At 58.5% G+C, this 922,746-nt stretch carries 782 protein-coding genes, 26 tRNA genes, 1 other RNA gene, 17 pseudogenes, 1 CRISPR repeat array and 4 riboswitches (1 of these 831 cut by a window edge); of the genes and pseudogenes, 401 read left to right on the forward strand and 425 right to left on the reverse strand.

Features of this window, described 5'->3' with window-relative positions:
- Positions 1-79 precede the first annotated feature (79 nt).
- The 21 genes and pseudogenes from ACTG2S_RS13745 to ACTG2S_RS13845 all read left to right on the forward strand — a co-directional run bounded on the left by ACTG2S_RS13745 (position 80) and on the right by ACTG2S_RS13845 (position 28,547).
- Positions 80-2,218: a TonB-dependent hemoglobin/transferrin/lactoferrin family receptor gene (locus tag ACTG2S_RS13745; protein WP_279498397.1), complete on the forward strand. Its 2,139-nt coding sequence runs from the start codon at positions 80-82 to the stop codon at positions 2,216-2,218.
- The gene (locus ACTG2S_RS13750; protein WP_274161174.1) at positions 2,218-4,224 is read left to right on the forward strand and encodes a prolyl oligopeptidase family serine peptidase; all 2,007 of its coding nucleotides are present in this window, start codon (positions 2,218-2,220) and stop codon (positions 4,222-4,224) included. The genes ACTG2S_RS13745 and ACTG2S_RS13750 overlap by 1 nt, the downstream gene beginning before the upstream one ends.
- A pseudogene (locus ACTG2S_RS13755) lies at positions 4,221-6,666 on the forward strand (proprotein convertase P-domain-containing protein). The gene ACTG2S_RS13750 and the pseudogene ACTG2S_RS13755 overlap by 4 nt, the downstream one beginning before the upstream one ends.
- A 59-nt stretch (positions 6,667-6,725) precedes the next feature.
- On the forward strand, positions 6,726-8,165 hold the full coding sequence (locus ACTG2S_RS13760; protein ID WP_279498398.1) for a DUF1566 domain-containing protein: 1,440 nt from the start codon (positions 6,726-6,728) through the stop codon (positions 8,163-8,165).
- A gap of 13 nt (positions 8,166-8,178) precedes the next feature.
- Positions 8,179-8,748, forward strand: a complete 570-nt coding sequence (locus ACTG2S_RS13765; protein ID WP_274161177.1) for a DUF1566 domain-containing protein — start codon at positions 8,179-8,181, stop codon at positions 8,746-8,748.
- A 378-nt stretch (positions 8,749-9,126) separates the two neighbouring features.
- The gene (locus ACTG2S_RS13770) at positions 9,127-9,531 is read left to right on the forward strand and encodes an NADH-quinone oxidoreductase subunit A (protein WP_150998911.1); all 405 of its coding nucleotides are present in this window, start codon (positions 9,127-9,129) and stop codon (positions 9,529-9,531) included.
- Positions 9,532-9,560: 29 nt separating this feature from the next.
- On the forward strand, positions 9,561-10,235 hold the full coding sequence (locus tag ACTG2S_RS13775; protein WP_005344917.1) for a NuoB/complex I 20 kDa subunit family protein: 675 nt from the start codon (positions 9,561-9,563) through the stop codon (positions 10,233-10,235).
- Between the two features lie 2 nt (positions 10,236-10,237).
- A complete protein-coding gene (gene nuoC, locus ACTG2S_RS13780; protein WP_040067274.1) occupies positions 10,238-12,043 on the forward strand; it encodes an NADH-quinone oxidoreductase subunit C/D in 1,806 nt (601 codons plus the stop codon).
- Between the two features lie 80 nt (positions 12,044-12,123).
- Positions 12,124-12,666: an NADH-quinone oxidoreductase subunit NuoE gene (nuoE, locus tag ACTG2S_RS13785; protein ID WP_005337236.1), complete on the forward strand. Its 543-nt coding sequence runs from the start codon at positions 12,124-12,126 to the stop codon at positions 12,664-12,666.
- Positions 12,663-14,048, forward strand: coding sequence for an NADH-quinone oxidoreductase subunit NuoF (gene nuoF / locus ACTG2S_RS13790; protein ID WP_274161178.1), 1,386 nt, complete (start codon positions 12,663-12,665; stop codon positions 14,046-14,048). Before nuoE ends, nuoF begins: the two co-directional genes overlap by 4 nt.
- A gap of 41 nt (positions 14,049-14,089) precedes the next feature.
- On the forward strand, positions 14,090-16,846 hold the full coding sequence (gene nuoG, locus ACTG2S_RS13795) for an NADH-quinone oxidoreductase subunit NuoG (RefSeq protein ID WP_274161179.1): 2,757 nt from the start codon (positions 14,090-14,092) through the stop codon (positions 16,844-16,846).
- Entirely contained in the window at positions 16,843-17,811 is a 969-nt protein-coding gene (gene nuoH / locus ACTG2S_RS13800; RefSeq protein WP_274161180.1) for an NADH-quinone oxidoreductase subunit NuoH, read from the forward strand. The genes nuoG and nuoH overlap by 4 nt, the downstream gene beginning before the upstream one ends.
- A gap of 10 nt (positions 17,812-17,821) precedes the next feature.
- On the forward strand, positions 17,822-18,364 hold the full coding sequence (gene nuoI / locus ACTG2S_RS13805) for an NADH-quinone oxidoreductase subunit NuoI (protein ID WP_005337245.1): 543 nt from the start codon (positions 17,822-17,824) through the stop codon (positions 18,362-18,364).
- 10 nt (positions 18,365-18,374) lie between these two features.
- On the forward strand, positions 18,375-18,926 hold the full coding sequence (nuoJ, locus tag ACTG2S_RS13810) for an NADH-quinone oxidoreductase subunit J (RefSeq protein WP_274161181.1): 552 nt from the start codon (positions 18,375-18,377) through the stop codon (positions 18,924-18,926).
- Positions 18,923-19,231 (forward strand): NADH-quinone oxidoreductase subunit NuoK, encoded by a 309-nt coding sequence (nuoK, locus tag ACTG2S_RS13815; protein WP_005337247.1) that lies wholly within the window; start codon positions 18,923-18,925, stop codon positions 19,229-19,231. The genes nuoJ and nuoK overlap by 4 nt, the downstream gene beginning before the upstream one ends.
- Positions 19,228-21,075 carry an NADH-quinone oxidoreductase subunit L gene (gene nuoL, locus ACTG2S_RS13820; protein ID WP_439982643.1) on the forward strand — a complete coding sequence of 616 codons (1,848 nt, stop codon included), beginning with the start codon at positions 19,228-19,230 and terminating at the stop codon, positions 21,073-21,075. The genes nuoK and nuoL overlap by 4 nt, the downstream gene beginning before the upstream one ends.
- A 98-nt stretch (positions 21,076-21,173) precedes the next feature.
- Positions 21,174-22,718, forward strand: coding sequence for an NADH-quinone oxidoreductase subunit M (gene nuoM / locus ACTG2S_RS13825; protein WP_005337249.1), 1,545 nt, complete (start codon positions 21,174-21,176; stop codon positions 22,716-22,718).
- Positions 22,715-24,178 (forward strand): NADH-quinone oxidoreductase subunit NuoN, encoded by a 1,464-nt coding sequence (gene nuoN, locus ACTG2S_RS13830; protein WP_439982645.1) that lies wholly within the window; start codon positions 22,715-22,717, stop codon positions 24,176-24,178. Before nuoM ends, nuoN begins: the two co-directional genes overlap by 4 nt.
- 232 nt (positions 24,179-24,410) lie before the next feature.
- Positions 24,411-25,547: an FIST signal transduction protein gene (locus ACTG2S_RS13835; RefSeq protein WP_439982647.1), complete on the forward strand. Its 1,137-nt coding sequence runs from the start codon at positions 24,411-24,413 to the stop codon at positions 25,545-25,547.
- Positions 25,544-27,001 (forward strand): HD-GYP domain-containing protein, encoded by a 1,458-nt coding sequence (locus ACTG2S_RS13840; RefSeq protein ID WP_274161184.1) that lies wholly within the window; start codon positions 25,544-25,546, stop codon positions 26,999-27,001. The genes ACTG2S_RS13835 and ACTG2S_RS13840 overlap by 4 nt, the downstream gene beginning before the upstream one ends.
- A 1-nt stretch (position 27,002) precedes the next feature.
- Positions 27,003-28,547, forward strand: coding sequence for an HD domain-containing phosphohydrolase (locus ACTG2S_RS13845; RefSeq protein WP_274161185.1), 1,545 nt, complete (start codon positions 27,003-27,005; stop codon positions 28,545-28,547).
- Positions 28,548-28,611: 64 nt separating this feature from the next.
- On the opposite strand, the gene purL is transcribed toward ACTG2S_RS13845, so the two are convergent.
- Complete coding sequence (purL, locus tag ACTG2S_RS13850; RefSeq protein WP_439982649.1) at positions 28,612-32,535, reverse strand: phosphoribosylformylglycinamidine synthase; 3,924 nt, start codon at positions 32,533-32,535, stop codon at positions 28,612-28,614.
- A gap of 149 nt (positions 32,536-32,684) precedes the next feature.
- On the opposite strand from purL, the gene mltF reads away from it, so the two are divergent.
- Positions 32,685-34,169, forward strand: a complete 1,485-nt coding sequence (mltF, locus tag ACTG2S_RS13855) for a membrane-bound lytic murein transglycosylase MltF (RefSeq protein WP_201982031.1) — start codon at positions 32,685-32,687, stop codon at positions 34,167-34,169.
- A gap of 373 nt (positions 34,170-34,542) precedes the next feature.
- Here mltF and ACTG2S_RS13860 read toward each other — a convergent pair whose 3' ends face one another.
- The 20 genes from ACTG2S_RS13860 to trmJ all read right to left on the reverse strand — a co-directional run bounded on the left by ACTG2S_RS13860 (position 34,543) and on the right by trmJ (position 53,524).
- Positions 34,543-34,767: a zinc ribbon domain-containing protein gene (locus tag ACTG2S_RS13860; RefSeq protein ID WP_005333789.1), complete on the reverse strand. Its 225-nt coding sequence runs from the start codon at positions 34,765-34,767 to the stop codon at positions 34,543-34,545.
- 123 nt (positions 34,768-34,890) lie between these two features.
- Positions 34,891-36,387, reverse strand: a complete 1,497-nt coding sequence (gene der, locus ACTG2S_RS13865; protein ID WP_005333794.1) for a ribosome biogenesis GTPase Der — start codon at positions 36,385-36,387, stop codon at positions 34,891-34,893.
- A gap of 74 nt (positions 36,388-36,461) precedes the next feature.
- The gene (bamB, locus tag ACTG2S_RS13870) at positions 36,462-37,646 is read right to left on the reverse strand and encodes an outer membrane protein assembly factor BamB (protein WP_005333796.1); all 1,185 of its coding nucleotides are present in this window, start codon (positions 37,644-37,646) and stop codon (positions 36,462-36,464) included.
- The gene (locus ACTG2S_RS13875) at positions 37,639-38,289 is read right to left on the reverse strand and encodes a YfgM family protein (protein ID WP_021229680.1); all 651 of its coding nucleotides are present in this window, start codon (positions 38,287-38,289) and stop codon (positions 37,639-37,641) included. Before ACTG2S_RS13875 ends, bamB begins: the two co-directional genes overlap by 8 nt.
- A gap of 3 nt (positions 38,290-38,292) precedes the next feature.
- Positions 38,293-39,570, reverse strand: a complete 1,278-nt coding sequence (hisS, locus tag ACTG2S_RS13880) for a histidine--tRNA ligase (RefSeq protein WP_005351051.1) — start codon at positions 39,568-39,570, stop codon at positions 38,293-38,295.
- A 138-nt stretch (positions 39,571-39,708) separates the two neighbouring features.
- Entirely contained in the window at positions 39,709-40,824 is a 1,116-nt protein-coding gene (ispG, locus tag ACTG2S_RS13885; RefSeq protein ID WP_274161187.1) for a flavodoxin-dependent (E)-4-hydroxy-3-methylbut-2-enyl-diphosphate synthase, read from the reverse strand.
- A gap of 10 nt (positions 40,825-40,834) precedes the next feature.
- Positions 40,835-41,803 carry a cytoskeleton protein RodZ gene (gene rodZ / locus ACTG2S_RS13890; RefSeq protein ID WP_274161188.1) on the reverse strand — a complete coding sequence of 323 codons (969 nt, stop codon included), beginning with the start codon at positions 41,801-41,803 and terminating at the stop codon, positions 40,835-40,837.
- Positions 41,793-42,584: a PilW family type IVa pilus biogenesis/stability lipoprotein TapF gene (gene tapF / locus ACTG2S_RS13895; protein ID WP_085943024.1), complete on the reverse strand. Its 792-nt coding sequence runs from the start codon at positions 42,582-42,584 to the stop codon at positions 41,793-41,795. The genes rodZ and tapF overlap by 11 nt, the downstream gene beginning before the upstream one ends.
- An 11-nt stretch (positions 42,585-42,595) precedes the next feature.
- The gene (locus tag ACTG2S_RS13900; protein ID WP_005344856.1) at positions 42,596-43,699 is read right to left on the reverse strand and encodes a bifunctional tRNA (adenosine(37)-C2)-methyltransferase TrmG/ribosomal RNA large subunit methyltransferase RlmN; all 1,104 of its coding nucleotides are present in this window, start codon (positions 43,697-43,699) and stop codon (positions 42,596-42,598) included.
- Between the two features lie 167 nt (positions 43,700-43,866).
- Entirely contained in the window at positions 43,867-44,295 is a 429-nt protein-coding gene (gene ndk / locus ACTG2S_RS13905) for a nucleoside-diphosphate kinase (RefSeq protein ID WP_005333805.1), read from the reverse strand.
- A gap of 267 nt (positions 44,296-44,562) precedes the next feature.
- The gene (gene pepB, locus ACTG2S_RS13910) at positions 44,563-45,846 is read right to left on the reverse strand and encodes an aminopeptidase PepB (RefSeq protein ID WP_270803741.1); all 1,284 of its coding nucleotides are present in this window, start codon (positions 45,844-45,846) and stop codon (positions 44,563-44,565) included.
- Entirely contained in the window at positions 45,843-47,147 is a 1,305-nt protein-coding gene (gene pepB / locus ACTG2S_RS13915; RefSeq protein WP_421322937.1) for an aminopeptidase PepB, read from the reverse strand. The genes pepB (ACTG2S_RS13910) and pepB (ACTG2S_RS13915) overlap by 4 nt, the downstream gene beginning before the upstream one ends.
- Before the next feature lie 173 nt (positions 47,148-47,320).
- Positions 47,321-47,659, reverse strand: coding sequence for an ISC system 2Fe-2S type ferredoxin (gene fdx, locus ACTG2S_RS13920; protein WP_408830054.1), 339 nt, complete (start codon positions 47,657-47,659; stop codon positions 47,321-47,323).
- Between the two features lies 1 nt (position 47,660).
- Positions 47,661-49,508: a Fe-S protein assembly chaperone HscA gene (gene hscA, locus ACTG2S_RS13925; RefSeq protein WP_274161189.1), complete on the reverse strand. Its 1,848-nt coding sequence runs from the start codon at positions 49,506-49,508 to the stop codon at positions 47,661-47,663.
- A 28-nt stretch (positions 49,509-49,536) separates the two neighbouring features.
- The gene (gene hscB, locus ACTG2S_RS13930) at positions 49,537-50,055 is read right to left on the reverse strand and encodes a co-chaperone HscB (protein ID WP_005351031.1); all 519 of its coding nucleotides are present in this window, start codon (positions 50,053-50,055) and stop codon (positions 49,537-49,539) included.
- Positions 50,056-50,173: 118 nt separating this feature from the next.
- Positions 50,174-50,497 carry an iron-sulfur cluster assembly protein IscA gene (gene iscA, locus ACTG2S_RS13935; protein WP_005333812.1) on the reverse strand — a complete coding sequence of 108 codons (324 nt, stop codon included), beginning with the start codon at positions 50,495-50,497 and terminating at the stop codon, positions 50,174-50,176.
- Positions 50,498-50,512: 15 nt separating this feature from the next.
- Positions 50,513-50,896, reverse strand: coding sequence for a Fe-S cluster assembly scaffold IscU (gene iscU, locus ACTG2S_RS13940; protein ID WP_005333813.1), 384 nt, complete (start codon positions 50,894-50,896; stop codon positions 50,513-50,515).
- A gap of 41 nt (positions 50,897-50,937) precedes the next feature.
- Entirely contained in the window at positions 50,938-52,152 is a 1,215-nt protein-coding gene (locus ACTG2S_RS13945; RefSeq protein WP_274161190.1) for an IscS subfamily cysteine desulfurase, read from the reverse strand.
- 53 nt (positions 52,153-52,205) lie between these two features.
- Positions 52,206-52,709 carry a Fe-S cluster assembly transcriptional regulator IscR gene (gene iscR, locus ACTG2S_RS13950; RefSeq protein ID WP_026035025.1) on the reverse strand — a complete coding sequence of 168 codons (504 nt, stop codon included), beginning with the start codon at positions 52,707-52,709 and terminating at the stop codon, positions 52,206-52,208.
- Between the two features lie 92 nt (positions 52,710-52,801).
- Entirely contained in the window at positions 52,802-53,524 is a 723-nt protein-coding gene (gene trmJ / locus ACTG2S_RS13955; protein WP_005359790.1) for a tRNA (cytosine(32)/uridine(32)-2'-O)-methyltransferase TrmJ, read from the reverse strand.
- Between the two features lie 187 nt (positions 53,525-53,711).
- Here trmJ and ACTG2S_RS13960 point away from each other — a divergent pair, with 187 nt between their 5' ends.
- Entirely contained in the window at positions 53,712-54,128 is a 417-nt protein-coding gene (locus ACTG2S_RS13960) for a hypothetical protein (RefSeq protein ID WP_108612261.1), read from the forward strand.
- Here the strand turns inward: ACTG2S_RS13960 and ubiT are convergent.
- On the reverse strand, positions 54,081-54,614 hold the full coding sequence (gene ubiT, locus ACTG2S_RS13965; protein WP_159143911.1) for a ubiquinone anaerobic biosynthesis accessory factor UbiT: 534 nt from the start codon (positions 54,612-54,614) through the stop codon (positions 54,081-54,083). The genes ACTG2S_RS13960 and ubiT overlap by 48 nt on opposite strands.
- A gap of 189 nt (positions 54,615-54,803) precedes the next feature.
- Here ubiT and ubiU point away from each other — a divergent pair, with 189 nt between their 5' ends.
- Positions 54,804-55,799 carry a ubiquinone anaerobic biosynthesis protein UbiU gene (gene ubiU / locus ACTG2S_RS13970; RefSeq protein WP_042080116.1) on the forward strand — a complete coding sequence of 332 codons (996 nt, stop codon included), beginning with the start codon at positions 54,804-54,806 and terminating at the stop codon, positions 55,797-55,799.
- A gap of 11 nt (positions 55,800-55,810) precedes the next feature.
- A complete protein-coding gene (locus ACTG2S_RS13975) occupies positions 55,811-56,683 on the forward strand; it encodes a U32 family peptidase (protein WP_274161191.1) in 873 nt (290 codons plus the stop codon).
- Between the two features lie 65 nt (positions 56,684-56,748).
- Here ACTG2S_RS13975 and nlpI read toward each other — a convergent pair whose 3' ends face one another.
- From nlpI to queA, 7 genes are all read right to left on the reverse strand, one after another.
- The gene (nlpI, locus tag ACTG2S_RS13980; RefSeq protein ID WP_005351017.1) at positions 56,749-57,693 is read right to left on the reverse strand and encodes a lipoprotein NlpI; all 945 of its coding nucleotides are present in this window, start codon (positions 57,691-57,693) and stop codon (positions 56,749-56,751) included.
- A 90-nt stretch (positions 57,694-57,783) separates the two neighbouring features.
- Positions 57,784-58,152, reverse strand: coding sequence for a rhodanese-like domain-containing protein (locus tag ACTG2S_RS13985; RefSeq protein ID WP_005351016.1), 369 nt, complete (start codon positions 58,150-58,152; stop codon positions 57,784-57,786).
- Between the two features lie 84 nt (positions 58,153-58,236).
- Positions 58,237-59,184 (reverse strand): protein translocase subunit SecF, encoded by a 948-nt coding sequence (secF, locus tag ACTG2S_RS13990; RefSeq protein WP_005337322.1) that lies wholly within the window; start codon positions 59,182-59,184, stop codon positions 58,237-58,239.
- A 10-nt stretch (positions 59,185-59,194) separates the two neighbouring features.
- Positions 59,195-61,048 (reverse strand): protein translocase subunit SecD, encoded by a 1,854-nt coding sequence (gene secD / locus ACTG2S_RS13995; protein WP_005337324.1) that lies wholly within the window; start codon positions 61,046-61,048, stop codon positions 59,195-59,197.
- An 18-nt stretch (positions 61,049-61,066) separates the two neighbouring features.
- A complete protein-coding gene (gene yajC, locus ACTG2S_RS14000) occupies positions 61,067-61,402 on the reverse strand; it encodes a preprotein translocase subunit YajC (protein ID WP_005337327.1) in 336 nt (111 codons plus the stop codon).
- Between the two features lie 52 nt (positions 61,403-61,454).
- Positions 61,455-62,591 (reverse strand): tRNA guanosine(34) transglycosylase Tgt, encoded by a 1,137-nt coding sequence (gene tgt / locus ACTG2S_RS14005; RefSeq protein ID WP_005337329.1) that lies wholly within the window; start codon positions 62,589-62,591, stop codon positions 61,455-61,457.
- Between the two features lie 74 nt (positions 62,592-62,665).
- Complete coding sequence (queA, locus tag ACTG2S_RS14010) at positions 62,666-63,718, reverse strand: tRNA preQ1(34) S-adenosylmethionine ribosyltransferase-isomerase QueA (protein WP_139436461.1); 1,053 nt, start codon at positions 63,716-63,718, stop codon at positions 62,666-62,668.
- Positions 63,719-63,930: 212 nt separating this feature from the next.
- Between queA and ACTG2S_RS14015 the strand changes: the two genes are divergently transcribed.
- The 3 genes from ACTG2S_RS14015 to ahpF all read left to right on the forward strand — a co-directional run bounded on the left by ACTG2S_RS14015 (position 63,931) and on the right by ahpF (position 67,352).
- A complete protein-coding gene (locus ACTG2S_RS14015) occupies positions 63,931-64,377 on the forward strand; it encodes a CBS domain-containing protein (protein ID WP_005337333.1) in 447 nt (148 codons plus the stop codon).
- Between the two features lie 704 nt (positions 64,378-65,081).
- Positions 65,082-65,648, forward strand: coding sequence for an alkyl hydroperoxide reductase subunit C (ahpC, locus tag ACTG2S_RS14020; protein ID WP_005337335.1), 567 nt, complete (start codon positions 65,082-65,084; stop codon positions 65,646-65,648).
- Positions 65,649-65,771: 123 nt separating this feature from the next.
- Positions 65,772-67,352, forward strand: coding sequence for an alkyl hydroperoxide reductase subunit F (ahpF, locus tag ACTG2S_RS14025; RefSeq protein ID WP_274161192.1), 1,581 nt, complete (start codon positions 65,772-65,774; stop codon positions 67,350-67,352).
- Positions 67,353-67,488: 136 nt separating this feature from the next.
- On the opposite strand, the gene ACTG2S_RS14030 is transcribed toward ahpF, so the two are convergent.
- From ACTG2S_RS14030 to ACTG2S_RS14075, 10 genes are all read right to left on the reverse strand, one after another.
- Positions 67,489-68,205: an SIMPL domain-containing protein gene (locus ACTG2S_RS14030; protein WP_274161193.1), complete on the reverse strand. Its 717-nt coding sequence runs from the start codon at positions 68,203-68,205 to the stop codon at positions 67,489-67,491.
- Positions 68,206-68,261: 56 nt separating this feature from the next.
- Complete coding sequence (locus ACTG2S_RS14035) at positions 68,262-68,822, reverse strand: hypothetical protein (protein WP_274161194.1); 561 nt, start codon at positions 68,820-68,822, stop codon at positions 68,262-68,264.
- A gap of 86 nt (positions 68,823-68,908) precedes the next feature.
- The gene (locus tag ACTG2S_RS14040) at positions 68,909-77,323 is read right to left on the reverse strand and encodes a beta strand repeat-containing protein (protein ID WP_439982657.1); all 8,415 of its coding nucleotides are present in this window, start codon (positions 77,321-77,323) and stop codon (positions 68,909-68,911) included.
- A complete protein-coding gene (locus ACTG2S_RS14045) occupies positions 77,257-78,636 on the reverse strand; it encodes a retention module-containing protein (RefSeq protein WP_439982659.1) in 1,380 nt (459 codons plus the stop codon). The genes ACTG2S_RS14040 and ACTG2S_RS14045 overlap by 67 nt, the downstream gene beginning before the upstream one ends.
- A gap of 263 nt (positions 78,637-78,899) precedes the next feature.
- The gene (locus tag ACTG2S_RS14050) at positions 78,900-80,825 is read right to left on the reverse strand and encodes an EAL domain-containing protein (RefSeq protein WP_274161726.1); all 1,926 of its coding nucleotides are present in this window, start codon (positions 80,823-80,825) and stop codon (positions 78,900-78,902) included.
- A gap of 3 nt (positions 80,826-80,828) precedes the next feature.
- Positions 80,829-81,581 (reverse strand): transglutaminase-like cysteine peptidase, encoded by a 753-nt coding sequence (locus ACTG2S_RS14055; RefSeq protein ID WP_235671900.1) that lies wholly within the window; start codon positions 81,579-81,581, stop codon positions 80,829-80,831.
- A 135-nt stretch (positions 81,582-81,716) separates the two neighbouring features.
- Positions 81,717-83,042, reverse strand: a complete 1,326-nt coding sequence (locus tag ACTG2S_RS14060) for a TolC family outer membrane protein (RefSeq protein WP_005359768.1) — start codon at positions 83,040-83,042, stop codon at positions 81,717-81,719.
- Between the two features lie 37 nt (positions 83,043-83,079).
- On the reverse strand, positions 83,080-84,513 hold the full coding sequence (locus ACTG2S_RS14065) for an HlyD family type I secretion periplasmic adaptor subunit (RefSeq protein WP_439982662.1): 1,434 nt from the start codon (positions 84,511-84,513) through the stop codon (positions 83,080-83,082).
- Positions 84,506-86,650, reverse strand: a complete 2,145-nt coding sequence (locus tag ACTG2S_RS14070) for a type I secretion system permease/ATPase (protein ID WP_127006445.1) — start codon at positions 86,648-86,650, stop codon at positions 84,506-84,508. Before ACTG2S_RS14070 ends, ACTG2S_RS14065 begins: the two co-directional genes overlap by 8 nt.
- A 377-nt stretch (positions 86,651-87,027) precedes the next feature.
- Positions 87,028-87,957, reverse strand: coding sequence for a TIGR01212 family radical SAM protein (locus ACTG2S_RS14075; protein ID WP_005337371.1), 930 nt, complete (start codon positions 87,955-87,957; stop codon positions 87,028-87,030).
- On the opposite strand from ACTG2S_RS14075, the gene ACTG2S_RS14080 reads away from it, so the two are divergent.
- The 3 genes and pseudogenes from ACTG2S_RS14080 to ACTG2S_RS14090 all read left to right on the forward strand — a co-directional run bounded on the left by ACTG2S_RS14080 (position 87,956) and on the right by ACTG2S_RS14090 (position 94,454).
- A complete protein-coding gene (locus ACTG2S_RS14080) occupies positions 87,956-88,225 on the forward strand; it encodes a hypothetical protein (protein ID WP_274161728.1) in 270 nt (89 codons plus the stop codon). The two genes, ACTG2S_RS14075 and ACTG2S_RS14080, sit on opposite strands and share 2 nt — an antisense overlap.
- Positions 88,226-88,570: 345 nt before the next feature.
- The gene (gltB, locus tag ACTG2S_RS14085; protein ID WP_439982664.1) at positions 88,571-93,028 is read left to right on the forward strand and encodes a glutamate synthase large subunit; all 4,458 of its coding nucleotides are present in this window, start codon (positions 88,571-88,573) and stop codon (positions 93,026-93,028) included.
- Between the two features lie 12 nt (positions 93,029-93,040).
- A pseudogene (locus tag ACTG2S_RS14090) lies at positions 93,041-94,454 on the forward strand (FAD-dependent oxidoreductase).
- A 75-nt stretch (positions 94,455-94,529) separates the two neighbouring features.
- On the opposite strand, the gene ACTG2S_RS14095 reads toward ACTG2S_RS14090, so the two are convergent.
- The gene (locus ACTG2S_RS14095) at positions 94,530-95,108 is read right to left on the reverse strand and encodes an O-methyltransferase (RefSeq protein ID WP_279498423.1); all 579 of its coding nucleotides are present in this window, start codon (positions 95,106-95,108) and stop codon (positions 94,530-94,532) included.
- A 287-nt stretch (positions 95,109-95,395) separates the two neighbouring features.
- Between ACTG2S_RS14095 and ACTG2S_RS14100 the strand changes: the two genes are divergently transcribed.
- A complete protein-coding gene (locus ACTG2S_RS14100) occupies positions 95,396-96,691 on the forward strand; it encodes a DEAD/DEAH box helicase (RefSeq protein ID WP_005337380.1) in 1,296 nt (431 codons plus the stop codon).
- Between the two features lie 98 nt (positions 96,692-96,789).
- Positions 96,790-97,440, forward strand: coding sequence for a DUF2913 family protein (locus tag ACTG2S_RS14105; protein ID WP_274161732.1), 651 nt, complete (start codon positions 96,790-96,792; stop codon positions 97,438-97,440).
- 94 nt (positions 97,441-97,534) lie between these two features.
- Here ACTG2S_RS14105 and ACTG2S_RS14110 read toward each other — a convergent pair whose 3' ends face one another.
- From ACTG2S_RS14110 to ACTG2S_RS14120, 3 genes are all read right to left on the reverse strand, one after another.
- Positions 97,535-97,774, reverse strand: a complete 240-nt coding sequence (locus tag ACTG2S_RS14110) for a FeoC-like transcriptional regulator (RefSeq protein WP_005350974.1) — start codon at positions 97,772-97,774, stop codon at positions 97,535-97,537.
- Complete coding sequence (gene feoB / locus ACTG2S_RS14115; protein ID WP_439982667.1) at positions 97,771-100,041, reverse strand: Fe(2+) transporter permease subunit FeoB; 2,271 nt, start codon at positions 100,039-100,041, stop codon at positions 97,771-97,773. The genes ACTG2S_RS14110 and feoB overlap by 4 nt, the downstream gene beginning before the upstream one ends.
- A 128-nt stretch (positions 100,042-100,169) precedes the next feature.
- Complete coding sequence (locus tag ACTG2S_RS14120) at positions 100,170-100,397, reverse strand: FeoA family protein (protein WP_005337384.1); 228 nt, start codon at positions 100,395-100,397, stop codon at positions 100,170-100,172.
- A gap of 119 nt (positions 100,398-100,516) precedes the next feature.
- Here ACTG2S_RS14120 and ACTG2S_RS14125 point away from each other — a divergent pair, with 119 nt between their 5' ends.
- From ACTG2S_RS14125 to ACTG2S_RS14170, 10 genes are all read left to right on the forward strand, one after another.
- A complete protein-coding gene (locus ACTG2S_RS14125; protein WP_005337385.1) occupies positions 100,517-100,846 on the forward strand; it encodes a translation initiation factor in 330 nt (109 codons plus the stop codon).
- 259 nt (positions 100,847-101,105) lie between these two features.
- Positions 101,106-101,663: a TMEM165/GDT1 family protein gene (locus ACTG2S_RS14130; protein WP_005337386.1), complete on the forward strand. Its 558-nt coding sequence runs from the start codon at positions 101,106-101,108 to the stop codon at positions 101,661-101,663.
- A gap of 164 nt (positions 101,664-101,827) precedes the next feature.
- Positions 101,828-102,766 carry a DUF2157 domain-containing protein gene (locus tag ACTG2S_RS14135; protein WP_274161734.1) on the forward strand — a complete coding sequence of 313 codons (939 nt, stop codon included), beginning with the start codon at positions 101,828-101,830 and terminating at the stop codon, positions 102,764-102,766.
- On the forward strand, positions 102,759-103,763 hold the full coding sequence (locus tag ACTG2S_RS14140; RefSeq protein ID WP_274161735.1) for a DUF4401 domain-containing protein: 1,005 nt from the start codon (positions 102,759-102,761) through the stop codon (positions 103,761-103,763). Before ACTG2S_RS14135 ends, ACTG2S_RS14140 begins: the two co-directional genes overlap by 8 nt.
- Positions 103,760-104,278, forward strand: a complete 519-nt coding sequence (locus tag ACTG2S_RS14145) for a GDYXXLXY domain-containing protein (protein WP_042056215.1) — start codon at positions 103,760-103,762, stop codon at positions 104,276-104,278. Before ACTG2S_RS14140 ends, ACTG2S_RS14145 begins: the two co-directional genes overlap by 4 nt.
- Positions 104,279-104,349: 71 nt before the next feature.
- Positions 104,350-105,096, forward strand: coding sequence for a substrate-binding periplasmic protein (locus ACTG2S_RS14150; RefSeq protein WP_274161736.1), 747 nt, complete (start codon positions 104,350-104,352; stop codon positions 105,094-105,096).
- Positions 105,097-105,226: 130 nt separating this feature from the next.
- Positions 105,227-105,973, forward strand: coding sequence for a substrate-binding periplasmic protein (locus tag ACTG2S_RS14155; protein ID WP_139442610.1), 747 nt, complete (start codon positions 105,227-105,229; stop codon positions 105,971-105,973).
- A 139-nt stretch (positions 105,974-106,112) separates the two neighbouring features.
- A complete protein-coding gene (locus ACTG2S_RS14160) occupies positions 106,113-106,868 on the forward strand; it encodes a substrate-binding periplasmic protein (RefSeq protein WP_042083703.1) in 756 nt (251 codons plus the stop codon).
- A 1,246-nt stretch (positions 106,869-108,114) separates the two neighbouring features.
- Positions 108,115-110,259 (forward strand): hypothetical protein, encoded by a 2,145-nt coding sequence (locus tag ACTG2S_RS14165; RefSeq protein WP_439982671.1) that lies wholly within the window; start codon positions 108,115-108,117, stop codon positions 110,257-110,259.
- On the forward strand, positions 110,246-110,536 hold the full coding sequence (locus ACTG2S_RS14170; RefSeq protein ID WP_439982672.1) for a hypothetical protein: 291 nt from the start codon (positions 110,246-110,248) through the stop codon (positions 110,534-110,536). The genes ACTG2S_RS14165 and ACTG2S_RS14170 overlap by 14 nt, the downstream gene beginning before the upstream one ends.
- A gap of 532 nt (positions 110,537-111,068) precedes the next feature.
- On the opposite strand, the gene cysS is transcribed toward ACTG2S_RS14170, so the two are convergent.
- Positions 111,069-112,445 (reverse strand): cysteine--tRNA ligase, encoded by a 1,377-nt coding sequence (gene cysS, locus ACTG2S_RS14175; RefSeq protein WP_439982675.1) that lies wholly within the window; start codon positions 112,443-112,445, stop codon positions 111,069-111,071.
- A 212-nt stretch (positions 112,446-112,657) separates the two neighbouring features.
- Here cysS and ACTG2S_RS14180 point away from each other — a divergent pair, with 212 nt between their 5' ends.
- The 11 genes and pseudogenes from ACTG2S_RS14180 to ACTG2S_RS14230 all read left to right on the forward strand — a co-directional run bounded on the left by ACTG2S_RS14180 (position 112,658) and on the right by ACTG2S_RS14230 (position 121,067).
- Positions 112,658-113,155, forward strand: coding sequence for a peptidylprolyl isomerase (locus ACTG2S_RS14180; RefSeq protein WP_439982677.1), 498 nt, complete (start codon positions 112,658-112,660; stop codon positions 113,153-113,155).
- Positions 113,145-113,954 carry a DUF4269 domain-containing protein gene (locus ACTG2S_RS14185; protein WP_439982678.1) on the forward strand — a complete coding sequence of 270 codons (810 nt, stop codon included), beginning with the start codon at positions 113,145-113,147 and terminating at the stop codon, positions 113,952-113,954. Before ACTG2S_RS14180 ends, ACTG2S_RS14185 begins: the two co-directional genes overlap by 11 nt.
- The gene (gene lpxH, locus ACTG2S_RS14190; protein WP_274161742.1) at positions 113,951-114,682 is read left to right on the forward strand and encodes a UDP-2,3-diacylglucosamine diphosphatase; all 732 of its coding nucleotides are present in this window, start codon (positions 113,951-113,953) and stop codon (positions 114,680-114,682) included. The genes ACTG2S_RS14185 and lpxH overlap by 4 nt, the downstream gene beginning before the upstream one ends.
- A 255-nt stretch (positions 114,683-114,937) precedes the next feature.
- Positions 114,938-115,114 carry a DUF3606 domain-containing protein gene (locus ACTG2S_RS14195; RefSeq protein ID WP_019445078.1) on the forward strand — a complete coding sequence of 59 codons (177 nt, stop codon included), beginning with the start codon at positions 114,938-114,940 and terminating at the stop codon, positions 115,112-115,114.
- 268 nt (positions 115,115-115,382) lie between these two features.
- A pseudogene (locus ACTG2S_RS14200) lies at positions 115,383-116,150 on the forward strand (IS630 family transposase); the annotation flags it as partial.
- A gap of 259 nt (positions 116,151-116,409) precedes the next feature.
- Complete coding sequence (locus ACTG2S_RS14205; RefSeq protein ID WP_101531717.1) at positions 116,410-116,883, forward strand: DUF2846 domain-containing protein; 474 nt, start codon at positions 116,410-116,412, stop codon at positions 116,881-116,883.
- A gap of 73 nt (positions 116,884-116,956) precedes the next feature.
- The gene (locus ACTG2S_RS14210) at positions 116,957-117,184 is read left to right on the forward strand and encodes an EexN family lipoprotein (protein WP_042655576.1); all 228 of its coding nucleotides are present in this window, start codon (positions 116,957-116,959) and stop codon (positions 117,182-117,184) included.
- A 390-nt stretch (positions 117,185-117,574) separates the two neighbouring features.
- A complete protein-coding gene (locus ACTG2S_RS14215) occupies positions 117,575-118,150 on the forward strand; it encodes a hypothetical protein (protein WP_101531639.1) in 576 nt (191 codons plus the stop codon).
- Positions 118,151-119,078: 928 nt separating this feature from the next.
- The gene (locus ACTG2S_RS14220; RefSeq protein WP_162504355.1) at positions 119,079-119,549 is read left to right on the forward strand and encodes a DUF2846 domain-containing protein; all 471 of its coding nucleotides are present in this window, start codon (positions 119,079-119,081) and stop codon (positions 119,547-119,549) included.
- A gap of 3 nt (positions 119,550-119,552) precedes the next feature.
- Positions 119,553-120,389, forward strand: coding sequence for a hypothetical protein (locus ACTG2S_RS14225; RefSeq protein ID WP_139472801.1), 837 nt, complete (start codon positions 119,553-119,555; stop codon positions 120,387-120,389).
- 123 nt (positions 120,390-120,512) lie between these two features.
- Positions 120,513-121,067, forward strand: coding sequence for a hypothetical protein (locus tag ACTG2S_RS14230; protein ID WP_139472802.1), 555 nt, complete (start codon positions 120,513-120,515; stop codon positions 121,065-121,067).
- Here ACTG2S_RS14230 and ACTG2S_RS14235 read toward each other — a convergent pair.
- The 19 genes and pseudogenes from ACTG2S_RS14235 to ACTG2S_RS14325 all read right to left on the reverse strand — a co-directional run.
- Positions 121,064-121,273, reverse strand: a pseudogene (locus tag ACTG2S_RS14235) (hypothetical protein); the annotation flags it as partial. The gene ACTG2S_RS14230 and the pseudogene ACTG2S_RS14235 sit on opposite strands and share 4 nt — an antisense overlap.
- Positions 121,274-121,322: 49 nt before the next feature.
- The gene (locus ACTG2S_RS14240; RefSeq protein WP_139472803.1) at positions 121,323-123,050 is read right to left on the reverse strand and encodes a hypothetical protein; all 1,728 of its coding nucleotides are present in this window, start codon (positions 123,048-123,050) and stop codon (positions 121,323-121,325) included.
- Positions 123,038-123,763, reverse strand: coding sequence for a hypothetical protein (locus ACTG2S_RS14245; protein ID WP_139472804.1), 726 nt, complete (start codon positions 123,761-123,763; stop codon positions 123,038-123,040). The genes ACTG2S_RS14240 and ACTG2S_RS14245 overlap by 13 nt, the downstream gene beginning before the upstream one ends.
- Before the next feature lie 390 nt (positions 123,764-124,153).
- Positions 124,154-124,774: a hypothetical protein gene (locus tag ACTG2S_RS14250; RefSeq protein ID WP_439982681.1), complete on the reverse strand. Its 621-nt coding sequence runs from the start codon at positions 124,772-124,774 to the stop codon at positions 124,154-124,156.
- 19 nt (positions 124,775-124,793) lie between these two features.
- The gene (locus ACTG2S_RS14255; protein ID WP_439982682.1) at positions 124,794-125,471 is read right to left on the reverse strand and encodes a plasmid recombination protein; all 678 of its coding nucleotides are present in this window, start codon (positions 125,469-125,471) and stop codon (positions 124,794-124,796) included.
- A gap of 574 nt (positions 125,472-126,045) precedes the next feature.
- Entirely contained in the window at positions 126,046-127,443 is a 1,398-nt protein-coding gene (locus ACTG2S_RS14260; RefSeq protein ID WP_139472806.1) for a DNA primase family protein, read from the reverse strand.
- A 110-nt stretch (positions 127,444-127,553) separates the two neighbouring features.
- Complete coding sequence (locus ACTG2S_RS14265; protein WP_147277440.1) at positions 127,554-127,739, reverse strand: hypothetical protein; 186 nt, start codon at positions 127,737-127,739, stop codon at positions 127,554-127,556.
- A 226-nt stretch (positions 127,740-127,965) separates the two neighbouring features.
- Positions 127,966-128,988 carry a tyrosine-type recombinase/integrase gene (locus ACTG2S_RS14270; protein WP_139472808.1) on the reverse strand — a complete coding sequence of 341 codons (1,023 nt, stop codon included), beginning with the start codon at positions 128,986-128,988 and terminating at the stop codon, positions 127,966-127,968.
- Positions 128,989-129,076: 88 nt separating this feature from the next.
- Positions 129,077-129,163 (reverse strand) — tRNA-Leu (locus ACTG2S_RS14275).
- A 41-nt stretch (positions 129,164-129,204) separates the two neighbouring features.
- Positions 129,205-129,278, reverse strand: a tRNA-Cys gene (locus ACTG2S_RS14280).
- Positions 129,279-129,313: 35 nt separating this feature from the next.
- Positions 129,314-129,389: transfer RNA gene (locus ACTG2S_RS14285), tRNA-Gly, on the reverse strand.
- 181 nt (positions 129,390-129,570) lie between these two features.
- Positions 129,571-130,125, reverse strand: a complete 555-nt coding sequence (gene pgsA / locus ACTG2S_RS14290) for a CDP-diacylglycerol--glycerol-3-phosphate 3-phosphatidyltransferase (protein ID WP_031227442.1) — start codon at positions 130,123-130,125, stop codon at positions 129,571-129,573.
- Between the two features lie 199 nt (positions 130,126-130,324).
- On the reverse strand, positions 130,325-132,178 hold the full coding sequence (uvrC, locus tag ACTG2S_RS14295; protein WP_021229373.1) for an excinuclease ABC subunit UvrC: 1,854 nt from the start codon (positions 132,176-132,178) through the stop codon (positions 130,325-130,327).
- A 127-nt stretch (positions 132,179-132,305) separates the two neighbouring features.
- Positions 132,306-132,950, reverse strand: coding sequence for a UvrY/SirA/GacA family response regulator transcription factor (gene uvrY / locus ACTG2S_RS14300; protein WP_005337448.1), 645 nt, complete (start codon positions 132,948-132,950; stop codon positions 132,306-132,308).
- Between the two features lie 212 nt (positions 132,951-133,162).
- Positions 133,163-133,912, reverse strand: coding sequence for a 3-deoxy-manno-octulosonate cytidylyltransferase (kdsB, locus tag ACTG2S_RS14305; RefSeq protein WP_058058109.1), 750 nt, complete (start codon positions 133,910-133,912; stop codon positions 133,163-133,165).
- Positions 133,909-134,097 carry a Trm112 family protein gene (locus ACTG2S_RS14310; protein ID WP_005347033.1) on the reverse strand — a complete coding sequence of 63 codons (189 nt, stop codon included), beginning with the start codon at positions 134,095-134,097 and terminating at the stop codon, positions 133,909-133,911. Before ACTG2S_RS14310 ends, kdsB begins: the two co-directional genes overlap by 4 nt.
- A gap of 123 nt (positions 134,098-134,220) precedes the next feature.
- Positions 134,221-135,216 (reverse strand): tetraacyldisaccharide 4'-kinase, encoded by a 996-nt coding sequence (gene lpxK / locus ACTG2S_RS14315; protein WP_439982685.1) that lies wholly within the window; start codon positions 135,214-135,216, stop codon positions 134,221-134,223.
- Positions 135,216-136,979, reverse strand: coding sequence for a lipid A ABC transporter ATP-binding protein/permease MsbA (gene msbA, locus ACTG2S_RS14320; protein WP_439982686.1), 1,764 nt, complete (start codon positions 136,977-136,979; stop codon positions 135,216-135,218). The genes lpxK and msbA overlap by 1 nt, the downstream gene beginning before the upstream one ends.
- Positions 136,980-137,083: 104 nt before the next feature.
- Positions 137,084-139,285 (reverse strand): DNA internalization-related competence protein ComEC/Rec2, encoded by a 2,202-nt coding sequence (locus tag ACTG2S_RS14325; RefSeq protein WP_439982687.1) that lies wholly within the window; start codon positions 139,283-139,285, stop codon positions 137,084-137,086.
- A 27-nt stretch (positions 139,286-139,312) separates the two neighbouring features.
- Here ACTG2S_RS14325 and ACTG2S_RS14330 point away from each other — a divergent pair, with 27 nt between their 5' ends.
- Positions 139,313-139,831: a DUF2062 domain-containing protein gene (locus ACTG2S_RS14330; RefSeq protein WP_005350890.1), complete on the forward strand. Its 519-nt coding sequence runs from the start codon at positions 139,313-139,315 to the stop codon at positions 139,829-139,831.
- Positions 139,825-140,328, forward strand: coding sequence for a DUF2062 domain-containing protein (locus ACTG2S_RS14335; protein ID WP_042081972.1), 504 nt, complete (start codon positions 139,825-139,827; stop codon positions 140,326-140,328). Before ACTG2S_RS14330 ends, ACTG2S_RS14335 begins: the two co-directional genes overlap by 7 nt.
- A 116-nt stretch (positions 140,329-140,444) precedes the next feature.
- On the opposite strand, the gene ACTG2S_RS14340 is transcribed toward ACTG2S_RS14335, so the two are convergent.
- The 9 genes from ACTG2S_RS14340 to glpT form a co-directional block, all read right to left on the reverse strand.
- The gene (locus ACTG2S_RS14340; protein WP_019446765.1) at positions 140,445-141,635 is read right to left on the reverse strand and encodes an amino acid aminotransferase; all 1,191 of its coding nucleotides are present in this window, start codon (positions 141,633-141,635) and stop codon (positions 140,445-140,447) included.
- 145 nt (positions 141,636-141,780) lie between these two features.
- Positions 141,781-142,722 (reverse strand): hypothetical protein, encoded by a 942-nt coding sequence (locus tag ACTG2S_RS14345; protein ID WP_439982689.1) that lies wholly within the window; start codon positions 142,720-142,722, stop codon positions 141,781-141,783.
- Between the two features lie 170 nt (positions 142,723-142,892).
- A complete protein-coding gene (gene hdfR, locus ACTG2S_RS14350) occupies positions 142,893-143,765 on the reverse strand; it encodes an HTH-type transcriptional regulator HdfR (RefSeq protein WP_204419214.1) in 873 nt (290 codons plus the stop codon).
- Positions 143,765-144,136, reverse strand: coding sequence for a DUF413 domain-containing protein (locus ACTG2S_RS14355; RefSeq protein ID WP_005350885.1), 372 nt, complete (start codon positions 144,134-144,136; stop codon positions 143,765-143,767). The genes hdfR and ACTG2S_RS14355 overlap by 1 nt, the downstream gene beginning before the upstream one ends.
- Positions 144,137-144,434: 298 nt before the next feature.
- On the reverse strand, positions 144,435-144,917 hold the full coding sequence (gene eco, locus ACTG2S_RS14360) for a serine protease inhibitor ecotin (RefSeq protein ID WP_005337529.1): 483 nt from the start codon (positions 144,915-144,917) through the stop codon (positions 144,435-144,437).
- Positions 144,918-145,135: 218 nt separating this feature from the next.
- Positions 145,136-146,224: a glycerophosphodiester phosphodiesterase gene (glpQ, locus tag ACTG2S_RS14365; protein WP_274160252.1), complete on the reverse strand. Its 1,089-nt coding sequence runs from the start codon at positions 146,222-146,224 to the stop codon at positions 145,136-145,138.
- 106 nt (positions 146,225-146,330) lie between these two features.
- Positions 146,331-147,818, reverse strand: coding sequence for a glycerol-3-phosphate dehydrogenase (glpD, locus tag ACTG2S_RS14370; protein WP_005350869.1), 1,488 nt, complete (start codon positions 147,816-147,818; stop codon positions 146,331-146,333).
- Positions 147,819-148,135: 317 nt separating this feature from the next.
- Positions 148,136-148,894 (reverse strand): DeoR/GlpR family transcriptional regulator, encoded by a 759-nt coding sequence (locus ACTG2S_RS14375; protein ID WP_368166747.1) that lies wholly within the window; start codon positions 148,892-148,894, stop codon positions 148,136-148,138.
- Between the two features lie 102 nt (positions 148,895-148,996).
- Complete coding sequence (gene glpT / locus ACTG2S_RS14380; protein ID WP_005337540.1) at positions 148,997-150,355, reverse strand: glycerol-3-phosphate transporter; 1,359 nt, start codon at positions 150,353-150,355, stop codon at positions 148,997-148,999.
- A 489-nt stretch (positions 150,356-150,844) separates the two neighbouring features.
- Here glpT and ACTG2S_RS14385 point away from each other — a divergent pair, with 489 nt between their 5' ends.
- The 4 genes from ACTG2S_RS14385 (at position 150,845) to ACTG2S_RS14400 (ending at position 155,881) form a co-directional block, all read left to right on the forward strand.
- Positions 150,845-151,693: an MIP/aquaporin family protein gene (locus tag ACTG2S_RS14385; RefSeq protein ID WP_005350866.1), complete on the forward strand. Its 849-nt coding sequence runs from the start codon at positions 150,845-150,847 to the stop codon at positions 151,691-151,693.
- Between the two features lie 54 nt (positions 151,694-151,747).
- A complete protein-coding gene (gene glpK / locus ACTG2S_RS14390; RefSeq protein WP_005337546.1) occupies positions 151,748-153,250 on the forward strand; it encodes a glycerol kinase GlpK in 1,503 nt (500 codons plus the stop codon).
- Between the two features lie 227 nt (positions 153,251-153,477).
- Complete coding sequence (locus tag ACTG2S_RS14395) at positions 153,478-155,454, forward strand: methyl-accepting chemotaxis protein (protein WP_439982691.1); 1,977 nt, start codon at positions 153,478-153,480, stop codon at positions 155,452-155,454.
- A 193-nt stretch (positions 155,455-155,647) separates the two neighbouring features.
- Entirely contained in the window at positions 155,648-155,881 is a 234-nt protein-coding gene (locus ACTG2S_RS14400; protein WP_019446771.1) for a hypothetical protein, read from the forward strand.
- Between the two features lie 171 nt (positions 155,882-156,052).
- Here ACTG2S_RS14400 and ACTG2S_RS14405 read toward each other — a convergent pair whose 3' ends face one another.
- Positions 156,053-156,955 carry a LysR substrate-binding domain-containing protein gene (locus ACTG2S_RS14405; protein ID WP_274160254.1) on the reverse strand — a complete coding sequence of 301 codons (903 nt, stop codon included), beginning with the start codon at positions 156,953-156,955 and terminating at the stop codon, positions 156,053-156,055.
- A 191-nt stretch (positions 156,956-157,146) separates the two neighbouring features.
- Between ACTG2S_RS14405 and ACTG2S_RS14410 the strand changes: the two genes are divergently transcribed.
- The 4 genes from ACTG2S_RS14410 (at position 157,147) to dkgB (ending at position 159,332) form a co-directional block, all read left to right on the forward strand.
- Positions 157,147-157,551, forward strand: coding sequence for a DUF6404 family protein (locus ACTG2S_RS14410; protein WP_274160255.1), 405 nt, complete (start codon positions 157,147-157,149; stop codon positions 157,549-157,551).
- Positions 157,552-157,607: 56 nt separating this feature from the next.
- Positions 157,608-157,826, forward strand: coding sequence for a hypothetical protein (locus tag ACTG2S_RS14415; RefSeq protein WP_439982693.1), 219 nt, complete (start codon positions 157,608-157,610; stop codon positions 157,824-157,826).
- A 340-nt stretch (positions 157,827-158,166) separates the two neighbouring features.
- Complete coding sequence (locus ACTG2S_RS14420; RefSeq protein WP_069526686.1) at positions 158,167-158,463, forward strand: putative quinol monooxygenase; 297 nt, start codon at positions 158,167-158,169, stop codon at positions 158,461-158,463.
- Between the two features lie 65 nt (positions 158,464-158,528).
- The gene (gene dkgB / locus ACTG2S_RS14425) at positions 158,529-159,332 is read left to right on the forward strand and encodes a 2,5-didehydrogluconate reductase DkgB (protein WP_274160256.1); all 804 of its coding nucleotides are present in this window, start codon (positions 158,529-158,531) and stop codon (positions 159,330-159,332) included.
- 141 nt (positions 159,333-159,473) lie between these two features.
- Here dkgB and ACTG2S_RS14430 read toward each other — a convergent pair whose 3' ends face one another.
- Positions 159,474-160,484, reverse strand: coding sequence for an HAD family hydrolase (locus ACTG2S_RS14430; protein ID WP_439982696.1), 1,011 nt, complete (start codon positions 160,482-160,484; stop codon positions 159,474-159,476).
- Positions 160,485-160,833: 349 nt separating this feature from the next.
- Here ACTG2S_RS14430 and ACTG2S_RS14435 point away from each other — a divergent pair, with 349 nt between their 5' ends.
- Together ACTG2S_RS14435 and ACTG2S_RS14440 are read left to right on the forward strand one after the other, a co-directional pair.
- The gene (locus tag ACTG2S_RS14435; protein WP_439982698.1) at positions 160,834-162,012 is read left to right on the forward strand and encodes an MFS transporter; all 1,179 of its coding nucleotides are present in this window, start codon (positions 160,834-160,836) and stop codon (positions 162,010-162,012) included.
- Between the two features lie 155 nt (positions 162,013-162,167).
- Complete coding sequence (locus ACTG2S_RS14440; RefSeq protein WP_429116124.1) at positions 162,168-162,839, forward strand: NAD(P)H-dependent oxidoreductase; 672 nt, start codon at positions 162,168-162,170, stop codon at positions 162,837-162,839.
- A gap of 113 nt (positions 162,840-162,952) precedes the next feature.
- Here ACTG2S_RS14440 and ACTG2S_RS14445 read toward each other — a convergent pair whose 3' ends face one another.
- The 8 genes from ACTG2S_RS14445 to ACTG2S_RS14480 all read right to left on the reverse strand — a co-directional run bounded on the left by ACTG2S_RS14445 (position 162,953) and on the right by ACTG2S_RS14480 (position 169,427).
- Positions 162,953-163,561, reverse strand: coding sequence for an HvfX family Cu-binding RiPP maturation protein (locus tag ACTG2S_RS14445; protein WP_005359663.1), 609 nt, complete (start codon positions 163,559-163,561; stop codon positions 162,953-162,955).
- A complete protein-coding gene (locus ACTG2S_RS14450) occupies positions 163,558-164,352 on the reverse strand; it encodes an HvfC family peptide modification chaperone (RefSeq protein WP_439982702.1) in 795 nt (264 codons plus the stop codon). The genes ACTG2S_RS14445 and ACTG2S_RS14450 overlap by 4 nt, the downstream gene beginning before the upstream one ends.
- Positions 164,345-165,202 carry a DUF692 domain-containing protein gene (locus ACTG2S_RS14455; protein WP_439982705.1) on the reverse strand — a complete coding sequence of 286 codons (858 nt, stop codon included), beginning with the start codon at positions 165,200-165,202 and terminating at the stop codon, positions 164,345-164,347. Before ACTG2S_RS14455 ends, ACTG2S_RS14450 begins: the two co-directional genes overlap by 8 nt.
- The gene (locus ACTG2S_RS14460; RefSeq protein ID WP_139472826.1) at positions 165,190-165,519 is read right to left on the reverse strand and encodes a hypothetical protein; all 330 of its coding nucleotides are present in this window, start codon (positions 165,517-165,519) and stop codon (positions 165,190-165,192) included. The genes ACTG2S_RS14455 and ACTG2S_RS14460 overlap by 13 nt, the downstream gene beginning before the upstream one ends.
- Positions 165,512-166,471, reverse strand: coding sequence for an MBL fold metallo-hydrolase (locus ACTG2S_RS14465; protein WP_439982708.1), 960 nt, complete (start codon positions 166,469-166,471; stop codon positions 165,512-165,514). Before ACTG2S_RS14465 ends, ACTG2S_RS14460 begins: the two co-directional genes overlap by 8 nt.
- Before the next feature lie 118 nt (positions 166,472-166,589).
- Positions 166,590-166,700 carry a cytochrome bd-I oxidase subunit CydX gene (cydX, locus tag ACTG2S_RS14470; protein WP_005337572.1) on the reverse strand — a complete coding sequence of 37 codons (111 nt, stop codon included), beginning with the start codon at positions 166,698-166,700 and terminating at the stop codon, positions 166,590-166,592.
- 16 nt (positions 166,701-166,716) lie between these two features.
- Complete coding sequence (gene cydB / locus ACTG2S_RS14475; RefSeq protein WP_439982709.1) at positions 166,717-167,856, reverse strand: cytochrome d ubiquinol oxidase subunit II; 1,140 nt, start codon at positions 167,854-167,856, stop codon at positions 166,717-166,719.
- Positions 167,856-169,427, reverse strand: coding sequence for a cytochrome ubiquinol oxidase subunit I (locus tag ACTG2S_RS14480; protein WP_144715495.1), 1,572 nt, complete (start codon positions 169,425-169,427; stop codon positions 167,856-167,858). The genes cydB and ACTG2S_RS14480 overlap by 1 nt, the downstream gene beginning before the upstream one ends.
- Before the next feature lie 122 nt (positions 169,428-169,549).
- Between ACTG2S_RS14480 and ACTG2S_RS14485 the strand changes: the two genes are divergently transcribed.
- Complete coding sequence (locus tag ACTG2S_RS14485) at positions 169,550-170,965, forward strand: aminotransferase-like domain-containing protein (protein ID WP_421304542.1); 1,416 nt, start codon at positions 169,550-169,552, stop codon at positions 170,963-170,965.
- A 91-nt stretch (positions 170,966-171,056) separates the two neighbouring features.
- Here ACTG2S_RS14485 and ACTG2S_RS14490 read toward each other — a convergent pair whose 3' ends face one another.
- Both ACTG2S_RS14490 and ACTG2S_RS14495 read right to left on the reverse strand, forming a co-directional pair.
- Positions 171,057-171,515, reverse strand: coding sequence for an N-acetyltransferase family protein (locus tag ACTG2S_RS14490; protein ID WP_439982712.1), 459 nt, complete (start codon positions 171,513-171,515; stop codon positions 171,057-171,059).
- Positions 171,516-171,669: 154 nt separating this feature from the next.
- Positions 171,670-172,308: a tellurite resistance TerB family protein gene (locus ACTG2S_RS14495; RefSeq protein WP_420939566.1), complete on the reverse strand. Its 639-nt coding sequence runs from the start codon at positions 172,306-172,308 to the stop codon at positions 171,670-171,672.
- Between the two features lie 138 nt (positions 172,309-172,446).
- Between ACTG2S_RS14495 and ACTG2S_RS14500 the strand changes: the two genes are divergently transcribed.
- Together ACTG2S_RS14500 and rsmS are read left to right on the forward strand one after the other, a co-directional pair.
- Positions 172,447-172,914, forward strand: a complete 468-nt coding sequence (locus ACTG2S_RS14500; protein WP_058058750.1) for an acyl-CoA thioesterase — start codon at positions 172,447-172,449, stop codon at positions 172,912-172,914.
- Positions 172,915-172,999: 85 nt separating this feature from the next.
- Complete coding sequence (gene rsmS, locus ACTG2S_RS14505; protein WP_139428428.1) at positions 173,000-173,155, forward strand: pleiotropic regulatory protein RsmS; 156 nt, start codon at positions 173,000-173,002, stop codon at positions 173,153-173,155.
- 60 nt (positions 173,156-173,215) lie between these two features.
- Here rsmS and ACTG2S_RS14510 read toward each other — a convergent pair whose 3' ends face one another.
- Entirely contained in the window at positions 173,216-174,058 is an 843-nt protein-coding gene (locus ACTG2S_RS14510) for a LysR family transcriptional regulator (RefSeq protein ID WP_420939565.1), read from the reverse strand.
- 176 nt (positions 174,059-174,234) lie between these two features.
- Here ACTG2S_RS14510 and ACTG2S_RS14515 point away from each other — a divergent pair, with 176 nt between their 5' ends.
- The gene (locus ACTG2S_RS14515) at positions 174,235-175,497 is read left to right on the forward strand and encodes a cyanate transporter (RefSeq protein WP_429072338.1); all 1,263 of its coding nucleotides are present in this window, start codon (positions 174,235-174,237) and stop codon (positions 175,495-175,497) included.
- Positions 175,498-175,549: 52 nt separating this feature from the next.
- Here ACTG2S_RS14515 and rluF read toward each other — a convergent pair whose 3' ends face one another.
- Both rluF and ACTG2S_RS14525 read right to left on the reverse strand, forming a co-directional pair.
- Positions 175,550-176,566 carry a 23S rRNA pseudouridine(2604) synthase RluF gene (gene rluF / locus ACTG2S_RS14520; RefSeq protein WP_420938758.1) on the reverse strand — a complete coding sequence of 339 codons (1,017 nt, stop codon included), beginning with the start codon at positions 176,564-176,566 and terminating at the stop codon, positions 175,550-175,552.
- On the reverse strand, positions 176,556-176,678 hold the full coding sequence (locus ACTG2S_RS14525; protein WP_265783689.1) for a hypothetical protein: 123 nt from the start codon (positions 176,676-176,678) through the stop codon (positions 176,556-176,558). The genes rluF and ACTG2S_RS14525 overlap by 11 nt, the downstream gene beginning before the upstream one ends.
- Before the next feature lie 344 nt (positions 176,679-177,022).
- Between ACTG2S_RS14525 and ACTG2S_RS14530 the strand changes: the two genes are divergently transcribed.
- Positions 177,023-178,603, forward strand: coding sequence for an alpha/beta hydrolase (locus ACTG2S_RS14530; protein WP_420938757.1), 1,581 nt, complete (start codon positions 177,023-177,025; stop codon positions 178,601-178,603).
- Between the two features lie 122 nt (positions 178,604-178,725).
- Here the strand turns inward: ACTG2S_RS14530 and ACTG2S_RS14535 are convergent, their stop codons facing one another.
- Entirely contained in the window at positions 178,726-179,094 is a 369-nt protein-coding gene (locus tag ACTG2S_RS14535) for a VOC family protein (RefSeq protein WP_043825666.1), read from the reverse strand.
- A 163-nt stretch (positions 179,095-179,257) separates the two neighbouring features.
- Positions 179,258-179,725, reverse strand: a complete 468-nt coding sequence (locus tag ACTG2S_RS14540) for a hypothetical protein (protein ID WP_100653476.1) — start codon at positions 179,723-179,725, stop codon at positions 179,258-179,260.
- Between the two features lie 270 nt (positions 179,726-179,995).
- Here ACTG2S_RS14540 and ACTG2S_RS14545 point away from each other — a divergent pair, with 270 nt between their 5' ends.
- The 9 genes from ACTG2S_RS14545 (at position 179,996) to gloA (ending at position 188,477) form a co-directional block, all read left to right on the forward strand.
- Entirely contained in the window at positions 179,996-180,640 is a 645-nt protein-coding gene (locus tag ACTG2S_RS14545) for an HNH endonuclease (RefSeq protein WP_005359623.1), read from the forward strand.
- 197 nt (positions 180,641-180,837) lie between these two features.
- The gene (rsxA, locus tag ACTG2S_RS14550; RefSeq protein WP_005337600.1) at positions 180,838-181,419 is read left to right on the forward strand and encodes an electron transport complex subunit RsxA; all 582 of its coding nucleotides are present in this window, start codon (positions 180,838-180,840) and stop codon (positions 181,417-181,419) included.
- Between the two features lie 2 nt (positions 181,420-181,421).
- Entirely contained in the window at positions 181,422-182,000 is a 579-nt protein-coding gene (rsxB, locus tag ACTG2S_RS14555; protein ID WP_139493998.1) for an electron transport complex subunit RsxB, read from the forward strand.
- A gap of 14 nt (positions 182,001-182,014) precedes the next feature.
- Positions 182,015-184,720: an electron transport complex subunit RsxC gene (gene rsxC / locus ACTG2S_RS14560; RefSeq protein WP_439982717.1), complete on the forward strand. Its 2,706-nt coding sequence runs from the start codon at positions 182,015-182,017 to the stop codon at positions 184,718-184,720.
- Between the two features lie 11 nt (positions 184,721-184,731).
- On the forward strand, positions 184,732-185,784 hold the full coding sequence (rsxD, locus tag ACTG2S_RS14565; RefSeq protein WP_274160270.1) for an electron transport complex subunit RsxD: 1,053 nt from the start codon (positions 184,732-184,734) through the stop codon (positions 185,782-185,784).
- 43 nt (positions 185,785-185,827) lie between these two features.
- Positions 185,828-186,460 (forward strand): electron transport complex subunit RsxG, encoded by a 633-nt coding sequence (gene rsxG / locus ACTG2S_RS14570; RefSeq protein WP_005359614.1) that lies wholly within the window; start codon positions 185,828-185,830, stop codon positions 186,458-186,460.
- Positions 186,461-186,475: 15 nt separating this feature from the next.
- Entirely contained in the window at positions 186,476-187,237 is a 762-nt protein-coding gene (locus tag ACTG2S_RS14575) for an electron transport complex subunit E (protein ID WP_019445996.1), read from the forward strand.
- A 13-nt stretch (positions 187,238-187,250) separates the two neighbouring features.
- Positions 187,251-187,892, forward strand: coding sequence for an endonuclease III (gene nth, locus ACTG2S_RS14580; protein WP_005337609.1), 642 nt, complete (start codon positions 187,251-187,253; stop codon positions 187,890-187,892).
- 171 nt (positions 187,893-188,063) lie between these two features.
- Positions 188,064-188,477, forward strand: coding sequence for a lactoylglutathione lyase (gene gloA / locus ACTG2S_RS14585; protein WP_005347113.1), 414 nt, complete (start codon positions 188,064-188,066; stop codon positions 188,475-188,477).
- Between the two features lie 84 nt (positions 188,478-188,561).
- Here the strand turns inward: gloA and ACTG2S_RS14590 are convergent, their stop codons facing one another.
- Complete coding sequence (locus tag ACTG2S_RS14590; RefSeq protein ID WP_005337611.1) at positions 188,562-189,437, reverse strand: flagellar protein MotY; 876 nt, start codon at positions 189,435-189,437, stop codon at positions 188,562-188,564.
- Between the two features lie 222 nt (positions 189,438-189,659).
- Here ACTG2S_RS14590 and ACTG2S_RS14595 point away from each other — a divergent pair, with 222 nt between their 5' ends.
- The 5 genes from ACTG2S_RS14595 (at position 189,660) to ACTG2S_RS14615 (ending at position 194,180) form a co-directional block, all read left to right on the forward strand.
- Complete coding sequence (locus ACTG2S_RS14595; RefSeq protein ID WP_274160271.1) at positions 189,660-190,625, forward strand: autotransporter domain-containing protein; 966 nt, start codon at positions 189,660-189,662, stop codon at positions 190,623-190,625.
- Positions 190,626-191,251: 626 nt separating this feature from the next.
- Positions 191,252-191,794 carry a hypothetical protein gene (locus ACTG2S_RS14600; protein WP_279507585.1) on the forward strand — a complete coding sequence of 181 codons (543 nt, stop codon included), beginning with the start codon at positions 191,252-191,254 and terminating at the stop codon, positions 191,792-191,794.
- Between the two features lie 87 nt (positions 191,795-191,881).
- On the forward strand, positions 191,882-192,265 hold the full coding sequence (locus tag ACTG2S_RS14605; RefSeq protein ID WP_274160273.1) for a hypothetical protein: 384 nt from the start codon (positions 191,882-191,884) through the stop codon (positions 192,263-192,265).
- A gap of 191 nt (positions 192,266-192,456) precedes the next feature.
- On the forward strand, positions 192,457-193,284 hold the full coding sequence (locus ACTG2S_RS14610) for a phospholipase D family protein (RefSeq protein ID WP_274160274.1): 828 nt from the start codon (positions 192,457-192,459) through the stop codon (positions 193,282-193,284).
- Between the two features lie 23 nt (positions 193,285-193,307).
- Positions 193,308-194,180 carry a nuclease-related domain-containing protein gene (locus tag ACTG2S_RS14615; protein ID WP_274160275.1) on the forward strand — a complete coding sequence of 291 codons (873 nt, stop codon included), beginning with the start codon at positions 193,308-193,310 and terminating at the stop codon, positions 194,178-194,180.
- Between the two features lie 65 nt (positions 194,181-194,245).
- On the opposite strand, the gene ACTG2S_RS14620 is transcribed toward ACTG2S_RS14615, so the two are convergent.
- The 5 genes from ACTG2S_RS14620 to dapB form a co-directional block, all read right to left on the reverse strand.
- Positions 194,246-195,397 (reverse strand): DUF1615 domain-containing protein, encoded by a 1,152-nt coding sequence (locus ACTG2S_RS14620; RefSeq protein WP_047437512.1) that lies wholly within the window; start codon positions 195,395-195,397, stop codon positions 194,246-194,248.
- Between the two features lie 301 nt (positions 195,398-195,698).
- Complete coding sequence (carB, locus tag ACTG2S_RS14625) at positions 195,699-198,923, reverse strand: carbamoyl-phosphate synthase large subunit (protein WP_201991322.1); 3,225 nt, start codon at positions 198,921-198,923, stop codon at positions 195,699-195,701.
- Between the two features lie 20 nt (positions 198,924-198,943).
- Positions 198,944-200,080, reverse strand: a complete 1,137-nt coding sequence (carA, locus tag ACTG2S_RS14630) for a glutamine-hydrolyzing carbamoyl-phosphate synthase small subunit (RefSeq protein ID WP_005337628.1) — start codon at positions 200,078-200,080, stop codon at positions 198,944-198,946.
- A 253-nt stretch (positions 200,081-200,333) separates the two neighbouring features.
- Positions 200,334-200,714 (reverse strand): hypothetical protein, encoded by a 381-nt coding sequence (locus ACTG2S_RS14635; protein WP_274160276.1) that lies wholly within the window; start codon positions 200,712-200,714, stop codon positions 200,334-200,336.
- Positions 200,715-200,750: 36 nt separating this feature from the next.
- Positions 200,751-201,563 (reverse strand): 4-hydroxy-tetrahydrodipicolinate reductase, encoded by an 813-nt coding sequence (gene dapB / locus ACTG2S_RS14640; protein ID WP_005347132.1) that lies wholly within the window; start codon positions 201,561-201,563, stop codon positions 200,751-200,753.
- Between the two features lie 273 nt (positions 201,564-201,836).
- On the opposite strand from dapB, the gene ACTG2S_RS14645 reads away from it, so the two are divergent.
- The 5 genes from ACTG2S_RS14645 to serA all read left to right on the forward strand — a co-directional run bounded on the left by ACTG2S_RS14645 (position 201,837) and on the right by serA (position 207,756).
- Positions 201,837-202,817 (forward strand): alpha/beta hydrolase, encoded by a 981-nt coding sequence (locus tag ACTG2S_RS14645; protein ID WP_274160277.1) that lies wholly within the window; start codon positions 201,837-201,839, stop codon positions 202,815-202,817.
- A gap of 423 nt (positions 202,818-203,240) precedes the next feature.
- Positions 203,241-204,575 carry a Na+/H+ antiporter NhaC family protein gene (locus tag ACTG2S_RS14650; RefSeq protein ID WP_042083870.1) on the forward strand — a complete coding sequence of 445 codons (1,335 nt, stop codon included), beginning with the start codon at positions 203,241-203,243 and terminating at the stop codon, positions 204,573-204,575.
- Between the two features lie 212 nt (positions 204,576-204,787).
- Positions 204,788-205,384, forward strand: a complete 597-nt coding sequence (locus ACTG2S_RS14655) for a 5-formyltetrahydrofolate cyclo-ligase (protein WP_058059524.1) — start codon at positions 204,788-204,790, stop codon at positions 205,382-205,384.
- Positions 205,385-205,545: 161 nt separating this feature from the next.
- Positions 205,546-206,199, forward strand: coding sequence for a ribose-5-phosphate isomerase RpiA (gene rpiA / locus ACTG2S_RS14660; RefSeq protein WP_274160278.1), 654 nt, complete (start codon positions 205,546-205,548; stop codon positions 206,197-206,199).
- 324 nt (positions 206,200-206,523) lie between these two features.
- Positions 206,524-207,756, forward strand: coding sequence for a phosphoglycerate dehydrogenase (gene serA, locus ACTG2S_RS14665; protein WP_005337639.1), 1,233 nt, complete (start codon positions 206,524-206,526; stop codon positions 207,754-207,756).
- Between the two features lie 81 nt (positions 207,757-207,837).
- On the opposite strand, the gene ACTG2S_RS14670 is transcribed toward serA, so the two are convergent.
- Entirely contained in the window at positions 207,838-208,218 is a 381-nt protein-coding gene (locus ACTG2S_RS14670; RefSeq protein ID WP_005337641.1) for a diacylglycerol kinase, read from the reverse strand.
- Between the two features lie 144 nt (positions 208,219-208,362).
- Here ACTG2S_RS14670 and ACTG2S_RS14675 point away from each other — a divergent pair, with 144 nt between their 5' ends.
- The gene (locus tag ACTG2S_RS14675; RefSeq protein WP_064336455.1) at positions 208,363-209,424 is read left to right on the forward strand and encodes a 3-deoxy-7-phosphoheptulonate synthase; all 1,062 of its coding nucleotides are present in this window, start codon (positions 208,363-208,365) and stop codon (positions 209,422-209,424) included.
- Positions 209,425-209,540: 116 nt separating this feature from the next.
- On the opposite strand, the gene ACTG2S_RS14680 is transcribed toward ACTG2S_RS14675, so the two are convergent.
- The 3 genes from ACTG2S_RS14680 to ACTG2S_RS14690 all read right to left on the reverse strand — a co-directional run bounded on the left by ACTG2S_RS14680 (position 209,541) and on the right by ACTG2S_RS14690 (position 212,242).
- Positions 209,541-210,338 carry an ATP-binding cassette domain-containing protein gene (locus tag ACTG2S_RS14680; protein ID WP_274160364.1) on the reverse strand — a complete coding sequence of 266 codons (798 nt, stop codon included), beginning with the start codon at positions 210,336-210,338 and terminating at the stop codon, positions 209,541-209,543.
- A gap of 65 nt (positions 210,339-210,403) precedes the next feature.
- Positions 210,404-211,411, reverse strand: coding sequence for a vitamin B12 ABC transporter permease BtuC (gene btuC, locus ACTG2S_RS14685; protein ID WP_043825636.1), 1,008 nt, complete (start codon positions 211,409-211,411; stop codon positions 210,404-210,406).
- A gap of 99 nt (positions 211,412-211,510) precedes the next feature.
- On the reverse strand, positions 211,511-212,242 hold the full coding sequence (locus ACTG2S_RS14690; RefSeq protein WP_043825634.1) for a substrate-binding periplasmic protein: 732 nt from the start codon (positions 212,240-212,242) through the stop codon (positions 211,511-211,513).
- A gap of 112 nt (positions 212,243-212,354) precedes the next feature.
- On the opposite strand from ACTG2S_RS14690, the gene ACTG2S_RS14695 reads away from it, so the two are divergent.
- Together ACTG2S_RS14695 and tapW are read left to right on the forward strand one after the other, a co-directional pair.
- Positions 212,355-212,711: a DMT family protein gene (locus ACTG2S_RS14695; protein WP_005337656.1), complete on the forward strand. Its 357-nt coding sequence runs from the start codon at positions 212,355-212,357 to the stop codon at positions 212,709-212,711.
- Between the two features lie 58 nt (positions 212,712-212,769).
- Positions 212,770-213,908, forward strand: a pseudogene (tapW, locus tag ACTG2S_RS14700) (type IVa pilus ATPase TapW).
- A gap of 94 nt (positions 213,909-214,002) precedes the next feature.
- Here tapW and ACTG2S_RS14705 read toward each other — a convergent pair.
- Positions 214,003-214,452 (reverse strand): methyltransferase family protein, encoded by a 450-nt coding sequence (locus tag ACTG2S_RS14705; protein WP_149152581.1) that lies wholly within the window; start codon positions 214,450-214,452, stop codon positions 214,003-214,005.
- Positions 214,453-214,625: 173 nt separating this feature from the next.
- Here ACTG2S_RS14705 and alr (ACTG2S_RS14710) point away from each other — a divergent pair, with 173 nt between their 5' ends.
- The gene (gene alr / locus ACTG2S_RS14710; RefSeq protein ID WP_274160279.1) at positions 214,626-215,852 is read left to right on the forward strand and encodes an alanine racemase; all 1,227 of its coding nucleotides are present in this window, start codon (positions 214,626-214,628) and stop codon (positions 215,850-215,852) included.
- 65 nt (positions 215,853-215,917) lie between these two features.
- On the opposite strand, the gene ACTG2S_RS14715 is transcribed toward alr (ACTG2S_RS14710), so the two are convergent.
- From ACTG2S_RS14715 to ACTG2S_RS14745, 7 genes are all read right to left on the reverse strand, one after another.
- Positions 215,918-216,862, reverse strand: coding sequence for a TerC family protein (locus ACTG2S_RS14715; RefSeq protein WP_005353134.1), 945 nt, complete (start codon positions 216,860-216,862; stop codon positions 215,918-215,920).
- 302 nt (positions 216,863-217,164) lie between these two features.
- Positions 217,165-218,160, reverse strand: coding sequence for a murein tripeptide/oligopeptide ABC transporter ATP binding protein OppF (gene oppF / locus ACTG2S_RS14720; RefSeq protein WP_005337666.1), 996 nt, complete (start codon positions 218,158-218,160; stop codon positions 217,165-217,167).
- Complete coding sequence (locus tag ACTG2S_RS14725) at positions 218,161-219,141, reverse strand: ABC transporter ATP-binding protein (RefSeq protein WP_005337668.1); 981 nt, start codon at positions 219,139-219,141, stop codon at positions 218,161-218,163.
- 54 nt (positions 219,142-219,195) lie between these two features.
- Entirely contained in the window at positions 219,196-220,107 is a 912-nt protein-coding gene (oppC, locus tag ACTG2S_RS14730) for an oligopeptide ABC transporter permease OppC (RefSeq protein WP_005337670.1), read from the reverse strand.
- Positions 220,108-220,121: 14 nt separating this feature from the next.
- Positions 220,122-221,042 carry an oligopeptide ABC transporter permease OppB gene (oppB, locus tag ACTG2S_RS14735; protein ID WP_005337672.1) on the reverse strand — a complete coding sequence of 307 codons (921 nt, stop codon included), beginning with the start codon at positions 221,040-221,042 and terminating at the stop codon, positions 220,122-220,124.
- A gap of 98 nt (positions 221,043-221,140) precedes the next feature.
- Complete coding sequence (locus ACTG2S_RS14740) at positions 221,141-222,760, reverse strand: ABC transporter substrate-binding protein (RefSeq protein WP_274160280.1); 1,620 nt, start codon at positions 222,758-222,760, stop codon at positions 221,141-221,143.
- Between the two features lie 278 nt (positions 222,761-223,038).
- A complete protein-coding gene (locus ACTG2S_RS14745; protein WP_005337678.1) occupies positions 223,039-223,674 on the reverse strand; it encodes a YchE family NAAT transporter in 636 nt (211 codons plus the stop codon).
- Between the two features lie 840 nt (positions 223,675-224,514).
- Between ACTG2S_RS14745 and adhE the strand changes: the two genes are divergently transcribed.
- On the forward strand, positions 224,515-227,181 hold the full coding sequence (gene adhE, locus ACTG2S_RS14750) for a bifunctional acetaldehyde-CoA/alcohol dehydrogenase (RefSeq protein ID WP_019446648.1): 2,667 nt from the start codon (positions 224,515-224,517) through the stop codon (positions 227,179-227,181).
- Between the two features lie 674 nt (positions 227,182-227,855).
- On the opposite strand, the gene ACTG2S_RS14755 is transcribed toward adhE, so the two are convergent.
- The 3 genes from ACTG2S_RS14755 to ACTG2S_RS14765 form a co-directional block, all read right to left on the reverse strand.
- Positions 227,856-228,596: a YebC/PmpR family DNA-binding transcriptional regulator gene (locus ACTG2S_RS14755; RefSeq protein ID WP_274160281.1), complete on the reverse strand. Its 741-nt coding sequence runs from the start codon at positions 228,594-228,596 to the stop codon at positions 227,856-227,858.
- Positions 228,597-228,698: 102 nt separating this feature from the next.
- On the reverse strand, positions 228,699-230,465 hold the full coding sequence (gene aspS / locus ACTG2S_RS14760; RefSeq protein ID WP_005337684.1) for an aspartate--tRNA ligase: 1,767 nt from the start codon (positions 230,463-230,465) through the stop codon (positions 228,699-228,701).
- A 32-nt stretch (positions 230,466-230,497) separates the two neighbouring features.
- On the reverse strand, positions 230,498-230,749 hold the full coding sequence (locus tag ACTG2S_RS14765; RefSeq protein ID WP_005337686.1) for an FmdB family zinc ribbon protein: 252 nt from the start codon (positions 230,747-230,749) through the stop codon (positions 230,498-230,500).
- 162 nt (positions 230,750-230,911) lie between these two features.
- On the opposite strand from ACTG2S_RS14765, the gene ACTG2S_RS14770 reads away from it, so the two are divergent.
- The 6 genes from ACTG2S_RS14770 to ACTG2S_RS14795 all read left to right on the forward strand — a co-directional run bounded on the left by ACTG2S_RS14770 (position 230,912) and on the right by ACTG2S_RS14795 (position 237,108).
- Positions 230,912-231,760 (forward strand): DUF72 domain-containing protein, encoded by an 849-nt coding sequence (locus ACTG2S_RS14770; RefSeq protein WP_274160282.1) that lies wholly within the window; start codon positions 230,912-230,914, stop codon positions 231,758-231,760.
- A 275-nt stretch (positions 231,761-232,035) separates the two neighbouring features.
- On the forward strand, positions 232,036-232,782 hold the full coding sequence (cmoA, locus tag ACTG2S_RS14775; RefSeq protein WP_005353159.1) for a carboxy-S-adenosyl-L-methionine synthase CmoA: 747 nt from the start codon (positions 232,036-232,038) through the stop codon (positions 232,780-232,782).
- Entirely contained in the window at positions 232,779-233,756 is a 978-nt protein-coding gene (gene cmoB, locus ACTG2S_RS14780; protein ID WP_013723597.1) for a tRNA 5-methoxyuridine(34)/uridine 5-oxyacetic acid(34) synthase CmoB, read from the forward strand. Before cmoA ends, cmoB begins: the two co-directional genes overlap by 4 nt.
- Before the next feature lie 52 nt (positions 233,757-233,808).
- Positions 233,809-234,597, forward strand: a complete 789-nt coding sequence (locus ACTG2S_RS14785; RefSeq protein ID WP_005337698.1) for an ATP-dependent zinc protease family protein — start codon at positions 233,809-233,811, stop codon at positions 234,595-234,597.
- A gap of 3 nt (positions 234,598-234,600) precedes the next feature.
- A complete protein-coding gene (locus tag ACTG2S_RS14790) occupies positions 234,601-236,139 on the forward strand; it encodes an inactive transglutaminase family protein (RefSeq protein ID WP_005337699.1) in 1,539 nt (512 codons plus the stop codon).
- A gap of 3 nt (positions 236,140-236,142) precedes the next feature.
- Positions 236,143-237,108 carry an alpha-L-glutamate ligase-like protein gene (locus ACTG2S_RS14795; RefSeq protein ID WP_005337700.1) on the forward strand — a complete coding sequence of 322 codons (966 nt, stop codon included), beginning with the start codon at positions 236,143-236,145 and terminating at the stop codon, positions 237,106-237,108.
- A gap of 294 nt (positions 237,109-237,402) precedes the next feature.
- Here ACTG2S_RS14795 and ACTG2S_RS14800 read toward each other — a convergent pair whose 3' ends face one another.
- The gene (locus ACTG2S_RS14800) at positions 237,403-238,005 is read right to left on the reverse strand and encodes a peroxiredoxin C (RefSeq protein WP_005337701.1); all 603 of its coding nucleotides are present in this window, start codon (positions 238,003-238,005) and stop codon (positions 237,403-237,405) included.
- Between the two features lie 146 nt (positions 238,006-238,151).
- On the opposite strand from ACTG2S_RS14800, the gene ACTG2S_RS14805 reads away from it, so the two are divergent.
- The 3 genes from ACTG2S_RS14805 to ACTG2S_RS14815 all read left to right on the forward strand — a co-directional run bounded on the left by ACTG2S_RS14805 (position 238,152) and on the right by ACTG2S_RS14815 (position 240,188).
- A complete protein-coding gene (locus tag ACTG2S_RS14805; RefSeq protein WP_100645550.1) occupies positions 238,152-239,060 on the forward strand; it encodes a hydrogen peroxide-inducible genes activator in 909 nt (302 codons plus the stop codon).
- Positions 239,061-239,250: 190 nt separating this feature from the next.
- On the forward strand, positions 239,251-239,700 hold the full coding sequence (locus tag ACTG2S_RS14810) for a C40 family peptidase (RefSeq protein ID WP_439982722.1): 450 nt from the start codon (positions 239,251-239,253) through the stop codon (positions 239,698-239,700).
- Between the two features lie 311 nt (positions 239,701-240,011).
- Positions 240,012-240,188, forward strand: coding sequence for a hypothetical protein (locus ACTG2S_RS14815; RefSeq protein WP_005337704.1), 177 nt, complete (start codon positions 240,012-240,014; stop codon positions 240,186-240,188).
- 168 nt (positions 240,189-240,356) lie between these two features.
- On the opposite strand, the gene dsdC is transcribed toward ACTG2S_RS14815, so the two are convergent.
- Positions 240,357-241,301 (reverse strand): DNA-binding transcriptional regulator DsdC, encoded by a 945-nt coding sequence (gene dsdC, locus ACTG2S_RS14820; protein WP_274160284.1) that lies wholly within the window; start codon positions 241,299-241,301, stop codon positions 240,357-240,359.
- 222 nt (positions 241,302-241,523) lie between these two features.
- Between dsdC and dsdX the strand changes: the two genes are divergently transcribed.
- The 3 genes from dsdX to ACTG2S_RS14835 all read left to right on the forward strand — a co-directional run bounded on the left by dsdX (position 241,524) and on the right by ACTG2S_RS14835 (position 244,694).
- The gene (gene dsdX, locus ACTG2S_RS14825; protein WP_274160285.1) at positions 241,524-242,861 is read left to right on the forward strand and encodes a D-serine transporter DsdX; all 1,338 of its coding nucleotides are present in this window, start codon (positions 241,524-241,526) and stop codon (positions 242,859-242,861) included.
- Between the two features lie 16 nt (positions 242,862-242,877).
- Complete coding sequence (locus ACTG2S_RS14830) at positions 242,878-244,209, forward strand: D-serine ammonia-lyase (RefSeq protein ID WP_274160286.1); 1,332 nt, start codon at positions 242,878-242,880, stop codon at positions 244,207-244,209.
- Between the two features lie 308 nt (positions 244,210-244,517).
- Positions 244,518-244,694 (forward strand): hypothetical protein, encoded by a 177-nt coding sequence (locus tag ACTG2S_RS14835; RefSeq protein ID WP_005337712.1) that lies wholly within the window; start codon positions 244,518-244,520, stop codon positions 244,692-244,694.
- A gap of 73 nt (positions 244,695-244,767) precedes the next feature.
- Here ACTG2S_RS14835 and icd read toward each other — a convergent pair whose 3' ends face one another.
- Both icd and ACTG2S_RS14845 read right to left on the reverse strand, forming a co-directional pair.
- Entirely contained in the window at positions 244,768-246,021 is a 1,254-nt protein-coding gene (gene icd, locus ACTG2S_RS14840; RefSeq protein ID WP_005347179.1) for an NADP-dependent isocitrate dehydrogenase, read from the reverse strand.
- Positions 246,022-246,177: 156 nt separating this feature from the next.
- Positions 246,178-247,053 carry a helix-turn-helix transcriptional regulator gene (locus ACTG2S_RS14845; protein ID WP_005361632.1) on the reverse strand — a complete coding sequence of 292 codons (876 nt, stop codon included), beginning with the start codon at positions 247,051-247,053 and terminating at the stop codon, positions 246,178-246,180.
- 129 nt (positions 247,054-247,182) lie between these two features.
- Here ACTG2S_RS14845 and manA point away from each other — a divergent pair, with 129 nt between their 5' ends.
- From manA to ACTG2S_RS14875, 6 genes are all read left to right on the forward strand, one after another.
- Positions 247,183-248,382, forward strand: coding sequence for a mannose-6-phosphate isomerase, class I (manA, locus tag ACTG2S_RS14850; RefSeq protein ID WP_274160287.1), 1,200 nt, complete (start codon positions 247,183-247,185; stop codon positions 248,380-248,382).
- A gap of 503 nt (positions 248,383-248,885) precedes the next feature.
- Positions 248,886-250,778, forward strand: coding sequence for a PTS fructose transporter subunit EIIC (locus tag ACTG2S_RS14855; RefSeq protein ID WP_274160288.1), 1,893 nt, complete (start codon positions 248,886-248,888; stop codon positions 250,776-250,778).
- Positions 250,779-251,178: 400 nt separating this feature from the next.
- Positions 251,179-252,669, forward strand: a complete 1,491-nt coding sequence (locus ACTG2S_RS14860; protein WP_274160289.1) for a SulP family inorganic anion transporter — start codon at positions 251,179-251,181, stop codon at positions 252,667-252,669.
- Positions 252,670-252,688: 19 nt separating this feature from the next.
- A complete protein-coding gene (locus ACTG2S_RS14865) occupies positions 252,689-253,534 on the forward strand; it encodes a universal stress protein (RefSeq protein WP_274160290.1) in 846 nt (281 codons plus the stop codon).
- Positions 253,535-253,754: 220 nt separating this feature from the next.
- The gene (locus ACTG2S_RS14870; protein WP_274160291.1) at positions 253,755-254,507 is read left to right on the forward strand and encodes a DNA/RNA non-specific endonuclease; all 753 of its coding nucleotides are present in this window, start codon (positions 253,755-253,757) and stop codon (positions 254,505-254,507) included.
- Between the two features lie 326 nt (positions 254,508-254,833).
- A complete protein-coding gene (locus ACTG2S_RS14875) occupies positions 254,834-255,937 on the forward strand; it encodes a YdcF family protein (protein WP_274160292.1) in 1,104 nt (367 codons plus the stop codon).
- Between the two features lie 82 nt (positions 255,938-256,019).
- Here the strand turns inward: ACTG2S_RS14875 and ACTG2S_RS14880 are convergent, their stop codons facing one another.
- On the reverse strand, positions 256,020-256,394 hold the full coding sequence (locus ACTG2S_RS14880) for a DUF805 domain-containing protein (RefSeq protein WP_005337730.1): 375 nt from the start codon (positions 256,392-256,394) through the stop codon (positions 256,020-256,022).
- Positions 256,395-256,760: 366 nt separating this feature from the next.
- Between ACTG2S_RS14880 and ACTG2S_RS14885 the strand changes: the two genes are divergently transcribed.
- On the forward strand, positions 256,761-258,686 hold the full coding sequence (locus ACTG2S_RS14885; protein WP_439982729.1) for an NAD(P)-binding protein: 1,926 nt from the start codon (positions 256,761-256,763) through the stop codon (positions 258,684-258,686).
- Complete coding sequence (locus ACTG2S_RS14890) at positions 258,683-259,888, forward strand: c-type cytochrome (RefSeq protein WP_439982732.1); 1,206 nt, start codon at positions 258,683-258,685, stop codon at positions 259,886-259,888. Before ACTG2S_RS14885 ends, ACTG2S_RS14890 begins: the two co-directional genes overlap by 4 nt.
- Before the next feature lie 86 nt (positions 259,889-259,974).
- Here the strand turns inward: ACTG2S_RS14890 and ACTG2S_RS14895 are convergent, their stop codons facing one another.
- The 3 genes from ACTG2S_RS14895 to ACTG2S_RS14905 form a co-directional block, all read right to left on the reverse strand.
- Positions 259,975-260,304, reverse strand: coding sequence for a DUF3634 family protein (locus ACTG2S_RS14895; protein ID WP_182925775.1), 330 nt, complete (start codon positions 260,302-260,304; stop codon positions 259,975-259,977).
- Positions 260,305-260,430: 126 nt separating this feature from the next.
- Positions 260,431-261,414, reverse strand: coding sequence for a nucleoside hydrolase (locus tag ACTG2S_RS14900; RefSeq protein WP_439982734.1), 984 nt, complete (start codon positions 261,412-261,414; stop codon positions 260,431-260,433).
- Positions 261,415-261,612: 198 nt separating this feature from the next.
- The gene (locus tag ACTG2S_RS14905; protein ID WP_019446630.1) at positions 261,613-261,906 is read right to left on the reverse strand and encodes a hypothetical protein; all 294 of its coding nucleotides are present in this window, start codon (positions 261,904-261,906) and stop codon (positions 261,613-261,615) included.
- A 212-nt stretch (positions 261,907-262,118) separates the two neighbouring features.
- Here ACTG2S_RS14905 and ACTG2S_RS14910 point away from each other — a divergent pair, with 212 nt between their 5' ends.
- The 14 genes from ACTG2S_RS14910 (at position 262,119) to ACTG2S_RS14975 (ending at position 276,305) form a co-directional block, all read left to right on the forward strand.
- Positions 262,119-263,564 carry a coniferyl aldehyde dehydrogenase gene (locus ACTG2S_RS14910; protein WP_439982736.1) on the forward strand — a complete coding sequence of 482 codons (1,446 nt, stop codon included), beginning with the start codon at positions 262,119-262,121 and terminating at the stop codon, positions 263,562-263,564.
- A gap of 11 nt (positions 263,565-263,575) precedes the next feature.
- Positions 263,576-264,166: a TetR/AcrR family transcriptional regulator gene (locus tag ACTG2S_RS14915; RefSeq protein WP_071911066.1), complete on the forward strand. Its 591-nt coding sequence runs from the start codon at positions 263,576-263,578 to the stop codon at positions 264,164-264,166.
- The gene (locus ACTG2S_RS14920; RefSeq protein ID WP_139395991.1) at positions 264,147-264,665 is read left to right on the forward strand and encodes a hypothetical protein; all 519 of its coding nucleotides are present in this window, start codon (positions 264,147-264,149) and stop codon (positions 264,663-264,665) included. The genes ACTG2S_RS14915 and ACTG2S_RS14920 overlap by 20 nt, the downstream gene beginning before the upstream one ends.
- Positions 264,666-264,682: 17 nt before the next feature.
- Positions 264,683-265,867 (forward strand): iron-containing alcohol dehydrogenase, encoded by a 1,185-nt coding sequence (locus tag ACTG2S_RS14925; RefSeq protein ID WP_439982739.1) that lies wholly within the window; start codon positions 264,683-264,685, stop codon positions 265,865-265,867.
- A 203-nt stretch (positions 265,868-266,070) separates the two neighbouring features.
- Positions 266,071-266,331 (forward strand): GNAT family N-acetyltransferase, encoded by a 261-nt coding sequence (locus tag ACTG2S_RS14930; protein ID WP_005337747.1) that lies wholly within the window; start codon positions 266,071-266,073, stop codon positions 266,329-266,331.
- On the forward strand, positions 266,318-266,908 hold the full coding sequence (locus ACTG2S_RS14935; RefSeq protein WP_274160298.1) for a nucleotidyltransferase family protein: 591 nt from the start codon (positions 266,318-266,320) through the stop codon (positions 266,906-266,908). Before ACTG2S_RS14930 ends, ACTG2S_RS14935 begins: the two co-directional genes overlap by 14 nt.
- A gap of 71 nt (positions 266,909-266,979) precedes the next feature.
- Positions 266,980-268,803, forward strand: a complete 1,824-nt coding sequence (locus ACTG2S_RS14940; RefSeq protein ID WP_274160299.1) for a SulP family inorganic anion transporter — start codon at positions 266,980-266,982, stop codon at positions 268,801-268,803.
- Positions 268,804-268,911: 108 nt separating this feature from the next.
- Positions 268,912-270,273, forward strand: coding sequence for an MATE family efflux transporter (locus ACTG2S_RS14945; protein WP_005361670.1), 1,362 nt, complete (start codon positions 268,912-268,914; stop codon positions 270,271-270,273).
- Positions 270,270-270,881, forward strand: a complete 612-nt coding sequence (locus tag ACTG2S_RS14950; RefSeq protein WP_005361671.1) for a hypothetical protein — start codon at positions 270,270-270,272, stop codon at positions 270,879-270,881. Before ACTG2S_RS14945 ends, ACTG2S_RS14950 begins: the two co-directional genes overlap by 4 nt.
- A gap of 275 nt (positions 270,882-271,156) precedes the next feature.
- The gene (locus tag ACTG2S_RS14955) at positions 271,157-271,372 is read left to right on the forward strand and encodes a YdcH family protein (protein WP_005337763.1); all 216 of its coding nucleotides are present in this window, start codon (positions 271,157-271,159) and stop codon (positions 271,370-271,372) included.
- 162 nt (positions 271,373-271,534) lie between these two features.
- Positions 271,535-272,728 (forward strand): sugar ABC transporter substrate-binding protein, encoded by a 1,194-nt coding sequence (locus ACTG2S_RS14960; protein WP_274160300.1) that lies wholly within the window; start codon positions 271,535-271,537, stop codon positions 272,726-272,728.
- Positions 272,725-274,863, forward strand: coding sequence for a diguanylate cyclase domain-containing protein (locus ACTG2S_RS14965; protein ID WP_279498469.1), 2,139 nt, complete (start codon positions 272,725-272,727; stop codon positions 274,861-274,863). The genes ACTG2S_RS14960 and ACTG2S_RS14965 overlap by 4 nt, the downstream gene beginning before the upstream one ends.
- Positions 274,864-275,002: 139 nt before the next feature.
- Positions 275,003-275,662: a YceH family protein gene (locus ACTG2S_RS14970; RefSeq protein ID WP_274160302.1), complete on the forward strand. Its 660-nt coding sequence runs from the start codon at positions 275,003-275,005 to the stop codon at positions 275,660-275,662.
- An 85-nt stretch (positions 275,663-275,747) separates the two neighbouring features.
- A complete protein-coding gene (locus tag ACTG2S_RS14975; RefSeq protein ID WP_005337767.1) occupies positions 275,748-276,305 on the forward strand; it encodes a HutD family protein in 558 nt (185 codons plus the stop codon).
- A gap of 114 nt (positions 276,306-276,419) precedes the next feature.
- On the opposite strand, the gene azu is transcribed toward ACTG2S_RS14975, so the two are convergent.
- Positions 276,420-276,860, reverse strand: a complete 441-nt coding sequence (gene azu, locus ACTG2S_RS14980; protein WP_005337768.1) for an azurin — start codon at positions 276,858-276,860, stop codon at positions 276,420-276,422.
- Positions 276,861-277,195: 335 nt separating this feature from the next.
- Here azu and ACTG2S_RS14985 point away from each other — a divergent pair, with 335 nt between their 5' ends.
- The 11 genes from ACTG2S_RS14985 to ACTG2S_RS15035 all read left to right on the forward strand — a co-directional run bounded on the left by ACTG2S_RS14985 (position 277,196) and on the right by ACTG2S_RS15035 (position 293,695).
- On the forward strand, positions 277,196-278,242 hold the full coding sequence (locus ACTG2S_RS14985) for an FAD:protein FMN transferase (protein ID WP_274160303.1): 1,047 nt from the start codon (positions 277,196-277,198) through the stop codon (positions 278,240-278,242).
- A 159-nt stretch (positions 278,243-278,401) separates the two neighbouring features.
- On the forward strand, positions 278,402-280,048 hold the full coding sequence (locus ACTG2S_RS14990; RefSeq protein ID WP_439982747.1) for a tetratricopeptide repeat protein: 1,647 nt from the start codon (positions 278,402-278,404) through the stop codon (positions 280,046-280,048).
- A 69-nt stretch (positions 280,049-280,117) separates the two neighbouring features.
- On the forward strand, positions 280,118-281,080 hold the full coding sequence (locus ACTG2S_RS14995) for an ion channel (RefSeq protein WP_005353221.1): 963 nt from the start codon (positions 280,118-280,120) through the stop codon (positions 281,078-281,080).
- A 235-nt stretch (positions 281,081-281,315) separates the two neighbouring features.
- A complete protein-coding gene (xthA, locus tag ACTG2S_RS15000) occupies positions 281,316-282,122 on the forward strand; it encodes an exodeoxyribonuclease III (protein ID WP_075115233.1) in 807 nt (268 codons plus the stop codon).
- A 397-nt stretch (positions 282,123-282,519) separates the two neighbouring features.
- Positions 282,520-283,719: an efflux RND transporter periplasmic adaptor subunit gene (locus tag ACTG2S_RS15005; protein ID WP_005353223.1), complete on the forward strand. Its 1,200-nt coding sequence runs from the start codon at positions 282,520-282,522 to the stop codon at positions 283,717-283,719.
- Between the two features lie 9 nt (positions 283,720-283,728).
- Positions 283,729-286,839: an efflux RND transporter permease subunit gene (locus ACTG2S_RS15010; RefSeq protein ID WP_139473795.1), complete on the forward strand. Its 3,111-nt coding sequence runs from the start codon at positions 283,729-283,731 to the stop codon at positions 286,837-286,839.
- Positions 286,840-286,955: 116 nt separating this feature from the next.
- Positions 286,956-287,708, forward strand: coding sequence for a substrate-binding periplasmic protein (locus tag ACTG2S_RS15015; RefSeq protein WP_103250615.1), 753 nt, complete (start codon positions 286,956-286,958; stop codon positions 287,706-287,708).
- Positions 287,709-287,765: 57 nt separating this feature from the next.
- Positions 287,766-288,266 (forward strand): hypothetical protein, encoded by a 501-nt coding sequence (locus ACTG2S_RS15020; RefSeq protein WP_088869352.1) that lies wholly within the window; start codon positions 287,766-287,768, stop codon positions 288,264-288,266.
- 296 nt (positions 288,267-288,562) lie between these two features.
- Complete coding sequence (locus tag ACTG2S_RS15025; RefSeq protein ID WP_274160304.1) at positions 288,563-290,095, forward strand: efflux RND transporter periplasmic adaptor subunit; 1,533 nt, start codon at positions 288,563-288,565, stop codon at positions 290,093-290,095.
- 73 nt (positions 290,096-290,168) lie between these two features.
- A complete protein-coding gene (locus ACTG2S_RS15030) occupies positions 290,169-293,297 on the forward strand; it encodes an efflux RND transporter permease subunit (protein ID WP_439982752.1) in 3,129 nt (1,042 codons plus the stop codon).
- Between the two features lie 44 nt (positions 293,298-293,341).
- Complete coding sequence (locus ACTG2S_RS15035; RefSeq protein ID WP_236370908.1) at positions 293,342-293,695, forward strand: copper-binding protein; 354 nt, start codon at positions 293,342-293,344, stop codon at positions 293,693-293,695.
- A 118-nt stretch (positions 293,696-293,813) separates the two neighbouring features.
- On the opposite strand, the gene ACTG2S_RS15040 is transcribed toward ACTG2S_RS15035, so the two are convergent.
- The 6 genes from ACTG2S_RS15040 to ACTG2S_RS15065 all read right to left on the reverse strand — a co-directional run bounded on the left by ACTG2S_RS15040 (position 293,814) and on the right by ACTG2S_RS15065 (position 300,838).
- The gene (locus ACTG2S_RS15040) at positions 293,814-294,731 is read right to left on the reverse strand and encodes an ABC transporter substrate-binding protein (protein WP_139407451.1); all 918 of its coding nucleotides are present in this window, start codon (positions 294,729-294,731) and stop codon (positions 293,814-293,816) included.
- Positions 294,732-294,814: 83 nt separating this feature from the next.
- Entirely contained in the window at positions 294,815-295,618 is an 804-nt protein-coding gene (locus ACTG2S_RS15045; protein WP_257123324.1) for an ABC transporter ATP-binding protein, read from the reverse strand.
- Positions 295,618-296,655, reverse strand: a complete 1,038-nt coding sequence (locus tag ACTG2S_RS15050) for a FecCD family ABC transporter permease (RefSeq protein WP_307896479.1) — start codon at positions 296,653-296,655, stop codon at positions 295,618-295,620. Before ACTG2S_RS15050 ends, ACTG2S_RS15045 begins: the two co-directional genes overlap by 1 nt.
- Before the next feature lie 7 nt (positions 296,656-296,662).
- A complete protein-coding gene (locus ACTG2S_RS15055) occupies positions 296,663-297,679 on the reverse strand; it encodes a FecCD family ABC transporter permease (RefSeq protein ID WP_201950226.1) in 1,017 nt (338 codons plus the stop codon).
- Between the two features lie 109 nt (positions 297,680-297,788).
- Positions 297,789-299,756 (reverse strand): TonB-dependent receptor domain-containing protein, encoded by a 1,968-nt coding sequence (locus ACTG2S_RS15060; protein WP_439830165.1) that lies wholly within the window; start codon positions 299,754-299,756, stop codon positions 297,789-297,791.
- 278 nt (positions 299,757-300,034) lie between these two features.
- Complete coding sequence (locus ACTG2S_RS15065; protein ID WP_368167350.1) at positions 300,035-300,838, reverse strand: siderophore-interacting protein; 804 nt, start codon at positions 300,836-300,838, stop codon at positions 300,035-300,037.
- 312 nt (positions 300,839-301,150) lie between these two features.
- On the opposite strand from ACTG2S_RS15065, the gene ACTG2S_RS15070 reads away from it, so the two are divergent.
- The gene (locus ACTG2S_RS15070; protein ID WP_113739176.1) at positions 301,151-302,668 is read left to right on the forward strand and encodes an HD domain-containing phosphohydrolase; all 1,518 of its coding nucleotides are present in this window, start codon (positions 301,151-301,153) and stop codon (positions 302,666-302,668) included.
- A 93-nt stretch (positions 302,669-302,761) separates the two neighbouring features.
- Here the strand turns inward: ACTG2S_RS15070 and ACTG2S_RS15075 are convergent, their stop codons facing one another.
- Positions 302,762-304,027 (reverse strand): TIGR03503 family protein, encoded by a 1,266-nt coding sequence (locus ACTG2S_RS15075; RefSeq protein ID WP_115544143.1) that lies wholly within the window; start codon positions 304,025-304,027, stop codon positions 302,762-302,764.
- Positions 304,024-304,758 carry a DNA polymerase III subunit epsilon gene (gene dnaQ, locus ACTG2S_RS15080; RefSeq protein ID WP_064336501.1) on the reverse strand — a complete coding sequence of 245 codons (735 nt, stop codon included), beginning with the start codon at positions 304,756-304,758 and terminating at the stop codon, positions 304,024-304,026. Before dnaQ ends, ACTG2S_RS15075 begins: the two co-directional genes overlap by 4 nt.
- A 79-nt stretch (positions 304,759-304,837) precedes the next feature.
- Between dnaQ and rnhA the strand changes: the two genes are divergently transcribed.
- Entirely contained in the window at positions 304,838-305,302 is a 465-nt protein-coding gene (gene rnhA, locus ACTG2S_RS15085) for a ribonuclease HI (RefSeq protein ID WP_021231230.1), read from the forward strand.
- Here the strand turns inward: rnhA and ACTG2S_RS15090 are convergent.
- Positions 305,290-306,012, reverse strand: coding sequence for a methyltransferase domain-containing protein (locus ACTG2S_RS15090; protein ID WP_005361718.1), 723 nt, complete (start codon positions 306,010-306,012; stop codon positions 305,290-305,292). The genes rnhA and ACTG2S_RS15090 overlap by 13 nt on opposite strands.
- Before the next feature lie 72 nt (positions 306,013-306,084).
- Here ACTG2S_RS15090 and gloB point away from each other — a divergent pair, with 72 nt between their 5' ends.
- Together gloB and ACTG2S_RS15100 are read left to right on the forward strand one after the other, a co-directional pair.
- Positions 306,085-306,849: a hydroxyacylglutathione hydrolase gene (gene gloB / locus ACTG2S_RS15095; protein WP_005337817.1), complete on the forward strand. Its 765-nt coding sequence runs from the start codon at positions 306,085-306,087 to the stop codon at positions 306,847-306,849.
- Positions 306,850-306,919: 70 nt separating this feature from the next.
- Entirely contained in the window at positions 306,920-308,473 is a 1,554-nt protein-coding gene (locus ACTG2S_RS15100; RefSeq protein WP_040067949.1) for a LysM peptidoglycan-binding domain-containing protein, read from the forward strand.
- 160 nt (positions 308,474-308,633) lie between these two features.
- On the opposite strand, the gene astE is transcribed toward ACTG2S_RS15100, so the two are convergent.
- Both astE and ACTG2S_RS15110 read right to left on the reverse strand, forming a co-directional pair.
- The gene (gene astE, locus ACTG2S_RS15105; protein WP_439830113.1) at positions 308,634-309,659 is read right to left on the reverse strand and encodes a succinylglutamate desuccinylase; all 1,026 of its coding nucleotides are present in this window, start codon (positions 309,657-309,659) and stop codon (positions 308,634-308,636) included.
- A 293-nt stretch (positions 309,660-309,952) separates the two neighbouring features.
- On the reverse strand, positions 309,953-310,162 hold the full coding sequence (locus ACTG2S_RS15110; protein WP_005337823.1) for a DUF1127 domain-containing protein: 210 nt from the start codon (positions 310,160-310,162) through the stop codon (positions 309,953-309,955).
- Between the two features lie 522 nt (positions 310,163-310,684).
- Between ACTG2S_RS15110 and ACTG2S_RS15115 the strand changes: the two genes are divergently transcribed.
- Positions 310,685-311,578 carry a DNA replication terminus site-binding protein gene (locus ACTG2S_RS15115; RefSeq protein WP_439830111.1) on the forward strand — a complete coding sequence of 298 codons (894 nt, stop codon included), beginning with the start codon at positions 310,685-310,687 and terminating at the stop codon, positions 311,576-311,578.
- A gap of 156 nt (positions 311,579-311,734) precedes the next feature.
- On the opposite strand, the gene ACTG2S_RS15120 is transcribed toward ACTG2S_RS15115, so the two are convergent.
- From ACTG2S_RS15120 to ACTG2S_RS15130, 3 genes are all read right to left on the reverse strand, one after another.
- Positions 311,735-315,610 carry an SNF2-related protein gene (locus ACTG2S_RS15120; protein ID WP_439830110.1) on the reverse strand — a complete coding sequence of 1,292 codons (3,876 nt, stop codon included), beginning with the start codon at positions 315,608-315,610 and terminating at the stop codon, positions 311,735-311,737.
- 433 nt (positions 315,611-316,043) lie between these two features.
- Positions 316,044-317,129, reverse strand: coding sequence for an ATP-binding protein (locus tag ACTG2S_RS15125; RefSeq protein WP_439982762.1), 1,086 nt, complete (start codon positions 317,127-317,129; stop codon positions 316,044-316,046).
- A complete protein-coding gene (locus tag ACTG2S_RS15130; protein WP_151287274.1) occupies positions 317,126-317,854 on the reverse strand; it encodes a response regulator in 729 nt (242 codons plus the stop codon). The genes ACTG2S_RS15125 and ACTG2S_RS15130 overlap by 4 nt, the downstream gene beginning before the upstream one ends.
- A 157-nt stretch (positions 317,855-318,011) precedes the next feature.
- On the opposite strand from ACTG2S_RS15130, the gene ACTG2S_RS15135 reads away from it, so the two are divergent.
- The 6 genes and pseudogenes from ACTG2S_RS15135 to ACTG2S_RS15160 all read left to right on the forward strand — a co-directional run bounded on the left by ACTG2S_RS15135 (position 318,012) and on the right by ACTG2S_RS15160 (position 327,822).
- The gene (locus ACTG2S_RS15135) at positions 318,012-319,169 is read left to right on the forward strand and encodes an efflux RND transporter periplasmic adaptor subunit (RefSeq protein ID WP_151287275.1); all 1,158 of its coding nucleotides are present in this window, start codon (positions 318,012-318,014) and stop codon (positions 319,167-319,169) included.
- 15 nt (positions 319,170-319,184) lie between these two features.
- Positions 319,185-322,239, forward strand: a pseudogene (locus tag ACTG2S_RS15140) (efflux RND transporter permease subunit).
- Between the two features lie 807 nt (positions 322,240-323,046).
- Positions 323,047-324,363 (forward strand): putative glycoside hydrolase, encoded by a 1,317-nt coding sequence (locus tag ACTG2S_RS15145; protein WP_139729614.1) that lies wholly within the window; start codon positions 323,047-323,049, stop codon positions 324,361-324,363.
- A gap of 61 nt (positions 324,364-324,424) precedes the next feature.
- Entirely contained in the window at positions 324,425-325,714 is a 1,290-nt protein-coding gene (locus tag ACTG2S_RS15150) for a carbohydrate porin (RefSeq protein WP_240037874.1), read from the forward strand.
- Positions 325,715-325,788: 74 nt separating this feature from the next.
- Entirely contained in the window at positions 325,789-326,658 is an 870-nt protein-coding gene (locus tag ACTG2S_RS15155; protein ID WP_123172738.1) for a MalM family protein, read from the forward strand.
- A 141-nt stretch (positions 326,659-326,799) separates the two neighbouring features.
- Positions 326,800-327,822, forward strand: coding sequence for a LacI family DNA-binding transcriptional regulator (locus ACTG2S_RS15160; RefSeq protein ID WP_042084009.1), 1,023 nt, complete (start codon positions 326,800-326,802; stop codon positions 327,820-327,822).
- Positions 327,823-328,151: 329 nt separating this feature from the next.
- On the opposite strand, the gene ACTG2S_RS15165 is transcribed toward ACTG2S_RS15160, so the two are convergent.
- The 3 genes from ACTG2S_RS15165 to ACTG2S_RS15175 all read right to left on the reverse strand — a co-directional run bounded on the left by ACTG2S_RS15165 (position 328,152) and on the right by ACTG2S_RS15175 (position 334,278).
- Complete coding sequence (locus tag ACTG2S_RS15165; protein WP_123172737.1) at positions 328,152-329,480, reverse strand: ABC transporter substrate-binding protein; 1,329 nt, start codon at positions 329,478-329,480, stop codon at positions 328,152-328,154.
- A gap of 10 nt (positions 329,481-329,490) precedes the next feature.
- Positions 329,491-331,464 (reverse strand): methyl-accepting chemotaxis protein, encoded by a 1,974-nt coding sequence (locus ACTG2S_RS15170; RefSeq protein WP_162517274.1) that lies wholly within the window; start codon positions 331,462-331,464, stop codon positions 329,491-329,493.
- A gap of 93 nt (positions 331,465-331,557) precedes the next feature.
- Positions 331,558-334,278, reverse strand: a complete 2,721-nt coding sequence (locus ACTG2S_RS15175) for a glycoside hydrolase family 3 protein (protein WP_234832719.1) — start codon at positions 334,276-334,278, stop codon at positions 331,558-331,560.
- Between the two features lie 667 nt (positions 334,279-334,945).
- On the opposite strand from ACTG2S_RS15175, the gene ACTG2S_RS15180 reads away from it, so the two are divergent.
- The 9 genes from ACTG2S_RS15180 to ACTG2S_RS15220 all read left to right on the forward strand — a co-directional run bounded on the left by ACTG2S_RS15180 (position 334,946) and on the right by ACTG2S_RS15220 (position 346,243).
- Entirely contained in the window at positions 334,946-337,297 is a 2,352-nt protein-coding gene (locus ACTG2S_RS15180; RefSeq protein WP_439982770.1) for a glycoside hydrolase family 9 protein, read from the forward strand.
- A 922-nt stretch (positions 337,298-338,219) separates the two neighbouring features.
- Positions 338,220-338,525, forward strand: coding sequence for a PTS sugar transporter subunit IIB (locus tag ACTG2S_RS15185; RefSeq protein ID WP_042658343.1), 306 nt, complete (start codon positions 338,220-338,222; stop codon positions 338,523-338,525).
- 27 nt (positions 338,526-338,552) lie between these two features.
- The gene (locus tag ACTG2S_RS15190; RefSeq protein WP_042658342.1) at positions 338,553-339,905 is read left to right on the forward strand and encodes a PTS sugar transporter subunit IIC; all 1,353 of its coding nucleotides are present in this window, start codon (positions 338,553-338,555) and stop codon (positions 339,903-339,905) included.
- 57 nt (positions 339,906-339,962) lie between these two features.
- Positions 339,963-341,342, forward strand: a complete 1,380-nt coding sequence (locus ACTG2S_RS15195; RefSeq protein WP_100654524.1) for a glycoside hydrolase family 1 protein — start codon at positions 339,963-339,965, stop codon at positions 341,340-341,342.
- Positions 341,343-341,352: 10 nt separating this feature from the next.
- Positions 341,353-341,664, forward strand: coding sequence for a PTS lactose/cellobiose transporter subunit IIA (locus tag ACTG2S_RS15200; RefSeq protein ID WP_010673336.1), 312 nt, complete (start codon positions 341,353-341,355; stop codon positions 341,662-341,664).
- Between the two features lie 239 nt (positions 341,665-341,903).
- The gene (locus tag ACTG2S_RS15205; RefSeq protein WP_439982775.1) at positions 341,904-342,599 is read left to right on the forward strand and encodes a family 16 glycosylhydrolase; all 696 of its coding nucleotides are present in this window, start codon (positions 341,904-341,906) and stop codon (positions 342,597-342,599) included.
- 679 nt (positions 342,600-343,278) lie between these two features.
- Positions 343,279-343,563, forward strand: coding sequence for a helix-turn-helix transcriptional regulator (locus ACTG2S_RS15210; RefSeq protein ID WP_136501564.1), 285 nt, complete (start codon positions 343,279-343,281; stop codon positions 343,561-343,563).
- Positions 343,564-343,565: 2 nt separating this feature from the next.
- Positions 343,566-344,459, forward strand: coding sequence for a toprim domain-containing protein (locus tag ACTG2S_RS15215; RefSeq protein ID WP_234879093.1), 894 nt, complete (start codon positions 343,566-343,568; stop codon positions 344,457-344,459).
- An 80-nt stretch (positions 344,460-344,539) separates the two neighbouring features.
- Positions 344,540-346,243: a DUF927 domain-containing protein gene (locus ACTG2S_RS15220; RefSeq protein ID WP_136501563.1), complete on the forward strand. Its 1,704-nt coding sequence runs from the start codon at positions 344,540-344,542 to the stop codon at positions 346,241-346,243.
- Positions 346,244-346,285: 42 nt separating this feature from the next.
- On the opposite strand, the gene ACTG2S_RS15225 is transcribed toward ACTG2S_RS15220, so the two are convergent.
- The 3 genes from ACTG2S_RS15225 to umuD (ACTG2S_RS15235) all read right to left on the reverse strand — a co-directional run bounded on the left by ACTG2S_RS15225 (position 346,286) and on the right by umuD (ACTG2S_RS15235) (position 348,995).
- Positions 346,286-346,792 carry a hypothetical protein gene (locus ACTG2S_RS15225; RefSeq protein WP_439982778.1) on the reverse strand — a complete coding sequence of 169 codons (507 nt, stop codon included), beginning with the start codon at positions 346,790-346,792 and terminating at the stop codon, positions 346,286-346,288.
- 519 nt (positions 346,793-347,311) lie between these two features.
- The gene (gene umuC / locus ACTG2S_RS15230; protein ID WP_136501387.1) at positions 347,312-348,571 is read right to left on the reverse strand and encodes a translesion error-prone DNA polymerase V subunit UmuC; all 1,260 of its coding nucleotides are present in this window, start codon (positions 348,569-348,571) and stop codon (positions 347,312-347,314) included.
- Positions 348,552-348,995, reverse strand: a complete 444-nt coding sequence (umuD, locus tag ACTG2S_RS15235; RefSeq protein ID WP_439982780.1) for a translesion error-prone DNA polymerase V autoproteolytic subunit — start codon at positions 348,993-348,995, stop codon at positions 348,552-348,554. The genes umuC (ACTG2S_RS15230) and umuD (ACTG2S_RS15235) overlap by 20 nt, the downstream gene beginning before the upstream one ends.
- 116 nt (positions 348,996-349,111) lie before the next feature.
- Here umuD (ACTG2S_RS15235) and ACTG2S_RS15240 point away from each other — a divergent pair, with 116 nt between their 5' ends.
- Both ACTG2S_RS15240 and ACTG2S_RS15245 read left to right on the forward strand, forming a co-directional pair.
- On the forward strand, positions 349,112-349,300 hold the full coding sequence (locus ACTG2S_RS15240) for a DUF3283 family protein (RefSeq protein ID WP_064341007.1): 189 nt from the start codon (positions 349,112-349,114) through the stop codon (positions 349,298-349,300).
- Positions 349,301-349,380: 80 nt separating this feature from the next.
- The gene (locus tag ACTG2S_RS15245) at positions 349,381-349,755 is read left to right on the forward strand and encodes a hypothetical protein (RefSeq protein WP_439982783.1); all 375 of its coding nucleotides are present in this window, start codon (positions 349,381-349,383) and stop codon (positions 349,753-349,755) included.
- 54 nt (positions 349,756-349,809) lie between these two features.
- On the opposite strand, the gene ACTG2S_RS15250 is transcribed toward ACTG2S_RS15245, so the two are convergent.
- From ACTG2S_RS15250 to ACTG2S_RS15275, 6 genes and pseudogenes are all read right to left on the reverse strand, one after another.
- Positions 349,810-351,768: a type I restriction endonuclease subunit R gene (locus ACTG2S_RS15250; protein ID WP_439983255.1), complete on the reverse strand. Its 1,959-nt coding sequence runs from the start codon at positions 351,766-351,768 to the stop codon at positions 349,810-349,812.
- A gap of 104 nt (positions 351,769-351,872) precedes the next feature.
- A pseudogene (locus ACTG2S_RS15255) lies at positions 351,873-352,907 on the reverse strand (type I restriction endonuclease); the annotation flags it as partial.
- A 33-nt stretch (positions 352,908-352,940) separates the two neighbouring features.
- Positions 352,941-354,269 carry an McrC family protein gene (locus ACTG2S_RS15260; RefSeq protein WP_439982786.1) on the reverse strand — a complete coding sequence of 443 codons (1,329 nt, stop codon included), beginning with the start codon at positions 354,267-354,269 and terminating at the stop codon, positions 352,941-352,943.
- Positions 354,266-356,698, reverse strand: a complete 2,433-nt coding sequence (locus ACTG2S_RS15265; protein WP_234879092.1) for an McrB family protein — start codon at positions 356,696-356,698, stop codon at positions 354,266-354,268. Before ACTG2S_RS15265 ends, ACTG2S_RS15260 begins: the two co-directional genes overlap by 4 nt.
- Entirely contained in the window at positions 356,689-358,068 is a 1,380-nt protein-coding gene (locus tag ACTG2S_RS15270; protein WP_439982788.1) for a hypothetical protein, read from the reverse strand. Before ACTG2S_RS15270 ends, ACTG2S_RS15265 begins: the two co-directional genes overlap by 10 nt.
- Entirely contained in the window at positions 358,058-359,902 is a 1,845-nt protein-coding gene (locus ACTG2S_RS15275; protein WP_439982791.1) for a type I restriction-modification system subunit M, read from the reverse strand. Before ACTG2S_RS15275 ends, ACTG2S_RS15270 begins: the two co-directional genes overlap by 11 nt.
- A gap of 712 nt (positions 359,903-360,614) precedes the next feature.
- Here ACTG2S_RS15275 and ACTG2S_RS15280 point away from each other — a divergent pair.
- Positions 360,615-361,790, forward strand: a complete 1,176-nt coding sequence (locus ACTG2S_RS15280) for a hypothetical protein (RefSeq protein WP_439982793.1) — start codon at positions 360,615-360,617, stop codon at positions 361,788-361,790.
- A gap of 214 nt (positions 361,791-362,004) precedes the next feature.
- On the opposite strand, the gene ACTG2S_RS15285 is transcribed toward ACTG2S_RS15280, so the two are convergent.
- A complete protein-coding gene (locus ACTG2S_RS15285) occupies positions 362,005-363,300 on the reverse strand; it encodes an integrase domain-containing protein (RefSeq protein ID WP_439982795.1) in 1,296 nt (431 codons plus the stop codon).
- A 120-nt stretch (positions 363,301-363,420) separates the two neighbouring features.
- A tRNA-Ser gene (locus ACTG2S_RS15290) sits at positions 363,421-363,510 on the reverse strand.
- 439 nt (positions 363,511-363,949) lie between these two features.
- On the opposite strand from ACTG2S_RS15290, the gene ACTG2S_RS15295 reads away from it, so the two are divergent.
- Together ACTG2S_RS15295 and ACTG2S_RS15300 are read left to right on the forward strand one after the other, a co-directional pair.
- On the forward strand, positions 363,950-364,858 hold the full coding sequence (locus tag ACTG2S_RS15295) for a L,D-transpeptidase family protein (RefSeq protein WP_234920628.1): 909 nt from the start codon (positions 363,950-363,952) through the stop codon (positions 364,856-364,858).
- A 39-nt stretch (positions 364,859-364,897) separates the two neighbouring features.
- Positions 364,898-365,887, forward strand: coding sequence for a DUF481 domain-containing protein (locus ACTG2S_RS15300; protein WP_058059928.1), 990 nt, complete (start codon positions 364,898-364,900; stop codon positions 365,885-365,887).
- Positions 365,888-365,953: 66 nt separating this feature from the next.
- Here ACTG2S_RS15300 and ACTG2S_RS15305 read toward each other — a convergent pair whose 3' ends face one another.
- The 4 genes from ACTG2S_RS15305 to ACTG2S_RS15320 form a co-directional block, all read right to left on the reverse strand.
- The gene (locus ACTG2S_RS15305) at positions 365,954-367,369 is read right to left on the reverse strand and encodes an SLC13 family permease (RefSeq protein WP_144712418.1); all 1,416 of its coding nucleotides are present in this window, start codon (positions 367,367-367,369) and stop codon (positions 365,954-365,956) included.
- 245 nt (positions 367,370-367,614) lie between these two features.
- Positions 367,615-368,340 (reverse strand): MaoC family dehydratase, encoded by a 726-nt coding sequence (locus tag ACTG2S_RS15310; protein ID WP_201947863.1) that lies wholly within the window; start codon positions 368,338-368,340, stop codon positions 367,615-367,617.
- A 245-nt stretch (positions 368,341-368,585) separates the two neighbouring features.
- Positions 368,586-369,557 carry a 23S rRNA (adenine(1618)-N(6))-methyltransferase RlmF gene (gene rlmF, locus ACTG2S_RS15315; RefSeq protein WP_201947861.1) on the reverse strand — a complete coding sequence of 324 codons (972 nt, stop codon included), beginning with the start codon at positions 369,555-369,557 and terminating at the stop codon, positions 368,586-368,588.
- A 148-nt stretch (positions 369,558-369,705) separates the two neighbouring features.
- A complete protein-coding gene (locus tag ACTG2S_RS15320) occupies positions 369,706-370,194 on the reverse strand; it encodes a C40 family peptidase (protein ID WP_005334331.1) in 489 nt (162 codons plus the stop codon).
- A gap of 275 nt (positions 370,195-370,469) precedes the next feature.
- Between ACTG2S_RS15320 and ACTG2S_RS15325 the strand changes: the two genes are divergently transcribed.
- A complete protein-coding gene (locus ACTG2S_RS15325; RefSeq protein ID WP_274160325.1) occupies positions 370,470-371,192 on the forward strand; it encodes a 4'-phosphopantetheinyl transferase family protein in 723 nt (240 codons plus the stop codon).
- Positions 371,189-372,037: a tetratricopeptide repeat protein gene (locus tag ACTG2S_RS15330; protein ID WP_439982800.1), complete on the forward strand. Its 849-nt coding sequence runs from the start codon at positions 371,189-371,191 to the stop codon at positions 372,035-372,037. The genes ACTG2S_RS15325 and ACTG2S_RS15330 overlap by 4 nt, the downstream gene beginning before the upstream one ends.
- Positions 372,038-372,209: 172 nt before the next feature.
- Here ACTG2S_RS15330 and ACTG2S_RS15335 read toward each other — a convergent pair whose 3' ends face one another.
- Complete coding sequence (locus ACTG2S_RS15335; protein WP_005334342.1) at positions 372,210-372,452, reverse strand: Lpp/OprI family alanine-zipper lipoprotein; 243 nt, start codon at positions 372,450-372,452, stop codon at positions 372,210-372,212.
- Positions 372,453-372,677: 225 nt separating this feature from the next.
- A complete protein-coding gene (gene ribB, locus ACTG2S_RS15340) occupies positions 372,678-373,331 on the reverse strand; it encodes a 3,4-dihydroxy-2-butanone-4-phosphate synthase (protein WP_005334344.1) in 654 nt (217 codons plus the stop codon).
- 104 nt (positions 373,332-373,435) lie between these two features.
- Positions 373,436-373,592, reverse strand: a riboswitch (FMN riboswitch).
- 259 nt (positions 373,593-373,851) lie between these two features.
- On the opposite strand from ribB, the gene purU reads away from it, so the two are divergent.
- Positions 373,852-374,688: a formyltetrahydrofolate deformylase gene (purU, locus tag ACTG2S_RS15345; RefSeq protein WP_005344188.1), complete on the forward strand. Its 837-nt coding sequence runs from the start codon at positions 373,852-373,854 to the stop codon at positions 374,686-374,688.
- A 79-nt stretch (positions 374,689-374,767) separates the two neighbouring features.
- Here purU and ACTG2S_RS15350 read toward each other — a convergent pair whose 3' ends face one another.
- Together ACTG2S_RS15350 and cls are read right to left on the reverse strand one after the other, a co-directional pair.
- Positions 374,768-376,030 carry a DUF945 family protein gene (locus ACTG2S_RS15350; RefSeq protein ID WP_274160326.1) on the reverse strand — a complete coding sequence of 421 codons (1,263 nt, stop codon included), beginning with the start codon at positions 376,028-376,030 and terminating at the stop codon, positions 374,768-374,770.
- A 107-nt stretch (positions 376,031-376,137) separates the two neighbouring features.
- A complete protein-coding gene (gene cls / locus ACTG2S_RS15355; protein WP_201950165.1) occupies positions 376,138-377,619 on the reverse strand; it encodes a cardiolipin synthase in 1,482 nt (493 codons plus the stop codon).
- A 97-nt stretch (positions 377,620-377,716) separates the two neighbouring features.
- Between cls and ACTG2S_RS15360 the strand changes: the two genes are divergently transcribed.
- On the forward strand, positions 377,717-378,259 hold the full coding sequence (locus ACTG2S_RS15360; protein WP_005353308.1) for a DUF1439 domain-containing protein: 543 nt from the start codon (positions 377,717-377,719) through the stop codon (positions 378,257-378,259).
- A gap of 5 nt (positions 378,260-378,264) precedes the next feature.
- On the opposite strand, the gene ACTG2S_RS15365 is transcribed toward ACTG2S_RS15360, so the two are convergent.
- Entirely contained in the window at positions 378,265-378,705 is a 441-nt protein-coding gene (locus ACTG2S_RS15365) for a GNAT family N-acetyltransferase (protein WP_041980377.1), read from the reverse strand.
- A 328-nt stretch (positions 378,706-379,033) separates the two neighbouring features.
- Here ACTG2S_RS15365 and ACTG2S_RS15370 point away from each other — a divergent pair, with 328 nt between their 5' ends.
- A complete protein-coding gene (locus tag ACTG2S_RS15370) occupies positions 379,034-379,783 on the forward strand; it encodes a lytic transglycosylase domain-containing protein (RefSeq protein ID WP_376891966.1) in 750 nt (249 codons plus the stop codon).
- A 92-nt stretch (positions 379,784-379,875) separates the two neighbouring features.
- Here the strand turns inward: ACTG2S_RS15370 and aqpZ are convergent, their stop codons facing one another.
- Both aqpZ and ACTG2S_RS15380 read right to left on the reverse strand, forming a co-directional pair.
- Entirely contained in the window at positions 379,876-380,565 is a 690-nt protein-coding gene (gene aqpZ / locus ACTG2S_RS15375) for an aquaporin Z (RefSeq protein WP_274160327.1), read from the reverse strand.
- A 270-nt stretch (positions 380,566-380,835) separates the two neighbouring features.
- Entirely contained in the window at positions 380,836-381,048 is a 213-nt protein-coding gene (locus ACTG2S_RS15380; RefSeq protein WP_139442495.1) for a DUF1653 domain-containing protein, read from the reverse strand.
- Between the two features lie 381 nt (positions 381,049-381,429).
- On the opposite strand from ACTG2S_RS15380, the gene ACTG2S_RS15385 reads away from it, so the two are divergent.
- On the forward strand, positions 381,430-382,644 hold the full coding sequence (locus tag ACTG2S_RS15385; protein ID WP_005334367.1) for a pyridoxal phosphate-dependent aminotransferase: 1,215 nt from the start codon (positions 381,430-381,432) through the stop codon (positions 382,642-382,644).
- A 63-nt stretch (positions 382,645-382,707) separates the two neighbouring features.
- On the opposite strand, the gene ACTG2S_RS15390 is transcribed toward ACTG2S_RS15385, so the two are convergent.
- From ACTG2S_RS15390 to ACTG2S_RS15415, 6 genes are all read right to left on the reverse strand, one after another.
- Positions 382,708-384,183 carry a YfcC family protein gene (locus ACTG2S_RS15390; protein WP_274160328.1) on the reverse strand — a complete coding sequence of 492 codons (1,476 nt, stop codon included), beginning with the start codon at positions 384,181-384,183 and terminating at the stop codon, positions 382,708-382,710.
- A gap of 162 nt (positions 384,184-384,345) precedes the next feature.
- On the reverse strand, positions 384,346-385,539 hold the full coding sequence (fabV, locus tag ACTG2S_RS15395) for an enoyl-ACP reductase FabV (protein ID WP_274160329.1): 1,194 nt from the start codon (positions 385,537-385,539) through the stop codon (positions 384,346-384,348).
- 141 nt (positions 385,540-385,680) lie between these two features.
- Complete coding sequence (locus tag ACTG2S_RS15400) at positions 385,681-386,277, reverse strand: histidine phosphatase family protein (RefSeq protein WP_274160330.1); 597 nt, start codon at positions 386,275-386,277, stop codon at positions 385,681-385,683.
- A 154-nt stretch (positions 386,278-386,431) separates the two neighbouring features.
- The gene (locus ACTG2S_RS15405; RefSeq protein WP_005334376.1) at positions 386,432-387,085 is read right to left on the reverse strand and encodes a helix-turn-helix transcriptional regulator; all 654 of its coding nucleotides are present in this window, start codon (positions 387,083-387,085) and stop codon (positions 386,432-386,434) included.
- A 64-nt stretch (positions 387,086-387,149) separates the two neighbouring features.
- Positions 387,150-388,439, reverse strand: coding sequence for an L-cysteine desulfidase family protein (locus ACTG2S_RS15410; protein WP_439982807.1), 1,290 nt, complete (start codon positions 388,437-388,439; stop codon positions 387,150-387,152).
- Positions 388,440-388,461: 22 nt separating this feature from the next.
- Positions 388,462-388,845 (reverse strand): Rid family detoxifying hydrolase, encoded by a 384-nt coding sequence (locus ACTG2S_RS15415; protein WP_005344164.1) that lies wholly within the window; start codon positions 388,843-388,845, stop codon positions 388,462-388,464.
- 251 nt (positions 388,846-389,096) lie between these two features.
- On the opposite strand from ACTG2S_RS15415, the gene ACTG2S_RS15420 reads away from it, so the two are divergent.
- Positions 389,097-390,392, forward strand: a complete 1,296-nt coding sequence (locus tag ACTG2S_RS15420; RefSeq protein WP_167569613.1) for an amino acid permease — start codon at positions 389,097-389,099, stop codon at positions 390,390-390,392.
- A 193-nt stretch (positions 390,393-390,585) separates the two neighbouring features.
- Complete coding sequence (locus tag ACTG2S_RS15425; protein ID WP_439982810.1) at positions 390,586-392,592, forward strand: methyl-accepting chemotaxis protein; 2,007 nt, start codon at positions 390,586-390,588, stop codon at positions 392,590-392,592.
- A gap of 446 nt (positions 392,593-393,038) precedes the next feature.
- Here the strand turns inward: ACTG2S_RS15425 and ACTG2S_RS15430 are convergent, their stop codons facing one another.
- Both ACTG2S_RS15430 and ACTG2S_RS15435 read right to left on the reverse strand, forming a co-directional pair.
- Positions 393,039-393,680 carry an MBL fold metallo-hydrolase gene (locus ACTG2S_RS15430; RefSeq protein ID WP_012766294.1) on the reverse strand — a complete coding sequence of 214 codons (642 nt, stop codon included), beginning with the start codon at positions 393,678-393,680 and terminating at the stop codon, positions 393,039-393,041.
- Between the two features lie 239 nt (positions 393,681-393,919).
- Positions 393,920-395,188 carry an IS1380-like element ISEcp1 family transposase gene (locus ACTG2S_RS15435; RefSeq protein WP_439982813.1) on the reverse strand — a complete coding sequence of 423 codons (1,269 nt, stop codon included), beginning with the start codon at positions 395,186-395,188 and terminating at the stop codon, positions 393,920-393,922.
- 236 nt (positions 395,189-395,424) lie between these two features.
- Between ACTG2S_RS15435 and ACTG2S_RS15440 the strand changes: the two genes are divergently transcribed.
- Positions 395,425-395,712 (forward strand): hypothetical protein, encoded by a 288-nt coding sequence (locus ACTG2S_RS15440; RefSeq protein WP_005334401.1) that lies wholly within the window; start codon positions 395,425-395,427, stop codon positions 395,710-395,712.
- An 80-nt stretch (positions 395,713-395,792) separates the two neighbouring features.
- Here the strand turns inward: ACTG2S_RS15440 and ACTG2S_RS15445 are convergent, their stop codons facing one another.
- Together ACTG2S_RS15445 and speA are read right to left on the reverse strand one after the other, a co-directional pair.
- Entirely contained in the window at positions 395,793-395,981 is a 189-nt protein-coding gene (locus ACTG2S_RS15445) for a hypothetical protein (protein ID WP_005334402.1), read from the reverse strand.
- 270 nt (positions 395,982-396,251) lie between these two features.
- A complete protein-coding gene (gene speA, locus ACTG2S_RS15450) occupies positions 396,252-398,153 on the reverse strand; it encodes a biosynthetic arginine decarboxylase (protein ID WP_005344160.1) in 1,902 nt (633 codons plus the stop codon).
- Between the two features lie 1,014 nt (positions 398,154-399,167).
- Between speA and pepT the strand changes: the two genes are divergently transcribed.
- On the forward strand, positions 399,168-400,391 hold the full coding sequence (gene pepT / locus ACTG2S_RS15455; protein WP_216948937.1) for a peptidase T: 1,224 nt from the start codon (positions 399,168-399,170) through the stop codon (positions 400,389-400,391).
- 202 nt (positions 400,392-400,593) lie between these two features.
- Positions 400,594-402,303 (forward strand): lysophospholipid acyltransferase family protein, encoded by a 1,710-nt coding sequence (locus ACTG2S_RS15460; RefSeq protein ID WP_274160333.1) that lies wholly within the window; start codon positions 400,594-400,596, stop codon positions 402,301-402,303.
- A gap of 114 nt (positions 402,304-402,417) precedes the next feature.
- Here ACTG2S_RS15460 and ACTG2S_RS15465 read toward each other — a convergent pair whose 3' ends face one another.
- The 4 genes and pseudogenes from ACTG2S_RS15465 to ACTG2S_RS15480 form a co-directional block, all read right to left on the reverse strand.
- Positions 402,418-402,726: a SelT/SelW/SelH family protein gene (locus ACTG2S_RS15465; protein WP_043821170.1), complete on the reverse strand. Its 309-nt coding sequence runs from the start codon at positions 402,724-402,726 to the stop codon at positions 402,418-402,420.
- Between the two features lie 77 nt (positions 402,727-402,803).
- Positions 402,804-403,928, reverse strand: coding sequence for an adenosylhomocysteinase (locus tag ACTG2S_RS15470; RefSeq protein ID WP_107685101.1), 1,125 nt, complete (start codon positions 403,926-403,928; stop codon positions 402,804-402,806).
- Positions 403,929-404,110: 182 nt separating this feature from the next.
- Positions 404,111-404,848: a hypothetical protein gene (locus ACTG2S_RS15475; protein ID WP_274160334.1), complete on the reverse strand. Its 738-nt coding sequence runs from the start codon at positions 404,846-404,848 to the stop codon at positions 404,111-404,113.
- Positions 404,848-405,406 (reverse strand): annotated as a pseudogene (locus tag ACTG2S_RS15480) (YceI family protein). Before ACTG2S_RS15480 ends, ACTG2S_RS15475 begins: the two are co-directional and overlap by 1 nt.
- A 109-nt stretch (positions 405,407-405,515) precedes the next feature.
- Between ACTG2S_RS15480 and ACTG2S_RS15485 the strand changes: the two are divergent.
- The gene (locus ACTG2S_RS15485; protein ID WP_274160335.1) at positions 405,516-406,418 is read left to right on the forward strand and encodes a LysR family transcriptional regulator; all 903 of its coding nucleotides are present in this window, start codon (positions 405,516-405,518) and stop codon (positions 406,416-406,418) included.
- Positions 406,419-406,473: 55 nt separating this feature from the next.
- Here the strand turns inward: ACTG2S_RS15485 and ACTG2S_RS15490 are convergent, their stop codons facing one another.
- The gene (locus tag ACTG2S_RS15490) at positions 406,474-406,890 is read right to left on the reverse strand and encodes a hypothetical protein (protein WP_247823129.1); all 417 of its coding nucleotides are present in this window, start codon (positions 406,888-406,890) and stop codon (positions 406,474-406,476) included.
- 67 nt (positions 406,891-406,957) lie between these two features.
- Between ACTG2S_RS15490 and ACTG2S_RS15495 the strand changes: the two genes are divergently transcribed.
- Complete coding sequence (locus ACTG2S_RS15495) at positions 406,958-408,688, forward strand: formate--tetrahydrofolate ligase (RefSeq protein ID WP_274160336.1); 1,731 nt, start codon at positions 406,958-406,960, stop codon at positions 408,686-408,688.
- Between the two features lie 72 nt (positions 408,689-408,760).
- Here the strand turns inward: ACTG2S_RS15495 and ACTG2S_RS15500 are convergent, their stop codons facing one another.
- Positions 408,761-410,416 (reverse strand): methyl-accepting chemotaxis protein, encoded by a 1,656-nt coding sequence (locus ACTG2S_RS15500; protein WP_113739141.1) that lies wholly within the window; start codon positions 410,414-410,416, stop codon positions 408,761-408,763.
- Between the two features lie 411 nt (positions 410,417-410,827).
- Positions 410,828-411,484, reverse strand: coding sequence for a GTP cyclohydrolase I FolE (gene folE, locus ACTG2S_RS15505; RefSeq protein WP_113739140.1), 657 nt, complete (start codon positions 411,482-411,484; stop codon positions 410,828-410,830).
- A gap of 308 nt (positions 411,485-411,792) precedes the next feature.
- Between folE and moeA the strand changes: the two genes are divergently transcribed.
- Positions 411,793-413,019, forward strand: coding sequence for a molybdopterin molybdotransferase MoeA (moeA, locus tag ACTG2S_RS15510; RefSeq protein WP_113739139.1), 1,227 nt, complete (start codon positions 411,793-411,795; stop codon positions 413,017-413,019).
- Positions 413,016-413,771, forward strand: coding sequence for a molybdopterin-synthase adenylyltransferase MoeB (gene moeB / locus ACTG2S_RS15515; RefSeq protein WP_439982821.1), 756 nt, complete (start codon positions 413,016-413,018; stop codon positions 413,769-413,771). The genes moeA and moeB overlap by 4 nt, the downstream gene beginning before the upstream one ends.
- A 72-nt stretch (positions 413,772-413,843) precedes the next feature.
- On the opposite strand, the gene ACTG2S_RS15520 is transcribed toward moeB, so the two are convergent.
- From ACTG2S_RS15520 to moaA, 18 genes are all read right to left on the reverse strand, one after another.
- Positions 413,844-414,602: a hypothetical protein gene (locus tag ACTG2S_RS15520; protein WP_274160339.1), complete on the reverse strand. Its 759-nt coding sequence runs from the start codon at positions 414,600-414,602 to the stop codon at positions 413,844-413,846.
- Positions 414,595-415,638, reverse strand: a complete 1,044-nt coding sequence (parM, locus tag ACTG2S_RS15525) for a plasmid segregation protein ParM domain-containing protein (RefSeq protein ID WP_103252105.1) — start codon at positions 415,636-415,638, stop codon at positions 414,595-414,597. Before parM ends, ACTG2S_RS15520 begins: the two co-directional genes overlap by 8 nt.
- A gap of 105 nt (positions 415,639-415,743) precedes the next feature.
- Positions 415,744-416,520, reverse strand: a complete 777-nt coding sequence (locus ACTG2S_RS15530; protein WP_274160340.1) for an alpha/beta fold hydrolase — start codon at positions 416,518-416,520, stop codon at positions 415,744-415,746.
- Positions 416,521-416,611: 91 nt separating this feature from the next.
- Entirely contained in the window at positions 416,612-417,712 is a 1,101-nt protein-coding gene (gene modC, locus ACTG2S_RS15535) for a molybdenum ABC transporter ATP-binding protein (protein ID WP_439982823.1), read from the reverse strand.
- The gene (modB, locus tag ACTG2S_RS15540) at positions 417,709-418,389 is read right to left on the reverse strand and encodes a molybdate ABC transporter permease subunit (RefSeq protein WP_005334429.1); all 681 of its coding nucleotides are present in this window, start codon (positions 418,387-418,389) and stop codon (positions 417,709-417,711) included. The genes modC and modB overlap by 4 nt, the downstream gene beginning before the upstream one ends.
- Positions 418,390-418,500: 111 nt before the next feature.
- Positions 418,501-419,229 carry a molybdate ABC transporter substrate-binding protein gene (modA, locus tag ACTG2S_RS15545; RefSeq protein ID WP_439829923.1) on the reverse strand — a complete coding sequence of 243 codons (729 nt, stop codon included), beginning with the start codon at positions 419,227-419,229 and terminating at the stop codon, positions 418,501-418,503.
- Between the two features lie 87 nt (positions 419,230-419,316).
- Positions 419,317-419,790: a molybdopterin synthase catalytic subunit MoaE gene (gene moaE / locus ACTG2S_RS15550; protein ID WP_064340972.1), complete on the reverse strand. Its 474-nt coding sequence runs from the start codon at positions 419,788-419,790 to the stop codon at positions 419,317-419,319.
- Positions 419,791-419,792: 2 nt separating this feature from the next.
- On the reverse strand, positions 419,793-420,038 hold the full coding sequence (gene moaD, locus ACTG2S_RS15555; RefSeq protein WP_123172677.1) for a molybdopterin synthase sulfur carrier subunit: 246 nt from the start codon (positions 420,036-420,038) through the stop codon (positions 419,793-419,795).
- The gene (moaC, locus tag ACTG2S_RS15560; RefSeq protein ID WP_439982828.1) at positions 420,035-420,559 is read right to left on the reverse strand and encodes a cyclic pyranopterin monophosphate synthase MoaC; all 525 of its coding nucleotides are present in this window, start codon (positions 420,557-420,559) and stop codon (positions 420,035-420,037) included. The genes moaD and moaC overlap by 4 nt, the downstream gene beginning before the upstream one ends.
- Before the next feature lie 9 nt (positions 420,560-420,568).
- Positions 420,569-421,075, reverse strand: coding sequence for a molybdenum cofactor biosynthesis protein B (gene moaB / locus ACTG2S_RS15565; protein WP_064340970.1), 507 nt, complete (start codon positions 421,073-421,075; stop codon positions 420,569-420,571).
- Positions 421,076-421,316: 241 nt separating this feature from the next.
- Entirely contained in the window at positions 421,317-421,907 is a 591-nt protein-coding gene (locus ACTG2S_RS15570) for a cytochrome c3 family protein (protein WP_005353459.1), read from the reverse strand.
- An 11-nt stretch (positions 421,908-421,918) separates the two neighbouring features.
- Positions 421,919-422,374, reverse strand: coding sequence for a nitrate reductase cytochrome c-type subunit (locus ACTG2S_RS15575; protein WP_005334452.1), 456 nt, complete (start codon positions 422,372-422,374; stop codon positions 421,919-421,921).
- The gene (gene napH / locus ACTG2S_RS15580) at positions 422,374-423,249 is read right to left on the reverse strand and encodes a quinol dehydrogenase ferredoxin subunit NapH (protein ID WP_047438504.1); all 876 of its coding nucleotides are present in this window, start codon (positions 423,247-423,249) and stop codon (positions 422,374-422,376) included. The genes ACTG2S_RS15575 and napH overlap by 1 nt, the downstream gene beginning before the upstream one ends.
- Complete coding sequence (gene napG, locus ACTG2S_RS15585) at positions 423,246-423,983, reverse strand: ferredoxin-type protein NapG (protein ID WP_058059905.1); 738 nt, start codon at positions 423,981-423,983, stop codon at positions 423,246-423,248. The genes napH and napG overlap by 4 nt, the downstream gene beginning before the upstream one ends.
- 16 nt (positions 423,984-423,999) lie before the next feature.
- Positions 424,000-426,489, reverse strand: coding sequence for a nitrate reductase catalytic subunit NapA (napA, locus tag ACTG2S_RS15590; protein ID WP_274160344.1), 2,490 nt, complete (start codon positions 426,487-426,489; stop codon positions 424,000-424,002).
- Between the two features lie 101 nt (positions 426,490-426,590).
- On the reverse strand, positions 426,591-426,845 hold the full coding sequence (locus tag ACTG2S_RS15595) for a chaperone NapD (RefSeq protein WP_236340688.1): 255 nt from the start codon (positions 426,843-426,845) through the stop codon (positions 426,591-426,593).
- Positions 426,846-426,874: 29 nt separating this feature from the next.
- Positions 426,875-427,417 (reverse strand): ferredoxin-type protein NapF, encoded by a 543-nt coding sequence (gene napF, locus ACTG2S_RS15600; RefSeq protein ID WP_274160345.1) that lies wholly within the window; start codon positions 427,415-427,417, stop codon positions 426,875-426,877.
- Between the two features lie 239 nt (positions 427,418-427,656).
- On the reverse strand, positions 427,657-428,652 hold the full coding sequence (gene moaA, locus ACTG2S_RS15605; protein WP_274160346.1) for a GTP 3',8-cyclase MoaA: 996 nt from the start codon (positions 428,650-428,652) through the stop codon (positions 427,657-427,659).
- Positions 428,640-428,780, reverse strand: a riboswitch (molybdenum cofactor riboswitch). It overlaps the preceding gene by 13 nt.
- 78 nt (positions 428,781-428,858) lie before the next feature.
- Between moaA and narQ the strand changes: the two genes are divergently transcribed.
- From narQ to ACTG2S_RS15620, 3 genes are all read left to right on the forward strand, one after another.
- Positions 428,859-430,571: a nitrate/nitrite two-component system sensor histidine kinase NarQ gene (narQ, locus tag ACTG2S_RS15610; protein WP_100653336.1), complete on the forward strand. Its 1,713-nt coding sequence runs from the start codon at positions 428,859-428,861 to the stop codon at positions 430,569-430,571.
- Positions 430,571-431,209, forward strand: a complete 639-nt coding sequence (gene narL, locus ACTG2S_RS15615) for a two-component system response regulator NarL (protein WP_005334471.1) — start codon at positions 430,571-430,573, stop codon at positions 431,207-431,209. Before narQ ends, narL begins: the two co-directional genes overlap by 1 nt.
- A gap of 103 nt (positions 431,210-431,312) precedes the next feature.
- A complete protein-coding gene (locus ACTG2S_RS15620) occupies positions 431,313-431,888 on the forward strand; it encodes an LON peptidase substrate-binding domain-containing protein (RefSeq protein WP_005334473.1) in 576 nt (191 codons plus the stop codon).
- Between the two features lie 248 nt (positions 431,889-432,136).
- Here ACTG2S_RS15620 and ACTG2S_RS15625 read toward each other — a convergent pair whose 3' ends face one another.
- Entirely contained in the window at positions 432,137-434,233 is a 2,097-nt protein-coding gene (locus ACTG2S_RS15625; RefSeq protein WP_274160347.1) for a hybrid sensor histidine kinase/response regulator, read from the reverse strand.
- A 31-nt stretch (positions 434,234-434,264) separates the two neighbouring features.
- Entirely contained in the window at positions 434,265-435,449 is a 1,185-nt protein-coding gene (locus ACTG2S_RS15630; protein ID WP_274160348.1) for an FIST signal transduction protein, read from the reverse strand.
- Between the two features lie 113 nt (positions 435,450-435,562).
- Between ACTG2S_RS15630 and ACTG2S_RS15635 the strand changes: the two genes are divergently transcribed.
- Positions 435,563-436,477: a gluconeogenesis factor YvcK family protein gene (locus tag ACTG2S_RS15635; protein ID WP_439982833.1), complete on the forward strand. Its 915-nt coding sequence runs from the start codon at positions 435,563-435,565 to the stop codon at positions 436,475-436,477.
- A gap of 39 nt (positions 436,478-436,516) precedes the next feature.
- On the opposite strand, the gene ACTG2S_RS15640 is transcribed toward ACTG2S_RS15635, so the two are convergent.
- The 3 genes from ACTG2S_RS15640 to lpcA all read right to left on the reverse strand — a co-directional run bounded on the left by ACTG2S_RS15640 (position 436,517) and on the right by lpcA (position 438,696).
- Positions 436,517-436,852 carry an Hpt domain-containing protein gene (locus ACTG2S_RS15640; RefSeq protein WP_005353511.1) on the reverse strand — a complete coding sequence of 112 codons (336 nt, stop codon included), beginning with the start codon at positions 436,850-436,852 and terminating at the stop codon, positions 436,517-436,519.
- 291 nt (positions 436,853-437,143) lie between these two features.
- Positions 437,144-437,953: a class II glutamine amidotransferase gene (locus tag ACTG2S_RS15645; RefSeq protein ID WP_058059901.1), complete on the reverse strand. Its 810-nt coding sequence runs from the start codon at positions 437,951-437,953 to the stop codon at positions 437,144-437,146.
- Between the two features lie 164 nt (positions 437,954-438,117).
- On the reverse strand, positions 438,118-438,696 hold the full coding sequence (lpcA, locus tag ACTG2S_RS15650) for a D-sedoheptulose 7-phosphate isomerase (protein WP_005334485.1): 579 nt from the start codon (positions 438,694-438,696) through the stop codon (positions 438,118-438,120).
- Positions 438,697-438,951: 255 nt separating this feature from the next.
- On the opposite strand from lpcA, the gene fadE reads away from it, so the two are divergent.
- Positions 438,952-441,408 (forward strand): acyl-CoA dehydrogenase FadE, encoded by a 2,457-nt coding sequence (gene fadE, locus ACTG2S_RS15655; RefSeq protein WP_439982837.1) that lies wholly within the window; start codon positions 438,952-438,954, stop codon positions 441,406-441,408.
- Between the two features lie 178 nt (positions 441,409-441,586).
- Positions 441,587-442,861 carry an amidohydrolase gene (locus ACTG2S_RS15660; protein WP_439982839.1) on the forward strand — a complete coding sequence of 425 codons (1,275 nt, stop codon included), beginning with the start codon at positions 441,587-441,589 and terminating at the stop codon, positions 442,859-442,861.
- 81 nt (positions 442,862-442,942) lie between these two features.
- On the opposite strand, the gene ACTG2S_RS15665 is transcribed toward ACTG2S_RS15660, so the two are convergent.
- Together ACTG2S_RS15665 and ACTG2S_RS15670 are read right to left on the reverse strand one after the other, a co-directional pair.
- Entirely contained in the window at positions 442,943-443,290 is a 348-nt protein-coding gene (locus ACTG2S_RS15665; RefSeq protein ID WP_042054648.1) for an RnfH family protein, read from the reverse strand.
- Positions 443,283-443,717, reverse strand: coding sequence for an SRPBCC family protein (locus ACTG2S_RS15670; protein WP_005334496.1), 435 nt, complete (start codon positions 443,715-443,717; stop codon positions 443,283-443,285). Before ACTG2S_RS15670 ends, ACTG2S_RS15665 begins: the two co-directional genes overlap by 8 nt.
- 169 nt (positions 443,718-443,886) lie before the next feature.
- On the opposite strand from ACTG2S_RS15670, the gene smpB reads away from it, so the two are divergent.
- The 3 genes from smpB to ACTG2S_RS15685 all read left to right on the forward strand — a co-directional run bounded on the left by smpB (position 443,887) and on the right by ACTG2S_RS15685 (position 446,304).
- Positions 443,887-444,375 (forward strand): SsrA-binding protein SmpB, encoded by a 489-nt coding sequence (gene smpB, locus ACTG2S_RS15675; RefSeq protein ID WP_005334498.1) that lies wholly within the window; start codon positions 443,887-443,889, stop codon positions 444,373-444,375.
- A 166-nt stretch (positions 444,376-444,541) separates the two neighbouring features.
- Positions 444,542-444,901: a transfer-messenger RNA gene (gene ssrA / locus ACTG2S_RS15680) on the forward strand.
- Between the two features lie 164 nt (positions 444,902-445,065).
- Positions 445,066-446,304, forward strand: a complete 1,239-nt coding sequence (locus ACTG2S_RS15685; protein ID WP_439982842.1) for an integrase domain-containing protein — start codon at positions 445,066-445,068, stop codon at positions 446,302-446,304.
- Positions 446,305-446,455: 151 nt separating this feature from the next.
- Here ACTG2S_RS15685 and ACTG2S_RS15690 read toward each other — a convergent pair whose 3' ends face one another.
- The 3 genes from ACTG2S_RS15690 to ACTG2S_RS15700 all read right to left on the reverse strand — a co-directional run bounded on the left by ACTG2S_RS15690 (position 446,456) and on the right by ACTG2S_RS15700 (position 450,035).
- Positions 446,456-448,222 (reverse strand): hypothetical protein, encoded by a 1,767-nt coding sequence (locus ACTG2S_RS15690; protein ID WP_439982844.1) that lies wholly within the window; start codon positions 448,220-448,222, stop codon positions 446,456-446,458.
- An 82-nt stretch (positions 448,223-448,304) separates the two neighbouring features.
- A complete protein-coding gene (locus ACTG2S_RS15695; protein ID WP_439982847.1) occupies positions 448,305-449,414 on the reverse strand; it encodes a hypothetical protein in 1,110 nt (369 codons plus the stop codon).
- Between the two features lie 423 nt (positions 449,415-449,837).
- Entirely contained in the window at positions 449,838-450,035 is a 198-nt protein-coding gene (locus ACTG2S_RS15700) for an AlpA family phage regulatory protein (protein ID WP_439982849.1), read from the reverse strand.
- A gap of 540 nt (positions 450,036-450,575) precedes the next feature.
- Here ACTG2S_RS15700 and ACTG2S_RS15705 point away from each other — a divergent pair.
- The 14 genes and pseudogenes from ACTG2S_RS15705 to radC all read left to right on the forward strand — a co-directional run bounded on the left by ACTG2S_RS15705 (position 450,576) and on the right by radC (position 461,108).
- The gene (locus ACTG2S_RS15705; protein WP_439982852.1) at positions 450,576-451,439 is read left to right on the forward strand and encodes a DUF932 domain-containing protein; all 864 of its coding nucleotides are present in this window, start codon (positions 450,576-450,578) and stop codon (positions 451,437-451,439) included.
- A 599-nt stretch (positions 451,440-452,038) separates the two neighbouring features.
- Positions 452,039-453,727: a group II intron reverse transcriptase/maturase gene (ltrA, locus tag ACTG2S_RS15710; protein WP_439982855.1), complete on the forward strand. Its 1,689-nt coding sequence runs from the start codon at positions 452,039-452,041 to the stop codon at positions 453,725-453,727.
- A 96-nt stretch (positions 453,728-453,823) separates the two neighbouring features.
- A pseudogene (locus ACTG2S_RS15715) lies at positions 453,824-453,934 on the forward strand (DUF932 domain-containing protein); the annotation flags it as partial.
- Between the two features lie 94 nt (positions 453,935-454,028).
- A complete protein-coding gene (locus tag ACTG2S_RS15720) occupies positions 454,029-455,018 on the forward strand; it encodes a YqaJ viral recombinase family protein (RefSeq protein WP_439982858.1) in 990 nt (329 codons plus the stop codon).
- Positions 455,015-455,998, forward strand: a complete 984-nt coding sequence (locus tag ACTG2S_RS15725) for a recombination directionality factor (RefSeq protein WP_439982861.1) — start codon at positions 455,015-455,017, stop codon at positions 455,996-455,998. The genes ACTG2S_RS15720 and ACTG2S_RS15725 overlap by 4 nt, the downstream gene beginning before the upstream one ends.
- 289 nt (positions 455,999-456,287) lie before the next feature.
- On the forward strand, positions 456,288-456,839 hold the full coding sequence (locus tag ACTG2S_RS15730) for a recombinase family protein (protein WP_107682480.1): 552 nt from the start codon (positions 456,288-456,290) through the stop codon (positions 456,837-456,839).
- A 68-nt stretch (positions 456,840-456,907) separates the two neighbouring features.
- On the forward strand, positions 456,908-457,243 hold the full coding sequence (locus ACTG2S_RS15735) for a hypothetical protein (protein ID WP_101531667.1): 336 nt from the start codon (positions 456,908-456,910) through the stop codon (positions 457,241-457,243).
- Positions 457,244-457,295: 52 nt separating this feature from the next.
- Positions 457,296-458,459, forward strand: coding sequence for a hypothetical protein (locus tag ACTG2S_RS15740; protein WP_439982864.1), 1,164 nt, complete (start codon positions 457,296-457,298; stop codon positions 458,457-458,459).
- Positions 458,460-458,500: 41 nt separating this feature from the next.
- Positions 458,501-458,950, forward strand: a complete 450-nt coding sequence (locus ACTG2S_RS15745) for a hypothetical protein (RefSeq protein ID WP_439982867.1) — start codon at positions 458,501-458,503, stop codon at positions 458,948-458,950.
- Between the two features lie 83 nt (positions 458,951-459,033).
- On the forward strand, positions 459,034-459,381 hold the full coding sequence (locus ACTG2S_RS15750; protein WP_279499814.1) for a YkvA family protein: 348 nt from the start codon (positions 459,034-459,036) through the stop codon (positions 459,379-459,381).
- A gap of 19 nt (positions 459,382-459,400) precedes the next feature.
- Positions 459,401-459,826: a DUF2787 domain-containing protein gene (locus ACTG2S_RS15755; protein WP_439982869.1), complete on the forward strand. Its 426-nt coding sequence runs from the start codon at positions 459,401-459,403 to the stop codon at positions 459,824-459,826.
- 9 nt (positions 459,827-459,835) lie between these two features.
- Positions 459,836-460,246, forward strand: a complete 411-nt coding sequence (locus tag ACTG2S_RS15760; RefSeq protein ID WP_439982872.1) for a hypothetical protein — start codon at positions 459,836-459,838, stop codon at positions 460,244-460,246.
- Positions 460,239-460,496, forward strand: coding sequence for a hypothetical protein (locus ACTG2S_RS15765; RefSeq protein ID WP_101531673.1), 258 nt, complete (start codon positions 460,239-460,241; stop codon positions 460,494-460,496). The genes ACTG2S_RS15760 and ACTG2S_RS15765 overlap by 8 nt, the downstream gene beginning before the upstream one ends.
- Positions 460,497-460,607: 111 nt before the next feature.
- A complete protein-coding gene (gene radC, locus ACTG2S_RS15770; protein WP_042081045.1) occupies positions 460,608-461,108 on the forward strand; it encodes a RadC family protein in 501 nt (166 codons plus the stop codon).
- A gap of 403 nt (positions 461,109-461,511) precedes the next feature.
- Positions 461,512-467,091: a CRISPR direct-repeat array (repeat unit 32 nt; unit sequence GTTTCAATCCACGCGCCCGCGGAGGGCGCGAC).
- A gap of 176 nt (positions 467,092-467,267) precedes the next feature.
- On the opposite strand, the gene cas2 is transcribed toward radC, so the two are convergent.
- The 9 genes from cas2 to ACTG2S_RS15815 all read right to left on the reverse strand — a co-directional run bounded on the left by cas2 (position 467,268) and on the right by ACTG2S_RS15815 (position 476,124).
- Positions 467,268-467,561, reverse strand: a complete 294-nt coding sequence (gene cas2 / locus ACTG2S_RS15775; RefSeq protein WP_047435408.1) for a CRISPR-associated endonuclease Cas2 — start codon at positions 467,559-467,561, stop codon at positions 467,268-467,270.
- 12 nt (positions 467,562-467,573) lie between these two features.
- Positions 467,574-468,608 carry a type I-C CRISPR-associated endonuclease Cas1c gene (gene cas1c / locus ACTG2S_RS15780; protein ID WP_429195177.1) on the reverse strand — a complete coding sequence of 345 codons (1,035 nt, stop codon included), beginning with the start codon at positions 468,606-468,608 and terminating at the stop codon, positions 467,574-467,576.
- Positions 468,605-469,234, reverse strand: coding sequence for a CRISPR-associated protein Cas4 (gene cas4, locus ACTG2S_RS15785; RefSeq protein WP_429195178.1), 630 nt, complete (start codon positions 469,232-469,234; stop codon positions 468,605-468,607). Before cas4 ends, cas1c begins: the two co-directional genes overlap by 4 nt.
- Before the next feature lie 3 nt (positions 469,235-469,237).
- Positions 469,238-470,119 (reverse strand): type I-C CRISPR-associated protein Cas7/Csd2, encoded by an 882-nt coding sequence (gene cas7c, locus ACTG2S_RS15790; RefSeq protein WP_231720527.1) that lies wholly within the window; start codon positions 470,117-470,119, stop codon positions 469,238-469,240.
- A complete protein-coding gene (gene cas8c / locus ACTG2S_RS15795; protein WP_231720526.1) occupies positions 470,116-471,846 on the reverse strand; it encodes a type I-C CRISPR-associated protein Cas8c/Csd1 in 1,731 nt (576 codons plus the stop codon). The genes cas7c and cas8c overlap by 4 nt, the downstream gene beginning before the upstream one ends.
- Complete coding sequence (gene cas5c, locus ACTG2S_RS15800; RefSeq protein ID WP_047435395.1) at positions 471,843-472,508, reverse strand: type I-C CRISPR-associated protein Cas5c; 666 nt, start codon at positions 472,506-472,508, stop codon at positions 471,843-471,845. Before cas5c ends, cas8c begins: the two co-directional genes overlap by 4 nt.
- A 14-nt stretch (positions 472,509-472,522) precedes the next feature.
- Positions 472,523-474,784, reverse strand: a complete 2,262-nt coding sequence (cas3, locus tag ACTG2S_RS15805) for a CRISPR-associated helicase Cas3' (RefSeq protein ID WP_231720525.1) — start codon at positions 474,782-474,784, stop codon at positions 472,523-472,525.
- Positions 474,785-474,845: 61 nt separating this feature from the next.
- The gene (locus tag ACTG2S_RS15810; RefSeq protein ID WP_407958828.1) at positions 474,846-475,706 is read right to left on the reverse strand and encodes a helix-turn-helix transcriptional regulator; all 861 of its coding nucleotides are present in this window, start codon (positions 475,704-475,706) and stop codon (positions 474,846-474,848) included.
- Between the two features lie 226 nt (positions 475,707-475,932).
- Positions 475,933-476,124: a DUF3283 family protein gene (locus ACTG2S_RS15815; RefSeq protein ID WP_439982879.1), complete on the reverse strand. Its 192-nt coding sequence runs from the start codon at positions 476,122-476,124 to the stop codon at positions 475,933-475,935.
- Between the two features lie 116 nt (positions 476,125-476,240).
- Here ACTG2S_RS15815 and umuD (ACTG2S_RS15820) point away from each other — a divergent pair, with 116 nt between their 5' ends.
- The 9 genes from umuD (ACTG2S_RS15820) to ACTG2S_RS15860 all read left to right on the forward strand — a co-directional run bounded on the left by umuD (ACTG2S_RS15820) (position 476,241) and on the right by ACTG2S_RS15860 (position 493,187).
- A complete protein-coding gene (gene umuD / locus ACTG2S_RS15820) occupies positions 476,241-476,684 on the forward strand; it encodes a translesion error-prone DNA polymerase V autoproteolytic subunit (protein ID WP_421231539.1) in 444 nt (147 codons plus the stop codon).
- Complete coding sequence (gene umuC / locus ACTG2S_RS15825; RefSeq protein WP_439982882.1) at positions 476,665-477,924, forward strand: translesion error-prone DNA polymerase V subunit UmuC; 1,260 nt, start codon at positions 476,665-476,667, stop codon at positions 477,922-477,924. The genes umuD (ACTG2S_RS15820) and umuC (ACTG2S_RS15825) overlap by 20 nt, the downstream gene beginning before the upstream one ends.
- A gap of 611 nt (positions 477,925-478,535) precedes the next feature.
- The gene (locus tag ACTG2S_RS15830; RefSeq protein WP_439982885.1) at positions 478,536-482,780 is read left to right on the forward strand and encodes an ATP-binding protein; all 4,245 of its coding nucleotides are present in this window, start codon (positions 478,536-478,538) and stop codon (positions 482,778-482,780) included.
- Positions 482,773-483,984, forward strand: coding sequence for an EAL domain-containing response regulator (locus ACTG2S_RS15835; RefSeq protein ID WP_005353540.1), 1,212 nt, complete (start codon positions 482,773-482,775; stop codon positions 483,982-483,984). Before ACTG2S_RS15830 ends, ACTG2S_RS15835 begins: the two co-directional genes overlap by 8 nt.
- Positions 483,985-484,493: 509 nt before the next feature.
- Positions 484,494-485,489 (forward strand): 2Fe-2S iron-sulfur cluster-binding protein, encoded by a 996-nt coding sequence (locus ACTG2S_RS15840; protein WP_439982888.1) that lies wholly within the window; start codon positions 484,494-484,496, stop codon positions 485,487-485,489.
- Positions 485,384-488,704 carry a formate dehydrogenase subunit alpha gene (fdhF, locus tag ACTG2S_RS15845; protein WP_439982890.1) on the forward strand — a complete coding sequence of 1,107 codons (3,321 nt, stop codon included), beginning with the start codon at positions 485,384-485,386 and terminating at the stop codon, positions 488,702-488,704. Before ACTG2S_RS15840 ends, fdhF begins: the two co-directional genes overlap by 106 nt.
- Positions 488,705-489,003: 299 nt before the next feature.
- The gene (locus tag ACTG2S_RS15850) at positions 489,004-490,092 is read left to right on the forward strand and encodes a tyrosine-type recombinase/integrase (protein WP_323886880.1); all 1,089 of its coding nucleotides are present in this window, start codon (positions 489,004-489,006) and stop codon (positions 490,090-490,092) included.
- Positions 490,093-490,125: 33 nt separating this feature from the next.
- The gene (locus tag ACTG2S_RS15855) at positions 490,126-492,357 is read left to right on the forward strand and encodes an AAA family ATPase (RefSeq protein ID WP_439982894.1); all 2,232 of its coding nucleotides are present in this window, start codon (positions 490,126-490,128) and stop codon (positions 492,355-492,357) included.
- Positions 492,357-493,187 (forward strand): hypothetical protein, encoded by an 831-nt coding sequence (locus ACTG2S_RS15860; protein ID WP_323886884.1) that lies wholly within the window; start codon positions 492,357-492,359, stop codon positions 493,185-493,187. The genes ACTG2S_RS15855 and ACTG2S_RS15860 overlap by 1 nt, the downstream gene beginning before the upstream one ends.
- Here ACTG2S_RS15860 and ACTG2S_RS15865 read toward each other — a convergent pair.
- The gene (locus ACTG2S_RS15865; RefSeq protein WP_319921448.1) at positions 493,184-493,495 is read right to left on the reverse strand and encodes a hypothetical protein; all 312 of its coding nucleotides are present in this window, start codon (positions 493,493-493,495) and stop codon (positions 493,184-493,186) included. The genes ACTG2S_RS15860 and ACTG2S_RS15865 overlap by 4 nt on opposite strands.
- 367 nt (positions 493,496-493,862) lie before the next feature.
- Between ACTG2S_RS15865 and ACTG2S_RS15870 the strand changes: the two genes are divergently transcribed.
- A complete protein-coding gene (locus ACTG2S_RS15870; RefSeq protein WP_439982897.1) occupies positions 493,863-494,693 on the forward strand; it encodes a hypothetical protein in 831 nt (276 codons plus the stop codon).
- 211 nt (positions 494,694-494,904) lie between these two features.
- Here ACTG2S_RS15870 and repC read toward each other — a convergent pair whose 3' ends face one another.
- The 4 genes from repC to ACTG2S_RS15890 form a co-directional block, all read right to left on the reverse strand.
- Positions 494,905-495,741, reverse strand: coding sequence for a replication protein C, IncQ-type (gene repC, locus ACTG2S_RS15875; RefSeq protein ID WP_043160086.1), 837 nt, complete (start codon positions 495,739-495,741; stop codon positions 494,905-494,907).
- Complete coding sequence (locus tag ACTG2S_RS15880) at positions 495,731-496,597, reverse strand: helicase RepA family protein (RefSeq protein ID WP_139737372.1); 867 nt, start codon at positions 496,595-496,597, stop codon at positions 495,731-495,733. The genes repC and ACTG2S_RS15880 overlap by 11 nt, the downstream gene beginning before the upstream one ends.
- 645 nt (positions 496,598-497,242) lie before the next feature.
- Positions 497,243-497,318: transfer RNA gene (locus ACTG2S_RS15885), tRNA-Thr, on the reverse strand.
- 89 nt (positions 497,319-497,407) lie between these two features.
- Positions 497,408-498,148, reverse strand: coding sequence for a phosphatase (locus ACTG2S_RS15890; protein WP_274161835.1), 741 nt, complete (start codon positions 498,146-498,148; stop codon positions 497,408-497,410).
- Positions 498,149-498,617: 469 nt separating this feature from the next.
- Between ACTG2S_RS15890 and ACTG2S_RS15895 the strand changes: the two genes are divergently transcribed.
- From ACTG2S_RS15895 to ruvC, 5 genes are all read left to right on the forward strand, one after another.
- On the forward strand, positions 498,618-499,271 hold the full coding sequence (locus ACTG2S_RS15895) for a TetR/AcrR family transcriptional regulator (RefSeq protein WP_005334507.1): 654 nt from the start codon (positions 498,618-498,620) through the stop codon (positions 499,269-499,271).
- A gap of 48 nt (positions 499,272-499,319) precedes the next feature.
- The gene (locus ACTG2S_RS15900) at positions 499,320-501,659 is read left to right on the forward strand and encodes an acyl-CoA dehydrogenase (protein WP_274161836.1); all 2,340 of its coding nucleotides are present in this window, start codon (positions 499,320-499,322) and stop codon (positions 501,657-501,659) included.
- 166 nt (positions 501,660-501,825) lie between these two features.
- The gene (locus ACTG2S_RS15905) at positions 501,826-504,888 is read left to right on the forward strand and encodes an efflux RND transporter permease subunit (protein WP_274161837.1); all 3,063 of its coding nucleotides are present in this window, start codon (positions 501,826-501,828) and stop codon (positions 504,886-504,888) included.
- Positions 504,889-504,903: 15 nt separating this feature from the next.
- On the forward strand, positions 504,904-505,953 hold the full coding sequence (locus ACTG2S_RS15910; RefSeq protein WP_201948289.1) for an efflux RND transporter periplasmic adaptor subunit: 1,050 nt from the start codon (positions 504,904-504,906) through the stop codon (positions 505,951-505,953).
- A gap of 115 nt (positions 505,954-506,068) precedes the next feature.
- Complete coding sequence (gene ruvC / locus ACTG2S_RS15915) at positions 506,069-506,590, forward strand: crossover junction endodeoxyribonuclease RuvC (RefSeq protein ID WP_005334512.1); 522 nt, start codon at positions 506,069-506,071, stop codon at positions 506,588-506,590.
- Positions 506,591-506,685: 95 nt separating this feature from the next.
- Here ruvC and ACTG2S_RS15920 read toward each other — a convergent pair whose 3' ends face one another.
- Complete coding sequence (locus ACTG2S_RS15920) at positions 506,686-509,787, reverse strand: hypothetical protein (RefSeq protein ID WP_337993051.1); 3,102 nt, start codon at positions 509,785-509,787, stop codon at positions 506,686-506,688.
- A 520-nt stretch (positions 509,788-510,307) separates the two neighbouring features.
- On the opposite strand from ACTG2S_RS15920, the gene ACTG2S_RS15925 reads away from it, so the two are divergent.
- A complete protein-coding gene (locus tag ACTG2S_RS15925) occupies positions 510,308-511,240 on the forward strand; it encodes a LysR family transcriptional regulator (protein ID WP_274161921.1) in 933 nt (310 codons plus the stop codon).
- 83 nt (positions 511,241-511,323) lie between these two features.
- On the opposite strand, the gene ACTG2S_RS15930 is transcribed toward ACTG2S_RS15925, so the two are convergent.
- A complete protein-coding gene (locus ACTG2S_RS15930; RefSeq protein ID WP_274161922.1) occupies positions 511,324-512,514 on the reverse strand; it encodes a MalY/PatB family protein in 1,191 nt (396 codons plus the stop codon).
- 87 nt (positions 512,515-512,601) lie between these two features.
- Positions 512,602-514,173 (reverse strand): maltose/glucose-specific PTS transporter subunit IIBC, encoded by a 1,572-nt coding sequence (malX, locus tag ACTG2S_RS15935; RefSeq protein WP_227341050.1) that lies wholly within the window; start codon positions 514,171-514,173, stop codon positions 512,602-512,604.
- A gap of 281 nt (positions 514,174-514,454) precedes the next feature.
- Here malX and ACTG2S_RS15940 point away from each other — a divergent pair, with 281 nt between their 5' ends.
- The 5 genes from ACTG2S_RS15940 to ACTG2S_RS15960 all read left to right on the forward strand — a co-directional run bounded on the left by ACTG2S_RS15940 (position 514,455) and on the right by ACTG2S_RS15960 (position 519,726).
- Positions 514,455-515,492 (forward strand): Mal regulon transcriptional regulator MalI, encoded by a 1,038-nt coding sequence (locus ACTG2S_RS15940; RefSeq protein ID WP_103252222.1) that lies wholly within the window; start codon positions 514,455-514,457, stop codon positions 515,490-515,492.
- A 353-nt stretch (positions 515,493-515,845) separates the two neighbouring features.
- Positions 515,846-517,585, forward strand: a complete 1,740-nt coding sequence (locus ACTG2S_RS15945; protein ID WP_439982905.1) for an AAA family ATPase — start codon at positions 515,846-515,848, stop codon at positions 517,583-517,585.
- Between the two features lie 281 nt (positions 517,586-517,866).
- Positions 517,867-518,733, forward strand: coding sequence for a hypothetical protein (locus tag ACTG2S_RS15950; protein ID WP_274161165.1), 867 nt, complete (start codon positions 517,867-517,869; stop codon positions 518,731-518,733).
- Between the two features lie 199 nt (positions 518,734-518,932).
- The gene (locus ACTG2S_RS15955) at positions 518,933-519,448 is read left to right on the forward strand and encodes an AAA family ATPase (protein ID WP_274161164.1); all 516 of its coding nucleotides are present in this window, start codon (positions 518,933-518,935) and stop codon (positions 519,446-519,448) included.
- Between the two features lie 11 nt (positions 519,449-519,459).
- A complete protein-coding gene (locus ACTG2S_RS15960) occupies positions 519,460-519,726 on the forward strand; it encodes a hypothetical protein (protein ID WP_439982909.1) in 267 nt (88 codons plus the stop codon).
- Positions 519,727-519,766: 40 nt separating this feature from the next.
- On the opposite strand, the gene ACTG2S_RS15965 is transcribed toward ACTG2S_RS15960, so the two are convergent.
- From ACTG2S_RS15965 to ACTG2S_RS15985, 5 genes are read right to left on the reverse strand one after another with little or no spacing between them, the layout of a single operon-like run.
- Entirely contained in the window at positions 519,767-520,258 is a 492-nt protein-coding gene (locus ACTG2S_RS15965; RefSeq protein ID WP_005334596.1) for a Dps family protein, read from the reverse strand.
- Between the two features lie 4 nt (positions 520,259-520,262).
- Positions 520,263-520,700, reverse strand: coding sequence for a PaaI family thioesterase (locus ACTG2S_RS15970; RefSeq protein WP_274161162.1), 438 nt, complete (start codon positions 520,698-520,700; stop codon positions 520,263-520,265).
- Between the two features lie 49 nt (positions 520,701-520,749).
- The gene (locus ACTG2S_RS15975; RefSeq protein ID WP_120415675.1) at positions 520,750-521,091 is read right to left on the reverse strand and encodes a carboxymuconolactone decarboxylase family protein; all 342 of its coding nucleotides are present in this window, start codon (positions 521,089-521,091) and stop codon (positions 520,750-520,752) included.
- 4 nt (positions 521,092-521,095) lie between these two features.
- Complete coding sequence (locus ACTG2S_RS15980; RefSeq protein ID WP_274161161.1) at positions 521,096-522,082, reverse strand: SLAC1 anion channel family protein; 987 nt, start codon at positions 522,080-522,082, stop codon at positions 521,096-521,098.
- Positions 522,083-522,117: 35 nt separating this feature from the next.
- Positions 522,118-522,621 (reverse strand): NifB/NifX family molybdenum-iron cluster-binding protein, encoded by a 504-nt coding sequence (locus tag ACTG2S_RS15985; RefSeq protein WP_274161160.1) that lies wholly within the window; start codon positions 522,619-522,621, stop codon positions 522,118-522,120.
- Positions 522,622-523,379: 758 nt separating this feature from the next.
- Here ACTG2S_RS15985 and ACTG2S_RS15990 point away from each other — a divergent pair.
- From ACTG2S_RS15990 to ACTG2S_RS16035, 10 genes are all read left to right on the forward strand, one after another.
- Positions 523,380-525,287, forward strand: coding sequence for a PTS fructose transporter subunit IIABC (locus ACTG2S_RS15990; RefSeq protein WP_274161159.1), 1,908 nt, complete (start codon positions 523,380-523,382; stop codon positions 525,285-525,287).
- Between the two features lie 580 nt (positions 525,288-525,867).
- Positions 525,868-527,274: a hexose-6-phosphate:phosphate antiporter gene (gene uhpT / locus ACTG2S_RS15995; protein ID WP_005334609.1), complete on the forward strand. Its 1,407-nt coding sequence runs from the start codon at positions 525,868-525,870 to the stop codon at positions 527,272-527,274.
- Positions 527,275-527,493: 219 nt separating this feature from the next.
- On the forward strand, positions 527,494-527,799 hold the full coding sequence (locus tag ACTG2S_RS16000) for a PTS fructose transporter subunit IIB (protein ID WP_005334611.1): 306 nt from the start codon (positions 527,494-527,496) through the stop codon (positions 527,797-527,799).
- Complete coding sequence (locus ACTG2S_RS16005; RefSeq protein ID WP_274161158.1) at positions 527,799-528,566, forward strand: PTS sugar transporter subunit IIA; 768 nt, start codon at positions 527,799-527,801, stop codon at positions 528,564-528,566. The genes ACTG2S_RS16000 and ACTG2S_RS16005 overlap by 1 nt, the downstream gene beginning before the upstream one ends.
- 104 nt (positions 528,567-528,670) lie before the next feature.
- Entirely contained in the window at positions 528,671-529,594 is a 924-nt protein-coding gene (locus ACTG2S_RS16010; RefSeq protein WP_274161157.1) for a pseudouridine synthase, read from the forward strand.
- On the forward strand, positions 529,594-530,085 hold the full coding sequence (locus tag ACTG2S_RS16015) for an NUDIX hydrolase (protein WP_064339722.1): 492 nt from the start codon (positions 529,594-529,596) through the stop codon (positions 530,083-530,085). The genes ACTG2S_RS16010 and ACTG2S_RS16015 overlap by 1 nt, the downstream gene beginning before the upstream one ends.
- 157 nt (positions 530,086-530,242) lie before the next feature.
- Positions 530,243-531,349 carry a tRNA 2-thiouridine(34) synthase MnmA gene (gene mnmA, locus ACTG2S_RS16020; RefSeq protein WP_005353619.1) on the forward strand — a complete coding sequence of 369 codons (1,107 nt, stop codon included), beginning with the start codon at positions 530,243-530,245 and terminating at the stop codon, positions 531,347-531,349.
- A gap of 23 nt (positions 531,350-531,372) precedes the next feature.
- On the forward strand, positions 531,373-531,987 hold the full coding sequence (gene hflD, locus ACTG2S_RS16025; protein ID WP_005334622.1) for a high frequency lysogenization protein HflD: 615 nt from the start codon (positions 531,373-531,375) through the stop codon (positions 531,985-531,987).
- A 130-nt stretch (positions 531,988-532,117) separates the two neighbouring features.
- On the forward strand, positions 532,118-533,488 hold the full coding sequence (purB, locus tag ACTG2S_RS16030) for an adenylosuccinate lyase (RefSeq protein ID WP_160880902.1): 1,371 nt from the start codon (positions 532,118-532,120) through the stop codon (positions 533,486-533,488).
- A gap of 139 nt (positions 533,489-533,627) precedes the next feature.
- Positions 533,628-534,758: a ribosomal protein uL16 3-hydroxylase gene (locus ACTG2S_RS16035; RefSeq protein ID WP_005353621.1), complete on the forward strand. Its 1,131-nt coding sequence runs from the start codon at positions 533,628-533,630 to the stop codon at positions 534,756-534,758.
- 63 nt (positions 534,759-534,821) lie between these two features.
- Here the strand turns inward: ACTG2S_RS16035 and ACTG2S_RS16040 are convergent, their stop codons facing one another.
- From ACTG2S_RS16040 to pdxH, 4 genes are read right to left on the reverse strand one after another with little or no spacing between them, the layout of a single operon-like run.
- Positions 534,822-535,343, reverse strand: a complete 522-nt coding sequence (locus ACTG2S_RS16040) for a GNAT family N-acetyltransferase (RefSeq protein ID WP_252655386.1) — start codon at positions 535,341-535,343, stop codon at positions 534,822-534,824.
- Between the two features lie 6 nt (positions 535,344-535,349).
- Positions 535,350-536,990: a GNAT family N-acetyltransferase gene (locus tag ACTG2S_RS16045; protein WP_274161156.1), complete on the reverse strand. Its 1,641-nt coding sequence runs from the start codon at positions 536,988-536,990 to the stop codon at positions 535,350-535,352.
- Complete coding sequence (locus tag ACTG2S_RS16050) at positions 536,990-537,604, reverse strand: glutathione S-transferase family protein (RefSeq protein WP_274161155.1); 615 nt, start codon at positions 537,602-537,604, stop codon at positions 536,990-536,992. Before ACTG2S_RS16050 ends, ACTG2S_RS16045 begins: the two co-directional genes overlap by 1 nt.
- Before the next feature lie 36 nt (positions 537,605-537,640).
- Positions 537,641-538,279, reverse strand: a complete 639-nt coding sequence (gene pdxH, locus ACTG2S_RS16055) for a pyridoxamine 5'-phosphate oxidase (RefSeq protein ID WP_042082460.1) — start codon at positions 538,277-538,279, stop codon at positions 537,641-537,643.
- Positions 538,280-538,593: 314 nt separating this feature from the next.
- On the opposite strand from pdxH, the gene ACTG2S_RS16060 reads away from it, so the two are divergent.
- A complete protein-coding gene (locus tag ACTG2S_RS16060; RefSeq protein WP_157161172.1) occupies positions 538,594-539,805 on the forward strand; it encodes an RsmB/NOP family class I SAM-dependent RNA methyltransferase in 1,212 nt (403 codons plus the stop codon).
- An 81-nt stretch (positions 539,806-539,886) separates the two neighbouring features.
- Here ACTG2S_RS16060 and ACTG2S_RS16065 read toward each other — a convergent pair whose 3' ends face one another.
- From ACTG2S_RS16065 to ACTG2S_RS16090, 6 genes are all read right to left on the reverse strand, one after another.
- Positions 539,887-540,270, reverse strand: a complete 384-nt coding sequence (locus tag ACTG2S_RS16065) for a RidA family protein (RefSeq protein WP_005334653.1) — start codon at positions 540,268-540,270, stop codon at positions 539,887-539,889.
- Positions 540,271-540,339: 69 nt separating this feature from the next.
- The gene (pflB, locus tag ACTG2S_RS16070; protein WP_274161154.1) at positions 540,340-542,634 is read right to left on the reverse strand and encodes a formate C-acetyltransferase; all 2,295 of its coding nucleotides are present in this window, start codon (positions 542,632-542,634) and stop codon (positions 540,340-540,342) included.
- A gap of 44 nt (positions 542,635-542,678) precedes the next feature.
- A complete protein-coding gene (tdcD, locus tag ACTG2S_RS16075) occupies positions 542,679-544,022 on the reverse strand; it encodes a propionate kinase (RefSeq protein WP_439982920.1) in 1,344 nt (447 codons plus the stop codon).
- Between the two features lie 66 nt (positions 544,023-544,088).
- Positions 544,089-545,420 (reverse strand): threonine/serine transporter TdcC, encoded by a 1,332-nt coding sequence (tdcC, locus tag ACTG2S_RS16080; RefSeq protein WP_019444738.1) that lies wholly within the window; start codon positions 545,418-545,420, stop codon positions 544,089-544,091.
- Positions 545,421-545,431: 11 nt separating this feature from the next.
- Positions 545,432-546,436 carry a bifunctional threonine ammonia-lyase/L-serine ammonia-lyase TdcB gene (gene tdcB / locus ACTG2S_RS16085; protein WP_005334660.1) on the reverse strand — a complete coding sequence of 335 codons (1,005 nt, stop codon included), beginning with the start codon at positions 546,434-546,436 and terminating at the stop codon, positions 545,432-545,434.
- A gap of 359 nt (positions 546,437-546,795) precedes the next feature.
- Positions 546,796-547,140: a Grx4 family monothiol glutaredoxin gene (locus ACTG2S_RS16090; RefSeq protein ID WP_005353650.1), complete on the reverse strand. Its 345-nt coding sequence runs from the start codon at positions 547,138-547,140 to the stop codon at positions 546,796-546,798.
- Positions 547,141-547,428: 288 nt separating this feature from the next.
- On the opposite strand from ACTG2S_RS16090, the gene sodB reads away from it, so the two are divergent.
- A complete protein-coding gene (gene sodB / locus ACTG2S_RS16095) occupies positions 547,429-548,013 on the forward strand; it encodes a superoxide dismutase [Fe] (protein ID WP_005334664.1) in 585 nt (194 codons plus the stop codon).
- 112 nt (positions 548,014-548,125) lie between these two features.
- Here the strand turns inward: sodB and ACTG2S_RS16100 are convergent, their stop codons facing one another.
- The 42 genes and pseudogenes from ACTG2S_RS16100 to ACTG2S_RS16305 all read right to left on the reverse strand — a co-directional run bounded on the left by ACTG2S_RS16100 (position 548,126) and on the right by ACTG2S_RS16305 (position 587,568).
- Complete coding sequence (locus ACTG2S_RS16100) at positions 548,126-548,938, reverse strand: MlaA family lipoprotein (RefSeq protein WP_274161152.1); 813 nt, start codon at positions 548,936-548,938, stop codon at positions 548,126-548,128.
- 85 nt (positions 548,939-549,023) lie between these two features.
- Positions 549,024-550,292: a c-type cytochrome biogenesis protein CcmI gene (gene ccmI / locus ACTG2S_RS16105; protein WP_274161151.1), complete on the reverse strand. Its 1,269-nt coding sequence runs from the start codon at positions 550,290-550,292 to the stop codon at positions 549,024-549,026.
- Positions 550,289-550,768 (reverse strand): cytochrome c-type biogenesis protein, encoded by a 480-nt coding sequence (locus ACTG2S_RS16110; protein ID WP_017788562.1) that lies wholly within the window; start codon positions 550,766-550,768, stop codon positions 550,289-550,291. The genes ccmI and ACTG2S_RS16110 overlap by 4 nt, the downstream gene beginning before the upstream one ends.
- A gap of 11 nt (positions 550,769-550,779) precedes the next feature.
- Positions 550,780-551,310, reverse strand: a complete 531-nt coding sequence (locus ACTG2S_RS16115; RefSeq protein WP_005362026.1) for a DsbE family thiol:disulfide interchange protein — start codon at positions 551,308-551,310, stop codon at positions 550,780-550,782.
- Positions 551,307-553,261: pseudogene (locus ACTG2S_RS16120) on the reverse strand (heme lyase CcmF/NrfE family subunit). The gene ACTG2S_RS16115 and the pseudogene ACTG2S_RS16120 overlap by 4 nt, the downstream one beginning before the upstream one ends.
- Positions 553,262-553,343: 82 nt before the next feature.
- Entirely contained in the window at positions 553,344-553,835 is a 492-nt protein-coding gene (gene ccmE / locus ACTG2S_RS16125) for a cytochrome c maturation protein CcmE (protein WP_005334685.1), read from the reverse strand.
- Positions 553,832-554,038, reverse strand: a complete 207-nt coding sequence (ccmD, locus tag ACTG2S_RS16130) for a heme exporter protein CcmD (protein WP_120415658.1) — start codon at positions 554,036-554,038, stop codon at positions 553,832-553,834. Before ccmD ends, ccmE begins: the two co-directional genes overlap by 4 nt.
- Positions 554,039-554,040: 2 nt before the next feature.
- Positions 554,041-554,781: a heme ABC transporter permease gene (locus ACTG2S_RS16135; protein WP_429144667.1), complete on the reverse strand. Its 741-nt coding sequence runs from the start codon at positions 554,779-554,781 to the stop codon at positions 554,041-554,043.
- A 170-nt stretch (positions 554,782-554,951) separates the two neighbouring features.
- Positions 554,952-555,620: a heme exporter protein CcmB gene (gene ccmB / locus ACTG2S_RS16140; RefSeq protein WP_150389464.1), complete on the reverse strand. Its 669-nt coding sequence runs from the start codon at positions 555,618-555,620 to the stop codon at positions 554,952-554,954.
- Between the two features lie 4 nt (positions 555,621-555,624).
- Positions 555,625-556,269 carry a cytochrome c biogenesis heme-transporting ATPase CcmA gene (gene ccmA, locus ACTG2S_RS16145; RefSeq protein ID WP_005362034.1) on the reverse strand — a complete coding sequence of 215 codons (645 nt, stop codon included), beginning with the start codon at positions 556,267-556,269 and terminating at the stop codon, positions 555,625-555,627.
- 198 nt (positions 556,270-556,467) lie between these two features.
- Positions 556,468-556,845: a DUF2802 domain-containing protein gene (locus ACTG2S_RS16150; protein WP_162850469.1), complete on the reverse strand. Its 378-nt coding sequence runs from the start codon at positions 556,843-556,845 to the stop codon at positions 556,468-556,470.
- Positions 556,846-556,873: 28 nt separating this feature from the next.
- Positions 556,874-557,362, reverse strand: a complete 489-nt coding sequence (locus ACTG2S_RS16155) for a chemotaxis protein CheW (RefSeq protein WP_005298836.1) — start codon at positions 557,360-557,362, stop codon at positions 556,874-556,876.
- A gap of 69 nt (positions 557,363-557,431) precedes the next feature.
- Positions 557,432-558,304: a chemotaxis protein CheW gene (locus ACTG2S_RS16160; RefSeq protein ID WP_274161147.1), complete on the reverse strand. Its 873-nt coding sequence runs from the start codon at positions 558,302-558,304 to the stop codon at positions 557,432-557,434.
- A complete protein-coding gene (locus ACTG2S_RS16165; protein WP_005334696.1) occupies positions 558,301-559,095 on the reverse strand; it encodes a ParA family protein in 795 nt (264 codons plus the stop codon). Before ACTG2S_RS16165 ends, ACTG2S_RS16160 begins: the two co-directional genes overlap by 4 nt.
- Positions 559,096-559,099: 4 nt before the next feature.
- The gene (locus ACTG2S_RS16170; protein WP_005334698.1) at positions 559,100-560,020 is read right to left on the reverse strand and encodes a flagellar motor protein MotB; all 921 of its coding nucleotides are present in this window, start codon (positions 560,018-560,020) and stop codon (positions 559,100-559,102) included.
- Positions 560,021-560,022: 2 nt separating this feature from the next.
- Positions 560,023-560,760 carry a flagellar motor protein gene (locus ACTG2S_RS16175; protein WP_019444726.1) on the reverse strand — a complete coding sequence of 246 codons (738 nt, stop codon included), beginning with the start codon at positions 560,758-560,760 and terminating at the stop codon, positions 560,023-560,025.
- A gap of 2 nt (positions 560,761-560,762) precedes the next feature.
- Entirely contained in the window at positions 560,763-561,878 is a 1,116-nt protein-coding gene (locus ACTG2S_RS16180; RefSeq protein ID WP_267511607.1) for a protein-glutamate methylesterase/protein-glutamine glutaminase, read from the reverse strand.
- Positions 561,879-561,910: 32 nt separating this feature from the next.
- Positions 561,911-564,112 (reverse strand): chemotaxis protein CheA, encoded by a 2,202-nt coding sequence (locus ACTG2S_RS16185; RefSeq protein ID WP_376891898.1) that lies wholly within the window; start codon positions 564,110-564,112, stop codon positions 561,911-561,913.
- 11 nt (positions 564,113-564,123) lie between these two features.
- Positions 564,124-564,864 carry a protein phosphatase CheZ gene (locus ACTG2S_RS16190; protein WP_100653282.1) on the reverse strand — a complete coding sequence of 247 codons (741 nt, stop codon included), beginning with the start codon at positions 564,862-564,864 and terminating at the stop codon, positions 564,124-564,126.
- A gap of 12 nt (positions 564,865-564,876) precedes the next feature.
- Positions 564,877-565,248, reverse strand: a complete 372-nt coding sequence (cheY, locus tag ACTG2S_RS16195; protein WP_005334709.1) for a chemotaxis response regulator CheY — start codon at positions 565,246-565,248, stop codon at positions 564,877-564,879.
- 123 nt (positions 565,249-565,371) lie between these two features.
- Entirely contained in the window at positions 565,372-566,091 is a 720-nt protein-coding gene (locus tag ACTG2S_RS16200; protein ID WP_019444723.1) for an RNA polymerase sigma factor FliA, read from the reverse strand.
- Positions 566,084-566,959 (reverse strand): MinD/ParA family protein, encoded by an 876-nt coding sequence (locus tag ACTG2S_RS16205; RefSeq protein ID WP_013723550.1) that lies wholly within the window; start codon positions 566,957-566,959, stop codon positions 566,084-566,086. Before ACTG2S_RS16205 ends, ACTG2S_RS16200 begins: the two co-directional genes overlap by 8 nt.
- Before the next feature lies 1 nt (position 566,960).
- The gene (gene flhF / locus ACTG2S_RS16210; protein WP_021229881.1) at positions 566,961-568,385 is read right to left on the reverse strand and encodes a flagellar biosynthesis protein FlhF; all 1,425 of its coding nucleotides are present in this window, start codon (positions 568,383-568,385) and stop codon (positions 566,961-566,963) included.
- A 16-nt stretch (positions 568,386-568,401) separates the two neighbouring features.
- Positions 568,402-570,504 (reverse strand): flagellar biosynthesis protein FlhA, encoded by a 2,103-nt coding sequence (gene flhA / locus ACTG2S_RS16215; RefSeq protein WP_005353675.1) that lies wholly within the window; start codon positions 570,502-570,504, stop codon positions 568,402-568,404.
- Positions 570,505-570,611: 107 nt separating this feature from the next.
- Positions 570,612-571,742 (reverse strand): flagellar biosynthesis protein FlhB, encoded by a 1,131-nt coding sequence (gene flhB / locus ACTG2S_RS16220; protein WP_150996454.1) that lies wholly within the window; start codon positions 571,740-571,742, stop codon positions 570,612-570,614.
- Positions 571,735-572,532 carry a flagellar biosynthetic protein FliR gene (gene fliR / locus ACTG2S_RS16225; RefSeq protein WP_058055733.1) on the reverse strand — a complete coding sequence of 266 codons (798 nt, stop codon included), beginning with the start codon at positions 572,530-572,532 and terminating at the stop codon, positions 571,735-571,737. The genes flhB and fliR overlap by 8 nt, the downstream gene beginning before the upstream one ends.
- A complete protein-coding gene (gene fliQ / locus ACTG2S_RS16230; RefSeq protein WP_005334727.1) occupies positions 572,529-572,798 on the reverse strand; it encodes a flagellar biosynthesis protein FliQ in 270 nt (89 codons plus the stop codon). The genes fliR and fliQ overlap by 4 nt, the downstream gene beginning before the upstream one ends.
- 25 nt (positions 572,799-572,823) lie before the next feature.
- Entirely contained in the window at positions 572,824-573,597 is a 774-nt protein-coding gene (gene fliP / locus ACTG2S_RS16235; protein WP_139730759.1) for a flagellar type III secretion system pore protein FliP, read from the reverse strand.
- Complete coding sequence (fliO, locus tag ACTG2S_RS16240; RefSeq protein ID WP_158109525.1) at positions 573,584-573,967, reverse strand: flagellar biosynthetic protein FliO; 384 nt, start codon at positions 573,965-573,967, stop codon at positions 573,584-573,586. The genes fliP and fliO overlap by 14 nt, the downstream gene beginning before the upstream one ends.
- The gene (fliN, locus tag ACTG2S_RS16245; RefSeq protein WP_005298791.1) at positions 573,964-574,356 is read right to left on the reverse strand and encodes a flagellar motor switch protein FliN; all 393 of its coding nucleotides are present in this window, start codon (positions 574,354-574,356) and stop codon (positions 573,964-573,966) included. Before fliN ends, fliO begins: the two co-directional genes overlap by 4 nt.
- 49 nt (positions 574,357-574,405) lie before the next feature.
- The gene (gene fliM / locus ACTG2S_RS16250; RefSeq protein WP_005334736.1) at positions 574,406-575,476 is read right to left on the reverse strand and encodes a flagellar motor switch protein FliM; all 1,071 of its coding nucleotides are present in this window, start codon (positions 575,474-575,476) and stop codon (positions 574,406-574,408) included.
- Positions 575,477-575,483: 7 nt separating this feature from the next.
- Positions 575,484-575,999, reverse strand: a complete 516-nt coding sequence (fliL, locus tag ACTG2S_RS16255; RefSeq protein ID WP_274161143.1) for a flagellar basal body-associated protein FliL — start codon at positions 575,997-575,999, stop codon at positions 575,484-575,486.
- 57 nt (positions 576,000-576,056) lie between these two features.
- On the reverse strand, positions 576,057-577,985 hold the full coding sequence (locus ACTG2S_RS16260) for a flagellar hook-length control protein FliK (RefSeq protein ID WP_274161142.1): 1,929 nt from the start codon (positions 577,983-577,985) through the stop codon (positions 576,057-576,059).
- Between the two features lie 67 nt (positions 577,986-578,052).
- On the reverse strand, positions 578,053-578,493 hold the full coding sequence (fliJ, locus tag ACTG2S_RS16265) for a flagellar export protein FliJ (RefSeq protein WP_005334746.1): 441 nt from the start codon (positions 578,491-578,493) through the stop codon (positions 578,053-578,055).
- A 27-nt stretch (positions 578,494-578,520) separates the two neighbouring features.
- Positions 578,521-579,852 carry a flagellar protein export ATPase FliI gene (gene fliI, locus ACTG2S_RS16270; protein ID WP_005334747.1) on the reverse strand — a complete coding sequence of 444 codons (1,332 nt, stop codon included), beginning with the start codon at positions 579,850-579,852 and terminating at the stop codon, positions 578,521-578,523.
- 52 nt (positions 579,853-579,904) lie between these two features.
- Positions 579,905-580,729, reverse strand: a complete 825-nt coding sequence (gene fliH / locus ACTG2S_RS16275) for a flagellar assembly protein FliH (RefSeq protein WP_274161141.1) — start codon at positions 580,727-580,729, stop codon at positions 579,905-579,907.
- 68 nt (positions 580,730-580,797) lie between these two features.
- Positions 580,798-581,859 (reverse strand): flagellar motor switch protein FliG, encoded by a 1,062-nt coding sequence (fliG, locus tag ACTG2S_RS16280; protein WP_005334749.1) that lies wholly within the window; start codon positions 581,857-581,859, stop codon positions 580,798-580,800.
- Positions 581,852-583,561 carry a flagellar basal-body MS-ring/collar protein FliF gene (fliF, locus tag ACTG2S_RS16285; protein WP_274161140.1) on the reverse strand — a complete coding sequence of 570 codons (1,710 nt, stop codon included), beginning with the start codon at positions 583,559-583,561 and terminating at the stop codon, positions 581,852-581,854. The genes fliG and fliF overlap by 8 nt, the downstream gene beginning before the upstream one ends.
- A 62-nt stretch (positions 583,562-583,623) precedes the next feature.
- Complete coding sequence (gene fliE / locus ACTG2S_RS16290) at positions 583,624-583,941, reverse strand: flagellar hook-basal body complex protein FliE (protein ID WP_005353687.1); 318 nt, start codon at positions 583,939-583,941, stop codon at positions 583,624-583,626.
- Between the two features lie 179 nt (positions 583,942-584,120).
- Entirely contained in the window at positions 584,121-584,897 is a 777-nt protein-coding gene (gene befA, locus ACTG2S_RS16295; protein ID WP_279498568.1) for a beta cell expansion factor BefA, read from the reverse strand.
- Positions 584,898-585,110: 213 nt separating this feature from the next.
- Positions 585,111-586,550 carry a pyruvate kinase gene (gene pyk, locus ACTG2S_RS16300; protein ID WP_005362071.1) on the reverse strand — a complete coding sequence of 480 codons (1,440 nt, stop codon included), beginning with the start codon at positions 586,548-586,550 and terminating at the stop codon, positions 585,111-585,113.
- A gap of 163 nt (positions 586,551-586,713) precedes the next feature.
- Complete coding sequence (locus tag ACTG2S_RS16305) at positions 586,714-587,568, reverse strand: MurR/RpiR family transcriptional regulator (RefSeq protein WP_005334759.1); 855 nt, start codon at positions 587,566-587,568, stop codon at positions 586,714-586,716.
- Positions 587,569-587,915: 347 nt separating this feature from the next.
- On the opposite strand from ACTG2S_RS16305, the pseudogene glk reads away from it, so the two are divergent.
- Positions 587,916-588,887, forward strand: a pseudogene (glk, locus tag ACTG2S_RS16310) (glucokinase); the annotation flags it as partial.
- A gap of 206 nt (positions 588,888-589,093) precedes the next feature.
- On the opposite strand, the gene ACTG2S_RS16315 reads toward glk, so the two are convergent.
- Complete coding sequence (locus ACTG2S_RS16315) at positions 589,094-589,594, reverse strand: SRPBCC family protein (protein WP_005334766.1); 501 nt, start codon at positions 589,592-589,594, stop codon at positions 589,094-589,096.
- Positions 589,595-589,754: 160 nt separating this feature from the next.
- Between ACTG2S_RS16315 and ACTG2S_RS16320 the strand changes: the two genes are divergently transcribed.
- Complete coding sequence (locus ACTG2S_RS16320; protein ID WP_204483937.1) at positions 589,755-590,174, forward strand: GNAT family N-acetyltransferase; 420 nt, start codon at positions 589,755-589,757, stop codon at positions 590,172-590,174.
- On the opposite strand, the gene ACTG2S_RS16325 is transcribed toward ACTG2S_RS16320, so the two are convergent.
- From ACTG2S_RS16325 to ACTG2S_RS16345, 5 genes are all read right to left on the reverse strand, one after another.
- Positions 590,164-590,682, reverse strand: coding sequence for a hypothetical protein (locus ACTG2S_RS16325; RefSeq protein WP_005353702.1), 519 nt, complete (start codon positions 590,680-590,682; stop codon positions 590,164-590,166). The genes ACTG2S_RS16320 and ACTG2S_RS16325 overlap by 11 nt on opposite strands.
- A gap of 10 nt (positions 590,683-590,692) precedes the next feature.
- Positions 590,693-591,484: a winged helix-turn-helix domain-containing protein gene (locus tag ACTG2S_RS16330; protein ID WP_274161781.1), complete on the reverse strand. Its 792-nt coding sequence runs from the start codon at positions 591,482-591,484 to the stop codon at positions 590,693-590,695.
- A 377-nt stretch (positions 591,485-591,861) separates the two neighbouring features.
- Positions 591,862-593,388 carry a methyl-accepting chemotaxis protein gene (locus tag ACTG2S_RS16335; RefSeq protein WP_274161782.1) on the reverse strand — a complete coding sequence of 509 codons (1,527 nt, stop codon included), beginning with the start codon at positions 593,386-593,388 and terminating at the stop codon, positions 591,862-591,864.
- 64 nt (positions 593,389-593,452) lie between these two features.
- Positions 593,453-594,184: a substrate-binding periplasmic protein gene (locus ACTG2S_RS16340; RefSeq protein ID WP_439982936.1), complete on the reverse strand. Its 732-nt coding sequence runs from the start codon at positions 594,182-594,184 to the stop codon at positions 593,453-593,455.
- A 551-nt stretch (positions 594,185-594,735) separates the two neighbouring features.
- Positions 594,736-595,974, reverse strand: a complete 1,239-nt coding sequence (locus tag ACTG2S_RS16345) for a uracil-xanthine permease family protein (protein ID WP_005334784.1) — start codon at positions 595,972-595,974, stop codon at positions 594,736-594,738.
- 305 nt (positions 595,975-596,279) lie between these two features.
- Between ACTG2S_RS16345 and ACTG2S_RS16350 the strand changes: the two genes are divergently transcribed.
- Together ACTG2S_RS16350 and ACTG2S_RS16355 are read left to right on the forward strand one after the other, a co-directional pair.
- Entirely contained in the window at positions 596,280-597,650 is a 1,371-nt protein-coding gene (locus ACTG2S_RS16350; protein ID WP_439982939.1) for a hypothetical protein, read from the forward strand.
- A complete protein-coding gene (locus ACTG2S_RS16355) occupies positions 597,647-597,988 on the forward strand; it encodes an RT0821/Lpp0805 family surface protein (RefSeq protein WP_274161784.1) in 342 nt (113 codons plus the stop codon). The genes ACTG2S_RS16350 and ACTG2S_RS16355 overlap by 4 nt, the downstream gene beginning before the upstream one ends.
- A gap of 90 nt (positions 597,989-598,078) precedes the next feature.
- On the opposite strand, the gene ACTG2S_RS16360 is transcribed toward ACTG2S_RS16355, so the two are convergent.
- The gene (locus ACTG2S_RS16360) at positions 598,079-599,794 is read right to left on the reverse strand and encodes an NAD-dependent malic enzyme (RefSeq protein ID WP_274161785.1); all 1,716 of its coding nucleotides are present in this window, start codon (positions 599,792-599,794) and stop codon (positions 598,079-598,081) included.
- Between the two features lie 274 nt (positions 599,795-600,068).
- Here ACTG2S_RS16360 and ACTG2S_RS16365 point away from each other — a divergent pair, with 274 nt between their 5' ends.
- On the forward strand, positions 600,069-600,833 hold the full coding sequence (locus tag ACTG2S_RS16365) for a substrate-binding periplasmic protein (RefSeq protein WP_439982943.1): 765 nt from the start codon (positions 600,069-600,071) through the stop codon (positions 600,831-600,833).
- An 87-nt stretch (positions 600,834-600,920) separates the two neighbouring features.
- On the opposite strand, the gene ACTG2S_RS16370 is transcribed toward ACTG2S_RS16365, so the two are convergent.
- The 10 genes from ACTG2S_RS16370 to ACTG2S_RS16415 all read right to left on the reverse strand — a co-directional run bounded on the left by ACTG2S_RS16370 (position 600,921) and on the right by ACTG2S_RS16415 (position 611,013).
- Positions 600,921-601,331: a hypothetical protein gene (locus ACTG2S_RS16370; RefSeq protein WP_013723543.1), complete on the reverse strand. Its 411-nt coding sequence runs from the start codon at positions 601,329-601,331 to the stop codon at positions 600,921-600,923.
- A 159-nt stretch (positions 601,332-601,490) separates the two neighbouring features.
- On the reverse strand, positions 601,491-602,462 hold the full coding sequence (locus ACTG2S_RS16375; protein ID WP_421283304.1) for a formate dehydrogenase subunit gamma: 972 nt from the start codon (positions 602,460-602,462) through the stop codon (positions 601,491-601,493).
- Positions 602,459-603,085 (reverse strand): formate dehydrogenase FDH3 subunit beta, encoded by a 627-nt coding sequence (gene fdh3B / locus ACTG2S_RS16380; protein ID WP_005334799.1) that lies wholly within the window; start codon positions 603,083-603,085, stop codon positions 602,459-602,461. The genes ACTG2S_RS16375 and fdh3B overlap by 4 nt, the downstream gene beginning before the upstream one ends.
- A 4-nt stretch (positions 603,086-603,089) precedes the next feature.
- Positions 603,090-605,966: a formate dehydrogenase subunit alpha gene (locus ACTG2S_RS16385; RefSeq protein ID WP_439982946.1), complete on the reverse strand. Its 2,877-nt coding sequence runs from the start codon at positions 605,964-605,966 to the stop codon at positions 603,090-603,092.
- Positions 605,967-606,001: 35 nt separating this feature from the next.
- Complete coding sequence (locus ACTG2S_RS16390; protein WP_005303194.1) at positions 606,002-606,205, reverse strand: transcriptional initiation protein Tat; 204 nt, start codon at positions 606,203-606,205, stop codon at positions 606,002-606,004.
- A gap of 101 nt (positions 606,206-606,306) precedes the next feature.
- The gene (locus ACTG2S_RS16395) at positions 606,307-606,924 is read right to left on the reverse strand and encodes a TorD/DmsD family molecular chaperone (protein ID WP_439982949.1); all 618 of its coding nucleotides are present in this window, start codon (positions 606,922-606,924) and stop codon (positions 606,307-606,309) included.
- A gap of 10 nt (positions 606,925-606,934) precedes the next feature.
- A complete protein-coding gene (locus tag ACTG2S_RS16400; RefSeq protein WP_274161787.1) occupies positions 606,935-608,707 on the reverse strand; it encodes a 4Fe-4S binding protein in 1,773 nt (590 codons plus the stop codon).
- Between the two features lie 103 nt (positions 608,708-608,810).
- Positions 608,811-609,404, reverse strand: a complete 594-nt coding sequence (locus ACTG2S_RS16405; RefSeq protein WP_439982953.1) for a DUF3306 domain-containing protein — start codon at positions 609,402-609,404, stop codon at positions 608,811-608,813.
- Positions 609,397-609,975, reverse strand: a complete 579-nt coding sequence (locus ACTG2S_RS16410) for a DUF3305 domain-containing protein (protein ID WP_439982956.1) — start codon at positions 609,973-609,975, stop codon at positions 609,397-609,399. Before ACTG2S_RS16410 ends, ACTG2S_RS16405 begins: the two co-directional genes overlap by 8 nt.
- A 372-nt stretch (positions 609,976-610,347) precedes the next feature.
- Entirely contained in the window at positions 610,348-611,013 is a 666-nt protein-coding gene (locus tag ACTG2S_RS16415) for a hypothetical protein (RefSeq protein ID WP_139391600.1), read from the reverse strand.
- A 235-nt stretch (positions 611,014-611,248) separates the two neighbouring features.
- Between ACTG2S_RS16415 and ACTG2S_RS16420 the strand changes: the two genes are divergently transcribed.
- The gene (locus ACTG2S_RS16420; RefSeq protein ID WP_236293369.1) at positions 611,249-612,106 is read left to right on the forward strand and encodes a formate dehydrogenase accessory sulfurtransferase FdhD; all 858 of its coding nucleotides are present in this window, start codon (positions 611,249-611,251) and stop codon (positions 612,104-612,106) included.
- Positions 612,107-612,121: 15 nt separating this feature from the next.
- Positions 612,122-612,988, forward strand: coding sequence for a helix-turn-helix transcriptional regulator (locus ACTG2S_RS16425; protein WP_104014986.1), 867 nt, complete (start codon positions 612,122-612,124; stop codon positions 612,986-612,988).
- Positions 612,989-613,067: 79 nt separating this feature from the next.
- Here ACTG2S_RS16425 and ACTG2S_RS16430 read toward each other — a convergent pair whose 3' ends face one another.
- Positions 613,068-615,170 (reverse strand): sensor histidine kinase, encoded by a 2,103-nt coding sequence (locus ACTG2S_RS16430; protein WP_439982958.1) that lies wholly within the window; start codon positions 615,168-615,170, stop codon positions 613,068-613,070.
- Positions 615,171-615,195: 25 nt separating this feature from the next.
- Positions 615,196-616,551, reverse strand: coding sequence for a sigma-54-dependent transcriptional regulator (locus tag ACTG2S_RS16435; RefSeq protein WP_439982960.1), 1,356 nt, complete (start codon positions 616,549-616,551; stop codon positions 615,196-615,198).
- A gap of 255 nt (positions 616,552-616,806) precedes the next feature.
- Here ACTG2S_RS16435 and ACTG2S_RS16440 point away from each other — a divergent pair, with 255 nt between their 5' ends.
- The 6 genes from ACTG2S_RS16440 (at position 616,807) to ACTG2S_RS16465 (ending at position 622,707) form a co-directional block, all read left to right on the forward strand.
- Positions 616,807-617,649, forward strand: a complete 843-nt coding sequence (locus ACTG2S_RS16440) for a substrate-binding domain-containing protein (protein WP_005334826.1) — start codon at positions 616,807-616,809, stop codon at positions 617,647-617,649.
- Positions 617,650-617,778: 129 nt separating this feature from the next.
- A complete protein-coding gene (locus ACTG2S_RS16445) occupies positions 617,779-618,480 on the forward strand; it encodes an ABC transporter permease (RefSeq protein WP_019446238.1) in 702 nt (233 codons plus the stop codon).
- Between the two features lie 34 nt (positions 618,481-618,514).
- A complete protein-coding gene (locus ACTG2S_RS16450; RefSeq protein WP_429058240.1) occupies positions 618,515-619,210 on the forward strand; it encodes an energy-coupling factor ABC transporter ATP-binding protein in 696 nt (231 codons plus the stop codon).
- Positions 619,182-619,826, forward strand: coding sequence for a molybdenum cofactor guanylyltransferase MobA (mobA, locus tag ACTG2S_RS16455; RefSeq protein ID WP_019446236.1), 645 nt, complete (start codon positions 619,182-619,184; stop codon positions 619,824-619,826). The genes ACTG2S_RS16450 and mobA overlap by 29 nt, the downstream gene beginning before the upstream one ends.
- Complete coding sequence (locus ACTG2S_RS16460; protein ID WP_439982962.1) at positions 619,823-621,586, forward strand: bifunctional molybdopterin-guanine dinucleotide biosynthesis adaptor protein MobB/molybdopterin molybdotransferase MoeA; 1,764 nt, start codon at positions 619,823-619,825, stop codon at positions 621,584-621,586. The genes mobA and ACTG2S_RS16460 overlap by 4 nt, the downstream gene beginning before the upstream one ends.
- A gap of 62 nt (positions 621,587-621,648) precedes the next feature.
- Entirely contained in the window at positions 621,649-622,707 is a 1,059-nt protein-coding gene (locus ACTG2S_RS16465; protein ID WP_139433190.1) for an FUSC family protein, read from the forward strand.
- Positions 622,708-622,784: 77 nt separating this feature from the next.
- Here the strand turns inward: ACTG2S_RS16465 and ACTG2S_RS16470 are convergent, their stop codons facing one another.
- The 9 genes from ACTG2S_RS16470 to ACTG2S_RS16510 form a co-directional block, all read right to left on the reverse strand.
- Positions 622,785-624,158: an HD-GYP domain-containing protein gene (locus tag ACTG2S_RS16470; RefSeq protein ID WP_139398726.1), complete on the reverse strand. Its 1,374-nt coding sequence runs from the start codon at positions 624,156-624,158 to the stop codon at positions 622,785-622,787.
- A gap of 87 nt (positions 624,159-624,245) precedes the next feature.
- Positions 624,246-624,800, reverse strand: coding sequence for a DUF3332 domain-containing protein (locus tag ACTG2S_RS16475; protein WP_005334841.1), 555 nt, complete (start codon positions 624,798-624,800; stop codon positions 624,246-624,248).
- Between the two features lie 180 nt (positions 624,801-624,980).
- Positions 624,981-626,282, reverse strand: a complete 1,302-nt coding sequence (locus ACTG2S_RS16480) for a methyl-accepting chemotaxis protein (RefSeq protein WP_270660335.1) — start codon at positions 626,280-626,282, stop codon at positions 624,981-624,983.
- A gap of 90 nt (positions 626,283-626,372) precedes the next feature.
- Positions 626,373-626,852: a GNAT family N-acetyltransferase gene (locus tag ACTG2S_RS16485; RefSeq protein WP_128814775.1), complete on the reverse strand. Its 480-nt coding sequence runs from the start codon at positions 626,850-626,852 to the stop codon at positions 626,373-626,375.
- 97 nt (positions 626,853-626,949) lie between these two features.
- Positions 626,950-627,393 carry a DoxX family protein gene (locus tag ACTG2S_RS16490; protein ID WP_144715920.1) on the reverse strand — a complete coding sequence of 148 codons (444 nt, stop codon included), beginning with the start codon at positions 627,391-627,393 and terminating at the stop codon, positions 626,950-626,952.
- Complete coding sequence (locus tag ACTG2S_RS16495; protein WP_439982966.1) at positions 627,390-628,142, reverse strand: HvfC/BufC family peptide modification chaperone; 753 nt, start codon at positions 628,140-628,142, stop codon at positions 627,390-627,392. The genes ACTG2S_RS16490 and ACTG2S_RS16495 overlap by 4 nt, the downstream gene beginning before the upstream one ends.
- Entirely contained in the window at positions 628,135-628,983 is an 849-nt protein-coding gene (bufB, locus tag ACTG2S_RS16500) for an MNIO family bufferin maturase (RefSeq protein WP_274161310.1), read from the reverse strand. Before bufB ends, ACTG2S_RS16495 begins: the two co-directional genes overlap by 8 nt.
- Before the next feature lie 74 nt (positions 628,984-629,057).
- Positions 629,058-629,321 carry a BufA1 family periplasmic bufferin-type metallophore gene (locus tag ACTG2S_RS16505; protein ID WP_021229844.1) on the reverse strand — a complete coding sequence of 88 codons (264 nt, stop codon included), beginning with the start codon at positions 629,319-629,321 and terminating at the stop codon, positions 629,058-629,060.
- 433 nt (positions 629,322-629,754) lie between these two features.
- On the reverse strand, positions 629,755-629,955 hold the full coding sequence (locus ACTG2S_RS16510; protein WP_005334863.1) for a YbfA family protein: 201 nt from the start codon (positions 629,953-629,955) through the stop codon (positions 629,755-629,757).
- Positions 629,956-630,167: 212 nt separating this feature from the next.
- Here ACTG2S_RS16510 and ACTG2S_RS16515 point away from each other — a divergent pair, with 212 nt between their 5' ends.
- The gene (locus ACTG2S_RS16515) at positions 630,168-630,461 is read left to right on the forward strand and encodes a hypothetical protein (protein WP_005347702.1); all 294 of its coding nucleotides are present in this window, start codon (positions 630,168-630,170) and stop codon (positions 630,459-630,461) included.
- A 52-nt stretch (positions 630,462-630,513) separates the two neighbouring features.
- Here the strand turns inward: ACTG2S_RS16515 and ACTG2S_RS16520 are convergent.
- Positions 630,514-630,587, reverse strand: a tRNA-Cys gene (locus ACTG2S_RS16520).
- Between the two features lie 57 nt (positions 630,588-630,644).
- Positions 630,645-630,720 (reverse strand) — tRNA-Gly (locus ACTG2S_RS16525).
- A gap of 249 nt (positions 630,721-630,969) precedes the next feature.
- On the opposite strand from ACTG2S_RS16525, the gene ACTG2S_RS16530 reads away from it, so the two are divergent.
- The 11 genes from ACTG2S_RS16530 (at position 630,970) to ACTG2S_RS16580 (ending at position 647,292) form a co-directional block, all read left to right on the forward strand.
- On the forward strand, positions 630,970-634,407 hold the full coding sequence (locus ACTG2S_RS16530) for an ATP-binding protein (RefSeq protein ID WP_439982968.1): 3,438 nt from the start codon (positions 630,970-630,972) through the stop codon (positions 634,405-634,407).
- Between the two features lie 415 nt (positions 634,408-634,822).
- A complete protein-coding gene (locus ACTG2S_RS16535; protein ID WP_005353816.1) occupies positions 634,823-636,508 on the forward strand; it encodes an ABC transporter substrate-binding protein in 1,686 nt (561 codons plus the stop codon).
- 118 nt (positions 636,509-636,626) lie between these two features.
- A complete protein-coding gene (locus tag ACTG2S_RS16540; RefSeq protein ID WP_005334871.1) occupies positions 636,627-637,610 on the forward strand; it encodes an ABC transporter permease in 984 nt (327 codons plus the stop codon).
- 1 nt (position 637,611) lies between these two features.
- A complete protein-coding gene (locus tag ACTG2S_RS16545; protein ID WP_257124544.1) occupies positions 637,612-638,532 on the forward strand; it encodes an ABC transporter permease in 921 nt (306 codons plus the stop codon).
- The gene (locus tag ACTG2S_RS16550; protein ID WP_019446723.1) at positions 638,529-639,548 is read left to right on the forward strand and encodes an ABC transporter ATP-binding protein; all 1,020 of its coding nucleotides are present in this window, start codon (positions 638,529-638,531) and stop codon (positions 639,546-639,548) included. Before ACTG2S_RS16545 ends, ACTG2S_RS16550 begins: the two co-directional genes overlap by 4 nt.
- An 11-nt stretch (positions 639,549-639,559) precedes the next feature.
- Positions 639,560-640,552 carry an ABC transporter ATP-binding protein gene (locus ACTG2S_RS16555; RefSeq protein ID WP_005353824.1) on the forward strand — a complete coding sequence of 331 codons (993 nt, stop codon included), beginning with the start codon at positions 639,560-639,562 and terminating at the stop codon, positions 640,550-640,552.
- A gap of 114 nt (positions 640,553-640,666) precedes the next feature.
- A complete protein-coding gene (locus ACTG2S_RS16560; RefSeq protein WP_257124971.1) occupies positions 640,667-642,388 on the forward strand; it encodes a glycoside hydrolase family 9 protein in 1,722 nt (573 codons plus the stop codon).
- The gene (locus ACTG2S_RS16565; protein ID WP_335831979.1) at positions 642,381-643,253 is read left to right on the forward strand and encodes a BadF/BadG/BcrA/BcrD ATPase family protein; all 873 of its coding nucleotides are present in this window, start codon (positions 642,381-642,383) and stop codon (positions 643,251-643,253) included. The genes ACTG2S_RS16560 and ACTG2S_RS16565 overlap by 8 nt, the downstream gene beginning before the upstream one ends.
- The gene (locus ACTG2S_RS16570; RefSeq protein WP_268011159.1) at positions 643,238-645,103 is read left to right on the forward strand and encodes a beta-N-acetylhexosaminidase; all 1,866 of its coding nucleotides are present in this window, start codon (positions 643,238-643,240) and stop codon (positions 645,101-645,103) included. The genes ACTG2S_RS16565 and ACTG2S_RS16570 overlap by 16 nt, the downstream gene beginning before the upstream one ends.
- 212 nt (positions 645,104-645,315) lie before the next feature.
- Positions 645,316-646,869 (forward strand): methyl-accepting chemotaxis protein, encoded by a 1,554-nt coding sequence (locus tag ACTG2S_RS16575; protein WP_274161313.1) that lies wholly within the window; start codon positions 645,316-645,318, stop codon positions 646,867-646,869.
- 66 nt (positions 646,870-646,935) lie between these two features.
- The gene (locus ACTG2S_RS16580) at positions 646,936-647,292 is read left to right on the forward strand and encodes an MGMT family protein (protein ID WP_194495967.1); all 357 of its coding nucleotides are present in this window, start codon (positions 646,936-646,938) and stop codon (positions 647,290-647,292) included.
- A gap of 16 nt (positions 647,293-647,308) precedes the next feature.
- On the opposite strand, the gene ACTG2S_RS16585 is transcribed toward ACTG2S_RS16580, so the two are convergent.
- Both ACTG2S_RS16585 and topA read right to left on the reverse strand, forming a co-directional pair.
- Complete coding sequence (locus ACTG2S_RS16585; RefSeq protein ID WP_005334891.1) at positions 647,309-647,473, reverse strand: hypothetical protein; 165 nt, start codon at positions 647,471-647,473, stop codon at positions 647,309-647,311.
- A gap of 108 nt (positions 647,474-647,581) precedes the next feature.
- The gene (topA, locus tag ACTG2S_RS16590) at positions 647,582-650,203 is read right to left on the reverse strand and encodes a type I DNA topoisomerase (protein ID WP_129503509.1); all 2,622 of its coding nucleotides are present in this window, start codon (positions 650,201-650,203) and stop codon (positions 647,582-647,584) included.
- Positions 650,204-650,558: 355 nt separating this feature from the next.
- Between topA and astB the strand changes: the two genes are divergently transcribed.
- The 7 genes from astB to ACTG2S_RS16625 all read left to right on the forward strand — a co-directional run bounded on the left by astB (position 650,559) and on the right by ACTG2S_RS16625 (position 654,804).
- Entirely contained in the window at positions 650,559-651,896 is a 1,338-nt protein-coding gene (gene astB / locus ACTG2S_RS16595) for an N-succinylarginine dihydrolase (RefSeq protein ID WP_274161314.1), read from the forward strand.
- A gap of 249 nt (positions 651,897-652,145) precedes the next feature.
- A tRNA-Tyr gene (locus ACTG2S_RS16600) sits at positions 652,146-652,230 on the forward strand.
- Between the two features lie 38 nt (positions 652,231-652,268).
- Positions 652,269-652,353, forward strand: a tRNA-Tyr gene (locus tag ACTG2S_RS16605).
- 44 nt (positions 652,354-652,397) lie between these two features.
- Positions 652,398-652,482: transfer RNA gene (locus ACTG2S_RS16610), tRNA-Tyr, on the forward strand.
- 142 nt (positions 652,483-652,624) lie between these two features.
- Positions 652,625-652,915: a hypothetical protein gene (locus ACTG2S_RS16615; RefSeq protein ID WP_201946211.1), complete on the forward strand. Its 291-nt coding sequence runs from the start codon at positions 652,625-652,627 to the stop codon at positions 652,913-652,915.
- Positions 652,916-653,192: 277 nt separating this feature from the next.
- Complete coding sequence (trhP, locus tag ACTG2S_RS16620) at positions 653,193-654,554, forward strand: prephenate-dependent tRNA uridine(34) hydroxylase TrhP (protein WP_227095057.1); 1,362 nt, start codon at positions 653,193-653,195, stop codon at positions 654,552-654,554.
- Position 654,555: 1 nt separating this feature from the next.
- Entirely contained in the window at positions 654,556-654,804 is a 249-nt protein-coding gene (locus ACTG2S_RS16625) for a YfhL family 4Fe-4S dicluster ferredoxin (protein WP_005334896.1), read from the forward strand.
- Positions 654,805-654,860: 56 nt separating this feature from the next.
- Here ACTG2S_RS16625 and ACTG2S_RS16630 read toward each other — a convergent pair whose 3' ends face one another.
- Complete coding sequence (locus tag ACTG2S_RS16630; RefSeq protein ID WP_005334898.1) at positions 654,861-655,253, reverse strand: DUF1090 domain-containing protein; 393 nt, start codon at positions 655,251-655,253, stop codon at positions 654,861-654,863.
- Positions 655,254-655,411: 158 nt separating this feature from the next.
- Between ACTG2S_RS16630 and ACTG2S_RS16635 the strand changes: the two genes are divergently transcribed.
- On the forward strand, positions 655,412-655,765 hold the full coding sequence (locus tag ACTG2S_RS16635; RefSeq protein WP_005334901.1) for a DsrE/DsrF/TusD sulfur relay family protein: 354 nt from the start codon (positions 655,412-655,414) through the stop codon (positions 655,763-655,765).
- Between the two features lie 36 nt (positions 655,766-655,801).
- On the opposite strand, the gene ACTG2S_RS16640 is transcribed toward ACTG2S_RS16635, so the two are convergent.
- Together ACTG2S_RS16640 and sohB are read right to left on the reverse strand one after the other, a co-directional pair.
- On the reverse strand, positions 655,802-657,025 hold the full coding sequence (locus ACTG2S_RS16640) for an MFS transporter (protein ID WP_274161315.1): 1,224 nt from the start codon (positions 657,023-657,025) through the stop codon (positions 655,802-655,804).
- 200 nt (positions 657,026-657,225) lie between these two features.
- Positions 657,226-658,233: a protease SohB gene (gene sohB / locus ACTG2S_RS16645; protein WP_005347779.1), complete on the reverse strand. Its 1,008-nt coding sequence runs from the start codon at positions 658,231-658,233 to the stop codon at positions 657,226-657,228.
- Positions 658,234-658,455: 222 nt separating this feature from the next.
- Here sohB and ACTG2S_RS16650 point away from each other — a divergent pair, with 222 nt between their 5' ends.
- Both ACTG2S_RS16650 and ACTG2S_RS16655 read left to right on the forward strand, forming a co-directional pair.
- Positions 658,456-659,211, forward strand: a complete 756-nt coding sequence (locus ACTG2S_RS16650; protein WP_236325646.1) for a YciK family oxidoreductase — start codon at positions 658,456-658,458, stop codon at positions 659,209-659,211.
- Between the two features lie 127 nt (positions 659,212-659,338).
- Entirely contained in the window at positions 659,339-660,235 is an 897-nt protein-coding gene (locus tag ACTG2S_RS16655) for a LysR family transcriptional regulator (protein ID WP_274161316.1), read from the forward strand.
- A 34-nt stretch (positions 660,236-660,269) separates the two neighbouring features.
- Here the strand turns inward: ACTG2S_RS16655 and ACTG2S_RS16660 are convergent, their stop codons facing one another.
- The gene (locus ACTG2S_RS16660; RefSeq protein WP_064335729.1) at positions 660,270-661,442 is read right to left on the reverse strand and encodes an MFS transporter; all 1,173 of its coding nucleotides are present in this window, start codon (positions 661,440-661,442) and stop codon (positions 660,270-660,272) included.
- A 182-nt stretch (positions 661,443-661,624) separates the two neighbouring features.
- On the opposite strand from ACTG2S_RS16660, the pseudogene ACTG2S_RS16665 reads away from it, so the two are divergent.
- Positions 661,625-662,769: pseudogene (locus ACTG2S_RS16665) on the forward strand (MalY/PatB family protein).
- A gap of 80 nt (positions 662,770-662,849) precedes the next feature.
- Positions 662,850-664,214 (forward strand): TAXI family TRAP transporter solute-binding subunit, encoded by a 1,365-nt coding sequence (locus tag ACTG2S_RS16670; protein WP_279498602.1) that lies wholly within the window; start codon positions 662,850-662,852, stop codon positions 664,212-664,214.
- A gap of 124 nt (positions 664,215-664,338) precedes the next feature.
- On the opposite strand, the gene ACTG2S_RS16675 is transcribed toward ACTG2S_RS16670, so the two are convergent.
- The gene (locus ACTG2S_RS16675) at positions 664,339-665,253 is read right to left on the reverse strand and encodes a LysR family transcriptional regulator (RefSeq protein WP_042658174.1); all 915 of its coding nucleotides are present in this window, start codon (positions 665,251-665,253) and stop codon (positions 664,339-664,341) included.
- A 171-nt stretch (positions 665,254-665,424) separates the two neighbouring features.
- On the opposite strand from ACTG2S_RS16675, the gene ACTG2S_RS16680 reads away from it, so the two are divergent.
- The 3 genes from ACTG2S_RS16680 to ACTG2S_RS16690 all read left to right on the forward strand — a co-directional run bounded on the left by ACTG2S_RS16680 (position 665,425) and on the right by ACTG2S_RS16690 (position 668,231).
- Positions 665,425-666,681: an adenylosuccinate synthetase gene (locus ACTG2S_RS16680; protein ID WP_005334922.1), complete on the forward strand. Its 1,257-nt coding sequence runs from the start codon at positions 665,425-665,427 to the stop codon at positions 666,679-666,681.
- A gap of 201 nt (positions 666,682-666,882) precedes the next feature.
- A complete protein-coding gene (locus tag ACTG2S_RS16685) occupies positions 666,883-667,419 on the forward strand; it encodes a YbhB/YbcL family Raf kinase inhibitor-like protein (protein ID WP_069526371.1) in 537 nt (178 codons plus the stop codon).
- Between the two features lie 11 nt (positions 667,420-667,430).
- The gene (locus ACTG2S_RS16690) at positions 667,431-668,231 is read left to right on the forward strand and encodes a helix-turn-helix transcriptional regulator (RefSeq protein WP_274161319.1); all 801 of its coding nucleotides are present in this window, start codon (positions 667,431-667,433) and stop codon (positions 668,229-668,231) included.
- A 168-nt stretch (positions 668,232-668,399) separates the two neighbouring features.
- Here ACTG2S_RS16690 and ACTG2S_RS16695 read toward each other — a convergent pair whose 3' ends face one another.
- The 3 genes from ACTG2S_RS16695 to ACTG2S_RS16705 form a co-directional block, all read right to left on the reverse strand.
- On the reverse strand, positions 668,400-668,951 hold the full coding sequence (locus ACTG2S_RS16695) for a hemerythrin domain-containing protein (RefSeq protein ID WP_274161320.1): 552 nt from the start codon (positions 668,949-668,951) through the stop codon (positions 668,400-668,402).
- Between the two features lie 70 nt (positions 668,952-669,021).
- Complete coding sequence (gene ung, locus ACTG2S_RS16700) at positions 669,022-669,699, reverse strand: uracil-DNA glycosylase (RefSeq protein WP_005353881.1); 678 nt, start codon at positions 669,697-669,699, stop codon at positions 669,022-669,024.
- Positions 669,700-669,768: 69 nt separating this feature from the next.
- A complete protein-coding gene (locus ACTG2S_RS16705; protein ID WP_274161321.1) occupies positions 669,769-670,509 on the reverse strand; it encodes a substrate-binding periplasmic protein in 741 nt (246 codons plus the stop codon).
- Between the two features lie 367 nt (positions 670,510-670,876).
- Here ACTG2S_RS16705 and grcA point away from each other — a divergent pair, with 367 nt between their 5' ends.
- Positions 670,877-671,257: an autonomous glycyl radical cofactor GrcA gene (gene grcA, locus ACTG2S_RS16710; protein ID WP_005334936.1), complete on the forward strand. Its 381-nt coding sequence runs from the start codon at positions 670,877-670,879 to the stop codon at positions 671,255-671,257.
- A gap of 117 nt (positions 671,258-671,374) precedes the next feature.
- On the opposite strand, the gene ACTG2S_RS16715 is transcribed toward grcA, so the two are convergent.
- The 7 genes from ACTG2S_RS16715 to hemA form a co-directional block, all read right to left on the reverse strand.
- The gene (locus ACTG2S_RS16715) at positions 671,375-672,643 is read right to left on the reverse strand and encodes a dicarboxylate/amino acid:cation symporter (RefSeq protein WP_274161322.1); all 1,269 of its coding nucleotides are present in this window, start codon (positions 672,641-672,643) and stop codon (positions 671,375-671,377) included.
- Between the two features lie 301 nt (positions 672,644-672,944).
- Positions 672,945-673,799 carry a 3-deoxy-8-phosphooctulonate synthase gene (gene kdsA, locus ACTG2S_RS16720; RefSeq protein WP_005334937.1) on the reverse strand — a complete coding sequence of 285 codons (855 nt, stop codon included), beginning with the start codon at positions 673,797-673,799 and terminating at the stop codon, positions 672,945-672,947.
- Positions 673,800-673,896: 97 nt separating this feature from the next.
- Complete coding sequence (locus tag ACTG2S_RS16725) at positions 673,897-674,697, reverse strand: SirB1 family protein (protein WP_005362204.1); 801 nt, start codon at positions 674,695-674,697, stop codon at positions 673,897-673,899.
- A 12-nt stretch (positions 674,698-674,709) separates the two neighbouring features.
- Positions 674,710-675,093, reverse strand: a complete 384-nt coding sequence (locus tag ACTG2S_RS16730; RefSeq protein WP_005334939.1) for a SirB2 family protein — start codon at positions 675,091-675,093, stop codon at positions 674,710-674,712.
- A gap of 56 nt (positions 675,094-675,149) precedes the next feature.
- Entirely contained in the window at positions 675,150-676,001 is an 852-nt protein-coding gene (gene prmC / locus ACTG2S_RS16735; RefSeq protein ID WP_274161323.1) for a peptide chain release factor N(5)-glutamine methyltransferase, read from the reverse strand.
- A 61-nt stretch (positions 676,002-676,062) separates the two neighbouring features.
- Entirely contained in the window at positions 676,063-677,151 is a 1,089-nt protein-coding gene (gene prfA, locus ACTG2S_RS16740; protein ID WP_005334945.1) for a peptide chain release factor 1, read from the reverse strand.
- Positions 677,152-677,202: 51 nt separating this feature from the next.
- Positions 677,203-678,462, reverse strand: a complete 1,260-nt coding sequence (gene hemA, locus ACTG2S_RS16745; RefSeq protein ID WP_005362209.1) for a glutamyl-tRNA reductase — start codon at positions 678,460-678,462, stop codon at positions 677,203-677,205.
- A 126-nt stretch (positions 678,463-678,588) separates the two neighbouring features.
- Here hemA and lolB point away from each other — a divergent pair, with 126 nt between their 5' ends.
- The 15 genes and pseudogenes from lolB (at position 678,589) to ACTG2S_RS16820 (ending at position 686,397) form a co-directional block, all read left to right on the forward strand.
- Positions 678,589-679,167, forward strand: a complete 579-nt coding sequence (gene lolB / locus ACTG2S_RS16750) for a lipoprotein insertase outer membrane protein LolB (RefSeq protein WP_069526375.1) — start codon at positions 678,589-678,591, stop codon at positions 679,165-679,167.
- Positions 679,167-680,037, forward strand: a pseudogene (gene ispE / locus ACTG2S_RS16755) (4-(cytidine 5'-diphospho)-2-C-methyl-D-erythritol kinase). Before lolB ends, ispE begins: the two are co-directional and overlap by 1 nt.
- Positions 680,017-680,091: transfer RNA gene (locus tag ACTG2S_RS16760), tRNA-Gln, on the forward strand. The pseudogene ispE and the gene ACTG2S_RS16760 overlap by 21 nt, the downstream one beginning before the upstream one ends.
- Before the next feature lie 195 nt (positions 680,092-680,286).
- Complete coding sequence (locus ACTG2S_RS16765; protein WP_005343846.1) at positions 680,287-681,234, forward strand: ribose-phosphate pyrophosphokinase; 948 nt, start codon at positions 680,287-680,289, stop codon at positions 681,232-681,234.
- Between the two features lie 116 nt (positions 681,235-681,350).
- Positions 681,351-683,339: a bifunctional metallophosphatase/5'-nucleotidase gene (locus ACTG2S_RS16770; RefSeq protein ID WP_274161324.1), complete on the forward strand. Its 1,989-nt coding sequence runs from the start codon at positions 681,351-681,353 to the stop codon at positions 683,337-683,339.
- Between the two features lie 218 nt (positions 683,340-683,557).
- The gene (gene pth / locus ACTG2S_RS16775) at positions 683,558-684,154 is read left to right on the forward strand and encodes an aminoacyl-tRNA hydrolase (protein ID WP_058059203.1); all 597 of its coding nucleotides are present in this window, start codon (positions 683,558-683,560) and stop codon (positions 684,152-684,154) included.
- 116 nt (positions 684,155-684,270) lie between these two features.
- Positions 684,271-685,362, forward strand: coding sequence for a redox-regulated ATPase YchF (gene ychF / locus ACTG2S_RS16780; RefSeq protein ID WP_005353921.1), 1,092 nt, complete (start codon positions 684,271-684,273; stop codon positions 685,360-685,362).
- Between the two features lie 234 nt (positions 685,363-685,596).
- Positions 685,597-685,673 (forward strand) — tRNA-Met (locus tag ACTG2S_RS16785).
- A gap of 8 nt (positions 685,674-685,681) precedes the next feature.
- A tRNA-Gln gene (locus ACTG2S_RS16790) sits at positions 685,682-685,756 on the forward strand.
- A gap of 41 nt (positions 685,757-685,797) precedes the next feature.
- Positions 685,798-685,872 (forward strand) — tRNA-Gln (locus ACTG2S_RS16795).
- A gap of 41 nt (positions 685,873-685,913) precedes the next feature.
- Positions 685,914-685,988: transfer RNA gene (locus ACTG2S_RS16800), tRNA-Gln, on the forward strand.
- Between the two features lie 39 nt (positions 685,989-686,027).
- Positions 686,028-686,104, forward strand: a tRNA-Met gene (locus ACTG2S_RS16805).
- Between the two features lie 10 nt (positions 686,105-686,114).
- Positions 686,115-686,189 (forward strand) — tRNA-Gln (locus ACTG2S_RS16810).
- Positions 686,190-686,228: 39 nt separating this feature from the next.
- Positions 686,229-686,305 (forward strand) — tRNA-Met (locus ACTG2S_RS16815).
- Positions 686,306-686,313: 8 nt separating this feature from the next.
- Positions 686,314-686,397, forward strand: a tRNA-Leu gene (locus ACTG2S_RS16820).
- A gap of 218 nt (positions 686,398-686,615) precedes the next feature.
- On the opposite strand, the gene ACTG2S_RS16825 is transcribed toward ACTG2S_RS16820, so the two are convergent.
- Positions 686,616-688,448 carry an SLC13 family permease gene (locus tag ACTG2S_RS16825; RefSeq protein WP_139476484.1) on the reverse strand — a complete coding sequence of 611 codons (1,833 nt, stop codon included), beginning with the start codon at positions 688,446-688,448 and terminating at the stop codon, positions 686,616-686,618.
- A 263-nt stretch (positions 688,449-688,711) separates the two neighbouring features.
- On the opposite strand from ACTG2S_RS16825, the gene pnuC reads away from it, so the two are divergent.
- The 7 genes from pnuC (at position 688,712) to ACTG2S_RS16860 (ending at position 695,906) form a co-directional block, all read left to right on the forward strand.
- A complete protein-coding gene (gene pnuC, locus ACTG2S_RS16830; protein ID WP_193860197.1) occupies positions 688,712-689,428 on the forward strand; it encodes a nicotinamide riboside transporter PnuC in 717 nt (238 codons plus the stop codon).
- Positions 689,429-689,431: 3 nt separating this feature from the next.
- Entirely contained in the window at positions 689,432-690,157 is a 726-nt protein-coding gene (locus ACTG2S_RS16835) for a nucleoside phosphorylase (RefSeq protein ID WP_439982975.1), read from the forward strand.
- Between the two features lie 104 nt (positions 690,158-690,261).
- Positions 690,262-690,933 (forward strand): Crp/Fnr family transcriptional regulator, encoded by a 672-nt coding sequence (locus ACTG2S_RS16840; RefSeq protein ID WP_274160827.1) that lies wholly within the window; start codon positions 690,262-690,264, stop codon positions 690,931-690,933.
- Positions 690,934-690,975: 42 nt separating this feature from the next.
- Positions 690,976-691,302 (forward strand): N(4)-acetylcytidine aminohydrolase, encoded by a 327-nt coding sequence (yqfB, locus tag ACTG2S_RS16845; protein WP_274160826.1) that lies wholly within the window; start codon positions 690,976-690,978, stop codon positions 691,300-691,302.
- A gap of 87 nt (positions 691,303-691,389) precedes the next feature.
- Positions 691,390-692,310, forward strand: coding sequence for an alpha/beta hydrolase (locus ACTG2S_RS16850; protein WP_274160825.1), 921 nt, complete (start codon positions 691,390-691,392; stop codon positions 692,308-692,310).
- 71 nt (positions 692,311-692,381) lie between these two features.
- A complete protein-coding gene (locus ACTG2S_RS16855) occupies positions 692,382-693,131 on the forward strand; it encodes a DUF1266 domain-containing protein (protein ID WP_274160824.1) in 750 nt (249 codons plus the stop codon).
- Between the two features lie 3 nt (positions 693,132-693,134).
- Positions 693,135-695,906, forward strand: coding sequence for a J domain-containing protein (locus tag ACTG2S_RS16860; protein WP_274160823.1), 2,772 nt, complete (start codon positions 693,135-693,137; stop codon positions 695,904-695,906).
- Here ACTG2S_RS16860 and ACTG2S_RS16865 read toward each other — a convergent pair.
- On the reverse strand, positions 695,903-697,576 hold the full coding sequence (locus ACTG2S_RS16865; RefSeq protein ID WP_439982977.1) for an Hsp70 family protein: 1,674 nt from the start codon (positions 697,574-697,576) through the stop codon (positions 695,903-695,905). The genes ACTG2S_RS16860 and ACTG2S_RS16865 overlap by 4 nt on opposite strands.
- A gap of 189 nt (positions 697,577-697,765) precedes the next feature.
- On the opposite strand from ACTG2S_RS16865, the gene ACTG2S_RS16870 reads away from it, so the two are divergent.
- The 3 genes from ACTG2S_RS16870 (at position 697,766) to nifJ (ending at position 703,782) form a co-directional block, all read left to right on the forward strand.
- Positions 697,766-698,167 (forward strand): DUF1622 domain-containing protein, encoded by a 402-nt coding sequence (locus tag ACTG2S_RS16870; protein WP_439982979.1) that lies wholly within the window; start codon positions 697,766-697,768, stop codon positions 698,165-698,167.
- A 200-nt stretch (positions 698,168-698,367) separates the two neighbouring features.
- On the forward strand, positions 698,368-700,008 hold the full coding sequence (locus ACTG2S_RS16875) for an alpha-glucosidase (RefSeq protein ID WP_274160820.1): 1,641 nt from the start codon (positions 698,368-698,370) through the stop codon (positions 700,006-700,008).
- Positions 700,009-700,236: 228 nt separating this feature from the next.
- Positions 700,237-703,782 (forward strand): pyruvate:ferredoxin (flavodoxin) oxidoreductase, encoded by a 3,546-nt coding sequence (gene nifJ / locus ACTG2S_RS16880; protein WP_376891819.1) that lies wholly within the window; start codon positions 700,237-700,239, stop codon positions 703,780-703,782.
- A gap of 110 nt (positions 703,783-703,892) precedes the next feature.
- On the opposite strand, the gene ACTG2S_RS16885 is transcribed toward nifJ, so the two are convergent.
- Positions 703,893-705,269: an MDR family MFS transporter gene (locus tag ACTG2S_RS16885; RefSeq protein WP_274160818.1), complete on the reverse strand. Its 1,377-nt coding sequence runs from the start codon at positions 705,267-705,269 to the stop codon at positions 703,893-703,895.
- 173 nt (positions 705,270-705,442) lie between these two features.
- Here ACTG2S_RS16885 and ACTG2S_RS16890 point away from each other — a divergent pair, with 173 nt between their 5' ends.
- A complete protein-coding gene (locus tag ACTG2S_RS16890) occupies positions 705,443-706,045 on the forward strand; it encodes an HAD family hydrolase (RefSeq protein ID WP_042082614.1) in 603 nt (200 codons plus the stop codon).
- A gap of 84 nt (positions 706,046-706,129) precedes the next feature.
- Here the strand turns inward: ACTG2S_RS16890 and ACTG2S_RS16895 are convergent, their stop codons facing one another.
- The 19 genes and pseudogenes from ACTG2S_RS16895 to tapM form a co-directional block, all read right to left on the reverse strand.
- A complete protein-coding gene (locus ACTG2S_RS16895) occupies positions 706,130-706,390 on the reverse strand; it encodes a hypothetical protein (RefSeq protein ID WP_042082617.1) in 261 nt (86 codons plus the stop codon).
- A 234-nt stretch (positions 706,391-706,624) separates the two neighbouring features.
- Positions 706,625-707,422 carry a DUF1338 domain-containing protein gene (locus ACTG2S_RS16900; protein ID WP_274160817.1) on the reverse strand — a complete coding sequence of 266 codons (798 nt, stop codon included), beginning with the start codon at positions 707,420-707,422 and terminating at the stop codon, positions 706,625-706,627.
- 181 nt (positions 707,423-707,603) lie between these two features.
- On the reverse strand, positions 707,604-709,073 hold the full coding sequence (astD, locus tag ACTG2S_RS16905; protein WP_274160816.1) for a succinylglutamate-semialdehyde dehydrogenase: 1,470 nt from the start codon (positions 709,071-709,073) through the stop codon (positions 707,604-707,606).
- 72 nt (positions 709,074-709,145) lie between these two features.
- The gene (gene astA, locus ACTG2S_RS16910; protein ID WP_005334994.1) at positions 709,146-710,165 is read right to left on the reverse strand and encodes an arginine N-succinyltransferase; all 1,020 of its coding nucleotides are present in this window, start codon (positions 710,163-710,165) and stop codon (positions 709,146-709,148) included.
- 76 nt (positions 710,166-710,241) lie between these two features.
- Positions 710,242-711,459, reverse strand: coding sequence for an aspartate aminotransferase family protein (locus tag ACTG2S_RS16915; RefSeq protein WP_274160815.1), 1,218 nt, complete (start codon positions 711,457-711,459; stop codon positions 710,242-710,244).
- Positions 711,460-711,735: 276 nt separating this feature from the next.
- Positions 711,736-712,317 (reverse strand): aminodeoxychorismate synthase component II, encoded by a 582-nt coding sequence (locus ACTG2S_RS16920; protein ID WP_005353985.1) that lies wholly within the window; start codon positions 712,315-712,317, stop codon positions 711,736-711,738.
- Between the two features lie 21 nt (positions 712,318-712,338).
- A complete protein-coding gene (locus tag ACTG2S_RS16925; protein WP_005334997.1) occupies positions 712,339-712,554 on the reverse strand; it encodes a hypothetical protein in 216 nt (71 codons plus the stop codon).
- 118 nt (positions 712,555-712,672) lie between these two features.
- A pseudogene (gene trpS / locus ACTG2S_RS16930) lies at positions 712,673-713,675 on the reverse strand (tryptophan--tRNA ligase).
- Positions 713,676-713,717: 42 nt separating this feature from the next.
- A complete protein-coding gene (locus ACTG2S_RS16935; protein ID WP_139442215.1) occupies positions 713,718-714,386 on the reverse strand; it encodes a phosphoglycolate phosphatase in 669 nt (222 codons plus the stop codon).
- Complete coding sequence (rpe, locus tag ACTG2S_RS16940; protein ID WP_005335006.1) at positions 714,373-715,047, reverse strand: ribulose-phosphate 3-epimerase; 675 nt, start codon at positions 715,045-715,047, stop codon at positions 714,373-714,375. The genes ACTG2S_RS16935 and rpe overlap by 14 nt, the downstream gene beginning before the upstream one ends.
- 190 nt (positions 715,048-715,237) lie before the next feature.
- On the reverse strand, positions 715,238-716,110 hold the full coding sequence (locus ACTG2S_RS16945) for a Dam family site-specific DNA-(adenine-N6)-methyltransferase (protein ID WP_005335008.1): 873 nt from the start codon (positions 716,108-716,110) through the stop codon (positions 715,238-715,240).
- A 70-nt stretch (positions 716,111-716,180) separates the two neighbouring features.
- Positions 716,181-717,761, reverse strand: coding sequence for an SPOR domain-containing protein (locus ACTG2S_RS16950; RefSeq protein ID WP_439982982.1), 1,581 nt, complete (start codon positions 717,759-717,761; stop codon positions 716,181-716,183).
- Positions 717,751-718,833 carry a 3-dehydroquinate synthase gene (gene aroB, locus ACTG2S_RS16955; RefSeq protein ID WP_167565066.1) on the reverse strand — a complete coding sequence of 361 codons (1,083 nt, stop codon included), beginning with the start codon at positions 718,831-718,833 and terminating at the stop codon, positions 717,751-717,753. The genes ACTG2S_RS16950 and aroB overlap by 11 nt, the downstream gene beginning before the upstream one ends.
- 14 nt (positions 718,834-718,847) lie before the next feature.
- On the reverse strand, positions 718,848-719,366 hold the full coding sequence (aroK, locus tag ACTG2S_RS16960; RefSeq protein WP_005335014.1) for a shikimate kinase AroK: 519 nt from the start codon (positions 719,364-719,366) through the stop codon (positions 718,848-718,850).
- A gap of 191 nt (positions 719,367-719,557) precedes the next feature.
- A complete protein-coding gene (pilQ, locus tag ACTG2S_RS16965) occupies positions 719,558-721,801 on the reverse strand; it encodes a type IV pilus secretin PilQ family protein (RefSeq protein ID WP_201946262.1) in 2,244 nt (747 codons plus the stop codon).
- 16 nt (positions 721,802-721,817) lie between these two features.
- The gene (locus tag ACTG2S_RS16970; protein ID WP_005335020.1) at positions 721,818-722,351 is read right to left on the reverse strand and encodes a pilus assembly protein PilP; all 534 of its coding nucleotides are present in this window, start codon (positions 722,349-722,351) and stop codon (positions 721,818-721,820) included.
- Positions 722,348-722,947: a PilO family type IV pilus biogenesis protein TapO gene (tapO, locus tag ACTG2S_RS16975; RefSeq protein WP_005353996.1), complete on the reverse strand. Its 600-nt coding sequence runs from the start codon at positions 722,945-722,947 to the stop codon at positions 722,348-722,350. Before tapO ends, ACTG2S_RS16970 begins: the two co-directional genes overlap by 4 nt.
- Positions 722,944-723,522, reverse strand: a complete 579-nt coding sequence (gene tapN, locus ACTG2S_RS16980; RefSeq protein WP_005353997.1) for a PilN family type IV pilus biogenesis protein TapN — start codon at positions 723,520-723,522, stop codon at positions 722,944-722,946. Before tapN ends, tapO begins: the two co-directional genes overlap by 4 nt.
- Positions 723,510-724,571 carry a PilM family type IVa pilus assembly protein TapM gene (gene tapM / locus ACTG2S_RS16985; protein WP_322112312.1) on the reverse strand — a complete coding sequence of 354 codons (1,062 nt, stop codon included), beginning with the start codon at positions 724,569-724,571 and terminating at the stop codon, positions 723,510-723,512. The genes tapN and tapM overlap by 13 nt, the downstream gene beginning before the upstream one ends.
- A 300-nt stretch (positions 724,572-724,871) precedes the next feature.
- Between tapM and ACTG2S_RS16990 the strand changes: the two genes are divergently transcribed.
- Complete coding sequence (locus tag ACTG2S_RS16990; protein WP_439982985.1) at positions 724,872-727,343, forward strand: penicillin-binding protein 1A; 2,472 nt, start codon at positions 724,872-724,874, stop codon at positions 727,341-727,343.
- A 48-nt stretch (positions 727,344-727,391) separates the two neighbouring features.
- Here the strand turns inward: ACTG2S_RS16990 and oxyR are convergent, their stop codons facing one another.
- From oxyR to ACTG2S_RS17010, 4 genes are all read right to left on the reverse strand, one after another.
- Positions 727,392-728,291: a DNA-binding transcriptional regulator OxyR gene (gene oxyR / locus ACTG2S_RS16995; RefSeq protein WP_021229787.1), complete on the reverse strand. Its 900-nt coding sequence runs from the start codon at positions 728,289-728,291 to the stop codon at positions 727,392-727,394.
- 156 nt (positions 728,292-728,447) lie between these two features.
- Positions 728,448-730,085 (reverse strand): methyl-accepting chemotaxis protein, encoded by a 1,638-nt coding sequence (locus ACTG2S_RS17000; RefSeq protein WP_421322370.1) that lies wholly within the window; start codon positions 730,083-730,085, stop codon positions 728,448-728,450.
- Positions 730,086-730,261: 176 nt separating this feature from the next.
- The gene (locus ACTG2S_RS17005; protein WP_103250777.1) at positions 730,262-730,906 is read right to left on the reverse strand and encodes a DsbA family protein; all 645 of its coding nucleotides are present in this window, start codon (positions 730,904-730,906) and stop codon (positions 730,262-730,264) included.
- A gap of 74 nt (positions 730,907-730,980) precedes the next feature.
- Positions 730,981-731,841, reverse strand: coding sequence for a Vmh family MBL fold metallo-hydrolase (locus ACTG2S_RS17010; RefSeq protein ID WP_058055949.1), 861 nt, complete (start codon positions 731,839-731,841; stop codon positions 730,981-730,983).
- A 126-nt stretch (positions 731,842-731,967) separates the two neighbouring features.
- Between ACTG2S_RS17010 and ACTG2S_RS17015 the strand changes: the two genes are divergently transcribed.
- Positions 731,968-732,867: a LysR family transcriptional regulator gene (locus tag ACTG2S_RS17015; protein WP_439982987.1), complete on the forward strand. Its 900-nt coding sequence runs from the start codon at positions 731,968-731,970 to the stop codon at positions 732,865-732,867.
- Between the two features lie 66 nt (positions 732,868-732,933).
- Here ACTG2S_RS17015 and ACTG2S_RS17020 read toward each other — a convergent pair whose 3' ends face one another.
- Positions 732,934-733,713 carry a BPSS1780 family membrane protein gene (locus ACTG2S_RS17020; RefSeq protein ID WP_201942509.1) on the reverse strand — a complete coding sequence of 260 codons (780 nt, stop codon included), beginning with the start codon at positions 733,711-733,713 and terminating at the stop codon, positions 732,934-732,936.
- Between the two features lie 301 nt (positions 733,714-734,014).
- On the opposite strand from ACTG2S_RS17020, the gene ACTG2S_RS17025 reads away from it, so the two are divergent.
- A complete protein-coding gene (locus ACTG2S_RS17025) occupies positions 734,015-734,836 on the forward strand; it encodes a peptidoglycan DD-metalloendopeptidase family protein (protein WP_139494136.1) in 822 nt (273 codons plus the stop codon).
- Positions 734,837-734,924: 88 nt separating this feature from the next.
- Here the strand turns inward: ACTG2S_RS17025 and ACTG2S_RS17030 are convergent, their stop codons facing one another.
- On the reverse strand, positions 734,925-736,262 hold the full coding sequence (locus ACTG2S_RS17030; protein ID WP_159164764.1) for an MATE family efflux transporter: 1,338 nt from the start codon (positions 736,260-736,262) through the stop codon (positions 734,925-734,927).
- A gap of 155 nt (positions 736,263-736,417) precedes the next feature.
- Here ACTG2S_RS17030 and mscM point away from each other — a divergent pair, with 155 nt between their 5' ends.
- The 10 genes from mscM to ACTG2S_RS17080 all read left to right on the forward strand — a co-directional run bounded on the left by mscM (position 736,418) and on the right by ACTG2S_RS17080 (position 748,845).
- Entirely contained in the window at positions 736,418-739,699 is a 3,282-nt protein-coding gene (mscM, locus tag ACTG2S_RS17035; protein WP_201942506.1) for a miniconductance mechanosensitive channel MscM, read from the forward strand.
- A gap of 24 nt (positions 739,700-739,723) precedes the next feature.
- Positions 739,724-740,407 carry a glycerophosphodiester phosphodiesterase gene (locus tag ACTG2S_RS17040; RefSeq protein WP_151286589.1) on the forward strand — a complete coding sequence of 228 codons (684 nt, stop codon included), beginning with the start codon at positions 739,724-739,726 and terminating at the stop codon, positions 740,405-740,407.
- 153 nt (positions 740,408-740,560) lie between these two features.
- The gene (locus tag ACTG2S_RS17045; RefSeq protein WP_201904875.1) at positions 740,561-742,438 is read left to right on the forward strand and encodes a methyl-accepting chemotaxis protein; all 1,878 of its coding nucleotides are present in this window, start codon (positions 740,561-740,563) and stop codon (positions 742,436-742,438) included.
- Positions 742,439-742,947: 509 nt separating this feature from the next.
- Positions 742,948-744,732 (forward strand): fumarate reductase (quinol) flavoprotein subunit, encoded by a 1,785-nt coding sequence (gene frdA / locus ACTG2S_RS17050; protein WP_064340833.1) that lies wholly within the window; start codon positions 742,948-742,950, stop codon positions 744,730-744,732.
- The gene (locus ACTG2S_RS17055) at positions 744,725-745,459 is read left to right on the forward strand and encodes a succinate dehydrogenase/fumarate reductase iron-sulfur subunit (protein WP_005335057.1); all 735 of its coding nucleotides are present in this window, start codon (positions 744,725-744,727) and stop codon (positions 745,457-745,459) included. The genes frdA and ACTG2S_RS17055 overlap by 8 nt, the downstream gene beginning before the upstream one ends.
- 16 nt (positions 745,460-745,475) lie before the next feature.
- Positions 745,476-745,874 (forward strand): hypothetical protein, encoded by a 399-nt coding sequence (locus ACTG2S_RS17060; RefSeq protein ID WP_005335058.1) that lies wholly within the window; start codon positions 745,476-745,478, stop codon positions 745,872-745,874.
- Between the two features lie 10 nt (positions 745,875-745,884).
- On the forward strand, positions 745,885-746,241 hold the full coding sequence (gene frdD, locus ACTG2S_RS17065) for a fumarate reductase subunit FrdD (RefSeq protein ID WP_005335059.1): 357 nt from the start codon (positions 745,885-745,887) through the stop codon (positions 746,239-746,241).
- Positions 746,242-746,502: 261 nt separating this feature from the next.
- Positions 746,503-747,231 (forward strand): nucleoside recognition domain-containing protein, encoded by a 729-nt coding sequence (locus tag ACTG2S_RS17070; protein ID WP_005335061.1) that lies wholly within the window; start codon positions 746,503-746,505, stop codon positions 747,229-747,231.
- A complete protein-coding gene (locus ACTG2S_RS17075) occupies positions 747,228-747,695 on the forward strand; it encodes a YjiG family protein (protein ID WP_005335063.1) in 468 nt (155 codons plus the stop codon). Before ACTG2S_RS17070 ends, ACTG2S_RS17075 begins: the two co-directional genes overlap by 4 nt.
- Positions 747,696-747,720: 25 nt before the next feature.
- Positions 747,721-748,845 carry a M20 family metallopeptidase gene (locus tag ACTG2S_RS17080; RefSeq protein WP_201942503.1) on the forward strand — a complete coding sequence of 375 codons (1,125 nt, stop codon included), beginning with the start codon at positions 747,721-747,723 and terminating at the stop codon, positions 748,843-748,845.
- Positions 748,846-748,934: 89 nt separating this feature from the next.
- Here ACTG2S_RS17080 and ACTG2S_RS17085 read toward each other — a convergent pair whose 3' ends face one another.
- From ACTG2S_RS17085 to ACTG2S_RS17095, 3 genes are all read right to left on the reverse strand, one after another.
- Positions 748,935-749,684: a substrate-binding periplasmic protein gene (locus ACTG2S_RS17085; protein WP_439983257.1), complete on the reverse strand. Its 750-nt coding sequence runs from the start codon at positions 749,682-749,684 to the stop codon at positions 748,935-748,937.
- Between the two features lie 91 nt (positions 749,685-749,775).
- Positions 749,776-751,002, reverse strand: a complete 1,227-nt coding sequence (locus tag ACTG2S_RS17090) for a winged helix-turn-helix domain-containing protein (RefSeq protein WP_201942500.1) — start codon at positions 751,000-751,002, stop codon at positions 749,776-749,778.
- Positions 751,003-751,108: 106 nt separating this feature from the next.
- Positions 751,109-751,702, reverse strand: a complete 594-nt coding sequence (locus ACTG2S_RS17095) for a TetR/AcrR family transcriptional regulator (protein ID WP_201942497.1) — start codon at positions 751,700-751,702, stop codon at positions 751,109-751,111.
- Positions 751,703-751,809: 107 nt separating this feature from the next.
- Between ACTG2S_RS17095 and ACTG2S_RS17100 the strand changes: the two genes are divergently transcribed.
- Together ACTG2S_RS17100 and ACTG2S_RS17105 are read left to right on the forward strand one after the other, a co-directional pair.
- Positions 751,810-752,733, forward strand: a complete 924-nt coding sequence (locus ACTG2S_RS17100; protein ID WP_439982991.1) for an ABC transporter six-transmembrane domain-containing protein — start codon at positions 751,810-751,812, stop codon at positions 752,731-752,733.
- Positions 752,734-752,761: 28 nt separating this feature from the next.
- Positions 752,762-754,150, forward strand: coding sequence for an NAD(P)/FAD-dependent oxidoreductase (locus ACTG2S_RS17105; protein WP_421325134.1), 1,389 nt, complete (start codon positions 752,762-752,764; stop codon positions 754,148-754,150).
- 46 nt (positions 754,151-754,196) lie between these two features.
- Here the strand turns inward: ACTG2S_RS17105 and ACTG2S_RS17110 are convergent, their stop codons facing one another.
- The gene (locus tag ACTG2S_RS17110) at positions 754,197-754,844 is read right to left on the reverse strand and encodes a class I SAM-dependent methyltransferase (protein WP_163129350.1); all 648 of its coding nucleotides are present in this window, start codon (positions 754,842-754,844) and stop codon (positions 754,197-754,199) included.
- 144 nt (positions 754,845-754,988) lie between these two features.
- Here ACTG2S_RS17110 and ACTG2S_RS17115 point away from each other — a divergent pair, with 144 nt between their 5' ends.
- From ACTG2S_RS17115 to ACTG2S_RS17145, 7 genes are all read left to right on the forward strand, one after another.
- Positions 754,989-755,663 (forward strand): thermostable hemolysin, encoded by a 675-nt coding sequence (locus tag ACTG2S_RS17115; RefSeq protein WP_421325133.1) that lies wholly within the window; start codon positions 754,989-754,991, stop codon positions 755,661-755,663.
- The gene (locus ACTG2S_RS17120; RefSeq protein ID WP_421325132.1) at positions 755,660-757,126 is read left to right on the forward strand and encodes an AMP-dependent synthetase/ligase; all 1,467 of its coding nucleotides are present in this window, start codon (positions 755,660-755,662) and stop codon (positions 757,124-757,126) included. Before ACTG2S_RS17115 ends, ACTG2S_RS17120 begins: the two co-directional genes overlap by 4 nt.
- The gene (locus tag ACTG2S_RS17125; protein ID WP_236380098.1) at positions 757,123-757,776 is read left to right on the forward strand and encodes a TenA family transcriptional regulator; all 654 of its coding nucleotides are present in this window, start codon (positions 757,123-757,125) and stop codon (positions 757,774-757,776) included. The genes ACTG2S_RS17120 and ACTG2S_RS17125 overlap by 4 nt, the downstream gene beginning before the upstream one ends.
- A 42-nt stretch (positions 757,777-757,818) precedes the next feature.
- Positions 757,819-758,688 carry an SDR family oxidoreductase gene (locus ACTG2S_RS17130; protein WP_421325131.1) on the forward strand — a complete coding sequence of 290 codons (870 nt, stop codon included), beginning with the start codon at positions 757,819-757,821 and terminating at the stop codon, positions 758,686-758,688.
- A gap of 1 nt (position 758,689) precedes the next feature.
- On the forward strand, positions 758,690-759,322 hold the full coding sequence (locus tag ACTG2S_RS17135) for a tetratricopeptide repeat protein (RefSeq protein WP_167556931.1): 633 nt from the start codon (positions 758,690-758,692) through the stop codon (positions 759,320-759,322).
- A gap of 130 nt (positions 759,323-759,452) precedes the next feature.
- Positions 759,453-760,139 (forward strand): response regulator, encoded by a 687-nt coding sequence (locus ACTG2S_RS17140; RefSeq protein WP_005335091.1) that lies wholly within the window; start codon positions 759,453-759,455, stop codon positions 760,137-760,139.
- Positions 760,136-761,572 (forward strand): ATP-binding protein, encoded by a 1,437-nt coding sequence (locus ACTG2S_RS17145; protein WP_110302593.1) that lies wholly within the window; start codon positions 760,136-760,138, stop codon positions 761,570-761,572. The genes ACTG2S_RS17140 and ACTG2S_RS17145 overlap by 4 nt, the downstream gene beginning before the upstream one ends.
- 31 nt (positions 761,573-761,603) lie before the next feature.
- Here the strand turns inward: ACTG2S_RS17145 and rloA3 are convergent, their stop codons facing one another.
- Positions 761,604-762,098 carry a retropepsin-like aspartic peptidase RloA3 gene (gene rloA3, locus ACTG2S_RS17150; RefSeq protein ID WP_199416097.1) on the reverse strand — a complete coding sequence of 165 codons (495 nt, stop codon included), beginning with the start codon at positions 762,096-762,098 and terminating at the stop codon, positions 761,604-761,606.
- Between the two features lie 381 nt (positions 762,099-762,479).
- On the opposite strand from rloA3, the gene ACTG2S_RS17155 reads away from it, so the two are divergent.
- From ACTG2S_RS17155 to ACTG2S_RS17175, 5 genes are all read left to right on the forward strand, one after another.
- Complete coding sequence (locus ACTG2S_RS17155) at positions 762,480-763,523, forward strand: GMP reductase (protein ID WP_005348017.1); 1,044 nt, start codon at positions 762,480-762,482, stop codon at positions 763,521-763,523.
- Positions 763,524-763,617: 94 nt separating this feature from the next.
- The gene (earP, locus tag ACTG2S_RS17160; RefSeq protein WP_439982994.1) at positions 763,618-764,826 is read left to right on the forward strand and encodes an elongation factor P maturation arginine rhamnosyltransferase EarP; all 1,209 of its coding nucleotides are present in this window, start codon (positions 763,618-763,620) and stop codon (positions 764,824-764,826) included.
- Positions 764,827-764,871: 45 nt separating this feature from the next.
- Positions 764,872-765,438: an elongation factor P gene (gene efp / locus ACTG2S_RS17165; RefSeq protein ID WP_005335100.1), complete on the forward strand. Its 567-nt coding sequence runs from the start codon at positions 764,872-764,874 to the stop codon at positions 765,436-765,438.
- Positions 765,439-765,572: 134 nt separating this feature from the next.
- A complete protein-coding gene (locus ACTG2S_RS17170; RefSeq protein ID WP_439982996.1) occupies positions 765,573-766,337 on the forward strand; it encodes a DUF3530 family protein in 765 nt (254 codons plus the stop codon).
- A gap of 145 nt (positions 766,338-766,482) precedes the next feature.
- The gene (locus tag ACTG2S_RS17175) at positions 766,483-767,439 is read left to right on the forward strand and encodes a D-2-hydroxyacid dehydrogenase (RefSeq protein WP_144714430.1); all 957 of its coding nucleotides are present in this window, start codon (positions 766,483-766,485) and stop codon (positions 767,437-767,439) included.
- 96 nt (positions 767,440-767,535) lie between these two features.
- Here ACTG2S_RS17175 and ACTG2S_RS17180 read toward each other — a convergent pair whose 3' ends face one another.
- Positions 767,536-768,018 (reverse strand): YMGG-like glycine zipper-containing protein, encoded by a 483-nt coding sequence (locus ACTG2S_RS17180; RefSeq protein ID WP_043822238.1) that lies wholly within the window; start codon positions 768,016-768,018, stop codon positions 767,536-767,538.
- A gap of 247 nt (positions 768,019-768,265) precedes the next feature.
- Positions 768,266-769,816, reverse strand: a complete 1,551-nt coding sequence (locus ACTG2S_RS17185) for a diguanylate cyclase domain-containing protein (RefSeq protein ID WP_439982998.1) — start codon at positions 769,814-769,816, stop codon at positions 768,266-768,268.
- A gap of 248 nt (positions 769,817-770,064) precedes the next feature.
- On the opposite strand from ACTG2S_RS17185, the gene ACTG2S_RS17190 reads away from it, so the two are divergent.
- Positions 770,065-770,667 carry a nitroreductase family protein gene (locus ACTG2S_RS17190; RefSeq protein ID WP_005348028.1) on the forward strand — a complete coding sequence of 201 codons (603 nt, stop codon included), beginning with the start codon at positions 770,065-770,067 and terminating at the stop codon, positions 770,665-770,667.
- A gap of 116 nt (positions 770,668-770,783) precedes the next feature.
- On the opposite strand, the gene ACTG2S_RS17195 is transcribed toward ACTG2S_RS17190, so the two are convergent.
- Both ACTG2S_RS17195 and ACTG2S_RS17200 read right to left on the reverse strand, forming a co-directional pair.
- Positions 770,784-771,431, reverse strand: a complete 648-nt coding sequence (locus ACTG2S_RS17195) for an HAD-IA family hydrolase (protein WP_279498639.1) — start codon at positions 771,429-771,431, stop codon at positions 770,784-770,786.
- Between the two features lie 8 nt (positions 771,432-771,439).
- A complete protein-coding gene (locus ACTG2S_RS17200) occupies positions 771,440-771,685 on the reverse strand; it encodes a hypothetical protein (RefSeq protein ID WP_058058871.1) in 246 nt (81 codons plus the stop codon).
- A gap of 116 nt (positions 771,686-771,801) precedes the next feature.
- Here ACTG2S_RS17200 and ACTG2S_RS17205 point away from each other — a divergent pair, with 116 nt between their 5' ends.
- A complete protein-coding gene (locus ACTG2S_RS17205) occupies positions 771,802-772,710 on the forward strand; it encodes a LysR family transcriptional regulator (protein WP_139463532.1) in 909 nt (302 codons plus the stop codon).
- 92 nt (positions 772,711-772,802) lie between these two features.
- Here ACTG2S_RS17205 and ACTG2S_RS17210 read toward each other — a convergent pair whose 3' ends face one another.
- The 4 genes from ACTG2S_RS17210 to ACTG2S_RS17225 form a co-directional block, all read right to left on the reverse strand.
- Positions 772,803-773,741, reverse strand: a complete 939-nt coding sequence (locus tag ACTG2S_RS17210; RefSeq protein ID WP_439983000.1) for a diguanylate cyclase — start codon at positions 773,739-773,741, stop codon at positions 772,803-772,805.
- A gap of 199 nt (positions 773,742-773,940) precedes the next feature.
- The gene (locus tag ACTG2S_RS17215) at positions 773,941-774,609 is read right to left on the reverse strand and encodes an excalibur calcium-binding domain-containing protein (RefSeq protein ID WP_274160832.1); all 669 of its coding nucleotides are present in this window, start codon (positions 774,607-774,609) and stop codon (positions 773,941-773,943) included.
- Between the two features lie 132 nt (positions 774,610-774,741).
- Positions 774,742-775,308 (reverse strand): cysteine hydrolase family protein, encoded by a 567-nt coding sequence (locus ACTG2S_RS17220; protein ID WP_274160792.1) that lies wholly within the window; start codon positions 775,306-775,308, stop codon positions 774,742-774,744.
- 49 nt (positions 775,309-775,357) lie between these two features.
- Positions 775,358-776,521, reverse strand: a complete 1,164-nt coding sequence (locus tag ACTG2S_RS17225) for an FAD-dependent oxidoreductase (RefSeq protein ID WP_274160791.1) — start codon at positions 776,519-776,521, stop codon at positions 775,358-775,360.
- A gap of 265 nt (positions 776,522-776,786) precedes the next feature.
- Between ACTG2S_RS17225 and miaB the strand changes: the two genes are divergently transcribed.
- The 5 genes from miaB (at position 776,787) to lnt (ending at position 782,467) form a co-directional block, all read left to right on the forward strand.
- Positions 776,787-778,220, forward strand: a complete 1,434-nt coding sequence (gene miaB, locus ACTG2S_RS17230; RefSeq protein ID WP_005335132.1) for a tRNA (N6-isopentenyl adenosine(37)-C2)-methylthiotransferase MiaB — start codon at positions 776,787-776,789, stop codon at positions 778,218-778,220.
- Between the two features lie 54 nt (positions 778,221-778,274).
- On the forward strand, positions 778,275-779,333 hold the full coding sequence (locus ACTG2S_RS17235) for a PhoH family protein (RefSeq protein WP_047438025.1): 1,059 nt from the start codon (positions 778,275-778,277) through the stop codon (positions 779,331-779,333).
- Positions 779,330-779,794: an rRNA maturation RNase YbeY gene (ybeY, locus tag ACTG2S_RS17240; RefSeq protein WP_047438028.1), complete on the forward strand. Its 465-nt coding sequence runs from the start codon at positions 779,330-779,332 to the stop codon at positions 779,792-779,794. The genes ACTG2S_RS17235 and ybeY overlap by 4 nt, the downstream gene beginning before the upstream one ends.
- Positions 779,795-779,889: 95 nt before the next feature.
- Positions 779,890-780,774, forward strand: coding sequence for a CNNM family magnesium/cobalt transport protein CorC (gene corC / locus ACTG2S_RS17245; RefSeq protein ID WP_005354092.1), 885 nt, complete (start codon positions 779,890-779,892; stop codon positions 780,772-780,774).
- 148 nt (positions 780,775-780,922) lie between these two features.
- Positions 780,923-782,467, forward strand: coding sequence for an apolipoprotein N-acyltransferase (gene lnt / locus ACTG2S_RS17250; RefSeq protein WP_279498641.1), 1,545 nt, complete (start codon positions 780,923-780,925; stop codon positions 782,465-782,467).
- Between the two features lie 66 nt (positions 782,468-782,533).
- Here lnt and ACTG2S_RS17255 read toward each other — a convergent pair whose 3' ends face one another.
- The 3 genes from ACTG2S_RS17255 to ACTG2S_RS17265 form a co-directional block, all read right to left on the reverse strand.
- Entirely contained in the window at positions 782,534-783,718 is a 1,185-nt protein-coding gene (locus ACTG2S_RS17255; protein WP_376891777.1) for a MerR family transcriptional regulator, read from the reverse strand.
- A 177-nt stretch (positions 783,719-783,895) separates the two neighbouring features.
- Positions 783,896-785,626 carry a single-stranded-DNA-specific exonuclease RecJ gene (gene recJ, locus ACTG2S_RS17260; protein WP_274160790.1) on the reverse strand — a complete coding sequence of 577 codons (1,731 nt, stop codon included), beginning with the start codon at positions 785,624-785,626 and terminating at the stop codon, positions 783,896-783,898.
- Positions 785,592-786,239: a disulfide isomerase DsbC N-terminal domain-containing protein gene (locus tag ACTG2S_RS17265; RefSeq protein ID WP_005335146.1), complete on the reverse strand. Its 648-nt coding sequence runs from the start codon at positions 786,237-786,239 to the stop codon at positions 785,592-785,594. Before ACTG2S_RS17265 ends, recJ begins: the two co-directional genes overlap by 35 nt.
- 316 nt (positions 786,240-786,555) lie before the next feature.
- Between ACTG2S_RS17265 and mscL the strand changes: the two genes are divergently transcribed.
- The gene (gene mscL, locus ACTG2S_RS17270) at positions 786,556-786,966 is read left to right on the forward strand and encodes a large-conductance mechanosensitive channel protein MscL (RefSeq protein ID WP_042054731.1); all 411 of its coding nucleotides are present in this window, start codon (positions 786,556-786,558) and stop codon (positions 786,964-786,966) included.
- Between the two features lie 75 nt (positions 786,967-787,041).
- On the opposite strand, the gene xerD is transcribed toward mscL, so the two are convergent.
- Positions 787,042-787,941 (reverse strand): site-specific tyrosine recombinase XerD, encoded by a 900-nt coding sequence (xerD, locus tag ACTG2S_RS17275; RefSeq protein WP_115521893.1) that lies wholly within the window; start codon positions 787,939-787,941, stop codon positions 787,042-787,044.
- Between the two features lie 250 nt (positions 787,942-788,191).
- Between xerD and fldB the strand changes: the two genes are divergently transcribed.
- The 3 genes from fldB (at position 788,192) to ACTG2S_RS17290 (ending at position 791,653) form a co-directional block, all read left to right on the forward strand.
- Entirely contained in the window at positions 788,192-788,710 is a 519-nt protein-coding gene (gene fldB, locus ACTG2S_RS17280) for a flavodoxin FldB (RefSeq protein WP_005335151.1), read from the forward strand.
- A 202-nt stretch (positions 788,711-788,912) separates the two neighbouring features.
- Complete coding sequence (locus ACTG2S_RS17285) at positions 788,913-790,313, forward strand: TldD/PmbA family protein (protein ID WP_376902399.1); 1,401 nt, start codon at positions 788,913-788,915, stop codon at positions 790,311-790,313.
- Positions 790,313-791,653, forward strand: a complete 1,341-nt coding sequence (locus tag ACTG2S_RS17290; protein WP_265061359.1) for a TldD/PmbA family protein — start codon at positions 790,313-790,315, stop codon at positions 791,651-791,653. The genes ACTG2S_RS17285 and ACTG2S_RS17290 overlap by 1 nt, the downstream gene beginning before the upstream one ends.
- An 84-nt stretch (positions 791,654-791,737) precedes the next feature.
- Here the strand turns inward: ACTG2S_RS17290 and ACTG2S_RS17295 are convergent, their stop codons facing one another.
- Positions 791,738-792,232 carry a zinc ribbon-containing protein gene (locus ACTG2S_RS17295; protein ID WP_159157482.1) on the reverse strand — a complete coding sequence of 165 codons (495 nt, stop codon included), beginning with the start codon at positions 792,230-792,232 and terminating at the stop codon, positions 791,738-791,740.
- 145 nt (positions 792,233-792,377) lie between these two features.
- On the opposite strand from ACTG2S_RS17295, the gene leuS reads away from it, so the two are divergent.
- From leuS to lipA, 14 genes are all read left to right on the forward strand, one after another.
- Positions 792,378-794,954, forward strand: a complete 2,577-nt coding sequence (gene leuS, locus ACTG2S_RS17300; RefSeq protein ID WP_439983005.1) for a leucine--tRNA ligase — start codon at positions 792,378-792,380, stop codon at positions 794,952-794,954.
- Positions 794,955-795,067: 113 nt separating this feature from the next.
- Positions 795,068-795,550: an LPS-assembly lipoprotein LptE gene (locus ACTG2S_RS17305; protein ID WP_005335160.1), complete on the forward strand. Its 483-nt coding sequence runs from the start codon at positions 795,068-795,070 to the stop codon at positions 795,548-795,550.
- Complete coding sequence (gene holA, locus ACTG2S_RS17310) at positions 795,550-796,587, forward strand: DNA polymerase III subunit delta (RefSeq protein ID WP_274160787.1); 1,038 nt, start codon at positions 795,550-795,552, stop codon at positions 796,585-796,587. The genes ACTG2S_RS17305 and holA overlap by 1 nt, the downstream gene beginning before the upstream one ends.
- Complete coding sequence (nadD, locus tag ACTG2S_RS17315; protein ID WP_274160786.1) at positions 796,581-797,231, forward strand: nicotinate-nucleotide adenylyltransferase; 651 nt, start codon at positions 796,581-796,583, stop codon at positions 797,229-797,231. The genes holA and nadD overlap by 7 nt, the downstream gene beginning before the upstream one ends.
- A gap of 103 nt (positions 797,232-797,334) precedes the next feature.
- Positions 797,335-797,676 carry a ribosome silencing factor gene (gene rsfS, locus ACTG2S_RS17320; protein WP_005335165.1) on the forward strand — a complete coding sequence of 114 codons (342 nt, stop codon included), beginning with the start codon at positions 797,335-797,337 and terminating at the stop codon, positions 797,674-797,676.
- 19 nt (positions 797,677-797,695) lie between these two features.
- Complete coding sequence (gene rlmH, locus ACTG2S_RS17325) at positions 797,696-798,163, forward strand: 23S rRNA (pseudouridine(1915)-N(3))-methyltransferase RlmH (protein WP_005335166.1); 468 nt, start codon at positions 797,696-797,698, stop codon at positions 798,161-798,163.
- A gap of 103 nt (positions 798,164-798,266) precedes the next feature.
- Positions 798,267-800,183 carry a penicillin-binding protein 2 gene (mrdA, locus tag ACTG2S_RS17330; protein ID WP_274160785.1) on the forward strand — a complete coding sequence of 639 codons (1,917 nt, stop codon included), beginning with the start codon at positions 798,267-798,269 and terminating at the stop codon, positions 800,181-800,183.
- The gene (gene rodA, locus ACTG2S_RS17335; protein WP_005335170.1) at positions 800,176-801,279 is read left to right on the forward strand and encodes a rod shape-determining protein RodA; all 1,104 of its coding nucleotides are present in this window, start codon (positions 800,176-800,178) and stop codon (positions 801,277-801,279) included. Before mrdA ends, rodA begins: the two co-directional genes overlap by 8 nt.
- On the forward strand, positions 801,279-802,277 hold the full coding sequence (mltB, locus tag ACTG2S_RS17340; protein WP_274160784.1) for a lytic murein transglycosylase B: 999 nt from the start codon (positions 801,279-801,281) through the stop codon (positions 802,275-802,277). Before rodA ends, mltB begins: the two co-directional genes overlap by 1 nt.
- The gene (locus tag ACTG2S_RS17345; RefSeq protein ID WP_439983008.1) at positions 802,219-803,199 is read left to right on the forward strand and encodes a septal ring lytic transglycosylase RlpA family protein; all 981 of its coding nucleotides are present in this window, start codon (positions 802,219-802,221) and stop codon (positions 803,197-803,199) included. Before mltB ends, ACTG2S_RS17345 begins: the two co-directional genes overlap by 59 nt.
- 186 nt (positions 803,200-803,385) lie before the next feature.
- Complete coding sequence (locus ACTG2S_RS17350) at positions 803,386-804,582, forward strand: D-alanyl-D-alanine carboxypeptidase family protein (RefSeq protein WP_005335176.1); 1,197 nt, start codon at positions 803,386-803,388, stop codon at positions 804,580-804,582.
- A 292-nt stretch (positions 804,583-804,874) separates the two neighbouring features.
- The gene (gene ybeD, locus ACTG2S_RS17355) at positions 804,875-805,138 is read left to right on the forward strand and encodes a DUF493 family protein YbeD (protein ID WP_005335178.1); all 264 of its coding nucleotides are present in this window, start codon (positions 804,875-804,877) and stop codon (positions 805,136-805,138) included.
- A 62-nt stretch (positions 805,139-805,200) separates the two neighbouring features.
- Positions 805,201-805,878: a lipoyl(octanoyl) transferase LipB gene (lipB, locus tag ACTG2S_RS17360; RefSeq protein ID WP_040066806.1), complete on the forward strand. Its 678-nt coding sequence runs from the start codon at positions 805,201-805,203 to the stop codon at positions 805,876-805,878.
- Positions 805,875-806,840: a lipoyl synthase gene (gene lipA / locus ACTG2S_RS17365; RefSeq protein ID WP_005335190.1), complete on the forward strand. Its 966-nt coding sequence runs from the start codon at positions 805,875-805,877 to the stop codon at positions 806,838-806,840. The genes lipB and lipA overlap by 4 nt, the downstream gene beginning before the upstream one ends.
- A 107-nt stretch (positions 806,841-806,947) precedes the next feature.
- Here the strand turns inward: lipA and ACTG2S_RS17370 are convergent, their stop codons facing one another.
- Together ACTG2S_RS17370 and ACTG2S_RS17375 are read right to left on the reverse strand one after the other, a co-directional pair.
- The gene (locus ACTG2S_RS17370; protein ID WP_139741108.1) at positions 806,948-807,508 is read right to left on the reverse strand and encodes an NUDIX domain-containing protein; all 561 of its coding nucleotides are present in this window, start codon (positions 807,506-807,508) and stop codon (positions 806,948-806,950) included.
- A gap of 7 nt (positions 807,509-807,515) precedes the next feature.
- Positions 807,516-808,316, reverse strand: a complete 801-nt coding sequence (locus ACTG2S_RS17375; protein WP_439983011.1) for a DUF2989 domain-containing protein — start codon at positions 808,314-808,316, stop codon at positions 807,516-807,518.
- 211 nt (positions 808,317-808,527) lie between these two features.
- Between ACTG2S_RS17375 and ACTG2S_RS17380 the strand changes: the two genes are divergently transcribed.
- Positions 808,528-809,961: a glyceraldehyde-3-phosphate dehydrogenase gene (locus ACTG2S_RS17380; protein WP_043822179.1), complete on the forward strand. Its 1,434-nt coding sequence runs from the start codon at positions 808,528-808,530 to the stop codon at positions 809,959-809,961.
- A gap of 71 nt (positions 809,962-810,032) precedes the next feature.
- Positions 810,033-810,326, forward strand: coding sequence for a YeaC family protein (locus ACTG2S_RS17385; protein WP_005335194.1), 294 nt, complete (start codon positions 810,033-810,035; stop codon positions 810,324-810,326).
- Positions 810,327-810,561: 235 nt separating this feature from the next.
- Here the strand turns inward: ACTG2S_RS17385 and ansA are convergent, their stop codons facing one another.
- A complete protein-coding gene (gene ansA / locus ACTG2S_RS17390) occupies positions 810,562-811,569 on the reverse strand; it encodes an asparaginase (protein ID WP_042054747.1) in 1,008 nt (335 codons plus the stop codon).
- Between the two features lie 446 nt (positions 811,570-812,015).
- Between ansA and gltS the strand changes: the two genes are divergently transcribed.
- On the forward strand, positions 812,016-813,215 hold the full coding sequence (gene gltS, locus ACTG2S_RS17395) for a sodium/glutamate symporter (protein WP_005348115.1): 1,200 nt from the start codon (positions 812,016-812,018) through the stop codon (positions 813,213-813,215).
- Positions 813,216-813,454: 239 nt separating this feature from the next.
- Here gltS and ACTG2S_RS17400 read toward each other — a convergent pair whose 3' ends face one another.
- On the reverse strand, positions 813,455-815,326 hold the full coding sequence (locus tag ACTG2S_RS17400; protein ID WP_274160831.1) for a methyl-accepting chemotaxis protein: 1,872 nt from the start codon (positions 815,324-815,326) through the stop codon (positions 813,455-813,457).
- Positions 815,327-815,582: 256 nt separating this feature from the next.
- Between ACTG2S_RS17400 and prfB the strand changes: the two genes are divergently transcribed.
- The 5 genes from prfB (at position 815,583) to ACTG2S_RS17425 (ending at position 822,719) form a co-directional block, all read left to right on the forward strand.
- Positions 815,583-816,681, forward strand: a protein-coding gene (gene prfB, locus ACTG2S_RS17405; protein ID WP_100645262.1) for a peptide chain release factor 2 whose coding sequence is annotated in 2 segments (ribosomal slippage) — positions 815,583-815,657 and positions 815,659-816,681 — 1,098 coding nt in all. Because the reading frame shifts where the segments join, the coding sequence is not laid out codon by codon here.
- A gap of 16 nt (positions 816,682-816,697) precedes the next feature.
- Complete coding sequence (gene lysS, locus ACTG2S_RS17410) at positions 816,698-818,233, forward strand: lysine--tRNA ligase (RefSeq protein ID WP_005335201.1); 1,536 nt, start codon at positions 816,698-816,700, stop codon at positions 818,231-818,233.
- Positions 818,234-818,432: 199 nt separating this feature from the next.
- On the forward strand, positions 818,433-820,223 hold the full coding sequence (locus ACTG2S_RS17415) for an assimilatory sulfite reductase (NADPH) flavoprotein subunit (RefSeq protein WP_279498648.1): 1,791 nt from the start codon (positions 818,433-818,435) through the stop codon (positions 820,221-820,223).
- A complete protein-coding gene (gene cysI / locus ACTG2S_RS17420; protein WP_376891746.1) occupies positions 820,223-821,947 on the forward strand; it encodes an assimilatory sulfite reductase (NADPH) hemoprotein subunit in 1,725 nt (574 codons plus the stop codon). Before ACTG2S_RS17415 ends, cysI begins: the two co-directional genes overlap by 1 nt.
- Entirely contained in the window at positions 821,937-822,719 is a 783-nt protein-coding gene (locus tag ACTG2S_RS17425; RefSeq protein ID WP_274160777.1) for a phosphoadenylyl-sulfate reductase, read from the forward strand. The genes cysI and ACTG2S_RS17425 overlap by 11 nt, the downstream gene beginning before the upstream one ends.
- A gap of 79 nt (positions 822,720-822,798) precedes the next feature.
- On the opposite strand, the gene folA is transcribed toward ACTG2S_RS17425, so the two are convergent.
- The 4 genes from folA to ACTG2S_RS17445 all read right to left on the reverse strand — a co-directional run bounded on the left by folA (position 822,799) and on the right by ACTG2S_RS17445 (position 825,141).
- On the reverse strand, positions 822,799-823,290 hold the full coding sequence (gene folA / locus ACTG2S_RS17430) for a type 3 dihydrofolate reductase (protein WP_047438078.1): 492 nt from the start codon (positions 823,288-823,290) through the stop codon (positions 822,799-822,801).
- A gap of 18 nt (positions 823,291-823,308) precedes the next feature.
- Positions 823,309-823,776 carry a threonine/serine exporter family protein gene (locus tag ACTG2S_RS17435; protein WP_026035076.1) on the reverse strand — a complete coding sequence of 156 codons (468 nt, stop codon included), beginning with the start codon at positions 823,774-823,776 and terminating at the stop codon, positions 823,309-823,311.
- Complete coding sequence (locus ACTG2S_RS17440) at positions 823,773-824,570, reverse strand: threonine/serine exporter family protein (protein ID WP_005348133.1); 798 nt, start codon at positions 824,568-824,570, stop codon at positions 823,773-823,775. The genes ACTG2S_RS17435 and ACTG2S_RS17440 overlap by 4 nt, the downstream gene beginning before the upstream one ends.
- A gap of 235 nt (positions 824,571-824,805) precedes the next feature.
- Positions 824,806-825,141, reverse strand: a complete 336-nt coding sequence (locus ACTG2S_RS17445; RefSeq protein ID WP_005335213.1) for a DUF3135 domain-containing protein — start codon at positions 825,139-825,141, stop codon at positions 824,806-824,808.
- 392 nt (positions 825,142-825,533) lie between these two features.
- On the opposite strand from ACTG2S_RS17445, the gene mog reads away from it, so the two are divergent.
- Positions 825,534-826,064, forward strand: coding sequence for a molybdopterin adenylyltransferase (gene mog / locus ACTG2S_RS17450; protein WP_021229718.1), 531 nt, complete (start codon positions 825,534-825,536; stop codon positions 826,062-826,064).
- 83 nt (positions 826,065-826,147) lie between these two features.
- Here the strand turns inward: mog and ACTG2S_RS17455 are convergent, their stop codons facing one another.
- The 6 genes from ACTG2S_RS17455 to trmB all read right to left on the reverse strand — a co-directional run bounded on the left by ACTG2S_RS17455 (position 826,148) and on the right by trmB (position 830,592).
- Entirely contained in the window at positions 826,148-826,549 is a 402-nt protein-coding gene (locus ACTG2S_RS17455) for a DUF2541 family protein (protein WP_005335217.1), read from the reverse strand.
- Between the two features lie 167 nt (positions 826,550-826,716).
- On the reverse strand, positions 826,717-826,926 hold the full coding sequence (locus ACTG2S_RS17460) for a YgdI/YgdR family lipoprotein (protein ID WP_005335219.1): 210 nt from the start codon (positions 826,924-826,926) through the stop codon (positions 826,717-826,719).
- A 203-nt stretch (positions 826,927-827,129) separates the two neighbouring features.
- On the reverse strand, positions 827,130-828,425 hold the full coding sequence (locus tag ACTG2S_RS17465) for a sulfurtransferase (protein WP_439983014.1): 1,296 nt from the start codon (positions 828,423-828,425) through the stop codon (positions 827,130-827,132).
- A 29-nt stretch (positions 828,426-828,454) separates the two neighbouring features.
- Positions 828,455-829,375: a glutaminase B gene (gene glsB / locus ACTG2S_RS17470; protein WP_005348151.1), complete on the reverse strand. Its 921-nt coding sequence runs from the start codon at positions 829,373-829,375 to the stop codon at positions 828,455-828,457.
- 122 nt (positions 829,376-829,497) lie between these two features.
- Positions 829,498-829,830: a YggL family protein gene (locus ACTG2S_RS17475; RefSeq protein WP_376891742.1), complete on the reverse strand. Its 333-nt coding sequence runs from the start codon at positions 829,828-829,830 to the stop codon at positions 829,498-829,500.
- Between the two features lie 48 nt (positions 829,831-829,878).
- The gene (gene trmB, locus ACTG2S_RS17480; RefSeq protein WP_005335228.1) at positions 829,879-830,592 is read right to left on the reverse strand and encodes a tRNA (guanosine(46)-N7)-methyltransferase TrmB; all 714 of its coding nucleotides are present in this window, start codon (positions 830,590-830,592) and stop codon (positions 829,879-829,881) included.
- 349 nt (positions 830,593-830,941) lie between these two features.
- Here trmB and ACTG2S_RS17485 point away from each other — a divergent pair, with 349 nt between their 5' ends.
- Positions 830,942-832,123 carry an aminotransferase-like domain-containing protein gene (locus ACTG2S_RS17485; protein ID WP_274160776.1) on the forward strand — a complete coding sequence of 394 codons (1,182 nt, stop codon included), beginning with the start codon at positions 830,942-830,944 and terminating at the stop codon, positions 832,121-832,123.
- A 74-nt stretch (positions 832,124-832,197) separates the two neighbouring features.
- Here ACTG2S_RS17485 and ACTG2S_RS17490 read toward each other — a convergent pair whose 3' ends face one another.
- The gene (locus tag ACTG2S_RS17490; protein WP_439983016.1) at positions 832,198-833,727 is read right to left on the reverse strand and encodes an EAL domain-containing protein; all 1,530 of its coding nucleotides are present in this window, start codon (positions 833,725-833,727) and stop codon (positions 832,198-832,200) included.
- 252 nt (positions 833,728-833,979) lie between these two features.
- On the opposite strand from ACTG2S_RS17490, the gene ACTG2S_RS17495 reads away from it, so the two are divergent.
- On the forward strand, positions 833,980-834,885 hold the full coding sequence (locus ACTG2S_RS17495; RefSeq protein WP_274160774.1) for a TIGR01777 family oxidoreductase: 906 nt from the start codon (positions 833,980-833,982) through the stop codon (positions 834,883-834,885).
- Between the two features lie 127 nt (positions 834,886-835,012).
- Here the strand turns inward: ACTG2S_RS17495 and ACTG2S_RS17500 are convergent, their stop codons facing one another.
- Positions 835,013-837,460, reverse strand: a complete 2,448-nt coding sequence (locus ACTG2S_RS17500; RefSeq protein WP_274160773.1) for an ABC transporter permease — start codon at positions 837,458-837,460, stop codon at positions 835,013-835,015.
- A gap of 36 nt (positions 837,461-837,496) precedes the next feature.
- Complete coding sequence (locus ACTG2S_RS17505; protein ID WP_274160772.1) at positions 837,497-838,192, reverse strand: ABC transporter ATP-binding protein; 696 nt, start codon at positions 838,190-838,192, stop codon at positions 837,497-837,499.
- A 56-nt stretch (positions 838,193-838,248) separates the two neighbouring features.
- Between ACTG2S_RS17505 and ACTG2S_RS17510 the strand changes: the two genes are divergently transcribed.
- Positions 838,249-838,860, forward strand: coding sequence for an arylesterase (locus ACTG2S_RS17510; protein WP_106842862.1), 612 nt, complete (start codon positions 838,249-838,251; stop codon positions 838,858-838,860).
- Between the two features lie 182 nt (positions 838,861-839,042).
- Here the strand turns inward: ACTG2S_RS17510 and ACTG2S_RS17515 are convergent, their stop codons facing one another.
- Positions 839,043-839,987, reverse strand: coding sequence for a chemotaxis protein CheV (locus ACTG2S_RS17515; protein ID WP_005335238.1), 945 nt, complete (start codon positions 839,985-839,987; stop codon positions 839,043-839,045).
- Between the two features lie 139 nt (positions 839,988-840,126).
- Positions 840,127-840,618: pseudogene (locus ACTG2S_RS17520) on the reverse strand (chitinase C-terminal domain-containing protein); the annotation flags it as partial.
- A 59-nt stretch (positions 840,619-840,677) separates the two neighbouring features.
- Here ACTG2S_RS17520 and ACTG2S_RS17525 point away from each other — a divergent pair.
- Positions 840,678-841,838 (forward strand): annotated as a pseudogene (locus ACTG2S_RS17525) (IS3 family transposase).
- A 69-nt stretch (positions 841,839-841,907) separates the two neighbouring features.
- Here ACTG2S_RS17525 and ACTG2S_RS17530 read toward each other — a convergent pair.
- The 9 genes and pseudogenes from ACTG2S_RS17530 to ACTG2S_RS17570 all read right to left on the reverse strand — a co-directional run.
- Positions 841,908-842,998: pseudogene (locus ACTG2S_RS17530) on the reverse strand (IS3 family transposase); the annotation flags it as partial.
- 111 nt (positions 842,999-843,109) lie between these two features.
- Positions 843,110-843,185, reverse strand: a tRNA-Ala gene (locus tag ACTG2S_RS17535).
- 33 nt (positions 843,186-843,218) lie between these two features.
- Positions 843,219-843,294 (reverse strand) — tRNA-Ala (locus tag ACTG2S_RS17540).
- A 48-nt stretch (positions 843,295-843,342) separates the two neighbouring features.
- A tRNA-Ala gene (locus tag ACTG2S_RS17545) sits at positions 843,343-843,418 on the reverse strand.
- Between the two features lie 65 nt (positions 843,419-843,483).
- Positions 843,484-843,559: transfer RNA gene (locus ACTG2S_RS17550), tRNA-Ala, on the reverse strand.
- A 28-nt stretch (positions 843,560-843,587) separates the two neighbouring features.
- Positions 843,588-843,663, reverse strand: a tRNA-Ala gene (locus ACTG2S_RS17555).
- Positions 843,664-844,451: 788 nt separating this feature from the next.
- Positions 844,452-846,368 (reverse strand): glycoside hydrolase family 19 protein, encoded by a 1,917-nt coding sequence (locus ACTG2S_RS17560; protein ID WP_439983017.1) that lies wholly within the window; start codon positions 846,366-846,368, stop codon positions 844,452-844,454.
- Between the two features lie 79 nt (positions 846,369-846,447).
- Entirely contained in the window at positions 846,448-849,429 is a 2,982-nt protein-coding gene (locus ACTG2S_RS17565; RefSeq protein ID WP_439983019.1) for a M66 family metalloprotease, read from the reverse strand.
- Positions 849,430-849,502: 73 nt separating this feature from the next.
- Positions 849,503-852,115, reverse strand: coding sequence for a glycosyl hydrolase family 18 protein (locus ACTG2S_RS17570; protein ID WP_439983021.1), 2,613 nt, complete (start codon positions 852,113-852,115; stop codon positions 849,503-849,505).
- Between the two features lie 99 nt (positions 852,116-852,214).
- A riboswitch (cyclic di-GMP riboswitch) is annotated at positions 852,215-852,302 on the reverse strand.
- Between the two features lie 315 nt (positions 852,303-852,617).
- On the opposite strand from ACTG2S_RS17570, the gene ACTG2S_RS17575 reads away from it, so the two are divergent.
- Positions 852,618-852,797: a hypothetical protein gene (locus tag ACTG2S_RS17575; RefSeq protein WP_279498658.1), complete on the forward strand. Its 180-nt coding sequence runs from the start codon at positions 852,618-852,620 to the stop codon at positions 852,795-852,797.
- A gap of 84 nt (positions 852,798-852,881) precedes the next feature.
- Entirely contained in the window at positions 852,882-853,853 is a 972-nt protein-coding gene (locus ACTG2S_RS17580) for a sensor domain-containing diguanylate cyclase (protein ID WP_439983260.1), read from the forward strand.
- A 127-nt stretch (positions 853,854-853,980) separates the two neighbouring features.
- Here the strand turns inward: ACTG2S_RS17580 and ACTG2S_RS17585 are convergent, their stop codons facing one another.
- Both ACTG2S_RS17585 and ACTG2S_RS17590 read right to left on the reverse strand, forming a co-directional pair.
- Entirely contained in the window at positions 853,981-856,575 is a 2,595-nt protein-coding gene (locus ACTG2S_RS17585; protein ID WP_279498660.1) for a glycosyl hydrolase family 18 protein, read from the reverse strand.
- Between the two features lie 102 nt (positions 856,576-856,677).
- A riboswitch (cyclic di-GMP riboswitch) is annotated at positions 856,678-856,765 on the reverse strand.
- Positions 856,766-856,999: 234 nt separating this feature from the next.
- Positions 857,000-860,455, reverse strand: coding sequence for a hybrid sensor histidine kinase/response regulator (locus ACTG2S_RS17590; protein ID WP_274161490.1), 3,456 nt, complete (start codon positions 860,453-860,455; stop codon positions 857,000-857,002).
- Between the two features lie 215 nt (positions 860,456-860,670).
- Between ACTG2S_RS17590 and ACTG2S_RS17595 the strand changes: the two genes are divergently transcribed.
- Genes ACTG2S_RS17595 through ACTG2S_RS17605 form a run of 3 tightly spaced genes read left to right on the forward strand, consistent with a single transcriptional unit; the run spans position 860,671 to position 862,661 of the window.
- Positions 860,671-861,219 (forward strand): DUF2975 domain-containing protein, encoded by a 549-nt coding sequence (locus ACTG2S_RS17595; RefSeq protein WP_149152309.1) that lies wholly within the window; start codon positions 860,671-860,673, stop codon positions 861,217-861,219.
- Positions 861,220-861,226: 7 nt separating this feature from the next.
- Positions 861,227-861,436, forward strand: a complete 210-nt coding sequence (locus ACTG2S_RS17600; protein ID WP_005348179.1) for a helix-turn-helix domain-containing protein — start codon at positions 861,227-861,229, stop codon at positions 861,434-861,436.
- A gap of 7 nt (positions 861,437-861,443) precedes the next feature.
- Positions 861,444-862,661: a hypothetical protein gene (locus tag ACTG2S_RS17605; RefSeq protein WP_274161491.1), complete on the forward strand. Its 1,218-nt coding sequence runs from the start codon at positions 861,444-861,446 to the stop codon at positions 862,659-862,661.
- Between the two features lie 65 nt (positions 862,662-862,726).
- On the opposite strand, the gene ACTG2S_RS17610 is transcribed toward ACTG2S_RS17605, so the two are convergent.
- Together ACTG2S_RS17610 and ACTG2S_RS17615 are read right to left on the reverse strand one after the other, a co-directional pair.
- Entirely contained in the window at positions 862,727-863,881 is a 1,155-nt protein-coding gene (locus ACTG2S_RS17610; protein ID WP_274161492.1) for a 3-phenylpropionate MFS transporter, read from the reverse strand.
- A 290-nt stretch (positions 863,882-864,171) separates the two neighbouring features.
- Entirely contained in the window at positions 864,172-866,277 is a 2,106-nt protein-coding gene (locus tag ACTG2S_RS17615) for a TonB-dependent hemoglobin/transferrin/lactoferrin family receptor (protein WP_274161493.1), read from the reverse strand.
- 193 nt (positions 866,278-866,470) lie between these two features.
- Between ACTG2S_RS17615 and ACTG2S_RS17620 the strand changes: the two genes are divergently transcribed.
- From ACTG2S_RS17620 to ACTG2S_RS17630, 3 genes are read left to right on the forward strand one after another with little or no spacing between them, the layout of a single operon-like run.
- Positions 866,471-867,442, forward strand: a complete 972-nt coding sequence (locus ACTG2S_RS17620; protein ID WP_274161494.1) for a ChaN family lipoprotein — start codon at positions 866,471-866,473, stop codon at positions 867,440-867,442.
- 26 nt (positions 867,443-867,468) lie between these two features.
- A complete protein-coding gene (locus ACTG2S_RS17625; RefSeq protein WP_158114134.1) occupies positions 867,469-868,023 on the forward strand; it encodes a cysteine hydrolase family protein in 555 nt (184 codons plus the stop codon).
- Between the two features lie 37 nt (positions 868,024-868,060).
- Positions 868,061-868,444, forward strand: a complete 384-nt coding sequence (locus ACTG2S_RS17630; RefSeq protein ID WP_005335256.1) for a hypothetical protein — start codon at positions 868,061-868,063, stop codon at positions 868,442-868,444.
- 86 nt (positions 868,445-868,530) lie between these two features.
- Here the strand turns inward: ACTG2S_RS17630 and hutZ are convergent, their stop codons facing one another.
- Positions 868,531-869,088, reverse strand: coding sequence for a heme utilization protein HutZ (gene hutZ, locus ACTG2S_RS17635; RefSeq protein WP_005335257.1), 558 nt, complete (start codon positions 869,086-869,088; stop codon positions 868,531-868,533).
- The gene (gene hutX / locus ACTG2S_RS17640) at positions 869,085-869,597 is read right to left on the reverse strand and encodes a heme utilization cystosolic carrier protein HutX (RefSeq protein ID WP_005362516.1); all 513 of its coding nucleotides are present in this window, start codon (positions 869,595-869,597) and stop codon (positions 869,085-869,087) included. The genes hutZ and hutX overlap by 4 nt, the downstream gene beginning before the upstream one ends.
- Before the next feature lie 170 nt (positions 869,598-869,767).
- Between hutX and ACTG2S_RS17645 the strand changes: the two genes are divergently transcribed.
- From ACTG2S_RS17645 to pepE, 5 genes are all read left to right on the forward strand, one after another.
- A complete protein-coding gene (locus tag ACTG2S_RS17645; RefSeq protein WP_274161495.1) occupies positions 869,768-870,619 on the forward strand; it encodes a heme/hemin ABC transporter substrate-binding protein in 852 nt (283 codons plus the stop codon).
- Positions 870,616-871,647, forward strand: a complete 1,032-nt coding sequence (locus ACTG2S_RS17650; protein WP_005335261.1) for a FecCD family ABC transporter permease — start codon at positions 870,616-870,618, stop codon at positions 871,645-871,647. Before ACTG2S_RS17645 ends, ACTG2S_RS17650 begins: the two co-directional genes overlap by 4 nt.
- A gap of 11 nt (positions 871,648-871,658) precedes the next feature.
- Complete coding sequence (locus tag ACTG2S_RS17655; protein ID WP_064335610.1) at positions 871,659-872,471, forward strand: heme ABC transporter ATP-binding protein; 813 nt, start codon at positions 871,659-871,661, stop codon at positions 872,469-872,471.
- An 80-nt stretch (positions 872,472-872,551) separates the two neighbouring features.
- Positions 872,552-873,817, forward strand: a complete 1,266-nt coding sequence (locus ACTG2S_RS17660) for an endonuclease/exonuclease/phosphatase family protein (protein WP_279498663.1) — start codon at positions 872,552-872,554, stop codon at positions 873,815-873,817.
- Between the two features lie 243 nt (positions 873,818-874,060).
- Positions 874,061-874,786 carry a dipeptidase PepE gene (gene pepE / locus ACTG2S_RS17665; RefSeq protein WP_439983026.1) on the forward strand — a complete coding sequence of 242 codons (726 nt, stop codon included), beginning with the start codon at positions 874,061-874,063 and terminating at the stop codon, positions 874,784-874,786.
- A 120-nt stretch (positions 874,787-874,906) separates the two neighbouring features.
- Here the strand turns inward: pepE and ACTG2S_RS17670 are convergent, their stop codons facing one another.
- The 3 genes from ACTG2S_RS17670 to dnaB all read right to left on the reverse strand — a co-directional run bounded on the left by ACTG2S_RS17670 (position 874,907) and on the right by dnaB (position 877,989).
- Positions 874,907-875,326, reverse strand: a complete 420-nt coding sequence (locus tag ACTG2S_RS17670; RefSeq protein ID WP_033114624.1) for a secondary thiamine-phosphate synthase enzyme YjbQ — start codon at positions 875,324-875,326, stop codon at positions 874,907-874,909.
- A complete protein-coding gene (gene alr, locus ACTG2S_RS17675; protein WP_021230808.1) occupies positions 875,326-876,399 on the reverse strand; it encodes an alanine racemase in 1,074 nt (357 codons plus the stop codon). The genes ACTG2S_RS17670 and alr (ACTG2S_RS17675) overlap by 1 nt, the downstream gene beginning before the upstream one ends.
- Positions 876,400-876,594: 195 nt before the next feature.
- Positions 876,595-877,989: a replicative DNA helicase gene (gene dnaB / locus ACTG2S_RS17680; protein ID WP_026035132.1), complete on the reverse strand. Its 1,395-nt coding sequence runs from the start codon at positions 877,987-877,989 to the stop codon at positions 876,595-876,597.
- Positions 877,990-878,352: 363 nt separating this feature from the next.
- Here dnaB and ACTG2S_RS17685 point away from each other — a divergent pair, with 363 nt between their 5' ends.
- Positions 878,353-879,213: a Tim44 domain-containing protein gene (locus ACTG2S_RS17685; protein ID WP_005335275.1), complete on the forward strand. Its 861-nt coding sequence runs from the start codon at positions 878,353-878,355 to the stop codon at positions 879,211-879,213.
- A gap of 426 nt (positions 879,214-879,639) precedes the next feature.
- On the opposite strand, the gene slyD is transcribed toward ACTG2S_RS17685, so the two are convergent.
- Positions 879,640-880,311 (reverse strand): peptidylprolyl isomerase, encoded by a 672-nt coding sequence (gene slyD, locus ACTG2S_RS17690; RefSeq protein ID WP_005348264.1) that lies wholly within the window; start codon positions 880,309-880,311, stop codon positions 879,640-879,642.
- A gap of 143 nt (positions 880,312-880,454) precedes the next feature.
- Positions 880,455-880,658, reverse strand: a complete 204-nt coding sequence (locus ACTG2S_RS17695) for a YheV family putative zinc ribbon protein (RefSeq protein ID WP_274161501.1) — start codon at positions 880,656-880,658, stop codon at positions 880,455-880,457.
- A gap of 39 nt (positions 880,659-880,697) precedes the next feature.
- On the opposite strand from ACTG2S_RS17695, the gene ACTG2S_RS17700 reads away from it, so the two are divergent.
- The 3 genes from ACTG2S_RS17700 to ACTG2S_RS17710 all read left to right on the forward strand — a co-directional run bounded on the left by ACTG2S_RS17700 (position 880,698) and on the right by ACTG2S_RS17710 (position 883,462).
- The gene (locus tag ACTG2S_RS17700) at positions 880,698-881,357 is read left to right on the forward strand and encodes a hypothetical protein (protein ID WP_274161502.1); all 660 of its coding nucleotides are present in this window, start codon (positions 880,698-880,700) and stop codon (positions 881,355-881,357) included.
- A 152-nt stretch (positions 881,358-881,509) separates the two neighbouring features.
- Positions 881,510-882,409 carry a chemotaxis protein gene (locus ACTG2S_RS17705; protein WP_005335289.1) on the forward strand — a complete coding sequence of 300 codons (900 nt, stop codon included), beginning with the start codon at positions 881,510-881,512 and terminating at the stop codon, positions 882,407-882,409.
- A 66-nt stretch (positions 882,410-882,475) separates the two neighbouring features.
- Positions 882,476-883,462 carry a hydrolase gene (locus ACTG2S_RS17710; RefSeq protein WP_279498665.1) on the forward strand — a complete coding sequence of 329 codons (987 nt, stop codon included), beginning with the start codon at positions 882,476-882,478 and terminating at the stop codon, positions 883,460-883,462.
- Here ACTG2S_RS17710 and ACTG2S_RS17715 read toward each other — a convergent pair.
- Positions 883,441-884,592 (reverse strand): GGDEF domain-containing protein, encoded by a 1,152-nt coding sequence (locus ACTG2S_RS17715; RefSeq protein WP_279498666.1) that lies wholly within the window; start codon positions 884,590-884,592, stop codon positions 883,441-883,443. The two genes, ACTG2S_RS17710 and ACTG2S_RS17715, sit on opposite strands and share 22 nt — an antisense overlap.
- Positions 884,593-884,689: 97 nt before the next feature.
- Here ACTG2S_RS17715 and ACTG2S_RS17720 point away from each other — a divergent pair, with 97 nt between their 5' ends.
- From ACTG2S_RS17720 to ACTG2S_RS17730, 3 genes are read left to right on the forward strand one after another with little or no spacing between them, the layout of a single operon-like run.
- Positions 884,690-884,914, forward strand: coding sequence for a YheU family protein (locus ACTG2S_RS17720; protein WP_005335298.1), 225 nt, complete (start codon positions 884,690-884,692; stop codon positions 884,912-884,914).
- A 52-nt stretch (positions 884,915-884,966) separates the two neighbouring features.
- Positions 884,967-885,836, forward strand: a complete 870-nt coding sequence (locus ACTG2S_RS17725) for a phosphoribulokinase (protein WP_005335299.1) — start codon at positions 884,967-884,969, stop codon at positions 885,834-885,836.
- Positions 885,837-885,852: 16 nt separating this feature from the next.
- Positions 885,853-886,386, forward strand: a complete 534-nt coding sequence (locus ACTG2S_RS17730; protein WP_005335300.1) for a DUF4136 domain-containing protein — start codon at positions 885,853-885,855, stop codon at positions 886,384-886,386.
- A 141-nt stretch (positions 886,387-886,527) separates the two neighbouring features.
- Here the strand turns inward: ACTG2S_RS17730 and ACTG2S_RS17735 are convergent, their stop codons facing one another.
- Complete coding sequence (locus tag ACTG2S_RS17735) at positions 886,528-886,824, reverse strand: MliC family protein (protein WP_064340755.1); 297 nt, start codon at positions 886,822-886,824, stop codon at positions 886,528-886,530.
- Between the two features lie 93 nt (positions 886,825-886,917).
- Entirely contained in the window at positions 886,918-887,322 is a 405-nt protein-coding gene (locus ACTG2S_RS17740) for an OsmC family protein (RefSeq protein ID WP_019446908.1), read from the reverse strand.
- Between the two features lie 300 nt (positions 887,323-887,622).
- On the opposite strand from ACTG2S_RS17740, the gene crp reads away from it, so the two are divergent.
- From crp to ACTG2S_RS17760, 4 genes are all read left to right on the forward strand, one after another.
- On the forward strand, positions 887,623-888,261 hold the full coding sequence (gene crp / locus ACTG2S_RS17745; RefSeq protein ID WP_005335304.1) for a cAMP-activated global transcriptional regulator CRP: 639 nt from the start codon (positions 887,623-887,625) through the stop codon (positions 888,259-888,261).
- A 125-nt stretch (positions 888,262-888,386) separates the two neighbouring features.
- The gene (locus tag ACTG2S_RS17750; protein WP_439983029.1) at positions 888,387-889,187 is read left to right on the forward strand and encodes a putative RNA methyltransferase; all 801 of its coding nucleotides are present in this window, start codon (positions 888,387-888,389) and stop codon (positions 889,185-889,187) included.
- Between the two features lie 278 nt (positions 889,188-889,465).
- A complete protein-coding gene (locus ACTG2S_RS17755; protein ID WP_439983031.1) occupies positions 889,466-890,557 on the forward strand; it encodes a porin in 1,092 nt (363 codons plus the stop codon).
- Positions 890,558-890,730: 173 nt separating this feature from the next.
- Positions 890,731-891,366, forward strand: coding sequence for a murein L,D-transpeptidase catalytic domain family protein (locus ACTG2S_RS17760; protein WP_439983032.1), 636 nt, complete (start codon positions 890,731-890,733; stop codon positions 891,364-891,366).
- Positions 891,367-891,443: 77 nt separating this feature from the next.
- Here the strand turns inward: ACTG2S_RS17760 and ACTG2S_RS17765 are convergent, their stop codons facing one another.
- Positions 891,444-891,875, reverse strand: a complete 432-nt coding sequence (locus tag ACTG2S_RS17765) for a universal stress protein (protein ID WP_323937016.1) — start codon at positions 891,873-891,875, stop codon at positions 891,444-891,446.
- Positions 891,876-892,063: 188 nt separating this feature from the next.
- Here ACTG2S_RS17765 and ACTG2S_RS17770 point away from each other — a divergent pair, with 188 nt between their 5' ends.
- On the forward strand, positions 892,064-892,807 hold the full coding sequence (locus tag ACTG2S_RS17770; RefSeq protein WP_335838423.1) for a substrate-binding periplasmic protein: 744 nt from the start codon (positions 892,064-892,066) through the stop codon (positions 892,805-892,807).
- Between the two features lie 120 nt (positions 892,808-892,927).
- Here the strand turns inward: ACTG2S_RS17770 and ACTG2S_RS17775 are convergent, their stop codons facing one another.
- Positions 892,928-893,380 (reverse strand): RNA methyltransferase, encoded by a 453-nt coding sequence (locus tag ACTG2S_RS17775; RefSeq protein ID WP_439983034.1) that lies wholly within the window; start codon positions 893,378-893,380, stop codon positions 892,928-892,930.
- 204 nt (positions 893,381-893,584) lie between these two features.
- Here ACTG2S_RS17775 and ACTG2S_RS17780 point away from each other — a divergent pair, with 204 nt between their 5' ends.
- Positions 893,585-894,676, forward strand: a complete 1,092-nt coding sequence (locus ACTG2S_RS17780) for a PfkB family carbohydrate kinase (RefSeq protein WP_335838418.1) — start codon at positions 893,585-893,587, stop codon at positions 894,674-894,676.
- Positions 894,670-895,578 (forward strand): pseudouridine-5'-phosphate glycosidase, encoded by a 909-nt coding sequence (locus ACTG2S_RS17785; protein ID WP_204477660.1) that lies wholly within the window; start codon positions 894,670-894,672, stop codon positions 895,576-895,578. The genes ACTG2S_RS17780 and ACTG2S_RS17785 overlap by 7 nt, the downstream gene beginning before the upstream one ends.
- 87 nt (positions 895,579-895,665) lie before the next feature.
- Here ACTG2S_RS17785 and ACTG2S_RS17790 read toward each other — a convergent pair whose 3' ends face one another.
- Both ACTG2S_RS17790 and ACTG2S_RS17795 read right to left on the reverse strand, forming a co-directional pair.
- Entirely contained in the window at positions 895,666-896,391 is a 726-nt protein-coding gene (locus tag ACTG2S_RS17790; protein ID WP_103250410.1) for a carbonic anhydrase, read from the reverse strand.
- A 350-nt stretch (positions 896,392-896,741) separates the two neighbouring features.
- The gene (locus tag ACTG2S_RS17795) at positions 896,742-898,016 is read right to left on the reverse strand and encodes an alpha/beta hydrolase (protein ID WP_103250411.1); all 1,275 of its coding nucleotides are present in this window, start codon (positions 898,014-898,016) and stop codon (positions 896,742-896,744) included.
- A gap of 173 nt (positions 898,017-898,189) precedes the next feature.
- On the opposite strand from ACTG2S_RS17795, the gene ACTG2S_RS17800 reads away from it, so the two are divergent.
- On the forward strand, positions 898,190-898,465 hold the full coding sequence (locus ACTG2S_RS17800) for a hypothetical protein (RefSeq protein ID WP_180993655.1): 276 nt from the start codon (positions 898,190-898,192) through the stop codon (positions 898,463-898,465).
- Here the strand turns inward: ACTG2S_RS17800 and ACTG2S_RS17805 are convergent.
- Together ACTG2S_RS17805 and ACTG2S_RS17810 are read right to left on the reverse strand one after the other, a co-directional pair.
- Positions 898,444-898,519: transfer RNA gene (locus ACTG2S_RS17805), tRNA-Asn, on the reverse strand. The two genes, ACTG2S_RS17800 and ACTG2S_RS17805, sit on opposite strands and share 22 nt — an antisense overlap.
- A 4-nt stretch (positions 898,520-898,523) precedes the next feature.
- Positions 898,524-898,599, reverse strand: a tRNA-Phe gene (locus tag ACTG2S_RS17810).
- A 265-nt stretch (positions 898,600-898,864) separates the two neighbouring features.
- On the opposite strand from ACTG2S_RS17810, the gene rraB reads away from it, so the two are divergent.
- Positions 898,865-899,200 carry a ribonuclease E inhibitor RraB gene (gene rraB / locus ACTG2S_RS17815; RefSeq protein ID WP_026034893.1) on the forward strand — a complete coding sequence of 112 codons (336 nt, stop codon included), beginning with the start codon at positions 898,865-898,867 and terminating at the stop codon, positions 899,198-899,200.
- Between the two features lie 63 nt (positions 899,201-899,263).
- Here rraB and ACTG2S_RS17820 read toward each other — a convergent pair whose 3' ends face one another.
- Positions 899,264-901,219, reverse strand: a complete 1,956-nt coding sequence (locus ACTG2S_RS17820; RefSeq protein WP_429151223.1) for a sensor domain-containing protein — start codon at positions 901,217-901,219, stop codon at positions 899,264-899,266.
- Between the two features lie 185 nt (positions 901,220-901,404).
- On the opposite strand from ACTG2S_RS17820, the gene ACTG2S_RS17825 reads away from it, so the two are divergent.
- Positions 901,405-901,899 carry a hypothetical protein gene (locus ACTG2S_RS17825; protein WP_005335330.1) on the forward strand — a complete coding sequence of 165 codons (495 nt, stop codon included), beginning with the start codon at positions 901,405-901,407 and terminating at the stop codon, positions 901,897-901,899.
- 73 nt (positions 901,900-901,972) lie between these two features.
- On the opposite strand, the gene ACTG2S_RS17830 is transcribed toward ACTG2S_RS17825, so the two are convergent.
- The 3 genes from ACTG2S_RS17830 to trhA all read right to left on the reverse strand — a co-directional run bounded on the left by ACTG2S_RS17830 (position 901,973) and on the right by trhA (position 917,768).
- Positions 901,973-915,112 (reverse strand): retention module-containing protein, encoded by a 13,140-nt coding sequence (locus ACTG2S_RS17830; RefSeq protein WP_439983036.1) that lies wholly within the window; start codon positions 915,110-915,112, stop codon positions 901,973-901,975.
- A 231-nt stretch (positions 915,113-915,343) separates the two neighbouring features.
- Positions 915,344-917,005 (reverse strand): putative transporter, encoded by a 1,662-nt coding sequence (locus ACTG2S_RS17835; protein ID WP_005335335.1) that lies wholly within the window; start codon positions 917,003-917,005, stop codon positions 915,344-915,346.
- 127 nt (positions 917,006-917,132) lie between these two features.
- A complete protein-coding gene (gene trhA / locus ACTG2S_RS17840; RefSeq protein WP_439983038.1) occupies positions 917,133-917,768 on the reverse strand; it encodes a PAQR family membrane homeostasis protein TrhA in 636 nt (211 codons plus the stop codon).
- A gap of 175 nt (positions 917,769-917,943) precedes the next feature.
- Here trhA and ACTG2S_RS17845 point away from each other — a divergent pair, with 175 nt between their 5' ends.
- The 3 genes from ACTG2S_RS17845 to ACTG2S_RS17855 all read left to right on the forward strand — a co-directional run bounded on the left by ACTG2S_RS17845 (position 917,944) and on the right by ACTG2S_RS17855 (position 920,442).
- Entirely contained in the window at positions 917,944-919,467 is a 1,524-nt protein-coding gene (locus tag ACTG2S_RS17845; RefSeq protein WP_439983040.1) for an aminotransferase class V-fold PLP-dependent enzyme, read from the forward strand.
- 90 nt (positions 919,468-919,557) lie between these two features.
- Positions 919,558-920,121 (forward strand): septation protein A, encoded by a 564-nt coding sequence (locus ACTG2S_RS17850; RefSeq protein ID WP_064335576.1) that lies wholly within the window; start codon positions 919,558-919,560, stop codon positions 920,119-920,121.
- Positions 920,122-920,145: 24 nt separating this feature from the next.
- Positions 920,146-920,442, forward strand: a complete 297-nt coding sequence (locus ACTG2S_RS17855; protein ID WP_429151226.1) for a YciI family protein — start codon at positions 920,146-920,148, stop codon at positions 920,440-920,442.
- 80 nt (positions 920,443-920,522) lie between these two features.
- Here ACTG2S_RS17855 and cysQ read toward each other — a convergent pair whose 3' ends face one another.
- From cysQ to recO, 3 genes are all read right to left on the reverse strand, one after another.
- Complete coding sequence (cysQ, locus tag ACTG2S_RS17860; protein ID WP_439983042.1) at positions 920,523-921,290, reverse strand: 3'(2'),5'-bisphosphate nucleotidase CysQ; 768 nt, start codon at positions 921,288-921,290, stop codon at positions 920,523-920,525.
- A gap of 191 nt (positions 921,291-921,481) precedes the next feature.
- Positions 921,482-922,219: a pyridoxine 5'-phosphate synthase gene (pdxJ, locus tag ACTG2S_RS17865; protein ID WP_005335389.1), complete on the reverse strand. Its 738-nt coding sequence runs from the start codon at positions 922,217-922,219 to the stop codon at positions 921,482-921,484.
- A gap of 84 nt (positions 922,220-922,303) precedes the next feature.
- Positions 922,304-922,746: the 3' portion of a DNA repair protein RecO gene (gene recO, locus ACTG2S_RS17870; RefSeq protein ID WP_005335391.1), read on the reverse strand. 268 nt of this gene lie beyond the right edge of the window; the window shows 443 of its 711 coding nt (coding positions 269-711); the start codon falls outside the window, past its right edge — the gene reads right to left on this strand; its stop codon occupies positions 922,304-922,306.

Consider the following 922,746-nt stretch of genomic DNA (forward strand, 5'->3'; position numbering starts at 1 on the left):
ATGATTGGCATTTATTGTCAAGTGGTCAGGCCTCTGCAATAATGCCGCCCCTCAGGTTTAAATAAAAACAATTATCATTATGAACAAACTGCTTCAGGCATGGCCGGCACTCCTGTGTGCCTCCGCTGGCGCGGCCGATCTTCCCCCTGTGGAGAAGGCTCGCAGCGATGACACCATCATTGTCACCGGGCAACGGGTACAACAGAAACTCTCCGATGTTTCCGGCTCCATCACCGTCATCACCCAGGAAGAGCTGGACCGTCAGGTCGCCAGCGAGCTGACTCATGTGTTTCGCAAGATCCCCGGTGTCTCGGTCACCGGCTCTGCCGGGCGACCGCAAAACATCAGCGTGCGCGGCATCGGTGGCAACCGTATCCTGCTGATCAAGGATGGAGTGCGCGTCAGCGACGGCTTTGGCGCCGACAACATCAATGACAAGGTAGGTCGCTTCAACTTCGACCTTGATGACATCAAGCAGATTGAGGTGGCCAAGGGGGCCGGCTCCTCCCTGCATGGCTCCGATGCCATCGGCGGCACCGTGGTGATGAATACCAAGCAGCCGGAAGATTATCTGCAACAGCAGGATAGCTATCTAGCGGCCAAGACTCTCTACGGTGGCGACAGCAACAAGAAGAAGCTCAGCATGACCGGCGCGGTTCGGGCACTGGAGAGCGAACATCTGTTGCGCCTCTCCGGCTGGCGTGGCAACGAAACCGCCAACTTTGAAGAGAACCGCATTCCGGCGGATCTGGATGGCATTAGCGCCTCCACCAGCAGCCGCCTCCCCCTCAATGCCCATCACGCTCTGCGGCTGGAGCTGGACTACTACGAGGATCACGCCAAACGCCAGATGGGCCCAAAGGCGGTGCCCCAACCCGATGGCAGCTGGGACGTGGTCGGTTTTCAGGAAGATGGCGATCAGCGCACCCAGGGCGGCAAGTTCAGCTGGGAAGCCAGCGATCTGGGCATGGTCGATACCCTCAACTGGAGCCTGTTTGGCAATCAGTCCCGCAACGAGGCCAACCAGCGCCAGCTGCTGCGCAACGATGCCCTGAGCGGCTATCCCAGATATCGCAGCCAGCGCACCCTCTCCACGTTCGAGGAGCTGCGCCTTGGCAGTGAGCTGGAGCTGCAGAGCAAGCTGAGCACCGGCTCGCTGGATCACACCTTCAGCTACGGTGTGGAGCTGGAGCAGGCCAACCACGAGCGGCCGGTCAGCAATCTGACCCTGGAAGATGGCATCACCACCCAGGGACAGAAAGCCCCCTTCAGCAAGGCCGAAACCCGCCGCGATGGCATCTGGCTGAGCGATGTGATCGATCTGGGCAACTGGCAGTTTACCCCGACCCTGCGCTTTGACCGCCAGCGCCTGCGCGCACCGGACAGCAATCTGGCCGAGAACCACAGCGACCACATCTCCCCCAGCCTGGCGGCCAGTTACCGCTTCAACGAGACATGGCGCAGCTGGCTCAGCTATGCCAACGGCTTCCGCGCCCCCGCTTACGATCAGGTTTACGGCAACATTCCCCACTACTTTGCCATGCCGCCATTCGAGATCATTGCCAACCCCAACCTCAAGGAGGAGACCAGCCACAGTCTGGAGTGGGGAGTGAATGGCCAAAGCGACAACTGGAGCGTCAAACCGGCCGTTTTCTACAACCGCTACTACAACTTCATCGACTGGCGCCAGACCGGTTTTCGCCTCGATGACGGTGTCTTCCTGCGCCAATATCGCAACGTTGCCAAAGCAGAAACCTGGGGCGCCGAGCTGGCCGCCAGCCTCTGGCTGAGCGACGAGTGGGAGCTTTCGACCAATCTGGCCTGGATGGATGGCAAGGATCACCGCGGTGAGCCACTGCGCACCCAGACACCGCTGGAAGGCAACACCACCCTGCGCTGGCAACAGCTCGACTGGGGGGTTGAGCTCAGTGGCAACTATGCCGCCGCAATGACCAAGGTGCCCCAGTGCGCCAATGCGCAGACTGGCTACAACGGTGCCTGCCAGAGCAGCGCAGGCTGGTTCAGTCTGGACCTCACCGGCGACTGGCAGATCACCGAGACGCTCAAGGTCAATGCCACCATCGGCAACCTGCTCGATACCCGCTATGTCCGCTATCAGGATGTGGCCGGACTCCCGGCTGGCAGCGACACCTCCCTCTACAGCCAGAGCGGCCGCTACCTGTCAGCCAGCCTCAGCTACCGTTTCGTGGGGATGTGATGAAGCATCATGCAATCATGGCGGCCCTGTTGGCCGCCCCGTTGGCGTGGGTGCAAGAGGCCCTGCCCCCCCCGATCCCGTCCCAATCGCACCTGATTTCAGGCAGTCCCGTACGCCAGGATCCCTACTTCTGGTTGCGGGACGAGAGCCGCAGCAACCCGGCCATACTCGCCCTGCTCAAGCAGCAAAATCGCTGGAGCGAGCAGCAACTCGCCGCGCAGCAGCCGCTGGAAGCAACCTTGCGCGCCGAATTTGCCCGCCATCCGGCGGGGGAACCCGTGCCAGACAACTGGCTTGTCCGCGGCGATCAGGCATGGCAGCTGCGCCCGGATGGCTCACTCTGGCAACGCCACGGGGGCAAGGTGCAGCAGCGGCTTCCCGCCAGAGCGGGTGAGGGCTATTACGAAGCGGGCGGCTGGGCCCTGAGCCCGGATAACCTCACGCTGGCCATCGCCGAAGACAGGCGCGGCGATCTCGACTATCAGGTCACCCTGCTCGATCTCCAAAGCGGCAAGGCGCTGGCCAGTTTGGCGCAGCGCAGCGCTGATCTCGCCTGGTCACAAGATGGTCGCACCCTCTACACCATCGCCAACGAGCGCTACACCCTGCGCCCCTGGCAGCTGCGCGGCTGGCAGGATGGCCAGGAGCAGACTCTCTATGAGGAGCAGGATCCCGCCTGGCTGCTCAGCCTCTATCGCACCACGGATGGCCAGCATCTGGTGTTGCAGGGCAACAACCACGACAGCTCGGAGCAATACCTGCTCGACTCGGGCAAGCCGCAGCAGGTCAAACCCCGCCAACGCGGGGTGGAATACTATCTGGACAGTCAATCCGGCTGGGTGATCAAGAGCAACCGGGAGGGGGCGTTTGCCCTCTACTCAGCCAGCACGCCGCTCGGTGAGTGGCAGCGCCTGTGGCCCACCAAAGAGGAGGATCTCGGCGATCCCGAGAAATGGCGACTGTTTGATCGCCATCTGGTGGTGCAGTTTCGCCAGCAGGGGGAGGATTGGCTCGCCCTGCTCGATCGCAACGGCCATGAACGCCAGCGCCTGCCGCTGGCCAGTGGCGCCGGTACCGGCTGGCTGCAAGGAGAACATGACCCGGCCAGCGACCGCATTCTGGTGCGCAGTCAGGGCTTGAGTCAGCCCCCCGGCCAGCGCTGGCTGGATTTGACCAGCGGCCAGTGGATCAACGACCAGCACACCGCAGGCAATAAAGCATTGCCCTATCAGAGCGAGCGGCGCTGGATCACCTCTGCCGATGGCACCCGGGTGCCTGTCTCGCTGGTGTGGCGCAAGGATCTGGCCCCTCGCGCCGTACTGCTCTACGGCTATGGCGCCTATGGCACGCCGATGCGCCCCTACTACCAGAAAGAGCTGTTAAGCCTGCTGGATCGGGGTTTTATCTACGCCATCGCCCATGTGCGCGGCGGCGGCATGCTGGGGGAGCAGTGGACCCGCGACGGACGGGGCATCCACAAGCAGAACGGTATCAGCGACTTTATCGCAGCCGGTCACGCCCTGCGCCACTGGTCGCCCGACTCTGCTCCCCTGCCCCTGTTTGCCATGGGGGGCAGCGCGGGGGGCACGCTGGTTGCTGCGGCCCTCAACCAGCAACCAACACTCTTTAGCGGCGCCGTGTTGCAGGTTCCCTTCGTCGATATGCTCGGCACCATGAGCGATCCTGCCCTCCCCTTGACCCGTCAGGAGTATCAGGAGTGGGGCAATCCGGCCAAGCCCGCAGAGTATCAGGCGATGCGCCGCATCAGCCCCTACGACAACCTGCAGCGCGCGCCCTACCCGCCCCTGCTGGTCACTACCGCCCTGCACGATAGCCAGGTGCCCTACTGGGAGCCGGTCAAGTGGCTGGCCCGCCTGCGGGAGCACAGCACGGGCTCCGGCCCCTACCTGCTGCTGACCGAACTGGAGGGAGGCCACCGCGCCGGTGGTGGCGATCGGGCTCGTGAATTTGCCTTCTTGTTGCATCTGGCGGGGATCAACCAATGACCCCGCCGCTGATTGGGAGTACCACTATGAAACCCCTGTTGCCCGCCCTCTTGCTGGGGCTGGCTGGCTTTTCCACTCAGGCCGCCGAACTGCGTTTTGTCGAACAGGACGCCCCGGCCGATCCCCGCCTCTGGCTCGAACAGCAGCTCGGCGTCACCCTGAGTGATGCCCCGGCCTATCAGCGCCAAGGCAAGCTGGGCCACTATCTGCATTATCGTCAGCAGCTCAATGGCGCACCGATCGCCGGCCTGATGGCCGCCGTCAGTCTCGATGAGCAGGGTCGCCCGTGGCGCCTTTATCACAATACCCGGCTGATGCAGGCACAGGCGACGCCATGTGATGAAGCAAGCCGCGCCGGGGTGGATGCCTATACCGCCACGCTGGATGGTACGGTGTGGAAATTCGCTGGCAGTGACGAAGCCCAGCCGTGGTACTGGCAGGATGGCGACACACTGACTGCGGCCTGGCGTCTGCTGGCGGTGGAAAGCCAGCCGGGCAACAGCAAGAGCAGCCACTGGCAACTGTTTGTCACCTGCGATGGCAGCGCCCTGCTGGGGCGCACGCTGCAAGAGGCCAGCACCCGTGCCGAAGCGGTCCCGGGCAGGGGAAGCGGCCACGGTGCAGGCCCGCATCTTTGCCCTCGACCCACGCACTCAGCTGCAAGATGGCAATTTGCTGTGGCGCCACGATCTGGTGCTGGACAACGGGGCCTATCGCACCGTGCCGCTCACGGTACAAAAGGTGGATGATACCTACCAGCTGAGTGGCCCACGCGCCCGGGTCGTGGATGGTACGGCGCCGGAAACTGCCCCCTTTAGCAGCCCTGATGCCGATGGCTTCCAGTTGGATCATCAGCAGCCCGCCTTCCTCGATATCAATGGCTACTACCATCTGGATCTGGCCCAGCGCCATGTGGAATCCCTTGGCTACCCGACGCTGATGGGCGGCCCCCTGGCCATCGATACCGATGCCGGGGAGCAGGACAACTCCCTCTATGATCCCTTCTTGCGCCGGTTGGAGATTGGCCGGATCGGGGTACCCGATGCGGAAGATCCCATGGTGATCTGGCACGAGTTTGGCCATGCGGTGCAGCACCATATCCTGCCCGACATGGGAGACGAGGGGGACTGGGGCGCCATCGGCGAGGGCTTTAGCGACTATCTGGCCGCCAGCTGGCGCCAGCGCAGTCCCGAAGCCCACCAGTTCGAGCCTTTCATGGTCTTCAACTGGGATGCCAGGATCAGCGGCCGGACGCCCCGTCAGCTCGATGATCTGCGGGCGCGCTATCATCCGGGCTTCCTCTATCCGGCTCACCTCACCATCAACGGCAGCAACGGCGACCAGCTGTGGGGCACTCCGCTCTTCACCGCGCTGCGCCAGGCCGTTGAACAGTATGGCGAGGTAGCCCGTGACGAGTTCGATACCCTGCTGATTGAATCCCACTTCGGCCTCGGCCCGCAGGTGCGGATGCCCCAGCTGGCGCGCGTCACCGTGGATACCGCCAACCGCCTCTATCCGGACCGCAGCTATGGCAAGCTGCTGGAGCAGGCCTTCCGCCACCACGCCCTGCTGCCCACCCCCATCGCGGCCCGCCTTGCCGATGACAGCTACCTGCTGCCCGGGGAGAAAAAGAGCCTCGCCATCGAATTGACCAACCAGAGCGGCCGCCCCCTGACCGTGGCTGACGCCAGCCTGTTCCCGACCAAGGGGCTCATGGGTGACGGTCACTGGCAGGGAGAGCTCAACGCCGATGGCACCGCCCGCTGGACCCTGCCGCTGGAAGCGGCGAGCAACTTGACCTGTGGCGAGGCAGTCACCTTGCCGCTGCAGTTCCAGCTCACCCTGCCCAGCCCCACCGAGCGCCAGACCCGCCTTGACCTGCAACTGCCGATCGGTGAACCGCTCTGGCAGCGGGCCATCGGCCAGGGTGGCCAGATCAAGGATGCGGTGAGCGATGAACGGCACGGCCTGTCCCGCTTCACTCTCACCCTGCCCGAGAGCAAGGCCCGCATCGACAGCGGATTCGTGGTCGCCCTCGATCTGGAGCACAGCAAGCTGGAGCAGCTGGAGATCTGGCTCACCTCCCCTTACGGTACCCGGATCAGCCTGTGGAACAAGGGCTACGCCAGCCATACCCGGCTCAAGGGGGAGTTTCCCCGCGAACTGGTACCGTTCGAATCGCTGGACAAGCTGCACGGCGAACCGCTCGCTGGCCGCTGGCTGCTGGAGATCAACGACACCAGCGCCGGTGACACCGGTCAGTTGCGCAACTGGCGTGTAGCCCAGCAAGTCGGCGCCCGCTGCGACAAGGATGAAGCCCTGCCCAACACCGGCATCATTCCCCTTGAGCAGGATGAAGGGGGTGGCGGCACGGCTTCCCCCCTGCTGCTGTTGCTGGCCCTCTGGCCCCGCCTCTGGCGCCGGAGCACCCCGCGCCGTTGAATCCTGTACCACGGGGGTTACCGCCCCCGTGAACCTGTGACCGAATCAAGGAATGTGAAGTGAAACCATCCGTACTGGTTATTGCAACCCTCTCAGCCCTACTCAGCGCCTGTGGCGGCGGGGAAGATAACGCACCACTGGCGATCCCGGACTACCGGGTCGATGTCGCCCTGCCAACCGCCGGTACCCTGTGCGCCGATCTGGATCAGAACTGGCAATGTGATCCTGCCGATCCTGCCGTCAGCGGCGAAGGAGCGGTGGCCCTGGTCAGCCGTTCGGCCAACATCGTCAACTCGCCCCTGCTGTTCGTACCGAGGAGCGGAGGCCTGCTGCTGGCACATCCGGCCGCCAAAGGGGATCCACAACGGCTACAACCGACCCTGCTCAGCACCCTGTTGCAGAGCCGCATTGCCGAAGGGGTGGCCGCCGATCGCGCACTGACGCAGCTGCTGGCCGATCTCGCCCCGCTGCAACCGGGCAGCGACCGCGTGGCCCTCGCAGGTCTCGGCCAGTTTGATCAGGCCCTGCAACAGGTGGCGATCAACTTGCAGCAACAGGCCCGCACACGCCTTGCCACCGCCAAGGAGACCCAGTTGCTCACCACCAGCTATCGCGCCATCAGCCTGATGCTGGAGCAATTGGCTCAGGAGTGGCAGCGCAACGGCCAGTTTGCCGAAGAGACCCAAAGCGAGCTGCTGACCTTGCTGGTGCAGCAGCAGCCACGCAACTTGCAGACCGTCACCGGCGTCACCACCTTCAGCGATGGCAACGATCCGCTGCTGGAACAGGAACCCGCCGACTATCCGGGACAAGATGCCAGCTGGAATCGCACTCGTCCCCAGCTTGCCTATCGCAAACTCGATGATCGCGGTCAGGAGCTCCCCGACAACGCGCCGAGCTGGCAGTGCGTCAAGGATCTCAATACCGGTCTGGTGTGGGAGGTCAAATCGGATGATCCCTTGAGTCCTGACTGGAAAAGCAGACCCTTTGCCTATGAGGATGAGCAGTTCAAGGCGACCGCAGGCGAGCAGCAAGAGGCCTACCAGCATATTCATAAGAGGATCGAACAGCTCACCGCCGAAGGAGATCTGGCGGCCCTCGCCCGGGCACAGGCGCTGACCACCATGCTGACCACCCGCGCGTATCAGCAGTGGCTCAATGGCGAGCAGCGCTGCGGCATCAGCCAGTGGCGGCTGCCCACCATGGGTGAGCTGATGTCACTGATGCACTACGGCAGCCTGGCCAAGGACCCGCTGGGTCAACGCATCATCGTGGACACCCGTTACTTCCCGGATATCGCCTCCTCGGAAGATGATACCTACCATGGCTACTACTGGAGCGCCACCAGCAACACAGCTCAGCGCTTCTCCGGTGGCCCCATCAGCAAACGCACAGTCCTGCTCCTGGGAGAAGATGCGGGCACCACCTATCCCGCGCTGGTGCAGCAAGATACCTATATCGAGCTGATGCAGGTACGACTGGTCGCCACTCCCCAATAATCCGAGGAATATCATGAGCCTTTATCGCTTTTCGTTCGCCATGCTGGCACTGCTGGCCCCCCTGGCCCACGGTGCTGCCATTTGTGATGACACCATGGATCGCACCGCCCCCTCTGCCCGTTTTCTTGACCATGGCAACGGCACCGTCACGGATCAACACACCGGCCTCACCTGGATGCGATGCAAACTGGGGCAGATATGGAGTGGCAGCAGTTGCCTGGGGGAACCGACCGTTTACTACTGGCAGCAGGGGCTGCAAGTGGCGGAGCGGATCCGCAGTGACAGCAGCCATGCTCTCTATCACTTCGGCGGTATTAGCCAGTGGCGCCTGCCCGACATCAAGGAGCTGGCGACCCTGGTCGAGCATGCCTGCTACAAGCCCTCTCTCAATGAAGCCATTTTCCCGCGTGCCATGGCGGGGGGCGGTAAAGAGGTCAATGAGGGCTATGTCTATCTGATGAGCAGCACGGTAACCTCCGCCAATGGTCAGCGGGCGTATCTGGATATCACCTCGGGAGATATCGGTCTTCGCGCCATTGGCGCCTACCCGGATCAGGTCTTGCTGGTCGCCAATAAACCCTGACCGCCCCACGCTCGAAACCGGAACGCGATGACAGGAGAGGCTTGCGAGCCTCTCTTTTTATTGCTCTTGCCGCCCCCCCTACCTCACCCGCCATCACGTTCTTCTCCCGCCTGTGCCCCCTGCCCGCGATACCGACCTGATCTTGCTTCGCACGCGACATACCCCTTTCAGGTGATGATGAGGAGCAGCTCTCTGCGCTTTCCAGGCCTTTCTCGCCCGCCATAACCAACAAAAAAGTGCGCTTCTTAACAAAATTTAATTACCGGTTAACTGATTAATAATTAACCCGTAAAAATGACATGTAAATCAGTGCGAAAGTGTCATAATGCGTAACATTATTGTTAAGTCGCTTGATTAATTTGGTTAGGAAAAACCTCTATGTTTGCTGATATTTCTGCTCAACATTGGGCTTTTGCCATTTATGTCATCGGTGCCATCACCATCTGTCTGGTGATGATAGGCCTCGCCGCCCTGCTGGGAGGTCGTGCCTACGGCCGCACCAAGAACAAGCCATTTGAATCTGGTGTCGACTCGGTCGGCAGTGCCCGCCTGCGTTTTTCCGCCAAGTTCTATCTGGTCGCCATGTTCTTCGTCATCTTCGACGTCGAGGCGCTCTACCTGTTTGCCTGGTCTGTCTCCGTGCGGGAGAGCGGCTGGGTAGGCTTTATTGAAGCCACCATTTTCATCGGACTGCTGCTTATCGGCCTGATCTACCTCTGGCGCATCGGCGCACTGGACTGGTCACCGCGCAAACCGCCGTTGAACAACAAAAACAGTGATTGAACCACAGACCCTTTCCTTGAGGTTGCACCATGAAGTACACCCTGACCCGGATTGACCCGGATGCACCCGTTGAGCGCTACCCCCAGGAGCAGCGCCAGACCGTCGATGACCCACTGGCGCAAGAAGCGACGCGCGGCATCATGATGGGCCGCCTCGAGGAGGTGCTGCAAGACACAGTCAACTGGGGCCGCAAAAACTCCCTCTGGCCTTACAACTTCGGCATCTCCTGCTGCTACGTGGAGATGTGTACCGCCTTCACCTCCCCCCACGATGTGGCCCGCTTCGGCGCCGAAGTTATCCGAGCCTCGCCCCGTCAGGCTGACTTCATGGTGATTGCAGGGACCCCCTTCATCAAGATGGCGCCAGTCATTCAGCGCCTGTATGAACAGCTGCTCGAACCCAAGTGGGTGATCTCCATGGGGGCCTGCGCCAACTCCGGCGGCATGTATGACATCTATTCCGTGGTGCAGGGGGTGGACAAGTTCCTGCCGGTCGACGTCTACATTCCGGGTTGCCCGCCCCGTCCCGAAGCCTTTTTGCAAGCCCTGATGCTGCTGCAGGACTCCATCGGCAAAGAGCGCCGCCCTCTCTCCTGGGTGGTGGGCGATCAGGGGATCTACCGTCCCCAGATGCAGGCCGAAAAAGAGCGCAAGCGCGGCGAACGGATCAATGTGACCAACCTGCGCACGCCGGATGAGATCTGACCATGAAACTGACTCGTGATTTTCCCAGCAATTACGCCATGGCCCAGTGGCAGCCCAGCGACCACAAGGATGCCAAAGTCATTGGCGAACTGTTTGCCCACTTCGGGGCCGAGCACTTCACCGTGCAGACCACGCGCACCGGCGTGCCGGTGGTCTGGCTCCCCCGCGAACTGCTGCAGGATGTGATGGGCTTCTTGCGCAAGGTGCCCTCCCCGTTTGTGATGCTGTTTGATCTCAGCGCCACCGATGAGCGGCTGCGCAGCCATCGCGACGGTCTGCCCCAGAGCGATTTCACCGTCTTCTATCACCTCATCTCCATCGACCGTAACGCCGATGTGATGTTGAAAGTGGCGCTGGCCGAGAGTGACCTGCATCTGCCCACTATCACCAACCACTTCCCCAATGCCAACTGGTACGAGCGGGAAGTGTGGGATCTGATGGGCATCACCTTCGATGGCCACCCCCATCTGACCCGCATCATGATGCCCAAGAGCTGGCAGGGTCACCCGCTGCGCAAGGATTACCCGGCGCGCGCTACCGAATTCGATCCCTTCATGCTCGATGCCGCCAAACAGGACATGGAGCAGGAGAACCTGCTGTTCAAACCGGAAGAGTGGGGACTGGCCCGCGGCAACGAGAACGAGGACTACATGTTCTTGAACCTCGGTCCCAACCACCCCTCTGCCCACGGCGCCTTCCGCCTTGTGTTGCAGCTCGATGGCGAAGAGATCCGCAACTGCGTGCCCGATATCGGCTACCACCATCGTGGTGCCGAGAAGATGGGCGAGCGCCAGTCCTGGCACAGTTACATCCCCTATACCGACCGGGTCGAGTATCTGGGCGGGGTGATGAACAACCTCCCCTATGTGCTGGCGGTCGAGAAGCTGGCCGGCATCAAGGTGCCGCAGCGGGTCGACATGATCCGGGTGATGATGGCGGAGCTGTTCCGCATCCAGAGCCACCTCTTGTTCCTCGGGACCTATATCCAGGACGTGGGGGCCATGACCCCGGTTTTCTTCACCTTCACCGACCGGCAGAAGATCTACACCATCATCGAAGCGATCACCGGTGCCCGCATGCACCCGGCCTGGTTCCGTATCGGCGGTGTGGCCCACGACCTGCCGAAGGGATGGCAACGGCTGGTGCAGGACAACCTGCTGAGCTGGCTGCCCAAGCGGCTGATGGATTACGAAAAAGCGGCGATGCGCAACAGCATTCTTCGCGGTCGAACCATAGGCGTCTCTGCCTACACCACCGAGCAGGCGTTGTCCTGGGGCACCACGGGGGCCGGATTGCGCGCCACCGGCCTCAACTTCGACGTGCGCAAGTGGCGCCCCTACTCGGGCTACGACCAGTTTGACTTCGAAGTGCCTGTTGGCAGCAATGGCGATGCCTACGACAGAGCCACCGTGCGGATCGAGGAGATCCGCCAGAGCATGTCGATCATCGAGCAGTGCATGAAAAACATGCCGGAGGGCCCCTTCAAGGCAGATCACCCCCTCACCACACCGCCGCCCAAAGAACGCACCCTGCAGCACATCGAGACCCTGATCAACCACTTCCTGCAAGTGTCTTGGGGCCCGGTGATGCCCGCCGCCGAGTCGTTCCAGATGATTGAGGCGACCAAGGGGGTCAACAGTTACTACCTGACCAGTGACGGCTCCACCATGAGCTACCGGACCCGGATCCGCACCCCGAGCTTTGCTCACCTGCAGCAGATCCCCTCGGTGATCAAGGGCAGCATGGTGTCGGACCTCATCGTCTATCTGGGCAGTATCGATTTTGTTATGTCGGATGTGGACCGTTAAGTGATCCGCCCTCCCGGCCATGGCCGGGAATCGGGATCGCCGGACGAGCAGTAAAAGGACAAGCCACCAAAGGTCAAGTCATGAGCCAGCAATGTCAGTGTCACAATAATCAGACCCCACAGGGGCAAGGGGCATGCAGCAGCAAACAGGACGACTTCGTTCTGAGCCAGGCTGAACGCGATGCCATCGAACACGAGAAACACCACTACGAAGATCCCCGCGCCGCCAGCATCGAAGCGCTCAAGATCGTGCAGCAGGCCAGAGGCTGGGTCCCCGACGGCGCCATTCACGCCATCGCGGCCGAGCTCGGTATTCCCGCCAGCGACGTGGAGGGGGTCGCCACCTTCTATAGCCAGATCTTCCGCCAGCCGGTGGGGCGCCACATCATCCGCGTCTGCGACAGTATGGTCTGCTACATCAATGGCCATGAAGATCTGCTGGCCGGTCTCAAGGAGGTGATGAACCTCGGCCCCGGTCAAACCACCCCGGATGGCCGCTTCACCCTGCTGCCGGTCTGCTGTCTTGGCAACTGCGACAAGGGGCCAGCCATCATGATCGATGACGACACCTATGGCGGCCTCGATCCGGTGACCTTGCTGAAAACGCTGGAGGCTTACCCATGAGCCTGCTGCAAAACAAGATCCTCGCCTCTCTTGGCACCGCCAACCGCACGGCCCGCACCGCCGAGACCCACCCGCTCACCTGGCGGCTGCGGGACGACGGCCAGCCGGTGTGGCTGGAGGAGTATCAGGCCAAACAGGGCTATGAAGCCGCCCGCAAGGCGCTCGGCCAGATGAGCCCGGACGAGATTGTCAGCACCGTCAAGGATGCCGGTCTCAAGGGGCGCGGCGGTGCGGGCTTCCCCACTGGCGTGAAGTGGGGGCTGATGCCCAAAGACGAGAGCATGAACATCCGTTACCTGCTCTGCAACGCCGACGAGATGGAGCCCAACACCTGGAAAGATCGCCTGCTGATGGAGCAACTGCCCCATCTGCTGATCGAGGGGATGATCATCAGTGCCCGGGCGCTCAAGGCCTATCGCGGCTATATCTTCCTGCGCGGCGAATACGTTGATGCCGCCATCCACCTGCGCCGTGCGGTGGAAGAGGCCAAGGCCGCCGGTCTGCTGGGCAAGAACATTCTGGGATCCGGTTTTGACTTCGAGCTGTTCGTCCACACCGGCGCCGGCCGCTACATCTGTGGTGAAGAGACGGCGCTGATCAACTCGCTGGAAGGGCGCCGCGCCAACCCGCGCGCCAAACCCCCCTTCCCCGCCGTTTCCGGCGTCTGGGGCAAACCCACCTGCGTCAACAACGTCGAGACCCTCTGCAACGTGCCCGCCATTATCGGCAACGGAGTCGCCTGGTATCACGGGCTGGCGCTGCCGGGCTCGGAAGATCACGGCACCAAGCTGATGGGCTTCTCCGGCAAGGTGAACAACCCCGGGGTCTGGGAGCTGCCCTTTGGCATCACCGCCCGCGAGCTGTTTGAAAATTACGCCGGCGGCATGAGGAGCGGCTATCGCCTGAAAGCCTGGCAACCGGGCGGCGCGGGCACCGGCTTCCTGCTGCCGGAGCACCTCGATGCCCAGATGTATACCGCCGGTATCGGCAAGGTCGGCACCCGGATGGGGACTGGCCTCGCCATGGCGGTGGATGACTCCATCAGCATGGTGAGTCTGCTGCGCAACATGGAGGAGTTCTTCGCCCGCGAATCGTGCGGCTGGTGCACGCCCTGCCGCGACGGCCTGCCCTGGAGCGTCAAGCTGCTGCGGGCACTGGAGCGTGGCGAAGGGCAATCCGGCGATCTGGCAACCCTGGAGCAACTCTGTGGCTTCCTTGGCCCGGGCAAGACCTTCTGCGCCCACGCACCGGGCGCCGTCGAGCCGCTCGCCAGCGCCATCAAATATTTCCGCTCCGAATTCGAGGCCGGGATCAAAGGCAGCGGTGATAACCGCAAGCCGGTCAAAGGGATCCAGCCCAATCTGCTGGGCGAGCGCTGGTAACGACACCACAGATTTCACAAAACAGGTTTCAGGGAAGTTGTATGGCAACCATTTATGTAGACGGCAAAGAGTATGAGGTAGACGGGGCAGATAACCTGCTGCAAGCCTGTCTGTCGCTGGGTCTGGACGTCCCCTATTTCTGCTGGCATCCAGCGCTGGGTAGCGTTGGCGCCTGCCGCCAGTGTGCGGTGAAACAGTATCAGAATGCCGATGACAAGCGCGGCCGTCTGGTCATGTCCTGCATGACCCCGGCCACCGATGGCAGCTACATCGCCATCGAGGATGAAGAGGCCAAAGAATTTCGCAAGAGCGTGGTGGAGTGGCTGATGACCAACCACCCCCACGACTGCCCGGTGTGCGAAGAGGGCGGCGCCTGCCACCTGCAGGACATGACGGTGATGACCGGCCACAACAGCCGTCGCTACCGTTTCACCAAACGCACCCACCAGAATCAGGAGCTGAGCCCCTTCATCGGTCACGAGATGAACCGCTGCATCGCCTGCTACCGCTGCGTCCGTTACTACAAGGATTATGCCGGTGGCGAGGATCTCGGGGTCTATGGTGCCCACGACAACGTCTATTTCGGGCGGGTCGAGGATGGCACCTTGGAGAGTGAATTTTCCGGCAACCTGGTGGAGGTCTGCCCCACCGGTGTCTTCACCGACAAGACCCACTCCGAACGTTACAACCGCAAGTGGGACATGCAATTTGCCCCCAGCATCTGCCAGCAATGCTCCGTGGGTTGCAACATCAGCCCGGGTGAGCGTTATGGCGAGCTGCGCCGCATCGAAAACCGCTTCCACGGCAGCGTCAACCACTACTTCCTCTGTGACCGTGGCCGCTTTGGCTATGGCTACGTCAATCTGACCGACCGTCCGCGCCAACCGCTGCTCAAAGATGGCAACGACCAGCTGACCATCACGGTCGATGGCGCCCTCAACCGCGCCGCCGATGCCCTGCGCAGTGCCAGCAACCTCATCGGCATCGGCTCGCCCCGCGCCTCGCTGGAGAGCAACTTTGCCCTGCGCGAGCTGGTGGGGGCAGACAACTTCTACGCAGGCGTCGAGCAGGCCGAGTGGGCCTGTCAGCTGAAGATGCTGCAGATCCTGCAACAGGGCGGCGTGCCGACCCCGAGCCTGCGAGACATGGAAGAGGCCGACGCCATTCTGCTGCTCGGCGAAGATGTCACCATGAGCGCCGCCCGTATCGCGCTGGCGCTGCGTCAGGCTGTCAAAGGCAAGGCTCGCGAGCTGGCCCGCAAGATGAAGGTCGATCTGTGGCAAGTCGCCGCCGTTCAGACCCTGGGTCAGAACGAGCGCTACCCGCTGCTCATCACCAGCCTCGACACCACCCGTCTGGACGATGTGGCGGCCGACAAGCTGCACGCCCCCTATGCCGATCAGGCGCGCATTGGCTTTGCCATCGCCAACCTGCTCGACCCGGCCGCACCGGCCGTGAGCGACCTCTGCCCCGAACAGCAGCTACAAGCGGCTCGCTGGGCCGAGCTACTCGGCAACGCCAGGAAGCCGCTCATCATTGCAGGCTCCAGTGCCCGCGATGTGGCGCTGCTTGAGGCGGCCAGCAACATTGCCCGCGCCCTGAAAGGCCGAGGACTGGAAGCCAACATCGCGCTGGTTGGCCAGGAGGCCAACTCGCTGGGGCTGGCCATGCTGGGCGCTCAAACCTTGTCAGACAAGCCGCTCGAAGCCGCCCTTGCGCGTATCGAGGCCGAAGAGGGGTTGGCGCTGGTCACCCTGGAGAACGATCTCTACCGCCGCGCGCCGCGCAACCGGGTGGATGCTGCGCTGGCACGGCTGCAGCACCTGCTGGTCATCGACCATCAGGCGACCCCGACCGCCAACAAGGCTGATCTGGTGCTGCCAGCGGCCAGTTTTGCCGAAGCCGATGGCACGCTGGTGAACATGGAAGGGCGCGCCCAGCGCTTCTTCCAGGTCTATGCACCCGCCTTTTACAACGCCGATATTCAGGTGCGTGAAGGGTGGCGCTGGCTGGCGGCGCTGCAAGGGGCGATCGAACGCAAGCCGCTGCGCTGGCAGAACTTCGACCAGGTCAACCATGACTGTGCCACCAGCAATCCGCTGCTGGCTACCATGCTGGAAGCGGCGCCCAACGCAGGCTTGCGGATTCGTGGCATGCGACTGGCCCGTGAGCCGCATCGTTACAGCGGCCGCACCTCCATGCTGGCGGATCAGAACGTCAGCGAGCCGCGGGTAGCGCAAGATCCCGACTCCCCCTTCAACTTCTCCATGGAAGGGTATGCCGGAGCCCGTCAGCCGCTGCCGCAAGTACCGTTCGCCTGGGCGCCGGGCTGGAACTCTCCCTCCGCCTGGAACAAGTTCCAGGATGAAGTGGGTGGCAAACTGCGTGCTGGCGATCCGGGTCGCCGTCTGCTGGAAGCAACAGACCAGCAGGCAGAAGGCAAGGAGCTGCTCGGCTGGTTCACCACCATCCCCGCCCCCTTCAAGGCCGCAGAGGCACTGCAGGTGGTCAATTATGCCCAGCTGTTTGGCGGCGAGGAGCTCTCCGCTCGCAGCCCGGTCATTCAGGCCCGGATGAACGAACCCGAGCTGGTGCTCAATCCCCTTGATGCAGAGCGTCTGGCCCTCCACGGGGGCAGTCAGGTCTCCTTCTCCTGGGGCGGTAGCCACTGGCAACTGCGTCTGCGGCTGAGCGAGCAGCTGAGCGCCGGTCTGGTGGGGCTCCCCCTTGGGGTGAATGGCCTGCCGACGGCCCTGCAACAAGCCTCAATCACTAACCTGCAGGAGGTGATCGCATGAGCGAATCGCTGATCGATCTGTTGCTGGAGGTGGGCAAGGCACTGATCGTGCTGGTGGGGATCGTGGGGGCTGGCGCCTTCATGAGCTTCATCGAGCGCCGTCTGCTGGCCCTGTGGCAGGATCGCTACGGCCCCAACCGGGTGGGGCCGTTTGGTCTGCTCCAGCTGGCCGCCGACATGATCAAGATGTTCTTCAAGGAGGACTGGATCCCGCCGTTTGCCGATCGCCGGATCTTTATCCTGGCCCCCATCATCGCCTTCACAGCCTTTATTCTGGCGTTTGCGGTGGTGCCCATCACCCCCACCTGGGGCGTGGCAGATCTCCATGTGGGGCTGCTCTACATCCTGGCCATCGCGGGGCTGGCGGTCTATGCGGTGCTGTTCGCCGGCTGGTCGAGCAACAACAAATACTCATTGCTCGGCAGCTTGCGCGCCTCGGCCCAGACCCTCTCCTACGAGGTGTTTCTCGGGCTATCCCTGATGGGGATTGTGATCCAGACCGGCAGTTTCAACCTGCGGGATATCGTCGAGGCACAGGCAGACTTGTGGAACGTGGTGCCCCAGATCCTGGGCTTTGTCACCTTCCTGTTTGCCGGTGTCGCCGTCACCCACCGTCACCCGTTCGATCAGCCAGAAGCCGAGCAGGAGCTCGCCGACGGCTATCACATCGAGTATGCGGGGATGAAGTGGGGTCTCTTCTTCGTGGGCGAATATATCGGCATCGTGCTGATCTCCTCGCTCATCGTGACCCTCTTCTTCGGTGGCTGGCACGGCCCCTGGCTGCCCCCCTTCATCTGGTTTGCCCTGAAGACCGCCTGTTTCATGGTGTTCTTCATCCTGCTGCGGGCCTCCCTGCCTCGCCCACGCTTTGACCAGGTGATGTCGTTTGGCTGGAAAGTCTGCTTGCCGCTGACCCTGATCAATATGCTGGTCACCGCGGCAGTTGTACTGATAAGTACGCAGTGAGGCACTCAATATGAAAATTGTTAGCATTATTCAGGGTGTCGGCACCCAGTTACGCAGTCTGGCCATGGTCTTCTCCCATGCCTGGCGGCCCCGTGAAACCCTCAACTATCCGGAGCAGGCTGTCTATGCCGCCCCCCGCTACCGCGGTCGCATCGTGCTGACCCGCGACCCCGACGGGGACGAGCGCTGCGTGGCCTGCAACCTCTGCGCAGTTGCCTGCCCGGTCGGCTGCATCTCGCTGCAAAAATCCGAGCGGGAAGATGGTCGCTGGTATCCGGAGTTCTTTCGCATCAACTTCTCTCGCTGCATCTTCTGCGGCCTGTGTGAAGAGGCCTGCCCCACCACCGCCATCCAGCTGACACCGGATTTCGAGATGGGTGAGTATCGCCGCCAGGATCTGGTGTACGAGAAGGAAGATCTGCTGATCAGCGGGCCCGGCAAATACCCGGACTACAACTTCTATCGCATGAGCGGGATGGCCATCGACGGCAAGCCGAAAGGGGATGCCGAAAACGAAGCCAAGCCCATCGATGTCAAGAGCCTGCTGCCCTGAGGAGTCAATCATGGAACTGGCATTTTATGCCTCGGCCCTGGTGGCCATTTACAGCACGCTGCGGGTGATCAGCACCAGCAATCCCATGCATGCGCTGCTCAATCTCATCATCTCCCTCATCGCCGTGGCCATGATCTTCTTCTGCCTGGGTGCCGCCTTTGCGGGCGCCCTGCAGGTGATCGTCTACGCCGGCGCCATCATGGTGCTGTTCGTGTTCGTGGTGATGATGCTGAACCTGGGGAGTGCCCAGGTGCAGGAGAAAAAGTGGCTCACCCCCATGACCTGGGGGGGCCCAGCCCTGCTCTCGCTGATCCTGCTGGGCTTTCTGGCCCACGGCATTCTCGGGGTGACCGGCGGCCTGATCGGGGTGACCGAGGTGACCGCCAAGCAGGTGGGTGTCGAGCTCTTTGGCCCCTATGTGCTGGCGGTGGAGCTTGCCTCCATCCTGTTGCTGGCGGGTCTGGTAACCGCCTATCACCTGGGGCGGGAAGAGAAGAGCGGTGAAGTGCTCTCCGTCCCGCGCTCTGCTTCCCGCTCTGCACAAGAAGGAGGTCAGCAATGAATGGAATCCCTATGGAGCACGGCCTCCTGCTGGCCGCGGTGCTCTTCTGCATCGGCTTGTGCGGTCTGCTGATCCGCCGCAACCTGCTCTACATCCTGATGAGTATCGAGATCATGATGAATGCCTCGGCACTGGCGTTTGTGGTGGCGGGTAGCCGCTGGGCCCAGGCCGATGGCCAGATCATGTATATCCTGGTGATTTCTCTGGCGGCAGCGGAGGCCAGTATCGGCCTTGCCCTGTTACTGCTGCTCTATCGTCGTTACCACACCCTGAACGTGGACACTGTGAGCGAGATGCGCGGATGAGCCTCTTATATCTGACTTTTCTATTTCCGCTGCTGGGATGGCTGGTGCTGGCCTTCTCCCTCGGCCGGTTTGGCGAGCGTACCTCTGCAATGATCGGGGTGGGCTCCATTGGCCTGTCGGCCCTCACTACCCTGTGGGTGGGCATCGACTTTCTGGGCAACCCGCCTGAGGGTGGCGTCTATATCCAGCGCCTGTGGCAATGGATGGCGGTGGGCAACTTTACCCCGAGCTTCTCGCTGGCACTGGATGGCCTGTCGCTGACCATGCTGGGGGTGGTGACCGGGGTGGGTTTCTTTATCCACCTGTTCGCCTCCTGGTATATGCGCGGGGAAGAGGGTTACTCCCGCTTCTTCACCTACACCAACCTCTTTATCGCCAGCATGCTGTTTCTGGTACTGGCCGATGACCTGCTGTTTGTCTACCTCGGCTGGGAAGGGGTAGGGCTGTGCAGCTATCTGCTGATCGGCTTCTACTACAAGGATCGCAAGAACGGAGCGGCGGCCCTCAAGGCATTTGTCGTGACCCGGGTGGGTGATGTCTTCCTCGCCATCGGCCTGTTTATCCTCTATCGGGAGCTGGGCACCCTCAATATCCACGAGCTGCTGGTGCGTGCCCCGACCCTGTTTGCCGAGGGCTCCCCTGCCCTGTCACTGGCCTGCCTGATGCTCTTGGGCGGCGCGGTCGGCAAATCGGCCCAGCTGCCGCTGCAAACCTGGTTGGCAGATGCGATGGCTGGCCCGACTCCGGTCTCCGCGCTGATCCACGCCGCCACCATGGTGACCGCCGGTGTCTACCTGATTGCCCGCACCCATGGCCTGTTCCTGCTCGCCCCGGAGATCCTCCATCTGGTCGGGCTGGTTGGCGCCATCACCCTGGTGCTGGCAGGCTTCGCCGCGCTGGTTCAGACCGATATCAAGCGGATCCTCGCCTACTCCACCATGAGCCAGATTGGCTACATGTTTCTGGCACTGGGTGTCGGCGCATGGCAAGGGGCCATCTTCCACCTGATGACCCACGCCTTCTTCAAGGCGCTGCTGTTCCTCTCCGCCGGTGCCGTGATCAACGCCTGCCACCATGAGCAGAACATCTTCAAGATGGGCGGCCTGCGCAAGAGTCTGCCACTGGTCTATGCCTGCTTCCTGGTGGGGGGCTCGGCGCTGGCGGCGTTGCCGCTGGTCACTTCCGGTTTCTACAGTAAGGACGCCATCCTGTGGCAAGTAGAAGCCTCTGGCCAAAGCGCGCTGCTGTGGGCCGGTCTGGCGGGGGCATTCCTCACCTCGCTTTACACCTTCCGGCTGATCTTTATCGCCTTCCATGGCAAAGAGCAGACCAAAGCCCACGCTGGTCACGGTCTGGCTCACCATCTGCCGCTGCTGGTATTGCTGGTGCTCTCCACCGGCATAGGCGCGCTGATCACCCCGCCACTGGCAGGTGTACTACCCGCAGGCCCTGGTGATCATATCGAAGAGGGGCGCCATGCACTGGAAATCACCTCCGGCATCATCGCCATCGCCGGCATCGCGCTGGCCGCGTTTCTGTTCCTTGGTGAGCGCCGTCTGGCCACCTCCATTGCCAACAGCGCGCCGGGCCGCCTGCTCAGCCCCCTCTGGTTCAACGCTTGGGGCTTTGACTGGCTCTATGACCAGCTGTGGGTCAAGCCCTATCTGCTTGCGACCCGACTGCTGGCCCGCGACCCGCTGGACTGGATGATGGGCCTGCCCGCCTGGCTTGCCCTGCGTGGCAACCAGCTGCTGGCCTGGACCGTGACCGGCAAGTTGCGCTGGTATGCTGCCTCCATGGGGATCGGCGCCGTGCTGGTGCTGGCGCTGTTGCTGCTGGGGTAACGCGATGAACAACCGGACAATCATACAGCCAGGCTGTTTGCTCTCCCTGATGGAACAGGGAGCGCAATCTCATATGAACTTGAACGAGAGCTGATACCGTGACCTTACTCTGGATCTTGCTAATTCCTTTTATCGGCGGCTTGCTCTGCTGGCAGATGGAGCGTCTCGGCGGGCAGTTTGTCCGCTGGGTTGCCCTGCTCTCCATGAGCGCCAGCCTGCTGCTCTCCTGTGCCATCTGGCTAAGTGGTGATTTCTCCCTTGCCACCACGGGCCTAGACAGCGCGGGCGTCTCCGGTGCAGCCTCCGCCTGGGCCGCCGAGTGGCGCCTGCCGTGGATCCCCCGCTTCGGCATCTCTTTGCATCTGGCGGTGGATGGCCTGTCGCTCTTGATGGTTATCCTCACCTGCTTTATCGGGGTGCTGGCCATTCTTTGTTCGTGGAAAGAGATCGTGCAGCGCATCGGCTTCTTCCACCTCAACCTGCTCTGGATCCTGGGCGGCGTGCTCGGGGTCTTTATGGCGCTGGACCTGTTCCTCTTCTTCTTCTTCTGGGAGATGATGCTGGTCCCCATGTACTTCCTGATTGCGCTCTGGGGCCACTCGGTCACTGACGGCAAATCACGGATCAATGCGGCGACCAAGTTCTTCATCTACACCCAGGTTTCGGGCCTTATCATGCTGGTGGCCATCATCGGGCTGGTGCTGACCCACCAGCATGCCACCGGAGTCTTCACCTTCAACTATCTGGAGCTGCTCAATACCCCGATGAGCAAGGGCGTTCAGTGGCTGCTGATGCTGGGCTTCTTTATCGCCTTCGCGGTCAAGATGCCGCTGGTGCCGCTGCACGGCTGGCTGCCGGATGCCCACAGTCAGGCGCCGACTGCAGGTTCGGTGGATCTCGCCGGTATTTTGCTGAAAACCGCCGCCTACGGTCTGCTGCGTTTTGCCTTGCCGCTCTTCCCCGAGGCGTCCGCCGAATTTGCCCCCTACGCCATGGTGCTTGGCCTGATCGGTATCGTCTACGGTGCCATCGTGGCCTTTGCCCAGACCGACATCAAACGGCTGGTAGCCTACACCAGCATCTCCCACATGGGCTTTGTGATGATCGCTATCTACTCGGGTAGCGAGCTGGCCCTGCAGGGCGCCGTGGTGCAGATGATCGCCCACGGTCTCTCGGCTGCCGGCCTCTTTATCCTCTGCGGTCAGCTCTACGAGCGGTTGCACACCCGGGATCTGCGCCAGATGGGCGGCCTGTGGGGACGCCTGCGCTATCTGCCCGGCGTGATGCTCTTCTTCTCGGTAGCGTCGCTCGGCATGCCGGGCACCGGCAACTTCGTCGGCGAGTTCCTGATCCTGGTCGGCAGCTTCCAGGTTGCCCCTGTCATCACGGCGGTCGCCACCTTCGGTCTGGTACTGGCCTCGGTCTACTCCCTCATCATGTTGCAGCGCGCCTGCTTTGGCCCCGCCAAGGATGAGAGCATGCTCAAGGGACTGGATCGCCGCGAGCTGACCATGATGATGGTGATCGCGGGCCTGCTGGTTCTGCTTGGCCTCTATCCCCAACCCGTGATTGACACCGCCAGCAGCAGCCTTATCAACGTGCTGCACTGGTATCTGCTGCCGACTGCTGGAGCCCTGCAATGACTTTCTCCGCTTCCCAACTGCTGGCACTGCTTCCCCTGCTGTTGACCACCGGGGCCATGGCGGCCCTGATGCTGGCCATCGCCTGGCGCCGCTGTGTCACCACCGCCTTTACCGTGACCATTGTTGGCCTCAACCTTGCTCTGTTCTCGCTGCCCATCGTGATGGCGCAAGGGGATCAGGGGATCACCCCGCTGCTGCAAGTGGACAGTTACGCCGTTTTCTACATGGGTCTCGTACTGATCGGCGCCCTGGCCACCTGCACCTTCGGTCAATCGTGGCTGAAAGCCTACCCGGACAACCGGGAGGAGTTCTTCCTGCTGCTGCTGATCGCCACCGCTGGTGGTCTGGTGCTGGCATGCTCCCGTCACCTCGCCTCTCTCTTTATCGGGATCGAGATGCTGACCCTGCCAATGTTTGGTCTGGTGGGTTACGCCTACCGCGAGCGCCACTCGCTGGAAGCCGCGGTGAAATACATGGTGCTCTCTGCCGCCGCCACCGCCTTCCTGCTGTTTGGCATGGCGCTGCTCTATGCACAGGCTGGCAGCCTGAGCTTTGCAGCCCTGGGGCAGACCCTGGCCGAGAGCCCGGCTCACCATCCGCTGCTGATGGGCGGTTTGGGGTTAATGCTGGTCGGCTTTGCCTTTAAACTCTCCTTGGCCCCCTTCCACCTCTGGACCCCGGATGTCTACGAAGGTGCCCCGGCACCGGTCGCCACCTTCCTCGCCACCGTCAGCAAGGTGGCGGTCTTTGCCGTGCTGCTGCGCTTCTATCTGGCGGTACCGGCGGCGAGCGATCCCATGATCCACTGGCTGCTGGCAGCCATGGCGGTCATATCCATTCTGGTCGGCAACCTGCTGGCCCTGGTGCAGACCAACGTCAAACGGATGCTGGGTTACTCCTCCATCTCCCACTTCGGTTACCTGCTGGCGGTGATCGTGGCGAGCCGATTCGGCCAGATGCCGGTGGAAGCAGCCGGGGTCTACCTGCTGATGTATCTCTTCACCAGCCTGGGTGCCTTTGGGGTGGTGAGCATGATGTCGAGCCCCTATCGCGGCAAGGATGCCGACTCCCTGCACAGCTATCGTGGTCTGTTCTGGAAGCGCCCCTATCTGACTGCCGTACTGACGGTGATGATGTTGTCACTAGCGGGCATCCCGATGACCCTCGGCTTTATCGGCAAGTTCTACCTCATCGGCGTCACCGTCGAGGCGCAGCTCTGGTGGCTCTCCGGTGCCATCGTGCTCGGCAGCGCACTGGGTCTCTACTACTACCTCAAGGTGATGGTGACCCTCTATCTGCGCGAACCGGGCATGCAGCAGCGCGATGCCAGCGCCGACTGGGCGCTCTCCTCCGGTGGTGTGGTGGTACTGCTCTCTGCCGCTCTGGTGGTGTTGCTGGGGCTCTATCCCCAGCCGGTCATCAGCCTGGTACAAGGGTTCCAGCACGTGGTATTGCAGTAACCGTTACCGTCGCTACCCCTCATTACCCGCAAAACCGGCAGCCTTGGCTGCCGGTTTTCTATTTCCGGCCCGACAGCATCGCGCACTCCACAGGCCAGCAAATGACAGATCAGTCAGCGAGGGTGATACCCATCATGGTTTTTGCCATACAACCAGAACCGGACGAGATCCTCATACCCTCTTGAATTCCTTATTGATATATTGGTTATATTCTGGAATGGAGTTCAGATTGATGAAGCAACACTACGTTTGCCAATTTAACCCGACAGAACTGGCCGCCACGCTGGCACCCTTGCAAGGAGGCAAGCTGACCATACTGCTGGCCGAACAGGATTGCGCTCAGGTCCCCCTGTTGCAGCAGTTGTGCCGCGACTTCAACATCGCCCTGGATGGCGCCATCTTCCCCCAGCTGATCGGTGCGCAAGGATTGTTGCCGCAAGGGGCCTGGCTACTGCCCAGAGCCAACCCCTATCACGCCACACTGCTGCCCCTGACACCGCAGGCCAGCGCAGTATCCCTTGCCCACCGGATTGCGGAACAGGTGGAGAACATGCTGGCCACCTGGCCAACCCCTTCGCCGCCACCAACCCTTTTTCTGACCTTCGACAACCTCATTCCCAATATCGCCTCCATTCTGGATGCGCTTTATCTGCAGCTGGCCAATCGCGTCAACTATGCCGGCGCCAACGCAGGCAGCGGCAGCTTCACCCCCCTTGCCTGCCTGTTCGACAATCAACGGCAACTTGCCTACGGGGTCACCTGCACGCTGCTGCCCAGCAACAGCTTTCCCTTTCTGGAACATGGTTATCAACTCTCGGCCCAACCAATGCTGGCCACCAGCAGTGAAGCGAACCAGATTGCCTACATCGACTGGCAACCGGCCTTTCAAAAATATCAGGGGCTGATCCGCCAGCAATTCCAGCACACTATGGTGCGCGAGGAGCTCTACCGTTTCGTGGTGCACATGCCACTAGGCCTGCTGCGGGCCAACGGGGATGTGATTGTCAGGATCCCCGTCGAGGCAAACGATGACGGCGCCCTGCTCTGCGCCGGCGAGATCGCGGAGCACAGCATCCTCACCCTGCTGAAGGCGCCAGAGAGTGCCACCGAACATGCCTACTCACTGGCCAGGCGCCTCAACCAGCAACAAACCCTCACCCAGGCACACTTGCTGGAGGTCTACTACTGCGCAGGACGCCAGCTGCACTTCGACCAGCAGACGGTGACCGAGCTGCGCACCCTGCTGACCCACTCGGGGGCCGGCGATCTGGCAGGAGCCCTCTCCCTTGGCGAAATTGGCAGCGTGCGCCATGGGGATTACCCCCAATTTCATAACGGCGCCATTCTCTGTAACGGGGCAGTGATATGAACAACGACCACGCCATGGCCATCGTCTGCGATCTGGCGCTCTGCATCGGGCGTGAAGTCACGCTGGATGCGCTGCTCACCAAGGTACTGCAACGTTTTATGCATCACTGCGCCACGCCGGTTGGCGCGGTATTGCAGCAACAACGGGAGGGATACAAGCTGCTCAAGGTGATCGGCGACGAGCAGTTGCGTCAGCACACCGGCACCACCCTGCCACTGCCTGGGTGGGTCAGCGAGGAGGAGCACTGCCTGCTGCAACAGACGCTCCCCCTGCCGGGCAGCCGCCCCTATCAATTTGCCTATCGGCTCAAGGTTGAAGGGGGTTATCTCATCTTGCTGCTCGCCCCCCAGCCACATCAGCAGATCGTACCGGTCTGCCATCTGTTCAGCCCGGTGCTCGGCAACCTGGCCCGCGCCATTTCCCTCTGCAAGGACAGCGAGCTGCTCGCCCTGCGTCAGCAGGCCGAACTGAAGGATCTGAAACACTTCAACGAATCCCTGCTCAAGGCCATCCCGATCCCGGTGTTCTACAAAGATATCGAGGGGCGGTTTCTGGGCTGCAACCAGGCCTTCAATCAGGTGATCGGCATCGGCAAGGAGGCGCTGCTGGGTCGACGGGTCGAGGAGCTGCTGCCAGTCGGGCTTGCCGAGGCCTACAGCATGCGGGAAACCGAGTTGCTGCGAAGTCGCCAGCCCCAGTGCATCGAACAGCAGTTGCATGACCGCAATGGCATGCGCTATCAGGTCATCTGTTTCAAGGATCTCTTCTATGACCATCAGGGGATGGTTGCCGGCATCATCGGCACCCTGGTCGACATCACCCGCCTCAAGGAGAGCGAGCGCCACCAGCGTGACCTGCTGTTCCAGACCATCAGTGCCCTCGCCAGCGCCATCAGCCACAAGGATCGCAACAGTGCGGGCCATGAGCTGAGGGTGCGCGATTTGGCACTGGCCATCGGGCAGGCCATGCAACTGCGGCAAGAGCGGCTGGATGCGCTGGGACTGGCGGCCATGGTGCACAATATCGGCCTGCTGCAGATCCCCACCGAGATCATCACCCGCCCACGTGAATTGCGGCCGGTGGAGTTCGAACTGATCAAGCAGCACCCCCAGGCCGGCCACGATATTCTCAAACAGATCGACTTCCCCTGGCCCATCGCCACCATAGTGCTACAGCACCACGAAAACCTCGATGGCAGCGGCTATCCACAGGGGCTGGCGGGCAACGCCATTACCCTGGAGGCGCGCATTATCCGGGTGGCCGACTCGCTGATCGCCATGACCTCCCATCGCCCGTTCCGCCGGGCCATGCCCCTGAGTGACGCTTTTGCCGAACTGACCCGCTATGCCGGGATCCATTACGATGAAAAAGTGGTCAACAGCTGTATCGTGCTCTGGCAGACCGGCTACCACTTCGGCCCTCCCATTAGTCAACTTGCAGACAAGGCGGGATAAGATGTCCGAACTCCTCACCTCCTGTGCACTCCCCCACCCACTGACTGATGCGCTCCCCTCCTCGGCGCTGTTGCTGACCCAGGTAATGGATCAGCTTCCCTATCGGGTGCTGCTCAAAGACACCCGATTCAGCTACATTGCGGGCAACCGCCTGCTGGCGGCGGATCTCGCCCTCTCACCAGAGGCACTGGTGGGCAAGAATGACTGCGACTTTTTTCCCCCCGAACTGGTACAGCGCTATCGGGAGGATGACGCCCGAGTCATGCGCGAGGGGATACACCAGCACATCGAAGAGCCCTATCTGAAGGGGGGAGAAGCCCGCTGGCTCAGCACCACCAAGTTTCCCCTGCGTGATGAGGCGGGGGTCATCGTGGGGGTCGGCGTCTTCTTCGAAGACATTACCGAGCAGAAATGGCAGCAGGAGAAACTGCAACAGTACAGCTGGACCCAGCAGGCGATCAGCCGCGCCCACCACGCCCTGCTCAAACCGGGCGATGAGCCACAACTGCTGCAGGATATCTGCGATGCCATCGCCGTCGATGACCGTTTTCCGCTGGTCGCAGTGCTGCAAGGCCAGCCCGAACTCGCCCAACCGCCGAGGATCGTGGCGCAGGCAGGCAGTGCCGATGCCTCGGAACAAACGCTGTGGTTGAACGATGAGGCCCTCACCCAGGCCATCCTCCACCAGCGGCGCCTCAATCAGGTGATCTTCCACGAGCGGCCCCATACCGGCCGCCACCCGTTGCGCTCCCGCCTGCTTATCCCCTTGCCACTGCAGGAGGATCAGGCCGGTGCGCTGATCATTCACAGCGACCAGCCACGGTTGTTCAGCCAGGAGGAGCAGCAGCTCTTCATCCAGCTGACCGACTACCTCACCTATGGCCTGCAGGCGCGCCATACCCAGCAGGCTTATCTGCGCTCGCAACAGGAGAAGATCTTCCATGCCCGCCAGCTGGAGCTGGCACTGGAAGATGCGCTGGGTGCCATCGCCGCCGTGCTGGAGCAGCGCGATCCCTATACCGCTGGCCATCAGAAACATGTGGCCAAGCTGGCCCAAGCCATCGGCCGGGAGCTCAGGCTGGAAGAGAAGCGGCTGCGGGGGATCTATCTGGGCGCCATGGTGCACGATATCGGCAAGATCCAGGTACCGGCTGAAATTCTCACCAAACCGGAACGCCTCACGCCACTGGAGTTCGAGCTGGTCAAGGAACACCCCGCCATCGGCTATCTGGTGCTCATGGATATCGACTTCCCCTGGCCCATCGCCCGGATGATCCACCAGCACCACGAGTATCTCGATGGCTCCGGCTATCCGCTGGGACTCAAGGGGGATGAGATCCTGCTGGAGGCCCGCATCCTCACCGTCGCCGATATCGTCGAATCCATGTCCTCTGATCGCCCCTATCGCGCCGCCCTCGGCATTCCCCAGGCCAGGGAGCAGATCATCCAGATGCGCGGCCATCAGCTCGATGAGGATGTGGTGGATGCCTGTCTGCGGATCCTCGACCGGGGAGACTTTATCCCCCAACCGCTCGGCAAGCCGTAACGACACGGATAAAAAAACCGGCCAATTGGCCGGTTTCTGTTTTTATGCGCTGGTGCTGTCTCTATTAACCCAGACGAACCCGGGCGTTGCGGAACATCCGCATCCAGGCGCCGTCCTCGCCCCAGTTGTCGGGGTGCCAGGAGTTGGCCACGGTGCGGAACACCCGCTCCGGGTGCGGCATCATGATGGTGGCACGGCCATCGGTAGTGGTCACGGCGGTGATACCGTTCGGTGAGCCATTCGGGTTGGCCGGGTACTGTTCGGTCACGCTGCCGCGGTTATCGACAAAGCGCAGCCCTACCAGACCGCTGGCCTGCAACGCGCTCAGGTGAGCGGCATCGCGCACCTCGACACGTCCTTCCCCGTGGGAAACGGCAATCGGCATCACCGAGCCTGCCATGCCGGCGAAGAAGGCCGACGGGGACTCCTGCACCTCAACCAGACTGAAGCGGGCCTCGAAGCGCTCGGAGCGGTTGCGCACAAAGCGCGGCCAGAGGTCGGCACCCGGGATGAGATCCCGCAGGTTGGACATCATCTGGCAACCGTTGCAGACACCCAGAGAGAGGGTATCGCCGCGCTCGAAGAAGCGCTGGAACTGCTCGCGGGCGTTGTCGTTGAACAGGATGGACTTGGCCCAGCCTTCACCCGCCCCCAGCACGTCACCGTAGGAGAAACCGCCACAGGCCACCAGGGTCTGGAACTCCTCCAGCTTGATGCGACCGGAGAGAATATCGCTCATGTGCACGTCCACTGCCGCGAAACCGGCACGATCGAACGCCGCCGCCATCTCCACATGGGAGTTGACCCCCTGCTCGCGCAGCACAGCCAGACGGGGGGAGACCCCGCGGGCAATGTAAGGGGCTGCCACATCCTCGGACGGGTTGTAAGTCAGCTTGGCATGCAGACCCGGATCGGTGGCGTCCTGACGAGCCGCGTGCTCACTGTCGGCGCACTCGGGATTGTCGCGCAAGCGCTGCATCTGCCAGCTGGTCTCGCCCCAAATGGTGCGAAGTGCGGTACGGCTGGCACGATAGACCTCCTGACCGCCCCGCTGCAAGGTGATGAGATCCCCTTCGCGCACGGTACCGAGCACATGGGAGCAGGCCGCCAGACCGTGACCGGCCAGCAGGGTCATCACCGCCTCTTTGTCTTCACGGCGTACCTGAATGACGGCGCCCAGCTCTTCGTTGAACAGCGCGGGCAGCAGCTCGCCGCCGATGCGATCGAGCTGGATGTCGAGGCCGCAGTGGCCGGCAAACGCCATTTCGGTCAGGGTGACGAACAGGCCGCCGTCGGAGCGGTCGTGGTAGGCGATCAGCTTGCGATCGGCCACCAGCGCCTGAATGGCGTTGAAGAAGCCTTTGAGCTGGACCGGATTGTCGAGATCCGGCGCCTTGTCACCCAGCTGGCGATAGACCTGCGCCAGCGCCGAGGCGCCGAGGCGCTGCTTGCCATTGCCAAGGTCGATGAGGATAAGGTCGGTTTCACCGAGATCGGTACGCAGTTGCGGAGTAACCGTGTTGCGCACATCCTCGACCCGGGCAAAGGCGGAGATGAGCAGGGAGAGCGGCGAGGTGACGCTGTGCTCCTTGCCATCCTGCTGCCAGCGGGTCTTCATGGACATGGAGTCCTTGCCCACCGGAATGGTGATGCCCAAGGCCGGGCAGAGCTCCTCACCTACCGCTTTGACCGCCTCATAGAGACCGGCATCTTCACCCGGATGACCGGCAGCGGCCATCCAGTTGGCGGAGAGCTTGACCCGCTTCAGCGACCCGATATGAGCCGGCGCCAGGTTGGTGAGCGCTTCCGCCACCGCCATGCGAGCGGAGGCGGCGTGGGAGAGCAGCGCCACCGGGGTACGCTCGCCCATAGACATGGCTTCGCCGTGATAGCTGTCGTAGGTGGCAGCGGTGACGGCGCAATCGGCCACCGGGATCTGCCAGGGGCCAACCATCTGGTCGCGATTGACCAAGCCAGTCACGCTGCGATCGCCGATGGTGATAAGGAAGGACTTCTCCGCCACGGTCGGCAGGCGCAGAACCCGCTCGGCCGCGTCACTCAAAGTGATGCCATCGAGCTGGAGCGCTTTGCCTTGTGCAGGCAGAGTCACCACGTCGCGGTGCATCTTGGGCGCCTTGCCGAGCAGCACGTCCAGCGGCAGATCGATGGGCTGGTTGTCAAAGTGGCTGTCAGAGAGGGTCAGATGCTTCTCTTCGGTCGCGGTACCGATCACGGCATAGGGTGCGCGCTCGCGCTCGCACAGGGCCTTGAACAGCGGCAACTTGTCCTGCGCCACTGCCAGTACGTAACGCTCTTGGGATTCGTTGCACCAGATCTCCAGCGGGCTCATGCCCGGCTCGTCGCTCTGGATGGCGCGCAGATCGAAACGACCACCGCGCTCACCGTCGTTGACCAGCTCCGGCATGGCGTTGGAGAGACCACCCGCCCCCACATCGTGGATAAAGACGATAGGGTTGTCGTCACCCAGCTGCCAGCAGCGATCGATCACCTCCTGGCAACGGCGCTCCATCTCGGGGTTGTCACGCTGCACCGAGGCAAAGTCGAGATCTTCGGCTGACTGGCCGGAGGCCATGGAGGATGCGGCACCGCCGCCCAGACCGATGTTCATCGCCGGGCCGCCCAGCACGATCAGCGCCGCGCCAACCGGGATCTCCCCTTTCTGGACGTGTTCGGTGCGGATGTTGCCGATGCCGCCAGCCAGCATGATGGGTTTGTGGTAGCCACGCACCTCGACGCCGTTGTGGCTCGGCACCTCCTCTTCGAAGGTACGGAAGTAGCCGAGAATGGCCGGACGGCCGAACTCGTTGTTAAACGCGGCGCCGCCGAGCGGCCCCTCCTGCATGATGTCAAACGCGCTGACGATGCGGCTCGGCTTGCCGAAATCCTGCTCCCAGGGCTGCTCGAAGCCGGGAATGCGCAGGTTGGAGACGGAGAAACCGACCAGACCCGCCTTGGGCTTGGCACCACGACCGGTGGCCCCCTCATCGCGGATCTCGCCGCCGGAGCCGGTGGCTGCGCCCGGGAACGGGGAGATGGCGGTCGGGTGGTTGTGGGTCTCCACCTTCATCAGGATGTCGACCTGTTCCTGGTGATACTGGTATTCGCCGTTGGCCGGGCTCGGGAAGAAGCGGCCCCCCTGGCTCCCTTCCATCACGGCGGCGTTGTCTTTATAGGCAGAGAGGACATGATCCGGCGTCTGCTCGAAGGTGTTCTTGATCATCTTGAACAGCGACTTGGGCTGCTGTTCGCCATCGATGGTCCAGTCGGCATTGAAGATCTTGTGACGGCAGTGTTCGGAGTTCGCCTGGGCGAACATGTAGAGCTCGATGTCGTTCGGGTTGCGACCCAACTTGGTGAAGTTCTCTACCAGATAGTCGATTTCGTCGTCGGCCAGCGCCAGACCGAGCGCCACGTTGGCTTCGGCCAGGGCTGCGCGACCACCGCCCAGCACATCCACCTGGGTGAAGGGGCGCGGCTCGTGGTGAGCAAACAGGGCGGCAGCTTCGCTCATCTCGGCAAACACCACTTCCATCATCCGATCATGGAGCACGGCGGCAATGGCGCTGCGCTGGGCGGCACTCAGCTCACCCTGCCCCTTGATGGTCAGGTAATAGGCAATACCACGCTCCAGCCGCTTAACCTGTTGCAGGCCGCAGTTGTGGGCGATGTCGGTTGCTTTGGAAGACCAGGGGGAGATAGTGCCGGGGCGGGGGGTAACAAGAAACAGCTGACCGCTGGGGGTGTGTTCGGGGATAGTCGGGCCGTAGCGCAAGAGCTGGCCCAAGGTCGCTCGCTCGGGGGGAGAGAGGGGGCTTGTCAGCTCGGCAAAGTGCACATACTCGGCATAGACATCCTCTATCTCTACTCCGCTCTCTACTCCACTCTCATTTCTCATCTGTGCGAAGCGTTGCAGCAGTTTTTGGACACGAAAATCAGACAGTGCTGGGGCACCACGCAAGATATCCATATGACCTTTCTCACCAAGTTTTAAAGTGGGGGGGAATTGAGACGCGCGTATTATAGGGATCTGGCTCACAGCGGACAAACGTTTTTCTCACTTCGTGCAGTGTGACTCTGCGCACACTCTCTGGTATAAAGGTGCCTCTTTTTTGACAAATGCCGATTTTTTCAACAAAGGTACTCACCTACTTGCGCTGCATTTTTCGACTGTTTATCGGGCTGTTGTTGACGCTGACGCTGGTTGGCTGCGACTTCTATAGCCCCTCCAGCCAGCTGGAGCAGATCCGCCAGCGAGGCGAGATCCGGGTTGGCACCATCTATGGTCCCACCTCCTATTACCAGCGTGACGACCTCGCCCAGGGGTTCGATTACGAGCTGGCGCAAAATTATGCCGACTGGTTGGGGGTGAAACTCACCATCATCCCGGTCGACACCACTGACCAACTGGTCACCCTGCTGAAAAAGGGCAAACTCGATCTGGCGGCTGCCGCCATCATGGTCACCCCAGAGCGACGCGAGCTGTTTCGCTTCGGCCCGGGCTTCTATCAGGTCTCTCCCAAACTGGTCTACCGCAACGGTAAACCCAAGCCTGCCTCATTGAACGATATCAAGGGCAAGCTGGTGGTGGCCGCCGGCTCCACCGGTGAAGATCTGCTCAAAGAGATGAGCAAAGAGAATCCGAAACTAGCCTGGAGCACCAGCGACAACGCCGATGTGGAGGAGCTGCTCAAGCAGGTGGTGGATGGCAAGATTGACTACACGGTGGTGCAGGATACCGTGCTGGCCCGTACACAGCGCTACTACCCGGAGCTCACCGAGGGGCTGACCCTGGCCCAGAAGCAGACCGTTGCCTGGGCCATGAGCAAGCAGCCCGATGACAGCCTCTATGCCAGCGTGATCGACTTCTTCGGTCAGCGCTTTATGGATGGTGCCATCGCCAAGCTGGACGAGAAGTACTTCGGCCACGTGCAGAACTTCGACTTTGTCGATACCCGCACCTTCCTCAAGCGCGCCAAGAGCCTGCTGCCCAAGTACCAGCCGCTGTTCCAGACTCACGCCAAGAATATCGACTGGCGTCTGCTCGCCGCCATCAGCTATCAGGAGTCTCACTGGGACCCGCAGGCCCGCTCCTACACCGGCGTGCGCGGCATGATGATGCTGACCGAGCCCACCGCCAAGGCGATGGGAGTCAACGACCGGCTTCATCCGGAAGAGAGCATCAAAGGTGGCTCCCTCTATCTGCAACAGATGATGGAGAAGGTGCCGGATTCGGTGCCCGATGACGAGAAGGTGTGGTTTGCCCTCACCGCCTACAACATCGGTTACGGCCACATGATGGATGCCCGCCGCCTGACCAAAGAGCTCGGCAAGAATCCCGACGCCTGGAGCGACGTGAAAGAGGTGCTACCGCTGCTGCAACAGGCGCGCTGGCACCGCAAGGTACGTTACGGCTATGCCCGTGGCAGCGAGGCGCGCAACTATGTTAACAACGTGCGCCAGTATTACCAGAGTCTGCTCTGGCTCGACAACGAGCAGCAGAAGGCACATCAGCGGGAGAGTCTCGACAACGACAGCGAGCCCGAGCTGGCCGAGCGCCCCACCGCCATCGCCGAAGTGGTCAATCAGATCACCATGCGCTAACCAGCCATTATTCGGCTGTTTTCACACAAACTTCTCTGTTACCATCGATTCACATCGGAGCCTATCCGAAATCGCATTGTTTTCATTATGTTGAGAGATTAAATAACAGCAATTTCGGATGGGCTCCATCAATGACCCAAGGCCTGGATGGCCACCTGAGTCGGGAGGAGACCAAGATGCAAAAACGTAGAAAAATCAGTCTGGTCAGAAAAGCGAAGTGCAGCTGGAGCCCCAGACGCAAACTCAAGCTTAATGACATCAAGCGCAATCTGTGGCGCAGAAATCGATCCTATACCCTGCTTATTGCAGAGCACACAGCATAAACCCGGCATTCGCCGGGTTTTTTTATCTTCTTTCTCACCTGAATACTGTCTTACACCAGCGCCGCCTTGAACTGTACCGACCGCTTGGAGATCAGCGAGTTGCAGTGGTTGCAGAAGTAATCCACTGCGCCGCACGCCTTGAGACGCTCCAGCTCCTGCTGGCAGGTGGGGCAAATGGCAGTAACCCGAACAGGGGCCTGGCACTGGCCACAGGTTTGCTCCTTGCTGCGGGTATCCAGTTCAGCCTGGCATGATGGACAAAGCAGGGCTTCCATAATCAACTCCTCGAAAGTGGATCTGCCATGGTCTTGTTCCATGGCAGATCCCCCTCCCCTTATTCCTCACCTTAACATGGCGAGGATAACAAAGCGGCTGCCGGTGAGGGCAGCCGCAAGGGCTTATTTCTTCTTCATCTTCAGCAGGCGTTTGCGCTGACGTTCCTGACTCAGGGTCATGGTGTTCTTCTTGCCTTCAAACGGGTTGACCGACTCCTGGAACTCGACCCGGATCGGCGAGCCCATGATCTTGAGGGACTTGCGGAAGTAGTTGATCAGATACCGCTTGTAGGAGTCCGGCAAGTCGTTCAACTGGTTGCCGTGGATCACGATGCGCGGCGGGTTGTAGCCACCGGCGTGGGCATACTTGAGCTTGACGCGGCGACCATTGACCATCGGCGGCTGGTGATCTTCCTGCGCCATCTGCATGATGCGGGTCAGCATGGCCGTGCTGGTACGACGGGTGGCGGACTGGTAAGCCTCCTGAATGGATTCAAACAGATGGCCGACACCGCTGCCGTGCAGGGCGGAGATGAAGTGGACGCGAGCGAAGTCGATGAAGCCCAAGCGACGATCCAGCTCGTTCTTCACATCCTCTTTCACCTTCTGATCCAGACCATCCCACTTGTTCACCACCAGCACCACGGAGCGACCGGCGTGGAGCACATAGCCAAGGATGCTCAAGTCCTGATCGGTGATGGTCTCCTGGGCGTCGATCACCAGCAGGCAGACGTTGGCATCTTCGATGGCTTTCAGGGTCTTGATAACGGAGAACTTCTCCACCGTCTCATGCACCTTGCCACGACGACGTACACCGGCGGTGTCGATGACCACATACTTCTGCTCGTCACGCTCCATTGGAATGTAAACGGAGTCACGGGTGGTGCCGGGCATGTCATAGACGATGACCCGATCTTCACCCAGCATGCGGTTGGTCAGGGTAGATTTACCGACGTTGGGACGACCAACGATGGCGAACTTGATGGGCAGGTCGGCGAACGGGGTCTCCTTGGTGTCCTCTTTGGTATCGAGTTCACCGGCAGCCACCATGCGCAGCAGGGCTTCTTCGTCGAAGTCCTCCTCTTCCTCATCCTGCGCATCTTCATCGGTAGCGGAGTCGACCAGGGTCTCCAGATGGGGAGCCAGGGCCAGTTCCAGCAGGCTCAGCACGCCACGACCGTGGGCGGCCGCGATCTGATAGACCTCGCCCAGCGCCAGACCGTAGAACTCGGAGACCGCGGAATCACCGTCGATACCGTCGGTCTTGTTGGCCACCAGAAATACCTTCTTGTGGGCCTTGCGCAGGTGCTCGGCAATGGCTTGATCCGCCGCGGTCAGGCCTGCACGGGCATCCACCATGAACAGCACGACGTCCGCTTCTTCGATGGCCAGCAGGGATTGCTCGGCCATCTTCAGCTCGATCCCCTCTTCGGTGCCATCGATACCGCCGGTATCGACCACGATAAATTCCAGCTCGCCCAACTTCGCCTGACCGTATTTACGGTCCCGGGTCAGACCGGGAAAATCGGCAACCAGGGCATCCCGAGTACGGGTCAAGCGGTTAAACAGGGTGGATTTCCCCACGTTGGGGCGGCCCACCAGGGCTACTACAGGAGTCATAAAAGCCTCATTCTCAAGACGACAAAGGCTCCGGGTCCGAAGACCAGGAGCCGGATATTCACATTATCGGACGATCAAGGACGCTTGAGGGCGTACAACTTGCCGTCACGGCTCTGCACATACAGGGTCTCGCCATCCACCAGCGGGGCGGCGTAGAGACCACTGCTATCGAGCTGCTGCATCGCCTTGATGGTACCGTCGGTACGATCAAGCCAATACAGGTATCCTTCCACATCACCCACCACCACATAGTCACCGAAGATGACAGGTGCAGTGACGGTACGATTTTCCAGCTGGGTGTTGGACCACAGCTCCAGACCGTTGCGACGGTCGATGGCAAACAGATGGCTGCGACTGTCGGTCAGCACGATGGCATTGCCGGTCATCGCCAGATCGCGATAGCCGGAATACTTGCGCTTCCACACTTCATCGCCGGTCATCAGTTTGCGCGCCATCAGCTGACCGTTGTAGGCGATGGCATAGAGCTCATCACCGGCGATCAGCGGGCTGGCATCGACGTCAACCATGCGGTCCAGCTCGGTGGCACCGCGCGGATCAGCCACCTTGGACTGGCGCACAGGCTGGCCGTTGCTCAGCAGGGCGATGCCCACCTTGCCATCGGCACGACCGTAAATCACGGCGCCGTTGGTGATCACCGGTGCACCGGCACTGCGCAGGGTCAGCGGCGGCTGCTCTTCGGAGAGCGACCACTGCATCTTGCCTTCATCAGTGTCGAGGGCGATCAGGCGACCGGAGGTGGTCAACACCACCACGCGGCCATCTTCCACCGCGGGGCTTGCCACCACTTCGCCGGGCACATTGGTCTGCCACAGCACTTCACCGTTCTCTTCGTTCAGGGCGTAGACCACCCCGTTCTCGGAGCCGAGGAACAGCTTGCCGTAACGGGAAACCAGACCACCCGAGAGGCGGGCACTGCGCTTGTCGGCGTTGACCGGCAGGTCGGCCAGATCGACGGTCCAGAGGCGATCGCCACTGGCACGGTCAAAAGCGCTGACATCGCCGTCGCGGGCCGCCGCATAGATACGATCCTCTTCCACCACCGGCTTGAGCTGGGAGTAGAAGTCACCGATGCCATCACCCACAGTAGATGACCATGCGGTGTCGGCAGTGAAGGCAGATTCAACCTTGGGCAGCGGCGCCATCGGGTTGAGATCCTCTTCGGAACTGAACAGGGAGCAACCCTGCAGAGCGAAGGAGACCGCAGCCCCCAGCGCCACCATCTTGAATAGATTACGCATCCGGTGCCTCACCAGTCGCAACGGCCGGCAGGGCCAGATCGTCCATTTTCAGCTTGAGCTCGGCGCTACCCTGCAGGCCGCCGGCATCCGCCGCCGCCTGATAGGCATCACGAGCCTCTTCGGTCTTGCCCTGCTTTTGCAGCACATCACCACGGGCTTCGGCTACCTGCGCCTTGAAGGCCTCATTCTGGATGGTCGCCAGCTTGGCCAGCGCTTCATCTGCCTTGCCCTGATCATTCAGCACACGGGCCAGACGCAGCGCCGCGATGGGACGAATGCTCTCGTCACCCGTGGTCGCCACCAGCTCCAGCTGCTCGGCAGCCAGATCCAGCTTGCCCGCCTTGACGGCAGCGGCAGCCAGTTGCAACGCGGCCAGTTCACCGTAGGAGTCACCCTTGTTGGCAGTGACAAACTGCTGTGCCTGCTCGAAACCGGCGGCATCGCCCTTGGCAAGCTGCTCAATCACCTGGTTGTAAGAGTGGGAGGAGGCCTCCATGGTCTCTTGCTGGTGCTGGTTGTAATAGCGCCAGCCGAACAGACCGACCAGACCGATCACGGTCCCGGCAATCACCGAGGTTCCGTTCTCTTTCCACCACTCCTTGATAACCTCAACCTGTTGTTCTTCGGTGGTATAGACTTCCACAGCTTACTCTCCTTTGGCTGCCAGCAGGGCAATGGCGGCGTCAACCTTGACGGTCTGTTGCTCGGCCTGACCACGCAGATATTTGATAGTGATCTCCCCGTTTTGCACCTCGGTCTCACCAAGGATCAGGGCGATTGCCGCGCCGCTCTTGTCGGCACGTTTGAGTTGTTTCTTGAAGTTGCCACCACCGCAGTGGCTCATCAGGCGCAGGTCCGGCAGGGCATCGCGCAGACGCTCGGCCAGCTGGAAGCCAGCCTGTTCGGTCCCCTCGCCCACCATTGCCAGATAGACATCCACCGCCGGGCGGATATCGGCGTTGAGCTCGAGAGTCTCCAGCATCAGCACCAGACGCTCCATGCCCATGGCAAAGCCCACGGCCGGGGTCGGTTGACCACCGAGCTGCTCCACCAGACCATCGTAGCGGCCACCGGCACAGACGGTGCCCTGGGCACCCAGACTGCTGGTGACCCACTCGAATACGGTCAGGTTGTAGTAGTCAAGACCACGCACCAGACGTTCGTTCACTTCGTATTTGATACCCGCAGACTCGAGCAGGCGCTTGAGCCCCTCGAAGTGGGCCAGGCTCTCTTCGCCCAGATGGTCGAACAGACGCGGGGCACCCGCCAAAATGGCCTGCACCTTTTCATCCTTGGAGTCGAGCACCCGCAGCGGGTTACTGTACATGCGGCGCTGGCTCTCTTCGTCCAGCTGCTCCTTGTACTGCTCCAGATAGGCCACCAGCGCATCGCGGTAAGCGGCACGCTCGGCGCTCTGACCCAAGGTGTTGAGCTGCAGGGTGACATGCTCGCTGATGCCAAACAGACGCCACAGACGGTGGGTCAGCATGATCAGCTCAGCGTCGATGTCCGGCCCGTTGATGCCAAACAGCTCGACACCGAACTGGTGGAACTGGCGATAACGGCCCTTCTGGGGACGCTCGTGACGGAACATGGGGCCCATGTACCACATCCGGCGTTCCTGGTTGTAGAGCAGACCGTGTTCGATACCGGCACGCACGCAGCTGGCGGTCCCTTCCGGACGCAGGCTCAGGCTGTCGCCGTTGCGGTCTTCAAAGGTGTACATCTCTTTTTCGACCACGTCGGTCACTTCACCGATAGCGCGCTTGAACAGATGAGTCTGCTCGACAATCGGCATGCGCACTTCGCTGTAGCCATAGCTGGCAACGACCTGGCGCAGGATCTGTTCAACCTTCTGCCATACCGGGCTCTGCTCCGGCAGGCAATCATTCATACCGCGAATAGCTTGGATCTGTTTTGCCACGTTGATACTCGAGAAAAAGAGGTAAAATTTGGCCGCATTATAGGGATTTTCCCCCCCAAGGTAAAATCAGGGAATCCGGATGCGGGATTTAAAATCAGTCACCTGGAAAAAGGGCCACCCAATGTGGCCCTGTTTCGCTCACTCCTTGTCCATCGGGATCCGGTTGGCGGGATCCAGCATGGCGGCACGGGCGCGAATGCGGCGCTCCAGAGTTGGAATGAGATCCTTGTTGTCGAGCCGATCGACCCGCTGGCCCCCTTCATAGAAGGCACTCTTGTTGGCGGCACCCGCCAGACCAAGGTCGGAGACCAGCGCTTCGCCCGGCCCATTCACCACACAGCCGATGATGGAAACATCCATCGGGGTGATGATGTCTTCGAGCCGCTCTTCCAGCGCGTTGACAGTGGCGATCACATCGAACTCCTGCCGTGAGCAGGATGGGCAAGCGATAAAGTTGATGCCACGGGAGCGAATACGGAGGGATTTGAGGATATCGAAACCGACCTTTACCTCCTCCACCGGATCCGCCGCCAGCGAGATACGCAGGGTATCGCCGATGCCGTCGGTGAGTAGCATACCCAGACCGATGGCAGACTTCACCGCGCCGGCACGGAAACCGCCCGCTTCGGTGATGCCAAGGTGCAGCGGCTGTTCAATCTGCTTGGCCAGCAGGCGATAGGCACCGACGGCCAGGAACACATCGGAGGCCTTGACGCTCACCTTGAAGTCCTGAAAGTCGAGGCGATCGAGGTAGTCCACGTGACGCATGGCGGACTCCACCAGCGCCTCTGGGGTCGGCTCGCCGTACTTCTCCTGGATATCTTTCTCCAGCGACCCGCCATTGACCCCGATACGGATCGGGATATTGAGGTCGCGCGCGCAATCGACCACCGAGCGCACCCGCTGCTCGTTGCCGATGTTGCCCGGGTTGATACGCAGGCAGTCGGCACCGTACTCCGCCACTTTCAGGGCGATGCGATAGTCGAAGTGGATATCGGCAACGATGGGGATGCGGGTCTGCTGTTTGATGAGCCGGAAGGCTTCCGCCGCTTCCATGGTGGGCACGGAGACACGGACGATATCGGCACCGACCCGCTCGATCCGCTGGATCTGCTCGATGGTAGCGGCGACATCTGTGGTCTTGGTGTTGGTCATGGTCTGCACGGTAATGGGGGCATCGCCCCCAACCGGTACATTACCAACCATGATCTGTCTGGATTTACGACGAATGATGGGTGATTCGTAAGAAGACATGGGAAACAGATTACTCCTGCGGCAGTGAGAAGCGGGCTGTACGACCGTTGTTGTAACGGCTCATATCAAACGACTGACCCTTGTAGTCAAGCTTGACGGCCATGGGCGCGCCAATGATGAACTTCAGGGGTTCGGCGCCTTCCAGCACCAGCTCGTCGTTGGCCTTCTTCAGACCACTGAACAGGGTCTTGCCGTTGGCATCCTTCACATCCAGCCAGCAATCGGCGGTGAAGCTCATCTTCAGTTGCGGCGCAGTCGCCGGATCAACGACAGCCTCTTCAGATTCAGTGCCATTGGCGCCGGATACCGCTGCATCGGTCGCAGTGCCGACAGCCGCACTGACATCGGTCGGGGCAACAGCCGCAGAAGCAGGCGCCAGGGTAGCCGTCGCATCAGAGACCACTGCAGGGGCAGCCACGTCCGTGGCGGCCGGTGCGATGGTAGCGCCTTCCACCGGAGCGGTGTTGATCGCATCGGGCGGCGTGATAGCAGGTTCAGCCGGAGTCGAACTGGTTGCACTCATCTCGGTGGCTGCCAGCGCTTCATCACCGGCGGAGCGGCGTGAAGTACTCTGCCACCACCAGGCGACCGAGAGCGCAATCAACACCAGGATCACCAGCCAGGTCACCACCTTGAGCCGACTGTCGTTGGCTTGCTGGCGGGAGCGACGGGAGAAGCTCTGCATGTCGATATTGTCGGGAGGAGTCAGACCCAGCTTGTCGTAAGCAGCCAGAATGGTCTCGTCGGGGATCCCGACCAGCTTGGCATAGGTACGCAGATAGCCCCGAATAAAGGTATGGGAGGTGTGCTTGTCGTAGGTATCCGATTCGATAGCGGCGATCAGGGTCAGACGAAGGTGAATGCGGGACGCAACCTGTTCTCGTGTCCAGCCAAGCTGTTCACGGGCGTTGCGCAGCAATTGGCCTGGGCCTACTGCCTGGGAGTCGTCTTGGAAATCGTGTTGCTGTTCAATAGTCATTGGCTAAATAACGCTTGGCTTGTTGCGAAGTGGGATATTGCCTTACCAGCTCAGTCCCGAATTGGTGAAGTAATGCCGGCTTGTCCATCGCCTGTGCCAGCCGAAGTCTCAACCAGAGACTCTCCTCGTTCTCGTCTGACACATCGGCAAAACGGGCGAGGTAGGACTGCACATCAGGCAGCTTGCCATCTTTCATGGAAAGCTCGGCCAAGTCCAGCAATAACCCTGGATTGCGGGGATTATACCCCAAGGCCAGGCGATAGTACTCGCCTGCTTTATCATTTCTACGATTTTGCAGCGCACAAAGTGCCGCATTTTCATAGGTATCGGCAATTTTTACGTAGCCTGGCTGAATAACAGCCTGGTTGAACGCCTGATCTGCCTCGGCATACCTGCCGCGATCACAGAGGAAGGCACCATAGTTGTTCATTGCGTCAGCATTGGACGGATCCATGGCAAGGGCGTTCTTGTAATGGGTCTCGGCTGCCTTGAAATCTCCTACCTTCTGGTAAAAGTAGGCAAAACCGATCTGGATCTGGGGGTTGGAGGGGTCATACTGGAGGGCGCGGTCAAGATTGAACTTGGCCTGCTCGGCATTGCCCTGACGCAGGTACTGAATACCCAGGTCGAGGCGGGTTTGGGCAGCCGCCTTGAGGTCAGGACCCACTTCACGCTGGGTCGAGTTCTGGCCAGCGTAAGTGGTCTCGGTCACACAGCCTGGCAGCGCGCAGAGCGCTGCCACTACGATCAATGTACGTGTATCCATTCCCTGTCTATACAATGGCTTAGCATTTAAACCATTTTGACGGAAATCCCATCCTGTTGCATCCGATTTTTGATAGTTCGCTTGGTACGGTCAATCACGTCACCCACCAGCTGACCACAGGCGGCATCGATGTCATCACCACGGGTCTTGCGGACAATCACGGTGAAACCGTACTCCATCAGCACCTTGGAGAAGCGATCGATACGGCTGTTGCTCGGCTTGCCGTAAGGGTTGCCCGGGAAGGGGTTGAACGGGATCAGGTTGATCTTGCTCGGAGTGTCCTTGAGCACCTTGGCCAGCTCGTGAGCATGCTGCATATCGTCATTGATATGATCGAGCAGCACATACTCGACGGTCACCCGACCACCGTTGGCATTGGATTTGGCCAGGTAACGACGGACACCGGCGAGGAACTCCTCGATGTTGTACTTGTCGTTGATCGGCATGATCTCTGAACGCAGCTTGTCGTTCGGGGCGTGCAGGGAGATAGCCAGCGCCACGTCGATCTGGTCGCCCAGCTTGTCCAGCGCAGGTACCACGCCAGAGGTGGAGATGGTCACCCGGCGTTTGGATATGCCAAAGCCGTAGTCATCCATCATCAGACGCATGGCGGGCACCACGTTGGCGAGGTTGAGCAGTGGCTCACCCATCCCCATCATCACCACGTTGGTGATGGGGCGCTTGCCACCCACGACACGGGCAGCACGCCACACCTGACCGATGATCTCGGATACTTTAAGGTTGCGATTGAAGCCTTGTTGAGCCGTGGAGCAGAACTTGCACTCCAGCGCACAGCCAACTTGAGAGGAGACGCAGAGGGTCGCGCGGTCATCTTCCGGGATGTAGACTGTCTCTACCTCCTGATCGCCCACCTGCAGAGCCCACTTGATGGTGCCATCGGCAGAGCGCTGCTCGCGGCTGATCTCGGGCGCCTTGATCTCGGCGATCGCCTTGAGGCGCTCTTTGAGCACCTTGTTGACGTTGGTCATCTGATCGAAATCATCACACCCAAAGTGATAGATCCACTTCATGACCTGATCTGCCCGGAATGGCTTCTCGCCCAGTTCGACGAAAAAGGCACGCATGGCATCCCGATCAAGATCCAGCAGGTTGATTTTTGTTTCGCTCATCAATGGCCTCAGTTCAAACACTTCATCAATTATTGGCTGACGACGTCAGGGGGCGGCATTGTACAAATAATGGGTCTGGCTTTCCACCTGGAGAATAGAGGGATATTGCGTAAACGGCGAAAACAACAAAGGGAGCCGAGGCTCCCTTGGGTCATCATCCACAAAAATCAGCCGCGCGGGCAGATCTCGTTGTCAGAGAAGAAGTAGGCAATTTCGCGGGCAGCGGATGCAGGTGCATCGGAGCCATGCACTGCGTTGCGATCGATGCTCTCGGCATAACAGGCACGCAAGGTACCAGCCAGCGCCTCTTTCGGGTTGGTAGCACCCATGATCTCGCGATTGCGACGGATGGCGTCTTCCCCTTCCAGCACCTGCACCATGACAGGGCCAGAGGTCATGAAGCTGACCAGATTGTCATAAAAAGGCTTGCCCTGATGCTCGGCATAGAAACCGGCAGCCTGTTCACTGCTCATGTGCAGCATTTTGGATGCCACCACTTTCAAGCCTGCGCTTTCGAAACGGCTATAGATGGCACCGATCAGGTTCTTGCTGACAGCATCCGGTTTAACGATAGAGAAGGTACGTTCGATGGCCATTGATATCTTTCCTTAACTACAGAGTTTTATTGTTAGAATCCATGTTCGCTGGCGATTATACGTAAACAAAAACCGGAAAAACACACAAACAAGCAACTTTTTATTAAACATCACTCCCTTGCAATCAACATCCACACTCATCTTGACCGAGCAGAGCCGGAAAATATGTGCGCTTGCGCACGATAGTTACCTTAAGCCGCCAAAACCCCATCTTTTGTTCACAATTCGAACAGCATGGAAAAGGCACCCGAAGGTGCCTTGTCTCGCCTATTTGGCTTCCGCCAGCAAGGCCCGCGCTATGGTGCGCATCCCCAGGGTATTAGCTCCCGGCGCCCAGAGGGCATCGCCGTTGTCACTGAAGCAGGCGGCCAGATCGATATGCAACCAGCCCATCCCTTCGTTGGCAACGAAACGGGAGAGGAAACCCGCCGCGTTGGAGGCGCCACCCGGCCCGCCCCCCTTCACCGGACGGCTGTTGGCCGTGTCGGCGTAATGGGAGGGGCACTGCTGGCGGTGCCAGGGCTCCAGCGGCAGCGGCCAGGCAGGCTCATGCTCAGCATCGGCATAGGTCATTGCGCGGCTTACCAACCCTTTGTCGAGGCCGAACAGAGCATTGTAGCGCCCACCCAGCGCCATCACGGCTGCGCCGGTCAGGGTCGCGGCATCGATGATCAGCGGTGCGCCGGACTCGCTCGCCAGTTGCAGGCCGTCGGCCAGCACCAGCCGCCCCTCGGCATCGGTATTCACAATCTCGACCGTGGTGCCGTTCTTGTAGGTGAGGATGTCGCCCAGCTTGTAGGCGTTGCCGGAGACCAGGTTCTCAGCGCAGCAGAGGATCAGCTTCACCCGCTTATCGAGCCCGCGCAGCATAGCCAGCGCCAGCGCACCGGTGACAATCGCCGCACCACCCATGTCGCACTTCATGGTGAGCATCCCCTCGGAGCTCTTCATGGAGTAGCCGCCGGAGTCAAAGGTGATCCCCTTGCCCACCAGCGCTGCCGCTACCGGCGCCTTGGGGTCACGCCCCGGGTTGAAGTCGAGCTCCAGCAATACCGGTTCGCGCGCACTGCCGCGGCCCACCTGATAGAGGCCGACCCAGCCCGCCTGTTGCAGCGCTTCGCCTTTCAAAATACGATGACTCACCTTGTCCGGCGCCACCTCGGTAATAAAGGAGGCAGCTTCCACCGCCAGCTCCAGCGGGCCCAACTGCTCCGGGGTGGCATTGGTCATCTCGCGCACCCAGCGGCCGCAGAGCCAACGCGCTTCCAGCTCCTCTCTGTCCTCTTCCGAGGACATGGCCCACTGCAGTTGCACCTCCGCCTTGGGGGTTTGCAGCCCTTGGGCAAAAGCCCACTGCTGTTCACGCTCCCAGTGACCAGCCAGGGTCACTTTCTGGATCCCTTGCTGGCAGAGGCGACGGGCCGCCTGCTGGATATCGAGCAGTGGATTGGCCGTCACCAGATGGATCACCATGCCGTCGGCACGGTGAGAGAGCAGCGCCCCCTCCCCCCACTCGGCCGGTGCAAATTCACGACTTAACCAGACATTCATGCGGTCACCTCCTGCAGCCAGCGGGCGATGGTACGCAGACCGTGCCCCTTGGCGCCGGTCGCCCAGAGATCATTGCCCGATTTCTGATAAGAGGCTGCCAGATCCAGGTGTACCCAACCCTTGCCCTCATCACGCACGAAGCGGGAAAGGAACGCAGCAGCCGTGGTGGCACCGGCCGTGCCTTCTGCCGAGGCGACGTTGCCCAGATCGGCAAAGGCCGAGGTGAGCTGGCTGGCATGCCAGGGCTCCAGCGGCAGCGCCCACGCCTGCTCGTTTTCCACCTTGGCGGCGGCCAGCGCACGCTGCTGTTCGGTCTCATCGAGGGCAAACACCGCATTATAATCGCGCCCCAGCGCCATCTTGGCGGCGCCGGTCAGGGTGGCTGCGTCAAGGATATAAGCCGCACCGCTGTCGGAGGCCGCCATCAGGCCATCGGCCAGCACCAGACGACCTTCCGCATCGGTGTTCTGGATCTCGACTGAAACCCCATTCTTGTAGGTGAGGATGTCGCCCAGTTTGAAGGCGTGGCCGGAGACCAGGTTCTCGGCGCAGCAGAGAATGAGCTTCACCCGCTGGTTCAGACCGCGGCTGATAGCCAGCGCCAGCGCGCCGGTCACCATGGCCGCGCCGCCCATATCGGACTTCATCGGCAGCATGTTGTCAGAGGACTTCATGGAGTAGCCACCGGAATCAAAAGTGATCCCCTTGCCCACCAGCGCCGCCACCACGGGTGCATTGCGATCCCCGGTCGGGTTATAGTCGAGCTCCAGCAGCACAGGCTCGCGCTCGCTGCCACGGCCAACCGACCAGATCCCGATATGGCCGGACTCGCGCAGCGCTTCACCGGCGGTGATGCGAGCTGTAACCTGATCCCCGGCCAGACCACGAATGAGCAACAGGGCCGATTCCGCCAGACTCATGGGGTAGATCTCTTCCGGACAGCCATTGGTGATGTCACGTACCCAGCGAGCCGCCTTGAGCAGCGCATCCAGTTCACGGGCTTCCGCGTCGCTCTGCTGGCCAAAATCCAGTTCACGCGATCCCTTGGCGGCGTAGAACCCCTGAGCGAACGCGTAGCGACGCTCCAGATCCCAGCCTTCACCGAGCAACGTCACCCGCTTGATCCCGCTCGATTCGAGGCGACGGGCGGCGCGCTGAACGGTGCGCAGAACATCCTTCTCCTGACCGGCGGCACCAAGATGGATCAGTGCCTCGTCGCCATTGAAACTGAGCTGGGCGCCCTCGCCCCAATAGGCGGCCGCAGCCTGGGTGGATAACGCTACCTTCATCATGTCAGCCATCGTGTTTGCTTCCTTTTTACTGGCACTATGTATAAGCACTCTTTATGGGAAAGAGCTTATTGGCAAAGAGAGAATAACGAATACAAAAAAGGCCGTGCCCCCGAGGGCCACGGCCTTCCACCATATCACTGAAGCACCACAGGATGCTGCACGTGCAATTCACTCATGTGTAATTAATGGCGTTCAGAGGCAAGGTTCAGGGTGTACTTGGGCAGTTCCACCACCAGATCCTCGTCCGCCAGTTTTGCCTGGCAGCTGAGGCGCGATTCCGGCTCCAGCCCCCACGCCTTGTCCAGCATGTCGTCTTCCAGCTCGTCACTTGGCTCGAGGGAGTCAAAGCCCTCGCGCACCACGCAGTGGCAGGTAGTGCAGGCACAGGATTTCTCGCAGGCATGCTCGATTTCGATACCGTTGCGCAGCGCCACATCCAGAATGGTCTCGCCGCTTTGCCCCTCGAGGGCGGCGCCATCCGGACAGAGTACGGAATGAGGAAGAATGATCAGTTTTGGCATATTACACCTTGTTGACGTTTTGTCCGGTCAGCACCTTGCGGATGGAGGCGTCCATCCGGCGGGCTGCAAACTCGCCACTGACAGCATCGGCTGCCTCAATGGCTTCTTTGATTTGATGGGTTGCACCGCTGTTGCGCATGGTCAGCAGATGGGCGATGGCGGCATCAATCTCGGCACGCTCTGTCGCATTGAGCAGGGCATCGCCATCGGCGGCCAGCGCCGCATTGAGACTCTCGACCACCCGGTCGGCTTCAACCTGCTGCTCGGCCAGCATGCGGGCATCCATATCCTGCTGGGCATTCTCGATGGAGGCACTCAGCATGTTGAGGATATCCTGCTCCGCCAGCCCGTAAGAGGGCTTGACCTGGATCTCGGCCTGCACGCCGGAGGATTTCTCCATGGCGCTGACCGAGAGCAGACCATCCGCATCCACCTGGAAGGTGACGCGAATATGGGCGGCGCCGGCTGCCATCGGCGGAATACCGGTCAGGGTAAAGCGGGCCAGGGAGCGGCAATCGGCCACCAACTCGCGTTCACCCTGTACCACGTGAATGGCCATGGCGGTCTGACCATCCTTGAAGGTGGTGAACTCCTGGGCGCGGGCAACCGGGATGGTGGTGTTGCGCGGGATCACCTTCTCGGCGAGGCCACCCATGGTCTCCAGACCCAGCGACAAGGGGATAACGTCCAGCAACAGCATCTCGGCATCGGGCTTGTTGCCCACCAGAATATCGGCCTGGATGGCGGCGCCAATGGCGACCACCTTGTCCGGATCGATGCTGGTCAGCGGCGTACGCTGGAAGAACTCGCCCACCAGTTCACGCACCAGCGGCACCCGGGTGGAGCCACCGACCATTACCACTTCCAGCACTTCCACCTGCTCGAGACCAGCATCGCGCAGGGCGCGGCGACAAGCCAGCAAGGTCCGTTTCACCAGCGGGGTGATGAGTTCATCAAACTGGCTACGGCTCACTGAACCCTGCCAGCCAGCAAAGGTGCACGCCACCTGCTCGGCATCGGTCAGACCGTGTTTGACGGCCGCGGCCACATCCAGCAGCTCGCGCTGCAGATGGGCATCCAGCTCACCGGAGAGGCCCGCTTGCTCCTTGAGCCAGTCCGCCAGCAGGTGATCAAAATCATCACCGCCGAGGGCGGAATCGCCGCCGGTCGCCATCACTTCAAACACACCGCGGTGCAGACGCAGGATGGAAATATCGAAGGTGCCGCCCCCCAGATCGTAGACCGCAATCACCCCTTCCTGACCGGAGTCAAGTCCATAGGCAATCGCGGCCGCGGTCGGCTCGTTGAGCAGCCGCAGTACGTGCAGACCGGCCAGACGGGCCGCATCCTTGGTACCCTGACGCTGGGCATCATCAAAATAGGCGGGCACAGTAATGACCACGCCGTCGAGATCGCCCCCGAGAGTCTGGGCGCCACGCTCGGCCAGCTTTTTGAGAATTTCGGCCGAGACCTGTACCGGATTGACCAGCCCCTGACGGGTTTGCAGTTGCGGCATGCCATTGTCGGCGGCAACAAACTGGTAGGGCTGCTGGCGGGTATCGATATCGGCCAGCGCCTTGCCCATCATCCGTTTGACCGAGACGATGGTGTTGTGAGGATCGAGCGCCGCTTCGCGCTTGGCATCAATTCCGACTCGAATGGCGTCGCTTTGATAGTGCACCACTGACGGGAGCAGGTCGCGCCCTTGCTCATCGCAAAGGGTATCAGCGTGACCGCTGCGAACCGCAGCGACGAGAGAGTTGGTGGTGCCAAGATCGATGCCGACGGCACGTTTGTGCTGATGAGGAACAGCGCTCTGGCCGGGTTCGGCGATTTGCAGTAATGCCATGGGTAATGAAACTTCCAGCGTTAAAGGATCAAGACTCGAGAAGCGAGTCTTCGAATCGTTCCAGCTCTTCGAGGAGCTTGTCGACAAACTTGAGTTTGCGAACGCAATCAGCGGCAACGAGATCTCTGCCGGCGGCAAGAGACTCGGTCAGCTGCTGCATCAACATCTGGTGATCATGCCTGATCTCACTGCGAAAATCCTTGATGGCGCGCTCAGGGTCGGCGTCATCTTTCAGATCAGCCAGACGCTCGCGCCACTCCAGCTGCTGCATCAGAAACGCGGTATCTTGCAGGGTCTGCTGTTCACCACGGATATCAGTGCCACGCAGGGAGAGCAGATATTCTGCACGGCGCAGCGGCGCCTTGAGGGTGGTGAATGCTTCGTTGATCTGGGCGGCACGTTGCACCGCAGCCAGCTGCTCCCGTTCGGGGGCGGTGGCAAAACGATCAGGATGGAATTGGGTTTGCAGCTGGCGGTAGGTATCAGCCAACTGACGGGTATCGAGCTCGAAGCCTTCAACCAGCCCAAACAGCTCGAAATGATTCATGCAAACCTCTTGGAAACGTTCGCCACAACCTCACTCGCCCCTGGCAAATGAGATGTGGTTGCACGGGTCATGGGCGACCCGCTCAACCACAGACGAAGGATCATTGACGTCAAACAACTCAGACACTGAAGCTTTCGCCGCAACCACACTCGCCTTTGGCGTTGGGATTATTGAACTGGAAGCCCTCGTTGAGGCCCTCCTTGACGAAATCTAGCTCGGTGCCATCCAGATGGATCAGGCTCTTGGCATCAACAATAATCTTGACGCCCTGCTGCTCGAACACCTGATCCTCATCGGTCAGTTCATCAACGAACTCAAGCACGTAGGCCAGACCGGAGCAGCCGGTGGTTTTGACGCCGAGGCGCAGGCCAATGCCCTTGCCCCGGTTAGCCAGAAAAGAGGAAACCCGTGCCGCGGCGGCATCTGTCATGGTAATAGCCATACTGCTCTCCGGCGCTTAGAGACCTTTCTTCTGCTTGTAATCGGCGATGGCGGCCTTGATGGCGTCCTCAGCCAGAATGGAGCAGTGGATCTTCACCGGTGGCAGGGCCAACTCTTCAGCGATATCGGTGTTCTTGATGCCAGCCGCTTCGTCCAGGGTCTTGCCCTTGACCCATTCGGTCACCAGGGAGCTGGAGGCGATGGCGGAACCGCAGCCGTAGGTCTTGAACTTGGCATCTTCGATGATGCCTTCGTCGCTGATCTTCAATTGCAGCTTCATCACGTCGCCACAAGCGGGCGCACCGACCATGCCGGTTGCAACGCTGGGATCATTCTTGTCGAAACCACCGACGTTGCGAGGATTCTCGTAGTGGTCGATTACTTTTTCACTGTAAGCCATATCTCACTCCTGCTAATTCTGTTGCTCACTAATCAAATAGATCAGTGATGAGCCCATTCGACCGTGTTCAGATCGACGCCGTCTTTGTACATCTCCCACAGAGGGGACATCTCGCGCAGACGACCGATGGAGTCACGAATAAGCTTGACCGCGTAGTCAATCTCTTCCTCGGTTGTGAAGCGACCCATGCTGAAACGGATGGAGCTGTGTGCCAGCTCGTCGTTCAGGCCCAGTGCGCGCAGCACATAGGAAGGTTCCAGGCTGGCGGAGGTACAGGCCGAACCGGAAGAGACTGCCAAATCTTTCAGCGCCATGATGAGGGATTCCCCTTCCACATAGGCAAAGCTGACGTTGAGGTTGCCCGGAACACGGTGATCCAGATCGCCATTGATGTAGACGGCTTCAATATCCTTGATGCCATTCCACAGACGCTGGCGCAGAGCCAAGATGCGCTCGCCTTCACTCACCATCTCTTCTTTGGCGATGCGGAAAGCTTCGCCCATCCCGACGATCTGGTGGGTCGGCAGAGTACCGGAACGCATGCCGCGCTCGTGGCCGCCACCGTGCATCTGGGCTTCCAGACGAACGCGGGGTTTGCGGCGAACAAACAGTGCACCGATCCCTTTCGGACCATACACCTTGTGCGCAGAGACAGAGAGCAGATCCACTTTCAGTGCTTCCACATCTACCGGGATCTTGCCCACACTCTGAACGGCATCCACGTGCAGCAGGATCTTGCGGGAACGGCACAACTCGCCGATGGCGGCAATGTTCTGAACCACGCCGATTTCGTTGTTCACATGCATGATGCTGACCAGGATGGTGTCATCACGCATGGCATTCTCGATCATCTCGATAGTGAACAGGCCGTTGGGCATCGGCTCAAGATAGGTCACCTCGAACCCTTCACGCTCCAGCTGGCGACAGGTATCGAGCACCGCCTTGTGTTCGGTCTTGGAGGTGATGATGTGCTTGCCCTTGCTGGCATAGAAGTGGGCAACACCCTTGATGGCCAGGTTATTGGATTCGGTCGCACCGGAAGTGAAGACGATCTCGCGGGGATCGGCACCGATCAGGTCTGCCACTTGATTACGGGCCAGATCCACCGCCTCTTCGGCTTGCCAGCCAAAGCGGTGAGAACGGGAAGCCGGATTGCCGAACAGGCCATCCATGGTGAGACACTGCATCATTTTTTCTGCGACACGCGGGTCCACCGGACAGGTTGCCGAATAATCAAGGTAAATAGGCAGTTTCATGTTTTTCTCCGTCACAGTCCGGGTCATACAGAGTCCCGCTGTGGAAAGCACGTTTATAGTTGGACTTTCAAGCTCACATCGCCGTGTTCTGCCCGATCAACCAGGGACAACACGGTCTTCATTTGTTCATCTTGCTTGCCGGCAATGCGGCGCACATCGGCCTGGCGCACCAGCTCGGCCAGGGTGATATCCCCGAGGAAACTGGAGATCCGTTCACTCAGATCACGCCACAGGGAGTGAGTCAGGCACTGGGTACCGCCGTGGCAACCGCCCTTGCCGAGGCACTTGGTTGCATCGACCGACTCATCGACCGCGGTGATCACCTGACCAACCGAAATCTCGCCTGGGGCCAACCCGAGGCGATAACCACCACCCGGGCCACGCACGCTGCTCACCAGACCATGTTTACGCAGGCGGGCAAAGAGCTGCTCGAGATAGGACAACGAGATGCCCTGGCGCTCGGAAATATCGGCAAGGGGGACGGGCCCCTGCTCTGCATGCAGCGCCACGTCGAGCATGGCGGTTACAGCGTAACGTCCTTTTGAAGTCAGTCTCATGTGCCTTACCGTCTTGCGAAGCAATTTAATGGGGCACATGGTCACATACCCGACCAAATCAGTCAAGTATATGGTTGAGTAAATCAGTCGGATTAATCCGGTACGCGCGCTTTCTGCACCGAGGTCAGAATCCCGCGCAGAATGTTGAGCTCAGCTGCTTCCGGCCGAGCCCGATTGAACAGGCGACGCAGCTTGCTCATTACATGACCCGGATGGTCATCAGCAATAAAACCGGTCTTCATCAGGGTTTGTTCCAGGTGCTGATAAAACCCTTCCAGCTGGGCGGCACTCGGATAGGCCATCTCATCTTCAGGCTCGGCGGCCTGCCCCTGCAGCCAGCGCATCCGCACTTCGTAACAGAGGGTCTGCACCGCCATGGCCAGATTGAGAGAGCTGTAATCAGGATTGGCCGGAATGGCCACGTGGTAGTGGCACTTTTGCAATTCGTCGTTGGTGAGACCGGTGCGTTCACGGCCAAACACCAGCGCGACCGGGTGCTGCATCCCCTCAACCACCGACTTTTCGCCGGCCTCACGGGGATCGAGCATGGGCCAGCTCAGGGTTCGCGAGCGAGCGCTGGTGCCAATAACCAAACCACAGTCGGCGATCGCGTCGTCCAGTGTCGGGACGATACGGGCATTGGCAAGCACATCGCTGGCACCAGCCGCCAGGGCGAAGGCATTGTCATCCGGCAAGGCTTGCGGATCAACCAATACCAGCTGGGTCAACCCCATGGTCTTCATGGCGCGTGCCGCAGACCCCATGTTGCCGGTATGAGAGGTGTTTACCAAAACGATACGAATCTGATCCAACATGCCCAGTCAATCTTCAGTCAAAAATGGCGCGCAATTGTAACATAAGAGAACACGATGTTGGCACCGTAAAAGCCGAGCCATTTCAGAACAAAACCACCCGTTTGTATAACAAACCAGCATGAGGGAAGTGAGAGGGGGGGACTAAACTTGATGGATATCCGATAAACGGCACAGGAGACACCACGCCATGCTTCCTCCCTTTATCTATGAGAGATTGCCCAGCCTCTACCTGCTGGCAGCCATTGCCATGATTACGTTGAGTGAACAGCCCCTGCTCTGGTTTGCAGGCGCCTTGCTGTTTATCGCCGGAGCGGTGACCTGGATGATGCGCTCCAGCTACCGACGTACCGATCTGATTATCTTTCCGAGCAAACGCTGGCTACAGCCGGAGTGGCTGTATGAAGCGCAACCCTTTATCTGGCTGGCTGCGGGGCTGGCCATGTCACAGCTGCCCGCCCCTGCGGCACTCATCGCCTTGGTGCCCTGTCTGTGGGCCTGTCGCTGCCTCTGGGCACGGCACCATTATCGTCGCCATGCCCATGGGGTGATTGTCCACTTAAGACGGGATCCCGCCCGGCGCCGTCTGCACCGGAGCCTGCGCTGACTCGGTGCGGGCGCGTTCGATAAACGTCGCCAGATCCATCAGGGGATACTTCACCAGGCTTGGCAAGCCATCGAGATCCAGACTGTCCATCAGGTTTTTCACCTCAAGGCCCAGTTCGGTATCCCCTTCTATCTTCAGCTTGCGCTGGAAAAAGAGCGAATCCGGATCCTCTTTGCGACCGGCAATCAGGATCAGGTCGTTGGCGGTACCGCTGAAGCAGACATCGGCCTTGTCACACTCGCGAGCCACCACCAGCTGGCCATTCTGCTCACTGATAAACCAGCACAGCTCCAGATCAGAGACTTCGACTTTCAGCCACTTGTCTGCCAGAAACTCGAAATCACCATCTTCGATAGCCTCTTTGAAAACCCGGGCCAGCAAACTCTCCATCAGCTGCTTTTGCAGATTGAAGGGAACAAGCTTGAGGGGATGGCGCAAGAAGCGCGGAGCCTGTTCGACCAGGCGGCGTTGCAGTTGTTGAAACACGATAGACTCCCTTTTTTGCGCATTCAAACACAGGGAGAGTGTCAAGATCCTGTTGGAAATCAAACTTGTGCAGGGTTACCTCAAGAAGGGTAAAGCCACACAAAGCTGCCTCAGGTCAAAAAGCGGGAGTGCATGGCTGCATACAATCAGGGCTCGTTTGCCCTTCATATGCACTCTCGGAGCGTACCAATGGAATTACTCTGTCCGGCAGGCAGTTTGCCGGCACTGAAAACCGCCGTGGATAACGGGGCCGATGCCGTTTATATCGGTTTCAAGGATGACACCAATGCCCGCCACTTTGCCGGTCTCAACTTTACCGACAGCAAACTGGAGAAGGCGGTGGATTATGTGCATCAACATGGTCGCAAGCTGCATATTGCCATCAATACCTTTGCCCATCCCGGGGCCGATACTCGATGGAAACAGGCGGTTGATCGCGGGGTGGCCCTCGGCGCCGATGCGTTAATCATCGCCGATCTCGCCGTGCTGGAATATGCCAGCCGCCACTACCCCGAGATGGAACTCCATGTCTCGGTGCAGGCCAGCGCCACCAATGCCGCCGCCATTCGCTTCTATCAGCAGCAATTCAATGTCACACGGGTGGTGCTGCCCCGGGTGCTCTCCATGCATCAGGTCAAGCAGCTGGCCCGCGAGACCGATGTTGGCCTTGAGGTGTTCGCCTTTGGCAGCCTCTGCATCATGGCCGAGGGGCGCTGCTATCTCTCCTCCTACATGACTGGCGAGAGTCCCAACACCGTCGGCGCCTGCTCACCGGCCAAGTTCGTCCGTTGGGAAGAGACCCCGAATGGTCTCGAGTCGCGACTCAACGAGGTGCTGATAGACCGCTATGGCCCGGGCGAAAATGCCGGTTACCCGACCCTCTGCAAGGGGCGTTTCGACGTGGATGGCCAGACCTACCACGCGCTGGAAGAGCCCACCAGTCTCAATACCCTGGGTCTCCTGCCCGAGCTCTTCAAGACCGGGATCCAGTCGGTCAAGATTGAAGGGCGCCAACGCAGCCCTGCTTATGTGGAGCAAGTGACCCGAGTGTGGCGTGCGGCCATCGATGCCTATCAGGCCAATCCCGAGGCCTATCAGGTCAAAGCTGAGTGGGATGCCCAGCTCGCCCGCGTCTCCGAAGGTAGCCAGACTACCCTCGGCGCCTACCATCGTCAGTGGCAATAAGGAGTCCACCCATGCAATTTTCTCTCGGGCCTCTGCTCTTCTACTGGCCCAAAGCCGATACCGAAGCCTTTTACCATGCCGCCGCCAACAGTCAGGCCGACATCATCTATCTGGGGGAGACCGTCTGCAGCAAGCGGCGCGAACTCAAAGTCGATGACTGGATTGCGCTGGCCCGTCAGGTGGCCAGCTCCGGCAAGCAGGTGGTGCTCTCGACCCTCGCCCTTATCTCCGCCCCTTCCGAGCTCAAGGAAGTGAAGCGGCTGGTCGACAATGGCGATCTAATGGTCGAAGCCAACGATCTCGGTACGGTGCAACTCGCCTGGGAGGCAGGGATCCCCTTCGTCTGTGGTCCCGCCATCAACGCCTATAACGCCGATGTGCTGCGCATGCTGCTCAAACAGGGGATGAAACGCTGGGTCATGCCGGTTGAACTGTCCCGTGACTGGCTGATCCAGCTCAATCAGGATCTGGGCCCCCTACGCGACCAATTTGAGGTGGAGGTTTTTGCCTACGGCCATCTGCCGCTCGCCTACTCGGCGCGCTGCTTCACCGCCCGCTCCCTCGACAAACCAAAAGACAACTGCGAGCTCGCCTGTATCAACTACCCCACCGGACGACTGGCCAACAGCCGCGAGGGGCAACGGGTGTTCAATCTCAACGGGATCCAGACCCAGTCCGGTTACTGCTACAACCTGGGTAACGAGCTGGCGGGTATGGAAGGTCTGGTGGATGTGGTCAGACTTTCACCGCAAGGGATGGAGACGCTGGAGATGCTGGCCCGCTTCAAGGCTAACCAGCAGGGCAATCAGCCCCTCGTTCTGCAGCAGGATCGCGATTGCAACGGCTACTGGCGCCAGATCCCCGGCATGAGCCTGGTGGAGTAAACCCGCCATTCGCCCAACAAAAAGGCCTCATCGCGAGGCCTTTTTTACCACTATCAGGCAGTGGATCAGGAGGGCTGATCACCCTTGTTACGAGCGCTCTGAGCACCTGGCGGCAAGGGTTTGCGCGCCATCAACTCCAGCTCCAGCAGCGCATAGCGATGCTCGATGAAGTCATAGACGTTGTTAGATAAGGCCAGCTTGAAGTAACTGATGGCTTCCTTGCGGTTGCCTTTGCCCAACTCGAACTTGCCCAGATAGAAGTAGGTTTCACACAGGCGCTCGGCAAGCTCCCGGTTATCCTTCACCCCTTTCACTACGTTGCCCATCAGCTGGGAAGCGTTGATCTCACCGGTATAGAGGCGTACCAGATCCCAGTTCCAGGCATCGTCATCGTATTTGTTGAGACGCTCGCGCATCCGGCTCATAGCGGCCGACGGGTCGAGTTTCTGCTCGGCCAGATAGAGCCAGATCACCCGATAAGGGTCTTCCGGCTGCGCCTCGTAGAAACGCTTCATATCGGCCGCGGCCAGTTCGGGACGGTTGCCGTAATAGAGGGCGATGCCACGGTTGAGATAGGCATAGTCATAGTCCGGCGCCAGTTCGAGGGCGGAATCGAACGCATCATAGGCTTCGTCGTAATTCTGCTGCTGTACCAGATAGACGCCGATGAAGTTGTAGGCTTCGGCGAAATCCGGTTTCTCCCGCAGGGCACGGTTGAAATCGAGCCGCGCGAGGGAACGCAGACCAACCCGATCAAACACCACGGCACGCTCATAGAACAACTCTGCCCGTTGCTCGGTGGTCAGTTCCATTTCACTGAGCATCTGCCCGAGTCGGGCGAGCGCCAGCTCACTCTGGTAGGAGACCTGCAGGGGGGTCGCCAACACCAGTGAAGCAGGCTGCGGCTTGGGAACCTTGGGGGTGTTAACCTGACTGCTACTGCTGCAACCCCACATGGGAAGCAACAACAGGATACCGAGGAGGTATCCAATCCCTTTCCTGACGTTCAATGAACACTCCGACGCTTACGCTTGACCCCGCATATGGTAAAGGTCAACTGCCGCTTTGTCATGTAGCTGTGCCCCTCTACCTCAAATAAATCAGGATTCGACAGGGTATCCGGCATCGCACCAACCGCGAAACCCGCCATCGACGCTGATCACCTTGCGATAACCCATCTGTTGCAGGTTGTCCGCCGCCAGAATTGAGCGAAAACCACCACCACAATAGAGGTAGAGCTCGGTCTCAAGATCCGGGAACTGGGTCTCGATATCCCGCTCAATCACGCCACGCCCCAGGTATCGGGCTCCGGGCAGATGCCCCCTGGCCCACTCGCTCTCTTCCCGCACGTCGATTAGGTGAAACGTGCGCCCTTCGTCCTGCCAGCGCTTGATCTGGTGAACATCGGTTTCGGTGATGCGGGAGCGGATCCCGTCAACCAGCGCCAAAAAACGGGGATTGTGATGCATGACAAACTCCTGTTGTTTAAATCATGTGCGTCAGCAAACGACACGCAGAGATAAGAAAAGAGCGCCATGAGGCGCTCTTCACTGTTACGGCAGGATTTCCTGTTGGTCCGCACCCTCTTTCTCTACCTGGGTTGGCAGCATGTGCTCGCGCTTGACGCCGAGGAACATGGCAAACGCACTCGCCACATAGATGGAGGAGTAGGTACCGAACGCCACACCGATCACCATGGCCACGGCAAAACCGTGGATCAGCGCCCCGCCCTTGAGCAGCAGCGCCAGCACCACGATAAAGGTAAGGCCGGAGGTGATGATGGTACGACTCAGGGTCTCGGTCATGGAGAGATCCAGAATGTACTCGGTATCCCCTTTACGCACCTTGCGGAAGTTCTCCCGCAAGCGGTCGAACACAACGATAGTATCGTTCAGGGAGTAACCCACCAGGGTCATCAGCGCCGCCAGTACGGTCAGGTCGAACTCGTACTGGAAGTAGGCAAAGACACCCAGCGTGATCACCACGTCGTGCACCAGGGAGAGAATGCCCCCCAGCGCCAGACGCCATTCGAAACGCACTGCCACGTAGGCCAGGATACAGAGGATGGAGGCCAGCATGGCCAGCGCACCGTCTGTCGCCAGTTCATCACCCACGGAAGGGCCGACGAACTCGACGCGTTTGAGCACTGCGCCCTCGTCGAGCTGCTTGGCCGCCGCCAGCACTTCGTTACCCTGTTGTTCTACCTTGACCCCCTCTTTCGGGGTCAGGCGGAACAGCACGTCACGGCTGGAGCCAAAGTGTTGCAGGGTTGCCCCTTCAATCTTCTGCTCTTCCAGAGCGTCATGGATCTTGTCCAGGCTCACCGACTGCTGGAACCCCACCTCGATGGTGGTACCACCGGTAAAGTCCAGACCCCAGTTCAGACCCCGATCAAACAGGAAGAACAGGGCTACCACCATCAGCACGGAAGAGAAAACCACACCCGGCTTGGCATAGCGCATAAACGGGATCGGTTTTTCAAAATGTAGAATCTGAAACATTTCTCTATCCTCAGATGGGCAGCTTGTCGATACGCCGTCCACCCCAAGCCAGGTTGATAATGGCACGGGAAACTGTGATGGCAGTAAACATGGAGGCGGTCAGACCAATGCCCAGCGTCAGGGCAAAGCCCTTGATGGCGCCAGTACCGATACCGAACAGGATCACGCAGGTGATCAGCGAGGTCACGTTGGAGTCGGCGATGGTGGAGAATGCCCGATCAAAGCCCAGATGGATGGCTTGCTGAACACCACGACCGTTGCGGATCTCTTCACGAATACGCTCGTAGATCAGCACGTTGGCATCCACTGCCATACCCAGCGTCAAGACGATACCGGCGATACCCGGCAATGTCATAGTGGCCCCCGGGATCATCGACATGATGCCGACAATCAACACCAGGTTCATACAGAGCGCCAGGTTGGCAACCCAGCCGAACGCACGGTAGTAGATCCCCATGAACAGCACGATCACCAGCATGGCCCAGCCGATGGCTTCCATACCGCTGTCGATGTTCTGTTGACCCAGGCTCGGGCCAATGGTGCGCTCTTCCACGATCTGGATCGGGGCGATCAGGGCACCGGCACGCAGCAGCAGCGCCAGGTTGTGGGCTTCGTTGGCGTTGTCGATACCTGTGATACGGAACTGGCTGCCAAGACGCGACTGGATGGTGGCGACGTTGATCACCTCCTCCTGCTTGCGGAACTTGCGCTTGCCATCCGGACCCGGTTGACCGACCGGCTTGTACTCGATGAAGACGGTCGCCATCCCTTTACCGACGTTATCCTTGGTAAAGTTGGCCATCTTGTTGCCACCCTGGCCATCCAGCTTGATGTTGACCTGGGGACGGCTGTACTCGTCGAAACCGGACTGGGCACCCACGATGTGGTCACCGGTCAGGATCACCCGCTTTTGCAGCACCACGGGACGACCATTGCGATCGTTGTAGACCTTGGAGCTGGGCGGGACACGGCCATCGGCCGCAGCCTGGATGTCGGCAGTCTCATCGACCATGTGGAATTCTAGGGTCGCGGTTGCACCCAGGATCTCCTTGGCGCGGGCGGTATCCTGAATACCGGGCAGTTCAACGACAATGCGCTCGGCACCTTGCTGTTGTACCAGCGGCTCGGCCACACCCAGTTCGTTGACCCGGTTACGGATGATGGTGATGTTCTGCTCGAGGGCGTACTTCTTCACTTCCTTGATCTTGGCTTCGCTCAGACCAGCCAGCAGGATAAACTCATCCCCTTTCTGCTCGGTAGTGAAAGTCAAATCAGGGTTCTGACGACGCAGATGAGAAACGGCGCGTTCCTGATCGGCTTCGTCACGGAAGATCACCTGCACCTGATCACCGACCCGGCGCACGCCGGAGTAACGGATCTTCTGGGTGCGCAGCTCGGAGCGGAAATCCTGCACCATCTGCTCTTGCTGCTTGGTCAGTGCTTCGGCCATGTCCACTTCCATCAGGAAGTGCACACCACCGCGCAGATCAAGACCCAGCTTCAGAGGCGCCGCACCGATGGCTTCGAGCCAGGCGGGAGTGGAAGGTGCCAGGTTGAGTGCGGTAATGAAGTTGTCGCCCAGCTTGTTGGCAACGATATCGCGCGCCTTCAGCTGGTCTTCGGTGTTCTTGAAACGGATCAGGATAAAACCGTGCTCGAATGCAGCATGTTTGACCGGGATCTTGGCCGCTTCAAGGGTCTCTTTCACCAGATCAAGAGTATCTAGCTTGACTTCGGCACCACGGCTGGCAGAAACCTGCAAAGCCGGATCTTCGCCGTAAAGATTGGGGGCTGCATATAGAAAACCGATGGCGATCACCAGGATCACCATCAGGTATTTCCACAGCGGATAGCGATTCAACACGCTGTGCTCCTTGGGAGATTAAAGGGACTGGATAGAACCCTTGGGCAGAACTGCAGAGACGAAGTCCTTTTTGATGGTGACTTGAGTCTGGTCGTTCAGGGCGATCACCAGGTAATCGCTGTCTGCAGCTACTTTGGCAATTTTGCCAACCAGGCCACCGGAAGTGAGCACTTCATCCCCCTTGGACAAGGAGCTCATCAGATTGCGGTGATCCTTGGCACGCTTGGCCTGGGGACGATAGATCATGAAGTAGAAGATCAGGCCGAATACGGCCAGCATGATGATCATTTCCATACCACCACCCTGTGCACCCGGTGCTGCGCCTTCTGCATACGCCTTGGAGATAATGCTCATTTAACAACCTCTTATTGATGTAGATTTAAAAAAACAAAATTATATGTTGTTGTTATTTAACGTCATTTTCAGCTAACGGAGGCACAGGCTTCCCTTGCCGACGGTAAAACTCTGTTACAAAGTCGTCTAATTTACCCTGCTCGATCGCGTCCCGCAAACCCTGCATCACGCGTTGGTAGTAACGCAGGTTATGAATCGTATTCAGACGGGCACCGAGGATCTCGTTGCACTTGTCCAGATGGTGCAGGTAGCTGCGGCTGTAGTTCTTGCAGGTGTAGCAATCGCATTCGGCATCCAGGGTGCTGGTGTCGTTGCGGTGCTGGGCATTGCGGATCTTCACCACGCCATCGGTGGTGAACAGGTGGCCGTTGCGGGCGTTGCGGGTCGGCATGACGCAGTCGAACATGTCGATACCACGGCGCACCCCTTCCACCAGATCTTCCGGCTTGCCGACACCCATCAGGTAGCGCGGCTTGTCAGCCGGAATTTTCGGGCAGACGTGCTCGAGGATGCGGTGCATGTCCTCTTTTGGTTCACCCACGGCCAGACCACCGACCGCATAACCGTCGAAACCGATCTCCAGCAGCCCCTTGAGGGAGACATCCCGCAAATCTTCGTAGACCGAGCCCTGAATGATGCCGAACAGGGCGTTCTTGTTGCCCAGCGCATCAAACTTGTCGCGGGAGCGCTTGCCCCAGCGCAGGGACATCTCCATGGACTTGCGCGCTTCTTCATAAGTGGCCGGGTACGGGGTGCACTCGTCGAAGATCATCACAATGTCGGAGCCCAGATCGTACTGGATCTCCATGGACTTCTCGGGGTCGAGGAAGATCTTCTCGCCATTGATGGGGTGACGGAAGTGGACGCCCGCTTCGGTGATCTTGCGAATATGGCCCAGGCTGAACACCTGGAAACCACCGGAGTCGGTCAGGATCGGGCCCTGCCAGTTCATGAAGTCATGCAGATCGCCGTGGGCACGCATCACTTCCTGACCCGGGCGCAGCCAGAGGTGGAAGGTGTTACCCAGCAGGATCTGGGCGCCGGTTTCACGCACTTCTTCCGGGGTCATCCCCTTGACGGTGCCGTACGTCCCGACCGGCATAAAGGCCGGCGTTTGTACCACACCACGTTCGAAGACCAGTTGACCGCGACGGGCACGGCCGTCGGTGGTTTTCAGTTCAAATTTCATTGCTACCTCGGCTGCGTCAGATAAACAGTCTGACAATAGGAGGGCCGCTCACGGCCCGGTAAATAAGCTGAAGCTTATGCTTCAACCTGGCGACGGGTGACGAACATGGCGTCCCCGTAGCTGAAGAAACGGTACTGCCCAGCCACGGCTGCCTGATAGGCCGCCATCACGTTGTCATAACCGGCAAAGGCGCTGACCAGCATGATCAGGGTCGACTCCGGCAGATGGAAGTTGGTGACCATGGCATCGACAATCTGGAACTTGTAACCAGGGAAGATGAAGATGTCGGTGTCACTAAAGAAGGGCGCTAGCGGTTTGCCCTGTGCCAGGGTGACCTTGGCCGCACTCTCCAGCGAACGGACCGACGTGGTACCTACCGCAATCACCCGACCACCACGGGCACGGGTGGCCGCGATGGCATCCACCACCTCTTGCGGCACTTCCGCATACTCGGAGTGCATGTGGTGATCTTCAATCTTCTCAACCCGCACCGGCTGGAAGGTCCCCGCCCCTACATGCAGGGTGACGAAGGCCGTTTCAACCCCTTTGGCCCGAATTTTCTCAAGCAGCGGCTCATCAAAGTGCAGACCGGCGGTCGGCGCCGCGACGGCGCCCGGCTTTTGATTGTAAACGGTCTGGTAGCGCTCCTTATCGGCATCCTCGTCGGGACGGTCGATATAGGGGGGCAGCGGCATGTGGCCGATGGCCTCCAGGATCTCCAGCACCGGACGGGAGTCAAGGAAATGGATCTCGAACAGGGCATCGTGGCGGGCGCGCATCTCGGCCTCCACGCCACCATCCATGATCATCCGGGTGCCCGGTTTGGGCGCCTTGGAGGCACGAACATGGGCCAGCACGCTGTGCTCGTCCAGAATGCGCTCGACCAGTACCTCCAGCTTGCCGCCGCTGGCCTTCTGGCCAAACATGCGTGCCGGAATGACACGGGTGTTGTTGAATACCAGCAGGTCACCCGGATTGAGCTGATCCAGCACATCCACAAATTGACCGTGGCGCAGGGCGCCAGTTTGACCATCGAGCTGCAACAGGCGGCTGGCGGTACGCTCTGCCATCGGATAGCGGGCAATCAGCTCGTCTGGCAGATCAAAATGAAAATCGGATACTTGCATCTTTCACCTCGGGGGGAATCGGCGGCTAGTCTAGTTATCCCCATCTTCCAAGGCAACCCAAAAGACCAAAAACCCAAGAGAGACAAGGGGTAGCGAGCAATATTGAGACACACCTCCGGTTAATGATTCTTTAATGTTCTGTATTGACCCTGATCATGTTTTGCCAATGGGCGCTGGGCTAGGGTGAAAGCAGATACACAAGGAGGCCCACCATGATGACCCTATCCGAAATCATGACCGAACATCCCTTCACTCTGGGTCCGTCAAACAGTGTCAAACAGGCGATGGACCTGATGCAGCAGGAGCGGATCCGCCACATTCCCATCGTCGACGAGCAGCACCACCTGCTGGGGTTGGTAACCCTCACCGATATCCTGGCCACCCGGGAATCCAAGCTGCTGCTCATCAGCCCGGAGCGGGAAGCCGAATTTACCGACAGCGTGCAACTCGACGAGATCATGACACGGCAAGTGGCGAGCGTAGATCCTCACGCCGGCATCAAGGAGGCGGCACTTTACCTGCAGCGGCACAGATATGGCTGCTTGCCGGTCCTCAAAGGACGCAAGCTGATCGGCATTGTCACCGAGTCAGACTTTATTTCCGTGGCCATCAACCTGCTGGAATTGATGGAAGAGCAGGAACCACCTACCGACTTTTGACAGATTTGGTTGTAATTAAATTACAATAAAAGCGTTTTCAGCCGTCAAAACAAGCTGAAATGATGAAACACTTTCATTTTGATTGAAAAATTACGCCAAATGCTTGCCTTGTGATCTGCGTCACACTATCATCCCTCTCATGCAATAGTTGCCGAGGGGGAGACGAGGGATTGTGCACCCATTATCTTCCTCTCATATGTCTGCAAGTTTGCACACCCCGTAGTTAGTCTTTGCTGTAAAGCATTTGTTTATATAGCCATTCCTTGTTTGATGACCCGGCCCTGTCGTTGCGATAGCGCCGGGATTTTTTTATCCGCGTTTTCTGCTCTCCCCCTTGTCAGCACATCCCCCATCGCTGCGAGGAACGGTCTCAACCTCCTCGCCACCTGTTTGCTTCATATGTTTGCACCACCGTTTATCTCATCGCGTCATCGTGGCTCTGCACACCCCTTCTTATGCCTTGAAAAGGCGATGTAGCGCACAGATATTGAACCACGACAAGGAGTTATCTCAGTAGGTCAGAGATATTCATGTTAGGTACAGCCATAGTGAGTTATCTAATAAGTAGATTTAAGCGATTCAAAATTGCGGCTTTTATCGATTAGCGGAAGCCCCTATGATGAATCCATCGAAAGTTAAGCGCCTCGTCTGGCAAGACTCTTCAACACCAGACCGGCATATGTACATCACCAAGGAGCAATTACATGTCTACCTACATCAACACTGAAATCAAGCCGTTCAATGCTACCGCCTACCACAATGGCAAATTCGTTCAGGTGTCTGACGCTGACCTGAAAGGCAAGTGGTCCGTGGTCTTCTTCTACCCGGCTGACTTCACCTTCGTTTGCCCGACCGAGCTGGGTGACCTGGCTGACAACTACGCTGAATTCCAGAAACTGGGCGTCGAGATCTACTCTGTCTCTACCGACACCCACTTCACTCACAAAGCATGGCACGACACTTCTGACACCATTCAGAAGATCCAGTACCCGATGATTGGTGACCCGACTGGTACCATCACCCGCAACTTCGGCGTGATGATCGAAGAAGCTGGTCTGGCTGACCGCGGTACCTTCGTAATTGACCCGCAGGGCATCATCCAGATCGTCGAGATCAACGCTGGCGGCATCGGCCGTGACGCACTGGAACTGCTGCGCAAAGTCAAAGCGGCCCAGTACGTTGCTTCCCACCCGGGTGAAGTGTGCCCGGCCAAGTGGAAAGAAGGCGAAGCCACTCTGGCCCCGTCCCTGGACCTGGTAGGCAAGATCTAAGCCTCCCGCTTCCAAGACCGGCCCGCATAAGGGCCGGTCTGCTTTCCGGCATTGCCAAATAGGCCTGAAAGCAGACCGACTCACATTTAATGCCAACTCGCCATTACAAGAAGGAATTCGACCATGTTGGATACCAACCTCAAACAACAGCTGAACACCTATCTGCAGTACATCGTCAATCCCATCGAGATCAGCGTGTCCGGCAACGACAGCGACAAATCTGCAGAGCTGCTGGCACTGGCCAGCGAGATCGCCGAGATGTCCCCCAAGATCATCCAGACCTCTGGCACTGCCGCTCGCAAGCCTTCCATGAGTGTCGCGCCGCAGGGCCAAGCCCCGCGCGTTCACTTTGCCGGCATCCCCATGGGTCATGAATTTACCTCTCTGGTGCTCGCCCTGCTGCAAAGCGGCGGCCATCCCTCCAAGGCCGACGCGGCCGTGCAGGAGCAGATCCGCAATCTCAAGGGCGAGTACCACTTCGAGACCTATATCTCCCTCTCCTGCCACAACTGCCCGGACGTAGTACAGGCCCTCAACCTGATGGCGACCCTGAACCCCGGCATCACTCACACCATGATCGACGGCGCCCTGTTCCAGGAAGAAGTCAATGAACGTCAAATCATGGCGGTACCGAATGTCTACCTGAACGGTCAACCGTTCAGCCAGGGCCGTATTTCACTCGAAGAGATCGTCGCCAAACTCGACACCGGCGCCGCCGAGCGCAAAGCCGCCGAGCTGAATGAGAAAGATCCCTACGACGTGCTGGTCGTAGGCGGTGGCCCGGCTGGCGCCGCTGCGGCCATCTATGCCGCCCGTAAAGGCATTCGCACCGCCATCGTTGCCGAGCGTTTCGGTGGTCAGGTGATGGACACCGTCGGTATCGAGAACTTTATCTCCGTCACCTACACCGAAGGCCCCAAGCTGGCCGCCAGCCTGGAGCACCACGTCAAAGAGTACGGCGTGGAAGTGATAACCGAACAGCGCGCCGCCGCCATCAGCAAAGATGGATATGTGAACGTGGAGCTCGCCTCTGGCGCCACCTTGAAGAGCCGCGCCGTGATCCTGGCGACCGGTGCCCGCTGGCGTGATCTGAACGTACCAGGCGAGCTCGAGTACCGCACCAAGGGCGTGGCCTACTGCCCGCACTGCGATGGTCCCTTCTTCAAGGGCAAGCGAGTAGCTGTGATCGGTGGCGGTAACTCCGGCATCGAGGCGGCCATCGATCTGGCTGGCATCGTCGAGCATGTGACTGTGGTGGAGTTCGCCGATACCCTGCGTGCCGATGAAGTGCTGCAGAAGAAGGCTCGCTCCATGGGCAATATCGACATCATCATGAGCGCGCGCACCACCGAAGTGATCGGTGATGGCAGCAAGGTGGTCGGTATGGACTACGAAGATCGCACCACAGGTGAGATCAAACACCTGGCGGTGGCGGGTATCTTCGTCCAGATCGGCCTGGTACCGAACACCGAGTTCCTTAAAGGGAGCGAGATTGCCCTGACCCGCTTTGGCGAGATCGAGATCGATACCAAAGGGGCGACCTCCCTGCCCGGCGTCTACGCCGCAGGGGATGCCACCACGGTACCGTTCAAGCAGATCATCATCTCCATGGGTGCTGGCGCCACCGCCGCACTGGGTGCGTTTGATTACCTCATCCGCAACCCGGCGCCGGAAGCGACCAAAGCTGATGCTGTAACCGCCTGATAAAACCAGCGCAACAAAAAGCCGACGCTCGATTAAGTAAACACGAGCGTCGGCTTTTTTATATCTGCATCGATGTGCAATAAAAACCCCGCAGCAAATGGCGGGGTTGTTCATGACTGGACTTAAACGACGGGCATCACTCCAGCAAGAAAACAGCCTCGATATTATCGCTTACCGTGATCTGCTGTTGTTGATAACTGTTGTCCGCCATATCCGCCGCAGGAGCAGACATCGCCATGGCCTGCACCACCTTCAGGTTGCGGCTGTAGGCGGTAATGGGCGAAGCATTGCGGTACTCCACACTATAGACCTTGCCAAGCTTCATCCCGAACGCCTTGGCCAGAGATTCAGCCTTAGTTTTGGCATCCTCAACTGCATTCAAACGGGCCTGCTCCTTGATGACCTGCGGCGATTTCAACCCGTACTCAATCTGGGATACGGACTCCAGCCCGGCTTTGAGTGCGGTATCCATCAGGGGGCTCAACTTGTCGAGCTGATAGAGCTTCACTGCCAATTGCCGTTGGGCACGATACCCCAGCAATACCGGCTTCTTGTTCTCGCCATACTGATATTCCGGAGAGACCATCAGGTTGCCAGCCTCAACATCGCTGCGCTTGATCCCCAACCCTTCCAGTTGGCTGAAAAAGGCTGCGACCTTGGTATCGACCTGCTGCTTGGCCTTGAGGCCCTGCTTATCCAGTGCACTCACCGCCACATTGAGGGTGAGCATATCGGGTTCGGTCTTCTGCTCGGCATAACCGCTCACCACCAGATGGGGCGCTTGCGGCACTTCAATCGCCAGCAGCGGAGCACTGACAACCAGAGCGGAAAGAGTAAGAAGGGGACGCCACATAGAAAAAAACCTCAATCGGAAAGATTGAGGCCATTATGCCCGTGCAGCTACGGGATTCATATATCGTGCAAGGGGGGAAGCTGATCCAGTATCTGATTGGTCAGATCGAGACTAATGGTGACCATGCTGCCGGGATCCTGGCTCTGGTTTGCCATATCCAGCGCAGGAGCCGCGCCACAGACCAACACCTCATCATCGAAATGGAACGAGTCCCACGACAGAATGTGTCCTTGCACCGCCTGTCCGATATTGGTGCCACCACTATCCTCCTCCATCGCAGACCAAGGGATGGTATCAGATGGTCCTAGCAAATCTTGCAACAACGGAGAGTGAAAACTGGCCAACGGATACTCCTGCTGCCCCTGATGATGGCCAACCAGAATCATGTTATGGGCAGACTCGGTATCCATGACCGGCACATAAGTGATAGAGGCCGTAGCGAAGTCAACATAGAGCGAGCCCGCTACATCACCGGCCTCATTCTCAATCTCCATCCCATCCAGCCGATCACCGGCGATCGAGGCCTGATAGCCAAACTGGCCTGCGCAGGTAATGTTGCCCTGTCCATCCCAGCTATAACGGATGCCATCAATGTCGATCCAGTTGAATGACTGCATGATTACCCTCTCCTCTACGGCCGCTATCTTATCCATCCACCTTGAGAAAAAACAGGGGCCAGAGAGAGCCAGGCCCCATTCGCTGGTTACGGATCAACCTTGAGATTGCCGTCATCAAGCAACTGCTTAATGATATCGTGGTTTGATGTCAACCCACCATTATGAGCCAAGTCCAGACTGCCCTGGAACTGCACCGTCAGTTGGGAGCCTCCAGTAGTCAGCCCATTAGTATCAATGGTCAACTTGTTAGCCGTGGCATCAAACTTCAAGTAGTTGTTCAGTATTGTTGCCAGATCATTGTTATTCGCGACTGAGGGAACGCCAACAAGCAGATCCGACAGATCGAGAACATCACCACCGTTGCTCGTTTTGCCCAACGAAAAGTCGGTAATGGTATCGGTACTACCATCCGCATTGCCAGCAATCCACTTGAAGGTATCACTGCCAGTACCGCCCGTCATGGCCTCACTGCCTAAGCCTCCGATCAGCAGATCGTTGCCATCTCCTCCTTGCAATATGTCATTACCAATCCCACCGATCAGTGTGTCATTACCAGCTTCTCCATAGAGGGTATCATTGCCGCTGCCACCATCCAGCGTATCGTTGCCCTTGCCACCCACCAGGCTATCCTTGCCCAACATTCCGTACAACAAATCATCACCATCACCGCCAGACAAGATATTGTCCAGACTGTTGCCCGTGATGCTGTCATTGAAATCAGAGCCGATAGCATGTCCTTGCGTGCTGTTGAAGGTTACGTTCACGCCGCTGACGGCGTTGTCATAATCCAGGGTAAAGGGCGCTTCCGGCAACAGGTTAAGGGCTATGTTGCTGCGCACCGCATCGTCATCCCCGTCCGTCAACGTGATAGGCAATTGTAAACTGAGCGGCACCCCGGGGGTCGCAACACTGGATCCAAAGTCCCCAATCTTGAAGGTATTACCACCTGCATGATGGAACTCCAAACTGTTATAACCATCCGCGGTATAGGCTGCCAGCTTGGTATTGGAGACAACCCCATCCACTGTCGCAACATAGGCAACACCAGCTCCAGGATCATCATCAGTAAACTTGACTGTAAAGTCTTTACCTCCCACATTAACGGTTTGGGACATGCCAGCCCCGATGCTCACAATCCTGGTCGCACCGTTGTAGCTGATTGCCACGGCAGTCAGCGACTCCTTAGTACCATCGCCGATGTCGTTATCACTATCTACATCCTGACGAGCAACCAGCCTTACGCTGGAACTGCTGGTTATCGCTGTCATCAATGCGGAAGCACCATTGACATCGTAATGTGCCTCGAAAGCATGAGTAGCTGGATCCCCATATGACCCACTGCTCCCAGGGGAACCTGTCAGATCGACAACAAAGTCGATCCGCATAGCCTCACCGATGCCGATAGATGCGCCTCCGCTGATCCCCCCGCTATGGGCTGTGGTATTGACTGTGCCGCCGTCCACCCCACCCGTCATCGCCGTCAGCAGCAGATCCTTGCTGTCATTCGCCGCAGCGGTGAATCCAGCCCAAGGCCCGTTGCCACCGACGAAGTTATAGCCGCCACCATTAAAGTCTATCGTGGTCTGTCCGCCATCCACCTCTCCTATCATCTGGACCTGGTAGGTGGCAGAGGCGGGCTGCAAGGTCGCGATGAAGACAGTCCCAGCAACTGTTGCGGCCGTCAGTATGGTTCCGTTTGCTGATAACGTATACGTAATGGGTAAGCCACCCGACGTCATTCCGCTAATGAAACCATTAAGTACACTGCCAAAACGGATGCTCCCACCATCCGCACCATAGTTGTTTGCCAAGGTACCATCACCATCCAGCAGGAAGGTGCCAGTCACCCCGGATTGATTCAGCATAACGCCCACGGCTGGCGTCATAACAACCGGCACGTCATCTTCAACCTGTACGATGAAATTTCGAACCAGAGTCACGCTGTCCACGCCTTCGTGGGCAGTAATCGCACTGGAGAGATTTAGCGCTTTCAGTTCCAGATCGTTGCCATCCATCTCGGCATGATCTATTGGCCCTTCCAGGGTGAAGGTGTAATCCCCATCAGTCTCGACAACCAGCGTAAAGATAGGTTTGCTGCCAGCCTTCGCCACTAGGGTATCGACTCCGACACCATGAATGATGCTGTAGGTGATCGCCACGCCACCTGAAGTCAGAACAGGCAAACCGGCTGTACTACCGACACCGAAATTGACACCCACGCTATCAACCACCAAATGGGCGAGGGAACCAGCTACTGTGGTCAAGGTAGGATTGTTACCAGGCAGCCCGGTTGGTAAACCATCCTCAAACACCGAGGCCATAATCGGAGTGGTATCCAGCACCAGTATCTTCAGCAACGCGCTGGATTTGTCTCCATCACCATCAATGATGGTGTAGGTAAAGCTCTCCTGTGTATCGACAGCCACATCATTGGGCGGTGTGTAGGAGTAAGTGCCGTCTGCACTCACGATCAAACGCCCACCCAGAGGTGTAGTGATGGGGCCTGTCGTCCCTCCTTGCACCAGGAAAGTCACCACATTGCCATTAACACTATCAGCAACACCCACATAATCACCCGGATTGCTGACAGTAAAGCTGACCTGCAAAACAGTTGAGGGACCATCGGCACCGGCACTGTCTACGCCAGCACTGGCATCCACATCAGTGATCACATTGCCAGTGGCAGGAGGCGGCACAGTCGCCTGCAAAGTGGCATCCAGGTCATAGATATTGTTGACCAGCGTCACCGCATCTCCGTTGTCTTCCACCAGTCCCAGCTGGGCGATCGCCGAGGCATTGCCGCTCACGTTCAGACCAACGGCGTAAACTTCAACGTTGTTGTTGTTCACAAAGCTGGTCCAGCCGGCGGGGACATTGCCTTCATTGGGCGCGCCATCCGACAGGAAATAGACCTTGGTTTCATACCCGACAAAGGCTGGGTTTGCCAAATCCGTTGTCAGTTGATTCTGTGCCAGTACCAGGGGGGCGTTGTAGTTGGTACCACCGCCATCCGTCGGCAAACCGGAAATGCTGGCCTTGGCCACATCAGGATCACTGGTTTGTGGGATCAGGACTGCACCACTGGCAAAATCAATGACCGTAATGACCAATGGAACCCCCAGCGCCACATACGAGTCGATCATGTGGTTCAGGGCATCCTTGGCCAGTTCCAAGCGATTGGGAGAACCAATGGTGTTAGTACCAATCTGCCATAGCATACTGCCTGATGTGTCGATCACCATGACGAGGTTGAACGGTGGCAAACCAGTCTCAGCAATGACAACACAGTTATCTTGGGCGACCGGTACGTCATCGATGATGGCGATCGTCAAGCTGCCGCTGTCTGTGCTGCCACCCACCCCGTTCACGGTCACTCCCACCACGTCCGTCAGGGTGGTGTCATTCGCTGGTTGCGTGTGTGTCTGCGCCGCATTAAGTGTGTAGCTGTAGGTGATCGTCGCGCTCTTGTCCCCGTCGGCGCTGCTGTAACCAATCACCTTGAGGGTGCCTTCCCCCGTGTTGATCCCTGCCGATGGTGCACCTACCGAGAAGGTCTTGAGCGTCGCCACCGAGAAGGTCACGCCACCAATCACCACCTCCTTGATCCCATCGCTGGCCGAGACCTGGAAGCTGTCGCTATCGGTTTCACTGCTGCCCGCAGCGGCCGAACCATCCGGGTTCAGACCCGCTTCATAAACCGTCGAATCCGCCCCCTCTGCCGCCACCGTCACCTTGGCCGTATCATTCGCACCCTGAATAGTAATGGTCAGCTTGGCCGGACTGGTGTCACCGTCCGCATCACGAATGAAGTAGGTCAGGTCGACACTCTTGAGGTCATTTGCACCCAGTTCTTGTACCGCAGCACTGGCGTTGTTCAGGGTAAAGCTGTACGCCCCGGTCACATCATCCAGCACCAGTGTGCCATATTGCGCCAACTCGGCCTTGGCCGCCGCGTTGGCGTCCCACACCACGTAGTCTGCTCCCTTGCCATCGGTACCAAACACATCGTCGCTACCATCGGTCAGCACATTGCCGCTGACCGCCAGCGTACCGTCTTCTGTCACCGCAACCGGGCCATCATTCACCGCCTTCGGCACATCGTCGATGATGGCGATCGTCAGGTTGCCGCTGTCAGTGCTGCCACCCACTCCGTTCACGGTCACTCCCACCACGTCCGTCAGGGTGGTGTCATTCGCTGGTTGCGTGTGTGTCTGCGCCGCATTGAGTGTGTAGCTGTAGGTGATCGTCGCGCTCTTGTCCCCGTCGGCGCTGCTGTAACCAATCACCTTGAGGGTGCCTTCCCCCGTGTTGATCCCTGCCGACGGCGCACCGACCGAGAAGGTCTTGAGCGTCGCTACCGAGAAGGTCACGCCACCAATCACCACCTCCTTGATCCCATCGCTGGCCGAGACCTGGAAGCTGTCGCTATCGGTTTCACTGTTGCCCTCAGCGGCCGAACCATCCGGGTTCAGACCCGCTTCATAAACCGTCGAATCCGCCCCCTCTGCCGCCACCGTCACCTTGGCCGTATCATTCGCACCCTGAATAGTAATGGTCAGCTTGGCCGGACTGGTGTCACCGTCCGCATCACGAATGAAGTAGGTCAGGTCGACACTCTTGAGGTCATTTGCACCCAGTTCTTGTACCGCAGCACTGGCGTTGTTCAGGGTAAAGCTGTACGCCCCGGTCACATCATCCAGCACCAGTGTGCCATATTGCGCCAACTCGGCCTTGGCCGCCGCGTTGGCGTCCCACACCACGTAGTCTGCTCCCTTGCCATCGGCACCAAACACATCGTCGCTACCATCGGTCAGCACATTGCCGCTGACCGCCAGCGTACCGTCTTCTGTCACCGCAACCGGGCCATCATTCACCGCCTTCGGCACATCGTCGATGATGGCGATCGTCAGGTTGCCGCTGTCAGTGCTGCCACCCACCCCGTTCACGGTCACTCCCACCACGTCCGTCAGGGTGGTGTCATTCGCTGGTTGCGTGTGTGTCTGCGCCGCATTAAGTGTGTAGCTGTAGGTGATCGTCGCGCTCTTGTCCCCGTCGGCGCTGCTGTAACCAATCACCTTGAGGGTGCCTTCCCCCGTGTTGATCCCTGCCGACGGCGCACCTACCGAGAAGGTCTTGAGCGTCGCCACCGAGAAGGTCACGCCACCAATCACCACCTCCTTGATCCCATCGCTGGCCGAGACCTGGAAGCTGTCGCTATCGGTTTCACTGCTGCCCGCAGCGGCCGAACCATCCGGGTTCAGACCCGCTTCATAAACCGTCGAATCCGCCCCCTCTGCCGCCACCGTCACCTTGGCCGTATCATTCGCACCCTGAATGGTGATCGTCAGCTTGGCCGGACTGGTGTCACCGTCCGCATCACGAATGAAGTAGGTCAGCTCGACACTCTTGAGGTCATTTGCACCCAGTTCTTGTACCGCAGCACTGGCGTTGTTCAGGGTAAAGCTGTACGCCCCGGTCACATCATCCAGCACCAGTGTGCCATATTGCGCCAACTCGGCCTTGGCCGCCGCGTTGGCGTCCCACACCACGTAGTCTGCTCCCTTGCCATCGGCACCAAACACATCGTCGCTACCATCGGTCAGCACATTGCCGCTGACCGCCAGCGTACCGTCTTCTGTCACCGCAACCGGGCCATCATTCACCGCCTTCGGCACATCGTCGATGATGGCGATCGTCAGGTTGCCGCTGTCTGTGCTGCCACCCACTCCGTTCACGGTCACTCCCACCACGTCCGTCAGGGTGGTGTCATTCGCTGGTTGCGTGTGTGTCTGCGCCGCATTGAGTGTGTAGCTGTAGGTGATCGTCGCGTTCTTGTCCCCGTCGGCGCTGCTGTAACCAATCACCTTGAGGGTACCTTCTCCCGTGTTGATCCCTGCCGACGGCGCACCGACCGAGAAGGTCTTGAGCGTCGCCACCGAGAAGGTCACGCCACCAATCACCACCTCCTTGATCCCATCGCTGGCCGAGACCTGGAAGCTGTCGCTATCGGTTTCACTGTTGCCCGCAGCGGCCGAACCATCCGGGTTCAGACCCGCTTCATAAACCGTCGAATCCACCCCCTCTGCCGCCACCGTCACCTTGGCCGTATCATTCGCACCCTGAATGGTGATCGTCAGCTTGGCCGGACTGGTGTCACCGTCCGCATCACGAATGAAGTAGGTCAGCTCGACACTCTTGAGGTCATTTGCACCCAGTTCTTGTACCGCAGCACTGGCGTTGTTCAGGGTAAAGCTGTACGCCCCGGTCACATCATCCAGCACCAGTGTGCCATATTGCGCCAACTCGGCCTTGGCCGCCGCGTTGGCGTCCCACACCACGTAGTCTGCTCCCTTGCCATCGGCACCAAACACATCGTCGCTACCATCGGTCAGCACATTGCCGCTGACCGCCAGCGTACCGTCTTCTGTCACCGCAACCGGGCCATCATTCACCGCCTTCGGCACATCGTCGATGATGGCGATCGTCAGGTTGCCGCTGTCTGTGCTGCCACCCACTCCGTTCACGGTCACTCCCACCACGTCCGTCAGGGTGGTGTCATTCGCTGGTTGCGTGTGTGTCTGCGCCGCATTGAGTGTGTAGCTGTAGGTGATCGTCGCGTTCTTGTCCCCGTCGGCGCTGCTGTAACCAATCACCTTGAGGGTACCTTCTCCCGTGTTGATCCCTGCCGACGGCGCACCGACCGAGAAGGTCTTGAGCGTCGCCACCGAGAAGGTCACGCCACCAATCACCACCTCCTTGATCCCATCGCTGGCCGAGACCTGGAAGCTGTCGCTATCGGTTTCACTGTTGCCCGCAGCGGCCGAACCATCCGGGTTCAGACCCGCTTCATAAACCGTCGAATCCACCCCCTCTGCCGCCACCGTCACCTTGGCCGTATCATTCGCACCCTGAATGGTGATCGTCAGCTTGGCCGGACTGGTGTCACCGTCCGCATCACGAATGAAGTAGGTCAGCTCGACACTCTTGAGGTCATTTGCACCCAGTTCTTGTACCGCAGCACTGGCGTTGTTCAGGGTAAAGCTGTACGCCCCGGTCACATCATCCAGCACCAGTGTGCCATATTGCGCCAACTCGGCCTTGGCCGCCGCGTTGGCGTCCCACACCACGTAGTCTGCTCCCTTGCCATCGGCACCAAACACATCGTCGCTACCATCGGTCAGCACATTGCCGCTGACCGCCAGCGTACCGTCTTCTGTCACCGCAACCGGGCCATCATTCACCGCCTTCGGCACATCGTCGATGATGGCGATCGTCAGGTTGCCGCTGTCTGTGCTGCCACCCACTCCGTTCACGGTCACTCCCACCACGTCCGTCAGGGTGGTGTCATTCGCTGGTTGCGTGTGTGTCTGCGCCGCATTGAGTGTGTAGCTGTAGGTGATCGTCGCGCTCTTGTCCCCATCGGCGCTGCTGTAACCAATCACCTTGAGCGTACCTTCTCCCGTGTTGATCCCTGCCGACGGCGCACCGACCGAGAAGGTCTTGAGCGTCGCCACCGAGAAGGTCACGCCACCAATCACCACCTCCTTGATCCCATCGCTGGCCGAGACCTGGAAGCTGTCGCTATCGGTTTCACTGTTGCCCGCAGCGGCCGAACCATCCGGGTTCAGACCCGCTTCATAAACCGTCGAATCCGCCCCCTCTGCCGCCACCGTCACCTTGGCCGTATCATTCGCACCCTGAATAGTAATGGTCAGCTTGGCGATGCTCTCATCACCATCCGCATCCTTCATGGTGTACCAAACGTCGTAGCTCTGGTTGAACGAGGACGTCAATGCCTGGGTCGCCGCACGGCTGTTGTCCAGCGTATAACTCCAGGCGCCAGTGGTCGGGTTTTGAGTAAAGACACCGTAGGTGGCCAACGCACTGACCGCAGCACTGTTGTCATGCCCGGTAGCACTCCAGCCAACAAACACCGCCAGCGTATCGGCACCAGATGTATCATTGCCCAGCACATTGCCACTCAGGCTACCCGCCGCATCTTCGGTGACAGAACCACCCTCGTCGTTGGTGGCGGTCGGCACATCATCTTCCACGTTGATGGCAAAACTCCCTGCAGGGAAGCCACCTGTCAGTGGGTCTCCGTCACCATCGGTGGTGGCCAGTACGCCAGAGAAGTCGATGCCCACGCCTGCCGATTGTTCACCGTCATCACCATCCGCTGTCGGATGGTCCAACTGACCACTCAAGGTAAAGCTGTAGCTGCCGCCAGCCCCTACAGTCAGGGTAAAGATCGGCACACCACCCGCACTGGCTGTCAGCACATTGCCCGCCACGCTGTAGCTCAGCGCCACACCGCCACTGGTCAGCCCCTGTCCCACCAGACTACTGACATCACTGCCCAGACCAAAGCTGCCTGCCCCATCGGCACCAAAGTTGACCAGCGCATTAAGGGTGCCAGCCAGCCCTGTTGCGCTCACACTCTGGTCAGCCCCTTCGCTGTTGCCGCTGGGCAGCGCATCTTCGTGCACCAAACCGCGCACGAATTGTTCCTCCCCACCAGCCAGAGTGGGGTGTCATCCAAAATGGTAACGTCAAGGGTATCGCTGGCCGTGTCCCCATCGCTATCGATCAGTACAACGCTGAAGCTTTCGCTTAGGGAGGTGTCATTGACGGGTCTTGTATGATTTTCATTATCGCCAAGGGTATAGCTGTAACTAACTTGTCCTGCACCGGTCACAGGGTTGTAGGTCACCGCGGTGATGGTCAGTGCATTTCCTAATGGGCTGATAATGGACTGTGGAAATGATGCGCCTAACTGGCCATTGGTGATTAATGTAACGCCAGCCAAAGTCAAACTCTGGACACCGTCAGGCGCATTGAAGGTAAATCCCCCACTTTGAGTCAGAGCTGCTGCGTTGGGATCCGAACCATCCGCTAAATTGGTATCGCTGACTTGTACCTCACCCCCTTCCCGAGCCAGCCCTGCAAGACCTACTTCTTCATCTACCGGGGTAATGGAGACAACGAGTGTCGATGTCACTGTGTCCTGGCCATCAGTCACCTGATAATTCACCGGGGGAACGGCGCCATCATAGTTAGGGGCCGGAGTAAAGGTATAGCTTCCATCCGGATTGATGATCAGCGTGCCCACACCGGTAATGGTGGCAGCAACACCGGCAGGCACTCCGATATTAATCCCCCAGTCATAGGAAACAATGCTGGCATCTACCGGGCCATCCGGGTTGGAGCTGTTAACCAAAAGATCACCACTAACAGGGTTATCCTCAGCTATAGAAACGACTTCGCTCTCATCCAACAAGATATTAGTGACGGGATCAGGTTCCAACAGTGGTTCCGCCACTTGCTCAGTGTTGATAAAGGGTTCAGCCTGATAGGTGGTGTCAAAACCGGCCTCGGCAATGGTCGCATCACCAGTTCGATCGATAGTGACAAAACCACCATTACCACTCGCTCCGGCTACGCCTCCAATACCGCCACCACCGGCCGCTGGAGCCCCACCAGCAGCAGAAGCCTCAAAGTTTTGAGTCGGGTCAACACCCTGCAGAATCGATTCTTGCAATGCGGCAATATCTGAAGGTGCGCCTTCCTGGCTGACCGCCACTTGCGGTTGAGCAGGTTCAGCGGACTCGGAACCTGCCGGAACATCCGATGCTGGAGTATCGTCATAGGGGGAAAGAGCCAGCTTGGCGTCATCAGCTATGGCCAATTTGGCTCCGGGTTGGAGAATTTCCCCTTTTTGCAGAGGGCGGCTGCTTCCATCAGCCAGCACAATCTCCACATTGCCTTCGATAGCTGAGACAACCACGGACTTGTCGATGATTTGGGTACGCATATCCATTGCTCCAAGGTGACAGATCTTGATGTCTACACCGTAGAAGGAGATAGCGCGCTGTTCCGTTGCAAAAAAGCGTACGTTCGAGAGGAATTCAACAAATGGACGGAAAAAAATCGAAGAGTTGGAATTTCTTAATACAAATCAGAACCCTAGACACAGCCCCATTCAAGGCTGACCTTGAGTTGGTTATAGAAAAATGGCAAAAAGAGAAGTGACTGGTATAAAAAAGGCCCCTATCGGGGCCATTTCCAGCATTTAGTTCAAGACAATGGGAAGGCAGGATGAACAAATCCCTGGTAACCATCGATATGCAACTTGGAAAGCAGTTCCACTTGATGTTGATCCTCGACACGGGTCGCAATGGTGGTCACACCGGCATTGTGTGCGGCGCGACACACTGCAGCCAGGAATGAGGTGTCAGCCCCCGGCTCCATGACCTGACTGGTATAACCGTGATCGACCTTGACATAAGCCGGCGACAGCTCCTCCAGATAGCCCAGAGACTGGAAGTGACGACCATAGTGGTCAACCCCCCACTGGAAGCCATGAGCTTGCAAGGTGCCAACCAACGCAGCCACGTTGTCTTTATGTTTCATGATGGCAGCTTCAGGTATTTCAAATAACAACCGCTCTTTGAGCTCTGCATGCTCGGTCAGATAGCGCGTCAGCCAGGTTAAAAATTCATCCGAGCAGAGCGAGCCAGCAGTGATGTTGATCGCCAGTACCAGATCAGACTGTTTTTGCAGTAATGGAACGCAAGCATCAAGCACCGCTTGGTCAAACTCGCCACCCAATTTGAACTGTTCAATCGCGGGCAAGAACTGACCTGCAAAATAATCAGTGCCATCCCGAGAGATAGAAGCAAACAGCTCGGCATGCAACTTTGCTCCATTATCAAACCGGCAAGCTGGTTGGGCTTTGAAGCGCCAAAGTTGTCGTGAAATGGCATCTTGTACCAGATCTCGCCAGGCCAAACGCCCCATCAAACCCTGCTCGGTCCCCCCTTCCATCACCACAGCACCGCGGCGTTCATTGCGCGCCTTGCCAAGCGCATTATCGGCTTTGGTCAACAAGGCAGAGAGATCATCATTACCATCACGACCGGCAATACCGATGACGGAGAGCGCATCCCCTTCGCCCATTGGATTCACCACCAGATCGGCAATGCGGCTATTAATCACTTCAGCCAGCTCTTTTAGCTGAGTCAGATCGTCAGTTGGACAGAGCAGCGCATATTCCGTCGCGGAGATCCGTGCCAAGGCTGCGCCATCCCACCCTTTTAATTGCTCTTTCAAAGCCTGAGCTATCGATTTGACCATGTTGTCACGGGCAGCAAAGCCTTCATCGCGATAGATATCATCCAGCATGTCGACCGCAACCAGCATGACGCCACCTTGGCCAGCCTCCGCTATCCATGCGTTTACCTGACCCACAAAATAGGCTCGGTTGCCAAGCCCTGACACGGCATCGACATAAACCCGCTCACGCAATTTCTCGGCCTCATCGGCTTGCTCTTTGAACTGCAACGCCAACTTGCTTGAGAGGGTGTTGATCGCCTGAACGACCTGCTTCAATTCATGGGTTTTAGGCTCCGGGATCGTATGACCGAAATGGTGCAGCTCAATCTCGACGGCTTGATCACAGATCTGTTTGAGTGGCTTGAGCAAGTAGTTGAGTGCTCTCATCAACAAAATTGTGGTGATCAAAAAGCCGACCAGAAACCAGCTCGCCAGCTCGCTCATCCCCCGCCACAGCTCGTAATAAGCCTGGCCGGGGTGACCCACTACTTTTAATTTTCCAAGCTGCAACCAGCCAGACGTCAGAATTGACTCGTTGGATACCTCAGGAAACAGTCCCAAATTTACAAACCACCGCGGTACCCCCTGAATATTGTTGGTATTTTCCTGCTCGATGACATCCTTTGATGCCAGCAGATCAAGGCGAACCAGTCGATAATAGCCACCATCAAAAATGGCCTGGATCACCGACTCGGCACCGACCTTGTCACCGTTTTCCAGATAGGGGGTGAGCGCAAGCCCCAGCGAGGTTGCCGTATTGATGACCGTTGTTTCCTGTTGCTGCGCCAGATAAGTGCGGGTTGAATTGAATTGCACCCAGTATGTGGCCGCAAATAACAATCCAAACAGCAGCAGCATGGTGGCTAATAACTGTCGATAGAGCGTCATAGGTTAATCATCCAAATTCACCACTGGCCGAGCCAATCGCCCCGAGGTCATGCGATTGCGTAAATCATTCCATAATCCCAAGCGGGATGATTGACCAGCCAGTTCCCCTTGGCCTCGTGCCTTCATCAACCACAAGTGACTACCGTTAAAACTGTAAATAGGCACCAGATCACGCCGCTGTGTGGCTGGGCGAATCGAGCCTATCAAATTATCCAAAATAACCGGAACGGAAGAGGGTGTCTCATAATATGCCACCACCATGTGAAACTGGTTGTAATCAAGAGCCTTAACGTACACCATCCGCATTTTATCATCCGGGATCCCAAGCTCGAGCAGCGTAGAGTATTTGGCGATACTGAAATCTTCACAGTCTCCCCCAGCGGCGCCCAAAAATTCTAGCGGGGTTGCCCAATAATCCTTTTTGCGCCACAACTTGATATCGTCAATAAAACGCATCCGATTGAAAAAATTATTTACTCGCTCAAGCTTTTTTTCTTCGCTCAGGGCCCTGCCCTTCGTCTCCATGACTAGCATACGCCAACTAGTTACACGCTTGCCGGCTCTGGCGCCATAGGTCTGCTCCGCCCGTTTGATCAAGTTGAGATCTTCCTGTGGCAGAGGCTGACTGGCACAGAGCAGAAGTGAGAAGGGTAACAGCAGGATCCATAAGGAGTGGCGCAGAGCGCGTAAGGATCGGTATCTCCATTCATTAAGAAGATAACCCCATCTGCCGCCGGTTCCGCGCTGGAGTGTCACGTCATATTCCTGCTGCATTATTGCTGCTGCACTCCTCAAAGCCCGTGCAACCATCTGCTTTAGCCAAACATGGTGACTGCCAGCAGCAGTCACCATGTTGGCGTTCATGATCCCAGCGGGATCATGGGCAAACGGTTATTGCCTAGCCTGCCATTCAGCGGGTTGTTTGACGCTAAATGCATTGAGCAGGCTACCTGTCGCGTTGAGAATGCGATAGTCCGCCAGCAGTGCATCATACTCGGCAGTAATGTAGCTGCGACGCGCCTCGAACAGTTCGTTCTCGGTGTTCAATACGTCCAGCAATGTCCGTTGACCCAACCCAAACTGCTTCTTGTATGCCTGCACGGTGTCATAGCTGGCGTCAACATGCTCTTTCAGGAAGGTCTTCTGCTTGGCCAGCGACTCTTTCGCGTTCCAGGCCAGACGAGTGCCTTCCTCCACCTGGCGGAACGCATTCAAATGAATGTCTTTCGCCTGAGAGTAGAGCGCCGATGTTGCATTGCTCTCTGCCACATCAGAGCCGCCACGGAACAGGTTGTAACGCATCCGCACCATTGCGGTCAGATCATCGTTTCGCCCTTTGACCGCATCGATATCCTCATTCCAGTTCTGATCGACCTCGAATGTCACATTGGGGTAGAAACCGGATTTCGCACCTTCATGCTGATACTTGGCCGCTTCGATATCCTGCAAGGAAGAGAGCAAGGTCGGATGGACTTCGGTCGCTGTTTTCAGCGCACTATCGAGGCTGGTCGGTATAAGCTCGGTATTGGGAACCGGCTGAACCAGATCTTTGGGTACCTCGTTCACGACACGAATAAATTCACTCTCTGCGTCGCGATAGTTGTTTTCAGCCGCAGCCTGATTTGAATAGGCCCTGGCAACACGACCTTCAATCTGGGTCTGATCCGCAGTAGAGCCAAGCCCTGAATCAGTCCGCTTGCTGATGTCGCTGCGGATCTGTTCGTGGGTTTCCAGGTTTTGTTTGGAAAGCTCCAGAATCTCCTGCTGGCGCAGCATATTGAGGTAGACCTCAGCTACTCGCAGCGCGGTATTCTCTGCTTCGGAGATCATCGCCAGACGCTGGGCATTGGCTTCTGCTTCGGTTCTGGAGACGTTGTTGCTGACATCAAAGCCATCAAACAACATTTGCCGCAGGCTGAGTCCAGCCTCTTTGCGAGTCATGGAATCATCAATATTGCTGTTGGCGCTGGCCGCGCGGGTAGAAGGGCTGTCAGTTTTTTCATAGCCTACGCCGCCACGCAGATCGATCGTAGGATAATAGCCACCCTTGGCTCCATCATGCTGATAGAGTCGTGCCTGATACAGATCAAACGCTTCCTTTATCTTGGGATGCGTAGCAAGTGTCTGTGCCACCGACTCTTCCAGAGTCTGGGCCTGACCCAAACTCGGGATCAGGATGCAGCCACTGACCAGCATGGCAACAATCGTTTTTTTCATGTTATCTCCAGTCATGTTTTGTTTTTAGATTGTTGGCTTATCGTTCTCTCAGTGCCGACTGCTTTGCCCGTAAAATCGGCTTAAGCAAATAGTCTAGGACACTTTTTTTACCAGTAATGATATCAGCACTGGCTAACATACCGGGGATGATGGGAAGTGCGTTAAGCTCATCGCCCAAGTAACTCTTCTCTGTTCGAACACGAACCAGATAAAAGGAGTTCCCCTCCTCATCCTGGATCGAATCCGCACTTATCTGTTCAACCTTGCCATGCAATCCTCCATAGATTGTAAAGTCGTAGGCAGTAATTTTGACGATGGCATCCAGCCCCGGTCGCAGGAAGGCGATATCTTTCGGTGACACCTTGGCTTCTACCAGCAAGGTATCCTCCAACGGCACAATCTCCATCAAATCCATGCCGGGCTGAACCACGCCGCCCAGGGTGTTGATCTTGAGTTTCTTGATGGTGCCCTTGAGCGGAGCAATCACGCTGGTCCGGTCAACCCTGTCTCGCAAGCCAACCTGCCCTTCTGATAACTGGCCAAGCCGCCCCTGTTTCTCATTCAGTTCAGTCTGGGAGTCTGCTCTGAACTTCAGCGCAATATCATTACGCTTGGAGATGGTCTCACGCAGTACCGAATTGAGTTTTGGGATCAGCAGACGGTTGCTCTCCAGCTCCCCCTGCATCTCGTTGACCTGCCGCTCAAGCTTGATTAGCTCCACTTGAGGCACTATACCCTCTTTCGCCAACGGACGGCTAATATTCAGTTCCTGTCTGGCCAAATCCACACTGCGATTCACGGTGCGGATCTTGGCATTCAGTTCAATCAGCTCCTGCTCTTTCTGTTCGATTTGCTGACCAAGAATATAGAGCTGGTTCTTCAGGTTATTGAGGCGATCCCGCTGTACAGAGCGCTCACGGTGTGCGTATTCGGCAAAGACGGTTTCATAACCATCGGGAAACTGGATTGGCGATTCGCCTACCACGACCTGCTCACGCCACCCCAGTGCCGGGTCGTTTTTCACCTCGATGCTGGCCATCTCGGCGCGCAGACGGGCCACATCCCCCTTGAGGGTGACCACCTCTTGCTCCCGTTCTCTAAAGTCGGAGCGGAAACGGGTGTCATCAATACGCAGCAGCGGCTGCCCCTTTTCGACTATATCCCCCTCTTTGACGAAGATCTCTTTGACGATCCCCCCTTCCAGGTTCTGGATCACCTGCAGCTGACGGGATGGAATAACTTTGCCCTGACCCACGGTGACTTCATCCAGTTCGGCCCAGGCCGCCCAGACGATGGCACTCATGAAAAAGAGGAAACAGCACCACAACAGGATGCGAGCTCCGGTCGGCGTGGTCAGCAGTACAGCTGCCGCGCCGTCATCGACAAACTCCAGATGCTCGGGTGCTGGCAATACCTCGCCGGAAGGCGTCTTTTTGCTGCGCTTGAACCAGTCCATGAGCCCCTTAACCATGGGACACCTCCTGCACGCGCACCTTGCCTTCCTTCAACTGCTGCAACACCACCTCTTTGGGGCCATCAGCAACGATCTGCCCCTGCTCGATAACGATCACTCGCGATGCCACATCCAGCATCGAGGTTTTGTGAGTGATGAGGATCAATGTGGTTTCCGGGCCCAGTCTGGCAAGCTCCTGTTTGACCTGCATCTCGGACTGGTTGTCCATGTTGGAGGTCGGCTCATCCATCACCAGAATGGGGGGGTCATTGAGCAGGGCGCGAGCCAGCAGGATCGACTGACGCTGGCCACCGGAAAGCTGACGGCCACCCTCACCTATCTGCCGATCCAGCCCGTTGGGATCCCTGTTGGTAAAGTTGGTGACACCCGCCCGCTTGGCGGCGCGCAAGACTCTCACATCATCCACCAGCGGATTACCCAGCATGATGTTGTCCCGCACCGAGCCAAAGAAAAGAATGACATCTTGCGGGACACAACCAATATTGCGGCGGATTACCGCAGGTGGCAGTTGATCGAGTTCAAAACCGTCGATACGTACCGAGCCATCGGTCGGTCGATACAACCCCATCAACAGCTTCTCGAGGGTCGTTTTACCCGCCCCAATCCGGCCGATAATCGCCACCTTTTCGCCCGGCTGAATGCGCAAATTGATATTGTGCAGAGTGCTGGTTTCCATGCCGGGATATTTGAAGGAGACATTTTCAAATTCAATTCGACCGGCAATCACCGGATGATGGATATATTGCTTGCCCTCCTCCTGCTCACCCGGGGTTTGCATGATTTTTTCCAGAATATCCAGTGCTGACTTGGCCTGGTTATAACGGGTCGACAATACGGAGAGTTGCACCATGGGCGCAATGGCGCGGCTGGAGAGCATCACGGCGGCAATCATGCCCCCCATGGTGACCAAACCTTCGGAGATCTGGTAAACACCGACAATCACCAGACCGACCGTCACCACCTGCTGGATATAACTGGCCAACGAGGACATGGAGTTGGTAATGCGGCGGGTCTGTACGCCCCAGGTGGAAATATGGGAGACGGCCTGTTCCCAGCGATGCTGGAACATGCTCTCGGCGCCGAAAATCTTGACGGTTTCCAGCCCGGAAATACTTTCAATCAGGTTGGCGTTCTTCTGGGACGCAAGGCGTGACCCCTCTTCGATGGACTGCTTGAGGGGCTCTTGAATATAGAAGCTGTAGGCGATGAGGATCAGCATGGCGACGATGGGAACCACCACCATTACGCCTGCAAACATCCAGATAATAAAAAGGAAGAAGACGGCAAAGGGCAGATCGATAAGAGTAGAAACCGTTGCGGAGGTGAAAAACTCCCGCACCGATTCAAATTCCTGCAGATGTTTTGCGAACGCGCCAGTGGAAGCGGGACGAGACTCCATCCTCATGCCCATCACCTTGGCGAAAATCTTGGCGGACAGTAGCACATCAGACTTTTTGCCAGCGATATCGATAAAGTAACTGCGCAACTGCCGCATCACAAAATCAAAGGTAAAGACCACCATGGCCCCGACCGCCAGCACCCAGAGTGAATCAAACGCCAGATTGGGCACAATCTTGTCATAGACGTTCATGGTGAAAAGAGGGCTGGCGATGGCAAACAGGTTGATCAGAATGGAGGCGATCAGCACATCGCGATAGATGCCGCTGGATTCGAACAAGGTGCTCCAGAACCAGTGTCCATCACGGGTTTCAAGCACCTTGGGCGAGCGTTCGTCAAACTTGAACTGCTTCTTTACATAGAAGAGGCGCCCCAGATACTCATCACCCAACTGGGCTGCGGTCAGCCATTGCGCGGCATCACCGGCCTGCGGGAAAATCACTTTCCCCTGGCTGCGATCTTCATTCCACTCCAGCAAAATGCAGGCGCCACCACTGCGCATCTGCAATACACAAGGCAGCAGCAAGGGAGATATATCAGCCAGTGGCTGTATCACTTCACGGGCGGATAACCCGCCCCGCTCGGCAGCACGGCAAAAGAGTGCGGTTGTCAGGCGTCCGGAGACCAGTGGCAACCCGGTCGTCAGGGCATCCTGGCTGTTGGGCACACCATAAAAACGGGTCAAGAAGACCAGACACTCCAATAACTCATCAATACGACTTGTTTCTGCTTGCATAGCATCCTGTCACTGCATAAATGAGGTAGATAAGAACGTTCATCGCTCATATTTCCCTGCTATAGCCACGCTAAAACCGAGTGGCCTTCCCGCTGATGAGACTGATCAGGGGATAAACCTGTCCAGATAGATCGTGACACTCATCCCCAATTTCCCGGCACAGCAGCAATGGCGGCATGATTCGTTATTGGTAAAAATAATCGGCTCATCGACACCATGCTAACACTGCAATCAGGGTGAATGTCGGAGTTAATTGATAATGACATTTATTATGGCGCACCACTATATCAACCGGCACGTACCAAAACTATAGTTTAGGGTATGAAGTTTTTTATATAACCCTATGTTTTACGTGAAAATAATAATCTGGCGCTCAATTATAGGTCAGGAAGTATGAAGGGTCTGCCCAACGCGTGACCTTGCGGGCCGCTCAATGAGAGTGCTTTGGCAATGTCCGCCATGGCCGTCCAGCGGTTTTCACACCAGGCTGGCGCCAACAGGGTTGGACGGCGCGCGGAGGCCGAAATCCGGTGATACACCACCTCGGGCGGCGTGTGCTGGATCATGGCAACGGCCGCCTCCACATACTGCTCCAGCGTCAATACCTCAAGGCGCCCCGCCTGCCATGCCTTGCCAAGAGTACTACCCTCAACCACATGAAGCGGATGCAACTTGATCCCCTCAACACCGGTCTCAACGATGCGATGCAGGGTATCGAGGCTGTCCATCGGCACTTCGCCCGGCAGGCCGACGATCAGATGAGCACATACCTTGATGCCGCGCTGATGGGCACGTCTTACCGCATCCTCATAGGCGGCATAACCGTGGCCGCGGTTGATCCGTTGCAGGGTCTTGTCGTTGGCACTTTGCAGCCCGAGCTCCAGCCACACCTCGTAGCCACGGGCCTGATAGCCCGCCAACAGATCCAGCACCGCATCCGGTACGCAATCGGGGCGAGTGCCCACGCAGAGCCCCACCATATCGCTCACTGACAGCGCCTCTTCATACATCCGCTGAAGATATTCGACCTCGGCATAGGTGCTGGTATAGGCCTGAAAATAGGCAAGATAGCGCTTGGCACGGGTGACTTCGTCCCGGCGAGCCAGCAGTTGTTGCACCACGGAGAGTTGCTGAGCCGACTCGTCAGCAAAAGAGGATACGTTGCAGAAGGTGCAGCCACCACGGCCCAGGGTGCCGTCACGGTTCGGGCAGGTGAAGGCCCCGTGGATGGAGAGTTTGTGGATCTTCTGACCATGACGCTGCTTGAGATCCTGACCGAATGTATTGACGAGTTCGTGTAACTGCATGACACCTCCGCTAAAGGAGCGCCATTGTACGAGCTTGCGCAAAACAGGGGCTGAGCTGGATCAAGCTAGCGGAGAGGGTAAAACATATAAAAATACCCGACCAATTTTGAATAAATATAGAGAAAAAGCGCAAAAAAAGGATTTTTACAGTTCTTTGACGATTCAAACAGTAAACATCCATATGAAAATGAGACCTGATAACCCACTGTTGAACAATGAAAAATTCAAAGAGACCCGACAGCACACAATTGCAAGCATGGGATATTGAAAATGTGATCCCTTCCGCTGTCGGCCACATCCGGTTGGTAAAATTACTACATTCGCCCATCGTCGCCGAGCGCACCATTGAGCCCGTCAATGGCAATATATTTAACCAACAAAATCAAGCCAAACAGAATAAACACTCCATAACTGCGAGCGAATCCCCCTAACCCGACATTTTGTTATGCGAATGTAACCATGAAGACAAACCTGACCTGCGATTGACCTCGCCAGAAAATCCCATTAGTTTGGAGATTCGCCACGTCAGGCAGACGGAACCACAAGAGCCAATCGCAATTTATGCAGTCAGGTGATGACTGTGCGATACAAGGCCGAGCAAGGGAGAAATGCAATGTCACTATATGATCCAAAGCTGGAGAGGGATAACTGTGGCTTCGGCCTGTTGGCCCACATGGAAGGGGAAGCCAGCCACAAGCTTGTCCGTCTCGCGATGTCAGCATTGGCTCGCATGCAGCACCGCGGCGGGATCTCCGCCGATGGCAAGACCGGCGATGGTTGCGGTCTGCTGCTGCAAAAACCGGACAGCTTCTTCAGAGCTGTCGCCGAGGAGAAGGGATGGCACCTTGGCCGCAACTATGCGGTCGGCATGCTGTTTCTCAACCCTGACCCCGTATTGGCCCAGCAGACCCGCGACATCATCGATGAAGAGCTGGAAAAAGAGACCCTGAGTCTGGTCGGCTGGCGCAAGGTGCCCGTCGATACCAACGTACTGGGTACTATCGCCAAAGCCTCCCTGCCCAGCATTGAACAGGTCTTTGTCAACGCCCCGCCCGGCTGGGTCGACAAGGATCTCGAGCGCCGCCTCTATATCGTGCGCCGCCGCATCGAAAAACGAGTCAACGACGACTACTTCTATGTGGTCAGCCTCTCCAATCTGGTCACCGTCTATAAAGGACTGTGCATGCCGGTGGACTTGCCGCGCTTCTATCTGGATCTCGCAGACATCCGTATGCAGGCGGCCATCTGCGTCTTCCACCAGCGTTTCTCCACCAACACCAGCCCGCGCTGGCCGCTGGCCCAGCCGTTCCGCTATCTGGCCCACAACGGCGAGATCAACACCATCGCCGGCAACCGCCAGTGGGCCAAGGCACGCAGCTATAAGTTTGCCACCCCGCTCATTCCCGATCTGCAGGAAGCGGCCCCCTTCGTCAACACCACCGGCTCTGACTCCTCCAGCCTCGACAACATGCTGGATCTCTTCCTCGCCGGTGGTATGGACCTGTTCCGCGCCATGCGCCTGTTGATCCCGCCTGCATGGCAAAAACATCCGAACATGGATGATGACCTGCGCGCCTTCTACGACTTCAACTCCATGCACATGGAGCCGTGGGATGGCCCCGCCGGTATCGTCATGACCGACGGCCGCTACGCCACCTGCGCGCTGGACAGAAACGGCCTGCGTCCGGCCCGCTATGTCATCACCAAGGACAAGTTCATCACGCTCGCGTCCGAGGTCGGCACCTGGGACTACACCCCGGACGAAGTGCTGGAGAAGGGCCGAGTCGGCCCGGGCGAGCTGTTCGTGGTGGATACCAGCAACGGCAAGGTGTGGACCAGCTTCGAGATCGATGACGATCTCAAGACCCGCCACACCTACAAACAGTGGATGGACAAACATTGCCGCCGACTGGTCCCCTTCGAGCAGATGGACGACAGCCAGACCGGTAGCCGCGAGTTCTCCGACGACCAGCTGAAAACCTATCAGAAGCTGTTTGGCTACTCCTTCGAGGAGCTGGATCAGATCATCCGGGTATTGGGTGAAAATGGTCAGGAAGCGGTGGGCTCCATGGGAGATGATACCCCGATGGCGGTGCTCTCCTCCGGCCCGCGCACCCTTTATGACTACTTCCGCCAGATGTTTGCCCAGGTGACCAACCCGCCCATCGATCCGCTGCGGGAGAACCACGTCATGTCGCTGGCCACCTGTATCGGTCGCGAGCAGAACGTCTTCAACGAGACCTTCGGCCACGCCCACCGGGTGCTGTTCCAGTCGCCGATCCTGCTCTACTCCGACTTCCACCAGCTGCTGGCACTGGAAGGTGAGTACTACCGCCATCAGGTGATCAGCCTCAACTTCAAGCCCGAAGAGGGGCTGGAAGCGGCCATCGTGCGCATCTGCGACGAGGCCAAAACTGCTGCCAGGAGTGGCACAGTGCTGCTGGTGCTGTCGGATCGCGATATCAGCGCCGACACCCTGCCGATCCCGGCCGCCATGGCGGTGGGCGCGGTACAGCGCACTCTGGTGGACAACAACCTGCGCTGCGACGCCAACATTCTGGTGGAAACTGCAAGCTGCCGTGACCCGCACCACTTCTCGGTGCTGCTGGGCTTTGGCGCGACCGCCATCTACCCCTATCTCGCCTACGAAACCCTGGCCAAACAGGTTGAAGAGGGCGTGCTCACCATGTCCCTGCGCCAGGCCATGGTCAACTATCGCAACGGCATCAACAAGGGGCTCTACAAGGTGATGTCCAAGATGGGCATCAGCACGGTCGCCAGCTACCGCTGCTCCCAGCTGTTCGAAGCTGTGGGCCTGGCCAAGTCGGTGGTCGATACCTGCTTCCGCGGCGTATCGAGCCGTATTCAGGGTGCCGATTTTGCCGATATCCAGCAGGATCAGCACAATCTGGCCCGTCAGGCCTGGCTGACCCGCAAGCCCCTCCCCCACGGCGGCCTGCTCAAGTTCGTGCACGGCGGCGAGTACCACACCTACAACCCGGATGTGGTGCAGACCCTGCAAGCGGCGGTGCGCTCCGGCAACTATGCCGATTACAAGGAGTACGCCCGTCTGGTGAACGAGCGCCCGGTTGCCACCTTGCGCGATCTGCTGGCCCTGAAGAAGGTCGACAATCCGGTCGCGCTGGATCAGGTTGAGCCGGCCGACAAGCTGTTCCCCCGCTTCGACTCCGCCGCCATGTCCATCGGTGCCCTCGGCCCTGAGGCCCACGAGGCACTGGCTGTCGCCATGAACCGCCTCGGCGGTCAGAGCAACTCCGGCGAAGGTGGCGAAGATCCCAAGCGTTTCGGTACCGAGAAGAACTCCCGCATCAAGCAGGTGGCTTCCGGCCGCTTTGGCGTCACCCCCCACTACCTGATGAACGCCGATGTGGTACAGATCAAGGTGGCTCAGGGGGCCAAGCCCGGCGAAGGTGGCCAACTGCCCGGTGATAAGGTCACAGCCCAGATCGCCCAGCTGCGTTATTCCGTGCCCGGCGTGACCCTGATCTCGCCGCCGCCGCACCACGACATTTACTCCATAGAGGATCTGGCCCAGCTCATCTTCGACATCAAGCAGATCAACCCAAGCTGTCTGGTGTCGGTGAAACTGGTCTCCGAGCCTGGCGTCGGCACCATCGCCTGCGGCGTGGCCAAGGCCTATGCCGACTTCATCACCATCTCCGGTTATGACGGCGGCACTGGCGCGAGCCCCCTCACCTCGGTCAAATATGCCGGCTCCCCGTGGGAACTGGGTCTGGCCGAAACCCAGCAGGCGCTGGTCGCCAACGGCCTGCGCCACAAGGTGCGGCTGCAGGTGGATGGTGGTCTCAAGACCGGTCTCGACATCATCAAGGCAGCCATCCTCGGCGCCGAGAGCTTCGGTTTTGGCACCGGCCCCATGGTGGCGCTCGGTTGCAAATACCTACGGATCTGCCACCTGAACAACTGTGCCACCGGCGTTGCCACTCAGGATGAGAAGCTGCGTCGCGAGCACTTCACCGGCCTGCCGGAGATGGTGATGAACTACTTCAAGTTCATCGCCGAAGAGACCCGTGAGCTGATGGCCCAGCTCGGCGTCACCCAGCTGACCGACCTGATTGGCCGTACCGATCTGCTGGAGGCCCTGCCCGGCCTCACCGCCCGTCAGGCCAAGCTGGATCTCTCCGGCATTCTGGCTCGCCCGGTGGCACCGGCAGGCTCCAGCCTGTTCAGCCAGCAGCACAACCCCACCTTCGACAAGGGGCCGCTCAACCTCAAGATGGTGGAGGATCTGCTGGAGGCGGTGGAAACCTCAAGCGGCGGCGAGTTCCGCTACGACATTCGCAACACCGACCGCTCGGTGGGTGCGCGTCTGTCCGGCGAAATCGTCAAACGTCACGGCAATCAGGGGATGGCGGCGGATCCGGTCAAGGTGCACTTCAACGGCACCGCAGGCCAGAGCTTCGGCGTCTGGAATGCAGGGGGCCTTGAGATGATCCTCACCGGTGACGCCAACGACTACGTGGGCAAGGGGATGACCGGCGGCAAGCTGGTGATCAAGCCCCATGTCGGCGTGGCGTTCAAATCCCATGAAGCGGCCATCATCGGCAACACCTGCCTCTACGGCGCCACCGGCGGCAAACTCTACGCCGCAGGCACTGCCGGCGAGCGTTTCGCGGTGCGTAACTCCGGCGCCCTGGCGGTAGTCGAGGGGATTGGCGACAACGGTTGTGAATATATGACCGGCGGCATCGTCACCGTACTGGGTCAGACCGGCGTCAACTTCGCGGCGGGCATGACCGGCGGCTTTGCCTACGTGCTCGACGAGTGCGGCAACTTCGCCAAGCGCACCAACCCCGAGCTGGTGGAACTGCTGGATGTGGCGGATCTCGCCATCCATCAGGAGCACCTGCGCGGCATCATCACGGCGCACCTCAATGAGACCGGCAGCTCGCGCGCCGAGGAGATCCTGGCCAACTTCGACTCCTATGTGCCCAAGTTCAGGCTGATCAAACCCAAGTCCAGCGACGTGAAATCGCTGCTGGGTCACACCAGCCGTTCCAGTGCAGAACTCAGAATCCAGGCGCAATAAGGAGGGAACCCTATGAGCCAGAACGTATTTCAGTTTATCGATGTGCAGCGGGTCGACCCGCCCAAGAAGCCGCTCAAGATCCGCAAAATCCAGTTTGTGGAGATCTACGAGTCCTTCAATCAGCCGCAGGTACAGATGCAGGCGGATCGCTGCCTCGAGTGCGGCAACCCCTACTGCGAGTGGAAGTGTCCGGTCCACAACTACATCCCCAACTGGCTGAAACTGGCCAAAGAGGGGCGCATTCTGGAGGCGGTGGAGCTCTCCCACCAGACAAACAGCCTGCCGGAAGTGTGCGGTCGGGTCTGCCCGCAGGATCGCCTCTGCGAGGGCTCCTGCACCCTCAACGATCGCTTCGGCGCGGTGACCATCGGCAACATCGAAAAATACATCACCGACAAGGCGTTCGAGATGGGCTGGAAGCCCGATCTCTCGAACGTGGTCAAGACCGGCAAGCGGGTCGCCGTAATCGGCGCCGGCCCGGCGGGTCTTGCCTGTGCCGACGTGCTGGCACGCAATGGCGTCACCCCGGTGGTGTTTGACAAGTATCCGGAGATCGGTGGCCTGCTCACCTTCGGCATCCCCTCCTTCAAGCTGGAAAAAGAGGTGATGCAGCGTCGCCGCGAGATCTTCCAGGGGATGGGCGTGGAGTTTCGTCTCGAAACCGAGGTGGGCAAGGACATCACTTTCGCCGATCTGCTCGGCGAGTTCGATGCGGTCTTCCTCGGGGTCGGCACCTACAAGTACATGAAGGGCGGCTTTGCCAACGAAGAGGCGCCGGGCGTCTATGACGCCGCCCTACCTCATTGCCAACGCCAACCGGTTGCTGGGGTTCGAGAAGGCGCAAGCCGACTATATCGACTTCGCTGGCAAGCAGGTGGTGGTGCTGGGCGGTGGCGATACCGCCATGGACTGCGTGCGGACCGCCATCCGTCAGGGGGCCGCCAAGGTGATCTGCGCCTATCGCCGCGACGAGGAGAACATGCCGGGCTCCAAGCGGGAGGTGAAAAACGCCCGCGAGGAGGGGGTTGAATTCATGTTCAACCTGCAACCGGTGGCGGTCGAGCTGGATGCCAACGGTCGCACCGTCGGCATCAAGGTGGTGAGCACCGAGCTGGGTGAACCCGATGCCAATGGCCGCCGCAATCCGGTGGTCATCGAGGGCTCAGAGCAGGTGTTGGCCGCCGATGCGGTGGTGATGGCGTTTGGCTTCCAGCCTAACCCCCAGCCCTGGATGGCGGAGTTCGGCATCGAGCTCGACAACCGGGATCGCATCAAGGCCCGCGAGCAGGCGGAATATGCCTTCCAGACCAGCAATCCCAAGGTGTTCGCCGGTGGCGACGCGGTGCGTGGCTCCGATCTGGTGGTGACCGCCATCTACGAAGGGCGCAAAGCGGCCGAAGGGATCATGGACTATCTGGCTGTCTGATCCGACCGACCAAGACCCTGATGCGCTTTCACAATCAGCCTCGCCAATGCGAGGCTGATTTTTTGTAGCTACCCCCTACAAACGCACCACCAGCCACTCCCCCTTGCCGACCGGCACCAGCGAGGTGGCAAAGGCCGGATCCTGCCCGACCTCGTTCATCCACTCCACCATCTCGCTGCGATGGGAGATGGCGTTATCGACCACCAGCAGGCCACGGGGTGCCAGCAGGCGGCGGATCTGTGGCCACCATGCCCGGTAGTGCTGACGATCCGAATCGAGGAAGATGAGTTGATAACCGCCTTGCGGCAAGGTCGGTAACAGCTCACCCGCATCCCCTGCCAGCAAGGTTACCCAGGGGGCCAGCCCTGCCCTCTGAAAGTTGTCATGGGCCAGCACGCGCTTATCCTCATCCAGCTCAATGGTGGTCACGTGCCCCTCCAGCCGACGCACCGCTTCTGCCAGCCAGAGTGTGGAGTAACCATTGGAGGTGCCGATCTCCAGCACCGCCTGCGCCCCACGGGTCTGCACCAGCACTGACAGCAACTCCCCTGTGTCGCGGGTGATATTGAGCAGCTTGCGCTGGCGTGCCTGCTGCATGCTGTCATTGCGCTCGCCAAGCTGCTCCAGCTGGCGTTTTAATTGTTCCAGTTCCATCGATATCCCTTTCGTCCTTGCCCAAAACCGTTAGCCCACACCTCCAAGCTTGGCATTTGGGAGTCAAATGATTGCTTTTAACCGCCATTCACACCACAAAGGATGAGAAAAGGACAACCATTTGAGGCAGAATTTGTGACGTCTATCTGTTACACTTCGCGCCCGCCATTTTCCGGCTCACTCTCTGACTTGATGTCAGGCGCAGCCGTCGGTGGTTACAACCTCCGTCTCGCTCATGCCGAGCTAACCAAGCCAAACACAGCCCAGCTGGAACACAGGAACCCATTATGAGATTTGAATCGTTCGATTTTGCCCCCGAGATTTTGCGTGCTGTCTCAGATTGCGGTTATCAGGAGATGACCCCTGTGCAGCAACAGGCGATCCCGGCTATTCGCCGTGGCCGCGATGTGCTGGCCAGCGCCCAGACCGGTACCGGCAAGACCGCCGCCTTCGCCCTGCCCATCTTGCAGCGTCTGGTAGACAATCCGGCTCCGGTCCAGCCTTCCAACGCCCGTGTGCTGATCCTGACCCCGACCCGCGAGCTGGCGGCTCAGGTGGCGAGCAACATCAATGACTTCGCCAAGTATCTCGATATCACCACCATCACCATCGTCGGCGGTGGCAAGCAGGACGTGCAGGCCAAGAAGCTCAAAGCGGGCGCTCACATCATTGTGGCCACCCCGGGCCGTCTGCTGGAGCACCTCACCGCCTGCAACCTCAGCCTCTCCGGCGTCGAGTGTCTGGTGATGGATGAAGCGGATCGCATCCTCGACATGGGCTTCAGTGCCGATGTGCAAAAGATCCTGCAAGCGGTCAACAAGACCCGTCAGAACCTGCTCTTCTCCGCCACCTTCTCCGATGCGGTGAAGAAGCTGGCCAACCTGATGCTGGACAGACCGCAGATCGTCAGCGTCAACAAGCAGAACTCCACCGCCGACACCGTCAGCCACACCGTCTATCCGGTCGAGCAGAAGCGCAAGCGCGAGCTGCTCTCAGAGCTGATTGGCAAGCAGAACTGGCAGCAGGTGCTGGTGTTCGCCAGTACCCGCGAGAGCTGTGATGTGCTGGTCGAGGAGCTGAACCTCGACGGCATCAAGTCCGCCGTGGTCCATGGCGAGAAGGCCCAGGGCAACCGTCGCCGCGCCCTGCGCGAATTCATGGAAGGCAAGGTACGGGTACTGGTCGCCACCGAAGTGGCCGCCCGTGGTCTGGACATTCCGGATCTGGAATACGTGGTCAACTATGATCTGCCGTTCCTGGCGGAAGATTACGTGCACCGCATCGGTCGTACCGGTCGTGCCGGCAAGCGCGGCATGGCCATCTCCTTCGTCAGCCGTGAAGAGGAGCGTACCCTGCTGGAGATCGAGGCCCTGATCGGCCAGAAGATCCGCCGCATCATGGTGCCGGGCTATGAGGTGAGCAGCCGTGACGAGCTGATCAAGCAGTTGCAGGAGCGTCGCCGCTTCGGCAAGCGCCCGCAGCGTGAAGATAACGCCGTAGCCCAGGTGATGGCCGAAGCCAAGCTGCAGGGTCAGCGCCTCAAGCGTCTGGCCGCCGCCAAGAAGCCCCGTCAGCCGAAATAAGGCGGGCAGTTGCTCTATTAAACCGCAAAGGCGCCACTGGCGCCTTTGCCATCTCTGTCATCGGTGTTGGCCCCTGGTGGTCAACTGAAGGATTGCTTATGACCTCTCCGACCTACAATCAGGCCCTGCTCGAGATGGCCACCCAGAGTCTGGCCGAACTGGCCCGCACCGCCGAACAAAAGGCGGGCAAGCGTACTCCGGCGCAAGAGAGCCACTTTCTCTGCACCTGGATGGCCGACTCCCTCAAGGAGAAGCGCTTCTCCCGTCTGGTGATGGAGGATTTGAAAGCTTGGGTGCAACTTGGCCGTACCCTCGGCGCGGGTGCCGATCTCAAGGGATTGCTGGAGCGCATCGCCTTCCAGTACCAGTGCGCCATGACCAACCCGCAACAACTGGGGGCCAAGCTGGCAGCCCTGCTGGATGAGCTGGCAACGGCAGGCTGGCTGGTGCTGACCGAGAGCGAGGTGAACGCCAAGCTGCGCCTGCAATCGGGCGGTCAGCCGAGTCTGGTAGTAAGCCATAGCGAATATGAAGGCCATATCGAGGACGGTGAGCTTGTCAAACCCCTCACCCTCTATGTACGCGGTGACGAGAAGGTGCTGGCCGAGGCGGCCTTCAAGCACGGTCTGCTGCTGAGCCAGGGCAACAAGAAGACCACCCTGGTCAAACACCACAAAGCCTACCGGCTGATGCCGGACAACACCCAACCGGCACTGGCACTGCTGAGCGAGGCTCGCCAAGGTGCCTGATCCCGCCTGTCTTCAGCAATAAAAACGGCAGACCCTTGTGCAGGATCTACCGTTTTTTATTGTTCGATGTTTGATGATGAGGTTGGGTAGTCGTTTAGCGGATCTTGATGCCAATCTGGCCCGCGTCACACCACTCGAACATCACCTCCTCGCTCTTGCCGCAGCAACTGCCACCACAGACACGGCTTTCGCGCTTGATGACCCGCCCCTTGCGCATCCAGACGCCGAGCATGGCCTCCACCGCATCTTCCGAGGTGTGGAAGTGGCGAGCCAGATCACGCCGGCTCACCTTCTGCTGCGCGGCGAGGTAATCCCCCAGCTCGCGCAGGATCATAAGGTCACCACCTTGCGGGCAACGATGTCACCGTGACGGCGACCTGCCCACCAGAGCAACACCAGAGAAAGGCCGTAGCTGACGATCCAGAACAGGCTCTGCTCCGGATGAGCGGCGAAGGTCGCGACCTGATAGAAGAGGGTCGCGCACATAAAGGCCATATAGTTGCACCAAGCGGCGGTAAAGAGCGCCCACTGACGACCGGTTTCCCGCACCAGCGCGCCCATGGCGGCGGCGCAAGGCATGTAGAACAGCACGAACAAGAGGTAGGCAAAGGCACCGGCCGCCCCGTCGAAGTGAGTCTGCATGTTGCCGTAGGTGGAGACATCGACCTCCTGCGCCTCGGCGGCAGCTTTCTGGTCGTCGAGGTTGCCAACATCAAGCCCCATGGGGTCGCTCGGGTTGATCTCCGCCAGATTGGCCGCCACGGCGTCAATCGCCTCGTGGAAACTGGCCACCAGCGAGAACTCACTCTCCTCCTCTGCATCGCCACCACCGGCGTAGAGGCTGTTGAGGGTCCCGACCACCGCCTCTTTGGCGAAGATACCGGTGACGATACCGACTGTAGCCTGCCAATTGTCATCGCGTACACCTATGGGGTGCAGCACCGGGGTCACCGCCTGGCTTATCTTGCTCAGGACCGAGCTCTCCTGCTCCTGATGGCCGAAGCTGCCATCGGTACCCAGGGAGTTAAGCACGCTCAGCACGGCGACCACCAGCACGATGGTTTTACCGGCGCCAAAGACGAAGGATTTGAGCTTCTGCCAGGTCTTGATGGCAACGTTGACCGGACGCGGCCACTCGTAATCCGGCATCTCCATCAGCATGGAGTCGCTCTTGCCCGGCAGCAGGGTGCTGCGCAGCAACAGGCCGGTGAGCACCGCCACCACAATACCGATGAGGTAGAGACCGAACACCAGGTTCTGACCTGACTCGGGGAAGAAAGCCACCGCAAACAGGGCGTAAACCGGCAGACGGGCACCGCACGACATAAAGGGGGCCATGGCGGAGGTCATCAGCCGCTCCCGCTCGGAGTTGAGGGTACGGGTCGCCATCACCGAGGGGACGGTACAACCAAAGCCCATCAGCATCGGCACGAACGCCTTGCCCGGCAGGCCGAGTCGGCGCATCAGGGCATCCACCACGAAGGCGGCACGGGCCAGATAGCCGGAGCTCTCCAGCACCGCGAGGAAGAGATAGAGGCAGCCAATCACCGGAATAAAGGTGGCCACGGTCTGCAAGCCAACGCCAAAGCCGTCCGCCAGAATGGCGCCCAGCCACTCGGGGGCATTGACCAGCCCCAGCAGGTGGTGCACCCCATCGACAAACAGGGCGCCGCCCATGATGTCGAAGAAGTCGATAAAGGCGCTGCCGACGTTGATGGCAAACAGGAACATCAGGTACATGACAAACAGGAAGAAGGGGATGCCAATCCAGCGATTGAGCAGCACCCGATCCAGCCACTCGCTCTGGGCCTCGGTGAGCTTGCCCTTCTGCTGACGAGCCTGTTGTACCCACTGGTGGATATGGCCGTAGCGAATATCCGCCAGTTGCAGGTCGATATCCTGTCCCTGATGGGCGCGAGCCACTACATTGGCGGCGGCCGCCTGCTGACCGGGCAGCAGAGTCTCCTGCATCACCGCATCCTCTTCCAGCAGGCGCAGGGCGCGACCACGGGTAGTGAGGTGATGCGGGGCTAGCAGGGTCTCCAGCTCCGCCAGATCGGTTTCAAGCGCGTGGCCGTAATCGAGCTGCAAGGCGGCTTGCGGCTGACCGATAAACTGCCGGATCTGCTGCTTGAAGGCGGCAACCTGCTTGCTGTTGTGGGCAGAGAGGGCCACTACAGGGCAACCGAGGGATTTGCCGAGCTTGCTCTCGTCGATGACGATGCGGCGCTTTTGCAGGATATCCAGCTTGTTGAGCACCACCACCATAGGCAGGCCCAGTTCGCGCAGTTGCAGCGTGAGGTAGAGGGAGCGCTCCAGATTGGCGGCGTCGATGACGTTGAGCAGCAGGTCGGGTTGTTGGCCCTGGGCAAAGCGGCTGGCGATCTGCTCGTCCAGACTGCCATCCTGACTGGCCAGGCTATAGATGCCGGGCAGATCCATCAGCTTGAAGTGATGCTCACCCGCGCTGAACTCACCCATCTTCTTGTCGACGGTGACGCCACTCCAGTTGCCTACCTGCTGGCGGGCGCCGGTCAGGGCGTTGAACAGGGAGGTCTTGCCGCTATTGGGGTTACCTACCGTTACCAGGGAATAATTCATACCAGCTCTACCTCTATTTTCTTCTGAACCCGCCGCGTGCGTGTGGCAAGCCGCTTTGCAGGTTCGACTTCTTGTCTCTGAACCGCTCCCGGTGACTTTCTTGACCGGAGCGGTAGCCGAACAGGGGGTTATACCGGCTCGACTTCTATTTGCTGGGCCAGACTCTTTTGCATGGAGAGACAGATCCCCTGGCACTGGATCTGGAGCGGGTCCCCCAGGGGGGCGGAGCGCAGATAGATGACTTCAGTCTGGGGCAACAGGCCCATCACCATCAGTTTGCGGCGCAGCGGCCGGGCGAGCTGATTCATATTCTTGATGCGAGCACTCTGTCCCGGTGACAACTGCGTGAGTACCATGACTGACTCCTGAAGTTAAACAATAATAATTCGCTTTTACTTGGGGCATTATAAGCTGTGTCTTCAACTTTTATTTGAGTAAAATCAAACTCCGCTTAGCTAACCCATAAAGTATTGCCATGAGTCACGACAACAACAGCCGCCTCGTTTACAGCACAGATGGCGGCATGATCAAGGAGCAGAGCGCTCCCCAATCCGCCTCCCCCTTCCCCACCGACGGTACCGTGCGCATTCGCCGCGAGACCAAGGGGCGCAAGGGTGCCGGGGTGATCACCATTCATGGCGTACCCGCCGATCAGCAAAAATCCCTGGCCACCCTGCTCAAGAAAAAGTGCGGCACCGGAGGCGGTATCAAGGAGGGGGTGATCGAGATCCAGGGGGATAAACGGGACCTGATCAAAACCGAGCTGGAGAAAGCCGGTTTCAGCGTCAAGCTGGTGGGTGGCTGATCCCCTTGTCACTCATGCGGTTTTTCCCTAGAATGCCCGCTCCCATCGAGGGGGAGTAGTCTCGCACACCGGTGCCATCCATTGCATGAATACCGGTTTGCGACCCTGATCAACATACTTGGTGCCAAATCACCATGGTCAGGGTGATCCATGCCAGCCATGGATTTGACAAGACCTTTGACGGGCCAGTGCCAATACCGGGGACGGATGGCGCAGGCTTGTCTTTGGTTTATAACAATTCCGTCCCCCGGTCATTTTTATGGAAGCCTTGTTAACCTCAACCCTCAGCGTCGCTATTGCCGAAATCGGCGATAAAACCCAGCTGTTGGCGTTGCTGCTCATCTGCCGTTTTCGCAAGCCCTGGCCCATCATCGCCGGCATGCTGGCGGCGACCCTGCTCAACCATGCGGGCGCCGCCTGGATTGGTGAGTTCATCAGCCGCTGGCTCGATCCCAAGATAATGACCTGGCTGGTCGCCATCGCCTTTATCGCCATGGCGATCTGGATTTTGGTGCCGGACAAGATGGATGACGAGGAGAGCTCGCTGGATAAATACGGCCCCTTTATGGCCACCTTCGTGCTCTTCTTCATCGCCGAGATCGGCGACAAGACCCAGATTGCCACCGTGTTACTGGCCGCCAAGTATGACTCGCTGGTACAGGTCATTACCGGGACCACCCTCGGCATGATGCTGGCCAACGTGCCTGTGGTGCTGATCGGCAAGCTGGGGGCAGACAAGCTGCCGCTCAAGGGGATCCGCATCGCCTGCGCCATCCTCTTCGTCGGCCTCGGGGTGAGCACCCTGATCTTTGCCTGATCGCCTTTTCCGCTGACCAAGCCCTCCCCTGTGGAGGGCTTTTTTGTTTGCTGCTGTGTCTAGTGCGTAACCCGCTGTCGCAACCACCAGGCGCAGAGCCAAGGGGCAGTGCACGGTTGCGGGTGCCTCATGCCATAATGGGGCAAACCTCGTGGAGTCCCCCCATGCACAACGTATCAAGAGAGACGCTTCTCGAATGGGTCAAACAGGGACGGCTGGCGCCAGAGAAGCTGGTGGACGCCCTGACCCTCGCCGATCTTCCCCCCCATCCGGCGCGCTGGCAGTGGCTGTTTGACCGGCTGCTGCTCTGGCTCGGTGCCCTCTGCATCGGGGCTGGCCTCATCTTCTTCGTCGCCTTCAACTGGCAAGAGCTGGGCCGGGTCTCCCGCCTCGCCCTGCTGGAGTCACCGCTGCTCGCCATGCTGCTTCTGCTGTGGCGCAAACCGCTGGGGGATACCCCCTGTCAGGCGCTGCTGCTCGCCATCGCCCTCAATATCGGCGCCCTGCTGGCGCTGGTGGGTCAGACCTACCAGACCGGCGCCGATCCCTGGCAGCTGTTCGCCACCTGGGCGCTGATGCTGGTGCCACTGGCGGCATTTGGCCAAAGCCCCCTGCTCTGGGCCTTGAGCTGGCTGCTCGGACAGCTGGCGCTGGTGCTCTACTGGCGGCTCGGCCTGTTCACGTTCTTCTTTACCTTCGATGAAGAGGGATTGGGCTGGTGCCTTACCCTGCTCAACGCCGCCCTCTGGGGTCTGCTTCTGCTGGCGCCAAACCGCTGGCGCCTGATGCCAAGCTGGCTGGCGGGTCTGGCTGCCGGTCTGGGGGCCACCCTGCTCACCCTGCTGGCGCTGTTTGATGCCGCCTCTGCGCTGGTGTGGCCGCTCTGGTTTGGCTGGCTCGCTGCGGCCTATGCTCTCTGGCATCACAGATTTATCGCCGGACTCGCCATGGGGTGCCTCAGTCTGATTGCCGTCATCCTCGCCACCCTTGGTAAATGGATGGAGCCCGACATCAACGGCTTCTTGCTGCTGAGCCTGATTGCCATCGGCCTTTCGGTCACCGCCGCCCGCTGGCTGCAACAACAACGGAGGTCTCATGAGTGATCTGACCCTTTGGCAAGCACTGCAACAGGCCAATCTGGTGGAAGGGGATCAGCCCCGTGATACCCAACCCCACTGGTCGAGCCGCTTTCTGCTCGGGCTGGTGGGCTGGATTGCCGCCCTGTTCCTGCTCTTTTTCCTGTTTCTCACCTTCGAGCAGCTGACCCGCGAGGCCAACAGTGCCCTGCTGCTCGGGGCCGTGCTGCTGGCGGGGGCCTATGCCCTCAATCGCAGCCAAAGCGGCGATCTCTGGGATCAGTTCGTGCTGGCCCTCACCCTGGCGGCCGATGCCTGGCTGCTCTATGGCCTGCTCGATCAGCTGGACCTTCATCACGCCCTGCTCTGGTTTGGGTTATGCCTGCTCTCCCTTGCCATCGCCGTGCTGTTCGATCACTGGCTGGTGCGGCTGTTTCACAGCGTGGCGGCAGCCCTGCTGCTCACCCTTGGTCTCGCCTGCCTCGGGCTGCAACTGCTGGCGCTGCCGCTGGTGATGGCGGCCATCGCCTTCTGCTGGCTGCGGGCAGATAGGGATCCAGAGCGTCACCAGCTCTACCACTCCATCACGTTGGGGCTGGCCCTCTCCCTGCTGGTGCTGGGCCGTCTGCACCACCCGCTGTGGGATGGCGGCAGCAGCGTGCTGGACGAGCTGGGGCTGTCCCGCCTGCCGCTCTGGCTCAATCCGCTGATCTGCGCCGCCCTGCTGCTGGCGGTGATGGTGAAACTCAAGCTCCCCCTGCTGTTTGGCCTGCCGCTGGTGCTGATCAGCGCCATCATCCCCGGCATGGGGGCAGGCGCACTGGTGCTGATCCTCGGGTTTTATGCCGGCAGTCTGGGGCTGATGACCCTCTCGGCCCTGCTGCTGCTCGGCTATGGCTCGCTCTATTACTACGATCTGGGGCTCACCCTGATGACCAAATCCTGGCTGCTGCTGGGCTCCGGCATCCTGCTGCTGGGGGCCCGCCAGCTGCTCACCACCTTCGCGGCAAGGAGCGACTCATGAAACCTGTGACCCGACAACTCGCCCTGTTGCTGAGCGGCCTCGCCATCTTGGCGGGCATCAATGCCACCGTCTGGCGCTATGAGCACGCCATGAGCAGCGGCGAAGTGGTGCTGCTGCGGCTCGCTCCGGTCGATCCCCGCTCTCTGATGCAGGGGGATTACATGCGGCTCAACTATGAAATTGCCCGCGAGCTGACCAGCCGCGACGCCCAAACTACTCAAAACAAGGGCAGCGACACCCTGGTGATACGCCTCGATGCCCATCAGGTGGCCACTCTGGTGGCCGATGGCAAACCGGATCGACTCGCCAGCGATGAGCGGCTATTGCAGGTGCACCAGAGCGAGCGGCAGTGGCAGATCGGCCCCGATGCCTACTTCTTTGAAGAGGGCACGGGGGAGCAGTATGAAGCGGCCCGCTACGGCGAGTTCCGGCTGCAAGCGGATGGCAAGACCCTGCTGGTGGGGCTGCGGGATGAGGCCTACCAGCCCATCGGGCAGATCCGCGCCCGCTGGTAACGGCAGTGAGTGGCTATTTACTCTGTTCATGGTCACACTCAAGGGAAGGTTGATCGCTAAGGATGTTCCCAATGAGGATATGGCTGATCTGTCATCTGTTGCTGCTCTGCTGGGCCTCGACGGCCCGGGCTGATCTGGGCAAGCTCGAGTACCTCACCGAAGAGTACCCCCCCTACAACTACAGCGATCCGCAAGGCCAGCCCACCGGCCTTGCGGTCGATCTGCTGCAGATGATCTGGCAGCACAGCGGCGTGACACCCCAGCCGGTGCGCATCCTGCCCTGGGCGCGGGGTTATTACTTGCTAACCCAGAAGCCCAATGTGGTGCTCTTCTCCACCGCCCGCACCCAGGCGCGGGAAGACCTCTTCAAGTGGGTATGCCCCATCGGCTACTCGGAGTACATACTGCTGGGCCGCAAAGCGCAGAACATCACCCTGACCGCCTTCGAACAGATGAGCCAATACAAGATCAGCGCGGTGCGCTCGGATGCCGCCGAGCAGTTGCTGCTCAACAACGGCATGGATGACAACAACATCATCCCGGCCAACCGCCTGTCGCAGGGGTTGAAGATGCTGCTCTCCGGCCGCGCCGACCTGCTCGCCACCAGCAAGCTGGCAGGATATGACGCCATCCGCGAACTAAAGCTCAATGGCGACGACTTCAACGTGGCCATGGTGCTGAGCGCCGAGCAGCTCTGCTACGCCTTCAGCCGTCAGGTGCCCGACAGCGAGATCACCCTCTTTCAGCAGGGCCTGACCCGCGCCCTCGCCTCGGAGGAGTTTCGCAAATTGCAGGCCAAATACCTGCCGGTACGCTGAGCACTCACTCACCCGATGGGCAGCGGTTCGCTGCCCATTTTATTGATGAAAGATGCAATAGAGGTGGCTAGCTATTCCCGCCGCAAGCAGTCAAACTGGGCTACATAGTTGATTGTGAAGGATCTTTCCCGTGCGGACATGGCACCTACCTCATCTGCTACTGCTCTTGTGGGCCACCTTCGCGCAGGCCGATCCGGGCAAGCTCGAGTATCTGAGCGAAATCTCTCCCCCGTTTAATTTCAGCGACCAGCAAGGGATGCCGACCGGATTGTCGGTAGAGCTGATGCAGCTTATCTGGAAAGCGCGCGGCGTGTCGCCCCAGCCCATCCGCATTATGCCCTGGGCCCGGGGCTACAACCTGCTGCAACAAAAACCCAATGTGGTGCTGTTTGCCACCGCCCGCACCCCGCAGCGGGAAGCGCTCTTCAAGTGGGCCTGCCCCATCGATCACTCGGAGTTTGTGCTGCTGGGGCGCAAGGCGGACAACATCACCCTCGGCTCGGAGGCCGAGATCAGCCGCTACAAGGTCGGCGTGGTGCGCTCTACCGTCTCCAAACAGCTGCTGCTCGAACGCGGTATCGATGAGCGCCAGCTGATGCTGGCCAACCGCCTCACCCAAGCGGCCAAGATGCTCACCTCAGGTCGCGCCGATCTGTTTGCGACCAACAAGCTGGCGGGCTATCAAACCCTGCAGCAGCTCGGCTTCAAGCCGGATGACTTTCATGTCGCCTTCGTGCTGGATGCCAGACCGCTCTGCTACGCCTTCAGCCGTCAGGTGCCCGACAGCGAGGTCGCCCTCTTTCAGCAGGCGCTGACCCATGTCGTCGCCTCAGCGGATTTCTCGGCCCTGCAAGCCAAATACCTGCCGCTGCGCTAACGTCCTGATCGCCGCCGACATTGGGCGCGGGACGGGACTGTGCACCCGAGCTTTTTTGCCAAACATGCTCCGTCGCCTTGGCGAAATCGGCCAGCTTGGTCACACTTGAGCAGATATTCCCTTGATCAGGATGGCAAAAATGAAACCATGGATTGGATTGGCCGGGGCGCTGCTGGCCACCCTCGCACAGGCGAGTCCTGAGCTCGGCAAACTGCACTACATCACCGAAGAGTACAAACCCTACAACTACGCCGATGCCAGCGGCGCCCCCACCGGCCTCGCAGTCGAGCTGCTGCAACTGGTGTGGAAAAAGACCAATACACCGGCGCAGCCCATCACCATCATGCCGTGGGCCCGCGGCTACTACCTGCTGACCCAAAAGCCCAATGCGGTGCTCTTCTCCACCGCCCGCACCCAGGCGCGGGATCCCCTGTTCAAGTGGGCCTGTCCCGTCGGCTATATCGAAGTCGTGCTGGTAGGGTTGGCCGAGCGCAATATCACCATCACCAAGCTCGACGATGCCAAGGCGTTCAATATCGGCGCGGTGCGGGCCGATGTGGGGGAGCAACTGCTGCTCAACAACGGCTTTGACGAGACCAGGCTGATGACTGCCAATCGGCTATCACAAGCGCTCAAGATGCTCACCTCCGGCCGGGTTGATCTGCTGTCAACTCACAAGACCACCATGGAGATGCTGGTCGCAGAGCAAAAGATCGACCCAGCCAGCTTCAAGGAGCAGTGGGTGCTGAGCTCGGAGCAGCTCTGCTTCGCCTTCAGCCATCCGGTGAGCGACGAGCTGGTCAAGGAGTTCCAGACCGGCTTGACCCAGGTGCTGGCAAGCAGCGAATACCCGCTGCTGCACAGCAAATACTTCCCTACCCCCGCCGCCAAATAGCGGCGTCGAGCGCCAATAACAAGGGGCCCACTGCGGGCCCCTTCGCTTTTTTCCGTTTGCGCTCCACTCTATTTACCGGTTGCGCTCCCCTCGCAGCGTCAACCCACCGCCCCGCCACGACCAAACCCCGGCAACCAACAACTAATCACTAATTAATAAAAGTTTGTGCCAGCGCAAAAAATCACTCTTTTCTGATAGTTAGCTCATCAAAACCATAGATAAGACCACTCTGGCTCCGTAATATGGCGACGGGCGTCTGTTGACCCCTTTTCCGAGATCAATGGTCAACGGCGCAATCTGGTAGCGACAGTCAGGGGCGGTAGCGACTTTAGCGTAGGGTCGATTAGCGAAGCGTAATCGTCCGCGGTAACCGTCCCCTCTCCCCTTGCGGGAGAGGGCTAGGGTGAGGGGTCGGTAACGTCTTTGCCCTGCAACAAGGTATTGGCATGGCTTCGCCAGTAGGGTCGATTAGCGAAGCGTAATCGTCCGCGGTAACCGTCCCCTCTCCCCTTGCGGGAGAGGGCTAGGGTGAGGGGGTCGGTAACGTCATTGCATAGCGGAATATCGCCAGCCTAAATGGCATGGCTTCGCCATGCAGGACACGAGGACTCCGTCCTCGACGGGGTTTCGCCGCCGCTACGCGGCTTGGCGAGTGACTTTGGAAAGACCCAAAGTCACCAAAGGCCTAATCCCCCACTTGTTCGCCCTCCTGCGTCGGGTTCCCTCGGTTCAGGCAAAAGGTCTGGCGGAACGACGCAGACGGTACATCCCTGTACCGCCTGCGTCTGCGCCGTCGTCCATGACGGCGCTCCTGACCTTGTGCCCTCACCTCAGCGAACAACAGGGGGAACACACCCAACGCGCCGCCCCGAGGCCGGTTAACAGGCGTAGGGTGCACCAAGCGCAGCGCATTGCACCGCGGTAACACTCCCCAACCTATTCGGGGCAAAGATCGGGCGGGTTGTTATCTCACAGCCAACCCCTCGCCCACCCCATGGCGAGAGCAGATTGTCGCACCTATGCAACAGGCTCTATCGATATGGTTGCATAGGTGAAAATCATGGTGTCAGAGCTGCAAGTGGCGCTGATATCTATCGTGGAACGGTTATATATAGAATGCCCGACAGTATGTATTTCACCGAAATAACACCTTATTTCTCGAACGTCCGATTACGCTTCGCTAATCGAACTTATGTCCATATTCCCACCTGAATCAAAGTGATTTACGAAAATGTAAGAGGAATAAATGAAAATTGATATACACGTTCACACTAAAAAAACAAAAACAGGTGATGCACAAACCAGAAATATTACACCATCTGATTTTGCAAAAATCATTCAATCTACAAACGTAAAAATAATAGCAATAACAAATCATAACGCTTTTGATCTAGAACAATTCAACGCTATGGAAACATGTCTAGATGGTGCAGCTCAAATATGGCCTGGAATTGAATTAGATATTGTTGACAATGACAAAAGATCCCATCTGATTGTAATTGTCTCCCCTAATAACAGAGACTATTTTAAAGCAACAGTTGATAGTTTAATACAGGGTGTATCGCCAGACGACTTCACTATTTCCATCGAAGATACAATAAAGTATCTTGAGCCTCTCGAGCCTTTGTACATAGCACATTACAAAGGGAAAAAGCCAGAAATGGCAGACTCTACTGTTGCGAAAATTTTAGAACTAGGCATACCTGACACTCGCTTCATTAAAGAAGCAACTAATGCCATATCTGCCGGAATATTTATTTCACATGGTCATAAATCGCTATACGGTTCAGATGTACAAGACTGGGGTAAATATACTGAAATCTCAAATAGCCTTCCAGAACTGAGACTTAAAGTTGACAGTTTTGAACACTTTCTGCTTTTGCTATCAAAAGACATACCAACAATAAATACAGCTCTTGATAAAAAACAATCGGAAACTATAAATCTCATTCCATTTGAAGATGACACAAAAGTATCAATTAGAGTTTTCAATGACATCAATATAATTTTTGGCCCAAAAGGAACAGGCAAGACAAAAATTCTCGAAGCAATCGCCAAGCACTATTCAAATAACGGGATACAATCGTCCGTTTTTTCATCCTCACCAGAGACGCTTTCTGATAAATTCGATTTAAAAGGGAAAAATATTACATTTGATCTAGAAAGGCACGGAATAGAATCATGTAGAGATGAAATACAGCAACTCAAAGCTGCCACCGAATGTGATATTACCAGTTTAAATCAATATAAACAGTACATTCAAAATGAAGCAAAAAACAAAAATGCTCAAGTGATTAAAATTAAGGACTTCCCAACCCAATCGTCACCATTCGCCGAAGATTTAAAAGAACATATTGATGCCAATGAAAAATTAAATGAGGTTTTACAACTACTTCAAGAAAACAAAGTAATTAATGCTGAAATAAACAATTCTGTAGAGTACGCTTCAATAATAGACACAATAAAATCCTTATCCAATAAAATACTCAATAAATCGTGGGGGTTTTTCCTTGATATAAAGTCTGTAGAGTTAGTTAACTCTGCCTCCAAATGCTACAGCAATGAAGTTGCAAGAAAAACAGGTGTACAAAGCCGCCCAGCCAGTACTGGATTCAGTAAATTTGCTAAGAATCGAATTGGAATACTCACAAAGAGTAAAACCATCTTAGATAATATCAAAAAAAACATTCCGACTGAAACCTGTATTGCGGGAAACCTTGGCGCTGACAAGGGTGTTCTAATCTGTTCAACTGATTATAAAATACAAACAGGCACACTTCATGATGCCAATTACACATCTAATTTTGATATAAGAAAAAACAGCCAAAAAGAATTTTCAACATTAATGGATAGCATATTCAAAACAGCACTACAGAGTAATATTTTTGATTCTATAACAAAGTTAAACAACATAGATGACATTGAAAAGATAAATTCCATTGATGATTTGGTATTATTCTGGAGACGATTTACCTTAGAGGGTAATTGCTACTCGCCATCCAATGGTGAATGCTCCATGCTTAACCTTCATAATGAACTTTATGAAGAAAAAGATATATATATACTTGATGAACCAGAAAGAAGCCTTGGCAATGACTATATAAACGATGTAATTATTCCATTAATTAAAAACAAAGCAACTCAAGGAAAAAAGGTTTTTATATCAACACATGATGCAAATATTGCCGTAAGAACCCTCCCCTATAACTCAATATATAGATGCCATGACCGGAATGGATATTCAACATACATTGGAAATCCATTTTCAAACGACCTAATCTCCACTACTGACGCAAGAGAAAAAATTAATTGGAAAATTATTGGCATGAAAACTTTGGAAGGTGGCGAAAGCGCATTTGGCGAAAGAGGTAAAATATATGGACTACGTTGATGCTAGAGTGATAAATATTGAAGATAACCACTACATTGAAATATATATTGAACCAATGGTCAGAATCCCAATATCTAGTGATGAGCCAAACAATGTCAAAAGTGCATTCGGAACCATATTGACGAGATTAAGAAATGGACTTTTTCAAATAAACTTACTAGAAGAGCCGCAACAAAATCTTTTTTATCTTGTTGCTGTGGAATATATAGGACAACTTAACGCCGAGCTCACTGAGGTATTTCATGAGTTAGAGCGACATGGTTTTGTTGAAGAATAACAAATATAGTCAGGTCGCGGTATTGGTGCCCCCTGCAAACCGCCGAGTCGAGTTCAACGGGTCAGGAGCGCCATCAGGGATGATGGCGCAGCCGCAGCCGGCATAGGGGCTAAATCGGATCAGGGCGAGCACTGCTCGACCCCGATTTGGCGCGAGAACAAGGATGTTCGAAGCGGGCTTTGGCCGAAGCCATGGATGGCGTAGGCCAAAGTGCCGTCTGCGGCGCTCCGTCCGACCCGTTGGACGAGACGAGGGAACCCGCAAAGCGGGCGGTTTGCCGGGGGAAAAGACTTTTGGTCTTATTTGCCAAAGAGAGCGGGTCTTTCCAAAGTCACTCGCCCCAGCCCGAAGGGCGGGCGAAACACCTTCGAGAGCAAGGCCCTCGCGTCCTGCATGGCAAAGCCATGCCAATCAGGAGAGAGGGAAGGTGTCAGCCCTCCGGCAGACCACAAAAAAAAACCGCAGCCCAAGGGCTGCGGTTTTTTTATTGGCGCAACCTGTTGGCACCAGACGCCAACAAGGCCAACCGGCCTTAGGCACGGCGCCAGCTGGTCTTGCCGGCGCTGTCTTCCAGCACGATACCCATCTCGGTGAGACGGTTGCGGGCGGCATCGGCAGCAGCCCAGTTCTTGTCGGCACGGGCCTGATTGCGCTCTGCGATCAGGCGCTCGATCTCGGCAACCTCTTCGTCCGCTTCGTCACCCTTCAAGAAAGCCTCGGGGTCTTGCTGCAGGATGCCGAGCACGGCGCCCAGTTCGCGCAGACGGGCGCCCAGCGCGGCGGCAACGGCCATATCTTCACCCTTCTGGCGGTTGATCTCGCGCACCAGATCGAACAGGGCGGAGTAGGCTTCCGGGGTGTTGAAGTCGTCGTCCATCGCTTCCTTGAAGCGCGCTACCTGCTCCTCGCCACCGGCAGCGGCAGCCACCGGCAGATCGCGCAGGGCGGTGTACATGCGCTCCAGCGCAGCGCGGGCTTGCTTGAGGTTATCTTCCGAGTAGTTGAGCTGGCTGCGGTAGTGGCCAGACATCAGGAAGTAACGGACGGTTTCGGCATCAAAATGGGCCAGCACATCGCGGATGGTGAAGAAGTTGCCAAGGGATTTGGACATCTTCTCTTTATCCACCATCACCATGCCGCTGTGCATCCAGGTGTTGACGTAGTCGCCACCGTGGGCGCAGCAGGACTGGGCGATCTCGTTCTCGTGGTGCGGGAACTGCAGATCGGAGCCACCGCCGTGGATGTCGAAATGGTTGCCAAGGTGCTTGGAGTTCATGGCGGAGCACTCGATGTGCCAGCCAGGACGGCCCGGGCCCCAGGGGCTTTCCCAGGTCGGTTCGCCGGGCTTCGACATCTTCCACAGCACGAAGTCGAGCGGATTGCGCTTGGCATCGACCACGTCGACGCGGGCACCGGCTTGCAGCTGCTCCAGATCCTGGCCGGAGAGCTTGCCGTAGTCGGCGTAGGATTCGACGATAAACATCACATCGCCGTTGTCCGCCACGTAGGCGTGCTCTTTTGCCAGCAGGGATTGCACCAGCTCGATGATCTCCTCGATGTGCTGGGTGGCGCGAGGTTCGATATCCGGGCGCACCATGCCGAGGGCGTCGAAGTCGGCGTGCATGTCGCCAATCAGACGCTCGGTCAGCTCGTCGCAGGTGACGCGGGTTTCAGCGGCACGCTTGATGATCTTGTCATCCACGTCGGTGATGTTGCGCACGTAGGTGAGGTCATAACCGGCGTAACGCAGGTAGCGAGCCACCACATCAAAGGCGACGAAGGTGCGGCCGTGGCCGATATGACAGTGATCGTAGATGGTGACACCACACACATACATGCCCACCTTGCCCGGGTGGATAGGTTTGAATTCTTCTTTTTGACGAGTGAGTGTGTTGTATATCTTCAGCATCTTCTAACCACTGCCTGTGAGTAAAATGGTTGGTCATAATACCCCGTTCAGGGGCAGAAAACGAGGCAGAAAAGCGGGCCAATCCCGCCTGCCAGCACGGTTACGGCGCCAGAGAGACTATGCCGCCAGCCCCTGATGGGCTAGAATTGCCACCACTTTATGCCATACACCTGCGGGCACTTCGTCGCCCGCATCAAATGAAAGGACATATCATGGTCACTCTGCACACCAATCACGGCGACATCACCCTCACCCTGAACGCTGAAAAAGCCCCGGAAACCGTGGCCAACTTCCTGCAATACTGCCGTGACGGTCACTACGACAACACCATTTTCCACCGCGTCATCGACGGCTTCATGATCCAGGGCGGCGGCTACGCTCCGGGCTTTGAAGAGAAAGACACCCGCGCTCCCATCAAGAACGAAGCGGCCAACGGTCTCTCCAACAAGATCGGCACCATCGCCATGGCCCGCACCATAGAGCCGCACTCTGCCAGCGCCCAGTTCTTCATCAACGTGAACAACAACGACTTCCTCGACTTCAAATCCGCTACCACCCAGGGTTTCGGCTACTGCGTATTCGGTGAAGTGACCGCCGGCATGGACGTGGTCAACAAGATCAAGGGCGTCAAGACCGGCAACTACGGCCGCATCCACCAGGACGTGCCGGTAGAAGACGTGGTGATCACCAAGGTGACCCTTGCTGACTGATCTCTGCCGACTCGGCACTGACAAAACTGCGGCCCCGGCCGCAGTTTTTCCATCTGCCCTCTCCACTGCCAGAGCAAACTGGCGCCGCCTCGACTATCTGGCCCACGGCAACCCGCGCCAGCGCTCGGCCCATGCCCTGCTCACCGCCGGTGTGTGGGATGAGCTGGCCGCGCAGTGCGCCGATATGGCACTGGTGAGCACGCTGGCCATCGGGCTGGATCGGCTCGGCAGCGATCTCGATATTCTCTGCCAGCATCCAGATCCCGCCGAGTTTGCCGCTACTTTTGCAGAGCAAGGTTGGCAGGCGAGCCCCAAGGGCGACAATATCTGGCTGCTGGAGCGCACCTTTTCCTGCCTCGACCAGAGCTGTGCCGATAGTAGTGCCGATAACGGTTGTGATAACCGTATCACCAACTGGCCGCTGGAGCTGTATGTCACCCCCGCACCCATCGAGACGCTGAATGGCTGGCGCCACCTCACCCTGATGGCCGCGTTGCTCGAGCGGTTTGGCGATGCCTTCTACCGCGAAGTGCTGCGTCTGCGCCTTGAGGAGGGATTGAAAGGGGAAGCGGCCATGTGCCGGTTGCTGGGGCTGGCGGGCGATCCTTACGCCGCCCTGCTGACGCTGGAGGGATGCAATCTGGCCGAGCTGTCATGGCAGCCGCCATCCCGTGACGATATCCATACCTCAACTGGCGCGATGGCGCCCGCAGCGCACGATTCGTCCCCTGTTGTGTCTACTATCTCTGCCACCCCTGTTTGCCCTGTTTCGACCGAGAGCCCGATCCCCACATCATGAGCACCCTCTTTATCAGTGACATTCACCTCTCTGCCCAGCGGTCCGATATGACCGCGGCACTGGTGCGCTTTCTCGAGCACGACGCCCCCGGCGCCGATGCCCTCTATGTGCTGGGGGATCTCTTCGAATTCTGGATTGGCGACGATGACCCCAATCCGCTTCATCAACAGATGGCCGACGCCTTCTTGGCCCTGAGCCAGCAGAACGTGCCCATCTACTTTATCCACGGCAACCGCGACTTTCTGCTGGGGCAACAGTTTGCCAAGCGCGCTGGGATGACATTGCTGGGTGACCCCTGCGTTATCGAGCTCTATGGGGAGCGGGTGGTACTGAGCCACGGCGATCTGCTCTGCACCCTGGATGAGGGGTATCAGAAGTTTCGCCGCATCACCCAGCTCAAGTGGCTGCGCTGGCTCTTTTTACGGCTGCCGCTCGCCCGCCGTCAGGCCATCGCCTGCAAGATGCGTGGCCAAAGCCAGATGGAAAATGCCCACAAGAGCCAGATCATCATGGATGTGACGCCCGCAGCGGTGGACGACACCCTGCGCGCCCACGACTGCCGGATGATGATCCACGGCCACACCCACAGACCCGCCATCCACGACTTCATCCTCGATGGCCAGCCCGCCCGCCGCATCGTGCTGGGGGACTGGTTCGAGCAAGGCTCGGTGCTGATCTGCCGCCCCGGCGAGCAGCGGCTGGAAATGCGGGCGCTGGCAGAGGCTTGATAGCCCGCCAGTCCGGTTGACCACCAAGCGCCGGCCCCCCATCACTCCCCATCGTTCGCGCCATCCGGTTCACTGCCCATCAGGCGCGAGCGAATAAGTGGTGATCGCTCACAGATCAGCAAAGCAAACCTGCACTCCTCCTTCAGTCCCCGGGTTGTGTGAACTCCGTCACCTTGCCCCTTGCCAATTGAGAGGATGATGGCGCTCAGGCAGAAACGTCTTTCTCGCCAGCTATTTCAACAAGTTGAGGTTTGTATGCCTGACAGCAATGCGGTCGCTCACCCGTTCGATGCCAAGAAGATCAATGTCAACGATCCCTATGAGATGAAGCAGTGGATCAAAATGTTCGAGTGCACCGAAGTCCAGCTGAAACGGGCGGTCAAGGCAGTCGGCACCTCAGGCAAGGCGATCAGAAAACACCTCAAGAAGTGAGGACACAACCCCGTCACAAATCCGGCCCCGCTTGCGGGGCTTTTCTCTTGCTAACATTTATTTACAACATTTCTTTACGACAACAAGCCCAGCACCTGAGCGGAAAAGGTTTTTAGCAATCACCACCATTTCGGCAAAAACAAAAAAAGGCCACTATTTCTAAATAGCTGTTCCGAATAGTAGATCACAGGAGGAAGGGAACTCAGTCCAGTTTGTGCGATCTCATTAGTCGCCAAACAAAACAAGCCACACCCAAAGGACTGAGTTGATGCATATCCTACCACCCCTGCCACGACCACAACGGCGCCGTATTCACAAAATCATCCATGCCACCCGTGATAAAGGGCATGCTCGTCGCTTGATGGCCATCTTGCTGTTACATGAAGGATGCACGATCACGGATGTTCATCACATTACCGGCGCGGCTCGCTCGACCATCGGCCGTTGGCTTCGGTGGTATCGGGATGAAGGTGTGGGTGCGTTAGAAGCCTTACCGGCTGGCCGTGCCCCGGTCCTACCTGTCGCCAAGATTGTCACCTTACTGGTGCTGCTCATGCAGTTTTCTCCGCAAGATTTTGGTTATCAACGCAGCCGTTGGTGTACTGAGCAGCTATTGGCTATCAAAATCAATCGGTTAACAGGGCTCAATGTGGCTGCCTCCACACTTCGTCGATGGCTACCTCGTATGGGCATTGTCTGGCGCAGGCCCGTGCCGACCTTGCGGATAAAAGACCCAGCTTATCAGGAGAAAATGGCTAATATCGACGCGGCACTGGCCCGCTGTGATGCCGATAATCCGGTGTTTTATGAGGATGAAGTCGATATAGACCTTAATCCCAAATTAGGGGCCGACTGGATGTTCAGAGCGCAGCAAAAGCGGGTTGTCACACCGGGACAGAACGCCAAACATTACCTGGCAGGCGTTCTCCATGCAGGCAATGGAAGAGTGCTTTACGTCAGTGGGATAAAGAAAAACTCATCCCTGTTTATCGCCATGCTGGAAAAACTGCGTCGCCACTACCGACGAGCCAAAACCGGCGTTAATAGATGTGACAAAAATCACATTACCCCACATTAAAGCATGGACACATAAGCAATTGATATAGCTTAGTATTTTCTCATTAATTGGTGTAAGACAATTAACTGGCGAATAGTTATAAAAAAATTTTCAAAGACCCTATTGAAAACGTCGCTGCGCTCACAGACAATTCTTTAGCAAAAGAAACATCAGTATCAGATGTTCAATAAAATAATAATCAAAAACATCAATAAACTTTCAGCACAATGGGTAAAAAATGCGTAATACGTTTGTAATGATTTTCTTGGCGCTCTGCGCCATGATACTTGGTGGCTGTTCCTCAGTGCCAACCGTCACCGATGAGGCTGTCGTCAATGAAGCCAAAAGCTTCTCACCTCCTGCCGAGGGCAAGGCTCACGTTTATATCTACCGTCATGGCTGGCTTGCTCGCAATAGCAATATGGATCTTTTTATCGATAAAAAATTCCTAGGTGAATCAGAAAATAAACACTTCTATCTTCTGAAACTTGATGCAGGTAAAAACTATACATTTGAAACTGAAAGTGAATTTTCAAACAATAGCATTTCCCTAAATACCGAGTCAGGCAAAACATATTATATTTACCACTATATTCGTATGGGGCTTCTCTTTAGTCAGTCTGATTTTGAGCTTGTGACAGACCCTGATGATATTGAAAATGCTCAAATTCTGATCAAGAAGTCTGAAATGTCATTACCACATACTTTATAACTTCTCGTAAAACCATCTGTATCTTTTAGATCCTAGTATTTTTATCTGCATTTTTTATTTGGAGAAAATAGAAATGAATAAGTTACTGTTAGCTATTCCATTCACTATGTTACTTACTGCTTGTGGACCTACCTCAGTTGAGGATTTTATGAAAGATCCGAAATTACTGAATGAAGCCCTGCAAGAGTGCACCTTGAAAATTGCACAGGGTAAAGATGCCAATTCAGATGAATGTAAAAATGCAATCGCAGCCCAGCAAAAAATGGCTACTAACTTGATGAAAAACATGTTGGGTCAGTAGCTTTCGTTACCCACACGGAATTATTTTAAATTAAGAACTTTTTCTTCCATAATAACGCCACCTGTTATGATATAAACTGAGAGTTTTATCTAATAAGGTGGCAAAATTCAATTATTAAAGTTCGCCTAATTGGCGCAATTACAATGAGGCGTTATCTCAACCCAGTTGAGGAACTGCACAGAATGAGACTGAACGCGATAAACCACTGAGCCTGTGCGTATTCCGGCGAAGTTGAACAGCCATTCCCGGCGTTTTTCAAGGTAGTTGTCGTTTTTTATGCTGCTCGGTGTTCAGGATCGGCCGGAATATGCAGCCTGAGAGTAAACCCATCCGGTGGACGGATGAGTATCAACACTCCATATAAACCTATTATCTTAATGAGGTGTCACCTTGACCCATAAAACCCTGCAGCTCTCTGCACTCTGCTGTGCGGTCAGTCTCATTGCCTCACCGGCTATTGCCGCAAATACGGGCTTCAAAACCCTGACAATCGGCCTGCCCATCACCACACTCCAAGTAGTCAACGATGGTTTGATACGCTATGACTGGCGCAGTGACATTGATGAAGACTTTCGCGGGAAACCGAAGGCGGGCGAGGGATTCCTAGGACGACCAACTACGGGTGAGTATTACTATGCGGTCTACCAACATAAAGTATTCTCCTTCGGCGGAACCATGGCATCGTACCAAGACGACTCCGTTGCTTCTGTCAAACAGGCCAAGGCAGACTTCGAAGAATTAGTCAGTCAGGCGACCAATATCTTGAAAGTCAAACCGGTGATAGTCCGTACAATAAAGGATAAGTCGGTGCCGTTTTTTGAATGTGTAAGCAACAGCATGTGCGGTGATTACAGCGCAACCTATACCATCGGTACCAACGAGGTTTCGATCAATTTGATGCAAGACCGTGATGCTGAGGACGGTGGCCGCCAGCTAAACGCGGGAATGCGCCAGATCCTTGAGTAAAAAGCCTCTTCCTTAAAGTGCTTCTGATGTAACCGTTCACCAGCTGGGGCTAACGGGCTGCACGTTCTGAGAGTAGTAACCAAAGCGAAAACAGAAACAGTCGAGCAGGACACCACCAGTAAGAGAACATTGAGCACCACGCTGCGCTTCAATGGCCATGAATACCCGGTTGGAGAATGGAATAACTTACCGAGCAAGGAGTGGTGGAAGTAATCGGCCATACCCTACCCCACGCGGTAAATTCCTCGGCTATATACAGACATACAGACCCTATAAAAGCCTGCCTTCAGCAGGCTTTGTTGTTATGAAGCTGTGGACTCAGCACAATCGCTGTCGCCACTTTGTCGCCATTTAGGCAAAACAAAAAGGCCACTATTGCTAGTGGCCTTTCATAACTCTTTGATTGCTGTACTCAATAAGTGGTGCCGAGGCCGGAATCGAACCGGCACGACGCGAACGTCGAGGGATTTTAAAAGCCAATAGTGAGTTGACGTAAAATTTATATGATTGATTTATAAGGACTTCAAGTTTACATGAAATGCCTGATTTCACGCTTTCTTTGGGCACGTTACGCCTAGTTTACGCCTGATAGATCGGATTTTAAAGCCCATCTGACAACGCACGAGAGCATCAAGCTCTCTCCATCTTTCGCCAGTCACATGTCTTGACAAACATATAATGTGACAAAAATCACATTACCTCCACGATAAAATACGGACACGTAACAAATTGATATAAAAGAACATTTTCTAATTATTAGGTGCAAAACAATTAACCATCGAATAGTTATAAAAAAACTTTAAAAGACCCTATTGAAAACGTCATCGAGCTCACAGACAATCATGTAGCAAAAGAAACATCAGTATCAGATGTTCAACAAAATAATAATCAAAAACATCAATAAACATTCAGCACAATGGGTAAACAAATGCGTAATACGTTTGTAATGATCTTCTTGGCGCTCTGCGCCATGATGCTTGGTGGCTGCTCCTCAGTGCCAACCGTCACCGATGAGGCTGTCGTCAATGAAGCCAAAAGTTTCTCACCTCCTGCTGAAGGAAAAGCCCACGTCTATATTTACCGAGATGGCTGGCTTGGTCGCCGTATTAACATCGATTTGTTTCTCGATGGAAATCCTTTGGGTGAATCAGAAAATCTGCACTTTTACCTGCTCAAGGTTGATGCTGGAAAGACTGTGCATCTGGAAACCAACAGCGAGTTTGGAAACAATAAGATAGATATCGAAACTGAAAATGGAAAGATCTACTATGTTCGCCATTATACCCGCTTCGGTCTGATCTGGGGCCAAGCTGACTTTGAAATGAAGACCGAGCCAAAAGATATCGAAGATGCCCAAGAGTCCATCAAGAACTCTGAAATGTCAGTGCCCAGCATCTGATACATGATGCCTTTCATTCGTCAAAAAATTGGTGATTTTTATATGAACATATCTGATACCTATGAGATTGAAGAGTTTATTGTATTGAATGAAAACACTCACAAATACAGCTCCACAAAAGTCGAAAGTAGCGGGGGCGCTGCAGGCAAACAAAACATATCATCTACTGTAACTCATCATGTATCTCAGGACATATGGCTTCGTGATCCAGAAACACAAAAAGAAACTAAGTTCACATGCGAAAATTATACTTTGGGCGTGCTCCCTGGTCACTCACTTGTATTTTTTAAAAACCACAATACAAACAATATAGAGCGCATCGTTAATATTAATACAGGTGAGATCAGTGACGCTAATGGAGAATATAACGAGACTTCAATTAAAAATACCATTGGTGAAAAATCAAAAAACGATGTTATATATAGCATTATGTTTATGCTGCCTATTTTTTGCCTGGTATTATTTTTTATAACATTATGGAATTTAATTTTCCGAACTCGCGATTGCGATTTACAAAAAACCATTATTGGTTTTATTTCAGCCACCTATATGTGTAGTGCTTGGCTTCAAGTATGGCGGGAATTTGAGGAAGGTGGGGATCAATTTTTGAGGAGAATGCTGGAAGATTATTCTACGTCAACAGCAAACTGGTTTATAAATGAGAGCTTCTTTAAAGTGCTTTTTTATGGCCCAGGCCTACATTGGTGGCTTGTTCTGCCTGCATTCTTTAGCCTTTACTATTGCGCCTATAGCGGGTCATCTGCTGAAACTGATGACATGACATCACATTGCCATGCATTGGATGAATTTGTTAGTGACTATATTCGTCAACACCACTAATACAAACATCTATTAATGCCAGTGTTAGTATGGCATTCAAATAAAATTAAATAACTGTGCAGCGAGCTTAGTTGAACATCAACATCCATGCGGACCTCACCAAAAAATCAAGATTAACAGTATATGACCATAAATAGATATTTCTTACCTTTTATTTTATTCATTCAATTTGTAAGTCAAGCTATTTCTAGTGAAAAAGACATTATCGGATTTCACATTAGTGAAAGTCTGGAATCAGTTCAAAATAAAAATTATAACTTCAAACCAGAAGGGCCATCAGTTTTTGACACGAGATACTACAATGGCATACCGAAAACGAGTGCACTTTCCTTTTTAGATTATAAAAAAAGATATCAGTACGTTTTCCACAAAAACCAACTGAATTCAATTCATATTCATATAAGTTCATACTTGGATAGTTCTCCAGCATCGTTAAAAAAAGCCATAGATGACTATGATGTATTAAAAAACAAAGTTTATAGTAATCTAGGTATAAAACCAGAACTGACTGAAACAGCCACTCGCAACAATTCATTTTTTGAATGTGTGGCTGATGTTAACTGTGGCTCATACTCTGCAACATTTACTGATGGGCATAGAGATATAACTATATTCCTAATGGGTGAAGACGATCTCAAATCAGGCTATCTAGGTGTTATATTAAGTAAACATCGTTAATAAAGTGGACTCATGGAGAGGTAAGATTGATGCAACTTAATGTTCATGCTTACCCCTCTTTCATTAATATTATGCTTTATTAAGTAGCCACAACTTACGACTCGAAACCAAGCCAAGTAGCTTTCCAAGTAAGCAGTGCCCACCCCGTGAAATTTTGCCATCCATTTCCGCCAACGACTCACGTAGTTATTGAGAGTCTGGATGTAGTTCAATTAGACTAACTGAAACAGTGATAACCTGTTCATCCACATCCCTTCAACGCTGTGTCATGGGCAAATCGCTCCCTCCATCAGTCCGCCTTTGTTGCCGTGCCACACGAGCACGTTTTTTTTCTATCGCTCTGGTTTCCGCATCAGAGCGCATCATCAGTAGTCGATTATCGTTGAAGTAACAAAAACAGAAGAGCGCCAAGAAACACAAAGTCGGTACGATCACGTTTTTGTATGTCAAGATTATCGCATTGATGGGGTAGGCAAACTCCTGCAACCTGATGATGAACTCCAGCCCCATGGCAAAGGTGTTGCCACTGTAAATGGCGGTCGCCAGAGAGAACGTTTGATATGCCTTTGTCTCGACAAGCGGGTTGGCAACCTGGTATAGGAAGAATATACCTCCGCCGACGAAGACGATTGCACCCAGCACAGCCTTGAATGTCCTGGCAGAACTTTCTTTACGCAGGAGGCAGCGTAGGAGCAGGGTGGTAATCTTGATCATATGGCCAAAACCACCGAGTAGCGACATTAGCAAGGCCAATGGTACAACGACCAGTGTTTTGACGGCGGAGTCGGCCTTTTCAACAAGCGGCCCGTCTCCGACAAAACGCGTTGCTGCAGAGTCGACCTCCGCATGAAGCTTGCTAATGGCCTGGTTAGCAATAGGAAGGTAAACTAGGCGCTTGATGTCATCAAAACGGGTGACAAGAGGGATCTGGCGACCCTTTGGTGCGCCCAATTTTTTCTGCACGGACTGCTGAACTTTCGCTGTCAGCATAAAGGCCTGAATACTCATGTATTTGGTCGGATTGCTGGTGCCAACTTTGTTACCTAAGGCTTTCCAAGTATTGCTATAGGTTTTCTGACGCACGATGGCGTTGAAGGTTTGGCGATCTGCAGGGTGCCAGTCATCCGGAACCGGCACCCCCATTTTGCGAACCTCAATCCTGACCATGCCAAACCGGCGTGGAGGAACACGATCAGGGGTGACCCCTTTGCCACGCAGCTTTTTGACATAACGTACCCAAGCATTGTCCGCAATAGACTGTAAGCTGCTTGGACTAGTACGTTTAACTGTTTCATTAAATCCATTGGTGTAGTCGGCATACCGACGTTCTACTTCTTTTATAACCTCTGGCCAGATCTCATTATTGAACTGTGCCGGTGACCCCATGCACCCATCTCGATGCTTCATGTCCTCACAGGGTTTCATCACGTTAATGGCGATAGCCTTTTTCAGCAGACTATTCATCTCGGACTGAACGTTGGGGTAGCTGAATGCCAAGGACGGGAATATGGCCACGAACGCCATCAATGATGGTTTGTGTTCGAGAACATCGGGTGTGTGAATACTACGGATGTTCAAGGTACCATTAGAGAGGCTACGGCCTGCCATGGTTAGCAGAAAAGCCCCCTTTCGTGCTTCGGCACTGTCAAATTCAGAGGCGATGCGGTGGTCGATAAAGGCGTCTTGCGCCTGATGGTTGAGCCAAGTAAAGCCTGCGATCAGCATCAACGAATAGACAGCGCGAAGCAGGGGGTGAATACTCTGCTTGTCGATGAACAGACCGATAAACAGCAGTGAGATGGCGGTACCAGTCAGCAATCTTCCAATATCTTCTAGCGCATCGATCTCTTCGATCGTGGCTTCACGACTGCACAGGGCTAGCAAATCAGCACTAAAGGCAAGCTCGCAGACAAGGTAGATCACCGTCATCCAAAATAGTTTCGTGGATACCAGATGTGCAAATCGTAGTTTTACTTCTCCCATGTGACAGCCTTTTGTCCCTTATCGGCTGGCACCTGCTGGATCTGGATTGAACCGGTCTTATACTTCTTAACGCTGGTGATCTTGGGTGGGGATGGGATCGCCACTTTGGCTTTCGATGCGCTGGACTTGCCAGCGGCAACGCGACTCTGCGGTGAGGTGGAGGTCTGTGTCGAAGTCTTCTTCACTGGCGGCTGTTCGTATTCGTACTGACCTAATTGGTCTTTGTGAATATCGTAAGCAAACAGCGAGTCACTCTTATGGGTTGGATCTTCGAACATGATGTACTTACCGTCCCCCGATTGCCTATTGGCGGTATAAGGTTCACACTCTGGAAAGTGTTTGATGGACATACCGTCCGGCTGGTAACTGATAAGCCATTGTGCGGTTTTACAGGAGACCGTAGCCCCTCGCACAATGACGACCCCGCCCTGGCGAGAAGTTGGCCAGCTGTCGAGGGAGGTAAATCCTGTCATGCCATGGATGGGAATACCAATCAGGGAACCATAAAAGGTCATGTCGTAGGTATCGTCCATACGATTGCGGCGAACTTTGGAATCATAGTAACCACCCACGGTGGTCGGAAACGTCCACAAAGTTTCATAGGTACCCAGACTGGCTAGAGGGCCGATTATGGGTAGGACGCCACTTCCTTGTGTCGAACAGCCAGTCAGTAGACTCACAACCACTATGCCCATTAAAACCGCTTTATTCACGAGTTCTTTCCTCAAACTACAAGCACCAAGACGAAGGGGGTTGTTGACCCAAGATGATCAGACATATCCCGCGAACCTAGGTGCTTGGATTCGAGTTTAGGTAAGAAAAGGGAGTGCCTAAATCATGATTTTAACATCATGTTACTGCACATTAGCTTACCAAAGCTGGAGAATAGAGAGAAGAAGGCGATGACCAAATTAGCGCCGTATGGAATCATTAATTCTGTTGGCTATTGCTGCAATTGTAGTGGCCAACTAAAATGGACATTGAACACCTCAGGTCATGGTGGCGACTGTACCACCTAAAATGGTGTACGGGATGATTAGACCACTACAACCACTACAAATCCACAAAAGATAAGAAACGTCAACAAAAAAGGCTTCACCCTACTAGTCAGGCTCAAGTCCTAAGGCATGCTTAACTTTATTTGTTTTATTAGCTGCTTTCGCCACAGGGTGCAACGCCCTTTGAATCTCGAAAGCAAGCGGCCTTAGCTCCTCCAAAGCACTAATTGCAGCATCAGCTTCCAGCTGGGCTTCTACTACATTAGGATCACGGATGATAGCTGCTAGCGTAGCCAGAATGGGAGATAGCACCATTTTCATCCTTTTTTCCATCTCAATAACTGTCAGTTTGGTCCAGCTTTCAGCTTGTTGTGCCATATCCTCAGCCTGCTCAGCTTTTAATAGTGCCATACGCATGCGCTCTAGAGCCTCTTTATCAACAGCTTTGACTTTATCATTCGCTTCTGCAATTCGAATCCCTAATGTCACCTCCTCTTCTGCTAACTTAATAAGTCTTGCTTCTGCCGCCTCGATCTTGGACGAGTGCAGGATCACGGCACCTAATACATCAAGTCTCTGCATTTTAACATGTTGAGCACCATATAATGCTGCTTCTCTGGCTACCTTAATTAACTGTTCTTCAGTGTAAAGTGCCCGTCCCTTACCCAACAATCCAGCTCGGTGTTCCACGACTTGCTTGGCAATAATCTGTTTGATCCTTCCCATACTCAACCCTATTGGTTTATCAGATATATTGAGTGCTGCATGGGCACAGGGCTCGCTGTTCAGCCTTCCACTCATCTCTAGACAACCTACGACGGCGTGGTCCAATACGAGCCAAGCCAAAACTCTGTGAGACCGTATAGATATCCTCTTGCCATGCAATCATCGCTTTCTTATAAGCACTATTTTGCATTCCCTTTCGCTCCCCACGAGCAGCTGACGCGCGTGCTGCAGCAACCCCTGGATGTACTGAACCGAAAGACTCATCTGATAGGGGGACAAGATAAAAGTGTATGTGTGGGTATTTTTCATCAAGATGCTCAACTACAGATTTTAATCTTTCACCATACTTTTTTTGCAGATGTTTAATTATTTCATCCCGATATTCCGGCCACTTATCATGCGGAAAATTATCAGGTACACTAACCACGCCCGCGGCTAGACATAGCCCATCAATTCTAACCTTTCTTCCCTTTGGATCTTTTGCCTTAGCAGCCCACTCGTGGGCAAGCTTTACTGCTTCAGATGGTGTTACTCCAAAGTGTTGCACGGGCATCCTCGGCTCACTAACATGGTCATGTGCACCGGGTTTTCTTTCAGCTTCATCAGCAATATCTTGTGCTGACATAACACGCCCAGCTTTCGATTTCCCTCCCCTTCTGCCATAGCCATCCAAATGCGCAAATTGATATCCTGCCATACAACCCCCAAAGTAACGTGACACTCGTACTCGTATTAGTTGAGATATTCCATCACATCAAAATACATACACCAAGCGACCGACTATGCTTATGTGATTGAGACCTTCGGCATCAATCAACATAAGCGTCGGCCCTGCGGGGCAAAAAATAAAACATGAATTTTGATGATGTATATCTGAGCCATAACATTTACCATTAAAATATAACCAGACCACAAATAAAAAAGAATACAGTAAAGATATTTATAAATTTCATTCATGCTCCTTGTTTCGGTTGCAAGTAGTAAAATTGCTGGGACACTATAAATTCAAATATTTCAACTCAACATATAAAAACTACAGAATACCTACTGAAAAAACTTCCACTTCACTCAATGACGATTATCATAAAACAACCGACCAACAATACTATTATTAAACCTTTTAATATTACTTCCATTTTGGATGCATTGTAGTTAATATCTATATATGTCTAAGCCTTGCACTATAGGCTTTTCAAAAAACCGGAAGTATTGGAAGCTTTTATTGTTGTAACATCATATCGCATATGGAACATCAGCGCCGGTAAATTAGCCTACTCACTCTCCATATAGTCAGTAGCTCCAAGCAAAAATTCATCAACCCTCTTGGTCAGCACAATATTAGTGACAGTACCGTTGCTGCTCCTGACTCGATACTCACTGCCTAGTTCCTTTGCTATCTGTTTCAATGCCCGACTGACCGCATTAACTGAAAGTGTATTATCAATCCCATGGTAATGCATGTAAGACAAATAAAGATGGTAAAAGAATTTGTGTGGCTCTCTTTTGATATCCGTCTTACCACCCATTCGCAACCCGTTGGCTTTTGGCATAAATTTCACCATAGTACACAAATCAAAAAGTGGGTCCGCCTCCCGCTTAACTACAATCGCATCCATTGAACCCCTCTGTGCCAGCAGCTGCCTTTTGGCTTTCATGGGCTCTGGATACTGAGATAAGAGGTATCGGATAATGACCGGAAGTTCATTAGAAATTTTACTTTCAATTTGCGAATCCTCATCAGTAACGACATTATTGAAGCTGAATATAACCCTACGTCTTGCTATCCCACCATTTCTTTCAGTCATTTCCATAGGAGCATTATTTGTTACCAGTACAACAGCACGCACCTTGGCACTAAACATTGGCTTACCCTTTCTGTTGATAGCTACAGCATCTCCGCCAGTGATTGCTTTCAGAATAGCACCATCGCCTATGTATTTAGGCTGATCGGGTAACAATATTAGTCGCTTATCCCATAAACCTTCCAATCCAAAATCACTATCCAAAAGCCTCATTGAGCTACTACCAATATTTCGGCTACCGACAAGCAACGCACAAAGGTTTGCCATGATTGATTTACCACTTCCGCCCGAGCCTGTCACCTCAAGAAATAATTGCCAATCATAACGATGGGTCAATACCATAAATAATGCTGCTGTAATCCGATCCATCTTATCCATACATCCTTCAGCAGCATAACTCAGCCATTTGAAAAAATTAGGAGCATGAACCTGAATTGATTCCGCTGAGTTAGCTGCTGTATAGATTATTCCATTATGAGCGAGCAGCCCATCATCCGGATCATGAGTACGAAACTGGTTAGTTGCCATATCATAGACACCATTAGAAAAACCTATCAACTCATCATCAGATACAGGAATCTCAGGAATAATATCTTTCATAGTATGAACAACCATCTCCAACTTTGAACTACTAAAGCTCAGATGGTTTCTTTCAAATATCCCCGCTAACTCCCTGCGTAACCTAGCATCGCTCATATACTCCCAAAAACTCCCTGTATAGCGATACACATATGAAGATAACAGATCTACTTTTACTGACCCCAAATGCTCGCTCAAAATCCTTGCCTGTTGATTGGTTGACTTTAGATCTATAATCGTAGCCTCACTTTGTCGGCGCTCATCAACCCTACCGTATTTTTCAGACATATTAATTTCCTCGTAATTATAATACCACCGTATGTAGCGCTACAATATTAAATAAAAGTTCTGTATAGAACAAAGATTACAAAATGAAAATTAAACTTTCGGATATGTAATTATAACTCTCCGGCCATCCATAGACCGAAGAGCTTAGTGTTAATAAATAAGCGATTGCCAATCTTGCGACAACATTTTCCAAGTGCAGCATCTGTACTTCTTTTACTTAAGCAGCGCAATAATATCTGATAATTCATACCGTCTATACTTGCTTCTCTAACTGGCACCCAATTATCAATATTCATAGCGAGCTCTTGAACCATATTACTCATAAAGCAATCTCCAAAATAGTGTTAATAATGAATTGAGTTAATCAATGTGAGTTGACACATACAGCCTATCAGCAAGATTCAGAATATATCAAGCAATATTTTTACTTTCTTTAATTACTAAGAAATTATATTTTGGCTCATATTTGTTAACTTTAACTCTCTGTAATATTAATACTCTTCAGAGGGAAGAATAATATTGTTAAGTATTAAGAATGTCTCCAAACACCGCTGTGATAGCTTGTTTTTTATTCTCTGTTGAATGGTGCACATACCGCTGTGTTGTGACGATTGTCTTGTGCCCCAAGACCTCTTTGATAACCGACAGCGGTTGACCACTCATCGCAAGATAAGAGCCTGTTGTATGCCTTAGACTGTGGAATACAAGTCCGGTGATCTCAGCCTGCGTCAAAGCGGCATACCAATGCTTATCGAAGTGTTTGAATGGAAAAAGGGGATCATCAGGGTGAGGAAACAACCAGCCATTCCCGACCTCTCGAAACTCTGTTAGTTCAGTCAGGCAAGCTCCAGTAAGCGGTAAAACTCGGTCTGTGCCGTTCTTAGTGTCACTTAGGTATGCGGTCTGATCTTGGAAGTTGATCGAGCTCCAGCGTAATCCCAGGAGCTCGGAGCGCCGAGCCCCAGTGCTTACAGCCATCAGTACAAGCAAGTGAAGACGCTCCCACTGGCTCACTTTACAAGCTGCTAATAGCCGATCCAGTTCCTCACGAGATGCAAAACGCTCACGCTGGCGGGCCTCTTTGATTTGCTTTATCTGACGGGCAGGATTGTGCTGACAATCATAACGGTCATTTATGAACTCGAACACGGAGGACAGCGCGGACTTGTACCGATTGTGGGTAGCAGCAGCCATGCCTTCATCCAACATCGACTGAAGGCACTTTTTAACGTCTTGTTTTGTGATTCTGCCGATTAGCTTGTCGGCACCAATCGCACAGGCCCACCAGTTGAGACGCCCTTTCACGTTGGGGTCTTTGCCGGTGTGCTGGTCGAGATACTCAGCTATAGCGTCTTGGAGAGATAACGTATTGAGCGTGACGTTAGCCAATGTTCCGGCCAAATCAGCATTGAGGGTAATCAAAGCAGCGAATTTTTCCGCTTCTTTTTTAATTCTAAATGTTTTAGATACGCGAGAACCCTCCCGCATGAACTCCACACGGTAGGTTTTTCCTTTTACACCTTTTCGCTCTTGAACTTTAGCCATTCGACATCTCTCCGCCTGATTGCGCCTAGAAGATGTCAACTCACACTGACTAAGTTTGTGGCTTTACCTTTAAAATCAACATGTTAGATGGTGCCCGAGGCCGGAATCGAACCGGCACGACGCGAACGTCGAGGGATTTTAAATCCCTTGTGTCTACCGATTTCACCACTCGGGCACCGCAATCGGTATCAAGCTCGCGTTGCGGGCTTGTCAATATGGAGGCACGTTCCGGAGTCGAACCGGACTAAACGGATTTGCAATCCGCTGCATAACCGCTTTGCTAACGCGCCATGCAAAAGAGAGTTGGCTCTCTATTGTCTGAATTTGGAGCGGGAAACGAGACTCGAACTCGCGACCCCGACCTTGGCAAGGTCGTGCTCTACCAACTGAGCTATTCCCGCATTGGTCTGGCTGACTGCCTGACTACGAGGACGCATTCTAGCGATGTTCCTCGCCCAGTCAACCAGAAATATTTAATTACCTGATCGTTCGGGCGTTTTTTGCCCTTTTTGAACAGTTTTAGCGCCTTTGGCCGTTTCCTGCCTCAAATCAGCGGAAACCTCACCTTGCGGCGCAAGTGACTCACAGGTTGGCGTGGTGGGTCAAATCGCCCCAGGCGGCCTTCATGTACTGGAACATCGACCAGAAGGTGAGCACGGTGGCGACATAGAGCATCACATAGGCGAGCCACACCATCCAGACGTTGTATTGCCAAATCAGACCGGTGAGCGACACCATCTGGATCATGGTCTTCCACTTGCCAATCCAGCTGACCGCCACCGAGGAGCGTTTGCCGAGCTCGGCCATCCACTCACGCAGGGCGGAGATGATGATCTCGCGGCCAATCATGGTCATGGCGGGGATAGTCACCCAGATGGTGTTGTAGTGTTCGACGATAACCACCAGTGCTGCGGCAACCATGATCTTGTCGGCAACGGGGTCAAGGAAGGCGCCAAAGGCGGTGGACTGATTGAGCTTGCGAGCCAGATAGCCATCAAACCAGTCGGTGGCAGCGGCCAGAATAAAGATGATGGCGGCAGCCAGATAGGACCATTGATAAGGCAGATAGAACAGGATGACGAAGACGGGAATGAGCAAAATCCGGAAAAACGTCAACAGGTTAGGTATGTTTGTCATTATTTTCAGCCACTTCTTGTACGTCGCTACATAGTGCGCCAAAGCCGAATTGCGATGCAACCGCACTGGCGCCCGTCTTGGTCTTTTTAATCCATCAATCTTCTCAAAATGCGAGGGCCATTATGGCATTTACGGCCCCCCCGCGTCACGGCTCTTGTGCATCAAGGAGTTAGCGATTTTGCCATGCCGCAAACCCTGCTCAGGCGCTGTGCAAACCATCGTGGATGGTCTGGGCCAGCTCCTGACTGATGCCGGGTACCTTGGCCAGTTCATCCACGCTCGCCTTTTTGACCTCCTGCAGGCCGCCCAGATATTTGAGCAGCGCCTGCCGCCGCTTTGGCCCCACCCCCGGAATATCCTCCAGACTGCTGCTGGTGCGGGCCTTGGCACGCCGCGCCCGGTGGCCGGTAATGGCAAAACGGTGGGATTCATCGCGAATATGCTGAATAAGGTGCAAAGCGGGCATATCTGCCGGCAAATGCAACTCTTCGTGACTTTCCCCCATAATGAGAGTTTCCAACCCCGCCTTGCGGGTGACCCCCTTGGCAATCCCCACCAGCAGCGGATATTTGCCGCCGAGGAACTCCAGCTGACGGGCCAGGATCTCTTCGGCGCGGCGCAACTGGCCGAGACCACCGTCAATAAACAGCACATCAGGCACCTTGTCCGGCTCCTGCTGCTTGCCAAAGCGGCGCTCCAGCGCCTGCTCCATGGCCGCGTAGTCATCGCCGCCGGTGATACCGTCGATATTAAAACGACGATATTCCGATGAGAGCGGCCCCTCCCGGTTGAACACCACGCAAGAGGCCACCGTGCGCTCCCCCATGGTGTGGGAGATATCGAAACACTCCATGCGGGCGATGGGGCGCTCCAGCTCCAGCAGCTCTTCCAACTGGTCGTAGCGGGCGGTGATGGTGCTCTTGTGAGCCAGCCGCGAGCGAAGCGCCGTCTCGGCGTTGATGGAGGCGAGCTTGATAAAGCGGGCCCGCTCGGCGCGGGTACGGCTCACCACCCGCACCTTGTAGCCTGCAGTCTGGCTCAGGGTCTCGGCGATGACGCTTTCATCTTCGAGAGCCACATCGAGCAGCACCTCGCTCGGGATCTGCCGCCCCCCCTGCCCCGACAGATAGAACTGCAGCAGGAAGGATTGCACCACCTCGTCAAGCGGGGTGTCAGCCGGCACTTTCGGGAAGTAGCTGCGCGAACCCAGCACCTTTCCCTGACGGATAAAGAGCACGTGGATGCAGGCCACACCTTGCTGGAAGGCGACCCCCACCACATCCAGCTCGTCCAGCACGTTGCCGCTCACCGACTGCTGTTCGGTAACCCGGCGCAGCGCCAGGATCTGATCCCGGTAGCGGGCTGCCTCTTCAAAGCGCAGATCGCCGCTGGCGGACTCCATCTTGCCCACCAGCTCGCCAATCACCTGCTGGTTCTTGCCCGCCAGAAACAGTTTGGCCAGCTCCACCTGCTGGGCATATTCGGCTTCGCTCACCAACCCGGGTACGCAAGGGCCAGCGCAACGCTTGAGCTGGTAGAGCAGGCAGGGACGGGTGCGGTTGGCATAGACCGCATCTTCGCACTGACGCACCGGAAATATTTTCTGCATCAGATGCAAACTCTCGCGCACCGCGCCACCAGAGGGGTACGGGCCGAAGTACTCCCCCTTCACCTTGCGGGCACCGCGATGGACGCCGATGCGTGGATGCTGGTGCGCAGTGATGATGATCCAAGGGTAGGATTTGTCGTCCCGCAGCAGCACGTTGTAACGGGGCTGGTACTGCTTGATGAGATTGTGCTCGAGGATCAGCGCCTCAGTCTCGGTGTGGGTGACGGTGACCTGGATATCGGCGATCTGGCGCACCAGGGTGCGAGTCTTGATGCTGTCGACGTTGGTGCGAAAGTAGGAGGCGAGCCGCTTTTTCAGATCCTTAGCCTTGCCCACGTAGATCACGGTGCCACCGCTGTCATACATGCGGTAGACGCCACTTTGATGGGTGACGGCGCTCAGAAACGCCTTGCTGTCGAAGAGAGGTTCGGGAGAGAGGGTCATCAGCTACTCGGCTCACACAAAGGCAAAAATTGACGGGCAGAGCATACTGCCCCCGCCGCCTGAAAAGCAAAAGGGCAGAAAAGCAAAAAGGCGGCACGCGCCGCCTTTGTGACCACACGCCACCCGATTAGAGGGTATCGGCATCCAGCATGCCATAGCGAATGGCCAGATGGGTCAGTTCCACGTCACCGTTGATCCCCAGCTTGCTAAACAGACGATAGCGGTAGCTGTTGACCGTCTTCGGGCTCAGATTGAGCTGCTCGGAGATATCGGTCACCTTCTGCCCCTTGGTGATCATCATCATGATCTGCAGCTCGCGCTCGGAGAGGGACTTGAAGGGATTCTCGTCAGCGGAGGCAAACTGGCTGAGGGCCATCTGCTGGGCAATCTCCGGGGAGATGTAGCGCTGACCGGAGTGCACCAACCGGATCGCTTGGATCATCTCGTCAGGGGCAGCCCCCTTGGTCAGGTAACCGGCGGCGCCTGCCTGCATCACCTTGGTGGGGAACGGATTTTCTGAATGAATGGTCAGCACTATGATGCGCACATCGGGGCGGATCCGCAGAATTTTGCGGGTCGCTTCCAGACCACCAATACCCGGCATGTTCATGTCCATCAGGATCACGTCCGGATGGTGTTGGCGACAGAACGTAACTGCGGTCTCGCCGCTCTGTGCCTCACCCACCACCTTGATCCCGCGCACATCTTCAAGAATGCGTCTTATCCCTGTACGCACCAGCTCATGATCATCGACCAGGAATACATTTATCACCCAAACACCCCGTTTTATCTCGTTTTAGCCGCCCGGTTAGGGTTAACAGGGCGTCTTGCATCATAACCAAACTCGTCGCTTTGGCAAACCATGCACGCCAAAAGTTTGAGAAAACCCATGTTTAGCGTTTAAAATCAAATAATTATATAAATTTTCAAAACAAAAAACGGTGCCTTGCGACACCGTTTTTCATGACGTTAGTGCTGTGGCCATCACTTGGCCAAAAAGGCCCGCACCTTCTCCAGATCGGCCTGGGTATCCACCCCGACCGGCGGCGCTTCAAGGGCCTGGGCGACGTGGATCTTCTCCCCGTACCAGAGCACCCGCAGCTGCTCCAGCGCCTCGACCTGCTCCAGCACGCTCGGTGCCCAGTCTACGTAACGCTGGATAAAGCCAGCGCGATAGGCGTAGATACCGATATGACGCTGGTAGTGGTCACCAATCTGCTCATGGCTCTTGGCAAAGCGATCCCGATCCCAAGGAATGCTGGCTCGACTGAAGTAGAGGGCGTAGCCATCCTTGTCAGTCACCACTTTCACTGCGTTCGGGTTGAACGCCTCTTCGGCATCCTTGATCGGCACCGACAAGGTCGCCATCGGCGCCGTGGCGGCGGCCAGATTATCCGCTACCTGACGAATGATGGCGGGCGGAATGAGCGGCTCATCCCCCTGCACATTGACGATGATGGTATCGGCGGCAAAGCCGTAGTGACGGCACACCTCGGCCAGACGCTCGGTGCCGGACTGGTGATCCGGTGAGGTCATGCACACCTCTACGCCGGTGCTCTGCAGTGCCTGCTGTACCCGCTCGTCATCGGTGGCAACGATCACCCGATCGGCACCGGATTGCAGAGCTTTCTCCACCACGTGCTGCACCATGGGTTTACCATGGATATCCGCCAGCGGCTTGCCCGGCAGACGAGTTGACGCATAGCGGGCAGGAATGACGACGACGAAACTCATGACGGCAGCTCATCGCTGTTGAGCGGACGGGCACGGTTCTCCAGCAGCACCGGGATGCCCTCTTCCAGCGGATAGGCCAGCTTGTCGAAGCGGCAGACCAACTCATGAACTGCTTTGTTGTAATGCAGCTTACCCTTGCAGACCGGGCAGGCGATGATGTCGAGCAACTTGATGTCCAAAGCCAAAACGATACTCCTTCAACGATGTCGCGCTGGCGGCTTCATCACGCCAGCGATGGATGTCGAGCAACCAGATATTCCATACGGGACCGCTATTGGTCCACTTCTCCCTCGCTCAGGCAAGGGAGATTAATCTTGCGCCTTGGTCGCACCCTTTGCCTTCGCCCCCAGCTTGTGCAGCAGGGCATCGAGCAGGGAGGCGGGCAACTCGGCACTGACCGGCAGATACCACCAGTTTTCGAGGGCAAACGGGCGGCACTTGACCGCATCCTTCTCGGTCATCAGCAGCGGCTTGCTGGCAAAACGGCCCACCAGCTTATCCCGATCAAAGGGATGATGATCGCCGTAGGCGGCCTGCTGTTCCAGCTGATAGCCGAGCCCTTCCAGGGTGGCAAAGAAGCGGGGCGGATGACCAATCCCCGCCAGCGCATCGACCGGACCGGCCAGCGGCGTGGCCAGCGGGGTATCGTCGCGCACCCGGCGCGGGGTGTCGGCGACCAGTTGCATGGGGTACTCCCCCTTGCCCGGCTCGCCGCCGTTGCAGATGATGGCGTCCACCCGTTTGAGACGAGTGACCGGCTCGCGCAGCGGCCCCATGGGCAGCAGGCAGGCATTGCCGAAACGGCGCATCCCATCGACCACCACCAACTCGATATCGCGGGCCAGCGCATAGTGCTGCAGGCCGTCGTCGGTGATGATGATATCCACTTCACCGCTCTGCTCCAGCAGTCGTACCGCGTCAGCCCGTTTCGGGGCAACCACCACCGGACAGCCGCAGCGCCGGGCAATCAGCACAGGCTCATCTCCAGCCTGCGCCGTGGTGCTGGTCTCATCCAGACGATAGGGATAATAGGGCGCCTTGCCGCCATAACCACGGCTCACCACCCCGGGTCGATAGCCACGGGCTTGCAACTGCTCCACCAGCCAGACCACCACCGGCGTCTTGCCGTTGCCCCCCACCGAAATATTGCCCACCACGATCACCGGCAAGGAGGCGCGATACCCCTTGCGCCAACCGTGACGATAGGCATAGCGGCGGCTGCCGCTGATGATGGCAAACAGCAGGGCAAAGGGGGCCAGCAACCAGCGCCAGCCACTCTTTGCATACCAGAGCCGTTCCAGCATCAGGCTTTGCTTCCCACGTTGCCAAACTGAATGGCGCGCAGCTGGGCATAGGTGCCGCACTGCTCCATCAATGCTTCGTGGTTCCCGCGCTCGACGATATGACCTTCGTCGATCACCAGGATCTCGTCTGCCTTCTCGATGGTGGAGAGACGGTGGGCGATCACCAGCGAGGTACGCGCCTTGCAAAGCTCGTCGATGGCCGCCTGAATGTGGCGCTCGGACTCGGTATCGAGGGCCGAGGTGGCCTCATCCAGCAACAGAACCGGCGCATCGCGCAGCAGAGCGCGCGCAATGGCAACACGCTGGCGCTGACCACCGGAGAGGGATGCACCGTTTTCGCCAACCACAGTGTCATACCCGTTGCTCATCTTGCTGACGAACTCGTCGGCATGAGCGATACGGGCGGCCTGCACGATCTGGTCGCGGCTGTATTTGTCTTCTGCCGCGTAGGCGATGTTGTTGGCCACCGAGTCGTTGAACAGGTGAACATGCTGGGAGACCAGCGCGTACTGCTTGCGCAGCTCACTCAACTTGTATTCGCGGATGTTGATGCCGTCCAGCAGGATCTCGCCCTGATCGATGTCGTAGAAGCGGGTCAGCAGGCTGGCAATGGTACTCTTGCCAGAGCCGGAACGGCCCACCAGCGCCACCGACTTACCCGCCTCCACCTTGAAGCTGACGTTGTGCAGCGCCGGGGTGTCCTTGGTCGGGTAGGTGAAGGTGACGTTGCGAAACTCGATCTCGCCGCGAGCACGCTCCAGAGTGCGGGTGCCGGTATCCTGCTCCGGCTCGGTGTCGAGCAGGCCAAACAGGCTGTGGCAGGCGGTGATGGCCCGCTGGAACTGGTTGTTGACGTCGGTCAGGCTTTTCAGCGGCTTGAGCAACATCATCATGGAGGTGATCATGACGGTAAACGTACCGGCAGTCAGAGTTGACTTGACGCTGTCGATGGTCGCGACGTAGAGGAAGGCAGCCAGCGCGATGGAGGCCACCATCTGCACCACAGGGCTGCCGATGGCATCGGCGGCGACCATCTTCATGGTCTGCTGGCGCATGTTGTTGCTGACCTGGAAGAAGCGTTTCTCTTCCACCTTCTGGCCACCAAACATCAGCACCTCTTTGTGCCCTTTGAGCATCTGCTCGGTGGAGGTGGTGATATCCCCTACCGCCTGCTGGATGTGACGGCTGATCTGGCGGAAACGGCGGCTGATAAGGCCGATGATGACCCCCACCAGCGGGCCAACCACCAAAAAGATCACTGACAGCTGCCAGGAGTGCCAGAACATCAGGCCGAGCAGGCCGACCACGGTCGCCCCTTCCCGCACCAGGGTCACCAGCGTGGTGCTCGCCGCCGAGGAGACCTGACTGGCGTCATAGGTCACCTTGGAGAGCAGATGACCGGTGTTCTGACGGTCGAAGAAGCTCATCGGCATTGCCACCATGTGATTGAACACCTGCTGTTGCAGACGCATCACAACGTGGTTGCCGACCCAGGCCATGCAGTAGTTGGAGAGAAAGTTGGCGACACCGCGCAGGGCCACGATGCCGAGGACGAAGAAAGGCATCCATTTCAAAACGGTGCTGTCGTTGCCATTGATGCCCTGATCGATCAGCGGCTTGATGGAGTAGACAAAGGTGGTATCCACGGCGGCGTAGCCCAGCATCCCGATGATGCCACCGACCAGGCCCAGCTTGCGATCACGGACATAACCGAGCAGGCGTTTGAATACTGGCCAGCTCTCTTGTGAGGTTTCTTGTTGCATGAATAGCCGTTAGTAATGGAAATGACGGGCTATTCTAGCCAAAGCGCAGGCTTACACCAAGCGCCGCCACCTATATCGCATTCCTACACGGCAGAAACGGCCGATTATTGCTCAAACCACACTCGCGGTCGCCACCACTCACCACTTCGCCGGTACCAGGGCCCCAGATCTCGCTCGGCGGTGACGCTCAAGCCCGCTGCGGTGGGTTCGACCAGCATCGCCCCTTGCTGACCGGTGATCCACTGGCGGGCATCCCGATAGCGGGCCACCACATCGGGACGGGGAAAGCCCCACTGATTCATAAAGCCGGCGCTGTGGATCACATCCTTTGCCGCCACCGCCGCGACAAACGGGGGCGTGGAGGAGGTGCGACTGCCATGATGGGGGCTCACCAGCAAGGTGCTGGCCAACCCCTCTCCCTCCAGCGCCACCAGCCGTTGCTCGGCCTGCCGCTCGATATCGGCACTGAGCAGCACGCTGCGCTGCCCATCGCTGATACGCACCACGCAGCCATCGTTATTGCGCCCGCCACCGGGGCGTTCTGGCCAGAGCACTGCAAACGAGAGCCCCTGCCAGCGCCACTGTTGCCCACGCTGGCAGAGCGTTGTTCCCTCACTGAAGGGGTAAGAGGAGAGCTCGTGGCGCACCGGCATGGCGTTGAGCAGTCGCTTGCGATTGCCGGCATGGTCCCGATCCTTGTGGCTGATGATGAGGCGATCAATCACCCGGATCCCCAGATGGCTTAGCTGGGGCAGGATCACCGCATCCGCCATGTTGTAGCCTCCGGGATAACGATCGCCGGTGTCATAGAGGATGGCACGCTCCCCCTTGCTGATCAGCACCGCCAGCCCCTGTCCCACATCCAGCACCCGCAGTTGCCAGCGGGCAGGCGTTGGCCAGAGCGCCAATAACAGCGCACACAGACCCGGTAGCCAGAGCCCGCGTGCCGGGCACCACTGCGCGGCGAACCAGAGCAGCAACAGCAGGGTGCAGAGTGGCAGCCACCAGCCGGGCAGTGGCCACCACAGTTGCAGTTGATCGGAAAGCCAGCTCAGGATCGTCAGCACCCACCCGAGCCCCAGATCCGCCAGCCAGAACAGGCCGTAGGCAAGCGAGGTGGATAGCGGCGCCAACAGCACACCGATCAGCGCCAGCGGGATGATGGCGATACAAAAGAGCGGCACAGCCAGCAGGTTGATCACCATGGCAAGGGGCGCTATCCCCTCGAACAACGCCAGTTGCAGCGGCAGCAGACCGAGCAGCAACCAGAGCTGGATCTGCCAGAGCCCCGGCTTGTCGTGGACATATCCCACCAGCAGCAAGATGGCCACCGCCAGAAACGAGAGCCAGAAGCCGGCCGAATAGAGGGCGAAGGGATCCCAGAGGGTCAATACCACAAAGGCCCACAGCCAGATGCGCCAGGCCGGCCACTCCCGCCGGCTCCAGCGCAGCACACTCCACACCAGCACCATGATCAGGGCCCGCTCGGTCGCCACCGCAAACCCCGCCAACGCGCTGTAGACGGCGGCAAACAGCAGGGAGGTGATGATGGCGCCGCGCAGACCAAACAACCTGCCCAACCACCACCCGAGCACCGCCACCAGCGCGATGTGTTGCCCTGAGATGGCGATGATATGGGTCAGGCCGCTGCCGCGAAACAGCTCCCACTGGGCATCCGTGATGCCGCTCTGCTCGCCAAAAGTGAGCGCCACCAGCAAGGGGGCATGATCAAGTGGGCGCCAACTCTCGGTCGCGGCCCCCAACCAACGTTCACGCCAACCCGCAGGTGCCTGTTGAATGTCGATCATCCGGCGCAAATTGCCGGTGGCGGTGATCCCCTTGCCCAGCAGCAGACGCCGCCCATCCAGCCCCGCCTCGTTGGCAAGACCGTGAGCCGGTTTCAACGAGGTCACCAGGGTGATCCGGCTGCCTACCGTCATGGCGGGTAATGCCTGATAGGCATTGACCCGGATCAGGGGCTCAGGTGTCACCGGTTGCTCGTCGAGGGTGCTCACCCGCAGCAGCAGCCGGACAAATTTATCCCCCTCGGGCTCTGCACTTTGCAGCTCTGCGGTTATCATGTGGCTCGTCTGATCGCCCAACCGCTCCAGCCAGGCCAGCCGATAGGCAAGATTGGCCTGCATCCAGAGGATGCCGAGCAGGAGAAACAGCCACCGCCAGGCACGGCAATATGCAAGGGGGATCAGCAGGGACAGCAACAGGCCCCCCCATGCGAGTGAAGGTAACCATGGCCAGAGCAGTGAGGAGCTTGCCCCCAGGGCAAACGACAACAGACGCAGATCCATGGAGCAAGTATTTAGCAAGGTTTCAATATGCCCAAACGACTCATTAAACGCTGGATGCCCGATCAGCAAACCCTGAAAGAACACAAGCACCTGCGGCTGTTCGGCAAACTGCTGCTCGATGCCAACCTCTGGCACCTCAACCGCCGCTCGGCCGCCGGGGCATTTGCGGTGGGCCTCTTCATGGCCTGGGTGCCGCTCCCCTGCCAGATGCTGCTGGCCGCCGGAGGCGCCATCCTGTGCCGGGTCAATCTGCCGCTCTCGGTGGCGCTGGTCTGGCTCTCCAACCCCTTTACCATGCCGCCCCTGCTCTATGGTGCCTATCTGGTGGGTTGCCAGTTGCTGGGACATTCGGCGCAGCAGATAGAGATTGAATTCACCTGGGAGTGGCTGGTCTCGGTACTGGGCACAGTGGCACCGCCGCTGTTGCTGGGCTCGCTGATCCTGGCACTGCTCAGTTCCCTTATCGGCTACACCCTGATCCGCACCTTCTGGCGGATCAGCACGGTGCGCCAGTGGCAAAAACGCAAGATGGCCCGCCCATGCTGAGTCGCTGGTTTGCCCGCTTCAAGCTAGATCCCGACACCCTGCGCCAGCAGAAGTGGTTTGCCCTGTTTGGTGAGCGACTGCTTGCCCCTGCCCTCTGGCAAGGGGGCACTCGCGCCCTGAGTGGCGCGGTGGCGGCCGGTATCTTCGCCTGCTGGTTCCCCATCCCGATGCACTCACTCATCGCAGTCGGTCTGGCGCTGGCATTCAGCCTCAACCTGCCGCTGGCACTGCTGGCGGTCTGGTTCAACAATCCGCTGACCCTGCCATTCATGTATCTCTACGCCTATCGCACCGGTTGTCTGGTACTGCACCAGACACCGGAGCCTTTCCACCTCAGCTGGACCCTCCACTGGCTGGAGCAGGAGGCTGCGACCCTGGTGCCCCCCTTCCTGCTCGGCAGCCTGCTGCTGGCGGTACTCACCGCCCTGAGCGGCGGCGCCCTGACCGCGCTGCTGCTGCAACTGCGCAAGCTGTGGCAAGGTGCCCGCCACCACTGAGCCGCCCTTACCCTTGTTTGGCGATCAGCCGTTGACGATCAAAAAAGCCCGTCACCAAGGTGACGGGCTTTTTCATGGCATAGTGCTGCATTGTGCCAGAGCATCAGGCGATGCGATTACAGCACCTTGGCAATGGCCTCGCACAGGGGATCGATATTGGCGCGGGTAATACCGGCCACGCTGATCCGGCCTGAGCCGACGATGTAGATGGCAAATTCGCTCTTGAGGCGCTCCACCTGCTCCTTGGTGAGGCCGGAGAAGGAGAACATGCCGTTCTGCTCGCGGATAAAGCTGAAATCCTGGCTCACGCCGAGGGCAGCCAGCTTCTCTACCAGCAGTTCGCGCATCTCGCGAATACGCACCCGCATGGCGGCCACTTCTTCGACCCACTCGGCATAGAGAGCCGGATCGCTCACCACGGCGGTGACCACAGCGGCGCCGTGTGACGGCGGGTTGGAGTAGTTGGCACGGATCACTGTCTTGACCTGAGTGAAGGCCACATCGGCGATCTCCTTGGTCGCGCTGACCAGCGTGAAGGCGCCGACCCGCTCGTTATAGAGGCCGAAGTTCTTGGAGAAAGAGCTCGCCACCAGCAGCTCGTCATGGCACTCGGCGAAGATACGCAGGCCTTCGGCATCCTCTTCGATACCACGGGCAAAACCCTGATAGGCGAAGTCAAACAGCGGCAACCAGCCGGCAGCAGCACTCTGCTTGGCCAGCGCACGCCACTGATCGCTAGTGGGGTCGATACCGGTCGGGTTGTGGCAACAACCATGCAACAGCACCAGCTCACCCGGCTGCACTTCGGCCAGCGAGGCCTGCATGGCAGCAAAGTCGAGCCCCTTGGTCGCGGCGTCGTAGTACTTGTACCACTTGACGGTCAGGCCCGCGGCCTGGAACACGCTGACGTGGTTGGCCCAGGTGGGATCGGAGATCCAGATGGTCTTGGCCAGACCGTTGCGCACCACGAATTCGGCCGCGATACGCAGGGCACCGGTACCGCCCGGCGCTTGCGCGGTCTTGGCGCGACCGCTGGCAACCAGCGCAGAGTGCTGCCCGAACAGCAGTTGCTGCACGATGCGGCCATATTCGATATTGCCTTCAATACCGAGGTAGTTCTTGGTCTTCTCGTCGGTCAGCAGCTTCTGCTCGGCTTTCTTGACGCAGTGAAGAATGGGGGTGGCACCGGACTCGTCCTTGTAGATCCCTACGCCCAGATTGATCTTGTGGCTGCGAGAGTCAGCGCGGAAGGCTTCGGTCAGGCCCAGGATCGGATCCGCTGGGGCGGCAACAACCTTTTCAAACATGGTATTCCCTGTATTCCGTTGAGTTCGTTGGGTGGCAAAGCGGCTTGATAAACAAAAGCGCTCATCTGGCGAGCGCTTCGTCAACTATTTATATCACCGCGTTCAATGGGGGAAAACCGCTTTTTGGCTCGCTTTCAGGCCAATTTCAACCAACGGCATGCCACGCTGGCGCCAGTGCGCACACCTCGGCAGACAAGCCACCATTGGACTCAACCAAACCGCTACAAACTGCTAACAATGACTTGGGGATCCGGCTCGGCTCCCAGGGCCGAGCCTCAGTCAAAGGCTGGGCATACGCGCTGAGGATGGGAGCCAAATCACGGGGCAACCACCAGCTGGCCGGACGACCCAGCCGCTGGGCCAGCGCCTGCAGCCGATCCACCCCGGCAGGGTCGAGGGCGGTGAGATGACTCCACAACACATTGGGGGGCAAGGCGGCCACCACCTGCTGCAAGGCAAGGGGAGCCGATGGGGGAGCCCACACCAGCAAGCTGCCGGGTTCAAGAGGCAGCTCGGCAAAAGCGCCGACGCTGTCTGTGGTGATCACCCGCTCGATGCTCCCCTCCCCCCACAGGATCTTGCCAAGACCCGCCAGGGTGCGATCGGGTAGGGCCACCTCCCCCAGCGCCTGCAACCAGGGGGCTGCGTCGATCAGGGTGCCGCCGCTGAAAAAGAGGCTGAACGGCTGGGCGGCGCGCAAGCGCAACAGCTGATCGGCACAGAGCCGGATCCCCTTGTCCTCGAAATCAATCTGCTCGTTGGGGGTGAAGTTCACTTCGCTCTTGCGATAGAGCGCCGCCAGCACCCGTTCGTTGACCAGCTCCCCCAATTGCCAGCCCTGAGCATGCAACCACTCCTCGGGCTCGGGGGGCGCGGTGGCGATCTCGGCCAGCATCAGCTCGCGGGTGAGATAGCGCCGCCCGGCCGGGGTGAGCTCATAGCTGTGGCTGCCATGGGCGAGCAGCAGCTGGTTATCCTTGAGCAGGCCCACCAGCGGTTGCCACTGGCGGCCACGGATCACCACTGGTGAGTGACTCAGCAACTGCTGCGCCAACGCCCGCCATTCGGGGTGACTAAAGTCGATCAATTACAATCCATCCCTGTCAGTGCTCAATCGGATAAACAGCCTGAAAAGGTACCGTTACAGACCGATGACGCCAAGCCTCCCGCGCCAATTACGTGACCTCGCTCCCTGCAATTTCCCCAAACAGAAGAGCCCACCGTGGGGCGGGCTCTTCCTTGGATAACACTCGATGCTTATTCGACGTTGAGACGCAGCTCGGCGTCGTGCCAACCCAGTGGCAGGGTCAGCAGCTGATCGATCAGCTCCCGGCGATCGGATTTCTCCAGATAGGCGAGATATAGCGGACGGCTCAGCGGCTGGCCACCCTCCACCAGATGGAGCGTCCCCTGCTCGAGGAAGGGGCTGACCATCCGCCGTGGCAGGTAAGCAGCACCACCGTTGGCCAGCACGAACTGCAACGCCATGCTGGCGGAGCTGGAGTGCAGCACCGGGGTCTTTTGCAGGCTCTGCAAGCGGCTGGGTTGCGGCTCGAAGCTGGTGCCCCAGTCGAGGTGGATGTGCGGCATCTGCATCAGGTTGTCGGCATTGGCGGCCGGATCCCGGCTCACCAGCTCGAACACCAGCTCACCGATGGGATGCAGGGCAATCTCGTCGATCTTGGTGGGCTCGGAGAGCAGGGCCAGATCGAGGGAGCGCTCCAGCAACTGGCGGCAGAGGTGCTCGCGGGATGCAGTTTCCAGCCGCACCGCCAAACCGGGCGCCAATGCATAGATGTGATTGAGCCAGTCGTTGAAATCGAGCTCCCAGAACACCGCGGGCGCGCCGATGGCCAACTGCTGGCTGAATCCCGGCGAGAGCGCCACATCCTGCTTGGCACGACCAAGGGTGTGCAAGATGGCGTCTGCGTATGGCAGCAGACGCTCACCGGAGGCGGTCAGGCGGATGTTGTTACGATGACGGGCAAACAGACTGACACCCAGTTGCTGCTCTAGCTGGCGGATCCGGAAACTCACCGCCGACTGGGTCAGGTAGAGATTTTCAGCAGCCCGGCCAAAGTGCCGGGTCTTGCTCACCTCGATAAAGGTCCGAAGCAGCTCGGTATCCATTAATCGATAGACTCGTCACTGCCACCGCCGCTGCCACCACCGACATCAAAGCTGCCGCCACCGCTGCTCTCTTCGCTGGCGCCGCCAACGACGGTGCAGAGGCGATGAACGCGCTTGGGACCGATCACCTTGAGGTATTTGAACCACACCTTGGCATGGGGGTTGGCACCGGCTTCGCCGGATTTGACCTGTTCGACGAAGGCGGACTCGACATCGTCACGGGGTGCAAGGTTGCCCTGGTAGAGTGCCAGCATGGCGGTACCATACTTTTCCAGACTGTCCGCTTCGGCCACAGTGAATTCGCCACTGCGACGCAGGCCACGGGGAAAATGTTTGAAGTCGTTGAAACGCTTGTCTGATTCGAAGCTCATAGTGCTCTTTTTTCTGGTTAGTTTGACCTTTGCGGGCAAGTATCATCAGGCCATCGCCGAGTGCAAAATCAATTTTCTCACTATGTTAATAAATATCTTTTATCGAAGTCGCTTTGCCCCATCGCTGACGCCGATTTTGTGGCATAACACACAAAAAACGTTGATAAATAATAAACTTATGTAAACGTGCAGCCAATTTGCACGTCACTTTTTGGACTGTGCAGGCAAAAATAAAGCGCCATACGGCGCTTTATTTATCACATCAGGTGAACCAGCTGAACCTTTGGTTCAAACATGCTTACTCAATCATGGCCGGTTGGGCCAGGTTGTCGGCACGCCACAGACGGTAGCGCACTTCATACTCCTGCGGCACGTAGATCACGAACGGCAGTTTTGAGTTGTAGTTCACGAAGAAGCCCTGACCGTAGATCTGGACGAAGGTCTCTTTCTGCTGGTTATCCGGGCACATCATCAGGGTGCTGATGGGGTCGGAGACTTTGCCCAGTTTCAGGTAGTTGTAGCCCCAGCCTTTGACGCTGTGCTGTTCCAGGTTGCCTGCAAAACGCGGTACGTTGCAATCAACCATCATCTTTTTGCCGACCTGCAGCTCGACCATCATGTCGGCTTCTTTTTCGACTTCAGGCAGGCGGATCACCACACGTTCCTGATTCACGTCAGCGGCTGGGAACATGCTGATATCAAATTTTTTCGGCTCGGCGGCGAAGGCATGGCCACCCAGCAACAAGGCGCCCAGCAGGCTAAAACGCAATACGGTTTTCATCTGTACCTCATGGGGTTGGTTCAACGCCGCTAGACTAACCGCTCTGCCGATTTCATGCCAGCGATCTGCTACGTAAAAACTGCGTAAAATGATGCAGATCCGGCACACCATGACGTGATCTGGCTATTTTCTGACAGGGCGCACACTCCCGTTGCAAGAGCCTGAAACAAAAAACGAGGCCAATTGGCCTCGCTTTGAATTCAAATGGCGCCAGAGTGCTATTTGGCCGCCTCTTGATGGGCCTTGATGACGGCGACCGCCTTGTCGGGGAAGTCGCTGAACACCCCATCCACATCGGCCTGATAGAGGAAGATATTAAGGAGATCGGTGAAGTCCTTGGCATAGGCCGGGATCTGCCCCTCATCCTGACGGAAGGTATAGGGGTGAACTTTCAGGCCCGCCGCATGGGCTTCTTTTACCATGCCGGTGAAGACCGGTTTGCCCAAAGTGCCCGGCTCGGTGACGATCATCGGTTTCCACGGGCCAATTCCTTCGGCATAGCTGGCGATGGTTTTCATCGCTCCCGGCTTGAACATCCAGTCATAGTTGTAGGGGGTCGCCTTGCCCTTGGCGTCGTAGACCATGGTCTCGTTCCAGTCGGTCTCGGCCATCAGCTGCACCAGTTTCAGATCCAGACCCATGGCGGGCATCAGCTCGCTGTTGATGCGCTTGAGTTCATCGGCATCGAAGCACTGCAGATAGACCTTGTCATCCTTCCCGGTGTAGCCGTACTCCTTGAGCACCTTCAGCACCGCCTTGGAGATATCCTTGCCTTCGTGACGGAACAGCCAGGGCGCCTTGATCTCCGGGTAGATGCCGATGTTCTTGCCGGTGCTCTTGTTGAGCCCCTGGATCATCTCGATCTCCTCCTGGAAGGTGTGGATCTTGAAGTCTGACTTCCAGAGCGGGAAGCGGGCCGGATAGACCGGTACCTGCTTGCCATCCACCAGTTGGAACGGCTCGGTCATACGCAGGGAGCGCACCTCGTCCAGGGTGAAATCCACCACATAATAACGGCCATCCGGACGGGCACGGCCGGGGAAGCGCGCCGCCACATCGGTGATGCCATCGAGGAAGTGATCGTGCATCACCACCAGCTGGTCATCCTTGGTCATCACCAGATCCTGCTCCAGATAGTCAGCCCCCATGCCATAGGCCAGCGCCTTGGACTCCAGGGTATGCTCGGGCAGGTAGCCGGAAGCGCCACGGTGGGCGATCACCACCTTGCCTTCATCGGCAGCCAACACGGGTAATGAGAGGGATGCCCCAAGGCTCAAGGCGATGAGGGAAACGGCGAGTTTTTTCATATGTGATGCTCTTTATTATTGTGTGTAGGTAATTGTTCTATCAGAGGTTTGTTGCACATTTACGGTGGAGAGCGGTGGGCAGCAGCGCACTGCCCCCCGTTACTCATCAGCTCGCCTTGCGCAGAGCCTGATGGTATTGGTCGAGCCAGATCTGCAGCATCTGCTGCTCTGACTCGTTCAGGCGCAGCCCCAGCTTGCTGCGGCGCCAGAGGATATCGTCCAGTGAACAGGCCCACTCCCGTTCGATGAGATAGCGCACTTCCGACTCGTAGAGGCCGCCACCGAAGTGAATGCCGCGATCCTCTTTCAGCCAGAGACGGGCATGGGCGCCATAAGCTTCGGCAATGCGCAGGGCGCTACGATCATCGAGCCAGTCAAACTCCAGCGCAAAGGCGCGGGCCAGCTCGCGTACCGAGCAGTCAAACTCGCCACCTGGCAGCCGGCTGGTCGCCGTCCAGTCATCCCCCATCTGGCTGAACCAGGGCTTGAGCTTGTTGCAGGCGGCCTGCGCCAGCTTCCGATAGGTGGTGAGCTTGCCGCCAAACACCGACAAGAGCGGCGCACCGTCAGACTCGCCAGAGAGCTCGAGGGTGTAGTCGCGGGTCACCGCCTGCGGTGAATCTGACTCGTCGTCACAGAGCGGGCGCACCCCGGCGTAAGTCCAGATCACATCTTTCGGCGCAATTTGGCGAGTGAAGTGGGCGTTGACCACCTTGCACAGGTAGGTAATTTCAGCCTCGCTGATCTTCGCTTCCCTCGGGCTGCCGTGATGCTCCACATCCGTGGTGCCGATGAGGGAATAGTCCTGCTGATAAGGGATGACGAAGACGATGCGGTTGTCTTCGTTTTGCAGAATATAGGCCTCTTCGCGCTCATGGATGCGCGGCACTATCATGTGGCTGCCTTTAATAAGGCGAATGCCGCGGGGGGATTTCTCGTGCAGGCTCTCGTCATAGAAGGTCTTGACCCAGGGGCCCGCCGCATTGACCAGACCACGGCAGGTGACGGTGAACTGCTCGCCCCCTTCCCGCTCCAAAGTGAGCGTCCAGTGTTTGGATCCGCGCACCGCCTTGATACAGCGGGTGCGGGTCTGCACATCGGCCCCCTTGTCACGGGCCATCATGGCGTTAAGCACAACCAGCCGGGCATCGTCGACCCAGGCATCCGAGTATTCAAATCCCTTGTTGATCCCCGCGGTCAACCCATCTTGCGGCAGGAAGCGCACGCCACAGCTCCCCTTGAGCTTGTCGCGCTTGGCCAGATTGTCATAGAGGAACAGACCGGCGCGGATCATCCAGGCCGGACGCAGGTGCGGACGATGCGGCAAGCGAAAGCGCATGGGACGGGCGATGTGAGGCGCCATACCGAGCAGCACCTCCCGTTCCGCCAACGCCTCTTTCACCAGCCGGAATTCGTAATGCTCGAGATAGCGCAAACCGCCGTGGATCAGCTTGCTGGAGTTGGACGAGGTGGCAGAGGCGAGATCTTGCGCCTCAAACAGGGCAACCTTCAGACCCCGTCCTGCCGCATCGGCTGCGATGCCGACCCCGTTGATGCCGCCACCGACGACGACCAGATCATAATGTTCGCTCATGTTCACCTACTTTCATTTTTATGATTGCTATAACAGCAATGTTTGATTTCGCTCATTTTAGAACATGAAAATACAACAAACGAACATTTTATGGCGAAAGTGTGATCGCCACAGCCCGCCAGAGGTGGCAAAGGGAACAGGTCAGCGGAGCCAATGGCGTCGGGCCAACATCGGCGGGTTAATAGCCAAAAAAACCAGATTGAATAGTGGTTTTTGCAATACCTATAAAGGGGTGAGATGAGTGCGGGACTGGGGGAGATAAAGATAAAGGAGGCCGCCCTGACGGGCGACCGGCACAGCCTTGGCGTGTTTCGCCGTCAGCAGATGTGGCAGACGATCTGGTGTTGCGCCATCAATCGCGTCAGCTTTTCCGGTGGCTCCTGATCGGTAAAGAGGGCGTGGATCTGGCTGAGATTGCCCAGATTGACCATGGCATTGCGGCCGAACTTGGTGTGGTCGGCGGCCAGGAACACCTGACGGGAGTGAGCGATGATGGCCTGGGCAATCTTCACCTCGTGATAGTCGAAATCGAGCAGGGAGCCGTCGTTGTCGATCCCCGAAATCCCGATGACACCATAGTCCATGCGAAACTGACCGATAAAGTCGCGGGTCGCCTCCCCCACGATGCCGCCATCGCGGTTGCGGATCTCGCCACCGGCAATGATGACGGTGAAGTCATCCTTGGCCGTCAAAATGCTGGCCACGTTGAGGTTGTTGGTGACGATGCGCAGCTCACGGTGATCGAGCAGGGCGCGGGCGATCGCCTCGGTGGTGGTGCCTATGTCGATAAAGAGCGATGAGCCGTCGGGAATATTGGCCGCTACCTCGCGGGCGATGCGCTCTTTCTCCTTGAGTTGCATCACTTTACGGGCGCTGTAGGCGGTATTGACGGTACTCGAATGCAGGGAGGCACCGCCGTGATGGCGCCGGATCTTGTTCTGTTCGGCGAGATCGTTCAGATCCCGGCGAATGGTCTGGGGGCTGACGTCAAAGTGGGTCACCAGATCGTCGGTCGAGACAAATCCCTGCCGCGTCAGGACGTCCAGGATCTCCAGATGTCGTTGGGTTTGCTTCACGCTTGCACTCCGATGATGAGACAAAAAAAGGCCCCGGCAGATGCGGGGCCTTTTGGCAGTTTACCTGATCCCCTTTGGGATCAATAAGCTGAGGATCACGTTTTATGCCTTATGGGCAGCCGCTTTCTTGGCCGCAACGGCAATGTTCTCATGCTTGAGGGTCATCGCCAGCAGGATGATGGAGAGCACGCAGGAGACGGTCAGCACCATGAAGCCGCCATCCCAACCGAAGTGGTCAACGGTATAACCCAGCATGGCGTTGGCTGCCACGGCGCCGCCCAGATAACCGAACAGACCGGTGAAACCTGCCGCAGTACCGGCGGCTTTCTTCGGTGCCAGCTCAAGAGCATAGAGGCCGATCAGCATGACAGGGCCGTAGATCAGGAAGCCGATAGCCACCAGTGCCATCATGTCGATGGTCGGGTTGCCGGCCGGGTTGAACCAGTAAACCAGCACAGCCAGGGTCACCAGCACCATGAACAGGATACCGGCCGGGGCACGGCGGCCCTGGAACATCTTGTCAGAGATCCAGCCACACAGCAGGGTGCCCGGAATACCGGCCCACTCGTAGAGGAAGTAAGCCCAGGAGGAGTTGTCGACGGTGAAGTGCTTGGCCTCTTTCAGGTAGGTTGGCGCCCAGTCCAGCACACCGTAACGAATGAGGTAAACGAAAGCGTTGGCGATCGCGATGTACCACAGCAGTTTGTTGTGCAGCACGTACTTGACGAAGATCTCCTTGGCGGAGAACTCCTGCTCGTGGCTCTCGTTGTAATCCTTCGGATAGTCGTTCTTGTACTCCTCGATGGGAGGCAGACCGACCGATTGCGGGGTATCACGCATCACGAAGAAGGCGATCACCGCGATGGCGGCCGCCGCTGCCGCAGGCACATAAAAGGCGCTGCGCCAGTCGTTGAACCAGCCCATCCCGAGGATAAACAGCGGGCCAATCATGCCGCCACCCACGTTGTGCGCCACGTTCCAGACCGCAACCACTTCGCCGCGCTCTTTCTGTGACCACCAGTGCACCATGGTGCGACCGCAGGGCGGCCAGCCCATGCCCTGTGCCCAACCGTTCAGGAACAACAGCACAAACATGATGGCAATGCTGGAGGTGGCCCAGTGCATGGTCCCCATCATGAACATGATGGCAGCCGAGAGCAGCAGACCGGCGGAGAGGAAGTAACGGGCGTTGGAACGGTCGGAGACGTTCCCCATCAGGAACTTGGACAAACCGTAAGCGATGGAGACCCCGGAGAGCGCGAAACCGAGATCACCACGGGAGAAGCCCTGCTCGATCAGATAGGGCATCGCCAGACTGAAGTTTTTCCGTACCAGATAGTAGCCGGCGTAACCGAAGAAGATCCCGAAAAACACCTGCCAACGCATGCGTTTGTAGAAGGGGTCGACCTTGTCAGCCGGGAGCCTGTCGATGTGCGCCGCAGGCCTGAAGAGACTAAGCATGTTCTGCTTCCTTATTGTTGTTATGGGCGGTTGAGGATGCCCTGACCATTCCGACGAATCATGTGAGTCCGCTGATTCGTAAGCGAGCCTATTGTGCTCATATGCGCTCATTTAATCTGTGATGCATGCTCAAATATTGCAGTTTTATTACAAATAAAAGCTCCAAATGAGAAATCACTCAGCAAGCGCCAGCCCTTGTGTGGCAAGGGCTGTGAGCTACCCCCTAAGTGGTAACTGGCGGTAATCAAGATGCTTTACGTCACATTTTCTTAGCAATGAGTGGGATCTTGTCCACATTTCCTATGGAGGGGGGATGGTGAAATTATTGGGAAGGGTTATTTTCTGTCACGACCGATAACGAGCGCAAACGAGCATAACGTTTGCGCAAGACGCAAAAACAACAAGGAAACGTTTTCGGCAGCAACGGATAGACACAAAAAGATAAAACGGAACATCAAACCTCTACGGGTGGATATAAGGAACAAAAGTATGAGCATACAAAGACCCAATACCCTGCTTGGCGAGTGCATCGCCGAGTTTATCGGAACCGGCCTGCTGATATTTTTCGGCGTCGGATGTGTGGCGGCACTGGTGCTGGCAGGCGCCAACTTCGGGCAGTGGGAAATCTCCATTACCTGGGGTCTGGGTGTGGCCATCGCCATCTATGTGACCGGCGGCATTTCAGGTGCCCACCTCAACCCGGCTGTAACCCTGGCGCTGATGACCTTCTGCGGGTTCGACAAGCGCAAAGTGGTACCCTACATCATCGCCCAGATGGCCGGTGCCTTCTGCTTCGCCGCCCTTGTCTATTTCCTTTATGGTAACCTTTTCACCCAGTGGGAAGTGACCCATAACGTGGTGCGCGGCAGCGTCGAGAGCCTCGGCACCGCCGGGATCTTCTCCACCTACCCCAATGCCCTGCTGACCAATATGCAAGCTTTTGCCGTCGAGTTGGTGATCACCGCCGTCCTGATGCTGGGCATCATGGCGCTGGGTGACAACAACAACGGCGCTCCCAAAGGTTTCGCAGCCGCTCTGCTGATCGGTATCCTGATCGCGGTGATCGGCGCCTCCCTTGGCCCGTTAACCGGTTTTGCCATGAACCCGGCCCGTGACTTTGGTCCGAAACTGTTCGCGTTCTTTGCTGGCTGGGGTGATGTTGCCCTGACCGGTGGTCGTGACAACCCCTACTTCTGGGTTCCGATCCTTGGCCCCATCGTTGGCGCCCAGATTGGTACCGCTCTGTATGTCAAAGTGCTGGCTCCCTGCGTCCCGGGCAACCGTGTCGTCACCACCGAGCAAGCGACCCAAACCGCCAAAGAAGAGGCTGCCGCATAAGAGCGGCCCCCTCCAACGTATAAAAACGTGGAAAATAGAAACGTGGAGAACATCATGTCTGCTGAAAAGAAATATGTCGTCGCTCTGGACCAGGGAACCACCTCTTCCCGCGCCATCGTGTTTGATCAGGATGCCAACATTGTCGGTACCTCCCAGCGCGAATTCACCCAGCACTACCCGAAAGCGGGCTGGGTAGAGCACGACCCGATGGAGATCTGGGCGACCCAATCCTCCGTCTTTACCGAAGTGCTGGCCAAGACCGGCCTGCGCAGCGAAGAGATCGCCGCCATCGGTATCACCAACCAGCGTGAAACCACAGTGGTATGGGAAAAGGCCACCGGCAAGCCCATCTACAACGCCATCGTCTGGCAGTGCCGCCGCACCGCCGCCATCTGCGAAGAGCTGAAAGCGCGCGGTCTGGAAGAGTACGTTCGCGAAAACACAGGTCTGGTGCTGGATGCCTACTTCTCCGGTACCAAGGTGAAGTGGATCCTCGACAATGTGGAAGGTGCCCGCGAGAAAGCGATGAACGGTGAGCTGCTGTTCGGCACCATCGATACCTGGCTGGTCTGGAAGATGACCAATGGCGAAGTGCACGTCACCGACCCGACCAACGCCTCCCGTACCATGCTCTACAACATCCGCGAGCTGAAGTGGGACGAGAAGATGCTGGACGAGCTGGGCATCCCCATGTCAATGCTGCCGGAAGTGAAACCATCTTCCGAGGTCTATGGCTACACCACCCGTGGCGGCGGCTCCCGCATCCCCATCGCCGGTATTGCCGGTGACCAGCAGTCTGCCCTGTTCGGCCAGCTCTGCTTTGAAAAAGGGATGGCCAAGAACACCTACGGCACCGGCTGCTTCATGCTGATGAACACCGGCACCGAGCCGGTTCGCTCCAGCAACGGCCTGCTGACTACCGTTGCCATCGGCCCGAAAGGGGAAGTGAACTACGCGCTGGAAGGTGCAGTGTTCATGGGCGGCGCCACCATCCAGTGGCTGCGTGACGAGCTGAAGATCATTCACGATGCCCGCGATACCGACTACTTCGCCTCCAAGGTGGGTGACACCAACGGCGTCTATCTGGTGCCTGCCTTCGTCGGTCTGGGTGCGCCCTACTGGGATCCGTATGCTCGCGGCACCATGGTCGGCCTGACCCGTGGCGCCAACCGCAACCACATCATCCGTGCAGCGCTGGAATCCATCGCCTATCAGAGCCGCGATGTGCTGGATGCCATGCAGCAGGACTCCGGCATCAAGCTGGCAGCGCTGAAAGTAGACGGCGGCGCCGTAGCCAACGACTTCCTGATGCAGTTCCAGGCTGACATGATGCACACCCCGGTGGTACGTCCGACCCGCATCGAGACTACCGCCATGGGCGCCGCCTTCCTGGCAGGTCTGGCAGTCGGCTTCTGGAAGAGCTCGGACGAGCTGGAAGACAAATTCAGCGTGGACCGCGAGTTCATCCCGCAGATGGACAGAGACGATCGCGCCAAACGTTACAGCGGCTGGCAAAAAGCGGTTGAGCGTTCACGCCGTTGGGCTGAAGAGGATTGATCGGGCACCCGACATTCCGTTGAGATAAACACCCAAGAGGCCGACCGCTATGTCGGCCTCTCTTTTTATGCTTTCCCTTGCCGCTTTCTGCCCCCCTTCCCCGCTCATTGCTCCCTCCTGTTTTTCTGCCGCCCTCTGTTGTCATCATCCACCACAACGCAATTGAGTTATCTATCTATAATCATCATCTGGGTCGCATATGCGACCTTATTTATGAGGAGAGCGATATGGAGAGGGTGATACACCGTTTTACACTGCACTCACTCTGGTCAGGGCTCGGGATCCGCACCCGGATCCTCGCTGGCGTAGCGATACTGATGGCCATCGCCATCAGCTGCATCACCTTGATCCTCGAGCAGATATCCCACAGTCAGGCCCAGCAGCGGGTCGAACGCTACGAGCTGCCAAGCAGTGTGGATCGCATTGCCAACCAGCTGACAGCGCAGCTTATCCAGCACCTGACCGAGGCGCAGGCGCTGGCCAGCAACCGTTTTGTCATCGACTGGCTGACCGCTGGCATGCCAGAACAAGAGTGGCCCGCCATGGAGCGCTACTTTGAGGATCTGCAACGGCGGATCGGCGGCAACGTCTTTATCGCCCCCCGCCAGAGCAACACCCTGATCAACTTCAGCGGCGGCCCCATCGCCCAGAAATCGCTGAGCGAATCAGACCCGAAAGATGGGTGGTTTTTCGGCTTTCTCAAACGCAGCAAACCCTATGAGCTGAACCTCGACATCTCGGATTTTGACAAGCGCGCCTCCCTCTATATCAACACCGCCGTCACCCACGAGGGCAAGACCCTGGCGGTGGCAGGTACCTCCATCGACATGAGTGCCCTGAGCAAGCTCATTAGCGGCTACCGGATCGGCAAGAGCGGTCAGGTCTATCTGGCGGACATGGAGGGCAATATCGAGATCCACCCCGAGCAGGAGGTGGAGGGGGCCGCCCACCACCAGCAATCCTTCCTCGATACCGTCAAACGGCTTATTCCCAATGCCCGGGAACAGGTGGCCGTAGAGGCGCTAACACTGGAGGGGCAAACCTACCTCATCGCGGTACGTTACATCCCCACCCTTAACCGGCTGCTGATTGGCGAGATCAACAGCGCCGAGCTGGAAGAGGGCCTGCAGGAATCCCGCCAGCTCATCATCATGGTATCGCTCGCCATCGGCGGGATCGCCATGCTGGCCTCCGCCTGGCTGGCTCACTCCATCAGTCGCCCGATTCGTCAGGCAGCCGATGGCATGCATCACATCACCGCCGATCGGGATCTGGCGACCCGCCTCGACTTCTCTGACGAGTCGGAGCTGGGCATGATGGCCCAGAGTTTCAATCAGCTGATCCTGAGCCTGAACCAGAGCTTCTCCCGCTTCCAGCAGTCAGGCAGCGCCCTCTCCGCGCAGTCGTCCCAATCCATGCAACAGGCCCAGGCACTGGCAGGAGAAGCATGCCAGCAGGCCCAGAGCATTCAGGAGCTGACCACTGTGGTCACCACCATCGGCGACAACGCCGAGCAGATCGCCAGCCGCTCTGAAGGGGTCAACGACGTAACCCAACGCATCGCCAACCATATGCTCAGCATCGAGCAGGATGTGACCCAGAGCGCCGCGCAACTCGACAGCTTGCGCAGCAGCATCGGCAGCTCCTCGGCGCTGCTCGATGAGGTGGTGAAAGACAGCAACAACATTACCCAGATCATGAATCTCATCCGCGATGTCTCGAACCAGACCAACCTGCTGGCCCTCAATGCGGCCATCGAAGCGGCCCGTGCGGGGGATATGGGACGGGGCTTTGCGGTGGTGGCCGACGAGGTACGCCAGCTGGCGGTGCGTACCCAGACCGCCACCAAGGATGTGCAGGATCTTATCTTGCGCCTGCAGGAGGGAACCCGGCAGGCCAGCAGCTCGATGGCAGACTCCCGCAACCTGAGCGAAGAGGGATACAACCGGATGCATCAGGCCAGAGAGGTGCTGGTGGATGCCACCAGCCAAATCAACCAGACCGCCCTCGAGATCAACGAGATCAGCTTACTGGCGCAGGCGCAGAATCAACAGATGGGGCAAGCCAGAACTGCGCTTGACGAGCTGGCCATGGTGGCCGAACACCAGCGGGAACACGCGCAGGAGAGCAATGCCGCCAGCCGCGAACTGTTCGAACTGGCCAAAGCCATCGACGAGCAGATCCGCCAATACCGGATTGGCTAGGCCCGGCGCTTCCCTCTCTCCCTCTCAATAACCAAGACGCCACCACAGGGTGGCGTTTTCATTTTGCAAATCATTTTGCCTGCGCTCTCGAAACGGGAATGACGACAAAAATCGCAAGGCATTGATAATTAACATGAAAAAATGTGGAATGGCCATTGCTTAGTGATATCAGACTCAACAGAGGGATATCGCCATGAAACCGACCACCAATCAAGCGCCCGTAGCCCACGTCGCCACTCAAAAAGAGACACTGACCCCCCGCGAAGGCACCTTCCTGATGATGGTGGCCCAACTGGTGGTGCTCACCTGCATCGTACTGGCCGCCACCGTCGGCGGCCTCTCCTGGCAGTGGACCCTGCTGCTGGCCATTCCACCGGTGATCGGCGGCGCCCTGCTCAGCCGGGTATGGGGCAAACTGCCCCGCTAACTGCGCTTCAGCTCACACACCTTCCCGAACCGGCGGCCGACCCTCAAGTCGGCCGTCTGTTTATCTGCCACCTAGCTAATGCTGATTGGCCGCAACGAAGGCTCGGCTTGTTCTTCGCCAAGCAAACCGCAGCGACGAACCGTTCAAACAAACCGCACAAACCAACCTGAACTACAGGGTATAGCTGCCCAACTGCTCTTTGAGAAAATCGAGCCAGACCCGCAGTCGGATATCCCGCTGGGCATCGGAGTAGAAGACTGCATTGATGGGGCGCGAGGCGCCGCTGTTACTGCGGGCCAGCACCTCCACCAGCGCGCCGCTCTCCCGATCCGGCCCGGTCATGAAATCTGACAGACAGACGATCCCCTGCCCCGCCAACGCCAGCTGACGCAAGGTTTCGCCGCTGCTGGCTCGCAGGCTGGGGGTAATGGCAAAGCGATCCCCCTGCTCGGCACTGAGCAGCGGCCAGTGGTTGAGGTGATCGGGATGCAAAAAGCCGAGCAGCTCGTGACCGCTCAGCAGATCCGCCGGTTGGCGCGGGGTGCCGCGCTCGCTCAAATAGCCGGGAGAGGCCAGCAGCCGCAGCCGCGAACGGCCAAGGGGCAGCGCGCGCAGGGAGGAGTCGGTCAGCTCGCCGATGCGGATGGCCATGTCCACCCGCCGCTCCATCAGATTGATAAAGCCCTCCGAGCTGTGCAGCTGCAACTCGATGGCAGGGTAGCGGCGGCGAAACTCGCCGATGATCGGCACCAGCCGGTGCAGGATAAAGGGGGTGGCCGCATCGACTCTCAACACCCCTTCGGGTTGTTCCCGGCGCATCAGCAGATGCCCCTCCGCCTCGCTCATCTCGGTCAGGATCTTCACCGCCCGCTGATAGAACCAGCTCCCCTCCTCGGTCAGGCTGACCCGGCGGGTGGTGCGATTGAGCAGCACGGTGGAGAGCTTCTCCTCCAGCCGCTTGATACCGCGACTCACCACAGAGTTATCCATGCCGAGGTTCTCCGCCGCCTGGCGAAAACTGCCCGCCTCCACCACCGCCACAAACAGGGTCAGCTCATCAGAATGGGTCTTCATTGCTGTTATCCGGACAAGAGTAATGGGTCTTTATAGGCGCAGCCGCTGTGGATTGGCAAGCGTGCTCAGAGAGACGATCTTGTTTTTCGAAGAGAAATAACCAGAGAGAATCACTATCTCTCATCCTGTTTAATCAGTAGAATGCAATCAAAAGGAATCGTATGAAGCCATGTTATCAAGGAGATACATTAATGGAGTTTGAAGAACGGCTGGCTATTGCCCATCAACTACTGGCTGACAGTTGCCTCAAGGAATTTCACTACAATCCGTGGCTGTTCAAATTGCTGCGTAAACTCGGCGTCCCCGTCAAGCCGCCTTATTACGCGGGCTGGCTTACCAATTTCCTCTGTTCCGGCCTCTCTATTGCGCCGTTATGGGGTCTGATTATGTGGACATTCGTCTGGCATCCAGAGGGAAGGGATCTTTTATCAGCCCTGTTCAACACAGCCATGTTCGCTGGCGTATTTGGTCTTTTCACCTTAATTGGACTCTGGCTCAAGCGCCGGCAGCTTGGATTGACCCCATGGGAGCAGTTGAAGCACCAGCACATCAGTGAAGGCACAGAGAAGAAGGTTAAAGCTCCTGCTGCCGATTGAAACTGGGTGCAATACAGGCTCTGAAGAGCACACTTTCACAGACTCGGACTCTCACCTTGCCAGATTTCGTTAAATTTTTTATCAGCTTTTCAATTAACTACCTCATCCAAACCGCCATTGGCCTCTTGGTTCTCGCCTACAGGCTTTTCCGCCACCACAATGGCAACTGGCGCAGCTATCGACGAAGCTGGGATCCTCTCCCTCTATTTGCCTCCATTTTCCTTGGCATGGTGATCGCAAAAAAGCTTCATCCGGCCATCATGGCAGCCTTGTAGTGATTGGCCATAGCTTGGACGTTCAATCAAGTAGTTCACCAGATGATCTCACAGTTGTGCCCTCACTGTGAGATAAGCAGTGGATCAAAGCGTCCATACGGGCCAGTAATATCTCTTTGCGGGTTTTAGGTGGTTTGCCATTGAACGCGCAATCAGCGAAGGTGAGCTGGTGACTCATGCAGAAACAGGGGTGTTGACTACAAATTCAGACAATCATTCATAAAAATTTCTCACTACTGCTATTGCTGCTCTCCCCCCAATACTGTTTTGCGACCAGCGCCCTGTTTCCAGCAAGTCACGGCAGGCATACTGACCCTTCGTTTTTGCCAAGGAGGCTCAGATGTCATCACCCGTGATTGTGATTGCCCAGCTTGAAGCCAAACCCGAATTCGCCCCCCAGTTTCGCGCCGCCCTTGAGCCACTGATTGCGGCCACCTTGCAAGAGGCGGGCTGCCAACGCTATCAGCTGCATCAGGACTTGGACAATCCAAACAGCTGGATGCTCTACGAAGTGTGGGAGAGCGAAGCGGCCCTCACTGCCCATCAGGGGCAGCCCCACTTTACCGAATTTGTCGCCAAGGCCGAGCCCTGGTTTGCCAGCAGCACCATTCGCCGCTATCAGCCGCTGGGCGCCTGACTGGCCCTTACGCCGCTTACCATTCAGCCCGTCAAGGGCCAACCACCACCCCATTGAGGAACGAGATGATCAATATGCCACCCATGGGTCTGGGCACCTTCCGCCTGAAGGGCGAGCCGCTGCTTGCCACCCTGACCAACGGTCTGGAGCTGGGCTATCGCCATATCGATACCGCCCAGATCTATGACAACGAAGCCGAGGTCGGCGACGTGCTGACCCGCAGCACTGTTGCCCGTCACGAGATCTACCTGACCACCAAGGTGTGGACCAGCGAGTTTGGCCCGGGCAAGCTGATCCCGAGCCTTGAGGTGAGCCTGGAAAAACTGGGCACCGACTATCTGGATCTGGCGCTGATCCACTGGCCCTCCCCCAAGGATGAGGTGCCGATGGTAGTCTATCTGGAGCAGCTGGCCGAGGCCAAAACACAAGGCCTGACCCGGGAGATCGGGGTCTCCAACTTCACCGTGGCCCAGCTCAAACAGGCTATCGAGATTTTGGGGCCAGGGGCCATCGCTCACCAGCAGATCGAGGTTCATCCCCTGCTGCAAAACCGCAAGGTGGTCGAGTTCTGTAAAGCCCAGGGTATCGCCGTCACCGCCTATATGCCGCTCGCCTATGGCAAGGTGCTCGCCGAGCCGCTCTTGATGGAGATTGGCAAGCGCCACGGGGTATCGGCGGCGCAGGTGTCGCTGGCCTGGCTGCTGGCGCAGGAGATGACAGTGATCCCGAGCTCCACCAAGCGGGAGAATCAGGCCGCCAATCTGGCCGCTCTCGATATCACCTTGAGCAGCGAGGAGATGGCCGCCATCGCCACGCTGGATCGGGGCGAGCGCTGCGCCAATCCCGACTTTGCCCCCGCATGGGACTGACGCGAAAGAAAGGCTGGCTCGCCAGCAAGCCAGATAAAACAGGGAGAGCATCATGCTCTCCCTGTCTCTTTTCTTGCCTCACGCTTTGCAGCGCTTGCTGAACGTCCAACCGCCATATTGATGCCAGATGCAGCCCCGCAATCAGGGCGCGTTCTGGCAAAGGGCGGGATCGAACACTTGCTTCCAGTCTGATTTCATATCGACCACCACCCAACCCCGTGCTTTTGCCTGCACCAGCCCATCGATCAGTTTGCCACTGGCAGGCGGATGACTGTCGTAGGCATATTCGCGCTTGGCATCGGTGTGGTGCACCAGCAGACCAAAAGTGTGGTAATCCGGGTTAGTCGAGGTGTATTGCAGCATGGGCACGTCGCCATCGCTGTTACCAAAGGCGCCGACCGGACGCTGCCCCATAAAGAGGTGAATGGCGGCCGGTTTCGCCTTGCTGTCATCGAAATAGGCGCCGTTCATGGTCTTGCGGATCTCGCTGCCCTCCCCGGTCAGGACAAACTCGCCGAGGGTAAAGGAGCCAATCACCTGCTGGGGCGGGATGCCATACATCTGCTCGGACATCACCCGCATAAAATCGACGCCGCCGCCGGAGACAATCCAGGTCTGGAAGCCATTATCCCGCAGATACCCCAGCAGCTGTTTCATCGGCAGATAACCGAGCTGATCGTAGTGGCAGCCAAAACGGGGATCCTTGCTGCTGTTGATCCAGCGAGTGACCCGCTCGGCAAACTCGGTGGTAGTCATGCCGCTGTGGGTCAGTCCCACCAGCTTGGCGATCCCCTTCTCCCCCGATTTGGCCACGGCCTTGAGGTCGTTGTTCAGCACTGCCGAAGCGATGGGGTCGGCCTTCCACTCCGGGTGTTCCGGCGCCAGGCGCTTGATCTCGTCCATCGCAAACTGCAGCTGATAGGTCATGGGCGCTTCAGGCCAGAGGGTGCCGTCATTGTCAAACACCACATGGCGCTTCTCTGGCGGAATAAAAGTGGCCTGCTGCTGATCGGTGGCATTGGTCACCCAGCGGGTGATCGCCTGCTTGGCCGCAGTGTCATTCCAGGCAGAGAGGGGATCGCTCTGGCCGGCCTGTACCGCAAAGGCGCCGCACAGCAGCAAAAGAGAGGAGAGTCGATTCAATGTCATCATGTTACCTGTCAGCTGGATATTGCCTGTCTATTGCCTATAGATGAAAGCGCACGGCCATCACAACACCGGCGCACATGGGTTCAACACACTCGGGTTTCACAGGGAAAATCCTATGGCTGCCAGCTTGTACTGGAGCTTAAGCAAGCTCAGAAAAGGAGCAGCGTTCATCCCGTTTTGCGAGGCAGATCACTGCGTTACGCTCACGCAGTGGGCAACACAACCCCCTCCCACTCAGCGTTATTGCTGCTTATTTGGCAAAAGTAATTTGATGTCACCGTCATTTTTGCCAACAAAACCCATCGGCATACTGGCGCCATTCTCCCGTCGGGAGTCCAACCAAGGAGTTGTTATGCCACTGGCGTTATTTGTCCTTACCCTGAGTGCCTTTGCGATCGGCACCACCGAATTTGTGATTGTGGGGCTTATCCCCACCATAGCCCAGCAGCTCAATGTCTCGCTCCCCTCGGCGGGCCTGTTGGTCAGCCTCTATGCCCTTGGCGTAGCCATCGGTGCCCCCGTGCTCACGGCGCTGACCGGCAAGGTGCCGCGCAAGTGGTTGCTGGTGGGGCTGATGGCACTCTTTACCGCCGGCAACCTGCTGGCCTGGCAGGCCCCGGGTTACGAGAGCCTGGTCGTGGCCCGCATCCTCACCGGATTGGCGCACGGGGTCTTCTTCTCGGTGGGCAGCACCATCGCCACGGGTCTTGTGGCCAAAGAGAAGGCGGCGAGCGCCATCGCCATCATGTTCAGCGGCCTTACCGTGGCGCTGGTGACCGGCGTACCGCTCGGCACCTGGATTGGTCAGGTCTTTGGCTGGCGTGAAACCTTTCTGGTGGTAAGCCTGCTCGGTTTGGTCGCCATGGTGGGTAGCCTGCTGCTGATCCCGAGCAACCTGCCCAAGGGGGCGGCCTCGACCATCCGCGAGCAACTCTCGGTACTGACCAAAAAGCCGCTGCTGCTGGTCTACGCCAAAACCGCCCTTGGTTATGGCGGCGCCTTCACGGCCTTCACCTTCCTCGCCCCCATCCTGCAGCAGGTGAGCGGCTTTAGCGCCGGTGCGGTGAGCCTGATCCTGCTGGTGTACGGGGTATCGGTTGCCGTCGGCAATATCTGGGGCGGCAAGCTGGCCGACAAGATGGGCCCATTGCCCGCACTGAAACTGCTGTTTGCCGGTCTGGCGCTGGTGCTGCTGGCCCTCACCTTCACCGCACCCCATCCGGTGCTGGCCGTGCTCACCGTGCTGGTGTGGGGCGCCTTTGCCTTCGGCAACGTGCCGGGTCTGCAGGTACTGGTGGTGAAGCAGGCCGAGCTGCACACCCCCAAGGCGGTGGATGTGGCATCGGGCCTCAATATCGCCGCCTTCAACGTCGGCATTGCGCTCGGCTCCGTGGTTGGTGGCTTGGTGGTTGAGCACCTCGGCCTGATGCACACCCCCTGGATCGGCGCCCTTATCGTGCTGCTGGCCTACGGGTTGACCCATGTCAGCGAGCGCCGTGAAGCCCTCCGGCTCGCTGCCTGTCAGGCATAAGCTGCGCCAGCAGGCGTCACGCAAGGGCGTGGCGCCTGCTGCAATCGGCGCGGCAGGCTTCTATGCTGTGACACAGCGTTAACCCGGCAACTGTTTCAGCAACTTTTTCAGCAACCAAGCCTGTCACCCTCGCATCATTTGCCACGGAGTCTGTTATGAAGGTGCTTATCGTCTATGCCCATCCCGAACCCAAAAGCTTCAACGGTGCCCTCTTCTGCCACGCCATCAGGGCGCTGGAGCAGGCGGGCCACACCGTGATGACCAGCGATCTCTATGCCATGGGCTTTGATCCCGTCTCGGATCGGCGCAACTTCACCGCCGCCAGCGATCCCGATTTTCTCAAGCTGCAACTCGAAGAACTGGCTGCCACCGAGCAGGGCAGCTTTGCCCCGCAGTTGGAGCAGGAGATGCAAAAGCTGGAGGCGGCCGATCTGCTGATCTTCCAGTTTCCGCTCTGGTGGTTTGGCCTGCCCGCCATCCTCAAGGGGTGGGTGGATCGGGTCTTTGCCATGGGGCGGGTCTATGGTCAGGGCCATATCTACGAGAGCGGCAAATTTCGCGGCAAGCGGGCCCTGCTGAGCCTCACCACCGGCGGCCCTGCCGAAACCTATCTGCCCGACGGCTTCAACGGCGATATCGACGGGGTGCTGCGCCCCATCCAGCGCGGGATCCTGCAATTTGTCGGCTTCGATGTGCTGCGCCCCCATATCTGCTATGCCCCTGTGCGGGTCTCGCAAGAAGAGCGGGAAACCTGGCTCGCCCAGTGGGCCGAGCGCCTTGGCCAGATTGAGCAGGAGTTCCCCATCGCGGTCGGCCGCTACCAGTAACAGCTGACGCAGCTGACACCCCCCCCACAAAGCACAAAAACAGCGAGCGGCCCCCGGCCGCTCGCTGTTTTTCACGCTCTGTCGTTATGGTTTTTGTTATCCGTTGGCGGGTCTTATGCCCCCTGTTGCACACCTGCTTTGCCGGTCACGGCACGTTTGAGCCAGTAGTCGAGGCTGACGTAGCGGCCCCCGCCGTAAACCAGCAGCACCAGCAGCATCACGAAGTAGGTGGCGGCAAACTCCATCCCGTTGTTGAGCATCACGGGATCCCCGAGCTCGGTGATGTAGTTGTAGCGACCGGGGAAGTTGGCGGCCAGCCACTCGATAAAGCCGTTGAGGCGCACAGTGGCCTCCATGCTGCCGGTGGCGATGGCGTCCCAGCCGTGCTTCCAGTGCACCATGGCGCTCGCCACGCTCATCAGGAAGATGGTGGGAATGGCCATGATACGGGTAAAGAGGCCAAGGGCGATGCAGATGCAACCCAGCACCTCGGTACCCGCCGCCAGAAAGGCGAGCAGGGTCGGGAACGGCAAGTTGAGCCCCCCTTCCGAGACCGGGGCACCAAACCAGGCGACGGTGCCGGCAAAGCCCATCACCTTGGAGTGGGCCCCCACATAGATGACCGGAATGAGATAGAGGCGAATGGCCAGCAGGGCCAGAAAATCGAGCCGCTTGCACTGGGCCACCGCCCGCTCGTACCACTGGATCAGGGTGTTGTTCATGGGAATTCTCCTTGGTGTTTGCTAAATGGGTGCAAGGGGGCGCCGGGCTGGCGCTCACCGACGGGCAGGGTAAGCAGACCCAGCCGGTGAAAATGGCGTGCCCACTCGCTCAGATCAAAGTCGCTGCGAACCTGTTGTACCTGTTGCAGGAACGCGGCTTGGGTGATCCCCGGTTGCTGTTGCAGCAACTGGATCAGCGCCACATCCCATTCGCGCAACCGCTGGGTCACCACCTGATGCTCCGGGCTGCGAAACAGGCCATAGAAGTGGTTGCCCTGCCGGGTCGGCACCACGCCGCTGCGACGAATGGCGAAGGGGAGTTCAAGCAGTTGCAGGGTGGGATTGAGCGTAAACGAACTCTCCGCCGTTACCTCCTCCCCCGGCAACACTTGCGGCACCACCCCTTCATCAATCTCGACACAGAGGCAGGCCCACTCGTACTCCAGCAGCGCCAGCCGCTGCTTGGGCCAGTTGAGAGAGCCCTCACTGTGGCGATGCTGCACATAGCGGACAAACTCGGTGGCGATATGGTGAAACTCGGGGGCCTCGGCGCCGTGCGCGATGACAAAGCCCTCCACCAGTTGCCACCTGTCCACCGGTGCCCAGTGAGCGTGGGTGAGCGGAAAAGCGCTCTCCAGCACCGACTCCACATTGGCGCGCACGCTGCGGGCATAGTGGCTGGCGATGCCATCCTGCGGCAGCCGCACCCGGCTCGCCAGCCAGGCGGTCTGCTGCTGCATCCGCTGCGGTGCCGTTTTGGGCGCAGTGATCAGGGATAACCGTCTATCCATAGCGCACCTCCCGCACCTGACTGTCGATCGCCTCGCAACAGGCGCCGTGCACCCGCGCCAGCTCGGCCTCCAGCTCTGCCAGCGGTGGCAGATGGTGATCCCGCTCCAGCAGCAGGGGGCGCAAGCCGTGGGTCTGCACCGTATAACGGGCCAGCGCCACCACCTCCTCGCACACCGGTTTGCCATGGGTATCCAATAAAGTGCCGTCCGCCTCTTCCAGATGACCGGCGATATGGAAGTAACGGATCGCATTGCCCGGCAGCCCGGCGATCATCCGCTTGGGGCAGTAACCGTGGTTGCGGCTGTTCACAAAGACGTTGTTGATATCGAGCAGCAGCTCGCAACCGCTGCGCGCCACCAGCTCGGCGAGAAAATCCTCCTCCGGCATCTCGTGGTCATAGCCGTGGTAGTAGGAGATATTTTCCAGCACCAGCGGGCGGGCCAGCGCCTCCTGCACCTGCGCGATCCGCTCGGCCAGATAGGGGATGTTCTCCCACTGCCGCGGCACCGGTAGCAGTTCGTAAAGATACCCCTGCTGGTCGCGGGAAAAGCTCAGGTGCTCGCTATAGATCTCTATGCCGAACTCGTCCAGAAAGGTGCGGATCTGGCTGAGCAGGGTGCGATTGAGGGGCTGGCAATCGCCGAGGGAGAGGCTGAGGCCGTGGGCCACCAGCGGGTAACGCTCGGCCAGCTTATGCAGCTGCGCCCGCTTGGCGCCGCCGATGGCCATCCAGTTCTCCGGCGCCAGCTCGAGAAAGTCGATGCCGGGGCGGACGGGGCCGGAGCAGAGCGCATCCAGATGCTCCTGGCGCAGCCCGATCCCCCGACTGCGGGAGCTTATTGGCCGCATACCCCCTCCGTCATCTTGCTGCCCTTGCTGGAGCTGTCACCATCAATCCCCTCGCCCGCCACGCCACACTTGCCGTCGCGGGCGCGCACCAGCCGCCCCTGCGGATCGCTGTCGAGGGCCTGCTTTTCAAAGCGCTTCTCGGTGCCGCACTTGCCCGCCGCACACTTGCCGCCGTGCTGTTCGCTGGGGGCGGCTTTCACCGGCGCATCGCTCGGGGTGGCCGCCAGCGCAAGTCCCGGGGTCAGGGCAATCAGGCTGGTCATGGCGATGGAGAGGGTCAGTTTGCCGGTGGTTTTGTTGCTGCTTGAGTTACTCATGGGTGGACTCCTTGACGGATGAAACGGGATAGCTGGAGAGATCGCGGGCGGCCACGATCTGGCCGTGGAACTGCTGTTTGACGATGGCCATCGCCTCTTTCTTGTGATTGAGGCCAACCCCCATCCAGTGGTTGAGCACCAGCAGTTTGGGGTTTACCTCGGCGGCAATTTTGGCCACCACAGATGGCTTGGCATGAAGCGAGGCGGAGACAGGGTCGGCCCCTTCGTGGATGGCGAGCGGCATCACCAGAATGTCGGCCCCCTTGGCAAACGGCACAAAGGCCGGGTTGCTGCCGTTCTGATCCGCCGAGATAACGATGGTCCCCTCGGCGCTCTCGATGCGATAGGCCAGACAGGGCACGTCACCGTGAGGGATGCCGAGTGCAGTGATGGTCAGCCCATCCTGCTGATAGACGGTGCGAGGCTGCGGGCTCTGGTAGGGCACATCGTGCAAGTTGATGGGGAAGAGGCCATCGGTGCCATCCTTGAAGCCGCTCAGGTAGGCATAGGCGCCCTTGTCCTTGTTGAAGAGGGCATCAAAGTAGCCGCTCATGCTGGGGAAGGCCGAGCCGGCCTCTGGCCCCGCCAGATCCAGCGGATCGCTGCGTTCGAAGAAGTAGGCCCCCTTGAGCAGGGCGGGCAGGTCGGTCACATGGTCGGTGTGAAAGTGGGTGATGCCGATAAAATCGACCTCTTCGAGCTTGGCCCCCGCCTGGCCGAAGCGCAGGTAGACGCCGCCACCGGCATCGATCAGGATGCGGGATTTCCCCTTCCACCAGATCACCTCGCTGGAGGAGGCGCGAAGGTCGTCGGAGATGGGGCCGCCACTGCCGAGCACCTGCAGGGTGAAGGTTTTATCCAGTGGCGTCAGTTGTACCGGTTCGGCACAGGCCGGGGCGACGGTGAGCGCGCACCCTATGGCCAGCGCCACCGCTTTCAATCTCTGTTTCATCACAATTACCTGTCGGTTGGTTGTCGGTTAAAAGTGTGTCGTTTAAAGGGGGGAGAGAGGGGCCGACGGCGACGTATGAACGCCAACCACCGGCCGTGGCGGGGCGCGAGCCCCGCCGTCAGTTACCGTCCCGTTCGTCCGCCTGCCAGCGCGCTTCCAGCCAGAGCAGGTTGCACAGGCCCAGCAGCAGGGCGAATCCGAGGCCCAAAATCCAGGTGAAGTACCACATAGCAGATCCCTTGAGGTCAGTAGAGTTGATGGCTGTCGCGCTTGATGCGGGCACGGTCGAGCTTGCCGCGCACCACCCGATAGACCCAGCCGGTGTAGCCCAGGTTGACCGGCATCAGCACCAGCACGAGGCCGAACATGATGGCCAGGGTCTTGTAGCTGGAGGTGCTGTCCCACAGGGTCAGGCTGCTGACCGCATCGAGGGATGAGGGCAGCACGAAGGGGAACAGGGCGATGGCCACCGAGCAGAGCATGGCGGCGCAGGCCATGGCGCTGGCCAGCAGCGCAATCCGGCCCCGCTCCAGCCAGGAGGCAATCCCGCTCACCAGCGGCGCCAGCGCCCCGATGATCGGCACCAGCCACAGCAGCGGATAGTCAAAATAGTTGCGCAGCCAGCCACCGGCGTGGGGGATCACCCCCTTCATCAGAGGGCTGATGGCAGCATTCGGGTCAAAGGGTTGTGTGCCGACACCGGTCAGCTGAAACCCTTGCAGATCCACCAGATGCCAGCCGGCCAGCAGGTAGCAGAGGCTCACCAGCGGGGCCAGCAGGATGGCGATCCCCCGTGCGCGCACCGCAGGGGTGCCGGTCACCTTGGCTTGCAGAAAACCGGCGCCGTGCAGCAGCAACAGGCTGATGGCAGTAGCCAGCACCGAGAGCAGCCAGCCCCAGTGGAAGTCGAAGGTGCCATAATGCAGACGCAGCGCCGTGTCGAAGCGAAACGGCAGCCCCTCCATCACCAGACCGATAGCCGCACCGAGGATGAGCGCCGGTATCAGGCCACCCGCCACCAGGGCCCGATCCCACCAGCGGCGCCACACCGGATCGGCCAGCTTGCTGCGATAGTCAAAACCGACCGGACGCAAAAATAGCCCGAGCAGCAGCACCACCATGGGGATGTAAAGCCCCGAGAAGGCGGCGGCATAAACCAGCGGCCAGGCGGCGAACAGGGCACCGGCACCGGCAATCAGCCACACCTGATTGCCTTCCCACACCGGCCCCACGCTGTTGATCACCAGACGGCGGTCGTCGTCATCTTTCGACACCACCGGCAGCAGCATGGCGATGCCGAGATCGAAGCCATCCATCACGATAAAACCAACCATCATGAAGAGCACCAGCGCCCACCAGATGAGTTTCAGGGTTGCGTAATCCATCAGGCGATCCTCGCAAGTTCGGGTTGTTCACCGCTGTAGCGGCCGGTATGGAGAATGGCGGGCCCCTTGCGGATCACATGGCGCAACAGGAACAGCTCCACCACCAGCAGCAGGGTGTAGATGGAACAGATGGCGATGAGGCTGAACCAGAGTTGGCCCGGCTGAAGCAAAGAGACCGAGGCCGACACCGGCAGCACGTCGCTGATGGTCCAGGGTTGACGGCCGAGCTCGGCCACCAGCCAGCCCGCCTCGATGGCAATCCAGGGCAGCGGAATGCTCCAGAGCAGGGTCTTGAGCAGCCGTGGCGAGTCTTGCAGCCGGTTGCGGCAGAGCTGAACAAAGCTCACCACCATCAGCCCCAGCATGGTGACACCGAGCCCCACCATCACCCGAAAGCCCCAGAAGAGCGGTGCCACCGGCGGGATAGAGTCATCGACCGCTTTGGCAATCTCCGCCTCACCGGCCTTGGCGATATTGCTGGCATAGGGGGTGAGCAGCATGCCGTAGCCAAGATCCTTGCCGTGCTGCTCGAAGCGGGCGCGGTTGGCCGGGGTGTCATCTCCCTGCCGGATCTGGTCGAGGGCCTCGGCCGCCACCATGCCGCTGCGGATGCGTGCCTCGTTCTGCACCTTGATATCCTTGAGGCCGGTCACCGCCTCGTCGATGGAGCGGGTGGCGATGATCCCCATCAGATACGGGATCTTGATGGCGGCGTGAGTGGTCTCGGCAGTCTGATCCGGGAAGCCGAACAGGGTAAAGGAAGCTGGTGCTGGCTCAGTCTCCCACTCCGCCTCGATGGCAGCGAGCTTGACCTTCTGCACCTCACCGGTGCGATAGCCCGACTCATCCCCGAGCACAATGACCGAGAGGATGGCCGCCAGCCCGAAGCCGGAGGCGATGGCGAAGGAGCGCAGGGCAAACTGCACCTCGGTTTTGCGCAGCAGATACCAGCTGCTCACCCCCATCACAAACATGGAGGCGGCCACATAGCCCGCCGCGACGGTGTGAACGAACTTCACCTGCGCCACCGGGTTAAAGAGCACGGCGGCGATATCCACCAGCTCCATGCGCTGGGTCAGCAGGTTGAACTCGGCCCCCACCGGGTTTTGCATCCAGCCGTTGCCGATCAGGATCCAGAGCGCGGAGAGATTGGATCCGAGCGCCACCAGCATGGTCACCAGCAGGTGCTTGCCGCGAGAGAGCTTGTCCCAGCCGAAGAAGAAGAGCCCCACCAGGGTCGATTCGAGGAAGAAGGCCATCAGCCCCTCGATGGCCAGCGGGGTACCGAAGATGTCCCCCACATAGTGGGAGTAGTAAGCCCAGTTGGTGCCGAACTGAAACTCCATGGTGATCCCCGTGGTGACCCCCATGACGAAGTTGATGCCAAACAGTTTGCCCCAGAAGCGGGTGATGTCCTGATAGATCACCTTGCCGGTCATCACATAAGCCGACTCGGCGATCACCAGGATCCAGGACAGCCCCAGCGTGAGGGGCACAAACAGGAAGTGGAACAGGGCCGTGGCGCCAAATTGCAGGCGAGACAGGCTGACCACGTCATCCGGATTGATCATGCGTCACTCTCTTTTGTTGTATTTGCCTTGCACGTTTCGTGCGTGACAAGTACATCACGGAGCATGACACCTATAACAGATGCAGTTATATTGAATTACACCTATAACAGTTGATCCAGATCATGTCCCTTTACCAGCAGTTGGCCGACCGCCTGCAAAGCCAGATCGACGATGGTATCTGGCAACCGGGGGAGCGCATCCCCTCCATTCGCCAGAGCTGCAAGACCCACGGGCTCAGCCCCATGACGGTGCTGCAGGCCTATCAACTGCTCGAAAGTCAGGGGCGGATCCTCGCCCGCCCCCAGTCCGGCTACTACGTCAAAGCCGCCTCACCACAGGTCGTGCAGCACACGCCGAGCCAGACCCACTACAGCGGCTCGGTGGATATCAACGATCTGGTGTTCGAGGTGTTGCAGGCGAGCAAATCACGGGATCTGGTGCCCCTTGGCATGTCGGTGGCAGACCCGACCCTGTTCCCCCATCCCCAGCTCGGGCGGGCGCTGGCCAGCTGCATGCGCAAGCTCGATCCCTTCAGCACGGTGGCCGACCTGCCCCCCGGCAACGAAGCGCTGCGCCGCGCCATCGCCCAGCGTTACGCCAGCGACGGGGTGGCGGTCAATCCGCAGGAGATCATCATCACTACAGGCGCCATGGAGGCACTCTCCCTCAGCCTGCAGGTGCTGACCGAGCCCGGTGACTGGGTGGTGGTGGAGTCCCCCACCTTCTATGGCGCCCTGCAGGCCATCGAGCGGCTGAAACTCAAGGCGGTGGAGATCCCGGTGATTCCGGGGGTGGGTATCGATCTGGCGCTATTGGAAGACGCCCTCACCCGCATTCCTGTCAAGGCGTGCTGGCTGATGGGCAATGTGCAGCACCCGCTGGGCCACACCATGCCAGATAGTCACAAAGCGCAGCTGATGGCGCTGCTCAACAGCCATGGGGTGCCGCTGGTGGAGGATGACGTCTATGCGGAGGTCTACTTTGGCCGCGAGCGCCCCAAGCCGATCCGCCACTGGGATCAGCGTGGCGACAGCCTGCTTTGCAGCTCCTTTTCCAAGTGCTTGGCGCCGGGCTTTCGGGTCGGCTGGGTGGTGGCAGGGCCCCATGCCGAGCGGGTTCAACGGCTGCAACTGATGTCCACCCTCTCCACCAATGTACCGAGCCAGCTGGCGCTGGCCGAGATGCTGCGCCAGGGCGGAGTCGATGCCCACTTTCGCCGCCTGCGCCACACCCTGGCCCAGCGCCAGCAGCAGATGCGGGCGGCCCTGCAACGGCTGTTGCCGGACGAGGTGCGGATCTCCTCCCCCGATGGCGGCTACTTCCTCTGGCTGGCGCTGCCTGCCCATTTCGACAGCCGAGCCCTGCACGCCAAGGCTCTGGGCAGCGGTTTTTCAGTGGCCCCCGGTGCCCTCTTTTCCAGTCAGGGGCAGCACAACCACTGCCTGCGCCTCAACAGCTCCCATCCCTGGAGCGAACAGCTGGAGCAGGCCCTCACCCGGCTGGCTGCGCTGATTGCCGCACAGCTCAGTGAAAAGTAACAAGGCAAAGAGCCGCTGGCGAAACGAACAAAGGCCCGCAACGGGCCTTTGTGATTGGGGGTACGCGCCTTGTCTCGCCATCAAAAACTGATCATCTGGCCATGATCTGCGACTGCACCTTGAAGCCCAGCGCCTCGTAGAGGGCTTTGGCGCGCTCGTTGAAGGCCATCACCTCCAGCCGGATTTGCTGAGCATCACGGGCCTTGGCCCACTCATCGCAATGGGCGATCAGCGCCTTGCCAATCCCGCGAGAGCGGTGCAGCTCATCCACCACCACCGAGCCGATACGGCAGATCGGCGCACGGGTGAGAAACGGCACGCTCTCATTGATGTCGATCCGAGCCGTCAAAAAGCCCACCACCATGCCATCCTGCTCGGCAACGCAGAACAGACGCCCTTCTGCGGCAATGGCATCGAGCAAAAATGCCCGCTCCTCTGGTGACGGCGGGCAGAACACCTCGGGGTAATGTGCATGGTGGATCTCTCCTATCTGCCGGTTCAGCTCGACAATGGCATCGATATCCAGTTCGCTTGCCTTGCGTATCTCCAACGGTTGCTCCTTGCAAAAATGGTGATGGTCCTGCGCCATCTTAGAGGCTGTGTCCCGCAATCCAAATAGGCTCATTCGTATCTTTTTACGAGCAGCAGAAACAACAACGCCCCTTGAGCGGGGCGTTATCGGCAATCCATGGCGATGAGGGATATCAGGCGGGGGCGTTAAGTTGGGCCACCTGCCGCTCGATGCTTCCTTTCAGGTTGTCATCGAGCTTGAGGGCGCGTGCCAGCTCGTCGAGATAACCGCGCTCCATAAAGTGATTCACTTCGATGGCAAGCAGGGAGGCGAGATAGACCTCGGTGGCCAGCTCCATATCGGTCACTTCCCGCGCCAGCGCGTGGGGATCGAGGGGACGGGCCAGCTCGGCGTCAATCCAGCGGGCGACATCGCTCTGACCCTGTTCGGTCAGGTACTCCTGAATTTTCTGGCGCTCGGCGCCATCGATATGGCCATCGGCCCGGGCTGCTGCCACCATGGCGCGCACCAAAAGCGCCGCACGGGCATCCAGCGCATTGCCTTCCAGCCCGCTGATGGGATGAGTGGGCTGGGCGGGCGCCGCCTGCTGGGCCTGCCAATCCTGATAGAGCTTGTAGGCCAGCCCGCCAAGGGCCGCAGCGCCGCCCACGGCAGCGGCCTTGCCGCCATACTTGCGCACTTTTTTATTGCCCAGCAGCAGACCGAGCGCGCCACCGGCCAGCGCCCCCTGCATCTGCCCCTTGCGCTTGTCTCCGCCTTCGTTGAGCCAGCCTTTGCCAGCCCCCAGCAACTGTTCCAGCATCTGTTTCATGGTGTCACTCCTGCGGCTATGTTCCCGTCGATAGAGCAAGATAGTGACCCCGCCCCCCTGAATCGGGGATGAACCCTTGACCGGGCAGGCCGATGGGGCAAAGCTCAGGGAAACCCTTCAGGCAATAAGGATGTAACTGTGCCCAATCGCGAACTGACCCTGCAATTTCTGGCCGAACCCTCTGACGTCAATTTCGGCGGCAAGGTACACGGCGGCATGGTGATGAAGTGGATCGATCAGGCGGGCTATGCCTGCGCCGCCGGCTGGTGCGGCGGCTATGCGGTGACCGTCTATGTGGGGGGGATCCGCTTTTTGCGCCCCATCCAGATTGGCCAGCTGGTAGAGGTTCACGCCCAAGTGATCCACACCGGCACCACCAGCATGCATCTGGCGGTGGATGTCTACAGCCGCCACCCCACCGAGACCGAGCGCCACAAGACCACCCACTGCATCATCATCTTTGTGGCGATGGATGAGCAGGGCAAACCGACCCCGGTACCTCAGTGGCAGCCGGTGAGCGACAGCGATCTGCAGTTGCAGCAGTACGCCAAAAAGCTGATTGCCCTGCGCGAGGAGATCGACAAGGAGATGCGCCAGCACCTTTGACCTTGGTGCGATAGAGCGGGGCGCTTTCGGCCAACGGCGGCGCCCCTGTATAATCCCCCCTCTTCCCGCAACCGGAACCCTGCCCATGTCACTGGAAACTGCCCCGCCCGAGGTAAAACTCGCGGTGGATCTGATCGAACTGCTGGAAACCAATGAGCTTGCCCCCGAACTGGTGCTGGCGGCGCTGGCCATTGTAAAAAATGACTACGAGCGCAAGCTGGCGGAGGAGAAGGATCACTGATCCCTCACCGCACTTTTTCCGCCTTATCTTTCAGACTTCAGTTTTTCCCCACAGAGCCACTCACTGCGGCCCCATCACCTCGTCACACAGGGCGATCAGGGCCGAACTCAAGCGGGTGAGCGGCTCGCTCCCGCTTCCCCCTGCATGCAGCGCCAGCTCCACCGACGCCACCTTGGGCCACTGGGTCAGGGCCAGCTGATCGGCGGGCATCAACCGTTTGGGCAGCAAGCTCACCCCGATCCCCGCGCTCACCGCCCCCTGCAAACTGGCAAGGCTGGCGCTGACATAGGCAATACGCCAACGCCGCCCCAGACCATCGAGCGCCTCGGTCATCTGCCGCCGATAGAGCCCTTCGCTCGGGAACACCACCAGCGGCAGCGGATCCCGTTCCCGTGCGGGCCAGTCGCGACTGTCGACCCACACCAGCGGCTCGCGCCAGCTGGCAAGGGGCGAACCCTTTCCCCGAGTCTGCTTGACCAGCGCCAGATCCAGCTCCCCCGCCGCGAAGCGCTGCCAGATGTGGTGGCTCAGGCCGCTCTCCACCTCCAGCCGCACCTCGGGGTAGTCGCGGGCAAAGGCGGCCAGCACCGGGGTGATGGCACCGGCGGCGAAATCCTCCGGCACCCCGAGGCTGAGCGCCACGCTCCCTTCCGTCACTTGTTCTTCGGCCTGCGCCAGCAGCGCCAGAATGCGGCGGGCCAGCCCCAGCAATTTTTCCCCCTCCGCCGTCGCCACCACCTGACGGCCAGCACGATCGAGCAGTGGGCAGCCAAGCTGCTGCTCAAGGCGGCGGATCTGCTGGCTGATGGTGGATTGGGTCAGATGGACCCGTTCACCGGCGCGGGTAAAGCTGCCGGTGTCGATAATGGCGACAAAACTGCGCAGTAACAGGGGATCCAGCATGGGGCGCTCCATTTACAAAACCACTGAAAGTCATTATATCATTTAATTTCCAAATGACTTTCGACCCCGCTAGGCTGGCGCTTTTGCCTCCTTTGACGGTGATCTGCCATGTTCAGCCCCGATGACTCCGCGTCCCGAATGCCCCCTGTCTCTCCCAGAACCGGAAACAGCACCCGATGAATCAACGAAATGCGGATCAACCCGCAGGCCAGACCGCCCTGCTGGTGCTAGTGATCCTGATTGGACTGAACCTGCGCCCCTTTCTCACCGCCATCGGCCCGCTGGCCCAAGCCATTGACCAGCGTCTGGCGCTGGGGATGGACACCCTCGCCTGGCTCACCCTGCTGCCGCTCTGGCTGATCGGGATTGGCGTGCTGCTCACCCCCAGCCTGCGTCGGCACGCCAGCCCACGCCAACTGATGGGGGCGGCCCTGCTGCTACTCGGCATTGGCAGCGCCATGCGCTTCGATGCCCAAAGCGGTGCCTTGCTGATCGCCAGCGCGGCGCTCTGCGGCCTTGGTTCGGCGCTGGTGCAGGGAGTGTTGCCCGCGCTGATCAAGCAGGCCTTCACCCGCAAGGTACCGCTGGTGATGGGGATCTTCTCCGCCTGCATGATGGGGGGTGGCGCGCTCGGAGCCAGCCTCACGCCAAGGCTGGCAGTCAGCCTCGACTGGTCGCGGGCGCTGGCGCTCTGGAGCCTGCCGGTGCTGCTGGCCCTCGTCTGGCTAGGGTGGAAAGTGCGTCTGCCACGGGCCGCCGCGGTCGCCATTCCCCACGGCGAACAGCGGCTGATCACCTTGCCCCGCAGCTGGTTGCTGATCGTCTGCTTTGGCATCATCAACAGCGGCTACGGCATCGTGGTGGCCTGGCTGGCCCCCGCCTATATGGCGCAGGGGTGGAGCGCCGCGCAGGCGGGCGAACTGGTCGCCTGGCTGGCACTGGCCCAGACCGCCAGCGGCCTCGGCCTGCCGCTGCTGGCGGCGCGCAGTCTGGATCGGCGGCCGTGGATGGGCCTTGCCATCGCCATGCAGCTGGCGGGATTCGGCGGCCTATGGCTGGCGCCAGCCAGTTCCCCCATTCTCTGGTGCATGCTGTGCGGCGCCGGTCTTGGCGGCAGTTTTTCGCTCATCATGGTGATTGCGCTCGATCACCTGCCCGACCCGCGCCGCGCGGGCACCCTGAGCGCCCTGATGCAGGGCTTCGGCTTTATGCTGGCGGCCACCGGCCCCTGGGTGGCGGCACGGCTCTATCACTATGTGGGCGACTTCGCAGCTGCCTGGCAGTGGCAACTGGGGGGATTGCTGCTGATGAGCCTGCTGGTGCTGCGCCTCGACCCGCGCCACTACCCCCGCGTCATGGGGTTACCGACCGCCAGCGAGCCGTCCCTTTCGGCGCCCCGCCCAACCGACTCTGCGACCCAAAGCAACACACCGGCCTGAGGCCGGTGTGTTGGGGATGACAAGGTAGGCTGACGCCACTCAGGGGGGCAACTCAGCGCCCCTTCTTCTGCCGTCCGGTGTTAGCGGTGCGCGTCTTGCCTGCGGCCGGTTTGCCACCCTTGGGTGCCCCTTTGCCAGCACCGCCCTTGTTGGCGACACCTTTGCCCGCACCACCCTTGCCCACCGGCAGCTTCTTCTCGAAGGCTTCCGGGCCCGGCACATTGGGGCGCCCGCCAATCTCGTGATCGTCATCGCGGCGCGGCTTCTTGCCTTGGGCCGGTTTGGCGCTTTGCGCCGCAGGGGCCTTGGCCGCCTTCGGCTTGTCGCCTTTGGCCGGTTTCACCTCGGAAGAAGAGTTCTCAATCAGCTTGAACAGATCGATCAGCTCGTCGTCGGTGAGATCGCGCCACTCGCCCACCGGCAGCCCCTTGAGGCTGACGTTCATGATGCGGATGCGCTCCAGCTTGGTCACTTCAAAACCGAAGTGCTCGCACATGCGGCGGATCTGGCGGTTAAGCCCCTGCACTAGCGTGATGCGAAAGACGAACGGCGCCTCTTTCTTCACCTTGCACTTCTTGGTCACTGTACCGAGGATCGGCACCCCGGCCGCCATGCCGCGCACAAACTCGTCGGTCACCGGCTTGTCGACGGTCACCAGATACTCTTTCTCGTGATCGTTGCCCGCCCGCAGGATCTTGTTGACCAGATCGCCGTGGTTGGTGAGGAAAATCAGCCCCTGCGAATCCTTGTCGAGCCGCCCGATGGGGAAGACCCGGGTGCTGTGGTTGACGAAATCGACGATGTTGTCCTTCTCGCCCGCCTCTGTGGTACTGACGATGCCCACCGGCTTGTTGAGGGCGATTAGCACCAGACTGTCCGCCTCGCGCGGCTCGATCACCTGACCGTTCACCTTGACCAGATCGCCGACCTGCACCTGATCACCGATCCCAGCCCGCTTGCCGTTGATAAAGACGTGGCCCTGCTCGATAAAGCGGTCGGCCTCGCGGCGCGAACAGATACCGCTCTCGCTGATGTATTTGTTCAGGCGCATGGATTCGTTAGCCAGCATGAGTCACCTGCCACAGGATCTGGGCCGCGCCCGGTTGTGCCATCGCCTGTTCCGGCTGTGCCGGGGAGGCTGTCTGCTGCATCAGCCAATTCACTACGTCAAAGTTCTGCATACCATTCCATCTTCAAAAAAGGCCAATGCCAGCTTATCCATCAAAAAACGCCGCTACAGTAGCATAATTGCCCCCTTTCAGGGGTAGATAGTTGCAGGGCCGCAGCGCCCAATCTGGCATCCTCGGATAAGTCACGCCACCAGATGGCCCGCGATGCAGCCTTCGAACGGCCAGCCTGATGTAAGCGGCGGGATCAGGCGCCCACAGCCAGCGTGGCCGAACGCCATCAACTATACATATCACCTTGTTTCCATTAGGCTTTAAGCCGATTGGCAGCGCCTAGGGTGCTGCGCCGAACTCGCCCGCCCAGAGGCGGTCCCATCTCTATCGCCAAGGATTGCACCATGCTGGCTCACACTCGCCGCCTTGTTCGCCGTGCTCTGCTGACCCTGTTGCTGCTGTTGCTGACCGCATGGGCGGTGATCGCCTACTTCGCCTGGCAGGCAGCGCCGCTGCAGCTGTGGCACACAGTGGTGCCCCCCGAACTCAGCGCCGATGAGCTCGACAGCAGCGACTGGCAAGCCTATCTGGCCCGCGAAGCAGAGCTGTTCGAGCTGGTGGCCACCGAGGTAGTCGCCAAGACACCGCCGGAGCAGCAACTGGCCAGCAATCGCTACTATCAGGACGCGCCCATCAATCCCGCCCGCTTTCAGCAGAACTGGAACCGCTCCTACCTGCTGCGCCCCGAGGGGGAAGTCAAAGGGGTGGCGGTGCTGCTGCACGGGCTGACCGACTCCCCCTACAGCCTGCGCCATCTGGCCAGACGCTATCAGCAGCAGGGTTTTATCGCGCTGGGGCTGCGGATCCCCGGCCACGGCACCGTACCCGCTGGCCTCGTGGATGTGGATTGGGAGACCTGGCTGGCCGCCACCCGACTGGCGGTGCGGGAGGCCAGATTGCTGGCACCGGGCAAGCGGCCGCTGCATCTGGTGGGCTTTTCCAACGGCGGCGCGCTGGCGGTGAAATATGCGCTCGATGCGCTGGCCGACCCAAGCGGCACGCTGGCAAAACCGGATCGGCTGGTGCTGATCTCCCCGATGATCGGGGTGACCCGCTTTGCCCGCTTCGCCGGGCTCAAGGCCGTGCCAGCCCTGCTACCCGCCTTTGCCAACGCCGCCTGGCTCGACACCATGCCGGAGTTCAACCCGTTCAAGTACAACTCGTTTCCGGTCAACGGCGCGCGCCAGTCCTATCGCCTGACCAACGCCATCCAGCAGCAGGTGCGCCAGCTGGCCGCCAGTGGCGAGCTGGCGGCGTTTCCCCCCGCCCTCACCTTCCAGTCGGTGATGGACTACACCGTCAGCACCCGCTCCATCATTGCCGATCTCTACCACTACCTGCCGGCCAACGGCAGCGAACTGGTACTGTTTGATATCAACCGCAGCACCCTGTTTGGCCCGCTGATGAGCTCGGCCTCCGAGCTGGCGCTGCACCGCTTGCTGCCAAACGCCCCCGGGCACTATCGCCTCACCGTGGTGGGCAACGTCGAGCCAACCTCCCCCGCGACGCAGGCCAGAACGCTGGCCAGCGCCGACCAGCCTGAGCAGGTTCGCCTGCTGGGTATCGATTATCCCAAGGAGATCTACTCCCTCTCCCACGTGGCGCTCCCCTTCCCGATGGACGACCCCCTCTATGGCATGGCAGCACGCCCGGAGCAGCGGGAGCAATACGGCATCAATCTCGGTGGTCTGGCCCTGCGTGGCGAGCGCGGCGTGCTGATCGTCAACCCCGGCGCCCTTACCCGCACCTCCTCCAACCCCTTCTACCCCTATCTGCAGCAGCGGGTGATGGAGACCCTCACCGCCCCTCCCGTCGCCCCGTCTGCCGCCGTAATCCCTGCCAGCAGCAGTCAATATGATGCGGCCTATCAGGCCGAACTGGAGCAGTTTTTACAGGAGAGCGATGAGAGCAGCGCGCCTTTCTAGGGCGTTTCTGGAGTATCGGCAAAGAGCCACTGGCGCTGGGTCGATGGCGATACAAGAAAGGGGCCGTCAATTGACGGCCCCTTTCTATTGATGATGGCGATGGGAGTGATGGCTTGGTGGGCTCAGGGATAGATGCTCACTTCTATCAGATTCTGATCCGGGTCGAGGAAGTAGATGGATTCTATCGGCCCACAGGCACCGCTTTTGGTCACCGGCCCCTCGACAATCTCCACCCCGTGGCAGGCAAGCTGGGCCATCACCTGCTCCAGCGGCCAGCGGGTGATAAGGCAGACATCCCCCGACCCCACCTGCGCCCGGTTGCGCGGCTCCTGCCCCAGCAGTTGCAGATTGATCTTCTGGTTGCCAAACCCTACCGCCCGGCGCCCCGCACCGAAGGTAATGGCCTCCATATTGAGCACCGAACTGTAAAATTCCACGGCCCGTTCGATATCACTGACCGTCAATACCAGATGGTCGATATGGCTGATCATGGTTACCTCCTGGTGGTGATCTGGCTGATGTGACCGACATATGCCCGCAAACATCCGACTGTTGTCACCACAGCGAGCTACCCCATCATACCCGGCAAGGGAGAGCCCATGTGTGCCGTGGCGCGCAAAGCGAGCGCAAATGATCTGGTCAAATAAATTCGCGTTACTGCACCGCTGCGCACGCTTTGTCACGCTGGGCCAGCAGGGCTTCATCGTCACTGTCCATCGCAGCCAGAATCGCCTGATTGCAGGCCCGCTCTGCCAGCTTGGCCGGACTCTGCTTGGCATCCCCAATCTCGGCAATCATCGGCCGATAACTGATGGCCGCCGAGCAGTACATGGTGCGAAATTTGGGCAGTTGCCAGCTGCTGTCATCCTGCCGGGTCAAGTCATCGCACAGCTTGTGAAACAGGGCGGACGCCTTGACCGTGCACTGGCTAAAACGCCGAACATCCTGCTCGTAGGAACGACAAACGCTCGGCTGCTGGATCTGCCACAGCTGAAAAGAGAACGGGACCGACTCCCCCTCATACTGCACCACCAGCGTCTTGGCCTCGGTGCCATAGATATCCGCAACCTGCTGCTGTACCAGATTGAGATAAGCCGAAAAAAGATAGGAAACCGGATCCATCACCACCTCCCTGTGGGTGTGTTACGTGCAACGCTACATAGTTGCGTAGCCTATCCAATAGCGTGTCTAAAACATGAAAATGAAAAATATCTTACTGATTTATTTAGATAAATTTATGGGCTGGGCGCACGCTATCGCAAAATGACAGCTGAAATGCGGTGTCGTTTGGATTAATATGCCAGGCGATAAAAGCACACTCGGATGACGCCGTCTATCACTGTGATACCGGCCAATCCCAACAGCATTATCTCCTCTACTTAGGATCTGGTCTTGAGCGATAACTGGACAGAAGAAGAGCTAAGGGCTGCGGTTATTGCATATTTGGATATGCAAACCAAAGCATCTCTTGGTGAGCCCTTCGTGAAAAAGCACTATTACCGGGAATTGGCGAGCCAATTCGGGCGTACGGAGAAATCCTTCGAATATCGGATGCAGAACATCTCATATGTCTGTGCCGAAATGGGACGAGAGTGGCTTCCCGGGTTAAAACCCGCCAAAAATGTGGGTTCAACCGCTTTTACGCATATCGAACGCCTGATCCGCCAACAGGAACTTAACCTTCGCTCTTACAAAAACGCGCTGGAACAGCCGCTTCCACAAGGGGTCGAAACGCCCCAATCACGTTATGTCATCACCAACAGTCATGAACGAGACCTGCAAGTCAGGGAGTGGGTACTGCAAAATGCAGCCCAACAATGTGAATCATGTAACGCACCTGCTCCCTTTATAACCGCCGCAGGGGAACCCTTCTTGGAAGTACATCACCTGAAAGGGCTAGCAGAGGGTGGCTCAGATACGGTTAGCAACACGGTAGCCCTTTGCCCTAATTGCCACCGAGAGATGCACTACGGCTGTAATAAAACGGAGATTGTCGAGGCTCTTTATCAACGGATTAAACGTCTCGTTCGCGAATAATCACCTACTCAGAGGTAGATTGTTCACGCAGTGTTGCTTACTGACGCAAAACCCACCGGATTCTTGCCCAAAACCCCGGCTAAATTATCCAGTTGCATAATAACCATGCGGCCTTGCGGTTGTTTAACTGGCCCTAACGTCAGATAATACCGCCCGCCTTCAAACCCCGATAACCCGACTTTCAGTGACGGTAATTGATGACTGAGTACCTGCTTTTATTGATCGGCACCGTGCTGGTTAACAACTTCGTGCTGGTGAAATTCCTCGGCCTCTGCCCCTTTATGGGGGTCTCCGGCAAGCTGGAAACCGCCATCGGCATGGGGCTGGCGACCACCTTCGTGATGACCCTCGCCAGTGCCAGCTCCTATCTGGTGGAGCACTATATCCTGCTGCCGCTGGATATCGCCTATCTGCGCACCCTCGCCTTTATTCTGGTGATCGCCGTGGTGGTGCAGTTTACCGAGATGGTGGTGCGCAAGAGCAGCCCGACCCTCTATCGCCTGCTGGGGATCTTCCTGCCCCTCATCACCACCAACTGCGCGGTGCTCGGGGTGGCGCTGCTCAGCATCAATGAGCGACACGACTTTATCCAGAGCGTGATCTACGGCTTTGGCGCCGCCACCGGCTTCTCGCTGGTGTTGATCCTGTTTGCCGCCATGCGCGAGCGTCTGGTCGCCGCCGATGTGCCCGCCCCGTTTCGCGGGGTGTCGATTGCCATGATCACCGCCGGTCTGATGTCGCTGGCCTTTATGGGCTTTACCGGCCTTATCAAGATATAACCATGATCCATATTCTCTTTGCCATTCTGGTGCTGACCCTGCTGGCGCTGGCGTTCGGGATTATCCTGGGCTTTGCCGCCGTCAAGTTTCATGTGGAAGCAGACCCCATCGTCGATCAGCTCGATGCCCTGCTGCCCCAGACCCAGTGTGGCCAGTGCGGCTATCCCGGCTGCAAACCCTACGCCGAGGCGCTCGCGGGCGGCGATCAGATCAACAAGTGCGTACCCGGTGGCGAGGCCACCATGCGCAAAATTGCCGATCTGATGGGGGTCGAGCCCCAGCCGCTGGGGGGCAGTGACGAGGCCGCCGTGCCGGTCAAAAAGGTCGCCTTTATCCACGAAGATCAGTGCATCGGCTGCACCAAGTGCATTCAGGCCTGCCCGGTGGATGCCATCGTCGGCGCCACCAAGGCGATGCATACCGTGATTGCCAACGAGTGCACCGGTTGCGATCTCTGTGTCGATCCCTGCCCGACCGACTGCATCGAGATGATCCCGGTGCCCACCACGGTCGATAACTGGAAGTGGGATCTTAATAACGTGCATGTTCCGGGCAAGATTCCGGTCAAGATAGTGGAATAAACAGCGGAGCAACCATGCATTCCTTACTCGAACGTATCAAAGCCGGCACGCTCTGGGACTTTCACGGTGGCATTCACCCCGCCGACAACAAGCTGCAATCAAGCCAGAGCCCGGTGGTAGACGCCGGTCTGCCACCGCGCCTCATCATTCCGCTGCGCCAGCACGCAGGCCCCGCCGGCGATCTGCTGGTACAGGTGGGCGACAAGGTCAAAAAAGGGCAGCCGCTGACCCGTTATGCCAAGGGGCGGGTCGTGCCTGTCCATGCCTCTACCTCCGGCACCATCACCGAGATTGGCAACCACACGGTTGCCCACCCCTCCGGGCTCGGCGATCTCTGCGTCATTCTCACCCCGGATGGGGAGGATGAGTGGGGCGAGCGCAATGGCAAAGCCGATTACTGGAATCTGGAGCGGGGCGAGCTGCTCGAGCGCATTCAGCAGGCGGGGGTAGCGGGCCTTGGCGGCGCCGTGTTCCCCACCCACAGCAAGCTCGACGGCCGCGGCCAGCTCACCGAGATCCTGATCGTCAACGGGCTGGAGTGCGAGCCCTATATCACCACCGACGATCGGCTGATGCAGCAGTACGCCGACGAGATCATGGATGGCATCCGGGTGCTCAAGCACCTGCTCAAACCGAAACTCACCCTGATCGGGGTAGAAGACAACAAGCCCGAGGCGATCGAGCAGCTGACCCGCCACGCCACCGATGAAGATGTGCTGGTCAAGACGGTGCCGACCAAGTACCCCTCGGGCGGTGCCAAGCAGACCATCGAACTGCTCACCGGCCGTCAGGTGCCCAAGGGTGGCCGCGCGGTCGATATCGGCATCATGGTGCTCAACGTCGCCACCGTGTTTGCCATCAAGCGCGCCATTATCGACGGCGAGCCGCTGATCGAGCGGATCGTCACCCTCACCGGCGACAGCTTCAAAAAGCCCGGCAACGCCTGGGTGCGCCTGGGTACGCCGGTGCGCTGGCTGTTGCAGCGTTTCGAACTGCAACCGGAAGCGGAGCAGCGGGTGATCATGGGGGGCCCCATGATGGGCTTTACCCTGCCCCACGCCATGGTGCCGGTGGTCAAGGCCACCAACTGCCTGCTGGCGCCGACGCAGGCCGAACTGCCCGCCCCCGGCCCGGAGCAGCCCTGCATCCGTTGCAGCGCCTGTGCCGATGCCTGCCCGGCCACCCTGCTGCCGCAAGAGCTCTACTGGTACAGCCGGGCCAAGGAGTATGACAAGGCCGAGAAGCTCAACCTGATGGACTGCATCGAGTGCGGCGCCTGCGCCTGGGTCTGCCCGAGCGAGATCCCGCTGGTGCAGTACTACAAGATCGCCAAAGACGACATTCGCGAAGCCCGTGCCGAGGCCGAGAAGGCCGAGCGCGCCAAGCAGCGTTTCGAGGCCAAGCAGGCCCGTTTCGAGCGGGAGAAAGCGGCCCGCGAAGCGCGCCACGCCGAAGCCGCCGCCCAGCGCCGTCAGACCATGACGGCCGCAGGCGGCGAAGATCCGGTGGCTGCGGCACTGGCCCGCATCAAGGCCAAGCAGGATGCCCCCATCACTGCCATTGCCGCCACCGCCGAGGGCTTGCCTGACAACAGCGCCGTGATTGCCGCCCGCGAAGCCCGCAAACGGGAAGCGGAGGTGCGCCGCGCCGCCAAGCTGGCGGAGAGCGCAAACAGCGAAACAGCCGCTGCGGCGCAACCCGCCGAGGCGGTTGACCCCGCCAGCGATCCCAAGAAAGCGGCCATCGCCGCCGCACTGGCGCGCGCCAAGGCCAAGAAAGCCGCTCAGGCTGGCGAGAGCGCCGAGCCTGTGACTGCCGAAGCCATTGCTGCGCCTGCGGTAGATGCTGATCAACAAAAGGCAGAAGTTGATCCAAAAAAGGCAGCAATTGCCGCCGCCATTGCCCGTGCCAAAGCCAAAAAGGCCGAGGCGAATGGTGAACCGGTAAGCGCTGCCAACAGCGCGGTAGCCGACGCAGGCTCGCAAGGCGATGCTCCATCTGCTGCCAGCGAAGCAGTTGACCCCAAGAAAGCGGCTATTGCTGCTGCCATCGCCCGGGCCAAGGCCAAGAAGGCGGCCCAGCAGGGTGACAGCGCTGAGGGCGATCTGACAGCAACCGCTGGCACCAGCGAATCCGCTGCAACCCAAAGCGATGCACCATCTGCGGCCAGCGAAGCGGTTGATCCCAAGAAAGCCGCTATCGCTGCCGCCATCGCCCGGGCCAAAGCCAAAAAGGCCGCCCAGCAGGGCGAAAGTGCCGATGCTGAGGGTACGCAAGGTGAGCTATCAGCAAGCGCGGAGACCCGCGACGTGGCGGTAGCCAAGAGCGAAGTAACCACCAGCCACAGCGATACGGCTGCAAGTGAAGCGGTCGATCCCAAGAAGGCCGCTATCGCCGCAGCCATCGCCCGGGCCAAGGCCAAAAAGCTGGCGCTGCAGGGCGAGAGTGACAGTGCTGAGGTAGTAGATACTGCCGAGGGTGAGCGCGCACCGGCCGAGCCGATGCAAAGCGATGCAACCAGCAGTGAGCAACCACTTGCCGTAGCAGAGGCTCCTGAAGCGAGCGCCCCTGCGGCTGATGCCCCGGTTGATCCGAAAAAAGCGGCCATTGCAGCCGCGGTGGCCCGCGCCAAGGCGAAGAAGCTGGCGGCAGAGGCGGCCAGAGCCGCAGAGACCGCCGCTGAAGATGCACCGTCAGCCGACCGAACAACCACAAGGTAATCGACAGACTCATGTTCAATATTGCGACTGCGCCGTTTGCCCATAACCGCAAACAGACCCGAACCCTGATGCTGCTGGTGATCCTGGCCTGCGTGCCGGGCTTGCTGGCCCAGACCTGGTTCTTCGGCTGGGGCTCCTTTATCCAGATCCTGCTGGCGCTGGTCACTGCGCTGCTGTGCGAAGCGCTGGTGCTCAAGCTCCGTGGCCGCGCCATCAAGCCTGCCCTGATGGATGGCAGTGCGGCGCTCACCGCCGTGCTGATTGGTCTCTCCCTGCCGCCGCTGCTGCCGTGGTGGATGCTGGTGGTGGGCACGGCCTTTGCCATCATTGTCGCCAAACACCTTTACGGCGGACTGGGTCAGAACCTGTTCAACCCGGCCATGGTCACCTATGTGCTGCTGCTGGTCTCCTTCCCGGTGCAGATGACCAGCTGGCTGCCGCCGGAGAGCGTGCGCGCCTACAGCCTCGGCTTTGGTGATGCGGCGTCGGTGATCTTCACCGGCTTTAGCCTCGACGGCTATAGCATGGCCCAGCTCAAGCAGGGGGTGGATGGTCTCACCATGGCGACCCCCCTCGATACCCTGAAAACCGGCCTGACTCAGGGGCTCACCACCGGCGAGATCCTGAGCGGCCCGCTGTTTGAGGGTTGGGGCGGCATCGGCTGGAGCTGGGTCAACCTCGGCTATCTGCTGGGCGGCCTGTTCCTGCTGCAACAGAAAGTGATCAACTGGCGCATTCCCACCGCCATTCTCGGTGCCCTGCTGGCGGCCTCCACCATCGGCTATCTGGTGAGCCCGGATGCGACTGCCACGCCCATGTTCCATCTATTCAGCGGCGCGACTATGCTGGGGGCCTTCTTTATCGCCACCGATCCGGTCAGTGCCTGCACCACACCGCGCGGCCGACTGGTCTATGGCGTGCTGATCGGGGTGCTGGTCTACATCATTCGCCGCTTTGGCGGCTATCCGGATGCGTTCGCCTTCGCCGTGCTGCTGGCCAACCTTTGCGTGCCCTTTATTGACAGCCTGACTCGCCCGAAAGTGTATGGAGCCCGTCGCCAATGATGTTTCTGCCCTTTTCCCCCATCACAGCTGACGGAGCCCGGACATGTTAAAGAGCATGCGCAAGAACGGCCTTATTCTGGCGATGTTCGCGCTGGGCTGTACCGCGCTGGTGGTACTGACCAACGAGTTGACCAAGGATAAAATCGCCCACCAGCAACAGCTGGAGAAGCAGCAGACTCTCTCGGTATTGCTACCGGAGGGGAGCTATGACAACGATCTGGTGGCCAGCTGCAAGCAGGTGACCAGCAGGAAGTATCTGGGCAGTGATCAGCCGCAGGCCCTCTATACCGCCAGCAAAAATGGCGTGGTGACCGGCTATGCGCTGGAGGCGATCGCGCCGGATGGCTACAGCGGGGCGATCCGCATCGTGGCGGGCTTTGATGCCAAGGGCACCATCACCGCCGTGCGCGTGCTCGCTCACAACGAGACCCCGGGCCTCGGTGACAAGATCGAGCTGAAAAAATCGGACTGGATCAACAGCTTTGCCGGAAAATTCCTGACCCATGACAACGAGCCCCAGTGGGCGGTGAAGAAGGATGGCGGCGAGTTCGATGCCTTTACCGGCGCCACCATCACCCCGCGAGCCGTGGTCAAGGCGGTGAAAAACCTGCTGAAACTGCAGCAGGAGCAACCCGAACTGCTCAGCAACGCCCCGGCTTGTCCGGCGGCGAACTAACGGAGTCGAGCCATCATGAACCAGATGGAACAGATTGAAACGGGCGCAACCCCGCTTGCCGAGCTGGAAAGCCGCAAGGGCGAGCTCAAGGAGCTGATGAGTCAGGGGCTGTGGAAGAACAACCCCTCGCTGGTGCAGGTGCTGGGGCTTTGCCCGACCCTTGCCGTCTCCTCCACCTTTACCAACGCGCTGGGGCTCGGCCTTGCCACCATGGCGGTGCTGGTCTGCTCCAACCTCGCAGTCTCGCTGGTGCGCAACTGGGTGCCGAAGGATATTCGCATCCCGGTCTATGTGATGATCATCGCCTCGCTGGTGACCAGCGTGCAGCTGCTGATGAACGCCTACACCTATGGCCTCTATCAGGCACTCGGCATCTTTATCGCCCTTATCGTCACCAACTGCGTCATCATCGGCCGCGCCGAGGCCTATGCCTCCAAGAACCCGCCGCTGCTGGCGGCCCTCGACGGTCTGATGATGGGCCTTGGCTTTACCCTGGTGCTGCTGGTACTGGGTGGCATGCGCGAGATCATCGGCATGGGCACCCTGTTTGATGGCGCCGAGTTGCTGCTGGGCGAGTGGGCCAAATCCCTGCGCATCGAGCTGTTCCACGCCGATGCCAGCCTGCTGCTGGCGATTTTGCCGCCGGGCGGCTTTATCGGGCTGGGGCTGTTGATCGCCGCCAAGAACGCCATCAACGACTGGCGGGACCGCAAACAGGCCGCTACCGTAGCCCACTGCAACGTTGCCCCGGCCCGCGTCCGGGCGACCGAGCTATGATCGGACGCAAGGCATGAACAACCAGAAACGCAGAGAGATCCTCGAGCGACTGCGGGAAAACAACCCCCACCCCACCACAGAGCTCAATTTCAACTCGCCATTCGAGCTGTTGATCGCCGTGCTGCTCTCGGCGCAGGCGACCGATGTCAGCGTCAACAAGGCGACCGACAAGCTCTATCCGGTGGCCAACACCCCGCAAGCGATGCTGGATCTCGGGGTGGACGGGCTCAAGGAGTACATCAAGACCATTGGCCTCTTCAACACCAAGGCCGAGAACGTCATCAAGACCTGCGCCATCTTGCTGGAGCGCCACGGTGGCGAGGTACCGGAGAACCGCGAAGCGCTGGAAGCCCTGCCGGGCGTCGGTCGCAAGACCGCCAACGTGGTGCTCAACACCGCCTTTGGCTGGCCCACCATCGCCGTCGATACCCATATCTTTCGGGTCTCGAACCGTACCGGTTTTGCGGTGGGTAAGAACGTGGATCAGGTGGAGGAGAAGCTGCTCAAAGTGGTGCCCGCCGAGTTCAAGCTGGATGTTCACCACTGGCTGATCCTGCACGGGCGTTACACCTGTCTGGCTCGCAAGCCCCGTTGTGGTTCCTGTATCATCGAGGACTTGTGCGAGTACAAAGAGAAGGTCTATCCAGAGAGCTGAATGACTGGGCGCTACAACCGTCCTACCTGTCTCGCTCGCAAACATCCGCTGCAGTGGTTCCTGTATCATCGAGGACCTCTGCGAGTACAAAGAGAAGGTCTATCCCGACAACTGATAGCCTCGCAACCGAGATTGAAAGCAGTACACATCACCAACCCGGAGAACTGAGCAATGAGAATTCTGCATACCATGCTGCGTGTCGGCGATCTGCAACGCTCCATCGACTTCTACACCCGCGTCCTCGGCATGAAGCTGCTGCGCAAGAGCGAGAACAGCGAGTACAAGTACACCTTGGCCTTCGTCGGCTACGGTGACGAGAAAGATGAAGCGGTGATCGAGCTGACCTACAACTGGGGGGTAAGCGAGTACGAACTGGGCTCTGCCTACGGCCACATCGCGCTGGAAGCGGACGACATCTACGCCACCTGCGACGCCCTGCGCGCCGCCGGTGCCAAGATCACCCGTGAGCCAGGCCCGGTCAAGGGTGGCACCACCGTCATCGCCTTCGTCGAAGATCCGGACGGTTACAAGATTGAACTGATCGCCAAGAAAGATGCCGGTACTGGCCTCGGTGACAGCTTCTAAGCTGCCCTAATCCCGCAGCCGAATGGCAGGATCAAAAAAGAGCGCAGATGAGCTCTTTTTTATATCCGGCTGCCGGGGACGGCGCTAGATCTCGCCATTGCGCCCCATGCTGATCACCACCCGCCGGTTCTTGGCTCGCCCCTGCTCCGTTTCGTTGGAGGCGACGTGCTGCTTCTCACCATGCCCCTCCACCGAGATCTTGCCGGGATCGATCCCCAGATCGACAAACACCTTCTTGATGGCATCGGCTCGCTTCTCGGAAAGTTTCAGGTTCGGCCAGCGGCCGCCATAGCTGTCGCTGTAGGCGTCGATCACCACCACGTCGATGCTCTTGTCCGCCTTGATAAACTCGCTGATCATCGCCAGCCGCCGCTTGGAGGGAATGGAGAGCTGATCACTGTTCTTGTCGTAGGTAAGCACGCTAAAGGCGATATCGTTGAAGCTGTAGGGCAACAGCCCGCTCAGACAGTCGATAAAGGCCTGATATTTCACCCGAAAGTTGACTGACGAGAGGGACACTCGCACCGCGCGGTTCTGGCGATACCAGTCCCGATACTGGAAGGTCGGCATCCGCCCCCCTTCCAGCTCGTCGAGCATGGTCCAGGCAGTTTGCCCCTCCACCAGCCCATCGAACTGCTGATAGAAGCGCAGTTGACTCACTTCTCGCCCAGCTATTCCCGGGCGCCATACCGGCGGCATGATGCCAAGGCTCACCGTCTGGGTCTGGGCCTGCGGTCGCTTGCCCTTAAGCTCGAAGTCGAGATTGATCTTGCGCCCGGCACGACTGACAAAAGCCCCCGTTCCCCAGTTGGGAATAGGATGCTCGAGGCGACACTCAATCTGGGTATCGGAGGTCAAACGCCAGACGGATTGATCCAGACCGGCACCAAATTCGGTGACCCCAGCCTGTAACTGCATACTCACGGATATGCTGACCAACCCCAACACCCAAGCGTTCAATTGCTTGTCCTCCACACGATCTCACAAGAGATATCGGCGGTAAGAGGCCAAGCTTTAGCGACAAACTGCAAAGGCGTGCCGTTGGTGTGGCAAAGGCTTGCCCCCGGCGGCAACCGACCGCAAGCGGCGCTTATTCCCCCCTCTTAGCTCCGTGCCAACCGGCAGGAAGCTCGCTACAGTAAAATCAGGGCAACCAGACGCCGCTTATCGGGAACCACACTCATGCACCGCTCTTGCTCCTCTTTATGGCAGATGTTGTTGCCAATGCTGCTGGCGCTATCCGGCAGCACCGTCAAGGCCGCAACACAGGATCAGGAGTGGGCACAGGAGCGCGCAAATGCGGTGCTCTCTCTGATGACCTTCACGGTGGTGCCCGACATCACCGCCAGCAACCTCGATATCGGCAGCGGCACCAATCAATCTGCCGCCCTCAACATGACCCAGATCGGTGGCGGCGCCACCATGAGTGAAGCCGTGCCCATCTATCTGGAAGGGGCGATCGGCTTTAGCCGCTACGATCCCCAGTTTGTGGTGAGCAACGGCACAGAGAGCCGCACCCTCCCGACCAAATGGAACAGCCTGACAGCGTCAGGCGGGATCGGCTGGGATATCGCCCTCCATGAAGACCCGCGCGGTGGCCACTGGGTACTGCGCCCCATCGCCAACGTCTCGCTCGGTACCATGGCCAGCGATCTGCGGATCGGCAACTGGCTGCTGGAGCGCACCAAGGGCTACTCGCTGGATTTTCTCGATGGTGGGCAGCTCAATATGTACGGACTGGGAGGCTCGCTGATGCTCGACTACGAGCTCTTTTCAAAGGCGCAGGATATCGATGTCGAAGTGCGTTACTCCTACCAGTACCTGCAGAGCTTTGGCGGCACCTCGACCAGCGTCCGTGGTCACGCCGAGGCGGAGAACCTCGGTCTCTATCTGCGTCGCCGGGCCCCGCTATTCCACTGGACACTGCTCGACAGACCGGTGCGCTATGTACTGGAGGGGGCTCATACCGCATATCTGGGGGAACAGCGGGGGTTGCTTGGCGTTGACTCCCTCAACTCGATCGGTGCCGGTCTGGAGCTGGACAGCAGCAAGTACGACATCATAGTCACCCGTACCCGGCTGGTTGCCCGCTATATGTTCAGCCACAACACCAGCGGTTATTCCATCGGGTTGGCCATGAGTTTCTGAGTCGTTATTTTTGCCTGCCAAGAGTGGGCAATCCTCAGGAAAAGTACATTAACACTCCATATAATCACGCCCTATTGACGGAGGGTTTATTTATTCTGTCCTTTTCATATGCCTCACCACCCAGTCATATCAGGTAAAAATATCCACCTGCTGGCAGGCCCACTTTGCCACCCTCGCACACCGAATATTGGAGTTTTTGTCTGTATATTTACGGCGCGCAATGGCTGATTGGTCCTGTGATGTCGCCAGCCTGTGCCCGCTTGCAACAGGAAAAATACCAAACGCCCGACATCACTGACCGATGGCCAACTTTATCGACACTCATAAGGAACCATCCCGGATGGTCCCCCCTCTTTTGAAAAGTTACCTAAGCCACACCTAACGTATTGTTTTAAATGATTAATAGTTTTTCATATTTTATGAATCCAATTAATCCTGTTTTATTTTACTTACATCACCCGACTGCTAAATTTGGCGTCATCCCGGCAGGACGAGGCGCACTGAAACGACTGACTGCGGGCTACCGATAACAGGTGTGCAATGGGCACAGAAATAACGTTAAGGCATAGCAACCGTTATTTTGACGACATCACACTTGCTGATCCTTGTTGATTTGAGGTTATCTGATGAAAAAAACGCTGCTTGCTCTCTCTGTATTGGTCATGACCGGAACCGCATATGCAGGGGTGCCTGATTTATCCGCCAGCTGTCCTGGACATATTAATCTTCGCATCGAAGATGGCACGGCTTATATCAATAACCAGCAAATTCCACTTAAAAAAGTGAATTCAAATTTCTACGAGGCGAGCAAGGGGCGCACCACCCTCTCCATGGTGAAAAATGGCGACTGGGGCATCACCTATTTTGTCAAAAATGGCGACAGCGGCGCCTGCCAGCTCAATGACGATGAGAACGATGACGACGGCGATGATGATGAGAGCGCCAGTAGCAGTGCCTACAACGGCAGCACTGCACAAACCAAGGTTGCCGAGAACGCCTGCATGAACGCCGTTGCCAGAAAAGCGGGCGTCAGCCGCAGCAAACTGACCCTCGACTATGTGGCCGACTCCCAGGCGGGGATGATGATTGATATCAAGGGGCCCCATGACCGGCTCTGGCACTGCCTCACCGACTCCCGCGACCATATTTCTGGCATCAATCAGGACTGATTTCGAGCCACGGCTCAGCGGGGCCCACACCTACTGTGGGGGCTCCACCCCTTATCCATTGCAATTATTTGATACAGGTAAATGAAGATGAAATCCAAACAGACTCTGCTCAATGTCACCCTCGGTTGCCTGCTGGCGGTCGGTATCTCCGGCTGTGCCGTGGCCAAAACCCATCACGGCCACAAGACCCATGCCCAAGCGCACACTCAGGAAGGGGCCGTGCAGTATGGCGACGAGAGCCCGTGGGCTGGCAACTATAAAGCAGTCACTGACGATGGCCGCACCGTGGCCGAAATTCACGTCGATACCACAGGGGAGACCTATATCGATGGCAATCAGGTCAAACCAAGCCACAGCGGCAGCGACTACCTGAAATTCAAGCAGGAGACCATCACTTACACCCTGCGCAAAAGCGGCGCCAGCTGGAAAGACAACGATGCCGGCACCAGCGGCCGCATCCTGTTCGATTGATAATCCCGACACCAGCCTTGCCAGACACCAAGCCCCGCCAAGGGGCTTTTTTGCACCTGCGATTTAGCATCAACCACAGCCCGTCCCGAAAAATCCAGCCTTGTCACAGAGTTAGTGCAATCTGTCACATATTCCTGTTGATGAAATTGTTAGGATGGTTCAGTTCGGCGCCCAATTGTCCGCATGAAACCATGATGTCGATTGCCAGCCGCACTGGCTGGGTGATCACTGCGCCCGGAATGAAAATGACCTGCCGAACGCCAGCCAAGTATTTGCGCCACCAGTTACACCACAGGGATAGAGATTTTTGCCATGGCCAAGTTTTTGAATACCAGCGCAACCAACTACTTTCTGGAAGAACTTATCAAAGATGCCAAAGAGCGTCTGATCCTGATCAGCCCCTCCTCAAGCTCAACGACAGGATCAAGGAGCTGCTCACCGACAAGAACCGCCTCAAGATCGATGTGCGGATCGTCTATGGCAAAAGCGAGCTGCAACCGGAAGAGATCAGCTGGCTCAAAGAGCTCACCTATATCCGCACCAGCTTTTGCAAAAACCTCCATGCCAAGTGCTATCTCAATGAAGAGATGTGCATTGTCACCAGCCTCAATCTCTACGAGTTCAGTCAGGTCAATAACAACGAGATGGGGGTATTGATCCAGCGCTCGGAAGATCATGACCTTTACCGTGATGCCTATGATGAGGCCCAACGAATTATTCGGGTCAGTGATGAAGTCCGCATATCACTTGAACGGGTTGTCAGTGAAGCTGAAACCCAACAGCCTTCTGCTAACGAAAATGAGTCAGCCACTGAAAAACTGACCTCATCCAAACTGGCGCAAAAGTGGGGGATCAAAACCAATGAGTTGTTGGAAAAAATGGTGACTCACGGCTTGCTTGAGCTGCGTGACAGCAAGCATTACCTCACAGCCAAAGGCAAGGAGGAAGGTGGGGAGTTTAGAATGAGCCCCAAATTTGGCCCCTATTTCCTCTGGCCAGAGGCCATGAATCCCCTCTAATTCACTGACTGGATAAATGTGAAATGGACTTCACTCCCGTTATTGCGGTTCTGCTGGGCCAGTTCTGGTATCTGCTGCCCCTGTTGTTGATTGCCACCCTGATCAAAACGCCCAGGTTCAAGGGGATTGTTGGGGAGACATTTATCAACTTGGGCATCCGGCTTTTTCTCGACAAGCGGGAGTACCACCTGCTCAAGAACGTGACCCTGCCGACCCCGCAGGGCACTACCCAGATCGATCATGTGATCGTCTCGCACTTCGGGCTGTTTGTGATCGAGACCAAGAACATCAAGGGGTGGATATTTGGCAATCCAGCCCACAAGAGCTGGACCCAGCAGCTCTATCGCCGCAGACATACCTTTCAAAATCCCCTGCGCCAAAACTATCTGCACCTGATGACGCTCAAATCCTTGTTGGGTCTTGCTGATCATCAGCTCCATTCGATTATCTACTTTATTGGCGACTGCACCTTTAAAACCCCCATGCCGGATAACGTGATGAACCGTGGGCTTATTCGCTATATCAAGAGTAAAACCACGCAGGTGTTGACCCCTGCTGAAGTCACCAGAGTGATCGACACCATCCAGCGGGGACGACTGGCCGCCAATTGGCAGACCCATAAACAGCATGTGGCGCAGTTGAAAGCACGTCACAGCGAGGTTCCCCGCCCGCGTTTATCCGTAGCTACAATGCCTGTCGTCAATCAGGTGGTGAACGCCGCGCCAACCATCACCGAATCGCTCACCCAAGCAAATCCACTATGCCCCAGATGCGGCAACCCGATGGTATTGCGTACCGCCAAACGGGGGGATAACCGAGGCAATCGGTTTTGGGGATGCAGTGGATACCCCAAATGCAGATTCATTGTAAATCTCACAGGGAACAGCAAGGCATGAACTGTCACACAAGGGGAAACTCACTCTGACATCAAGGGCGGCCAATTGGCCGCCCTTGATGTTTCTTAGCGAATCGTCGCCATCTGCCGCACGCATCGCTGCTCCCTGTCATCCACCCGCTTGGCAAACCAGGCGGTGGTGAGGTTGCGGGTAATTTTCGGGCTCTTTAGCTGAATGCCGGGCAGGATGGCGCGGGGCAATCGCTTGCCCGCTTGCTTGTCGGCCAGGGTAAAGATGCGATGGTAGAGATCGGTCTCGGCAAATTCGGCGGTATCCCCTTTGCGCAGGCTCTGGTGGATCGCCTGTTTGCTCATATTGACCCGGTTGGCGAGGGTGTAGACGGCCAGTTCGGTGTTGCCCGGTAGATCCGAGTCATAGCGGATCAAATCCCCATCCAACGCCAGAGTTTTGCCACTCAAGCGGCTGACGGCGGCCTGAAAAGCGGCATTGCGACTGGCATACCAGCCGGCGTTGAAGTCGGCAAAGCGGTAGAGGGTATCCGGGTAGTCGGCGGGATAACCAAAGATATGCTTGGTGCCAAACCAGATTCCACCGCGACGGGTAAAGACTTCGTGGCGAATGGAGTCCTTGATTGGATAGGGGTAGCCACGGGCGTTGGCCTCGGCAAAGGCGATGCTCACCTGCATCGGGCCACCGGTATGCACCGGGTTGAGGTTGCCAAACAGCGTCTTGCCCATCGGCAGCATGCTGATCATATCTTCGAAGATTTCACTCATCTCCCGTTCGGTACGCAACTTGTCGATGCGCTCGGCATAGCTCTTGCCTGTGGGCGAGTTGATGGAGAGCGCGGCCCGCACCATAAATTCGGGGATCAGCAGCTTGGCTGCCCGTGAGTTGATCTCTTTCCAGGCGATCTTGCCAAGGCCCGGCACCACGGGGTCGGCCTGATAAGTGGCTTCCTGCTCCGCCACCGCCAGCACGCTACAGACGTTGTGATCATTGACCGTCACCCCCTGGGTGGTGAGCGCCGTCACCACGTCATTGGCCCACCCCTGTTTGTCAGGCACCTGACGGGGCAAGAAGCGCACGATGCGACTCTTCATATCCGCCGGTTTGCGCGGCTGCATGGCAGGCGGCGTTTTGGGGTTGCTCACGCTCGCCTCTTTGGCGGGCGCGGAGGCGGGATCACTGGCACAACCGGCCAGCAACAAGGCAGAGCAGAAGGCAAGAAGACGACAGGAAGGCAAAGCGGTCATAAGCATGTCCATTTTTTGTAGGCCCTACAGGCAGCGCCGCTGGCACTGCACTGACAAGCAAAGTGGGGCCATTGTAGAGGATTGCCTGCTGCAGTTGAAACCCGCGCTCGCAGCATCCCCTCCCCTTGCCAGCTTTTGCCACCCCACGCGCCATCCGTTGTCTGCGATACGGAACTCATGACCTTCTTCAAGGATTCACCCGGCCCGAACCGAACGGTGAGCGACAGATAAAAAGAAACCCCCGCCATCGCTGGCGGGGGTTGGTCGTCTGGCAAGTCGGGCTGATGCCCGCTGCAAACTCTTAGCGGTTTTTCACCTTCTGGTGCAGCTCCTGTACCGAGTTGACGTTGGCGGTGGCATCCACGCTGATGGCCATGCAGGTGGCAAACGCCTCATTCATGGTGGTGGTATACGCCACCTTGTTCTGCAAGGCGGCGCGACGCAGCTGCTTGGAGTCCTGGATCGCCACCCGCCCTTCGGCGGTGTTGACGATGTAGGTGTACTCGCCATTCTTGATGCGGTCGAGAATGTGCGGGCGACCTTCATGCACCTTGTTGACCAGGCGCGGGTTGATGCTCGCTTCACCCAGTGCGACTGCGGTGCCGTGAGTTGCATCCAGCTCGTAGCCCAGCTCCAGCAGCTTGGCAGCCAAGTCGACCACCTGCGCCTTGTCGCTATGACGCACTGACAAGAGGGCTCGACCCTCTTTCGGTACGGCGTGGTTGGCACCCAGCTGCGCCTTGGCATAGGCCTCGGCAAAGCTGCTGCCCACCCCCATCACCTCACCGGTAGAGCGCATCTCCGGCCCCAGCAGCGGGTCAACTCCCGGGAACTTGGCGAACGGCAGTACCACCTCTTTCACCGAGTAGTAGGGTGGGATGATCTCTTTGGTGAAGCCCTGTTCTTGCAGCGACTGACCGGCCATCACACGGGCGGCAATCTTGGCCAGCGGGGCGCCGGTCGCCTTGGAGACAAACGGCACGGTACGGGCGGCACGCGGGTTCACTTCGATGAGATAGATATCATCGCCCTTGACCGCGAACTGCACGTTCATCAGGCCGATAACACCGAGCTCCAGCGCCAGCTTGCGCACCTGCTCGCGGATCTCGTCCTGAATCTTCTTGGACAAGGTGTAGGGAGGCAGGGAGCAACCGGAGTCACCGGAGTGGATACCGGCCTGCTCGATGTGCTCCATGATGCCGCCGATGACTACATCGGTGCCATCGCAAATGGCATCCACGTCCAGCTCGGTCGCATCGTCCAGGAAGCGGTCCAGCAGCACTGGCGATTCGTTGGAGACACTCACCGCCTCGGCAAAGTAGCGACGCAGATCCTGCTCGTCATAGACGATTTCCATGGCGCGGCCACCCAGCACATAGGAGGGGCGAACCACCAGCGGGTAGGTAATGCGCTCGGCCAGCAGCACGGCCTGTTCCAGCGCGGTGACGGTGCCGTTTTCCGGCTGCTTGAGGCCGAGGCGCTCGACGGCAGACTGGAAGCGCTCGCGGTCTTCGGCGCGGTCGATGGCATCCGGGCTGGTACCGATAATCGGCACGCCGTTGGCTTCCAGTGCACGGGCCAGTTTCAGCGGGGTCTGGCCACCGTACTGAACGATGACGCCCTTGGGTTTTTCGATGCGTACGATTTCCAGCACATCTTCCAGGGTCACCGGCTCGAAGTAGAGACGATCCGAGGTATCGTAATCGGTAGAGACAGTCTCCGGGTTGCAGTTGACCATGATGGTCTCGTAACCATCTTCGCGCAGGGCCAGCGCCGCGTGCACGCAGCAGTAGTCAAACTCGATACCCTGACCGATACGGTTCGGGCCGCCGCCGATGATCATGATCTTGTCGCGGTTGCTCGGAGCCGCTTCGCACTCCTCGTCGTAGCTCGAATACATGTAGGCGGTGTTGGTGGCGAACTCGGCGGCGCAGGTATCGACCCGCTTGTAGACCGGGAAGATGTTGTGGCGGGCGCGCAGTTTGCGCACTTCCCCTTCGGCCACGCCGAGGATCTTGGCCAGACGGGCATCGGCAAAGCCTTTGCGCTTGAGGGCACGCAGGAAGTCGGCATCGAGACCGGCCATGCCGCGCTCTTTCACCTCTTCTTCCAGCTTCACCAGCTCTTCAATCTGCACCAGGAACCAGGGGTCAATCTTGGTCAGCTTGAAGATGCCATCCATGGAAAGACCGGCGCGGAACGCATCGGCGATGTAGAAGATACGGTCGCTACCGGCGTCCTGCAGCTCGTGACGGATGCGGGTCAGGGAGTCCGGGGCATTGAGGTCGACCATGGGGTCGAAGCCGGTTTTGCCGGTCTCGAGGCTGCGCAGCGCCTTGTGCAGGGACTCCTGGAAGTTGCGGCCGATGGCCATCACTTCACCGACCGACTTCATCTGGGTCGTCAGACGGTCGTTGGCACCGGCGAATTTTTCGAAGTTGAAGCGCGGCACCTTGGTGACCACGTAGTCGATGGCCGGCTCGAAGGAGGCCGGAGTACGACCGCCGGTGATGTCGTTCATCAGCTCGTCGAGGGTGTAACCGATGGCGAGCTTGGCGGCGATCTTGGCGATGGGGAAACCGGTCGCCTTGGAAGCCAGCGCAGAAGAGCGAGACACCCGCGGGTTCATCTCGATGATGACCATGCGACCATCTTTCGGGTTGATACCGAACTGGACGTTGGAGCCGCCGGTCTCGACACCGATTTCGCGCAGCACCGCCATGGAGGCGTTGCGCATCAGCTGGTACTCCTTGTCGGTCAGCGTCTGGGCTGGCGCGACCGTGATGGAGTCACCGGTGTGGATACCCATGGGGTCGAAGTTTTCGATGGCGCAGACGATGATGCAGTTGTCGTTGCGATCCCGCACCACTTCCATCTCGTACTCTTTCCAGCCGATCAGCGACTCATCGATGAGCAGCTCTTTGGTCGGCGACAAGTCCAGACCGCGCTCGCAGATCTCGACGAACTCTTCGGTGTTGTAGGCGATGCCGCCACCGGAGCCGCCCATGGTAAAGGAGGGACGGATGATGCAGGGGAAGCCAACCATCTGCTGCACGCCCCACGCCTCTTCCATGTTGTGGGCGATGCCGGCACGCGGGCACTCCAGGCCAATGCTGCGCATCGCCTTGTCAAAACGGGAGCGGTCTTCGGCCTTGTCGATGGCGTCGGCGGTGGCACCGATCATCTCGACACCGAACTCGGCCAGCACGCCATGCTTCTCCAGCGCCAGTGCGCAGTTAAGCGCAGTCTGGCCGCCCATGGTGGGCAGGATGGCGTCCGGGCGCTCTTTCTTGATGATTTCGCGTACCACTTCCCAGGTGATGGGCTCGATGTAGGTGGCGTCTGCCATCTCCGGGTCGGTCATGATGGTGGCCGGGTTGGAGTTGACCAGAATAACGCGGTAGCCCTCCTCGCGCAGGGCTTTGCACGCCTGGGCGCCGGAGTAGTCAAATTCGCAGGCTTGGCCGATGACGATGGGGCCGGCGCCGAGGATCAGGATGCTCTGAAGGTCGTTACGTTTTGGCATGAAACTCTTTCCTCTATTTCTTAGGCGCGATACTGCTTAATCAATTCAATAAAGTGGTCAAAAAGACCGGCACAATCGTGCGGGCCCGGGCTCGCTTCGGGGTGCCCCTGGAAGCTGAAGGCCGGACGGTCGGTGCGATGGATACCTTGCAGGGAACCATCGAACAGGGAGACGTGGGTGGCGCGCAGGCAATCCGGCAGGCTGTTCTCGTCTACCGCAAAGCCGTGGTTCTGAGCGGTGATCATGACGGTGTTGTCATCAAGGCTCTTCACCGGATGGTTGGCGCCGTGGTGGCCAAACTTCATCTTGACGGTCTTGGCACCGGAGGCCAGACCCAGCAGCTGGTGACCCAGACAGATGCCGAACACCGGCGTGTTGGTATTAAGGAAAGCCTTGATGGCCTCGATGGCGTAGTCGCACGGCTCGGGGTCGCCGGGGCCGTTGGAGAGGAAGATGCCATCCGGGTTCATCGCCAGTACCTCGGCGGCCGGGGTCTTGGCAGGCACCACGGTCAGGCGGCAGCCACGGTCAACCAGCATCCGCAGGATGTTGCGCTTGACGCCAAAGTCATAGGCCACTACGTGGTATTTCAGCTGGTCGGCATCCGGAGTGACATGCCCCTTGCCAAGCTGCCAGCTCCCTTCGGTCCAGTTGTACGCTTCACCAACCGTCACCTCTTTGGCCAGATCCATCCCCTTCAGACCGGGGAAGGCGCGGGCCTGTTCGAGAGCATAAGCTTCATCGACCTGTTTCCCGGCCAGAATGCAGCCAGCCTGAGCGCCTTTCTCGCGCAGGATGCGGGTCAGTTTACGGGTGTCGATGTCGGCGATGCCAACGATGTTGTGAGACTTGAGGTATTCGGAGAGAGATTGCTGATTGCGGAAATTGGAGGCAAGTATCGGAAGGTCCCGGATGATCAATCCCTGAGCATGGATCTGACTGGACTCTTCATCTTCGCTGTTGGTGCCGGTGTTGCCTATATGGGGGTAAGTGAGGGTGACTATCTGACGGGAATAAGAGGGATCGGTGAGGATTTCCTGATAGCCCGTCATCGACGTATTGAAAACCACTTCACCAACGGAACATCCCTCGGCGCCTATCGACACGCCTTTGAACACAGTTCCATCTTCCAGCACTAGCAATGCAGTGTGATTCAAGACAACCTCCAGTTATTTAGCTTTAAATTCAGCAATTTACCTGGGTGTTGCGGGCTCGGTTCCGGTCTTGGACAGGACTCGAACCCGGCAGATTTCTGGCAAATTGGGCGCATTCTACTTAAAAAAAGTGGCATTTCAACGTCTTTTCTCAAATGAAATGCATCTAAATTCAATAAAAAAGCAACATTACCCATTATCTATGCACTTGATCGCTTTGCAACCCCCTCCCGCGAAAGAAAAGGAAAAACCACCATCAAAAGATGCCATTAAGCCAGCGATAACGACAAAAATAAACAAAAAAACCAATTAAAACAATGACATTTAATTTTACACAAAAAAACATTAATGACAAATTTAACGCTTTTATGATGACAAGATTGAACATGAAAATTGGAAAACGTTTTTCTGCGTTTGAATTTTTAGTCTTTTCCAGTCCGTGTAAAAAAATGGCTTTATCCGCCATAAAGATGCTCAAATCTGTTACCTGGTGATGACATTCAGGAAGGGAAAATCTGGCGGATAGCGCAATAGTGTGATTTATAAGGCATTCAGATAAAAATTGCCGATAGCGTGTCTTTTTACACAAACTCTGGCTGACTGACAGCAAAAACCCCGGCAAGCCGGGGTTTTTCACTGGGTAGCTGTAGTACGAAAGTGCCGCACAGAGGCATCACTTGAGATTGAGCACATCCTGCATGTCATAAAGACCGGCACCCTGCTGACCAAGCCACTTGCCCGCCCGCACAGCACCGTTGGCGAAAGTCAGGCGACTTGAAGCTTTGTGGCTGATCTCCACCCGCTCGCCTATATCGGCAAACATGACGGTATGCTCCCCCACCAGATCGCCGGCGCGAATGGTGGCAAAGCCGATAGTGTTGCGATCCCGCTCGCCAGTGATCCCCTCGCGACCATAGACGGCGCACTCCTTGAGATCCCGACCCAGCGTTTTGGCGACCACTTCCCCCATGGAGAGGGCAGTACCGGATGGCGCATCCACCTTGTGGCGATGGTGGCCCTCGATGATCTCGATGTCGGTGTAATCCCCCATCACCTTGGCGGCCTGCTCCAGCAGCTTGAACACCAGGTTGACCCCGACCGAGTAGTTGGAGGCGAACACGATACCGATCTGCTTGCCCGCCTCTTTCAGGGCGGCCTTGCCTGCATCGTCAAAACCGGTGGTGCCGATCACCATCTGCTTGTGGTGGGCCAGCGCAAAAGCCAGATTGGCAAGGGTCACCTCGGGGCGGGTGAAGTCGATGATGAGATCAAACTCATCGCGCACCTTGTCCAGACTGTCGCTGATGGCCACACCCAGATGGCCCAGCCCATTGAGCTCACCGGCATCAAGACCGATCACCGCCGAACCCGGCCGCTCCAGCGCGGCGCCGACCACTACGCCATCGGTGTTGGTGATGGCCTCCAGCAGCACCTTGCCCATACGACCATTACAGCCCATCACGGCCACACGGATCGGATTGTCCATCTCCACCCTCTCATCTCTTTTAATTATGGAAAGAGACCGTTTTACCAGCCCGCGCCGGGTTTGAAAAGCCATGATGCCACCACGCCTTGCTGCGCTCGCCAACGGCAGCGCACACTGGCTGGCCAAGAACTTCCTTTTGGTCACAGGCCGTTTTTCATCGTCGCACTCCATCATTTGGCAGACCGGGTGCCATCTGATAGGTTCGAACGAGTGAAATGCCAGCATAAGCAAAATCAGGGCAACGCCCGTGTCGATATCAAACGAGGTGCAAGGATGAGCGCAGGATTGCTGTTTGCAGTGGGGTTGGGATCACTGACCCTGGTCATGCTGGCCGCGGCTCTGCTGTTTGGCGGGCCGAGCTCGGCACCGGCGATGGCCAGCATCAACGACCCTTTCAAGGGGAGTGACTGGAGCAATATGCCACCCCTCTCAAGATACCCGGCGCGTGACGGCACGCAGTTGGCCTATCGGCACTATGGCGCAGAGGGCAATACGAAGAACAACAAGGTCAAGGGCAGCGTGGTATTGGTTCATGGCTCTTCTGCCAGCAGCCAGAGCATGCACAAGATGGCGGACGCCTTTTCGCAAGCGGGATACGACGCCTACGCCCTCGATATTCGCGGCCATGGCGCATCGGGCAACAAAGGCACCATTGCCTACATCGGCCAGCTTGAGGACGATCTGGAAGATTTCATCAAGTCGGTAGCCCCCGACAAGCCTGCAACACTCGTCGGCTTCTCGTCAGGGGGTGGCTTTGTGCTGCGCGTTGCTGGCAGTGCGCGACAAACGCTGTTCGAGAGCTATCTGCTGCTCTCCCCCTATCTCGGCCCCACCGCCGCCAACTACCGGCCCAACAGCGGTGGCTGGGTGCGTGTCGGCTTGCCTCGCCTCATCGCCCTGAGCATCCTCAACGGTTTCCATATTTCCGCACTCAACCATCTGACCGTGCTGAACTTTGCCCTTAATGATGAGGCGAAATCCCTGCTGACCCCCTCCTACTCCTTCAACCTTGCCTCGAACTTCCAGCCAGAACGCGACTATCAGCAGAACATACGCAATGTGCAACGCCCCTGCGCCGTGATCGCAGGTGCAAATGACGAAGCCTTCCAAACAGATCAACTTGAACCTGAGTTAAGACGTCTCGGCATCTCCTGGCCTGTCACCCTGCTGCCCGGTATTGGCCACATTCCGCTGACGCTGGAACAGGATGCTCTCGCGACAGCCGTTCAGGCGGTGGAGAAACTGACACAGTAACCACACAGCCCAGGTCTTGTGTCCACGCGTTCTGGAAATATCCGTACCATGCTCACGTAGAGATAGAGAGAGGGCTGCGGGAGAAATCCCCAAGATGGCATGCAGAGATCTTATCGTTTACCTCTTTCCTTATTAAAGGCACGTGATACCCCCAGATACCCGCGGACTGCGCCAGAACAGCAATGAACAATAAACAGCGCTAACTTCTTTTTCCGAATATTCTTTGGATATCTCAACAACACCAGAATCATCAAACAAAAACACCTATCCATCTGGACGTCTATCTTGACCAAGCGAGGTTGACTCACTACTGTGGGCACCCCAATGCGGCAGGATGCCCGCCCTGTTTTCCCCCTATCCCTATCCGATACAGGTACAAAGCAGTTTATGACAGGAGGTCATTGTTCAATTTCAGAGGAACACATGATCCAGACTCAACCCAGTGCCAGGGCCTTGTTGCCACTTCTGGTTTTTCTCGCACTCTTTATCGGTACCGGTACCTGGCTGACCCTGCAGGGGGTCGAATTCGCCTTCTATCAGCTGCCCGCTCCGGTTGCAGCCCTGCCTGCGGTGATGCTGGCCCTGCTGCTTGGCAAAGAGAGCTTCAACAGCAATCTGGAGACCTTCTTCAAGGGGGTTGGCCACAGCAATATCATGGCGATGTGCCTTATCTATCTGCTGGCGGGCGCCTTTGCCAGCGTGGCCAAGGCCACCGGCGGGGTTGATGCCACCGTGGCGCTGGGCCTGTCGCTCATCCCTGGCTGGGCGCTGTTGCCCGGGCTGTTCCTCATCTCTGCCTTTATTGCTACCGCCATGGGCACCTCCATGGGCACCATAGGTGCCGTGGCCCCCGTGGCGCTGGGCGTGGCGCAGGCGGCCGGTATCGATCCGGTACTGATGGCAGGCACCATTCTCTCCGGCGCCATGTTTGGCGATAACCTCTCCATCATCTCCGACACCACCATAGCAGCAACCCGCAGTCAGGGGTGCGAGATGAAGGACAAGTTCCGCGAGAACTTCAAGATTGCGGCCCCTGCCGCCATCGCAGTGATCCTGCTCTATCTGACCCTGGGGTCAGTGGGTGAATCCCCTGCCAGCGGCAGCGCCATCGAGTTGTTCAAGGTGATGCCTTATCTGCTGATCCTGGGGCTGGCGCTCGCCGGGGTGAATGTGTTTGTGGTGCTGGGGATCGGTATTCTGGCCGCCGGAGCGGTGGGCATGATCAACGGCTACGCCATCGGTCAGTTCAGCAAGGATATCTATCAGGGTTTTACCGGCATGCAGGAGATCTTCCTGCTCTCCATGCTGATCGGCGGCCTCGGCGCCCTGATGGAGCGTCAGGGTGGACTGGCATGGATCAGCGAGCGCATCAGCGCCCTGATTGCCCGTTTCACTCGCGAGCACAATGGTGAACAGAACGAGAAAGCCGCCGAGCTCGGCATCGCCGGGGTGGTGAGCCTCACCAACCTGTGCACCGCCAACAACACGGTGGCTATTATCGTCGCCAGCAAGGTAGCTCGGGATCTCGCCGAACACCACGGTGTCACCCCGCGCCGCGCCGCCTCCATGCTCGATATTTTCTCCTGCGTGGTACAGGGTCTGATCCCCTGGGGCGCACAGGCGCTGCTGCTGGGATCCATCTTCGCCCTGTCGCCGTTGGCGGTAGTGAGCATGAGTTTCTACCCGATGGCACTCGCGGTAGCGGCACTCATTGCAGTGTTTGTGAAGCACCAGATGCGCGGCAAAGCTGACAAGTAACAGACCAGAGGCTGGCGCGCCGACATGCTGTCAACAGGGGCCACACCCTGGCCCTTGTTGACTCACTAACGGATCAGCCAGCATTTATCCCACCGTTCCGGGCATCAGCCGTCCGGGGCGGGAGTTCCCCTGTCCCCCTTAACGTCAAGAGTGAATGTGCTAAGGTAGAGCGCGTTCAAGCCATCGATGCGCAGCTATACCAGAGGTTCCCCATGCATGAGTCCCAACCCGAACGTCAATCCCTGCGCCAACTGGTTCGTCAACGCCGCAAAAATCTGAGTCCGGCCGAGCAGCAATTGGCGGCCCAACAGCTGCTGGCCCAGTTCAAGCAACACCCCGAGATCCTCGCCGCCAAACGCATTGCCCTCTATCTGGCCAATGACGGGGAGATCAACCCCTTGCCCACCATCCATTGGCTGTGGGCCCAGCACAAAGAGGTCTACCTGCCGGTGCTCCACCCCTTTACTCCGGGTCACCTGCTCTTTTTGCGCTATACCGCCACCAGCCCCATGGTGCGCAACCGCTACGGCATCGAAGAGCCGGAGCTGGATATCCTGCAGGTGGTGCCCCACAGCACGCTCGATCTTATCTGCACCCCGCTGGTCGCCTTTGATGCCCAGGGCAATCGCCTTGGCATGGGGGGCGGCTACTACGATCGCACTCTCGCCATCTGGCATGAGCACAAGTTGGGCCCCAAGCCACTCGGTATTGCCCACGACTGCCAGCAGGTAGATGCCGTCCCGCAAGAGGAGTGGGATGTGCCGCTGCCCCAGATCATCACCCCGAGCCACTGCTGGCGCTTTGAATAGGCTGTTTTTGGCAGGCAATCCCGGCTTTGTGCGCGCAAACGCAGAATAAACAGGCAAACGATTTACAAAGTCCCTCTTTTTGCCCCGGAACGTGAGCAACAAGGTCGCGACGGGGTACCGGGTTGGATATAATGCGCCCGCTTTTTTCTTAAGGAACGATCATGACTCAAGATGAAATGAAGAAGGCGGCCGGTTGGGCTGCGCTCAAGTATGTGGTTCCCGGCACCATCGTCGGGGTGGGCACCGGCTCTACCGTCAACCACTTTATCGACGCGCTGGCGACCATGAAGGACGAGATCAAGGGGGCGGTATCCAGCTCCGTGGCCTCTACCGAGCGCCTCAAGGGCTTCGGCATCACCGTATATGATCTCAACGAGATCGAGGCCCTCTCCGTCTATGTGGATGGCGCCGACGAGATCAACGCAACCCGCGACATGATCAAGGGCGGTGGCGCAGCCCTGACCCGCGAGAAGATCGTTGCCGCCGTCGCTGATAAGTTCATCTGCATCATCGACAACACCAAGACCGTCGACGTGCTGGGCAAGTTCCCGCTGCCGGTTGAAGTGATCCCCATGGCCCGCGAATACGTGGCCCGTGAAATCCGCAAACTGGGTGGCAACCCGGTGTGGCGTGAAGGGGTGGTCACCGACAACGGCAACCACATTCTGGATGTAAAAGGCATGGCCATTACCGACGCCAAGGCGCTGGAAGTGAGACTGAACGCCATCGTTGGCGTGGTCACCAACGGCCTGTTCGCCGCCCGCGGCGCCGACGTGGTCCTGATCGGTACGCCGGACGGCGTGATTACCCAGTAATCCCGACACCGGCAGCACAGTGCAGCGGCATCCTCCCTCGCACGCTAGCGCCACTCTGCCAGCCCTGACGCAGCAGCGGCGTTGATTGAGCCCCGGGATGGGATATGACCCAAACATTGCACTGTGAATAAATGACGGCGCCTGATGGCGCCGTTTTTATTTATCCCTCAACAAGTTGCATACGGATGTTTACAACATTCGTTGATAACTTCAAAGAATTTGACTTTCGTCACAAATATTCCCTCTCCCAAACGTTTTTGCTACTTTACGGTTTTCTTCGCACACCAAATCTGCACTTACGTTTGCACATACAGAGGGATCGTCATGACTGCCAAGTTTTCGTTGGACAAGGATAAAATCAAGGTTCTGCTGCTGGAGGGGGTTCACCCCAACACCGTAGAGACCTTTCGTGCCGCAGGTTACACCAGTGTGGAGTATCTCAAGACCTCGCTCTCCGAAGAGGAGCTGATCGAGCAGATCCGCGACGTCCATTTCATCGGGCTGCGCTCCCGCACCCAGATCACCGAGAAAGTCCTCGACGCCGCCAACAAGCTGGTCGCCATCGGCTGCTTCTGCATCGGTACCAACCAGGTCGAGCTGGAAGCGGCCCAGATCCGCGGTATTCCGGTCTTCAACGCACCCTTCTCCAACACCCGTTCGGTCGCCGAGCTGGTACTGGGCGAGATCCTGCTGCTGCTGCGCGGCATCCCCGAGAAAAACGCCAAGTGCCATCGCGGCGTGTGGGAAAAACTGGCCAACCGCTCGGTGGAAGCGCGCGGCAAGAAGCTCGGCATCATCGGCTACGGCCACATCGGTACCCAGCTTGGCATCATCGCCGAAAGCATCGGCATGAAGGTTTATTACTACGATATCGAGAACAAGCTCTCGCTGGGCAACGCCATCCAGGTGCCAAGCATGGTCGAGCTGCTCAATATGTCTGACGTCATCAGCCTGCACGTACCGGAGACCGCCTCCACCAAGAACATGATCGGTGCCGAGCAACTGCGGATGATGAAGCCGGGCGCCATCTTCATCAACGCCGCCCGCGGTACTGTGGTGGATATCGATGCGCTGGCTGACGTCATCAAGAGCGGCCATATTGCCGGCGCCGCCATCGACGTCTTCCCGGTCGAGCCCAAGTCCAATGACGAGGAGTTCCAAAGCCCGCTGCGTGGGCTGGAGAACGTGATCCTGACCCCGCACATCGGTGGCACCACCCATGAAGCGCAGGAGAACATCGGGCTGGAAGTGGCCAACAAGCTGGTCAAATACTCCGACAACGGCTCCACCCTCTCCGCCGTCAATTTCCCGGAAGTGTCGCTGCCGGGCCACAAGGGCTCCAGCCGCCTGCTGCACATTCACCGCAACCAGCCGGGCGTGATGAACCAGATCAACCAGATCTTCGCCGAAGAGGGGATCAACATCGCCGGTCAATACCTGCAGACCAGCAGCCATATCGGTTACGTGGTGATCGACGTGGAGACCGAGCACAGCGAGAAGGCGCTCGCCAAGCTCAAGGAGATCAACGGCACCATCCGTGCCCGCATCCTCCACTGATAGACCCGTATCTGCGCAGCAAAAAGCCCGTCGTGATGACGGGCTTTTTTATGAAGCAGAACCTAAAGGCAGCGTAGTGGCTTACCACCACCCCAACAGGTTGCGACCTACCAGCGCCCCCCATACCAAGGCATTGAGGGCCAGCGCGATAAAAACGGCGGCGGAGCCCAGATCCTTGGCGCGGCCGGAGAGCTCATGATGCTCGGAGCCAACCCGGTCTACCACAGCTTCAATGGCGGAGTTGAGGATCTCGACGATCACCACCAGCCAGCTGATGACGATAAGCAGCAGGATCTGGTTGAGAGAATCCCCCAGCCAGAAGGCAAGTGGCATCAGCAACAGGATCAGCATCAGCTCCTGCCGAAAAGCCGCCTCGTTAATCCAGGCTGACTTGAGCCCCTTCATGCTGTAACCGGTTGCGTTGATGATGCGGGTGACCCCGGTTGCCCCTGGCTTTGCCACGCTAACTACCTCATTTGGAATCGATTTTGGCCTCACATCCTATCAGAGCCCCCCAAGGTTTCAATCAGGGGACTTTTGCTTTATTTTATCTCTTTGCTTTTTCGCCCCTTGCGGCTGACACCACCCACTCGAGACTTGAGTTGTATGTCCATTCACACAGATGAATTGCGCACCCGTCGCCTGGAGTCACTGATCACTCCGAGCGAGCTTGCACACGCGTTTCCGATCACCGATACCATTGCCCAGAATCTGCTGGATGCCCGTCGCGAAGTGGAAGCCATTCTGGCCGGAGACGATCAGCGCCTGCTGGTCATTGTCGGCCCCTGCTCTATCCATGATCCCGCTGCTGCTCGCGAGTATGCCCAGCGCCTCAACGCCCTGCGCGAGCAGTATAAAGAGAGCCTCTGCATCGTGATGCGCACCTATTTCGAGAAGCCGCGCACCATCGTCGGCTGGAAAGGGCTGATCAATGATCCGCGCCTCGATGGCAGTTTCGACGTCAACGAAGGGCTGAAACTGGCGCGCAAACTGCTGGTCGACATCAACGAGATCGGCATGCCAACCGCCACCGAATTCCTCGATATGGTGACTGGCCAGTATATTGCCGACCTCATCACCTGGGGCGCCATCGGCGCTCGTACCACCGAATCCCAGGTACACCGCGAGATGGCTTCGGCCCTCTCCTGCCCGGTCGGCTTCAAGAACGGCACCGACGGCAATACCCGCATCGCCATCGATGCGGTGCGCGCCGCCCGTCACAGCCACATCTTCTATTCGCCGGACAAGGACGGCAAGATGACCATCTACCGCACCGCCGGTAACCCCTTTGGTCATGTGATCCTGCGTGGCGGCCACCGACCCAACTACGACACCGCCAGTGTCGATGAAGCCTGTGAAGCGTTGGCCGATGTGGGCCTGCCGGAGCGTCTGGTGGTCGATTTCAGCCACGGCAACAGCATGAAGGATCACCGCCGTCAGCTGCTGGTGGCGCAAGATATCTGCGATCAGCTGCGCCGCGGCCGTACCGGCATCGCCGGCATCATGGCAGAAAGCTTCCTGGTGGAAGGGCGTCAGGATGTGGAGAACGGCTGCGCCGCCACCTTCGGCCAGAGCATCACTGATGCCTGCCTGTCATGGAGCGACACCGAAACCCTGCTGGCGATGCTGGCCGAAGCGGCGCAGGTGCGCCTGAGCAAACAGGCTTGAACTGCGAATAAAACCAAGGGGGCCGATATTTTTGATACCGGCCTCTTCTTCTTGCTGTCGGCCGATTACGCTTCGCTAATCGACCCTACATGCGCGCTCTTTCCTGTACACCCTACTTACAAACTGGGCATAAACCACACCCGGCCAGCCGCTTCGATGCGGTCGGTGCGGATCTGGAATACCTGCTCCAGCAGCGCCTCATCCACCAGCTCGACACCCCCTTCGCGCACCACCGCCCCCCCTTGCAGGCAGAGAATGCGGTCGGCCCAGTCGATGGCCAGATTGATATCGTGGATGGCAAGCACCACCAGCAAGCCTTGCCCGGCCAGGGTTTTCAGCAACCGCAATAGCGCCAGCTGGTGATGCAGGTCGAGCCCCGCCAGCGGCTCGTCCAGCAGCAGCACCTTGCCGGTCGGATTGAGGCCCGGCCACACCTGCAGCAGGGTGCGGGCAATCAGCACCCGCTGCTGCTCGCCCCCCGACAACCGGCTGAAGTCACGAGCCAGCAAGGCTTCCAGCTCCAATGCCTCGCACAGTGCGTTTATCGCCTCATTCTGTCTGGCGGGCGCAACCGCCTCATCGAACCCCAGGCTCAACACCTGAAACACCGGAATATGAAACAGCTGGGGCTGACGCTGGGGCAGCATGGCGCGCCGTTTGGCAAGCTCGGGCCAACTCATGTCAGTAAGCACTTCCCCCCCCAGCAGCACTGTGCCATCGGCGGGTAAAATCCCCGCCAGCGCCCCGAGCAGAGTCGACTTACCACTGCCATTGGGGCCAAGCAGCGCCACCAGCTGGCCACCATGCCAGCGGATATCTAGGGGAGAGAGCCGTCCGGCAATGGCGAGTGCGCGCGCCTCCAGCAGCGGCGCAGTAGCACGAGAAGAAACCGGCATGGGATCAGCGGGTGACATCGGCATCTTGCCTCAACAAAGGGTAAATAAGGAGACTGCGCGCCCCGACCAAATCATGCAGATATTCATGCAGCACCATCGGCAGTTTGCCTCAATAGCAGGTAGATAAAGAGCGGCGCCCCCACCGAGGCGGTGATGACGCCGATAGGCAACTCCCCCGCGCTCAGGGTGGATCGAGCAACCAGATCGGCCGCCAGCAGCAGGGCCCCGCCGCCAAGCGCCGAAGCAGGCAGCAGAAAGCGCTGATCGCTGCCACCGCAGAGCCGCAGCAGATGGGGCACCACCAACCCGACAAAACCGATCACGCCGCACAATGACACCGCCACACCGGTCAGCAGACAGACCGCCAGCACCAGCCGCACCCGCATCTTGTCGACATCCATCCCCATCAGGCGGGCCTGAGTCTCCCCCAACAACAACTGTTGCAGCGCCTTGCCCTGCCAGCAGAGCCAGCCCAGGGTAAGCGGCAGCACCAGCCACCACCAGCCGAACTGCTGGCTGCCGTAAGAGAGGCTCCCCATCATCCAGAACATGAATTCACGCAAGGAGCCATCGTCGGCAAAGTACATCAACCAGGTCATGGCCGCATTGGTGAGGATGCCGATGGCCACCCCAAACAATAGCAAGCGGGCATGACCGAGACGCGCCCGGCGAGCCAGCCGAATGAGCAACATGGTCACCAGCAAGGCGCCACCGAAGGCCGCCAGCGACAGCCCCCAGCCGGGCAGATAGAGGCCGAGGGACTTGGCCACCGCCATCGCCACCATGGCGGCAAGGCCTGCCCCGCTTGAAACGCCAAGCAACCCGGGTTCGGCCACCGGGTTGTGCAGCATCACCTGCAACACGGCGCCGCCACAAGCAAGCGCGGCGCCAGCCAAGAGGGCCAGCAAGGCGCGCGGCAGGCGCAGCTCCAGCAGGATGCGCTGTTCGAGATCGCCAAGGGGCTGCCAGGGCAGCAGCACAAACTCGCCCCAGACGAGGGAGAAGAGAAACAGCAGCAGGGTCAGCAGCGTCAGGCCACAGAGCCAGCGCCGCTGCCAGCGCTGCTGACGGGCGATAAGGGAGAGGTACAAGGAGGATCCCCGACAATAACAAGGCTTCATCCCCGGCCCGGTCGCAGCGCCGGGGGGAAGCAGGAAAAGGGCATAATAACAGTGGCTTGCCACCCAAGGTCAAGGCTGGTAACGCTTTGCCATCACCCTTATCTCGCCGCTGGCCACCAGATTTTGCAGCGCCACCAGCAAGGGCTGGCGCAGCGACTGGTGAGGTGAGTGCTTGCTCATCCCCAGATAGAGGGTCACCGGCGTGGCGGGGCGGTAGTCCGCCTTGCCTATCCGGCTGGCATTTCCCTGACTCAGGGCATAGTCCACCTGACAGTCAGTGCCAATCATCAGCGGCAGGTGACCCCGCTGCACCATGCGCAGCAGCTGATCTTCGGTGGGTACTCCGTGCTTGTCGAGGCGACTGTCACTGTTGAAGGGCTCAAAGTAGGCGGAGTTGAGCACATAGCCCACCTTCACCCCCTGCAGATCGCGGTATTGGTGGATCCGAGCCACATTGACCGGCTGACCATAAAACGCGGGCCAGCACTGGTAGTAGGCAGGCTGCAGATAGTCGATAAACTGCGCCCGCTCGGCGGTATAGGCGAGGCCAATCATCAGATCGACCTGACCGGTCTGCATCTGCTTGAGCGCCCTGCCCCACGGCATCCGCCGTACCTGCAACTCAATGCCGCTCGCCTGTTGCAACCGGCGCAGGATGTCCATGTCGAGCCCCTGCAACCGGCCATCCGCTTGCAGGATGCGAAATGGCGGCCACAGATCGGTGGCTACCGTCAGCGTCGGGGTCGCACGCACCGGCATGGCAAATAACAGTAACAACACTATCCCGCATAACTTGCCCATCCCGTCGCATACCTCGCACGGCTTATCCTGTTGGTTAAAAATACCCTCCCGCACCACGTATGAAAACCCGTGGTTCAGGGATAAAATGCGCCGGATTTTCAAGGAGAACCCTATGAACCCGATTTTCACCAGTATCGGTCTGCTGCTCTGCAGCAACGTCTTTATGACCTTCGCCTGGTACGCTCACCTCAAGAGCATGAACCATAAACCCTGGATCATTGCCGCCCTGGTGAGCTGGGGTATCGCCCTGTTCGAATACCTGCTGCAAGTGCCCGCCAACCGCATCGGCCATACGGTGATGAGCGTGGGCCAACTTAAAATCCTGCAAGAAGTGATCACACTCACCGTATTCGTCCCCTTCTCTATCTTCTATCTCAAAGAAGATCTGAAATGGGACTATCTCTGGGCAGGGCTCTGCATTCTCGGTGCGGTCTTTTTTGTATTTCGCGAGAAACTGACCGGCGCCTGAGGCTGTACACTCAATATCATCCCGCTCATGGCATCTCATTGATCGACGAGGCAAAAAAATGGAATTGCGAGACATGTTACAGATCCTGGCCAAGCAGGATGGCTCAGACTCTATCTGTCGACCGGCGCGCCCCCCTGCGCCAAGTTTAACGGCGGCCTGCGCCCCCTCAACGAAACGCCGCTGGAGCCGGGTGAAGTGGCGCGGATCGCCGCCGAGATCATGGATGGCGAGCAGAAACTGCAATTTGACAAGGAGCTGGAGATGAACCTTGCCATCTCCCTGCCCCAGATCGGCCGCTTTCGGGTCAACATCTTCAAGCAGCGCAACGAAGTCTCTCTGGTGGCCCGCAACATCAAGACCGAAATCCCCCGCTTTGAAGATCTCAAACTCCCGCCTGTGCTGCTCGACACCATCATGGAGAAACGCGGTCTGGTACTGTTTGTCGGCGGCACCGGCTCGGGTAAATCTACCTCGCTGGCGGCGCTTATCGACCACCGCAACCGCAACAGCGGCGGCCACATCATTACCATCGAGGATCCGGTGGAGTTCGTTCATCGCCACCGCAAGAGCATCATCAACCAGCGGGAGGTTGGCGTGGATACCCGCAGCTTCCACGCCGCCCTGAAAAACACCCTGCGTCAGGCGCCGGACGTCATTCTTATCGGCGAGATCCGCGATCGCGAGACCATGGAGCATGCGCTGGCCTTCTCCGAAACCGGCCACCTTGCCATCTCCACCCTGCACGCCAACAACGCCAACCAGGCGCTGGATCGCATCATCAACTTCTTCCCCGAGGAGCGCCGCCCCCAGCTGCTCAACGATCTGGGCAACAACCTCAAGGCTTTTGTCTCCCAGCGGCTGGTGAAAACCACCGATGGCGGCCGCCGGGCCGCAGTGGAGATCATGCTTGGCACCCACACCATCCGCGACATGATCAAGCGCGGCGAATTTGGTGGTCTCAAAGAGGTGATGGAAAAATCCAAGGCCCTCGGCATGGTCACCTTCGACAGTGCCCTGTTTGATCTGGTAGTGGAAGGGGTAATTGAGGAAGAAGAGGCGGTGAAAAACGCCGACTCGGCCAACAACCTGCGCCTCAAGATCAAGCTGTGGAAGGAGAAGGGGCAGATTGCTAGCAGCAGCGATGCCACCGGCTGGAGTCTCGAACCCACCAAGGACGAGAAGGGCGATTTTTTCTAACCTGTCCCCTCGAGAACCCCGGACCCGCCCGGGGTTCTCTTTATCCAGCACGGCTGACCCGACTTAGCCCTCAGCTCACGCAGGTCACTGCCAATCAGCACCAACGGCGAACACGCTGGCAATACGCCACATACTCGTCGCCAAAACGGGCGCGCAGCAGCCGCTCCTCCGGCATGATTTGAAAGCGGGTCAGCCAGGCCACCAGCACGATTGGCCCAACCCAGACCCAACTTCCACCGAGATAACAGCCCCAGGCGGCCAGCCAGCAGAGCAAGCCCAGATACATGGGATTGCGGCTGACACGATAGACGCCACAGGTCACCAGACGACTGGTGTGCTGAGGTTTGGTGGGGCTGACCGTGGTCTGGTGGTGACGAAACCGTTGCAGGGCACCAAAGCCCATGATGGCCCCCGCCACGACCAGCATAGCCATCAGCGCCATTGCCCAGATGCCGGGCTGGCTCTCCCCTCTTAGCCACCACATGGCCCCGGTACAGAGCAGGAAGATCAGCGGTGGTGGCAAACGTAACTCAAGATTGACCATTTTCTTCCCCTGACGAGTGTCGGCCGAACCCGTGTTGCGGTAGACTCCCAACCAGTCAGCGCCTGTTGAAAGTGACAAAGATCATAATAATAACAACAAGTTGTGGTTAAACCACCACCAATGTGGCCGACCCCGTCCAAACTATCCAACGCGAACAACAAAAAGGAATCACCATGCACAAGAAAACTCTGCTGGCTACCCTGATCTTCGGCCTGCTCGCGGGCCAAGCCGTTGCGGCTCCCTATCTGCCCCTTGCGACGGATCATCGCAACGGCCAGGAGCAAACCGCCAGCAACGCCTGGTTGGAAGTGGATCTGGGCGCCTTTGAACACAATATCCAGACCCTCAAGGATCGTCTCGGTGACAAGGGCCCGCAGATCTGCGCCATCATGAAGGCCGACGCTTATGGTCATGGCATCGACCTGCTGGTCCCCTCCGTGGTCAAGGCCAATATCCCCTGCATCGGCATCGCCAGCAACGAAGAGGCGCGCGTCGCCCGCGAGAAGGGCTTTACCGGCCGTCTGATGCGGGTACGTGCCGCCACTCCGGATGAAGTAGAGCAGGCCCTGCCCTACAAGATGGAGGAGCTGATCGGCAGTCTGGTGAGTGCCCAGGGTATCGCCGATATCGCCCAGCGCCACCACACCACCATTCCGGTGCATATCGCGCTCAACTCCGCCGGCATGAGCCGCAACGGCATCGACCTGCGTCTGGACGATGCCAAGCAGGATGCGCTGGCCATGCTCAAGCTCAAGGGGATCACCCCGGTCGGCATCATGACCCACTTCCCGGTTGAGGAGAAAGAGGACGTCAAGATGGGGTTGGCCCAGTTCAAACTGGACTCCCAGTGGCTGCTGGAAGCGGGCAAGCTGGATCGCAGCAAGATCACCATCCACGCCGCCAACTCCTTCGCCACTCTGGCCGTGCCGGATGCCTACTTCGACATGGTGCGCCCGGGCGGCCTGCTCTACGGTGACTCCATCCCCTCCCACACCGAATACAAGCGGGTGATGGCATTCAAGACCCAGGTCGCCTCGGTCAACCACTATGCAGCGGGCAACACCGTCGGTTATGACCGCACCTTTACCCTCAAGCGTGACTCCTGGCTCGCCAACCTGCCGCTGGGCTACTCCGATGGCTATCGCCGCGCCCTCAGCAACAAAGCCTATGTGCTGATCCAGGGTCAGAAGGTGCCGGTGGTCGGCAAGACTTCCATGAACACCATCATGGTGGATGTGACGGATCTGAAAGGGGTGAAACCCGGCGACGAGGTGGTGCTGTTTGGCCGTCAGGGTGACGCCGAAGTGAAACAGGCGGATCTCGAGGAGTACAACGGCGCCCTGCTGGCGGACATGTACACCATCTGGGGCTATACCAACCCCAAAAAGATCAAACGCTGATCACGCGATATGAAAAAGGGCTCCCTCTGGAGCCCTTGCTGTTATTGCTTCATTGTCTGCCGCGCTCAAGCGGCCTTTTTACGGGTCACAAACAGACTCAGCCCCATGGATGCCAGCAGGATCAACGCGACTACGCCCAGTGCTATGCCGGTCGGGATCTTGAAGATATCCAGCAGCAGCATCTTGACCCCGATAAACATCAGGATCAGCGCCAGACCGTATTTGAGCAGGGCGAAGCGATCAGCCACACCGGCCAGCAGGAAGTACATGGCACGCAGACCCATGATGGCGAAGATGTTGGAGGTCAGCACGATGAAGGGATCCGTGGTCACCGCGAAGATGGCCGGGATACTGTCCACCGCGAAGATAAGATCGCTCACCTCCACCAGCACCAGGATCAACAGCAGTGGGGTGGCATAGCGCACACCGTCACGCCAGACGAAGAACTTCTCCCCTTCTAGGGTCTCGGTCACCTTGAAGCGACGGCGCATCCAGCCCAGCAACGGGTTGTTGGCGAGGTCAGGCTCCTTGTCGGCCGCCCACAGCATCTTGGCACCGGTCAGCAGCAGGAAAGCGCCGAACAGATAGAGGATCCAGTGGAACTGCTCGATGAGCCAGCTACCCGCGAACACCATACCGGCACGCATCACGATGGCACCCAATACTCCATAAAGCAGCACCCGGCGCTGCAGCTCGGCCGGAATGGCAAAGTAACCGAACAGCATCAGCCAGACGAAGACGTTGTCCACTGCCAGCGCTTTCTCGATGAGGTAGCCGGTAAGGAACTCCAACCCCTTCTGATTGGCGATTTCACGGCCCGCGCTGTGATCCAGCCAGAGCCAGATAGCCAGGTTGAAGAGCAGGGCAACACTGATCCAGATGAGGGACCAGACGCCCGCCTCTTTGAGAGATACCTTATGTGACTTGCCGCCACCGACAAAGCGTATGTCTATCCATAACAGGACCAGCACTATGCTGAAGAAACCGGTCCACATCCACCATTCACCCATTTTCACTTCTCCCAAAAACGACAAAACCCACGACCGAGAGGCGTGGGTTTGCGTTTGGAGCAGATACACCTTGCCTCTCGGCAAGGTCTCACTTACAGCTGATTTTCATCGACTGCCCGGCTGCCGGGTGCACTGCAGGAAATGGGTGCACCGTAATGACGACAAACCGGCGAGAAGTTACTCCCCTTGTTGCGCGGATAGTAGCAGCGGTAAAAGATAACGCCAAGAGGCATCTTCACTGCCGTCAAAAATAAATCGGGGCTCCATCAAGGAGCCCCGCAAGCAGGTTCAACACATCCCCATCAGAGCGGGTCGACCTTGAGGCAGGAGACCGCGTGATCGAAGTTCCCCTCCAGCACGGGGCGGGTCTTGGCGCACTCGGGGCCAGCCACCGGGCAGCGGGTGCGGAACACGCAACCGGACGGCGGATTCATCGGCGATGGCAAGTCCCCTTCCAGGATCTGGATCACCTTGTTGCGCTCCAGCTCAGGGTCCGGGATCGGCACAGCAGACATCAGCGCCTTGGTGTAGGGATGCAACGGGTTGGCGAAGATCTCCTTGCGGGTCCCCAGCTCAACGGCGTTGCCCAGATACATCACCAGCACCCGATCGGAGATATGCTTGACCACCGACAGGTCGTGGGCGATGAAGATAAGCGACAGCCCCATCTCCTTTTGCAGGGATTTGAGCAGGTTAACCACCTGCGCCTGAATGGATACGTCCAGTGCCGAGACCGGCTCGTCGCAGATGATCATCTTGGGCTCGAGGATCAGTGCCCGGGCAATCCCGATCCGCTGGCACTGGCCACCGGAGAACTCGTGCGGATAGCGGTTGACCAGGTTGGGCAAGAGCCCCACCTTGCTCATCATGGCGCGCACCTTCTCCTTCACCTCTTCCCGTGGCAGGTTGGGATAGAAGGTGATGAGCGGCTCGGCGATGATGTCGCCGATGGTCATGCGCGGGTTCAGAGAAGCCAGCGGGTCCTGGAAGATCATCTGGATCTCTTTGCGCTTCTCGCGCAGGGCATTCTGATCGAGCTTGGTAAGATCGTCACCCAGCCACACCACCTTGCCATCGGTGGCCGGTACCAGACCGATGATGGCGCGGGCAAAGGTCGATTTACCGCAGCCGGACTCCCCCACCACACCAAGGGTTTCACCCTCATAGAGACGCAAGGTCACCCCATCGACCGCCTTGAGATCGGACGGTTTGGCCCAGGGCCACGCCTTGCCACTCTTGATACTGAAGTGGACCTTGAGGTCAGACACTTCCAACAGCAATTTTTTGTCGGCACCCATTTAGTTGGCCCCCTTGTTCATGGCATCCGAAACCCAGTGGCAAGCCCGCTCCCGACCGTCGTTGAACGGGGTGAGGATCGGTGACTGCTGGCCGCAAATCTCGCTGACCCGGTGGCAACGCTCCTGGAAGGGGCAGCCGGTCGGCAGACGCAGCAGGTTGGGCGGATTGCCCGGGATGGTGGGCAGCACTTCCCCTTCGGTATCGAGACGAGGAATGGCGCGCAGCAGGCCTTCGGTGTAGGGGTGGCTCGGGCGATAGAAGATATCGTCTACCTTGCCGTACTCCATGGTACGACCGGCATACATCACCAGCACCTTGTTACAGATACCGGCGACCACGCCAAGGTCGTGGGTGATCATGATGATAGCGGTGTTGAACTCGCGCTTGAGCTCGTTCATCAGCGTCATAATCTGGGCCTGTACGGTCACGTCGAGCGCGGTGGTCGGCTCGTCGGCGATCAGCAGTTGCGGCCGGCAGAGCAGTGCCATGGCGATCATCACCCGCTGACGCATGCCGCCGGAGAACTCGTGGGGATACATGCCCATCCGCTTGCGTGCTTCGGGAATTTTGACCGCATCGAGCATCCGTACCGACTCTTCGAACGCTTCCGCCTTGCTGACGCCCTTATGCAACATCAGCACTTCCATCAGCTGATCCTGCACCTTCATGTAGGGGTTGAGCGAGGTCATGGGGTCCTGGAAGATCATGGCGATCTTCTCGGAGCGGATCTTGTTGAGCTTGGACTCCGGCAGGTTGAGGATCTCCTCACCCTGAAACTTGGCAGAACCGGTAATAATGCCGTTTTTGGCCAGCAGCCCCATGATGGCAAAAGCCGTCTGGGATTTGCCAGAGCCGGATTCACCGACGATCCCCAGGGTTTCACCCGCAGAGAGAGAAAAGTTGAGGTCGTTGACCGCCACCACATTGCCGTCCGGGGTCTTGAACTCGACCCGCAGATCTTTCACATCCAGTAACTTCATATAAAAACTCCTTATCGATCTTTCGTGATGCTTTCCTGTCGACCCGATGCTCGATTAACGATCTTTCGGATCGAGGGCGTCACGCAGACCATCCCCGAGGAAGTTGAAGCAAAACAGGGTCACCACCATAAAGCAGGCGGGGAACAGCAGTTGCCAGATGGCCACTTCCATCGACTTGGAGCCTTCATCCAGCAGGGCACCCCAGCTGGTCATCGGTTCCTGAACCCCAAGGCCCAGGAAACTCAGGAAGGATTCAAACATGATCATGCCCGGCACCAGCAAGGTGGCGTAAACGGCCACGATACCGAGTACGTTCGGTACGATGTGACGGGTGATGATCTTCCACTTGGAGACGCCACAGACGTGGGCTGCCTCGATAAACTCCTTGCTCTTGAGGCTGAGAGTCTGGCCCCGCACGATACGCGCCATGTCGAGCCAGCTCACCGCCCCGATGGCGATAAAGATGAGCGCCAGATTGCGGCCAAAGAAGGTGACCAGCATGATGACGAAGAACATGAAGGGGAAGGCGTTGAGGATCTCCAGTACCCGCATCATCAGGCTGTCGACCCGCCCGCCGATAAAACCGGAGGCAGCGCCATACAAAGTACCGATGATGACCGCCACCATAGCGCCCATGATGCCGACCATCAGGGAGATGCGACCGCCCAGCAGGGTGCGCACGAACAGATCGCGCCCCAGGCTGTCGGTACCAAAGTAGTGACCCGCTTCCATATCCGGCGGCGACTGCATGGCGCCCCAGTCCGGATCGTCAAAGGTGTATTGGGACAAGTGGGGACCAAAGATGACCGCCAGACCGATGATGGTCAGAATGATCAGGCTGGTCAGGGCCGCCTTGTTGCGCAGGAAACGGCGACGGGCATCCTTCCACAGGGAGCGCCCCTCCACCACCTCGACCTTTTGCGCGAACGCCTCGACGGCATCGCGTTTTTCAGTTGAAACAACCATGATGAACTCCCGAATTAGTAACGGATCTTGGGATCGATAAAGGCGTAGAGAATATCGACCACAGCGTTAAAGGTGATGGTGAGGGCGCCGACCAGAATGGTCAGACCGAGCACCATGGAGTAATCACGGTTAAGGGCACCGTTGACGAACAGCTGACCGATCCCCGGCAGGCCGAAGATGGTCTCGATCACCACGGAACCTGTGATGATGCCGACAAAGGCCGGGCCCAGATAGGAGACCACCGGCAGCATAGCCGGACGCAGCGCGTGTTTCAGGATGATGTGGCGCAGCGGCAAGCCCTTGGCACGGGCGGTACGGATGAAGTTGGAGTTCATGGTCTCGATCATGCTGCCCCGCATGATCCGCGAGATGGCAGAGATGTAGTACATCATCATGCCGAACACCGGCAGCACCATAAACTGGATGCCACCACCCTGCCAGCCACCGGCAGGGAACCAACCCAGATGAATACTGAAAAACAGCACCAGCAAGGGCGCCAGCACAAAGCCCGGGATCACCACCCCGGCCATGGCCGACGACATCAGCAGATAGTCGATGATGGTGTTCTGTTTCAGTGCCGCTATGGTGCCGAAGGTGACCCCCAGCAGCACGGCGAAGAAGAAGGCCGTGGTCCCGATCTTGGCGGAAACAGGCAGCGCCTGGCTCACCAGATCATTGACGGTGAAATCCTTGTATTTGAAAGAGGGGCCCAAATCACCCTGCACCAGGTTGCCCAGGTAGGTGAGATATTGCATGCCAATGGGTTTGTCGAGCCCGTATTTGGCCTCAATGTTGGCGATGACTTCGGGGGGCAGTGAACGCTCGCTGGTAAAGGGGTTACCGGGGGCGAAACGCATCATGAAGAAAGAGACGGTGATCAAGACCAGCAGAGTCGGGATCGCTTCCAATAGCCGTTTAAAAATGAATTTCAACATAGACATTTCCTGTCCTGTACTGCTTCCAAATGGTCGCGGTTGTAATAAAGGCCCGCCGTCCGGCGGGCCCTGCTTGTTATGCGACTTGTTGCTTTAAATCAATGAGCAATGATGTACATATCTTTGCTGTAGAGGTTATCCAGCGGGTTGGCCGGGTAGCCGCCTACATAGGGTTTGACCATACGGGCAGTCACGTACTGGTAGATGGGGGCAATCGGCATGTCCTTGGCCAGGATCTCTTCAGCCTGGACGTAGAGCTTGTTGCGGGCAGCCACATCGACCTGATCACGGGACGAATCCATCAGCTTGTCGAACTCCGGATTGGAGTACTTGCCGTCGTTGTTGCCGTGGGTGGTCTGCATCAGATCCAGCATGGAGGAGGCTTCGTTGTAGTCGGCGATCCAGCCGGCACGACCTACGTCAAACTGACCCTGTTTCTTGGTTTCCAGGTAAGTTTTCCACTCCTGGTTGACCAGGCTCACCTGCACGCCCAGCTTCTTCCACATGGAGGCCACGGCCACAGCCACTTTCTTGTGGTTGTCGTCGGTGTTGTAGAGCAGCTCGAACTTCAGCGGCTTGCTGGCATCGAAACCGGCCTCTTGCAGCAGCGCCTTGGCCTTGGCATCACGCTCGGCCTGGGTCATCTTCGACCACTCGGGCGCTACCGGCTTGAAGCCATCGACGAAGTCCGGCACCAGGGTGTAACCCGGCGTCTGACCCTGACCCATCACCTTGTCGGCGATCACGTTGCGATCGATGGCATAGGAGAGCGCAGTACGGACACGCACATCGTCAAACGGCTTCTTCTTGACGTTGTACTGGTAGTAGTAAGTACCAACATAACCGGTCACTTTCAGCTCGTCCGGCTTCTCTTTCTTCATCTGCTTGAAGCGCTCGATGGGCATCTGATAGGTGATGTCCACTTCGCCCGCCAGATAGCGGCTCAGGTCGGCGTTGGTAGACTGGATGGGCAGATAGACCACCTTGTTGATAACGGTCTTGCCATCGTTCCAGTAGTGCTTGTTGCGCTCCACTTCGACGCGCTCGTTCACCACCCAGTTCTTCAGGGTATAGGCACCGTTGGATACCATATTTTCCGGCTGGGTCCACTTGTCACCGAACTTCTCGATCACCTTCTTCGGTACCGGATAGGTGGTGGTGTGGGAGAGCATGCTGACGAAGTAAGGGATCGCTTTCTCGAGCTGCACTTCGAAGGTGTAGTCGTCGGTCGCCTTCACGCCCAGCGTATCAGCCGGCTTTTTACCTGCGATGATCTCGGAGGCATTGGCAATGGTCGGGATCTCCAGATACCAGGAGTAAGGAGAGGCAGTTTTCGGATCAACGGCACGCTGGAAAGCAAAGACGAAATCGTGGGCAGTGACCGGGTCACCGTTGGACCACTTGGCATCTTTGCGCAGATGGAAGACGTAGTGCTTGTTATCCTTGGTTTCCCAGGATTCAGCCACTGCCGGGAGAATTTCCCCTTTCGGGCCGGAAGCAACGAGACCTTCGAACAGGTCGCGCAGGATATTGGATTCGACCGTTCCTTCGGTCTTGTGCGGGTCAAGGGTCGCAGGCTCGGAGCCGTTGCCTTTTACCAGTTGCTGGACTTCAGCCAGCTTGGTTCCCGCCGGGACATCGGCAGCCTGAGCCACATTGACGCCACCAAACAGTGCAGTCACCAGCAATGTGTTAATCATTGTTTTTTTATGAGTCATTTCCCTACTCCAACAAGAACATTCCATGCGTTTTTAAAGTGACGGGGTTAAAACCCGCTCCCAGCATAATTCCCTGCCAATTTTGATAATGCAACAGATATTGTCAGGGTAATCGTCATTTTCTGGTCAAAAAATCAGCTAGCATGCGCTTTTTCAGTATTAAAACACCAGCAAGGCGCTCATTTTTCACACAAACGACCGATTCTAGAAAAGACCGGGCAAAAAGCAACCAATAAAAAGCCGGTCACGAGGACCGGCTTTCATAAAGCGGAGCTGGCTCACATCAGGCTGGGGAAAACCCCCTTGATACCGGCCACCATGATCTCGATACCCAGCGACATCATGATAAGACCCATGATACGGGTCACCACGTTGATGCCGGTGTTGCCCATGATCTTGAACAGCAGCGGCGCGGCGCGGAAGATGAGCCAGGAGCAGAAGGAGAAGACCACGACAACCACTGACATGCCGAGCAGCTGCTGCCAGTGGCTCTGGCTGGCATAGACGATGACCGAGGAGATGGCACCGGGGCCTGCCATCAGCGGCAGCGCCAACGGCACCACGGCGATAGACTCGCGCACCGCCAGTTCGCCCTTCTCCTGTTTGTTGTGCTTCACTTCGCCCAGCTTGCCCTGCAGCATCGACCAGGCAATCAGGGTAATCAGCGACCCACCGGCGATCCGGAACGATGCCAGCGAGATGCCAAACCCATCGAGGATCAACTGCCCCATATACATGGAGACCAGCAGGATCACCATCACCGCGATATTGGCGGTAGTATTGGTTTTCATCCGCTCGGCCTGGGTATGGTGGCTGGTCAGGCTGACAAACACCGGCAACAAACCAAGCGGGTTGATAATTGCGAACAAACCGACAAAAAACTTCAGATACAACGAGACGTCAATTGCTGCCATAGGCGCCTTCCAATAGAGTTTCGGGCCCAGTGGGCCAGTCCATTAATTTCGTGCGTAAATTTACATCATAGCCAGAGCGGGCACCAATCAAATAATCTCACCATTTTGAGGGTTTTTTAGTTAGTTCATCTAATGCATCCGCGCTAACTGGCATAAACCGATGCCAAAAGCCCTTTCTACCGCCCGACACGCGCCAGAAAAGTGAGCGCAAGCCTGCTTAATCATGACCAGAGAGTCCGACGATGACTGACCGAATGACCAAGCGACTCGAGAGAATCCAAGCTTTGCCTTCCTACTATTTCAGGCCAGACATCACTTCATTGACTCGGCAATAGAGCCACAATGCAAAAACCGGGAAAGGGGGCAGAAATGGCCCCCTTGGGGAATAAAGCGGATTAGTCATGGATTAAAACAACAATCATTTTTGCAACAAACGCTGGAATAAAGTGCGTTTGTCGGTGATTTTGAAACCAATTCACTCATATTTGCTAACCTATACCGCCAAAATAGCTCTGTAAAACTATGGCTGAGTGCAATTAACCACTTGATAAATGTGGTTTATTGCCCTGCATTAACAAGTCTCTCACCTTTCCCTTTGATGCACATTCCGATAACATCAGTCAAACAAGGATTGTGAAATAAAATTTCTTTTGTTCTTTTGTTACACATGATCCAGATCAAGTTTTTCTGAGTCAGCCCCGCTCTATAATCGACTCAGAAAGCGATTTAGTAAGGCATGTGAAAAAGCTGTTGCAACGATACCGTCTTGACAGGGCGACTATAATTGCCGGGCATTGCCAACGTCTTACTAAACAGTTTTCAAATAATCAGGAGATAAACATGGCAGTAACCAATTTGGCTGAACTGGATGCACTGGTCGCCCGCGTTAAGGAAGCCCAGCGTGAATTCGCCAGCTTCTCTCAAGAGCAGGTAGACAAGATCTTCCGTGCCGCCGCCCTGGCCGCCAACAACGCCCGTATCCCCCTGGCCCAGATGGCCGTGGAAGAATCCGGTATGGGTATCATCGAAGACAAGGTTATCAAGAACCACTTCGCCTCCGAATACATCTACAACAAGTACAAAGACGAGAAAACCTGCGGCATTCTGAGCGAAGATGATCAGATGGGTACCATTACCATCGCCGAACCGGTAGGTATCATCTGTGGTATCGTTCCGACCACCAACCCGACCTCCACTGCGATCTTCAAATCCATGATCGCGCTCAAGACCCGCAACGCCATCATCTTCTCCCCGCACCCCCGTGCTAAGAACTCCACCAATACTGCTGCCAAGCTGGTACTGGATGCAGCTGTTGCCGCTGGTGCACCGAAAGACATCATCGGCTGGATCGACCAACCGTCTGTTGAGCTCTCCAACGCCCTGATGAAGCACGAAGACATCAACCTGATCCTGGCCACCGGTGGCCCGGGCATGGTGAAAGCAGCCTACTCCTCCGGTAAGCCTGCAATCGGTGTGGGTGCCGGTAACGTACCTATCGTTATCGACGAAACCGCCGACGTGAAGCGTGCCGTTGCCTCCATCCTGATGTCCAAGACTTTCGATAATGGCGTGGTCTGCGCTTCCGAGCAGGCAGTCATCGTTGTTGATGCCATCTACGACCAGGTTAAAGAGCGCTTTGCATCCCACAAGGGCCACGTGCTCTCCAAAGAAGATGCTGACAAGGTACGTAAAGTCATCCTGATCAACGGTGCCCTGAACGCCAACATCGTTGGCCAGCCAGCCACCAAGATTGCCGAAATGGCAGGCGTGACTGTGCCGGCTGATACCAAGATCCTGATCGGTGAAGGCGTCAAGCTGTGTGCAGAAGATGAGTTTGCTCACGAGAAATTGTCCCCGCTGCTCGGTATGTTCCGTGCAAGCAGCTTCGAAAACGCCGTTGATATGGCCTGTGACATGGTCAACATCGGTGGTATCGGCCACACCTCCGGTCTGTACACCGACCAGGACCGCAACGCTGACCGCATCAAGTACTTCGGCGACAAGATGAAGACCGCGCGTATCCTGATCAACACTCCGTCTACCCAAGGCGGTATCGGTGACCTGTACAACTTCGCAATGGCTCCGTCCCTGACCCTGGGTTGCGGCTCCTGGAGCGGTAACTCCATCTCCGAAAACGTGGGTCCGAAGCACCTGATCAACAAGAAGACAGTCGCAAAACGGGCAGAAAACATGCTGTGGCACAAACTTCCGAAATCCATCTACTTCCGTCGTGGTTCCCTGCCGATCGCTCTGAGCGACCTGGAAGGTAAAAAGCGTGCCATGGTCGTAACTGACCGCTTCCTGTTCAACAACGGCTACGCCGATGAACTGGTCAGCCTGCTGAAAGCACAGAATATGGAAGTGGAAGTGTTCTACGAAGTAGAAGCTGACCCGACCCTGGCTGTGGTTCGCAAGGGTGCCGAGATGGCCAACTCCTTCAAACCGGACGTTATCCTGGCGCTGGGCGGTGGTTCACCGATGGATGCAGCCAAGATCATGTGGGTGATGTACGAGCACCCGAACACCGCGTTCGAAGATCTGGCCATGCGCTTTATGGACATCCGCAAGCGTATCTACAAGTTCCCGAAAATGGGCGTGAAGGCCGAACTGGTCTGTATCACCACCACTTCCGGTACCGGCTCTGAAGTCACTCCGTTTGCGGTAGTAACCGATGAAGTGTCTGGTCAGAAGTATCCGCTGGCTGACTACGAGCTGACCCCGAACATGGCCATCGTTGATGCCAACCTGGTCATGGGCATGCCGAAGTCCCTGTGTGCCTTCGGTGGTATCGATGCCGTGACTCACGCCATGGAAGCCTATGTTTCCGTACTGGCTAACGAGTACTCCGACGGCCAGGCGCTGCAAGCCCTGAAAATGCTGAAAGAGTACCTGCCGTCCAGCTACCAGAACGGTGCCAACGACCCGATCGCTCGTGAGAAGGTGCACAATGCTGCCACCATCGCCGGTATCGCGTTCGCCAACGCCTTCCTGGGTGTGTGCCACTCCATGGCTCACAAACTGGGTGCCGAGTTCCACATTCCGCACGGTCTGGCTAACGCCCTGCTGATCAGCAACGTCATCCGCTACAACGCGAACGACAACCCGACCAAGCAGACTGCGTTCTCCCAGTACGACCGCCCGCAGGCTCGTCGTCGTTACGCCGAAGTCGCTGACCACCTGGGTCTGACTGCTGCCGGTGACCGCACCGCTGCCAAGATCGAGAAGCTGCTGACCTGGCTGGACGAGCTGAAGGCTACCCTGGGTATCCCGGCCTCTATCCGCGAAGCTGGCGTGACTGAAGCTGACTTCCTGGCCAAGGTTGACCAACTGGCTATCGAAGCTTTCGATGACCAGTGCACCGGCGCCAACCCGCGCTACCCGCTGATCAGCGAGCTGAAGCAGGTTCTGCTGGACTCCTACTACGGTCGTCCGTTCACCGAAGCCGCTCCGGTAACCGCTGCCCCGGTTGAAGCCAAGGTTGAAGGCAAGAAGAAATCCAAGGCCTGATAACCAGTCCTGAGATAACAAGCCCGCGCACTGCGCGGGCTTTTTTTATCTGCCACTTATCACAGAGCTCCTCTCTCCAGCCGATTGCGGTAGTGCAGCCCCTAACTTCCCAACCAACCAACCAACCAACCAACCAACCAACCAACCAACCAACCAACCAACCAACCAACCAACCAACCAACCAACCAAACCAACTCGCCCCAGCCAATCCGCTATCAACATCCCAACCTGTGACTCTGTATTGATGGACCACCTGTGATAACAAGAGCACGCTCCATCACCTCCTCTCTCCTACCCGCAACGCAACGCAACGCAACGCAACGCAACGCAACGCAACGCAACGCAACGCAACGCAACGCAACGCAACGCAACGCAACGCAATGACCCTGACGGGCAGATGTGAGCAGTCAACGCCATCTCAAGAGCTAAAGGTGTGATAAACAGGATAAGCGGAGCCTCGCTAACGCAATGCAGCAGAACTGCGACTGGCGTACGTGCAGGGCCAACCGACTGGCAGGGACAGAGCAATGATAATGCGCAGAGAAAGCGGGAAAGACTGTCAGGGAAGAGAATTGTTGCACCGGATGCTCAACTGACACATCAGCAGTTGCCACGATGCAAAGATAAAAAAATGGCAGCCATCTGGCTGCCATCGGGAGAGCACAATTCAGCGATCAGAGGGTCGCAGCGACTTCATCGGAGATGGAGCCGTTGTGATACACCTCTTGCACGTCGTCCAGATCTTCCAGCATGTCGATCAGACGCATCAGCTTGGGTGCAGTTTCTGCATCCAGCTCCGCTTCGGTGGAGGGGATCATGGTCACTTCGGCGCTCTTGGCCTTGAAGCCGGCAGCTTCCAGACCATCCAGCACGGTACCGAAGTCGTTCGGGGTGGTATACACCTCGATGGTGCCATCCTCTTCGGTGACCACGTCATCGGCGCCCGCTTCCAGCGCGGCATCCATCAGGGCATCTTCGTCTACGCCCACGAAAGTCAGCAGACCTTTCTTGCTGAACAGATAGGCAACGGAGCCGTCGGTACCCAGGTTGCCACCGCACTTGCTGAAGGCGTGACGCACTTCGGCTACGGTACGGTTACGGTTGTCGGTCAGGCACTCTACCATCACGGCAGAGCCAGCCGGGCCGTAACCTTCGTATACGATGGTCTCGAGCTGTTCGCCATCGCCACCACCGGCGCCACGCTGAATGGCACGGTTGATGGTGTCGCGGGTCATGTTGTTGGTCAGGGCGGCAGTCACCGCAGCACGCAGACGCGGGTTGTTGGCGGGATCGGCATCACCCAGACGCGCGGAGGTAGTGATTTCGCGGATCAACTTGGTGAAGATCTTGCCACGCTTGGCGTCCTGAGCGGCCTTGCGGTGTTTGATGTTGGCCCATTTACTGTGACCTGCCATAGAGACTCTCCGTTATTTTTTAAATGTCAGTAACACTGATCATGACTAACCCAAGGGAAACACAGAGGCCACACGACGGCGGCCTCCGGTGCCGGTATCGGCTTACTCGTCGCCCTTGACGGTGGTTGCAATCGCCAGCTCACCCAGTTGGGCGGCGTTGGCAAGGCTGGGGGCGTCTGTCATCAGACAGGCGGCCGCGGTCGTTTTCGGGAAGGCGATGACGTCCCGAATGTTTTCGGTGCCGGTCAGCAGCATGCTGAGACGGTCCAGACCGAAGGCCAGACCGGCGTGCGGCGGGGTGCCGTACTTCAGGGCATCCAGCAGGAAGCCAAACTTCAGACGCTGCTCGGCCGGGGTGATACCCAGGATATCGAACACGGTGGATTGCATCTCGCTGTTGTGGATACGGACAGAGCCGCCACCCACTTCGTAGCCGTTGATCACCATGTCGTAGGCGTTGGCGTAAGCACCCACAGGGTTGGCTTTCAGCTCGGCCGGGCTCATGTTGCTCGGCGCGGTGAACGGGTGGTGCATGGCGGCCAGACCACCTTCACCATCTTCCTCGAACATCGGGAAGTCGATGACCCACAGCGGTTTCCAACTGTTCTCCAGCAGGCCCAGGTCGCGACCCACTTTCAGACGCAGGGCGCCCATGGCATCGCAGACCACTTTCTTGCTGTCAGCGCCAAAGAAGATGATGTCGCCGTCGGCGGCGCCAGTACGGGCCAGGATCTCGCGCACGATGGCGTCAGAGAGGAACTTGGCAACCGGAGACTGCACGCCTTCGATACCATTGGCCGCTTCGTTGACCTTCATCCAGGCCAGGCCCTTGGCACCGTAGATGCCGACAAACTTGGTGTATTCGTCGATCTGCTTGCGAGAGAGCTCGGCACCGCCCGGGACTTTCAGGGCAGCCACACGGCCTTTCGGATCGTTGGCGGGGCCCGCGAACACGGCGAACTCGACAGCAGTCAGCAGATCAGCCACATCAACCAGCTCCATTGGCAGACGCAGGTCCGGCTTGTCGGAGCCGTAGCGGCGCATGGCTTCGTCGAAAGTCATGATCGGGAAGTCGCCCAGATCCACGTTCAGGATGTGCAGCCACAGTTTGCGGATCATCTCTTCCATCACTTCACGCACCTGCGGCGCGGTCATGAAGGAGGTCTCCACGTCGATCTGGGTGAATTCCGGCTGGCGGTCGGCACGCAGGTCTTCGTCACGGAAGCACTTGACGATCTGGTAGTAGCGATCGAAGCCGGACATCATCAGCAACTGCTTGAACAGCTGGGGTGATTGCGGCAGGGCGTAGAACTTGCCCTTGTGCACGCGGCTCGGCACCAGATAGTCACGGGCACCTTCCGGGGTGGCCTTGGTCAGCATCGGGGTCTCGATATCGAGGAAGCCGTGCTCGTCCATGAAGCGGCGTACGAAGGCGCTGGCCTTGGCACGGGTCTTCAGGTACTTGGCCATCTCGGGACGACGCAGATCCAGGTAACGATACTTGAGGCTGATCTCTTCGCTGTTGACCTGATTGAAGTCCAGCGGCAGCGGCTCGGCACGGTTGATGATGTTGAGTTCGTGGGCGAACACTTCGATGGCGCCAGTGGCCATGTCGCTGTTGCGCTGGGACTCGGGACGGGTGCGCACCACGCCGGTCACCTGGATGCAGAACTCGCCGCGCAGCTCGGAGGCCAGGGCGAACGCGTCCGGCTTGTCCGGATCGAAGAACACCTGAACGATCCCTTCCCGGTCGCGCATATCGATAAAGATCAGACCGCCGAGATCACGACGACGATGAACCCAACCGCACAATGTAATGGTCTGCCCTGCATGGGCCTCATTGACCTGTCCGCAATAGATAGAGCGCATGGACTTCTTCCTTCGAAATTGTAGAGAGACGGTTAACCTTGGGCCGCCGGGCACGACTGGCAAGCACCGTCTGTCTCACAGCTGGCCAGATTCTTTTTCTTACCCGGTTTGAAATCAGTCTCGTACCATCCGGTTCCCTTGAGCCGGAAGCCTGCCGCCGATATCAGCTTGACCAGATTCGGCTTGCTACAGGCCGGACAGTCGGTCAGGGGGGCATCGGAAAGCTTTTGCAGTTTTGCCAATTCATGGCCACAGACGTCGCAACGATATTCGTAGATAGGCATGGGTCACAAGAAATTGAAAAACAAAAGGGCTGGCATTATAGAGGAAAACCCCCTTTTGGGTAAAATGGCCAGCAGCCTCCTTTCGCCAGTTTTTTGCACTCGATGGCAAAAAGCGGGCAAAAAATCGGCACGAATGCACCAAGAGCGAAGAGATTAGCCACCATGAGCCTCTATTTGGGCCTGCCACAGTGGTACCACCCCAGCTGGCCCGGCCAGTTGCTGGGCCTTGGCGCCAAGCCTGCCGAACACCTCGCCCACTACGCCACCGTGTTCAATTCGGTGGAGGGCAACACCACCTTCTACGCCCTGCCGACACCGGACACGGTACAGCGCTGGGCCGATGCGGTGCCCGATCACTTTCGTTTCAACTTCAAATTTCCGCAAACCATCAGCCACCAGAGCGATCTGGTGAGCGCAGACAAACAAGTCGCCGACTTTATTCGCCTGCTCGCCCCGCTGCACGACAAGCTGGGGCTGCTCACCCTGCAGTTGCCCGCCCGTTTTGGGCCAGAGGGGCTGGCCAGACTGGCGGCCTTCATCGATCGGCTGCCGCGGGCGTTTCGCTACGCCCTCGAGGTGCGTCACCCCGACTTTTTCGCCAAGGGGGAGGCCGAGCGGGCCTTGAACCGGCTGCTGATGGAACAGGGTGTGAACCGGGTGATGCTCGACAGCCGGCCACTCTTCTCGGTGCCAGCAACCACGCCAGCCCTTGTCGATGCCCAGGGCAAGAAACCGCGCCTACCGGTGCATCTGCTGGCCACCGCCAACGCCCCCATGGTGCGCTTTATCGGCCTGCCGGATCCGGCGGCCAATCACCCCTTCCTGCCCAGCTGGCTCCCCCACTGGCGCCAGTGGCTCGCGGAGGGCAAGGACCTCTACCTCTATATACATACTGCCGACAACGCCCAGGCCCCCGAGCTGGCCCGTCAGGTCACCCGCTTGCTGGAGCAGGAGATGGCCCCCTGGCCGGGGGAAAACGATCGCGCACGGCAGGGAGTGCTGCGCTTTTAGCCAACCCATTCTGCGGCCATCGTTTCGCTGCAAAAAAAGTGCTTTTTTGTGGCGTGGCAAGCCCTGGCGTCAAGACAAATGGCCATCAATCCTCTACACTACCGCCCCAAGTAAGGGTCCGGAACATGGCCCGTACGAACAGGACAGGTCCAAAGGATTTCACGACCAGCCACCCCGTTCGTAAACAGGTGATAAATCTACTCTGATGGGTGTCACCCAACGACTCAATTGAACAATACAGCCGGGTGATGTCCCGACTGTCAGGTTGCGCCAGCATGCATACCAAAGATCAAATTTTTGCCGCCCCGATCGCCCGATTGGGAGACTTCTGTTTTGACGAACAGGTCGTCGACGTTTTTCCCGATATGATCCAGCGCTCGGTGCCGGGTTACAGTAACATCATCTCTGCCATCGGCATGATGGCCGCCCGCTACGCCCAACCCGAGAGCCGACTCTATGATCTCGGCTGCTCACTGGGCGCCGCGACCCAAGCGATGCGTCGCCATGTCAGCCAGCCCGGCTGCCGCATCACCGCGGTGGATCTCTCCCATCCGATGATCGAGCGCGCCCGCGCCCACCTCTCCGGTTTCAAATCCGAGGTGCCGGTGGAGCTGGTGGAGGCGGATATCTGCGACATCGAGATTGAGAATGCCTCCGTGGTGGTACTCAACTTCACTCTGCAATTTGTCGAGCCAGAGAAACGGGCCGCCCTGATCCAGCGCATTCACGATGGGCTGCGCCCGGGCGGGATCCTGATCCTGAGCGAAAAGTTCCGCTTCGAAGATGAACCGGTCAACGAGCTGCTGATCGATCTGCATCTCGACTTCAAGCGGGCCAATGGCTACAGCGAGCTGGAGATCAGCCAGAAACGCACTGCCCTTGAGAACGTGATGCGCACCGACAGCCTGCCGGTGCATCAGGCCCGTCTGCGGGATGCCGGTTTCGTCCATCAGGATCTCTGGTTCCAGTGCTTCAACTTCGGCTCCATGATTGCCATCAAATCCAGCGACGCCCAGCCATGATCGACTTTGCCAATTTCTATCAACTGATTGCCAAAAACCGTCTGAGCCACTGGCTGCATACCCTGCCCGCCCAGCTGCACGCCTGGCAACATGACAACCAGCATGGCGATCTGCCGCGCTGGAACCGTGCCCTCAACAAGCTGCCGGTGGTCTCCCCCGGCAACATCGAGCTGAAAAGCCGGGTCGAGATTGGCTCGGCCGAGAGCCTTGGCGAAGGGGAGCGCAAGAAGGTCGAGAGCCTGCTGCGCCACTTCATGCCCTGGCGCAAGGGGCCGTTCACGGTGCACGGCATCCATATCGATACCGAGTGGCGCTCTGACTGGAAGTGGGATCGGGTGCTGCCCCATATCAGCCCGCTCGAAGGCCGTTACGTGCTGGATGTGGGCTGCGGCAGCGGTTACCACCTCTGGCGCATGGTGGGTGAAGGGGCCAAGCTGGCGGTCGGCATAGACCCGAGTCCGCTGTTCCTCTGCCAGTTCGAGGCCATTCGCCACTTCGCAGGCAATGATCAGCGCGCCCACCTGCTGCCGCTCGGTATTCAGGAGCTGCCGGAGCTGCGTGCCTTTGACACCGTCTTCTCCATGGGAGTGCTCTATCACCGCAAATCCCCCATCGAACATATCGAGCAGCTGCGCAATCAATTGAAAGATGATGGCGAGCTGGTGCTGGAGACGCTAGTGATTGACGGCGGGGTCAACGACGTGCTGATGCCCACCGACCGTTACGGCAAGATGCGTAACGTCTGGTTTATTCCCTCAAGCCGCGCCCTCAAGCTATGGGTCGAGCGCTGCGGCTTCACCGACGTGCGGATAGTAGACGAGAATATGACCAGCACCGACGAACAGCGTCGTACCGACTGGATGATTAATGAATCCCTGAGTGACTATCTGGATCCAGACAATCCGGCACTCACGGTAGAAGGACACCCGGCGCCGAAACGTGCCGTACTGATTGCCCGCAAGGCCAAAGACTAGCCGATGGCGATTCAGGAAGTTACACTGACCCAATTCCAGGAAGCACAGTTAAATGAATGACATGAAAAGCAAATTAAAAGGAATGACCCTGCTCTCCCTGCTTAGTCTCGGCGGGTGTGTCAATATGGAAAAAGCGCCTCAGGTCCCTGCTCTGACGCTGGCCGAGCTTCGTAGCGAGCTGAGCCAGAGCGAGCAGCGCCTGCAAACATCCATGGAACAGCAACAGAAGCAGTATGTGCAGCAACAGCACCTGCTGGTTCAGCTCAACACAGATGTCACCAATATGAAAGAGTCCGTCAAGCAAGTAGACCACAAGCTCGCCACCCTCCCCTCCGAGCCGCCCAAGCCGATGGCCATCCCCACCGAGAAGTGCCCGGCCCCCAATCAGGGTCACACCATCGATGGCAAGCTGATGGTCGGTGAAGCCGAGTGGATCTGGGTTGATGCGGCCAACGACGCCTTCCAGGCGCGGGTCGATACCGGTGCGACCACCTCCTCCATCAGTGCGCAGGAGATCACCATTTTCGAGCGCAACGGCAAAAACTGGGTGCGCTTCTTCCTGAGCCATCAGGAAGTGGACGACAAGATCCAGATCGAAGCGCCGCTGGTACGCCATGTACGGGTGCGTCAGGCCTCTGCCGACGATCTGGACCGCCGTCCGGTAGTGCGTCTGGCCGTGCGCATTGGCGACATGACCGAGAAAGCCGAATTTACCCTGAAAGACCGTAGCGACATGACCTTCCCTGTGCTGCTGGGTCGCGAATTTTTGAAAGACATCGCCGTGGTTGATGTGGCCCGCGAATATATCCAACCCAAACCCAAGCTCAAGGATGTGAAATAATCCATGGTTTCCCGTAAGCCGTTCTATTTGCTGGTAGCCCTGCTGTACATTGTCGGCCTGGGGATGACGATCTATCACCATATCGCGTTGGATGTACCGCTGACGCCCGGTGAAAAGCGCCAGATCTGGTCCATCGAAGCCAAGCTGGAGTTCGAGGCGACCGGCGAGCCGGTGATCGCCTCTCTGGCCATTCCGGGCACCCAGCCCGGTTTCACCCTGATGAACGAGAACGCCGCCAGCCCCGGCTACGGCCTCTCCTTCGTCGAGAAAGATGGTGATGCCCGCGCCGAGTGGTCCATCCGCACCGCCTCCGGCCGTCAGGAGCTCTACTACCGCGTCGACATGATGGCGGATGCCCACGCCAAACCGGCCGCCAATCCGCAGCCGCCCGCCATCGAGAAGCAGATCGAAAGTGAGCCTTATGCCACCGCGATGAAGCAGATCCTCGAGCGGGCCCAGGAGCGCTCTGCCGACGGCTACACCCTGACTCGCGAGATCATCAAGGAGATCGAGAAGCAGGAGCAGAATGCCGAACTGCTGAAAAAGCACAAGAGCCGCGCCAACCTGATCGCCGAGCTGCTCAACAATGCTGACGTCCCCACCCGCGTGGTGCATGCCCTGAATCTGGAAGATGGCCGCCGTCGTCAGGAGCTGGTGGATTACCTGCAGGTGTTCAACAGCCCGACCGACTACAAACTGTTCAACCCGCAAACCGGTGAACAGGGTCGTCCGGCCAACCTGCTGCTGTGGGAATACAACTCCGGCGCCCTGCTGGACGTGACCGGTGGTCACAACTCCCGTGTCAGCTTCTCGATGATCGAACAGGAGCAGCCGGTCAGCGTCGCTCTGGCGCAGAAGTTCGAAAAATCAGAGATGATGAACTTCTCCATCCACAGCCTGCCGCTGGAAGAGCAGACCCTGTTCAAGGGCTTGCTGCTGATCCCGATCGGCGTGCTGATGGTGGTGTTCCTGCGGGTTCTGGTGGGGATCAAGACCTCAGGTACCTTTATGCCGGTGCTGATCGCGGTCGCCTTTATCCAGACCTCGCTGGTCACCGGTCTGATCGGCTTCCTGCTGATCGTCGGTACCGGTCTCATTATTCGCTCCTATCTGTCGCGGCTTAACCTGCTGCTGGTCGCCCGAATATCGGCCATCATCATCATGGTTATCTCGATGATCGGTATCTTCTCCGCATTCGCCTTCAAGCTGGGGCTGACCGACGGTATGAAGATCACCTTCTTCCCGATGATCATCCTCTCCTGGACCATCGAGCGGATGTCCATCCTGTGGGAAGAAGAGGGCCCGAAAGAGGTGTTCCGCCAGGGTGGTGGCTCTCTGCTGGTTGCCGTCATCGCCTATCTGGCCATGGATAACGAGCTGATCCGTCACCTCACCTTCAACTTCCTCGGTCTGCAGCTGGTGCTGATGGCGACCGTGCTGTTGATGGGTAACTACACAGGCTACAAGCTGAGCGAACTGAAGCGCTTCAAGCCGCTGGTGGACGAGATGAAATCTGGCGTCACCCCGGGTAAGGACAAGTAACCGATGTGGTTCTGGGAAAAATACACAACCCCGTGGAGCCTGTCCCAATCAGGCATCCTCGGCATGAACAAGCGCAACCACTCCTACATCAGCCGCTACAATCCGCGCAGCCTCTATCCGCTGGTGGATGACAAGCTGCAGACCAAGCAAATTGCGCTGGATGCAGGGGTCACCGTGCCTGAGCTGATCGGTACCATCCGTGCCCAGCACGATGTGGGTCGCATCACCGAGCTGGTAAAAGATTGGCCGGGCTTCTGCATCAAGCCGGCCCGTGGCTCGGGCGGCAAGGGGATCCTGGTGATCCTGCGTCAGGAAGATGGCCTCTTCTATAAACCCAACGGCAGCGCCTCCAACGGTCAGGATCTGGAGCGCCATGTATCCAACATTCTGGCGGGGCTCTATTCGCTTGGCGGCAAGCCAGACGTGGCACTGGTGGAAGGCCTCATCAACTTTGATGATGTGTTCGACGGCTACTCTTTTGAAGGGGTACCCGATGCTCGGGTCATCATCTTCAAGGGGTTCCCGGTGATGGCGATGATGCGCCTCTCCACCGCCGCCTCCGACGGCAAGGCGAACCTGCACCAGGGCGCCGTGGGGGTGGGTCTGTGCCTGCGTACCGGTCGTGCCCTGCGGGCGGTGCAGTTTGGCAATCCGCTGCGCCACCATCCTGATACCGGCCTCGATCTCTATGAGCTCAAGGTCCCACACTGGGATACCCTGCTCACCCTGGCCGCCTCCTGCTACGAGATGTCGGGTCTGGGCTATATCGGCACCGACATGGTGCTGGACAAGTTCCGCGGCCCCATGCTGCTGGAGCTCAACGCCCGTCCCGGTCTTGCCATCCAGATCGCCAACGGTCGCGGCCTGGTGCCAAACCTCAAGACCATCGAGAAACTGGGACAGGTTAAGATGAACGTGGAGCAGCGGGTCAATTTCGCCAAGGATCACTTCGGGATCTTTGAGGAATAACTTCTTCACTTGTGAACTAAGCGCGCCTATGGCGCGCTTTTTTTATGGCGATTGTCTGTCGTCACATACCTTCCCAACCATAGATCAGCACCTCATTTCGAAACAACGAGTACGCAAGCGAACGGCTGCTTGGAATAGCGAGGAGAGCGATGGAACGATGGAACGATGGAACGATGGAACGATGGAACGATGGAACGAGAAGAGTATAACCGGCAATATCAGGGGGATAGATGACTCACAGGTATAAAAAAACCGGCGCCAAGACGCCGGTTCTTCAAGGAGAGTACGACTCGATTACAGGGAGTCAGCATTCTCGGACAGGTACTTGGCAACGCCGTCAGGAGAGGCTTGCATACCTTTTTTGCCTTTTTCCCACTGAGCCGGGCACACTTCGCCGTGCTCTTCGTGGAATTGCAGGGCATCGACCATGCGCAGCATCTCGTCGATGTTGCGGCCCAGCGGCAGATCGTTGACAACCTGATGGCGAACGACACCGTTCTTGTCAATCAGGAAGGAGCCACGGAACGCCACGCCGGCTTCCGGATGCTCAACGTCATAGGCTTTGCAGATTTCGTGTTTCACGTCGGCGATCAGCGGGTACTTGACCTGACCGATACCGCCATCTTCCACTTTGGTGTTGCGCCATGCATTGTGGGAGAATTGGGAATCGATGGAAACACCGATCACTTCCACGCCACGCTTCTGGAACTCTTCATAACGGTGATCGAAGGCAATCAGCTCGGACGGGCAGACGAAGGTGAAATCGAGCGGGTAGAAGAAGACAACGGCAGCTTTGCCTTTGATGTGGGATGACAGGTTGAATGAATCAACGATCTCGCCATTCCCCAGAACAGCTGCGGCGGTAAAATCGGGTGCGGGACGGCCTACCAATACCATATTCAATTCCTCTTTATGTGAAGTGAACAATCCGGTGAGGATTGGGCTACCTAGAGCCAAGTCCATCTAATTCAAGCGACAAACTATAGACCCGGTGGTAGATTAGTTAAATCAAATTAAATAGATAGCATTAATCGGGTTTTTCTATGCAACGTTGGCCCAGCCTCAAACAGCTGCAATATCTGGTCGCTCTCGATGAGCACAAGAACTTCAACCGCGCCGCCAAGGCCTGTCATGTCAGCCAGTCGACCCTGAGTACCGGGATCCAGACGCTGGAGGACATGATGAACCTGCAACTGGTGGAGCGGGACCACAAGAGCTTCATTATGACCCCGGTCGGCATTGAAATCGTCGAGCGCGCTCGCAATTTGCTCTCCGATGCGCGGGATCTGATGGAGCTCGGGCAACATCAGGGCGGCGTGATGCAGGGGACGGTACGTCTTGGCTGCATTCCCACCATCGCCCCCTTCCTGTTGAGCAAGCTGCTGAAAGAGTGCAGCAAAACCTATCCTGACCTCGAATTGTTGCTACGTGAAGACACCACCAGCAATCTGCTCAAGCAGCTGGAACAGGGTCAGCTCGACTTGCTGATCCTCGCCCTGCCCATCGAGATCGGGGGATTTCACTGCAAGACCGTCGGCCAGGATCCGTTCCACATGGTGATGCCCGCCAGCATGGCGGCCGGTCTGCATACCCCGTTCGACTACAAGGAGCTGCCCAACCAGAGCATCTTCCTGCTGGAGCGGGAGCACTGCCTCACCGAGCACGCAGTGAGCGCCTGTCGCCTGCGGGACAAGAGCAAGATCAACCCGTTCGCCGCCACCAGCCTGCACACCCTGGTACAGATGGTGGAAGCGGGTCTTGGCACCACCTTCCTGCCGCAGATGGCCATCGATGCCGGCATTCTTGCCAACTCCGATCTGGTGGCGATCCCGCTGCCTGGAGAGACCTCCTATCGCGAGATCGGTCTGGTCTGGCGCCCCAGCACCACCCGGGTGCAGACCTTCTACAAACTGGCCGAGCTGCTTAAACCGCTGATCAGCCACAACGAGTGACAACAAACGCCAGCCCTCGGCTGGCGTTTTTCAGTGCCCCACCACATTTTTCCTCTCGGAGACTAGGTCTGGAGCCAGATCCCTGTTTATGATGGAAAAATTGTCGCGCCCCCTACCGCCAGAACGATTTGGCAGGATATGGCGCTCGATAAATGTCTCGTTTGGTAGACCCGTCCGTGGAGAGAGCCCGATGTATCGCAAGCTGCTGCTATCCCTGCTGACTCTGCTGCTGGCCGCCTGCTCCAGCACGCCGGAGCCACCTCCGGCCCCCCAGCAGAGCAGTGCCTTTGATGGCTTCTACCAACAGTGGCGCGGAGTTCCCTACCGCATGGGCGGCGCCAGCCGCGCCGGGCTAGACTGCTCCGCCTTCACCCAGCTCGCCTACAGTCAGGTGCTGAGCTTCAACCTGCCAAGAACCACCGAATCTCAGGCCAGCATTGGCAAACCGGTGGATCGCTACCGGCTGCAACACGGGGATCTGGTCTTCTTCAAGACCGGCTGGCAACAGTACCATGTGGGGGTCTACACAGGTGCCGGCGAGTTTATTCACGCCTCCACCAGCAAGGGAGTGATCCGCTCCCGCCTCGACAACGTCTACTGGAACAGTCGCTACTGGCAGGCACGTCGGGTGACCCAGTAACCGCTCAAACGCCTGCTTGCGGCACAAATTGCGTGCCGATACTCTCCGTCAATCCCTGTCGCGATGTCGGGACACACAACCCGCGCTTATAACTCAATTGGCCCCAAAGCCTGCATATCACACCATTTTGTGATAAGGTGGTGGCCAATTTTTAACACTTTCGCCTTTTTCTCATACGCTCTCTGTCCTGATTGACAACAAGCGAGGCGATAACAAGCAGCGCGCGGCGAAAGTGGAGTGTGGCGCAACACTGCCGGACGGGTGTCCCACAGCTGCAGTATCAAGGGTTAAATAGATAAGGAGATCGTGCAATGAAACAGTATCAAAGCTGGCTGGGGCAATACCTGATGAGTCGCCGTGACGGTGACCACGCCATGGCATGCGAGATGGCGAGTTCCATCTGCGAGTTCTGGCAGCAGCAGGGTGATGAAAACGAACTGGACAAGTGGCAGCAGATTTACCAGAACCATCTGGAAAAGACCACCTGATCCCGACCGTTGCCTTGCTGCCAGCCACCCGGTGTTGGCAGCAAGGCCACTCGCGACCAACCACCATCAGCCAACCCCTCTCCCCCAATTTTCCCGCTACGTTAAACCGCTACCTTCGTTCACTCGCGCTTTACCATCTTCATTTTGCTTTTGCGCACCGGCCTCTGTTCATTCCATCTCGGCAGCCATTTCCTGCGCCCAGTCGATAAACGCCTGGATCTTGGGACACGCCCGGTTGGGCAGGGTCGTCATGTAATAACGCTGCTCGCACTTGATCTCCAGCCCGGCAAAAGGTGCCACCAGCTCGTTGCGTGCCAGTCGCTTGCTCACCAGATTCTTGCGCCCCATGGCGATCCCGGCGTGATTCATGGCGGCGATGATGGCGAGATCCGAGCGATCAAAACCCATGCTCAGCTGACATGCCTCCAGGCTAACCCCGGCGTGGCGAGCCCAGCAGCTCCATTCATCGGTATCCGAGTCAAATCCCCATGCCTGCCTATCATGGAGCAAACGGCACAAAGACAAGTTGGCGGGATTACCGACAAGCCCGTGCTGCTCGGCATATTCCGGACTGCAGACCGGCAGCATGTACTCATCCATCAGCGGGTGGATGGCAAGCCGCTCCGGGCTCTTCTCATCGAAATAGAGGGTCAAATCGATGCCATAACCATGCAGGTTGATGTTCTCGTTACCGGTGATGATATTGAGCTCGATCTGCGGATGCAGGCGGGAGAAATCAGCCAACCTGGGCACCAGCCAGCACTGGGCGATGGAGGGACGCGAATAGATGGTCAGGGTACCGGAGAGCTCCTGATTCTTGATCTCCAGGATCTCCTGATTGATGAACTCCAGCGAAGATTTGAGCGCCCAGAACACCCGCTGCCCATCCGCCGTCAGTACCACCTTGCGGTGAAAACGCTCAAAGAGCTTGAACCCCAGCTCCTCTTCCAGTGCGCTGATCCGGTGACTCACGGCACTGGGACTCAGCGACAATTCATCAGCTGCCATGGCAAAGGATCCGTGGCGGGCGGCCGCCTCGAAGGTGTGCAGCTTGGCCAGCTGGTAGCTGCTCAGCAGCTTGTTGCGCGATACGTAATTATCCCCGTTATACATTCATCCCCCTCTTCGCAATGGTCGCCGATCATACACCCACAGGCCACCTTCAGGATGAAACCAAAATACCCAAAGAGTGTAATTTCGATAAATTGTGACCAATGTAGCGCCTATGAATCACCTCAGCTCACCCAAGTGGTCGATTTCATCATTTGTCAGCCCCGCCTCATTTTCATTCAATAGCGCATAAACAATCACACACAACAGATGTCGAGGCGCAGTATGAGTTCAGAGGTATGGGTCATCGCTACCTTGCTAAGTAGCATCGTTCTTATCGTGGTCACCATAGTGAAGGGCAAGGTGCATCCTTTCCTCGCCCTGCTGCTGGCGAGCTTCTATGTGGGCACCCTGATGGGGATGAACCCGGTCAACATGGTCAATGCCATGGAAGCGGGCATTGGCGGCACCCTCGGTTTTCTCGCCGCCGTCATTGGTCTTGGCACCATACTCGGCAAGATGATGGAGGTGTCTGGGGCTGCAGAGCGCATCGGCCTCGCCCTGCAGAGATGCCGCTGGCTCTCGCCGGATGTCATCATGGTGCTGGTGGGTCTGGTATGTGGCATCACCCTGTTTGTCGAAGTCGGCGTGGTACTGCTGATCCCGCTGGCCTTCTCCATCGCCCGCAAGACCAACACCTCGCTGCTGACCCTGGCCATTCCGCTCTGCACCGCCCTGATGGCCGTGCACTGCATAGTGCCGCCGCACCCTGCTGCCCTCTATGTCACCAATCAGCTGGGGGCTGACGTCGGCTCGGTCATTGTCTATGGCCTCGCGGTCGGGCTGTTTGCCTCGCTGGTGGGCGGCCCGCTGTTCCTCAAGCTGCTGGGTAACCGGGTTCCGTTCAAGGAGGTACCCGATGCCTTTGCCGACATCAAGGCGCGCGATGAGGCAACTCTCCCGACCTTAAGCGCCTCGCTCTTTACCGTGCTGCTGCCCATCCTGCTGATGCTGGCCAAGACGGTCGCCGAGCTCAATATGGAGCACGCCAGCCACCTCTACACCGTGCTGGAGTTTATCGGCAACCCCATCACCGCCATGTTTATCGCCGCCTTCACTGCCTACTACGTGCTGGGGATCCGCCAGCAGATGAAGATGGAGGGGCTGCTCAACAAGACCGAGGAGTGCTTCTCCTCCATCGCCAATATCCTGCTCATCATCGGGGCGGGTGGCGCCTTCAACGGCGTACTCAAGGCGAGTGGGCTGGGCGACTCTCTGGCCACTATCCTCTCCCAGCTGGATATGCACCCCATTCTGCTCGCCTGGCTGGTGGCTATCGTGCTGCACGCCGCCGTGGGCTCCGCCACCGTCGCCATGATGGGCGCCACTGCTATCGTCTCCCCCATCATGGTGCACTACCCGAACATCAGCCCGGAGATCATGACCCTGGCCATCGGCTCCGGTGCTATTGGCTGCACCATGGTGACTGACTCTTTGTTCTGGCTGGTCAAGCAGTATTGCGGCGCTACCCTGAACGAAACGCTCAAGTACTACACCACCGCCACCTTGGTCGCCTCCCTGATGGCGCTGGCCGGTACTTTCCTGCTCTCCTTTATCGTGTAACAAGACCGAGAACACTATGAAAAACATCGACGTCCAACAGCTCACAGCGCAATTTCCACTGGTGCAATCCCTGATCGCGCTTGAGCCAGTCACCTGGTTCAACCCCAACACCACCACTCTGGCTGCCGGTCTGCCCTATGTGGGGCTCGATAACAACAATGTGGCAGACGCTTCCGCCCGCTTGGCCCGCTTTGCCCCCTATATGTGCGAAGCCTTCCCCGAGACCCGCACCAGCAACGGCATTCTGGAGTCCGAGATCGCCGCTATTCCGGCGATGCAGGCTACGCTCAACCAGCGCTACGGGGTCGAGGTCACCGGTCGAGTACTGCTGAAAAAAGACAGCCACCTGCCCATCTCCGGCTCCATCAAGGCGCGAGGCGGTATCTACGAGGTGCTGACTCACGCCGAACAGTTGGCGATCAAGGCGGGACTTCTCTGCGAAGAGGATGACTACCGAAAACTGTTCAGCGACGAGTTTCGCCAGTTCTTCAGCCAGTACAGCATCGCAGTGGGCTCCACCGGCAACCTTGGCATGTCCATCGGCATCATGAGCGCCAAGCTCGGCTTTACCGTCACCGTCCACATGTCAGCCGATGCGCGGGAGTGGAAGAAGCGCAAGCTGCGCGAACACGGCGTCATCGTGGTCGAATATGCCGAAGATTACGGGGTGGCGGTGGAACAGGGGCGCAAAGAGGCCGAGCGCGATCCCAACTGCTTCTTTATCGACGACGAGAACTCCCGCACCCTGTTCCTCGGCTACTCGGTGGCGGGCGAGCGGGTGAAAAAGCAGTTCGACCAGATGGGTATCAAGGTGGATGCCGACCACCCACTGTTTGTCTACCTGCCCTGCGGCGTGGGTGGCGGCCCAGGCGGGGTGGCCTTTGGTCTCAAGCTCGCATTCGGGGATAACGTTCACTGCTTCTTCGCCGAGCCCACTCACTCCCCCTGCATGTTGCTGGGAGTCCACACCGGATTGCACGATGCCATTGCGGTGCAGGATCTGGGCATCGACAACCTCACCGCAGCCGACGGCCTCGCGGTAGGTCGCGCCTCCGGCTTCGTCGGCCGTGCCATGGAGCGGCTGCTGGCGGGCTTCTACACCCTGAGCGATCAGGAGATGTATGACCTGCTCGGACTGCTGGCGCGCGATGAGCAGATCACACTCGAACCCTCCGCTCTGGCAGGTATGGCCGGCCCGTGGCGGGTGGCTGCCAATCCCGAGTGGCTAACCGGGCGCGGTTGCGATGCCGCAACCATGGCACAAGCCACCCATCTGGTGTGGGCTACCGGCGGTGGCATGGTGCCAGCCGAAGAGATGGCAAAGTACCTGGCCAGCGCCAAGATCTAGGCTGTTTTGCCACATTTATATACAAATCAACCCGCCATCACGGCGGGTTTTCTGTTTTGGGAACAAGGGGATGGGGCTGTTCTGTCGCAATCCATGGCGACAATTTCCCCAAGTTGGTCAGTTTGTGCTAAAATGGCGCTCATTTTTTGACATCTCGCGTCACGTTCGCCGCCAGATTGCCCATCGGGCTCTCTGCCCGGGTCGTGACTTTGCACCATCATGCCTGATGATGTTCCCCCCAGGATGAGCCGACAGGCTCCCGTCAAGGTGGGCACCCTCAAGGGCACATGAGATAAGGAGATCGGGTAATGAAACAATATCAAAGCTGGCTGGGAGATTATCTGATGAGTCGACGTGACGGAGATCACGCGATGGCTTCGGAACTTGCCAACACCATCTGCGCCTTCTGGAAGGCCCAGGGTGATGAAGCAGAGACCAGCAAATGGCAGCAACGCTATCAGCAACACGTAGAGCAGGCGCAATAAGCCCCTTCACTCTTTCGCGATAAAAAAAACCGGCGCACATGGCGCCGGTTTTGCGTTTCTGGCAAGCAGCAGATTACATCTGGTCGATCATGTCCTGAGCAAACTGGGAGCAGGAGCGCAGGGTGGCCCCTTCCATCAGACGCTCGAAGTCATAGGTGACGGTCTTGTTGCGGATCGCCGCTTCCATCCCCTTGATGATGAGATCGGCCGCTTCAACCCAGCCCATGTGGCGCAGCATCATCTCGGCGGAAAGGATGAGGGAGCCTGGATTGACCTTGTCCTGACCGGCATATTTCGGTGCAGTACCGTGGGTCGCTTCGAACAGGGCCACGCCGTCACCGATGTTGGCACCCGGCGCGATGCCGATACCGCCTACCTGAGCGGCCAGCGCGTCGGAGATGTAGTCGCCGTTGAGGTTCATACAGGCGATGACGTCATACTCGGCCGGGCGCAGCAGGATCTGCTGCAAGAAGGCATCGGCGATGACATCCTTGATGACGATGGTCTTGCCGGTTTTCGGGTTCTTGAAAGAGCACCAGGGGCCACCGTCGATCAGCTGGGCACCGTACTCGTTCTGGGCCAGAGCATAACCCCAATCCTTGAAGGCACCTTCGGTGAACTTCATGATGTTGCCCTTGTGCACCAGAGTCACGGAGTCGCGATCGTTGTCGATGGCATACTCGATGGCGGCACGCACCAGACGCTCGGTACCGGCTTTGGACATCGGCTTGATGCCGATACCACAGGACTCGGGGAAGCGAATTTTCTTCACGCCCATCTCGTTTTGCAGGAAGGCGATCACCTTGTTCGCTTCGGCACTGTCGGCCTTCCACTCGATGCCGGCGTAGATGTCTTCGGCGTTTTCGCGGAAGATCACCATGTCGGTCAGATCAGGACGTTTCACCGGGCTCGGGGTGCCGTCGTAGTAACGCACCGGGCGCAGGCAGATGTAGAGATCCAGCTCCTGACGCAGGGCCACGTTGAGAGAGCGAATACCGCCACCGACCGGAGTAGTCAGCGGGCCCTTGATGGCCACGCAGTATTCGCGAATGAAATCCAAGGTTTCGGCCGGCAGCCAGGCACCTTCGCCATAGACATGAGTCGATTTCTCGCCGGTATAGATCTCCATCCAGGCGATCTTGCGCTCGCCCTTGTAGGCTTTCTCGACCGCAGCATTCACCACATTCAACATGGCAGGGGTTACGTCAACACCGATGCCATCCCCTTCAATAAACGGAATGATCGGATGGTTGGGAACCTGCAGCTTGCCGTTGGCATCGACTGTGATTTTCTGACCCTGGGTCGGGATTACTACTTTGCTTTCCATCGGCATCTCCTAACTTCCGTTTGTTATCAACTTGTTTGTTGCGCGCGGCCATCTTAGCCCATTCATTTTCATAATAAAACGACAAGAAAGCATGTCAGACCAAAGAGGTAGCCACCCGCCAGTGCGCCGTCACCACGCCTCCCCGACCCCGCCCCGTTATCCCTCCAGCTCGCTGGCCGCAGCCTGCGGCTGACTCAGGGAACGATACTGGGAAGGGGTCAAGCCGGTCTTCTGTTTGAACACCCGGCAGAAGTAGTTCACGTCACTGTAACCGCAGCGACTGGCCACCTCTTCAAGACGAAAGCGGTACTTTTTCAGCATGAATTTGGCCCGATCGATCCGCACCCAGCTGATGTAATCGGCAAGGCGCATATGACCCTGCTCGCGGAACAGGTGGGAGAGATGGCTGGCTGAAACGTTGAAGCGGTGGGCAATGGAGTCACGGGTGATGGGACGGTGAAAGTTCTCCTGGATATAGATGCAGATCCCGTGAAAGAGCTCTGCCCCCCGTGGCCGATCCGTGGCGGACTCCAGCAACAGCTGACGGGCACTCGCCAGCAGGGCCTGCAGCAGGTGATCATCGGTGGGGGAGCGACCAGGATCCTCGGTCAGTACGTTCAGCGCCGCCAAAATGTGTTCGATCACATGGCCCGCCCGCGCCATGATGCTGTGCTTTTGCACATCGAAGAAATCGGGATCTTCACGGCGCTTGCTCACCAGGCTGAACCCCAGCTGGCGTTTGCCAAACAGCAGGCTCAGCACCGAGCAGTCGGTGGTCCAGAGCGGCTTGTTCCAGCCGTTGGGGGGAATATAGAGCGCCTGTCCCGGCAATACACTGATCTCTCTGACCCCCTCCTCCCTGTCCCAAATTTGGTTGAGATACTCGCCGCTAAAGACCAGCTCGAGGCGGGGAAAGTTGACCTGATAGCTGAAACTGGGTGGCACCCCCTGTTCACTGGCAAACCAGATTTGGTCAAATGGAACCTGTTCGCTCAGGGCTCCGTCGAGCAGTTGGCTGAAGATGAGAGACATGGTGATCCTGATCAAGAGAGAGGCAAGCGGTTGCGGCGCGCGCGACCGCCCATGTTATAGTCCGGTCCACAGCAGTAATGCCACCCTTTTCTGCACCCGATTTTCTTCAAACTAGACGAGGCGTCCCTTATGAGCAGTAGCGATCTGCCCTCCTTTCTGTTGATGCAAAACCCGATTCAAGGCTATGACTGGGGCAGTCATGACTCCCTCACCACCCTGTTTGGCATTCCCAACCCGCAAAGCAAACCCCAGGCCGAGCTCTGGATGGGGGCTCACCCCAACGGCTGCTCCGAGGTAACGCTGGCGGGCAGTGTGCAAAAGCTTTCTACGGTGATCGACCGGGCCCCGACCGCCGCGCTGGGTGAGGCCACCTTCGCCCGTTTTGGCAGCCTGCCGTTCCTGTTCAAGGTGTTGTGTGCCGAGAAGGCTCTCTCCATTCAGGTGCACCCGAGCAAGGCTCAGGCCGAAGCGGGCTTTGCCAAAGAGGAGGCCGCAGGCATCGATATCAAGGCGAGCAATCGCAACTACAAGGACCCGAACCATAAGCCGGAGCTGGTCTTTGCCCTCACCCCCTATCAGGCGATGAACGGCTTTCGCGCCATTCCCGCCATTCTGGCACTGTTCGAGCGGGTCAATCTGGCGGCCATCGCCGATCTGACCGCAGCCCTTGCCGCCAGCCAGAATGAAGCGGGCCTGCAGCACTTCTTCCACCAGCTGCTGGTACTGGAAGGGGCGCGCAAGGACGAGGCGCTGGCAGGGCTGCTGGCCTATGCCGCCGCCCATCAGGATGAGGAGACGTTTGCCCTCATCACCAGTCTGGCGGCCCAGTACCCGGGAGATGTGGGCCTATTCTCGCCGCTGCTGCTCAACGTGGTGACGCTTGAGCCAGGTCAGGCGATGTTCCTCGATGCCTGTACCCCGCACGCCTATGTGCGCGGCACGGGTCTCGAGATCATGGCCAACTCCGACAACGTGCTGCGCGCCGGCCTCACCCCCAAATACATCGATGTGGCAGAACTGCTGGACTGCACCCGCTGCCTGGCCAAGCCGGATGACCAGATCCTGCTTGCTCCCCATGTTGAAGGATCGGTGCAGCACTTCGAGGTACCGGTACCTGACTTCACCTTCAGCGTCTACCCGGCTGGCGAGCATCTGCTCACCACTGCCAGCGCCGAGATCCTGTTTGCCATCGATGACACAGTGACCCTCAAGCAGGGCGAACAGTCACTGCGTCTGGAAAAGGGGCAATCAGCCTTTATTCCTGCAGCGACTGGCAGTTATCAACTGCTGGCCGAGGGGCGGGTCGCCCGCGCCGGCAACCGCTGCTAACTCGCACATCCTGGGGCTACGCCTCATCCGAATATGCACAAGGGCCATCAATGATGGCCCTTGTTTTTTATCCCCTGCCATCCCCTTTCACCGCTTAATCACACGGTTGACCAGACTCATAGAGTTATCTCCCTCCCAATTAATGACAATAAAATCACTTGATGCGCCTGCTATTTGCCAACCAGCTCACACTATTGACCCATAACAAATCACACAAATATCCATTCCATCACAGGAAACTCATTATCGACCTGGACACTCAGATAAGATTTTGCACGAACAAAACCAAAATAAGCGATTGATATTAAATGATTAAATTCATGTTCACATAGAGTTTAATCATCACACAAAAACGAGATGAGAGTCACAGCTCATTCTTGCCAGCACAAAAATCCAGTAAACGTCACATTTGTCCGATTTCGGCACCGCGCCAACGGGAGAACAATATCTAGGTCAATTGTTCCCCCCATCATGCGGCTCGGCAACGGAGCCAGGAGAGTAATATGTTACCCACCATGACCAACGGCAGACTCATCTGCCTGGAGTTGAAGGCCACCAGCAAGGAGGCCCTGTTCGACGAGATGGCACAGATGCTGGCGCGCGATGGCGCAGTGTCTGATCAACAGCAATTCATCAAGGATATCTGGGCCCGCGAGCAGCTGGACTGCACCGGCTTCGAGCAGGGTGTCGCCCTGCCCCACGCCAAGAGCAAGGCGGTCAGCCGTCCGGCCATTGCCATCGGTGTCAGCCGTCAGGGTATCGAGTACGGCGCCGAAGATGGCAAGCCAACTCAACTGATTTTCATGATCGCCTCCCCGGATGGCGGCGCCAACCACCACATCGAAGTGCTGGCGGAGCTCTCTACCCGTCTGCTGGAGCCTGGCTTTATCGAGCAGATGAAGGCGGCCACTACCGTCGAGCAAGCCCTGACCCTGCTCAAGCAAGGCCCGAAAGCGGAAAAACCGGCGGCAGCCGCCAAACCGGCTGCCACTGCTCCGGTTGAACCCACCGATCGCACCTTCAAGGATCGCCTCAATACCATGAAGCAGCATCTGCTGTTTGGTACCTCCCACATGATCCCCTTCATCGTGGCAGGCGGTGTGCTGCTGTCACTGTCGGTGATGATGAGCGGCAAGGGCGCCGTGCCGGAAGCGGGCTTCCTCAAAGACATGGCGACCATGGGTATCGCCGGTCTGACCCTGTTTACCGCTGTACTGGGTGGCTACATCGCCTACTCGCTGGCTGACAAGCCGGGCCTGGCCCCGGGCATGATCGGCTCCTGGATTGCCGTTCAGCACTATCAAACCGGTTTCCTCGGCGCCATTCTGGTGGGCTTTATCGCAGGTTTCGTGGTCAATCAGCTCAAGCGGATCAAGTTGCCTGACTCCATGACCTCCCTTGGTTCCATCTTCATCTATCCGTTGATCGGTACCTTCCTGGTGTGTGGCATCGTGATGTGGGGGATCGGTGCCCCGATCGCCGCCATGATGGAAGGGATGAACCACTGGCTCTCCAGCATGGCGGGCTCAGGTAAAGTGATGCTGGGTGCCATTCTCGGTGGTATGACCGCCTTCGATATGGGCGGCCCGGTCAACAAGGTTGCTACCCTGTTTGCCCAGACTCAGGTCAACACCCAGCCCTGGCTGATGGGCGGCGTCGGTATCGCCATCTGTGTACCGCCGCTGGGTATGGCGCTGGCTACCTTCATGTCTCCGAAGCGTTACAAGAAAGAGGAGCGTGAATCCGGTAAAGCGGCCGCCATCATGGGCATGATCGGTATCAGTGAAGGTGCCATCCCGTTTGCCGCTGCTGACCCCATGCGTGTTATCCCGGCCATCGTCGCAGGCGGCATCGTCGGCAACATCACCGGCTTTATGATGCACAGTATCAACCACGCCCCCTGGGGTGGCTGGATTGTCCTGCCGGTTGTTGAAGGCAAGATGGGTTACATCCTGGGTACCATCCTCGGCGCTCTGACCACAGCCATCATCGTCAACCTGCTGAAGAAGCCGGTGAGCGAAGAAGATGACGTGACCACCACCCAAACCAGCTTCGAGATCATTGAAGCGGAAGGAGAAGCAGACGTACTGGCCATCACTGCCTGCCCGTCTGGCGTGGCCCACACCTTCCTGGCCGCCAAGAGCCTGCAGAAGGCTGCCGCCAAGCAGGGGATCAAGCTCAAGGTCGAGACCCAGGGCGCCAACGGCATCATCAACCGCATTACCGCCAAAGATGTCGCCAATGCACGCTATGTCATCTTCGCCCACGACGTGGCTATCAAGAACCGCGAGCGCTTCACCAATATCGAGGTCATCGATGTGAAGACCAAGGAGGCGATTCACAATCCGGAAGCGCTGCTGGCCCGCACGCTGGGCAACAAGGCAAACGCCGCCTGATAGCAGTCAAACCAGCACAAGGGGCCCATCGCGGGCCCCTTTTCGTTGCCTGCCGGGCAACTCATCATTAGGGAGCCCACTGCTGTTTACCTCAGAGTGCAACCTCACGCTGTTGTGGCCCATCGTTCAGATGTCAACGAACAGATTGGCTAACGCCCCCGGCACGGATCTGCTATTATCCGCGGCCTTATGATCAAGACCCATACTGGCGTGACTGTAACGCCGCCATAACCCCGCCCTTTGCGGCACCTGCCGCCTGACTCTGGTTATCACAACCGGAGCGTTTTTGTTTATCCGTCACTTACCAATACAACAATCCGATCCTGCCAAAACGCCATCTGCCCCCTGGGTCAGTGGATGCGTTGTGCAGTGGATCCCGAACAAGCGAGAAAATCCCCCCATGCTGGAACGTGCAAGACAAGAGTGGTTCTCCAACATCCGTGCCGATCTTCTGGCCGGCACCGTGGTGGCGCTGGCGTTGATCCCGGAAGCCATCGCCTTCTCCATCATCGCCGGCGTTGACCCCAAGGTCGGCCTCTATGCCTCCTTCTGTATCGCCGTGGTTATCGCCTTTGTCGGCGGTCGCCCCGGCATGATCTCGGCCGCCACCGGCGCCATGGCACTCCTGATGGTGACCCTGGTGAAAGAGCATGGCCTGCAATATCTGCTGGCAGCAACTCTGCTCACTGGGGTACTCCAGATCGCGGCGGGTTACTTGAAGCTCGGCAGCCTGATGCGGTTTGTCTCCCGCTCCGTGGTCACCGGCTTCGTCAATGCGTTGGCGATCCTCATCTTTATGGCACAACTGCCAGAGCTTACCAACGTCACCTGGCAGGTCTACTCCATGACGGCGGCGGGCCTTGGCATCATCTATCTGTTCCCGCTTATTCCGGTGGTGGGCAAGCTGGTGCCTTCTCCGCTGCTCTGCATCGTGATCCTGACGGCAGTCGCCATCACCATGGGCATCGATATCCGCACCGTGGGCGATATGGGCGAGCTGCCCGATACCCTGCCCATCTTCCTGTGGCCCGAGGTGCCACTCAATCTGGAGACGCTGGCGATCATCTTCCCCTATTCCGCAGGTTTGGCCGTGGTCGGTCTGCTCGAATCCATGATGACGGCGGCCATCGTCGATGACCTCACCGATACCCAGAGCGATCGTAATCGCGAGTGCAAGGGCCAAGGAATTGCCAATATCGGCGCGGGCCTGATGGGTGGCATGGCGGGCTGCGCCATGATTGGTCAGTCCATCATCAACATCAAATCCGGTGGCCGTGGCCGCCTCTCCACCTTTGTCGCTGGCACCCTGCTCATCCTGATGGTGGTCTTCATGGATGAGTGGATCCGCCAGATCCCCATGGCAGCCCTGGTAGCCGTGATGATCATGGTCTCTATCGGGACGTTTTCCTGGGAGTCGGTTCGTAATCTCAAGAAGCACCCGCTCTCCACTAATATCGTGATGATCGCAACAGTGGCAGTGGTCGTCGCTACCCATAACCTGGCGCTCGGGGTATTTGTCGGGGTACTGCTCGCCTCCCTGTTCTTTGCCAACAAGGTTGCCCGCTTCATGCTGGTCAAGAGCGACAGCGAGCGCTATGGCGAGGTACGCACCTATCAGGTGCGGGGCCAGGTGTTCTTCGCCAGTGCCGAGCAGTTCTTTGCCGGATTTGACTTCAAGGAGGTGGTAGAGAAAGTGGTGATCGACCTCACCCACGCCCACTTCTGGGACATCACCGCCGTCACCGCACTGGACAAGGTGGTCATCAAGTTCCGCCGTGAGGGCACAGACGTTGAGCTGATTGGTTTGAACGAGGCAAGCGCCACTATCGTTGACCGCTTTGGCGTGCACGACAAACCGGAAGAAGTTGAAAAGCTGCTGGCTGGCCACTGATCACAAAAAGGAATTTATCATGAAAAATATTTTTGCATGTATCGATGGCTCCCTTGCCATGACAGCAGTGTGTGATGCAGCAGCATGGGCATCTATCAATACTGGGTTACCTATCACCCTGCTGCACGTATTGGAAAAAAGTGAATTTGAAGGGCACAGCGATCTCTCCGGCAATATTGGACTTGGCAGTCGTGAGCTCCTGCTACAGGAGCTCGCCGAGCTGGATCACCAACGCAGCCGCCTCGCCCATGAACAAGGGCGCATTCTGCTGAACAGTGGCAAGGAATATCTTGCTGATTTGGGGATGTCAGGGGTCGAGACCCTGCAACGCCACGGCCAGCTGGTCGAGACAACCCAGGAGCTCTCATCCGGTATGCGGATGTTGATCATGGGCAAGCAGGGCATGACCCATGCCCACGAGCTGATTGGCAGCCATCTCGAGAACGTCATCCGCTCCCTGACCAACCCCATCATGGTGGTGCAGCCGGGCTTTCAGGCCCCAAGCCGCTTCCTGTTTGCCTATGACGCCAGCCCGACCGCCAAGAAGGTGCTGGAGTTGATCGCAAGTAGTCCGCTGCTCAAGGGGCTTGAGTGTGAGCTGGTGATGGTCGGCGAACCGGGTGACGAGCACGAACGCCAGCTGGCAGAGGCCAAGCAGGTGTTGAAAAGTGCGGGTATCAGGGGTGAAGCAATGCTGCTGCAAGGCGATGTGGTGCCCGTTATCTGCCAGCATGCCACCGATGTGGGCTGCGAGCTTATCGTGATGGGGGCCTATGGCCACTCACGCATTCGACAGTTCATCGTGGGGAGCACCACCACGGGGATACTGAAAACCAGCCATACCTCTCTGCTATTGCTGAGATAGCGACCATTCAAGGGGCCCATCACGGGCCCCTTTTCGTTGTCTGCCGAGCAACCGCACATCATCCCACCGACCAAGCCACTGATTTAAAACATATTAACCTGTCACATCACGGATCTTGGCGAGCCGTCACAGAACGGTGACGTGTAAAAAAACAGCAATTGAAGCGCTGGTCAGATCTCATGTCAAATGGCTCCGCCTACTAAACTGGAGCATCACAAAAATGATAAAAATCAATAAATTGGTTCTGGCTGTTACCCTCACCCTCACTGCCACCCCCTTGCTGGCGGCACACTGGACGTGTGGCGAGCACGTGCGCTTTGGTCTGCCCTCCGAATCGGATCAGAAGCTCTGCCGTGAAGGGTATGCGGTCGGCTACAACTACGACTACAAGGTGGCGGACTGGGTCTCCTACCGGATGACAGCCCAGAGCGCACAGGGCACAGTGCCGCGCAAGGATGCCTTCGCCGAGGACAGGGAGATCCCGGTCGCCTACCGTGCCACCCTCTCCGACTACAAGGGCTCGGGCTACGACCGTGGCCATCAGGCCCCGGCGGGGGACATGAAATCGAACAAGAACACTATGAAAGAGAGCTTCCTGCTGAGCAACATGACGCCGCAGATCGGGGTGCTCAACCAGAAAGCGTGGCGCGTGCTGGAGGACAAGGTGAACAAGTGGGCGGTCTCCCGCAAGGATGTGCAGGTGATCACCGGCCCCATCTTTACCGGCTCTGAAGAGTCCATCGGTCAGGGTGTGGCGATCCCGAGCGCCTACTACAAGATCGTGATGGACCCGGCCAGACTGCAGGCCATCGCCTTTATCATGCCGCAGGAAGAGGTGCCCATCAGCCAGATCGCCGACTACCGGGTCTCGGTACGCGAGGTGGAAGAGCAGACCCAGCTCAACTTCTTCAGCGATATGCCCGAAGAGCAGCAAGAGACGCTGGAAGCCCGCATCTCCCAGATGTGGAACTGACCGCGAATACTCATCCGCAGATAGATTGACACCCCATCTCTCTTGAATCGCGAGAGATAGAGGGAGGGGCCAGCGCCCCTCCCAGCAGGAGGAGTCACGCTCCCCCTGCCCTTTTCAGATGGCTGCTGACCCGTTGCGGCCACTTTTGCGGCCACAGGTGTGGCATCACCCGACGACCCGCCCCGACTCACAGTTTGCCACGCCGTTAACTGCTATATTGCCCTCTCTTTGGCACTAACAGACTGAATTGACGCACATTTGCCTCGTCGCATTGGCCCGCAAACCGCTGCGCCACGGCGCGATTCAGCCCGACAGAGGACCTTTTGATGAAACAGACCCTTCTTGCCCTCACCCTCGGCGGCCTGCTGGCGCTCTCCCCCCTCGCCCTGCAAGCGGCTGAGAGCTCGATGCAGATGGAGCACGACCTCAATACCCTGGTCAGCAAACGCCAGGCTGTGGACATGCTGCTCGGCGAAGCGCTGCAGATCTACAAGTCGCCAGCCAAGATCTCCCACGCCGGTTTTACCGCCAAGATGCCGAGCAATATGGAGCTGGTGACCGAGCGGCTGCTGGCCGCCTACCAGCTTGAACCCTACCGCACCGACCTGCTCATCTCGGCTGCCAACGCCCAGATCTACAACGGCAACCTGAGCCGCGCCATCACCTTGCTGGAGCAGGCGCAGGCCGTCGCCCCCGATGATCTCGACATCAACAGCTATCTCGCCATCTGGCAGCTGGTGAAAGGAAACAAGGAGGCCTCCCGCAACTATCTGGCGAAAGTGGCGGATCGCAACAGTGGCCGCGCAGCCGATCTGGAGGAGATCATTGCCCGGGTGCAGCGGATCACCGCCGCCCCGCTGCAGACCGAACTGACCGAGGATCAGGTCAAGGCCACCAAGGAGGGCAAACGCGCCATCGTCACCCTGGGCTACGCCCTCAATCCCGACGGCAGCATGGACAAGATCCTGCTGGGCCGCCTGCAAACCACTCTGGCGCTGGCCAAGGCCGATCCGGAGGCGCTGATCATCCTGACCGGCGGCGTGCCCCAGAACCGCCAGACCGAGGGCAAGCTGATGGCTGACTGGCTGGCCAACCACGGCATCGACCGCAGCCGCCTGATTGAAGAGAACTACGCCACCAGCACGGTGGATAACGCCCTCTACAGCGCCTATGCCCTCGCCCGCCACCAGATTGACTATGCGGTGCTGGTAAGCTCCGCCAGCCATGTGCGCCGCGGCCAGACGGTGCTGGAAATCGCCTGCGACCAGATTGGCCCGGCCAACCTCAAGGTGGCGAGCGTCAGCTACCCCGACAAACCCCTCGAGGAGCTGGCTACCCCAAGCGAGAGCGAGCTGCTCGGCATCTACCGCGACGCCCTGCGCACCTACGGCATGTGGAGCTACCGATCTGCACCGCTAATCGAGCGTTGATCGACCATCAACACGAAAAAGAGAGGGAGGCATGATGCCTCCCTCTCTTTTTATTGACCGATGGTTGGCCAAGCCGCGCCCGTTAGCTGACGATAAAGCCCTGCGAGGGGGCCGCTTTGGGATCATCACCGAAGCGGTTTGGCCCCTGCTGACCGTTGCAAACCATAAAGTAGATAAGCACCAGGGTGCCGATAATGGGGATAAGCCCGAGCAGCAGCCACCAAGCGCTGCGGTCGGTATCGTGCAGACGACGGGCCGCCACCGCCAGCGATGGCAGCAGCACCGCCAGCGAATAGATGGAGCTTATCAGCTCATTGTCGCCGCCAATCAGCTTGTCCACCATGCCGAGCAACAGCATGACGATGACGTTGCACAGCACAAACATCCAGTATTCGGTGCGACGGGCCCGCCCGCTGAATACCGCATATTGCTTGAGGACCGAGATATACCAGTTCATTGCGCCTCCTGAGTGGCCTTTATGCCTATGAATAAAAAGAGAGTCTATAAAACAAGTAGTTAAGAGCTTAGCGCGATCATCCCCCCGAGTCGACAATGATGCCCGAACGCCTCCCAAACTAATCAGCTGCGGCAATCATTGACCGACCGAGCCGAGAGATAATTTGCCCTGCAACAGGGCAAATCACCCCCATCAGCGCATCACTCTCGTCACAAGCAGGAAAATGGTGCTTAATAATCCATTAGCAATCGTATGGACTCAGCGTGAGGATAGCGGTAGATTCGGCGCCCAATCCTGAACAGGATCTGTGTCTCCCTCCCATAATGAATCCACTTATTCATTACTTCTCCTAACACAGGGATTGCCATGAGCATCACACGCAGAGATTTTCTCAATGGCGTCGCCATCACCATCGCAGCAGGCATCGCCCCCATCAACCTGCTCAAGGCTGCCGAAAGCGGCAGCGCGCTGGCTGACAAGACGCTGGTCTACCCGCCCGCCCTCACCGGCCTGCGCGGCAACCACCCGGGCTCTTTCGAACCGGCCCACAGCATCGCCCGCGATGGCAAACAGTATGACTTTGCCAATGTTTCCCTTGAAGGAGAGTACGATCTGGTGATCGTCGGCGCCGGCATCAGCGGTCTGGCCGCCGCCTGCTTCTATCAGCAACTGCTCGGCGCGGATAAAAAGATCCTGCTGCTCGACAACCACGATGACTTCGGCGGCCACGCCAAGCGCAACGAGTTCACCACTCCCGATGGCCTGCGTCTGGGTTACGGCGGCAGTGAATCCCTGCAATCGCCGCGCTCGGTTTACAGCCCGGTGGCGCTCGGCCTGCTCAAGGCGCTGGAGGTCAACATCGACGAGCTGGCCGCCGGTTTCCAGCAGACCTTCTATCCGGATCTGGGGCTCAGCCGCGGCGTCTATTTCGACGAGAAGCACTTTGGCGTCAACAAGATAGTGAACGGGGATCCGGGCCATAACGTAGCGGATGACATCCCGCGCGATCGCCTGAATGGCCGTCCGCTGGCGGAGTTTATCGGTGACTTCCCGCTCGATGATGCCGACAAGGCCGCCCTGCTGGCCTTGCACGAGGAGAAGACCGACTACCTGAGCGGCATGACCCGCGAGCAGCAGGATGAGTGGATCACCCGCAACAGCTACACCACCTTCCTGCGCGACAAGGTGGGCCTGAGCGAACGTGCCATCACCTACTTCCAGCAACGTACCAACGATTTTCAGGCCGTCGGCATCGATGCCACCGCCTGCGCCGACGCCCGCCTCTGTGCCCTGCCCGGCTTTGGCGGCCTCAACCTGACGCCGCTCGATGCCGAGGAGCAGGCTGAGCTCGACGATCCCTACATCTTGCACTTCCCGGATGGCAACGCCGGTCTCACCCGCCTGATGGTGCGCAAGCTCATCCCGCAGGTGGCGCCGGGTCACACCATGCAGGATGTGGTGCTGGCCAAGTTTGACTACAGCAAGCTCGATCTGCCGGAGCACAAGGTGCAGCTGCGCCTTGGCAGCACGGCGCTGCAGGCGAAAAACGTGCGCCTCGCCGATGGCAAGCTGGCGGTGGATGTCACCTATATCAAAGAAGGGAAACTGCACCGGGTGCGCGCCAAACAGTCGATCATGGCTGGCTACAACATGATGATCCCCTACATGGTGCCCGAGATGCCGGAGCCCCAGAAGGAGGCGCTGCGCCAGAACGTCAAGGCGCCGCTGGTCTACACCAAGGTGGTGATCAAAAACTGGCAAGCCTTCGTCAAGCTCGGGGTGCACGAGGTCTACTCCCCGGCCGCCCCTTACAGCCGGGTCAAACTCGACTATCCGGTCAGCATGGGTGGCTATGAGCATCCCAAGAGCCCGGATCAGCCGATGTGTCTGCACATGGTCTATGTCCCGACCCTGCCGGGCAGCGGCCTGTCGGCCCGCGAACAGTCCCGTAAGGGACGCGCCATGATCCTCGGCATGCCGTTCGAGCAGCATGAACAGATGATCCGCGAACAGCTGCAGGGGATGCTGGGCAGCGCCGGTTTCAACCATGAGCAGGATATCCTCGCCATCACGGTCAACCGCTGGTCCCACGGCTACTCCTATGTCACCAACACCCTGTTTGATGACGAGGAGCAGTGCGAGAAGTGGATCGAGCTGGGACGCAAGCCGGTCGGCAACATCACTATCGCCAACTCGGATTCGGGCTGGAGCCCCTACGCCCACGCCGCCATCGACGAGGCGTGGCGCGCCGTCAACGAGCTGGTCGCCATGACCAAGGGAGGTGCCCAATGAGCCGCGCCCTGTCACTGACTGCCAGCGCCCTGCTGCTGGCGCTGCCCGCCCTTGCCGCTCACGCGGCTCCTACCATGTCGGCAGGTGAGTATGTGGCCAAGCTCGGCGATTGCGCCGCCTGTCACACTAGCGAGGCAAGCAAACCGCTGGCTGGCGGCAAAGGGTTCCCGACCCCCATCGGTACCGTGTTTGCCACCAACATCACCCCCGACAAGAGTCACGGCATCGGCAACTACAGCCTACCGGAGTTCATCAAGGTGATGCGCGAAGGGGTGGCCCGCGATGGGCATCGTCTCTATCCGGCCATGCCCTATACCGCCTACGCCAAGATGAACGACGAGGATCTCACCGCCCTCTACCACTACCTGATGCAGGATGTGCAGCCGCTGGCCATCGCCAACAAGGAGAGCGACATCCCCTGGCCGCTCAACATGCGCTGGCCGCTGATGGGCTGGAACTGGGTCTATCACGACGACAGCCGCTTCACCCCGGTCGCAGGCAAGAGCGAAGAGTGGAACCGCGGCGCCTATCTGGTACAGGGCGCCGGTCACTGCGGCAGCTGCCACACCCCGCGTGGACTTGGCATGCAGGAGAAAGCGCTGACCGAGGCGGATCCCGTCTACCTGAGCGGTGCCGCCCTCGACGGCTGGTATGCCCCCGACATTCGCGGCAGCCGCTACGACAAGCAGGCGCTGATTGACCTGCTGAAAACCGGCCGCAGCCAGCATCAGGCCGTCGCAGGCCCCATGGCGGAAGTGATCACTCACAGCAGCCAGTATTTCAGCGACGCCGATCTGGCCAGCATTGCCACCTACCTCACCGACCTGAAAGCGGAGCCGGCGGTAGCGAAAGGGGCCCGCGCCTATGCCAGTGCCGGTGGCAAGGCGGACTACGCCATGTACTGTTCCACCTGCCACGGGGTCGATGGCAAGGGCAACGACCACGTCATCCCCTCGCTGGTAAACAACCGCACCGTGCTGGCGGACGATCCGGCCAGCCTGCTTAACGTGCTGCTGCATGGCGCCGAGACGCCCATCACCCGCGGCCATATCGGCTACCACATGCCGGGTTACGGCTGGACCATGGATGACGAGCGGATCGCCGAGCTGGTCAATACATTGCGCGCCTCCTGGGGCAACGAGGGGCAGGCGATCAAGGCTGCTGCCGTCAAGGCCCAGCGCGAGCTGCACGGCAAGGAGTAAGGGCAAGTCGCTCTCGCTTGGCCAAACGCCATAAAAAACGGGCCTCCACTGGAGGCCCGTTTGCTCTCTGATGCACTCGGACTGCTTTACCCTTTGCGCGGCTTGGCGCCCGGGGCGGCGACGTGATGATAGTCGCCATAGGGGAAGATATTGCGAAAACGCTGGGCCACCGGCTCGGGGATGGAGCGGGAGAAGACCAGCTTGACCCCGTCGCCATCGCGATGTCCCACAATGCGGCCACGCACTGTTTCGTGGCGCAGGATCTGCTTGGCATGCTCAATAAAGGCGGGCGAGACCTTGCCCTGCTTGACCACCACCTTGCCGGGTGCAAGGCGGATCTCGAACAGGGCACCACGCCCCAGTTTCATCAACCACCAGATCAGGGCTATCGCCACTATCAAGGAAATCCAGGCCATCCCAATCCCTCCTAACGTCTTGATATCAGGCAGTATAAGCGCCTGTGCGCCGCGATTGTTTGGCGGGGATCACAGCCGTAACGCAACGCGCGCCACCACGAATCACCGCCAGACCGTCGGGGGCGTTTAACGGCGCTTGCCCCAGGCCACCAGCGTCTCGCGATAGAGGGCGAGCAGCGCCTCATCACGCACAGCCACCCCGACCTGCTGCGGACGAAAATCGGCCCAGCCATCGTGGGAGTGGCGCTTGCCATCGAACTTTTGCAGGGTATGACCGATGGCCGGGCCACTGTTGATCACCCGCACCGACCCCTCACGCAGGGTAAAGAGAGTCGGGTCAATGACATAGGCGATGGCGGACGGGTCGTGGACATGGCAGCCGGAGAGCCCCAGCTTCTCCGAGTAAAAACGCAGATAGAAGCGGCTCACATCCCACAGGAACTGGCCCGGCTCGCCCGCTTCGTCGCGCAGCGCATCGAGATAGTCGCCGCTGAAAAAGCTCTGCTGGGTCACATCCAGCCCGATGATCACCACTGGCCAGTCGGCAGTAAAGACCCGGTCGGCGGCATCGGGATCATCGTGGATATTGGCCTCGGCATAGGGGGTGACGTTGCCGCGATGACCATTGATACCAAAAGCGCCCCCCATCACCACCACCTGTTTCACCAGTGAAACAATCTCGGGTGCCTGCTGCAGCGCCAGCGCCAGATTGGTCAAAGGCCCGATGGTGACGAGGGTGATCTCCCCCGGCGCCGCTTTGACCGCCTCGACAATGTACTGCCAGGCGGGACGGGGATCGGGCGCAATATTCACCTCCCCCGCCTCCAGGTCGCCAAAACCGCTCGGGCCGTGAACTATGGTGGTGGGGCCGACCGGATCACGCAGCAGCGGGGCCGCTGCGCCTTTGGCCACATCCGCTTTCATGCCGTACTTCTGCTTGAGCCAGAGGGCGTTGCGGGTGCCATTGGCGATGGTGGCGTTGCCAAAGACGGTGGTGATGGCGAGCAGCTCGATGGCAGGGTGGGCCTCGGCAAACAGGATAGCCATGGCATCGTCGATGCCCGGATCGGTGTCGAGAATAATCTTGTGAGTCTGGATCTTGTCAGTCATATGACCTCCCTGCAGCGACAAAAGGGGGAGTCTACCGGGCTCGCCGCCCTTTATCCCGGCAGGGGATCACACCCTGAACCTTTGCCCGCCCTTTCCTGCATCACATCCACAATCCCCGCTACAAAAAATGGCGCGGCCACTTGGGGCCGCGCCATGACGATTCATTATCTCATTGTGCAGGAACCAGGTTCCCGCCGCTCAGCGTTTACGGTGCCAACGCGGCGAGGTGGACTTCTCTCCCCAGGGGGTCACGCAGGGGAGCAGAGCCCCTTCAATCACCGCATCGCAGCTGGCCAGCGCCTCGGCAATCTTCTGATGCAGCACCCGCAACACCTTGCCTTCGTGCTCGGCCAGCGAGTGGCCGGCGGCAAAGAACTCCGGCTGATATTGCAGCGCCAGCTTCTGGGCAAATTCGTAGGTGTTGAAGCAATCCGGCATCCGCTCAACCACATCTTCAAGCCGGGTCAACAAGCTGTTCAATTCCCTGGTCATAGTGCTCCCTCCGTGCATGTGAATAGCCAAAAACTACCTCTTATTAGATAAGCCACCAACGAGCAAACCACAAAAGTGTGGGGAGGAACACAGTTCTCTCTTGCGTCCAGCTGCCGGTGACAGGGGCAGATGATGCCAGCTTTACACTTGCGCAACAAACGACTAGATTTAGACCGACCAATCAGTCGGTTGTTTTTCAGACGGAGAAGAACATGGGAGTCGCACCGCATCAGCACAGTCCGGAGGATATCCTCGCCATCAAGCTGGCCCTGCCCGAGCAGCTGGAGCGGCTCAAACGGGCGAGCCGGGAACACCCCATGCCGACGCTGGCCGAGCGGCGAACCCAGCTGACCAAACTCAAGCGGGCGCTGCTGGCTCACAAGGAGCAGCTCTGCACGGCGCTGGCGCAGGATTATGGCCAGCGCAGCCACTACGACAGCCAGATCGCCGACATCCTCCCATGCATCATGCAGATCAACTACACCCAGAAGCGGCTCAAGCGCTGGATGCAGCCCCATCGTCGCCATGCCGGTCTGCTGCTCGCCCCCGCCAAAGTGGAGGTACACTTCCAGCCGCTCGGGGTGGTCGGCATCATAGTGCCGTGGAACTTTCCGGTGATGCTGAGCCTCGGCCCGCTCATCACCGCCATCGCGGCAGGTAATCGGGCGATGCTGAAACTCTCCGAGTTCACTCCCCACACCAACGCCGTGCTGCGTACCCTGCTCACCAGCGCCTTCAACGAGGACGAGATCGCCGTCATCGAGGGGGATGCCCAGATGGCGGCCGCGTTCAGCTCGCTCCCCTTCGATCACCTGCTGTTCACCGGTTCCACCATGGTTGGCAAGCTGGTGATGGCCGCCGCCGCGCCCCAGCTCACCCCGCTCACCCTTGAGCTGGGTGGCAAGAGCCCTTGCCTCATCGCCCCCGACATGCCGGTTGAGACCGCCATCGAGCGGATGATCTTCGGCAAGAGCCTAAACGCCGGCCAGATCTGCGTCGCCCCAGACTATGTGCTGCTGCCCCGTAGCGAGGTGGATAACTTTATCGCCGCCTATCGCAACCACTTTGCCAAGCTCTACCCTGCCGGGCTCGCCAGCCCCGACTACGGCGCCATCATCAACGATCGCCAGTATCAGCGGCTGGTCAGCTGGCTTGATGAGGCCAAACTGGCGGGTGCCCAGCTCCACCCCTGCGCCACTCCGGCGCGGGATGATCAGCGCCGCCTTCTGGCCCCGCATCTGCTGACCGGGGTGCCGGGCCACTGTCAGGTGATACAGCAGGAGATCTTCGGCCCGCTGCTGCCGCTTATCCCCTACGACACGCTAGAGGAGGCGCTCGCCTATATCGCCGAGCGTCCCCGCCCGCTGGCTCTCTACCTGATGAGCTTCGATCCCGGGCTGCAGGCGCGGGTGACCCGGGAGACCCACTCCGGCGGCATGGCCATCAACGAGAGTCTGTTTCAGGTGGCAGCCGATGATGTGCCGTTTGGCGGCATCGGCGCCTCCGGCATGGGCCACTACCACGGGCACGAGGGCTTTCTCACCTTCTCCAAGGCGAAAACCGTGCTGACCCGCGGCAAGTTCACCACCGGCTCCCTGATCCATCCGCCCTACAACAGCTGGATCCAGAAGCTGATGATGGCTTTCTTCCTGCGCTGACGGAGCCCGCCATGACCGACAAGCGCCGCCAAATCCTGGATGCCGCCCTCGCCCTCTGCGCCGAAGATGGTCTGCAGGGGGCAGCTACCGCCCGCATTGCCAAGGCGGCCGGGGTCGCCAACGGCACCCTGTTCCACCACTTTCCGAGCAAGGAGGCACTCATCCTCCAGCTCTATCAGGATGTGAAGACCCGGATGGGCGCTGCCATCTGCGAAGCCGATCCCGATCTGGCACTGCGCGAGCAGATCCACCACTACTGGCAGCAGGCGATGAGCTGGATGCTGGCCCACCCCAACGAGCTCAAATTCGTGCTGGGTTTCTTTCACTCCCCCCTGCTGGCCCGCCCGGCCCGCAGCCAGATCTTGAATGACACTCTGCGCTTTCTGCCCGCCCTGCTGGTAAAAGGGCAGGCCAGCGGCGAGCTGATGCAGGCCCCCGCGCCGCTATTGCTGGAGGTGTGTCAGGGGCAGTTTCTCGCCTGCGCATCACTCTTTGTCGATCAACCCGAGCTTGGGCAGGATGCCCACTGGCAAGCCAGTGCCTTTGCCCTCTTCTGGTCAGCCATCTCAGGAGCCAACCCCTATGACAACTCCGACCGTTGAATCTCTGGCCGCACTGGGCCGCCGCCTCTGGATCACCACTCTGCTCTGGGTGGTGGGCCGTACCCTCTGCCGCGCCGCCCGTATCGACGAGGCGGTGCGCCGCGAACTGGCCCCCTTGCCGGATGGCCTGGCCATTCGCCTTGAGGTGGGGGGGCTTGATTACGCCATGAACATGCATAAAGAAGGAGGGCGCTGGTATCCCGGTGCGCCAGCAGCACCCCATGCCACCATCCATCCGCTGCGGGTGCGCTTCAAGCACCCCAATATCGCGTTTCGCGCCTTGAGCTTTCGGCTCGGGGTCAATCAGGCGTTCAGTGAAAACCGGCTGCTGGTGGAGGGGGATCTGACCACCGCCATGCATCTGGTGCGGGGGCTTGAGCAGTTGCAGTCCCTGATCCTGCCTGCCTTTATCGCGCGGCCGCTGCTGCGCCACTATCCGGCCCAGCGCAACAAGCTTGGCCGTGCCTGCAACATCTATCTGGGTCTGGTAACCGGCTGAGCGCAAGGAGCCTTGATATGAGCCGCTATTACGATTTTTTCTGTCCGGTCAAACTGCTGGCCGGTGAACAGGCGCTGGAGCAGCTGGCCAGCGAGCTGGCAAGCCTTGGTGCTCGCCGCCCCCTGCTGCTGACCGACAAGGGGGTCAATGCCACTGGTCTTGCCACCCTGCTGGCCAATGTACTGGCCGAGGGTGAGCTGCCGGTCGCCGCCATCTGGGACGAGATCCCGGCCGACTCCTCCACCGCCGTGGTGGAGCGGATCGCCAAACGCTACGCCGAGCTCGATTGCGACAGTCTGGTCGCTCTGGGGGGGGGCTCGGTCATCGATACCGCCAAGGCGGCCAATATCCTGGCATCCATGGGCGGTGAACACCTGCTCGACTACTCGGGTGCGGGCTGCCTCACCCGTCCTCTCAAGCCGCTGGCGGTGGTACCGACCACGTCAGGTACCGGTTCCGAGGTAACGCTGGTGGCGGTGATCAAGGATGAGACGAGCGGGCGCAAGGTGCCCTTCACCTCCCCCTTCCTGCTACCGCAGCTGGCGGTGCTCGACCCGCGCCTGACTCAGGGATTGCCCCTCAACATCACCGCCGCCACCGCCATGGATGCAATGACCCATGCCATCGAGGCATTTATCGGCACCGCCAAAAACCCGGTGAGCGATGCGCTGGCCCTGATGGCAGTGGAGAAGATCGCCAGCGCCCTGCCGCAAATCATCCACGACCCGCAAAACAAACAGCTGCGGCTGCAACTGGCGGAAGGCTCCACGCTGGCTGGGATGGCTTTTTCCAACTCCATGGTGGGGCTGGTGCACGCCCTCGGCCACAGTCTGGGAGCCCGCTGCCATCTGCCCCACGGGCTGTGCATGAACCTCTTTTTGCCGACCGTGCTCGACTACAACCGCCCCGAGGTGGATAACGAGCTGGCGCGCCTGCTGTTGCCGCTGGTAGGTGCTGAGCGCTTTGCCGCCACCCCGGCCCATCAGCAAGCAGAGGCGACCATCACAGCCATTCGCACCCTGCGCGACACCTTGTGGCAAGCGGTCAAGCTGCCGCGCACCATGAGCGAGGCTGGGGTAAGCGATCGCTCGCTACTGACCGAGATACGCGATCTGGCGATCAACGACGGTGCCCTGCTGTTCAATCGCAAGGACGCCGACCGTGAGCAGTTACTCACTCTGTTGGAGCGAGCCTGGGTCTGATCCCTCCCCTTTGCCAACACTCTTGTGCTGACACTAACGCGGTGCCCGACTCACCATCGGGCACCTTGATCTACATCGCGATATCGATGCGCCCTCTGTCAAAGGGGGATGATATTGACCACGGGCTCTCATTATCTGTTCTATACCTTGGCTAACAGTTATGTTGTGCCGAGAGACCCAACTTTATGCCAGAGGTGCCCACCATGAGCGACATCATCCATCAGGCCAACCAGCAGCAGTTCATCTGTATGGTGGAGGGAAAAGAGTCGAGACTGCGCTACCGGCGGCTCGATGCCAAGACCATCGATGCCTACAGCACCTTCGTGCCCCCCGAGCTGCGGGTGCAGGGGATTGCCGATCAGCTGGCGCGTGCCTTCTTCAACTGGACTCAGGCGGAGGGGCTCACTATAGTGCCGAGCTGCCGCTACATTGATGTCTGGTTACGCCGCAATGCCAACAACTGAACCTCTGAACTCCGCCCTCGAACAGCAATTCCAAGCCAAAACAGAAGCCCTGCTGCGGGCCGATCCGCAGCGGATGGCCTGCCTGCAAGCCGCGGCCGAGCTCAATCTGCCCGACTGGGCGCTGGGAGCAGGCTTTATCCGCAACCTCATCTGGGATCACCTTCACCACAAGGCGGAGCCCACCCCGCTCAACGATATCGACCTTATCTATCTCGACAAAACCGATCCGCAAGGGCTGGCCGAGACGGCGCATGAAGCCTGGCTGGCAAAGCGGCTGCCGGATCAGCAGTGGGAAGTGCGCAATCAGGCCCGCATGCACACGCGGCAGCTGGTAACGCCGTTTGCCAGCAGCCTTGAGGCGCTCAGCCACTGGGTCGAGGTGCCCACCTGCATAGGCGTACGCCTGACCCGAGATGGCGAGTTCGAGTGGCTTGCCCCCTACGGCTTTACCATCAACTGGTCGCTGCAAGTGAGTGCCAACCCCAAATGTCGCCAGGACAAACAGATTTTTACCCAGCGCATCAAGGAGAAACGCTGGCAGGCTATCTGGCCTGACCTTCAGGTAAACTGGCCATAACCTGATTGCAATCTTTCGATAACCTTGGGCACACTAGGGGAAAAGCTGGTTGTAACTCAATGGGTTAAATAATGCGCGACTTCTTCTCTCTCGAACGCTGGCTACCGGGCCTCGCCGCCCTGCTGCATTACCAGCGCGCCTGGTTGATGCCAGATCTTCGCGCCGGACTCTCGGTGGCGGCCGTGGCGCTGCCCGTCGCCATCGCCTATGCAGAACTCGCCGGAGTGGGTGCCATCGTCGGTCTCTACTCCTGTATCCTGCCCATGCTGGTCTACGCCCTGTTCGGCACCTCCCGCCAGCTGATCGTCGGCCCTGATGCCGCCACCTGTGCGGTCATCGCCGCCGTGGTGACGCCGCTGGCCGCAGGCGACCCAACCCGTCACTGGCAACTGGTGATGACCATGACCGCCATGACCGGCTTCTGGTGCCTGATTGCCAGCCGCTTCAAGCTGGGAGTGCTGGCGGACTTTCTCTCCCGCCCCATCCTGATGGGGCTGCTCAATGGTGTGGCCATCACCATCATGGTGGGCCAGCTCTCCAAGATCTTCGGCTTCACTTTCAGCGAACGTTACCTCATCGAGCGGATCGCCAGCGGGGCTACCTATATTACCCAGACCCATCTGCCGACCCTGGCCATGAGTCTGGTGGCCCTGCTCACCCTGCTGCTGGCCAAGCGCTACAAACCGGCATGGCCCTCCTCCATGGTGACCATGGTGGTGACCGCTGCGCTGGTGTGGGGCTTTAATCTCGGCCAGTTTGATATCGCCACCCTGGGGACGGTGGGCTCCGGCCTGCCCGCGTTCCAGATGCCGGAATTTCCTCCCGGCCTGATGCGGGAGCTGGTGCTGCCCGCCCTTAACCTGGCCATGGTGAGCTTCGTCTCCATGATGCTGACCGCCCGCAGCTTTGCCGCCAAAAACGGCTATGAGATCGACGCGGACAAGGAGTTTCGGGCCCTCGGTATGGCCAACCTCGCCTCCGCAGTCTCCCAGGGTTTCGCCATCAGTGGCGCGGATTCGCGCACTGCGGTCAACGACGCCAACGGCGGCAAGAGCCAGCTGGTCTCCATCATCGCTGCGGCGGTGATCGCCCTCATCACCTTCTATCTGACGGCGCCGCTCAAATATATTCCCACTGCCGCCCTCGGGGTGGTACTGGTGATGGCCTCCCTGTCGCTCACCGATTTTCGTGGCCTCTGGGCCCTGCGCCACTCCGATCGATCCGCCTTCTGGCTGGCGCTGGTCACCTTTATCAGCGTGCTCACCATGGGGGTGATCCCGGGGATCACCCTTGCCGTGTTGCTGGGGCTGTTCCAGTTCCTGCGCAATGTGATGCGCCCCACCGACCAGCTGCTTGGCATGGATGACGAGGGGGTGGTGCGCACCCTGGGGGATAACGAACAGGCCAAGGCGATCCCGGGTATTCTGGTCTATCGCTTCAACTCGCCGCTCACCTACTTCAATGCCCCCTATTTCAAGCGCCGGGTGCTGGCCCTGCTGGTGCAGGATCCCAGAGCCCCCAAGTGTCTGGTGATCGATGCGGTCGCCTGCTTCACCCATCAGGACATCAGCGTGATGAGCATGGTGGGAGAGCTGCACAAAGAGCTGAAACGGCGCGGCATCCATATGGTGATGGCGGGTCGCCACGGTCAGATGACTCACTGGTTAAAGCAGGCGGGCGTGCGGGTAGGCGATGAGGGGATCATCCTCTGCCCCGACATGTATCAGGCGCTGCGCCTGACCCGCTGCTATCGCGAGCCGGTGTTCAAGGATGATGCGGTGGTGGAGAGCACCACTGATGCCATCCGCTCCAACTGGCCGCAGGATGATGCCCTGCCCGACTCGGCGCGCCTCACCCTGCCAAGCGAACAGGAGGCGGGCGCCACGCCTACCTGATCCCCTGGCCGATGCAATCCTGCACAAGGATTGCACCGGCCTTGGCCTTGGTGTTAAATGCGCCCCCAGAGGACACTCCCCCGTGCCCTCCCAGCTGTTGGACATGCCATGCAATCTCAATCCCACGCAGGCCCGGGCACGCTATTTGCGCTGACCTGGCCGCTCTTTATCGATCTCGCCCTGCACTTTCTGACCGGCGCCCTCAATACCTTCATGGTGGGTCACGTCTCCTATCAGGGAGTGGCGGCGCTGGCGGTCGGCAATCAGGTGTTCGATCTCGCCATCACATTGTTCAGCTTCGTCAGTATCGGTACCAGCGTGGTGATCACCCAGTATCTGGGGGCCGGCGATCGGGAGAAGAGTCGGGTGGTGATCCACACAGCTATCGGCTTCAACCTGCTGATCGGTCTGGTGGCCGCCATCGGCGTGATGGCGGGGGCCAGCACCATGCTGGCGCTGATGAACCTGCCCGCCAATCTGATGAGCGACGGGACGCTTTACTTGCAGATCATCGGTCTCTGCCTGCTGCCTGAGGCCGCAGCGCTCTGTCTGGCGGCTACCCTGCGCGCTCACGGCCACACCCGTCAGGCGATGTATGTGACCCTCATCGTCAACCTCATCACCTTCGTCGGCAACCTGCTGCTGCTCTACGGCTGGTTCGGCCTGCCCCAGCTTGGCGTCGCCGGTGTCGCCATCAGCACAGTTGCCGGGCGTCTGGTGGGCGTGGTGCTGCTGGTGTGGCTGGTAGCCCGCAAAACCGGCATTCGGCTGGTGGTGCGCGATATCGTCCACCCCAGCCGGGAGATGCTGGGCAAGGTGCTCCATATCGGCCTGCCTGCGGCAGGAGAGAACCTCTCCTGGATGCTGCAGTTTATGGTGGTGACAGCCTTTGTCGGACTGCTGGGTGACAAGGCGCTGGCAACCCAGTCCTACTTCTTCCAGATCTGCCTGTTTATCCTGCTGTTTGGCCTCTCCATCGGCCTTGGCAACGAGATCATCATCGGCCATCTGGCGGGAGCAAGACAGTTCGATCGCGCCTATCAGCAGCTACTCAAAAGCCTCAAGCTGGGGCTGGCGGTCACCTGCGTCATCGCCGTGGCGGCGGCCCTCAATGGCCGCACCATCATCAGCCTCTTTACCGATGATGCCGACATCATCACTCAGGTGGCGCAACTGTTTCTTATCAGCCTTATCCTCGAACCCGGGCGCACCTTCAATCTGGTGGTGATCAACGCCCTGCGGGCCACCGGGGATGCCCGTTTCCCCCTCTACATGGCGTTGCTCTCCATGTGGGGAATTGCCGTGCCACTCTCCTATTTCCTCGGTATCATGCAGGGTTATGGACTGGTCGGTATCTGGCTGGCGCTGGCCTGCGACGAGTGGGTGCGCGGTCTGGCCATGTTCTGGCGCTGGCGCAGTCGTCGCTGGCAAAACAAAATTCTTGTTGAAACAAAAGCGGAATCACAATGAAGAAGATAGGACTCTTGCTGGCTGCCATCCTGCTCAGCCCCCTGGCCATGGCGCAAACTGCCCCTGCCGCTCCCAAGGCTCAAGCCACCCAGACCTGGTATGTGGCCCCCATCGCCATCGATGAAACCAGCGACGCCCAGAAGGCGCTGACCAAGGACTTCATGGCCCAGATGATCAAGACCATCAAGATCAACGAGTACCAGACCGGCAAGGCGGTGGGCAACACCAAGAAGCCCAAGTGGCTGATCCGCACCAAGCTGATCCCCGCCAGCAACGAACCGCTGGTCGGCAAGAAGCACCCGCAGGGTCTCACCTATGGCAAGGGCAATCCGACCCAGGAGATCGTCGGCGAGCTGCTGATGAACGGCACCCTGGTGGCCCACATCGGCCAGGGCTGGCGCGAGCCTATCGTCCCGGGTACGCCGGTGGCCGAAAAGCTCTCCATCGCCAACTATCGCTACGCCATCGGGGATCAGGCCAAGTCGGCGGATCTGGAAGAGCTGGCCGCCCAGATTGGCTTTGAAGCGGGCAAGGTGATCCACCGCGATGGCAAGCCGCTGCCCGAGAAGAAAAAGAAAAAAGAGCAGGCGGACGAAGAGAAAGAGTAACGTTGCCTGCATCCATAAAAGGGGCCAGTCGGCCCCTTTTTTGATCCTGCACCCTTACGCCAACCCTGCCCCTGTTGTGACTTGTCGCACAGTTTGGCTCACCATTCAGATTGACAAATCACTTATCTTGTTTTGATTCAACAAGTTATAAATATCCCGCCGAATACCCCAAATCATTGCCCCCAAATCCGATCAGGATCACATTTATCCCCGGCACTAAGGGGTAGCTTTGGTCTTACAGGCACAATCAAACGAAACCAAGGAGGCTCCATTACATGTTCCCAGAGTACAGAGAACTTATCTCGAAACTGAAGAGCAGTGATGTCCATTTCCAGAAGAAGTTTGACTTGCACAACGACCTGGATGCGGAGATTAGAAAGTTGGAAAAGCATCACGCCAGCGACTATAGCGCCGAGGTGAGAGATCTGAAAAAACAGAAACTCAAACTGAAAGAGGAGATATACGACATCCTCAAACAACATCCACAATAGATGCCTCGAAGAATATGCGGATAAGCAATTTATCCCCCAGCCCGGCCCACGCGCCGGGCTTTTTGTTGTTTCAGTCAATTAGTTGACACCCGAGCCTACCGATCTTGCCGGTAGTTTGTTACATTTTTCCCTTGGAATTCAGGGAATAACGGTGATGATAACATGAGCAGAAAACGATCTTTTTATCATCTCTTGCTGCTTTGCCTGTTCGCATTGAGCCACCCCCTGCAGGCTCAGGAGCCTGAACTGGAGCTGTGGCACTCCCAGCAAGCCGGTTACGTGATCGAAGATGTGATCGCCCGCTTCAATCAGGAGGGGAACCACAGAGTACGGGTCACCCAGATTGAGCCGGGCAAGATCAAGGCGGATCTCCTGCTGGCAGCTCAGGCCAGGGGGCTGCCTGATCTGATGCTGATCCCCTCCGATTTTATCGGCCTCTATCGCCAGATGACCCTCGCCCCGCTCCCGGCAGAGTGGTTTTCCCCCGCGCTGATGGCCAGCGCCCTGCGTTATGTCACCCTGGATCGGCAACGCTGGGGCATGCCCATGATGCAGGGCAACCATCTGATGCTGTTTTACAACAAGGCGCTGGTCTCGACTCCGGTGACCCAATGGCAGCAACTGACTGCTATCACCCCGGCCCTCAAGACCAAGGGTGTCTACCCCGTCAGCTGGCCCTATCACGACATGTACTACTTCGCCGCATTTTTACACACCTTTGGCGGCTCGCCGGTGACCGAAGGGCGCATCACCCTCGACAGCCCGGCCATGGTGCAGGCACTGGAGGCCTACCGCACCGTCGCCAGCGAACAGTGGGTCGATCCCGAGTGCGACTATGACACCGCCCTCGCCCGCTTCAATGAGGGCAAGAGCGCCTACCTCATCAATGGGGACTGGGCCTTCAATGACCTGGTGAAGAACATGGGGGATAAGCTGGGCGTCGCCCTGCTGCCCCGCTGGCAAAGCCATCCCATGCACTCCATGAGCGGCGCCTACGTGATGGGAGCCTCCCGCTGGGCGATGGATGATGAGGATCGGCAACCCGTCATCAAGGCACTGATGGCCTTTATCCAGCGTCAGGATATTCAGCAGTTCATCTATCATCAGGGGGCGCTGCTGCCGGTCAATCAGCAGGCTTTTACCGCCATCAGCCGCCGTCCCACGCCTCAGGAAAAAGTGCTGCTGGAACAGTTCACTCTCAGTACCCCCATGCCCTCCGACAGCGCCATGTCCATCGCCTGGCAAGCGATGGAGAAAGGGTTCGAGCGCTTTAAAGAGGGGATCAGTGCCGCCGACACCGCCCGCTATATGCAGCAGCTGGCCGATCAGCAGTACCGGCAGGTCAAAACACCATGAAACATCGCACCTTTCGGCTTGGACCGACCCTGATCATCATCCTGTTCACCGTCGCCCTGCTGCCGGCGCTGCTGGCCAGCACTGTGCTGCTGATCCGCCAGCACCAGATCATCGCCCAGAGCGAGCAGTCGCAGCTGGAGCGAGCCCTCACCAGCATGACCCGCGAGGCCCGCTTTCGCAGCGAGCTGATCGGCACCCAGCTCAATCAGCTCAGCCAGGATCGGGTGCTCCATCAGGCCCTCGACAACTTTCTCTTCTCCAGCCATGCCCGGCTGGCGCTGGCCACCTTTGTCAAATCCAACAGCCTGCTCACCTCGGCCTACCTCATCGATGACAAGGGGTTGGTGGTGGAGTACATCAATGGCCAGGCCTCCCACCTCGAGTCGAGCAACCTGATGCCGCAGCTGATGGCCTGGGGCAAGACCCGCGAGGCGAAACAGGGCAAGCATCTGCTGCTGCCCGTCGATGATCCCGTGCTGGTCGACGACATGGAGCAAAACCGCAGCGGCGGGCTGGCGCTGGTAGCCCCCATCTATCGCAACCACCAGCGAGCAGGGGTGATGCAGACCCCTTCCGGCTTCGTGATGGCCATTCTCCCCTGGCGGCAGATGGCCCAGTTGCTGGAACCCTATCTCAAGGGGAGCGAATATCTGGTGATCTCCCAGGGCGAGAACCGTCTCTACGAAGGGGCTCACCAGAGCGCCAACGCGATGGATGACAGGGAGCCAAGCAAGATGGCGCAGCCCCTGGCCATTGGCTGGCCCCAGCTGGAGCAGGAGATCACCCCCACCATCACCCTCTACAGCTACAGCAATGACAGGGTCAGCGAGCTCAACAAATCCCAACAGCTGCTGACCGTCAGCATCGCCGTCATGTTGCTGCTGGTGGCCATCGGCTGCGTCTGGCTCACCCGCTGGCTCACCCGACCGCTGCGCTCGCTGGCCGCGCTGGTGCGCAGCTATGGCAAGGGCAATTACCAGCAACGGCAGGCACCGCTGCGCTTTGTGGAGTACGACGAGGTGCGCCAGTTGCTGCAGGAGATGGCCAGCACCATCTCGGATCAGGTGCGGGCGCTCTATCAACAAAATGAACAGCTGCAGCAGGCCAATAGCGAGAAAGAGGCCTTCAACCAGCGGCTTCTCAGCTTCAACGATGAATTGGAGCAAGAGGTCGCCTCGCAAACGACCGCCCTGCGCTCGGCCCTGAGCCGGGAAGAGCGCAGCCGCCATATCCTGCAATCCTGGTTGCAGTTCGGTCTGCACCAGCAGCTGGATATCGATATTGCCGAGCTGGCCAGCTCCGCCCTGCTGCAGCTCTCGCAGCTCTATCCCGGCCACCGCTGGGGACTGGTGATCCGCCGAGACGGGCAGCCCCACTACTCCCTGATCCAGGGGGTCGATGCCCCCTTGCGGGATGCCTTGCAGGAGAAACTGGCTCAACTGATGGATGAGGAGGTCAAACACTCCGAATGCCAGTGGGACAACGCACTCTGGAAGATCATGACCCTGCCCGGTAGCCAAAGTGGCGTGCTGTTTGGTTATCTGATGGTGAGCGCCGAAGGGCTGGAGTCCGAAGACAGGGCCATCTTGCGGCTGTTTGCCAAGCAGTTGGCGGTGGGCATCGAGGGGCGCCTCTTCACCGACGAGCTGGCGCGGGTCGCACGCACCGACAACCTCACCGGACTGCCCAACCGGCAGGCGTTCGAAGAGACCTTCCACCACTATCAAGCGGTGCTGGCGCGCCATCCGGAGCGTCACCTCGCCCTCTTCATGCTCGACCTCAACGGCCTCAAGCGCACCAACGACCAGTATGGGCACGAGGCGGGCGACGCCCTGCTGATCCAGATGGCTCACCAGCTACGCACCCTCTGCCGTCAGGATGAGAAGATTTTCCGCATCGGCGGCGACGAGTTCGTACTGCTGGCGGAGGCGGATCACCTCGCCAGCCAGCAGCTGGCTGGCAGGTTGGAGGCAAGCCAGCAGCACGCCATTGTGCAACATGGGGAGCACTGCTTCCCGCTGCGTTTTGCCATCGGCTGGAGCAGCAGCGACCAGACCCCCCTGGCGGAGCTGAGCCGGGTGGCGGACGACGCCATGTATGCCAATAAGGCGCGCTTCTATCAGGGGCAGCGATAAAAAGCGGAGGTCTGCGGCGTTGGCGAGCCTTTCGCCAACGCCCTGATCAGCTCGCAAAAATGGCGCGCAACGCTAGACGCGGCGCGGACCATGACTAAGATAGGGGCTCTTGATGTCTCGATTTGGAAGGGAGTAGGAAATGGAGTTAATACTTGGCCCACTGGAAGCCCGCGTCATCGGCTGTCTGATTGAAAAAGAGATCTGCACCCCGGATCAATATCCCCTCTCCCTTAATGCACTGGTCAACGCCTGCAACCAGAAGAGCAACCGCGAGCCGGTGCTGGAGCTCTCCGAGCTCGATATCCGCGCCGTGGTAGACGAGCTGATCCGCAAGCGGCTGGTGGTCAACACCGCCGGCTTCAACGCCCGGGTTCCCCGCTACCAGCACAGATTCTGCAACACCGAATTTGGCGAGCTGAAATTCAGTGCCCAGGAGCTTGGCATCGTCTGTGAACTGCTGCTGCGCGGCCCGCAAACCCCGGGAGAGCTGCGCTCGCGCACCAACCGCCTCTGCAGCTTCTATGATGTCACCGAGGTGGATGCGGTGCTGACCCAGCTTATCGAGCGTGGCCCCTACGTGGTCAAACTACCGCGCGAGCCAGGCAAACGCGAATCCCGCTACGCCCACCTGTTTAGCGGCGAAGTGGATATTCAGGCGATGATGGATGCCGCTCCCGCCGCGGCCTATGCCTCCCCTGCCGCCGATCGCCTGAGCGAGCTGGAGCTGGAAGTGAGCGAGCTCAAGAGCCGTCTCGCCGCCATGGAAGCGCGGCTGGCAGCACTGGATGGTCAGGGCTGATCGCCTTTACCATCGCCACTATCTATCAGGGAGCCGGGGCTGATGTCCCCGGCTCCCTGCGTTTTTTCATCGTGAGGAAGTGCCCGTGATCTCCCTGATTAAAGAGTCAGACCACCAGAAGATGCCCTGGAAAAACCAGCAGGGCACCACCAGCCAGATCCTCATCTCCCCCAAGGGGAGCAGCCTTGCCAAACTCGACTTTGACTATCGACTGAGCTCGGCCCCCATCAAGAGCACGGGTCCCTTCTCCCCCTTTCCCGGCTATCAGCGCATTTTGCTGCCGGTGAGCGGGGCTGGCTTTGTGCTCAACGGTCACCCCTACGCCACCTTCGAGGCGGCGCACTTTAGCGGCGATGAGGAGACCCACTGCGAGTTGCTGAAAAAAGAGGTGACCGATCTCGGGCTTATCTACCATCCGGATCGCATCAGCGCCAACGTGCGGGTACTGAACCTCCCCTTCCCGCTGACCCTTACCCTCGAGCCAGAGAAGACCTACCTCTGTCACCTGCTGAGCGGCCAGCTGGCCGTGCAGGGCAAAGAGGTGGCCATCAACGAGACGCTGGTGGTGACCGGTGAAGAGAGCATTCACTTCGAATGCCAGAAGAAAACCGCCATCGCCTTCTTTACCCTGCAGGCCAAATAGCGCAAAAGTCGGCGGTGTGCAGTCATGCCACACCACACACAAACAGCAGAGATGAAAAAGCCGGGAAATCCCGGCTTTTGCTATTGAGGCAACCGGCTCGTGCCGGTCAGCACCTTAGTTGACCTTGAAGGAGCCCTTCATCATGGCGAAGTGGCCGGGGAAGGAGCAGAAGAAGGTGAGATCCTTGCCCGCCAGACCGTCTGTCTTGAAGGTGACGCTGCTGCTCTCGCCACCGCCGATCAGCTTGGTGTGAGCCAGTACACGCGGATCATCCTTGGGCAGATAACCGTTCTCGGCCCCGGCGCTCATCCCGGCAGTCGCCACGGTCTGATAGTCGGCGGTGCTGGCCAGCACCCAGTTGTGGCCCATGGCGGTCACGGGCAGCTTGCCGGTGTGATTCAGGGTGACCGTCACCTCCTTGCAAGTGGCCGGCACGCTCATCTCTTTGAGGTTGTACTGCATGGCATCATTGCCTTCGATGACCAGTGCACACTCATCCGCCAGCACGGGGGCAGCCAAGGTACTCAGAAACAGCAGGGTAATCGCCTTTTTCATCATTTTCTCCTTTGATTGGCAATGGATGGCAACGACTTGGCGGATGCGGTGAACGCTTCGCAAAGATGCCGTCTAAATCGACCTTCATTTTACTCAATTGTCTTCAATCGGCTATGGCTTTTGGCCAAAGCTGCGGGCCAGGTCACCAGACGGTGCTCTACTCGCCACTCTCTCCCTCACGGATGGACGATACGACCCGCTCCCGCCACAGGTTCAAAACTGTTTAATTTTTTCTGCCCTTTTCCCTCCGATTGCCCCTATCAGGGCTCGCCCGGCGGGCGCCCCTTGGCTAAGCTAGCGCCCCGATATGAACCTTCTCCAGATGAGAGCGCCGGATGATTGCGATAACCCCCGTGGCGGCCCTGCGCGGCCTGCTGCTGACCCTGCTGCTGGCGCTGGCCGGCTGCCAGCCCACCCCGCCTGCCCAGACCCGTATTCAGGGCAAGACCATGGGCACCTACTATGTGGTGACCCTGAGCGATAGCTACCCCGGTGGGGAGCCCGCCCTCAAAAGCGATGTTGAGAGCCTGCTGGCCCGGATGAACAAGGAGATCTCCACCTACGATCCGGGCTCGCTCATCTCCCGTTTCAATCAGGGGCCCGCCAATACCCCGTTTGCCATCCCGCCCGCCATGGCCATCATAGTCCAGCAGGGGATGGATGCCGGTAAGCTGACCGACGGCAAGCTGGATGTGACCGTGGGGCCTCTGGTCAATCTGTGGGGCTTTGGCCCGGACAAACGGCCGGTCAAGCGGCCCGATGAGGCAGCCATCGCCGCCGCCCGCCACAAGGTGGGCATCGACAAGCTGACCCTGACCCCGCAGGGGGATCACTTCCTGCTCGAAAAAACGATCCCGGATCTCTATCTCGACCTCTCCACCCTCGGCGAGGGGGCTGCCTCTGACGAGATTGCCACCCTGCTCGAAGGCAAGGGGGTACACAACTACCTGATCGAAGTGGCCGGTGCGGTGCGCAGCAAGGGCAACAACAGCAAGGGCTCGCCATGGAAAGTGGCCATCGTCGAACCCTCCGATCAGCCGGGGGCGTTTTCCGATATCGTCATCCCCAACGGCATGGCGCTCAGCACCGCGGGCAGCTATCGCAACTACTACGAGATGGATGGCCAGCGTTACTCCCATATCATCGACCCCGCCACCGGCCAGCCGGTCACCCACAAGCTGGTCTCCGCCAGCGTCATCACCCCGACCGCGCTGGAGGCCGATGCCCTCGATACCGCGCTGATGGTGATGGGGCCTGAAGCGGGGATGGCATTTGCCAAACAGCACCAGCTGGCGGTCTATCTCATCATCAAGACCGAACAGGGGTTCAAGGCTGAGTACACGCCGCAATTTGCTCCCTATCTGGCAGAGAAAAAACGGTGAGTTCAAGGCCCTGGCAACAGGGCCTTTTTCTTTCACTCATCGCGGGCAAAAGGCGGACAAACGGAGACGGTTCGCAATCGACAACTTGGCCAATTGCCTCTTCGGGCGCTTTGGTGGCACACTTTCCCTCATCAGCCCGTAGCGCCTCGACCCAGACAGATGCAGACACCTGAACAAGAGCCAGAGAAAAAGAGCCCAGCCAAGCCACAACGCATTCTGATGGTCAATGAGCAGCGCTCGTTTCAGGTGATGATGAAGGCGATGCTGCTCAATCTGGGTATCAGCAACATCACCTACTCCAATACCGCCGAGGATGCGCGGCGCCGCTGCCAGAAGGGCAGTTTCGACATCTATCTCATCGATTACGATCTCGGGGTTGGCGAGAATGGCCGCCAGTTGCTCGAAAGCCTGCGCGACAAAGACCTGATCCCGCCCCAGAGCGTGGTGATCATGGTCAGTGGCGACAGCTCCCGCGCCATGGTACTGAGCGAGCTGGAAGCCGAGCCCGACGAATACCTGATGAAGCCCTTCTCTCAGGAGCAGTTCTCGTTTCGCTTGAAGCGTGCCCTCGCCCGGCGCAACGCCCTGGCCAGCGTCTTTACCGCGCTGGCCGATGACAATCTGGCAGCCCTCATTACCGCCTGTGCCGAGCGGGCCGATGCGGTGCCCCGTTTTGCCAACTACTGCCGCTGCCTGCAGGCCGATACCCACCTCAAGCTGGGTCAGGCGCAGGAAGCACGCGCCCTGATGCGCCAGCTGCTGGCCGGGCAGGAGAACAGCTGGGCCCGCCTGACACTGGGCAAGGCCTGCAACACCCTGGGGCTCCACGAAGAGGCGGTCAGCCATCTGCAGGCGACCCTCAAAAATACCCCGCTGATGGTGGAGGCTCACCTCTGGCTGGCAGAATCCCTGCTGGCCCTTGGCAATGACGAGCAGGCGCAGCAGGAGCTCAGACGGGCGGTGGATATCTCCCCCCAGTCGGTGCAACTCTCCCGTCGGCTGGCGGAGGTTTGCCTGCAGCGCCACGACTACGCCCAGGCCAAGGATGTGCTGATGTCGCTGATCGACCTGTCGCGCAACTCGATCCATCGCACGCCCCATTATCTGGGGGCCTATATCCAGACCCTGACCCTCTACGCCCTCAATAGCAACGACAGCTACCACATCGCCAACCTGCAAAAGCAGGTCAATTCTGCCCTGTCGCGCATTCGCGATTCGCTGATGATGTCGGAGTTCAACTACCCGGTGTTCGAGCAGATCTGTCAGGCCCGGGTGCAGATTGCGCTGGGTGAGTTGCTCAAGGGCAAGAAGATGCTCTATCGCGCCAATCAGAACTGGCTCGATGAACCGGCCACCATGCCCCCCGCCCTGCTTGGTGAGACCATCCTCGCCCTCTATCAGCTCGGCGAGTTTGAATATGCCGAAAGCCTGCAGGGGCTGCTGGCGGAGGACGAAGATCGGCTGCTCACCACCTGCATTCAGGCAACCCGCGATGACAAGACGGTGCTGGAGCGACGTCAGCGCTACCAGCAGCTCAACGATCTGGGGATCAAGGCCTATCAGAGCGGCGAGCTGGAGCAGGCCCTCGGCCATTTTCGCGAGGCCCTACGCCGTGCTCCCGCCAATACCGGTGCGGCTCTCAACAAGATCCAGGTGCTGCTGCAACTGATGCAGAAAAACCGCAAGAGTCCGGAATTTGGTGCCGAGTGCAAAGACACCCTGGACGTGCTCGACGGCATCCCCCTCAACCCGGCCCAGCAGGAGCGTTTTCGCAAGCTGCGTCAGGAGTTCAACCAGTTCAGCTAAGACGACGCCGCCACGCCCCCTTTTCCCCGCCTATGCTGAAACCAGTTCGGCAATGCGAGGGAAACGAAGATGGCGATGTGTCGTTATCTGGTGGCCGATGGCCGCCACTGCAGTGAAGAGGCTGGCGAGCACGATCTCTGCCACTGGCATGATCCCCACCATACCCATCAGGAAGCCCACACCGCCGAGGCGCTTGAACAGTACGTTCGCGCAGGCGGACTCTGCCACGGCCTGCAGCTGTCACGGGCCAATCTGGCGGGCCTCAATCTGGTCAACAAGGAGTCCGATCAGGGATTTTTGCTGGAGCAGTGCAACCTCTATCGCGCCAACCTGCGCGGTGGTCACCTCTACGGCCTGCGCATGAAGGGCGGCAGCCTGATGAAGGCCGATCTCAGTGATGCCAACCTCCAGTGCGCCACCCTCGATGACGTCAACCTGCTCGGCATCCGCTGGCACAACACCCGACTCGACAACATGCAGACCGGCAAACGGGTGATGCAGGATCGCAAGGGGCGCCGCGAACGGGATCCCAAACAGGCGCGCATCTGGTTCAAGGAGGCGGAAGAGACCTACCGGGATCTGCGCAAAGCCTCCGAGGCACAGGGGATCTTCACCATGTCCGGCAACTATATCCAGCAGGAGCTCACCATGCGCCGCCTGCAACTGCCGTTCTGGTCGACCCAGCGCTTCACCTCCTGGGTGGTCGATCTCTTCTGCGGCTATGGCGAGGCCCCGATGCGGGTGGTGCTCTTCTCGTTGCTGCTCATCTTTATCTGCAGCATTTTTTACTTCTTCTGCGGACTGCATTTTCAGGGCGAGCACCTCATCTACCAGCCCGGTGCCCCGCTCGAGCAAAATGCCATCTTCCTGCTCGAATGCCTCTACTACAGCGTGGTCACCTTCACCACGCTGGGGTACGGCGACTTCACTCCGGTCGGGCTCTCCAGGATCTTCGCCGCCTTCGAAGCCTTCACCGGCAGCTTTACGCTGGCGCTGTTTGTGGTGGTATTCGTCAAAAAGATGACCCGCTGAAAACCTGTCCACGATCCTACTGCGAGGTGTGATCAAGGCTCATGTGCTGCTCGGAATCCTCATGTATACATATACAATCCGGTTCCTGCGCTGCGCTTCACCTTGCTGACAGCCTCTCGCGACGGATCGTGAACAGGTTACCAAGCCGCTGCACCAGTCACAGCCCCCGAACTTGCATCCACAGCCGATTCCTAGTCCAATAGCCACTTATAAAAATGACATGAGCATCCCGGACATGAAGATCATCTCTTTCAATATCAACGGCCTGCGCGCCCGTCTGCACCAGCTGCAAGCCATCATCGACAAGCACCAGCCCGATGTGATCGGCCTGCAGGAGATCAAGGTGCACGATGAAGCATTCCCGCTGGCCGATGTGGAGGCCATGGGCTATCACGTGGAGTTTCACGGCCAGAAGGCCCACTACGGGGTGGCCATCATGAGCAAGCAGAAGCCCGTCAAGGTGGAGAAAGGCTTCCCCACCGATAATGAAGAGGCCCAGCGCCGGATGATCATGGCCACCTTCGAACGTGAAGACGGCTCCCTCATCAAGGTGATGAACGGCTACTTCCCGCAGGGTGAAAGTCAGGATCACGAGACCAAGTTCCCGGCCAAGCAGAAGTTCTACGAGGATCTGCAGCACTACCTCGAGACCAACCACACCCCGGACGACCAGTTGGTGCTGATCGGGGATATGAATATCTCCCCCACCGATCTCGACATCGGCATCGGCGAAGCTAACCGCAAGCGCTGGCTGCGGGATGGCAAATGCTCCTTCCTGCCCATCGAGCGCGAATGGATGGAGCGACTGAAAGGGTTCGGCCTGACCGACACCTTCCGCGCCGCCAACCCCACCGAGTGCGAGCGTTTCTCCTGGTTTGACTACCGCTCCAAGGGCTTTGACGAGAACCGCGGCCTGCGCATCGATCTCATCATGGCCTCCGACGCCCTCAAGGACAGCGTGACCGAGACCGGTATCGACTACGAGCTGCGCGGCATCGAGAAACCCTCCGACCACGCCCCCATCTGGGCCTGCTTCGCCTGACACGGCGCAAGATTAACCGATGAGCCGCGACGAATTCGTAAACTGTGAAGCGGCTCGCGGTTGCCCGCGATAAAAGGGCGTAAAAAACCCATCCAGACAAGGTGCCTTATGGCACCTTATTTTTTGCAGCAAGGAGTGGCTGGCGTGATACGGTTGCAAAGAGCCCTGGCCCGGGATGAACATCCCCGAAGCCCCCCGCCCATATCGGAAAAGTCAGACTTTTTTCGTCAATCGGCAACCCTAATTGCCACTTTGAGAAGGTTGTGTTCAAGGTTGCCGCCCTATCATCTCCCATTCCAATCATAAAGAAGTTGTTTTTTTAATCATGAAGTTAATGATGTGTATGGAGAAACATGCTGAACGCAGCAGCCGAAATCGATCCAACAGGAGTGTGATGATGAAGGTGCCCAATGCCGGAAGAGAGGTTTACAAACGCAGCTTGCTGACCCTGGCGCTGATCAGCGGTCTGAGCGCCTGTGGCGGCGAGACGACCCAGACGGCCCAGACCATGCCCGCCGTCCCTGTGGTGGTCGCCGAGGTCAAGCTGACCGATGTGCCGCTCACTACCGAGATGGTGGGAGAGACCGCCGGTTTTCGCGAGATCGATGTACGCTCCCGGGTCAGTGGCATCCTGCTCAAGCGCACTTATGTGGAAGGCCAGCCGGTTACCGCCGGTCAGGAGCTGTTTCTGATTGACCCGGAGCCCTACAAAGTGGCGCTGGAACAGGCCAAAGGGACCCTGGCTCAGGAGCAGGCCCGTCTCAACAAGGCCCGTGCCGATCGGGATCGCATCATTCCCCTCTTCAAGCGTCAGGTGGTGAGCCGCAAGGACTATGACGACACCATCGCCAACTACGAAGCGGCCATCGCCAGTCATCAGGCCGCTCAGGCCAAGGTGAAAGAGGCGGAGCTCAACCTCAGTTACACCCAGGTGACCGCCCCCATCAACGGCATGGCAAGCAAGAGCTCCCAGTCTGAGGGGAGCCTTATCTCCACCAGCGGCGACAACGGCCTGCTCACTACCATCACCCAGTTTGATCCGCTCTACGTCAACTTCTCCTACTCGGAGCAGGATCGCCTCAACTTCGAAAACTCGGTAAAGAAAGGGGTGATTGAGGCGAAGGATGCCACCACCTGGCGCACCCATATCCGTCTGGCCGATGGATCCCTCTATCCGGAGGCGGGCAAGCTCAACTTCTCCGACAACCGGGTCGATCCCCAGACCGGCACCATCCGTGCCCGCGCCATCTTCGACAACAAGGACGGCGTACTGCTGCCGGGCCAGTTTGTCCGCATGACCATCGATCTGGGCACCCGCAAAAACGCCATCGTGGTGCCGCCGCGCGCCATCGTCCAGTCCCAGGCTGACCGCATGGTGATGGTAGTCGATGCCGACAACAAGGTGGTGCCCCGTCCGGTGACCCTGGGCGCGGCAGTCGACTCCGGCGTGTTGATCGAGAGCGGCCTGCAGGCAGGTGAACGCTATATCGTCGAAGGCTTGATGAAGGCCCGCCCCGGCGCCGTGGTGAAACCTGTCTCTGCCGACGAGATGAAGGCGATCACCGGCAAGGTGGTCAGCCAGTCTGCGGCCAAGTAAGGAGCCCGTATGTTTTCCAAGTTCTTCATAGAACGCCCCATCTTCGCCAGCGTGATTTCGATCATTATCGTGCTGGGCGGGTTGGCGGCGATGCGGGCGCTCCCCATCGAGCAATATCCCCAGATCACCCCGCCGGTGGTCTCGGTCACGGCGTTTTATCCGGGCGCAACCCCGGAGGTGATCTCCCAGACCGTGGCTGCGCCGCTGGAGCAGCAGATCAACGGCGTCGAGCGGATGATCTACATGCAGTCGGGGTCGGCCTCCAACGGCCAGATGAACCTCAACGTCTACTTCGAGATCGGCACCGATCCGGATCAGGCCACCATCAACGTCAACAACCGGGTCTCGGCCGCCATGGCCCAGCTGCCGGAAGAGGTGAAAAAGCAGGGGGTGACGGTCAAGAAGAAATCGACCTCCATCCTGCAGGTGGTCACCCTCCAGTCACCGAACGGCTCGTTTGATACCACCTATCTGTCGAATTACGCCCTGCTCAACATCATCGACGAGCTCAAGCGGATTCCCGGCATCGGTGATACCACTCTGTTTGGCGGTACCGACTATGCGATGCGTATCTGGCTGCGGCCGGATCGACTGGCCCAGCTCGAGCTCACCCCGAGCGACGTGATTGGCGCCATTCGCGAACAGAACACCCAGTTCGCTGCGGGCAAGATCGGAGCCCAACCCACCACGGCCCCCATCGACTTCACCTACACGGTACAGACCAAGGGGCGCCTTGAGGATGTGAAGGAGTTCCAGAACATCATCGTCCGCTCCATGCCCGATGGCTCCAAGATCCGGGTCCGCGATGTCGCCCGGGTCGAGCTGGGGGGCAAGGATTATGATCTGGTCGCCCGCGCCAACGGCAAACCGGCCATCGGTATCGCCACCTATCTGCAACCGGGCGCCAACGCCGTCGCGGTCGCCGATGCGGTACATGCCACCATGGAGCGACTCAAGGAGCGCTTCCCGCAGGATATCGAGTACCAGATCCCCTACGACACTACCGAGTTCGTGAAGATCTCCATCGAAGAGGTGGTACACACCCTGTTCGAGGCGATCGTACTGGTGTTCGTGGTGGTCTATCTGTTCCTGCAGAACTTCCGCGCCACCCTGATCCCCTGTATCGCGGTGCCGGTGTCGCTCATCGGGACCTTCGCCGGCATGCTGGTGCTCGGTTTCTCCATCAACCTGCTGACCCTGTTCGGCATGGTGCTTGCCATCGGTATCGTGGTGGATGACGCCATCGTGGTGCTCGAAAACGTCGAGCGGATCATGAGCGAGAAGAAGTGCTCCGCCAAGGAGGCTGCCATCCTCGCCATGCAGGAGGTCTCCGGTCCGGTGGTCGCCATCGTGCTGGTGCTCTGCGCCGTGTTCCTGCCGGTCGCCTTTATGGGCGGCATGACCGGGGTGATGTACAAGCAGTTTGCCATCACGGTCGCGGTCTCGGTCGCCATCTCCGGTCTGGTGGCACTGACTCTCTCTCCGGCCCTCTGTGCCGTGTTGCTCAAAGAGGGACACCACAAACCGGCCCGCTTCTTCGTCTGGTTCAACGAAAAATTTGACCAGCTGACCCGCGGCTATGTACGGGGTGTGGCCTTCCTCAACCGTCGGGTGGGGGTCGCCTTTGCCATCATCGCCGTGCTGATCCTCTCCATCTACGGCCTCTTCCTGAAAGTGCCGGGCGAACTGGTACCGAACGAAGATCAGGGCTACCTCATCTCCGCCGTCATGCTGCCGGATGCCGCCGCGATGAGCCGGACCCAGGCGGTGGCGGATCAGTTCGACAAGATCGCCATGGCCAACCCCCATGTGAAGGATGTGATCACCTTCTCGGGCTTTGACATTCTATCCAATGCCATCATCAGCAACAGCGGCATGACCTTCATTACCCTGAAGGACTGGAGCGAGCGTCAGGGGGCCGGACAGGACTCCTTCTCGCTGGCCAAGACCTTCCAGGGCTTGAGCCTGATGGGGCTGGCGGATGGCTTTGTCGCCTCCTTCAACCCGCCTCCCATTCAGGGGATGTCCACCACAGGTGGCCTTGAGGCCTATCTGCAAAACCGTGGCACCGGCAACGCCCAGGCCTTCTCAGGCGAAGTGCAACGCTTCCTCGAAGCGGCCAAGGCGCGCCCGGAGTTTGCCAGCGTCACCAGCACCTACCGCGCCAACGTGCCACAGGTCTATCTCGACCTGGATCGCGAAAAGGCCAAGGCGCTGGGGCTGCCCATCAACGCGGTGTTCGACACCATGCAAGCCACCTTCGGCCAGGTCTATGTCAACGACTTCAACCAGTTCGGCCGTACCTACCGGGTGCAGTTGCAGTCCGAGGCAGACTATCGCGCCAAGAAGAGCGACATCCGCAACGTCTATGTCCGCTCCGACAAGGGGGAGATGATCCCGCTCAGCAGTCTGGTGACGGTGCGTGATGCCACCGGCCCCGAACTGGTCGAACGCTTCAACATCTTCCAGGCCGCCAAGATCATGGCCCAGCCCGCCCCCGGCTACAGCTCGGGTCAAGCCATCGCCGCGCTGGAAGAGGTTGCTAATGAAGCTCTGGGCAACGACGCCAAGCTGGAGTGGACCGGCTCCGCCTATCAGGAGAAAGCGGCCGCAGGCAGTGCAGGCATGGCCTTTGGTTTCGGTATCGTGATGATCTTCCTCATTCTGGCCGCCCAGTATGAACGCTGGAGCCTGCCGTTTGCGGTGATCACCGCCGTACCGTTCGCCCTGTTCGGTGCCCTGCTCGCCACCTGGCTGGTGGGGCTGACCAACAACGTCTACTTCCAGATCGGGCTGGTGACCCTGGTCGGCCTTGCCGCCAAGAACGCCATCCTGATCGTGGAGTTCGCGGTGATGAAGCACGAAGAGGGGATGAGCCTCATCGAGTCGGCACTGGAGGCGGCGCGCCTGCGTTTCCGCCCCATCGTGATGACCTCGCTCGCCTTCATCCTCGGCTGTGTGCCGTTGGTCACCTCCAGCGGGGCCGGTGCGGCAAGCCGTCACGCCCTCGGCTGGCCGGTCATCGGCGGCATGCTGGCGGCCACCTTTATCGCCATCTTCTTTATCCCGCTCTTCTTCCGGCTCATCATGAGAGGATCGGAAAAGCGCGCCAAGCAGTAACGCTCTCCCCAGGCGTTCCACCGATAACAAACTACCCCCGCCCGTGCGGGGGTATTTTTTTGTCTGCGGTGTGCTTCAATGACACACATCGAGACTTTTTTGCACAGGATCCGGATATGCTGGCTCAGCTCTGGCTCGCGACGACCTTGACGACCACTACCCTCTCCGCCTGTGGTCATCACGATTATCCCCCCTGGAACTGGCTGAGCGATGGCAAGATCATCGGCGTTTGTGCCGAAGTCGTCAGTACCCTCTATCAACGGTTGGGTTTCAATGTGGATCTCTCCTATGTGGGCCCCTGGGCCCGCTGTCAGCAGAAAGTGGCGAAAGGAGAGGTCGACATCAATATCTGTGCGCTGCGCAACGAAGAGAGAGCGCACTACTCCCGCTTTACCCGAACCCCCATGGCCATCAATGACATGGCGGTATTCGTGCGCCAACCCGGCAGCCGCTTGCTGCAACGAAGGGAGGATCTGACCGGACTGCGGGGCGCCATGATGATAGGCGTCAGCCTTGGCAGCGAGATGGATGGTTTTTTGCAAAAGAATACCCGCATCTACAGGGTCAACTCCCTCAAGCAGGTATTTGGCCTGCTGGCCAGTGACCGGGTCGACTTCGTTCCTTATGGCCGCTCTTCCGGTCGCCTGTTTCTGAGCGACAATTACCCGGACAGCGGGCTGGCTGATCTGCAGTGGCCACTGCAGCGCGGTGAGCTCTATATTTCTGTTTCACTGCAATCCACCCATCTTGACACCCTCGAACAACTGGAGCCCATGTTGCAAGCGCCCGGCATGAGTCAATGGATAGACCAGTTGCTGGAAAAGTACAGTGACCTCTACCTGCAACAGCAGCGCCAGCAGAAGCCTTGACCTTCTCCTGCGAGCAAGGTTTAGAGTTTGGCAACTTATTCCCGAAGGATGCTCGGATTGTCACTCACCCAGCTTGCTGCAAGATTGCCCTCTGTTGCTCTGGCCCGGCTATTGCTGGCGCTGCTGCTCGTCTGCAATCTGACCCTCTGCATCAGCTGGCATGGTTCTCCCCTCTCCTCCGAGCCGACCCCAAGCAGCGCCCAATCGATGGTGATGTTCGATTCATCCATGGCGATGGCGGATGGCGATATCTCTCATGCAATGCCTGCTATGGATCACCCGGGCGATGTCATGCCCCTCTCCTGCCATCAGGGAGACGAGGGGTCAGCCATGGGCGATGAGTGCCAGATGCAGACAGGCATCAATGCCCCCTCCTTCGGCGCGATGACTCTGCTTGGGGTACTGGTCGCTCTGCTGCTCTTTCCCTTGCTACTTGGCAACAACGTCGCAGCGTCACTGCTTGATAACTGGTTGCGGGATCCCTTCCTGCGCTCGCGCGGTACTCACCCTCCCTCCTGGCCGCGCCGACATCTGATGCTGTCGGTGTTACGCCACTAGAAAGTCCTTCTCTTGCGGCACAGGCAAGCTTCAACTTGCCCGTTCTCTGCCGCCTTGCCTGACCCTGTGCCCCGGCCAAACCGGTCCGCTCACAGGGAGCCGTGCGCACTGATACAGCTGCGCCCCGTTTGCCGCCAGCCCCTTGGGTGATGCCTTGCACCTCACCCGACCGGCGGCCTGCAAAAGAGAAGACGTATTATGTCACCAGCCCACTTTTCACCGTCCAAGGTTGCTGCCTTTGCGGGCGCCTTACCCTCCTGCACTTTCTGCATGCAGACCCGCGCCGGAGGCCAGTCATGAACAAGATCATCCTGATGTCGGCCCTGCTGCTCGCCCTTGGCGCCGGTGGCGGCTACTGGGCCGCCAAACAGACCTCCGATGGCGCAAGCGCCAAAGAGAAGACGCCCCTTTACTGGGTCAACCCCATGGATCCCCGCGACAAACGCGACGGCCCGGCCAAAGACAACATGGGGATGGACTTTATCCCCGTCTATGAGGAACAAAAAAACGGCTCGCCGGGCACCGTCACCATCAGCCCCGAGATCCAGCAGAACCTGGGGGTGCGACTGGCTAAGGTCGAGCGACTGCCTATCCACCAGCAGATCGAGACGGTGGGCTATGTCGGGTATGACGAGGATCGGCTGGAGGCGATCAACGCCCGCATGGCGGGCTGGATCCGCACCCTCGCCATCAAGAGTGAAGGGCAGCAGGTGAGCAAGGGGAGCCTTATTTACGAGCTCTACGCGCCGGATCTTGTCAACGCCCAGCACGAATACCTGCTCGCCCTCAACACCGCCAACCCACTGCTGCTGCGCGCCGCCGAGGGCAAGCTCAAGTCCCTGCAGGTGCCGGCGGATCAAATCGCCGCCCTCAAGCGCACCCGTCAGGTGCGCGAAACCATCAGCATTTACGCCCCCAGCAGCGGTTATGTCTCCGAGCTGAAGGTGCGCGAAGGCCAGTATGTGGAGCCCGCTGCGGCGCTCTTTAACATCAGCACCCTCCAGCAGGTGTGGGTCAGTGCCGAGGTGTTCGAGCGCCAGGCCGACCAGCTGAAAGTGGGGGATCCGGTCACCATGACTCTCGACTATGCCCCCGGCCGCAGCTGGCAGGGTCGGGTGGATTACCTCTACCCGACCCTGGATGCTGCCACCCGCACCCTCAAGGTGCGGCTGCGCTTTGACAACCCGGACGAGTTTTTGAAACCCAATATGTTTGCCAAGGTGAGCATTCGCACCGGGCAGGGAGAGCCGCAATTGGTGGTGCCGAGCGAAGCGGTGATCCGCACTGGTAGTCAGGATCGGCTGGTGCTGGCGTTGGGGGATGGCAACTTCAAGTCGGTCGCCGTCACTCTCGGCCCCCAGTTTGGCGACAAGATTGCCATCAAGGCAGGGGTAGAGGCTGGGGATAACATCGTCAGCTCGGCCCAGTTCCTGCTCGACTCCGAATCGGCCATCGATTCGGACTTCCAGCGTATGACGGCAGTGCGCCCCGCCCAGGTGTGGACCCAGGGCGAGGTTGAAAGCATCGATCTGGCCAACCGTACCCTGATGGTCTCCCACCAGCCCATCCCCGAGTGGCAGTGGCCCGCCATGGAGATGGAGTTCACCGTCGCCGACGGGGTCGATATCAGCAAGCTGGTCGAGGGGCAGACCCTTCATCTGCAGGTGATACAGGAGGGGCATGAGTACCGCATCACCACCATCCATCAGGAGCAGGCACCCGCTACTGACGGCGACGCCAAGCCTGCAACGGATGAGATGGAGAAGATGGAAGGCATGGACCATAGCCAGCATCAGATGACGATGCCCGAGGTGGAGAAGAAGTCATGATCCCTGCCATCATTCGCTGCCTAGCAGGCAACCGCTCTCCGCTCTCTGTACTTGGTGAGAAAGGAGTTCAACCATGATCCCCTCGATTATTCGCTGGTCGGTGGGCAACCGCTTTCTGGTGCTGTTGTTGACCCTCATGCTCACCGCCTGGGGGCTCTGGTCGGTCAAGCAAACCCCGGTGGATGCCCTGCCGGATCTCTCCGATGTGCAGGTGATCATCAAGACCTCCTATCCGGGCCAGGCGCCACAGGTGGTGGAAGATCAGGTGACCTACCCGCTCACCACCGCCATGCTGGCGGTACCGGGGGCCACCACGGTGCGCGGCTACTCTTTCTTCGGCGACTCCTTCGTCTATGTGCTGTTTGACGACAACACAGATCTCTACTGGGCCCGCGCCCGGGTGCTGGAGTACCTAAGCCAGGTTGCGCCCAATCTGCCCGCCTCCGCCCGTCCCCAGCTCGGCCCCGATGCCACCGGGGTGGGCTGGGTCTATCAGTACGCGCTGGTGGACAGAACTGGCAAGCATGACCTCAGCGAGCTCACCTCGCTGCAGAACTGGTTCCTCAAGTACGAGCTGCAGACGGTGAATGGCGTCTCCGAGGTCGCCACCGTCGGCGGCATGGTGCGCCAGTATCAGGTGCGGGTCGATCCGGACAAGCTGCGCGCCTACGGCATCCCGCTCTCCCTTATCGAGACCGCCATCAAGCAGGGCAATCAGGAGACCGGCGCCTCCGTCATCGAGATGGCGGAAGCGGAGTACATGGTGCGCTCCAATGGCTATCTGAAAAGCGTCGAGGATCTGAAGCAGATCCCGCTCGGTACCACTGTGCGCGGTGCCCCGCTGCTACTGGGGGATGTGGCAGATGTGCTCACCGGCCCCCAGATGCGGCGCGGCATCGCCGAGCTCAACGGTGAAGGGGAAGTGGTGGGCGGCATCATAGTCCAGCGCTACGGCGAGAATGCCCAGCACACCATCGACGGGGTCAAGGCGCGGCTGGCGGAGCTGAAGAGCAGCCTGCCACAAGGGGTGGAGATCGTTACCGTCTATGATCGCTCCGACCTTATCCAGCGCGCCATCGACAACCTCTCCGGCAAGCTGCTGGAGGAGTTCGCGGTGGTGGTGCTGGTCTGCCTCGCCTTCCTGTTCCACCTGCGCTCGTCACTGGTGGTGGTCATCACCCTGCCCATCGCCATTCTGGTGGCCTTTATCGTGATGCATCTGCAGGGGATCAACGCCAACATCATGTCGCTGGGGGGCATCGCCATCGCCATCGGCGCCATGGTGGATGGCGCCATCGTGATGATCGAGAACGTCCACAAGCACATGGAGCGGGAGGCGCTCACCGACAAGAACCGCTGGCGCATCATCACCGAGGCGAGCATCGAGGTGGGGCCCGCCATCTTCTTCTCCCTGCTCATCATCACCATCAGCTTTCTGCCGGTGTTCGCGCTGGAGGCACAGGAGGGGCGGATGTTCCATCCGCTGGCCTTCACCAAGACCTACGCCATGGCCGCCGCGGCCGGGCTCGCCATCACGCTGGTGCCGGTGATCATGGGTTACTTCATCCGTGGCAAGGTGCTGGCGGAGCAGGCCAACCCGCTGAACCGCTGGCTAAGCCAGGGCTATGTGCCGCTGCTCAAAGCCGTCTTGGCCCGCCCGAAAACCACCCTGGCCATCGCCGCCGTGGTGACGGTGGCGGGCTTCTGGCCACTCAAGTACCTGGGCTCCGAGTTCATTCCGCCGCTCGATGAGGGGGACATCATGTATATGCCCACCACCGCAGCCAATATCTCGGTGGGCAAGGCGCGGGAGATTTTGCAGCAGACCGACAAGCTAATTCGTACCGTGCCCGAGGTGCAGAACGTGTTCGGCAAGGCGGGGCGCGCCGAATCGGCCACCGACCCTGCCGATCTGGTGATGATGGAGACCAGCATCCAGCTCAAGCCACGCGATCAGTGGCGCCCCGGTATGACCCCGGAGAAGCTCAAAGAGGAGCTCGACTCCCTCATCCGTTTCCCCGGCCTCACCAACGCCTGGGTGCCCCCCATCAAGACCCGCATCGACATGCTGGCCACCGGCATCAAGACCCCGGTCGGCATCAAGATAGCGGGGCCGGATCTCAAGGTGATCCAGCAGCTCGGCCAGCAGCTGGAACAGATCGTTGGCAAGGTGGAAGGTGCCTCATCGGTCTACGCCGAGCGGGTGGCGGGTGGCCGCTACGTCAAGGTGGATATCGACCGACTGAAAGCGGCCCGCTACGGCCTCAACATCGCCGATGTGCAGGCGGTGCTCGCCACCGCGGTGGGCGGCATGGAGGTGGGCCAAACCATCGAGGGGCGCGAGCGCTACCCCATCAACCTGCGCTACCCCCAGAGCTATCGCGACTCGGTGGCGAGCCTCGAGCTGCTGCCGGTGGTCACTCCAAGTGGCGCACGCATCGCCTTGGCGGATGTGGCGCGGGTCTACATCAGCGATGAAGCCCCCATGCTGCGCAGCGAGAATGCACGCCTCAACGGCTGGGTCTACGTCGACATTCGCGGCCGCGACATTGGCTCCTTCGTCGATGAGGCCAAAGCCGAGGTGGGCAAGCAGCTGGTGCTGCCGGCGGGCTATGCCCTCACCTGGTCTGGCCAATACGAGTACATGGAGCGGGCCAAGGCGCGCCTCGCCTACGTGGTGCCGCTGACGGTCGCCATTATCGTGCTGCTGCTCTATCTGGCGTTTCGCCGCGTTCAGGAGGTACTGCTCATTCTCACCACCTTGCCACTGGCGGTGGTGGGCGGGATCTGGACCCTCTGGCTGCTCGACTTCAACCTCTCTGTGGCAGTCGGGGTGGGCTTTATCGCCCTGGCGGGGGTAGCGGTAGAGACCGGCGTCTTGATGCTGGTCTACCTCAACCATGCCTGGGATGACCTGGTGGCCAGTGGCAAGCCGGACAAGGCGGGGCTGCATCGTGCGGTGATCCACGGCGCCGCCCTGCGCCTTCGCCCCAAGATGATGACGGTGGTCACCATCATCGCCGGCCTCTTGCCCATCATGTGGAGCCACGGCACCGGATCGGAAGTGATGCAGCGCATCGCCGCCCCCATGATCGGCGGCATGGTAAGCGCGCTGGTGCTGACCCTCTTGGTGCTGCCAGCGGCCTATTACCTGTGGCGCAGTCGCAGCCTTGGCAAAAGCGCGAACCCGCAATCCGAATAACCCGATTTCACGATCCATATTGACTGAACGATAAGGAAACCATCATGAACTACAAAACGCTGACCCTGACATTGCTGCTTGGCCTTGCCACCCAGACCAACCTGCAGGCCGAAGAGATGATGCACCATGAAGGGCACGATATGAGTCAGACGGGTGAGATGAGCGAACAGGCCGCAATGGTGATGACCAAGGGGGTCATTACCCGCCTCGATGAGGAGAGCGGCAAGGTCGGCATCAAGCACGAGGCGATCGAGAATCTCAAGATGCCCGCCATGACCATGGTCTTTCGAGTGGCAGATCCGGCCCAGCTCAAGGGGCTGAAGGTGGGGGATGCCATCCACTTTCATGCCGAAAGCCAGAGCGGCAAGCTCACAGTGACAGCCATCCAACCGCAATAAACGGCTCTGGCTCGCCGAAGAGGTCACGATAGACAGTGACAACGCAAGAGGGAGGCATCGGCCTCCCTCTTCTTTTGCTCAACCTGTTCGTTGGGTCAACCTCTGATGCGCATGGCACTCAGCTGCGGGTTGCCAGCAACTGCTCCACATCCTCGATCACCTTGAGGGCCGCCTGCGGGCCGCCGCTGGAGGTCCAGAGCGATCCGTCCACGGCGCCAAAGCGCTTGGCCTTGATCACCGGCAGCTGCTGGAACGCCGGGGTCTGCTCCGCCTGACGCATGGCATCCACCGCATCACCGGTGGCGCTCAGAGTGCCGACCACCAGCCAGTCTGCATCCAGCAGGTTGAGGGACTCCAGACTCAGCGCCGGTGAGTGGGGCGCGCCAGTACCCTGCTGCTTGCTTGGGCGTACCAGCCCCATCGACTCCACTACGCTGCTGGCAAAGGTGCCCTGATACATAAAGCTCGGCCCCTTGGGGTTCCAGCGCACTATGCTGATGCTCTCCCCCTGATGTTTGGCCAGCTTGCTGCGAGCCTGAGTCAACCGCTCGGCATACTGCAGCAAGAAAGTATCCCCTTGCTGGTCGCGGTTGAGGGTGTGAGCGGTGCGGCGGAAGCTATCCTGCCACGGCTCACCCCACTTGCTGGTCACCACGGTCGGCGCGATCTCCCCCAGCAAGGTCAGCAGCTCTGGACGGGTCTGGCCTATCAGGATAAGGTCAGGCTCCAGCGCAATCAGCGACTCCAGATTGGGGCTGTCGAGATCGCCGATCACCTGGATCCCCATGCCCGCCTTGTTCAGCAAATAGCGAGGCAAGGTGGGTTGACCACGGCCATTGACGGCGCCGATGGGGGTCAGCCCCAGGGTCAGGGTGCTGTCGAGTTCGAGCTCGCTCAGCACCACCACCCGCGTTGGCTGGACTGGCACCTGCACCTTCTGGCCAAACGCATCAGTCACTTCACGCATCTCCTGCGCCTGAACCAGCGGCGCGGCCAGCATCAGGATGGCTGCTGCCAGGGCGGCAAAACGCTTCATCATCTCACTCCTTCTCGTTGCACGGCCCGGATAATCGGCCGCGTGAATATACTCGGCGGGCCCACAGAACAGGCCCATATGACTCAACTCGCCGAACGCAGGGCGCAGCCATGTTCGTGGCGACGGGGCACGATAATGGGCGCCCCGTCGCCGGGGGCATGCAGAATGTCGACACTGGTCTGGTAGAGCTGGTCGATCAGGGATTTGGTCACCACCTCCCGGGCCGGGCCCATGGCGGCAATGGTCCCCTCGCCGATGGCGATCAACTCGTCACAGTAGCGGGCCGCCATCGCCAGATCGTGGATCACCAGCAGCACGGTTTTACCCTCGGCGGTGATGCGGTGAATCGCCTCCATCACCTCGGTCTGGTGGCCGATATCGAGGGCGCTGGTGGGCTCGTCGAGCAGCACCATGTCGCTGTCCTGGGCCAGGATCATCGCAAGCCACGCCCGCTGTGCCTGCCCGCCGGAGAGGGACGCGGCGCTCTGCTGCCAGATGCTTTCAAGCTGCATCCGCTCGCAGGCAATACGCACCATGCGGGCATCCTCCTCGCCCCACTGATTGAACCAGCCCTGATGAGGGTGGCGGCCATACTGCACCAGCTGCTCCACCAGAATGCCGGCAGGCAGGGTTGGCCGCTGGGGCAGATAGGCGAGCTCCCGCGCCAGCCCCTTCATGGGGTAGCTGGCAAGCGGCTTGCCTTTGAGCAGGATCTCGCCGCGTTGGGCTTTCATCTGGCCGGATAGCAGCTTGAGCAGGGTCGATTTGCCGCAGCCGTTGGGGCCGACGATCCCCACCAGCTTGCCCCTCGGCACGCTGAAAGAGATGTCCCGCAAAATGGGGGTCTGCTGATAGGCGAAGTGGAGGCGATTTACGGTGAGCGTCATCAGTCAGCCCTCTGGCGATCGTTAACAAGAAGAAACAGCAGCAACAGGCCGCCGAGAATGCGGGTCATGATGCCGGTCGCCACCTCGTGGGGGCTGGCCAGCACCCGAACCAGGGTATCGCTGGCAAGCAGCAGCAGGGCGCCGCTAAGCGCCGCCAGCCAGAGCGGCACCACCCGGTCTTTCACCAGCCAGGAGGCAAGAATGGGGGCCGCCATGGCGATAAAGACCACGGGGCCGCCGATGGCGGTGCCGAGCGCCGCCACCAGAATGGCCTGGGCCAGAATGCCCAGTTGTACCCGATCGCCGTTGACGCCAAGCCCTCTGGCCATCTCGGGGCCAAAGCGCAGCACCGCCAGCGCGCGGGAGAGGTAGACGATCCACGGGCAGAGCACCAGCAACAGGATGACAATCGGGGTGATGGTGCTGTAACCCACGGCGATAAAGCTGCCCATGTTCCACAGATAGAGAGAGCTCAAATGCAGCAGGGCCTGGGTGGACATCACAAACTGGCCGAGCGCCTCGAACAGCTCGGAGAGGCCGATACCGATCACCACGAACAGATAGCCCTGCTCGCCCGGTTTGCGGCAGAGGGCATAGAGCACCAGCGCCGCGAAGATGGCTCCGATAGGTGCCGCCCACCAGGGCCAGCTGCCCACGGTCAGGTAGAGGGAGAAGACGATGATGGCCAGAGAGGCCCCGTTGTTGACCCCCACCATATCGGGTGTGGCCAGCCGGTTGCGAACCAGCGTCTGCACCAGACAGCCGGAGAGCCCCATGGCGGCCCCCGCCACCATGACCCCAAGAATGCGCGGCAGCCGGATCTTGAACAGGGTGAGCTGCTCAAGCCGCGTCCCCTCCCCCAGCAGAGTGTTGACCACCCCGGCCAAGCCAAGCTTGCCGCCGCCAACGCTCAAGGCCAGCAGAGCAAGCGCCAGCAGCGCCATGGCCAACAGAACCAGCCGGCGCCAGCTCGGCAGATGAACCAGCACAGAGCGGTTGCCGGCCCGCAGACAGAGCATATCGGTAGGTGTGCGCATCAGCCCCTCACTTGACGGTCAGCAGGGTACGAAAGCCCCCGCGATGAACAATGGCGATCAGCACAGGTGCGCCAATCAGGGCCAGAATGACGCCATTGGGCAGCTCGAACGGCTGGATCAGCCAGCGCGCCAGAATGTCGGCCAACAGCAGAAACAACATGCCGAACAGGGCGGAGAAACAGACCTGCACCGACAACCTAACCGGCTCTACCAGTCGGCCACAGTAGGCGGCCAGAAAGCCGACAAAGCCGATGGGGCCGGCGATGGCGATGGCACTGGCGGTAAACAGGGTAGCGGCCAACAGCACGCCAATTCGCACCCGGTTTGGGCGGATCCCGAGCGCCTGGGCCTGACTGTCCCCCATCTGCATCAGGGTCAGCTGGCGACAGAGGAGCAGGGTGATGACAAACGCCGCCAGCACGAAGGGCAGCACGGCGATGATGGCATCGAGATTGGCCGCCGACAGGGAGCCGAGGTTCCAAAAGCGGTACTGCTCCAGCACCATCTTGTTGGAGAGCAGCAGAAAGCTGGAGAGACCGCCGAAGGTGGCGGAGAGCGCCACCCCGACCAGAATGAGCTTGAGGGGGTTGGAGCGACCAATCATCATGCCGAGCCCCAGCACAATCACGTTGCCGAGCAGCGCGCCGAGTCCGGCCCAAAGCAGATAGCCGTAGGCGGACTCCACCCCGAACCAGGTAAGCCCCACCACCAGCGCAAAGACGGCCCCGGCGTTGACCCCGAGCAGGCCGGGCTCCGCCAGCGGATTGCGGGTCGCGCTCTGCAGCAAGGAGGCAGCCAGAGATAAAGAGGCGCCGACCACCATGGCGCAGAGGGTGCGCGGCAGTCGCAAGGTATTGAGCACCATGGCGAGCTTCTCGTCACTCGCCCAAGGCGCGTCACCCATCAGGTAGCCGAACACCTCGCGGGCACCATAAACACCCGCACCGGTGGCGAGCGAGAGAGAAAGCAGTATGAACAGGAGGAACAATCCCAGCCAGAACAGCGAAGTCTGGTCTCTAAACACCCTTTAACTCCTTATGATTGCAATGCCATCTTGTTGACACAAAAGCCGTCATCCGAGGTGATACCGTGGCAACAGCGGAAGCCCGCCAGTGCGGGCTCCCGCTCAGCCACTACATCTTGTAGGCCACACCGGCATAGACAGTGCGCCCGTCGAGAATTTGATCAGCCTCGGTGGCAACCCAGTCACGCTTGGTATTGGTCAGGTTGTTGAGTCCGAACTTCAGATCCAGTGCCCGGGTGGCGTTCCAGACTGCCCCGACATCCAGTGTGTGGAATCCGGCGGTGGTCTCATAGGTGGTGCCGCTCATGCGCGGAACCGGCAGGATCTGGCTGCCGGTGTAGTTCCAGCCGAGCTGGGTACTCAGGCTCTCGATGACCTGCCACTCCAGCTTGGCGTTGGCGGTATGCTCCGGCGTCCGATAGAGATCCTTGCCGCTGGTCTTGTCTTCCCCGTCGATCAGGGTGACGTTGCTGGAGAGGGTTAGGTTATCGGTGAGATCAAACCAGCCGCTCAGCTCCACCCCCTTGATGCGGGCCTTGCTGACGTTCTGATAGGTCATCACCGCCGGACGCCAAGTGGAGGTCCATGCCTCGCTCTGGATCTTGTCCTTGATATCGTTGTGGAAGGCGGTAACCCCGGCGCCCCAGAACGAACCATCATAGGCGGTGCCCAGCTCGTAGCTGACGGCGGTTTCCGGTTTCAGATCCGGGTTGCCCACCACGGCGCAGCGACCGCGACAGGCAGCTACGGCATAATCCGGGTTGGACTGGGCAATAGTCGGCGCCTTGAACGCCTTGCCAATCCCGCCCTTGACCACCCAGTTGTCCGTCAGGCTGTAGAGGGCATAACCGCGGGGGCTGAACTCGGTGCCATAGGTCTCGTGGTGATCGACCCGGCCACTCAGGGTCAACGCCAGATCGCCAAAGCCAAACTCATCCTGCAGATAGAGCGCGCTCTGGTTGACGCTGACATCGCCCCCCTTGAGATTGACGTTATGCTTGAGTTCGGTGATGCGGTACTCGGCACCGCTGGTCAGCAGGTGGCCGCCCAGATTACCGCTCAGCTGGCCATCGAAGGTGTGGTTGGTCTGGCTCACATCGCCGCTGGTCTTGCTCAGCGCCGTCATCAGTTCGGAGTCGTCAAACAGGTCAACCTGCTCGAAGGCATAGCCGACCCGGCTGTCGAACTGATCCCAACGGCCGACGTGGGTGGCGTTGAGTCCCAGTCGTTCCATCTGCTGGATATTGCGCGGCGTCTGGCTGTAGTTGTTCCAGTGGGCCTCCCGATCGTCTTTGGCGTAGTTCATCCCCACATCCAGATCCTGACGATCGTCGATCAGCCATTTGACGTTGGAGAGGATCCCCAGCTTTTCACGCTGCTCGATGGCATCGGCCTTGGGGTTGATGCTCTGCTCGCTCTGCCAGGCATCTCTGTGGTTCCCTTCCACCACCAGGTTGGCCAGCAGTTTGTTGTCGATCAGTGCCCCGCCCACATAGGCACTCGCCTTGTTGATATCCCCGCCGTGACCATCGGTGGGGTCGCTGAAGGTATAGGTGGCAGCCGCTTCGGTCTTCTCCCCGGGTTGGCGCAAGATGACATTGACCACCCCACCCAGCGCATCGGCACCGTAGAGGGAGGAGATGGGGCCACGGATCACTTCGATACGCTCGATGGCCGCCATGGGGATGGCAGAGAGATCGAAATCATTGCCATAACCGGAGGTAAGAGCATCGCGGGAGCTGATACGCCGGCCATTGACCAGCAACAGGGTGTAATCCCCCTCCAGACCACGCAACTTGATCTCGCTGCGGCCGTAGCTGGTCGCAGGGCTGATATTGACCCCCGGCAACTGTTTCAGGGCACCGGTGAGATCATTGACATTGAGCTTGTCGAGCTCGGCCCGAGTCACCACAGAGACGCTGGCCGGGGCGGTCAGCTCGCTGTGCCGGGTTTTGGTCGCCGTCACCACCATGGTTTCATGAGCGGTAACAGGCGCAGTCCCTTGGGCCAGAACTGGCATGGTAAAAAGGGACAACACCAGCGGATGCACTGCAAATCGTCGGGATGATGTACGCATCATCAATACTCCACATAAAACAACCAAGGCCAACACCACCGACATCCCTGTCTGACCTCGCCAGACCCGGTGCAAAGTGATGGAGTTCATTGGCATGAACAGTTGTCCATGCCCCATCACCCCGAACATCAGTGCATTACGGCAGGCCCTGCTTTGTGCTTTGCCACTCGCAGCCATCAAAAACAAAAGCGCCGTACCGACTGACATCGGGACGGCGCAATACTAAATGCAAATCATTTTTATTTGCAAGCGTGAATCAGGTATTCTTTCGCATCCGCTTAATTATCCATCACATCGTGACGGGTCTGGTGATAGGCCTCTTCACTCTTACCCCGGCGCCAGTACGGCACGGCGTAGAGCGATTGGCGATCCACCTCGAGCACAGAGCGAAAATGGCGGCGCAGCGGCAGCACCAGCGCCTCCTCCCCACCCAACCAGAAGAAGCCACCATCGCGCACCAGCGGCAGAGCAATCACATGCTCCAGCAGGCCACTGGACTCGGGCTCACCGACAAACCAGTGACAGCGCACCCCAACCGGTAGCGTCAACGGTTGAGCATCGGCCTGATCCGGCACCAGAGTCGCAATTTCCCCTCTGGCATCTGCAGGCATCACCTCACACATCGCCATAATGGCGGGCAAGGCGGTGAGATCCCCCACCAGGCAGTAGTGATCGGCCGGTTGCAGCATGGGGTTGGGGCCACCCGGCCCGGAGAGGATCACCTTATCCCCCGGCTTGGCATGGGTAGCAAAGGCGCTGGCGGGCCCACCGTCACCGTGCAGCACGAAGTCGATATCAATTTCCTGCTCATCACGGCGAAACGCGCGGATGGTGTAGGTACGGATCACCGGCTTGTCAGCCGGGTCACTCCAGCGCGGGCCGCTCGGGGTCATTGCAGGCAGCACCGGCTCTACCTGATGGGGCTGGGCCAGCATCACCTTGATATGGGCCCCACCGCAGGTGAAGGGATAGTCAGCCAGTTCGCTGCCACCAAAGGTGATACGACGCAAATGGGGGGTGATCTGGGTAATGGCTTTGACAGTCAGCAGACGGGGACGATTGGGAGGCAGAGATGGGGACACAATGAGGCTCCTCGTTGAGTGTGTCGCCCATGCTACACGCAAATAGGAATTACTATCAAATAAGATTATTTCTCGTCTATCCGGCTCAAACATCACTAATCACTACCATCAGCCCCCGAACAGAGAAACGGGCTTATGCACGCTAGTCCCATGATTGGACGAAGAAAGCAGCCGGACAACAACACTGTCACGCAGGGTTCCATTTGCCTATTTCGACCATAGTTTTTCTAGATCAAATTTTATTTCCCAATAAGTTTCCTATCCTTAGTGAAGCAGTTAATGTAAGCACAGGATGCCAAACAGGATTGTATGATGGATGACCAGATCCTGATTATTGATGATGACGATCTCTCCCTCCCCGACGCACAGCAAGCGGGCTGGAAGGTGATGATTGTTGACGATGAGCCTGAAGTGCATCGCATCACCAAAATCACCTTGAACAAATTCGAGTTTGACAATCGCCCCATCGATTTTCTGCATGCCTATTCCGCGGCACAGGCCAAAGAGTTGCTGGCCACCACCCCGGACGTTGCTCTGTTGCTGCTGGACGTGGTGATGGAGGTCGACCACGCCGGCCTCGATGTCGTCAAATACGTCCGTGAAGATCTGCAAAACAAGATGGTACGCATCGTGTTGCGTACCGGCCAACCCGGCCAGGCGCCGGAAGATGACGTGGTCACCAACTACGACATCAACGACTACAAGGATAAAACCGAGCTCACCTCCCAGAAGCTGCGCACCCTGCTGCGGGCCAGCCTGCGCTCATATCGGGATATCCGCACCCTGGAGAGTAACCGTCAGGGGCTGGAAAAAGTCATCGAAGCCTCCAAGGGGATCTTTGAGAAACGGGCCCTGCGCCAGTTTGTCGAAGGCGCCCAGGAGCAGCTCAGCGCCCTGCTCCATCTGGGGGAAACCCAGATATACGACGTCAAGCAATACGCCTATGAGGTGAAGGATCAAGTATTGGAGCCCCTGCTCCCCGGCCATCCAGCCATGCTCCTCACGGACGCGCCGGAGATCCTGCGCCAGGCCATGAGCAAGCGCAGCAACGTCTATAACGCCACGCAGATGGTGCTCTACTGTCAGAATCCGCGCCACCACCTGCTGTTCCACATCGAGACCACCCGCCAGCTCAGCCAGATCGATACCAGTCTGCTGACCCTGTTTACCGAAAACATCATAGTGGCGCTGGAGAATATCCGGCTCAATGAGGTGATCGCCGACAACCAGCGGGAGATCATCTATCGCATCGGCGAACTGGTCGAAACCCGTTCAAAAGAGTCAGGACTGCACGTCAAACGGGTCGCGCTTTATACCGAACAGTTCTGCCACCTGATGGGCATGAGCGAAGAGCAGAGCGAGCTGGTGAAACGTGCCTCACCGCTCCATGATATTGGCAAGGTGGGAATTCCCGATGCCATCTTGCACAAGCCGGGCAAGCTGACAGCGGAGGAGTGGGAGATCATGAAAACCCACGCCCAGCTTGGGCAGGATATGCTCTCCGGCAGCGATCTGGCGCTGTTCCAGATTGGTGCCACCATCGCTGGCAATCACCATGAGAAGTGGAATGGCAGTGGCTATCCCCGCGGTCTGAAAGGGACGGATATTCCGCTGGAGGGGCGGATTGTGGCGCTGGCTGACGTGTTCGATGCCCTGGGTTCGGATCGCTGCTACAAGAAGGCGTGGCCGCTGGACAAGGTGCTGGCCCTGATTGAAGAGGAGAAGGGGCAGCATTTCGACCCCCAGCTGGTCGAGCTGATGATGGCCAATCTGGACAAGTTCCTCGAGATCCGCGAGCAGAACAAGGATGTCTATATCGGCGAACACTGATAGCCAGCTTGTTCTGTTTATGAACTAAAAAAAACCGCCCTGCTTATCAGGGCGGTTTTTTATCTCTGGCATCACGCCACTTCAGTACGAGGGTTACTGCTCTGGCAGATTGAGATCCAGCTTGGCGGCAGGTTGTCCGGCTTGCTGATTCTCGGCCTGCGCAGCGGCCAGAGCACGCTTCAGGGCACGCCGTTTTTGTATCACCACAAACCCGACCCCACCCAATACCGCCAGCAGCACACCACCACCCGCCAATGCCCAGATCAGCCAGCCCATTTCCTCCTCTGCCGGGGCTTGATGGGTCGCCTCAGCACTGGAGGCCGGTGCGGCGGCCGACACCACCTCTACAGGAGGCGGCGGTGGCGGGAAGACATTGAAGGTTTTCACCGGCAACTCGATTTTCAGCTCACGGCCGAGGCGAGTGGTGCCATAGAGGGTTGCTTTCACCTCATGCTGACCGACCTCCTTGATGTTGGAAAGATCGATATCAAGCTTGGGGTCGCTGGCAGTCTCGCTGAACTCGTAGAGGCCGCCCACATTGCTGGTCACACTCCCCTTGACCACCACAGAGGCGGGATCCAGCTCATCACGGTCGATTAGCAGTGAGAGCTTGGCACCCAGCTCATCCGAAGGCGGCGACAAGTTATAGCTGAACGGATAGGGGTAAAGCAGCACATCCTGATAACGGGCACGGACAAACACCTGATTGCCCGTGCTGAACATGGCGCGGTACTTGCCACCGGGAATATCCTGCAGCGTCACTTCCGCCGTCATGATGCCATCACCCGGCACTTCGTCGAGCCCCTTGCCATCATCGCGATAGTGGCCAAGTACTTGATCCAGCACGACCTCTTTCTTATCGGCATCGCTGAACGATTGCAGCTTGACGGTCATGCCAAGGTCAGAGAGATAGTATTTATCTTTCGGCTGCTGACCATTGATCAGCAACCACGCCTTGAGCTTGACCACCTCCCCCTGATAGAGCTGCATCGGCAGGGCGGCAATATCGAGCCGGATATCGGAGAGAATGCGCACCCGGTTGTCGGGATCCACCTCGCCAATCGCCTGCCAGGGGCCCGGCATGGGATTGCGCAGGGTAATGAGATCATGCTCCGGCAGCGCCAGCCAACCCACATCTGCGGGTTTGACCTTGCCCACGTAAAGCTTGCTGCCATCGGGGCGAACCAGGATCACGGACGGAGTGCCTGGCTTGCGCTTGATAATGAAGGTTATCTCCTTAACCCCATAATCGATGCGAAAGCGGTTATCCAGCAGCGGGATGTCGGAGGGAGCAAACACTTCGGTCGCCGTCGCCCCCAGCGAGAGCAACAGCAGCAGGCCGGCACACCACTTGCTCATTGCCGCCACAGACAACTTCCTCCCTTCTTCTGTACCAGATCCAGTCTCGCCTCGTGCAGGGCCTGAACCTCGGTGCTGGCACGCACCACCTTGAGGGCAGGTCGGTTGCTCTCCAACCGGCGAATACTGGTGTCCTGATTGCTTTCGTTTTCGTTGCTCTCGGTGGCCAGATTGAGTTTGGTCTGGCCGCCGGTCATCAGCAGGTAGACGTCCGCCAGGATCTCCGCATCGAGCAAAGCCCCGTGCAGGGTACGGTGGGAGTTGTCGATACCGTAACGATCGCAGAGCACATCCAGGTTGTTGCGCTTGCCGGGGAATAGATCCCGCGCCATCGCCAGGGTATCTGTGATGGTGCAGATATCCGCCGTCTTGAAGTTGAGTCCGAGCTTGCTGAACTCGTAGTCCATGAAGCTCACGTCAAACGGCGCGTTGTGGGCGATCAGTTCGGCGCCGCGGATGAACTCGAGGAATTCGTCGGCAATCTGGCTGAACGACGGTTTGTCACGCAGAAACTCGTCGGTGATACCGTGCACCTGGATCGCTTCCGGGTCGACCAGACGATCAGGCTTGATATAGACGTGATAGTGGTTACCGGTCAGCTTGCGGTTGATCACCTCCACACAGCCGATTTCGATAATGCGGTGCCCCAGATAGACAGGGCCACCCGCCGTATTCATACCTGTGGTTTCAGTATCCAGAATGATCTGGCGATTCAGTTGGGGTGTGTTCATGATCCAATCTATGTCAAACTTCGGCTTTAATTACTCGCTAGTTTACCCCAAGCCTCATGTTAAAACAGATTGATTGCTCATGTTAAAACAGATTGATGTCTATACCGACGGCTCCTGCCTCGGCAATCCGGGCCCGGGTGGTTACGGGGCCGTCATGGTCTACGGCAAGCACCGCAAAGAGATTTCCGCCGGATTCAGGTTGACCACCAATAACCGGATGGAGCTGATGGCCGCCATCATGGGGCTGCGCACCCTCAACGAACCGTGCAAGGTTCGCCTCACCACCGACAGCCAGTATGTCCGCCAGGGGATCACCCAGTGGATCATCGGCTGGAAGAAGAAAGGGTGGATGACCGCCAACCGGCAACCGGTCAAAAACGTCGATCTCTGGAAGGAGCTGGATGCGGAAGTGGGTCGCCACCAGATTGAGTGGCTCTGGGTGAAGGGTCACTCCGGCCACCCGGAGAACGAACGGTGCGACGAGCTGGCCAGAGAGGCCGCCTGCGGCAAGGATCTGGCCGAGGATACCGGCTACCAGCCCTGACGGGCCATTCCCGGTGTGGCGAGGGACTTTGGCAGTTGCCAGCGCCGCCGCACCGGGATCAGTGGAAAGCGCCGTTTACGGGCCGCAATCACATATACCGATGCAAATGCCCTGCAATAATCCCGCCCGATACTCTCCCGCCACCAACTGTGCCAGCTCTGTTTTCCCATAAACGAGTAACCGAAACGCTCGTCGAACATCACCTCGCATCCCAGCAGATGCAGCCAGTCCGTCACCCGCCCCGGGGTGAACATTCGTGCCGACCAGGGCATTCTGCGCCGCAAGAACGGCACACAGTGACCGATCCCGACCAGACTCATGGGGTTATAGCCACTGATGATCAGCCAGCCATCGTCGGTCAACACTCTTTCGGCTTCGCGCAACACTTGGTGGGGATCGGCGGAGAAATCAAGGCAATGAGCCAGCAGGCAGGCATCGACGCTGCCGGTTCGCACCGGCAGATCGAGGGGATCGCCATACATGTCGAGCAACCGCCCGCCGGGGGCGACCCCGATCTGGTGACGAATGGAGGAGCGTTTGCAGGAGAGTTCAGCGCTCAGAGCGCCAATTTTCAGCAGATGATACCCAAACAGATTGGGACACCAGTTGTCGAGCCGATCCTGGATCTCGGCCGCCACCCAGTCCCCCATAGGCAATGCAGACCAGCTGGTCGGGATCTCGATTTGTTGTTCGGTACGTGCCACCTGCATAATAGGGCTCAACTCGGGGTTTCGAACGCCATCCTGTTATATAAGATACCCTCCCTAAAGAGAAGCAGACTCATGTATCCAGTGATCACAGTTCCAGCCTTTAATGACAACTACATCTGGTTGATCCGCCACGAAAATCACTGTCTGGTGGTCGATCCGGGCGATGCCGCCCCCGTGCTGGAGCGGCTCGAGGCATTGGGGCTGGTGCTCGATGCCATCCTGCTGACCCATCACCATCACGACCATGTCGGGGGCGTCACCGACCTGCTTGCCCACTTCCCCCACGCCCGGCTCTATGGCCCCAAACTTGACCCGATGCCGGATCACCACGGTCAGTGGCTGGAAGATGGCGATCAGATCAACTGGCACGGCCTCGCCCTCGAGGTGATCCATGTGCCCGGGCACACTCGCGGCCACATCGCCTACCACGGCAACGGCATGCTGTTTTGTGGCGATACCCTCTTCTCGGCCGGTTGTGGCCGCCTCTTTGAAGGGACGCCGGAGCAGATGTACCACTCGCTGCAACGACTCGCCGCCCTGCCCGATGAGACACTCATTTATTGTGCCCACGAGTACACCCTCTCCAACCTACGTTTTGCCTATGCGGTCGAGCCGGACAACCCGGCGATCCGCCGCCAGATCGGGCTGATCAGCAAACTGCGGCAACAAGGGCTGCCAAGCCTGCCAACCCGGCTGGGTGACGAACGCACTTTCAACATTTTTCTGCGATGCGAACAGGATTCAGTGAAATTTTCTGCTGAAAAACATGGGCTAAAATGCGTGGAAAATCCGGTAGATACCTTCACCATCCTGCGTCAGTGGAAGGACGTTTTTTGAACAAACCTTGATCAGGGGGCCATTGCCCCTTATGATGCGAGCTGTTTTTCCTAAAAATGACCGGAACGAGATGAAGGTACGAACGGCCTTATTGGCAGCGCTGTTGCTCAGCGGCTGCCAAAACCTGAGCCATCAGGATGACCGGGCGCTAACGGCAATCGAGCCGATCAAGTCCCCCCAGGTCAAGAAAAAAGCGCATAAAAAACACTCTTCCCATTTCCTGTTTGGCGATGAACAGCTGGACGAAATGGAAGATACGGACAATCTGTGGGTGCGTATCAGCGATGATATGCAACTGGAAACTCCGGACAACCCGCGCATCCGCCAGCAACGTGAGTGGCTGTTGCGCAATGATAAGCATCTGGCGACCATTGCCAGCCGGGCTGAACCCTACCTCTATCTGATGGTAGAGGAGATTGAACGGCGTGAGCTGCCAATGGAGCTTATTACTGTCCCGATGATCGAGAGCATGTTTGATCCTCATGCCCGATCCCGCAGCAATGCCGTCGGACTCTGGCAGTTTGTGCCAGCGACAGGCAGAAACTTCGGTCTGCGCCACGACAACTGGTATGACGGACGGCGCGATGTGCTGGCCTCCACCAATGCGGCGCTCGACTATCTGGAGTACCTGAACCGCTTCTTTGACGGTGACTGGCTGCAAACGCTGGCCGCCTACAATGCCGGTGAAGGTCGGGTGCGCAACGCCATCCAGCGTAACCAGCGCGCAGGCAAACCGACCGACTACTGGTCGCTCGATCTGCCCCGCGAAACCCGGATGTATGTGCCCAAGATCCTCGCCATGGCTGACATGATCAGCAATGCGGACAAGTACAATATCCAGTTGCCGGTGCTCGCCAACGAGCCCAAGCTGCGAGTGGTGGAGACCGGCAGCCAGATCGATCTGAATGTGGCCGCCCAACTGGCCGGTCTGCGCACGTCACAGCTCAAGGAGGTCAATCCGGCCCTGAGCCGTGGCGTGATGTCGCCCCGTGGCCCTTACCGCCTGCTGGTACCGGTAGAATATGCCGATACCCTGGAGCTGGCACTGGCCGATCTGCCCAAGAGCGAGCGTATTCGTACCCGTTCCTATCAGGTCACCAGTGGCGATACCCTGTCGCGCATCGCCCAGAATCATGGTGTCAGCGTGAACGAGCTGAAGCTGGCCAACAATCTGCGCAGCAACAACCTGCGTCGCGGTCAGCAACTGGTGATCCCGACCCACGGTCAGGTCAGCAGCAAGGCCAGCTCCGCCAGCAAACCGCAGCAGCTGGCAAGCCGTGGCAGCAGCCAGAAGGCCAAAGTCAGTTACAAGGTGCGCTCGGGTGACAACCTGTGGAGCATCAGCCAGGCACACGGCGTCTCCCACGAAGAGCTCGCCAGGTGGAATGGTCTGAATGCCAAGTCGGCGCTCAAACCAGGCATGAAGCTGGTGGTCTATCCAAAGCAAGGGAAGAAGAGCGACAAATCGATGGTGTATCAGGTTCGCCGTGGCGACTCCATCTCCTCCATCGCTGCTCGCTTCCAGGTGGCCATCAACGATGTGATGCGCTGGAATCAGCTGGATAAAGGGGATTACCTCAAGCCTGGTCAGGAGCTGACCCTGTTTGTGAAGAACAACAGCTAAGCCTCACCGCTTGAACCCGATAAAAAACGGGGCCAGTCATCTGACTGGCCCCGTTTTTTATTACTGCGGCTAACCGCTGCTGTGTCTGAGCCACCGACTAAAACAATGGCTTGGCGCCGCCTGCCGATGCATCACCGCTCTACAGGCAAAACTATCACCGCTATTCCCAGAGCCTTGTCGGCACCACCATCAGCACTGTGCGCTGACCGATCGCCACATTAGCATTGGGGAAGACCACCGCCTCACGCGGCTTCTCGACCGTGTAGCGCAGCTCACCATCCTCGGCCAGCACGAACCCTTGGGGGAATTCGGTGAAGTTGTCCACATCGCTGGCAAACAGGAAGCGAAACTGCTCCGATTTTTTGGTGATCACCCGATCGATGGCAAACAGGGTGAAATCATCCGCCCGCCACGGCTCCAGCGCCACCTCATCCTGAGTGACCAGCTCCTGCAGCGCCTGACGGGTTTCGATAAAGCGGGTCATGTCGTTCTCGCCAAACGGGCGCACCTTGCCCAGCTCCACCGTAAAGGCGTGGGCACCATGCTGGCGGGAGCTGTAGTAGCTGAAGGTCGTGGTCGGGCTGGCGGAGAGCAGAATAGTACGCACCCCGCAGGCGCCGAGGAACTGCACCTGCTCGCGGCAGTGAGGCCGCTCGTGGGGGAAGGGGTAGACGGCAAACTTCTCGTGGCGCGAACCGCGAATGGCGGTGTGCAGGTCGTAGTGGTAACGGGGACGAGCCGGATCGGCAAAGAAGCGGCTCACATACTGCTCGAGGCGCATGGCGCGGATCCGCTCCCGATTGCAGAGTCCCTCCCCCTTGCTGTGGGCACCGGAGAAGAGCCGGTTCATGTTCTCCTCCACCTCCCGCAGCCCCAGATTCATCGCCGCCGGATTGCCAAACAGGAACAGCACCCGATGGCGGGCGCTCAGCTCGCCTGAGAGCAGACGACTCAGCAGCTGGTTGCAGATCTCGATGGGAGCGGTCTCGTTGCCGTGGATGCCGCAGGAGAGGACGATATCCTTGCGTCCTCCCGGCTGGTCGCCCGCGCCACTGGCAGGCTCCAGACAGAGCACGCCCGTATCCCAGACGCTGACCCGCGCACCATCGGGCAGGGCACATTCAAAGGGCTCAAGCTGCCACTCATGGCTGCGGGTCAAGGCCAAAAAATCGTGCTGGGGAATCATCCGTCTCACTCTCTCGCTCTGGAATACTATGGCCGGATTATACGCAAGGCATCGCGGCTTAAAATCGTTTTTTAACAAATTCAAACATTAACGATACAAGCCTGATAACAATCGAACGATGACAGCAATGACGGTAGTGATATGGAATAAAGAGGAGAGGAAAAAGGACCAACAAATAACAGGGGGAAAACGGGGGGAGATAAAACAGACAATGACAGACATGGCAGCTGGGCGCCACAGGGGCAGAACAGCAAACGACTCAGCAGAAAAACAAGGCATCCATGCCCGGCAGATCAACCACGCCAGAACGGCTTGGTGGTCTCTTGATAACGGTCAGCTTCGTTCAGGCCGATGTCTTTGAGCAGGTACTCGGGCAGCTCGGAGAGCTGGCGACGGCTGCGGCTGCGCTCCAGCCAGGTCAGAACGGTCATTTTAACGCGAGCAACCAGATTCAATTGGCTGGAATGCTGGTAACCGGTTTCGGTATAAGTCATGTTGGCCATGATGTGGCTCCTCTGAATATTTGTTTACGCACTGGGCTTTATTTGATGCGCAAAGCTTAGTCAGGGAACAGGGCCGACTCAATTGACGAATTTTGATACGTTACATTAGGAAAACTAATAGTAAAAAACTGACTGATACAATTTTAATACTTTGATTTATAAAGAATAATTAAGTCACTATTCGACCATCAACGGCCCGCAGCATATTGTGCTGCATGGCACTACCTTACATATGCAATTTACCGCATTGCCTATGCACTCGCCAATGGATGCGCCATTGGTGGCAACCCCGTCATTACATTAAATTGTTAATTCAGTGATCTCATTGTGATCTTAAATTAACACCATGAAACATAAAAAAACTTACCTTTCCTCCCTCGCCACTCCCTCGATGACGACCCACAAACGCCCCTCTTGGCGCGCAACCGGCATACTGGTATGGTTATTTATACAGTAGTTTATTCCCCTGCCCTGACGCCATCGTTTATGCCGTCAGCGGCGGATGAAACCACAGGATCATCGATGGATACCTTTACCCCGACCGCCGCCCTGCGTCAACAGATGGCCGCCATAGAAGCCTCTCTCAACCAGCTGGCCGATCTGCTTGGCCAGCTCGAGCTGCAGGAGGCCCATGTCTATCCCCTCCCCCCGGTTGCACAGGGGGAAGAGCACGACCCGATCGAGCAAATTGAGGTGGGCTATCTCAACGGTGAAGCCGCGCTGGCGGCCACCCTCGCCGCCTATCGGGATCACAGTGCCCGCCCCGGCTGCTCCACCAAGGCGACTCATCGGCTGCCCGGCTGGTTGCGCTTTCCTGCCGCCGCAGCCCCCTTGCTGCAACCGCTGATCGACCAAATCAACCAGAGCAAGCTCGATTTCAAAGCGCTGGTACAGCAGGCGGGGGGACGGGACGAGAAGTTCGAGCTGGTACATACCGCCCTGCCCGGGGTGATCACCCTGCAGGTCTACCGCAAACTGACCCTGCTGGCGGGGGAGCTGCAATCCCTCGGCTTTACCTGGGCCGACAAGCAGACCATCAATCGCCTCAGTCGCGAGCAGGTGCTTGAGATGCTGGAGCGCAGCCGCCGCTACATACCGACCCTCTCCAACAACGAGGAGTGGAGCAAGATGGTGGATCAGGAGGTGTACGACATTCGCCGTCTGCCCGCCGATGCCGAGCTGCGGATCCGCCGCCCGGTCAAGACTCACCCGATGATCAACCTGCTCTGGCTGGAGCGCACCCCGCGCAAGCAGCAGATCAAGGCGAGCCTGCCTCTGCTGCTCTGCTCGGATACCCCGCCCGCGGTCACCCATCTGGGCAACTATCCCCCCAAGAGCCGACAGGCTCGGCGAGATCGCAAGATTGGCGGCGAGCCCATCATAGAGCGGCTGCACCTCTATCTCTATCAGGGGTGACTGGATCAGGGATAGCTGATTCAGGGATAACTGCGCCGCCTTGCCGCAATAAACGATGAATCCCGCATCTGCATCCCAAACGAGAAAGGGGAGAACATCTCTGGATGTTCTCCCCTTTTCTGTCTCGATAGGCGGTATGAAAGGTGGCGTCGCCAATCAGCCCATGAGCAGGGCCCGCAGACTCTCCACATCCAGCCCGCGCACCTCGGACTGGCCGCTCAGCAACCCATCGGCCAGCGCCCGCTTCTCGTCGTGCAGGGCGACAATCTTCTCCTCCACCGTCTGCTCGCACACCAGCCGGTACACGGTCACCGGCTGGGTCTGGCCCATCCGGTGCGCCCGATCGCTCGCCTGATCTTCCACTGCCGGGTTCCACCAGGGATCGAGGTGCAGCACGGTATCGGCCTGGGTGAGGTTGAGACCGGTGCCCCCCGCCTTGAGGCTGATGAGAAACAGCGGCACCTCCTCATGACGAAAACGCAGGATGGAGTCCTGACGGGACTTGGCGGAACAGCCCCCATCCAGATAGCAGTAGTCCCAGGACTTCTGCTCGATGCGGGCCCGCAGCAGGCTCAGCAGATCGACAAACTGGCTGAACACCAGCACCCGATGACCGCCGTCGATCGCCTCTTCCAGCAGGGCCATCGCCTCGTCCAGCTTGCTGCTGGTTTGCGACCACTCGGGCATCACCAGCTCCGGTGAGCAGCAGAGACGGCGCAGCCGGGTCAGGCCGCTCAGCACATGCATCAGGGCGCGCCCATCGGCGCTCTGCACCTGCTGCACCACTTCCCGCCGGGTCGCCTCGTAGAGCTGACGCTCCTCGGGGGAGAGGCTGATGTGGTGGATGATCTCGGTCTTGTCCGGCAGCTCGGTCAGCACCTGCTGCTTGAGACGACGCAGGATAAAGGGGCTGATCACCGCCCGCAGCAGCGCCATGTGCTGGGGATCCTTGACCGCCTTGCCAAAGCGACGCTTGAACTCGCCAAGGCTGCCGAGCAGCCCCGGGTTGATAAAGGTAAAGAGGCTCCACAGCTCCCCCAGATGGTTCTCGATGGGGGTGCCGGAGAGGGCGAGGCGAAAATCGCCGTCGAGCTGGAACAACAGCTTGGCGCGCTGGGTACCGGCGTTTTTGATCTGCTGCGCCTCATCGAGCACCATGGAAGACCATCGGCGGGACTTGAGCGCCTCCGCCAGGCTGCCGAGCATGCCGTAGTTGATGAGGATCACCTGACCAGCCTTGGCCTCGCGAATCATCCCCTCCCGCTCGGCCGGGTTCTCGAACACCACCACATCCAGCTCGGGGGCGAAACGGGCAACCTCCTCCTGCCAGTTGGTGACCACTGACTTGGGCACCACCACCAGCGCAGGGCCAAGGTGCTGGCGCATCCGCAACACAATCAGCGCCTGCAGCGTCTTGCCCAGACCCATGTCATCGGCCAGACAGGCACCAAAACCGTGATGGGCCAGGGTCGCCATCCAGCGCACCCCCTCTTTCTGATAGTCCCGCAGGGAGGTGAGCAGCTCGTCCGGGCACTCGACCTCCTGCTGCCACTCCTGCTGCAGGGATTGCCACGCTGCATCCCCTTCGGTGGTAATGACCGAGAGCAGGCGAGTGAGCGGATAGGCCAGCTTGTTGTTGATGCGCTGCTCTTCATCGAGCATGGCCCCCAGCATGGTGAGCCGCTCCACCAGCTTGTCGCTCAGCATCAGGCTGGTCTTCTCGTCGAGCTGAACGGTGCGCTGCCCCGGAGTCATCTGGCGCAGAATAAGGCGCAGATCGAGGATCTGGTGCTCATCAAGCGCCAGTGCCCCTTCGACCTGGAACCAGTCCTGCCGCCGCTCGATGCGCAGGCTCAGGGCCGCTTCATCGAGGCTCTTGAGGCGAGCGCTGTCCTGATGCCAGTGAATGACCACGCCGGCATCCACCAGCTCGGGCAGGGCATTGACCAGCGCCAGCGCCTGCTCCCCCTGCAGCAGCCACTCGCTGCCGGGCAGGCCGATGGGCAATTGATTGCGCAGCAGCTGGGCCTGCAGCTTCTCGGCCGCGAGGTCGCGCTGCCAGTAGTGGTACGCCTTGATCCCCTGCCGCACGATCGCCTCCCCCTTGCCAAGGGGCTGGGGCGGCAGATCCTCAAAGCGGGTCACCAGCTTGACCGACAGCTGACCATCCTGCCAATCCAGTTGCACCGAAGGAATGCCCGGCCAGGGAGCCAGTTCGGCGTTGCCGCTAAGCCCCGCAACCTGACTGTGCCAGGGCAGCTCGGGAATAGCGTCCAGGGTGCGTTGCAGCTCGGCCAGCCCCTCGGCGGGCAGCAGCGGGATGGATTCGAGCGCTGGCAATCGGTCGAGCAGCGGCTGCGGGGTGAGGATCAGCTGCCACAGATCCTGCGCCAGCGGCATGATATGGGCCCCGCGGGCGGCCGCATCGGGGCAGAGCTGCGCGCTCATCCCCTGCTCGGTGGCCACCACCTGCAGCAGGGGGGCGCTGATGGCCAGTTGCAGCTTCTGCCCCTTGGCGTTGAACAAGCGGGGGTGATCGGCCAGCGGCGCCCAGACATCCCGCGGCAGTCGTCCCATCACCCGTGGCAGGGTGCGAACCAGTGCCCAGTCGTGCTCATCGAGCATGGCGGCATATTGGGTGGAGAGCAGGGCCGGATCGACCCGGCGACCGGCGGTCCACTCCCCCTTGGTACTCAGCTTCTGGATCTTGCACTCCAGCTCGGGGCCGTCGGCATGGAGCAGCCACACCAGCCGCTCCTGCGGCTTGCGTACGCCACTGGAGCGTCCCAGCCCCTGCAACCAGTTGAGCCAGCTGGCAGAGGCCGCGGTTTTATCCTCGTCCCCGTCATCATCCTGCTCGTCACTGCCATCTTGCGTACTCTCCTCACTACCGCGCAGCTGGCAAAGGGGGGCCCCTTTGGCCGCCTCGCCCAACAAGATACGCAGCAGATCCTGACAAAATGCCATCAGGCGATGATGGGGCTCGGCATCGAGCAGATGGGAGAGATCCCACTTGTGCAACATGGCTACCTGCGGGCTCTGGGCACCGTGACGGGCCAGCGCGCAGAGATCGAGCCAGAGATAGCCCCAGTGGAGCTCCTCCACCGGCAGTTGCAGGGTATCGAACAGGCCGACCGCCTGACCGTGGCGATCACCCGCCCACTGGCTGAGCAAGTCGGCAAGCAGGGGGAACTGACCGGTCAGGCTGCGCTGCCACTTCTTGCGCTGTTCGCTGGCAATGACGGGATCGGCCTGCTGCAACCAGCCAAGCCAGAGCAGGGCGCTGAACGAACGGGGCCACTGGCCCACTTCACCCTCATCGGTTGCCTGCCACTGGCCCAGCGCGGTGAGCAGTCGCTCGCCAAGCGGGCCGCTCTGGTTCTGCTGGGCCAGCGCCTGTAGGGCCGGCCAGCCGGGGGCGGCATCCTTGTCCTCGCCGGTTGGCGATGTGCTCTCGCCATCCCCACAGAGCCAGCGCCACTCCGCCTCGAACGCTTTAGCCCGGGCCTGCACCTCTGGGGCACAGCGCACCAGCGCATTGGCCAGCGGCCAGCGCTCTTCATAGGGGGCATCGAGCAAGAGTTGCAGCGAGAAGTGCTCCAGCAGCAGTTGCTGCCAGGCGGGGCTGGAGCCCGCCAGCAACTGGTGAGCGTCCGGGGTATCGAGCAGGGTGAGCAGATCGCTGGCCGAGAAATAGGTCGGGATCTCCCCCGCCTTGCCGCGGCAGAGCTCGCGCACCACCGCATGGGTGAGATCCTGCCCGGTCAATGAGGGCACCCGGCTCCAGTCAGGCGCCGGGCAGAGACCGGCACGCACCCCCAAGATCAGCGCCAGCGTCCCCTCGGCGGTCAGGCTCCACTGCTGCTCCCCGCGCAATCTGACCAGTCCTGCATCCTGCAATCGGGTCAGTTTATCGATCAGGGCATGGCCTATCGCCAGTTGTTCTTGCAGCAAACGGGTACTGGCAACGCGCTGCAATTGCAGGGTGGCGAGCAGGGCATAACTATCCGAAGAGAGGGTGGACGCAGACATCAAGACTCACGGGCAAGTGCAAAAGCGGAATTTTAACGGTAAAGCGCCAGCGGCTCGACCCTTTACCGTGAAATAACTCAAAAAAAAACGGCCATCCATGATGGCCGTCGAAAGTAACGAAGGAAATAGCCGGATCATCCGGTTACCTCCCACAGCGGGAAAATCGGGAGCGCTAGCCCCTAATTCGTGGAGCCAATGCTAGAGGTTGGCGCCCGAAAAAGCTTTGAAGCGGATCACAGTTGAAAAGGATTTCTGAAAACGGTTTCAATTTTTGGCGGCAAAAAACCATGATTTCGCGCCAAATGAGCCATGTCCCCACCCCTCCTGCTCACCCGGTACAAGCGGTAGAAAAACCTATAACGGTCGCTTGTCGAACGCCCCTGTGCGGGCAGCTGTCAGCTGTATAGCTTCACCATAACCTGCCGCCCGCAGGCTAGATTTCAGGGCAACCGGGCATGGCCGAGATGGGCCAGGAGAGCACGAATCGGCTCCCTCCCCTTCCGGTAGATTGGCAAACCGCGCTGCCACCGTGGGCCTCTGCAATCGCCTTGACCACGGCGAGTCCGAGTCCGCTGCCGCCGCTCTTGCGCGAGCGTGACGGATCTCCCCGACGAAACGCATCGAAGATACAGGCGGCGACCTCCTCGCTGATGCCAGGCCCCTCATCTTCCACACTCAGGACACACACTCTCTCCGAGCGATACAGCCGCACGGTCAGCAGGCCCGGCAGCGCGTGCTTCTGGGCATTTTCCAACAGCGCCATCAGAGCCTGACGGATACGAAACAGATCGCAGCAGACATGAAGTTCGCTATCGAGCTCCCGCTGCAACACAAATCCGCTCGCCGCCAGAGGGCTGGCAAACGCCTCAAGCACCACGGCAAGCTCGTCGGCCAGCCTGACCTCGGTCCGCTGCAACTCCAGATGGCCGCTGTCGTTGAGGCTCAATACCCGCAAATCCTCGATCAGGTGATTGAGCCCCTCTACCTGACGCAGCAACCCCTCGAAGAGTTCGCTACTGGGAGGAAATACCCCTTCGGCCAGCCCCTGCAAGCGGCCGCGCAAAATGGTCACCGGAGTGCGCAATTCGTGGGCGATGGCGGCATTCCAGAACTCCCGCTCGCGGGTCATGCTCTGCAGCCGCTCGGCCATGGCGTTGAAGTCGCGCACCAGTTGCGCCGTCTCCCCGATCGCCTGCTCATCCTCCGGCACGCGGGCATCGAGTTTGCCCTCGGCCACCTCGCGCAGGCTGGTTGCCACCGAGTTGAGGGGAGTCAGGATGCGGCGAGAGAGGCGCACCGCCACGTACAGCGCCATCCCCAATGCAATGAGAATGGTGGAGCCGATCCAGATCATCTCGACTCTGGAGGGTACCCAGGTCTCGGAGATGCTGCCCGGCACAAACGCCACGGCGATGCCATAAAACACATAGGTGCCGATCACCGCGAGGGAGATGATACCAAGCGTCATCAAGCCCAGAGAGCGGATGATCTGCCTGCGAAGGCCGGGCGCCGATTTCATGCATCGCCCCCGAAGCGATAGCCAACGCCCCAGACACTGGCGGGGACCCCCTGAATGCCGTGTGTCTCCAGTTTTTTGCGCAACTTGCTGATGTGGCTATCCACCGTACGCTCCTGGGTATCCCCCTCCGGCAAGCAGTGAGTCAGCAGTTCGGCGCGGCTGAACGCCCGTTTCGGCGCCCGCATCAAAGAGGCGAGCAACTTGAACTCGGTCAGGGTCAGCTCCAGCACTTGCTGCTGGTCATCGCGGAAAATGCTGGCCTCGTGGCTCTCCAGATCGATCTGAAACTGGCCGACCCGCAGCACGTTCGCCGTGGCAGGCTTTACGGCTCGGGTGCGTCGGAGCACGGCCTGCACTCGCGCCACCACTTCGGCCGGATTGAAGGGTTTGACCACATAGTCATCCGCCCCCATGCGCAGCCCCATCAGCTTGTCGAGATCCTGATCGAGGGCGGTCAGCATGATCACCGGCGTATCGCCGCGCGCCCGGATCTCGCTGAGCACCTGCCAGCCATCCAGTTGCGGCATCTGCACATCCAGCAGCAGGAGATCGGGTTTGAATGCCTGATGCATGACCAGCGCTTCACGGCCATCGGCGGCGTGCAGGGAGCGCAAGCCATGACGTTGCAGGTAAGCGGCGAGGATGTCGGCGATCTCGGCTTCATCCTCTGCAATCAGTACCAGTGACTGGCCCGCCGGGCTGGCGGGAGCATTGAGATGGGACATAGTCGGACTCGAAAAAAGGTGGCGTTGAACTTTATCATCGCCTCCATGGATTCTCCACAAAGCCTCGAATCATTCGCAATAGCCCCTCGCCATAATGGCCGCTCGATGCACTCTTCGGTCACATCACACCGGAGAGACGGTTTAACGAGGTGAGTGGATGAGGTTTGTAAAACAGCGGTATGCGGGCGCCCTGCTCGCCGTCATTGCCGCATTCGGGTTGGCGGGTTGCGATGTCGCGCCGCAAGAGCAGGAGGCTCCCGCCCCTCCTCAGGTGTCGGTGCTGACATTGACTGGTCGGGAGCTTGTCATCAGCGAGGATCTGCCCGCCCGGGTAGTGGCACTGCGCAGCGCCGACATTCGCGCCCAGATCAGCGGTATCGTGCAGCGCCGCCTGTTCGAGCAGGGCGCCGAGATCAGCGCAGGCACAGTGCTGTTCCAGATAAACCCGGCCCCCTTCAAGGCCGATGTCGACAGCGCCGCCGCCGCATTGCAACGGGCCGAGGCGGTGCTGGCCCGCGCCCGCATCCAGATTGACCGCCTGAAGCCGCTGCTTCGCACCGACGCCATCAGCCGCCAGACCTATGACGATGCGATCTCCCAGCGGGATCAGGCGGCTGCCGATGTAGCCCAGGCCAGGGCGACTCTGGCCCGGCACCAGCTGAACCTGCAATTTGCCAGCGTGGAGGCCCCCATCGCCGGGCGCATCGATCAGGCGCTGGTGAGTGAAGGGGCCCTGGTGTCGCCCACCGATGCCACACCCATGGCCCGGATCCAGCAGATTGATCAGGTCTACGTCGATGTGCGCCAACCGGCCTCGGTGCTGGAATCCCTGCGCCAACAGGCTGGCTCAACGGCACCGGAACTGGCGGTGGAGATCCTCGGCAGCAATGGCACACCGCTGGGGATGCAGGGGCACATCCTCTTCTCTGGCATAGAGGTCGATGCCGGGACCGGCGACGTGCTGCTGCGGGTGCTGGTGGACAATCCCGAGCGGCGGCTGTTGCCCGGCCTCTATGTGCAGGCGCGCATCCCCCGTGCCCGCTATGCCAACGCCCTGACCGTGCCCCAGCAGGCGGTAGTGCGCACATCGGGTCAGACCAGCGTGTGGGTGGTGGATGGCCAGGGGCAGGCACAGCTGGTTCCGGTCAATACCGCTGAACTGGTGAATAGCCAGTACCGCATCGCGTCTGGGCTCAGTGCCGGGCAACAGGTGGTGATCGAAGGGATCGACCGTCTGACCCCGGGGGTTCAGGTCATTGCCTCCCCCTGGCAAGCACCCGCTGTCAGCCAACCGGCTGACGGTGGCATTCGCTGAATCGGAGAGTTATCCATGCCGCAGTTTTTTATCCATCGCCCGGTGTTTGCCTGGGTGATCGCCCTGTTCATCGTGCTGGCAGGGGTCATCGCCATCCCCAAGCTCCCCATCTCCCGCTATCCCTCGGTGGCGCCGGTGTCGGTGACCCTCTATGCCACCTATCCGGGCGCCACGCCGCAGACCTTGAATGATGCGGTGGTGAGCCTTATCGAGCGCGAGCTGTCGGGAGTGAAGAACCTGCTCTACTTCGAGTCCTCTGTGGACGCCTCGGGCAGCGCGCAGATCACTGCCACCTTCAAGCCGGGCACCGATCCGGAGCTTGCCCAGATGGACGTGCAAAACCGCATCAAGGCGGTCGAGCCTCGCTTGCCACAAGCGGTGCGGCAAACCGGCCTGCAGGTGGAGTCCGCCTCATCCGGCTTTCTGATGATGGTCGGCATGACCTCACCGGATGGCCGCTTCAATGAGGTTGCCCTCAACGACTATATGGCACGCAATATTGTGCAGGAGCTGCGCCGCATCGACGGGGGGTGGACGAGTGCAGTTGTTCGGCGCCGAGCAGGCCATGCGCATCTGGGCAGATCCGGCCAAACTCGCCGCCTACGGGCTGACCATCGGCGAGGTGGCACAGGCCATCGAGCAGCAGAACATCCAGATAGCACCGGGGCGCCTCGGTGATGAACCCGCCCTGCCGGGGCAACGCCTGACGGTTCCCCTCACGGTTCAGGGGCAGCTGACGACCCCCGAGGCGTTCGCCACCATCGTGCTGCGAGCCGGTGGTGATGGCGCCAAGCTGGTGCTGGGTGATGTCGCCCGGGTCGAGCTGGGGGCGCAATCCTACACCTTTTCCAACCGGGAGAACGGCGTGGCTGCCACCAGCACCGCCATCCAGCTCTCCCCCGGCGCCAACGCCGTGCGTACCGCAGATGCGGTGCGCACCCGTCTCGCCCAGCTCGCTCCCACCCTGCCGGCGGGCATGGCCTATTCGATCCCGTTTGACTCGGCCCCCTTCGTCAAGGTCTCCATCGAAAAGGTGATCCACACCCTGCTGGAAGCCATGGTGCTGGTGTTTCTGGTGATGTTTCTCTTCCTGCAGAACCTGCGCTACACCCTGATCCCGGCCATCGTCGCCCCCATCGCTCTGCTTGGCACCTTCGCGGTGATGCTGCTGGCCGGTTTTTCGATCAACTCCCTCACCATGTTCGGCATGGTGCTGGCCATCGGCATCATAATCGACGACGCCATCGTGGTGGTGGAGAACGTCGAGCGCCTGATGGCCACCCGGGGGCTCACGGCGGTGTTCCTCCCCATGGCGTTTGGCAGCGGCTCCGTGGGGGTCATCTACCAGCAGTTCACCCTGTCGATGGCGGTGTCGATCCTCATTTCGGCCTTCCTCGCCCTGACCCTGACGCCTGCGCTCTGCGCCACCCTGCTGCGTCCGGTCAGTCCGGATCATCATGAGAAGCGCGGCTTCTTCGGTGCCTTCAACCGGGGTTTCGAGCGGTTCACGACAGGCTACGATGCGCGGGTAACCCGGCTGGTCGGGCGCAGCGGACGGATGATGGCAACCTTTGCCGCTCTCTGCGTCGTACTGGCCATCGCCGCCGCCCAGCTGCCCTCCTCTTTCCTGCCGGACGAGGATCAGGGCTACTTCATGACCTCCATCCAGCTGCCAACCGGCGCCACCAGCGAGCGCACCCTTGAGGTGGTCAAGGCCTTCGAGGCTCACGTAGCCTCTCGCGAGGCGCTGGACACCAACCTGGTGGTGCAGGGTTTCAGCTTCTCCGGCGCAGGCCCCAATGCCGCCATGGCCTTCACCATGCTCAAAGATTGGGATCAGCGTCATGGCGCCATGGCAGCCGAAGAGGCAGATCTGGCACAAGCAGCCATGGCAAATATTCCTGAAGGCACGGTAATGAGCCTGCTGCCGCCCGCCATCGACGAGCTGGGCACAGCCTCCGGCTTCACCCTGTTCCTGCAAGACAGAGCCAACCGGGGAGATGCCGCGCTGCTGGCCGCTCAGGCACAACTGCTGGAACTGGCCGCCAAAAGCCAGGTAGTCAGTGATGTGTATCCCGACAATCTGCCTCCCAGCGAGAGCATTCACCTCGAGATCAACCGACAGAAGGCCGAAGCCATGGGACTCTCGTTCGCCAGCGTGAGCAGTACCCTGTCGGCCGCAATGGGGTCGCTCTACGTCAACGACTTCCCCAACGGCGGGCACATGCAGCAGGTCATTCTGCAGGCCGACGCGTCGGCGCGCATGCAGCTCGATGATGTGCTCGCCCTGCGGGTACGCAATGCCAGCGGCGGCATGGTCCCCTTGCGGGAGGTGGTGACACCGGAATGGCGCGAATCGCCGCAACAGATGATGCGCTTCGATGGCTTCCCTGCCGTGCGTATTGCCGGAGGGGCAGCGCCCGGCATCTCCAGCGGAGCGGCGATGGCGGAGATGGAGCGTCTGGTGGCGCAATTGCCGCCAGGCTTCGCATTGGCCTGGACGGGACAATCGTTGCAAGAGCGCCAGTCGGCCGAGCAGGCCCCCCTGCTGATGCTGTTGTCCGCGCTGGTGGTCTTCCTGGTGCTGGCGGCACTCTATGAAAGCTGGTCGATCCCGCTCTCGGTGATGCTGGTGGTGCCGCTGGGCCTGCTCGGTGCTGTCGCGGCCGTGATGCTGCGCGGCATGCCCAACGACGTCTTCTTCAAGGTGGGCATGATCACCATCATCGGTCTGTCGGCCAAGAACGCCATCCTCATCGTGGAGTTTGCGCGCCAGTTGCACAGCGAAGGGCGCTCACTGCTTGATGCGGCTGTCACTGCTGCCCGCCTGCGCCTGCGCCCCATTCTGATGACGTCGCTGGCCTTTACTCTCGGTGTGGTGCCCTTGATGCTCGCCAGTGACGCCAGCGCGGAGACCCAGCACGCCATCGGCACCGGCGTGTTTGGCGGCATGATCAGCGGCACCCTGCTGGCCATCTTCTTCGTGCCGGTCTTCTTTGTCTTCGTCATCGGCACCCAGGCGCGCATTCAGGTCTGGCGGGCGAAGCGAGCACAGCACCGATCATGCTGACCGATGCGCAGGTTTGCTGGCCCTGGGGAGGCGATGATCATGCAGTGCATGCCTAGCACCATTCTGCGTTCCTTCGAAGATGATGAGCGCGCCATGGTGCCGGGCCCGTGGTTCATGGCCGGTGCTGCGGGGCGACCCTATCGCGGGTTACCTCTCCGGGGTTTGTAACCAGCCCTCCGTCGCCGGTTCATCCTTGGTCTTCTCCAAGATTGCGATCTGCTATCTGGCACAAGGGAATTGCACCATCCCGAGTCGGTGCTGACCCAGCAGGAACCCGGCCTCAGCGTCGCTCTGACGGCCGACTCCCTGCATCATCGACTGCATGTTGTCTGCCATCACCAGTCAAGGCTAGACACTCCTGATGCTTGAACCGCTGGAGAGGCCCCCGCAAGGTTGATGACAGCCTGGATCTCATTCAGCACACCATGAAATCGAAATCAATCTAAATGTTACTCAGAAATCGACACATCGCAATCACCTCAGACACATTGCTGATCTACTCCAATATTTTCCCTCTGATATTCAGCCTCAAGAGAAAAACAAAATAAACTATAAAAAACAATGAAATGAACTATTTTCGTTTAAAGGTGACTCTTTTTTTCGCATCCCCTCCGCTGGTCATAAGGACACATTTTCTGTGATTTGAAACACAAACTTTGATCATCACAGGGGATAAGCATTGCTTTGGAAATCGATTTCAAGAAAATGAGCTCAGTATGATTTGCTTTGACATCGATTGCATGATGGCAGTTTGAGTCTCGACAATTCATCGTGATGGACATTTTCCCATTGATTGGAGTGGTCAGTATGAATGCAACAAAAAAAGGACTTTTAGCAACATTGATCGCCGCAGCCTTGCTCGGCGGATGTGGCGGTGAAGAGAACATTTCTTCTAGCAACGGCAGTGAAACCCATCCGGGTGAAACGCTTCCTGGTGAAACACCTCCAGGCGGTGAAGATGGCGTATTGTTGCTGTTTGGTGTTGGAGCGAACGCAAAAGTCACCCCCAATATTCAGTCGGAGAAGGATAACTGGAACCTGCAGCCAGTCACGGCTACTCCTGTCGCCATGACCAGCATCAGTGCTGTGCTCATCAACAATGCTGGTACCGATGACACCGCCGATGTGCAGGTAGCCGGTGACGGAGATGGCACCTTTATGCTCAAATCCGCCACCCCTCTGAACCTGAGCAAATACGCTTCCGGTTTCATCGAGTTCCAGCTGCGAACCAAGAGCAAGGTGCCGGAAGTGCTCAATGCCTCCATCGACAACGAGTATCCCAACCGCAGCAGCCTGCCCATTGCCAGCGCCCTGACCGGTTCCGGCAACTGGGAAACGCTCACTCTGCCCATCAACTGCATGAAGCCCTTCCCCGGTGCCAAGGCCGTCAACCTCGCCACTGTGGGCACACCGTTCCACCTGGCCACCAAGGAAGCCTTCAACTACGAAATCACCAACATCAAGTACCTGCTCACCACCTCAGCCAAGCCCGTTGTCGACCCGGTCACCTGTGAAGCGCCTGGCGGCGCTACCGACCCTGGAACCGATCCTGACACCAATCCAGACACAGGCTCCGGCGTCAACAATGCCCCCGCGCTGGTGGCCACCGATGCCGCACTCTACTACTCCGGTGACAAGAGCCAGGCCCAAGACCGCAGCGCTGATTACCCGGCAGCCAGCTTCGGCGGCACCCTGACCGATGAAAACCAGGTCATCACCATGGACCTACCAGGCAATGGCGCCGCCTTCCTCGGGACCGACAGCGCCAATGGGGATCTCTCCGCCTATCAGGACGGCGTCATGCTGCTCGACCTGAAAGTCTCCAGTTACGGTGACTCCCCCAACATCCAGATCCGCATGGACGGTACCGCAGGCCCAGACTTTGGCACCTTCTTTACCATGGACAGCAACATCGTGCCCGATGACGACACCTGGTACCGCTGCATCCTGCCGGTTGCCTCTCTCATTCCGGCGGCCAACACAGGCTCAGTACAAAAGGCGCTCTACCTGAGCGGGGCCTGGGACTCCATGGCCGGTCTGCGCTTCGCCTTCACCAACGTAGCCCTGAAAACAGCCATCCCGGCAGACTTTGACAGCAATCAGCCCTGCCAGCAGATCAAGTGATAAGGCATTGAATCTTCGAGAAATCGATTGAAAATAATTTTCTACGGATTGGAGCAATAAGATGAAATTGAAGTCACTCGCCTTGTTTGTCGGGGCATGTTACGGGCTAGCAGTGCCCGCCGTATCGAATGCCGCCGAGAGTTTTGGCTTCCACGGTTATATTCGTGCTGGTTCAATGTTTGACGCCAAGGACAACTTCGCCAAGGCGGGGTACGAATATGAGATGGACAAGACCATGGGGCGCCTGGGCTCCGAGCTGGACAACAGCTGGGAAGCGGGTCTGAACAAGTTGTGGGATCTGGGCAACAACAAGTCGGTCAACATTCACTTCAAGGTGGAGTCCGATGCCGATGGCCTGCAAACCCGTGCAGCACCTCGCGAAAGCGGTGTGTCAGAAACCTATGTGGAGCTGGGTGGCATCACCCCGACCGGGACCATGTGGGGTGGTCTGCGCTATTACGACCGCGAGAACTACATCTGGACAACCGACTATTTCTACACGGACTACTCGGGGACCGGCGTCGGCATCAACGCCATGGAGATGGCGGGTGGCAAGTGGGACTTTGCCTATATCAACAGCAACGACACCAGCCACTCCGACCGCGCCAATGGCACTGAAGCCACCATGCACACCCTCCACACCAGCGCCCTCTACGGTGCCTGGGACATGGAGATCGCACTCAAGCAGATGCCCAGCAACGAATTCACCGGCGACAACAAGCAATATGCGACCAAGGGGGCAGAAGGAACCGTCATTTATTCCCGCGACGACTTCTTCTTCATGCCGGGCGGCTTCTCCAAGTTCATCGCCCAGGCAGGACGTGGACTGGGTTCAGGCGACTTGCTGGGGGCCAACCTGACCAATACCGCCATGTATCGCAAGGGCTCCCTGTATCAGAAGACACTGCAGGACAAGGCGGATGGCTATAAACCCTACCAGTCCAAGGTGATGGAAGGCGATCAATCCTATCGCCTCTTCCTCTGGGGTGGCTGGTATGGCGCCAATATTCATCTGCTGCCGACCCTCTCCTACCAGTACAACGACTACGAGCTGGGTGGCCATGACTCCTGGTATGCCGCATCTCTGCGCCCGGTATTCCCGATCAATGAGTTTTTCTCTATCCAAACCGAAATCGGTTATGTGAAAAACAATTTAACCATCGATAGCATCGATCGTGGAAGCACTTCGCACAAGGTCAGTATAGTGCCGACATTTACGGTCAATACAGGCATGGGGCCGTCACCGGAGATCCGCATTCTGACGACCTATGTCGATCACAACAACGAGACCCCCTGGCAGGAAGACCGGGAAGATTTCCTGGTCGGTGTGCAGGCGGACATGTGGTGGTAGGTTAGGTCGCGATACTTATTTTCACTATAATCTCGGGTCCCTTGGGGGACCCGCATTGCATACGAGGAAACACGATGAAGGGAACGAAACAGTGTCTGCCTTTCCTGGTCAGTCTGTTGATGGCCGGGTGCGTCAGTAAAAGCCCGGAGCATCCGCCAAGATCGGCCACCTCCGACTTGCAGCAGCAGCTTCAACATGACCGAGAACAATTGTCGGGCAAAATGGCGATCGCGGCATTCAAGGATCTTCGCTTCCAGCCCTTCGGGCAAGAAAGCCGTTGGGTAAATGTGGGTACTGACAGCCCAGTTTACGCATTCGATTCGGGCAAAAGCTATGTGATGGCATTCTCATTGCCCGCTTTCCCCCAAGCTGCCCGCGTCAAAGTAACCATCCCAATCGACTATACCATTTTTCTGCCCAGCATCCTGTTACTGGACGAGAATCACCACCCCGTTCAAACCATTCCCAGCTCCTCTTTCAGTTATAACGGCCGTTCATTAATTTCAGGACAGAACATCCAGGGAGAATTTACCATTCCGGCCCCCATCGGCAGCGTCCGAGCTGCCTATATGGTGATCTATTCTACTACTCTGGATATGCAAGGCAGCACCAGGCTCAATCCTGACGATCTCCAGCGCGCAATGCAATATGATCGCTCCACGGATGTCGCCCGTCTCATCAATGTGGAAGTGCCCCATTCGGCCACCGGACGATTATATTTGGCACTGGACGCAGAGGCTGCTGTAAATGCGACACCGAACGCAAAAACCATATCGCCCGTGATGATCACAGCAGATAAAGCGCTAGGTGAACTGGATTATTATCAACATATTCGCACTGCGGTTGTGAGCAAAAACTACGAGCAGGCTCTCGCCTGGGTCAAGGCCGCCGAACAGGCCGGTTTTACCAAAGCAAGAGAGGTTTTTTTTGCCGCCCAGCAGTAGTGGGCCCCTCAATCTGAGGCGAAGCATCATTGCTTGTCACCACCAAGGGAAAGGGTTATCCTAACCCGCTGATTTATTGAGAATATATTCTTGTAATATTGGTTATAGCCAAGGGTTTTCACAGTCGAGTACGGAGGGCGGATGTCGAAGTCAGCTCAGGAGAAAAAAGCCACTGTCTATGATATCGCCAGACGAGCCGGTGTCTCGGCAAGCACTGTATCCCGGATATTAAACGGCTCGGCCAAAGTGGCCGCAGATAAACGCCAAGCGGTTGAAGATGCAATTCAGGAATTGAATTTTCGTCCCAACCTTATGGCACAATATCTGAAAACGGGTCAATCCATGACCCTTGGGGTATTGACTCAACATGTAGAGAGTCCATTTTCCAACGAAATGTTGCGTGGTGTTGAACATACCCTTCAGGGCATGGAGTATGTGCCGCTGATTGTCAGCGGTCACTGGAATGCGGAAGAAGAAGTCGAACGGTTGCGCCTGCTGGTAGCTCGTCGGGTCGATGGTCTTATTATTTTGACCGGCCACGTAAATCAACAAACGCTGCTCGAGTTTTCACAGCAAATACCCATTGTTGCCACTGGCCACAATATCATGACCGAGCGGGTACATTCCTTCAGCATCAATAATCGGCTGGGTGGCTACATGGCAACTCGCTATTTATTGGATCTGGGTCATCATGACATCGCCCACATTGTCGGCTTACCGGATCAAAACGATGCCATCGAACGTCATCATGGTTATCGTCAGGCCTTAGTCAGCGCGGGAATCGAATATGATCCATCCTTGGTCATCCAAGGGGATTTCGCCGAGGCTGGTGGCCTGAATGCAGTGAAGAAACTGGTGCAGAGTGGCCGGAAATTCTCAGCCATATTCTGCGCCAACGATCAGACCTGCTACGGGGCTATTTTGGGGCTCAAGCAGTGCGGCTTAAGGGTACCAGAGGATGTTTCACTCATTGGTTTTGATGACCTGCCATTCTCTACCTATTCCAACCCGCCATTGACCACGGTACGCCAGCCCATCTACGAGATGGGGGTCAAAATGGTCAAGACTCTGTTGGGTTTGATCGAGGGCACGGAGCCAAACTCGGACGAACTGCCCGAATTGAGCATTGTGGTGCGTGATACTACACTGCCGTACAAAGGATGAATGTCGACTGGGGGTTTTTCCCTGCGCAGCATCCGCTCAAAGCGGCCTTCGGGCCGTTTTTCTTTTGTCAGCCGCCTGTCCAGCGAGCGACTTGTCCTTGTCGCATCTTCCACCTTGTCTCTCTGACGTAGCACAGACTCCACACACAACCCGGCGTACCTCTTCTACCGGCCCCTCAATCCGGCTGGCTCCATAAAACCAGCCAGAGCCTGGCAATGACAACCCGATGACATCTGCCTACAAACCGGCCTGATGGAAAAAGGCGCCTGAAGGCGCCTTGAAGAGTCTGCTGATCGCAGCGGGGGATTGCCCTGTGGGCGTGTCCACCGTCAAGGCGCAGCGAAGGGAGACTCCGTCCCGATAGCTGTGCTGGTTGCCAGCGTGGGAAGATGCTCGTCCGCCTCACAGAGACGGGCTCTTTTTGCCGTCTTCTGGGGGAGATACCAGCTTGCCAACCCCTGCTGGATGCGCGCGGCGGCCGCTTCCGGCGTCATGGTGCCGAGCACCACGGATTGCGATACCTCCGCAAGCTCTGTGGTAAGCAATGGCTCACCCCGGGTGAGGAACTGCGCCCCCAGACGCAAGGTGGAATCGCAGGTATCCCGCCAGCCCATCATGGTGCTCGCCACCGGTTCCTTGAGCTCGAAGAAGTGGTTGGAGAGGGAGAAAAAACCGGGTACCGAATTGGAGAAACGCTCGGCAAAGTCGGCGCTTGCCATCCACTCCACCAGTTTCAGGGCGGCCTCCTTGTTCGGGCTGGCGGCATTGATGCCGATCCCCATGTCGGTGTGATCGGTGAAATAGCAGGTGTCCCCCTCCCGCGCGACGGGGGGCGGGAAGGCACCAAAATTGACCTTGCCGGTGAACTGGGCCAGCGACCAGGAGCCCGCCACTATCATGGCGGCCTTGCCCGCAGCAAAGGCATCCACCGCCTGTGCTTCGGTGGCATCGGCAGGATGGTCCCCTATGTAGGGCCGCCAGCTCGCCAGCTCACGAAACGCCGCCACATAAGGGGCATCGGTCACTCGCGCCTGACCGTTGATCAGCGCCAGGCGGCCATCTTCCCCATGCCAGTAATTGGGACCGATATTCTGATAACCAAGCTCGGAGACCACCCAGCTGTCGTGAGCCGCCAGTGCCAGCGGCAGATAGCGGCCATCCTGCTTCACCTTCTCCAGCACGGCGAAGAAGTCGGCACGGGTTCGCGGCAGTGTCAGCCCAAGGGCGTTGAAGATATCGACATTGAAGTAGAAACCCTGGATCACGGAGGCAATGGGCAGGCAGAAGGTCTGGGCCCCGGAGTCGGTCTGCCAGGCGGCCTTGGCAAAGCTCGGGAAGTTCTCCATCCCGGGCAGGTCCGTCAGATCCAGCAGATGCCCCTGCTGGAACAGCCGCAGGGACTGATCATAAGGGCGGCAAGTGATGAGATCCCCCGCCTTCCCCGCCGCCAGCCGCTCGGCAAGCTCCCGATCGTAATCCGCCGAGCGCTGCGAATGCAGCTTAAGGGTGATCTCGGGATGGATCGCCTGAAAACGGGGCAGAAACTGCTCCTTCCAGAGCGCCTCGTCATCCACGCGCCAGGTTTCCAGCACCAGCTCCTGGGATACCGCCGCCGTACTCAGCCCCCAGACCAGCAGGGCACTCACAGATTTCCACATCGCCTCTCTCCTACACCTTGAAACGGGCCACCAGACTCTGCTGCTGGCTGGCCAGCCCCGACAACACCTCACCACTGCTCGCCGATACCCGGGACGCCTGCTCGGTCTCGTGAGCCACGTCTGCGATGGCCGCCACATGCTGGGCCACTCCCTGACTCACCGAAATCTGCTCCGCTGCGGCATAAGCCATGTGATCCGCAATCTCCTTGATTGCCTCCATACGCGAGGCAATCCGCGTGAGGGCACTCTCAACATCCCGAGTCTGCTGCACACTCAGCTCAGTCTGCTCATGGCTCTGGGCCATCACGTTCGCCACATCGCGGGCGCATCCCTGCAGGTTATCGATCATCACTTGGATCTCCTGAGTCGCCCCTTGTGAACGGGTAGCCAGCGCCCGCACCTCCTCGGCCACCACGGCAAAACCCCGCCCGGCCTCCCCGGCACGGGCCGCTTCGATGGCCGCATTGAGGGCCAGCAGGTTGGTCTGTTCAGCCATGCCACGGATCACCTCAAGAATGTTGCCAATGTTGCTGCTGTAGCCTTCGAGCTTGCGGGTGATCGCCATGGCCCCGGCGATGTCGGTCGCCAGTTGCTCGATGCCATCCCGATTGGCCTTCATCAGATGACGTCCGCGCCGGCTCTCGTCATTGGCCTCACCCACCTCCCGACGAACATGATCGCTCGAGCGCGCCACTTCGGTCGCACTGGTCTCCAGCTCGAAGATGGCGGCCGCCACCTGATCGGTCTGCGCCTTCTGCGCCTGCACCTGCGACATCACCTGCTCGCCGATCTCTGCGGTCTTGCGCGTCTCGCTCACCAGGTACTCAGACCCGGTCTGGACCTCCATCAGGAGCGTCTTGGTGTGGTGGGCCAGCTGGTCGATGGAGTTCGCGACCTCACCAAGCTCGTTCCTGGCGGGGTAGCGAACCCGCAGCGTCATGTCCCCTTGTGCCATCAGACCGAGAACCCGATTGATCCGCACCAGCGGCACCTGGATGCTGCGGGCCGTACTCCAGGCAACAATGAGGGCGATGAGCACGGAACACAGGGCCACCATCACGATCCAGGTGCGGGCGCTGTCAACCGCGACGTCGGCACTCAGCCTGTCCTCCTGCATGCTCTGGTTGCTGATGGCGATAAGCCTGTCCAGGACCTCCCCCAGTTGCTGGCTCTGCGCCTCCTGCTGTTCACGCAAGCCATGGAGTTGCTGGCTGATTTGCTGACGGCGCACCAGGGTGGCAATCAGCCCCTTGTCGCCAAATACCAGCTGGGGAATGCGCGCCACATGGCGGATGAACCTGGCCTTGACGTCATCGGGGACAACAATCCGCTCCAGACGCTGGTTCGCAATGTCGATGTCTTTGGCCAGCACCCCCTGTAGCGCCACCAGATCCGTGTTGTCGTCGGCACGCAGGATCAGCTTGAGATCCCGTGCAATACCGCTGGTGATGAGCTCCGCCTTGTTCTGCAAAGAGCGCCGCCCCGCCGTGTAACGCACCAGCAGGTCCGCCGCCGAACGGTAGTTGTCGTCCAGGTGCAGCAGCTCGCTCCGCATCCGTGCGAGCACCCGCTCCAGCTCGACCGACTCTTCGTGCAGGCTCATCAACTGCTCAGAGATGGTAAACAGCCGGGGGGCCTGGTCGGTGACCCGGGCGAGTTGCCGCTCACTCTCGGTATCGAGCGTCAGGGCCGCGAATGCCTTGATGTGCTGCTCATAGCGGACCTTGTCATGGGCAACACGCTGACGGGACTCGGGGAACGCCGACGCCTCCCGGATGGCGAGATGCGCCAGGCTGTCCCTGTCAGCCATCAGCAACGCGGCGCGCAACCGGCTGGCGGTCAGGGCCTGAGGCGTCGCCTCCTCGGTCACCTGCTGGAAACGACCGTGAATGGAGGTCGTCTTCAGGTAACTGATGGCCCCGAGCAATAGCAACAGGACCAGCAGCAGCGCAAAGCCCAATCTGATCCGCTGTACGATCGACATCCTTTTCTCCCACCTCTCCCTCCGCATCGGGGCGGAGCCGGTTATCAAGGCACCAGGAGCCCGACAGGCATCCTGGTGCATCTGGCTGACGGCTTATCGACTCAACCTGCCCTGGCAATCGAGCCTGACCACTTCCCCTGAGGCCCCCAGCAGAGAAGCCGGTACCCAGCGTACGGTCGCCATGTCGATGCGTGCCTGTCTACTGGTGCCCAGGATGAAGGGGGTATTGACCTTCGCGAAGTCCATGCCCTCTTCGAGGCAGCGCAGGGGCAGACTCAAGGTCACCCACTTCTGCGGGGGCAACTGGCGCAAGGCCGGAGCAATCTCGATGGACTTGCCGCAGGGCCAGCCACACTGCAGCCCCAGCGTCATGTCCCCCGCTGGTGCCTGCAGCACCCGCAGCGTCACCTGCAGCTCGCTTTCGCCCTTCAGGTAGGTGCGACGATCCGCCCCCTTGACCTGGGTGGTCTGCAACTGGATCGTTGCCCCGGAGTCGACACCCGGCTTGTCCGCCCCGAGGAAGGTGACCGCTCGCGCATCCTGCTGGCGCAGGTAGTCGATGGGCTGAACCTTGATGAAGGTCATCTCGGTCACGCTGTTGCCGGAGACTTCAGTCCCCGTCCAGTTGCTGGCATCCCCCATGCGCAGACGGTGTTCTTCACCCGCCTTTGGCCCAAACAGCTCGAGCACCTTGTCAGCGGCGCTCAGTTTAGCGGGGTCGCTCTCGTTGCAACCGAAGGTTCGTTTATCCAGGGTCAGGGTATTGAGGTTGCTGACCCGGGCCGCCACAGGGGAAGGCTTGCCGTAGCTGAGCCCGTAGCCATAGGGGAAGAGCGGTGCGTACTCACCCGCTGGATCCTGCTCGAAGGTTGGGCGCTGCCAGCCCGGGATATGGGTGGGCGTGCGATTGATGGTGGTGGCGCACTTGCTGAAGGGCCACGAGAAGGAGAGGCGTCCCTGGAAGTCATGGGCCACCTTGCCCTTGGCATCCTTGAACAGCAGATCGGTGATCCCCTCCCCCTCGGTGCCCGGCAACCAGGCGGCGACAAAGGCGGAAGAGAGATTGATCTCCTCATTGACGTAGAGCGGACGTCCGGAGAAAAGCACGGTCACCACGGGGATGCCGGCCGCCTTCAGTCGCTTGAGGGTCAAAAGATCCTCGTGATAGCTGCTCTTGAGATCCCCATAGGCAAGGGTCTTGTTGTCAGGAATGTCACCGAACCACTCGGCATAGGGATCCTCCCCCATGACCAGGATGGCGACATCGGGCTTGGCTCCCGCAAGCTCACCAGATCCCGTGCTCACCTGTACATGATCCGCACCGACGGTGGCGGTCACCGCATCCAGTACGCTCTGGGCACCGGGGAAATCACCGCGCCCGTTCTCGCTGCCTTGCCAGGTCAGGCTCCAGCCCCCCACCTGCTTGCCCAGATCGTTGGCGGCGCTCCCAGCCACCAGCACCCGGCTCTGCCGGCTCAGGGGCAGGATCCTGCCCTCGTTCTTGAGCAGCACCAGCGACTTGCGTACCGCCTCCCGGGCCAGCGCCTTGTGCGTCACTGCACCAAGTTCACTCTGTTTGCCCGCCAGCTCACGGGCCGACGGCATGGGTTTCTCCCACAGCCCGGCCCGCATCTTGACCCGCAGGATACGCGTCACGGCATCGTCGATCCGGCTTATCGGGATCTGCCGACTCGCCACGCCATCGAGCAGGCTCTGGCGAAACTCCATCCAGTCCTTGCGCGCCGTGACCATGAAGATGTCGACCCCGGCCAACACCGCAGGCAGGCAGCTCCCCATGGTGCAGCCGGCGATCTCGCTGTGACCGTTCCAATCAGAGACGACAAGACCATCAAAGCCCATCTTGCCCTTGAGCACGTCGGTCAGCAGATAGCGGCTGCCGTGCAGCTTGCCGTTGTACTCCACCCCGTCTTCTGGCAGCACGTCGCGGTTGAGCTCGTTGTGCCAGCTGTTGAACGAAGCCATGACCACCTGGGCACCGGCATCCAGCCCCGAGAAGTAGCCCACCGCGTGCAGGTTGCGCAGATCCTCTTCCGAATAGAAGTTCTGACCCCGGTCGACCCCGTTCAGGGTACCACCGTCCCCCACGAAGTGTTTCACGTTCGAGATGACATGGCGCTGGCCGCGTAGATCCGTCGCGGAACCTTGCAGGCCACGCACCATCTCGCCAGCATAGTGATAGACGATGGCGGGATCTTCGGAATAGCCCTCATAGGTCCGGCCCCAGCGATCATCTCTGGGCACCGCCACCGTCGGGGCGAAGGTCCAGTCCAGCCCGGTGGCGGCCACTTCCCGCGCCGTCACCTGGCCGATACGGTAGATGAGCCCCGGATCCCGCGCAGCACCAAGGCCGATGTTGTGCGGGAACAGGGTCGCCGCAAAGACGTTGTTGTGGCCGTGCACCGCATCGGTCGCCCACATGAATGGAATGCGATAGCCCCTGCCCTCAAAGCCCGCTTCCGCCGCTTGCCAGTAAGTGTCGGCCTGGCGTGCCCAGTCCGCTGCTGAGGCGTGTTTGTTGTTGCCTGGCCAACCGCCACCCCCGTTGAGGACGGAACCAATCTTGTAGCGAGTGACCTCCTCTGGGGTCACTTCACGAAAGTCGGGCTGGATCATCTGGCCGACCTTCTCCTCCAGGGTCATCCGGGAGAGCAGGGACTGGATCTGGCGCTCCATCCCCTCGTCCTTGGCAATGGCGCTATGGATCTGCGGCCAAGTGACAAAATAGGGCATGGTCGACAGCTCATCCGCCATCCCGGCACTCCAGATGCCGCACCCCACGAATAGGCAGGTCATAGACCTGGTGAGACCTGTAGTTTTACGCATTTTCCTTATGACTCTCCGGATATTCTCATTCATCGCCTGACGCATCGATCATGGGGGTCCGCCTTGAAAAACAGCCCAAATATGAAATCGATTGCAAGAATATTTAATGGTAAACAGAAATCTCCTCACCATTCCAGCAGTATCTTTACCCTGCCACGGTAAAAATCCCACCGAGAGAGTAAATAGTGATGTAGCTCACAAAGATCAGACTGTTTCTCGCCAGCAAAATATCCAGGAGGGGATGGAGCACACGGAAAAGCGCCATGATAGAAAAAGCAATAAAATTATAAACATATAGTGTATTTTTCATCTCATGCCACTGCATATTTTACCGAGAATGGCACCCATTTGGTTAAACTGGCGGGAAATAAAGAGAGGATGATAAGGATTCAATAGAATTCAAATCTCGTAGATCTACATATCAATAAACGAAAATTTGTAGCCCACATCACAGTTCATAAAGGCAAACTTGATTTGCCACAAACTTTACTATTACCTAATCCATGAAATCGATTTCCACTCAAGGGTTGTATGTAAGTCTTGACAGTGAAATGCGGGTAGCAGGATGACTCGGTCATTTTCAGCGCGAGTGCGAAAATCGACGCCATTATTTCCGTCTGTGATCAAAGGGGTAACAATGAAAATATCTCGGCTTAGTGCCCTGACGCTTGCCATGTCTTGCGTCATTGGCTTGCATGGCTGTTCCCTGCCCAGCGCAGGGGCATCAGGCTCCGGTGCCTCCTCGGCATCTGCCGGACCTGTGGGTGAATTGCTAACCAACGGGGGCTTCCAGGGAACCGATGGCTGGTGGACGGCTGGGGGCACCCTGAACGCCGAGAACCAGATGGGCTGTATCACCTTCACCGAGTCGGGATCCAATCCCTGGGATGTCATCCTGGGCCAGTCCAACCTCGGCCTGGTTCAGGGGCAAACCTACAAGCTCCATTTCACTGCCATGGCCAAGAGCGACATCAACGTCAAGGCCCTGATCCAGCATGATGGCGCCCCCTACACCAACCATATGGTGCAGGACCTCGCCCTCGGCAGCACACCCAAACCTTTCGACATCCAGTTCACGCCCTCCTCCACGGACGAGAAGACCCAGTTTCAACTCCAGATGGGCACCCAGACACCGACCACCGTCTGCATCGGTGAAGCAACGCTCTCGGGTCCATCCCTGGTCAAGAAATCTGATCTGGCCAGCGTGCGCGTCAACCAAGTCGGCTACCTGAGCAAGGCATTGAAACGTGCGACCATCGCCACCGACAGTAAGGACTCGCTCCCCTGGACCCTGCGCAATGCCCAGGGTGAGGCCATCGCCGAAGGCAAGACCACACCCTTTGGCCTGAATGCAGCATCCGGCGAGAACGTACAGATTGCCGACTTCAGTCAGGTCACCACCCCGGGCACCGGCCTGGTACTGGAGGTCGCCGGCCAGAAGAGTCATCCATTCAGCATCGGCGATGACATCTATCACACCATGAAATTCGATGCCCTCTCCTTCTTCTATCAGCAGCGTAGCGGCATCGACATCGAGGCCAAATATGTCCAGCGCCCCGATCTCGCTCGCCCGGCAGGACACAAGCCCGAGAAAGTGACCTGCTTCAACAAGCTGGACGCCAAGGGCAACCAGTGGCCTGGCTGTGACTTCACGCTGGATGTGACCGGCGGCTGGTACGACGCCGGCGATCAGGGCAAGTACGTGGTCAACGGGGGGATCTCGGTATGGACCTTGATGAACCTTTATGAACGGGAGCAGTTGGCGAAAGAGGGTGACAAGAGCGCCTTTGCCGACGGCAAGGCTAAAATCCCGGAACAGCACAACGGCCACAACGATCTGCTGGACGAATCCCGCTGGATGATGGAGTTCTTCCTCGCCATGCAGGTACCCGAAGGCAAGAATGCCTGGGTACCGGTAGGAGATCAGTCCAAGCAGCTCGACAGCCTGAAACTGACCGAGATCGATGCCTCAGGCATGGTCTTCCACAAGGTCGCCGATGAAGCCTGGACCGGGATGCCGCTCCCGCCCCACAAGGATCCACAACCCCGTTTCCTGAGCCACCCCAGCACGGCTGCGACCCTGAACCTGGCTGCCACCGCAGCCCAGTCTGCTCGCGTATGGAAAGATCTGGATCCGGCCTTCGCACAGCGCAGCCTACAGGCAGCCGAACGAGCCTGGAAGGCGGCAAAACGCCATCCGGACGTCTATGCCTATGACAACTTTGTGGGATCCGGTCCCTACGATGACACCAACCTGAAGGACGAATTCTACTGGGCTGCCGCCGAGCTATTTACCACCACCGGCAAATCCGAGTACAAGCAGGCCGTCCAGCAGTCCCCTCTCTATATGGCCGCCCCCAAGGGGGATCGCAGCGCAAGCGGTGATCTCTACTGGCAGGATCTCAGCAGCGCAGGGACCATCACGCTGGCCATGGTGCCTAACAAACTGGGCAAACAGGAAGTGGAGAAGGCGCGCGCTGCTATCATCGCCGCCGCCGACGGCTACCAGAAGAGCGTGGCGACAGAGGGTTACCTTATCCCCTATCAGGCCACCGAATACCCCTGGGGCTCCAACTCCAACCTGATGAATCGCAGCATCTTCCTCGGGCTGGCGCATGACTTCACGGGGGAGCGCAAATACCTGCAGGCCATGTCCGATGCCATGGACTATGTGCTGGGCCGCAACCCCCTCGACCAGTCCTATGTGTCGGGCTACGGCAGTCGTCCGCTGAAGAATCCGCACCACAGGTTCTGGGCACACCCAGCTGATCACGCGTCCCCCCTGGTTCCGCCAGGAGTAATGTCTGGGGGCCCCAACTCCATCAACTTCAGCGATCCCGTTGCATCCACTATGAAAGGGAAGTGCACCGGCCAGACCTGCTGGAAAGACGAGATAGGAGCCTGGACCCTGAACGAAGTTACCATCAACTCGAATGCTCCCTTCTTCTGGGCTGTCAGCGTGCTGGATGAAGGCGGATTAACCCGTTAAGTGCGCTCCCGATGCTCCGTCACCATGGCGGAGCATTTTCCCCTCCCGACCTTGTCCCTATGCAGATATCGGGCCTGTGTCTATCTTTTTCCCCATCTCCCATCAATGCAAACGCCACAGGGCGAATAGATAAGTGGCCCCGCAAACTCTTGCGTCCCTCCCTTATCCACAGCCTTTACGACAAAGTTATGCCTTCTGAGTGCTTCTCATCCACCTTTGGGCGCTGCTGATTTTCTACCGTAATACCGTGCCCTTAGGCCTCCTGACGCAATACGGCAGCCGCGCAGAGCAATCTCTCCTGCGATGCAATACAGTGCTACATACAGGTAGATGAGCCCGTGCCAGTACCTAGAGTCGATACTGTCATCATCCCTTCGGGCTTACGGCAAGGTTAGGTCAACGCCTCCATCGGCGCAGGGCTTTGCCCTAGGTCTGCGAGCTTCTGCAATGAAATCTTGCAACCATCTCACATCTGAAAGGTCTCCCTATCCCCGACATGGTCCAGAAAAGGCCCCTAGGCCATGACGAGACCTGCCATCAGGGCGGAGTAACCATCAGCAGAGAGCGGTAAAGCACAGGACATCATGGAGGCGGGTATCTGTTGGGGCTTTCAACATCAATGCACCGCGGGAAGAGTACGCTCTGCATCTTGTGGGGCCTGCCCAGCAGGTGTTGGGTTGGCATAAAGAACCAACAGATATGAAATCGATATTCCAAAAGAAAAACCCAACAACAACCAGATCAAAATAATCAACACAAAAACAAAAAACCTTATTTTCAAAGCACTTAACATCCTTATCACGCACAAACACAACCCGATGAGTGATCGGCATCACAATTGCAAAAGCTCAAATGTGAAATCGATTTCCCAAATTATTAGGTCGATCTATAGTGAGTTCAATTTAATAACTGAGGAATGATCATGAAAAAAATCATGCTGTGCTGCTCTGCCGGGATGTCCACCAGCCTGCTGGTGAAAAAAATGCTGGTAGAAGCCGAAAAACGGGGCCTGGCTGCCGAGATCAAGGCTTTTGGCGCATCAGAGTTCGATGATCAGATGCCGCTCTACCAGGTGGTCTTGCTAGGGCCACAGATCAAGTACATGCAACCTGAATTACAAGCCAAGGCAGCCGTTCATGGTGTCAAGGTACAACCCATCGACATGATGGATTACGGCATGCAGCGCGGTGACAAGGTGTTGGATTACGCCCTGTCCCTGATTGGTTAAGCGTGCTCACAAGGAAGGACACACACAATGAGTTCACTCTATGGGATGCTGGTCAAGTTGATCGAACAACGGATCGGCCCATTGGCAGGAAAACTGGGCCAGCAACGCTATGTTCTGGCCATCCGTGACGGCTTCATTGCCGCGCTGCCGTTCATGATCGTCGGCAGCTTTATGCTAGTCTTCATCTTCCCCCCCATCTCCAGCGAAACCACCTGGGGCTTTGCCAGAGCTTGGCTAGATTTTTCCAACACCTATCGTGCCGAACTCATGTTGCCCTTCAACATGAGCATGGGACTGATGACGGTCTTCATCTCGGTGGGCGTCGCATCCAGCCTGGCCAAGCAATACTCCCTGGACCCCATCACCACGGGCCTGCTCTCCCTGATGTCGTTCATGCTGGTGGCGGCGCAATATAAAGACGGCACCATCTCCACCCAGTATTTCTCCGGTCAGGGCATCTTTACCGCTCTCATTTGTGCCATCTATTCGACCGAGGTCTACGCCTGGCTCAAGCGCAACAACATCACCATCCGTCTGCCCGAGCAGGTCCCGATGGGGGTGGCGCGCTCCTTCGAGGTACTGATCCCGGTCCTGGCGATCATCCTGACCTTACACCCCTTCAACATGCTGCTGCAGGAAACCACAGGCATGATCCTGCCCGAGGCGATCATGGCCATGCTCAAACCGCTAGTGGCGGCTTCCGACAGCCTGCCTGCCGTCTTGCTGGCGGTGCTGTTGTGCCAGATCCTATGGTTTGCCGGCATCCACGGCACCATGATCGTCACCGGCATCATGAACCCCTTCTGGATGGCAAACCTGGCCAGCAACCAGGCCGCACTAGCCGCAGGTCAGGCCATTCCTCACACCTTCCTGCCCGGTTTCTGGGATCACTTCCTGTTCATCGGCGGCGTGGGATCCACCTTGCCACTGGCATTCCTGCTGATGCGCAGCCGTGCCGTGCACCTGCGCACCATAGGACGAATGGGCGTGGTCCCCGGGTTCTTTAACATCAACGAACCGATCCTGTTTGGTGCCCCCATCATCATGAACCCGGTCTTCTTCCTGCCCTTCATCCTGGTGCCGGTGATCAACGCCATCCTGGCCTGGTTTGCCGTGGATCTGGGTCTGGTTGAGAAGGTCGTGATGCTGACCGCATGGACCACGCCGGCCCCCATCGGCGCCTCCTGGGCGACCAACTGGGCCTTCAGTCCGGTCATCATGTGCTTCATCTGCATGGGGATCTCCGCCCTGATGTATTACCCCTTCGTGCGGGCTTACGAACGCACCCTGCTCAAGCAGGAAGCCGAGACGGCTGAAGCGGAAGAAGCCGCCAGATCAGAAAAAGCAGACACAATCACACCGATTCAGAGTCAGGCGTAAGCACCCGGCGTGCGGGCGCCACGCCGCCTGCACGCCGGTCATCAAGAGGAAACTGCAATGCAATATACATTCCCCGAAGGCTTCTGGTGGGGTAGCGCCTCGTCGGCCGCACAATCGGAAGGGGCTGCCAACGTGGGCGGCAAGGCACCGACCATCTGGGATCACTGGTTCGAGACGGAGCCACATCGTTTCCACGGTCAGGTAGGCCCAGCCAACACCTCCACCTTCTACGATCGTTATCGTGAAGACATCGCATTGATGGAACAGATTGGCCACAACAGCTTCCGCACATCCATCTCCTGGGCCCGGTTGCTGCCGGATGGCCACACCGTCAACCAGGAGGCCGTCGACTTCTACAACAAGGTTATCGATGAGCTGCTGGCCAAGGGGATCAAACCCTTCATCGGCCTGTTCCACTTCGACATGCCGATGTACTGGCAGGAGCAGGGGGGCTGGGAGAGCCGCGAAACCGTGGCGGCTTATGCCGAGTACGCAGAGCTCTGCTTCAAACTGTTCGGTGATCGCGTCGCCTGCTGGATGACCTTCAATGAACCAGTGGTGGTGGTGGAAGGTGGTTATCTGTATGACTTCCATTACCCGAACCAGATGGACTTCAGACGGGCAGCCCAGGTGGCTTATCACATGATGCTGGCCCACAGCCTGGCGGTGAAGCGTTATCGAACACTATCCCTGCCCGGCCAGATCGGCATTGTCCTGAACCTGACCCCCTCATATCCGCGCTCTTCAAACCCGGCGGACTTGAAGGCCTCGTTCATTGCTGACCTGTTCTTCAACCGCGCCTTCCTCGATCCTGCGGTGAAGGGAGTTTATCCCCAGGAGCTGATCGATATCCTGCGCGAACACGATCAGATGCCCGTGGTGCAAAGCGGCGACTGCGAACTGCTGGCCGCCGGCAAGATCGATCTGCTCGGCATCAACTATTACCAGCCGCGGCGAGTGAAGGCACGCATGACGGCCATCAACCCGGACTCCCCTTTCCTGCCTGACTGGTTCTTCGAGAATTACGAGATGCCAGGCCGCAAAATGAACCCTTATCGTGGCTGGGAAATATATGAGCGCGGTATTTATGACATATTGATCAACCTGCGCGACAACTATGGAAATATTCCAAGCTATATCTCCGAAAATGGCATGGGTGTCGAAGGGGAACACAGATTCATTGGTGAAGATGGTCAGGTAAAAGACGACTATCGTATCGACTTCATTCGTGGCCACCTCCAGTGGATTCATACCGCCATTGCTGAAGGAAGTAATTGCCGTGGTTATCACCTGTGGACCTTTATTGACAACTGGTCCTGGATGAATGCCTACAAGAACCGCTATGGATTCATCAGCCTTGATTTGGAAAGCCAGCAGCGCACCGTCAAGAAAAGTGGTGAATGGTTCGCCAACGTCTCTCGTAATAATGGATTTTAAGGAGTCATAAATGATGGATCTTGAAGAAGCAGTCATGGGCATCATCGTCAATGCCGGTCAATCTCGCAGTCTCTGTTTCGAAGCCCTGCGTCAGGCTCGTGCTGGCCAGTTCAGCGAAGCGGATGCCTTGCTGCTCCAGGCCACCGACGCAGGGAAGGCTGCCCATGCCGTACAAACCAAACTGATTGAAGCCGATGAGGGCGAAGGCAAGACCAAGATGACACTGGTCATGGTACATGCTCAGGATCACCTGATGACATCCATTCTGTGCCGCGAACTGGCCACCGAACTGGTCGAGATCTATCGCCGCCAAGCAAGCTGATTTTAACTCATCGGATCGGGAGTCCGTGCTTTTGCCACCGTTATATACGGTGGCTTTTTTTATTCTGGTTATACCAACCAGCCGTCATGTATTTCATACCTTTTCAGGCAATTTCAAAAATATGAAACTGTCATGACGCGATACCAGTATAAGTTTCAATATCTGTTTATGGCTATTCTTATGCTGCTTGTAGTCATCAATAAAACACTCATTAATAAACACACAGGAATGTGGATAATATGCGTAAACTTGGACTGATGTCAGTATTGCTGATGGCGGGAGGATTATATTCCACTCAGGCATCGGCATGGTGGTGGAGCAATCAGGATTGGCAGGTCTCTGATGGTTGGCGTAATGGAGGGGCAGAATTCGACTGCACCTGGCGCGCCGCCAACGTCTGGATGGAGTCCGGCATGGCCATCCTCCATGCGAAATCCGACAAAGGAAACAAGAGCTGCGCTGAGCTGCGAACCTACAACTACACCCGCAAGGGTCGTTATGAGGTGCAGATGCAGGCAGGATCGGTGCCCGGCACCATCAGCTCCTTCTTTACCTATACCGGAGATGCAGGCACCAGCTCTCACTATGAAGTCGACATCGAGCTGATGGGGGGCACCAACCTGCTCCATACCAACATCTGGATCCAGGGGCGTCAGTATCCTCAAGACATCGATTTAGGCAAGTACGGCATGTCAATCTGGAATATGGAGCGCTACGCCTTTAATATCGATGCAGCGGGTGTCACTTGGCAGGTGTTCAGCCGCACCCAGAACAAATGGGTGAGCGTACGTCGCGAGAGCCACCCCGTCACCAGCTGGATGCAGACGTTTGTGAATAACTGGATCAGCGCCAACCCGAGTTTCCCGCCCAGCTCCTACAACGGCCAGCCCGCCTACGCCAAATACAAGTACGCCAATGTGACTCCCTGGGAGTGATGGCTGACTGATATATACAAGGTGAAACTCTTCTACTTCAGGAATCACCCATTCATCAACACATCGCCTGAGACTAATGAACTGCAGAGCATGCTTTATAGACTAAGTGTCAGGAAGGGGTAAGGGATAATCTGTAAGCTTCTTTTACATCAAGTACAACGAAGAGAAGTACTGCTAGATGTCCAAAGTAGTTCAACGAGACAGTATGTCAGCCACCTTCGAATGGCATACTAAGTGGTATACTCAAAAACACCATATGAAAAAGCCCAACCTATTCAATAGGTTGGGCTTGGTATGTGGCGGAGAGACAGCCAGTGCAATCATCACTTGAGGAAGTTGAATTTTAAAGCATTTTGAATCAATACAAAGTCGCAATGTACCAATCACTGTACCTATATCCCTCCACCCAAATCATCGTATTCCCCCCGCAACAAACAAACCAAATGAACTAAAAAGCAACATCGTTATGAAAACAAAGTCTAAAAAACACCCAAAAACGTTATGAAAAACATAACAAAAAACGCCGAAATGTTATGAAAAACATAACAAAAACGTTATGAAAAACATAACCTTAGAAAAAAAATTTGATGTGGAGTTTTTAAATTAGTGATTCACTGCGCTCACTGTACGGACAGGGACAACACCGTACGCTGACCAACTGCTACGCAAGGAGCTCAGTATGAATCAAAACGCCACTCCTCAGACTTACCCCAAAGGTACCAAGCGCTCTTGCGCCTCTGCCCCAGCAACAATTAAGGCCAAACTGCGCTCATCAACTACCTGCTCCTACCACTTCCTTTCTCTTTACGAAGTGCTGGCTTTAATCCCTGTCAGCAAGACGACTTGGTATGACGGAATGAAGCAGGGTCTTTACCCGCAAAATTACAAGCTCGGGCGTCGCCGCGTCGCTTGGCGCAGCTGTGATATCGAGGACTTGATGCAGAAGTTGGTCGGGGGGATGTAACCATGACCACCGCCCTCTCCTTGGAAGACTCAATGACTGACATGGGCGTGAAGCCATCACGCGCATTGAACCCTACTCCTGGTCAGGTTCTCCGCTTTCATATTCAAGGGGACCGCCCTGGTACAAGCAATGGTTGGTTGATCACCGACGAGTTGGGTAATCACGCCGTCTTTGGCTCGTGGAAGTTGGGAATAAAGTGCGTATGGCGGCCAATCGGACCCGCAATACCAAGCTATATCCGTGCCCAACTCACTCAGCAAGCAAAAGCAGCTGAGGCACATCGGCTTGCCGAGACCCAAGCAAAGGCACTCAAGGAAGCCAAAGAGATCTGGGGGGCAGCCGAGCCCCCATACCAACACGCTTACCTTGCACGCAAACAAATCTCAGGGGTCGGTGCTCGTCAGTTTGGTAACCGGTTGATAGTACCGGTCTTCAATGCACGCTCCCAGTTGTTGAGCTTGCAAGACATCGATGAAAGCGGGAATAAGCGCTTCCATCGGGGGTTGTCACTCAAGGGCGGGTTCTTACTCCTTGGCCCTTCACCCAAGTCCGGCGCCCCCGTATTGCTTTGCGAAGGCTATTCAACCGGGGCCACGCTGTTTGAGAACCTCGGCCTGCCGGTCGCCATTGCATTTTCTGCCGGTAACCTGCTCGAGGTCGGCCATATCATTCGCACGCTTTATAGCAGCAGCAAGCTGTGGGTGTGTGCAGACAACGATCATGCCACTACAGGCAACCCCGGACTAACCAAAGCGCGTGCAGCAGCTTATCAACTGCACGGCCGCTTGATTGTGCCACCGACCATCCCCGGCATAACCGACTTCAATGACCTCTTCTGCCTTAACGGCAAAGCCGCACTGCTCGCGTGTGTTGAGGCCGCTCCTCCAGCCCATTAAATCCGGTGTCACGGCGTCACTGTGTCACAAACCCCAACGAGACCGGATCGTTCAACCAACTTTATATAAAGGAATATCTCATGAATACAAAGCGTTATGAGCTGAAGGCCGAGCCCTTCCAGTTAGGTCCCATTGAGTTTCAAGATGGACTCTACTGTGTCACCACTGACAAAGGTCAAGACGATGTTTGGAGCAGGATCGGTGCTCCACTCTGGGTAACAGCCTGCGGGCGCGACACTGCGGGTCTAGGCTGGGGCTTGCAAGTACGCTGGTATAGCCCTGATGGTCGACCGCAGGAGGCGTTCATTCCACACGTTCACCTGCTGTCTGACGGACGCGAAGCGTTGATGAAGCTGATGGACGGGGGCTATCGCTTCAACTTGGGAATGAAGAGACAGCTGATTGACTATCTCAACTCGAAGAACCCCTACAAGACGTTCATTCGGGTTGATCGACTAGGCTGGATCCCGGATACCCACATCTTCATGTTGGGAGATGGACCGGTGGGATCTACCAACGACAATGAGTACACCTATACCGGGAATAACCCAACCCAATCCGACGTGGCAGGCACCTTGGACGAGTGGCGTGATGACGTTGCCGCGCTGTGCCTTGGCAACAGCCGCTTGCTATTAAGTACCTCGCTTGCTTTCGTTGGCCCCTTGCTGCGCTTGACCAATCAGAGCAGCTTTGGCGTCCATCTGGTGGGGCCATCCTCAATTGGCAAGAGCACCGCCATGTTGGTTGCAGCTAGTGTGCTCGGCAAGCCTGCCAACAAGATCCAGACGTGGAATGCCACCAAGGTGGGATTGGAAACCACTGCGGGCTTGTTCAACGACAGTACCCTCTTTCTGGACGAAATCGGGCAGGCTGACCCTCATGTTCTAGGCGACACCATCTACATGCTGGCCAACGGCGAAGGACGAGCTCGTGCCAATGCAGATCTGTCGCGCCGTGCCAAACTGCAATGGCGAACAACCTTCCTCAGCAACGGGGAAGTTGACTTGGAGCACAGCCTTGCCTCGGTCGGTAAGCGTCACAAAGCTGGCCATGATGTCCGCATGATCAATATTGAGGCCGATACAGACCGGCATGGCATCTTCGAAGAGTTGCATGGCTACCCGAATGGTGCCTCCCTTTCCAAGGCCCTCGCAGAACGGACTGCCCAGTATCATGGCATTGCCTTCCGATCTTTTGTTGAAGAGCTGACCTTGGACATCAATGGTGCTCAGGCATTCGTTGACGAACATCGCGCTGACATGATGCGACGGCTTGGAGCCAAAGAGTGTGATGGCCAAGTGCAAAGGGTAGCCGATGCATTCGGATTGATATCAGCTGCAGGTGAGTTGGCCAACCGCTTCGGGATCACAGGTTGGCCTGCGGGTAGTGTAGCAGCTGTTGTCGAGCAACTATTCCGCAAGTGGCTCGCAAGGCGTGGTACAAGCGGCTCCCTTGAAGAAGCAAACATTATCGAGCAGTTGGTCGACCTACTCGAAGGGCGCCACGGGCAGTACCTTGCCGATGGGCCGAATGTAACGAAGCTGGGAGAGACTTACGGCTACAAACTCGGGCCCGACCTGCACCTCTACGTGTATGGGTTTAAAAAGACCTTCGCCGATTTTAACGCCAACTACGTCCATAAGGTGTTGCGTAAACACGGCATTCTCATGCATGGCACCGGCCGCGACCTGCCACGCCACAGCCAATCCAGGGTGTACCAATTGTCGTTAGACAAGATCGCGGACGCCCACGACAGGCTGTTGGCGGAACAAGGTGGAGAGTAAACAACAGGGGCCGCAGGACGCGGCCCCTTTTCTTGTTTGCTATTAATGCAGGGGGGATTGTGGTTCGTCGGAGCAGTCCTCATCAAGCCAGCGCTGCCGCTTGTGTGTCAGTTGAGCGACCAGCTCCTCCTGCGACCATACCCTCTCCCGCAGGTCGGTCTCGACTCGCCCTCGCAGTTGCTCAAAGAAATCTTCATCCGCGATGGCCATCAGATAGGCCAGCTCCAACACCTCATCACCGTTGAGCGAGACACGACGAGCCTTTCGCTTGGCACTCACGCTCACCTTCTCTTCCCGCTGGGTGTGGCTAACATGGAGCCCAACGAGAGACGGGTTCAGACCGGAGATGATGCGCTCACTCAATCCCCACTTGATGCTATCCATCAACGGCTTGCCCAGAATGCCCCCTGTTGCCACCGTCAGTGACGCGACAAACAGGCTGAAGTCCAACAACTCCTCCTTGGTCAGCTGACCGTTATCCAGCATCCGCTGGATCGACCGGCCCGACTTGCCAAAGAGTCGCTCTATGAGATCGAGATTCACTTTCATGATGGTGTCCTTTGGTTTTGGCACTATTGCCGCCCCAAGATTTAAGTCCCCCTTTAGGGGGACAAACTGCCACCAAATGCAATTGATATTTATTCCCATCAAGTTGGGTGTAACTTCATAAGTTCATGACAGATATTGGGCCACAGGTCGATTGATGCGGCCCTGCTCGACGGGATCTCGAACGCACTCCCCCTCCCCTAGCTCATGCCAAAGATGGGGTTCGTTTCCTATTATAGGAAACGAACATTCGAGCAATTTCAATTGGTTACCATACCTAGCAGCAGTCATAACAGCACACTCACCCGCAAAGGATGAGTCGAGGGTGAGTGTGGCTATCGGTTGCACAAGGGAGAAAAACCGGTACCGACGAGGTGGTGGGGGTGGATCAAATCAAGATGGGGGGGCGGGAGGTGACCCCGCCGCCGCGCATGTGGAATGTGTCACCGAGACCCGTCTACATTCGCAGCACTTTTCCAAAACGTCCTACTACAGCCAAGTAGCAGGTTCCTTGTGCCTTGGTTACCTAGCCACCGGCAGGTCCTCCCAGCGGGTGGTGTAGCAGGGGCTCAGGTGCTCTTGTCGCATCATCCACTCAGGCGACCCCGTGCCTTGGCTGGCAAAGCCTACTCGCCCCAATCCCTTGGCTTTGATCTGGTCCATCACGGCCATCAGCGCGTCCGATTGAGCGGAGGACGGGGCAAACAGGTCAGCCTGTTGCTGCCCCTTGGGGGTGAACTCACTCAGCATGACCCCACCCTTCTGATAGCGGTAACCGTCGCGCCAAATCTGCGGTAGCAGCACGTTCACTTGCTGCAGCAGCAACCGGGTATCATCGCTAGGGCAGACCAGCCGGACGCCAGCCTGCTCACTGTAGTAAGGGGCTCGTTCATCAAAGGGGCTGGTTCGCACGAACAGGTGCACCCGCTGGCAACACATTCCCTCGGCCCGCAGCTTCTCGGCTGCGCGAGCCATAAAGCCCGACAACGCCTGGGCCATTTCTCCACGGTCGGTCACGCGCTCACCAAAGGAACGGCTCGAGAGGATCTGCTGCTTCGCCGCCGGTTCAACGGTCAGCTCTGCGCAAGGCAGGCCACGCAGCTCCTGTACGATCCGCTCGACCACCACGCCGTATTGGGCGCGTAACCCTTTGGCGTCGCTAGCCACCAGGTCAGCAACGGTATTGATACCTTGTGCCACCAACTTGGCCCCCAAGCGCCGTCCTATGCCCCACACCTCGTCCACCGGGGTGATAGCCATCAGCCGGGCACGGCGCAGCTCGTCACGCAAGTCCACGACGCCGCCCGTGGCAGGCCACTTCTTGGCTGCATAGTTGGCCAGCTTGGCGAGGGTCTTGGTGGGACCAATCCCGACCCCTACCGTGAGGCCGGTCCACTGCCACACTCGCTGCCGGATCTGTTGCCCATAGGCTGTCAGGTCCCCGGCAAACGACTCCGACAACGCCATGAACGCTTCATCTATGGAGTAGACCTCAAGCTCAGGGGCCATGGTCTCCAACGTGCTCATCACCCTGCCAGACATATCGCCGTAGAGCGCGTAGTTGGAGCTGAATGCCACACCGCCATGCGCCTCGAACTGCTCGCGGATCTTGAAGTAGGGCCCGGCCATCTTGATACCCAGCGCCTTGGCTTCGGGGCTGCGCGACACCACGCATCCATCGTTGTTGGAGAGCACCACGATCGGGCGGCCACGCAGCTCAGGGCGAAACAGCCGCTCACAGCTGGCGTAGAAGTTGTTTACATCAACGAGCGCTATAGCCATCACGCTGCCTCAGATTGCCAATCACATGGGTGACCACTCCGAACAACTCTAGGGAGAGGCTCATACAAGGGTCGATAGGCGCGAACGCCGGATTGGCTGGCAACAGCCGCAACCTCGGCTTGAGCTGCAAGGTCTTTACCGTGAAGCCGCCATCGAGTAGTGCAATCACCACATCACCATGGCGAGGGGTGAGGCTCTTATCGACCACCAGCAAGTCACCGGGAAAGATACCGACCCCGGTCATGCTCTCCCCCTCGGCACGCAGATAGAAGGTGGCCGCAGGGTGGGCCACGCAGTGGGTGTTGAGGTCCAACTTCCCTTCCAGATAGTCGCTGACTGGGCTGGGAAAGCCGCAAGAGGCGCGGTGCAAGAACAGCGGGATAGTCACCTCGGCGGGTGATGGGTCTGGGGTTAACAGCGTCATGGTAATAATGCCTGTATTTATATACAGGCATTATAGCGCACCACCTTTGAACCAGCGCAAGTCCCGCATGCCAGTGATGGCGTACCATGGCGTCAACAAATAACAAAGAGGTCAGTATGAGTCACAATCTGTGCGCCCTACCGAAAGAGCAGCAAGAACGGGTCGAGGTCGAGAAGGCCGCCGCGTATGCGGTATGGAAGGAGCGCAACGGTCACTTGGCCAGCGCAGAAAGCGAAGCGAACCAACATCAAGGTGAACTGGGTCGCTACTTCCTTGAAAAGGTCACCTACTTCAAGTCTCGCTGACCCTATCAACACGTTCATCGGTGGCTGTGCAGGTCACTAGCAACAAACCGCATTCCAAACAACTTAACGAGGTATGTATTGTGACGGCATTGGTAGTCAACTTGGTAGAGACCTACTCCAGCCGAGGTGCTTACAAGGGCGCCATTAGCGCTTGGCGGGTTTCAAGTGATATGGCCAACAAAATCTCCACCGTCATTGGGGTTTACAAGTCTCAAGTCGTGGTTGTCATCGAAGGCTGCCAGCTGAAACTCTCGACATCTGATGTCAATGAACTACACGATGACGGGTGTGATGGTCGTTACTTCGTGGTCGGTGGAGACGTTTACGAAGACACCAAAGCTTGGCTAAAGCCGCATCCGTGGCTATTCAAGTCACTGGCCAGCGTACAAGGCCCACGCTACCTGAGCCTCGAAGAGGCCAACCAGATACCTTCAGGCAGCGTCATACTGAAGTAAGCCATATCTACACATCTTGATAGATAAGGTGAGGGAGGCTCGCGCCTCCCCCACTCAACACCACACCTCACACAAACTCTCAGCCTGTGCCAGCACCAGCTGGGCAGCCTCTTCCTGCTGGTCTGGCGGGTACTTGTACTTGCGCAGGATACGCTTGACCAACAGACGTAACCGGGCCCTGACGCTCTCTCGGCTACTCCAGTCAACGGTCACGCTGCGACGCAGGCTGGCAGTCAGCTCGTGGGCTATCTTGGCCAGTATCTCGTCACCCAGCTCACGCACCGACGCCTCATTGTTGGCAAGGGCATCATAGAAGGCGAGCTCGTCATCGTTGAGGCCCAAGGCCTGCCCCCGCTTGCTCACAGCGGCAAACTTCTTGGCCATGTCGATCAGCTCCTCGATAACCTGCGCGGTCTCGATGGAGCGGTTCTGATAGCGCTGGATGACCTTGGTCAGCATCTCCGAGAACTTCTTTTCCTGGGAGAGGTTGGTCGCGAACTTCGCCTTGATCTCCCCCTCCAGCAACCGCTCGAGCAGCTCCACGGCGAGATTGCGCTCCGGCAGGTTGCGTACCTCGGCCAGAAACTCATCATCGAGCAGACCGATGTTGGGCTTGTCGAGGCCGACCGCTTCAAACACATCGACCACATCGCCCGATACCACGGCATTGCCGATGATCTGGCGAATGGCCAGATCGCGCTCTTCGTCAGTCTTCTTCTTCCGGGTGACCTCTTTCTTGGTCAGCATCACCTTGACCGCTTGCAAGAAGGCCACTTCCTCTCGTACCGCCTTGGCTTCATCAAGGGTGCAACAGAGGGTGAATGCCTTGCTCATCGCCAGCGCGTTGTCAGCAAAGCGCTTCTTGCCATCTTCAAGACCAAGGATGAAGTCAGCAGCCCTTGCCAGCAGCTTGTGTCCACCCGTGAGGTAGTCGCTGTAATCGAAGCCATGCAACATGGAGCGCAGTACATCCAGCTTCTCCTCCAACACCGCGTAGGCCTCACGGGCATCGACCGTAGGGCGACCACGACCACGGCTGGCGGTGTACTCCTTGATAGCGCTCTTGAGCTCGTTGGCGATACCGATGTAATCGACCACCAACCCACCTTGTTTGTCCTTGAACACCCGGTTTACCCGCGCAATGGCCTGCATCAGGTTGTGGCCCTTCATCGGCTTGTCCACATAAAGGGTATGTACGCAGGGCGCGTCGAAGCCGGTAAGCCACATGTCTCGCACGATGACCAACTTGAGCGGGTCACTCGGGTCTTTGAACCGCTTCTCCAGCCGTTTCTTCACTTGGGTGGCATGGATGTGGGACCGCAGCAATGCCTTATCAGAAGCGCTGCCGGTCATCACGATCTTGATGGCCCCCTTGTCGGGGTCCGGGTCATGCCAGTCGGGGCGCAGGGCAACGATAGCATCATACAAGTGCACGCAAATCTCGCGGCTCATGGCGACCACCATGGCCTTGCCATGCTGCGCCTGATTGCGCTCTTCGAAGTGGGCCACCAGATCGGCGGCAACCCGCTCAATTCTTGGCTTGCTGCCAACCACCTTCTCCAAGGCGGCCCACCGTGACTTAAGCTTGGCCTGCTCGCTCTCTTCCTCATCCTCGGCCAGCTCATCCACTTCGTCGTCGATGTGGGGAAGCTCTTCGTTATTAAGTGACAGCTTGGCCAGACGTGACTCGTAGTAGATAGCAACCGTGGCACCATCGTCCTTTGCCTGCTGCATGTCGTAGACGTGGATGTAGTCGCCAAAGACGGCGCGAGTGTCCCGGTCTTCCGCAGATACGGGCGTACCGGTAAAGGCCACGAACGTCGCGTTGGGCAGCGCGTCGCGCAAGTGCTGGGCATACCCGACCTGATAGCGCGCAGCCCCTTCTGCAACCTTGCCTGGCGCTTTGAGCGAGGCGCTGAAACCGTATTGGGTTCGATGTGCTTCATCCGCGATGACCACGATGTTGGCACGGTCGCTGAGCACCGGGAACGAGTCCTCATCCTCGCCGGGCATGAACTTCTGGATGGTCGTGAACACGATGCCGCCGGAGGGCCTGTTGCCAAGCTGTCACGCAGGTCACCTCGCGTACTAACTTGCACCGGCTCCTCGCGCAGCAGATCTTGCGAGAGTGAGAAGACCCCGAACAGCTGGCCATCAAGGTCATTGCGGTCAGTGATGACGACGATGGTCGGGTTCTCCATCGCGGCGTCTCGCATCACCCGCGCCGCAAAGCAGGTCATGGTGATGCTCTTGCCACTGCCCTGGGTATGCCACACCACCCCGCCCTTGTGGCTACCATCTGGACGCGACGCCAGCACCACCTGCTCAATGGCCGCCCTGACCGCATGGAACTGATGGTAACCGGCGATCTTCTTGACCAACCGGCCGTCATCTTCAAACAGCACGAAGAAGCGCAGGTAATCGAGCAACATGGCTGGGACCAGAATGCCGCGCACCATGGTCTCCAGCTCGCCAAACTCGCCGTAGGGGTCGAGGTTGACGCCATCCACCGTGCGCCACTGCATAAAGCGTTCGGCATCCGCCGAGAGCGACCCCATCCGCGCCTCGCTACCATCGGAGGCAATCATGATCTCGTTGTACTGGAACAGGTCGGGGATCTGCTCCTTGTAGGTCTGCAGTTGGTCGAATGCCTTCCAGATGTCGGCATGCACGTCGGCCGGGTTCTTGAGCTCCAGCACAACCAGCGGCAACCCGTTGACGAAGAGGATGATGTCTGGGCGTCGGGTGTGCTTGGGCCCCTTGATGGTGAACTGATTGATGGCCAGCCACTCGTTGGCGGTAGGATCCTCGAAGTCAACGAGGCGGACAAAGTCCCCCACCGTCTCGCCATCCCGCTGGTACTGGACTGGCACTCCATTCACCAGCAGGCGGTGAAACGCCCTGTTGGCCGACAGTTGCGCCGGGGTATCGAGATTGACCACCTGCGCCAGCGCGTCTTCACGCGCTACCATCGGCACAGACGGATTGAGGCGTGCTATCGCGCCTCTCAACTGGTCGAGCAACAGCACCTGATTGAAGTTCGCACGCCACGGATTATCAGAATCGGGGGCCACATCGTAGCCACACACCACGCGATAGCCCACCTCGGCCAACCACCCCAGCACCTCTTGTTCCAACTGATCTTCGGTCATGCACCATCACTCATCAACAGGGAGAAACGCCCGTCAGGCGGGCTCGGTGGGCCTCAGCGGCAAACGCAGTTCGCACGCAGAATCCGCCCCCGGCTGGCAAGGCAATATCAGCCGGTGGGACGAACTGGCAGCCAAGTCAAACGGCAAGACCCACAACGTCAGGCGGGCATCATAACAAAAAGGTTCGAGTGGAACTTTGAGCTGACTCCATGATGGATAAATCAATACCAGATGACCATCATCTTGCTCGGTCAGGTACTTGTGGCCATAGGCAAACAGTTGGTAGAGGTCACCCTGGCTGATGCCGTACTTGCCATCACGGTCGCTGCTATCGAGCCGCTTCCACTTCACATCCATCACCCAACGCTTGTTGCCGTGCTGCAACAAGAGGTCCGGCTGCAACTGGAACATCTTCTTACCTTGGTGGGTACAAAGCGATTCACTGGCAACTTGCCTGCTTAGCTCGGCTCCAGGTAACAACTGTCGACGCAGGCACGCCTCTACATAGCGCTCGAACAGCCGCTCCATGGGGAACAACAGGCTGATGCCGCGCCACTCACCATTCAGGGCACTCGGCATGGCACGATAGAGGATGAGCTCACACCACGGCCGAACCCCTTGATAGTGGGCCATCAAGCGGTCATGTCGCCACAGTCTGAAGTCCCCTTCCACATCGCGGCTGGCAGGCACATCCACCAGCAAGTGGCGCAGCTCCTGTGCCAACCGCCAGTTGTCCGGGTGTTGAGTCGCATTGGCGACGGCCTCCAGCGCCCGCTTGAGCAGCCGGTTCTCGGCCCGGTCGGGCAAGAAGAGGTCGTAACGTAACGCAAAATGGTGGCCCCGACCCGGTGGCTGGCGCATCTGCCGGGCGACATCCAGCTGACCACGCAAGAACGGCTCGGTCGCCTCAAGACGCTGATAGTCACTGCGCACGCCACGTTTGACCAGCTGATCGAGCTCGGCCAGAAAGCGCGCAATAACCCACTCATTGAGCGGCATATCAAAGCGATCCAACGACGCCTCCGCCGTTTCACGGGGTGGCAGATCCAGGGCTCGTTCCAGCATCCGGCGGATCAACTCACGACCATCCTCGAGTGGGTCATCCTCATTGGCGGTCTTGGGCAGGATCTCGATCACCTGCCCGGTGGGGGTCTCTATCACCCCCACGTAGTTGTCCAGTTGCAAGGTCCGGCTATCTTCCACCTGCGCAAGAGCGGGTGCATGGCTTACCTTGTAGCGCTGGCTCAACTGACATAGCCAATCGAAATCAACCGGGTCTATATGGGCAAGCGTCAGCGTATCAACAGCGTTATCTCTAACGGTTAGCCGACCATACTCACGAACCGTGATGGGAGCCTTCACTGCGCCCCCTTGTCACCCTCGATGGTCAAGGCATAGGCCTCAATACGCGTAAACGCCTTCTCATTGATGCACCAACGTTGGCGCTGCCCCCCAACCGCTATATCACCAAGCAGGGTCTTGATATCGAGTTTGGGAGGTGTGAGGAACATCGCCTCAGCGCGGCTCTTGCGATGATCATTGAGCACCCAGGCGATGCGCTGCCAGTCCTCAAAGAAGTACTCCTGCAACAGCGGCAAGACCTGATGCTGGAAGATGCTCGCCAACTGCGCCATGGTCGGCTTTACAGCAGCTTTGAGCGGCATAAAGTAGGCATGACCGAGGCAATGGTCGCGGTCCAGCAGCACCTCGATGCGCTGGTTCAGCGTATGCAGCAAGCGACCTACGTCTACCTTGTGCCCCTCTTCCTCGATGACCACACCATCAAGCAGATCGGCCCTGGGTGGCATCTCTTCAAACACAAAGCGGCGACGCAGCGCGATATCGAGTCCGGCCAAGGAGCGGTCGGCGGTGTTCATGGTGCCGATAAGGTAGAGGTTGCCCGGTACGCTAAAGGGGCGCTTGGAGTAAGGCAGCGTGGTGGTCAGCGCCTCGCTTTCCCCAGCTCGCTTGCTTGGCTCAATCAGGGTGATCAACTCACCGAAAATGCGTGAAACATTGCCCCGGTTAATCTCATCGATGATCAACACGAATGGCTTACGCTCTCTGTGACCACCACCATCAACCGACAAGGCCAAACCACATTGCGCCTTAAGGTAATCGAGCATCCCCTGTACGTAAGAGGTGTTGTATCCCCCTTTCTCGCCAGTTTCATACAGCGCTCGCACGTACTTCATATTGGCCGAATCGTGGTTGCGGTCTCCCTGTCGACTTTCTTGGTCGATCGCAAAGGTGCCCTTATCAGGGAAGTAACGAGCCTTGAAGCGCTTCCCACGAGCAGTCTGCATAGGCAACCAACCATCTTCTGTCAGCTCTGCTTGTTCAACTAACTTCTGCAAAGCTTGCTCAAATGGGTCATCAACCGCAACAACTCCACGTCGAGCCCGCTCACACAAAGTTGCAAACACCCCTTGCTCAACCTTGTAATCAAGCCCCCCATCTTCCCTGCTCTCAGCCCGGATGCCCTCCACAAAGTCCTCATAGCTGAAGCTCTGATGAAAAGTTACAAAAGCCAACTGCCCTGCATCTTTATGGCGGTCAAATGCCGCCTTCAACTCAGCTCGAGTCACTCCGGGCTTGGCTAACAGAGTCGGCTCAAGAATCGCTAATGCCTTCTCGATTGTGTGGTAGGTTTTGCCAGTACCGGGAGGGCCAAACAATATCTGGTTCAAGGGGGGTTTTGTGGCCACGATGTGCTCCTTGCTGTCGTGTGATAGGACAAGGGAGGGCGAAGCGTCGCTGGCCTTGAGCAAGGTTCCGCTAAATGCTTCAAAAAGTCTCCAGACGAATATGTTATTGTCGATTGGACTTCGATCCGCTAAACCAACCTCATGGATAGACCGTTGGATTACACGATTTAACGCAATCCAGTCACGGCTATCTACAATTTCTAACTCAAAATCACGTTTAAAATGTCCAAGCAAGGTACGGCAATGCTGAACGTTCACTAGCGTCGTATAGAGCGATGGTGCAACCGCCGCGAACACTCGATGCACCACTGCCATATAGGTTTGCCGAAACAACCCCGCCCTTTTCGCACTCTCCCAACGGTCAAAAACGCGTTGGTAAGTCTCGCGATCGGGTTCTTGTATTACCTGGGTGGCCAACTCATGCAGCAGTGCGATATTTCGCTCATATTCGATATTGGGTAAGTGACCGGGCGATACAGTACACACACCGTTACTACCTTCACGCCACAACCAATCAAGCGTCTCCTTATCGAGAGTGGCCCGTCCAGCCTTGATTGCTTCGATTGCATCGATACGGCTACGGTATTGTGGCTTCCAACTTCCATTCTCCCAGTCTGATTGGGCCTGAAACCAATGAGCGCATTGGGCCAGGCTATGTACGTCACGTCCAGCCTCCCAAAGGTTATCCAACCGTTGTGCCAATTCAGCGGGGATACTTATCCCCGAACTCTGTGCACTCCACTTGAACTGGCCTTGCGATAACAGCTCAAGAAGCAATAGGGGCACCAAACCCGAGGCACAATTCGGGCGGGTCTCCTCGGGGATAAACTCGATATATCGACGACTCTTGTTCGCATCCCGCCAATCCTCAGCCTCAAAACTTCCTTTGGTCACAGTCCCGCGCGCGACCATACCTCTAGGGTCAACGCCAAGACGGATCAGATATACCCGGTCCCCTGGTTGCGGCTTAGTTGAATTGCAAGTCCATCGCTCACATACCCCGACCCTTACCCCTGCGTTACCACCATCCTTGTAGTGCTCTGGATTCCAAGTCAGCAGATAAGCATCCTGAATTACTGACATAATCCGACCTCACTCAGTTGTGCCTCAGCATCCGGCAAGCGCAGTTGGCCGGAGATCAGGCGGGGTAGCAGGGTATCGCGCAAATTGGCGAGGGTTTGGGCTTGCTTCTGATTGAGATGAATCTTGTGCCAGATTGCCGCTGCACGTACTTCAAATGCTTGTTTTAACTCGCTCGGGGGGTTGAGTACTGGGTAACTAGGAAACTCTTTCAATGCAATGCGATTCACTGTCGCACCTTGAATAGTGTGCTTGTCGAGGTGTCGCTGAAATGGCGCAGCGACAAACTGATGAAACCAAAAATGGCCGTGTCCATCTATCGCCATAGGACGAATCAACGCCAGCCGACGCCCCAAGCAACACTTAACTTCATCTGGAATCAACGCAAAGAAGCCCAACGTAGCCTCGTAGCTAAAGACGATGTCACCCGCTTTTGGGGTCACACGCTTAGTCCACTTGATGAAGTCTTCATCAGCAATGTGGCGTACGTCACTGAGATCCAATGCTGTGCCAGTCAAGTTCTTGATACCCAAGAAGACAGGCCCAACATTTGATTCTGGCGGTGTAGCGTGGGGGCCATCATAAACCCCCTCAACCACATCACGTATCGGCTGTACTCCCCACCCCTTCGGCACCATACCAAGTTCGGACTCTTCGAAGCTGTCGGGGAACAGGGCGGCGACCTCGGGGGCCAGACCTGCCGGTTGCTCCCCACGAGCACAGGCATGGACCGGGTCGAAGTCAACAAACCACGACTTGAACAACGCCTGCGCGATGGCCTCCAACGTGGCGTTGGTCTCGCGCAGTAGGGAGATACGCTTGCTTAGCACATCCGAAAAATCACTGAGAGACTGAATTACCTTTTCTGGTGGCAGAGGGATAGGAAGTTGACGAATATCCTTCAGGTTAAGTGTTTTTTGAACTGTAGTATTAAGTACAGAATCAATCAGGTGTTTACTCGCTGCGCTCTCCAAGACGGCCTTCAAGTAAATACGCCAGCCAGGGTTAGCAAGCCTGATAACAGCGATAGCTCTTGCAGGGTTCCAACCGGCCATGCAAGGCTCTACAACAACACACTCACCAGGATTACCAACCAGTGTAATAAGCAATTCATCACCGTGAAGTCGGGTTCGCTGATGTAACTCATCAGTTTCACTTGAGATGCAATACTCTGGCTTTTGCGTTACCAAGCCACCTTTTATATCACCGACCTTAATAAGCGGTGTACCTCCGGGGGTATGAGGGCCCGGGTACATAACACCAACAGAGATACTTTTAGCGTCTTTCAGTAAAGCCTCGAGAGGTACAACATCCCATTCATAAGGAACAGATGCTCCTGCTTGCATTAAGCGCTTACGTAGCTCAGAACTCATACCCAAGTCCCCCCAGTTTCTGCTTAATCAACAGATCCAGCTCGGCCCCCTTGGTCATCTGGTCGCCGAGTTGTTTGGTTAGGCGAGCCATCTTGTCGGCAAAGGCCTCATCGTCCTCCTCAACCTCTTCGGCCCCTACATAGCGGCCAGGGGTCAACACATGGCCGTACTCGGCAATCTCGGCCAAGGCTACGCTGCGGCAGAAGCCCGCTACATCCTCGTAAGGCTGCTCGCACTCCCCTTTCCATGCGTGGAAGGTATCGGCAATCTTGGCGATGGCGGCCTCGTCCAGTTCACACTGCACCCGGCTGATCATGGTGCCCAGCTTGCGGGCATCGATAAACAGCACCTCGCCCTGGCGGCGGGTCTTGTTCTTGGCGAGGAACCAGAGGCAGGCGGGGATCTGGGTGTTGAAGAAAAGCTGGCCCGGCAGGGCCACCATGCACTCCACCACGTCCGCCTCCACCATGGCACGGCGAATATCGCCCTCGCTATTCTGGCTAGAGCTCATGGAACCGTTGGCCAACACGATACCGGCACGGCCAGTTGGCTTGAGGTGGTAGAGCATATGCTGCAGCCAGGCGTAGTTGGCGTTGCCCGCAGGCGGCGTGCCGTAAACCCAGCGCGGATCCCCCTCGAGGCTACCATGCCACCAGTCGCTGATATTGAACGGCGGGTTGGCCAGCACAAAGTCAGCCCGCAAGTCCGGGTGCTGATTGCGGGTGAAGGTATCACCGTTTTCGCGCCCGAGGTTGTAGTCCATCCCCTGGATGGCGAGGTTCATCGCCGCCAGCCGCCAAGTGGTCGGGTTCGACTCTTGACCGTAGATGGAGACATCACCCAGCTTGCCGCCATGGGCTTCGATAAACCTCTCCGACTGCACGAACATGCCGCCTGAACCGCAGCAGGGGTCGTAGACCTGACCATGATGGGGAGCAAGTACCGCCACCAGCGTCCGGACTATGCTGGCAGGCGTGTAGAACTGGCCCCCCTTTTTGCCCTCGGCACTGGCAAACTCGCCAAGGAAGTACTCGTAGACCTGCCCCAGGATGTCGCGAGCTTCACCGACATCACTGCCAAAACCAATCTTGGAAACCAGATCCACCAGCTCGCCGAGCTTTCCATCGGGCAACTGGGCACGGGCGTAGCGCTTGTCGAGGATACCCTTGAGGCGCGGGTTTTCCTGCTCGATCAGGGTCAGTGCATCGTCAATGCGCTTGCCGATATCGGCCTGCTTGGCATGCGCTCGCAGCCCCTCCCAACGGGCCCCTTCCGGTACCCAGAAGGCGTTCACCTCACGGTAGTAGTCACGGTCTTCCAGCTCCTCGGCCAGCAGCTCATCGTCACAGTCGTAGAGGAAGTACTCGTCGCTCTCATCGGCAAAGCGGCGGGTGAGCTCAGCGCGACGGGCGGCGAAGGAGTCGGAGATGTACTTGAGGAAGATAAGGCCCAGCACGATGTGCTTATACTCGGCGGCGTCCATGTCGGCACGCAGCTTGTCTGCGGCAGCCCACAGGGTCTTCTTCAGCCCCTCGATACCGGTAGCTTGCGGCTCATCCTTGGCCTGCTTCGCCCTGCCACTCGCTTTCGCTTTGCGTGGTGCTGCAACGGCGGCTTCGCCATCCAACACCCGGAGTACAGCACCGCCCCGCCCGCGCCCCTTGCGCAGAACGCCCTGTTCCAGCAGGGCCTCGCGTGCGGCGGTAAATACCTCATCGGTCAGGTCGCTGAATTGGGCTTTCAAGGTTTCCATCAGGGCTTGGTTGCCGATGCTGCTGCCATCTTCAGGAACGGCGGCCAGCAGCGCCTGGCTGAGCTCGTTGAGGTCGGTCATGGGGTTCTCCGGTTATGCATGTTGCCGTCACAGCTCACCTGCGCGAAAGCCAAGGTGAGGATGCGGGCCAAGTCGTCAGACTGACGGGGCGGCACATGCCGAGCCTTGCGGGCGCAGCAGGGACCTATCCAGGGTGGTGGGTCAACAGAAGGCGATGCAGCCAAGGTGATGCATCGGCGAGAAAAAGTCCGGCCCGTCAGTCGTCTATCCATTATCTGGCGGGCAGTTTATACAAATGAACCCCGCAGCACTATGCGTAATGTCACGCTGGATGCAGTCATCACAGGCGAGGTAGCTCAAGTGGTCAGAAGGCAAGCAGATCAGCCAGACACAATAAAAAAAGGGCCTGATAACAGGCCCGACTAACGCACGAACATCTCACGGAGGAACGAAAGCAATGGGATCGTCACTACCAAACTCACACGGACTCTCACCCGAAACAGCATAGACAAATGACAATTAAATCAATACCAAGGTAGCCATACAAACGTCGTTATTGTTAAGTGGATCAACAATGCGGAATTTTGTTTCAACGTCACTTGCCCAAGACTGCGCAGTTAGCTACCGTGCTTGGGTGCGGCCCGCACGACTTGCACACGAGTCAAACCGGCATTGAATACCCCATATCCTTAATGATCTGATACCCAGCATCCACCTTCCGGTTGCTTAAACGTGTGCACCTGACCCGAAGCGTGGACTCGGAGATTGGATCATGACCATCAAGCAATTCGTGCACGACACGCGCCAGCAACTCGCTGACTCAAGCGCACTGTCACTCAAGACCAGCCACCTCTACGAACTGATCGCCGCCGCTTTCGGCTACCGCAGCTATGCTGCGCTTCAAGCCGAGGCTATCGTGCTGCACCAGACACCTTGGCCCTGTCAGCCTGACCTCGCCCTACTCGAGCAGCGAGGACGTGAGCTCGCGTTACCCCAACCCCAGACCCTGTCGCTGCTGGTTGGCCAACATCTACAACGTGCTGGCGTGGTGAGCATCCAAGTCGAGGCTCTCGGCCTGACTAGAGAGGACGATTGGGATAACACATGGGAAGATGGCTGGCTCGATGATGAGGCCGAGGATGACGACGCGCAGCTCCAACCTGCCCCATCCAGCACGACGCCACTCGATGCGGCGCAGGCACTACTAGCGCAACTTGATGCCTACCATCAGCCCCCAATCGCCCTCCAGGCACTGCAGCAACTGGAGGCCTTCGCAGAACGAGGCCATCCACAGGTGCACTGGTGGCTGGCACAGCGATTGGGTGATGCAGAGACTTATATTGATAACTCCGACGTGCCAAGCGGCTACTGGTACACAAAGCAACAGGAAGGGATGGTGTTGAGCGGTCCAGAACTGGAGTTTGCCAACGGCTTCGCTGCAATGTTGGAAGAACAACAACGCTGGCTTCATCACACCCTCAAAGCCGCCCAAGGCGGCATCGTCGAGGCACGCTTTGCACTGGCCGAAGCAAGGTTGGATAGCGGCATCTTTGACATTGACCCAGCCACGGTGAGCGACCCGGCAGCCATCGCATGGCTCGCAATGGAACACGACAACCAACAAGCTGCCCACCACTGGTTGACGCAAGCAGCGCAGAGAGGCGATACACAGGCCATGCTCGCCCTCATTGAAGAGTACGACCGGGACAACCTCTACCAATCTTGGGTATGGCTGCGTTTAGCCCAGTTGCTTGGCAACGACTTCACTCAGGACGACTTGAGGGCCATCCATGAGAATGGCGATGACTACGATGATGATGTGGGTGGACCACTCTATGTGGCCGGACGGGAAGGCATCGAACTGCCCCCACTCGCCCCCGAGCTTGCCAGCAAGGCAGAAGAGGAAGCACAGCGCTTGTTCGCCCAGAGCGCCTCAGAGGCTCTATAGCGCAATCAAAGAACAAGGGGGCACCTGCCCCCTTATCCCTTGGCCAGCAAGCGCCCTGGAGGACTGAGCGACGTCAGAACCTGAGCGAACATACACAGGCATGGGCCAAGAAGCTCGCAGTGATGTCGTGACACAATGACACAATGACACTGTCAAATGGCCTCATGATATGAGCTGTTCGATAGGCTAAACCGCTCAATAAGATCTGCTAGCTTCAATTAACAAGTTCGGCACTGTCAGCCTCGACATCTAGCGCAGGCTCTTCCTCGTCAAGCTCAGTGGCTCTACGCGCCATAGTCTGAATGTGGTTGCTCCACCACTCCATCATAGGCCTGCGTCTTTCTAGGAAATCGGTACGGTTATAGGCTGCACGTACAGCGTCTCGATCCATGTGACTCAGTGCGACTTCAATCAAGTCCTTTGCAAACCCTCGCTCGTTGAGCACCGTACTTCCAAGTGACCTGAATCCGTGTGCTACAAGCTTGTCAGCGAATCCCATACGCTTCAAAGCCATATTGACCGTTGACTTGTTACAGTGGCTACGTCGATTACGTTCCCCGGGAAAGACGTAGGGAAACCTGCCCGATATCGGCTTCATTGCGTGCAGAATATCGAGAGCCTGATCTGTGAGAGGTACCTGATGCTCCCGGCGACGCTTCATCTTTTCGGCTGGTATACGCCATACCTTGGCCTCCCAGTCAATTTCATCCCACCGGGCTGTTGCGGCCTCACCCGGCCTAGCAAGGGTATGGAGGCTCCACATGATGAGATTACGCGTAATCACGGTAATGCTGGCTTGGTTTACTGCTCGGAGAAGAACGGGTAACTGACTTGGCTCGATACTGGGCAAGTGCAGCTTGGTTGGTTTATCAAATACCTGACGGATACCTGCACACGGGTTGGCCATGATGTAGCCCGAGTTAACGGCATACGTCATGATCTCGTTGATACGCTGGCAACTACGTCGAACCGACTCGTGCTTCTCCTCCAGCTTGAGAGGGCGCAATGCAGCAATTGCATGTTGTGCCGTCACTTGCTGGATCGGGATATGCCCCAACCCGGGCAACACATGCCGCTCCAATGAGTTCCACAGGTCCTTGGCATACTCAGCGGTCACCCTGCGTTGGTGCAGCGCCCTCCATTCCTCGGCAACAATGCGGAAGGTGAGGTTGGCTGCAAGTCGTTCTTCAGCCTTTTGGTCCTGGGGGTCTTTGCCTTTGGCTAGCAACCGGCGGTATGCATCTGCCTGATCGCGGGCGTCCGACAACGATATCTCCGGGTATGCGCCTAGCGAGATCCGGGTACGCGACCCACTTGGTCGAGTGTATCGAAAGCGCCATAGCTTATTCCCGTTAGGGGAGACGCACAGCTCAAGGCCGTTTCCATCTGAAAGAGTCCATTCGATCTCACGGGGTTTTGCGTTACGCACTTCCGTGGCAGAGAGGGGTTTGGTAATTCTTGGCATTGGTACACGCTCCATCGTAATGCCGCACGTCATGTACCAAAACATGTACCAAAAACCACCGGTTTTAGGCAAATCCAACCGAACTTAGCCGGACACTAAAAAACCCGCAAGGCCTTATGCCATGCGGGTTTCCTGTACTGTCCCAGACTATCTCGGACTACAATTTGGCGGAGAGACAGGGATTCGAACCCTGGGTGGCATTGCTGCCACAATTGATTTCGAGTCAATCCCGTTCGGCCACTCCGGCATCTCTCCGTGGGGAGAGAGTTTTACCCAAGCTGGGCCGAGGATGCAATAAAAATTTCTTAGATATCAAATGGCTGAATCAGATATCTGGGAGCAGGCTCACAATGTGGCGCGTGCTGTTCGTGTTGCCAGGTCACCCTGCATCCACCCGACATTAACCCGCTCGCACACCTGGCCATTATCCATATCGTGATATTCACCCATTGCCATGAGGCGTCTCTTTTCCCTGCTTGGCGCTCAAATTTATGGGTGATGCCGATTTTGGCCGGTTTCCGATGTATCCCCACATCATTGCAGGTGCGCGGCAAGCTGGTAATCATGGGCTGATTGAGGAACAATCGCGCCATTCTGGCGGCTGTGTTGATGATGTTCCGCCCCGATTGAACTGATGGATCTCCTTATGCGATTGCCGAAACTCAAGCCCCGACCCTTAACGCCCGCCCTTTCCATGCTGCTGGCAGCGATCCTGCTCTGCGCGGCGCCGGCAGAGGCCAAACGCTACCCGCTGCCACCTGCCGGGAGTCGCCTCATCGGTGAGCTGGAGGATTACATCATCCAGCAGAATGAACATCTGGAACTGGTTGGCAAAAATACGCAAATTGGATTTTTGGCGCTGCTTGAAGCAAATCCGGGTGTAGATCCCTATTTACCCAAGCCGGGTACCCGCTTGACGCTGCCCACCCAGATGCTCCTGCCTGATGTGCCTCGCGAGGGAATCGTCATCAATCTGCCCGAACTGCGCCTCTACTACTTCCCCAAAGGGAAGAATGAGGTCATCGTGCTGCCCATCGGGATTGGCGATATCGGCCGCGAGACTCCGGAGATGACCACCACCGTCATCGAGAAGAATCCCAACCCGACCTGGGTACCCGGCCCCATGGTGCGCAAATCCTGGCTGGAGCAAAAAGGGATCACCCTGCCCGCCGTGGTGCCCCCCGGCCCGGAGAATCCCCTTGGCAAGTTCGCCATGCGCCTTGGTTATGGCAAGCGCGACTACCTGATCCACGGCACCAACAAGGATTTTGGCGTTGGCCTGCGGGTAAGTGCAGGCTGTATCCGGCTGCGACCTGACGATATTGAGGCCCTGTTCAAGATTGTGCCGATTGGCACGCCGGTGCGGGTCATTAATCAACCGGTCAAGGTAGCCATCGAACCGGATGGTCGCCGCTGGCTGGAGGTACACTCCCCGCTCTCCCGCACCGAAGAGGAGCTTGAAAATGGCGCCCCGCTGATGCTATCACCGGCCGTAGAAAGCTTTATCAGCGCACCTGATGTGATGCAGGATGAGGTGACGGCTGCGCTGGAGAGCAAAAATGGCCTGCCCCGCCCCATCAGCAGCCAACTTGTCAGTGGCTAAGTCACCAGCGCCCGAGTCGCACCGGAGTCACCTTACCTCATGAAATTCCTGCCCCTCCTATTCCTGTTGGCCTGTCACTCCTTGTGGGCCAAGGACATTCTCTGGATGAACAATGGCGATCGTCTGACCGGTAACATCGAGGAGGTGACCGAACAGTCGGTGCGCATCGCCCTGCCCTACAGCGGCGCGGTGACCGTCAAGCGGGAGGCCATCAAACGCTGGCGCATTGATAAAGAGGACAAACCCAAGGCAACGGCAAAGGGTGGGCTCAAGCTGTTCGAGGATGACCAGGATGAACGCAACGCCTGGCTCTGGACCGGCAGCGGCGATCTCAATGTCAAACTCAAACAGAATGACAAGCAGACCAACAACGTCAACCTCAAGTGGAAAAGCGAGCTGGCCAATCTGGACTGGCGTTACAGCTTCTCCGGTGAATATACCTATGAGACCGCTGACAACATCACCGACAGCCATGATTATCAGCTCAACCCTACGCTGGACTACTTCTTCAACCAGCAGTGGTTCTTGCGCACCTCACTCGATGCCGAATATGACATGCTGGATAAAGATCGCTATCTCTATATGGACTATGGCTCGGGGCCGGGCTACCGCTTCTGGAACGACAAACGCCGGCGACTGGAGCTGATGGCCCAAGGGGGATTAAGCCGACTCTACTTCCGTGAAGATAGCGAGGTTCCCAAGATTTTTCTGGGTGAACGGGTCATTGACTACCCCTTCGCCGGTTTTAACTGGGATTATCGCCAACCTTTCTCCCTCTGGCAGGAGAAAATGGAGCTGTTCAGCCAGGGGCGCTATCTGAAATATCTGGCACAAGCCTCCCCCTATTTCACCCGTAATCAGGATCTGAAAGGCAGCATAGGATTACGCTACTATTTCAACGACCATCTGCGCCTCTCCTGGTCGAGTGAGCTGGATTGGGAAGATGCTGACATCCTTGTCGACACAGGCAGCCCGGAACCCCGGGAGAGCGAACTAAGACACCTGCTCAGCCTTGGTGCCAGTTTCTAGCCTCGGCTCCCCAACAAGCAAAGAGGAGCCATATCGGCTCCTCTTTGCTTCAGGCAGACAGGCTCGCTAGATCAGCCCCCAAGCGGCAATCTGGTAGATCCATACCATCGCCAGCAGGGTGCCGACCAACCCCATGATGACACCGATGCGCACCATCTGGTGACTCTCCACCAGACCGGTGGCGTGGGCCAGCGCATTGGGCGGGGTACTGATGGGCAGAGACATCCCGAGCGAAACCGAAATGGTAACCGCCAGGATCAGGGTGTGACTGCCGCCCCACTCGGCCAGCTCGGGCATGCTGACCGCCAGCGCCGCCACCAGTGGCAACAACAGGTTGGCGGTCGCGGTATTGGACATAAAGTTGGCCATCACCACTGCCAGTAGACAGGCGCCGACCAACACCGCCAGCGTGGAGTATTCGTGGAACGGAATATGGGTGATGAGCCGCTCGGCCAACCCGGAGTCCTCCAATGCCAGCCCCAGCGCGATACCGCCCGACACCAGCCAGAGCACGTCGAGGGAGATCTTGTGCAGATCGTCCTTGGTGATGATGCCGGTGGTCAGGAACACCGCCACCGGGATCATGGCGACCACGTAGGAGCTCATGCCGTGCAGATCCCCCAGCAGCCAGAGCACTATGGTGGTGATAAAGGTGAGGTAGACCACCCAGGCGCGAGGGGTCTGCATAAAGCGCCCCTCAATCTTGAGATCCATCCGCTTGAGGGTGCTCGGGAAGAAGCGCCCCAGCAGGAACCAGCCAAGCAGCAACAGCAATACCACAAAGGGCACCGCAAACCCCATCCACTGACCGAACGAGATGGCATGCTCGCCGGTCAGGTATTTGAGGGCCACTGCGTTGGGCGGAGTGCCGATGGGAGTGCCGATCCCGCCGAGGTTGGCCGCCAGCGGAATGGCCAGCACAAAGCCGATTTTGGCCGGGTCCTTGTCGGGGAACGCCGCCAGCACCGGGGTAAGGATGGCCAGCATCATGGCGGTGGTGGCGGTATTGCTCATGAACATGGAGAAGGTGGCGGTGATCAACATCAGCCCCAGCATGACGATCCGGGGATCCTGACCGAACGGGCGCAGCAGCACCCGCGCCAGATTGACGTCCAGATGGTATTTGGTCGCCGCAATAGCGAGGAAAAAACCGCCGAGAAACAGCATGATGACCGGCGAGGCAAAGGTCGCCATCACCTCGGTGGACTTGAGCAGCTCACCAAACCCCGGTTCGGCCTTGTCGGCAGTCATGAACCAGAGCCCCTTGTCGGAGAGCAGCAGCAGCTCCAGCACGATGATCAGCACCGAGGTAGCAAAGATAGGGATGGGCTCCAGGATCCAGCAGAGGGCGGCCAGCACGAAAATGGCCACGACCCGCTGCTCGATGACGGTGATCCCCTCCAGCGGGATCCACTGGGTCGGGATCAGCAGGATGGTGAGGCTCAGCAGCAGTGGCAGAATAATCTTGTTATTGATGGGCACTATTGTCTCCAGGATCGGGAGTAAGAAGCCAATAGTGGCATAAAATGCTATCGCCTCACGCGGCCAACTCGCCAAAATGAGAGCTGGCTAACTGCACGGCGCACCGTTTTGTGAGTCATATCAAGCTGGGGTCGGCGCACTATGGCTGACGCCTCAACCCTTGCAACAAACAGGCAAAAAAACGGGCCCGCTGTTCGTTGCACACGACAGCGGGCCCGTTTCACCATTCATGCCGATGAGGGAGCTCAGAAGTAGATGCGGGTCACCGACTCGATGACGCAACCCGGGCGGCGGATCCCTTCGATCTCGACCTTGATCTCTTTGAGCAGCTCCAGCCCACCCTTGATGGGGGTGACCCGGGCCAGCTTGGTGCGGGCGCGGATGTTGCTGTCCACCTTGATGGGGTACGGGAAACGTACCTGATCCAGCCCGAAGTTCACCACCATGCGGGCGGTCGGGAACTCGGGGGTGGCCTCGTCGACCGAGCCAGTCAACTGTGGCAGCAGCGCCAGGGTCAGGAAGCCGTGGGCGATGGTGGTCTTGAAGGGCGACTCGGCGGCCGCGCGCTCCGGATCGGTGTGGATCCACTGGTGATCCCCGGTCACTGCAGCAAACTGATCGATCATCTGCTGGCTGACGTGCAGCCACTCGCCGACATGGGTCTCTTCACCAATGCGAGCCTGCAGGGCGGCATAGAGCTCGGCCGCCTCGGCCCCCAGCTCAACAGCGGGTTCCTGAGCCACGGCAGGCTGACCGTTGGCTACTTGTGCCACGGTTGCTGCATCCTGTTGCTGATCGCTCTGGGACTCGGCTTGCAAGTCAAGCACACGCCCCAGCAAAGGGTGAAGATGTGCCTTTTGCTGAAACTCACGCCAGTAGTCGCGGATCGCCGGAGAGAGCCAATCCTTGAGCTCAAAGGGGTGCTGCGCCAGAATTTCGCGCTTGCGCTTCAGAAAATCGACAACTTTCATCTACCGATCCCTATTTGATTCAATGCCTGTAAAGAGGTCTAACCAGTCCTATTTTATTAAAGTTTCAGCTGTAAGTGCAAAAAAATCTCGGCGTACACCTGTACCAAGGCGGAAGTAACTACTTACACCATGTAAAACAGCACGATCTGCCAATGAGGAAATCGATTGCCAAAGATGCCGCCAGCAGGGGAAATTCGCGGGGCTCATCATGAAAAAAGGCCCTCATCGGGCCTTGTGGTGGGGAGTCAGCGCGCGCTCGACCAGCCGCTACGCAATCCCTCTTCATCCAGAAAGGACCAGGCGAGGATCCGGCTCACCTTGTTGCCCTGTGCCATGTCGATCACCCGTACCTGACGCGCCCCCACCCGGCTCAACGCCTTTTTCGCCCCCGGCAGGTTCTCTTTTTTCGACACCAGCGAGCTGAACCAGAGGCACTGAGTGGCAAACTCCTTGCTCTGGGCAATCATGTTGGCCAGAAACGCCGCCTCGCCCCCTTCGCACCAGAGCTCGGCCTTCTGGCCGCCAAAATTAAGCACAGGAGCGCCTGTCACCTCCTTGCCCAGATTGCGCAGCTTGCGCTCCGTCCCCTTGCTCGCCTCTTCCAGCGACGCATGGAACGGCGGATTGCACAGCGTCAGAGCGAAACGCTCCTTCGGCCCTATGATTCCGCGAAACACATGGTTGGGGTTACCCTGCAAACGACACTCAATCTGGTTGCCGAGTCCGTTGCTCTTGGCTAGCAGGGTGGCCGCCTTGACCGAGACCGGATCGATATCCGATCCAACAAAACGCCAGCCATATTCGCGGGCACCCAGCAACGGATAGATGCAGTTTGCCCCCACCCCGATATCCAGCACTCTCACCCCCTTGCCGGTAGGGAGCTGGCCTGCGCTCTCGGCCAACAGGTCGGCCGCCCAGTGCAGGTAGTCCACCCGTCCCGGGATAGGCGGGCAGAGGTAACCGGCAGGCAAGTCCCAGTGGGCAATCCCGTAGTGATGGGCCAGCAGGGCGCGATTGAGAGTTTTCACTGCATCGGGATCGGCAAAATCGATGGTGCAGGTGCCGTAGTCATTGATAAAGACATGAGCGGCCAACTCGGGAGTTCGCAGGCAGAGCGCCTCAAAGTCGTAACCCGCCTGATGGCGATTACGGGAGTGAAGTCCGGATTTACGGTCGCCCGACTTGGGGCCACCGGCTGATGGGATGCGGGGTTTCATGCTGAGCCTGCCGAAGAAAACGGGCCCACACTATAGTGATTTGACTCGGGAAAGTCTAAACGAGGGCAATAAAAAACCGGGCTATCGAGCCCGGTTCAAGTGAGGTTGGAAAAACAGTCCGTACTGCGAGCCGTTTGTCCAGCCTGACTCAGATATCGATCCGGCGAGCTTGCCAGAACTTGTTGCGCCAGTATTGGCTATCCAGCTTGGAGCGTGTCACACCGGCGCGAGTCGAGGCATGGATGAATTCGCCATTGCCGACATAGATGCCAACGTGGTTGAGACGACGATTGATTTTGAAGAAGACCAGATCACCCTCGACCAGATCCTGCTTGGAAACGCGCGTCCCTTCATGGACTTGGGAGCGGGTATCGCGGGGTAATTCGATACCGACGGCATTGCGGAACACTTCACGGGCAAAGGCTGAACAGTCGATACCGCGCTGGCTGCTGCCACCCATCCGGTAAGGAACACCACGCCACTCTTTATATACAGTCAGGATTTCATTCACATCGGGTGTCTGGGAAGCTTCCGGTTCGATGACAGGTTCAACCATGGAAACTTCGATCTTGCTCGCGACCTCGGGTTGGGGTGCCGAGGCACAACCCACCATTCCGAGCGCGACCAGCAGTAGCATCAGGTGGCGCAATCCTTTATCCCCGCTAAATAGTAAATCTTGTTAAAATACGGCCCCAAAGGGCAATTTATAAGGCAACAGCACCCGACTATATCCAAGAATTCTATCGAGGCAAGTGAAAATCCCTATCAAGCTCACATTTTTGCAAGGAAATGCACGATTTTTCATAATTAATGTGATCATGCCCAAACAATATACAATCGCAAAAAGAGCCTTGGGCCTCATAGATAACTGGCTTTTATCCCTGCTTCAGCACCTTTTTAAAGTGAAAAATCATGATCGAAACCGATCTTTTTTTGTTAAAACCGGCCAGGGTATGCCAGGAACTGCTTGCTCAATTGCCTGAATGGCTGTCAACCGATGAGCAACATATCTGGCAAGCCATGACCCATCCTGAACGGCGTCAGGAATATCTGGTGAGCCGCTCCCTGCTGCGCCAGCTATTGGCCGAGCGGCTGCAACAACCCGCCGCCAGTCTGCAATTTTGCAACGGCCCCCACGGCAAGCCCCGACTGCATGATGATGCTTGGCAGTTCAATCTGAGCCACAGTGGCAGCTGGCTGGTGTTGGCGCTCTGCCCGCAGGGGCCGCTTGGGGTGGATATCGAACTGGGCAAACGGCGGCATCATCCCCTCCCCCTGGCCCGCCGGTTTTATGCACAGAGTGAATATGAGTGGCTCTGCGCACAGCCTGCTCAAGAGCAGGAGAGTGCCTTCTACCGGCTCTGGTCGCGCAAGGAGGCGGTACTGAAAGCCCACGGTGGCGGCATAGCGGCGGGATTGGAGAAGGTGCGGTTTCTCCCGGAAGAAGGATGGCGACTCGACAACCGGCTCGATGACACCCCTTATCAGGTACAGGATTGGCCATTTGCCAGCGGCTGGCTCAGTCTCGCGGCGACGACAACCCCCGTGACCTTTTACCAGCTGGATGAGCGCTTGAATTGCCACTCGCTTAACCCCATGTTACTCAACACCCTTTCTGAAGAGTCCAACTCATGATCGTCGACATTACTCCCCAGAATTTTCACGCTGAACTTATCGATGCGTCCATGAAGAAGCCGGTCGTCATCTATTTCCATGCTCCGCAGATGCCGGAGTGCCAGGGGATGACACCGCTGATCGAATCACTGGTTGGGCCCGCCAATGAGCAGGTCACCCTGGCCAAGGTGGATATGAACGATCCCCAGTTGCAGCCGCTGGCCAGTCAGCTCGGCCTGCGCGCCCTGCCCGCATTGGTGCTGTTCCATCAGGGTCGCCCTGACGAACAGGGGATCATCGAAGGACCGCAGGATGAAGCCACCCTGCGCCAGTATTTCTCCGCCTTCGCCCCCAAAGAAGAGGAAGAGTTGCTGGCCAAGGGGCAACAAGCACTGGCTGACGAGCAGCCCAGCATCGCCTATGCCCATCTGACCAAGGCACACCAGCTGGCTCCTGATCGTCACGACATCAGCCTGTGGCTCATTCAAGCTGCGCTCGACCTCAACCTGCTGGATGAAGCGCAGGAGCGCCTCGGCACCATCCCGATGGTGGCGCAGGATAGCCACTTCCATACCCTAAGCTCACGGCTGACGCTGGCCCAGCAAGCGGCAGACAGCCCGGAGCTGCGCGCGCTGGAAGCCCGTCATGCAGAACAGCCTGATGATTTTGCCCTGACTCAGGAGCTGGCGGTGCAATACAACCAGGCTGGTCGTCAGGAAGAGGCGTTGGGACTGCTGCTGGAGATCCTCAAGCGGGATTTGGCATTCGGCGATGCCAGAAAGACCTATCTCGATATTCTGGCGACCATGGGCAGCACACCGGCGGCACAGAGCTACCGTCGCAAACTCTATAGTCTACTCTACTGAGCGGAATCGAACTGGCTGGTAATGATGGGGGAGTGTCGGGAGACCGGCATGACCTCATGGGTCAAGTACGAAGAAGGTATTGTGGAAATAAGTTGCTGTGGGAATAGTGGAGATACGGTGAATTTCAGGCAAAAAAAAATGGCGCAAAACTGCGCCATTTTTTTCGCATGGATTACTTCTTGTAGGAAGTAGCCATGTTGTCGATGCGCTGGTTAGCACGCATAGCTTCTTGCTTGGCTTCGGCAACATCAGCAGCGATTTTGGACTGATCAGCACGAACTGCGCTAACATCTTGAGCCAGTTGGTCAACTTTGTTAGACAGATTCTGAACGGAAGTTTCCAGTTCGCTGGTGTTTGCACAACCGCCCAGCAGAGCGGACAGACCAACAACACCTACCAACAACAATTTTTTCATTTTTAAAGCTCCCTTGAACTCGCCAGACGTTTAGCAAGCGGCGTGATTATGGCACAAAAAAATCCTACTTTGCATAGTCCCCACCACAGATAAATGCATTAAAACCCTCATTTTTTTTTGAATGAACAGTTTTTGTCCAGATTCGTCTAAAAAATGAGTGCCGTGTGGTGGGGGCACGGACAAAGGTTAACCAAATTTTTGCCTTATTACAATTTCGTATGAGGCTCAGGCTGTACGTTCTGACAACAATTGACGATATTGCACCAGATCCTCGATGGTCAGCACCGGCATCTGGTGCTTGCGACCGAACGCAACCAGATCTGGCAGACGCGCCATCGAGCCATCTTCTTTGGTCAATTCACACAACACACCAAACGGTTTGAGACCAGCCAGCTGCATCAGATCGACCGTCGCTTCGGTATGACCACGGCGGGTAAGCACCCCACCGGTTCGCGCCCGCAACGGGAAAACATGACCCGGGCGGTGCAGATCACCCGGTTTGGCGCCGTCTGCGATGGCTGCACGGATGGTGGTGATGCGATCAGCCGCCGAGACACCGGTCGTGACCCCCTGCGCCGCTTCGATGGTCACGGTAAAGGCGGTCTGGTAGTGACTGGAGTTGGCCTCCACCATCATCGGCAGTTCGAGCTGGCGAACCCGCTCGTCGGGCAGGCAGAGGCAGACGATACCGGAGCACTCGCGGATCATCAGCGCCATCTGTTCATTGGTCATGGATTCGGCGGCGAAAATGAGGTCGCCCTCGTTCTCCCGATCTTCATCGTCGGCCACCAGCACGCCGCCTCCGGCACGCAAGGCAGACAGCGCCGCTTCGACACGGGCAACGGGATCACCGAATTCACTGAGTAGAGACTGATTCATGGTAAAACTCCTAAACAAGACAAGGACCAGAATCAGGGCATGGAAAGGCAGACAGAGACGGGCATGCAGCAGCCAGCCCACAAGGGCCAACACGGCAAGGTCTGTCTTATCCTCTTTCATCCGGACTATGACCGTCGGCTCCGGCATCTCACCGGATCTGCTGACCCCGACCTGGCAATCAGCCGGGTCGGGCGCTCGCGGGCTCCCCGAGTCAATCGGGATACCGCCGGTGGGGAATTGCACCCCGCCCTGAGAATAAGCGCAGACAGCCTAAAGAAAAACGGTTGCAGATACCAGCCAAAATCCCCCGCAGGCTGAAAAGCGTTTCAACATTGCGCCCGGGATCCCGCTCTGCGGCCTGCTCGCCAGCGTGCGAGGCTATGACTGGCGAATTTCTTTATGGCGCGGATCGGTTTATGGCATAGTTCCCGAAACCAAAAAACAGGGCCCGAAAAGAGAGCCTGAACAACGCTGCCGGCGCAGACAGCAGCGCCAACACCACAAACGGAAAATGACAGAGATGGAAAAGAAAATACTGCTCACGGATTGCCCGGATGCCAAAGGGCTCATCGCCAAGATCACCAACATCTGCTACAAGCACCAGCTCAACATCATCAAGAACGATGAGTTTGTGGATCACGAGAATGGCCGCTTCTTTATGCGTACCGAGCTGGAGGGGCGCTTCAACGACGAGACCCTGCTGGCCGACCTCGATGATGCCCTGCCCACCGGTGCCCAACGCCGTCTGGTCAAGGCGGGCAAGAAGCGCATAGTCATCCTGGTGACCAAGGAGACCCACTGCCTCGGCGATATTCTGATGAAGAACTACGCGGGCGCGCTGGATATGGATATCGTCGCGGTGATCGGCAACTACGACACCCTGGCCGAGCTCACCGGCAAGTTCGATATCCCGTTCCACACCGTCAGTCACGAGGGTCTGAGCCGGACAGAGCATGAGGAGCAGGTTCGCGCCATCATCGACAGCTATGAGCCTGACTATGTGATCCTGGCCAAGTACATGCGGGTGCTGACCCCGAGCTTCGTCGAGGCCTACCCGCGCAAGATCCTCAACATCCACCACTCCTTCCTGCCCGCCTTCATCGGTGCCCGCCCCTACCGGCAGGCGTTTGATCGCGGCGTCAAGCTGATCGGCGCCACCGCCCACTTCGTGACCGACGATCTGGATGAAGGCCCCATCGTCGAACAGGACGTGATCCACGTTGGTCATGCCTTCAGTGCGGACGACATGGCCAAGGCGGGTCGGGATGTGGAGAAATCGGTGCTGAGCCGCGCGCTGGAGCTGGTACTGAACGAGCGAGTGTTCGTCTACGGCAACAAGACGGTGGTCTTCAAGTAATTCGCCCACACGGCCCATATGCAAACGCCAGAAACAACAACGGCTCCCGCGGGAGCCGTTGTTGTTTCTGCGCCGAGTGTCAGAGCGGCAGATCGTTTACCGTCACCGCGCCCTTCTCCAGCTTCAGCTCGGAGGTCAGCACTTGCTTGTCTGCCTTCAGATAACCCATCAGGGTCAGCTGATCGAGCATGGGGGCCAGTTGCGGCACCGCCTTGCCCAGCTTGTCGCTGAGGCTGGCATGCAGCACGCCGGAGAGGGCCTGCATTCCCGCGTCGCTGTTGAACAGCTGCTCCAGCGAGGTAGAGGCCAGCTTCACGTCCCCCTTCATGGTCACCGCCTCACCGTTGAGCTTGGCGCTGAGATCGGCCAGTTCAAGGGTCGCGCCACGTTTGAGCATCTTGTCCAGCGCCTGCTGGATGGCGGCATCTTCAACTCCCTTGCCACCGGCGGCTTGCAGCCCCTGATACCCTTCCAGATCCAGACCGTTGAGGCTGAGCGCCAACTTGCTGTCGGTCACCGCCAGCGTGTCAGTCTCATTCTCCAGATCCAGCTTGGCAATCTTCATCTGATAGCTGCTGGAGAGGGTCTGGGCATCATCACCGGTCAGCTGAGTCTCGGTAGTCATCCCCTGCAGGGCGACCTTGACGCTGTCAGGCAGTTGCACCGTGAGGGCCGAGAGGGTCATCTCGCTCTGGGGCGAGAGGAGCACACCGCTGATCTCGGCAATGTCGGCACTCCCTTTCAGATCAGCCAGCACCAAGTCCATCTTGCTCTGCTCTTCATGGACCGTCATCCCCTGCCAGGTCATAGTGAGGTGACCATTCCCCTCCAGATTGCCGTGGAACTCGCCGCTCAGGGGCAGGAAGCTGAACTCGTCCAGCCCCTGTTTGATCTTGAATTCATTGGCCCAGAAACGGCTGCTGTTACCCTGGGTCCAAAGACTGGTGACCGACTCCAGACCGAGTTCCCACTGCTCCATGCCCAGTGCGGTAAAGACCGGAGCCAAAGTGCCGTTATGGGTATCGAGCAGGAAGTGGCTCTTGATATAGAGCGGCAGGATCTGGCTCTTGACCACAAGTTGCAACTCGATGGGCTGACTGCCCTCCAGCTCGCTGTCGATGGCAGCCAGCTCCTCCGGCGTCACCACGACCTTCAGGATCCCGTCACGGGTGAAGAGGTTGCTGCTACCCGGCAGCCACTGCATGTCGAGCCCGCTCTCTTTCTCCACCTTGGCGATCTGCTCCGCCATGATGTTGTCGAAGCTGTTGCCCGTGTACCAGCACGCAGCCAGACCACCACCTACCAGTGCCGCACCCACGGCGAGGGCCACTATCTTTTTCATATATCCATGTGTCTCCAGGGAGTTGTCACTGCACTCTACGGGGCGGACTCGGGGCTAGGCAAGTCCAATCAGATGGCGAGTCCACTTTCTTGCGGCTCGCCACAACATCACAGCAAGGGGCTGAAGAGATAGAAGATGTTCTCCATCGCCTTCTTGTACCAGGGGCGGGCCTGCCATTGGGCCAGGGTCATCGGGGTGGCTTCCGCCATATAGCTCTGTACCAGCCGGGTCATCTGGGCCACGAACGAGGGGTTGTCCACCAGCAGGGTCACCTCGAAGTTGAGCCAGAGGCTGCGCCGATCCAGATTGACCGTCCCCACCAGCGCGAAGTCATCATCCACCAGCACGCTCTTGGTATGGAGCAGACCGGCATCGTAGCGATAGATCTCCACCCCGGCCGCCAGCAGCTCCTCCATAAAGGCGTTGCAGGCGTAATTGGCCATGATGGAGTCGTTGCGTGCCGGCAACACCAGCTGCACCTGCACCCCGCGCGCCGCTGCCGAGCTGAGTGCAGCCGCCAGCGGATCGTCGGGTACAAAGTAAGGGGTCGTCAGCACCAGATGGCTGCGCGCCTGATAGATGGCCAGCAGCAGGCTCTGCTGGATGCAGTCGCCGCCGACGAAGGGGCCGGACGGGATCAGCTGGGCACGGTAGTTGGTCTGGGGCCAGGCCTCCGGCTCATGCTGCAGACTGTCGAGCAGCCGCTCGCCGGTCTCCATCTCCCAATCCCAGACGAAGATCGACCACATCAGCGGCACCATGGGGCCCTGCACCCGGATCATGATGTCGACCCACTGGCCGACCCCGGCATCCTGTTTGAAGAAACGGGGATCCACCATGTTCATGGAGCCGGTGTAACCCACCCTGTCATCAATCACCACCAGCTTGCGGTGCATCCGCAGATCCTGACGCTGGAACAGAATGCGCCAGGCGCCGACCGGCAGCACCTCCACCAGCTTGACCCCCGCCTTGCGCAGCTTTTTGGGCCAGTGGGAGCGGAAGAACTGTTTACTGCCCACCGAATCAAGCAGCAAGCGACAATCCACGCCGCGTTGCGCCACTTCAATCAGCGCCTCGCACACCTCGTCGGCATCGCCGCCCGGATGCCAGATATAGAACTCCAGATAGCAGGAGAGCGTCGAGCGACGGATATCCTGGGCAATCTCGCGCAAGATCCAGTCCGGCTTGTTGAGCAAGGTCATGCGGTTGCCGGAGAGCATCGGCATGGCGAGCCGTCCCTGGATCAGATCGTGCAGCGGCTGTGCCTTGGCGCCCACTTCGCAGCAGTGCTGCGGGAACAGACGGGCCAGTTGACGGATCCAGATGGCATAAGGGCGATACATGGCCTGGGCGCGCTCGGCACGGCGGCGCCCCAGCTTTATTTCACCAAACAGCACATAGAAGCCCACCCCGGCAAACGGAATGGCATAGATCAGCGCCAGCCAGGCCAGCGACACCCCGATGGGACGGCGTTTCATCACCACCCGAAACGACACACCGGTGACAATCACGGTATGAAAAAGCAGTAGCAGCCAACCCAGAAAACGGGAAAACAGCAGTTGAAGATCGTGTTCCAGACCGTTAAACAACGGGGACTCCTTCTAATCGACAAACAGCGCGGTGGGCAGACCCCAACCGGCCGGGATGGTATGCTGTAAGGCAAATCCATTCTATCAGGTCGCACGCATGATCCTGCAATCTATGCTGCTCAGCCTGGCCATGCTAGGCCAAGGCTCATATGACATCAATGAGCAACAGATAAACCAGTACCTGCAATCTCAGGTGCAAGTCGACAAACAGCTGGAGCTGCCGGGCATCATCAAGGCCCATGTGACGCTTGAGCAGAGCGACGTCCAAATCGGTCGCCAACGCCCCGATACCGCCCGGGTCTATGGCAAGGGCAAGCTCAAAATCGCCCTGCCAGACAATACCGAATATGACGCCCGCCTGCAGATGACCTATGAGGCGAGGCCCCGCTATGACAAGAGTCAGAGCGCGCTGTTTCTCGATAACATGAAGCTGGTGGAGTACAAGCTGGAGCCGGAGGCGGCCGAGAAGAAGTTCGGGCTGATGCTCAATATGCTGCTGCAGAGCATGGAGAAGCGACTCGAGACCAAGCCGGTCTACAAACTCAATGACAAGGATCCGGATCAGGCCTGGCTGAAGGAGAATCTGCTGGGGCTGGAGCTGTCACCGGGCAAGATCCACCTGCTGACCAAACCCCGCTAAACCGCTCAATTCAGGAGGGGCTGGGTGGTATCCCGTACCAGCAGCTCCACCTGATAACCCTGCTGCTGCTGCCGCTCGTAGAGGGAGAAAAGCGACCCGCTCAATTGATTGAGGGGCATATCGGCAAACCCGGCCTTGAGATAGAAAGGCTTCTCGAAGGGCAGCGCCTGACAGACCACAGGTTTGTCCAACAGACCGTGACAGGCGTGCTGCAACAGCCGAGATCCCAATCCCAGCGACTGGTAGTGGGGCAACAGGCGAAAGCCGCACAGATGGTAAAACTCCTCCTCGTCCCGCAACCGAACCGCCCCCACCAGCCAGTGAGCATCACGTACGACAAAGATCCGCTCGGCCAAGTCCGGCACATAGTGGGAAAACGTCGTCTCGTAATAGTCCCTGATAAGGGAGAGGTCGGCGTCGCAGTACTCTTCGAAAGTGAGTTCCATCGCCAGCTTGCTTGTCACAGACAAATCCTTTGATAATCAGTTATTAGTGCCAGATACGGTGCGCTAATCCGACCACATGACGCCTGCACGATAGCATGCCTTTCGTCAACAAAAAAGCGGACGTCATGGGCAGCTTGCTTACCCGGTGGAAGAGGCCATGACCCACCGCCTGACTGCCAAAACCGTGCTTTATGATGACAATCCTTTATTGCGGCGGATACTTTGATCCCGGTCACCGAATCGGATCATTTGCCCCCTGTTGGCCGCTTGTTCTGCCCTCGTCATGATGCTTTACTCAACATGGTCATCACAAGAAGGAGTATTAGGGTTGAAAGCATGGATGCTGGCAGGCCATATGTTGTTGATCCCCCTGAGCGGATGGAGCCAGACTCCCCCTCCCGCGGAGGTGATCTTCCTGACCGCAGCTCCCTCCCCCTTGCGTCCGGTCAAAGATGCCACTCCCGCCTCACAACCCGACACCGCTCAAACAGCGGCAGTCGCCACCAACGGCAAGAAGCAGATCCAGGTCTATAAATCGGTGCAGCAGAACGGGGTGGTTCGCTACTCCGATATGGCACCCGAAGAGGGCCATTACGAGCTGCTGCTGTTCAATGACTGCTTCGCCTGCGATCCCAAATCCAGCGTCAACTGGCAGACCACAGGGCTGTTTCTCTATGACTATGCCAGCACCATCAAGGCGGCCGCCAAAACCTATCAGATTGAGCCGGCGCTGATCCGGGCGCTGATCCATGCGGAATCGGCTTTCAATCCGCTGGCGGTCTCCCGCAAGGGGGCGATGGGGCTGACCCAGCTGATGCCCGCCACGGCGCGGGAGTTGGGGGTCGGCAATGCCTTGCTGGCGGAGCAGAATATCTTCGGCGGGGTGAAATACCTGGCGGGACTGCTCAAGCAGTATGACGGCAACGTGGCGCTGGCGACCGCGGCCTACAACGCCGGCGCGGGCGCCGTACAAAAACATGGCGGTATCCCGCCCTATGCGGAAACCCGTGCCTATGTGGAGCGCGTCCAGCTCCTCCATCTGCGCTACAAAGAGATGCTGCAGGCCAAAGGGCTCTGAGGTTAGCCTCGGTTAATGCTCTTTTCTCGCCCCTCCAGAAACAAAAAACACGCCCGCAGGCGTGTCGATACCACACTTTGTTTCGCAAATGATTACTTCTGCTCAGTCGCCACCAGGCGATAAGCCAGCGCACCCAGAATGGCACCGACAATCGGGGCAACCCAGAACAGCCACAGCTGGCTGATAGCCCAGTCACCGACAAACAGCGCAACACCGGTACTGCGGGCCGGGTTGACCGAGGTATTGGTCACCGGAATGCTGACGAGGTGGATCAGGGTCAGGCACAGACCGATGGCGATCGGCGCGAAACCGGCAGGCGCACGGCTATCGGTGGCGCCCATGATGACGAACAGGAAGAAACCAGTCATCACCATTTCGCACACCAGTGCGGCAGTCAGACTGTAACCACCCGGAGAGTGCTCACCGTAGCCGTTGGAAGCAAAACCGGCAGAGAGATCAAACCCGGCCTGACCGCTGGCAATCACGTAAAGCACGGCAGTAGCGGCAATGCCACCCAGCACTTGCGCCACGATATAAGGCAGTACACCGGATGCCGGAAAACGACCACCTGCCCACAGACCGACGGTCACGGCCGGATTGAGGTGGCAACCGGAGATATGGCCGATGGCAAACGCCATGGTCAGCACGGTCAGACCGAAAGCCAGCGAGCCCCCCAGCAGACCAATCCCGACGTGAGGGAAGGCAGCAGCCAGCACGGCACTGCCGCACCCGCCCAATACCAGCCAGAAAGTGCCCATAAACTCAGCAGCAACAGGTTTCACATTATTTCTCCCATTTGAGATAACACCGAACAAGACCCGAGAAGGGCCCATGCTTGAACAAGCGCAGCATTATGGGAGTGTGAGTCCAGATTGCGAACCCGGCAGGCGGGGCTCATTGAATGTGATGTTCGTCACAATTAGTTGATTAGATAAGGGATTTATCATTAAGACAGCCGGCTGCACATCTCATACCCAAGGGCGTCATGCGACAACTTGTGACACCGTTTAGCTCGAGTGCTCATCCCTTGAACGATATAAACGGAGGCGTGGTCAGTCTCCTGCAGGGGCAAAACGGCTGACAACCTGCCCCTGATGCTCAATCCACTCCATAAACATGGCGACGGGTCGGGCATAGACCTGACCATCCTGCTCGGATTGATAAATTACCAGCTGCTCCCGGGTTTCGGTATGCAGAGCCAAGGCAAGCACTTGATAGTAACCCCCCTTGAAGTGGCGATAGCGGCCTGGAACGGGTGCTTGCATGGGAAAACCTCGCAGAAGTGAACGCCGATGAGCGAACCACATAAAGATGACACCATGAGTGCCATTCAACTCATCGAAAAAGGGGACGAAGACGATTTTTTACACAAGCCAATCGTGCCACAGGATCCGGATATTGCAACACAGTCAGGCAGCATTGTTAATTCGTTCCCCATGTTTCACTAGTTAACCTTGGTTAACACCAAAGATCGTGCTGAATTTAACGTTCTAGCAACCCTGTTTTAGGGCTAAAAATCAGGGAATTCTTCTAAAAAGAGGATTGTTCTAGCATTCAATTCTGTGAAGAATAGGGGAAAAGAAATTTGATACTAAAAATCGCCTTTTTCGCCAACGCGTCCCTGTGGGGAAGGAATCACACTCACCATGTTCACAATCGACAAGTCGCACAAGCTCGACGATGTCTGCTATGACATCCGCGGCCCGGTGCATAAAGAGGCTCGCCGTCTCGAAGACGAAGGCCACCGCATTCTCAAGCTCAACATCGGCAACCCGGCCCCGTTCGGCTTTGATGCGCCGGAAGAGATCATCAAGGATGTGATCCTCAACATGCCCCTGAGCCAGGGCTACTGCGACTCCAAGGGGCTGTTTTCTGCCCGCAAGGCGGTGATGCAGTACTACCAGCAAAAAGGGATGCGCAAGGTCGATATCGACGACATCTACATTGGCAATGGCGCCAGCGAGCTGATCGTGATGGCGATGCAGGCGCTGCTCAACAATGGCGACGAGATGCTGGTGCCCTCCCCCGACTACCCGCTCTGGACCGCCGCCGTCACTCTCTCCGGTGGCCATGCGGTGCACTATCGCTGCGACGAAGGGGCTGACTGGTACCCGGATCTCGACGATATCCGCGCCCGCATTACCCCGCGCACCCGCGGCCTGGTACTGATCAACCCCAACAATCCGACCGGCGCCGTCTACGGCAGCGAGTTCCTGCTGGAGGTGATCGAGATCGCCCGCCAGCACAACCTCATCATTTTCGCCGACGAGATCTACGACAAGATCCTCTACGACGATATCTCCCACACCAGCGTCTGCACCCTGTGTGACGATGTGATGGTGGTGACCTTCAACGGCCTCTCCAAGGCCTACCGCGCCTGCGGCTTCCGTCAGGGCTGGATGGTCATCACCGGCCCCAAAGGCCGTGCTCGCGGTTACATTGAAGGGCTGGAGATGCTGGCCTCCATGCGGCTGTGCGCCAACGTGCCGATGCAGCACGCTATCCAGACAGCCCTTGGCGGCTACCAGAGCATCAACGAGCTGATCCTGCCGGGCGGCCGCCTGCGCAAGCAGCGGGACAAGGCGTGGGAGCTCTTGAACGAGATCCCCGGGGTCTCCTGCGTCAAACCCAAGGGGGCGCTCTACATGTTCCCGCGCCTCGACCCCAAGGTGTATGACATCCGCGACGATCAGAAGATGGTGTTCGACCTGCTGCAGCAGGAGAAGCTGCTGCTGGTGCAAGGCACCGGCTTCAACTGGCCGGCACCGGATCACTTCCGGCTGGTGTTCCTGCCCCGGGAAGAGGAGCTGGAAGATGCCATCGGCCGCCTCGCCCGCTTCCTCAAGGGCTACAAGCAGTAAGCAAGGCTCATGAAAAAGGCTCCCGCGGGAGCCTTTTTGTTATCTGTGGTTTTATTCGTGCCATCAGCCGTGCAGCAGGGCACCGGCCACCAGTACCGCCATGGTGATGAGAGCCACCCCGATGATAAAGGGCAGCACCCAGCGCACGAAGCGATCGTAGGGGATCTTGGCCAGCGCCAGACCAGCCACCAGATGTGCGGCGGTGGGGGCAAACAGATTGATCCAGCCGGAGGCGGACTGATAGGCGGTGATCACCAGATCCCGCGAGATGCCGGAGAAATCAGCCAGCGGCCCCATCAGCGGCATGGAGACGGTCGCCAGCCCCGAGGTGGAGGGGATGAAGAAGCTCAGGATAATATGCACCAGATAGGCCATCAGGATGAAGACCGACGAGGAGAGTCCGGTCACCAGCCCTTCGGCCCAGTGTAAAATGGTGTCGATGATGACGCCCTGCTCCATCACCACATAGATGCCGCGCGCCACTGCTACCACCAGCGCCACCCCGATAAGATCCCGAGCGCCGCTCAGGAAGGTCGCCACATAGTTGGACTCGGGCATCCGGTTGATCAGCGCGATCAGAATGGAAGCGCTGAAAAACAGAGTCGAGAGCTCGTCAAACCACCAGCCAAAGGTGGGCAGCACGTCGATCCCCAAATCCGACCAGGGCACCACCGCATAGATCATCAGCAGGAAGGTGCCGAAGAAGACCAGCATGGTGAGTTTCTGCTTGCCGGTGAAGGCGAGGTTGCCGCTCTTCATCTGGGAGAACTCGTCGTCATAGACGATATCGGCCAGCACGGAGCGGGACTTGTCCTGCTGTACCTGCTTGGCGTAACGCATCACGAACCAGGAGGCGAAGATCACCAGCAGCAGCCACTGCACAACCCTAAGGCCAATCCCCTCACCGATGGGAATACCGGCAAAGCCCGAGGCGATACCGGTGGCAAACGGGTTGACGGTGGAGGCGAGCACCCCGACCCCGGAGCCAAGCAGGATAATGCCCGCCGCCACCATGCGATCGAAGCCCGCCGCCATCATCACCGGCACGATCAGCGCCCAGAAGGCTACCGTCTCCTCCGCCATGCCGAAGGTGGAGCCGCCGAGGGCAAACAAGGCGATCAACACGGGAATTAGCAGCCGCTCACGCCCGGCAAAGCCGCGCACAATGGCCCCCACCCCGGCATCGAGCGCACCGCTTTGCATGGTCACCGCGAGAAAACCACCGATGATGAGCACGAACAGCGCCACGTCGGCCGCCTTGTGAAAGCCCTGAATGGGGGCCTTGAGCACCTCGAACACTCCTTGCGGGTGGGCGGGTAACTCGGTGTAGCTGCCGGGCACCGGCAACAGCCGCTCGTCGCCGCTGTAATCGGCCACGGCAGCTGCCGCCACCGGCTGCTGGGTCTTGGCGGTGACATAGTCATATTTGCCCGCTGGCAGCACCCAGGTGAGGGCGGCCATCAGGGCGATGATGATAAAAAGCAGGGTATAGACAGTGGGAAGTTGGCGCTTCTTGGGCGCCTCGTTTGGAGTGGTCATAGCTTCCGTACCTCGGCAATGCCGTCTGTGATCCGATCAGCGCAAGACTAGCGGGTTTGATATGGGAAAAAGGTGATCGCTGATAATAAAATTCCGCAAATTAGCGGAATGTTTGCCAAAAAAACAGGGCCCCGCGGGGCCCCGTTTTCACTTGAGTCAGACTCAGAGCTCGACCACGTCGAATTTCACGTCCGGATTCACATCCGCATCGTAATCGACCTCATCCAGACCGAAACCGAACAGGCGCAGGAACTCCTGCTTGTAGCCGGTGTAATCGGTCAATTCGGAGAGGTTTTCGCTGGTGATGGATGGCCACAGGTCGCGGCAGGTCTGCTGCACATCTTCACGCAGTTCCCAGTCATCCATGCGGATGCGAGCCTGCTCGTCCAGCGCCATGTCGGACGCGTAGAGACGGGTGCGCATCATGCGATCCACCTGCTCCATGCAGCCCTCGTGAATGCCCTTCTCCTTCATGATCTTGAAGGCCATGGAGATATAGAGCGGCATCACCGGAATGGCAGAGGAGGCTTGAGTCACCACGGATTTGAGCACAGCCACGTGAGCGGTGCCGCCCTTGGCTGCCAGATCGCCACGGATGGCGGCGGCGGCGCGATCCAGATCTTCCTTGGCGCGGCCCAGAGTGCCATGCCAGTAGATTGGCCAGGTCAGATCGGTACCGATGTAGGAGTAGGCCACGGACTTGGCGCCGTCAGCCAGCACGCCGGCATCGCGCAGGGCTGCCATCCACAGCTCCCAATCCTGACCGCCCATGACGGTGATGGTGTTCTGGATCTCTTCCTCATTCGCCGGCTCGACGGTGGCTGTGATGATCTGATCCTTGTTGGTATCGATGGCGGTGGTGGTGTAGACCTCACCGATCGGTTTGAGGGCAGAGCGCACCACTTCGCCGGTTTCCGGCATCTTGCGCACCGGAGAGGCCAGGGAGTAGACCACCAGATCAATCTGACCCAGATCCTGCTTGATAAGTTCAATCACCTTGGAGCGGCACTCGTTGGAGAAGGCATCACCGTTGACGCTCTTGGCGTAGAGGCCCGCCTCTTTGGCAGCCTTGTCGAAGGCGGCAGAGTTGTACCAGCCAGCGGTACCGGTCTTGGACTCGGTGCCCGCTTTTTCAAAGAAGACGCCGAGGGTGGCGGCGCCGCTACCGAAGGCAGCCGCAATCCGGGAGGCCAGGCCATAACCGGTGGAAGCGCCGATCACCAGCACCTTCTTGGGACCATTCTCGATGGTGCCCTTGGCCTTGGTATAAGCGATCTGGCGACGAACATTGGCTTCACAACCGACCGGATGAGTGGTGGTGCAGATAAAGCCGCGAACCTTGGGTTTGATGATCATATGGGGTCTCGGATCCGTTTAATGGATGAAATCGGGGCATAAGATACCTCATCTTGCCGCGATAAGGTGCTCTGATGTGTTGAACTGCGGCAAAAATGGGCATCCGAAGGTGGCAATCATGGTCCATGCCATGGTGCCACCTCACGGCAACGAGCAGGCAATGCGGGTGATGTGGCCATCCTGCAGCTTATAGAAGGCATCTTGGGGCAACTCCTGTGACCAGGTCGCCTTATAGTCGAGATCGGCATAGACGCCTCGCAACATGGCACCGAGCAGACCGTGGGAGATAACGATGGCCCGCTCGGCGATGGCAGGATCCTGCAACCACTGGTGTGCCCGGCGCTGAATGCTCTCGAAGCTCTCGGCCCCCGGTGCCTGCAGATACCAGTCCCCTTTGCCGGTATCGAGTTCGGGGTGGGCAAGACGCAGCGCCGGGATCTGGCAGCTCTCCCACTCCCCCATCCCCAGCTCCATTAACCGGTCGTCCCAGACGATGCGCTCTGCCGCCAACCCCAGTTGCTCGCACACCAGCAGTGCAGTCTGACGGGCACGCCCGAGCGGGCTGGCATAGACGATCCAGCGGGCGGGATCCGCCAGTTCGGCGGCAAGGCGCCGCCCCATGGCGATGGCTTGCGCCTCCCCCTTGTCGGTCAGATCGGAGTTGCAACGCCCCTGCAGACGCTGCTCGGCATTGAAGCGGGTCTGGCCATGGCGCAGCAGATAGATGAGTCGAGACATGATTTCTCCAGCACGTTCAGAGAGATAGAAAAATAAAGGGGGTCGATGATAGCAGATGAGCCCGAAGGATGGCCCAAACAGAGAGGCTAAAACGGACGTAAAAAACGGGTCAAGGCTGACCCGTTTGCTGCCAATTTGGCCAGAGTGTATCGGCTCAGCCCTTTTTGATCTCCCGCAGATAGCGGTAGATGGAGTGGACCGAAATGCCGAGCTGGCGCGCCGCAATCTGGGCACTGTCTTTAAGCTCGAAGATCCCCATGTCGTGCAGCTGGTTGACGATGACCCGTGTCTTCTGGGACGGGGGCACCGCCTCGTTGCCACGCACCTCGGCACTGACGGTGTCAATGGTGCTGTTGAGCGCTTCGTCGATGTTGCGGGCGAACACCTCCGGGGTGGCATGGCTCTCGTGGGGATGCATGCACTCCGGCATCATGGTGCGCAGCACGGATTGCAGCGGAGCGTCCATGTCGCTGTTGATGCAGAGCAAGCCGATGGCCCTGTGCTCCCCGTTGCGGATCACGGTCGTGATGGAGCGCAGGGTCTTGCCGGTGGCGCACTTGGTCATGTAGGGGCTGGAGATATCCTGCCCGCTCTTGAGCTTCATCATCGCCAGGTTGGTGATGGGGGCGCCGACACTGCGGCCGGTGATATGGCCGTTGGCAATCTTGACGATCGAGGGATTGCGCGCATCCAGACTGTGGAGCAGCACTTCGGTGTGCTGACCATACATGGCGGCGATGCCGTCCACAATGTTCTCCATCGACTTGAGGATCTCAAAATCGCTCGGACTCAACTCTTGCAGCTTCACAATGGGACCTTCTTGCAAGGGTTGCTGCCGGACAATAGGCGCCGGGCAGCAACCGACAGGGACATCAGGCGGACATGATATCAATAATGGTACTGTCTGTGGCAGACATGCCCTCCTTCACCATCTGGCCGACGTTGCGGATGGTCTGATCCACGTCGCCTGCGACGATCCCCTGCCCCGACACCGAGTGGCTGTTGAGGGCCATCAGGAAGCCGCGCACCGCCGCGCCGGAGGAGGTACTCACCTTCATGGCGCAGGAGGCTTTCGCCCCGTCACATACCATACCGGCACTGTCGCTCAGTACGTTCTGGATGGCGAAGCAGGATTGCTCGAAGCTGCCGCCCGCCAGATAAACCATGGCCATGGAGGCGGCCGCGCTGGTCACGGTATTGCCACAGAAGGCCGACAGCGGCGGATAGTGGGACTTGATATAGATGGCGCCCAGATGGCTCATGATGAGGGCGCGAGCCAGCTGCTCTTCGCTGGCCGCAAAGCGCTCGGCAATCACCATCACCGGAATGGTGGCGGCAATGCCCTGGTTGCCGCTGCCGAAGTTGCTCATGGCTGGCAGGGTCGCCCCCCCCATGCGGGCATCGGAGGCAGCCGCCGTCATCATCACGATGCGGTTCATCACATCCTCGCCGATAAGACCGGCATTGATGTTCTGCTGCATGGTACGCCCGATCTCGAGACCATAGGGGTTGTTCATCCCCTCGGCGGAGAGCTTGCCGTTGAGCTCGGAGGCTTTGAGGATGAACCTGATCTGCTCGAACTTCACCTGGGTGGCGAACTCGTAGATGGCGGCGATGCTGATATCGACGCCATCGCAGATGGAACCGGTGGCACCGCCCTGGCTCTGATCGGCGGTGAAGGTTACCTCGCCATCGCGGCGCTGCTCGACGATGCGGGTATGACCGCCGCACAGAGTCACTTCGGCGCTGTGTTCTTCACCCTTGCCATCAGTGCCATAAACGGTCACGCGGCAGAAGATAAACTCGGGGGCGGCGGTGCGGCTCACCTGCACCTTGCCGGCATCGATCATCTGCTGGGCACGATCCACCTGTGCTGGCTGGATCGCAGCCAGCACCTCCAGCCCGGCATCGGCGTTGCCGCCGATGGCACCGGCCGCGGCCGCAATGGCCAGACCGATCTTGCCGGTGCCCGGCACATAGACACCCATCGAGTTTTTATAGAGATTGTCCGACACCGCAACCTCGAGGCGACCGGGCTCACAGCCCAGTTGCCGGACGGCGACAGCCGCGGCATAGGCGGCGGCGATTGGCTCGGTACAACCCAGCGCTGGTTTGACAACCTGTTGAATAATCTGCAGATACTGCTGCCACGCTTGTTTCATCACTTGAACCTTTTTATCAGCATTAACGAGCGATATGGGCGATCGCTTCCACTTCAACCTTGACGCCCATCGGCAGATCCTTCACTGCGAAGCAGCTGCGCGCCGGACAATCTTTCTGGAAATAGGCTTTATAGACCTCGTTGAACGCGGCAAAATCGCTGATCTCGGCGAGGTAGCAGGTGGTTTTGAGCACGGTATCCAGCGAGCCGCCAGCGGCTTCCAGCACGGATTTCAGGTTTTCCAGTGACTGGCGGGTCTGGGCGGCAATCCCCCCTTCCACCACACCACCCTGCTGCTTGCAGACCGGCAACTGACCGGAGGTAAAGATAAGGTCGCCATAGGCAGTGCCGTGGCTGTAGGGACCGATAGCGTCAGGTGCCGCTGCTGCTGTGATGATGCGTTTCATATAGCCACTCCTGTTTGTGCAATTTTTTTTGCAATCATGAATCTCATTCCGTTCAACATTATTTGCTTTTTATTTTATCCATTCAACAAAAAGATACAAAAATGGCGTTTAAAGGCACCTTTCGGCCTCAATATAAACCGTGATCACCATCCTGATTTGAACAAAAGTACTCTTATGGGCATTGTTTATGACGGTTTTATTCAACTATATTTGCGCCGCTTTACCACATCCCTACAAAAAAGAAGGTTTTAATGGACGCGCATAGCACTACACTCGCCAGCCCCGTGATAGGCACGCTGGAATGGAAAGAAGCGGTTCGCTTCGACAGCACCGACTGGGGCTGGATCATCATGAGCATCGGCATGGCCATCGGCGCAGGGATCGTCTTCCTGCCGGTACAGGTGGGTCTGATGGGCTTGTGGGTCTTTCTGCTCTCGGCGGTGATCGGCTACCCCGCCATGTACATGTTCCAGCGCCTCTTTATCAACACCCTGGCCACTTCGCCGGAGTGCAAGGATTACCCCAGCGTCATCACCGGCTACCTTGGCAAGAACTGGGGTGTGCTGCTCGGCGCGCTCTACTTCGTGATGCTGGTGATCTGGGTCTTCGTCTACTCCACCGCCATCACCAATGACAGCGCCTCCTTCCTGCAGAGCTTCGGCGTCACCGACGGCCTGCTCTCCGAAAACCCGCTCTACGGTCTGGTGCTGATATGCGGTCTGGTGGCTCTGGCCTCGCGCGGCGAGAACCTGCTGTTCAAGATCTCCACCTTTATGGTGCTGACCAAGATCAGCGTGGTGGCAGTGCTCGGCCTGATGATGGTGGACAAGTGGGATGCGGCCAACATCACCGCCATGCCCGCTGCCGGTGACTGGATGAAGGATGCCATCATCATGCTCCCCTTCACCCTCACCTCCATCCTCTTTATCCAGAGCCTGAGCCCCATGGTGATCTCCTACCGCTCGCGGGAAAAGTCGCTGGAAGTGGCCCGCTTCAAGGCGATGCGCGCCATGAATATCGCCTTCGGCATCCTGTTCGTGGTGGTGTTCTTCTACGCGGTCTCCTTCACCCTGGCCATGGGTCACGATCAGGCGGTCAAAGCCTCCGAGGAGAACATCTCCGCACTGGCCATGGTGGCGCAGGGGATGCCCGGCCAGACCCTCAAGCTCCTGAGCCTCACCCTCAACATCTTCGCGGTGATGACCGCCTACTTCGGCGTTTACCTCGGTTTCCGTGAAGCCTGTCAGGGTCTGGCGATGAACCTGCTGCGCCGCGTCATGCCGGAAAACCGCATCAACAAAGGATTGGTAGGCAAAGGGATCATGGTGTTTACCGTCATGCTCTCCTGGGGCGCCATTGTGCTCAACGCCCCGGTACTGAGCTTCACCTCCATCTGCAGCCCCATCTTCGGCATGGTGGGTTGCCTCATCCCGGCCTATCTGGTCTATCAGGTACCGGCGCTGCACAAGTACAAGGGCACCTCCCTCTACATCATCATCGTCACCGGCCTGCTGCTCTGCGTCTCGCCCTTCCTGGCGTTCAACTGATCGGTTTCCCCTTATCGACCGCGGGTCACCTTCGGGTGGCCCGTTTTCTATTGGTGCGGCTGACCGCGCCTCCGCCCGGAAGTAAAAAGCCAAGGGGATCACAACTTGCAACCGGCCATCACCCAAGGGAGGCCGCTCGGAGTACTATTCAGGCAACACGACTCACGCCCGCACTCAGGTATCGAGGCCTAATATGAAATGGATTTTCAACCCCGCCATCCGGCTGGGCAACCAGCTCTCTTTCAAATACAAATTTCTGCTCTGGTCCTGCCTGATGCTGCTGCCACTGGCGTACAGCATGACCAATCTGCTGGGGCGGCTGCAGGATGACAACGTCCAGGCCAACCGCGAGCTGGCGGGAGTGGTCAATCTCGCCCCCGTGCCCGCTATCGAGCAAGCCCTGCTCACCCATCGCAATCTGGTGACCCGTCACGCCCATGAGGTGGATCCGGTCGGTGATGATCAGCTCAAGGCAGCCGCACAAGCCGTTGATCAGAGCCTGCAAGCCTTTGCCGACACCCGCCAGAACACCCCCTCCTTTGAGGTGATCCAGCTGGGCTGGGCCGCCCTGCAGAGTGAAGCGGGCAAGCTGGAAGTGGAGCAGAGCAACCTGCGTCACGACAAGCTGCTGACCGAGGTGCGCCACCTCTACAAGCACATTACCGCCAGTAGCAGCCTGATCCAGGATCCGGCGCTCGGTACCTACTACATGGTGATCCTCGCCAGCGAGCGGTTGCCGCAGCTGCGCGACCTGCTGGCTCAGGTGCGGGATCGCGCCGCCACCATCGCCGATTTCGGCCTGTTTCAGGCAGAGGGCTACAGCGGCCTGCGTTTTCGTCTCGACCTTATCAGCGCCACTCTGCAAGAGCTGGAGGCCGATCTGACCCTGCTCTACCAGATTGAACCCGCCTACCGCGCCGAGCTGGGTCAGCAGACCGATGCTCTGATACAGCTGGTGCGTCAGGGGGTCGAGACCATGGAAAACAAGATGATGAAGGATCAGCTGGTGCAGCTCTCCACCAAGGAGGTGCAGGCACTGGGGGATAAGATGGACGAGGCTATCACCGCGCTGGCAGGCCAGGTACGCCAGCGGCTGGAGGCCGACCTGCATCAGCGGCTGGCCGCCAACCAGCGCCACTTCTGGTGGGTCACCGCGCCGCTGACCGCCAGCTTGCTGCTCTACCTCTACCTGATGATCGGTGCCTATCTCTCCCTGCGCGACACCGTAGGGCGGGTGCGTGATATCGCTGCTCGGGTCAACGCCCAGGATCTCAGCCAGCATATCGAGATCGTCGGTCAGGACGAGCTGGCCGCCATCAGCCGGGATTACAACGTGACGCTGGAGACCCTGCGCACCCTGATGCTGCGGGTGCGTGAAAATGGCGTCACCGTGGTGGAGAGCGCTACCGAGATCGAAGCGCGCACCTGCCGCTCGCAGGAGGTCATTGCCGATCAGCAAGGGGAGACCCATCAGGTCGCTACCGCCATCAAGGAGCTGGCCGCCACCTCACAGGACATGGCGGGCAACGCCCTGCAAGCGGCCCGCATGACCCAGGAGGCGCAGAACGTGGTCGGTCAGGGCGAGGATGTGGTGGAGCGCACCATCAAGGCCATCGACCATATCAACCGCGAAGTGCTGCGCACCGCCGACACCATAGGCCAGCTGGAGCAGCAGTGCAGCCAGATTGGTGGCGTCATCAGCGTGATCCGCGGCATCGCCGAACAGACCAACCTGCTGGCCCTCAACGCCGCCATCGAAGCGGCCCGGGCCGGTGAGCAGGGTCGCGGCTTTGCAGTGGTGGCCGACGAGGTGCGGTCTCTTGCCAACCGCACCCAGGGGGCTACCGTCGAGATCCAGCAGATGATTGAACAGCTGCAATCCGGTGCCCGCGCCTCGGTCACCGCCATGTCGGCGGCCAGCCATGAAGCGCAGGAGGGGGTCGGGCTGGCGCAGGAGGCAAAGCAGGCTTTTGGCGCCATCACCGAGAAGGTGGATCGAATGGTCGATACCAACGCCATCATCGCCAGCGCCATCGAGCAGCAGGGCGCAGTGGTCAACGAGATCGAACGCAACGTGGTGCGCATCTCCGATGGCAGCGACGAGGCGTTGCAAGTGGCCAACGCCGCCCGCGATGCCGCCCGCCAGATCCACCAGCTCACCGAACAGCTGCGCGCCATGGTACAGAGCTTCGTGCTGTAACAGAGCGCTGACAAGCCGGGCTCAACGTGAGCCCGGCATTATCCCGGTCTCGCATCTCCCGACAACATCTAGGTTGAGCGGATCATTCAGAAAATCGCAGCTCCCACTTGCCGGGCAAACGCCAACAAAGTAGTCTCGAACGAAAACAAAATGCGGCATTCCCGACACGCACTCTCGATGATGTCGAGGGAAACCAAGCCGTCTGCGAACCACAGATTAAAACCCATATAATGCGCCTACTTATCAGCCTTTGGGACGTTGGGACGGTATTTTTCACTATATACCCCCAAGTTTTTAGACATGAAAAAAGCTCGATATATTATAAATATATCGAGCCTTTAAGTTACTGTTTTTCAATATCGTTCAAAATCTTGATAATTACAGTATACGGTTTTATGAAGTGGTATATTTGCAAATGCTTATTTTGCAAGGTCTATTTGCTTGATTTATCCTACAATCGTAATGCAAAACCCATGACCGGAAGCAACGAACTTAGGTTCAATCTCACTCAAATCCGAGGATAGCTTTTGTCCGGATTCTTGATTGGGCAATGTATCTGCGCCGCTTGATTTTACCGCTGCGTCCCAACTGCTTTCGATAACTTGTCCGTGATTCTCACCCATGCCGAACATGAGGTCGCTGCTAAAGAAAATACCACGTTTCTTTTCAAAAAATAAAAGTCCTTCCCACATATGCATTTCAGATGGGTAACTGATAGCTTGAAATTCAAAATCATCTCCGGCAAATATTTCATTCGGCTTTTTAATAAGCACATTGTTAGTAATACCAAACCCCATCAGTTGTCTTGCTGTGGTTTCGGAACAAACCGCGACAGCTTCGGGATGTTCTTTGAGAACCAAAGCAAGTCCGCCACATTCGTCTGATTCAAAATGAGAAATTAGAATGTATTTTATTTTGCGTTCACCGAGCAACTCTTGCAACTTAGGAATGGTAGTTTGCGCTTGTGATACGGCTCCGGTCTGAATGAGAACAGGCTCATTTGTCATCAATAAGTATTGGTGCATTGAAAGCTTAATCGGCTCCATTACCTCTGTAAATTGGTATAAATCTTTGATAATCTCTGTCATTGTCAAAACTCCTTTTTCTATTTATAGTCTAACCTAAATTCCACGTGTGTTTTTTATTAGCTTCAAAAATCACTATTTCACGAAGAATTTAGACTGCTTCTCACACATTGTAACATTATTTACAACCACCTTTCAATCATTTTTGATAAATCATTGATTTCATCTTTGCTGCAATGATACTTAATAAACTCTGCAAGTTATCCACAGAGCAACACTCAATTTTATTGATGATATTCTTATTATACCAGACATTTTTCATACACTCCCTTGTACGGATAGTTTTCCGACAACTTCATGATTACATATCTTGCGGTTTTGATTATTTTTGCTGCAAGAAATACATACTTCAAACGAAAGGTCTTTATTTGCTGTCTGTATTCTGAAGAGTCCAAGGAATCAAACTTGAACAACAAAAATAGGTTATATGAAAGCATCATCATTTGAAACACGGCTTCATTCGCCCAAAATGACTTTAGCAAGAGATGACCCACCGCCATGTCGTATTTGGCTTCTTTGATATAGTTTTCAGCATTACCACGCTTTTCATAGTATATAACTACTTTTTCAGAAAGCAAGGTAGTATTTGTTACAAAGAAAAAGTAGTCGTATTCGGAACCTTCTAAAAGTGATAATTGTGCTCTTTCTTTTTCTGGTTTCAGTACGCGAGATACGACAAATCTTCTGTCTTTTTCCCATTTAACTAATTTTGTATACAGTTCTGTAGTTTCTCTACCTTCTTCTCCTTTAACGAATACAATTGATGAATTCGTTGCTTGTGAGGTGAGTGTAGAATAACTTTTGGCTTTAATTAAATATTTGCATCCAAGAGATTCTATCGTTTCGATAATTTTTTCATCAAAGTAGCCACTATCCATTCGAAATAAAATTTCTAAATCGTCTGATTTGATGTTAGCAACAATTTCTTTGATCATTTCCGCAGCACCGTTTGCAGTGTAAGTATTGCCACTTCTTACAAATCCGGTAACATATGCTTTTAATTCGTCGCAAAATGCAAATTGGATATTGTAGCATCGGTTTCCCAGTTTCTTAGGATTATATCCTTTTGACGCACCTTCTTGATGACCTTCTACGTTAATTACACTACTATCAATATCAATCGTAATGGATGTCAATTTACTTTTAGTGAGCAGTTTTTTAAAGACTTTAAAATTAATGTCTCTAAACATTTGGGTTGTCTTGAAGTTGAAGTTGAAGTTTCCTAGAAACCGTGACACTGTTTCAGGTTCTTTTACGGAAATATCAAACTCGTTGACGAGGGGATCATTTTGAAGTAGCTTTAGACGTTCTAACTTATCAATGCCAATGAAGTGACCGCAGAGCATGGTCTTTATATGATTCATCTTGATTTTATTTGTTGAGTCATTATCAAATACGAGGTCATTTTCAATAAAATCAAAAATCCCATTGCTTTTTGCATTCTCAAGGAGCAGAAAAAGACCTGCATTTGATGTTAGATTCTTAGCTTTGAAATCAATTTTATTAATCATAATTAGAACCCCTTTTTACTACTTTTCTTACTATTATTTTACCATATATCGAGTCATAAAAGCTGATAATTTAACATATTTTTGAGCACTTTTCTTTCACCCAATGGGTGAAAGCTGAATTTCGAAGGAATGCATATTTATCAAGGCTTTGATTATGCTTTTTGAAGTACTGACGTAGAATCTAGGTAAAACCAGCGTCACATCATCTATCACCCGCTTCAAGCGAGGATTTACCCATGGCCAGATACCAGTTTTTTACCATTCCGGCATCCAATCGGCAGCAATACACCTTTATCGACATGGCATCTCCGACTTTTCTGAGTGAAAAGGCGGCACTGCTGACCCAAGGATTCGAGGTGGAGGAGGACTTTATTGACGCGACCACTCCACGGGAGGCCGTCGAGAAGTACCAATCCAATTTTCTCTATGTGGCGGATGAGATAGGCAAGTCCGATAGCAGCTACGCCGCGGCCGTCGCCATGCTGGAGATTGGCAAGGGGTTATTGGGCAATAAAAACCGCTGAGATAAGGTATAGCGGTGAAGAGTGGTGGCCATCGTGGCAACGCGCCCGATGGCCATATGGCAAGATATCAATTCGGTAAGTCAGAAGCGCCCCAGCTGCTGGAGCATCTCGATCAGCTCCTCTTCGCTGCTCGGCTCATAGGCCAGCTGAAGGCTCGGCGCGGCGCCTCCCATCAGCATGTAGACGTTGGTGCTGCAGTGGTCGTAGTGATACCACTTACCGTCGATACAGACGTCGGTATAGCATCTCGGGTCCCTTTTCAGTTCCATATACACATCCTTTTGTTACATCCCATCAACATCACTTCTGACCGTAAAATAACCACCGAGGTTCACGCTTGATGCAGATCAAGGGAAGCGACTGAAAGGGACAGATATCAGCCAGATCTGTGGCCTGCGGATGCCCCGAGCCACCATAGTTATCCGAATGAAGACAGGCCGAGTGCCCCGTCATATCGCCGGATGATCCCCGGTAACAAAAACGGCGCCCGCAGGCGCCGTTTTTCATTTTCCCTCAAAAGCGAGGGGCAAACATAAGGCTTATTCGTCTTCCAGATAGGCGTAGCCTTGCAGGCCCAGCTCCAGCTCGTCGAGCAGGGCTTTGCGAGTGGCATCGTCCAGCGCCGGGTGAGCGGCGATCCGCTGGTAGTTTTCGCGGATCACGGACGGGTCGATGTTGACGTAACGCAGCAGCTGGTCGACGGTGTCGCCACGCACCACGTTGCGAATGTCCATCTTGCCCTCTTCGTCCAGCCACACTTCCGCGCAGTGGGTGTCACCGAACAGGTTGTGCAGATCGCCGAGGATCTCCTGATAGGCACCGACCAGGAAGAAGCCGACGTGGCACTCTTCGTTTTCGCCATAAACCGGCATCGGCAGGGTGCTCTCGACCCCCAGACCGTCAACATAGTGCTCGACCTGACCGTCGGAGTCACAGGTAATATCCATCAGGATACCGCGACGGCTAAGCGGACGATCGAGGCCGGCCAGCGGCATCACCGGGAATACCTGACCGATACCCCAGGCATCCGGCAGGGACTGGAACAGAGAGAAGTTGGCAAAGCACTTGTCCGCAAGCTTTTCACTCAGTTCGTCAGCCAGCGCACGGTGGTTGCGGTTGACCGGGTTGAGCATCTCTTTGAGCGCCAGACAGGTGTTCTGGTGCAGCATCTCGGCCCAGGCACGCTGTTCAAGGTTCAAGAGGCCCATGGTGTACTGGGTATTCACGTCACCCAGATCTGCCACCGAGTCATGGAAGATCTCCAGCAGGGAGGGATCTTCGCTGCGCAGATCCAGCCAGCCTTTCCACATGTTCTGCAGAATGGTCGGCGCATCTTCGTCCGGCGCGCTGATGTCGTTCATCTCCACACCTTCGGCACCAATGATATTGGTGACCAGCACGGCGTGGTGGGCAGTCAGGGCACGGCCGGACTCGCTGATGATGGTCGGGTGCGGCAGGTCGAACTCGCGGCAGACATCGCCGATGCCCCATACCACGTTGTTGGCGTACTCGGAGAGGCTGTAGTTGGCGGAGCAGTGGCTCTGGGAACGGGTTCCCTCGTAGTCCACACCCAGGCCGCCACCGACGTCCACGACTTCGATGTTGGCACCGAGGCGACGCAGTTCGGCGTAGAAACGGCCGCACTCGCGGATGCCGCCCTGAATGTCGCGGATATTGGCGATCTGGGAGCCCAGATGGAAGTGCAGCAGTTGCAGACAATCCAGCTTGCCCAGCCCGCGCAGACGCTCGATCAGCGCCAGGATCTGAGAGGCGGAGAGACCAAATTTGGACATGGAGCCACCGCTCGATTCCCACATGCCGGAGCCGGTGGAAGCGAGCTTGGCACGCACCCCGATGTTGGGCTTGATGTTGAGACGAGCTGACTCGTCCAGCACCATTTCCAGCTCGGAGGGCTTCTCCACCACGATGTAGACCTTGTGGCCCATCAGGTTGCCCAGGAGGGCGTGGCGGATATATTCGCGGTCTTTGTAACCGTTGCAGACGATCACCGAGCCTTGCTCATGGTGATGGGACAGCACGGCCAGCAGTTCCGGTTTGGAACCAGCTTCCAGGCCAAGCCGGGGCTTGTCGCTGTAGGACTGGCTGATGGTCTCGATGACACGACGCTGCTGGTTTACCTTGATTGGATAAACGCAGAGGTAGTCCCCTTCATAGCCTGACTTCTCGATGGCCTGACCAAAGGCGTTGAACAGCGCATCGACCCGACTCTTGAGAATGTCGGGGAAGCGCAGCAACACGGGGGTGGTCAGCCCGGACTGACGCAACTGTTCGATGGCGTCAGAGAGCACGATATGCGCGTCAGGGCGTGATTTGTCGGGGGCGACGGTCACATGACCGGCGTCATTGATATTGAAAAAACCCGCACCCCAGTAGGGAACGTTGTAGACCTTCAAGGAGTCCTTGCTGGACCAGTTAGTCATGGGCTATGCCTCGCAAATGAGCGACCCAAAGTCGCCTTCGTTACCCTCAATCACATCCAGACCATCTAGTGCAGAGTACGGCGAGCGCTGCCATCACGAGACGCAGCCACCCAAACCAGCGCTTTGCACATCGCGGCAAGCCAGAGGCTGCCTGGTGGATCTTGGGGAAGTAACGAGTCTTGATGTGGGGCTGGTGGCTTTACATCAAGCTCAACGGTATGCGGTGCCACTATGCCGTGGCGCCGCGGTACTTTGATGACAGACGACATCAGCCACGCCGTCAGTTCATCATTCGGCAGCGATCCCGACAGAAGGAGAGGGTTCCAAGGAAGAGAAGCGAAGGCGCCAGCACGCATGCGTGTTGATAGACGACAACAACCACAGCCCACCTCACCGTCAGTGACCGCCCATGACAAGGGAAGATGATGAGCCGGTGGCCCACTCGGTCAAATGAAAGATGAGAGTCTGTTGTTCTCCCTGATACCGGAGCCTAACCGGTATTAAAGAAACCATTCCCCAGCAGTGTCTGTCGTTTCTGCGTGCCTCGCCCTATAGGCGTATGATCGGTCGGGTTTCTGGCGGCTCTGCCTGCTTCAGGGTTGCCCTTGGATCGGCGCGGAGTGTACACACTTACCGCGGGCAGTGACAATAAAAAATAGTGTTCAAAATCCCCTTTTAATAAGTCGATCAAATCTTGCTGGCGGGCAGGCGGGCTCTGGGATGGCGCAGGTTATGCGACAACCCGGTTTCCCCTTGAAAAGTGTGTGAAAACGCCATGATTGGGCTGACGCCTTGCTGTGCGGTGGCTGAAGGAAATTTGGCCACCACCGCCAGCGCCTAAATATCGCAATAAATGCCACATTTATGCGATCTCCCTCCCGGACGTTGCCCCGCGCGCCGCACATTCGCCGCTCTCCCCTTGCGTCAAAAAATGGGAAAAACCTGCGCTGACGCAATGAGTGCACTACACAGATTGGCCACAATGACCGCTCACAATCGGTTAGAGGCTGACTAATGGATACCCTGCTTGAGCGTTTTCTGCGTTACGTAACTTTTCATACCCGCTCCGATGAGACCAATCCAGCCTGCCCCAGCAGCGAAGGCCAGCTGACCTTTGCCCGTGCCCTGCAAGAAGAGATGAAGGCGCTGGGGCTGAGCCAGGTCACCCTGGATGAGCACGGCTACCTCACCGGCTGCCTGCCGGGCAACCAGCCGGACGCCCCCGCCATCGGCCTGATTGCCCACATGGACACCGCCGACTACGAGGCGGAGCACGTAGTTCCGCAAATCATCGAAAACTATCAGGGCGGCGACATCTGCCTTGGCAAGGGTGACGAGGTGCTCGCCATCCGTGACTACCGCTTCCTGAAAAACTACCTGGGTCAGGACCTCATCACCACCGACGGCACCACCTTGCTTGGCGCCGACGACAAGGCGGGTATCGCCGAGATCCTCACTGCCATCGACCACCTGCAGGCCCACCCCGAGATCCCCCGCGGCGATATCTGGGTCGGCTTTACTCCGGATGAGGAGATCGGCCGCGGCGCCAACCTGTTCCCGCTGGAGAGATTCCCGGCCAAGTGGGCCTATACCGTGGATGGCGGCGAACTGGGCGAGCTGGAGTATGAAAACTTCAACGCCGCCAGCGCCACGGTGCGTTTTATCGGCAATAACGTCCACCCCGGCACCGCCAAGGGGAGCATGATCAACAGCCAGACCCTGGCCGCCCGCTTCCATGCCGCCATGCCTGCCGAGCAGACCCCGGAGTGCACCGAAGGGTATGAGGGCTTCTTCCATCTGGCCCAGATGAGCGGCACCGTGGAGGAGAGCACCCTGCACTACATCATCCGTGACTTTGACGACGAGCACTTCGCCGCGCGCAAGGCCGAGATGCAGAACCGGGTGGCCGCCCTGCAGGCCGAGTATCCCAAGGCCCGCATCGAGCTGACCCTGACCGACAGCTATCGCAACATGCGCAGCCAGATCGAGCCGCACATGCATATCGTCGAGCTGGCCAAGGCCGCCATGGAAGCCGCCGACGTGGTGCCGAAGATCAAGCCCATTCGCGGCGGTACCGATGGCGCCCGCCTCTCCTTTATGGGTCTGCCCTGCCCCAACCTCTTCACCGGTGGCCACAACTTCCACGGCAAGCACGAGTTCATCCCGCTGCAATCGATGGAGAAATCGGTCGCCACCCTGGTGGAGCTGGTACGCCTCACCGCAGCCTGGCGCGGTTAATCGATTACCATGACAACCAAGGGGGGAGCCGGTTAACCGGCGCCCCCCTTGCTATCTGGCCATCACCCATCAAGAAAGGGAAACCGGGGAGGGTCGCTCAGGAGCTACTGGCTGCCGCTGCCATCAAACTGTCATCCCGCTGACATGTCGCGGGAACAGTGCCACATCATGCTGGGAGCAACGGATCGCCGGAGCCCTCCAGATGTTCACTATCGATACCCTGCTGACCCAGCACTTCCCCCGCCTGCTTGGCTACCCCCTGCTTACCCCGTTGTTCAAGCGGCTGCTGGGCTGGCTGCTCAACGAACGTGCCTTTGCCGACTTTGCCGCCCGCTACCCGCACCTGCGCGGCCTCGACTTTGTCGAGCAGGCGCTGACCCAGCTCGATTTCGACTATCGGGTCAGCGAGGCGCAACTGGAGCATATTCCCGCCAGCGGCCGGGTCATTCTTGTTGCCAACCACCCCATCGGCTCGCTGGATGGACTGGCGCTGCTGCAACTGCTCGGTCGCATCCGCCCCGATGTGAAGATCGTCGCCAACCAGCTGCTGGCCCAGCTCGCGCCGCTGCGCCCTTTGCTATTGCCGGTGGACAATATGGAGGGCAAGACCGATCGACAGGCCATCCTCGCCATGAACGAACACCTCGCCCATGAAGGGGCGCTGGTGATCTTCCCCGCAGGCGAAGTATCCCGGCTTGGCCTCAAGGGGGTGAAAGATGGCCCCTGGCAGGCAGGCTTTATCAAGCTGGCCCAGCGCACCCGCACCCCGCTGGTGCCCATCCATCTGGGAGGGCGCAACAGCCTCTGGTTCTATCTCGCCTCCTGGCTCAACAAGCCCGCCTCCGCCCTGTTGCTGGTGCGTCAGCTGTTTCGCCAGCAGGGGCAGACCCTGCCGGTGACCATAGGGGCGCGCATTCCACTCGGCAGTTTTCAGGATCTACCCGCCAAGACGGCGGCGCGGCTGGTGCGTAACCACCTCTACCGGATTGGCCGTGGCAAGGCGGGACGGCTGCAGACCGAGGCCCCCATCGCCCTGCCGGAGGATCGCCGCCAGCTCAAACAGGCCATCGAAAGCTGCGAACAGCTCGGCACCACCCCGGATGGTCAGGGGATCTACCTCTACCGCCGCCATGAACTGAGTCACTCGGTGATCCTGCGCGAGCTGGGGCGACTGCGGGAGATCGCCTTTCGCGCTGTGGGGGAAGGGTCTGGCAAGCGGCGGGATCTCGATGGCTTTGACAACGACTATCACCACCTGATCCTCTGGGATCCGGCCCGGCTCGATATTATCGGTGCCTACCGGTTCGCCCCGGTGGCCGAGCTGCTGGCCAGCAAGGGGAAGGATGGCCTCTACAGCCACACCCTGTTCGGCTTTGAGGATAAGCTGCTGCCCCGGCTGGAGCAGGCCATCGAGCTTGGCCGCAGCTTTATCCAGCCCGCCTACTGGGGCAAGCGGGGGCTCGATTATCTCTGGTTCGGCATCGGTGCCTATCTGGCCCGCTATCCCCGCTACCGCTACCTGTTTGGCCCGGTGTCGCTCTCCGGCAGCCTGCCGCCGGCGGCCAAGGATCTGCTGGTGAGCTTCTACCGCCAGCACTTTGCCCCCGAGCTGGCGCTGGCCCCCTCCCGCCGTCCCTACCCCGAGACGCAACCTCTGTTCGAGGGGGTGGATTACGGCGCCGACCTCAAAGCACTCAAGGCCCGCCTCGACAATCTGGGCTGCGCCATCCCTACCCTCTACAAGCAGTACTCCGAGCTGTGCGAGCCGGGCGGCGTCCAGTTTATGGATTTTGGCATCGACCCCGACTTCAACCACTGCATAGACGGGCTGGTGTGGGTCGATGTGAGCCGCATCAAGTCCCACAAGCGGGCCCGCTATATCGGCAGTCATCTGGCCGAGTCGCACTTATAACCCTGCTGGAGCCAGGCGAACAGCCAAATGCAAAAAAGGAGAGAGAGGCCATCGCCTCCCTCTCCTTTCGCTCTCATGCTCAGCACCTTTTCGAGGCGCTCGGCCCATCTGGCGTTACTCGGCCGCCTTGCGATCCGAGTGGCCGAGATCCCGCTCAGGGGCGATGACGTCACGCACCCGCTGCTTGATCTCCTTGGCCTCGGGGAAGCCGTCATCGACCACCCGATCCCACACCTGCACCCCGCTCACCAGAATGCGGAACTCCCCCTTGCTGGCTGGCACCAGCGCCACCTCCCCCAGATCGCTGTCGAAGGTGGAGAGCAGCTCCTGCGCCAGCCAGGCGGCGCGCAGCATCCAGCGACAAAGGGTACAGTAGCGGATTTCGATGCGGGGTTTGCTTATAAGGGTTTCAGACTCGGTCATGAGTGACTCCATAAAAAATCGGCCAATGGCGGGAAGTGGCGTACCGCTGCCCAATGGCCGATCCCGGTTTGGTCAAATCAGTGCTGATCAACCCCATGAAAATCGGCCAGCCAATGGCGGGCAATGGTACGCATCGCCGATTCTGGCAGCTCGAACAGGCCGGGAGCAAGAGGGCCTGCCGCCAGCATCCGGATCCCTTCCATGATCTCCGCCAGCACCAGATAGACATATTCGCCAATCACGGCGCCATGGACGAAGTTGACCGCCTCACCCCGGTTGAGCAGGTAGATCTGGGTACCATCCGGCCGGTTGAGGGCCAGCACATGGGGGCACACCTCTTCGCTCGGCCACGGCAACTGGGCCAGCGAGAAGGCAAACTCGTCGTCGGCCGAGGTGACCGAGGCCACCATAGTGCCGGGGCGCAGCGCCTGCAGATCCGCCAAGTCCAGCGAGCCGTTGCCGGTAGAGCAGATCACCAGCTCGGCGCGGCTCAACGCCTCGGCCTTGGTGATCAAGCGAAAACCGTGAGAGAGCGCTTCGACCTGTCGCAGCACATCGGTCTCCACCAGCCCGAGATGGAGGTTGCGACAACGCAGGTCGCGGGCGATGCTGCGCCCCACCTTGCCATAGCCAAACAGCACGGCTTCGCAGACGTTGAAGGTACGGTTGAGGTTGCGGGCCAGCGACTCCGCGGAGTAGACCACGCTCAAACCAATCTGGATATCCTCGGCCTGCTTGAGGGGACTGCGTGCCACCGACACCACCGGGGTCGCCAGCACCTCCTGCTCATAGCGCTGATGGCCGTTCTCGGTCATCTCCACCACCCCGAGGAAACGGGGGCCGAAGTATTCACTCAAGATCACCTGAGTTTTGGCAAAGTAACCGCCAATATCGAGGATCAGCAACCGCTCGTGGGGGGCCACCAGCGGTGCAATCTGCTGGATGATACTGTCGGGATCATTGGTCCAGCGCCGGTTGAGGGGCAGCACCGGATAGTGCTGGGATACCCACTCCAGGGTCGGACCGTGTACCGATTTCGGTTTGGGCAAAATGGCGCCAATCCGCCCAATCCGGGAAAGCGCTTCGATAAAACGGGGGCGATCGGGAAGCAGGTGAGTGACCAGCAGAATACAGAGACCGTCGATGCGTCCCTGTCCGGTGAAATGGCGAAAAAACAGATGCTCAGATCCTTGACTGCGCAACTGTGGCCTCCTTATGTGCCGCAAAGCAGGCAAACAGAACCCGGCGCGGCCGGGTTCTGTGTGTGTCCAAATAAAATGAAAAACCTTTTTATCTGAAACACATAGGTGGCTCAATCATTATCTGCCAAGAGTATGAGCGGGTATGCAAAAATGACTGTAATTGCCTGTTTTTCATGCAAAAATCAGTACAAAGAAGCAGCAGGCCACACCCACCACAGGCTGAGCCCGGTTCCCGCGGCAGCAAGCAAGATCAGCCCACTCCAACGCACTGGCCACGGTTTGTCACGCAACGCCCACTCCAGCAGCGGCAGCAACCAGACCGGCAGCAACACCACCAGCGGCACCTCCACATATTGCCAGGCCAGCATCTGGACGAAGGCGAGTGCCAGCGCCAGACCGGCGGGCGCTATCCTGATGCCAACAAAGGTGGCGAGCAGGGCGCGAAAACCGGCGAAAGCAGCCAGAGCACCGGCCAGCTGGGCAATCAGCAGGCTGCCATCGATACCGATCACCAGCGCCAGCCAGATAAAGCCGAGAGCAAACCCGAGCCCCTCGCGGCTGTCACCGCGCAAGGTGCTCCAGCCAAACCAGAGGATGGCGGGCAGCAGCGCCAGCCAGACCCCGGGTTCGCTCACCAGTACCGAGGCCAATCCCTGCCACCACACCAGCGCACTGATCACGGCAAAGAGCAGCAGCGAGCCGCGCAGATCGTTCACCTGAGCCGCGATGACGGGGACCAGCAGGGTTAACGGCAGCCACTGCCACGCCTTGGCCGGAATACCATAGAGACCGCCGAGCAATGAGCCCACCAGCCAGAGCGCCAGCGCCCCCCACAGATACCCCAGTCGCGGCCAGCGCCACGATAGCAAAGCGGCTCCCAGAGGAGCCGCCAGGGTTTGCAGCAGAAGTTCCGCGCCCATTACTTGCGCACGCCTTCGACAAACAGGTTGATGTTCATCTCGTCCGGAATGCCGGGCAGCATGTAGCTCACGCCAAAGTCACTGCGCTTGATGGTGGTGGAGGCGTTGAAACCGCTGCGGTAGCCGCCCCAGGGATCCTTGCCTTCGCCAATTTTGACCAGATCGAAGGCCACTTCCTTGGAGGCGCCGTGCAGAGTCAGGGTCCCTTTCAGCACGCCTTTATCCTTGGTGCCCTCGTAAGCGGAGCTGACGAAGGTCATCTTGGGATATTGTTTCACGTCGAGGAAGTCAGGGCTGCGCAGGTGTTTGTCGCGGGCCTCGTGATTGGAGTCGACGCTGGCGGCATCCACTTCAAAGCTCGCCTTGGCGGCCGCCGGGTTGGCGTCATCCATGCTGAAGGTGCCGCTGAAGGTGTTGAAGCGACCCACCAGCTCGGAGAAGCCCAGGTGACCCACCTTGAACTGCACTGTGGTGCGCCGCATCCACATCGTAATCCGCCGCCATCAGAGGGGTAGCCATAAACAGGCAGGAGGCCAGCAGAGCCTTGGTCATTTTCATCCGTTCGTTCCTTCATCTTGGGGTTCACATCAGTGGTTAAAATGCTAACCTCGTTCTGAAGATGAATAATCAGTGATTTATTAAATTCATTATTTACTGAGGATGGAAAATGGACCAGATCGCCGCCATGCGCACCTTTATCAAGGTGGTGGAGTGCCAGAGCTTTACCAAGGCCGCCAACCAGCTCGGCATCTCGGTCGCCATGGCCTCCAAACTGATGCAGCAGCTGGAGGAGTCCCTCGCCACCCGGCTGCTGTCGCGCACTACACGCCAGGTCAATCCCACCGAAGCGGGGCAGTTCTACTACCAGCGCTCCCTCGCCCTGCTGGCGGAGCTGGAAGAGACCCACAGCCAGCTGACCCACCACAACCAGCAGCCCAACGGCACCCTCAAGCTCTCGGTGCCGATGGACTTTGGCTATCTGCACCTCTCCCCCGCCCTGCCGCTGTTTCGCCAGCGCTTTCCCGATCTCAAGCTCGATATCGAGTACAGCGACCGGCGGGTAGCGCTGGTGGAAGAGGGGTTCGATCTGGCGCTGCGGATCGGCCACCTCGGCGACTCCTCGCTGGTGGCGCGCCAGCTTGCCACCATTCGGGTCGAGCTTTGCGCCAGCCCCACCTATCTTGCGCGCAAGGGCAGACCGGAAAAACCCGAGGATCTCAAGCAGCACGACTGTCTGATCTACACCCTGACCCAGCCGGAGTGGCACTTCAAACGGGGAAGCGAGCAGCAGAGCATCCGGCCACAGGGGCCACTGCGGGCCAACAACGGGGTGGCGCTGACCCGCGCCGCTTGTGATGATCAGGGCATCATATTGCAGCCCACCTTTATCGTGGGGGAGGCCCTGCGGTCAGGACAGCTGATCAGCCTGCTGCCGGAGTGGGACAAGGGAGATGTGGGACTTTATGCGGTCTATCCGCACCGCCGCTTCGTCTCGGCCAAGGTGCGCTGCTTTATCGAGTTCGTGCAGGAGCGCTATCTCGCCCCGCAACAGTGGGATGCGACGACCTGATGGTCAACGCTGACGGTTTGCTCTGACTTTCCGGCCTGCTGGCCCGGCAGACAACCTAACGTTGGCTGGGGGCCGCTGCGGGGGCGAGCGTTGCCAGCAGACGCGCCTGCTCGAGGCTTAACTGCCAGCGTGGCAAACGGGTGCCTATCACCGAAAACTGCTGCTCACTGAGGGCATAGGGGAGCGCCACTTCAATCTCGGGGCAGTCAAACATGGCGGCCAGCTGCAGGATCAGAATGAGGTTTGCCTCGTCGGTCTTGTGCTTGTTGACCCGTTTGCGGATCTCGTGGCGCAGCTGGGTTTCGGGGTCCTGGGTCATCGCCTGCCAGCCGAAACCGAATAACGGCACCAGCGCGCTGACAATCCCCAGCGCCGTCATCGGCTGCTTGGGGGGATGATAGAGTGCGTTGAGATCCAGCCGAACAGGATTCTGACGAACCTCACCCTCACCAAATAAAATCGTTTTCGTCATTGGATTACCCGTTATATTCCACTAGACTGCGCCGCATATTTTACCCCGATATGCCAACGAGGTGCTGATGCTAAGCGATATCGAGATCTCCCGCCAGTCCCCCCGTCTCTCCATTCACGCGCTGGCCGAACGCCTCGCCATCCCCCAGCACCTGCTCAGCCCTCATGGCCACTACAAAGGCAAACTCAGCCTCGATCTTCTCACGTCTCAACCCAAGCAGAGCGGCAAGCTGGTACTGGTGAGCGCCATCACCCCGACCCCGCTCGGTGAAGGGAAGACGGTGACCACCCTTGGCCTCTCCATGGGGCTCAACCATGTCGGCCAGCCCAGCATCGCAACCATCCGCCAACCGAGCCTCGGCCCGGTATTCGGGGTCAAGGGGGGCGCTGCCGGTGGCGGCCACGCTCAGGTTGTGCCGATGGAGGAGATGAACCTCCACCTTACCGGCGATTTTCACGCCCTGACGGCGGCCCACAATCTGGCGGCGGCAGCCCTCGATGCCCGCCTGTTCCATGAGCGCAAACTCGGCGACCAGTTCACCGCCAAAACCGGCCTGCCGCGGCTCGATATCGATTCCGATAACATCCTCTGGCCGCGCACCCTCGACATGAATGACCGCGCCCTGCGCCACCTCACCATAGGTCAGGGGGGCGCTGCCGATGGTGTAGAGCGCAGCGATCGCTTCGTCATCACCGCCGCCTCCGAGCTGATGGCCATTCTGGCGCTGGCAAGCGATCTCAAGGATCTGCGCGCTCGTATCGGCCGCATCCAGCTGGCCCGCGATATCCACGGCAAGCCCATCACCGCCGAACAGTTGGAAGTAGCGGGCGCTATGACGGTACTGCTCAAAGATGCGCTGCAACCAACCCTGATGCAGACCACCGAGCAGACGCCGGTGCTGGTGCACGCCGGCCCCTTTGCCAACATCGCCCACGGCAACTCTTCGGTGATCGCCGATCGTATCGCCCTTGGTCTGACCGACTATGTGGTGACCGAGGCAGGTTTTGGCTCCGACATGGGGCTGGAGAAATTCTTCAACATCAAGAGCCGCCAATCCGGTATTACCCCCGCCTGCGTGGTGCTGGTGGCCACGGTGCGCGGCCTCAAGGCCAACAGCGGCCTGCTCGATATCCGCCCGGGCCAGCCGCTGCCAGCCAGCCTGCAAGGGGAAGATCTGCCGACCCTCAAGCAGGGCTGCGCCAACCTCGCCTGGCATATCCGGAACGCCCGCCGCTACGGGGTGCCGGTGGTGGTCGCCATCAACCGCTTCCCCACCGACAGCGAGGCCGAACTGGCGCTGCTGGCCCATGAAGCACAGCAAGCCGGTGCCTGTGACGCAGCCATCTCCAACGCCTTCACCCAGGGTGGTGCCGGTGCCAGCGAGCTGGCCCGCGCCGTGGTCGCTGCCTGCGAGCAACCCGGTAAGGTGAAACTGCTCTACCCCGACGAGGCGAGCCTCGACGCCAAGCTGGCGACCCTGGTGGAGTGCGGCTATGGCGGCCGCGGAGTGCAGCTCTCCGACAAAGCCCGCCAGCAGCTGGCACAGCTCTCTGCCGAAGGGTGGGATCACTTGCCCATCTGCGTGGCCAAGACGCCGCTCTCCATCAGCCATGACCCCGCTCTCAAGGGAGTGCCGACCGATTTCGAGGTGCCCATCGACGAGGTGAAGCTCTGCGCCGGTGCCGGGTTCGTCTATGCGCTGGCGGGCCCCATCATGACCATGCCGGGGCTGGGCAGTCTGCCTGCCTATCGCCATATCGATATCGATGAGAACGGCGAGATAGTCGGCCTGAGCTGAGCCCTTCCACAACGCCAGAAACAACAAGGCCCCGCCAATTGGCGGGGCCTTCTGTTATCCATGCATCAACCCTTAGAGGGTGAAGCGCTGGGTCATATGGTGCAGGGTGTTGGCCAGCTTGCTCAGCTCGACGCAAGCCTGGGCGATCTGATGAGCGCCCTGGGCATTCTCGTCAGCGGCATTGTGAATGTTGACGATGCTGCGGTTGAGCTCTTCGGTCACCGCATTCTGCTCTTCGGTGGCGGTGGCGATCAGAGTGTTCATGTCGGTGATGCGCACCACGGCTCCGTTGATGGTCTCGATACTGGTACCGGCATCCCGCGCCAGACCGACACTCTCCTGCATCTGGTGACGACTCAGCTGCATGGCGTTGCCCGCCTCGGCGGCGCGGCTCTGCAAGAGCTCGATCATCTTGCTGATCTCGGCGGTGGAGTCCTGGGTACGCTGGGCTAGGGAGCGCACTTCATCCGCAACGACCGCAAAACCACGACCCTGCTCACCGGCACGGGCCGCTTCGATGGCGGCGTTAAGGGCCAGCAGGTTGGTCTGACCGGCGATATCGCGGATCACATCCAGCACCACGCTGATGTTGGCGCTGTCGGCCTCCAGCTGCTGCACCACTGTGCCTGCCTGTTCAATCTTGACCGACACCTCTTCGATGCTGGCAATGGAGCTGCGTACCACTTCGCTGCCGGCAGCAGAGGTGCGGGAGGCATCCTTGGCGGCGCTCATGGCATCCGTGGTGTTGCGGGCCACTTCGTTGACGGTGGACTGCATCTCGTTCATGGCTGTCGCCACCTGGGAGACTTCGTTCTGCTGGATGGCCATGCCGCTGGCAGACTGGCTGGAGATGGCGCTCACCTCCTCCACTGCGCTGCTGAGTTGGCTCACGGAGCCGGCGATCTCGCTCACCAGATCGGAGAGGGAGCCCTGCATCCGGTTGATGGCGGAGCCCAGCTGACCCAGTTCATCACGGTTGAAGCGGCTGTCACGGATCCACTGCTGCAGTTCGCCCTGACCCAGATCGCCATTGGCAATACGCTGGGCCTGACGGGCCAGCATGATCAGCGGGTCGCGGATCTGGCGGGTCAGTACCACGGAGAGCACCACCACAAGAAGCAGACCGAGCACCAGTGCGATGGTGACGCTCAGGTTGGCGGATTGATAAGAGTCGACAATGTCGCTGCGGGATTCAGACGCATAACCATGGTTAATCTGGATAAGGGAGGCCACTGACTTGCTCAGCGCGGTGTAAAGGGGAACCCCCTCCTCAAGGAAGATGCGTTGGGCTTCGGCAAGCTGATCGCTGTCTTGCAGCTGTTTGACTCGCTGGTGCAGGGCGACGTAACGATCCCAGTCAGATTTCACCGTATCGAAGGTACGGCGCTCCGCCACATCCTCAGGCCAGATCGTCTTGTCATGGGCAATCAGCTGCTGCGCGATCGAGTTAAGCTGTTGACTGGCAATACTCCGATATTCAGCCCTTTTCAGCGGCTCGGCAGCCACCACGAAATAACCCAGCTCATAACGACGCAACTCACCGAGAGAATCCCCGATCGCGCTGGTGCGATTGACCGCTGGCAAGATGCTGTCGGTAAACCGGATGGCAACATCATTCATGTTGCCAAACTGGACAAGGGAAAAACCGCCGATAAAGGCGACCATCAAACCGAGCACGGCAAAGCCGGCGGTGAGTTTTTTGCCTATGGTCATGGAACTGGTATTCATGGGATATCCTGGTGGTCGTTAAATTCGTAGCACTCGTCCGGTTCACGCCCTCCTGGCATGAACTATCTGGCCACCTGTTCAGTGGCGCACCATCCAACCTTGATGAATATCTCTGAATTCCATGAGCGGCAGCGAGAGCCGTGAGGGGGCGCTAGAGTAACCGGATTGTGACGGTTCGGAAAGAGTCTGCCCGGTTACTTTTTGTAAGGTGAAAACGAGGGGTTTTTCGTGTTCGATTAAATATACCGCTCAGATGAATAAATCGGAAAAATGCATAACGTTTGCATAAGGCAAGCCACACGGGCCAAGCCGTTGCAGGCCGCCACTCTCATCCGGGACCAATGAAAAACGCCAGCAATGGCTGCTGGCGTCTCGTTTATTCAGCGTGGCGGTTACAAAACAACCGCCATCTTATCCGCGCAGGCCACCGAGAAACTCGGCCCGGGTATCGGGCTGGGTCTTGAACACCCCGCCGAGGGAGGTGGTGGTGGTATAGGAAGTGGAGTCCATCACGCCGCGTGCCTTGACGCAGTAGTGGGTCGCCTTGATGCTGATAGCCACATCCTTGGTACCGAGCAGGGTCTGCAGCGCCAGCAGGATCTGCTGGGTCAGCCGCTCCTGCACCTGGGGACGGCGGGCAAAGAACTGCACGATTCGGTTGATCTTCGACAGGCCAATTACCTTGCCACGAGGGATATAGGCCACATGGGCCATGCCGTCGATGGTGACGAAGTGGTGTTCGCAGGTGCTGGTGAGGCTGATGTCCCGCACCATGATCATCTCGTCCACCTGCATCTTGTTCTCGATCACCGTCACCTTGGGGAAGGTGGAATAGTCGAGGCCGGAGAAGATCTCGTTGACGTACATCTTGGCGATGCGATGCGGCGTCTCGGCCAGACTATCATCGGCCAGATCCAGCCCCAGGGTCTCCATGATGGAGCGCATATGGCCTTCGATCTTCTCCCGCTTCTCCTGGCTGTTCAGCTCGTTGGTGACCAGGGGGGTTTCCAGTCCCTGGGCTTCGAGGGCAGCCCTGACCAGCAAGGCTTCCGGACTTAAGGTTGTCATTATCTTCTCTCCCACGCTCAGGGACTGTGAGGGCCGCTCAAGGAGCAACCCCTTATGTTATGGCGGCGTACAGGGCCGACGGTATCGCTGTAATGGTCGCCACTCGGGATGTAACGGCCATCTGTTATGGCGGCATAGTAAACGGCCATTGCCGCCAAGATTCAAGTCAACTTGTGCGTCACCTCATACTTTATGGCCATCTACCCCCGTTTCTGCGCCGATTACCCCGAGAATCCTTGAGATAACCTGCCCATCCCCGGGGATTTTTGTGATAATCCCGCCTTCAATCATAGAAAGAGGTCATGACGATGGGATTTGATACCAGCGGACTACTCCCCTTAAGCGATGCCCTGCAAGGGATGCTGGAACAACTCGCCTGCTGCTGCGACAGCGAGCAGCAGCCCCTGCCAGAGGCCCTTGGCCGGGTTCTTGCCAGCGACATCGCCTCTCCCCTCGCCGTGCCCCCCTTCGACAACTCCGCCATGGACGGTTACGCCGTGCGCCTTTCGGATCTCACTGCTGGCACCCCGCTCATCATGGCGGGCAAAGCGTTTGCCGGTCAGCCCTATCAGGGCGAGTGGCCCGCCGGCCACTGCGTGCGGATCATGACCGGCGCCCCGGTTCCCGCAGGCACCGATGCAGTGGTGATGCAGGAAGAAACGCAGGCCGACGGCGATCGGATCACTTTTCTTACGCAACCCGAACCGGGCCAGAATATCCGCCGCACCGGCAGCGATATCGGCAAGGGCGCCTGCGTGCTGCCAGCCGGCACTCGCCTCACCCCAAGAGAGATGCCACTGCTAGCCTCCCTCGGCGTGGCTACCGTCGCGGTGCGCCGACCGCTGAAAGTGGCCATCTTCAGCACTGGCGATGAGCTCAAACCGGTCGGTACCCCGCTCGCCCACGGCGATATCTATGACTCCAACCGCTACGGCGTGCGGGCCATGCTGGCGCGCATGGGCTGCGACTGCCTCGACCTTGGCATCATCCCCGACGATCCGGCCCAGCTACGCGCTGCCTTTATCCGCGCCGACGAAGAGGCCGATGTACTCATCACCACCGGCGGCGTCTCGGTGGGGGAAGCGGATTTCACCAAACAACTGCTGGACGAGCTCGGCGAGATTGGCTTCTGGAAGCTTGCCATCAAGCCGGGCAAGCCGTTTGCGTTTGGCCGTCTGCCCCGCGCCTGGTTCTTCGGCCTGCCGGGCAACCCCGTCTCCGCCATGGTCACCTTCGATCAGCTGGTGCAACCGGCGCTGGCCAAGCTGGCGGGCCAGCACTTCGAGCGCCCGCTCCAGCTGCAAGCCATTGCGGCCGAGCCACTCAAAAAGAGCCCGGGCCGACTCGACTTCCAGCGCGGCATCCTGAGTCAGGGGCCAAACGGCCTCGAGGTGCGCAGCACCGGCTCGCAGGACTCCGCCGTGTTCAGCTCACTGTCGCGAGCCAACTGCTACATCGTTCTTGAACGGGAACGGGGCCGCGTTGCCGCGGGCGAGACGGTGACCGTGGAGCCATTCGGGGGGTTGCTGCTGTGAGCGAGATCCTGAGCGACGCCGAACTGCTGCGCTACAACCGCCAGATCATCCTCAAATCCTTCGACTTCGAGGGACAGGAGGCGCTCAAGCAGGCCCGTGTGCTGGTGATCGGCGCTGGTGGCCTTGGCTGCGCCGCCAGCCAGTATCTGGCGGTAGCCGGAGTTGGCCAGCTCACCCTGGTCGATTTCGACAAGGTGGAGCTCTCCAATCTGCAGCGTCAGGTGTTGCACAACGATGAGCGCATTGGCCACTACAAAGTAGACTCTGCCGCCCAGTCGCTGCGAACCCTCAATCCCTGGCTCAACGTCGAGACCCACGCTGCCGTGGCCGACGAGGCGCTGCTCGATACCCTGTTGCCCCAACACCAGCTGGTATTGGATTGCACTGACAACCTGGCCATTCGCGACCTGCTCAACCAAAAGGCACGCCAGCACAAGGTGCAGCTGGTCAGCGGCGCCGCCATCCGGCTGGAGGGGCAGCTATGCAGCTTCACCTGGCAGGAAGATGAACCCTGCTACGCCTGCCTCAGCGCCCTGTTTGGCGAGCAGGCCCTCACCTGCGTCGAAGCCGGTGTACTCGCCCCCGTGGTGGGATTGGTGGGCAGCCTGCAAGCACTGGAAGCTATCAAGCTCTTGGCAGGCATGGGCAAAAGCTACAGCGGCCGCCTGCTGATGATCGACGGCCTGAGCGGCACCTTCCGCGAGATGAAGCTGCCCAAGCGCCCCGACTGCCCCGTCTGCTCCCATCCTTGACGCAAACGGGATCAAAAAAGCCGAACCCTGTGGTTCGGCTTTTGTATTCCGATTTAGCAACGGTATCGGGGATCAGAAGATCCCCTTGGCTTTGACCTTTTTCATACTGGCCACCTGACTCGAGAGATCCTCTATCAAAGGTTCTACCTCTGTGCCGACAACACTCTGTCGAGCGGGGGCACTGGCCAGTCGCTGGATCAATCTGTGCTGCTCGCGGATCAGCCGGGATTGCTCTTCCAATTGGCGAGAGAGCAGCTGGATACTGCTGGCAAGGGGAGCCAGATCCTGCTCGGCCCCTGCTGATGGCAGCTTGCCAGCGATGGCTTCGGCCAGCTGGTCATGATCCAGTGCAGCAGGCAGCCCCTGTCTGAGTTCATCCCACATCTCGGCGGGTTGTTGCTCGCCAAGCCGGCTGACAATCTCGTCTACCAGTGAAGCGGTATCACTCTGTCCCAGCTGTGGGGCCAGTCGGGCCACTATCTCGTCGATCATCACATCTGCGGCAGGCTGCGCCTCGCCAGCGACCTCACCCAAAGTGAAACCACAGCTGGCAAAGGCATGACGCAGGGTGGTCATGCTCACCTGCTCCGGCCCCAGCGCATTGGCAATCGCTTTGCAGAGGTTGGGCGCCAGCACGTACATGAACATGCCGGAGAGGTAGATATCCTTGTGGAAACGGCTCTTGGAGAAGTCAAACTCCTCGGTGCCCTCCTGGATCTTTCGCGCCCGTTGATACCAGTTCTGCAATACCCCGACCGCATAGCGATCAGACTCCAGCGCACCCGGATCCATATAGATGGAGAAGGTCATGCGCTTGAGTTGACTACTCATCGTCAACCTCGGCCATCACAGGCGCTTCGCGATAGACTTCATCCTCTTCCGTGGTGTAGAGGCAGATTTCACGAGCCAGCGCGGACTGGGCATCGTCCAGCAGCTCGACACGGTCACCCAGGGTGGGATAGGCCGCCTTGATCGCGTCATAAATCAGAGATGCGCCGCCACCGACCAGATAGACACGGTTCGGGTTCTTGGCAAACTTCTTCGCTTCATGCGCAACCTGAGTGCCCAGCTCGTCGATCTTGTTTTGCATCTTCTCGAGGATCTTGGGGATCTGGCTCTCGTCGTTGACCACATCGCGTACAAAGCTCATGTCGTGACGACGCTTGATAAACTCGTTGGCCACCAGATAGCTCGAATCGCTGTCTGCTGCGGCCAGCGCCTTGCGGGTAGCGTCGGTCACCATGGAGACACCGATCTCGTTGTTACCGTAGACATCGGAGACATCATCAAACTCACCGACGATGATCCCCATATCCAGAGTGGTGCCGCCACAGTCGATCACCAGAGTCTTGGTGAACTCGTTGCAGCCTGAACCAATCAGACGGGAGAGCGCAGCAGGCAGACTCTCCGGCATCACTTCGACACTGACGATATTGAACAGCTCGCCCTTGTTAAGGGTGATCGGACGCATCAGGTTGCGGCGTTTCTTCTCGATCTTCTCTTCGTTACGCTGGCAATCATCCGGGTTGTAAAACTCGGTGATGGGCAGGGTCACAGTGATGGCGACATCGCACGGCGTCACTCCGGTCTGCAACAGGGCATGATGCACTGAGAGCAGGTTGAGATCGTCGTACTGGTACTCCACATGTGTGGTGGCCAGAGACTTGTCGGAGGTCGCGTCGTAGGTGTATTTGGTGTTGCCTATCTCGTAGTTGTAGATCTTCTTGTCTTTACGCAATGCGGCGCTCTTCCAGTCCTTGCGAAAGGAGTTGGGAGAGATGATGGTCTTGAGCACCTTGTTCTCAATCCAGCTCACCTTGACGTTGGTCGAGCCATCATCGATGGCCATTTTCATTACTTCAGACATGAGGAAACACCTGTTAATAGATCAGAAATGGGTCCGATTGCATTGCCTTATGCCTTTGGCAAGGCGATCGAACCAATACATACACGGGGTAAAAGGGCGACAAGTTTAATGGGTTTCTAAAATCCGGTGAAGCAAATGATTAAATCCGGAAGGATCTTCCGCTGGCCAGGCGTGGTGGCCGTTGGGGGTGTGGATGGTGGCGTTGGGCAAAGCGGCAAACTGCTCTACCCGTTTGGCCAGCGGCAGGTAGTCGTGACTGGTGGAGATGATGGCCACCGGCTGCCAGATGGCGCCGAGCCGGGCGCGTACCGACCAGCCGGGTAGTGCCTCCAGCAGCGCCTTGTAGGTTTTCTTTTTATTGCGCACGAAACGCAGTCGGAAGGTGTGGCGCACCTGAGCGAGATCCGGGCCCGGGAAGAGCTCGCGTCCCAGCCACCAGGCGAGGGGGCGCATACCGAACCAGCGCAGCCACTTGAGGCGCTGGGCGTAACGCTCCTGCTCTTTGGGGCTCTCCAGCAGAAACTCGCTAAAACCGTTGACCAGCACCAGTCCCTGCACCTTGTGGGGCAGTTGCAGCGCCAGCTCCAGCGCGACCATGGCCCCCAGCGACAATCCGACAACCCAAGCGGGCTCCGGCTGCTCGTCGAGCCAGTTCACCACATCGGCTGCCAGGGTCGCCACATCGAACGGCCCCTCCTGCATGCTCTGACCGTGGCCGCGCAAGTCCAGCGCCACCACCCGGTACTGTTCGGAAAACCGTTCGATCTGCGCCTGCCAGTCGAGGCTCGAGGAGCCCAGCCCATGCAGCAGCAACAGCAAAGGGCCCTCCCCCGCACTGCGCAGGGCAAGGCCGTTGAATTTCATCACCTGATTGCGGCGCATCAGTGTATTGCCTCTCGACTCATCACCTGAACCATCTCTTGTTGTTATGTCACCCGTGGTTATCCTGCCACGTTATCAGCACGGCGCCCAATCAACCCTCGCTGACCAGACTCACCGCCTTGATATAAGCGTAGATCTGCTGCTCCGGCGCCAGTGCCAGCCGCCTGGCGGAGCGGCTGGTGATCCGGGCCAGCAGTATCTGCTCACCCAGCGCCAACTGCAACAGGGTCTGGCCGGGGCGCACCTCGCGCACCGCCAGCAGACGGGTGACGAGACAGTTGGAGAGACTGGAGTGCTCGATAGGTGCTGTAGCAATCACCACATCGCGCCCCGCCACCTTGATCTGCAATGGGCCGCTCTCATCCGGCACATGGGTCATGGTGACCCGCAGCCGCTGCTCGCCGAGTTGCAGGGTCGCCATCTGCTCGTCATCATCGTAGTGAGAGAGGGTCGCATCCAGCATCACCCCGGCATCGTCACGGCTGGCGAGCGACAGGTCGGTACGGGCGAAGATTTCGCTCGGCCGTCCCTGCGCCTCCACCCTGCCACCTTCCAGCAGCACCAGCTGATCGCAGAGCAGGCTCACCTCCTCCATGGCGTGGCTAACGAAGATCATCGGGATGCAGCTCTCCTGCTGCAACCCCTTGAGCACATGGGCCTGATGGATGCGGCTGCGCCGATCGAGCGCCGAGAAAGGCTCATCGAGCAGCAACAGATCAGGCTCGGCCAGCAGCGCCCGCCCCAGCGCTACCCTCTGGCGTTGACCGCCAGAGAGGGCATGGGCAGGCTGCCCCAGCAGATCGGCAAAACCGAGCCGAGCCGCCAGCGCTTCGGGCTGCCAGCGCCCTCGCCCCTTGCGGGCCGCCAGTTGCAGATTGCCGAGCACCGTCAGATGAGGGAAGAGGCGCGAGTCCTGAAACACCAACCCGATCCGGCGCGCTTCGGGCAACAGCGCGGCGCACTCCCGATCGCGCCACCGCAAGCGATCCCCGCTTTGGCGATCGAGTCCGGCGATGATGCGCAGCAGGGTGCTCTTGCCACAGCCCGAGGGGCCGAACAGGCCGAGGATCCCCCCCAGCTCGAGGGTCAGTGCACAATCGAGGGTAAAGGGGCCAAACTCGCGCCGGGCATGGAGGTTCAGGGCATGGCTGTGCGGCACGTTCACAGGCGGCATAGTGGCGGGCTGGTTCATCCAAACACTCTCCGCTGTCGGCGCTGCAACACCCCGTAGACCAGCACCAGCATCACCAGCGAGAAGGCCATCAGGCCGCCCGCCAGATAGTGGGCTTGTCGGTAATCCATCGCCTCCACATGATCAAACAGGGCAATCGAAAGCACCTGGGTCTCGCCGGGGATATTGCCGCCAATCATCAGCACCACGCCAAACTCCCCCAATGTATGGGCAAAGCCAAGGGCCGCCGCCATCACGAAGCTGGGCAGGGTCATCGGCAAGATGATGTGGAAGAAGCGCTCCAGTGGGCCAAGCCCCAGGGTCGCAGCAGCTTCCAGCTCCTTGTTGCCCATGTTGACGAAAGCGGAGGTGAGCGGCTGCACCACGAACGGCAGCGAATAGAGGATGGAGGCAAACAGCAGGCCGAGAAAGCTGAAGGCGAGCGGGGCGCCAAAGGTGTCGCGCCACCAGGCGCCGAAACCATATTCGGGGGAGAAAGCGAGCAGCAGATAAAAACCCAGCACTGTGGGAGGGAGCACCAGCGGCAGCGCCACCAGCGCCTCCACCAGCGGCCGCAGCCGGTTCTGACTGCGCGACAGCCACCAGGCCAGCGGCGGTGCCAGCAACAGCAAAATCGCTGTGGTGCAGGCCGCAAGCTTCAGGGTGAGCCAGACCGCCAGCAGATCCCCTTCACTCATTACCGACCTCCCGGTTGATAAATGCCCCCAACGGCATGGTATCCATCCTTATTGCAAAGAGTGGCCGACTCGAAGGCAGACCACTCAGGGTATCGCATCAGGCCCATCCCCTTATTGGGGCAAGGCATAACCCGCCGCCTTGATCTGCGCCTGACCCGGCCCCTTGAGCCAGGCCACCAGCGCCTCGACCGCGGCGCCTTTCTTCAATACCAGCCCCTGCTGCTCGATAGGGGGATAGAAGCTCGCAGGCACTGCCCAGGCTTCGCCAGTCTTGCCCGCTTCCACCAGATTGGCCCAGGCGACAAAGCCCAGCTCGGCATTGCCGGTGTCGACAAATTGCCAGGTCTGGCCGATGTTGGCGCCGGTCAGCAACCGGTACTGCTTGGGATCGATTTTGAGATGGGTGAGGGTCGCCATGGCGGCAGCACCATAGGGAGCTGTGCGGGCATTGGCGATGGCGAGGTTGCCCTTCCAATTGCGCAGGGTCGCCTCGTCAGGGGCTGGCCCCCCCTTCTTCCACAGCCCCAGCTGGCCGATGGCGTAGGTGAAGCGATCGCTCCCCTTGCCCTCTTTTTCCAGCTTCTCGGGGGTCGCCACATCGGCGGAGAGGAAGAGATCGAACGGTGCGCCGTGACTGATCTGGGTGTAGAGCACCCCGGTGGCGGCAGACGAGATGGCCAGGGTGTGGCCTGTCTTGGCGGTAAACTCCTTGCCAATACGCTCGATGGTTCCCTTGAAGTTGGCGGCCACGGCCACTTTCACTTCATCGGCCTTCACGGCACCGGTATGCAAGGTGGCGGCGCAGACGCCTACGATGACAACAGATAACAGCGGTTTCATTCCCTTTCTCCTGATGGGGCCCGCATATCCGCGCCCCGAAGCGGGGCCGTGGTTCCCGTTGAACCTGCGCCCCTCGTGATGAACAGGTCAGGCTTGCCAGCGGGCAGCGGCCGCGTTGTCGCTCTCCTTGGCCTCGACCCAGCGTTGCACTCCCTCGGCGGTCAGCTCTTTTTTCCAGAACGGCGCCCGGGTTTTCAAGAAATCCATGATGAAGTGACAGGCGTCAAAGGCGGCGTCGCGGTGGGCACTGCTCACCGCCACCAGCACAATCTGATCGCCAAGCCACAGCTCGCCGATACGATGAATGAGGGTACACTCCTGCAGCGGCCAGCGGCGGCGGGCCTCCTGCACGATATCGGCCAGCGCCTTCTCGGTCATACCGGGGTAGTGCTCGAGGGCCAGCCCCTTCACCTCCTCCCCCTGATTGAAGTCGCGCACCTTGCCAACGAAAGTGACAATGGCGCCACTGTCGGGGCGGGTGGCGAGACGGGCATATTCGTCCGCCAGCGAGAAATCCTCCCGCTGGACCAGAATGCGATCGGTCATGGTTGCCTCGCTCATCCTTAACCTCCGGTCACCGGCGGGAAGAAGGCCACCTCATCGCCATCATTGATGGGGGTATCGAGGGGCACCAGGGTCTGGTTGACCGCCACTAGCAGTTTGCCCGACTCGAGGGCGAGTGCCCACTTGTCGCCGCGCTCACAGAGCGCCGCGCGCAGTTGTTCGGCGGTGGCGTAGTCGCAGGGCAGGTTCAGCTCGTCACACGCTACCAGCTCTCTTACTTGCGCAAAAAACAGTACCTTGATCATGCTTGCTCCCCGCTATTTGACCCCAGCTGAAAATGGCCGGACTTGCCGCCCTTTTTCTCTACCAGCCGCACCTGTTCGATCACCATGTCCTTTTGCACTGCCTTGCACATGTCGTAGATGGTCAGCGCCGCCACCGACGCTGCCGTCAGCGCCTCCATCTCCACCCCGGTCTTGCCGGAGAGCTTGCAGAGGGTGCGGATATGCACCTTGTGCTGCTCGGCCAGCGGCACAATCTCCACCTCGACTTTGGTCAAGGCCAGCGGATGGCAGAGGGGGATGAGATCGGCGGTCTTCTTGGCGGCCATGATGCCTGCGATGCGGGCGGTAGCGAACACGTCACCCTTGTGGTGCTGGCCGCTCAGGATCAGCGCCAGCGTCTCGGGGGTCATGGCAACAAACGCCTCGGCACGGGCTTCGCGCTCGGTCACCTGCTTGTCGGTCACATCCACCATATGGGCTTCACCGCTCTGGTTCAGATGCGTCAGGTTGGGCTGGGTCTGCTTGGTATCTGTCTGGTTCATCGTTTGCTCTCAGAGGTGGGAGACAAAGTTGCACGGCTTGGTGCGGGCATCGAGCTGATCGCGGATCAGTTGCTCCCAACCCAGCTGACAGGCGCCGGTGGAGCCCGGCAGACAGCAGATCAGGGTGCGATTGGCGAGTCCCGCCAGCGCACGGCTCTGCATGGCGGAGCCTTTAATCTCGGCAAAAGAGAGTTGACGGAACATCTCGCCAAAACCCTGTACGGTGCGCTCGAACAGCACACCGACCGCTTCCGGTACCCGGTTCTGTTCATTGAAGCCGGTACCGCCGTTAATCAGCACCACCTGCACCCCTTCATCGGCGATCCACTCGCTCACCTGGGCTCGAATGCGAAACAGGTTGTCGGGGCAGAGTGCCCGATCGGCCAGCTGATGGCCCGCGTCGGTAAGGGCCGAGACCAGATAGTCGCCCGAGCTGTCATCGGCGGCGGTGCGGCTGTCGGAAACCGTCAGCACGGCGATCTTGAGGGGAATAAATGCGTTGTGTTTCTGTCCCATCGGGCAGCTCCTTGTGGCTATGGGCCGTCAACGAGGCAGGAAGAGAAGGGGTATGAGAGGCCGGCTGTCAGGACGCAAAAACGGACGCAGACAGGGGGACCAACTTGCTCAAGCGTGTGACGGCGGGCTGATTCTATCAAAGGTTTCACGAGATATGGGATTTAAAAGACACACAAATCTGATGCTTGTCCCATATATGAACAAAACGCAGGCCGGGTAAACCCGGCCTGTCGTCGCAGGATCAGAACCCTTTCACCCCGGTCATGTCGGGCAGCTGGTGCGCAATCCCCTTGTGACAGTCGATGCAGGTACTTTCACCACTGGCCAGATTGGTAGAGTGCATCTTGGCGGCACGCTGCCCCTGCAGGGAGAAGTCCATGTACTCGAAGTTGTGGCAGTTGCGGCACTCGCGCGAATCGGTCTCTTTCATTCGTTGCCACTCCCGCTCCGCCATCTCGCGCCGGTGCGACTCGAACTTCTCACGGGTATCCACCTTGCCGGTGATCATGCCCCACAGCTCCTTGGAAGCCTGCACTTTGCGGATGATCTTGTAGGTCCACTCATGGGGCACGTGGCAATCCGGGCAGCTGGCCCGCACGCCGGAGCGGTTGGCGTAGTGGATGGTGTCGCGGTACTCCTCGAACACGTTGTCCTTCATCTCGTGACAGCTGGTGCAGAAGGCCTCTGTGTTGGATGCTTCCATGGCGGTGTTGAAGCCACCCCAGAAAATCACGCCACCGAAGAAGCCCATCAGCAGGATGACCCAGAGAGCCGCCTTTGATGGTGACTTGAAGGTGGTCCACAGACGCTGGATAAAGCCGGGTAATTTCATCTATGGATTCCTCAGTTCAGCGCTTCAACCGGTTTAAAGGTATTTTCCACCAGCGGCTTGGCATCCGCTTGCGGCACATGGCACTGCAGGCAGAAGTAGCGACGCGGCGACACTTCACCCAGGGTCAGGCCGTCGCGGGTCTCGAAGTGAGTCGGACTGATCTTGGGAGCCTTCATGGCACTGGCATTCTTGAAGCTGTGGCAAGCCAGGCACTTGTTGACCTTGGTATCCACCTCATAGTTGCGAATGTCGTGGGGGATCAGCGGTGGCTGATGCATGTACTGGCGATCATAGGGCGCGCCATCCTTGCGGAAGTTTTTCAGGGGCGCGGCGGTGGCATCGGTCACCAGATCGGTGGCGCCACGCTCGGACTTGAGGCCACCGGTACTGTTGGTGATCTCGGGGGCCGCTGCCATCAAGGATCCCGCCATCAGGCAGGCCAGCATTGCTCCAATCAGCTTTTTCATTATTTGTTCTCCGACGTTTTTTCTGCCTTGACGGCAAAACCTACAGTGATTTCAAAAACTTGTTCCGCGCAGACATCGATGCAGCGGCCACAGTTGGTACACTCCTGAGCCGCAATCAAGGGCCCGTGACCGCGCTTGGCACCGTGAACAGGCCCGCGCAGGATGGGACGCTCCGGGCAAACCGCATAACAATCCATGCAGTTGTTGCACCGCTCGCGCCCCTTGGCAGAAATCTTGATAAATCCGACCCGGTTGACCAGGGCATAGAAGGCCCCCACCGGACAGAGATGACCGCACCAGCCCCGCTCAACCACGAAGAGATCGAACAGGAACAGCGCTGCAAGCAGGGCCCAGCCAGCCCCCATGCCAAACAGCAGGCCGCGCATGGCGAGCGACACCGGATTGACCAGCTCCCACGCCATCACCCCAACCACCGCTGGCACCACCAGCACCATGGCCAGCAGCCAGTAGCGGGTCGCACGGCTGAACTGGCCGTTGCCCTTTAGTCCAAGGCGCCCCCTGAGCCAGGCTGCGGCATCTGTGATGAGGTTGACCGGACAGACCCAGGAGCAGAACACCCTCCCCCCGACCAGCCAGTAACCGGCCAGCACAATGGCAGCCCCCAGCCAGAGAGTGGTGATGGGCCAGTGACCCGCCGCCAGCGACTGCAACAGCGTGAGGGGATCGGTCAGCGGCACCGTCTCCAGCAACAGCGAGCTGGAGAGGTTGCCCTTGAGGATCCAGATACCCGCCAACGGCCCCAGCAAAAACAGCCCGAGCACGCTGAACTGACTCAGGCGACGCAGCAACAGGAAGCGGTGGGAACGCCACCACCCCAGCTTGATGCGAGCCTCTTCCCCCGGATAACGACTCATAACCCCTCCGGTTTGCGGGTGGGCAGGGTGAGCCTGTCGCCGATGAGCGACTTGTTCCCCGCCTTGGCCTTCTCTTCCCAGCCGAGCCGGTAGTGATGACCCAGCTCACCTTTGGCGAGCTGGCGTGGCACCACCTTGATGGCCGCTTCCTCCAGCACGCAGGCATGCTCACACTTGCCACAGCCGGTACAGACATCGCTGTGTACCGTGGGCAGGAACATGGCGTGTTTGCCGGTACGCTGGTTATGCTGCAGCTCAAGAGTGATCGCCTTGTCAATCAGCGGGCAGACCCGATAACAGACATCGCAGCGCAGCCCCAGATAGTTGAGGCAGGTCTCGTGATCGATGAGCACTGCCACCCCCATCCGGGCCTGATCGATGTCGGTCATCTGCTGATCCAGCGCCCCGCTCGGACAGGCCACCACACAAGGGATGTCATCACACATCTCGCAGGGCACGGCACGCGCCTTGAAATAAGGGGTACCGGTGGTCACAGGGTCAAACAGCCGGGCGAGCTTGAGGGTGTCGTAGGGGCAGGCCTCGACGCAGAGCCCGCAACGCACGCAGGCGCTGAGGAACTCTGTTTCATCGAGAGCGGCGGGCGGACGCAGCGCCTGGGCAGGCACAGCTTGTGCCTGCTGGCGGGCCACGCCACCGAGCCCCACGCCAAGCAGGCCCACACCGCAGGCCCCCTTGGCCATGTCGGCCAGAAACTGGCGACGACTACGACTCATCTCGTACTCCCCCGCCTTAAGCCTTCATCACCTTGACGGCGCACTTCTTGTAATCGGTCTCTTTCGAGAGCGGATCGGTGGCGTCCAGGGTCAGCTTGTTGACCAGCTGGCTCGCATCAAAGAAGGGCATGAAGACCAGTCCTTTCGGCGGACGGTTGCGACCACGGGTCTCGACACGGGTCTTCACCTCGCCACGGCGGGAGGAGACGATCACCTCTTCACCACGGCGCACGCCGCGAGCCTTGGCATCGTCCGGGTGCATGAAGAGCACCGCATCCGGGAAGGCACGATAAAGCTCGGGTACCCGACGGGTCATGGTGCCGGTGTGCCAGTGCTCCAGCACGCGGCCGGTGGAGAGCCACAGATCGTACTCTTTATCGGGCGACTCGGCGGCGGGCTCGAACGGCAGGGCGAAGATGACCGCCTTGCCATCGGGCTTGCCATAGAAGCGCACTCCCTCGCCCGCTTTCACATAGGGGTCGAACCCTTCGCGATAGCGCCACAGGGTCTCTTTGCCATCTACCACAGGCCAGCGCAGACCACGGGCTTCGTGGTACTGATCGAACGGCGCCAGATCGTGACCGTGGCCACGACCGAAGGTGGCGTACTCCTCGAACAACCCCTTCTGGACGTAGAACCCGAAGTGCTCGGCTTCGTCGTTCAGCAGACCTTTGCTCTGCTCTTTCGGGAACTGGTTGACCTGACCGTTGGCATAGAGCACATCGAACAGGGTTTTGCCCTTCACTTCCGGCATCTTGGCAATCAGCTCAGCCGGCCACACTTCCTCGACTTTGAAGCGCTTGGAGAACTCCATCAGCTGCCACAAGTCGGACTTGGCCCCTTCCGGCGCTTTCACCTGCTGGTGCCAGAACTGGGTGCGGCGCTCAGCGTTGCCATAGGCCCCCTCTTTCTCCACCCACATGGCGGTGGGGAGGATGAGATCAGCGGCCTGGGCAGTGACGGTCGGGTACGGGTCGGAGACCACGATGAAGTTGCGCGGATCGCGATAGCCAGGCAGGCGATCGGTATTCATGTTGGGGCCGGCCTGCATGTTGTTGTTACACATCACCCAGTAGGCGTTGAGCTTGCCATCTTTGAGCATGCGATCCTGCAGCACGGCGTGGAAACCCACCTTGTCGGGAATGATCCCCTCCGGCAGTTTCCAGATCTTCTCGGCAATGGCGCGGTGTTTGGGCTCGGTCACCACCATGTCGGCAGGCAGACGGTGGGCAAAGGTACCCACTTCACGCGCGGTGCCACAGGCAGAGGGCTGGCCGGTCAGTGAGAAAGGACCATTACCCGGCTCGGAGATCTTGCCGGTCAGCAGGTGGATGTTGTAGCAGAGGTTGTTGGCCCAGACGCCACGGGTATGCTGGTTGAAGCCCATGGTCCAGTAGGAGACCACCTTCTTGCCCGGATCGGCATAGAGCTTGGCCAGCTTTTCCAGCTTCTCTTTGGAGACGCCGGAGAGCTTGGAGACCGACTCCACATCGTAATCCGCCACGAACTTGGCAAACTCTTCGAAGGTCATCGGAGTGGCATCGCCGCTGTCCGGGTTCTTCGCTTTCTGCTGCAGCGGATCGGTCGGGCGCAGGCCGTAACCGATATCGGTGACCCCCTTCTTGAACACTGTGTGCTTGTTGACGAAGTCCCAGTTCACCTTGTCGTTCTGGATGATGTAGTTGGCGACATAGTTGAGGATCGCCAGATCGGTCTGCGGGGTAAACACCATGCCGTTGTCCGCCAGCTCGAAGCTGCGGTGTTCGAAGGTCGAGAGCACGTGCACCTGCACATCCGGGTTGGAGAGACGGCGATCGGACATCCGCGACCAGAGGATGGGGTGCATCTCGGCCATGTTGGAGCCCCACAGCACGAACGCATCGGCCTGCTCGATATCGTCGTAGCAGCCCATCGGCTCATCCATGCCGAAGGTACGCATGAAGCCGACGACCGCAGAGGCCATGCAGTGACGGGCATTGGGGTCAATGTTGTTGGAGCGGAAACCGGCCTTCATCAGCTTGGCGGCGGCGTAACCTTCCCAGACGGTCCACTGGCCGGAGCCGAACATGCCGACAGCGGTCGGCCCCTTCTCTTTCAGGGTCGCCTTGAACTTCTCGGCCATGATGTCGAACGCCTGATCCCAGCTGATGGGGGCGAAGTCGCCATCCTTGTCGAACTGGCCGTTCTTCATCCGCAACATCGGCTGGGTCAGGCGATCCTGGCCGTACATGATCTTGGAGAGGAAGTAACCCTTGATGCAGTTGAGGCCACGGTTGACCGGTGCATCGGGGTCGCCCTGAGTCGCCACAACCCGACCATCCTGAGAACCCACCAGCACGGAGCAGCCGGTACCGCAGAAGCGGCAGGGAGCCTTATCCCAATGGATGGCCGTCTTGTCGGTACTGGTGATGAGATTGGCTGCCAGCGTGGGGGCACTGACACCGGCCACGGCAGCGGCAGCTGCCACCGCGTTGGCCTTCATAAAGTCGCGTCGACTCAGCTTCATGGCATATCCTCACATTGCTTATCGCGTAATAGTTGTCGAATCTGTCGAACGGGAGCCAGCCATCAGCGGCAGAGGGCACGCCCGGCATCCCATCACTCTTTTCAGTGACCGCCCAGTTCATCGAACTGGTGGTAAATCAGGGCGGCTGAGAGCACACCCGGCATCGCCTGTATCGCATCAATGGCCGCCATGATCGGCCGCTGGCTCGGACCTTCCAGGGTCACGACCAGCTTCCCCTCGTCACTGACGGCGTGGATCTCGGCCCCTTCAAGGGCACCAATCTGCTCGGCGAGCTGATAGCGCAAGGGGGGCTGGGTCAGCACCACCAGACTCGATACATGGAACTCCTGATCCATTGTGGCTTCTGTGTCACACGGCTTCTGACTCATTCTGACTCCTGCTTGAGGGTGGGCTGGCTCGCACCACCGGATGGGGCGGCTCGCCCGTCGACCTTGATGCTGCCAACCGGACAATCCTGCACACAGGCGCCGCAGCCATTACAGCGGTCCGGCTCGACCGTCGGGGTGGGCACACGCCCCAGCACCGGAATAAAACGAATGGCATTGGGCTCACAGCTGTCCTGACAGCGCTGGCAGAACACCTGACCATTGGCCAGACAGTTGGCTTCGATATGGGCCTTATAGTGCCAGGGGGACTCGCTGGTCGGGCGAAACACAGGCGCCTTGCAGATCGTGACGCACTCGGTGCAGAAGGTGCATTCGCCACGCTGGAAATCGACCACCGGAAAACCACCCTCGCCATTCACCAAGATCTGCTCCGGACAGGCAGCCAGACAGTCCCCGCAGCGGGTGCAGTCGGCGACAAATGCCGACCAGTTGACTGACCAGGGCAACTGCACCGGCGGTTCGGCAGTTCTCAGCCGCCCCCGGAACAGGCCGCGGCGGGCAAGATCGATCTCATCCGGCATGTTGACTCCTGTTCTGGTGAAAAAGGGGACAGTCCGAGTCCATGATTGGCATTCTTGATACCAATTATAAGAGTGGGTGTATATTGCGGCCCTGACAAGGTAAGGGATATACCACCAGGGAGATAAACAGGGGGGATTCTTGCGCCAGATCAAAGCCTTGCAGCGCAATAAAAAAGGAGGTATCGGTTAAAATACCTCCATGTGAGGATTGCTATTTAATCGTTGGCGATTTTTTGCGGTTATCCGCCGATCGAGGCGAGATGAGGGGTGATGCCGGCATTGCCCTCATGGAGACGATGGGTGGCACTCTTGCCCGCCAGTGCCGCGCGAATGCGCTGTTGCAGCTCATCGGATTGTGCATCTGCGCCGAGCAGATCCCGCAAGTCGATGCCGTTGTCACCAAACAGGCACAGATGCAGCTTCCCCAGCGAGGAGACCCGCAGCCGGTTGCAACCGGCACAGAAATCCTTGCTGTAGGGCATGATAAGCCCCACCCCACCTTGCGAATCGGGGTGCATAAAGACCTGCGCCGGACCGTCATCCGAGCCCCGCAACTGCTGCACCCAGCCGCTCTCCAGCAAGCGCTGTTTGATCTGCTCGCCGCTGACATGGTGGTCACGAAACAGGGTATCCATCTCGCCGGTCTGCATCAGCTCGATAAAGCGCAGCTCGATAGGCTTGTGCCTGATCCAGCCCAGAAAGGCATCGAGCTGGTAGTCGTTGAGCCCCTTGAGCAGCACCGCATTGATCTTCACCGATTTGAAACCGGCGGCCAGTGCTGCTTCGATCCCCTCCATCACCTCGGCCAGCTTGTTCTCACCGGTGATCTGGTGAAACTGGCGCGGGTCGAGACTGTCGACACTGACATTCAGCGCGTTGAGTCCGGCATCAAACCACTCCTGAGCCCGCTCCTTGAGGCGATAGCCGTTGGTGGTCATGGCGACCTTCTCGATGCCCGGGGTGGTGGCAATCACCTTGACGATCTCGGTGAAATCGCGGCGCAGGGAGGGCTCGCCCCCCGTGATGCGCACCTTGCGGGTACCCATGGCGGCAAAACCGCTGACCACGCGGCGGATCTCGTCAATCGAGAGAAAGGGTTGACGCCCCGCTTTGTGACCTTCGGGGGCACGATAACCGTCAGGCAGGCAATAGGTGCAACGGAAATTGCACACATCGGTCACTGACAGACGCAAATAGTAAAAACGACGGGAAAAACCATCTTCAAGTGGCAACATAAACACCTTTCCAAATACGGGAGGCCAGGGCATTTCTTTCCTGACCCTTACAGCTCGAACGTCGGCTGACGGCTGGTTTCCCCCTATCGCTAGGACTTAGGCAAAACCGCTCGGAGTTCATCTAGTTTTTCGATGCTAACACAAGTTGGAGTACACTCCCACGCATCTTGCGGGATCCTTATCACTATTCAGAGGTGCGCATCAGTATGGGAAAACGGTTCAGGGTCCATTCGGTCAGCAGTGCCATTGGCCGCGCCATGGTGTTGATCCTCTTTATGGCCAGCCTGATCGCGCTGGTCGCCATGGTCACCCTCTTCTATTCGGTACCCGATGCCAAGGCGATCAACCTCTCCGGTTCGCTGCGGATGCAGGCCTACCGGATGGCCTACGAAATCGAGCGGGGCGACAGTGTGCTGGGGCGCCTCTCCCAGTTTGAAGAGACCCTGCACGCCGAAGAGCTGCAGGAGACCCAGCGCTGGATCACTCCTGCCTCCCTGCGTCGCACCTATGGCGAGGTGCTCGGCCAGTGGCAGGTGATGCGCCAGCACATTGAGGATCGCACCCCCAGACGGTACACCGATAACACCGAGCAGTTTGTGGCGGCCATCGACAATTTCGTCAATCAGATGCAGTACCACGTGGAATTCAAGGTGCGGATGCTGGCACTGGCAGAGGGGCTCGGCCTGCTGGCCATCATCACCATCGCCTGGTTCACGGTGCGCTTCACCCGCCAGCAGGTGGTCGCCCCCCTCAACCAGCTGGTCTACTGTGCCCGCCAGATCCAGCGGCAGGATTTCGATCTTCAGCTGCCCGCCCACGGCGAAAATGAGCTGGGGGAGCTGTCGCGCGCCTTCGTCACCATGGCAGACGAGCTGGGCAAACTCTATCGGGAGCTGGAGAACAAGGTGGAAGAAAAAACCGCCAAGCTGCAGCAGGCCAACGACACCCTCTCGTTTCTCTACTCGACCGCCCAGAAGCTACACGCCGCCCCGCTCAGCACCCGCACCCTCATCAAACTGCTGGACCGTGCTGCCGCCCACCAGCATATCGACCATATCCGGCTAACCCGCTTCGAGCACAACGCCATGCCGGTCTACATCTCGGGGCGCACCGGCTGGCCCGGCGATCTCGATGCGGTCGCCAGCTTTTATCTGCAGATGGATGAGCAAGAGTTCGGCCGCCTCGACATCATCAGCCAGCACCCCATCGATGAGCGGTTGATCAAGAACTTCACCATGCTGCTGGCTCAGGTGCTGCACAAAGACCAGACCCTGCTGCAACAACAGCGACTGCTGCTGATGGAGGAGCGGGCGGTGATCGCCCGCGAGCTGCACGACTCGCTGGCGCAGGCCCTCTCTTATCTCAAGATCCAGTCCACCCTGCTCAAGCGCTCTTACGCCAAGGGGCAGCATGACAAGGCGCAGGAGGCGATGCAGCAGATCGACGAGGGACTTAGCAATGCCTATACCCAGTTGCGCGAACTGCTCGGTACCTTCCGTCTCACCATTGGCGATGCCAATCTGGGGGAAGCGATCCGCGTCATGCTTGATCAGCTGCAACCCCAGACCCAGGCCGAGATCCGGTTCCATTACGGACTGGCCGACAACGATCTGGAGGCGGGCCAGCATATCCACATTTTGCAGCTGATCCGTGAGGCAGTGCTCAATGCCATCAAACATGCCAACGCGCAAGTGATTGATGTTAGCTGTGAGACCCTCGCCAGTGGTAACATTGAGGTTCAGATTTCAGATGACGGTGTCGGGATCGGACTCGCCAGCTCGGCGATCAACCATTACGGTTTGAGCATCATGAACGAGCGCGCCAGCAAACTGCACGGTCTGCTGACCATCAACGAGCAGCAACCACAAGGCACCTGCGTGCATCTGACCTTTCCCACCAGTCTAGCGAGAGACGCCTGATGGACGAGATGAAATACACAGTTCTGGTCGTAGATGACCATCCCCTCATGCGCAAAGGGATTGTGCAGTTGCTGGCTCTGGAAGAGAACATGGAGGTGACCGGTGAAGCCTCCAACGGCACAGATGCCGTGGCGCTGGCCAAAGAGTCCGAGCCGGACCTGATCCTGCTCGACCTCAATATGAAGGGGCTCTCCGGCCTCGATACCCTCAAGGCGCTGCGGGCCGAAGAGATCACCTCCCGGGTGGTGATCCTCACCGTCTCCGATGCCCGTCAGGATGTGGTGGCCCTGCTTAAGGCCGGTGCCGATGGCTATCTGCTCAAGGATACCGAACCTGATCTGCTGCTGGCCCAGCTGGCCGACGTGATGACGGGTAAACAGATCCTGAGCGAGCCGCTGCGCCCCTATCTCGAAAACATCTACGAGCTGGATCACCTGCAGCAGAAGCTGGAAAGCTTAACGCGTCGCGAAATGCAAATCCTGCGCGAAATTGCAAAAGGCCTCTCCAACAAACAGGTCGCCTCGGTACTCCATATCTCCGAGGGAACGGTCAAGGTTCACGTGAAGAGCCTGCTGAAGAAACTCGAGGCGCAAAGCCGCGTGGAAGCGGCTGTCATGTATCTGGAGCAGCGCAACTAAGCGCCCTCAACCGCCCGAAAAGCCACCCTCCGGTGGCTTTTTTCATTCTCTGGCACAGTCGCTGCATTGTCATATTCAGCAACTACTCAATGGAGGATGGAACATGAAACTACAACCTTTGGCACTGTTCCCCTTGCCTTCCCACATACTGCCGGGCGGCAAGCTTCCTCTGCGTCTGTTCGAGCCACGCCACCTGCAGATGCTCAAGGAGTCATTCATCAACGATCAGGGCTTTGGCATCGTGATGGAAGAGTCGACCACCTCGGGACAGTCCGGCCGCATTCTGCCGGTGGGCACCCGGGTCAAGGTGACTGACTTCTACACCCTCAATGATGGCCTGCTGGGTGTAACGGTGCTGGGACTGGAGCGCTTCTGCATCCACGAGATGGAAACAGACGAGATGGGCCTGCGCCGGGCCAAGGTGGAGATGCTGCCCAACTGGCCGAGCACCCACTCAGATTTCAACGACAAGCTACTGGTCAATCGCCTGCGGGAAGTGTTCGAGCAGTATCCGGAGCTTGATGAGCTCTATCCGGACAAGCGCTTTGAAGATGCCGCCTGGCTCTGCCAACGCTGGCTCGAGATATTGCCGATGCCGATTTATGAAAAGCAGATGCTGATTGCCAAACAAAACAGCGAAGCGGCCCGTAAATTTCTGCATCGCCTGATTTCACAATGACAAAAACAGCGTTGCAAAATGCAATTATTCCAACAATGAAAATGTGAAATTCGCATTTTGCGAGTAAGTAGGAACGCAAAACGCCATAACAAGAGAGAGCCGCTGCGCTAAACGGCCAAAATTGAACACAAAAGAGTCTAAAAAAGTTGGCACAGATTTTTCATATAGATTTGTACAACCCGATTTATCCCGTGCTCTCTTCAGTATTTGCTGAAGAACTGGTCAACCCACAAAGTTGACCATTTTTTTTATCCGCGCGTCGGCAACCGCTGACCAAAGTGACGCTGCAAACACTCTCTTAGCCGTGACAAGGTAATAGGCTTGGCGAGAAAGTCATCCATCCCCTGCGCCAGACAGCACGCCTTGTCCTCCGCCATCGCATTGGCCGTCAGGGCAACGATTGGCATGGTGCATCCCAACTCCCGCAACCGGCGAGTCGCTTCCAGTCCGTCCATCAGGGGCATCCGCATATCCATCAGGATCAGATCCGGGAGCTGCTCATCCACCTGCGCCAGCGCCTCCAGACCATTGGCTGCCAGCCGTACCTTGCCCACCAGTTTTTGCAGCATCAGCGATACCACCAGCTGATTTACCGGGCTGTCCTCCACCACCAGCACATCCAGTGGCAGCAGTGCCGAAGCCCCCTCCTCCCGCTGCGGCTGGCTATGACAAGGCAGCGCCATACCGGGCAGCTCGAACCAGAAGCAGCTTCCCTTGCCCGGCTCGCTCTTCAGGTGGATCTCTCCCCCCATAAGCGTCACCAGACGCTTGCTGATGGCAAGACCGAGACCGGTACCGGAAAAACGCCGGGTGGCCGAGTTGTCGACCTGGGAGAAGGGTTCAAACAGCAGCGCCTGATCCGCATCGGCGATCCCGATCCCGGTGTCGGAGACCGAGATAAGCAGCTTCTCATCCTGCCAACCCAGATGCAGTGTCACCTGCCCCTGTTCGGTAAATTTGAGGGCGTTGTCCAGCAGATTGCCCATCACCTGAGACAGACGCATCGGATCCCCCTGCAACTCCCGGGGGACCGACTCATCGACCCGATAAACCAGCGCGATCCCCTTGGCGGTCGCGCGAGCTTGCAGCGGCTCGACCAGAGATTGGCAAAGCTGGACGGGTTGCAGGGTCTCGCAGTGAAACACCAGGGTTTGCGACTCGATTTTCGAAAAATCGAGCACGTCGTCGATGATGGTTTGCAGCAATCTGGCCGAGTGGGTGGCATGGCGCAGCAGGCTCTGTTGCTCCGGCGCCAGCTCGGCATGCTGCACCAGATCGAGCATCCCCAACACCGCATTCATGGGCGAGCGGATCTCGTGGGTCATCATGGCGAGAAACTGGGACTTGGCACGGTTGGCCGCTTCAGCCTCATCACGTGCCCGCGCCAGCTCCTCTTCCCGGCGGATCTGGTTGCTGATATCCCGGGCTGTGCCGCGATAACCAATAAACAGGCCATCATGGTCAAAGCAAGGCTCGGCGCTCACCTCCATCCAGCAGGGGCCGTGTTGCAGCGCAACCTGCATCCGCACCCCTCGCACCGGCTGACGCAGCTCCAAAAGCTGCAGATATTTCTGGGCATCGCTGCTCTGCTTGTTGCAGACGTAGTCATAGAGGGTCGGCCGGGTCGCCTGCGGGGTCATCTCATCCAGATAACCCGGCTCTGAGGCGTAACTAAGGCGATGCTCGGCATCTGTTTCCCAGAACCAGTCCGAAGCCATGGCTGCGAAGCTGCGAAAACGGCGTTCGCTGGCCTGCAGCGCCTCGGTTTTTACCGCGACCTGCTCCTGCAAGCGGGCCCGATAGGTGATGTTGACCAGCGCCTGGGCGATAAGCGGACGGCAACGCTCCATGGCGGCCTTGCTGGTGAGATCGAAGGTGCCCGCCCGAGCGTGGCGGCAGATGAGGGTGGCGGTAAAACCGGGGGCCTGCAGCCCGGTCAGCATCACGCTGGCCCAGCCCGGCTCACTCGCCAGCGGCGCAAGCTCAGGGAGCTGGGCGGGATCGTAAATCACCAGGGTTTCACCCGAGATGGCGCGGGCAAATGCCGGGGTCATGCGCCAACCGCGGGCTGATAGCATTGGCTCGGTACTGAGGTGGGTACTTCCCTGCACCCCTTCCCAAGCCACCACATCAGCGTGCTCAAAGCCGATAAAGGGTTTGAGCACCTGGATAAGGCTCTCCAGCACCTGCTCCAGCGTCTTGGCATCGGCGAGGGTGGCAACCCCCCCCAGCAGAGTCTGGGACTCGTGACGATACTTGGCCTCGCGCTCGCGGCAACGCATAAGGTCGACCAGCGTGGTCTGCAATTTGTCGCCGAGGGCTTCCAGTTCACTGTTGCCAATCATCTTGTTGCCTGCTCTGTTATGTTCTGCCGACTCAACGGGTCAGGAAAATCACGCTCGATACCATCAGGTTGCCGTGGGCCAGCTCGCCATTGGGCAGCCGCCCCTGCTCGCCGAAGGTAAAGGGGGTGATAAAGGGGATCTTGCCGAGGCGAGCCTGGCTCTGCTCGACAAATTGGCACAACATATCACCTAGCGCCAAACGGCAACCAGCACAAAAGATGATGAGAGCGCCGATAGGCTGCAATTCCACATCGACCCCATACCCTGGCTCGACGCGCATGGCATTGAGGCTGCGCTGCAACAACCCTTCCTGACTGCTGTACATCAACAGCAGACGCTCCCCTTGCACCACATCGGTAAAGAGCCGCAGCCCGCCCTGTTCGGTCACAGCTTCAGGATGGGAGAGTTTGTAGTAAGGAATGCCATCCAGCGCTCCCACCTGACGAGCCAGCGGGGTGAGCGTGGTCTCCCGCAAAATCGCCCCTACCGGCCAGGGCTGCTCGCGCCCGCACCAGCGGGCATAGACCTCGGCGGCAGGCTGATGATCGATGGTGAGTACCTCCCGCCCGTTGCAGGTGGTGATCTCGCCTCTGAATTCGGCAGGCACGTAGCCCGAATGAAACTGAAAGGCCAGCTGGCAATCGGGATAGAGCACCGCCAGACCGATGCCATCCTGACTCACAGCCTCATCCCAGCAGAGTTGCCAGTCACCGCTGACGCTGTTATCTGCCGCGGACCCACCGACAACCGGCACCGAGGCACCGAGTTCTGCCTCGATACCGGCCAGCAGCCCCTCTTCCTTGCCGGGACTGGCATGAAACAGGATCAGCTGGGGCAGCTCGCCCGGTCGACCACAATCGCTCATGGCTCGGCGCAGCAACTGCCGCACATCCACCCCGTCACCGCTGGCACCGGCCACCCCGAAGGCCCCTTTCTCGTCGTACAGGGCAGCAACCGCCAGCCCATATCCGTCTCGGGCGTGGTGTCCCATCTCGGTCATGACACCACCGCAAGAGCTGCACCCAAGCAGGCGGGTCGTCGGGAACTGGCGTTTGAGCGCGTCGCGCAGTATCGCCCCCTCATGGGCTTGGGTAAAATAGAGTAACAGCAGGGAGGGGGCCTGATCGGCATGGTGGCGCAGCTGCGCGCAGATATCTTGGGCCGCCAACGATGAATTCTGGGCGAGGGAGTGAACGGTCAGAAATTTCAACACCATCTCCTTGTTTTATCGAATGGCAGCCTCAAGCAAAAATCATACCTTTATCAAACAATTATCTCGCTTCACTTGCTAACATAGCGGTCAACTGAGACCAATGACAGGACGCCCATATGTGGCAAAAAAACATCAATGACTTCGATCGGGTCGTTGCCATCGGTGGTGGCCACGGCATGGGGCGAGTGCTTTCGTCCCTCTCGTTTCTCGGTCAACGGCTCACCGGCATCGTCACCACCACAGATGATGGTGGCTCGACCGGACGCCTGCGCAAGAGTCAGGAGTGCATCGCCTGGGGCGATCTGCGCAACTGCCTGAACCAACTGGTGACCGATCCCAGCATCGGCAGCCTGTTGTTCGAGTACCGCTTCGCCGGCAAAGGCGAGCTGGCGGGCCACAACCTTGGCAACTTGATGCTGCTGGCGCTCGATAATCTCTGTGTCCGTCCTCTTGATGCTATCAAGCTGATCAGTGACATGCTCAAAATCGAGTCACAATTGCTACCCATGTCTGAATTTCCCACCGATCTCTGCGCCCATATGGAGTGTGGCACCCAGATCCTGGGAGAGGTATCCATCGATCAACTGGCAACACCGCCCCTATCCCTCGGCCTGATGCCGGAGGTGCAAGCGACCCGGGAAGCGGTGCTGGCACTGCAGCAGGCGGACATGATCATTCTGGGGCCGGGCAGTTTTCTCACCTCCATCATGCCGCCACTGCTGCTGGCCGAGATCGCCCAGGCCATCAACGAGAGCAGCGCCATGCTGGTTTTCGTCTGCAATCTGGTGGCGGAAAACGGCCCTGCCAGTCAGCTGGATCTGATGAGTCAATGTCGCTGGCTGGAATCCCGGGTCGGTCAGGGTCGGCTGGATGCCATCCTGGCCCCACAAGGCGCGGGTGATGCGGGGGACTGGCAAGGGCGTGTGATCGAAGCCGATCTGGGCGAGCTTGAGCTGCCCCATCGGCACGATCGGTTGAAGCTGAAACTGGCGCTGGACCGGATCATCCAGCAACTGCTCAACCAGCGTTAGGCTACGGTCACGGCGCCCCGGCATCCCTGCATGGCGCCGTTACTGATAATCGGCAAGAAACGCGAGCACCTGGGGCAAGGAGGCCTCCAGCAGTTGCAACTGGCGCTCTGCCTCGGCCACATCGGCCTGCTTGCTGGCCATCTCCAGCGCCATCACCTGCTGATAGCTCGGCATGGCGCCGTAGCTGCCACAGGATGATTTCATGCTGTGCGCCACCCGAGCCAGCGCCTCCCACTCTCCCTGCTCATAGAGGGGTCTGAGCTGACTCAGCTGCTCGCCCACCTCTTCAATAAAGACTGCGATGACCACGGGCAGCATATCCGGACCGATATCCTCTGCCAGCTGCTGCAACACCTTGCGATCCACCCACTCCATGCGAGGCTCCTCCAAAACGGTATTCAAACAGACCATACTATAGATAGTTTTCGATGTCGTGGCTCACGACCAGGCTGTGATGAAGCACCCGATTGGATGGCTCAGGGAATAAAGTGGCAAAAAATGTGATCAGTATCGAAATAGCGATGCTGAAACGCCCGTCAAGACAACAACTTGATTGCCACAAATTAACAATTGATCAACACTCAATGCCGTCAGAGTGATGATGCTCAGCAACACCTCTCATCCCTTTTGCCTTTTATGGCTGCTGCGAAGAACCAGGGTAGGTATCTACCCTGGTATTTTTTTATCTTGCTCAAGCGCGACTTGGTTGGTCGCCACCCGCTCCCCCATGCGAAACAGATTGAATTCGCCGGGCGCCATTTTGACCCAATTCTCATTGCCGGTCAGCGGACGGGTGGTAATCAGGGTCACCACATCGTTGGGGGTGGTCTCCCTTTGGAAGTCGATCACCACCTCCTCATCCAGCAGGCTCGCCTCGCCAAAGGGCGCACAGCGAGTCAGCCAGTGCAGGTTGTTGCTGCAGTAGCTCATCACATACTCCCCGTCCGAGAGCAGCATGTTGAACACTCCGAACGTTCTGAGCTCATCACACAGGGTGGCGAGATAGCGAAACATGGCGGGAAAGTTGGCCGGACGCTTGGGATATTTCTGCTCCAGCCGATCGAGCAGCCAGCAGAAGGCGTGCTCGCTGTCGGTATCCCCCACCGGACGGTGGCGGCCGGTGGGCAGCTTCTTGTAGCCGGTCAGCTGACCGTTGTGGGCGAAGGTCCAGTAACGGCCCCACAACTCACGGGTAAAGGGGTGGGTATTTTCCAGCGACACGCAGCCACGGTTGGCTTGCCGAATGTGGCTGACCACGGCGCAGCTCTTGATGGGCAGCGCCTGTACCAGTCTGGCGATGGGAGATTGGGCGCTGGGCTCGGGATCCTTGAAGGTGCGAAAGCCCTTCCCCTCGTAGAAGGTGATCCCCCAGCCATCCTTGTGGGGCCCGGTCTTGCCGCCGCGCAGCATCAACCCGGTAAAGCTGAAGCAGATATCGGTCGGCACATTGGCACTCATGCCGAGCAGTTCGCACATATCCGGCAGACTCCTTTCATGATTTGGCTTGTGTCATGTTCGACCAGCACGCTGGTTCGACAGACAACAGGGGAAGGCGCAATCCCTTCCCCTGTGACTGGCAACAACCGGCAGATGGCAAACCATGCAACCGGTGATGCCCTTGTCTGGTAGTGACAGCCTGATTACTTGGCCATCTCTTTTTCGACCAGCTGGATCAGGATGTGGATCACCTTGATGTGTACTTCCTGAATACGGTCGGCATAGCCAAAGTGCGGCACGCGGATCTCGACATCCGCCAGACCTGCCATCTTGCCGCCATCCTTGCCGGTCAGGGCGATCACTTTCATCCCTTTGGCGCGGGCCGCCTCGATGGCTTTCAGGATATTGCCGGAGTTGCCGCTGGTGGAGATGCCAAGCAGCACGTCGCCACGGCGGCCGACCGCTTCTACGTAGCGGGAGAAGACATAGTCATAGCCAAAGTCGTTGGAGACGCAGGAGAGGTGGCTCGGATCGGAGATGGCGATACCGGCATAACCCGGGCGGTTCTCGCGGTAACGACCGGTCAGCTCTTCGGCGAAGTGCATGGCGTCACAGTGGGAGCCACCGTTGCCACAAGAGAGCACCTTGCCCTCTTCCTTGAAAGAGTCAGCCAGCAGTTTGGCGGCCGCTTCGATGTTTTTCAGGTTCTGCTCATCAGCCAGGAAGGCCTGCAGCACGCTGGCAGCTTCGGTCAGTTCATTGCGGATCAATTCTTGGTACATGATGTCTCTTCCACTGTTTTTAGTGTGCGTGTAGATCGCGACTATTCTCGCACAAGCGAATCGCACAGTCGCCCCCCTGCGAGCCACAGCGCTGGCGGCGCGTGAGCGTTATGGGGATCACAGAGAGAAGGTAATGAAGATGTAAACAGCTTGATAACTTTGTGCGTATGAATTACAACAGGGGCCATATCCAACAGGTCAGACCTCTGGATCAGTTACGCCACGTTGGCAACCTAACCACGCAAGGAGCAAGCAATGACGACGACCCTCACTCTGCTCGGGGTGATCCTGGTTATCGGAGCCCTGGCCTATCGCCGGGCATCCCTGTTCATCTCCACCCTGGTCACCGGCGCCGCCCTGGTGCTTGGCGCCATCTATGGTCATGTGCCCTTGCTGGTATGGGCGCTGTTCGCGGTGATCGCCATCCCGCTCAATCTGGTGGAATTTCGCCGCAATCAAATAACCAAGCCGCTGTTCAAGATCTACAAATCGATCATGCCGGAGATGTCCCGCACCGAGAAAGAGGCGATTGAAGCGGGCACCACCTGGTGGGAAGCCGATCTGTTCGCGGGCAACCCGGACTGGAAAAAGCTGCACGCCATCCCTGTAAGCGCCCTCTCTGCCGAAGAGCAGGCCTTTATGGATGGTCCGGTCGAGGAAGTATGCCGCATGGTGAGCGACTGGGAAGTGACCCACGAGCGCGCGGATCTCTCCCCCGAGGTGTGGCAATACCTGAAGGACAACAAGTTCTTCGCCATGATCATCAAGAAGAAATATGGCGGTCTGGAGTTTTCGGCCTACGCCCAGTCCTGTGTCCTGCAAAAGCTGTGCGGTGCCAGCGCCGTGCTCGCCTCCACCGTTGGCGTACCCAACTCGCTGGGCCCGGGCGAACTGCTGCAACACTATGGCACTGACGAGCAGAAGGATTACTACCTGCCCCGCCTGGCGGTAGGCAAAGAGATCCCCTGCTTCGCCCTGACCAGCCCGGAAGCGGGTTCTGATGCCGGTTCCATCCCCGACTTCGGTATCGTCTGCAAGGGCGAGTGGGAAGGCAAAGAGGTGCTCGGTATGCGCCTCACCTGGAACAAGCGCTACATCACGCTCGCCCCCATTGCTACCGTGCTTGGTCTGGCCTTCAAACTGCGTGACCCCGAGCACCTGCTGGGTGAAGAGGAAGAGCTCGGTATCACCTGCGCCCTGATCCCCACCCACATCAAGGGTGTCGGCATCGGCCGTCGCCACTTCCCGCTCAACGTGCCGTTCCAGAACGGCCCGACCCAGGGCAAGGATGTGTTCGTCCCGCTCGATTTCATCATCGGTGGCCCGGCCATGGCCGGTCAGGGCTGGCGTATGCTGGTCGAGTGTCTGTCGGTCGGCCGCGGTATCACCCTGCCCTCCAACAGCACCGGTGGCGTCAAGATGCTGGCCCTGGCGAGCGGCGCCTACAGCCGCATCCGTCGCCAGTTCAAGCTGCCCATCGGCAAGATGGAAGGGATTGAAGAGCCGCTGGCCCGCATCGGTGGCAACGCCTACATCATGGGCGCCGCAGCCAACCTGACCGTGACCGGTATCGACCTTGGCGAGAAGCCCTCGGTCATCTCCGCCATCGTCAAATACCACCTCACCGACCGTGCCCAGAAGTGCATCATCGATGCCATGGACATCCACGGCGGCAAGGCCATCTGCATGGGTCCCAACAACTATCTGGCCCGTGGCTATCAGGGTGCGCCCATCGCCGTTACGGTGGAAGGGGCCAACATCCTGACCCGCAGCATGATCATCTATGGTCAGGGCGCTATCCGCTGCCACCCGTATGTACTGCCGGAGATGCTGGCTGCCAGCCATCCCGACAAGGAGCAGGCGCTGAAAGATTTCGACAAGGCAGTATTCAGCCACGTCGGCTTTGCCATCAGCAACCTGGTGCGCAGCTTCTGGCTGGGTGTGACCGGCGCACGCTTTGCCGCGGCCCCTTACAAGGACCAGACCAAGGGCTACTACCAGCAACTCTCCCGCCTCTCGGCCAACCTAGCGTTCCTGTCAGACATGGCGATGGGCACCCTGGGTGGCGAGCTCAAGCGCAAGGAGCGGGTCTCCGCCCGCCTTGGCGACGTGCTGAGCCAGCTTTATCTGGCTTCCAGCGCCCTCAAGCGCTATCAGGACGAGGGACGCCAGCAGGCCGACCTGCCGCTGCTGCACTGGGCACTGCAAGATGCCATGTTCAAGGCACAAGAGGCGATCGACGAGCTGCTGCGCAACTTCCCGAACCGCTGGATTGGTCTGGCCCTGCGTGCCGTAGTACTGCCGCTGGGTCGCGACCTGAACCGTCCGTGCGACAAGCTGGATCAACAGGTTGCCCGTCTGCTGCAAACCCCGAGCGAAACTCGCAGTCGCCTGGCCAAGGGTCAGTATCTGACCCGCGAAGAGGGCAACCCCTTCGGTCTGCTGGAGCAGGCGCTTGATGACGTGCTGGCCGCCGAGCCGCTGTTCGAGAAAGTCTGCAAGAGCGATAGCATCAAGCGCCCCTTCATGGCGCTGGACAAGGTGGCCGACATTGGTCTGGCTGCTGGCGTACTGACCCAGAGCGACGCGGAGCTGCTGCGCCGCGCCGAGATCAGTCGCCTGCGCACCATCAACGTCGATGATTTTGACCCCATCGATCTGGTGGCCAACAAGAAGCTGTTTGAAGCCTCCGCTTACCATCACGCGGCCTGATAACACCCCATCGACAACGCCTCCCTTGTGGAGGCGTTTTTTATGTTCTGCCGCCACTCTCAGCAGCCCCACTGCCACAACCCGCTACCACAGCTCCCCCGACCAGCTGCAACCCCCGTGTGGTCAGCCGGGAAAAAAGGCACAATAGCCGACAAATCGAATCACCAAGGAAGCCAAGATGACCCTTGAGCACCTGATCCTGTGGCGCCGCGACCTGCACCGCCTGCCGGAAGCCGCCTGGAAAGAGTTTCGCACCACCAGCCTGATTGCCCACCACCTGAGCGAGCTCGGTTATCGCATTGTGCTTGGCGACAAACTGCTGGCCAGCAATCTGATGATGGGCCGTGATGTGGATGTGGCGGCCGAGAAGGCTCGCGCCCGTCGTCAGGGAGCCCATCCCGACTGGCTGGAGCGGATCGGCGATGTCACTGGCCTGATGGGAGAGCTGGATACCGGCCGTCCCGGTCCGACCCTGGCCTTTCGCTTCGATATCGACGCGGTGGAGGTGGAAGAGTCCGATGCCGAACATCACCAGCCGCAGCAAGAGGGTTTTGCCTCCCACAACAAGGGGTGGATGCACGCCTGCGCCCACGATGGCCACACCGCCATCGGCATGGGGCTGGCCAGCAGCCTGATGGCGATGAAGGAGCAGCTGTGCGGCCGCATCAAGCTCTTCTTCCAGCCCGCCGAAGAGGGGTGCCGCGGTGGCAAGGCGCTGGCTGCCGGTGGCGCACTCGATGACGTAGATGCCCTGCTCTCGCTCCATATCGGTATTCACGCTGGCAGCGGCGAGCTGGTGATCAATCCCACCGAGTTTCTCTGCTCCACCAAGTTCGACGTCCACTTTATGGGCACCGCCGCCCATGCAGGGCTCGAGCCCAATGCCGGCAGCAATGCGCTGGCAGCCGCCTGCATGGCCACCACCGCCATGCTAGGCATCCCCCGCCACCGCGACGGCATGACCCGCATCAACGTCGGCCAGCTTCACGCTGGCAGCGGCCGCAACGTCATTCCCGATCATGCCGAGCTGCGCGGTGAAACCCGCGGCGCCGACAGCACGCTCAACGACTACATGTTCAGTCAGGTACAGCGCATCGTCGAAGGTACCGCCCTCGCCCACGGCGTCACCTACCGCATCATCAAGCAGGGTGAGGCCATTGCCCTCGACAACAGCCCGGCGCTGCAAGCCGAGCTGGCGGCGCTGGCCCGCAAGCAGGGGCTCGCCACTATCCAGACTCGCCGCTTTGGCGCCAGCGAAGATGCCGGTTTTCTGATGGAGCGGGTGCAAAAACAGGGGGGCGAAGCGGCTTACCTCATTCTGGGGGCCGATCTGGCGGCACCACACCATCACAACGAATTCGATTTCGATGAGCGGGTGATGCAAAGCGGGGTAGAGCTACTGGCCGCCTGGGCCCGTGCCCGACTGGGTGTGGCAGAAGCAGCCCTCTCTTGATATCCCCTCGGCAAGCTCACCGGCTAACGGGATCAAAAAAAGGCGCCTCGGCGCCTTTTTTCTGCAAGAAAAACCTGAGAGCTACTCGCGGAGCTTGCGATGCACATCGGGGCGACCACCGGTCACGCTATCGGCTCTCCCCTCCTCTTTGGCCTTCTCGGCCCGCTTTTTGCGCATCTCGCGGGGATCGGCGATGAGCGGGCGGTAGATCTCGATACGATCGCCGTCGTGCAGCGGCTCGCTCCCTTTCACCGGGCGGCTGTAGATGCCGAACTTGTTGACCGCCAGATCGATCTCGGGGTGTTTTTGCACGATGCCGGACTGCTCGATGGCCGCCAGCACGCAGGTCTCGGGCGCAACCCGCAGCGCAATCACCGTCTGCTGCTGCGGCAAGGCATAGACAACCTCGATGTTGAGCTGGTCAGACACCGTAGACCTCCTTCGCCCGGTTGGAGAAGGCGGAGACCATGGAGCTCACCAGATCACGGAACACCTGGCCAAAGGCCACTTCGATGAGCTTGGAGGTGAATTCGAAATCGAGATCAAACTCCACCTTGCAGGCGTCGACATCGAGCGGGGTAAAGGTCCACCAGCCCGCCAGCTTGCGGAAGGGGCCATCCACCAGCTCCATCCTGATCTGACGGTTCACATCCAGCTGATTGCGGGTGGTAAAGGTCTTGGCAATCCCCGCCTTGGCCACATCGACCGACGCCATCATGTAGTCATCGCCAGCCTCGTGGACACGGCTGCCGACACAGCCGGGCAAAAACTGCGGATAGGCATCCACATCGTTAACCAACTTGAACATCTGTTCTGCACTGAACATCACCAGGGCACTGCGCGTAATTCGGGGCATGGCTTTTCCTCATCCAATCGGCGCGATTTTATCACCATGTTTGGGGTTGTGGAGGTAAAACCTCAGCCAAACCGCTCAGAAAGCCACCACTTGACCTGCTGCGCGTTTTACAGCCGCCCCTGCCTACGTATAATACGAGCCTCCTAGTCATTGCCGGAAATCGCCCGTCATGAGCAAAAAAAACAGTAAAAACAAAGCCGGGTCCAGCACCATTGCACTCAACAGAACCGCGCGCCACGAATACTTCATCGAAGAGAAGATCGAAGCGGGTCTGTCCCTGCAAGGGTGGGAAGTCAAATCCCTGCGGGCGGGCAAGGCCAACATCAGCGAAGCCTATGTCATCTTCCGCGATGGCGAGGCCTATCTGTTCGGCTCCAGCTTCCTGCCACTGCAAGCGGCCTCCAGCCATGTGGTATGTGACCCGACCCGCACCCGCAAACTGCTGCTGAGCCGTCGTGAACTCGACAAGCTCGAAAGCCTGATTGCCCGTCAGGGCTACACCATAGTTCCCCTCGCCCTCTACTGGAAACAGTGCTGGGTCAAGGTCGAGATCGGCCTGGTGAAGGGCAAGAAAGAGCACGACAAGCGCGAAGATACCAAGGCCCGCGAATGGGATCGGGAGAAAGCCCGCATCATGAAGAACAAGCATCGCGGCTAACCTGCGACTGGCAGGATCAGAACGCCAGTTCACCTTCCCCCGGCGCAGCTGGCTCTTCAGGCTCAGCTGCGTACAATAAATCGGCAAACAGACTGGCTGCCAGAGGGAATGGGTATCAACGCCTTGCTATGACAGCATTTTTGCGTACAATCGCAATTAACAACTTGGGGCTGATTCTGGATTCGACAAGATTCACGAAACCCAAGGTGCATGCCGAGGTGCGGTAGGCCTCGTTAATAAACCGCAAAAAAATAGTCGCAAACGACGAAAACTACGCACTAGCAGCTTAATAACCTGCATAGAGCCCTTCTACCCTAGCTTGCCTGTGTCCTAGGGAATCGGAAGGTCATCCTTCACAGGATCGTGTGGAAGTCCTGCTCGGGGCGGAAGCATTAAAACCAATCGAGCTAGTCAATTCGTGGCGTGTCTCTCCGCAGCGGGTTGGCGAATGTAAAGAGTGACTAAGCATGTAGTGCCAAGGATGTAGTAATTTTGGACGGGGGTTCAAATCCCCCCAGCTCCACCAAATACCGGTCCAACAGTGACCAACGAAGTCCAAGAAACCCGCATAGCATAAGGCTTTGCGGGTTTTTTGTTGTCTTATGCTGTCCAATGGGGTGCGTTGCCATCCAGCCCTTTTAGGCATATCGTTAGGCATATCGTTTTGTATGCCTTCCGGAGCGTATGCCTATGCCTCGTATCACCCGCCCCTTGTCACCAACCGAGATCAAAGCAGCCAAGCCCAAAGAGAAGGAATACACCCTCTGCGACGGGGCGGGCCTGGAGCTCGTCATCAAGCCCAATGGTTCCAAGCTGTGGCGCCTGCGTTACTATCGCCCCCTTAGTAAACAGAGAAACATGATCAGCTTTGGCTCCTGGCCGGAGATGTCGTTGGCTGAAGCGAGAGAAAAACGCTCCGAAGCCAAATCCCTGTTACTGCAAAGCATTGATCCTCAGCATCATCGTGATGAACAAGCATCCGCTGCGTTATCACAGAGCGAGCACACCTTTGAAGCCGTTGCCAAGCGCTGGCTTGATGTCAAACGCCCTTCCGTCACCCCAGCTTATGCCGAGAATCTCTGGCGTTCGCTCGAAATGTACCTGTTCCCCGAGATAGGCACAGTGCCCGTTATGGAAATAAAGGCACAGCGAGCCATCAAGATCATTGAGCCTATCGCAGCAGCAGGAAAACTCGAAACCGTGCGTCGCCTCACCCAGCGGGTGAACGAAATCATGACCTTCGCCGTCAACTCTGGTCTGATCGATGCCAACCCTTGCTCGGGGATCAGCAAGGTGTTTCAGCGTCCAGCCAAACAGCACATGCCCAGTATTAACCCCAACCAGTTGCCGGAACTGATGAACAGGCTATCGAAGGCCAGCATCAATTTGCAGACCCGCTGCCTCATCGAATGGAGCCTGCATACCTTAGCTCGCCCCAGCGAGGCTGCAGGAGCCCGGTGGGCAGAGATCGATATGGAAAAGAAACTCTGGCGGATCCCACCAGAGAGAATGAAGAAGCGCAGAGGTCATGATGTGCCATTAACACCACAGACCCTTGCCTATCTGGAACTCATGCGACCGATCAGTGGCCATCGTGAATTTATCTTCCCTGGTATCCGTAATCCTAAAACGCACACCAACGAGCAAACAGCCAATGCGGCCTTAAAACGAATGGGATATGAAGGGACCTTGGTCGCTCATGGCCTGCGAGCCTTGGGCAGCACAACCCTTAACGAGAGAGGATTTGATCGAGACGTTATCGAGTCCGCCTTGTCACATTCTGACAAGGACGAGGTGCGTAGCGCCTATAACCGCACGGATTATCTGGAACGTCGCAGAGAAATGATGGTCTGGTGGTCAGAGCATATAGATGCCGCATCCAAGATCGGCTCAGCGCTGACGTGGATGCCGTCCACAAAAGCAGGATAATCATTATCCATATAAGGCTTGGTTGTCCAAATCGCGACACTACCTGCAATCTCGATGATCCTGTAGAGGGCTCTACAGGATCATCAGATGGACCCGCCAATGAATTGAGCCGTGAGTAATAGCTATTGGGCTGAGGATTAACTCCATGGGGTTAATTTCGCATAGAGCATAACTTTATGATTTTTTTTAACTCGGTGCGAGAAGATGAGGGGGGTTTGCTTTCTTGCATTAAAGTTTTTTTATTGACTCTGTGGCTAGATGTATCGCGAACCTCATTAAGCGTACTGCTCAAGCCTTTCAAGTTTAGCTTCATGAGAAACAATTTTGCCATACTGCTTTTGATGATATCAAGCAGCATATGACCATTGCTCGGAATGCCTACAGTCATTTCTCTTTGTAGGCCATCAGGCATTTTTTTCAACATTGGTAAATGCCGCATCTGAAATGTATTCTTTATCATGAACTGATATTGCCTGTTAGTATTCGCAGCTGCAGTCAATGAGTCTGATTGTTCGATTAATATTTCCGGGGTAGCGACAAGAGGAGTAATATATTTATTATCGATAAGGAGAGCCGAAAACAGCGTCATCGCATAGCTTCCGGACTGAGCCTGAGATGTGTCATCACCACCGTATTTTTTTACACACTGGAGCCAACGAGCCTGTACTTCCTTTAAAAAGATGAAACTATCAAAAATTGCCATTTTTTTATGCAAATCATCGACAATATTTTCCGTCGTCATGTGAGGTGTGTCATCTTTTTTTTGAGCCTTCAATATGCCAATAAGATCGTCCAAATTCCTACCCTGTTGGGTGTCAACATTGAGTCTCTTTGCTAATAACTCAGAGTACTTCTTGCTACGTGGGATTTGTGTAAACAAGCGAATGCTTTTTGATATTCTCTTGTCATACTTGCACAGCAGTCTGAATGACCCATTATGATAATCGAACGGATACGCATCCCTAGGGAAACGCAATGTGATAAACGCCTCTTGATACCATGGCATCGTCTCTGGTGCATGAAGCGAACTCAATATGTTGACAAAGCCTTTTAATGTGGTGGTTTTTCTCAAGTTTGTATTAAAGTCAGTTATCGCCCTACTGAAACGGTCTGCATGAGCTTGAATTCCCGCATGGTCTTTTTTATTACCTATATATCCATCAAACTCAAATCTAACTTTAATAATGACATTTAAAAACTGTTTATCTCGATGCAATTGTTCCAAAAAATGATAAAATTTAGTAATGTGTTCAGTCGCATTTTTCTCAAAATTACTGACATTTGCATTCAAGTCTTTCCTGAGTAGGTCCTTAAGCAAGACGCAGGCTCTTTCATTGGTTTTATTTGCAATTTCCGTTGCCTGCTTAACAATGCCAATGATAAGTTGCTCCGAAATATCAGTATGCATAGATATAGACGCCGTGATATCGTCGTCAAAAACTAGGTGCTCAGAATAACAGCTGATAATGTTGATACACTCTTGGGTGGAGAAGTAATTGGCATAGGGATGTAATGTGTAATGCCGGAAATGCCGATGTGTGATATTAAGGAGATACAAGATGGTTAAAAAATATGAACCTATCTTCGTTAGTGGCAAAATACTGATCGTTTGAAAATCAGCTCGTGAGTGAAATCGCTCGATAGACTTCTCAATACTCACCAGTTCAAAGATCTGCCACTCATCCTCAGGAGTGCAGCCAAGCAGTTCCTTTAACTTCTCAATCAACGCTAAGGCATAGTACAAATTCCGGTGATGCTCGTCGCCATGACCATGTCGCAATCGCCACGGCTTTTTGCTCTTTTCACAAGCCATTCGAAGTGGACCGAGCTCATCAAACGATATTGCTATATCAAATGAAACTTGCCGTGCAAGCTCCAACAACTTGAGTCGCAACCAATCTCCCTTTGATGTAGCCACCCCAACCTCCTATGCTTATCAATACTCAATGAAAAGGGCCCGAAGGCCCCTCAAAAGAGTCTGACAAGATAGCCAGCCCGAGTCAAACACCAACCCAGTGCAGTTGCTTGAAAGGCTGCTGTGATTGACGGAGGGTCTTGGTACGCGGCCTGCCTCTGGCCGTGACTTTCTTGGGTAACGTCCCTTTGAAGAAAGTACGATGCCGATCGAGCTTGAGCTTGGCTACACGGTCTGACTTGGTCAGATAGGCAAGCGCCTGGTGCAAATACTGCCGTTTCTCCTTGTCGTCATGATTGACGACGCCAATCCCACAAAATCGGTATTCGTTGGCCTTAGCTTTCATATTGCAGTTGAAGCCCCGGCCATGCCCACCTGTAATATGCTTCCACTCTTCGATTATAAACCCCGCATGACACACATCGCTCCGGAAATTTGCGCCATTCAAAAAAACAACTAAATGGAAATGGTATCCGGTGTCCGGAGCAAACTCTAAGCGACAAGCATAGCCTACCCAGTTGGCAGCCAATGCTCCTTTGCGGCGATTTTTAAGCAATGCATCCTTGTGCTTGATGATTTCATCCAGCGAGAGTGAATCCCGGTGCTCACGCTTGTAGGACAAGTCTACCCGCAATACCAACAACCGGGAGTAATGTTGAAATAAACCGTTTACATACTTCTGTAATGATACGGTGTTTTTGCGCGCACCTTTCATGAAGGTATATACTTGGCGCATCAGTTCAGATGATTTCAACTCCTCCAGCAATACCTTGAGCTTTTCGGTAAGCTTCATTTTCCCTTCGCAACTAACACGACCAAGCTCAAGCATTTCGTGAAGTCCATACTTCACGATAAAATTACACAAGCACGCTAATTTAGGGTGCAGGCGATAATACTCCTGATGCTTAAAGACCAACGTAGCATTATTGACGATGGTAAGGAATTTTGTACCCTCTTTGGTCAGGGCACAGGGGGCGCCATTTTTTCTGACCACATCAAAGATGATGGGTGGGTAGTTCATTTTCTCAAGCTTGGCAATGTAATTCAATAATTCACGATAATAACCGACCTCGCTGTGTATCTGGAACAAGCCAACAGTGGGACTCCCGTCGGTGTCAGTACCGACGTCAAGATTAGACTCTTGAAGTATTTTGATTGCATCAATGTCGATACAACCACGACCATACTTAGACATACTTACCCCTTAAATTTAATTCTTGGTATTAGTCGTGAGTAAGGACATGTGGTCATGTCCTATTCTTATTCCTGGTTACAGGCTTCATCTTGTTGATTACGCCTGTACTCTGATCCATCATGAATGACTGGATAACCAGTTGATAGTTTATGATTTCCTTTCATGGTTAGTTGGAGTGGATATTAATAACAATAAAAACCAATATTCGCAGTTCAGTGGCTCAAGGTGTTCTCAGGGGAAATAAATTCATTTTTCTCTTATCCCCCCGAGAATACCGACGCCGTGAACATGGCTGATCTTTGTATAGTTAGTGTCTATTTTTCTCCTTCTTCTCTCACACGTAATCCAGCTTGCTAAGACATCGATCTCACGACAGATGGAGCACTCTGTTGTGCCCCATGCGGCCTCAGCAAGAGGATCTGATCAAACCTCTTGGCGCGATATGACCCATTGCGTGATCTCGTGTTCCAGGAACCCAACCGAGTTGCCCCCGATGCGGATCCGCTTAGGGAACGTCGCATCGAAACGCGGGGACTTCGGATTCAACATATCGAAAAATTTCGACTTGCTGATCCCTAGCGTCTGGATCACATCGTTGTTACGTAGAACCTTCATTGCCATCGGTTTACCTCCTTCAAAATACCCTGTTCAACAACTACATTTTCTCCAAAATACCCTCCTGAAACGATGCCATTTCCTGCCGTATTGGTTCTATTTATCCAGCCCCAGTACCATCTCAGCATCAGCCCTGGGTAGACTTCCAACAGCAGGAACTTCCTGCGAATGTTATCCCCCCCCCGCGTGGCTAAATGCAGTCTCCATGGCAATCCCCAGCGAAAAGTTAGTTTAAGAATTTGAAATGTTAGTTGATTTTCCATATGAAACAGTATGTTGCACCATCTCCAGCGCGGGAGAAGGAAGATGCAGTCCTCGCAACCCAAGGAAAGAAATGTGAGCCGAGCGGAGGGGGCGTCGATAAGAATTGAACTTGGTGATGCGGCTCAATGTGACCAGATCCAGGTCGTCTCACATGTATGCCCCTCATGTCCAAATTGACATATCGGTCATAGCCGCACTCGTCAGGGGATCCGTGCCATTTCCAGAAAATTTCAGCCCTATATTCCCAAGATGAGTTCACACATTTCATCATCTGGAGGACACATGGCTCACCTGATCGACACCATGGCCTACACCGGCCAAACCCCTTGGCATGGCCTTGGCAATGTTTTGCCCCCGCAACAGTCCCTCGATATCTGGCTACAGGCAGCCGGGATGAATTGGACTATCGAGCAGAGTGACGTAATGTTTAACGTCGCCTCCGATGCACTCCATATTCGCCCTTATTCAGACAGCAAAGTTTTGTACCGCTCTGATAATCTGGAGCCTCTATCCGTCGTCTCTCGCCGATATAATGTGGTACAGCCTCATGAGGTGCTGCACTTTTATCAAGATCTGGTAGAGGTGGGCGGCTTTGAGTTGGAGACTGCAGGTTCGCTCAAGGGCGGCCGCAAATTATGGGCGCTGGCCAAAACGGGTCAAGATATGAAGCTGAAAGGGGGAGACAGGGTGAAATCCTACCTACTGCTCGCCACCAGTTGTGATGGTACGTTGTGCACCACAGCACAATTTACCTCGCTACGAGTCGTCTGTAATAACACATTGCAAATAGCACTACGGGATAATAATGGTGCGATCAAGGTTCCCCATTCCACTCAATTTAATGCTGCTGCTGTCAAAGAGGCATTGGGCCTTGGTATGGCAAATTGGGATCGTTTCCAGCAAGAGATGACATCGTTAAGCAATCGTCCTGTATCACCTGTGGAAGCCCTTAATTTCTTCGGTGAGCTACTCAATGATCCGGCTGGCGATGATGAGAATATTATTCTCAGCCGTCCCGCCCAAAAACTACACGAGCTGTATATGGGCGCAGGTATGGGCTCAGAGCTTGCCAGTTCCCGTAATACCGCCTGGGGGCTGGTCAATGCAGTCACCGAATACGTGGATGTGCGACGTGAGGTCGCATAAATAACTGATTTGCACATGAGGATTAGCCTCAAGACAAATCCTGCGGTTCCTCCCGCAGTAGCCTAGGAGTGCAGGCGTTGCTGGTAACGGCGGGGTCTGAAGCCACTCTGACAATGTAGCCCATCCCTGTAAGGGTGAAACTGACCCCGTGAGGGCAAGGTGGAACTGCGAGCATCACGCGGTGGGGAGCTAGGCTTGGAAGTATGGTGAACACATGTGAATCGATGGTAAACCTCGTGAATTCGAAGAAGCCAAAGATGCTGGGCTTCAGCCAAAATGGCACGCAGACTGGTACTGGATCTGTCGACTATCCAGTCGAGGACTTTGTTCTGCCGGGGGAGTATCGACACCTAACCTTCCGACGTTATTTATGTGAAACACGGTAAACCCGTATCTTCGCCTAACCGGGCAGGCAGACCGTAAGGAACGCTGTTGGAGGTGCGGGCATAGGATGCCGGAAAAAGCGAATGTCGGCCTGTAATGGGCCGGATAGGGATTGAGGGGTCACCCGATATTATCCCGCCCGAAAGGGAGCAGACTTCCGGCGGGTCTCTCTTTGCAAGAGAGTTTGTGGAACCCTCTACACGGAGGACAGGCAAATGATGACTGCATCGTCAGTTAGTGCGGCCTCCGGCTACGTTACATGGCACCAGATCGAATGGTCAGGTGCTCATCGCGTGGTTGGAAGGCTGCAAGCACGTATTGCAAAGGCGGTTCGGGAACGGCGCTGGGGCAAGGTGAAAGCCTTGCAATGGCTCCTGACCCACTCGTTCTCTGGACGAGCAATTGCTGTCAAGCAAATCACTGAGAATCAAGGTAAGAAAACACCTGGGGTAGACAAGGTAACTTGGCAGACCCCAGAAGCGAAAGCCCAAGCTATAGGGTCGCTCAGGCGCAAGGGGTACACCCCCCAGCCTCTGAGAAGGGTATTCATCCCAAAAACGAACGGAAAGCTACGTCCTCTGGGTATTCCCACGATGAAGGATCGGGCAATGCAGGCGCTACACCTGCTAGCTCTGTCGCCCATCGCGGAAACTCAGGCAGACTCAAACTCATACGGCTTCAGGGTCGGAAGAGCAACGAGAGACGCCGCTGGGCAATGCTTCATCGCACTGGCAAAACGCCACTCACCGCAGTGGGTGTTGGACGCAGATATCTCCGGTTGTTTTGACCATATAAGCCACGAATGGATGCTGGCCAACATTCCTGTTGATAAAGCCATTCTCCATAAGTGGTTAAAAGCTGGTTTCGTCTGGCAAGGCGGGTTGTTTCCAACTGACGAAGGGACGCCGCAAGGCGGCATAATCTCTCCGACACTGGCAAATATGACACTGGACGGTATTGAAGCGCTGCTACACAACCGTTTTAATGTTCGTTTGCAAGGGACAAGGAAAAGCAACCCGCACAAAGTGCACCTGATCCGATATGCAGATGATTTTGTCGTCACCGGGGCGACAAAAGAAACGCTGGAAACAGCCAAAACGACGATTGAGAATTTCCTACAGGAGCGAGGCCTTAAGCTCTCTGCCGAGAAAACTCAGATCGTGCACATCGAGGACGGCTTTGACTTTTTGGGTTGGACCATTCGCAAGTTCGATGGGAAGCTTCTCATCAAACCGGCGAAGAAGAATGTGAAAACATTCGTCCAGAAAATTCGAAAGGTCATTGAGACACACAAAGCGGCGAAACAAGAGGCGGTGATCACCAAGCTCAACCCGATGATTCGGGGCTGGGCGTACTATCATCGCAACCAAGTAGCAAAGGAAACCTTCTCAAGGGTTGATTTCGCTATCTGGCAAAAGCTATGGCAATGGGCTCGCCGGAGACATCCCAACAAATCCAGTTCTTGGGTGAAATCTCGCTACTTCATCCGGCTCGGGATGCGTGATTGGGTATTCAGCTGCGAGGTACAGAACGAGGATGGTTCAACGCGAAGGCTGGCTCTGGCATTTGCCAACAGCATAGCGATTGAACGTCATATCAAAATCAGAGGGGAGGCCAATCCCTTCGACCCCGCTTGGGCGACATACTTCGAGGATAGGCTTGCTCTAACCATGAAGAATACCCTGACGGGCAAGAGACGGCTATTTCACCTCTGGACCAATCAGGCTGGCCGATGCCCGCACTGCAGAGCGCTGATCACAAAGGAAACGGGTTGGCATTTGCGCCACATCGTTCCAAAAGCACTCGGTGGAACGGATATCTCCTCCAACCTGATCTTGATGCATCCGACCTGCTATCGGCAGATCCACCACCTTGATTCGAAACAAACCGCCGGCTCTACCTAAGGTAGGGCTTTGAAGAGGCCTGAGCCGTATGCGGGGAAACTCGCACGTACGGTTCTTCGGGGGAAGTGGAGTAGTAATGCTCTGCTTCTACCCTACCACCATCGCCGTGCCCGCAGCCAAGATCACCGTCTTGATTCCGCCTGGTTCGGTCAGGGTGCCCAACTCAAATCCCAAGCGCTGAACCAAGCCCTCACTCTGCTGCAGTAATTCCGCTTCCCCAATTTAACCGTATAACAGCCTCACCCGGACTGGCGCAAGCCAATCCGGGCGTAGCCATTTATGCCGTCAACAAGGAATAGTCATGAAAGCAAAAGCCAAATACGGCCAAGCCCTGCGGCTGGCCTCCACTACCCAATTAACCCGCGAGCAGTGGCTTGCCATTCGCAAACTCGGCATTGGCTCCTCCGATGCCGCCGTGGCTGTTGGGCTCTCTCCCTACAAATGCCCGCTCAGCCTGTGGCTGGAGAAGACCGGTCGCAAGGAGCCGGAGGATATCTCCCATAAGGAGGCGGTGCTGTGGGGCATCGAGCTGGAGCCGGTTCTGGCGCAGGTCTATGCCAAACGCACCGGCTTTCGTGTACGCCGGGTCAATGCGGTGCTGCAACACCCCGAGCAGCCCTTCATGCTCGCCAACCTCGATCGGGAGGTGGTCGGCCACCCCGATGGGCCGGGCATTCTGGAGATCAAAACCGCCAGTTATCACAGCGCCCCCCAGTGGGAGGAAGGGGTGCCTGTCGCTTACCAGTGTCAGGTCCTCCATCAGCTGGCCGTCACCGGCCATGCCTGGGCCGAAGTGGCAGTGCTGATCGGTGGCCAGGATTTTCGGATTTACCGCATCGAGCGCGATGAGGAGAAGATCCAGGATCTCACCGAGCGGGAAGCGCAGTTCTGGCAGATGGTGCAACAAAACCAGCAGCCCGAGCCCGACGGCTCCAGTGATGCAGCCAATGCCTTGAGCGGGCTCTTCCCCCGTGACGATGGCCAGACGGTGGATCTCTCCGATTCCCCCGAGTTCAACCAGCTGTTTGGCGAACTGCTGCACTTGCGTCAGCAAAAGGAAGCCGTTGAGCTACAGGAGTCACAACTCAAGCAGCGGCTGCAAGCCACTTTGGGCGAAGCCACTGCCGGGCTGTTTGCCGATGGCAAGATCACTTGGAAGCGCAGCAAAGACCGGCTGGCGCCGGATCTCGATAAGCTCGGTCAGGATCATCCCGACCTGCTCACCCGTTACGTCAAACCGGTGCCCGGCGTGCGCCGTTTCACCATTCAACCCTTGAGACAAACACCATGATCAAAGGACTGGCAATTACCCCGCCCGTGATCGGGCGGATCTGCATCGGCAAGCTGGTGCAAAAACAGGATAAGTGGGTGCCGGAGAAGGACGACAGCTTCACTCTCACCACCCAGATACAACAAAAGGGGGGATGGTTGCTCCATCCCCTGCATCAACACTACTCATTGCAGAAAAGTAGCCAAGGGCAGGAGCAGATCAAGATCCGCGCCATTCCGGTGCGGGTGCTGTTCAACGACAGCGACTTGAATCTACGGGCGGAATACAGCGCCTTTGACCGACAAACCGGCAGGCCGCTCTGTGTCGGGAATGGGGAGGTGGCGAGACGAGTAGGGGCACAAGGCACGGAGGAAGTCAGCTGCCCTGGACCAGAGCGCTGCGCCTTTGCCGGGCAACAGGGCTGCAAGCTGTACGGGCGACTGAACCTGTTTGTGGAGGGGCAAGGGGATGAGCTGGGCAGCTTTATCTTCCGCACCACCGGCTACAACTCGGTGCGCACTCTGGCGGCCCGGCTCAAGTACCTGGAGGCAGTGAGCGGTGGTCACACCCGTTATCTGCCACTCACCCTGCGGCTGCGGGCCAAGAGCACCACCCAGTCCTACCGCACACCGGTCTACTACGTGGATCTGACCTTGCGGGAAGAGACCAATCTGACCGAGGCAGTCAGGCTGGCACAGGAGGCCGCCCAGCGTGACCAAGAAGCGGGTCTCGCCATCGACCAGATGGAGCAGGCCGCTCGTGAGTTGCTGCGTAACGGCCAGTTTGAAGATATCGATGAAGAAGTACCGATGCTACTGGAGGAGTTCTACCCCGAAGCCAACAGCGACGATACGGCAAATGGTATCCATGGCGCTGTGGCGACAACTGCGCTTAACGCCCCGCTAGGCCAAGCAACCAGAACACAGCAGAAGCCACAACCAAGAAGGAGTCCACTCACCAACAAATTGGGGAAAGAGAGCCCATCTCCTTCCCCCGGTTAACTGCTGATGGTCCTCGGAAATGGGCAAGCGGTTCTACTGAACCGTGAGGCCCTTCCTATAGGGCCCAGTTCACGACTGCCAGTCCGATTGCATTCGCCAATCGATATCCACGGCAATCACAGAACGGCTCATTACTGGATCCAACTGCTGGCGCTGGGTCAATAGCTCAGGCCCTAGTGACATGCACGAATACGCACTAAAAAGGCACTGTTTTCAAGTCAATAGGGTTGGTTTCAGGCTTTTGACTGGTGCCGTCATTGTACCCTGCCCTATTGACCAGGAGGAGACCATGGCACTGGTGGGTTATGCACGCGTGAGTACCGTCGGGCAGAGCCTGGACACCCAGCTTCAGGCACTGGCTGAGTGCAGCACGATTTTTCAGGAGAAAGTCAGTGGGGCAAGGGACGACCGCCCCCAATTGGCTCAGTTACTCAACTTTGTGCGTGAGGGGGATGTGGTGTTGGTCACCAAGCTGGATCGCTTGGCCCGCAACACCCGTCACCTGTTGGAGATCTCGGAATACCTGCAAAGCAAGCAGGTAGCACTGAGGATTTTGAATCTGGGGATCAATACCTCGACCCCTACCGGCAAGCTGATGCTCACCATGATCGGTGCTATCGCCACCTTCGAGCGGGAGCTGATGCTGGAGCGGCAGGCGGAGGGCATTGAGTTGGCCAAACAACGTGGCGTTTACAAAGGCCGCAAACCTACCGCGATGGCAAGAGGAGAAGAAGTGCTGGCTCTTGCCGACCGGGGGCTTGCCAAAGCAGAGATTGCACGACAAACGGGGATCAGCCTCTCCAGTGTGCAACGCATTCTCAAAACCGCCGCAACGAGTTAAAGCACAAGCCCCCAGCCGCAGTATTTGAGCTGGTGGCTCTATCACTCACCAAGGAGCAATGACCTTCGATGGAAATACTGCAATATGATGATTTTCGTACCGAGAAAATAGCAGCCCTTATTAATACCCGAAGCACCTTTGAGATTGTGGGTGTCTCCGGAAACATGGGCAGTACCGTTCGAATTCTTGAGACAACGATAGAATCAGCCGGATTGAAATGCAGGGTATACACCCAAGGGCGTATTGCCGCAGCAGGAGCAACATTTTTAGGTGGCGCAACCGGGGTTGCAGGTATGTTCGCAACCCTTGGTATCGCAGCGCATAACCTGGCTACGTATAACCCTGACTATGAAATAGTGAAACATGTCGTGGATGGTTCCATCAGCGTGCGTTACAAAAAATAACCATCATTTAAACCGTTCTTTTTAAGATGAAGAACGTTGGGGAGTAATAAAAATGAATAAACTTTTAATTTCGTCAGTCACCGCATTGCTGTGTAGCAACGCGTTGGCCTATGGTGAGGCAGGCCAATGGTCGAGTAGAAAAACACAGGATGGCATGGAGTATGCCGCTGTGATTGATGACCAGAATAAGCTCATCATCTCTTGCGATAACAACGGTAAAGATATCGCTATGTATGCCACGATTAAAGGTGTCCAAGTTGGTACTGATGTATACGATAGAACCTTCGATATAAAAACCAGCGAATCGTATTACTTCACACCTTACGTAATAAACGGAGATCGCAGCATATTAAATTTCTTTAAGTTATGGGATGAAATAAGATCCGGACATTCCATTATGTTGGACCAACGTGGACCCGAATTGCCAACAGCAAATGCCAGTCAGGTATTGCCAGCACGTGACAGCAGTGAATTCATCTGCTTGACGAAAGGGATAAAAAAGAAAGACTATCAGGCGCCCGCCCAAGTTACACATACCAAAGTGGGTAATGAACATCGCTACTCGGTTGTCGCTGACGATAAGCATGCGTTGTACTTCTCTTGTGACAACACCAATAAAATGACCATGCGAGCAATCCTGGATGGTGACCAGTATGACGTTGAAAAGGGTTCATTTTACGTCAGTGTCGGAGACAAGGCTGAACCTGCAAGCGTAATAACCAACAACAAGACGTACCTTGATAAATTTTGGGATGGCTTGCGTGAAAATAAAACCCTTTATCTCATCTCTCAACCAGAAAATATTACCTACGTGCTGACCCCACAGGGGGGATCCTCTGCACTACCTGACAGAACATCTTCAGATTTTACCTGCCTCACGGCTGATACCATCTCACATAAAAAGAATGATGCACTGTTAGCCCAGCAGGGGCCGACAACAGCCTCCACATTTTCGGTCAATGTGCGGCCAATTATCCCCAACAAGGGGTTGCCATCAAAAGTAATAACTGTTGTTTCTCACAGTGACCGCGTGAAGATAACGAAAGCTGTCGTTAACAGAGGCCAGTGTCGAGTAAAGTCAATTTACTCATTACCTCAAACGTTAGCCTTTGGTAATGAACTTATGCTTTACACGGGCTATGACTGCAACGTGTTAGAATTGAATTTATCAACTACCAATGGTGATGTGGAATACCAGTTCCAACCACAAAATTAATCTGTACGTTGTGTTTAACAATAATGAGTGAGGCTTGGAATATGAAATGGTTAATTGTATTGCCTGGTTTGCTTATTTCATCCAGCGTAGCCTTTGCCTATGGTGAGGCCGGGCGCTGGAGCAGTGGCTGGGGTCAGGGCACCAGCGAATACACGGCGGTGGTCAACGAGCAAAACAACCTCTATATCGCCTGTAATGACACCCGCAAGGTCAGCATGACGGCCACCGTGCAGGGCAAGGAGTACGGCTCTTATGCTGGGCAGGCTTTCTCCATCGTCGTCGATGGCAGCCAATACGATGCGCCCTATGAGACCGAGTCCCGTGTCGGTGAGAACAATTTCTTCGACATGTGGGGCAGGCTACGCAAGGCCAAGTCGATCACAATTTTGACGGCTGACGGCAAGCAGCTCACACTGCCGACCCAAGAGGTGGCATCAGTTCTGCCCGCCACCAATACCCCCGAGTTTGACTGCTTGATGTGGGACCAATAGGTCACACCCATTCCCATCCAAGAGGAGGCATTTGCCTCCTCTTTTTATTTCTGCAATTCACCCACCCGTAAAGGAGACGCACTATGCCACCCTGCATTCCCCCCGAATGCGAGCCGTTCGATCACCAAGGCTTTTGGCACAAACTCTGGGCCTTTGCCAAACGTGCCGGTCGGCCCTTTATCGAGATCTGCCTGTTGCTCTACTACACCAGCCAGAAGGATGACCTGCCACTTTGGGCCAAGCTGCTGATCTACAGTGCGCTGACCTACTTTATCTCCCCCATTGATGCGATCCCGGATGTGTTGCCGATGGGACTCGCCGATGACATCGCGGTACTGAGTGCAGCTCTCGCCAGCATTGCCGCCTTTATTGATGAACAGATCCGTGCCCGAGTGGCCAGAAAAATGCGCGAGCTGTTCGGCCAAGATTAACCCCCACAAGGAGTACACCATGACTATTCCCTTTTTCCGGGACGGCTTTGCCATGCCCGTTGCACAAGCATTGCTGGTTCTGCTCGACCAAGAAGTCGCTAAAACCGAGCTCAATCTTGAGCGCTTAACCCAACTGACTTTCAACTTTCGTAACCCCGGCTACAGTGCCGAGCAAGGCGGCGTGCACCCAGTCGAGATCCGCCTGATCCGTGGGCTCGATGGCTGGCTGTTCGATTACGTCACTGATTTCAGTTATCAGGGGCTGGGGCAGGATGCCGAGCTCTGCAAAGAGCTCGATTTCAACTTCCTTGATGGGGAACACACCATGTTGGGCTGGGGACCACTGCGGCTGGCAGAAGCGCGGGAGCTGTTCGATATCTGGCAGAGCAACTTCATTGCCTACTGCCGGTTGGAGTGTTTCAGCGTCACGGTCGCAGGAGATTAGGAGGACACGATGAGCCAAGAATTAGCGCTCTCCCACTACTCACGTCAATGGTTGGGACAAGTTGCCGCCAACGCCAAGATAACCCCTATCCGCAGTAGTCAGCGCTGGTTGCTGCACCTGACACCGGATAGTCCAAACATCCGCACAGTCACTCTGCAGGTCCGCTGGTCTGGTGTGCAGTGGCAACTGATCTCCATCACCAATGCCGATGACGGGCGCACTATGAGTCAGCCGAAAGATGAGATCTGTATCGACCCTAAACACAGCTGTTTCTGGCGTTGCCAAGAAGGGCCCGTCTCACTCACCGATCAGCCTCGCGTGCTTGCAAGCTTCCTAGCTGACCTGCAGCGCATCTGCATCCATCGCGGCTATGCCGTGGAGAGTGACCCCATTGCCGAGAAGGAGAGCGAAGATGATTAACGCCGTGATCGCCATCGAGCTGGAGGGTTATCTTGAGCACGATGGTCAGATTGAAGCTGTGCATGACCGAGACAAACCGGTGGACGGTTATGCCCTCTACCTGCGCTATGAAAACGAACAGGGCAATGCACTGGCTCAATGGTTGTGCGATCACGCGGATCGCAGTTGGCTAATACAAGTAGGAAATTTGCTGGCCACCAGTTACTACATTCCGTTGCACGACTATACCACGCACACACAGGCAGCCTGAGCACCGCCAGCCAATCCTACAGTCACACCCCATTTAGTAACCTATTAACCAAACACCTCGCCTACCCTGCCGCATCCAACGCGGTGAGGCGATGGCGTATGGAGCACCAGCATGCTGCATCACAAACTGATCGCCGGAGAGCAACCCGGCACTTATCTCGTCACCGATCTGGTTAACGAAGATGATTTGTTAAATATCGCCAACCAGATTGCGCGCCAGAAACTGGCAAAGGGCGTCGCGATTACAGACAAACACTTAGCACAACAGGCGCTGCAAACCCTGCTGCAGAGTAGGGAGCACGAAGTATTTGCCATGCTGTTTTTGGATAACCAGCATCGGATCCTGGCATATGAGGAGCTGTTTCGCGGTACGCTAAGCAGTGCCTCCGTCTACCCACGGGAAGTAGTTAAACGTGCGCTGGCGCTCAATGCTGCTGCCCTGATGCTGGTGCATAACCACCCATCTGGTCACCCTGAACCCAGCCGAGCAGACATAGAAATAACCCAGCGACTGCAGAGTGCTTTGGCTCTGGTTGATATCCGAACCCTGGATCATCTGGTTGTGGGCGGCGAAGGCATCGTGTCGCTGGCAGAGAGAGGAGTACTTGCCTAACGAATAAGGGCTCAGCCAAGCTATCCTTCGGCCTTGCTGAACCCTTTTCTTTTTATTTTTTCAGGTGAGGCGCACCAATGATCCTAGATTGGCCCCTTGAATATCCAGATCCTATCTAACCACATCACCGCCTCACATCCATTATTAATCCACGCGCCCGCAGGAGGCGCGACCTCGTTCTGCACCGCGTCAGTGATGTGCATGATGTTTCAATCCACGCGCCCGCGGGGGGCGCGACACCCGACATCCTGTTCAATGGTCAGCCAATCGAAGTTTCAATCCACGCGCCCGCAGGGGGCGCGACGACTTCCGCCTTCTTGTTGCAGATCAGTATGCGGTTTCAATCCACGCGCCCGTGGGGGGCGCGACTAGCGTACCCTTCCAGAATGCCGCACTTGTAGTCGTTTCAATCCACGCGCCCGCGGGAGGCGCGACCTGTGCTGCCAAGGTATAGGCACGGGTCATGTTGTTTCAATCCACGCGCCCACAGGGCGCGCGACCTGTGCAAAGCGTGGGGATTCCGCCTGGTCAACATGTTTCAATCCACGCGCCCGCGGAGGGCGCGACCTTACGATCTTCATCGTCGAGGTAGTCCTCAACGTTTCAATCCACGCGCCCACAGGGGGCGCGACCCAGAAGATCGGCGTTGAGCATCTTGGCTACGGTGTTTCAATCCACGCGCCCACGGGGGGCGCGACTTGTAGCGGGCCGAACTCGCCATGATCGGCTTGTTGTTTCAATCCACGCGCCCGCGGAGGGCGTGACGCAATACCCTCAGTGCAACACCTGCCACCTTCGAGTTTCAATCCACGCGCCCGCGGGGGGCGCGACCTCACACAGCCAATGGAGACCGGGGGACTGGCTGGTTTCAATCCACGCGCCCGCGGAGGGCGCGACGCCATGCGGTGACAGAGGGGCCGCCGATTTGCTGGTTTCAATCCACGCGCCCGCAGGGGGCGCGACGCTGCAACACCAGAATGTTGCCGCCGTTCATCATGTTTCAATCCACGCGCCCGCAGGGGGCGCGACGGGTCGGCCTTGCCCTTTACCTTCTCGATATGGAGTTTCAATCCACGCGCCCGCTGGGGGCGCGACCATCAAGCACCTGCTGTTGCCCAACCCCCGGGAAGTTTCAATCCACGCGCCCGCAGGGGGCGCGACTCGCACTCGCAACGTACTCCGCCTGTGCAAGCGTGTTTCAATCCACGCGCCCGCAGGGGGCGCGACGTGGCGACCCCGAACAGGACAACGCCCTGGTGGAGTTTCAATCCACGCGCCCGCAGGGGGCGCGACGTCAGATTCTCCTGCAGCTTGAGCAGGCCATCGTTGTTTCAATCCACGCGCCCGCAGGGGGCGCGACCAGAATAAATGACAGAGCTACCTGCCCATAATTGTTTCAATCCACGCGCCCGCAGGGGGCGCGACCTGGATTGGCGCCAGCCGCGGCCAGATCGATGAGTTTCAATCCACGCGCCCGCGGAGGGCGCGACCCGGACACACTTTGCCACGCCGCGGCTCAAATGGGTTTCAATCCACGCGCCCGCGGAGGGCGCGACCTCTCCCTGCTTTAATGGTACCGGTGGCTGCACTGTTTCAATCCACGCGCCCGCGGAGGGCGCGACGCCTGCTGGCGTGTATCATGGGGCTCGTATTGAGTTGTTTCAATCCACGCGCCCGCGGAGGGCGCGACTTCCGCAGATTGACGGCCTGATGGCACCTTTCCTGTTTCAATCCACGCGCCCGCGGAGGGCGCGACTGGTGTCGAACAGCGCAGGGATATCTGACACGATGTTTCAATCCACGCGCCCGCGGAGGGCGCGACGAATCTCGACGCGACGGCTGTAGCGGTTCTCTTTGTTTCAATCCACGCGCCCGCGGAGGGCGCGACATGGCGCCACCTACACGATCAAAGGCGAGTTCCTGTTTCAATCCACGCGCCCGCGGAGGGCGCGACGACCACTCAGGGTCAAGCTGAATGTCACCATCCAGTTTCAATCCACGCGCCCGCGGAGGGCGCGACAAGCACGCAATGCACGAATGCTGTGACCTGATAGGTTTCAATCCACGCGCCCGCGGAGGGCGCGACATCACCACCCCGATAACCGCCTCGACCTCATCGGGTTTCAATCCACGCGCCCGCGGAGGGCGCGACAGGGGGCGATCACGTCACCATCCTCCGATTCACGGTTTCAATCCACGCGCCCGCGGAGGGCGCGACCGACACCAACTGACGGGCGCGGGATGCTCATAAGGTTTCAATCCACGCGCCCGCGGAGGGCGCGACGTTCATGATCGACATGACCAAGGCCAATCTGGTGGTTTCAATCCACGCGCCCGCGGAGGGCGCGACATGGCCATTCCCAGCACCTCAGTAGCGAATGGCAGTTTCAATCCACGCGCCCGCGGAGGGCGCGACTTGGCCGCCGCCAACACTGTGCTCGACTCTCAGCGTTTCAATCCACGCGCCCGCGGAGGGCGCGACGTTTTTTCACCACCACCGACATGGATGGCAAGGTGTTTCAATCCACGCGCCCGCGGAGGGCGCGACAATAGAGTCAGTGGCGTCAGGCTCAATTAATAATGTTTCAATCCACGCGCCCGCGGAGGGCGCGACGTCCCCGCTGGACGGGTTCTTCGCGGATGAGCAGTTTCAATCCACGCGCCCGCGGAGGGCGCGACATGAAGTGGACACCGACCTGGGGCGCCTGTACCTGGTTTCAATCCACGCGCCCGCGGAGGGCGCGACGTTGAAAGCCGATCCGATCCCACCACGCACAGAAGTTTCAATCCACGCGCCCGCGGAGGGCGCGACAGGAGCTTTCACCGCAGCTCTACAGCGTCAACATGTTTCAATCCACGCGCCCGCGGAGGGCGCGACAACCGTTAAGGGCCTGCTGGGCGGCGTAGGAGGTGTTTCAATCCACGCGCCCGCGGAGGGCGCGACGGCATAGTCACCCATATCACGGGAACGTTGAATAGTTTCAATCCACGCGCCCGCGGAGGGCGCGACCTGGCAATATTGCCAGATTCAAGCGGTACAAATGGTTTCAATCCACGCGCCCGCGGAGGGCGCGACGTGCCAAGACAGTCAGCGGCGGGGTGCTGACCCTGTTTCAATCCACGCGCCCGCGGAGGGCGCGACCGGATAGATATCATGCCAACCGTGACCGACAAAGAGTTTCAATCCACGCGCCCGCGGAGGGCGCGACTCTGCCAGGCTGCGAGAGGTGACCCCAAACAATGGTTTCAATCCACGCGCCCGCGGAGGGCGCGACGACAAAACGCCGCTGGAGTTTCTTGGGGATAACTGGTTTCAATCCACGCGCCCGCGGAGGGCGCGACACTTCTGATCTGCCCGCAGCAGGCCGGAGAGGTTGTTTCAATCCACGCGCCCGCGGAGGGCGCGACGTCGATCTCGTAGGGGAGTTCAGCACGGCGTGACAGTTTCAATCCACGCGCCCGCGGAGGGCGCGACTTGTCGGGTTTGATGGGGTTGCCCCGGCTATCGAGTTTCAATCCACGCGCCCGCGGAGGGCGCGACGAACAAAAACCCGTCCATATCACACCCCATAGCCGTTTCAATCCACGCGCCCGCGGAGGGCGCGACCAAGGCCCGCAGTACCACCGGGCAGCTGGAGCTGTTTCAATCCACGCGCCCGCGGAGGGCGCGACCTGGCTTCTCGCCCTGCGCCATGGCTTGCTTGGAGTTTCAATCCACGCGCCCGCGGAGGGCGCGACTGTATATAGCGAACCCACCAAAGACGAGCATAAGTTTCAATCCACGCGCCCGCGGAGGGCGCGACTGTATATAGCGAACCCACCAAAGACGAGCATAAGTTTCAATCCACGCGCCCGCGGAGGGCGCGACAGGCCAATGTCGACGATCTGGTATTCGGTGCCATGTTTCAATCCACGCGCCCGCGGAGGGCGCGACGGGCGAACAACAGAGCAATTGGCACCAGTAAAGGTGTTTCAATCCACGCGCCCGCGGAGGGCGCGACCTTTTTGACCTCGCTGATAGCGGTCCATGGTGTTGTTTCAATCCACGCGCCCGCGGAGGGCGCGACTGCCCACATCCAGCAAGGCCTTCACAGAGTCATAGTTTCAATCCACGCGCCCGCGGAGGGCGCGACCAAGAAGGGAGGATCGATGGTTGTCACTTTCTCTGTTTCAATCCACGCGCCCGCGGAGGGCGCGACACTCCACAGTGGCCATGGTTTTATGATAGGCAAAGTTTCAATCCACGCGCCCGCGGAGGGCGCGACCTCCGAAGATGGCCAGCCCATCACCGGCATGGTGTTTCAATCCACGCGCCCGCGGAGGGCGCGACTGGCAGCAAGTTGCAGCATGGCAGCAAGTAACTGGTTTCAATCCACGCGCCCGCGGAGGGCGCGACCTGGCTCTGGAATGCTGCGCGTTACAGATTCACAGTTTCAATCCACGCGCCCGCGGAGGGCGCGACTTCGGTGCTTAGGGCAGTTATTGACACGGGTCCAAGGGTTTCAATCCACGCGCCCGCGGAGGGCGCGACCTGGGGCACCAGGAACGGGCGCAGCCATGACCATGTTTCAATCCACGCGCCCGCGGAGGGCGCGACCACCCAGCGCAAGGCGGCCCAGCGGGCATGGATGGTTTCAATCCACGCGCCCGCGGAGGGCGCGACCAGCAGCAGAACCCCAATCTCCTCTGTAAGTGAGTTTCAATCCACGCGCCCGCGGAGGGCGCGACACAATGCTAAGGACTTGTTCGATGCGGTAAGCATGTTTCAATCCACGCGCCCGCGGAGGGCGCGACGCATTGTGACGTTGAGGAGCCCCACGGGGTATAGGTTTCAATCCACGCGCCCGCGGAGGGCGCGACATCCTGTAACCCTTAATCCCAGCCATTACGCCGAGTTTCAATCCACGCGCCCGCGGAGGGCGCGACGTCATGCGGCGGATAAAGCTGCCCAAGGCATCCTCAGTTTCAATCCACGCGCCCGCGGAGGGCGCGACTCGACCCCGAACGCTTGGCGCACTAGACTGACCAGTTTCAATCCACGCGCCCGCGGAGGGCGCGACGCGATATCTGAACCAGAGTTGTCCGGGCTGGGTGTTTCAATCCACGCGCCCGCGGAGGGCGCGACATGTCTGGCCACCAATCGCCCTGTTATGGAAGGAGTTTCAATCCACGCGCCCGCGGAGGGCGCGACCCCGCTCACCCGGCATCACAGTGAACCCTGTGGAGTTTCAATCCACGCGCCCGCGGAGGGCGCGACGATTTGAGGCGTCCAGACTGGTATCTGTAGTAAATGTTTCAATCCACGCGCCCGCGGAGGGCGCGACCTTAGGGTTATACCGGCAGTCACACCAGACATGAGTTTCAATCCACGCGCCCGCGGAGGGCGCGACTCATGCGTTTCGACATATTGATAGACGCTATAGAGTTTCAATCCACGCGCCCGCGGAGGGCGCGACACTGGCGCGACAAAACGCTGGTCGTGCTGCATGAGTTTCAATCCACGCGCCCGCGGAGGGCGCGACCGTGAGTCAGCTCGGGGTCAACCTCAATCAACCAGTTTCAATCCACGCGCCCGCGGAGGGCGCGACTAAGGTTTCAATCTGGAACTGGCAGAAGAAGTAAGTTTCAATCCACGCGCCCGCGGAGGGCGCGACGCTGACCAAGGCCGCAAAGAAAGAGGATGACGAAGTTTCAATCCACGCGCCCGCGGAGGGCGCGACTTGATTGTCAGATATGACAATTGACATATGGATAGTTTCAATCCACGCGCCCGCGGAGGGCGCGACCTGTCGAATCGCCGCAATATGTCTGGGCATAGGAGTTTCAATCCACGCGCCCGCGGAGGGCGCGACTGCAAAAGGTATTCGAGATAATCGCGCTGTGCGTGTTTCAATCCACGCGCCCGCGGAGGGCGCGACCTGGCGCGATAAAACGCTGGTCGTGCTGCATGAGTTTCAATCCACGCGCCCGCGGAGGGCGCGACCGTCTTCTTGCAAAGACAGAAACCGCCTATCGGAAAACGGTATTCTGCGCCAACCCATGTCAGTTGGATCACAGATAGACGATCCCGAAAGGCGGCCTTTCAATATATCGCGATTTATCAATTAGTTAAAAAATTGCCAATCTTCCGGATTTTTAATGAGCACTAGCGGTTGGCGTTCAGATAATCAGGTCACTCTTGAAGATATCGAGGGCGGGTTTGGCGCCATGATGCTCCACCTTGCTGCGCCACTCCTTTCCGAGACGATAAAAACGCAGGCTATCGACATCCGGATCATAGGTCTTTAACAGTTGATCCCGAAACCGCACCCACTGATCTGGTTCCACTTCGCATTCAAACACCGAGTACTGTACGCGCACACCATAGTCCAGACAGATTTTTGCCAGACGGCGCAGACGCCGAGGCCCGTCAGGATCTTCCAGAGAAACATCGTAGGTCACCAATATCATCATGGCTGTACTACCTCACCGATGAATATAGGGCGGATATTCCACCAAATCACCGCGCAGATGTTGCGCAAGCAACATTGCCTGCACATGCGGCAGCAGGCCGACGGCTACTTTTTCACCCAAGAACGGATGGGTAACTTCTTCCTGCTTTCTGGCTTGCCAGCTCTGTAACAACAACCGTCGGGTATCCTCTTTCATAGCAACGCCACCCAGCATATCGGTTGTAAAATCACCCACCTTGACCTGCTGACGATTGATCAGGGTCAACACCAATCGATCCACTATCGGCGCCCGAAACTCCTCCAGCAAGTCCAACGCCAAGCTATCCCTTCCCGGCCGTTCTTCGTGCAAGAACCCCACTTGTGGATCCAGACCCACCCCCTGCAGCGCGCCACTGATCTCTTTCGAAAGCACGGAATACATAAATGACAACATGGCATTGACGGGATCCTTGGGGGGACGCCGAGTCCGGCCATCAAAAACGAACCCCGTTTGCGAGTTGATTAGCTGACTGAATACCCCGAAATAATGACGGGCCGCCTCCCCTTCAAAACCCAGGATCCGCTCCGGATCGCTCTGGCTTTTCAACTCAGCCACGATCTGCCGTAACCGATGCGCCGCTGCAGAGACATCCGGATTTGAACCATACGTTCGAAGATGCCGTTGCAGCACTACCCGCGAGGAGTGCACCTTTGCCACGACAATGTTGCGGGCAATATGGTTTTCACGACTATCCACGCAATCCGCGCGGCGAAACTGGGCGCGCCGCAGCAAGACATTCCCGGTTTGTTTGCCCACCACCCGGGCCTGAAAACGGCCGAAGGCATCGTAAAACGCCAGCTGTGTGCCGTTTTCACCACAAAAGCCCATCAACTGCGGCGACACCAGCACATTGCCAAAGCAAAAGATGTTACCCACCGAATGAATGGGTATCTGCAACAATTTTTTGCGTTGCCCCTCGACCGTCTGCTCCACCAGCAGCGTTTCCCGCTCCTTGTGCAGATAGGCGCCATCGCGAGTGATATAGAGGCTGTTTTGCAATTTTTTCACTCGTCGCCCTCCTGCATTGAGAATAGATCCGCTACGTAGGTTACTGAACGATCCCTGGCCTGATATTCCGGCTGACACCACTCTTGCAATGAACAAGCCTGACAATGCTTGCCCGGCTTCACATGTGGGGTCTCACCTGATTTCAGTAATAGGGCAACCTGCTCGATGACCTGATGGGTCTGCTCCCGCAGTACCGCATCCAGCACCACTTCTGTCCGACGCCGTATCTGCCAATACCAGAGCGCCCCCCGCGGTATGGACTGGCCGGTCATCTCCTCCAGACACAGAGCCTGGGCACACAACTGGATAGCATCGGCATCATGGCTCTTGGGTTTGCCACGCTTGTATTCCACAGGCAGTAACTCCCCACTGACCAGATCCTTTTCCAGCAGATCAAGCTTGCCGGTCAGGCCAAGACGAGGGGCACTGACCAGTACCCCACGCTCATAACGCACGCCCTTGCGCGTCTCCGGCTCACCCTGATCCACACGCTGATGCAGCAATAGCCCCTGCGCTGTCAGCCAGTTTTCAGCCCAGACTTGACCGTTATGAATCAGGGCACATTGCCTTGGGCAAAACGCATAGTGCTGCAAAGCAGAAAGTGGGATCAGGCGGGGATCGTCCATGCGTTACTCAACAATCCGCAACAACGAAACACCTTGCGGTAAAGCCTCATCGACTACTGTGACCTGGTAATCGGCATAGTTGCGGGCAGGACCTTCACTGATCCGCTCAATATGGATGGTCTCGAACAGCTTGCGTGCCGGGGCATTGCCTAGTTCACAGTCATGTCGGAAGACATAAAGCGCGCAACAACTCATTTCACCGCGAGCGGCCGAATGGTCATGATCAAACATGTTGGCAAGAGACTGCCACAGCAACTCCAGATCCTGCTCGTCAAAACCGGTCTGTTTGGCAAGATGCGCAGAAATATAACCATGACAACGGTACAGGCCATACGGCACGGTATTCTTGCGGCCCATGGTCCGGTTATCTCCTTCCTGCTTGAGCGCCTCGGCTTCTGTTGCCACTGCACAGCGTGTAATGGAGTGCTCCTGAGCGACAATCGGATCGATCGACCTCGCAAAGGTCAGTTGCACCGGTCCACGCACCTGGCCACAGTTGACCCCGGTAGACATCACTGCCCCAAAGGTACGAATGTCATAGAAGTTTTTGCACATCCACTGCCGGGCTTCATCCACCGCATCGCCACCCTTGCGTTTCTTGTCGTTCCCCTTGAGCAGTTCACTCTTGCTAATACCCTCGTAGGCGCGTTCGTGAGTCTTGTTCAGTACTGCCTTTTCCTTGACGTAAATTTCAAACGGCGGCTGTTCTTCTTTTACCAGTCCTACAAAATTACGAACCTTGCGCTTGAGACAAACATCAGTCACTAAGCCCTGTCCGGTTTCCGCATCGACACGTGGCAGGTTACCTGCATCAGGATCACCATTCGGGTTGCCATCCTTAACATCGAACAACAGTACAAATTCATAGCGGTTGGACAGGCTCATGCTTTTTCTCCCTGATTGGTCTCTTTTTTGGCGAATAAATCTTGACGTTGATGGTAATAGCCGATAGCAAATAGCCCCTGTTCTTCCAGACTGAGGTGCGCTGGGAAGTCCGCAATATCAGTCATGATGCTCTGAATGCGCTTTTCGACAACGGTTCGGAAAGCCGGGTTATCTAGTTTTTTCAGATGATGGGTATGCAGGCGCAGCAGGGTGCCAAATACGGCCTTGGGTGTACAACTGGCGCTACTGTAGTAACGGTCACGGATGGTGGCATTCAGCCCAGGATTGGCATCGGCTTGCAACTTTTCCAGAACGGCAAACAGCCGTCCCAACAGATAACCGATACGTGACTCTTGCAGATTGAGTGACACAGTCACCTCCTTGCGATGATTGACTCGGAATTGACGATTCAGCCAGGCCTTGATCAGCGCAGCCCGATGATCATTAACCTGACCTTTTTCAGCCTTGAGGCGCACTAGTAGCGCGGTAAAGAGTGCATTGGGTAACGGCCGCCCGGAGAGAATGGCGCGAACCACTTCGCCAGCCAGTTGCGGAGAGAGATTTTCATCCTTACCCAGTGCGGCGACCGAACGCAGCAAGGGCTTAAGTGGCATAACCCCACCATGCCGAGCACCGACAACGGCCAGATCTGTAAACCATTGTCCCAGACATTCGGAAAAACTGGCGACCGTCCCTGCTTGCCAAAAACGGACAGATATTCGCGCAGCATTCGGTGCCAATCCCAGCAGATAGAAGCGCTCATCTCCATCCGGAGCCTGATAGGTTCCGTTATACAGAGAGGCAAAGAGCACCTGCACCGCTCGGATATTTTCATCAGGGTTGTCTTTGGAAACATCACCAAAAATCAATGGCAACAGCGTCTCCAGTTCAGCGCACTTGGCCGCCCAACAGATCACAGAGGTCTCGCCCATCTGCAGGCGATTGGGGCTATTAGTACGCAGCAGATGATTCAGCGCTGTAGTGTATTCAAAGGCGGCCTGCTCCCCGATCGGTGAGTTGGCGCCCTGCTGCTTCCATTTACCCCAGGAGCAGAATGATTCCTGGTTAAAGGAGACAATATTAGCCCCGGAGCTCTGAGCTCCCCATACCCCTTTGATGGCCGGATGCGTTACCGCCAACGCGGTTTTTTTTCCGGATACAAGGCAACGGATCTGCTCGCCATCTCGCTGCCCCAGACACTGTTGATAGGCCGCTACTACTTCAGGACGATTAAAGACAATGCAGGCACCATCCTCAGCCAGCCGAAATGTCAGCAGCGGATTGGTATCCTCAATCACCGGCCACAAGGGATCAACACTCAGCGGTTGCTCCGGCAACTCGTAAAATTTCAGTACCGCTGCAATAGCGGGGTTGTCCGGAATAGTGGAAAAGGTTTCACGGATGGTACGAATAAAGCAGCTCTTTTGCTCCTGTGTTCGCTCCGGTTTACCCTTCTTGTCTACTCCCAGCACATAATCAGCTGGATCCCACAGCACATTGGCCAACACTCCAGATGTCTTTTTGACTCCCTTTGCCAACATAAACTGGCGGGGCAGCGGCTTTTTCCCTCCCAGAGTTCGTGTGTCTTCAAACTGGATGAAGTGGCCATCCTGATTGATGACAATCACAAACGGGATCCCCTTCTCCTCAAAACCGAAGGGCGCCAGGGCGTCATCGGGATCCTTCTGTTTTCGTTGATAGTATTCACATAATGCCTGCAGGATCATCCACACACCTCCTGGCTATCACGGTGCGGTACCGCGATCACGCCCTGCTGCATGGATGCCCGATAGAACAGCGGTGTCGGTGCATCCGACGATGAGTAATCCAGGTCATACAGCATCCAGCCCAGATCCCGATCCTCAACGAGGGCAGGCTTATTCTCTGTGCCCCTCGCATCCACCAGAGAAAAATCACAGACAAACTCGCGGCAACCCAAATAAGGCTGATTGATACACTGCCCACGTTCGGCCCGACGGCGAAACATCTCGGCAAACTTGTTAGGGTTATCGGTCGCACCAGCCTGCGGTGTCATTTCAAAATTCGCATGCAGACGATAATGCACATCCCGCAGCAGCAGCCCAGCCCTCTGCTTCCGATCTTCCTCGACATATAGACCCAGCGCCCCCCGGCCTGCTTTCATAACCGAGGTGACATTGCGGGAGGAAATCACACTCCCTACCTCATTGCGACGCAGATTAATCCATCGAATTGGATTAAGGACTTCAATCTTGGTCACCTGCCAACGAATTGCAGGCTTCCACATGATCGACTCGAACACGCTGCGCGCCGCTGACGGGGTAATCACGTCATAACTGACGCGCTCGACTTTCATTTCCGGCCTAGTAAAACAGGCAAAATCGCCACTGACCTCCAGACAAAATCCCATCCGGGTTTCCTCCATTAAATAACTGATGCCTCAGCGGATAACAGCACATCCGGCATTTCAACACCCCATACCGAGTTGTAATGACTTTCCAGCAGCACCATCATGCCGGATTCAAGTTCAATAGCGCCCAGTTGCTGTAGCTTAATAGCCAACGACTCCGGCACCGTAACGGTGTACCGTTGCAGTCTTCGGTAAATCCAGGTCGCCCCCGGCTCTAGCGCCAGCTTCGACAACCACATGAAAGTTGGGCTTTCTTCGGCCCCCGGGCTGCGATAGGGCACAATTAGCGGCACGCCCCGGTTATCGATCAGACGGAATTTCTCGGCAGCCGTTCTAAATTGAATTGCCACCGGTGCGCTTGAGGAGCGTTCCGCCTTTAGCAAACGGCAGATACCATATTTGTCGCGCTCACCCTTTGCATTGAGCAATTCAAAAAAACGGACAAATGATTCCGGCGCCAGCGGGTCCGACAATAGCTCAGCCTTTACCAATTCCAGGGTGCATTGCTCGGCTTGGCGCAGCAGACCAACTGGCGCCGACTGTTGCGGCATAAAGACCCATACCTTGCCAGGCTCTGACAACCTGCCTTCCCGGTTACAACGCCCAGCCGCCTGCGCTATCGCATCCAGCCCGGCCATGGCCCGGAACACAACAGGAAAGTCCAGATCAACACCGGCCTCAATCAACTGGGTACTAACAACGCGCAGTGGTCGTCGCCCCCCCGCCTGCCGGGCAGCGAGCCGGTTGCGGATTTCACCAATTACTGCTGAGCGATGCTCAGCACACATATGCGCAGAAAGATGTAGATTGTTGCCATCATCAGGTAGGCAGGTATACAACTCACGGGCATGGCGACGGGTATTGACGATGCAAAGGACGACCTCTTCAGCAACAACCTTATTGGCAATTTGTTCCCAACTGGTCGGCTCGGTCGCGATCTGGATATCGACACGCTTCAGTTGTCGGGCCAGATGTTCGGGCTCAGACATCATTTCGCGTACATCACGCAATCCCCCCAATAACAGCCGACCAAACAGATCCCGACTTTCTGCCAATACCGGTTGAGTCGCCGTACACAGCACCCAGCTCACACCAAAAAAATCTGTCAGTTGCTGCATGGAACGGGTGATCGGTTCGTGGAAATCCCGGGGCAACTGCTGTGCTTCATCCAAAATAATGATGCTGTCGGCCAGATTATGCAGTTTGCGGCAGCGACTGGGGCGTGATGCATGCAATGATTCAAACAGCTGCACATTGGTGGTTACAATAATTGGCGCATCCCAGTTTTCGGTAGCCAGACGGGCATGAGCCTCCTCTTGTCCATCCAGATTGCTGTGATGCTCCAGAACCGCATCATCACCCAGTACGCGCCGAAATACAGCCGCGTTCTGCTCTATGATGCTGGTAAAGGGAATGGCATAAATAATTCGCTTTTTGCCATGACGGAGCGCATGTTCCAAGGCAAACCCCAGGCTAGCCAGCGTCTTGCCCCCCCCCGTTGGCACCGTCAGACTGAACATACCCGGTGCCAACTCAGCCGCAGCCAGAGCCTGTTGCAGAATGACATTACGCAATGATTGCAGGGGCGAGGCCGAGGCGTTCATTTGCAGCGTGGCCATAAAATCTTGATAACGCTGTTGTAGTTCTGTAACTGCGGGATAGTGACCACGCTGCGCATATTGCGCTGGCGACATATAGCGTTCGGTATCCAGAAAATCTGCATCGACGAGACATGAAAACAGCATGCGCAGCCATATGGAAACCGAACCCGGATTGAGTCTGGGCATATTCAGTACTGCATCATGACTACCCAGAATTTCATCTGGGATGCTGGCTGCTAATGCCTCGGCATATTCTGTCCTGCCTGAAACCAGACGCGCGGACAAAGCACTCGCTCCTTCATACCAATCCGGCAAGCCGGCATGGTGCCCAGCGATGAGATAAGCCAACAGGTGGCCCACTCCCGGCCCCAGCTTTTCAATCGCATGAATAGCGCCTCCCATAGAATGCGGCACCCGCCCGAACTGTTGCTCCATGTGGGCATTTTCGGCCTCATAACCAGACTTTGACCGCAGATAACTTTGCCAATTTTCACTGTATTTGCCGAGATCATGCCAGCGACCAGCTAATTCAGCCCAGCCAGCCCCAAAGGAGTGGGCAAACGACGCGGCCATTTTTGCGACATGTATTAAATGCTCATCAAGCAGATGAGGTTCAGCCCATGTTCCATCATCATTAATCCTGACGTGGGCAATATCGGTGCTTTTTGTTGGCACTTTTCCTCCGCATCCCGAATTTCCGTTCACATATCAGCTGAGCACTTCCATTATTCTCCCCTCACTGGCTCACCGGCTGGGCTACCTCTTCTCCTGCTCCATGTTTTTCCAGTCCTGCTCTCATGGCGTGGATGACGGCGCTGCGCAGTGATGGTGGAGCCAGTACCTCGACCTCTCCGGCGAAGCGCATCAGGTCGCGTACCAGTTCGCGCTGATCGGCATAGGGGAAACTAAGGCGAATATGGCCGCTTGGCTCTATGGCCTGGATCTGCGCTCGGTGCCACTGCACATCTTTGACCCAAGGGGTAGCTGATGAATCAAAGCGCAGCTCGGCCTGCTGCAAATCAGCTCCGGCGAAGATGCCATAGCCGTTGGCAAAGAGCGCATCCAGCTCTGGTGCCCCACATTCGCAGGCGGCTTCATCCAGCGCTTTGGGTTCGACAATTCGACTCAAGGCAAAGAGACGCAAGGCCTCTCGTCCATGACACCAGGCAAGCAGATACCAGTTGTCTCGATACCAGCAGAGACGCTGTGGCGATACTTTACGCTCTTCGGACTGATGTTGTGTGGGGTGATAGAGAAAGTGGAGTTGACGCCTGGAAAACAGCGTTTGTACCAGCGGTAGGAAAAGCTCAGGGGGCACGTATTGGCGTCCGATACTTTCTACACGCAGGCGGTCCGCTTCATTCTGCCACTGGGGACCCAGTAAATCTCCGATGCGTGCCTGCAACTGGGCCAACCCCTGCTGCTGAAGACCCGGTTGCACATCTTGCAGCAGACGATTGGCCATCAAGAGCGCAAAGGCTTCCGATTCGGTAAGCCAGACACCCGGCAAGGTAAATCGGCCATCATCAGTATCGTAGCGATAACCACGAGCGGTCGGGTCCCAGATTATTGGCGCCTGATAACGGTCTCGCAGCAATTCCAGCAGCCGTTTGAAAGTGCTGGCTGAGCACGCAAGTCGTTCGAGTATGACGGAGCGTGGAACAGGGTAACGGAAGTCCAATAGTAACTGGTGTAAGGCAAGGGCTCGGTTAAGTTGTTCCATTCTTCTGTTAAGTTATTGGTTAATAACGACTAGGCTACCACTTAAGGAATGGAAAAACCCTATCGAGTCTCACATATACGCGACCTTTAAAGACCGAGCGTTATCTTAGTTTCTTGTATTTCGCTACTTGTTCGAGGAAGTAGCTGCCCAGCTCACCCTTATGCTGGCGTGCTTCGCTTTCTGCGCTGGCCAAGTGACCGTTGCGCTCCTTCCATACCGCATATGCGGCGCCCTTCTCGACCTCGACCCGTTCTTGCTGCTCTTTCGGTAGGGCACACAGATTGTGACTCATACTGACCTATTTGTTATTTGTTGGCGACATGGTACGCCATCACTGGCATGCGGGACTTGCGCTGGTTCAAAGGTGGTGCGCTATAATGCCTGTATATAAATACAGGCGTTGTTACCATGAAGCTGTTAACCCCAGACCCATCACCCGCCGATGTGACCATCCCGCTGTTCTTGCACCGCGCCTCTTGCGGCTTTCCCAGCCCAGCCAGCGACTATCTGGAAGGGAAGTTGGACCTCAACACCCACTGCGTGCCGCACCCTGCAGCAACCTTCTATCTGCGTGCCGAGGGGGAGAGCATGACCGGGGTCGGCATCTTTCCCGGTGACTTGCTGGTGGTCGATAAGAGCCTCACCCCGCGCCATGGTGATGTGGTGATTGCACTACTCGATGGCGGCTTCACGGTAAAGACCTTACAGCTCAAGCCTAGGTTGCGGCTGTTGCCAGCCAATCCGGCGTTCGCGCCTATCGACCCTTGTATGAGCCTCTCCCTGGAGTTGTTCGGAGTGGTCACCCATGTGATTGGCAATCTGAGGCAGCGTGATGGCTATAGCGCTCGTTGATGTAAACAACTTCTACGCCAGCTGTGAGCGGCTGTTTCGTCCTGAGCTGCGTGGCCGCCCGATCGTGGTGCTCTCCAACAACGATGGATGCGTGGTGTCGCGCAGCCCCGAAGCCAAGGCGATGGGTATCAAGATGGCCGGGCCCTACTTCAAGATCCGCGAGCAGTTCGAGGCGCATGGCGGTGTGGCATTCAGCTCCAACTACGCGCTCTATGGAGACATGTCTGGCAGGGTGATGAGCACGTTGGAGACCATGGCCCCCGAGCTGGAGGTCTACTCCATCGATGAAGCATTCCTGTCACTGTCGGAGTCGTTTGCCGGGGACCTGACAGCCTATGGACAACAGATCCGGCAGCGAGTGTGGCAGTGGACCGGCCTAACGGTAGGGGTCGGGATTGGCCCCACCAAGACCCTCGCCAAGCTGGCAAACTATGCAGCCAAGAAGTGGCCTGCCACGGGCGGCGTCGTGGACTTGCGTGACGAGCTGCGCCGTGCCCGGCTGATGGCTATCACCCCGGTGGACGAGGTGTGGGGCATAGGACGGCGCTTGGGAGCCAAGTTGGTGGCACAAGGCATCAACACCGTTGCTGACCTGGTGGCTAGCGACGCCAAAGGGTTACGCGCCCAATACGGCGTGGTGGTCGAGAGGATCGTACAGGAGCTGCGTGGCCTGCCTTGCGCAGAGCTGACCGTTGAACCGGCGGCGAAGCTGCAGATCCTCTCGAGCCGTTCCTTTGGTGAGCGCGTGACTGACCGTGGAGAAATGGCCCAAGCGTTGTCAGGCTTTATGGCTCGCGCAGCCGAGAAGCTACGGGCCGAGGGGATGTGTTGCCAGCGGGTGCACCTGTTCGTGCGAACCAGCCCCTTTGATGAACGAGCCCCTTACTACAGTGAGCAAGCTGGCGTCCGGCTGGTGTGCCCTAGCGATGATACCCGGTTGCTGCAGCAGCAAGTGAACGTGCTGCTACCGCAGATTTGGCGCGACGGTTACCGCTATCAGAAGGGTGGGGTCATGCTGAGTGAGTTCACCCCAAAGGGGCAGCAACAGGCTGACCTGTTTGCGCCGTCCTCCGCTCAATCGGACGCGCTGATGGCCGTGATGGACCAGATCAAAGCCAAGGGATTGGGGCGAGTAGGCTTTGCCAGCCAGGGCACGGGGTCGCCTGAGTGGATGATGCGACAAGAGCACCTGAGCCCCTGTTACACCACCCGCTGGGAGGACCTGCCGGTGGCGAGATAAAAGCCACAGAAGGTTGAACAGTCTATTCAAAGCTCGCTGGACAGGTAAATTTTGGACGGGGAATTTTTTTCCAAACGAGGAACTGATACAACAGAGAGCGCCAACTTTCGCAAGAGTCAGTTACCTTTTGAGGAAGGTGAGAGTTAACATTTCCTCCACGGCCAATTAACCACATATGGCCATGCCAACCCAGATAACACTGTGTTACTGCAGAAGTTCTGATGTTAGGCATACGGTTAGGCATATTGAAATTTTCTGAATTGGCGATTTTTATTTTAAATCAATAAATTAACTATCCAGTTCAACATCCCCCAGCCCAAACGTTTGGAAAGGGCCACCTCGCAAGAGGTGGCCCTTTTTATTTGTCCATGTCCATGTTGTTTACCGATATCAAACTGGTTGGATTTTTTCCAATATCCCCCTTGAACTAACCTTTGGCAAAAAATCAGGCGCATCACCGCGCAGGCTTTATCATCAGGCTGCCATCCCAGTACTAGCCGGACTCACAGCCGCACATTGGCATGTCATGACCCAATATTGAGTAAATTGATGTTGGCCGCTGCATTTTAATGCACTTACAATATGCGCCCAATTCTGTTGGATTCCTTCTGATGCTCCGCCAATGTGATCGTCTATTCCTGTTTCTCCTGCTACTGCTCTGGGGCGTGGCGGCGCACGCCATTACCAGTCTGAATGAAGACGAGTTTGATCTGTCTGAGCGCGCCTGGCTGTCATCACACCAGGAGTTGGTCATCGGCATGCCGATGATGGGTGACCCTCCATACAGCTATAAGGATGCAGATCAACGCTTTACCGGCCCAGTCCCCGATATTGCGCAGCAGATTGCCAGAACGCTCGGGTTGACCCTGCGCTACAAGGTTTACCCCTCCTACGTGGATGCGCTGTCCGGACTTGACCACGGCGCAATCGACATACTGGTGAACGACCAGCCAAGCGAACAATGGCGATCCAATATTGTCTCCCTCCCGTTTTTGCTCTCCATGCCGCGCGGCGTGCTGCTCAACAATGGCAAAACGAAGTTGTCACGACAGGATGCCCATGGTTTGCACTGGATCTGTGTCACGGGAGTCAATGCTTGCAGTGAATTGAAAAAACTGGGATTTCCCCGTGTGACCGAGGCAGAGAGTCGCAGCGAAGCAGCCTTTATGCTCAAAAAGCGCATGGCTGACGCCTATCTTGCCGACATGCCGTCACTGGTGATGGTGAAAGATCAGCACCCCAAGGCTGGCTTCACCATTGCCACTCCGGAATGGGTAAGCGGCACGTCTCTCTCCATCAATATGCACAAGAGCGCCCCGGCACTGGTCAGCCTGGTGAGCAAGGCATTCAACGAGATACCGGTTGAAGATCGTCGTCACATGCTGGCCGCCACTACGACTAGCCAACATGCGGACTCAGGAGCGGTGAAGTCTGTGCAGTTTACCCCTGAGGAGCAGGAGTGGCTCAACCAGCATCCTGAGCTGACTTACGGCGTCTCTCCGGACTGGACCTCCATGAGCGAATTCAATTACCGGGGCAGGCTGGTCGGTTATGTGGCGGACCTGATGGCGCTGATGCAGCAAGTCTCCGGGCTGAAGTTCTCTCTGGTTCGCACCAATAGCTGGGGTGAAACCCAGAATATGCTGAAGCTGCGGCAGATCGATTTTATTCCGGCCATCTCCCCCAACCACGACCGCGGCCAGTTTGCGCTGTTCACCCCCGGCTATCTGTTTGTCGATCGGGTCGTTATTGCCCCCAAAGGCAGTACCGATATCACCGATCTCTCACTGCTGCGAGGGAAACGGGTCGGCATGGTGCATGGCTCGCTGGATAAAGATCTACTGACCCACATCGGCGCCCATCCGGTAGAGGTCAACAATGACAACCGCTTGCTGGAGCTGCTGGACACGGGCGATGCCGACTACGTGATGGTCACCCTGCCATCCATCAACAAGCGGGTGAGCGAACGCTATCAGGTGGTCTATGCCGGCAAAGACTTGCGCTTGCCGGTCGCCATGGCTACGCGCAAAGATCCCATGCTGCAGCGGATCCTCACCAAGGTGCTCTATTCGATACCACCGGAGGAGCTCAATAAAGTGGAGAGACGCTGGCTCTCCATGAGCGTGCAGACCGGCATCAATAGCGAAACAGTGCTGTTCTGGTTCGCAATGGGCGGCGCGGCAGCCACCCTGCTGTTTGCCCTGTTCTGGGCCTGGAACCGCACCCTGAAACGGGAGATCGTGCAGCGACAACGGGCCGAGAAGACACTCAATGAGCAGTTGGTGTTCGTCCAGACCCTGCTCGACTCCCTGCCCAATATGGTGGCATTGCGGGATCACGAGCATCGCCTGACCCTCTGCAACCGGGCATACCGCGAGCTGTTTATCGGTGACGGATCCGCAGGAGATGGCTGGGGTTATATGACCGAGGACGAGCGGCAACAGATGCTATGCGAGGAGCGTGCGGTCTGGGAAACCGGCGAGATCTTCCAAGGATCGGGTTATACCCAGCGCGAGGGGGATGTTCCCCTTCACGTGGTCTACGTCAAGTTGCCCTATCGCGCAGCAGACGGCGCGATTCAGGGGGTGCTGACGGTATTGACCGATGTCAGTGCCCTCAAGGCCGCCGAAAACAAGGTGCGGGAAGTGGAGGGCAGGCTGCGGGATATCACCGACAGCATGCCGGGTCTGGTTTATCAATATCTCTGGCAAGGGGCCGGCAAGGGGAAATTCCTCTATCTGTCCCAAGGCGCCAGCGACATTCTCGGGATGACCCACCAAGAGTTGATGGCAGCCGAGTCTGGCGGCGTGATCCTCGGCTTGAACGACGAGGCGTTGGCAACCTTTATCGATAAGGTGGCCAAACATGCGCAAACCCTTGAGCCGCTCGATATGGAGGTGCTGGTGCCCTCTGTTCAGGGGGAGCGCTATATCCAGATCCGCGGCAACTTTGTGGCGCAACAGGGCCATGATCGCCTGCTCAACGGCGTGGTGCAGGACATCACCGCCATCAAGCAACAGGAGCATGAGCTGCGTGAGGCGCGCGCCGCGGCCGAGCAGGCGATGCAGGCTCGCAGCCTTTTTCTGGCCACCATGAGCCATGAGCTGAGAACCCCCATCTCGGGCATGCACGGCATGCTGGAGCTGCTGCGCATGAGCGAGCTCAATGATGACCAGCGCTATCTGCTGCGCAATGTGGAGAGCTCGGCCAACCACCTGCTCTATCTGGTCAACGATATCCTCGACTTTTCCAAAATCGAGGCGGGTCAGCTGCACCTCAATCGCCAATCCTGCCGTCTGCAACCCGTGGTGTGCGACGTGATCCGCGGCCATGCCGCACTGGCCTACAGCAAGGGGCTGAAAGTCACGCTCCAGTGGGAGGATCAACTCCCCGACCTGGCCGATATCGATCCGGTCAGAGTGGGCCAGGTGGTTTCCAATCTGCTCAATAATGCGGTGAAGTTCACCGAGCAGGGCACCATTTCGATCCAGGTCAGCTGTCACGACCAGCAGCTGGTTATCGCGGTGACGGATACCGGCATCGGCATCGCCGAAGAGAAGCAAGCGCTGCTCTTTACCCCGTTCGAGCAGGTGGAATCCGATATCAATCGCCGCTTTGGTGGCACCGGTCTGGGCCTGGCCATCTGTGATCAGCTGGTGAAGAAGATGGGCGGCACCCTGACGCTCAAGAGCCAGCTCGGTGAAGGGGCCTGTTTCCGCTTCAGCATCCCGCTGCTCAATGGCCTGTGGGAACCACCCGCACTGGCGGGCAGCGAATGGTGGTGGCTGGGTAGCGATGCCACTTTGCAGGCCTCCATGGAACGGCTCGGCGCCCGGTTAACCCCCCTCGATATCCACCAGCTCACCGCCGATCTCGACGGCCTGCTGTTGGCGGAAGAGGCCGCGCTGGAGTCCAGTCTGGGGAACGATTGGCACACCTTGCTGCAATCCGGCACCCTCAAGGGGGTCATCCTCTCCCCACGCGAAGCGTTGCGGGGACGCATGGGCTCGGAGAACTGGTGGCGCCTCGGCCAATCCCCCCTCTACCCGGATCTGTTGCTCGAAAGCTGCCGCGAGCTGATCACCGGGCGAGCAGTGACCACCCATGCCGCCAGCATCGAGAAAATGGGCGGGCGGGTGCTGGTCGCCGATGACCATCTGGTCAATCGCGCCCTGCTGACCCGTCAGCTGGCGATTCTGGGGGTGGAGTGCGAGGTAGTGGAAGATGGCGAGAAGGCATTGCGCGCCTGGCAAACCCGGGATTTCGCCCTGCTGATCACCGACTGCCACATGCCGCACATGGATGGCTACACCCTGACCCGCCACCTGCGAGAACAAGGGGAGCAGGCCCCCATCATCGGCGTCACCGCCGATACCTCGGAGGAGGCGGCAGCCAATATGACAGCAGCCGGCATGAACGGCATGCTGTGCAAACCCTATTCGCTGGAGTCACTGCGCCAGATGCTGCTGCGGTGGTTGCCCGCGACTACGATCACAGAGAGAGTGCCCGCTCGACAGGCCATCAATCTCGACATGATCGGTCGCTGGCAAGATCTGTTTGGCGATGAAGAGATTGCCAAAAGCATGGCAAGGGAGTATCTGGCCTCCAACCGGAAAGATTGCCACGCTATGATGAGCGCGCTCTCCTCCGATGATAGCCAGGAGCTGGTGGAGATCGCCCACCGCATCAAAGGGGCAGCCAGAATGGTCGGGGAGCTCTCCCTGGCCGAGCAGGCGGCGCAACTGGAATCGGCGGCCCGCCTCAAACAGTTGAGCGAGCTAGCGCTGCTGACACAGAGAGTGGAAGAACAGATGAACAATATTGAACGTGAAATGGGATTGTGGCTCGATGAGTAGAACGGCAGACGAGTTGGTCATCATGGTGGTCGAGGATCACGGGTTTCAACGCAAGACCCTGATGCACCAGATCCGGGCGCTCGGTTATCAGCAACTGCTGGAGGCCGCAGACGGCATCGAAGCCCTGGCGCTCTGCCAGAGCCACACTGTCGACATCCTGTTCTGCGATCTGCGTATGCCCGGCATGGATGGCATGGCGCTGCTGCGCCGCCTCTCGCTGGGTGGCTTTCGGGGCGGTATCATCCTCTCCAGCGCGCTGGAAGATGACGTGGTGGAGGCCGTGCTGCGCATGAGCGCGGCCTATGGTCTCCATGTGCTGGGTCGCATCGAGAAACCCTCCAGCCCACAGCGACTGCGCCAGTTGATCGACTCCTGGGCACCCAAGTCGGCCCCCTCGGGCAAGGACGATGGCCTCGTCCTCTCGGTGGACGAGCTCAAACGCGCCCTCGACAACGACCAGTTGCTGCCCTGGTATCAACCCAAGGTCGGCTTTGCGTCCGGCCAGTGGGTGGGGATGGAAGCGCTGGCCCGCTGGCAGCATCCGGAATATGGGCTGATCTCCCCCGGCATGTTTATCCCGCTGGCGGAAAACAACGGCCTTATCGACCAGCTGACCGATGTCATCATCAACAAGTCGCTGCAGGATTGCCATCTGTGGGGGCAGACCGGCCTATCCCTCAATCTGTCTATGAATCTCTCAACCACCTCGCTGATTGAGGGAGATCTCTGCCACTTCCTGATCAACCAGTGCCAGCGTTGGGGCGTCAATCCCGAGCTGATCACCCTGGAGGTGACCGAAAGCTCGTTTGTCGAGGATATCGGCAAGGCGCTGGAGGTGCTGACCCGGCTGCGGATGCACGGCTTTGGCCTCTCCATCGATGACTTCGGTACCGGCTACTCCTCGATGCAGCAGCTGGCGCTGCTGCCGTTTACCGAGCTCAAACTTGATCGATCTTTTGTCGATCGCTGCTATGCCGATCCCTCCCGTCTGGCCATTATCGAATCGAGCATCGAGCTGGCCCGCAAGCTGGGGCTGAAATCAGTCGCCGAAGGGGTGGAAGATGTACAGACCTGGCAACTGCTGGCCAAGCTGGGGTGCGATATCTGTCAGGGCTTTTTTACCGCCCGCCCTATGCCGCGCAGTGAACTGCAGCACTGGCATCAGATCTGGCAAGCCCGACTGCCGACCCTGATATCCGGCTGATCTCCTGCGACCAACCCTTTGGGCCAACAGGGCACCGATCGACAACGTGAATGGCCGCCTTGGAAAAGGTGGCCATTTTCTTTGTGTCGGGCTCGCCACTCACGCATGCCCGCCCCCTATCCAGCAACCGTCTATCCAGCCGAGTGCCACCCACCCCCTTTGCTCCGCATGCACCGCATGCCTTGAGCCACCATTTATGCAAAATAAGTTGCATCACAAATGGTGCTACTGGCGGATCACGCCTATCGCGAGCGAGAGCAGCCTCTCTTCTCCCAGATGCATAAACTGACAATAAGACAATGAATCTCCTGATTTAACAGGAATGGTTCTCAACGATGCGCCGAGCCGATGAGGTAGACAAGACAACCTGAAATCGTTTTCCCTTTTGAACAATAAGCTGTCTAAAATCAAATAAAGTTGTAAATAATCTTTGTTATGGTGAGCGTATAGCAAGCGGCCTCCCTGTCGCTTCCCCTGCTGGCTCCGCCAGATGCAGCATTTTCTGCGCCTTGAAACCGAGTTATGACGCCATGCTCACCATCACCCTCGATGGAGCTCAGTTGACGGTTGACCCGACCCAGACCCTGCTCCAGATAGCAAAACAGCACCAGATCGACATCCCCTCCCTGTGCGGTGACAACACCAACGGCCCCAAGACGCCGTGCGACCTCTGCGTGGTGGAGATTGCCGGGCTCGGCATCCGGCGCGCCTGCGAGACGCGCCCCAAGGCAGGGATGGTGATCACAACGCAAAGCGAGGCACTGAGCGCGCACCGCCAGCAGGCGCTCGGTCGCATCCTCTCGGATCACTACGCCGATTGCGAGGCTCCCTGCCAGCGCGCCTGCCCGGCCGGGGTGGACATTCAATCCTATCTGCACCACATCGCCATGGGGGATCACGAGGCGGCAATGGCCGTCATCAAGCAGACCCTGCCAATGCCCCTCTCCATCGGCCGGGTCTGCCCCGCTTTTTGTGAAGCGGAGTGCCGCCGCACGCTGGTGGATGAGCCGCTGGCCATTCGTCAGCTCAAGCGCCATGCCGCCGATCTCGATCTGGCAGAGGTTGCCCCCTATCAACCGGCAAAGAAGCCCGCCAAGGGCAAGCGGGTGGCCATTATCGGCAGCGGCCCGGGCGGCCTCACCTGTGGTTACTATCTGGGTTACGAGGGATTCGAGGTCGACCTGTTCGAGGCGATGCCCGAAGCGGGTGGCTGGCTGCGCTACGGCATCCCCGAGTACCGGCTGCCCAAGGCGATCCTCGATCAGGAGATCGGCCTGATGTGCCAAAGTGGCATGCGGATCCAAACCCAGCAGCGACTGGGCAACCAGATCACCCCTCGGCACTGTGCCGCGACTACGATGCGGTCTGTCTGGCCGTCGGCGCATCCAAGGCGGTGCCGATGGATTACCCGGGCAGCACCCTGGCAGGTTGTTATCTCGGGGTCGATTACCTCAAGGATCGGATGCTGGCCAAGCGGCTCACCACCGGCAAGAGGGTGGCGGTGATCGGGGGTGGTAATACCGCTATCGATTGCGCCCGCACGGCGGTCAGGCTGGGGGCTGACACCACCCTTATCTATCGCCGCACCCGCGCCGAGATGCCCGCCGAAGCCTACGAAATCGACGAGGCGGAGCACGAAGGGGTGCGCTTTTTGATGCTCACCAATCCGGTAGAGAATCTGGCCGATGAGGCTGGTCGCGTCTGTCAGGTGCGCCTCGAGAAGATGGCTCTCGGCGAGCCGGACGCCTCCGGTCGCCGCCGCCCGGAGCCCACCGGCGAGTTCTTCCTTGAAGAGTTTGATACCGTGATTGCGGCGGTGTCGCAGCAGCCGGATCTCAGCTTTATGGAAGGGGAGCCCCTCACCCTCCCCTTCACCCGCTGGCAGACTTTAGAGTCCCACCCCGAGACCATGCACAGCGGCCACGGCAACCTGTTCGCCATCGGCGATCTGCGCCGCGGGCCTGCGACCGCCATCGAAGCGGTCGCCGATGGTCGCAAGGCCGCGCTGGCGATCGATCAGTTCCTCCACGGTGACATGATCGATCCTGTTCGCCCCTTCAACGCCTGCAAGGCTCCCACGCTCAAGCAGGTCGATCCCGCCCAGTTTGCTCACCTGAAAAAAGTCGCCCGCACCATCATGCCCCATCTGGCAGAGCAGGATCGCGAGGGCAGCTTTGCCGAGGTGGAGCGCGGGCTGAGTGATGTCGATGCCCGCAACGAAGCCAGCCGCTGCCTCGAGTGTGGCTGTCAGGCCAACACCAATTGTGCACTGCGCGACTACGCCACCGAATACGAGGTCGAGCAGAGCGCTCTCGATACCAGCCAGTGCCAGAAGTTTGCGGTGGATAACAGCAGCGAATTTATCGTGTTCGATGCCAACCGCTGCATCGGCTGCGGCCAGTGCGTGCAAACCTGTGGTGAGCAAGCGGTGCAGGGTGTGCTGCGATTTGCCAAGAACAGTGATGGCACCCTCTCGAACCGGCCGCAGTTCGACACGGGACTCTCGATGGGCGACTCCCACTGCGTGCAGTGCGGCGCCTGCGTACAGGTCTGCCCCACCGGGGCCCTGGTGGATGCCCGCGACAAGTCGCAGGGGCGCACCGAGCTGCTCACGCCGGTCAATACCATCTGCACCTACTGCGGGGTCGGCTGCGGCGTCACCCTCTATGTCGATGAGGCGCGCAACCGCATCCGCTATGTGGAGGGGAACCGCAACTCACCGGTCAACCAGGGGCTGCTCTGCGTCAAGGGACGCTTCGGCTTTGACTTTATCCAGAGCGAGGAGCGCCTCACTACCCCGCTCATTCGCAAGGATGGCAAGCTGGTGCCCGCCAGCTGGCAGGAGGCCATCGCTCTGGTGGCCGAGCGCTTCACCGCCCTGCGCAAACGCTATGGCAGCGATGCACTGGCGGGTTTTTCGTCGGCCAAAACCACCAACGAAGAGAACTACCTGTTCCAGAAGTTCATGCGCCGGGAGCTGGGCACCAACAACGTGGATCACTGCGCGCGGCTCTGCCACGCCTCCACCGTTACCGGGCTGGAGGCGTCACTCGGCAGTGGCGCCATGACCAACGACATCCCGAGCATCGACCACTCGGATCTCATCTTCATCATCGGCTCCGACACCTCGGCAGCCCACCCCATCATCGGCTCCCATATCAAGCGGGCCGTCACCACGGGCAAGGCGCGGTTGGTAGTGGCCGATCCCAAGCGGATCGAGATGGCGGACCATGCCAGCCTCTATCTGGCCCACCGCCCCGGCACCGACGTGATGCTGCTCAACGGCCTGATGCAGCAGATCATCCAGAACAACTGGCACGACAAGGCCTATATCGCCGCACGAGTAGAAGGGTTCGAAGCGCTGCAAGCGGAGGTGTTCTCCCCGGCCTATGCCCCGGACAAGGTCGCCCTCGTCACCGGCGTACCGGCCGAGCAGGTGATCGAGCTCGCTCGCCTCATCGGCACCGCCGAACGCACCGCCGTCTACTACTCCATGGGGATCACCCAGCACACCACCGGCCACGACAACGTGCGCGCCATCGCCAACCTGCAACTGCTGTGCGGCAACATCGGCATCGAAGGGGGTGGCATCAACCCGCTGCGGGGCCAATCCAACGTGCAGGGCGCCTGTGACATGGGGGCGCTGCCCAACTGCCTGCCCGGCTATCAGAAGGTGGCCAACCCCGAGGTGCATGCCCGCTTCGTGGCAGCCTGGCAGCAGCCAGACTTGCCGCGCACGCCCGGGCTTACCCTCACCGAGACCATAGATGCCGCCTGCGCGGGCAGCATCAAGGGGCTCTACGTGATGGGAGAGAACCCGGTGCTGAGCGATCCGGATCAGCACCACGTCATCGAAGGGCTCAAGCAGCTGGAGTTTCTGGTGGTGCAGGATATCTTCCTCTCGGAAACTGCCCAGCTCGCCGATGTGGTGCTCCCCTCCTGCTCCTTTGCCGAGAAGAGCGGCCACTTCACCAACACCGAGCGGCGGGTACAGCGCATCTCCCCCGCCCTCAAGGCACCGGGCGACGCGCGGGAGGATTGGTGGATCATCCAGCAGATCGCCAACGCCATGGGCGGCGACTGGCGCTATCAGAACCCGCAGGAGATCACCGCCGAGATCTGCCGGGTCACCCCGCAATACGCCGGCATCCAGTGGGACAAGGTGGGAGCGCAAGGGCTACAGTGGCCCTGCAACGATGCGGCGCCCGCAGGCACTCGCCTGCTCCACGGCAAGCAGTTCACCCGCGGCAAGGGGGAGATGGTCGCGACCCCGTTCCGCTATGCCGCCGAACTGCCCGACGAGACCTATCCCATCGTGCTCACCACCGGCCGCCTGCTGGAGCAGTTCCACACCGGCACCATGACCCGCAAGACCAAGGGGCTCGACAAGCTGGCCGGGGCGCGGGTGATGATGAGCGTGGCGGACGCCGAGCGGATGGGGATCAGCAACAGCGAGCGGGTCAAAGTCACCAGCCGCCGCGGCCATATCGAACTGCCCGCCTTCGTCACCAAGCGGATGCAGCCGGGTGTAGTCTTTATCCCGTTCCACTTCGCCGAAGCCCCGGCCAACCGGCTCACCATCAATGCCACCGACCCCCACGCCAAAATCCCCGAGTTCAAGGTGGCAGCGGTGCGCATCGACAAGCTGGAATCCCCGTCGCAAACTGGAGAGCTCTCCATGCAGAAGGAGCCAGCCAAGCCAGACATCGAGGTTGCCTGAGAGGAATAGCAAAACCTGCGTAGCCGCCTGCCGGGAGGGTTGGACCGCTGCCCCTTCCCCTTTGGGGTTGCGATAGCAAAAGAGGGGGATGAGAAGAGTCACCAGCCAGAAAGCACAAAGGGTTAGCTTCACCGAGAAGCTAACCCTTTGTTTTATATGGTGCCGATAAGGGGAATCGAACTCCTGACCTTCGCATTACGAAGGCAAACTTCAATTCATATAAATCAATAACTTTTTCCATTTAATATGGTTTGTGCCACAATCTTGCCACACTCAGCAGCAAGTTATGGTATTTGGCTATGGCAACGTTCCGTAAGCGCGGCCCCTATCAATGGGAAGCCCAGGTACGCCGCAAGGGGTATCCGGCTCAGAGTAAAACCTTCAACACAAAGGCGGAGGCGGAGGCCTGGTCTAAAGTCATTGAATCTGAGATGACCCGAGGGATTTGGGTCAGCAGAGCCGAAGCTGAAGCAACCTCGCTTTATGAGGCTCTATGCCGCTATGAAACTGAGGTTGTTCCGCATAAAAAGGGAGCCGTGCAAGAGCTCTCACTGATCCGCATCTACAAGACATTACCTTTGGCATCACGCGCATTGGCATCCATTCGTGGAGCGGATGTTGCAAAGCTAAGGGACGAGTGGCTGAAAGATTATCAACCTGCAACAGTCCTCCGGCGGCTTGCCCTGCTCTCTCACATCTTCAACATGGCCCGTAAAGAATGGGGAATGGAAAGTCTCTCCAATCCACTGGAGCTAATTCGTAAGCCCCAAGCTGATAACGCACGTACAAGGCGCATAGCAGCTTCTGCAACGCCAGCACCTTGTCCCCAGAGCCAGGATGAAGAAAGCGCACGTAGAGCATCAGAAGGTGAAATAGAGCGGATCATCGCTGCCAGTGGCTCAAGGGTCTTACCATCGTTGGTCATACTGGCATTGGAAACGGCCATGCGGCGGAGTGAACTGGTTAGCTTGCGCTGGGAGCACATCGATCTGGAACGCAGAGTTGCACACCTGCCATCGACCAAAAATGGCAGTGCGCGCGATGTGCCGCTATCAACTCGCGCGGTTGTTACTCTGCAATCTGTAGGAGTCGCTGCTACAGGTCGGGTTTTTGATATCCGAGCTGATGCGGTAACACGAGCCTTTGAGCGGGCAGTCCTGCGAGCTAGACAAACCTACGAGCGAGAGTGCCAAACTCAAAATTTGATACCAGTAACCAATTTTCTCAGTGACCTGCGTTTCCACGATCTGCGTCATGAAGCCACTTCTCGTCTGGCTGAGATATTTCCTATGCACGAACTCACAAAGATCACCGGACATAAAGACCCGAGAATGTTAATGCGATACTATCACCCTAGAGCTGAAGACTTGGCTAGAAAATTAACTTAATCAGTTTGTTTTTATACATTCGAGGAGATGTATATGAGTGATGAAATAATAAAAACTGTCAGAGTTAGTAAAAATCTAAAGAATCTGTACTTAGATCCAAATAACTATCGTTTCATTGACAATGAGAAACATATTTTTGTTAATAATGAAGAGGTTTTAGATTTTCAGGTTCAAAAAAGAACTAGAACATTCATTGAGGGGTATAAGCAAGAAAATATCAGAGATTTGATTGCCAGCTTTAAAGCTAATGGCTTTTTAGAGATAGATGTTATCCAAGTAAAAGATATGGGTGACAATAATTATCTTGTTTTAGAGGGTAATAGAAGGGTTACCGCACTAAAATCCTTACAGGAAGATTTTGAGAAAGGTTTTCCCATTGGCAATCTAAATCCATCTATATTCAAAAGCGTCCCTTTTGAAATACATAGTCATGAGGAAAATGAAAAACATCTCATTGTAATGGGATTAAAACATATCAGTGGTAATAAGAAATGGTCTACTTACAACCAGTCAAAATTACTATATGATTTTTTGAAACCATATGAGGTTAATTCAAGAGAAGAATATCTTTCAAAAGAAAATGAGCTATGCGAGTCTTTAGGTATTTCTAAAAATAGATTGAGAAGCATGGTTCGTATTTATAATCTCATATTAGCATATAAAGCCAGTGATTATGGCACTCAATTTCTTCCGTCGATGTATGGTATGTTTGAAGAAATCATTAAGAAGCCAGTCATAAAAAATTGGCTTGGATGGAGTGATGATGGATACTATGCAAGTAACAATATAAATTTAGAGCGTCTATTTTCTTGGATCTCCGAAACAGAGGAATATACACATAATGACTCTTCAGATTTAGGTGATGATGACGAAGAATCTGAAGGTGAATATGAAAAGCTAGAGCCTATCATTACAAAGTCGCTCGAAATTCGTGATCTGGCACTATTCATAAATAATGATAGTGCGGTTGAAACCATGGAGCGTGAGCGGAGTTTAGCCAGAGGCTTGGCTGCAAGTGGCTCTGTAGACAAGCAGAACTACCATAGCGCTTTATCTAAACTAAATGAATCGATAAAAACTCTTACTCATTATAGAAGTTTGGTAACTATTGAAGATACTCAGCAATTGAGTGATGCAAAAGAGCACCTAACAAGTATTCTACCGAAGAAAAGTAGTCTAGATATTGAAGGTGGAAATCACACGATCTGTTTTGAGTTTGGAGTCCAGAAACATCTCACATCTATAAATATAGAAAGATATAAGGTTTTTAAAGAATTCAGCTTAGATGGCTTTAGCAAAATAAATATACTTGCGGGATTTAACAATAGTGGCAAAACCAGCTTACTAGAAGCAATTTACCTGTTAACCCAGCAGAATGATATATCCTCATTCTTCAATCTCATTAAGAGGAAAAATAAAGAGCAATCATTGAGCCCTGTTTTTTTGAACAAGATGTTTACAAAAAACATAGCTATAAGTGGTATATATAATGACATTAGCACATCAATAAACCTTAGTAAATTTGATGCTATAGACATAGATAAAAGAGATGATTATATATCCTCCTACAAGTTGACATCTTTAATTGATGGACGCCAATTAGATAACAGAGTTCATACCTTTGTACATGAAACAATGCAGAGAAATAGCGACAAGGTAGAGCGACTTTGCCCTGCAGTTTTTAAAAGCCCTTATATATATGATGTTGATGATCTAATTACAGATTATACAAAGTGCATAGAAACCAAAATTAATCTCAATGGGATTTCTAAATCCGCGATTAAACTAGTCGTTGAGTTTCTAGAAAAAATAGACCCTAGTATTACTGATGTAAGATTTACCAATGAGTCAGAAATAAAAAGATTTATTGTCGAATCGACCTTATCAAAGGAATATGACTTTGATATAACGACATATGGCGAAGGATTGCAGCGCATTTTCTATATAGCTATGTCATTCGCTGCTTGTCGAAATGGTGTTGTATTAATTGATGAATTTGAAACGGCAATTCATTACTCATTGCTGGTTGAATTTTCTGAATTTGTACAGATGTTGGCTGAAACATTTAACGTTCAATTATTTATAACAACACACTCTAACGAGTGTATTCAAGCCTTTGTTACAAATAAATGTGATAGCACAGCTATTATGGCTTATCAATTAAGTAATAATAGTGGCACAATAACAGTAAAATCTGTTTCAGGTGACAGACTCAGCTATTTAATTGAAGATATTAGCCTTGATATTCGTGGAGGAAAACAATAATGAACAAAATTATTGTTGCTATCTGCGAGGGGGGGCATGACATTGCTTTTATATCAAGAGTATTGTTAGCTCATGGTTTTAATAACTATGATAAAAAAATCAAGGACTTTTTTGCGCCATTTGATAAAAAGTTCTTTAATGCCATGGCATCAGCAAAAGTTGATGAAAAAAAACTTGGTTATCAACCTCCTCCTAGTGAAGTTCCATCTATGGCTTTATCTACAGAAAACAGTCTTGTTTTCCTACATAGCATGGGAGGTGATACCTTCCGAGAAGAGAGAATAAACTTAATTAACTCATATAAAAATGTAAAGGGTCAAGATGGTTTTAGCCAATATGAGTTTGACTTCAGATTTATCTATTTCCTAGATGCAGATGAAATTGGTGTTGCGGGTAGATTGCAACAAATCAATGAGGAATTGCAACTGGAAAATGGAATAGCAAATAATGGTGATCTTATAGTGCATCAAGGAAATGAATTCGGTGCATATGTGTTCCATGATGCCGCAAATAATATGGGCACTCTAGAGAATATTGTCACAAACCTACTTAGAGTAAATGGTGATAGAGAATATATCGCCGCTAATGAATTCATTGAAAATAACATGTTGGATACTGAGCGCCAGAAAGAGATAAGATATAGGGAGGGAGCTCAAGTTTATTATGGACAGCCAAAGTTCTACAAGAGCAAATCAACAATGAGCATAATGGGGCAATTGCAATTTTCTGGTTCAAGCAACATAGTTTTTATAAAAAACACAGACTTTATAAAGCTAGAAAATATACATGCATGCCCTCACTGCACTATGATTACAAGACTTTTTAGTTAAATCGTTAAGTCACTGCCATTAATTGGTAGTGACTTTTTTTCCTTACGCTTTGCCATCAGGGCATTTTTCATTAACTCACTTGACTTGATCATATCTGCTCTAAGTTCATCCAACTCTCTTCTTGTAAGAAGTTGTACCGCAAATTTCTTATTATTATCCAAAATATCAAACTCCCTTAACCATTGAGCACCATCGGTGCGAATAAGGAATAGTGAAGAAGCTACTCCGGCTTGCCGGTTAGCTAACTTCACACATCCTGCCCGCAATTCAGCCTTGTAATCATGAAGGAAAGCATGCATCAGCAACAAGGGAAATCATACAAATCATCTGCGGACAGGATAGCTAACGAAAAAACTTATTCTTTTCAATAGGTTTACCCACCTCTTCCACTCACTTTCCATCCCACATCCATACACTTTACAGATTGGAGTTGAATGATCAGGATGGAACGCCAAGGGAAAAAATTCCTCAAGCCTGGCTCCCTCACCGGCACCTAGCCCCATCAGCTGCCACCAAATCAACTATGCCGCACCGCATCGGGGCATCCAAGATTCTGACCGCTGGAGAACAGTTCAAGTGAAAGAGCTCCTGCAGGCTAAATTGCTCAAGCTGATGATTGTCAAGTGAGGCTTTAATCCATACGATATTGCGTAAACCTTAATGCTTGAGGCACAGATGAATCAGCGTACCGAATTGTGGCAACAGCGTCGCCAACAAGCCAGACAGAAGAAGACTCCTCCAACTAGCTCACCCGAACAGACGCTAGTCTGGGTACAAATTGCCCTGGCCTTGCTCCCACTCGCAACAGCATGTATCTACCTTTTCGGTATGGCATGGCATATGGGATACGTTAGTGTTTTTCATGTTGATAGCAGCGAATTTCCACTTTCAACAGAACAAAATTTATTAGTTGGTACTATCGCACTGGTTACCAACATAGCACCATATATAACTTACCCACTTGCTGGTTTTGCATTGGTTTTAGTTCTATTATTCATCGCTGCATTTACTTCCGAGCTATTAAAAAAACTATACAAATGGCATCAAATTAAAATGCATAGGATTGATGATACCATACGACAGAATTCCACATTCAAGTTGCTTACAAAAAATGCAATAAAACCACAAGAAGCGTCAAAATGGGAAAGCTTGCTCGATAAACTTTTCACCTTATTTATTCAATACAGTTACTTGATAGGCAGTGGAATAATAATATTCCTGCTCACGATCTACAGCTACAGCAATGGAAAAAATGAGGCTGGCACCCAGATAGAAAAGATGAAAAGAAAAGAATTCCCAGCGGCTCATTGCATCAAGTATGCGGGTATCCCAGAAGAAATATCAGCGTTGCGAATTATTTGCAATGCCACTCAATGTACCTTCTGGACTGAGCAATATGGCACTATCTATCTGCGTCATGATCAGGTTGTTAGTGCCTCTATCCCCCCTGCTGAACCAAACAGTAAAAAGTCACCTACATGCAACCGCTCTACGACTCCAGATTAACTCCAATCAAAACATGAATGGCCCTTGCAACCTGCCCAAAGGGCTGCAAGGGCCTGTGTCTAGTGGATTATCTTATGGATAATCTTGGATCACTTCTCCAAAAATACCTTAACCACATGTTTTGAAAAGATTTTAAGACCAATCCCTGGGAATGAAAGTGCACCAGTTGGGAACGTTAGTTCACCAGTTCGGGAATGATAGTGCACTGAAATTACTCCAAAGATCTGTTCCGTGGCCTGCGGATCTCCCACATGTCTTTTCGATATTCAGTTACCAACCAACCTATCGTAAACAGCTCTCCTACGGCTCTACGGGCAATCTGCTGGCGCTTTCTCATCGCATCAGCAATCGCAGGATCCGGCCAGATGTAATTGCATAGAGTATCCAAGGACGCACGTCCTGATTTGCCAGGATCGATCCATCCGCATAGGCGTTGATGGATCAATCGAGCAGGATCGCTCTTGAGGCTACGCACTTCATTCATATCGATGCGAGCATGTGGCCGCCCACCGAGAACGGCTTCTGCAATCTGTGGGTTCAAGCAGATGTATAGCGCGTTATCATCCTCATCAAAGAGATGGCTCATCAGGTGGAAAGATGCACAGCGAGAGTCGCCTTGAATGACAACGGTGACATTGGACATCCTGATCAGGCTAGCCTTTAGGGTTTTAAGGTTTCTGCCGCTTTTGCATAGACCAATCTCTTCGAGTAGCTGAGTGATACGAGACTGCACCACCAAGCAACGGCAGTCCGCACTATCAAACTCAGATGCCAAGGCCAAACGAAGTCGCTTAGGAATAGCTGCTGATGGCGCAGAGGTCAGAATAACGCCCTTGGGGCCGGATAATGCAACCAGCCCTTGTAGCAGCCGCATATCATCAGCCCCTAACGGCTCAAAACCAATAAAACGAGCGCTTTGGTTCTGTCCATAGCTATACGTCACATCCAGCTTTAGCTTCTTTCTCTCCCCTCGCTTTAAACTGCGGAAAAGACCAGGAGCAAGGCAGTGCATCGGATCATGGCGCGCATGGGTAAGCTCAATAGCCATGAGCAAACCTCCTTCGCTCTCGCGCCTGGGGAGGTTCCATGAGTTGTACCGGATGTAATACGCCCCCTTCCTGGCGTTCAAACCATTGATCTTTGATCGCAGTGCCATAGTTCTGCTTGGATACCCCAAAGCGCACAAACGCACTGCGCCGAGAGCTTCCGATGGGTGTACTACCGCGTTGAATCTCGGTTAGCTGGTTTGCTTCTTCTTCCCCCATCCGCACGATGTAACCACACCATCGGATATTATCAATCAACGCTGATGCACCTCTGGCTGCCTGCTGCTGATCAAGACTGCCATCCCTCGCGCTCCCCTTGCTGGCGTGATGTAAATAGAGCACCGCAGCCCCCGTATTTGCGGCCAGCGACTCAAGTCGGGTAATCAGCTGGGACATGTCTCCGTTACTATTTTCGTCCATCTGATGCATACGGCTGAGGGTGTCGAGAACAACAAGGCGATATCCATCTACCTTCTGCAGCAAAGCCTGAAAACAGTCCGGATTCATCAGATCTAAACTCACCCCCATCATCGGTTCCAATGCGAGGTTTGTGGCAATAGAGGCCCTCGCTTTGGGCGATAGATGTTTGCCAAGCGCATGGACGCGATGACTAAGCACTGCAGCCGGATCTTCACCAGCCATATAGATCACTCGGCCTGAACGGGTCGGGCGTAGTTGCAACAGATCGCCATCAGACTCTTTGCAAGCCACAGCCATTGCGGCCTGCAATGCCCAAAAACTTTTACCTGTTGCTCCTGGTGCAATCAGTGCTCCCACAGTACCGGCCAAAAATCCAGACCATATGAAGTCAAGAGCCGGCGGCTCCTGTTCAAACGCAGCTAGTAGGTCAAGAGCCATGGCTTACCTCTTAGCGTTTGAATTCTGTGACTTTTGTCGTGCTAGCTGCTCGGCTTTGGTTGGCCGGCCACGCCGAGGCATATCTGCCGATTTAACCGCTCGGTCATCCAAACCTTGGCTAATGACATGTTCAGCAAGCCAAAGCTCAACATCTTCAGCACGCCAGAGCAAACGCTTGGTTCCTGGTAAACGGCAGATAGGGGGAAGTGAACAAGGGTTGCGAGTCGCGTCACTACGGATGCTAGCAACGGATTTATGCAGACAGAGAGCCAATTGCTCAACAGTCAAAAGCACCACGCTGGAGGTGGTAATAGAGGTTTGTTTCATGGTCATAACCCATCAAGGCGGCAAGGGTCATCGAATAGCTGTGCCGGTTAGCTAATCGGTAATTGACCTGAGCGGCACCGTGCCCGGCCTTGAGGGTATAAAGAATTAGTGCCTGTCGTCCGATGTTACGTAACGAGACGAAATGAAGTCTACCAGCAGTGTTTTGCTATGTCATGCACTGGCAAGCGCCATTCGCCGCTATCAGGCCAGTGTGGCATGCCACAATTTTGCCACACTGGATAAGCTAAATGCTGCATTCCAACGCTCAGTAACGCATCAAACCGCAACACACAAACAACTGTTTTAGTTGATAAAATTTGGTGCCGGTAACAGGAGTCGAACCTGCGACCTTCGCATTACGAATGCGCTGCTCTACCAACTGAGCTATACCGGCTTGTTGCTATCCACATTCATGAAAAATGACCGGCAAGTCAATTGAGCCAGCTCGATTTTATGAGTTGGCTCATGGTGTTAGAGCCCGCTTTACAGATCGGCAAACTCGGGGATATGGGCCCGGCCGCGGCTTTCGAGAAATTCCAGCAGGGCGCGGGGGGAGCGCACCAGGATCCGCTCTTGCGGGAACCCCGTTTCGGTCACCAGACGGTGGCAGTGGTCAAAATCGCCAAGGGTAAATGCCACGTGGGAATCGGAGCCGAAGGTGAGATAGGCGCCCAGATCTCGCGCTGCTTCGACTATGGCACGGCAGTTGCCTTCACTACCCGGGCGCGAGTGAATGAAGGAGGAGTTGTTGATCTCCAGCGCCACCCGATAGTCCGCCGCCGCCTTGACCACTGCCTGAATGTCGATGGGAAATGCGGGGTTGCCCGGGTGGCTGATCATATCGACCCGGCCGCTCTTGATGGCGTTGATCATCGCCTGGGTGTGGGTTGCCTGATCGCAGGGAGGGAATACCTGCTCATGAAAACCCGCCATGATCATGTCGAGGCGCGACTCATAGCGCTCGGGAAAATCGATCTCCCCGTCGAGGTTTTTGATGTTGGCCTCGATACCCCGCAGGATCCCCACCCCGTCCACCACTCTTGGCAATATCGGCAAGTTGGCAAAATGCCAGACATGAGGGGCATCGGCCATCTCGGGGCCATGATCCGTGGTGGCGAACAGCTTGATCCCCTTGGCCCTGGCTATCGGCAGATAGTCGTGGATGGTGCTGTAGGCATGGGTGCTGGCAATAGTGTGAGTGTGGGTATCGACCGGGTACTTCATCTTCTCTCCCCTCATATTTTGAAAGGGCAGCATAGCAAAGAGCGGCAGCTTGGGCCACGCCAGTGCTTGCCACACTTTGTCACAAAATACCGCGAAGCTGACATAGTCTGAGGGGCTCTGGCTGGCATACTGCCCCCGTCGATACATGCCTGAACTCGCATCGACAGTTTGCCGTCAGGATGACGCGAACTCACTTTCCCCACCGTCGCGCCCTGCGGCGGTTTTTTTTTACCTGCAAACCGCAAACCGGTAACAGACGCGCAAAAAAAGGCCCAACTAGCATGGTGCAAGTTGGGCGAGACTTAATGTTTAATTGCAGTGGCATAGATATAGAGTCCTGCTTTTTGACTAAGTTCCGCCCACTTTGCTTTTTTCATCGAAAAACATTCCGCTAACACTCATTCACATTCTCTTGACACTTCACGTTATGAAACGTACTTTTTAAACATTCGTTTAAGTGAGGTGTCCAGTGAGTAAAATCGATACCAAAAACCGTATTCTCGACGCCGCTGAAGTGCTGTTTGCCGAGCGGGGATTCGCCGATACCTCTTTGCGTCTGATCACCAGTGAAGCCGACGTTAATCTGGCGTCGGTGAACTATCACTTCGGCTCCAAGAAGGAGCTGATCCAGGCGGTGCTCGACCGTTACCTGAGCCTGTTTATGCCGGATCTCGATGCCCGGCTGCGGGTGCTGATGGAGCAGGAGCAGCTGACCCTGCTGCAACTGTTTGAAAGCTTCGTCGAGCCGCTGATGAAGCTCTCGGCAGTGCGGGCCAACGGCCCGGCCATCTTCATGCAGCTGCTGGGACGCGGCTATATCGACAGCCAGGGCCACCTGCGCCGCTTTATCACCGCCCACTATGGCCCCATTTTGCAGCGGATCACCCAGGCCATCTCCAAAGCCAATCCGGCCCTGTCGCCCGCGGATCTCTTCTGGCGCCTGCACTTCACCCTGGGCACCGTCGTATTCACCATGGCCTCTGCCGATGCCCTGCGCGACATCGCCCTGGCCGACTTTGGCCAGCAGCTCGATGTGGAAGGGCTGGTGCGCAACGTTATTCCTTATCTGGCGTCCGGAGTCGGGGCGCCCGTGGAGTCGACCAGGCTCTCCCTGGCCGTGTAACAACCAACAATAAATCAACGGAAACAGTGAAATAGAAGGAACTTCGGTATGATCACATTGCTTGTCCTGCTGGTGCTGGCGATAGCCGTTGTGCTCGGCGTACCCTCCATCCGTAAAAAGGTGGTAACCCGTCCGGTGTTCGGCATCTTCAAAAAGATACTGCCGCCCTTGTCAGCTACCGAGCGGGAGGCCATGGAAGCCGGCTCCGTCTGGTGGGATGGCGAGTTGTTTCGCGGCAACCCCGACTGGAAAAAACTGCACGGTTACGGCAAGGCCGAACTGACCGCAGAGGAGCAGGCCTTTATCGACAATCAGGTCGAAATCCTGCTCGCCATGGTTGATGACTTCAAGATCGTCAACGAAACCAAAGACCTGCCGGAGCCGGTATGGGACTATCTGAAGAAGGAAGGCTTCTTCTCCCTGATCATCCCGAAATCCTACGGCGGCCGCGAGTTCTCGGCGATCGCCAACTCCACCATCGTCACCCGCATTGCCACCAAGAGCCTGAGCGTGGCAGTCACCGTTATGGTACCTAACTCCCTCGGCCCGGGTGAGCTGCTGATGCACTACGGCACCCAGGCCCAGAAAGATTTCTGGCTGCCGGGACTGGCCAATGGCAAAGAGGTGCCCTGCTTCGCCCTGACCGGGCCGGAGGCGGGCTCCGATGCGGGCGCCATTCCTGACAAGGGGATCGTCTGCAAAGGGATGCACAAGGGTGAAGAGGTACTGGGTATTCGCCTCAACTGGAACAAGCGCTACATCACCCTGGCGCCGCGCGCCACCGTGCTGGGGCTGGCGTTCAAACTCTATGACCCGGAAAAACTGCTGGGTGACAAGGAGGAGCTGGGTATCACCTGCGCGCTCATCCCCACCAGCCACCCGGGCGTGCGCGTCGGCGATCGCCACTACCCCATGGGTCTGGCGTTCCTGAACGGCCCGACCTTCGGCAAGGATGTGTTCATTCCGCTCGACTGGATCATCGGCGGCCCGGATTACGCCGGTCGCGGCTGGCGCATGCTGGTGGAGTGCCTCTCCGCCGGTCGCGGCATCTCGCTGCCTGCCCTGGGCACCGCTTGCGGTCATATGGCGAGCCGAACCGTGGGCGCCTACTCCTATGTACGCAAGCAGTTCGGCATGTCCATCGGCAAGTTTGAAGGGGTGCAAGAGGCGCTGGCTCGCATCGGCGGCCTCACCTATCAGCTGGAAGGGGCCCGTCGTATGACCGCAGGTTCCTTGGACTTGGGTCAGGCACCGGCCATCGTCACCGCGATTTCCAAGTACCACATGACCGAAATGGCGCGTCAGATCATGGATGACTCCATGGACATCCACGCCGGTCGTGCCATCCAGCTGGGCCCGAAAAACTACACCGGCTACGCCTACATGGGTATTCCGGTGGCCATCACGGTGGAAGGGGCCAACATCCTGACCCGCAACCTGATGATCTTCGGGCAAGGGGCTACCCGCTGCCACCCGTACGTCTTTGCCGAACTGGAAGCGGCGGCCGATACCGACGTGGAACGCGGTCTCGAGAAGTTTGACGCCCTGCTGATGAAGCACATCGCCTTCGGCGCCGGCAACTTCTTCGGCTCCCTGTTCCAGGGGCTGACTCTGGGCCAGTTCAACAGCGCACCGGTAGCTGGCGAAACCGCCCGCTACTACAAGCAACTCTCCCGCATGAGTAAAGGGCTGGCCCTGTGCGCCGACGTCTCCATGCTGATGCTGGGTGGCGATCTCAAGCGCAAGGAGATGATCTCCGCCCGCCTGGGTGACGTGCTGAGCCATCTCTATCTGGCCTCCGCCACCCTCAAGCACTACGAGGATCAGGGCCGCATGGTCTCCGACCTGCCGTTCGTGCAGTACGCGGTGGAGCGCAACCTCTACCTGATTGGCAAAGCGTTCGAGGGCTTCTTCCAGAACTTCCCGAACAAGGTGGTGGGTGCCGTACTCAAGCGCGTGGTGTTCCCGTTCGGCGTCGGTTACAAGATGCCGGCCGACGATCGCTGCCACGCCATCTGTCTGGCCATGATGAAGCCGGGCGAGTTCCGCGACCGTCTGACCGCTCTCTGCTATGTCGGCAAAGACGAGGCAGATCCGGTCGGCCTGATGGAGCGTGCCTTCCAGGCCATGGTCGCCGTGCAGCCCTACGAGAAGAAGCTGGTGCAGGCCCAGAAAGAGGGCAAACTGCCCCGCAAACTGGCGCTGCCGGAGCTGGTTGCCGCCGCGCTGGCCGGTTCCATCCTGAGCAAGGACGAAGCGGACAAGCTGCTGGCCGCCGATGCCCTGCGCTACGAAGCGATTCAGGTAGATAACTTCGCCCCGGGCGAGCTGGAAGGCTTCTCCCAGCAAGCAAACAAGCAGCCAAACAAGGTCGAGCACGCCGCCTGATCCCCTAGCAAACCTGTACCAAACCGGCCCTCGTGGCCGGTTTTTTTGTTTGTTAACCATGCATTTACAAGCCGGGAGAATTCCAGTTAAATGCTTGAGTCCCTTTGCAGGGGCTTTGGAAGCAAGGCCAGCGGAATGGCCGATAACAACAACTCAGGAAGAGTGAATGAACCTCGCCAAAACGGCGATCGAACGCCCCATCTGGGTGGCGGTCTCGATCGTGCTGATTTTCCTGCTGGGCCTGCTCAGCATCCGGGGACTGCCGATCCAGCTGTTCCCCGACATCGACCGTCCACACCTCAACATCTCGGTGAGCTGGCGTTCCGCCTCGCCGCAGGAGATGGAGTCGGAGATCACCGACCCCATCGAGCAGGAGATGCAGGGGGTTCAGGGGCTCAAGAGCCTTGTCAGCAACAGCTATCCCGGCTTTACCGAAATCGACATGGAGTTTGCCCTCGGCACCGACATGCAGCGGGCCCAACTCGATGTGATTTCGCGGCTGAACCGGGTTTCGGGATTGCCGGACAAGATCGGCGGCCCCTACGTCAACAACTACAGCAGCAACGATACCCTCACCTTCTTCTTCATCCAGCAGCTGCCCGGCGCCAAAGGGGTGATCGATGATCATCAGGCGCTGATCGAGGCGCGGGTCAAACCCGAGCTGGAGCGTATCGAAGGGGTCTCGACGGTCGCAGTCGAGGGGATCAACGAGCGCCAGATCCAGATCCGCTTCGACCCCTACCGAGCCGCCGAGCTGGGGGTGGAGATCCCGGTGCTGGCCAGCCGCGCCACCACCGGCTGGGACGTGTCGGCCGGTACCCTCGACATCGGTCGCTGGGAGTACAAGCTGCGCTTTGCCGGTCGCTACGATGTCGAGACGCTGGGGGACAAGGTGGTGGACTGGCGCGATGGCCTGCCCATCTATCTGCGGGATGTGGCGGAAGTAAGGGTGGCCAGGGAAGAGAACCCGGTGCTGCGGATCCAGAACGGCAATACCGCCATCGCCGCCCAGATCTTCAAGGAGAGCGGCGCCAATGCCCTGGCCTCCCTTGAGGCGATCAAGGCTCGGGTGAACGAGCTCAACCGCGAGGTGCTGGAGCCGGTCGGGCTGCACATGGAGCAGTCGTTCGATGCCTCCCTCTACATCAATCGCGCCGTCAGCATGGTCACCGCCAACCTGGGACTCGGGGTGCTGCTCTCTTGCGCCATCCTCTGGCTCTTCCTGCGCCAGCTCAAGGCGACCATGATGATTGCCCTCGCCATCCCCATCAGCATCATGCTCACCTTCTGCCTGCTCAAGGTGATGGATCGCACCCTCAATATCATCTCGCTGGCGGGCATCGCCTTTGCTGTCGGCATGGTGCTCGATGCCGCCATCGTGGTGCTGGAGAACATCTACCGGCGCCACGAGCGGGGGGATTTGAGCAAGGCGGAGGCGGCGCTCGAAGGTACCCGTCAGGTGTGGACGGCGCTGGTCGCCTCCACCCTCACCACGGTTGCCATCTTCCTGCCGGTGCTGCTGCTCAACGATGTGGAGGGTCAGCTGTTTGCCGATCTGGCGCTCACCATCGCCTGCGCCGTGACAGTCTCCATGCTGGTCGCCGTCATCGTGCTGCCTGCGGTGGCGGCGCGCTGGATGGGACATGAAACACTGACCGATCCCTATGAGTCGCTGTGGCAGCGCACTACCCGTCACGTGATCCGCTGGACCTCGACCTCACGCCAGCGCTGGACGGTCATCACCCTGATGATGAGTCTGCCGGCACTGGCCACCTGGGCGCTGCTGCCCAAGATGGACTATCTGCCGGACGTGAAACGGGACGCGGTGGATGTCTGGATGAACTTCACCCCCGGGGTCAACCTCAAGGCCCAGCGCGAAGAGGTGATCGATACCCTGATCGCCCGCCTCGCCCCCTACATGAAGGGGGAGAAAGAGCCTGCCCTCAAGAACTACTACATCTTGCGCTACCCGGGGGGCGCCCAGATTGGCGTGCGCCCCAAGGACGAGACCCGTATCAAGGAGCTGGAGAGCCTGTTGATGAAACAGCTGCTGGTAGGCATTCCCGACACCCGGGTGTTCGGCGGTCAGGGGTCGCTGTTTGGCGGCTTTGACAGCGAGAACGGCGTCTCCCTGCTGCTGCAGGGGGGTAACCTGCCCGAGCTCTATCAGGCGGCCCGAGCCAGCATGGGGATCCTCAGCAAGGACCTGCCGGGAGCACAGATCCGGCCCGAGCCGAGTCTCGACTTCACCGCCCCCGAGCTCAAACTGGTGCCGCAAGATCGGCGTCTCGCCGAAGTGGGTTGGGATCGCACGCCCCTGCCCACCATCATCCAGACCTTTGGCGACGGCTTGCGGGTTGGCGAGTATTTCGACGGCGAAGATCGGCTCGACATCATGCTGATGGGACAGAGCTCCGCCAATCCGGACGAGCTGAAGGCAGTGCCGCTGGCCACCCCCTCCGGGCGCATCGTCCCCCTTGGCGAGCTGCTGCGGGTGGAACACGACATGGGCCCGGCCAGCATCTTCCGGGCCGATGGGCGGCGCAGCATCAGCCTGCAGATAGCGCCCCCGGCGGGCATGACCATGGAGCAGGTGATCGACACCCTGAAAAACCGCAGTTTTGCCGCCATCCGCCCCCTGCTGCCCGCCGGTGGCGAGCTGCGCATTGCCGGCAACGCCGACAGCCTGCAACAGGCGCTCGACAATCTGGGGACCATCTTCCTGTTCGCCGTGGTGATCCTGCTGGTGCTGCTGTGGGGGGTGTTTGCCTCCCTCAAGGATGCCCTGCTGGTGCTGCTCACCCTGCCCCTTGCCTCGGTTGGCGGCGTGCTGGCGCTGCAACTGAGCGGGCTGCTGGTGCCGCTGCCGATGGATCTGCTTACCATCATCGGCTTTGTCATCCTGCTGGGACTGGTGGTCAACAACGCCATCCTGCTGGTGCATCAGACCCGCACCGCCGAGCGGGACGGCATGAGCCGCCAGCTGGCGGTGGCCGATGCCCTGCAAAGCCGGATGCGTCCCATCGCCATGACCAGTCTCACCAGCATCTTCGGCATGCTGCCGCTGATGCTGAGCCCGAGCGAGGGGAGCGAAATTTACCGCGGGCTCGCCACCGTCATTGTCGGCGGCATGAGCTGCAGCACCCTGTTTACCCTGATCCTGTTGCCTGCCTTCCTGCGTCTCGGGGAGCAGGTGGCGATCCCACAACCCCTGCGCCAGCGGGCCTGAGCAAGGAGCTCATCGATGACACACATGATTACCCGAATGTTGGCTGGCGCTGCGCTGATTGCAGGCAGCGCGCTACCGGTATTGGCCGTTCAGGGCAAGATGGTGACCCTGGCGGATGTGACCCAAGGGGATGCGGCCGCCAATATCTGGGTCAGCGGCACGGTGGCGAGTCGCCAGCAAGCGGCGCTCAGCGCCGAAGTGAGCGGCCGGGTGGAGTGGATCGCCGAATTTGGCAGCCGGGTCAAAAAAGGAGATGAGCTGCTGCGCCTCGACAGTACGGCGCTGCGCCTCTCGCTAGAGCAGGCTCGCGCCGAGCAGGCGAAATGGCAGAGCAACCTGCGCTTCGCTCGCGCCGAATCCCAGCGGATCACCCGGCTGCACCAGCAAAAGAGCGCCTCCCAAAGCCAGTACGACAAGGCCAGTTATGATGTGGAGCAGGCCGCGCTGGCCGAGCGGCTGGCCGCCATACAGGTGAACCAGATTGAAGAACAGCTGCGCCGCAGCCACATCTATGCCCCGTTCGACGGGGTGGTGAACAACCACTTCATCCAGCCCGGCGAGCATGTGGACGCGGGCGAGCAGGCGCTGGAGCTGGTCAACCCGGATCAGCCGGATATCCGCCTGCAGGCCCCCATTCTCTGGGCCCAGCAGCTGGCGCCGCAAACCCGGCTGCAGGTGGAGGGGGAGCAGCTGAGCGGTCACGGCGTCTATTACCAGCGAGCCGCCAGCGCCGATCCCAAGTCGCGCCTCATCGAGCTGCGCCTCAAACCGGAAGCGGGCACCTTCATCATCGGCTCGCCGGTACGGGTTGCCCTGCCACTGGGGGATCAGCAGAGCATGCTGCTGCCACGGGATGCCCTGGTGCTCGGCACCGATGGCAGCGTGGTCTATCAGGTGGCGCGAAGCGGCAAGGCGCTCAAAGTGAATCGGGTGCCGGTCACCGTGCTGTTTGGCGACAGCCAGCAAGTGGCAGTGAGCGGCGCCCTCAAGCAGGGGGATCGGGTGGTGGTGCGCGGCGCGGGCAGCCTGCAGGATGGCGACACCATAGCGCTGTTCAAGGGCTAACCACGCCCGACGCCGGCTGGCCAATCTTTGCCCGCTTGACCCGGGACATACAGCCAAACGAGCCACAGTTTGCTATCTTGGCGGCCATCACTCGCGTTTAGAGCAATCAACACCCATGAGCATTATTTTGGGCATCGATCCGGGTTCGCGGATCACCGGATACGGGGTTATCCGGGTCGTGGGCGGCAAGGCCGAATACTTGGGCTCTGGCTGCATCCGCACCGATTGCGGCGAGCTGCCGGAGCGCCTCAAGCAGGTCTATGACGGGGTATGCGAGATCATCACCCAGTTCAAACCCACCGAGTTTGCCATCGAGCGGGTCTTTATGGCCCGCAACGCCGACTCGGCCCTGAAACTGGGGCAGGCCCGGGGCAGCGCCATCGTCGCCGCGGTCAACGCCTATCTGCCGGTGAGCGAATACTCAGCCACCCAGATCAAGCAGGCGGTGGTCGGCACCGGCGGCGCCGCCAAGGAGCAGGTGCAGCATATGGTGACCCATCTGCTGAAACTCTCCGCCACCCCGCAGGCGGATGCAGCGGATGCCCTCGGCGTCGCGCTCTGCCACCTGCACACCCGCCAGAGCCTGATCAAGATGGCCGGCCGCGCCAGCAGCTCGGTACGTGGCCGCTATCGCTGAGCCCTTGTGTTGACCGCGGCTCATCTCGGTATCGCTAAATAAAAAACCGCCCCGGCTATCCGGGGCGGTTTTGTTTGGCCGTTTTGTTTGAGCGCTTAGCGAGCCGAAATGGTGATGCTGGCGAGATCGATCAGATTGACCGCCCCCTTTTGACCGCCTGCATCGTTGTAGGTGTCGTTTGCCTTCAGGTAACTCATGTTGTAAAAATCGCTCACCCGGATGTCATACTCCCCGGCAGGCAGATCAATCACGAACGGCGTCGAGTCACGCAGCGGTTTGAGGTCGCCCTCTTTCATCACATGGGGCATCTGCACCATACCGCTGGTGACAACCTGGCCACCACTCACTACCGAGATCCGTTTCACCCCGTTGGTCACCCCCAGATTGATGGCATGCTGGGCATTGCTGTATTGCAGGCGAATGGCGTGCTTGCCATCGAGCTTGACCCCCTGCACCAGCAAGCTGTCGTCGGGGCGGCCCCAATCCTTGAGGTAAGGGACGGGAATGGCCCCATCGGCGGCGCTCACACTGCCGGTATGGGAGACGTTGGCCCCATCGATGGCGATATGTTGCAGCGCAGGCTGATAGCAAACCGGTTTGGCATGATGGGAGCGGTTGCCGGACTCCGGATAGACCGCCTCGGCACTGTAGCAATAGGCCTTGCCCGGCTGCAGTACCATGTCGTCGACCCAGCTGGTCGCGCGACCCAGATCGGAGGCCACCTGCTTGCCATCCCGATAAATGTTGTAGCTGACCGCCCCCTTGTTGAGACTGTCCTGCAGGGCAACCACCAGCTTGCCACTCTGCTCGCTAACCCCGAGCAGGGTCGGCTCGGTCGGTGCAAACACCTGCCTGTTCTCGACATCCAGCGGCGCCACATCCTTGATCAGGCGGATCCCCTGATCGTCAGCCACGGCGGCACCGAGCGTCACCTCAATCCGGTTGCTAGGGGCCAGCATGTTTTCACTTATCTGCTCACCCACCGGGGCGCCATTGAGGGTAATGCTGCGTACCGGATAGTAACTGCCCTCCCCGCCCAGCTCCGGCAGTTGCAGCACGATGTCAATCTGCTTGCCACGATAGTTCAATCCCTTGAGTGCAGCCTCGGGCTTGGCCCCCATCAGCTTGTGCAAGTGAGCGGTGACAAACGGCTTGATCCGGATCCCCCCCTCTTCCACCTTGTAGCCGAAGGTGGTGTCGGTCACCATGCCAAGGTAGCCCCCGACAGACCAGAGCTGGCGCTGGGAGTTGATCACCGGCCCGGTCAAATCGGGATGGGTCAGATCCATCAGGGAGGGCTGACCGGAGAGCCACTCGAGGTTCTCCATGTTGGAGAGGTTCAGCGCGGCGCCGCGCATCAGGGAGTCGATATGGTGATCGACCACGGCAACGTTCTGCACCATGGCCGCCGCCTTCAGCCCGTAGGCGGAGACGAAGGGCCAGATGGCGCGGTTATGGTAAACCGGCATATCGGGTTGCTGCGGGAAGTAGACCGGCGCGCCATAAGGGCCCATGGGATAGCGACTGATGATCTCTTTGGCCTGCGCCTCATCGGCAACACCGGCCAGAATGGCGAGGGATTCCCCCAATAGATCGAACTTGTAGGCCGGGCTCTGATCGGTACTGGTGTTGATCAGGCTGGCATACATCTTCTCGTCAGCCAGCCAGAAAGCACGATTGATCGCCAGTTTCAGCTCACCCGCCCACTGGTTATAGCGGATCGCCAGCTCATCGTGCCCCAGTTCGCTCGCCACCCGCGCGGCCAGCAGCAACCCCTGATAGTGGGTCACGTTGGTGGAGAGAGATTTGCTCATGCCGATGTGGGCGATATCTGCGGTGATCCACTTGGCATAGGTCTGGTCGCGCCAATCGAGGAAAGATTGCTCGCCGACATAGAGACCATCTGCGCTATCGAAGGCGGCCAGACGATCACTCTCTATGGTGTTGCTCAGTCCTTCAAAGACATCGGGCAAGAACGCGCGGCGCTCGGCATCAGACAGGGCAGCCAGCACCCGCTCGGCCCCCAGGGCCCAGCTCATGCGATCGGTACTGATGGGCCAGCTGCCCCCGGTACCGGTATCCTGAATGATCTGGCGTCCTTGCGGGATCAAACTGTCCATATCGCTTTTCAGCTCGGCTCTGAAATCAGAGAGCTTGAACTGCAGGGAGTTGCGCGCCCGCAGGGGATCAAGCACCCCCAGCCCCAGATCGGTGGCGTAGGAGAGATCCCGCGTCCAGACGTAATGCCACTTGGCGCCGGTTTCAAAGCAGTCGCAAGGGATCGCCTGCCCCCCGTTGTAACTGCCATCCTTGACCTGAGCCACGCTGTTCTGGCGCATCTCGTAAGCGGCCAGCGCAAACAGGGCATCAAATACCATGTTGCCGGATCGCAAGCGGGGCAGATCGGACTGCTCCTGATAGGTGGTAAAGTTCTCGCCCGGATCACGCAACTCCTGAGTAGTCGATTGCGCATAGCTGCGATACTCGTCACTGGCCTTTTTGACCGAGAAGGTAGCCGTTTCCGTCACTCCGGGCTTATAGGTCTCATACTCGCGCTTCTCGATCAGCTCATGCCCTTCATGGGGATTGATCATGCCAAGGTCTCCCTCTCCTGCGATGCTAACCTGCAACAAGGGGGCATTCTCATCCTGGCTGGCGTCCAGCAGGAACTTGTAATACCCCTCCTGATCCACCCGCACTGATGCCAGCTGACACTGGGCGTCACAGCGCTGCATCTTGACCGGGTGGTTCAAGGCAATGGCGCCATTAATCCCGAATCCAATCCCCTCCTGTGCGGAGGCGATCTTTATCTTGTGTTCACCCACCGTCAGCCTGGCCACCATCACATACAGCCTGTCCCCCTGATAGACCATCTGCAGCACGGGCTCCAGATTGCCATCAATCCCTTTCAGATAGAGGCTCTCGCTGTAATTGGGGTCATCACGCACCATGGAGAACTCGATGGCCGGTGCCGCCAGATCGGCATTGGTCACCTTGACCTGAATATCGATCAGCCCCTTTTCGGTCACCACCAGACGGTTGTTCTGCCCGTTGTTCTGGTAGTACATGGGATAGACCTGACCGGGGAAGATGCTGGTCTCCTTGCGGGAGTCAGCAGAGAAATCGGGATATTTGGTCCACTCGGGGCCAGCCACTTTGAAGGGGGACATACCCGAGTTCATCTTCAGGTTGTCCAGACGATAGACCCCCTCCTTGAAGGTCAGTTTGAACTTCTCCTCACGGCCCCAGCCGCTAAATTCGCCAACCATATAGAGATCAAAATCCCAGGGCGCCTTCACCTCCGGTTTGACCCCGTTATCGCTACCGCTGGATGAGCTGTCATGACAACCGGACAAAAGAACCCCGCCGTAGCATAACGCCACGGATAAAGCCAATGGACGAATTTTCATATTTTCCCTTCGTTACTTTTTTGTTTTGTTATTGAAACAGCATTGAGTAAAACCGTTTTTGCCAGTCTACGTGGTCAGCATTCGCCAGAAAAATAGACCACGTCACCATCGGCATAGATAACATCTATAACCAGATGAAATTACGTGATCCCCCGCACCAAACCGGCTATCAGGCGGTAAAAGCGAATTGAATACAACGTGAAGGGAGCCACATAAAAATAGCCAGTACGTGAAGGGAGATAATTGACAGCCCATGGTGATTACACTAGCTTGGCGCACCACCCGCCCATGACCGGACGCCATATTCGTGGACAAGCATCTAAGACAATTTATTGCAGTGGCCACCCACAAAAATGTCAGTCTGGCAGCCAGGAAAATGGGACTCAGCCAGCCGACGCTGACACACAACATGAAAAAGCTTGAGGAGAATCTGGGGACTACCTTGCTGGTCAGGCACGCAGGCGGCGTGACGCTCACCGCTGCCGGAGAGCTGCTGCTGGAGCAGGCGCGCGTGATGCAGCGGATCTACGATGACACCCTCAGGCAGCTGGCCAGCCTGCGCGAGCGCACCGCGCGGCCGCTAAAGGTGGGCACCGGACATGCGTGGTGGCAGCCGGTATTGCAACCTGTCACCGCCCGCTATCAGCAGGCTAACCCATCCTGCGCCATCAATATTGAAGTCGGCAACCATCTGCGTCTGCTCGATCTGCTGTTGGACAATCATATCGATCTGTTTCTCGGGCATGAAATTCACGGGCTGGCCAAAAATTACAGCCTGATATTTATCCCGCTATTTATTTCTCACGATGGGGTATTTGTCAGAGCGGGCCATCCCCTCACAGGGAAAATATGCAGCAAGCAGGACCTGGTCGATTATCCCAGCCTGCTGGTGACGCCGGATGAGGATAAATATCTGCATCTGGTCGATGATTTGGCGAGAAAAAAGCAGGAACGCGCCGCCATGAAGCCAAATGACAAAATCATTTATAGCAGCAATTCCCTGCTCACCAGCATTGATATTGTCAATAACAGCAATGCTGTCATGCCTTATCCGGTGAGCATGGCTGGTTATTTTTCCCGATTTGGTATTGGCCAGCTGAATATGGGCGAAGAGTACAACAAGGGGACTATCGGTATTTATATCCCTCGCGAGAAGATCGATGAGCCCCACATTCAGATGTTGTGCCAGGACATTCAGGCTCAGGTCACTTGCAATAGCCCCTTGATCGCCACCTTCTGAGCCCGCAATAACCGAGCCGAACGCCTCTATCAAGGTCACCGGCTGGATGAATCAACAGCTCATCCAGCCAGATATCCCAACCCTTACCCCACCTCCCCCAGCGCGCCGATCAGGGCGTCGAGCCCCTGGTCAACCTTCGAGCGCGGGCAGCCGACGTTGAGGCGGATATAACCTGTGCCTTCCGGGCCGTAGGTGTCGCCACGCATGATGGCGACCCGGTATTTCTCCACCAGCAAGGTTTGCAGCGCATCCATCCGTTCAGTGGAGTCGATGCCAAGGCCGCGCAGATCAATCCAGGCGAGATAAGTTCCCTCGGGCACCCGATAGTCTATGGCGGGGAAAGCCGCGTTGAGCCGCGCCGCCACATGGGTGAGGTTGCCGTGCAGGTAGGCTTTCAGGGCATCGAGCCAGGCAGCCCCGTCCCGATAGGCACTGATATGGGCCAGCACCCCGAGAATGGGTGGGGAAGATAGCCCATGGGCCGCCTTGAGCCGCTGCAGATAGGCGGTCCGCGCCGCTGCGTTGGCAATAAAGGCGTAGGCGCCGCCAAGGGCGGGAATATTGAAGGATTTGGAGCCCGAGCTCACCAGCGCCCAGTGATCATCCGGCGCCACCTCGCTCCACGGCAGGTAGCGGGCAAAGCTCACATCCATATGGATGTCGTCCGAGATGACCTTGATCCCGTGGCGCTGGCAGATGGCGGCCATCCGGCCCAGTTCATCCCGCGTCCAGACCCGGCCAGTGGGGTTGTGGGGGCTGCAGAGCAGCAAAATCCGGCAATCGGGGCGGGCTGCCTGTTGCTCGAAGCAGGCCCAGTCGATCTGGTAACTCCCCTGCTCTTTTTTAAGCGGGCAAGGCAGCAGCACCCTGTCGTTGGCTGCCAGCATATTGCCGAAGGCATCGTAGGCGGGGGTATGCACCAGCACCCCCTCCCCCGGCGCCGACCAGAGGCTCACCAGCTGGGCAATCACATAGATGACCGAGGGGCCGTAGACCAGCGTCTCGGGGTCGAGGCTCGCCCCGTAGCGGTGGGCAAACCAGTTGCTCACCGCCCCCTTGAAGTCGTCGTGATTCCAGCGGCTGTAGCCAAATACCCCGTGCTCAAGACGGGTTGCCAGGTTCTGGCGAATGCAGGGGGCGGTCTCGAAATCCATATCGGAGATGGTAAAGGGGAGCAGGTCGGCATGGCCAAAACGGTCGGCTACATAGTCCCACTGAGTGCAGTAGGTGCCGTGGCGGTCGACCACGCGGTCGAAGTCATAAATATCGTGCATGAAGTTTCTCCCTCCATAAACAGGAGACATATTGGGAGAGGCAAACAAGGGGGGCTTGCGCCCCCCGTTCGGATCTTATTGGCCGGTTCAGGCCCCCATCAGGCTCTGCAGCTGGTTTTTCACCAGATGCACCTGCGGGCCAATCACCACCTGCAGGTTGTGCTCATCGAGCTTGATCACCCCGATGGCACCGTTCGCTTTCAATACCTTGTCATCGACCCGGCTCATGTCCTGCACCGACATCCGCAGGCGGGTGATGCAGTTATCGAGCGCGAGAATGTTATCGGCGCCGCCCAGGGCGTTAAGGATGATTTCACCGTTGTAACCGCTGTTGCCGGCCTTCTTGCCTGCGGGCTGGGCTGTCTCGCTGGTCTCGATTTCACGACCGGGGGTTTTCAGGTTAAAGCGCACGATGGCGAAGCGGAACACGCTGTAGTAGATGGCAAACCAGATGGCGGCCGCGACCGGCACCAGATACCACTTGGTGGCGGTGCCTTGCAGCACGCCGAACACCAGAAAATCGATGAGGTTGCCGTCGGTGTTGCCGATGGTGACGCCGAGCAGCCCCATGGTCATAAAGCCGAGCCCCGTCAGGATGGCGTGAATAACGTAGAGTACCGGCGCCACGAACAGGAACAGGAACTCCAGCGGCTCTGTGATGCCGCCGATGACGCAGGCCACCACGCCGGAGACCAGCAGCGCCTTGATCTTGCCGCGATTTTCCGGACGGGCGCAGTGATACATGGCGAGCGCCGCACCCGGCAGGCCGCCGAGGAAGGCTGGCATCTTGCCCTGCGAGAGGAAGGAGGTGGCAGAGACCGAGAAACCACTGGTATCGGCGCAGGAGAGCTCGGCGTAGAAGATATTGAGGGCGCCGCTCACCTCGTGACCGCATACCAGCTGGGTGCCGCCCGCTTCGGTAAAGCGGATCAGCGCCACCAGAATGTGGTGCAGACCGAGCGGCAGCAGCAGGCGCTCACCGGTACCGAACAGGAAGGGGCCGAAGGGACCGGCGTGGGAGATGAGCGCCCCGATGCCGTTGATGCCGGCAGCAAACCAGGGCCAGACGAACGGCACGACCAAGCCGACCACACCCAGCACCAGCGCGGTGATGATGGGCACGAAGCGGGCACCGCCGAAGAAGGCGAGCGCATCGGGCATCTTGTAGGTGTAGAAACGGGCGTGCAACTTCGCGACGATCACCCCGACGATGATGGCCCCCAGAATCCCGGTGTCGATGGAGCTGATGCCGAGGATCGATTTCACCCCGTAGGCCTTCTCCACCGCTGCATCACCGATGACGTTGGCCACGGTCAGGTAGAAGTTGATGGAGAGGTTGAGCGCCGCATAGCCGACGAAACCGGCAAAGGCCGCGACCCCCTTCTCTTCTCGCGCCAGCCCGAGCGGAATGGCCACCGCAAACATCACCGGCAGATAGATAAAGGCCACCAGCCCCACCTTGGTCATCCAGAGGAACAGCAGTTGCAGCACGGTATTGTCGAGGAAGGGCATGCTCTGCTTGACCGCATCGCTGGTGAGCGAGCTGCCGACACCGAGCAGGATGCCCGAGAAGGCCAGCAGGGCGACCGGCAACATAAAGGTCTTGCCGAGGCTCTGCAGGAACTCCCAGATGGTGGATTTGGCTTGGGGCTTGGCCATGAAACGGCTCCTTGTGAATAGACAGCAATATCTGCGGCTTTCCCCGTGGCTGCTCGTAGCAATCTCGACGCAGAGGCGCGGGTCAGCATCAGGTTTTGCTGGATGATAAAACGTTTTATCAATTTACAAGTGCCGACAGGATCACAGAATAAGGGGGCTGGCTGGCAGCAGGATCCAAATTTGTGAGCCGGATCGGCCCAATGGTGATGTAACGTTTCACTTGGCAACCCAAGCAGGTATGCTGGGGCCTCGCTTTCAACTGTCCGTCGTCCGTTCGCCCTATGTCGCCCAAATCCCTCTCTGCCAAAGCCACCAAGATCACCGATGTCGCCCAGCGGGCGGGAGTATCGGTCACCACCGTCTCCATGGTGCTCAACGGCAAGGGGCGCATCTCCCCGGCCACCGCCGAGCGGGTGCAGCAGGCGATAAAAGAGCTCGACTACGTGCCCAACAGCGCCGCCGCCAACCTGCGCAGCCAGCAATCCAATCTGGTGGGGCTGATCCTGCGCGACATCACCGACCCCTTCTATACCGAGGTGACCGCCGGGGTGAGCGAGGTGCTGGAGCAGCAGGGGTATCTGCTGTTTCTGACCCAGTGCGGCCACAGTCCGGAGCGGCTGCAGCAGAGCATCCACTCCCTGTCACGGCAAGGGGTGGCGGGCATCATCTTCAATCCGGTGCGCGGCGCGGCGGCCAAGACGCTAGAGACCCTGCTCGACTCCGAGCTGCCGGTGGTGTGCGCCGCCCGCTCCTACTATCGGGATGATGTGGACTTTATCGGCCCCGACAACACCCACGCCGCCAAGCAGGCCACCACCTACCTTATCGAGCAGGGCCACCGCCATATCGCCTATGTCGGCGGGCGGGCCGACTCCCTGACCCGCGCCGAGCGGATCGGCGGCTACTGCGCCAGCCTGCTGCAATATGGCCTGCCCTTCAAACCGGAGTGGGTACTGGAGTGCGAGCGCACCCAGCGCAGCGCCGCCGACACCATCGCCCAGCTGCTGCACCAGCACCCCAAGGTGACCGCCGTGCTCTGCCACTACCCCGAGGTGGCGCTCGGCGCCATCTATGGTGTCGAGGCGAGCGGCCGCACCGTGGGCAAGGACAACTACATAGGCCAGCAGGTGGCCCTGCTCGGCTTTGACGATGTGGCGGAGGCCGAACTCACCTCCCCCGCCCTCACTTTCGTCAGCTCACCGGCCCGCGAAATCGGCCGTCAGGCGGCAAAACGACTGCTGACCCGGATGCAGCAGCCCGAACTCGCCCCCAACCGCCATATCATCACCCCCAACCTGCAAAAACGGGAGTCGGCCTGAGTTGTGGTGCACAGGTAGGGGCGACGTTCTACCTGCGGTCACTGTACCAAATGGGCAGATATCACTCGTTTAATAAGTAATTTATTGATCTTTGGCAGGTTTTTACTGGGCAGCGGTTTTACCCAGCGGCTCTCTCGACTAATATGCTCCACTTGGCAACCACTCTTGCAGAGATAACCCTGCGCAGCCGTTTCGCCATCCACCACATCGCCGGATAACCGCAGCAGGCTGGAGGCTGTAATCCACGGGCGGTAGCGTAGTATTTGTAAAGTGCAACAAAGTACAATACACACGCTGATTTCATTTATTCCTGTGCAAATATGTAACCAAAAATTTAAACTGGGGTTTTCTGCATGGAATTGATATATCTTTTTATTGATGACTACAAAGTAATAAAAAACAAAGAAATATCTCTATCTAGTCAATTCAACGTTAAAAATAAAAATCTCTCATTCTTTGTATCTAAAAGCTCAATACCGGATAACTTCTTTTCTGAAAACATAGATATTGTGTCTTTTTTTGGAACTAATGGTTCAGGGAAAAGCACTACTATTGAGTTCATTCTTAGTCTATATGAAGACAGCCTTCCTGAAAACGCTTCGTTCATTGCCATTTTTGAAGAATCCGGAGAGATTTTTTATATTTCAGAGGGACTGGGGAATGTCAAGGTTTTCAGTAAAAACGCTGAACCAGTAAGAATATTCAAGAGCGATCTTGAAGTAGAGGATTTTTCTGCAGTTTATTTTTCGCATGCACTAGAACCGTTAGCAGTCAAACCAACATTTACTAATGCAAATATAATTAACTGCTCTAATACGTACTTGCTTAGTCGCGCATATTTACAAAAACATAAAGATGTTAAATCTCAGTTTGAACTATTTAAGAATGTAAAATTGAGTTTTCTTAAAGTACATGACGTACCTATGCTTGGTAGTGTTAACTTAACATCTGAACTATCAAAAAGATTAGAGGGTGTAATAGCTACAGTTCAAAGCATCTCGCATATTTTCAAAGAAGATTATAACATCAGATTTCGTATCACAAATGACTTGCCATTTATTTATGACACCCCAGAGAATTATTACCAGACTAAAAATGATGATTTTATATCACTACTGACAAATTTCATAAAATATAACTTCCCAAATAAAAACAATTCTTTGCAAAAAAATCCAATTAGCGCATTGATATATGTCAGTCTACTCGACTCCACTTTAAAAAGAGTGGCTTCAATCATATTGAATCAATTAAACTCCAAGAGTTCAAATAAGGACTTATACTCCTTAAAATACAGGGATGATATTGTTTCAATTCTTACGCAACTAGCTAAAAGCTTAAATAATGATTTATGGTATGAACAAATCAACCTGCATTTATCAAACCTGTTGATGCCAGGTATACCAAAGAGGCTAGAAAAAGAAATTTCATTCTTTATAGATAAGCGTTATGACGCATACTCTTTTGATCATTTTGTCAGGCAATGGAATATTCCGTTTCATGGTAACAATGATCGTTTTACATTTGGTGTTAGTAGTTACAATGAATTCATTGGAATTACTGAGTTAATATCTAATCTAAGAAGTGCTTTATCTGGTATAGATATAAAATGGAATGGCGTCAGCTCAGGACAGTATTCAGCACTGACCATGTACTCTAGGCTATATGAATTTATACCAAAAAACGCACAATATATTAATGTATTTATTGATGAAGGAGAGGTTTTTTTACACCCTGAATTACAGCGACACTATGTTAGCAACATAATAGAGTTCATTAAAAAAATAAAACAACACAAATCAAAAATAAAACTAATTGTAACGTCTCATTCCCCCCTAATATTAAGTGATCTACCCAAAGAGTCCACAAATTTCTTTGGATATGACATTGATGCAGAGAAGAGTTTTTTTGGTGCAAACCTGTACGACCTCTACAGCGAAGGATTTACTGTAAATAAAACGGTAGGCGAATTTTCCTATCGAAAGATAAAAGCCATATCAAGTAGCATCAAGAACAAAAAATCAGACCCGCTCTTGTCAAAAATGATTGATATAATAGGTGATGATTTCCTCAGAAAAGTCTTGAAGGAGTCATAAAAATGATCAACATAAGCTCCTCGCTAAACGAGGAAATAATAAGATGGTTCTCTGAAGGTTTTTACCAACGTTTTAAGTTTCGATTAATACACTCTCCGAAACCAATATCCCTAGTTTATCAAATAGAAAAACGATTCTATAAGTCGCTGCTTCTTAATAAAGAACTATGTTTTGCATACATCTCGATGAATCCTATGGAGATGGAAAGATTTTATCACTCAAAAATTTACAATAAGCATCGTTTATTTTTCCTTATGTGTCTCCCTGATCAGGTAAGAAAAATGCAACCTTTCATTTCTGACTTAATAAAGGAGATGAGATTTCTACCTAGAGAAATGAGTTACAGCTCTATAGATGCTATATCTAATGATATTAGAGGAAGAGCCTCAAAGCTTTTTGACTATGAACGTTTTAGTTACATACCTACAAATCGACAATATGATCCAAACACATGGAATGCCTATGCCTTCCTAAACAAAATCAAACCTAAGGTATGCCCATACTGCAACATAAACCTGACAACCATAATTATTGATGAAATTGATCCCGTGACAAACCAAGCTGTTGTAAGACCAGCGTTAGACCATTACATTTGCAAATCAAAATATCCATTTTTCAGTGTGAACATTAGAAATTTAATTCCATCTTGTACGGCTTGCAACTCAAATTTAAAATCAGACCATGACTTTATAGAGGTAGAACATCTAAACCCATATAAAGACTCTATCTCAAACTCACACAATTTTATCCTACAATTAAATAAAGATGGGGACTTTGAAGATTTTCTAGATACAATACATGGCGTTAAAACACCATTATTGGAAGATGGCTTTAATGTCACTTTAATTAAAAATCCAAATGGGTTAACTGAGGACATCAAAAGATCAGATAACCATATAGAAACCTTCAAGACAATAAAACATTATAACAGCACTAAAGATCAATACATAAGCTTTATTTCCCTACTACCAAGAATAAATAAATCCTTCATAAAAAGTTATATGGAAATGCATGATGAATTAACAAAGAAAAAAGTCATTGAGACATTTTTACAAATCAATTTAGATAAAAACAAAATAAAGGATATTGCTTTTTCATTATTAAAAATTGACCTTTATAATCATTATCTTAAAGATGAGCTGGAGTAATTTCATCCCAATTGTACAGATCTAGTTATCACCTGACACCGGCCTCAAACCAGTGTCTTGTTTACGCTACTTTAGTGCGCACTTCCTTCGGTATCAATTTCAGCCCGTAGGTTCCAATAGCGAAGCGTATTCGGACATTCACGTCATCATCTCTACTTTCCAGCTTCCAGATATCTGTTCCAAAAAAGAGAGCTCATAGATGAAACGAATTCTGATTATTGGCAACTCGGGATCGGGCAAGAGCTGGTTGGCAGCTCGATTGGCTGAGCAGTTAACTATCCGCGAGGTCAATCTGGACACCATCGTCTGGCAACCGGGCGGCTTTAACCAAAAACGGCCCCAGCATGAGATTGATCATGCCATTCAAACCCTTGCTCAAGAGCCATCATGGGTGGTCGAAGGGGTATTTGGTGCCCTGGCCGAGCAACTGCTTGATGCCGCCGATACCCTGCTTTTTCTTGATCTCGACTGGTCTGTATGCCGTGATTCACTGCTATCGCGCGGATCACAAAGTGCCAGGCAACGGGATACAGTGGCAGCCGAAGAGAGCTTTCAACAACTGCTGGTGTGGGCATCGGAATATGGGCAGCGAGCCGGTAAAAGCTCCCGCCAATTCCATCGCGAGCTGTTTGATCGATTCCCAAACGACAAGCACCGTTTCACGACTCGGGCAGAGGTAAATAGCTATCTCACTCAACTGACCGTTAACAGCTAACAGGAAACTGGATGGACCAATACAAACAGACGCCAAAACCTGACCATATGTTTTTCAGAAAATTTACATCCTATCTGGCTATTACCTTGCCTATCGGCCTGATCCCGGAATTTATTCGGCAGGACTTTCATCTGGGCTTGCTCTCATGGCAGGAGGGCGGCCGCCTCACTCTGATCATGATTGGCGTCGCGGCGGCAATGGCGGGAGTTGACTGGCTCGTGCATCGCTATCGAACCAAACGACAGCAGCCAAAGGGCCCGGTTGGACCAAACAGGTAAGAGAAGATCGGGCTGCCAAAGATATGGCAGCCCCGTGCCATCAGGAGAGCATGCTTCTTAGCATCCAGGCGGTTTTTTCATGAATATCGATGCGCTGGGTCAGCACATCGGCGGTGGGCTGGTCATTGACGGCATCGACCAGATCGAACAGTTTTCTGGCGGTTCTCGCCGTGGCTTCTTGCGCCAACACCAGATGTTTGAGCATTTCACTGGCACAAGGCACCCCTTCGACCTCCTCAATGGAGGAGAGACGGACAAACTCCTTGTATGTGCCGGGAGCGGGAAAGCCCAATGCGCGGATCCGCTCGGCGATAACATCCAGCGCATTCCACTGCTCGGTGTATTGATCCATAAACATATTGTGCAGGCTGTTGAACTGCGGGCCGGTTACGTTCCAGTGAAAATTGTGAGTCATCAAATAAAGGGTGTAACTATCGGCAAGCAGTGCCGACAATCCATCTGCAATTTTCTTGCGATCGGCGGCTGAAATACCGATATCCATTTCTGGTAAAACCACACTCTCTTTTTTCATCACACTAACTCCTGTTATTGGCTTTCGGCTTGATAAATTTGGCCGATGCTTTTGCAACAATCATCCCGCCGACCGACGCTACGGCATTCAGGCGATAGATACCGTGACGCTGGTCGACTATTCTGGCCGAGAGCGCTACTTTGCTGCCGATATCGATGGGAGCAATAAAACGAACGGTCAACTCCGCTGTTAATCCTCTTATTCCCCGTTGCAGCAACGCATGTGTCATCACCGCATCGAGCAGGGTGCTGGTCATGCCGCCATGCAAAATATCGCTGTAACCCTGATGGCGCTGGTTGGCAATAAACAGCCCTTCGGTTGCGCCTTCCTCCCCCTGGTAAAAGCGAATTCCCAGTGAATCCGGGTTATGAGTGCCACACACCATGCAACGGGCGTGGGACATCATGGTCTGTTGATAGTTCTCTGATTGATATTCATCCACTTGATCTATTCACTCGCTATTTGGCCACTCGCATGTTGAGAACAGAGTGCTAGGAGAGCAGCTCTTCGATGGCAGCATGTGCCTGGGTGCCATAGATGATGGAGGGGCCGCCTCCCATCAATACCGCGACATCCACGGTGGCAATCAGTTCCGCTCGCGAAGCACCGGCCTTCACGGCCCCGGCAACATGGGCGGCAATGCAGCCATCGCAGCGGGAAGCGATACCAATACCGAGGGCGATCATTTCCCGATATTTCAACGCCAGCGCTTCGTCCTCTTTCATAACGGCTTTGTGCAGCGCAAGAAACGCATTCATGGTATCCGGGCTGCTCTTGCGATAAGCAGAGCCAAGCTGGTGTTGTTCTTTATTGATCTCTCGATAATTTTTCATCACATTATTTCTCCGGTGTGAAAATCTCACCTTTATAGAATGACTGCACTGTCATGCTGATTAACCAGATGATCAATACAATCAGGGCACACACCACTATTTTGGCCAGATAATATGGAATGATATTCCCGGTTGCGTCGGCAAACATGGCCGAGGCTGCGGAAAATGCCGCCAGTGGAAATGAGTACGCCCACGAAGAGAGAAAGAATTTCAGTTTCAAAAAAGTGAGGGTGTTGTACATCAGTAAGATAAATACAAACAGCGCAAAATAATAAATGACATGGGCAAACAGGTCGCTGGAACTGGCTATTTCGCTATACGAGATAAATCCGATGGAAGGTGGAGCCAGCAGAATAAACATGGTGGGCATCAGCTTCTCGGGCAGGCTCTCATGAAAGAACAGCCGATAGAGCACTATGGTCAGCAGAGAGAACCAGAAAATAAGGCCAATGCTGAAGAAGAACAGGCTGATCTCGTGAAAGCCAAGCGGCACGCCCCCCAGGGGCACCACAATATTGCCGACAATCGGTATAAACCATGCCGGATTGGTGTGGGTGATTGTGAAATGGTCGCGATGGATCCAGTTGCTCATGATGTAGAGGGTGAAGAGCAGCTGCAAGCTGGCGCCCACCGACCAGAGGGCCAGCGCCGCATCATGCCAGCTGGCCCAGTAGGCGGATTGCAGCAGCAAGCTGATTGAGATGGTCGGGAAGAAATTGATCCTGACCGGGTGTTTCAGCTCATGCCGGAACTCGTCATTGTGTCTGAGGATTTTCCAGCCATACATCACCAGAAACGTCGCCAGTAGCAGGGAGGACAAGACCCCGAACAGGAACCCTGCCGACTGCAACAGCAGCAGATCCGGAAACGCCTTGCGACAGGCAATCGCCGCCCCCGTCAGCCCCATGATGATTGAAAAGAGTGTGACAGGCATATATGCAATCTTGGTTATGGAGGGGATTTGCTTACCCTCTTGATTCAGGTTTTCCATCAACGTTCCCCTCCAGCTCGGCCTAGCGGTAGTGCTTACTCTTCACAACATTTCTTGTGGTTGTGCTGACGGTTACCCTGACAGCCCTGCTGTTGTCCGGAGGCTGACTTGCAGCAACCCCCTTTGCCAAGGCGGCCACGGGGAGCGCATTGATGGCTTCCCTTGCCGTGATGGCCAGCCCCCTCGGCGCATCGCGATGCACTGCCCTGTTCAGCGGATGTCAGCTCGGTCAGATTGCCCGACTCATTGCTCAGCATGTCGGCCATAGCGAGACGCCCCTGACTGGCCTGATAGACGGCAAGCCCACTGCCCAGCAGCTTGCCAAGCATCTTGCTACCAATATTTTTCAACACGATACGACGGGCCCCCTGCGCCTGAAGCAGCTCCGCCAACGCACTTTTGCACTCGTTGCCTGCCACCGGATTGGCGATCTCTGCCAGGGTGCTCCCCTGTTCATCTACGAATACAAAGCGCTCTGCCTTGGCAAAATGTCCTGCGATATGGTCGTCATTCATCGGAATGGCTGTGATGATGGTCATTTGACCTCCTGCTATCACTGTTGATATTCCGGCCCTGCCCCTTGCCACTCTGCATTCGTCCCCTTGTTCAGGGTCTTCCCGCAGGCTTGCCGGTTGGCATGGCCATGTTCCCAGCCTCTTGCAGCAACCAGATGAAGAGCCGTACGCATCAACTTTTACTGGTTTAGTCACGCATCATTCGGCTCGATAAGCGTCTGATCATGATGCCGCCGTAATTGGCATATGCCATGTATACGCTCAATTTATGGCATATGCAACAAACTATTTTTTCCAACGAAGAGGTTTGGGGACTCATTAAAGCTCGCCCTGGCATCATTCCAGTGCGCGCCAATCCGCTATCAGCGAGGGCAAAAGGCAGGGGGAGAAATGGCGCATAAAAATCCTAATCCGCCCGGCGAAATGGCGACTTTTTGTGAGAAGGGTCACATCTGACAGCCCCGTTTAACCACATATAAATCCAGACCATGCTGATGATTAATTTATTGATATGGCGCATTACAAACCTGGCGGCGAGCCTGACATCAATACATTTATCTGTTTTTAAAGAAAAAATGGATGGCCGACTGAAAATGGCGAGTCCTGCCTGAAAACGGGATCTTCATCACATCGCGTTTTACTGCGCACAAAAATCCAGTGATTAGCACATTTGTCCGATAGGGCGGGTGCGGACGAGCCGGGATAATGATCAGGTCATTTTTATCCAGTACGTCGATACGTACTCACGCATAGCTTCCGTCACCGGAAGCGGGGAGAGCGCCATGATCACCACCTTGATCAATGAACATCTGATCAACCTCGATTTGAAAGCGACGCGTAAGGAAGAGGTCTTCACCGAGATGGCCCGCCTGCTGGCGTCGCAAGGCAAGGTCAGCGACGAGCAGGCCTTTATCAAGGATCTGTGGGCCCGCGAAGAGCTGGGCAACACCGGCTTTGAAGAGGGCGTGGCCCTGCCCCACGCCAAGAGTGCGGCGGTATGCAACCCGGCGGTCGCCATCGGCATCAGCCGCAACGGCATCGAGTACGGCGCCGAAGATGGCAAGCCGTCCCACATTTTCTTTATGATCGCCTCCCCCGATGGCGGCGCCAACCACCACATCGAGGTGCTGGCAGAGCTCTCCGGCAAGCTGATCGAAGAGGGCTTTATCGCCAAGCTGCTGGCGGCGAAAACTCCGGCCGATGCGCTGGCGCTGCTGCTGGCCAAGAAAGAGGAGCAGAGCGCAGCCCCGACCACCAGCAAAGGCTTTATCATCGGTGTCACCGGCTGCCCGGCCGGTATCGCCCACACCTATCTGGCGGCCGAGTCGCTGGAGCGCGCCGCCAAGGAGCTGGGTTATGAGGTGAAGGTGGAGACCAACGGCTCCATCGGCGTCAAGAACAGCCCGACCGCGGATGAGATCGCCCGCGCCACCGCCATCGTGGTGGCTTGTGACAAGCAGGTGGACATGGCCCGCTTCGCTGGCAAGCCGCTCATCAAGACCGGCGTGAAGGCCCCCATCAAGGATGGCAAGGGTCTGATCGAGCAGGCCCTGAAAGCCCCCGCCTACGTGGCTGGCAAAGAAGATAAAAAAGGTGAAGAGAAGAGTGCGGGCGGCAGTTCCGATCTCTATCGCTACCTGATGAACGGCGTCTCTCACATGATCCCGTTCGTGGTGACCGGCGGTCTGTTGATTGCGCTGGCACTCGCCATCGGCGGCAACCCGACCCCGAGCGGCATGCAGATCCCGGAAGGGAGCATGTGGAACCAGATCCTCAACGTCGGCGTGGCCGCCTTCACCCTGATGATCCCCATTCTGGCGGGTTATATCGCCTACGCCATCGGTGATCGTCCGGCGCTGGCACCGGGCTTTATCGGTGGCTGGATCGCCAACAACGGCAGCTTCTACGGCGCGGATGCCGGTACCGGCTTTATCGGTGCCATCATCGCGGGCCTGTTGGTCGGCTATCTGGTGCGCTGGATTGCCACCCGCCAGTACCACAAGATGGTGCAACCGCTGGTGCCGATCCTGATCGCCCCAATCGTCGGGTCGCTCTTTATCGCTGCGGTATTCATCTTCATCATCGGTGCCCCCATTGCCGACATGATGACTGGCCTCAACGCCATGCTGCTCTCCATGAGCGGTGGCAGTCTGGTGCTGCTGGGTATCGTGCTGGGGGGTATGGCTGGCTTTGATATGGGTGGCCCGGTCAACAAGGTGGCGTTCCTGTTCTCCGTCGGCATGATTGCCTCCGGCCAGACCCAGTTTATGGGTGCCATGGCCTGCGCCATCCCGGCTGCGCCCCTTGGCATGTCGCTGGCTACCGTGCTCGGTCGCAAGCTCGGCATCTTTGACGAGTCCGAGATCGAAGCGGGCAAAGCCGCCGGTGCCATGGGTCTGGTGGGTATCTCCGAAGGGGCGATTCCGTTCGCCGCCCGTGACCCGCTGGCCGTTATCCCGGCCAACATTCTGGGCAGCATGACCGCCGCTGTGATGGCCTTCCTGTTCGGCATCACCAACAGCGTCGCCCACGGTGGCCCCATCGTGGCCCTGCTGGGTGCGGTCAACAAGCCGCTGCTGGCCCTGCTCTGCATGATCTGCGGTGCCATCGTCACCGGCGTGGTGGCGGTTGCCCTGAAAAAACTGCGGGTCAAAAAGAGTGACGGGGTGACCCTGGCCAAGGCGGCCTGAGGCCTCCATCGCCATGTCGGCTCGTAGAGCATAAAAAGAGGCCACCCCACGGGGTGGCCTCTTGTTTTTTGGGATGGCTGGCGAGCCGTATTTCCCAAAATCGCCCCCCGAGAAATAGTGGTCGATAAGCACTCTTCCCTTATCTCTGCCTTCACCTCTCCCCTTGCCTTTCCCTGGCTCCCTTCTGGCCTATCCATCCCACCAGCCCAGCACTCACACAGAGTGCCAAACTGGCTGAAATGACAGCAATCCGGCGTCAGCGGTGTGATGTTTCTCACGCTTTGTCCGCGAAAGCGCAAAAACTAGGAAAATTTCCTAGCCCCACTAGGGATGGCTCTCAAGCCATTTTTTGCCCCTCTTATTAGAGTCACCTCACCTGATGTCGTGACCCGCACCGCGACGGGCAATCTGCCCCGTCATCCCGTGCCGGGCCCGGGTTTATATGGATGGAGCGTCGAGCGCAGCAACGGCTGACAGCCCCGACGTTCCGTTCCCCCTTCCGTGGCGTGACCTCGAACAACTTATCTACAAATGAGGGGCGCGGCGGAAATACCGTCTATCTCGCAGAGGATGAACGAAGATGTTGAAATTGCTCCAACAGGTCCGGGTCCCCACCCTGGACCTGCCGGTCGAAGCCCGGCGCAAGCTCTGGTTCAAGCCGTTTATGCAATCTTATCTGGTTGTATTTATTGGCTATTTGACCATGTATCTGATCCGCAAGAACTTCAACATTGCGCAAAATGACATGATCCAGGAGTACGGTCTCTCCATGACCGAGCTCGGCATGATCGGTCTTGGCTTCTCCATCACCTACGGGGTGGGCAAGACCATCGTCTCCTACTACGCCGATGGCAAGAACACCAAGCAGTTCCTGCCGCTGATGCTGATCCTCTCCGCACTCTGCATGCTGGGCTTCAGTGCCAGCATGGGCGGCACCGGTTTCAGCCTCTACTTCATGATCTTCTTCTATGCCCTGAGCGGTTTCTTCCAGAGCTGTGGCGGTTCGTGCAGCTACTCCACCATCACCAAGTGGACCCCTCGCAACAAGCGCGGCACCTATCTGGGTATGTGGAACCTCTCTCACAACGTGGGCGGTGCCGGTGCAGCCGGTGTGGCGTTGTTCGGTGCCAACTACCTGTTTGATGGCAACGTGCTCGGCATGTTTATCTTCCCCTCCATCATCGCGCTGATCGTCGGCTTTATCGGCCTGCGCTTTGGTAGCGACTCGCCGGAAGCCTACGGCCTTGGCAAGGTGGAAGAGCTGTTTGACGAAGTGGCGAGCGAAGAGGATATCGCCACCGAGGAGCAGAAGCTGACCAAGTGGCAGATCTTCGTGAAGTATGTGCTGCTCAACAAGGTGATCTGGCTGCTCTGCTTTGCCAACATCTTCCTCTACGTGGTGCGTATCGGTATCGACCAGTGGTCCACCGTCTATGCCCACCAGGAGCTGGGCTTCTCCAAAGACGTGGCTATTCAGGGCTTTACCTTCTTCGAAGTGGGCGCACTAGTCGGCACCCTGATGTGGGGTTACCTCTCCGATCTGGCCAATGGCCGTCGTGGTCTGGTTGCCTGCGTGGCGCTGGCGCTGATCATCGCCACCCTGGGTCTCTACCAACATGCGACTACCCAGTTTATGTTCCTGGGCTCCCTGTTCACCCTGGGCTTCCTGGTGTTTGGCCCGCAATTACTGATCGGCGTGGCCGCCGTGGGCTTCGTCCCCAAGCAGGGCATCAGCGTAGCCGATGGCGTCAAGGGCACCTTCGCTTACCTGATTGGTGACAGCTTCGCCAAACTGGGTCTGGGCATGATCGCCGATGGCACCCCCATCTTCGGTCTGACCGGCTGGACCGGCACCTTCGCGGCGCTGGATATCGCAGCCGCCGCCTGTCTGGTACTGATGGGTTGTGTCGCGGTCGCCGAGGAGCGCAAGATCCGCCGCATCAAGCGCGAACTGAAAGCCGCCGAGCTGGCCGCCCAGACCGCCTGATAGCCATAACAACAGACGCAGATTGTTCAGGGCCACCCACAGGGGTGGCCCTTGTTGTTTAGAGCAACCAGCCACCCGACTGGCCCGGCATGAGCCTGCACTGCCGTTCAAGGGACGGGCATATCCCCATCAAGATCCCACTTTTCATATGCGCTTTTGGTAAAAGCCCCCCGCTGGCGCTATCTTGTTGCTCCCCCTTGTCAGCATCACAGAGAGCAGATGAAGATCGTTGCCGTCACCGCTTGCCCGACCGGTATTGCCCATACCTATATGGCTGCCGATGCCCTGCAAAAAGCCGCCACTGGGCTGGGACTCAAGATCAAGGTCGAGACTCAGGGCGCCATGGGCATGGAAAACATGCTGACCGCCCGCGATATTGCCAGCGCCGACCTGGTGCTGATTGCCTCCGATATCGAGATTGAGCAGAAAGAGCGCTTCCTCGGCTGCACCATCCATCAGGTGAGACTGGAAACCGTGCTGCTGGATGCCAACGCCGTACTCAAGGCCCTGCCGATCCCGGCCTGATGCTGACCCGCGAAATCACCTTCTACTGCCAGCAGGGGTTGAGCATCACCCAGGCCAAGCAGTTGAACCGGCTGGCGGGGATGTTCAAATCCACCATCCGCTGCGCCAACCTCACCCGGCGCCAGACCGTTGCCGCCAGCAACCAGCTCTCCCTGTTGACCCTCGCCACCCAACCCGGCGATCTCTGCCAGTTGCAGATTGAAGGGTGCGATGCCGAGCTCGCCCACATGGCCTTCACCTGCTGGTGCGGCGAACTGGGTCAACCGCTGGTGCGCCCGCGCACCGCCGCGCTGGCGGAGTTGCGACTGGCCAACGCTCTGCCCGACTACCATTTTGCCCTGCGCCAGCTGGCCCACAGCCCCGAACCGCTGATCAAAGCCGAGGCCCTCGAGCATCTGATCGATCTGCTGCCCGCCGAGCTGATCAGCAGCAGAGCCGCGCTGGAGGAGGCGATCAGTCGGCGCGAGCAGGTCTCGGCCACCATCATCCGCCCCGGCCTTGCCATGCCCCATGTATTGAGCGAAGGGATCAGCCAGCCAGCGCTGACCCTGCTTAGCTGCAAAGAGCCCATAGAATGGGGCTCTCAAATCGGGCCGGTGCAGACCATTATTCTGCTGGCGGTGCCGGTCGGTAGCGGACGGGAGACCCTGCGCCCCCTCACCCGACTGGCGCAGGCGATGATCGACGATGTGGTCAGCCACGCCCTGCTGTTGGCGGGCTCGCCCCCCGCCCGTCAGGCTATCGTCATCGAGAGCCTGCTGAGCTAGGCGAATTGGCTCTGAGCGCTGCTTGTTGAAACGCCAGCCATTCATCCTGCCCTCAGCACCCTGTGGTACACTCGCTGCCATCGTCTGTCTGAAGTGTGTATTCGATGAAATCTCCCCGCTCCCGTCTCTCTGTCAGCCGTGCGCCGCGCGATAACGCCCCGCGCACGGCGGCCAAACCAGCCGTCCCCCGCCATGTTTCCCCCCGCAAACCGGAGCTGGCCCCGGCGGATCGCAAATTGCTCCTGCTGAACAAGCCCTACATGGTGCTCTGCCAGTTCACCGACGAGGCGGGCCGCGAGACCCTCAAGGATTACATCAAAGAGCCCGGCATCTACGCCGCAGGGCGGCTCGATCGCGACAGCGAGGGACTGTTGCTGCTCACCAACGACGGCAAGCTGCAGGCGCGCCTCACCCAGCCGGGGGAGAAGACCCCCAAGACCTACTGGGTGCAGGTAGAAGGCATCCCGAGCGAGGAGCAACTGGCCGCCCTGCGCGCCGGTGTGGAGCTCAATGACGGCATGACCCTGCCCGCCGGGGCGCGCATCATGGATGAACCTGCGGTGTGGCTGCGCAATCCCCCCATTCGAGAGCGCAAGGAGATCCCCACCAGCTGGCTGGAGATCAAGATCATCGAGGGGCGCAACCGGCAGGTGCGGCGGATGACCGCCCATATCGGCCACCCCACCTTGCGCCTTATTCGCTACGCCATCGGTGACTGGACCCTCGATGGACTGGCACCCGGCGAGAGCCGCAGCCTGCCCGCCCCCGAGCTGGCGCCGAGCTCCAGCCGCAGCCCGCGTCCCTCCTCATCCCGTTCAGGCGCTCATACCGCCAAACCGGCCAAACCGGCAGGGGAGGCGCCACAGCGGGCCAGCCAGCCGAGACGGGACGAACGCCCCCGCAGCACTCACCCAACCGAGCGCGCAGCCACAAACCCGACCAGCGGCAAACCCCGCAGCAGCGGGCGAGGAACAGCACGCAGACCCGCCCGAGCGGGCAATCCCAATAGCAGCGACAAGGAGTCATGATGAGCAATCAGGCAGAGCAATCGGCCACCAGCCACGCCCGCATGGAGGCGCGCCTGACGGTCGCCGCCCTGGTGCAGTGGCAGGGGCGCTTTCTGGTGGTGGAAGAGGAGATAAAAGGCCAGCGCCGCTTCAACCAGCCCGCCGGCCATGTGGAGCCGGGGGAAAACCTGCTTGAAGCGGCTTGCCGCGAGCTGAAAGAAGAGACGGGTCTGACCGCCACGCCGACCGCCTGGCTTGGCACCTATCTCTACAAACCGGCCGACAGCGAGGCCACCTATGTGCGCACCGCCATCATCTTCGACCTTGAAAAAGCGCCCGGTCAGCACCATCCAGAGGATCCTGACGGCGATGTGCTGGCTTGCCACTGGCTCACTCTTGAAGAAATAGCGGAATGCAAACCGGCCCTGCGCAGCCCCTTGGTGTGGCAGTGCATTCAGGATTATCTGGCGGGGACACGGCTGCCGCTCTCGGCCCTCAAGGCCTTTATCTGAGGCCATTTGACACTCTTTTTCGGTGACAAAGGCCAACAACAGAAAAACGATTTCCTGCTATCAGGCTCCTGATGGGAACTGCGGCATGGATATGTGACCGGGGGCGCAAAACTCTGGTAGAATACGCCCCGTTTAAACGAACTGGTAACTTCGACTAATGACAGACAACAGCCAAATCAAGGTGATCGTCGGCATGTCCGGCGGCGTGGATTCTTCCGTCTCGGCCTACCTGCTCCAGCAGCAGGGCTATCAGGTCGAAGGCTTGTTCATGAAGAACTGGGAAGAAGACGACACGGACGAGTACTGCTCTGCCGCCCAGGATTTGGCTGATGCCAAGGCCGTCTGCGACAAGCTGGGGATGAAACTCCACACCATCAACTTCGCGGCCGAGTACTGGGACAATGTGTTCGAGCACTTCCTCGAAGAGTACAAGGCTGGCCGCACGCCAAACCCCGATATCCTTTGCAACAAGGAGATCAAGTTCAAGGCGTTCCTCGAATTTGCCGCCGAAGAGCTGGGTGCCACCTACATCGCCACCGGCCACTATGTGCGCCGTGACGACAGTACCGGCCGCCCGCGCCTGCTGCGCGGTCTCGATACCAACAAGGATCAGAGCTACTTCCTCTATACCCTGAGCGAAAAGCAAGTGGGTCAGAGCCTGTTCCCGGTTGGCGATCTGGAGAAGCCGGAGGTGCGCCGCATCGCCGAGCAGCTGGATCTCATCACCGCCAAGAAGAAAGACTCCACCGGCATCTGCTTTATCGGCGAGCGCAAGTTCAAGGACTTCCTGGCCAAGTTCCTGCCCGCCCAGCCCGGTAAAATCGAGACCGTGGATGGCAAGGTGATCGGCGAGCATCAGGGTCTGATGTATCACACCCTGGGCCAGCGCAAGGGGCTCGGTATCGGTGGTCGCAAAGATGCCACCGAAGAGGCCTGGTATGTGGTCGACAAAGAGGTCGAGCGCAACGTGCTGGTGGTGGCGCAGGGCGAACATCCCCGCCTCTACTCCGATGGCCTGATTGCCAGCCAGTTGCACTGGGTGGATCGCACCCCCATTCGCGAGCCGCGTCGCTGCACCGTCAAGACCCGCTACCGTCAGCAGGATATCCCCTGCCTGATCCAGCCCATCGACGACGAGACCATCCGGGTCATCTTCGACGAGAAGCAGGCTGCAGTGACCCCGGGCCAGTCCGCCGTCTTCTACGACGGGGAAGTGTGTCTGGGCGGCGGCATCATCGAACAACGTTTCAGCCATCCGGTTTGAATCCTTAACAGAAGGCAGCAGACGTGAGCGATAAATTCCAAGACAGAACCATGGCCTTTGCCGGCATCTGCCAGGCCGCGTATCTGGTGCAGAAGGTGGCCCGAGACGGCAGCTGTGACGAGGCAGCCCTGCGCGAGAGCCTCTCCAGCATTCTGGTGACCAACCCGAGCCAGCCGCTCGAGGTGTTCAACAACACCCATCTGGCCATTCGCGACGGCTACCGTGCGCTGGTCGAGCAGCTGGGAGCCGACGGCAGCCAGAAAAATGCCGAGCTGACCCGCTACGTGGTAAGCCTGATTGCGCTGGAGCGCAAGCTGGCCAAGCGCAAGGACATTCTCAATATGCTGGGTGAGCGGATCAGCCAGATTGGCCGCCAGCAACAGCACTTCGATCTGCTCGACGAGCAGATTTTGGCCAACATGGCGAGCATCTACAGCGATCTTATCAGCCCCATCGGGCCGCGCATCCAGGTGGCGGGTACCCCGCTGTTCCTGCAGCAACCGCTGGTGCAGCACAAGGTGCGCGCCCTGCTGCTGGCGGGCATTCGTGCCTGTGTGCTGTGGCGTCAGCTCGGTGGCAGCCGCACCCAGATCATCTTCGCTCGCAAGAAGATGGTGGAGCTGGCCAAACGTTACTAATCATCGGCTCGCGCGCGGGCCAGCCGAGGTCGACATCAGGGTGAACAGCCGCACATCCGCCTTGATGACGACCCCCGCCCACGCGCGAGTGGATACGGATCCCCCACACAAATCATCAGGAGTTCACCCCATGGAGCTGTCCGCGCTGACTGCTGTTTCCCCGATTGACGGTCGTTATGGCGACAAGGCCGATGCCCTGCGCCCTATCTTCTCCGAATTCGGCCTGCTGCGTTTTCGCGTCGAAGTCGAGGTGCGCTGGTTGCAAAAACTGGCCAGCCACACCGGGATCCCGGAAGTCCCTGCCCTGAGCGCGGCCGCCAACGCCCTGCTCGACGGCATCGTAAGCAACTTCAACGAGAGTGACGCCGCCCGTATCAAACAGATCGAGCGCACCACCAACCATGATGTGAAAGCGGTGGAGTACTTCCTCAAAGAGAAAGTCGAAGTGAACCCGGAGCTGGCGGCTGTCAGCGAGTTCATCCACTTCGCCTGCACCTCGGAAGACATCAACAACAACTCCCACGGTCTGATGCTGAAAACCGCCCGCGAAGAGGTCATCAAACCTTATTGCGAGAAGCTGATCAGCGAGCTCAAGCGTCTGGCCCACGAGTATCGTGACATGCCGCTGCTCTCCCGCACCCACGGCCAGCCGGCCACCCCGAGCACCATGGGCAAGGAGATGGCCAACGTCGCCTACCGTCTGGAGCGCCAGTTCAAGCAGATCATGGCGGTGGAGATCCTCGGCAAGATCAACGGTGCTGTCGGCAACTACAACGCCCACCTCAGCGCCTACCCGGATGTGGACTGGCACCAGTTCTCCGAGGAGTTTGTTACCTCCCTGGGTCTGACCTGGAACCCCTACACCACCCAGATCGAGCCGCACGACTATATCGCCGAGCTGTTCGACGCCATGGCCCGCTTCAACACCATCCTGATCGACTTCGACCGCGATGTGTGGGGTTACATCTCCCTGGGTCACTTCAAGCAGCGCACCATCGCGGGCGAGATCGGCTCCTCCACCATGCCGCACAAGGTCAACCCCATCGACTTCGAGAACTCCGAAGGCAATCTGGGTCTGGCCAACGCCGTGTTCCAGCATCTGGCGAGCAAGCTGCCTATCTCCCGCTGGCAGCGTGATCTGACCGACTCTACCGTGCTGCGCAACCTGGGTGTGGCGGTGGGTTACTCCCTGATTGCCTATCAGGCGACCCTCAAGGGCATCTCCAAGCTGGAAGCCAACGACGCCGCCATGGCCGCCGATCTGGACGCCAACTGGGAAGTGCTGGCCGAGCCGATCCAGACCGTGATGCGCCGCTACGGTATCGAGAAGCCCTACGAGAAGCTCAAGGAGCTGACCCGTGGTCGCCGCGTCGATGCCGAAGGGATGCGTACCTTTATCGACACCCTGGAGTTGCCGGAAGCGGTCAAGGTTGAGCTGAAGAAGCTGACCCCGGCCAACTACATCGGTGACGCCCAGCGTCTGGTTGATCTGCTGAAGTAAGCCAACCGGCAGTGACGAAGGGGCCCTGTGCACGATACGCCACAGGGCCCCTGTTATTTTCCCTGCCACGGCAGGATCCCGAGTGGCTTTTCCCAAGCCTGCCTTGGGCAAAACCTCTTTGCGAGACACGAGAAACAGCATGTACGAACTCAATCTGGATATCGCTCACTTCCTTGAGCACTACTGGCAGAAGCGCCCGCTCCTTATCAAGGGTGGCTTCAAGGACTTTCAGGATCCCATCAGCCCGGACGAGCTGGCGGGTCTGGCCATGGAAGAGGTGGTAGAGTCCCGCCTCGTCACCCGTTTCGACGGCAAGTGGGATGCTGCCCACGGCCCCTTCGAATCCTACGACCATCTGGGCGAAGAGAACTGGACCATTCTGGTACAGGCTTGCAACCACTGGGCCCCCGAGGTGAACGAGCTGGCGGTGCCGTTCCAGTTCATCCCGGGCTGGCGCTTTGACGATGTGATGGTGAGCTTCTCCACCCCCCATGCGGGTGTCGGCCCCCACATCGACAACTACGATGTGTTCATCACCCAGGGGCTGGGCAAGCGCCACTGGCGAGTCGGCGATGCCAAGCCCCTCAACGAGTTTGCCGCCCACGCCGCCCTGCTGCACTGCGAGCCGTTCGAGGCGATCATCGACGTCATCATGGAGCCGGGTGACATTCTCTACATTCCGCCCGGATTCCCCCACGAAGGCTACGCCATCGAGCCCTCCATGAACTTCTCGGTGGGTTTCCGCGCACCGGATGCCAAGGCGCTTATCTCCTCCTTTGCCGATCACCTGATCGACAACGAGGTGCGTACCGAGCGTTACGGCGATGCCGATCTCAAGCCCCGCGCCCGTCACGGCGAGATCCAGCCCCACGAGCTGCACCGTCTGCGCGAGCTGATGCAGCAGGCCCTCGATGACGAGACCCTGTTCAAGGAGTGGTTCGGCACCATGATCTCCGAGGCCAAGCACGATCTCGACGTCAATCCGGTCGAGCCGGACTACAGCGCCGAGGAGGTAGCCGACCTGCTGACCCAGGGCGAGCCCGCCATCAAGGTGCCGGGTCTGCGCACCGTCTGGTTTAGCGGTGAAAGCCAGCAGTGCTTCATCGACGGCGAAGCCTGGACTCTGCAGAGCGAAGACGCGGCAGCCATTTCGCTCTTGTGTGACAAGGACATCATCACTCAAGCCGATATGGTGGAGCTGGCCGATCAGGCCGGTTTCCTGCAACTGCTGACCCGTCTGGTCAACCGTGGTTACTGGTTCTTCAACTAACCTGACTGGCTGATAGAGATGAAAAAGGCGCCATCAGGCGCCTTTTTCACAGATGTCGACCATTCACACCTCGAGCGGCTCTTCGTCAGGCAGCTCGTCAAACAGCGGGTGATAGAGCACCTCACCCTGCACACCCGCAAAACCGCGCTCCTGCAGCTCCATTGCCATAAAGCAGTCGGCAGGCACCTCATAGATGCAATGCAGGCCAAACTCGCTAGCCGGGCGGAAACCGAAACGGCTGTAATAGGCCGGATCCCCGAGTACTACCACCCCTTTCCAGTCCATCTCAAGCGCCGTATCAAGCCCTTCACGGATGAGATCAGAACCAATCCCCTGACCTTGCCAGTCGGGATGAACCGCGACCGGCGCCAGACCAAGCCAGGGACCTTCCATGCCGTTAATGGTGATCGGGCTTAGCATCAGGTGCCCCATGAACTCGTACTCTTCCTCTTCGACCATGGTCACTACGGCAGCACCACATTCGCGCAGGCGGTTGACCAGTTCGGCCTCATCGGCACGACCGAAGGCAGCACTCAGCAGCTCATAAACCGGCAGCATGTCACCGGGGCGCTCGGTTCTCAACATCAGGTATTACTCCTCGTACAGCAGAGCGGGCATTATTCCACACAACGGCTGGTCATTCTGAGTACCTTTGTCCAAAAATGGGAGGGTGCACTCAGGAAAACGAGCTGCAAACTGCTGCTGCAAGGCGGTTAGCGTAGCCGGGGTGACCCTGTTCATCGCCTCGCGGTAGGCCAGCCAGAGGGAGGGAGCCTCCCGCGCCAACCGCTCAAAGGTCAGTTCGGGCGTTTGATGCCAACAGCCATCCAGCTCGTCGACCAGCTCCGGCAACTCCACCAGCAGCCGTAACTGCTGATAGCGTATCTGCGGCGAGTCACCGTTGCCGCCCAGCGCCTGTGCCATCAATTGGTTGAACCAGTGGAGCCGTGATGCGCGCTCCTCGCGGCTGAGCAGATCGGGCCCCTGCCGCTGCAGCGCGGCCAGTTGCAGCAACCACGCCAGCCCCTGTTCATCCCTGTCTTTCAGCAAGACGCCGCCAAGATGGGACAACTGCTCCGGTTCGGCCTGCTCCAGCAGATCGACGGGGTAACAGTGTAGCGCCAGCAACCGCTCAAGTTGCGGTGGGCAGCGCAGAAAACAGGGCTTCTCCCCCGCGCCCCTCTCATCCACAAAGAACGAGATAGCCAGCTTGCCGTTGGCACTCTGCCGATTGGTCGTTGCGGGATCACACAGGATCACCACAGCAATCCGCTCATCAGCAAGCCAGCGGGCAATCTCCTCGGCCAAGGAATTGGGTAAGCAGGGTGCACGATCCAGCCGCCAGTAGCTCACCTCGCACGGCTGGCGACCGCTGATATGGCGCCGCCCGCGATAGTGCATCCCCAGTTTTGCCATCACCCGGCCGGAGGCTAAATTGTCTGGCATATGGCGAGCCGTCAGCGCAGGCAGTTTAAGTTGGTCAAAGGCGAACGCTTTGACCAAGCTTGCTGCCCGGGTCGCCAGACCGCGATTTTGCCAGGGCACGCCCACCCACCAGGCGAGCTCGCCATTCCAGTGCAGGGAGATCACCCCTAGCAACGCCGCACCTTGCTCCTCTGGCAAGGTGATGGCCCAGCTCCAGCCAAGGCCAAGCGCCGCCTTGCGCCAGCTGAGCGCCAGCCAGTCGCGGGCCCCCTCCGGCGGATAGGGGTGAGGAATATTGAGGGTGTAGCGCGCCAGCGCCTCGTCGCTGCAGTAGCGCACTATCTCGCGCTCATCGGCGGCCTGCAGTTGTCGCAATACGACACCTGATAGCGAATGCCCCTCAGCCAGGGTCGGCACCGTCACACGGCGCGCCAGCAGTCGATTGAGCACGGCGCCCAAATCGGCCTCGGGGGTGAGCGGCAGATCGGCCCCCACAGGGCCAAGGGTGAGCAGTCCCTGCTCCCTGGCGAGGGTCAATAGGGAAGTAGAGGCGCTGATCAGGATCTGGCGGCTGGGATCAACATGAAAATCCGCCAGCAGATCCCCATAGAGCCAGGCAGCCAGCAGGGCTCCCGGGCAGAGCACCCCGTCTGGAGGGCTGCTCGCCCAAGGTGCATCGGTTTGATCGAGGGCGGCCGCCGCCTCTTTGCCCAGCAGCAGTTGCCAGCGATGACCTTGCTGCTGCCAGTGCAGCAACAGCGCAGCCCACTGCGGTTGCCACAGACTGGCCTCGATCAGCAGTTCCATCAGCTGGCCTGACAGGCCGCTGGCAGCGTCAGGTGACGGGGATGGGCTTGGATACGGGCGATCCAGCTACGGATAGCGGGCCACCCCTGAAGGGAGAAGATCCCCTCCTCTGCCACGTGGGTGTAGGCATAAAGGGCGATATCGGCGATGGTCGGCGCATCACCGCACAGATAGGGGCTCTGTTTCAGCTGCTGCTCCATTACCGCCAGCGCTTTCTCGCCACCGGCTTTCAGCCCGTCGAGACGCGCCTCCTGGGACTCGGGGCGGCCGAGATAGTGAACGATAAAGCGGGCCACCGCGATATAGGGCTCATGGCTGTATTGCTCAAAGAACATCCATTTGAGCACCTCGGCCTGCTGGCGCGGATCGGTTGGCCACAAGGCGCTGCCGTGCGCCAGATAGAAGAGGATGGCATTGGATTCCGCCAGCATGTCGCCCTGGCCAATCTCCAGCACCGGGATCTTGCCGTTGGGGTTCATGGCCAGAAATGCGGGGGTACGGGTATCCCCCGCCTGAATATCCACCTCAACCCACTCAAGGGGCAGCTTCAGCCAGCGGGCCAGCAGCCACACCTTGTAACAGTTGCCGGAACGCAGATCACCATACAGACGCATACACACTCCTTGTGAAAACAGAATTGAACAGCGCGCTCAGGGTGCCAGACGCTCGATATGCCAGCCATCCCCGTCGCGGGTGTAGTAGAAGCGGTCGTGCAGCCGGTGCTCGCCCCCCTGCCAGAACTCCACCGTCTCGATCACCACCCGGAATCCGCCCCAGAAGCTCGGCAGCGGCACTTCGCCATTGGCAAACTTCTGCTTGAGCTCGAGGAACTTGGCCTCCAGCACGCCGCGGGCCGATATGCGGGTCGACTGCTTGGAGACCCAGGCAGCGATCTGGCTATCCTTGGGGCGGCTGTGGAAATACTTCATCACCTCGAAAGTGCTCATCTTCTCCACCCGACCGGTCACATGCACCTGACGGTCGAGCGTATGCCAGGGAAAGAGCAGGCTGATACGGGGATTGCCTTCCAGCTGCTGCGCCTTGCGGCTGCCCATGTTGGTGTAAAAGACCATCCCCTGGGCGTCGTAGTGCTTGAGCAGCACGGTGCGCTGCCAGGGCTGACCATCGGCATCGACGGTCGCCACCACCATGGCGGTGGGATCGGTCAGTTTGGCCTCACAAGCCTGCGCCAACCACTTCTCGAACAGCTCGAGGGGCTCGGCCGGCAGATCGGCCCGGTGCAGCCCGCCACGGGAGTATTCACGGCGCAGATCAGCAACATCCATCATCTTGATTTTCCTTCAAATAAATAATGGTTCCACGACCATCAAGAGAGTGACGCAGGCATTGTGCTCCGCCCCTCTTGCGGTGACAAGCCATAACGCAGCCGAGCACTCCACCGCAGAACAGATAACACTTCGGCAGTTGCTCTTGCCAATTTTCAGACGTAGTCACAGTCAAAAAGGGAATCACACTCGACCACACTTTATATATCTACCTTGCACCGCATGACCCTTACACCTATCATTGCGCCGGTTTATCTGTTTTAGAATCATCCACAGCTACTCGGATGGTTCATCTTTATCTGGCCAAGGTTAATCTCATGCTCAAATCCCCACTGTTGCCCCGTTTCGGGGATCTGGTCGTTGCCATTGTTGACGATGTGCTCGGTCAGGGTCTTACCCTCGACCGCGCTTATGCCCGTCACTTCTCCGGCATCGAACTCAAACCGCAAGAACAGGCAAGGATTGCCCTGGTCACCGGCGACCTGCTGCGCCGTCTCAGCCTCTATTGTTTCCTCACCGGCATTCAGGTGCGTCAGGCCGAAAAGAATGTCTGGCCGCTGCTGCACAGCTGGCACGCCTTCCACAAAATTGCCCAGCCCAACCACCCGACCCTGGATCGCTTCAATGAAGAAGCATTCCGCCGCCGTCTGACCGAGGCGAAGAAGAACCCGGTATTGATGGATGGTTGCCCGAGCTGGTTGGAGAAACTGGGTAGCGAGCAGCTGGGTGAAGCCTGGCCTGCCGAGCGTGCCGCCCTGGCCTGGATGCCCAAGCGTTACCTTCGGGTCAACACCCTCAAGTGCACCCGTGATGAGCTGCAGGCCATGCTGGCCAAAGAGCAGGTCACCACCATTCCGGTTGAAGGGGTGGAGACTGCCCTGCAGGTCACCTCCGACGCCGCCCTGTTCCGTACCAAGGCCTTTGCCGATGGTTGCTTCGAACAGCAGGACGCTGGCTCCCAGCTGGTTGCTGCTGCGCTGGAAGTTGCCCCAGGCATGCGCGTTATCGACGCCTGCGCCGGTGCCGGTGGCAAGACCCTGCATATCGCCGCCATGATGCAGGGCAAAGGCCGCCTGCTGGCGATGGATGTGGAAGAGTGGAAGCTGGAGAACCTCAAGCAACGCGCCCGTCGCGCCGGTGCCCACAACGTGGAGACCCGGGTCATCACCAGCAGCAAGACCGTCAAGCGCCTCAAAGAGAGCGCCGACCGCGTACTGCTTGACGTGCCCTGTTCCGGTCTTGGCGTCCTCAAGCGCAATCCGGATGCCAAGTGGCGTGATACCGCCGAGCGTCTGCCGGTGCTGGTCGCGCTGCAAGAAGAGATCCTGCAGCGTTACAGCCAGATGGTGAAAGTCGGCGGCCTGCTGGTCTATGCAACCTGCTCCATCCTGCCCGAGGAGAACCGCCAGCAGGTAGACAAGTTCCTCGCCGCCAACGAAAACTTCCGTCTGCGTGACGATCACACCGTGAGCCCGTCCGAAACCGGCTTCGACGGCTTCTACATGGCTCGTATCGAACGGATCTCCTGATCTGCCCGATGACCATATAGACAAAAGCGGCTGCCATTGGCAGCCGCTCTGTTTTGGCTTGCTGACACACTCCCGATGGGGTTACAGCGCAGCAATCGCCTCTATCTCGATCTTCACATCCTTCGGCAAGCGGGCCACTTCCACGCAAGAGCGCGCCGGATACATGGCATCGTGCTCGGTGAAGAAGTCGTTGTAGACCTGATTCACCGCAGCAAAGTCGTTCAGATCCGAGACAAACACCGTGGTCTTGAAGATGTTGCGCACCTCGCCGCCTGCCGCCTCGACAATCGCCTGTACGTTTTGCAGGGAGCGCAGGGTCTGCGCTTCGATCCCCTCCGCAACGTCGCCGCTCACCGGGTCCAGCGGGATCTGACCGGAGGTGTATAGGATGTTGCCAATCCGGGTGGCCTGCACATAGGGGCCGATGGCGCTCGGCGCCGCCTTGGTAGTGATAACCTGTCGCATCTGGTACTTCCTCGTGCTGACAAACAAAAAGTAGGCCCGGAACAAACCTGCTCACTCCGGGCATGAGAGTTACATCATGTTGGTGAAGGTTCTGGAGATGACGTCCTGCTGCTGCTCGCGGGTCAAGGCGTTGAAGCGCACCGCATAACCGGAGACCCGGATGGTCAGGCTGGGGTACTTGTCCGGATTGTCGATGGCATCCAGCAGCATCTCGCGATTCATCACGTTGACGTTGAGGTGCTGACCCCCTTCCACATCCCGCTCATGATGGAAGTAGCCATCCATCAGCCCCACCAGATTGCTCTCGCGATTGGCCGGCTCCTTGCCGAGCGCCCCCGGCACGATGGAGAAGGTGTAGGAGATCCCGTCCTTGGCATATTTGAACGGCAGCTTGGCCACCGAGGCCAGCGAAGCGACCGCCCCCTTGCGATCCCGACCGTGCATCGGGTTGGCTCCCGGCGCAAACGGCGCACCGGCGCGGCGGCCATCCGGGGTGTTGCCGGTCTTCTGGCCATAGACCACGTTGGAGGTGATGGTCAGGATCGACTGGGTCGGCACCGCATTGCGGTAGGTCGGCAGCGCCTGGATCTTCTTCATGAAGCGCTCGACCAGATCGCAGGCGATGGAGTCAGCCCGCTCGTCGTTGTTGCCGTACTGGGGATACTCCCCCTCAATAACGAAATCGACCGCCAACCCGTCGGCATCGCGCACCGGCTTGACCCGAGCGTACTTGATGGCTGCCAGCGAATCGACCGCTACCGATAGACCGGCGATACCGCAGGCCATGGTGCGATAGACGTCGCGGTCGTGCAGCGCCATCAGCGAGGCCTCGTAGCTGTACTTGTCGTGCATGTAGTGGATAAGGTTGAGCGCGCTGATGTACTGCACCGCCAGCCAATCCATAAAGCTGTCGAGGCTGGCCATGACAGTGGCGTAATCCAGCACTTCGTCCATGATGGGCGCCACTTTCGGGCCGACCTGGATCTTCAGCTTCTCGTCCACGCCGCCGTTGATGCAGTAGAGCAGGGTCTTGGCCAGGTTGGCGCGGGCACCGAAGAACTGCATCTGCTTGCCGATCACCATGGGGCTCACGCAGCAGGCGATGGCGTAGTCATCGCTCTCGAAGTCGGTGCGCATCAAGTCATCGTTCTCATACTGCAGGGATGAGGTATCGATGGAGACACGGGCGGCATAGGTCTTGAAGGCCCGCGGCAATCCTTCCGCCCAGAGGATGGTGAGGTTGGGCTCGGGCGCTGGCCCCATGGTCTTGAGGGTGTGGAGGTAACGGAAGGAGTTCTTGGTCACCAGAGTACGACCATCCAGCCCCATGCCACCAATCACCTCGGTCGCCCAGATGGGATCGCCGGAGAAGAGGGAGTCAAACTCCGGGGTACGCAGGAAACGTACCATGCGGATCTTCATGATGAAGTGATCGACCAGCTCCTGGGCATCCTGTTCGCTGATAAGCCCCGCCTTAAGATCCCGCTCGATATAGATGTCGAGGAAGGTAGCGGTACGGCCGAGGGACATGGCGCCACCGTTTTGCGACTTCACCGCTGCCAGATAGGCAAAGTAGAGCCACTGGACTGCCTGCTGGGCCGTGCGTGCCGGCCCGGAGATGTCAAAGCCATAACTGGCTGCCATCTGCTTGATCTGCACCAGTGCCCGCTTGTGCTCGGCCAGCTCCTCGCGCTGGCGGATCACCTGCTCCAGCTGCTCTCCCCGCTCAAGCGCCGGTTGCAGATCGGCAAACTGCAGCTCCCGCTCAAGGATTAGATAATCTATGCCATAGAGCGCGACCCGACGATAATCTCCAATAATGCGACCACGGCCGTAACCATCCGGCAAACCGGTCAATACCCCTGACTTTCGGCAGCGCAACATCTCGGGAGAGTAGACGTCGAACACTCCCTGGTTATGGGTTTTGCGCAATTCGCTGAAGGTATATTCAAATTCGGGATCCATCTCCCGGCCATATGCTTCAAAAGAGCTGCGGATCATATTTACGCCGCCAAATGGATGCAGTGCTCTTTTAAGGGGCTTGTCGGTTTGCAGGCCAACGATTTTTTCCAGCCCCTGCTCGATATAACCCGGCCCGTGGGCAGTAATGGTCGTGGCAATATTGGTATCAAAATCGACCGGTGCGTGGGTGGCATTCTCGATACGGATCCCCTCCATCACCTTATTCCACAAAGTGGTGGTCGCTTCGGTCGCATCTGCTAAAAACTGTTCGTCACCTTCATAGGGGGTGTAGTTCTGCTGGATAAAATCACGGACGTTGATCTCGTGCTTCCAGTTTTCACCGGCAAACCCTTGCCATGCCTGACGAAATTTATCCTGATCCAATTGCATATCAACTTTCATCAAATAAACCTCATTCACTACTCATGACACTACAGTGGAAGATGTCAGACGCACTCGGCCTGACGAACCAGCTGCCCCAGACGAATGGCATCCAGTGCGATCATTTTCTCTTCATTGGTGGGAATAACCGCCGCCAGCACCATGGACTCTGCCGCCGAAATCACCCGGCAGCCCTCGCTATTGGGACGCTGGTTAAACGGCTCGCTGATCGCTACGCCAAATACCTGAAGTCGTTCGCATACCAGCTTTCTGATAAAGGCCGAGTTCTCGCCGATCCCGCCGGTGAAAATAACGGCATCCAGCCGGCGCAATGAGGTGGCATGGCCGCCGATATGGCGGGCAATACGATGGACAAAAGCGTGAATGGCCAATTTTGCCCCGGGATGTCCTTCGTGATAGGCAGCTTCCAATACCCGCATATCGGAGGAGAGCCCCGAAATACCCAGCAGGCCGGACTGCTTGTTCAATACCCGCTCGATATCCTCGATGGATTGCCCCGTCTTGCTGGCGATATAGGCCAGCGCGCCAAAATCGATATCGCCGCTGCGGCTGCCCATAATCAGCCCCTCCAGCGGCGTCATCCCCATCGAGGTATCGACACTCTTGCCATCCTGCACCGCGCAAATAGAGGCGCCATTGCCCAGATGGGCGATGACCAGACCGGCATGCAGCTCATCCAGCCCCATAAATACGCAGGCCTGCTCGGCGACATAGCGATGGGAGGTGCCATGGAAGCCATAGCGGCGCACGCCGTAATCCTGCAAATATTGGTAAGGCAGCCCATAGATATAGGCTTCCGGTTTCAGGGTCTGGTGAAAACCGGTATCAAATACCGCAATTTGGGGTTGTGTCGGAAATAGCTGACGAGCCGCCATCACGCCGCTCAGATTGGCGTGATTGTGCAGGGGAGCCAAGGGTGACACCTGCTTTATTTTGGCCAATACATGTTCATCAATGATCACGGCTTCGCTAAATTCACTACCACCATGCGCAATCCGATGACCCACCAGTGCAATGGCATCCAGCAGATCCCTTTTTTTCAATTCCTCCGCGATGGCAGCCAATGCACAGGTGAGGTTATTTTCAGCTAATGACATTGCGGGCTCTTTACCCACTTGCAATTGGGGATGGGCTGTCTCAATACCGTCCGCTATACCGTAGATCACCACCTCACAGGATTGACTATCCAGTACCGAGAATTTGACCGACGAAGAGCCGCAATTGATAACCAGAACCAACGAATCAAACTTCATTACATCGCCTCGATATTTATGATGTCGAGTCACTGCAGTCAGAGCATTTTTGCAAATGTTTTTGGTGGCCAAATAATGGATAGCCTTGCCCGGGGCCCACACAATTGGGCCAACGAAGAACCGGTTATTGCTCATGTCTGACTGCACCATCCAGACCCCGCCAAGGGGGCCTGAATGGTTGATGACTTTCAGAAAAGGTTTTCAGAACAGCTTGGAAACTATATTCAGGATGGTCAGCACACCGATGATGGTGACAAACAGGTTGCTGGCCTGACCTTTATATTTTGCAAGTGCCGGTGTCTTGCTCACCGCATACATCGGCAGCAGACAGAGCAGGGAAGCGATGATTGGCGCCCCCATTGCCTCAATCAGGTCGAGGATGTTGGGGTTCACATAAGCGACCAGCCAGGTCGAACCCATGATGAACAACATACTGACCATGTTGAGTTTTTTACTGGAAACCTTGCTCTTGTCGCCTTGGTAGCCAAAGCGGAGGATAAGGCCGTTCAACCCTTCCAGCGTCCCCAGATAGTGGCCAAAGAAGGATTTGAAGATGGCAACCAGCGCAATGATGGACGCCGCATACTCCAAAGTGGTGGCAAACGCAGACTTGCTGCCCGTCATTGAGGAGAAGTGGTTGGCCAGATAGGAGAGCACCGGAATGTTCTGGGCTTTGGCTTCCGCCATATTTTGCGGTGACAGGGTAAAGAGGCAGCTGAAGGCAAAGAACATCACCACGGCCACCATCAGCATGCTGGCACCGGAGATAATCTTCGAGCAGCGCTTCTCGGTAAAATCACGCCCGAACTCCTGCTCATACTCTTCCCGTTTGGAGACAATGAAAGAGGAAACTATCGGCGAGAAGTTGAAGGAGAAGACCATGATGGAGATCCCCAGCCAGACGGTAACCAGAATACCATCGTGACCAAACATCGATATCTCGCTCAGATTGACCTGATCAAAGACGGCACTGTTCCAGTACGGGACGAGGGAGAGAGAGATAACGATCAGACTGGCAATAAAGGGAAAGACCAGATAGCTCATCACCTTGACCATCAGATCTTTACCGAAGTAGATCACGAATGCCATCAACATCAACAATGCCAGTGCAACCACACCTCGATTAAGCGGAACCAACTGTAGTTGATGCTCCCAAAATGCCATAAAGGTATTGGTGATCGTCACACCATATATCCACAGCAGTGGGCAGATGGCAAAGAAATAGAGGAAGGTAATTACCACTCCACCCATCTTGCCAAAATGTTCTTCAACGGTCTCGGTAATATTTGCCGATGGATTACTGCCAGAAAGACATAATCTGGCCAACGCCCTGTGGCAATAAAATGCAATGGGGTAAGCCAGCACCAGCATGATTAATATTGGGATCAGGCCACCATATCCGGCCCGGATTGGAAAGAACAAGACCCCCGCCCCGATAGCAGTACCGAACAGACCTAATCCCCATGTGGTATCCGATTTACGCCATGCACGCGTATTCTCTTTACTGCCGGTGACAACACTGTCTAATATCATGACTGCATTCCTTACAGGCTAAATTGACGAATATTGTTCTGTTCGATAATTTCGGCGATACGGGTCAGATCAATATTGCCCCCCGAAATAATGCTGACGGTCTTTTTACCTTCGACATAATGTTTCAGCTTGCCACTGAGCAGCGCTGCCGAGGCCAGAGCTCCCGCCCCTTCGGTAATCACCTTGTTGCGCTGAATAAGGTCAACCATGCTATGACGAATATCATCCTCGGTGACCAGTACAATATCATCCACCAATTGTTTGACGATTTCGAAGGTCAGTGAACCGGGTCTTGCCACATCACAGCCATCGGCCAGCGTGCTGCTGGTTCTGTGATTGGTCATGGTGCCGGCATAGAAAGAAGCCGCCATACCGTGCACATTCTCGGATTGCACACCAATCACCTTGATGGTCGGATTAATAGATTTGATAGCCATGGCAACACCGGCAATCAAACCACCGCCACCGATCGGTACTATGATGTTATCGACATCATACAAATCTTCGATAATTTCCAGGCCAATGGTGCCCTGGCCGGCAATCACTTTTGCATCGTCGAAGGGGGGGATAAATACGCGGCCTTCCATCTCCACGATTTCGCTGACTTTGGCAATGGTGTCATTGAAGCTATTTCCATGGAGGATCACTTTGGCTGAATAGTCACTGGTTGCAGCAATTTTTGATTTGGGGGCACAGCAAGGCATGACCACCTTGGCATCAATTCCCAGCATAGCACTGGAGAGTGATACACCTTGGGCATGATTGCCCGCCGAGCAGGCGACAACACCTTTTTGTCGGTCTTCCAGACTTAATGAACTGAGCTTGTTGAAGGCGCCACGAATTTTAAAAGAGCCTGTACGTTGCATGTTTTCAAGCTTGAGGTAAACCTCGCCATGGCAACGTTCGCTGATGTAGTTAGAGGGTAGTTGCGCGGTCTTGTATATATGATTGGTCAGTCTTTTTTTGGCTTCAGTAATATCATGAAGACCAATGGGCAGATTGCTATACATCTTCATCGCAAATCTCTTTTTATTTATTAATTTGTAGGGTTTTATTTCACAGGGCGAAGCGATACTAGGTTCTATCACTTGCAATTAATGTGAGCATAAACACAAAAAAATCTACAAAGAGACTGCGTTACGGTGAAATTATCAAAAAATGTGATGGCAGCAACACTTGAATCCAAATGGATTAAAAAAAGTAATCAGATATTGGCAAACAATATAATTAACAACTCAAAAACAAAGCCGTAAAGATTAGATTTTTCAGGACAATTGCGTTGCTTTTTGCAACCGGCAATCAGTTGCTTGCCTGCCAGAACCGGGACAATAAAAAAGGGAGCCTATATGGCCCCCTTTTGACAACACAGAACCGATTACTCGGCTGCAGCATCATCTTTCTTGTACTTGGCAGCAGTCTCTTTGATCAGAGCCTGCAACTCGCCAGCCTGGAACATCTCGATCATGATGTCACAGCCACCGATCAGCTCACCTTCAACCCACAGTTGGGGGAAGGTCGGCCAGTTGGCGAATTTTGGCAATTCGGCGCGGATATCCGGATTTTGCAGGATATCAACGTATGCAAACGGCTCGCCGCAGGACATCAGAGCCTGGGAGGCCTGGGCAGAGAAGCCACAGCTGGGTAGCTTGGGGGAGCCCTTCATGTAGATGATGATGGGGTTGTCAGCCAGCTGCTGCTTAATCTTTTCAATAGTTTCCATAGGTGCCTCACTAGAGCGATTTCGGCGGCCATTCTACTGCAATCTTGCCCGAGCACAAACTGACAAAGGGGTGACCCGGCTCGAATTGTGCAAAGAACCCACACAGGATTGATCGCGATCATGGCGCCAATCAAGAGTTGTTAGGCCATCTTTGATACTGCTACAATCCCTTGGCTTTGGGCTACCCAGCCCCATCATTTTAAAAACAACTCTTTTCACATATAGAAAAGAGTACGCAATGTCTTGCAACCGTCGCCTTCGCACGGTCCAGCCAATGGAGAGTAGAAAATGGCATTCGAACTTCCCGCTCTGCCCTATGCAATCAACGCTCTGGAACCGCACATCTCCCAGGAAACTCTGGAATATCACCACGGCAAGCACCACAACACCTACGTGGTCAACCTGAACAATCTGGTGCCGGGTACCGAGTTTGAAGGCAAGTCTCTGGAAGAGATCATCAAGACCTCCAACGGCGGCATCTTCAACAACGCCGCCCAGATCTGGAACCACACCTTCTACTGGCACTGCCTCTCCCCGAATGGCGGTGGCGAGCCGACTGGCGCCCTGGCTGATGCCATCAACAAGGCATTCGGCTCCTTCGCCGAGTTCAAAGATGCCTTCACCAAATCAGCCATCGGCAACTTCGGTTCCAGCTGGACTTGGCTGGTGAAGAAAGCTGACGGCTCTCTGGCTATCGTCAACACCTCCAACGCTGGCTGCCCGCTGACTGAAGCCGGTACCACCCCGCTGCTGACCGTTGACCTGTGGGAGCACGCCTACTACATCGACTTCCGCAACCTGCGTCCGAAGTACATGGAAACCTTCTGGGCTCTGGTTAACTGGGAATTCGTGGCCAAGAATCTGGCTGCCTAATCAGCCTCGCTTGCCAAAACGCCCCGCTCTGCGGGGCGTTTTTTTATCTCGATATGGCTGCGAAAATGAATAAGGCGCCCGCAGGCGCCTTTTACATATCGAGATAGCCCGTTTACTGGTCCAACTCGTCCATATATTCATCCAGATTGGCATCGTCGACCTGCTCTTGCTGAGACGCTTTCAGCTCGGTCTGCTTGCCCGTCACCTTGCCCTGGTTATATTGCAGGTAGAAGTCCTTGGTCAGCGCATAAGGATCGAGGGAGTTGTCGATGATCCGCTCCTGATCGATCAGCTTGGCACGTGTGCCCAAGCCATCCAGTGCCCAGTGTGCAACCTTCATCGGGAAGGTTAACAGGGCATAGGGGAAGTAGAAGCTGTCAATCGCATCGCCAACCAGCTCACGGGTGGTGGTCGGGCCGTAAACAGGCACCATGATGTAGGCACCATTACCGATATCGGCCCTGCCCAGCACGGTATCCATCTCCAGTTTGTTGCGCTCGAGACCGGCATGTTTGGCCACATCGAAGATGCCCAGCAGACCGACCGTGGTGTTGAGGGTAAAGCGCCCCAGGTTGGTGCCCGCCCCCTTCAAATCGCCGGTGATCAGATGGTTCACCATGCTGCTTGGCTCATCAAAGTTGGCAACAAAGTTGGCAATGCCATCCTTCACCCCAACCGGAATGTAGCGGGCATAGGCATGTACCACAGGACGTGCCACATAGGGTTCCAGCACATCATAGTTGACCGCCCACATGGCCCGGTTGGCCCCCTGGAAGGGATCGCGCGGATCGGCCGCCGTACTGGTGGCACCCGGATTATTCATGCCGGGATTGAGATCCAGACTCTCTGGGCCAGGCTTGGGTGGGCCACCGGCACAGCCAGCCAGCAAGAGGGCTGCCAGTATGGCCCCTGAACGAAGATACATATGATTGTCCTGACGTTTTATTTTGATTTATCAGAAGTATAGATAACCCGGCTCCTATCCAGGGGCCGGGTTATCCAAAGGCATATTAGAGGGCGTGATCTATGCGGATGTCAATCGGAGCAGCAGGGATCTCGGCCGTCTTGACCGGCACGGATATCCCTTCGAAGGCTCCTTCCTTGTTCATCACATTGCCACCGCGCGAGAGACGTGCCTTGAACTGCAGCTCCGGATAGGCCGCCAGTTTGCTGCCTTCCATCATGGCATCGCCATCCCCGAGTGACAGGGTTACAGGCAAGGTTGGCCCTGCGATACGCTTCACGGCGATAGGCATGGGCGGCCCGTTGGGCACCACGGCAAAGACGAAGAGATGGGCATCTTCCGGCATCTGAATGCCCGCCGCCAACGTGACGTGGATGGGGAATTCCCCCTCCTTCACCGCCAGCGGTTGTCCCTCAACTGCGCCCTCTTTGGCTGCGCCTGAATTCGTCACCTCGATGCCGCGCTGCTTGAGCTGCGCGCGGGCATACTCCATGGAGCGCTCGACCATCACGTAACGGGGGGTACCTTTCTCCATCAGTGGCAACATCGCCTGCCAGCGAGACAGCGCGGTCTCGAAGTCCTCTTTTTGCAGCGCCATAAAGGCATAGACGGAACGCGCCTCGATATTGTCCGGATCCTGCGCGATAGCCGCTTGCAACAGGGCATCCGCTTGCGCCTCATCCCCCGTCATCATCAGCGCCTGCGCGTAGGGCACCGCCACCAGCGATTTCTGGGGGGCAAGCGTGTAGGCCCGCTCCAGCGCCTCGCTGGCCATCTCGGGATCATTGCCATCCAGCGCTAAGCGTCCCAGCAGCAGCCAGCCGCGGTAGTCGTTCGGTTCATCCTTGAGGCGGGTACGCAGTGCCAGCGTGAAATCCAGCAGATCCTGCTCGGTCACCTGGGCATCGCGTTCCACCAGAATGCGGTTGCTCAGCTCGCCAAGACGGCTGCTGGCATCTTGCCAGCGACTCACCTCTTGCCAGGAGCCCAACTTGTAGTAGAGCCCCAGACTCACCACCAACAGCACCAGCACACCCGGGATCCAGATCAGACTCTTGCCACTGCGGGCAGTCTGCTCCACATCAGGGATATCATCCAAGAGACTTCGTTGCAGCTCGACCAGCGAGTCGGACTCCTCAGCCAGGACACCCTGCTCGCGCTCTTCGCCAATCTCCAGCAGCCGCTGGCGATAGAGCTGTTTGTTGAGCGCCGAGCGACTGATGCTCTGTTTGCCTTCACCACGCCACAGCGGCACGACGAGCGCCAGACTCACCAGCACCAGCAAGCCCGCAATCACTATCCAAAAAGCGGTCATTGTTTCTCTTCCTCTTTGAGCAGCTCGGCCAGTCGGCGCTGCTCCTCCTCGCTCAAGGCGTTATCCAGTTGTTTTTTCACCGCAGGGGGCCGGCGGCTGCGCATCACGACCACGGCGCCACCGATCAGGATCACCAGCAGCGGGCCGAGCCAGAGGATCAGGGTGGAGGCCATCAGGGGCGGGTTATAGAGGATAAAGTTGCCGTAACGGGCCACCATGTAATCCACTATCTCCTCTTTATCCTTACCCTCGCGCACCATCTGGTAGGTCTTGTCGCGCAAGTCCTTGGCCAGCCCCGCATTGGAGTCGGCGATATCCTGGTTCTGACACTTGGGGCAACGCAGCTCCTTGGTCAGTTCGCGAAAGACCTGCTCCTGATTGTCGTTGTCGAAGGTGTAGACATCGATAGCGGCCATGGCCGGCGCTTGCACCACCCATCCCAGCAACAGCAGCAGGGAAGCAATAAATACTCTCATCAAGACTCCCCTCACTTCATGGCATCAAAGATGGGTTTGAGGGTCGACGCCCAGTTCTCGGGGTTGATATCCCCCACGTGGCGATACCGGATGATCCCCTTGCTGTCGATAAAGAAGGTTTCCGGCGCGCCATATACCCCGAGATCCAGCCCCAGCATGCCGTCCGGATCATAGAGGTTGACCTGATAGGGGTTGCCCAGCTCCGCCAGCCATTTGATAGCCTTGTCACGCTCATCCTTGTAGTTCATGCCGATGATGGGAATACCCTGCCCTGCAAGCTGTTTGAGGTAGGTGTGCTCGCCATAGCAGGTCGGGCACCAGGTAGCCCAGACGTTGAGCAACATGGGGCGACCGGTCAGGATACTGCGATCGTGCTGTTTGTTCAGATCGTAAATGTCCTGCAGAGTGAACACCGGCACCTCTTTGCCCACCATCACTGACTCAAGCTTGGTGGGATCGGAGCCAAGTCCCTTAAGAAGAAACCCAAGCATTAATAAAAACAAAATAAAGGGGATTAAAAACAACCAGGTCTTTTTGTTCATACCTTGGCCTCCTCCTCACGACGGCCGAAACGGTAACGCTTGTCCAGCATCGCCAGCACGCCACCAATAGCCATAAAGACGCCGCCGAACCAGATCCAGCGCACGAACGGCTTGTAGTAGATCCGCACCGCCCAAGCACCGTTGTCGAGCTGTTCCCCCAGCGCAGCATAGAGATCGCGGGTGATACCGGCATCGATGGCCGCTTCGGTCATCGGCATCCGGCTCACCTTATACATCCGCTTCTCGGGCTTGAGCAGGGCGACCTGCTTGCCATTCTTGTGCACTTCCAGCACGCCCTTGAAGCCATCGTAGTTGGGGCCGTTCTTCTCCTTGATCCCGGCAAAGACGAACTCGTAATCGGCAAAGTGCACCCGATCACCCGCCTGCATCCGCAGATCCTTCTCGATGCTGTAGTTCTGGGTGCAGGCGATACCTATGATGCTGACTGCCAGCCCCACATGGCCGAGGATCATGGCCCAGTGGCTATTGCCAAGCTTGCGCACACCGACTGCAAAGCTGTGCTTGTGGGTAGCCCGCGCCCAGGTCTCCTGCACGCTGGTGACGATGATCCAGGCGCCCAGACCAATCCCTACCGCCGCCCACGGCTTGAAGGTTTCGGCCAAGAGCAGAGGCAACAGCAAGGCTGCGGCCAGACTCAGCACCAGTGCCACGACCACCTTGCTTTTGAGTTCCCCCAGCTCCTGACGACGCCAGCGAAACAGCGGGCCAACCCCCAGCAGCAGGGCAAACGGGATGATCAGCCAGCTGTAGATGTGGTTGAAGAAGGGGGTACCGATAGAGATGCTCCCCAGCCCCAGCTCCTTGTGCACCAGCGGCAGCAAGGTACCGAGCAGCACGGTCAGCAGACCCGCCACCAGCATGATGTTGTTGCAAAGCAGCAGGGTCTCGCGGCTCCACAGCTCGTGTTTGCCGTGGCTCTTCACCTGCGAGCCTTTAAAGGCAAACAGCAGCAAGGATGAACCGATCACCGCCAGCAGGAAGCCGAGATAAACAGGCCGCGGGTCGGATCGGAGGCAAACGCATGCACCGACACCAACACGCCGGAGCGTACCAGGAAGGTACCCAGCAGGCTCAGCGAGAAGGCAGAGAGGGCCAGCAGCACGGTCCACGCCTTGAAAGTGGCGCGCTTCTCGCTCACCGCCAGCGAGTGCAGCAGAGCGGTACCCGCGAGCCAAGGCATAAACGAGGCGTTTTCTACAGGATCCCAGAACCACCAGCCGCCCCAACCGAGCTCATAGTAGGCCCACCAGGAGCCGAGCACGATGCCAAGGGTCAGGAATACCCAGGCCGCCATGGTCCAGGGGCGCGACCAGCGGGCCCAGGTCGCATCGAGACGACCGGTCATCAGCGAAGCAATCGCAAAGGCAAACGCCACCGAGAAGCCCACATAACCCATGTAGAGCATCGGCGGATGGAAGATAAGACCCGGATCCTGCAGCAGCGGATTGAGGTCACGACCATCTACCGGGAAATAGGGCAAGGTGCGGGTGAAGGGATCGGAGGTGAACAGCACGAAAGCAGTGAAGCCGACCGAGATCAGCCCCAGCACGCCGAGTACCCGCGCGACAGCATCGAGCGGCAGACGGCGGCTGAACATGGCCACCGCCGCAGTCCAGCCCCCTAAGGTCAGAACCCACAGCAGCAGGGAACCTTCGTGGGCGCCCCATACGGCGGAAATGCGATAGGCGAGCGGCAGCAGGCTGTTGGAGTTAGTGGCCACATACTGCACGGTGAAGTCGTTATCGATAAAGGCCCAGGTCAGGCAGAGAAACGACAGCAGCAGCAGCAAGAACTGGGCATAGGCGAGCGGACGGGCCGCCGACATCATGCCAAGACGCCCCCAGCTGGCGCCAAGCAGCGGGTAGCTGCCCAGCAGCAGGGCGGTGGCAAAGGCCAGGATCAGCGCAAACTGACCTAATTCCGGGATCATGAAGGCATTCCTTTCAATTGAACGGTGACAACAGCCGCACCACGCACGGCAGGCAAAGCGGAAAAGGCAAACACCACAGGGATCACTGCTTGGCTCCCTTCAACTGCGCCTCGGTATACTCCGGCTTGAAGTGCATACCGTTGGTGGCATCGGCCACTTCCGGCGGCATGTAGTTCTCATCGTGCTTGGCCAGCACCTCGAACGCCTCTACGGTCGTGGCATCCTTGAGGGTGCCCTGGGCAACAATCCCCTGCCCTTCACGGAAGAGATCCGGCAGGATGCCGTCAAACTCGACCTTCACCAGATGACCGCCGTTATCCACCAGCTTGAAGGCAACCTTGAGGCTCTGGGGATCCCGCTGTACCGATCCCGGCACGACCAACCCACCGATGCGCAGGCGCTGCCCCTCTTCCGGCTTGATCTTGTCCGGCCCCTTCCCCTCCACCAGCTCGCTCGGGGTATAGAAGAGGTCGATATTCTGACTGAGGGCGTAGAGCACCAGCCCGCTGACGGTCGCCAGACCCAGGGTGATGGCGAGAATGATGGTGAGGCGTTTTTTGCGTCTCGGATTCATAGGGTGTTCTCCATCTGCTGGGCCGCCTTGCGACGGGCCTCACGCGCCTGCTTGCTGCGCAACTCACCGAGCAGGCTGCGGGTTTTCATGCGGGTAGAAATGATGATGCCGACCAGACACACCAACGTCAGGCCAAAAGAGAGCCAGACATAGAAGGCGTAACCGCCCATCGCCATAAAATCACTGAAAGAGGCAAAGTACATGCTTACTTCTCCTGCTCTGCAATCTCTTTGACCCAGGGGCGATGCCACTCCCGCATCAGGAGTTCATTGCGAAAACGCATCAGGGTCAGGGCCCCGAGAAACGTGGCAAACGCCAGGATCATGATCAGCAGCGGCCAGAGCATCTCGGGTGAAATGGAGGGTTTGTCAAATTTGGTGATGGTGGCCCCCTGATGCAGGGTGTTCCACCACTCCACCGAGTAGTGAATAATGGGCAGGTTGATCACCCCAACCAGTGCCAGAATGCCGGCCGCACGGCCAGCGACCACCTTGTCGCTGAAGGCGTTGTAGAGGGCTATCACACCGAGGTAGAGAAACAGCAGGATCAGTTCAGAGGTGAGCCGCGCATCCCAGACCCACCAGGTTCCCCACATCGGCTTGCCCCAAGCGGCACCGGTAAAGAGGGCAATAAAGGTAAATACGGCGCCGACCGGCGCAATGGCTGCAACCGTCATGTCCGCCATCCGCAATTGCCACACTAGGCCGATAAAAGCGGCCACCGCCATGGTGGAGTAGGCTCCCATGGAGAGAATGGCGGAAGGCACGTGGATATAGATGATCCGGAACGAATCTCCCTGCTGGTAATCCGCTGGCGCAAACGCGAGGCCCCAGACAGTACCGATCACAAACGAGAGCAGACTAATCACCACAAACCAGGGCAACAGCGTGCCTGCCAGCTGATAGGCACGCTCCGGTTTGGCATAAGGGTGCAACCATTTCCACATAGCTCACAAAACCTTTTTGTTATTAATCGTTTGGCGAGGCCTACCATACCGACCGCAGGGCAGCATCAAATACCCCGAAAGCAATAAGCGGCACTCTCCTTGATCCATCGCAACATTATTTTTTGTAAAAAGACTCCGTTCGGAGCCAAATTCGGTTCAGCTCACGGCCATCAGTTGAGGCTGACCCGCAACGCCGCCGACACAGCCAGCGGCGTCAGTGTCAAAGCCCCCACCAGCATGGCGGCCAGAATGGCAAGCTGCCCGCCATAGGGCAAGCTCATCCCCGCGGCATCGATGGCTGAGGTGGCAAAAATCAGTACCGGAATATAGAGCGGCAGGATCAGCAGACTGAGCAGCACCCCGCCTTTGCGCAGTCCCACCGTCAACGCGACCCCGACCGCGCCGAGCAGACTCAATACCGGAGTGCCAAGTGCCAGCGTCGAGACGACAGCCAGATAAGTGTTCATATCCAGCGACAGCAAAATCGCCAGCAAGGGAGAGATCAGCAGCAGCGGCAAGCCGGTCAGCAGCCAGTGAGCGACCACTTTCGCCAGCGCCAGCAAGCCCAGCGGGTGCGGCATCAGCATCATCTGCTCCAGCGCGCCATCGGCAAAGTCGTCGCGAAACAGTCGCTCCAGCGACAGCATGGCCGCCAATAGCGCCGCCACCCAGATGATCCCCGGGGCAATACGTGACAGCAGTTTGGGCTCCGGGCCAATGCCTAACGGAAACAGGGTGATGACGATGAGGAAAAACCAGAGCGGATTGAGAATATCGGAACGCTGGCGCAGAGCCATCAGCAGTTCACGGTGAATAAGGTGCATAACAGCGCGCAACATGGCGTTACTCCTGCAATGTCGATGCGAAGGGGGTCAACGAGATAGTCTTCAGCCGTCCCTGCATCAGGGTCAGATCCTGATGAGTGGTGAGGATCACCATGCCACCCCGCTCGGCGTGGGCCAGAAAGAGCTGTTCGAGCACCTTGACCCCTTGCTTGTCGATGGCGGTAAAGGGTTCATCGAGGATCCAGAGTGCCGGTTTCTGTGACAGCCAGAGTCTGGCCAGAGCCACCCGGCGTTGCTGGCCGGCAGAGAGTTGCCCGGTCGGGTTCTCTTCAAATCCGGCCAGCCCTACCCGGGCCAATATCTGCCACAAGTCGATCTCGGTTTGCTGCGGGTGATGTAACTGCTGGTAGAACTTCAGGTTTTCAAAAGGGGTCAGCGCCGCTTTGACACCAGGCTGATGGCCGAGATAGAGCAGATTGGCATGATACTCATCACGACAGTGACGAATATTTTCCCCATTCCAGCACACCTCACCGGCAAACGGCTGCGACAGCCCGGTCAACAATCGCAACAGGCTGGTCTTGCCAACCCCGTTGGGCCCTTCAATTTGCACCAGATCGCCGGGCGCAACAGAGAAAGAGAGGTGTTCAAACAGAGTGCGATCTTCGCGCACGCAGCTCAGATTGTTAACTTGAAGCAGCATGGGGATTTTTTCAGAGAAAATGAAGCGGTCTGCATCTTAACACAGTATTGGAATACGTCTTTTCAAAGATGCAACAATTAAACTGACTGGCGACCGGGATCACAAAGAAAATACGGTAGAAACTACTCGCTCAACGCTGCTGGGGGAAAAGCGGCTGCACGCCATAAAATTCAGGAAGGCAATTGCCTTCCTGAATCATCAAGAGCGACCTTTTCGCAACGATATCAAGAGCTCAGCCTCTGCCTTTGGCAACTCGCACTCACTCATGACTTCATCAAGATCGGCGCCCAGTTCGACCATCTTTGCCGCTCGGCTGTAGAGCCTGCGTTCGGGATCCTGCATGGTCAGCTCTTGCTGGCGCTCATTGACCTGCTGCATCGCCCCTTCCACCGACTGCAGACGCTGCCCCATGCCAATGGCACCGGAATGGAGTTCCATCATCTGCTTGCGCAAGCTTTCCAACTGACCTTGCAGCGTGGCCACACTGGCCTCGGACTCCTGCTTGCTGCGCTTGCTCTTGAACCAGATATAAGAGGCAAACGCCAAGGCAATCAGGGACATCCCCAAGGCAACCATCTCGATTATCAAAACATCACCTTACTTATCAGAGGGAACCGATATCTTCCCACTCTTCATCGGAGAGCAGCTTGTTCAAGTCAACCAGGATCAGCAGTTGCCCATCGCGGTTGCTCACCCCCTGAATAAACTTGGCGCTCTCTTCAGTACCGACCGCAGGTGCCGCATCGATCTCGGAAGAGCGCAGATAAACCACTTCTGCCACGCTGTCGACCATGATGCCGATCACCTGCTTCTCGGCCTCGATGATCACAATCCGGGAGTTTTCACTCACATCACCGGAAGGCAGACCGAAGCGGGAACGGGTATCGATGACAGTCACCACATTGCCACGCAGGTTGATGATCCCCAGTACGTACTCAGGCGCACCCGGCACCGGTGCAATTTCGGTGTAGCGCAACACCTCCTGAACCTGCATCACATTGATGCCGTAGGTTTCGTTTTCCAGTTGGAAGGTTACCCATTGCAGCACTTCATCTTCGGCCAGATTCTGTGCAATATTGCGCTTTTCTGTCATGTTTTTATTCCTTTTATGAAAACGTCTACTGCTAAAACTAGCAATAAAACAGCTCGATTGCAGAAGTTATCAGCGACCTTCTATGTTAACCCCACGCTCCAGCAACAGGAGCAATTCGCGGACGTGTAACAGGGCACACATTTTTTCTTTGACCATGCCAGCCAACCAGGGGCGCTTACCCTCCTGATGGCGCCATTTCACCTGGTCACGGTGTAACAATTCAGTCCCTTTGAGATGATGGCAGGCTAATCCCCACGGCGATTCACCAAGCATAATCAGATACTTGTAATCATCCATCTCGAGATGCTGACCCGGCATGACCCACTGGGCAGTATCGACCACATTCATCTTCTGCTCGCGAGAGGTCATGATCCCCTTGTACCAGCTAGGCTGGCCAAACAGGGAGGTGATCTCGCCCAGCTGATGAATCCCCCCCAGCTCGGTCAACGGCACCGCAAACGTCACACCCGCGACTTCAAAGAAAAGGGCCTGAAACTCCTTACCGGTATCGATATTTTCCCAGGTAACAGGTTCACTGGCCTCTACCGGAGCAACCTCCAGCGCCGTTTCGGTCAGGATAGTAGTATGGGGCTCCGCAACCTCGGGGAGCTGCACCTCCGCAGGCCACTCAGGCTCCACCGGCAGCAGTGATTCCTCCGCCACAATCTCCAGCGGTGCGGTGAGTGTTATCTCCTGGGTGAAGGCGTCATTCTCAAACTGGACTTGTCCCACCTGAGCCAATAGCTCACCAAGTTGGGCAAGCCGTGGATCGCTTTCGAGGTAAGGTGCGGCGACTACCTCAGGGACGCTTTGGGGCTGACGTTGCAACTGTAAAACAGGGGCGGATTGAGCCTCTTCCACCTCATCCGGCACCAGTGGCTCATCGAGCAGCAGGGAGTGGAAATAGTCATCCATCGCCCGAACTTGAATGGTATCTCTCATGCCGTCACCTCATGAACCCGTTGCCGCTCAAGGGCATCAAGATGATTGAGCAGCGTTTCATATGCATAGGTTCCACGACTCCCGGGAGAATAGATAGACGGGGGGATATGCAGCAAGCTGGCATCCCGAAACTTGGTATCAATAGGGATCACCGCATTCCATACTGAATCCCCATATTGATCCTTGATCGACTTCAAGGTCATCAGAGAGGCTCGGGTACGCTTGTCGAACATAGTCGGGATCACGGTATAACGGAACTTGTCACGCTTGGAACGCTGCATGATCTCGAATGTTTTCATCATCCGCTCCAACCCCTTGAGGGCCAGAAATTCGGTCTGGACAGGCACCAGAATGCGATCGCAGGCAGCCAGCGCGTTGACCATCATCACTCCCAGCACTGGCGGGCAATCGATCAGCACGTAATCATATTGATCCTGAATGCGCAGCAGTGCCCGCTTCAGTACCAGTCCCATCCCCTCACGATTGCCCATCACCCGATCAAGGGTCGCCAAGGTAATAGATGCTGGCAGTAAGTTGATATTTTCGAACTTGGTCTTGAGCGTCAGTTTATTGACAAGCTCGGCTGTCGGTTTGACAGCTTGAAACAACTCATAGAGGGTTCCATCCAGGCGATCTGAATCAAAATCAAGATATGCAGTCAGCGAAGCATGGGGATCGGTATCAATCAACAGCACCCGCTGGCCACGCTGGGCCAGGATCCCCGCAAGCGAGACCACTGTGGTGGTTTTACCCACACCACCTTTCTGGTTGGCAACCGTCCAAACAATCACTGTATCAATCCTGCCTTGTTGTTATGCGTATGCCACCACCGGGCAAGGTGATCACCTTTATCTCTCCTGCATCCACCGCCTGTTGTACAGCAGGAACCGGTTCGGCAACTACCGTAGGCGTTGCAACCACAGGTGCCGGCGGCACCCAGGCAAATTTGGAGATAGCAACCACAACCTTGCGATTCTGCAGTCTGCCCTGCTCGCTGCCGTTGTCAGCAAAGGGGGAAAACTCGCCATATGCCTCGAACGCCAGACGCTGGGGGGCGATCCCATCGGCAATCAAACCATTGAGTACCGCTTCGGCCCGAGCAGCAGAAAGCGCCCAGTTAGAACGATAAATTTCATTATTTATCTGTTGGTTATCGGTATAACCCCGAACCCTTACATAGTTATCGACCGGTTTGAGAATACTTGAAAGAGTATTAATGACCGGTGCTGCGTTTGGTCCCAAAAAGGCACTGCCGCTACCAAACAACAAGCCGGAACTGAGTTCAACCGTCAGCCAGTTCTCATCTTGCGTCAGTTTGACGATACCGGCATCTACCAGCGAGCCCATGCTCTGTTGCAACTGCATATCGAGTTTTGCAAGTGTCGCGCCATCTTGCAGCACTGGCACACCAGAAATAGGAGCAAGTGAAGGAGAGGGGGATGCTGGGCTTTCCAGCAATGATGGAGAGGCAGATACCGGGTTATCCAGCAGGGAATTACCCTGCCCTTCAAGCAAGCCATTGCCGCCAGACTGCATGACACTGAACGCCTGGCTCATACCATCAATCACCGCGCGATACTTGTCCTTGTTCACCAGTGCAACAGAGTAGAGCACCACGAACAAGGCAAAGATCAGCGTCATATAATCGGCATAGGAGACCAGCCAGCGGTCAAGATGCTCGCGACCCTGCAAGTGCAACCGATAGCGCTTGCGCATGGCTACTCTCCTTTCAAATAGGCCCTGAGCCGGCGTTCAACCTGCAAGCCGTTTTCACCATGGGCGATAGCCAGCAGCCCTTCCAGGGTCATCTCCTGAAAGAGTGCATAGTGATAGTGAAATGCGCGTAGCCTGTTGGCGATAGGCAGGTAGATGAGGTTGGCAAACCCCACTCCATAGATGGTTGCCACAAATGCCACTGCGATCCCAGCTCCCAGTGCTGATGGGTCTTCGAGATGAAACATGGCCTGGATCAGGCCCAGCACGGCACCGATGATCCCGATGGTCGGACTGTACCCCCCCATTGCTTCAAATACCCTGGCGGCATGTTCATTACGCTCCTGCTCGATATCGATATCGGCTTCGAGCAACATGCGAATATCCTCCGTGGAGACCCCATCGACAATCATGCCAAGCCCTTGGCGAGTAAAGTTGTCTTCCTCCTGCTCGGCCTGATTTTCAAGGGCCAGCAGCCCTTGCTGGCGCGCAAAGACGGCCCATGACTGCAACCGTTCGGCCTGCGCCGCGAGATCTTGGTGGGGAGGGGTAAAAATCCATAACAGCTGGCGCAACGCCAGCAGAATGTACTTGGCTGGAGTCTGCAACGTGACGGCACCAACGGTACCACCCAGCACGATCAAAAAAGCGGGGCCGTCCACCAACGTCAACAGGGAGCCGCCATGCCACAGTTGGGCAATGGCAATAGCCCCCAATGCCAGGAGCAGACCGAGCAAGCCCATGATTAGCGCCCCAACTCAACCAGAATACGCTGGGCCACCTTGTCCAGAGGGAGTGATTCGCTGGCAATCCCCGCTTTAGCTACTGCTTGGGGCATACCATATACCACGCAGGAAGCCTCATCCTGAGCCCAGATGGTTGATCCCTGCTCTTTCAGCAGTCTGGCGCCATCACGGCCATCAGCCCCCATACCGGTCAGCACAATCGCCAGCACCTTGTCGGCATAAGTTTTGGCCGCAGAGGCAAAGGTGATGTCCACACAAGGCTTGTAATTTACCTTGTCGTTGCCATCCACGATGCGAATGCGAGCCCCTGCACCACGACCTTCTAGCAGCATCTGTTTGCCACCAGGAGCAAGGTAGGCATGCCCGGGTTTAAGCACATCGCCATCTTCCGCTTCCTTGACGCCAATCTGGCATAACCCGTTGAGACGGGCAGCAAACGCGGCGGTAAAAGTGGCTGGCATATGCTGGATAAGCAGGATTGGATGGGGAAAATCCCCCGGCAACTTGGTCAGCACATTTTGCAAAGCAACAGGTCCGCCGGTAGAAGTACCAATCGCCACCAACTGATAACTCTTGCCACTGCGCTTGAATGAAGCACTTGGCACAGTGCGTTGCAGGTCAGGCTGACGATCAGGAGTTCTGGGTGCAGTGCTGCCCAGGGGAGCACGAGCAACCGGTTCAGGTGCTTTGGGGCGAGCAGCGGATGTCATCAGGAAGCGCTTGCGGGAGATCTCCTTCACCCGCTGTTGCAACAGTCTGACCGCTTCATCTTTGTCTCTGGCAATGTCCTCAAACTTCTTGGGCAAGAAGTCGAGGGCACCGGCGTCCAGCGCATCAAGCGTAGCCTTGGCCCCTTCATGGGTCAGGGAGGAGAACATCAGAATGGGGATTGGGCACTTGGCCATGATCTCCCGCACCGCACTGATGCCATCCATCACGGGCATTTCGATGTCCATGGTGATCACATCAGGGCGCAGCGACATCGCCTTGTCCACCGCCTCACGTCCATTCTGGGCCGTATCAATCACCGTCAGCATGGGATCCTGATTGATGATCTCGCTCACCCGACGGCGAAAGAAGCTCGAATCGTCGACAACTAATACCTTGACTGCCATTGTTGTTTTTCTAACTCCTTGGGCCTGAGCTATTAATGTCTACGCGCATATGCTTTGAGCAGACTCGGCACATCCAAAATAAGAGCAATTCCGCCATCACTGGTAATCGTCGCCCCGGCCATGCCAGGGGTGCCTTGCAGCAGGTTATCAAGTGGCTTGATCACTACCTCTTCCTGACCAATCAGGCTATCTACCACAAACCCGATTTGCTGAGTGCCAATCTGCACGATAACCACATGTCCGGTATCCTGGCGTGAACGCTTGTTGGCGCCACGAATCAACCATTTGTGCAGATAGAAGAGCGGTATCGCCTTCTCGCGCACAATGATGGTGAGCTGGCCATCAACCATGTTGGCCTTTTTCAGATCCAGATGAAAAATCTCGTTCACACAACCGAGGGGAAGTGCGAAGGTCTGCTCACCCACCTCAACCATCAGAGTCGGCAGAATGGCTAGCGTCAACGGAACCTTGATTTCGAGACGGGTACCTTTCCCCCAGGTGGAATCGATGTGCACCGATCCATTGAGGCTGACAATGCTGGTTTTAACCACATCCATTCCGACACCACGGCCAGAGATATCGGAGATCTCGGCCTTGGTTGAAAAGCCCGGGGCAAAGATCAGGTTATAGGCATCGTTGTCGCTCATGCGAGCGGCAGTATCTGCATCCAGAACACCGCGACTGATTGCGATGGACTTGAGTTTCTCAGGATCCATACCAGCCCCATCATCCTCGATGCAAAGCAGAATATGGTCACCTTGCTGGGAGGCGCTAAGGGTGATCGTCCCTTGCCGCGGTTTGCCCGCTTTCTCCCGCACATCCGGCATTTCGACCCCGTGATCGCATGAGTTGCGAACAAGGTGAACCAGAGGATCGGCGAGCGCCTCTACCAGGTTTTTATCAAGATCGGTCTCTTCCCCCACCATCACCAGCTCAATCTCTTTCTTGAGGGTTCTTGCCAGATCACGTACCACGCGCGGGAAACGACCAAAGACCTTCTTGATTGGCTGCATGCGGGTTTTCATCACCGCACCTTGCAGGTCAGCCGTTACCACATCCAGATTGGCAACCGCCTTTGACATCTCTTCATCATTGCTGGCAATACCCAGGCTCACCAGACGGTTACGGACCAGTACCAACTCACCTACCATGTTCATGATGACATCGAGGGTCTTGGTATCCACCCGCACCGTCGTATCGCTTTGTACGGCACTGTTTTCTGCTGGCGCAGGTGCCGCCTTGGCGGCAGGCGCTGGTGTCTTGGCTGCTTCGGCAGGTTTTGCGGGGGCAGCCGGTGCTGGTTTGGCAACAGGAGTGGCCGGTTTGGGCGGAGTCACCGCAGCAGGTGCGGCAGGTGCGGCAGGTGCGGCAGGTGCGGCAGGTGCGGCAGGTGCCATAGTACTCTGAGGCCCTTGACCACGACCATGCAATTCATCAAGCAGGCGTTCAAACTCATCATCATCGATAAGCTCGTCCACCTCTTTTTGCACCGATTTCAGAGGATTCACCTCTGGCGCCCCCATGTGCTGTCCCTGACCATGGAGTTGATCCAGCAAGGCCTCAAACTCATCATCGGTGATATCGCCAGAGCCACCAGCGATAGGCGCTGCTGCAACCGTCTTGGTCGGTGCCCCACCCACGCCGTGGAGCTCGTCCAGCAGGCGTTCAAATTCGTCTGCAGAAATTTCATCTATCGAGCCGCCGCCATTGACAGGAGCAGGCTCGCTGCTGGTGGCTGCGGGTTCAACAACTTCTGGAGCAACTTCTTCAACAACTACCGGTGCTGCAGGTTCAGATTCTACAGCCGCAGCCGCACTGGTAGCAGTGCGCAGTTGCTCTTCCCCTTCTGGCTTGCACAACTCATGGAGGTCATGAAGCAAATCATCTGACGCAGGGCTGGGGGCTTCGCGATTTTGAACCTGGGCGAACATGACATTGATGGCGTCCAGCGCTTGCAGGATCACATCCATCAGCTCCGCAGTAACGGTTCGCTTGCCATTACGCAAGATATCGAACACGTTTTCCGCACCGTGGCATACATCAACCAGTTCACCGAGCGACAGAAAACCTGCCCCCCCTTTCACGGTATGGAAACCGCGAAAGATAGCATTCAACAGGTTCTTGTCATCGGGCCGCTTTTCCAAGTCGACCAGTTGTTCAGACAACTGTTCCAATATTTCGGATGCTTCGACCAGAAAGTCTTGCAGTATGTCTTCATCAACTTCGAAGGCCATGCGTCACTCCATTAGAATCCCAAGCTAGACAGCAGATCGTCCACATCATCCTGACCATTGACCACATCGGCACGAGCCTCGGGGTTCATGATAGGGCCCTCTGCTTCAATCCCGTTAACAGGAATACTACGAGTTGAATGCTCAGCAGAAGCCTCACCAAACATGGTCAGCATTTCTATTAATTTTGTTTCAACTTCCTGAACAAGCTTGATGACCTTGCGGATCATCTGACCTGTCAAATCCTGAAAATCTTGTGCCATCAGGATTTCTGTCAGCAGTTGCCGTAATTTATCGGCATCAGACTCTGAAGCCTTAATAAAATCATCAAGTTGGTGACATAAGGATTTGAACTGCCCCACGCTCATGTCACGAGACATCAGGGCATTCCAGTTCGGCATCACCAGCTGGATATTGTCATTCAGGCGATCCGCTATCGGCAAACTGGCTTCCACCGCATCCATTGTGCGATTGGCCGCTTTGTCGGTCATATCGATAACGTAGCTCAAACGCTCCCGAGCATCGGGAATGTCATGGGTAGCCAAATCGGGAATACGGGGATCGAGGCGAAATTCTTGAAGTGAATCATGCAGTTGTCGGGTCAGCTGACCTACTTTTTCAAACAGATCGGCTGCGTTGGGGGCACATACTTCGGCAAGCAGTTCATCGGCCAGCTCAAATTCGCCTTGCTCCAGATGAACAACAAGCATCCTTGCCTGGTCGAGCGAAATCATTGCTCTCGTTTTGGCCATCATCCCTGCAGCTCCTTAGCCAATTCGTTCGAAAATTTTGTCGAGTTTTTCTTTGAGCGTTGCTGCGGTGAAGGGCTTGACGATGTAACCGTTGACGCCAGCTTGGGCGGCTTCAATGATCTGCTCACGTTTGGCTTCAGCAGTTACCATCAGTACCGGCAGATGCTTGAGCTTCTCATCGACACGGATGGCTTTAAGCAGGTCAATACCTTGCATGCCAGGCATGTTCCAGTCGGTAACTACAAACTGAAAATCACCATTTTTCAGCATCGGCAGCGCTGTATTGCCGTCATCCGCCTCATGGGTATTGTTGAATCCCAAGTCGCGCAGCAAGTTCTTGATAATCCGGCGCATCGTTGAAAAATCGTCAACAATGAGGATTTTCATGTTCTTGTCCAAAATTCCCTCCTAAATAGCCACCAGAGTGGCTCACTTACATGATGCTAAAAACGGGTTGTGTCGTGCGGATTATGCCTTAGAGTTTCATCTCAGTGTAGCCAGTACAAACACTTATAGATGCCAATCTCTCAAACGAGCACGCAATCTGTGCATTGCCTGACTGTGGATCTGGCTCACACGCGACTCGCTGACATTCAAAACCTCGCCAATTTCACGCAAATTCAGCTCTTCATCGTAGTAAAGAGAGAGAACCAAAGCTTCTCTCTCTGGTAGACGACCAATTTGCTCGGATAATTGAATCTGAAATCGCTCGGCAGCCAATTCATCGAATCCCGAGCCTGAAGGAGCATCATCGGGGTTGCCGATCACATCCTCGCTGACCCCCAGATCCTCGATACCGATAATTTTGCCGCAGGAGACATCTTGCAGCATCGCATGGTAATCAGCGATGGAGACCCCCATCTCGGCAGCAACCTCGGTATCTCGCGCGTCACGCCCGTGAGTCTGCTCGACATTCTCGATCGCTTCTGCAATAGCCCGGCTGTTGCGATGCACAGAGCGGGGTACCCAGTCACCACGCCGGATCTCATCCAGCATGGCGCCTCGGATGCGGATCCCGGCATACGTCTCGAAGCTGGCCCCCTTGCTACCGTCAAAGTTGCGGGAGGCTTCAAGCAGCCCAATCATACCTGCCTGGATCAGGTCATCCAGCAAGACACTGCTGGGCAGGCGAGCCAACAAATGCTGGGCAATTCGCTTGACCAGGGGAGCATGACGCTCCACCAGCACGTAGGAATCCTGATGACGCAAGTACGCTTGGGCTTTATTCACGGGAACCTTCCTGTGTTGTGGCCGGTTTCTGCAACAAATTTTCCAGGAAAAACTCCAGATGGCCGCCCGGCTGGTTGGGCACCGGCCAGCTCGCAGCCTTGTTGGCAAGGGCCCGGAACGCCAGTGCGGCCGGCGACTTGGGAAACGCCTCGACAATCAGCTTCTGCTTGCGCACGGCGGCACGCAGATTGGTGTCATAAGGTACACAGGCAACCAGTTCCAGCGAGGTGTCGAGGAAACGATCCGTGACCCGGGTCAGTTTGGCAAAGAGCTCCTGCCCTTCGCGCAGACTGCGCACCATATTGGCCACCACCTTGAAACGAAACACACCGTGATCCTTGGAGAGGATCTTGATGAGGGCGTAGGCATCGGTGATGGAGGTCGGTTCATCGCAGACCACCACCATGATGTCTTGCGCTGCGCGGGTGAAGCTCAGCACCATGTCGGAGATCCCCGCAGCCGTATCCACCAGCAGGATGTCGACCTGGGTCTTCATTTCGCTGAAGGCACGGATAAGTTCGGCATGCTGCACCGGAGAAAGCTCGACCATGGACTGGGTGCCCGAGGTCGCAGGCACGATCATCATGCCGTATGGACCTTCGACGATGATATCGTCGATGGTGCATTCACCCGCCAGCACGTGAGAGAGGTTGCGATGAACCCGCAGCCCCAGCATGACGTCGACGTTGGCCAGACCCAGGTCGGCATCCAGCACCATCACCCGCTTGCCTTGGGCAGCCATGGCTCCGGCCACGTTCAGGGTCACGTTGGTCTTGCCCACGCCCCCTTTACCACCGGAAACGGCGATTACTTTTACTCGATTGTTTTGACGCATTTTGCGCAGACCACTCGCCTGATCCATATACATGTTACTCATAAAACTCCGAATCTTCGGCCTCGCCAAAGCCTGCGCCCCAGAAATAGGGCTCCTCTGTTTCTCGCTCCAGCGAGCCCATGGCAGCCCCGACGAGCTGCGCCGCATTGGCAACCTGAATATCTTCCGGAACCCTTTGTCCGTCAGTGATATAGCTGATGGGCAATGAATTCTGGATACACACGTTAATCACTTCGCCCAGATTCAGACTTTCATCCAATTTGGTAAGTATGCAGCCGCTTAATGGAATACGCCGGAAATGGTCAACCGCCTCCTGCATCACCCGACGCTGGGAAGTTGCCGACATCACCAGATAACTGCGGATCCGCACCTTGGCATTCTTGACCAGGGTATCGAGCTGCTCGGTCAGCCGGATATCCCGTTGGCCAACTCCAGCCGTATCGATAAGTACCAGCCGACGGTGGCGGAACTGATAAAGGGCATTGGCCAGCTCTTCTGCATCACGCACCTGCCGCACCGGACACCCCATGATGCGACCATAGGTCTGCAGCTGTTCATGGGCACCAATCCGGTAGTTGTCGGTGGTGATCAGCGCCACCTGCTCGGCGCCATACTTCATGGCGAAACGGGCCGCCAGCTTGGCAATAGTGGTGGTTTTGCCCACCCCGGTCGGGCCAAGCAGCGCCACCGCGCCGCCCTGACGCATGATCTCGTCCTCACTGATCTTGAGCTGGGCCGTCAGCACCTCGGCCAACTGGGCCATCGCCTGATGGATGGACATATCTTCGGGGATCAGTCCCGCCAGTTGATCGGCAAACGCATCATCAAAGCCCAGTTTCTTGAGCTCCTTGATCAACAGGGCCCGCATCGGTTCGCGGCGCTCCACCTCTTGCCACATCAGCCCGGAGATCTGGTGCTCCAGCAATTTACGGATGCTGGCCATCTCCTTGCGCATCCCTTCCATCTCCTGATCCCGCTGGGCAGGTTGAGGGGGGCGCTGGCCGGACGCAACCCGGGCTTTGGGCTTGGCAGGTTCGGGAGCTGCGCCCCACTGCCCCTGCTCGGCCAATGTTCTGGGCGCTGCATTGGCAGCGGCCAGCCCGGCCGATTGGGTATTGCCCATTGGCGCCCCGTTGCCCGGCTTGAGCTTCTGCTGGCGCGCCAGCAAGGCGGCCAGGGTATCGGCATAATGTTCGTTCTGCTCCTTCGCCGGCGACGGCTCGGGGCGGATCATCTGCCGTGCAGCAGACGAAATATTGACGCTCTCATCGTTCAGCTGACGGCGAACCGGCGCATCTTTGGGCCCCGGGACCTGGGATTGATAATCGACTGCGGCGACTATCTCTACCCCTCCGGTGACCTTCTTGTTGGACATGATGACGGCGTCAGGCCCGAGAGTCTCCTTGACCTCGGCCAGAGCCGTTCGCATATCCTTGGCAAAAAACCGCTTAATCTTCACCCGTCGTCTCCGCTAACTAGTTCTGCCCTACCGCACTGACGATGCGGATCTGCTTGTCGTCGGGCACTTCCTGATAAGACAGAACGCGCAATCCAGGAATGGCATTCTTGACAAATTTCGCCAGGGTATTGCGCAAGATCCCCGATGTCAGAAGCACGGCCGGTTGGCCTTCCAATTCTTGTCGTTGAGTGGCTTCCACCAGCGAACGCTGCATCCGCTCAGCCAGACCCGGTTCAATACCGGCACCATCACCGCCACCAGCCTGCAGGGATTGATGCAATATACGTTCCAATTCCGGCGCCAAGGTAATCACCGGCAGCTCGGGATCGGGGCCTGCAATCTCCTGCACAATCAGGCGACGCAGGGCAATCCGGCAAGCGGCCGTGAGCACTTCCGGATCCGGACTGCGCGGCGCGTATTCAACCAGGGTCTGCAGGATAGTGCGCATATCGCGGATTGGCACGCCTTCATTGAGCAAATTCTGCAATACCTTCACAAGGTTACCCATGCTGATCACTTCCGGCACCAACCCTTCGACCAGCTTGCTCTGATGTTTGCCAATCATATCGAGCAGTTGTTGTACTTCGTCATGGCCCAGCAGCAGAGCCGCATGGTTGGTCAGGATCTGGCTCAGATGGGTAGCCACCACGGTCGCGGTATCCACCACCGTATACCCCAGCGTCTGTGCCTGAGAGACCATCTCCTTGGCAACCCAGACCGCTTCCAGTCCGAAGGCGGGATCCCGGGTGGCTATCCCCTGGATCTGGCCGAACACCTGCCCCGGATTGATGGCCATCTCCTTATCATGGTAGACATTGGCCTCGCCGGTACTGACCCCCATCAAGGTGATGCGGTATTGGTTTGGCGCCAGATCCAGGTTGTCGCGAATGTGGACGGCCGGGACCAGAAAGCCCAGCTCTTGTGAGAGTTTCTTGCGCACCCCTTTGATCCGGTTGAGCAGTTCGCCCCCCTGATTGCGATCCACCAGCGGGATCAGCTGATAACCCACTTCCAGCCCGATGATGTCCACCGGCATCACATCATCCCAGCTCAGCTCTTTCTGCTCATGAGGTTGTTCGGCAGTGGCAGGCAGCAGCTCGCCCTTGGCCGCTTTGGCGGCAGCCAGTTTCTCGCGGCGCAGCAACCACCAGGCGCCAGCGGCGGCAAGAGCCCCCAGACTCAGGAAGGCGAAATGCGGCATCCCCGGCACCAGCCCCATCATCAGCAGAATCCCGGCCGAGATGATCAGCGCCTTGGGATTGTCAAACAGCTGGCCTAGTACTGCGGTACCCATGTCCTGATCGGTATTCTGACGGGTCACTATGATGGCGGCGGCGATGGAGAGCAGCAGGGAGGGGATCTGCGCCACCAGACCGTCACCGATGGCCAACAAGGTATAGATCTCGGCCGATTCGCTGAAGGTCAGCTGGTGCTGCATCATCCCGATGATGAAGCCGCCGATGATGTTGATAAAGAGGATCATGATGCCCGCAATGGCATCCCCTTTGACAAACTTGGAGGCACCATCCATGGAGCCGTAGAAGTCAGCTTCCTGGGTCACATCCTGGCGACGCTTCTTCGCCTCTTCCTGATTGATGAGGCCGGCGTTCAAATCGGCATCGATGGCCATCTGTTTGCCCGGCATCGCATCAAGGGTAAAACGGGCACTCACTTCCGCGATCCGCCCAGCACCCTTGGTAATGACCACAAAGTTGATGATCATCAGGATGGTGAAAACGATGATGCCGACCGCATAGTTGCCGCCGATCACCACGTTACCGAACGCCTCGATCACATGGCCGGCCGCCGCACTGCCATTATGACCTTCCAGTAACACCACCCGGGTCGAGGCAACGTTCAACGCCAACCGCAGCAAGGTAGCGAGCAGCAGTACGGTCGGGAAGGCAGCAAATTCGAGGGGGCGGCGGGTATAAACGGATACCAGCAGCACCACGATGGAGAGGGCAATGTTGAAGGAGAAGAGCACATCCAGCATCAGCGGCGGGATGGGTAACACCACCATGCCGAGCGCGGCCAATACCAGCAGAGGGGTGCCAAGGCCTTTGCCCAATACTCCCCGGTACTCTTTGAACTGGCCCAATACTGCCTTGAATTCCATCGCGCTTCTCAATTTCAACCTGCTGGTGCCAGATTAAAGCAAACATCAAGCCAATAATACAAGGCATTGAAATACAATGGGTTTATTTTGACTACGTCAGAACTTTGTCATTTTCGATATTCGGTCGGAATGGGGAGATCTTTAGCCAGCGGCTGGGGACGGCGACCCTGACCACGGCGGAATTTCTTGAGCTGGAAGACATAGGCGAGCACCTGGGCAACCGCCGCAAACAGCCCTTCCGGGATCTCGTGGCCCAGCTCGGTTGAGTGGTAAATAGCCCGGGTCAAAGCCGGTGACGGCATGATCGGGATCTCGTACTCTCTGGCGATCTCCCTGATCTTCATTGCAATTTCATCTGTGCCCTTGGCCACGACCTTGGGCGCGGCACCGGGTTTGCCCGCATCATACTTGAGCGCTACCGAGTAGTGGGTCGGGTTGGTGATCACCACATCGGCCTTGGGCACATCCCCCATCATCCGGCGCATCGCCATCTGCATCTGCAGCTGACGGATCTTGCCCTTTACCTCTGGCTTGCCTTCGCTGTCCTTGAACTCGTCCTTGACCTCCTGTTTGGTCATCTTGAGCTGACGCATGTGGTTCCACTGCTGGAACGGCACGTCGATGGCAACGATGGGAAGCAGGGCGCAGCAGAGGATGATCAACATCCAGAGAAACAACTCCAGCGCATCGATAATGCCGCCGGGAAATCCCTCCATTGAGAGGTTGAGCAGATGATTAAACTGACTGGATAGCATCCACCAGGCAAACAGGGTGATGAACACCACTTTGGCGATGGATTTGACCAGCTCGATCAGCGACTGCACCCCGAACATTCGCTTGAGGCCACTGAGCGGACTCAACTTGCTCATCTTGGGCATCATGGCTTCGGTGGAGAAGTTCATCCCCCCCATCAGGGTGTTGCCGATAAAGGCGGCAATCGCCACCAGCGCGAACAACAGCCCCAGCGGAAGAACCAGTTCCCCCAGCAGCGCCGGCAGCATGGCGATCATGGCGTTGGGATCGAAAGCCTGCTCCCTGTCCAGAGTAAAGCCCATGGTGACGACCTTGATCATGGCGGTCGCCAGCGAGCCCTTGAGCATCAACAGGCCAAAGACCGCCGAGAGCAGAACGCTGGCGGTCCCCAGCTCTTTTGAACGTGCAATCTGCCCTTTTTCACGGGCCTGTTGCAGTCGTTTGCCCGTGGGTTGTTCGGTACGTTCCTGGTCGGTATCAGCCATGAGCGCCCCCGAAGCACTGGGTGTTGATCAGCTCGCAGCTAACCTCCTGCACCCGCTCCCACATGATGTCGAAGTGACCGAGGAACCCGCCGATAGTGAGCCAGAGGATCAGCAGACCCGACATCATGCTGACCGCAAAACCGATACTGAAAATATTGAGTTGCGGCGCCGCCCGGGTCATGACACCAAAGGCGAAGTTGATTAGGAGCAAGGCGACGATGGCTGAGAGCGACATCACCAAAGCAGCCTGATACATCACACCCAGAAACGCACTCAGGGTTTTCATGGATGAAACCGAAAGACCGTGCTCGGAGACAGGCAGTGTCTCGAAACTAAGAATGACCAGCCGCAGCATCACCAGATGACCATCCAGCGCCAGAAACACCAGGGTCGCCAGCATCAGATAAAACTGACCGACCACGGGGGCCGACTGGCCATTCATCGGGTCCACCAGGGTGGCAAAACCCAGACTGGTCTGCATAGCGATGACCTGACCGGCCATCACGAAGCTCTCCATAAGAAACTGGGTCATCAGGCCGAGGGCAATACCGATGAGCAGCTGCTGGCCCAATACCAGAAAACTGCCGACAGAGAAGAGCTCGATAGGGGGCATTTTCGGAAGCAGCGGAGCAATCAGAAAGGTGATGGCCAAAGCCAGCCCCATCCGTACCCGCGCAGGAGCGAGACGGCTGCCGAATACCGCCATCACCATCAGCAGGCTGCTCACCCGCGCCAGCGGCCAGAGGATGGAAGACAACCACTCCATGATCAGAGCGGTTGTGTAGGTCATCCCACCACCTCGGGGATTTGATTGACCATCAGTATGAAGAAGTCCATCAGACTCTGCATTCCCCAGTGAGCACCAATTCCCAGGGCTAGCAGGGTCACGATAAGACGGGGCAGAAAGCTCAGGGTCTGTTCGTTGATGGAGGTGGCCGCCTGAAAGATGGCTACCACCAGTCCGATAGCGAGGCTGGGCAGGATCACCGCGCTGACCATGATATTGACCAGCCAGAGCGCCTCGCGAAAGACGTCGACAAAGGTTTCAGGACTCATGTTCGGGCTCCTTGCGCTCGACCGGCTAACCGGCACCCAGTCCGAAACTGTTGGCCAGTGACCCCAGAATGAGGTTCCAGCCATCCACCATCACGAACAGCATCAGCTTGAAAGGCAGCGAGACAATCATCGGCGAGAGCATCATCATCCCCATCGCCATCAGGATACTGGCGACCACCAGATCGATGACCAGGAACGGCAGGAACAGCATAAAACCAATCTGGAAGGCGGTCTTCAGCTCGCTGGTGACAAACGCAGGGATCAGCACCCGTAGCGGCACATCGGCAGGTTTCTCCACCTGCACGTTGGCGATCTCCATAAAGGTGTTGAGATCCTTGATCCGGGTCTGGGCCAGCATGAACTGGTGGATGGGCAACTCGGCCCGCTCCAGCGCCTCTTTTGTCTGAATGGTCTCGGCCAGATAGGGCTGCAATGCCTCATCATTGATACGATCCAGTACCGGCGACATGATGAAAAACGACATGAACAGGGCAATGCCGATCAACACCTGGTTGGAGGGACTCTGTTGCAGACCGATCGCCTGACGCAAGATGCCCAGCACAATGATAATGCGGGTAAACGAGGTCATCATGATCACCATGGCTGGCAAGAAGGAGAGCGCGGTCATCAGCGCCAGCACTTGCAGAGTCAGGCTGTACTCCTGAGAGCCATCCCCCATGGTCTTGACGGTCACCGCCGACATGGCGTCCTGTGCCAGCGCAGGCCAAGAGCAAAACAGTGGTATCAACAGGCTGACCAGCAGCCCCGTTTTCAGCCATAAGCCGTTAGCTTTTTTCATGCTTGCCCATCAATTTGCCAAGCTGCTGGGAAAACGCCTGCGGCTGGTTTTCATCCAGCGGCTCCTCCAGCCGGTAGAGAAAGTTGACCTGCTGCGGTGTTACGCCGACCAGTAGTTGCTGTTCGCCCACCTTGACCACCAGCAGCTTCTCTTTGTAACCCACCGGCAACGAGGCGATGACCCGCATCTGGCCGCCCCCCATGGCGGTCGCCAGCTTGCTCTTCTTGAGCAGAAAGCCCAGCACCAGAATGAGACCAATCACCATCAGACTGGAGAGCAACCAGGAGCTCAGACTAGGCACGTTGGCAGATGCCGCAGCTGTCTCGGCAAAGGCCGGAACAGGCAGCAATAACAACAGGAGGCGCATCATTTGAGCTTCTTGATCCGTTCAATCTGGCTGATGACGTCAGTCAGGCGAATACCGAACTTGTCGTTCACCACCACCACCTCGCCGTGAGCGATCAGGGTGCCGTTGACCAATACGTCCAGCGGCTCGCCAGCAACCCGATCCAGCTCCACCACCGAGCCCTGGTTCAGCTGCAACAGGTTGCGAATGCTGATCTGGCTGCGGCCCACCTCCATGGCGATAGTGACCGGAATATCGAGAATGGTGTCGAGCTTGCGACGCTCCTCGGCACTGATGGGGGCATCATCTTTCAACTCTTCCAGCGGGGCTGGCTTGGCTTCCGCCGTCACCTGCTCCTCCAGAGCCGCAGCCCAGGCATCAGCCATCAGATCCTCTTCCTCAGTTCCGCTCATCTTGTTTCCTTATGCTACTTCGTGACCGTTTACCGTAATAAACCGTCAATTATCGCTGTTGATCTTCGATACTGCGCTCGAGCTCTTCCAGCTCGGCCTCGCCATCAATTCGTACCCCGCCCCGGGTCACCAGATGCATCTCCGTCTTGACCCCTTCAGGACGTTTGAGCTTGTCGGTGATCTTGAGCGCCACATTATCCTTGGTGCGGCCCATCTTGGCGTGGAAAGTGGGCAAGTCCTCCACAAAAACCAGCAGATTTTCCGGCATATCGACCGGAATGATATCGCCGGGTCGCAGCTCCATCAGTTCACGCAGGGTGAGTTCGGTCTCCAGCAGCTTGGCCCGCAGCTCCACCTTGACGTCCATGATCTCGTCACGCAGCGCCTTGCTCCAACGTACGTCGGTATCCCCCTTGTCACTCTGCACACCGGCATCCAGCAGCTCGCGGATCGGCTCCAGCATGGAGTAAGGCATCGCCACGTGGAAGTCGCCACCGCCACCATCGAGCTCGATGTGGAACGAGCTGACCACGATCACCTCGGTCGGGCTGACGATGTTGGCCATTGCCGGGTTCACTTCGGAGTCGAGATACTCGAACCCCACGTCCATCACCGGCGCCCAGGCATCCTTGTAATCCTCGAATACCAGTTTGAGCAGCATCTGGATAATGCGCCGTTCGGTCGGCGTGAACTCACGCCCTTCAATCTTGGCGTGATAACGGCCATCGCCACCGAAGAAGTTCTCCACCAGAATGAAGACCAGTCGGGCCTCCATGGTGATGAGCGCCGTCCCCTTGAGCGGGCGGAAGCGCACCATGTTGAGACTGGTCGGCACAAACAGGGTATGAACATACTCGCCAAACTTGAGCATCTGTACGCCGTTGATGGAGACCTCGGCGGTACGACGCATCATGTTGAACAGGCTGATCCGCATATGGCGGGCGAAACGTTCATTCACCAGCTCCAGCGTCGGCATGCGACCACGGACGATGCGGTCTTGGGAGGAGAAGTCAAACTGGGCTACGCCGGGGTCTCCAGCGCCGCCTATCTCTTCCTCTTCGACATCATCGACACCGTGCAAGAGGGCATCAATTTCGTCCTGACTTAACAGATCGCTCACGCTTCACCTACTGCATTACAAAGCCGGTAAACAGCACTTGTTCGATAACGGGGGAAGAGACCAGGTCCTTGAGCACCCGACGGCACTCTTCCAGTGAATCCTTGCGCAGCTTCTCCTTGCCTTCAAAGGTCATCAGCTGTTCGGCACTGGCTGCACTGAATACCCGCAGCAAGGTGCCTTCAATCAGGGGGATATTCTGTTTGGCCAGCGTCTCGTCGGCGGTACCGCGCACCATCAGCTGGATCTTGATCTGCACCAGTCGATCCCGCTGGGCACCTGCGACGTTGAAGACAAAGGGGCGCGGCATACCGACATAGAGGGAAGGTTTAGGCGCTTCCTCTTTGGGTGCGGCCTCGGTACCTTCCGCCGCTTCAGCAGGCGGTTTATCGGAGCCGGAGAGCATCAGAAAGGCGCCAGCACCACCTCCGCCCAGCAAAATTACCACCAGGGCAATGATAATGATCAGCTTCTTTTTCTTGCCCGCAGCCGGGTCTTTTAGCGTCAACTCGTTATCGTCAGCCATCCCTTGTCCACCCTAGTCTCAAACTTGTTCGATATCATAAACTTACTCGGGATTGCATCAAGCATAGAAATCAATTCCGGAACCGTTTGTCGATTCCACCAGCAAACTGGGGTTGGAAGTGGTGAGTTCCCCTTCAACCAGCCCGTTACCGGACCGCGGCTGACCACTACTCTGACCTTGCTGACCCTGCCCGTTAAAGGTGGGCTGGCCCTGTTGCTGCTGTTGCTGCGACTGCTGCTGCACCTGCGTCTGGCCAAGCTGGATCCCCTGCCCTGCCAGCATGTCACGTAGCCGGGGCATCGCCTGCTCCAGCATCTCGCGGGTCTGTCCATGTTGTACCACAAAATGGACGTTTGCCTGGCTGTCGGCCCCCATCTGGATCTGGATCTTCATCTTGCCAAGGCCGAGGGGGTCGAGCTGAATTTCCGCCTGTTGCAGTTTTTCGGCCAGCATCACATTGACCTTCTGGTGCAATTCGGCAGGTGCTTCCTGACTGGCCAGTTTCAAATGGGGTAAATTCTGCGGCTCACGGCGCAGCGTCGTCTCAGCGGCGGGCGCCCGGCTATCGGCCACCTGTGGCTGAGTCTGGCTGTTCTGGCCATGCTGAACGGTCTGGCTCGGGCTGCTCTCGCCGCTAGATGTCGTCGCAACCAGGCTCTTCTCCGCCTCACCGGCCTTCGGTTTTACCTCAAGCGAAACCGCTTTGCGCACCTCGTCGGTGCCGGTCACTTCCATCTGCTTGATGCCGGCTGAAATAGTCGACAGCGGCGCTTGCGGCCCCTGAGATTCAGCCTGTGCCAACACCTGCTGCGGCGCCACCATCACGGGGGCGGCAGCACTATCGGTCTGAGCCATCGCATTTGTCGTTACGCTGCTCTGGGCTGCGGCACTTTCTGCGACACTCTGCGCCGTCCTCACGGGCGCCGAACTTTGATTAGCGGCGGTGGCTTGCTGCTGGCTACCCTCGGCGGCCCCCTTTTCTGCCCCCTTGCCAGCTACCCCACTTCCATCCACAGTTGCTGAGGTGGTTGCAGCGCCAGCTTCAGGCTGCTTGAGCCCCTCGCTGAAGGCCTTGAGCGCAGCCCCCTGAGTCGCGGCTTGCGTCGCCTGCCCCTTGTTAGTCAAAGCATTGCTGGCGGCGGGATCGGATTTGCTGTCGCCAGCCTCTTTTGCCGCGAGTGACTCCGCGGATTTGGCGGTGCTTGCCGACTCATCGACCGGCAGCACCTTGGCCAGCTGGGCCATCCGCTCTGCCCCCGTGAGGGGCTTGGTGTGCTTGCCATCTGCTCCGAGGGTTTCGCCCTTGGCAGAGGCTTTCTCCCCGGTCTGCCCATCCGCAGTGGTGGCGGCATCTTCACCTTCAGAGGAGAGAACGGCAGCAGAGGCATCGCCCTGCACCACCACTCGCGCCGCTGAGGACGATACGGTGGTTTCTGAAGTCGAATTGGCGGTCGTCGCCAGCGGCGACTGCGCCCCGGTCTGACCGGCAAGCTGGCTGGCAATTCTGGCAGCGGCAGGAGTCTGCTCGCTTTCATCAAGCGCAATCCCCTCCAGCTCACCCTCTTGCGGCAACGGATTGCCGTCTACCACAGTGGCGCTCTGTTGGGCTGCTACCGCCAGCTGGGGTGTCACTAGCGAGGTATCGAGCTTGAGGGAGTCTTGCAGACGCAGCAGAAAGTCGTTGGCAGGAACCTCCTCCACCTTGTTGTCGGCGTCAGAAGCCTGCTCCTTGCCGGTCTCCTCTTTGGGAGAGGCGCTCTCGGTCGCCAAAGATTTGGCTGATCGGACATGGTTACCGCCCTGAGTGGCCTCGGCGGCGCCCTGTTCGCTGTTCCGGGCCTTGGCAATCAGGGTGGCGAAATCCCCCTTACTGTCGCTGCCGGTCCCACCATCGATGCTTTTGCTCTCGACGGAACCGCTCAGAGGCGCTTTATCCAACCCGTTGGCCGCAGCCGAAGGCGTTTGTGTCAACAGTGTCTGCATCATGATGGGATCCCTGAATTCTGGTGGCCCCCAAAAAGATGGCCGCCGACAATGTCCATATCAAAGCAAGTTACAGGCCAGATTGATGAAAGCGTCGCAACATGGCGTACTCATCCAGCATCTTCTGCTCCTGACGCTGGGCTTTCTGCTGCTCGCGGCTCGCCTGCTTCTCCAGCAACAGCTCCACCGCCTTGCGCCGCTGCTGGGCCGCCAGCCACTCTTCACGGCGCTGTTCCAGCGCCTGACGCACCTGCAACACCCCTTCGTACTGCTGGGTCGCTGCCTGTTCGAGCTTGTTGATAAAGGCGTGATACTGGGTATTTTGCTGGGGCGAAATCCCCTGCAGGCCGCGATCGGTCCACTGCTGGTGATAGATCTGGCGGTACTGGTTGAGGGCATTTTGCTGATCCATGAACAGCTTGAGATCCTGCTGCGCCTTCACCAGTGCCAGCGCACACTGCTGCTCCGCCTCCACCAGCCGATCGGCCAACAATACCAACCCTTTACTCATCGTCGACCTCTCTGTTACCGACCATCATCAGCGCATCAATGGCATCGCCACCATCTGCAAGGCTTGCAGGCCATCATCGTAGTGAATGACCTCGCGCATCCCCTGCTGCAAGAACTGATCCAGATAGGGTTTTTGAATGATGGCGCGGTCGATGCGCGGATCGGAACCCTGACTGTAGGCGCCGATGGTGATGAGATCCCGGTTCTGCTGATAGAGGGAGTAGAACTGCTTGAGGGTGCGCGCCAGATCCATATGTTCCGGCGAGGTGACCATGGGCATGACCCGGCTGATGGACTTCTCGATATCGATAGCCGGATAGTGGCCCGCATCGGCCAGCTCGCGCGACAGCACTATGTGGCCATCGAGGATCGCCCGCGCCGCATCGGCAATGGGATCTTGCAGGTCATCCCCCTCGGTCAGGACGGTGAAGAAGGCGGTGATGGAGCCCTGGCCGTCACTGCCGTTACCCGCACGCTCCACCAGCGCCGGTAATTTGGCAAATACCGAGGGCGGATAACCCTTGGTCGCTGGCGGCTCGCCCACCGCCAGCGCGATCTCACGCTGGGCCTGGGCATAACGGGTCAATGAATCCATCAAGAGCAACACGTTGAGCCCCTGATCGCGGAAATACTCGGCGATGGCAAGCGCCGTTTCACATCCCTTGAGCCGCATCAGCGGCGAGGCATCAGCGGGAGCCGCTACCACCACGGAGCGGGCACGGCCCTCCTCTCCCAGAATGTCTTCGATAAACTCTTTCACCTCCCGGCCCCGTTCACCGATGAGGCCGACCACCACCACATCCGCCACCGAGCCACGGGTCATCATGCCAAGCAGCACCGATTTACCGACACCGGAACCGGCAAACAACCCCATCCGCTGGCCCTGACCGACCGTCAGCACGGCGTTGATGGCGCGCACCCCCACGTCCATCGGCTGATGGATCGGGCGGCGAGAGAGCGGGTTGATGCGGTGCTGGGCAAACTGCACGGTCTGGGAGGAGAGAATGGGGCCGAGGCCATCGAGTGGCTGACCGATGCCGTCGATGACCCGACCAAGCAGGTTCATCCCAACCGGAATGCCGTGCTCTTCGGTGATGGGCACCACCCGGGCACCGGGGATCACCCCCTTGAGCTGCTCGCTCGGCATCAGATAGAGGCGATCGCCAGAAAAACCGACCACTTCAGCCTCCAGCGTCCCATCAAGGGTATCGATGCGGCAGAGGGCACCGATAGCGGCACGGCAGCCGATGGCTTCGAGGGTCAGCCCCACCACCCGGGTCAATTTGCCGGCGACCGGCGGTTTGGGGGCGCTGTCGCGTACCTTGTACCCTTGCAAACGGTTCAGTAGCGAGCCGCTCATCTGGCCTCCTGAGAGCTAAAAAGTGCAGCCGGACGGCAACGTCCGGCATCGGTTATGGGCGTGAGTCCTGCGAAGCCGGTTTCTGCGACGCATTGTCCCGCAAGAAGTTGCGCAGCAACTGATCGATGCGCCCGGAGAGGGTCAAATCGATGCTGGATAGCTCGGTCGCCAGTTGCAGATCGCCGGGGGAGAGGGTGGGATCGCTCTGCAATCGCCAGTGGCGCTTGGCGCACTCTTCGGGGCCAAATGCCTGTTCGATTCGCGCTATATCGTCGGGATGCAACATCAGAGTCACCCCCTGTTCGGCGGCAGGCAGCAAGGCCAGCCCCTCTTTAAGCGCCTCCAGCAGAATGCGGGGGGAGGTCTCCGCTTCGTGACGAATCAGCGCGCGGGCCAGTTGCATCACCAGCGAGACCAACTGCTGCTCCACCGCCTGATCCAGCTCGTTAAGCGGATTGGCAAGGCGCGCGGCGAGCCCCTGCCAGTGGGCGATCTCCTGCTCCACCAGCTCGCGGCCCATAGCCAGCCCCTCCTCGCGCCCCTGTTCGAGACCGGCAGAATGACCCTGTTGCAATCCTTCCAGCTTGCCCTCTTCCATTCCCTTGGCATAACCGGACTCGCGCCCCTCAGCCATCCCCTCTTCCCAGGCGGCCTGACGGATCGCTTCAAGCTCTTCGGCGGTGATGCTGGGGGTCGGCTCCTGTTCGGGCTCCGGCTCCACCACCTCCTCTTCCTGCTGATACCAGTCAGGGGCCAGGCCAAGAGCATTGGTAGGCGCTCCCGCCTCTACCTCGACCTCCATCTCGGGCCAGCCCCAGGTCTCAACCCGGGCATCATCACCCTCGGGGCGCACATACCCACGCAGTTTGTTGTTCATGCTTTGCGCGGCTCCTCACCACTGCCTGATGCGGGCTTGGCATCGCGGTTCTGTTTATGGGCCATGGCTTAGAGGAACTCCTCGCCGCCACCGGCGCCCAGCATGATCTCGCCGGCATCCGCCAGACGACGGGCGATGGAGAGGATCTCTTTCTGGGCCGCTTCCACTTCGGAGACCCGGATCGGCCCCATGGCCTCCAGATCGTCCGCCAGCATTTCGGCCGCCCGTTTGGACATGTTCTTGAAGATCTTCTCGCGCATCTGATCGTCGGAGCCCTTGAGGGCGCGTTGCAGCAGATCCCCCGGCACTTCCCGCAGCATGGTCTGGATGCCGCGATCGTCCACATCGATGAGGTTTTCGAACACGAACATCAAATCCTGGATCTGCTGGCTCATCTCTTCGTCCGACTCGCGGATGGAGTCCATCAGCTGGCCTTCGATATTGGTATCCAGATAGTTCATGATGTTGGCGGCTGCCTTCAGGCCGCCCATCTTGGCTGCCTGGGCACCGGCCGCACCGGCAAACTGTTTCTCCATGATGTCGTTCAACTCTTGCAGTGCCGCCGGTTGTACCTCTTCGAGGTTGGCGATACGCATCACCAGATCGAGGCGCACCTGCTCCGGGAACTGGCTCAGGATCTCGGCGGATTGCTCCGGCTCCAGATAGGAGAGCACGATAGTCTGGATCTGCGGGTGTTCGTTCTGGATGATGCTGGCCACCTGACGGGCATCCATCCACTTGAGCGAATCGAGGCCACGGGCGCCGGAACCGAGAATGATCTGATCCACCAGATTGCTCGCCTTGTCCTCGCCAAGGGCCGCCACCAACGCCTTGCGCACGAAGTCTTCGCTGCCGATACCGATGTTGGTGTACTTCTGGATATCGTCGATGAATTGACGGTGCACCGCCGCCACCCGATCGTGACTGAAGTCGGACATGGAGGCCATCGACATACCGAGCCGCTGCACCTGCTTGGGCTCGAGATGACGGAAGATCTGGGCGGCATCCTCTTCATTGAGGCTCAGCATCAACACCGCAGCCATCTCCATTCCCGACATCTGGTCGAGGATCTGGCGCTGACTGTCGGTGATGTCATTGCCGGTGACTTGACTCTTCTTTTCTTCAGGCATCTTTGTTCGTTACCCATTCTTTAATGACCTGAGCGGCCAGATCCGGCTCGTTCGCCACCAGCGCACGTACCGCCTTGAGCAAGTCTTCATCACGGTGCAGATCCGGCAGTTTCAGCTGGCCATCGCGGACACCAAATACCTGATCGTTCTCGACTTGTGCTGACAGCAGACTCAACTCGTCGTCGCCACCCAGTACGGTGTGGTTGTCGAAATCCACTTCCCCTTCCGGTTTGGCATCCGGGTAGAGCAGTCGCTTGAGCATGGGGCGAACCACGGTGACGATCAAGACGATGATCACCAGTACCGAGGCGGCAATCCGCACCGCACGCCAGAACCAGGGCTGATCGTAGAGCGGCACCTCGGCCACGGTATCCAGCTCTGGGCGATTGAACGGAATCGCGATCACCTCAAGGGTATCACCACGGGTCACATCAAAGCCAAGGCCACCGCTCAGCAAACGGCGCAATGTATCGAGTTCTGCCTGGGTGCGCGCCTCACGAGTCACGGCCCCGTCGGCACCGGGCACCGCTTTGTAATCCACGGCAACCGAAACAGTCATGCGGCGAATGCCACCCATTTGGCGACGGGTATGGCTGACGGTGGTATCCAGCTCGAAATTGCGGGTCGCCTCTTTGCGGGAACGGCCCGAAGCAGCAGCGCTGGCACCATCACCACCGGTCGCCTCCTCGGGAATATTGGAGGCGGCAGGGGGCTGGTTGGAGAGGGCGCCGGGCACACCACCGTTGCTGCCGCTGGCGCTGTTCTCTTCCATGGTCATCTCGGAGCGCACTGCAGGCAGGTCCGGGTTGTAAGTCTTGCGGGTCTGCTCCTGCTGGGAGAAGTCGAGGGAGAGATCCACTTCCGCCGTATAGTTGTCGGCCCCCAGCACCGGGATCAGGATGGCGTCAATTTTTTGTTTGTACTCCAGCTCCTGCTTCTGCTGCATGGCAAACTCTTTGCGAGTCTGGGCCGAGATCGGGTCTTGCGAGCCGGAGTTGAGCAGGCGGCCATTCTGGTCGGTGACGGTGACGCGGGTCGGCTCAAGGCCATGGACGGCGGAGGCCACCATATCGACGATGGAGTCCACCTCCCCCTGCCCCAGCGCCGCCCCTTTCAGGTTGAGCACTACGGTGGCACTAGGTTTGCGTTCGTTGCGGGCAAACACGTTGTCTTTCGGGATAGCCAGCAGCACCTGGGCCTTGGCCACATTCTGGAACTGCTCGATGGCGCTCGCCAGCTGGCGCTCGCGGCTCAGCTTCAGACGTTCGCTCTCCATTCGCTGACTGACGCCGAAACTGGAATCTTTCAGCAGGATATCTTCACCACCGATGCTGCTATCGGTGGCATTGGCAAGACCGGCACGGGTCAGGGCCAGCTGGATAGTAGGGTAGCTTTCGGCGTTGACCAGCACGCTCTTGCCATCTACCTCGTAGGGGATCTTCTGCTGATCGAGGAAATCGAGAGTCTTCACCAGCTCCTGGGTGGTGTAGGTGCCGAGGGGACGCATGTCCGGCTCCTTGCCCCACAGCAGGATAAACACCGCAATGGCCAGACAGATGGCAAGCCCCAGGATCAGGGTGATTTGCCGCAGCACATCGGTGTTGGACAGGAAGCCCAGCGCCGAACTCTTCTGCTCATTTTCATCGAGGGCGGCGGTGCCCTCATCGTTTATCAGCAGATCGCCATTTTGGTCAGTAGCCACGATTTATGTCCTTATTGCTGACATGTTCATGATGTTCAGTCGTCATGGTTTATTGGCGTCGCTTATACCGGCATGTTCATGATGGTCTTGTAGGCATCGACCATCTTGTTGCGCACCTGTACCGTGGCTTCAAAGGCGATGGAGGATTTTTGGCCCGCGATCATCACCTCGGCCAGATCCACCGACTTGTCGCCCATGTCGAAACGGGTACGCAGATCATTGGCGGCGCCTTGCAGCTCGTTGACGTTGCCAAGCGCCTGTTGCAGCAGCAGACCAAAGTCGGAGGTTACCTGACGACCGGGTTGTGCCAGCGGCGTTGCGCCTGCTTCGATCTTGAGCGCCTGCATCTCTTGCATCAGGCTGCTTGCACTAATTTCCATTTTCCATCCCCAGACAAATCATTGACGCTGGCATGCAACAAGCAATTAGAGTGCCAATCAGATAAACATCATGCTAGGCAAGGGGTATTACGGGGTCATCAGCAGGATAAAATGTGTAAAAAACGAGCTCTACTGCCGGTAGTGGAACCTTGGTACGTAACCGGCAGAGGCGGGTCACCTTATTGAGTCAAGTCCTTGTCAATCCAGTACTTGGAGCCGGAAATATTGGCATCGAGCAGCAGGCCCTTCTCACCAATCTGGTAGATGGCCATGCCGCCATTGTATTTGGCGGTCAGCTCAGCGCTCTCCTTGCCGGCCACCACGCCCACTTCGGAGGTGGCTTCCCACCCCTGGGTCACGAAGGCATCGAATCTGGCCTTGTCTTCAAACAGGATCACCTGCTGATAGAACTTGCCGCCAATCCCGGCCGCCAGACCCGCACCAAACATCTTCATATAGGTGTGCTTGCCGGTTTTGCGATTGACTGCCACCCCGGCCCCCTGATTGGTATGCAGCATCAGGGAGAACTTGCGCGAATCGAACACCGCATAACCATAAGCCTTGTCAAACAACAACTTGGCTGATGGCTGCTCGTTGAACAACCGGATCAGCGCAGTGTCGGCCATGGTATTGATCGCGATCCTCGCCTCTTTCGCCGTCTTGGGGTTGAGCATCTCGTTGAGCTCCTTGTCGGCTGCCTTCAGCCACTCCTTGCCGGTCGCGATGCTCTTGTCGGTCCAGACCCCGGCGGTATTGAACGCCTCTTCACCCCATGCAGAGATGGAAGCCCAGCTCTTCTTGGAGAAATCGCTGACATCCTGCCACACCTCCTTGCTGGTCTCGCTCACTGCCGCTCCCAGATCGGACGCTGCGGCCTTGAGCTTGGCCCAGTCGGCATAACAGGGTGAGAAGGCCAGACTCAGTGACAAGGCCAGCAACCAGTTACGCTTGTTCATTTTTTCACTCCCGTATTGTCGAGTGTCTGGGTTACCTGAGACGATCACCTACAACAGGCTACCCGCTGAAAATCACTCCCGCATTATCGGAAGGGGAATCCGGTTAAGCAATCATTGAGTCCTGTTTATACCGCCACAGCCCGACAGCGGTTAACAAAAAGGCTGCTCATCAAAGAGGAGCAGCCTTGTTAAGCACAGTAAAACCGGACGGGCTTATTCGACCATCATCACCTTACAGGTGTTGGTACTACCCACGGTTTCCATCTTGTCACCGTGAGTCAGCAGCACCATGTCACCGCTCTGCAACAGCCCCTTCTCCTTGAGCACGGCCAGCGCGTCGCGGCACACTTCGTAGACCGGTTTGGTCTCGTCACCGTCAAACATCACCGGAGTGACGCCACGGTAGAGGTTAGTCCAGGCCAGGGTCTTGTTGTGGGGAGACATAGCGAAGATCGGCAGACCGGAGCTGATACGGGACATCAGCAGCGGGGTGGTGCCGGACTCGGTCAGTGCCACGATCGCCTTCACCCCTTCCAGGTGGTTGGCCGCATACATGGTGGACATGGCTACCGCTTCTTCAACGGAAGTGAAGGTGTAGCTCATGCGGTGGTTGGAGACGTTCAGGCTCGGGTGCTTCTCGGCACCGACACAGACGCTTGCCATGGAAGTCACGGTCTCGATGGGGAACTGACCGGCGGCAGTCTCGGCGGAGAGCATCACCGCATCGGTACCATCCAGCACGGCGTTGGCCACGTCCATAACTTCTGCACGAGTCGGCAGCGGCGCATTGATCATCGACTCCATCATCTGGGTAGCGGTGATCACCACACGGTTGAGACGACGGGAGTGGCGAATCAGCTTCTTCTGTACGCCAACCAGCTCGGGGTCACCGATCTCGACACCCAGATCGCCACGGGCAACCATCACGGCATCGGAACCGAGGATGATGTCTTCCATCGCCTCATCGGTGGCGACGGTTTCGGCGCGCTCAACCTTGGCCACGATCTTGGCATTGGAACCGGCTTCGCGGGCCAGCTCGCGGGCGTAGCGCAGATCATCGCCACAGCGCGGGAAGGAGACAGCCAGATAGTCCACATTCATGCGGGCAGCGGTCTTGATGTCTTCCTTGTCTTTCTCGGTCAGGGCCGGAGCGGAGAGACCGCCCCCTTTCTTGTTGATGCCCTTGTTGTTGGAGAGCGGCCCGGCCACGGTCACCGTGGTGTGAATGCGGGTGCCTTCAACCTGCTCGACCTTCAGCTGTACACGGCCATCATCCAGCAGCAGGATGTCGCCCTGTACCACATCGTCTGGCAGGCTCTTGTAGTCGATACCGACCTGCTCCTGACACCCTTCACCCTTGCCGAGTGCCGCATCGAGAATGAACTTGTCACCGATGGCCAGATAGATTTTGCCATCCTTGAAAGTGGAAACACGGATTTTCGGGCCTTGCAGATCACCCATGATGGCGACGTGACGACCGAGCTTGGCAGCAATGTCACGCACCTGATTGGCGCGCAGGATATGGTCTTCAGCAGTGCCGTGAGAGAAGTTCATCCGCACCATGTCGGCGCCGGCGCGGATGATCCCTTCGAGGATCCCTTCGCGGTCGGTAGCCGGACCGAGTGTGGTTACAATCTTTGTACGTCTAGGCATGAAAGACTCCAATATGAAGTTGATATGACTTGAGATTCTGCCCCATCAAGCCCATGGCTCGATGCACCCGTTTACAAACCATCTGGGTGGTTTTTGTTATTAAATTACAATACTACACCAAGGCGGGTGGCATAGACAGTCGGGGGCCTGAGCCCCCGACGGTTCAGGAAGAGTGCGGGGTTTCGAAGCGGGATTCGCGCAATCCCTCTTTTACTTTCTTCAGATTTTCGCGAAATTTCATCCCCCGGCGCAGGGTAAAACCGGTCGCCAGCACATCCACCAGCGCCAGCTGGGCGATGCGGGATGCCATCGGCATATAGACATCGGTATCTTCCGGCACATCCATGGAGAGCACCAGATTGCACTCGCGGGCCAGCGGGGAGTCCTTGGCGGTCATGCCGATCACGGTGGCGTCGTTCTCGCGGGCCAGCGCGGCGATTTCGACCAGCGCCTTGGTGCGGCCGGTGTGGGAAATAAGTACCACCACATCCCCTTCGCTGCTGTTGATGCAGCTCATGCGCATCATGACGATATCGTCAAAGCTCACTACCGGAATGTTGAAGCGAAAGAATTTGTTCTGGGCATCGCGGGCAACGGCGGAGGAGGCACCAAGGCCGAAGAAGCTGATCTTCTTGGACTGGGTCAGGATATCGACGCAGCGGTTGATGGCAGAGATGTCCAGGCTATTTTTGGCGGCATCCAGACAAGCCATGGTGGATTCGAAGATCTTGGCGGTGTAGGTATCAGGCCCATCTTCCGCTTCCACATGACGATTTACGTAAGGGGTGCCATTGGCCAGGCTCTGGGCCAGATGGAGTTTGAAATCAGGAAAGCCCTTGGTATCGAGACGGCGGCAAAAGCGGTTGACGGTCGGTTCACTGACGTCGGCCATCTTGGCCAGAGCGGCGATGCTGGAGTGGATGGCGGTCTGGGGAGACGCCAGGATCACCTCGGCAACCTTGCGTTCTGATTTACTGAAACTTTCCAAGTTGTTCGTAATTTTATCAAGGGTATTCATCATCACCACCAGGCGTTTTTGTAATTTAGCTTCAGTGTCTTTGCACTCAATCTACGGCTAAGCAAGTTTCCATTCAAGCTAAGGACTATACAAGACAAGCGGTTATCGCAACTAACGCCTGCCATACAAAGTATGACTCATCTCTAATTATTTCGTACTTTTCGTTACAAAACGTCACCTTGCTATGAAAGCGCTTACAAATGTTGCAAAGCAACAACACTGTGAGCAGGCGCACGTTTGTATCGATCCGGCGGGTGAGTGAGCACGAGCTCGGATAGAATGGGCCGTCATAATCCAACAATAATCTAGGGACACCAGAGTCGTCCCCATCCTGTAACGAAGGAGTTGTTATGCAGCATACCCATGCGCTGGTCGGCGATGTCGGCGGCACCAATGCGCGTCTGGCCCTGTGTGAGCTGGCCACCGGTACTATCTCTCAGGCAAAGACCTACTCAGGTCTGGCCCATCCCAGCCTTGAAGCCGTGGTACGCCTCTATCTGGAGGAACACAAGGTTCAGGTGGCTGAAGCCTGCATCGCCATCGCCTGCCCCATCAACGGTGACTGGGTTGCCATGACCAACCACAGCTGGGAGTTCTCCATCAGCGAGATGCAGAGCAATCTCGGGCTGGCACGCCTGCAAGTGATCAACGACTTTACTGCGGTCTCGATGGCTGTGCCGGTATTGGCTGAATCGGATCGCATCCAGCTTGGCGGCGCCGCGCCGGTAGCGGGCAAGCCCATCGCCATCTATGGTGCGGGCACCGGCCTTGGGGTCGCCCATCTGGTCAAGGCGGGTGAGCAGTGGCTGAGCCTGCCGGGTGAAGGTGGTCATGTGGATTTTGCTGCCAACAGCGAAGAGGAAGATGCGGTGCTGCAAGTAATGCGAGGCGAATTGGGCCATGTCTCGGCAGAGCGTTTCCTCTCCGGCCCGGGCCTGGTCAATCTCTATCGCGGGCTGGTGAAATCCGATGGCCGTGAGCCCGAACCGTTTGCCCCCAAAGACATTACCGAGCGCGCACTGGCCGGGGAATGCCTCGATTGCCGTCGCACCCTGAGCCTGTTCTGCGTGCTGATGGGCCGCTTTGCCGGCAATCTGGCCCTCAATATGGGCACCTTTGGTGGCGTCTATATCGCAGGTGGCATAGTGCCGCGCTTCCAGGAGTTCTTTACCGGTTCCGGTTTCCGGGTCGCCTTTGAAGACAAGGGGCGCTTCAAGTCCTACCTCAAGGAGATCCCGGTGTTTCTGATCACCCATGAAGGGCCGGGGCTGCTCGGTGCGGGCGCTTACTTGCGCCAGTCGATGGGGATCACTATCTGATTGAAGAGGGGGGCGAGGCGGGATCATCCATGGTTCAGCCTCGATTCAGTGTGAATGGCATAAAGTAGCCGCACGTAACCAAGAGTGTTGTGCTTCACAAGGAGTGGAAAGCGACTCTCATCCGCTGGATACGTTTGTCACCTGACAAGCCTGAACTGTTTCAACCGGCCTTTTGGCCGGTTTTTTTTTATGTCTGATATCCGGGATTACTGGGCCAGCGCCTTCAACTGCGCCTTGTCTGGCGGATTGTTCCAGTCGATGGGGCCATGGGTAAAACGGTACTGCAACCGTGGCAGGCTGGTCTCCAGCCACTCTTCCCGAAAATAGGCATAACCCTGATCCCAATCCGGATCATTGGCCCAACCGCTCTGGAGGAAGTAGAGGCGAGTACCCTGCCCTTCCGGCACAAAGCGCAGGCAAACCTGGGTCTTTTGCTGGCGGATATGGGGCAGGCTGGGCGGGAAATTCCAGCTGAAACTGAGCAGGTCATAGGGCATGACGGCCATGACCCGGCACCCTTCGCTGCCACGTTCACCCAGCGGGGCATCAGGCCTGAAGTAGATCTCGAAAGGACCATTCGGTTCGGCCACCATCAAACATTCGGGAGCCAGAAAACTGCGCAGACCGCTTTCGGTAGTCCAGGCGTGCCAGACATCGTCTATGTGCGCCGGAACAAAAATGTTGCCTTCAATCAGTTTATTGTCCATAAATCAGCGATCCTCAAGCCATCCATACAAGGGACTCCGGCAGTATAGCCCCATGGCAAATACAATGGACAGTGCTTAATCACACCCTTGTCATTTGCATCAATTAACCTGCCTCAGTGCAGCGGCCTCAATGAACATTGGCTTGATCCGGGAGGGCATCATGATCCGGCTCATGGAAGAACACGACATTCCCCAACTGGCCCGGCTGTTTTTAAAAAGCCGCCGCCACACCTTTCACTGGGTCGATCCCGCCCGTTTCCAACTCGAGGATTTCGAGGAACAGACCAAAGGTGAACGGGTGTGGGTAGCCGAACAGGGGGGCAATATCTGCGGCTTTATCGCCATCTGGCAGCCCGATCACTTCGTCCATCACCTCTATGTGTCAAGCGACTGGCACGGTCAGGGGATAGGACGCGCCCTGCTGGAGCGGGGCCTCGCTGATTCGCCGCACGGCTCGCTCAAGGTTGCGACCCGCAACACGGCGGCAGTAGCCTTCTACCATCGGCTGGGCTGGCAAAACAGTGATGAGACAGGCCACTGCGAGGTCACCGGTCCCTGGTGCAAGTTGCTTAGAAACTAGCGGGACGCCCGGCACCTGCGCTTTGTGGTTGAACAGGCACCAGCGGTGCCGGGGGGAAGAACCAGCGGTAGAGATCGAACCAGCCATCTCGCTGGGCAATCACAACCTCATGCACCGGATCGCGCTGGAAGATCGCCACCTTGTTTTCAGTCAGCGGCACCCAGGCATAGTTGACCAGCGCATATTGCGACTGGATCAGGTTGTACTCATTGAGATAGGAGTCATCGTTACCCGATTCGTGCAGTTGGGTACGACTGTCGATGAGGTAAACAAGCTGGTTGAAGAAGGTAAGTTGAAAACCGGTCACTCGCCACTTCTCCCTGGTCGCCTCCTCCTCTTCGATCACGGTGATTTTGCCCCAGCGGCACACCCCGTGATAGTTGACTCCATTGGCTGACATTTTCAGGTCGTAATGGCAGCCCAGACTGTTGATAAACATCCCGACCACAAACAGCAGCACGACAAGCAGTGGCAACAGCAGCAAGGTATTTTTCAGCGTTCGTTTCATCAGAGATCCCTTACAGCGTTTTTTCGAGCTCTTTATAGGAAAGCACGCGAACCTGGTGGCCGGAGACAAGCACCAGCGATGCCGGCTTGACTGGTGGCACATCGCTCCGTGCCTCCATCTGGCAAACAACGCCGGTCGGCGAGTCGGTGCAGTGCACATGGAGCCACTCGAAATGGAGATAGCTGGCGACAAACGCCACCAGCACAACCAGTAGCAGATTGACGTATATCAGGACCCTTGCCAGCATTGGCCGCCCGATACCGCTGAGAAAGGCAAGTTTGGCGCGCTCACCAAAAGAACGGGGAGCAGCAGGCTCTTTGATGATCTCGTGGTCGGAGCTTGGTGATGTCGACGGTGGCTGCGCAGCCGCTGCAGGCGTGGGTTCGCTCATCGGCTCGGGCAAGGGCTCACTCTCTGTTGGCAGTGCCTTGCCGTAATAGCTCTTCATCTTGCAGTTCAGATGCAGGGAGTACCCTTTTTTCGGGGTACTTCTGATATCCAGCGTCTGGGGGGATGAGGCGAAGTGGCGACGAATATTGGCGATGGCCACGTTCAGTGAGTTGGGGCTGATGGGGCGACCCAACCAGCCGATATCAAGCAACAGATCCTTGTCGCACACCTCGTCATGGTGATCGAGCAGATAGCTGAAAATGAGGCTCTCTGCCGATGACAAGCGCACCACCCGGGCGCTTTGCAAGTTGTCCTTGTCGGCACAGAAGATCAGCTCTCGCCTTTTGACATCAAAGACATAATCACCGAAGTGATAGGCTGATATGTTATTGCCTGGCGCAACCCCCGTCATACCAACCACCTGTTATTTGCATTCATCATGAAGAAGATGGGATTCCACACCTGATAAAGCCAGATGGCGGCTCAGGACTCGCTGTAATTAAACGAAATTCTAAAGGGTCGAGATCAGCGGCACAATAGATGCAGGCAGGCACGAGCGGGGAAAATGAAAATATGCGTCCAGCGCTGTCGGACTGCGTATCGGGCAGAGCATGATGCTGCGAGTTTCGCCTATCGCGGCAACGCCAATCTCAGCTGAACAGTGACATGGGCATGACGAAAAGCTCTGCTGGACAAGGCCCCTTGCCCCTCACGACATCTCGCCGCACTTCACAATAAAGGGAACCTTACCTGCCCCGCAGGATGATCCAACGGGGCGAAGTGAACTGACTAGACCCGAAACTGCTTGAGCAGGGTGTCGAGCTGGGCCGACAGCTGCCGCAGATCACTGCTGGCCTCGGCAACCTGTGCCACTCTGGCTGCACTCTCGCTGTTGAGCGTCGCAATCCGGTTTACGCTGTGGCTGACCGCCTCCGCCACCGAGTGTTGTTCTTCCGATGCCTGGGCGATATACATGTTCATCTCGCGGATCAGGCTGACCTGATTTTTAATCTTCTCCACCGATGTCTGCACATCTGCCGCCTCGATTCCGGCGCGGGATGCCTTCTCCTGACTCTGTTGCATGCCGGCCCCGACATTCTGGGTCGCTTGCTGCAACCGCTTGATACTGGCGCTGATCTCCTCCGTCGACTGGCGAGTACGGCCCGACAAGGTGCGTACCTCATCCGCCACCACCGCAAAACCGCGCCCCTGATCACCCGCCCGCGCCGCCTCGATGGCCGCGTTGAGGGCAAGCAAATTGGTCTGCTCGGCAATGCCGTTGATCACTTCGATGATGGTGCCAATGCTGCTGCTTTCGGTCGAAAGGGTGCGCATCAGGGTGGCGACTCGCTCCACCTCCCCCACCAGTTGATGGATGGCCTCATTGGCATGGCCCGCCAGATTGTAACCCTGCTCCACATAGAGGTTGGCCTCATCGGTAGCGCCAGAGGTTTTCACCGCGTTACCAGCCACTTCCTGCACTGCCTGACTCATTTCGGTAATGGCGGTAGCGACCTGATCCAGCTCGGATTGCTGGGCGTCACTGCCTACCCGGGTATCTGCCGAGAGGGAGTCACAGAGTTCGGCGGTTTGCAACACACCGGCAGAGAGCTCGTTGATCTCCGCTACCATCTCCTGCAACTTGGCAATAAAGTGGTTGATGTTGGTGGCCAGCGCGCCCATCTCATCCTGGCGGCTGATCTTCAGACGCCGGGTCAGATCCCCCTCTCCTTTGGCCAGATCAAACACCGCCTGATTCATCTGATGGAGCGGCCTGAGCACATTGCGATGAATCAGCACCATCAGCAACGCGATGATGCAGAGATCGAGCACTAGGATCTGCCAGACGGTGGTGATCAACTGCTGGCGCAGTTGGGCCTGAATGGCAGCATCACTGGTTTGCACCAGCAATCGGGCCACTGTGTTTTTCTGGCCGCTGTCGTCATAGACCAGATCATACCCCCCGTAGGCAGACACATCGGCAGGCATGGCTGTCACGGGGGCAATGCTCCCCGCCGTGTCACGGGCAAACCCGGCAACCAGCTTGTCCTTGTTGACCACCAGCAAAGCACTCAGGATATCGGCCGCCAGCTCGGACTTGAGCGATGCCTCGATGAAGGCCGATTCATAATTCCACAGCGGGCCGGGCAGGGAGAGCTGCAGCCGGCCGATGGCCTGCTCGACCAGCGCACTCTGTTTGCTGTAGCTCTCCGCCCTGACGGCGTTGTAGTTGTAACCACCAAACAACACCAGTAGCAGACTCACCGACAGGGAGGTCAACACGGCAATCCTGAACGTCAGACTTTTCCAATCCATGGTTTCCTCCCGGTTTTACGGCAGCCGGCGCAGTGCCATTGAGCGGCACTTGCTATTGGTACTGTTACTGGTACTTGGCATTGATCTTGTCGATGGTGCCATCCGCCTTCATGGCTGCGAGGATCTCGTTGAGCTTGGTGATGAGCTCATCGGGCGTATCCTTGTTAAACGCCAAGCTCATCTGGGTTTCCTTGAACACGAAGACCGGCTTGGGTGAGGCCACCTTCTCCTTGCTGGCCAGATAGGGGGCCAGATACTGGCCGGTAGCCCAGAGATCGATGCGACCTGCCTCCAGTTTCTTCACGTTGGCGGTATCGTTGGCGGCCAGCTGCAACTTGGCAAATCCCTGGGCCTTGAGATATTCGGCGGCCGCATCACCGTTATAGCCACCCACCGAATACTGCTTGGCATCTTCCAGCGACTTGACCGTGATATTGGCGGTCGAACTGGAGAAAAATACCCAGTTGTTATTGACCAGCGGCCCTACCCACTTGAACAGTGCTTCCCGCTCCGGAGTGCGGGTCGTGGAGTAGAGGGCGGTATTGGGAGTACCGAGGGTATCTTCGTACGCCCGTTTCCAGGACATCAGGGTCAGCTTGTATTCGACTCCAGCACGCTTGAACAGCTCTTCGACCACCTCGGTCGACAACCCGACAATCTTGCCCCCCTCCCCCTGCATGTTGAATGGCGGGTAATCCTCGGTCATCACGTTCAGTGGCGCAGCCTGAACAGCGCTTATCGCCATCATGGAAGAGACTGAAAAAATTGCACTTTTCCACAGCAGTTGATAGTTCATTGCAACCTCGCTTTGCTTGCCATTCATCCCTGAACATCCGCCGTTACCGATGGCGGTGCACGTCTGACCCGCTGGGGTCATGCCGGCTTTCACGGCTCGCCGCCCACCCATGTGCAGCAGCAAACAGATCCGGATTTTGCCTGTGCGCAACGAAACGCAACCGGCGAGGGAGGCTCACAACAAATCGAGGTGGAAATATGCCAGGGCAGCATAAGGGGAGTGCGGAGTGGGGCGGATAAGCCTCTGCCATACAACAGCGCCGTGGCAAAGAAAAAGCGCATCGTTTTATGACAGGGGTCTGGGAGAGAAATGATAGAAAACGCCAACATCCATTTTCCCATACTGCTCGAGGAGACCTCAGAGCCAAACCTGTCCTTTAGCTAAGGTCACGAAAAGAGATACGTCAAATGAGAATGCTAACCCCCTCATCTGCTTCCAGATTAGATTCCAGATGAGCTCTGCCGAGCCGAAAAGTGGCGCTAGATACCCGAAAAATAGAAGGCCACCGCGAGGTGGCCTTCTCCAAATCAACGATGAACGTCTGGTGGAACTCAGTCCTTGGCCGCGTCCATCACACCCTCTTCGGAGTGCGCAGGCAGGATCAGGTTGAGCAGGATGGCGGCAACAGAGGCCAGGCCAACGCCGGCCAGCGCGAAGTCGCCAATCTTCATCTCCAGCGCACCGACACCGACGGTCAGAGTCACAGCGACGATGGCGATATTGCGTGACAGTCCCAGATCCACCTTGGATTCCACCAGCGTCTTGAGACCGATGGCAGCGATGGATCCGAACAGCAGCAGCATGATACCGCCCATCACCGGCATCGGGATGGAGGTGAGCAGCGCATTGAACTTGCCAAAGAAGGCCAGAATGATGGCAAACACCGCAGCCCAGGTCATGGTGACCGGATTGAAGTTGCGGGTGATCATCACGGCACCGGTCACTTCGGCGTAGGTGGTCACGGGGGGGCCACCGATGAAACCGGCGAAGCAGACGCCGATGCCGTCACCGGCCAGCGTACGGTGCAAACCCGGATCCTTAGTGTAATCCTTGCCAGTCACGCCACCAATCGCCAACACGCCACCGATATGCTCGATACAGGGGGCGATGGCTACCGGCAACATGAACAACGCAGCAGCCCAGTTGATCTCCGGGGTTTCGAAGTGGGGCAGCGCCAGCCAGGGGGCGTTCACCATGCCATCGAAACTCACCTGGCCCATGAATACCGCCGAGACATAACCGGCAATCACGCCGCACAGGATGGGGATCAGCTTGATCCACCCCTTGCAGAACACAGCTGCAATCAGGGTGACCGCCAGCGAGATACCGGCCAGCGTCAACGCAGTCCCCGCAGGTACTACCTGCTCACTACCGGCACGGCCCATCGCCATGTTGCATGCAACCTGCGCCACAGAAAGACCGATGACCATGATCACCGGGCCAATCACCACGGGAGGCAGCAATTTGTGCACAAACCCCATCCCTTTTGCCCGGATCAACGCAGCCAGAATGAAATACATGAAACCGGCGGCAAACAGGCCAAACATGGTGGATGGCAATCCCCAGGTCTGGGTGGCGTAGATGATGGGGGCGATGAAGGCAAAGCTGGAACCGAGGAAAATCGGGACCTGGCGGCGGGTGCAGAGCTGGAACAACAGGGTGCCCACACCGGCGCCAAGCAGGGCCATGGAGGGGTTCAATCCGGTGAGCAGAGGCACCAGAACCATGGCACCGAAGGCGACAAACAGGATTTGCAGCCCGGCGACACTTTGCTTGACTAAGGAAAACATGGATGTCCTTAATTTTTTGATGACTGATGGGGATATTTATCACTTTTCAGTCATCGCAAGACTTTTCCAAGGCACAAAATGAACACAAATGCATCACTTGTTACCTTTTACTGCTTGGGAAGGGCATGAAACTGGCTTTTTAGGCGGGATTCGTTGCTACAAGCATCGAGTATGCGATTTTACGCATTATTGTGACGAACGCCAATCGTTTTTCCATCATGTTTATTGTGTTCATGGTCAAAAATGCCGCCACCAAGGGGCGCTCTATAATGGATCCTGTGAATCAAGATGGACAAGGAGTCCCCATGTCACAGCCCCCATTCAAGGCCAGCCAGCGCAGATTGCTGATCGGCTCGGCCATCGCTCTCGCCCTGTTTGCGAACCCGTTCAGTTATGATTTCGCCCACAATGAGTGGCAAATGAATCAGGCCTATGCCAAGTCCTGCTTTATCGCTGGCACTCGCATCACGATGGCCGATGGCTCCACCCGCCCCATAGAGACGCTCCGGGTCGGTGAACGAGTGCTGGATCAGCACGGCGGCAGTAACCGGATCCTGGCGATCGAACGGGTCATACTGGGCAAGCGCAGACTCTACGGGATCAATGATCTGCCCCCGTTCTTTACCGCAGAGCACCCTCTGCTGACCACTCGGGGCTGGGCGGCCATCTCACCGGCCATGACCCGAACCGAAAACCCGCAACTGGCGGTGCTGCCGCTATTTACCGGCATGCAGATAATGTGTCGCCCGGCACCTGCCATGGTGACGGGCAATCTGGCCCTGCAACCCCAGCTGGAATTACTGCTGGTTGAGTCACTCTGCTGGATCAAGGCTCCTCCCACTACCGCGCTCTTCAATCTGCTGCTCGATGGCAACCACAGCTACATCGCCAATGAGCTGATCGTTCACAACAAAGATGGCGATGGTGGCAGTGGGGGCAGCAGCAGTGGTGGTGGCAACAGCGGCGGTGGCAGCGACAGCGGCGGTGGCAGCAACAGCGGCGGTGGCAACAACAGCGGCAGTGGCAGCAACAGCGGCGGTGGCAGTGGCAGCGACAGCAGCGGAGGCAGTGATAGCGACGGCGGCAGTGATAACGAGAGCAGCAGCCACGACAATCAGGGTCAGGGAGAGCATGCCAGCGGAGAGCAGCATGGTGGAGGTGAACGGCATGCAGGGGGAGAACGCCACGGTGGTGGCCGCGGGTTTGGCAATGGCGTTGATGACAACGGCGTGGATGCCGTCGATGCCAATAGCAACAAGCTCAGAGGTGATGGCACCATCGATGACAACGGCGTGGATGCCGTCGATGCCAATGGCAACAAGCTCAGGGGTGATGGCACCATCGATGACAACGGTGTGGATGCCGTCGATGCCAACGGCAACAAGCTCAGGGGCGATGGCACAGTCGATGACAACGGCGTGGATGCCGTCGATGCCAACGGCAACAAACTCAGGGGCGATGGCACGGTCGATGACAACAGTGTGGATGCCGTCGATGCCAACGGCAACAAACTAAGAGGTGATGGCTCGGTCGATGACAACGGTGTGGATGCTGTCGATGCCAACGGCAACAAACTAAGAGGTGATGGCACGATCGATGATCGCCAGCAAGTGCTTACCGATGAGCAGGAGCGGGCGCTGCTCAACAACGGTTTTCGCCAACAGGGGCAACCATGATGCGTTATCTGCTAACACTCCTCCTGCTCGGCCTCGCTGGCTGCGCCACGGTCGACACTCCGCCACTTTACCATCAGATGGATAAGGCTGATGTTCAACTGGCCAATCAGGCCCTTGCCAAGGCGCTGGAAACCCGCACCAAAGGGCAGAGCCTCACCTGGTTCAATCCGGCTAATCGTCACTCGGGTAGCGTCACCCCGCTACGCACCTTCCGCCATCCCGGCGGGGAGTGGTGTCGCGACTATCGCGAGCAACTCTATATCGGCAAGGGCAGCCAGCAGTGGCAGGATACCGCCTGTCGCAATCAGCAAGGGCGCTGGCGGCCATTGCGAACTTAGTGAATGCCACAGGGGATAAACGAAAAGGGGGTAGCAGCGCTACCCCCTTGTCATCATTTCCGACCCGTTATCCGGGCGGTGAATATGCGGTTATACCCGACGATAGGGCAGGTAAACCGGCTCCCACATGTGGTTGAGGATATGCTGCTGCAGATCCTGACCGATCAGCGGGTGGGAGGGATCCCGGCGCACGATATCCTTGAGCACGGCGGTCGCCACATGCACCGAGATGCTGCGCAGCTCGCGAATGCGGGGATACACGGCTCCTTTCGCCAGGTCCACCTCACTCACGCACTCGGCCAGCGCAAAGGCGGCAGTAGTGAAGACATCGGGTGTGATCTCGCGGATCTGGCTGACGATGGCCGCCAGACCAACACCGGGGAAGATAAAGACGTTATTGCCCTGCCCGACTCGGAACTCCTGCCCCTCGTAGCTCACATCCTTGAACGGGCTGCCTGTCGCGACAATGGCTTTGCCCTTGCTCCAGCGGTAGATATCCTCCGGCAGCGCTTCACAGTTGGCGGTCGGGTTGGAGAGCGGGAACACCATGGGGCGCTCGCAATGCTGCAGCATCAGCTGGATGTGTTCTTCCTGGAAGGCACCGCCCGAGCCACTGGTACCCAGCAACACGGTAATGGGCACATGACGCAGTACATCGGCCAGATTGGCCTTGCCGGGTACCTCGGTCTCCCAGCCTGCCAGCAGCAGCCCCGGCTTGGCGTAGCGACGCTTGTACTCGTCAAGCCCATCCCGGTTGTCGCACACCAGCCCCTGGGTATCCAGGATGTAGATGCGATCGCGGGCCGCCTGCGGATCCATCCCCTCACGGATCATTCCCGCGCAGATCTGATCCGCGACACCAACCCCGCCGGCGCCAGCGCCATAGACCAGATAGTTCTGCTGACCCAGGGTCTCCCCCTTGACCTTGACCGCGCCTATGATACCGGCCAGCACCACGGCACCGGTGCCCTGAATATCATCGTTGAATGACGGCAGTGCCTGCTGGTAGCGGGCCAGATTGTTGAAGGCGTTGGATTTGCTGAAGTCTTCCCACTGCAGCACGGCGTTGGGGAAGTGGCGCTTGACCCCCTGCACGAACTTGTCGATGAACTCTTCATACTCCTTGCCGCGAATCCGCTTGTGGGGGCGGCCCAGATACATGGGGTCATCGAGCAGTTTCTGGTTGTCGGTGCCCACATCCAGCGCGATGGGCATGCAGCAGGCGGGGTGAATACCGGCCCCCAGGGTATAGAGCGCCAGCTTGCCGATGGGGATCCCCATGCCGCCAACACCCTGGTCGCCGATCCCCAGAATACCCTGGCTGTCGGTGACAACTATGATGCGGATCGATTTGGCATCGAAGTGACGGGCCTGACTGCCCATGTCATCCACGTTGTCCGGGGTAATGTAGAGGCCGCGCGGCTTCTGGAAGCGGTGGCTGAACTCCTGACACGCCTTGCCCACGGTCGGGGTATAGATATAGGGAGTCATCTCCTCCACATGGCGTGACAACAGGGCATAAAACAGGGTTTCGTTGCGATCCTGCAGAGCACGCAGGTTCTGGTACTTCTCGATATCGCTGCAAGCGCTCTTGAACCCCTCATACACTCGCTCGAGCTGGGCTTCAAAAGTTTGTACCTGAGGCGGCAGCAAACCATCGAGATCAAAATCGGCCCGCTCCTGTTCGGTGAAGGCCGTGCCCTTGTTGAGGTATCGATTGTTAAGCAGATCAGTGCCGGTCAGTGCAACGGGGCGAAAATCCTGTCCCTGTGCATCTTTCCACAGCAGATATTGTCCGGTAGCCATAGTCATTCTCTTTGATTTACGTGAAATTGCCGTTCGGCAGGAGAGCAAGACTCATAATGAAATCAATCATATGACGTTTACTCGATCGGTTTTGTGAGCTTGGGCATACCCTGCGGCCAAAATAGGCGCCTGGCGGCCCCGGCGAGACAAATATCCACGGCAATGAATGAGACTCATGTTAGCATTGCGGGCAACCCAGCCCCTTTCACCGCATCACAGCCGGGAGTGATCTGATGCCCTCGCCTCTGCCAGCCTGCGCCCCCTTCTTTCTGCCATGCGCCTGATCCCGCTGCTTGCTCTGTGGTTGTTTCTGACCTGCCAGTCGGCTCTCGCCGCTCCGGGCCGGGTGCTCAACATCATCGTGGGTGAATGGCCCCCTTTCGTCTCCGAGCAATCAAAACAGCACGGTCCAGTGGCCCACCTTATCAGCGATCTGTTCAAGGAGGCGGGCTATGAGGTGAAGTTCCACTTCGCCCCCTGGGGTCGGGTCTATTCACTGGCGGCCAACAGCCAGCTCTACGACGCCACCGCCGTCTGGATGCACAAACCGGAGCGGGAGCAGGATTTTCTGTTTAGCGAAGCGGTGCTGCAGGAGCAGTTTGTCTTCTTCTCCCTCAAATCACGGCAACTGCAGGCCGAGCGCCTTGAGCAGATCATCGGCATGCGGTTGGGGGTCGATATCGCCTATAGCTACGGGCCCGAGCTGGACAAGATGGTGGCCGATGGCAAGGTAACCCTACAGAAAGTCACCGACGTGAAACAGAATTTCGGCAAGCTGCTGCGCGGACGGATCGACCTCTATCCGCAAGAGCTGCGAGTCGGTCTGGCCGAGCTGCAGAGCCAGCTCGATCCCGCCAGCGCGGCACTCATCACCCACAGTCAGACCCCTTTTCTGCGCAACGACAGCTTCGTGATGTTCCCGCGCAAGATGCCAGATTCAGCCAAACTGCGGGATCAGTTCAATCAACAGTTGCAGCAGACCATCGCCAGCGGACGTTATCAGCGCTACTTCGAACGGCTGGCCCGGGGGGACTATTAACCTTGGCGAGGCAAAAACAGAGGGGATAAAACAACGGTGGCGGCCCTTTGTGGCCGCCACCTCTGTGATGCTTGTCAACTGCTGGCATTAGCCGCTGATGCCCACCTCCAGCTTGAACGGCGTCTTGGCCTTGCTGCTCTCGGCCGCCCCCATCTGGTAGACCCGAATGGTATAAGTGCCCTTGGCGGGCAGGGTTGCCTCAAAGTTGTTCCCTTCCGTAGAGCCGATAAACATCGCCTCCCCCTTGCTGCCCGGCGGCAGAATATTGAAGTAGGGCTTGCCGGTCAGGATCACCACCATGCTCTGGCCCTTGTTGGCCGTCAGCTTGTAATCGAGGGTCTGGCTACCCTGAATGGTGCCGTTGATGGTTGCCCCTGACTCCCCCTTTTTGAACTGCACTTGCTGGGTCTTGATCCCGTCAGCCGCCTGCGCCACGCCCGCAATACCACCGAAGAGCGCAGATGCACATACCGCTGCCAGCCATGCTTTTCTCATCATTTGTCATCCCTTGTGTGAATGGAACCCCTGTTACTGTTGCTCAAGGTGGCCCAAAAAACCATCGCCGTTCGCGGTATCGCTCAATCAATTTGCCATCACGATCGACCCGCCATCAAAAGGGGCGCCGCAGCGCCCCTTCTCTTTACTCTTTGTCGACCATCAGCTTGATTTGCCCGCCTTGGGCTCATCGAGGGTGTGTTTCACCTCTTCATACCAGAGGTCGTGGTGCTCCTTGGCCCAGGTCTCGTCCACCTCGCCGGTCACCATCCCCTCCAGCGCCCCTTCCAGCTGGAACAGGCCCATGTAGATATGGAAGATAAAGCCGCAGATAAGGATCAAGGCGCCTACGATATGGATGAAGCTGGCCCACTCCATCTGACGGCGCAGCTGGCCGAAGATGGGGAAGTCGAGGAACAGCCCGGTCGCAACCACAATGCCGCCAAACCAGATCAGCAGCCAGAAGATCGCCTTCTCGCCGCCGTTGGAGAAGCCCGCCGAGGGGTGACTCCCCTTGTGCTTGCCGAGCATGCCACCAAACTTCATGAACCACTGCACATCCACCATGTTGACGATGTTGTGGCGGAACCACTTGATGAGCACCCCCATCAGGCAGAGGAAGAAGAGCGGCCCCACGTAGTTGTGGAACACCTTGGCAAACCAGATCCAGTTCTCCCACACCCCGAGGCTCACCACCGGCTTGATGAAGTACTTGCCGTAGATGATGGCCAGCCCCGACCCGGAAAGGGTCAGAAACATGGCCGCCGTGGTCCAGTGCAGCGCCCGATCAAGCCGACTCCAGCGCTTGAGCTTGCGCCCGGTGCGCGGTTTGGAGAGCTTGGTCTGCCCCACCACCAGGTACATCAGACCGCACATGCCCAAGGATCCAAAGATAGCGATGGCACCGAGCGGCGACACCCACTTGGTCTTCACCTCGAACCAGAGCTGGCCCGGCACCGAGATAAGCACTCCGTGCTCCGGCGAGCGGGAGGTGGTCACCCCCTCCTGCCCATCCTTCACCGCCCGCCAATAATCGGCGCCGGCAAAGCCGACCGCCTCTTTCTCGGCATCGGCGAAACTTGCGGTACTCACCAGCAGCAGGGCAGCAAACAGGGCCATTAGCCAGGTTTTCATGCCGCCCCTCCCTGCTTGTTCAGCTTGCTGGCATCGTGAAACAGCTCATCGCCATTACCCCAAGCCGCATCCTTGGCGCCGCGATAGGCAACCCGCTCGCGGAAGATATCGGAGATGACCTGCGCATCCCCCGCCAGCAGCGCCTTGGTAGAGCAAAGCTCGGCACACATGGGCAGCTTGCCCTCGGCGATGCGGTTGGCACCGTACTTCTGGCGCTCCGCCTCGCTGTGATCCTCTTCCGGGCCACCGGCGCAGAAGGTGCACTTGTCCATCTTGCCCCGATCGCCAAAGGCGGCGGTTTTCGGGAACTGGGGCGCTCCGAATGGGCAGGCAAACAGGCAGTAACCGCAACCGATGCAGAGATCCTTGTTGTGCAGCACTATGCCGTCGTCGGTGTGATAGAAGCAGTCGGCCGGGCAGACCGCCATGCAGGGGGCGTCGGTACAGTGCATGCAAGCGACCGAGATGGAGGTCTCCCCCGGCAGGCCATCGTTGAGGGTCACCACCCGGCGGCGCTGGATGCCCCACTCGAGGGCATCGTCGTTCTCGTTCTTGCACGCCGTCACACAGCCGTTGCACTCGATGCAGCGCTTGGTGTCACACATGAATTTCATTCTGGCCATGGGATCAGGCTCCTACTTTGCGAAAACGGCACAGGGTGACCTTGGTCTCCTGCATCTGGGTGACCGGGTCATAACCATAGGTGGTGACTATGTTGACCGACTCCCCCAGCACATAGGGGTCAGACCCTTCCGGATATTTGGATCGCAGATCCTTGCCCTCGAAGTGGCCGCCGAAGTGGAACGGCATAAAGGCGAGCCCCGGCTTGACCCGCGGGGTCACCAGCGCCTTCACCTTGACCCGGCCCCCTTCCGGCCCCTCGACCCACACATCCTGACCGTCGCGCACGCCGACATCGTTGGCATCCGCCGGGTTCATCTCGACGAACATCTCCTGCTGCAATTCAGCCAGCCAGGGGTTGGAACGGGTCTCGTCGCCGCCCCCCTCATACTCCACCAGACGGCCGGAGGTGAGGATGATGGGGAACTCCTTGCTGACATCCTTCTCCTGCACCGAGGCGTACTGGGTCGGCAGGCGCCACAGGCTCTTGGCATCGGGCCAGGTGGCGTAGTCGGCCAGCAAGTCGCGGCGCGGGGTGTAGAGCGGCTCGCGGTGCTTGGGCACCTGATCTGGGAAGGTCCACACCACGCAGCGCGCCTTGGCGTTGCCGTAGGGGACGAAGCCGTGCTTGATGGCGACCCGCTGGATGCCGCCGGAGAGGTCGGTCTTCCAGTTCTTGCCCTCGGCCTCTTTTTTCTCGGCCTCGGTCAGCTCATCCCACCAGCCGAGCTGCTTCATCAAATCGGCGGTGATCTCGGGATAGCCGTCTTCTACTTCACTTCCCTTCGGCCAGGAGTCTTCGGCGAGCAGCGAGACGCCCTGATACTCGATGCCGAAACGGGCACGGAAACCGCCGCCCCCTTGCGAGACCGGAATGCTGGTGTCGTAGAGGATGTGGCTGCCGGGGTGCTTCATCTCAGGGGTGCCCCAACAGGGCCAGGGCAGACCATACACTTCGCCACTGACCGGGCCACCTTCGGCCTTGAGGTTGGTCTTGTGGAAGGTGTGCCAGTTCTGCTGGTGCGCCTTGAGCCGCTCCGGGCTCTGGCCGGTGTAGCCCACGCTCCACATGCCGCGGTTATATTCGCGAGTGATGTCTTCCAACAGCGGCTGGTTGTTCTCCACCTTGATGTGCTTGAACAACTGGTCGGCAAAGCCGAGCTTCTTGCTCAGCAGATACATGATTTCGTGGTCGACCTTGGATTCGAACAGGGGCTCGATCACCTTGTCGCGCCACTGCATGGAGCGGTTGGTGGCGGTGACGGAACCATAGGTTTCGAACTGGGTGGTGGCCGGCAGCAGGTAGACGCCGTCGGTGCGATCGTTCATCACGGCAGCGACTGTGGGATACGGGTCGACAATCACCATCATGTCGAGCTTTTGCATCGCCTTCTTCATCTCGGGGCCGCGAGTCTGGGAGTTGACCGCATGGCCCCAGTAGAACATGGCGCGGATGTTGGAGCCCTGCTCGATCAGATCGGCGTTCTCCAGCACCCCGTCCACCCAGCGGGAGACCGGAATGCCGTTGTTGTTCATCGGCAGCTTGCCGTTGTAGGCCTTGTTGTCAAAACGTGCCTTGACCCACTCGTAATCGACGTCCCACACCCGGGCCCAGTGCTTCCAGGAGCCCTCTTCCAGCCCGTAGTAGCCGGGCAGAGAGTCTGAGGTGACGCCAAAATCGGTGGCCCCCTGCACGTTGTCGTGACCACGGAAGATGTTGGTGCCCGCCCCGCTCTTGCCCACGTTGCCGAGGGCCAGTTCGAGGATGCAGTAGGCACGGGTGTTGTTGTTGCCGGTGGTGTGCTGGGTGCCGCCCATGCACCAGACCACGCAGCCGGGACGGTTGTCGGCCAGCAGCTTGGCGGCGCCATAGACCTGCTGTTCGTTGAGGCCGGTCACCCGCTCCACTTCCGCCGGAGTCCAGCGCGCCACCTCTTTTTGCACCTCGTCCATACCGTAGACGCGGGTGCGGATGAACTCTTTATCTTCCCAGCCGTTCTTGAAGATGTGCCAGAGCATGCCCCAGATAAAGGCGACGTCGGTGCCCGGGCGCAGGGAGAGGTACATGTCCGCCTTGGCGGCGGTGCGGGTGCGGCGCGGGTCGACCACCAAAATCTTGCAGCCGTTGCGCTCTTTGGCCAGCAGGATGTGCTGCATGGCGACCGGGTGGGCCTCCGCCGGGTTGGAGCCGATAAACATGATCGACTTGCTGTTGTGCATGTCGTTCAGGCTGTTGGTCATGGCGCCGTAGCCCCAGGTATTGGCGACCCCGGCCACCGTGGTGGAGTGGCAGATGCGCGCCTGGTGATCCACGTTGTTGGTGCCCCAAAGCGACGCCATCTTGCGAAACAGGTAGGCCTGCTCGTTGGAGTGCTTGGCGGAGCCGAGCCAGTAGACGCTGTCGGGGCCGGACTCCTTGCGAAGGCGCAGCACTTCGTTGCCCACCTCTTCGATGGCCTGATCCCAGCTGATGCGCTGCCACTTGCCGCCCACCAGCTTCATCGGGTACTTGAGGCGACGCTCACCGTGGCCGTGCTCGCGCAGGGCCGCCCCTTTGGCACAGTGACCGCCCAAGTTGAAGGGGTGATCAAAGGCCGGCTCCTGACCAGTCCAGACGCCGTTTTGCACCTCGGCATAGACGCCGCAGCCCACCGAGCAGTGGGAACAGATGGTACGCTTCACCTCGACCGGCACCCCGGCCGCCACGGTTTTGGCCTCGGCCCGCTGCATCATGGCAGGGGCCAGCCAACCGGCGGCCACGGCGCCACCGGCTACCAGACCCGAGTTGACCATAAAGGCGCGACGGGTCAGCCCCTGACCGCGAACAGCCTGATTGCCCTGCTCACCCGCCTGGGGCTGCTCGGCACGTTTTGTCAGTTTCATGAGTTCTCCTTCGCTATGTTCGGCACTGATCCGGCTCAGTCGGTGCCGCGCAGGGTGCGATAAAAGTCGTGAACATGGGGGGTCTCCCGATAGCCCTTGTCAGGCTCGGTGTCGTGGGTCAGCACCTCTTTGCCCACCACTCGGCCGGTGGCACCGGCCAATACGCCTATGGTGGCGACCACGCCAACTCCCTTGATCAGATTGCGGCGGGACGGGTCTTTCAGCTGTTCATCGCTCATTCTTGTGACCTCTGTTTTTGTAATGTCCGGCGCCAGCGCGCCAGCTTCGCGTTCAATGGGACATCTCGTCTATTCGTCTTGTTATGGGTGGATAAGGGCGTTCAGCCCGTCACCACACAGGCGCCAAACGGCAGGCGCAATTCGTTTTCTAGCTTGAAGAAATCTTCGGCAAGGGCCCCGACCGCCCGGTAGAAGCTGCCCCCTTTCGCCTGTTGCTGATCGCGGCAGCAGGCGAGTACCCAGGGGGCAAGGTGGCGTTCATAGAAGCGGTTGCGCTCCGGGTGCTGCTCGGCAATCAACACAGCCATCACCTCACAGAGGGCGGCAAGATGATCTTCCGGCTCGCACACTCCGCTCTGGCGCTCAAAACCGAGGGACTGCAGATCTGCGCGCAGCACCGCCAGCGGCAGCTCCATCAAAGAGCCGGTGAGATACCAGGAGGCAAACGGCACGATCTCCCCGCGCCCCAGCCCGATAAAGAGCTCCTGATACTCCTCGGCAAGCTCGTTTTCGTGGTGGCTGCTGGCCGCCAGCTGCACCAGCCCCAGCCCTCTGGCAAAGGGGCCCGGCATCGGCTGCAACCCTTGCAGCCAGGCGAGCTGTTCGCCACGGGGGGCTGCACGCCAGAGGCTTGCCAGCAGGGCGTAGAGATCGGCGCTGCTCTGTTCCAGTTCGGTCATGGTCAGTTCGCCAGACTTTTCGTTATGTTGTTCACTCATCACTGGCCCCTCATACCTTGAGCTGGGAGACGGGATCCGCCGACAGCGCCGCAAACACATCCTTGACCCGACAGTCCTCGCACATCAGCAGCCGCTGGGCGGCCTCGTTCTGGAAGTGGGAGTGACCGGCCAGTTTTTGCTGGATGCGGCGGATCATTGAGGCGGGCGCGAACGGCTTGGAGCAGCGAATGCAGCAGGCCGCCTCTTCGGCTTTGAGGCTCTGCACGGCGCGGCGCGCCTCGGGCACGGGTTGCAGGCGGGGCATCAGTTCGATGGCCTGCTCGGGGCACGCCTTTTCGCACATGCCGCACTGGATGCAGTCCTGCTCGATAAAGTTGAGGCCGGGAGCATGACCCACCGCATGCAGGGCTCGGCTCGGGCAGACTGCCACGCAGCCCATGCAGAGGGTGCAGTCAGACTCTTTGAGTTCCACGCTGCCGTAAGGGGCGCCGTGAGGCACCGCCAGCGGCTCGCGGCTCCCTTCGTTGGCCTGCCAGAGGGCGTCGAAGGCGGCAAACAGGTTTTCCCGTTTGTCCCCTTTGAGCGGCTTCTCCAGCAGGGCAATGGCTGACTGCGCGTAAAGAGACTCATCCATTTCGGCATCGCCGTTAAACAGGGCAATACGATTGGCAGCAAGCCCAGCGCCCGCCAAGAGCACGGCGGCGCTCGCCAGCTCCCGCTCAACCAGCGCACGGACGCTTTCGGGGGCATCGTCACCCAGCGCAATGCGCACCGCACTGGCGCCATAGGCAAGGGCGGCAAACCAGCTCTCGATGCCTAAACTCGCGCTCTCCTCCACCCAGACTGGCAGCCAGTTGGCGGGCAGTCGTATGAGTTCCGTTTCCACCCATTCGCGCTCGCTTTCACCGGCGATCAGCAGCTGGGGCGCTTCGCCCCCCGCCTCGCGGTAGTGCTTGAGCAGGCGCAGCAGGTAGTCGCCGCTGGTGTTGGCGTCGGGCTGGTGATAGGCAATCGCCCCGGTCGGGCAGGCAGAGGCGCAGCTGCCAAAGCCCTGACAGAGATGGGGATCGATCTGGATGCGACCATTGATGGGCTTGAGCGCATCGGTCGGGCAGACATCGAGGCAGCGGCTGCAACCGGGCACGCCGCGGGCGGTAAAGGCGCAGGCCTCGGGGTCGAGGCGAAAATAGCGAGGCTTGTCGAAGATACCGGTCAGCGCGCAGAGATCGACAAGCCGTTCGGCCAGCCCATCGTCATCGGCAAGATGTAGATAGCCGACCGGCGGGCGCTCCAGCGCAAAGAGCGGGGCGCGGCCCAGATCGGCCACCAGATCGAAGCGAGGTTCGCGTGGCTGTTCACTGACAACAGCTGCTTGGTGTGGAAAGCCTTGTTGTGGGAAGCAAAGCGCCGCCAGGTTAACCCGCTCCCCCTGCCCATTGAGGCCGGTGAGCTGAAACTGCCCCAGATAACCTGTCAGGCTCGGTTCGCGCAGGGTCAGTGCCGCGAGGGATGCGGTGGCATCGAAAATGGCTTCGAGATCTGCCGCCTCGGCGTCATGCACAGCTTCGGTCACCAGCAGAGTGGGCTTCACCCCGGCGGGCAGCAGGCTGGCAGCGCGGCGAATGCGGTCTTCCGGGCCGACCAGCAGCAGGCGCCCCTGACTCTGGTAAGAGACAGTGGCCGGGATCAGGTTGTCGGTCTTGACCGTATGCTGCAGGGCATAGGCGCGAGCGCGCGCGTTATGCTCGGCCGCCCCCTCCCCATGGGCAAGATTGGAGGCCAGATTTGGGGCCAGATTTGGCAATGTTTGTTCAGTGCTCACATACGCTCCTGTGCGCGCCACCTCATGGGATGGGCGCTTGTTGGTAAGCCGAGAGAGCAAGAGGCGAGCCAACTCCCCCGGGAAAAAAGTGACTGACAGGGAGTCAGGATCCTGAGGGTTCCATTCCCCCACCTTCGGTTGGGACATTTTGTCCACCAGAGGAAACCAAAATGTCCCGATCGTCGGTGTGGGTTTGAGAATGGTTATCAGCCAGCTCGTCGGCGGAAGGTTCGCTGACAAGCGCCACCGGTTCAGCGGATCCGCTGGCCGAATTGGTCGATTCGCTCTCCGGGGCGGTTACCTGATCTACCAGCCAGTTGCGCAGCCCGGCGCTCAGGGCTGCGGGCAGCAATTCGGGCTGGCTGAAATCCTGGGTGTAGTCGTCGAGCCCATCCGGTTTGTGGCTGCGAAACATGGCCCGCAGCGCCTCCCTGTCGGGGAGTTTGGCCTTGCCCGGCTGGGCCGTTTTCAGCGGCGGTTCGCCACTCTCGGCACCCTCAACGGCAAGAGGTTCACAGCTCCCCTTGTCAGTGCTGACTACGGGGCTATCCAGCGAGGTATCTGGATTTTCAGCTTCGCCACTGCTTTCGGTTGACACGGTAACAGCCTCGGGAATGGCCTCTTCCCGTGGCTGCAATGCCTGATGCTTGCGCGCCTCACTCTTGCGAGACGACCAACGCTTGAGGAACTCACTCATGGGCGTTGTTTCCGGCCTTGTTTACGGCACAGGTTCCGGCGTCGCTGCCACGCTCGCGGCCATCGGGGCCGGTGGCTTTAACGGCGCCGCAGCTGGCTTGATCTACCGTATCGACACCGAGCTGATCCTGCGCCCGTCCCTTGCCCTTCTTGCCCTTGCGACGGGCCTCCAGCAGCTCGCCGTGACGACCGATAAAGGACTCCACCCAGGCTTGCAGCGCCTCGGGCAGCGGGCAGGAGAGCACCTGCCGCTCGCCATCCATATAGGCGGCGGCCACGGTCTGGCTCAGGGTCAGGCCATCGGCCACAAAGCCATTGTCCACGCGGCTTCCGGTGACAAAGAGGCGGGGCGAGCCGGAGCTCAGATTGAAGCGATAATCCCCCCGCTCATCGCGAAACAGGGTAAGGGGCAAAGCACCGACAGCCTCAGGTTCGGCGGGATGGAGCGCCGCAATCTCGAAACGGCGGCTCTGCCAGCGGCCAACCTGGCTGTCGATGGCCTTTAACTCCAGTTGCAGCCAGCGCTGCGGGGAGAGGGGTTTGGTTGTCTCTTGCACTGTCACGGCTCCCATCAGAAGGTCTCTACCGGGCCGCCCTCCCCCGTAATCCACCCCGTTCGGGGCGGCTCAGAGCAGGGCATTCAGGGCGGCCACGGCCATTAATGGGATAAGACATAGCAAGAGTGGGGCCAAGGCCGGTCTGGTGGCCGATGGGGGCTTTGATGCAGGTTGGCGCGAGCGTAGGTTGGTGCAGAGCGCAGCGAAGCCCAACATGCCGCGTAAAACCAATCCGCCAGAGCCGAATCAAAAGGGATGGCAATAATCGAATAACACCAAATTATCCGATTATTGCTTTTGAAATATTCTGTGGTAAACGTTGGGCTTCACTTCGTTCAGCACCAACCTACAATTCATCCCAACATACGAGATGCTCGCCGCAGTAACCTATAGCATTTTCCATAAAGTCAGCATAATCGCCAAGCTTCCAATCACATATGGGCCAATAAGATCCAAATTCTCTCGATACTTAAAAAATGCTGAAGATTGATATTTTAATTCATATGAAAGTAACTTAATATATTTTTTACGCGTCCATTTATCATTAAACTTTGTTAATTTAATCAACTCTTCAAATTGATGTGTCTCGCCATCTTCATCTATGTGATAAGAGGGGAATATTAGTGCCCTTTTAAATATTCCAGATACGTAATACTTAGATTCTTGTATACCAGGCTCATCGCTCCCAGAAAACTCCACAGCAGGCCCTAATAAACCACGTACATCTTCCATAACAACGTCATAGTAAAACACATTTCGGTCTTCAAGCATTCGACCAGACCATAGATTGTAAAGCTCTTCATGATAACTATGTGCATATGCGTAGTAACGAATTAGAAGGTACACAACCGATAAAAGTAAAAAAACATTCAAGCCAGACTGATTTTCAAATTCAATTTTAAATATAAATGTATTTGCTTCTTTGAATGTCGCACCAGTAAAGTCAATGGCTAACATCAAAACAGATAGTAAAACCAATAGTTTCCTTTTACTCTGTAAGCCTGTATCTTCATCAATCCTCTTCCTATAACTCAATAAATTTTCGCTTAACATTACGAACCTATCACCCTTGCTTTTGTAAAATCAAACACAAACAAATTAAATATTTATACCTAATGAATAAACTTTATCATACGAACTCATACAGAACCCAATAAAAAGTGATATTTTGATCGATTTTTGCAAAACACAATATGTTTACCTACAACGATAATTTTCTTTTAACAATCTGGAACAAAACTTGCTGTATCCCTCCCCTTAGATCCCGGCAACCGGTCGCGAGGGGCCCATGACACCGACCTTTATCAAAAGCAATGCTGCCGCCCAGCTCACCATGGCCGTCGAGGTGATGGATGAACAGGGCACACTGCAAACCCGCCAAATCGCCTGTGAGCGGCCACTGACGGTCTACCTCAACTGGAAGGAGATAGTAACCCTGATGACGCTGGGGGCCCGCCCCGAAGCGCTGGTACTGGGTTATCTGAAAAATCAGGGCTTTATCGAGGATATTTCGGCCATCGAGTCGGTGATCGTCGACTGGGAGAGCGAGGCCGCCGCCGTGGTAAGCAGTCAGCAGGCCGCCGATCTCGACAAGTCACTGGAGAAGAAGACGGTCACCTCCGGCTGCGGTCAGGGCACCATGTATGGCAGTGTGATGAAGAAGCTCGAAGGGGTGGTCTTGGCGGCGCCGGAGCTTAAACAGAGCACCCTCTACGCACTGCTCAAGGCGCTGTCGGCCCATAACGAAACCTACAAGATGGCGGGTGCCGTTCATGGCTGCGCCATCTGTCGCGGCGCGGAGATCCTCTCCTTTGTCGAAGATGTGGGGCGCCACAATGCGGTGGATACCCTGGCGGGCGAGCTCTGGATGCGCGGCGAGAGTGGCCACGACAAGATCTTCTACACCACAGGGCGGCTCACCTCGGAGATGGTGATCAAGGTGGCGCAGATGGGCATTCCGGTGCTGCTGTCGCGCTCCGGCGTCACCCAGATGGGGCTGGATCTCGCCCGCCAGCTCGGCATCACCATGATTGCCCGCGCCAAAGGGCGCCATTTCGAGGTATTCAGCGGCCACGACCATATGGTGCTGGACGAGAAGCCGCCGGTGCTGGCGCCCGGTTCGGCCGGTCGCGGGATGCGGGATTAAACCATGAACGAGTTTATGAACGTGAAGCAGGTGGCGGAATACCTCGATCTCAACGAGAAGAAGGTCTACCAGCTCGCCAACGAGGCGCGTATCCCCGCCACCAAGGCGACCGGCAAGTGGCTGTTTCCCCGCTCCCTGCTCGACCGCTGGCTGCTCGGCAGTTGCCACGAGGGGGTGATGAACGACCGGCTGCTGCTGGCAGGCTCGGACGATGTGCTGCTGCACTACGCCAGCAGCCGCTTGGCCCGGCAGCTCGGCACTCAGGCACTGGTGGGCTACACCCCGTGCGGCACCCGTCAGGGGCTGGCGATGCTGGCGCGCGGCCATGTGGATCTCTGCGCCATCCACTGGGGGCAGGCCGAGGAGGCGCACCTGCGCCATCCGGCGCTGGTGCAGCAGTATCAGGGCCACCGGCAATGGGTGATCGTTCATGGATTCAGGCGGGTGCAGGGGCTGGTGCTGCGGCAAGGGCTGCAACCCAAGGAGGCGAAAGAGGCGCTCGACTGGCGCTGGGCCATGCGTCAAGAGGGGGCTGGCAGCCAGCGCGCCCTGCAGGAGTGGCTGCAAACCCAGGGGGAGTCGCTGACCCGGCTGGAACGCACCCTCGAGGTCAATAGCGAGCGGGAACTGGCTGCCGCCATCAGCCGCGGCGATGCGGATGTCGGGCCCGGCGCCCAGAGCACCGCCACCGAGTTTGGCCTCGGCTTTATGCCCTTGTCGCAGGAGTGCTTCGATCTGGTGATGCCGCAGGGGGTCTTCTTTCGCACCCTGCTACAACAGCTGATCGGCTGGCTGCAATCCCCCGAGGGGCGCGAGCTGGCGGCCCGCCTCGGCGGCTATGACCTGACCCAAAGCGGCAAGCTGGTGTGGAGCCCGCAGTAAATAACCAATCACCCACCGACAAAACAGCCCGCCAACCATGTTGACGGGCTGTTTTTATAACGGCCTTTTTATAACAGCATCAATCGCTTGTCTCACGCCCCTCGGCATTGAGGGCAATGCGCCACCCTTCCAGTTTCGCGGGCTCGCTGCCGCTGGGCAGCAGGGCATGGCTGCGCAGCCGCACGGTAAAGCAGCTCCCCTGCCCCGGGGTGGAGTCCACCAACAGCTCCCCACCCCAGCGACTGATAATGCGGTGGCTCAGGGCCAGCCCCAGACCGGTGCCGGTAGCGCGGGTGGTGAAGAAGGGGTCGAAGATCTTGTCGATAATGGCCGCCTCAATGCCGCTGCCGTTGTCGATCACCCGCACCTCGGCCCCGCGCAACTGACCCAGTTCATCGACCCAGTCGCGGCTCTCGACCCGGATCTCCCCCTGCTCTCCCAGCGCGTGGCTGGCGTTGACCAAGAGGTTGATCAGCACCTGTAGCAGCTGCTGACGATCCGCCTCAATGGGCTGCTGGGCCCTGAGATCGGCCACCAGCTCCACCTGCTGCTGACGCAGGGCGGAGCGCACCAGGGTCAGGCTCTCCTCGATGATGGGGTTGAGGTGCTGCCACACAGGCTCTGTCTCGTAATCGCCAGGGCGCGAATATTGCAGCAAGCTGCGGGTGATGGCACGAATGCGCTCGATCTGGGCCAGCACCAGCGCCAGCTCCTCGCTGACCGGCTCGGCCGCCTCCCCCAGCTCCAGCTTCATCAACTCCACATTGCCGAGGATCACCGCCAGCGGGTTATTGATCTCATGGGCCACCCCGGCAGAGAGCTCGCCAAGGGCCGCCAGCTTCTCGCTGATGAGCAACTGCTGGCGCGCCTCGGTCAGCATATGGATATGATCTTCCAGCTCGGCAGTCTTGAGCTCGAGGCTTTGGGTACGCTCGGCCACCTTCTGCTCCAGCTCGTCGGCACTGCGGGCCATCTGCTGCTGATGCGCCTCCTGCCTGTCCAGCATGGCGTCGAACTGGCGACCGAGCTGGGCCAGCTCGTGGTCAGGGTCGAGGGCCAGCGGGCCGATGCGAGCCGACTCCCCGGCCTGCACCTGCCGCACCACCTTGTGCATCCGCTCGATAGGGGAGAAGAGATCCCGCGCACCGCGATAGACCAGCAGGCCCGAGAGCAGTAACAGCAGCACTACTCCGGAGCCCAGCTCCACCAGATTGGTGAGGTAGGTGCGGATAATGGGCCACTCGAGAAAGCCCACATAGAGCATGCCGAGCCGCTCGCCCCTAGCCCCCAGCAGTGGCTCGTAGCCGGAGACATACCAGGCGTCGTGGACGAAAGCGCGGTCAACCCACATCTCCCCCCGCCCCAGTACCTGATCGCGCACCGGCGGCGAGACCCGGGTGCCCACCGCCCGGCCCACCTGACGGCTGCTGCTGACCGGCACGTTGGTGCTCACCCGCAGATCGTCGAGAAACAGGGTGACAGTGCCAACGCTGCCATCCGGCAGGGTATTTTTGGCAAACACCTGCCCCTTGAGCTCATCCACCAGCCGGGTGCTGCCGTTGACAAGCTCGCCCCCCTCCAGCACGGCCCAAAGGGAGCCGTCGCGGCCCATCACAGGGGTCAGTGACAGGCTGATCAGCCCCCTGTCCTCCACCACCCTGGTGCCATCCCGCTGCCACAACACAGCCCGCTTGGCCAGTTGCTGGGAGAGGGCGAGCATCTCCTGCTGCGACCAGACCACGAAGTGGCTGACGCTGCGACCGGCCGTGAGGGCGGCGCGCTCCTGCGCCGTCAGCTGATCCAGCTCGGGGCCACGGCGCAAGCGCAGAAAATCGAGACCATAGTTGGCCGCCAGCGGCATCACCCAGTCATGCAACTGATCCGGCGATTCCCGCAGCCGAAGCTGAAAGGCCCAGGCATCGCGCAGATGCTCGAGATGCTTGGTCTGGCGCTGCTGCTGCACCGTGATGGCGTGGTGGGCCACCCCAAGATCGCTGCGCACCGTGGTGAGCAGGTTCTGCCAGCTGTAGGTGAGAGTCCAGTAGAGGGTGAGCGCTATCATGCCCACCAGAGTGAGCATGATGGGTACCGAGGTGAGCAGCAGCAGGCGCCAGCGCACTTTGGTGCGCACGCAACGGGGCAACAGGGCGCGCATGCAGCGGGAGAGCAGGGTCAGCTTCATCGCCACCCCATCCGATCAGCCTTCCTCATTCGATGGCCCACTCCTTGAATTTGCGATCCAGCGTCTTGCGCGCCACCCCGAGCACCCGGGAGGCGGCCGACTTGTTGCCATCATGGCTCGCCACTACTTGCAGGATGTGGGCTTTTTCCACCTCCGCCAGCGGCCACGCCAGCGGGTAGCCCTCCTCACTTGTGCCCGGTTCGGCGGGCTTGCTGCTCTGCCAGTAATCCGCCGGGGGCTTGCCCAGCAGCAGGCAGCGTTCGATGAGGTTGCGCAGCTCCCGCACGTTGCCGGGCCAGGGGTAGGCCTGCATCGCCACCACATCCTCGTGGGTCCAGCTCAAGGAGCCCATCCCCATCTCGGCGGTGAGCTGGCGGGTAAAGTGGTGCACCAGCGCGGGGATGTCATCGACGCGATCCCGCAAGGGGGCGACCGGCAGCGCTACTACGTTGAGGCGATAGAAGAGATCCTCGCGAAAGCGGCCCGCCTCCACCTCGGCCTTGAGGTTGCGGTTGGTGGCGGCGACGATACGCACATCCACCGCCAATTCGCGCTCGGCACCGACCGGGCGAATGGCTTTTTGCTCCAGCGCTCGCAGCAGGGAGGCCTGCATGGCGAGCGGCATCTCACCGATCTCGTCGAGAAACAGGGTGCCCTGATGGGCGACCCGAAACAGGCCATCGCGCCCCTTGCGGGCGCCGGTAAAGGCCCCCTGCACGTGGCCAAACAGCTCGCTTTCCAGCAGCTCCGGCGCGATGGAGGCGCAGTTGAGGGGCACAAAGGCCCCCATCCGGCCAGAGAGTTGATGCAGGGCACGGGCCACCAGCTCCTTGCCGGTGCCGGACTCCCCCTCCACCAGTACGGCGGCGTTGGAGGGGGCCACTCTGGCGATGAGCGTCTTGAGCTCGCGGGTCTTGGCACTGTCGCCGATCAGGGTGGGCGGGAACAGCTTGCTCACCTCCCGGCGCAGCAGCAGGTTCTCCCGCTCCATCTGGCGGCGCTCGATGACTCTGTCCACCGCCTGCACCATCTGATCGAGGTTGAAGGGCTTGAGGATAAAGTCGCTGGCGCCGAGGCGCAGCGCCTTGAGGGCGGTCTCCATATCGCCAAAACCGGTCATGAAGATAATGTCGCTGCGGCGGGTTGCGGGGTCGATGGCTTCGTGCCACTCGATGCCGGAGCGCCCCGGCAGCCGGATGTCGGCAATGATAAGGTCGAAGTGAAGGCGGCAGCGCAGGGCTTCCGCCTCCTCCACGCTGGCGGCAGTCTCAATCTGGGCAAAACGCTTGGCCAGCGCCTTGGCCAGAAAGCTGCGCATGCCGGGCTCATCGTCAACGATAAGCAGGGAGAGGGCAGACCAGCGGCTGGGAGGGAGTGTCATGGAAAAAAGTACCTCGGATGCACGTACGGTCGGTGAATGTCCCGATAACCGGAACCTTAGTGGGACATTTTGTCCTTACCGTATCAAAAGCACCAACACCAATTATTAAAAGCGATAACAAGCTCACCTAATTGATTCTAATAAGCTTCTGTTTTTAAACGGCAAACCGTGAATGCACCGGCAAAGGAACAGTTTGGCACCCTGCTTGCTTACTCTTGCCCTCTCCTCATCCACCCTGAAAAAAGTTGCATCACGATGACGATAAAAACCAACCTCAAACGTTTTGCCCTCTCCCTCGCCGCCAGCCTGCTGATCGCCGGTGCGGCCCACGCCGAAGCGGATACTAATGCCACAAAAGCGCCGATCCGCCTCGCCACCACCACCAGCACCGAGCAGTCCGGTCTGCTGGGCTGGCTGCTGCCCCAGTTCACCAAGGAGACCGGTTATCCGGTGCAGGTGATGGCGGCCGGTACCGGCCAGAGCCTGAAGATGGGCGAGAACGGCGATGCGGATCTGGTGATGACCCACGCCCCCTCTGCCGAGAAGAAGTTTGTCGACGCAGGCTTTGGCATCGAGCCAGTGCACCTGATGTACAACGACTTCGTTATCGTCGGCCCGGCCAAAGATCCGGCGGGTCTGGCCAAGCTGCACGATGCAGCCAAGGGGCTGCAGGCCATCAAGGAGCAGGGCCAGACCTTTATCTCCCGCGGTGACGAGTCCGGTACCCACATCAAGGAGAAGACCCTGTGGCAAGCCGCTGACGTTAAACCCGAGTTTGCCGGTTACAAATCCATCGGCCAGGGGATGGGCCCGACCCTGACCATGGCCTCGGAGCTCGGTGCCTACACCCTGACGGACCGCGGCACCTGGCTCGCCTACCAGAGCAAGCTGGATCTCGCCGTACTGCTGGAGGGTGACAAGCGCCTGTTCAACCCCTATCAGGTGATCCTGGTCAACCCCAAGCGCTACCCGGATCTCAACACCGAAGGGGCCCGCACCCTGAAGAACTGGCTGGTCTCCGAGCATGGCCAGAAGCTGATCGGTGACTTCAAGGTGGCGGGTCAGGCGCTGTTTGTAGCGGATGCCAACGGGAAATAATGGCAACCCTGACCCCTGCGATGACCTTGATGGCCCTCCCCCGGTTCGCTGAGGGAGGCGCCTGATGCCGACCCTGCTCGACACGACCGTATTGACGGCCCTCGCCCTGCACGATGAGAGAGAGGCGTCATGCCGACCTTGATCGATACAACGCTGGCGGCCCTCGCCCTGCTGTTCAGTGGTGACACCGAACTGTGGCAGGTGGTGGGGGTCTCCTTCTCCGTCTCCTGCATCGCCCTGCTGCTGGTGCTGCTGCCCGCATTGCTGCTGGGCTTTGCCCTGGCCTATCTGCCGCTGCCCGGCCGCTGGCTCTGGCTCTCCTGCATCAATACCCTGCAATCGGTGCCGACCGTGGTGATTGGCCTCTTGCTTTACATGCTGTTGTCGCGGGCCGGCCCTTTTGGCGACTGGAAGCTGCTCTTTACCCAGCAGGCGATGGTGGTGGGGCAGATGCTGATCGCCTTCCCGGTGATCGCCACCATGGCCCACGCGGCGTTTGTCCAGAGCGATCGGCGCGCCTGGGAAACCGCCCTGACCCTGGGGGTCTCCTGGCCCAAGGCGCTGATCGGCCTGATGCACGAGTGCCGCTTTGGCCTGCTGGCCGCCATCATCGGCGCCTTCAGCCGCATCGTCACCGAGGTGGGCTGCTCCATGATGGTGGGGGGCAATATCCTGCACTTTACCCGCAATATCCCCACCGCCATCGCGCTGGAAACCCAGAAAGGGGCCTTCACCCAAGGGGTGGCGCTCGGCATAGTGCTGCTCACCCTCGCCCTCTTGCTCAACCTGCTGCTGACGGCCTGTCGCGGCCACAGCTATCTGAAGAACTGACCATGCCCCCACTGTGTACCAACAGGAGTACCCCATGGCCCTGACCGCCCACCAGCTAACGATGCGCTTTGGCGAGCGCCAGCTGTTCGAGATTGACCGGCTCGCCATCGCACCGGGGGATGCCATCTGGCTGCATGGAGCCAACGGGGTGGGCAAGACCACCTTGCTCAAGATCCTGGCGGGGCTGCTCACCCCCACCCGCGGTCACACCAATCTGCCGGGGCGCTGGCAACAGCGCCTAAACCGGCTGCTCAAGCGGGATCTGGGACCGGGCCGGGTTACCTATCTGCACCAGACCCCCTATCTGTTCGATCGCACGGTGCACGACAACGTCGCCTGGGCGCTCGATAAACAGCTCGGCAGCGAGATCCGGGTGTTCGAGGCGCTGCGCCGGGTCGAGCTGGAAGGGCTGGCGCGGGAGCACATCAGCATCCTCTCGGGTGGCGAACGGCAACGGCTGGCGATGGCACGCGCCTGGGCGCTGCAACCGGCCTTTCTGCTGATGGATGAGCCCACCGCCAATCTGGATACACATTCGGTTGCCCTGATGGCCGCATTGGCGCAAGATCTGCGGGAACATGGCAGCGGCCTGGTCATCATCAGCCACCAGAGCAACGCCCTGACCGACCTGTGCGAGCGGCAATGGACCCTCGCCCGTGGCCAGCTGCAAGAGACGACCCCTTTAAAAATCATCGAGCGACATGACTTCAAAAAGCGACAGCCACTCTGATCCCGTTGCCGTATCAGCAGTGATCCTGGCAGGAGGCCGCGCCACCCGGATGGGGGGCGAAGACAAGGGATGGGTAGCACTGGCGGGACGCCCCCTTATCGACCATGTGTTGGCGCGCCTGCGCCCCCAGGTGGATGAGGTGCTGATCAACGCCAACCGCAGTCAGACCCGCTATCAGACGCTGGCCCCGGTCATCAGCGATGACAACAACGACTATCTCGGCCCGCTGGCGGGCATGCAGGCGGGCCTTGCCGCCGCCCGTCACGACTGGGTGCTGTTTGTCCCCTGCGATGGCCCCGCCCTGCCGCTGGATCTGATGAGCCGCTTTCGCGCCGCCCTGACCCCGGATACCGAGCTGGTAGTGGCCCACGATGGCGACTGGCTGCAACCCGTGGTGGCCCTGCTGCACAAATCCCTGCTCCCCTCCCTCACCGCCGCGCTGGCAGAGGGTGAGCGCAAAATCGATATCTGGTTTGCCCGCCACAATATGGCGGTGGTGAGCTTTGCCGATCAGCCGGATGCCTTTATCAATCTCAATAGCCCTGCCGAGCTGGCCGCCTACGAGGCCCGTCTGCTCGCCCCGGCTATCGCCCCCCAACAAGGAGTCACCTCATGACCCCGGCCCCCACTCTTCCCCTGCTCGGCTTTGCCGCCTGGAGCGGCACCGGCAAGACCACCTTGCTGGAGCAGTTGATCCCCCTGCTGGTGGATCGAGGCCTGCGCATCGGGGTGCTCAAGCACGCCCACCACGACTTTGATATCGACCAACCGGGCAAAGACAGCTACCGCCTGCGCAAGGCGGGTGCCCAGCAGATGATGGTTGCCTCCCGCCGTCGTCATGCCCGTATCATTGAAACGGAACTGGCCGAAGCCGATTTTCGCCAGTTGCTGGCCAGCTTCGATCAGACAGAGCTCGATCTGCTCTTGGTCGAGGGGTTCAAACACGAACACTTCCCGAAAATCGAGCTGCACCGCGCCGAAATTGGCAAGCCGCTGCTCTTCCCCGAAGACAGCGACATCATCGCGCTGGCCAGCGATCAGCCCCAACAGAGTGGCGAACAACAGCAGACAAGCCTGCCCCGACTCGATATCAACGATCTGGCGGCTATCGCCGACTTCGTCTGCCGCTGGCTTGACGGCTGCCAGAGCAAGGAGCCGGAGGCGGGCAAGGGCTTTCTCTCGGTAGAGGCGGCCCGCAACGCCATTCTGGCGGCCCTCCCCCCTAGCACTGCCTGCTCCGAAAAACCGCTGGCCCAGTGCCACGGCGCTGTGCTAGCCGCCGATCTGATAAGCCCCATCAATGTGCCTCCCCACGCCAACTCGGCGATGGATGGCATTGGCCTTCGCAGCGACGATCTCGCCGCCGGTCGCTGGCAACTGGTGGGGGAAGTGCTAGCAGGGCAACAGCGCCACGAGCCTGTGCTGGCCGGTCAGGCGGTGCAGATCATGACCGGCGCCCCGCTGCCCCCCGGTGTGGATACCGTGGTGATGCGGGAAGAGACGCATATTGAAGGTGAGTGGGTCACCGTCACCGCCCCAGTCCGGGCGCGGCAGAATGTGCGCCTCGCCGGCGAAGATCTCGCCAAGGGCGCGGTCGCCATCCCGGCCGGTACCTGGCTGGGTGCCCCCCAACTGGGGCTGGCGGCATCACTCGGTCAAGCCAGTCTCACTGTGCGCACCCCGCTGAAAGTGGCGCTGTTCAGTACCGGTGACGAGGTGCAAGCGCCGGGCGAGCAGCTCGCCCCCGGCCACATCTTCGACAGCAACCGCTTCACCCTGATGGCCCTTATCCGCGCCGCCGGTTGCGAGGTGATGGACCTTGGCATCATTCCCGATGACAAAACCATTCTGCGCCAGCAGCTGGAGCAGGCCGCCGCCAGCGCCGATCTGGTGCTGAGCTCGGGTGGGGTCTCGGTGGGCAATGCCGACTTTATCAAGCTGGTGCTGGCGGAGCTGGGCCAGATCGATTTCTGGCGCATCCAGATGCGGCCGGGCCGCCCGCTCGCCTTTGGCAAGCTGGGGCAGACCCCCTTCTTCGGCCTGCCGGGCAATCCGGTAGCGGCGATGATCTGCGTGCTGCAATTTGTCGAGCCCGCCATCGCCCGCCTACAGGGCAAGCGGTGGCAGCCGCTGCGCCTCTCGGCACTGGCGGACGAGAAGATGAAGAGCCGCCCGGGGCGCACCGAGTTTCTGCGCGGCATCTTCCATCAGGACCGTAACGGCCAGCTGCGGGTGCGCACCACAGGGCCACAGGGCTCGGGCATTCTCAGCTCCATGAGCGATGCCAACTGCCTGATCGAAATCGTACCGGATCAACCCGGGATCGCCGTTGGCGAGCGGGTCTGGATCCACCCCCTGCAGGGACGACTGGCCTAAATCCCGACGGGGCGTCGGCCGGATGCACGGCGCCCCGTCCCCCACCTGACAGGAGGCAGACCGTGCGTCTTGATGCCCCCCTCTCCCGACTCGATCTGCTGGTCTATGGCCGCTACCGGATCGTCCATGGCCTGCGCATTGCGCTCGCCTTTATGCTCACCTTTCTGCTGACCCGCGAGCTTAAACTGCCGGAGAGCACCTGGCCGCTGATCACACTCGTGGTGGTGATGGGCCCCATCTCGTTTTGGGGCAATGTGCTCTCCCGCGCCCTGCAGCGGGTGGTGGGCACCATCTTCGGCGCCAGTTGCGGGGTGGTGGCACTTTATCTCGAGATCTACTCCCTGCCACTCACCCTGGTCTGGTGCGGCTGCATCATGTTCCTCTGCGGCTATCTGGCCCTCGGCAAGCGCCCCTATGTGGGGTTGCTGATCGGCATCACCCTGGGGGTTACCATGGGGGCCATGCCGGGGGATATAGAGACGGCGCTGTGGCGCAGTGCCGACGTGATACTGGGCTCCCTGCTGGCACTGCTCTTTTGCAGCATCTATCCCCAGCGGGCCTACAGCCACTGGCGGCTGCAACTGCACCAGATCCTGCAGCAGTCGGGGCGGCTCTATCACACTCACCTCTCCCCCAATGTGCTGGAGCGCCCGCGCCTCAAGCACAATCTCTCCCAGCTGTTGGCACAGACCGGCAAACTGCGGGCCCTGCTGGCCCCGGCGGCCAAAGAGACACGCCACAGCGTCGCCCTGTTTGATGCGGTGCAGGTCACCATGCGCAACACCCTCTGCACTCTTGAGATGCTGGCCAACACCTACTGGAACGATCGGGAGAGCCACTTCCTGATGCAGAGCACGGCTGCGCTGCAAGCCTGCCATCTGGCCACCGAGGAGGCGATCAACCAGCTTGCCCTGATGATGCAAACCGGCGACGGTCGCGGGGCCGATGCCGCCATCGCCCGCCTGCACGAGGTGGCGACCCAGGTATCGCTGCCGCCCAACGCAGAGGCAGCCATCAATGGCTACCTCTGGCTCAACGTTCAGCTGACCGAGCAGCTCACCCACCTGCGCCGCCTGCTGGGGCTGATCCTCACCCCGCCCCATCGCAAGCAGCCCGACTAGGCCCAATGCAAAACGCCCCGCAATTGCGGGGCGTTTTGCTGTCTGACTGGCCGTTTGGGCCATGAAGGCAGCAAATCTTAACTGGCATTGGCCAGCGGCTGCTCGGTGGTGAGGTAGAGGGAGAAATCCTGAATACCCTCCTGCAGGGCGGCAAAACAGTCGGGGTCTATTGCGGTGCCCAGATTCTCCGCCATCATCTCCAACGCCTGCGGCACAGGGATGGCGCCGCGATAGGGGCGCTTGGCGGTGATGGCATCGAAGATGTCGGCTGTGGTAATGATGCGCGTCTCAAGGGTAATCTCGTTCCCCTTCAGCCCCTTGGGGTAGCCCTTGCCATCGAGCCGCTCATGGTGGGCGCCCGCCACTTGTGCCAGCTCCTCGAAGGCGCCGATACGGCTCAGGATCTCCTCGGTATAGGCGGCATGCATCTGCACCGCCGCCCACTCCTGCGCATCGAGTTTGCCCGGCTTGTCGAGAATGGCGTTGCTCACCCCGAGCTTGCCCACATCATGGAGCAAGGCGCCCCGCTTGAGCCAGCGTCGACGCGACTCGGACAACCCCATCTGGGTGGCAAGAATGTCGGTATAGAGCGCAACCCTGCCGCTGTGACCGGCGGTGTAGGGACTTTTGGAGTCCACCACCTGCCCGAAGGCCGCCGCGATTTCGTCCAGATAATCTTCATCCAGCGCTACCTCCCCTTGCCCGGCCGGGTGGACCAGCACCCACTCGGTCAGTCGGGGATCGGCCAGTCCTTGCCAGAACTCTTCGTCGGCCAGCGCTTCAAATTCCCGAACCAGTGCCGGATCAAACCAGCTGCCGCTGCGCTCGCGCAGCTCCTTGAGCGCCGCATCCGGGCCTGCGGCCGCGTGAAATACATCCACCACCTGACAGAGCAGGGCAATGCGCGAGAAGAGCGGGATCGCCTCACCAGCCAGTTGCAGGGGCCGACCTTTGCCATTCCAGTGTTCATCGAGGGAGAGAATGCCATCAGCCACCTCGTCACTGAAACGCAGCTGGCGAGCGATATCCGCCCCCCGATGACAGCGGGTCTGGATCAGTTCGTTGGCAATCTGGTCACCGTTGCGAAAGATATGAAACAGGCTGCGAAAACGTCCCAGCAGATCCGCCTGCAAGCCGGTGTGGCCCAGCACAAAGTTGACTACCTCGGAGAGGGAGCCATCCACCAGTTTGAAATCGCGTTTGAAGTGAAGATCGTCGGTGAGATAGAGCTCGCAGATGCGGGCGGCATTGCTGCTGCACCCAAGATCCTTAAGCAGGAGCGTGTAGTAGAGGTCATGGCGCAGCCGGGCGTCCAGTCCCAGCCGCTCCCCCAGACGGGAACCTATCCAGCAGCAGCGAATGCAGTGTCCTCTTGGTTGCCCCTCGGTCATATCGAGCGCATGACTGAGGGAACCAATCAACTCCGCCAATCGCAATCCATTCACCGTCATAGTCTACTCCCTTAGACATCATGGCGATTTTGCCAGCAGATTAGGTATACCCCATCTGAAGCTGGATCGATCTGGATTCAGTTGAATTTAGGCAGCAGCCTTGCCCTGATTCGCCCGCTCTTCCAGCTCTGCGCGGCTCAGGGTAGAGACAAAGCGGCCATCGAAGTAGATATCCATCAACTCGCCACGCTTCTCGCCACGCATCATGCTGCGGCGACCATCCAGATAGTGCACCTCCATCTGGGCTGTATGCTCGTCCGGGTAGCTGATCTCCACCTCGCGCACCCCTTGTGGCAGCATGGCCAGCGGCACCTTCTTGAGGGCCGGATCCAGATGCTGGTTCACCTTGATCACCGGATTGGCTTTCATGTCCACCACAGCCGGAGATTTGCCGGTGATAGGGTTCTTGCCAGACCAGAACTCGATGGTATTGAACACAAACAGGTCAGCGGTCGCGGCCAGACCGTAGACAGGGGAGAGCAGCATAAAGACCCCGGCACGAGCGTAGCGGTTATCCACCACGCTCAGGTTGCCCTTGGTGACCATGCCGGAAAGCCCCATCTGCCCCATACAGCCGCCCAGACCCATGCTCGCGACCATAACCAGCAGGGCCATTGCCCGCCCCTTCTGTTGTAATGCCATCGTGTTCTGTTCCTGCTCTGAAATAAATGAGGCGGCAAGCCTAATCAAGGGGCCAGAAGAGGACAATTCACAATGGCGGGACGATACAGGAGGGGTTCAGATTGGCGTGCCAAGTGAGCAATAAATAAGCACCGATGGAATAATCATCCATTCGGTGCCTCGTTCAACAACCAATAACCGTCAGGAGCCGATGGCCAGATTGGAGACTGTCTCGGTCACATTGATGGCGCCCTGCTCGATCTGTGACATCACGCCACTCACCTCGCCGATCTGCTCCTTGCCACGCTGGGCACTGGTGGCCACCTCATTGATGTTGCCGGTGATCTGGGCCGTCAGTTCGCGGTTTTTCTGAACCACGCTGGCGATCTCGCCGGTCGAGAGGGAGGTGCGCGCAGCCAGCTGACGTACTTCGTCGGCCACCACCGCAAAACCGCGCCCCTGATCGCCGGCCCGGGCTGCCTCAATGGCGGCGTTAAGGGCCAGCAGATTGGTCTGCTCGGCAATACTGCTGATGGTCGATACGATGGCTTCAATGCTTTTCGACTGCTCATTGAGCTGGCCAATCAGACCGGAAGTGCGGCTCACCTGTTCGGAAATGGCGCTGGAGATGGCAACCGATGCCGCCAGCAGTTCAGACCCGGTTTCGGCAAAGCGGGTGGTCTCCTGCGAAATGGTCTGGGCTATGTTGGCCGCCTCGCTCACTGCCTGGGCGCGCTTGATCCGCTCTGTCACCTCACTGGCAAACTTGATCACCTTGACCACCTTGCCGCTCTCATCCTTGATGGGGTTGTAGGTAGCCTCCAGCCAGATCTCGTTTCCGTGGCTGTCACGACGACTGAACAGCCCCGACTTGAGCTGGCCGTGGGCCAGATCGTCCCAGAAGTGGGGTTGCTCGCGATAGAAGCTCTCATCGCAAAACAGCCTGTGATGCTGCCCCTTGAGCTGCGAAAGGGAGTAACCGACGCAGGAGAGGAAATTCTGATTGGCCGTCACAATCTCCCCCTTGGGGGTGAACTCGATAATGGCGAGCGCCCGATCGAGGGCCGAGATGATCGCTTTCTGACGACTCAACTGCTGATAACTCTCGGTGATATCGGAGGCTATCTTGACGACCCTGACCACCTTGCCCTCAACCTTGACCGGGAAGTAGGTAGCCTCCAGCCACAACTCCCTGCCATGTTTGTCAATGCGCTGGTAGATGCCACTGTGGGAATGCCCCTGACGCAACTGTTCCCAAAACTGGGCATAGGAGGATGACTGGGCGTAGTGGGCATCACAAAAGATCCGGTGGTGTTTACCAATCACCTCCTGCTCGCTATAGCCCACCACACTCAGAAACAGCGGGTTCGCCTCGAGGATCTCGCCGCTTGGAGTGAAACTGATGGTAGCGACACCGACTTTTACTGCATCAATAAATGCCTGGGCCTGGGCCAACTGCATTTGACACGCTTGTAATTCCGCTTTGAGTTTGAAGTTGAACATCTTGCCCTGCCCCTCTGTTACCTGGTTACAACTACGTCACATCTGCATGAACTTTAGACGAGAAACCATAGAGATAACGGGGCCCATCGATTAAGGTGCCAGGTCCCACTCCAGATAGGCCGGATTGGCGACAAAGCCGATCCGCTCATAGAGAGGTCGTCCCTGCTCGCTGGCATGGAGCCACACCTTGCCCAGCTGACGCGATCTGGCGAAGGCTGTAATGGCATCGAGCAGCGCCGTGGCGATCCCCTGCTGGCGCCATTGTGACCGCGTATACATGTTGAGCAGATACCCCTCCATCCCCGCCAGATTGCCGGGATAGGGTGGCCGTTCAAACAATGCCAGCGTCCCGGCCGCCACGATCTGTTTGCCGCCCTCTTGCGTATCGTCCTCAGCCAGCCAGGATAAAGCACTCTCTTCACTCATCGCTCGGGTGAAATAGTCAAGGGTGGCCTGCCACAAGGCCGGGTCTGCCTGCGGCGTCACCAACTCACCGACCTCACAAAACAGCTCCATGCGCAGCGCCACCAGTACGGGAATATCTGCGGCCCTTGCCTGACGAATGATCATTGGCTGCTCCTTTTCTCTCATGGGAAATTTCGCCGGCCGTCATTATGACAAAGAGCGCCTTGTGGCGCTCTTTGTCATTGGGGAAATCACTGATAAATCAATGGCTGCGACGTGTCAGCCAGTAATCCAGGCTCAGCACACCGCCACCCCAGATGGTCAGGGTCAGCAGCATCCAGCCCCACAGCTGGTGATCGTAAAAGCCGCCCGCCCAGAGGGTCGGGTAGGAGATCACCGCCATGATATTGAAGCCAAACAGCAGCAAGGCGGCCGGGCGAGTAAAAAGCCCCGCCAGCAGGAAAAGCGGCAGCAGCAGCTCGGTCGCCGTACCCAGATAAGCAGCCCACAACCAGGGCAGCAGGGGCACCTGATACTCGGATTCAAACAGATAGAGGGTGGAATCCCACGCCGTCAGTTTGAGCCAGCCTGAAGTGAAAAAAACTGAGGCGACCCAAAGCCGCGCCAGCAACAGCACACCAGCGCTGCTCCAGCGCGGCAAATCACCACTCGAGCTGGCCAGCGCCAGCCATTTGTTTGCCATCATGGCATTACCTCCATATCCACCAGCAGACCAAGAGTTACCAAGCGAGTGAGATGTTCACTGGCCGCAGGGTCGGCCGCCAGCAGATCGACCAGCGCCGCACCAGCGAGACAACCCTGCAACAGCGCCCACTCACCCGCCGTCAGGGGCAAGGGGACAACCCGGCAATCCGGCTGTTTCTTCAATGCCAACCAGACGGGGGCATCAAGCGCGGCCACCGCTTCACCACCGTGCAGCGCCATCTGCCAAAGGGCCAGCACCGGATAATCGCTGGCAACCAGCAGCAGATCCGTGGCTGGCAACAGCCGCAGCCGCTCCCATTGTTGCGGCGATAATACGGCCAGACGCTCGGCTGGCCAGCAGCGTGATTCCAGCGGCAGCAGACTGGCACGCTCAAGCTGCCATTCGAACTGCGCCAGCGCCTCCAGCCAGGGCAGTCCGGTTGTAGTTGGCAAGCGGGCCAACCATTGGCCAAATCCGGCGCCATAGTGCATGACGCTCCCTTCCCTGAGCGGCTCGGCCAATACGAAGCCACGGGCCGCCGCTGCAAAAAAATCATCCCCGACCATAGCCTTGACGGCGGGATAACTGCTCGCCAGCACCTCGCCAAGGCTCAGGATGAAGTGGTTGCGATAGACCTGCAGCACAGATTCGGCAGAAAAGAGTCGGGAGCTGATGTGAGGGGAAATGGCGTCAGGCGCCCCCAGCAGACCATCGGCAAAGTGCTGTTGCAGCTGTGCCAGTTCAGCCATGGGCTACCTCCCGTGGTGCACTCATGGCACGCGCCTCATCCAGAATGGCACTGGCCTGCGCCGCCTCTGCCAGCAAGACCGGCAGCGGCGGGATCTCGAGGTCCCACTCAATCAGGGTGGGAATAGCCTGCTTGCGGCAGATCTGGCGATAGAGTTCCCAGACCGGCTCCACCACAGGGGCGCTGTGGGTATCGATATAGAGGGGGCCTTCCGGCAGCTGCTTCTCGGTATAACCGGCCAGATGGATCTCCCCGACGGTGGCGAGATCGATCGCCGCCAGATACTCATCGCAAGAGAAACCGTGATTGAAGGCACTGACATAGAGATTGTTGAGGTCGAGCAGGATGCCGCACTCGCTGCGCTGCTGCAGTTCGGCCAGAAATTCCCACTCGCTCATCTCCCCGGGCAGTTGCAGATAGGAGGAGGGATTTTCAATCAACATGCGGCAACCCAGGGTCTGTTGTACCTGCTGGATCTTGTCGCTCATGTTGCGCAGGGAGGCTCGGGTATAGGGCACCGGCAGCAGATCGTTGAAGTAACGCCCGCCAATGCTGCCCCAGCTGAGATGTTCGGAGATCCGTATCGGTTTGATCGCCGCGGCCAGTGTCGACAACTGCTGCAAATGGTGCGGATCGAGCGGGTCGGCAGAACCGAGGGACATGCCAACGCCGTGAAGACTGACGGGGTAGTGCTGCGCCAGTTCGGCGAGCACCTGAAAACCCTGGCTGTGCCGTTCGAAGTAATTTTCACTATGCACCTCCAGCCAACCAACTGCCGGCAGGATTTGCCGGATCTCGTCGTAATGGGGAGTGCGTAATCCGATACCAATCAAAGGGTTCATCGCAAGACTCGCTTTCGCCAATCAGAGAAGATGCAGGGGGCGACCCGTTGGCCATCCCCCCTGCCCGATGTCTCTTACTTGGGTTGCAGCGAACCGCCGACCAGCTTCTCGCACAGCCCTTTGGGCATCACCACAAAGGCATCACCCTGAGCATCTTCCTTGGCAGTGCCGGCGCAGGAGCTGCTCTTGGTCGCACAGTCATTCTTGCTGGCCTTGACCACGCCGTAGCACTTCTCCTTTTCATCGGCAGCCATGGCTGGCGCCGCGATAAATTGGGCGCCCAGCGCCAGCAGACCGGTCATGGCGGAGGCGATAGCAGTGTTTTTTTTAACATTCATGTTCATGTTCCTTTTGATGTCGTTGGATGTTGCTGATATCCCCGATTTGTCGCAACCGGGCACCTGCAATAGAACCGGCAAACGGGATATTCCCTTTCAAAAAAACACAAAAAGAGTTAAAAAATCCAAAGTAAGACTCTCAATCAATTGATTTTAAACAGCTATTTCATCATTGAAAATTTCTCGACGCCCACCCATTAATGAACGAGGAAAGCGCCATATGGCACTTTCACCCCGTTAATCTTCTTCACTGCTTCCATCAAAAGAGATATGTCAGAAATAAAAAATCCCCGCCAACAGGCAGGGCTGGATGCAATTTTAAAGAAACAAGAAATAAACAATCTGAGTAGTGTTGGGAGGCAGGAGTTGCGGCAAACAGATAAAAAAAGAGACAGCTTTGGCTGTCTCTTTTTGCACATGGTGCGAATGGGGTTTAGTAGAAGATCCGCTCGCCACGCTCGCTCATTTTGAGCCACACCGGTTTGGTGCTGGTTTTATTCCAGATCCGGTGCAGATAGCTGTAGAAGCGGGCACGATCGCTGCGAAACAGCATCACGGGGAAAGCCAGAATGCCCACTAGCAATACATAAATGCGACGAAGAATAATCTGAGTCAGGGAAAAGGGATGAAACATGATGTAACTCCTTACTGGTAAGACCACTGAGCAAAGATTACCCCACTCCATGTAGGATTACTACATCATCAACGCATTTTTTTATAAAAAAATGGTGAAAAACGGGAAATACTGAAAACGGGTTACGTCATTAACCAACAGTTAACAAACTTGCGAAAATCGTGCGCTTTGCCACAGTTATCAGGGGAAAAACATGCAGTAGGGAGACACGCATGAAACTGCCGGAAGTGGCACTGCTGGTGCTGATGGTTGCCCTGACACGGGCACAACTGGAGGAGTGGCAACTGAATCGGGAAGATGCCATCGTGCTGGCCGAACGGGGCGTGCCCACCGTCAGCCTGTGGCAATGCGGCACACTGAAGCAACGGATTGCGGATCTCAACCAGCACAGTGCCGAGGTGCAGTTTCAATATCGGGGGCAAAATATGGCGGATGTGAGCCACTATCTCGAGCGCGAGTGGAAACAGGCTGGCTGCGAACAGTTACTGGTGCAGCAAGGATACTGACCAAGCTTCACGGCTCGAAGAGTGATAAATCAGGGAAAAGAGAGAGAGAAGATGGAGGCACGTTCCGGAGTCGAACCGGACTAAACGGATTTGCAATCCGCTGCATAACCGCTTTGCTAACGCGCCATGCTGACAAGACTGATTGTCTTGAAAGTGAGTTCCATCGTTGGTGTGATGGAAAATTGGAGCGGGAAACGAGACTCGAACTCGCGACCCCGACCTTGGCAAGGTCGTGCTCTACCAACTGAGCTATTCCCGCGTTACTGCTTTCGTGCCAGTTGCCTGACAACGAGGCGCATTATACGTACCACGAGCGCCAGCACAACCCCTTTTTCGCAATTTAAGCCCTGATGCAGACTGTTTGCTCAGGGTTTAAACGCCTTGCTGCATTTTTCTCCAGCCAGCTGTGACCCACCAAGCGAATTTGGGATAAAGTCGTTGAAATGATTACGCTTTCGTTCGAGACTTGAGCGGCTTAATAACCGGATTCTCAATTGAAAATCACAAGATGAAATGGATCTTCACGCTTCGTGGGCTCAGGCCGCAGTTAATGCTGGCTTTTTTCATGTTGGGCATGGTGCCCTTTTTGGTCATCACCCTCTTCTTCCTGTACAGCCACGGCAAGGATCTCACCACCCAGACCTCCAACCATCTGGTCTCCGTTCGTAATATCAAGAAGAGTCAGCTCGAGGATTACTTCAACAACCTCAAAGAGCAGATCATCAACTTCTCCCAGCAGGATTTCGCCGGCAACAGTATCGGCCGTTTCTATGGCTTTACCGGCGCCTTCGAGAAGCTGGGCACCACGCCGCAGGAGGCCCGCAGCCGCGCCCAGGCCCGCTATCTGCCCGGCTCCTGGGATCAACTGCGCAAACCGGACAGTCAGGTGGAGATCGAACCCTCCATCACGGCGCTGATCCTCGCCGACGAGATGTATGGCCGGGTGCACCAGCGCTTTCATCGCGGCTATGCCGACATGGTGCGCAAGTCCAACTACAGCGACATCTTTCTGGTGGACCTTAACGGTGATGTGGTCTATTCGGTCACCAAGCGCCCTAACTTTGCCACCAATCTGCTCTCCGGCCCCTACCAGGGCAGTGGCTTGGGCCAGACCTTCGCCAAGATCAAACGCCGCCTCGATGGTGGCCAGAAACCGCAGCAGATCTTCGAATTCACCGATTTTGGCCGCAACGAGCTGACCGGGCAGGTGGTCGCCTACATGGCGGCCCCCGTGATGCAGTACGACTATGTGCGCGGTGTGGTGATTTTCGAGCTGCTGCCGGACAAGCTCAACCAGATCATGGCGGAGCGGGAGGGGCTGGGCGAGACCGGCGAGACCATCCTCATCGGCCCAGACAAGCGGATGCGTGCCGATGCCTGGCTGGCACCGGAGTTCAGCGTAGAGAACAGCTTCAGCCCCAACTTCCGTCCACTGCAAACGCCACTCATCACCAAGACGCTCTCCGGCGAGCAGGGGGTCGGGCTGTTCCACTCCTATCAGGATGACGAGGTGCTGGCCGCCTACACCCAGGTGAAGGTGTTCGATACCGAGTGGGCCTTTATCGCCGAGATCTCCACCCGGGAAGCCTATGCCCCGATCCGCCAGCTGGAAACTCTGGTAATTGTGCTGGGCGCGGGCTCGGTACTGCTGCTGATCCTCTTCTCCCGCTGGCTCTCCCACTCCATCACGGCGCCGCTGCGATCGCTGACCGAAGCAGCCGAGCAGGTGGCCGACGGCGCGCTGGATCACCCCATCGCCATCGAGCGCACCGGCGATGATATCGACCGGCTGGCCGAGGCGTTTCGCCATATGCAGCGCTCGGTGAAGGACAAGATCGAACTGATCGAACAGCAGACCCAGGAGCTGCAACAGCAGGTCAAGCTGACCCACAGGCAGAACCTCAGCCTGCAGCAGGCGGACAAGCTCAAGGATGAACTGCTGGCCAACACCTCCCACGAGCTGCGCACCCCCATTCACGGTATCAAGGGAATGGCCGAGTCCATGCTCGCCAGCCAGCAGGATTTGACCGAAGGGCAGCAAAAGCAGCTCGGGCTCATCATCAAGAGCGCCGACGGCCTGGCCCGTCTGGTGGACGATCTGCTGGACTACCACCAGATGCGCTACGGCCAGCTGGAGATCCACTCCCAGCCCGTCTCATCCAAGGGGGTTATCCGGCTGGTGCTGGACCTCTGCCAGCATCTTGTGCAGGCCAAACCCCTCACCCTGGTGGATATCAGCCCGGCCGAACTGCCGCCGGTGCTGGCCGATGAGCAGCGGCTCGAACAGGTGCTCTACAACCTGGTGGGCAACGCCATCAAGTACACGCCGCAGGGCAAGGTGGTGCTCAGCGCCATCGTCGAGAACAACTTCCTGCGCATCAAGGTCACGGATACTGGCATCGGCATCGCCCCCGACCATCTGGAACATATCTTCGAGCCACTGGTGCAGATGAGCCCGGAGGTAAGCAAGCAGGGGGCCGGCCTTGGCCTCTCCATCACCCGCCAGCTGGTGCACCTGATGGGGGGCGAACTGTTCGTCGAGAGTGAGCCGAGCGTTGGCTCTACCTTCGCCTTTACCCTGCCCCTTGCCACCGGCAAAGCGGCCAATCTGACTCTCGACAGCCGCCAGATCGAGCATCAGCTGGTGCGCCAGCAACCGCTGATCCTGCCTGACTGGGAGAGCGACGATCTGCCCCCTCCCCCCGAGGGTGCGCCGCTCATTCTGGTGGTGGATGACGAGCCCATCAACCTGCACATCCTGCGCCATCTGCTGCAGCCCTGCGGCTACCGCATTCTGCCCAGCAGCGATGGCCACGATGCGCTGGCCAAGCTGGCCGAGGAGCCGGTAGACCTCATTCTGCTCGATGTGATGATGCCCACCCTCTCCGGTTTTGACGTCTGCCGTCGCCTGCGCCAGCAGCACCCGAAAGATATGCTGCCGGTGCTGCTGCTCACCGCCCTTAACCAACCCAAGGATATCGAGGAGGGCTTCGGGGCCGGTGCCAACGACTATCTGGTCAAACCCTTCTGCAAGGAGGAGCTGTTTGCCAGGGTCAAGGCACTGCTGGAAGCCAAGGCCGGACGCGCCTCGCTGGTAGAAAACCGGCTGTTGAAGCAGGAGATCGAGCACCGTCTCACCCTGCAGGATCGACTGCATCAGGATCAGCAGCGGCTGCTGGCCCTGCTCGGCGAAGGGGCCGACCCCATGATCTTTATCGACGAGCAGGGCACAGTGCTGTTTGCCTCCCGGGTGCTGGCGCGCCTGCTGGGGCAGGAGCCGGAAGCCATGGAGGGGCAGCCCCTCAATGAGTGGCTCGCCACTCCGCTGCAACAGCAGTGGCCCGATCTAGCCAGCGAGCGGGAACACAATCTGGAATTTCTGGTGGCCGGGCAAAAAGATGTACTCAACGCCCGCGCTCTGCCTATCACGCTCGGAGGACAGGCCGCTTTCGCCCTCACTCTGAGTACCGAGCTGCGTCAGGATGAGAACCGGGTAATGGCGCTGGAAAACGCCCTCAAGAACCTCTCGCGGCAAGCTATCATCGAAGATGAACAGCTGCTGGGCGAGCTGAGCCGCCTGGGTGGCGAGTTCCGTTCGCTGGCCGACGACCTCATTCGCCAGCAGGATGACGAGCCGCTGCGCCGGGCGCTGGTAGAGACCATGCAGCTCACCCTGGATTCCTGGCAGCAGGGGACCGGCAAGGGCAAAATCGTGCTGGCGGAGAAGAGCAAGCTGTGGCGCGTCTATATGGACAGATCCAGCCCGCAGACCCGCACCCTCGACAAATACCTGAGTCTGGACACCCTGCCCAAGTCGCCACGCTGGAAGACGGTCGTGGCCACCACCGAGTATGTGCTGGGCCACTGCCCGCTCAATGACCACCAGCGCCAGCAGTTGCAGCACAGCGCCCAGACCCTGCGTCAACTCGCCAACCGCAAGCCGTGACACGGCGCCCTAAACGGGCGCCGGATCACAATTGGCAATCTGGTTTCTTTTTATGCAAAACAAAGCCTCGCCCGACCCCGAAACCGAGAGCAGATCCAATTCACAAATTTGTCATATACGCCATTTTCACAGCCACTTTTTACGCGAAAGCAAATAACACAAAGCAATGATTTTAAACATATAAAAAACGATTTTGACGAGATTGACGTAACACCGTCAATTTTTACGAAAACAACGAAATCAATAGTTGTTGTTTTCCTGTTAATTCTGGTTTGCTTAGGGCGTTGGAAAACAGAACGACAAAGGTTAGACACCTGACCAACACAGAGGGCCGATTTCATCAGCATGCGAAACCGGTGCTCACACAAAACAAGGCGAACCCTCGGGAATGCCAAAAAATAAGAAAGGAAAACATATGCTTGCCAAAGTATCCAAAATCTCTACCGCTGTAATGCTGGGAACCATGATGCTTGCCGGTGCCGCCGGTAACGCCATGGCCGCAGAAAACAAAACCGTGTTGACCATGGTCGCACAGCAGGAAACCGCCTGGGTCAAGAACTTCAACCCCTTCCTGCAAGCGGGCTTGCTGCACACCACCCGTCACTTCATCTATGAGCCGCTGGTGATCTTCAACGATATGCAAGGGGGCAAACCCGTCTATCGTCTGGCCACCAACTATGCGTTCAGCGATGACCTGAAATCCGTCACCTTCGATCTGCGTGACGGCGTGAAGTGGTCTGACGGCGAAGCCTTTGATGCCGATGACATCATCTTCTCTTTCAATCTGGTCAAGGCCAACAAGGCGCTGGATGAGCGCTCAATCTGGACCCAGATCAAGAGCGTCGAGAAGCTGGCCCCCAACAAGGTCAAATTCGACCTGACCGAGGTCAACACCAACGTGGTGAATGATCTGGTGCTGGTACCCATAGTGCCGGAGCATCAGTGGAAATCGGTGAAAGATCCGGTTGCCTTCACCAACGACAAGCCGGTTGGTACTGGCCCCTTCACCGAAGTGGACAACTTCTCCGCCCAGCTCTACACCCAGTGCCGCAACCCGCACTATTGGGATAACGCCAACCTCGCTATCGACTGTATCCGCATGCCGCAGATGGCCACCAACGACCAGGTGCTGGCGGCTGTCATGAAGGGTGACATCGACTGGTTCGGCTCCTTCGTGCCGGATATCGAGCGCCTCTACGTCGGCAACGATCCGAAGAACAACAAATACTGGTTCCCGGCCTCCGGTACCGTGGCGTTCAACGTCAACTTCCAGACCAAGAACCCGGGCAATAACGAAGCCTTCAACGACATCAACTTCCGCCGCGCCTTCTCCATGGCGATGGACCGCCAGTCCATGGTGGATATCGCGGGCTACGGCTACCCCACCGTCAACGAGTACCCGTCAGGTCTGGGCAAAGCCTTTGACTCCTGGAACAACCCGGAAGTGGACAAGAAGTACGGCAAGTACAACAAGTTCGATCTGGAAGGGGCCAAGGCCCTGCTGAAAGAGGCAGGCTACAAGGATTGTGACGGCGACAAGTTCCTCGACACCCCGAGCTGCAAAAAGATCGAGTTCAAGGTACTGGTACCGAACGGCTGGACCGACTGGGTCAACACAGTTCAGATTGGTGTAGAAGGGCTGCAGGCGCTGGGCCTGAACGCCAAGACCGCCACCCCGGAAGCAACCGTCTGGACCGAGAACCTGATCACCGGTGACTTCGATGTCGCCCTGCAGGGTTACTTTGCCGGTGCCAACCCGCACAAGTACTTCGAGACCGCGTTCCACTCCCGCAACATGGGCGACCGTGGCAACCGCTTCGCCGCGCCCCGTTACAAGGACCCCGAGCTCGACAAGCTGATCGATGACTTCACCCAGACCGCCGATGCGGCCAAGCAGAAGGAGATCATGTTCGCCATCCAGGATCGTGTTGGTGCCAACCAGACCATCATTCCGGTCTTCAACAACCCGACCTGGTATGAGTACAGCACCAAGCGCTTCAACGGCTGGTTCAGTGCTGATAACCCGGTAGCCAAACCTCAGCTCCACCCGGACACCCCTGAGCGTCTGCTGCACGTGTTGTCCCTCAAGCCAAACAGCTAAACAATCCCGGCCCCCTGCGGGGGGCCATCTTCCCCGTTAACCCCTTTCTTGCCCGGCACCGCCGGGGTTGGGGTAGCTATACCCGACGCGGGGCAGACTTGCAGTAAAAGGTACTATCATGGGATTCATACTGAGACGCTTTTCCTTCTATCTGGTTGCCTTTCTGGTAGCCGCCACCATCAACTTCCTGTTACCCCGTGCCATGCCTGGGGATCCTGTCTCCGTGATGTTTGCCCGCGCTGGCGCCATGATGGAACCCGCCGCCCTGGAAGCCCTCAAAGCCACCTTCGGCTTTGTCGACGGCCCCATCGGCACCCAGTTTCTCACCTATGTGAAGAGTGTCTTCACCTGGGATCTCGGCACCTCGGTGCGCTTCTACCCGCAGCAGGTCTCTGACGTGCTGGGCCGTGCCATCGGCTGGACCCTGTTTCTGGTCGGCACCTCCACCATCCTGAGCTTCTCCCTCGGTTCCATCGTCGGCATCTTCGCCGCCTGGTATCGCGGCGGCCGGATGGACAGCATTCTCTCCCCGCTCACCCTGGTGATGCAGGCCATTCCGCCGGTGGTGGTCTCCCTGCTCGCCCTGTTCCTGTTCGGGGTCAGCCTCGAGTGGCTGCCCATCGGCTACGCCTACAGCCCGGAGATCAAGGCTGACTGGGGCTGGGAGCACATCAAGAGCATCATGACTCACGCCATCATGCCGGTGCTGACCCTGGCCGTGGTACAGGTGGGGGGCTTTCTTATCACCATGCGCAACAACATGATCAACCTGCTGGGCGAGGATTACATCACCATGGCCAAGGCCAAGGGGCTCTCCAGCAACCGGGTGATCTTCAACTACGGCGCCCGCAACGCCATTCTGCCCAGCGTCACCGCCCTCTCCATGGCGCTCGGCTTCGTTATCGGTGGCTCCCTCATCACCGAAGTTATCTTCAACTATCCCGGCCTGGGCCTGACCCTTTATCAGGGCATTCTGGCCCGCGACTACCCGCTCATTCAGGGGCAGCTGCTCATCATGACCATCACCATGCTCAGCTTCAACTTCCTGGCCGACGTGCTCTACGTCTTCCTGGATCCCCGTCTGCGTACAGGAGGCAAATAAGATGCGTATGCCGACCATTCTCAAGATCCTGCTGGGCAACAAGAAGGCTACCTGTGGCCTCGCCATCGTGGTTACCTTCGTACTGATGGCCCTCTTTGCCCCCATTCTGGCCAGCAACGAGCCGACCAAACGGGTGGCTCGCCCGCACCAGCCGCCCAGTGCCGAGTTCGTGATGGGTTCAACCCGCATGGGCCACGACATCTGGGCCCAGTTCACCAACGGCGCCCGTATCTCGCTGCTGGTGGGCTTCAGCGCTGGCCTGCTGGTCTGCACCCTCGCCGTCGCCATCGGCATCACTGCCGGTTACTTCGGCGGCCTGATTGATGAGTGCCTCACCTTCCTGATGAACGTGGTGCTGGTGATCCCCAACCTTCCCTTGCTACTGGTGCTGGCGAGCTTTATCGGGGAGGCGTCACCGGCGGTGATTGCCGTGATAATAGGGTTGACATCGTGGGCCTATGGCGCGCGGGTGATCCGCGCCCAGACCCTGGCCCTGCGCGAGAAGGAGTTCGTCATCGCCGCCGAAGTGCTGGGCGAGCCGGCCTGGCGCATCATTCTGGTGGAGATCCTGCCCAACCTCATCTCCATCATCGGAGTGAGCTTCATCGGCTCCATCATCTACGCCATCGTCACCGAAGCGACCCTGGAGTTCCTGGGGCTTGGCGACCCGACCGTGGTGAGCTGGGGCATCATGCTCTACAACGCCCAGACCTCCAGTGCCATTTTGGTCGGCGCCTGGTGGGAGATCCTGGCTCCCTGCTTTGCCATCGCCACCCTGGGTGCCGGTCTGGCCCTGCTCAACTTCGCCATCGACGAAATTGCCAACCCGCAGCTGCGCTCCCACAAAGGGCTGAGCCGCTGGAAGAAACTCGCGGCGCCGGTCACCACTCCGGTTGCCACAGCACAGGAGAAGACAGCATGAACAAGCATCCCCTGCTGTCAGTACGCAATCTTTGCGTCGACTACATCACCGAAAATGGCGACGTGCGCGCCGTCAACTCGGTGAGCTTCGATATCAGACAGGGCGAGATCTTCGGTCTCGCCGGTGAGTCGGGCTGCGGCAAATCCACCGTCGCCTTCTCGGTGGCCCGGCTGCACAAGCCGCCCGCCTACATCAGCGGTGGCGAGATCCTGTTCAAGGGGGAGAACATCCTCCATTACAACGACGAGCGGCTGCGCTCCTACCGCTGGCAACAGGTGTCGGTGGTGTTCCAGTCCGCCATGAACGCCCTGAACCCTGTGCTGCGGATGGAGGAGCAGTTCTGCGACGTGCTGCTGGCCCACAACCCCGGCATGACCCGTTACGAGGCGATCAAGCGCGCCCAGGAGCTGCTCACCATAGTCGATATCCACCCGAGCCGGCTCAAGGATTACCCGCACCAGTTTTCCGGTGGCATGCGCCAGCGGCTGGTGATTGCCATCGCCATGGCGCTCAACCCCGAGCTGCTCATCATGGATGAGCCAACCACGGCGCTCGATGTGGTGGTACAGCGGGAGATCCTGCAGAAGGTCTATGCCCTGAAAGAGAAGTTCAACTTCTCCATTCTGTTCATCACCCACGACCTCTCCCTGATGGTGGAGTTCTGCGATCGCATCGGCATCATGTATGCCGGTGAACTGGTGGAGGTCGCCCCTTCCAAGGCGATCCTGACCGCACCGCTGCACCCCTATACCAGAGGGCTCGGCAACTCCTTCCCGCCCCTGCACGGGCCGAAGAAGGTGCTGGAAGGGATCCCGGGCACCCCGCTCAACCTGCTGGAGGTGCCGGTCGGCTGCCGCTTTCAGGCCCGCTGCGGCAAGGTGCACGATCGCTGCCGTCAGGAGTACACCAAATTGGCCGAGATCCGCCCTGGGCAACAGACCGCCTGCCACCTCTATGAGGAGCAGGGACTGCAACAAGATTCCGTGATCTATCTGGACAAGGCCGCTGGCTGTTAAGGATGTCTGTCATGCAAATCGCCAAAACCGATGCACCCATCATCGAAGTCCAGCACCTCTACAAGGACTTCCCCATCAACTCCAATGCCATCAAGAGTGGCAAGATGCGGGCGCTCTCCGACATCACCTTCAACCTGCACCGGGGCCGCGCCCTGGCGGTGGTCGGGGAGTCGGGCTCCGGCAAGAGCACCATCGCCAAGATCATCGCCAAGATGTACAAGCTCAGTGCCGGGCGCATTCTCTATCGCGGCCACGATCTGGAGGAGTTCAACAAGGGCACCGCCCTGCTGGACTATCGCCAGAGCGTGCAGATGGTGTGGCAAGATCCGTTCGGTTCGCTCAACCCGACCCACACAATCTATCACCACATCGCCCGCCCCCTGCTGCTGCACAGCAAGGTGATCGACAAGAAAGAGCTGCCCGACATGGTCTACGCCCTGCTGGAGAAGGTGGGGCTCACCCCCGCCAAAGCAACGGCGGCCAAGTATCCGCACCAGCTCTCCGGCGGCCAGCGCCAGCGGGTCAACATCGCCCGCAATCTGGCAGTGGAGGCGGAGGTTGTGCTGGCGGACGAGCCCACCTCCATGCTCGACGTCTCCATTCGCATCGGCATCCTCAACCTGATGGAGCAGATGAAGAACGAGCTCGGTGTCTCCATGCTCTACATCACCCACGACATCGCCACCGCCCGCTATGTGGCGGAAGATCTGGCGGTGATGTATGTGGGGCACATGGTGGAGTGGGGCGAGGTGGACGAAATCCTGCACCACCCGCAGCACCCCTACACCCAGCTGCTCATCTCGGCGGTGCCCGACCCCGAGAAGAGCATCCACGCCGAGCTGGAGGGAGGCCGCAAGGGGGAGATCCCGCTCTGGACGCCGGAGTCCTGCGGTTGCCCGTTTGCCGGGCGCTGCAATCAGGCAATGCCCCGCTGCAAGGAGGCGCTGCCCCCCATCACCAAGCTTGCCGACAACCACTTCGTGCGTTGCTACCTCTACGAGTGAGGGTGAGCCTTAGACCGGCCGGACAACCCTGTCCGGCCATGCCTCGATACGGGGCGGCCACAGCCCCGTGATGTGCCTCACCGCCCGGCGGTGAACCACAGGAGTAATACCTTGATGGAACTCTTGATCAATCAGGTGGGCTACGAGTGCGACGGACACAAAGTCGCCCTGTTGCAAACCTCCCCCGCCCCTGATCTCGGCGGCTATGTCAGGCTGCAACGCCTCGACGATGGCCAGATCCTGTTTGAAACCCCGCTGCAACCGGCTGGCAGCGTCTCTGGCTGGCAAGGCCGCGCTTACTGGCGTGCCGACTTCTCCGCCTTCAAGGAGCCCGGCCACTATCGGCTGGAGGCGATCACTGCCCAAGGCATTGTCCGCTCGACCCGCTTTGCCATCGGCCAGGATCTGCTGGCCAGCCACTGTCTCTCCGATGTCATCCACTACTTCAAGGGCCAGCGCACCAGCGGCACCTTCGATCGGGCCGACCGCAACGCCCGCCTGTTTGGCACCGACCAGCACAAAGATGTGCACGGCGGCTGGTTCGATGCCAGCGGCGACATGAGCAAGTACCTGAGCCACCTCTCCTACGCCAACTACCTCAACCCCCAGCAGACCCCCATGGTGGTGTGGTCACTGCTCAAGTGCCGGGAACTGCTGGCCCCACGCCGCGATATCGACGGGGTGAACCTCTGCAAGCGGCTCAATGACGAGGCGCTGCACGGCGCCGATTTCCTCTGCCGGATGCAGGATGAGTCGGGCTTCTTCTTCATGACCCTGTTCGACAAGTGGAGCAAGGATCCCGCCCAGCGCGAGCTGTGCGCCTATGCCACCCAGCAGGGGCTCAAATCCGCCAACTGGCAGGCGGGTTTTCGCCAAGGGGGCGGCATGGCCATCGCCGCGCTGGCCCGCGCCGCCCGCGAGAGCGTCAGTGGTGACTTCGATGCCAGCCGCTACGCCGAGGCCGCCAAACGCGGCTACCTGCATCTGTGCGAACACAACCTTGCCTACCTTGATGACGGGGTCGAGAACATCATCGACGATTACTGCGCCCTGCTGGCAGCGGTGGAGCTGACCCGCACCTTCGGCAACGAGTGGCTGAATGAGGCGAGAGCCCGTGCCAGCAAGCTCTGTGCCCGCCAGCGCCCTCATCCTGAGCTGGGTCACTACTGGTCGGCCAACGAGGATGGCTCGCGCCCTTACTACCACGCCACCGAGGCAGGCCTGCCGGTGCTGGCGCTGCTGGAATATCTGGGCGTAGAGCCGGAGCAGGAGCACAAGGCCCGAGCACAAACCGTAGTGGAGCAGGCGCTGGCCGCCGAGCTGGCGCTGTGCGCCCGCGCGGGCAACCCCTTCTCCCTCGCCCGCCAATATGTCAAAGGGGTGGATGAAGCGCCGCGCGTCAGCTTCTTTATGCCCCACAACAACGAATCCGGTTACTGGTGGCAGGGGGAGAACGCCCGCCTCGCGTCTCTGGCGACCATGGCCTTTGCTGGCGCCCGCCACTTCCCCCGCCAGAGCCAGCCGCTCATCACTTATGGCCAGCGCCAGCTCGACTGGATCCTCGGGCAGAACCCCTTCAACGCCTGCATGCTGGCGGGCCACGGCATCAACAACCCCACCTATACCGCAGGGTATCCCAATGCGCAGGGGGGCATCTGCAACGGCATCACCGCCGGGTTTGATGACGAAAACGACGTGGCCTTTATTCCGGAGGAGTACAAAGATCGGCTGGATCAGAACTGGCGCTGGGGCGAGCAGTGGATCCCCCACGCTGCCTGGTTTGCTTTGGCTATCAGCTGGCAAAATGCGCAGGGAAATGGAGGTCGCCATGATTGAGTTCTGGGTCGGCGTCGATGGCGGGGGCACCCACACCCGCGCCCGCATTCGGGATCGGGCGGGCAAGCTGCTCGGAGAGGGGCGCGCAGCCGGATCCAATCTGGAGCTGGGCATCCCCCATGCCCACGCCAATGTGCTGGCCGCCATCGCCAGCGCCCGCCTTACGGCCGGACTCGGAATCGAGTGCGAACAACAGATGGGGGTCGGGCTGGCGCTCGCCTCCGCCGAGCTGGCCGACTGCTATCACGCCCTGCTCGAGATGCCCTTCCCCTTTGCTAGCGTCAGGCTCACCTCCGATGCCTTCGGTGCCTGCCTCGGCGCCTTTGGCGGCCGTGAGGGGGCCATTCTGATCGCCGGTACCGGCTCGGTGGGGCTGGTCTATCAGGAGGGGCAGATCCGCACCTGTTCCGGCCGCGGCTTCCCCATTTCAGACATAGGCAGCGGCGCCTGGCTGGGCTTACGCGCTATCCAGCAATCCCTGCTCTGCCACGACGGCATTCTGCCCCCCAGCACCCTCGCCATCCGCCTGATGGATCGCTTCAAGCGGGATCAAGCCGAGGTGGTTCGCTGGGCCGCCCGCGCCATTCCGGCGGACTATGGCCACTTTGCCCCCTGGGTATTCGATGCCGCCAGCGATGGCGACGAGCTCGCCAATCAGCTGCTGGACGAAACCTGCGAACAGCTGCAGATCCTGCTGGAGGGAATGACCCAGCTGGGTGCCAGACAGATCGCCCTGCTGGGGGGGATTGGCACCCGCCTCGCTCCCCGTCTCGGCCAGCTCAACCTGATCCCCCCCCAGGCAGATGCGCTCGATGGCGCCATCCTGTTTGCCCAATCAGAGGATTTTCCATGTCTACACCCCTGATCCACACCCAGGTCGTCCGACGTGACGGCGAGGATGTCTGGTTCACCTTCACCCTCTCCCGCATGCCTGATACCAAGTGGAAGCTGCACTTCTGTCTGGCTCGCCATATCGACCCCGACTCCTTGCAAGGGGGCGAGCTGGAGCGCCAAAGCGGCAGCTACAAAGTGATTGTCCCGAACGCTGGCAGCAGCGAACTGCGCTTTTGCTGCCGCCAGACCCCCATCAAGAAGCTCTCCGACATGCCGCAGGGCTTTTTCCTCAGCTTGCCGGAGGCGACCACGGGTGCCCAGCTGCTGCCGGTGACGCTGGCGGCGCAGGATCTCGGACTGGAGAACCCGCCGGTAACCCGCCCCGACCTGCCGGATGTCGAGCCCCTGCCCGGAATCGTGCCACAACCGGCCCATCTGGTACTGCTGGAGGGGAACTTCCGGCTGGCCGAGCGGGCTCATGTCAGCGCCCCCCGCGATGTACCGAAATTGCTGGCCCACTTCAACGAGCTGACGTCGCTGGCGCTGGAGCAGGATCACGACGCTGAAATCCGGCTAACCGAGGCCAAACTGGCCCCCGAAGCCTACCAACTCACCATCACGCCGCAGGAGGTGGTGATTGCCGCCGCCGACGAAACGGGCTGGCGTCATGGGCTGGTCACGTTGGCCCAGTGGTATCTGCAACATGGGGAGAGCCTGCCCTGCGTCACGCTGGAGGATGCCCCGCGCTTCGGCTTTCGCGGCATTTTTCTCGACTGCGCCCGCCACTTCCACACTCCGGCCACCATCAAGCGCTTGCTCAAGCTGATGAGCCTCTACAAGTTCAACCGCTTCCACTGGCACCTGACCGATGACGAGGGGTGGCGACTCGAGATAAAGGCCTTCCCGGAGCTGACCGACGTGGGTGCCTGGCGCGGCCACGATCTGGCGATCGGCCCCCAGCTCAGTGGCGGTGCCGAACCCTATGGCGGCTACTACACCCAGAGCGAGGTGAAGGAGCTGGTGAGCTATGCCAGTGAGCTCGGCATCACCGTCATTCCCGAGATCGACATTCCGGGCCACTGTCACGCCGCCATCAAGGCGCTGCCCGAGCTGCTGATCGAAACGACGGATCACTCCCGCTACCGCTCGGTTCAGCATTTCGATGACAACGTGCTCAACCCCGCCCTGCCCGGCACCTACCGCTTTCTGGAGGCGGTGCTGGACGAGGTATGCGAGCTCTTTCCCGGCCCGCAGATCCACATGGGGGGTGACGAGGTGCCGACCGGGGTCTGGACCGACAGCCCCGCCTGCCAGCAGCTGATGGTCGAGCAGGGCTACGCCGACTGCCGCGAGCTGCAGGGCCATCTGCTGCGCCACTGCCAGCGCTATCTGGCCGCCAGAGGCAAACAGATGATCGGCTGGGAGGAGATCCTGCATGGCGACAAGGTGAGCCGCAAAGCGGCCATCTGTGCCTGGACCAGCTTTCAGGCGGGGTTGGATGCTGCCGCGGCCGGTTATCCGGTGGTGATGGCGCCCGCCCAGTTCCTCTATCTGGATCTGGCCTGGAGCGCCGATATTCATGAACCCGGCCTCTACTGGGCGGGTACCCTCAATCTGGAGCAGATCTACGCGTGTGACCCTGCCCCAGCCGATTTCCATGCCAACGATAACATCCTCGGGGTGCTGAGCCCCTTGTGGTCAGAATTGATCACCAGCCGTGATCGTCTCGACTACATGTTGTTCCCGCGTATGCTGGCCACGGCCGAGGTGGCCTGGAGCGATCCCGCCCACAAGGGCTGGGAGCACTTCGCCGCCCGCCTGCCGGGTCAGCTGCAGATCCTCGATCAGTTGCAGGTGCGCTACCGGATGCCACAGAGGTAATGTTGTCTCTACTTTGGCGGCCAATCGGCCGCCTTTTTTACGATTAGCCAACAAAACATCAACTTCCCCCTACCATTCATCCGCCATTATTGGCAAAATCCAGCCCCCAATGAAGCTGGTCTGCCTCCTGCTGGCGCGAGCCTGCGGCCACCTCCAGATCTGCCACAATAACAACGACAACATTATCAACAAGAACATCGGAGCGTATTCCTATGACCCGCAGAGACGTCCATACCCTGGATAGCGAAGTGGAGTTTCCTGCCGACGTACAACTGGTCTCCACCACAGACCTGCGCGGGGTGATCACCTACGCCAACCCGGCCTTTTGCGACATCGCAGGCTACACGGTCGATGAACTGGTGGGACACAACCACAATCTGGTACGCCACCCCGACATGCCCAAGGCCGCCTTCGCCGATCTCTGGGCCCGCCTCAAGGAGGGCAAACCCTGGCGCGGTATGGTAAAAAACCGCTGCAAGGATGGCCGTTACTACTGGGTAGATGCCTATGTGACCCCCATCTATGAAGGCAACAGGATCAGCGGCTACCAGTCGGTACGCTGCAAGCCAGAGCCCCAATTCAAGCGCATCGCCGCTCAGACCTACCAAGCCCTGCTCAAGGCCGAGCGCGGCAACAGCAGCAACCTTCCCTCTCTTGCCAGAGTGCGCACCCCGGCCATTACCCTGCTGCTGCTCGGCCTGATGGGCTGGGCCTTCGCCAGCCAAGGGGCCATGACCGTCCTGCTGATGCTGCTGCCCCTGTTGCTTCTTGGCGGAGCCTACTGGCGCGAGCTCTTTGCCCTGCCCCACTATCTACAGCAGCTGGGCCGCGAATATGACAGTTTGACCCGGCTGGTCTACTCCGGTGACAACCCCGGCGCCATTGCCGATTTTCATATCAAGATGCTGCAGGCCCGCATCCGAACCGTGTTGGGGCGGATCAATGATGCCACGGCACCTCTGCAAACCCTGGCCATCAATCTGAAGCAGGCCTCTCATCAGGCCTGTCTCGATATCAACGAGCAAGATGCCCAGACCCAGCAGATGGCTACAGCTATGACTCAAATGGCCAACACAGCTCACGAGATCGCCCGCAACATTCAGGACTCCAACGGTCAGGTCAACGAAGCTCGCAATCGTTGTGAACAAACCAACCAGCAGTTGAACCAGACCGAGCAACAGATCGAACAGCTCGCCAAACAGGCAGAGCTGGCGTTCAACTCGGCGGTAGAGCTCGCCAGCGAATCCGAACGAATTGGTAGTGTGATGGGCGAGATCCAGGGCATCGCCGAGCAGACTAACCTGCTGGCCCTCAACGCGGCCATCGAAGCGGCTCGCGCCGGGGAGCAGGGCCGTGGTTTTGCAGTGGTGGCCGACGAGGTGCGTACTCTATCGACCCGCACCCACAAGGCGACCGAGCAGATCCAGGGCAGCATCAAGCAGATCCAGCACACGCTGGGACGCTGGAAGGGGATGATGCAGGAGAACCTGCAACAGACCCGCGCATGTGCCGAGATGACCCGCCAGGGCGCCAGCAGCCTCCATACCGTGCTGGCAGAGATAGAGCTGGTCACCGAACACTCCACCCAGATAGCCACCGCTGCAGAGCAGCAACAAGCGGTCGTGGAGGAGATCAGCCGCAGCATCCACCAGATCTCCGAGTACTCCCACGCCAACAGTCAGAAGATGCTGGATGTCGATCACTCAAGTCAGGCTCTGCTGGAACGGGCCAAGCAACTGAAGGGGCTTAGCCAGACCTTCGGCTGAATCATTGCCAGCCCCATGACAGAAGCGCCACAATGGCGCTTCTGTTGTTTTTGACGAATCGGGTCTATGAGCATTGAACCAAGTCCATCCCCATTGAACAAAACAGCCCGTATCGAAGCGATCATCGCCCTGATCCCGGCAGGCCGGGTGGTCAGTTACGGTCAGGTGGCCGATCTGGCGGGGTTGCCCGGACGGGCAAGACTGGTGGGCAAGGTGCTGCGGGAAACCGACAAGGTACTGCCGTGGCATCGGGTACTGGGCGCCGCGGGCACCATCTCGTTACCGAAAGTATCGCCAGGCTTTGCCGAACAGACGGGACGCCTGCAGCAGGAGGGGGTCGTGGTGATCGGTGGACGGGTCAGAATGAAGGAGTGGCAATGGCAGCCCGATCTGGCCGAGCTGCTTTTTCTACTGCCGTTTTGAGGGGATCACAGCCGGATCACTCCAGCGGCGCCAGGATCTCGTCGCTGCGCACCTGCACCGGTATGGTCTCATCCGCGCGCTGCAGCAGCACCAACAGGCTCTGCCGGTCAACCTCCAGCACATAGGCCGCCCCTTCACGGGTCATGCAGCTCATGCCTGGCCGGATCTCGTTAATCTCCATCTCAACCTCCTTGTCTACTTCGCGATTGACGACAGCTGCACTCCTTGCAGCTGTCTCAGTATACCGCTATCCATAAGCAAAGAGGCCCCTTGTCGGGGCCTCTTTTCATCAGGCTTTTTTAGCCTTTGGCAAACTCTCTTGCCAGGTACCGTTGTCGTAGTGAGCGGTCCAACCGGTCGCCTTGCCGTTGACCTCGCTCATCACGTACTGCTCCTTGGTCTTGCGACTGAAGCGCACGATGGCGGGGTTGCCGTCCGGATCAGTGAGCGGGGCACCAGCCAGATACTTGTGCTTGGCGGAGATGCGATCCTTGAAGCGCTTGAGCTCTTCCACCAGCGGCGCGCGGGTCTCGCGCGATTTGGGGAAGTTGCTGGCTGCCAGGAACAGACCGGCAGCCCCGTCACGCAGCACAAAGTGAGCATCTGACTGGGTGCACTTGAGCTCCGGCAGCGGCACCGGATCCTCCTTCGGCGGCGCGATATCGCCGTTTTTCAGGATCTTGCGGGTGTTCTTGCAGGTCTCGTTGGTGCAGCCCATGTACTTGCCGAAACGGCCGTTCTTGAGCTGCATCTCGGCTCCGCAACGGTCGCACTCGATGCTCGGCCCTTCGTAGCCCTTGAGCTTGAACTGGCCCTTCTCGATCTCGTAGCCATCGCAATCCGGGTTGCGACCACAGACGTGCAGCTTGCGGCTGTCGTCGATGATATAGGCATCCATCGCTGTACCACAGACGCCGCAGCGGTGCTTGGCGCGCAGTGCTTCGGTTTCCGCCTCTTCACCGTCAGTGGCGGAGACAAACTCGTCGGCAGAGACCAGGTTGATGGTCTTCTTGCAGCGCTCTTTCGGCGGCAAGGCATAGCCGGAGCAGCCGAGGAACACGCCGGTGGTGGCAGTACGAATCCCCATCTTGCGGCCACAATCCGGGCAGTCGATGTCGGTCATCACCATCTGGTTGGCACGCATGCCGCCCTCTTCGGGCGCCTTGTCGGCCTTCTCCAGCTCCTGGGTAAACTCGGCGTAGAAGGCGTCCAGCACCTTCTTCCACTCCAGGCTCCCTTCGGCGATGCCATCGAGCTTGTCTTCCATCTTGGCGGTGAACTCGTAGTTCATCAGCTCAACGAAGTTCTCCACCAAACGATCGGTGACGATCTCACCCATCTTCTCGGCGAAGAAACGGCGGCTTTCGACCCGCACATAACCGCGATCAACGATGGTGGAGATGATAGAGGCGTAGGTAGACGGACGGCCGATGCCGCGTTTTTCCAGCTCGCGCACCAGCGCAGCTTCAGTGAAACGGGCAGGCGGCTTGGTGAAGTGCTGGCGCGGATCCAGCTTGACCAGTTTCAGCACCTCGCCAACGGTCACCGCCGGCAGCTGACTATCTTCACCCTTGCGACCCATAGGTGGCAGAGCCTTGGTCCAACCGGCGAAGCGCAGGGTACGACCACGGGCCTTGAGCTCGAACTCACCCGCCTTGACGGTCAGGGTGGAGGAGTCGTATTGAGCCGGGGTCATCTGGCAAGCAACGAACTGACGCCAGATGAGATCGTACAGACGCATGGCATCCGGCTCCATCCCTTCCAGCATCTCGGCAGTCACCTGTACGTTGGAGGGACGGATCGCCTCGTGCGCTTCCTGGGCATTGGCCTTGGCACCATACAGATTCGGCTCGGCTGGCAGATAGGCCGCGCCATACTGCTCGCCGATATATTCACGCACCGCCTCAACCGCCTCTTTGCTGAGGTTGGTAGAGTCGGTACGCATATAGGTGATGTAACCCGCTTCATAGAGACGCTGGGCCATCATCATGGTCTTCTTGACCCCGAAGCTCAGACGGGTAGAGGCCGCCTGCTGCAGGGTGGAGGTGATAAACGGCGCGGACGGTTTGGAGCCGGTCGGCTTGTCTTCCCGGTTCACCACCTTGTAGTCGACCCCTTCCAGGGCAGCGACAGCGGCAAAGGTCTCTGCCTGGGTCACCGGCTTGAAGTCGGCCCCGTTGCGGCTGACCACTTCCATCCGCAGATCGCTCTTGTCACCGGTCAGCAGGTCGGCATTGAGATCCCAGAACTCGACCGGTACGAACGCCTTGATTTCGCGCTCTTTATCGACGATAAGACGCACCGCAACAGACTGTACCCGACCGGCGGAGAGACCGCGAGCCAGCTTTTTCCAGAGCAGCGGGGAAACCATGTAACCCACCACGCGGTCGAGGAAACGACGGGCCTGCTGGGCATTGACGCGGTCAATATTGAGTTCGGACGGCTGGGCAAACGCCTCCTTGATGGCGCTCTTGGTGATCTCGTTGAACACCACGCGCTTGTAGCGGCTGTCGTCGCCACCGATGATCTCGCGCAGGTGCCAAGCGATCGCTTCCCCTTCTCTATCCAAGTCGGTTGCGAGATAGATGGTGTCTGCCTTCTCAGCCAGACTCTGCAACTCGCTGACCACCTTCTCCTTGCCGGGCAAAATCTGGTAGTTAGCCTGCCAGCCAGCGGTCGGATTGATACCCATCCGGGCAAACAGGGCCTTGCGATCCTTGGCAGCCTTCTCGGATTCGCTCAACTTGATGCCGCGAATGACAGGTTTCTTGGGCTCGGTGCTGGCGCTGCCGCTGGTGGGCAGATCGCGAACATGACCCACGCTGGATTTCACCACGTAGTCCTTGCCCAGATATTTGTTGATCGTCTTGGCCTTGGCCGGAGACTCCACTATGACCAGTGATTTGCCCATGCTGTAACTATTATCCTCATTGCACCCGACGGGGTTGGTGTGCGGTTTTGTGGGGCTGTATAAGAGATTTGGCGCGAAAAAGCAATCTTGTGAGCAAATTTGCCTGACCAGCCCGAACCACACGGCTTCTTTTATTGCTTCTTTATTTATTAATGCGAAGGCAACAGGCCGGACGCAACCGCTTTTTCAATTTTCTGCCATACCGCCCCTCTTTTTATATCTGAAACGACATAAAAACGTCTGCTGGTTACCGGCTTGTTACAAAAACATAAAATCTCTTTATAATGGCCCAACCCCGACGCATTGTGCGCGGAAGGAACCGCTACCCATCATAAAAATCGAAAGGATGTACTCAATGAAGCACTTCGAGGTCAATTTCGACGGTCTGGTCGGCCCGACTCATAACTATGCCGGCCTCTCCTACGGCAACGTTGCCTCCCAGAGCAATGCCCAGGAGGCTTCCAATCCGAAAGAGGCCGCCAAACAGGGGCTGCGCAAGATGAAGGCGCTGACCGAGCTTGGCATGACCCAGGGGGTACTGGCGCCACAAGAGCGTCCCGATCTCGCCACCCTGCGCCGCCTCGGCTTCACCGGCAACGATGCCCGGGTGCTGGAGCAGGCCGCCAAGCAGGCTCCCGCCGTACTGGCTGCCTGCTATTCGGCCTCCAGCATGTGGACTGCCAACGCCGCCACCGTCTCTCCCAGTGCCGATACCCAGGATGGCCGCATTCACTTCACCCCCGCCAACCTGACCAACAAGTTTCACCGCTCTCTGGAGCCCGACGTCACTGGCCGTATCCTGCGCGCCGTGTTCAACAACGATCGCCACTTCAGCCACCACCTCCATCTACCGGAAAATGACCACTTCGGCGACGAGGGGGCGGCCAACCACACCCGCCTCTGCCGCGCCTATGGCGAGGCGGGGGTCGAGCTGTTTGTCTATGGCCGCAGCGCCTTTGACTACTCCCGCCCGGCGCCGAAGCGCTATCCGGCCCGCCAGACCCTGGAGGCAAGCCAGGCCATCGCCCGCCTGCATGGCCTTGGCGAGGAGAGCGTGGTGTTTATTCAGCAAAATCCGGAGGTGATCGATCAGGGAGTATTCCACAACGACGTGATCGCGGTGGGCAACCAGAACGTGCTCTTCTTCCACCAGCAAGCATTCCTCAACACCGAAGCGGTACTGACCGAGATCAGCGGCAAGTTTGGCGAGGGGGATTTGCACTTTATCGAAGTGCCGACCGCCGAGGTATCCGTGCTGGATGCGGTGAAATCCTACCTGTTCAACACCCAGATCCTCACCCTGCCGAGCGGCGAGATGGCCATCATCGCCCCCACCGAGTGCCGCGACAATCCGGCTGTCTCTGCCTATCTTGGCAAACTGCTGACGCAGGAGAACCCGATCAAGGCGGTCCACTATATGGATGTGAAACAGAGCATGCGCAATGGCGGCGGCCCGGCCTGCCTGCGACTGCGGGTTGCCATGAACGATCAGGAACTCGCTGCGGTCAATCCGGCCTGCCTCATCAACGACAGCCAGTTTGCCCGCCTCGATGGCTGGGTCGATCGCCACTACCGCGACCGCCTGACCCTCGATGACCTGCGGGATCCGGCACTGGTGCAGGAGTCCCGCAGCGCACTGGACGAACTGACCCAGATCCTGAAACTGGGTTCGGTCTACCCGTTCCAGCGCTAGATGTGATGCCCGGCAAGACCGCCAACGCTGGCGGTCTTCTGCTATCTGCCTTCTCTTCAGCTCTTCAGCGCGATCGCCAAATTGCACAGATGCTGTTTTGTGCAGAAAAGCAGCGCACAACTTGCTGATAAGCTTGAATTTTGAGCTGGATGTATCAAAAAATCGACGAACAGTCATTTTTTACTGCCAGATGCCTCATCAAGGGGTTCACAAAGCCTCTGGATCTGATAGTATTCGCCTCGCACTTGGGGAGGGGTTCCCGAGCGGCCAAAGGGATCAGACTGTAAATCTGACGGCTCTGCCTTCGAAGGTTCGAATCCTTCTCCCTCCACCATTCAAGTGCAAAGTAGTGACAATCAGGAAATACCCCGTGGAGGGGTTCCCGAGCGGCCAAAGGGATCAGACTGTAAATCTGACGGCTCTGCCTTCGAAGGTTCGAATCCTTCTCCCTCCACCATTTCCCTGATTGCAATGGCTGAATACAATTTGCTTTGCCCCTGTGGAGGGGTTCCCGAGCGGCCAAAGGGATCAGACTGTAAATCTGACGGCTCTGCCTTCGAAGGTTCGAATCCTTCTCCCTCCACCATCATTCAAGAAAACCCGGCCTCGCGCCGGGTTTTCGCTTTCTGCCATTCTCCTCACACTTTTTCGGCCTTGTCAGATCTGACAGTTGCAATTGCATCCCATCTTGCTCATCGTGGCATCATCAACATCAGAGTGTTCATATCATGTTTGAAGTCTGGGACGAGCATGGTCACGCCACCGGTCTGACACTGCAGGCGCTCAAAGTCAGAATCAGCAACGACTATCAGGGCGATCTGATGGTGCGCTACAGCAACAAGCTGGGACTCCCCACGACCCTCTTTCTGACCATTCATCAGGGCATTGCCTATCAACGCTTCAAAGCGGGTTCGCCAAGACTGGATTGGGAATGGCTGGCCACCGCAGGCAATGGGCACAGCCCCCGCAATTTTATGAGCGAACAGTTCCCCGCTTTTCAACTCGCACTGGATAATTGAGCATCAGCAACTATCGCTAACCCACCATCAAAGATTCCCCAAAAGCTGATTTTCCATTCACAGGATATTCCTGCCAAATTGCATGATGACGTGGGGGCGAGTACAATATCGCACCCCGAATATCCGGCGTATCTTCTGTAGATAGGCCCGGATATGCCGTCATCGGGTCGTGCTGCATTGAGCCTCCTCTCGGAGAGCTTCTTGCACCGCAACTCAACCACTACGATGCCATCAGGTGGCATCGTCCTGATTTGCAATCAGATATAAAGAGTCCGCCATGTTTAAACCAGAATTGCTCTCCCCCGCAGGTTCCCTCAAGAACATGCGTTACGCCTATGCCTATGGCGCAGATGCCGTCTATGCCGGTCAGCCCCGCTACAGCCTGCGGGTGCGTAACAACGAATTCGATCACGAAAACCTGCAGCTGGGCATCAACGAAGCCCATGCGCTGGGCAAGCAGTTCTATGTGGTGGCCAACATCCAACCCCACAACTCCAAGCTCAAGACCTTTATCCGCGATATGCGTCCCGTGGTGGAGATGAAGCCCGATGCGCTGATCATGTCCGACCCCGGTCTTATCATGATGATGCGTGAAGCCTTCCCGGATATGCCCATTCACCTCTCGGTGCAGGCCAACGCGGTCAACTGGGCCACGGTGAAGTTCTGGCATCAAATGGGCCTGACCCGCGCCATCCTCTCCCGCGAGCTGTCGCTGGACGAAATCGAAGAGATCCGCATGCAGGTACCAGAGATGGAGCTGGAAGTGTTCGTTCACGGCGCGCTGTGCATGGCCTACTCCGGCCGCTGCCTGCTCTCCGGCTATATCAACAAGCGTGACCCCAACCAGGGCACCTGCACCAACTCCTGCCGCTGGGAGTATAAAGTGCACGAGGGTAAAGAAGATGACGTGGGCCAGATCGTCCACCGTCAGGAGCCCATCGCAGTGCGTCCGGACAACACCCTGGGCCTTGGCAAACCGACCGATGCGCTGGTGCTGCTGGAAGAGTCCAACCGCCCGGGCGAGTACATGAGCGCATTCGAGGACGAGCACGGCACCTACATCATGAACTCCAAGGACTTGCGTGCCGTCGAACACGTCGAGCGACTGACCAAGATGGGCGTGCACTCGCTGAAAATCGAAGGGCGCACCAAGTCCTTCTATTACTGCGCCCGCACCGCTCAGGTTTACCGCAAGGCCATCGACGATGCGGTGGCGGGTCGTCCGTTCGACCGCAGCCTGATGGGCACCCTCGAAAATCTGGCCCACCGCGGCTATACCGAGGGCTTCCTGCGCCGTCACAACCACAGCGAATACCAGAACTACGACTACGGCTACTCCGTCTCCGACACCCAGCAGTTTGTCGGCGAGATCACCGGTCGCAAAGGTGACATGGTCGAGGTCGAGGTGAAGAACAAGTTCCTGGTGGGCAACAACCTGGAGCTGATGACCCCGCAGGGCAACGTCCGTTTCAATCTGGAGCAGATGGAGAACCGCAAGGGCGAGCTTATCGATACCGCGCCGGGCAACGGTCACGTGGTCTATGTGCCGGTCCCGAAAGATCTGGATGTGAACTACGGCATCCTGCTGCGCAATCTGGGCGAGCGCGAGGATACTCGTCAGCCCCACTCGGCCGCCTGAAATGGCACTGCTCATCACCGACAAGTGTATCAACTGTGACATGTGCGATCCCGAGTGCCCCAACCAGGCTATCAGCCTGGGTGAGGAGATCTACGAGATCGACCCCAGTCGCTGCACCGAGTGCGTCGGTCACTATGAGAAGCCGACCTGCATCAGTGTCTGCCCTATCGACTGCATCATCTGGGATCCCGCCCACGTGGAGACCGAAGATCAGCTGATGGAGAAGTTTGTGCGGATGCACAGGCAGTAAAACGAAAAAAGGCCGACTAATCGGCCTTTTTTGATCCTGCGTGCAGCGGCTGGCCATCACTTGCCGACCAGCCTGATCAGTTTGTCCAGCTCACGCTGGGCCTCCAGCATCCGGGTCTGGGACTCCTCCAGCCTGGCCTGCCGCTTGGCAATCTTCTCCGGTTTGCCACTGACTCTCGCCTCCTGCAGCTCGAGCAGGCGCTCGTCCACCTCGCCGCGCAGTTTGTTAACCCGCTCTTTCTGCTCCTTGAGCAGACCTTCATCAGTACAGTTGGCCTTGATATTGCGCGCTGCCTGTTCGAGCCCGGCAATCTGCCCGGCATTGTTGTGTGCTTTGGCAAACACCAGCTGGTCGTTGACGGCCTGCAGACGGGCCTTGCAACCGACCGCCTCACTGCCAAAGGCCTGACCCGCCAACAGCAGCAAGCCGGCTCCCAATACTTTCCACATCTCGATTCATCCGGTCTTGTTTGCGAGCTGACCATAAAAACCTCGATCGGCAGCAGGGTCAAGCAAGCGGGAAAAAGGTGCGACAGAAGTTGTGCAACATCACGCAATTGCCACCCCGTTGGTTCTACAATGGCGCTCTTTCCAATCGGGAGTCTGTTATGAATCAACAAATTGTGGTCATTGCCAACGGTGCCCCCTATGGCAGCGAATCCCTGTTCAACGCCCTGCGTCTCGCTATCGCCCTCAACGAACAGGGTGGTGCCAGCCTGAAGCTGTTCCTGATGTCCGATGCGGTGAGTGCAGCACTGGCCGGTCAGGCACCGGCCGAGGGATACAACCTGCGCCAGATGCTGGAGATCCTGCTGGCCCAGGGCGTCACCATTCGCCTGTGCAAGACCTGCACCGATGCCCGTGGCATCACCGCCCTGCCGCTGATCGAGGGCATTGAGGTCGGCACCCTGCCGATGCTGGCCCAATGGACCCTGGCTGCCGACAAGGTGCTGACCTTCTGAACCATAAGGGGCTGGCCAGCGGCGAAGTCAGCCCGGTTAGCCTATCACCGACTCCTGCCGGGCACTTCGCCGACCATGATGTCGGGCGCCTGCTTCATAAAGCGCAAAAATCGCCACACAAAGCATCGCCATCAGCACATAGAGCCACTGACCGCTCCACTGCTCGAGGATCCAGCCTCCCAGCAGGGCACCTGCGGCCCCTCCCAACCCGGCCAGTGCGCTGGCACCAAAGTAGCTCCCCTTGAGGTGGGTAGGAGCCATCTGGTCGATCAGCACGTTGAGCAGGGGGAAGAGGATGGTCTCGCCGATGCTGAGCAGCAGCACGGCGCCAAACCAGTGGCTGCGCACCATCGGATCCCCCAGCGCGAAGAGCAGCTGGGCCGCCAGAAAGAGCGCCATGCCGATATGAAGCCGCACCCGCACCGGCCAGCGTGACAACAACCGCAGCAGCGGAAACTGCAGCAGCACCACGGTCAGGGCATTGGTCGCCACCAGCAGGGCAACCAGCTCGGCCACCTGCGGCATACCAGCCCGGGTCAGGTATTGCACCAGCGGCGAGTGAAACTGGGAGTAGACCAGCACCATCAGGAGATTGGCCATCACCAGCAGCAGGAAGGCGCGATCCGCCAGCAACACCTTGATGGCATCCCGCAGTCCGGGGCCAGCAGCACCCGGCTTGCCTGTGCTGCCAGCCCGGCGAAATCCCCAGCCAAAGGCCAGCGCCAGCAGCAGATAGCTCACCACCAGAAACAGGAAGGTCTCCTGCTGGGCGTTGATCCCGAGGGTCACCCCGAGCAGCGGCCCCAACGCGGCTCCCAGGTTGAGCAGAAAATAGCGCAGGTGCAGTGCCAACTCCCGCGCCTTGGCCGAAGCCAGACTGTCGGCCATCAGCGCCTTGCCGGGGGCATCGATGAGCCCCGACGAGAGACCGCTGCCCATCACCCCGACCCCGAGCCAGAACACCGCATGGGAGAAACCGAGCAGGGCGAAACAAACCATCGCCACCAGACAACCGGCCAGCAGTATGCTGCGCCGCCCGAAGCGATCAGAGAGCCAGCCGCCGTAGAAACTGACTAGGGTAGAGAGGGCCATCGAGCCACCCAGCAACAGGCCGATGAAGGTGGCCGAAAGGTCATACTCCCGATAGAGCAGAATGGAGAGGAAGGGCCACACCATGTAGTAGCTGGTACGCACCATGAAGGTACCCAGAATGACGATCCAGACCAGCGGGGTAAATTGCCTGAAGGTGCTCCATGACATCTCTATGCTCCATGCCCCGCAGCTCTTACCACAAGATCCTGTCATAAACGGGGAAAGCATTCAGTTGTAACAGAGGGCCTCAATGGAAACAACCCTCGCTCACCAACAAGGTGCAACCGGATGCAAAAAGGCCAGCCGGAGTGGTCCGGCTGGCCTTTTTATCACGGGATTTCCCTCGGGCTAGCGCCAGAGGGCCAGGCTTAGCGCCAGGGGCTTTGCTGCCACAGCCGCCCTAATCCCGCCTCCAGCGCCTGAGCGCCCTGCTGTCCCAGCTTCTGGGTCAGACTTTTAGGCTTGCGATAGCTGATGCCGATCACCTTGTGGTGGCTGGCCTGCGCCAGCAGATAGTCATCGCTGGTGCAGAGGGTATCCACCAACCCCAGCCCCTTTGCCTGACTCGCCAGCCAGTGCTCACCGGTTGTGACCTGATCGATATCGAGTTGCGGGCGGTGTTCGGCCACAAAGGCCTTGAAGCGCTCGTGGATCGCCGCCAGCTCCTCGCGAAACTTCTCGCGCCCCAGATCGTCGTTCTCGCCGAACATGGTGATAGTGCGCTTGTACTGACCGGCGGTGTGCATCTCGAATTCGATGTCATGCTTTTTCAACAACTTGTTGAAGTTCGGCATCTGGGCGATCACCCCGATGGATCCGACGATAGCAAAGGGGGCAGCCAGGATCTTGTCCGCCACGCAGGCCATCATGTAGCCGCCGCTCGCCGCCACCTTGTCGATAGCCACGGTGAGCTTGATGTCACGATCGCGCAGCCGCTGCAGCTGGGAAGCGGCCAAGCCGTAACCATGCACTACGCCACCACCGGATTCGAGCCGCAGCAGCACCTCGTCGCCGGGCTGGGCGACGCCAATCACCGCGCTCACCTCTTCGCGCAGGGAGGCCACCTCTTTGGCATCCATGCTGCCGTTGAAATCGAGCACGAACAGGCGGCTGCGCTCATCACCGGCCTTGGCGCGCTTTTTCTGCTCCTCTTTCTGCTGCTTTTCCATCACCTTGCGCTCGGCCTTGCTGGCCAGCGCGCTCTTGAGCGCAAACTGCCCCTGCTCCAGCTCGCTCGAGAGATCGGTCACCACCAGCTCACCCTTGCGCGCTTTCGGCTGGCGAGTGCTGACGATCATCAGGATGATGGCGCCGATGGCAAGCAGGAAGGTCACTGTCTTGGCCAGAAACAGGCCATATTCGGTCAGAAATGTCACGATGGACTCCACAATGGATCGGTTTTCGTCACATTCTAGGGAGTTTGGCGGATGCGCGCAAAAAATCGCAGCCAGAGCCCGGAAAAACCAACCCGAGCATCACAACCTCTCTATTTTCTTCACATTTTTCTTGCCGCTGGCTGGTCAAACAGGCGCGCGGATCAGTACACTTGGCGCCGATTGCCATGCACTTATGGCCGGAATTTGTTAACAGGAGTTGTCATGCTCGATTATCAGGCACCCCGCGATCTGCTCAAGGATAAAGTCATTCTGGTCACCGGTGCCGGCGACGGGATCGGCCGCGAAGCCGCCCTCACCTACGCCGCTCACGGTGCCACCGTGATCCTGCTCGGCCGCACCAGCGCCAAACTCGAAGCCGTGTATGACCAGATTGAAGCGGCCGGTTATCCGCTGCCAGCCATCGTGCCGGTGGATCTGAAAGGGGCCACCGCCGCCCACTACCGCGGCATGGCCGAAACCTTCGCCCAGCAGTTTGGCCGCCTCGACGGCGTGCTGTTCAACGCCGGTCTGCTTGGCACCCTCTCTCCGTTTGAACATATTCAGGAGAAGGAGTGGGACGAGGTGATGCAGGTCAACGTCAAATCGGAATTCCTGCTGACCCAGGCGCTGCTGCCGCTGCTGCGCCAGACCGCCAAGACGCAGGGCGATTCCTCCATCGTCTACACCTCCTCCAGCGTGGGACGCAAGGGGCGCGCCTACTGGGGCACCTATGCCATCTCCAAGTTCGCCATCGAGGGGATGATGGAAGTGCTGGCCGATGAGCTTGAGAACACCGGTGTGCGGGTCAATACCCTAAACCCGGGCGGTACCCGTACCAAGATGCGCGCCAGCGCATTCCCGGCGGAAGATCCCATGAACCTCAAGACTCCGGCCGATCTGATGCCGCTCTACCTCTACCTGATGGGGTCGGACAGCCGCGGCAAAACCGGCCAGACCTTTGTGGCTCAGCCAAAATAAACAGGCGGCTCAGCCCAAATAAATCAATAAAATACCCAGAGTGTTGTGCGGCAGGGGTTAAATTGAATAGGGGGCACAGGCTCCCTGTTCGAACCACTGACCATCCTATCTCCAATCAGGTTGAACTATGTTTCGTCCCAAGAGCACGTTTGAGCAATGGCGGATCTTTCAGGCGGTGGTCGACTGCGGCGGCTACGCCCAGGCGGCCGAGGCGCTGAACAAGAGCCAGTCCTCCCTCAATCATGCGGTTGCGAAGTTGCAGCAGAGTCTGGGGGTGCCCTTGCTGGAGGTGCGCGGCCGCAAGGCGGTGCTGACCCCGGCGGGCGAGATCTTCCTCAAGCGGGCCCGTCAGTTGAGCCAGCAAGTAGAAGAGCTGGAGAATCTGGCCAACAACCTGGAGCGGCAGTGGGAGCCGCAGATCAACCTCTATGTTTCGGCGCTGCAGCCAAGGGATCGCCTCTATCGGGCGCTGGCCAGCTTCTATCCCCGCAGCCGGAGTTGCCGGGTCAACCTGCACGAACGCATTCACTGCCACTTCAACGCCCTGCAACCGGGGGATCTGATGCTCTCCGAGCACCTGCCCGGCGATCGCACCGGCCTGCTGCTGGACGAGGTGTGCCTGCTGCCCCTCTGCGCCGCCAACCATCCGCTGGCACAGGAGGAGGGGCCCATCCGCAGCGACGTGCTGACCAGCTACAACCAGATCAGCCTTCATCCCCCCATTCACCGCTCGGTGGACTGGAACGATGCGGATGACACCGGCTGGAAGGCGACCCACTACCACGAAGTGCTCGCCATGCTGCGCCTCGGCCTCGGCTATGCCTGGCTGCCGCGCCATCTGGTGGAGCGGGAGCTGGCGGAAGGGTCACTCATACAGCTGAATCTGGAGAGCGGCAACGAGCGCCACCTCTACACCTATCTGCTGACCCTCTCCCCCGAATCTCTCGGTCCTGCGACCGAGCTGCTGCTGCGCTGCCTGCGCAACGAATATCAGGGCGAATCAGCGCCGCTTCCGCACGCCTAGCCCCAACACGACAAATTAACAGCCAGCCCCCCTGTCAGACGTTGGGCACCCGCCAGCTGGCGGCCAGTGCCACCAGTGCCAATCCCAGCGCAACCATAAAGACCCCGTGGAAACTCCACACCTCCGCCACCACACCGGCAATGGCCCCTGCCATGATGGAGCCGGTGCGGATACTGTTGGCAAACAGGGTGGTCGCCACCCCGGCTCGCCCCGGCATCAGATCCTGAAAGTAAGACATGCCGATCCCCGCCACGATACCGATGAAGATGGCGTTGAACAGCTGCAAGGCGATCAGGGCGTATTGGTCGGTGAGGGTCACCAGACCTGTGTAAAAGGCCGCGCCAGCCAGTACCGCCAGCAGCATCATGGGGCGCTTGCCAAAGCGAGCAGTGTAGTAACCCGCCAGCAGCATGAAGGGGATCTCCAGCGCCGCTGCCGTGCCCATCAGGATACCGGCAAGCTTCTCATCCATCCCCAGTTCCCGGGTGATGTAGAGCGGCATATTGATGAGGTACATGCTGTTGCAGGTCCACATCAGGGTGGAGGCGATAAAGAGCGCCCGCACCGCCGGATCCCGCCAGCTGCTGACCCGCTCGCTCTCTTCGGCCAGCTTGGGCAACGGCAGCGAGGGCAGCCAGCGCCACACCACCAGGGCACAGAGCAGATAGGCCAGTGCCGAGGCCAGGTACATCAGCTCGAAACCGTAGCCGATGGCCAGCGCAAAGGCGATGGGCGGGCCTATGACCCAGGCCAGCGAAAACTGGGCCCGCATCACCGAGCTGAACATGTCCGCCCGCCGGTTGCGGCTGTCAGAATACTCCCGCGCCAGCGCAAACAACTGGGGGCTGGCTGTGGCCGCCAGCGCCGCCAGCATCACCCCCAGACTCGCCAGCAGCCAGTAGTTGCGGTTCCAGGCAAACAGCAGGGAGAGCGCCACCCCGGCAAAACAGCAGCGCAGGATCAGTCGCTTGCGATCCCCCTTGTTATCGGAGCGGTGGCCCAGCCATTGGCTGACCAGAATGCCCACCACCGCATTGATGGTATAGAAGAGCCCGACCAGAAAGGGGCGCACCTGCACCTCCTCGGCCAGAAACAGACTTAAGGTAGGCACCTGCAATGCCACCGCGACGCCGGTCATAAAGGTCACGGCAAGAAACGAAAGAGAGACGGGGTCCGGGCGTTTGACCGCCGCTATCGACAAGCTCATAGGGTTACCACTGATTGGAGGGACGATACGGGCTAACGAGCGGCAGCCGTATGAAAATTCGGCGCCTATCTTATGTCACTATCAAGAGCGGGCTCAAGGATGGCATAAGCAGGTGTGCGCCTTGCGAGGGAGGCCGCGACCCCGTAGAGTGAAAGCCCATCCTGCCAGCACAAGGAGTTCGCATGTTTGATTTTGATCAGGAAGTAGACCGCAGTGGCACCATGAGCCTGAAATGGGACAAGTACAAGGGTCAGGATGTGCTGCCCATGTGGGTTGCCGATACCGACTTTGTCTCCCCCCGTCCGTGATTGAGGCGTTGACCAAACGGGTCGCCCACGGCATTTTCGGCTATTCACGCCCCTCGCCGCGCCTGATCGAACTCATTATCGAACGGATGGCGACACGCTATGGCTGGGCCATCGAGCCCGAATGGCTGGTGTTCCTGCCCGGCGTGGTGCCGGGGCTCAACCTTGCCTGCAAGGCGTGGAGCCAGCATGGCCGCGGTATCATCACCCCCAAGCCGGTCTACTACCCCTTCCTGCAGGCGCCGGGCTTCAATGATCGTCCCCTGCTCACCGTGCCGATGATTGAGGAAGCCGGTCGCTGGGTGCTGGATCTTGAAGAGCTGGAGCGTCAGGCTCCCGCCGCAGATCTGCTTCTGCTCTGCAACCCCCACAACCCGGGCGGCACCATCTTCACCCGTGACGAGCTGCTGGCCATCGATGCCATCGCCGCGCGCCACAATCTGGTGATCTGCTCCGATGAAATCCACTGCGATCTGCTGCTGGATAAAAACGCCCGCCACATTCCCTACGGCGCCATCAGTGCGCAAGCGGCCGAGCGCTGCGCGGTGATGATGGCCCCGAGCAAGACCTTCAATATCGCCGGTCTCTGTTGCTCCTTCGCCATTATCCCCAACGCCCGTCTGCGCTTCAGGCTACAGCAGGCGATGCGCGGCATCAGCGCTGACGTCAACCTGCTGGGCTTTATCGCCGCCGAAGCGGCCTATGAGGGTGGCGAACAGTGGCTGACCGAGCAACTCGACTATCTGGCAGCCAATCTGGCCCTGATCCAGCAGGCGGTTGCCCGCTGGCCCGGCGTCAAGCTGGCCAACCATCAGGCGACGTATCTGGCCTGGATCGATGTGAGCGCCCTTGGCCTTGCCGATCCCATCGCCTTCTTCGAGCAGGCCGGCGTTGGTCTCTCCCCCGGCGCCCAGTTTGGCGACGGTCAGTTCGTGCGGCTCAACTTCGGCTGCACCAGGGCACTACTGACCGACGCGCTGGCGCGGATGGAGCGGGCAATCCTCAACCACAACAAGCCCTGATCAGCCAGCAACGGGATGGCAAGCCCCATCCCTTTTACCCTGTGTCATCAGCCAGCGGTCAACTCAGTCAACGGTCAATTATGTCTCTACGGATCTTGCATCACCTTCTGCTTCCCCTCTGTGCACTCTCTGCGCTGCTCCCCTTTGGCAGCCAGGCGCTGACTATCGGAACGGGCCCGCTCAATGGGGTCTACTACCCGACCGGTGGCGCCATCTGCCGGGTGCTCAATGCCGGCCATGCCCTGCATGGGGACAGCTGCACCGTGCAGAGCACCCGTGGCTCGATGGCCAACCTCAAGGCACTCGACAAGGGGGACGTACAGCTGGCGCTGGTGCAATCCGATGTGTTGCACCACGCCCTGCACGGCACCGGCCCCTTCAGCGGGCAGGGGGCCAACAATGAGCTGCGCAGCCTGTTTCGCCTCTATCAGGAGTCGCTGACCCTGCTGGCCGCCCCCAATAGCGGCATCACCACCCTGGCAGATATCGAAGGGAAACGGGTCTATCCGGGCAACAACGGCGCCGGTGAGCAGATCACCAGCCAGGCCCTGATGGCAGCCATGGGATGGCAACCCGGGCAGTTTGCTGCCTATCAACTCAAGTCGGACAGCGAACCGCTGGAAGGGCTGTGCGATGACTCGCTGGATGCCGCTTTTGTGGTTGCCGGTCACCCCAGTCTGGCGGTCGGCGATCTGATCAGCCGCTGCAAGGTGCGCCTCATCCCCATCGAAGGGGAGCAGATCGACAGGCTACTCAAGCTACACCCCTACTACCAGCGCAGCCGCATCGCCGCCAACCTCTATCCGGGACAGACCACCGCCATCAACAACATCGGGATGAGTGCCGAACTGGTGGCGCTGGCCAGCCTGCCGGACCCCATCGTCCGTACCGTGCGCGATACCCTGCTGGCCCGGGTCAAACAGTTCAGTCGGCTGCATCCTGCCCTGAGCAAGGTGACCCCCGAGCAGTTGCAGGCGCAAACCGAGCTGCCCCTCCATGCGGGGATGTCGGATCAACCACCAGCTCCCTTGTCACTGACCCCCGAGCAGTTAACCGCGGAACAGCTGACGCCGGAGCCGTTAACATCAGCGCCATCGGCCTCGGAGGCGGCACCAACGGCAGAGCAGGTGAGTGCCGCAGTGGCGACAGAAGCCACAGAGGTTAATCCCTTACCCGAAGAGGCGCTCGAGGTCACCCCCGAGCTCACTGCTACGCCGACCACTGGGGGTCAGAGCGTGGCCCCTTCGACAGCAGCGTCAACTGTTCCATCACCATCGGCTGCCGTGTCGACTCAGTTGCCACAAAGCGCCTCTGCGGCCACTGCGCAGCAAGAGCAGGCAACCCAGCCTGCCAGCAGCGCGGTTGCTGACGAAACCCCACCGCAGGATAAGGCCGACATGTCACCCTCCCCTGCCACCAGCGCAGCCACACCGCTGCAACCCTGAATGGTCAGCGCCAACAAATACATCAGGGCAGCTTCGGCTGCCCTGATTGTTTACGCGCGTTCGATAGTGACGCAATTGATGGCGGCACAGTCACCCCGATAGGCCTGCTCACCTTGCCGCCCCGCTACGGCTCTATCACCCGGGTCAGATAGGGATTGGGCTTCTGGATCTCCTCCTCCACCCAGTGCAGCAACTGCTTGATAGCCCTTGATAACACCTGATTCTGACGCACCACATAACCCAGACTGGTCCCGGGAAAATCGCCGAGGCTGGTGACCGGCGCGGTGAGGTTGAGGCGCGGATGCAGGGAGAAGTCCGGCACGATGGCGACACCAAAGCCCGCCTCGGCCCAATCCAGCTGGGCGTCCACGCTGCCCACCTCCATGATGCGGCAGGGGGGCAAGGCCAACAGCGGCAGGGACGGGTCGATCAGCGCCCGGGTACGGGTGTCGTGACCGAGCAGGATCAGGGTCGGCTCGTCGAGGGGGTCGCTCTCCCCCGCCACCGCCCGCGCCTGCCAGCGGGCAAGGCCGTGGCCCAGCGCGCACCAGGTCACCTGTTGCAGCTCGGTATAGAAGAGCGGTTCGCTGCGCTTTTGCGCCATGACAAAACCCAGATCCGCCTTGCCCGCCTTGACCAGCTCGGCGGCCTGATCCGAAGTGGTGTTGAACAAGGTGAGGTCGATGCCGGGAAACTCCCGCTTGAAGCGCTGGAACGGCTGGATCAGCAGCAGGCGGGAGATGATGTCGCTGGCGGCGATGGCCAGCGTCCCCTGACTGAGCTGGTTGAGGGCATTGAGATCGGACTGGCAGAGCTGCAACTCGGCAATGGTGCGCTCGGCGCTTTGCAATAGCCGCTCTCCCGCCTGAGTCAGGCGAAACGGGCTGCGCTCGATCAGCCGCACCCGGGTCGCCTGCTCCAGCCGCTTGATATGCAGGCTGACATTGGGCTGGGTCATGTGCAGCTCGGTGGCGGTCTGGCCAAAATGTTGCAATCGGGCCAGGGTGACAAAGGTTTGCAGCCAGTGAATATCCAGCATAAGAGTCCCTCAACCCGCGAGGTGCGGGGCTTGCCAGGCAAAAATCGGACGGTTTGCCGCTTAATTGGCCATAATTATATGGTTCTCTTATCGGAATTATAAAGATAATTAATTTTTCTAATCCGCATCAGACTCCTAGGATGGACGCCTAACGTCTTAGGAGAAAGAGTCATGTCGTCTATCGTAGTCGTAGGTGCTAACTGGGGTGATGAAGGCAAAGGCCGCATCGTGGATTATCTGGCAGGTCAAGCTGGCGCCAGCATTCGCTTCCAGGGCGGCAACAACGCTGGCCACACCGTGGTCAACGACCTTGGCACCTTCAAGCTGCACCAGGTTCCGAGTGGCGTATTCAACCCGGATTGCCTGGTTGTCCTCGGCCCGGGCATGGTGATCAGCCCCGAGAAACTGACCGTCGAGCTCGACGAAGTCAAAGCCTCCGGCGTGACTCCGAAGCTGGCCATCTCTGACCGCGCTACCCTCTGCCTGCCGCTGCACGCACTGGAAGATACCCTGGAAGAGCAACGTCTGGGTGATGGCGCCTATGGCTCCACCCGTCAGGGTATCGCTCCTGCCTACGGCGATCGCGTGATGAAGAAAGCGATCCTGGTTGGCTGGCTGAAACAGCCGGACGTGCTGGTCGAGCGCATCCAGTTCATGCTGGACTGGAAACTGCCGCAGATGAAGGCTATCTACCCCTCCTTCGAATTCACCCAGACTGCCCAGGAGATGGCCGACTGGCTGCTGGAAGTCTCTGCCCCGTGGATCGACGCCGTCTGCAACGTCAGCATGCCGCTCAAAGCGCTGCAGGCCGAAGGCAAGACCCTGCTGTTCGAAGCGCAGCTGGGCGCTGGCCGTGACCTGATCTACGGCGAATACCCCTGGGTGACCTCCTCCCACGTATCCGGCGCCTACGCCGGTATCGGTGGCGGTCTGCCGGGTCTGCGCCCGGAGCGCGTCATCGCTGTGGCCAAGGCATTCAGCTCCTCTGTCGGTACCGGCACCCTGCTGACCGCCATGGAGAACCAGGACGAGTTCCGCAAGATCACCAACGAGTTCGGCGCTACCACTGGCCGTCCCCGTGATGTCGGCTACTTCGATGCCGTCGCCACCAAGAACGGTGTCGAGCTGCAAGCCGCCACCGAAGTGGCCCTGACCAAGCTGGACTGCCTGACCGGTCTGCCGGATCTGAAGATCTGCGTGGCTTACGAAGGTGCCCACACCGAGAACCCGATTTGGCCGCAAACCGCTGCCCTGAAGCCGGTTTACGAGCAGATGGAAAGCTGGAGCGAAGACATCACCGGCTGCCGCACCTTCGAAGAGCTGCCCAAAGCGGCCCAGCAGTACGTGCTGCGTATCGAAGAGCTGCTCGGCGTACCGGTTCCGATGGTTTCCGTCGGCCCGGGCCGTGACGAGATGATCCTGCGTTAATCCGCACGATCAGCTGTCAGCACAGTGAAGAACCGGCATCCATGATGCCGGTTTTTTTATGGCTGCGATTTACCCTCTCGCCATAAAAACAACTAAAAGGCTCAATTAACTCACTAATCGACAGCACATTGAGTCGTTCTGCAACAACATCCTGCACCACCCTCGCTAAAGTGAACCCGTTACCACACGAGGAGTCACCCGATGAAATTGCTCAAACAGAGTGCCCTGTTGCCACTGCTCTGCCTGACGGCCATGCCAGCCTTTGCCATGACCCTGAAGAGCACGGACATTCACGAAGGCCAGTTGATGGCCAAACAGTTCAGCTTCAACGGCTTTGGCTGCAGCGGCGACAACCACTCGCCCCAACTTAGCTGGCAGGATCTGCCAGCAGGCACCAAGAGTGTTGCCATCACCGCCTATGACCCCGATGCCCCTACCGGCAGCGGTTGGTGGCACTGGCTGGTGGTGAACCTGCCTGCCACCCAGAGCGAGCTGGCCAGCAATGCCTCCGGCAAGCTCAAGCAGGGATTGGAGATCCGCACCGACTTTGGCAGCCAGGGTTACGGCGGCCCCTGCCCACCCGCAGGTCACGGCATGCACCGCTATCAGTTCACCGCCTGGGCACTGCCCCATGATCTCGAGGTGAAGGCCGATACCCCGCCGGCTATGGTAGGCTACATGCTCAATAGCATGGCGCTCGGCAAAGCCACCCTGACCGCCACCTTCGTCACCCCCTAGGAGCCAACCGGATGAGCACTCCCCTGCTGCAACAGAGCCACTATCTCGGGATCCGCCGGCAGCCCCTTCACCGGGTGCTCATCTACGCCCCGACCCTCATCTGGGTCACCCAGGGGAGCAAGCAACTGTGGTGGCGCGAGCGGCGTCTGTCATTTGACAGGGAGCACTGGCTGCTGATCCCGGCAGGCCACCAGCTCACCTTCGTCAATCAGCCGGAGCAGGGCAAATTTCGCTCCCACGCCATCACGCTGCTGACTCCACCACCGCAGGAGTGGCTGGCCGAGTCAGCCCCTTCCCACGCCGATCTGGAGGAACCCGCCGTCAAGGTCACCCCCGGGCTCGCCTTCTGCTTTGAGCTCATCAGCACCATGGCCGAACGGGGACTGAGCGAGGCGACCCAGGCCGAACTGCTTCGCGGCTTCTATGCCGAGCTGCGGGCCGCCAACGCCCTCGGGTTGCTCTTTCCCGCCAGCACCATGACCCTCGCAGAGCGGCTGGCCCGATACCTGGCGGTGGAACCCGGCATCGACCACACCCTGGAGGCGGTGGCCCCCCACTTCTCCATGAGCCGCGCCTCCATGGTGCGCAAGCTGGCCGCCGAAGGTCGCAGCTTTCGCCAGTTGCTGGCTCAGGTACGCATGAGCCACGCCCTCAACCTGTTGCAGCAGGGCCTGACCCCGCTGGAGGTCGCCCTCGCCTGCGGTTATGACTCCCCCAGCCGTTTTGCCGCCCGCTTCAAACAGGAGTTCGGCCTGACGCCCCACCAATACCTGCACACCTGCCCATCCACCCTGCTCAGTCACGCCAGATAGTCGATAAGTAACTTTTCCGAAGAGAGTTGCTGCCAGCAGTTGTATATCCTTGGGCTGCGCAATGGATGGCAACATCCATCATGCAAAAGACCTCCATCCGGAGGCCTTTCTATTTTCACTCAAGTTGCACTCACACAATACCTGCCACGCTGCGGGTACGGGCTCGTCTTAGCCGGTCGTGAGCGGCAGAGAGAGGCGTTTAGCCAGTGCCTGGAAGTGCTGGCTTACCTCAGCCCCGAACAGGGGGTCGCCAATGGCGCGGTTCTGCCAGTTTTGCTCCAGATGACGCCAGTCATCCTCGGTCAGGGAGTCACGCAGATGGGGGAAGATCACCCCCTCTTCGTAGTTCATGTGTGCCTCTTGCAGCTCCACGAAGCGCTCCAGCTTGGTGGTGAACTGATCGAGGGGGATCACCGCATCCATCAGGATCATCTCCACCATCTCCTTGAGATCGGCCCCGGCCTCCAGCAGCTTGACGTGCTCCTCCTGCAGGCGGTTGGCGACCTCACCCTCCACCACCCGATATTTCAGGTAGTAGTCATAGATGAGGTCTTCCTTGGGATGGTGGTACTTGTCAGAGACCTCCCGCAGGTAGTCGATGACATCGCGCACCAGAAAATAGCTGATGGGCTCTTCGACACGGATGGCTGCCAGCTTGTGCTTGAGCAGCTCCAAAAGTCGGGCGATGTTGAGATGGTCCTTGTGCAGACTGGATAACATGGGCACTCCTTGGCTCTGAATTAATCTTATGTCCCTGAGTATACGGTCATTTGTCGCCCGAACTTTGCACTCAATCAAGTGGGATGCAGACAGATTTCCACTCTATCGGACTCTTGCCCTGTTGTTCCAGCAAGCGATTGGTCTCGCTAAAGTGACCGCAACCGATGAAACCGCGGTGGGCAGAGAGTGGGCTCGGGTGCGGCGCGGTCAGCACATAGTGGCGCTGGCGGTCGATGAAACGTCCCTTCTTCTGGGCGTGGGCGCCCCACAGCAGGAACACCACGCCCTGACAGCTGGCATTGATCTGCTCGATGACCCGATCGGTAAAGGTCTCCCATCCCAGATGGGCGTGGGAATGGGCCTGACCGGCCTGCACCGTCAGCACTGTGTTGAGCAGCAAGACACCTTGTTTGGCCCAGGATTCGAGAAAGCCGTGATTGGGTGTGACGAAACCTGGCAGGTCACGCTGCATCTCTTTATAGATGTTGACCAGTGAGGGGGGCGTACGCACGCCGGGCAGAACGGAGAAGCAGAGACCGTGCGCCTGATTGGGGCCGTGGTAGGGGTCCTGGCCCAGGATCACCACCTTGACCTGATCCAGCTCGGTCAGCTTGAAGGCATTGAACACATCGGTAGCTGGCGGGTAGATCACCTTGCCCGCTTCCCGCTCGGCTCTGACAGTTGCCAGTGTACTCTTGAAATAGTCCTGCTCTTTCTCAGAGCCAATCACATCACTCCAGGTCAGCACCCCGGCCTCCTCACTTGATACGGCGAAGGGCTCAGGATAGGGGGCCAGCCCGCAAGACGCAACCGTGGCTCACGCTTTCCAGAGCCTGGCGAGCCGCCCCGAGCGCTCCAGCTTGCGCAGGCCGGTATTGAACAGCAGCATCAGACGGCGCGCCTCGGGATCGGCCTTGCGCATCAGCAGGTATCCCGGTTGCAACCAGATGGGGTCGGCGGCACCGGTCAGTGACAGCGATTGGGGATGACGAACGAGCGCCTGCTGGAACAGAGTCTGTGCCACCTGCTCATCCATCACCAGATAGTGGATCCGCCCGTCAAGCAGCTTGCCCATGCTCTCCTCATCGGAATCTGACCACTCGAGGGTGAGCCCGGCTTGGCGAGCGGCAAAACCATCGCCATAGAAATAGCCACGGGTCACTCCGACCGGCTCGTGTTTCAGCTCACCCAGATTGATCGCGGGCGTACCGGTCAGCGTCATCAGGCGAGTGGTGAAATGGCCGAGCGAGGCGGAGAGATAGAAAAGCTGCTCCCGCTCGCGGGAGCGAAACCAGGGCATGGTGACCACATAGCGTCCCTCCAGAGTCAGTCGGTAAGCCTCGGCCCAGGAATAGAAGTGAAAGCTGACATCGAGCCCCTCTTCGGCAAAGGCCTGGCGCACCACCTCACAGAGAAAGCCCTGATTGGGCAGCGCCTCACTGATATAAGGTGGCCACTCGCCCACAGCAATTCGCACCGTCTCGGCCCGTACCGCAACACTGCTTGCCCAGCAACAAAACAGGGCCAGCCATGCCCACTTTCGCCACCCATTATACACCCGGCACTCTCCTCGCTTTTTTTGCTGAGTGTAGCCAACCCCTCAATTAACCTCAGAAAAAGCCGAAAAGATGTAGTTAAATTACTAGATTAACGAGATAAAAGATGCATAATTTGGATATCTTACAAAATCAGAAAAATGACCTATTTTTGATTCAACTCAAGAATTTAATCCCATTGAAATGGCGCTTTGTCAGATTTTCTTGATCTAGATCAATTTTAGTAATATTACCACCGTGGTATATATGACCCCATCAAAGAAAAGGTGTAAGGCAAGGGCCCTTTAAGTCATCGCCATCGACGGTAGCTAAATACATCAGGGTAATTTCCTTACAGTTGGATTCGCGTTCCCATTGAGGAGTCATACCATGATCAAAGGCATTCAAATCACCCAGGCCGCCAACACCGCTCTGCTGAACTCTTTCTGGCTGCTGGACGAAGAGAAGCAACAAGCTCGCTGCATCTGCGTCAAAGGCGATGCTTTCGCTGCCGATCAAGAAGTGCAACTGGCTGACCTGGGTCAGTTCGAATACCGCGAACTGCCGGTTCAGGCTGAACCTGCTGTTGAAGGTGGCCAGCACCTGAACGTCAACGTGCTGCGTCGCGAAACTCTGGAAGATGCTATCGAAAACCCGGAGAAGTACCCGCAGCTGACCATCCGTGTATCTGGCTACGCAGTGCGTTTCAACGCCCTGACCCCGGAACAGCAGCGTGACGTGGTTACCCGTACTTTCACCCAGAGCCTGTAATCAGCGCCCTGCAGTGAATAGCTGATACTCGCAGTATCAGCACAAAAAAACGACCAATCGGCCGTTTTTTTATTGCCCCCGCACCAGCCAACGCGGCCGTGCGGGGGGAAACTGCGCTTACGCCCTGTCCGCTTCCAGTTGCCCGACCTTGCCGCCGAGCACTGCATCCATTTTCTTCTCGTCCAGCTGCTTGCAGTATTTGGCGACCACCACGGTGGCAACCCCGTTACCGATCAGGTTGGTCAACGCCCGCGCTTCGGACATAAAACGGTCGATCCCCAGGATCAGCGCCAAACCAGCCAGTGGCAGATGGCCCACCGCCGAAATAGTTGCCGCCAGCACGATAAAGCCACTACCAGTCACCCCTGCTGCCCCTTTCGAGGAGATCAGCAGTACCACCAGCAGGGTGATCTGTTGGAACAGATCCAGAGCCTGGGCGATAAAAATCGCCGCCATGGTCAGATAGATGGAGGTGCCATCCAGGTTAAAGGAGTACCCGGTCGGAATGACCAGCCCCACCACCGATTTCTGGCAACCCAGCTTCTCCATCTTGTGCAGCATCCGCGGCAGTACCGACTCGGAAGAGGAGGTCCCCAGCACGATCAGCAGCTCCTCGCGAATGTAGGAGATGAAACGCAGGATGCTGAAGCCTGAGGCTTTAGCGATGCTGCCCAGCACAATGAAGATAAAGAAGAGGCAGGTGAGATAGAAGCAGGCAATAAGCTGGCCCAGCTGTACAAGTGAACCTACTCCATATTTGCCGATGGTAAATGCCATTGCCCCGAATGCACCGACCGGCGCCAGTCTCATTATCATATTGATAATGCCAAATATGACTTTGGAGAAACTGTCGATGACGCCGAAAATAATCTGTCCCTTTTCACCGATATGATGCAGGGAGAAGCCGAACAGCACCGCAAACAGTAACACCTGCAAGATATTACCGCTGGCAAAGGCACCGATCACACTGCCCGGAATAATATCCAGCAAAAAGGCGATAATGCCCTGGGACTTGGCCTGCTCCGCATAGGCGGAGATGGCGCTGGCATCCAGCGCAGCCGGATCGACGTTCATACCGGCACCCGGTTGCAGCAGGTTGACCACGCACAGCCCGATGATCAAGGCGATGGTGCTGACCACCTCGAAGTAGAGCAGAGCAATGGCGCCGGTCTTGCCGACCGCCTTCATGCTCTCCATCCCGGCAATGCCGGTAACCACGGTACAGAAAATAACAGGGGCGATGATCATCTTGATCAATTTGACGAAGCCATCACCGAGGGGCTTCATATCGGCGCCCAGTTCTGGATAGACATGCCCCAGAAATACCCCGAGGGTAATCGCGAGCAATACTTGAAAATAGAGGCTGCTAAATAGTTTCTTTCGCATTATTAACGTCCTGTTAATTTAATTGCACATTGTTATGGCAGCAATAAACATGCAGATAGCCGGACGAGATATCTGCGTACCCCACCCGATCCATGCTATTTCTGCATTACTACGGTGACCACTTTACATGTAATAAAAAACAATTAAGAGACATCAATAACACAACAAAATTAACACCGTTAACACCACAGCAACCGACGATTGTTTGCTCGTAGATTAATTTGAGTCTTCAACTAAATATGGCAGATATAAAAATACCCCGCATTGCGGGGCATTTTCATCAGGCATGACAGCGTCGGGATCAGGCCGAGGTATCGAGGGGTTCGAAGCCCTTGATCAGGTCATCGATGGCCTTCATCTGTTTGAGGAAGCCTTCCAGCTTCTCCAGCGGCAGGGCGCTCGGGCCATCACAACGGGCAATCTTCGGATCCGGGTGGGATTCGATAAAGAGACCGGCCAGACCGACCGCCATGCCGGCGCGCGCCAGCTCGGTCACCTGCTCGCGACGGCCACCGGAGGCGGCACCCAGCGGATCACGGCACTGCAGGGAGTGGGTCACGTCAAAGATCACCGGATAGCCACCGGTGCTCTTCTTCATCACGCCCAGACCCAGCATGTCCACCACCAGGTTGTCGTAGCCGAAATTGGCACCGCGCTCGCAGAGGATCAGCTGATCGTTGCCGCACTCCTCAAACTTGTCGGTGATGTTCTTCATCTGGCTTGGGCTTAGGAACTGCGGCTTCTTGATGTTAATGACGTTGCCGGTGCGGGCCATGGCTTCCACCAGATCAGTCTGGCGCGCCAGGAAAGCGGGCAGCTGGATAACGTCAACCACCTCGGCGACCGGCTTGGCCTGATGGGGTTCGTGCAGATCGGAGATGACCGGCATGCCGAAGGTCGCTTTCAGCTCCTGGAAAATCTTCATCCCCTCTTCCAGACCCGGACCGCGGTAGGAGTGGATGGAGGAGCGGTTGGCCTTGTCCCAGCTCGCCTTGAAGACAAACGGGATGCCCAGCTTGCTGGTCACTTCCACGTACTTCTCGCACACCGCCATCGCCATGTCGCGGGATTCCAGCACGTTCATGCCGCCAAACAGCACGAACGGTTTGTCGTTGGCAACGTCGATCTGGTTGATCTTGATATTCTTCTGTTCCATCTAAGACATCCTTAATAAAAGGGCCTGAAGCCTAGTTACTCCGTTGCGACCGGACGCAGCGGCCTTGATATTCTTCAGTTTCAGTTTCAAGCCGCCCTTAATGGAGGGGCTTGGGGCTCAGATCCAGCGCGGCCAGCTGTACTTTCAGCACATCGGCGACCGGATCGTCCGGGCATTGTTCAATAAAATATTCAAAATCGTCGGCGGCCTGGCGCGGGCAATCGAGCTGCTCGTAGATAAAGCCGCGATCCCGCGTCTCCAGCGGATCGCCGGGCTTCATCCGCAGCAACAGCTCGCTGCAACGCAGCGCCTCGGGCATGCGATCTTCCCGCAGCAGGGCACCCTTGCTGACGTTGAGCAGCCGTTCGATGATCTCCCACTGGCCGGAGGGCTGCAGGTAGTCAGGGGTCAGGGTCGCCAAGTCCCCCAACGCACCGCGCAGCAGCAGCTCGATGCGGGCCAGACTCAGCTCGTCACCGGTAAAGGGGTCGACATAGACCTCCCCCTCGCCACCGGCAAAGCTCACCAGGAAGTGGCCGGGGAAGCAGATCCCCTCCACATCGAGCCCAAGCTTGCGCCCCAGCTGGATGATGAGAATGCCGAGGCTGACCGGGATCCCTTTGCGCTGAACCAGCACCTGATTGAGATCGCAGTTGTTGGCAGAGAAATAATCCTGCCAGTCGCCATGAAAACCGAGGCTGTGGTAGAAGCCCTGCAGCAACTGCTGGCGCACTTCGTCGCAGGTGCCCTCTTCGATCTGCTCGTCCAGCCACTCGTCCAGCAGGTTCAACTCGCGGATCCCCTCCTCGACCGAGCCATAAATCTCGTCGCTGACTGACAACGCCAGTTCAGTGATGTCGTGGGCTTCGAAATCGGTCCATTCGTCTATGTGTAACATTCTCTTCATGCCTTAGCCGAACACACTCGTCTGTTTGAGCACTGCCAACTTGGCAATAAAGTAGATCCAGCCGAGCGCCCCCAGAAAGGAGCACCAGCGCACCAGATTGCTTTTGGCCAGCCGCAGCGCCATCGCCGCCAGAAATACCAGCACCAGAATGGCCATCAGCTTCTCGCTGAGCCAGGGCGTTCCGTTATTGAGCGGGTTGAGATCCAGCACCATGCAGAGCAATACGCCGGAGAGCACCACCAGACCGTTGAGCCAGCCGCTGACCTTCATCACCGGCGCGCTATAGGCTCGGCCAGTGGCGGTCTGTACCCAGTAGAAGCGGAGCATAAACATCAGCACGGCCCCGGCAATCAGGGTGAGGTGCAGGTGTTTGAGCACAAAAACCATATTCAATCCTTGCATGGGGGCGCACAGGCAACCCGCCGATTAACAGTGAGGAACCGTCAGCGCAGCGGGCAGAGGCCCAGCGTCACCCTGTCGTTATCCCCGTAATCACGCACCGTGGCTACCTCGCGGTAACCGCCATCGCGCAGCAACTGACGCACCGCCTCCCCCTGATCCCAGCCATGCTCCAGCAGCAACCAGCCATCGGCCAGCAGATAAGCGGGGGCATGGGCCACGATGTGGCGTATATCGGCCAGCCCGGCGTCATCGGCAACCAGCGCCGAGCGGGGCTCAAAGCGCACATCACCCTGCTCGAGATGGGGATCGGCGCCATCAATATAGGGGGGATTGGAGACAATCACCGCAAAACGTGGCGTATTGTCGCGATCCGGCTCGCCAAGGGGCTCGAACCAGCTGCCGTCGCGCACCTCGATGGGTAACCCCAGCGCGGCGCTGTTCTCGCGAGCCAGTGCCGCGGCATCCGCCATCCGATCCACCGCCCACACATCGACCTCGGGCCGCTCGGACTTGAGCGCCAGCGCGATGGCGCCGGTGCCGGTGCCGAGATCCAGCACGGTGCACGGCCCCTGCGGGATTCTTGTCAGCGCCTGCTCGACCAGCACCTCGGTATCGGGGCGCGGGATCAGGGTCGCCGGGCTCACTTTCAGCGGCAGCGACCAGAACTCCCGCTCACCAACGAGATGGGCGATGGGTTCGCCGTTGAGACGACGAGCCAGCCACGTCTGCAGGGTGGCCTGCTGGGCGGCATCCAGCTCACGCTCGGGCCAGGTCATCAGATAGCTGCGACGACACCCGAGCAGATGACAGAGCAGTACATCGGCATCGGCGCGAGGGGACTCCCCCTCAGCCAGCACGGTCATGATATGGGCACGAGCCTGCTGGATCTGCATCAGTGCCACTCCACCTTATGGGCACAACACTTAATGCGAGTTTGCCGGATCACCATTTGCATCAGTTGTTCTCGGCCAGCGAGGCGAGCTGATCGGCCTGATACTCCTGCACCAGCGGGGTGATGACGCAGTCCAGATCCCCTTCCAAAATTTCGGAGAGACGGTAGAGGGTCAGGTTGATGCGGTGCTCGGAGAGGCGGCCCTGCGGGTAGTTGTAGGTACGGATGCGCTCGGAGCGATCGCCGGAGCCCACCAGATTGCGGCGGGTACTCTGCTCGGCGGCGCGGTGGCGCTCATCCTCGGCCGCTTGCAGGCGGGCGGAGAGCACCGACATCGCCTTGGCGCGGTTCTTGTGCTGGGAGCGCTCGTCCTGACACTCCACCACCAGCCCGGTCGGCAGGTGGGTGATACGAATGGCCGAGTCGGTCTTGTTGACGTGCTGACCACCGGCACCGGAGGCGCGGAAGGTGTCGATCTTCAGATCTGAAGGGTTGATCTCGATCTGCTCGGCTTCCGGCACTTCCGGCAGCACGGCGACGGTACAAGCGGAGGTGTGCACCCGACCCTGGGATTCGGTCTCAGGCACCCGCTGCACCCGGTGACCACCGGATTCAAACTTGAGGCGGCCATAGACCCGCTCGCCGTCGATCTTGGCGATCACCTCCTTGTAGCCACCGTATTCACCGTCATTGCAGCTGACGATGGAGACGCGCCAGCCCTGACGCTCGGCAAACCGTGAATACATGCGGAACAGGTCACCGGCAAAGATGGCCGCTTCGTCGCCACCGGCACCGGCGCGGATCTCCAGATAGCAGTTGTTGTCATCCTTGGGATCCTTGGGCAGCAACATCAGTTGCAGCTCCTGCTCCAGCGCCTCCAGATTGGCCTTGGCCAGCGGCAGCTCCTCCTGCGCCATCTCGCGCAGGTCGGCATCATCCTCCTCCAGCATCATCTGGGTGGTATCCAGATCATCCTGCGCCTGACGGTAACGCTGGAAGGCGTGAACGATATCTTCCAGCTGGGCATATTCGCGGGTCAGGGCGCGGTAGCGATCCTGATCCGAGACCACATCCGGCTCGCCGAGCATGGCCTGTACTTCTTCGTGGCGCTCGATGAGGCCTTCCAGCTTTCTGATCAGTGACGGATTCATAACTCTTGCATTCTCAATGGAGGACGGGACAACCGGCAGGTTGCCCGAAAATTATGGCTCTTGTGACAACCCCAGCGCCTGCCGCAAGCGGGAGAGCTCGCTCTGATCCCCCTGGGAGGCAGCCTGGCGCAATGCCTGGGTCGGCGCGTGGATCAATTTGTTGGTGAGGCGATGGGCCATCGCCTTGAGCGCCTGTTCGGCACTCTCGCCCTGCGCCAATGCCAGCAGGGCCCGTTGCAACTCTTCATCAGCCACTTGCTGGGACTGATGGCGGTAATCGCGAATGAGGTCGACCGAACTCTGGCCGCGATACCAGCCCATAAACTCGTCGCGCTCTTCCTGCACGATCACTTCCGCCTGCGCGGCAGCCCGTTTACGGGTTTCGAGGTTCTGCTCGATGATCCCCTGCAAATCATCCACCGTGTAGAGATAGGCATCGGAGAGCTCATCGACTTCGGCTTCGATGTCGCGCGGCACGGCAATATCCACCAGAAACATGGGTTTGAAGCGGCGGGCCTTCAGCGCGCGCTCCACCATCCCCTTGCCGATGATGGGCAGGGGGCTGGCGGTCGAGCTGATGACAATATCCGCTTCGTGCAGATAGTCGGGGATCTCTTCGAGCGTCATCACCTGGGCGCCGAATTCGGCCGCCAGGGTCTGGGCGCGCTGCAGGGTGCGGTTGGCCACCATCATCTTGGTGACGTTCTGCTCGCGCAGATGACGGGCCACCAGTTCGATGGTCTCCCCCGCCCCGACCAGCAGCACCTTGGTCTGGGAGAGATCGGAGAAGATCCGCCGACCCAGACTGACGGCGGCAAAGGCCACCGACACGGCACTGGCGCCAATCTCGGTATCGGTACGCACTCTTTTCGCCACCGAGAAGGATTTCTGGAACAACCGCTCCAGCGCCCCCTTCACCGACTCCGCCTGCTGGGCGTGGGCATAGGATTGCTTGATCTGCCCCAGGATCTGCGGCTCCCCCAACACCAGAGAGTCGAGCCCGCACGCCACCCGCATCAAGTGGCGCACCGCCTCTTCATCGTGATGCTGATAGATGGCAGTGACCAGTTCGGCCGCGTCCAGCCCGTGGAACTGCTGCAGCCAGCGCAGCACTTGCTCCTGCCGCTCCTCCTCCAGATTGCAATAGAGTTCGGTCCGGTTGCAGGTGGAGACGATCACCGCCTCGCTGACACCGGGTTGGCTCACCAGCTCACGCAAGGCGCGATCGATGCAGTCCGGGCCAAAGGCGACCCGTTCCCGCAAGGCGACACTGGCGGTGTTGTGGTTGATTCCGAGGGCAAGCAAACTCATGAGTGGGCGACGATCATTTCATACGCTGGGTGCAAAGGCTGCCAATTGTACGAGAAAGGGTAAGTCTTTAAAAGCAATACGGCCGCCCCGTATACTGTGGCAAATTCCTCTCTCTGGAGCCGTCTCTTGCTGCTACGTATTTTTACCCTCACCTGCCTGCTGTTGCTGGCCGGTTGTGCCACCACCCAGCCCCAGCGTGACCAGGTGAACTGGAACCAGGAGCGGGCCCGTCTCGAGCAGCTGACCCATTGGCAGCTATCCGGCAAGATGGCCATCATCACCCCCCAGCAAAAGGGCAGTGCCCGCCTCAACTGGCAGCAGGATGGCGATGATTATCGCCTCAACCTCACCAGCCTGATTGGCACCAGCATTCTGGAGCTCTCCCGCAGCAAGGGGGAGATCACCCTGCTCGACAGCGACGGCAATCGCCACCAGAGCCAGGATGCCGAAGCGCTCATCTATCAACTGACCGGCTGGAATATTCCGGTTGCGGGATTGCCAGAGTGGATCAAGGGGCTGCCAGGTCAGGCGGAGTTTGAACTCAACCCCGACAGCAGTCTGGCCAGCGTGCGTGACGGCCAGTGGCAGATCGTCTATGGCGATTATCGGGATCAGGATGGCTACCGCCTGCCACACCAGCTGACCATGACCGGCCAGAACAGCCGCCTCAAGCTTCAGATCAACCAATGGACTCTTGCACGTTAATGGCTTCCACACGCTGGCCGGCACCGGCCAAACTCAACCTGTTTTTACACGTCAATGGCCGTCGTCCCGATGGCTATCACGAGCTGCAGACCCTGTTTATCTTCCTCAACCACAGCGACTGGCTCGAGTTTGAGGTGATACCGAATAGCGACACACTCACCCTGAGCCCGGCCATTCCCGGGGTGCCGGATGAGCAGAATCTGATTATTCGGGCGGCACGCCTGCTGCAGGCAACCCTGCCGAGCCCGCAGGGAGCCCATATCCGGCTGGAGAAAGTGCTGCCCATGGGGGGCGGCATTGGCGGCGGTTCATCCGATGCAGCGACCACGCTGGTAGCGCTTAACCACCTCTGGCAAGCGGGTTTGAGCGAAGATGAACTGGCAGCACTTGGCGTCCAGCTGGGGGCCGATGTACCGGTGTTTGTTCGTGGCAAGGCGGCCTTTGCCGAAGGAGTGGGCGAGCGGCTGCAACCAGTCGAACTGCCCGATGCCTGGTATCTGGTACTCAAGCCAGATTGCCATGTAGCGACCGCAGCCGTATTCCAGGATCCGGACCTGCCGAGAGCCACGCCAAAAATGGCGCTGGACAACCTGCTCGAAGGCGAGTGGAAAAACGATTGCGAATCACTGGTGAAAAAGCGCCACCCCGAGGTTGCCAATGCGCTCGGCTGGTTGCTAGAATACGCGCCGTCAAGAATGACGGGCACAGGAGCCTGCGTCTTTGCTCAATTTGAAGACGAAGTGACTGCTCGGGAAGTGTTGGCCTGCGTGCCGAAGGGACTTGATGGGTTTGTCGCCAAGGGCGAGAACATATCACCTCTCTTCTCCACATTGCAACAGTTCAAATGATTGGGGTATCGCCAAGCGGTAAGGCAGCGGGTTTTGATCTCGCCATTCCTAGGTTCGAATCCTAGTACCCCAGCCAATTTTACCGAACGGTATTGATGATGATTAACGTGGCCGGTTTTGCACTCGGCCACGGATTCGGGTTACCGGTATCATCACATTCATTGGGCAGCAGACACCTTGTACGTTATCTTGATAAATCGTTTGCCCCAAAACGATAGAGTCTGATTTCAGACTCCCCCACATACTGGATGCAACCCCGAGGTTTCAAACCGTGCCTGACATGAAGCTGTTTGCTGGTAACGCAACGCCGGAACTAGCCCAGAAGATCGCAGATCGCCTGTTTATCAAACTCGGCAATGCTGCCGTAGGTCGCTTTAGCGACGGCGAGATCAGCGTACAGATCAATGAGAATGTACGTGGTGGCGATATCTTCATCATTCAATCCACCTGTGCCCCGACCAACGACAATTTGATGGAATTGATCGTCATGGTGGATGCTCTGCGTCGTGCTTCAGCTGGCCGTATCACTGCCGTTATCCCCTACTTTGGTTATGCCCGTCAGGACCGCCGCGTCCGCTCCGCCCGTGTACCCATCACCGCCAAGGTTGTCGCTGACTTCCTCTCCAGCGTCGGTGTGGATCGCGTGCTGACCGTTGACCTGCATGCCGAGCAAATTCAAGGTTTCTTCGACGTTCCGGTAGACAACGTGTTCGGTAGCCCGGTGCTGCTGGAAGACATGAAGTCCAAGAACCTCGAGTCTCCTGTCGTTGTCTCCCCGGACATCGGTGGCGTCGTGCGTGCCCGCGCCATCGCCAAGCTGCTGGATGACACCGACATCGCCATCATCGACAAGCGCCGTCCCCGCCCGAACGTCTCCCAGGTCATGCACCTGATCGGTGACGTTGCCGGCCGCGACTGCATCATCGTTGATGACATGATCGACACCGGCGGCACCCTGTGCAAAGCCGCAGAGGCCCTGAAAGAGCGCGGTGCCAAGCGTGTATTCGCTTACGCCACTCACCCGGTCTTCTCCGGTTCCGCCGTCGAGAACATCAAGAACTCCGTGATCGATGAACTGATCATCACCGACTCCATCCCGCTCACTGCGGAGATGAAAGCGGTCGGCAAGGTCAAGCAGCTGACGCTGTCAACTGTACTGGCCGAAGCCATTCGTCGCATCAGCAACGAAGAGTCCATCTCTGCCATGTTTGAGCATTGATAGATTCAGCAATAACGAAAACCGCCATCAGGCGGTTTTCGTCTTTCTGGACCTTCTCTTTCCAACTTTCTGCTATCTGGTACGACCCTGCCCCCGGCAGGCTTAAGGATTTACCCATGAATTGCTTGCGTCCCCTCCTGCTCGCGACCCTTACCTCCGCCCTGTTCGCCTGTCAGCCCGCCAAAGAAAACCCGCCCTTCGTGCTGACCCTGGCTCACATGAACGACACCCACTCCCAGTTTGATCCGGTCAATGCCGAGATCAAAGGGCAGATCTTTGCCCAGCAGGGGGAGACGGACACCCTCTATACCCGCTTTGGCGGTTATCCGCGCCTGCTGACCATGGCGAAAGCCTATCAGGCCGATGCGCTGGCCAAGAACCAGCCCTTGCTGCTGCTGCACGGTGGCGATGCCTGGCAGGGCAGCGGCTACTTCAAGCTCAACGAGGGGATGGCCAACGCCGAGTTGTTGAGCCAGTTCGGCCTCGATGCCATGGCGCTGGGCAACCACGAGTTCGATCTGGATAACCAGAAGCTGGCCCGCTTCATCGAGGGGGTCAACTTCCCGGTGCTGGCCGCCAACCTCGACACCAAAGCCGATCCGGCCCTTAGCAAGGCTGACAACCTCAAACCCTTCGTGGTCTACGCCTTTGACGGCAACCAGAAGAGTCCGGTCACCGATCTCGACAACCTGCCGCAAGGCAAACAGCTGGTCGCCATCATCGGTCTGGTACTGGAAGACATGGGCAATATCGCCCCCAACGTCGGCAAGCTGCGCTTTGGCAAGGAGGTCGCCTCGGCTGAGGCCACGGTCGACATGCTGCAAGCCAAGGGGATCCACCAGATCGTGGCGCTGACCCACATCGGCAACGAGCGGGATCTGGCGCTGGCGGCCAAGGTAAACGGCCTCGATGCCATCGTCGGCGGCCACTCCCACAGCCTGCTCGGCGATTTTCGCAACATTGGCTGGGGCAAGACTGGCGATTACGCCAAGCTGGTGACCAATCCGGATGGCATCGGCAAGACCTGCGTGGTGCAGGCGGGCTCCTACGCCCAGGCCATCGGTCTGGCACAGGTGACCTTTGACAGCCAGGGTCAGGTGACCGACTGCCAGGGCCACAACAGCCTGCTGGCCAGCCGCGACTTCTTCGCCGATGCGGCGCGCAAGCAGGCGCTCGACGACGCCCGCAGCAAAGAGGCAAGCCAGTTTGTCGACAACCAGCCCAATCTGATTACCGTGGATGAAGATCCGCGCCTGCGCGGCATCATCGACAGCCACTACAAACCGGCGCTGGAGAAAGCTTATGGCCCAGTGATCGGCACCATCCCCGAGCAGCTGCAAAATGCCCGTCGTCCCGGTGACAACGGCAGCGACAGCCACGGCTCAGATGTAGCGCCGCTGGTTGCCGAAGGGGAGTTCTACTGGGCCAATACTCCGGCTGTTCAGGCCCTGACCGGCGGCCCGGTCGATTTTTCTCTGGTTGCGGTGGGCGGCGTGCGCGCCGACCTGCCTGCTGGCGAATGGCGTGAGGGGGATAGCGCCCTCACCCTGCTGCCGTTCAAGAACCAGCTCTCGGTGCTGACCCTGACTGGCGCCGAGGTGCGTGCCCTCTTGACCGAGACCATCACCGCCACCCTGCCCGCCAGCGCCCATGCCGGCAAGTTCCCCTATGGCGGCCACCTGCGTTACACCTTCCAGGAGACCGACGCAGGCAAAGCGGGCACCCTGACCCAATTGCAGCACAAGACCGCAAGCGGCGAGTGGCAGGATCTGGTGGATAGCCAGCGCTATCGGGTGGTGATGAACGCCTACAGCGCCAACGGTAACGATGGCTGGCAGGCACTGGCCAATGCCCAGCGCCACCAGAGCGAGCGGGTCGACATCGCCAGCGTCAATGGCAAGCTGACCGCCTTCCCGGTGCTGAAGGTGGCACAAAACGGTGAACTGCTGAGCGCCGTCTATGCCCCGGGCCAGGCCCTCGATTGCAAGGCCAGCGGCGTGGATTGCGGCACTGATGCAGCCTCTTTCGTGGAGTATGTGCGCGATGCCCGTCCCACCCTGACCGCACTGGATGAAGAGACCGTCACCCTGCTGCGTACCAAATAACGACGGTAGTCAACCGGGCACAATCCATCGGTAAACTGAAACGGGCCTCTTGCAAGAGGCCCGTTTGCCCACCGTTAGCCACCCATTGGCCGCAATAATGCTGCAAATCCCGCCATAACATGCGCATTGGTTGAGTGATCGCCACTCGGCGGCTAGAATATTGCGTCCTATTGCCCTGGGTAGTGTGCCCACGGCAGCTGCGAGTGAAGACATCAAGCGTGACAAGCGAAATCAAACTGATCGTCGGACTGGGCAACCCCGGCCCGGAATATGCCAAGACCCGCCACAACGCGGGCGCCTGGTATGTGGAGCAACTGGCCCGCTGGCACAATGTCAGCCTGCGTGAAGAACCCAAGTTCTTCGGCCATACTGCCCGCATCCTGGTCGAGGGGCAGGATGTGCGGCTGCTCATCCCGAACACCTATATGAACCTCTCTGGCAAGGCTGTGGCCGCACTGGCGCGTTTTTATCAGATTGAGCCGGAAGCGATTCTGGTGGCCCATGATGAACTGGATCTGCCGCCAGGCATCGCCAAGTTCAAGCAGGGTGGTGGTCACGGTGGCCATAACGGCCTCAAGGACATCATCGCCAAGATGGGCAACAACAATAACTTCTTCCGGCTGCGTCTCGGGATCGGCCATCCCGGCAGCAAAGAGCAGGTGGCGGGCTTCGTCCTGACCAAGGCCCCCAGCAGTGAACAGAACCTGATCGACGCCGCGCTGGACGAGTCCCTGCGCGCCACCGACATCCTGTTCAAACAAGATATGACCAAGGCCATGAATCGCTTGCACAGCTTCAAGGCTGAAAAGGGTTAGGTCGGTTTGATCCTGTACGGGCATTGTGCCGGTACATGAGCAACGACCAGAACAAGCATGACATGGGCCGCCTGCGGGCGCCCCCCAACAGCATCCATCAAGTAAGGTAACAATCCATGGGTTTTAAATGCGGTATCGTGGGCCTGCCCAATGTAGGCAAATCCACCCTGTTCAACGCGCTGACCAAGGCCGGTATCGAAGCCGCCAACTTCCCGTTCTGCACCATCGAGCCGAACACTGGTGTGGTGCCGATGCCGGATCCCCGCCTCGATCAGCTGGCGGCCATCATCAATCCGCAGCGCGTTGTGCCGACCACCATGGAATTCGTCGACATCGCCGGTCTGGTTGCCGGTGCCTCCAAGGGTGAAGGTCTGGGTAACCAGTTCCTGGCCAACATCCGTGAAACCGAAGCGATCGGCCACGTAGTGCGCTGCTTCGATGACGAAAACATCATTCACGTTGCCGGCAAGGTCTCTCCCGCTGACGATATCGAAGTGATCAACACCGAGCTGGCCCTGTCGGATCTGGACGCCTGCGAGCGCGCCATTCACCGTCAGTCCAAGCGCGCCAAAGGCGGCGACAAGGATGCCAAGCTGGAAGTGGAAGTGCTTGAGAAGATCAAGGTCGCGCTGGAAAACGGCCAGATGATCCGCGGCATGAAGCTGGATAAGGAAGAGCTGGCCGCCGTGAGCCACCTCAACTTCCTGACCCTGAAGCCCACCATGTATATCGCCAACGTGGCGGAAGATGGCTTCGAGAACAATCCCTATCTGGACAAGGTGCGTGAAATCGCCGCCGCCGAGAACGCTGTCGTGGTCGTGGTCTGCTGCGCCATCGAAGCCGACATCGCCGAACTGGACGATGAAGATCGCGCCGAGTTCATGGCTGACCTGGGCATCGAAGAGCCGGGCCTGAACCGCGTTATCCGCTCCGGCTACCAGCTGCTCAACCTGCAGACCTACTTCACCGCCGGTGTGAAAGAGGTGCGCGCCTGGACTATTCCGGTCGGTGCCACCGCCCCGCAAGCGGCAGGCAAAATCCACACTGACTTTGAAAAAGGCTTTATTCGCGCCCAAACCATCGCCTTTGAAGACTTTATCAACTACAAGGGTGAGCAAGGCGCCAAGGAAGCGGGCAAGATGCGCGCTGAAGGGAAAGATTACATCGTCAAAGATGGCGATATCATGAACTTCCTGTTCAACGTCTAATCCCATGACAGGCCAGCATTTGCTGGCCTGTTTTTTGTCTGCCATTGCCCGGGCAATAATGGCAATGTCTTAAAAAAAAGCAGATTGTTGGGCTTTTGCGCAACAGAGACCAATAACTGGTCAAACGCACTCAAATTGCGTTTTTCTGGCAAAAAAAGGGTTGACGCCCCAGAGCCAGATACGCATAATTCGGCCCGCACGGTGACGAGGTAACGACTCACCGGAAGCAAGGTTGGCTATGTAGCTCAGTTGGTTAGAGCATCGCACTCATAATGCGGGGGTCACAGGTTCGAATCCCGTCATAGCCACCATCTCTAGTTGGGGTATCGCCAAGCGGTAAGGCAGCGGGTTTTGATCTCGCCATCCCTAGGTTCGAATCCTAGTACCCCAGCCATTTTTGAAAGGTGTTTGATAGTTTCTGTCAGGCATCACTGTTGGGGTATCGCCAAGCGGTAAGGCAGCGGGTTTTGATCTCGCCATCCCTAGGTTCGAATCCTAGTACCCCAGCCATTTTTGAAAGGTGTTTGATAGTTTCTGTCAGGCATCACTGTTGGGGTATCGCCAAGCGGTAAGGCAGCGGGTTTTGATCTCGCCATCCCTAGGTTCGAATCCTAGTACCCCAGCCATTTTTCTGTTCTCTTCCACATCAGTGGTCGATAACAAACGGCTATGTAGCTCAGTTGGTTAGAGCATCGCACTCATAATGCGGGGGTCACAGGTTCGAATCCCGTCATAGCCACCATTATTTCTGTTGGGGTATCGCCAAGCGGTAAGGCAGCGGGTTTTGATCTCGCCATCCCTAGGTTCGAATCCTAGTACCCCAGCCATTTTTCTGTTCTCTTCCACATCAGTGGTCGATAACAAACGGCTATGTAGCTCAGTTGGTTAGAGCATCGCACTCATAATGCGGGGGTCACAGGTTCGAATCCCGTCATAGCCACCATTAATATTGCGGAAGTGGCGAAATTGGTAGACGCACCAGATTTAGGTTCTGGCGCCCTAGGCGTGAGAGTTCGAGTCTCTCCTTCCGCACCATTAATAGCAGTACCAAACAGACCAGCTCACGCTGGTTTTTTTGTATCTGAAATTTGCCTCTCCCCAGTTTTTCTCTCGCTCCTCTATTAACCCAGCTCCACGTATATTCCCGTTCACGTCACTCTTCACTGATTCCGAGCACGCCTTGCCACTCTTGTCTCCCGGCCATAAAAAAGCGGCCCGCAGGCCGCTGGTGCACACATTTATCATCCCGGTTATCAGAACGGGAAGAACCAGGGGATCGCTACCACGCTCACCGCCATCACCAACAGGGTGAATGGCACCCCGATACGGATAAAATCGGCAAACTTGTAGTTACCCGGCCCCAGTACCAGGGTATTCACCGGTGACGAGACCGGCGTCATAAAAGCGGCCGAGGCGGCGATGGCAATGGTCATGGCAAACGGATAGGGTGATACCCCCATCTGTTGCGCCGTGCCCAGCGCAATGGGTGCCATCAGCACAGCAGTCGCGGTGTTGGAGATAAAGAGCCCGATCACCGCGCAGAGGGCAAACAGGCTGGCCAGCATGACCCGCGGCCCCATCTCCCCTACCGCATTGATCAGACCACCGACGATCAGATCCACCCCGCCGGTTTTTTGCAGCGCCAGCGCAAAGGGGAGCATGCCGACGATGAGGATCAGGGTCGGCCAGTGGATCGACTTGTAGGCACTCTCCATATCGATGCAGCGAAACTTGCCCATCAGCAGACAGGCGATCAGCGCGGCAATCACGTTGGGCACCGGATCGGTCACCATCAGCAGGATCATCACTCCAAGACAGAAGAGGGCATGGATCGCCTGGCTGCGGGCGGGGGCCATCTCGTCCACTTCAGCGGGCAACCCCATCAGCAGAAAGTCGCGGCTATGGGTCTGCAACTGTCTGATGTGGCTCCAATTCCCTACCACCAGCAGGGTGTCGCCCATCTGCAGCGGCTCATCCACCAGCTTGCCTGCCAGCGCTTCACCGTCGCGGCGCAGCCCCACCACGCTCAGACCATAGCTGGAGCGGAAGGTCACCTCACGCACGCTTTTACCCAGCAGCTTGGACTCAGGGATCAGCGACACCTCGGCCATCCCCACCTCCCGCGCCTGATCGGAGAAATACTCCCCGCGCAGGATCATCGGCTCGAGCCGCGCCTCGCTGCAAAACGCCCGCACATCCACCTCGGGGTCTGACATGTCGATTAGCAGCACATCCTTGGCCTGGAACTCACTGATCCCCGACACCGGCACCATCACCCGGCGAAACTTGCGCCAGCGCTCCACCCCGATAACGTGGGCACCATAACGGGCGCGCAGTTGCAGCTCGTCCAGGGTGTGACCAATCAGCGGGGAGTCCGGCCGCAGCGCCAGACGACGGGCCCTACCGGCCAGTCGGTAGTCTCGGATCAGATCGCGCAGGGTGCGGCGCCCGGTCGGCTTGCCCTTGCCCTCTTCCCCCTCGCCCACCAGGGAGCCGCGCACCAGCAGCATGTAGAGGATGCCCAGCCCCAGGATCAGCACGCCCATGGGGGTGAAATCGAAGAAGCCGAAGCCGTGAATGCCGTGGCGCATCAGCTCGCTGTTAACCACCATGTTGGGGGGCGTGGCCACCAGCGTCATCATGCCGCTGATCAGCCCGGCAAAACCGAGGGGCATCATCAGGCGACCGGCCGGGATCCCCATCCGGTTCGCCACGCTCAGCACCACCGGGATAAAGATGGCCACCACCCCGGTGCTGCTCATCACCGCCCCCAGACTCGCCACCGCCACCATCAGCAGCACCAGCAGCTTGGTCTCGCTGCTACCCGCCACCTTCACCAATGCATCCCCCACCTGATAGGCGATGCCGGTGCGCACCAGCCCCTCACCCACCACAAACAGGGCGGCAATCAGAATGACGTTGGGATCGCTAAAGCCCGCCAGCGCCTCCGGCAGGGTGAGGGTGCCGCTCAGCACAAACAGGATGACCACGCCCAGGGCCACCACGTCCATGCGCACCTTGTTGGTCATAAAGAGATAGATGGCGCCAGCCAGCAGACAGAGCACCCAGACAAGCTCGGAATTCAATACAACCTCCTTTTATCACGTGATTCTCCTCCCGGAGAGTGGACTCTATCAGACCACAGCCATGGCGCTATCATCTTGTTACATATCAATAAAGTCCGGCCCGCCGGGGCCCCATAACCCATCACTGCTGGAATAACCGGGCACCAGCGGCGATTTCTTTGATATGGGCCAAGCCCGGGGCGGACAAAAGTCCTGCCCCTACTCCCCCTCACCCCTTAAAATGGCGCCCTCGCATACTAACCCTCATGCCCAAGGATCAGAAAATGAGCATATTCGAGCTGTTCAGCATCAATAACACGCTAGTGACCATACCGCTGGGTGGCGGCTATGCCATGTCATGGATTGAAGCCATCGGCACTCTGTTCGGCCTTGCCTGTATCTGGTTCGCCAGTCAGGAGAAGACCATCAACTACCTGTTTGGTCTGATCAACGTCACCCTGTTTGCCATCATCTTCTTCCAGATCCAGCTCTACGGGCTGTTGCTGCTGCAGCTGTTCTTCTTCTGCGCCAACGTCTACGGCTGGTACGCCTGGACCCGTCCCGCCAACGAGCAGGGGGATACCCTGCAGATCCGCTGGCTCAGCAAATCCAAGCTCATCATCACTGCCGTGGTGAGCGTGCTGGCCATCGCCCTGCTGACCCGCTATATCGACCCGGTATTCGCAGCGCTGGCGCGTACCTCGGTCGCGTTTCTCAACCTGTTTGGTGCCAACCTTGCCACTCCCGAGCCCTCCCCCGATGCCTTCCCATTCTGGGATGCCACCATGACGGTGCTCTCGGTGGTCGCGCAGATCCTGATGACCCGCAAATATGTGGAGAACTGGATCCTCTGGGTCGTCATCAACATCATCAGCATCGGTATCTATGCGGCGCAGGGTGTCTATGCCATGTCGCTGGAGTACCTGATCCTGCTCTTTATCGCCGCCAACGGCACCCGCCTCTGGGTGATTGCCGCCAAGCGCCAGCCACAGGGGGTATAAGCCATGACGCTGCTACCTCATCTCCAGTGCCGCCCCGAGCAGATTGCCGAGCGGGTGGTACTGTGCGGCGACCCGGCCCGGGTCGACCGTATCGCCAGCCAGCTCGAACAGTGTGAGGCGCTGGGGCAAAACCGGGAGTTTCGCCTCATCAACGGCCGCTATCAGGGACTGCCCATCACGGTTTGCAGCACCGGCATCGGCGGCGCCTCTGCCATCATAGCGCTGGAGGAGCTGGTGCAGGCGGGGGCTCGCTCGCTTATTCGGGTCGGCTCTGCCGGCGCCCTGCAGCACGATATCGGCCTTGGTGACCTTATCGTGGTGGAAGGGGCGGTACGCAATGAGGGGGCCTCGCAGGCCTATCTGCCCGCCGAGTACCCCGCCTGTGCCGACATCTGGCTGCAGGCAGCCCTGCTCAATCAGGTGGCGGCCAGTGGCCAACCTCATTGGCACGGGCTGGTGCGCTCCCACGACAGCTTCTATCGGGATGATGAGCAGGAGGTGTGCCGCTACTGGCATGCCCGTGGCGTGCTGGGCGCAGACATGGAGACCGCATCCCTGCTGACCGTTGGACGCCTGCGCAAGGTGCGGGTTGCCGCCGTGCTCTGCAACGTGGTGCTGTTCGAGCAGGATGTGCAGGATGGGGTCAATGAGTACGCCAACGCCGAGCTGGCCATGATGAACGGCGAGCGAAACGCCATCGCCGCCGCCCTCCACGCCCTGGTGCAATAAACGGCAAACCGTTAATCACGGCACATTCGACAGGAGGCGGGCTGGTATCCGGTCCGCGCTCTTGCTAGCCTCATGGCCCTCGTCATCGGTGCGACAGGTACGTCATGCAGCAGCAGCCCTATCCCCTCGGCCGTTTTCACGCCGAACTCGCCAAACTGGAACCCCGCTTTGCCGCGGCGCTGGAAGCGTGCACCCTGTTTCTGCGTCGCTACCTGCCGGGCGAATCCATCATGCGGCAGGGGGAGCAGAGCGAGCAGCTCTATCTGGTGGGAGCAGGGCGGGTCTCCCTCAATAGCACGGTACACTCGGGCCGCATCTTCCAGCTCGGCGAGATTGAGTGTCACAGCCAGATCTTCGGTGAAATGGAGTTCTTCAGCGCCACCCCGGTGCAGTGGAACGTGGTGGCCGAGACCGAGCTGGACGCCCGGGTCATCTGTGCCCACAAGCTGGCCCAGCGCCTGCTGGCAGAACCCGAGTTGACCCTCTTTTTCGCCGCCGCACTTGCCAGCGACTATCTCGATACCCTGGAGATCACCACCAGCCGGCTGCTCCACCCCATCGCCTACAACATCGCCTATGAGCTATGGCGTGAGCGCCAGCGCACTCCGATGCTGGGATCGCGCAAGCGGGCTCACGAGGCGGCCCGCTTCGGCACCACAGAGCGGGTCTACCGCCGCGCCCTCAAGGAGCTGGTCGAACAGGGCATAGTTGCCGACGGCAGCGATGGCCCTGTTATCGCCGATCTGGCCAGGCTGCGCGCCTATCTCGATCTTTGATTTCCATTCACCTCATATCAATTCACCCTGTCAGGAGTCACCATGTCTGCCCATCCCTATCCCGAATTCACCTTCTTCAGCCGCTTCGTTGCCGATATTCAGGCGGGCCGCAAGACCATCACCATCCGCGACGAAAGCGAGGCCAACTGGCAGCCCGGCCAGCGGCTGGCGCTGTTCACCAACCCGGAGCACCAGCCCTTTGGCACCATTGAGGTGCTCTCCGTCAACGCAGTCGCCTTCGATGAACTGAATGACGAGCATGCCCGTCAGGAGAACATGACCCTCCCCGAGCTTAAAGATGTGATCCGCGACATCTACCCCGATCTGCCACCGCTCTATGCGATTGAATTCCAGCTGCTTGAAGTCTGATTTTGTGAGCTGCCTCAGCTAACGCCGGTTGCGCTCTCTGGCTAAAGGCGCAAAATAACTGTTTTTATATACAGTCATTGGTGCGTTATGGATATACAACTGGAACCGGCCATTGCGGCCATGGTGGCGGAGTTCATTGCAGCAGGCCGCCCCAAGGCGAGTAGCCTGAGCTGGCAGGCGCGACGTGAAGGCTATCTTGCTTCAGCCATATTGGGTGGTGAACAGGAGGAGGTTGGCGCTGTCGAAGAGTGGCAAAACGGCCATTATTCCGTTCGCCTTTATCAGCCAGCGTCCACCTCAAGTGCAAGCCGTCCGGCCCTGATCTACTTTCATGGCGGCTGTTTTGTCAGCGGTGAGTTCGACACTCACGACCGCCAGATGCGGATGCTATGCAATCGCGCCGAGGCACTGGTGTTTGCGGTACATACCCGCCTTGCCCCTGAACACACCTATCCTGCAGCACATGACGATGCACTGGCAGCCACGCTCGCCATCATGGCCGATGTGGAGAAATGGCATGGTGATCCGGCACGGATTGTCCTTGCGGGCGACAGTGCCGGCGGGCACATCGCCCTGATCACCACCTTGCGACTCAAGGAGCAAGGCGTACCCTTGCCTGCAGCCCAACTGCTCATTTATCCGATGCTCGATGCTGCGGGCGACAGTGACAGCTATCGGCAGCTAGGGGATGACTACCTCATCACCCGCGATATGCTGTTAAGCGGTTTTCACGCCTATCTGGGGGAGCAGCCCGTCACTCACCCCGAAGCCAGCCCTCTCCACCATCCGGACCTGTCAGGATTACCGCCGACCCATATCGTCACGGCGGAATATGATCCGCTGCGCGATGAGGGGGAAGCCTTCTATAGCAAACTGCTGCAAGCCGGTGTCACGGCTACCTGTCAGCGGCAACTGGGGGTTATACACGGCTTCTTCCAACTGGCCGGAGTCAGCCCTGCTGCGCGTCAGCTCATTGAACAACTCTCCGACTGGTTGCGTAACCAGTAACAGGGCCAATTGCATCCATTTTCGCACGCCTTTATAGTTACCAGCTGACTCAAATGCCCCCTGGTGAAATCATGTTAGATAGTGCCAATCTTGCCCCACACGAACGATGGTGGCTGACTTTGACCTCGCCGCAGATCGCCTTCCAGACCGAGTGGCGCGAGTATCTCAAACCCACCTCCCTGCGAGATGGCCTGGAGGAGAGGAATGCACTCGCCGACGACTGGGGCATTGAGAATCGTCTCGACTTGCACCGGCAGGTCCGTCAGCTGGCCTTTGGCGACTGTCACGGGCATCTCATGCTCGAGGAGTACGGTGCCTTTCACTGCCTGCAACCGAGCCAGTGGCAAGCCATGCGAGAGCGCGCAACCTCGCCGCGTCACCGCGCCTCGCTCGACTTTGTGGCTCGCACCGCCCCCTATATCGGCCCCCATGGTGTGCAGGCATGGGACTATGGGCGCGCCTCGTACCTCACCCGGGAGGGGCTGCGTTTTGGCTGGGTCAGCGAGGAGGAGTTCGGCTTTATCCACAACCATCTCGCCCACCAGGCTCGTCGGCGTTACCACTCCTGGGAACAGTACACCCAGGCCTGGTATGCCGGCCGCTGCCTATGGAAATTCAGTCATGAAGAGGGGGAGCCGGAGCAAGCCGCCCAGGCTCTGCTACACGGCTGGATTGCCAGGGAGATGAGGACAATGCTGGCCGATGCGCTCAGGGATAAGGAGAACCCGATCCACGGACAGAGCTGGTACGAGGTCCCCCTACCCGACATAGATCAGCCCCAAAGCCTCATTGACCTCTTCAACAGCGATCCGCAGGAATAAAACATGGATATCTGGCAACGTCTCGGTCTTCAAGAGACCAACGATCTGGCCGCTATCAAGCGCGCCTACCATATCAAATTGCGTGACTGCCACCCGGAAGACGATCCCGAAGGCTTCCGCCTGCTGCGTGAGGCTTATGAAGAGGCCAGCCGGCCGCGTCCAGCCATGAGTGACGCCTCGAAGCCACAGACCGAGCTGGTTCGTCCGGCCGACGCCGCTGAACTGACCGCCCTGCTTGAACTGCTTGGCGATGCCAGCCGGCGATTTGTAATGACCGAATGGGATAAGTGGCAGACATCACTGCAGTCACTTTCTCTGGTGCAGCAGAGCCGGCTGTCGGACGAGGTGCTGCAACACATCTTTCAATGGCAATGGTTGCCAGCACCGGTGATCGAGCGTCTCTGGCAAGCGCTCGACTGGGCGTCACTACTGCGTCTTACCGGCGACATGCAAAAGAAGGGGGAATTTCTCGACTGGTGGCGTCAGGCTCCGCTGGCAGCCCCTCTGGAGTGGCTTGCCACTCTGGACCATGCCCGTCAACGCGCCGTGTTGGCCTTCTATCAGCCACTGCTGCTATCGCTCGAGGCTGGTGATCGCAACAGCGTGTTAGGGCTCATCTATCACTCAGTCCTCCCCATCGTCGGTGACCACCCGGATCTGCTCCGGCTGCAGTTGCGCGCGCTCCATGCCGCCGGTACTGACGGTGATCCCACCCACCGTCTTGCGCTCACACTTGCTCTGCTGGAGCAGGATCACCTCAGCGAAGATGACTGGCACCTGCTCTCCGACGCCAGCCTGCGCTGCGGCAAGGAACAGCTAGTGTTGCAGGTCGCCGAGGCACTGGAAGAGCAGGAATACGAGGCGCTGCTCGCCAATCACCTTATCCAGTGGCATCTAGACAGCGATCAGGAGCTGTCCCGCTGGCTGCAGGCATTCGCCACCGCCCAGAAGTGGCCCACCTCACGCAGCGCCTATTGGGAACCCCAGTGGCTGATGCTGCCCTGGCAGCAGCCGGACCCGGTGGAAGAGTGGCTGCACGACCAGATGCTGGGGTTTGACAATATGCCGCTCACCGCCCTGGCGCTGGACGCGCTACTTGGCACACGTGGTGCCCTGGCCAGCCTATGGTGGCACAGCGAATACGGCACCTGGCAGGCACTGGAAGCGGCACTGACACAGCCCGAGCTGGCCGAGGCCGAGGGCGGCTGGCGGTACCTCGCACACCTACTGCAACGCCACGCTCGCCGCAAACTGGCCGAGCGGCCAGCACTGCCCCTGCTTGATACACTGCTTGCCCGCTATGGCAACGATGACTGGCTGAGTATCGCGCCCCCCAGTGCCGAGCAGATTGCCTGCGCAACGCCGGAGCAGTGGCTCGATTGTCTGCGCCGCTATCCGCTGCTGCCTGACGCCTGGTTCAAGGCCATCGCCCAGCGCGCCAGCAATGAAGGATGGGATGAGCGGATGATGCAGGGGATGCATCTGGGCGCCCGGCTCTCCCATCAACGCTACTACAGCGATATGGTGCTCAGCGATGCCTGGCAGGGCGAGAGCTGGCCCGGTTGTTTCCGCTGGGCACAGTTCTATTACGCCTACGCCTGGACACCGACACAGCATCTCGCTGCCCTGCGCCACGCCATGGGCGTGCTACCCCCCAGCCAGGATGACACCCCGCTCGCCACTGTATTGCGTCTCTCGGCACAGCCCACTGTCTATCAGGCAGCCATCACCACGGCGTGCGCCCGCTGGCCAGAGCAATACGTGCTGTCAGTGACCCTGAGCAATCAGACCGATCTGCTGCGTAACTCGGAGGTGAGCGATCAGTCGCTGCTCGACAGAGCCAGGGCCCATGAGTTGCCCGCGCTCGCCGCCCTGATTGGCCGGCGCCTCGATAACGAGCCGGATCTCGCCAGCAGCATAGTGCTGTGGAACCTGCTGCTCTGCCACCCGGAGAGCAACGCAGCCTATGCCTACCTGCTGAGCCCGCTACGCAGACGAATGGAGGCCATTAGAAAGGAGTGGAATCTGGATTTGGCAAACTATCCGTATCACAAGGAGTCCCTCATATACGGATATCTGATTCAGGACACCGACACGATCACCGCGCCCACGATTCTGGAGCAGCATCTTCCTTGTGAGAATGCCGCCACCTTTGTCCATCCCAGTTGCTATTGCCTCGGGCTACTGACCCATGACGTGAATCGAAGCGGTTTTAACAGCCGACTCATCCAGCCGCTGCTAAGGAACCAGGAATCGCTCTCCCCACCCCAGCGAGAGGCGGCCAGCCTCACGCTCGGTTACCTCGAAGACAAGCTCAATCAACAGCTTGAACATGACAGAGCCCATGACCGCTCACGCTTCAAACAGCTGGGTAAAGGCGCGCTCCTGTTCACCATGCTCATCGGCTTGCTGCAACTCTTCATGGTCTTCCCGTTGAGCGACCACCCCTTCTCCATACTGGGTGATCCCTACATGGCCTGGAAGACGGAGCGCGGCAGTCTGGTCTCCCTCTGTAGCGTCTTGTTCTTGAACGTCTATCTCATCTATCAGGTAACGCGGGGCACCAAACGGCGGCCCGTGTTACAGCTCTATTGGCTATGGAGCGCGATGTGGTTTTCGATTCTGTTTCTCTCCAATTCGGCGTTTTGGGGGCTGCCCATCTGGTTGGGGCATCTGCTCGCCATCTCTGGCGTCAAAGCGGGAGATCTGCGCCACGGGTGGCCCAAGACATTCTATGCCAAGGGCCGCATGTCGCTTGAGGAGATTATTGGCTAGTGCCACTGCTTGAGCAGTTTGTTCATCTGCTGGCGGAACGAGTTGATGACTTGCGGGTCCTGGCTGGCCAGGACCCGTTCAAACTGCAGCAGCCACTGTTCGACCTGGCGCCGCTCGTCGCCGATGCTCTCTTCATAGAGTTGCTGTAATCGCTCGCTCAGGGTCAGATTGGGCAACGCATCGCGCGGATGCTGCTTGAGGCGTGCCAGACGCTCGCGACTCTCGCGCTTGCCCTCTTCGGTCACGCCAGCCGGACTTCTGTCTATCACCTTCTGGAACTGCTCACCCGAACTCACCAGGGTCACGTCCACCTCCAGCATGCCGTTGATGTCGTAGCTAAAGCGCACGTCCACTTCCTGAATGCCCTTGCCGGTTGGCAACGGGATCTCGAGATCGTCCACATGCAGGTTGTCGCGCACCCAGAACCGCTCCCCCTGATAGATGCTGATGCACACCGAGCTCTGCTGTTCGTGGCCACTGCGGTAGCGCTCTACCCGTGAGGCCGGCACCACTATATTGCGCTCGAGGATGGGACTGAACACGCCACTCTGATCCCCCTGATTAACCGCAATCCCCAGAGTAAAGGGACAGACGTCGGTCATGATGAGCTCTTCCACCGCACTGTCGCGCAGGCGGCAGGCTGCCTGGATAGCGGCCCCCATGGCGACCACCCGATCCGGATCCAGCTCGTGGCGGCCAAAGCGACCAAGCAGGCGCACCGCCGTTTGCTGCACCTCGCTCTGGCGGCTCGCCCCGCCGACAAAAATCAGTTCGTCGACCTCGTCGGGCCGTAGACGCGCATCGGAGAGCGCCTGGCTCAGCGGCTTGCGCAGCCGGTTGAGGGTATCGCGCCAGGTCTCGGTCAGCTCGCTTTCGGAGAAACTGAATTTCCGGTTCCACTCTGCACCAAGCTCGACATCAAGGCCGCTACCACTGCGATGACGTTTAGCCCGCTCGCAGGACAAATAAACTTGCCCGAGTTGGGAGAGCGTCAGTTCACCGCGATCGGTGTTGAGCCTGCCAAGTACCGCATCGACCAAATCTTGGGTAAAGTCCTCGCCACCGAGCCGATTGTCTCCCGCCGAGGCTCGCACCTCCATGATGCCATCCTGATACTCCACCACGGTCACATCGAAGGTCCCCCCGCCCAAATCAAACACCAGAAAACGGCGGCTGTGCTGCTCATGCAGGCTGTAAGCCATGGCGGCTGCCGTCGGCTCGTTGATAAGGCGCACCGCATCAAGCCCGGCCAACTCGGCCGCCAGTCGCACCTGCTTACGCTGCTGATCGCCAAAGTAGGCTGGCACCGAGATAACCACCTCGCGCACAGGGTGGCCGAGCCACGCCTCAGCATCCGACTTCAGGCTCCCCAGTACCAATGCACAGAGCTCGGTCGGTGTGTACTGCTCCTTGCCCAGTCGATAACGCCGCTCACTACCCAGAAAACGCTTGAAGTGAGACGCTGTATTGGCCGGGTCCGTCAGCAGGCGGGTAGCAGCAGCCTGACCCACCAACAGGGTGTTGTCCTCACCAATGCTGACAATCGACGGCGTCAGATCCTCGCCATGGGCATTGGGTATGAGTTGAGCCTGGCCCTCACACCATACTGCGATCGCGCTGTTGGTTGTCCCCAGATCAATGCCAATGGCTGGGTTCTGCGTCTGCGTCATGAAAATGCCTCTTCACCTTTTCACTACATGAAAGAGCAAGGATTGTGCTGTGCATACAAAGAGTGGTCAAGTGGAGCCCAACGTTAGATCATCAGCTCATTTCACCCATAAGCATTAAGTGGCTTCAATTTGGCCTTTGCCGAGCGATGTGTTAATAGTGTCCTCTTTTGAATCAGGGAGGTGACCCGAGTGTTTGAGATAGCAAGCCTGAAAGAGGGGATGATGCACGGGGTCGAGCTGTTCCAGCTGCTGCTGGAGATCATCTCCATCGCCTGTGTGGTGATAGGGCTTGGCAAGACCCTCTGGCTGGCGGCAAGAGTGCGGGATCACCAGCCCGGCTTTCCGCGCATTCGCCTCTGTTTTGGCAGCTGGCTCATTCTGGCGCTGGAGTTCCAGCTGGCCGCCGACATCCTGGCCACTACGGTCGCGCCGAGCAAGGAGGAGCTGATCCGCCTCGCCATCATCGCGGTGATCCGCACCTTCCTGAACTACTTCCTTGGCAAGGAGCTGGAAGCACAAGCGGAGCGCCAACAAGAGAAGGCAGAACACCAGCAGGAGCAGCGCAGCGAACAGGCCAAGACTGCTCAATAACCAGAATTCCTGCATAGCATCAACGCTAAGTGCCGTGCCATCCCGACCACAGCCGTAGCCCGGGATGGCACCTTTGTGACCCTTCCCGCACTTTTGGAAATCAGCCAACTATGGAACCCTTTTCAAGGTTTCCCCTGCCCTGTCGAGTACCCGTTCATCTGCGTAAGATAGAAAATCTTCTCCCCCAACCGGCCAAGCTGATGAATACGCACTCCCTTCACACGCCCGATATCGACCTCGATAGCTGCGTCATCTACCAGATCTACCCCATGAGTTTTCAGGACAGCGATGGCGATGGCATGGGCGATATCAACGGTATCCGTCAGCACCTCGACTATCTGGCCACCCTCGGGGTCGATATGCTCTGGCTCACCCCCATCTATCGCTCCCCCAAACGGGACAACGGCTACGATGTGGCGGACTACCGTGCCATCGACCCCGCCTTCGGCACCCTGACCGAGATGGAGCAGCTGATCGCCGAAGCGGCCGCTCACGGCATCGGCATCATGATGGATATCGTTGCCAACCACACCGCCACCGAGCACGAGTGGTTTGTGCAGGCACTGGCCGGCGATCCCCGTTATCAGGGTTATTACGTATTCCGGGATCAAGCCTTTGTCGATGCTCACCCCATTACCTCGATTTTTGGCGGCAGCGGCTGGCAGTATGTGCCAGCGCTTGATCGCTACTACCTGCACAACTTCGATCCCAGTCAGGCCGATCTGGACTGGGACAACCCGGCGGTACGGGCCGAAATGGCGGCGGTGATCAACTTCTGGCTGGGCAAAGGGATCAAGGGATTTCGCTTCGATGTGATCGACATGGTGAGCAAGGAGTGGGACCGGCTTGCCATGAGCAATGGCCCGCGCCTGCACGACTATATCCGCGAGCTCAATGCCGCGAGCTTCGGCGGCAAAGGGATCATTACGGTGGGGGAGACCTGGGGGGCCGATCTCGCCCATATGCAGAACTATTCGAACCACGATGGCAGCGAGTTCAGCATGGTGTTCAACTTCGAGCATCTGGGGCTGGGCAGTGACAAGTGGTCATCCCGTTTTGATCCCCTCGCCTTCAAGCGAGCCATGACCCGCCACCAGCAAGGGCTGCACGGGCGTGGCTGGAACAGCCTGTTTCTCGGCAACCACGACCTGCCCCGCGCCGTCTCCCGCTTTGGCGATGACAGGCCAAAGTGGCGAGAAACCAGTGCCAGGCTGTGGGCCATGGTGCTACACATGATGCAGGGCACTCCCTTCATCTATCAGGGGGAGGAGCTCGCCATGACCAACCGCCACTGGCAGCCGGATGAACTGCGCGACGTGGAGGCCATCAACTACCGCGCCAGCCAGTCAGGACTGGATCCTGCCGAGCTGAATCGGCGGCTCGATGCCATCGGCCGCGACAACGCCCGTACCCCGATGCAGTGGGACGCTGGCCCCCACGCCGGTTTCAGCACGGCCACGCCCTGGATTGCCCTCAATGAAAACCACGTTGAGATAAATGCTAACGAGCAGCTGGCCCGCCCCGACTCACCGTTTCACTGCTATCGCCAGCTCATAGCCCTGCGCAAGACTCACCCGGTCATTCGCCACGGCAATTTCGAGCTGCTGGATGGGGATGATCCCGAGCGCATCAGCTATCGCCGCCACTGGCAGGATCCGGCCAGCGGAGAGCGGCACACCCTGCTGCTGCTCGCCAATCTCACGGCGAACCCCTTGCCGATGCCCCACTTCGACAAGGTGGCAGACGGAATGCGGTTGCTGCTGGCCAATTACCCAAGCGAACCACTGCCACTCTTCGCCCCTTATCAGTGCACCATCTGGCTGCAAGTGGATCAGGGTTAACCCCGTGCTGACGGGCCATGCCAATGGCCCGTCAATCGCCATCCGTCGCCTACCAGCAGAAAATCACGCACCCACTCGGCGGGATTAAATTAACCACTATTACTGACTTATTAATTGATTATTTATCCCGTTTGATACGCTCTCATTGCCCCTCTTACTATGCCAGCGACCTATCCATTGCCGATGCAACTATCGGCCTTCAAACTGGCATAGCAAAGTGGAAAACAGATGATCACCACAGACGGGAATAACGCAGTCGCCTCGGTGGCGTACCGCACCAGCGAAGTCATCGCCATCTACCCCATCACCCCCAGCTCGGCCATGGCTGAGCAGTCGTCGGCTTGGTCGAGCGAGCGGGGCAAGAACCTGTGGGGGGATGTGCCCCGGGTTGTCGAAATGCAGTCGGAAGGGGGGGCCATCGCTGCCGTCCACGGTGCCCTGCAGACCGGCGCGCTGGCGACCTCGTTTACCTCGTCGCAGGGTTTGCTGCTGATGATCCCCAACCTCTACAAGCTGGCGGGTCAGCTGATTCCCTTCGTGCTGCATGTGGCGGCGCGTACCGTGGCGACCCATGCGCTATCGATCTTTGGCGATCATTCGGACGTGATGGCGGTACGCCAGACCGGCTGCGCCATGCTCTGTGCCAGCAATGTGCAGGAGGCGCAGGATTTCGCCCTGATCTCCCAGATAGCGAGCCTCAACAGCCGCCTCCCCTTTATCCACTTCTTCGATGGCTTTCGTACCTCTCACGAGATCGCCAAGATAGCGCCGCTCGCTGACGACACCTTGCGTGCCCTGCTGCCCGCAGATGCCATCCGTGCTCATCGTGACCGGGCGCTCACCCCCGACAAACCGGTCATTCGCGGCACCGCCGCCAACCCGGACACCTACTTCCAATGCCGGGAGGCGAGCAACCCCTGGTATGACGCCGCCTATGGCCATGTGAGCGAAGCGATGCAAGCCTTTGGCGAACAGACCGGCCGCCACTACCGGCCATTTGAATACGTCGGCCACCCGCAGGCGAAGCGGATTGTGGTGCTGATGGGCTCGGCCATCGGCACCTGTGAAGAGGTGATCGAGCGCCTGCTGGCCCAAGGGGAGAAGGTGGGGCTGGTGAAGGTGCGGCTGTTCCGTCCTTTCTCGGCCGGGCACCTGCTGGCCGCGATTCCGGAGAGTGCCCGCACCATCGCCGTGCTGGATCGCACCCAGGAGCCGGGCGCACAGGCCGAGCCCCTCTATCTCGACGTGATGACGGCGCTGGCCGAAGCGGTCAGCCGGGGCGAGCGGGCAAGCCTGCCGCGGGTTATCGGTGGTCGCTATGGCCTCTCCTCCAAGGAGTTCGGCCCCGCCTGCGCGCTGGCGGTGTTTGCCGAACTGGCGCAGGAGAACCCGCGCCCACGCTTTACCGTCGGCATCTTCGATGACATCACAGGTCTCTCACTGCCGCTGCCCGCGCTGGATTCGCAAAGCCCCATCCACGGCCAGCAGCACAAGCTGGAGGCGCTCTTTTACGGCCTTGGCAGCGACGGCACCGTCTCGGCGGCCAAGAACAGCATCAAGATCCTCGGCAACCACACCGACCTCTATCCGCAGGGCTATTTCGTCTACGACTCCAAGAAGGCGGGCGGCCTCACCGTCTCTCACCTGCGGGTGGGCGAGCGGCCGCTGCAATCGGCCTATCTGGTGGAAGAGGCGGACTTTATCGGCTGCCATCAGTGGCAGTTTGTCGACAAGTACCGGATGGCGGAGCGCTTGAAAACGGGTGGCATCTTCCTGCTCAACACCCCCTACAGCGAAGCGGAGATCTGGCAACGACTACCCAGCGAGGTGCAGCACGCCCTGCGCGAGAAAGAGGCGCGCTTCTACATCATCAACGCCGCCAAAATTGCCCGCGACTGCCAGCTCGGCAACCGCATCAATACCGTGATGCAGATGGCCTTCTTCCAGCTCAGCGCCATCATTCCCCCCGCAGAGGCGACCAGCCTGCTGAAGCAAGCCATCGCCACCAGCTATGGCAGCAAGGGGCAGACACTGGTCGAGCACAACTGGATGGCACTGGAGGCAACCTGCGCCGCACTGACCCGGGTGCAACTTGGCGAGCTGGATCCTGCCAGCCGCCCCCGCCCGCCGGTGGTTTCGGCCAAGGCCCCCGACTTTGTCCAGACCGTCACCGCCGCCATGCTGGCGGGACTGGGTGACAGCCTGCCGGTCTCCGCCTTCCCGCCTGATGGTACCTGGCCGGTCGGCACCACCCGCTGGGAGAAGCGCAATATCGCCAAGGAGATCCCCATCTGGGAGGCGGAGCTCTGCACCCAGTGCAACTACTGTGTCGCCGCCTGTCCCCACTCGGCCATTCGCGCCAAGGTGGTGGAACCGGATGCGCTCGCCGCAGCTCCCGCCACTCTCGATGCGCTGGATGTGAAATCCCGTGACATGCGCGGCCAGCAGTACGTGCTGCAGGTGGCGCCGGAGGATTGCACCGGCTGCAACCTCTGCGTCGAGGTGTGCCCGGCCAAGGATCGCAGCAACCCGGATCGCAAGGCGATCAATATGGCTTCACGGCTCGATCACCTCGACGAGCAGAGGGCCAACTACGATTTCTTCCTCGACCTGCCGGAGCGTAGCGCCGAGCAGCTGGAGCGCATCGACATTCGCACCTCCCAGCTCATCTCGCCGCTGTTTGAATACTCCGGCGCCTGCTCCGGCTGTGGCGAGACCCCCTACATCAAGCTGCTGACCCAGCTCTATGGCGATCGGCTACTGATTGCCAACGCCACCGGTTGCTCGTCCATTTATGGCGGTAACCTGCCTACCACCCCCTATACCACCAACGCCGAGGGGCGCGGTCCAGCCTGGGCCAACTCGCTGTTTGAAGACAACGCCGAGTTCGGACTGGGCTTCCGTCTTACCGTCGATCAGCACAGGGAGCGGGTTCGCCGCCTGCTGGCGAGCCTGGGCGACACCATTCCGGCAGCGCTGCGCGAGGCGCTCGGCGATGCCACCCTGCCGGTTTCCAAGCAGCGGGCACATATCCAGCAGTTGCGAGCACTGCTGCAGGAGAGCCAGATCCCGGCAGCCCAAGAGCTGGCTCGCGATGCGGACTATCTGGTGGAAAAATCAGTCTGGCTCATCGGTGGCGATGGCTGGGCCTATGACATCGGCTTTGGCGGGCTCGACCATGTGCTGAGTCTGGGGGAGAACATCAATGTGCTGGTGCTCGACACCCAGTGCTACTCCAACACCGGCGGCCAGCAGTCGAAGGCAACCCCGCTTGGGGCCATTACCAAGTTTGGCGAGCAGGGCAAGCGCAAGGCGCGCAAGGATCTCGGGGCCAGCGTGATGATGTATGGTCACGTCTATGTGGCGCAGATCTCCCTCGGCGCCCAGATGAACCAGACGGTGAAGGCGATTCAGGAGGCGGAAGCCTACCCGGGCCCCTCACTTATCATTGCCTACAGCCCCTGCGAGGAGCATGGCTACGACATGGCCGAGAGCCATGAGCAGATGAAGCAGCTGACCGCCACCGGCTTCTGGCCCCTCTACCGCTTCGATCCGCGCCGCGCTGACGAGGGCAAACTGCCGCTGGCGCTCGACTCGCGAGCCCCCAATGCCTCGCTGGCCGAGACCTTGCGCCACGAGCCCCGCTTCCAGCGGCTGGAGCGCCAGCTGCCTGAGGTGGCCAGCCAGCTCTATCAAGAGGCTGAGCAGGAGGCCAACCGCCGCTTCGCCTGGCTGAGCCAGCTGGCGGGCAAGGAGAGTCCAGCGCAGGAGTAACTCGCGCATGGCTTGATGGCAGCAGCCACTCTATCCGCCAAATAACAACAGGGCTCCCCGCGGGGAGCCCTGATGCTATCTATGGTGAGCCAATATCGGCGCAGGCCAAATCAGGCGCTGATGGAGGCCAGCTCATGGCGCTTCAACGCCAGCAATGTGATGAACAGCGCCAGTGTGGCGATCAGTGCCATGCCGATATAGGTCGCGCTGAAGCCCGGGGCCAGCAGATCGGGGGCAAGCCGGCTCAGATCGCCATCGCTGCCGGCTGGCAGGCGGAAGTGAAACAGCATGGAGCAGATAGCCACGCCGACGGCACCGCCAAGCTCCCGCCCGAAGTTGAACAGCGACATGCCGATGCCGCGATCCTGCCGCGGCAGGGCATTCTGTACCACCACCGAGAGGGCGGGCAGCACCAGACCGAGACCAATACCGGCAAACCCGAGCGCCAGTCTGACCCAGGCATCGAAGTGGATCTGCCACAGCGCCACCGCCGCGAGGCCAAAGCCCACCGCAACAAAGCTCTTGTAGTGACCGGTACGGCCAATCAGCTTGCCACCGACAAAGGCGCCGGCGGTGATGCAGATCATGAAGATCACCATACTCATCCCGCTCTCGCTGGCGCTCAACCCCTTCTGCCACTGCATCTGCAACGGCAGATAGACCAGCACGGCAAACATCAGCAACTGGGAGAGCATCACCAGCAGCACGCTCACCAGATAGCCGGGCAGCCGGGCCAGATGGGCGGGCAATATGGGGTCGTGGGCACGCCGCTCAATCAGAATGAGCAGCAGCAGCGCAACGCCCAGCGCCGCCGAAAGCCAGACTGCGGGCAACGCCGCCTCCGGCGAGAGCAGCAACAGGGTGAGCGTAGTGACAGTAATCAGCAGACCCGCCCCCTTCCAGTCGAAGCGACTATGGCGACGCACGTTGAGCAGCTTGAGGTTGCGGTTGATGAGAAAGACCGCCAGCGCCCCGAGCGGCAGATTTATCCAGAAGATCCAGCGCCAGCTGAGCTGCTCGGTGAAGTAGCCGCCGAGCAAGGGGCCGGCGATGCTGGAGACCGCATAGACCGCCGAGATGTAGCCCTGATACCTGCCAACCTCCCGCGGCGGAATGGTGTCGGCAATCACGGTAAACGCGAGGGCAATCAGGCCGCCGCCCCCCAGCCCTTGCAGCACCCGTGCAGCCAGCAAGGTCGGCAAATCCTGAGAGAGCGCACAGGCCACCGAGCCCGCCAGAAACAGGCCGATGCCGATATTGAGCATCCGCACCCGGCCAAAGAGATCGCTCAGCTTGCCGTAGAGAGGCAGCACGGCGGTGGCCGCCAGCAGGTAGGCGGTGACCACCCAGGTGAGGGCGCCACCGGCATGCAGCTCGGCGCCAATCATGGGCAGCGGGGTAGTGACTATGCTCTTTTCCAGTGAACCGAGCGCGATCACCAGCGCCACACTGGAGAAAATGGTTTTGGGGGATATTTTCGAGGTCATAAGCGGACTCGCTGATCTGATATGCCAAAGTATCCGGCAATGAACGGATTATTGTCTCACAAATCAGCAAGAGATAGAAAAAACGACGGCCACAATCTGCCCAACCATGAGGCCGATCCCACAAAACGCCGACCGTTTCTGCTAGCCTGCTCTATTTGATTCGAGGAGCCCCCATGAGCGAGCGTGAGCAGTACGGGTTTGATCACTACGATGCCCTGATTTTCGATATGGATGGCACTTTGGTAGATTCCATGCCCCTCCATCTGGATGCCTGGGAGCTCACCTGCGCCGAGTTCGGCATCCCCTTCGAGCGGGATCAGCTCTATCAGTACGGCGGCATTCCCACCCGCAAGATCATCGCCATGCTGGCCGAGCAGCAGGGGCTGACGGTGGATGTCGAGGCTTTTACCCGTCGCAAGATTGCCCTCTATATGGAACATATCGACAAGGTCAGCGTCTTTCCCAAGATGTGGGAGCTGGTCAGGCACTATCACGGCAAGGTCAAGATGGGGATTGGCACCGGCTCACCGCGCAATCAGGCGGACTCCATCCTGAAAACTACCGGGCTCGATGCCTATATCTCTGTGGTGGTGAGCGCCGATGACGTCACCAACCACAAGCCGCACCCTGATACCTTCTTGCAGGTGGCCGAATTGCTCGGCGCCAATCCGGCCAACTGTCTGGTGTTTGAAGATACCCGGATCGGGCTTGAGGCTGGCAAGGCGGCAGGGATGGATACCGTGCTGGTTATCGAAGGTGACCTGCACCAGCGGTAAAGTACTCAGGGCAAGCAGGCAAACCGATAAAATGGTGTCACGACAGTGGCACCATTTTTTATTCAGGTGAGCATGGCGGCAGCGTCAGTGCCCGGACAGAGTTGCAATCACCGCCGGAATGCTGGCAACCGTCAGACAAAGGGCGTTGGCCTGCGCCTCATCCTGTAGTGCCTGATGAGTGCGAAGCAGCTCAAGGGCTTCGGCCGGGGTATCTGCAAAGGTGGGGGCGGCGATGGCGGCAAATCCCTGTTCGACCAGTTGACGACGCTCATCGCTATAGCTGGGCGCATTGGCATCTAGATAGGTAAGCGCCTGACCCTGCTTGAAAAAGTGATAGTTAGGCATCGATTGGCTCCGCAAAAATAAAGCGCCATTCTACTCCTTTTTGCTCCACCGCCAGCGTCAATCTGTGTCGTCTCAAGTGATCTCGTTCACATTTTTATCAACAAATTTTCACCTGTTAGGCGCCGTCCAAATCCCCTCTTCACGCGACGTCAGACAACACCCGATACCGTCACTCTGCGCCAAACAAAACGCCTCCACAAAGGAGGCGTTGCGACTGAAACAGGGTCGCTCCCGTTACATGGCATTCGTCGATTCGAAGATCTTGTCCGCCGAGGCCTCGACGAAGCCCGGATAGAGCACGCCATCGGCTTGCGGATAGCGCAGGGCAAACTCGTAGAAGCAGCTCGGGATGGTACGCACCCCATCGCTGAACGGCACCTCTGCTTTGTCGGCCATGGTGGAGGATTGCTCCAGCATCACCTGCGGGTCCCCTTTCACCTCGCCACCCACGCTGTTGAGCACGAAACCCGCCGCCTTGAGCGCAGCATTGACCTGATGGATGGTGTCGAAATCCTTCAACTTGTTGATATTGACCGTGAAGTGGTTGGCACGATAGCCCCATGCTGCCATCCAGGCCGCGTACTCGCTCTCCGCCAGCAGGGTCTGATAATCGGCATAGGAGACCTGCCAGGGGGCGCCGGTGTAGAGAAATGCCGGGGTATCGGTCAGATGATCGGGTACCTGATCCGCCAGCTTGTGGATGATGGCCTGCGCCGCTGGGGAGAGCTCTTCCACCTTCAGCTCGCTGATAAACACCTTGGGAGCGTCCGGATCCTGATGCTCGAAGTGCTTGGCGTAGAGCTTCTTGGCCTTGAAGACGTACTCGCCCTTCTGCTCGTAACCGAGCGCCAGAAAGTGGGCGGCCAGCTTCTCCAGCCCCAGTTTGGGCAGGTTGTAGGTACGAAACGCCACGTGATCGTTGACGATGGGCTCGCCGCCACCCAGCAGGGTGTGCACCTTGGGGGCGCTCGGGGTCACCTTGATGTAGTTGTCCCACAGATGGCTGAACAGGGTGTCGATATCCTTTTGCATCTCTCTTTCCTTTGATTGCGGGTACAGATGGGGGCACCGCTGGATGCCCCGTGTCGTTATTGGAAGCGCAGGCCGGGCGACAGTTGATCCGGCATGGCAGCTTTGCAGAGGCAACCGGGGATATGACACAGTAGTCGGCGGCGTTGAGCCATCTCTGCTGCATTGGCATCCCCGTTTGCTCTTAAAACGTCAAACCAGGAGACAGCTGATCCGGCATAGCGGCTTTGCTGTCTTCGACAGAGGCAACCGGGTACGCACAGTAGTCTGCGGCGTAGTAGGCGCTCGCCCTGTGGTTGCCAGAGGCGCCAATGCCACCAAACGGCGCGGCACTGGAGGCACCGGTGATGGGCTTGTTCCAGTTGACGATACCGGCGCGGATCCGCTTGAAGAAGTGGTGCCAGTCCGTCTCCTTGTCCCCCAGCAGACCGGCCGAAAGACCATAACGGGTAGCATTGCCCTGATCGATGGCAGCATCGAAATCATCGTAACGAATGAGTTGCAGCAGCGGGCCGAAGTACTCTTCGTCAGGCAGCGCGCTCACTGAGGTCACGTCGATAATGCCCGGGGAGACAAAGCCGGTACCCGCTTCCAGGTGCTTGAGGGTAAGCAGGCTCTCGCCACCGAGGCGCTGCAGGTTGGCTTGCGCCTCGACCATGCCCTGTGCTGCCTTCTCGCTTATCATCGACCCCATGAAAGGCTGCTCGGCTGCGTCATAGAGGCCGACCTTGATCTGGCTAACCACCTCGACCAGTCGATTGACCAGGGCATCGCCACGCTCACCGCGCTCGACAAACAGGCGGCGGGAGCAGGTGCAACGTTGACCCGAGGTAATAAATGCCGACTGGACGATGGCATGGACGGCGCCGTCGATGTCGCTCACATCTTTCACGATCAGCGGGTTGTTGCCGCCCATCTCGAGAGCCAGAATTTTGCCCGGCTGACCGGCAAACTGCTGATGGAGGAAATGACCGGTGCGGGAGGAGCCGGTAAAGAAGAGGCCGTCGATATCGGGGTTGCCCGCCAGCGCCTTGCCAGTCTCGACCTCCCCTTGCACCAGATTGAGCACCCCCTTGGGCAATCCGGCCTGCTGCCACACCTTGACCATGGCCTCGGCCACCATAGGGGTCAGCTCGGAGGGTTTGAACACCACGGCGTTACCCGCGATCAGTGCAGGTACGATATGGCCGTTGGGCAGATGGCCCGGGAAGTTGTAGGGGCCGAACACCGCCACCACACCGTGGGGCTTGTGACGGACAAACGCCTTGGCGCCCGGCATGGCATTTTCAACGGTGCCGGTGCGCTCGTCGTGCGCCCGGATGGAGATGGCAATCTTGCCCTGCATAGCGGCCACTTCGGTGCGGGTCTCCCACAGCGGTTTGCCTGTTTCGCGGGCGATGGTCAGGGACAGCGCCTCTTTCTGCTCGCCAAGCAGGTCGGCATAACGACGCACTATGGCCAGACGATCCTCAAGGCTCATGTCCGCCCAGTGGTAGAAGGCGGCACGGGCGGCCTTGACGGCGGCATCCACCTGCGCCGCACTGGCGGCAGCCCCCTGCCAGATCACCTCGTTCTTGGCCGGATCGGTTGACTCGAACGGCTTGCCTTCACCGGCAAGCCACTGACCGTCGATAAATTGCACTAACTGGCTCATCCATTCACTCCCTGTCGCTGACAGGCAACCTCGGCTGCCTGTCTGATAATCGATTTGCTTGTCCTGTTTACCTCAGTCGAGGTCAACCACCCGCACCATGTCGCCATCCTGCACCTTGAGTGCCGCCGCCATCTTGGGCGGAATGATGGCTTCGTGCTTGTCGAGATCGACCCGGATATTGCCGTAGCAGGCGCGGTAATGTTCGAAACGGCTGTTGCAGATAAGGTGGGTCTTGCCACCGATGGGCTCGCCCACCAGCACCCGCAGCTTCTTGCTGCGGCGCACGCTGCGGATATTCTTCACATCGCACTCGACGGTGGGGCCTGCATCGAAAATATCGACGTAGCCACGGTTCACGAAGCCCTCGTCCTGCAGCATCTTGATGGCAGGGCGGGTCTTCTCGTGGGTCTGGCCGATAACGGCCCGTGCCTCTTTGCTCAGCAAATTGACGTAGATGGGGTACTTGGGCATCAGCTCGGCGATAAAGCGCTTCTTGCCGATCCCAGTAAGGTAGTCGACGGTGGGAAAATCCATCGAGAAGAAGTGGGTTTGCAGCCACTCGTAGAAAGGGCTGTGGCCGTTGGCATCGGAGACGCCACGCATCTCGGCGAAGACGGTCTCGTCAAACAGCTCGGGGTGCTCGGCCATAAACAGAAAGCGGTGCTTGGAGAGCAGGCGGCCGTTGAGCCCCTCGCGGGCACATTCGCGCAAGAACAGGGTGCAGAGCTCGGAGTTGCCGGTGTAGTCGTTGGAGAGGGTCAGGGTTTCAACGACGTTGTAGATGCCGAGCTTGGGGGAAGAGTGCACCACCTTGCCTATGTGGTAGTTGTAAAACGGCTGGGAGAGGCCAACCGCGGCATCGATGGCACAGGTGCCGACCATCTCGCCAGTCTCCAGATCCTCAGCCACGAAGAAGTAGAGGCAGTCCCCCTTGCCGGCGGGCTTGTCGGAAAAAGTCTGGGTAGATGCGTCAATCTTGCGCTGCAGCAGCTCATCGTTGACGGGCAACGAGGTCATGCCGGTGCCGGACTCGATGGCGCAGGTCTTGAGCCCGGCAAAATCTTTTTGCTCGATGGGACGGATAACCAACATAAATGACAACTCCCTTTCATTGACGACAGGTGGGGTCCCGGCTCCTGCCGGGAGAGCTCCCCACCTCAATTTGGAATCAGGCGTTAACCACCTGGGCAACCGCCTTCTCGAAGCGGGCCAACCCTTCCTTGATGTCCGCTTCCGGGATCACCAGTGAAGGGGCAAAACGAACCACGTTGGTACCAGCCACCAGTGCCATCAGCCCCTGATCGATGGAGGCCAGCAGGAAGTCGCGGGAACGCCCCTTGTAGGCATCGCTCAGGGCCGCGCCCAGCAGCAGACCCTTGCCGCGGATCTCGCTAAAGCAGTGGTATTTGGCGTTGATTGCCTCGAGCCCCTCGCGGAACAGCTGCTCGCGCTGCTTGATGCCAGCCAGCACCTCCGGAGTATTGATCACATCGATCACCGCCTCGGCGACCGCACAGGCCAGCGGGTTGCCGCCGTAGGTAGAGCCGTGAGTGCCCACTTTCAGGTAAGAGGCGATTTCGTTGGTAGTCAGCATGGCGCCAATGGGGAAACCGCCTCCCAGTGCCTTGGCGCTGGTGAGGATGTCCGGCGTGACACCCAGCCCCATATAGGCATAGAGATCACCGGTCCGGCCGACCCCTGACTGCACTTCGTCATACACCAGCAGGGCATTGTGTTTGTCGCACAGCTCGCGCACCCCTTTGGCAAACTCGTCGGTAGGACAAATGATGCCCCCCTCCCCTTGCAGCGGCTCCATCACCACGGCGCAGGTGTTGTCGGAGATCACCTCGGCCAGCGCCGCCAGATCGTTGTAGGGAACATGAGTAATGTCACCGGGCTTGGGACCGAAGCCATCTGAGTAGGCTGCCTGGCCACCGACGCTGACGGTAAAGAAGGTACGACCGTGGAAGCCCTGATTGAAGGCGATGATCTGGGTCTTCTGCTCGCCAAACTTCTCGATGGCGTAGCGGCGAGCCAGCTTGAGAGCGGCTTCGTTCGCTTCGGCGCCGGAGTTGCAGAAGTAGACCTTGTCGGCGAAGGTGGCGGCAACCAGCTTCTTGGCCAGACGCAGGGCCGGCTCGTTGGTCATGACGTTGGAGAGGTGCCACAGCTTCTCGCCCTGGGTTTTCAGGGCCTCGACCAGCTTGGGATGACAGTGACCCAAACCGTTGACGGCGATGCCACCGGCGAAGTCGACATACTCGCGCCCTTCCTGATCCCAGACACGTGACCCTTCACCACGCACCGGGATGATCTTGGCGGGCGCATAGTTGGGAACCATCACTTCATCAAACACTTCACGTGTCACTGCCAACAACTCTGACATATAGCTCTCCTTCGATTCGGCGACAGAATAATCCACCGCCCAAAAGTTAAATCCGTGTAAACGTGACGGGATTATCACAGAAATAAAGTAAAAAGTCTGTAACAAGACGGCCTATAAGGAACAATGTTCGATTGCTCTTGAGATTTTAGGCAACCGCATTGCATAACGACTCAGGGGGGCTTGGCAAGAGATAATTTGGGCAGGAGAGGGGGTGAATAAAGTGTCAGGGAAATTTTTTTTGCCTTCTCTCGAACTTGAGAAGGCGATCACAACTTTTTATGAACGCGCCAGAAAGTTGGCCAGCAACTGATGGCCCTGCTCGCTCAAAATACTCTCCGGATGGAACTGAACACCCTCGACAGGGAGCGTCTTGTGGCGCAGCCCCATGATCTCGTCAAACGAGCCATCGGCATGCTCGCTCCAGGCGGTGATGTCGAAGCAGTCGGGCAGCGTGTCGCGCTCCACCACCAGCGAGTGGTAACGGGTCACCCGCAGCGGGTTGTTGAGCCCCTTGAACACCCCCTCATGGCGATGGCGGATGAGCGAGGTTTTGCCGTGCATTACCTGACGGGCACGCACTACGCGGGCGCCGAAGGCCTGCGCCAGCGACTGATGACCGAGACAGACGCCGAGAATGGGCAGCTTGCCAGCGAAGTGGCTGATGGCGTCGAGAGAGATCCCCGCCTCATTGGGCGTACAGGGACCGGGAGAGATCACCAGAAAACGGGGGGAGAGCTGCGCTATGGCATCGAGCGTCAGTTCATCATTGCGCTTGACCACAACCTCTTGTCCCAGGGCGCCGAAATATTGCACCAGGTTCCAGGTAAAAGAGTCGTAGTTATCGATCAACAACAGCATGAGATAACCAACAGCGGAGAATTAACGATCGAGATAACGACCTTGTTCCATTTCCCGTTCACGCTGACACTCGGCCAGATAGATGGCGGCAGCAACGGCAGGGGTTTTATGGTGCTTGTCGATGGCATTGGAGACCATCAACTGCAGGGTATTGAGGTTTTTCGCCTTGCGAAATTTACGTAGCCAGTGACCTTTGTCACTCAGCTCTTCAGCAGAAATAGTTGGTTGAACAGGCATGCTTTCTCTTGGGGATATTACCCAGGTTGAAATAAAGAAATTAAACAAAATAGCCGGGCAGAAAATAAAGAAAGCCAGGCAAATACCCAGCTCTCTTCTACTACACCTTCCCAGTATGTCAGGCTCGAGGAACGAAGCCGACTACATCATATACGCTGGTCAGGGTTTTTTCAGCTCTTTCGCGCGCCTTTTGTGCGCCTTCTGCCAGAATCGCGATCAGATGGGCCTCATCCTGACGCAACTCGTGGAAACGGGCCTGGAGGTTCCAGCAGCGCAACCACGGCTTCGGCGGTTTCGGTCTTGAGGTGACCGTACATCTTGCCTTCGAAGTGCTGCTCCAGCTCGGGGATGGAGCGACCCGTCACCCCGGACATCAGGGTCAGCAGGTTGGAGACACCCGGTTTGTTTTCCGGGTCGAAACGCACCACCGCCGGCTCGTCGGAATCGGTCACCGCACGCTTGATCTTCTTGACGATCTGCTTGGGATCTTCCAGCAGGCCGATGAAGTTGGCTTCGTTGTCATCCGACTTGGACATCTTCTTGGTCGGATCCTGCAGACTCATCACCCGCGCCCCTTCGGTCGGAATGAAGGGCTCCGGCATGGTGAATACCTCACCATAGAGGTTGTTGAAACGGGTGCAGATGTCGCGGGTCAGCTCCAGATGCTGCTTCTGGTCGTTGCCGACCGGCACCTGATTAGCCTGATAGAGCAGGATGTCGGCCGCCATCAGCACCGGATAACCGAACAGGCCGACGTTGACGTTGTTCTCGAAACGAGCGGACTTGTCCTTGAACTGGGTCATGCGCGACAACTCACCCATCTGGGTATAGCAGTTGAGGATCCAGCCCAGCTCGGCGTGCTGCGGCACGTGAGACTGGATGAAGACGGTGCTCTTCTTGGGATCGATACCGACCGCCAGATAGAGGGCTGCCGCGTCCAGACAAGCCTTGCGCAGGGCAGCCGGGTCCTGACGAGTGGTGATGGCGTGCAGATCGACGATGCAGTAGAGGCAGTCGAACTCATCCTGCATGTTGACCCACTGACGCAGGGCCCCCATGTAGTTGCCGATGGTCAGTTGACCGGAGGGTTGCGCTCCGCTCAATACGATTGGTTTAGTCATGAGAGTGTTAATCCTTGTTATTCAGCCAGCCCAGCTGCGCTATTAGACCAAAAGTGCATCGAGCTGGGCAAACTGCTCGAATACCCAGTCTGGATGGGAGTCGGCGATGGGACGGCCATAGTTGTAGCCGTATGTAAGACCCACCACCTTCATGCCAGCCGCCTTGGCCGCCAGCACGTCATTTTCTGAGTCGCCCACCATTAGAGTGCGAGCCGGGCTCACCCCCAACTCTTGGCAAGCGTGCAGCAAGGGCTCCGGGCTCGGCTTCTTGACCGGCACGCAGTTGCCGCCAAGCCAGAGTTCGAAACAATCGCTGATGCCAAGGGCATCGAGGATGGGTGCCACGAAATCGCTCGGCTTGTTGGTAACGATCGCCTGCTTGTAGCCCAGGCTTTGCAGGCGACGCAGACTCTGGGCCACCCCTTCATACATCGCCAGCCCTTGCAGCAGGCAGGCGTTGTAGTGCTGGAAAAAAATCGGTCTGGCCTTGGCAAACAGCTCGGGATCGGCCTCGCGATAGGCGAGCGCCCGCTGGATCAGCTTGTCAGCCCCGTTGCCGACCCAGGTACGGATCACCGCTTCATCAGCCTGCGCCAGACCGAGGTCTGCCAGAGTCAGATTGACCGCCAGCGCCAACTGGGCGGCGCTGTCAATCAGGGTGCCGTCCAGATCGAACAGCACCAAATCAAATGCGCGCTCAGCGTGTGACATGAGCCAGCTCCGCACGCATCTTGTCGATCACCGCTTTATAGTCAGGCTGGCTGAAAATGGCAGAGCCGGCGACAAACATGTCGGCGCCCGCTTCGGCGATCTCGCGAATGTTGTCGACCTTCACCCCGCCATCGATCTCGAGGCGAATATCGCGGCCGCTCTCGTCGATCAGACGACGCACCTGACGCAGCTTGTCTAGGGTACCGGGGATAAAGCTCTGGCCACCGAAGCCCGGGTTGACCGACATCAGCAGGATCACGTCCAACTTGTCCATCACATACTCGAGGCAGGAGAGCGAGGTAGCAGGATTCAGCACCAGACCCGCCTGGCAGCCCATCTCCTTGATGAGGCCCAAAGAGCGATCAACGTGATCGGACGCTTCCGGATGGAAGGTGATGAGGGAAGCACCGGCCTTGGCAAAATCAGGAATGATGCGATCCACCGGCTTGACCATCAGGTGCACGTCGATGGGGGCCTCGATACCGTAGTCACGCAGCGCCTGACAGACCATGGGGCCAATGGTCAGGTTGGGGACATAGTGGTTGTCCATCACGTCGAAGTGAACCACGTCGGCACCGGCAGCCAGTACCTTGGCTACATCGTCACCCAGACGGGCAAAATCGGCAGAGAGGATCGAGGGGGCAATCAGAAAGTCTTTCATCAGCATCATCCATTGGCAGCCAGGGAGAAAAAGCGGCGCAATTTTAACGTAAAAGGCGGGCGAAAACGACTCGAATGCGGGGTAAATGGGGCAATCGCCTCCCCTCCCCCAACCACCCGGGTTTTGCGGCATCGGCACGGGCCCAGACGCGCCCATAAAAAAACGGCGCCCCTGGGCGCCGCATGGTCTGTTACGTCAGTGGCAGCAGTTCACTGTCGCTGGGATAGTAGCCCTGCTCCGGCTCGATACCGGGGGGATAGAGCGCCAGCAACTCGGCCACCTTGTTACGGGTGCCGCCGTTGCGACTGATGGTGCGCTTGACCAGGATCTCGTCGAGGCGGGCACCGCGATAAAGCTCACGAGTCAGCTCGATATCATGGTTGCTGATCAGCACTGGCACCCCTTTGTGAGCGGCTGTGTGACGGGCCAGTCGCGCCAGGATCGCCTGATCATCCAGGGTAAACCCGCCGGAGGCATAGGTGGTGAAGCTCGCCGTAGTGGAGAGCGGCGCATAGGGAGGATCGCAATAGATAACCCAATCCTCTTCGGCACGCTTGATGGCATCGGCGTAGCTCTCGCAGATAAAGGTCGCCTTCTGCGCCTTTTCGGCAAAGGCCCACAGCTCTTTTTCCGGGAAATAGGGTTTCTTGTAGGAACCGAACGGCACGTTGAAGCCGCCCTTCTTGTTGTAGCGGCACAGTCCGTTGAAACCGTGACGGTTGAGAAACAGGAACAAGAGTGCCCGCTCGAAGGTGGTCTCGGTCTGATTGAACTGGGTACGCAGCCGGTAATAGGCCGCCTTGTGGTTGTGCTCTGCCACAAACAGCTTGCGCGCCTCGGCAATGAAACTGTCCGGCGTCAGCTTGAGGTGGTTGTACAGGCAGATCAGATCCGGATTGATGTCGTTGAGCACATACGCGTCGTAGTCGGTGTTGAGAAACACAGACCCGGCCCCGACGAAGGGCTCCAGCAACACACGCCCGGCCGGCAGGCGCTCGGCGATCTCTTCAACCAGGGAGTATTTTCCCCCGGCCCATTTTAAAAAAGCGCGTGTTTTTTTCATGGAAATCCGGTGTGTAAGAAGGCAAGACCCAAAAAGGGGGACGATTCTACCCCCTTATCCGGTATCAAGGCTATTGCTTCAGCTCTTTTTGTACCTGTGCAAACGACTTGGGCCAGGGCTGACCTTTCAGCAAAGCTGGCGGAAGCTTGCGAATGGCACTCTTGGCCTGGGTCAGACCGGCATAATCCCCTTGCAGCACAACGTACCAGGGGCTGCCACGGAATTTGGTCTGATAGACCCAGACCTTACCCGCCAGACCATGCTCGGCGACAAATTGATCCACCGCCTTGGTATTGCTCGCCCCCATCAACTGAACGCTGTAGTGGTTGCGCGGCTTCTTGTTCAAGGTGGCGACCGGTGTCAGGAGCACCTTGGGTGCAGGCGCGGCAACCGGCTCGTTGCTGGCTGTTTTGGTGGTAGCAGCAGGCGTTGCGGTTGTCGCCGGATTCAGTGCTTTGGCGGTACTGGCTGGCGCCGTGGTTGCGATTGCACCACTGGGGGTTGTGCCACTCGGGTTCTTGCCGGTCAGCTCGTCCACCACGTCAGTAGGCAGAGCGCCGCTCACCTTGGGTTCGGTCATCAGCTTTTGCACGACCTCGTCAGAGATCACCACCCGACGCCCTTCGTAATTGGTTGATTCGGTGGTCACGGTTTCGCTCTCCACCGATTTGGGCAGCACTTTCGCCTCCGGCTGCCAATCTTTCACAACCCCGTTTGGATTGCTGGCTGCATCACTGTTTTGAGCGCCTTGTGCAGCGGCATCGGTATTCGAACCGCCAGCGGTGAGGGGATCGCCTCCCGCTACCGGGATCGGCAATGCCGTGTTCTGCGCAGGATCCTGCAGCGCCGGTTTGCTTTCATTGTCAAACAGCGCAGGCAGCAGGTAGCTCAACGCCAGCAGCCCGCCAGCGACCAGCGCGATAGCGGTGGCAATCTTCTTGACAGGCAACTCCGCCTGACGCTTCTTGGGCCTTCTGTCGGTCATGATATCCTCCAGTAACTGCATGATGGTGGACGGATGTCCGTTCGCCGTTTTCAGGATCTCCTCCACTTGCGGCTTGGGCAAGAGGGTCGCCGGGATCTTGAGCTCTTTGGCTTTCTCATACAAGAAGATGCGCTGCTCGGGCGGGCTCAGTGGCGGCACTTCCAGCTCAAGTGCTGGCATGGCACGCCCTTTGAGCTGCGGTCGTTGGGTACGACACCAGACGTCACTGCCCGAGACGATAATGGCCAGCTGATGGGGCGCCGCCAGGGTATCGTTATGACGGATGATCGCCCACAACTCTCCCAGCAATTCGGCCGGCAACTGGTCGGCACGCTCTATCAGTAGCAACAGGGTGGCAGGCTTGCTCCCCTCCAGCATGCGAAAGAAGCTCTCCGCCAGCGCATCCTGTGGATTGAACAGCGGGCGCGCCACTACCTGTGGTAGCAACAGCTGGCGTACATCCACCATCTTCATGGCAGGCGTACCAATCAGGCTTACCACCCGCACTTTTTCCGGCAACACGCCGAGCAGGGATTCGCACAGGGTACCGCGACCACAACCGGGTTTACCGGAGAGAAAAATGAAAGGGTGATTGAATTCAATCAGATGCAGCAGCCGGTCAACCAGCTGCCGCTGGGAAGGAAGTTTTAGCAGTTTATTCGTCACGACCAGACTCGATCACCGCCAGCAACTCGGCATCGGACACATCCCCCACCACCTGCGCATGGCCGATACCAACCGGCAACACCAGACGCAGCTTGCCTTCCAGCACCTTCTTGTCACGGCGCATATGGCGAATAAAGGCGGCGAAATCCATCTCGGCAGGCGCATGAATGGGCAAATTGGCGGCCAGCAGCAGAGCGCGCACTCGCGCAACGTCCGCTTCGCTCATATCGCCACGGGCCTGCGCAGTCCAAGCTGCCAGCATGGTGCCAGCGGATACCGCTTCACCATGCAGCCAGTTGCCATACCCCTGTTCGGCCTCGATGGCATGACCAAAGGTGTGGCCCAGATTAAGCAGCGCACGGACGCCGTGCTCGGTCTCATCCTGACCGACCACATCGGCTTTGATCTCGCAGCAGCGTTTGATGGCGTAGGCCAGCGCGGCAGGTTCCAGCTGTTGCAGACGCACCATGTTCTGCTCCAGCCAGGTGAAGAAATCAGCATCCCAAATGATGCCGTACTTGATCACCTCGGCCATCCCTGCGGCAAATTCGCGGGCTGGCAAGGTACTCAGACATTCGGTATCGATAACAACTTGTTTGGGCTGATAAAAAGCCCCAATCATGTTCTTGCCGAGGGGGTGGTTGACAGCGGTTTTACCGCCAACAGAGGAGTCAACCTGGGAGAGCAGGGTGGTCGGGATCTGGATAAAAGGAATGCCACGTTGATAGCTTGCTGCCGCAAAGCCTACCACATCCCCGATCACGCCGCCCCCCAGAGCGATCAGTGTCGTATCGCGCCCATGGTTGGTTTCAAGCAGAGCAGACATGATCTGCTCAAAGGTCGCCAGGTTCTTGTATGCCTCACCGTCAGGCAGGATCAGGTGTTCAACCTGAAAACCCGACAGCAGAGCGGTTACCCGTTCAAGATAAAGCGGAGCAACGACCGTGTTGGTCACTATCATCACCCGCTTGCCCTTGATGGTCGATACCAGCGCCTCGGGGCGCTGCAACAACCCGGCAGCTATCTCGATGGGATAGCTGCGTTCACCCAGTTCGACCTTCAACCGTTCCATGGACGTCCTCTAGATTACATACCGATCAGCTTTACAATTTGATTGGCAACGATTTTTGCGCTCTGATCATCGGTGTGCACAACAAAGTCGGCAACCTCTTCATACAGGGCATTGCGCTCTTGTGCCAGACGTTCCAGCACTTCGCGTGCCGGTTCTTCGGTCTGTAGCAGAGGACGGCGTTTGTCTCGCTGTGTGCGCGCCAGCTGCTTTTCAATAGTGGTTTCGAGGTAGACCACGATGCCACGAGCAGACAACTTGTTGCGGGTTTCGCGACTCTTGATGGCACCGCCACCCGTCGCCAGCACGATACCCTGCTGCTCTGACAATTCGCCGATCACCTTCTCTTCGCGAATCCGGAAACCTTCTTCGCCTTCAACATCGAACACCCAGCCGATATCAGCACCACTGCGGCGCTCAATCTCATGATCTGAGTCGAAAAACTCCATATGCAGTTGTTCTGCCAGATGTCTACCTATGGTGCTCTTGCCCGCACCCATGGGACCTATCAGGAAAATATTGCGTTTCTCAGCCATGTCTTTTCGTTAGTAATTACAAACTGTACGACCCCGATGAATACTGGATCGGGGTACCTATGAACCTTATCTTGCGATGGATCAGGAGGGGGATTATCTCAATAGATATCGGGACTGGCAACCGCAGCCCTTACGCCCCAGCCTCATTGGGGCGTAAGGTTATATGTGTTTTACCTTCACATGTAAAGCATTCAGAAGGCGTCGGTGACTATCTTGGGCGTCACGAAAATCAGCAACTCCCGCTTTTTGTTCTCATTGGCCGTCTTGCGGAACAAAGCCCCCAATCCGGGGATATCACCCAACAGCGGCACCTTGGTGACATCCGTCTTGATAGTCTGCTGATAGATACCACCCAGCACCAGGGTCTCGCCATTATTGACCAGCACCTGAGTGGTGATGGATTGGGCATTAATGGATACTGCCGGGCCAGTAGGCGTATCGACAGTCTCTCCCTTGGTATCCTGAGTGACGGTCAGATCGAGAATTACCCGATTATCAGGGGTGATCTGCGGCGTGACTTTCAGGCTCAGTACCGCCTTCTTGAAAGTGACCGAGGTGGCGCCACTGGAAGAGGACTCTACATAGGGGATCTCGGTACCCTGCTCAATCAGAGCCGGTTTCTGGTTGGCAGTAGTCACCCGGGGACTTGCGATAATTTCCGCCTTGTTCTCACGCTCCAGCGCAGAGAGCTCGAGATCCAGCAGGGTGCCATTAGCTAATCTGGCGACCTGGAATGCCAAGGTTCCGGCCGCTCCGGTCACCGGCAGGTTGACGTTCATACGGTTACTAGCATCTGGTCTAGTCATATTGGTAATGATGTTGCCATTATTATCAAGATTGCCGTTTCCCGATGCATCATTCCCTTCAATAGAGCCTGAAGTACTGTTGCCATGACCATCATTCTTGGTCACCCCCCAACGCACCCCGAGCGCTTCATCAAAGCCGTCGTCAATGGTCACCATCCGCGCCTCGATAACCACCTGTTTGACCGGAATATCGAGAATATCGAGCATCCGTTTGATGCTGCTGATGACATCGGCGGTATCCTTGACCACCAGCACGTTGGTTCGCTCATCCACACTCACCGCACCACGGGGTGACAGCAACTTGGTACTTTCGGAAGAGAGCAGGGCAGCCACTTCCGAGGCCTTGGCATAGTTTATCTGCAGATATTCGGTATAGAGCGGAGCCAAATCTGCGACCTGATTTCGGCTCTCAAGTTGCTGCTTCTCGCGTGTTGCGATCTCTTCTGCAGGCGCTACCAGTAAGATGTTGTTATCCAACCGCTTATCCAGACCCCGCACCTTCAAAATAATGTCGAGCGCCTGCTCCCACGGCACCCCGTCCAGACGCAGGGTAATATTGCCTGCTACCGAATCTGTGGTTACCAAGTTAAGGTTGTTGAAATCAGCGATCAGCTGCAACACGGTACGGACTGGAATATCCTGAAAGTTCAATGAGATGGGTTTGCCCTGATACTGCTTGGATGCCGTGGCCGTGGTCCGCTTTTTCACCTCGATAATGAAGAGCTTGTCTGCCTGATCGTAACGGTAATCAAACTGACCATTGATCGACAATTCAAACAGGGTATCGCTCCCCTGCCGGGAGACTTCAACCTGAGAGACCGGCGTTGCAAAATCCTGCACGTTGATCAGATTAAGCAAACCATCCGGTACCCGAGTACCATGAAACTTGGCCAGTACGGTCTGACCGCGGCTGCTCACATCAACAGCGGCCGAGCTGTTATCCAGCGTAACCAGAAACTCCCCCTGGCCATCTTTGCCACGACGAAAATCCACACCGGTAACCGAGTTGAAATAGGCGCCGCCCCCACTGCTTTGATAGTTGTTGAGCACCGGCTTGCTGGCAGGCTGTGTGGCTACCGGCGTTGTCACGGGCGCAACAGGCATAGACCGGGCAACGACCTGAGGATTGAGCAGCGCCGAAGGAGAGGGTGTGGCCACCATCGCAGAGGGCGCTGGCACAGGAGTAGCCGAGGTTGCGGGTGCAATCAGGGCGCTCTCACCATTGATGAGCCCGGAAGAGGCCCCCTCGCCCAATGACACCAGTAATTTGTTCCCCTGTTGCTGCACCTGATAGGGAGCAAGCTGATCGAGTGCGATCTTGATATCCAGACCTGCGCCCTTACCCTCAACCTTGATATTATCTACCCCCAGACGCTGGATCGGCAGCGGGTTCACTTTCAGCGCCCCTACCGCACCGGGAACATGCAACAACAGCTGATTGGGTTGGTAAGAGAGACGATCGGTAAAGCCCGTGACCGGCTCACTGAAACTGAGCTCCACCAGCAATTGATCGGCAAGCAGCGGATTGACCTTGATCTCCTGCAGGGTTGCCACTGCCCACGCCTGACTGAGGGCGCTGGCGCAAAACAGCAAAGCCACTTTGGATACACTCTCTATTGTTGTTCTCATTGCTGTTCGTCCCTGATTATTGTTTTTCTTGCACATTGGCCATCGCCAACTGGGTTTCTCTTGTTACCCAGCACCCCTTCCCGTCCGGAATGGTTTCCAGCAAATCCACTGCAGTGTCAGTGATCTTGATGACTCGGCCCTGATCAAGCCCCATATACTGGTTGAGCCCGACCCGCATCGATTTGCCATCCGGGGTGCTGATCAAGGCCCACAACTGACCCGCCTTACCCAAAGAACCATGCATCGACAGACTGGCCAGCGAATAATTTTCCAGCACCTCTTTCTCACGATCCATCAGGGTCTGTGCACAATCCGGCTGGGCCTTGGCAGTACTTGTACTTCCGACCGTCGCCTCAGGCTGGGGAACCATGAAGGGGCTGCGCAACTCGCGTTGCTGGTAGTGCATAGGGGCAAAAGGCTTCAGCTCGGGCAAGGGCTCGATAGGTATGGGTGGCCTTGCTTTGGTCTGGGCGACATAGCTATCCATATCCTCCTGGCCACCACAGGCCGCCAGCAAGAGAGCAGGCAACAACCAGCAGATGCGTCTCATTGTTTCGGCTCCACTGTTTTACCGTTGTACTTGTAGGTCTTAGCCAGCATCGACATCGAAATCAGCTCCCCTTCATCCTTGCTCTGACCCAGAGTGAAGGAGTCAAGAATGACGATACGGGGCAAAGCGGCCATGTCAGCGGTGAACTTGCCAATTTGATGGTAAGTGCCCACGACTTCGATACGCATCGGTAGCTCTGTCGAAAACTCGTGCTTGACCTCAGGTTCCCAGTTGATCCGGTTCAATTTCAAGCCGTTGTCGGTAGCAATAAAGCTGATATCGTCCAGCAGCCCGGCGACCTCATGGGTATTGGGCAACTGCTTGAGCTGGGTATCAACCAGTTGCTCAAGCTGAACCATTTGCGCCTTGTATGCCCCCAGGTTGGCAGCCAGCATCGCCTTGCTTTCAAACTGGGCTTTCAGTTCGGTCTCCTTCCCCGCTTCCTGAGTCAAACTGGTCAGTGAGTTGGCAATCACGTAGTAGTAGATGGCGCCGCCGGTCAACACGCAGCAGAAAAAGATGAAGACCCCTTTTGCCCATTTTGGCCAGCTTGCTATGTCATTGATATCCAACTCGTTGAGTTGCTGAAGATTCATTGTTGCTCCTTGGCCACATTCCCTGCAGCCGCAGCATTGTTAGCGATCAGGAACATCATGGAAAACTGGCTCAATGACACTGGCGCAACATCAGCCGCAAAAATAGTGCTTATTTTTGCCTGACCCAACCAGCCGGAACCATCAATCCGTCGCATCATGCTGGCCACCCGGCCATAGGCTTCGGTCTTGCCATTTACATCAATAATATTGTTCTGCATTGAGAGGGTGTTCAGGTAAACCCCGTTGGGCACCAGTGAAGGCAACTGATTGAAAAGGCGAACGGGCACATTGCGGCGCATCTGCAACTGCTCGATGAGCTGCATCCGATCGATCAGTTCCTTTCGACGCTCTTTGAGCAGACGGATCTCCCCCAGCTGGGCATCCAGAATAGTCATCTCCTGAACCAGCCTCTGGTTGCGCTGCTGCTGGGCGACGATCTGGCGATCAACCAGCCAGTTGGCAAAAAATCCCAACGCGACCGTGGCCAGCACAAAAATCCCCAGCAAGGCCCCGAACTGTTTCTTTTGGCGCTGGGCCCGGGCTTCACGCCAGGGTAGAAGGTTTATATTTGACATGGTGTGAAACTCCTCAGAGCCAACCCGAATGCCGTCATATATTTAGCACCATGTACCAGCTCGGCCTCCCCTTTCGGCTTGCCAAACAGGGCGAACAGATCCGGGTGCAACACCTCGCAATTGACCTCTTCTTTTACCTGTACCAACAAACCGGGTAGCAGACTGCCTCCCCCCGTCAGCACCAGTTTTGCGATGTCGCGATAACCGGATGAACTGCAAAACAGCTGGATATTGCGCCGCACTTGCTGCAGCAGCGAGTTGATGTGGGGCATCAGCACATCCAGCTCATGGTCAACAGGCAAGGTACCTTTGGTTTTAGCCTGCTCAGCCTCATCCAGCGTCATGCCATAAAAGGAGGAGAGCGCCTGGCTGTACTGATCGCCGCCGAAGTTTTGCAAGCGGGAGTAGATCACCTCTCCCTTGACCAGCGCCGCAAAGGTCATGGCACTGGCACCAATGTCTATCACCCCGATCGGCCGCTCACTCTCCTGCAATTCGGGTAGACAGGCCACCACGGCACGGCCCAGCGCATGGGCGCCCACATCCACCACCTTGACGGCAATACCGGCTTCGGCAAGGGCGCTGACCCGGCCGTTGACACTCTCGGTGCGGGCTGCGCTCAGCAGCACATCCTGACGATCTTCGCTATTGTTGGTGCTCAGTACCTCAAAATCGAGACTCACTTCATCGAGGGGGAAGGGAATGATCTGCTCGGCCTCCAACTGCACCTGATTCTCCAGCTCTTTGTCGCTGAGGCGGGCATCAATCTGGATCACCTTGGTGATCACGTTGGAGCCAGTCACCGCAGTGGCGGCATAGTCACTGTGAACTGGGATCAGCCGCTTGAGAGTCTTGAGAGATTGGCTGACGCGCTCGATATCCTGCAATTGATAGTCAACCAGCGTCCCTTTCGGGGTGGCAATATCGGCGACCGATTCGAGATGAAGCTTGCCGGGTCGGCCACTGAGGGTAACGGCCTTGATGGTCTGGCTGCCGAAATCAATGCCCACCAGAGGGAGGAGGGATCCCTTGTTAAAAAGCCCAAACATATACACATCCATGCGTTATTTGGTTTTATTCCTGAACAGAGTGTAGGACACCCGCTCAGAGGAGTGCTTCACTCATCCTAAATGCTCTAACTATCAATGTCATAAAGTTTATGTCGAAAAGTGACCCATCTCGCTTTCTTCATGGCAAGTGGCCCTCCTTGGTAATTGCTCCCTGTAGTGCTAACCTCTCGCATCCTTTTGAGGTGGGTGGCTCGCCACAGGAAAACCTCGAATTCCCGATGGCAAAAGGGCTATACTCTGCGCCCGTTGGCTAATTTTAAGACGATTGGTAGTTCTTCCATGCTAAAATGGCTCGTTCGCCTGTTTATTGTCATGATGCTGGGTGCTGTGCTGGGTGTTGCCAGCCTCATCGGTATCTACTTCTATATCAAACCCCAACTGCCCGATGTCACCGCACTGCGTGACGTCAAGCTGGCAACCCCGATGCGGGTTTACAGCCGGGATGGGGAGTTGATCGCCCAATATGGCGAAATTCGTCGCATTCCGCTGCGTCTGGACGAAATTCCGCAACCCATGATCGATGCCGTACTGGCGACCGAAGATGCACGTTTCTATGAGCACCCGGGCATTGACCCGATTGGTATCATTCGAGCCGCATCCGTCTGGGCTGTCTCCGGCCATGCCCGTCAGGGCGCGAGCACCATCACCCAGCAGGTTGCCCGCAACTTCTTCCTGAGCAATGAGAAGACCATCATCCGCAAGATCAAGGAGGTCTTCCTGGCCTGGCGGATCGAACAGAATCTCTCAAAAGACGAGATCCTCGAACTGTACCTCAACAAGATCCCTCTCGGTTATCGCTCCTTCGGGATCGGTGCTGCGGCACAGGTTTACTTTGGTAAAGAGGTCAAGGATCTGGGACTTGACGAGATCGCCATCATTGCCGGTCTGCCGAAAGCTCCCTCCATGCTCAACCCCATCCGCTCCCCCGAACGCGCCTTTGCGCGCCGCAACGTGGTGCTGGGCCGGATGCTGGAAACCGGTAAGATCACCCAGGCCCAGTTTGACGAAGCGTCCAAAATGCCGATCAAGGCACGTTTTCACGGCGCCGAAGTGACCCTGCACGCCCCCTATCTGGGGGAAATGGTGCGCCAGAAGATGGTCGAGCAGTTCGGTGAAGATGCCTACACCATGGGCCTGCACGTCTACACTACCGTCTCTGCCGAACGTCAGCGGGCGGCAAGACAGGCACTGCTGGATGGCGTTTTTGCCTATGACATGCGCCACGGCTATCGCGGCCCGACGGCTCAGTTATGGAAGGCTGGCGAGACAGCCTGGGATTACGAGCAGATTGTCGCTCACCTTGGCAAACAGCCCACTTATGATCCGCTGATGGCGGCGGTCGTGACCAAGCTTGGTGATCGCAGCGCCACACTGGTACTGAAGAATGGCAAGGAAGCAGAGCTCGGCTGGAACGGCATTAAATGGGCCCGCTCCTTTATTACCGACGACCGTCAGAGCTATGCCCCGAAATCGGCGCGCGATGTGCTGAAAGTCGGCGCCCAGATCTGGGTGCGGGAAGAGGGCGAAGAGTTGCTGCTGGCCCAAATCCCGGATGTGAATGCTGCGCTGGTTGCCATGAATCCAAAAAATGGGGCACTGGAAGCGCTGGTCGGTGGTTTCAGCTTCGAACTCTCCAAATTCAATCGGGTCGATCAGGCGCGTCGCCAGATCGGTTCCAATATCAAGCCTTTCCTCTATGCGACCGCGCTGGAGCATGGCTATACCCTGGCGTCGCTCATCAACGATGCGCCGATCAACCAGTGGGATCCATCAAAAGGGCCCATGTGGCAGCCCAAGAACTCCCCGGCCGTTTATGATGGCCCCACCCCGCTGCGTCTGGGTCTGGCCAAGTCCAAGAACGTGATGTCGGTTCGACTGATGCGCGCTATCGGTCTGGATACCTATATCGACGGTCTGACCCGCTTTGGCTTCCCCCGCGACTTCATCTCTCCCCATGAGTCGCTGGCGCTGGGCGCTGCCGAATTCACCCCTCTCGAAGTAGTGCGTGGTTACTCGGTACTGGCCAACGGTGGCTTCCTGGTGACCCCATACTTCATCGACAAAGTGACCGACAGTCTGGAGAACACCCTCTATCAGGCCAATCCTGCTATTGCTTGCACCACCTGCGAACAGCAGGCCGCACCCGAGCAGAGCACACTGCCGCAGCCAACTGTTGATGGTGCCGCACAAGATGGCACGCCGACCCCTCTCGCGCCAACCATCGCCCCGCATACCATCAGTGCCCAGAGCGCATTCCTGATCACCGACACTCTGAGTACAGCCATCTGGGGTGGCAACGGCTGGCGTGGTACCGGCTGGCGTGCAGCCCGCGACCTGAAACGTCACGACATCTCCGGTAAAACCGGTACCACCAACGAATCGCGCGATGCCTGGTTCTCCGGCTACACCCCGGACATCGTTGCCACCTCCTGGATCGGTTTTGACAACCACCAGCGTGGTCTTGGCCGTGCCGAGTTTGGCGGTGGCGCCGCGCAGCCTATCTGGATCGACTTCATGAAAGTCGCCCTCAAAAAGCTGCCGGAGCACAAGATGCCGGTTCCCGAAGGGATCATGACGGTGAAGATTGATAGCGAAACCGGCCTGCTGGCAACCAGTGGCGGCACCGACGAATACTTCAAGGAAGGGACCGAACCGACCCGCTACGCAGCACCGAGCTCGGATGGCAATCAGGTCTACGGCGGTGACAACCCCGATGTAGAACCGCCAGTCTCAACCGACGATATCTTCTAAGCTGCTCTCGCGGCAGAAGCAAAACCGGCAGCCTTGGCTGCCGGTTTTTTATTGGGCCAACTGCTTGGTCATCAGCGTAGCGATCGAGGCGGCCAGCTCGTTGAAACAGGGGCGACGCACCGAGTAGTGGCGATATAGCAGCGAGATGGTACGTCCCGGCACAGGGTCAACCACGGGACGATAACTGACCCCTCCTTCATCATGATCGGCAGGTACGGCCAGCTTTGGCACCAGGGTCATGCCGCTACCGGCGGCCACCATGTTGCGCAGGGTCTCGAGACTAGTTCCCTTGAAGCGTTGATCCTCACCAATCCCGCCAGCGAAACAGAATCCCATCGCCTGATCCCGCAAACAGTGGCCATCGGCCAGCATCAGCAATTTCTTGCCCTTGAGATTGCCGAGTGGCACCTGCCTGGCCTGTGCTTCGGGGTGATGGCAAGGCACCGCCAACCACATCGGCTCATGATAGAGCTGGATTGAACCAAACCCCTCCATCCCCGGCATCTCGGCCAGAATGACACAATCCAGCTCCCCCTCTTCCAACCGCTTGAGCAGGGTTTGGGTCTGCTCCTCATAGAGGTAGAACTCCAGCTGGGGAAAACGCTCACGCAGGGTCTGGATAATGCGGGGCAACAGGTAGGGGCCCACGGTCGGAATAAAACCGATATGGATCTCCCCGGACATCGGCTCGGAGAAGTGCTGACCGATGCTCTTGAGCTCGCGCACCTCCTTGAGCACCCGACGCGCCTGATGGGCCATTGCATCGCCAGCCGGAGTAAACAGCACCTTGCGCGAGGTACGTTCGATCAGAATGACCCCGAGTTCATCCTCCAGCTTGCGCAGCTGGCCGCTCAGGGTGGGTTGACTGACAAAGCAGCGTTCAGCGGCTTTGCGAAAATGTTTTTCCTCATCCAGCGCCACCAGATATTCGAGATCGCGAAGATTCATACAGCAAGAGTCCTGCCTGGAAAATGGGCCATCAGCATGCACAATATCGTCCGGCTGGACAAGTCATCCGCTCGCGGTGAACCTCTCTGGCTGCCCCTCCAAAACAGAAAAGCCCGATCACCTTGCGGTAATCGGGCTGTTTGACTCGCCGAGGGATTACACCCTGAAACGGCGCACCATATCCTGCAACTGGGTTGCCAGATGGTTCAGCTCATTGCACGCCTGAGCCATCTGGGTGGCACCGGCGGCCACCTCTTCGGAAGCATGGCTGATATTGACCACGTTGCGGTTGAGCTCCTCGCTCACCGCCCCCTGCTCTTCGGTGGCCGTTGCAATCTGGATATTCATGTGGGAGATGCTGCTGACCGAGCCACTGATCTGGGAGATAGACTCGCCCGCTTCCCGCGCGGTAGCAACCGTGGTATTCATCAGCTCCTGACTCTGTTGCATGGTACTGCCCGCCTGTTCGGCACGCTGCTGCAACTCGGCAATGATGGTATTGATCTGGGAGGTGGAGTCCTGAGTGCGCTTGGCCAGAGTACGCACCTCATCGGCCACCACCGCAAACCCCCGTCCCTGCTCACCGGCACGGGCCGCTTCAATGGCGGCGTTCAATGCCAGCAGGTTGGTCTGTTCGGCAATGCCGCGGATCACCTCCAGCACCATGCCGATATTGCGACTGTCATCGCCCAGTTGGCGGATCACCACCGCGGTACTCTCGATGGCACCGGCGACCCGTTCAATACGTTGAATGGAGTCATTCACCGTTTGCGCACCAAGTTCGGCCGTCTCACTGGCCGAGGTGGCGGCACTGGCCGCATCGCTGGTATTGCGAGAAACCTCCTGCACCGTGGCTTGCATCTCGTTCATCGCCGTTGCCAGCTGATTCAGCTCATGTTGCTGGGAGTTCATATTGTCTGCCGACTGCCTTGCTACGGCACTGATCTCCTCTACCGCAGAGCTCATCTGTACAACAGAACCGGATACCTCCCCAACCAGTTTGCGCAAGTTTTCTTGCATCTGCGCAAAGCCTTTCGCCAGTTGTCCTAATTCATCCTGATTAAACGCATTCAACTCCACACGATGAGTCAAATCACCAGCCGCGACGCTACCAACAAGTTCCAGCAAGCGATTAACGGGTCGTTTGATTTGCTGACTCAAATACCATGCAATCAACACCACGAAAATGAGAGTCGCTGCGCCAGTCAAGATACTGAGGAATTTGGAGCTGGTGTATGCCTCTTCACCTTGGGCATCCATCTCCTTGCCAATACGCTCATTTATCTCACGCAAATCCATCGTTAATTTTGTTGCCTGCTCCAGCGTGGTTCTGAGATTCCCTTGCAAAATCTCTCTTGTCTTGTCACTACTCTGTTTCACCGCCTGATATAGCGGGTCATGCGCTGTAAAAAAGGCATTTCCGGCAGTCTTCAACGCGTTAAAGGTTTGCTCTTCATCAGCAGCATTAAAAGCCAATCCGCCGTAATTAGCCGCAGCCTGCTCAAAACGTACCTTTGAATCCATCACACCTTGTTGGGTTCGTTCAATATCCGCACTGTCGTTGTAGCCCATCGCGATCACCATAGATAATTGGAAACGCCGAGCATCAAGCAGTGCGATATGCATCTGACTTGCATAGCGAACAGAAGGGATAAGGTTCTCTGCCAATACAGTGTTTTGTTGATTGAGATACGACAGTCGTGAGACGCCATACCCGGCAAGCAGGCATACGCAAAGTGCCAGCACCGCAAAGCCAGTACTCAACTTCTGACCTATGGACATATTCTGGAGCATAGATTCATCCTTAACTGCGTGTCATCGTTTAATGTCAGTTTTGATAGGAGCTATGTGTTCATGTTTTTGTAATTGAGCATAGCCGTAGAGCTGTGCTTTTGTAGTTTGCATAAGCACCATATATCGCTATCGACACGCAGAGAGGGCCACTTTAACTACCGCAGACTATTAACGGTTTACTCTATTGCCCGCAACAGTCGTGGGATCAGCAACTCCGGCTCCCCCAGATACTGGTTGACCTCTATTCTTTCGAGTTTTCCCCCTCGCTCTATACCCAAAGTAGGATAACCCTGACCGCCTAGCCGTTTCATCCAGCCCTGGCTATCTGCCAGATGTTGCAGCAAGGGGGCCTGCAGATAAGCTTGCTGGAATGCCTCGGCTGAAATCCCCTGCTCTGCCGCCAGCGTGGCTAGAAACGCTGGCTCACCAATCCAGATCCCGTCCCGATAGTGGGATTGCTGGATCCGGTGCAACATGACCAGCCCATCGCCCCCCAACGCCGTGACGGCCAAAACCGCACGGATCGGCAGCTCGGAGTCCAGCAGACACCCTTCCCGCAGCAGCAGTTCGTTAAAGTAGCGTTCGCCAAAATGCTGGCCGGTCAGCGCTTCGATCCGCTGATCATGGGGGCGCACATAATCACGCAATGCCTCGCCCATCGGCTGACGGCGACTCCCCATCCAGAGACCGCCCGCATGCAGCTCGATCTTGAGTCCGGCAATGGTGGCTGCCGCCTGCAACAGGGGGGCGGCACCGTAGCACCAGCCACAGAGCGGGTCATAGACATAATGGAGGGTGGTTTGTTGTTCGCTCATCTTCATTCTCACTTCAATCTCGGATAAAAAACCGGGCCCTTAGGCCCGGTAAAAAACACAGGGAAAGCAGGCTCAGTGGCTTACCACTTCATCTCGCCGGTATTGACCTTGGCACCGATGGCCAGACCATCGTCAACCGGCAGTGCCGGATAGGCTTTCTTCAGAGCCTCAATCAGCTCACCGGAGTTTTTCGCCTTGGCCAGCTCCTGTTCGAAACGCTCTACATAGTCACGGGTAAAGCTCACAGCAGCAGTGCCTTTGGGAGCCGTGCCCAGGAAGTGGCCCGGTACCACACGCTCGGGTTTCAGGGCCAGCAGGTTATCCAGCGCCTTGACCCAATTGCTGCGAGCCGCTTTGGTCTGGCTGTCCGCCATCCAGACATGCACCCCGTGGTAGACCGGCACACCACCAAAAGCAGTCTTGATGGAAGGGGCCCAGAGGTAGGCATTCGGGGTATTCATCTCTTTGATTTCAATCTTCTCGCCATCCAGCGTCAGGTGGCTTGCGGTCATCACTTGCGGCACGGTCAGGCTCTTCGGTGCACCCTTGCCGAGGATCGGGCTCCAGTAACTCAGCTTGGCATCCTTGGTCTGGTTGATATGGTCAACCACATGCTGATCGGCCAGCACTTTGACATCCGGGAACGCCGCCATGACCGGCTCCAGACCGAAGTAGAAGTCGGGGTCACCGGCACTGATATAGACAGTGGTCAGCTTCTTGCCGCTCTTCTTGATCATGTCGACCAGCGCCTGACCATTTTGCACGTCGAACTGGGCATCGATCAGGATGGCCTCTTTGTCACCGGTCACCAGTGAGGAGGAGACCGGGAAGATCGCCTTCTCGCCAGGGTTGTAGACGGTCACGCTCAGGGGGGCGGCCAGTGCGGCGCCACTCAACAGGGTGGTCGCCAGAGTCAGGTTGCGGATCAGGGTGTTGTTCATCATCTATTCCTCATTAAGTATTCGGGGGTTCATTTGATGGACACAGTGTATTAGATCACTTAAGGTGCAAATACAGCATAAAAAGCGCATCACTGTTGCACATATCGAACATATAGAGAGCCGTACATGGATCGACTGACCGCCTTGCGGGTCTTTGTCAGCGTAGTCGAACAAGGGAGCCTGAGCGGCGCCGGAGAGAAACTGGATATGTCGCGCGCCATGGTGTCGCGCTATCTGGCCGAGCTGGAGAGCTGGATGGGCGCCCGCCTGCTGCACCGCACCACCCGTCGTCTGAGCCTGACAGGGCCAGGAGAGGAGGCGCTGAACCGGGCCCGTGCCATGCTGGCGCTCGGCGAAGAGATGGAGCAGATCGCCGTGAAGGGGGATGACGCCCCAAAGGGACAACTGCGGATCACCAGCAGCTACTCCCTGTCGGAAGCCTTGCTGGTCGGGGCTGCCAACGACTATCTGGCGCAATACCCGGGGACGGCCATCGACATTCTGCTGCTCGACAGAACCGTCAATCTGGTGGAGGAGCGGATCGATCTGGCGGTGCGCATCACCAATGACCTCGACCCCAATCTGGTGGCGCGCCGTCTCGGCACCTGCCACTCGGTAGTCTGCGCCAGCCCGACCTATCTGGCCCGTCATCCGATGCCGCACAAGGTGCAGGATTTGGCGCTGCACAACTGCCTCACCTACACCTACTTCGGCAAGAGCCTGTGGGAGTTCAATGGACCGGACGGTCCCGAGTCAGTGCCGGTCAGCGGTAACATGAGCGCCAATATCTCCAACCTGCTGCTGGAAGCAACGCTGGAAGGCGCAGGGATCAGCCTGCAACCCCGCTACTCGGCACAACCCTATCTGGAGCGCGGGGAACTGGTGCCCCTGCTGACCGACTGGCAGCCCAAGCGCCTCGGGGTCTACGGGGTGTATGCCACCCGCAAACAGATGTCGCCGCTACTGCGCAGCTTCCTCGATTTTCTGCTAGCTCGCATGGCGGCGGATCCCATCTGGCAGGAGTGAACATACCTCAAACCCGATCATGAAGAAGGGGCCGCTGCGGGCCCCTTCTTCACTCTGATCCCTTGATCAGGCTTCAAATCCGAATGGTTCTGAGTGCGGCGCTTCCGGCTGCGCACTCTCGTCCAGGAAAATATCCCGATAAGCCACATAGATGGAGTAGTTGAGCGCCGGGATCACCACCAGCAGACCTACCAGCAACAGCACAGCGCCAAACAGCAACAACATGGCTGAGAGCAGCCCCCACCAGAAGAAGGGCCACATATTGCGCCAGCAGCCGAAGAAGCTCAGGCGTACCGCCTGGATGATGCCGATATCGTGGTGGAAGATCAGCGCAGGAGCAAAGGTGACCCCCATCAGCACGGGAATGATGAGCAGCATCCCCACCAGCAATACCAGCAGCAGTTGTTGCAACTGGCTGGCAGAGACCACCATGCTCTCGGGATCCTGCGTCAGCAGCGGGAGCAGCCCCCACATGGAGAGCAGACCGAGACAGACGAGGCCCACCAGGCTGAACAGCAGCAACACCAGCAGACCTCCTAGCATCAGCGGGGTCAACTTGTGGCGAAAACCGGCGAAGAGATCGGCAAACTGCAGTGGCTCCCCCCGATAACCCCGATCGGCGACCGCCACCCAACCCGCGCCCCACACCATGTAGAGCAGCTGGGAGATAAGGCCACCCGCCGGCAGTTGCTCCAGCAGCATACCCACCATAAACCAGACCAGCACCATGGCCACGCTGATCCCCATCCCCTTGTTGAAGATATCGAACCCGCTGCGAACCCAGAGCCAGCCACGACCTGTCGTGTACCGGGCCGGTGTGGTGCGCAAAGGGGGTAATCCGTTCATATCGTCTCCTCGGAGTGTCGGTGGCATCAGTGCCGGAAGCCGATTCTAGAGCCAGGACGGGGGCGACTCAATGGCGACGCGGCCCGACCACGACATAAAACCTGACGCAGCGATGCACAAAATGGGCGTCAGCCACGCCCCGCCTCTGGCTGCCTCGACCATAACGAGGCACAATCTGCTCCCTCCCCCAGCCGCACCTGTCGTGGCCAGCGTGCCGTGGTCACCCTTTAGTGATCGACGAATGCCGGACAAGGGTTGTCATCCCGCCATCCCGGGCGCTTTAACATCGAGTGGTATCGTCATGAGAGTTGTTTGTTGTCTGTTGTTGTTACTGGCCAGCCAGTCGGCCCTGGCCGAGGGTTTTATCAGTCGCCTGCTCAACCATCCGGTGCCGGGTGGCGTTGCGGTGATCCCTCTTGGCGCGTCACCCACTGCCCCCACGGCCCGCTATCATGACAAACCCGTGCTGGTAGTGCGCGAAGACAACCAGTGGATCGCCATCGTCGGCATCTCTCTGAAAAGCACGCCCGGCGCCCAGCAACTGACCACAGGTGATGGCCGCACTCTCGGCTTCACCGTCACCCCCAAGCACTACCGCGAGCAGCACATCAAGCTCAAGAACAGCCGTCAGGTCAATCCGCTCGCCGAGGATATGACACGTATCAACCGCGAGCTGGCGGAGCAGACCCGGGCTTACCAGACCTTCAGCCCCAACCAGCCGAGCAACCTGATGTTCGACAAGCCGGTCAACGGCCCCCTCTCCAGCCCGTTTGGCCTGCGTCGCTTCTTCAATGGCGAGGAGCGCAACCCCCACTCCGGCCTCGACTTCGCCGTGGGCGCCGGCACCCCGATCAAGTCCCCCGCCGCCGGCAAGGTGATCCTGATCGGCAACTACTTCTTCAATGGCAATACCGTCTTTGTCGACCACGGTCAGGGGCTCATCAGCATGTTCTGCCATATGTCGAAGATCGATGTGAAGCTCGGTCAGAGCCTGCCGCGTGGCGGCATCGTCGGGCGAGTCGGTTCGACCGGCCGCGCTACCGGCCCCCATATGCACTGGAACGTCAGCCTCAACGACACCCGGGTCGATCCCGCCATCTTTATCGGCGCCTTCAAGCCCTGAATCGGCAGAGCCCGTTAACAAAACATCCTCTAACAAAACAGGCAGCCCATGGCTGCCTGTCTGCTATCTGCACGTCGAACCTGATTACCTATCCGGCCAGCGCGTGGGCGCCGGACTCCCGACGCATCGCCCGCCACATCACCAACACCAGCAATGAGCTGCACGTTGGCAATGCCAGCCAGACCCCGGGCACGCCCCACAGGGTCGAGAATCCCCACAAGAAACCGCCGATCAACACCAGCTTGCCACCGGTGAGCAGGGAGGCGATGCGGGCCCGATTGATGGCCTGGAAGTAGGTGGCCCCCACCAGCAGCAAGCCCTCCATCGGCAGCCCCCAGAAGTAGAGCCAGATCCCGAGGCTCGCCACCGGCAGCAGGGTAGCGTTGTCCCCTGCAAACAGATAGACCGCCGCCTCCGGCCACAGATAAAGCGGGATCATGGCGCACAGGGCGATCCCCAGCGTCACTCCGAGTGCCAGATTGCGGATCCGCAGCACCCGCCGCCAGTGACCGGCGCCCGCGTTAAAGCTGGCGATGGGCTGGATCCCCATGGCGATCCCCTCAAACACCAGATAGAAGAAGGCCTCGGTGTAACTGATCACCCCGTAGGCGGCCACATGCAGCGAAGTGCCGACCGCCAGCAACGCCTTGTTGTGCAGTGCCAGCACCACTGAGAGATAGAGGTACATCAGAAAACTGGAGACCCCGAGGCGCACCGTCTCGCCCATCAGCCGCAGATCAGGGCGCAAGGTGTCCCAACTTATCCGCAGCTGGCTGCGCGGTGTGAAGAAGTGCCACAGGCAGGCGAGGCCCGTCACTGCCTGGGAAAGCATAGTGGCCGTCGCCACCCCGGCCAGTCCGAACGGAAACACCACCATCAGCAGATAGTCGAGCAGCACGTTGAGCAGCCCCCCGACTACCATGATGAGGGTGACAAATCCGGGGCGGCCATCGTTGCGCAGCAGCGAGCTGAACGCCATCGACAGCACTGCAAAGACGCCAAGCCAGGCGTAGGCCTGCAGGTAGGAGAGCCCGGCGGTGAAGATCTCCCCCTCCGCCCCCATCCAGGCCAGCATGGGCTCGCCATAACGGATCCCGATAAAACTGAGCAGTGCCGAGGCAAGCAACACCATCACCAGCGCATTGCCGACGATATGGCGGGCTTTGGCCGGGTTGCCCTGCCCCAGATAGAAGGAGACCAGCGACGAGGCCCCCATGCCGATCAGCGCCCCCACCGCATAGAGCACGGCGCAGATGGGATAAGCCAGCATCAAACCGGCCATGCCATCCTGACCCAGCACATGGCCAACGAAGATGCCATCGATGGTGACATAGATGCCGGTGATCAGCATGGCCGCCACGGTCGGGGTTACGTAACGCCAGAAAAGGCGAGATAGCGGGGCTGTGCCCAGATCAACAGCTGACATATTCGACTCGGTGGAGAGAAAGCGGCCGGGATCATAGCGAAACGGCAGCACGACTTCCTGTTATTTGTGTTATGAATCATTAATATAGACTGCTTTACCCGCCTCCCTGCCCTGTTTTAGGCTAGGGCCACCTCTTCTGAACGGAAACGAGCCTCATGTTGCAACGCCTGCTCACCCTCTTGCTGTTCTCCCTTCTCTTGTTGCCGCCAACCGTGCGCGCCGACGATGCCATTGCCCAGGCCGAATCCCTGTTGCAGAGCGTGCCCAAGAGCGATACCCCGGAAAACCAGAAGCTGCGGGAGAGCTACCAGCAGGCGCTGCAATTTGCCAGAGAGGCCGAGCGTTACCGGGAGCAGAGCAAAGCCTATCAGCAGATCCTTATCGATTACCCCAAGGAGTCGGCACGCCTCAAGGAGAGCCTGCACAACTATCAGCCCGCCGCTCGCCCGCCGCTGGCGAGCCTCAAGGAGGAGGCGCTGCGCCAGGCCATTGGCCTGAGCAGCAACCGCCAGCTCAACCTGCGCAAGGAGCGGCAGGGGGTGATGGACAGCCTCAACCAGCTGGAGAGCACCGGGCAGGAGTATCACCTGCGGGTGGACGATCTGCGCAAACAGCTGCAACTGACCCGCAGCCAGCTGGAGCGACTGAGCTTCAGCAGCGAATCGGATCGCCAGCAGGAGGCACAGCTGCTGCTGACCAGAATGAAGGAGCAGAGCCTCTCCGACCGGATCCAGATGTTGGAGCTGGAGCAGCTCTCGGCCCAGCAGCGCAACGATCTCGGCAAGCTGAAGCTGCAGGAGCTCAATCTGGCCATCGCCGACGAGGATGAGTGGCAAGCCAGCCTGCTGACCCAGCAGAACCAGCTGCGGCGGGAGAAGACCGAGCAGGCGCTGGAGGAGAGCGAACGGCTGCGCAAGCAGCTCACCACCGACATGCCGCTGCTGCTGGAGCAGCAACAGCAGAATCAGGCGCTCTCCATCCAGCTCGGCACACTGGAAGATCAGATTGAGCGGGTGCAGGACGAGCAGCGCAGCGTCGACAAGAATCTGTTTGAACTGAATGAGCTGGTCAACTCGGTACGCGAACAGCTGGAGTGGCTGCAGATCAGTAATGCCTACGGCGAGAACCTGCGCAGCAAACTATCCGATCTTCCTCCCCAGTTTCCCCTCGACAAGCTGGAGTCCGCCATCGTCAGCGCCCGCATGGCCAAGTACCAGTACGAGAGCGAGCAGGATGGGCTCAAGGATACCCGCCAGCTACGCGACAAGCTGATGGCCGAAGAGGAGGTGACGCTGGATCGGCCGCAGCAAGCGGTGCTCGACAACCTGCTCAAGGCCCGGCGCCAGCTGCTGACCCGTCTCAACGACGCGCCCGATACCCTTATTCAGGAGCAGACCCGCCTCAAACTGCTCTACAGCCGCCAAAACAGCAAGATCGACGAGATCCGCGAAATAAGCGCCAGCCACCTGTTCTGGATGCCGGATGTGCGCCCCTTTACCCCGCAGGTCATGCTCGGCATTCCCGCCGCGCTGACCCTAGCCTTCAACCCGGACAACTGGTTGCAACTGCCCTACGCCATCGCCGAAAACAGCCCGCTGAGCCTCACGCTAGCCGGTATTGGGCTGCTGGTGCTGGCCTGGAGCTGGTTCAAAATGGCCCGTCACCTGAGCCTCTATTGCGACCATATTGCGCCGCGGATCGGCAAGGTGACCCAGGACAAATTCAGCCTCACCAGCCGCTTGCTGCTGCGCTCCCTGCTTGCCGCCCTCCCCTTGCCCGCCATGGTGCTGATGGTGCGCGGCCTGCTCGAAGGGGCCTGGCAATACCCGTTTGCGGTGGCGGTGGCGCGCGGTCTTGGCGAGATCTGGTTCCTGCTGCTGGCGCTGGTGATGGCCCGCCATCTGACGCTGGAGCGGGGGATTTTGATCCACCACTTCCGCTGGCCTAGGGAACAGGTGCAAAAGGTGTGGGGGCAGTTTCGCACCCTGCTGCTGGTGCTGATCCCGAGTTTCTTTGTGCAGGGGATGGCCAACAGCTATCAGGAGCACGCCTTCTACGACTCCCTCGGCCGGATGGCCTTCATGATCGGTGCACTCTGGCTACTGCTCTTCTTTGCCCGCCTCAACCGGGAGCGGCTGCCACTCACCTGGGGCCAGACCGACATGACCAAGCCCCATCTGCTGCACCACTTCATCTGGAATAGCCTGATGCTGGCGCCGCTGCTGGCGGTAATTGGCGCCCTGTTTGGCTACTTCTATACCTCGCGCACCCTGCTGCGCCAGCTGGAGCTTAGCCTGCTGATGGGGCTGGGTTGCCTGCTGGTCTACTATCTGGCCAGACGCTGGATGCTGATCCAGCGCCGCCGCCTTGCCTTCGAGCGCGCCAAGAGCAAGCGGGCCGAGATCTTGGCCCAGCGCGGCAGGGAAGAGGGGCATGACGAGCTCAGCTCCGAGACCCCGGACGTGGTGGAAGAGACTGAGCTGGATCTCGATACCATCAGCGCACAGTCGCTGGGGCTGGTGCGCACCCTGCTGATGCTGGGCTTCACCATGCTGGTGGTGGTGCAATGGTCGGATCTCAACTCCGCCTTCAGTTTCCTCAGCAATATCGAGGTGTGGCAGGTGAGCAGCAAGATTGGCGGCATCGAGCAGCTCTCGGCCATCACCTTGCAGGATCTGATGCTGACCGCCTTCGTCTTCATTCTGACCGTGGTGACAGCCCGCAACCTGCCGGGGCTGATGGAGCTGACCCTGCTGCAGCACCTCAGCCTCTCCCCGGGTACCGGCTTTGCCCTCACGACCACCAGCAAGTATCTGGTGATCCTGATCGGCGCCCTCACCGGCTTCTCCATGCTCGGCATCGACTGGTCGAAGACCCAGTGGCTGGTCGCCGCCCTCTCGGTGGGGCTGGGTTTCGGTCTGCAGGAGATCTTCGCCAACTTTGTCTCCGGCCTCATCATCCTGTTTGAGAAGCCGATCCGGCTCGGTGACACCGTCACCATCCGCGATCTCACCGGCACCGTCACCAAGATCAAGACCCGGGCAACCACCATAGTGGATTGGGATCGCAAGGAGATCATCGTGCCCAACAAGGCCTTCATCACCGAACAGTTCATCAACTGGTCGCTCTCCGATGCCATCACCCGGGTCAAACTGCGGATCCGGATCGGCCTGACCCGGGATCCGAAACTGGTGCAACGCATTCTGGAAGAGTCCATCCAGGCATCGACCCTGGTATTGGAGACGCCGACGCCAGAGGTGTTCCTGATCGAATTCACCGACTCGGCACTGATCTACGAGATCCGCCTCTACGTCAACAACATGGATCACCGGATGCCCATCACTCACGAGGTTCACTCGCTGGTGCTGGAGAAGATGCAGCAGCAGGGACTTACCCTGCCCCATCAACAGATCGACATTCACCTGAGCCGCGGCTGATCCGCGAGGTACAAGGAGCAGAACATGCAGATTATTGCCCACCGTGGCGCCAGCGGTCTGGCACCGGAAAACACCCTCAAGGCGATGGCCAAAGCGCTGGAGCTGGGAGCATCAGCCATCGAGATCGACGTGCAGGCAGCCGATTGCGAGTTGTGGGTCTTCCATGACAGGCGGCTGGATCGCTGCACCAATGGCAAGGGGGTGCTGACCGAGCAATCCCGCTCCTATCTGGAGCAGCTCGATGCCGGTGAAGGAGAGGTGATCCCGACCCTGTGGCAGGTGATGGAGATCATCGCCGGACGCTGCGAGCTGCATATCGAGCTCAAGGGCGCCCATACCGCTGATGTGGTGGCAGCCCTGACCCGACGGGCAGAGGCCGAGCTGGGCTTTACTCCCGGGCAATGGGTGGTTTCTTCCTTCCATCACCCGGAGCTGGCCCGATTTGCCGCCTTGCGGCCCGATATCCGGCTCGGTGCCCTGACCGCCAACCTGCCGCTCAACCTGGCGCAGTTTGCCGACGAACTGGGAGCCTGGTCCATCAATTGCGATGTTGATTTTATCGATGCCGCGCTGGTCGATGATGCCCATCGCCGGGGGCTCAAAGTTCTGGTTTATACCGTTGATTATCCAGAAGATTATGAAACGCTCTCTAGCATGGGGGTCGATGGAATCTTCACCAATCGACCAGATCGTTTTCTGACGCAGTGAGGGGGCGATACGCGCATGGATATCCACTGATTTAGGCACTAACTTTAAATAGCTGACCGGGATACAAAGAGTTCAACTTCAGCCGATAAACAGAGGCTTATAACAATAACTAGATTCCACACACTTCAGACTGACGCTCACAAGGATGTAACTATGAACTTATCCATTAAAAACAAGCTTGTTCTGGCTATCGGGGTCATCATTCTGGTGATCACCGGCCTGCAGGTCTGGTACAACACCTCGCAACTGCGCAGCGAGACCCAGCGACTGGTCTGGAACATCATCGACGAAAGCTCCATGGCCAACGTCAAGGGGATCTCCCGCTGGGTCGACGCCCGGATCAGCATGGTCAGCACCACCAAGGAAGCATTCGCCAAAGAAGATGAGCCCATCAGTCATCTGGCCCAGTCCATGAATGCCGGTGGCTTCGACCTGGTCTATGCCGGTACCGCTGACGGCAAAATGATCCAGAGCAAACCGACCGACTTGCCCGCCGGTTATGACCCCCGTCAACGCCCCTGGTACAAAGACGCAATGGCTGCTGGCAAGATGACCATCACCTCCCCTTATGCCGACATCTCCACAGGCCAGCTGATTGTCACCATTGCCGAGCCGTTCCAGCGTGGCAACACCCAGGGGGTTATCGCCGGAGATGTCTCTATCAGCGCCCTTATCTCGGACATTCTGACGGTCACTACCGAGGGGACTTACGCCATTCTGGTCGACAGCAACGGCACCATCATCGCCCACCCCGATGCCTCCCTGAGTCTGAAACCCGCCACAACGCTAGCCCCCGAGTTGACCGCGTCTTACATCAATCAGATCGCTCATGACGGTACGATCAACGAGCTGGTGATCAGCGGTAAGAAAGAGGTCTTTGACTTTAACGCGATCCCCAACACCAATTGGTATTACGGCATGATGGTGGATGACGAAACCGCTTACCAGTCGGTACGCCGCATGGTCACCTCCTCACTTATTCAGGGACTTATCACCATATTGATCGTGGCTGGCTTCTCCTATGTCGCCATCAACGGCTCGCTGGCCCCTCTGAAAACCCTGGGCGAAGCGATTGCCGATCTCTCCCGTGGCAACGGCGATCTCACTCGCCGCATCAAGATTGAACGTGAGGATGAAGTAGGCGCGGTTGCCAAACACGTCAACACCTTCATCGAGCGGATCCATGTGATGGTGCAGGATATCTCCAACTCCTCCGGCCAGCTCAACCAGCAGGCCAAGTCCTCCCACAGCATGGCGGAGAAGGCCAATCAGGGGCTGGCACGCCAGCAAAACGAGATCTCCCAGATCGCCACTGCGGTACACGAGATGTCAGCCACCGCAGTCGAGGTCGCCAGCAACGCCGAGCAGACCGCCGAAGCGGCCCGCAGCTCCTCCAGCAGTTGCGAGCATGGCAAGCAGGTGATCGCCCGCAACCAGCGCTCCATCACCGATCTGGCCACCCAGGTGGAACAGGCCTCCAACATCATTCAGGAACTGGAGAAAAACGCTCAGGAGATCAACACCATCCTCTCCACCATTCAGGGCATCGCCGAGCAGACCAACCTGCTGGCACTCAACGCCGCCATCGAAGCGGCCCGTGCCGGTGAACAGGGTCGCGGCTTTGCGGTGGTTGCCGACGAGGTGCGCGTCCTGTCACAGCGTACCCACAGCTCCACCGTCGAGATCCGCAATATGATCGAAACCCTGCAACGCAATACCCAGGGAGCGGTCAGTACCATGCACGAAGGCCAGCTGCTGGCCCAGAACAGCGTGGATGACGCCAACAACGCCACCCATGCGCTGGAACAGATCACCACCTCGATCAACCAGATCTCCGACATGGCGACCCAGATCTCCAGCGCGGCTGAAGAGCAGCGGGCCGTCACCGACGAAGTAAGTCGCAACATTCAGGCAGTGAAAGATGTCTCGGACGAACTGGCAGTGGATGCAGACAGCTCACGCCATCTCTCTGAACAACTTAAAAATATTTCGGGTGAACTGAGCAATCAGGTCGGCATGTTCCGCATTTGAGCATGAGCAAAAGGGGCCGTACAGGCCCCTTTTATTTTTCTAAATAGCGCTTAATTTTCAGTGAGTAATCTCACATTACCCGCCAAATCCCCCGCCTTGAAATCCTTGTAATTCGTCTGGAATTATCAGATCACCGCCGTGGTCACCGCAGCATTTCGGATTACCTATTTCTATCCGAATAGATAAATGCCAATAATTCTCATTAAAAAATTACAATAAAAAACTTAAAATTTTTTTCGCGAGTACCTAAAAAGAGAGGTGATTCGCATTTTATTGAAAGAAAACTACGTACAATCCAGAAGTTAAAGTGCTCGTAGCTAGGTGTTCAACTGCTCAGTAACACCAAAAAATGACGATAATAACGACATTTTCATCCAGGGATTTGGGTGTTTTATAGAAAAATAACCAATAAAAAGGGAATAAAACCTAGCAGTTTGACTTGCATCAAGCCTGAATTTTTTTCATAGAGCAAAATCGTGCCCAGCAAATCTATCCCTAAGGAGGCAGATGTGGATATTATCAAGACCGATGTGGCCATCATCGGTGCTGGCGGTACCGGCTTACGCGCCGCTATCGCTATAGCCGAATCACAGCCAGACCTGGACATCGCCCTGATTTCCAAGGTTTACCCGATGCGCAGCCACACGGTTGCTGCCGAAGGCGGCGCCGCCGGTGTCGTCCGTGATGACGACTCCCTCGAAAACCACTTCAACGACACCGTCTCCGGTGGTGACTGGCTGTGCGAGCAGGACGTAGTGGAATACTTCGTCAACAACGCAACCAAAGAGATGATCCAGCTGGAGCACTGGGGTTGCCCCTGGAGCCGCAAGCCGGATGGCAAAGCCAACGTGCGTCCGTTTGGTGGCATGAAGGTTCCGCGTACCTGGTTCGCCGCAGACAAGTCCGGTTTCCATATTCTGCACACCCTGTTCCAGACCTCCGTCAAATACCCGAGCATCAAGCGCTTCGACGAGCATTTCTGCCTTGATCTGATCGTGGACGACGGCCGTGTCCAGGGCGTACTGACCTTCGACATCCAGAACGGTATCACCCGCTTCATCCAGGCCAAATCCGTGATCGTGGCAACCGGCGGCGCTGGCCGTGTCTATCGCTACAACACCAACGGTGGCATCGTCACCGGCGACGGCATGGCACTGGCCTACCGTCACGGCGTACCGCTGCGTGATATGGAGTTCGTCCAGTATCACCCGACCGGTCTGCCGGGCACCGGCATCCTGATGACCGAAGGTTGTCGTGGTGAGGGTGGCGTCCTGCTGAACAAGGATGGCTACCGCTACCTGCAAGACTACGGCTTGGGCCCGGAAACCCCGATCGGCCAGCCGAAGAGCAAATACATGGAGCTGGGTCCGCGCGACCGTGTTTCCCAGGCATTCTGGCAAGAGCAGCAGAAAGGCCGCGTCATTCAGGGCCCGATGGGCGATGTGGTTCACCTCGACCTGCGTCACCTTGGCGAGAAGTACCTGAAAGAGCGTCTGCCGTTCATCTGCGAACTGGCCAAAGCCTACGTCAACGTGGATCCGGCCAAAGAGCCTATCCCGGTACGTCCGACTGCCCACTACACCATGGGTGGTATCGAGACTGACAACAAGTGTGCCACCCGTCTGCCCGGCCTCTACGCCGCGGGCGAATGTGCCTCCGTCGGTCTGCACGGTGCCAACCGTCTGGGTTCCAACTCCCTGTCCGAGATCGTGGTATTCGGCAAGCTGGCCGGTGAGCAGGCAGGTGAATTTGCCAAGACTCAGAAGCATGGCAACACCGAAGCGCTGGCCGCCAAGGCCGAGGCGCTCATCAAGCAACACCTCTCCCTGATGGACATAGACGGTACCGAAAACCCGGCCGATATCCGCAACGAGCTGGGCATGTCCATGGAAGCCGGTGTCGGTATCTACCGTACCGAAGAGCTGATGCAGGGCACCATCGACAAGATCAACGAGCTGAAAGCCCGTTACAAGAAGGTCAAGATCAACGACAAGTCCTCTGTCTTCAACACCGATCTGCTGTACGCCATCGAACTGGGTTACATGCTGGACGTGGCTGAAGCCATGGCGCACTCCGCCATCAATCGTAAAGAGTCCCGCGGTTCCCACCAGCGTCTGGATGGTTACGAAGAGCGCGATGACGTGAACTTCCTCAAGCACACGCTCTCGTTCTACCAAAATGGCGAAACGCCCTCCATCGATTACTCCGATGTGAAGATCACTAAGTCCCAGCCGGCAAAACGCGTGTACGGCTCCGAGGGTGAGAAACAAGACGAGGCTAAGAAGAATGGCTGAGATGATTGAAATTGAGATCCTGCGCTACCGTCCGGAACAGGATAACGAGCCCTGGATGCAAACCTTCCAGGTGCCATACCAGAGAGAGATGTCTCTGCTGGACGCCCTGCAGTACATCAAGGATCACCTGGACTCTACCCTGAGCTTCCGCTGGTCCTGCCGGATGGCGATCTGCGGCTCCTGCGGCATGATGGTCAACGGTGTGCCCAAGCTGGGTTGCAAGGCGTTCCTGCGCGACTATCTGCCGGGCAAGATGACCGTCGAGCCGCTCAACAACTTCCCGATCGAGCGCGATCTGGTGGTCGACATGTCCGACTTCATCGAGAAGCTGGAGAGCATCAAGCCGTACATCATCCCGAGCGAGCCGCGCAGCCTGTGTGATGGCGAGTACATCCAGACTCCGGCCCAGATGGCGCAGTACAAGCAGTTCTCCCAGTGCATCAACTGTGGTCTCTGCTACGCAGCCTGCCCGCAGTACGGCATCAACAAGAAGTTCACCGGTCCGGCGGCACTGGCTCTGGCCTATCGCTACAACGTCGACAACCGTGATGCCGGCGCCAAAGAGCGTATGCGCATCATCAGCCAGGACGAAGGCGTCTGGGGCTGTACCTTCGTGGGCTACTGCTCCGAAGTGTGCCCGAAAGGCGTCGATCCGGCGGCGGCCATCCAGCTTGGCAAGGTCGAAAGCGCCAAGGACTACATGATCGCCATGTTCAAGCCAGATTGAGAGCAGGATTGAGACCATGAACAACACTGATAGCAAACGTAAACCTTACGTCCGCGAAATGAAGAAAGACTGGTGGCTGAAGAACGCCTTCTACACCGGTTACATGATCCGTGAAGGCACCAGTATCTTCGTCTCCATCTACGCCGTTGTGCTGATGTGGGGCCTGATGCGCCTGGTTCAGGGTCAGGAAGCGTTCAACGGCTGGCTGGAATCCCTGCAAAGCCCGATCGCCATCCTGTTCCATGTCGTCGCTCTGGCGGCGTGCCTGTTCCATGCCAAAACCTGGTTCGCCCTGGCGCCGAAAGCCATGCGTATCTTCCGTGGTGAAGACCTGGTACCGGAGAAGCCGATCGTTCTCGCCCAGTATGTGGCGCTGGCGGTGGTGTCCCTGCTTGTCCTGATCATCGTGGCCTGAGGAGAAAACAATGAGACGTTCTGACGAACCAATTTACTGGGGTCTGTTTGGTGCGGGTGGCATGGTTGTTGCCATGCTGCTGCCGGTCATTGTCCTCATCACCGGTCTGCTGGTGCCCATGGGCATCATGGACGTGGAAACCATGAGCTATGACCGCGTGCACGCGTTCGCCAGCTCCTGGTGGGGTGCCTGCATCCTGCTGGTGATCATCGCCCTGCCAGTCTGGCACGGTATGCACCGTATCTACCACGGTCTGCACGATCTGGGGATCCACACCACCAAGCTGCACCACTATGTGTTCTATGGCTTTGCCTTCCTGGTATCTGCCATTAGTGTCGGCCTGCTGATGGTACTGGTACTCCAGTAATCACAGTAATCACATCTGACTGATTGACCAAACCGGGCCTCGTGCCCGGTTTTTTATTGCCCCGCTATCCCACCCCTGCTTTTTATTCACTCAAACAATTCGATAAAAACCAGATTATCGTCCAATCATATGGCGATCACAGTCACATAACCCCAATACATTCGTCATTTGCAGCAAACCATTTTGACCACCATCAATTTAGTGACATCCATATCAATTATAATTACTCAGATTAAATAATTATTCATATGGAGCTATCTAATGACAGACAAAACACGCTCGGTGAGCATAGGCAGTTACCTGGCACTGGCCTTCGCCGTGGTCTTCTTCTCCGGACTGTTGCAATCCGGCGAGTGGTACGGGGTATTCGATTTCACCACGCTGAACGGTTCGTTCGGTACCATGGTCCAGAGCGTCAGCGAGAATGGTGACGGCATCAAGACCGCCATGACCGACATGCGCGGCAAGGGGGGCAACGGCGCTCGCGATGGCTTTTTGTTTGCCCTGACCCTGATCCCCACCGTGATGTTTGCCCTCGGTATGATCAATGTGCTGGAGCACTACGGCGCGCTGGAAGCGGCCCGCAAGTTGCTGACCCCGCTGCTGCGTCCGCTGATGGGGATCCCGGGCAACACCGGCCTCGCCCTTATCGCCTCCCTGCAGAGTACCGATGCCGGTGCCGCCATGACTCGTCAGCTCAAGGATGAAGGGCTCATCACCAAGCGTGAAACCGACGTGTTCACCATGTTCCAGTTCTCCGCAGGTGCCACCATCGTCAACTTCTTCTCCTCCGGCGCCGTACTGTTCACCCTGACGCTGGCAGATGGCAGCCCGGCGGTCAGCTCCTCCATCGGTCTGGCTGTCATCGTGATGTTCGCCTTCAAATTTGTCGGGGCCAACCTGTTCCGGGTCTACCTCAATATGAGCGAAGGCAAGCAGACCGATAACAACACCCAGCAGACTCTCAACACTCAGGAGCAAGCCAAATGAGCCAGGCCAACATCAAGAAACCCATCGTCACCGATATCTTCGTCGAAGGGGCCAAGAAGGGCTGGGTCATCGCCACCACCTCCACCGTACCCAACGTACTGATGGCCTTCGTCATCATCAAGGCGCTGCAGATCACCGGCGCGCTGGATGCCATGGGCGCCATCTTCTCCCCTGTCATGGCCATCTTCGGGTTGCCCGGTGAGGCGGCAGCCGTGCTGATCGGCGCCTGGATGTCGATGGGCGGCGCGGTCGGTGTGGTCATCACCCTGTTTGATCAGGGGATCCTCAACGGCACTCACATCGCCATTCTGGCGCCAGCCATCTACCTGATGGGCTCCCAGGTGCAGTACATGGGCCGCATCCTCGGCTGCATCGGCACCGAAGGGCGTTACATCCCCATCATGGTCGCCATCTCGGTACTCAACGCCTTCGGCGCCATGTTGGTGATGAACATCCTTCTCTGACCCGAACCTGATAGTGGAGCAAGCAATGACTTTTTCTCTGGATCAATACCTGACCGAACTGGCCCCGCTGATCAATCTGGATTGCGGATCCCTGCACCAACCGGGCATTGCGGCAGTGGCCGACCTGATGGCGGCCAAATATGAGGCGATGGGCGGCTGGCAGATCAAGCGGGTCGACTGTGGCGCCGCCGGGGTGGGACTGGAGATCCGCAACCAGCCTGATGCTGCGCAGATCGATGTAATGCTGATCGGCCATATGGATACCGTCTTTCCTCTCGGCACCGCCGCCGCCCGCCCGATGAGCGTCGATGGCGAGCGCGCTTACGGCCCCGGTGTCTCCGACATGAAATCCGGCCTGCTCAACATCGTCTATGCCCTGCGTGAACTGCCCCGCGAGGTGCGCGATCGCCTGAGCATCTGCGTCTGCATGAACCCGGACGAGGAGATCGGTTCCCTCCACTCCAGTGACTGGCTGGCAGCGGTGGCCAAACAGGCGAAACAGGTGCTGGTGGCCGAAGCGGCCCGCGCCGATGGCTCACTGGTCAAGGCACGCAAGGGGATGGCCCGTTATCACATCGACTTCACCGGCAAGGCGGCTCACGCGGGCAACGAACCGCAGAAGGGGCGCAGCGCCATCACCGAGCTGGGCCACTGGATCCTGGCCATCAACGCCCTGACCAACTTCGAGAGCGGCACCACCCTCAACATCGGCATTGTCGAGGGGGGCAATGGCGCCAACATAGTGCCAGCCCATGCCAGCGCCGTGGTAGACGTCCGCTTCTGGGACAATCAGGAGTACCACCAGATCGACGATCATCTGCTGACCCTGGCCGAGCGGCCGCATCTGGATGGCGTCACCATCCAGCTGACCCGCGAGGCCCACAAACCGGCCATGGTGCCGTCAGAGGGCACCCAGGCACTGATGCTGCTGGTGGAAGAGTGTGGCGCCGAACTGGGGCTGCCGATCAGCTGGCAGGAGGTGGGGGGCGGCTCCGATGCCAACCTGACCGCCGCTCTCGGTATCCCCACTCTGGATGGTCTGGGCCCCATCGGCGCCGGTTTTCACAGTGACGAGGAGTATCTGGATCTGGCCAGCATTGCCCCGCGCATCGAGCTGCTGGTGAAGGTACTAACCCGTCTGGCAGCCTGACAAGCTCTCACGTAAAAAAGGGCCAGCCGGTTTGCACCGGCTGGCCCTCTGTTTATCTGCTCCCCCTGAATGACAGCAACCCTTCGCTATTACTCCATTGGCGGCAAGAAGCGGCGCATCACCTCATCCGTATGCCCCCCTTCCTGAAATGCCACCAGTGACTGATTGAGGATGTTCACCAGCTGGTGACCGCGGGGGGAACCCTTGCTCACCAGCAGATAGAATCCCTTGCGGCTGGGCAGGGCGAGATTGAGCAACCCGCTCTCGCTGCGGTAGATGCCAAGGCTGATGCCTGCCACCAGAGGTTCGATTTCGCTCGGCAGAAAATCGCAGCGATCCCGCTCCAGCATATCGAGCGCCTGCTGCAACTGCTTGACCCGGCGTGGCTCCTGCGCAAGCCCGTAAGGTGTGTAGTTGTAACCAATCACCCCGCACACCCGGGAGCGATTGACCGTCTGCAGATCCGGCGGTTCGGGGTAGCGGCGCTTGAGATAGAAGAAACCGAGGTGGGTGTAGTAGAGGGGAACGCTGTAGAAGGCAAACTCGGCCCGCTCCGGCTTGTAGCTGGCATCCCAGGTCAGCTCGCACAGACCGTTCTGGTGATAATCCGCCAGCTCCTGCTGCACCCGCGCCCAGGGCAGATAGCGGATCTGGTGCGAGAGCCCGCTCTGTTGTAATGAATCGAGCACGAGCATCGTCGCCGAACCGGTCAGGCGGCTGGTATCGGGCACACCGTCCTTGCGCTCCCAGTAGGTAAAGGGGGCCCACTCGTTGCCCTCCCCCAGACAGATCTTCACTGGTGGCTCTTGCCCCCATAGCGCGGGGGACAAGATGGCCATCGCCAATCCCGCCCACCATGTTCCCGCTCGTTTCATCTCCCGCTCCCGGACTGTTTATCCCTCTTGCAGCTTAGCCCAGAAGGGATTTTGCTCACTTTGCAGGGGCGCTTTCATGCCACAACGCCAGCAAATTGGCCGGAATGGCACCATAACGAAGCTGCGGCGTCTGGTGCCAGTCAGCCAGCTTTTGCAGGGCTTTCGCCAGATCCTGTGCAAGCGTGCGGGTCACTCTCACCCCGGCTTCCAGATAGAGGCTCTTGATCTCGAAGATCCCCTGCTGACGATGAGCCTTGGCATCCATTCTGCCCACCAGCTTGCCGCGATGGAGCAAGGGCAACACGAAGTAGCCGTATTGGCGCTTGGGGGCCGGGGTATAGCACTCGATGCGATAGTCGAAGTTGAACAGTTCACTGGCCCGTTTGCGATCCCACACCAGCGGGTCGAACGGCGACAAGGCTGTGGTATGGGTCGCCTTGAGACGGCCCTCCTTGGCTTGCACCAGCTCATCGGCCAGCGAGGCGTGCACAAAAGCGCCGTGCTGCCACCCGTCTACCCGTACCGGCAGCAGTTCCCCCTCGTCCGCCAGCTGATGGAGCAGGGCGTCATATTTGCCGCGCCGCAGCCGGTAGTAGTCCGCAACCCAGCCAGTTTTGACCAGCCCCAGCGCCCGGCAGCTGGCGCGCACCATATCCCGTTGGGCCTGCTCGACGCTCGGCAGATCCCGCTGGTCGCTCCACTCGGGGAGCACCCGTTCGGCGAGATCATAGACCCGCTGAAAGTTGCGCCGCTCCCGTACCATCAGCTGACCAGTGGTAAACAACACCTCCAGATGGCGCTTCTCCGGCTTCCAGTCCCACCAGCCATTGCCCTTCCCCTCTTTGCGCTCAAAATCGGCCGCCCGCACCGGGCCATGCTGACGAATGCGCTCGATAAGCTGGCCAATCTCCTGCTGATGGGTGGCAAGCCAGTTGGCCGAAAACTTCCAGCCCATGGCGGTGGGGTCGAGCATCCGGTGGCGCAACAGCCGGTAATCCTCGCGGGGCACAAAGCAGGCCTCGTGGGCCCAATATTCGAAGATCTCGCCGTCGGCCAGCAGCTGCTCCAACCAACGCGGTTCGTACTGGCCAAGCCGGCTAAAGAGCACCAGATAGGGGCTGCGCGCCACCACCGAGATGGTATCGATCTGCAGCAGCGTCATACGGCGAATGGTGGCCAGCAGATCAGCCGGGGTCGCCTTGCTGCGACGGGGGGCGAGCAGCCCCTGCGCCGCCAGTTGCAGATGACGGGCATCTTGCAGTGACAAATGGGTAATCGACATCAACAACCGCTCCCTGCTATCTGGCCATCGCACGCCCGGCGGATAGCCAACAAAACCGGGGGAGGCACCACGCTGGTATGCCTCCCCTCCCTGTGTACCAGCGCCGCTATGAATGGGCCGGGGGCAAGACCAGCTGATTGACCACCAGCATGATCTCTTGATAAGTGGCCTCGACCGTCTCGGGGGTCGGCTCCAGAATGAGGTCATCGGCATAGCCGTTGATGAGGGAGGTGATCTGGCGCGCCAGTCGCCGGGCATCGCCCGCCACAAACTCGCCACTGTCGATCCCCTTTTGCAGGATCTGCTCCAGCACCTCCCGCCACGCCAGAATGATTTTGCGGTAGCTCTCGGCAAACACAGGGTCGCGCAGTGACTCGTTCCAGGCATCGAGGTAGATGGCCCAGGAGGCATCCTGACTGGTTGGCAGGTTGTCCCGTACAAAGAGCGGCAACGCTTCGCGGGCCGGCAGCGGCAACAGCCACTCCCGCTGCTCGGCGATCTCCTGACTGGTGAAGCGATCCACTGCGCAGAGGCAGAGCTCCTTCCAATCCTTGAAGTAGTGGTAGACGTGGCTGCGCGCCAGACCGGTGCGCTCGGCAATATCACGGGTTGACGATGCCGCCATCCCCTTCTCTCGAAACAGGGCCAGTACGGCCTCGATGATCATCTCTTTGCGCTGTTCTGCTGATGGGCGTGCCATCTGACCTCCTGCGATATCAATCGATCTGCTTGACTTTGAGCAGTCGCTCAAACAAACTTTGAGCACTCGCTCAAACTTAGCATTTCCGACATCTTAGGAGATAACCCATGACAACACCAACCACTTCGGCAGCCAGTTGCGACGAGCAGGCCACGCCGTTGCCACACTCGGCCGGTCGTTCGCTGGAGGCGATTGCGCGGGCCAATCCCCTCAAGCTGGCGGGCACCTTCTCGCTGGTGGCCCTCGAAAACATCCTGCTGGTGGTCTATCCCCTGTTCGCCGGCTTTGCCATCGACGCCATCGTCAAGGGCCAGTGGCTACAGGCCTCGAGCTACACCCTGATCGTGCTGCTGTTCTGGCTGATCGGCGCCCTGCGCCGGGCGGTCGATACCCGCACCTTTACCCATATCTATGCGGCACTGGCGGTGCCGGTGATCCTGACCCAGCGCCAGCAGCAGGAGGGGCAATCTACCATAGTGGCGCGGGTCACCCTGGCGCGGGAGTTTGTCGACTTCTTCGAGAAACATATCCCGATCCTGGCCACCAGCCTGATCTCCATCGTCGGGGCGGCCGTGATGCTGATGGTGATCGAGTTCTGGGTCGGCATCGCCTGCATGGGGGTATTGCTGCTGTTCGGTCTGCTGCTGCCCGGCTTTTCGCGCAAGAACCAGCTGCTGCACGAGCGGCTCAACGATCGGCTGGAACACGAGGTCAAGCTGGTCACTCATGCCCAGTCAGCCAGCCTCGCCCGCCACTACCGCACGCTGGCCTGGATCCGCATCCGGATTTCGGATCGGGAGGCGCTCGCTTTTCTGGCGGTCGGCATCAGCGCCTCCCTGCTGTTCCTGCTGGCCATCACCATGCTGATGGCCCAGCCCCAGGTCTCGGCAGGCCATGTCTATGCTGTGATGACCTACCTCTGGAACTTTGTCACCAGCCTGGATGAGGGGCCCGGTCTTGCCGATCAGCTGGCCCGGCTGAGAGACATAGGCCGCCGGGTAAATACCGCCCAACCCGATGAAATGATTTGATATTTTGTATCTGTAACCGGAGTAGAAGATGAATCCGACCACCCTTTGCCAACGAGCGTTGACCACGTGCATCAGCTGTTTTTTCCTCGCCGCCTGCGGCCCCAAGATGAGCGACTTTGAGCCCAACACCAGCTACTGGTTCAAGGAGAAACCGACAGAGGAGAGTGCCCCGCTGGCGCAAGACATGAAGGTGGATATCGCCATCATAGGTGGCGGCTACAGCGGCCTCTCCAGCGCCTGGCATCTGGCCAAGGCCAATCCGTCGCTCAAGATCGCCATCTTCGAAGCCAAACAGGTGGGCAGCGGCGCCTCGGGCCGCAACGGCGGCATGGTATTGCCGGGCTCCGAGGTGATGGATCTCTACGAGGAGGGGGAAGCGAGCAAACGTCACTACGATCTCACCGTCGCCAGCATGCGCAAGCTGCAGGCACTGGTGGCCTCAACCGGCATCGAGGCCGACCTCAAGCTCGATGGCTATGTGGAGGCGATCCTCGATGAGGAGGATATCGCCGAGTACCGCGACTATGTAAAAACCGCCAATCGCCTCGGCATCCCGCTCCAGTACTGGAACGCCGATACCACAGAGGAAAAACTCGGCACCGATCGCTACGCAGGCGCGGTCTACGACCCCAATGGCGGTCAGGTACACGCCATGAAACTGGTCAATGCCCTGCGCAAGGCGGTGGAGCAGGCGGGCGTTACCATCTACGAGCAGAGCCCGGTAATAGGGATCAAGGAGGGCAAGCAGATCGAGCTCAATGTAGCCGACAAGTACAAGGTGACCGCCGACAGCATAGTGCTGGCGACCAACGGCTATACCTCAAAACTTGGCTACTTCAGCGGCCGGGTCTTTCCGGTACACGCCCAGAGCGCCGTCACCGAGCCGCTCACCAAAAAGCAGCTGGCCGCCATCCAGTGGCAGAGTCGGGTGCCCTACTACGACACCCGCAACATCCTGTTCCATCTGGTGTTGACCCCGGATAACCGCATCGTCATCGGTGGCGGCAATGCCGAGTACGTCTTCAACGACGGCCTCAACTACAAGGGCGATCTCAACCGGGTCAGCGAGATGATTATGACCGAGCTGGTGACCCTCTATCCGGCCCTCAAGGGGATCAAATTTGAGCAGGTGTGGGACGGGGTACTCGGCATGACAGGTGACAGCACCGAAGCGGTGGGGGTAATGGGGGATCACAAGAACATCTACTACGCCCTCGGCTACAACGGCCACGGCATCAATCTCTCCTTCCTGTTTGGCGACATCGTGGCCAGCCTCTATCAAGGCAAGGAGCATCCCTGGTTCAACCACGCAGAGCAGACGCTGCCAATGTGGCTGCCGCCAGAGCCGTTCAAGTCAATCGGCGTCAAATCTGCCCTGATGTACTACCAGTGGCAGGACAAGGGCTACAAGGAGTAACCGAGAGCCGAGCAAGAAACAGCCGAGTAACAGACGAAGGCACGCCTCAGGGCGTGCCTTTCTGCAATACCGCCACATCGGCGTGGGGGAAGCTGAGCTCGGCCTGCCAGCTGGCGGCAAGCACCTGAAACGATGCCTCGGCAAAGAAGACGATGTGGGTCGGGTCGTGGCGATAGCGCCAGTTTTTAAACCGCTCGTCACCGAGCACCCGCTGGGTCTGCAGCACCAGCAGGCCGCCGGGCTTGAGGCAATCCCACAACTGCGCCAGCACCGTGCGCGGCTCGGCGATATGCTCTATCACCTCGGTACTGGTGATGAAGTCATACTGACGAGTCAGCAACTCTGGAAAATCGGCGTAGAACTTGTCATACCCCGCCATCTGGTAACCCGCCTCGCGCCCCATCGCCACCAGCGCGGGGCCCGGGCCACAGCCAAAATCGAGGCCGCAGGCAGGAGTTGGCACTCGACTCAGTACCTCGCCAAATGCCCGCATCAGAAAGGTGCGATAACGGGGATCATCAACCTGGTTGTCGTGACCGTCATAGACCGCCTTCTCCGCCGCCTCATCCAGATGATCCGCCTCGTCCAGCCAGACCAGCTCGCACGCGAGGCAGCGATGATAGCGCTTGCCCGCCACCGGCAGGGGATAACTGCGATGGCTGGCACACAGGGGGCAGCTGACGGTGGATGACATGACGGTTCCTCTTGGGGGCTTCCTGTTGGATAACAGCGGCGCAGATTGCCTGCCCGTCGCGTCGCTGACAACTTTTTTTGCTCCTTAAGGGTTTCTTAAGTTTGCCCTTTTACTCTCAAACCATCGCAAGAGAAGGAGTCACCCATGACCATCGAGATCCAGGCCCCCTACCGATTGCTGCTAGCCAAGTCCCCGCAGCAGGTCATGGCGCTGCAAACCTATATCCAGGCAGCCTACACCCTCGAGTTCAACGCCCGCATCCCCCATTTCCTCCCCTGTCTGCTGGGGCTCTATCGGGCGGACGGGACGCTGGTCGGTGCCTGTGGTCTCAATCATGCCAGTGAGGGGCCTCTCTATCTGGAACAGTATCTGGAGCAACCCATCGAGGCCGCCATCAACACCCGCCTAGGAGTCTATCCGGCACGCAACCGCATTATCGAAGTGGGCAATCTGGCCTGCAGCGAACCGGGCAATGCCCGCCTGATGTTTGCGGCCCTGTGTCGTCTGCTGTGTGAAAACGCCCTCGACTACGTGGTCTTTACCGGCACTGCCAAGCTGCGCAACAGCTTTGCCCGCCTGCAACTCAACCCGGTGGAGCTGGCCCCCGCCCAGGCCCATCAGGTGGGGGCCGACGCCGACGCCTGGGGTGAGTACTACCGCTGCCAACCCAAGGTGATGGTGGGCGACATCAATCAGGGGCGCGAGGTGCTGGCCCAGCGCAGCCTGCTGCTCAATCTGCTGGCCCCCATGCCGACCCTGTTTGAGGATGCCGGCAAGAGCTGTAATAACCAGACCCATCAAAAAAGGTGCGCCCAATGAGCCTGTTCGACGCCATCGCCAAACATGCCCACGAGGATCCGCAATCCCCTGCGCTGCTGAGCAACCAGCAGCGTCTCGATTACCAGACCCTGTGGCAACAGATCCAGCGTCTGGCCAGCCAGCTGCAACAGCTCGACATCAGCCGTCTGGCGCTGCAACTGGACAACGGCCTGCCCTGGGCGCTGCTGGATCTCGCCTGCACCCGCGCCGGGATCGTGGTCATACCGGTGCCCCACTTCTTCAGCCTTGAGCAGCAAGATTGGCTGCTGGAGAGCAGCGGCGCCGATGCGCTGGTTGGCCCGGCTCATCAGGGGTGGCACGCCGCCGAACCGCTCTTGCTGGTCAGCGGCGAACTGCCGCTCTGGCGCCGCACACCGGCAACCCTCCCGGCATTGCCACAGGGCACTGCCAAGATCACCTACACCTCCGGCACCACGGGCCAGCCCAAAGGGGTCTGCCTCTCGCTGGCCAGCATGATGGCGGTGTGCGAATCGCTGGCCGAGCGTGTCGCGCCAGCCAAGGTGGAAAAACACCTGACCCTGCTGCCGCTGGCGACCCTGCTTGAGAACATCACCGGCCTCTACGTGCCGCTGCTGACCGGCGCCTGCAGCCGCATTCCGTCCCTCGGGGAGCTCGGTTTCACCGGCTCAAGTTCGCTCAATCCAGCCATGCTGGGGGAAGCGCTGCTGCGCTGGTCGACCCATAGTCTGGTGCTGGTGCCCGAACTGCTGCGCCTGCTGCTGGTGCTCTGCACCAGCACACCGACGCTGGCCCAGCAGCTCAAGAGCCTGCGCTTTATTGCCGTCGGTGGCGGCAAAGTAGCACCCGACCTGATCAAACATGCCCGCCAGCTCGGCCTGCCGGTATACGAAGGTTATGGCCTCTCGGAGTGTGGCTCCGTGGTGGCGCTCAACAGCCCGGATGCTGACAAGCCCGGCAGCGTCGGCCGCCCCCTGCCCCACTGTCAGGTCACCATCGCCAGCGACGGCGAAATTATGGTGAGCGGCAGTGCCATGCTGGGTTATCTCGGCAGCAACGAACCGACTCCCGAACAGATCGCCACCGGCGATCTGGGTCATCTCGATGATGAGGGCTACCTCCATATCACCGGGCGCAAGAAGAATGTCCAGATCACTGCTTTTGGCCGCAACTTCTCGCCAGAGTGGGTGGAAGCCGAGGCCCAGCTCTGCCCCGCCATCGCCCGCATCGTGGTCTTTGGCGATGGTCAACCCGCCAACGTGGCGCTGATCCAGCCCCTGCCGGGCAAAGAGGCGGATCTGCCCCGCCAGATCGCAGGCCTGAACCAGCGGCTGCCCGATTATGCCCGGCTGCACCACTGGTTGCCGGTGGCACTCGACCAGCATCCCGGCCTGCTGACCGCCAACGGGCGCCCCCGTCGCAACGAGATTTACCAACACTTTTCCCGGCAAATCAGCCAATGCCTTACAGGAGAATCCTCATGAGCTTCTACCAGACTCTGCAACAAGCCACTGCTCAGGAGCGTGAGCATCTGTTCAACGCCCCCATCATCGAAGCCTGCCGCCGTGGCGATATCAGCCGTGACACCTATCTCGCCTTTCTGGCGCAGGCTTACTACCACGTGCGCCACACAGTTCCGCTGCTGATGGCCACCGGCGGCAAGCTGAGTCAGGAGTACGAGTGGGTGCGCGGCGCCATTGCCGAGTACATCGACGAGGAGTATGGCCATCAGGAGTGGATCCTCAACGACATCCGCGCCTGTGGCGGCGATGCCGAGGCGGTGCGCCACGGCCAGCCCGGGCTGCCCATCGAGCTGATGGTCGCCTTCCTCTACGACCAGATCCAGCGCGGCAACCCCATGGGCTTCTTCGGCATGGTGCAGGTACTGGAAGGCACCAGCGTCGCCATCGCCCTCACCGTCGCCGACCAGCTGAAAAAGGGTCTCGGCCTGCCACCCCAGGCGATGAGCTACCTGAGCTCCCACGGCGCCCTGGATCAGGAGCACCTCAAGTTCTTTGAATCCCTGATGGATCGGGTCGAGAGTCCGGCGGATCAGGCCGCCATCATCCACGGGGCCAAGGTGGTTTATCGCCTCTATGGCGAGATGCTCTACAACCTCACCGCCACACCGTAAGTCGGCAGCAGATCAGCAGACAGCAAAAAGGGAACCCACACCATGAACCTTGAAGGAAAACTCGTGCTGCTCACCGGCGCCAGCGGTGGCATAGGTGAGGAGCTGGCGCAGGAGCTGGCGGCCCAGGGGGCACACCTGCTGCTGCACGGTCGTCGCGGCCCGGCACTGGAGCGGCTGTGCAAGTCACTGCCCCACCCCGAGCGCCATCAGGTGGTGCTCGCCGACCTCGGCTCTGCGCAGGAGCGGGCCAAGCTGTTGCAACACCCTGCGCTGGAGGACGGGATCGACATCCTGATCAACAACGCTGGCTGCAACCAGTTTGCCTGGCTGGAAGATCAGAGCTTCGAGCAGGTGGAGCGCCAGCTGCTGCTCAATATCGAGGCGCCCATCCAGCTCACCCGTGCCCTGCTGCCAACCATGCGCAAGCCAGGGATCATCATGAACATGGGGTCGAGCCTGGGCAGCATCGGCTACCCCGGTTACAGCGTCTACTGCGCCAGCAAATTTGCCCTGCGCGGCTTTAGCGAAGCGCTGGGACGAGAGTTGGAAGGCTGCGGCATAAAGGTGCTGCACTTTGCCCCCCGCGCCACCCGCACCAAACTCAACTCCGAGGCTGCCTACGAGATGAATGCGGCGCTCGGCACCCAGACCGACAGCCCGCAGGAGGTGGCCGAAGAGGCGGTCATCGCCCTGTGCAACGAAACCCGCCGCAGCTGGCTCGGCTGGCCGGAAAAGCTGTTCGTGCGGCTCAATGCCCTGCTGCCCGGCATCGTCGACAAAGCGCTGGCCAGACAGCTGCCGATCATCAAACGTTATGCCCGTCATCTTCAGCCAGGGACGACTGATACCTGCGCCAACAGTGCGCCACAACCAGACTTGTCCCGCCCGAACCCGACCAAGAAGGAGCATTAATATGAACTTTTTCCGTCAATCAGTGACCTCTTGTGCCATCGCCATCCTGCTGGGGTCCTCCTCGGTCATGGCTGCGGATGATGCCCTCATCCCCATCCAGCAACAGTGGGCCGTCTGCCAGTATCAACAGAGCGGCAAGGCGAAAGAGAGCTGCCTCGAAACTCTGAGCACCCAGGCCGAAGCGGCCAGCGCCAAGGAGCCTTTTCGTGCCGATCTGCTGATCTGGTCTGCCATCGTCAAGAGCACCTGGGCGGGGGCCAAAGGGGGGCTGGGGGCACTGGGTCTAGTGAAAGAGGCAAAAGCCAAGCTGGAACTGGCTCTCAAGCAGGATCCCAAAGCGCTGGACGGCTCTGCCTACACCAGTCTGGGCTCCCTCTACTATCAGGTGCCCGGCTGGCCGGTCGGTTTTGGCGATGACGAAAAGGCAGAGCAGCTGCTCAAGCAGGCGCTGGCCATCAATCCGGATGGCATCGACCCCAACTTCTTCTATGGCGACTTCCTGCTGGATCAGGGTCGCAAAGCCGAGGCCAAAACCTATCTCGACAAGGCGCTGGCCGCCCCGGCCCGCCCGGGCCGCGAAGTGGCCGACGAAGGGCGCAGAATGGAGATCCGCGATCGGCTGGCCAAGCTATAAAACCCTGATGGATCAAAGAAGTATTTAAACTCTGCCCACCAGCTTGCATACTGGTGGGCAGGGTTGTTTATGCCACGGCACGCCCTGGCGCTGAGCCAGATCGCCACACCCAACAAACAGGGAGAAAAGAATGCGGATCCTGCTGGTAGAAGATGATGTGATGCTGGGGGATGGTATGCAGGATGCACTGCGCCATAGCGGCTATACGGTGGACTGGCTGCAACAGGGGTTGCCCGCTCTGGCAGCCCTCAAGAGCGACGAGTTCGCCGCCCTGATCCTCGATCTCAATCTGCCCGACATCGATGGCCTCAGCCTGCTGCGCAAGTTGCGGCGTGAAGGACACCAGCTGCCGGTGCTGATCCTCACCGCCCGCGATGCGCTGGACGATCGGGTGGTCGGCCTCGATGCCGGCTCCGACGACTACATGGTCAAGCCCTTCGCCCTGCAGGAGCTCAACGCCCGCCTGCGCGCCCTGGTTCGTCGCAGCAAGGGGCAGGCTCAGGCGGTACTGGAGTATGGCGATATCCTTATCTATCCCGAATCCCAGCAGGTCACCTATCAGGGGGAGGCGGTCAAACTCACCCCCCACGAATACAAATTGCTGCAGGAGCTGATCAGCCAGAGCGGCCGGGTGCTGAGCAAGGACCAGCTGCAACAGAGCCTCTACGGCTGGGATGAAGGGGCCGAGAGCAACGCGGTGGAGGTGCATATCCACCATCTGCGCAAGAAGTTCTACAGCGACCTCATCCGCAATATTCGCGGGGTCGGTTACATCATTCCCCAGCTCGAACAGCCAAGCCGGACACCCGCACGATGAAACGCCCGCGCTCCATTCGCCGCTTTCTGCTCACCGGTATCCTGACGCTGGTGAGTCTGAGTCTTACCATCAGTGCCTTTATCGGCTACATGGAGGCGAGTCACGAAATGGAGGAGCTGTTTGATGCCCGTCTCGCCCAGTCGGCCCGCATCACCAACCAGCTGCTGGCCCGCTATATGGCCCAGCAGGGGCAGTTGCCCGCCAACGGCACTGTCTATCAGGAGTGGGAGGCGCAAAATCCCGATGAGTGGCAAAAAGACCCCAGCCTCAACCTGACCGGTGAGGATCGGGAGATCACCCCCTACGGCCACGAGTTCGAACGCAATCTCTACTTCCAGCTGCTCGATGAAAAGGGCGGCTTGCTGCTGCGCGCCCCCAGCGCCCCGGATCAGCCGCTGGTCACCCTGGCCATCGGCTTTGACACGGTCGAAAAAGATAATCACCAGTGGCGTACCTTCACCCTCTACAACCAGCAGGAGCAGACCTGGCTGGTGGTGGCCGAGCGGGACGACGAGCGCAGCGAACTGGCCAGCAAGATGGCCACCCTCACCATGCTGCCCCTGCTGCTGACCCTGCCCTTCCTGCTGGCCCTGCTCTGGTGGCTCATCACCCGCGGGCTGGCCCCCCTGCGTCAGCTGGCCCAGGCCATCAGTGAACGTCACCCCGCCAACCTGAGCCCGCTCAGCCTCAAGATAAGCGCTCAGGAGCTGACCCCCCTCACCAACGAGATCAACCGGCTGATGCAGGCGCTGGCGGAGACCATAGAGCGGGAGAAACAGTTTACCAACGAGGCGGCCCACGAGCTGCGCACCCCGCTGGCGGTGCTGCGGATCCACAGTGAAAATGCCCTGGCTGCCGAAGATGAAGTGAGCCGCCAGCAATCCCTGCACAAGATGCTGCAGGCCCTCGACCGCAGCGATCGGCTGATCCGCCAACTGCTGACCCAGGCCCGTATCGACAACCAGCAGGGACTGGTACTAACTGAGCTGGAGATAGGCCACCTGCTGCAAGGCACCCTCGCGACGCTGGCTCCCATCGCTCTCAAGAAGGATCAGCAGCTGTCGCTGGAATGTGAATTGCCGCAGCTGGTGATGGGGCAGGCCACCCTGCTCGAACTGCTGTTCAGTAATCTCATCGACAATGCGCTGCGCTACACCCAGCCGGAGGGCGAGATCAGGGTGCGGGTTCAGCGAGAGGGCAACCGGGTGAGGGTGGATGTAAGTGACAACGGCCCCGGCATTCCCGCCAGCGCCTTGCCCCGGCTGTATGAACGCTTCTTTCGGGTCAATCCCCAGCAGGGGGATGGAGTGGGTCTCGGCATGGCCATCGTCTCACGCATCGCCCAGCTGCACGGCGCCGACCTCGATGTCCACAACCGGCCGGAAGGGGGGCTGGAGGTGAGCGTGTTACTCCCGCTCCCGCCAGCAAGATAAGTAAAGAGCCCGCGATGCGGGCTCTTTACTTTCAATGACAATCTGGCTGCACGGTAAAGGTTCGACTGGCATCCACCGGGCCCAGCTCGGCCAGCAGACGTCGGCCCAGCAGCACCGGATAGATCATCTTGCTGCGATCCCGCAGGGTGAACCACTCCTCATACACCTTGTCCCCCAGACAGATGGACATGGTCACCGTTGGCCGCTGCTCCATACCGCCCGCCCCGCGCACCGTCACGCTGCGCTCGACCCGCCGCTCGAACTGCTGCTTGACCAGTTTGCCGCTGTCGGCATCGGTCACCACCAGCATGAAGCGCACCCAGGGCTTGCCATCCCGTTTGAATCTGGTGATAGAGCGTGCATCGAGGGAAGAGGTGAGCGCCCCGGTGTCGAGCTTCATCTTCACCGCCACACCGGTAGGCAAAATAAGCCCCTTCTCGATCCAGCCATAGCTGGTCGGGGTCTCAGCCAGCGCACTGCCACACAGTGCCAGCATCAAGGCTATCCCCACCATCATCTTGCCCATTTTACTGCCCTGCCTTGTCAATCCTGCGTCCAGATCTACCACAGTCCCATTGTGGGTCAATCCGATTTATTTCAGCTACTTGGATAATATCTGGCGGGTCAGGAGAGAGACAACAAAGAGTGGCCGAACGGCGGCCCAAGCGGGCGGGAATATCGAAGGAGAGCAAGGCACCGAACGGTGCTGGATGAAACTGGTGGTTAACCTCAGGTTGTGACGCCAAAGGCTACCACAAGGATTTACAAATTATCAGTCTTGTTCTGAAGGGATTTTTGCCTACACTGTTGTAAACCGGAGGGCCTGAAAACCACCGGTTTTTTTGCGCCTGCCGAAAATTTGCCACTGCAAAAGTGACTTTCAACAAGGCTCAATAAGGAATTTGTAATGCGTATCGAAGAAGACTTGAAGCTCGGTTTCAAGGATGTCCTGTTCCGCCCCAAGCGCTCTACTCTCAAGAGCCGTTCCCAAGTAAGCCTGACCCGTCAGTTCACCTTCAAACACACTCAGACCCAATGGCAAGGCGTACCCGTTATCGCTGCCAACATGGATACCGTCGGTAGCTTCGCCATGGCGCGCACGCTGGCCGGTTTCGAGATGATGACCGCGGTACACAAGCACTACAGCCTTGAGCAGTGGCAAGCTTTCGTCAACGAGACCGACCCGGCGCTGCTGGGCCATGTGATGGTCTCCACCGGCACCTCGGCTGAAGATTTCGCCAAGACCCGCCAAATCCTCGCCATGTCCGAAGCGCTGCGCTTCATCTGTGTCGATGTGGCCAACGGCTACTCCGAGCACTTCGTCGAGTTCGTGCGCAAAATTCGTGAAGCCTGCCCCAACCACGTCATTCTGGCGGGCAACGTGGTCACCGGCGAGATGGTCGAAGAGCTGATCCTCTCCGGCGCCGACATCGTCAAGGTCGGCATCGGCCCGGGCTCGGTCTGTACCACTCGCGTCAAGACCGGCGTCGGCTACCCGCAGCTCTCCGCCATCATCGAGTGTGCCGATGCGGCCCACGGCCTCGGCGGCCAGATCGTCGGTGACGGCGGCTGCACCTGCCCGGGCGACGTGGCCAAAGCCTTCGGCGGCGGCGCCGACTTCGTGATGCTGGGCGGCATGCTGGCAGCCCACGAAGAGTGCGGTGGCGAGATCGTCGATGTAGACGGCGAACCCTTCATGAAGTTCTACGGCATGAGCTCCTCCAGCGCCATGGACAAGCACGCCGGCGGCGTCGCCGAGTACCGTGCCTCCGAGGGTAAAACCGTGCTGCTGCCCTACCGCGGCCCGGTCGAGAATGCCGTGCGCGACATTCTGGGCGGCGTGCGCTCTACCTGTACCTACGTGGGCGCCAGCCAGCTGAAAGAGCTCACCAAACGCACCACCTTTATCCGGGTGCGTGAGCAAGAGAACAACGTCTACGGCAAGGAGTAACCTGCCGCAGCGACCGTCACGCGCTGACGGTTAGAAGCCAGTCAACCGGTGTGCTACCCTGCGCACCGGTTTTTTGCATTTGGAACCCCGAGCCATGACCACTCCCCTGCCCCCGTTTGACTGGGATATCTTCTGCTGCGTCGTCGACAACTTCGGCGACATCGGCGTCACCTGGCGACTCGCCCGCCAGCTAAAGCGGGAGGGGAATATAGCGGCACATGACGATGAGGTTCAGGTGCGGCTCTGGGTGGACGATCTGGCAAGCTTCGCCCGCATCTGCCCCGGGCTCGACCCGGCGCAGGATGACCAGTGGGTCGATGGCATCTATATCCAGCACTGGCATGAGACCCTGCCGACTGACATGACCCCGGCCAGAGTGGTGATCGAGGCCTTTGCCTGCGAACTGCCCGCCCCCTTCATTGAACGAATGGCCGAACTGATGGCGCGCCAACCCAGCCCCCCATGCTGGATCAATCTGGAGTACCTCTCGGCGGAGAGCTGGGTCGAGGATTGCCACGGCCTCGCCTCGCCACAGCGAGTTGGCAACCAGAGCCTCAACAAATACTTCTTCTTCCCGGGCTTTACCGCTAAAACCGGCGGCCTTTTGTGCGAGCACGACCTCATCGCCGAGCGGGAACAGTGGCAGCAAGATAATGCGGGACTGGCAGCCTACTGGGCCAGCCTCGGTTTGCCACCCAAGCAAGAGCACGAGCTGCGGGTCAGCCTCTTTACCTACGAGAGCGATGCGCTGCAAAGCCTGGTCGAGAGCTGGTGCCAGAGCACCACGCCCGTCACCCTGCTGTTGCCGCTGGGGCGCGCTCTCAACGATGTGCTCACCGGTGCCGGTCTGACGGATGCCATCCCTGCAGCCAAAGCGGGGGATCTGCTCCACTCGGGCAACCTCACCATCAAGCTGCTGCCGATGACAGATCAGGCCGGTTACGATCGACTGCTATGGAGCTGCGATCTCAATCTGGTGCGCGGCGAGGACTCCTTCGTGAGGGCCCAGTGGGCAGCACGTCCTTTCCTCTGGCATATCTACCAACAGGAGGAGGACGCCCATCTGATCAAGCTGGAGCAGTTCCTCGACCACTATCTTGCTGATCTGCCTGCCGATTGCGCCCAATGGCTGCGCTGCTTCAATCTGGCTCTCAACCGTGGTGAAGATTGCCGCGAACTCTGGGCCCAATGGCCCCGATATAGCGCCATTTGGCAGCAACATGGGCGAAGCTGGTCACAGAAGTTGCTCCGGGATGGGGATCTCGTCACACGGTTGGTGAAATTTTTAGAAAGCCGTATATAATCTGGCAGTTTTTATCCGTCCGTTTCACGAACAGGAATTTTTTACATGAAAACCGCACAGGAAATCCGCGCTGGTAACGTAGTCATGATCGGCACCGAGCCGATGGTGGTTCAGAAGGCTGAATTCAACAAATCCGGCCGTAACTCCGCCGTGGTCAAAATGAAGCTGAAAGGCCTGCTGAACGGCAGCGCCACCGAGACTGTCTTCAAGGCCGACGACAAGCTGGACGTTGTTCAGCTGGAGCGTAAAGAGTGCACCTACTCCTACTTCTCCGATCCCCTGTATGTCTTTATGGACACCGAGTACAACCAGTACGACGTAGAGAAAGACAACCTGGGTGACGTGCTGAACTACCTGGTAGACGGCATGGAAGATCTGTGTGAAGTGACTTTCTACAACGAGAAAGCCATCTCCGTAGAACTGCCGACCACCATCGTGCGCGAAGTTGAGTACACCGAACCGGCAGCCCGTGGCGACACCTCCGGTAAAGTGACCAAGCCTGCCCGTCTGAAAGGCACTACCTACGAGCTGGCTGTTGCCGCTTTCGTAGAGATCGGTGACAAGATCGAAATCGATACCCGCACCGGTGAATTCAAGCGTCGCGTCAACTAATTGACCGCTTTGAATTGATTACAAAAAAGCGAGCCAACGGCTCGCTTTTTTATTGCCTCCGAGTTGCCATCACACCGCCCGCCTTCAGAAAATCCCGCCGCAGCCGCTAACCCAGATAACCGGGGGAGCACACTATGGCCAGATTATCCTTATCACTGCTGTTATTGACCTTGCTGGCTGGCCATGGGGCAGAGGCAAGCGAGGTCGCCCCCCCCGTTGGCGAGCCACTGCCCCTCGACCACTGGCAAGCCAGCGACTGGAAAGGGTTGCCCGATGCCACCCAGATCGACAAGCAGACGGTGCTGTTCGCCAAACACGACAGTGAAAACTATCTGGGGCTCGCCATTTTACTGCCCGACTGGCAGCGCAGCGGCCAGCTCTGGCAACTGACTCGCGCTCTCGGTCGGCTGGGCTTTGATACCCTGCTGCTGCTCCCCTCCCCCCAGCAGACCGAACTGGATCCAGCCGCCGAGAAAAAAGCGAAAAACAGCGATGAGTTTCGCAAGCAGTTTGCCGAGCGGATCAGCAAGCTGGCCGATGCCAAGCTGCAGGAGGGGGGCTTCAAGCTGATCCTGGCGCAAGGTACCGGCGCTGCCTGGACCACCAACCTCATCGCCAGCGAACAGTTGCCCGCCCCCGACGCACTGGTGCTGCTCGATGGTTTCTTCCCCAATCAGCAGAGCAACCAGACCCTGGCCAAACAGGTGGCTCAGGCGGCCATCCCCACCCTGGACCTCTATCAGGAGGATGGCGGTCGCTGGCCACTGCTGGCCGCCGAGGCCCGCAGAAGCGAGAGCCGGCGCAGCAACAAGCTCAACTATCGCCCCTACGCCCTGATGGAGCTGGAGGAAACCCCCACCCGCATTCAGGGCTGGCTCAACCATCTGGGCTGGCTCTAAACCAGCCGCCACCGTGGCGCAATAAAGCGCGCGCCAGCTCACATCTGCCGGATAAAGCCCAACCCTACCACGGCGACGATCTGGCCCTGACCGCATCCTCTTTGGCATCATGGCCTCTCGAACCTGAACAATGGCAGGAAGGCCCATGCAGCAGATTGTGTTTCTCGACAGCGATACCCTGGATGCGGGCATCACCCTGCATCACCCCGACTTCCCCCACCACTGGCAGAGCTATCCAAGTACTACCCCGGAACAGGTGGTGGAACGGCTCAAAGATGCCAGCATCGCCATCATCAACAAAGTACGGATCGGCGCCGCCGAACTGGCCCAGCTGCCGGAGCTCAAACTCATCGCCCTGGCCGCAACCGGCAGCGACAACGTGGATCTGGAAGCGTGCCGCGCCGCCAACGTCGGGGTGTGCAATATCCGCAACTACTCGGGCCCCTCGGTGCCGGAGCACGCCATGGCGCTGATGCTGGCCCTGTCACGCAACCTCTTCTGCTGGCGCCAGTCGCTGCTGGAGGGGCGCTGGCAACAGAGCGGCCAATTCTGCTTCTTCGACCACAACATCATGGATCTGCACGGCAAGCAGCTTGGCATCATCGGCAAAGGAACCCTGGGTCAGGCACTCGGCGAGCGGGCCAAAGGGATGGGGATGACAGTGCGTTACGCCCAGAGCCAGGTTGGCACCAGTCACGGTGAGGATCGCCTCCCCCTCGACGAGTTGCTGCAAAGTTCGGATGTGATCAGCCTGCACTGCCCGCTCACCCCCTACACCCGCAACCTGATTGGCGAGCGGGAGCTGGATCTGATGAAACCGGGCGCTCTGCTGATCAACGTCGGCCGCGGTGGGCTGGTGGATGAGGAGGCGCTGCTGCAAGCGCTGGCCAACGGCCGCCTCGGTGGCGCCGGTTTCGATGTGGCGAGCGTCGAACCCCCGCCCCCCGACCATCCCTTGATGAAGGCGCTGCAATACCCCCACTTCATTCTGACCCCTCATGTGGCCTGGGCCAGCGAGGAGTCGATGCAGCGACTGGCCGACCAGCTTATCGACAACATCAACGCCTTTGCCGCCGGTCGCCGCCAGCACCGGCTGGTGTAACCGCACGAGCGAGTCACCGCAAAATCGAGTGACCACACCATGCAAAACGGGACCAAAAGGCCCCGTTTTGCATCTTCCGCACTCACTGCACACGCATCAATCGTCGTCATGCCATCTGTGCTTCTTATGCTTTTTGTACTTCTTGTGGTGCTTGTGATGGTGATGATCGTCGTCATCATCGTAATAGCGATCCTGGCTCTTATGACCATCGCCGGTCTTGGCACCGATGGCCGAACCGCTCGCCCCGCCGACCCCGGCGCCGATCAGCTGACCGGTATCACCACCGACACTCTTGCCGATGGCGGCACCGCCCAGCGCCCCCACCGCGCCGCCAAGGGCCGCTTCATTCTTGTTGCCCTTGTTGGCCGTCGCAGCCCCACCGGCAGCACCGCCCAACGCAGCCCCCACCAGCGCACCGGTATCGCCACCCAGCTCCTTGCCGATCATGGTGCCCGCCACACCACCTGCGCCGCCACCCAAAATGGTATTGAGGGTCTCGGAGGCGTGCACGGTCGCGCTGCCAGCCAGCAAGGCGCCCAGCAGTGCCAGTGCGCGAAGAGCACGCGAATTCATCTCCATGGGTACTCCTGTCAAACCTGATTAATATTCAGCGGCACTATACAAAGTGCCACGGGGTTCGCCAGCCAGCAGAAATGAGGGATGCGACAGTCAATGGCCGCACGGCCACCGCCCAAAATGGAAGAGTAAGATCAAGCAATTGAATTTAAAGATTAAAATCACCAAAAAGCCAAACTATTACGGCTGGGCGCCCCACAATCTGGTTGTCGTGTCCCGGCACAGACCCGCCGCGCTGGGACAAAAGCTGTCAGTCAGCAGCCTCATCCGCCAGATGCCAGCAGTCCCGGCCAGCCTCCTTGCTACGATAAAGGGCTGCATCAGCACGCTCGAAGATGGGGTCGGCAACGGGTGAATGGCAGGCGCCGCCGATACTCAAGGTGACCTGTCCCTTGTGCTCACGCCACTGTTGATGTCGCACCACGTCAAGCAGACAATTGAGCTTCTCCGCCAACTCATCCTGTGGCTGTTGCAGCAGAGCGGCAAACTCATCGCCACCAATCCGGTAAACCGTGCTCACCCCCAGCACATCAGCAAGACAGTTGGCCACCCGACACAGCACCTGATCGCCGAAGGCATGACCCCGACTGTCATTGAGTCCTTTGAAGTGATCAATATCAAACAGCAGCAGCCAGAAGCGCTCCCCCCTCAGCTCCAGCGCGCTCTTGTGCTGCTCGAAGGCTCGCCGGTTCATGATACCGGTCAGAGGGTCCCGCAACAGCGCATCCTGCCCCTTGAGGAAGCTGGCCCTGACCTGATCGATCTCATTCAGGCTGCGTCGCACAAACCAGGTATTGGCCTTGGTGATAGGGGGAGAACTCTCCAGATTGCGCACGATACCGGTCAGTGACCCCGACACCAGCGCCTGCTCCTGGCGGAAGATCCGCACCAGCAGACTCAGCGTGCAACACCAGATGGCAAACAGGGAGATCAATGGCAAAACCACCATCTGCAGCGCCTCATAGAGGCTGTTGCGAAACAGCACGGGCGGCAGATAGATATTGAGATCCCAGGCAATGTCCGCCAGCTCGCGCTTAAGGAAAGTACCATGACACAACACATCCAGACCGAGCCACTGCTGGCCCTGATGCTGCTCGATTGGGTGATCTGCCAGCAGATCCATATTGCTGCCCACCACCAGCTGGCCGCTGTCGCGCAAGGTAAGATAGAGTGCGGCCTGATTGCCGCCAACCGTCCGCTGTAGCGCCTGCTGCAGCGAGTCGAATGACATGTCGACCATCAGCAGCCCCAGCAGTTGCCCCTGATCGTCCCGCACCCGTTTAATCAGGCTGAGTATCAGTTCATTGGTATTGTATTCAGGGTAGGGGCCAAACCAGACGAGCTCGTCGCCCGGCATGGTGGTCACCTGATACCAGGGTCGCAACGCCGCCTGATAACCGGGGGGCGGTAGCCAGTCCGGGTAGCTGTCGATACGATCCGCGTTCAGGTTGTAAAAGTAGATGTAGTGGTTGCCTGGTTTGATCTTGTGCGCAATGGCCCAGATGGGGGAGTCGGCCAGCCCGCCGCGAGCGATCTTCTCCTTGTCGAGCGAGGCCTCCAGCACTGCCAGTTGCCGCTCATTGACCTTCACCATCTCGTGGATCAGGGACGCTTCAACGGAGGATGCCATGTGGCCGAAACCGGATACCGTCATGTCGATATCCCTCAGATAGCTGGCAATAGCCATGATGATCGTCACTATCAGGATCATCAAACCAATCAATGCAGAGAGGGGGACCAGCACATAGTAGCGTTTATTGAGATACGAACGGCTCACATCACATCCGAACCAAGAAAACATACGGGGATTGTGGGAGAGAAAGGAGAGTGAATCATTGATTAATATCACTTTCGCGCCCCTTAAGTGACATTTCCAACATTAACGAAACGTCAGGGTTCGCAAACGAATATCAACTGACAGGAAAAACGCTAGTTACCCCGGGTTAACCCCGCTCTGCATCGTGGGTGTTATAGTCTATACCTGATTCGGCAGGCGCTGGACAAACCGTCCATCACCGGCTGCAACGCCAAGCAGAACAAGGAGATGTTATGAGCAGTCCGTTTATCGAACAGATCAAAGCACGTCGTACCATCTATGCCCTGGGCGACCAGGTGTCCCACACGCCGGAGCAGCTGACGGCCCTGATCCAGGATGCCATCAGGCACAGCCCCTCCTCCTTCAACTCCCAGAGCTCCCGTGCCGTCATCCTGTTTGGCGCCCAGCACCACAAGCTGTGGGATATCGTCAAAGCCGAGCTGAAAAAGATTGTGCCGCCGGAGGCCTACGCCCAGAGTGAGGCCAAGGTAGATGGCAGCTTCCGCGCAGGCTTCGGTACCGTGCTGTTCTTCGAAGACACCGACGTCATCAAGGATCTGCAGCAAAAATTTGCCCTCTATGCCGACAACTTCCCCATCTGGTCGGAACATGCCACCGGCATCGCCCAGTTTGCGGTCTGGACGACGCTGGCGCAGGAGAAAGTCGGTGCCTCCCTGCAGCACTACAACCCGCTGATCGACGAGGCGGTACGCAAGGAGTGGAACCTGCCCGCCAGCTGGCTGCTGCGCGCCCAGATGCCCTTTGGCAGCATCAAGCAACCGGCCGGTGACAAAACCTTTATCGACGACGCTACCCGTTTCCGCGTTTTCAAATAACCGTTGAGAAAGAAAAACGCCCCCGCATCTCGGGGGCGTTTTCATTTCGACATCAAAAGTGCGGATAGCGATGGTTCATACCGCAATCTGCGGTCGTAATACGCTCTATCCACAGCTCAGGCGAGCAGCGTCACCAGCAGGGACGCCTCCCCAGGCTCCACCTTCACCTCGCGCCAGTCGCGGATCACCGCCACCACCGCCGGATTGAGCGGCGCATCGCCCCCTACCTGCACCACGGTGCAACCTGCACGCAGGGCGCTCGCGATACCGGCCGGGGCATCCTCGAACACCAGACAACAATCGGGCGACACGCCAAGCCGTTCAGCCCCCAGCAGATAGGGTTCGGGATCGGGTTTGCCATTGATCACAGCTTCGGCCCCCACCAGCAGGTTGGGCAGCAACAAACCGGCACAACGCAGGCGATGGCGGGCAACCCGCTCACTGGCGGAGGTCACGATGGCCCAACGCTCTGGCGGCAAGCGGCGCAGCAACTCGCCAGCCCCAAAGATGGCGTCGCCGCCGGTATGCAGCATCTCCAGCTCGTCGAGCCGCGCCGCTTCCCGCTCCACATCCAGCTGCGGAGCCAACGCCCGGATTACCTCACGTGAGCGCATACCGTGGCACATCGCCAGCACCGGCTCGGGGGCCAGCTGATGATGCTGACACCAGAGCCGCCACACCTTCTCCACATCGCCGGTCGAGCAGACCAGAGTGCCATCCATATCGAGCAGCAGGGCGGATACCGACAGGGTGATCGTGTTCATGCCAGCACTCATACAGGCACCCCGGCCAGCTCGGGCAGAGAGCCAGAGAGTGCATCGGCAAAGGCCTGCTGCTGGGCGGCACGCTCATAACAGGCCAACGCCTGCTCGGCACTGCCAGCCCACACTTGCAAGGGGCCGACCACAAATCCCTGTTGCAACAGGCTGGCGAGCAGCTCCCCAGTCTCCGGGGCCGCCAACGGCTGAGCCAGCACCAGCGTGCTCTTGATCAAAAAAAGATAACGTTGAGTGGACATGATATGGCTCCTTGTTCCGGTTAAGAGGAGGGCAATTCCCCCCTTGCCGAGCCATTAGAACAAGGCGATTAGATAATTTATAATCAATAAATCGCCACTTTGGATAACCAATTGGAATGAAATTCGACTTGAGGCAACTGCAGGCGTTTGTGACGCTGGCCGACACCGCCAACTACCGGGAAGCGGCCAGCCGCCTCTTTATCACCCAACCGGCCCTCACCAAGCAGATCCAGGGGCTGGAGCAGACGCTAGGCTGCACCCTGTTCAAGCGGGGCCGCCATGGTGCCGAGCTGACGGCGCTCGGCGCCCAGCTGCTCACTCAGGCGAGTGCGCTGGTCGAGCATGGTCGGGAGTTCGAAAGCCATGCGCTGGCGGTGGCGAGCGGGGTAGCCGGTCGGCTCAAGATTGGCTTCGGTCTGTCGAGTTTCGCGCTGGCCCCTGCGCTGGTGGCCCGCTTCAAACAGCAGGTCACGGACGTGATGGTCCATCTGCAGGATATGCCCTCCGCGATCCAGCAGGAGCAGTTGCTCTCCGGCCAGTTGCAGCTTGGCTTTATGCGCAGACCTCAGATGCCCCAGTTGCAGGAACACAGACTGCTGATCGACCGGCTGGTGCTGGCGGTGCCGACACGGATGACCGAGCCAGACCCGGCCGCATTCGACGTCCAGCAGGCACTGACCAGTCAACCCCTGTTGCAGATGGTGGGCCACCGCTGCCCTGGGCTCAGCCAGCAGATCGCCGGTTTTCTCGGCGCCAATCGGCTGACCGGCATGGTTCAGGAGGCCGAAGATATCCAGACGCTGGTGGCGCTGGTCGCGGCGGGCATCGGCAATGCCATCCTGCCGCGCAGCGTCAGCTTTATCGCAGGACCCGATGTCACCCTCTATCCTCTCTCTGGTCCCAGCTCCGAGTGGGAAGTCAGCATGGTATGGAATCCGGACTTTGCCGACCCCATCCGGGATCACTTCGTCAGGCAGGTGATCGCCAGCCATCCCCTGCCGGTGTCGGCCACGCCCGAGCGCTGAAACCAACGCTCGCTGTTAGCTAACATCGTGCCACGTCAAAACAGTGCGCCCCCATCAAGGGGGCGCATGCAGAACAAAAGCGGCAATGCGGTTCAACAGCTGGCGCAGTGGCTACGGTTTTTACCCGCCCCCTTGGCGCAATAAAGCGCCGCATCGGCCGCGGCCAGCAACGCCCCTTCCCCCTCCAGCAGTTGCTCTGCCGTGTAGGTGGCAATGCCAATGCTGGCGCTAAGCTGAATATTATTTGCCACCACGATGTCGAGATCGTTGATGGCCTGGCGGATCTCCTCTCCAATCCGCTGAGCCGCATCTCGATAGGTATTGCCGAGGATCAGAGCAAACTCGTCACCACCAAAACGGCAGGGCAGATCCGCCGGACGCTGGCAGAAGGATTGCAGAAGATGGCCCACCAGCTGGAGGGAGCCATCCCCCATCTGATGACCAAGATGGTCATTGCACGCCTTGAAGTTATCCAGATCCAGCATGATGAGGGAGAGCGGGGTATGTTCACGCATGCTGCGCCGCCACTCGTTATGCAAAAAGCTGTTGAACAGCCGCCGATTGGCCAGTCCGGTCAAGGGATCATGTTGGGAGAGGCTGGCAACTTCCAGCTCCAGCAGCTTGCGCTCGGTGATATTGATATGGGCGATGGAAAAATACTCGGCATCAAGCCCGGGTACCGGCGCTACTCGCATCATAAACCAGCGTTGAGTGTCGGGGCTGTGGCAGGGGTATTCCAGATAAAACTTCTCCTGCTGATGACGGATAACCCGAAGGATCCCCTCCACAGCAGCCAATCCAGAGGGCTCGGATTCAGCGTCACAAGCCCCCATGTAATTGACCCCAATCCAGTTATATCCCTTGGGCATGCCGTTTTGCTCGGCAAACAGATCCCAGGCGAGATTGGTGTAATGGATCACGCCATCCCGATCTATCACCGATATCTGGTCTTCCAGCGAATCCAGCAGCGCAGCCAGATGATGGGCTCGCTCGGCGAAGTGACTCTGCCGCGTCTGTATCTCATCCGCCATGGTGGCCATCCTGTGGCAAAAGTGGCATACCGTCATATATTAACAATTAAGTCAGCAGATAGAGTAAAGCACCCCATTCCCACTTAGCCAACTGAGACCAAATTTCACCATCGAACACCATCCGGCAAGGTTTCAGGCCAGTTTCCCTGTTCCGGATAACAAGAGCACATCATGAGCATATGTATCTGATAAGTCACATTTAATGACCACACCACTGATTTTCACAGGGGATGCCATCTCCTTCCCCATCCATCTTGGTACCAGGGCAGTTTTGTAAAAACCAGGTTGCCTCCTCGCAGGAGGTCATCTGGGAGCAATGCTGCCGACCATCACACTGACGAATAAAGGTCGGTGTCTGTGGCGTGCTGACCGAGGTGCTGATCTCCTCCTGATTGAAAGATGAGACCGACAATGGCGCCATCGACTCGGCCGAGAAACGGGAATAGATGGAAAAGAGGCCGACGAGCACCAGCAGAGGGATCAATTTGCCACTCCAGCTGCTCTTGCGACGTCGATAGGGGTTACTTCTCTCTCTGGTCGAGGTGGATCGTGGCGGCTGACTTGCCGCCCGAAAGGATGGCGCCGCTGATGATGCGGATGAAGGCTCGGCATCCGCCAACGTGAGCGGGCGATCGGGGAAAAAGACCTGTAACGCCCTCGGTTTGCCATCCTGGCCACTGCCGATCAGATAGGTGACACGCTCCCCCGGCTCGGGCACCCGGCCATCTGATTGCAGCGCCGTAACGTGCACAAACAGCCCTGCACTGCGTGCTCCATTGATTGCCTGCTCGGCGCCATTTTGCTCCGGCGTAATAAATCCAAAGCCGCGCGCCTCGTTCCAGCTCGCGATCCGTCCCTGATAACGCATCTGTCCATCCTTGTTGTTATCCATGTGAGCACTATCTTGCCCAACAATCATGTTGCCCAAAAGCGCTGCGGCCCGACAGAGGGCCGCAGAGTCAATCTCAACACGGTGCTCGGGTGCTGCCTGCGTTAAGGATCAAGCCAGCTGGGACACCTTGATGATCTCGGCGATGCGACCCAGCATGCGCAGCGAGGTGTGATGCTCGGTGGCATCTGCGGCGGCGCAGGCATCCTCCAGAATGGTGATGGCGTAGTCGCGATCGTGACCATCACGCGTCGCAGCCTGAATGGCCCAGCTGGTGCTCACCCCGCACAGATAGAGGTGGTCGATGTGGTTGGCCCGCAGCGCAGGCTCCAGCGCCGTGCCATAGAAGGGACTGACCCTGGGCTTGGTCAGCACCAGATCGCCGGGCTGCACATCCAGATCAGGATGAAAGTCGGTGCCGCTGTCAGCCAAAGAGAGCGCCCCCAACTGGTGAGCGGGACCAAACATGAGAGACCCCTTGGGTTGCAGCTGATAGCCGCCGTCAAAGCCCACCTTGATCAGCACTACCAGCCAGCCGTTGGCGCGGGCATGGGCCAGCGCCTGATTGGCATGCGCAACAGCATCCTGCTCCACCACGTGGGCTGCAGAGGCGGCAATGCGCCCGTCGGGATGGGCAATATCGTTGATAAAATCGATCACCAGCAGTGCCTTGTTCATCACCTTTGCTCCTTCGCGCATTCAGCCCGTGCTATCTGGTTTCTACCTGTCAAACCAGCCCCAGTGCATAGCGCAGCGCCATTTCCTTTAAGGGGCCAGCTTTATCCGCCAGATTGAGGGCCAGATTGCGGGCCAGCTTGAGGGGGCCAATCTCGTTGCTGAACACCCCGTAGAAGAGATCCATCCCCGACTGCATCAGCAGGTTGTCAGGACGACGGCGCCGCTCGTAACGCTCGGCCAACGCCAGTTGATGCCAGTCGGCGCCAGCTCCTTGCAGCAGATCAGCCCAGCAGGCCACATCCTTGAAGCCAAGGTTGACCCCCTGCCCCGCCAGCGGGTTGATGGTGTGGGCAGCATCGCCAAGCAGCACCACCCGACCGACGTGATAGTCGTTGGCGTGGCGGCGCACCAGCGGGAAGCTCCCCTTGCCGGTGACGGTGAACCCGCCGAGCCGACTCGGGAAGTGGCGGCGCACTTCGGCGGCGAGCGCCTCGTTGCTCATGGCTGCCAGCGCGCGGATCCGGGCCGGGCTGTCATACCACACCAGAGAGCCGTGCTGGCCGGGCAGCGGCAGGAAGGCGCGCGGGCCGCTCGGGGTGAACTGCTGCCAGGTGATATCTTCCTGCGGGAAATCGGTGTCGATATTGATCAGCATGCAGTGCTGGCGGTACTCGAAGCGCGATACGCCGATACCCGCCAGCTTGCGGGTGTGGGATTCGGCGCCGTCGCAAGCCAGCACCCAGCGGGCCGCCAGCTCGGTGCCGTCGTCCAGAGTCAGCACAGCTTCATCTGCACTCTGGCGCAGGCTGGTCACCGCCGCCGGGGTGTGGGTCTGGATGGTGGGAAAATCCTCCATCCGTTTGAGCAGGGCGAGCTGCACCAGCCGGTTTTCGATGATGTAGCCGAGCTGGGGCAGACCGAGATCGGCGGCATTGAAGCGGGTGGCAAAACCGTCCAGCTCCCAGGTCTCCAGCCGGCGGTAGGGGCAGAGCCGCATCTGTTGCAGATGGTGCCAGGCACCGGCCTGCTCCAGCAGCGCCACCGAGGCCTGACTGATGGCGGAGACCCGCAGATCCAGCGGCTGCTCCGGCGCGTAATGTTCCGGCAGTTGGGTCTCGATGACCCGCACCGAGAGGCCCTGGGCTGCCAGCAGACAGGCGGTGGCGGCGCCCACCATGCCGGCGCCGACGATGGCGATATCACACTGTTCCATACATTTATTCCTGAAAGGGTGCGTCCGGCGACAGCGCCCGGACGTGAACCGGATGGCTGCATGATAGCGCAAGGGCGGCTGATAAACAGTGAGGCAAACGGGGAATTGCTGCGTCAAATCAAGGAGAAAGCTTATTGAGCTTGCTGGCAACAGGTATCGGGTGAGCACCATTGCCAGCTGGATATTAGCTAGGCAGTATCCAGATTGCGGAGTAAAATGCGCGGTCCTTTGACCATGCCGATTTCAAAACAAGTCAAGAGAAGCAATGAGCAAGAAACTTCACATTAAAACCTGGGGTTGCCAGATGAACGAGTATGACTCGTCCAAAATGGCCGACCTGTTGGATGCCAGCAATGGCTACACCCTTACCGAAGAGCCCGAAGAGGCAGATGTCTTGCTGCTCAATACCTGCTCCATCCGCGAAAAGGCGCAGGAGAAGGTGTTCCACCAGCTGGGACGCTGGAAAAAGCTCAAGGCCAACAAGCCCGGTCTGGTGATCGGCGTGGGTGGCTGCGTTGCCTCTCAGGAGGGCGATGCCATCCGCCAGCGCGCTCCCTATGTGGATATCGTGTTCGGCCCGCAGACCCTGCATCGCCTGCCCGCCATGATCAAGGAAGTGCAAGAGGGCCGTGGTGCCCAGGTTGATATCGCCTTCCCCGAGATCGAAAAATTCGACAGCCTGCCCGAACCGCGCGCCGAAGGGGCCACCGCGTTCGTCTCCATCATGGAAGGCTGCTCCAAATACTGTACTTACTGCGTGGTGCCCTACACCCGCGGTGAAGAGGTGAGCCGACCGCTGGACGACGTGCTCTACGAAATCGCCCAGCTCGCCCAGCAGGGCGTGCGCGAAGTGAACCTGCTCGGCCAGAACGTCAACGCCTACCGCGGTCCGACCTTTGATGGCGGCATCTGCACCTTCGCCGAGTTGCTGCGTCTGGTGGCCGCCATCGACGGTATCGATCGCATTCGCTACACCACCAGCCACCCGATCGAATTCACCGACGACATCATCGAAGTCTACAAAGATACCCCGGAAGTGGTCAGCTTCCTGCACCTGCCGGTGCAGAGCGGCTCCGACCGCATCCTGACCATGATGAAACGCCCGCACACCATCCTGGAGTACAAATCCAAGATCCGTCGCCTGCGTGCCGCCCGTCCCGACATCACCATCAGCTCCGACTTCATCGTTGGCTTCCCGAATGAAACGGACGAAGACTTTGAAGCGACCATGAAGCTGATCGAGGATGTGGGTTTCGACATGAGCTTCAGCTTCATCTTCAGTCCGCGCCCGGGCACCCCGGCCGCCGACATGCCCGACGATGTCGACATGGAAGTGAAGAAAGCCCGTCTGGCCCGCCTGCAGCACGTCATCAACAACCAGGCAATGCAGATTGGCCGCGCCATGCTGGGCACCACCCAGCGCATCCTGGTGGAAGGGCCCTCCAAGCTCGACCCGATGCAGCTGTGTGGCCGCACCGAGAACAACCGGGTGGTCAACTTCGAAGGCCAGCACACCCTGATCGGCGGCTTTGCCGACGTGGAAATCACCGAGGTGCGTCCCAACTCCCTGCGCGGCAAGTTCATCCGCGGCGAGAGCGAGATGAACCTGCGGATCGCCACCGCCCCGAGCGAAATCCTGGCCCGTCGCCCGGATAACGTACCGGACGAGCTGGGCGTGGCCGCCTTCACACCCCATTAATCCCCTCCTCCCCATTCGCCCGGCGGATGGGGAGCGCCTTGAGACGAGGATATTTTGAGCCGACACATCTCGACCCTGAATCTGCATCTGGAGCCCGCCGACAACCAGCGCCTTGCCAGCCTGTGCGGCCCCTTCGATGACAATATCAAGCAGCTGGAGCGCCGCCTCGGCGTCGAGATCAGCTACCGTGACAGCCACTTCCAGTTAGTGGGCAAACCGGCCCAGCTGGATGCCGCCGCCGTCATCCTCAAGCACCTCTATGTGGAAACCCAGCCCCTCAAGGGTGGCAAGGTGACCGACATCACTCCCGACATGGTCCATCTGGCCATTCAGGAGTCGCGGGTGCTGGAGCAGGATGACGAACCGGCGCCGAGCATCCCCTATGGCAAGGAGGTGACGGTCAAGACCAAGCGCGGTCTCATCAAACCACGCAGCCCAAATCAGGCCCAGTACATCGCCAATATCGTGCGCCACGATATCTGCTTCGGCATCGGCCCGGCCGGTACCGGCAAGACCTATCTGGCGGTCGCAGCGGCGGTGGATGCTCTGGAGCGTCAGGAAATTCGCCGCATTTTGCTGACTCGCCCGGCGGTGGAAGCGGGGGAGAAGCTGGGCTTCCTGCCCGGGGATCTCTCCCAGAAGGTGGATCCTTACCTGCGCCCGCTCTACGACGCCCTGTTCGAGATGCTGGGCTTTGAGCGGGTCGAGAAGCTGATGGAGCGCAACATCATCGAGGTGGCGCCGCTCGCCTATATGCGCGGAAGAACCCTCAATGACGCCTTTATCATTCTCGATGAGGCCCAGAACACCACCACAGAGCAGATGAAGATGTTCCTGACCCGGATCGGCTTCAACTCCAAGGCGGTGGTCACCGGCGACATCACCCAGGTAGACCTGCCGCGCAACGCCAAATCCGGCCTGCGCCACGCGCTGGAAGTGCTGCCAGGGGTCGATGGTCTGTCGTTCAACTTCTTCGAATCCAAAGACGTGGTGCGCCACCCGGTGGTGGCCCGCATCGTGCAGGCTTATGAGGCATTCGATGCCAAACAGGCAGCGGAAAAAGCAGCCCCCATTTTTGGGAAAGAGAGCATCGGCAAAGAGAGTGAGCAATGAGCGTAACCCTGGATCTGCAGCTGGCCAGTGCCAGCACTGACGGCCTGCCCACCGAAGCCCAGTTGCAAGGCTGGCTCGACGGCACCATTCTCGGCTTCCAGCAGGAGGCTGAAGTGACGGTGCGCATCGTCGACGAGGCGGAGAGCAACGAGCTCAACCTCACCTATCGCGGCAAGGACAAGCCCACCAATGTGCTCTCCTTCCCGTTCGAGGCGCCACCCGGTCTGGAGCTGCCGCTGCTCGGCGATCTGGTGATCTGCCGTCAGGTGGTGGAACAGGAAGCAAACGAGCAGAATAAGCCCCTCATGGCCCACTGGGCCCACATGGTTGTGCACGGCAGTCTGCATCTGCTAGGTTATGACCATATCGAAGATGAGGAAGCCGAAGAGATGGAAGCGCTTGAGCGCGACATCATGCAGGAGCTCGGTTTTGCCGATCCTTATCTGAACGACGAAGAGTAAAACGCCGGATGGTCATCGTCTTGAAACAGCAGATGGCCATCCTTATATAACCCGAACTATTTCAAGTGTGTTCATACGAGTAACCAAGAGAGAAAATGACCGACGATCACCCTAGTACCGGCTCGCCGAAGAAAACCTGGCTCGACAAACTCAGCCAACTCTTCCAGGGCGAGCCAAAAGACCGCAATGATTTGGTAGACGTGATAGCCGATGCCGAAGAGCGCGACCTCATCGATCAGGACACCAAGGACATGATCGAGGGGGTGCTGGAGATCGCCGATCTTCGCGTGCGCGATATCATGATCCCCCGCTCCCAGATGGTGACCATCGAGAAGTCCCAACCGGTGGATGCAATCCTGCCGGTGATCATCGAGTCCGGCCACTCCCGCTTCCCGGTGATCAACGAGGACAAGGATCATGTGGAGGGCATTCTGCTCGCCAAGGATCTGCTCCCCTTCGGGTTTGGCGGCCATCACGCCAGCGAGCCGCTGCAGCTCGAGAAAATCTTGCGCCCCACGGTGATCGTGCCGGAAAGCAAACGGGTTGACCGTCTGCTCAAGGAGTTCCGTGAAGAGCGCTACCACATGGCCATCGTGGTCGACGAATTTGGGGGCGTCTCCGGTCTGGTGACCATCGAAGACATACTGGAACTGATCGTTGGCGAGATCGACGACGAGTTTGACGACATCGAGGATGAGCCGGACGAGATCCGCCGCCTCAGCAAGCGGGTCTTCTCCATCAGTGCCCTGACCGAGATCGAGGATTTCAACGACTTCTTCGGCACCAAATTCAGCGATGAAGAGGTGGACACGGTGGGTGGTCTGGTGATGCACGCCTTCAGCCACCTGCCAAAGAAGGGCGAGGAGATCGAGCTGGACGGCTACCTGTTCAAGGTGATGCATGCCGACCGGCGTCGTCTGCAGCAGCTGCAGGTGAAGATCCCCGAACACCACGCGGCGGCGCAATCCGAGCCGCAATAAGCAGATCCGCTCAATGTGTGAAACAACGCCCCGACCTCGGGGCGTTGTGCTCTCTGCCACCGGCATCGAGGCTCGCCGTTGCCCCGCTTACAGGTTAAGATACCGGCCATTCGACCCCAGTTGCACACCAAGACGAGCACCATCGCCCGTGAGATTATCCCCTGTTACTTCCAAAATTCTGTTAAGCCTCAGTGCATTGGCCTCTGGTGCCATCGCAGTGCTGACCTTCTCCCCCTTCGGCTACTGGCCGCTGGTGATCCCCTCCCTGCTTGGCCTCTACGCCCTGCTGGACAAAGCCACGCCGAAACAGGCCGCCTGGCGCGGTTTTGGCTACGCCATGGGACTCTTTTTGCCGGGGCTATGGTGGATCCATGTCAGCATGACCGAGTTTGGCGGCATCCCGCTGCCGGTCGCCTTCGTCCTGCTGGCCGGGCTCTCCGCCTATCTGGCCCTCTACCCGATGCTCGCCTGCTGGGTCTTTGCCCGCTTCTTTGGCGGCCGTCACTGGAGCCGCTGGCTGCTCGCCTTCCCGGCCCTGTGGTTAGTGGCTGACTGGCTGCGCGGCTGGGTGATGACCGGCTTTCCCTGGCTCTGGTTTGGTTACAGCCAGATCGACGGCCCCCTCAAGGGCTTTGCCCCCATTCTCGGGGTGCAGGGCATCACCCTCGCCCTGTTGCTGTCCGCCTCCGCCATCTGGCTGGTGTGGAAATCCCGCTCCCCGCTCTGGCTGGCGGTGCCTGCCCTGCTGGTGGCAGGTGCTCACGGTCTGATGCAGCTCAACTGGGTCACCCGTGGTGAGCCGGTCAAGGTGGCACTGGTGCAGGGCAATATCGCCCAGTCACTCAAGTGGGATCCGGAGGCGCTGGCCCCCACGGTGCGCACCTATCAGGACTTGAGCCGCGAGAATCAGGATGCCGACATCATCATCTGGCCGGAGTCGGCGATCCCGGCCATCGAGAAGGCGATGGGCCCCTATCTGGAGAATCTGGACAAGGCGATGAAGGTGAACGATACCGGCCTGCTGGCTGGGATTATTCACTACGACGAGCAGCAACAGCGCTTCTACAATACCGTGCTCGGCATGGGGGTGCAGGATGCGGATGGCAAGGAGTCCTACTTCTACAACCACTCCAACCGCTACAACAAATACCACCTGCTGCCCATCGGCGAATTCGTGCCGTTTGAAGATCTGCTGCGCCCCATCGCCCCCTTCTTCAACCTGCCGATGTCCTCCTTCAGCCGGGGTGAAGAGGTGCAACCCAACCTGATCGCCAAGGGGCTCAAGTTTGCCGCCGCCATCTGCTACGAGATCATCTTCCCGGAGGAAGTGCGCCGCAACGTCAATGCCGATACCGACTTCCTGCTGACCGTCTCCAACGATGCCTGGTTCGGCACCAGCATCGGCCCGTGGCAACATATGGAGATCGCCCGGATGCGCGCGCTGGAGCTGGCTCGTCCGCTGCTGCGGGACACCAACACCGGCATCACTATCGTCACCGAGATCGACGGCAGCATCATAGGCCAGATCCCGCAGTTTGAAGCGGGCGTGCTGCGCAGCGAGGTACGTCCCGCCCACGGCGAGACCCCCTACATGCGCTTTGGTAGCTGGCCCCTCTACGGCCTGACTGTGCTGCTGCTGGGTCTGGCGCTGGCGCTGCGCCCCAAGGCTCACCCCTGGGCCCGCGAGCTGTAATGGCCATCCGCAATCCCTGATAAACAACGAGGCGCCCGCAGGCGCCTCATTTTTTACGACAACTTATCACGCATCTTTTTGCAGGCAGCAGATCACATAGCCGTAACTGCCCAGATATTGGCGGTGGATGGCCACTTCCCGACTCAAGTCCTGCCAGGCGGCACTCTCCCCCAGCTCGTCTCGATAGCGCACCAGATTGACCTCAATAGGGTCCAGATAGTTGTTCCAGGCGCTCATCGGCAAGGGAGTGTGTGACAGGCAGCGGTAGCCTGCCGCTTGTATCGTCTCAAGCAGGCCCGCCAGCGTCTGCATGGCGGGATAATCCTGCTGCCAGAATGCCAATGCCTCCTCGGGCGGGTTATCGGTCAGCCAGACCGCATCACTGAGCACGATGCAAGCCTGCGGGCTTGAAAGCAGCGGACGCCACGCTTTCAGCGCATTGGCAACCCCCATCACGTAAGCGCTCCCCTCTGCCCAGATGAGGTCGGCCGGGGCCAGATCGTCCGGCAGTGCCGCCATGTTGGCGCAGAGGGTGGAGACATGCTCAAAGCCCGCTGCACGGGCGGAGTACGCCACGGCGGCCAGTGCATCCTCTTCCAGATCGATGGCCACAATGTTGGCATCGGTCACCTGAGCCAGCGCCATGGTCGAGGCACCGCGCCCGCAGCCCATGTCGAGGATCCGGCGCGGCCGGATGGGCAAGGCGGCAAACTGCTGCTGGGTGAAGGCGCGATCCCCCGGCCCCCAGTAACTCATGCCATCCAGCAGCTGGATAAAGTCCTTGATGTAACGCTCATGTTCATTCATGTCTTTGCTCAACCATTGCAAGTGGTAGCGATCTTTCTCGCTAAAACCCTGTTTCATCACCCACGCGAAGTAGGCCTCCGGTGCCTCGCGCTGCAGTTGCAGCTGCCAGGCCTTGAATTCCTCACCAGATCGCGGGCGCAGCCCTGCCAGATCCGCCAACAGATCCCGGGCGCGCTGCATCCGCGCCAGCTCCTCATCCAACTTCCTGACCCGGGCCTGCAATGTCGCCTGATCTATCTCGCCAGCCAGACAGGCGAGGCACTGCTTGAGGCTGAGGCCACCTGCCTGCAGGGCCTGCACCATCTGCAGTCGCTGCAGATCCCCCTCGTCATAGTGGCGATAGCCGTTGGCGGCCCGGGTACCGGCAATCACCCCCAACTTCTCGTAATAGAGCAGGGTGGAGCGGGCGAGGCCGCAGCGGCGGGCCAGTTCGGATATTTTCATGGCAATCACTCACGGTGCGGGCCCTCAGGTGACCCGATAGAGACGAGCTTAAACTGTAAAGCTATAGACAGGTCAATGCCCTTTTCCAGAGATCTGCCAACAAAAACGGCCACCCGAGGGTGGCCGTTGTCAGCGCTATCTGTGATAAAGCGGCGATAGAGCAGCGATGCTACCGGCTCAAAGACCGGCTGCCTCCAGATGCTCCACCAGCAGCTGCACGCTGCGGTTGCCGCGCCACTCGTTGACGTCAAGCCGGTAGACAAGCCGCACCCGCTTGACCGAGGCATCGGGCCAGCGCTTGAGATCGACGCCAAAGGCGATGGCATCCACCGCATGACCGGAATCGGTTGTCAGCATCATCTTGAGGTGCTTCTCCCCCACCAGCCGCTGCTGCACCAGCACGAACTCGCCGTCGAACAGCGGCTCGGGGAAGGCCTGGCCCCAGGGGCCGGAGGCGCGAATAAGCTCCGCCAGCTCGAGGTTGAGCTCATCCGGCAACAACTCGCCGTCGGTGAGCAGCACTCCGGTCAGCAGCTCGGGGGTCACCAGCTCGCTGATGACCGCCTCAAAGGCGCGGCTGAAGGCCTCGATATTGGCCTTGGGCAGGGTCAGCCCCGCCGCCATGGCGTGGCCGCCAAACTTGCCCATCAGGCCCGGATGGCGGGTATCGAGCAGTTCCAGCGCATCGCGCAGGTGCACCCCGGGGATGGAGCGGCCGGAGCCCTTGAGCTCGGTCTCGCTGCTCTCGGCAAAGGCAATGACCGGGCGGTAGTACTTCTCCTTCACCTTGGAGGCCACCAGCCCCACCACCCCCTGATGCCACTCGTTGCGGTGCAGCACTATGCCCGACGGCACCTCGCCATCGCGAAACCGGATCTGCTCCAGAGTGGCGAGGGCCTCCTGCTGCATCCCCTGCTCGATCTCCTTGCGCTCCTGATTGAGGCTGTCCATCTCGGCCGCAAGCTGGCGCGCCAGATTGAGGTCATCACAGAGCAGACAGGCGACCCCAAGGGACATATCATCGAGGCGCCCTACCGCATTGAGGCGTGGCCCCAGTGCAAAACCGAGGTCGGCGGCGGTGAGGCGGCGACCATCACGACCAGACACATCCACCAGCGCCTGAATGCCGGGGCGACAACGGCCGGCCCGGATCCGCTGCAACCCCTGATGGACCAGAATGCGGTTGTTGCCATCGAGCGCCACCACGTCGGCGACCGTGCCGAGGGCCACCAGATCGAGGTAATCCGCCACATTGGGGGCTCGCAACCCTTGCCGTTCGTACCAGCCAAGCTGACGCAGATGGGTGTTGAGGGCCGCCATCAGGTAGAAGGCCACCCCCACCCCGGCCAGCGACTTGGAGGGAAAATCGCAACCATGCTGGTTCGGGTTGACGATGGCATCGGCGTCAGGCAGCTCCTGACCCGGCAAATGATGATCGGTAACCAGTACCTGCATGCCGGCCGCCTTGGCTGCCGCCACCCCAGCGATGCTGGAGATGCCGTTATCCACCGTGATGAGGAACTCGGCGCCACGGGCCACCGCCAGCTCGACAATTTCGGGGGTGAGGCCGTAGCCAAACTCGAAGCGGTTGGGCACCAGAAAATCGATGTGGCGACCGCCCATGGCGCGCAGGGCCAGCACACACAGGGCCGAACTGGTGGCGCCATCGCAGTCGAAGTCGCCGACGATAAGGATCCGTTTCTGGGCAGTCAGAGCCTCCGCCAGCAGCGGCACCGCCTGTTCCATGCCATAGAGACGCTGGGGCGGCAACAACTGGCTGGCGCTGCGCTCCAGCAGGGCGGGATCCTCTACGCCACGGCTGGCGAAGATTTGGCGAAGCAGGGGATGCAGGGTGGCAGGCAGATGGGAATCATCAACTCGCGGACGACGACGGATTTGCAGGGACATCAATATGATCCAGTATCTTGAGCAGCTGTTCGGGGCTCTGATACCCGCGCACCAGATCCCCGTCGGAGGAGACCCAGGCCGGCAGTACCTTGACCCCCAACCATTGGCTCAGGCCAATATTTTGGATAAGGGTCTCACTACATGCCGTTTGAGGCAAATAGGCTTTTAACGGATCATTTTGCAGTAGGGGATCGCTGCACCAGTCGGCGGCCCGTTCGGCGTGATCAATCACCGGATAGAGAGCCACGCTCACCCCGGATGCCTGCAGGTGTTGCAAGGTGCCGGAGAGCTGACGGCGTTTGGCGTCCTGCTCGCCGAGAAACAGCGCGACCCGGTGACGCTCATCCCGAGCCTTGAGCACGATGGGGGCATGGGCCACCTGTGCCAAGCCAAGTCGGCGCTGCTCGCGCATACCAGAGATGGTCAGGTTCTTCATGTCGCGGGTCATATCCAGCATGACCCCCTGCACCACATAATCCCCTTTGGCATCGCTGTAGAGCACCCCCTGTGAGGTGCCCAGCATATACAACCCCGCGATCGGGGTCGGTTCAACCAGATAGACGGGGACCCCCAGCCGGGCTGTGATGGTCTGTTTCAAGGCTTGGGTATCCATCCCCGCTCTGGCAGCAAATGTGCACAAAAGCATCATTCCCAGTAGTAAATACTTCACTTGTTTACTCACGTGGTATGAATGAATCGACCCAGCAAACTACAGCAGCACAGCTCATCATTCAACCAACTACTTACCAAAAAATTAATATCACTTTGTACCAAAAAAATGGCTCCCCCCGATTGCCAAGGACTCATAACGCCCGCAAGCTAGTCAGGACGACAGGAACAACGCGGCTTAGCCTCTGTTTTTCCTGACAAGAGTTCGCCCTTTGGCAAGGGTAATCAACGCGCTATCTTGTTTAATTTCGGAGGAAATAATGAGTCTGATTCAAGAGTTCAAAGCCTTTGCCGCCCGCGGCAACGTCATCGATATGGCGGTCGGTATCATCATTGGTGCCGCCTTCGGCAAAATTGTCTCCTCTTTTGTCGGTGACGTGATCATGCCGCCCATCGGCCTGATCCTGGGCGGCGTGGACTTCAGCGACCTGGCGGTTACCCTGAAGGCCGCAGAAGGTACAACACCCGCCGTGGTCATCGCCTATGGCAAGTTCATCCAGACCATCATCGACTTTCTGATCATCTCTTTTGCCATCTTCATGGGACTGAAGGCCATCAACACCCTGAAGAAGAAGCAGGAAGAGGAAGCCGCCGCCCCGGCAGGCCCGACCAAGGATCAGGAGCTGCTGACCGAGATCCGTGATCTGCTGAAATCCCAGCAAGGGAAATAAGCGCCATCTCCTGTCGTGTAGAGATAAAAAAACCGCCTGCTGGCGGTTTTTTGTTTTGTTGGCCACCCAACCCGCTCATGCCCGCGGGTGATGCTCGCCGTGCAGCGCCTTGAGCCGTTCGTTGGCCACATGGGTGTAGATCTGGGTGGTGGAGAGATCCGCGTGACCCAGCAGCATCTGCACAACCCGCAGGTCGGCGCCGTGGTTGAGCAGATGGGTGGCGAAGGCGTGTCGCAAGGTATGGGGGGATAGCTCGCCGTTAATCCCGGCCCGCAGGGCATAGAGCTTGATGCGATGCCAGAAGGTCTGGCGGGTCATCATACGGGCCTGCTTGGAGGGAAACACCACATCCGAGCTGGTGCCCCCCAGCAGCAGGGTGCGGGCCTCCCGGTAGTAACGCTCCAGCCAGTGCATCGCCTCCTCGCCCATCGGCACCAACCGCTCCTTGTTACCCTTGCCAATAACCCGCACCAAGCCCTGCCGCAAACTGACATGCTCGGCGGTGAGCCCCACCAGCTCGGAGACCCGCAGCCCGGTAGCGTAGAGCAGCTCCAGCATTGCCTTGTCCCGCAACTCCAGCGGGTCATCCACCAGCGGCGCACTCAAGAGTGCCTCCACCTCCGTTTCGCTTAAATCGGAGGGGAGTTTTTTCGGCAGCTTGGGCCCCTCCAGCAGCACGGTCGGATCATCGCTGCGCAGCTTCTCACGGTTGAGATACTGATAGAAACGGCGCAGGGCCGAGAGAAAACGGGCGGTGCTGCTCGCCGCAAACTGGTGATCGACCCGCCAGGCGAGGTAGTGCTGGATCTCGTCCATCCCCGCCAGCAGCAACGAGCTCCCCTGCTCGTCGAGCCAGAGGGAGAACTTCTCCAGATCGCTGCGATAGGAGCTGACCGTGTTGTCAGACAATCCCCGCTCCAGCCAGAGGGCATCGAGAAAGGGTTCAATCAGGGGATGGGGGTCGGGTTTGCTCATGGTGCGCTGCAATCAGGGGATCGATGGCCCATTGTAACGCGCCAACTCCTTGGAAAGACAAGGCACTTTCATTGGAAAGATAAGGCACGTTTGCCACGCCCCTTGCCGAGCGGTGAAGGTCGAATGGCAATCTGCTAGACTGGCGCCCTCCCCTTACGTTACCCATCGTGTTGCCAACATGGCGCAGCCCACACGAGCATGCGAGAACGCGCCAAAAGCAAGCGAGAAAGCGCCAACAGAGAGAAGAGCGATGAAGATTGGTCTGTTTTACGGTTCCACCACCTGCTACACCGAGATGGCAGCCGAGAAGATCCGCGCCCTCATCGGCCCCGAGCTGGTGGATATTCACAATATCAAGGATGTCTCCCTGCGCCGGATGGAGGATTACGAGATCCTGATCCTCGGCATCTCCACCTGGGATTTTGGCGAACTGCAGGAGGACTGGGAGTCCCGCTGGGAAGATATCGCCGACCTCCATCTGGAGGGGCGCATCGTGGCCCTGTTTGGCCTCGGCGATCAGCTCGGTTATGGCGAATGGTTCCAGGACGCCCTCGGCATGCTGCACGATCAGCTGGTGCCAAAAGGGGTCAAGCTGGTGGGCTACTGGCCCAACGAAGGGTACGAATTCGATGCCTCCAAGGCACTGATCGACGATGGCCGTCACTTCGTCGGGCTGGCCCTCGATGATGCCAACCAATATGACCAGACCGATCCGCGCATCGAGCAGTGGGTCGAGCAGATCCTGAGCGAAATTCACGCCCTGCTCTGATCTTTCCCACGTTTTGGCAAAACGACCCTGAGCGCCTGGCCCTGGCCGCCGGGCGCAGTTATCGCACCGATTCTCTCAATCGGTATCATCGCATGACGCTATAGCGACTTTTTTGTGCTGGTCTGCAACAATGGACTCGACATCCCATAACAATCAGAGCCGGATGTCGGAAGCAAACGGACAGACCAGAAAAGGATATTCTATGACTCCATTCTCCCTGTTGGCCCCCGCCATCGCCCGTGACGTGCTCGATCACGCGCTGGCGCTGGGTGCCGATTTTGCCGAGCTGTTTGTCGAGCGCAAGCGCCGCAGCCAGCTCAGCCTGCTCTCCAGCCAGATAGAGAACATCAGCGGCGGCCTCGATTTCGGTATCGGCGTGCGCCTCTGTTACGGCCACAAGGTGCTCTACGGCTACACCAATCTGGCCAGCCGCGACGAACTGCTGCGCATCGTCACTCTGCTGGCGGCCAAAGACCGCCGCGACCCCGTGGTGACCGCCACCGCCTTCGATTTCACCCGCCTGAGCGATCGCAACCCGGTGGCCCTGCCCTTGTCGGCAGACAAGCTGCTGGAGCAGAAGATCGCCTATCTGCACGCCATGGATGCGGCGGCCCGCGCCGAGAGCGACAAGGTGAGCCAGTTCTCCGGCAACGTGCAGGGCTGGGAGCAGGAGGTGGAAATCTTCAACAGCGAAGGGCTGCAAGTGGCCGATCGCCGCCACTACAACCGCATCATGGCCCAGACCATCGCCATGGAAGGGAGCGAGCAGAGCGTCGGTTACGAGGCCCCCGGCGCCCTGATGGGGTGGGAGCATGCCGATCGCATCGATCCGCGCGAGCTGGCCCTCACCGCCACCCGTCAGGCACTGGTGAAACTGGGCGCGGCTCCCTGCCCAAGCGGCACCCTGCCGGTCATCATGGAGAACGGCTTTGGCGGCGTCATCTTCCACGAAGCGTGCGGTCATCTGCTGGAGACCACCTCGGTGGCCAAGAAGGCGTCGGTGTTCCACGACAAGATGGGCCAGCTTATCGCCAATCCGGTGGTCAATGCGGTGGACGAGGGACTGCAAGGCAACGCCTGGGGCTCCATCAACGTCGATGACGAGGGGATGGCGACCCAGCATACCCAGCTCATCAAGGATGGCGTCCTGACCGGTTTTCTGGTGGACAGAATGGGAGCCCTCAAAACAGGCTACGCACGCACCGGCTCTGGGCGGCGCGAATCCTACAAGTACGCCCCCACCTCGCGCATGCGCAACACCTATATCGAACCGGGCAACCACAGCCTCGACGATATGCTGGCCACCGTCGAACATGGCATCTACGCCAAGAAGATGGGGGGCGGCTCGGTACAGCCCGGCACCGGCGAGTTCAACTTCAATGTGCAGGAGGCCTATCTCATCGAGCACGGCAAAATCACCAAGCCGCTCAAGTCGGCCACCCTGATCGGCACCGGCCCGCAGGTGCTGAAAGAGATCTCCATGGTGGGCCGCAATCTGGCGCTAGCTGCTGGTATGTGCGGCTCGGTCTCAGGCTCGGTCCCCACCTCGGTGGGCCAGCCGGCGCTAAAAGTAGACAATATTCTGGTGGGAGGGAACGCCTGATGAGCACCATCGACATGAATCAACTGCTCACCCGCCTGCTGGATAAAGTGGCCGACCTCGGCGCCGAGGCAGACATCATCGCCAATCAGGAGAGAGCCTTCTCCCTCAAGGCAGACAAGGGCGAGCTGGGTGAATACAAGGTCACCAGCAGCCAGCAGCTCGGCATTCGCCTGATCAAAGAGGGTCGAGTCGGCATCGCCTACTCGGAATCCCTCGATGAGCTGGCGCTGGATGCCATGCTGCAGGATGCGCTCGATGCCAGCCGCTTTGCCAAGGTGGATGCGGATCAGCGCATCTCGGTGGCCAATAGCCGGATCACCACAGATTGCGCCGAGATCAACCAGCCCGATACCACGCCGGTTGAGGAGAAGATCGCTCTGGCCCTGCGCCTCGAATCTGACATGCTGGCCATGCCCGATGTGAGCGGCGCCCCCTACAACAGCTTCTTTGAAGGGGAGAGCCAGCTCTGGCTCGCCAACAGTCAGGGCACCCTCTGCCAGCACGGCGAGTTCAGCGTCGGCTGCTACACCTCGGCGCTGGTGGAACGGGATGGCCGCCAGTCGATGCACTCGCAGGGGCAGTATGGCCGTCGCTTCGACGAGCTGGATAGTCAGGCCCTGATCGAGCAGATCTACGCCATCGCCGATGGCCTGCTGCCCGGTGAAGCGGTGCCGAGCGGTCGCTACAGCGTCATCTTCAGTACCAACTGCTTTGCCAGCCTGTTTGGCTGCTTTCAGGGCGTGCTGTCGGGCAAGTGGGCCCAGCAGGGGATCAACCCCTGGCGCAGCAAGGTCGGCCAGAGCGTGGCGTCACGCTGGCTCACTCTGGAGAGCAGGGTCTATATGCCGGGCGGCATGAACATCAAGGCGTTTGATGGCGAGGGGGCGGCCAGCTCGGATCTGCTGCTGATTGGCGAAGGGGAGCTGAAAACCCTGCTCCACAACAGCGCCACCGCCCGCCACTTTGGCGTCGCCAGCAACGGCTCGGCCGCTCGCGGTGCCCGCAGCGCCCTCGATGTGACCGCTCGCCATCTGGTGTTTGGCGCGGGCCCCCACTGCGAAGCGGAAGTGCAAAGCGGCGACTATCTGGAGCTGGTCAAGCTGGACGGTCTGCATTCCGGTGCCGATGCGGTGAGCGGTGACTTCTCCTTTGGCGCGTCGGGCTTCCTCTGCCGCGATGGAGTTCGCCTGCAGCCGGTGCGCGGCATCACTGTAGCAGGCAACTTCTACCGCCTGCTGGGCGAGCTGGAAGCGGTCGGTGACACCCTGCACCACAACGACGGCAAGGGCTTCTACGCCCCGCAGATCCGTTTTGGCGGCCTCTCCGTCGCGGGCAAGTAAACGCCCCGACGAAACCTGCAAGTAAGAAAAAGGCGCCTGATGGCGCCTTTTTGCTCGTTATCTCGTCCGCCTTGATGGCATGACTCAGGGCGAGAGCGGCTCGCGATGATACTCGGCGCAGCCGCACTCGGGGCAGGTATCGAGCTGCTGGGGATGCAGCACGGTATGGCGCCAGCCACATTGGTCGCACACCATGACCCCGAGCCCCACCCAGTCACCCGCCTCGTAAACCCCCTTGTGCTCCAGCTCGTCGGCCAGCTCGCGCCACTCCACCTGGGCGCGGTCGGTCACATCAGCCAGCCAGGACCAGGCGGTGTCTTTGAGGGCCAACATAAAGGCAGACTCTTCAATCTGCGCACTATCGTCATGGCGCCCCTCGTCATAGTTGCCCAGATCCCGCTTCACGTACTCGGCGATGAGCGCCAGTTCGTCCTGAGTGAGGTCGCTGGCCGCCTCCAGATAGGCCTGCACCTTGGCAATCATCCGGTTGAGGCGCTCCCCCTGGAACTCTTCAGTCTCTTGCCACTGTTTTTGCAGCTCGGCAATGAAGGCTTCGTACCCTTTTTGACGTTTGTCCATGGCTCTAACTCCTCTACTAAACCCTGATCTGGCCCGGCTTAAGGCCCAAGGGACGCTGGCGGTTGTTGCCGCCGCAGGATATGGGTATTCTATTGCGATTTCCCAGCTGATTTATCTATTCATTTCACAGATCCGGATGTCACCAATGCAAGAGCAATACGTTCCCCAATCAATCGAACCAGCAGTGCAAAAGCACTGGGATGCCAAGAAAACCTTCAAGGCCGTGGAGAAGGTAGACAAGGAGAAGTTCTACTGCCTGTCCATGTTCCCCTATCCGTCTGGTCGACTACACATGGGGCACGTTCGTAACTACACCATAGGTGATGTGATCTCCCGTTATCAACGCCTCAATGGCAAGAACGTGCTGCAACCCATAGGTTGGGATGCATTCGGTCTGCCGGCCGAGAACGCCGCGATCAAAAACAATACCGCACCGGCGCCCTGGACCTACGAAAACATCGAATACATGAAGAACCAGCTGAAGATGCTGGGTCTGGGTTATGACTGGGATCGTGAAATCGCCACCTGCAAGCCGGACTACTACCGCTGGGAGCAGTGGTTCTTCACCAAGCTCTACGAGAAGGGTCTGGTCTACAAAAAGACCTCCTCCGTCAACTGGTGCCCGAACGACATGACAGTGCTGGCCAACGAGCAGGTGGTCGACAACTGCTGCTGGCGCTGTGACACCCCGGTGGAGCAGAAAGAGATCCCCCAGTGGTTCATCAAGATCACCGACTACGCCGAAGAGCTGCTGAACGATATCGACAATCTGGAAGGCTGGCCGGAGATGGTCAAGACCATGCAGCGCAACTGGATTGGCCGCTCCGAAGGGGTAAACATCAGCTTCGCCATTGAGGGTCAGACTGAGCAGCTGGAGGTCTACACCACCCGTCCGGACACCTTCATGGGCGTCACCTATGTCGGTATCGCCGCCGGCCACCCGCTGGCCCTGCAGGCCGCCGAACACAATCCGGAACTGGCCGCCTTCATCGAAGAGTGCAAGAACACCAAGGTAGCCGAAGCAGAACTAGCCACCATGGAGAAGAAGGGCATGGCCACCGGCCTCTATGCCATTCACCCGCTGGATGGCCGCAAGGTACCGGTCTGGGTCGCCAACTTCGTGCTGATGAACTACGGCACCGGCGCCGTAATGGCGGTTCCGGCCCACGATCAGCGTGACTTCGAATTCGCCACCAAATATGGCCTCGACATCAAGGCGGTCATCAAGCCGGTTGATGGCGACGTCGACGTGAGCGAAGCCGCTTACACCGAGAAGGGCGTGCTGTTCAACTCCGGCGAGTTCGACGGTCTCGACTTCCAGGGCGCCTTCGATGCCATCGCCAGCAAGCTGGAAGGGCTGGGCAAGGGCAAGCGCACCGTCAACTACCGTCTGCGTGACTGGGGTGTCTCTCGTCAGCGTTACTGGGGTGCCCCCATCCCGATGCTGACCCTGGCTGACGGCACAGTGGTGCCGACGCCGGAAGACCAACTGCCGGTACTGCTGCCGGAAGATGTGGTGATGGACGGTATCCAGAGCCCGATCAAGGCTGACGCCGAGTGGGCCAAGACCACTTACAACGGTCAGGAAGCGTTCCGCGAGACCGACACCTTCGACACCTTTATGGAGTCCTCCTGGTACTACGCGCGCTACTGCTCCCCGGACTACGACAAGGGCATGCTGGATCCGGCGGCTGCCAACCACTGGCTGCCGGTGGATCAGTACATCGGCGGTATCGAGCACGCCTGTATGCACCTGCTCTACGCCCGCTTCTTCCACAAGCTGCTGCGTGACGCGGGTCTGGTCAACAGCGACGAGCCGTTCAAGCGCCTGCTCTGCCAGGGCATGGTGCTGGCTGACGCCTTCTACTACAAAGACGAGAAGGGCGGCAACGTCTGGGTCAGCCCGACTGACGTCAAGGTAGAGCGTGACGAGAAGGGTCGCATCACCAAGGCCATCGACAACGAAGGTCGTGAGGTAATGCACTCCGGCATGACCAAGATGTCCAAGTCCAAGAACAACGGCATCGACCCGCAGCTGATGGTCGAGCGTTACGGCGCCGATACCGTCCGTCTGTTCATGATGTTCGCCTCTCCGGCAGAGATGACCCTGGAGTGGTCCGACTCCGGCGTAGAGGGGGCCCAGCGCTTCCTGCGTCGCCTGTGGCGCGTCACCTTCGAACACGTTTCCGGTGGCGCCGTTGCCGCGCTGGATGTGGCTGCTCTCACCAACGAGCAGAAAGCGGTACGCCGTGAACTGCACAAGACCATCGCCAAGGTGAGCGATGACGTGGGTCGCCGTCAGACCTTCAACACCGCCATCGCCGCCATCATGGAGCTGATGAACAATCTCTCCAAGCTCGGCAACGACGAGCAGGACCGCGCCCTGATGCAGGAAGCGCTGGAAGCTGTGGTAGTCATGCTCTACCCCATCACCCCGCACATCGGCTTCGAGCTGTGGAAGATGCTGGGCAAGGGCGACGACATCGATCACGCAGCCTGGCCGGTGGCCGATGAAGCGGCCATGGTCGAGACCGAGAAGCTGGTGGTGGTGCAGATCAACGGCAAGATGCGCGGCAAACTGACCGTGCCGGCCGAGATCAGCCAGGCTGATGTCGAGAAGCTGGCGATGGCCGATGCTTCCGTGCAGAAGTTCACCGACGGTCTGACCGTGCGCAAGGTGATCTATGTACCTGGCAAGCTGCTCAATATTGTCGCTAACTAATTGGCTGCCAACTGATTGGTTACCAACTGATCATTGCCAATCTGTAACAGCAAACGGATGATAACGGCGGGCCCTGCGCCCGCCGCTTTCCCTTAATGCAAAGAGGATTTTCTATGGGCACCATCTTCACCCGCTGGATGGCCATCGTGCTGGCTGGTCTGCTGCTGCAAGGCTGCGGCTTTCACATGCGCGGCAACGGCATTCCGAGCGAGCTGATGACCATGAAGGTCGTGGGCGACAACAAGAGCGACTTCTACCGGATGGTTACCACCCGCCTGAAGGCCTCTGGCGTGACCCTGGCCGACAAGGAGGGCATTCCGGTGCTCACTCTGGGCGGTGTAGGCAGCACCAGTCAGGTCGCCTCGGTCAACGCGCTGGGGACGGACACCGAATATGTGCTGGGCTTTGGTACCCAGTTCACCATCTCGGTACCGGGCAAGCCGACTCAGGTCTTCCCCATCAACTTCAACCGCAGCTTCCTCAACAAGCCGGATGCAGCGCTCGCCTCCTCCCGTGAGCAGGAGCAGCTCAACCGCGAGATGCAGGAGCAGGCGGCCAATCAGGTGATTCGGCAGTTGAGTCAGGTCAGCTTCTGATGCGGATCTACCCGGAACAATTTGGTGACCACCTCAAAGCAGGGCTTCGGCCCTGCTATCTCGTTTTTGGCGACGAGCCCCTGCTGCGACTGGAGGCCATCGATGCCATCCGTCAGGTCGCCCGCAAGCAGGGTTTCGATGAACGCCACACCTTCGTGGTGGAACAGGGGCTGGACTGGAATCAGGTCTACGATGCCTGTCAGGCCATGAGCCTCTTCTCCGCCCGCCAGATCATCGAGCTGGAGCTGCCCGCCAAGGTGGACAAGGATCTGGCCGCCCGCATCAGCGAAATCGGCAAACAGCTTCATCCCGACCTGCTGCTGGTGCTGAGTGGCGGTCGCCTCAACCAGACCCAGATGAAGGCAGCCTGGTTCGACAAGCTCTACCAGATTGGCACCTATGTGCCGGTCAACCATCCGGAGCCCAAGTTCTTCCCGCGCTGGATGAGCGCCCGTTTTGCGCGTTTCGGCCTCAAGGCGCTGCCGGATGCCATCAACTTCATGTGCCACTCCTACGAGGGCAACCTGCTGGCCGCCAGCCAGGAGATCGAGAAGCTGACCCTGCTCTCGCCGCCCCAGCCCATCAGCGTCACCTATCTGCAAGAGACCATTATCCGCCACGCCCACTTCACCCCGTTCCAGCTGGTCGATACCCTGCTGGAGGGCAAGGTGAACCGGGCCCAGCGCATTCTGGCCGCCCTGCGGGCCGAAGGCACCGAGCCGGGGATGTTGGCCTGGACCCTCTGCCGCGAGCTGGAGCAGCTGACCGAGCTGTCGTTGGCGATGCGCAACGGCCAGCCGCTGGGTGAGCACTTCAGCCGCCTGCGCATCTGGCAGAGCCGCCAGCAGCTCATTCAGCAAGCACTGACCCGCCTGCCGTTTGCCAAGTTGCAGCAACTGTGGCAACTGATGGCCCAGCTGGACGACGCCCAGCGCAGCTTCGATACCGAACAGGCCTGGCTGATGTTGCAGACCATTGCCCTCGGCTTTCGTGATGGCACCCCGCTGCCGCTGGTGATGGAGAGCAGCCCGTGCTGAAGGCGCCCATTGGCCTGCTGGGGGGCACGTTCGATCCTATCCATATCGGTCATCTGCGCCCGGCCATCGAGGCGCGCGATGCCCTCGGGCTGGCCGAAATGCGGCTGATCCCGAACCATATCCCGCCCCACCGTGCCAATCCGTTCTGCTCCAGCGAACAGCGCCTTGCCATGGTCAAACTGGCGGCGGCAGAGAACCACCACTTTGTGGTAGATGAGCGGGAGCTGAAGCGGGATAAACCCTCTTACACCATCGATACCCTGATCGAGCTGCGTCGTGAACTGCCCGATACGCCGCTCTGTTTTCTGATGGGGATGGATTCCCTGCTGAGCCTGCCAAGCTGGCACCGCTGGCAGGAGCTGCTCGACTATGCCCATCTGGTGGTGAGCGTGCGGCCGGGCTGGCAACCGGATTATCCGGCCGGGGTGGCGCAGCTGCTGGCGCACCATCACACCACGGATGCCAACGCGCTGCATCAGCGTCTGGCCGGTCATATCTGGCTGGCGGACAACCAGCCCATCGAACTGTCAGCCACCCGACTGCGGGCCTTGCTGGATGCGGGGCAAGACACCCGCTACCTCTTGCCCGAGTCGGTTGCGCACTATATTGATCAACAGGGGCTCTACCGCGCCAACCGCCGCTAGCCCCTGTCGTAATCCCGCCTCACCCGATGGGAAACGGGAGTGACCATGATATAATCCGCCGCCCTGACGCAAACGCTGCGCGCCGGAATACAGGAGAGACTCATTGCAAGGCCAAGAATTGCATGCCTTTATCATCGACAAGATCGATGACATGAAAGGCCGCGACATCATCACCCTCGATGTACGTGGCAAATCCAGCATTACTGACACCATGATCATCTGTTCCGGCAACTCCAGTCGTCACGTCAGCGCCATTGCCCACCATCTGGCCAGCGAGGCCCGCCACGCGGGTCTGGATCTGCTGAGCGTGGAAGGGCAACTGAGCGGTGAATGGGTGCTGGTAGATATGGGCTCGGTGATCGTGCATGTGATGCAGGATGAACATCGTGACTTCTACCAACTGGAAAAGCTGTGGAGCGGTGCCGCTCAAATGAATACGCAATAAGAGCACAAGTGTAACGACCATGAAGATCCAGTTGATTGCGGTGGGCACCAAGATGCCCGCCTGGGTAGAGCATGGCTTCGAAGAGTATCGTCGCCGCTTCCCCAAAGACATGCCGTTTGAACTCGTCGAGATCGGCGCAGGCAAACGGGGCAAAAATGCCGACATTCCCCGCATCCTGCAGAAGGAAGGGGAAGCCATGCTGGCGGCTGCGGGGCGCTCGCGCATCGTCACCCTCGACATTCCGGGCAAGCCCTGGACCACGGAGCAGCTGGCTACCCAGCTGGAGGCGTGGAAACTCGATGGCCGCGATGTGGCCCTGCTGGTAGGCGGGCCGGAAGGTTTGTCCCCCGAATGCAAGGCTGCCGCCGAACAGAGCTGGTCACTGTCACCGCTCACCCTGCCCCATCCGCTGGTGCGGGTGCTGGTAGCCGAGAGCCTCTATCGGGCCTGGAGCATCACCACCAATCATCCGTATCATAGAGAGTGAACCATGCGTCTCTGGAGTCTCACCGCTCATATTCACCCCTATCACAGAGAGTGAACAATGCAGTTCCTGCTCTTATTGCCCCCAAGGGTCTTGAGGTAAAGGCATGCTGAAACAACGCATCGAAATGCGCGATCACAGTGCCGAGGGCAATCTGTTCTTCCGGCGCACCCTGGTAGCCTACATCGGCATCGTCGTGCTGATGCTGGTGCTGCTGGGCAATCTCTATTATCTGCAGGTCGAGTCCTACGACACCTACCAGACTCGCTCCAACTCCAACCGTATCCGCGTGGTACCGGTGGCGCCACCACGGGGCCTCATCTATGACGCCAACGGCGTGCTGCTGGCGGAAAACCGCCCGGTCTACAGTCTGGAAATTGTGCCGGAAGAGACCAAAGATCTCGAAAAAACCGCCGACCAGCTGATCACCCTGCTGGGTCTGCCAGAGGGCACCAAGGAGAAGTTCCTCGCCGAAGTGAAGCGCCAGCGCCGCTTCAAGCCGGTCCCCCTCTACGAGAAACTGACCGAATATCAGGTGGCCCTCTTCTCGGTCAACCAGCATAACTACCCGGGCGCCAGCATCGAGGCCTACCTCAAACGCTACTACCCGTTTGGTGACACTCTCACCCACGCTTTGGGCTATGTGGCCAAGATCAATACCCGTGACGTGGAGCGCCTCGAGAAGGAAGAAAAACTCGCCAACTATGCAGCCACCAAGGATATCGGCAAGCAGGGGGTGGAGAAGTATTACGAGGATGAGCTGCACGGTGTGGCGGGCTATCAGGAGGTCGAGGTGAACAACCGCGGCCGGATTGTCCGTACCCTCAAGTTCCAGCCGCCTATTCCCGGTAAGGATATCTACCTCAATATCGACGTCCGGATGCAGCTCAAGGCCCAGCAACTGCTGGCCGGCCAGCGCGGCGCCATCGTGATGATGGATCCGAGAACCGGCGCCATCATCGCCATGGAGTCGAGCCCGAGCTACGACCCAAACCTGTTCGTGACCGGCATCTCCAGCGCCAACTATTCGGCGCTGCTCAACGATCCGGCGCGGCCGCTGGTGAACCGCACCACTCAGGGCATCTATGCCCCCGCCTCCACCGTCAAACCCATGATGTCGGTGATGGGGCTCAACGAGGGAGCCATTACCCCGGGCTACCGCTATTTCGGCGGCCCGAGCTTCTCCATTCCCGGCACCACCAAGAAGTTTCGCGACTGGCGTCGCTGGGGACACGGCTGGCTCGATGTCTATCGCGCCATCGAGGTCTCGGCAGATACCTACTTCTACGATCTCGCCTATCGGGTCGGCATCGACAAGATCCACAGCTACATGACCAAGTTCGGCTTCGGTCAGTACAGTGGCGTCGACCTCTATGAAGAGACCAAGGGGGTCATGCCGTCCCGTGACTGGAAAATGGCCCGCTGGCGTCAGCCCTGGTATCAGGGGGACACCATCTCCATCGGTATCGGTCAGGGTTACTGGAGCGCCACGCCAATCCAGCTGGCCAAGGCGATTAGCATCCTGACCCAGAATGGCCACGATGTGACCCCGCACCTGCTCAAGAGCACCGCCTCTCAAGCGGGAGTGGTCGATGCTCCGATCAACCCGAACATGGCGCTCAAAACCAAGAGCGACAGCTACTGGCAGGTGGCGCGTGAGGGGATGTGGCGAGTGATCAACGGCCACGAGGGTACCGGCCGTCGCGCTTTTGCCAACACCCCCTATGTGGCGGCAGGCAAGTCCGGCACCGCCCAGGTGGTCAACATGAAAGAGAATCAGGTCTACAACGCCAAAGCCATGAAAGTGGAGCACCGCGACAATGCCCTGTTTGTCGCCTTTGCTCCCTATGAAACCCCCAAGGCAGTCGTGGCGCTGGTGCTGGAGAACGCCGGTGGTGGCAGTACCAATGCGGCACCCGTTGCTCGCCAGATGCTGGATGCCTATCTGCTGCCCCCTGATCCGCAACTGCCACCGGCACCGGAAAAGCAGTCCCAACCGAGTGAGGTCGCTCCCAATGAGTAATTCTGCCCGCCAGCAGAGCATCTGGTACAAGCTGCATATCGACTTGCCCCTGCTGCTCGGTCTGCTGGCCGTGATGACCCTCTCCATGGTGGTGCTCTACTCCGCCTCCGGTCAGGATATGGACTCCATCGTGCGCCAGCTGGTGCGCGGTGGTCTCGCCTTTGCTCTGATGATCGGCCTGGCCCAGCTCCCCCCCTCCCTCTACGCCCGCTGGTCGGTGCCGCTGTTCGCCGTGGTGGTGCTGATGCTGATTGCGGTGGACGTGTTCGGCCACATCGGCAAGGGGGCCCAGCGCTGGCTCGATCTGGGCTTTATGAAGTTCCAGCCCTCCGAGGTGATGAAGCTCTCCATGCCGATCATGGTGGCCGCCTGGCTCAGTCGCCACTCGCTGCCCCCCAAGTTCAGCCATGTGGTGATCGCCCTCATTATGGTGCTGCTGCCCACCCTGCTGATCGCCGCCCAGCCTGACCTTGGCACCTCCATTCTGGTGGCCGCCTCCGGCTTCTTCGTCATCTTCCTGGCGGGGCTCAGCTGGTGGCTGATCGGCTTGGCGGTCCTGCTGATGCTGGCCTTTATGCCGGTGCTCTGGTTCTTCCTGATGCACGACTACCAGCGCCAGCGGGTGCTGATGCTGCTCGACCCGGAGAAAGACCCGCTCGGCCGCGGCTATCACATCATCCAGTCCAAGATTGCAATCGGCTCCGGAGGAGTCTTTGGCAAAGGATGGCTGCAGGGCACCCAGTCCCAGCTGGAGTTTCTGCCCGAGCGCCACACCGACTTCATCTTCGCGGTATTCAGCGAGGAGTTCGGTCTGGTAGGGGTTGCCCTGCTGCTGGTGCTCTACCTCTACGTCATCAGCCGTTGCCTGTTTATCTCGATGCAGGCCCAGAACAGCTTCGAGCGACTGCTGGGTGGTGCCATCACCCTCACCTTCTTCGTCTATGTGTTCGTCAACATGGGCATGGTGAGCGGCATCCTGCCGGTGGTGGGGGTGCCCCTGCCGCTGGTGAGCTATGGCGGTACCTCCATGGTGACCCTGATGGCCGGCTTTGGCATACTGATGTCCATCCAGACTCATAGAAGACTGCTCGCCTGATGAGACGGGTTGGATTGCTGCTCTCTCTCGCCACCACGATGGCGACCGCCGCCGTGGCGCCGGATCGGTTGGCCCTGCTCGCCGAACAGCAGCAGGTGCCGCTGGCGGAGTTGCAAGCTGCCGTCGCCCGCGCCCAGTTACGGCAGGAGGTGCTCGACACCATCAGCAAGCCGTGGGAGGCCAAGCCCTGGCATCGCTACCGGCCGCTGTTCGTTACCCCGGATCGCATCCGTGATGGCCAGCAGTTCTGGCAGCAACATGCCGAGACGCTGGCTCGCGCGGAGCAGACCTATCGGGTGCCCGCCTCGCTCATCGTGGCCATCATAGGGGTAGAAACCTTCTACGGTCGCCAGATGGGCCGTCATCCGGTGCTCGATAGCCTCTACACCCTGGGGTTCCACTACCCGGAGCGCAGCGACTTCTTTGCCAAGGAGTTTGCCCAGCTGGTGGTGCTGGCCAAAGAGGAAGGGTGGCAACTCGATGCCCTCAAGGGCTCCTATGCCGGCGCCATGGGGATGGGGCAGTTCATGCCCTCCAGCTATCGCCACTACGCCGTCGATTTTGACGGGGATGGCAAGCGGGATCTGTTTGCCAACCCGGTCGATGCCATCGGCAGCGTGGCCAACTATTTTGCCAGCCACCAGTGGCGCTGGGGCGAATCCGTGGTGGAACCGGCCCAGATCGGGTTGATGGCAGTCGAACCTCTACTCAGGCCTGAGCCCGAGCTAACACAACAGTGGTCAGAACTGGCGGCGGCAGGGATTGAGCTCGCCACGCCGCTGGCCCCACAGACGCCGGTCAAGTTGCTGGCGTTTGCCCAAGCCGATGGACCGGAATACTGGGTCGCACGGCATAACTTTTATGTGATCACCCGTTACAATCGCAGCCCACTCTATGCGATGGCGGTGTATCAACTTAGCCAAGCCATTCAGGAAGCGTATGCATTTTCGTCACAAACTCCTCCCGCTCAGCCTGAGCTTGTTGCTGGCCGCCTGTAGCAGCCAGCCGGAACAGAGCGCCCCCGTCGAGCCGCAAGCACCGGTCAGCAAGCCACCCGTTATCGAGATCCCGCAAGCCACCGGCGCCATTCCGCGCCCCGAGCCCCTGAGTGCCAGCGGCAACCGGGACTACTGGATCGGCAAGCAGAAGCACGAGGTGTGGCGCGACATCAAACACTACAGCGAAGAGGGCACAGCCAGCTGGTTGTCGCCGGATCTGGACGGCCAGAAGACCGCCAACGGCGATGTGCTGGACAGCAAGCTGTTCAGTGCCGCCCACCGCAACCTGCCCATCCCTAGCTATGTGCGGGTCACCAATCTGGACAACGGGCTGGAGACCATAGTGCGGGTCAACGATCGCGGCCCGTTCAACAGCCCGCGCCTGATCGACCTCTCCTACGCAGCGGCCAAGCAGCTGGAGATGGTCGACAGCGGTGAGGCCCGAGTACGGCTGGAGCTGATCAGCGATACTCCGGATCAGATGGTGATCATGGAGCCGATGAAGCCCATCGAAATGACTCCGACCACTCCGGCTGCGGCCTCCAACACGCTGTCGCAAGATGGCTTCCTGGGTGAACCAACCGCACTGGCGATGGCCACTCCCGCCGCCGAACCCGCTCCCGTCAAGGCGCCCGCGGCCACACCAGCCAAAGCGGCACCGGTCAAGTCAGCTCCGGCCAAGGCCGCAGCGCCCGCCAGCAGTGGTGATGGCAAGATGATCCAGGTACTGGCCAGCGGCTCCCGGGATCGGGCCGAGGCGATGGGCAAGGTGATGACCCAGCGTTACGGCGTGCCTTATCGGATCGATGCTCATGGCGCCATTTTCCGGGTGCTGATTGGCCCGGTCGCCGCCGACCAGCAGGCAAGTGTGCTGGAAAAAGTACGTCAGGGCGGGCTGGAACAGGCCTTTATCGTGCCCTGATCGCCCCCTTTTGCCGCGGATGTGACTAACCGCTTACTCACTGTCATCACGTCGTTTTATGGCGTGATGACAGGAAGTGATGGATAAAAAACCAGTTCTAATTGCCATCTCGGGCTATAACCTGCGGGCGCATCTGGTATAGTTAGGCCCGCATTTTATCCCCATCTGGCTCGCAGGAATTTCAAGATGTCCAAATTTGCCCGTTCAGTTCTTCTGGCCTCACTGATCAGCGTAACCGCCCAGGCCAATACGCCGGTGCCGACACCGACCCCGAATGCCATGCCCATGGTGGTTCCCGCCGCGCCGGAGATCTCCGCCAAGGCCCATATTCTGATCGACTACTACTCCGGTCAGGTGCTGGCTGAGCAGAACGCCGAAGAGCGTCTGCCGCCCGCCAGTCTGACCAAGATGATGACCTCCTACATCATCGGCCAGGAGCTGCTGAAGGGGAACATCAAGCGCACCGACATGGTGACCATCAGCCAGAACGCCTGGTCCAAGAACTACTCCGACTCCTCCAAGATGTTTATCGAGGTGGGCAAGCAGGTCTCCGTCGATGATCTCAACAAGGGCATCATCATCCAGTCCGGCAACGACGCCTGCGTCGCCATGGCCGAGTTCCTGGCGGGCAGCACCGACTCCTTCGCCAGCCTGATGAACAGCTGGGCCGCCAAGCTCGGCATGAACGACAGCCACTTCATGAACCCGCACGGTCTGGATGCGGAAGGTCACTACAGTACCGCTCACGATATGGCCCGTCTGGGTCAGGCGCTGATCCGCGACCTGCCGGAGGAGTACAAGATCTACTCCCAGAAATCCTTCGTGTTCAACGGCATCACCCAGCACAACCGCAACCGCCTGCTGTGGGATCAATCCCTGCAGGTGGATGGCATCAAGACCGGCCACGTCAGCCAGGTCGGCTATAACCTGGTCTCCTCTGCCACCAACAACGAAGGCATGCGCCTGATCGCCGTGGTACTGGGCGCCAGCAGCGAAGCCTCCCGCGCCGCCGAGAGCAAAAAACTGCTCACCTATGGCTTCCGCTTCTTCCAGAGCCTGACCCCGTACAAGGCGGGCACCGAGCTGGTCACCCAGAAGATCTGGATGGGCGACAAACCGGAAGTGAAACTGGGCGTCGACAAAGATGTCTCCGTGCTGGTCACCCGCGGCCAGGGCAACAACCTGAAGGCTGACTTCCAGCTCGACAGCGAGCTGAAAGCGCCGCTGGCCAAGGGTCAGCGCGTCGGTACCGTGTTCCTGAAGCAGGGCGACAAAGAGATCAAGCAGGTGCCGCTGGTCGCCCTGGAAGAGGTGCAGGAAGGTGGCTTGATGAGCCGTCTGTGGGACTACCTGGTACTGCTGGTCACCAGCTGGTTCAAGTAATCCAACGCACAATCCTCACCAAACAGCGGCGCCAACAGGCGCCGCTGCTGTCTGTGACCGGCAAAGGCAGTGAATAACCCTGTAAACTGCAGGTTCCGCCTTACCCTGATTTGTGGTAAAAAGCAGCACTTCCATCCTTGTCTGACCGATCCTGGCCTTGATCCCGGTCCGGGCAGCGCCCATATAGTTATGAGCCGTGCCCATATAGACTTGAAATGGCGGCCTCCACGGGCCATCGGCCACTAGCCATCCAAGATGAAGTCATCCCGGTGATGACGCAAAAGGTGAGTAAATGAATACCAAGTTTGATGAACTGCTGGAGTTTCCCTGCAAATTCCCGTTCAAGGTACTCGGCGTTGCCGACCCGGCACTGCCGGAAATGGTGGTTGAAGTGCTGCAGCAGCACGCCCCCGGCACCTACAGCCCGACAGTCCAGCCCAGCTCCAAGGGCAACTACCACTCGGTCCGCGTGACCGTGACTGCCCAGAGCAAAGAGCACATCGAAGCGATGTACCACGCCCTTGGCAAGATCGAGCTGGTGAAATACGTACTGTAATTTCTCTCTCGCCCCGTTTTGCGGGGCGACTGTTTTTGGCCGCAGCACGCCGCGAGGACGCCATGTCATCCCAGATCCCCGCCCAGTCCAGCCTGATTGTCAGGCAGCTGGGTCGCCGCCCCTACCAGCCGGTATGGGACGCCATGAAAGCCTTCACCGACAACCGCACCAGCGACACCCCGGACGAGTTCTGGGTGGTCGAGCACGATCCCGTCTACACCCAGGGTCAGGCCGGCAAGGCCGAACACCTGCTCAATCCGGGCAATATCCCGGTGGTGCAGAGCGATCGCGGCGGTCAGGTGACCTATCACGGCCCGGGCCAGCTGGTGCTCTACGTACTGGTGGATGTCCGCCGCTGCAAATTCTCGGTTCGCGAGCTGGTGACCGCGCTGGAGACAGCCATCATCAATACCCTCGCCAAAAGCGATATCCAGGCCTATGCCAAGGCCGATGCCCCCGGGGTCTATGTGAAAAATGACCTTGGCATGGAGGCAAAACTGGCCTCGCTGGGTCTGCGCATCCGCAAGGGGTGCTCGTTCCACGGGCTGGCCCTCAATATCAACATGGACATGACCCCCTTCCTGCACATCAATCCGTGCGGCTATGCGGGCATGGCCATGACCCAGACCAGCGCCTTGGGCGGCCCGCAGAGCGTGGCCGAGGCGCAATCCATTCTGGTGGCCGAGCTGGCTCGCCTGATTGGCTATCAAACAATAACAAACACCGAGAGTGAATCATGAGCAAACCCGTTCGTATGGAGCCGGGCGTCAAGCTGCGCGATGGCGACAAGATGGCCCTGATCCCGGTGAAATTCATGCCGGATCCCAACGAAGAACTCCTTCGCAAGCCGGACTGGATGCGGATCAAGCTGCCCCCCTCCAGCCAGAAGATCGAACACATAAAGAGCACCTTGCGCAAGAACAAGCTGCACTCGGTCTGTGAAGAGGCCTCCTGCCCCAATCTGGCGGAGTGTTTCAACCACGGCACCGCCACCTTCATGATCATGGGCGCCATCTGCACCCGCCGTTGCCCCTTCTGCGACGTGGCCCACGGCCGCCCGCTGGCACTCGATCCGGAAGAGCCGAAGAAGCTGGCGCTGACCATCAAGGAGATGAACCTCAAGTATGTGGTGATCACCTCGGTGGACCGCGACGATCTGCGCGACGGCGGTGCCCAGCACTTCGCCGACTGCATCCGCGAGATCCGCGAGCACAGCCCGCAGACCCGCATCGAGATCCTGACCCCGGATTTCCGTGGCCGGATGGAGCAGGCACTGGAGGTGTTCCGCGAAACCCCGCCGGATGTGTTCAACCACAACCTGGAAACCGCGCCGCGCATGTATCGCGTCGCCCGCCCGGGTGCCGACTACAAGTGGTCGCTGGAGCTGCTGCGCCGCATCAAGGAGATGCACCCCCACGTACCGACCAAATCCGGTCTGATGATGGGCCTTGGCGAGACCAACGAAGAGATCGTCGAGGTGCTCAAGGATCTGCGCGCCCACGGCGTCAACATGCTGACCCTGGGTCAGTATCTGCAGCCGAGCCGCCACCACCTGCCGGTCAAACGCTACGTGCCGCCCGCAGAGTTTGACGAGCTGAAAGATGTCGCCATGGAGCTGGGCTTTACCCACGCCGCCTGTGGTCCTTTCGTTCGCTCCTCCTACCATGCTGATCTGCAAGCCAAGGGCGAAGAGGTCAAATGATCTCGCACGACAGAGAGGCCAAATAACCGCCTCCATCTCAATTAAAAAGAGCGCCCATTGGCGCTCTTTTTATTGGTATCACTGACCGTTGCAGCTGGATGTACTCATCAGCCGTGGTCGAAGATCCCCTGCTGATGCCAGCGTTGCAACTGGGCCAGCACCCGGGTCTCTCGCGCCGTCCACTGGGGACAGGGCCCCGCCAGCTGGGTCTTGTTGGTCTGCAGCGCTTCGTCGAGGGCAAACCAGCCGGGCACGAAGCCAAGGCGGATCTCGTAGGGCTGCGGCTGCGGGGCCACCAGCTGATCGCCAATCCGGCACAAGTAGTAGAGCGAGCGGATACAGTAGGCATCAAACCCCGGCTCGCGGGCGGCGCGATATTCACGGGTCTCGCCAAGCAGGCCCCCCACTTCCCGCAGCTCGGCACCGCACTCCTCCAGCAGCTCGCGAGCGAGCGCCACATGGTGGCTCTCCCCCGCTTCAATGCCGCCCCCGGGGAACATCAGATCGCCGTTGACCCGGGAGTGAACGAGCAGCAGCTCATCGCCACGGGGCACCACGGCACGCACCGTGAGGCGCTCCAGAGTACGGCCATCGGTACGTACCTCGCCATGAACGAAAGAGAGATCGAACGGATTGGGCCAGCAGCTGGCCGGGGAGAGCATCGTCATCACTGCCTCAGGGCCGGTAGCTGCCATGCTTGAGCTGCTCGACAATTTCGGCAGCCCGCACATCGTAACCATCCTGCTCTGTCTTGCTCAGGGTGTGGTAGATGCCAAAACGCTTGGCTGAGACCTCGGGGCTATCCTGAAACGACTCGCTCACCTTGCCCCACAGATAGGCCAACCCATACTGTTTCTGGCCCATATAGAGGGTGCTGAGGGAGGTGAATATACGGCTGTTTACCTTATCCCCCTCCTGATAGAGGGATAGGCCATGCTGCAGGGTGGCGATGGCCTTTTCCGGGTCGCTCTTGGCGTAGATACCGCCGAGCGCCAGTTGCAGCTCGGGTTCATCCAGCGCCTTGGAGCCTTCCAGCGCCATAAACTGCTGGCGAGCCAGCTCGTTGGTGTTGTTGGTCCAGTGCCAGAGCAGCAGGTAGGGATCTTGTGAATTGCGAGTCGCCGCATCGAGCTGGGCCAACTGATCCCCGGCCGCCAGCATACCCTCGACCCGTGGACTCTTCTGCTCGCGGGCATTCTTGTATTCAATGCTGGTGGAGCGCTCGGCACACTTGAGATAGCGCTCAAGGTTACGCATCAGCTCGTACTTGCGCCGATCCGTCCCCTCTTCCTTGAGATAGAAGCGACTGCGGATCACATCGGTACGCTCGTAGCGACACCAGCCATCGTCCACCAGATCCTGACAGAGCTCGGCATGGTTGCTGCAGATATTGTGGATCCGATCGTCATTGCAGCCAGCCACGGCAAGGCCGACTGAAAGCATGATGAAGGTCTGTCGCAGGGGGAAATTGGCCATGGTTCACATCTTGTTGGTAACGCGGGTTGGTAACAACTGGCGCCTTTACGGGCCACCTCCGGCTAGCAAACCGGTTACATATCCATTACAATGCGCGCGCCATATAAGGCCGCGATTGCAGAATAATATAACGAAATATACACCCCTACACTGATCTGCATTCGACGAATTTTCTATTTACACCAACAACGTGAAATAAAGGATCTGGTCAATGACCCACGAGCACTACTTGCAAGCGTGGCAGGAGAGCCAGGAGCTCGCCGAAGCCATGCAGCCCTTGATTGGTCGCCTCTACCGACAACAAGGGGTCGAGATCACCCTCTACGGCCGCCCGCTGCAAAACGCCTCCACCATCGATATCCTCAAGGCCCACCGGGTCGTCCGCCGCCACCAGGGCGCCCCCCTCCCCATCCAGCAAAGCTTCCCCCTGCTTCAGGCCATCGTTGCCCTCAAACCCACCGCCGCCGAGGTTGACCTTGGCAAGCTGGCAGTCGGCTACTGGCAGGATCATCAGGATGAAGCGGGGATCGAGGACTATCTGCAAGCGCGACTGGCACCGGCCCTTGGCCGCAGCCAGATGCCGCAGCCGACCGACGTGGTGCTCTACGGCTTTGGCCGCATCGGCCGCCTGCTGGCCCGCCTGCTGATCGAGCGCACCGGCGCAGCCAATCCGCTGCGTCTGCGCGCCATCGTGGTACGCGGTGGTCGCGACGGGGATCTGGAGAAACGCGCCAGCCTGCTGCGCCGCGACTCGGTGCACGGTCCCTTCAATGGCTCCATCGAGGTGGATGTGGAGCGCAGCGCCATCATCGCCAACGGCACCTTCATTCAGGTGATCTACGCCAATAGCCCGGCCGACATCGACTACACCGCTTACGGCATTCACGATGCGCTGATCGTCGACAACACCGGCGTCTGGCGTGACGAAGCGGGCCTCTCCGAGCACCTGAAAGCGCGCGGTGCCGGCAAGGTACTGCTGACCGCCCCCGGCAAGGGGGAGATGAAAAACGTGGTGTTCGGGGTCAACCATGAGGTGATAGGCCCGGATGACAGGATCATCTCCGCCGCCTCCTGCACCACCAACGCCATCACCCCGGTGCTCAAGGTGATGCAGGAGCGATACGGCATCCGCCACGGCCACGTGGAGACGGTCCACTCCTACACCAACGATCAGAACCTCATCGACAACTACCACAAAGGCGAGCGCCGCGGTCGCAGCGCGGCCCTCAATATGGTGATGACCAGCACCGGCGCCGCCAAGGCGGTAGCCAAGGCGCTGCCCGAGCTCAAGGGCAAGCTGACCGGCAACGCCATCCGGGTGCCGACCCCCAACGTCTCGCTGGCAATTATCAACCTGTCGCTGGAACAGGCCACCGATCGGGAGAGCCTCAACGCCTATCTGCAGCAGATGGCGCTAAGCTCGGCCCTGCACCGCCAGATCGACTTCAGCGCCAGTACCGAGCTGGTCTCCTCCGACATGGTAGGTTCCCGTTATGCGGGCATCGTCGACTCCCAGGCGACCATCGCCGAAGGGGATCATTGTGTGCTCTACGTATGGTATGACAACGAGTTCGGGTACAGTTGTCAGGTAGTGCGGGTGATGGAACAGATGGCTGGCGTAGTCCGCCAGGATCTGCCGGCATAGACCGATAGGGTCTACCTGCATGGCCCATCAGACCCCGCTGTTTATGGCTCAATAGTTCAAGGAGAGGCCAAATGTCGTTTCAACAGGGTGAGTTTTTACAAGCTATCAGGCAGATGCCCGAAGAGGTGTATGAGCGGCTCAAAACCGCAGTCGAGCTGGGCAAGTGGCCCGATGGCAAGCCCCTGACCGACGAGCAGAAGGCCACCTCCCTGCAAGCCGTGATGGCCTGGCAGGCGATGCATCTCGACAACCCCGAGCACATGAACATAGGTCGTGACGGCGAGATTGTGATGAAGAGCAAGAGCGAGCTCAAGCGTCAGTATCGCGACGAGGAAGAGATAGTGCGGGTCGATCTTAACCATTGAACCTGACCCGGCAGGCCGCTCGCAGCGACCACAGCAAAGAGGGGAGCCATGATGGCTCCCTTCTTTTTCCACTCTCCCCATGGTAGGGAGGTCAGAAGCTGTTCACGACCTGTAGCGAGAAGACGTCAGCAAGGTGAAGAGCAGCGCAGGAACCGGAGTGTATATACATACATGAGGATTCCGAGCAGCACATGAGCCTTGATCACGGCTTCGCAGTAAGGTCGCGGACAGTTTCTCAGGGCGTCAGCTCCCCGCGCAGGGACTGCTGCATCAACTCGCGAATCCGGTGGGAGGGCAAGTCCTGACTCAGCAGGAAGTGGAGCTTGGTGAGCGCCGCTTCGGCGGTCATATCAAAGCCCGAGATAACCCCGGCCCGCGACAGGGCGTTGCCGGTGGCATAGCCCCCCATATTGACCTTACCGTGCAGGCACTGGCTCAGGTTGACGATGATGACGCCGCGGGCCGAGGCCTCGGAGAGCAGCGCCAGCATGGCCGGGTTTTGCGGCGCATTGCCCACCCCGAACGAGAGCAGGATCAGCGCCTTCACCGGCTGTTGCAGGATATTGGCGATCACCTCGCTGGAGATCCCCGGATAGAGGGTTACCACGCCGATCGGCTGGGGGGTAATGTCGTGCAGCACCAGCGGCCGCGCGGAGGGCACGCCCAACTCGCCCGCTTCCAGCGAGATGGCGATCCCGGCATTGAGCAGCGGCGGATAGTTGGGGGAGTCGAAGGCGTGGAAGCCGTCGGCGTGCACCTTCTTGCTGCGGTTGCCGCGATAGAGCTGATTGTTGAAGAACAGCGTCACCTCGTGGATCGGGTAGTTGGCCGCGATATAGAGGGCGTTGAGCAGATTCTGCTGACCGTCGGAGCGCAACTCGGCCAGCGGGATCTGGGAGCCGGTGATGATGACCGGCTTGTGCAGATCTTCCAGCATGAAAGAGAGCGCCGAGGCGGTGAACGACATGGTATCGGTGCCATGCAGGATCACAAAGCCATCGTATTTCTCGTAGTTGTCGCGAATGTCTTCGGCGATACGCTGCCAGTCCGCCGGGGTCATGTCGGAGGAGTCGATGAGAGGGGCATATTCGTGGATATGGTAATCCGGCATCTCGGGGCGGTGGAACTCGGGCATCCGCGCCAGACAGTCTTCCATAAAGCCCGCCATCGGCACGTAGCCGTGATCGGAACGCTGCATCCCAATGGTGCCGCCTGTGTAGGCAATGTAGATAGACTTCTTCACACCCTCTCCTCTTGATGAAGTGAACACCGCCAAAACATGAACCATGTCGGGGTGAACCACAATGTCAACGCCCGCCAGCGCCTCTGCGTGCAGCGGAAACCGGCGAATTATAGAGACTGGCGCCCCAAATGACAGCCGTTCCATGCACCCTTTTCGGCTTTTCTGCCCTCTACCTACATAGTGTTAAATGTCACAATAAACCACTAAAACGAGCATTAATACGACAAAGATGGAATTAAACGATGCTTTTTGCTACAATCCGCCGGATTTTACTAAAATCTCATCTGGATGCCTGAGCATTTCAGGCCCGCACAAGCCCCATCTTTCCTGGGGCGGGGAGATGTTTCCCCTTCTTTGCTGGCACATAAGCCACACTGTTTTCATCCCGGCTGAATCTGTAAGTCTTTTGCTATGAAAGACACAGCCAATCAACATGGGAGTACTGAATGTTACAACTTGATTCCTACGCAACGCTGGTCGCTGCCACTCTGGTATTGCTGCTGGGCCGGGTGTTGGTTACCCGAGTCGGGCTGCTGCGTACCTTCAACATCCCCAAACCGGTAGCCGGCGGCCTGGTGGTCGCGCTGGTACTGCTACTGCTGCGCTCCACCCTGCAGATGGAGCTGCAATTTGATACCAGCCTGCAAACCCCGCTGATGCTGGCCTTCTTCGCCTCCATCGGTCTCTCCGCCGATCTCGCCAGCCTGAAACGCGGCGGCAAGGCGGTGGTTACCTTCCTGATGGTGGTCACCGGCCTGCTGCTGGTACAAAACAGTCTGGGGGTCGGTCTGGCGACCCTGCTCGGTCTGGATCCCCACATGGGGCTGCTGGCTGGCTCCATCACTCTCTCCGGCGGCCACGGCACCGGGGCGGCCTGGAGTGCCACCTTCTCCGAGAAGTACGGCGTGCAATCCGCCGCTGAGCTCGCCATCGCCTGTGCCACATTCGGTCTGGTGCTGGGCGGCCTGATTGGCGGCCCGGTGGCTCGCTATCTGGTGAAGAAAGTGCAAGTGCCCGGTGAGGAGCACAATCAGGATGAGGCCCCCCAGGGCTTCGAAATGCCGGATATGGAGCGCCCCCTCACCACTTTCAGCGTCATCGAGACGCTGGCGCTGATCGCCATCAGCCTCAAGGGAGGCGAGCTGCTCTCCGCCTCGCTCAAAGGGGGCGCCTTCGAGCTGCCAATCTTCGTCTGCGTGCTGTTTGTCGGCGTGCTGCTGCGCAACGTCCTGACCCTGTTGAACTGGCATGAAGTGAGCGATCGCGAGGTCTCCCTGCTGGGCAACGTCAGCCTGTCGCTGTTCCTCGCCATGGCGCTGATGAGCCTGAAACTGTGGGATCTAGCCAGCCTGGCCCTGCCCATCTTCATTTTGCTGGCCGCCCAGACCGTGGCAATGGCGCTCTACGCCATCTTCGTCACCTTCCGGGTGATGGGCAAAAATTACGATGCGGCCGTGCTGGCGGCAGGTCACTGCGGCTTTGGCCTCGGGGCCACCCCAACCGCGATTGCCAACATGCAGGCCATCACCCAGCGCTTCGGTCCCTCCCACCTGGCGTTTCTGGTGGTGCCCATGGTGGGCGCCTTCTTTATCGACATCATCAACGCCATGGTGATCAAGCTGTTTATGGCGATGCCATTCCTGTAATTCCCTTTCCGTCAGACGTATATGATCAGAGCCCACCTTTCGGTGGGCTCTTTGTTTGTTCTCTACTCGCCAGCTGACGCAGGCAGAGCCGGGGCTCGTATCCGCCATCAAGGTGACCTGCGAGCAACCTAAACAGCCCGAAATCACCAAGCCCGCACTCCCCCGAACAACAAAAAGCCCCGCACTCGACAGAGGGCGGGGCTTGTTTATCTCAGCCGGAACAGGCCGAGAGTTGCACTTTACAGGATAAAGGTCGACACCTGCTGGTTAAGGTCAGCAGCACGCCCTTTGAGGCTGTGGGCCTGATCCAGATCGCGCATGGCAGATGCGGTGATCTCGTCACTCACATCCTTGATGGCGGTGGTGTTCTGGGTGATCTCGCCGGTCACCTGAGTCTGCTCCTCGGCGGCAGTGGCGATCTGACCGGCCATGTCGGAGATGAGGGAGATGGCGCTGGTGATCTCTTCCAGCGCGCGCACCGCCTGATCGGCATCCTGCACACTGTTGTCCGCCAGCCCCTGACTGGTCTGCATCAGGCTTACCGCACGGGCGGTAGTCTGTTGCAGGGTCTCGATGGTGGACTGGATCTGCTGGGTGGAGTCCTGAGTACGGCGCGACAGCACCCGCACCTCATCAGCGACCACCGCAAAACCACGCCCCTGCTCACCGGCACGGGCCGCTTCAATGGCCGCGTTCAACGCCAGCAGGTTGGTCTGCTCGGCAATCCCCTGGATGGTGGAGAGAATGCTGGTGATCGCCTGCGCGTGACGGCTCAGCTCGCCGATCACCTCGGTCGCCTGCCCCACCTCTTCAGCCAGACCATTGATGGACTGGCGGGTCTTGTTGACCAGCATCTTGCCCTGCTCACTGCTCTGGGCAGATTGCTGGGCAGCGGCGGCGGTGTTCTCGGCGTTACCGGCGATCTCCATGGTGGCGCTCGCCATCTCGGTGACCGCCGTGGCGACCATGGTCACCTCCTGCTGCTGACGCTGCAACTCGTCCACCGCGGCCTGGTTGGTCACCAGACTGCGCTCGGCATCGGCGTTCAACTCGTTGGCCAGCTGACGGATATTGCCGATCAGCTGATGCTGGCTACCGACGAAACGGTTGAAGCTGTTGGCCAGTTGGCCCACTTCGTCGTTGGCGTCGATCTTGATGCGCTGGGTCAGATCGCCATTACCATCGGCAATGCGGGCCAGTGCCTGAGAGACCTTGGTGAGCGGGCCAAGCAGCATGCTGACCAGCCAGGAGATAGCGAGGATGCTACCCACCAGCACCAGCAGCGCCATCCCCAGCTGGGTCATCAGCAGGGAGGAGAGCGGCGCTTCCAGCGCGGCCTTGTCCAGCACCAGCACCAGTTCCCAATCCGTGTCGGGGATATCAGCCGCCCACAGCAGCTTGTCGCGACCTTCGCTGTCGAAGTAGGCCGGAACCAGATCCTTGCTTGACTTGCTCTGCTCGATCAGCGCGTTGGTCAGATCGTTGTCGATCTCGCTGGCCGGTTTCATCGCCTTGGCAGCATCCTTGTAGGCGATGATGGTGCCATCCTTGTGCATCATGATGGCGAAACCGTCGGCAGGCAGCTGCATCTTGGTCACGTCTTCCACCAGCGAGGCGATGGAGAGGTCACCACCGACTACCCCGCCAGCAACCGGCTGGGCCAAGGTCACCACCATGATGTTGTAAGCCACATCGAGATAGGGCTTGGTGACAATCAGGCCACCTTTGCTCATCGCCTCCTGATACCAGCCACGGGAGCGCGGGTCGTAGCCATCGCGGTTGATGGAGGGATCGGAGTCATTCATCTTGCCGCTGCTCTCACCGAAATAGGTGAGCTGGAAACGGCCGGAAACTTGTGCCTGTTGCAAGGCATTGAGGGGTTCGGCACCGGCCTTGTTGCCGAGCGCCTGGATCACGTCGCGACGGGCTGCGAGCCAGTCGCTGACACGCTCGGCCTGCTGGGTGCCCAGCCGTTGCAACTGCTCCTGGCTGCCTTGCAGCAACAGGGATTTCTGGCTGCTATAGCTCTGCCAGGAGAGCAACAAAATCACCAACGAAAGGGCGATCACCACTGACAACAGTATCTTCTGCTTGAGTGACAGGTTTTTCATCATGTGTTCTTCTTATTGAGGTGAGGAGCGGGTTTTTCCCTAAATTGCACAACACTACACGTAGTCATTAGCGACCCGAATGGCCAAAACTGAACCTGAAAATGGGTCTGCGGGCGATATTTTCTACCGAGGTGGAGAAAAGTGCACCAGAAATTGACGGCATGAGCCGCACAAGCCAAGGCAACCCTGTTTATTCCTTCCACAATTGGCTAGAATATCCCGTTTTTAAATCACATCGACCCTGAGAGTTTTCACGATGTTCGAAGTTAATCCCGTATTAAATAAACTTAAGGAGCTGTCTGAGCGGACCGAGCTTCTTAGGGGGTACCTTTGACTATGACGCCAAGAAAGAGCGTCTAGAAGAGGTCAACGCCGAGCTGGAACAGCCGGACGTATGGAATGAACCCGAGCGCGCACAGGCGCTGGGCAAAGAGCGCGTAGCGCTGGAAAACGTGGTCGGCACCATCGACACCCTGACCCAGGGCGTGGATGACGTCGAGATGCTGGTGAGCCTGGCCGTGGAAGGGGAAGACGAAGAGACCTTCAACGAAGCCATCGCCGAATCCGAACAGCTGGAAGCCAAGCTGGTGGATCTCGAGTTCCGCCGCATGTTCTCCGGTCAGCACGACGGCTCCGACTGCTATATCGATATTCAATCCGGCTCCGGTGGTACCGAAGCACAGGATTGGGCCAACATGGTACTGCGCATGTACCTGCGCTGGGGCGATGCCCACGGCTACAAGCCCGAGCTGATTGAATGCTCCGAAGGCGACGTGGCTGGTATCAAATCCGCCACCATCAAGTTCACCGGCGAATATGCGTTCGGCTGGCTGCGTACCGAAACCGGCGTACACCGTCTGGTTCGCAAGTCCCCGTTCGATTCCGGTGGCCGCCGTCACACCTCCTTCTGTTCTGTGTTCGTCTACCCCGAGATCGACGACGATATCGATATCGAGATCAACCCGGCGGATCTGCGGATCGACGTCTACCGTGCCTCCGGTGCCGGTGGTCAGCACGTTAACCGAACCGAATCCGCGGTGCGTATTACCCACGTTCCGACCGGTGTCGTGGTACAGTGCCAGAACGACCGTTCCCAGCACAAAAACAAAGACCAGTGTATGAAGCAGCTGAAAGCCAAGCTCTACGAGCTGGAAATTCAGAAGCAGAACGCTGAGAAACAAGCCCTGGAAGAGACCAAGTCTGATATCGGTTGGGGCAGCCAGATCCGTTCCTATGTGCTGGATGACTCCCGTATCAAGGATCTGCGCACCGGCGTCGAAACCCGTAATACCCAATCGGTGCTCGACGGTGACTTGGACAAGTTTATCGAAGCCAGCCTGAAATCAGGTCTGTAAACAAGCAGGAATCACCATGTCTGAACAAACCATCACTCCGGAAGTCGACCAAACTCTCGAACTCAACAACGAGATGACCGAGCGTCGTTCCAAGCTGGCCGCCCTGCGCGCCCAGGGTAATCCTTTCCCCAACGACTTCCGTCGCGACAGCCTCTCTGGCGATCTGCACGCAGAGTTCGACGACAAAAGCGCCGAGGAGCTGACGAGCCTGGGTAAACGGGTGAAGATTGCCGGTCGCATCATGACCCGCCGGATCATGGGCAAGGCTTCTTTCGCCACCCTGCAGGACATGGCCGGCAAGATCCAGGTCTACGTCACCCGTGACGACCTGCCGGAAGGTTTCTACAACGAGCAGTTCAAGAAGTGGGATCTGGGCGACATCGTGGGTGTCGAAGGTACCCTGTTCAAGACCCAGACCGGTGAGCTCTCCGTTCACGTTTCCGATATCCGCCTGCTGACCAAGGCACTGCGTCCGCTGCCCGAGAAGCACAAAGGCCTGACCGACCAGGAAGCTCGCTGCCGCCAACGCTACCTGGATCTGATCGCCAACGAAGAGTCCCGCAAGACCTTCATGATCCGCACCCAGGTGGTTGCCGGTATCCGCAAGTTCTTCAACGAAAAGCGCTTCATGGAAGTGGAAACCCCGATGATGCAAGTCATCCCGGGTGGTGCTTCCGCGCGTCCGTTCGTCACTCACCACAATGCGCTGGACATCGATATGTACCTGCGTATCGCTCCGGAGCTCTACCTGAAGCGTCTGGTGGTTGGTGGTTTCGAGCGTGTCTACGAGATCAACCGCAACTTCCGTAACGAAGGTATCTCGGTTCGTCACAACCCCGAGTTCACCATGATCGAGTTCTACATGGCCTACGCCGACTACATCGATCTGATGGACCTGACCGAAGAGCTGCTGCGCACCCTGGCGCAGGACATTCTGGGCGACACCAAGATCCGTTACGCCAAAGAGGGCGAAGAGGGCCTGACCATCGATTTCGGTCAGCCGTTCCAGCGCCTCACCATGGTCGAGTCCATCCTGAAGTTCAACCCGGACGTAACTCTGGACGATCTGGCTACCCTCGAGAGCGCCAAGGCCGTTGCCAAGCGTCTGCACATCGAGCTGATGAAGGGCTGGGAACTGGGCCACGTGATCACCGCGATCTTCGAAGAGACCGTGGAGCACATGCTGCTGCAACCGACCTTCATCACCGAGTACCCGGCCGCCGTTTCTCCGCTGGCTCGCCGCAACGACGTGAACCCGGATGTAACCGACCGCTTCGAATTCTTCATCGGTGGCCGCGAGCTGGCCAACGGCTTCTCCGAGCTGAACGATGCAGAAGACCAGGCCAAGCGCTTCCAGGATCAGGTTGATCAGAAAGAAGCAGGCGACGACGAAGCCATGTTCTACGACGCCGACTTCGTCACCGCACTGGAGCACGGCCTGCCGCCGACTGCCGGTCAGGGTATCGGTATCGACCGTCTGGTCATGCTGTTCACCAACAGCCACACCATCCGTGACGTCATTCTGTTCCCGGCCCTGCGTCCGCAGAAGTAAGGTTCATGCCCGCCGGGATCCACCCCGAGCGTGATAGCCAATAAAAACGCCCCGCGACTGCGGGGCGTTTTTCTATCTTCCTTACCACTAAATCACTTTATAAATTCAATAATGGAATAAAGAAGATATTTTTATTCTTTGTTGTTATCCAACACGCCCTTTAATCTGGCCAAAAATCAGACCATGGAAGACGCGTGTGATGCAATTGAAGGATTCCCCATTCAACCTCTCCCCCCTCTCTGACGAGCAACAACGTCAGCTGGGTCAGGTACTCTCGACCCTCAATACCCAGCAACTGGCCTGGGTGAGCGGATATCTCTACGGCCTCTCCCAGAGCGGTCACCAGAACGTTGCTGCCAGCGCCGCCGTGGCTGCGCCCAGCGGCAGCCTGACCATTCTCTACGGCTCCCAGACAGGCAACGCCAAAGGGGTCGCCACTGCCATCAAGGCGCAGGCCGAGGCACGTGGCCTACCCGTCACCCTCGCGTCGATGGCCGACTACAAACCCAAGCAGCTCAAGAAAGAGAGCCACCTGCTGGTGGTAGTGAGCACTTACGGGGAGGGTGAACCGCCGGAGAGCGCCGTCGATCTGTTCGAGCAGCTTAAAAAAGGCAAGATTGGCAAGCTGGACGGGCTCAAGTTCGCCGTGCTGGGGCTGGGTGACAGCTCCTACGAATTTTTCTGCCAGACCGGTAAAGATTTTGATAACTTCCTCGCCAAAGCAGGGGCCGAGCGCATTTATGAGCTCGCGAGCCTTGATGTGGATTATCAGGATGCGGCCAAGGCGTGGGGCGAGCAGGCACTCAACGCCATCACCGCGACGCTCTCTAGCGCAGCGGCCAGCAGCAGCGTGGCCAGCGCGGTGCAGCAGGCGGTCGGCCACAGCCAATACAGCAAGGAAAATCCTTTCGCTGCCCGCCTATCGGTCAATCAGAAGATCACCGGCCGGGATTCCACCAAGGATATCCGCCATATCGAGATCAATCTGGCCGACTCCGGCCTCACCTATCAGCCGGGGGATGCCCTCGGGGTCTGGTTCGACAATGACGCCGAACTGGTGGGCGAAGTGCTGGCCCTGACCGGCCTCTCTGGCGATGAAGCCACAGCCCACGGCACCTTGCGTACCGCACTGACCGGTCACTTCGAACTGACCCGGCTGCACGGCGGCTTTATCACAGGGCTCGCTGATATATCGGACAATGCGGCGCTGAAAGATCTGGCGGGCGACAAGGCCCAGGTCAATGCGCTGGTGGCCTCCGCCCAGATTGTGGATGTACTGAAGCGATTCCCGACCGCCCTCACGGCCGAGCAGCTGGTCAGCCTGCTGCGCCCCCTCACCCCGCGCCTCTACTCCATCGCCTCCGCCCAGAGCGAGGTGGAAGAGGAGGTGCACCTGACCGTCGGTGTGGTGCGCTACCGCCAAGAAGATGGCACTGTGCGCTCTGGCGCCGCCTCCTCCTATCTGGCGGATCGGCTGATTGAGGATGGCGAGGTACGGGTATTCGTCGAACACAACGACAACTTCCGCCTGCCGCAAAACCCCGACACCCCCGTCATCATGGTGGGCCCGGGCACCGGCATCGCCCCGTTCCGCGCCTTTATGCAGGAGCGGGAAGCTCAGGGCGCGGAAGGCAAGAACTGGCTCTTCTTCGGCAACCCCCACTTTACCCAGGATTTCCTCTATCAGGTGGAGTGGCAGCGTTATGTGAAATCGGGGCTGCTGTCGAAGATCTCGCTAGCCTTCAGCCGGGATCAGGCCAACAAGATTTATGTGCAGGACCGCCTGCGTGAAGCTGGCCAGGAGCTCTACCAGTGGCTGGAAGCAGGCGCTCACTTCTATGTGTGTGGCGACGCCAACAAGATGGCCAAGGATGTACAGGAGGCCCTGCTGGATGTAATTGCCGAACACGGTCACAAGAGCCGTGAGGAAGCTGAAGAGTATTTGAGCGAATTGCGTCGTGCCAAACGTTATCAAAGGGATGTCTATTGATGAGCAAACAACCTCTTTCTCACCCAAAAGCGGGACCGGTCGAAGGGCCGCTGGCCGACAACGAGCGCCTCAAGCGCGAGAGCAACTTCCTGCGCGGCACCATAGAGCAAGATCTGCAGGACCCGCTCACCGGCGGCTTTAACGGCGACAACTTCCAGCTGATCCGCTTTCACGGCATGTACCAGCAAGATGACCGCGACATCCGCCCGGAGCGCGCCGCCCAGAAGCTGGAGCCGCTGCACAACGTCATGCTGCGTGCCCGCCTGCCGGGTGGGATCATCACCCCGGCCCAGTGGCAGATCATCGACAAGTTCGCTGAAGAGCACAGCCTCTACGGCAGCATCCGCCTGACCACCCGTCAGACCTTCCAGTTCCACGGGGTCTTGAAGCGCGACATCAAGCTGATGCACCAGACCCTCAACAGCACCGGTATCGACAGTATTGCCACCGCGGGCGACGTGAACCGCAACGTGCTCTGCACCAGCAACCCGGTGGAGTCCGAACTGCATCAGGAGGCCTACGAGTGGGCCAAGAAGATATCCGAACACCTGCTACCCAAGACCCGCGCCTACGTGGAGATCTGGCTGGACGGTGAAAAACTGGGGCAGGACGAGGAGCCGATCCTGGGCTCCAACTACCTGCCGCGCAAATTCAAGACCACTGTGGTGATCCCGCCTCACAACGACGTGGATATCCACGCCAACGATCTCAACTTCGTGGCGATTGCCGAACACGGCAAGCTGGTAGGCTTCAACGTGCTGGTGGGCGGCGGGCTGGCCATGACCCACGGCGACACCAGCACCTATCCGCGCAAGGCGAGCGACTTTGGCTTCATCCCACTCTCCCACGTGCTGGAGGTGGCGGCGGCCGTAGTCAGCACCCAGCGCGACTGGGGCAACCGGGTCAATCGCAAGAACGCCAAGACCAAGTACACCCTTGAACGCGTCGGCGTCGAAGCCTTCAAGGCCGAGGTGGAGAGCCGTGCCGGCATCCAGTTTGGCGAAGTGCGTCCCTATGAGTTCACCAGCCGTGGCGATCGCTTCGGTTGGGTCGAGGGGATCGACGGCAAGCACCACCTCACCCTGTTTATCGAGAATGGCCGCCTGCTTGACTTCCCGGGCAAGCCCCTCAAAACCGGCATGCTGGAGATCGCCAAGGTGCATCAGGGGGATTTTCGCCTGACCGCCAACCAGAACCTGATCATCGCCGGGGTACCTGCCAGCGAAAAAGCCCGTATCGAAGGGCTGGCGCGCCAATACGGCCTGCTGGATGACGGCGTAAGCGAGCAGCGCAAGCAGTCCATGGCTTGTGTGGCCCTGCCCACCTGCCCGCTGGCGATGGCCGAGGCCGAGCGCATGCTGCCGGCGTTTGTCACCGACATCGAAGGCTTACTGGCCAAGCACGATCTCGCCGATGACGCCATCATCTTCCGGGTCACCGGCTGCCCCAACGGCTGCGGCCGCGCCATGCTGGCGGAAGTGGGTCTGGTGGGCAAGGCTCCCGGCCGCTACAACCTCCATCTGGGGGGCAACCTGGAAGGCACCCGCATTCCGCGCCTCTATCAGGAGAACATCACAGAGCCGCAGATTTTGGCCGAACTGGACGCGCTGATCGGCCGCTGGGCCAAAGAGCGCAATCAGGGTGAGTGCTTCGGCGACTTCGTGATCCGGGTTGGGGTGATTGCGCCCGTTATCGACTCTGCGAGGGACTTCTATGCCGCTTAATGTCACTGAAGATGGCCGCCTTGACCTGCAGGCACTGCTGGCCCTCGGCCGTGAGGAGCAAGTCGAGGCGCTGGCCCCCCTCAACCGGGAGCTGGATACCATGAGTGCCCACGAGCGGGTGCGCTGGGCCCTGGCAAATCTGCCGGGGGAGCATGTGCTCTCCTCCAGTTTCGGTATTCAGGCGGCGCTGATGCTCCATCTGGTAAGTCGCGAACGGGCCGACGTGCCCGTGGTGCTTACCGATACCGGTTATCTGTTCCCCGAGACCTACCGCTTTATCGACGAGCTGACCGAGCGCCTCGCGCTCAACCTGAAGATCTACCGGGCCGAGCTCAGCCCAGCCTGGCAGGAGGCGCGATTTGGCCTCCTGTGGGAGCAGGGGGTAGAGGGGATCACCCGCTACAACCAGCTCAACAAGGTGGAGCCGATGGACCGTGCCCTGCGTGAGCTGGGGGCCCAGACCTGGTTCTCCGGCCTGCGCCGGGAGCAGTCCGGCAGCCGTGGCAAGCTGCCGGTGCTGGGCATCCAGCGCGGCCGTTTCAAGTTCCTGCCGGTGATCGACTGGAGCAACAAGGATGTCTTCTACTACTTCAAGGAGTTCGACCTCCCCTACCATCCGCTGTGGGAGCAGGGTTACCTCTCGGTGGGCGATGTCCACACCACCGCCAAGTGGGAGCCGGGCATGAGCGAGGAGCAGACCCGCTTCTTCGGCCTCAAGCGCGAGTGCGGTTTACACGAGGAAAATGGCGAGAACGACGGCTCAGGCATCTAATCCCGTCTTGAAAACCCAACAGAACAACAAGGGCATCCGAAGATGCCCTTGTTGTTATTTGCCCATTAGCATTCGTCCGTCAGCGGCGCTGCCAGGTCTCGAAGCTATAGGGGTGCGGGTTCTTCTCATCGGCAGGGTGGCTCTCGCAATCAACGCGTTGCCACTGACCATCGTCAAAAGCAGGGAAGCGGGTATCCCCCTCCACCGCCAGATCGATGCGGGTCAGGTAGAGACAATCCGCGCTCGGTAACATCTCGGCATAGAGATGACCACCACCGATCACCATCAACTCCTCCACCGAGCTGCCTGCCAACAGCGCCAGCGCCGCCTCGACGGAGCCTACCACCTCAATGCCCTCGGCCTGATAGTCGGGATTGCGGCTGATCACCAGATTGCGCCGTCCGGGCAGCGGTCGACCGATGGATTCGAAGGTTTTGCGCCCCATCAATACCGGTTTACCGAGGGTGACACGCTTGAAGTGAGCCAGATCGGCAGGCAGATGCCAGGGCATCTGGTTGTCCTTGCCGATCACCCTGTCGTGGGCCATGGCGGCAATCATGGAAATCTTCATGGGGCCTCTCACCGTCTGTCAGATTATGGGGCGGTTACGGTACACGACCAGAGAGGGGATCGCCAAACCGAAACTGAGGGCACCGACGATAAAGAGCGCCTTGAGGCCGTTCTCTACCGCACTCTGGATCAACTCCATGGTCACACCGTTGATGTTGAGCTCCACCACCGCAATCATGGTCTTGAACGCATAACTGCCCGGGATCATCGGAATGATGGAGGCAACGCTGAACACCGGACGCGGTGCCAGCAGACGGCGCGACCAGTAGACGCAGACAAAGCCGACCGTGGTCGCCGCCGCCAGCGTCGCCCACTCGATGGGCATGCCATAGTGGATCAGCAGGGTACGCAGGCTGTGAGCCAGCGCGCCGCCCATGGCGCAATACTTCAGCATCCGTGGCGGCACGTTGAACAGCATGGCAAACCCCACCGCCGGGATGGAGGACCAGAAGGCATCCTTGGCCAGTAGCCAGAGCAAATCCATCATACTTTCCACCCCCAGATCCCGGTGACCGACATGGCCAAAATGATACCTATGGCGGCGCTGATGGTCAGCAGGGTCGCTGTCCCCCAGCGGGCCAGCCCCATGTTGAAGTAGCCCTTCACCATGTCTGAGACGGCATTGATCAGCGGAAAGCCCGGCACCAGCAGCAGCACGCTGGCCGCCATGGCGAGATAGGGCTGGTCACCCCAGTTAAAAAAGGTGGCGCTGGAGGAGAGCAAGGTGGCAATAAAGCCGGTGGCGGCAAAGTTGATGAGCGGGCTATGGTGATGGCGGGCCATCAGCTGGCGCACCCGCATCGCCACGGCAGACGAGAAACAGGTCACCAGGAAGATGGGCCAGTCACCGCCAAACAGCAGGCTAAAGGCACCACAGGAGAGCCCCACCATGGGGACCACCAACCAGGGGTGATAGTGGAAAGGGACGATGGCTTCGAGGCGCTGGCGCACTTCACGGGCACCGATCAGCTCTTTCTCCGCCATGATGCAGATCCGCTGGATCTCGCATACCACCTGCATGTTGATGCCATGTTCACGCACCCGCCGGGTAGTAGTAACACAGCCCCCCTGATAGAGGCTGGTGAGCACGATGGCGCTCGACGAGATAGCCATTTCGACACTCTCCAGCCCCAGCGCCATCCCCAGCCGCACCGTGGTCTGCTCGATGATCCGGCTCTCCGCCCCGAACTGGGCCAACATCTGACCCACCTTGACGATAATGCGGGTGATCTCTGTCTGTTGCTCCCGCGACAACACCCGTCTTGGTGTGATACTTCTCATAATCCCTTCGAGTCGTAGCAATAAAAATTTCGGCCATATTAGCCTAACTTTTACTGTTATTCATCCACCCCTATCACAACCTGACTAATAAGTTATTACAAGAAGGAGAAAAGAAATTACATCACAAATACATTACGACTAACATTAAAAACCATAACAATCAGGTCGCCAGCAATTCCCTTTATCATGGCCTCACCGATTTGGCTGAAATATCAACCAAGGGGGTTATTGCAGATTATTTGCGACGTTGATAGTCCGCCAGACGGATTATTTTACCACTGCCATCGCTTTCAGGCGGAGGGTCCCCCTCTTCCCTGAACTGGCTCATTTCGCTGCGCATCAAATAAAAAGATTCCCGCATCATGTTGGTAATCCGGATACAGCTATCAAGATTGTTTTTCGCCAGACGGCGCTGACCATCAATCTTGAACTGCAACCCGCGCAGACGGCGCTGCTGATCGGGGCTCGCACGGGCCATCAACTGGTCGATCTGCTGCTCCAGAATCGCATCCAGCCGGGAGGGCTCACTCGCAGCCAACTCCTTCAGGGTGTCAAAATCAGGCAACTCCATATGCCCTCCTTGGCGACTATTGCTGGCAACACACTGCGGTACCACACCATCACGTCCCAGCCATATAAATCTGTATATACGACGCGGCTAAAAAGGGTTCAATCCATCCACTGGCGACTAAACCGGACAATGGTCACTACGAGGGTGTCTATCTATTTTAATTGTGTTTGGAAAAAGCGATTGTTTTTAATTCAGGCGAGATAAAACACTTATACATTTTAGGTTGTGATTTTCTGTTTTTTATTGCAAATAAAAATCCGGGTGGCCATATTTTGCTTCATTCGACACTTTATTCTTCCCTCACCGACCCGCGTCATCTCCTGACGGTTTAACATATCTCACTGATTATGTTATTTTAATTGCCACTTTTATCGGACATTCAAGAGCAGACCATGAGCAAGGCAAAAATCGGTATCGTCACCGTCAGCGATCGCGCCAGCGCGGGCATCTATGAAGACCTCTCCGGCAAGGCCATCATCGACACCCTGAACGCCTATCTGACCTCGGAGTGGGAACCTGTCTATCAGGTGATCCCCGATGAGCAGGAGCTGATTGAAGCGACCCTGATCCAGCTGGCGGATGAGGAGCAGTGTTGTCTCATCGTCACCACAGGCGGCACCGGTCCGGCCAAGCGGGATGTCACGCCGGAAGCGACCGAGGCGGTATGTGATCGCATGATGCCGGGCTTTGGCGAGCTGATGCGGGCAGAATCCCTCAAGTTTGTGCCGACTGCCATCTTATCGCGCCAGACTGCCGGGCTGCGCGACGATACCCTGATCGTCAATCTGCCGGGCAAGCCCAAATCAATCCGCGAATGTCTGGATGCAGTCTTCCCCGCCATCCCCTACTGTATCGATTTGATGGAAGGGCCGTATCTCGAGTGCGATGAAACTGTCATCAAGCCTTTTCGGCCGAAAAAATAGCGAACCCGACCATAAAAAATAATGGCGAGCCACGGCTCGCCATTATTTTTAACTCATCTGTTTGCGCAGAAAAACCGCATCAATTATTTGCGGCCGAATACTTTTACGCCCGCTTTGCTGCGCTCTGAATTACCGTACACTTCGATTTTTTTCACACAACGGCGCGAGCCCAGTGATTTCCACTCGGTCTCTTTATCACTGCTCATTTCCCGATCGAAACGAATGGTCTTGGTACGATCACCACCATAGGTCACCACCACCCGATCCAGGGTCAAATCACGCTCCGCCTTCACCTTGATATATTTGGTCTGACGGCAAACCACCAAAGGAATTGTCGCACCATGATCACCGGCTCCCAGTAAAATAGTCCGCCCCAGCGTGAACTGATCGTCACCGGCATGGCTGGCTGACGCCACCACCAGCAAGGCACCACCCAGCAAGCTGCGCGCGGAAAAACGGGAATTCCAGATAGACATCAAGGACATAACACCTCCAATAAAAAATGGAGTGTGATGATAAGGGTTAAACCATAACGGAAGCTGTATCACAGCTGAATTTGCTGCGAATGTGCGGGGATCGACAGAGAAAAAAGCGCGACTTTTCGGCAAAAAGAGAAGAGCCGCAGATAGCGGCCCTTGCGGCAAGAGAGCGCTTAGCGCTCCATGATTTGGGTCACGTCATCTTTCTTGATCATTACCTCGCGCCCTTCATGATCGTAATAGCGATACATGCCGGTGCTCTCGTCCAGCTTGGGTTTGCTCTCTGTGGTGATCATCTTGCCATCCTTGGTGCTCATGATGTATTGGGAGCTGCATGCCACCAGCCCCAGGGCGCACACCAGGATCATCATCAGTTTTTTCATTGCGGCCTCTTCTGCGATCATCCTCACCACGAGGATGTTTCTTGAAGCCTAGTTCAATAGCACGGCACGGGATGGCGGGATGAGCAAAGCGGGATCGCCGTCAATAATCAGCGACTTAGCCTAGTTATCTGGCCGGGTGGCGAGCGCAATGAAAAAGGCCGGACATCTCTGTCCGGCCTCTTCTTTTCAGCGCAAGCACGTAATCAGGACTTGGCAGGCTGACGCTCACCGGTCACGGTCGGGTTCTTGGGATCGGAACTCCACTCGTACCAACCACCGTCGTAGACGCTGATCTGTTTCCAGTCCATCAGCCAGGCGTAGAAGAAGGCCTCGGAGGCGCGCCAGCCGGTACCGCAGTAGAACGCAGCCTGCTGAGTTGGCTCAATGTTCCACTGCTCCCACATGGCGAGGATCTCGCGGGCCGGCTTCATGGTGCCGTCCGGGTTGTGGAAGTCGCTCATGCTGTTGGCATCGACGCCACCATGGCCCCACTTGGCTCCCGGGATATCGCCCTTCGGCTTGATGTAGCTGTAACCTGAGGTGTTGCCGACAAACTCGTCCCAGGTACGCACGCTGACCAGTGCGCTATCGGGCTGCTTGAGCAGCTCTTTTGCCTGACTTAACGTGGTGTAGTACTCGGGGTGAGCGGGAATGGCCACACCAAACTCCTTAACCGGCTCATATTTGTTGGGCAGACCGGTTTCGGTGCGCAGATGCTGGATAAACCAGGCATCCAGACCACCGTCCAGCAGGCGTACATCTTTCACCCCCGCATACATCATCAGGTGCGCGGCACGGGCAGCCGCCATGGTGTTTCGACCATAGAGGATGACGGTGGTGTCGTGACGGATGCCGTTATCCAGCAGCAGCTTCTTGAGCGCTTCGTCAGAGACCTTGTTCCACAGCGGCTCCTCTTCGAGGCTGTTGGTATCGATATAACCGGCCCCCGGGATGTGGCTGATGAGGTAGGCCTTGGGTGAACCCCAATCCACTTCAAACAGCTTCCAGTCACCCTTGGGCGCAGCGGCAACCGGCTTGCCCTCTTGCAGATCCGCCAACCAGCGCGGATAGACCAGCTGCTGCCAGCGTGCCAGCGACTCGCGCGGTGCAGCTTGCCACCCTTGCAGCTCGAACAGCTGCTTGATCCCCTGCTTGCGCAGCAGACGGGCCACCTCAGCCACTTCGCGGGACGCACCGTAGAGGGCAACCGGACGCTCAGCCTTCAGCCCCTTGATCTCGAGCGCCTTTGGCCACTCTTCATCGCTGTATTTCCACTCGGCAGAGAGGTTCTCGGCGCCCGCCACATGGCCGCCCTGCTTCTCCCCTTCCATCGGCCACCCTTGATAGAAGTAGCTGGCGCGGGTATCCAGGATGACAGCCTGCTTGGCCTTGGCATCGGCCAGCGAGAGCGGTGGCAACTCCCCTGCCACGGCGGGCAGGGCACACCAGAGCAGTAAGGTCGCCAGCGCGGCCTGCAGGAAGCGAAGATGTCGTTTCATGGTGATTTCTCGATTCATAGTGAACAAGGTTAAAAAATGGAGCGACCCAGCCGTTCGGCCAGCAGTTCCAGCGCCGCCGTGCCCGCCAGCGAGTTACCGGCCTTGTTGAGCTCGGGCGACCAGACACAGACGCAGAGCTCGCCCGGGATCAGGGCGATGATACCGCCGCCGACACCCGATTTGCCCGGCATGCCGACCCGATAGGCAAAATCGCCCGCCTCATCATAGAGGCCGCAGGTGGCGAGCAGGGCGTTTACTTGCTTGGTGGTGCGGGCGGGCAGCAGCGGCACGCTCTCACCCAGTGGCACACCACGGTTGGCCAGATAGATGAATGCCCGCGCCAGATCGACGCAGCTCATGCGGATGGCACAGGCATTGAAGTAGCTTTGCAGCACCTTGTCCACTTCGTTTTCGAAGTTGCCATAGGCCTTCATCAGATAGGCGATGGCGGCGTTGCGGGCAGAGTGCTGATATTCGGAGCGGGCGACGACCTGATCCGCCATGATGGCCGGATTGCCGGAAAGGCGGCGCACAAGCTCGAGGGTACGCTGACGCGGCGCAGTGAGGCGGGTCTCCAGCAGATCGCTCACCACCAGCGCCCCAGCATTGATAAAGGGGTTGCGGGGGATCCCCTGCTCGAACTCAAGCTGCACCAGCGAGTTGAAGGGCTGGCCGGAGGGCTCCTTGCCAACCCGGGCCCAGATCTCCTCCTCCTGATAGAGAGTGAGTGCCAGGGTCAGGCTCAGGGCCTTGGAGATACTCTGGATGGAGAAGGGTTCAAAAGCGTCACCGGCGGTGAACAGCTCCCCCTCGACGGTACAGACTGCGATACCCAGCCGATCGGCCGGTACCTGAGCCAGTGCCGGAATGTAGTCGGCCACCTTGCCTTGTCCCAGCAACGGGCGCACCTCTTCAAGGATGCTGGCCAGTAATTCGGATGACAACACCATAAGCAATAAGCGATTCCATGACTAAAACAGCGGTGGAAATCCCATCCCCACTGACAAAAATCCCGCCAGCGGCGGGATTTTTCAGTTACCCACAACAAGGCGCCTGATGCGGCAGCCTTGTATCAGGCCGGTTCACCGTACCAGAGGTCGAACAGCTCGGTAACGACCACGGCTTCCATCCCCTTGCCTTCCAGCCAGGATTTGACGGCAGCGCGGTCTTCTTCGGTACACTTGCCCAGTTGCTGGGTGCAGACCATCCCTTCCCAGGCCAGGTGACCGGAGCCGGCAAAAGCCAGTTTACGGGGTTCAACAACCTCATCGATCATCGCATCGACTACCGCATCGATGGTCTCTTCGGCAGTGCCGACCGGGAAGTTGAAACTGATGTCGAAACCCATTTCCTGGAATTCATCGACGCGCAGTTTCTTGCGCAGGCGGCGGCTACGATTGGCCATGATAGCTCCTCAAGTTAGTTGATACGCTAGGTGTGTTGACGTGCCAGCTTAGCTGACACGCTTGAAAATCAGATCCCAAACCCCGTGGCCGAGACGGTGGCCACGTTGTTCAAATTTGGTCAGCGGACGCCAGTCCGGACGCGGCACCCAGTTACCGGTGGCAGAGGTATTCTCGTAACCCTCGGCGGCGCTCATCACTTCCAGCATGTGCTCGGCATAGTTTTCCCAGTCGGTCGCCATGTGGAACACGCCACCGATGGCCAGCTTCTGGCGAATATCCTGGGCAAACGCAGGCTGTACGATGCGACGCTTGTGGTGACGGCTCTTGTGCCAGGGATCCGGGAAAAAGAGCTGCAGGCAGGAGAGTGAACCGTTCGGGATCATGTGCTCCAGCACTTCCACCGCATCGTGGCAGATCACTTTCAGATTGGTGACGCCCGCTTCCTGAGCGGTGCCCAGACAGGCGCCCACGCCCGGGGAGTGCACTTCGATGCCGATGAAGTTCTTCTCGGGGGCATTCTTGGCCATCTCAACCAGAGAGGCGCCCATGCCAAAGCCGATCTCCAGCACAACTGGTGCTTCACGGCCAAACAGCGCGACCAGATCGAGCTGCTTTGGCTCAAAATCGATGCCCATGACCGGCCAAAGCTCTTCCAGGGCCTTCTCCTGCCCTTTGGTCAGGCGGCCTTCGCGACGGACAAAGCTGCGGATCTTGCGCATGAACTTGCCGTCTTCGTTAAATACATCTTGGGTCACAGGCATAATGGTCTCGTTATTTCATCAATCCGGGTAATACATCTTGTGTCCGATCCCGAGCGGGACCGCTCGCGGCTCGGCATTTCATCGACCCGCGAAAACAGGGGAGCGAATTATCCCAAGATAGGCCCAAGGCGCAAGTGTTTCGCGCAACAAATATTCCGGCCATCCACTTCCCTGCTCCCTCACAGGCATCACCACACCGACTAACCGTCCAATATAATCCGCAGTAGAGTCGTTCCAGCCCTTTTTTGGCGATTTTTGTGACAATCATTGCCTCATTTCTGAAATCTGATACAAACGGATAACCTGGCGGTCGAATGGAGCGACCGCCCACATGCCGAGAGAATTGTCTATGCAGCCGTTTTTTGCCCAGCGCTTCGAGAAGGTTGAGCCTTCTTTTATCCGTGAAATCCTCAAAGTTGCCGCCAATCCGGAGATCATCTCCTTCGCTGGTGGCCTGCCCAATCCCCACCTGTTTCCGGTCAAGGCGATCGATCAGGCCTGTCAGGATGTACTGCGCGAACAGGGGGCTGCTGCCCTGCAATATGCGGCGACCGAGGGCTTCGCCCCGCTGCGCCAATATATTGCCGACCGCTATCTGGCCCGCCACGGCATGCAGATCAATCCGGACAACATCCTCATCACCAGCGGCTCCCAGCAGGCGCTGGATCTGCTGGGCAAAGTGCTGATCGACGAGGGTCAGGATCTCATCATCGAAGAGCCGGGTTACCTTGGCGCCATTCAGGCCTTTTCTGTCTACCAGCCCACCTTCAAGCCGATCACCCTTGAAGAAGAGGGACTGGACCTGGCGGCGCTGGATGCGCTGCTGGCAAGCGGATCCAATGCCAAACTGCTCTACGGCGTGCCCAACTTCCAGAACCCGAGCGGTGTCTCCTACAGCCGTGCCAACCGCGAGGCACTGGCGGAGCGGCTGATCAGCCACGAGCTGTTGATGGTGGAAGATGATCCCTACGGCGAGTTGCGTTTCGAGGGCGAGCATCTGCCCCCCATTGCCAAGCTGGCGCCAAACAATACCGTGCTGCTCGGCTCTTTCTCGAAAACCGTGGTGCCTGCCTTCCGTCTGGGCTGGATGGTGATGCCGGAGTGGCTGCGCAAGAAGGTGACCATCGCCAAGCAGGCGACCGATCTGCACAGCAACGCCTTCAGCCAGCAGGTGCTGCACCGCTTCCTGACCGACAACTCCCTCGACGCTCACTTGGAGAAGATCAAGGAGGTCTATGGCCGCCAGCGCGCTGCCATGGAGGCCTCTTTGGCCCGTCACTGCCCGCCCGGCGTCAGCTACACCCGACCGGAAGGGGGCATGTTCCTCTGGCTGACCCTGCCAGCCCACATCAGTGCCATGGCGCTGTTTGACGAGGCGATCAAGGAGAAGGTGGCTTTCGTGCCCGGCGCCCCCTTCTACGTGCGCCCCGAGATCAAGAACACCCTGCGCCTGAGCTTCTCCTGCGTCGATGAAGCGACCATTGAAGAGGGGGTCAAACGCTTGGCCCGCGCCCTCCAGCGCATGCTCTGATCGCCCAAGCCAAACCGTACCAACAAAAAACCAGCGAGCGATCGCTGGTTTTTTTATGCTCCCCATTCAACCGTTCAGCCAAACAGGGTCTTGCAAAACTGCTTCATCGGGATGGGGCGGCTGTAACGATACCCTTGCAGATAGTCAACGTGGCGAGCCCGCAGGTAGTCCGCCTGCGACTGCTTCTCGACCCCCTCCGCGATCAGGATCAATTCAAGTCGCTTCGCCAGATCAATCACGTTTTCAACGATATGGCTGGAGAGTGCATCCGTGCCGATCATCTCCACAAAGCTCCGATCAATCTTGAGTGCATCGACCTGAAACTGTTGCAGATAGGTGAGACTGGAGTGACCGGTGCCAAAATCATCGATAGAGATCAACACGCCCAGTTTGCGCAACTCGGCAAACATCCGGGCCGTTGTCTCATCAGCCACCAGCAGTTCACGCTCGGTCAGCTCCAGCCCCAAATCAACGGGATTGTCTTTAAATGCGTCAAGAAACGCCTTGCAGTCAGCCAACAGGTCGAGATCCTGAAAGTGCTTGGCGCTGATATTGAAGCAAAAATGAAACTTTGCCGGCAGCTTGCGGGCATAAGGGGAGAAGTGGTCGCGCACCTGCGCCATCAACAGGCTGGTCATGGGCACGATCAGCCCGCTATCTTCCGCCAGCGGAATAAAGCGATCCGGCGAGATCATCCCCTGCTTGGGATGCTGCCAGCGCATCAGCACCTCACAGCCACGCCACTGCTCATCCTCACCGGAGACCACCGGCTGCAGGTAGGGGATAAACTCCTCTTCGATCAACGCCCGCTTGAGCTCCTCCGCTGGTGAGCTGCTACGCCCCATCAGCCTGAAGGTGCCGAATCCAATCAGCAGCGCCAGCAGCGGAGAGAGGAACAAGGTATATCTGGAGTAGCGCCATGCGTGACTCCAGTAGTCATGCACCGTGACCCGGGTGACGACCTGATAGGGGAAATCGGCCGAAGCGAGGGCAATATAACCCTCTTCTGTCGGAGAGGGCGCAGCCCCGACCTGACCTGAGCCAAACAGAGCCCTCTGCCCCACCACGAGAGCCATCGGGGAGTTCTTGCTGGAGATCTCCAGGGTATTGCGCAGGTAGTAGCCATCTACACCGATCAGCACACTCCCCTTGTCCGTTTCATGACGCAGCACGATCAAGGGGCGATCCGGTGTGACCTCATTGCCAGGCAGCAGTTGCAACCTGCCATCCACATAGCGGTCGGGATTGAAGGGGCCATCGTAGTCACCATAGAGCGAGGTGCAGTAGATGTGGCTGCCGACAGCCAGATTGGCGGAACGGACATCGGGCACCGTGGCCACCTGTTCGCGCAGCAGTTGTGCCGCCTCCTTGCACGAGTGACCAAGCATCCCCTCCACATTGATGGCCGCCTGCCGGGCATGGCCGATGGTGCGATCAAACATCGTACGGGCATGCTGCAACCGTGAATCGGCATCACGCTCTATATCCGTCACCGTCTGCCAGATAACGGCAACAACCCCCAGCAGCAGGATCCCGCCCCCCATCAGCAGCGCCAACAGAATCCTCGAGTAAAGCTGGCGAAGTTTCAAACGGCGAAATGGCATGGCGGCCTCTTTGATGCTCGGATAATGGGTGACAGCCTCGGTGGACAGGCGAAAAGGGTCGCCATAATAGCGATTGTTCAACAAATGTCCACCCAACAAAAATCAATCAATTCAAACTATTGTTCAACAATATGTCGTAAGAAGAGGATAGAGTTAACAAACGTCAAACAGAAAACTCCCGAAGCACGTCTCACTTGTTGAAGGGAAGCCACACCATTAAAGTTGAGCAAACGGCAGCAGGAGCATGCAGCGATGAAGATTCTTATTACCGGAGGAACCGGCTTTATCGGCCGCAAGCTGGTTGCCCATCTCAAGGTCAATCACGAGGTCGTGGTCTTGAGCAGGCAGGGGAGCCGCGCTTACTCCCTGCTGGGTCACGATATCAAGGTATTGGATAACCTCGACCGGCTCGATGACCTCAATGACGTGGACGCGGTGATCAATCTGGCCGGTGAACCCATCGCCGCCGGACGCTGGGGCGAGTCGCGCAAACAGCTGCTCTGCGATAGCCGCTGGCTGTTGACCGAGCAGCTGGTGGATCTCATCAAGCTATCCAGCACGCCGCCCAAGGTGCTGATCAACGCCTCCGCCATCGGCTGGTATGGCAGACAGGGCACCGAAACCCTCGACGAGCAGTGCCGCTCCCCCAACGATGAGTTTACCCACCAGCTCTGCCAGCAGTGGGAAACCTTGGCGCAGGAGGCCCAGAGCCGCCAAACCCGGGTCTGTATCGTGCGGATCGGGCTGGTGCTTGGCATGGATGGCGGCGCCCTGCCCAAAATGCTCCCCCCCTACCGACTCGGACTCGGCGGCCCCATGGGATCGGGCAGCCAGATGATGAGCTGGATCCATGTGCAGGATCTGGTGCGCGCCATACTGTTCTTGCTGGATCACGAAGAGTGCAGCGGCATCTTCAACGGAACCGCCCCTCATCCAGTCAGCAACCGGGAGTTCAGCCAGACCCTTGCCACCACGTTGCACCGCCCGCACCTCTTTTTCGTGCCCGCCCCCCTGCTGCAACTGGTGATGGGTGAAGCGGCCGATCTGCTGCTGACCGGACAAAAGGTGATACCAGCACGACTGCAACAGGCCGGTTTTCACTTCAGCTATCCCGAGCTGCCGAACGCCCTCACCAATCTGCTGCGCGAGTCCCGCTAACTCACACCCGCTCGCGGCGTCCGCTCGTCAGCTCCTCGCATAGCAAGCAGCCCGGCCAATGGCCGGGCTGCTTGTTTATGGTGGCTGCGCTATTGCACCTTGTGTGTATCGGTTCGCGCTGGCGGGATTACAACAGGCCCTGACCCAGCCCTCGCAACCGATCGCTCAGGGTGCCAGCCAGCAGCTGGCGCTGCATCCCCTGCCCCGCCAGCGTCACCAGCAGTGCCCCCAGCGTCGGCAGGCCAAGCCAGATTGCCCAGTGGAACTGCCACTGCCCCTCGAACCACCACCACTGCAGGCCAAAGGAGCAGAGCTCCACCACCATGGCGGCACAGAGCCCCGCCAGCGCACCACTGGCCACCAACTCCCAGCGCAGCATCTTCCTGAGCAGATCGCTGCTGGCGCCCAGAGTGCGCATCAGCAACAGCTCGCGCCGACGCTGAACCATGCTGGCCTGGGTCTGGGTCAGCAGCACCAGCAGTGCGGCCACTGTCACCAGCCCCAGCATCAGCGCCAGCGCCCGGCTCACCTGCTCCGATACCTGAGTAAGCCGCGCAATCAGGTCATCCACATCGATAAGGCTCACCGTGGGGTGACGGCGGATCAACTCCACCTCGGCAGAGCGCCCCGCCTCGGGCAATCGGTAACTACCAAGCCAGGTACGGGAGAAGGATGCCAGCAGATCCTCGGAGAAGATCATGTAGAAGTTGGGACGCATATTGTCCCACTTGATGCTGCGCAAACTGGTGACCCTGGCGCCAAAGCTGCGCCCCTCGATGGTAAAGGCGAGCATGTCCCCCAGCTTGATATCGAGCCGCTTGGCCAGCTCACTATCCACCGACACCTCGCCGGGTCCGGCAAGCCATTTCCCGGCCACCAGCTTGTTGTCGATTGGCAGGGTTGTTGTGGTAGTGAAGTTGAGCTCCCGATCGACCCCCTCGCGGCCACTGCTGGCCCCCTCGCCCACCGCCTCACCGGCGATATGGGTCAGCCTGCCGCGCACCATGGGGTAGAAGTCGGAAGTGTTGGCCCCGGCCGCCGCCAGTTCGCTCAGGATCCCCTCCCGCTCGTTCTCGGCCACATTGACCAGAAAACGGTTGGGTGCATCGACGGGAAGACGGGCCGAAAACTCATCCAGCAGATCGACCCGGGCCGCCCAGAGCAAGCCAAACAGCATCAGCGCCAGCGCAAAGCCCGCCAGCTGGAACAGGCCGCTACTGCGCTCGCGCGACAGGTGGGCCAGCGCCAGCCGCAAGGCATGAGGCCCGCTCACTCTCGCTCCCAGCCGCAACATCAGGGCTGCCAGCAGGGCCAACAGCCCCATCAGCAAGCCCATGCCCCCCACCAGCCCCAGCGCCAGCCGCACATCGGCGGTAAAGCCCCAGACCAACGCAAACAGCCCGAACAGGCCGACCGGCAGGGCCAGCCAGGGGGGAATACCCGCCTCCAGCTCCCGGCGCAATACCCGCAGCGGCGGCACCTTCAGCAGACGCAAGAAGGGCACAAAAGCGAGCAGCAGGGTGATAAAGAGCGCTACCGCCACCCCCAGCGCAAAGGGGCGCCAGGAGGGGGGTGGCAGATCCGGCGGCAGCAGGTCCCCCAACAGTTGCAAGGTGATCCACTGCATGACGGTGCCCGCTACCAGACCCAGCAGCGCACCGATCAGCGTCAGCGACAGCAGCAGGGTTCCCATCAGTTGCCAGAGCGAGCGACGGGATGCCCCCAGCGTCTTGAGCAGCGCCACCATATTGGTCTGGCGCTCGGCAAAGTGGCGCACCGCAATCCCCATCGCCAGCGCCCCCAGCAACACCCCGCTTAACGAGGCAAGCCGGAAGAAACGCTCGGCATTGGCCAGCGAGCGACCCACTTGGGATTCGCTGTCATCCGGTTTGATCCACTTCTGTCCGGCCTGCAATTGCGGCAACAACCATTGCTCGTAACGGGCCAGCGACTCTCTCGGCCCCTTGAACAGATAGCGCCACTGCTGGCGGCTGCCGGGGAGCAGGGCACCGGTCGCCTCGATATCGGCACTGTGGATCAGCGCCCGCGGCGCCAGCAGGAAGGGGCTGAAGCCCTGATCGGGCTCCTCGCCAAGCAGGCCTGCCACCTTGAGCACCGTATTGCCCACCTCCAGCTCATCCCCCGTTTTGGCCTTAAGCAGCTGCATCACCCGGGCGGAGAGCCAGATCTCGCCGGGGGCCGGGGCACGGGCAGGTTCCAGAGTGAGCTTGCCGTAGAAGGGAAAACCATCGGGCACCGCCCGAATGGAGGCAAGCTGCAGCGCGTCGCCGTGAAACAGCATGCTGTTGAAGCTGACGGTGGTCTGCACCGCCAAGCCATCCTGTTTAGCCCGGGCTAGCCAGCCATCCGGCAGGGCGGCGGCGGTGCGCAGCACCCGATCCGCTCCGATAAAGTCGCGGCCCGACGCCTTGAGTCCGGCATCGAGCCGATCCGCCACCAATGCCACACTCAAGACACACGCCACGCTAAGCGCTAGCGCCAGCACAAACCAGCGCAGCTCGCCGCTGAAACCTTCCCGGCGCAGCAGTCGCCATCCCAATCGCCACTGCATCATCCCTTGCATCTCCCGCCTGACCCGCAGCTCACCCCGTTACACCACATCATGGGCCACCTCGCGATCCAGCCGACCCGCCGTCATGACCAGTTGCCGCTTGCAACGCTCGGCCAGCTGATGGTCATGGGTCACTACCACTAGCGTGGTGCCGTGCTTGCGATTGAGTTCAAACAGCAGCTCGATCACCTTCTCGCCGGTCTTGCTGTCGAGGTTGCCGGTCGGCTCGTCCGCCAACAGCAGGCTGGGACGAGTCATAAAGGCGCGGGCAATGGCCACCCGCTGCTGCTCACCGCCGGAGAGCCGTGGCGGCAGATGATGCAACCGCTCACCAAGCCCGACCGCTGCCAGCAGCTCGCGGGCTCTTGGTTCGCAATCCCGCTCGCCGCGCAGCTCGGCGGGCAGCATCACATTCTCCAGCGCCGTCATGGTCGGGAGCAGCAGGAACGACTGGAACACAAAGCCGATCTGCTCGGCGCGCAATCGGGCCCGCCCCTCCTCATCCAGCTCGCCAAGGGATTTGCCGAGGATTTCGATATCTCCCTGACTCGGCAGATCGAGCCCGGCCAGCAGCCCCAGCAGGGTGGACTTGCCGGAGCCGGAGGCACCGACCAGAGCCACCGTCTCGCCGCTATTGACTTGCAGATCGATCCCTTCAAGGATGGTGAGGCTTTCCTGGCCGAGGCGAACCGATTTGCCGAGGCCCTTGACGACAATAATGGGGGTTGAACTCATGCTCTGTATCCTTTGTTCCAATCCCTTGATGACAATCCATAGCGGGAGTTGAATTGATGGTGCGTATTCTGTTTGTCTTGTTCGTTGGCCTCGGCAGCCTGCTCTCGTCGGCTCAGGCCCAGACCCTGCTGGTACTGGGAGACAGCCTGAGCGCCGGCTATCAGATGCAGGTTGAGCAGAGCTGGCCCGCCCTGCTCAACCAGAAATGGCAGGAGGAGGGGGGCAAACACACCCTGCTCAATGCCAGCATCAGCGGTGAAACGACACAAGGGGCGCTGGCCCGTCTGCCCGCGCTGCTGAAGGAGCACAAGCCGGACTGGCTGCTGATCGAACTGGGGGGCAACGATGGCCTGCGCGGCTTCGCACCGACCATTACCCGCCAAAATCTGGCCAGCATGATCGCGCTCGCCAAGGAGCAGCAGACCCGTGTGGTGTTGACCCAAATCCAGCTGCCCCGCAACTACGGTGCCCGCTATCTGCGCCAGTTCGAACAGATCTTTCCCGAGTTGGCCCAGGCTAACGATCTGCCCCTGCTGCCCTTCTTTATGGATGATATTGCGCTGCGCCCTGAACTTATGATGAACGATGGCATTCATCCCACCCCGGCGGCCCAGCCCCAAATCCGCGATAAAGTCGCCCGCTTTATGGAGCCGCTGCTCAGCCAATAAGCCCGCCGTCTATCACCAATATCCCATAACAAAATATCCCGCCAAAATCGGATGTTTTGAATGGTCGACGATCTCTGCGTGGCACCTTGATTCAACCAATCCATCGCCAATACCCAATAACAACACATCCCGCCGAAGCGGGATGTGTTGTTAATGATTTAGCATAACCGGCAGGCAGCGTCTCAGCTTTCCAGCACCTGGCGCAGCCGCTCCTGGGCCACGCCGACCAGCAAGTCTGGCTGGAATTTGGAGATAAATCGGTCGCACCCCACCTTCTTGACCATGGCTTCGTTGAAGTTGCCGCTCAGGGAGGTATTGAGGGTGATAAAGAGATCGGACATACGCGGATCGCTGCGCACCTCGTGGGTCAGGCGGTAGCCGTCCATCTCCGGCATTTCGGCATCGGTGATCATCAGCAGGATCTCGTCGGTCACCTTCTTGCCAGCATCGCACCACCCCTTGAGCAGGGTCAGCGCCTGCAAACCATCCTGACACTCGATCACCTCAAGCCCAAGCTGGCCCAGGGTCTCGCGCACCAGATTGCGGGCGGTGCTGGAGTCATCGACGATCAGCACTTTGCGGCCATGCATCTCGGGCAGGATCTCCCGATCCAGCACCTCTTCGGAGATGCGGATGTCATAGGTGATGATCTCCGCCAGCACCTTCTCCACATCGATGATCTCGACGATCTGATCCACTCCATCTTCGGGAATGCGGGTGATGGCGGTGAGGTAGTTGGCACGCCCGGCAGAGCGCGGCGGTGGCAGTATATCCTTCCAGGTCATGTTGACGATGTTGGCCACCTGCCCCACCAGAAAGCCCTGAATGGTGCGGTTGTACTCGGTGATGATGAGGTTGGATTCACTGTCGATGGGCATGGGGCGCATACCGATGGCGCTGCGCAGGTTGATCACCGGGATCGAGGTACCGCGGATATTGGCCACCCCGCTGATATTGTGATGGGAGCCCGGCATCTTGCTCAGATGGGGCAACTTGACCACTTCCCGTACCTTGAAGACGTTGATGGCGAACATCTGACGGGTGCCGAGACGAAACATCAACAACTCGAGGCGGTTTTCCCCCACCAGTTGAGTTCGTTGATCAACGGAATCCAATATACTCGCCATACGCTGATATCCATCTGATTATTAATCGACTCTATTATAGAGGCTGCCCGCCAGGAAAGGCAGGCGCATTTTCAACCAGAGCGACCAACCAGACAAAAAAAGTGAGGCCGAAGCCTCACTTATCTCATTGATTTTAAAATCAATAGCTACAGACAGACTTCCAGCTGCCATCGGTTGCCTTGGGCTCGCTGCTGGTCCACCAGTTTGCTTGCCACACCACCTTGTTATGGGTGATGCGATCGCCGCCATTGGCATGATCCCCCTGCGGCCAGCTCGGATAGGCCTTGTAGGCCGCCGGATTGACGTTCTGGCTGCTGCAGCTGGTGCCCGGATTCTCACCGCCACCCGAGCCCAGCACGGCCTCCGGCAAGGTCGGGAACTCGGCCTTGAGACCAATGGTCTGGCTGCCGCTGATGATGCGCATACCGCTCGGCACGCCAGCGGCGGGCAGGTAGTAAGTCATGGCGACTTCAATCTCGGCCCCCGGCGCCAGAGTCTGCCAACCCGGCAGGTTCATGGCGACCTTGTGGAAGTCCTTCTCGCCCGCAATGCCTTCCGAGTTGTCGTTGCCACCGCTCTCCACCACTTTCAGGCCCATGCCACTCTGATCCGTGATGGTGTCTGTAGTGGTCTAATCATCCCGGACACCATTTTAGGTGGTACAGTCGCCACCATGACCTGAGGTGTTCAATGACAAGATTACGTCGTTCATTTACTGCCGAATTCAAACTCGAAGCCGCATCCTTGGTGCTCGACCAAGGATATTCTGTCCCTGAAGCCAGCCGTTCACTGGATGTCGGTGAAACCGTACTGCGCCGCTGGGTTCAGCAACTGCAATCCGAACGAACTGGTACAACCCCAATCGGAAAAGCACTGACTCCGGAGCAGCAAAAAATTCAGGAGCTGGAAGCCCGCATCAACCGGCTCGAACGTGAGAAGGACATTCTAAAAAAGGCTACTGCTCTCTTGATGGCGGACGAGTTCACACGTACGCGCTGATAGACCGATTAAGGGAGCAAGCCCCCATCACTCTGGTCTGCTGCGCCTTCGATGTTCCCACCTCCTGTTTTTACGATTATCTGGCTCGCAGGCGAGCGATTAACCGTGAACGTATGCAACAGCGCTGTGATTTGCGCCGTTTGTTCAAAGAAAGCCGGAACTCAGCGGGCAGCCGCGCCTTGATGTCTATGATGCGAGAGTTGGGGCATCAGATTGACCGATTCAAAGTACGTAACCTGATGAAGGAGGCCGGGCTGGTATCCAAACAGCCGGGCGCTCATCGCTATCAGGTCGCTCGGTCTGAACGACCGGACATTCCCAATCTGCTGGTCCGTGAATTTGATGTTCCGCAACCCAATCAGGTGTGGTGTGGTGATATTACCTACGTCTGGGTCGGAGGTTGTTGGCATTACCTGGCCGCAGTGCTCGACCTTCATACCAGGCGGGTCGTGGGCTGGGCGATGTCTGACAAGCCTGATGCAGCACTGGCCATCAAAGCATTGGAGATGGCCTATCAGCAGCGGGGTTGCCCCTCTGGTGTGTTGTTTCACTCCGACCAGGGCAGCCAATATGGCAGTAGGGCATTTCGGCAACGACTGTGGCGCTATCGCATGACCCAGAGCATGAGTCGGCGTGGCAACTGCTGGGAACGCCCCGATGGAACGGTTGTTCAGAAGCCTGAAGTCAGAGTGGCTCCCGGCTATGGGATATATGAGCTTGCGGCAGGCAAAGCGGGATATCAGTTACTACCTGATGGATTACTACAACTGGCGGCGTCCACATCAACACAATGATGGAATACCGCCAGCAAAAGCCGAGACTCGGCCTAACCAAGTGTCCGGATTTAGTTGACCACTACAACGAGAAAGTGATTGGTGCCTTTATAGAAAGACACCATTTCAACTGTTTGGAGTCATTACCCAATAACTCTCCTTTCAAAATCCCGTTCACCCGCTCCGCCAACGCATTCTGATAACAGTCATACCCATCCGTCATCGAGCATTTCACCCCGTACCGTTCATGTAGTGACTGATACAGCCCCGAGCAATACTGCACGCCGCGGTCCGAGTGATGGATAAGCTCCCCGCCGCCACTCCGTTGCTTCAGCGCTTTCTTGAACGCCATCGCCACCGACTTGGCGTGCATCCCTTCGTGCACGTGATGGCCCACTATCTTGCGTGAGTCGGCATCCGTCACCAGGCTCAGGTACAGCGGTCCGCTCCTGGCTGGCAGATAGGTGATATCAGCGACCCAGACCTGCTCCGGGGCCACCGGCGTAACCTGCTCTGGCCCCGCCTTGAGCAAGTTGGGATGACGGTAGAAACGGTGAAAACTGTGGGTGGTCTTGTGATACGCCCGCCTGGGCTGCACCAGCAGGCGGTGCTCGGCCAATATCCGAAACAGCCTGTCCCGCCCGACCTTGAGCCCGCCATCATCCTGACCCTGCAGCAGATAATGCAGCTTGCGAGTGCCGACCCGCGGTTGTCGCAGTCGAACCTGACGCACGAAGCGCACCACCTGCAATCCCTAAGCATGGCGCTCGTCGGCGACCCGATTGCGCTTGTAGTAAGCCTGCCGGCTTATCCCCAGAAACAGGCAAGCCCTGACAATGCTCAGCCTCTCGACTTGCCGCTGCGAGAGGACTTGCCGGGTCGCTTTTTTACGATGGAGACACCGTAGTCATTCTTCAGTACATCGACGACGGCCTCAAAAAACTGGGCCTTCTGACTCATCAGCGCCAGCTGTTGCTCGAGTTCCTTGATGCGCTGTTCGGGTGTCTGGTTGTCGGGGTCAGGCATGGTGATGCTCCTGCCGGCACGCACAGAAGCCCCCTGGCTCCAATCTTGCCGACCATGTTTACGCAACCATACCAGAACGGTGGAGCGGCCCTGAATGCCATAACGCACCTGAGCCTGTTTGTAGGTGAGCTCGCCTTTTTCAATTTGCTCGACCAGTGCCAGTTTAAAAGTCAGCGAGTAATCGCGCTGTGTCCGTTTCACACCTTGTCCCATCGGGTTCTCCATTTATTGGGGGGAAAGGTGTAAACCATATTCAGGACGGGACAGAGAAAACAAAAAGGCCACCGCGATGCGGTGGCCTTTTTGCTTCTTGTAATAAGAATTTGGTGGAGCTACGCGGGATCGAACCGCGGACCTCTTGCATGCCATGCAAGCGCTCTCCCAGCTGAGCTATAACCCCGATTTGTGTGAATGACTGACGTCACTCTGAATTTGGTGGAGCTACGCGGGATCGAACCGCGGACCTCTTGCATGCCATGCAAGCGCTCTCCCAGCTGAGCTATAACCCCAAATTCGGTACTGAATGAATGGTTCTGGCGGCCATTCATCCTAAATAATGGTGGAGCTACGCGGGATCGAACCGCGGACCTCTTGCATGCCATGCAAGCGCTCTCCCAGCTGAGCTATAACCCCACAAAGGTCGGCTTGGGTGATAAACACCGCACTGCCCTGGGTATTCAGTACAACAATCAGGAATCTGGTGGAGCTACGCGGGATCGAACCGCGGACCTCTTGCATGCCATGCAAGCGCTCTCCCAGCTGAGCTATAACCCCTTTGATTCCAGATTGTTCGAGGATAATTTGGTGGAGCTACGCGGGATCGAACCGCGGACCTCTTGCATGCCATGCAAGCGCTCTCCCAGCTGAGCTATAACCCCAACTCACCTCGGCGCTGACGAAGTTATCTCCGGCAACGGAGGCGCATGATAGGCATCACCCGCTTTGCTGTCAACCCTAAAATAACCGCGACTGATTCGTTTAGTCAAAATTGCAGCAGTTCGCTGTTTTTACCAGCAAGGCGCGTGCTATCTCTCTGTTTTATGTCATAAATCGGCTCAAGCACCTATAAAGGAGAGGCCATGCAGCAAGCCTCTTTCCCCGTGCAACGCCCCCGCTCTCAGGCATCTTTTGCAGGCTGATCGTCAGCGTCTCCCCCGTCACCTCGGGAAAGCCTTTCCATAAAAGGCATTGCATTTGAAAACCCTTTCCATGATTTTTGTAAATTTACAACACAGAAAGTTGATCTGGCTCACAAATGACCATAGGATCAAACCGTGACCTAGGTCACACACCATAACCATAAATGACAGAGCGATGAGGTAAACCATGTTTGAGAATCTGGCAGTCCTGTTCCACCTGCGCGGTGCAACCACCAAGAACGGCGTTGTAGAGAAAGATGCCTATGCCCCCTCCACCCGTGAATACTACTTCCGCTACGGCAAGTAATTGCTGAAAGCCTTTCACGGAAAATGTAATAAAAAAACAACACACATCATCACACAGCCCTTTCGAGGCGCTGTCCTGTCCGGGCCAGATGTTCCACGGCCAAACCTGAACTCCACCAAACAAGAATGGGGCCCGCAGGCCCCATCTTTTATTGCACCAGATAATGATTGCACCAGATAGTGCGCTGGCTTGTCGGCAAGCCTTGTAACCCTGAAACGGCTCAGAGTTTGATCCAGGCATCGGCCCAAGCAGTGCCCTTGCCCGGCTCATAGGCCCAGGCGGCACCGGCACACCAGCCGGTGTAGGGGTGCGGTTTACACTCGTAGCTGGCACCGCCGTTGCTGACCCGCTCGCCTGCCTTGTAGGGAGTCCCCTCTTTATAGGCCGGATAGTCAGGCGGCGTTACGCCCCCCTCCTCCCCTTTAACCTGCAGGCTATGGGTAGTGCTGCGGCTCAGATTACCTTCATCTGTGACCGTCAGTTTGATCTCCAGCTTGGTATCGGTCGCCGGCTTGGGCAGGGTCAACTCCAGCGTCACCTGATCCAGTGTCGAGGCAGAGGCTCCAGCCGGGACTGTCCAGGCATAGGAGAGCGGCTTGCCTTCCGGATCGCTGGAGTGCTGGCCGGAGAGGGTCACCTTGCTGCCGCCTTCGGCCTGCGCCGGGCCGGTGATATTGGCCACCGGCGGCAGGTTGGTGCCACCGCCGTTATCCTCGATCACCACCTCCGGATAGAAGTGCTGAACGCAGCGGCTGTAATCCCCTGCCTTGAAGGCGCTGAAACGGGTCTGGTAACCCACCAGCTTGCACACATAACTCTTGCCGCCGTTGGGGTTCTCTGCCACATAGCTCCAGTCCTGCTCCCAATAGATGGGCAGGGCACCGGCGCCCTTGTCGTCAAACACCTTCATGTTCTTGCAACCCAGTACCTCGTCGGATGGCACCGCCACCCCGAGGTAGTTGGCAAACTCGCGGTAGTAGTTGATGCGGTTCTGGGACTGGGCGTGCTCGACCGGGCCGCCGCACTCCACCCCACCGTTGATGATCTGGGTGGTGACCCCGAAGCCCGGCACCAGACCGTTCTGCTTGTCATGGTCATTTGGCTGCCAGGTGCCATCGATGACATGGAGCATGGAGGGCTTGGGCGGCTGCGGATAGGTATAGAAGAACACCGCACTGGCGAGGTTCAGCCAGGTGTCGGCCACCAGATCGGGGCGGTCGAGCAGGGTGCGTACCGTGCCGAACATCGCCTCGGAGAAGGGGCCGTAGTTGTAGTTGTAGGAGAGCTGTTTGGCGCCGCGGCCAAAGTAGCTCTTGAACTCGCCATTGTCGAACGTACCGCACGGCCACTGCTGACCCTGCCACACATCGGGGCGGCACTCGGCATTGTAACCACCGCGCATGGTCTCATTCCATCCCATCTCGCGCACGTAGACCAGCGCCTGACGCCACTCGGCTTCCGGGCGCCAGTTTTCATGGCCACCGGTCTCCTGGGCGAAGTGGGCGAACATGGTCGCCAGGGTCTTGCGGCAGATGGCATCGGCATCGCGGCCATCGCTGTAGTCGCCGCACAGGGCCGGGAACTTGGCCGCCGCCTGCAGCAGGCCGCGATAGGTGTACTCGGGGGCGCGTAGCGGGAAGAGGTAGTTGAACTGACCCTCGCTCAGCAGGCTTTCGACCCGCTTGACGTTGCCCGGGTTGTCGGCACGACCCGGCTGCACCGCCTCGACCACCAGATTGTCTCGGGTAGCGATGGATGCTTTGACCGCTTCCATCGCCGGGAAGTCGGTCAGCGCCTTCTCTTTGGCATCCAGCTCGGCCTGGCTCATATAGACGGGGGTGGTGCTGCCATCCGGCGGGGTTGGCGTCGGCGGATTGGGCTTGTCATCGCCACCGGTGTCCGGCGGGGTCACTTCCCCTTCGCCGACAAGCTTCCAAGGGGTATCCCACTCATTGGCGGCCGCCATGCCGGGAGTCTGACCCGGGTTGACCCACCACTTGGCCTCAAAAACCTGGCCGTTGTAATTGACCTGGCTGCCGCCCGGATAGGATTTGTTGATGTCGTATGCCTCGGCCGCCCACAGGTGGCCGCTCAGCATCATGCTGGCAAGCAGAAGGGTGATGCGGTTTTTTTTCATTATTGTTGCTCTCTATGGTTTTGTGGCACAAGGCGGAGCCCGCCTGAACAGGCTCCGCCATCTTCATCATGGACTCAACCTAGGGGCAGCTTGCCGCCCCGACATCCAGCCAGACATCGTGCTTGCCCGGCTCGTTGCCTTGAGTCCACCACTTGGCCTTCCACTGACGGCCGTTGTGGTTGGTCAGCTCACCGCCGTTGTAGGCAACGGTAGCGCTCCAGCCCAGCTCAACCTGACTCGCCAGCGCCCACTGATCGGCGGCACGGCCCGGTTCATTGCCCTGAGTCCAGTACTTGGCACGCCATACCAGCTGGTTGTGGCTCACCTTGTCGCCGCCGTTATAGACCTTGCTGGCCTGCCATGCGGGAACATTCGCCGCTTCCGGATCGGTGGTGTTGCAAGAGCCATCGACCACGGGCGCCAGCGTCAGCACGATGCGCCCTTCGCTCTGATGTACCCCGTCCGAGACGCTCACACTCAGCTCATGCTGCTCGCTGGTGGTGACAGCTGGCGGTAGCAGACGCAGGTTGGCACTGGTCTCGCCGTCCGCCTGCCAGCCCGCCGGGAAGTGCCAGCGGTAGCTGAGCGCATCCCCCTCGGGATCCCTCGCCTCGGCAGTGATGGTCAGCCACTCACCGCCGATGCCGCCAAGCTGCGCCGGCACTGTCACCACTGGAGGCTGGTTCTCAACCACGCCCTGCTCCAGCGGCCGCCCGTTGACGGTAAAGGAGAGCGCCTGCTGCGGTGGCAGCAAGCTCTGCTGTACCAGTGTCTGGCCACGGCACTGGATGGTGGCGCGGCCGGGCTCGCTGGCGGTGGGCAGGTTGATGTGGAACTTGTTCATGACGCTGCTGGCCGCTCTGTGATTGGCCAGCCTGAAGCGCTGCAGACCATCGCGGGTCTCCACCTGCAACTGGCAGTCATTGCCGGACAGGGTGCTGCTGTCATCCGGGTAGGTGAAGCCGTAGGCGCCATGCAAAGCCGGATAGATGTAGCTACGCAGGGCTCCTTGCGGATCGTAATAACCCACCAGGGTGGTCACCCGCACGCCGAACTGCTCGGGCTTGCGTGCAACCTTGGTATCGATGGGGGAGACCTCCACCCAGCTCTGGCCATCCGAGGTGAAGCTCTTCTTGAAGCCCCTGCTCACCAAGATATCCTTGCCGTTGATAAAGAGGTGGCTGTTGTAACCGGCCCCGTGATCGATGGTCAGACTGCGCCCGCGGTTGTCCGCAGAGGCAACCGGCACCCGGATATCACGAGTCCAGCGACCGTCCCACATGGCGACCCTGACCAAGCCGTAATCCGCCAGCAGGGCACTCAGTCCGTCCTCGCTCAGGGCATCCATGGGGGCATCGACCTTCTCGATCCCCTCGATTGTGTGCTGATAGGGCTCCATCCTGGCCGTCGCACTGTTCCACTTGCTAAAGCCGGTGGCCGAGTTGGCATCGAACACCGCCTTGCTCTCCAGGAAGCGCTGGATGATGGCGGCCGAATTGGGGGTATAGAGGGTGAAACGGTTGGCGCCAGAGAGAGGGCTGCCGCCCGCCATCGCATCGTAGCCAAACTTGCGGCCATCGAACGGCGGCTGGCACTGGCCATCCAGACAGGCATCCTCATTGGTGCGGGTCGGCGAGAAGTTGGGGATGAAACGGTGTTTGTCACTGTCCCAGCCCCAACTGGAGTTGAGCTGATCGGCACTGCGATGAACCGAGCCGCGGAAACCATCTACATAGTGGCCAAGGCCGAAGTTGTGACCCACCTCGTGGCTGAACTCGTTGCCCAGCGAATCATCCAGCGTGACGATGCCACCGCCACCGGAACCACCGTGCACCTGAACCCCATTGGCATACTTGCCGCGACTGTTATGCGCCGTCAGCTGGGCCACCACAAAGGGATGGCTCCCCTCCCCTTCACCGGCACTGCTGTTGATGCCGTAGTTGGCATTGTCGATACCGTGGGAGATAAGCTCCTTGCCGATGCGCTGACGCATGGTGCCGCCATGCCAGCCCCCTTCGCTCGGGTCAAAATCGGTTAGCAATGTGCCATTGGGCAGCATCACCTCAGGCAGGGAGAGCGGTGCATACTGACTGACAATCATCCGGCTGGCCGGAATGGTCTGGAAGTATTCGCGATGGGCCTCCTTGTCATTGGCAAAGGCAAAGCGATCCCGTGGCGTGGTAAGCATGCCGATGTCGATGGTGTGCAGCAGCAGCTCGCCGGGGGCGCCGACCTTGATGTCACGCAGTTCACCACTGAGATTGCCCTGTCGAACGGAGAGGGTCAGTCCGGGCAGGATCCACCCGGCAGGCAGCTCGCCACTCCAGGTATCCAGGGCATAGGTGATGCGGTTGTTCTCCAGCTCCCCCTCGCGGAACCACTGCCCATTGGCAAACTTGAACTGCAGGGTCTGGCCACGGGAGACGGTCACCTGTCGCTCGCCATAGAAGGCCGTCGAGTTATAACCGGCGCTGGAGCGGATCCGCACCATCTTGCCCTCCAGCTCCGGGCTCACGGGCAGGTAGATATCCCGAACCCAGCGGCCATCGGCGGTCTGGATCTCCACCAGCGCGCGACCAGTCAGCCGTTCCTTGAGGAAGGCGCCGCTCTTGTCGTTCAGTTTGGCCAAATCAGCACTGCTGCTGATGATGGCAGTGGTGCCGCTCTCCGGGATGAAACTCACACCCCCTTCTGGAGCCCCCGCGAGGTGGTAGACAGTCTCTGGCAGCGCCGATGGCGGCGACAAGGTCAGGGTGCCCAGCAGCTCGCCGCTGCCGTCACGGGCCTCCACCGTTATGGGGGTCACCCCGTCGGCCTGGAGCGGTTTAACCAGCAGCAGGCTCTTGCGCAGGCTGGTCAGGATGGGTTGGCGATCCCCCTCTTTGGGATGGGAAGGCAGGATCTGGCTCTGGGCAAACTGCACGCTGGCAGCCAGGCTACCCGCCAGATCGCTTTGCGGGGTCGTGTCATTGAATATCAGGGGCGAGGTGGTGGCAGACAGGGGGCCAGCCGCCAGGGTTGCCATGATGAGGGCAGCGATTCGGGTCACATTTGTGGTCATTGTCGGGTTCTCGTTCATATTGCTACCTGGAATGAGGGGCATGTCGCCATGCCCCGTCATCGGTGAGGAGGCCTCAGTTACAGCTTGCTGCCCCGACATCCAGCCAGACATCGTGCTTGCCCGGCTCATTGCCTTGAGTCCACCACTTGGCCTTCCACTGACGGCCGTTGTGGTTGGTGAGATCCCCGCCGTTGTAGGCAACGGCTGCGTTCCAGCCCAGATCAACCTGACTCACCAGCGCCCACTGATCGGCGGCGCGGCTCGGCTCATTACCCTGAGTCCAGTACTTGGCCTGCCATACCAGCTGGTTGTGGCTCACCTTGTCACCGCCGTTATAGACCTTGCTGGCCTGCCATGCGGGGACGTTGGCCGCTTCCGGATCTGTGGTGCTGCAAGAGCCCCCCTCACCACCTTCGTTGATTGGCGTGACGGTGAGACGGGTGGCCGCGTTGGTGTCGAGTGCGCCATCGGAGACGGTCACTGAAAGGTCATAAGCGGTTTCGGTATCCACCGCCGGGGCGGTGACCACCAGGGTGGCACTGTTCTGGCCGGTCGCCGTGATACCGGCAGGCACTTGCCATTGATAGATCAGCTCGTCGTCATTGGGGTCGGATGCCTTGGCAGTGATGGTCACCTGCTTGCCCTCTTCCACCTTGACGCTGGCGGGCAGAGTGACCACCGGAGGCAGGTTGGGCTGCGGCGCCTTGTTGGTCACCACCACCTGATCCCTGGCGGTCAGTTGATGGTCATCGGTCACCGTCAGCTCGAACACCAGATTGATGTCGGCGGACACGGCATCGAGTACAACCTGGGCCTTGGCCTGAGTGGCATCAAGCAGAGCGGCCTGCGGGCCGGAGACCTGCTTCCAGCTATAGGTGAGGGTGCCATTTTCCGGGTCGTGGGAGGCGGAGCCGTTCAGCGTCACCTCGGTCGGGCCGGTGACACTCAGATCGCTGCCCGCGTTGGCTACTGGCGGCTTGTTGGCTGGCGGAGTGACCCCTTCACCGTGACCGAGACCTTCATGCATGGCGTTAAGGATGTCGCCGTTGTCGGCATCGATCTCCCAGGAGAAGAGCCCGCCCAGCTTGTTGGCCAGCACGTATTGGCCTTTCGCCTTGACCGAGCGCTCGTCGTCATAGGTGATCAGCTCGCCGGTGGAAGGCTTGAACAGGGTGGCTGCTTCGGCAGTCTCGTCGTAGTTGTACTCCCAGCCTGCGCCCATATGGCTGTTGACGATGTGGCGATAATCCAGCACACCATCTTCCCAGGTGCCCTTGATCTTGCCGGTGGCGGTGCCGGTGAAGGGATCGTTGCCCTGATAGCCGCTCACCCCTTTCCAGCCGCGACCGTAGGCGGCGGCACCGATCACCAGCTTTTCCGAGTCGACCCCTTGCGCCAGCAGTTGCTGTACCGCTGCATCAGTGTTGTAGCGCTTGTTGGCCGAGCCGTTGGTGGCCTGATAGAGGTTGGCCTGATGACCCAGGGAGGTATTGCTCCAGGCACCGTTGTAGTCGTAGCTCATCACGAAGAGGTGGTCCATGTACTGCTGGGCAGCCTTGTAATCCACATCCTCAATCTTGTCGTAACCGGCCCCGATGGCGGAGGTGAGCTGATAGGTGCGACCGGTCTCGGCCTCCAGCTCGTCGAGCATGGCGCGCAGATCCTTCATGATCAGCACATAGGTTTCCCCATCTTTGGTCTTGTCCCCCAGATTGGGGTTGGCACCGTCGCCGCCCGGGAACTCATAGTCGATGTCGACACCGTCGAAGAACTTCCAGGTCTGCAGGAACTCTTTGACCGAGGCGACGAACACGTCACGCTTGGCCTTGTCATGCATGAAGAAGAAGGGGTCGGAGAGGGTCCAGCCACCGACGGAGGGGAGGATCTTCAGGTCCGGATAGGCCTGCTTGAGGGCCATCAGATTGCCGAAGTTGCCCTTGTAGGGCTCATCCCAGGCGACCAGTGACCCCTGCCCTTTTTGCAGCGCGGCCCAGGGATCGTGAATGGCGACCTGGAAATCCTTGCGCCCGGCACAGGCACGTTGCAGCGCCTGGAAGCTGCCGGCAATCTCTTTGAGGCTGTCGTTGAGGCCATCACCGCCACAGATCGGGGTGAAGCCATAGAGGATATGGGTCAGGTTCTGGGCCGGCAACTTGTCCACGGTGAAGTTGCGATCATAGACCCCCCACTCCACATAGTAGGTACCGACCACCTTGCCGGATTTGTTGACGTAAGGCTTGTTGTGCTCCTGCAGAGCTGGCTTGAGCGGCGCAAGGTGGCTGCCGTCGGTATCGGCGACCACGATCTCCTTGGCATCAGACAGGGTACAGCCATCGCCGTTGCACAGCGCGACCTGCATCTGATAGCGCCCCCCCTTGTGCACCTTGAAGGTGGCGGTACCCGCGGCGGAAGAGAGACCGGACCAGACTTCCTTGCCATCCAGCAGCACCTTGGCACTCTGGCCGATATCGCCGTTCCAGATATTCCAGGTAACGGTCACATCGGCGCCATCCTTCACCTTGACCAGCTCGTTATAAGCGGTCGCGGACTGGTTGACTTCGACGATGGCAAACTTGGTGGGGCCCCAACCGATAGCGGGTTTGCCGGGAGCTGCCGCATAAGCGGCGGAGGAGGCGAGCAGGGTACCGACCATCATGGCCAGCAGTGCGGGTTTTGGACTTAGCATATTGCTTTCCTTTTCGTTATTGGAAAAACGAAAGGGCAACGCAACACGACAGGTGACACAAAAACGGCCACCCCTTGGCAAAGGCAGCCTGCATTCTACTGTGGTGGCCCCGCTATCCTAGGTCGTCTTGACCCTTAGACCGGAAGCTTTGCGTCCCGACTTTTCAATCGGTTTGCCCTTGTCACAACGTTATTTCTGGCGATAAATAATCGCCGATTGACTGTAGGGTAATTCTGATAAGTAAGCAAATCGGACCATTGCCAGCCCACCGGTTACCAACCCTGACAATTACCCACTTTCAAGAAATTAATGTTTAAAAAACAGCCGGATATGCAGACCTAATCTCATCACCTCCAACCAGATACCTCACACCATTTTTTTGATCTGCATCACACCAAATTGAGAAAAATCAATGAGTAAGAACAATATGCGACAAAAGACCCATCTGTATCGCAACTAATGAATTTATAATCGCCGCTTTGCATGGCCAGCAGGTGTCTTCATGCCCAGCGAATTGCCCTCACGCACCCGGTTATCCAGATACGACAAATTTGTTCGTTTGACGATTTATGCCTTGCCACTGGCCGGTATGATCTGGCTTATCAACAGCCTCAATGGCTGGCAAAGGGCGCCGCTTGCCAGCACCTTGCTAGTCCAGAGCTACCTTATCTGCACCTTCTGACTCTATCGCCACTACCGCTACCATCTGCACCGCCAGTGGCAGCATCTGAGTGAGGCGCTCAAGATCAACGAAACCACCACCGAACTGGCCCGCAACTCGGCGCAATACCAGACCGAAGAGGCCTTTCTGGAGGATCTGCTCAGACGAGCCGTGATGTTGATCCCGGGAGCCGAGATGGGCTGCCTGATCAAGCTGCTGCCGGGCACAGGCATGTTGAGATATGAAGCGGCCATCGGCATGGATTTGGTGAAACTGCGGCGGATCAATCTGCCGCTGGAGCACACCTTTCAGTACAAGCTGACTCAGGGGCGCTGCAACAAAACACTGCTGATCAACGACCTGTCGAAGATAAATGCCACCATGCCCCTGTCCGAACAGGACAGAGAGCTGCTGGTCAACTGCACCGACCTGCCCATCCAGGCCACGCTGGCGACCCCGATCCATATCGATGGTCAGCTCTACGGCATGATCAATATGGACAGCAGCAAACGTAATGCCTTTACCCGCTACGACAGCCACCTGATGGCGATCCTGGCGCGAGATATTCGCCACGCCATCACCATCTATCAGCAGTCCCGCCGCATCTATCAGCTGGCCAATACCGACCAGCTGACCGGGCTCGCCAATCGCCAGCAATTCGAACTCGCTCTGCAAGCACAGCCAGAAGGCACCCTGCTGCTGATCGACATGGATAATCTCAAACAGCTAAATGACAGCAGTGGCCATTTGGCGGGTGATCAGGCCCTGAGCCTTATCGCTGCAGGCATACGCCAGCACTTTGGTCAGGGGGTCATTGCCGCCCGCTTCGGCGGGGATGAGTTTGTGCTGCTCACCACTCTGACACCGACCGAGCTGCAACAGGCGATGGCCAGGCTGACCACCATGCTGGCCAGCGCCTCCCCCACTATCTCGTGCAGCATGGGGATGGCCCCCTATCGCGGCGACTTTGCCGCTGCGTTTGTCAGAGCCGATGCCGACATGTACCAACACAAGCGGCACCACAAAGAGCAGCGTGCGGCACAGATGCCAGCTATCGGGGAGAGCATTAATCACTAGGCAAGAGTGAGCACTTTGCTGGGACACGAGAGAAGCTGAGGGAAACCGGTTGGCAGACCCGCCAGAATGTGGCGAAGCGGGGAGGAAAAACGGGGCATGACCGGCATGCCCCGCTACCATTCAATGCTTATTTACAGCTGGCGGCCCCCACATCCTGCCAGACGTCGTGTTTGCCGGGCTCATTGCCCTTGGTCCAGTACTGCGCCTTCCACTGACGGCCGTTATGGGTGGTGAGCTCGCCACCGTTGTAGGCCACATTGGCATCCCAACCCAGTTGCACCTTGCTCACCAGCAGCCACTGATCCGCGGTGCGGCTAGGCTCGTTGCCCTGGGTCCAGTACTTGGCCTGCCACACCAGCTGGTTGTGGCTCACCTTGTCGCCGCTGTTATAGGTGCTGGGCGCTTTCCAGACTGGCCAGTTGGCCGCATCCGGATCGGTCGCCGTGCAACCACCGCCGCTGCTGGCCGGTTTGACCGTCAGACGGGTTGCCGCACTGGCATCCAGCCCACCGTCGGAGACGGTGACGCTCAAGTCATAGCCGGTGTCGCTGGTGACGCTCGGGCCGGTGACCACCAGAGTGGCGCTGTTCTGACCCGTTGCGGTGATGCCTGCCGGCACGCTCCACTGATAGGTCAACGGATCACCATTCGGATCAGAGGCGGTCGCCTTGATGGTCACCTGCTTGCCCGCCTCCACAGAGGCCGTGGCAGGTAGACTCACCACCGGCGCCAGATTGGCCTGCGGCGCCTTGTTGGTGACAACAACCTGATCCTTGGCACTCAACTGCTGGTCATCGGTCACTGTCAGCTCGAACACCAGATTGATGTCGGCGGACACGGCATCGAGTACAACCCGGGCCTTGGCCTGAGTGGCATCAAGCAGGGCAGCCTGCGGGCCGGAGATCTGCTTCCAGCTGTAGTTGAGCGCGCTGTTTTCCGGATCGTGGGAGGCCGACCCATCCAGCGTCACCTCGGTCGGGCCGGTCACCTTGAGGTCACTGCCCGCGTTGGCCAGCGGCGGCTTGTTGGCCGGTGGCGTGACGCCACTGCCGTGGCCCAACCCCTCGTGCATGGCGTTGAGGATGTCGCCGTTGTCGGCATCGATCTCCCAGGAGAAGAGGCCACCGAGCTTGTTGGCCAGCACATACTGCCCCTTGGCCTTGACCGAGCGATCGTTGTCATAGATGATGAGATCGCCGGTCGCCGCCTTGAACAGATAGGGAGCCTCGGCCACCTCGTCGTAGCCCTTCTCCCAGCCCGCCCCCATCCGGTTGTTGACGATGTCGCGGTAATCCACCACCCCGTCCTCCCAGGTGCCTTTCACCTTGCCGGTCGCCTTGCCGGTGAAGGGGTTGTTGCCCTGATAACCGCTCACCCCGGTCCAGCCACGGCCATACATGGCGGCACCAACCACCAGCTTGCCCGGCTCAACCCCCTGCGCCAGCAGCTGATTGACCGCCTTGTCGGTGGTGTACTTGGTATCGGGATCCCAGCTCGCCGCATAGAGGTTGGTCTGGTGGCCCAGCTCGGTGTTGCTCCAGGCACCGTTGTAGTCGTAGGTCATCATGAAGATGTGGTCCATGTAGGGCTGGGCCGCCTTGTAGTCCACATCCTGGATCTTGTCGCCCCCCGCCCCAATGGCGGAAGTGAGCTCATACTGGCGACCGGTCTCGGCCTCCAGCTCGTCGAGCATGGCCCGCAGCTCCTTCATCAGGGCCACATAAGTGGCACCATCACTCGGGCTGCCCAGTTTCGGGTTGGCACCCTGTCCGCCTGGGTACTCCCAGTCGATATCCACACCGTCGAAGAACTTCCAGGTCTGCAGGAACTCTTTCACCGAGCCGACAAACACATCGCGCTTGGTTTTGTCACCGAGGAAGTAGAAGGGATCGGAGAGGGTCCAGCCGCCGACCGAGGGGAGGATCTTGAGGTTCGGATAGGCCTGCTTGAGCGCCATCAGGGCGCCAAAGTTGCCCTTGTAGGGCTCGTCATGGGCAGTGAGGTTGCCTTGCGGCATCTGGATGGCGGCCCAGGGATCGTGCATCGCCACCTTGAAGTCCGCCCGGCCGGCGCACGCCCGTTGCAGCGCCTGGAAGCTCCCTTCGATCTCCTTGAGGCTGTCGTTGAGGCCATCCCCGCCGCAAATGGGGGTGAAACCATAGAGGATATGGGTCAGGTTCTGGGCCGGGATCTTGTCCACCGTAAACTTGCGGCCATAGACCCCCCACTCCACATAGTAAGTCCCCACCACCTTGCCGGACTTGTTGGCGTAGGGCTTGTTGTTCTCCTGCAGCGGCGCCTTGAGTGGCACCAGATGGCTGCCATCGGTATCGGCAACCACGATCTCCTTGGCATCAGAGAGGGTACAGCCATCGGCGTTGCACAGCGCCACCTGCATCTGGTAGCGCCCCCCTTTCTTCACCTTGAATTTGGCGCTGCCCGCCGCGGCCGAGGGGCCGGACCACACCTCCTGACCATTGAGCAGTACCTTGGTACTCTGGCCCAGATCGCCGCTCCAGAGGTTCCAGTTCACCTCCACATCGGCGGCATCCTTTACCTTGACCAGATTGTTGTAGGCAGTGGCCGCCTGATCGACTTCAACGATGGAAAACTTGGTGGAGCCCCATCCGATGGTCGGCTTGCCGGGCGCCGCAGCATAAACAGACGAGGCGCAGCACAGACCGACCGCAAGGGCCAGCGTGGTAGGCTTTGGACTTAGCATTTTTATATTTCCCTATTTCGTTATGTTGGCAACGAAAAGGGCTACGCCCTGACAGGTAACGCAGACGGCAGTGCGGCCTCTTGGCAAAGGTGCACAACAACCTGTGGTGGCCCCGCTATCTCAAGTACGGCTCATCCCTGGGCCGGAAGCTTTGCGTCCCGATCTTGCGATCGGTTTGCCCTTCGGTTACTTCATTTGCGATGCAAAAAATTGCATCCCGACTATAGAGTGAGCCAATCCGGTCTGCCACTGTCGGCGTTCACCGACAGTGGCAAGCCAATACTGTAACTGGCGGCGATTGCGCAGAAAGATGAAGATATCTTCGCCAATAAATCTCTGTTTTCGGCATTCATCCATGACCACGGGCCACGGGGTCATTGTACGGTTTTGTGAGTCGGTTCACGGCTAGCCGCCCCGGATGTGGCTAGCGCAGCAGCAGACTGTTCATCAGAGCCCGCAGTTTGAGCGGTTTGACCGGTTTGCTGATGTAGCCATACCCCCGCTCGCGGATCTGCGCCTGCAGCTCGCTCTTGCGATCGGCACTGATGATGATCCCTCCCAGCTCGTCGCCACACACCTGTTGCAGGACAGCGAGCGCCTCCAACCCGGTCTTGCCATCATCGAGGTGGTAGTCGGAGAGCACCAGCCGCGGCACAAACCCCTCTGCCACCAGGGCCTCGGCTTCGGCCAGATCGACGGCGCAGCGCACCTCGCAGCCCCAACGGCCGAGCAGGGTGCTCATGGCGGTCAGAATGTCCCGCTCGTTGTCGATACAGAGCACGGCTACCCCTTCCAGCTGGCTGTCACGCACCACCGGCACCGCCAGCTGATGGGCCGTGACCGGCCGGGTCGCCAGATTGAGGGTCACCGCAAAGACCGATCCCTTGCCCGGCCAGCTCTGCAATGTGAGCTGATGACCGAGCACCTGCGAGATGCCGCGGGCGATGGCAAGCCCCAGACCCAGCCCCTGCTCCTTGGCGGTGCGGGAGTGATCGAGACGGGAGAACTCGTCAAAAATAGCCTCCTGCTTGTCCTGCGGGATACCGGGGCCGTTGTCCCATACCTCGATGCGGATCTTCTCCCCCATCCGGCGGCAACCAAGCAGCACCCGGCCCCCCGGGTTGTAGCGAAACGCATTGGTGAGGAAGTTCTGCAACACCCGGCGCAGCAGCCGCACATCGCTGTGCACCGCGTGCTTGCTCTCCACCACCGAGAAGTGGATCCCCCCCGCCTGCGCCAGCACGCCAAACTCCGCCTTGAGGTTGTCGAGCAGATCGCACAGGGCAAAGTCGAGCTTCTTGGCCTTGAACTTGCCCGCTTCGAGCCGCGAGATATCGAGCAGATCGGTGATGAGATCCTCGGTCGCCCCCAGCGCATCATCGATATGGCGGGCGATGCGGGCCTGCTCGCCAGCATCGGGCAACATCTCCAGCAGGGAGGAGGTAAACAGCTTGGCGGCATTGAGGGGCTGGGTCAGATCGTGGCTGACCGCCGCCAGAAAACGGCTCTTGGATTGATTGGCCCGCTCCACCTGCTGGTTCACCAACAGCAGCTGGCGGTTGAGTTCGGAGAGCTCACGGGTGCGCTCGGCCACCCGTGCCTCCAGATGTTCGTTCGCTTCGCGCAGCACCCGCTCCGCATCGCGAAACGGCGTGATGTCGGTAAAGGTCATGACAAAACCGCCGGCGGGCATGGGGTTGCCCTGCATCTCGATCACCCGCCCGTCCGGGCGCTCCCGCGCCGAGATATGGGCGCTGCCGCGCTTCATAAAGGCAACCCGCCGCGCCACGTGATCCTCGATATCACCGGGGCCACAGAGCCCCTGCTGGGCGTTGTAGCGAATGATCTCCTCGATGGGGCGCCCTGCCTGAATAAGCCCGGGCGGATAGTGGAACAGCTCGATGTAGCGGCGGTTCCAGGCGACCAGCCGAAGCTCCCTGTCCACCACCGAGATCCCCTGCCCGATATGCTCGATCGCCCCCTGCAACAAGCCTCGGTTGAAGCGAAACACGTCGGAGGCCTCATCGACTATGGTGGCGATCTCCTCGAGCTGCATGTTGCGCCCCTGCAGGGCCGAGGCGAGCACCAACCGCGCCGACGAGGTACCAAACACCCCCGCCAGCAGCCGCTCGGTATGTGCAATCAGCTCGGCCGATGCTTGCATCTGGGGCGCCAGGGTGCCGCCCCGCTCACCGGCGAAACGACCAAAGGCGCGCTTGACCCGGCTTGAGCCGACAAAGCGGGCCGCCAGCATCTCCAGCTCCTTGACCGAGACCCGCGCCTGATAGAGGGCGGCGGTATCGCGGCTCGGCTTGCCGACAAAGTTGGCCGCCTGCAGCCGCTCGCTCACCGCAGGGCGCGACAATAAGGAACCGGCAACATAGCCGAGCAGGTTGAACAGCAGGCTCAGGAAGATGCACCAGGCCCCGAGACTCAGCTCGCGAAACGCGGGCCAGTCCGGCGGAGCCAGCAGTTCAGCCAGCGGTGAACCGGCCAGCAGCCCGCTCTCCACAAGCAGGGTGACGAACCAGAGGCTCACCCCGAGGCTCAACCCAAGATAGACCCCCTTGCGATTGCCATGACGCCAGTAGAGACCGAGCAGCAGGGCTGGCGCAAACTGGGCCACCGCGCCAAAAGAGAGATAGCCGATGCGCGACAAGCTGGTGAGATCGCCGAGCCAGAGGTAGAGCCCCCAGGCCGCCAGCAAGATCAGCAGGATGGCGCCACGGCGCACCTGCAGCAGCAGCCGTACCAGCCGCTCGTCGCGCCCCTGCCGCCAGAAGCGGCGCAGCAGCACCGGCAGCACCAGATCGTTGCTCACCATGATCGCCAGTGCGATGGTGCAGACGATCACCATGCCGGTGGCCGCCGAGGTACCGCCGAGAAACGCCAGCATCGCCATGCCATCGAAACCGAGGGCCATCGGCAGACTTATCACATAGGTGTCGGAGGCCATATCGGCACCCACCCACTGCTTGCCCGCCAGCGCCAGCGGCCAGATAAAGAGCCCCATCACGAACAGGTAGAGCGGGAAGATCCAGCGCGCCCAGTGCAGATCCTGCCCCTGATTGTTCTCCACCACAGTCACATGAAACTGGCGCGGCAGGCAGATGACGGCGCACATCGCCAGCACCGTATAGATGGCAAGCTCCAGCAGGTTGCCGGGGCTCACCGCCATCACCTGCGCAAAGAAGTCGCGGGTCACCTGTTCGTGAGCCTCGCCCGGTTTGCTCAGGATCAGCCAGAGGGCGAAGCCCCCCACCGCGATAAAGGCCAGCAATTTGACCACCGACTCGAAAGCGATGGCCACCACCATCCCCCTGTGGTGCTCGGTGGCATCGAGATGGCGGGTACCGAACAGGATGCTGAACAGCGCCAGCAGCAGAGTAACCCCGAGCGCCAACTCGCTGGTATTGCTGGTCGGGCTGATGCCGCCGCTGTTGACCATCAGCAGATCCAGCCCGGTGACGATGGCTTTGAGCTGCAACACCAGATAGGGGAGGATCCCTATGATGGCGATGAGGGCGATCACCATGGCGAGCCGCTGGGATTTGCCGTAACGGGCGGCGATAAAGTCAGCGATGGAGGTGATGTGTTCGCGCTTGGCCACCAGAATAAGGCGGGCCAGCAGCCGCCAGCCAAACAGAAAGACCAGCATGGGGCCAAGGTAGATGGGTACTGGTGACCAGGGGGATTCACTCGCCTGCCCCACGGTGCCGAAGAAGGTCCAGGAGGTGCAGTAGACCGCCAGCGACAGGCTGTAGAGCAGCGGTTGCCCCTTGAGACGGTGCCGTTTGTGCTTGTCAGCCACGAAGGCGATCAGAAACAGCAGCCCCAGATAGGTGAGCGACAATCCGATCAGCAGCCATCCCTGGTGCATCGATAACTCCTTGTCCATGTTGAGTTTTTGTATACAACCTCGCCAGTCTAGAGAGGCTACAGCCAAAAGTCATCCCCTTCGGACAGATTGAAATTATCGTTTTTCAATAAGTTTTATCTTGACTGTATATCGCAAAACAATAAACATTGCCGATATGAATATTGATAAACGATAAACTTTACCTTTCAGATAAAACCATCACAGTGAGGAATGAGATGATCTCCAACAAACTCGAACGCTCGAGCATGCTGATCGAATGGCTGCTACTGCTGGCACTGCTGGCGACCCCTTTGATCACCTTGCTGGAGGTGTGGACCCCCTTCGGTGGCGCCGATTTGCTGCAGGAGAAGCTCAACACCATCTTGAGCCGCCCCGGCATCAATCCTGCTGACTATCCCCTTCACTTCTCCACCCGGCTGCTCGGCACCCTGGTGCAGCTGTTGCCGGATCTGGTCTTTATGATGATGCTCTGGCAACTGCGCCAGCTGTTTCGTGGCTACCGCGCCGGTCTGCTCTTCACCTTCGAGCAGATCCGCCGCTATCGGCAGATCGGACTGCTGCTCTGTACAACCTTCCTGGTCGAATTGATCCTGACCCCCTTGCTGGATACGGTGCTCACCATGAGAGGCCCGGAAGTACTCGGTACCATAGCGCTGAGTACCTCCGATTTCCGGGTACTGCTGGCGGGACTGATCGTACTGGCGCTGGCACTGGTCATGCGCGAGGCCAAACTGCTGGCCGATGAACAGCAACTGACGGTGTGAGGATCCTATGCCCATTATCATCCGCCTCGATGCCCTGCTGGCCGAGCGCAAAATGACCGCCCGCGAACTGGCCCAGCGCATCGACATCACCGAGGCCAACCTCTCGATCCTCAAGAATGGCCACGCCAAGGCGGTGCGCTTCTCCACTCTGGAGGCCATCTGCCGTGAACTCAATTGCCAGCCCGGCGATCTGCTGGGCTACGAGCAGGAGCGCTAACCCCCTTATGAGTCGTCATATCACCCTGTTTGCCCTGTGGCTGCTGCCGCTGTGGGCCTGCGCTGGCCATGACGCGAACGGCCCCCGCTACCTTATAGAGCAGGGCGCCAGCGCCAATGTGCTGCAAGTGCGCCTCACCATGCAGGGCAAGCCTCCCTTTACCCTGCTCCCCGCTCGTCAGTTGCCGGGCAGTGCCACGCTGGTTTCCCCCGCGCTGGTCTGCCTTGCAAACAACCAGCCGGTTGCCCTCAACCAGCCCTTCTCCTGCAAGGAGATCGGCTGGCAGATCACGCTCACCCCCCCTCCGACAGTGGGTGCAGATGCCTCGGCCCAACAGTCGCTGCTGTTTGCTCCCAACCAGTGGCTATTGACCGAGTGGGGTAACTTTGTGCGCCAGATGGGGAGCCGCCAAGGAAAGGTTTGTCTGCCGGATGGCAACTGCCAACCACTGCCGGATGTCAACCAGCCGCCGCTGATCCTGCCATTTGGTCTGGACACTGTGCCCGTCACCAAGCCGGATCCGCGGCTGGTGCTGAGCCATGACGAGATCGCCAACCAGCTCGATCTGCCGGCCTTGCAGCAGCAACTGAATGAGATCATCGACTATCTGGCCTTCCAGCTCGATGTGGATCCGCCCACTCACCCGTGGCAACTGGTGTGGCTGGGGCGGGATGTGGCGACCCACTCCCTTGGCGGCGCCGCCGGGGATCAGGTGTTTGTTGCCAACTACCCCACCGAGGCTGGCAAGCCGACGCCACAGGCCCCCTTGCGCCTGCTGCGCACCTCGGCCCACGAGGCGGTACATATCCTCAGCGCTCGCCGTACTGCCCCACAGCCCACCTGGGTCAACGAGAGCCTCGCCGAGTACCTTGCCATCAAAGCGCTGCGCCGCTTTCGGCTGCATCAGGTCACGGCGGTCAACGAGCTGGCCGAGCGGGGCAAACAGCTGCCCCATAGCGAGAGCGGCCTCTATCGGGCAGCTCGCGAGGTGCTGGCGGGCGATCGCTCCTACTACCCGCTCTTTTACGTCAAGGGGAGCGCCTTCTGGGAAGCGCTGGAGCGGGAGTTGCAACACAATGACGTGACGCTGGCGCAACTGCTGCCCCAACTGGGCTGGCTGCCGGATGGCCGCTTTGATGCTGCATCCAATGAGCTGCTTGCCGGCACCATCGGCTCGGATACCTGGCGCCGCCTCAGCCGCCTCTATCTGGGCGAGCAGCAGTAACAGCGCAACCGCGACAACGAAAAAGGGAGAGCCGTGGCTCTCCCTTTTGTTAGGTGATGATTCAATCAGGCCGGAGCCCTCTCCTGCGCAGACGGCGCAAAGGGGCGCAGCCGCAGGAAGAAGACCGGCAAGACCACCAGCACCATCAGGAAGAAGATGCCGCCGCCGAGAGGCTCGAACAGCACGCCACAAAGTGCCATCAGGGCCGCCACCGTCATGCCGAGGCCAAGGGCCGCATAGAGCGCCTGGGTCGGGATCAACTGCTCGGCGGGCAGCTGGCGAGTCATGAAGCGCACAGCCCCCAGATGGCTCATGCCAAAGGTGACCGAGTGGAGCAGTTGCCCCAGCACCAGTACCCACAACTCGGTCGAGGCACCCAGCAATACCCAGCGCACCACACAACCGACGGCACCGGCGATAAAGAGACTCTGGGCGCCAAAGCGTTGCAGGAAACGCTTGTCGGCGGCGAACATGCAAATCTCGGCCACCACCCCGAGCGCCCAGAGATAGCCGATGATGGTGCCGCTATACCCTTGCGCCTTCCAGTAGATGGCGCTGAAACCGTAATAGGCGGCGTGGCTCCCCTGCAGCAAAGCTGTCAGCAGCAGGAAACGGCGCACCGATGCGCTGCGCAGGGTTGCCAGCAAGGACGCCTTGGCCCGCTCGCCCTGACTATCCTGTGGCGCCGGATAGAGCGGCAGCCAGCTGAGCAGCAGCATCAGCGCCAGCCCCGCCACCATGGTGTGCAAAATCCAGTCACTACCGAAGTTGCCCACCAGCGCCCCCACCAGGGTAGAGGCGACAATAAAGGCAAAGGAGCCGCACAGCCGCACCTTGCCGTAATCGAGATGGGCCTGCACCACCATGCGGGTCGCCAGCGCCTCCCCCACCGGCATCAGGGTCGGATAGATAAAGTTCGCCAGCAGGGTCAAACCCACCAGCCACCAAAGGTTATGACTGAGATAGAAGCCGAGAAACGCCAGCAGACTGAGCAGGGAGAGCAACCGAGTAACCGGCAGCAGATGGCCCGCCCCCTTGATCTGCCCCATCACCATCAGGTTGCCGGCAAAGCGGATCGCCATCCCCGCCCCCAGCAGGAGACCAATCATCTCGGCGCTGACGCCCACCCCCTCCAGCCAGAGCGACCAGAACGGCAAGTAAGCGCCGTAGACAAAATAGAAGGCGCCGAAAAAGAGCGCTAACCAGGAGAACGCGGGCATAGATCCTCTGCAACCGGATGACGGGAGCAGAATGATAACCCATCCTCCCCCGCAGATCCCGATGGAAACCCCGCGAAGAAATCGAAAAAACTTCAATAAAATTGAACTATTACCGAATAGGCGGGGTCTACCTAGTAACACCTCCTCCTGGTTAGTGTTGCAATCCTTCCACCCGCCCATGGCGGGTTTCTTTTTTTAGGCAAACATCTGCTCTGCTCCATCGTCACAACATGGCGGCGACAAAAAAGGGGCCGAAGCCCCTTTGATCATCTGCGTCTGTTGTTTGCTCTTTAGAATACGTATTTGACCCGTGCACTCAGGTTGCGGCCCGGTTCGGTCATCATGCTGTTATCGGAGCCCTCGGCACGACCGGCGATGCGCTCGTAGCTGGTGTACTCCTTGTCAAACAGGTTGAAGACCCCGACGTTGAGCTGCAGGTCGGTCATCGGGTTGAACTGGGCGTACATATCCACCACACCCCAACCAGCCGCCTTCTCATACTCCTTGCCGTTCGCATCCTTGCCGACCTTGCCCATGTCGTCGGCAAAGCGCAGTGCTGTATTGAAGTTCCATTTTTCCTGCTCCAGACGGACACCGACACTGCCACTCAATGGGCTTAATTCATTGATATAATTACCGTTACCATTTTTACCATCGATATATGCCAAGTTCCCCCAAATATTGACAATGTCATTGAACCAGTAATCCGCCTTGGCCTCGATCCCTTTAGTCGTAACCTTACTCAAATTTTGAAATTGATAAACATCGGTGTCTCCTTCCTTACCAACAACAACGCGGCTGATGAAATCGTCAAACTTGTTGTAGAAGCTGGCCACTTCATAGCTGAAGCCATTGCTGTTGCCACGTACACCGAGATCGATGCCGTCGCTGCTCTCCGGGTTGAGGTTAGGGTTGGGCTCGACACGATACCTGTAAGCCTGATGGTTCAGGGTGGAGAAGGCGTTGTCATACATGGGGGCCTTGAAGCCGTGGCTGTACTGGGCGAACAGGTTGGCCGCCTCGTGGGCCTTAAACACCAGACCCAGCTTGGGTGACAGCTCCCCTTCCGATAACTTGTGCAGCTTGTCGCCTGTGTAAGCAGGGTCGTTGTCCGGAGTCATCCGGTAGTAGTCATAACGGGCCCCCGGGGTCAGCACCCAGCGCTCGCCAAACTTGATCTCGTCAAAGGCCCACAGGGCGCTGCGCTCGCTAGTGGTCGCCGGGAAGCTCAGCTCGTTGTAGCCGACAAAATCACCGGGAGTCGTAGGCCCCTTGTAACGGGTACGTTCGTTGTCGGTGTGCTCGTACTCAGCACCCCAGGCCAGGCGGTGGTTGGCGACTGCCTTGTGGAACTGCAACTGGGCGCCGATGTTCTTCTGATCGAACACATTGTGATCCAGCGAATTTTTGAACACATAGCGGCTACGCGGGTTAACCGGATACTGGGATGAGGCGTACTGATCCAGCGTCTGCTTGGTGCGGGCAAAGTAGACCTTGCTATCCATCCGGTCGGCCCAGCCTTGATTCAACGCGATGCCGTGATCCAGCACCACAGAGAGGTTATCAGTCTGCTTGTCGGTAATGGGCTGCTCGAAGACCTGCGCCATCCGGCTACCGACCTTGTTGAGCTTGACCGCATCCGGTTCCTCGCCATCGGTCAGGTAGTCAACGGTCAGCTTGAGGAACTGCTCATCGGAGAGGTTCCACTTGCTCTTGAGCAGCAGGGCGTGGGTACCGATATCGAAGTCGTTCTTGGTGGAGTCGAAATTCTGGGTCACACCGCCATCGCGCCAGGTGTAGCGCAGCAGGTTCTCCACTTCACCAGTGCGCAGGGCGCCGGTAAAGCCCGCCATCTTCTGGTGGCTGCTGGAGGCGTAACCGCTGGTCACGTCCAGATAACTATCCTTGCCCTTGAGGAAATCGCTGGCATCCTTGGTGGTGATGGCAATTACGCCACCCAGCGCATCGGAGCCGTAGGCGGCAGACGCAGGCCCCTTGGCCACTTCTACCTGCTTGATCATGTCGGTATCAAAGTAGCTCTGGCCAACACCGCCCTTGCTGTAAGCATCGTTCTGGCGCACACCGTCGCGCACCACCTTGACCCGGTTTTCCCCCATGCCGCGGATGATGAAGGTCTGGGTATCCCCCTCCCCACCCAGCGCCTTGACTCCCGGCTCGTAGCGGAACAGGTCGGCGACGTTGGTGACGACCTGCTCTTCAATCTGCTTGGCGGTGATCACCGAGATGGGGCCGGAGACATCTTCCAGTTTTTGCTCCATCCGTGAGCCGCTGACGACCACGACTTCATCCGCCTTCTGGGTGGCAGCAAAGACCTGGGAAGAGAGACCGGCCGCCACGGCGAGGGCAACCAGAGAGAGTGCGTTATGATGGGTCACAGCGAATCCTTATTGAGAACTGTTATCAAACAGGCCGCATATTACCCGGCTCTCGACAAAGATCAACAAGAAACGAAATCATTCTCATTTGTTTTGAACCAAATTGGTTTTACACTGTCGCCCTGTGTTGCCCTTATTCTCTATTAGCCCCCCGAGATGCACCGGCATCCGGGCATATCAGCCGTGAGATCCCATGATTAGACGACTTCCCCTGCTCGCCCTGCCGCTGCTGCTGGCAGCCTGTGCCACCCCCACCCAACCGACCCAGTCATCACAGTTGCAGACGCTCTATGACTACCGGCTAAGCAGCGAGGGAGACGCAGACCTGACGCTGGAGCAGGCAATCGCGCGCATTGCCGACGCCGACATCATTCTGGTGGGTGAGCTACACAGCCATCCCGCCGTGCATCTGTTGCAATCGCGCCTGCTGAGCGGGCTCTACACCGCAGGTCAGCAGCACGGTCGGCCATTGGCCCTCTCCATGGAGCAGTTCAGCCGCGCCGACCAGAAGACGCTGGATGCCTATCTGGCGAACCAGATTGGTGAAGCGGCCTTGATCCGCGAAGGCAACGCCTGGCCCAACTATCCGAGCGACTACCGCCCGCTGGTAGAGTTTGCCAAGGCTCACCAGATGCCGGTGATCGCCGCCAACGCCCCCAAACCGCTGGTGAGCTGTGTCGGTCAGGAGGGGGCTGAGTGGCTCGACAAACTGCCCGCGTCGCGCCGCAGCCAGCTGGCCCGCCAACTGACGCTAGGGGATGATCCCTATAAACAGAAATTTATGGCCTCCATGCACCACGGCGACGCCGACAGCAACGCCCGCCGCTTCGCCGCCCAGACCAGTTGGGATGACACCATGGCCGAGAGCATGGTGGATTATCTCGCCAAGCACCCGGGCCAGCAGATCATGCATATCGCCGGCAATTTCCACGTCGAGGGGGGGCTTGGACTCGCCAGTCGCATCGCCAGCCGCAATCCTGCCCTCAAGGTGGCGCTGGTCGTGCCCCGCACAGATGAGACCTCTGTTGCAGATCCCGCAGCCGATGTGCAGGTAACCATCATGCCGCTGCCTAAGCGCTGGCAAAACAGTGACGAGATGAAGCAAGATATGGGCGCGCTGCATCAATCCCGCAGTCGTGACTGCAGCCAGTGGCTGCAACCCTAATCTTCCAGGAAACGGCGGGTAAGAAAATGGATGTGTTACTGATCATCGATGTGCAGCAAGGCTTGTTCAACGAGCCCCGTTACCGCCAGGAGCAGGTGCTGGCCAATATCAATCGGGCGGCAGCCCATGTCAGGCAGCAGCAGGGACGGGTCATCTATATCCAGCATGACTCGCCCCCCGGTACCGAACTGGAACCGGGTACCCCGGGTTGGCAGTTGCACAGTGCACTGCAACCGGCCAAGGGAGAGAGCCGGGTACGCAAAACGGCCTGTGACAGCTTTCTCGACACCGAGCTCGCCTTCCTGCTGGCCGAGCAGCCGGTCGATCGACTGATCCTCTGTGGCTGTGCCACCGATTTTTGCGTCGACACCACGGTGCGCAGTGCGGCCTCCCATGGGTACGAGGTGCTGGTGTTGAGCGATGGTCACACCACCGCCGATCGCCCCCACCTGAGCGCGGCCCAAATCACCGAGCACCATCACTGGATGTGGCGCCACCTCAGCCTGCCGGAGGGGCGCAGTGTCACCCTGCTCACCACCGACGAGCTGCTGGCAGTAACACCCACCCTGCAGCCGTGCTAATCTGCGAGCCTCGCCTCGTTTCTCACTGGAGTCTGTCGTGCGCCTGTTGTCTGCCACCCTGTTGTTGATTGTTCCCCTGCTGTCGGCCTGCTCCAGCTTGCCCGGACAGAAGTATGACGGGCCGGAACCTCTTTTTCTGACCCACATCAACGAGGAGGGGAGCAAGCGGTTCACCTTTGAAGCCGCACCCAACGACACCTTGCCGCGCGGCCTCTCGGCGGCCCAGAGCCAGCGGCTGCTGGAACAGCGAGAGGCGTTGCAGGAGAACCTGCTGACCGAGACCCTGGCGACCAAGCAGTATTGCCGCCAGGGATACATAGTGCTGAGCCAGACCTCCTGGAAGGTGCGGGGGGAGTGCAACGAAACGGCCACCGACGCCGATCGTCGCGCTTTTCCCAACAAGGCCAGCTGGCAGGATTGAACTGGAGGATGAGATAACGCAATAAAAACGGGCAGCCAATTGGCTGCCCGTTTTGTTATGACGGCTGTCGTGGTCGACAGGGATTATCAGACCGGCGCATCGGCCGGGCTGGTGAGCTCGGCACCGTTGTCGATGCGCTTGTGCCCTTCCACCAGATGGACGAAATCCACCAGCTCGTCACCGGAAACCGCGAACGCCTGTCCGAAGCCCTTGACGAACAGCCCCTGCTCCGGCTTGAGGCGGAACAGTTTGAAATCCTTGAGGTTGGAGAGACCCTTGATGATCTCGCCAAAACGACCTTCCAGTGCCGCCACCGCCTTGCTCCAGCGGGCGTCGTCACGGGCCACCACTTCAGCCACCGCATCGAAGGTCAAGCGCTTGCGGGCAAACAGCTCGCGGGCACCGCTCTCATCCTCGATCAGCATCAGGGATACCCGGGGCACCTGTTGCAGGTTGCGGGCGTGGCGGGCGATCTCGGAGATCAGCACATAGTAGCCATCTTCCTGCAGCACAAACGGGGCATAGCTGGCGTTGGGATTGCCTTCGCCATCGACGGTGGCGAGCTGCAGGGTGCGGCAGCTGTCGCGAAACTCGCGGATCTCCGGTTGCAGGCGGTTCTGCAGACGCTCCTGACGTTCACTCATGCTTTGACTTCCTCTTGAGAGTTGTGGCGCAGCGCCATAAAACGGGTGACCTGATCGGCCAGCAGCTGGCGTTTCTCGTCGCGACCCAGATAGACCTTGAAAATGCAGCGGCCGGAGTGACCGAAGAACTGGAAGGAGTGCCCCTCCTTGCCCATGAACAGCTTGCTGACCAGCGCAATCCCCGCCACGTTGTCGAGCTTGAGATGACCATGCAGCTCACCGTCGCGGCCCATCAGGTTGTAGTAGCCGCGTGCGTCCTTGCCTTTCGGGAAGGGGGCTTTGACCTCGAAGATGGAACCTTCTGATTCGACGATGGTGGTCACCGGGCCCCAGTCGGCCAGATCTTCCAGCAGACCTTGTGCGCGATCGGCGGGCAGCAAGGTCACCAGCTCGGCGGGCAGATGGCGAACCACCTCCCATTCGCTGATGGCAAGCTGGGCCGCCAGGGTGGACGGATGAGCGCCGGGATCCTGCTCCAGCAGCGCGTGAATGCGTTGTGCAATGCTCATGTTTTCTCCCTCTGCGGGACCATATTGTCCCGCTGTTTATCATGGCGGCTACTCTAATAAAGCACCGGAATCAATGCAATTGATAATTGCTATCATTATCAGTGCATTTTTTCCAAAGCCTTGATATTCTCGGCGGCACACCCGTTTCATTCACCCCTTCGGAGGTTAGCATGGGCCGTCGTCTTGCCCTCGCCATCACCCTGCTCTGCAGTTCACTCTCTTCCTTCTCTGCCGTTGCCGCCGACGGACAGAAAGAGCGTATCGTCAGTATCGGCCCGGCCACCACTGAACTCATTCTGGCTCTTGGCGGTGAATCGAGCCTGATCGCCACCGATGTCAGCAGCCCCTTGCCAAAAGGGTTGCCCAAGGTGGGTTATCACCGGGCTCTGGCCGCCGAAGGGATCCTGAGCCTCTCTCCCACCCGACTGGTGGGCAGCGATGAGATGGGCCCGGCCCCGACCCTGGATCAGTTGCGCCGTGCCGGGGTCAAGGTGGAGGTGCTGGATACCGCGCCGACCCTCGCCAACCTCAACCAGCGTATCGACACCCTCTCCAGCCTGCTGGGCGATAAAGCCGCTGGCGATCGCCTGAAGGCAGAGATCCAGGCTCAGACCGATCAGCTGGCGGCGCAAGCCAAACAGAACAAACCGCTCAAGGTCGCCTTCCTGCTGCTGCACAAGGGGCAACCCACCAGCATCGCCGGAGGGGACACCACCGCCAGCGCGCTGATTTCGCTGGCAGGCGGCATCAATCCGGTCACCGAGTTGCGCAACTACAAGCCGGTATCCGCCGAAGCCCTCATCGAGATGCAGCCCGATCTGGTGCTGGTTAGCGGTCGTGACTGGCAGCAGTATGCCGATCCGGCCAAGGTGCTGGCCGAAGTGCCCGCACTGGCCGCTACCCCGGCTGGCAAGCGTAACGCCATTCACGCCATCGACGGCCACGCCCTGCAAGGGGGCCTGAGCCTCAACTCCCTGCAACAGGCGAACCAGATCGCCCAGTGGATCAAGCAGGGGTCATGATGCGCTTGCCCCTCTCCTGGCTGCTGGCCTTTACCACGGCCGCACTGGCACTGTTGCTGCTCGGTTCTCTGGCAACCGGCCCCATGACCCTCACTCTGGGCGAGAGTCTGCGGGCGCTGTTTGCTGGGCAGGAGAGCGGGATTGAGTCACACAAGCTGCTGATCGTGCAGGAAATTCGCCTGCCGCGTACCCTGCTCTGCATCGCAGTGGGGGGGATCCTCGGGCTATGTGGCGCCGTGATGCAGGGGCTGTTTCGCAACCCCTTGGCTGACCCCGGCATCATAGGTGTCTCCGGCGGTGCGGCGCTCGGTGCGGCGCTCGCCATCGTGCTGCTGGCCCCCCTCGGCCAGCAGCTGCAAGCCACCATAGGGGTTGGTCTGCTGCCGCTGCTCGCCTTTCTCGGCGGCGCGCTCACCACCACCCTGGTCTATCTGCTCGGCACCCGTGAGGGGGGCACCTCGGTCACCGTCATGCTGCTGGCCGGGGTAGCCATCACGGCGCTCTCCGGTGCAGTGATCGGCCTGCTCACCTATCTGGCGGACGATCAGATGCTGCGCAACCTGAGCCTGTGGCAGATGGGAACGCTGGCGGCAGGCAAACCGGCCGATGTGGCGCTGGCCCTGCTCACCTTGGCAGCCCTGCTGTGGCTCTTTATGCGCGATGCCAATCCCCTCAATGCCCTGCTGCTGGGTGAAGGAGAGGCCCGTCATCTTGGGGTCAATGTGCAATCCCTCAAGCGCCGCCTGATTCTGCTCACCGCAGCGGGCGTCGGGGTGGCGGTGGCGGTATCGGGGATGATCGGCTTCGTCGGGCTGGTGGTGCCCCATCTGGTGCGCCTGCTGGCAGGCCCCAACCACGTCAGGTTGCTGCCACTCTCAGCCCTGCTCGGCGCCGCCCTGCTGCTGGCGGCCGACATGCTGGCTCGCACCCTGCTGGCCCCGGCCGAGCTGCCGGTGGGCATCATCACCGCCCTGCTCGGCGCTCCCTTCTTCATCTGGCTGCTGGTAAAAGGCCGCCGCGCCCTGTGATACGGACTGTTATGCAACCACTCTCATCCTCACTCTCCTCCCCCCTGTTGAGCTGCACCCGACTCAGCCTGCGTCGCGGCCAGCGCCAGATCCTGGATGGGCTCGATCTTAGTCTCGAGAGCGGCACCCTGACCGCGCTGCTCGGCCCCAACGGGGCGGGCAAGAGCTCGCTGCTCAAGTGCCTGACCGGCGAACTGGAATATGAGGGTTCCATCACCCTGTTTGGCGCAGATCGCCAGCAGTGGGACAGCAGCCAGCTGGCCCACCGACTCGGGGTATTGCCGCAAAGCTCCTCACTCAACTTCCCCTTTCTCTGCGAGGAAGTGGTCGCCATGGGGCGCTTGCCCCACAGTGAACCGGCGGCGCGGCGTGACGAAATTGTGGCTGCGGCCATGACCCATGCCGGGGTCGAGCATCTGGCCAAGCGGCTCTATCCCGGGCTCTCCGGCGGCGAGCGGCAGCGGGTGCAGTTTGCCCGGGTGCTGGCGCAGATCTGGCAGGCCCCCTCTCCGACCGAGCAGGCCGAGCAACCCCGCTTGCTGCTGCTCGACGAACCCACCTCGGCGCTGGATCTGAAATACCAGCATCAGCTGCTCACCATGGCGCGCGCCCTCGCCAGCCGCAATACAGCGGTACTGGTGGTGCTGCACGACCTCAATCTGGCGGCGCGCTATGCCGATCGGCTGGTGATGCTGGAGCGGGGCAAGCTGATGGCCGATGGCACACCTGCCGAGGTGCTGACCCCCGAGCTGATTGCCCGTCTCTATGACTATCCGGCACAGGTGATCCACCACCCCGAGAGCGGCCTGCCGATGGTGGTGTAGCTGCTTTTTCCGAGGGGATATGCCAGAAAGAGAAAACACGCCCCTATAATGGCAACCTGTTAACCAATGCAGGTGCCCACATGATTCGCTTTGCCACGTTTAATGTTGCCTTTGACCGCACTGCCGCCGGTATGCTGACCGGTGAGCTGGCGCTGACCCGCACCGAGCAGGATGCCCTGCTGGCCCGCCTCGCCGAAGGGAGCCTGAGCGGCGCCACTGAAACCAAAGCCAAGAACGTGCAGCAGATCCGCAACGTGGCGGAGATCATCCAGCGCACCCGCCCGGATGTGTTCCTGCTCAACGAGTTCGACAACGACGGCAAGGGCGAGAGCACCGCCGATCTGAAAGCCTTCAACGACAACTATCTGGCCCACGCCCAGCACGCCGAAGTGACGGCTATCAGCTATCCGGTGATGCAGAACTTCGCCACCAACACCGGCCTGATGAGCGGTTATGACCTCAATCTGGATGGCAAGGTCAACAGCGGCCCCGACGATGCCTGGGGCTTTGGCAACTACCACGGCCAGTACGCCTTTGCGGTGATGTCCAAATACCCCATCGACACCAAGCAGATCCGCACCTTCCAGCACTTCAAGTGGAAGGATATGCCGGGCGAGCAGAATCCCATCATCGATGACTGCAACAATCCCAAAGTCAAGATCCCGGCCAGCCGCCAGTGTGGCGATGCCTGGTATGAAGACGCGGCCTGGCAGCAGTACCCGCTCTCCTCCAAGAACCACGCCGATGTGCCGGTACGGATCAAGACCGAGAAGGGTGAAGAGGTAATCCACTTCCTGATCTCCCACCCGACCCCGCCAATCTTTGCCAACGCGGCGCGCCACACCGTCAAACACAACCGCGCCGAGATCGCCTTCTGGAACGACTACGTCAAGGGTCTCAACTACATGACCGATGACAAGGGCACCAAGGGTGGGCTGGCCAAAAACGCCAAGTTCGTCATCGCCGGCGATCTCAACGCCGATCCGCTCACCGGTGACGGCGACCTGACCGCCATTCAGGATTTGCTAAACAACCCGCTGATGAATCAGGCCATCACCAATGGCACCCTGATCCCGGTCAGCGAAGGGGGCCCGGAGTGTGTCAGCAAGGGGGCCGACTGCAAACGCAACCTCAATCGCCCCAACCCGGAACGGATCACCAACAGCAGCGTGCTGCAGCTGGATCACGTCATCCCCTCCGCCAACCTCAACGCGGTCAAGAGCGGCGTCTTCTGGCCTGCCAGCTTCGAGGCCGGTTATCACCTGGTCTATGATGCGAAACTCGGCATCGCCAAGGGAGTCAGTTCGGATCACCGCATGGTGTGGGTCGATCTCAAACTCGACTAGCTCTGCCATGACCCCGCTGCCGCGGGGTATTTTATTGGCGATGGCAGCGAGCGGAGCGCTGCTTATTAATCCACCAGCTGGCATTGAGTTATCCATCCATAACTCCTCCCTAGCCGTTGAATGGGCCTCGCGATCACAGAACCGCCGCGCCAATGGTGGTAGCATGCCTCCTCTTGCCATCCGGCCGCACGGCGGTTCCGGTGGCCCTCCCTCCTCCGCTTTCACTTTTTGAGGACGTATCTGATGGAACTGCTTCTGCTTAGCAACGGTAAAGCCAACGAATTTCCGGGTCTGCTCGGCTGGGCCCGGGATCGGGTTCAAAGCCTGCTCGCGCGCAAACAGGTCAAACGCATCCTGCTGATCCCCTACGCGGTGATCCGCAGCGACTGGGATGCCCGCGCCAACGAACTTACCGAGAGCCTCGGGATCGAGACCATCAGCATTCACCACTTCGATGATCCGGTCGCGGCCGTCAATCAGGCCGACGCCATCTTTATCAGTGGCGGCAACACCTGGCGCCTCAACCAGATGCTGCACGAAAACGGCCTGATCGTGCCGATCCAGCGTGCCGTGCGCGAACGGGGCGTCCCCTATGTGGGCTGGAGCGCTGGTTGCAACGTGGCGACCCCGAGCATCCGCACCACCAACGACATGCCGGTCTGCAACGCCGCCGTGCTGCCCGCGCTGGGCCTGTTTCCGCTGCAGATCAACCCGCACTATCTCGATGCCAGCATCAGCGGCCACATGGGCGAGACCCGCGACGAGCGTCTGGCCGAGTTCTGCGCCATCAACCCGAGCGAATATGTGGTGGCCCTGCGCGAAGCGAGCCTGCTGCAGATCAGCGGCGATACCGTTGAGTACTGGAGCGCCCGCGATCAGGACTTCAAGATCTTCAAACAGGGTCAGGAGCCGCAAGCCTTTATGGACGCCGCCCCGCTGGCCGAACTGACCCCCTTCAAGGTCGGCTGAGCCACGCAGAGCGCCGCGCCACTGGCAGGCGGATAGCTCGCGAAACCGTTAAAACAAAAGAGGGATGGCTCAATGCCATCCCTCTTTTTTATCGTCATCTTTCAGCTGGTTGCAGCCTGATTACTCACCCTGCAGGGTCACCAGCACCTTGCGGGCACCGCCATCGACGCGATGTTCGCCAAGCCAGATCCCCTGCCAGGTGCCGAGCGCCAACTGACCGTCACGGATCGGCAGTAGCAGGCTCACCCCGAGCAGGGAGGATTTGATGTGGGCGGGCATGTCATCCGCCCCCTCATAGGTGTGGCGATAGTAGGGGGCATCTTCCGGCGCCAGCCGGTGCAGATGGGCCTCCATATCGCTGCGCACGCTGGGGTCGCAATTCTCGTTGAGGGTGAGCGAGGCGGAAGTATGTTGCAGTAGCAGGTGGGCCATGCCGATCCGGTAATCCGCCAGCATCGGCAGCTTGGCCACCAGCTCGTCAGTCACCAGATGAAAGCCCCGCGAACGGGGCTTCAACGTCAGCAGGCACTGCTGCCACATCAGACATACTCCATAAAGACGCGGGAGGTGAGTTTGGTGATGAGTTCGTAGGGGATGGTGCCAATCTCGTCAGCCACCCGCTCTACCGGCAACCCCTCGCCCCACAGCACCGCCTCATCGCCGGCCTTGTCGGTGGCGCCGGGCCCAAGATCCACCGTGCTCATATCCATGGAGACACGCCCCACCAGCGGCACGATGCGGCCGTTGATCAGCACCGAAGTGCCATTGGGCGCCATGCGCGGATAACCGTCACCGTAGCCGATGGCGATCACCCCGAGCCGGGTATCGCGATCCGACACCCAGTTGGCGCCATAGCCCACCGGCTCGCCCGCCTTGTGATCCCGCACCGCAATCAGCTGGGTCTTCAAGGTCATCACCGGCTGCAGGTCGTAATCAGCCGCCACCGTGTTGGGGAAGGGCGACACGCCATAGAGGATGACACCGGGGCGAACCCAGTCGCAGTGGGAGTCTGGCCAGGCCAGAATGCCCGCCGAGTTGGCCATGGCCCGCTCGCCCGCCAGCGGTGCGGTCAACTTGCTGAACAAGTCGATCTGCTCGCGGGTAGTGGGCTGCTCCAGCTCATCGGAGCGGCTGAAGTGGGTCATGATGTTGAACGGCTGCACCACGTTCTTGCACTTGCCGAGTCGTTCGATAAAGGCGGGCATCTCGTCGGCACGCACCCCGAGGCGATGCATGCCGGTGTCGAGCTTGAGCCAGGCCACCACGGGCGCTGGCAGCTCGACCTGCTCCAGCGCTTCGAGCTGCTCCCAGGTGTGAACCGCCGTCTGCAGATTGTTGGCCGCCAGCACCGGCAGATCGTCGGCAGAGAAGAAGCCCTCCAGCAGCACGATGGGTTTGACCACGGCGCAGGAGCGCAGCATCAGCGCCTCTTCGATACGGGCCACCGCATAGGCATCCGCATCCACCAGGGTGCGGGCGACCGGCAGCAGTCCGTGGCCATAGGCGTTGGCCTTGACCACAGCGATGATCTTGCAAGCGGGAGCGTGGCGCTTGACCACGGCGAGGTTGTGGCGCAAGGCCGCAGTGTTGATTTGGGCAGTAGCCGCTTTCATGGTTTTCCCTTACGAGGGCACAAATGGTCTCCCCCTCATCGGGCCGAAGACCGCCACTCACTTATCGTCGTCGAAGGCCGGACCGGCATAATTGTCGAACCGGGAAAACAGGCTCTGGCTGCCTCTCAATAAATGGCAAGCGGGTCAGAGCGGTGGTGGCAATCCTGACCACAGGATTGCCATGATTGTTACTTATCAATAATCGTCGTCAAACGCCGGACCGGCGTAGTTGTCGAACCGGGAGAACTGACCCTGGAAGGTGAGGCGCACCCGGCCGATAGGGCCGTTACGCTGCTTGCCGATAATTATCTCGGCAATCCCCTTGTCCGGGCTGTCATCGTGATAAACCTCATCACGATAGATAAACATGATCAAATCCGCATCCTGCTCGATGGAGCCCGATTCACGAAGATCCGAGTTGACCGGGCGCTTGTCGGCCCGCTGTTCCAGGCTTCGGTTCAACTGGGAGAGCGCCACCACAGGGCACTGCAGCTCTTTCGCCAGCGCCTTGAGGGAGCGGGAGATCTCGCCGATCTCCAGGGTACGGTTGTCAGAGAGCGCCGGCACCCGCATCAGCTGCAGGTAGTCCACCATGATCATGGATAGGCCACCGTGCTCGCGCGCCACCCGACGGGCACGGGAGCGCACATCGGTCGGGGTGAGGCCGGAGGCGTCATCGATATACATCTTGCCCTTTTCCAGCAGCAATCCCATGGTGGAGGAGAGGCGTGCCCAATCCTCGTCGTCGAGCTGACCGGTACGCACCTTGGTCTGATCGATGCGACCGACTGAGGCGAGCATACGCATGATGATCTGCTCGGAGGGCATCTCCAGCGAGAAGATAAGCACCGGCTTGTCGGCGGTGAGGGCCGCATGCTCACAGAGGTTCATGGCAAAGGTGGTCTTGCCCATGGAGGGACGGGCCGCCACGATGATCAAGTCCGAACGCTGCAAACCGGCGGTCATCTTGTCGAGATCGTTGTAACCGCTCGATACCCCGGTCACCCCGTTGTGCGGCGTCTTGAACAGCTCTTCAATCTTGTCGACGGTCTGCTCGAGGATGAGCTTAAGGGGCTGGGGCCCCTCGTTGGCGCTGGTGCGCTGCTCGGCAATCTTGAATACCTTGCTCTCGGCCAGATCCAGCAGATCGCCGGAGGTACGGCCCTGTGGCTCGTAGCCTGCTTCGACTATCTCGTTGGCGACCGAGATCATCTCCCGCACCACCGCCCGCTCGCGCACGATTTCGGCGTAGGCGTTGATGTTGGCGGCACTCGGGGTGTTCTTGGCGATCTCCACCAGATAGGCGAAGCCACCCGCCTCTTCCAGCTGTTCGGAGCGTTCCAGCTCCTCCTGCAGGGTGATGAGGTCGATGGGGTTGCCCGCGTTGGAGAGGCGGGTCATGGCCTGGAAGATCAACCGGTGCGGACGGCTGTAGAAATCCTGATCGATAACCCGTTCGGCAACCCGATCCCAGGCATCGTTATCCAGCATCAGGCCGCCCAGTACGGACTGTTCGGCCTCAAAAGAGTGGGGAGGAACTTTCAGCTGTTGTGTCTTGGCGTCTTTTTTCGCCGTCACTTGCTCTGCCATACACATAAAAACCGCAGCGGGAAGGGGACGGGAATTTTACAAAAGAAAGCCAACTACGGCGAGCCCTATCTGGCGGCTCATACCATCATAAAGGGCCAAACCAGAGTCTGCTCTACCTTGACCATTTTGATTTTGCTTCGCATTTTGCGCTCCTTGCGACTCAATCTTCTGCTTTTCATCCGGTTTACTCCTCTTGTTTGACGCCGCATCGCGGCAACCTCGTTCATGAATAATTCATGCCAGAGGTGATATTGATGAATACAAGCTGCGACACAATTAGGGACAGGCAGCCTGCCATGCGCCTTGCTGAGCTTGCCAAAGCGGAGCATGCCCCACCCACAGACGAGAGTGAAAAGAGTCAAAATGAAAAAGATGCTGACCCTGTTTGCCGTGATCCTGGCCATTGGCCTGGGGGCACCTCACGCCGAAGCCAAGAAGTTTGGCGGCGGCAAATCCTTTGGTAAAAGTTACAAAACTGCGCCGGCCCAGCCTGCGGCCAAACCGGTCGACAACAAGAACCCGACACTGAATGCCCAGACTCCGCCGAAAAAGAGCGGCATGATGGGCGGCCTGCTGGGCGGCCTGCTGGCCGGTGGCCTGTTTGCCTACCTGCTGGGCAGTGGTGCCTTTGAAGGTCTGCAAGGAATGGACTTCCTGCTGATCGCTCTGCTGGCGCTGGGGGCAGTCTTCCTGATCCGTACCCTGCGCAAGGGCAAGGTCGCGACGCCACAGCCACAACAGGCAGCCTATGCGGGCTATCAGCCACCGCAATCCGCTGCCCCGCAACAGTTTGAGCAGAGCAACAGCGCACCGCAAGCCACCGGCTTTGCCGACAGCGACGTGCCGTTCCGCCTGCCGCCGGGCTTTGACATGAACAGCTTCCTGGCCGGTGCCCGAGATCACTATCGCACCCTGCAAGAGGCGTGGAACAAGAACGATCTGGAAAAGGTGCGCGAGTACGTCAGCCCCGAGCTGTTTGAGCAGCTCAAAGCCGAGCGCGCCGAACTGACTGGCGACCAGCACACAGAAGTAATGTATGTCGACACCCAGCTGGTACGTGCTGACTATGGCAGCGACTGGGCCCAGGTGAGCGTGCGCTTCAGCGGCCGCTACATGGACCGTCAGGAGCAGGTCGAAGAAGACATCAAAGAGGTGTGGCACCTCGAGCGCGATCTGGCCAAGAACAATGCCCCCTGGCATATCGTCGGTATCGAGCAGCTGTAAGGCTTCGCGCCTATCAGTTAGTCACTAGGCAATAGCCAGTCAGTTAAGCCTGACTGGCTATTTTTTTATGGGGCACAACGAGACCAAATAGAGACTGACGCTGGCTCGTTATAGCTGTTGGGGCATGAAGTAACTTGGTCATATTGTGCTGATGATGACACCGATTTGATGACTCGTTTGCAGATGACGTTTGCGCTCCGCACAAAAGCCCCATCGCGGAACCGAGAGGGAATAATGTTGAGCATTAACCAAAAATAAGCAGCCCTGTTAGCTTGGGAAAAGCCGCGAGCCTATTTGACAGACATAAAAAATCCGAAGCCAGAACAACCGACTTCGGATTTCATCATCCAAGGAGGAGCAATTAATGAGCATTAATTGCTCGGTATGACTCCTACGGCAGATTTCTTATCATCGGCATGGCCGTGATCAGTGGTGATGGCCCTTGCCACCACAACCGCCGCCACCGCAGCAGCCGCCGTGACCATGGTCGTCACCGTGGTCGTGGCCATGATCGTGACCGTGGCCAGCACCGCCGCAGCAACCGCCCTGGCCGTGATCCTCATCGTGGTCGTGACCATGACCGCCACAGCAGCCGCCGTGATCGTGGTCATGACCGTGATCGTGACCGCAACCACCGGCACCGTGAACGTGGCCGTGAGCCAGCTCTTCGGCAGTGGCAGCGCGCACATCCTTGATCTCGACCTTGAAGCCCAGGGTTACGCCTGCCAGCGGATGGTTGCCATCCACCTTGACGAACTCTTCGGACACTTCAACCACGGTCACAGGACGGTGGCCATCGTCGGTTTCAGCCACAAAAGTATCCCCTTCGGAGACTTCCATGCCGTCGAACAGCTCGCCCGGTACTTCTTGTACCAGTGTCTCGTCATATTCGCCGTAGGCCTGGCTCGGTGCCAAAGTCACTTCGAAGGCTTCACCTACCGCGCGACCTTCCAGCTCGGCTTCCAGGCCAGAGACCAGGTAACGGGTGCCGTGCAGATAGACCAGCGGCTCTTTGCCGACAGTGCTGTCGATGACTTCACCGTGCTCGTCGGTGACTGTGTATTCCAGCGTAACCACGCTCAGAGGAGCTACTTTCATGTCAGGATCCTGCGGATAGAAAAAAACGGGCTCAGAATACCCTAAAAAGCGGGCCGCGCATATGCCGTGCCGCGCCACTGAGTGACGAAAAAAACGGCAACTGCGTCAACGAGGAGACCCGCATTCCACCCGCCGTTCCCTTATCAGGGGCGAAACACCCCGATCACCTCTTCCGCCTCGCGAGTCTGCTTGTCGACCTCGGCAGGCGTTTGTACCTGGGTATCGCCACAGGCGATGCAGGTCACCTTCTCGACTCCATGCTCCAGATACAGCATCATGTTGTCCAACTTGCCGCACGCCGGGCAGACTGCACCGGCAATGAAGCGTTTTTTACGTCTGGTTTCCATATTTGTTACCTCCAGGCAGCATCATATCAGGGTTTTTACATGCATCACGCCATCGAGTACCACCATTTTTCCTGCCAGGGCCTGCACGCCGGCAACCGCAAACGAACTCCGGTCGGGCAGCTGTTGCGGATCACCCGGGGCGCCGCGCTGCTGAGACTGGGCCAACATGAGCTGTTGCTGCCGGCAGGCAGCAGTTTCTGGCTCTGCGCCGATGCCCTCGCGGCCTTCAGCCCCCTCAGCGGTTGCGAGTACGATCAGCTGAGCGTCTCTTTGCGCGTGGCTCAGCCGCAGCAGGCAGGCTGGCTGCAGACCACCCCGCTGCTCGATGCCCTGCTCGACTCGCTGGCCCGGTGGCAACGTCCAAAAGAGTGGCAAGGGGCCTACGGTCAGCGACTGCAGGTGATCCTGGATGAGCTGCAACAGTGTGCCATCAGCCAGCAGGGTCACGGTGAGCTGCAAGCCTGCTGGCAAGCGCTGGCCAATGGCCAACCGGAGTCTCTGCAACTGTGGGCACAACAAGCCGATGCGCCGGTGGAAGGGAGTGAATTGCAACAACAGTGGCAACTGCTGCAGGCGCTCAGATTGCTCAAGGGCGGCAGCAAACCCGCGCAGGTGGCCAGCAAGCTGGGTTATGCCGATGAGGCCGCATTGCAAGCAGCCTGCCAGCAGTGGGGCGTTGGCGAGGATGGCGATCAATAACCGGACGCCGATGGAATACGCCAACGAAATTGGCTGAATGAGTCCAGTTTTTTGCCAGATGGTCGTTAACAAGGAAGGGCCATTCCACCCGTAATCCTTTATGCTAGAGGCCTGAAGTGACTGCCAACGTTTCGACCAACAGGACATCTGCTATGACGAGCAAAGCCAATCAATCCCAGGGCATGTTGCTGTTTCACCTTTCAGCCAAACAATCCTTTGCCATCGGTACCCTCAAGGTGAAGGAGATAGTGCCCTACACCCAGCTGACGGCAATGCCCCACTCGCACCCGACCGTGTTGGGGGCTGCCAATATGCGCGGCTCCACCATTCCGGTGATCGACATGGCGATGGCGGTGGGCTATCGCCCCATCAGCAAGGAGGAGATGCCTCACTGCTTCATCATCATTACCGACTGCCGCCGCACCCTGGTGGGTTTTCTGGTACGGGGCATCGACAAGATCACCGAGTGCAACTGGCGCGATATCGAATCGCCCCCCGCCTCCCTCGGCCACAATGTGTTCGTAACCGGCGTGACCCGGGTCAATGACCAGCTGATCCAGCTGCTGGATGTGGAGCTGATCCTCTCTCGGGTCTATCCGGATGATCCGAGCCACCTCTATCCGGTGCTGACCGATGTGCAGCGGGAGCGGATCAAGCCGATGCGGATCCTGCTGGTCGATGACTCCTCGGTCGCCCGCCGTCAGCTGATGGCAGCGCTGGACTACATCAATATCCCTTATGAGGTCTGCACCAATGGCAAGGATGCACTGACCCTGATGCAGACGCGGGCAAGCCAGAAGACCCCGATCGACATTCTGGTTAGCGATATCGAGATGCCGGGGCTCGATGGCTACGAGCTGGCCTTCGAGGTGCAGAGCGACAGCAAACTGGCAGGGGCCTACATCATCCTCCACACCTCGCTCTCCAGCGAGATCAGCGTGGAGCGGGCACATCAGGTGGGTGCTCATGAGGCGCTGACCAAGTTCGAAGCCAATGAGCTGATCCAGGCCATGCTGCGCGGCGCCGAACATCACGATCGCCTGCTGAAATAAGCCAATGACTGGCGGGAGGAACACTCCTCCCGTCCTCCTTATCTTCGACCCAGACCGACTGACCCCATGCTGACCGAGAGCCACTTCCACGCCCCCTGGTGGGCACGCAATCCTCATCTGCAGACCATATTGCCCAAATGGCTGCGCCGCACCCCAGCCCGTTTTGTGGCGGAGCGGTTTGAACTGCAGGATGGGGACTTTGTCGACCTCGCCTGGAGCGGGGAAGTCAGCCTTGATGAACGGCCGCTGATAGTGGTGTTTCACGGGCTGGAGGGGAGCATTCACTCCCACTACGCCAAGGGATTGTTCGCCCACCTGCAGCAAGAGGGCAGAGAGGCTGTGCTGATGCACTTTCGCGGTTGCAGTGGCGAGCCCAATCGCCACCTGCAGGCCTATCACTCCGGCGCCATCGGTGATGCGCAGGAGCTGATTGCCGAGCTGAACCAGCGTTTCCCGGGCAAACCGCTGATCGCCATCGGCTTTTCACTGGGTGGCAATATGCTGGTCAATCTGCTGGCAAGGGCCTGTCCTGCGGCATTGAAAGCGGCGGTGGTGGTCTCGGCCCCGCTGCAACTGGCGAGCTGCGCCGAGCGGGTCAATCAGGGCTTCTCGAAGGTCTATCAGAACTATCTGCTGCGCACCATGCGCCGCAATTTGCTCAGCAAAATCAGCCAGCAGCAGAAAGCGAGTGAACGCTGGCAACCTAGACAAGTGGAGCAGATTGCCACCCTGCGCGATTTTGACGAGCTGGTCACCGCGCCGCTGCACGGCTTTCACAGCGCCAACCACTACTACCAGAGCTGCTCGGGGCTACCGCTGCTGGCTCAGATCCCCATCCCTACCCTTATCCTGCACGCCGCCGACGATCCCTTTATGTCACACGCGGTCATTCCCCGGCCGGAGCAACTCTCGCCCACGGTGCGCTATGAGTTGAGCCAGTGCGGCGGCCATGTCGGCTTTCTGCACGGCACGCCCTGGCGGCCACGGTTTTGGCTGGATGAGCGGATCAGCCGCTGGATTGCCGAACAGAGTCACTCCGCAACACAGAATTGATTGCGTCCCGACTCCTTGGCCCGATAGAGCGCCTGATCGGCCCGTTCCAGCAACTGGCTAGCCCCTTCGCCGGACACATTGCTGGCAATCCCCTGACTCACCGTCACCCAGGGGGCAACCTCGGACGCCAGATGCTCCAGCCGCAGGCTGGCCAAGCCATCTTGCAGCCGCTGCGCCACGCTGGCCGCCGCCTGACGGTCGGTATTGGGCAGCAGTAGCACAAACTCCTCTCCGCCATAGCGGGCCACCAGATCAGATGGTGTGCGTACCGCACGGTTGAGCGCTTGTGCCACCTCCTTGAGGCACATATCCCCCACCTGATGGCCGTAGTGGTCGTTGAAGCGCTTGAAATAGTCCACATCGATCAGGATGAGCGATAGCGGAGCGCCGCTCTCCTGGCTATGGGCCAACGCGCGATCCAACTCGATATTGAAATGCCGCCGGTTGGCGACACCGGTCAGAGGATCTTGCTTGGCGAGCTGATCAAGTTGGCGCAGCAGCGTCAGATTTTCATGCTCCCGCATGATCGCCAATTCAAACCAGCGGTGCAGCATGCGGCGGCCGACCTCCAGCGCAATCACGCCAAACAACACGCCAAGCAGGTAGATCTGGGGAAAATTGACGCGTAAAAAGAGTTCCAACCCCACACCCACCGTCATCGGGCCCAAGAGATAGCCATAAAAAACCTTGCGATCGGGATAAAACGCGATGAGCGCAGCCAGCAGGTTGAGCCGCATGATCCCGTTGGCATAGCTGACTCCTCCCCGCAGCTCCACCTGACCAATCGTATAGATATGCAGCGTCCAGAGTCCGCCCCATAGCACCATCACCAGCGCAGCCATCAGTAACCAGAGGCGGTCCTGCAGATGGTCACAAAAGAGGCTGACAACAGGTAGCAGCAATAGCACCACCATGACCAGGGCCAGCTCACTCTGAAAGCGCCAGGGCAAGCTGTCATCACTGGCGAGCCCGACCTGGCTGTAAACCTCATAGCGTATCGAAAGAAACAACACCACCAGCCAGTTCAACAACCAGAACCACACCATGCCTCGGGCAATCGCCTCTCGACGTGCGCTGTCCAGATGCTCAGTCAGGGTTAACGGCGCGCTGCGCTGCGCTTCAGACAACATATCTCAGACTCCGGTGAAAAGGTAAAAAGTGATTGCATTCGCGGGATTCAACACAACAATAGCCTGACGATCACCTCTTTTGCTGTGAGACCTTTAAATGATCATTCCCTGGCAAGAACTGGACGGCGACACCCTGACCAACCTGATCGAACACTTTGTGTTGCAGGAAGGAACCGAATATGGAGAGCAGGATGTACCGCTTGGCGTCAAAGTCGATGCAGTGAGAGAACAATTACAGCAAGGCAAAGCTGTCATCGTCTACAGCGAGCTGCACGAATCGGTGAATATCGTGATGAAAGACCGCTTCATCGAGCAGTCTTGACCCAACCGCAATCCGGACCTTATAACGGAATTCCCAAGGAAGAGAGAATCCCATGTCGGCCAAGCACCCCATTATTGCCGTTACCGGTTCGTCCGGTGCCGGCACCTCCACCTCCACCAACGCCTTTCGCTCCATGTTCCATCAACTGGGATATACCGCGGCTGTGGTGGAAGGTGACAGTTTTCACCGCTACACCCGACCGGAAATGGATGTAGCGATCCGCAAGGCGCGCGAACAGGGGCGCCACATCAGCTATTTTGGCCCTGAGGCCAATGACTTCGGGCTGCTGGAGAGCTTTTTTCAGGGCTATGGGCAGGATGGCAATGGCCAGTATCGCCGCTACCTGCACAGCTTTGACGAGGCAGTGCCCTTCAACCAGATGCCCGGCACCTTTACCCCCTGGCAGCATCTGCCCAGCAATACCGATCTGCTGTTTTATGAAGGGCTTCACGGCGGCGTGGTCACCGAGGATCACAATGTGGCGCGCCACGTGGATTTTCTGATAGGTGTAGTGCCCATCGTCAACCTGGAGTGGATCCAGAAGCTGATCCGCGATACCTCGGAGCGAGGGCATTCCCGCGAGGCGGTGACCGACTCCATCGTGCGCTCCATGGATGACTACATCAACTTCATCACCCCGCAGTTCTCGCGCACCCATATCAACTTCCAGCGAGTACCGACGGTGGATACCTCCAACCCCTTCAGCGCCAAGGTGATCCCGAGTCTGGACGAGAGTATGCTGGTGATCCGGTTTCGCGGTATCAAGCAGGTGGATTTCCCCTACCTGCTGTCGATGATCGATGGCTCATTCATGTCGCGGATGAACACCATAGTGGTGCCGGGTGGCAAGATGGGCTTTGCGATGGAGCTGATCCTGCGCCCGCTCATCCAGCAATTGATCGAAACCGGCAAAATAACCTGATTCAAAGGAGTTCACGATGCGGCTTGCTTATCTCTCTGTGGCACTGCTCGCCCTGCTTGGCGGTTGCAGCAGCGGGCCAGCGGCCCCCACGCTGGAGTCCGGCACCATGCTGGTTCGCCCGATGGGCAACTGGACCTATGGTGCAACCCCGCGCTACGCCCTGGCCGAACAGTATCAATTTGCCGGTGAGTTGGCTGAAGGGTGGCTGGAGCCGATGCAGCAGGCGGTAAGCCGGGAGCTCAATGGCAAGGGGTGGCAGAGTGCACCGCTTGACGAGGCGGATCTGTGGGTCGCCATCGGCGTCGCGGGCGGCAAGGATATGAGTGACGGCGAGATTTTCGCCCGCCTTGGCATGACACCCGGGGTATATGCCTCGGCCAACCAACGCAAAGGGTCGCTGGCCATCGTGCTGCTCGATCGTAAAACCCAGAAAGCAGTCTGGAGCAGCATCATCCAGCTGACCAGCGACGTAAGCATTGCAGATAGCCAGCGCCAGGCACTCAGCCAGCAGCTCGCGGCCGAGCTGCTCAATCGCGTCCCCACCAACTAGCGCTTGTTTAGTGATAATGGATAGATAGAAAAACGGCTTGCCTCCCGGCAAGCCGTTTTTTGTGGTCTCAACCTCTTGACCCAATCCGGCCTAGGCCAGACCCGGACACAAAGCCGCACACCTTCAGCTATCTGTGGTCACCTATTTAAGTGTACAGGTCAGCAGCGTGACTCCTTTCTGGGTGAGGAGAGCCTGTTTGTCCTGATTCCAGAAGGTGGTCAGTCCGTCAGAATATTTGGCGCCAGATTCAGACTCAACGCGCGCCAGCTTGTGGTAAACCCCGGCATAGGGGAACTGCACCATGTCAGCCTGGGCATCATAGGTAACGGCCAGCATCTCTTCGCCACACTGGTATTGGCTGTATTGATACTGGGTAGGTTGCGGGCTGCTGCACGCCGCCAGGCCCAAAAGGGGAAGCAGAGCGATCAATTTTTTCATTGCACTTTCCTTATGTGATGGCTTTATGTCATGGCCTTGTGCAGTGGCCTTACGTAACGGCCTTATGCCAGGGTACCAACGAAACTATCGTTATCAAGCTTCAACAATTTGATAACTATGGGTAATTTGTACCGCTTTTTCCAACATCAGGGAAACAGAACAGTATTTTTCCATCGACAGCTCGACCGCTCTGGCCACCTGTTTCTCTGCCAATCCCTTGCCTGTCACCACGAAGTGCAGATTAATCTTTTCGAAAACCCGGGGCACGCTATCGACCCGTTCGCCACTGACATCGACATGGCATGCGGTCACCGACTGGCGCGCTTTTTCGAGGATGGAAACCACATCAATGGAGCTGCAGCCACCGACCGCCAGCAGGATCATCTCCATCGGGCTGGCCCCCTCACCGGGGTTGGCACCATCCAGGATCACCTTGTGACCGGATTCACTCTCACCCACAAACTTCATCCCTTCCACCCAGCTGACCTTGGCTTTCATCTCGCACTCTCTCCTGTTAATCATGATGATGGATCCCTAGCATAACCCAGTCGCTTATCTCTGCCGAACAGGGGGAGTTGGGATGGAAATAGATCAAAATCAACATCTCCGACCTCTATCTTCCCTAGAATGGCCGAAGCGGCGCAGCAGGCATTACTCAAAGGGCTCTGTCAAAAGCCCGCAAAGCCTTGTCAGCACAGGCAAAGGCTCTTATCCTACTGCGACCAATACAAGGAATGGCAAGATTGGCAGCTTGCCCGGACGCACAAGTCCATAAAAAGACACTACAGAGGAATTCTCATGGTCATTGGCAAACCGCAAAGCGATCCCACCCTGGAATGGTTCTTGTCGCACTGCCACATTCATAAGTATCCCGCCAAGAGCACCCTGATCCATGCGGGTGAAAAAGCGGAGACCCTCTACTACATCGTCAAGGGCACTGTGGCCGTCTTGATCAAGGACGATGAGGGCAAAGAGATGATCCTCTCTTATCTGAACCAGGGTGATTTCCTGGGCGAGATGGGGATGTTCGAGGAGAACGAGAACCCCGAGCGCTCCGCCTGGGTTCGCGCCAAAGGCTCTTGCGAAGTGGCAGAGATATCCTACAAGAAGTTCCGCCAGCTGATCCAGGTCAACCCGGACATTCTGATGCGTCTCTCTGGCCAGATGGCCAAGCGCCTGCAACACACCAGCCAGAAAGTGGGTAACCTCGCCTTCCTGGATGTGACCGGCCGGATCGCCCAGACCCTGCTCAACCTGGCCAAACAGCCGGATGCCATGACCCACCCGGATGGCATGCAGATCAAGATCACCCGTCAGGAGATCGGCCAGATCGTCGGCTGCTCTCGTGAAACCGTGGGCCGCATCCTGAAGATGCTGGAAGAGCAGGAGCTCATCTCTGCTCACGGCAAGACCATTGTGGTATTTGGCACTCGCTGATGACCCGTCCGCAGGCCTGACTGAGGCCTTGGGATAAAAAAGGCTGCTACGGCAGCCTTTTTTGATCCTCTCCCCTATAATCCCGAACGCCCTTCACTGTTCCGGCATTCGCCCAGAGAGTTACTATGCACCTTCAATGTCCCCGTTGCCGCAGTCCGCTCCATCTTCATGAAGCCTCCCAGGGACGCTATTGCGACAACAAGCATCACTTCGATCCGGCACCGGAAGGTTATCTGGATCTCATCCCCGGCAAGAAAAACCCCAAAGACAGCGACAGCCGTGCCCTGATGCGCGCCAAGCACCATTTCCTGGAAGCCGGCCACCAACTGCCGCTGGTTGAGGCCATGGCCGCTCTACTCGCTCCGCTGGCCTCACAAGAGCTGGTCCATCTTGGGTGCGGTGAAGGCTACTACTGCCGCGCGCTGGCAGAGCGCCTGCCCGGCTGGCAGTTTGCTGGGGTTGATATCGCTAAGAACACCATCTTTGCCGCCAAAAAAGCACAGCCGGACGGCCAGTTTGTCATTGCCGATCCCGCTCGCGCGCCGTTGCAACCGGGCTCGGTGCAGGTGCTGCTGGTCAACGATCTCAAGGTCAAGACCGAGCAGCTGGTCAGCTGGCTGGCCCCCGGTGGCTATCTGCTCTATCTGCAGCCAGGCCCGCGCCATCAGTGGCAATTGCGGGTCAGCCTCAACACGGTGAGCATGGAACACCCCCTCAGCTGGCCAACCCTCGGTGGCCTCAATCCGGTGGCTCAACAGCGCTGCCAGTTCAGCCTCACCATGGATCAGGCCATGCGCAGCTTTATTCTGGAGACCAGCCGTCTTGGCTGGCGGGCAACCGGTGAGCAGCGTCACGCTTTCGCTCAACAGGGCCCGAATGAACTGGAACAGGATCTGCTGCTGACCCTGTGGCAAAAGCCCATCTGATCACTGGGGGGAGCCTTGTAAGGCTCCTCCCGTTTTTTCCCCGCCCCCATTCTCCCCTGCGTGATCTAGCTCACAACTTGAGCCATCGACCTTGTTGCTCAGAACAGTCTTGATGTCAAAAAAGTCACTAGAAAATAATTCATTGAATTTAATCTCTTTTTATCTTGTCAAAAACCGTCACACCCAGTCTTGATAACGACCTCGTCACCTCAATTAAACAACGATGGATTCAGGCCCAGTCAAGGTTGGGACGCCTACCGTGTGGCTATCGGACCCATATGAAGAAGTCTGCACTGACTATTGCCATCTCCAGCCTGCTGCTGGCAAGCGGCGCCCATGCCGCTACCGTTTACAACCAGAACGATACCAAGCTGGAAATCGGCGGCCGTGCACAAGGTGCTTACTACGGTACTGACGACAACGGTTCCGAAGGTGACCAGAGCTACTTCCGTCTGCACGTTGCTGGCGAGACCAAGATTGCTCCCGAGATGAAGGCGTTCGGCTTTGCCGAGTACAACCTGCCGACTTCCGGTTCTGACAACGACGAGCTGCGTTATGCCTATGCCGGCATCAAGCACGACCGTTTCGGCGCATTCAGCTATGGTCGTCAGGATGGCCTCTTCACCAAGGCCGTCAACAACTATACCGACGTTCTGCCTGAGTGGGGCGGTGACGGCCTGGGCAAAGATACTGAAGTATTCGGTACCGGCCGTACCAACGGTCTGGCCCAGTACATCTATAACTACCAGGGTCTGACTCTGGGTGCCCAGTTCACTGGTAACAATGATCCGCAGAATGCAGATCGTTCCAACTTCAAAGATGTAAATGGCCAAACTACTTGGAACAAGAAAGGTTCCAAAGAAGGCTTCGCAGTATCTGCCAACTACGATTTCGATATGGGCCTGAGCCTGGGTGCTGCCTATAACCAGGCTGGCAAAACCGACGAGCAAGCTCGCTATGCCGCCTTCGGTGGCGACAAGGATGCCAAGCTGATGGGCTTTGGTGCCAAGTACGCTGTAGGTGACCTCTACCTGGCTGCAACCTACTCCCACGGTGAAGACCACCTGTTCGTCAACAACGGCTACGCCGAGAAGATGGATGGCTACGAAGCCGTTGCCCAGTACACCATCGGCAAGTTCAAGCCTTCTCTGGCCTACCTGCGCACTGACGTGAAAGACTCCGCTCGCGGTATCGATGATACCTACACCGAGTACGTATCTATCGGTGCCTGGTACAACTTCACCGACAACTTCAACGCCTACGTTGATTACAAGCTGAACCTGCTGGACTCCGTAGATGGCAAGTCCACCAACTCTCTGGGCAAGAACACCGACGACGTAGTCGCGGTTGCCCTGCAGTACAACTTCTAAGTAATTGGAAGTCAGTTATACCCTGTGATACCAATGTCTACTGTTTGAATTACTTCCGGCCGCTCTGCGGCCGGTTTTTTATTGCGCCTTTTCAGCACCTTGCATATAACTATCGAGCGGATTGCTGGCAATATCCGCGCCGTTGACAGGGAGTGACAAGGAGATATTCACGGATGAGACAAGCGCGCGGTAACATAGACTGGCAACGCGGGTGGCTGTTGTTGCCACTGCTGTTGATATCGCTCATCTGGAGCAGCACGGCAGATGCCAGCTGGGATCAGAGCCTCTATCGTCAATTGGGTCTGTCAGGCAAGCTGGATAAACAGACCTTTCGTCAGGCACTCAACAGTTATCAAACTGTGCGCCACAAACGCAAACCCATTCTCACCATCATCGATTACAGCAAGCCATCCACCCAGCGCAGACTGTTTGTCATCGATATGAAACGCCACAAGCTGCTTTATCACACCTGGGTCAGCCATGGCCGCAACTCAGGTGAACTGGCCGCAAAACACTTTTCCAACCAGCTCAACTCCCGCCAAAGTTCCCTCGGCGTCTATCGCACCGCAGAAACCTATCTGGGCAAGCATGGCTACTCCCTGCGGCTGGACGGACTCAGCCCCGGCAAGAACAGCAATGCCCGCAAGCGTGCCATCGTAGTACATGGCGCCGCCTATGCCAGCCCGACCCATCTGCGCAAATATGACAAGCTGGGCCGCAGCTGGGGTTGCCCCGCCCTGCCCAAAGAGCAGGCCAGAGCCATCATAGATACCATCAAGGGGGGGAGTGTCATCTACGCTCACGGCTAGCGGGCACAACACAAGAAAACGCAAGGCCAGCAATCGCTGGCCTTGTTTGTTACGCTTTTCACACTAAACGTGGCGCGTTATTGGCGCACCACCAGTACCGGACAGGGTGCATGACGCACCACAGACTCTGCGACACTGCCTACCAGCAGATGGCTGATACCGGAGCGGCCGTGGCTGCCCATCACGATCAGCTCAACCTCATCCTCCTTGGCCTGAATGACAATTTCATCGGCGGCGCGGCCAAAGCGAATATCAAAGGTGGCCGGGATCGGCAGGGTGGCAACCAGCTCTTTGAGCTGGGTTCTGGCCTGACGCTCCATCTCGTGGGTTATCTCGATGGCCGTCATATGCAGGATCTTGTAGCTGTCGAAACCGTGCAGTTGATCAACCACGTGGATCAGCTTGAGCTGGGCCTGATGGCTCTGTGCCATAAAAACGGCATAGTCGAGTACCGTGCGAGACATTTGGGAAAAATCGACTGGACAGAGCAGAGTCTTGATCGATGGCATAATGCAGTCTCCTCTACTGATTGGGGTGCTATTGAATCTTTACTCGATCATAACGATCCGACCGCAAATAACCCTCGACCCTGTCGCAAAATGGAGATGCGGAATGTTTTCTCCGCCCGCCGCGATCAATGCATGGTATAAATCAGGTGATACGTGCTCTCCTCACCCCTGCGAGGATAATGCTGACCATGCTGCGCATCGGTTGTTTGCTGCTTTGCTCTCTGTGTGCGATCGCCCACGCTCGCACAGCTGATATTCACGTCTATTGCGATGGCTGGCCCGGTTTCTGCCAACCGGATGGCCGCGGTATCTATCTCGATCTGGTGCGAACCATCTACCAACCCCACGGCTATCAGATCGTGCCCCATATCGTGCCTTACAAACGCGCCGTTGCCATGGTAGCCAGGCAAGAGGGGGATATGGCGATGAGTGTCTATCGGGACGAGCTCAAGGGAGTCAAACAGTCCCATCAGCCAGCCTCCGCAGATGATGTGACCGTCTTCATGCTCAAGCAGTGGCAGCCACAATGGCGGGGAGAACGCAGTCTGGAGGGAGAGACCGTGCTCTGGCGGCGAGGATGGGTGCTGGATAAATATCTTCCGATCACCATGCAGTGGCACGAGATCGACAGTCATGAGATAGCCCTGCAGCTGATTGGCAAGGGGCGCTATCGCTATTACCTGACCGCTGGCGTGCTCCATTCTACCGATGAGACCCCGGCTAATATGTACCGCACCATTTTGCGCTGGATCCCGACTTACCCCATTTTTGCCGATACCAAGCAGGGCGACCGGCTACTGCAGTTGTGGGATCAAGAGATGGTGAATCTGATCCGTCGCGGCACGCTGGCCGAGATATATCGCCGTTATCACCTCTATGACTACTACCGCGACTTTCTCGAGGAGCAGGCGGTCAAGGCCGGCGAAAACTGATCCCACCATAGGGGAAAGAGAAGGATGCCGCAGCCCCATCAACAGCAGCCACTGCCAGCAACCAGCCCATAAGCAACACCTTGTCCATTGCGGTTTGAGTCACCGTAGCCACGCCACAACTCAGGGCTGCCGGTATCCCTTCGCCAAGCGGTCATAGAGGATCACATTGACCGAGGCGGCCAGATTCATGCAGCCCTGGGTCGGCACATAAACCACATCTTTCACCGCGCCATAGAGGGCGGGATCGAGCGTGCCATCCTCCGGCCCGAAGATATAAAAAGCGCGCTCCGGATGGACATAGTCGGGGAGCGGCGTAGCGCCGTCGATCAGATCGACCACCACGGGAACACACCCTTCCGGCATGAATTGCAGCAGGTCATCAACCCCGAGCAACGGGATCTTCTCCACCATCTGCTTGGTATCAGTGGCAAAGCGGCGCGCCAGCTCGAAGCGGTTGCCGGTGTAGTAGACCTCATCCACCCCGTAACAACCCGCAGCCCGCATCACTGAGCCGACATTTTCCGGAGACTTGGGATTGACCAACCCCACGCAGCAGAATGCACTCTTTTCCATCATCTCTCCTTATCTTGCGGCGGCCATTATAAGCCGTTGCAGGGCCACCGACCCGTTAAAAGTCCCCTCCCCGGCTAGACCGCTTGCCAACCCAGCTTTGAGTGTCGATTTTTTGTGCGCAAGCCAACAAATTTTGCACAAGCCGATAGCCAGCAAACGTTTCCCGGCAATAATGGACAAACGTTTGCAAATGGATGTTTGTCTATGACTGAGCGTGAACAAGAGATCCTCGCCCTGCTGCGTCAGGATCCCATGATTGCCCAGCAGGAGCTGGCCGATCGCCTCGGCATCAGCCGCTCCGCGCTGGCCAGCCACATCTCCAGCCTGATCCGGCAGGGATATGTGCAAGGCAGAGGTTATGTACTGCGAGAGGGCCCCTACGTAGTGGTGATCGGCGGTGCCAATATGGATATTTGCGGTACCAGCTATGACAACCTGTTGCTCGGCGACTCCAACCCGGGCAAAGTGCGCACCTCGGCCGGTGGTGTTGGCCGCAATATCGCCGAGAATCTGGCGCGGCTCGGCAGTGATACCCGGCTGCTGACCGCAGTCGGCAACGACCAGTATGGCCACCATCTATTGGAAGTGAGCCAGCGGGCTGGCGTCGATGTGCGCCAGACTCTGGTGCTCGATGGCCACGCCACCTCCTGTTATCTCAGCCTGCATGATGGCAGCGGCGAAATGAGCTGCGCCATCAATGACATGGCCATCATAGAGCAGCTCACCCCTGCCCGCCTGACCCCCCTCGCAGGCTTTCTCGGCGGTGCCCGGCTTTGGGTGCTCGACACCAATCTGGCCATCCATACCCTCGACTGGCTGTTCGAGCGGCAGGGAGAGCACGCCATCTTTGTCGATACCGTTTCGGTGGCCAAGGTGGAGAAGATCCGCCCCTGGCTCAGCAAGATCCACACCCTCAAACCCAATCGAAGCGAAGCCGAGCAGCTGTGCGGCATGACCATCGCCGGGCCCGAAACCTGGCCCATGGTGGCCGCCTGGTTCCACCGCGCCGGGGTCAAGCGACTGTTCCTCAGTCTGGGTGAACAGGGGATCTTCTACAGCGATGGCGAGCAGCAGGGCCACCTGCCGGTGCTGGGCAGTCCGGTGCTCAACGTCACCGGCGGCGGGGATGCCTTTATGGCTGGCCTCGCCCACGCCTGGCTGCAACAGCTCGATATTGCCCAAACCACCCGCTTTGCCCTGGGCTGCGCCGCCCTCACCGTCAATTGTTCCGATACCGTTTTTTCCGGTCTGAGCAAGACCGCCGTTGACCGCATACTGGAGGAGTACTCATGCTGAACGCTTACCTCGATATCCAACCGGAAGTGGCTGCCGCACTGGCCGCTGGCAAACCGGTGGTCGCCCTCGAATCCACCATCATCTCCCACGGCATGCCCTATCCGCAGAACGTGGAGACGGCCCGTCAGGTGGAGCAGGTGGTGCGCGATAACGGTGCCATTCCGGCCACCATCGCCATCCTCGACGGCCGCCTCAAGGTGGGTCTTGATGCCGGTGCGCTGGAAGCGCTGGGCCGGGCAGGCCACAGCGTGACCAAGTGCAGCCGCCGCGACATTCCGTTCGTACTGGCGCGCAAGGGGATGGGAGCCACCACGGTCGCCTCCACCATGATCATCGCCGCCATGGCGGGGATCCGGGTCTTTGCCACCGGTGGCATTGGCGGGGTACATCGCGGCGCGCAGGAGACCTTCGATATCTCGGCCGATCTGCAGGAGCTGGCGCAAACGCCGGTGGCCGTAGTCTGTGCCGGGGCCAAATCAATTCTCGATATCGGGCTGACTCTGGAGTATCTGGAGACGCAAGGGGTGCCGGTGATCGGCTATCAGACCGAAGAGTTGCCCGCCTTCTACACCCGCGAGAGCGGCTTCAAGGTTGATTATCGACTGGAGAGTCCGGCTGCCATCGCCGAGGCGCTGCGCCTCAAGTGGGAGCTGGGACTGGCGGGCGGCGCCGTGGTGGCCAACCCCATCCCGACCGCACACGCCATGCCGAAAGCCGATATCGACGCAGCCATTGCCCGGGCGCTCCATGAAGCGGACGAGCAGGGGATCAAGGGCAAGGCGTCTACCCCCTTCCTGCTGGCACGCGTCTGCGAGCTGACTGGCGGCAACTCGCTGGCGGCCAACATCCAGCTGGTACTGAACAACGCGGCACTTGGCGCCCGGATCGCCGCCAGCCTCTGAGCGCACACCGATACCTCGCCATGTAAAAGAGGGCCTCGCGGCCCTCTTTGTTGTTTTTGCTATCTACTGCGCTATTGCAACGCTGTGTTATTGCAGCACCACGCGCCCATTGAGGGGCTGCACCGGCCGGTTGTTGGGGTGGTGCATCACCGCCTTGAAGGCGTCGATCTGGGCCTGACTGACCTCGACCGGCTGCTTCATCACCAGCCAGCGCACTCCTTCCGAGCAGGGAGGCGTAGTAAGGGAACCGCTGAAGCGATAGTAGTCACGACTCTCGGGCAGCAGTTGCTCCGCAGCGAGCGGCGCCTTGAGGGCCTGGGTCTCCCCCACCTTGGCCGGTAATGCACTCCAGGCAGCCGCCAGCACCGGATTGGCCTTGCCAGCCTCGAACATCACCGCCACCAAGGCGATCTCTCCCTTGTCACTGACGTGTACCAGATGCCCTTCCAGCGGATAGGATTTGCCCTCGATGAGGTTCTCACTCGGGGCGTGGAAGTGGAACTGCTTGAGTTCAAACGTGGTGCCATCGAGTTGCAAGGTGCTACCCGGGGCATAACCGACCTGCACGGTATGACCGTTGTTGACCACTGTATTGCCACCCGCCTGATAGTGGAGTACCAGCGGGGCCAGTTTAGCCTCGACCAATCCGCTCAGGTCAACCGGCGACTGATTGCTGCCCGCACACTGACCAAACTCCGGGGTCAGCTTGGCCCAGTGGGCAGGTCCCGCCTCACCGCTATATTCCCAATGGGAGGTCGCAGCAAACACGACAGGGCACAGCAACAGGGAGCAGACCAACAGAAACTTTCTCATCATACATCCTTATCTTGATTGAAAAGCACGACCATCGCCTCCCCCGGATTGCGGGGCATGCAGAGATGGCATATCTGATACGCGGGATACAGAACATCAGAGCGACTTTCTAATGGTAACGAGCACGGGTTGGTCAATCGGTTTGACCGCGGCTCAATACAGAGTCGTTTGGCAAGTATATGGTGAGGGATCGACAGAGACAGTGAAAGAGGGGGAAATTAATCAGCCTGCTATCCACTCATCGTCTGGCGGATACGGGTCAAGGTTCAGGGTGTCACGCTTTCATAACAACCATCCATCACAACCATCGCGGGAGTCCGGGCCCCCGCGATGGTTGCCGATAACGGCAATTAACGGTCGCGATTCAACGCGATCAGACGATCAAGAATCGCCTCACCATCGGCACGCAAACCGTTGTGTTCATACTCATTGGTGATCCAGGCGCGACTGTTGCCAAGACCACGCAGAGTTTCGCGACTGTAGTCAAACTCCACATACATATCCTCGGCATAAACGGCGCATGCTACCGGCACCTTGTTGCGGGCCAGCTGGGCCGGGTCATAGAGCGCCCCCCAGTCCGCCTTGTTGGCCAGCAGATGGGCCGCCTCTTTCAGGGGCAGCAACTCGCGGAACTGCTCGAACATCCAGGGGTAAACCATCTCGCCGGTGAAGGCGAAATCCTTGCCAGGCGCCCAGTTCACCGCAGGAAACTCCCCTCTGACCCGCTCCGCCGCCCAGCGAGTCGCCTCCCCTTCGGCGTAGATAGCCTCGTGCAGGATGGCAAACAGCGGGTTGGTATTGAATGGCTGCATGCTCTGCACCTGATAGAGAAAGGCCGGGCTCAGCTTGTCACCGATAAAGGCCTCTTCCAGCAGGTAATAAAGCTCCTCGAAAGCCCCCGTAGCACCGAGATCCAGCCCTTGCTGCTGGAACTGCTCCACCGTCAGGCGCTGGCCGTTGGGCAGTCGCACATCATGCTGGTGCAGATGGTTGGCCAGCCGGCTGGCAATCCCCCGAGCATGGGGGAAGCGGGCGAAGAAGGCTCGGTTCTTGTCAGCCACCCTCTGGTAGGTGGCGCGGTAAACCTCCTCGGCACTGCGGCCAATCGGCGCAATGCCGCCGGTGATATAGACCTCCCGCAGGCTATCGGGGAAAAGCGAGAGATAGGTCAGGCAGCAAAAACCGCCAAAACTTTGCCCCAGCAGGCTCCAGCGATGCTTGGGACTAAGCTCCTGCCGGATGAACTCGGCATCTTGCACTATGCTGTCGGCGCGAAAATGGCCGAGATACTCCGCCTGCTCGGCTGGGGTCATTTTGGCCAGACTATGCCCGTGAATGGGGCTCGACATCCCGGTGCCACGCTGATCCAGCAGCAGCACTCTGAACTCCTGCAACGCCCGCTTGAGCCAGCCACTGTTGGCCGTCGGACGCGGCGCGCCGAAACCGGGACCGCCCTGCAAAAAGAGCAGCCAGGGTAACTTCTCATCGAGCTTGTCTTTACGACAGAGGGTGCGGGCAAACAGGGTAATGCTGTCGCCATCCGGCTCATCATGATCGAGGGGAACAGTAAAAAAGTGCGGCTCGCAATGAATGCTATCCAGTACATAGCTCAAGGGGCTGTTCATCTGGGATCTCTCCGTCAGGATGGGAACATCATTGACCCCATCATATCCCCGCCCGGCCACAGGGTCACTCCAGTTTTCCAAAATGTTAACAATGGCTTAAAGGCCGAAACATCACCAGACAAGCCGCTCTTCAACGGTGCTGAATTAATTGTTTTGCGGGGGAGATTGACGCCATGGCGCCATTCAACAAAGATGGCTCGCCTGCACAGGAGTGCAGCCATTCAGGCCGACAAAAGTGGATAAGGGAATGTGATAAAACCGAAGTGGATCAGGGCCAGAAAAAGAGAGAAGAAGCCATGCCCTGGCAGCATGTTGCAGACCGGAATGCTGCTGTTCAGTGCCACCTGTGGCGCAACGCTCTTTTTGGCAGCATGCAACAGCAACTAGAAATGAAAAAGCCCGCTCGATTGAGCGGGCTTTTCGAATTTGGCTCCTCCTACTGGACTTGAACCAGTGACATACGGATTAACAGTCCGCCGTTCTACCGACTGAACTAAGGAGGAATTATGGTGCCCAGAGACGGAATCGAACCGCCGACACGGGGATTTTCAATCCCCTGCTCTACCGACTGAGCTATCTGGGCAACGGCGCGCATTAAACCCTTTCCAGCGCAGAGTGTCAACCATGATGGCACGATAAAAAGCGCGTTCGCTCAACAACCGAACGAAGCGGCCATTTATTATCCATTTCAGTCCTGTTTGCCGTACTTGCTGGCCTCTGAACACCCTGCAGGCTGCGCCAATATGATGGAAACTCGAGGTTCAGTGGGTCCGCCGCATTGAGCCGAATCCACTCTGCGAGTATGCTTTGCCGCAATGATACCGCCTGGAGGCAACATGAGTCTGAATATGCAAGAGTGGCGTGATGAGACCACCGAGATCGTCAACGAACTGCTGGCCGATGGCAGTAATCCCGATGCGGATTACGACATCGAGCACCACTTCGCCTGCCAGGATTTCGACCGTCTGGAAAAAGCAGCGGTTGACCTGTTCAAGGCCGGTTTTGAAGTGACCGATGCCGAAGAGATGGAACTGGATGACGGCGCCACCATCTTCTGCTTCGATGCCACCATCGAGTGCAAACTGAATGTCGAAGCGATCGTCGCCGATATCGCCAAGATGCTGCCCATCCTGGAAAAATATGGGGTGGATTACGATGGTTGGGGCACCTACTTCCAGGATTGATCCTGCCTCCATCGTAAAACAACAAGGCCGCCTTGCGGTGGCCTTGTTGTTTCTGACGATCTCTCACGCCAGATAGCTGGCAGCAAACTCCGCCGGCGGCAGGGGGCGACTGAACAGATAGCCCTGTAACCGATCACACCCCGCCTCGGTCAGCCACAACTGCTGCTCGGGTGTCTCTACCCCTTCGGCAGTGATGCGGATCCCGAGCTCATGGCCCAACCCGATGACTGAACGCACGATAGCGGTGGTCGCGCTATTGCTGGCCAGCCCCTGAGTGAAGCTGCGATCCAGCTTGAGGGTCGCCACCTGCAAACGCGGCAGATAGGCCAGCGAACAGTAACCGGTACCAAAGTCGTCGATGGCCAGCTGAAAACCGGCGGCGATCAGGTTGTCGAGGTTGGTCTCAATCTCGTCTGCATTCTCCATCAGTACCCCTTCGGTGATCTCCAGCTCCAGCTGACTGGCCTTGAGACCATGGCGAGCGATGCAGGCAGAGACCCGCTCACAGAGCGCCGGATCACGGAACTGCAGCGGCGAGAGGTTGATGGATAGCACCATATCCGGCTGCGCAGTTTGCCACTGCGCCAGCTGGGCACAGCCCTGCTCCAGCATCAACTGACCCAGTTGACCGATGATCCCCATCTCTTCCGCCAACGGAATGAATTCGTCGGGGGAGATCATCCCAAGCTCGGGATGGGGCCAGCGACAGAGCAGCTCGGCGCCGTGCAGTCGGTGGGTGCGGGTACAGATAATGGGCTGATAGACGGCAACCAGCTGGGCGGACTTGATGGCGAGTGGCAACTGGGCGGCGATCAGCTGACGCCGCTTGAGCCGGGCATGCAGCTCGGGATCAAACAGGGTGCAGTACTGCTGCTGCCGTTTTCCCTGCGCCAGCGCAGCCTCGGCATGACTGAGCAACCGTTCGGCATCGCTTGCCCGCCCCTGGGCCAGCCCCAGAAACACCGGGATCTGGATGCGGTGATCTTCCACCTGATAGTGCTCCATCAACTGCTGCTGCAGATGCTGGCTCCACCCCTGCAATGGCTCGTTGAAGTCGGGCAACAACAGGCTGAAGTCATCGGCAGCGACCCGACAGAGCAGGGAACGCGGCGGTACCAGCTGCTGCAACCGCTTGGCCACCTGGCTCAGCAAGCGGTCGGCAATCCGGATCCCGAAGCGATCGTTGATCTCACGAAAATGGTGCAGATCGACCAGCACCAATGTGGCACAGCGTCCCCCAAGATGGCGGCTGGTCTGCAAGAACCGGGAGAGTTTGAGCAGTCCGGTCAGACTGTCGTAGTGCTGCTCCTGCTGCAACTGCGCCTGAGTGGTGCGCAGGCCGGTGATGTCACGCCCCAGCGTCAGGATCCCGAGAGAGTGACCATCACCATCGGGGACATCGACCCGGGTGATCTCCATGTGTCGCCCCTGCCCGCTGGCATCCAGCAGACAACACTCGCCATGACCCATCCCCTGCGGCGCCGCCAACCGGAACGGCAGCTGCTGACCCAGCACCTCATCGGCCCCATGGCCGATAAAGTCGAGAAACGCCTGATTGCACTCCAGCAACACCCCGTTGTGATCATCGAAACGGATCAGGTCAGGAATGGCATCGAGCAGAAAACGCTGCAACAACTGCTGCTTTTTGACCGTCTGTTCAAGACTTTTGCGCTGGGCAATCTCGTTAACCACGCCGAACACTGCGCAAGCTTCCCCCTGCGGGGTGTAAAGAGGCACCTTGTGCACCTCCATCCAGCAGGTATTCCCGCCCCGGTTGCAATGAAGCTGCTGATACAGCATCGGCACGCCTCCGGCAAGCAGCTGCTCATCCTCACTGCGAAAGAGATCGCCCCATGGCATATCTGCATCTGTCTTGCCGACTACCTCGGCAGGCGACTCCAGCTTGGCTTCACGGGCGAACTCACGATTGGCGAACAGGTAACGCCCATGACTATCTCGACAGAAGATACTCATTGGCAATTGGTCGATGATCTGCTGCAGCAGATCCGGGGTGAGCATGTTGGTCACAGGGGTGCTTATGGAGGAATTTCGAGCAAATCTATGATAGCAAACCAATTTTGTAAAGCACCCCGATCACCTCCCCATAACATCGAACGCTGGATGGTTGCTGACAGAGATTGTCGCTCCGGCGATAATAGGCGCCGGTTGGCCAATGGCCTGGTGATATGGACGAGAGAAACAAGATGAAAAAGATTATGGGGAGCGCATTGGCGCTGCTGCTGGTTGGTTGTGCTGGTGACAATAACGGCGGTGAGGAGTATCGCTACAACCCGCCAATTGCCAAGGCAACCAACAACACTCAGGAAATGGCGATCCCGGTGGATCTGGTGTGGGCTCGTGCCGAGAAGTGGTTCACCGATCACGGCCTCACCATCGAAAACAGCCAGCGTGGCTCCGGCCTGATGACCGCCAACGTCAATCAGTCAGCCGACGGGCTGGAGTGGCTGGACTGCGGCACCATGGGCTCCAAAGTTGCACTGGGCAACCCGAACCTGCAGATCAACCTGATCATCACCCAGAGCGGTAACAGCAGCGTGGCCACCGTCAACGTCAAGGGCAACACCGAGCTGTTCTTCGTTGAATCCTCAGGCGAGCGCGTACCGGCCCCGTCCATCAAGCCGGTCTGCGTCTCCCGCGGCACCCTGGAGCAGAGCCTGTTCGCCACCCTCGGCAACTGATTTCGCTTCCCTGCAAAAATAAAAAAAGCGGCAGATTGCTCTGCCGCTTTTGCTTTTCTGCTGTCTGCTCGTTTTAGCCATGAGGCTTGTCGATCTCCAGCATATTGTTCAGCAACATATAGTCGATGACCAGGCCGGCTTGGCTCTTATCCGTATATGTATTGCCTGTCAGCGAGGCAAAAGAGTGACCTTCCAACACTATTGTTTGAATCAAGTTATGATCATTTGTGTCATCTCTCACTTCCAAACGAACATTGCCGCTCTCTTCAAAGATTGAGAGCAGTCCTTTCAGAGATGCTTCACTCTTACTTCCATCAGAGTCAAGCAGGTCACTCAGATCAATAACATCTTTCTGATTCAAGTCGACAGTATTATTGGCCGTCTTGTTAAAATCAGTAATGACATCAACGGCAAGATTGCTGGCACTAGCATCACCCTGATTCCATACGAAGAAATCTTTACCTTCTCCGCCAGTCAGAATGTCGTTACCCAAACCACCATACAGTTTGTCACTGCCAGTGCCGCCATAAAGGATATCTTTGCCATCATTCCCATAGAGCTCATCGTTGCCACCCTGGCCAAACAGGATATCGTCACCAAGGCCACCTTGCAGCTTGTCGTTCCCCCCTCGGGTATCGCCCGCCACATCCAATGAGTTGGCATTCCCCTTGATGTACTCGTAAAGCTCAAGGGAGCTGGGTGCATAACCGTTTTTCAAGGTCAGGAACTGGGTCAGCCCATCCAGTCCCTTGCCATCAACCCAATCTGCCGGCTTGGCCGGGTTGCCAGCCGTGCCCCACGGCAGGTGATCGGTATTGATGGCATCCCCGAACAGGATATCGTTGCCCGCGCCACCGTGCAGAACATCATTCCCCACCTCAGCAGGCGTGTTGGTGGTCGAACTGCCAACCAGCACAGCCTTAAGCTGATCTGCCGTGGTGATGATATCGGGTTGGCCAACCGGCGGGCGCCCGTCCATCACCTTAATCAAATTATCGATCGTCAGGGTAGCCGTTCCTGAGTTTCCCCACTCGTTTATGGTAAAAACATAACGGTAATCACCCGCAGCCAGCGCACCGCTGTTGATTGTCCCCGCTGAGGTCACCGCGGCACCAACATTCACCCAGGCAGTGCCGTTCCAGTGTTGCAGCTGCACCGAGAAACTGTCTTCGGAGCCGACATCACTACCCTTGCCAAGGTCGAAGCGCAGACCGCTACCAGCCACCAATGTCATTTTTTCGCTGACAAATACTGACGCTTGATTTTTCGCACTATCTTTCAACTCCAGCCGACTACCGACCATTGTGACACTCCCCGAGCTATCGCCGGTATTGCTCCAGCTACTCGCGCTCCACGGCCCCGTATTGCCGGAAAAATCATTCAGCAACTGAGCGTTCTCATATTTACTGCCAGAACCGACCACCTTGGTATTGTCGAAATACGCCAGGTTCCCCTGGGTCACGCCAGTGCCGATGCCGATCGCCTTGACCTCGCTCTGGCCGGACAGATTCGCAAAAGCATCGATGGCCTTCTGCATATCGATATTGTCGGTATCGCCACCACTGCCCGAAGTATCCCCGTTATAAACCGTCGGGTTACCGTCAGTCAGGAAGTAGGTCAGGTTCTCGAACGTTTTCCCGCTGCCACTGCCCGGCTGGCTGTTGAACCACGCGGCAGCCTTGATAAAGGCATCCTCGTAGTTGGTCGCCCCGTTGGCCTTCAACGAGCTAAGCTTGTCGATAAAATCCTGCAGTTTTTCTTTACCGCTCTTCGACAGGTCGTTAATCGTCAACAGCGAACTCGCCGAGTTACTAAAGCCAATGAGCGTCACGTTAACGACACCATCATGGCCTGCCAGCTGATTGGCCAACGCTTTCAGGGCGTTAATCGTCAAGGTCATTCTGTCCTGACCTGCAGGCGGGTTTTCCCTTCCATCCAGGCCAAATTTCATACTGCCTGATGTATCTACAATCAGGGCGATATTGTAGTTTTTACCCGGTTCAACCGAGGTCTTGATACCACCTATATCTCCCAGCAATACATCATCACCACGCCCACCCTCGACAGGTTTGTCTGACGTACCATTGTCCCCATTCGGGTTAGTGGGCTTGACCATAAAGCCGGTATCCGCTTCGGTATATTTCACTTCACCGGCTATCGGCAGGCCATCCATCTCATACTCTTGCGAGCCAGCCTTGACCGTCACCTTGAGGTTCTCGCTACCGGTCGGCAACTCCACCTGCAGCGACACTTTCCCGTCTTGATCCAGCATGCTGGCCGGCACCTTCCAGCTGCCGTCGGCCTGCAGGCTGCCGCCTTGCACCACGGCTCCAGTCGGCAAGCCGGTAATGGTCAGATCGGTAAAGCGCTCACTGCCGTCGGTATCTTTCAGGTCGACATCAACCTTCAAGGTCGCCAGATCAGCTACTTTAGTCAGATTGCCATTCTTGAACTCATACTTGCCATCTTGCAGGTAAAGAGTCTCAACACTGTAAAAATCATGGAAGGGTCTGTTGGACCCAGCATTGGTACCTGTATAAATCAGTCGATAATCAAATTGATTTGGCGAACCGCCCATCACCAGCTGAAAATCCTTCATTGAGCCAGGGACATAGGCCACATCTTTCCCGTCCCAACCGTAATAGGTCGTGGACGCCTTCAGGCTTTGCGCAATCAGTGTATCGTTGCCTGCTCCACCATCCAGAGTGACCGAGGATGCCGTATCCTTGCCGCCGATCAGGATGTCGTCCCCGTCACCACCGATCAGATGGTCAGTGACACTGCCACCGCCGATCAGAATGTCATTGCCAGAACCGCCATCTGCCGAGAAGTGGTCGCCACTACCGTACTTGATGGTGTCTTTGCCGTCACCGCCCAAGACCCAGCTGCCATCTTTGGAAACCAGATAATCATCGCCAGCGGTCGGCTTATCAGACGGCGTCTTGCCAGCTAGGTCGGATAGAATCTGTTCTACCTTCACCGCGCCCGGCACAAACCCGCCACTCACCAGCTCAACCTTGAGCGTCACGCCGTCGACCACCGGCTTGATATCGACCACAAAGGTCGCATTACCGCTGTTGTTTACCCCGTCGCTCACCTGATAGCCGAACGATGCATAATCCCCCAGCTTGTTGCCAACCCCACCTGAACCTGCGCCACTATCCGCCGACCCGCTCGCCTCATGCGGATCAGGCTTGAACTGCAGCCTGCCAGCGACGATATCGGCCTTAGTAAATACCTGATCTATCGCCACAGCCTTCCAGTTACCGTCGTCATCCTTGTACTGCAGCACTCCGTCCGCCGGCAGCGAGGTGATCTTGATCGACAACTTGTCCGCAGCAGTATCGACATCGCTAGCCTTGAAGTCGCTCCACTTCAAAGTAAGCGGCATATCTTCTTCACCCTGGGCATAACCACCGGAGGTAGTAGGCGCGTCGTTCACTGGGGTGACAGTGATATTGACGATGGCGCTGTCGGTATCGCCGTCAGTATCCTCGACCTCATAGTCAAAGCTGATGTTACCGTTGAAATCCTTGCTCGGCTTGAAGGTCATGCTGCCATCGGCGGCAATCTCCACGACCCCGTCCTTGACCGCGATGCTCTGGGCACCGCCAGTCAGCGCCACACCGTTGATGGCGACAACCTTCAGCCCGCCATCCGGCGCCTTGTCGTTGGCCAGCAGGCTCAGACTCACCGAGCCATCTTCGTTGACGGTGTACTCGTCATCGACCGCATCGACCAGATCATCAACGTTGTTGACAGTGATATTGACGATGGCGCTGTCGGTATCGCCGTCAGTATCCTCGACCTCATAGTCAAAGCTGATGTTACCGTTGAAATCCTTGCTCGGCTTGAAGGTCATGCTGCCATCGGCGGCAATCTCCACGACCCCGTCCTTGACCGCGATGCTCTGGGCACCGCCAGTCAGCGCCACACCGTTGATGGCGACAACCTTCAGCCCGCCATCCGGCGCCTTGTCGTTGGCCAGCAGGCTCAGACTCACCGAGCCATCTTCGTTGACGGTGTACTCGTCATCGACCGCATCGACCAGATCATCAACGTTGTTGACAGTGATATTGACGATGGCGCTGTCGGTATCGCCGTCAGTATCCTCGACCTCATAGTCAAAGCTGATGTTACCGTTGAAATCCTTGCTCGGCTTGAAGGTCATGCTGCCATCGGCGGCAATCTCCACGACCCCGTCCTTGACCGCGATGCTCTGGGCACCGCCAGTCAGCGCCACACCGTTGATGGCGACAACCTTCAGCCCGCCATCCGGCGCCTTGTCGTTGGCCAGCAGGCTCAGACTCACCGAGCCATCTTCGTTGACGGTGTACTCGTCATCGACCGCATCGACCAGATCATCAACGTTGTTGACAGTGATATTGACGATGGCGCTGTCGGTATCGCCGTCAGTATCCTCGACCTCATAGTCAAAGCTGATGTTACCGTTGAAATCCTTGCTCGGCTTGAAGGTCATGCTGCCATCGGCGGCAATCTCCACGACTCCGTCCTTGACCGCGATGCTCTGGGCACCGCCAGTCAGCGCCACACCATTGATGGCGACAACCTTCAGCCCGCCATCCGGCGCCTTGTCGTTGGCCAGCAGGCTCAGACTCACCGAGCCATCTTCGTTGACGGTGTACTCGTCATCGACCGCATCGACCAGATCATCAACGTTGTTGACAGTGATATTGACGATGGCGCTGTCGGTATCGCCGTCAGTATCCTCGACCTCATAGTCAAAGCTGATGTTACCGTTGAAATCCTTGCTCGGCTTGAAGGTCATGCTGCCATCGGCGGCAATCTCCACGACCCCGTCCTTGACCGCGATGCTCTGGGCACCGCCAGTCAGCGCCACACCGTTGATGGCGACAACCTTCAGCCCGCCATCCGGCGCCTTGTCGTTGGCCAGCAGGCTCAGACTCACCGAGCCATCTTCGTTGACGGTGTACTCGTCATCGACCGCATCGACCAGATCATCAACGTTGTTGACAGTGATATTGACGATGGCGCTGTCGGTATCGCCGTCAGTATCCTCGACCTCATAGTCAAAGCTGATGTTACCGTTGAAATCCTTGCTCGGCTTGAAGGTCATGCTGCCATCGGCGGCAATCTCCACGACCCCGTCCTTGACCGCGATGCTCTGGGCACCGCCAGTCAGCGCCACACCGTTGATGGCGACAACCTTCAGCCCGCCATCCGGCGCCTTGTCGTTGGCCAGCAGGCTCAGACTCACCGAGCCATCTTCGTTGACGGTGTACTCGTCATCGACCGCATCGACCAGATCATCAACGTTGTTGACAGTGATATTGACGATGGCGCTGTCGGTATCGCCGTCAGTATCCTCGACCTCATAGTCAAAGCTGATGTTACCGTTGAAATCCTTGCTCGGCTTGAAGGTCATGCTGCCATCGGCGGCAATCTCCACGACCCCGTCCTTGACCGCGATGCTCTGGGCACCGCCAGTCAGCGCCACACCGTTGATGGCGACAACCTTCAGCCCGCCATCCGGCGCCTTGTCGTTGGCCAGCAGGCTCAGACTCACCGAGCCATCTTCGTTGACGGTGTACTCGTCATCGACCGCATCGACCAGATCATCAACGTTGTTGACAGTGATATTGACGATGGCGCTGTCGGTATCGCCGTCAGTATCCTCGACCTCATAGTCAAAGCTGATGTTACCGTTGAAATCCTTGCTCGGCTTGAAGGTCATGCTGCCATCGGCGGCAATCTCCACGACCCCGTCCTTGACCGCGATGCTCTGGGCACCGCCAGTCAGCGCCACACCGTTGATGGCGACAACCTTCAGCCCGCCATCCGGCGCCTTGTCGTTGGCCAGCAGGCTCAGACTCACCGAGCCATCTTCGTTGACGGTGTACTCGTCATCGACCGCATCGACCAGATCATCAACGTTGTTGACAGTGATATTGACGATGGCGCTGTCGGTATCGCCGTCAGTATCCTCGACCTCATAGTCAAAGCTGATGTTACCGTTGAAATCCTTGCTCGGCTTGAAGGTCATGCTGCCATCGGCGGCAATCTCCACGACCCCGTCCTTGACCGCGATGCTCTGGGCACCGCCAGTCAGCGCCACACCGTTGATGGCGACAACCTTCAGCCCGCCATCCGGCGCCTTGTCGTTGGCCAGCAGGCTCAGACTCACCGAGCCATCTTCGTTGACGGTGTACTCGTCATCGACCGCATCGACCAGATCATCAACGTTGTTGACAGTGATATTGACGATGGCGCTGTCGGTATCGCCGTCAGTATCCTCGACCTCATAGTCAAAGCTGATGTTACCGTTGAAATCCTTGCTCGGCTTGAAGGTCATGCTGCCATCGGCGGCAATCTCCACGACCCCGTCCTTGACCGCGATGCTCTGGGCACCGCCAGTCAGCGCCACACCGTTGATGGCGACAACCTTCAGCCCGCCATCCGGCGCCTTGTCGTTGGCCAGCAGGCTCAGACTCACCGAGCCATCTTCGTTGACGGTGTACTCGTCATCGACCGCATCGACCAGATCATCAACGTTGTTGACAGTGATATTGACGATGGCGCTGTCGGTATCGCCGTCAGTATCCTCGACCTCATAGTCAAAGCTGATGTTACCGTTGAAATCCTTGCTCGGCTTGAAGGTCATGCTGCCATCGGCGGCAATCTCCACGACTCCGTCCTTGACCGCGATGCTCTGGGCACCGCCAGTCAGCGCCACACCGTTGATGGCGACAACCTTCAGCCCGCCATCCGGCGCCTTGTCGTTGGCCAGCAGGCTCAGACTCACCGAGCCATCTTCGTTGACGGTGTACTCGTCATCGACCGCATCGACCAGATCATCAACGTTGTTGACAGTGATATTGACGATGGCGCTGTCGGTATCGCCGTCAGTATCCTCGACCTCATAGTCAAAGCTGATGTTACCGTTGAAATCCTTGCTCGGCTTGAAGGTCATGCTGCCATCGGCGGCAATCTCCACGACCCCGTCCTTGACCGCGATGCTCTGGGCACCGCCAGTCAGCGCCACACCGTTGATGGCGACAACCTTCAGCCCGCCATCCGGCGCCTTGTCGTTGGCCAGCAGGCTCAGACTCACCGAGCCATCTTCGTTGACGGTGTACTCGTCATCGACCGCATCGACCAGATCATCAACGTTGTTGACAGTGATATTGACGATGGCGCTGTCGGTATCGCCGTCAGTATCCTCGACCTCATAGTCAAAGCTGATGTTACCGTTGAAATCCTTGCTCGGCTTGAAGGTCATGCTGCCATCGGCGGCAATCTCCACGACTCCGTCCTTGACCGCGATGCTCTGGGCACCGCCAGTCAGCGCCACACCGTTGATGGCGACAACCTTCAGCCCGCCATCCGGCGCCTTGTCGTTGGCCAGCAGGCTCAGACTCACCGAGCCATCTTCGTTGACGGTGTACTCGTCATCGACCGCATCGACCAGATCATCAACGTTGTTGACAGTGATATTGACGATGGCGCTGTCGGTATCGCCGTCAGTATCCTCGACCTCATAGTCAAAGCTGATGTTACCGTTGAAATCCTTGCTCGGCTTGAAGGTCATGCTGCCATCGGCGGCAATCTCCACGACCCCGTCCTTGACCGCGATGCTCTGGGCACCGCCAGTCAGCGCCACACCGTTGATGGCGACAACCTTCAGCCCGCCATCCGGCGCCTTGTCGTTGGCCAGCAGGCTCAGACTCACCGAGCCATCTTCGTTGACGGTGTACTCGTCATCGACCGCATCGACCAGATCATCAACGTTGTTGACAGTGATATTGACGATGGCGCTGTCGGTATCGCCGTCAGTATCCTCGACCTCATAGTCAAAGCTGATGTTACCGTTGAAATCCTTGCTCGGCTTGAAGGTCATGCTGCCATCGGCGGCAATCTCCACGACCCCGTCCTTGACCGCGATGCTCTGGGCACCGCCAGTCAGCGCCACACCGTTGATGGCGACAACCTTCAGCCCGCCATCCGGCGCCTTGTCGTTGGCCAGCAGGCTCAGACTCACCGAGCCATCTTCGTTGACGGTGTACTCGTCATCGACCGCATCGACCAGATCATCAACGTTGTTGACAGTGATATTGACGATGGCGCTGTCGGTATCGCCGTCAGTATCCTCGACCTCATAGTCAAAGCTGATGTTACCGTTGAAATCCTTGCTCGGCTTGAAGGTCATGCTGCCATCGGCGGCAATCTCCACGACCCCGTCCTTGACCGCGATGCTCTGGGCACCGCCAGTCAGCGCCACACCGTTGATGGCGACAACCTTCAGCCCGCCATCCGGCGCCTTGTCGTTGGCCAGCAGGCTCAGACTCACCGAGCCATCTTCGTTGACGGTGTACTCGTCATCGACCGCATCGACCAGATCATCAACGTTGTTGACAGTGATATTGACGATGGCGCTGTCGGTATCGCCGTCAGTATCCTCGACCTCATAGTCAAAGCTGATGTTACCGTTGAAATCCTTGCTCGGCTTGAAGGTCATGCTGCCATCGGCGGCAATCTCCACGACCCCGTCCTTGACCGCGATGCTCTGGGCACCGCCAGTCAGCGCCACACCGTTGATGGCGACAACCTTCAGCCCGCCATCCGGCGCCTTGTCGTTGGCCAGCAGGCTCAGACTCACCGAGCCATCTTCGTTGACGGTGTACTCGTCATCGACCGCATCGACCAGATCATCAACGTTGTTGACAGTGATATTGACGATGGCGCTGTCGGTATCGCCGTCAGTATCCTCGACCTCATAGTCAAAGCTGATGTTACCGTTGAAATCCTTGCTCGGCTTGAAGGTCATGCTGCCATCGGCGGCAATCTCCACGACCCCGTCCTTGACCGCGATGCTCTGGGCACCGCCAGTCAGCGCCACACCGTTGATGGCGACAACCTTCAGCCCGCCATCCGGCGCCTTGTCGTTGGCCAGCAGGCTCAGACTCACCGAGCCATCTTCGTTGACGGTGTACTCGTCATCGACCGCATCGACCAGATCATCAACGTTGTTGACAGTGATATTGACGATGGCGCTGTCGGTATCGCCGTCAGTATCCTCGACCTCATAGTCAAAGCTGATGTTACCGTTGAAATCCTTGCTCGGCTTGAAGGTCATGCTGCCATCGGCGGCAATCTCCACGACCCCGTCCTTGACCGCGATGCTCTGGGCACCGCCAGTCAGCGCCACACCGTTGATGGCGACAACCTTCAGCCCGCCATCCGGCGCCTTGTCGTTGGCCAGCAGGCTCAGACTCACCGAGCCATCTTCGTTGACGGTGTACTCGTCATCGACCGCATCGACCAGATCATCAACGTTGTTGACAGTGATATTGACGATGGCGCTGTCGGTATCGCCGTCAGTATCCTCGACCTCATAGTCAAAGCTGATGTTACCGTTGAAATCCTTGCTCGGCTTGAAGGTCATGCTGCCATCGGCGGCAATCTCCACGACTCCGTCCTTGACCGCGATGCTCTGGGCACCGCCAGTCAGCGCCACACCATTGATGGCGACAACCTTCAGCCCGCCATCCGGCGCCTTGTCGTTGGCCAGCAGGCTCAGACTCACCGAGCCATCTTCGTTGACGGTGTACTCGTCATCGACCGCATCGACCAGATCATCAACGTTGTTGACAGTGATATTGACGATGGCGCTGTCGGTATCGCCGTCAGTATCCTCGACCTCATAGTCAAAGCTGATGTTACCGTTGAAATCCTTGCTCGGCTTGAAGGTCATGCTGCCATCGGCGGCAATCTCCACGACCCCGTCCTTGACCGCGATGCTCTGGGCACCGCCAGTCAGCGCCACACCGTTGATGGCGACAACCTTCAGCCCGCCATCCGGCGCCTTGTCGTTGGCCAGCAGGCTCAGACTCACCGAGCCATCTTCGTTGACGGTGTACTCGTCATCGACCGCATCGACCAGATCATCAACGTTGTTGACAGTGATATTGACGATGGCGCTGTCGGTATCGCCGTCAGTATCCTCGACCTCATAGTCAAAGCTGATGTTACCGTTGAAATCCTTGCTCGGCTTGAAGGTCATACTGCCATCGGCGGCAATCTCCACGACCCCGTCCTTGACCGCGATGCTCTGGGCACCGCCAGTCAGCGCCACACCGTTGATGGCGACAACCTTCAGCCCGCCATCCGGCGCCTTGTCGTTGGCCAGCAGGCTCAGACTCACCGAGCCATCTTCGTTGACGGTGTACTCGTCATCGACCGCATCGACCAGATCATCAACGTTGTTGACAGTGATATTGACGATGGCGCTGTCGGTATCGCCGTCAGTATCCTCGACCTCATAGTCAAAGCTGATGTTACCGTTGAAATCCTTGCTCGGCTTGAAGGTCATGCTGCCATCGGCGGCAATCTCCACGACCCCGTCCTTGACCGCGATGCTCTGGGCACCGCCAGTCAGCGCCACACCGTTGATGGCGACAACCTTCAGCCCGCCATCCGGCGCCTTGTCGTTGGCCAGCAGGCTCAGACTCACCGAGCCATCTTCGTTGACGGTGTACTCGTCATCGACCGCATCGACCAGATCATCAACGTTGTTGACAGTGATATTGACGATGGCGCTGTCGGTATCGCCGTCAGTATCCTCGACCTCATAGTCAAAGCTGATGTTACCGTTGAAATCCTTGCTCGGCTTGAAGGTCATGCTGCCATCGGCGGCAATCTCCACGACCCCGTCCTTGACCGCGATGCTCTGGGCACCGCCAGTCAGCGCCACACCGTTGATGGCGACAACCTTCAGCCCGCCATCCGGCGCCTTGTCGTTGGCCAGCAGGCTCAGACTCACCGAGCCATCTTCGTTGACGGTGTACTCGTCATCGACCGCATCGACCAGATCATCAACGTTGTTGACAGTGATATTGACGATGGCGCTGTCGGTATCGCCGTCAGTATCCTCGACCTCATAGTCAAAGCTGATGTTACCGTTGAAATCCTTGCTCGGCTTGAAGGTCATGCTGCCATCGGCGGCAATCTCCACGACCCCGTCCTTGACCGCGATGCTCTGGGCACCGCCAGTCAGCGCCACACCGTTGATGGCGACAACCTTCAGCCCGCCATCCGGCGCCTTGTCGTTGGCCAGCAGGCTCAGACTCACCGAGCCATCTTCGTTGACGGTGTACTCGTCATCGACCGCATCGACCAGATCATCAACGTTGTTGACAGTGATATTGACGATGGCGCTGTCGGTATCGCCGTCAGTATCCTCGACCTCATAGTCAAAGCTGATGTTACCGTTGAAATCCTTGCTCGGCTTGAAGGTCATGCTGCCATCGGCGGCAATCTCCACGACTCCGTCCTTGACCGCGATGCTCTGGGCACCGCCAGTCAGCGCCACACCGTTGATGGCGACAACCTTCAGCCCGCCATCCGGCGCCTTGTCGTTGGCCAGCAGGCTCAGACTCACCGAGCCATCTTCGTTGACGGTGTACTCGTCATCGACCGCATCGACCAGATCATCAACGTTGTTGACAGTGATATTGACGATGGCGCTGTCGGTATCGCCGTCAGTATCCTCGACCTCATAGTCAAAGCTGATGTTACCGTTGAAATCCTTGCTCGGCTTGAAGGTCATGCTGCCATCGGCGGCAATCTCCACGACCCCGTCCTTGACCGCGATGCTCTGGGCACCGCCAGTCAGCGCCACACCGTTGATGGCGACAACCTTCAGCCCGCCATCCGGCGCCTTGTCGTTGGCCAGCAGGCTCAGACTCACCGAGCCATCTTCGTTGACGGTGTACTCGTCATCGACCGCATCGACCAGATCATCAACGTTGTTGACAGTGATATTGACGATGGCGCTGTCGGTATCGCCGTCAGTATCCTCGACCTCATAGTCAAAGCTGATGTTACCGTTGAAATCCTTGCTCGGCTTGAAGGTCATGCTGCCATCGGCGGCAATCTCCACGACTCCGTCCTTGACCGCGATGCTCTGGGCACCGCCAGTCAGCGCCACACCGTTGATGGCGACAACCTTCAGCCCGCCATCCGGCGCCTTGTCGTTGGCCAGCAGGCTCAGACTCACCGAGCCATCTTCGTTGACGGTGTACTCGTCATCGACCGCATCGACCAGATCATCAACGTTGTTGACAGTGATATTGACGATGGCGCTGTCGGTATCGCCGTCAGTATCCTCGACCTCATAGTCAAAGCTGATGTTACCGTTGAAATCCTTGCTCGGCTTGAAGGTCATGCTGCCATCGGCGGCAATCTCCACGACCCCGTCCTTGACCGCGATGCTCTGGGCACCGCCAGTCAGCGCCACACCATTGATGGCGACAACCTTCAGCCCGCCATCCGGCGCCTTGTCGTTGGCCAGCAGGCTCAGACTCACCGAGCCATCTTCGTTGACCTCGTAGCTATCGTTTACCGCATCGACCGGGTCATCAATCTCCACACTGCCATCGTCGGTCGCAGTGCCGGTGTTACCAGCCGGGTCAGTGACACTGGCATCCACCTTGTAGCTCCCTTCCGCCAGCGGGGTAGTGACATCCACGCTATAGCTGCCACCCGGTTGCACGATGGCGGTCAGGGTCTGCTGGTTGCCGTTGGCATCGGTCACGACCAGGGTAACGGTACTGCCCGCCGGGGCATCCGTCGTACCGGTAATGGTCGGGGTGGTGTCGTTGGTGTTGTCTGGGGCGTTCACGGTGATGGATGGTGGAACGCCATCAAACAGGATATCGTCCTCACCACCAAGGGCATCCCCTATGGGGGCTGTATCTGCGGGGTTATCGGTATCAAACCCGGCTTCGGCAATGGTTGCATCACCGGTACGGTCGATGGTGACAAAACCACCGTTGCCACTGGCACCGGCGACCCCCCCAATACCGCCACCGCCGGCAGCAGGCGCACCGCCTGCTGCGGAGGCTTCAAAAGCCTGGGTCGGGTCAGCCCCACCCAAAATGGCCTGTTGCAGAGCACTGATATCATCAGGAGTACCTGCAGCACCGTTTTGCGCCAACTGGGGGGCATCCCCCTCTTCGGCAGGCTCACTCTGTTCGCTGGCCGGTTGCACAGTGAACGACTGTCCGCCCCCCATGAAACTGGCGCCATCCGGCGACATGATCACCGCCCCTTTCGGCAGCACATCACCTTCAGCCAACAGCTTCCGGCTGCCATCAGCAGCAACCAGATAAATTTGTCCTTTGAGTTGGGTTACGGTTACGCCCTGTTCCAAGGTAACGGCATTGGTAATCATGTTCTCTCCTGAATCCTGATTTGAATGCAACAAGCCACAACTTACTGTGCATACACATGGCAAAAATAACCAGCTCGAAAATTCGAAAGGATAGGGAGATTTGAGGCTGAACTGTTCAGCCAGACAGAAGTGTGTAAGACCAGGTTGTGATAATGGTAAAAACCAAAATTATCAATAAATTACAGAATGATGACGAGAGCATGACAAGGCATGCTCCCGTCAGGATTAACCCTATGCTCCCGCCCAGAGGATGATAGCCAGCAGTTGTGGCGAGATGATCCGCAGGAACATCACCAGCGGGTAGACAGTGGCGTATGAGAGCGCACTGGCGCCACTGGTCGGGTGCATGGCGTTGGCAAAGGCCAGCGCGGGAGGATCAGTCATGGAGCCGGCCAGCAAACCGCACAGGGTCAGATAGTTCATCTTGCCGTAGAGGCGCGCCAGCACACCGACCACCAGCAGCGGGATCAGGGTGATCGCCATACCATAGAGCATCCAGGCTGGACCATCGCCGTTGATCAGGGTATCGACGAAGCCGGCACCGGACTTGAATCCAACCACCGCCAGAAACAGCACGATCCCGATCTCCCGCAGCGCCAGGTTGGCGCTGGGTGGCATGAACCAGTAGAGCTTGCCGATGCTGCCGATCCGCGACAGGATCAGCGCCACCACCAGCGGCCCCCCCGCCAGACCCAGCTTGAGGGCGGCCGGGAAACCGGGCAGATAGAAGGGGATGGAGCCGAGCAATACGCCAAGGCCAATCCCGATAAATACCGGCAACATCTGCACCTGTTGCAGTTTTTGCTGCACGTTGCCGACCACATTGGTCACCGCTTCGATGGCGTCGAGACGGCCAACCAGGTTGAGGATGTCACCAAACTGCAGGCTGGTCTGACTGGTCGGCACCAGTTCGATACCAGCCCGGTTGAGACGGGAGATCACCACGTCATAGCGCTGTTTGATGTCCAGATCGCGGATCTTCTTGCCAAGAACCTGCTCGTTGGTCACCACTACTCGCTCGACGCGCAGATCGGTGCCCCGGGTCGAGAGCGAGGTCTCCACCTCCTCCCCCAACACCAGCAACACCTTGTGCAGCGCGTGACGCTCACCCACCAGGTGCAGCAAGTCACCCAGTTCGATACGGGATTCCGGCCGTGGCACCATCAGCTCGTCGCCCCGTTTGAGCCGTGAACAGATGACATCAGACTCGTCGAGACTCGGGATCTCGCTCAGCATCAGGCCGTGCATGTTGGGGTTGCGCACCGCGATGTTGATGGTCTGCAAGCTCTCCTTGGTTTTACCGGTTTGTAGCTCGAACTGGGCGGCTTCATCGTCGATCTTGATGCGAAAGAAGACCCTGACCAGCCACATGGTGAGCAAAATGCCACAGATACCAAACGGATAGGCAACCGCATATCCCATCCCCATCAAACCGGTAGAACCGGGCGCGGCGCCCAGCTCGGCCAGGATCTGCTGGCCCGCACCGAGGGATGGCGTATTGGTGACGGCACCGGAGAAGACCCCCAGAATGACCGGCAACGGCACATCGAAAAATTGATGCAAGCCAGCAGCCACCACGCAGCCAAGGATGACCAGCAAAGCGGCAAAGGCGTTGAGTTTGAGACCCGAACTGCGCAATGACGAGAAGAAACCCGGCCCAACCTGGATGCCGATGGTATAGACAAACAGGATCAGGCCAAATTCTTGAATAAAGTGAAGCGTTTGTGCATCCAGCGCGAGATCGGAGGCACCTGCAAAGTGACCCACAATGATGCCGCCGAACAGCACCCCCCCTATTCCTAACCCAACGCCATAGACTCGCCAGTTTCCCAGCCAGAGTCCTAGCACTGCCACCAGCGACAACATGCTGATGGAAAGCGCGATTTCACTCATTTCGTGCATCCTTTGCGAATTGAACTGGCCCTAGCTTGTCAGCAAACGCTGATGCCAACTGTGTGATACCGCACGAATTTATCCTTTTACGCGCTAAAAATACCAATTAAGGGCTAGTTGTAAGACGTTAGGCGACGTAGCCGTAAATGGCCATAAAGTGACAAACGCTGCCACCCAGCACAAAGAGATGCCAGATGGCATGGTTATAGGGAATCCGCTTGGCCACATAGAAGATGACCCCGAAGCTGTAGATAAGGCCGCCAAGCCCGAGCAGCAGCAGCCCCTCACCGGCCAGATGGATATAGAGCTGGTAGATGACCACCAGCGACAGCCAGCCCAGCATCAGGTAGGTAAAGAGCGACAACTTCTTGAAGCGATTGATAAACACCAGCTTGAACACCACGCCAGCCAGCGCTAGGGCCCAGATCACCACCATCAAGCCCTTCGCCAGCGGCGTGTCGAGTGCAACCAGCAGGAAGGGGGTATAGGTGCCGGCAATCAGCAGATAGATGGCGCAGTGATCAAACACCTTGCACCAGCGTCTGGCCCGCCCTGACCCCATGCTGTGATAGAGGGTCGAGGCGAGATAGAGCAGCACCAGACTGCCGCCATAAAGGCTGTAGCTCACCAGCGCTTGCGTACCCTGCCCCCATCCCTTGATGAGCAACAGCACCAGCCCGACAATCCCCAGCAACAATCCCGCACCGTGGCTCAGCCGGTTTGCCAGCTCCTCCCGGGGGGAGTAATCCATCACACCACTCATAACATCGACTCCACAATAACTGTGGCTCACTCTACCCAGCGCCATTTCGGAGTACAAGTGTTCGCTTAAAAAATGGAGTGGCTGTCACCTGCCAACCTTTGGTGTATGCTCTGCCGCCGATGCCCGAGACAAGCGGCATAGACACCTACCCCGGTGACCTGGTCTGGAGAACCTGATGAAGTTGACTGAGCTGTTTGCACAAGCGGATCCCGCCTTTGGCGAGGCGATGAACACCCTGCTGGAGAGCTTCCACCACTCCGACGACAGTCAGCCCCCCTATCAGCGCGACCTGTTCACCCACCAGCTCGATCAATCCCGCATGCCTGCAGTCGGCCAACCTATCGAGGAGTATCTGGCGCGGCTGGCCACTCTGGTGCCCGGCGCCTCGCACCTCACCTCGCCACGCTACATGGGCCACATGACGGCGCCCCTGCCGGCCTATACCGCCGAGCTGTCGCGCCTGCTGGTGATGCTCAACCAGAATCCGATGAAGATGGAGTCCTCCCGCCTGCTCAGCTTTCTGGAGCGAGAGGTGCTGGCCAAGCTGCACCGCCTCATCTATGGCAGGGACGATGCCTTCTACGGCGAGCAGATGCATGCCAAGGATGCCGCCCTCGGCGTCATGACCAGCGGCGGCACCATCGCCAACGTCACGGCACTGTGGCTGGCCCGCAACCGCGCCTGCGGCGACAACCTGTTCACCCTCTATGAGCAGGGCTATCGCGGCGCCGTTATTCTGGGCTCCCGCCTGATGCACTACTCCTTCGACAAGGGGATGGATCTGCTGGGGCTGGGCGCCCGCAGCGTTTGGCGCCTCGAGACCGACGAGCAGAACCGGCTCAGTCTGGCTGCGCTGGAGCAGGCGCTGATCCAGTGCAAAGAGCAGAAATTGAAAGTACTGGCATTGGTCGGCGTTGCAGGCAGTACCGACTTTGGCTCCATCGACCCCCTGCCTGAGCTGGCCGCCATCGCCGAGCGCGAGCAGATCCACTTCCACGTGGATGCCGCCTGGGGCGGCCCGACCCTCTTCTCTCCCCGCTATCAAGGTCTGCTTGCCGGAATAGAGCAGGCCGACACAGTCACCCTGGATGGCCACAAGCAACTGCTGGTGCCGCTTGGTACAGGCATGCTGCTCTGCCGCCAGCACGACCTGATGATGGCGGTCAAGCGAGAGGCGCCCTACGCCATTCGTGCCACCTCGTTCGATCAGGGCCGCTTTACGCTGGAGGGCACCCGCCCGGCCAATGCCCTCTATCTGGATGCCGCTTTCCAGCTGTTCGGCCAGCAAGGCTACGCCGAGCTTATCGAAGCCAACTACGACCGCGCCCGGCTGATGGCAGATCTCATCGAAAGTGACTCCGCCTTCGAGCTGATGTCGGCACCGGTGATGAACCTGCTCTCCTACCGCTGCATTCCACCCCACCTGCAGGGCAAGGTGCTGGATGAAGCGGCCAATGCACAGATCAACGACTTCAACGTCGCCCTGCAAAAAGCCCAGCGGGCCGAGGGGCACAGCTTTGTCTCCCGCACCCAGCGGGCGGTGGTACGCTACGGCGCCCAACCGCTCACCCTGCTGCGCGCCGTGCTGCTCAACCCTCTGATTGAAGAGCGCCATATCCGCGACCTGTTGGCCGACCAGCAGCGACTGGGGATCTTGATTGCACGCCAACTGTTTGGCGACGGCGCGGAACCGGCGTAAAAATGAGCGGTCTTATTCATTTGCCGTTGTCCGCCATGCAGGTAGACTGGGCGAAATTTGCAGGCCATCTTTGAGGACTAGGCGCCAGACATGAAGCAATTTATTGAATTTATTCCACTTATCGTTTTCTTCGCGGTCTACAAGTTCTACGACATCTACATGGCTACCGGCGCACTGGTGGTGGTCACCGGTCTGCAGCTCGCCTATAGCTGGATCCGCTATCGCAAAGTCGAGAAGATGCAGCTCTTTACCTTCCTGCTGGTCGGCTTCTTCGGCGGCCTCACTGTCTTCTTCCACGATGACACCTTCATCAAGTGGAAAGTGACTGTCATCAACGTGCTGTTCGCACTGGGTCTGCTCATCAGCCGCTACGGCTTTGGCAAGAATCTGATCAAACAGATGCTGGCCAAGGAGCTGCAAGCACCCGATAAGGTCTGGGACACAGTCAATCTCGGCTGGGTCGGCTTCTTTACCGTCTGTGGCCTGCTCAACCTCTATGTGGCCTTCAACCTGCCGCAGGAGATGTGGGTCAACTTCAAGGTGTTCGGCCTGCTGGGAATGACGCTGGTCTTTACCCTGCTGAGTGGCGTCTATCTCTACCGCCACATCCCTGCCGAGCAGTTGTCCCAGCAAAAAGACGAACCCAAAAAGTAACCCTCATCAGAAAAGGATTGTCTCATGTGGTATCTCATCTACTCCGAAGATGTCCCCGATAGCCTGCCACTGCGCAAGCAAGTTCGCCCTGCCCATCTGGCTCGACTGCAAGCCCTGCAGGATGAAGGTCGCCTGCTGACTGCCGGTCCTAATCCTGCCATCGATGCAGAGGATCCGTCAGATGCAGGTTTTACCGGCAGCACCGTCATCGCCGAGTTTGCCTCGCAGGCGGACGCCCAAGCCTGGGCCGATGCCGATCCCTATGTGGCAGCTGGCGTCTATGCCAAAGTGACCATCAAGCCGTTCAAAAAGGTCTTCTGACCGCAAAGCGAATAGCGAAATAAAAAAGGCCGGACTGGAAGTTCACTCCAGTCCGGCCTTTTTGCATCCCGACATCAGGCTTACGCCCTGGCGACAAACCAGGGGTTGAGAATATCGGGCTTATTGTAGACAAGGGACGAGCCATCGAGTTGGGTGACGCTGCCACCGGCCCCCTCCAGCACCGCCTGCGCAGCGCCGGTATCCCACTCGCAGGTGGGGGCGAGGCGCGGATAGAGCTCGGCGCCCCCCTCGGCAATGATGCAGAACTTGAGGGAGCTGCCCATCGAGACCAGCTCGATCTCGCCAAAAGGAGCCAAGAAATCGAGGGTCTCCTGCGACAGGTGGTTGCGACTGCCCACCACTCGCCACGCTTCGCCTTCACGATGAGGCCGGGTCTGGATAGGCTCGCGCTTGCCATCGACGATGCGCCAGGCACCGAGCCCCTTTCCGCCATACCAGAGCTTGTCCAGCACAGGGGCATAGACCAGCCCCCAGCGCGGCACCCCCTCTTCAATCAACGCAATATTGACGGTGAACTCGCCGTTGCGGGAAACAAACTCCTTGGTGCCATCGAGGGGATCCACCAGCCAGTAGCGGGACCAGCAATGACGCACCGCCATCACCTCGGGCCCCGACTCCTCCGACAGCACAGGGATATCAGGAGTCAGCCGTGCCAATGCCTGCACTATCACCTCATGAGCCCCCTTGTCGGCCGCGGTCAGCGGACTCTCGTCGCTCTTGTACTCCACAGCGAAGGGCTGGCTGTAGATGGCCATGATGGCCGCCCCCGCCGCGCGGGCGACAGGTTCAAGTTCGGTGATATCGGGGTGGTACAGGGGATGATCCATAACAATCTCGTCCAACTCACAGGGTCAACCAGTGTAACCCTTTTGACATCAACTGCTTATAGCCGATTGTGCTGGGTTATTACTGTGCGGGTGCAGCCCTCGCTTGAACAGGGCCAGAAATAACAAAGGACGCCGTGGCGTCCCTTGTTATTTCTAGCGACCAGTATCAGGCCGCTGACCTATCCAGCGGATCAGATCCCCTGACGGGCTTCCTGCATCAGCAGGCGCATATCGCTCACGGCCTTGGCCAGACCATCGAAGGCGGCGCGGCCGATGATGGCGTGGCCGATATTGAGCTCATAGAGCTCGGGGATGGCGGCGATGGCCTTGACGTTGTGGTAGTGCAGACCGTGGCCGGCATTGACCTTGAGCCCCTTGCCAGCGGCATAGGAGGCACCGGCGGCGATGCGCTTGAACTCGGCATTGCGCTCGGCATCTGTGGTGGCATCGGCATAACGGCCGGTGTGGATCTCGATAAAGGGGGCGCCACTCTCGGCGGCCGCATCGATCTGGATGGGATCGGCATCGATAAAGAGCGAAACCTGAGCCCCCACCGCGGAGAGACGGGCAACGGCATCAGTCACCTTGTCCAGCTGACCGGCCACGTCCAGACCGCCCTCGGTGGTCACTTCGGTGCGCTTCTCCGGCACCAGACAGACGAAGTGGGGCTTGATGCGGCAGGCGATGCCGATCATCTCTTCGGTCACCGCCATTTCCAGATTCATTCTGGTCTGGATAGTCTGACGCAGGATCTCCACATCGCGGTCGGTGATGTGGCGGCGATCTTCTCGCAGATGCACGGTAATGCCATCGGCCCCGGCCTGTTCGGCCACAAAGGCGGCCTGTACCGGATCCGGATACTGGGTGCCACGGGCGTTGCGCAGAGTCGCGATATGGTCGATGTTCACACCCAGATAGATTTCACTCATTGAGAACTCCTTGAAAGGCTTCATCTGTTGACTGCGCGGTCAGCGAATCACACCGCGCCAATATCCGTATGTCTGTAATCTGTGTCAGCCTTGCATACTGGCTTTGCGTTTTAAAAACAGCTCCCGACTCTTTAGCTGACGCTTGCCCAGATAGGGTTGCAGTGCCAATCGGCTGAAACGTTTGGCCGCCTGCAGCAAGGGAGGGGTATCGAAACGTCCCTCGGCAAAAGCGAGCAGGTGGGCACCGAGAAACAGGGTACGGGGATCCGGCGCCCGCTCGCAAGCAACAAAGCCCAATTCACGCTCGAAACCATAGAGCAGGGTCGGCTCGATGGGCGACTCGTCGTCCGCCGTGTATTCGAAATCCACCGCATACCCCAGCGCCTGCAACAGCAGGAACTCGAAGCGGCGCAGCGGCAGCTCCGGCGTCTCGCCATCGGCCAGCGCCATGATGGCACGAGCATAGGCGTCGAATACTTCGGGGAACGGGGTGTGAGCTTCCAGCAGGTAGTAGACCAGCTCGTTGA

Source organism: Aeromonas sp. 82P, assembly GCF_051919365.1.
GTDB classification, from domain to species: domain Bacteria; phylum Pseudomonadota; class Gammaproteobacteria; order Enterobacterales; family Aeromonadaceae; genus Aeromonas; species Aeromonas veronii.

Bases quoted from the DNA above. Each gene is read 5' to 3' on its own strand.
- ACTG2S_RS14355 (WP_005350885.1), bottom strand. From the start codon at position 144,136: ATGAGCTTCGAATCAGACAAGCGTTTCAACGACTTCAAACATTTTCCC.
- ccmE (WP_005334685.1), bottom strand. From the start codon at position 553,835: ATGAATCCGAGACGCAAAAAACGCCTCACCATCATTCTCGCCATCACC.
- rodA (WP_005335170.1), top strand. From the start codon at position 800,176: ATGAGTAATTCTGCCCGCCAGCAGAGCATCTGGTACAAGCTGCATATC.
- iscU (WP_005333813.1), bottom strand. From the start codon at position 50,896: ATGGCTTACAGTGAAAAAGTAATCGACCACTACGAGAATCCTCGCAAC.
- ACTG2S_RS15400 (WP_274160330.1), bottom strand. From the start codon at position 386,277: ATGTCTCGACTCATCTATCTGCTGCGCCATGGCCAGACCCGCTTCAAT.
- ACTG2S_RS15125 (WP_439982762.1), bottom strand. From the start codon at position 317,129: ATGAAATCGGCGCCCGGCCTTCGCAGGCAGATCATCCGCTCTCTGGGC.
- ACTG2S_RS17750 (WP_439983029.1), top strand. From the start codon at position 888,387: ATGCACCTTCAATGTCCCCGTTGCCGCAGTCCGCTCCATCTTCATGAA.
- ACTG2S_RS14935 (WP_274160298.1), top strand. From the start codon at position 266,318: ATGCCAACAACTGAACCTCTGAACTCCGCCCTCGAACAGCAATTCCAA.
- ACTG2S_RS14405 (WP_274160254.1), bottom strand. From the start codon at position 156,955: ATGAAGACCCATTCTGATGAGCTGACCCTGTTTGTGGCGGTGGTGGAG.
- ACTG2S_RS13860 (WP_005333789.1), bottom strand. From the start codon at position 34,767: ATGGAAGCCCTGCTTTGTCCATCATGCCAGGCTGAACTGGATACCCGC.
- ACTG2S_RS15005 (WP_005353223.1), top strand. From the start codon at position 282,520: ATGAAGGTGCCCAATGCCGGAAGAGAGGTTTACAAACGCAGCTTGCTG.
- fliI (WP_005334747.1), bottom strand. From the start codon at position 579,852: ATGAGCGGCTCGCTACTGAACCGTTTGCAAGGGTACAAGGTACGCGAC.
- ACTG2S_RS14830 (WP_274160286.1), top strand. From the start codon at position 242,878: ATGAAAAACATCGACGTCCAACAGCTCACAGCGCAATTTCCACTGGTG.
- ACTG2S_RS16915 (WP_274160815.1), bottom strand. From the start codon at position 711,459: ATGTCAGAGTTGTTGGCAGTGACACGTGAAGTGTTTGATGAAGTGATG.
- ybeY (WP_047438028.1), top strand. From the start codon at position 779,330: ATGAGCGTAACCCTGGATCTGCAGCTGGCCAGTGCCAGCACTGACGGC.
- ACTG2S_RS15440 (WP_005334401.1), top strand. From the start codon at position 395,425: ATGGCCAGATACCAGTTTTTTACCATTCCGGCATCCAATCGGCAGCAA.
- ACTG2S_RS15725 (WP_439982861.1), top strand. From the start codon at position 455,015: ATGATCAAAGGACTGGCAATTACCCCGCCCGTGATCGGGCGGATCTGC.
- ACTG2S_RS15460 (WP_274160333.1), top strand. From the start codon at position 400,594: ATGTTCACTATCGATACCCTGCTGACCCAGCACTTCCCCCGCCTGCTT.
- ACTG2S_RS14455 (WP_439982705.1), bottom strand. From the start codon at position 165,202: ATGCGGCCAATAAGCTCCCGCAGTCGGGGGATCGGGCTGCGCCAGGAG.
- ACTG2S_RS14845 (WP_005361632.1), bottom strand. From the start codon at position 247,053: ATGTCTCTCATCTTCAGCCAACTGCTCGACGGAGCCCTGAGCGAACAG.
- ACTG2S_RS15010 (WP_139473795.1), top strand. From the start codon at position 283,729: ATGTTTTCCAAGTTCTTCATAGAACGCCCCATCTTCGCCAGCGTGATT.
- ACTG2S_RS17215 (WP_274160832.1), bottom strand. From the start codon at position 774,609: ATGCGTTATCAGGGACGGATCGCGAGCTGGAACGAGGCGCGCGGCTTT.
- ACTG2S_RS14510 (WP_420939565.1), bottom strand. From the start codon at position 174,058: ATGCTGGATCCCCTGTTACTGCGCAGTTTTGTCGCCATTATCGACACC.
- ACTG2S_RS17135 (WP_167556931.1), top strand. From the start codon at position 758,690: ATGAACTTTTTCCGTCAATCAGTGACCTCTTGTGCCATCGCCATCCTG.
- ACTG2S_RS16170 (WP_005334698.1), bottom strand. From the start codon at position 560,020: ATGCGCAAGCGCTATCGGTTGCACTTGCAGGGTCGCGAGCATCTTGAC.
- ACTG2S_RS16715 (WP_274161322.1), bottom strand. From the start codon at position 672,643: ATGCGAAAGAAACTATTTAGCAGCCTCTATTTTCAAGTATTGCTCGCG.
- ACTG2S_RS16045 (WP_274161156.1), bottom strand. From the start codon at position 536,990: ATGGAACTGCTGATCGAGGCCAGTCTGTGGCAACCGCAGTGGGCTGCG.
- ACTG2S_RS16890 (WP_042082614.1), top strand. From the start codon at position 705,443: ATGAGCGAGCGTGAGCAGTACGGGTTTGATCACTACGATGCCCTGATT.
- ACTG2S_RS17305 (WP_005335160.1), top strand. From the start codon at position 795,068: ATGGGCACCATCTTCACCCGCTGGATGGCCATCGTGCTGGCTGGTCTG.
- oppF (WP_005337666.1), bottom strand. From the start codon at position 218,160: ATGGGTGCCGACAAAAAATTGCTGTTGGAAGTGTCTGACCTCAAGGTC.
- ACTG2S_RS16835 (WP_439982975.1), top strand. From the start codon at position 689,432: ATGACGCTGCTACCTCATCTCCAGTGCCGCCCCGAGCAGATTGCCGAG.
- tapN (WP_005353997.1), bottom strand. From the start codon at position 723,522: ATGTCAAATATAAACCTTCTACCCTGGCGTGAAGCCCGGGCCCAGCGC.
- ACTG2S_RS16395 (WP_439982949.1), bottom strand. From the start codon at position 606,924: ATGAGTGAACAACATAACGAAAAGTCTGGCGAACTGACCATGACCGAA.
- ACTG2S_RS17005 (WP_103250777.1), bottom strand. From the start codon at position 730,906: ATGAAGATGAGCGAACAACAAACCACCCTCCATTATGTCTATGACCCG.
- ACTG2S_RS14715 (WP_005353134.1), bottom strand. From the start codon at position 216,862: ATGGGTGAATGGTGGATGTGGACCGGTTTCTTCAGCATAGTGCTGGTC.
- ACTG2S_RS17375 (WP_439983011.1), bottom strand. From the start codon at position 808,316: ATGGCCAATTTCCCCCTGCGACAGACCTTCATCATGCTTTCAGTCGGC.
- ACTG2S_RS14860 (WP_274160289.1), top strand. From the start codon at position 251,179: ATGCTGGAACGTGCAAGACAAGAGTGGTTCTCCAACATCCGTGCCGAT.
- ACTG2S_RS15310 (WP_201947863.1), bottom strand. From the start codon at position 368,340: ATGAAAGTTGTCGATTTTCTGAAGCGCAAGCGCGAAATTCTGGCGCAG.
- ACTG2S_RS15645 (WP_058059901.1), bottom strand. From the start codon at position 437,953: ATGTGCGAACTGCTCGGCATGAGTGCCAATGTGCCGACCGATATCTGC.
- ACTG2S_RS16475 (WP_005334841.1), bottom strand. From the start codon at position 624,800: ATGGCATTACAACAGAAGGGGCGGGCAATGGCCCTGCTGGTTATGGTC.
- ACTG2S_RS16160 (WP_274161147.1), bottom strand. From the start codon at position 558,304: ATGAGAGATACCATTCAAGTTCGGGCGATGGATGACTATTTCCACTCC.
- ACTG2S_RS16015 (WP_064339722.1), top strand. From the start codon at position 529,594: ATGAGCAATCAGGCAGAGCAATCGGCCACCAGCCACGCCCGCATGGAG.
- cmoB (WP_013723597.1), top strand. From the start codon at position 232,779: ATGATCGACTTTGCCAATTTCTATCAACTGATTGCCAAAAACCGTCTG.
- ccmA (WP_005362034.1), bottom strand. From the start codon at position 556,269: ATGCTGCTTCAAGTTAACAATCTGAGCTGCGTGCGCGAAGATCGCACT.
- ACTG2S_RS16545 (WP_257124544.1), top strand. From the start codon at position 637,612: ATGCGTATGCCGACCATTCTCAAGATCCTGCTGGGCAACAAGAAGGCT.
- ACTG2S_RS15420 (WP_167569613.1), top strand. From the start codon at position 389,097: ATGGACGCGCATAGCACTACACTCGCCAGCCCCGTGATAGGCACGCTG.
- purB (WP_160880902.1), top strand. From the start codon at position 532,118: ATGGAGCTGTCCGCGCTGACTGCTGTTTCCCCGATTGACGGTCGTTAT.
- ACTG2S_RS17155 (WP_005348017.1), top strand. From the start codon at position 762,480: ATGCGTATCGAAGAAGACTTGAAGCTCGGTTTCAAGGATGTCCTGTTC.
- ACTG2S_RS16630 (WP_005334898.1), bottom strand. From the start codon at position 655,253: ATGTGGAAAGTATTGGGAGCCGGCTTGCTGCTGTTGGCGGGTCAGGCC.
- ACTG2S_RS14650 (WP_042083870.1), top strand. From the start codon at position 203,241: ATGATCCAGACTCAACCCAGTGCCAGGGCCTTGTTGCCACTTCTGGTT.
- ubiU (WP_042080116.1), top strand. From the start codon at position 54,804: ATGGAATTACTCTGTCCGGCAGGCAGTTTGCCGGCACTGAAAACCGCC.
- dapB (WP_005347132.1), bottom strand. From the start codon at position 201,563: ATGGACAATCCGATCCGTGTGGCCGTGATGGGCTGTAATGGTCGTATG.
- ACTG2S_RS14165 (WP_439982671.1), top strand. From the start codon at position 108,115: ATGAAAATTGATATACACGTTCACACTAAAAAAACAAAAACAGGTGAT.
- ruvC (WP_005334512.1), top strand. From the start codon at position 506,069: ATGAGCATTATTTTGGGCATCGATCCGGGTTCGCGGATCACCGGATAC.
- ACTG2S_RS14885 (WP_439982729.1), top strand. From the start codon at position 256,761: ATGAGCATCACACGCAGAGATTTTCTCAATGGCGTCGCCATCACCATC.
- ccmB (WP_150389464.1), bottom strand. From the start codon at position 555,620: ATGTTGCGCGCTGTTATGCACCTTATTCACCGTGAACTGCTGATGGCT.
- oppB (WP_005337672.1), bottom strand. From the start codon at position 221,042: ATGTTGAAATTCATTTTTAAACGGCTATTGGAAGCGATCCCGACTCTG.
- ACTG2S_RS17730 (WP_005335300.1), top strand. From the start codon at position 885,853: ATGCGGCTTGCTTATCTCTCTGTGGCACTGCTCGCCCTGCTTGGCGGT.
- ACTG2S_RS14205 (WP_101531717.1), top strand. From the start codon at position 116,410: ATGCGTAATACGTTTGTAATGATTTTCTTGGCGCTCTGCGCCATGATA.
- ACTG2S_RS15485 (WP_274160335.1), top strand. From the start codon at position 405,516: ATGGACCAGATCGCCGCCATGCGCACCTTTATCAAGGTGGTGGAGTGC.
- ACTG2S_RS15160 (WP_042084009.1), top strand. From the start codon at position 326,800: ATGTCGAAGTCAGCTCAGGAGAAAAAAGCCACTGTCTATGATATCGCC.
- ACTG2S_RS14795 (WP_005337700.1), top strand. From the start codon at position 236,143: ATGTGGTTCTGGGAAAAATACACAACCCCGTGGAGCCTGTCCCAATCA.
- dsdC (WP_274160284.1), bottom strand. From the start codon at position 241,301: ATGTATAACGGGGATAATTACGTATCGCGCAACAAGCTGCTGAGCAGC.
- ACTG2S_RS13765 (WP_274161177.1), top strand. From the start codon at position 8,179: ATGAGCCTTTATCGCTTTTCGTTCGCCATGCTGGCACTGCTGGCCCCC.
- ACTG2S_RS15835 (WP_005353540.1), top strand. From the start codon at position 482,773: ATGAGTAGAACGGCAGACGAGTTGGTCATCATGGTGGTCGAGGATCAC.
- ACTG2S_RS16490 (WP_144715920.1), bottom strand. From the start codon at position 627,393: ATGATGGCAAACAAATGGCTGGCGCTGGCCAGCTCGAGTGGTGATTTG.
- ACTG2S_RS15185 (WP_042658343.1), top strand. From the start codon at position 338,220: ATGAAAAAAATCATGCTGTGCTGCTCTGCCGGGATGTCCACCAGCCTG.
- ACTG2S_RS15490 (WP_247823129.1), bottom strand. From the start codon at position 406,890: ATGACGAAAACGATTTTATTTGGTGAGGGTGAGGTTCGTCAGAATCCT.
- ACTG2S_RS15640 (WP_005353511.1), bottom strand. From the start codon at position 436,852: ATGGAGTGGGTGGATCGCAAGGTGTTGCAGCAGCTGGCAGAGGATATC.
- ACTG2S_RS15830 (WP_439982885.1), top strand. From the start codon at position 478,536: ATGCTCCGCCAATGTGATCGTCTATTCCTGTTTCTCCTGCTACTGCTC.
- ACTG2S_RS16850 (WP_274160825.1), top strand. From the start codon at position 691,390: ATGGATATACAACTGGAACCGGCCATTGCGGCCATGGTGGCGGAGTTC.
- ACTG2S_RS17650 (WP_005335261.1), top strand. From the start codon at position 870,616: ATGATGCGCTTGCCCCTCTCCTGGCTGCTGGCCTTTACCACGGCCGCA.
- umuD (WP_439982780.1), bottom strand. From the start codon at position 348,995: ATGACGCTGTTAACCCCAGACCCATCACCCGCCGAGGTGACTATCCCG.
- napG (WP_058059905.1), bottom strand. From the start codon at position 423,983: ATGAGTCGTAGTCGTCGCCAGTTTCTGGCCGACATGGCCAAGGGGGCC.
- ACTG2S_RS15215 (WP_234879093.1), top strand. From the start codon at position 343,566: ATGACCACCGCCCTCTCCTTGGAAGACTCAATGACTGACATGGGCGTG.
- ACTG2S_RS15380 (WP_139442495.1), bottom strand. From the start codon at position 381,048: ATGCAAGCACCCGTTCCAGGCCGCTATCGCCACTTCAAGGGGGGTTAC.
- crp (WP_005335304.1), top strand. From the start codon at position 887,623: ATGGTCATTGGCAAACCGCAAAGCGATCCCACCCTGGAATGGTTCTTG.
- ACTG2S_RS16575 (WP_274161313.1), top strand. From the start codon at position 645,316: ATGACCCGCAGAGACGTCCATACCCTGGATAGCGAAGTGGAGTTTCCT.
- ychF (WP_005353921.1), top strand. From the start codon at position 684,271: ATGGGTTTTAAATGCGGTATCGTGGGCCTGCCCAATGTAGGCAAATCC.
- rluF (WP_420938758.1), bottom strand. From the start codon at position 176,566: ATGCTGGCTAACGAATCCATGCGCCTGAACAAATACATCAGCGAGAGC.
- ACTG2S_RS17285 (WP_376902399.1), top strand. From the start codon at position 788,913: ATGACTCCATTCTCCCTGTTGGCCCCCGCCATCGCCCGTGACGTGCTC.
- ACTG2S_RS14920 (WP_139395991.1), top strand. From the start codon at position 264,147: ATGACAACTCCGACCGTTGAATCTCTGGCCGCACTGGGCCGCCGCCTC.
- ACTG2S_RS15660 (WP_439982839.1), top strand. From the start codon at position 441,587: ATGACCCTTGAGCACCTGATCCTGTGGCGCCGCGACCTGCACCGCCTG.
- ACTG2S_RS16625 (WP_005334896.1), top strand. From the start codon at position 654,556: ATGGCACTGCTCATCACCGACAAGTGTATCAACTGTGACATGTGCGAT.
- ACTG2S_RS15200 (WP_010673336.1), top strand. From the start codon at position 341,353: ATGATGGATCTTGAAGAAGCAGTCATGGGCATCATCGTCAATGCCGGT.
- ACTG2S_RS14225 (WP_139472801.1), top strand. From the start codon at position 119,553: ATGATGCCTTTCATTCGTCAAAAAATTGGTGATTTTTATATGAACATA.
- ACTG2S_RS17075 (WP_005335063.1), top strand. From the start codon at position 747,228: ATGAGCCAGGCCAACATCAAGAAACCCATCGTCACCGATATCTTCGTC.
- lipA (WP_005335190.1), top strand. From the start codon at position 805,875: ATGAGCAAACCCGTTCGTATGGAGCCGGGCGTCAAGCTGCGCGATGGC.
- ACTG2S_RS16530 (WP_439982968.1), top strand. From the start codon at position 630,970: ATGAAATGGATCTTCACGCTTCGTGGGCTCAGGCCGCAGTTAATGCTG.
- ACTG2S_RS15430 (WP_012766294.1), bottom strand. From the start codon at position 393,680: ATGACAGAGATTATCAAAGATTTATACCAATTTACAGAGGTAATGGAG.
- ACTG2S_RS15575 (WP_005334452.1), bottom strand. From the start codon at position 422,374: ATGAAAAAGCTGATTGGAGCAATGCTGGCCTGCCTGATGGCGGGATCC.
- ACTG2S_RS14125 (WP_005337385.1), top strand. From the start codon at position 100,517: ATGAGTCACGACAACAACAGCCGCCTCGTTTACAGCACAGATGGCGGC.
- ACTG2S_RS15180 (WP_439982770.1), top strand. From the start codon at position 334,946: ATGAAAATATCTCGGCTTAGTGCCCTGACGCTTGCCATGTCTTGCGTC.
- ACTG2S_RS14100 (WP_005337380.1), top strand. From the start codon at position 95,396: ATGAGATTTGAATCGTTCGATTTTGCCCCCGAGATTTTGCGTGCTGTC.
- ACTG2S_RS16155 (WP_005298836.1), bottom strand. From the start codon at position 557,362: ATGACAGAAAAGCGCAATATTGCACAGAATCTGGCCGAAGATGAAGTG.
- ACTG2S_RS15045 (WP_257123324.1), bottom strand. From the start codon at position 295,618: ATGACGCTCACCGTAAATCGCCTCCACTTCGCCTATCAGCAGACCCCC.
- ACTG2S_RS16425 (WP_104014986.1), top strand. From the start codon at position 612,122: ATGAACGTGAAGCAGGTGGCGGAATACCTCGATCTCAACGAGAAGAAG.
- fdh3B (WP_005334799.1), bottom strand. From the start codon at position 603,085: ATGGCCAGAATGAAATTCATGTGTGACACCAAGCGCTGCATCGAGTGC.
- napA (WP_274160344.1), bottom strand. From the start codon at position 426,489: ATGAAGCTGAGTCGACGCGACTTTATGAAGGCCAACGCGGTGGCAGCT.
- miaB (WP_005335132.1), top strand. From the start codon at position 776,787: ATGAGCAAGAAACTTCACATTAAAACCTGGGGTTGCCAGATGAACGAG.
- iscA (WP_005333812.1), bottom strand. From the start codon at position 50,497: ATGGCTATTACCATGACAGATGCCGCCGCGGCACGGGTTTCCTCTTTT.
- ACTG2S_RS15760 (WP_439982872.1), top strand. From the start codon at position 459,836: ATGAGCCAAGAATTAGCGCTCTCCCACTACTCACGTCAATGGTTGGGA.
- ACTG2S_RS17130 (WP_421325131.1), top strand. From the start codon at position 757,819: ATGAACCTTGAAGGAAAACTCGTGCTGCTCACCGGCGCCAGCGGTGGC.
- ACTG2S_RS17830 (WP_439983036.1), bottom strand. From the start codon at position 915,112: ATGATTACCAATGCCGTTACCTTGGAACAGGGCGTAACCGTAACCCAA.
- fldB (WP_005335151.1), top strand. From the start codon at position 788,192: ATGAAGATTGGTCTGTTTTACGGTTCCACCACCTGCTACACCGAGATG.
- speA (WP_005344160.1), bottom strand. From the start codon at position 398,153: ATGACTAACTGGTCCAGCAAGGACTCCTTGAAGGTCTACAACGTTCCC.
- ACTG2S_RS13835 (WP_439982647.1), top strand. From the start codon at position 24,411: ATGAAGCAACACTACGTTTGCCAATTTAACCCGACAGAACTGGCCGCC.
- prmC (WP_274161323.1), bottom strand. From the start codon at position 676,001: ATGCAGATCCAGCAGGCTCGTGCCCATATCATGACCGTGCTGGCTGAG.
- ACTG2S_RS16640 (WP_274161315.1), bottom strand. From the start codon at position 657,025: ATGTCATGGAGCACCTTCAGGCAATTTACCCCGCTGGTCTGGATCGTC.
- ACTG2S_RS13960 (WP_108612261.1), top strand. From the start codon at position 53,712: ATGCTTCCTCCCTTTATCTATGAGAGATTGCCCAGCCTCTACCTGCTG.
- ACTG2S_RS14740 (WP_274160280.1), bottom strand. From the start codon at position 222,760: ATGACTCATAAAAAAACAATGATTAACACATTGCTGGTGACTGCACTG.
- hscB (WP_005351031.1), bottom strand. From the start codon at position 50,055: ATGAATCATTTCGAGCTGTTTGGGCTGGTTGAAGGCTTCGAGCTCGAT.
- recJ (WP_274160790.1), bottom strand. From the start codon at position 785,626: ATGTCCCTGCAAATCCGTCGTCGTCCGCGAGTTGATGATTCCCATCTG.
- ACTG2S_RS15735 (WP_101531667.1), top strand. From the start codon at position 456,908: ATGGAAATACTGCAATATGATGATTTTCGTACCGAGAAAATAGCAGCC.
- ACTG2S_RS14805 (WP_100645550.1), top strand. From the start codon at position 238,152: ATGCAACGTTGGCCCAGCCTCAAACAGCTGCAATATCTGGTCGCTCTC.
- glsB (WP_005348151.1), bottom strand. From the start codon at position 829,375: ATGGTGTTGTCATCCGAATTACTGGCCAGCATCCTTGAAGAGGTGCGC.
- nuoC (WP_040067274.1), top strand. From the start codon at position 10,238: ATGAAACTGACTCGTGATTTTCCCAGCAATTACGCCATGGCCCAGTGG.
- ACTG2S_RS15465 (WP_043821170.1), bottom strand. From the start codon at position 402,726: ATGACCGAGTCTGAAACCCTTATAAGCAAACCCCGCATCGAAATCCGC.
- secF (WP_005337322.1), bottom strand. From the start codon at position 59,184: ATGTTTCAGATTCTACATTTTGAAAAACCGATCCCGTTTATGCGCTAT.
- ACTG2S_RS16510 (WP_005334863.1), bottom strand. From the start codon at position 629,955: ATGTTTCATCCCTTTTCCCTGACTCAGATTATTCTTCGTCGCATTTAT.
- ACTG2S_RS17475 (WP_376891742.1), bottom strand. From the start codon at position 829,830: ATGGCCAATCGTAGCCGCCGCCTGCGCAAGAAACTGCGCGTCGATGAA.
- ACTG2S_RS14790 (WP_005337699.1), top strand. From the start codon at position 234,601: ATGGTTTCCCGTAAGCCGTTCTATTTGCTGGTAGCCCTGCTGTACATT.
- ACTG2S_RS13845 (WP_274161185.1), top strand. From the start codon at position 27,003: ATGTCCGAACTCCTCACCTCCTGTGCACTCCCCCACCCACTGACTGAT.
- rsxA (WP_005337600.1), top strand. From the start codon at position 180,838: ATGACTGAGTACCTGCTTTTATTGATCGGCACCGTGCTGGTTAACAAC.
- ACTG2S_RS15855 (WP_439982894.1), top strand. From the start codon at position 490,126: ATGAGTGATGAAATAATAAAAACTGTCAGAGTTAGTAAAAATCTAAAG.
- ACTG2S_RS16485 (WP_128814775.1), bottom strand. From the start codon at position 626,852: ATGATCATTCGTCAGGCAAGGGCCGCAGATATTCCCGTACTGGTGGCG.
- tdcD (WP_439982920.1), bottom strand. From the start codon at position 544,022: ATGAGCAATAACCGGTTCTTCGTTGGCCCAATTGTGTGGGCCCCGGGC.
- ACTG2S_RS14450 (WP_439982702.1), bottom strand. From the start codon at position 164,352: ATGGATAGACGGTTATCCCTGATCACTGCGCCCAAAACGGCACCGCAG.
- ACTG2S_RS14240 (WP_139472803.1), bottom strand. From the start codon at position 123,050: ATGGGAGAAGTAAAACTACGATTTGCACATCTGGTATCCACGAAACTA.
- ACTG2S_RS14955 (WP_005337763.1), top strand. From the start codon at position 271,157: ATGTTCCCAGAGTACAGAGAACTTATCTCGAAACTGAAGAGCAGTGAT.
- ACTG2S_RS17425 (WP_274160777.1), top strand. From the start codon at position 821,937: ATGCCGCTTAATGTCACTGAAGATGGCCGCCTTGACCTGCAGGCACTG.
- ACTG2S_RS15090 (WP_005361718.1), bottom strand. From the start codon at position 306,012: ATGCAGGTGGCACGTACCGAACAACAAATCGAGATCCCGACCAGCTGG.
- gloA (WP_005347113.1), top strand. From the start codon at position 188,064: ATGAGAATTCTGCATACCATGCTGCGTGTCGGCGATCTGCAACGCTCC.
- ACTG2S_RS14600 (WP_279507585.1), top strand. From the start codon at position 191,252: ATGAAAAAAACGCTGCTTGCTCTCTCTGTATTGGTCATGACCGGAACC.
- ACTG2S_RS17575 (WP_279498658.1), top strand. From the start codon at position 852,618: ATGCCCAGCGAATTGCCCTCACGCACCCGGTTATCCAGATACGACAAA.
- ACTG2S_RS14910 (WP_439982736.1), top strand. From the start codon at position 262,119: ATGGGAGTCGCACCGCATCAGCACAGTCCGGAGGATATCCTCGCCATC.
- napH (WP_047438504.1), bottom strand. From the start codon at position 423,249: ATGAGTCGTTATCCGGGGGAAGAGGCTCGCATCAAGCTGGGGTGGTGG.
- ACTG2S_RS15325 (WP_274160325.1), top strand. From the start codon at position 370,470: ATGATCGAAACCGATCTTTTTTTGTTAAAACCGGCCAGGGTATGCCAG.
- mltB (WP_274160784.1), top strand. From the start codon at position 801,279: ATGAGACGGGTTGGATTGCTGCTCTCTCTCGCCACCACGATGGCGACC.
- dkgB (WP_274160256.1), top strand. From the start codon at position 158,529: ATGATCAATATGCCACCCATGGGTCTGGGCACCTTCCGCCTGAAGGGC.
- mog (WP_021229718.1), top strand. From the start codon at position 825,534: ATGAGCAAGGCAAAAATCGGTATCGTCACCGTCAGCGATCGCGCCAGC.
- ACTG2S_RS17785 (WP_204477660.1), top strand. From the start codon at position 894,670: ATGCTGAACGCTTACCTCGATATCCAACCGGAAGTGGCTGCCGCACTG.
- ACTG2S_RS14855 (WP_274160288.1), top strand. From the start codon at position 248,886: ATGTTACCCACCATGACCAACGGCAGACTCATCTGCCTGGAGTTGAAG.
- ACTG2S_RS15635 (WP_439982833.1), top strand. From the start codon at position 435,563: ATGTGGCAAAAAAACATCAATGACTTCGATCGGGTCGTTGCCATCGGT.
- ACTG2S_RS14070 (WP_127006445.1), bottom strand. From the start codon at position 86,650: ATGCAAGCAGAAACAAGTCGTATTGATGAGTTATTGGAGTGTCTGGTC.
- ACTG2S_RS15945 (WP_439982905.1), top strand. From the start codon at position 515,846: ATGGAATTGATATATCTTTTTATTGATGACTACAAAGTAATAAAAAAC.
- narL (WP_005334471.1), top strand. From the start codon at position 430,571: ATGGACGAGATGAAATACACAGTTCTGGTCGTAGATGACCATCCCCTC.
- ACTG2S_RS16675 (WP_042658174.1), bottom strand. From the start codon at position 665,253: ATGCTGGATATTCACTGGCTGCAAACCTTTGTCACCCTGGCCCGATTG.
- moaC (WP_439982828.1), bottom strand. From the start codon at position 420,559: ATGAACCAGACAGATACCAAGCAGACCCAGCCCAACCTGACGCATCTG.
- moaB (WP_064340970.1), bottom strand. From the start codon at position 421,075: ATGGGACAGAAACACAACGCATTTATTCCCCTCAAGATCGCCGTGCTG.
- ACTG2S_RS17140 (WP_005335091.1), top strand. From the start codon at position 759,453: ATGCGGATCCTGCTGGTAGAAGATGATGTGATGCTGGGGGATGGTATG.
- ACTG2S_RS14995 (WP_005353221.1), top strand. From the start codon at position 280,118: ATGGCGATGTGTCGTTATCTGGTGGCCGATGGCCGCCACTGCAGTGAA.
- lpxK (WP_439982685.1), bottom strand. From the start codon at position 135,216: ATGCTGGAACGGCTCTGGTATGCAAAGAGTGGCTGGCGCTGGTTGCTG.
- ACTG2S_RS16390 (WP_005303194.1), bottom strand. From the start codon at position 606,205: ATGAGCGATGAACAGCTGAAAGACCCGTCCCGCCGCAATCTGATCAAG.
- pdxJ (WP_005335389.1), bottom strand. From the start codon at position 922,219: ATGAGTGAAATCTATCTGGGTGTGAACATCGACCATATCGCGACTCTG.
- ACTG2S_RS14060 (WP_005359768.1), bottom strand. From the start codon at position 83,042: ATGAAAAAAACGATTGTTGCCATGCTGGTCAGTGGCTGCATCCTGATC.
- ribB (WP_005334344.1), bottom strand. From the start codon at position 373,331: ATGAATCAGTCTCTACTCAGTGAATTCGGTGATCCCGTTGCCCGTGTC.
- ACTG2S_RS16690 (WP_274161319.1), top strand. From the start codon at position 667,431: ATGAGCACTCCCCTGCTGCAACAGAGCCACTATCTCGGGATCCGCCGG.
- ACTG2S_RS16660 (WP_064335729.1), bottom strand. From the start codon at position 661,442: ATGAGCTTGTCGATAGCGGCGGTCAAACGCCCGGACCCCGTCTCTCTT.
- ACTG2S_RS16110 (WP_017788562.1), bottom strand. From the start codon at position 550,768: ATGAGAGTATTTATTGCTTCCCTGCTGCTGTTGCTGGGATGGGTGGTG.
- ACTG2S_RS17350 (WP_005335176.1), top strand. From the start codon at position 803,386: ATGTCCAAATTTGCCCGTTCAGTTCTTCTGGCCTCACTGATCAGCGTA.
- adhE (WP_019446648.1), top strand. From the start codon at position 224,515: ATGGCAGTAACCAATTTGGCTGAACTGGATGCACTGGTCGCCCGCGTT.
- fliP (WP_139730759.1), bottom strand. From the start codon at position 573,597: ATGAAAAAAGCTAACGGCTTATGGCTGAAAACGGGGCTGCTGGTCAGC.
- dnaB (WP_026035132.1), bottom strand. From the start codon at position 877,989: ATGGCAGAGCAAGTGACGGCGAAAAAAGACGCCAAGACACAACAGCTG.
- rsmS (WP_139428428.1), top strand. From the start codon at position 173,000: ATGTCACTGGAAACTGCCCCGCCCGAGGTAAAACTCGCGGTGGATCTG.
- nuoH (WP_274161180.1), top strand. From the start codon at position 16,843: ATGAGCGAATCGCTGATCGATCTGTTGCTGGAGGTGGGCAAGGCACTG.
- ACTG2S_RS17695 (WP_274161501.1), bottom strand. From the start codon at position 880,658: ATGGAAACCAGACGTAAAAAACGCTTCATTGCCGGTGCAGTCTGCCCG.
- fliE (WP_005353687.1), bottom strand. From the start codon at position 583,941: ATGGAAATTAGTGCAAGCAGCCTGATGCAAGAGATGCAGGCGCTCAAG.
- ACTG2S_RS14260 (WP_139472806.1), bottom strand. From the start codon at position 127,443: ATGTCTGAAAAATACGGTAGGGTTGATGAGCGCCGACAAAGTGAGGCT.
- ACTG2S_RS16005 (WP_274161158.1), top strand. From the start codon at position 527,799: ATGCTGACCCGCGAAATCACCTTCTACTGCCAGCAGGGGTTGAGCATC.
- frdD (WP_005335059.1), top strand. From the start codon at position 745,885: ATGAGACGTTCTGACGAACCAATTTACTGGGGTCTGTTTGGTGCGGGT.
- ACTG2S_RS17735 (WP_064340755.1), bottom strand. From the start codon at position 886,824: ATGAAAAAATTGATCGCTCTGCTTCCCCTTTTGGGCCTGGCGGCGTGC.
- ACTG2S_RS17740 (WP_019446908.1), bottom strand. From the start codon at position 887,322: ATGAAAGCCAAGGTCAGCTGGGTGGAAGGGATGAAGTTTGTGGGTGAG.
- ACTG2S_RS14875 (WP_274160292.1), top strand. From the start codon at position 254,834: ATGAAACAGACCCTTCTTGCCCTCACCCTCGGCGGCCTGCTGGCGCTC.
- ACTG2S_RS14080 (WP_274161728.1), top strand. From the start codon at position 87,956: ATGACACCTCCGCTAAAGGAGCGCCATTGTACGAGCTTGCGCAAAACA.
- ACTG2S_RS14270 (WP_139472808.1), bottom strand. From the start codon at position 128,988: ATGGCTAAAGTTCAAGAGCGAAAAGGTGTAAAAGGAAAAACCTACCGT.
- modA (WP_439829923.1), bottom strand. From the start codon at position 419,229: ATGAAACCGCTGTTATCTGTTGTCATCGTAGGCGTCTGCGCCGCCACC.
- holA (WP_274160787.1), top strand. From the start codon at position 795,550: ATGCGGATCTACCCGGAACAATTTGGTGACCACCTCAAAGCAGGGCTT.
- ACTG2S_RS17560 (WP_439983017.1), bottom strand. From the start codon at position 846,368: ATGAAAAAAAACCGCATCACCCTTCTGCTTGCCAGCATGATGCTGAGC.
- ACTG2S_RS17790 (WP_103250410.1), bottom strand. From the start codon at position 896,391: ATGAGAAAGTTTCTGTTGGTCTGCTCCCTGTTGCTGTGCCCTGTCGTG.
- ACTG2S_RS16050 (WP_274161155.1), bottom strand. From the start codon at position 537,604: ATGCGTCTGTATGGTGATCTGCGTTCCGGCAACTGTTACAAGGTGTGG.
- tgt (WP_005337329.1), bottom strand. From the start codon at position 62,591: ATGAAATTTGAACTGAAAACCACCGACGGCCGTGCCCGTCGCGGTCAA.
- ACTG2S_RS17095 (WP_201942497.1), bottom strand. From the start codon at position 751,702: ATGGCACGCCCATCAGCAGAACAGCGCAAAGAGATGATCATCGAGGCC.
- ACTG2S_RS15225 (WP_439982778.1), bottom strand. From the start codon at position 346,792: ATGAAAGTGAATCTCGATCTCATAGAGCGACTCTTTGGCAAGTCGGGC.
- radC (WP_042081045.1), top strand. From the start codon at position 460,608: ATGCTGCATCACAAACTGATCGCCGGAGAGCAACCCGGCACTTATCTC.
- ACTG2S_RS14160 (WP_042083703.1), top strand. From the start codon at position 106,113: ATGAAACCATGGATTGGATTGGCCGGGGCGCTGCTGGCCACCCTCGCA.
- ACTG2S_RS14530 (WP_420938757.1), top strand. From the start codon at position 177,023: ATGCTGGCTCACACTCGCCGCCTTGTTCGCCGTGCTCTGCTGACCCTG.
- ACTG2S_RS14895 (WP_182925775.1), bottom strand. From the start codon at position 260,304: ATGGCCTGGATTTCCTTGATAGTGGCGATAGCCCTGATCTGGTGGTTG.
- ACTG2S_RS15930 (WP_274161922.1), bottom strand. From the start codon at position 512,514: ATGCACGATATTTATGACTTCGACCGCGTGGTCGACCGCCACGGCACC.
- nuoN (WP_439982645.1), top strand. From the start codon at position 22,715: ATGACTTTCTCCGCTTCCCAACTGCTGGCACTGCTTCCCCTGCTGTTG.
- ACTG2S_RS17590 (WP_274161490.1), bottom strand. From the start codon at position 860,455: ATGCACCAGGGATGGCTGCTGATCGGATTGTCGCTCACCTATCTGGGG.
- ACTG2S_RS15620 (WP_005334473.1), top strand. From the start codon at position 431,313: ATGAAACTACAACCTTTGGCACTGTTCCCCTTGCCTTCCCACATACTG.
- ACTG2S_RS16375 (WP_421283304.1), bottom strand. From the start codon at position 602,462: ATGAAAACCTGGCTAATGGCCCTGTTTGCTGCCCTGCTGCTGGTGAGT.
- ACTG2S_RS17290 (WP_265061359.1), top strand. From the start codon at position 790,313: ATGAGCACCATCGACATGAATCAACTGCTCACCCGCCTGCTGGATAAA.
- ACTG2S_RS16480 (WP_270660335.1), bottom strand. From the start codon at position 626,282: ATGTTCAACTTCAAACTCAAAGCGGAATTACAAGCGTGTCAAATGCAG.
- ACTG2S_RS14120 (WP_005337384.1), bottom strand. From the start codon at position 100,397: ATGGTACTCACGCAGTTGTCACCGGGACAGAGTGCTCGCATCAAGAAT.
- sodB (WP_005334664.1), top strand. From the start codon at position 547,429: ATGGCATTCGAACTTCCCGCTCTGCCCTATGCAATCAACGCTCTGGAA.
- ACTG2S_RS16840 (WP_274160827.1), top strand. From the start codon at position 690,262: ATGCAGCAGCAGCCCTATCCCCTCGGCCGTTTTCACGCCGAACTCGCC.
- ACTG2S_RS17055 (WP_005335057.1), top strand. From the start codon at position 744,725: ATGGCTGAGATGATTGAAATTGAGATCCTGCGCTACCGTCCGGAACAG.
- ACTG2S_RS16635 (WP_005334901.1), top strand. From the start codon at position 655,412: ATGAATCAACAAATTGTGGTCATTGCCAACGGTGCCCCCTATGGCAGC.
- ACTG2S_RS17145 (WP_110302593.1), top strand. From the start codon at position 760,136: ATGAAACGCCCGCGCTCCATTCGCCGCTTTCTGCTCACCGGTATCCTG.
- ACTG2S_RS14480 (WP_144715495.1), bottom strand. From the start codon at position 169,427: ATGATCAATCCGGATGACGTGGTCAGCCTGTCTCGCCTGCAATTTGGC.
- ACTG2S_RS14430 (WP_439982696.1), bottom strand. From the start codon at position 160,484: ATGATGACATTGAATCGACTCTCCTCTCTTTTGCTGCTGTGCGGCGCC.
- ACTG2S_RS14145 (WP_042056215.1), top strand. From the start codon at position 103,760: ATGAAACCTGTGACCCGACAACTCGCCCTGTTGCTGAGCGGCCTCGCC.
- ACTG2S_RS17115 (WP_421325133.1), top strand. From the start codon at position 754,989: ATGACCATCGAGATCCAGGCCCCCTACCGATTGCTGCTAGCCAAGTCC.
- ACTG2S_RS17100 (WP_439982991.1), top strand. From the start codon at position 751,810: ATGACAACACCAACCACTTCGGCAGCCAGTTGCGACGAGCAGGCCACG.
- ACTG2S_RS16175 (WP_019444726.1), bottom strand. From the start codon at position 560,760: ATGGGCTTGCTCGGTCTGCTCCTGGCATTGGGGGCTATTGCCATTGCC.
- ACTG2S_RS16505 (WP_021229844.1), bottom strand. From the start codon at position 629,321: ATGAATGTTAAAAAAAACACTGCTATCGCCTCCGCCATGACCGGTCTG.
- alr (WP_021230808.1), bottom strand. From the start codon at position 876,399: ATGAAAGCGGCTACTGCCCAAATCAACACTGCGGCCTTGCGCCACAAC.
- ACTG2S_RS16670 (WP_279498602.1), top strand. From the start codon at position 662,850: ATGTCTCTACGGATCTTGCATCACCTTCTGCTTCCCCTCTGTGCACTC.
- ACTG2S_RS17755 (WP_439983031.1), top strand. From the start codon at position 889,466: ATGAAGAAGTCTGCACTGACTATTGCCATCTCCAGCCTGCTGCTGGCA.
- ACTG2S_RS13745 (WP_279498397.1), top strand. From the start codon at position 80: ATGAACAAACTGCTTCAGGCATGGCCGGCACTCCTGTGTGCCTCCGCT.
- ACTG2S_RS14135 (WP_274161734.1), top strand. From the start codon at position 101,828: ATGCACAACGTATCAAGAGAGACGCTTCTCGAATGGGTCAAACAGGGA.
- ACTG2S_RS15425 (WP_439982810.1), top strand. From the start codon at position 390,586: ATGAAATGGATTTTCAACCCCGCCATCCGGCTGGGCAACCAGCTCTCT.
- ACTG2S_RS14325 (WP_439982687.1), bottom strand. From the start codon at position 139,285: ATGGATCTGCGTCTGTTGTCGTTTGCCCTGGGGGCAAGCTCCTCACTG.
- ACTG2S_RS16885 (WP_274160818.1), bottom strand. From the start codon at position 705,269: ATGACCTCGAAAATATCCCCCAAAACCATTTTCTCCAGTGTGGCGCTG.
- ACTG2S_RS17775 (WP_439983034.1), bottom strand. From the start codon at position 893,380: ATGGAAAAGAGTGCATTCTGCTGCGTGGGGTTGGTCAATCCCAAGTCT.
- ACTG2S_RS17500 (WP_274160773.1), bottom strand. From the start codon at position 837,460: ATGATGCAGTGGCGATTGGGATGGCGACTGCTGCGCCGGGAAGGTTTC.
- ACTG2S_RS17610 (WP_274161492.1), bottom strand. From the start codon at position 863,881: ATGCCCGCGTTCTCCTGGTTAGCGCTCTTTTTCGGCGCCTTCTATTTT.
- ACTG2S_RS16920 (WP_005353985.1), bottom strand. From the start codon at position 712,317: ATGCTGTTGTTGATCGATAACTACGACTCTTTTACCTGGAACCTGGTG.
- ACTG2S_RS15360 (WP_005353308.1), top strand. From the start codon at position 377,717: ATGATCCTGCAATCTATGCTGCTCAGCCTGGCCATGCTAGGCCAAGGC.
- rsxD (WP_274160270.1), top strand. From the start codon at position 184,732: ATGTTCAATATTGCGACTGCGCCGTTTGCCCATAACCGCAAACAGACC.
- dsdX (WP_274160285.1), top strand. From the start codon at position 241,524: ATGAGTTCAGAGGTATGGGTCATCGCTACCTTGCTAAGTAGCATCGTT.
- ACTG2S_RS15890 (WP_274161835.1), bottom strand. From the start codon at position 498,148: ATGAAGTACCCGGTCGATACCCACACTCACACTATTGCCAGCACCCAT.
- queA (WP_139436461.1), bottom strand. From the start codon at position 63,718: ATGCAAGTATCCGATTTTCATTTTGATCTGCCAGACGAGCTGATTGCC.
- prfA (WP_005334945.1), bottom strand. From the start codon at position 677,151: ATGAATCCGTCACTGATCAGAAAGCTGGAAGGCCTCATCGAGCGCCAC.
- ACTG2S_RS14605 (WP_274160273.1), top strand. From the start codon at position 191,882: ATGAAATCCAAACAGACTCTGCTCAATGTCACCCTCGGTTGCCTGCTG.
- astE (WP_439830113.1), bottom strand. From the start codon at position 309,659: ATGATTCCCCAGCACGATTTTTTGGCCTTGACCCGCAGCCATGAGTGG.
- oxyR (WP_021229787.1), bottom strand. From the start codon at position 728,291: ATGAATCTTCGCGATCTCGAATATCTGGTGGCGCTGGATGAGGAAAAA.
- ACTG2S_RS15280 (WP_439982793.1), top strand. From the start codon at position 360,615: ATGACCATCAAGCAATTCGTGCACGACACGCGCCAGCAACTCGCTGAC.
- ACTG2S_RS14195 (WP_019445078.1), top strand. From the start codon at position 114,938: ATGCCTGACAGCAATGCGGTCGCTCACCCGTTCGATGCCAAGAAGATC.
- ACTG2S_RS15415 (WP_005344164.1), bottom strand. From the start codon at position 388,845: ATGAAACGCATCATCACAGCAGCAGCGGCACCTGACGCTATCGGTCCC.
- tdcC (WP_019444738.1), bottom strand. From the start codon at position 545,420: ATGATATTAGACAGTGTTGTCACCGGCAGTAAAGAGAATACGCGTGCA.
- moaE (WP_064340972.1), bottom strand. From the start codon at position 419,790: ATGAGCGAGGCAACCATGACCGATCGCATTCTGGTCCAGCGGGAGGAT.
- ACTG2S_RS16150 (WP_162850469.1), bottom strand. From the start codon at position 556,845: ATGGTTGCCTTGGGGATGTCCCTGATTGCCTTGGCGTTTGCCTCTTAT.
- ACTG2S_RS16445 (WP_019446238.1), top strand. From the start codon at position 617,779: ATGCCGACCTTGATCGATACAACGCTGGCGGCCCTCGCCCTGCTGTTC.
- ACTG2S_RS17180 (WP_043822238.1), bottom strand. From the start codon at position 768,018: ATGGAGATGAATTCGCGTGCTCTTCGCGCACTGGCACTGCTGGGCGCC.
- cas4 (WP_429195178.1), bottom strand. From the start codon at position 469,234: ATGGACGATCCCCGCCTGATCCCACTTTCTGCTTTGCAGCACTATGCG.
- ACTG2S_RS14440 (WP_429116124.1), top strand. From the start codon at position 162,168: ATGAAGGTGCTTATCGTCTATGCCCATCCCGAACCCAAAAGCTTCAAC.
- ACTG2S_RS15390 (WP_274160328.1), bottom strand. From the start codon at position 384,183: ATGACCACTCCAAACGAGGCGCCCAAGAAGCGCCAACTTCCCACTGTC.
- ACTG2S_RS14130 (WP_005337386.1), top strand. From the start codon at position 101,106: ATGGAAGCCTTGTTAACCTCAACCCTCAGCGTCGCTATTGCCGAAATC.
- ACTG2S_RS14950 (WP_005361671.1), top strand. From the start codon at position 270,270: ATGAAGAAGATAGGACTCTTGCTGGCTGCCATCCTGCTCAGCCCCCTG.
- ccmD (WP_120415658.1), bottom strand. From the start codon at position 554,038: ATGTACTTTGCCTCTTTCAGTGATTTTATGGCGATGGGCGGTTACGCC.
- ACTG2S_RS13775 (WP_005344917.1), top strand. From the start codon at position 9,561: ATGAAGTACACCCTGACCCGGATTGACCCGGATGCACCCGTTGAGCGC.
- dnaQ (WP_064336501.1), bottom strand. From the start codon at position 304,758: ATGAACACACCCCAACTGAATCGCCAGATCATTCTGGATACTGAAACC.
- ACTG2S_RS17595 (WP_149152309.1), top strand. From the start codon at position 860,671: ATGATCTCCAACAAACTCGAACGCTCGAGCATGCTGATCGAATGGCTG.
- folA (WP_047438078.1), bottom strand. From the start codon at position 823,290: ATGAAGATTTCCATGATTGCCGCCATGGCCCACGACAGGGTGATCGGC.
- ACTG2S_RS17710 (WP_279498665.1), top strand. From the start codon at position 882,476: ATGCTGACCGAGAGCCACTTCCACGCCCCCTGGTGGGCACGCAATCCT.
- xerD (WP_115521893.1), bottom strand. From the start codon at position 787,941: ATGAGCAAACCCGACCCCCATCCCCTGATTGAACCCTTTCTCGATGCC.
- ACTG2S_RS14180 (WP_439982677.1), top strand. From the start codon at position 112,658: ATGGTCACTCTGCACACCAATCACGGCGACATCACCCTCACCCTGAAC.
- ACTG2S_RS17510 (WP_106842862.1), top strand. From the start codon at position 838,249: ATGGTGCGTATTCTGTTTGTCTTGTTCGTTGGCCTCGGCAGCCTGCTC.
- yqfB (WP_274160826.1), top strand. From the start codon at position 690,976: ATGTCTGCCCATCCCTATCCCGAATTCACCTTCTTCAGCCGCTTCGTT.
- ACTG2S_RS15265 (WP_234879092.1), bottom strand. From the start codon at position 356,698: ATGTCAGTAATTCAGGATGCTTATCTGCTGACTTGGAATCCAGAGCAC.
- ACTG2S_RS15750 (WP_279499814.1), top strand. From the start codon at position 459,034: ATGCCACCCTGCATTCCCCCCGAATGCGAGCCGTTCGATCACCAAGGC.
- ACTG2S_RS16875 (WP_274160820.1), top strand. From the start codon at position 698,368: ATGAATACGCACTCCCTTCACACGCCCGATATCGACCTCGATAGCTGC.
- ACTG2S_RS14695 (WP_005337656.1), top strand. From the start codon at position 212,355: ATGAACCCGATTTTCACCAGTATCGGTCTGCTGCTCTGCAGCAACGTC.
- ACTG2S_RS15860 (WP_323886884.1), top strand. From the start codon at position 492,357: ATGAACAAAATTATTGTTGCTATCTGCGAGGGGGGGCATGACATTGCT.
- ACTG2S_RS15040 (WP_139407451.1), bottom strand. From the start codon at position 294,731: ATGAAGCGTTTTGCCGCCCTGGCAGCAGCCATCCTGATGCTGGCCGCG.
- nth (WP_005337609.1), top strand. From the start codon at position 187,251: ATGAACAACCAGAAACGCAGAGAGATCCTCGAGCGACTGCGGGAAAAC.
- ACTG2S_RS15190 (WP_042658342.1), top strand. From the start codon at position 338,553: ATGAGTTCACTCTATGGGATGCTGGTCAAGTTGATCGAACAACGGATC.
- ACTG2S_RS14335 (WP_042081972.1), top strand. From the start codon at position 139,825: ATGCTGAGTCGCTGGTTTGCCCGCTTCAAGCTAGATCCCGACACCCTG.
- ACTG2S_RS15120 (WP_439830110.1), bottom strand. From the start codon at position 315,610: ATGTCTGCGTCCACCCTCTCTTCGGATAGTTATGCCCTGCTCGCCACC.
- narQ (WP_100653336.1), top strand. From the start codon at position 428,859: ATGGGAAAACGGTTCAGGGTCCATTCGGTCAGCAGTGCCATTGGCCGC.
- ACTG2S_RS14140 (WP_274161735.1), top strand. From the start codon at position 102,759: ATGAGTGATCTGACCCTTTGGCAAGCACTGCAACAGGCCAATCTGGTG.
- ACTG2S_RS15740 (WP_439982864.1), top strand. From the start codon at position 457,296: ATGAATAAACTTTTAATTTCGTCAGTCACCGCATTGCTGTGTAGCAAC.
- ACTG2S_RS16515 (WP_005347702.1), top strand. From the start codon at position 630,168: ATGAAACTGCCGGAAGTGGCACTGCTGGTGCTGATGGTTGCCCTGACA.
- ACTG2S_RS15870 (WP_439982897.1), top strand. From the start codon at position 493,863: ATGAATCAGCGTACCGAATTGTGGCAACAGCGTCGCCAACAAGCCAGA.
- ACTG2S_RS16135 (WP_429144667.1), bottom strand. From the start codon at position 554,781: ATGTGGAAATGGTTGCACCCTTATGCCAAACCGGAGCGTGCCTATCAG.
- fdx (WP_408830054.1), bottom strand. From the start codon at position 47,659: ATGCCAAAACTGATCATTCTTCCTCATTCCGTACTCTGTCCGGATGGC.
- cas8c (WP_231720526.1), bottom strand. From the start codon at position 471,846: ATGATCCTGCAGGCATTATGTGAATACTATCAACGAAAACAGAAGGAT.
- umuD (WP_421231539.1), top strand. From the start codon at position 476,241: ATGAAGCTGTTAACCCCAGACCCATCACCCGCCGATGTGACCATCCCG.
- ACTG2S_RS17255 (WP_376891777.1), bottom strand. From the start codon at position 783,718: ATGAAAATATCCGAACTGGCCCGCCGCTGCGGCCTCGCCCGCTCCACC.
- rraB (WP_026034893.1), top strand. From the start codon at position 898,865: ATGCAAGAGTGGCGTGATGAGACCACCGAGATCGTCAACGAACTGCTG.
- trmJ (WP_005359790.1), bottom strand. From the start codon at position 53,524: ATGTTGGATCAGATTCGTATCGTTTTGGTAAACACCTCTCATACCGGC.
- ACTG2S_RS16550 (WP_019446723.1), top strand. From the start codon at position 638,529: ATGAACAAGCATCCCCTGCTGTCAGTACGCAATCTTTGCGTCGACTAC.
- trhP (WP_227095057.1), top strand. From the start codon at position 653,193: ATGTTTAAACCAGAATTGCTCTCCCCCGCAGGTTCCCTCAAGAACATG.
- ACTG2S_RS16340 (WP_439982936.1), bottom strand. From the start codon at position 594,184: ATGAACTATCAACTGCTGTGGAAAAGTGCAATTTTTTCAGTCTCTTCC.
- ACTG2S_RS17800 (WP_180993655.1), top strand. From the start codon at position 898,190: ATGGCGCCATTCAACAAAGATGGCTCGCCTGCACAGGAGTGCAGCCAT.
- ACTG2S_RS16990 (WP_439982985.1), top strand. From the start codon at position 724,872: ATGCTAAAATGGCTCGTTCGCCTGTTTATTGTCATGATGCTGGGTGCT.
- ACTG2S_RS16385 (WP_439982946.1), bottom strand. From the start codon at position 605,966: ATGAAACTGACAAAACGTGCCGAGCAGCCCCAGGCGGGTGAGCAGGGC.
- glpD (WP_005350869.1), bottom strand. From the start codon at position 147,818: ATGAGCGAACATTATGATCTGGTCGTCGTCGGTGGCGGCATCAACGGG.
- ACTG2S_RS15060 (WP_439830165.1), bottom strand. From the start codon at position 299,756: ATGCGTACATCATCCCGACGATTTGCAGTGCATCCGCTGGTGTTGTCC.
- ACTG2S_RS16440 (WP_005334826.1), top strand. From the start codon at position 616,807: ATGACGATAAAAACCAACCTCAAACGTTTTGCCCTCTCCCTCGCCGCC.
- ACTG2S_RS17110 (WP_163129350.1), bottom strand. From the start codon at position 754,844: ATGTCATCCACCGTCAGCTGCCCCCTGTGTGCCAGCCATCGCAGTTAT.
- napF (WP_274160345.1), bottom strand. From the start codon at position 427,417: ATGCCGGATGAGATCGATCTTGCCCGCCGCGGCCTGTTCCGGGGGCGG.
- ACTG2S_RS14340 (WP_019446765.1), bottom strand. From the start codon at position 141,635: ATGTTTGAAAAGGTTGTTGCCGCCCCAGCGGATCCGATCCTGGGCCTG.
- ACTG2S_RS17445 (WP_005335213.1), bottom strand. From the start codon at position 825,141: ATGGAGTTGCCTGATTTTGACACCCTGAAGGAGTTGGCTGCGAGTGAG.
- ACTG2S_RS16565 (WP_335831979.1), top strand. From the start codon at position 642,381: ATGATTGAGTTCTGGGTCGGCGTCGATGGCGGGGGCACCCACACCCGC.
- kdsA (WP_005334937.1), bottom strand. From the start codon at position 673,799: ATGGAACAGAAGAATATCAAGATCAACCAGATCGACGTTGCCAACGAC.
- ACTG2S_RS16100 (WP_274161152.1), bottom strand. From the start codon at position 548,938: ATGTATCTTCGTTCAGGGGCCATACTGGCAGCCCTCTTGCTGGCTGGC.
- ACTG2S_RS14835 (WP_005337712.1), top strand. From the start codon at position 244,518: ATGAAACAATATCAAAGCTGGCTGGGAGATTATCTGATGAGTCGACGT.
- ACTG2S_RS17105 (WP_421325134.1), top strand. From the start codon at position 752,762: ATGAATCCGACCACCCTTTGCCAACGAGCGTTGACCACGTGCATCAGC.
- ahpC (WP_005337335.1), top strand. From the start codon at position 65,082: ATGTCTACCTACATCAACACTGAAATCAAGCCGTTCAATGCTACCGCC.
- nuoL (WP_439982643.1), top strand. From the start codon at position 19,228: ATGAGCCTCTTATATCTGACTTTTCTATTTCCGCTGCTGGGATGGCTG.
- serA (WP_005337639.1), top strand. From the start codon at position 206,524: ATGACTGCCAAGTTTTCGTTGGACAAGGATAAAATCAAGGTTCTGCTG.
- ACTG2S_RS16190 (WP_100653282.1), bottom strand. From the start codon at position 564,864: ATGATGGCCAAAACGAGAGCAATGATTTCGCTCGACCAGGCAAGGATG.
- ACTG2S_RS17605 (WP_274161491.1), top strand. From the start codon at position 861,444: ATGAGTCGTCATATCACCCTGTTTGCCCTGTGGCTGCTGCCGCTGTGG.
- ACTG2S_RS14210 (WP_042655576.1), top strand. From the start codon at position 116,957: ATGAATAAGTTACTGTTAGCTATTCCATTCACTATGTTACTTACTGCT.
- ACTG2S_RS15100 (WP_040067949.1), top strand. From the start codon at position 306,920: ATGAAGGTACGAACGGCCTTATTGGCAGCGCTGTTGCTCAGCGGCTGC.
- ACTG2S_RS15335 (WP_005334342.1), bottom strand. From the start codon at position 372,452: ATGAAAAAATTGTTGTTGGTAGGTGTTGTTGGTCTGTCCGCTCTGCTG.
- ACTG2S_RS16860 (WP_274160823.1), top strand. From the start codon at position 693,135: ATGGATATCTGGCAACGTCTCGGTCTTCAAGAGACCAACGATCTGGCC.
- ACTG2S_RS14485 (WP_421304542.1), top strand. From the start codon at position 169,550: ATGTCCCTTTACCAGCAGTTGGCCGACCGCCTGCAAAGCCAGATCGAC.
- ACTG2S_RS15165 (WP_123172737.1), bottom strand. From the start codon at position 329,480: ATGTGGAAATCTGTGAGTGCCCTGCTGGTCTGGGGGCTGAGTACGGCG.
- ACTG2S_RS16115 (WP_005362026.1), bottom strand. From the start codon at position 551,310: ATGAACAAAAAGACCTGGTTGTTTTTAATCCCCTTTATTTTGTTTTTA.
- trmB (WP_005335228.1), bottom strand. From the start codon at position 830,592: ATGCCTGTGACCCAAGATGTATTTAACGAAGACGGCAAGTTCATGCGC.
- ACTG2S_RS14810 (WP_439982722.1), top strand. From the start codon at position 239,251: ATGTATCGCAAGCTGCTGCTATCCCTGCTGACTCTGCTGCTGGCCGCC.
- purL (WP_439982649.1), bottom strand. From the start codon at position 32,535: ATGGATATCTTGCGTGGTGCCCCAGCACTGTCTGATTTTCGTGTCCAA.
- ACTG2S_RS13985 (WP_005351016.1), bottom strand. From the start codon at position 58,152: ATGCATCACAATCCCCGTTTTTTGGCGCTGGTTGACGGGATCCGCTCC.
- ACTG2S_RS17570 (WP_439983021.1), bottom strand. From the start codon at position 852,115: ATGCTAAGTCCAAAACCCGCACTGCTGGCCATGATGGTCGGTACCCTG.
- ACTG2S_RS16360 (WP_274161785.1), bottom strand. From the start codon at position 599,794: ATGGCTACCGGACAATATCTGCTGTGGAAAGATGCACAGGGACAGGAT.
- ACTG2S_RS17725 (WP_005335299.1), top strand. From the start codon at position 884,967: ATGTCGGCCAAGCACCCCATTATTGCCGTTACCGGTTCGTCCGGTGCC.
- ACTG2S_RS14990 (WP_439982747.1), top strand. From the start codon at position 278,402: ATGCAGACACCTGAACAAGAGCCAGAGAAAAAGAGCCCAGCCAAGCCA.
- ACTG2S_RS16685 (WP_069526371.1), top strand. From the start codon at position 666,883: ATGAAATTGCTCAAACAGAGTGCCCTGTTGCCACTGCTCTGCCTGACG.
- cas7c (WP_231720527.1), bottom strand. From the start codon at position 470,119: ATGAGCCTGTCCAACCGCTATGAATTTGTACTGTTGTTCGATGTTAAG.
- ACTG2S_RS15730 (WP_107682480.1), top strand. From the start codon at position 456,288: ATGGCACTGGTGGGTTATGCACGCGTGAGTACCGTCGGGCAGAGCCTG.
- ACTG2S_RS15625 (WP_274160347.1), bottom strand. From the start codon at position 434,233: ATGATTGGCAACAGTGAACTGGAAGCCCTCGGCGACAAATTGCAGACC.
- fliJ (WP_005334746.1), bottom strand. From the start codon at position 578,493: ATGAGTAAAGGGTTGGTATTGTTGGCCGATCGGCTGGTGGAGGCGGAG.
- glpK (WP_005337546.1), top strand. From the start codon at position 151,748: ATGTCTGCTGAAAAGAAATATGTCGTCGCTCTGGACCAGGGAACCACC.
- cas5c (WP_047435395.1), bottom strand. From the start codon at position 472,508: ATGGGATTTTGTCTGGAGGTCAGTGGCGATTTTGCCTGTTTTACTAGG.
- gltS (WP_005348115.1), top strand. From the start codon at position 812,016: ATGTTACAACTTGATTCCTACGCAACGCTGGTCGCTGCCACTCTGGTA.
- manA (WP_274160287.1), top strand. From the start codon at position 247,183: ATGAGCAGTAGCGATCTGCCCTCCTTTCTGTTGATGCAAAACCCGATT.
- ACTG2S_RS15685 (WP_439982842.1), top strand. From the start codon at position 445,066: ATGCCTCGTATCACCCGCCCCTTGTCACCAACCGAGATCAAAGCAGCC.
- astA (WP_005334994.1), bottom strand. From the start codon at position 710,165: ATGTTGGTTATCCGTCCCATCGAGCAAAAAGATTTTGCCGGGCTCAAG.
- ACTG2S_RS14815 (WP_005337704.1), top strand. From the start codon at position 240,012: ATGAAACAGTATCAAAGCTGGCTGGGGCAATACCTGATGAGTCGCCGT.
- ACTG2S_RS16470 (WP_139398726.1), bottom strand. From the start codon at position 624,158: ATGACGGTGAATGGATTGCGATTGGCGGAGTTGATTGGTTCCCTCAGT.
- ACTG2S_RS14900 (WP_439982734.1), bottom strand. From the start codon at position 261,414: ATGACTGACAAGATCCAGACTCACAAGATTATTCTCGACACCGATCCG.
- icd (WP_005347179.1), bottom strand. From the start codon at position 246,021: ATGGAAAGCAAAGTAGTAATCCCGACCCAGGGTCAGAAAATCACAGTC.
- ACTG2S_RS17265 (WP_005335146.1), bottom strand. From the start codon at position 786,239: ATGGATACCCAAGCCTTGAAACAGACCATCACAGCCCGGCTGGGGGTC.
- nuoK (WP_005337247.1), top strand. From the start codon at position 18,923: ATGAATGGAATCCCTATGGAGCACGGCCTCCTGCTGGCCGCGGTGCTC.
- ACTG2S_RS16325 (WP_005353702.1), bottom strand. From the start codon at position 590,682: ATGAAACGAACGCTGAAAAATACCTTGCTGCTGTTGCCACTGCTTGTC.
- ACTG2S_RS14110 (WP_005350974.1), bottom strand. From the start codon at position 97,774: ATGATCCTGCGCGAGCTGGGGGATTACCTCGCCGCGCAGCAGAAGGTG.
- uvrC (WP_021229373.1), bottom strand. From the start codon at position 132,178: ATGACCCTCTCTCCCGAACCTCTCTTCGACAGCAAGGCGTTTCTGAGC.
- flhA (WP_005353675.1), bottom strand. From the start codon at position 570,504: ATGGAATTCAAGGCAGTATTGGGCCAGTTCAAAGAGTACCGGGGAGTA.
- ACTG2S_RS17845 (WP_439983040.1), top strand. From the start codon at position 917,944: ATGAAGTTGACTGAGCTGTTTGCACAAGCGGATCCCGCCTTTGGCGAG.
- ACTG2S_RS15720 (WP_439982858.1), top strand. From the start codon at position 454,029: ATGAAAGCAAAAGCCAAATACGGCCAAGCCCTGCGGCTGGCCTCCACT.
- ACTG2S_RS17125 (WP_236380098.1), top strand. From the start codon at position 757,123: ATGAGCTTCTACCAGACTCTGCAACAAGCCACTGCTCAGGAGCGTGAG.
- smpB (WP_005334498.1), top strand. From the start codon at position 443,887: ATGAGCAAAAAAAACAGTAAAAACAAAGCCGGGTCCAGCACCATTGCA.
- befA (WP_279498568.1), bottom strand. From the start codon at position 584,897: ATGAACAAGCGTAACTGGTTGCTGGCCTTGTCACTGAGTCTGGCCTTC.
- ACTG2S_RS16035 (WP_005353621.1), top strand. From the start codon at position 533,628: ATGTACGAACTCAATCTGGATATCGCTCACTTCCTTGAGCACTACTGG.
- ACTG2S_RS14880 (WP_005337730.1), bottom strand. From the start codon at position 256,394: ATGAACTGGTATATCTCGGTCCTCAAGCAATATGCGGTATTCAGCGGG.
- ACTG2S_RS17655 (WP_064335610.1), top strand. From the start codon at position 871,659: ATGCAACCACTCTCATCCTCACTCTCCTCCCCCCTGTTGAGCTGCACC.
- ACTG2S_RS16405 (WP_439982953.1), bottom strand. From the start codon at position 609,404: ATGAGTGAGTTCCTCAAGCGTTGGTCGTCTCGCAAGAGTGAGGCGCGC.
- topA (WP_129503509.1), bottom strand. From the start codon at position 650,203: ATGGGCAAATCACTGGTCATAGTGGAGTCTCCGGCCAAGGCCAAGACG.
- mltF (WP_201982031.1), top strand. From the start codon at position 32,685: ATGCCGATTTTTTCAACAAAGGTACTCACCTACTTGCGCTGCATTTTT.
- ACTG2S_RS17700 (WP_274161502.1), top strand. From the start codon at position 880,698: ATGCATCACGCCATCGAGTACCACCATTTTTCCTGCCAGGGCCTGCAC.
- ACTG2S_RS17380 (WP_043822179.1), top strand. From the start codon at position 808,528: ATGACCCACGAGCACTACTTGCAAGCGTGGCAGGAGAGCCAGGAGCTC.
- ACTG2S_RS14265 (WP_147277440.1), bottom strand. From the start codon at position 127,739: ATGAATATTGATAATTGGGTGCCAGTTAGAGAAGCAAGTATAGACGGT.
- oppC (WP_005337670.1), bottom strand. From the start codon at position 220,107: ATGGTTGTTTCAACTGAAAAACGCGATGCCGTCGAGGCGTTCGCGCAA.
- ACTG2S_RS17185 (WP_439982998.1), bottom strand. From the start codon at position 769,816: ATGTTTTCTTGGTTCGGATGTGATGTGAGCCGTTCGTATCTCAATAAA.
- ACTG2S_RS14725 (WP_005337668.1), bottom strand. From the start codon at position 219,141: ATGAAGTTACTGGATGTGAAAGATCTGCGGGTCGAGTTCAAGACCCCG.
- ACTG2S_RS16970 (WP_005335020.1), bottom strand. From the start codon at position 722,351: ATGAGACGCATCTGCTGGTTGTTGCCTGCTCTCTTGCTGGCGGCCTGT.
- ACTG2S_RS14765 (WP_005337686.1), bottom strand. From the start codon at position 230,749: ATGCCTATCTACGAATATCGTTGCGACGTCTGTGGCCATGAATTGGCA.
- ACTG2S_RS17565 (WP_439983019.1), bottom strand. From the start codon at position 849,429: ATGACCACAAATGTGACCCGAATCGCTGCCCTCATCATGGCAACCCTG.
- ACTG2S_RS14800 (WP_005337701.1), bottom strand. From the start codon at position 238,005: ATGGTATTGGTAGGCCGTCCCGCACCCGATTTTACCGCCGCAGCTGTT.
- ACTG2S_RS14230 (WP_139472802.1), top strand. From the start codon at position 120,513: ATGACCATAAATAGATATTTCTTACCTTTTATTTTATTCATTCAATTT.
- ACTG2S_RS14865 (WP_274160290.1), top strand. From the start codon at position 252,689: ATGAAAAATATTTTTGCATGTATCGATGGCTCCCTTGCCATGACAGCA.
- corC (WP_005354092.1), top strand. From the start codon at position 779,890: ATGACCGACGATCACCCTAGTACCGGCTCGCCGAAGAAAACCTGGCTC.
- ACTG2S_RS15285 (WP_439982795.1), bottom strand. From the start codon at position 363,300: ATGTTTTGGTACATGACGTGCGGCATTACGATGGAGCGTGTACCAATG.
- purU (WP_005344188.1), top strand. From the start codon at position 373,852: ATGGAAAAGAAAATACTGCTCACGGATTGCCCGGATGCCAAAGGGCTC.
- ACTG2S_RS14445 (WP_005359663.1), bottom strand. From the start codon at position 163,561: ATGAACAACACCCTGATCCAGTGGTACGAGCGGGCGGTGGCCCAGTGC.
- ACTG2S_RS14755 (WP_274160281.1), bottom strand. From the start codon at position 228,596: ATGGCAGGTCACAGTAAATGGGCCAACATCAAACACCGCAAGGCCGCT.
- ACTG2S_RS16730 (WP_005334939.1), bottom strand. From the start codon at position 675,093: ATGGTTTTTGTGCTCAAACACCTGCACCTCACCCTGATTGCCGGGGCC.
- ACTG2S_RS15320 (WP_005334331.1), bottom strand. From the start codon at position 370,194: ATGCTACTGCTGGTCGCGCTCGGAATGGTGGGTTGTGCCTCGGCACCC.
- ACTG2S_RS17025 (WP_139494136.1), top strand. From the start codon at position 734,015: ATGAGAGTTGTTTGTTGTCTGTTGTTGTTACTGGCCAGCCAGTCGGCC.
- ACTG2S_RS17435 (WP_026035076.1), bottom strand. From the start codon at position 823,776: ATGATGGATTTGCTCTGGCTACTGGCCAAGGATGCCTTCTGGTCCTCC.
- ACTG2S_RS14675 (WP_064336455.1), top strand. From the start codon at position 208,363: ATGTCCATTCACACAGATGAATTGCGCACCCGTCGCCTGGAGTCACTG.
- earP (WP_439982994.1), top strand. From the start codon at position 763,618: ATGACCACTCCCCTGCCCCCGTTTGACTGGGATATCTTCTGCTGCGTC.
- ACTG2S_RS14395 (WP_439982691.1), top strand. From the start codon at position 153,478: ATGGAGAGGGTGATACACCGTTTTACACTGCACTCACTCTGGTCAGGG.
- xthA (WP_075115233.1), top strand. From the start codon at position 281,316: ATGAAGATCATCTCTTTCAATATCAACGGCCTGCGCGCCCGTCTGCAC.
- ACTG2S_RS16435 (WP_439982960.1), bottom strand. From the start codon at position 616,551: ATGACACTCCCTCCCAGCCGCTGGTCTGCCCTCTCCCTGCTTATCGTT.
- ACTG2S_RS17385 (WP_005335194.1), top strand. From the start codon at position 810,033: ATGTCGTTTCAACAGGGTGAGTTTTTACAAGCTATCAGGCAGATGCCC.
- ACTG2S_RS17760 (WP_439983032.1), top strand. From the start codon at position 890,731: ATGAGACAAGCGCGCGGTAACATAGACTGGCAACGCGGGTGGCTGTTG.
- ACTG2S_RS17855 (WP_429151226.1), top strand. From the start codon at position 920,146: ATGTGGTATCTCATCTACTCCGAAGATGTCCCCGATAGCCTGCCACTG.
- ACTG2S_RS17765 (WP_323937016.1), bottom strand. From the start codon at position 891,875: ATGCCATCGATCAAGACTCTGCTCTGTCCAGTCGATTTTTCCCAAATG.
- ACTG2S_RS16060 (WP_157161172.1), top strand. From the start codon at position 538,594: ATGCTCAAATCCCCACTGTTGCCCCGTTTCGGGGATCTGGTCGTTGCC.
- ACTG2S_RS16680 (WP_005334922.1), top strand. From the start codon at position 665,425: ATGTCGTCTATCGTAGTCGTAGGTGCTAACTGGGGTGATGAAGGCAAA.
- ACTG2S_RS17670 (WP_033114624.1), bottom strand. From the start codon at position 875,326: ATGTGGCAGCAGTGCCTGCTGACGTTGAAGCCCCGTTCGCGGGGCTTT.
- ACTG2S_RS15815 (WP_439982879.1), bottom strand. From the start codon at position 476,124: ATGAGTCACAATCTGTGTGCCCTACCGAAAGAGCAGCAAGAACGGGTC.
- ACTG2S_RS15295 (WP_234920628.1), top strand. From the start codon at position 363,950: ATGCTGCTGGCAGCGATCCTGCTCTGCGCGGCGCCGGCAGAGGCCAAA.
- ACTG2S_RS14410 (WP_274160255.1), top strand. From the start codon at position 157,147: ATGGAGTTTGAAGAACGGCTGGCTATTGCCCATCAACTACTGGCTGAC.
- ACTG2S_RS15630 (WP_274160348.1), bottom strand. From the start codon at position 435,449: ATGGTGTTGAAATTTCTGACCGTTCACTCCCTCGCCCAGAATTCATCG.
- flhB (WP_150996454.1), bottom strand. From the start codon at position 571,742: ATGGCTGATACCGACCAGGAACGTACCGAACAACCCACGGGCAAACGA.
- ACTG2S_RS17090 (WP_201942500.1), bottom strand. From the start codon at position 751,002: ATGTCGATTACCCATTTGTCACTGCAAGATGCCCGTCATCTGCAACTG.
- ACTG2S_RS14105 (WP_274161732.1), top strand. From the start codon at position 96,790: ATGACCTCTCCGACCTACAATCAGGCCCTGCTCGAGATGGCCACCCAG.
- ACTG2S_RS15695 (WP_439982847.1), bottom strand. From the start codon at position 449,414: ATGTCTAAGTATGGTCGTGGTTGTATCGACATTGATGCAATCAAAATA.
- ACTG2S_RS15015 (WP_103250615.1), top strand. From the start codon at position 286,956: ATGCTGGCTCAGCTCTGGCTCGCGACGACCTTGACGACCACTACCCTC.
- ACTG2S_RS17585 (WP_279498660.1), bottom strand. From the start codon at position 856,575: ATGCTAAGTCCAAAGCCTACCACGCTGGCCCTTGCGGTCGGTCTGTGC.
- ACTG2S_RS14150 (WP_274161736.1), top strand. From the start codon at position 104,350: ATGAGGATATGGCTGATCTGTCATCTGTTGCTGCTCTGCTGGGCCTCG.
- lipB (WP_040066806.1), top strand. From the start codon at position 805,201: ATGTCATCCCAGATCCCCGCCCAGTCCAGCCTGATTGTCAGGCAGCTG.
- ACTG2S_RS15075 (WP_115544143.1), bottom strand. From the start codon at position 304,027: ATGAGCAAGTGGTGTGCCGGCCTGCTGCTGTTGCTCTCGCTGGGGGCG.
- ACTG2S_RS17045 (WP_201904875.1), top strand. From the start codon at position 740,561: ATGAACTTATCCATTAAAAACAAGCTTGTTCTGGCTATCGGGGTCATC.
- modB (WP_005334429.1), bottom strand. From the start codon at position 418,389: ATGAGTGAAGGGGATCTGCTGGCGGTCTGGCTCACCCTGAAGCTTGCG.
- ACTG2S_RS17780 (WP_335838418.1), top strand. From the start codon at position 893,585: ATGACTGAGCGTGAACAAGAGATCCTCGCCCTGCTGCGTCAGGATCCC.
- ACTG2S_RS17030 (WP_159164764.1), bottom strand. From the start codon at position 736,262: ATGTCAGCTGTTGATCTGGGCACAGCCCCGCTATCTCGCCTTTTCTGG.
- fabV (WP_274160329.1), bottom strand. From the start codon at position 385,539: ATGATCATCAAACCCAAGGTTCGCGGCTTTATCTGCACCACCACTCAT.
- ACTG2S_RS14170 (WP_439982672.1), top strand. From the start codon at position 110,246: ATGGACTACGTTGATGCTAGAGTGATAAATATTGAAGATAACCACTAC.
- ACTG2S_RS17505 (WP_274160772.1), bottom strand. From the start codon at position 838,192: ATGAGTTCAACCCCCATTATTGTCGTCAAGGGCCTCGGCAAATCGGTT.
- ACTG2S_RS17490 (WP_439983016.1), bottom strand. From the start codon at position 833,727: ATGCCATTTCGCCGTTTGAAACTTCGCCAGCTTTACTCGAGGATTCTG.
- ACTG2S_RS15145 (WP_139729614.1), top strand. From the start codon at position 323,047: ATGAATGCAACAAAAAAAGGACTTTTAGCAACATTGATCGCCGCAGCC.
- nuoG (WP_274161179.1), top strand. From the start codon at position 14,090: ATGGCAACCATTTATGTAGACGGCAAAGAGTATGAGGTAGACGGGGCA.
- ACTG2S_RS15350 (WP_274160326.1), bottom strand. From the start codon at position 376,030: ATGAAAAAGATAGTGGCCCTCGCCGTGGGTGCGGCACTGGTAGGTGGT.
- ACTG2S_RS17370 (WP_139741108.1), bottom strand. From the start codon at position 807,508: ATGACGATGCTCTCCCCGGCCAGCTGCTGGCCCAATCCGTTCGATCTC.
- ACTG2S_RS15130 (WP_151287274.1), bottom strand. From the start codon at position 317,854: ATGTCCCATCTCAATGCTCCCGCCAGCCCGGCGGGCCAGTCACTGGTA.
- ACTG2S_RS17440 (WP_005348133.1), bottom strand. From the start codon at position 824,570: ATGAGAAGTATCACACCAAGACGGGTGTTGTCGCGGGAGCAACAGACA.
- ACTG2S_RS14435 (WP_439982698.1), top strand. From the start codon at position 160,834: ATGCCACTGGCGTTATTTGTCCTTACCCTGAGTGCCTTTGCGATCGGC.
- fliH (WP_274161141.1), bottom strand. From the start codon at position 580,729: ATGAACAACAAACTGCGTGGGTATGTGCGCCCCGAGGGTGATGATGCC.
- ACTG2S_RS14870 (WP_274160291.1), top strand. From the start codon at position 253,755: ATGATAAAAATCAATAAATTGGTTCTGGCTGTTACCCTCACCCTCACT.
- ACTG2S_RS14465 (WP_439982708.1), bottom strand. From the start codon at position 166,471: ATGAAACAGAGATTGAAAGCGGTGGCGCTGGCCATAGGGTGCGCGCTC.
- fdhF (WP_439982890.1), top strand. From the start codon at position 485,384: ATGGATTACCCGGGCAGCACCCTGGCAGGTTGTTATCTCGGGGTCGAT.
- ACTG2S_RS13945 (WP_274161190.1), bottom strand. From the start codon at position 52,152: ATGAAACTGCCTATTTACCTTGATTATTCGGCAACCTGTCCGGTGGAC.
- glpQ (WP_274160252.1), bottom strand. From the start codon at position 146,224: ATGAAAAAACTCGCCGTTTCCCTCATCGCCTTGAGCCTTGGGGCATCC.
- ACTG2S_RS14655 (WP_058059524.1), top strand. From the start codon at position 204,788: ATGCATGAGTCCCAACCCGAACGTCAATCCCTGCGCCAACTGGTTCGT.
- eco (WP_005337529.1), bottom strand. From the start codon at position 144,917: ATGAAAACCGTATTGCGTTTTAGCCTGCTGGGCGCCTTGTTGCTGGGT.
- rsxB (WP_139493998.1), top strand. From the start codon at position 181,422: ATGATCCATATTCTCTTTGCCATTCTGGTGCTGACCCTGCTGGCGCTG.
- slyD (WP_005348264.1), bottom strand. From the start codon at position 880,311: ATGAAAGTAGCTCCTCTGAGCGTGGTTACGCTGGAATACACAGTCACC.
- hutZ (WP_005335257.1), bottom strand. From the start codon at position 869,088: ATGAGTGAACGTCAGGAGCGTCTGCAGAACCGCCTGCAACCGGAGATC.
- msbA (WP_439982686.1), bottom strand. From the start codon at position 136,979: ATGCAACAAGAAACCTCACAAGAGAGCTGGCCAGTATTCAAACGCCTG.
- rloA3 (WP_199416097.1), bottom strand. From the start codon at position 762,098: ATGGGCAAGATGATGGTGGGGATAGCCTTGATGCTGGCACTGTGTGGC.
- ACTG2S_RS15410 (WP_439982807.1), bottom strand. From the start codon at position 388,439: ATGAAACAAGCGTGGCAGCAGTATCTGCAGATTATTCAACAGGTTGTC.
- ACTG2S_RS14905 (WP_019446630.1), bottom strand. From the start codon at position 261,906: ATGACCAGGGAATTGAACAGCTTGTTGACCCGGCTTGAAGATGTGGTT.
- ACTG2S_RS16335 (WP_274161782.1), bottom strand. From the start codon at position 593,388: ATGGATTGGAAAAGTCTGACGTTCAGGATTGCCGTGTTGACCTCCCTG.
- ACTG2S_RS15570 (WP_005353459.1), bottom strand. From the start codon at position 421,907: ATGAAATTACCCGGCTTTATCCAGCGTCTGTGGACCACCTTCAAGTCA.
- cysS (WP_439982675.1), bottom strand. From the start codon at position 112,445: ATGCTGAAGATATACAACACACTCACTCGTCAAAAAGAAGAATTCAAA.
- ACTG2S_RS17060 (WP_005335058.1), top strand. From the start codon at position 745,476: ATGAACAACACTGATAGCAAACGTAAACCTTACGTCCGCGAAATGAAG.
- mscM (WP_201942506.1), top strand. From the start codon at position 736,418: ATGTTGCAACGCCTGCTCACCCTCTTGCTGTTCTCCCTTCTCTTGTTG.
- ACTG2S_RS16770 (WP_274161324.1), top strand. From the start codon at position 681,351: ATGAATTGCTTGCGTCCCCTCCTGCTCGCGACCCTTACCTCCGCCCTG.
- ACTG2S_RS14420 (WP_069526686.1), top strand. From the start codon at position 158,167: ATGTCATCACCCGTGATTGTGATTGCCCAGCTTGAAGCCAAACCCGAA.
- ispG (WP_274161187.1), bottom strand. From the start codon at position 40,824: ATGTCTTCTTACGAATCACCCATCATTCGTCGTAAATCCAGACAGATC.
- ACTG2S_RS17220 (WP_274160792.1), bottom strand. From the start codon at position 775,308: ATGAACAAGGCACTGCTGGTGATCGATTTTATCAACGATATTGCCCAT.
- pepB (WP_270803741.1), bottom strand. From the start codon at position 45,846: ATGAATGTCTGGTTAAGTCGTGAATTTGCACCGGCCGAGTGGGGGGAG.
- ACTG2S_RS16460 (WP_439982962.1), top strand. From the start codon at position 619,823: ATGACCCCGGCCCCCACTCTTCCCCTGCTCGGCTTTGCCGCCTGGAGC.
- mscL (WP_042054731.1), top strand. From the start codon at position 786,556: ATGAGTCTGATTCAAGAGTTCAAAGCCTTTGCCGCCCGCGGCAACGTC.
- ACTG2S_RS17040 (WP_151286589.1), top strand. From the start codon at position 739,724: ATGCAGATTATTGCCCACCGTGGCGCCAGCGGTCTGGCACCGGAAAAC.
- ACTG2S_RS17345 (WP_439983008.1), top strand. From the start codon at position 802,219: ATGCATTTTCGTCACAAACTCCTCCCGCTCAGCCTGAGCTTGTTGCTG.
- folE (WP_113739140.1), bottom strand. From the start codon at position 411,484: ATGACAACCTTAAGTCCGGAAGCCTTGCTGGTCAGGGCTGCCCTCGAA.
- ACTG2S_RS15300 (WP_058059928.1), top strand. From the start codon at position 364,898: ATGAAATTCCTGCCCCTCCTATTCCTGTTGGCCTGTCACTCCTTGTGG.
- malX (WP_227341050.1), bottom strand. From the start codon at position 514,173: ATGGCCAAGCCCCAAGCCAAATCCACCATCTGGGAGTTCCTGCAGAGC.
- fadE (WP_439982837.1), top strand. From the start codon at position 438,952: ATGACGACGACCCTCACTCTGCTCGGGGTGATCCTGGTTATCGGAGCC.
- ACTG2S_RS15910 (WP_201948289.1), top strand. From the start codon at position 504,904: ATGACACACATGATTACCCGAATGTTGGCTGGCGCTGCGCTGATTGCA.
- ACTG2S_RS17850 (WP_064335576.1), top strand. From the start codon at position 919,558: ATGAAGCAATTTATTGAATTTATTCCACTTATCGTTTTCTTCGCGGTC.
- ACTG2S_RS17625 (WP_158114134.1), top strand. From the start codon at position 867,469: ATGGATGTGTTACTGATCATCGATGTGCAGCAAGGCTTGTTCAACGAG.
- rlmH (WP_005335166.1), top strand. From the start codon at position 797,696: ATGAAGATCCAGTTGATTGCGGTGGGCACCAAGATGCCCGCCTGGGTA.
- der (WP_005333794.1), bottom strand. From the start codon at position 36,387: ATGACTCCTGTAGTAGCCCTGGTGGGCCGCCCCAACGTGGGGAAATCC.
- ACTG2S_RS14050 (WP_274161726.1), bottom strand. From the start codon at position 80,825: ATGACGCTCTATCGACAGTTATTAGCCACCATGCTGCTGCTGTTTGGA.
- ACTG2S_RS17070 (WP_005335061.1), top strand. From the start codon at position 746,503: ATGACAGACAAAACACGCTCGGTGAGCATAGGCAGTTACCTGGCACTG.
- ACTG2S_RS15385 (WP_005334367.1), top strand. From the start codon at position 381,430: ATGTTCACAATCGACAAGTCGCACAAGCTCGACGATGTCTGCTATGAC.
- ybeD (WP_005335178.1), top strand. From the start codon at position 804,875: ATGAATACCAAGTTTGATGAACTGCTGGAGTTTCCCTGCAAATTCCCG.
- ACTG2S_RS16900 (WP_274160817.1), bottom strand. From the start codon at position 707,422: ATGCAAAAGGATATCGACACCCTGTTCAGCCATCTGTGGGACAACTAC.
- ACTG2S_RS15445 (WP_005334402.1), bottom strand. From the start codon at position 395,981: ATGGAACTGAAAAGGGACCCGAGATGCTATACCGACGTCTGTATCGAC.
- mrdA (WP_274160785.1), top strand. From the start codon at position 798,267: ATGCTGAAACAACGCATCGAAATGCGCGATCACAGTGCCGAGGGCAAT.
- ACTG2S_RS16205 (WP_013723550.1), bottom strand. From the start codon at position 566,959: ATGTATATGGATCAGGCGAGTGGTCTGCGCAAAATGCGTCAAAACAAT.
- ACTG2S_RS16450 (WP_429058240.1), top strand. From the start codon at position 618,515: ATGGCCCTGACCGCCCACCAGCTAACGATGCGCTTTGGCGAGCGCCAG.
- azu (WP_005337768.1), bottom strand. From the start codon at position 276,860: ATGAAAAAGGCGATTACCCTGCTGTTTCTGAGTACCTTGGCTGCCCCC.
- hutX (WP_005362516.1), bottom strand. From the start codon at position 869,597: ATGAGCATTGCACAACGCATTCACGCGCTGCTGGAGCAGGATCCCGGC.
- ACTG2S_RS16410 (WP_439982956.1), bottom strand. From the start codon at position 609,975: ATGGGAGCCGTGACAGTGCAAGAGACAACCAAACCCCTCTCCCCGCAG.
- ACTG2S_RS16420 (WP_236293369.1), top strand. From the start codon at position 611,249: ATGACACCGACCTTTATCAAAAGCAATGCTGCCGCCCAGCTCACCATG.
- mobA (WP_019446236.1), top strand. From the start codon at position 619,182: ATGACTTCAAAAAGCGACAGCCACTCTGATCCCGTTGCCGTATCAGCA.
- bufB (WP_274161310.1), bottom strand. From the start codon at position 628,983: ATGAACCCTTTGATTGGTATCGGATTACGCACTCCCCATTACGACGAG.
- ACTG2S_RS15150 (WP_240037874.1), top strand. From the start codon at position 324,425: ATGAAATTGAAGTCACTCGCCTTGTTTGTCGGGGCATGTTACGGGCTA.
- ACTG2S_RS16185 (WP_376891898.1), bottom strand. From the start codon at position 564,112: ATGGCCTTCGAAGTTGATGAAGACATACTGCAAGACTTTCTGGTCGAA.
- ACTG2S_RS14925 (WP_439982739.1), top strand. From the start codon at position 264,683: ATGAGCCGCTATTACGATTTTTTCTGTCCGGTCAAACTGCTGGCCGGT.
- ACTG2S_RS15880 (WP_139737372.1), bottom strand. From the start codon at position 496,597: ATGGCTCTTGACCTACTAGCTGCGTTTGAACAGGAGCCGCCGGCTCTT.
- ACTG2S_RS15985 (WP_274161160.1), bottom strand. From the start codon at position 522,621: ATGACCATCATCACAGCCATTCCGATGAATGACGACCATATCGCAGGA.
- ACTG2S_RS15035 (WP_236370908.1), top strand. From the start codon at position 293,342: ATGAACTACAAAACGCTGACCCTGACATTGCTGCTTGGCCTTGCCACC.
- ACTG2S_RS14525 (WP_265783689.1), bottom strand. From the start codon at position 176,678: ATGCAGAACTTTGACGTAGTGAATTGGCTGATGCAGCAGACAGCCTCC.
- ACTG2S_RS15070 (WP_113739176.1), top strand. From the start codon at position 301,151: ATGGATGACCAGATCCTGATTATTGATGATGACGATCTCTCCCTCCCC.
- nuoI (WP_005337245.1), top strand. From the start codon at position 17,822: ATGAAAATTGTTAGCATTATTCAGGGTGTCGGCACCCAGTTACGCAGT.
- ACTG2S_RS16430 (WP_439982958.1), bottom strand. From the start codon at position 615,170: ATGAAGCTGACCCTGCTCTCCCGCTGCATGCGCGCCCTGTTGCCCCGT.
- ACTG2S_RS14015 (WP_005337333.1), top strand. From the start codon at position 63,931: ATGATGACCCTATCCGAAATCATGACCGAACATCCCTTCACTCTGGGT.
- moeA (WP_113739139.1), top strand. From the start codon at position 411,793: ATGGGATTTGATACCAGCGGACTACTCCCCTTAAGCGATGCCCTGCAA.
- ACTG2S_RS17400 (WP_274160831.1), bottom strand. From the start codon at position 815,326: ATGAAAAACCTGTCACTCAAGCAGAAGATACTGTTGTCAGTGGTGATC.
- pyk (WP_005362071.1), bottom strand. From the start codon at position 586,550: ATGCCTAGACGTACAAAGATTGTAACCACACTCGGTCCGGCTACCGAC.
- ACTG2S_RS15250 (WP_439983255.1), bottom strand. From the start codon at position 351,768: ATGCCCGGCGAGGATGAGGACTCGTTCCCGGTGCTCAGCGACCGTGCC.
- ACTG2S_RS16650 (WP_236325646.1), top strand. From the start codon at position 658,456: ATGCTCGATTATCAGGCACCCCGCGATCTGCTCAAGGATAAAGTCATT.
- ACTG2S_RS17705 (WP_005335289.1), top strand. From the start codon at position 881,510: ATGACGAGCAAAGCCAATCAATCCCAGGGCATGTTGCTGTTTCACCTT.
- ACTG2S_RS14970 (WP_274160302.1), top strand. From the start codon at position 275,003: ATGGAGTTAATACTTGGCCCACTGGAAGCCCGCGTCATCGGCTGTCTG.
- ACTG2S_RS15220 (WP_136501563.1), top strand. From the start codon at position 344,540: ATGAATACAAAGCGTTATGAGCTGAAGGCCGAGCCCTTCCAGTTAGGT.
- aroK (WP_005335014.1), bottom strand. From the start codon at position 719,366: ATGGCTGAGAAACGCAATATTTTCCTGATAGGTCCCATGGGTGCGGGC.
- ACTG2S_RS15990 (WP_274161159.1), top strand. From the start codon at position 523,380: ATGATCACCACCTTGATCAATGAACATCTGATCAACCTCGATTTGAAA.
- ACTG2S_RS16010 (WP_274161157.1), top strand. From the start codon at position 528,671: ATGAAATCTCCCCGCTCCCGTCTCTCTGTCAGCCGTGCGCCGCGCGAT.
- ACTG2S_RS16925 (WP_005334997.1), bottom strand. From the start codon at position 712,554: ATGCCTGTTCAACCAACTATTTCTGCTGAAGAGCTGAGTGACAAAGGT.
- ACTG2S_RS14610 (WP_274160274.1), top strand. From the start codon at position 192,457: ATGATGTCGATTGCCAGCCGCACTGGCTGGGTGATCACTGCGCCCGGA.
- feoB (WP_439982667.1), bottom strand. From the start codon at position 100,041: ATGAATTATTCCCTGGTAACGGTAGGTAACCCCAATAGCGGCAAGACC.
- ACTG2S_RS15155 (WP_123172738.1), top strand. From the start codon at position 325,789: ATGAAGGGAACGAAACAGTGTCTGCCTTTCCTGGTCAGTCTGTTGATG.
- ACTG2S_RS17190 (WP_005348028.1), top strand. From the start codon at position 770,065: ATGAGCAGTCCGTTTATCGAACAGATCAAAGCACGTCGTACCATCTAT.
- ACTG2S_RS17225 (WP_274160791.1), bottom strand. From the start codon at position 776,521: ATGGAACAGTGTGATATCGCCATCGTCGGCGCCGGCATGGTGGGCGCC.
- pepB (WP_421322937.1), bottom strand. From the start codon at position 47,147: ATGGCTGACATGATGAAGGTAGCGTTATCCACCCAGGCTGCGGCCGCC.
- ACTG2S_RS17295 (WP_159157482.1), bottom strand. From the start codon at position 792,232: ATGGACAAACGTCAAAAAGGGTACGAAGCCTTCATTGCCGAGCTGCAA.
- ACTG2S_RS17820 (WP_429151223.1), bottom strand. From the start codon at position 901,219: ATGCTCACCCCGGATCTGCTGCAGCAGATCATCGACCAATTGCCAATG.
- ACTG2S_RS14745 (WP_005337678.1), bottom strand. From the start codon at position 223,674: ATGGCAGCAATTGACGTCTCGTTGTATCTGAAGTTTTTTGTCGGTTTG.
- ACTG2S_RS16655 (WP_274161316.1), top strand. From the start codon at position 659,339: ATGTTTCGTCCCAAGAGCACGTTTGAGCAATGGCGGATCTTTCAGGCG.
- pnuC (WP_193860197.1), top strand. From the start codon at position 688,712: ATGAGCATATTCGAGCTGTTCAGCATCAATAACACGCTAGTGACCATA.
- yajC (WP_005337327.1), bottom strand. From the start codon at position 61,402: ATGAGCATTATCTCCAAGGCGTATGCAGAAGGCGCAGCACCGGGTGCA.
- ACTG2S_RS17715 (WP_279498666.1), bottom strand. From the start codon at position 884,592: ATGTTGTCTGAAGCGCAGCGCAGCGCGCCGTTAACCCTGACTGAGCAT.
- aroB (WP_167565066.1), bottom strand. From the start codon at position 718,833: ATGGAACGGTTGAAGGTCGAACTGGGTGAACGCAGCTATCCCATCGAG.
- ACTG2S_RS15520 (WP_274160339.1), bottom strand. From the start codon at position 414,602: ATGAGTAGTCAACTCAAGCGCATGACCTTCTCCATCTATATGGATCCG.
- ACTG2S_RS14045 (WP_439982659.1), bottom strand. From the start codon at position 78,636: ATGCGTACCCAAATCATCGACAAGTCCGTGGTTGTCTCAGCTATCGAA.
- ACTG2S_RS16180 (WP_267511607.1), bottom strand. From the start codon at position 561,878: ATGGCAGTCAAGGTATTAGTTGTCGACGATTCGAGCTTCTTTCGCCGT.
- ACTG2S_RS16695 (WP_274161320.1), bottom strand. From the start codon at position 668,951: ATGTTATCCAGTCTGCACAAGGACCATCTCAACATCGCCCGACTTTTG.
- ACTG2S_RS14540 (WP_100653476.1), bottom strand. From the start codon at position 179,725: ATGGATCCGGTTTCCTATCTTTTTTCGGCTTATCTCAATCTGGTACAG.
- ACTG2S_RS14075 (WP_005337371.1), bottom strand. From the start codon at position 87,957: ATGCAGTTACACGAACTCGTCAATACATTCGGTCAGGATCTCAAGCAG.
- ACTG2S_RS17195 (WP_279498639.1), bottom strand. From the start codon at position 771,431: ATGAACACGATCACCCTGTCGGTATCCGCCCTGCTGCTCGATATGGAT.
- ACTG2S_RS14770 (WP_274160282.1), top strand. From the start codon at position 230,912: ATGAGCCTCTATTTGGGCCTGCCACAGTGGTACCACCCCAGCTGGCCC.
- aspS (WP_005337684.1), bottom strand. From the start codon at position 230,465: ATGCGCTCTATCTATTGCGGACAGGTCAATGAGGCCCATGCAGGGCAG.
- grcA (WP_005334936.1), top strand. From the start codon at position 670,877: ATGATCAAAGGCATTCAAATCACCCAGGCCGCCAACACCGCTCTGCTG.
- ACTG2S_RS17210 (WP_439983000.1), bottom strand. From the start codon at position 773,741: ATGGCGGATGAGATACAGACGCGGCAGAGTCACTTCGCCGAGCGAGCC.
- ACTG2S_RS16535 (WP_005353816.1), top strand. From the start codon at position 634,823: ATGCTTGCCAAAGTATCCAAAATCTCTACCGCTGTAATGCTGGGAACC.
- ACTG2S_RS16560 (WP_257124971.1), top strand. From the start codon at position 640,667: ATGGAACTCTTGATCAATCAGGTGGGCTACGAGTGCGACGGACACAAA.
- ACTG2S_RS17460 (WP_005335219.1), bottom strand. From the start codon at position 826,926: ATGAAAAAACTGATGATGATCCTGGTGTGCGCCCTGGGGCTGGTGGCA.
- ACTG2S_RS14220 (WP_162504355.1), top strand. From the start codon at position 119,079: ATGCGTAATACGTTTGTAATGATCTTCTTGGCGCTCTGCGCCATGATG.
- ACTG2S_RS15700 (WP_439982849.1), bottom strand. From the start codon at position 450,035: ATGGCAATGAAGGTTCTACGTAACAACGATGTGATCCAGACGCTAGGG.
- ACTG2S_RS17770 (WP_335838423.1), top strand. From the start codon at position 892,064: ATGCTGCGCATCGGTTGTTTGCTGCTTTGCTCTCTGTGTGCGATCGCC.
- ACTG2S_RS15435 (WP_439982813.1), bottom strand. From the start codon at position 395,188: ATGATTAATAAAATTGATTTCAAAGCTAAGAATCTAACATCAAATGCA.
- ACTG2S_RS17660 (WP_279498663.1), top strand. From the start codon at position 872,552: ATGATTCGCTTTGCCACGTTTAATGTTGCCTTTGACCGCACTGCCGCC.
- ACTG2S_RS16540 (WP_005334871.1), top strand. From the start codon at position 636,627: ATGGGATTCATACTGAGACGCTTTTCCTTCTATCTGGTTGCCTTTCTG.
- efp (WP_005335100.1), top strand. From the start codon at position 764,872: ATGAAAACCGCACAGGAAATCCGCGCTGGTAACGTAGTCATGATCGGC.
- ACTG2S_RS15030 (WP_439982752.1), top strand. From the start codon at position 290,169: ATGATCCCCTCGATTATTCGCTGGTCGGTGGGCAACCGCTTTCTGGTG.
- ccmI (WP_274161151.1), bottom strand. From the start codon at position 550,292: ATGACCGCTTTTTGGATAGTGATTGCGGGCTTGCTGGTGCTGGTGAGT.
- ACTG2S_RS15170 (WP_162517274.1), bottom strand. From the start codon at position 331,464: ATGTCGATCGTACAGCGGATCAGATTGGGCTTTGCGCTGCTGCTGGTC.
- ACTG2S_RS13840 (WP_274161184.1), top strand. From the start codon at position 25,544: ATGAACAACGACCACGCCATGGCCATCGTCTGCGATCTGGCGCTCTGC.
- pdxH (WP_042082460.1), bottom strand. From the start codon at position 538,279: ATGATGGATGTTGCTGATCTGCGCCGTGAATACTCCCGTGGCGGGCTG.
- ACTG2S_RS15965 (WP_005334596.1), bottom strand. From the start codon at position 520,258: ATGAAAAAAGAGAGTGTGGTTTTACCAGAAATGGATATCGGTATTTCA.
- ACTG2S_RS14940 (WP_274160299.1), top strand. From the start codon at position 266,980: ATGCGCGACTTCTTCTCTCTCGAACGCTGGCTACCGGGCCTCGCCGCC.
- ACTG2S_RS16315 (WP_005334766.1), bottom strand. From the start codon at position 589,594: ATGGACAATAAACTGATTGAAGGCAACATTTTTGTTCCGGCGCACATA.
- ACTG2S_RS15500 (WP_113739141.1), bottom strand. From the start codon at position 410,416: ATGAATACCAGTTCCATGACCATAGGCAAAAAACTCACCGCCGGCTTT.
- ACTG2S_RS17600 (WP_005348179.1), top strand. From the start codon at position 861,227: ATGCCCATTATCATCCGCCTCGATGCCCTGCTGGCCGAGCGCAAAATG.
- pilQ (WP_201946262.1), bottom strand. From the start codon at position 721,801: ATGAGAACAACAATAGAGAGTGTATCCAAAGTGGCTTTGCTGTTTTGC.
- ACTG2S_RS15900 (WP_274161836.1), top strand. From the start codon at position 499,320: ATGATCACATTGCTTGTCCTGCTGGTGCTGGCGATAGCCGTTGTGCTC.
- lysS (WP_005335201.1), top strand. From the start codon at position 816,698: ATGTCTGAACAAACCATCACTCCGGAAGTCGACCAAACTCTCGAACTC.
- ACTG2S_RS15115 (WP_439830111.1), top strand. From the start codon at position 310,685: ATGGATACCTTTACCCCGACCGCCGCCCTGCGTCAACAGATGGCCGCC.
- ACTG2S_RS14690 (WP_043825634.1), bottom strand. From the start codon at position 212,242: ATGGGCAAGTTATGCGGGATAGTGTTGTTACTGTTATTTGCCATGCCG.
- mnmA (WP_005353619.1), top strand. From the start codon at position 530,243: ATGACAGACAACAGCCAAATCAAGGTGATCGTCGGCATGTCCGGCGGC.
- ACTG2S_RS13750 (WP_274161174.1), top strand. From the start codon at position 2,218: ATGAAGCATCATGCAATCATGGCGGCCCTGTTGGCCGCCCCGTTGGCG.
- ACTG2S_RS15135 (WP_151287275.1), top strand. From the start codon at position 318,012: ATGAGGTTTGTAAAACAGCGGTATGCGGGCGCCCTGCTCGCCGTCATT.
- ACTG2S_RS16935 (WP_139442215.1), bottom strand. From the start codon at position 714,386: ATGTCACACGCTGAGCGCGCATTTGATTTGGTGCTGTTCGATCTGGAC.
- ACTG2S_RS15475 (WP_274160334.1), bottom strand. From the start codon at position 404,848: ATGGGCGCGGAACTTCTGCTGCAAACCCTGGCGGCTCCTCTGGGAGCC.
- ACTG2S_RS17465 (WP_439983014.1), bottom strand. From the start codon at position 828,425: ATGAAACGACATCTTCGCTTCCTGCAGGCCGCGCTGGCGACCTTACTG.
- ACTG2S_RS16865 (WP_439982977.1), bottom strand. From the start codon at position 697,576: ATGACGCAGACGCAGAACCCAGCCATTGGCATTGATCTGGGGACAACC.
- ACTG2S_RS16345 (WP_005334784.1), bottom strand. From the start codon at position 595,974: ATGTTTTCCTTAGTCAAGCAAAGTGTCGCCGGGCTGCAAATCCTGTTT.
- ACTG2S_RS14985 (WP_274160303.1), top strand. From the start codon at position 277,196: ATGATTGCGATAACCCCCGTGGCGGCCCTGCGCGGCCTGCTGCTGACC.
- ACTG2S_RS17000 (WP_421322370.1), bottom strand. From the start codon at position 730,085: ATGCTCCAGAATATGTCCATAGGTCAGAAGTTGAGTACTGGCTTTGCG.
- cheY (WP_005334709.1), bottom strand. From the start codon at position 565,248: ATGAAAATCCTCATTGTTGACGATTTTTCAACGATGCGCCGGATTATC.
- uhpT (WP_005334609.1), top strand. From the start codon at position 525,868: ATGTTGAAATTGCTCCAACAGGTCCGGGTCCCCACCCTGGACCTGCCG.
- ACTG2S_RS16090 (WP_005353650.1), bottom strand. From the start codon at position 547,140: ATGGAAACTATTGAAAAGATTAAGCAGCAGCTGGCTGACAACCCCATC.
- ACTG2S_RS14620 (WP_047437512.1), bottom strand. From the start codon at position 195,397: ATGACCGCTTTGCCTTCCTGTCGTCTTCTTGCCTTCTGCTCTGCCTTG.
- ACTG2S_RS16355 (WP_274161784.1), top strand. From the start codon at position 597,647: ATGATGCGTTATCTGCTAACACTCCTCCTGCTCGGCCTCGCTGGCTGC.
- trhA (WP_439983038.1), bottom strand. From the start codon at position 917,768: ATGAGTGGTGTGATGGATTACTCCCCCCGGGAGGAGCTGGCAAACCGG.
- ACTG2S_RS17170 (WP_439982996.1), top strand. From the start codon at position 765,573: ATGGCCAGATTATCCTTATCACTGCTGTTATTGACCTTGCTGGCTGGC.
- hscA (WP_274161189.1), bottom strand. From the start codon at position 49,508: ATGGCATTACTGCAAATCGCCGAACCCGGCCAGAGCGCTGTTCCTCAT.
- ACTG2S_RS17720 (WP_005335298.1), top strand. From the start codon at position 884,690: ATGATCATTCCCTGGCAAGAACTGGACGGCGACACCCTGACCAACCTG.
- ACTG2S_RS15595 (WP_236340688.1), bottom strand. From the start codon at position 426,845: ATGGATCAGGAGTTCCATGTATCGAGTCTGGTGGTGCTGACCCAGCCC.
- ACTG2S_RS13975 (WP_274161191.1), top strand. From the start codon at position 55,811: ATGCAATTTTCTCTCGGGCCTCTGCTCTTCTACTGGCCCAAAGCCGAT.
- ACTG2S_RS15905 (WP_274161837.1), top strand. From the start codon at position 501,826: ATGAACCTCGCCAAAACGGCGATCGAACGCCCCATCTGGGTGGCGGTC.
- ACTG2S_RS15365 (WP_041980377.1), bottom strand. From the start codon at position 378,705: ATGGAACTCACTTTCGAAGAGTACTGCGACGCCGACCTCTCCCTTATC.
- ACTG2S_RS16725 (WP_005362204.1), bottom strand. From the start codon at position 674,697: ATGTTACACATAGACGAATGGACCGATTTCGAAGCCCACGACATCACT.
- ACTG2S_RS13770 (WP_150998911.1), top strand. From the start codon at position 9,127: ATGTTTGCTGATATTTCTGCTCAACATTGGGCTTTTGCCATTTATGTC.
- ACTG2S_RS17620 (WP_274161494.1), top strand. From the start codon at position 866,471: ATGATTAGACGACTTCCCCTGCTCGCCCTGCCGCTGCTGCTGGCAGCC.
- ACTG2S_RS14030 (WP_274161193.1), bottom strand. From the start codon at position 68,205: ATGTGGCGTCCCCTTCTTACTCTTTCCGCTCTGGTTGTCAGTGCTCCG.
- ACTG2S_RS16615 (WP_201946211.1), top strand. From the start codon at position 652,625: ATGTTTGAAGTCTGGGACGAGCATGGTCACGCCACCGGTCTGACACTG.
- rodZ (WP_274161188.1), bottom strand. From the start codon at position 41,803: ATGACTATTGAACAGCAACACGATTTCCAAGACGACTCCCAGGCAGTA.
- tapO (WP_005353996.1), bottom strand. From the start codon at position 722,947: ATGAATCTTCAGCAACTCAACGAGTTGGATATCAATGACATAGCAAGC.
- ACTG2S_RS14615 (WP_274160275.1), top strand. From the start codon at position 193,308: ATGGACTTCACTCCCGTTATTGCGGTTCTGCTGGGCCAGTTCTGGTAT.
- ACTG2S_RS14035 (WP_274161194.1), bottom strand. From the start codon at position 68,822: ATGCAGTCATTCAACTGGATCGACATTGATGGCATCCGTTATAGCTGG.
- nuoE (WP_005337236.1), top strand. From the start codon at position 12,124: ATGAGCCAGCAATGTCAGTGTCACAATAATCAGACCCCACAGGGGCAA.
- ACTG2S_RS14680 (WP_274160364.1), bottom strand. From the start codon at position 210,338: ATGTCACCCGCTGATCCCATGCCGGTTTCTTCTCGTGCTACTGCGCCG.
- ACTG2S_RS15530 (WP_274160340.1), bottom strand. From the start codon at position 416,520: ATGCGCCGCAATCAGGTGATGAAATTCAACGGCCTTGCCCTGCGCAGT.
- ACTG2S_RS15205 (WP_439982775.1), top strand. From the start codon at position 341,904: ATGCGTAAACTTGGACTGATGTCAGTATTGCTGATGGCGGGAGGATTA.
- hemA (WP_005362209.1), bottom strand. From the start codon at position 678,462: ATGAGTTTGCTTGCCCTCGGAATCAACCACAACACCGCCAGTGTCGCC.
- ACTG2S_RS17010 (WP_058055949.1), bottom strand. From the start codon at position 731,841: ATGAACAACACCCTGATCCGCAACCTGACTCTGGCGACCACCCTGTTG.
- ACTG2S_RS14785 (WP_005337698.1), top strand. From the start codon at position 233,809: ATGAATGACATGAAAAGCAAATTAAAAGGAATGACCCTGCTCTCCCTG.
- ACTG2S_RS15275 (WP_439982791.1), bottom strand. From the start codon at position 359,902: ATGACCGACCTCAACGAGCTCAGCCAGGCGCTGCTGGCCGCCGTTCCT.
- cas2 (WP_047435408.1), bottom strand. From the start codon at position 467,561: ATGATGATATTGGTGACCTACGATGTTTCTCTGGAAGATCCTGACGGG.
- ACTG2S_RS16895 (WP_042082617.1), bottom strand. From the start codon at position 706,390: ATGCCTAACTATCACTTTTTCAAGCAGGGTCAGGCGCTTACCTATCTA.
- ACTG2S_RS16580 (WP_194495967.1), top strand. From the start codon at position 646,936: ATGAGCATTGAACCAAGTCCATCCCCATTGAACAAAACAGCCCGTATC.
- kdsB (WP_058058109.1), bottom strand. From the start codon at position 133,912: ATGAGTTTCGTCGTCGTCATTCCTGCCCGCTATGCGTCAACTCGTCTG.
- lpxH (WP_274161742.1), top strand. From the start codon at position 113,951: ATGAGCACCCTCTTTATCAGTGACATTCACCTCTCTGCCCAGCGGTCC.
- ACTG2S_RS15110 (WP_005337823.1), bottom strand. From the start codon at position 310,162: ATGGCCAACATGACTTATACCGAAACCGGTTACCAGCATTCCAGCCAA.
- ACTG2S_RS15670 (WP_005334496.1), bottom strand. From the start codon at position 443,717: ATGCCCCGAATTACGCGCAGTGCCCTGGTGATGTTCAGTGCAGAACAG.
- astD (WP_274160816.1), bottom strand. From the start codon at position 709,073: ATGAGCCAGTTAGTGCAATTTATCGACGGTCAGTGGCTTGCCGGTGAA.
- ACTG2S_RS17645 (WP_274161495.1), top strand. From the start codon at position 869,768: ATGGGCCGTCGTCTTGCCCTCGCCATCACCCTGCTCTGCAGTTCACTC.
- ACTG2S_RS16320 (WP_204483937.1), top strand. From the start codon at position 589,755: ATGATCCGGCTCATGGAAGAACACGACATTCCCCAACTGGCCCGGCTG.
- rpe (WP_005335006.1), bottom strand. From the start codon at position 715,047: ATGAAAGACTTTCTGATTGCCCCCTCGATCCTCTCTGCCGATTTTGCC.
- nuoF (WP_274161178.1), top strand. From the start codon at position 12,663: ATGAGCCTGCTGCAAAACAAGATCCTCGCCTCTCTTGGCACCGCCAAC.
- ACTG2S_RS15940 (WP_103252222.1), top strand. From the start codon at position 514,455: ATGTCGCCCAAATCCCTCTCTGCCAAAGCCACCAAGATCACCGATGTC.
- lpcA (WP_005334485.1), bottom strand. From the start codon at position 438,696: ATGTACCAAGAATTGATCCGCAATGAACTGACCGAAGCTGCCAGCGTG.
- ACTG2S_RS14065 (WP_439982662.1), bottom strand. From the start codon at position 84,513: ATGGTTAAGGGGCTCATGGACTGGTTCAAGCGCAGCAAAAAGACGCCT.
- fliN (WP_005298791.1), bottom strand. From the start codon at position 574,356: ATGAGCGGAACTGAGGAAGAGGATCTGATGGCTGATGCCTGGGCTGCG.
- rpiA (WP_274160278.1), top strand. From the start codon at position 205,546: ATGACTCAAGATGAAATGAAGAAGGCGGCCGGTTGGGCTGCGCTCAAG.
- moaD (WP_123172677.1), bottom strand. From the start codon at position 420,038: ATGATCAAGGTACTGTTTTTTGCGCAAGTAAGAGAGCTGGTAGCGTGT.
- tdcB (WP_005334660.1), bottom strand. From the start codon at position 546,436: ATGAAGATGTATAGCAATCTGCCCATTGGTCTTCATGATATTACTGAA.
- ACTG2S_RS16040 (WP_252655386.1), bottom strand. From the start codon at position 535,343: ATGTTGAGAACCGAGCGCCCCGGTGACATGCTGCCGGTTTATGAGCTG.
- ACTG2S_RS16945 (WP_005335008.1), bottom strand. From the start codon at position 716,110: ATGAAAAAAACACGCGCTTTTTTAAAATGGGCCGGGGGAAAATACTCC.
- ACTG2S_RS16495 (WP_439982966.1), bottom strand. From the start codon at position 628,142: ATGGCTGAACTGGCACAGCTGCAACAGCACTTTGCCGATGGTCTGCTG.
- cysQ (WP_439983042.1), bottom strand. From the start codon at position 921,290: ATGGATCATCCCCTGTACCACCCCGATATCACCGAACTTGAACCTGTC.
- nuoJ (WP_274161181.1), top strand. From the start codon at position 18,375: ATGGAACTGGCATTTTATGCCTCGGCCCTGGTGGCCATTTACAGCACG.
- ACTG2S_RS17205 (WP_139463532.1), top strand. From the start codon at position 771,802: ATGAAATTCGACTTGAGGCAACTGCAGGCGTTTGTGACGCTGGCCGAC.
- ACTG2S_RS16585 (WP_005334891.1), bottom strand. From the start codon at position 647,473: ATGGAGATTAACGAGATCCGGCCAGGCATGAGCTGCATGACCCGTGAA.
- ACTG2S_RS17685 (WP_005335275.1), top strand. From the start codon at position 878,353: ATGAAAAAGATGCTGACCCTGTTTGCCGTGATCCTGGCCATTGGCCTG.
- ACTG2S_RS15330 (WP_439982800.1), top strand. From the start codon at position 371,189: ATGATCGTCGACATTACTCCCCAGAATTTTCACGCTGAACTTATCGAT.
- ACTG2S_RS17175 (WP_144714430.1), top strand. From the start codon at position 766,483: ATGCAGCAGATTGTGTTTCTCGACAGCGATACCCTGGATGCGGGCATC.
- ACTG2S_RS14945 (WP_005361670.1), top strand. From the start codon at position 268,912: ATGCAATCTCAATCCCACGCAGGCCCGGGCACGCTATTTGCGCTGACC.
- ACTG2S_RS17455 (WP_005335217.1), bottom strand. From the start codon at position 826,549: ATGTCCTTGATGTCTATCTGGAATTCCCGTTTTTCCGCGCGCAGCTTG.
- ACTG2S_RS15195 (WP_100654524.1), top strand. From the start codon at position 339,963: ATGCAATATACATTCCCCGAAGGCTTCTGGTGGGGTAGCGCCTCGTCG.
- modC (WP_439982823.1), bottom strand. From the start codon at position 417,712: ATGAACCAGCCCGCCACTATGCCGCCTGTGAACGTGCCGCACAGCCAT.
- cydB (WP_439982709.1), bottom strand. From the start codon at position 167,856: ATGGATTACGCAACCCTGAAACTCATCTGGTGGGCGCTGGTGCTCTTC.
- glpT (WP_005337540.1), bottom strand. From the start codon at position 150,355: ATGCTTAGTCTCTTCAGGCCTGCGGCGCACATCGACAGGCTCCCGGCT.
- ACTG2S_RS16305 (WP_005334759.1), bottom strand. From the start codon at position 587,568: ATGAATACCCTTGATAAAATTACGAACAACTTGGAAAGTTTCAGTAAA.
- ACTG2S_RS15950 (WP_274161165.1), top strand. From the start codon at position 517,867: ATGCAACCTTTCATTTCTGACTTAATAAAGGAGATGAGATTTCTACCT.
- ACTG2S_RS17835 (WP_005335335.1), bottom strand. From the start codon at position 917,005: ATGAGTGAAATCGCGCTTTCCATCAGCATGTTGTCGCTGGTGGCAGTG.
- ACTG2S_RS14495 (WP_420939566.1), bottom strand. From the start codon at position 172,308: ATGAAACAGATGCTGGAACAGTTGCTGGGGGCTGGCAAAGGCTGGCTC.
- ACTG2S_RS16855 (WP_274160824.1), top strand. From the start codon at position 692,382: ATGTTAGATAGTGCCAATCTTGCCCCACACGAACGATGGTGGCTGACT.
- pflB (WP_274161154.1), bottom strand. From the start codon at position 542,634: ATGAAAGTTGATATGCAATTGGATCAGGATAAATTTCGTCAGGCATGG.
- iscR (WP_026035025.1), bottom strand. From the start codon at position 52,709: ATGAGACTGACTTCAAAAGGACGTTACGCTGTAACCGCCATGCTCGAC.
- ACTG2S_RS16065 (WP_005334653.1), bottom strand. From the start codon at position 540,270: ATGCGACAGGTTATCACTACCAAGGCGGCGCCGAGCGCCATCGGCCCC.
- ACTG2S_RS17015 (WP_439982987.1), top strand. From the start codon at position 731,968: ATGGATCGACTGACCGCCTTGCGGGTCTTTGTCAGCGTAGTCGAACAA.
- ACTG2S_RS16350 (WP_439982939.1), top strand. From the start codon at position 596,280: ATGTCACAGCCCCCATTCAAGGCCAGCCAGCGCAGATTGCTGATCGGC.
- ACTG2S_RS17080 (WP_201942503.1), top strand. From the start codon at position 747,721: ATGACTTTTTCTCTGGATCAATACCTGACCGAACTGGCCCCGCTGATC.
- fliQ (WP_005334727.1), bottom strand. From the start codon at position 572,798: ATGAGTCCTGAAACCTTTGTCGACGTCTTTCGCGAGGCGCTCTGGCTG.
- rsxC (WP_439982717.1), top strand. From the start codon at position 182,015: ATGCATTCCTTACTCGAACGTATCAAAGCCGGCACGCTCTGGGACTTT.
- ACTG2S_RS15705 (WP_439982852.1), top strand. From the start codon at position 450,576: ATGGCTCACCTGATCGACACCATGGCCTACACCGGCCAAACCCCTTGG.
- ACTG2S_RS15755 (WP_439982869.1), top strand. From the start codon at position 459,401: ATGACTATTCCCTTTTTCCGGGACGGCTTTGCCATGCCCGTTGCACAA.
- ACTG2S_RS14330 (WP_005350890.1), top strand. From the start codon at position 139,313: ATGCCCAAACGACTCATTAAACGCTGGATGCCCGATCAGCAAACCCTG.
- ACTG2S_RS16330 (WP_274161781.1), bottom strand. From the start codon at position 591,484: ATGACGGGGGTTGCGCCAGGCAATAACATATCAGCCTATCACTTCGGT.
- hdfR (WP_204419214.1), bottom strand. From the start codon at position 143,765: ATGGATACCGAGCTGCTTCGGACCTTTATCGAGGTGAGCAAGACCCGG.
- ACTG2S_RS15210 (WP_136501564.1), top strand. From the start codon at position 343,279: ATGAATCAAAACGCCACTCCTCAGACTTACCCCAAAGGTACCAAGCGC.
- rlmF (WP_201947861.1), bottom strand. From the start codon at position 369,557: ATGAAACCCCGCATCCCATCAGCCGGTGGCCCCAAGTCGGGCGACCGT.
- ACTG2S_RS16570 (WP_268011159.1), top strand. From the start codon at position 643,238: ATGTCTACACCCCTGATCCACACCCAGGTCGTCCGACGTGACGGCGAG.
- ACTG2S_RS17415 (WP_279498648.1), top strand. From the start codon at position 818,433: ATGCAATTGAAGGATTCCCCATTCAACCTCTCCCCCCTCTCTGACGAG.
- ACTG2S_RS17120 (WP_421325132.1), top strand. From the start codon at position 755,660: ATGAGCCTGTTCGACGCCATCGCCAAACATGCCCACGAGGATCCGCAA.
- pgsA (WP_031227442.1), bottom strand. From the start codon at position 130,125: ATGACAAACATACCTAACCTGTTGACGTTTTTCCGGATTTTGCTCATT.
- ACTG2S_RS14385 (WP_005350866.1), top strand. From the start codon at position 150,845: ATGAGCATACAAAGACCCAATACCCTGCTTGGCGAGTGCATCGCCGAG.
- ACTG2S_RS16260 (WP_274161142.1), bottom strand. From the start codon at position 577,985: ATGATGCAGACACTGTTGACACAAACGCCTTCGGCTGCGGCCAACGGG.
- fliG (WP_005334749.1), bottom strand. From the start codon at position 581,859: ATGCCTGAAGAAAAGAAGAGTCAAGTCACCGGCAATGACATCACCGAC.
- cydX (WP_005337572.1), bottom strand. From the start codon at position 166,700: ATGTGGTACTTCACCTGGATTTTGGGCCTCGGATTCGCCCTGCTGCTG.
- cysI (WP_376891746.1), top strand. From the start codon at position 820,223: ATGAGCAAACAACCTCTTTCTCACCCAAAAGCGGGACCGGTCGAAGGG.
- ACTG2S_RS14890 (WP_439982732.1), top strand. From the start codon at position 258,683: ATGAGCCGCGCCCTGTCACTGACTGCCAGCGCCCTGCTGCTGGCGCTG.
- ACTG2S_RS17020 (WP_201942509.1), bottom strand. From the start codon at position 733,713: ATGAACGGATTACCCCCTTTGCGCACCACACCGGCCCGGTACACGACA.
- parM (WP_103252105.1), bottom strand. From the start codon at position 415,638: ATGTCTGAAGTAATGAAAATGGCCATCGATGATGGCTCGACCAACGTC.
- ACTG2S_RS16370 (WP_013723543.1), bottom strand. From the start codon at position 601,331: ATGATGAGAAAAGCATGGCTGGCAGCGGTATGTGCATCTGCGCTCTTC.
- fliL (WP_274161143.1), bottom strand. From the start codon at position 575,999: ATGGCTGACGATAACGAGTTGACGCTAAAAGACCCGGCTGCGGGCAAG.
- ltrA (WP_439982855.1), top strand. From the start codon at position 452,039: ATGATGACTGCATCGTCAGTTAGTGCGGCCTCCGGCTACGTTACATGG.
- alr (WP_274160279.1), top strand. From the start codon at position 214,626: ATGCACAAGAAAACTCTGCTGGCTACCCTGATCTTCGGCCTGCTCGCG.
- ACTG2S_RS14095 (WP_279498423.1), bottom strand. From the start codon at position 95,108: ATGGAACTGGAACAATTAAAACGCCAGCTGGAGCAGCTTGGCGAGCGC.
- ACTG2S_RS15955 (WP_274161164.1), top strand. From the start codon at position 518,933: ATGAAACGAATTCTGATTATTGGCAACTCGGGATCGGGCAAGAGCTGG.
- ACTG2S_RS15495 (WP_274160336.1), top strand. From the start codon at position 406,958: ATGCTAAGCGATATCGAGATCTCCCGCCAGTCCCCCCGTCTCTCCATT.
- ACTG2S_RS14705 (WP_149152581.1), bottom strand. From the start codon at position 214,452: ATGGTCAATCTTGAGTTACGTTTGCCACCACCGCTGATCTTCCTGCTC.
- ACTG2S_RS14930 (WP_005337747.1), top strand. From the start codon at position 266,071: ATGAGCGACATCATCCATCAGGCCAACCAGCAGCAGTTCATCTGTATG.
- repC (WP_043160086.1), bottom strand. From the start codon at position 495,741: ATGGCTATTGAGCTTACCCATGCGCGCCATGATCCGATGCACTGCCTT.
- ahpF (WP_274161192.1), top strand. From the start codon at position 65,772: ATGTTGGATACCAACCTCAAACAACAGCTGAACACCTATCTGCAGTAC.
- ACTG2S_RS14915 (WP_071911066.1), top strand. From the start codon at position 263,576: ATGACCGACAAGCGCCGCCAAATCCTGGATGCCGCCCTCGCCCTCTGC.
- ACTG2S_RS16555 (WP_005353824.1), top strand. From the start codon at position 639,560: ATGCAAATCGCCAAAACCGATGCACCCATCATCGAAGTCCAGCACCTC.
- leuS (WP_439983005.1), top strand. From the start codon at position 792,378: ATGCAAGAGCAATACGTTCCCCAATCAATCGAACCAGCAGTGCAAAAG.
- fliR (WP_058055733.1), bottom strand. From the start codon at position 572,532: ATGACCTACACAACCGCTCTGATCATGGAGTGGTTGTCTTCCATCCTC.
- ACTG2S_RS14515 (WP_429072338.1), top strand. From the start codon at position 174,235: ATGAATCAACGAAATGCGGATCAACCCGCAGGCCAGACCGCCCTGCTG.
- ACTG2S_RS17495 (WP_274160774.1), top strand. From the start codon at position 833,980: ATGAAGATTCTTATTACCGGAGGAACCGGCTTTATCGGCCGCAAGCTG.
- carB (WP_201991322.1), bottom strand. From the start codon at position 198,923: ATGCCAAAACGTAACGACCTTCAGAGCATCCTGATCCTCGGCGCCGGC.
- ACTG2S_RS15175 (WP_234832719.1), bottom strand. From the start codon at position 334,278: ATGACCTGCCTATTCGTGGGGTGCGGCATCTGGAGTGCCGGGATGGCG.
- ACTG2S_RS15980 (WP_274161161.1), bottom strand. From the start codon at position 522,082: ATGGAAAACCTGAATCAAGAGGGTAAGCAAATCCCCTCCATAACCAAG.
- pepT (WP_216948937.1), top strand. From the start codon at position 399,168: ATGGATACCCTGCTTGAGCGTTTTCTGCGTTACGTAACTTTTCATACC.
- ACTG2S_RS17825 (WP_005335330.1), top strand. From the start codon at position 901,405: ATGAAAAAGATTATGGGGAGCGCATTGGCGCTGCTGCTGGTTGGTTGT.
- ACTG2S_RS15745 (WP_439982867.1), top strand. From the start codon at position 458,501: ATGAAATGGTTAATTGTATTGCCTGGTTTGCTTATTTCATCCAGCGTA.
- umuC (WP_136501387.1), bottom strand. From the start codon at position 348,571: ATGGCTATAGCGCTCGTTGATGTAAACAACTTCTACGCCAGCTGTGAG.
- ACTG2S_RS16000 (WP_005334611.1), top strand. From the start codon at position 527,494: ATGAAGATCGTTGCCGTCACCGCTTGCCCGACCGGTATTGCCCATACC.
- ACTG2S_RS14965 (WP_279498469.1), top strand. From the start codon at position 272,725: ATGAAACATCGCACCTTTCGGCTTGGACCGACCCTGATCATCATCCTG.
- ACTG2S_RS15975 (WP_120415675.1), bottom strand. From the start codon at position 521,091: ATGAAAAATTATCGAGAGATCAATAAAGAACAACACCAGCTTGGCTCT.
- ACTG2S_RS14255 (WP_439982682.1), bottom strand. From the start codon at position 125,471: ATGGCAGGATATCAATTTGCGCATTTGGATGGCTATGGCAGAAGGGGA.
- ACTG2S_RS14400 (WP_019446771.1), top strand. From the start codon at position 155,648: ATGAAACCGACCACCAATCAAGCGCCCGTAGCCCACGTCGCCACTCAA.
- astB (WP_274161314.1), top strand. From the start codon at position 650,559: ATGAAGCACTTCGAGGTCAATTTCGACGGTCTGGTCGGCCCGACTCAT.
- pepE (WP_439983026.1), top strand. From the start codon at position 874,061: ATGGAACTGCTTCTGCTTAGCAACGGTAAAGCCAACGAATTTCCGGGT.
- ACTG2S_RS15050 (WP_307896479.1), bottom strand. From the start codon at position 296,655: ATGCGCACACCTACCGATATGCTCTGTCTGCGGGCCGGCAACCGCTCT.
- ACTG2S_RS14250 (WP_439982681.1), bottom strand. From the start codon at position 124,774: ATGGGAAGGATCAAACAGATTATTGCCAAGCAAGTCGTGGAACACCGA.
- ACTG2S_RS14575 (WP_019445996.1), top strand. From the start codon at position 186,476: ATGAACCAGATGGAACAGATTGAAACGGGCGCAACCCCGCTTGCCGAG.
- rsxG (WP_005359614.1), top strand. From the start codon at position 185,828: ATGTTAAAGAGCATGCGCAAGAACGGCCTTATTCTGGCGATGTTCGCG.
- ACTG2S_RS14960 (WP_274160300.1), top strand. From the start codon at position 271,535: ATGAGCAGAAAACGATCTTTTTATCATCTCTTGCTGCTTTGCCTGTTC.
- ACTG2S_RS15025 (WP_274160304.1), top strand. From the start codon at position 288,563: ATGAACAAGATCATCCTGATGTCGGCCCTGCTGCTCGCCCTTGGCGCC.
- ACTG2S_RS16415 (WP_139391600.1), bottom strand. From the start codon at position 611,013: ATGTTAAGCGAAAATTTATTGAGTTATAGGAAGAGGATTGATGAAGAT.
- fliO (WP_158109525.1), bottom strand. From the start codon at position 573,967: ATGATGCGCCTCCTGTTGTTATTGCTGCCTGTTCCGGCCTTTGCCGAG.
- ACTG2S_RS17085 (WP_439983257.1), bottom strand. From the start codon at position 749,684: ATGGCCATCTTGTCCCCCGCGCTATGGGGGCAAGAGCCACCAGTGAAG.
- ACTG2S_RS17485 (WP_274160776.1), top strand. From the start codon at position 830,942: ATGCAGCCGTTTTTTGCCCAGCGCTTCGAGAAGGTTGAGCCTTCTTTT.
- gltB (WP_439982664.1), top strand. From the start codon at position 88,571: ATGTCACTATATGATCCAAAGCTGGAGAGGGATAACTGTGGCTTCGGC.
- ACTG2S_RS14535 (WP_043825666.1), bottom strand. From the start codon at position 179,094: ATGATCAGCCATATCGACCATCTGGTATTGACGGTCAGTGATATCGAA.
- cmoA (WP_005353159.1), top strand. From the start codon at position 232,036: ATGCATACCAAAGATCAAATTTTTGCCGCCCCGATCGCCCGATTGGGA.
- gloB (WP_005337817.1), top strand. From the start codon at position 306,085: ATGTATCCAGTGATCACAGTTCCAGCCTTTAATGACAACTACATCTGG.
- tapM (WP_322112312.1), bottom strand. From the start codon at position 724,571: ATGTTTGGGCTTTTTAACAAGGGATCCCTCCTCCCTCTGGTGGGCATT.
- ACTG2S_RS14460 (WP_139472826.1), bottom strand. From the start codon at position 165,519: ATGAGTAACTCAAGCAGCAACAAAACCACCGGCAAACTGACCCTCTCC.
- ACTG2S_RS15240 (WP_064341007.1), top strand. From the start codon at position 349,112: ATGAGTCACAATCTGTGCGCCCTACCGAAAGAGCAGCAAGAACGGGTC.
- nifJ (WP_376891819.1), top strand. From the start codon at position 700,237: ATGATCACCACAGACGGGAATAACGCAGTCGCCTCGGTGGCGTACCGC.
- ACTG2S_RS17795 (WP_103250411.1), bottom strand. From the start codon at position 898,016: ATGAACAGCCCCTTGAGCTATGTACTGGATAGCATTCATTGCGAGCCG.
- ACTG2S_RS15960 (WP_439982909.1), top strand. From the start codon at position 519,460: ATGGACCAATACAAACAGACGCCAAAACCTGACCATATGTTTTTCAGA.
- ACTG2S_RS15765 (WP_101531673.1), top strand. From the start codon at position 460,239: ATGATTAACGCCGTGATCGCCATCGAGCTGGAGGGTTATCTTGAGCAC.
- ACTG2S_RS15270 (WP_439982788.1), bottom strand. From the start codon at position 358,068: ATGAGTTCTGAGCTACGTAAGCGCTTAATGCAAGCAGGAGCATCTGTT.
- ACTG2S_RS14645 (WP_274160277.1), top strand. From the start codon at position 201,837: ATGAGCGCAGGATTGCTGTTTGCAGTGGGGTTGGGATCACTGACCCTG.
- rnhA (WP_021231230.1), top strand. From the start codon at position 304,838: ATGTTAAAACAGATTGATGTCTATACCGACGGCTCCTGCCTCGGCAAT.
- ndk (WP_005333805.1), bottom strand. From the start codon at position 44,295: ATGGCCATCGAACGTACCTTCTCTATCGTTAAACCGGATGCTGTCAGC.
- umuC (WP_439982882.1), top strand. From the start codon at position 476,665: ATGGCTATAGCGCTCGTTGATGTAAACAACTTCTACGCCAGCTGTGAG.
- ACTG2S_RS14595 (WP_274160271.1), top strand. From the start codon at position 189,660: ATGCACCGCTCTTGCTCCTCTTTATGGCAGATGTTGTTGCCAATGCTG.
- ACTG2S_RS17515 (WP_005335238.1), bottom strand. From the start codon at position 839,987: ATGGCGAGTATATTGGATTCCGTTGATCAACGAACTCAACTGGTGGGG.
- ACTG2S_RS15850 (WP_323886880.1), top strand. From the start codon at position 489,004: ATGGCAACGTTCCGTAAGCGCGGCCCCTATCAATGGGAAGCCCAGGTA.
- bamB (WP_005333796.1), bottom strand. From the start codon at position 37,646: ATGCGTAATCTATTCAAGATGGTGGCGCTGGGGGCTGCGGTCTCCTTC.
- ACTG2S_RS16365 (WP_439982943.1), top strand. From the start codon at position 600,069: ATGCGCCTGATCCCGCTGCTTGCTCTGTGGTTGTTTCTGACCTGCCAG.
- ACTG2S_RS13900 (WP_005344856.1), bottom strand. From the start codon at position 43,699: ATGAGCGAAACAAAAATCAACCTGCTGGATCTTGATCGGGATGCCATG.
- moaA (WP_274160346.1), bottom strand. From the start codon at position 428,652: ATGTTGCCACTTGAAGATGGTTTTTCCCGTCGTTTTTACTATTTGCGT.
- ACTG2S_RS17200 (WP_058058871.1), bottom strand. From the start codon at position 771,685: ATGTCCACTCAACGTTATCTTTTTTTGATCAAGAGCACGCTGGTGCTG.